840 protein-coding genes, 1 tRNA gene, 7 pseudogenes, 3 riboswitches and 3 other annotated features are annotated in these 922,746 nt (G+C 43.6%); of the genes and pseudogenes, 682 read left to right on the top strand and 166 right to left on the bottom strand.

Features of this window, described 5'->3' with window-relative positions; genetic code table 11:
- Nucleotides 1-310: 310 nt before the first annotated feature.
- The 4 genes from NSQ66_RS21520 (at nucleotide 311) to NSQ66_RS21505 (ending at nucleotide 4,425) form a co-directional block, all read left to right on the top strand.
- Entirely contained in the window at nucleotides 311-457 is a 147-nt protein-coding gene (locus tag NSQ66_RS21520) for a hypothetical protein (RefSeq protein WP_178420210.1), read from the top strand.
- Between the two features lie 322 nt (nucleotides 458-779).
- Entirely contained in the window at nucleotides 780-1,757 is a 978-nt protein-coding gene (locus NSQ66_RS21515; RefSeq protein ID WP_235219484.1) for an ABC transporter permease subunit, read from the top strand.
- 15 nt (nucleotides 1,758-1,772) lie between these two features.
- On the top strand, nucleotides 1,773-2,735 hold the full coding sequence (locus NSQ66_RS21510; RefSeq protein ID WP_235219483.1) for a carbohydrate ABC transporter permease: 963 nt from the start codon (nucleotides 1,773-1,775) through the stop codon (nucleotides 2,733-2,735).
- Nucleotides 2,736-2,829: 94 nt separating this feature from the next.
- Complete coding sequence (locus NSQ66_RS21505) at nucleotides 2,830-4,425, top strand: ABC transporter substrate-binding protein (RefSeq protein ID WP_036682905.1); 1,596 nt, start codon at nucleotides 2,830-2,832, stop codon at nucleotides 4,423-4,425.
- 74 nt (nucleotides 4,426-4,499) lie between these two features.
- On the opposite strand, the gene NSQ66_RS21500 is transcribed toward NSQ66_RS21505, so the two are convergent.
- Genes NSQ66_RS21500 through NSQ66_RS21490 form a run of 3 tightly spaced genes read right to left on the bottom strand, consistent with a single transcriptional unit; the run spans nucleotide 4,500 to nucleotide 8,828 of the window.
- Nucleotides 4,500-5,783 (bottom strand): extracellular solute-binding protein, encoded by a 1,284-nt coding sequence (locus tag NSQ66_RS21500; RefSeq protein ID WP_051491263.1) that lies wholly within the window; start codon nucleotides 5,781-5,783, stop codon nucleotides 4,500-4,502.
- A gap of 18 nt (nucleotides 5,784-5,801) precedes the next feature.
- The gene (locus tag NSQ66_RS21495; protein WP_036682902.1) at nucleotides 5,802-7,046 is read right to left on the bottom strand and encodes a response regulator; all 1,245 of its coding nucleotides are present in this window, start codon (nucleotides 7,044-7,046) and stop codon (nucleotides 5,802-5,804) included.
- Between the two features lie 12 nt (nucleotides 7,047-7,058).
- On the bottom strand, nucleotides 7,059-8,828 hold the full coding sequence (locus tag NSQ66_RS21490) for a sensor histidine kinase (RefSeq protein WP_036682901.1): 1,770 nt from the start codon (nucleotides 8,826-8,828) through the stop codon (nucleotides 7,059-7,061).
- A gap of 346 nt (nucleotides 8,829-9,174) precedes the next feature.
- On the opposite strand from NSQ66_RS21490, the gene NSQ66_RS21485 reads away from it, so the two are divergent.
- The 8 genes from NSQ66_RS21485 to NSQ66_RS21450 all read left to right on the top strand — a co-directional run bounded on the left by NSQ66_RS21485 (nucleotide 9,175) and on the right by NSQ66_RS21450 (nucleotide 18,779).
- Nucleotides 9,175-11,424, top strand: a complete 2,250-nt coding sequence (locus tag NSQ66_RS21485) for a copper amine oxidase N-terminal domain-containing protein (RefSeq protein WP_036682898.1) — start codon at nucleotides 9,175-9,177, stop codon at nucleotides 11,422-11,424.
- A 220-nt stretch (nucleotides 11,425-11,644) separates the two neighbouring features.
- Nucleotides 11,645-12,106 carry a transcriptional repressor gene (locus NSQ66_RS21480; protein ID WP_036682896.1) on the top strand — a complete coding sequence of 154 codons (462 nt, stop codon included), beginning with the start codon at nucleotides 11,645-11,647 and terminating at the stop codon, nucleotides 12,104-12,106.
- Between the two features lie 2 nt (nucleotides 12,107-12,108).
- Nucleotides 12,109-12,372 carry a membrane protein insertion efficiency factor YidD gene (yidD, locus tag NSQ66_RS21475; RefSeq protein ID WP_036682893.1) on the top strand — a complete coding sequence of 88 codons (264 nt, stop codon included), beginning with the start codon at nucleotides 12,109-12,111 and terminating at the stop codon, nucleotides 12,370-12,372.
- Between the two features lie 40 nt (nucleotides 12,373-12,412).
- Nucleotides 12,413-12,673: a binding site (T-box leader), on the top strand.
- A gap of 47 nt (nucleotides 12,674-12,720) precedes the next feature.
- The gene (metG, locus tag NSQ66_RS21470; protein ID WP_036682891.1) at nucleotides 12,721-14,733 is read left to right on the top strand and encodes a methionine--tRNA ligase; all 2,013 of its coding nucleotides are present in this window, start codon (nucleotides 12,721-12,723) and stop codon (nucleotides 14,731-14,733) included.
- Between the two features lie 199 nt (nucleotides 14,734-14,932).
- Nucleotides 14,933-15,931, top strand: coding sequence for a zinc ABC transporter substrate-binding protein (locus tag NSQ66_RS21465; RefSeq protein ID WP_051491262.1), 999 nt, complete (start codon nucleotides 14,933-14,935; stop codon nucleotides 15,929-15,931).
- A 34-nt stretch (nucleotides 15,932-15,965) separates the two neighbouring features.
- Nucleotides 15,966-16,715 (top strand): metal ABC transporter ATP-binding protein, encoded by a 750-nt coding sequence (locus NSQ66_RS21460; RefSeq protein WP_036682888.1) that lies wholly within the window; start codon nucleotides 15,966-15,968, stop codon nucleotides 16,713-16,715.
- 355 nt (nucleotides 16,716-17,070) lie between these two features.
- On the top strand, nucleotides 17,071-17,874 hold the full coding sequence (locus NSQ66_RS21455) for a metal ABC transporter permease (RefSeq protein ID WP_036682884.1): 804 nt from the start codon (nucleotides 17,071-17,073) through the stop codon (nucleotides 17,872-17,874).
- A gap of 191 nt (nucleotides 17,875-18,065) precedes the next feature.
- Nucleotides 18,066-18,779 (top strand): cytochrome c biogenesis protein CcdA, encoded by a 714-nt coding sequence (locus tag NSQ66_RS21450; protein ID WP_036682883.1) that lies wholly within the window; start codon nucleotides 18,066-18,068, stop codon nucleotides 18,777-18,779.
- 20 nt (nucleotides 18,780-18,799) lie between these two features.
- Here the strand turns inward: NSQ66_RS21450 and splB are convergent, their stop codons facing one another.
- On the bottom strand, nucleotides 18,800-19,876 hold the full coding sequence (gene splB / locus NSQ66_RS21445; RefSeq protein WP_036682882.1) for a spore photoproduct lyase: 1,077 nt from the start codon (nucleotides 19,874-19,876) through the stop codon (nucleotides 18,800-18,802).
- Between the two features lie 193 nt (nucleotides 19,877-20,069).
- Between splB and mntR the strand changes: the two genes are divergently transcribed.
- The 3 genes from mntR (at nucleotide 20,070) to NSQ66_RS21430 (ending at nucleotide 23,441) form a co-directional block, all read left to right on the top strand.
- Nucleotides 20,070-20,495 (top strand): transcriptional regulator MntR, encoded by a 426-nt coding sequence (gene mntR, locus NSQ66_RS21440; RefSeq protein WP_036682880.1) that lies wholly within the window; start codon nucleotides 20,070-20,072, stop codon nucleotides 20,493-20,495.
- A gap of 263 nt (nucleotides 20,496-20,758) precedes the next feature.
- Entirely contained in the window at nucleotides 20,759-22,423 is a 1,665-nt protein-coding gene (locus tag NSQ66_RS21435; RefSeq protein ID WP_076141625.1) for a family 10 glycosylhydrolase, read from the top strand.
- 88 nt (nucleotides 22,424-22,511) lie between these two features.
- Complete coding sequence (locus NSQ66_RS21430; protein ID WP_076141624.1) at nucleotides 22,512-23,441, top strand: patatin-like phospholipase family protein; 930 nt, start codon at nucleotides 22,512-22,514, stop codon at nucleotides 23,439-23,441.
- A gap of 87 nt (nucleotides 23,442-23,528) precedes the next feature.
- Here the strand turns inward: NSQ66_RS21430 and NSQ66_RS21425 are convergent, their stop codons facing one another.
- Together NSQ66_RS21425 and NSQ66_RS21420 are read right to left on the bottom strand one after the other, a co-directional pair.
- A complete protein-coding gene (locus tag NSQ66_RS21425; RefSeq protein WP_036682871.1) occupies nucleotides 23,529-23,867 on the bottom strand; it encodes a hypothetical protein in 339 nt (112 codons plus the stop codon).
- A gap of 7 nt (nucleotides 23,868-23,874) precedes the next feature.
- Nucleotides 23,875-24,873 carry a DUF1385 domain-containing protein gene (locus tag NSQ66_RS21420; RefSeq protein WP_036682868.1) on the bottom strand — a complete coding sequence of 333 codons (999 nt, stop codon included), beginning with the start codon at nucleotides 24,871-24,873 and terminating at the stop codon, nucleotides 23,875-23,877.
- Between the two features lie 155 nt (nucleotides 24,874-25,028).
- On the opposite strand from NSQ66_RS21420, the gene NSQ66_RS21415 reads away from it, so the two are divergent.
- The 5 genes from NSQ66_RS21415 (at nucleotide 25,029) to NSQ66_RS21395 (ending at nucleotide 29,413) form a co-directional block, all read left to right on the top strand.
- Nucleotides 25,029-25,520, top strand: a complete 492-nt coding sequence (locus NSQ66_RS21415) for a YqhR family membrane protein (protein WP_036682865.1) — start codon at nucleotides 25,029-25,031, stop codon at nucleotides 25,518-25,520.
- 74 nt (nucleotides 25,521-25,594) lie between these two features.
- Complete coding sequence (locus NSQ66_RS21410; RefSeq protein WP_036682862.1) at nucleotides 25,595-26,665, top strand: Xaa-Pro peptidase family protein; 1,071 nt, start codon at nucleotides 25,595-25,597, stop codon at nucleotides 26,663-26,665.
- 47 nt (nucleotides 26,666-26,712) lie between these two features.
- Nucleotides 26,713-27,270 (top strand): elongation factor P, encoded by a 558-nt coding sequence (efp, locus tag NSQ66_RS21405; RefSeq protein ID WP_038572538.1) that lies wholly within the window; start codon nucleotides 26,713-26,715, stop codon nucleotides 27,268-27,270.
- A 147-nt stretch (nucleotides 27,271-27,417) separates the two neighbouring features.
- A complete protein-coding gene (locus tag NSQ66_RS21400; RefSeq protein ID WP_036682857.1) occupies nucleotides 27,418-27,966 on the top strand; it encodes a dihydrofolate reductase family protein in 549 nt (182 codons plus the stop codon).
- Nucleotides 27,967-28,159: 193 nt separating this feature from the next.
- Complete coding sequence (locus NSQ66_RS21395; RefSeq protein WP_036682855.1) at nucleotides 28,160-29,413, top strand: aspartate kinase; 1,254 nt, start codon at nucleotides 28,160-28,162, stop codon at nucleotides 29,411-29,413.
- Nucleotides 29,414-29,547: 134 nt separating this feature from the next.
- Here NSQ66_RS21395 and NSQ66_RS21390 read toward each other — a convergent pair whose 3' ends face one another.
- Nucleotides 29,548-30,414, bottom strand: coding sequence for a YitT family protein (locus NSQ66_RS21390; protein ID WP_081382367.1), 867 nt, complete (start codon nucleotides 30,412-30,414; stop codon nucleotides 29,548-29,550).
- Nucleotides 30,415-30,737: 323 nt separating this feature from the next.
- Here NSQ66_RS21390 and NSQ66_RS21385 point away from each other — a divergent pair, with 323 nt between their 5' ends.
- The 29 genes from NSQ66_RS21385 (at nucleotide 30,738) to NSQ66_RS21245 (ending at nucleotide 55,766) form a co-directional block, all read left to right on the top strand.
- A complete protein-coding gene (locus tag NSQ66_RS21385) occupies nucleotides 30,738-30,980 on the top strand; it encodes a YqhV family protein (RefSeq protein ID WP_036683194.1) in 243 nt (80 codons plus the stop codon).
- An 82-nt stretch (nucleotides 30,981-31,062) separates the two neighbouring features.
- Nucleotides 31,063-32,064: a stage III sporulation protein AA gene (spoIIIAA, locus tag NSQ66_RS21380; protein WP_036682854.1), complete on the top strand. Its 1,002-nt coding sequence runs from the start codon at nucleotides 31,063-31,065 to the stop codon at nucleotides 32,062-32,064.
- Complete coding sequence (spoIIIAB, locus tag NSQ66_RS21375; protein ID WP_036682851.1) at nucleotides 32,057-32,575, top strand: stage III sporulation protein SpoIIIAB; 519 nt, start codon at nucleotides 32,057-32,059, stop codon at nucleotides 32,573-32,575. The genes spoIIIAA and spoIIIAB overlap by 8 nt, the downstream gene beginning before the upstream one ends.
- A 13-nt stretch (nucleotides 32,576-32,588) precedes the next feature.
- The gene (gene spoIIIAC / locus NSQ66_RS21370; RefSeq protein WP_036682849.1) at nucleotides 32,589-32,792 is read left to right on the top strand and encodes a stage III sporulation protein AC; all 204 of its coding nucleotides are present in this window, start codon (nucleotides 32,589-32,591) and stop codon (nucleotides 32,790-32,792) included.
- Between the two features lie 7 nt (nucleotides 32,793-32,799).
- Complete coding sequence (spoIIIAD, locus tag NSQ66_RS21365) at nucleotides 32,800-33,189, top strand: stage III sporulation protein AD (RefSeq protein WP_036682847.1); 390 nt, start codon at nucleotides 32,800-32,802, stop codon at nucleotides 33,187-33,189.
- Between the two features lie 44 nt (nucleotides 33,190-33,233).
- Entirely contained in the window at nucleotides 33,234-34,466 is a 1,233-nt protein-coding gene (gene spoIIIAE / locus NSQ66_RS21360) for a stage III sporulation protein AE (protein WP_036682845.1), read from the top strand.
- Between the two features lie 27 nt (nucleotides 34,467-34,493).
- The gene (gene spoIIIAF / locus NSQ66_RS21355; protein ID WP_036682842.1) at nucleotides 34,494-35,270 is read left to right on the top strand and encodes a stage III sporulation protein AF; all 777 of its coding nucleotides are present in this window, start codon (nucleotides 34,494-34,496) and stop codon (nucleotides 35,268-35,270) included.
- 43 nt (nucleotides 35,271-35,313) lie between these two features.
- Complete coding sequence (gene spoIIIAG, locus NSQ66_RS21350; protein WP_036682839.1) at nucleotides 35,314-35,958, top strand: stage III sporulation protein AG; 645 nt, start codon at nucleotides 35,314-35,316, stop codon at nucleotides 35,956-35,958.
- Nucleotides 35,959-36,025: 67 nt separating this feature from the next.
- Complete coding sequence (locus NSQ66_RS21345) at nucleotides 36,026-36,943, top strand: SpoIIIAH-like family protein (RefSeq protein ID WP_036682837.1); 918 nt, start codon at nucleotides 36,026-36,028, stop codon at nucleotides 36,941-36,943.
- Between the two features lie 147 nt (nucleotides 36,944-37,090).
- A complete protein-coding gene (accB, locus tag NSQ66_RS21340; protein WP_036682835.1) occupies nucleotides 37,091-37,600 on the top strand; it encodes an acetyl-CoA carboxylase biotin carboxyl carrier protein in 510 nt (169 codons plus the stop codon).
- Between the two features lie 54 nt (nucleotides 37,601-37,654).
- Nucleotides 37,655-38,998, top strand: coding sequence for an acetyl-CoA carboxylase biotin carboxylase subunit (gene accC / locus NSQ66_RS21335; RefSeq protein ID WP_036682831.1), 1,344 nt, complete (start codon nucleotides 37,655-37,657; stop codon nucleotides 38,996-38,998).
- A gap of 115 nt (nucleotides 38,999-39,113) precedes the next feature.
- On the top strand, nucleotides 39,114-39,530 hold the full coding sequence (locus NSQ66_RS21330; protein ID WP_036682829.1) for an Asp23/Gls24 family envelope stress response protein: 417 nt from the start codon (nucleotides 39,114-39,116) through the stop codon (nucleotides 39,528-39,530).
- 74 nt (nucleotides 39,531-39,604) lie between these two features.
- Nucleotides 39,605-40,144 carry an alkaline shock response membrane anchor protein AmaP gene (gene amaP, locus NSQ66_RS21325; protein WP_036682827.1) on the top strand — a complete coding sequence of 180 codons (540 nt, stop codon included), beginning with the start codon at nucleotides 39,605-39,607 and terminating at the stop codon, nucleotides 40,142-40,144.
- Nucleotides 40,145-40,159: 15 nt separating this feature from the next.
- On the top strand, nucleotides 40,160-40,393 hold the full coding sequence (locus NSQ66_RS21320) for a DUF2273 domain-containing protein (RefSeq protein ID WP_036682825.1): 234 nt from the start codon (nucleotides 40,160-40,162) through the stop codon (nucleotides 40,391-40,393).
- Nucleotides 40,394-40,650: 257 nt separating this feature from the next.
- Nucleotides 40,651-41,103: a transcription antitermination factor NusB gene (gene nusB, locus NSQ66_RS21315; protein WP_036682824.1), complete on the top strand. Its 453-nt coding sequence runs from the start codon at nucleotides 40,651-40,653 to the stop codon at nucleotides 41,101-41,103.
- Between the two features lie 42 nt (nucleotides 41,104-41,145).
- Nucleotides 41,146-42,003 carry a bifunctional methylenetetrahydrofolate dehydrogenase/methenyltetrahydrofolate cyclohydrolase FolD gene (folD, locus tag NSQ66_RS21310; RefSeq protein ID WP_036682821.1) on the top strand — a complete coding sequence of 286 codons (858 nt, stop codon included), beginning with the start codon at nucleotides 41,146-41,148 and terminating at the stop codon, nucleotides 42,001-42,003.
- An 11-nt stretch (nucleotides 42,004-42,014) separates the two neighbouring features.
- Entirely contained in the window at nucleotides 42,015-43,394 is a 1,380-nt protein-coding gene (xseA, locus tag NSQ66_RS21305; protein ID WP_038572529.1) for an exodeoxyribonuclease VII large subunit, read from the top strand.
- On the top strand, nucleotides 43,372-43,629 hold the full coding sequence (gene xseB, locus NSQ66_RS21300; protein WP_036682818.1) for an exodeoxyribonuclease VII small subunit: 258 nt from the start codon (nucleotides 43,372-43,374) through the stop codon (nucleotides 43,627-43,629). Before xseA ends, xseB begins: the two co-directional genes overlap by 23 nt.
- A complete protein-coding gene (locus NSQ66_RS21295; RefSeq protein WP_052097217.1) occupies nucleotides 43,616-44,563 on the top strand; it encodes a polyprenyl synthetase family protein in 948 nt (315 codons plus the stop codon). Before xseB ends, NSQ66_RS21295 begins: the two co-directional genes overlap by 14 nt.
- Nucleotides 44,564-44,662: 99 nt before the next feature.
- Nucleotides 44,663-46,567 (top strand): 1-deoxy-D-xylulose-5-phosphate synthase, encoded by a 1,905-nt coding sequence (gene dxs / locus NSQ66_RS21290; RefSeq protein ID WP_038572528.1) that lies wholly within the window; start codon nucleotides 44,663-44,665, stop codon nucleotides 46,565-46,567.
- 45 nt (nucleotides 46,568-46,612) lie between these two features.
- Complete coding sequence (locus NSQ66_RS21285; protein ID WP_036682815.1) at nucleotides 46,613-47,515, top strand: TlyA family RNA methyltransferase; 903 nt, start codon at nucleotides 46,613-46,615, stop codon at nucleotides 47,513-47,515.
- Between the two features lie 265 nt (nucleotides 47,516-47,780).
- Nucleotides 47,781-48,254: a hypothetical protein gene (locus NSQ66_RS21280; RefSeq protein WP_235219482.1), complete on the top strand. Its 474-nt coding sequence runs from the start codon at nucleotides 47,781-47,783 to the stop codon at nucleotides 48,252-48,254.
- Nucleotides 48,255-48,285: 31 nt separating this feature from the next.
- Nucleotides 48,286-48,735 (top strand): transcriptional regulator ArgR, encoded by a 450-nt coding sequence (gene argR, locus NSQ66_RS21275; protein WP_036682813.1) that lies wholly within the window; start codon nucleotides 48,286-48,288, stop codon nucleotides 48,733-48,735.
- Between the two features lie 46 nt (nucleotides 48,736-48,781).
- The gene (gene recN / locus NSQ66_RS21270) at nucleotides 48,782-50,509 is read left to right on the top strand and encodes a DNA repair protein RecN (RefSeq protein WP_038572526.1); all 1,728 of its coding nucleotides are present in this window, start codon (nucleotides 48,782-48,784) and stop codon (nucleotides 50,507-50,509) included.
- A 138-nt stretch (nucleotides 50,510-50,647) separates the two neighbouring features.
- Nucleotides 50,648-51,760 (top strand): SpoIVB peptidase, encoded by a 1,113-nt coding sequence (spoIVB, locus tag NSQ66_RS21265; RefSeq protein WP_080742549.1) that lies wholly within the window; start codon nucleotides 50,648-50,650, stop codon nucleotides 51,758-51,760.
- Between the two features lie 197 nt (nucleotides 51,761-51,957).
- Nucleotides 51,958-52,773: a sporulation transcription factor Spo0A gene (gene spo0A, locus NSQ66_RS21260; protein WP_036682806.1), complete on the top strand. Its 816-nt coding sequence runs from the start codon at nucleotides 51,958-51,960 to the stop codon at nucleotides 52,771-52,773.
- Nucleotides 52,774-52,988: 215 nt separating this feature from the next.
- A complete protein-coding gene (locus NSQ66_RS21255) occupies nucleotides 52,989-53,930 on the top strand; it encodes a tyrosine-type recombinase/integrase (RefSeq protein ID WP_141118515.1) in 942 nt (313 codons plus the stop codon).
- A gap of 509 nt (nucleotides 53,931-54,439) precedes the next feature.
- Nucleotides 54,440-55,309 (top strand): hypothetical protein, encoded by an 870-nt coding sequence (locus NSQ66_RS21250; protein ID WP_076223542.1) that lies wholly within the window; start codon nucleotides 54,440-54,442, stop codon nucleotides 55,307-55,309.
- A 1-nt stretch (nucleotide 55,310) separates the two neighbouring features.
- Nucleotides 55,311-55,766, top strand: a complete 456-nt coding sequence (locus tag NSQ66_RS21245) for a hypothetical protein (RefSeq protein ID WP_076141577.1) — start codon at nucleotides 55,311-55,313, stop codon at nucleotides 55,764-55,766.
- Between the two features lie 744 nt (nucleotides 55,767-56,510).
- Here NSQ66_RS21245 and NSQ66_RS21240 read toward each other — a convergent pair.
- The 4 genes from NSQ66_RS21240 to NSQ66_RS21225 all read right to left on the bottom strand — a co-directional run bounded on the left by NSQ66_RS21240 (nucleotide 56,511) and on the right by NSQ66_RS21225 (nucleotide 60,244).
- Entirely contained in the window at nucleotides 56,511-58,208 is a 1,698-nt protein-coding gene (locus tag NSQ66_RS21240) for an AIPR family protein (protein ID WP_339191964.1), read from the bottom strand.
- A gap of 311 nt (nucleotides 58,209-58,519) precedes the next feature.
- Nucleotides 58,520-58,915: a hypothetical protein gene (locus NSQ66_RS21235; RefSeq protein WP_076141575.1), complete on the bottom strand. Its 396-nt coding sequence runs from the start codon at nucleotides 58,913-58,915 to the stop codon at nucleotides 58,520-58,522.
- Entirely contained in the window at nucleotides 58,915-59,664 is a 750-nt protein-coding gene (locus NSQ66_RS21230; protein WP_076223613.1) for an abortive infection family protein, read from the bottom strand. The genes NSQ66_RS21235 and NSQ66_RS21230 overlap by 1 nt, the downstream gene beginning before the upstream one ends.
- 238 nt (nucleotides 59,665-59,902) lie before the next feature.
- Complete coding sequence (locus NSQ66_RS21225) at nucleotides 59,903-60,244, bottom strand: restriction endonuclease (protein WP_076141574.1); 342 nt, start codon at nucleotides 60,242-60,244, stop codon at nucleotides 59,903-59,905.
- A gap of 707 nt (nucleotides 60,245-60,951) precedes the next feature.
- Here NSQ66_RS21225 and NSQ66_RS21220 point away from each other — a divergent pair.
- The gene (locus NSQ66_RS21220) at nucleotides 60,952-62,796 is read left to right on the top strand and encodes an NACHT domain-containing protein (protein WP_076141573.1); all 1,845 of its coding nucleotides are present in this window, start codon (nucleotides 60,952-60,954) and stop codon (nucleotides 62,794-62,796) included.
- Between the two features lie 468 nt (nucleotides 62,797-63,264).
- On the opposite strand, the gene NSQ66_RS21215 is transcribed toward NSQ66_RS21220, so the two are convergent.
- A complete protein-coding gene (locus NSQ66_RS21215; RefSeq protein WP_076141572.1) occupies nucleotides 63,265-63,756 on the bottom strand; it encodes a GIY-YIG nuclease family protein in 492 nt (163 codons plus the stop codon).
- A gap of 66 nt (nucleotides 63,757-63,822) precedes the next feature.
- Nucleotides 63,823-64,017, bottom strand: coding sequence for a hypothetical protein (locus NSQ66_RS21210; protein WP_076141571.1), 195 nt, complete (start codon nucleotides 64,015-64,017; stop codon nucleotides 63,823-63,825).
- A gap of 660 nt (nucleotides 64,018-64,677) precedes the next feature.
- Between NSQ66_RS21210 and NSQ66_RS21205 the strand changes: the two are divergent.
- From NSQ66_RS21205 to NSQ66_RS21195, 3 genes and pseudogenes are all read left to right on the top strand, one after another.
- A pseudogene (locus tag NSQ66_RS21205) lies at nucleotides 64,678-64,803 on the top strand (sporulation initiation factor Spo0A C-terminal domain-containing protein); the annotation flags it as partial.
- A 719-nt stretch (nucleotides 64,804-65,522) separates the two neighbouring features.
- Nucleotides 65,523-66,683: a YrpD family protein gene (locus tag NSQ66_RS21200; protein ID WP_076141570.1), complete on the top strand. Its 1,161-nt coding sequence runs from the start codon at nucleotides 65,523-65,525 to the stop codon at nucleotides 66,681-66,683.
- Between the two features lie 60 nt (nucleotides 66,684-66,743).
- Nucleotides 66,744-67,187 (top strand): stalk domain-containing protein, encoded by a 444-nt coding sequence (locus tag NSQ66_RS21195; RefSeq protein WP_076141569.1) that lies wholly within the window; start codon nucleotides 66,744-66,746, stop codon nucleotides 67,185-67,187.
- A gap of 366 nt (nucleotides 67,188-67,553) precedes the next feature.
- Here NSQ66_RS21195 and NSQ66_RS21190 read toward each other — a convergent pair whose 3' ends face one another.
- The 3 genes from NSQ66_RS21190 to NSQ66_RS21180 form a co-directional block, all read right to left on the bottom strand.
- On the bottom strand, nucleotides 67,554-68,408 hold the full coding sequence (locus NSQ66_RS21190; RefSeq protein WP_081388102.1) for an IS3 family transposase: 855 nt from the start codon (nucleotides 68,406-68,408) through the stop codon (nucleotides 67,554-67,556).
- A gap of 20 nt (nucleotides 68,409-68,428) precedes the next feature.
- Nucleotides 68,429-69,118: a helix-turn-helix domain-containing protein gene (locus tag NSQ66_RS21185; protein ID WP_036683516.1), complete on the bottom strand. Its 690-nt coding sequence runs from the start codon at nucleotides 69,116-69,118 to the stop codon at nucleotides 68,429-68,431.
- A 163-nt stretch (nucleotides 69,119-69,281) separates the two neighbouring features.
- Nucleotides 69,282-71,024 carry an ATP-binding cassette domain-containing protein gene (locus NSQ66_RS21180; protein ID WP_076141346.1) on the bottom strand — a complete coding sequence of 581 codons (1,743 nt, stop codon included), beginning with the start codon at nucleotides 71,022-71,024 and terminating at the stop codon, nucleotides 69,282-69,284.
- Nucleotides 71,025-71,410: 386 nt separating this feature from the next.
- Here NSQ66_RS21180 and NSQ66_RS21175 point away from each other — a divergent pair, with 386 nt between their 5' ends.
- From NSQ66_RS21175 to NSQ66_RS21160, 4 genes are all read left to right on the top strand, one after another.
- Nucleotides 71,411-71,884 (top strand): hypothetical protein, encoded by a 474-nt coding sequence (locus NSQ66_RS21175; RefSeq protein WP_076141345.1) that lies wholly within the window; start codon nucleotides 71,411-71,413, stop codon nucleotides 71,882-71,884.
- A gap of 418 nt (nucleotides 71,885-72,302) precedes the next feature.
- Nucleotides 72,303-73,079 (top strand): RNA ligase family protein, encoded by a 777-nt coding sequence (locus NSQ66_RS21170; RefSeq protein ID WP_076141344.1) that lies wholly within the window; start codon nucleotides 72,303-72,305, stop codon nucleotides 73,077-73,079.
- 38 nt (nucleotides 73,080-73,117) lie between these two features.
- Nucleotides 73,118-73,471 carry a cyclic-phosphate processing receiver domain-containing protein gene (locus NSQ66_RS21165; RefSeq protein WP_076141343.1) on the top strand — a complete coding sequence of 118 codons (354 nt, stop codon included), beginning with the start codon at nucleotides 73,118-73,120 and terminating at the stop codon, nucleotides 73,469-73,471.
- Nucleotides 73,472-73,808: 337 nt separating this feature from the next.
- On the top strand, nucleotides 73,809-74,204 hold the full coding sequence (locus NSQ66_RS21160; protein WP_051490895.1) for a DUF488 family protein: 396 nt from the start codon (nucleotides 73,809-73,811) through the stop codon (nucleotides 74,202-74,204).
- Nucleotides 74,205-74,481: 277 nt separating this feature from the next.
- Here NSQ66_RS21160 and NSQ66_RS21155 read toward each other — a convergent pair whose 3' ends face one another.
- Nucleotides 74,482-74,901, bottom strand: coding sequence for a hemerythrin domain-containing protein (locus NSQ66_RS21155; RefSeq protein ID WP_036675981.1), 420 nt, complete (start codon nucleotides 74,899-74,901; stop codon nucleotides 74,482-74,484).
- A 386-nt stretch (nucleotides 74,902-75,287) separates the two neighbouring features.
- On the opposite strand from NSQ66_RS21155, the gene NSQ66_RS21150 reads away from it, so the two are divergent.
- The 11 genes from NSQ66_RS21150 (at nucleotide 75,288) to moaA (ending at nucleotide 88,633) form a co-directional block, all read left to right on the top strand.
- Nucleotides 75,288-78,962 carry a nitrate reductase subunit alpha gene (locus NSQ66_RS21150; RefSeq protein ID WP_036675985.1) on the top strand — a complete coding sequence of 1,225 codons (3,675 nt, stop codon included), beginning with the start codon at nucleotides 75,288-75,290 and terminating at the stop codon, nucleotides 78,960-78,962.
- A complete protein-coding gene (gene narH / locus NSQ66_RS21145) occupies nucleotides 78,952-80,523 on the top strand; it encodes a nitrate reductase subunit beta (protein WP_036675987.1) in 1,572 nt (523 codons plus the stop codon). Before NSQ66_RS21150 ends, narH begins: the two co-directional genes overlap by 11 nt.
- On the top strand, nucleotides 80,516-81,082 hold the full coding sequence (narJ, locus tag NSQ66_RS21140; RefSeq protein WP_036675989.1) for a nitrate reductase molybdenum cofactor assembly chaperone: 567 nt from the start codon (nucleotides 80,516-80,518) through the stop codon (nucleotides 81,080-81,082). Before narH ends, narJ begins: the two co-directional genes overlap by 8 nt.
- A complete protein-coding gene (gene narI, locus NSQ66_RS21135; RefSeq protein ID WP_036675990.1) occupies nucleotides 81,079-81,765 on the top strand; it encodes a respiratory nitrate reductase subunit gamma in 687 nt (228 codons plus the stop codon). Before narJ ends, narI begins: the two co-directional genes overlap by 4 nt.
- Before the next feature lie 52 nt (nucleotides 81,766-81,817).
- On the top strand, nucleotides 81,818-82,276 hold the full coding sequence (locus NSQ66_RS21130) for a GAF domain-containing protein (protein WP_036675992.1): 459 nt from the start codon (nucleotides 81,818-81,820) through the stop codon (nucleotides 82,274-82,276).
- Nucleotides 82,276-83,340 carry a sensor histidine kinase gene (locus NSQ66_RS21125; RefSeq protein WP_076141342.1) on the top strand — a complete coding sequence of 355 codons (1,065 nt, stop codon included), beginning with the start codon at nucleotides 82,276-82,278 and terminating at the stop codon, nucleotides 83,338-83,340. The genes NSQ66_RS21130 and NSQ66_RS21125 overlap by 1 nt, the downstream gene beginning before the upstream one ends.
- A gap of 7 nt (nucleotides 83,341-83,347) precedes the next feature.
- On the top strand, nucleotides 83,348-83,995 hold the full coding sequence (locus tag NSQ66_RS21120; RefSeq protein ID WP_076141341.1) for a response regulator transcription factor: 648 nt from the start codon (nucleotides 83,348-83,350) through the stop codon (nucleotides 83,993-83,995).
- Between the two features lie 23 nt (nucleotides 83,996-84,018).
- The gene (locus tag NSQ66_RS21115) at nucleotides 84,019-84,546 is read left to right on the top strand and encodes a hemerythrin domain-containing protein (protein ID WP_076141340.1); all 528 of its coding nucleotides are present in this window, start codon (nucleotides 84,019-84,021) and stop codon (nucleotides 84,544-84,546) included.
- A 261-nt stretch (nucleotides 84,547-84,807) separates the two neighbouring features.
- Nucleotides 84,808-86,298 carry a nitrate/nitrite transporter gene (locus tag NSQ66_RS21110; protein ID WP_076141339.1) on the top strand — a complete coding sequence of 497 codons (1,491 nt, stop codon included), beginning with the start codon at nucleotides 84,808-84,810 and terminating at the stop codon, nucleotides 86,296-86,298.
- Nucleotides 86,299-86,340: 42 nt separating this feature from the next.
- Nucleotides 86,341-87,591 carry a gephyrin-like molybdotransferase Glp gene (gene glp / locus NSQ66_RS21105; RefSeq protein WP_076141338.1) on the top strand — a complete coding sequence of 417 codons (1,251 nt, stop codon included), beginning with the start codon at nucleotides 86,341-86,343 and terminating at the stop codon, nucleotides 87,589-87,591.
- A gap of 25 nt (nucleotides 87,592-87,616) precedes the next feature.
- Nucleotides 87,617-88,633, top strand: coding sequence for a GTP 3',8-cyclase MoaA (gene moaA / locus NSQ66_RS21100; protein WP_076141337.1), 1,017 nt, complete (start codon nucleotides 87,617-87,619; stop codon nucleotides 88,631-88,633).
- Nucleotides 88,634-88,824: 191 nt separating this feature from the next.
- Here the strand turns inward: moaA and NSQ66_RS21095 are convergent, their stop codons facing one another.
- Nucleotides 88,825-89,538 carry a YwiC-like family protein gene (locus NSQ66_RS21095; RefSeq protein WP_170914207.1) on the bottom strand — a complete coding sequence of 238 codons (714 nt, stop codon included), beginning with the start codon at nucleotides 89,536-89,538 and terminating at the stop codon, nucleotides 88,825-88,827.
- Between the two features lie 134 nt (nucleotides 89,539-89,672).
- On the opposite strand from NSQ66_RS21095, the gene mobB reads away from it, so the two are divergent.
- The 4 genes and pseudogenes from mobB to NSQ66_RS21075 all read left to right on the top strand — a co-directional run bounded on the left by mobB (nucleotide 89,673) and on the right by NSQ66_RS21075 (nucleotide 91,828).
- Nucleotides 89,673-90,344 carry a molybdopterin-guanine dinucleotide biosynthesis protein B gene (gene mobB, locus NSQ66_RS21090; protein ID WP_244886529.1) on the top strand — a complete coding sequence of 224 codons (672 nt, stop codon included), beginning with the start codon at nucleotides 89,673-89,675 and terminating at the stop codon, nucleotides 90,342-90,344.
- Nucleotides 90,328-90,657, top strand: a pseudogene (locus NSQ66_RS21085) (NTP transferase domain-containing protein); the annotation flags it as partial. The gene mobB and the pseudogene NSQ66_RS21085, both read left to right, overlap by 17 nt.
- A gap of 240 nt (nucleotides 90,658-90,897) precedes the next feature.
- Nucleotides 90,898-91,383, top strand: coding sequence for a molybdenum cofactor biosynthesis protein MoaE (locus tag NSQ66_RS21080; protein ID WP_036676344.1), 486 nt, complete (start codon nucleotides 90,898-90,900; stop codon nucleotides 91,381-91,383).
- A gap of 154 nt (nucleotides 91,384-91,537) precedes the next feature.
- Nucleotides 91,538-91,828 (top strand): MazG nucleotide pyrophosphohydrolase domain-containing protein, encoded by a 291-nt coding sequence (locus NSQ66_RS21075; protein WP_036676004.1) that lies wholly within the window; start codon nucleotides 91,538-91,540, stop codon nucleotides 91,826-91,828.
- A gap of 78 nt (nucleotides 91,829-91,906) precedes the next feature.
- Here the strand turns inward: NSQ66_RS21075 and NSQ66_RS21070 are convergent, their stop codons facing one another.
- The gene (locus NSQ66_RS21070) at nucleotides 91,907-92,656 is read right to left on the bottom strand and encodes an SDR family oxidoreductase (RefSeq protein ID WP_036676006.1); all 750 of its coding nucleotides are present in this window, start codon (nucleotides 92,654-92,656) and stop codon (nucleotides 91,907-91,909) included.
- 164 nt (nucleotides 92,657-92,820) lie between these two features.
- On the opposite strand from NSQ66_RS21070, the gene NSQ66_RS21065 reads away from it, so the two are divergent.
- From NSQ66_RS21065 to NSQ66_RS21045, 5 genes are all read left to right on the top strand, one after another.
- A complete protein-coding gene (locus tag NSQ66_RS21065) occupies nucleotides 92,821-93,738 on the top strand; it encodes a LysR family transcriptional regulator (RefSeq protein WP_076098659.1) in 918 nt (305 codons plus the stop codon).
- 117 nt (nucleotides 93,739-93,855) lie between these two features.
- Nucleotides 93,856-94,263, top strand: a complete 408-nt coding sequence (locus NSQ66_RS21060) for a hypothetical protein (RefSeq protein ID WP_076141335.1) — start codon at nucleotides 93,856-93,858, stop codon at nucleotides 94,261-94,263.
- A 39-nt stretch (nucleotides 94,264-94,302) separates the two neighbouring features.
- Entirely contained in the window at nucleotides 94,303-94,479 is a 177-nt protein-coding gene (locus tag NSQ66_RS21055; protein ID WP_141118485.1) for an S-layer homology domain-containing protein, read from the top strand.
- A gap of 940 nt (nucleotides 94,480-95,419) precedes the next feature.
- Entirely contained in the window at nucleotides 95,420-96,079 is a 660-nt protein-coding gene (locus tag NSQ66_RS21050) for a helix-turn-helix transcriptional regulator (protein ID WP_036676012.1), read from the top strand.
- Nucleotides 96,080-96,201: 122 nt separating this feature from the next.
- A complete protein-coding gene (locus NSQ66_RS21045; RefSeq protein WP_036676014.1) occupies nucleotides 96,202-96,510 on the top strand; it encodes a hypothetical protein in 309 nt (102 codons plus the stop codon).
- A gap of 575 nt (nucleotides 96,511-97,085) precedes the next feature.
- Here NSQ66_RS21045 and NSQ66_RS21040 read toward each other — a convergent pair.
- From NSQ66_RS21040 to NSQ66_RS21030, 3 genes are all read right to left on the bottom strand, one after another.
- Nucleotides 97,086-97,421: a LytTR family DNA-binding domain-containing protein gene (locus NSQ66_RS21040; protein ID WP_036676016.1), complete on the bottom strand. Its 336-nt coding sequence runs from the start codon at nucleotides 97,419-97,421 to the stop codon at nucleotides 97,086-97,088.
- Between the two features lie 21 nt (nucleotides 97,422-97,442).
- Nucleotides 97,443-97,562 carry a cyclic lactone autoinducer peptide gene (locus tag NSQ66_RS21035; protein WP_139329854.1) on the bottom strand — a complete coding sequence of 40 codons (120 nt, stop codon included), beginning with the start codon at nucleotides 97,560-97,562 and terminating at the stop codon, nucleotides 97,443-97,445.
- Between the two features lie 504 nt (nucleotides 97,563-98,066).
- Nucleotides 98,067-98,732 carry a hypothetical protein gene (locus NSQ66_RS21030; protein WP_162164254.1) on the bottom strand — a complete coding sequence of 222 codons (666 nt, stop codon included), beginning with the start codon at nucleotides 98,730-98,732 and terminating at the stop codon, nucleotides 98,067-98,069.
- Nucleotides 98,733-98,869: 137 nt separating this feature from the next.
- Between NSQ66_RS21030 and NSQ66_RS21025 the strand changes: the two genes are divergently transcribed.
- Nucleotides 98,870-99,388 (top strand): DinB family protein, encoded by a 519-nt coding sequence (locus NSQ66_RS21025; protein ID WP_036676018.1) that lies wholly within the window; start codon nucleotides 98,870-98,872, stop codon nucleotides 99,386-99,388.
- Nucleotides 99,389-99,452: 64 nt separating this feature from the next.
- On the opposite strand, the gene NSQ66_RS21020 is transcribed toward NSQ66_RS21025, so the two are convergent.
- Nucleotides 99,453-100,022 carry a thymidine kinase gene (locus NSQ66_RS21020; protein WP_036676019.1) on the bottom strand — a complete coding sequence of 190 codons (570 nt, stop codon included), beginning with the start codon at nucleotides 100,020-100,022 and terminating at the stop codon, nucleotides 99,453-99,455.
- Between the two features lie 136 nt (nucleotides 100,023-100,158).
- Here NSQ66_RS21020 and NSQ66_RS21015 point away from each other — a divergent pair, with 136 nt between their 5' ends.
- The 3 genes from NSQ66_RS21015 to NSQ66_RS21005 are packed head-to-tail and all read left to right on the top strand — an operon-like array spanning nucleotide 100,159 to nucleotide 103,980.
- Nucleotides 100,159-100,389 carry a hypothetical protein gene (locus NSQ66_RS21015; protein WP_036676022.1) on the top strand — a complete coding sequence of 77 codons (231 nt, stop codon included), beginning with the start codon at nucleotides 100,159-100,161 and terminating at the stop codon, nucleotides 100,387-100,389.
- A gap of 17 nt (nucleotides 100,390-100,406) precedes the next feature.
- Complete coding sequence (locus NSQ66_RS21010) at nucleotides 100,407-102,140, top strand: ABC transporter ATP-binding protein (protein ID WP_036676023.1); 1,734 nt, start codon at nucleotides 100,407-100,409, stop codon at nucleotides 102,138-102,140.
- The gene (locus NSQ66_RS21005) at nucleotides 102,121-103,980 is read left to right on the top strand and encodes an ABC transporter ATP-binding protein (protein ID WP_036676026.1); all 1,860 of its coding nucleotides are present in this window, start codon (nucleotides 102,121-102,123) and stop codon (nucleotides 103,978-103,980) included. The genes NSQ66_RS21010 and NSQ66_RS21005 overlap by 20 nt, the downstream gene beginning before the upstream one ends.
- Before the next feature lie 243 nt (nucleotides 103,981-104,223).
- Here NSQ66_RS21005 and NSQ66_RS21000 read toward each other — a convergent pair whose 3' ends face one another.
- Nucleotides 104,224-104,529 carry a DUF2627 domain-containing protein gene (locus tag NSQ66_RS21000; protein ID WP_036676028.1) on the bottom strand — a complete coding sequence of 102 codons (306 nt, stop codon included), beginning with the start codon at nucleotides 104,527-104,529 and terminating at the stop codon, nucleotides 104,224-104,226.
- A 167-nt stretch (nucleotides 104,530-104,696) separates the two neighbouring features.
- On the opposite strand from NSQ66_RS21000, the gene lpdA reads away from it, so the two are divergent.
- The 5 genes from lpdA to lipB all read left to right on the top strand — a co-directional run bounded on the left by lpdA (nucleotide 104,697) and on the right by lipB (nucleotide 110,572).
- The gene (gene lpdA, locus NSQ66_RS20995) at nucleotides 104,697-106,118 is read left to right on the top strand and encodes a dihydrolipoyl dehydrogenase (protein WP_076141334.1); all 1,422 of its coding nucleotides are present in this window, start codon (nucleotides 104,697-104,699) and stop codon (nucleotides 106,116-106,118) included.
- Between the two features lie 141 nt (nucleotides 106,119-106,259).
- Nucleotides 106,260-107,291, top strand: coding sequence for a thiamine pyrophosphate-dependent dehydrogenase E1 component subunit alpha (locus NSQ66_RS20990; RefSeq protein ID WP_036676031.1), 1,032 nt, complete (start codon nucleotides 106,260-106,262; stop codon nucleotides 107,289-107,291).
- A gap of 3 nt (nucleotides 107,292-107,294) precedes the next feature.
- Nucleotides 107,295-108,281, top strand: coding sequence for an alpha-ketoacid dehydrogenase subunit beta (locus NSQ66_RS20985; protein WP_038572483.1), 987 nt, complete (start codon nucleotides 107,295-107,297; stop codon nucleotides 108,279-108,281).
- 146 nt (nucleotides 108,282-108,427) lie between these two features.
- Complete coding sequence (locus tag NSQ66_RS20980) at nucleotides 108,428-109,798, top strand: dihydrolipoamide acetyltransferase family protein (protein ID WP_036676042.1); 1,371 nt, start codon at nucleotides 108,428-108,430, stop codon at nucleotides 109,796-109,798.
- Between the two features lie 54 nt (nucleotides 109,799-109,852).
- Nucleotides 109,853-110,572, top strand: coding sequence for a lipoyl(octanoyl) transferase LipB (lipB, locus tag NSQ66_RS20975; RefSeq protein WP_036676046.1), 720 nt, complete (start codon nucleotides 109,853-109,855; stop codon nucleotides 110,570-110,572).
- A 70-nt stretch (nucleotides 110,573-110,642) separates the two neighbouring features.
- Here the strand turns inward: lipB and prli42 are convergent, their stop codons facing one another.
- A complete protein-coding gene (gene prli42, locus NSQ66_RS20970) occupies nucleotides 110,643-110,744 on the bottom strand; it encodes a stressosome-associated protein Prli42 (protein WP_094872112.1) in 102 nt (33 codons plus the stop codon).
- 94 nt (nucleotides 110,745-110,838) lie between these two features.
- Between prli42 and NSQ66_RS20965 the strand changes: the two genes are divergently transcribed.
- Nucleotides 110,839-111,966 carry a tripeptidase T gene (locus NSQ66_RS20965; protein ID WP_036676047.1) on the top strand — a complete coding sequence of 376 codons (1,128 nt, stop codon included), beginning with the start codon at nucleotides 110,839-110,841 and terminating at the stop codon, nucleotides 111,964-111,966.
- 1,185 nt (nucleotides 111,967-113,151) lie between these two features.
- Here the strand turns inward: NSQ66_RS20965 and NSQ66_RS20960 are convergent.
- A complete protein-coding gene (locus NSQ66_RS20960) occupies nucleotides 113,152-113,325 on the bottom strand; it encodes a hypothetical protein (protein WP_155288161.1) in 174 nt (57 codons plus the stop codon).
- Between the two features lie 77 nt (nucleotides 113,326-113,402).
- Here NSQ66_RS20960 and NSQ66_RS20955 point away from each other — a divergent pair, with 77 nt between their 5' ends.
- From NSQ66_RS20955 to NSQ66_RS20915, 9 genes are all read left to right on the top strand, one after another.
- Nucleotides 113,403-113,975, top strand: a complete 573-nt coding sequence (locus NSQ66_RS20955) for an NUDIX hydrolase (protein ID WP_036676048.1) — start codon at nucleotides 113,403-113,405, stop codon at nucleotides 113,973-113,975.
- Nucleotides 113,966-115,165 carry an endonuclease Q family protein gene (locus tag NSQ66_RS20950; protein WP_036676049.1) on the top strand — a complete coding sequence of 400 codons (1,200 nt, stop codon included), beginning with the start codon at nucleotides 113,966-113,968 and terminating at the stop codon, nucleotides 115,163-115,165. Before NSQ66_RS20955 ends, NSQ66_RS20950 begins: the two co-directional genes overlap by 10 nt.
- Before the next feature lie 82 nt (nucleotides 115,166-115,247).
- Nucleotides 115,248-115,898: a stage II sporulation protein M gene (gene spoIIM, locus NSQ66_RS20945; RefSeq protein ID WP_036676050.1), complete on the top strand. Its 651-nt coding sequence runs from the start codon at nucleotides 115,248-115,250 to the stop codon at nucleotides 115,896-115,898.
- A 90-nt stretch (nucleotides 115,899-115,988) separates the two neighbouring features.
- Nucleotides 115,989-116,453, top strand: a complete 465-nt coding sequence (locus NSQ66_RS20940; RefSeq protein ID WP_036676051.1) for a Fur family transcriptional regulator — start codon at nucleotides 115,989-115,991, stop codon at nucleotides 116,451-116,453.
- Between the two features lie 162 nt (nucleotides 116,454-116,615).
- Nucleotides 116,616-116,849: a DUF4227 family protein gene (locus tag NSQ66_RS20935; protein ID WP_036676052.1), complete on the top strand. Its 234-nt coding sequence runs from the start codon at nucleotides 116,616-116,618 to the stop codon at nucleotides 116,847-116,849.
- 159 nt (nucleotides 116,850-117,008) lie between these two features.
- The gene (gene xerD / locus NSQ66_RS20930) at nucleotides 117,009-117,902 is read left to right on the top strand and encodes a site-specific tyrosine recombinase XerD (RefSeq protein ID WP_036676053.1); all 894 of its coding nucleotides are present in this window, start codon (nucleotides 117,009-117,011) and stop codon (nucleotides 117,900-117,902) included.
- A gap of 242 nt (nucleotides 117,903-118,144) precedes the next feature.
- Nucleotides 118,145-119,323 (top strand): phosphopentomutase, encoded by a 1,179-nt coding sequence (gene deoB, locus NSQ66_RS20925; RefSeq protein ID WP_036676054.1) that lies wholly within the window; start codon nucleotides 118,145-118,147, stop codon nucleotides 119,321-119,323.
- A 49-nt stretch (nucleotides 119,324-119,372) separates the two neighbouring features.
- A complete protein-coding gene (locus NSQ66_RS20920; RefSeq protein ID WP_036676055.1) occupies nucleotides 119,373-120,191 on the top strand; it encodes a purine-nucleoside phosphorylase in 819 nt (272 codons plus the stop codon).
- A 161-nt stretch (nucleotides 120,192-120,352) separates the two neighbouring features.
- Nucleotides 120,353-121,684 carry a pyrimidine-nucleoside phosphorylase gene (locus NSQ66_RS20915; RefSeq protein ID WP_036676056.1) on the top strand — a complete coding sequence of 444 codons (1,332 nt, stop codon included), beginning with the start codon at nucleotides 120,353-120,355 and terminating at the stop codon, nucleotides 121,682-121,684.
- Between the two features lie 109 nt (nucleotides 121,685-121,793).
- Here the strand turns inward: NSQ66_RS20915 and NSQ66_RS20910 are convergent, their stop codons facing one another.
- On the bottom strand, nucleotides 121,794-122,807 hold the full coding sequence (locus NSQ66_RS20910) for a serine hydrolase (protein WP_051490898.1): 1,014 nt from the start codon (nucleotides 122,805-122,807) through the stop codon (nucleotides 121,794-121,796).
- A gap of 373 nt (nucleotides 122,808-123,180) precedes the next feature.
- On the opposite strand from NSQ66_RS20910, the gene NSQ66_RS20905 reads away from it, so the two are divergent.
- The 13 genes from NSQ66_RS20905 to NSQ66_RS20845 all read left to right on the top strand — a co-directional run bounded on the left by NSQ66_RS20905 (nucleotide 123,181) and on the right by NSQ66_RS20845 (nucleotide 138,665).
- Nucleotides 123,181-124,317 (top strand): D-alanyl-D-alanine carboxypeptidase family protein, encoded by a 1,137-nt coding sequence (locus tag NSQ66_RS20905; RefSeq protein ID WP_235219379.1) that lies wholly within the window; start codon nucleotides 123,181-123,183, stop codon nucleotides 124,315-124,317.
- Nucleotides 124,318-124,492: 175 nt separating this feature from the next.
- Nucleotides 124,493-124,846 (top strand): anti-sigma F factor antagonist, encoded by a 354-nt coding sequence (spoIIAA, locus tag NSQ66_RS20900; RefSeq protein ID WP_036676057.1) that lies wholly within the window; start codon nucleotides 124,493-124,495, stop codon nucleotides 124,844-124,846.
- Complete coding sequence (spoIIAB, locus tag NSQ66_RS20895; RefSeq protein ID WP_036676058.1) at nucleotides 124,843-125,298, top strand: anti-sigma F factor; 456 nt, start codon at nucleotides 124,843-124,845, stop codon at nucleotides 125,296-125,298. The genes spoIIAA and spoIIAB overlap by 4 nt, the downstream gene beginning before the upstream one ends.
- Nucleotides 125,299-125,309: 11 nt before the next feature.
- Nucleotides 125,310-126,065, top strand: a complete 756-nt coding sequence (gene sigF / locus NSQ66_RS20890; protein ID WP_036676059.1) for an RNA polymerase sporulation sigma factor SigF — start codon at nucleotides 125,310-125,312, stop codon at nucleotides 126,063-126,065.
- Nucleotides 126,066-126,161: 96 nt separating this feature from the next.
- Nucleotides 126,162-129,092: a PAS domain S-box protein gene (locus tag NSQ66_RS20885; RefSeq protein ID WP_076141332.1), complete on the top strand. Its 2,931-nt coding sequence runs from the start codon at nucleotides 126,162-126,164 to the stop codon at nucleotides 129,090-129,092.
- A gap of 37 nt (nucleotides 129,093-129,129) precedes the next feature.
- Nucleotides 129,130-129,792 (top strand): response regulator transcription factor, encoded by a 663-nt coding sequence (locus NSQ66_RS20880; protein WP_076104408.1) that lies wholly within the window; start codon nucleotides 129,130-129,132, stop codon nucleotides 129,790-129,792.
- Between the two features lie 208 nt (nucleotides 129,793-130,000).
- On the top strand, nucleotides 130,001-131,599 hold the full coding sequence (locus NSQ66_RS20875; protein WP_038572471.1) for a methyl-accepting chemotaxis protein: 1,599 nt from the start codon (nucleotides 130,001-130,003) through the stop codon (nucleotides 131,597-131,599).
- Between the two features lie 41 nt (nucleotides 131,600-131,640).
- Complete coding sequence (gene cheB / locus NSQ66_RS20870; protein ID WP_038572469.1) at nucleotides 131,641-132,744, top strand: chemotaxis-specific protein-glutamate methyltransferase CheB; 1,104 nt, start codon at nucleotides 131,641-131,643, stop codon at nucleotides 132,742-132,744.
- Nucleotides 132,745-132,909: 165 nt separating this feature from the next.
- The gene (locus NSQ66_RS20865) at nucleotides 132,910-133,914 is read left to right on the top strand and encodes a helix-turn-helix domain-containing protein (RefSeq protein WP_076141331.1); all 1,005 of its coding nucleotides are present in this window, start codon (nucleotides 132,910-132,912) and stop codon (nucleotides 133,912-133,914) included.
- Between the two features lie 199 nt (nucleotides 133,915-134,113).
- Nucleotides 134,114-135,529, top strand: coding sequence for an MFS transporter (locus NSQ66_RS20860; RefSeq protein WP_076141330.1), 1,416 nt, complete (start codon nucleotides 134,114-134,116; stop codon nucleotides 135,527-135,529).
- Between the two features lie 134 nt (nucleotides 135,530-135,663).
- On the top strand, nucleotides 135,664-136,431 hold the full coding sequence (locus NSQ66_RS20855; protein WP_076141329.1) for an ABC transporter ATP-binding protein: 768 nt from the start codon (nucleotides 135,664-135,666) through the stop codon (nucleotides 136,429-136,431).
- On the top strand, nucleotides 136,421-138,397 hold the full coding sequence (locus tag NSQ66_RS20850; protein ID WP_076101518.1) for an ABC transporter permease: 1,977 nt from the start codon (nucleotides 136,421-136,423) through the stop codon (nucleotides 138,395-138,397). Before NSQ66_RS20855 ends, NSQ66_RS20850 begins: the two co-directional genes overlap by 11 nt.
- Nucleotides 138,381-138,665 (top strand): hypothetical protein, encoded by a 285-nt coding sequence (locus NSQ66_RS20845; RefSeq protein ID WP_339279377.1) that lies wholly within the window; start codon nucleotides 138,381-138,383, stop codon nucleotides 138,663-138,665. The genes NSQ66_RS20850 and NSQ66_RS20845 overlap by 17 nt, the downstream gene beginning before the upstream one ends.
- Before the next feature lie 88 nt (nucleotides 138,666-138,753).
- Here NSQ66_RS20845 and NSQ66_RS20840 read toward each other — a convergent pair whose 3' ends face one another.
- A complete protein-coding gene (locus NSQ66_RS20840) occupies nucleotides 138,754-139,761 on the bottom strand; it encodes an ABC transporter substrate-binding protein (RefSeq protein WP_036676075.1) in 1,008 nt (335 codons plus the stop codon).
- 213 nt (nucleotides 139,762-139,974) lie between these two features.
- On the opposite strand from NSQ66_RS20840, the gene NSQ66_RS20835 reads away from it, so the two are divergent.
- The 9 genes from NSQ66_RS20835 (at nucleotide 139,975) to NSQ66_RS20795 (ending at nucleotide 151,846) form a co-directional block, all read left to right on the top strand.
- Nucleotides 139,975-141,033: an iron ABC transporter permease gene (locus NSQ66_RS20835; protein ID WP_036676077.1), complete on the top strand. Its 1,059-nt coding sequence runs from the start codon at nucleotides 139,975-139,977 to the stop codon at nucleotides 141,031-141,033.
- Nucleotides 141,033-142,070 (top strand): iron ABC transporter permease, encoded by a 1,038-nt coding sequence (locus NSQ66_RS20830; protein WP_036676084.1) that lies wholly within the window; start codon nucleotides 141,033-141,035, stop codon nucleotides 142,068-142,070. The genes NSQ66_RS20835 and NSQ66_RS20830 overlap by 1 nt, the downstream gene beginning before the upstream one ends.
- 42 nt (nucleotides 142,071-142,112) lie before the next feature.
- Complete coding sequence (locus NSQ66_RS20825; RefSeq protein ID WP_076101516.1) at nucleotides 142,113-143,828, top strand: ABC transporter ATP-binding protein; 1,716 nt, start codon at nucleotides 142,113-142,115, stop codon at nucleotides 143,826-143,828.
- Nucleotides 143,829-143,870: 42 nt separating this feature from the next.
- Nucleotides 143,871-144,911, top strand: coding sequence for an NAD(P)/FAD-dependent oxidoreductase (locus NSQ66_RS20820; RefSeq protein ID WP_036676089.1), 1,041 nt, complete (start codon nucleotides 143,871-143,873; stop codon nucleotides 144,909-144,911).
- A 144-nt stretch (nucleotides 144,912-145,055) separates the two neighbouring features.
- Nucleotides 145,056-146,681, top strand: a complete 1,626-nt coding sequence (locus NSQ66_RS20815) for a helix-turn-helix domain-containing protein (protein ID WP_339279376.1) — start codon at nucleotides 145,056-145,058, stop codon at nucleotides 146,679-146,681.
- Between the two features lie 132 nt (nucleotides 146,682-146,813).
- Nucleotides 146,814-147,839 (top strand): iron-hydroxamate ABC transporter substrate-binding protein, encoded by a 1,026-nt coding sequence (locus NSQ66_RS20810; RefSeq protein WP_235219375.1) that lies wholly within the window; start codon nucleotides 146,814-146,816, stop codon nucleotides 147,837-147,839.
- A 156-nt stretch (nucleotides 147,840-147,995) separates the two neighbouring features.
- Entirely contained in the window at nucleotides 147,996-149,510 is a 1,515-nt protein-coding gene (locus tag NSQ66_RS20805; RefSeq protein ID WP_094902289.1) for a spore germination protein, read from the top strand.
- Nucleotides 149,507-150,712 carry a Ger(x)C family spore germination protein gene (locus tag NSQ66_RS20800; protein WP_038572463.1) on the top strand — a complete coding sequence of 402 codons (1,206 nt, stop codon included), beginning with the start codon at nucleotides 149,507-149,509 and terminating at the stop codon, nucleotides 150,710-150,712. The genes NSQ66_RS20805 and NSQ66_RS20800 overlap by 4 nt, the downstream gene beginning before the upstream one ends.
- 36 nt (nucleotides 150,713-150,748) lie before the next feature.
- The gene (locus NSQ66_RS20795) at nucleotides 150,749-151,846 is read left to right on the top strand and encodes a GerAB/ArcD/ProY family transporter (protein WP_339279375.1); all 1,098 of its coding nucleotides are present in this window, start codon (nucleotides 150,749-150,751) and stop codon (nucleotides 151,844-151,846) included.
- A 6-nt stretch (nucleotides 151,847-151,852) separates the two neighbouring features.
- Here the strand turns inward: NSQ66_RS20795 and NSQ66_RS20790 are convergent, their stop codons facing one another.
- The 3 genes from NSQ66_RS20790 to NSQ66_RS20780 all read right to left on the bottom strand — a co-directional run bounded on the left by NSQ66_RS20790 (nucleotide 151,853) and on the right by NSQ66_RS20780 (nucleotide 154,933).
- Entirely contained in the window at nucleotides 151,853-152,083 is a 231-nt protein-coding gene (locus NSQ66_RS20790) for a hypothetical protein (RefSeq protein ID WP_036676096.1), read from the bottom strand.
- A 143-nt stretch (nucleotides 152,084-152,226) separates the two neighbouring features.
- Nucleotides 152,227-153,243, bottom strand: coding sequence for an ABC transporter substrate-binding protein (locus NSQ66_RS20785; protein WP_249267701.1), 1,017 nt, complete (start codon nucleotides 153,241-153,243; stop codon nucleotides 152,227-152,229).
- A 103-nt stretch (nucleotides 153,244-153,346) separates the two neighbouring features.
- Nucleotides 153,347-154,933, bottom strand: a complete 1,587-nt coding sequence (locus NSQ66_RS20780) for an AraC family transcriptional regulator (RefSeq protein WP_051490902.1) — start codon at nucleotides 154,931-154,933, stop codon at nucleotides 153,347-153,349.
- Between the two features lie 149 nt (nucleotides 154,934-155,082).
- Here NSQ66_RS20780 and NSQ66_RS20775 point away from each other — a divergent pair, with 149 nt between their 5' ends.
- From NSQ66_RS20775 to NSQ66_RS20760, 4 genes are all read left to right on the top strand, one after another.
- A complete protein-coding gene (locus NSQ66_RS20775) occupies nucleotides 155,083-155,442 on the top strand; it encodes a (2Fe-2S) ferredoxin domain-containing protein (protein ID WP_036676102.1) in 360 nt (119 codons plus the stop codon).
- A 243-nt stretch (nucleotides 155,443-155,685) separates the two neighbouring features.
- Nucleotides 155,686-156,840: an AI-2E family transporter gene (locus NSQ66_RS20770; RefSeq protein WP_036676105.1), complete on the top strand. Its 1,155-nt coding sequence runs from the start codon at nucleotides 155,686-155,688 to the stop codon at nucleotides 156,838-156,840.
- A 19-nt stretch (nucleotides 156,841-156,859) separates the two neighbouring features.
- Nucleotides 156,860-158,332 (top strand): carboxylesterase/lipase family protein, encoded by a 1,473-nt coding sequence (locus NSQ66_RS20765; RefSeq protein WP_339279374.1) that lies wholly within the window; start codon nucleotides 156,860-156,862, stop codon nucleotides 158,330-158,332.
- Nucleotides 158,333-158,355: 23 nt separating this feature from the next.
- Nucleotides 158,356-158,760, top strand: a complete 405-nt coding sequence (locus NSQ66_RS20760; RefSeq protein ID WP_038572459.1) for a VOC family protein — start codon at nucleotides 158,356-158,358, stop codon at nucleotides 158,758-158,760.
- Nucleotides 158,761-158,808: 48 nt separating this feature from the next.
- Here NSQ66_RS20760 and NSQ66_RS20755 read toward each other — a convergent pair whose 3' ends face one another.
- Entirely contained in the window at nucleotides 158,809-160,311 is a 1,503-nt protein-coding gene (locus tag NSQ66_RS20755) for an N-acetylmuramoyl-L-alanine amidase family protein (protein ID WP_076101550.1), read from the bottom strand.
- A 207-nt stretch (nucleotides 160,312-160,518) separates the two neighbouring features.
- Nucleotides 160,519-161,691 carry a substrate-binding domain-containing protein gene (locus NSQ66_RS20750; protein WP_076101509.1) on the bottom strand — a complete coding sequence of 391 codons (1,173 nt, stop codon included), beginning with the start codon at nucleotides 161,689-161,691 and terminating at the stop codon, nucleotides 160,519-160,521.
- Nucleotides 161,692-161,900: 209 nt separating this feature from the next.
- Nucleotides 161,901-162,049, top strand: a riboswitch (FMN riboswitch).
- A 126-nt stretch (nucleotides 162,050-162,175) separates the two neighbouring features.
- Between NSQ66_RS20750 and NSQ66_RS20745 the strand changes: the two genes are divergently transcribed.
- From NSQ66_RS20745 to NSQ66_RS20690, 12 genes are all read left to right on the top strand, one after another.
- Nucleotides 162,176-163,132: a DMT family transporter gene (locus NSQ66_RS20745; RefSeq protein WP_076101508.1), complete on the top strand. Its 957-nt coding sequence runs from the start codon at nucleotides 162,176-162,178 to the stop codon at nucleotides 163,130-163,132.
- Nucleotides 163,133-163,376: 244 nt separating this feature from the next.
- On the top strand, nucleotides 163,377-166,829 hold the full coding sequence (locus NSQ66_RS20740; RefSeq protein ID WP_076179715.1) for a glycosyl hydrolase 53 family protein: 3,453 nt from the start codon (nucleotides 163,377-163,379) through the stop codon (nucleotides 166,827-166,829).
- A gap of 139 nt (nucleotides 166,830-166,968) precedes the next feature.
- The gene (locus NSQ66_RS20735) at nucleotides 166,969-168,714 is read left to right on the top strand and encodes a histidine kinase (RefSeq protein WP_036676119.1); all 1,746 of its coding nucleotides are present in this window, start codon (nucleotides 166,969-166,971) and stop codon (nucleotides 168,712-168,714) included.
- An 18-nt stretch (nucleotides 168,715-168,732) separates the two neighbouring features.
- A complete protein-coding gene (locus NSQ66_RS20730) occupies nucleotides 168,733-170,373 on the top strand; it encodes a response regulator (protein WP_076179714.1) in 1,641 nt (546 codons plus the stop codon).
- Nucleotides 170,374-170,480: 107 nt separating this feature from the next.
- Nucleotides 170,481-172,199: an extracellular solute-binding protein gene (locus tag NSQ66_RS20725; protein ID WP_036676124.1), complete on the top strand. Its 1,719-nt coding sequence runs from the start codon at nucleotides 170,481-170,483 to the stop codon at nucleotides 172,197-172,199.
- A 234-nt stretch (nucleotides 172,200-172,433) separates the two neighbouring features.
- Entirely contained in the window at nucleotides 172,434-173,324 is an 891-nt protein-coding gene (locus NSQ66_RS20720; RefSeq protein ID WP_036676126.1) for an ABC transporter permease subunit, read from the top strand.
- Between the two features lie 27 nt (nucleotides 173,325-173,351).
- Nucleotides 173,352-174,230: a carbohydrate ABC transporter permease gene (locus tag NSQ66_RS20715; protein ID WP_036676128.1), complete on the top strand. Its 879-nt coding sequence runs from the start codon at nucleotides 173,352-173,354 to the stop codon at nucleotides 174,228-174,230.
- A gap of 318 nt (nucleotides 174,231-174,548) precedes the next feature.
- Nucleotides 174,549-175,205 carry a stage V sporulation protein AA gene (locus NSQ66_RS20710; RefSeq protein WP_036676129.1) on the top strand — a complete coding sequence of 219 codons (657 nt, stop codon included), beginning with the start codon at nucleotides 174,549-174,551 and terminating at the stop codon, nucleotides 175,203-175,205.
- A 2-nt stretch (nucleotides 175,206-175,207) separates the two neighbouring features.
- Nucleotides 175,208-175,633: a stage V sporulation protein AB gene (locus NSQ66_RS20705; RefSeq protein WP_036676132.1), complete on the top strand. Its 426-nt coding sequence runs from the start codon at nucleotides 175,208-175,210 to the stop codon at nucleotides 175,631-175,633.
- Nucleotides 175,634-176,194: 561 nt separating this feature from the next.
- Nucleotides 176,195-177,829 (top strand): spore germination protein, encoded by a 1,635-nt coding sequence (locus NSQ66_RS20700; protein WP_076274168.1) that lies wholly within the window; start codon nucleotides 176,195-176,197, stop codon nucleotides 177,827-177,829.
- A gap of 126 nt (nucleotides 177,830-177,955) precedes the next feature.
- Entirely contained in the window at nucleotides 177,956-179,290 is a 1,335-nt protein-coding gene (gene lysA, locus NSQ66_RS20695; protein WP_036676133.1) for a diaminopimelate decarboxylase, read from the top strand.
- Nucleotides 179,291-179,435: 145 nt separating this feature from the next.
- Nucleotides 179,436-179,867 (top strand): peptidylprolyl isomerase, encoded by a 432-nt coding sequence (locus NSQ66_RS20690; protein ID WP_076274154.1) that lies wholly within the window; start codon nucleotides 179,436-179,438, stop codon nucleotides 179,865-179,867.
- Nucleotides 179,868-179,922: 55 nt separating this feature from the next.
- On the opposite strand, the gene NSQ66_RS20685 is transcribed toward NSQ66_RS20690, so the two are convergent.
- The gene (locus tag NSQ66_RS20685) at nucleotides 179,923-180,678 is read right to left on the bottom strand and encodes a TIGR02206 family membrane protein (protein ID WP_036676136.1); all 756 of its coding nucleotides are present in this window, start codon (nucleotides 180,676-180,678) and stop codon (nucleotides 179,923-179,925) included.
- A 243-nt stretch (nucleotides 180,679-180,921) separates the two neighbouring features.
- On the opposite strand from NSQ66_RS20685, the gene NSQ66_RS20680 reads away from it, so the two are divergent.
- Nucleotides 180,922-184,389, top strand: a complete 3,468-nt coding sequence (locus tag NSQ66_RS20680) for a collagen binding domain-containing protein (protein WP_076274153.1) — start codon at nucleotides 180,922-180,924, stop codon at nucleotides 184,387-184,389.
- 443 nt (nucleotides 184,390-184,832) lie between these two features.
- Here NSQ66_RS20680 and NSQ66_RS20675 read toward each other — a convergent pair whose 3' ends face one another.
- Nucleotides 184,833-185,936, bottom strand: a complete 1,104-nt coding sequence (locus tag NSQ66_RS20675) for a HAMP domain-containing sensor histidine kinase (protein WP_076274152.1) — start codon at nucleotides 185,934-185,936, stop codon at nucleotides 184,833-184,835.
- Nucleotides 185,933-186,643: a response regulator transcription factor gene (locus NSQ66_RS20670; protein ID WP_036676140.1), complete on the bottom strand. Its 711-nt coding sequence runs from the start codon at nucleotides 186,641-186,643 to the stop codon at nucleotides 185,933-185,935. Before NSQ66_RS20670 ends, NSQ66_RS20675 begins: the two co-directional genes overlap by 4 nt.
- 458 nt (nucleotides 186,644-187,101) lie before the next feature.
- On the opposite strand from NSQ66_RS20670, the gene mscL reads away from it, so the two are divergent.
- From mscL to NSQ66_RS20565, 21 genes are all read left to right on the top strand, one after another.
- On the top strand, nucleotides 187,102-187,497 hold the full coding sequence (mscL, locus tag NSQ66_RS20665) for a large-conductance mechanosensitive channel protein MscL (protein ID WP_036676141.1): 396 nt from the start codon (nucleotides 187,102-187,104) through the stop codon (nucleotides 187,495-187,497).
- A 188-nt stretch (nucleotides 187,498-187,685) separates the two neighbouring features.
- Nucleotides 187,686-187,859: riboswitch (FMN riboswitch) on the top strand.
- A 218-nt stretch (nucleotides 187,860-188,077) separates the two neighbouring features.
- Nucleotides 188,078-189,178 (top strand): bifunctional diaminohydroxyphosphoribosylaminopyrimidine deaminase/5-amino-6-(5-phosphoribosylamino)uracil reductase RibD, encoded by a 1,101-nt coding sequence (gene ribD, locus NSQ66_RS20660; protein ID WP_339279372.1) that lies wholly within the window; start codon nucleotides 188,078-188,080, stop codon nucleotides 189,176-189,178.
- A 54-nt stretch (nucleotides 189,179-189,232) separates the two neighbouring features.
- Complete coding sequence (locus tag NSQ66_RS20655) at nucleotides 189,233-189,901, top strand: riboflavin synthase (protein WP_339279370.1); 669 nt, start codon at nucleotides 189,233-189,235, stop codon at nucleotides 189,899-189,901.
- A 62-nt stretch (nucleotides 189,902-189,963) separates the two neighbouring features.
- Entirely contained in the window at nucleotides 189,964-191,217 is a 1,254-nt protein-coding gene (locus NSQ66_RS20650; protein WP_051490904.1) for a bifunctional 3,4-dihydroxy-2-butanone-4-phosphate synthase/GTP cyclohydrolase II, read from the top strand.
- A gap of 36 nt (nucleotides 191,218-191,253) precedes the next feature.
- On the top strand, nucleotides 191,254-191,721 hold the full coding sequence (gene ribE / locus NSQ66_RS20645; RefSeq protein ID WP_036676377.1) for a 6,7-dimethyl-8-ribityllumazine synthase: 468 nt from the start codon (nucleotides 191,254-191,256) through the stop codon (nucleotides 191,719-191,721).
- A gap of 136 nt (nucleotides 191,722-191,857) precedes the next feature.
- Complete coding sequence (locus NSQ66_RS20640) at nucleotides 191,858-192,649, top strand: segregation/condensation protein A (protein WP_036676147.1); 792 nt, start codon at nucleotides 191,858-191,860, stop codon at nucleotides 192,647-192,649.
- The gene (gene scpB / locus NSQ66_RS20635; protein ID WP_036676149.1) at nucleotides 192,618-193,220 is read left to right on the top strand and encodes an SMC-Scp complex subunit ScpB; all 603 of its coding nucleotides are present in this window, start codon (nucleotides 192,618-192,620) and stop codon (nucleotides 193,218-193,220) included. The genes NSQ66_RS20640 and scpB overlap by 32 nt, the downstream gene beginning before the upstream one ends.
- A 181-nt stretch (nucleotides 193,221-193,401) precedes the next feature.
- Nucleotides 193,402-194,109: a DUF2953 domain-containing protein gene (locus NSQ66_RS20630; RefSeq protein WP_076101497.1), complete on the top strand. Its 708-nt coding sequence runs from the start codon at nucleotides 193,402-193,404 to the stop codon at nucleotides 194,107-194,109.
- Between the two features lie 89 nt (nucleotides 194,110-194,198).
- Nucleotides 194,199-194,687: a GerW family sporulation protein gene (ytfJ, locus tag NSQ66_RS20625; RefSeq protein WP_036676154.1), complete on the top strand. Its 489-nt coding sequence runs from the start codon at nucleotides 194,199-194,201 to the stop codon at nucleotides 194,685-194,687.
- A gap of 250 nt (nucleotides 194,688-194,937) precedes the next feature.
- Nucleotides 194,938-196,137, top strand: coding sequence for a D-alanyl-D-alanine carboxypeptidase family protein (locus tag NSQ66_RS20620; RefSeq protein ID WP_178420405.1), 1,200 nt, complete (start codon nucleotides 194,938-194,940; stop codon nucleotides 196,135-196,137).
- Between the two features lie 36 nt (nucleotides 196,138-196,173).
- Nucleotides 196,174-196,839, top strand: coding sequence for a nucleoside recognition domain-containing protein (locus NSQ66_RS20615; RefSeq protein ID WP_036676157.1), 666 nt, complete (start codon nucleotides 196,174-196,176; stop codon nucleotides 196,837-196,839).
- A 7-nt stretch (nucleotides 196,840-196,846) separates the two neighbouring features.
- Complete coding sequence (locus NSQ66_RS20610) at nucleotides 196,847-197,380, top strand: spore maturation protein (RefSeq protein ID WP_036676158.1); 534 nt, start codon at nucleotides 196,847-196,849, stop codon at nucleotides 197,378-197,380.
- A 60-nt stretch (nucleotides 197,381-197,440) separates the two neighbouring features.
- Complete coding sequence (locus NSQ66_RS20605) at nucleotides 197,441-197,785, top strand: N-acetylmuramoyl-L-alanine amidase (RefSeq protein WP_036676164.1); 345 nt, start codon at nucleotides 197,441-197,443, stop codon at nucleotides 197,783-197,785.
- Between the two features lie 20 nt (nucleotides 197,786-197,805).
- On the top strand, nucleotides 197,806-198,564 hold the full coding sequence (locus NSQ66_RS20600) for a pseudouridine synthase (protein WP_036676166.1): 759 nt from the start codon (nucleotides 197,806-197,808) through the stop codon (nucleotides 198,562-198,564).
- A 120-nt stretch (nucleotides 198,565-198,684) separates the two neighbouring features.
- Nucleotides 198,685-199,206 carry a redoxin domain-containing protein gene (locus NSQ66_RS20595; protein WP_038572444.1) on the top strand — a complete coding sequence of 174 codons (522 nt, stop codon included), beginning with the start codon at nucleotides 198,685-198,687 and terminating at the stop codon, nucleotides 199,204-199,206.
- Complete coding sequence (locus NSQ66_RS20590; RefSeq protein WP_038572442.1) at nucleotides 199,206-200,891, top strand: cytochrome c biogenesis protein ResB; 1,686 nt, start codon at nucleotides 199,206-199,208, stop codon at nucleotides 200,889-200,891. The genes NSQ66_RS20595 and NSQ66_RS20590 overlap by 1 nt, the downstream gene beginning before the upstream one ends.
- Nucleotides 200,888-202,150 (top strand): cytochrome c biogenesis protein CcsA, encoded by a 1,263-nt coding sequence (gene ccsA, locus NSQ66_RS20585; protein WP_036676173.1) that lies wholly within the window; start codon nucleotides 200,888-200,890, stop codon nucleotides 202,148-202,150. Before NSQ66_RS20590 ends, ccsA begins: the two co-directional genes overlap by 4 nt.
- A 76-nt stretch (nucleotides 202,151-202,226) precedes the next feature.
- Entirely contained in the window at nucleotides 202,227-202,943 is a 717-nt protein-coding gene (locus NSQ66_RS20580; protein WP_036676174.1) for a response regulator transcription factor, read from the top strand.
- A complete protein-coding gene (locus tag NSQ66_RS20575) occupies nucleotides 202,944-204,380 on the top strand; it encodes an ATP-binding protein (protein WP_076101492.1) in 1,437 nt (478 codons plus the stop codon).
- Nucleotides 204,381-204,498: 118 nt separating this feature from the next.
- Nucleotides 204,499-205,992 (top strand): glycerol kinase GlpK, encoded by a 1,494-nt coding sequence (gene glpK / locus NSQ66_RS20570; protein ID WP_076101490.1) that lies wholly within the window; start codon nucleotides 204,499-204,501, stop codon nucleotides 205,990-205,992.
- Nucleotides 205,993-206,006: 14 nt separating this feature from the next.
- On the top strand, nucleotides 206,007-206,222 hold the full coding sequence (locus tag NSQ66_RS20565) for a DNA-binding protein (protein ID WP_081384042.1): 216 nt from the start codon (nucleotides 206,007-206,009) through the stop codon (nucleotides 206,220-206,222).
- A 76-nt stretch (nucleotides 206,223-206,298) separates the two neighbouring features.
- Here NSQ66_RS20565 and NSQ66_RS20560 read toward each other — a convergent pair whose 3' ends face one another.
- The 6 genes from NSQ66_RS20560 to NSQ66_RS20535 form a co-directional block, all read right to left on the bottom strand.
- A complete protein-coding gene (locus NSQ66_RS20560; protein ID WP_036676183.1) occupies nucleotides 206,299-207,291 on the bottom strand; it encodes a ketoacyl-ACP synthase III in 993 nt (330 codons plus the stop codon).
- A 54-nt stretch (nucleotides 207,292-207,345) separates the two neighbouring features.
- Nucleotides 207,346-207,696 (bottom strand): hypothetical protein, encoded by a 351-nt coding sequence (locus NSQ66_RS20555; RefSeq protein WP_051490905.1) that lies wholly within the window; start codon nucleotides 207,694-207,696, stop codon nucleotides 207,346-207,348.
- Nucleotides 207,697-207,903: 207 nt separating this feature from the next.
- Complete coding sequence (locus tag NSQ66_RS20550) at nucleotides 207,904-208,272, bottom strand: carboxymuconolactone decarboxylase family protein (protein WP_036676184.1); 369 nt, start codon at nucleotides 208,270-208,272, stop codon at nucleotides 207,904-207,906.
- 10 nt (nucleotides 208,273-208,282) lie between these two features.
- A complete protein-coding gene (locus tag NSQ66_RS20545) occupies nucleotides 208,283-209,923 on the bottom strand; it encodes a thiamine pyrophosphate-binding protein (RefSeq protein WP_141118482.1) in 1,641 nt (546 codons plus the stop codon).
- A gap of 155 nt (nucleotides 209,924-210,078) precedes the next feature.
- A riboswitch (cyclic di-GMP riboswitch) is annotated at nucleotides 210,079-210,175 on the bottom strand.
- Between the two features lie 174 nt (nucleotides 210,176-210,349).
- Complete coding sequence (locus tag NSQ66_RS20540; protein WP_036676188.1) at nucleotides 210,350-211,600, bottom strand: HAMP domain-containing methyl-accepting chemotaxis protein; 1,251 nt, start codon at nucleotides 211,598-211,600, stop codon at nucleotides 210,350-210,352.
- A gap of 121 nt (nucleotides 211,601-211,721) precedes the next feature.
- Complete coding sequence (locus NSQ66_RS20535; protein WP_038572440.1) at nucleotides 211,722-212,678, bottom strand: YafY family protein; 957 nt, start codon at nucleotides 212,676-212,678, stop codon at nucleotides 211,722-211,724.
- A 159-nt stretch (nucleotides 212,679-212,837) separates the two neighbouring features.
- On the opposite strand from NSQ66_RS20535, the gene NSQ66_RS20530 reads away from it, so the two are divergent.
- Nucleotides 212,838-213,671: an SDR family NAD(P)-dependent oxidoreductase gene (locus NSQ66_RS20530; protein ID WP_036676191.1), complete on the top strand. Its 834-nt coding sequence runs from the start codon at nucleotides 212,838-212,840 to the stop codon at nucleotides 213,669-213,671.
- A 354-nt stretch (nucleotides 213,672-214,025) separates the two neighbouring features.
- On the opposite strand, the gene serA is transcribed toward NSQ66_RS20530, so the two are convergent.
- A complete protein-coding gene (serA, locus tag NSQ66_RS20525; protein WP_036676193.1) occupies nucleotides 214,026-215,618 on the bottom strand; it encodes a phosphoglycerate dehydrogenase in 1,593 nt (530 codons plus the stop codon).
- A 243-nt stretch (nucleotides 215,619-215,861) separates the two neighbouring features.
- Nucleotides 215,862-216,092 (bottom strand) — a binding site (T-box leader).
- Nucleotides 216,093-216,202: 110 nt separating this feature from the next.
- Nucleotides 216,203-217,108: a hypothetical protein gene (locus tag NSQ66_RS20520; RefSeq protein WP_076141319.1), complete on the bottom strand. Its 906-nt coding sequence runs from the start codon at nucleotides 217,106-217,108 to the stop codon at nucleotides 216,203-216,205.
- A 115-nt stretch (nucleotides 217,109-217,223) separates the two neighbouring features.
- Here NSQ66_RS20520 and NSQ66_RS20515 point away from each other — a divergent pair, with 115 nt between their 5' ends.
- Genes NSQ66_RS20515 through NSQ66_RS20505 form a run of 3 tightly spaced genes read left to right on the top strand, consistent with a single transcriptional unit; the run spans nucleotide 217,224 to nucleotide 219,054 of the window.
- Nucleotides 217,224-217,817 (top strand): CPBP family intramembrane glutamic endopeptidase, encoded by a 594-nt coding sequence (locus tag NSQ66_RS20515; RefSeq protein ID WP_036676197.1) that lies wholly within the window; start codon nucleotides 217,224-217,226, stop codon nucleotides 217,815-217,817.
- Nucleotides 217,814-218,218: a hypothetical protein gene (locus tag NSQ66_RS20510; protein ID WP_076141318.1), complete on the top strand. Its 405-nt coding sequence runs from the start codon at nucleotides 217,814-217,816 to the stop codon at nucleotides 218,216-218,218. The genes NSQ66_RS20515 and NSQ66_RS20510 overlap by 4 nt, the downstream gene beginning before the upstream one ends.
- Nucleotides 218,212-219,054: a metallophosphoesterase gene (locus tag NSQ66_RS20505; RefSeq protein ID WP_076141317.1), complete on the top strand. Its 843-nt coding sequence runs from the start codon at nucleotides 218,212-218,214 to the stop codon at nucleotides 219,052-219,054. Before NSQ66_RS20510 ends, NSQ66_RS20505 begins: the two co-directional genes overlap by 7 nt.
- 101 nt (nucleotides 219,055-219,155) lie before the next feature.
- On the opposite strand, the gene NSQ66_RS20500 is transcribed toward NSQ66_RS20505, so the two are convergent.
- Nucleotides 219,156-220,052 (bottom strand): polysaccharide deacetylase family protein, encoded by an 897-nt coding sequence (locus NSQ66_RS20500; protein ID WP_076101548.1) that lies wholly within the window; start codon nucleotides 220,050-220,052, stop codon nucleotides 219,156-219,158.
- A gap of 94 nt (nucleotides 220,053-220,146) precedes the next feature.
- On the opposite strand from NSQ66_RS20500, the gene NSQ66_RS20495 reads away from it, so the two are divergent.
- The 39 genes from NSQ66_RS20495 to NSQ66_RS20305 all read left to right on the top strand — a co-directional run bounded on the left by NSQ66_RS20495 (nucleotide 220,147) and on the right by NSQ66_RS20305 (nucleotide 254,715).
- Nucleotides 220,147-220,518 (top strand): hypothetical protein, encoded by a 372-nt coding sequence (locus tag NSQ66_RS20495; RefSeq protein WP_076141316.1) that lies wholly within the window; start codon nucleotides 220,147-220,149, stop codon nucleotides 220,516-220,518.
- A 234-nt stretch (nucleotides 220,519-220,752) separates the two neighbouring features.
- Nucleotides 220,753-221,367: a genetic competence negative regulator gene (locus tag NSQ66_RS20490; RefSeq protein WP_036676203.1), complete on the top strand. Its 615-nt coding sequence runs from the start codon at nucleotides 220,753-220,755 to the stop codon at nucleotides 221,365-221,367.
- Between the two features lie 153 nt (nucleotides 221,368-221,520).
- Nucleotides 221,521-222,216 carry a glutamic-type intramembrane protease PrsW gene (gene prsW / locus NSQ66_RS20485; protein WP_038572438.1) on the top strand — a complete coding sequence of 232 codons (696 nt, stop codon included), beginning with the start codon at nucleotides 221,521-221,523 and terminating at the stop codon, nucleotides 222,214-222,216.
- Nucleotides 222,217-222,538: 322 nt separating this feature from the next.
- Nucleotides 222,539-223,897 carry a germination protein YpeB gene (gene ypeB, locus NSQ66_RS20480; RefSeq protein ID WP_036676206.1) on the top strand — a complete coding sequence of 453 codons (1,359 nt, stop codon included), beginning with the start codon at nucleotides 222,539-222,541 and terminating at the stop codon, nucleotides 223,895-223,897.
- 134 nt (nucleotides 223,898-224,031) lie between these two features.
- Nucleotides 224,032-224,685 carry a flagellar brake domain-containing protein gene (locus NSQ66_RS20475; protein ID WP_036676209.1) on the top strand — a complete coding sequence of 218 codons (654 nt, stop codon included), beginning with the start codon at nucleotides 224,032-224,034 and terminating at the stop codon, nucleotides 224,683-224,685.
- Between the two features lie 206 nt (nucleotides 224,686-224,891).
- Nucleotides 224,892-225,602 carry a (d)CMP kinase gene (gene cmk / locus NSQ66_RS20470; protein ID WP_249267700.1) on the top strand — a complete coding sequence of 237 codons (711 nt, stop codon included), beginning with the start codon at nucleotides 224,892-224,894 and terminating at the stop codon, nucleotides 225,600-225,602.
- Nucleotides 225,599-226,186, top strand: a complete 588-nt coding sequence (locus tag NSQ66_RS20465) for a lysophospholipid acyltransferase family protein (protein WP_036676211.1) — start codon at nucleotides 225,599-225,601, stop codon at nucleotides 226,184-226,186. Before cmk ends, NSQ66_RS20465 begins: the two co-directional genes overlap by 4 nt.
- Before the next feature lie 175 nt (nucleotides 226,187-226,361).
- Nucleotides 226,362-227,684 (top strand): 30S ribosomal protein S1, encoded by a 1,323-nt coding sequence (gene rpsA, locus NSQ66_RS20460; RefSeq protein ID WP_170914203.1) that lies wholly within the window; start codon nucleotides 226,362-226,364, stop codon nucleotides 227,682-227,684.
- Between the two features lie 176 nt (nucleotides 227,685-227,860).
- Nucleotides 227,861-229,186 carry a ribosome biogenesis GTPase Der gene (gene der / locus NSQ66_RS20455; RefSeq protein WP_036676212.1) on the top strand — a complete coding sequence of 442 codons (1,326 nt, stop codon included), beginning with the start codon at nucleotides 227,861-227,863 and terminating at the stop codon, nucleotides 229,184-229,186.
- 12 nt (nucleotides 229,187-229,198) lie between these two features.
- A complete protein-coding gene (gene plsY / locus NSQ66_RS20450; RefSeq protein WP_036676213.1) occupies nucleotides 229,199-229,816 on the top strand; it encodes a glycerol-3-phosphate 1-O-acyltransferase PlsY in 618 nt (205 codons plus the stop codon).
- Nucleotides 229,809-230,849: an NAD(P)H-dependent glycerol-3-phosphate dehydrogenase gene (locus tag NSQ66_RS20445; protein WP_076127494.1), complete on the top strand. Its 1,041-nt coding sequence runs from the start codon at nucleotides 229,809-229,811 to the stop codon at nucleotides 230,847-230,849. Before plsY ends, NSQ66_RS20445 begins: the two co-directional genes overlap by 8 nt.
- 66 nt (nucleotides 230,850-230,915) lie before the next feature.
- Nucleotides 230,916-231,191 carry a stage VI sporulation protein F gene (locus tag NSQ66_RS20440; RefSeq protein ID WP_038572437.1) on the top strand — a complete coding sequence of 92 codons (276 nt, stop codon included), beginning with the start codon at nucleotides 230,916-230,918 and terminating at the stop codon, nucleotides 231,189-231,191.
- A 199-nt stretch (nucleotides 231,192-231,390) separates the two neighbouring features.
- Nucleotides 231,391-231,570 (top strand): DUF2768 family protein, encoded by a 180-nt coding sequence (locus tag NSQ66_RS20435; RefSeq protein WP_036676218.1) that lies wholly within the window; start codon nucleotides 231,391-231,393, stop codon nucleotides 231,568-231,570.
- A gap of 34 nt (nucleotides 231,571-231,604) precedes the next feature.
- Nucleotides 231,605-231,973, top strand: coding sequence for a 2Fe-2S iron-sulfur cluster-binding protein (locus tag NSQ66_RS20430; RefSeq protein WP_036676220.1), 369 nt, complete (start codon nucleotides 231,605-231,607; stop codon nucleotides 231,971-231,973).
- 30 nt (nucleotides 231,974-232,003) lie between these two features.
- Nucleotides 232,004-232,750: a DUF3939 domain-containing protein gene (locus NSQ66_RS20425; protein WP_249267699.1), complete on the top strand. Its 747-nt coding sequence runs from the start codon at nucleotides 232,004-232,006 to the stop codon at nucleotides 232,748-232,750.
- A gap of 436 nt (nucleotides 232,751-233,186) precedes the next feature.
- Nucleotides 233,187-234,665, top strand: a complete 1,479-nt coding sequence (gene spoIVA / locus NSQ66_RS20420; RefSeq protein ID WP_036676222.1) for a stage IV sporulation protein A — start codon at nucleotides 233,187-233,189, stop codon at nucleotides 234,663-234,665.
- A gap of 377 nt (nucleotides 234,666-235,042) precedes the next feature.
- Nucleotides 235,043-235,315, top strand: a complete 273-nt coding sequence (locus NSQ66_RS20415; RefSeq protein ID WP_036676223.1) for an HU family DNA-binding protein — start codon at nucleotides 235,043-235,045, stop codon at nucleotides 235,313-235,315.
- Between the two features lie 115 nt (nucleotides 235,316-235,430).
- Complete coding sequence (gene mtrB, locus NSQ66_RS20410) at nucleotides 235,431-235,679, top strand: trp RNA-binding attenuation protein MtrB (protein WP_051490908.1); 249 nt, start codon at nucleotides 235,431-235,433, stop codon at nucleotides 235,677-235,679.
- A gap of 92 nt (nucleotides 235,680-235,771) precedes the next feature.
- Nucleotides 235,772-236,314: a hypothetical protein gene (locus tag NSQ66_RS20405; protein WP_036676225.1), complete on the top strand. Its 543-nt coding sequence runs from the start codon at nucleotides 235,772-235,774 to the stop codon at nucleotides 236,312-236,314.
- A 91-nt stretch (nucleotides 236,315-236,405) separates the two neighbouring features.
- Nucleotides 236,406-237,299 carry a heptaprenyl diphosphate synthase component 1 gene (locus tag NSQ66_RS20400; protein WP_235219377.1) on the top strand — a complete coding sequence of 298 codons (894 nt, stop codon included), beginning with the start codon at nucleotides 236,406-236,408 and terminating at the stop codon, nucleotides 237,297-237,299.
- Nucleotides 237,300-237,302: 3 nt separating this feature from the next.
- A complete protein-coding gene (locus NSQ66_RS20395) occupies nucleotides 237,303-238,055 on the top strand; it encodes a demethylmenaquinone methyltransferase (RefSeq protein WP_094901689.1) in 753 nt (250 codons plus the stop codon).
- Entirely contained in the window at nucleotides 238,048-238,920 is an 873-nt protein-coding gene (locus NSQ66_RS20390; RefSeq protein ID WP_036676227.1) for a UbiA-like polyprenyltransferase, read from the top strand. The genes NSQ66_RS20395 and NSQ66_RS20390 overlap by 8 nt, the downstream gene beginning before the upstream one ends.
- Nucleotides 238,920-239,522, top strand: coding sequence for a flavin prenyltransferase UbiX (locus NSQ66_RS20385; protein WP_036676229.1), 603 nt, complete (start codon nucleotides 238,920-238,922; stop codon nucleotides 239,520-239,522). Before NSQ66_RS20390 ends, NSQ66_RS20385 begins: the two co-directional genes overlap by 1 nt.
- Before the next feature lie 4 nt (nucleotides 239,523-239,526).
- On the top strand, nucleotides 239,527-240,387 hold the full coding sequence (locus NSQ66_RS20380) for a menaquinone biosynthesis protein (protein ID WP_036676231.1): 861 nt from the start codon (nucleotides 239,527-239,529) through the stop codon (nucleotides 240,385-240,387).
- On the top strand, nucleotides 240,384-241,352 hold the full coding sequence (locus NSQ66_RS20375) for a polyprenyl synthetase family protein (RefSeq protein ID WP_036676233.1): 969 nt from the start codon (nucleotides 240,384-240,386) through the stop codon (nucleotides 241,350-241,352). The genes NSQ66_RS20380 and NSQ66_RS20375 overlap by 4 nt, the downstream gene beginning before the upstream one ends.
- 99 nt (nucleotides 241,353-241,451) lie before the next feature.
- Nucleotides 241,452-241,895, top strand: coding sequence for a nucleoside-diphosphate kinase (gene ndk, locus NSQ66_RS20370; RefSeq protein ID WP_036676234.1), 444 nt, complete (start codon nucleotides 241,452-241,454; stop codon nucleotides 241,893-241,895).
- A 27-nt stretch (nucleotides 241,896-241,922) separates the two neighbouring features.
- Entirely contained in the window at nucleotides 241,923-242,726 is an 804-nt protein-coding gene (locus tag NSQ66_RS20365) for a protein-glutamate O-methyltransferase CheR (protein WP_036676236.1), read from the top strand.
- Between the two features lie 105 nt (nucleotides 242,727-242,831).
- Complete coding sequence (locus NSQ66_RS20360) at nucleotides 242,832-242,993, top strand: hypothetical protein (RefSeq protein ID WP_169744788.1); 162 nt, start codon at nucleotides 242,832-242,834, stop codon at nucleotides 242,991-242,993.
- 192 nt (nucleotides 242,994-243,185) lie between these two features.
- The gene (gene aroC / locus NSQ66_RS20355; protein WP_076141315.1) at nucleotides 243,186-244,355 is read left to right on the top strand and encodes a chorismate synthase; all 1,170 of its coding nucleotides are present in this window, start codon (nucleotides 243,186-243,188) and stop codon (nucleotides 244,353-244,355) included.
- 2 nt (nucleotides 244,356-244,357) lie between these two features.
- Nucleotides 244,358-245,461: a 3-dehydroquinate synthase gene (aroB, locus tag NSQ66_RS20350; RefSeq protein WP_036676240.1), complete on the top strand. Its 1,104-nt coding sequence runs from the start codon at nucleotides 244,358-244,360 to the stop codon at nucleotides 245,459-245,461.
- Entirely contained in the window at nucleotides 245,455-245,829 is a 375-nt protein-coding gene (gene aroH, locus NSQ66_RS20345) for a chorismate mutase (RefSeq protein WP_036676241.1), read from the top strand. The genes aroB and aroH overlap by 7 nt, the downstream gene beginning before the upstream one ends.
- Before the next feature lie 432 nt (nucleotides 245,830-246,261).
- Nucleotides 246,262-247,827, top strand: coding sequence for an anthranilate synthase component I (trpE, locus tag NSQ66_RS20340; RefSeq protein WP_036676243.1), 1,566 nt, complete (start codon nucleotides 246,262-246,264; stop codon nucleotides 247,825-247,827).
- 41 nt (nucleotides 247,828-247,868) lie between these two features.
- Complete coding sequence (gene trpD / locus NSQ66_RS20335) at nucleotides 247,869-248,909, top strand: anthranilate phosphoribosyltransferase (protein WP_170914202.1); 1,041 nt, start codon at nucleotides 247,869-247,871, stop codon at nucleotides 248,907-248,909.
- Nucleotides 248,899-249,729 carry an indole-3-glycerol phosphate synthase TrpC gene (trpC, locus tag NSQ66_RS20330; protein WP_076141313.1) on the top strand — a complete coding sequence of 277 codons (831 nt, stop codon included), beginning with the start codon at nucleotides 248,899-248,901 and terminating at the stop codon, nucleotides 249,727-249,729. Before trpD ends, trpC begins: the two co-directional genes overlap by 11 nt.
- Entirely contained in the window at nucleotides 249,722-250,399 is a 678-nt protein-coding gene (locus tag NSQ66_RS20325; RefSeq protein ID WP_036676248.1) for a phosphoribosylanthranilate isomerase, read from the top strand. The genes trpC and NSQ66_RS20325 overlap by 8 nt, the downstream gene beginning before the upstream one ends.
- The gene (gene trpB / locus NSQ66_RS20320; protein WP_036676250.1) at nucleotides 250,396-251,595 is read left to right on the top strand and encodes a tryptophan synthase subunit beta; all 1,200 of its coding nucleotides are present in this window, start codon (nucleotides 250,396-250,398) and stop codon (nucleotides 251,593-251,595) included. Before NSQ66_RS20325 ends, trpB begins: the two co-directional genes overlap by 4 nt.
- Complete coding sequence (gene trpA, locus NSQ66_RS20315) at nucleotides 251,592-252,416, top strand: tryptophan synthase subunit alpha (RefSeq protein ID WP_076141312.1); 825 nt, start codon at nucleotides 251,592-251,594, stop codon at nucleotides 252,414-252,416. The genes trpB and trpA overlap by 4 nt, the downstream gene beginning before the upstream one ends.
- Nucleotides 252,417-252,476: 60 nt before the next feature.
- Nucleotides 252,477-253,574, top strand: coding sequence for a histidinol-phosphate transaminase (gene hisC, locus NSQ66_RS20310; protein WP_076141350.1), 1,098 nt, complete (start codon nucleotides 252,477-252,479; stop codon nucleotides 253,572-253,574).
- A gap of 46 nt (nucleotides 253,575-253,620) precedes the next feature.
- The gene (locus NSQ66_RS20305) at nucleotides 253,621-254,715 is read left to right on the top strand and encodes a prephenate dehydrogenase (RefSeq protein ID WP_036676253.1); all 1,095 of its coding nucleotides are present in this window, start codon (nucleotides 253,621-253,623) and stop codon (nucleotides 254,713-254,715) included.
- 468 nt (nucleotides 254,716-255,183) lie between these two features.
- Here NSQ66_RS20305 and NSQ66_RS20300 read toward each other — a convergent pair whose 3' ends face one another.
- Both NSQ66_RS20300 and NSQ66_RS20295 read right to left on the bottom strand, forming a co-directional pair.
- Complete coding sequence (locus tag NSQ66_RS20300; RefSeq protein ID WP_081388071.1) at nucleotides 255,184-256,485, bottom strand: MFS transporter; 1,302 nt, start codon at nucleotides 256,483-256,485, stop codon at nucleotides 255,184-255,186.
- Nucleotides 256,486-256,702: 217 nt separating this feature from the next.
- Entirely contained in the window at nucleotides 256,703-257,269 is a 567-nt protein-coding gene (locus NSQ66_RS20295) for an XRE family transcriptional regulator (RefSeq protein ID WP_038572428.1), read from the bottom strand.
- A 196-nt stretch (nucleotides 257,270-257,465) separates the two neighbouring features.
- Here NSQ66_RS20295 and NSQ66_RS20290 point away from each other — a divergent pair, with 196 nt between their 5' ends.
- From NSQ66_RS20290 to NSQ66_RS20235, 12 genes are all read left to right on the top strand, one after another.
- Nucleotides 257,466-257,642 (top strand): hypothetical protein, encoded by a 177-nt coding sequence (locus NSQ66_RS20290; RefSeq protein WP_143763132.1) that lies wholly within the window; start codon nucleotides 257,466-257,468, stop codon nucleotides 257,640-257,642.
- A 551-nt stretch (nucleotides 257,643-258,193) separates the two neighbouring features.
- Nucleotides 258,194-258,781, top strand: a complete 588-nt coding sequence (locus NSQ66_RS20285; protein WP_036676255.1) for a sigma-70 family RNA polymerase sigma factor — start codon at nucleotides 258,194-258,196, stop codon at nucleotides 258,779-258,781.
- A 152-nt stretch (nucleotides 258,782-258,933) separates the two neighbouring features.
- Nucleotides 258,934-259,380 carry a hypothetical protein gene (locus NSQ66_RS20280; protein WP_051490909.1) on the top strand — a complete coding sequence of 149 codons (447 nt, stop codon included), beginning with the start codon at nucleotides 258,934-258,936 and terminating at the stop codon, nucleotides 259,378-259,380.
- Between the two features lie 178 nt (nucleotides 259,381-259,558).
- Nucleotides 259,559-260,146: a histidine phosphatase family protein gene (locus NSQ66_RS20275; protein ID WP_036676257.1), complete on the top strand. Its 588-nt coding sequence runs from the start codon at nucleotides 259,559-259,561 to the stop codon at nucleotides 260,144-260,146.
- 89 nt (nucleotides 260,147-260,235) lie between these two features.
- Nucleotides 260,236-261,321 carry a hypothetical protein gene (locus tag NSQ66_RS20270; RefSeq protein ID WP_036676259.1) on the top strand — a complete coding sequence of 362 codons (1,086 nt, stop codon included), beginning with the start codon at nucleotides 260,236-260,238 and terminating at the stop codon, nucleotides 261,319-261,321.
- A 246-nt stretch (nucleotides 261,322-261,567) separates the two neighbouring features.
- Entirely contained in the window at nucleotides 261,568-261,747 is a 180-nt protein-coding gene (locus NSQ66_RS20265; RefSeq protein WP_036676261.1) for an IDEAL domain-containing protein, read from the top strand.
- A 184-nt stretch (nucleotides 261,748-261,931) separates the two neighbouring features.
- Nucleotides 261,932-262,351, top strand: a complete 420-nt coding sequence (locus tag NSQ66_RS20260) for a DUF2487 family protein (protein ID WP_076213547.1) — start codon at nucleotides 261,932-261,934, stop codon at nucleotides 262,349-262,351.
- 239 nt (nucleotides 262,352-262,590) lie between these two features.
- On the top strand, nucleotides 262,591-263,145 hold the full coding sequence (locus tag NSQ66_RS20255) for a ubiquinol-cytochrome c reductase iron-sulfur subunit (RefSeq protein WP_036676264.1): 555 nt from the start codon (nucleotides 262,591-262,593) through the stop codon (nucleotides 263,143-263,145).
- A 5-nt stretch (nucleotides 263,146-263,150) separates the two neighbouring features.
- The gene (locus tag NSQ66_RS20250) at nucleotides 263,151-263,822 is read left to right on the top strand and encodes a cytochrome b6 (RefSeq protein ID WP_036676266.1); all 672 of its coding nucleotides are present in this window, start codon (nucleotides 263,151-263,153) and stop codon (nucleotides 263,820-263,822) included.
- A gap of 26 nt (nucleotides 263,823-263,848) precedes the next feature.
- Entirely contained in the window at nucleotides 263,849-264,721 is an 873-nt protein-coding gene (locus NSQ66_RS20245) for a menaquinol-cytochrome c reductase cytochrome b/c subunit (protein WP_036676267.1), read from the top strand.
- Between the two features lie 91 nt (nucleotides 264,722-264,812).
- A complete protein-coding gene (locus tag NSQ66_RS20240) occupies nucleotides 264,813-265,460 on the top strand; it encodes a DUF1405 domain-containing protein (protein WP_051490910.1) in 648 nt (215 codons plus the stop codon).
- A gap of 154 nt (nucleotides 265,461-265,614) precedes the next feature.
- On the top strand, nucleotides 265,615-266,517 hold the full coding sequence (locus NSQ66_RS20235; protein ID WP_076213544.1) for a sporulation protein YpjB: 903 nt from the start codon (nucleotides 265,615-265,617) through the stop codon (nucleotides 266,515-266,517).
- A gap of 60 nt (nucleotides 266,518-266,577) precedes the next feature.
- Here the strand turns inward: NSQ66_RS20235 and NSQ66_RS20230 are convergent, their stop codons facing one another.
- A complete protein-coding gene (locus NSQ66_RS20230; RefSeq protein ID WP_036676270.1) occupies nucleotides 266,578-267,447 on the bottom strand; it encodes a YitT family protein in 870 nt (289 codons plus the stop codon).
- Between the two features lie 167 nt (nucleotides 267,448-267,614).
- Here NSQ66_RS20230 and NSQ66_RS20225 point away from each other — a divergent pair, with 167 nt between their 5' ends.
- The 26 genes from NSQ66_RS20225 (at nucleotide 267,615) to NSQ66_RS20100 (ending at nucleotide 292,785) form a co-directional block, all read left to right on the top strand.
- Nucleotides 267,615-267,944, top strand: a complete 330-nt coding sequence (locus NSQ66_RS20225) for a nucleotide pyrophosphohydrolase (protein ID WP_036676271.1) — start codon at nucleotides 267,615-267,617, stop codon at nucleotides 267,942-267,944.
- A gap of 59 nt (nucleotides 267,945-268,003) precedes the next feature.
- On the top strand, nucleotides 268,004-268,525 hold the full coding sequence (locus tag NSQ66_RS20220; RefSeq protein ID WP_036676272.1) for a tetratricopeptide repeat protein: 522 nt from the start codon (nucleotides 268,004-268,006) through the stop codon (nucleotides 268,523-268,525).
- Nucleotides 268,526-268,559: 34 nt separating this feature from the next.
- Entirely contained in the window at nucleotides 268,560-269,363 is an 804-nt protein-coding gene (gene dapB, locus NSQ66_RS20215; protein ID WP_036676273.1) for a 4-hydroxy-tetrahydrodipicolinate reductase, read from the top strand.
- A 15-nt stretch (nucleotides 269,364-269,378) separates the two neighbouring features.
- Nucleotides 269,379-269,801 (top strand): methylglyoxal synthase, encoded by a 423-nt coding sequence (gene mgsA / locus NSQ66_RS20210; RefSeq protein ID WP_036676275.1) that lies wholly within the window; start codon nucleotides 269,379-269,381, stop codon nucleotides 269,799-269,801.
- Nucleotides 269,798-270,490 (top strand): bacillithiol biosynthesis deacetylase BshB1, encoded by a 693-nt coding sequence (gene bshB1, locus NSQ66_RS20205; RefSeq protein WP_038572419.1) that lies wholly within the window; start codon nucleotides 269,798-269,800, stop codon nucleotides 270,488-270,490. Before mgsA ends, bshB1 begins: the two co-directional genes overlap by 4 nt.
- A 234-nt stretch (nucleotides 270,491-270,724) precedes the next feature.
- The gene (bshA, locus tag NSQ66_RS20200) at nucleotides 270,725-271,885 is read left to right on the top strand and encodes an N-acetyl-alpha-D-glucosaminyl L-malate synthase BshA (RefSeq protein ID WP_038572418.1); all 1,161 of its coding nucleotides are present in this window, start codon (nucleotides 270,725-270,727) and stop codon (nucleotides 271,883-271,885) included.
- Nucleotides 271,886-271,895: 10 nt separating this feature from the next.
- The gene (locus NSQ66_RS20195; protein WP_076101462.1) at nucleotides 271,896-273,245 is read left to right on the top strand and encodes a CCA tRNA nucleotidyltransferase; all 1,350 of its coding nucleotides are present in this window, start codon (nucleotides 271,896-271,898) and stop codon (nucleotides 273,243-273,245) included.
- Nucleotides 273,235-274,035, top strand: a complete 801-nt coding sequence (locus tag NSQ66_RS20190; protein WP_051490911.1) for a biotin--[acetyl-CoA-carboxylase] ligase — start codon at nucleotides 273,235-273,237, stop codon at nucleotides 274,033-274,035. The genes NSQ66_RS20195 and NSQ66_RS20190 overlap by 11 nt, the downstream gene beginning before the upstream one ends.
- A gap of 337 nt (nucleotides 274,036-274,372) precedes the next feature.
- Nucleotides 274,373-275,239 carry a 3-methyl-2-oxobutanoate hydroxymethyltransferase gene (gene panB / locus NSQ66_RS20185; protein WP_036676283.1) on the top strand — a complete coding sequence of 289 codons (867 nt, stop codon included), beginning with the start codon at nucleotides 274,373-274,375 and terminating at the stop codon, nucleotides 275,237-275,239.
- Nucleotides 275,240-276,130 carry a pantoate--beta-alanine ligase gene (gene panC / locus NSQ66_RS20180; protein ID WP_038572414.1) on the top strand — a complete coding sequence of 297 codons (891 nt, stop codon included), beginning with the start codon at nucleotides 275,240-275,242 and terminating at the stop codon, nucleotides 276,128-276,130.
- On the top strand, nucleotides 276,123-276,506 hold the full coding sequence (gene panD, locus NSQ66_RS20175; protein ID WP_036676288.1) for an aspartate 1-decarboxylase: 384 nt from the start codon (nucleotides 276,123-276,125) through the stop codon (nucleotides 276,504-276,506). The genes panC and panD overlap by 8 nt, the downstream gene beginning before the upstream one ends.
- A gap of 111 nt (nucleotides 276,507-276,617) precedes the next feature.
- Nucleotides 276,618-277,259 carry a hypothetical protein gene (locus NSQ66_RS20170; RefSeq protein WP_076101460.1) on the top strand — a complete coding sequence of 214 codons (642 nt, stop codon included), beginning with the start codon at nucleotides 276,618-276,620 and terminating at the stop codon, nucleotides 277,257-277,259.
- 126 nt (nucleotides 277,260-277,385) lie between these two features.
- Nucleotides 277,386-280,247 (top strand): ATP-dependent DNA helicase DinG, encoded by a 2,862-nt coding sequence (gene dinG, locus NSQ66_RS20165; protein WP_036676291.1) that lies wholly within the window; start codon nucleotides 277,386-277,388, stop codon nucleotides 280,245-280,247.
- A gap of 130 nt (nucleotides 280,248-280,377) precedes the next feature.
- Complete coding sequence (locus NSQ66_RS20160; protein WP_036676294.1) at nucleotides 280,378-281,031, top strand: redox-sensing transcriptional repressor Rex; 654 nt, start codon at nucleotides 280,378-280,380, stop codon at nucleotides 281,029-281,031.
- Nucleotides 281,018-282,319 carry an amidohydrolase gene (locus NSQ66_RS20155; protein ID WP_076101458.1) on the top strand — a complete coding sequence of 434 codons (1,302 nt, stop codon included), beginning with the start codon at nucleotides 281,018-281,020 and terminating at the stop codon, nucleotides 282,317-282,319. Before NSQ66_RS20160 ends, NSQ66_RS20155 begins: the two co-directional genes overlap by 14 nt.
- 172 nt (nucleotides 282,320-282,491) lie before the next feature.
- On the top strand, nucleotides 282,492-283,010 hold the full coding sequence (locus tag NSQ66_RS20150; RefSeq protein WP_076101457.1) for a DUF5590 domain-containing protein: 519 nt from the start codon (nucleotides 282,492-282,494) through the stop codon (nucleotides 283,008-283,010).
- 410 nt (nucleotides 283,011-283,420) lie between these two features.
- Complete coding sequence (locus tag NSQ66_RS20145; RefSeq protein ID WP_036676301.1) at nucleotides 283,421-283,963, top strand: hypothetical protein; 543 nt, start codon at nucleotides 283,421-283,423, stop codon at nucleotides 283,961-283,963.
- Nucleotides 283,956-285,458 (top strand): AAA family ATPase, encoded by a 1,503-nt coding sequence (locus NSQ66_RS20140; RefSeq protein ID WP_036676302.1) that lies wholly within the window; start codon nucleotides 283,956-283,958, stop codon nucleotides 285,456-285,458. The genes NSQ66_RS20145 and NSQ66_RS20140 overlap by 8 nt, the downstream gene beginning before the upstream one ends.
- A gap of 133 nt (nucleotides 285,459-285,591) precedes the next feature.
- Nucleotides 285,592-286,464 (top strand): 3-hydroxyacyl-CoA dehydrogenase NAD-binding domain-containing protein, encoded by an 873-nt coding sequence (locus tag NSQ66_RS20135; protein ID WP_036676304.1) that lies wholly within the window; start codon nucleotides 285,592-285,594, stop codon nucleotides 286,462-286,464.
- Nucleotides 286,461-287,669, top strand: coding sequence for an acetate kinase (locus NSQ66_RS20130; protein WP_036676305.1), 1,209 nt, complete (start codon nucleotides 286,461-286,463; stop codon nucleotides 287,667-287,669). The genes NSQ66_RS20135 and NSQ66_RS20130 overlap by 4 nt, the downstream gene beginning before the upstream one ends.
- Nucleotides 287,670-287,690: 21 nt before the next feature.
- Nucleotides 287,691-288,989 carry an asparagine--tRNA ligase gene (asnS, locus tag NSQ66_RS20125; protein WP_036676308.1) on the top strand — a complete coding sequence of 433 codons (1,299 nt, stop codon included), beginning with the start codon at nucleotides 287,691-287,693 and terminating at the stop codon, nucleotides 288,987-288,989.
- Between the two features lie 31 nt (nucleotides 288,990-289,020).
- Nucleotides 289,021-289,773, top strand: a complete 753-nt coding sequence (locus NSQ66_RS20120) for a DnaD domain-containing protein (protein WP_038572407.1) — start codon at nucleotides 289,021-289,023, stop codon at nucleotides 289,771-289,773.
- A gap of 71 nt (nucleotides 289,774-289,844) precedes the next feature.
- The gene (locus NSQ66_RS20115) at nucleotides 289,845-290,453 is read left to right on the top strand and encodes a sigma-70 family RNA polymerase sigma factor (RefSeq protein ID WP_170914208.1); all 609 of its coding nucleotides are present in this window, start codon (nucleotides 289,845-289,847) and stop codon (nucleotides 290,451-290,453) included.
- Nucleotides 290,444-290,941: a hypothetical protein gene (locus tag NSQ66_RS20110; protein ID WP_143763131.1), complete on the top strand. Its 498-nt coding sequence runs from the start codon at nucleotides 290,444-290,446 to the stop codon at nucleotides 290,939-290,941. Before NSQ66_RS20115 ends, NSQ66_RS20110 begins: the two co-directional genes overlap by 10 nt.
- Nucleotides 290,942-290,956: 15 nt before the next feature.
- Nucleotides 290,957-292,063, top strand: coding sequence for a hypothetical protein (locus NSQ66_RS20105; protein WP_036676314.1), 1,107 nt, complete (start codon nucleotides 290,957-290,959; stop codon nucleotides 292,061-292,063).
- On the top strand, nucleotides 292,060-292,785 hold the full coding sequence (locus NSQ66_RS20100) for a hypothetical protein (protein WP_081388070.1): 726 nt from the start codon (nucleotides 292,060-292,062) through the stop codon (nucleotides 292,783-292,785). Before NSQ66_RS20105 ends, NSQ66_RS20100 begins: the two co-directional genes overlap by 4 nt.
- A 51-nt stretch (nucleotides 292,786-292,836) precedes the next feature.
- On the opposite strand, the gene proC (NSQ66_RS20095) is transcribed toward NSQ66_RS20100, so the two are convergent.
- Genes proC (NSQ66_RS20095) through proB form a run of 3 tightly spaced genes read right to left on the bottom strand, consistent with a single transcriptional unit; the run spans nucleotide 292,837 to nucleotide 296,145 of the window.
- Nucleotides 292,837-293,706 carry a pyrroline-5-carboxylate reductase gene (gene proC, locus NSQ66_RS20095; RefSeq protein WP_036676316.1) on the bottom strand — a complete coding sequence of 290 codons (870 nt, stop codon included), beginning with the start codon at nucleotides 293,704-293,706 and terminating at the stop codon, nucleotides 292,837-292,839.
- Nucleotides 293,707-293,755: 49 nt separating this feature from the next.
- Entirely contained in the window at nucleotides 293,756-295,003 is a 1,248-nt protein-coding gene (locus NSQ66_RS20090) for a glutamate-5-semialdehyde dehydrogenase (RefSeq protein ID WP_076141301.1), read from the bottom strand.
- Between the two features lie 38 nt (nucleotides 295,004-295,041).
- The gene (gene proB / locus NSQ66_RS20085) at nucleotides 295,042-296,145 is read right to left on the bottom strand and encodes a glutamate 5-kinase (protein ID WP_036676320.1); all 1,104 of its coding nucleotides are present in this window, start codon (nucleotides 296,143-296,145) and stop codon (nucleotides 295,042-295,044) included.
- 432 nt (nucleotides 296,146-296,577) lie between these two features.
- Here proB and NSQ66_RS20080 point away from each other — a divergent pair, with 432 nt between their 5' ends.
- Nucleotides 296,578-296,775, top strand: a complete 198-nt coding sequence (locus tag NSQ66_RS20080) for a hypothetical protein (RefSeq protein ID WP_036676321.1) — start codon at nucleotides 296,578-296,580, stop codon at nucleotides 296,773-296,775.
- A gap of 85 nt (nucleotides 296,776-296,860) precedes the next feature.
- Here the strand turns inward: NSQ66_RS20080 and NSQ66_RS20075 are convergent, their stop codons facing one another.
- A complete protein-coding gene (locus tag NSQ66_RS20075) occupies nucleotides 296,861-297,772 on the bottom strand; it encodes a LysR family transcriptional regulator (protein ID WP_036676323.1) in 912 nt (303 codons plus the stop codon).
- Nucleotides 297,773-298,493: 721 nt separating this feature from the next.
- On the opposite strand from NSQ66_RS20075, the gene leuC reads away from it, so the two are divergent.
- From leuC to mglC, 17 genes are all read left to right on the top strand, one after another.
- On the top strand, nucleotides 298,494-299,918 hold the full coding sequence (gene leuC, locus NSQ66_RS20070) for a 3-isopropylmalate dehydratase large subunit (protein WP_036676324.1): 1,425 nt from the start codon (nucleotides 298,494-298,496) through the stop codon (nucleotides 299,916-299,918).
- Between the two features lie 29 nt (nucleotides 299,919-299,947).
- Nucleotides 299,948-300,550, top strand: coding sequence for a 3-isopropylmalate dehydratase small subunit (gene leuD / locus NSQ66_RS20065; RefSeq protein WP_036676325.1), 603 nt, complete (start codon nucleotides 299,948-299,950; stop codon nucleotides 300,548-300,550).
- Nucleotides 300,551-300,736: 186 nt separating this feature from the next.
- Complete coding sequence (locus NSQ66_RS20060) at nucleotides 300,737-302,329, top strand: N-acetylmuramoyl-L-alanine amidase family protein (protein ID WP_141118480.1); 1,593 nt, start codon at nucleotides 300,737-300,739, stop codon at nucleotides 302,327-302,329.
- 149 nt (nucleotides 302,330-302,478) lie between these two features.
- Nucleotides 302,479-303,918 carry an N-acetylmuramoyl-L-alanine amidase gene (locus NSQ66_RS20055; RefSeq protein ID WP_038572397.1) on the top strand — a complete coding sequence of 480 codons (1,440 nt, stop codon included), beginning with the start codon at nucleotides 302,479-302,481 and terminating at the stop codon, nucleotides 303,916-303,918.
- Between the two features lie 116 nt (nucleotides 303,919-304,034).
- Nucleotides 304,035-304,694: a GerMN domain-containing protein gene (locus NSQ66_RS20050; protein ID WP_076104455.1), complete on the top strand. Its 660-nt coding sequence runs from the start codon at nucleotides 304,035-304,037 to the stop codon at nucleotides 304,692-304,694.
- A gap of 87 nt (nucleotides 304,695-304,781) precedes the next feature.
- Entirely contained in the window at nucleotides 304,782-307,514 is a 2,733-nt protein-coding gene (locus NSQ66_RS20045) for an S-layer homology domain-containing protein (protein ID WP_081388069.1), read from the top strand.
- Between the two features lie 313 nt (nucleotides 307,515-307,827).
- Complete coding sequence (gene nth, locus NSQ66_RS20040) at nucleotides 307,828-308,508, top strand: endonuclease III (RefSeq protein ID WP_036676333.1); 681 nt, start codon at nucleotides 307,828-307,830, stop codon at nucleotides 308,506-308,508.
- A gap of 32 nt (nucleotides 308,509-308,540) precedes the next feature.
- The gene (locus NSQ66_RS20035; protein WP_036676334.1) at nucleotides 308,541-308,807 is read left to right on the top strand and encodes a hypothetical protein; all 267 of its coding nucleotides are present in this window, start codon (nucleotides 308,541-308,543) and stop codon (nucleotides 308,805-308,807) included.
- A 338-nt stretch (nucleotides 308,808-309,145) separates the two neighbouring features.
- Complete coding sequence (locus NSQ66_RS20030) at nucleotides 309,146-312,838, top strand: dynamin family protein (protein ID WP_076141300.1); 3,693 nt, start codon at nucleotides 309,146-309,148, stop codon at nucleotides 312,836-312,838.
- A 149-nt stretch (nucleotides 312,839-312,987) separates the two neighbouring features.
- Entirely contained in the window at nucleotides 312,988-314,178 is a 1,191-nt protein-coding gene (gene purT / locus NSQ66_RS20025) for a formate-dependent phosphoribosylglycinamide formyltransferase (protein ID WP_076141299.1), read from the top strand.
- A complete protein-coding gene (locus tag NSQ66_RS20020) occupies nucleotides 314,168-314,632 on the top strand; it encodes a GNAT family N-acetyltransferase (protein WP_232061416.1) in 465 nt (154 codons plus the stop codon). The genes purT and NSQ66_RS20020 overlap by 11 nt, the downstream gene beginning before the upstream one ends.
- Before the next feature lie 194 nt (nucleotides 314,633-314,826).
- Entirely contained in the window at nucleotides 314,827-316,479 is a 1,653-nt protein-coding gene (locus tag NSQ66_RS20015; protein WP_339279362.1) for a response regulator, read from the top strand.
- Nucleotides 316,480-316,481: 2 nt separating this feature from the next.
- Nucleotides 316,482-318,311 (top strand): sensor histidine kinase, encoded by a 1,830-nt coding sequence (locus NSQ66_RS20010; protein ID WP_081382622.1) that lies wholly within the window; start codon nucleotides 316,482-316,484, stop codon nucleotides 318,309-318,311.
- Nucleotides 318,308-319,330, top strand: a complete 1,023-nt coding sequence (locus tag NSQ66_RS20005; RefSeq protein WP_076101440.1) for a substrate-binding domain-containing protein — start codon at nucleotides 318,308-318,310, stop codon at nucleotides 319,328-319,330. Before NSQ66_RS20010 ends, NSQ66_RS20005 begins: the two co-directional genes overlap by 4 nt.
- A gap of 198 nt (nucleotides 319,331-319,528) precedes the next feature.
- Nucleotides 319,529-320,599, top strand: coding sequence for a galactose ABC transporter substrate-binding protein (locus NSQ66_RS20000; protein ID WP_141118479.1), 1,071 nt, complete (start codon nucleotides 319,529-319,531; stop codon nucleotides 320,597-320,599).
- A 146-nt stretch (nucleotides 320,600-320,745) separates the two neighbouring features.
- Entirely contained in the window at nucleotides 320,746-322,257 is a 1,512-nt protein-coding gene (locus tag NSQ66_RS19995) for a sugar ABC transporter ATP-binding protein (protein ID WP_076141297.1), read from the top strand.
- Between the two features lie 92 nt (nucleotides 322,258-322,349).
- Nucleotides 322,350-323,357 (top strand): galactose/methyl galactoside ABC transporter permease MglC, encoded by a 1,008-nt coding sequence (gene mglC / locus NSQ66_RS19990; protein WP_036685697.1) that lies wholly within the window; start codon nucleotides 322,350-322,352, stop codon nucleotides 323,355-323,357.
- Between the two features lie 365 nt (nucleotides 323,358-323,722).
- Here the strand turns inward: mglC and NSQ66_RS19985 are convergent, their stop codons facing one another.
- Both NSQ66_RS19985 and NSQ66_RS19980 read right to left on the bottom strand, forming a co-directional pair.
- Complete coding sequence (locus NSQ66_RS19985; protein WP_076141296.1) at nucleotides 323,723-323,968, bottom strand: hypothetical protein; 246 nt, start codon at nucleotides 323,966-323,968, stop codon at nucleotides 323,723-323,725.
- A gap of 262 nt (nucleotides 323,969-324,230) precedes the next feature.
- A complete protein-coding gene (locus tag NSQ66_RS19980) occupies nucleotides 324,231-324,395 on the bottom strand; it encodes a hypothetical protein (protein WP_170914200.1) in 165 nt (54 codons plus the stop codon).
- A gap of 898 nt (nucleotides 324,396-325,293) precedes the next feature.
- Between NSQ66_RS19980 and NSQ66_RS19975 the strand changes: the two genes are divergently transcribed.
- A complete protein-coding gene (locus tag NSQ66_RS19975) occupies nucleotides 325,294-327,258 on the top strand; it encodes a WG repeat-containing protein (RefSeq protein WP_076141295.1) in 1,965 nt (654 codons plus the stop codon).
- 304 nt (nucleotides 327,259-327,562) lie between these two features.
- Entirely contained in the window at nucleotides 327,563-328,279 is a 717-nt protein-coding gene (locus NSQ66_RS19970; protein ID WP_036685704.1) for a CAP domain-containing protein, read from the top strand.
- 133 nt (nucleotides 328,280-328,412) lie between these two features.
- Here NSQ66_RS19970 and NSQ66_RS19965 read toward each other — a convergent pair.
- Nucleotides 328,413-328,485: transfer RNA gene (locus tag NSQ66_RS19965), tRNA-Lys, on the bottom strand.
- Nucleotides 328,486-328,724: 239 nt separating this feature from the next.
- Between NSQ66_RS19965 and NSQ66_RS19960 the strand changes: the two genes are divergently transcribed.
- From NSQ66_RS19960 to NSQ66_RS19935, 6 genes are all read left to right on the top strand, one after another.
- A complete protein-coding gene (locus NSQ66_RS19960) occupies nucleotides 328,725-329,564 on the top strand; it encodes a GDSL-type esterase/lipase family protein (protein WP_051491403.1) in 840 nt (279 codons plus the stop codon).
- Between the two features lie 102 nt (nucleotides 329,565-329,666).
- Nucleotides 329,667-330,647 carry an ABC transporter ATP-binding protein gene (locus NSQ66_RS19955; RefSeq protein WP_036685707.1) on the top strand — a complete coding sequence of 327 codons (981 nt, stop codon included), beginning with the start codon at nucleotides 329,667-329,669 and terminating at the stop codon, nucleotides 330,645-330,647.
- Nucleotides 330,640-331,629 carry an ABC transporter permease gene (locus NSQ66_RS19950; RefSeq protein WP_036685819.1) on the top strand — a complete coding sequence of 330 codons (990 nt, stop codon included), beginning with the start codon at nucleotides 330,640-330,642 and terminating at the stop codon, nucleotides 331,627-331,629. The genes NSQ66_RS19955 and NSQ66_RS19950 overlap by 8 nt, the downstream gene beginning before the upstream one ends.
- 169 nt (nucleotides 331,630-331,798) lie before the next feature.
- On the top strand, nucleotides 331,799-333,781 hold the full coding sequence (gene parE, locus NSQ66_RS19945; RefSeq protein WP_036685709.1) for a DNA topoisomerase IV subunit B: 1,983 nt from the start codon (nucleotides 331,799-331,801) through the stop codon (nucleotides 333,779-333,781).
- A 178-nt stretch (nucleotides 333,782-333,959) separates the two neighbouring features.
- Complete coding sequence (gene gyrA, locus NSQ66_RS19940; protein WP_036685712.1) at nucleotides 333,960-336,401, top strand: DNA gyrase subunit A; 2,442 nt, start codon at nucleotides 333,960-333,962, stop codon at nucleotides 336,399-336,401.
- A gap of 192 nt (nucleotides 336,402-336,593) precedes the next feature.
- Nucleotides 336,594-337,025: a MarR family transcriptional regulator gene (locus NSQ66_RS19935; protein WP_036685713.1), complete on the top strand. Its 432-nt coding sequence runs from the start codon at nucleotides 336,594-336,596 to the stop codon at nucleotides 337,023-337,025.
- 622 nt (nucleotides 337,026-337,647) lie between these two features.
- Here NSQ66_RS19935 and NSQ66_RS19930 read toward each other — a convergent pair.
- Both NSQ66_RS19930 and NSQ66_RS19925 read right to left on the bottom strand, forming a co-directional pair.
- Nucleotides 337,648-338,394, bottom strand: a complete 747-nt coding sequence (locus NSQ66_RS19930) for an RluA family pseudouridine synthase (RefSeq protein WP_076141294.1) — start codon at nucleotides 338,392-338,394, stop codon at nucleotides 337,648-337,650.
- Nucleotides 338,395-338,397: 3 nt separating this feature from the next.
- Nucleotides 338,398-339,261, bottom strand: coding sequence for a class I SAM-dependent methyltransferase (locus NSQ66_RS19925; RefSeq protein WP_036685718.1), 864 nt, complete (start codon nucleotides 339,259-339,261; stop codon nucleotides 338,398-338,400).
- A gap of 231 nt (nucleotides 339,262-339,492) precedes the next feature.
- Here NSQ66_RS19925 and NSQ66_RS19920 point away from each other — a divergent pair, with 231 nt between their 5' ends.
- The 4 genes from NSQ66_RS19920 to NSQ66_RS19905 all read left to right on the top strand — a co-directional run bounded on the left by NSQ66_RS19920 (nucleotide 339,493) and on the right by NSQ66_RS19905 (nucleotide 342,154).
- Nucleotides 339,493-340,032 (top strand): DUF6597 domain-containing transcriptional factor, encoded by a 540-nt coding sequence (locus NSQ66_RS19920; RefSeq protein WP_076141293.1) that lies wholly within the window; start codon nucleotides 339,493-339,495, stop codon nucleotides 340,030-340,032.
- 363 nt (nucleotides 340,033-340,395) lie between these two features.
- On the top strand, nucleotides 340,396-340,761 hold the full coding sequence (locus NSQ66_RS19915; RefSeq protein WP_076141291.1) for a VOC family protein: 366 nt from the start codon (nucleotides 340,396-340,398) through the stop codon (nucleotides 340,759-340,761).
- 171 nt (nucleotides 340,762-340,932) lie between these two features.
- The gene (locus tag NSQ66_RS19910) at nucleotides 340,933-341,385 is read left to right on the top strand and encodes a flavodoxin (RefSeq protein ID WP_038572388.1); all 453 of its coding nucleotides are present in this window, start codon (nucleotides 340,933-340,935) and stop codon (nucleotides 341,383-341,385) included.
- A gap of 13 nt (nucleotides 341,386-341,398) precedes the next feature.
- Entirely contained in the window at nucleotides 341,399-342,154 is a 756-nt protein-coding gene (locus tag NSQ66_RS19905; protein WP_155288157.1) for a hypothetical protein, read from the top strand.
- Between the two features lie 97 nt (nucleotides 342,155-342,251).
- Here NSQ66_RS19905 and NSQ66_RS19900 read toward each other — a convergent pair whose 3' ends face one another.
- Together NSQ66_RS19900 and NSQ66_RS19895 are read right to left on the bottom strand one after the other, a co-directional pair.
- Complete coding sequence (locus NSQ66_RS19900; protein ID WP_076141290.1) at nucleotides 342,252-343,097, bottom strand: GNAT family N-acetyltransferase; 846 nt, start codon at nucleotides 343,095-343,097, stop codon at nucleotides 342,252-342,254.
- Nucleotides 343,098-343,179: 82 nt separating this feature from the next.
- The gene (locus NSQ66_RS19895; RefSeq protein ID WP_076141289.1) at nucleotides 343,180-343,473 is read right to left on the bottom strand and encodes a GNAT family N-acetyltransferase; all 294 of its coding nucleotides are present in this window, start codon (nucleotides 343,471-343,473) and stop codon (nucleotides 343,180-343,182) included.
- A gap of 2,066 nt (nucleotides 343,474-345,539) precedes the next feature.
- Between NSQ66_RS19895 and NSQ66_RS19890 the strand changes: the two genes are divergently transcribed.
- The 19 genes from NSQ66_RS19890 to NSQ66_RS19800 all read left to right on the top strand — a co-directional run bounded on the left by NSQ66_RS19890 (nucleotide 345,540) and on the right by NSQ66_RS19800 (nucleotide 369,900).
- Nucleotides 345,540-346,442, top strand: coding sequence for a winged helix-turn-helix domain-containing protein (locus NSQ66_RS19890; protein WP_038572383.1), 903 nt, complete (start codon nucleotides 345,540-345,542; stop codon nucleotides 346,440-346,442).
- A gap of 233 nt (nucleotides 346,443-346,675) precedes the next feature.
- The gene (locus tag NSQ66_RS19885) at nucleotides 346,676-348,424 is read left to right on the top strand and encodes an ABC transporter substrate-binding protein (protein WP_076142546.1); all 1,749 of its coding nucleotides are present in this window, start codon (nucleotides 346,676-346,678) and stop codon (nucleotides 348,422-348,424) included.
- A gap of 64 nt (nucleotides 348,425-348,488) precedes the next feature.
- Complete coding sequence (locus NSQ66_RS19880) at nucleotides 348,489-349,442, top strand: ABC transporter permease (protein ID WP_036685739.1); 954 nt, start codon at nucleotides 348,489-348,491, stop codon at nucleotides 349,440-349,442.
- Nucleotides 349,443-349,458: 16 nt separating this feature from the next.
- Entirely contained in the window at nucleotides 349,459-350,382 is a 924-nt protein-coding gene (gene opp4C, locus NSQ66_RS19875) for an oligopeptide ABC transporter permease (RefSeq protein WP_036685740.1), read from the top strand.
- An 11-nt stretch (nucleotides 350,383-350,393) separates the two neighbouring features.
- Nucleotides 350,394-351,377, top strand: a complete 984-nt coding sequence (locus tag NSQ66_RS19870; RefSeq protein WP_036685742.1) for an ABC transporter ATP-binding protein — start codon at nucleotides 350,394-350,396, stop codon at nucleotides 351,375-351,377.
- Nucleotides 351,370-352,335: an oligopeptide/dipeptide ABC transporter ATP-binding protein gene (locus tag NSQ66_RS19865; RefSeq protein ID WP_076142545.1), complete on the top strand. Its 966-nt coding sequence runs from the start codon at nucleotides 351,370-351,372 to the stop codon at nucleotides 352,333-352,335. Before NSQ66_RS19870 ends, NSQ66_RS19865 begins: the two co-directional genes overlap by 8 nt.
- A 210-nt stretch (nucleotides 352,336-352,545) precedes the next feature.
- Nucleotides 352,546-353,154 carry a 50S ribosomal protein L25 gene (locus tag NSQ66_RS19860; RefSeq protein ID WP_051491406.1) on the top strand — a complete coding sequence of 203 codons (609 nt, stop codon included), beginning with the start codon at nucleotides 352,546-352,548 and terminating at the stop codon, nucleotides 353,152-353,154.
- A 324-nt stretch (nucleotides 353,155-353,478) separates the two neighbouring features.
- Complete coding sequence (locus tag NSQ66_RS19855; RefSeq protein ID WP_076142543.1) at nucleotides 353,479-355,326, top strand: fibronectin type III domain-containing protein; 1,848 nt, start codon at nucleotides 353,479-353,481, stop codon at nucleotides 355,324-355,326.
- 274 nt (nucleotides 355,327-355,600) lie between these two features.
- On the top strand, nucleotides 355,601-356,245 hold the full coding sequence (locus NSQ66_RS19850) for a YhbD family protein (RefSeq protein WP_076100120.1): 645 nt from the start codon (nucleotides 355,601-355,603) through the stop codon (nucleotides 356,243-356,245).
- Nucleotides 356,246-356,257: 12 nt separating this feature from the next.
- Nucleotides 356,258-356,944: a hypothetical protein gene (locus tag NSQ66_RS19845; RefSeq protein ID WP_036685749.1), complete on the top strand. Its 687-nt coding sequence runs from the start codon at nucleotides 356,258-356,260 to the stop codon at nucleotides 356,942-356,944.
- Entirely contained in the window at nucleotides 356,937-357,608 is a 672-nt protein-coding gene (locus NSQ66_RS19840; protein WP_038572381.1) for a hypothetical protein, read from the top strand. The genes NSQ66_RS19845 and NSQ66_RS19840 overlap by 8 nt, the downstream gene beginning before the upstream one ends.
- A gap of 40 nt (nucleotides 357,609-357,648) precedes the next feature.
- Nucleotides 357,649-359,196, top strand: coding sequence for an MDR family MFS transporter (locus tag NSQ66_RS19835; protein WP_038572380.1), 1,548 nt, complete (start codon nucleotides 357,649-357,651; stop codon nucleotides 359,194-359,196).
- Between the two features lie 1,628 nt (nucleotides 359,197-360,824).
- Nucleotides 360,825-360,980, top strand: coding sequence for a hypothetical protein (locus tag NSQ66_RS19830; RefSeq protein WP_155288155.1), 156 nt, complete (start codon nucleotides 360,825-360,827; stop codon nucleotides 360,978-360,980).
- Between the two features lie 176 nt (nucleotides 360,981-361,156).
- Nucleotides 361,157-362,116: an ABC transporter permease subunit gene (locus NSQ66_RS19825; protein ID WP_036685755.1), complete on the top strand. Its 960-nt coding sequence runs from the start codon at nucleotides 361,157-361,159 to the stop codon at nucleotides 362,114-362,116.
- A gap of 17 nt (nucleotides 362,117-362,133) precedes the next feature.
- Complete coding sequence (locus NSQ66_RS19820) at nucleotides 362,134-363,030, top strand: carbohydrate ABC transporter permease (RefSeq protein WP_036685756.1); 897 nt, start codon at nucleotides 362,134-362,136, stop codon at nucleotides 363,028-363,030.
- Nucleotides 363,031-363,121: 91 nt separating this feature from the next.
- Entirely contained in the window at nucleotides 363,122-364,957 is a 1,836-nt protein-coding gene (locus NSQ66_RS19815) for an ABC transporter substrate-binding protein (protein WP_076142298.1), read from the top strand.
- A gap of 134 nt (nucleotides 364,958-365,091) precedes the next feature.
- Complete coding sequence (locus tag NSQ66_RS19810) at nucleotides 365,092-366,837, top strand: sensor histidine kinase (protein WP_076142299.1); 1,746 nt, start codon at nucleotides 365,092-365,094, stop codon at nucleotides 366,835-366,837.
- Nucleotides 366,830-368,236: a response regulator gene (locus NSQ66_RS19805; protein WP_076142300.1), complete on the top strand. Its 1,407-nt coding sequence runs from the start codon at nucleotides 366,830-366,832 to the stop codon at nucleotides 368,234-368,236. Before NSQ66_RS19810 ends, NSQ66_RS19805 begins: the two co-directional genes overlap by 8 nt.
- Entirely contained in the window at nucleotides 368,233-369,900 is a 1,668-nt protein-coding gene (locus NSQ66_RS19800) for an extracellular solute-binding protein (RefSeq protein ID WP_076142301.1), read from the top strand. The genes NSQ66_RS19805 and NSQ66_RS19800 overlap by 4 nt, the downstream gene beginning before the upstream one ends.
- Nucleotides 369,901-369,959: 59 nt before the next feature.
- On the opposite strand, the gene NSQ66_RS19795 is transcribed toward NSQ66_RS19800, so the two are convergent.
- Nucleotides 369,960-370,379 (bottom strand): MarR family winged helix-turn-helix transcriptional regulator, encoded by a 420-nt coding sequence (locus NSQ66_RS19795; protein ID WP_036685765.1) that lies wholly within the window; start codon nucleotides 370,377-370,379, stop codon nucleotides 369,960-369,962.
- A gap of 164 nt (nucleotides 370,380-370,543) precedes the next feature.
- On the opposite strand from NSQ66_RS19795, the gene NSQ66_RS19790 reads away from it, so the two are divergent.
- Entirely contained in the window at nucleotides 370,544-372,004 is a 1,461-nt protein-coding gene (locus NSQ66_RS19790; RefSeq protein WP_038572373.1) for an MFS transporter, read from the top strand.
- Nucleotides 372,005-372,037: 33 nt separating this feature from the next.
- Here NSQ66_RS19790 and NSQ66_RS19785 read toward each other — a convergent pair.
- The 3 genes and pseudogenes from NSQ66_RS19785 to NSQ66_RS19775 form a co-directional block, all read right to left on the bottom strand.
- Nucleotides 372,038-373,105 (bottom strand): annotated as a pseudogene (locus NSQ66_RS19785) (glycoside hydrolase family 99-like domain-containing protein).
- A 13-nt stretch (nucleotides 373,106-373,118) separates the two neighbouring features.
- Complete coding sequence (locus NSQ66_RS19780) at nucleotides 373,119-373,433, bottom strand: glycosyltransferase (protein WP_081390182.1); 315 nt, start codon at nucleotides 373,431-373,433, stop codon at nucleotides 373,119-373,121.
- A 29-nt stretch (nucleotides 373,434-373,462) separates the two neighbouring features.
- Nucleotides 373,463-374,155, bottom strand: coding sequence for a DUF3880 domain-containing protein (locus NSQ66_RS19775; protein WP_076142303.1), 693 nt, complete (start codon nucleotides 374,153-374,155; stop codon nucleotides 373,463-373,465).
- A 207-nt stretch (nucleotides 374,156-374,362) separates the two neighbouring features.
- Here NSQ66_RS19775 and NSQ66_RS19770 point away from each other — a divergent pair, with 207 nt between their 5' ends.
- The gene (locus tag NSQ66_RS19770; protein ID WP_232061415.1) at nucleotides 374,363-374,773 is read left to right on the top strand and encodes a hypothetical protein; all 411 of its coding nucleotides are present in this window, start codon (nucleotides 374,363-374,365) and stop codon (nucleotides 374,771-374,773) included.
- 89 nt (nucleotides 374,774-374,862) lie between these two features.
- On the opposite strand, the gene NSQ66_RS19765 is transcribed toward NSQ66_RS19770, so the two are convergent.
- Together NSQ66_RS19765 and NSQ66_RS19760 are read right to left on the bottom strand one after the other, a co-directional pair.
- Complete coding sequence (locus NSQ66_RS19765; RefSeq protein WP_244886527.1) at nucleotides 374,863-376,218, bottom strand: PFL family protein; 1,356 nt, start codon at nucleotides 376,216-376,218, stop codon at nucleotides 374,863-374,865.
- 17 nt (nucleotides 376,219-376,235) lie between these two features.
- On the bottom strand, nucleotides 376,236-376,505 hold the full coding sequence (locus tag NSQ66_RS19760) for an ACT domain-containing protein (protein WP_036685776.1): 270 nt from the start codon (nucleotides 376,503-376,505) through the stop codon (nucleotides 376,236-376,238).
- 217 nt (nucleotides 376,506-376,722) lie between these two features.
- Here NSQ66_RS19760 and NSQ66_RS19755 point away from each other — a divergent pair, with 217 nt between their 5' ends.
- From NSQ66_RS19755 to cysI, 5 genes are all read left to right on the top strand, one after another.
- Nucleotides 376,723-378,354: a diguanylate cyclase gene (locus tag NSQ66_RS19755; RefSeq protein ID WP_076142304.1), complete on the top strand. Its 1,632-nt coding sequence runs from the start codon at nucleotides 376,723-376,725 to the stop codon at nucleotides 378,352-378,354.
- Between the two features lie 61 nt (nucleotides 378,355-378,415).
- Nucleotides 378,416-378,796, top strand: a complete 381-nt coding sequence (locus tag NSQ66_RS19750; protein ID WP_036685780.1) for a response regulator — start codon at nucleotides 378,416-378,418, stop codon at nucleotides 378,794-378,796.
- Nucleotides 378,774-382,034 carry an ATP-binding protein gene (locus NSQ66_RS19745; protein WP_076142305.1) on the top strand — a complete coding sequence of 1,087 codons (3,261 nt, stop codon included), beginning with the start codon at nucleotides 378,774-378,776 and terminating at the stop codon, nucleotides 382,032-382,034. Before NSQ66_RS19750 ends, NSQ66_RS19745 begins: the two co-directional genes overlap by 23 nt.
- 234 nt (nucleotides 382,035-382,268) lie before the next feature.
- Complete coding sequence (locus NSQ66_RS19740) at nucleotides 382,269-384,125, top strand: assimilatory sulfite reductase (NADPH) flavoprotein subunit (protein WP_076142313.1); 1,857 nt, start codon at nucleotides 382,269-382,271, stop codon at nucleotides 384,123-384,125.
- A 46-nt stretch (nucleotides 384,126-384,171) separates the two neighbouring features.
- A complete protein-coding gene (gene cysI / locus NSQ66_RS19735) occupies nucleotides 384,172-385,896 on the top strand; it encodes an assimilatory sulfite reductase (NADPH) hemoprotein subunit (protein ID WP_076100127.1) in 1,725 nt (574 codons plus the stop codon).
- Nucleotides 385,897-386,735: 839 nt separating this feature from the next.
- Here the strand turns inward: cysI and NSQ66_RS19730 are convergent.
- Entirely contained in the window at nucleotides 386,736-388,355 is a 1,620-nt protein-coding gene (locus tag NSQ66_RS19730) for a cellulase family glycosylhydrolase (RefSeq protein ID WP_339279360.1), read from the bottom strand.
- Between the two features lie 399 nt (nucleotides 388,356-388,754).
- Here NSQ66_RS19730 and map point away from each other — a divergent pair, with 399 nt between their 5' ends.
- Nucleotides 388,755-389,501, top strand: a complete 747-nt coding sequence (map, locus tag NSQ66_RS19725) for a type I methionyl aminopeptidase (protein ID WP_036685786.1) — start codon at nucleotides 388,755-388,757, stop codon at nucleotides 389,499-389,501.
- A 54-nt stretch (nucleotides 389,502-389,555) separates the two neighbouring features.
- Here map and NSQ66_RS19720 read toward each other — a convergent pair whose 3' ends face one another.
- A complete protein-coding gene (locus tag NSQ66_RS19720) occupies nucleotides 389,556-389,960 on the bottom strand; it encodes a CBS domain-containing protein (RefSeq protein ID WP_038572361.1) in 405 nt (134 codons plus the stop codon).
- A 218-nt stretch (nucleotides 389,961-390,178) separates the two neighbouring features.
- On the opposite strand from NSQ66_RS19720, the gene NSQ66_RS19715 reads away from it, so the two are divergent.
- From NSQ66_RS19715 to NSQ66_RS19690, 6 genes are all read left to right on the top strand, one after another.
- The gene (locus NSQ66_RS19715; protein WP_339191876.1) at nucleotides 390,179-392,245 is read left to right on the top strand and encodes a methyl-accepting chemotaxis protein; all 2,067 of its coding nucleotides are present in this window, start codon (nucleotides 390,179-390,181) and stop codon (nucleotides 392,243-392,245) included.
- A 684-nt stretch (nucleotides 392,246-392,929) separates the two neighbouring features.
- A complete protein-coding gene (locus NSQ66_RS19710; RefSeq protein WP_036685790.1) occupies nucleotides 392,930-393,130 on the top strand; it encodes a cold-shock protein in 201 nt (66 codons plus the stop codon).
- A gap of 64 nt (nucleotides 393,131-393,194) precedes the next feature.
- Nucleotides 393,195-393,422, top strand: coding sequence for a hypothetical protein (locus NSQ66_RS19705; protein ID WP_038572358.1), 228 nt, complete (start codon nucleotides 393,195-393,197; stop codon nucleotides 393,420-393,422).
- Between the two features lie 208 nt (nucleotides 393,423-393,630).
- Complete coding sequence (locus NSQ66_RS19700) at nucleotides 393,631-394,440, top strand: GNAT family N-acetyltransferase (protein WP_076142307.1); 810 nt, start codon at nucleotides 393,631-393,633, stop codon at nucleotides 394,438-394,440.
- An 8-nt stretch (nucleotides 394,441-394,448) separates the two neighbouring features.
- A complete protein-coding gene (locus tag NSQ66_RS19695) occupies nucleotides 394,449-395,552 on the top strand; it encodes an LCP family protein (protein ID WP_051491411.1) in 1,104 nt (367 codons plus the stop codon).
- Nucleotides 395,553-395,580: 28 nt separating this feature from the next.
- Nucleotides 395,581-396,072, top strand: coding sequence for a DinB family protein (locus tag NSQ66_RS19690; RefSeq protein WP_063829829.1), 492 nt, complete (start codon nucleotides 395,581-395,583; stop codon nucleotides 396,070-396,072).
- On the opposite strand, the gene NSQ66_RS19685 is transcribed toward NSQ66_RS19690, so the two are convergent.
- Entirely contained in the window at nucleotides 396,069-396,278 is a 210-nt protein-coding gene (locus tag NSQ66_RS19685; RefSeq protein ID WP_036685800.1) for a hypothetical protein, read from the bottom strand. The genes NSQ66_RS19690 and NSQ66_RS19685 overlap by 4 nt on opposite strands.
- A 279-nt stretch (nucleotides 396,279-396,557) precedes the next feature.
- Here NSQ66_RS19685 and NSQ66_RS19680 point away from each other — a divergent pair, with 279 nt between their 5' ends.
- Nucleotides 396,558-396,917, top strand: coding sequence for a hypothetical protein (locus tag NSQ66_RS19680; protein WP_036685802.1), 360 nt, complete (start codon nucleotides 396,558-396,560; stop codon nucleotides 396,915-396,917).
- A gap of 40 nt (nucleotides 396,918-396,957) precedes the next feature.
- Here NSQ66_RS19680 and NSQ66_RS19675 read toward each other — a convergent pair whose 3' ends face one another.
- Entirely contained in the window at nucleotides 396,958-398,229 is a 1,272-nt protein-coding gene (locus NSQ66_RS19675) for a serine hydrolase domain-containing protein (RefSeq protein WP_076142308.1), read from the bottom strand.
- A 66-nt stretch (nucleotides 398,230-398,295) separates the two neighbouring features.
- On the opposite strand from NSQ66_RS19675, the gene NSQ66_RS19670 reads away from it, so the two are divergent.
- The 4 genes from NSQ66_RS19670 (at nucleotide 398,296) to NSQ66_RS19655 (ending at nucleotide 403,535) form a co-directional block, all read left to right on the top strand.
- A complete protein-coding gene (locus tag NSQ66_RS19670) occupies nucleotides 398,296-398,979 on the top strand; it encodes a response regulator transcription factor (protein WP_038572354.1) in 684 nt (227 codons plus the stop codon).
- Nucleotides 398,980-398,981: 2 nt separating this feature from the next.
- Nucleotides 398,982-400,256: a HAMP domain-containing sensor histidine kinase gene (locus NSQ66_RS19665; RefSeq protein ID WP_076142310.1), complete on the top strand. Its 1,275-nt coding sequence runs from the start codon at nucleotides 398,982-398,984 to the stop codon at nucleotides 400,254-400,256.
- Nucleotides 400,257-400,416: 160 nt separating this feature from the next.
- On the top strand, nucleotides 400,417-401,190 hold the full coding sequence (locus NSQ66_RS19660) for an ABC transporter ATP-binding protein (protein ID WP_036685808.1): 774 nt from the start codon (nucleotides 400,417-400,419) through the stop codon (nucleotides 401,188-401,190).
- A 2-nt stretch (nucleotides 401,191-401,192) separates the two neighbouring features.
- Complete coding sequence (locus NSQ66_RS19655; protein WP_076142311.1) at nucleotides 401,193-403,535, top strand: ABC transporter permease; 2,343 nt, start codon at nucleotides 401,193-401,195, stop codon at nucleotides 403,533-403,535.
- Nucleotides 403,536-403,587: 52 nt separating this feature from the next.
- Here NSQ66_RS19655 and NSQ66_RS19650 read toward each other — a convergent pair whose 3' ends face one another.
- On the bottom strand, nucleotides 403,588-404,016 hold the full coding sequence (locus tag NSQ66_RS19650; protein WP_036685812.1) for a VOC family protein: 429 nt from the start codon (nucleotides 404,014-404,016) through the stop codon (nucleotides 403,588-403,590).
- A 455-nt stretch (nucleotides 404,017-404,471) separates the two neighbouring features.
- Between NSQ66_RS19650 and NSQ66_RS19645 the strand changes: the two genes are divergently transcribed.
- Complete coding sequence (locus NSQ66_RS19645) at nucleotides 404,472-407,120, top strand: glycoside hydrolase family 6 protein (RefSeq protein WP_249267782.1); 2,649 nt, start codon at nucleotides 404,472-404,474, stop codon at nucleotides 407,118-407,120.
- A 128-nt stretch (nucleotides 407,121-407,248) separates the two neighbouring features.
- Here NSQ66_RS19645 and NSQ66_RS19640 read toward each other — a convergent pair whose 3' ends face one another.
- From NSQ66_RS19640 to NSQ66_RS19630, 3 genes are all read right to left on the bottom strand, one after another.
- Nucleotides 407,249-408,103 carry an IS3 family transposase gene (locus NSQ66_RS19640; protein ID WP_081388102.1) on the bottom strand — a complete coding sequence of 285 codons (855 nt, stop codon included), beginning with the start codon at nucleotides 408,101-408,103 and terminating at the stop codon, nucleotides 407,249-407,251.
- Between the two features lie 20 nt (nucleotides 408,104-408,123).
- Nucleotides 408,124-408,813, bottom strand: coding sequence for a helix-turn-helix domain-containing protein (locus tag NSQ66_RS19635; RefSeq protein ID WP_036683516.1), 690 nt, complete (start codon nucleotides 408,811-408,813; stop codon nucleotides 408,124-408,126).
- 97 nt (nucleotides 408,814-408,910) lie between these two features.
- A complete protein-coding gene (locus tag NSQ66_RS19630; RefSeq protein WP_036689034.1) occupies nucleotides 408,911-409,306 on the bottom strand; it encodes a DUF2871 domain-containing protein in 396 nt (131 codons plus the stop codon).
- A 185-nt stretch (nucleotides 409,307-409,491) separates the two neighbouring features.
- On the opposite strand from NSQ66_RS19630, the gene NSQ66_RS19625 reads away from it, so the two are divergent.
- From NSQ66_RS19625 to NSQ66_RS19565, 13 genes are all read left to right on the top strand, one after another.
- Nucleotides 409,492-410,046: a GNAT family protein gene (locus tag NSQ66_RS19625; RefSeq protein WP_038572346.1), complete on the top strand. Its 555-nt coding sequence runs from the start codon at nucleotides 409,492-409,494 to the stop codon at nucleotides 410,044-410,046.
- Nucleotides 410,047-410,171: 125 nt separating this feature from the next.
- Nucleotides 410,172-410,855 (top strand): MgtC/SapB family protein, encoded by a 684-nt coding sequence (locus tag NSQ66_RS19620; protein ID WP_244886359.1) that lies wholly within the window; start codon nucleotides 410,172-410,174, stop codon nucleotides 410,853-410,855.
- A 467-nt stretch (nucleotides 410,856-411,322) separates the two neighbouring features.
- A complete protein-coding gene (locus NSQ66_RS19615) occupies nucleotides 411,323-412,480 on the top strand; it encodes an ROK family transcriptional regulator (protein ID WP_076100136.1) in 1,158 nt (385 codons plus the stop codon).
- A gap of 28 nt (nucleotides 412,481-412,508) precedes the next feature.
- Nucleotides 412,509-413,513, top strand: a complete 1,005-nt coding sequence (locus NSQ66_RS19610; protein WP_076141090.1) for an asparaginase — start codon at nucleotides 412,509-412,511, stop codon at nucleotides 413,511-413,513.
- Between the two features lie 89 nt (nucleotides 413,514-413,602).
- Nucleotides 413,603-415,207, top strand: coding sequence for a glutathione ABC transporter substrate-binding protein (locus tag NSQ66_RS19605; protein ID WP_076141089.1), 1,605 nt, complete (start codon nucleotides 413,603-413,605; stop codon nucleotides 415,205-415,207).
- Between the two features lie 112 nt (nucleotides 415,208-415,319).
- Nucleotides 415,320-416,243 carry an ABC transporter permease subunit gene (locus tag NSQ66_RS19600; protein ID WP_036689023.1) on the top strand — a complete coding sequence of 308 codons (924 nt, stop codon included), beginning with the start codon at nucleotides 415,320-415,322 and terminating at the stop codon, nucleotides 416,241-416,243.
- Nucleotides 416,244-416,309: 66 nt separating this feature from the next.
- Nucleotides 416,310-417,221, top strand: a complete 912-nt coding sequence (locus NSQ66_RS19595; RefSeq protein ID WP_038572342.1) for an ABC transporter permease subunit — start codon at nucleotides 416,310-416,312, stop codon at nucleotides 417,219-417,221.
- 13 nt (nucleotides 417,222-417,234) lie between these two features.
- Complete coding sequence (locus tag NSQ66_RS19590; RefSeq protein ID WP_038572340.1) at nucleotides 417,235-418,236, top strand: ABC transporter ATP-binding protein; 1,002 nt, start codon at nucleotides 417,235-417,237, stop codon at nucleotides 418,234-418,236.
- A complete protein-coding gene (locus NSQ66_RS19585) occupies nucleotides 418,233-419,225 on the top strand; it encodes a dipeptide ABC transporter ATP-binding protein (RefSeq protein WP_094903192.1) in 993 nt (330 codons plus the stop codon). Before NSQ66_RS19590 ends, NSQ66_RS19585 begins: the two co-directional genes overlap by 4 nt.
- A gap of 41 nt (nucleotides 419,226-419,266) precedes the next feature.
- Nucleotides 419,267-420,706 carry a leucyl aminopeptidase family protein gene (locus tag NSQ66_RS19580; RefSeq protein WP_038572336.1) on the top strand — a complete coding sequence of 480 codons (1,440 nt, stop codon included), beginning with the start codon at nucleotides 419,267-419,269 and terminating at the stop codon, nucleotides 420,704-420,706.
- A 24-nt stretch (nucleotides 420,707-420,730) separates the two neighbouring features.
- The gene (locus tag NSQ66_RS19575) at nucleotides 420,731-421,423 is read left to right on the top strand and encodes a copper homeostasis protein CutC (protein ID WP_038572334.1); all 693 of its coding nucleotides are present in this window, start codon (nucleotides 420,731-420,733) and stop codon (nucleotides 421,421-421,423) included.
- Nucleotides 421,424-421,451: 28 nt separating this feature from the next.
- Nucleotides 421,452-422,402 carry an ROK family protein gene (locus NSQ66_RS19570; RefSeq protein ID WP_036689009.1) on the top strand — a complete coding sequence of 317 codons (951 nt, stop codon included), beginning with the start codon at nucleotides 421,452-421,454 and terminating at the stop codon, nucleotides 422,400-422,402.
- 48 nt (nucleotides 422,403-422,450) lie between these two features.
- On the top strand, nucleotides 422,451-423,728 hold the full coding sequence (locus NSQ66_RS19565) for an alpha-L-fucosidase (protein ID WP_036689007.1): 1,278 nt from the start codon (nucleotides 422,451-422,453) through the stop codon (nucleotides 423,726-423,728).
- 401 nt (nucleotides 423,729-424,129) lie between these two features.
- On the opposite strand, the gene NSQ66_RS19560 is transcribed toward NSQ66_RS19565, so the two are convergent.
- Both NSQ66_RS19560 and NSQ66_RS19555 read right to left on the bottom strand, forming a co-directional pair.
- Nucleotides 424,130-425,125 carry a hypothetical protein gene (locus NSQ66_RS19560; protein WP_038572325.1) on the bottom strand — a complete coding sequence of 332 codons (996 nt, stop codon included), beginning with the start codon at nucleotides 425,123-425,125 and terminating at the stop codon, nucleotides 424,130-424,132.
- Nucleotides 425,112-425,459, bottom strand: coding sequence for a PadR family transcriptional regulator (locus NSQ66_RS19555; RefSeq protein ID WP_036689003.1), 348 nt, complete (start codon nucleotides 425,457-425,459; stop codon nucleotides 425,112-425,114). Before NSQ66_RS19555 ends, NSQ66_RS19560 begins: the two co-directional genes overlap by 14 nt.
- A 281-nt stretch (nucleotides 425,460-425,740) precedes the next feature.
- Here NSQ66_RS19555 and NSQ66_RS19550 point away from each other — a divergent pair.
- The 7 genes and pseudogenes from NSQ66_RS19550 to NSQ66_RS19520 all read left to right on the top strand — a co-directional run.
- Nucleotides 425,741-426,061: pseudogene (locus NSQ66_RS19550) on the top strand (phosphotransferase); the annotation flags it as partial.
- Nucleotides 426,062-426,143: 82 nt separating this feature from the next.
- Nucleotides 426,144-426,839, top strand: coding sequence for a response regulator transcription factor (locus tag NSQ66_RS19545; protein WP_076105240.1), 696 nt, complete (start codon nucleotides 426,144-426,146; stop codon nucleotides 426,837-426,839).
- 1 nt (nucleotide 426,840) lies between these two features.
- Nucleotides 426,841-428,181 (top strand): HAMP domain-containing sensor histidine kinase, encoded by a 1,341-nt coding sequence (locus NSQ66_RS19540; protein ID WP_076141088.1) that lies wholly within the window; start codon nucleotides 426,841-426,843, stop codon nucleotides 428,179-428,181.
- A gap of 98 nt (nucleotides 428,182-428,279) precedes the next feature.
- Nucleotides 428,280-428,993, top strand: coding sequence for a type II CAAX endopeptidase family protein (locus NSQ66_RS19535; protein ID WP_076141087.1), 714 nt, complete (start codon nucleotides 428,280-428,282; stop codon nucleotides 428,991-428,993).
- Nucleotides 428,994-429,073: 80 nt separating this feature from the next.
- Nucleotides 429,074-429,541, top strand: a complete 468-nt coding sequence (locus tag NSQ66_RS19530; protein ID WP_076134306.1) for a MarR family transcriptional regulator — start codon at nucleotides 429,074-429,076, stop codon at nucleotides 429,539-429,541.
- 88 nt (nucleotides 429,542-429,629) lie between these two features.
- Entirely contained in the window at nucleotides 429,630-430,601 is a 972-nt protein-coding gene (locus tag NSQ66_RS19525; protein WP_076141086.1) for a ring-cleaving dioxygenase, read from the top strand.
- A gap of 106 nt (nucleotides 430,602-430,707) precedes the next feature.
- Nucleotides 430,708-431,802, top strand: coding sequence for a winged helix DNA-binding domain-containing protein (locus NSQ66_RS19520; RefSeq protein ID WP_076141085.1), 1,095 nt, complete (start codon nucleotides 430,708-430,710; stop codon nucleotides 431,800-431,802).
- A gap of 390 nt (nucleotides 431,803-432,192) precedes the next feature.
- On the opposite strand, the gene NSQ66_RS19515 is transcribed toward NSQ66_RS19520, so the two are convergent.
- Nucleotides 432,193-434,118: an FAD-dependent oxidoreductase gene (locus NSQ66_RS19515; RefSeq protein ID WP_076100149.1), complete on the bottom strand. Its 1,926-nt coding sequence runs from the start codon at nucleotides 434,116-434,118 to the stop codon at nucleotides 432,193-432,195.
- Between the two features lie 181 nt (nucleotides 434,119-434,299).
- Between NSQ66_RS19515 and NSQ66_RS19510 the strand changes: the two genes are divergently transcribed.
- Together NSQ66_RS19510 and NSQ66_RS19505 are read left to right on the top strand one after the other, a co-directional pair.
- On the top strand, nucleotides 434,300-434,821 hold the full coding sequence (locus NSQ66_RS19510; protein WP_076100150.1) for a PadR family transcriptional regulator: 522 nt from the start codon (nucleotides 434,300-434,302) through the stop codon (nucleotides 434,819-434,821).
- Between the two features lie 69 nt (nucleotides 434,822-434,890).
- Nucleotides 434,891-435,097 (top strand): hypothetical protein, encoded by a 207-nt coding sequence (locus NSQ66_RS19505; protein WP_076100152.1) that lies wholly within the window; start codon nucleotides 434,891-434,893, stop codon nucleotides 435,095-435,097.
- A 69-nt stretch (nucleotides 435,098-435,166) separates the two neighbouring features.
- Here the strand turns inward: NSQ66_RS19505 and NSQ66_RS19500 are convergent, their stop codons facing one another.
- Complete coding sequence (locus NSQ66_RS19500; protein WP_036688991.1) at nucleotides 435,167-436,435, bottom strand: alkaline phosphatase; 1,269 nt, start codon at nucleotides 436,433-436,435, stop codon at nucleotides 435,167-435,169.
- A gap of 128 nt (nucleotides 436,436-436,563) precedes the next feature.
- Nucleotides 436,564-437,172 (bottom strand): isoprenylcysteine carboxylmethyltransferase family protein, encoded by a 609-nt coding sequence (locus NSQ66_RS19495; protein ID WP_076100153.1) that lies wholly within the window; start codon nucleotides 437,170-437,172, stop codon nucleotides 436,564-436,566.
- 107 nt (nucleotides 437,173-437,279) lie between these two features.
- Here NSQ66_RS19495 and NSQ66_RS19490 point away from each other — a divergent pair, with 107 nt between their 5' ends.
- On the top strand, nucleotides 437,280-437,810 hold the full coding sequence (locus tag NSQ66_RS19490) for a hypothetical protein (RefSeq protein WP_076100155.1): 531 nt from the start codon (nucleotides 437,280-437,282) through the stop codon (nucleotides 437,808-437,810).
- On the opposite strand, the gene NSQ66_RS19485 is transcribed toward NSQ66_RS19490, so the two are convergent.
- Nucleotides 437,780-438,328 (bottom strand): MepB family protein, encoded by a 549-nt coding sequence (locus NSQ66_RS19485; RefSeq protein ID WP_326047743.1) that lies wholly within the window; start codon nucleotides 438,326-438,328, stop codon nucleotides 437,780-437,782. The two genes, NSQ66_RS19490 and NSQ66_RS19485, sit on opposite strands and share 31 nt — an antisense overlap.
- A 252-nt stretch (nucleotides 438,329-438,580) precedes the next feature.
- On the opposite strand from NSQ66_RS19485, the gene NSQ66_RS19480 reads away from it, so the two are divergent.
- The 9 genes from NSQ66_RS19480 (at nucleotide 438,581) to NSQ66_RS19440 (ending at nucleotide 449,231) form a co-directional block, all read left to right on the top strand.
- Nucleotides 438,581-438,772 carry a cysteine-rich CWC family protein gene (locus tag NSQ66_RS19480; RefSeq protein ID WP_076100415.1) on the top strand — a complete coding sequence of 64 codons (192 nt, stop codon included), beginning with the start codon at nucleotides 438,581-438,583 and terminating at the stop codon, nucleotides 438,770-438,772.
- Nucleotides 438,773-438,857: 85 nt separating this feature from the next.
- Nucleotides 438,858-439,427: a hypothetical protein gene (locus tag NSQ66_RS19475; RefSeq protein ID WP_076100178.1), complete on the top strand. Its 570-nt coding sequence runs from the start codon at nucleotides 438,858-438,860 to the stop codon at nucleotides 439,425-439,427.
- A 218-nt stretch (nucleotides 439,428-439,645) separates the two neighbouring features.
- Nucleotides 439,646-441,346 (top strand): molecular chaperone HscC, encoded by a 1,701-nt coding sequence (locus tag NSQ66_RS19470; protein WP_076100179.1) that lies wholly within the window; start codon nucleotides 439,646-439,648, stop codon nucleotides 441,344-441,346.
- The gene (locus tag NSQ66_RS19465; protein ID WP_076100181.1) at nucleotides 441,343-442,791 is read left to right on the top strand and encodes a J domain-containing protein; all 1,449 of its coding nucleotides are present in this window, start codon (nucleotides 441,343-441,345) and stop codon (nucleotides 442,789-442,791) included. The genes NSQ66_RS19470 and NSQ66_RS19465 overlap by 4 nt, the downstream gene beginning before the upstream one ends.
- A gap of 16 nt (nucleotides 442,792-442,807) precedes the next feature.
- Nucleotides 442,808-443,485 carry a DUF1266 domain-containing protein gene (locus NSQ66_RS19460; protein WP_076100182.1) on the top strand — a complete coding sequence of 226 codons (678 nt, stop codon included), beginning with the start codon at nucleotides 442,808-442,810 and terminating at the stop codon, nucleotides 443,483-443,485.
- A 679-nt stretch (nucleotides 443,486-444,164) separates the two neighbouring features.
- Nucleotides 444,165-444,788, top strand: a complete 624-nt coding sequence (locus NSQ66_RS19455) for a TetR/AcrR family transcriptional regulator (RefSeq protein WP_076100184.1) — start codon at nucleotides 444,165-444,167, stop codon at nucleotides 444,786-444,788.
- Between the two features lie 42 nt (nucleotides 444,789-444,830).
- Entirely contained in the window at nucleotides 444,831-446,078 is a 1,248-nt protein-coding gene (locus tag NSQ66_RS19450; protein ID WP_178420335.1) for an MFS transporter, read from the top strand.
- A gap of 34 nt (nucleotides 446,079-446,112) precedes the next feature.
- Complete coding sequence (locus tag NSQ66_RS19445) at nucleotides 446,113-448,452, top strand: FtsX-like permease family protein (RefSeq protein ID WP_339279354.1); 2,340 nt, start codon at nucleotides 446,113-446,115, stop codon at nucleotides 448,450-448,452.
- Nucleotides 448,453-448,466: 14 nt separating this feature from the next.
- Nucleotides 448,467-449,231, top strand: a complete 765-nt coding sequence (locus NSQ66_RS19440) for an ABC transporter ATP-binding protein (protein ID WP_339279352.1) — start codon at nucleotides 448,467-448,469, stop codon at nucleotides 449,229-449,231.
- Between the two features lie 237 nt (nucleotides 449,232-449,468).
- On the opposite strand, the gene NSQ66_RS19435 is transcribed toward NSQ66_RS19440, so the two are convergent.
- A complete protein-coding gene (locus tag NSQ66_RS19435) occupies nucleotides 449,469-451,331 on the bottom strand; it encodes a rhamnogalacturonan lyase (protein WP_162164293.1) in 1,863 nt (620 codons plus the stop codon).
- A 165-nt stretch (nucleotides 451,332-451,496) separates the two neighbouring features.
- On the opposite strand from NSQ66_RS19435, the gene NSQ66_RS19430 reads away from it, so the two are divergent.
- Both NSQ66_RS19430 and NSQ66_RS19425 read left to right on the top strand, forming a co-directional pair.
- On the top strand, nucleotides 451,497-452,537 hold the full coding sequence (locus NSQ66_RS19430; protein WP_339279350.1) for a phosphotransferase: 1,041 nt from the start codon (nucleotides 451,497-451,499) through the stop codon (nucleotides 452,535-452,537).
- 139 nt (nucleotides 452,538-452,676) lie between these two features.
- Nucleotides 452,677-453,429 carry a hypothetical protein gene (locus NSQ66_RS19425; protein WP_339279348.1) on the top strand — a complete coding sequence of 251 codons (753 nt, stop codon included), beginning with the start codon at nucleotides 452,677-452,679 and terminating at the stop codon, nucleotides 453,427-453,429.
- A 23-nt stretch (nucleotides 453,430-453,452) separates the two neighbouring features.
- On the opposite strand, the gene NSQ66_RS19420 is transcribed toward NSQ66_RS19425, so the two are convergent.
- Together NSQ66_RS19420 and NSQ66_RS19415 are read right to left on the bottom strand one after the other, a co-directional pair.
- A complete protein-coding gene (locus tag NSQ66_RS19420; protein ID WP_339279347.1) occupies nucleotides 453,453-454,718 on the bottom strand; it encodes an MFS transporter in 1,266 nt (421 codons plus the stop codon).
- 48 nt (nucleotides 454,719-454,766) lie between these two features.
- Nucleotides 454,767-455,678, bottom strand: a complete 912-nt coding sequence (locus tag NSQ66_RS19415) for a LacI family DNA-binding transcriptional regulator (RefSeq protein WP_339279345.1) — start codon at nucleotides 455,676-455,678, stop codon at nucleotides 454,767-454,769.
- A 201-nt stretch (nucleotides 455,679-455,879) separates the two neighbouring features.
- Here NSQ66_RS19415 and NSQ66_RS19410 point away from each other — a divergent pair, with 201 nt between their 5' ends.
- From NSQ66_RS19410 to NSQ66_RS19400, 3 genes are all read left to right on the top strand, one after another.
- The gene (locus tag NSQ66_RS19410) at nucleotides 455,880-457,469 is read left to right on the top strand and encodes a peptide ABC transporter substrate-binding protein (RefSeq protein WP_339279343.1); all 1,590 of its coding nucleotides are present in this window, start codon (nucleotides 455,880-455,882) and stop codon (nucleotides 457,467-457,469) included.
- Between the two features lie 184 nt (nucleotides 457,470-457,653).
- Nucleotides 457,654-458,205 (top strand): polymer-forming cytoskeletal protein, encoded by a 552-nt coding sequence (locus NSQ66_RS19405; protein ID WP_076100192.1) that lies wholly within the window; start codon nucleotides 457,654-457,656, stop codon nucleotides 458,203-458,205.
- Nucleotides 458,206-458,864: 659 nt separating this feature from the next.
- A complete protein-coding gene (locus NSQ66_RS19400; protein ID WP_036688955.1) occupies nucleotides 458,865-459,110 on the top strand; it encodes a hypothetical protein in 246 nt (81 codons plus the stop codon).
- A gap of 63 nt (nucleotides 459,111-459,173) precedes the next feature.
- Here NSQ66_RS19400 and NSQ66_RS19395 read toward each other — a convergent pair whose 3' ends face one another.
- Nucleotides 459,174-459,791, bottom strand: a complete 618-nt coding sequence (locus NSQ66_RS19395) for a histidine phosphatase family protein (protein WP_036688952.1) — start codon at nucleotides 459,789-459,791, stop codon at nucleotides 459,174-459,176.
- A 158-nt stretch (nucleotides 459,792-459,949) separates the two neighbouring features.
- Between NSQ66_RS19395 and NSQ66_RS19390 the strand changes: the two genes are divergently transcribed.
- From NSQ66_RS19390 to rbsB, 8 genes are all read left to right on the top strand, one after another.
- On the top strand, nucleotides 459,950-460,852 hold the full coding sequence (locus NSQ66_RS19390; RefSeq protein WP_076141069.1) for a LysR family transcriptional regulator: 903 nt from the start codon (nucleotides 459,950-459,952) through the stop codon (nucleotides 460,850-460,852).
- Nucleotides 460,853-460,912: 60 nt separating this feature from the next.
- The gene (locus NSQ66_RS19385; RefSeq protein WP_076141068.1) at nucleotides 460,913-461,380 is read left to right on the top strand and encodes a DinB family protein; all 468 of its coding nucleotides are present in this window, start codon (nucleotides 460,913-460,915) and stop codon (nucleotides 461,378-461,380) included.
- Nucleotides 461,381-461,527: 147 nt separating this feature from the next.
- On the top strand, nucleotides 461,528-462,508 hold the full coding sequence (locus tag NSQ66_RS19380; RefSeq protein ID WP_036688945.1) for a LacI family DNA-binding transcriptional regulator: 981 nt from the start codon (nucleotides 461,528-461,530) through the stop codon (nucleotides 462,506-462,508).
- A gap of 27 nt (nucleotides 462,509-462,535) precedes the next feature.
- Nucleotides 462,536-463,414, top strand: coding sequence for a ribokinase (gene rbsK, locus NSQ66_RS19375; protein WP_036689135.1), 879 nt, complete (start codon nucleotides 462,536-462,538; stop codon nucleotides 463,412-463,414).
- 2 nt (nucleotides 463,415-463,416) lie between these two features.
- Complete coding sequence (gene rbsD, locus NSQ66_RS19370) at nucleotides 463,417-463,812, top strand: D-ribose pyranase (RefSeq protein ID WP_339279342.1); 396 nt, start codon at nucleotides 463,417-463,419, stop codon at nucleotides 463,810-463,812.
- A gap of 21 nt (nucleotides 463,813-463,833) precedes the next feature.
- Nucleotides 463,834-465,315, top strand: a complete 1,482-nt coding sequence (locus NSQ66_RS19365) for a sugar ABC transporter ATP-binding protein (protein WP_076141067.1) — start codon at nucleotides 463,834-463,836, stop codon at nucleotides 465,313-465,315.
- Between the two features lie 2 nt (nucleotides 465,316-465,317).
- Nucleotides 465,318-466,286, top strand: a complete 969-nt coding sequence (gene rbsC / locus NSQ66_RS19360; protein ID WP_036688938.1) for a ribose ABC transporter permease — start codon at nucleotides 465,318-465,320, stop codon at nucleotides 466,284-466,286.
- Nucleotides 466,287-466,299: 13 nt separating this feature from the next.
- Nucleotides 466,300-467,223 carry a ribose ABC transporter substrate-binding protein RbsB gene (gene rbsB, locus NSQ66_RS19355; protein WP_036688935.1) on the top strand — a complete coding sequence of 308 codons (924 nt, stop codon included), beginning with the start codon at nucleotides 466,300-466,302 and terminating at the stop codon, nucleotides 467,221-467,223.
- Nucleotides 467,224-467,292: 69 nt separating this feature from the next.
- Here rbsB and NSQ66_RS19350 read toward each other — a convergent pair whose 3' ends face one another.
- Nucleotides 467,293-469,158: an LTA synthase family protein gene (locus NSQ66_RS19350; protein WP_076141066.1), complete on the bottom strand. Its 1,866-nt coding sequence runs from the start codon at nucleotides 469,156-469,158 to the stop codon at nucleotides 467,293-467,295.
- A gap of 206 nt (nucleotides 469,159-469,364) precedes the next feature.
- Between NSQ66_RS19350 and NSQ66_RS19345 the strand changes: the two genes are divergently transcribed.
- From NSQ66_RS19345 to NSQ66_RS19320, 6 genes are all read left to right on the top strand, one after another.
- Nucleotides 469,365-469,913, top strand: coding sequence for a sigma-70 family RNA polymerase sigma factor (locus NSQ66_RS19345; protein ID WP_076141065.1), 549 nt, complete (start codon nucleotides 469,365-469,367; stop codon nucleotides 469,911-469,913).
- Nucleotides 469,903-471,195 carry a DUF4179 domain-containing protein gene (locus NSQ66_RS19340; RefSeq protein WP_076141064.1) on the top strand — a complete coding sequence of 431 codons (1,293 nt, stop codon included), beginning with the start codon at nucleotides 469,903-469,905 and terminating at the stop codon, nucleotides 471,193-471,195. Before NSQ66_RS19345 ends, NSQ66_RS19340 begins: the two co-directional genes overlap by 11 nt.
- Before the next feature lie 68 nt (nucleotides 471,196-471,263).
- Complete coding sequence (locus NSQ66_RS19335; RefSeq protein WP_076141063.1) at nucleotides 471,264-471,725, top strand: hypothetical protein; 462 nt, start codon at nucleotides 471,264-471,266, stop codon at nucleotides 471,723-471,725.
- Nucleotides 471,726-472,342: 617 nt separating this feature from the next.
- The gene (locus NSQ66_RS19330) at nucleotides 472,343-472,858 is read left to right on the top strand and encodes a GNAT family N-acetyltransferase (RefSeq protein WP_076141061.1); all 516 of its coding nucleotides are present in this window, start codon (nucleotides 472,343-472,345) and stop codon (nucleotides 472,856-472,858) included.
- A 46-nt stretch (nucleotides 472,859-472,904) separates the two neighbouring features.
- Nucleotides 472,905-473,393, top strand: coding sequence for an LURP-one-related family protein (locus NSQ66_RS19325; protein WP_076141060.1), 489 nt, complete (start codon nucleotides 472,905-472,907; stop codon nucleotides 473,391-473,393).
- 262 nt (nucleotides 473,394-473,655) lie between these two features.
- Nucleotides 473,656-474,078: a hypothetical protein gene (locus NSQ66_RS19320; RefSeq protein WP_038572215.1), complete on the top strand. Its 423-nt coding sequence runs from the start codon at nucleotides 473,656-473,658 to the stop codon at nucleotides 474,076-474,078.
- 210 nt (nucleotides 474,079-474,288) lie between these two features.
- On the opposite strand, the pseudogene NSQ66_RS19315 reads toward NSQ66_RS19320, so the two are convergent.
- Nucleotides 474,289-474,676, bottom strand: a pseudogene (locus NSQ66_RS19315) (LysR family transcriptional regulator substrate-binding protein); the annotation flags it as partial.
- 166 nt (nucleotides 474,677-474,842) lie between these two features.
- Here NSQ66_RS19315 and NSQ66_RS19310 point away from each other — a divergent pair.
- The 8 genes from NSQ66_RS19310 to NSQ66_RS19275 all read left to right on the top strand — a co-directional run bounded on the left by NSQ66_RS19310 (nucleotide 474,843) and on the right by NSQ66_RS19275 (nucleotide 480,177).
- Nucleotides 474,843-475,154 (top strand): antibiotic biosynthesis monooxygenase, encoded by a 312-nt coding sequence (locus tag NSQ66_RS19310; RefSeq protein WP_076104988.1) that lies wholly within the window; start codon nucleotides 474,843-474,845, stop codon nucleotides 475,152-475,154.
- A 154-nt stretch (nucleotides 475,155-475,308) separates the two neighbouring features.
- Nucleotides 475,309-475,782 (top strand): GNAT family N-acetyltransferase, encoded by a 474-nt coding sequence (locus NSQ66_RS19305; protein ID WP_038572212.1) that lies wholly within the window; start codon nucleotides 475,309-475,311, stop codon nucleotides 475,780-475,782.
- A gap of 206 nt (nucleotides 475,783-475,988) precedes the next feature.
- Complete coding sequence (gene fabZ, locus NSQ66_RS19300) at nucleotides 475,989-476,429, top strand: 3-hydroxyacyl-ACP dehydratase FabZ (RefSeq protein ID WP_038572210.1); 441 nt, start codon at nucleotides 475,989-475,991, stop codon at nucleotides 476,427-476,429.
- A complete protein-coding gene (locus tag NSQ66_RS19295; protein WP_036688907.1) occupies nucleotides 476,426-477,025 on the top strand; it encodes a chorismate mutase in 600 nt (199 codons plus the stop codon). Before fabZ ends, NSQ66_RS19295 begins: the two co-directional genes overlap by 4 nt.
- 572 nt (nucleotides 477,026-477,597) lie before the next feature.
- The gene (locus NSQ66_RS19290; protein ID WP_244886358.1) at nucleotides 477,598-478,725 is read left to right on the top strand and encodes an ATP-binding protein; all 1,128 of its coding nucleotides are present in this window, start codon (nucleotides 477,598-477,600) and stop codon (nucleotides 478,723-478,725) included.
- 122 nt (nucleotides 478,726-478,847) lie between these two features.
- Entirely contained in the window at nucleotides 478,848-479,501 is a 654-nt protein-coding gene (locus tag NSQ66_RS19285) for a DUF421 domain-containing protein (protein WP_038572205.1), read from the top strand.
- Nucleotides 479,502-479,594: 93 nt separating this feature from the next.
- Nucleotides 479,595-479,864 (top strand): hypothetical protein, encoded by a 270-nt coding sequence (locus tag NSQ66_RS19280; protein ID WP_036688898.1) that lies wholly within the window; start codon nucleotides 479,595-479,597, stop codon nucleotides 479,862-479,864.
- Nucleotides 479,865-479,904: 40 nt separating this feature from the next.
- A complete protein-coding gene (locus NSQ66_RS19275; RefSeq protein ID WP_305953604.1) occupies nucleotides 479,905-480,177 on the top strand; it encodes an N-acetyltransferase in 273 nt (90 codons plus the stop codon).
- A 190-nt stretch (nucleotides 480,178-480,367) separates the two neighbouring features.
- Here the strand turns inward: NSQ66_RS19275 and NSQ66_RS19270 are convergent, their stop codons facing one another.
- Nucleotides 480,368-481,783 (bottom strand): MDR family MFS transporter, encoded by a 1,416-nt coding sequence (locus tag NSQ66_RS19270; RefSeq protein ID WP_141118460.1) that lies wholly within the window; start codon nucleotides 481,781-481,783, stop codon nucleotides 480,368-480,370.
- 82 nt (nucleotides 481,784-481,865) lie between these two features.
- Complete coding sequence (locus NSQ66_RS19265) at nucleotides 481,866-482,291, bottom strand: MarR family transcriptional regulator (protein WP_036688893.1); 426 nt, start codon at nucleotides 482,289-482,291, stop codon at nucleotides 481,866-481,868.
- 266 nt (nucleotides 482,292-482,557) lie between these two features.
- Between NSQ66_RS19265 and NSQ66_RS19260 the strand changes: the two genes are divergently transcribed.
- Nucleotides 482,558-482,638, top strand: a complete 81-nt coding sequence (locus tag NSQ66_RS19260; protein WP_232061537.1) for a YjcZ family sporulation protein — start codon at nucleotides 482,558-482,560, stop codon at nucleotides 482,636-482,638.
- Between the two features lie 71 nt (nucleotides 482,639-482,709).
- Here NSQ66_RS19260 and NSQ66_RS19255 read toward each other — a convergent pair whose 3' ends face one another.
- Both NSQ66_RS19255 and NSQ66_RS19250 read right to left on the bottom strand, forming a co-directional pair.
- Nucleotides 482,710-483,765 (bottom strand): ankyrin repeat domain-containing protein, encoded by a 1,056-nt coding sequence (locus NSQ66_RS19255; RefSeq protein WP_076104981.1) that lies wholly within the window; start codon nucleotides 483,763-483,765, stop codon nucleotides 482,710-482,712.
- A gap of 293 nt (nucleotides 483,766-484,058) precedes the next feature.
- On the bottom strand, nucleotides 484,059-484,949 hold the full coding sequence (locus tag NSQ66_RS19250) for an AraC family transcriptional regulator (RefSeq protein WP_036688887.1): 891 nt from the start codon (nucleotides 484,947-484,949) through the stop codon (nucleotides 484,059-484,061).
- A gap of 235 nt (nucleotides 484,950-485,184) precedes the next feature.
- Here NSQ66_RS19250 and NSQ66_RS19245 point away from each other — a divergent pair, with 235 nt between their 5' ends.
- The 3 genes from NSQ66_RS19245 to NSQ66_RS19235 are packed head-to-tail and all read left to right on the top strand — an operon-like array spanning nucleotide 485,185 to nucleotide 487,015.
- Complete coding sequence (locus NSQ66_RS19245) at nucleotides 485,185-486,003, top strand: DMT family transporter (RefSeq protein WP_256720256.1); 819 nt, start codon at nucleotides 485,185-485,187, stop codon at nucleotides 486,001-486,003.
- A gap of 35 nt (nucleotides 486,004-486,038) precedes the next feature.
- Nucleotides 486,039-486,371 carry a chaperone CsaA gene (gene csaA / locus NSQ66_RS19240; protein WP_038572193.1) on the top strand — a complete coding sequence of 111 codons (333 nt, stop codon included), beginning with the start codon at nucleotides 486,039-486,041 and terminating at the stop codon, nucleotides 486,369-486,371.
- A 50-nt stretch (nucleotides 486,372-486,421) separates the two neighbouring features.
- On the top strand, nucleotides 486,422-487,015 hold the full coding sequence (locus NSQ66_RS19235; RefSeq protein WP_076141057.1) for a hydrolase: 594 nt from the start codon (nucleotides 486,422-486,424) through the stop codon (nucleotides 487,013-487,015).
- A 72-nt stretch (nucleotides 487,016-487,087) separates the two neighbouring features.
- Here NSQ66_RS19235 and NSQ66_RS19230 read toward each other — a convergent pair whose 3' ends face one another.
- Nucleotides 487,088-487,900: an undecaprenyl-diphosphate phosphatase gene (locus tag NSQ66_RS19230; protein WP_036688882.1), complete on the bottom strand. Its 813-nt coding sequence runs from the start codon at nucleotides 487,898-487,900 to the stop codon at nucleotides 487,088-487,090.
- A gap of 233 nt (nucleotides 487,901-488,133) precedes the next feature.
- Here NSQ66_RS19230 and NSQ66_RS19225 point away from each other — a divergent pair, with 233 nt between their 5' ends.
- The 4 genes from NSQ66_RS19225 to NSQ66_RS19210 all read left to right on the top strand — a co-directional run bounded on the left by NSQ66_RS19225 (nucleotide 488,134) and on the right by NSQ66_RS19210 (nucleotide 495,804).
- Nucleotides 488,134-488,685 carry a GNAT family N-acetyltransferase gene (locus NSQ66_RS19225; protein WP_244886357.1) on the top strand — a complete coding sequence of 184 codons (552 nt, stop codon included), beginning with the start codon at nucleotides 488,134-488,136 and terminating at the stop codon, nucleotides 488,683-488,685.
- Nucleotides 488,686-489,056: 371 nt separating this feature from the next.
- On the top strand, nucleotides 489,057-490,565 hold the full coding sequence (locus NSQ66_RS19220; RefSeq protein ID WP_141118456.1) for a hypothetical protein: 1,509 nt from the start codon (nucleotides 489,057-489,059) through the stop codon (nucleotides 490,563-490,565).
- 12 nt (nucleotides 490,566-490,577) lie between these two features.
- Entirely contained in the window at nucleotides 490,578-491,336 is a 759-nt protein-coding gene (locus NSQ66_RS19215; RefSeq protein WP_036688875.1) for a DUF6063 family protein, read from the top strand.
- Complete coding sequence (locus tag NSQ66_RS19210) at nucleotides 491,323-495,804, top strand: hypothetical protein (protein ID WP_036688873.1); 4,482 nt, start codon at nucleotides 491,323-491,325, stop codon at nucleotides 495,802-495,804. The genes NSQ66_RS19215 and NSQ66_RS19210 overlap by 14 nt, the downstream gene beginning before the upstream one ends.
- Nucleotides 495,805-495,885: 81 nt before the next feature.
- Here the strand turns inward: NSQ66_RS19210 and NSQ66_RS19205 are convergent, their stop codons facing one another.
- The 3 genes from NSQ66_RS19205 to NSQ66_RS19195 all read right to left on the bottom strand — a co-directional run bounded on the left by NSQ66_RS19205 (nucleotide 495,886) and on the right by NSQ66_RS19195 (nucleotide 499,171).
- A complete protein-coding gene (locus NSQ66_RS19205; protein ID WP_244886524.1) occupies nucleotides 495,886-496,770 on the bottom strand; it encodes a DMT family transporter in 885 nt (294 codons plus the stop codon).
- Nucleotides 496,770-497,621: an AraC family transcriptional regulator gene (locus tag NSQ66_RS19200; RefSeq protein ID WP_038572178.1), complete on the bottom strand. Its 852-nt coding sequence runs from the start codon at nucleotides 497,619-497,621 to the stop codon at nucleotides 496,770-496,772. The genes NSQ66_RS19205 and NSQ66_RS19200 overlap by 1 nt, the downstream gene beginning before the upstream one ends.
- Nucleotides 497,622-497,707: 86 nt before the next feature.
- Nucleotides 497,708-499,171 carry an ATP-binding protein gene (locus NSQ66_RS19195; protein WP_036688868.1) on the bottom strand — a complete coding sequence of 488 codons (1,464 nt, stop codon included), beginning with the start codon at nucleotides 499,169-499,171 and terminating at the stop codon, nucleotides 497,708-497,710.
- A 197-nt stretch (nucleotides 499,172-499,368) separates the two neighbouring features.
- Here NSQ66_RS19195 and NSQ66_RS19190 point away from each other — a divergent pair, with 197 nt between their 5' ends.
- Both NSQ66_RS19190 and NSQ66_RS19185 read left to right on the top strand, forming a co-directional pair.
- A complete protein-coding gene (locus tag NSQ66_RS19190; RefSeq protein ID WP_036688867.1) occupies nucleotides 499,369-500,091 on the top strand; it encodes an MOSC domain-containing protein in 723 nt (240 codons plus the stop codon).
- 92 nt (nucleotides 500,092-500,183) lie between these two features.
- Nucleotides 500,184-502,259 (top strand): serine hydrolase domain-containing protein, encoded by a 2,076-nt coding sequence (locus NSQ66_RS19185; RefSeq protein ID WP_036688865.1) that lies wholly within the window; start codon nucleotides 500,184-500,186, stop codon nucleotides 502,257-502,259.
- A 56-nt stretch (nucleotides 502,260-502,315) separates the two neighbouring features.
- Here the strand turns inward: NSQ66_RS19185 and NSQ66_RS19180 are convergent, their stop codons facing one another.
- Nucleotides 502,316-502,747 (bottom strand): flavodoxin domain-containing protein, encoded by a 432-nt coding sequence (locus NSQ66_RS19180; protein ID WP_036688862.1) that lies wholly within the window; start codon nucleotides 502,745-502,747, stop codon nucleotides 502,316-502,318.
- 426 nt (nucleotides 502,748-503,173) lie between these two features.
- On the opposite strand from NSQ66_RS19180, the gene NSQ66_RS19175 reads away from it, so the two are divergent.
- A complete protein-coding gene (locus tag NSQ66_RS19175; RefSeq protein WP_076141056.1) occupies nucleotides 503,174-503,515 on the top strand; it encodes a DUF4181 domain-containing protein in 342 nt (113 codons plus the stop codon).
- A gap of 302 nt (nucleotides 503,516-503,817) precedes the next feature.
- On the opposite strand, the gene NSQ66_RS19170 is transcribed toward NSQ66_RS19175, so the two are convergent.
- On the bottom strand, nucleotides 503,818-504,627 hold the full coding sequence (locus tag NSQ66_RS19170; protein ID WP_076141055.1) for a lipase family protein: 810 nt from the start codon (nucleotides 504,625-504,627) through the stop codon (nucleotides 503,818-503,820).
- Nucleotides 504,628-504,759: 132 nt separating this feature from the next.
- Between NSQ66_RS19170 and NSQ66_RS19165 the strand changes: the two genes are divergently transcribed.
- The 5 genes from NSQ66_RS19165 (at nucleotide 504,760) to nagA (ending at nucleotide 510,365) form a co-directional block, all read left to right on the top strand.
- Entirely contained in the window at nucleotides 504,760-506,049 is a 1,290-nt protein-coding gene (locus tag NSQ66_RS19165) for an L-serine ammonia-lyase, iron-sulfur-dependent, subunit alpha (RefSeq protein ID WP_076104970.1), read from the top strand.
- A gap of 198 nt (nucleotides 506,050-506,247) precedes the next feature.
- On the top strand, nucleotides 506,248-507,714 hold the full coding sequence (locus NSQ66_RS19160) for a YdiU family protein (RefSeq protein WP_076141054.1): 1,467 nt from the start codon (nucleotides 506,248-506,250) through the stop codon (nucleotides 507,712-507,714).
- Nucleotides 507,715-507,752: 38 nt separating this feature from the next.
- A complete protein-coding gene (locus NSQ66_RS19155; protein WP_076141053.1) occupies nucleotides 507,753-508,232 on the top strand; it encodes a DinB family protein in 480 nt (159 codons plus the stop codon).
- Nucleotides 508,233-508,407: 175 nt separating this feature from the next.
- Entirely contained in the window at nucleotides 508,408-509,193 is a 786-nt protein-coding gene (locus tag NSQ66_RS19150; protein ID WP_038572168.1) for a DeoR/GlpR family DNA-binding transcription regulator, read from the top strand.
- A 23-nt stretch (nucleotides 509,194-509,216) separates the two neighbouring features.
- Nucleotides 509,217-510,365: an N-acetylglucosamine-6-phosphate deacetylase gene (gene nagA / locus NSQ66_RS19145; protein ID WP_076104968.1), complete on the top strand. Its 1,149-nt coding sequence runs from the start codon at nucleotides 509,217-509,219 to the stop codon at nucleotides 510,363-510,365.
- Here the strand turns inward: nagA and NSQ66_RS19140 are convergent.
- Together NSQ66_RS19140 and NSQ66_RS19135 are read right to left on the bottom strand one after the other, a co-directional pair.
- A complete protein-coding gene (locus NSQ66_RS19140) occupies nucleotides 510,354-511,124 on the bottom strand; it encodes an AraC family transcriptional regulator (protein WP_076141052.1) in 771 nt (256 codons plus the stop codon). The genes nagA and NSQ66_RS19140 overlap by 12 nt on opposite strands.
- Nucleotides 511,125-511,143: 19 nt before the next feature.
- On the bottom strand, nucleotides 511,144-511,725 hold the full coding sequence (locus tag NSQ66_RS19135; protein ID WP_036688845.1) for a LysE family transporter: 582 nt from the start codon (nucleotides 511,723-511,725) through the stop codon (nucleotides 511,144-511,146).
- Between the two features lie 116 nt (nucleotides 511,726-511,841).
- Between NSQ66_RS19135 and NSQ66_RS19130 the strand changes: the two genes are divergently transcribed.
- The 13 genes from NSQ66_RS19130 to NSQ66_RS19070 all read left to right on the top strand — a co-directional run bounded on the left by NSQ66_RS19130 (nucleotide 511,842) and on the right by NSQ66_RS19070 (nucleotide 526,059).
- Nucleotides 511,842-512,396 carry a GNAT family N-acetyltransferase gene (locus NSQ66_RS19130; protein WP_081390117.1) on the top strand — a complete coding sequence of 185 codons (555 nt, stop codon included), beginning with the start codon at nucleotides 511,842-511,844 and terminating at the stop codon, nucleotides 512,394-512,396.
- 190 nt (nucleotides 512,397-512,586) lie between these two features.
- Nucleotides 512,587-513,066: a DUF6530 family protein gene (locus NSQ66_RS19125; RefSeq protein ID WP_036688841.1), complete on the top strand. Its 480-nt coding sequence runs from the start codon at nucleotides 512,587-512,589 to the stop codon at nucleotides 513,064-513,066.
- Nucleotides 513,067-513,108: 42 nt separating this feature from the next.
- A complete protein-coding gene (locus tag NSQ66_RS19120) occupies nucleotides 513,109-513,468 on the top strand; it encodes a GIY-YIG nuclease family protein (protein ID WP_036688839.1) in 360 nt (119 codons plus the stop codon).
- Between the two features lie 188 nt (nucleotides 513,469-513,656).
- On the top strand, nucleotides 513,657-514,655 hold the full coding sequence (locus NSQ66_RS19115) for a Gfo/Idh/MocA family oxidoreductase (RefSeq protein ID WP_076141051.1): 999 nt from the start codon (nucleotides 513,657-513,659) through the stop codon (nucleotides 514,653-514,655).
- Nucleotides 514,656-514,657: 2 nt separating this feature from the next.
- Nucleotides 514,658-515,575 carry an AraC family transcriptional regulator gene (locus tag NSQ66_RS19110; protein ID WP_249267675.1) on the top strand — a complete coding sequence of 306 codons (918 nt, stop codon included), beginning with the start codon at nucleotides 514,658-514,660 and terminating at the stop codon, nucleotides 515,573-515,575.
- A gap of 17 nt (nucleotides 515,576-515,592) precedes the next feature.
- The gene (locus NSQ66_RS19105) at nucleotides 515,593-516,675 is read left to right on the top strand and encodes a Gfo/Idh/MocA family oxidoreductase (protein WP_038572153.1); all 1,083 of its coding nucleotides are present in this window, start codon (nucleotides 515,593-515,595) and stop codon (nucleotides 516,673-516,675) included.
- A gap of 139 nt (nucleotides 516,676-516,814) precedes the next feature.
- Nucleotides 516,815-517,519: a response regulator transcription factor gene (locus tag NSQ66_RS19100; protein ID WP_036689130.1), complete on the top strand. Its 705-nt coding sequence runs from the start codon at nucleotides 516,815-516,817 to the stop codon at nucleotides 517,517-517,519.
- Between the two features lie 3 nt (nucleotides 517,520-517,522).
- Nucleotides 517,523-518,908, top strand: coding sequence for a HAMP domain-containing sensor histidine kinase (locus NSQ66_RS19095; protein ID WP_076141050.1), 1,386 nt, complete (start codon nucleotides 517,523-517,525; stop codon nucleotides 518,906-518,908).
- A 90-nt stretch (nucleotides 518,909-518,998) separates the two neighbouring features.
- Complete coding sequence (locus tag NSQ66_RS19090) at nucleotides 518,999-519,532, top strand: hypothetical protein (RefSeq protein ID WP_038572145.1); 534 nt, start codon at nucleotides 518,999-519,001, stop codon at nucleotides 519,530-519,532.
- A 99-nt stretch (nucleotides 519,533-519,631) separates the two neighbouring features.
- Nucleotides 519,632-520,753, top strand: coding sequence for an FtsW/RodA/SpoVE family cell cycle protein (locus tag NSQ66_RS19085; RefSeq protein WP_076141049.1), 1,122 nt, complete (start codon nucleotides 519,632-519,634; stop codon nucleotides 520,751-520,753).
- A 30-nt stretch (nucleotides 520,754-520,783) separates the two neighbouring features.
- Entirely contained in the window at nucleotides 520,784-521,803 is a 1,020-nt protein-coding gene (locus NSQ66_RS19080; protein WP_036688825.1) for an LCP family protein, read from the top strand.
- A 223-nt stretch (nucleotides 521,804-522,026) separates the two neighbouring features.
- Entirely contained in the window at nucleotides 522,027-525,197 is a 3,171-nt protein-coding gene (locus NSQ66_RS19075) for a GNAT family N-acetyltransferase (protein WP_076141048.1), read from the top strand.
- Nucleotides 525,184-526,059: an amidohydrolase family protein gene (locus NSQ66_RS19070; RefSeq protein ID WP_076104960.1), complete on the top strand. Its 876-nt coding sequence runs from the start codon at nucleotides 525,184-525,186 to the stop codon at nucleotides 526,057-526,059. Before NSQ66_RS19075 ends, NSQ66_RS19070 begins: the two co-directional genes overlap by 14 nt.
- 137 nt (nucleotides 526,060-526,196) lie before the next feature.
- Here NSQ66_RS19070 and NSQ66_RS19065 read toward each other — a convergent pair whose 3' ends face one another.
- Nucleotides 526,197-526,586 carry a hypothetical protein gene (locus tag NSQ66_RS19065; protein ID WP_076141047.1) on the bottom strand — a complete coding sequence of 130 codons (390 nt, stop codon included), beginning with the start codon at nucleotides 526,584-526,586 and terminating at the stop codon, nucleotides 526,197-526,199.
- A gap of 273 nt (nucleotides 526,587-526,859) precedes the next feature.
- Between NSQ66_RS19065 and NSQ66_RS19060 the strand changes: the two genes are divergently transcribed.
- Both NSQ66_RS19060 and NSQ66_RS19055 read left to right on the top strand, forming a co-directional pair.
- Complete coding sequence (locus NSQ66_RS19060; RefSeq protein WP_036688814.1) at nucleotides 526,860-527,249, top strand: BlaI/MecI/CopY family transcriptional regulator; 390 nt, start codon at nucleotides 526,860-526,862, stop codon at nucleotides 527,247-527,249.
- On the top strand, nucleotides 527,249-529,075 hold the full coding sequence (locus NSQ66_RS19055; protein WP_076141046.1) for a M56 family metallopeptidase: 1,827 nt from the start codon (nucleotides 527,249-527,251) through the stop codon (nucleotides 529,073-529,075). Before NSQ66_RS19060 ends, NSQ66_RS19055 begins: the two co-directional genes overlap by 1 nt.
- Before the next feature lie 526 nt (nucleotides 529,076-529,601).
- Here NSQ66_RS19055 and NSQ66_RS19050 read toward each other — a convergent pair.
- The gene (locus NSQ66_RS19050; protein ID WP_036688810.1) at nucleotides 529,602-530,228 is read right to left on the bottom strand and encodes a glycoside hydrolase domain-containing protein; all 627 of its coding nucleotides are present in this window, start codon (nucleotides 530,226-530,228) and stop codon (nucleotides 529,602-529,604) included.
- A gap of 118 nt (nucleotides 530,229-530,346) precedes the next feature.
- Between NSQ66_RS19050 and NSQ66_RS19045 the strand changes: the two genes are divergently transcribed.
- From NSQ66_RS19045 to NSQ66_RS19035, 3 genes are read left to right on the top strand one after another with little or no spacing between them, the layout of a single operon-like run.
- Nucleotides 530,347-530,586 (top strand): hypothetical protein, encoded by a 240-nt coding sequence (locus tag NSQ66_RS19045; RefSeq protein WP_141118455.1) that lies wholly within the window; start codon nucleotides 530,347-530,349, stop codon nucleotides 530,584-530,586.
- Between the two features lie 23 nt (nucleotides 530,587-530,609).
- Nucleotides 530,610-530,798 carry a hypothetical protein gene (locus NSQ66_RS19040; RefSeq protein WP_036688806.1) on the top strand — a complete coding sequence of 63 codons (189 nt, stop codon included), beginning with the start codon at nucleotides 530,610-530,612 and terminating at the stop codon, nucleotides 530,796-530,798.
- A 26-nt stretch (nucleotides 530,799-530,824) separates the two neighbouring features.
- On the top strand, nucleotides 530,825-530,992 hold the full coding sequence (locus NSQ66_RS19035; protein ID WP_339279340.1) for a hypothetical protein: 168 nt from the start codon (nucleotides 530,825-530,827) through the stop codon (nucleotides 530,990-530,992).
- Nucleotides 530,993-531,108: 116 nt separating this feature from the next.
- Here NSQ66_RS19035 and NSQ66_RS19030 read toward each other — a convergent pair whose 3' ends face one another.
- Nucleotides 531,109-531,663 carry an XRE family transcriptional regulator gene (locus tag NSQ66_RS19030; protein WP_076141044.1) on the bottom strand — a complete coding sequence of 185 codons (555 nt, stop codon included), beginning with the start codon at nucleotides 531,661-531,663 and terminating at the stop codon, nucleotides 531,109-531,111.
- 124 nt (nucleotides 531,664-531,787) lie between these two features.
- Between NSQ66_RS19030 and NSQ66_RS19025 the strand changes: the two genes are divergently transcribed.
- Entirely contained in the window at nucleotides 531,788-532,369 is a 582-nt protein-coding gene (locus NSQ66_RS19025) for a LysE family transporter (protein ID WP_249267674.1), read from the top strand.
- Between the two features lie 17 nt (nucleotides 532,370-532,386).
- On the opposite strand, the gene NSQ66_RS19020 is transcribed toward NSQ66_RS19025, so the two are convergent.
- Nucleotides 532,387-533,376, bottom strand: a complete 990-nt coding sequence (locus NSQ66_RS19020; protein WP_076141042.1) for a ketoacyl-ACP synthase III — start codon at nucleotides 533,374-533,376, stop codon at nucleotides 532,387-532,389.
- A gap of 240 nt (nucleotides 533,377-533,616) precedes the next feature.
- Here NSQ66_RS19020 and NSQ66_RS19015 point away from each other — a divergent pair, with 240 nt between their 5' ends.
- Nucleotides 533,617-534,477 (top strand): CAP domain-containing protein, encoded by an 861-nt coding sequence (locus NSQ66_RS19015; RefSeq protein WP_339279339.1) that lies wholly within the window; start codon nucleotides 533,617-533,619, stop codon nucleotides 534,475-534,477.
- Between the two features lie 121 nt (nucleotides 534,478-534,598).
- Here the strand turns inward: NSQ66_RS19015 and NSQ66_RS19010 are convergent, their stop codons facing one another.
- The 4 genes from NSQ66_RS19010 to NSQ66_RS18995 are packed head-to-tail and all read right to left on the bottom strand — an operon-like array spanning nucleotide 534,599 to nucleotide 538,729.
- Entirely contained in the window at nucleotides 534,599-535,705 is a 1,107-nt protein-coding gene (locus NSQ66_RS19010; protein WP_036688787.1) for an endospore germination permease, read from the bottom strand.
- Nucleotides 535,706-535,728: 23 nt separating this feature from the next.
- Nucleotides 535,729-535,971: a hypothetical protein gene (locus NSQ66_RS19005; RefSeq protein WP_036688786.1), complete on the bottom strand. Its 243-nt coding sequence runs from the start codon at nucleotides 535,969-535,971 to the stop codon at nucleotides 535,729-535,731.
- Nucleotides 535,972-535,973: 2 nt separating this feature from the next.
- The gene (locus NSQ66_RS19000) at nucleotides 535,974-537,143 is read right to left on the bottom strand and encodes a Ger(x)C family spore germination protein (RefSeq protein ID WP_170914174.1); all 1,170 of its coding nucleotides are present in this window, start codon (nucleotides 537,141-537,143) and stop codon (nucleotides 535,974-535,976) included.
- Between the two features lie 5 nt (nucleotides 537,144-537,148).
- Nucleotides 537,149-538,729, bottom strand: coding sequence for a spore germination protein (locus tag NSQ66_RS18995; RefSeq protein ID WP_081390116.1), 1,581 nt, complete (start codon nucleotides 538,727-538,729; stop codon nucleotides 537,149-537,151).
- Between the two features lie 337 nt (nucleotides 538,730-539,066).
- Here NSQ66_RS18995 and NSQ66_RS18990 point away from each other — a divergent pair, with 337 nt between their 5' ends.
- The 7 genes from NSQ66_RS18990 (at nucleotide 539,067) to hcp (ending at nucleotide 546,911) form a co-directional block, all read left to right on the top strand.
- Entirely contained in the window at nucleotides 539,067-540,281 is a 1,215-nt protein-coding gene (locus NSQ66_RS18990; RefSeq protein WP_036688783.1) for an MFS transporter, read from the top strand.
- Between the two features lie 129 nt (nucleotides 540,282-540,410).
- Nucleotides 540,411-541,136, top strand: coding sequence for a LytTR family DNA-binding domain-containing protein (locus tag NSQ66_RS18985; RefSeq protein WP_076134406.1), 726 nt, complete (start codon nucleotides 540,411-540,413; stop codon nucleotides 541,134-541,136).
- 45 nt (nucleotides 541,137-541,181) lie between these two features.
- A complete protein-coding gene (locus NSQ66_RS18980) occupies nucleotides 541,182-542,459 on the top strand; it encodes a GHKL domain-containing protein (protein WP_339279338.1) in 1,278 nt (425 codons plus the stop codon).
- A 284-nt stretch (nucleotides 542,460-542,743) separates the two neighbouring features.
- The gene (locus tag NSQ66_RS18975) at nucleotides 542,744-543,178 is read left to right on the top strand and encodes a CPBP family intramembrane glutamic endopeptidase (protein WP_339279337.1); all 435 of its coding nucleotides are present in this window, start codon (nucleotides 542,744-542,746) and stop codon (nucleotides 543,176-543,178) included.
- Nucleotides 543,179-543,378: 200 nt separating this feature from the next.
- A complete protein-coding gene (locus NSQ66_RS18970) occupies nucleotides 543,379-543,936 on the top strand; it encodes a cysteine hydrolase family protein (protein WP_076141041.1) in 558 nt (185 codons plus the stop codon).
- A 188-nt stretch (nucleotides 543,937-544,124) separates the two neighbouring features.
- The gene (locus NSQ66_RS18965; RefSeq protein ID WP_141118453.1) at nucleotides 544,125-545,525 is read left to right on the top strand and encodes an MFS transporter; all 1,401 of its coding nucleotides are present in this window, start codon (nucleotides 544,125-544,127) and stop codon (nucleotides 545,523-545,525) included.
- A 93-nt stretch (nucleotides 545,526-545,618) separates the two neighbouring features.
- Complete coding sequence (gene hcp / locus NSQ66_RS18960) at nucleotides 545,619-546,911, top strand: hydroxylamine reductase (RefSeq protein ID WP_036688774.1); 1,293 nt, start codon at nucleotides 545,619-545,621, stop codon at nucleotides 546,909-546,911.
- 137 nt (nucleotides 546,912-547,048) lie between these two features.
- On the opposite strand, the gene NSQ66_RS18955 is transcribed toward hcp, so the two are convergent.
- Nucleotides 547,049-547,807, bottom strand: a complete 759-nt coding sequence (locus NSQ66_RS18955) for an SDR family NAD(P)-dependent oxidoreductase (RefSeq protein WP_076100281.1) — start codon at nucleotides 547,805-547,807, stop codon at nucleotides 547,049-547,051.
- A 135-nt stretch (nucleotides 547,808-547,942) separates the two neighbouring features.
- On the opposite strand from NSQ66_RS18955, the gene NSQ66_RS18950 reads away from it, so the two are divergent.
- The 9 genes from NSQ66_RS18950 to NSQ66_RS18910 all read left to right on the top strand — a co-directional run bounded on the left by NSQ66_RS18950 (nucleotide 547,943) and on the right by NSQ66_RS18910 (nucleotide 556,904).
- Entirely contained in the window at nucleotides 547,943-548,314 is a 372-nt protein-coding gene (locus tag NSQ66_RS18950) for a MerR family transcriptional regulator (RefSeq protein WP_038572105.1), read from the top strand.
- A 331-nt stretch (nucleotides 548,315-548,645) separates the two neighbouring features.
- Nucleotides 548,646-550,535, top strand: coding sequence for an AraC family transcriptional regulator (locus NSQ66_RS18945; protein WP_339279336.1), 1,890 nt, complete (start codon nucleotides 548,646-548,648; stop codon nucleotides 550,533-550,535).
- 426 nt (nucleotides 550,536-550,961) lie between these two features.
- Nucleotides 550,962-551,534 carry a hypothetical protein gene (locus NSQ66_RS18940; RefSeq protein ID WP_036688772.1) on the top strand — a complete coding sequence of 191 codons (573 nt, stop codon included), beginning with the start codon at nucleotides 550,962-550,964 and terminating at the stop codon, nucleotides 551,532-551,534.
- 68 nt (nucleotides 551,535-551,602) lie between these two features.
- A complete protein-coding gene (locus NSQ66_RS18935; RefSeq protein WP_076141039.1) occupies nucleotides 551,603-552,220 on the top strand; it encodes a hypothetical protein in 618 nt (205 codons plus the stop codon).
- A 181-nt stretch (nucleotides 552,221-552,401) separates the two neighbouring features.
- Nucleotides 552,402-553,151, top strand: coding sequence for a hypothetical protein (locus tag NSQ66_RS18930; RefSeq protein ID WP_076141038.1), 750 nt, complete (start codon nucleotides 552,402-552,404; stop codon nucleotides 553,149-553,151).
- Nucleotides 553,152-553,216: 65 nt separating this feature from the next.
- The gene (locus NSQ66_RS18925; RefSeq protein ID WP_249267673.1) at nucleotides 553,217-553,525 is read left to right on the top strand and encodes a hypothetical protein; all 309 of its coding nucleotides are present in this window, start codon (nucleotides 553,217-553,219) and stop codon (nucleotides 553,523-553,525) included.
- A gap of 63 nt (nucleotides 553,526-553,588) precedes the next feature.
- Nucleotides 553,589-554,140: a DUF4303 domain-containing protein gene (locus NSQ66_RS18920; RefSeq protein WP_038572095.1), complete on the top strand. Its 552-nt coding sequence runs from the start codon at nucleotides 553,589-553,591 to the stop codon at nucleotides 554,138-554,140.
- Nucleotides 554,141-554,266: 126 nt separating this feature from the next.
- Nucleotides 554,267-555,661 (top strand): hypothetical protein, encoded by a 1,395-nt coding sequence (locus tag NSQ66_RS18915; protein WP_076141037.1) that lies wholly within the window; start codon nucleotides 554,267-554,269, stop codon nucleotides 555,659-555,661.
- A gap of 34 nt (nucleotides 555,662-555,695) precedes the next feature.
- The gene (locus tag NSQ66_RS18910) at nucleotides 555,696-556,904 is read left to right on the top strand and encodes a hypothetical protein (RefSeq protein WP_038572092.1); all 1,209 of its coding nucleotides are present in this window, start codon (nucleotides 555,696-555,698) and stop codon (nucleotides 556,902-556,904) included.
- 102 nt (nucleotides 556,905-557,006) lie between these two features.
- Here NSQ66_RS18910 and NSQ66_RS18905 read toward each other — a convergent pair whose 3' ends face one another.
- The gene (locus tag NSQ66_RS18905) at nucleotides 557,007-557,480 is read right to left on the bottom strand and encodes a hypothetical protein (RefSeq protein ID WP_038572090.1); all 474 of its coding nucleotides are present in this window, start codon (nucleotides 557,478-557,480) and stop codon (nucleotides 557,007-557,009) included.
- A 269-nt stretch (nucleotides 557,481-557,749) separates the two neighbouring features.
- Here NSQ66_RS18905 and NSQ66_RS18900 point away from each other — a divergent pair, with 269 nt between their 5' ends.
- From NSQ66_RS18900 to NSQ66_RS18890, 3 genes are all read left to right on the top strand, one after another.
- A complete protein-coding gene (locus NSQ66_RS18900) occupies nucleotides 557,750-559,018 on the top strand; it encodes a hypothetical protein (protein ID WP_038572089.1) in 1,269 nt (422 codons plus the stop codon).
- Between the two features lie 294 nt (nucleotides 559,019-559,312).
- On the top strand, nucleotides 559,313-559,864 hold the full coding sequence (locus NSQ66_RS18895) for a hypothetical protein (protein WP_060623267.1): 552 nt from the start codon (nucleotides 559,313-559,315) through the stop codon (nucleotides 559,862-559,864).
- 30 nt (nucleotides 559,865-559,894) lie between these two features.
- The gene (locus NSQ66_RS18890; protein WP_170914173.1) at nucleotides 559,895-560,593 is read left to right on the top strand and encodes a polysaccharide deacetylase family protein; all 699 of its coding nucleotides are present in this window, start codon (nucleotides 559,895-559,897) and stop codon (nucleotides 560,591-560,593) included.
- Nucleotides 560,594-560,598: 5 nt separating this feature from the next.
- Here the strand turns inward: NSQ66_RS18890 and NSQ66_RS18885 are convergent, their stop codons facing one another.
- Nucleotides 560,599-561,441: an AraC family transcriptional regulator gene (locus NSQ66_RS18885; RefSeq protein ID WP_036688751.1), complete on the bottom strand. Its 843-nt coding sequence runs from the start codon at nucleotides 561,439-561,441 to the stop codon at nucleotides 560,599-560,601.
- Between the two features lie 235 nt (nucleotides 561,442-561,676).
- On the opposite strand from NSQ66_RS18885, the gene NSQ66_RS18880 reads away from it, so the two are divergent.
- The 3 genes from NSQ66_RS18880 to NSQ66_RS18870 all read left to right on the top strand — a co-directional run bounded on the left by NSQ66_RS18880 (nucleotide 561,677) and on the right by NSQ66_RS18870 (nucleotide 568,063).
- The gene (locus NSQ66_RS18880; RefSeq protein ID WP_244886353.1) at nucleotides 561,677-562,585 is read left to right on the top strand and encodes a chitosanase; all 909 of its coding nucleotides are present in this window, start codon (nucleotides 561,677-561,679) and stop codon (nucleotides 562,583-562,585) included.
- 88 nt (nucleotides 562,586-562,673) lie between these two features.
- A complete protein-coding gene (locus NSQ66_RS18875; protein ID WP_076104946.1) occupies nucleotides 562,674-565,262 on the top strand; it encodes a metallophosphoesterase in 2,589 nt (862 codons plus the stop codon).
- Between the two features lie 1,160 nt (nucleotides 565,263-566,422).
- Nucleotides 566,423-568,063, top strand: a complete 1,641-nt coding sequence (locus NSQ66_RS18870) for an alkaline phosphatase (RefSeq protein WP_036688747.1) — start codon at nucleotides 566,423-566,425, stop codon at nucleotides 568,061-568,063.
- 131 nt (nucleotides 568,064-568,194) lie between these two features.
- Here NSQ66_RS18870 and NSQ66_RS18865 read toward each other — a convergent pair whose 3' ends face one another.
- Nucleotides 568,195-569,241, bottom strand: coding sequence for a DUF418 domain-containing protein (locus NSQ66_RS18865; RefSeq protein ID WP_076141036.1), 1,047 nt, complete (start codon nucleotides 569,239-569,241; stop codon nucleotides 568,195-568,197).
- Nucleotides 569,242-569,425: 184 nt separating this feature from the next.
- Between NSQ66_RS18865 and NSQ66_RS18860 the strand changes: the two genes are divergently transcribed.
- The 4 genes from NSQ66_RS18860 (at nucleotide 569,426) to NSQ66_RS18845 (ending at nucleotide 573,761) form a co-directional block, all read left to right on the top strand.
- Nucleotides 569,426-570,574, top strand: coding sequence for a VanZ family protein (locus NSQ66_RS18860; RefSeq protein ID WP_076141035.1), 1,149 nt, complete (start codon nucleotides 569,426-569,428; stop codon nucleotides 570,572-570,574).
- Nucleotides 570,575-570,728: 154 nt separating this feature from the next.
- Complete coding sequence (locus tag NSQ66_RS18855; protein ID WP_038572078.1) at nucleotides 570,729-571,496, top strand: ABC transporter ATP-binding protein; 768 nt, start codon at nucleotides 570,729-570,731, stop codon at nucleotides 571,494-571,496.
- On the top strand, nucleotides 571,483-573,402 hold the full coding sequence (locus NSQ66_RS18850) for an ABC transporter permease (RefSeq protein WP_076141034.1): 1,920 nt from the start codon (nucleotides 571,483-571,485) through the stop codon (nucleotides 573,400-573,402). The genes NSQ66_RS18855 and NSQ66_RS18850 overlap by 14 nt, the downstream gene beginning before the upstream one ends.
- 5 nt (nucleotides 573,403-573,407) lie before the next feature.
- Nucleotides 573,408-573,761, top strand: coding sequence for a YxeA family protein (locus NSQ66_RS18845; protein ID WP_076141033.1), 354 nt, complete (start codon nucleotides 573,408-573,410; stop codon nucleotides 573,759-573,761).
- Nucleotides 573,762-573,843: 82 nt separating this feature from the next.
- On the opposite strand, the gene NSQ66_RS18840 is transcribed toward NSQ66_RS18845, so the two are convergent.
- Nucleotides 573,844-575,238 carry a HAMP domain-containing sensor histidine kinase gene (locus NSQ66_RS18840; protein ID WP_076141032.1) on the bottom strand — a complete coding sequence of 465 codons (1,395 nt, stop codon included), beginning with the start codon at nucleotides 575,236-575,238 and terminating at the stop codon, nucleotides 573,844-573,846.
- A 6-nt stretch (nucleotides 575,239-575,244) separates the two neighbouring features.
- A complete protein-coding gene (locus NSQ66_RS18835; protein ID WP_076141031.1) occupies nucleotides 575,245-575,946 on the bottom strand; it encodes a response regulator transcription factor in 702 nt (233 codons plus the stop codon).
- A 333-nt stretch (nucleotides 575,947-576,279) separates the two neighbouring features.
- On the opposite strand from NSQ66_RS18835, the pseudogene NSQ66_RS18830 reads away from it, so the two are divergent.
- From NSQ66_RS18830 to NSQ66_RS18775, 12 genes and pseudogenes are all read left to right on the top strand, one after another.
- A pseudogene (locus tag NSQ66_RS18830) lies at nucleotides 576,280-576,877 on the top strand (MMPL family transporter); the annotation flags it as partial.
- Between the two features lie 305 nt (nucleotides 576,878-577,182).
- Nucleotides 577,183-578,046, top strand: a complete 864-nt coding sequence (locus NSQ66_RS18825; RefSeq protein WP_036688728.1) for a MurR/RpiR family transcriptional regulator — start codon at nucleotides 577,183-577,185, stop codon at nucleotides 578,044-578,046.
- A 572-nt stretch (nucleotides 578,047-578,618) separates the two neighbouring features.
- Nucleotides 578,619-579,524 (top strand): N-acetylmuramic acid 6-phosphate etherase, encoded by a 906-nt coding sequence (murQ, locus tag NSQ66_RS18820; protein ID WP_076141028.1) that lies wholly within the window; start codon nucleotides 578,619-578,621, stop codon nucleotides 579,522-579,524.
- 57 nt (nucleotides 579,525-579,581) lie between these two features.
- Nucleotides 579,582-581,036 carry an extracellular solute-binding protein gene (locus NSQ66_RS18815; RefSeq protein ID WP_036688723.1) on the top strand — a complete coding sequence of 485 codons (1,455 nt, stop codon included), beginning with the start codon at nucleotides 579,582-579,584 and terminating at the stop codon, nucleotides 581,034-581,036.
- 104 nt (nucleotides 581,037-581,140) lie between these two features.
- On the top strand, nucleotides 581,141-582,043 hold the full coding sequence (locus NSQ66_RS18810) for a sugar ABC transporter permease (protein ID WP_036688721.1): 903 nt from the start codon (nucleotides 581,141-581,143) through the stop codon (nucleotides 582,041-582,043).
- Between the two features lie 18 nt (nucleotides 582,044-582,061).
- On the top strand, nucleotides 582,062-582,922 hold the full coding sequence (locus NSQ66_RS18805) for a carbohydrate ABC transporter permease (protein ID WP_036688719.1): 861 nt from the start codon (nucleotides 582,062-582,064) through the stop codon (nucleotides 582,920-582,922).
- The gene (locus NSQ66_RS18800; protein ID WP_076141027.1) at nucleotides 582,922-584,142 is read left to right on the top strand and encodes an anhydro-N-acetylmuramic acid kinase; all 1,221 of its coding nucleotides are present in this window, start codon (nucleotides 582,922-582,924) and stop codon (nucleotides 584,140-584,142) included. The genes NSQ66_RS18805 and NSQ66_RS18800 overlap by 1 nt, the downstream gene beginning before the upstream one ends.
- Entirely contained in the window at nucleotides 584,143-585,114 is a 972-nt protein-coding gene (locus tag NSQ66_RS18795; protein ID WP_249267672.1) for a GNAT family N-acetyltransferase, read from the top strand.
- A gap of 2 nt (nucleotides 585,115-585,116) precedes the next feature.
- Nucleotides 585,117-585,824, top strand: a complete 708-nt coding sequence (locus NSQ66_RS18790) for a PIG-L family deacetylase (RefSeq protein WP_076141026.1) — start codon at nucleotides 585,117-585,119, stop codon at nucleotides 585,822-585,824.
- A gap of 98 nt (nucleotides 585,825-585,922) precedes the next feature.
- On the top strand, nucleotides 585,923-587,065 hold the full coding sequence (locus tag NSQ66_RS18785; RefSeq protein ID WP_076141025.1) for a DUF1343 domain-containing protein: 1,143 nt from the start codon (nucleotides 585,923-585,925) through the stop codon (nucleotides 587,063-587,065).
- Between the two features lie 17 nt (nucleotides 587,066-587,082).
- Nucleotides 587,083-588,645 (top strand): glycoside hydrolase family 3 protein, encoded by a 1,563-nt coding sequence (locus NSQ66_RS18780; RefSeq protein WP_076141024.1) that lies wholly within the window; start codon nucleotides 587,083-587,085, stop codon nucleotides 588,643-588,645.
- A 28-nt stretch (nucleotides 588,646-588,673) separates the two neighbouring features.
- Entirely contained in the window at nucleotides 588,674-589,591 is a 918-nt protein-coding gene (locus tag NSQ66_RS18775) for a BadF/BadG/BcrA/BcrD ATPase family protein (RefSeq protein WP_076141023.1), read from the top strand.
- A 96-nt stretch (nucleotides 589,592-589,687) separates the two neighbouring features.
- Here the strand turns inward: NSQ66_RS18775 and NSQ66_RS18770 are convergent, their stop codons facing one another.
- Nucleotides 589,688-590,896: a GNAT family N-acetyltransferase gene (locus NSQ66_RS18770; RefSeq protein ID WP_076100315.1), complete on the bottom strand. Its 1,209-nt coding sequence runs from the start codon at nucleotides 590,894-590,896 to the stop codon at nucleotides 589,688-589,690.
- A gap of 328 nt (nucleotides 590,897-591,224) precedes the next feature.
- On the opposite strand from NSQ66_RS18770, the gene NSQ66_RS18765 reads away from it, so the two are divergent.
- From NSQ66_RS18765 to NSQ66_RS18755, 3 genes are all read left to right on the top strand, one after another.
- Nucleotides 591,225-591,419, top strand: coding sequence for a hypothetical protein (locus tag NSQ66_RS18765; RefSeq protein WP_249267671.1), 195 nt, complete (start codon nucleotides 591,225-591,227; stop codon nucleotides 591,417-591,419).
- Nucleotides 591,420-591,826: 407 nt separating this feature from the next.
- The gene (locus NSQ66_RS18760; protein ID WP_076141021.1) at nucleotides 591,827-592,915 is read left to right on the top strand and encodes a DUF1648 domain-containing protein; all 1,089 of its coding nucleotides are present in this window, start codon (nucleotides 591,827-591,829) and stop codon (nucleotides 592,913-592,915) included.
- 211 nt (nucleotides 592,916-593,126) lie between these two features.
- Nucleotides 593,127-594,116 (top strand): aldo/keto reductase family protein, encoded by a 990-nt coding sequence (locus NSQ66_RS18755; RefSeq protein ID WP_076141020.1) that lies wholly within the window; start codon nucleotides 593,127-593,129, stop codon nucleotides 594,114-594,116.
- 8 nt (nucleotides 594,117-594,124) lie between these two features.
- Here NSQ66_RS18755 and NSQ66_RS18750 read toward each other — a convergent pair whose 3' ends face one another.
- Nucleotides 594,125-595,024, bottom strand: a complete 900-nt coding sequence (locus tag NSQ66_RS18750) for a LysR family transcriptional regulator (protein ID WP_038572065.1) — start codon at nucleotides 595,022-595,024, stop codon at nucleotides 594,125-594,127.
- Nucleotides 595,025-595,201: 177 nt separating this feature from the next.
- Here NSQ66_RS18750 and NSQ66_RS18745 point away from each other — a divergent pair, with 177 nt between their 5' ends.
- Nucleotides 595,202-596,035, top strand: a complete 834-nt coding sequence (locus tag NSQ66_RS18745) for a sugar phosphate isomerase/epimerase family protein (RefSeq protein ID WP_076141019.1) — start codon at nucleotides 595,202-595,204, stop codon at nucleotides 596,033-596,035.
- A 233-nt stretch (nucleotides 596,036-596,268) separates the two neighbouring features.
- Nucleotides 596,269-599,349 carry an ATP-binding protein gene (locus NSQ66_RS18740; protein ID WP_339191813.1) on the top strand — a complete coding sequence of 1,027 codons (3,081 nt, stop codon included), beginning with the start codon at nucleotides 596,269-596,271 and terminating at the stop codon, nucleotides 599,347-599,349.
- On the opposite strand, the gene NSQ66_RS18735 is transcribed toward NSQ66_RS18740, so the two are convergent.
- Nucleotides 599,336-599,881 carry a CDP-alcohol phosphatidyltransferase family protein gene (locus NSQ66_RS18735; RefSeq protein WP_076141017.1) on the bottom strand — a complete coding sequence of 182 codons (546 nt, stop codon included), beginning with the start codon at nucleotides 599,879-599,881 and terminating at the stop codon, nucleotides 599,336-599,338. The genes NSQ66_RS18740 and NSQ66_RS18735 overlap by 14 nt on opposite strands.
- 173 nt (nucleotides 599,882-600,054) lie before the next feature.
- Here NSQ66_RS18735 and NSQ66_RS18730 point away from each other — a divergent pair, with 173 nt between their 5' ends.
- Nucleotides 600,055-601,188, top strand: a complete 1,134-nt coding sequence (locus NSQ66_RS18730) for an SGNH/GDSL hydrolase family protein (protein WP_339279335.1) — start codon at nucleotides 600,055-600,057, stop codon at nucleotides 601,186-601,188.
- Between the two features lie 69 nt (nucleotides 601,189-601,257).
- Here NSQ66_RS18730 and NSQ66_RS18725 read toward each other — a convergent pair whose 3' ends face one another.
- From NSQ66_RS18725 to NSQ66_RS18715, 3 genes are all read right to left on the bottom strand, one after another.
- Entirely contained in the window at nucleotides 601,258-602,943 is a 1,686-nt protein-coding gene (locus tag NSQ66_RS18725; protein WP_036688689.1) for an ABC transporter substrate-binding protein, read from the bottom strand.
- Nucleotides 602,944-603,048: 105 nt separating this feature from the next.
- Complete coding sequence (locus NSQ66_RS18720) at nucleotides 603,049-604,659, bottom strand: response regulator (RefSeq protein WP_036688687.1); 1,611 nt, start codon at nucleotides 604,657-604,659, stop codon at nucleotides 603,049-603,051.
- Nucleotides 604,660-604,663: 4 nt separating this feature from the next.
- On the bottom strand, nucleotides 604,664-606,475 hold the full coding sequence (locus NSQ66_RS18715; RefSeq protein WP_076141014.1) for a sensor histidine kinase: 1,812 nt from the start codon (nucleotides 606,473-606,475) through the stop codon (nucleotides 604,664-604,666).
- A gap of 144 nt (nucleotides 606,476-606,619) precedes the next feature.
- On the opposite strand from NSQ66_RS18715, the gene NSQ66_RS18710 reads away from it, so the two are divergent.
- From NSQ66_RS18710 to NSQ66_RS18615, 20 genes are all read left to right on the top strand, one after another.
- Complete coding sequence (locus NSQ66_RS18710; RefSeq protein WP_036688682.1) at nucleotides 606,620-607,576, top strand: ABC transporter permease subunit; 957 nt, start codon at nucleotides 606,620-606,622, stop codon at nucleotides 607,574-607,576.
- A gap of 15 nt (nucleotides 607,577-607,591) precedes the next feature.
- Nucleotides 607,592-608,464 carry a carbohydrate ABC transporter permease gene (locus NSQ66_RS18705; RefSeq protein WP_036688680.1) on the top strand — a complete coding sequence of 291 codons (873 nt, stop codon included), beginning with the start codon at nucleotides 607,592-607,594 and terminating at the stop codon, nucleotides 608,462-608,464.
- A gap of 317 nt (nucleotides 608,465-608,781) precedes the next feature.
- Nucleotides 608,782-609,429: an elongation factor G-binding protein gene (locus tag NSQ66_RS18700; RefSeq protein ID WP_036688678.1), complete on the top strand. Its 648-nt coding sequence runs from the start codon at nucleotides 608,782-608,784 to the stop codon at nucleotides 609,427-609,429.
- A gap of 283 nt (nucleotides 609,430-609,712) precedes the next feature.
- Nucleotides 609,713-611,065 (top strand): sodium-dependent transporter, encoded by a 1,353-nt coding sequence (locus NSQ66_RS18695; protein ID WP_036688675.1) that lies wholly within the window; start codon nucleotides 609,713-609,715, stop codon nucleotides 611,063-611,065.
- A gap of 261 nt (nucleotides 611,066-611,326) precedes the next feature.
- Nucleotides 611,327-611,998 carry a GntR family transcriptional regulator gene (locus NSQ66_RS18690; protein WP_036688673.1) on the top strand — a complete coding sequence of 224 codons (672 nt, stop codon included), beginning with the start codon at nucleotides 611,327-611,329 and terminating at the stop codon, nucleotides 611,996-611,998.
- Between the two features lie 21 nt (nucleotides 611,999-612,019).
- The gene (locus NSQ66_RS18685) at nucleotides 612,020-613,180 is read left to right on the top strand and encodes an amidohydrolase (protein ID WP_076141013.1); all 1,161 of its coding nucleotides are present in this window, start codon (nucleotides 612,020-612,022) and stop codon (nucleotides 613,178-613,180) included.
- 27 nt (nucleotides 613,181-613,207) lie between these two features.
- Nucleotides 613,208-614,251, top strand: a complete 1,044-nt coding sequence (locus tag NSQ66_RS18680; protein WP_036688670.1) for a methionine ABC transporter ATP-binding protein — start codon at nucleotides 613,208-613,210, stop codon at nucleotides 614,249-614,251.
- The gene (locus NSQ66_RS18675; protein ID WP_036688669.1) at nucleotides 614,226-614,885 is read left to right on the top strand and encodes a methionine ABC transporter permease; all 660 of its coding nucleotides are present in this window, start codon (nucleotides 614,226-614,228) and stop codon (nucleotides 614,883-614,885) included. The genes NSQ66_RS18680 and NSQ66_RS18675 overlap by 26 nt, the downstream gene beginning before the upstream one ends.
- A 30-nt stretch (nucleotides 614,886-614,915) precedes the next feature.
- Nucleotides 614,916-615,935 carry a uroporphyrinogen decarboxylase family protein gene (locus NSQ66_RS18670; RefSeq protein ID WP_036688667.1) on the top strand — a complete coding sequence of 340 codons (1,020 nt, stop codon included), beginning with the start codon at nucleotides 614,916-614,918 and terminating at the stop codon, nucleotides 615,933-615,935.
- Nucleotides 615,936-615,946: 11 nt separating this feature from the next.
- On the top strand, nucleotides 615,947-616,774 hold the full coding sequence (locus NSQ66_RS18665; protein WP_076141012.1) for a MetQ/NlpA family ABC transporter substrate-binding protein: 828 nt from the start codon (nucleotides 615,947-615,949) through the stop codon (nucleotides 616,772-616,774).
- Nucleotides 616,759-617,598 carry a pyrroline-5-carboxylate reductase gene (proC, locus tag NSQ66_RS18660; RefSeq protein ID WP_339191808.1) on the top strand — a complete coding sequence of 280 codons (840 nt, stop codon included), beginning with the start codon at nucleotides 616,759-616,761 and terminating at the stop codon, nucleotides 617,596-617,598. The genes NSQ66_RS18665 and proC (NSQ66_RS18660) overlap by 16 nt, the downstream gene beginning before the upstream one ends.
- A gap of 2 nt (nucleotides 617,599-617,600) precedes the next feature.
- Nucleotides 617,601-618,365 (top strand): VOC family protein, encoded by a 765-nt coding sequence (locus tag NSQ66_RS18655; RefSeq protein WP_076141010.1) that lies wholly within the window; start codon nucleotides 617,601-617,603, stop codon nucleotides 618,363-618,365.
- Nucleotides 618,366-618,627: 262 nt separating this feature from the next.
- Nucleotides 618,628-619,272 carry a Type 1 glutamine amidotransferase-like domain-containing protein gene (locus NSQ66_RS18650; protein WP_036688655.1) on the top strand — a complete coding sequence of 215 codons (645 nt, stop codon included), beginning with the start codon at nucleotides 618,628-618,630 and terminating at the stop codon, nucleotides 619,270-619,272.
- A gap of 251 nt (nucleotides 619,273-619,523) precedes the next feature.
- Nucleotides 619,524-620,672, top strand: coding sequence for a DUF3626 domain-containing protein (locus tag NSQ66_RS18645; RefSeq protein WP_076141009.1), 1,149 nt, complete (start codon nucleotides 619,524-619,526; stop codon nucleotides 620,670-620,672).
- A 309-nt stretch (nucleotides 620,673-620,981) separates the two neighbouring features.
- Nucleotides 620,982-623,558, top strand: a complete 2,577-nt coding sequence (locus NSQ66_RS18640) for a glycosyl hydrolase (protein WP_036688653.1) — start codon at nucleotides 620,982-620,984, stop codon at nucleotides 623,556-623,558.
- Between the two features lie 403 nt (nucleotides 623,559-623,961).
- Nucleotides 623,962-625,011: an iron-siderophore ABC transporter substrate-binding protein gene (locus NSQ66_RS18635; protein ID WP_036688650.1), complete on the top strand. Its 1,050-nt coding sequence runs from the start codon at nucleotides 623,962-623,964 to the stop codon at nucleotides 625,009-625,011.
- Nucleotides 625,012-625,048: 37 nt separating this feature from the next.
- Entirely contained in the window at nucleotides 625,049-625,789 is a 741-nt protein-coding gene (locus tag NSQ66_RS18630; RefSeq protein ID WP_235219565.1) for an IucA/IucC family C-terminal-domain containing protein, read from the top strand.
- A 107-nt stretch (nucleotides 625,790-625,896) separates the two neighbouring features.
- Nucleotides 625,897-627,618 carry a helix-turn-helix domain-containing protein gene (locus NSQ66_RS18625; RefSeq protein ID WP_036688645.1) on the top strand — a complete coding sequence of 574 codons (1,722 nt, stop codon included), beginning with the start codon at nucleotides 625,897-625,899 and terminating at the stop codon, nucleotides 627,616-627,618.
- A gap of 316 nt (nucleotides 627,619-627,934) precedes the next feature.
- A complete protein-coding gene (locus NSQ66_RS18620; protein WP_036688643.1) occupies nucleotides 627,935-628,927 on the top strand; it encodes a hypothetical protein in 993 nt (330 codons plus the stop codon).
- Nucleotides 628,928-628,942: 15 nt separating this feature from the next.
- Nucleotides 628,943-629,203, top strand: coding sequence for a helix-turn-helix domain-containing protein (locus NSQ66_RS18615; protein ID WP_036688642.1), 261 nt, complete (start codon nucleotides 628,943-628,945; stop codon nucleotides 629,201-629,203).
- Nucleotides 629,204-629,234: 31 nt separating this feature from the next.
- Here NSQ66_RS18615 and NSQ66_RS18610 read toward each other — a convergent pair whose 3' ends face one another.
- A complete protein-coding gene (locus NSQ66_RS18610) occupies nucleotides 629,235-630,068 on the bottom strand; it encodes a MurR/RpiR family transcriptional regulator (protein ID WP_036688639.1) in 834 nt (277 codons plus the stop codon).
- Between the two features lie 181 nt (nucleotides 630,069-630,249).
- On the opposite strand from NSQ66_RS18610, the gene NSQ66_RS18605 reads away from it, so the two are divergent.
- The 4 genes from NSQ66_RS18605 to NSQ66_RS18590 are packed head-to-tail and all read left to right on the top strand — an operon-like array spanning nucleotide 630,250 to nucleotide 634,518.
- The gene (locus tag NSQ66_RS18605; protein ID WP_036688636.1) at nucleotides 630,250-631,128 is read left to right on the top strand and encodes a hypothetical protein; all 879 of its coding nucleotides are present in this window, start codon (nucleotides 630,250-630,252) and stop codon (nucleotides 631,126-631,128) included.
- On the top strand, nucleotides 631,121-632,866 hold the full coding sequence (locus NSQ66_RS18600; RefSeq protein ID WP_051491580.1) for an energy-coupling factor transporter ATPase: 1,746 nt from the start codon (nucleotides 631,121-631,123) through the stop codon (nucleotides 632,864-632,866). Before NSQ66_RS18605 ends, NSQ66_RS18600 begins: the two co-directional genes overlap by 8 nt.
- Nucleotides 632,853-633,686 (top strand): energy-coupling factor transporter transmembrane component T, encoded by an 834-nt coding sequence (locus tag NSQ66_RS18595; RefSeq protein ID WP_036688635.1) that lies wholly within the window; start codon nucleotides 632,853-632,855, stop codon nucleotides 633,684-633,686. The genes NSQ66_RS18600 and NSQ66_RS18595 overlap by 14 nt, the downstream gene beginning before the upstream one ends.
- A 34-nt stretch (nucleotides 633,687-633,720) precedes the next feature.
- The gene (locus NSQ66_RS18590) at nucleotides 633,721-634,518 is read left to right on the top strand and encodes a PHP domain-containing protein (protein WP_305953646.1); all 798 of its coding nucleotides are present in this window, start codon (nucleotides 633,721-633,723) and stop codon (nucleotides 634,516-634,518) included.
- A gap of 308 nt (nucleotides 634,519-634,826) precedes the next feature.
- Here the strand turns inward: NSQ66_RS18590 and NSQ66_RS18585 are convergent, their stop codons facing one another.
- Nucleotides 634,827-635,051, bottom strand: coding sequence for a hypothetical protein (locus NSQ66_RS18585; RefSeq protein ID WP_036688633.1), 225 nt, complete (start codon nucleotides 635,049-635,051; stop codon nucleotides 634,827-634,829).
- A 170-nt stretch (nucleotides 635,052-635,221) separates the two neighbouring features.
- On the opposite strand from NSQ66_RS18585, the gene NSQ66_RS18580 reads away from it, so the two are divergent.
- From NSQ66_RS18580 to NSQ66_RS18550, 7 genes are all read left to right on the top strand, one after another.
- A complete protein-coding gene (locus NSQ66_RS18580; protein ID WP_036688632.1) occupies nucleotides 635,222-636,061 on the top strand; it encodes a DegV family protein in 840 nt (279 codons plus the stop codon).
- A gap of 155 nt (nucleotides 636,062-636,216) precedes the next feature.
- On the top strand, nucleotides 636,217-636,924 hold the full coding sequence (locus NSQ66_RS18575; RefSeq protein WP_170914177.1) for a response regulator transcription factor: 708 nt from the start codon (nucleotides 636,217-636,219) through the stop codon (nucleotides 636,922-636,924).
- Between the two features lie 70 nt (nucleotides 636,925-636,994).
- Nucleotides 636,995-638,320, top strand: a complete 1,326-nt coding sequence (locus NSQ66_RS18570) for a HAMP domain-containing sensor histidine kinase (RefSeq protein WP_339191801.1) — start codon at nucleotides 636,995-636,997, stop codon at nucleotides 638,318-638,320.
- Between the two features lie 41 nt (nucleotides 638,321-638,361).
- Nucleotides 638,362-639,468 (top strand): AI-2E family transporter, encoded by a 1,107-nt coding sequence (locus NSQ66_RS18565; protein WP_036688627.1) that lies wholly within the window; start codon nucleotides 638,362-638,364, stop codon nucleotides 639,466-639,468.
- 28 nt (nucleotides 639,469-639,496) lie between these two features.
- Nucleotides 639,497-639,847, top strand: coding sequence for an Asp23/Gls24 family envelope stress response protein (locus NSQ66_RS18560; RefSeq protein ID WP_036688625.1), 351 nt, complete (start codon nucleotides 639,497-639,499; stop codon nucleotides 639,845-639,847).
- 80 nt (nucleotides 639,848-639,927) lie between these two features.
- On the top strand, nucleotides 639,928-640,305 hold the full coding sequence (locus tag NSQ66_RS18555; protein ID WP_036688624.1) for a hypothetical protein: 378 nt from the start codon (nucleotides 639,928-639,930) through the stop codon (nucleotides 640,303-640,305).
- 160 nt (nucleotides 640,306-640,465) lie between these two features.
- The gene (locus tag NSQ66_RS18550) at nucleotides 640,466-641,482 is read left to right on the top strand and encodes a S66 peptidase family protein (RefSeq protein ID WP_036688621.1); all 1,017 of its coding nucleotides are present in this window, start codon (nucleotides 640,466-640,468) and stop codon (nucleotides 641,480-641,482) included.
- A 47-nt stretch (nucleotides 641,483-641,529) separates the two neighbouring features.
- On the opposite strand, the gene NSQ66_RS18545 is transcribed toward NSQ66_RS18550, so the two are convergent.
- The 4 genes from NSQ66_RS18545 to NSQ66_RS18530 form a co-directional block, all read right to left on the bottom strand.
- Nucleotides 641,530-641,814 carry a YxcD family protein gene (locus NSQ66_RS18545; protein WP_036689115.1) on the bottom strand — a complete coding sequence of 95 codons (285 nt, stop codon included), beginning with the start codon at nucleotides 641,812-641,814 and terminating at the stop codon, nucleotides 641,530-641,532.
- An 8-nt stretch (nucleotides 641,815-641,822) separates the two neighbouring features.
- A complete protein-coding gene (locus NSQ66_RS18540) occupies nucleotides 641,823-642,254 on the bottom strand; it encodes a hypothetical protein (protein WP_036689112.1) in 432 nt (143 codons plus the stop codon).
- A 174-nt stretch (nucleotides 642,255-642,428) separates the two neighbouring features.
- Entirely contained in the window at nucleotides 642,429-642,989 is a 561-nt protein-coding gene (locus tag NSQ66_RS18535; protein WP_036688619.1) for a carbonic anhydrase, read from the bottom strand.
- Nucleotides 642,990-643,003: 14 nt separating this feature from the next.
- Nucleotides 643,004-643,345, bottom strand: a complete 342-nt coding sequence (locus tag NSQ66_RS18530; protein WP_036688616.1) for an iron-sulfur cluster biosynthesis family protein — start codon at nucleotides 643,343-643,345, stop codon at nucleotides 643,004-643,006.
- A 163-nt stretch (nucleotides 643,346-643,508) separates the two neighbouring features.
- Between NSQ66_RS18530 and NSQ66_RS18525 the strand changes: the two genes are divergently transcribed.
- From NSQ66_RS18525 to trmD, 8 genes are all read left to right on the top strand, one after another.
- The gene (locus NSQ66_RS18525; protein ID WP_036688614.1) at nucleotides 643,509-645,026 is read left to right on the top strand and encodes a carboxypeptidase M32; all 1,518 of its coding nucleotides are present in this window, start codon (nucleotides 643,509-643,511) and stop codon (nucleotides 645,024-645,026) included.
- Nucleotides 645,027-645,082: 56 nt separating this feature from the next.
- Complete coding sequence (locus NSQ66_RS18520) at nucleotides 645,083-645,730, top strand: hemolysin III family protein (protein ID WP_339279334.1); 648 nt, start codon at nucleotides 645,083-645,085, stop codon at nucleotides 645,728-645,730.
- Between the two features lie 149 nt (nucleotides 645,731-645,879).
- On the top strand, nucleotides 645,880-646,236 hold the full coding sequence (gene ylxM / locus NSQ66_RS18515) for a YlxM family DNA-binding protein (protein ID WP_036688609.1): 357 nt from the start codon (nucleotides 645,880-645,882) through the stop codon (nucleotides 646,234-646,236).
- Nucleotides 646,237-646,257: 21 nt separating this feature from the next.
- The gene (gene ffh / locus NSQ66_RS18510) at nucleotides 646,258-647,646 is read left to right on the top strand and encodes a signal recognition particle protein (protein ID WP_036688607.1); all 1,389 of its coding nucleotides are present in this window, start codon (nucleotides 646,258-646,260) and stop codon (nucleotides 647,644-647,646) included.
- Nucleotides 647,647-647,700: 54 nt separating this feature from the next.
- A complete protein-coding gene (gene rpsP, locus NSQ66_RS18505) occupies nucleotides 647,701-647,973 on the top strand; it encodes a 30S ribosomal protein S16 (RefSeq protein WP_036688604.1) in 273 nt (90 codons plus the stop codon).
- A 22-nt stretch (nucleotides 647,974-647,995) separates the two neighbouring features.
- Nucleotides 647,996-648,226: a KH domain-containing protein gene (locus NSQ66_RS18500; RefSeq protein ID WP_036688600.1), complete on the top strand. Its 231-nt coding sequence runs from the start codon at nucleotides 647,996-647,998 to the stop codon at nucleotides 648,224-648,226.
- Between the two features lie 89 nt (nucleotides 648,227-648,315).
- Entirely contained in the window at nucleotides 648,316-648,840 is a 525-nt protein-coding gene (gene rimM, locus NSQ66_RS18495; RefSeq protein WP_038572005.1) for a ribosome maturation factor RimM, read from the top strand.
- Nucleotides 648,840-649,631, top strand: a complete 792-nt coding sequence (gene trmD, locus NSQ66_RS18490) for a tRNA (guanosine(37)-N1)-methyltransferase TrmD (RefSeq protein ID WP_076141092.1) — start codon at nucleotides 648,840-648,842, stop codon at nucleotides 649,629-649,631. Before rimM ends, trmD begins: the two co-directional genes overlap by 1 nt.
- A 605-nt stretch (nucleotides 649,632-650,236) precedes the next feature.
- Here trmD and NSQ66_RS18485 read toward each other — a convergent pair.
- Nucleotides 650,237-650,413, bottom strand: coding sequence for a hypothetical protein (locus NSQ66_RS18485; protein WP_155288145.1), 177 nt, complete (start codon nucleotides 650,411-650,413; stop codon nucleotides 650,237-650,239).
- A 205-nt stretch (nucleotides 650,414-650,618) separates the two neighbouring features.
- Here NSQ66_RS18485 and NSQ66_RS18480 point away from each other — a divergent pair, with 205 nt between their 5' ends.
- Nucleotides 650,619-650,849, top strand: a complete 231-nt coding sequence (locus NSQ66_RS18480) for a hypothetical protein (protein ID WP_036688596.1) — start codon at nucleotides 650,619-650,621, stop codon at nucleotides 650,847-650,849.
- Nucleotides 650,850-650,909: 60 nt separating this feature from the next.
- Here NSQ66_RS18480 and NSQ66_RS18475 read toward each other — a convergent pair whose 3' ends face one another.
- On the bottom strand, nucleotides 650,910-651,860 hold the full coding sequence (locus NSQ66_RS18475) for a hypothetical protein (RefSeq protein WP_076141008.1): 951 nt from the start codon (nucleotides 651,858-651,860) through the stop codon (nucleotides 650,910-650,912).
- A gap of 412 nt (nucleotides 651,861-652,272) precedes the next feature.
- On the opposite strand from NSQ66_RS18475, the gene NSQ66_RS18470 reads away from it, so the two are divergent.
- From NSQ66_RS18470 to NSQ66_RS18420, 11 genes are all read left to right on the top strand, one after another.
- The gene (locus NSQ66_RS18470; protein WP_038571998.1) at nucleotides 652,273-652,563 is read left to right on the top strand and encodes a hypothetical protein; all 291 of its coding nucleotides are present in this window, start codon (nucleotides 652,273-652,275) and stop codon (nucleotides 652,561-652,563) included.
- 147 nt (nucleotides 652,564-652,710) lie between these two features.
- Nucleotides 652,711-653,055, top strand: a complete 345-nt coding sequence (rplS, locus tag NSQ66_RS18465; RefSeq protein ID WP_036688590.1) for a 50S ribosomal protein L19 — start codon at nucleotides 652,711-652,713, stop codon at nucleotides 653,053-653,055.
- 298 nt (nucleotides 653,056-653,353) lie between these two features.
- Complete coding sequence (lepB, locus tag NSQ66_RS18460) at nucleotides 653,354-653,962, top strand: signal peptidase I (protein WP_036688589.1); 609 nt, start codon at nucleotides 653,354-653,356, stop codon at nucleotides 653,960-653,962.
- 29 nt (nucleotides 653,963-653,991) lie between these two features.
- Complete coding sequence (ylqF, locus tag NSQ66_RS18455; protein WP_036688587.1) at nucleotides 653,992-654,852, top strand: ribosome biogenesis GTPase YlqF; 861 nt, start codon at nucleotides 653,992-653,994, stop codon at nucleotides 654,850-654,852.
- Nucleotides 654,853-655,040: 188 nt separating this feature from the next.
- Entirely contained in the window at nucleotides 655,041-655,652 is a 612-nt protein-coding gene (locus tag NSQ66_RS18450) for a ribonuclease HII (protein ID WP_076100429.1), read from the top strand.
- 117 nt (nucleotides 655,653-655,769) lie between these two features.
- Complete coding sequence (locus tag NSQ66_RS18445; RefSeq protein WP_076141007.1) at nucleotides 655,770-657,959, top strand: hypothetical protein; 2,190 nt, start codon at nucleotides 655,770-655,772, stop codon at nucleotides 657,957-657,959.
- On the top strand, nucleotides 657,956-658,258 hold the full coding sequence (locus NSQ66_RS18440) for an EscU/YscU/HrcU family type III secretion system export apparatus switch protein (RefSeq protein WP_076141006.1): 303 nt from the start codon (nucleotides 657,956-657,958) through the stop codon (nucleotides 658,256-658,258). Before NSQ66_RS18445 ends, NSQ66_RS18440 begins: the two co-directional genes overlap by 4 nt.
- On the top strand, nucleotides 658,255-658,641 hold the full coding sequence (locus NSQ66_RS18435) for a YraN family protein (RefSeq protein WP_038571990.1): 387 nt from the start codon (nucleotides 658,255-658,257) through the stop codon (nucleotides 658,639-658,641). Before NSQ66_RS18440 ends, NSQ66_RS18435 begins: the two co-directional genes overlap by 4 nt.
- Before the next feature lie 154 nt (nucleotides 658,642-658,795).
- Nucleotides 658,796-659,212, top strand: a complete 417-nt coding sequence (locus tag NSQ66_RS18430) for a hypothetical protein (protein ID WP_051491578.1) — start codon at nucleotides 658,796-658,798, stop codon at nucleotides 659,210-659,212.
- A gap of 174 nt (nucleotides 659,213-659,386) precedes the next feature.
- Entirely contained in the window at nucleotides 659,387-659,896 is a 510-nt protein-coding gene (locus tag NSQ66_RS18425) for a metallophosphoesterase (RefSeq protein WP_076100363.1), read from the top strand.
- 207 nt (nucleotides 659,897-660,103) lie between these two features.
- Nucleotides 660,104-661,783 (top strand): YifB family Mg chelatase-like AAA ATPase, encoded by a 1,680-nt coding sequence (locus tag NSQ66_RS18420; protein ID WP_076141005.1) that lies wholly within the window; start codon nucleotides 660,104-660,106, stop codon nucleotides 661,781-661,783.
- Between the two features lie 370 nt (nucleotides 661,784-662,153).
- On the opposite strand, the gene NSQ66_RS18415 is transcribed toward NSQ66_RS18420, so the two are convergent.
- Nucleotides 662,154-662,582 (bottom strand): organic hydroperoxide resistance protein, encoded by a 429-nt coding sequence (locus tag NSQ66_RS18415; RefSeq protein ID WP_036688575.1) that lies wholly within the window; start codon nucleotides 662,580-662,582, stop codon nucleotides 662,154-662,156.
- Between the two features lie 148 nt (nucleotides 662,583-662,730).
- Between NSQ66_RS18415 and NSQ66_RS18410 the strand changes: the two genes are divergently transcribed.
- The 77 genes from NSQ66_RS18410 to NSQ66_RS18030 all read left to right on the top strand — a co-directional run bounded on the left by NSQ66_RS18410 (nucleotide 662,731) and on the right by NSQ66_RS18030 (nucleotide 742,702).
- Nucleotides 662,731-663,213 (top strand): MarR family transcriptional regulator, encoded by a 483-nt coding sequence (locus tag NSQ66_RS18410; RefSeq protein WP_232061396.1) that lies wholly within the window; start codon nucleotides 662,731-662,733, stop codon nucleotides 663,211-663,213.
- A gap of 352 nt (nucleotides 663,214-663,565) precedes the next feature.
- On the top strand, nucleotides 663,566-664,726 hold the full coding sequence (gene sucC / locus NSQ66_RS18405; protein ID WP_038571984.1) for an ADP-forming succinate--CoA ligase subunit beta: 1,161 nt from the start codon (nucleotides 663,566-663,568) through the stop codon (nucleotides 664,724-664,726).
- Nucleotides 664,727-664,788: 62 nt separating this feature from the next.
- Nucleotides 664,789-665,718, top strand: coding sequence for a succinate--CoA ligase subunit alpha (gene sucD / locus NSQ66_RS18400; protein WP_036688571.1), 930 nt, complete (start codon nucleotides 664,789-664,791; stop codon nucleotides 665,716-665,718).
- Nucleotides 665,719-665,941: 223 nt separating this feature from the next.
- Nucleotides 665,942-667,060 carry a DNA-processing protein DprA gene (dprA, locus tag NSQ66_RS18395; RefSeq protein ID WP_076143838.1) on the top strand — a complete coding sequence of 373 codons (1,119 nt, stop codon included), beginning with the start codon at nucleotides 665,942-665,944 and terminating at the stop codon, nucleotides 667,058-667,060.
- A gap of 36 nt (nucleotides 667,061-667,096) precedes the next feature.
- Entirely contained in the window at nucleotides 667,097-669,196 is a 2,100-nt protein-coding gene (topA, locus tag NSQ66_RS18390; RefSeq protein WP_036688567.1) for a type I DNA topoisomerase, read from the top strand.
- Between the two features lie 8 nt (nucleotides 669,197-669,204).
- Nucleotides 669,205-670,587 carry an FADH(2)-oxidizing methylenetetrahydrofolate--tRNA-(uracil(54)-C(5))-methyltransferase TrmFO gene (gene trmFO / locus NSQ66_RS18385; RefSeq protein ID WP_076141003.1) on the top strand — a complete coding sequence of 461 codons (1,383 nt, stop codon included), beginning with the start codon at nucleotides 669,205-669,207 and terminating at the stop codon, nucleotides 670,585-670,587.
- A 17-nt stretch (nucleotides 670,588-670,604) separates the two neighbouring features.
- Nucleotides 670,605-671,147, top strand: coding sequence for an ATP-dependent protease subunit HslV (hslV, locus tag NSQ66_RS18380; RefSeq protein ID WP_036688562.1), 543 nt, complete (start codon nucleotides 670,605-670,607; stop codon nucleotides 671,145-671,147).
- A gap of 33 nt (nucleotides 671,148-671,180) precedes the next feature.
- Entirely contained in the window at nucleotides 671,181-672,581 is a 1,401-nt protein-coding gene (gene hslU / locus NSQ66_RS18375; protein WP_076141002.1) for an ATP-dependent protease ATPase subunit HslU, read from the top strand.
- 389 nt (nucleotides 672,582-672,970) lie between these two features.
- On the top strand, nucleotides 672,971-673,378 hold the full coding sequence (gene flgB / locus NSQ66_RS18370) for a flagellar basal body rod protein FlgB (RefSeq protein ID WP_038571975.1): 408 nt from the start codon (nucleotides 672,971-672,973) through the stop codon (nucleotides 673,376-673,378).
- 6 nt (nucleotides 673,379-673,384) lie between these two features.
- Nucleotides 673,385-673,831 carry a flagellar basal body rod protein FlgC gene (gene flgC, locus NSQ66_RS18365; protein ID WP_036688555.1) on the top strand — a complete coding sequence of 149 codons (447 nt, stop codon included), beginning with the start codon at nucleotides 673,385-673,387 and terminating at the stop codon, nucleotides 673,829-673,831.
- A 34-nt stretch (nucleotides 673,832-673,865) separates the two neighbouring features.
- Nucleotides 673,866-674,177: a flagellar hook-basal body complex protein FliE gene (gene fliE / locus NSQ66_RS18360; protein WP_036688553.1), complete on the top strand. Its 312-nt coding sequence runs from the start codon at nucleotides 673,866-673,868 to the stop codon at nucleotides 674,175-674,177.
- A gap of 34 nt (nucleotides 674,178-674,211) precedes the next feature.
- Nucleotides 674,212-675,798 (top strand): flagellar basal-body MS-ring/collar protein FliF, encoded by a 1,587-nt coding sequence (gene fliF / locus NSQ66_RS18355; RefSeq protein WP_076106359.1) that lies wholly within the window; start codon nucleotides 674,212-674,214, stop codon nucleotides 675,796-675,798.
- Between the two features lie 4 nt (nucleotides 675,799-675,802).
- Complete coding sequence (gene fliG / locus NSQ66_RS18350) at nucleotides 675,803-676,819, top strand: flagellar motor switch protein FliG (protein WP_038571969.1); 1,017 nt, start codon at nucleotides 675,803-675,805, stop codon at nucleotides 676,817-676,819.
- Complete coding sequence (locus tag NSQ66_RS18345; protein WP_036688548.1) at nucleotides 676,812-677,660, top strand: FliH/SctL family protein; 849 nt, start codon at nucleotides 676,812-676,814, stop codon at nucleotides 677,658-677,660. The genes fliG and NSQ66_RS18345 overlap by 8 nt, the downstream gene beginning before the upstream one ends.
- Nucleotides 677,653-678,966: a flagellar protein export ATPase FliI gene (fliI, locus tag NSQ66_RS18340; protein WP_036688546.1), complete on the top strand. Its 1,314-nt coding sequence runs from the start codon at nucleotides 677,653-677,655 to the stop codon at nucleotides 678,964-678,966. The genes NSQ66_RS18345 and fliI overlap by 8 nt, the downstream gene beginning before the upstream one ends.
- 9 nt (nucleotides 678,967-678,975) lie before the next feature.
- Entirely contained in the window at nucleotides 678,976-679,419 is a 444-nt protein-coding gene (fliJ, locus tag NSQ66_RS18335) for a flagellar export protein FliJ (protein ID WP_038571963.1), read from the top strand.
- 39 nt (nucleotides 679,420-679,458) lie between these two features.
- Complete coding sequence (locus NSQ66_RS18330) at nucleotides 679,459-680,376, top strand: kinesin (RefSeq protein WP_036689098.1); 918 nt, start codon at nucleotides 679,459-679,461, stop codon at nucleotides 680,374-680,376.
- 24 nt (nucleotides 680,377-680,400) lie between these two features.
- Nucleotides 680,401-681,882: a flagellar hook-length control protein FliK gene (locus tag NSQ66_RS18325; RefSeq protein ID WP_076141000.1), complete on the top strand. Its 1,482-nt coding sequence runs from the start codon at nucleotides 680,401-680,403 to the stop codon at nucleotides 681,880-681,882.
- Between the two features lie 33 nt (nucleotides 681,883-681,915).
- Nucleotides 681,916-682,413 carry a flagellar hook capping FlgD N-terminal domain-containing protein gene (locus NSQ66_RS18320; protein WP_036688543.1) on the top strand — a complete coding sequence of 166 codons (498 nt, stop codon included), beginning with the start codon at nucleotides 681,916-681,918 and terminating at the stop codon, nucleotides 682,411-682,413.
- Nucleotides 682,410-682,793, top strand: a complete 384-nt coding sequence (locus NSQ66_RS18315) for a TIGR02530 family flagellar biosynthesis protein (RefSeq protein WP_036688541.1) — start codon at nucleotides 682,410-682,412, stop codon at nucleotides 682,791-682,793. Before NSQ66_RS18320 ends, NSQ66_RS18315 begins: the two co-directional genes overlap by 4 nt.
- A gap of 104 nt (nucleotides 682,794-682,897) precedes the next feature.
- Entirely contained in the window at nucleotides 682,898-683,716 is an 819-nt protein-coding gene (gene flgG, locus NSQ66_RS18310) for a flagellar basal body rod protein FlgG (RefSeq protein ID WP_036688538.1), read from the top strand.
- An 89-nt stretch (nucleotides 683,717-683,805) separates the two neighbouring features.
- Nucleotides 683,806-684,030, top strand: a complete 225-nt coding sequence (locus tag NSQ66_RS18305) for a flagellar FlbD family protein (RefSeq protein WP_036688535.1) — start codon at nucleotides 683,806-683,808, stop codon at nucleotides 684,028-684,030.
- Entirely contained in the window at nucleotides 684,027-684,494 is a 468-nt protein-coding gene (locus NSQ66_RS18300; protein WP_036688532.1) for a flagellar basal body-associated FliL family protein, read from the top strand. Before NSQ66_RS18305 ends, NSQ66_RS18300 begins: the two co-directional genes overlap by 4 nt.
- 39 nt (nucleotides 684,495-684,533) lie before the next feature.
- A complete protein-coding gene (gene fliM / locus NSQ66_RS18295; RefSeq protein ID WP_036688529.1) occupies nucleotides 684,534-685,532 on the top strand; it encodes a flagellar motor switch protein FliM in 999 nt (332 codons plus the stop codon).
- Entirely contained in the window at nucleotides 685,522-686,826 is a 1,305-nt protein-coding gene (fliY, locus tag NSQ66_RS18290) for a flagellar motor switch phosphatase FliY (RefSeq protein ID WP_036688526.1), read from the top strand. Before fliM ends, fliY begins: the two co-directional genes overlap by 11 nt.
- Before the next feature lie 26 nt (nucleotides 686,827-686,852).
- Nucleotides 686,853-687,218 carry a response regulator gene (locus tag NSQ66_RS18285; protein WP_036688523.1) on the top strand — a complete coding sequence of 122 codons (366 nt, stop codon included), beginning with the start codon at nucleotides 686,853-686,855 and terminating at the stop codon, nucleotides 687,216-687,218.
- A 9-nt stretch (nucleotides 687,219-687,227) separates the two neighbouring features.
- Nucleotides 687,228-687,752, top strand: a complete 525-nt coding sequence (locus NSQ66_RS18280) for a flagellar biosynthetic protein FliO (protein ID WP_036688521.1) — start codon at nucleotides 687,228-687,230, stop codon at nucleotides 687,750-687,752.
- A complete protein-coding gene (gene fliP, locus NSQ66_RS18275; RefSeq protein ID WP_036688518.1) occupies nucleotides 687,749-688,510 on the top strand; it encodes a flagellar type III secretion system pore protein FliP in 762 nt (253 codons plus the stop codon). The genes NSQ66_RS18280 and fliP overlap by 4 nt, the downstream gene beginning before the upstream one ends.
- Before the next feature lie 21 nt (nucleotides 688,511-688,531).
- Nucleotides 688,532-688,801 (top strand): flagellar biosynthesis protein FliQ, encoded by a 270-nt coding sequence (fliQ, locus tag NSQ66_RS18270; protein ID WP_036688516.1) that lies wholly within the window; start codon nucleotides 688,532-688,534, stop codon nucleotides 688,799-688,801.
- Between the two features lie 9 nt (nucleotides 688,802-688,810).
- Nucleotides 688,811-689,596, top strand: coding sequence for a flagellar biosynthetic protein FliR (fliR, locus tag NSQ66_RS18265; protein ID WP_036688514.1), 786 nt, complete (start codon nucleotides 688,811-688,813; stop codon nucleotides 689,594-689,596).
- A gap of 22 nt (nucleotides 689,597-689,618) precedes the next feature.
- Entirely contained in the window at nucleotides 689,619-690,713 is a 1,095-nt protein-coding gene (flhB, locus tag NSQ66_RS18260; RefSeq protein WP_036688512.1) for a flagellar biosynthesis protein FlhB, read from the top strand.
- 18 nt (nucleotides 690,714-690,731) lie between these two features.
- Nucleotides 690,732-692,765, top strand: coding sequence for a flagellar biosynthesis protein FlhA (flhA, locus tag NSQ66_RS18255; RefSeq protein WP_036688509.1), 2,034 nt, complete (start codon nucleotides 690,732-690,734; stop codon nucleotides 692,763-692,765).
- Nucleotides 692,762-694,147: a flagellar biosynthesis protein FlhF gene (gene flhF, locus NSQ66_RS18250; RefSeq protein ID WP_036688507.1), complete on the top strand. Its 1,386-nt coding sequence runs from the start codon at nucleotides 692,762-692,764 to the stop codon at nucleotides 694,145-694,147. Before flhA ends, flhF begins: the two co-directional genes overlap by 4 nt.
- On the top strand, nucleotides 694,144-695,025 hold the full coding sequence (locus NSQ66_RS18245) for a MinD/ParA family protein (RefSeq protein ID WP_036688505.1): 882 nt from the start codon (nucleotides 694,144-694,146) through the stop codon (nucleotides 695,023-695,025). Before flhF ends, NSQ66_RS18245 begins: the two co-directional genes overlap by 4 nt.
- 33 nt (nucleotides 695,026-695,058) lie before the next feature.
- Nucleotides 695,059-696,390: a chemotaxis response regulator protein-glutamate methylesterase gene (locus tag NSQ66_RS18240; protein WP_076140999.1), complete on the top strand. Its 1,332-nt coding sequence runs from the start codon at nucleotides 695,059-695,061 to the stop codon at nucleotides 696,388-696,390.
- Between the two features lie 34 nt (nucleotides 696,391-696,424).
- Nucleotides 696,425-698,497, top strand: coding sequence for a chemotaxis protein CheA (locus NSQ66_RS18235; protein WP_076140998.1), 2,073 nt, complete (start codon nucleotides 696,425-696,427; stop codon nucleotides 698,495-698,497).
- Nucleotides 698,498-698,524: 27 nt separating this feature from the next.
- The gene (locus tag NSQ66_RS18230; RefSeq protein ID WP_036688501.1) at nucleotides 698,525-698,986 is read left to right on the top strand and encodes a chemotaxis protein CheW; all 462 of its coding nucleotides are present in this window, start codon (nucleotides 698,525-698,527) and stop codon (nucleotides 698,984-698,986) included.
- 3 nt (nucleotides 698,987-698,989) lie between these two features.
- Complete coding sequence (locus NSQ66_RS18225) at nucleotides 698,990-699,616, top strand: chemotaxis protein CheC (RefSeq protein ID WP_036688500.1); 627 nt, start codon at nucleotides 698,990-698,992, stop codon at nucleotides 699,614-699,616.
- Nucleotides 699,609-700,106, top strand: coding sequence for a chemotaxis protein CheD (locus NSQ66_RS18220; protein ID WP_036688499.1), 498 nt, complete (start codon nucleotides 699,609-699,611; stop codon nucleotides 700,104-700,106). The genes NSQ66_RS18225 and NSQ66_RS18220 overlap by 8 nt, the downstream gene beginning before the upstream one ends.
- 179 nt (nucleotides 700,107-700,285) lie before the next feature.
- Nucleotides 700,286-700,519 carry a hypothetical protein gene (locus tag NSQ66_RS18215; protein WP_339279333.1) on the top strand — a complete coding sequence of 78 codons (234 nt, stop codon included), beginning with the start codon at nucleotides 700,286-700,288 and terminating at the stop codon, nucleotides 700,517-700,519.
- 90 nt (nucleotides 700,520-700,609) lie between these two features.
- Nucleotides 700,610-701,398, top strand: coding sequence for a FliA/WhiG family RNA polymerase sigma factor (locus NSQ66_RS18210; RefSeq protein ID WP_036688498.1), 789 nt, complete (start codon nucleotides 700,610-700,612; stop codon nucleotides 701,396-701,398).
- A 29-nt stretch (nucleotides 701,399-701,427) separates the two neighbouring features.
- Nucleotides 701,428-702,831 (top strand): FapA family protein, encoded by a 1,404-nt coding sequence (locus NSQ66_RS18205; protein ID WP_036688497.1) that lies wholly within the window; start codon nucleotides 701,428-701,430, stop codon nucleotides 702,829-702,831.
- A gap of 51 nt (nucleotides 702,832-702,882) precedes the next feature.
- Nucleotides 702,883-703,197 (top strand): hypothetical protein, encoded by a 315-nt coding sequence (locus NSQ66_RS18200; RefSeq protein WP_036688496.1) that lies wholly within the window; start codon nucleotides 702,883-702,885, stop codon nucleotides 703,195-703,197.
- 49 nt (nucleotides 703,198-703,246) lie between these two features.
- On the top strand, nucleotides 703,247-703,825 hold the full coding sequence (locus NSQ66_RS18195; protein WP_038571941.1) for a hypothetical protein: 579 nt from the start codon (nucleotides 703,247-703,249) through the stop codon (nucleotides 703,823-703,825).
- Nucleotides 703,822-704,478 carry an endolytic transglycosylase MltG gene (locus NSQ66_RS18190; RefSeq protein ID WP_036688494.1) on the top strand — a complete coding sequence of 219 codons (657 nt, stop codon included), beginning with the start codon at nucleotides 703,822-703,824 and terminating at the stop codon, nucleotides 704,476-704,478. The genes NSQ66_RS18195 and NSQ66_RS18190 overlap by 4 nt, the downstream gene beginning before the upstream one ends.
- A 161-nt stretch (nucleotides 704,479-704,639) precedes the next feature.
- Nucleotides 704,640-705,341 (top strand): 30S ribosomal protein S2, encoded by a 702-nt coding sequence (gene rpsB / locus NSQ66_RS18185; protein WP_036688493.1) that lies wholly within the window; start codon nucleotides 704,640-704,642, stop codon nucleotides 705,339-705,341.
- 132 nt (nucleotides 705,342-705,473) lie between these two features.
- Nucleotides 705,474-706,124 carry a translation elongation factor Ts gene (gene tsf / locus NSQ66_RS18180; protein WP_036688492.1) on the top strand — a complete coding sequence of 217 codons (651 nt, stop codon included), beginning with the start codon at nucleotides 705,474-705,476 and terminating at the stop codon, nucleotides 706,122-706,124.
- Nucleotides 706,125-706,226: 102 nt separating this feature from the next.
- Nucleotides 706,227-706,955 (top strand): UMP kinase, encoded by a 729-nt coding sequence (gene pyrH, locus NSQ66_RS18175; protein WP_036688491.1) that lies wholly within the window; start codon nucleotides 706,227-706,229, stop codon nucleotides 706,953-706,955.
- Nucleotides 706,955-707,509, top strand: coding sequence for a ribosome recycling factor (gene frr, locus NSQ66_RS18170; protein WP_036688489.1), 555 nt, complete (start codon nucleotides 706,955-706,957; stop codon nucleotides 707,507-707,509). Before pyrH ends, frr begins: the two co-directional genes overlap by 1 nt.
- Before the next feature lie 78 nt (nucleotides 707,510-707,587).
- The gene (locus NSQ66_RS18165) at nucleotides 707,588-708,355 is read left to right on the top strand and encodes an isoprenyl transferase (RefSeq protein ID WP_036688488.1); all 768 of its coding nucleotides are present in this window, start codon (nucleotides 707,588-707,590) and stop codon (nucleotides 708,353-708,355) included.
- A 20-nt stretch (nucleotides 708,356-708,375) separates the two neighbouring features.
- The gene (locus NSQ66_RS18160; protein WP_036688486.1) at nucleotides 708,376-709,179 is read left to right on the top strand and encodes a phosphatidate cytidylyltransferase; all 804 of its coding nucleotides are present in this window, start codon (nucleotides 708,376-708,378) and stop codon (nucleotides 709,177-709,179) included.
- A 23-nt stretch (nucleotides 709,180-709,202) separates the two neighbouring features.
- On the top strand, nucleotides 709,203-710,342 hold the full coding sequence (locus NSQ66_RS18155) for a 1-deoxy-D-xylulose-5-phosphate reductoisomerase (RefSeq protein ID WP_036688483.1): 1,140 nt from the start codon (nucleotides 709,203-709,205) through the stop codon (nucleotides 710,340-710,342).
- 247 nt (nucleotides 710,343-710,589) lie between these two features.
- A complete protein-coding gene (rseP, locus tag NSQ66_RS18150; protein ID WP_076140997.1) occupies nucleotides 710,590-711,864 on the top strand; it encodes an RIP metalloprotease RseP in 1,275 nt (424 codons plus the stop codon).
- Nucleotides 711,865-711,889: 25 nt separating this feature from the next.
- On the top strand, nucleotides 711,890-713,338 hold the full coding sequence (gene proS / locus NSQ66_RS18145) for a proline--tRNA ligase (RefSeq protein ID WP_036688477.1): 1,449 nt from the start codon (nucleotides 711,890-711,892) through the stop codon (nucleotides 713,336-713,338).
- A gap of 269 nt (nucleotides 713,339-713,607) precedes the next feature.
- Nucleotides 713,608-717,936: a PolC-type DNA polymerase III gene (locus NSQ66_RS18140; RefSeq protein WP_076140996.1), complete on the top strand. Its 4,329-nt coding sequence runs from the start codon at nucleotides 713,608-713,610 to the stop codon at nucleotides 717,934-717,936.
- Between the two features lie 199 nt (nucleotides 717,937-718,135).
- A complete protein-coding gene (gene rimP, locus NSQ66_RS18135) occupies nucleotides 718,136-718,603 on the top strand; it encodes a ribosome maturation factor RimP (protein WP_036688473.1) in 468 nt (155 codons plus the stop codon).
- Between the two features lie 26 nt (nucleotides 718,604-718,629).
- Nucleotides 718,630-719,727, top strand: coding sequence for a transcription termination factor NusA (gene nusA, locus NSQ66_RS18130; protein WP_036688470.1), 1,098 nt, complete (start codon nucleotides 718,630-718,632; stop codon nucleotides 719,725-719,727).
- A 28-nt stretch (nucleotides 719,728-719,755) separates the two neighbouring features.
- Nucleotides 719,756-720,064 (top strand): YlxR family protein, encoded by a 309-nt coding sequence (locus tag NSQ66_RS18125; protein WP_036688467.1) that lies wholly within the window; start codon nucleotides 719,756-719,758, stop codon nucleotides 720,062-720,064.
- Nucleotides 720,057-720,380, top strand: coding sequence for a YlxQ family RNA-binding protein (locus NSQ66_RS18120; protein WP_036688466.1), 324 nt, complete (start codon nucleotides 720,057-720,059; stop codon nucleotides 720,378-720,380). Before NSQ66_RS18125 ends, NSQ66_RS18120 begins: the two co-directional genes overlap by 8 nt.
- Nucleotides 720,373-723,033: a translation initiation factor IF-2 gene (infB, locus tag NSQ66_RS18115; RefSeq protein ID WP_076140995.1), complete on the top strand. Its 2,661-nt coding sequence runs from the start codon at nucleotides 720,373-720,375 to the stop codon at nucleotides 723,031-723,033. Before NSQ66_RS18120 ends, infB begins: the two co-directional genes overlap by 8 nt.
- 18 nt (nucleotides 723,034-723,051) lie before the next feature.
- Nucleotides 723,052-723,399 (top strand): 30S ribosome-binding factor RbfA, encoded by a 348-nt coding sequence (gene rbfA, locus NSQ66_RS18110; RefSeq protein ID WP_036688461.1) that lies wholly within the window; start codon nucleotides 723,052-723,054, stop codon nucleotides 723,397-723,399.
- 72 nt (nucleotides 723,400-723,471) lie between these two features.
- Nucleotides 723,472-724,449: a bifunctional oligoribonuclease/PAP phosphatase NrnA gene (locus NSQ66_RS18105; protein WP_076140994.1), complete on the top strand. Its 978-nt coding sequence runs from the start codon at nucleotides 723,472-723,474 to the stop codon at nucleotides 724,447-724,449.
- Nucleotides 724,446-725,360: a tRNA pseudouridine(55) synthase TruB gene (gene truB / locus NSQ66_RS18100; protein WP_076140993.1), complete on the top strand. Its 915-nt coding sequence runs from the start codon at nucleotides 724,446-724,448 to the stop codon at nucleotides 725,358-725,360. The genes NSQ66_RS18105 and truB overlap by 4 nt, the downstream gene beginning before the upstream one ends.
- A gap of 37 nt (nucleotides 725,361-725,397) precedes the next feature.
- A complete protein-coding gene (locus NSQ66_RS18095) occupies nucleotides 725,398-726,345 on the top strand; it encodes a bifunctional riboflavin kinase/FAD synthetase (RefSeq protein ID WP_038571921.1) in 948 nt (315 codons plus the stop codon).
- Between the two features lie 148 nt (nucleotides 726,346-726,493).
- The gene (gene rpsO / locus NSQ66_RS18090) at nucleotides 726,494-726,763 is read left to right on the top strand and encodes a 30S ribosomal protein S15 (RefSeq protein ID WP_036656390.1); all 270 of its coding nucleotides are present in this window, start codon (nucleotides 726,494-726,496) and stop codon (nucleotides 726,761-726,763) included.
- 293 nt (nucleotides 726,764-727,056) lie between these two features.
- Complete coding sequence (gene pnp, locus NSQ66_RS18085; RefSeq protein ID WP_036688453.1) at nucleotides 727,057-729,159, top strand: polyribonucleotide nucleotidyltransferase; 2,103 nt, start codon at nucleotides 727,057-727,059, stop codon at nucleotides 729,157-729,159.
- Nucleotides 729,160-729,394: 235 nt separating this feature from the next.
- Complete coding sequence (locus NSQ66_RS18080) at nucleotides 729,395-730,378, top strand: polysaccharide deacetylase family protein (protein ID WP_038571918.1); 984 nt, start codon at nucleotides 729,395-729,397, stop codon at nucleotides 730,376-730,378.
- A 78-nt stretch (nucleotides 730,379-730,456) separates the two neighbouring features.
- The gene (locus NSQ66_RS18075; RefSeq protein WP_036688449.1) at nucleotides 730,457-731,725 is read left to right on the top strand and encodes a pitrilysin family protein; all 1,269 of its coding nucleotides are present in this window, start codon (nucleotides 730,457-730,459) and stop codon (nucleotides 731,723-731,725) included.
- Nucleotides 731,700-732,146, top strand: coding sequence for a dUTP diphosphatase (gene dut, locus NSQ66_RS18070; protein ID WP_170914171.1), 447 nt, complete (start codon nucleotides 731,700-731,702; stop codon nucleotides 732,144-732,146). Before NSQ66_RS18075 ends, dut begins: the two co-directional genes overlap by 26 nt.
- A 569-nt stretch (nucleotides 732,147-732,715) precedes the next feature.
- Nucleotides 732,716-733,612 carry a dipicolinate synthase subunit DpsA gene (gene dpsA / locus NSQ66_RS18065; protein WP_036688445.1) on the top strand — a complete coding sequence of 299 codons (897 nt, stop codon included), beginning with the start codon at nucleotides 732,716-732,718 and terminating at the stop codon, nucleotides 733,610-733,612.
- 1 nt (nucleotide 733,613) lies between these two features.
- Entirely contained in the window at nucleotides 733,614-734,210 is a 597-nt protein-coding gene (locus tag NSQ66_RS18060; protein WP_036688443.1) for a dipicolinate synthase subunit B, read from the top strand.
- 260 nt (nucleotides 734,211-734,470) lie between these two features.
- On the top strand, nucleotides 734,471-735,694 hold the full coding sequence (gene dapG / locus NSQ66_RS18055; protein ID WP_036688442.1) for an aspartate kinase: 1,224 nt from the start codon (nucleotides 734,471-734,473) through the stop codon (nucleotides 735,692-735,694).
- Between the two features lie 16 nt (nucleotides 735,695-735,710).
- On the top strand, nucleotides 735,711-736,586 hold the full coding sequence (gene dapA / locus NSQ66_RS18050) for a 4-hydroxy-tetrahydrodipicolinate synthase (RefSeq protein ID WP_036688439.1): 876 nt from the start codon (nucleotides 735,711-735,713) through the stop codon (nucleotides 736,584-736,586).
- Between the two features lie 507 nt (nucleotides 736,587-737,093).
- The gene (locus tag NSQ66_RS18045) at nucleotides 737,094-738,773 is read left to right on the top strand and encodes a ribonuclease J (protein WP_036688436.1); all 1,680 of its coding nucleotides are present in this window, start codon (nucleotides 737,094-737,096) and stop codon (nucleotides 738,771-738,773) included.
- Between the two features lie 213 nt (nucleotides 738,774-738,986).
- A complete protein-coding gene (locus NSQ66_RS18040) occupies nucleotides 738,987-739,754 on the top strand; it encodes an ATP-dependent Clp protease proteolytic subunit (protein ID WP_076140992.1) in 768 nt (255 codons plus the stop codon).
- The gene (locus NSQ66_RS18035) at nucleotides 739,751-739,963 is read left to right on the top strand and encodes a YlzJ-like family protein (protein WP_076100399.1); all 213 of its coding nucleotides are present in this window, start codon (nucleotides 739,751-739,753) and stop codon (nucleotides 739,961-739,963) included. The genes NSQ66_RS18040 and NSQ66_RS18035 overlap by 4 nt, the downstream gene beginning before the upstream one ends.
- 78 nt (nucleotides 739,964-740,041) lie before the next feature.
- Nucleotides 740,042-742,702: a DNA translocase FtsK gene (locus tag NSQ66_RS18030; protein ID WP_076140991.1), complete on the top strand. Its 2,661-nt coding sequence runs from the start codon at nucleotides 740,042-740,044 to the stop codon at nucleotides 742,700-742,702.
- 90 nt (nucleotides 742,703-742,792) lie between these two features.
- Here NSQ66_RS18030 and NSQ66_RS18025 read toward each other — a convergent pair whose 3' ends face one another.
- Nucleotides 742,793-744,739, bottom strand: coding sequence for an AraC family transcriptional regulator (locus NSQ66_RS18025; RefSeq protein ID WP_339279331.1), 1,947 nt, complete (start codon nucleotides 744,737-744,739; stop codon nucleotides 742,793-742,795).
- Between the two features lie 190 nt (nucleotides 744,740-744,929).
- On the opposite strand from NSQ66_RS18025, the gene sleB reads away from it, so the two are divergent.
- The 19 genes from sleB (at nucleotide 744,930) to NSQ66_RS17930 (ending at nucleotide 764,096) form a co-directional block, all read left to right on the top strand.
- On the top strand, nucleotides 744,930-745,796 hold the full coding sequence (gene sleB / locus NSQ66_RS18020; RefSeq protein WP_036688421.1) for a spore cortex-lytic enzyme: 867 nt from the start codon (nucleotides 744,930-744,932) through the stop codon (nucleotides 745,794-745,796).
- 176 nt (nucleotides 745,797-745,972) lie between these two features.
- Nucleotides 745,973-747,211, top strand: coding sequence for a pitrilysin family protein (locus tag NSQ66_RS18015; RefSeq protein WP_235219574.1), 1,239 nt, complete (start codon nucleotides 745,973-745,975; stop codon nucleotides 747,209-747,211).
- A 2-nt stretch (nucleotides 747,212-747,213) separates the two neighbouring features.
- Nucleotides 747,214-748,494, top strand: coding sequence for a pitrilysin family protein (locus NSQ66_RS18010; protein WP_076140989.1), 1,281 nt, complete (start codon nucleotides 747,214-747,216; stop codon nucleotides 748,492-748,494).
- Nucleotides 748,495-749,262 (top strand): 3-oxoacyl-ACP reductase FabG, encoded by a 768-nt coding sequence (gene fabG, locus NSQ66_RS18005; RefSeq protein ID WP_076140988.1) that lies wholly within the window; start codon nucleotides 748,495-748,497, stop codon nucleotides 749,260-749,262.
- Between the two features lie 137 nt (nucleotides 749,263-749,399).
- Nucleotides 749,400-749,663: a DUF3243 domain-containing protein gene (locus NSQ66_RS18000; protein WP_036688409.1), complete on the top strand. Its 264-nt coding sequence runs from the start codon at nucleotides 749,400-749,402 to the stop codon at nucleotides 749,661-749,663.
- A 177-nt stretch (nucleotides 749,664-749,840) separates the two neighbouring features.
- Nucleotides 749,841-750,608: a DUF3388 domain-containing protein gene (locus tag NSQ66_RS17995; protein WP_036688406.1), complete on the top strand. Its 768-nt coding sequence runs from the start codon at nucleotides 749,841-749,843 to the stop codon at nucleotides 750,606-750,608.
- A gap of 93 nt (nucleotides 750,609-750,701) precedes the next feature.
- Entirely contained in the window at nucleotides 750,702-751,634 is a 933-nt protein-coding gene (locus NSQ66_RS17990; protein ID WP_036688403.1) for a RodZ domain-containing protein, read from the top strand.
- Nucleotides 751,635-751,713: 79 nt separating this feature from the next.
- The gene (locus NSQ66_RS17985; protein WP_169744781.1) at nucleotides 751,714-751,875 is read left to right on the top strand and encodes a hypothetical protein; all 162 of its coding nucleotides are present in this window, start codon (nucleotides 751,714-751,716) and stop codon (nucleotides 751,873-751,875) included.
- 210 nt (nucleotides 751,876-752,085) lie between these two features.
- Nucleotides 752,086-752,577, top strand: a complete 492-nt coding sequence (locus NSQ66_RS17980) for a YajQ family cyclic di-GMP-binding protein (protein WP_036688400.1) — start codon at nucleotides 752,086-752,088, stop codon at nucleotides 752,575-752,577.
- A gap of 155 nt (nucleotides 752,578-752,732) precedes the next feature.
- A complete protein-coding gene (gene pgsA, locus NSQ66_RS17975; RefSeq protein WP_036688397.1) occupies nucleotides 752,733-753,320 on the top strand; it encodes a CDP-diacylglycerol--glycerol-3-phosphate 3-phosphatidyltransferase in 588 nt (195 codons plus the stop codon).
- A 108-nt stretch (nucleotides 753,321-753,428) separates the two neighbouring features.
- Complete coding sequence (locus NSQ66_RS17970) at nucleotides 753,429-754,715, top strand: competence/damage-inducible protein A (protein WP_036688393.1); 1,287 nt, start codon at nucleotides 753,429-753,431, stop codon at nucleotides 754,713-754,715.
- Between the two features lie 299 nt (nucleotides 754,716-755,014).
- Nucleotides 755,015-756,079, top strand: coding sequence for a recombinase RecA (recA, locus tag NSQ66_RS17965; protein WP_036688391.1), 1,065 nt, complete (start codon nucleotides 755,015-755,017; stop codon nucleotides 756,077-756,079).
- A 110-nt stretch (nucleotides 756,080-756,189) separates the two neighbouring features.
- Nucleotides 756,190-756,915 (top strand): RecX family transcriptional regulator, encoded by a 726-nt coding sequence (locus tag NSQ66_RS17960; RefSeq protein ID WP_051491576.1) that lies wholly within the window; start codon nucleotides 756,190-756,192, stop codon nucleotides 756,913-756,915.
- Between the two features lie 319 nt (nucleotides 756,916-757,234).
- Nucleotides 757,235-758,776, top strand: a complete 1,542-nt coding sequence (gene rny / locus NSQ66_RS17955) for a ribonuclease Y (protein WP_036689085.1) — start codon at nucleotides 757,235-757,237, stop codon at nucleotides 758,774-758,776.
- Nucleotides 758,777-758,987: 211 nt separating this feature from the next.
- The gene (locus NSQ66_RS17950) at nucleotides 758,988-759,782 is read left to right on the top strand and encodes a TIGR00282 family metallophosphoesterase (protein WP_076100408.1); all 795 of its coding nucleotides are present in this window, start codon (nucleotides 758,988-758,990) and stop codon (nucleotides 759,780-759,782) included.
- 199 nt (nucleotides 759,783-759,981) lie between these two features.
- A complete protein-coding gene (locus tag NSQ66_RS17945) occupies nucleotides 759,982-760,242 on the top strand; it encodes a stage V sporulation protein S (RefSeq protein ID WP_019910496.1) in 261 nt (86 codons plus the stop codon).
- Nucleotides 760,243-760,363: 121 nt separating this feature from the next.
- Nucleotides 760,364-761,329: a dipeptidase gene (locus tag NSQ66_RS17940; protein WP_076140987.1), complete on the top strand. Its 966-nt coding sequence runs from the start codon at nucleotides 760,364-760,366 to the stop codon at nucleotides 761,327-761,329.
- 138 nt (nucleotides 761,330-761,467) lie between these two features.
- A complete protein-coding gene (locus NSQ66_RS17935; RefSeq protein ID WP_036688383.1) occupies nucleotides 761,468-762,040 on the top strand; it encodes a phosphate propanoyltransferase in 573 nt (190 codons plus the stop codon).
- Nucleotides 762,041-762,707: 667 nt separating this feature from the next.
- A complete protein-coding gene (locus NSQ66_RS17930; protein ID WP_036688380.1) occupies nucleotides 762,708-764,096 on the top strand; it encodes a DEAD/DEAH box helicase in 1,389 nt (462 codons plus the stop codon).
- A gap of 189 nt (nucleotides 764,097-764,285) precedes the next feature.
- Here NSQ66_RS17930 and dapA (NSQ66_RS17925) read toward each other — a convergent pair whose 3' ends face one another.
- The gene (dapA, locus tag NSQ66_RS17925) at nucleotides 764,286-765,182 is read right to left on the bottom strand and encodes a 4-hydroxy-tetrahydrodipicolinate synthase (protein WP_036688378.1); all 897 of its coding nucleotides are present in this window, start codon (nucleotides 765,180-765,182) and stop codon (nucleotides 764,286-764,288) included.
- A 121-nt stretch (nucleotides 765,183-765,303) separates the two neighbouring features.
- Between dapA (NSQ66_RS17925) and NSQ66_RS17920 the strand changes: the two genes are divergently transcribed.
- Nucleotides 765,304-766,179 (top strand): LysR family transcriptional regulator, encoded by an 876-nt coding sequence (locus tag NSQ66_RS17920; protein ID WP_076136445.1) that lies wholly within the window; start codon nucleotides 765,304-765,306, stop codon nucleotides 766,177-766,179.
- On the opposite strand, the gene NSQ66_RS17915 is transcribed toward NSQ66_RS17920, so the two are convergent.
- Nucleotides 766,150-766,575 carry a VOC family protein gene (locus tag NSQ66_RS17915; RefSeq protein ID WP_076140986.1) on the bottom strand — a complete coding sequence of 142 codons (426 nt, stop codon included), beginning with the start codon at nucleotides 766,573-766,575 and terminating at the stop codon, nucleotides 766,150-766,152. The two genes, NSQ66_RS17920 and NSQ66_RS17915, sit on opposite strands and share 30 nt — an antisense overlap.
- A gap of 253 nt (nucleotides 766,576-766,828) precedes the next feature.
- Here NSQ66_RS17915 and htpG point away from each other — a divergent pair, with 253 nt between their 5' ends.
- Entirely contained in the window at nucleotides 766,829-768,709 is a 1,881-nt protein-coding gene (gene htpG, locus NSQ66_RS17910; protein WP_038571886.1) for a molecular chaperone HtpG, read from the top strand.
- Between the two features lie 61 nt (nucleotides 768,710-768,770).
- On the opposite strand, the gene NSQ66_RS17905 is transcribed toward htpG, so the two are convergent.
- Complete coding sequence (locus tag NSQ66_RS17905; protein ID WP_051491574.1) at nucleotides 768,771-769,235, bottom strand: DUF4362 domain-containing protein; 465 nt, start codon at nucleotides 769,233-769,235, stop codon at nucleotides 768,771-768,773.
- 125 nt (nucleotides 769,236-769,360) lie between these two features.
- Nucleotides 769,361-769,622: a binding site (T-box leader), on the top strand.
- A gap of 43 nt (nucleotides 769,623-769,665) precedes the next feature.
- Here NSQ66_RS17905 and metG (NSQ66_RS17900) point away from each other — a divergent pair.
- Nucleotides 769,666-771,312 carry a methionine--tRNA ligase gene (gene metG / locus NSQ66_RS17900; RefSeq protein ID WP_036688372.1) on the top strand — a complete coding sequence of 549 codons (1,647 nt, stop codon included), beginning with the start codon at nucleotides 769,666-769,668 and terminating at the stop codon, nucleotides 771,310-771,312.
- An 8-nt stretch (nucleotides 771,313-771,320) separates the two neighbouring features.
- On the opposite strand, the gene NSQ66_RS17895 is transcribed toward metG (NSQ66_RS17900), so the two are convergent.
- Nucleotides 771,321-772,190, bottom strand: coding sequence for a LysR family transcriptional regulator (locus tag NSQ66_RS17895; RefSeq protein WP_036688370.1), 870 nt, complete (start codon nucleotides 772,188-772,190; stop codon nucleotides 771,321-771,323).
- Nucleotides 772,191-772,340: 150 nt separating this feature from the next.
- Here NSQ66_RS17895 and NSQ66_RS17890 point away from each other — a divergent pair, with 150 nt between their 5' ends.
- From NSQ66_RS17890 to NSQ66_RS17870, 5 genes are all read left to right on the top strand, one after another.
- The gene (locus NSQ66_RS17890; RefSeq protein ID WP_076100411.1) at nucleotides 772,341-774,077 is read left to right on the top strand and encodes an ABC transporter ATP-binding protein; all 1,737 of its coding nucleotides are present in this window, start codon (nucleotides 772,341-772,343) and stop codon (nucleotides 774,075-774,077) included.
- Nucleotides 774,074-775,813 (top strand): ABC transporter ATP-binding protein, encoded by a 1,740-nt coding sequence (locus NSQ66_RS17885; RefSeq protein WP_076106319.1) that lies wholly within the window; start codon nucleotides 774,074-774,076, stop codon nucleotides 775,811-775,813. The genes NSQ66_RS17890 and NSQ66_RS17885 overlap by 4 nt, the downstream gene beginning before the upstream one ends.
- 76 nt (nucleotides 775,814-775,889) lie before the next feature.
- Nucleotides 775,890-776,150, top strand: coding sequence for a hypothetical protein (locus NSQ66_RS17880; RefSeq protein WP_339279329.1), 261 nt, complete (start codon nucleotides 775,890-775,892; stop codon nucleotides 776,148-776,150).
- A gap of 1,005 nt (nucleotides 776,151-777,155) precedes the next feature.
- Entirely contained in the window at nucleotides 777,156-777,869 is a 714-nt protein-coding gene (locus NSQ66_RS17875) for an ABC transporter ATP-binding protein (RefSeq protein ID WP_036688363.1), read from the top strand.
- Nucleotides 777,862-779,463 (top strand): hypothetical protein, encoded by a 1,602-nt coding sequence (locus tag NSQ66_RS17870; RefSeq protein WP_038571874.1) that lies wholly within the window; start codon nucleotides 777,862-777,864, stop codon nucleotides 779,461-779,463. The genes NSQ66_RS17875 and NSQ66_RS17870 overlap by 8 nt, the downstream gene beginning before the upstream one ends.
- Before the next feature lie 86 nt (nucleotides 779,464-779,549).
- Here NSQ66_RS17870 and NSQ66_RS17865 read toward each other — a convergent pair whose 3' ends face one another.
- The gene (locus NSQ66_RS17865) at nucleotides 779,550-780,227 is read right to left on the bottom strand and encodes a TetR/AcrR family transcriptional regulator (RefSeq protein WP_076141873.1); all 678 of its coding nucleotides are present in this window, start codon (nucleotides 780,225-780,227) and stop codon (nucleotides 779,550-779,552) included.
- 229 nt (nucleotides 780,228-780,456) lie between these two features.
- Between NSQ66_RS17865 and NSQ66_RS17860 the strand changes: the two genes are divergently transcribed.
- Both NSQ66_RS17860 and NSQ66_RS17855 read left to right on the top strand, forming a co-directional pair.
- A complete protein-coding gene (locus NSQ66_RS17860) occupies nucleotides 780,457-781,890 on the top strand; it encodes an MDR family MFS transporter (RefSeq protein ID WP_076141874.1) in 1,434 nt (477 codons plus the stop codon).
- A 94-nt stretch (nucleotides 781,891-781,984) separates the two neighbouring features.
- The gene (locus tag NSQ66_RS17855; protein ID WP_081390157.1) at nucleotides 781,985-783,595 is read left to right on the top strand and encodes an S-layer homology domain-containing protein; all 1,611 of its coding nucleotides are present in this window, start codon (nucleotides 781,985-781,987) and stop codon (nucleotides 783,593-783,595) included.
- A gap of 99 nt (nucleotides 783,596-783,694) precedes the next feature.
- On the opposite strand, the gene NSQ66_RS17850 is transcribed toward NSQ66_RS17855, so the two are convergent.
- The 5 genes from NSQ66_RS17850 to NSQ66_RS17830 form a co-directional block, all read right to left on the bottom strand.
- Nucleotides 783,695-784,411 (bottom strand): glycosyltransferase family A protein, encoded by a 717-nt coding sequence (locus NSQ66_RS17850; RefSeq protein ID WP_076141875.1) that lies wholly within the window; start codon nucleotides 784,409-784,411, stop codon nucleotides 783,695-783,697.
- Nucleotides 784,408-785,145: a glycosyltransferase gene (locus NSQ66_RS17845; protein WP_076141876.1), complete on the bottom strand. Its 738-nt coding sequence runs from the start codon at nucleotides 785,143-785,145 to the stop codon at nucleotides 784,408-784,410. The genes NSQ66_RS17850 and NSQ66_RS17845 overlap by 4 nt, the downstream gene beginning before the upstream one ends.
- Before the next feature lie 187 nt (nucleotides 785,146-785,332).
- Nucleotides 785,333-786,319, bottom strand: a complete 987-nt coding sequence (locus tag NSQ66_RS17840; RefSeq protein ID WP_076141877.1) for a phosphotransferase — start codon at nucleotides 786,317-786,319, stop codon at nucleotides 785,333-785,335.
- Between the two features lie 20 nt (nucleotides 786,320-786,339).
- The gene (locus NSQ66_RS17835) at nucleotides 786,340-787,143 is read right to left on the bottom strand and encodes a glycoside hydrolase family 43 protein (protein ID WP_141118562.1); all 804 of its coding nucleotides are present in this window, start codon (nucleotides 787,141-787,143) and stop codon (nucleotides 786,340-786,342) included.
- Between the two features lie 53 nt (nucleotides 787,144-787,196).
- A complete protein-coding gene (locus NSQ66_RS17830) occupies nucleotides 787,197-788,102 on the bottom strand; it encodes an AraC family transcriptional regulator (RefSeq protein WP_232061395.1) in 906 nt (301 codons plus the stop codon).
- Nucleotides 788,103-788,257: 155 nt separating this feature from the next.
- On the opposite strand from NSQ66_RS17830, the gene NSQ66_RS17825 reads away from it, so the two are divergent.
- Nucleotides 788,258-790,333: a beta-galactosidase gene (locus NSQ66_RS17825; protein WP_076141878.1), complete on the top strand. Its 2,076-nt coding sequence runs from the start codon at nucleotides 788,258-788,260 to the stop codon at nucleotides 790,331-790,333.
- A 49-nt stretch (nucleotides 790,334-790,382) separates the two neighbouring features.
- On the opposite strand, the gene NSQ66_RS17820 is transcribed toward NSQ66_RS17825, so the two are convergent.
- Together NSQ66_RS17820 and NSQ66_RS17815 are read right to left on the bottom strand one after the other, a co-directional pair.
- Nucleotides 790,383-790,928, bottom strand: a complete 546-nt coding sequence (locus NSQ66_RS17820; RefSeq protein WP_076141879.1) for a GNAT family N-acetyltransferase — start codon at nucleotides 790,926-790,928, stop codon at nucleotides 790,383-790,385.
- Nucleotides 790,925-791,575, bottom strand: a complete 651-nt coding sequence (locus tag NSQ66_RS17815; RefSeq protein ID WP_076141880.1) for an NUDIX domain-containing protein — start codon at nucleotides 791,573-791,575, stop codon at nucleotides 790,925-790,927. The genes NSQ66_RS17820 and NSQ66_RS17815 overlap by 4 nt, the downstream gene beginning before the upstream one ends.
- Nucleotides 791,576-791,717: 142 nt before the next feature.
- On the opposite strand from NSQ66_RS17815, the gene NSQ66_RS17810 reads away from it, so the two are divergent.
- Entirely contained in the window at nucleotides 791,718-792,242 is a 525-nt protein-coding gene (locus NSQ66_RS17810) for a hypothetical protein (protein WP_076141881.1), read from the top strand.
- 2 nt (nucleotides 792,243-792,244) lie between these two features.
- Nucleotides 792,245-792,685 (top strand): hypothetical protein, encoded by a 441-nt coding sequence (locus NSQ66_RS17805; RefSeq protein WP_076141882.1) that lies wholly within the window; start codon nucleotides 792,245-792,247, stop codon nucleotides 792,683-792,685.
- A gap of 427 nt (nucleotides 792,686-793,112) precedes the next feature.
- Here NSQ66_RS17805 and kduD read toward each other — a convergent pair whose 3' ends face one another.
- From kduD to kduI, 3 genes are read right to left on the bottom strand one after another with little or no spacing between them, the layout of a single operon-like run.
- Nucleotides 793,113-793,868 carry a 2-dehydro-3-deoxy-D-gluconate 5-dehydrogenase KduD gene (gene kduD / locus NSQ66_RS17800; RefSeq protein WP_036688326.1) on the bottom strand — a complete coding sequence of 252 codons (756 nt, stop codon included), beginning with the start codon at nucleotides 793,866-793,868 and terminating at the stop codon, nucleotides 793,113-793,115.
- Nucleotides 793,869-793,911: 43 nt separating this feature from the next.
- Entirely contained in the window at nucleotides 793,912-794,667 is a 756-nt protein-coding gene (locus NSQ66_RS17795; protein WP_036688324.1) for a DeoR/GlpR family DNA-binding transcription regulator, read from the bottom strand.
- A 34-nt stretch (nucleotides 794,668-794,701) separates the two neighbouring features.
- Nucleotides 794,702-795,535, bottom strand: a complete 834-nt coding sequence (kduI, locus tag NSQ66_RS17790; RefSeq protein WP_036688322.1) for a 5-dehydro-4-deoxy-D-glucuronate isomerase — start codon at nucleotides 795,533-795,535, stop codon at nucleotides 794,702-794,704.
- Nucleotides 795,536-795,764: 229 nt separating this feature from the next.
- Here kduI and NSQ66_RS17785 point away from each other — a divergent pair, with 229 nt between their 5' ends.
- Nucleotides 795,765-797,441 (top strand): hypothetical protein, encoded by a 1,677-nt coding sequence (locus NSQ66_RS17785; protein ID WP_076141883.1) that lies wholly within the window; start codon nucleotides 795,765-795,767, stop codon nucleotides 797,439-797,441.
- Nucleotides 797,442-797,835: 394 nt separating this feature from the next.
- A complete protein-coding gene (gene aspA / locus NSQ66_RS17780) occupies nucleotides 797,836-799,266 on the top strand; it encodes an aspartate ammonia-lyase (protein ID WP_094903409.1) in 1,431 nt (476 codons plus the stop codon).
- Between the two features lie 148 nt (nucleotides 799,267-799,414).
- Here the strand turns inward: aspA and NSQ66_RS17775 are convergent, their stop codons facing one another.
- Nucleotides 799,415-799,957 (bottom strand): MerR family transcriptional regulator, encoded by a 543-nt coding sequence (locus NSQ66_RS17775; RefSeq protein ID WP_076141884.1) that lies wholly within the window; start codon nucleotides 799,955-799,957, stop codon nucleotides 799,415-799,417.
- A gap of 23 nt (nucleotides 799,958-799,980) precedes the next feature.
- Complete coding sequence (locus NSQ66_RS17770; RefSeq protein WP_256717814.1) at nucleotides 799,981-800,112, bottom strand: hypothetical protein; 132 nt, start codon at nucleotides 800,110-800,112, stop codon at nucleotides 799,981-799,983.
- Nucleotides 800,113-800,170: 58 nt separating this feature from the next.
- Here NSQ66_RS17770 and NSQ66_RS17765 point away from each other — a divergent pair, with 58 nt between their 5' ends.
- From NSQ66_RS17765 to ybaK, 5 genes are all read left to right on the top strand, one after another.
- Nucleotides 800,171-800,791: a bifunctional transcriptional activator/DNA repair enzyme AdaA gene (locus NSQ66_RS17765; RefSeq protein ID WP_141118563.1), complete on the top strand. Its 621-nt coding sequence runs from the start codon at nucleotides 800,171-800,173 to the stop codon at nucleotides 800,789-800,791.
- A complete protein-coding gene (locus tag NSQ66_RS17760; protein ID WP_076098935.1) occupies nucleotides 800,781-801,314 on the top strand; it encodes a methylated-DNA--[protein]-cysteine S-methyltransferase in 534 nt (177 codons plus the stop codon). Before NSQ66_RS17765 ends, NSQ66_RS17760 begins: the two co-directional genes overlap by 11 nt.
- A complete protein-coding gene (locus tag NSQ66_RS17755; protein WP_036688309.1) occupies nucleotides 801,311-802,129 on the top strand; it encodes a radical SAM protein in 819 nt (272 codons plus the stop codon). The genes NSQ66_RS17760 and NSQ66_RS17755 overlap by 4 nt, the downstream gene beginning before the upstream one ends.
- 85 nt (nucleotides 802,130-802,214) lie before the next feature.
- Nucleotides 802,215-802,466, top strand: a complete 252-nt coding sequence (locus NSQ66_RS17750; protein ID WP_036688306.1) for a YolD-like family protein — start codon at nucleotides 802,215-802,217, stop codon at nucleotides 802,464-802,466.
- Nucleotides 802,467-802,566: 100 nt separating this feature from the next.
- Nucleotides 802,567-803,040 (top strand): Cys-tRNA(Pro) deacylase, encoded by a 474-nt coding sequence (gene ybaK, locus NSQ66_RS17745; RefSeq protein WP_036688304.1) that lies wholly within the window; start codon nucleotides 802,567-802,569, stop codon nucleotides 803,038-803,040.
- Here the strand turns inward: ybaK and NSQ66_RS17740 are convergent.
- From NSQ66_RS17740 to NSQ66_RS17730, 3 genes are all read right to left on the bottom strand, one after another.
- A complete protein-coding gene (locus tag NSQ66_RS17740; RefSeq protein WP_036688302.1) occupies nucleotides 803,029-803,781 on the bottom strand; it encodes a YdcF family protein in 753 nt (250 codons plus the stop codon). The genes ybaK and NSQ66_RS17740 overlap by 12 nt on opposite strands.
- Nucleotides 803,782-803,842: 61 nt before the next feature.
- Nucleotides 803,843-805,078 (bottom strand): MFS transporter, encoded by a 1,236-nt coding sequence (locus NSQ66_RS17735; RefSeq protein ID WP_076141886.1) that lies wholly within the window; start codon nucleotides 805,076-805,078, stop codon nucleotides 803,843-803,845.
- A gap of 156 nt (nucleotides 805,079-805,234) precedes the next feature.
- Nucleotides 805,235-805,717: a MarR family transcriptional regulator gene (locus NSQ66_RS17730; RefSeq protein WP_076141887.1), complete on the bottom strand. Its 483-nt coding sequence runs from the start codon at nucleotides 805,715-805,717 to the stop codon at nucleotides 805,235-805,237.
- 324 nt (nucleotides 805,718-806,041) lie between these two features.
- On the opposite strand from NSQ66_RS17730, the gene NSQ66_RS17725 reads away from it, so the two are divergent.
- The 5 genes from NSQ66_RS17725 (at nucleotide 806,042) to NSQ66_RS17705 (ending at nucleotide 812,869) form a co-directional block, all read left to right on the top strand.
- Nucleotides 806,042-807,643 carry a response regulator gene (locus NSQ66_RS17725; protein WP_076098939.1) on the top strand — a complete coding sequence of 534 codons (1,602 nt, stop codon included), beginning with the start codon at nucleotides 806,042-806,044 and terminating at the stop codon, nucleotides 807,641-807,643.
- A gap of 32 nt (nucleotides 807,644-807,675) precedes the next feature.
- The gene (locus tag NSQ66_RS17720; protein ID WP_038571825.1) at nucleotides 807,676-809,457 is read left to right on the top strand and encodes a sensor histidine kinase; all 1,782 of its coding nucleotides are present in this window, start codon (nucleotides 807,676-807,678) and stop codon (nucleotides 809,455-809,457) included.
- 202 nt (nucleotides 809,458-809,659) lie between these two features.
- Complete coding sequence (locus NSQ66_RS17715) at nucleotides 809,660-811,009, top strand: extracellular solute-binding protein (protein ID WP_036688291.1); 1,350 nt, start codon at nucleotides 809,660-809,662, stop codon at nucleotides 811,007-811,009.
- An 83-nt stretch (nucleotides 811,010-811,092) separates the two neighbouring features.
- On the top strand, nucleotides 811,093-812,031 hold the full coding sequence (locus NSQ66_RS17710; protein ID WP_076141888.1) for a sugar ABC transporter permease: 939 nt from the start codon (nucleotides 811,093-811,095) through the stop codon (nucleotides 812,029-812,031).
- Between the two features lies 1 nt (nucleotide 812,032).
- Nucleotides 812,033-812,869, top strand: a complete 837-nt coding sequence (locus NSQ66_RS17705; protein WP_170914270.1) for a carbohydrate ABC transporter permease — start codon at nucleotides 812,033-812,035, stop codon at nucleotides 812,867-812,869.
- Between the two features lie 76 nt (nucleotides 812,870-812,945).
- Here the strand turns inward: NSQ66_RS17705 and NSQ66_RS17700 are convergent, their stop codons facing one another.
- Complete coding sequence (locus NSQ66_RS17700; protein ID WP_076141889.1) at nucleotides 812,946-813,860, bottom strand: helix-turn-helix domain-containing protein; 915 nt, start codon at nucleotides 813,858-813,860, stop codon at nucleotides 812,946-812,948.
- A gap of 173 nt (nucleotides 813,861-814,033) precedes the next feature.
- Between NSQ66_RS17700 and NSQ66_RS17695 the strand changes: the two genes are divergently transcribed.
- The 15 genes from NSQ66_RS17695 (at nucleotide 814,034) to NSQ66_RS17625 (ending at nucleotide 836,574) form a co-directional block, all read left to right on the top strand.
- The gene (locus NSQ66_RS17695; RefSeq protein ID WP_036688283.1) at nucleotides 814,034-816,145 is read left to right on the top strand and encodes a glycoside hydrolase family 52 protein; all 2,112 of its coding nucleotides are present in this window, start codon (nucleotides 814,034-814,036) and stop codon (nucleotides 816,143-816,145) included.
- Nucleotides 816,146-816,399: 254 nt separating this feature from the next.
- Nucleotides 816,400-817,404, top strand: coding sequence for an ROK family protein (locus NSQ66_RS17690; RefSeq protein ID WP_256720300.1), 1,005 nt, complete (start codon nucleotides 816,400-816,402; stop codon nucleotides 817,402-817,404).
- A gap of 10 nt (nucleotides 817,405-817,414) precedes the next feature.
- Nucleotides 817,415-818,617 (top strand): MFS transporter, encoded by a 1,203-nt coding sequence (locus tag NSQ66_RS17685; RefSeq protein WP_036688277.1) that lies wholly within the window; start codon nucleotides 817,415-817,417, stop codon nucleotides 818,615-818,617.
- A gap of 65 nt (nucleotides 818,618-818,682) precedes the next feature.
- Nucleotides 818,683-819,774, top strand: coding sequence for a glycosyltransferase (locus NSQ66_RS17680; protein WP_076141891.1), 1,092 nt, complete (start codon nucleotides 818,683-818,685; stop codon nucleotides 819,772-819,774).
- Nucleotides 819,774-820,391: a glycerol-3-phosphate acyltransferase gene (locus tag NSQ66_RS17675; RefSeq protein ID WP_076141892.1), complete on the top strand. Its 618-nt coding sequence runs from the start codon at nucleotides 819,774-819,776 to the stop codon at nucleotides 820,389-820,391. The genes NSQ66_RS17680 and NSQ66_RS17675 overlap by 1 nt, the downstream gene beginning before the upstream one ends.
- A 209-nt stretch (nucleotides 820,392-820,600) precedes the next feature.
- Nucleotides 820,601-822,832 carry a helix-turn-helix domain-containing protein gene (locus NSQ66_RS17670; RefSeq protein WP_076141893.1) on the top strand — a complete coding sequence of 744 codons (2,232 nt, stop codon included), beginning with the start codon at nucleotides 820,601-820,603 and terminating at the stop codon, nucleotides 822,830-822,832.
- A gap of 195 nt (nucleotides 822,833-823,027) precedes the next feature.
- On the top strand, nucleotides 823,028-824,002 hold the full coding sequence (locus NSQ66_RS17665; protein WP_036688267.1) for an ABC transporter permease subunit: 975 nt from the start codon (nucleotides 823,028-823,030) through the stop codon (nucleotides 824,000-824,002).
- 30 nt (nucleotides 824,003-824,032) lie between these two features.
- Nucleotides 824,033-824,896 (top strand): carbohydrate ABC transporter permease, encoded by an 864-nt coding sequence (locus tag NSQ66_RS17660; protein ID WP_036688266.1) that lies wholly within the window; start codon nucleotides 824,033-824,035, stop codon nucleotides 824,894-824,896.
- 87 nt (nucleotides 824,897-824,983) lie between these two features.
- Complete coding sequence (locus NSQ66_RS17655; protein ID WP_076141894.1) at nucleotides 824,984-826,570, top strand: extracellular solute-binding protein; 1,587 nt, start codon at nucleotides 824,984-824,986, stop codon at nucleotides 826,568-826,570.
- A gap of 107 nt (nucleotides 826,571-826,677) precedes the next feature.
- A complete protein-coding gene (locus NSQ66_RS17650) occupies nucleotides 826,678-828,114 on the top strand; it encodes a glycosyl hydrolase family 28 protein (protein WP_076141895.1) in 1,437 nt (478 codons plus the stop codon).
- A gap of 31 nt (nucleotides 828,115-828,145) precedes the next feature.
- Nucleotides 828,146-833,665 carry a discoidin domain-containing protein gene (locus NSQ66_RS17645; protein ID WP_076141896.1) on the top strand — a complete coding sequence of 1,840 codons (5,520 nt, stop codon included), beginning with the start codon at nucleotides 828,146-828,148 and terminating at the stop codon, nucleotides 833,663-833,665.
- A 193-nt stretch (nucleotides 833,666-833,858) separates the two neighbouring features.
- Nucleotides 833,859-834,281: an SRPBCC domain-containing protein gene (locus NSQ66_RS17640; protein ID WP_036688260.1), complete on the top strand. Its 423-nt coding sequence runs from the start codon at nucleotides 833,859-833,861 to the stop codon at nucleotides 834,279-834,281.
- 1 nt (nucleotide 834,282) lies between these two features.
- Nucleotides 834,283-834,615: a metalloregulator ArsR/SmtB family transcription factor gene (locus NSQ66_RS17635; RefSeq protein ID WP_036688259.1), complete on the top strand. Its 333-nt coding sequence runs from the start codon at nucleotides 834,283-834,285 to the stop codon at nucleotides 834,613-834,615.
- Between the two features lie 109 nt (nucleotides 834,616-834,724).
- Entirely contained in the window at nucleotides 834,725-835,756 is a 1,032-nt protein-coding gene (locus tag NSQ66_RS17630; protein WP_076141897.1) for an ATP-binding cassette domain-containing protein, read from the top strand.
- A 2-nt stretch (nucleotides 835,757-835,758) separates the two neighbouring features.
- Nucleotides 835,759-836,574, top strand: a complete 816-nt coding sequence (locus NSQ66_RS17625) for an ABC transporter permease (protein WP_036689061.1) — start codon at nucleotides 835,759-835,761, stop codon at nucleotides 836,572-836,574.
- 133 nt (nucleotides 836,575-836,707) lie between these two features.
- On the opposite strand, the gene NSQ66_RS17620 is transcribed toward NSQ66_RS17625, so the two are convergent.
- The gene (locus NSQ66_RS17620; protein WP_036688255.1) at nucleotides 836,708-837,361 is read right to left on the bottom strand and encodes a TetR/AcrR family transcriptional regulator; all 654 of its coding nucleotides are present in this window, start codon (nucleotides 837,359-837,361) and stop codon (nucleotides 836,708-836,710) included.
- A 199-nt stretch (nucleotides 837,362-837,560) separates the two neighbouring features.
- Between NSQ66_RS17620 and NSQ66_RS17615 the strand changes: the two genes are divergently transcribed.
- Entirely contained in the window at nucleotides 837,561-838,346 is a 786-nt protein-coding gene (locus tag NSQ66_RS17615) for an SDR family oxidoreductase (RefSeq protein ID WP_038571784.1), read from the top strand.
- Nucleotides 838,347-838,395: 49 nt separating this feature from the next.
- On the opposite strand, the gene NSQ66_RS17610 is transcribed toward NSQ66_RS17615, so the two are convergent.
- Nucleotides 838,396-838,707: a hypothetical protein gene (locus NSQ66_RS17610; RefSeq protein ID WP_141118564.1), complete on the bottom strand. Its 312-nt coding sequence runs from the start codon at nucleotides 838,705-838,707 to the stop codon at nucleotides 838,396-838,398.
- A gap of 884 nt (nucleotides 838,708-839,591) precedes the next feature.
- Between NSQ66_RS17610 and NSQ66_RS17605 the strand changes: the two genes are divergently transcribed.
- The 13 genes from NSQ66_RS17605 (at nucleotide 839,592) to NSQ66_RS17545 (ending at nucleotide 853,185) form a co-directional block, all read left to right on the top strand.
- Nucleotides 839,592-839,918, top strand: a complete 327-nt coding sequence (locus tag NSQ66_RS17605) for a PadR family transcriptional regulator (RefSeq protein ID WP_036688249.1) — start codon at nucleotides 839,592-839,594, stop codon at nucleotides 839,916-839,918.
- Between the two features lie 6 nt (nucleotides 839,919-839,924).
- Nucleotides 839,925-840,887: a permease prefix domain 1-containing protein gene (locus NSQ66_RS17600; protein WP_036688247.1), complete on the top strand. Its 963-nt coding sequence runs from the start codon at nucleotides 839,925-839,927 to the stop codon at nucleotides 840,885-840,887.
- Nucleotides 840,888-841,137: 250 nt separating this feature from the next.
- A complete protein-coding gene (locus tag NSQ66_RS17595; RefSeq protein WP_036688245.1) occupies nucleotides 841,138-841,896 on the top strand; it encodes a Wzz/FepE/Etk N-terminal domain-containing protein in 759 nt (252 codons plus the stop codon).
- Nucleotides 841,844-842,551 (top strand): CpsD/CapB family tyrosine-protein kinase, encoded by a 708-nt coding sequence (locus tag NSQ66_RS17590; RefSeq protein WP_036688243.1) that lies wholly within the window; start codon nucleotides 841,844-841,846, stop codon nucleotides 842,549-842,551. Before NSQ66_RS17595 ends, NSQ66_RS17590 begins: the two co-directional genes overlap by 53 nt.
- A gap of 5 nt (nucleotides 842,552-842,556) precedes the next feature.
- Entirely contained in the window at nucleotides 842,557-843,792 is a 1,236-nt protein-coding gene (locus NSQ66_RS17585) for an oligosaccharide flippase family protein (RefSeq protein ID WP_036688241.1), read from the top strand.
- Between the two features lie 75 nt (nucleotides 843,793-843,867).
- On the top strand, nucleotides 843,868-845,094 hold the full coding sequence (locus tag NSQ66_RS17580) for an O-antigen ligase family protein (RefSeq protein WP_036688239.1): 1,227 nt from the start codon (nucleotides 843,868-843,870) through the stop codon (nucleotides 845,092-845,094).
- On the top strand, nucleotides 845,042-846,352 hold the full coding sequence (locus NSQ66_RS17575) for a glycosyltransferase family 4 protein (protein ID WP_051491572.1): 1,311 nt from the start codon (nucleotides 845,042-845,044) through the stop codon (nucleotides 846,350-846,352). The genes NSQ66_RS17580 and NSQ66_RS17575 overlap by 53 nt, the downstream gene beginning before the upstream one ends.
- A gap of 66 nt (nucleotides 846,353-846,418) precedes the next feature.
- Entirely contained in the window at nucleotides 846,419-848,329 is a 1,911-nt protein-coding gene (locus NSQ66_RS17570) for a nucleoside-diphosphate sugar epimerase/dehydratase (protein ID WP_051491571.1), read from the top strand.
- A 27-nt stretch (nucleotides 848,330-848,356) separates the two neighbouring features.
- The gene (locus NSQ66_RS17565; RefSeq protein ID WP_339279327.1) at nucleotides 848,357-849,451 is read left to right on the top strand and encodes an LCP family protein; all 1,095 of its coding nucleotides are present in this window, start codon (nucleotides 848,357-848,359) and stop codon (nucleotides 849,449-849,451) included.
- A gap of 24 nt (nucleotides 849,452-849,475) precedes the next feature.
- On the top strand, nucleotides 849,476-850,102 hold the full coding sequence (locus NSQ66_RS17560) for a sugar transferase (RefSeq protein ID WP_063829847.1): 627 nt from the start codon (nucleotides 849,476-849,478) through the stop codon (nucleotides 850,100-850,102).
- Complete coding sequence (locus NSQ66_RS17555) at nucleotides 850,099-850,896, top strand: GNAT family N-acetyltransferase (RefSeq protein ID WP_051491570.1); 798 nt, start codon at nucleotides 850,099-850,101, stop codon at nucleotides 850,894-850,896. Before NSQ66_RS17560 ends, NSQ66_RS17555 begins: the two co-directional genes overlap by 4 nt.
- Nucleotides 850,889-852,022: a GNAT family N-acetyltransferase gene (locus NSQ66_RS17550; protein ID WP_036688237.1), complete on the top strand. Its 1,134-nt coding sequence runs from the start codon at nucleotides 850,889-850,891 to the stop codon at nucleotides 852,020-852,022. Before NSQ66_RS17555 ends, NSQ66_RS17550 begins: the two co-directional genes overlap by 8 nt.
- Complete coding sequence (locus NSQ66_RS17545) at nucleotides 852,019-853,185, top strand: DegT/DnrJ/EryC1/StrS family aminotransferase (protein ID WP_036688235.1); 1,167 nt, start codon at nucleotides 852,019-852,021, stop codon at nucleotides 853,183-853,185. Before NSQ66_RS17550 ends, NSQ66_RS17545 begins: the two co-directional genes overlap by 4 nt.
- Nucleotides 853,186-853,191: 6 nt before the next feature.
- Here NSQ66_RS17545 and NSQ66_RS17540 read toward each other — a convergent pair whose 3' ends face one another.
- Nucleotides 853,192-854,838: a glycosyl hydrolase family 28-related protein gene (locus NSQ66_RS17540; RefSeq protein WP_036688232.1), complete on the bottom strand. Its 1,647-nt coding sequence runs from the start codon at nucleotides 854,836-854,838 to the stop codon at nucleotides 853,192-853,194.
- 101 nt (nucleotides 854,839-854,939) lie between these two features.
- Between NSQ66_RS17540 and NSQ66_RS17535 the strand changes: the two genes are divergently transcribed.
- From NSQ66_RS17535 to NSQ66_RS17510, 6 genes are all read left to right on the top strand, one after another.
- Nucleotides 854,940-855,884 carry an NAD-dependent epimerase/dehydratase family protein gene (locus tag NSQ66_RS17535; RefSeq protein WP_036688229.1) on the top strand — a complete coding sequence of 315 codons (945 nt, stop codon included), beginning with the start codon at nucleotides 854,940-854,942 and terminating at the stop codon, nucleotides 855,882-855,884.
- Nucleotides 855,885-855,911: 27 nt separating this feature from the next.
- The gene (locus NSQ66_RS17530) at nucleotides 855,912-857,030 is read left to right on the top strand and encodes an acyltransferase family protein (RefSeq protein ID WP_076141898.1); all 1,119 of its coding nucleotides are present in this window, start codon (nucleotides 855,912-855,914) and stop codon (nucleotides 857,028-857,030) included.
- Nucleotides 857,031-857,974: 944 nt separating this feature from the next.
- Nucleotides 857,975-859,030 carry an LLM class flavin-dependent oxidoreductase gene (locus NSQ66_RS17525; RefSeq protein ID WP_038571758.1) on the top strand — a complete coding sequence of 352 codons (1,056 nt, stop codon included), beginning with the start codon at nucleotides 857,975-857,977 and terminating at the stop codon, nucleotides 859,028-859,030.
- A gap of 82 nt (nucleotides 859,031-859,112) precedes the next feature.
- Nucleotides 859,113-859,796, top strand: a complete 684-nt coding sequence (locus NSQ66_RS17520; protein WP_038571755.1) for a Crp/Fnr family transcriptional regulator — start codon at nucleotides 859,113-859,115, stop codon at nucleotides 859,794-859,796.
- A 108-nt stretch (nucleotides 859,797-859,904) separates the two neighbouring features.
- Nucleotides 859,905-860,717 carry a DNA alkylation repair protein gene (locus tag NSQ66_RS17515; RefSeq protein ID WP_038571752.1) on the top strand — a complete coding sequence of 271 codons (813 nt, stop codon included), beginning with the start codon at nucleotides 859,905-859,907 and terminating at the stop codon, nucleotides 860,715-860,717.
- 233 nt (nucleotides 860,718-860,950) lie between these two features.
- Nucleotides 860,951-862,501, top strand: coding sequence for an acetamidase/formamidase family protein (locus NSQ66_RS17510; protein ID WP_051491568.1), 1,551 nt, complete (start codon nucleotides 860,951-860,953; stop codon nucleotides 862,499-862,501).
- Nucleotides 862,502-862,579: 78 nt separating this feature from the next.
- Here NSQ66_RS17510 and NSQ66_RS17505 read toward each other — a convergent pair whose 3' ends face one another.
- Nucleotides 862,580-863,026 (bottom strand): Lrp/AsnC family transcriptional regulator, encoded by a 447-nt coding sequence (locus NSQ66_RS17505; protein ID WP_038571749.1) that lies wholly within the window; start codon nucleotides 863,024-863,026, stop codon nucleotides 862,580-862,582.
- A gap of 569 nt (nucleotides 863,027-863,595) precedes the next feature.
- Between NSQ66_RS17505 and tyrS the strand changes: the two genes are divergently transcribed.
- From tyrS to NSQ66_RS17490, 3 genes are all read left to right on the top strand, one after another.
- Nucleotides 863,596-864,855: a tyrosine--tRNA ligase gene (gene tyrS / locus NSQ66_RS17500; RefSeq protein ID WP_036688216.1), complete on the top strand. Its 1,260-nt coding sequence runs from the start codon at nucleotides 863,596-863,598 to the stop codon at nucleotides 864,853-864,855.
- Between the two features lie 205 nt (nucleotides 864,856-865,060).
- Entirely contained in the window at nucleotides 865,061-865,348 is a 288-nt protein-coding gene (locus NSQ66_RS17495) for a hypothetical protein (RefSeq protein ID WP_036688213.1), read from the top strand.
- Between the two features lie 223 nt (nucleotides 865,349-865,571).
- A complete protein-coding gene (locus NSQ66_RS17490) occupies nucleotides 865,572-866,816 on the top strand; it encodes an anaerobic sulfatase maturase (RefSeq protein WP_038571746.1) in 1,245 nt (414 codons plus the stop codon).
- A gap of 63 nt (nucleotides 866,817-866,879) precedes the next feature.
- Here NSQ66_RS17490 and NSQ66_RS17485 read toward each other — a convergent pair whose 3' ends face one another.
- Complete coding sequence (locus tag NSQ66_RS17485) at nucleotides 866,880-868,079, bottom strand: ROK family protein (protein ID WP_036688209.1); 1,200 nt, start codon at nucleotides 868,077-868,079, stop codon at nucleotides 866,880-866,882.
- Nucleotides 868,080-868,265: 186 nt separating this feature from the next.
- Here NSQ66_RS17485 and NSQ66_RS17480 point away from each other — a divergent pair, with 186 nt between their 5' ends.
- From NSQ66_RS17480 to NSQ66_RS17465, 4 genes are read left to right on the top strand one after another with little or no spacing between them, the layout of a single operon-like run.
- On the top strand, nucleotides 868,266-868,928 hold the full coding sequence (locus NSQ66_RS17480; RefSeq protein ID WP_256717124.1) for a chromate transporter: 663 nt from the start codon (nucleotides 868,266-868,268) through the stop codon (nucleotides 868,926-868,928).
- Nucleotides 868,929-868,939: 11 nt separating this feature from the next.
- A complete protein-coding gene (locus NSQ66_RS17475) occupies nucleotides 868,940-869,473 on the top strand; it encodes a chromate transporter (RefSeq protein ID WP_076141899.1) in 534 nt (177 codons plus the stop codon).
- A 35-nt stretch (nucleotides 869,474-869,508) separates the two neighbouring features.
- On the top strand, nucleotides 869,509-869,673 hold the full coding sequence (locus NSQ66_RS17470; RefSeq protein ID WP_170914271.1) for a hypothetical protein: 165 nt from the start codon (nucleotides 869,509-869,511) through the stop codon (nucleotides 869,671-869,673).
- 19 nt (nucleotides 869,674-869,692) lie between these two features.
- A complete protein-coding gene (locus NSQ66_RS17465; RefSeq protein ID WP_076141900.1) occupies nucleotides 869,693-870,082 on the top strand; it encodes a hypothetical protein in 390 nt (129 codons plus the stop codon).
- Between the two features lie 84 nt (nucleotides 870,083-870,166).
- On the opposite strand, the gene NSQ66_RS17460 is transcribed toward NSQ66_RS17465, so the two are convergent.
- A complete protein-coding gene (locus NSQ66_RS17460) occupies nucleotides 870,167-871,192 on the bottom strand; it encodes a serine hydrolase (protein WP_076141901.1) in 1,026 nt (341 codons plus the stop codon).
- Nucleotides 871,193-871,205: 13 nt separating this feature from the next.
- Nucleotides 871,206-872,036, bottom strand: a complete 831-nt coding sequence (locus tag NSQ66_RS17455) for a MerR family transcriptional regulator (RefSeq protein WP_076141902.1) — start codon at nucleotides 872,034-872,036, stop codon at nucleotides 871,206-871,208.
- A gap of 146 nt (nucleotides 872,037-872,182) precedes the next feature.
- Here NSQ66_RS17455 and NSQ66_RS17450 point away from each other — a divergent pair, with 146 nt between their 5' ends.
- On the top strand, nucleotides 872,183-872,734 hold the full coding sequence (locus NSQ66_RS17450; RefSeq protein WP_076141903.1) for a sigma-70 family RNA polymerase sigma factor: 552 nt from the start codon (nucleotides 872,183-872,185) through the stop codon (nucleotides 872,732-872,734).
- The gene (locus tag NSQ66_RS17445) at nucleotides 872,731-873,897 is read left to right on the top strand and encodes a hypothetical protein (protein WP_076129716.1); all 1,167 of its coding nucleotides are present in this window, start codon (nucleotides 872,731-872,733) and stop codon (nucleotides 873,895-873,897) included. The genes NSQ66_RS17450 and NSQ66_RS17445 overlap by 4 nt, the downstream gene beginning before the upstream one ends.
- A gap of 247 nt (nucleotides 873,898-874,144) precedes the next feature.
- Here the strand turns inward: NSQ66_RS17445 and NSQ66_RS17440 are convergent, their stop codons facing one another.
- The gene (locus NSQ66_RS17440) at nucleotides 874,145-876,061 is read right to left on the bottom strand and encodes a right-handed parallel beta-helix repeat-containing protein (protein WP_076194926.1); all 1,917 of its coding nucleotides are present in this window, start codon (nucleotides 876,059-876,061) and stop codon (nucleotides 874,145-874,147) included.
- Between the two features lie 120 nt (nucleotides 876,062-876,181).
- Here NSQ66_RS17440 and NSQ66_RS17435 point away from each other — a divergent pair, with 120 nt between their 5' ends.
- Nucleotides 876,182-876,961 (top strand): AraC family transcriptional regulator, encoded by a 780-nt coding sequence (locus NSQ66_RS17435; RefSeq protein WP_339279325.1) that lies wholly within the window; start codon nucleotides 876,182-876,184, stop codon nucleotides 876,959-876,961.
- Nucleotides 876,962-877,036: 75 nt separating this feature from the next.
- Here the strand turns inward: NSQ66_RS17435 and NSQ66_RS17430 are convergent, their stop codons facing one another.
- The 5 genes from NSQ66_RS17430 to NSQ66_RS17410 form a co-directional block, all read right to left on the bottom strand.
- On the bottom strand, nucleotides 877,037-882,880 hold the full coding sequence (locus NSQ66_RS17430) for a bacterial Ig-like domain-containing protein (RefSeq protein ID WP_339279323.1): 5,844 nt from the start codon (nucleotides 882,878-882,880) through the stop codon (nucleotides 877,037-877,039).
- A gap of 837 nt (nucleotides 882,881-883,717) precedes the next feature.
- Nucleotides 883,718-884,725, bottom strand: coding sequence for an alpha/beta hydrolase (locus NSQ66_RS17425; protein ID WP_036688171.1), 1,008 nt, complete (start codon nucleotides 884,723-884,725; stop codon nucleotides 883,718-883,720).
- Complete coding sequence (locus tag NSQ66_RS17420; protein WP_076106184.1) at nucleotides 884,709-885,386, bottom strand: N-acetyltransferase; 678 nt, start codon at nucleotides 885,384-885,386, stop codon at nucleotides 884,709-884,711. Before NSQ66_RS17420 ends, NSQ66_RS17425 begins: the two co-directional genes overlap by 17 nt.
- On the bottom strand, nucleotides 885,383-886,171 hold the full coding sequence (locus NSQ66_RS17415) for a MerR family transcriptional regulator (RefSeq protein ID WP_076141907.1): 789 nt from the start codon (nucleotides 886,169-886,171) through the stop codon (nucleotides 885,383-885,385). The genes NSQ66_RS17420 and NSQ66_RS17415 overlap by 4 nt, the downstream gene beginning before the upstream one ends.
- Before the next feature lie 467 nt (nucleotides 886,172-886,638).
- Complete coding sequence (locus NSQ66_RS17410; RefSeq protein WP_076106179.1) at nucleotides 886,639-887,286, bottom strand: transcriptional regulator; 648 nt, start codon at nucleotides 887,284-887,286, stop codon at nucleotides 886,639-886,641.
- Nucleotides 887,287-887,499: 213 nt separating this feature from the next.
- On the opposite strand from NSQ66_RS17410, the gene NSQ66_RS17405 reads away from it, so the two are divergent.
- The 7 genes from NSQ66_RS17405 to NSQ66_RS17375 all read left to right on the top strand — a co-directional run bounded on the left by NSQ66_RS17405 (nucleotide 887,500) and on the right by NSQ66_RS17375 (nucleotide 898,694).
- Nucleotides 887,500-887,733, top strand: coding sequence for a hypothetical protein (locus NSQ66_RS17405; RefSeq protein WP_076141908.1), 234 nt, complete (start codon nucleotides 887,500-887,502; stop codon nucleotides 887,731-887,733).
- A 776-nt stretch (nucleotides 887,734-888,509) separates the two neighbouring features.
- The gene (locus tag NSQ66_RS17400; protein ID WP_141118629.1) at nucleotides 888,510-891,620 is read left to right on the top strand and encodes an ATP-binding protein; all 3,111 of its coding nucleotides are present in this window, start codon (nucleotides 888,510-888,512) and stop codon (nucleotides 891,618-891,620) included.
- A 3-nt stretch (nucleotides 891,621-891,623) separates the two neighbouring features.
- Complete coding sequence (locus NSQ66_RS17395; protein WP_076142601.1) at nucleotides 891,624-892,715, top strand: response regulator; 1,092 nt, start codon at nucleotides 891,624-891,626, stop codon at nucleotides 892,713-892,715.
- Nucleotides 892,716-892,863: 148 nt separating this feature from the next.
- The gene (locus NSQ66_RS17390; RefSeq protein WP_339279322.1) at nucleotides 892,864-897,243 is read left to right on the top strand and encodes an Ig-like domain-containing protein; all 4,380 of its coding nucleotides are present in this window, start codon (nucleotides 892,864-892,866) and stop codon (nucleotides 897,241-897,243) included.
- 162 nt (nucleotides 897,244-897,405) lie between these two features.
- Nucleotides 897,406-897,945: an ankyrin repeat domain-containing protein gene (locus tag NSQ66_RS17385; RefSeq protein WP_076142456.1), complete on the top strand. Its 540-nt coding sequence runs from the start codon at nucleotides 897,406-897,408 to the stop codon at nucleotides 897,943-897,945.
- A complete protein-coding gene (locus NSQ66_RS17380) occupies nucleotides 897,926-898,300 on the top strand; it encodes a DUF4180 domain-containing protein (RefSeq protein WP_036688100.1) in 375 nt (124 codons plus the stop codon). The genes NSQ66_RS17385 and NSQ66_RS17380 overlap by 20 nt, the downstream gene beginning before the upstream one ends.
- 19 nt (nucleotides 898,301-898,319) lie before the next feature.
- Nucleotides 898,320-898,694 carry a DUF1801 domain-containing protein gene (locus NSQ66_RS17375; protein ID WP_141118621.1) on the top strand — a complete coding sequence of 125 codons (375 nt, stop codon included), beginning with the start codon at nucleotides 898,320-898,322 and terminating at the stop codon, nucleotides 898,692-898,694.
- 129 nt (nucleotides 898,695-898,823) lie between these two features.
- Here the strand turns inward: NSQ66_RS17375 and NSQ66_RS17370 are convergent, their stop codons facing one another.
- On the bottom strand, nucleotides 898,824-899,756 hold the full coding sequence (locus tag NSQ66_RS17370) for a helix-turn-helix domain-containing protein (protein ID WP_256719439.1): 933 nt from the start codon (nucleotides 899,754-899,756) through the stop codon (nucleotides 898,824-898,826).
- Between the two features lie 143 nt (nucleotides 899,757-899,899).
- On the opposite strand from NSQ66_RS17370, the gene NSQ66_RS17365 reads away from it, so the two are divergent.
- Complete coding sequence (locus NSQ66_RS17365; RefSeq protein ID WP_076216094.1) at nucleotides 899,900-902,653, top strand: glycoside hydrolase family 2; 2,754 nt, start codon at nucleotides 899,900-899,902, stop codon at nucleotides 902,651-902,653.
- Nucleotides 902,654-902,730: 77 nt separating this feature from the next.
- Here the strand turns inward: NSQ66_RS17365 and NSQ66_RS17360 are convergent, their stop codons facing one another.
- Entirely contained in the window at nucleotides 902,731-904,425 is a 1,695-nt protein-coding gene (locus NSQ66_RS17360) for a M3 family oligoendopeptidase (RefSeq protein ID WP_036688094.1), read from the bottom strand.
- A gap of 230 nt (nucleotides 904,426-904,655) precedes the next feature.
- Here NSQ66_RS17360 and NSQ66_RS17355 point away from each other — a divergent pair.
- The 8 genes and pseudogenes from NSQ66_RS17355 to NSQ66_RS17320 form a co-directional block, all read left to right on the top strand.
- Nucleotides 904,656-904,790 (top strand): annotated as a pseudogene (locus NSQ66_RS17355) (VOC family protein); the annotation flags it as partial.
- Nucleotides 904,791-905,008: 218 nt separating this feature from the next.
- Nucleotides 905,009-906,193: a GntR family transcriptional regulator gene (locus NSQ66_RS17350; RefSeq protein WP_076142460.1), complete on the top strand. Its 1,185-nt coding sequence runs from the start codon at nucleotides 905,009-905,011 to the stop codon at nucleotides 906,191-906,193.
- 245 nt (nucleotides 906,194-906,438) lie between these two features.
- Nucleotides 906,439-907,704, top strand: a complete 1,266-nt coding sequence (locus NSQ66_RS17345) for a glycoside hydrolase family 125 protein (RefSeq protein ID WP_076142462.1) — start codon at nucleotides 906,439-906,441, stop codon at nucleotides 907,702-907,704.
- A 44-nt stretch (nucleotides 907,705-907,748) separates the two neighbouring features.
- Nucleotides 907,749-909,053, top strand: coding sequence for an ABC transporter substrate-binding protein (locus NSQ66_RS17340; RefSeq protein ID WP_076142464.1), 1,305 nt, complete (start codon nucleotides 907,749-907,751; stop codon nucleotides 909,051-909,053).
- A gap of 71 nt (nucleotides 909,054-909,124) precedes the next feature.
- On the top strand, nucleotides 909,125-910,012 hold the full coding sequence (locus NSQ66_RS17335) for a sugar ABC transporter permease (protein ID WP_036688088.1): 888 nt from the start codon (nucleotides 909,125-909,127) through the stop codon (nucleotides 910,010-910,012).
- A 33-nt stretch (nucleotides 910,013-910,045) separates the two neighbouring features.
- Nucleotides 910,046-910,933: a carbohydrate ABC transporter permease gene (locus NSQ66_RS17330; RefSeq protein WP_076142466.1), complete on the top strand. Its 888-nt coding sequence runs from the start codon at nucleotides 910,046-910,048 to the stop codon at nucleotides 910,931-910,933.
- Nucleotides 910,934-910,966: 33 nt separating this feature from the next.
- A complete protein-coding gene (locus NSQ66_RS17325) occupies nucleotides 910,967-912,022 on the top strand; it encodes a glycoside hydrolase family 76 protein (protein WP_076142468.1) in 1,056 nt (351 codons plus the stop codon).
- Nucleotides 912,023-912,034: 12 nt separating this feature from the next.
- Nucleotides 912,035-913,096, top strand: a complete 1,062-nt coding sequence (locus NSQ66_RS17320) for a glycoside hydrolase family 76 protein (RefSeq protein ID WP_076142470.1) — start codon at nucleotides 912,035-912,037, stop codon at nucleotides 913,094-913,096.
- A 64-nt stretch (nucleotides 913,097-913,160) separates the two neighbouring features.
- On the opposite strand, the gene NSQ66_RS17315 is transcribed toward NSQ66_RS17320, so the two are convergent.
- Entirely contained in the window at nucleotides 913,161-914,267 is a 1,107-nt protein-coding gene (locus NSQ66_RS17315) for a glycoside hydrolase family 88 protein (RefSeq protein ID WP_076142472.1), read from the bottom strand.
- A 212-nt stretch (nucleotides 914,268-914,479) separates the two neighbouring features.
- Here NSQ66_RS17315 and NSQ66_RS17310 point away from each other — a divergent pair, with 212 nt between their 5' ends.
- The gene (locus NSQ66_RS17310; RefSeq protein ID WP_076142474.1) at nucleotides 914,480-915,934 is read left to right on the top strand and encodes a glycosyl hydrolase family 28 protein; all 1,455 of its coding nucleotides are present in this window, start codon (nucleotides 914,480-914,482) and stop codon (nucleotides 915,932-915,934) included.
- A 7-nt stretch (nucleotides 915,935-915,941) separates the two neighbouring features.
- Here the strand turns inward: NSQ66_RS17310 and NSQ66_RS17305 are convergent, their stop codons facing one another.
- Nucleotides 915,942-916,799 carry an AraC family transcriptional regulator gene (locus tag NSQ66_RS17305; protein WP_076128265.1) on the bottom strand — a complete coding sequence of 286 codons (858 nt, stop codon included), beginning with the start codon at nucleotides 916,797-916,799 and terminating at the stop codon, nucleotides 915,942-915,944.
- Nucleotides 916,800-916,920: 121 nt separating this feature from the next.
- Between NSQ66_RS17305 and NSQ66_RS17300 the strand changes: the two genes are divergently transcribed.
- From NSQ66_RS17300 to NSQ66_RS17290, 3 genes are all read left to right on the top strand, one after another.
- Entirely contained in the window at nucleotides 916,921-918,504 is a 1,584-nt protein-coding gene (locus tag NSQ66_RS17300) for a glycoside hydrolase family 43 protein (RefSeq protein WP_076142476.1), read from the top strand.
- A 92-nt stretch (nucleotides 918,505-918,596) separates the two neighbouring features.
- On the top strand, nucleotides 918,597-919,430 hold the full coding sequence (locus tag NSQ66_RS17295) for a hypothetical protein (RefSeq protein WP_139330181.1): 834 nt from the start codon (nucleotides 918,597-918,599) through the stop codon (nucleotides 919,428-919,430).
- A gap of 162 nt (nucleotides 919,431-919,592) precedes the next feature.
- Nucleotides 919,593-919,955: a DUF1304 domain-containing protein gene (locus tag NSQ66_RS17290; RefSeq protein WP_076128270.1), complete on the top strand. Its 363-nt coding sequence runs from the start codon at nucleotides 919,593-919,595 to the stop codon at nucleotides 919,953-919,955.
- 379 nt (nucleotides 919,956-920,334) lie between these two features.
- Here the strand turns inward: NSQ66_RS17290 and NSQ66_RS17285 are convergent, their stop codons facing one another.
- Nucleotides 920,335-921,222, bottom strand: a complete 888-nt coding sequence (locus NSQ66_RS17285) for a fructose bisphosphate aldolase (RefSeq protein ID WP_076142480.1) — start codon at nucleotides 921,220-921,222, stop codon at nucleotides 920,335-920,337.
- Between the last annotated feature and the right edge of the window lie 1,524 nt (nucleotides 921,223-922,746).

Raw genomic sequence — 922,746 nt, 5'->3', positions numbered from 1 at the left:
CGCTCTGAGGAATGTTTGTTGCTGAGTGGTGAGGTTAGCGTCGCTCCAAGGAATGTTTGGACTTCCGGTCGCTGTTATCCTCAGATTTCTTGATTAGAAACCGCTATTAGCGGTTGAAATCCGAGGATAAAGGCGAACGCTACGCTCCTACAGTTCCAAACTTCCTCTCCGTTCCTTCTCCCTCACCCCTCTTCGTAGTAGTATAGGGGCCGTCCCACACCTACGGATGTGGGCCTTTCTGGGAACACAAGGGCTGATTGCCTAGGTTAATCTAAGGCAGGCAGGTATTATCAACCAGCCCTTGGCTGTGATGAAGAGAAAAGATTATCAACCAGCCTTGGCTGTGATAAAGAGCAAAGATTATCGACCAGCCTTAGCTGTGATGAAGAGAAAAGATTATCGACCAGCCCTTGGCTGTGATGAAGTACAAAGATTATCGACCAGCCCTTGGCTGTGATAAAGTACGAAGATTATCAACCAGCCTTTGGCTGTGATAAAGAGCAAAGATTATCGATCAGTTCTTGGCTGTGATAAATGCGATTAAGGTACATAAGCTATGATTAATTAAATTTTTTGCCTCTATTTAGAGGCTGAAGAGATGGTTTTCCTTGATTTTCGAGGATAATCGTCTCTTTTTTTATAGAAATATAATATGTTCCCTATACTCCCATAAATTATCATATGTTTTAATTAGAGTGTAAGGAGGATACGCAAAACGTTAGGCAAGCAAGAGTATTTGGGACTTAAGAATGGGATGATGGAGAATGGGGGAACCAAAAATGAGTGTGACGAATCCTTCCGTCAGCTTGTCAGAAGTAAAGAAACCAGGCAGGGGAAGAACGCCGAATTTCCTTAGAGTAATGAAGAAATATTGGGTGTTCTATTTGATGATGTTACCTGCGATAGTGATTCTAATCATCAATAACTACATACCGATGTTAGGAACGGTAATTGCATTTAAGGATATCAATTACCAAAAAGGGATTCTAGGTAGTGATTGGGTCGGGTTAGCAAACTTCAAATATTTAATCTCGACGGAGACGGCCTGGATCATTACGAGGAATACGTTATTGTATAATACAGCGTTTATTATACTGACGCTATTTTTTTCGCTAGCTTTCGCAATTATGTTTAACGAAATGCGTAGCAGATGGCTATCGAAATTCCATCAAAGCGCTATGTTTCTCCCTTATTTTCTCTCTTGGGTCGTCGTAAGTTACTTAGTATACGGCTTTCTGAGTGCAGAGCATGGGTTCATGAACAAGACATTACTCCCGTTCTTTGGGGTAGATCCTATCGAATGGTATTCACAGTCTAAATATTGGCCTGGGATTCTTGTAATTGTGAAGATATGGAAAGAGATTGGGTATACAACGGTTATTTATATGGCCGCTATCATTGGAATAGATAATGAATATTATGAGGCGGCACTTATTGATGGAGCTTCTAAATGGAAGCAGATTCGAAAAATCACGCTGCCCCTGATCAGTCCAGTTATTATAGTAATGACGCTGCTGCAGATAGGTAGGATTTTTAACGCAGACTTCGGATTATTCTTTCAGGTTACGAGAAATGCAGGAGCGTTATACTCGACGACGCAGGTTATCGACACTTATGTATATCAGACCTTCCTTGCAATCGGTGATATAGGAATGTCTTCAGCCGCGGGTCTCGTTCAATCTGTTGTAGGATTTCTATTGATTTTCTTGGCGAATCTAGCAGTGCGACGAATCAGTAAAGATGATGCTTTATTTTAAAGGGAGGTGGGAGTGTTGAGCCAGACAGAAACAGCAATAGGGTCGTCACGGCGTACAGGAAAGCGCACAAAACGGCAAAGACAACCCAATGAAATATCTAATATATCTAATTTGCTAATTAATATATTCTTTTGGATATACACAGCGATTTGTGTGGTGCCGCTGATCCTCGTAGTTATTGTATCGTTTTCGGACGAGAATTCCGTTATTCAGAACGGGTACAGCTTTTTTCCTAACAAGTGGGATATTTCTTCTTATGAATTTCTGTTAAAAGATTATTGGCAAATTATCGATGCAGCTTCCGTTTCGTTATTTGTGACTGTGGTGGGCACGATTCTGAGTCTTATCATTATGGCTATGTACGCTTACCCTATCTCACGTGGAGATTTTCCACATCGTAATTTCTTCTCATTTTTTATGTTTTTTACAATGTTGTTTAATGGTGGCCTTGTGCCTTGGTATCTGGTCTACACGCGAATGATGCATATGAAGGATACGTTATGGATTCTAATTATGCCGCTGCTGGTTTCTGCTTTCTTTGTTATCATCTTACGGACCTTTTTTGCCAATACCATACCACCAGCTTTAATCGAATCTGCTAAGATCGATGGGGCACCAGAATTCCGGATCTTCGTTCAAATTATTTTGCCTTTGTCTATGCCAGTGTTAGCTACAGTAGGTTTGTTTCAGACCCTGGCCTATTGGAATGATTGGTACCTTAGTTTGATCTTTATCTCACCCGAAGGTCATGTCAATTTACAATACCTAATGTATAAGACGATGCTGAATGTTCAGTTCCTGACTGCAAGTCCTCAGGCGATGGCTGCCTTAGCTGCACAAGGTGTAGAGATCAATATTCCGACAGAAACGGTAAGAATGGCGATGGCTGTTATTGGTATTGGACCTATCGTGTTTGTATATTCCTTCTTCCAGAAGTATTTTATTAAAGGGCTTACCGTGGGTGCTGTCAAAGGTTAAGGACGATTGTCATGGCTTAATTCGGCCGCTTTATGCTAAGGTGTGAACGGCCGATTCAGCATATATAAATATTTTGAGGGAGGTTATGGTGTATATGAAAGCTGTTAGAAAAAGCGCACTAATGACACTATTGCTAACGATGGTACTGAGTTTTAGTTTAGCAGGCTGCGGTGGGAATAACGGGAATAATGAAGCAGCTTCACCTGCTCCAAGTGAAAATGCAACCGCTACCAATGCTGCTACGGATGAGCCAGCCGCAGATCCTACTGCCGAACCGGCAAAAGAATTGGAGCCTTATACCGTCAAGTTAATCTATGTCGGTGCAGTGCAAAAGGATGAAAAAGCAGTAGAAGATGAAATCAATAAGTTATTGGAACCTAAAATCAACGCCAAATTGGATATCGCACCGATCGATTGGGGTCCATGGGACAATGATGTCAATCTGAAAATTGCGAGTCAGGAAAAATTCGATATCATCTTTACAGCTCAATGGAAGAACTACGTAACGAATGCAGCTAAAGGCGCTTATCTCCCGATTAATGACGATAGCGGCAAATATGGTAATCTCCTAAATGAATACGGCCAAGGGATTCTAAAAAATCTGGATCCACAATTCTTAAAAGGTTCAGCGATCAATGGTGTGAATTATGCTGTTCCTACAAACAAGGAGCTGGCTGCACAAGGTGGGGTTGTCTATCGCTCCGATATTGCGGATGAACTGGGCATCGATATGTCGAATGTGAAATCCATTCAAGATCTGGATGCAGTTCTCAAAGTAGTGAAGGAGAAAAGACCTGACCTGACTCCATTGTATTTCAAACAAGGTGAGACCTTTAACTCACAGTACATGGCACAATACGATACCCTTGGTGATGCTGCCATTCCTGGTGTTCTGCTTAAAGATTCCTCAGATACTAAGATTCAATCGATGATTGAGATGGATCGTTATAAAGAAATCATTAAACTTACTCGTGAGTATATGAAAAAGGGTTACATTAACAAAGACGCCGCAGTTGCTACGAATTCGACTCAGGATGCAATGAAGGCTGGCAATGTCTTTATGACAGTGCAATCGCTTAAACCAGGTAAAGATAGTGAGCTGGCGAATGCTACCGGCTTGGTTGGCAAGCTGAAACAAATTGCATTCAATGATCCAACGATTTCTACAAGTGATGCTGCTGGATCTATGCTTGCGATCTCTGCTTCCTCTGGTGATCCGGCCCGGGCTATGATGGTGCTAGATATTCTGCACACAGATAAAGATATCAACAATCTGCTTGTTTTCGGTATAAAAGGTGTTCACTATGAAGTCGTAAGTGGTGATACGATCAAAGCTACAGACAAAACAGCTGATTATAATACGGCTGCAGCTTGGATGCTTGGAAGTCAATTCCTGAACCCCGTGTGGGAAAGTGAAGCTCCAGACAAATGGGAACAATTCAAAGCCTTTAACTCTAAAGGTAAAGCTTCTGTAGCGCTTGGTTTCAACTTCGACGCCTCCGCGATGAAGACTGAAATGGCTGCTTGTAAAGCTGTAATGGATGAATACGACATCAGTTTGGATACGGGTTCTGTTGATCCTGATACCGTACTGACTAAGTATGCTGATAAGCTGAAAAAGGCAGGGCTCGATAAGATTATTGCAGAGAAACAAAAACAGCTGGATGCTTTCCTGGCTGCGCAAAAATAAAGCGAAAATGATTTAAAAAAAGGCTCTCCCCAGCAGGCTAATTTAGCCGGGGAGAGCCTTTTTTATGATATTACTTAGCGGAAGGAGCTGTCTATTTGTTTTGCGGCTTGAACAGCAAGGGTCCAAGCCAGTTCAGGAGTTAGCTCGCCTTTTTCAGCTTTGGTCAAGTATTCGAGCATGCTTGTCTCCACGTCAGCGTGATGAGGGCCGTAATAGGTCGGAATTACTGCTTTTGCTGCTGACGAAAGGGTCAGACCAAGCTCTGAATTAGGAAAATAAGGATCATGCAGATCGTGGATCTCTGGGTCATCATAGATTTCGGGGGTGGAAGGGAAAGCCCCTTGTACCTTGAAAGAAACCAATTGCTGCGTTGGTTCGGTTAGCCATTTAATAAGAGCAAAGGATTCATCAGGATGATTACCTGTCTTTGGTAAGGTCAGAACGGAGCCTCCGCGATTAGCGCTGTTTTCTGGGATTTGTGTTACATTCCATAAACCGCTGGCAGTTGGAGCACTGCTCTTGATATGACCAATCATCCAAGCCGGACAGAGCATGACTGCAAAATCTCCGTTGAGCAGGCCTGCACCCCAGCGTTGCGTATCCACTGCAATACTGGCGGACAGATTTAGCTTAAGGGCTTGAATTGAGAAGTCCCAGGCTCGTTTGACCGCTGGATTATTGTCGAGGATCAATTCTTGCGTTGTGGGACTGTAATATTGAAGCTTGGACTGACGTAGAAGGGTGAGATAGAGGTTCTCCAAGTCATTTACAAAAGCTTTTCCTGTTCTTTCCTGTACTTTGGTGCCCGCTTCAAGGAATTGCTCCCAAGTTTGGATTTCTTTAGCCACTTCCTCTGGTTTAGTAGGGAGACCTGATAATGCGAATATATCCGTTCGATATAACATGGCATAGGGTCCAATTTCCGTTGGTAATCCGAAAATAAAATCATTACCCAGCACCTCCTGCCACTTCCAATTCAGAAACTGGTCCTTCAGATTGTCAGCTTCAAAAGTTTTTAGGTTATAAAAATAATCAGGGAACTGTTTGAAGCGATCCAAATAGCTAATATCAATGGCAGCCACGTCCGGGGAACTATAACCTGCTGCGAATGAAGTCTGTAGCTTGGCTGGAAGCTGCGTGGAGGTGGAGGTTTGAATATGAATCTCTAGCTCGGGATGTTGAGATTGATATTGGTCAATGAGCGACTCAAGACCTGATCCGGCAGTGAGCCAGATGTTCAGCTGTATCGGGTCTTGTAAAGCGGTATCTTCCTTGGAAGGGGAGAGCTGACAACCACTTGTATTAAGTAATAAGCCAAATGCTAATAGGACAGTAATCAACTTACCATTTACATTCAAGAGAAACACACCTCTACTTTATTTGTTGTGCTTCTGAAATTCCTGAGGAGTCATCCCCATGTATTTCTTAAAAATAAGGCTGAAATATGCAGGATCCTTAAAGCCTACTAATTCGCTAACCTCATATACCTTGAGAGTAACATTCTCTAATAATTCAGTAGCTTTTTGAATACGAAGTTTGGTAAGGAAGCTAGAGAAAGGTTCCCCTACATCATCTTTAAACAATCGGCCGAGATAGGTAGGATTCATATACAGTTCATCTGCGATCATTTTGAGGGAGAGATTCTCTTGGAGCCGGGAATTCATAACCTCAATCATCATAGAGATTACCCTGCGCGTTGCCTTTACTTGTAATTGTTCAGCGAGCTGTGGAGAAGCCGAATGTATGGTGAGGTCTCTGAAAAAGATAACGGATGGCGTACTCTCTTTTTTGACCTGCTGACAAGCTTCCAGACTCTCGTGATAGGCGGTCGCGAGTGCCCCCAATTGATAGTGAGGGTTGGAGACCCCTGCACAGAATGGCGATTTCAGAATACCCGACAGCTTATGCAGCAGTTCTTGTGTCAATACCTCATCCACGCCGTTAGGCTGCTCAAGAGGATAGAATAATAGCATGATGGCTTCCTGCTCCTCTTGAATACCAACAACATTGGCGTACAGCGCAAAACATTCTTCTAATATATTAACGACCGCTGCATACATGGCTTGTTCCGACCAGTTCTGCGGCATGCCTACTCCAAGATGGTTTACGGTTATGACTACAAAGGAATGAAAAGGAGGAATAAGTTGTTCTTCAAAATAGGGTAACGGGATGCCGTAAAGAAGATCAGATAAGCGTTTCTCCCGAAGGTTTTTTTCTCTCAGCTGCGTTAATTGCCTCTGCTGTTTCTTCAATTGAAGACGTTCATATACGCCTGTTGCGACTTCAAGAATATGTTCTACTGAATTTGGTTTAACCAAATATTCCTTTACACCATAACGGATGGCTTGACTAGCATAGGTGAAATCCTGATAACCTGTGAGCAGCACGGTTTCAGTGTCTGGATAACATTCATGGATATGCTTTGCAAGTTCCAGTCCATCCATGCCGGGCATTCGTATATCGGATATCACCAGATCAACCATATGCTCTTTTAACAGTTGCACAGCTTCTAAACCGTTCTCTGCCGAGCCAATAATGCTAAAGTTATGATTCGCACTTCCCAGCATTTCTGACAGAGAACGGCGAACAAAACTTTCGTCGTCCACGATTAACACATTCATCGTTGTGCCTCCTTAACTTTGATCATACTGTAATGGAACAGTGACTTTCACAAATAAGCCACCAAGCTCGCTTGTTGATAGCTGTAGACCAAATTCCTGTCCGTAGATCAGCTCTATGCGATGATTTAGATTGGATAGTCCAATTCCGGTATGAAGCAGCTTCTCCGGATTAACCTCACCGCCGACTAATGCGTCTGCCATACTTTCCTCGCTCATGCCGTCCCCGTTGTCTTCTACAGTTAACACCAGAGATGTTCCTTCACTATAGGCACGTATGCGAATTAGCCATACTTCCCGAAGTGTGGGTTCAAGTCCATGAGTAATGGCATTTTCGACAAGTGGCTGAAGGGTTAATTTCATAAGCTGGCCATTCATAACCTCAGGATTTACAAAAAGATCAATCTGCAATTTGTCCTCGTAGCGCAGCTTCTGGAGAAAAATGAACCGTTCTAATTGCTTTAAATCCTCCTCAACTGTAACGAATTCGGATCCGCGGTCAATGCTATAGCGGAGCAGGTCACTTAGAGCGAGTACCATTTGGGACTCTTCCTGCATGCGTTTGTTGGCGAGCGACCAATAGATTGTATTCAAAGTGTTATAAAGGAAATGCGGGCGGAATTGCGCTTTGAGTGCTACGATCTGAGCTTGCTTTTCACTGATCTGCTTGCTGGATAGGTCAGCGATAGTATGATCCAGGTTTTGGAGCATCGAATTATAGCTTGAATAAAGGATAGCCATTTCTTTGTTCATGGTTGTTTTTACAAAAGGTAAAGTAGTTCCCCGTTCGACATTGCTCAGCTTGGTTGCCAGATTACGAAGGGGCTTGGATAGGGTCCAAGAGAAAAAGAAAGTGAATAGTAGGGCAGCGCCCATCCCCAGCAGGCCAATTAAAATAATATTCCGGCGAATCGTATTTAAATCTTTGACAGCGTCTTTAGAATCAATGTAAGCAAAAACGCTCCACTCGCTATAGTCGGAATAGGCATAGGATACGAATAGATTGCGTGAGTTTATTTTTTGTGGAATGATTCTGGCTTTATGATTGCTGAATTGTTTTAGAAGCCCGTCGTTCATATAGAGTCCAATTTCTTTTGGATCTGTGGAATAGACAATGGTATTAAATGAATCAACAACTTGGATTTTCTCATTTTTGCCGAGGTGAAATTGGCTGACAGCGTTATGGATAACCTCGACAGGGAGGACAAGAAACAGGGTTCCTAACCGGTTTAGATCATTCCAATCATTAATTTGTCTGGCACCCATCACCACAGGGATATTACCGTTCTGCCATACATCTACACCGAACCAGACCATTCGGCCTTTATTCTGTGCTATAGCCGGAAACCAATAAGCATCACGGATTTCCTTTTCGCTGTCCCAGATGACCTTTAAGGAACTGCTGTTGGTATACACCTGATCATCGGACAGCCCGAGCAGCTTGAACTGGATGTCAGAGTTTATGGAACGTGTCTGTTGATCTATGTAACGAGTAATTTCCATGGCGTCTGTACGAGGTGAACGTGACAACGCTAAGTCTCCCAAGGTTTCTTGAATCAAGGGACTGAACATGATCGTAGAAGAAAGCTTATCGTTATCCTGAAGAATTGCGTCCATTTTACCTTGAAGTTGCTTGACGGATTCCAGGATATATTGGTTGGAGCGGTTTAAAACAGCTTGAGAGGAAGAGCGGTAGGACAAAAAAATGGTGAATCCTACGATGGTGAAGATGATTAGAGAGAAGCCCATGATTAATTGAACGAGGATGGAGATTTTTTTGGACATGTTATCCCTCGCATGTAAAAGATATTCTTCCATACATTGTAACAAAAGCAAATGAAAGCGAATATAGTCAGACGAAAAATAAACATATTTATAGAAAAAATCTCATTTTTTTCAGGGGAAACAGCGTGGTTGTAGAATGTTATTTAATACAGCGTTAATCTTTCTTTACTTAATAATGAAACTTTTTATGGTGGCATGCGTCTAATACTATGTTTGTTATGACGATCGTGGCAAAAGCTTTTTGCCGCCCTATCGTGGGTGGTAGCATTTTGCGGGGAATATAAGAGGAGTATGAAAAAGATAGAGTCCTACTTATATTTACAAATAGGAGCAGAGGAGTTATATCATGGATTTGAAAAAGTTAACGTTAGTTGCTGTTTTGGCTGTATCTCAGGCCGCCTCGGCAGTGCCGGCTTTTGCTGAAGCTGTCAATAATACCCCAAGTAATACTACTGTAATAGGGACAGTTGTTTCAGCTGCGCCGGAGGTAATGCCAGAATCTACCGATCCATTGCCGCCATTGCCGACGGAGACGCCAGGAGGAGTAGTGTCACCAACACCAACTCCTATTCCTGCAGAGACAGTTGATCCTACGACTACTGTTGAACCTACAGCAACAATTGAACCTACTGCAACACCGCTTCCTACTGCAACACCGCTTCCAACTGCAACACCTGGAGTTACTACAGAACCTACTACAACAACAGATGGTGCTCGTGCTGCGGCTAGCAATCAGCTTATCCTTATGATGAACAGCAACAAAATGTATCAGAACGGCCAGGAATATTTAGCTAATCAGCCTATGGCAGTGAAAAACGGCGTGTCCTACGTTTCGATCCGGGCTATGGTAGAACGTGTAGGTGTGAAATACGTTTATGATTATAAAACGAAAGAAACCATTGTTACCAAGGGAAGCGACGTTATGCGCTTTAAGACCGACAGCAAGGTCTATACAGTTAATGGTGAAAAGAAGACAATGAAAGGTCCAGCTTACCAATACAAGGGTACTTTCATGGTTCCATTGACATCCATAACTGGGGCACTGGGCATTCCTTACACCGTTGATAATGTACAAAAGCGGGTAATCCTTACATTAAACAACAAACCTAAAGCTTCTTTCACAGTGCCAACTGAAATTTACGCCGGCGAACCAGTGACCTTCGTTACCTCCAGCTCGTCACCAAATGGTGTAGCTATTGTGGATGAAAGCTGGGGAGGTAACAAGCAGGATATCTATGATCAACCAGGATATTATGTAGTAACCTATTCCGTAATGGATGCGAATCAACAGTGGAGTGATCCTTACTCCATGACCATCACAGTGCTTAAACCTAATACACCTCCAGTTGCTAATTTCACTACAGACAAGGATTCATATAAGATGGGTGAAATGATTACTTATACCGATCTAAGTAACGATCCTGATGGTGATGAAATTACCGTAACTTGGACGAACAAAGCAGAAGCTTTCTTTACTCCGGGTCCAGCGACAATTGCTGTCCAAGTAAAAGATTCACATGGCGCGATCAGTACCTTTGAGAAAACCGTTAATATTTCGGATGAAATCTTGTACAGTAAAGAAGATTTCAACAGATTATTTGCATCTCCGGGCAGTGTGTTTAGCATCGATGGATCGATGGTTCCTACTTGGCAGCAAGTAGCTTATAATCTTTCTTCCGAGCCTTATAAACTAATTCGCAGCAACAGCCCAGAAACGGTGTATACAGAAGGTGTTACTTACCGTGAGACTTCATTAGGTAAAACCCGCTTCTTGATTCACCACAAGAATAACCTGAATATTAAAGCTAAAGTGTATGTGATTGCTACGAATAACAATCTTTACCCAACTACGCTTACAACAGAATATGTTGGCTTTGCAGGCCCAAGCACATATCCTGAAGGTACAGGTAAAATGTCTGTAGAACGTTATTGGAAATCTATGCTTACAAATGAGCATTATAAAACGATTGTTCTGCAACCCGGGGAAAGCGTCTCAATTCTGACGGATCTAAACCAAATTGCGATGAAACCAAGTGAAATTGTTTCACTGCAAGCGGACTTATTTAGTGATTATCCAATCGATTATAATGTCATGTTAATTGATGCGAATAAAGATCCACTGACTACACTTCCAACACTTCCAGTTCTGGATCAAGACGGAGTGCATAATCGGGGAACTTACGAAGATTCTACTCGTATTATCACGGTTACCGATGAGGTAGGAAAAACCCCTGCAAAACTTCTGCTAGGCGATAATTCCAGTGATAAGAACCTGGCTGGCGTAGACCCAATGGCAGGTACGGAAGCATCCAATGCCGGTAATTTCGGGGTATTATACAAGATCAGATTCGAAAATGTTGCACCAAACTCCTTGATTACGTTTAATCCACGTGGCGGTAACTATATGGGGCCGGTTATGGTTAATAATCAAATCGTGCATATGCCAAGCGTGGGAAGTCTTGCTAATGCTGATATGAACAGTGTGGTTTATCGTAGTGGTGAGTATGGCGGCAGTGTGGAGATTTTGTTCACAGCAGCTTCAGGCAGTAACTTGCCGGTCAATTTCCTCATCACTCCACTTCCAGCAAAGAAATAACAGAATAGGAATATCCCTATAAGCTCTATTGGGGAATTATCTACAATAAAGGCCCGGCTGAATATTCCGTAAAGGAATACGCAGCCGGGCTTTTGTTTAAATATAATAATTCATTGGTTATGTAGGGGTGCTTCATTGTGCTTCATTGACGGGGCATTTATTTTGGGGCATTATTAAGAGAGTGAAATATAAATGAACTGATCTTATGGGAGATGAGCGTATGCTGTCGACAGAACAAATATTAGAAGTCATGTCGGGGCAAGGACTGCGAATCACCGACCAACGCAAAACGCTTGCCCAGTTATTCGGCGAGAATAAGGGATATTTGTCAGCGAAGGATGTATATGAGCATATGGGCCGCAAGTATAGCGGGCTTAGCTTTGATACGGTGTACCGCAATCTTCGTGTAATGGAAGAGCTTGGTGTGCTTGAACAGATTGTCTTTGAAGACGGAGTGAAGTTCAAGGGAAGCTGCAATCATCAGGATCATCACCATCATATGATCTGCCTTCAATGCCAAAAGACCTACCCGATTAATTTCTGCCCGATGAATTTAACGGATACACCCGATCAATTCCGGGTAGTCAAGCATAAATTTGAGGTGTTCGGTTATTGCAAAGAATGTGAAGAGAACCGGGAAGAAGAACTAGTTGCAGCATCAGATAAACAAAAGGGACTTTAGAAATGGTGACCCTACGCAGAACGATTCAGGCGCCTATTCGGGTGTACCGCAGGTACATTTCCCCTATTAAACCAGCAACCTGTCGCTTCTATCCAACCTGCTCTGCCTATGCCTTGGAAGCCATTGAAGTCCATGGTCCACTGAAAGGCTCATGGCTTGCAGCTAAGCGGATTGCCAGATGTCATCCCTTTCATCCTGGAGGACTTGATCCTGTGCCGCCGCTTCAAGATGAATCTGCTGAGAAGGATTCTGCCCCTGCGACTTGACATGGGGCCTTACCTTTGGGTATATTCACAAGTAATAGTATGAATTCCGAAGAACGGATAAGTAAATCGTTACGTCCATTACAGAGAGCCGGAATGTGCTGAAAGCCGGTATGGAGCGTTAGATTGAATATGGTCCGGGAGGAACTGTGTTCGAGCGGGGACTGCAATTGAGGTTCACGTAAGATAACAGCGTGATCCAGCGTTAATGGACAGTTCCCGCGAGGGAACTGGCGAAGCCTGTGCTCTGTGAAGAGACAGGAAATTTGGGTGGTATCGCGTGAGTTATACTCTCGCCCCATTATGGGGACGGGAGTTTTTTGTTTTTTAATAAGAAAGGATGATTACCGAATGAGTGAGAAAAAAACGTTTTACCTAACGACACCAATTTATTATCCGAGTGACAAGCTACATATCGGACATGCTTATTCAACCGTGGCAGGAGACGCAATGGCCCGTTACAAACGTCTGCGCGGCTACGAAGTGCGTTATCTAACCGGTACAGACGAACATGGACAAAAGATTGAGCGGAAGGCAGAGGAAGCAGGAAAGACCCCTCAGCAGTTCGTAGACGACATTGTTGTTGGTATTAAGGAGCTATGGCGCAAGCTGGACATTTCGAACGATGACTTCATCCGTACTACGGAAGAGCGTCATAAAAAAGTGGTACAGGATATTTTTGATCGGTTGCTGCAGCAAGGAGATATCTATAAAGGTGAATATGAGGGCTGGTATAGTATCCCAGATGAAACCTTTTACACAGAAACGCAATTAGTTGATATTGTGCGTGATGATAACGGTGTGATTACTGGTGCAAAAAGCCCAGATAGCGGCCACCCGGTTGAGCTGGTGAAGGAAGCAAGTTATTTCTTCCGGATGAGTAAATATGCGGATCGGTTACTGCAATTTTACGAGGAGAATCCAGAGTTTATTTTGCCGGAATCCCGTAAGAACGAAATGATTAACAATTTCATCAAGCCCGGACTGGAAGACCTGGCAGTTTCCCGCACAACCTTTGATTGGGGTGTGAAAGTTAAGGGCGACGAGAAGCATGTCGTGTACGTGTGGATTGATGCTTTGACTAACTATATTACTGCTCTAGGTTATGGTTCCGAGGATCGCACCTTGTATGACAAGTTCTGGCCCGCGGATGTACACATCGTTGGTAAAGAAATTGTTCGTTTCCATACAATTTACTGGCCGATCATTCTGATGGCGCTTGGTGAACCCCTTCCGAAAAAGGTATTTGCCCATGGCTGGTTGCTCATGAAAGATGGAAAAATGTCGAAATCTAAAGGTAACGTAGTTGATCCTGTGACACTGATTGATCGTTATGGCTTGGATGCATTACGATATTACCTGCTGCGCGAAGTACCGTTTGGTTCTGATGGCACGTTCACACCGGAAAGCTTTGTAGACCGGGTTAACTATGACCTTGCCAACGACCTTGGTAACCTGTTGAACCGTACAGGGGCTATGGTTGAAAAGTATTTTGCAGGCGAGATTCCGGCATATGACGGGAATGTAACAGCATTTGATGGTGAGCTTCAAGCTGCGGCTGAGAATACTTATGCCAAAGTAGAAGAAGCTATGGAAAAAATGGAGTTTTCCGTGGCGCTAACAGCTATCGGAACATTCATTAGCCGCACCAACAAATATATCGATGAGACCCAACCTTGGGTACTTGCCAAAGATGAAAATAGAACTGCCGAGTTGGCTTCTGTGATGAGACATCTGGTGGAAGGTCTGCGTACTGCTTCAATCCTGTTGCAGCCGTTCTTGACACAAACACCAGCGAAGATCTGGGAACAGCTGGGTATTGAGCCTGGTGAGTTAACGACTTGGGATAGCGGTAAGACTTTTGGCATGATTCCGGCGGGAACAAAGCTGGTGAAAGGCAATCCAATCTTCCCGCGTCTGGATGTGGAGCAAGAGGTAGCTTATATTGCCGAGGCAATGGGCGCTGGCAAAGCGGCTGCTGAAGTGGCGGAAGCGGCTGCTCCTGCGGCTGCGGACTCCGAGCCAGTGGAAGAGCATAAAGAGGAAATCGGCATTGACGATTTCGCTAAAGCAGAGCTGCGTGTTGCTCAAGTTATTGCTGCAGAGCCAGTGAAAAAAGCTGACAAGCTGCTGAAGCTGCAACTGGATCTGGGTTATGAACAACGTCAAGTGGTTTCTGGTATCGCGAAATTCTATACACCAGAAGAGCTGGTGGGACGTAAAGTGATTTGTATCGTAAACCTTAAACCGGTGAAGCTGCGTGGGGAGTTGTCCCAAGGGATGATTTTGGCGGCTTCTGAAGGTGACCAGCTAACGATCGCTACCGTGCCGGACAGCATGCCAAACGGAGCAGTAGTGAAATAAGACAATACTGTTGTAGAAATTTTTTAATGAGGTTGTTTGATCAAGGGAATGCTCCTTCAGCCGGGTTGGCTGAAGGAACATTCCTTTTTTATTAAAGGCGATATTGCCGTTTCTTTTTGGATACTTTGTTGACTTATCGTAACGATTACTATTATACTACTAATAGTAAAATTTACGATTTGAGGGGTAGATCAATATAATGGCAGCAATGAAATCGCGTATAATTTTGCTCGTCCTTGCACTGGTACTGGTATTTACACTAAGTGCATGCGGACCTAAGAGCAGTGGAAGTATAGTTGAAGGGAAAGTAAATGTAGTTACAACCTTTTATCCTATTTACGAGTTTGCTAAGGAGATTGGCGGGGAAGATATCAATGCTATTAACCTGCTTCCAGTGGGTGTGGAGCCACATGATTGGACACCGCGCAGTCAAGACATTATCAACACTTCTAAGGCACAGCTATTTCTATATAACGGTGCAGGCTTAGAAGGCTGGGTCCCTAACTTTTTAAAAGGCCTTGATAGCAGCAGTAAAGTTAAGGCGGTTGAAGTAAGCCAAGGTATTGATTATATCATGACCGATGAAGATGACGGGCATGATCATGGGGCAAGTGAGGAAGAGTCTCATCAAAATGAGGATACGGATCATAACAGTAATGCCTCAGGAGACAGCCTGCATACGGACCCGCATACTTGGGTAAGTCCAAAATCAGCCATTACTATGGCTCAGAATATTAAAGAAAGCCTTCAGTCCGTGGATCCTGAGCATAAAGAAGGTTATGAAGAGCGTTACAATAAGCTTGCTGAACGTCTGCAGGCATTAGATAGTAAATTCAAAGAGGAGCTTGCTAAGCTGCCCAACCATAAGATCGTAGTATCACATCAGGCTTTCTCTTACCTTGCCCGTGATTATGGATTGGATCAGCATGCGATTATGGGACTTTCGCCGGACGCCGAGCCGCGCGGACAGGATTTAGTGAAGCTTGCGAAAATGGTAAAAGATGAAGGGATCAAGTATATCTTTTTTGAAGAGCTTGTCTCCGATAAACTGGCTAAGACACTTGCAGCCGAAGCGGGTGTTTCCACTATGGTGCTTAATCCGGTAGAGGGACTTACTGCGGAGCAAGAGAAGAACGGAGATAATTACTTCACTCTGATGGAGAAAAATTTGCAAAATCTGATTATGGCCTTACAATAATAAGGAAAGTATAAGGGAAAGGCGGTACTTAAGCATGCAATCGGTATCCTTGGACTGCCATCAGCATATCATCGATATACAGGATCTTTCTTTTTCATATGGGGAACAGAAGGTGATATCGAATCTTAACTATAGTGTAAGAGAACGAGATTTCCTTGGTATCATTGGTTCTAATGGTGCTGGTAAAACAACATTGATGAAAATGATCGTCGGCTTGCTTCCGGCGAGCAGTGGTGAAATTAAATTATTCGGAACGCCTGTCCGCAAGTTTAAAGACTGGGAAAGGATCGGATATGTTCCGCAAAAAAATGCCTTCAACCCATTGTTTCCAGCAACGGTGCGTGAAGTAGTTCTGTCAGGTCTATATAATAACAAGAATCTGATCCGCAGAGTATCTAAGGCTCAGCATCGTCAATGTGAGGATGCACTTGAAGTCATGCGGATACAAGATATTGCGGAGAAAAGAGTAGGCCAGCTGTCAGGCGGTCAGCAGCAGCGTGTTTTTCTGGCTCGGGCGCTGATTAACCATCCTGACCTGCTGATTTTGGACGAACCTACGGTGGGTATTGATGCCGAATCACAAGCGGGATTCTTTGAATTAATTACGCATATGCATGCTCATCATCATATGACCTTCCTGATGGTGTCGCATGATATCGACATGATCAAAAATTATTTAGGTCATGAGCCCGTGCAGACAAATGGTAAAATCAACTTTTACTCCCGCCACTCACATGATCTCCAGAATTGCACAGAAGAGAACCTGCAGCACACGCTCTCTTAAGTCATAATTGAACTCTGAACAGGGGTGCCTCTGTTCTCAGGGCATACATAACTTGCGTGTGGAAGTTAGTCAGTAGACATGGTTTTATTAAGAGGTATTTTAACCTTGTTCCTATTTCTTATTTTCTCTTACCTAAGCACCACCAAAGTACAAGCGTGTCCCTTTAGGGACGAAAGCGATCTTTCCCCGACCTATCTATGTTCAGTAACACTAACTCCTACGCTAGTTGCACTTAACGGGTGTCCAGAGGGCAGAGCCCTTGGGGCCCTCCCTTGGAAGGGAGGGTTTGGGAGGGATCGAAAAGGTTTGAAAAAGGTTTTAAAATGGTTTGAGTTTGTATGAAGGAGAGTTTAAGTTGGAAATACTATTTAGCGATTTTTTTCAGCGGGCGCTTGCGGGCGGACTGCTGATTGGTATAACGGCGCCGCTTATAGGCGTTTTTCTTGTGCTTAGACGATTATCCATGATTGGTGATACGCTGGCTCATGTTACTATAGCGGGGGTAGCACTCGGTTTTCTAACAGGATTTTATCCGCTGGGCGCAGGCCTTATCTTTGCAGTGGTAGCGTCCTTCGCGATTGAAAAGCTTCGCAAGGCTTATAAGAGTTATGCGGAGCTGTCGATTGCCATTATAATGTCGGGCGGAGTGGCGTTGGCTTCACTCTTTTTCACCTTAGGAAAAGGTTATAATGCTGACGTAATGAGTTATTTGTTCGGCAGCATTTATACGCTCGATAATACTGATTTGATCGTGGTAGGCATAGTGACTATAGCTGTTGTAGTAGTAGTATCGATGTTCTTTAAAGAGTTCTTTTTGCTTAGCTTTGAAGAGGATGCAGCAAGTGTAAGTGGGCTGCCGGTGAAGCTGCTTAACATGCTGATCACCATCCTGACAGCACTTGTGATTAGCACAGCGATCAAGATTGTGGGCTCGCTATTAGTATCTGCTTTGTTGACTATTCCGGTCGCAATCAGCTTATTGCTATCTCGTAGCTTTAAATCCTCGGTCATCCTGGCGGTTATCATTTCGGAGATTGCCGTTGTAGGAGGACTAGTAGTAGCTGGAGTGTGGAATTTGGCTCCCGGTGCAACTATTGTGCTTTTGCTCATATCATTATTGGTATTAACCTTGATCGGTAAAAAGGGATTGCCAGCATAAACAGCGAATTAAGTAATCGGTATCGCATTAGGCAAGCGTAAACGCCTTCGGTGTCCTTGTAAGGACGATAAGCGTTTAGGTGTGAAATATAAGAAAAGTAATAATGAGAAATTAATCCTTTCTTATATTAAAAAAAGGAGCCATAAGCAGCTCCATGAAGTGACTCGAATGCCGGAAGGAGAGCCGCTATTTTGTCTAATATCAATGCAGGAATTGCTTTAGCTGCAGGGGTGGCATCGTTTATATCGCCATGCTGCTTACCGCTGTACCCCTCTTATTTATCGTATATTACCGGGTTATCCGTTCAACAATTAAAATCAGGCAGCAACTCTAAAGAGGTTCGTATACGCACCCTGACTCATACATTGGCATTTATATTAGGTTTTTCTGCTGTTTTTTACACACTTGGTTTTGGGGCTGGGTTATTCGGGCAATTCTTTAATGGCCAGCGTGATCTGATCCGGCAATTGTCGGCGATTCTAATTATTGTAATGGGTTTATTTTTGCTTGGGATTTTTCAGCCCCAGTTTCTACTTCGCGAACGGAAGCTTGATTTAAAATGGAAACCGGCGGGTTATGTGGGCTCCTTTATTTTCGGGATTGGTTTTTCTGCTGGTTGGTCACCTTGTATCGGACCGATTTTGACGGCAATTATTGCACTGTCGGCAAGCGATCCAGGCACTTGGTTTACATTGATTACCGCGTATAGCATCGGATTTGCTTTGCCATTTTTTCTTTTAGCCTTTTTCCTTGGCGGAGTGAAGCGTATCCTCAAGTATTCGAATCTGCTGATGAAGATTGGCGGCGTCCTAATGGTATTTATGGGTGTTTTGCTGTTCACGGATCAAATGTTCCGGATAACAGTGTGGCTACAAGGAATAACGCCGGATTGGCTAATTTTTTAAAATACAAGAACTTTTAGAGCTTAGGTGAAGTAATCAATACCTGCTTCAGGAAAATGCTCGAAAATCCGCTCTGTGATAAATTCTCGCAGGGCGGTTTGCTGTTCATCCGGATAGACATATTTGTTCTGTCCCCAGCGGCCCCATTTCTTTTTACGTTTCTCCATGTCCATTTCTAGTTTAGATTTCGGGTAACGTTTCTCAATTACAGTCTTGGCTGTTTTGGTGAATCGGTGCTGAATCATTTCAAAGGTTAGACCTTTTCCTATTTCCGGCGGGAGGGTCTTGGCTAATTTGGCCAGCAGCTCCGCGTAGCCTTCCTGCCAGCCGTCATACCAAATAATTGGGGCAATGATGAAGCCCAGTGGATAGCCGGCACGTGCGACCTTTCCAGCCGCTTCAATTCGCTCTTCAAACCGCGAGGTAGCAGGCTCGAAATTTTTGATCACATAGTCAGCATTTACGCTAAAACGAATTCTGGTATGTCCGTTATGCTGCAAATCGAGTAGAGGTTCAACATGTTGGTATTTGGTCACAAAGCGCAGGCGGCCAAGGGGCTCCGCTGCCATGAATGTGATGAGTTCTGACAGAGATCCGGTAATATGCTCCAGTCCTAATGGATCTGAGGTACAGGCTGCTTCAAAAGTCGTGATTTCAGGGCTACGCTCCTCGATATATTTTTTGGCGGCGTCAATGATGTCTTCGGTGTTTACATATACACGAATGTAAGGCTTTGCACCTAAAGTAGTCTGCAAATAACAATAATGGCAGTGGCCCATGCAGCCAGTTGCGATCGGAATTGCATAATCTGCGGAGGGTTTGGATTGGTCAAACTTTAAGGTTTTGCGCAGGCCGACTACAAGTGTTCTTTTGGCAATTTTATATTGCTCGACCTCTGTGTCACCCGGGAAATTCATTATGCGGTTATGCGATGTAGTCATGCGATAGGGAATATTGTTAGCCTTCACCCATTCCATGATCCGTTCACCTTTCGGGTAATTTAAAGCATCCGGCTCGAAGAAAACAAGCTCGGGGACAAAAAGGGCTGTAGCTTTTCTGGTTCTCTTTACGGGAGGGGTCTCAGGTGTCACTATAGTCATGAATTCACGCTCCTTCTGAAAGATGAGTAAGTTTATTATGCCTAACTGAGTCTCATTAGAAGCATGGCAATCATGGGTAACTCCTCAGCATGTTCTCTTGAAGGACTTGCCAAGGGGCGTTAGAAACATGTATCATTGTTAGAGCAAGGTTTGGCTCGGCGCCAGGTTCATTATAGAAAAGAGGTAAATTTTAATGCCAACACCCAGCATGGAGGATTATTTGGAGCGCATATATAAGCTCATTGATGAGAAAGGTTATGCGCGGGTCTCGGATATTGCCGAGGGACTGGAAGTACACCCCTCCTCTGTGACCAAGATGATCCAAAAACTGGATAAGGACGAATATCTCATCTATGAGAAATATCGTGGGCTTGTCCTAACCAACAAAGGGAAAAAAGTAGGGAAACGTCTTGTTGATCGTCATCAACTATTGGAAGAATTCCTCGGTTTGATCGGAGTACAGCAGGAATTTATCTATAATGATGTTGAAGGGATCGAGCACCACTTGAGTTGGGATTCGATTACACGTATCGAAACGTTGGTGGAATATTTCCGCCGCGATGAAGAACGTCTGCAGACTTTATATGCTATTCACAATGAACTGGCAAGCGATTCTTGAAATGTTTTTTCCCGAAACGGATACCGTCCTTAAAGTTATGCCCAGCAAGGCTTTGGTGAGCATAAACTACTTGATGGTATAGCCGTTTCTATTTTGTTTAGTGCAACCTTTCCCAGTTTTTAGCGTCAAAACGGATAAGTCCTTTTTCTGGCTGAGACTGATACCGCTCTTTTGAAGGGTGGAATCGGTACATCAACTTGGAGGATTGATCCGTTTTTTCTTTTTTTATTGGATACATATTATTTTAGATTTGGGGAGGAATTATGAATTATCGTAAATGGATGTTGGGATTGCTAGTATTAGTATTGTTTCTGCCTTTATGGTCTCCTGGGGCACGTGCGGCAGCTGTGCAGATTACCATTGAACTGGATGGCGAGGCGCTGGCAAGCGATGTGCCGCCGTATATCACAGCTTCGAATGTAACGATGGTGCCAATTAGCGTCATTAGTAAAGGGTTGAGTGCTGGAGTAGTTTGGAATCAAAGCAGTAAGACAGTTACAATCACGCAAGGAGATACAGAGATCAAGCTGACCAGTGGCCAGAAAAGTGCATTAGTTAATAATGCTTCTGTAGCCCTCGACACCTCAGTACAGATTAAGCAGGGACGGGTTATGGTGCCGCTTCGTTTTGTAAGTGAGCAATTGGGGTTACAGGTTATCTGGGATCAGACTACCAAACATATTTCTTTGTACTCTAATACAGAGCCGCCGCAGGCTGCTGATCCGGAAACGCCAGCAGTACCTACAGCGACTCCAGTCGTTACAGCGACTCCAAAACCGACCTCGCCAACAGTTCCAAGTATCCCTGGTGCGTCGGCTAACAAGGAGATGAAGGGAGCCTGGATCTCTACAGTATTTAATCTGGACTGGCCTTCAGTAGCTTCTGCAGGTAACGAAGCGAAACAAAAACAAGAATTTGATAATCTGCTGGACAAGCTAAAAGCTGTTGGTTTTAATGCTGTTTTTGTACAGGTTAGAACCTCAGCAGACAGCCTATACCCTTCTGTTCTAGTTCCTTGGTCTAAGGTGCTGACCGGCACACAAGGAAAAAATCCGGGTTATGACCCGTTGAGCTATATGGTCAGCGCTGCACATTCACGCGGTATGCAGTTCCATGCATGGTTCAACCCATTCCGCGCGACAACAGATGCTTCTACATCCGCATTAGCAAGTAATCATGTGGCTAAGTCAAATCCGGAATGGATTGTAGACGCAGGAGGTAAAAAATACATCAATCCAGGGATCCCAGCAGCCCGCCAGCATATTATCGATACAGTGTTGGAGGTCGTCAAAGGCTATGATGTAGATGGTGTCCATTTGGATGATTATTTCTATCCTTCAGGTGTATCTTTTGCCGATGATACTGCTTATAAGACTTATAACACGAAGAACCTGTCCTCTAAGGCGGATTGGCGCCGCGATAATATCAATGAATTCGTCCGTCAATTGGGAGAACAGATTCATAAGGTGAAACCGAAGGTTTCTTATGGAATTAGTCCGTTTGGTGTATGGCGTAATATCAAAAAAGACAGCACAGGTTCGGATACCACAGCTGGAGTTACCGCTTATGACGATATGTACGCCGATGTTCGGACATGGATCAAGCAAGGCTGGATTGACTATGTCGCACCGCAAATTTATTGGAGTCTGTCCTTTAGCACTGCCCGTTACGATAAGCTAGTAGATTGGTGGGTTAAAGAGGTAGAGAATACGAATGTTAAGCTCTATATTGGGCAAGCCGCTTATAAGGTTGGAGCAAGTGACCAGAAAGCAGAATGGCAAAGTGGCGACCAAATCATCAACCAGCTTAAATATAATGAGAAATATAAAGAGGTTGCAGGCAGTATTATGTTCAGAGCAAATGACATTGTAGTCCGCAATCCGTTTGGATTATCAAATTTGCTGACCTTTTATTTTCAGTCCAAATAAGATAACTGTTCTAGATAAGGAGTCATGAATGCTCCCCCGTGCTCATAGATAAGCAATAGAATCTATGGGAAACGGGGGATTTTCGTGTATGGAGATTAACGCTGTGTTTGAAGGAGGGGGAGTAAAAGGGATTTCTCTCGCTGGAGCAGTTGAAGCCACAGAAAGGGCGGGGCGAACCTTTAAAAAGGTCGCTGGAACCTCCTCAGGCGCGATTGTAGCGACTTTACTGGCTGCGGGTTATGAAGGTGAGGAAATGAGTCGGATTATCCAAGGAACTTCTTTTTCATCGTTTATGAAGCGAGCTCCCATTTATAATACGGCTTGGGTAGGTCCTGCACTGCGAGTGTTATTGAAGAAGGGATTGTATTCGGGTGAAGCCTTGGAATCGTGGATGAGATCGCTTTTGCTTATAAAGGGAATTATCACTTTTCGTGATCTGCCTCCAGGCAAACTATCTATAATTGCTTCTGACATTACCAATGGCCGGATATTGGTCTTACCAGATGGGTTGGAACAGTATGGAATCTCTCCTGAACATTTTGAGGTGGCTAAGGCTGTCCGTATGAGCTGCAGTATTCCTTATTTTTTTGATCCAGTGATGCTCAGGTTAAATGGACAGTCCGCTAGAGGGAAGTCTTTTATTGAGCAATTTGTATACGTTGTGGACGGAGGATTATTAAGCAATTTTCCTTTATGGCTATTTGACGGGATGAATGAGAATAGTAAAGTGCCGGGGAAAAGAATCCCTACCGTAGGGTATCAAACAGTAGGTAAAACCGACCCGCAGCCCCACAGGATTAGGGGACCATTCAGTATGCTGCAAGCTATGGTCAGTACCATGCTGTCTGCTCATGATGAGAAATATATTGAAAATGATAAATATGTCCGCACAGTAACCATCCCAACGCTTGGTATCGGCACGACCCAATTTAATATTACGAAGATGCAAAGCGACGAATTGTATGCCGCCGGACTGAAAGCAGGGGAAGACTTCTTTAAGGAATGGCGCCCCCGATAACAAGCAAGCTTCATAATATCAGAAAAAAAGCATCCCGCACGTTATTTTGAAACGTGGAGATGCTTTTTTGTGTTTGTCATAATTTAGTTAATGGTACTTCGGAAGCTGATCATCGTTTTTCCCCTTATTTCCTTCGATGACTTGGAAGGGATAACTTTTGCGTTTGCCTGGTGCTGCTTGTGTCTTGCGAATCCCAGCAACCTTGGTCATGGTTTTCTGCGAAGGTTTGACTTTGATTCTAGATCCATTACTGCTGCGAGCGTATTTCCCTGGTCCCATTTTGTAAGCATAATAGATAATCGCTAACAATACTAAGGGGAGAATCAGCTTCGACAGCGTGTAGAAAGGCTCAGTCAAGACTCCAATCACAAAACCGAATATTGCAAGAATTACTGAAATCCAAAAAATTAAAGCATGCCTGATCATAGGACACTCATCCTTTCGCAGGATCCAATATGCCGCCTGACACACTTGCCTCCGTATATCCTCTGGCTTCAATCTCTGCATCAAGCTCACGCATACGATTGAAAGAGGCGATGGATACTTCTACCTGATCATCCTTTGGTTCTTTGGTAGTGAGCAGCTGCAGCCATAGTCCAGGGTATCCCAAGTATTTGAGACCTGGAATTTCTCTTACTGCGTTGGTACCCTTCAGAACCTCAAACGAAACACCGATTACGACAGGAAGCAGAATAATCCGTTGGATCACACGTTCCCAAAGATTATCCCATGGTACTACGGAGTAAATAATAACGCCGAGGATAATCGTCAGCATCATAAAACTGCTTCCGCAGCGGTAATGCAGACGGCTGTATTTCTGAACGTTCTGGACAGTCAGTTCTTCGCCTGCTTCAAAGGCGCTGATGACTTTGTGTTCCGCACCGTGATACTGGAATAGCCGCTTGATCACAGGTGTTTGCGAAATCGCCCATAAATAGACCAGCAAGAGGACCATTTTAATGCCGCCTTCTATGAGGTTGTGCAGTACATAGTTATCAAATGCATTCTTGAATAAAAAATCTTCGACAAATACTGGGACAAGCGTAAAAATGAGCTTTCCGAATAAGAAGGAGAGAATACCCATTACAGCAACGCCAAAAATCATTCCGAGGCTCCAGCCTTCGTCCTTTTTCTTCGGCTTAGCTTTCTCTTTCGCCAGTTCTTCGGGTTCCAATTCATCTTCGGCATAGGATTCAGCCGAATAGTTCAAGTGCTTAGAGCCTTTGGCGCTGGCATCTATAATACTGACAAGGCCGCGAAGCAGCGGAATCTTGCGCAGTTTAGTGACCCAGCTCTTATCGCTTCTTGGCACCTCCAAAAATGTAATCTCCTGATTCTTTCGTCGCACGGCTGTTACATTAATATGCTTGCCGCCGAACATGACGCCTTCAATGACGGCTTGGCCGCCATAGCTGGGAGTTTCCTGGGACAACCAATTCACCTTCCCGTAATTAATATGATTTATATAATACATTGTAACTAATTTTTGAAGACATTACTAGTTGGATCGCCTTTTGCTGCACATACTACCTTATAGGGACAAGGAGAGACAAATCGGTATTAAAATACGGAAAGCGAGGCAATTCTATGAGCAAATCACATCAACAACAATCAGATCATACTAATATTTGGTTTTTTGCGCTCGAATTAGGTTTTTTCGCAGGTTTGATTTGGGGAGGGCTGCACTGGTTAATCTACTGGTTCAGCTTTACCAAGGTTAGTCCTGGTTATTTAGCAGAGCCGTTTTTTAAACATACTTTTCTGACAACAATGTATGGACATCTCGTGGGTTATTTGTTTTTCATCTTATTTTCAGTGATAGCCTCACTGCTATATGTGCTTATTCTGCGCAAGCTGAAGGGACCTTGGCCAGGATTGGTTTATGGTGTTTTGTGGTGGGTAGTTATATTTATTCCCGGCTCGCAAATGTTTCTTATGCAGCCGCCTTTTAAGCTGCCGTGGAACACTGTGATTAGTGAGTTCTGCCTTTTTTTACTTTGGGGGATGTTCATTGGATACACAGCGGCGATTGAGTATACCGACGAACGAAAGCGTGAGCAAGCGACTGCACTTGCCTAACGGCTCGAAAAAACTTCTCAAGGGGATATCCCTATGTTAAAATACAATGTGGCTATTTCGAGAGGAGAATGAAAATGGGTAACGAGCGCGTCTCCAAGCTGCGTAAGGTTTTGCAGGATAAAGGATTGGAAGCAATGTTGATAACCAGCGGTTATAACCGCCGCTATTTAAGTGGATTTACCGGATCGTCCGGTTATGTATTGGTGACAAGCGATGATTGTTATCTGCTAACTGACTTCAGGTACATGACACAGGCTGCGGATCAAGCGGTAGGAGTTAAGGTTGTAGAGCATGGTCCTAAATTTATTGATACAGTACGCGAGTTGCTGCCAACAGGCAGTGAGGTACGTGTTGGTTTCGAACAGGATGATGTCTCATTCAGCGCTTATACCTCATATGCGGAAGCCCTTAAGCCGGCAGTGTTAGTTCCAGTTTCCAAAGCCGTGGAAGACCTCCGTATGTTCAAGGATGCTGAAGAGCTTGCTGTTATGCAACGTGCAGCTGATCTGGCTGATGCTACATTCAATCATATTCTGAATGTGATCAAACCAGGCATGACTGAAAGAGACGTCGATTTGGAAATGGAATTCTATATGCGTACCCACGGGGCAACTGCGTCATCTTTTGATACGATTGTTGCTTCAGGTGAACGTTCGTCCATGCCGCATGGCGTAGCAAGCAGCCGTGTAATTCAAGGTAATGAATTTATTACGCTTGATTTCGGCGCATTACTCGATGGATACTGCTCAGATGTGACTCGTACCATTGCACTCGGAGCTCCAGATCCGAAGCTAAAAGAAATCTATGATATTGTGCTGGAAGCTCAGCTACATACGTTGGCACATATCAAACCGGGTATGACTGGACGGGAATGTGATGCACTGGCACGTGATATCATCGCTAGCTACGGATATGGTGATCAATTTGGACATAGTACGGGTCATGGACTTGGAATGGAAGTTCATGAATGGCCGCGTTTGTCCAAGCTGAGTGACGATATCATGCAGCCGGGAATGGTCGTTACTGTAGAACCAGGTATCTATTTGCCGGGGATTGGCGGAGTACGTATTGAAGACGATATTGTGATCACCGAGAGCGGAATATCGCTGCTGACCCATTCGTCCAAAGAATATACAGTACTGTAAGTAAGAAAAAGTAGTGGTTTAATTATCGAATTCAGGAGGGATTTTTAGTGATTTCAGTAAACGATTTTAAGACAGGCTTGACCGTAGAGGTGGACGGTGATATTTTTACCGTTCTTGATTTCCAGCACGTTAAACCAGGTAAAGGTGCAGCGTTCGTTCGCTCTAAGCTGAAAAACCTGCGCAATGGTAACACTGTCGAGCGTACTTTCCGTGCAGGTGAAACTATTGGCCGTGCTATTATTGAGAACCGTGGCGTGCAATATTTGTATGCAAGCGGATCTGAGCATGCTTTCATGGACAACGAAACCTATGACCAATTCGAATTGTCCAGCAAGCAGCTTGAATGGGAATTGAACTTCCTTAAAGAGAACATGACTGTAAACATCATCAGTTACCAAGGTGAAATCCTTGGGATCAACCTGCCTACCAGCGTAGAGCTGAAGGTTGTTGAAACTGAGCCAGGTGTGAAGGGAAATACAGCTCAAGGCGCTACTAAATCGGCCAAGCTTGAAACAGGTCATTCTGTACAAGTTCCTTTGTTCATCAATGAAGGAGATGTGCTGCTTATTGATACTCGCGAAGGTAAATATATCTCCCGCGCGTAGGAAGCATCATACTTGCTGAACTTATAACCAATCAGCCTCCCCCGTTATTACGGTGGGGGGTTTTTGGTATATAAACGAGGATGCATGAGGAACAGTATGGGTGTGGGATATTATACTTACGAATTAAAGGATTAGAAGGAGGCGCATATGAGAAAATTAATTATATCTCAGTTCATATCCCTTGATGGTGTTATGGAAAATCCACAATGGACCTTCTCATTCGGAAGTGAAGAACAGGAGCATTTCAAATTTGCTGAACTGAAAGCTGCTGACGCTCTAATGTTAGGACGGACAACCTACGAAGGTTTTGCAGAGGCTTGGCCAAATATGGTTGAGCAGACGGGTGAGTACGGTGAAATGATGAATGGATACGCTAAGTACGTAGTCTCCACAACTCTCGAAGAAACAACATGGAGCAATTCAAGCTTGATCAAGGGCGATCTTGTTCAGGAGGTGTCCAAGCTGAAGGAGCAGCCGGGGAGAGATATTCTCGTTTTTGGCAGTCGTACGCTTGCGCAGAGCCTCATGCAGCTTGGCCTTGTCGATGAATATCAGCTTCTGGTCTTCCCGATTCTGCTGGGTAGTGGTCAGCGCCTGTTCGATAACGTTGGTGAAGAGAAGACGTTGGAGCTAGTGGACTCCAAAAGATTCAGCTCTGGAGTGATGGCCCTGACTTATCGACCTGCTTCTCAATAAAAAACTGGAAGACGGGTGAAATGAGGTCAGCTAGTGTCTTGAAGCTGACCTTATCTTTTTGTTAGCTTCTGGAAAATCAATAATTTTTTAATGAAATCATTAACGCATTACGCTATTTTCGTATTATACTGGTTTAAAGCGGGAAACCGATTAGAAGCAACTACATAGACCGATATGGGGAGTGAGTGGGACTTTGTCACTTTATGTTATGAAATTCGGAGGCAGCTCCGTCGGCGACACAGAACGCATGCAACGTGTTGCCAAGCGCATCGCAGACAAGCAGGATGAGGGACATCGCTGCGTTGTAGTTGTATCTGCTATGGGGGATACAACAGATGATTTGATCGATACGGCGAAGCAATTAAACGGGCAGCCGCCTGCACGTGAAATGGATATGCTGATGACAACAGGAGAGCAGATTTCCGTTGCTCTTTTGTCCATAGCTCTTCATGGGATCGGGCGGAATGCAGTATCTTATACAGGATGGCAGGCCGGGTTCCGTACAGACGAAACTCACGGTAGAGCTCGTATCAATGATATTGATCCACACCGTGTAGTAGCGTCTTTGGAACGCGAACAGATCGTTATCGTTGCCGGTTTCCAAGGGATGACTTTGGATGGTGAGATCACTACCCTGGGCCGCGGAGGATCGGACACGACAGCTGTAGCCCTTGCGGCTGCTATTCAAGCAGATGTATGTGAGATTTATACCGACGTTGATGGTATTTATTCTACAGATCCACGCATTGTGAAAACAGCCCGCAAGCTGAACGAAATCTCTTACGATGAGATGCTAGAGCTTGCCAATCTGGGAGCGGCCGTACTACATCCGCGTGCAGTGGAGTATGCTAAGCGTCATCAAGTTAAGCTGGTCGTTAGATCGAGCTTTAATCATAATGAAGGTACTGTTGTGAAGGAGGAAGCAAGCATGGAGCAAGGTGTCGTAGTTAGTGGGATTGCTTATGATAAGAATGTAGCGCGTGTCAGTATTCTAGGAGTACCTGATGTACCGGGTGTACTCGCTCAAGTCTTCGGCAAGCTGGCTGAAGAAGGCGTAAACGTAGATATCATTGTACAAAGTGGTGTGCAGAATGAGCAGGCTGACTTCTCATTTACAGTTTCACTTGATGAACTGGATCGTGCGAAGGAAGTAATTAAAGAAATCCATAAAACTTTACCTTACCGTGAAGTGACGTCCGAGGATAACCTCGTGAAGGTTTCTATTGTTGGCGCGGGTATGGTTAGCCATCCTGGTGTTGCAGCTCAAATGTTTGATGTACTCTCCCAAGAGGGCGTAAGCATTAAGATGGTCAGCACGTCAGAGATTAAGGTTTCTTGTGTAATCGAATCCGGCAATTTGCCATCGATCATTCAGGCGCTTCACACCGCTTATAATCTGGATACAACTGAGCAGGCCTTTGTTGGTGGTCCTAAGGATCGTCGTTAAGAGCCGTTTAATCAATAAAAAGGGAGATCCTACAGCTACTTAGCTACGGGGTCTCCTTTTTGGGCATCAGCTATAAATGAAAAGGAACGCTGCAGGTTTGAATGCAGCGTTCCTTTTTACATCTATATGGGTATTTATCCTAAACGTCTAAATCGGCCTAGAATTTCAACAGTCTCAAGTACATTGACGAAAGAGCTTGGATCCGTCTCAAGGATAGTCTTACGCAGCTCTGACAGCTCATAGCGGGTCGTTACGGTCATCAGCATTGTATTGCCCTCGTGACTGTAACCGCCCTCTGCGTTGACTACTGTGATGCCATGAGGCAGCTCTCTAAGACGATTCAGCATTTTATCCCGTTCCTTGGTAACAATGAAGCAGGTTAGCTTGACATGACGAATATGAATCATATCAACCACTCTGCTTTTCACAAAAATACAGAGCATAGCGTATAAGGCTGAGTCCCAGCTTTTAAAGAAGCCTAAACTCAGAATAACGATCCCATCCATTACGAAGAGTACATTCCCAATAGGAATATCCCGCTTACGTGTAATAATCGAGCCTAATATATCAAATCCTCCAGATGAGCCCCCGGCACGGAGAGAAAATCCAACCCCGCCAGCAATAATTACGCCGCCAAAAATACTAGCCAAAATCGGGTCTTTGGTCACTTTCACCGCAGGAATAATTGTCATGAACCAGGTGGTAGCTAAAACGGAAAGCATGCTTAGTAAGATGTACTTTTTCCCCACTGCAATAAATCCCCAGATCAGAACAGGAAGGTTTATCGCAAAATAAATGATTGAGATGTACTTCGGATTAGTTACATACCCAATGACTGAAGCCACCCCCGCTACCCCGCCGCTTAGCAGTTGATGAGGAATTAGAAATAATCTCATCCCTGCGGCGACTAAAAAAGCTGAAAAAATAATGATTGCCGCTTCTCTTACTGGTCTGACTACGGACCGCATGCTGAGCGGTAGCCCGTAATTTCGAACGTGCATGACACAAATCCCCTCTTTTTCTTATGTCTTTTTAGTTTGCCTTTTTTTGAAAATATAAACTCACTATATTTCCAATTAAAAAGGATACCACAGATGAAGGTGTTCGTAAAAATTATTTTATCGTACTGATTATATTTATTTATGAACCCACTCACTATGAATTCTTTCACAGTCTGATCTGTAAATCTGTCATTTCTCATTGTCTAAAGTGAAAAAGCCACGCATATCCATGAATAATAGAAAGCTAAACAAGCCTCAGATGTCTTTTGGTATGAATGAATTAGTAAAAGGAGTGGAGTAGATTGGACAAGTATGTAAGCTGGATGGCGACTCTGCGGTTGTTCTCGGGCAGTGCAGAGATTATAGCTGCGCTGATAATGCTCAGATTAAATCAGGTCGATAAGGCGCTGGCTGTCAATTCTGGACTGGCTTTGGTAGGCCCGACCATATTGATATTGACGACAGCAATTGGCCTGACTGGGATGGCACAGCAGCTGTCATGGAGCAAATTAGGCTGGGTGGGCTGCGGTGTAGCCTTTCTCTTAATCGGGATTTTGAAAAAATGATAGATGATAGGCATATTAGGCGCGTACAAGCATAAATATGGAATAAAGCAATTAAGTAGAGGACAGCTTGGGGGTACTTTGTATGGCAGATGACTGGCTGCAATTGTTTCCTGAAAAAGTAAGAGCGCTGTTAAAGTGCCTTCCCCTTCCGCTGCTAGGAATGGTGGAGGAGATTCGTGTCCGTGAAGGTCGTCCGCTGGAAATTAACTACTCTGGTAAATATCACTTTCTAAGAGTGAATGGCAGTTTGACGCAGAGGCCTGAAGAAGCTTACAAGCCGGATCGGGAAGACACTCATCGACTGCTAGATCTGATCAGCAACCATTCGCTATATACGATGGAAGAAGAGCTGAGAAAAGGATTTATTACGATTCCCGGCGGTCATCGGATAGGACTTGCTGGTCGGACAGTACTGAGTGGCGGAGGTGTAGAACATCTTCGTGATATCACTGGCTTTAATGTCCGTATTGCTCGTGAAGTACCTGGAATCGCAGATGGAGTGCTGCCTTATTTACTGGACAAGGGGCGGCAGCGAATGATGCACACCTTGATTCTCTCCCCTCCACAACATGGCAAGACTACCCTACTCCGCGATCTCGCAAGACAAATCTCCTTAGGAGAATTGGGCAAGCGCGAAGGGAGTAGACCGGGGCTGAAGGTGGGAATTGTTGACGAACGGTCTGAAATTGCTGGCAGCCGGCGTGGTGTTCCCGCCTTTGACGTGGGTCCGCGGACAGACGTTCTTGATGGCTGTCCCAAGGCAGAAGGCATGATGATGATGATCCGGTCGCTATCTCCAGATGTATTAATCGCGGATGAGATTGGCCGTCCTGAAGATGCCGAAGCGGTTACCGAGGCACTGCATGCCGGAATATCTGTCATTGCTTCCGCTCACGGAAAAGATGTAACAGAGTTGGCTCGTAGGCCGGGTCTTGGAGGACTGCTGGAACAAAAGATGTTCGAGAGATATGTCATACTCCATCGTTCAGAAGCAGGCCTCACGTTTCGTATTCTGGATGGCCAGAAAAGAGGAATGCTGCTTATCTCTCCCGGGGACCGACTAGGTGGTGATTTGCATGCTTAAGCTGTTCGGTGCTGTGCTCATTGTGGTGGCTGGTACGCTTGCAGGTCTCCAGTTTGCTCGTCAATATGCAGACAGGCCCAGACATATCAGAGGTTTAATAGCAGCACTACAGCGGTTGGAAACAGAGATCATGTACGGCTTCACCCCACTGCCGGAAGCCATGCGGCGGATTGGGAATCAGTCTAAGGACCCGCTGAAATCGTTGTTTGTCAAAACAGCGGAGGAGATGAGCCCTCCCTATGACAGAAGCGCCCAGGATGCCATCCAGCGGGCGATGGAAGCATATTGGAAGTCTACCGCAATGAAGGGGACAGAAAAAGAGATTCTTCGCCAGCTCAGCTGTACTCTCGGCACAAGCGATAGGTCGAATCAGAGCACTCATATCGCGTTAGCATTGCAGCAATTGAAGCAGGAGGAGTCGGTGGCCAGAGAGGATCAAGGCAAATATGAAAAGTTAAGTAAAAGCCTGGGTCTGCTGCTTGGAGTACTGATCGTCATTTTGATCTTTTAGCGAGGTGCCAGGAATGAATATTGAAGTCAATGCGATTTTTCAAATTGCCGGCATTGGCATAATTATCGCCATGATACACACGGTGCTCAAACAGATGGGAAAAGAGGATTTCGCACATTGGGTCACCGTGATCGGGTTCGTAGTCGTGCTGTTCATGGTGATTCGTATGCTGGACGGGTTGCTGCAGGAAATAAAAACGATCTTTCTTTTTCAATAGGCGTGCTATGGAGATTATTCAAGTTGTTGGGATTGGGCTGATATCGACCATATTGATTCTCGTACTGAAGGAACAAAAACCGATGTTCGCCTTCCTTCTTGCTACTACAACAGGAATTCTAATTTTTATGTTTCTGATCGGCAAGATCGGAATGATCCTCTCTACACTGGAGCGGGTGGCTGAGTCATCGGGGATGGAAATGATTTATTTGAAGACTGTTTTCAAAATCATCGGCATTTCCTATATCGCGGAGTTCGGTGCACAAATTGTACGAGATGCCGGTCAGGAATCCATTGCTTCCAAAATAGAACTCGCCGGCAAAGTGCTAATTATGGTACTAGCCGTACCCATCATCAGCATCATTATCGAAACCGTCATGAAACTACTGCCTGCTTAAAGCAATCGTAAAGAGAGCTGAGCAACGAATCGGGAGGAGAAATTATGCAAGAGCGCAGTGTTTTCCGTCCTCCAAAACTAAAAATAATACTGCTGCTGCTTCCATTCTTTTTCATTCTATGGTTTGCAGGTACAGCTCAGAGTGTGCAAGCTTCCTCAACACCAGAATCCGGCAGTTCTTCCCCGGTAGACCAGTGGGTCAAGAGCCAGGTGAATAATTTGCCAAAAGATAAAGTGGAGTCGTATTGGGATCAGCTGATGAAGGATTATGGTGGTTTTTTCCCGGACGGGGCCACACCTACGCTAATGGACATGCTGCTTCCAGGAGATAAGGGGCTCAGCTTAAAGGGTGTGTTATCTGGGCTTCTAGGCTTTATGTGGCATGAGGTTCTGTACAATGGAAAGCTGCTCGTGACGATTGTGATGATCAGTGTGCTCAGCATGATTCTGGAGACGCTGCAAACCGCTTTTGAGCGAAAAACGGTCAGTAAGGTCGCTTATACGCTCTGTTATATGGTGGTGCTGGTTATTGCCGTGAACAGCTTCAATATCGCTATTGGTTATGCAAAGGATGCTATCGACCGGATGATCGATTTCATGATGGCGATGATTCCACTGCTGTTTGCGCTGCTGGCTTCGATGGGGAATATCGTTACAGTCTCTGTCACCCATCCGTTAATTGTTTTTATGATTCATACGGTTGGCACCATGATCCACACCCTTGTTTTTCCGCTTCTGTTCTTCTCGGCTGTGCTGCATCTGGTCAGCGCATTGTCGGAGAAATATAAACTAACCCAGCTGGCTAACCTGCTGCGAAACATCGGTGCTGGACTGTTAGGTGTACTGCTAACTGTGTTTCTAGGTGTAATTTCCGTTCGAGGGATAACAAGCTCAGTAACGGATGGGGTCACCATTCGGGCCGCCAAATATATTACAGGGAATTTTGTTCCGGTCATCGGCAAAATGTTCGCGGATGCCACAGACACAGTAATCTCAGCTTCACTGCTGGTGAAGAATGCGATCGGGTTATCGGGTGTCATTATCATATTGTTCCTGTGTGCTTTTCCGGCAATCAAAATCCTGGTGCTTGCCCTTATCTACAACATAGCCGCCGCTGTGATGCAGCCGCTGGGAGAGACACCGATTGTAGTCTGTCTCCAGACGATTGGAAAAAGCATGGTGTACGTATTCGCTGCTTTGGCTGCTGTTTCCTTAATGTTTTTTATGGCGGTTACGATCATGCTGACTGCGGGCAACTTGACCGTAATGATGAGGTGAAGCAACAAAACCTTTAGGAGGGAAACCATGAGCTGGTTGGGCGATTGGCTGCGGGAGATCATCCTGGTTGTGCTGTTGGCGTCATTTGTTGAATTGCTGCTCCCAAGCAAATCCATGGAGCGTTATGCAAGATTGGTGCTAAGTCTCCTAATCCTGCTCACGATGCTCAGCCCTATCGTCTCTCTCCTGAAAGGTGATGCAATCTCCGAACTGAGTGTCGCTATGGGACAGCAAGAGAAAGAAGGCGGTTTGTTCACTGGCGGAGGGAAGGGAGACCCATCCTTGGAACAGATTCTGGCAGATGGGCAAAAGCTTGCACAAGGCCGTCAGGAACAGAGTCTGCAGCTCGCTGCCGAAGAGGTGGCGGGTCAGATGAAAGAGCAGATTATCAGCGAGACCGGCAAACGCGGGGTTAATGTCACCGTAACGCTGGGCATGGGGAAGTCTGGCGGCACCGGTAAGGAAGATGTTCCTGTCATTTCTAATGTAAAGGTCTCTATGCCTCAGACATCGGCTAACTCCCCGGGTACTTCCGGAGCTTCCAGCACAGCGACTACAGCACCCATTACAATCACTCCTGTAGCACCTGTAGAAGTTAAAATTGGCGCTAATCCGGGAGATAACGTAGAGAGTGAAGCGACATCATCAGACGAACCTAATAAAGCAGTGAACGGAACTGTGGCTGAAGACAGCGCGTCCTCGAGTGAAATGGAGTCCATTGTAAAGCTGCTGGAACTGAAGTGGGATTTGGATCCCAAAGTCATTCAGGTGGATGGCGGCGTGGCTAGTAACGTCAAATCATGAGCTTACGGTTTCTAAATAACTATAATTTTTAGGAGGGATGGGAGTGGGCAATTGGCTGAAAAAGCTTGAGCAGTGGGCTGGGGGTGGGGCCGGCAGTCCGAAGAGAAGTCATACCTTTCGCTGGCTGATCATTCTGGGACTGCTGGGCGCAGCGATCATGCTATTCAATTCCTTCGTCAATGTGAAGAGGATTGATAACGAGAATACAGGGCGCGAGCCGCCGCTGAATCAGTCCTCACAAACGGCGTTGGTGCAGAGTGATCCAACCACAACAACCAATTCGTTCGACAGCATCGAACTAGCGATGGAGAACCGGATGAAGGAGATTTTGGAGAAAATCGTTGGCGTTGGTACAGTCGATATCATGGTTACAGTGGAGTCTACAGAAGAAATTGTCGTGGTGCGTAATATGAATGACTCCCAGCAGCTTAGTGAAGAGACGGATGCCAGTGGGGGAAAACGTCATACGACACAATATACGAGGGATGGCGAAATCGTAACCTACTCGCAATCAGGGGACGAAACACCCATTGTGACGAAGCGGATTAAACCTCAGGTACGCGGCGTACTGGTAGTTGCCAAAGGGGCAGAGAACAAGGTTGTTCGTGGACTCGTCGAGCAGGCTATAGAAAAAGGCTTGAACGTCCCGATCCAGCGCATTTCAGTAGTACCACGCAAACAAGAGTAGCAGGAGAAAGTCAATAAGTGAGTGCTTCCGAAGCAGCCACTAGATTAAATTTTAGGAGGAATATGGAATGAACGGCAAAAGACAAACGATATGGTTGGTTTCTATGCTCAGCTTGATGGTGGTCCTCTCTGCATACTATTTATTCACTGAAGACTCAGGTGCTTCGATTCCAAAAGACACGGCTGGCACAATGCAGGTTGATTCCCTGAAAGACACAGCAGGTGCAGCGTTGCCAACGGTTGGTGACAAAGGTGTTGTTGTGAACGAAGTTGTTAGTCAAGGCGATGTTGTTGCTGATGAAGGCGTTGTAGATAGCACTACTGGCGCCGCTACTACGGACGACAGCGCTACTGCCGCCAAAACGGATGACAGTGCTGCTACCGCTAAAACGGATGATAGCACTACTACTGCTAAAACGGACGACAGTACAACTACAGCTGCTAAGGACGATAGCAGTAAAGCTGCCGCAAATAGCAGTGACTCAGAGAAGGCAACAACCGACACTGCTGCTAAAGATGCCGCGAAAACAGATACATCTGCTAAAGATACAGCCGCAAATACAACCACCAAGACTCCAGCCAAAAATGACAAAGAAATTCTCGATGAAGTAGCTTCTCAAAGTGTATCGGCGAGCAGCATGTTCACTAACTACCTTTATGAACGTGAGCAAAAGAATCTTAAGAACCAACAAGACTTGCTTGCTTTGATTAATGACATGGATAAAACACCTGCTGATAACGCAGTCGCTCAAGAACAACTTCTTAATCTTGAAGAAAAAGAATCCAAAATTACCGGTATCGAAGAACAGCTTCAACAAAAATATGGAGAAGCGATTGTAAAGGAAGAAGCTGGAGACAGCTACAAAGTGGTTGTTCTCAGCGACAAACTGGATGTAAAACAAGCGGTTAGTATCGTGGATCTCGTAATGAAGGAACTCAGTGTATCTCAAGATAAAATTAGTGTACAATACGTTTCCGAGCAATAATAAGCTGTAAAATTAAAAGAAAAATGACGAAAGAGCTCGGGTTGCCCCGGGCTCTTTCCATTTTTACCGATTGTGATATAATACATAAAGTTATCTTGTCCGCTTAAGAAGTGGCTTCGAGAGAAAGCTGAAGGAGTGAACTGATATATGTTCAAGTTGAGCGAAATTAAGGAATTGATTAAATTGCTGGACCAGACCTCCTCTGTACATGAGTTGGAGATCGAAAGCGAAGGAATGAAGCTTGCAATTCGCAAACCGGATCGCCCTGAAGCTGATGGAACAGCAGTACAGGCGACTCCTTATGCTGCCTATCCCTTTACGCCTGCCCCGCAGCCGCAGAGCGTACCGCAAGTATCCTATCCGGTAGTTGGTGAAGTTCCTCCAGCGCAGCAGCCACAAGCAGCTGATGAAGGCAAACTACATAAAATTGTGTCTCCAATGGTGGGGACCTTTTATAGTGCCGCTTCTCCGGAAACGCCTTCGTTTGTTAATGTTGGAGACCGTGTAAGTGAAAAATCAACGGTTTGCATTATCGAGGCGATGAAACTGATGAATGAGCTGGAAGCGGAGATCAAAGGTGAAATCGTGTCTGTACTTGCTGAGAACGGTCAGCTTGTAGAATATGGTCAACCACTATTCTTGGTTAAACCGGAATAAATACCGCAGACTACTTAAGGAGCGGAAGCTTCGCAAAACTTTGGGAGGAAACGCATGAACATTCAAAAAGTGTTGATTGCCAACCGCGGCGAAATCGCGGTCCGCATTATTAGGGCCTGCCGTGAACTGGGCATTTCCACCGTCGCGGTCTATTCGGAACCCGACCGGGATTCACTGCATGTCCGGTTGGCTGATGAAGCTTACTGCATCGGTCCGATGCCGGCCAAGGACAGCTATCTGAACTTTACAAATATTATGAGTGTAGCCACCTTAACGGAATGTGATGCCATCCATCCTGGCTATGGATTTTTAGCTGAAAATGCGGATTTTGCAGAGATTTGTGAATCTTGCAATATTATCTTCATAGGACCTTCTCCAGATGCCATAAACCGTATGGGTGACAAGGCTGTGGCGAAGGAAACCATGAAACTGGCTGGAGTTCCGATTATCCCGGGCTCAGATGGTCTTGTAGGCGATGTAGAGGAAGCTGTCATGCTGGGCCGCGATATTGGTTACCCAATCATCGTTAAGGCTACTGCGGGTGGCGGGGGTAAGGGAATACGGATTGCTGAGGACGAGGAATCTTTGGTGAAGCAGATCACTGCTGCACAACAGGAAGCACAAAAGGCGTTTGGTAACGCTGGTGTATATCTGGAGAAATTCCTAACAGGCATGAAGCATGTGGAGATTCAGATTATTGCAGATAAACATGGCAATGTAGTGCACTTAGGCGAACGGGACTGCTCCGTGCAGCGTCGTCGCCAAAAGCTGATTGAAGAGGCACCTTGTTCAGTGCTCACACCTGAAATTCGTGAAGCAATGGGTAATGCAGCAGTTCGAGCAGCACTTGCCGTGAATTATTCGGGAGCCGGAACACTTGAATTCCTGCTTGGACCGGATGGACAGTTTTACTTCATGGAGATGAATACTCGTATTCAGGTCGAACATCCAGTAACGGAAATGGTTACAGGCGTGGATTTGATTAAGGAAATGATTTCTGTAGCAGAAGGCAATCCGCTGTCATTCACTCAGGAAGATATCGTGATTAATGGCTGGTCGATTGAATGCCGTATAAATGCTGAAGATCCAGAGCGTAATTTCATGCCTTCACCAGGAAAAATCGGCTTTTATTTGCCACCCGGAGGCCTTGGCGTTCGTGTAGATAGTGCGGCGTACCCAGGATATACGATTTCCCCTTTCTATGATTCTATGATTGCAAAACTGATTGTATGGGCTCCTACACGTCAGGAAGCGATTGCGAAGATGAAGCGCGCCTTGGCTGAATTCGCCGTGGAAGGCATTCATACTACCATCCCTTTCCATCAGAAACTGTTGGAGCATCCTGTATTTTTGGATGGTAACTTTGACATTAAGTTTCTTGAAGAGTATGAAATTTAGGACGACTTCGGTTTGTTTGTCATAAAGTTCGTCAAATGATATAGTATGTTTAATAAGAGACGTGCTTTACGCTTGAAATCATGAACAATCTTTCTTGAAAGGTGTGAAGTCTAAAATGAGTACATTGCCGACAGAATACGAACGGACGGAAATCGGTGAAATCCAGATTGCTCCTGAAGTAATCGAGGTTATTGCAGGTCTGGCGACCGTTGAGGTTAAAGGTGTAGCAGGTATGAGCGGCGGATTCGCCGGTGGTATTGTTGAACTTCTTGGACGTAAGAATCTGTCCAAAGGAGTTAAAGTAGAGGTTGGACAACGTGAAGCTGCGGTGGATGTTTCTGTAATTATTGAATATGGCAATCGCCTTCCTGAAGTGGCTGCTGAAATTCAACGTAATGTTAAGCGCTCCATCGAGACTATGACTGGTCTGACTGTTGTGGAAGTGAATGTGCATATTCATGATGTGCAATTCAAGAACAACAACACTGTAGACAAGAACGAAGAAGCTGAAACGATTCTTCGTGTGAAATAGCAGTCATCGTTCTTCCATAAACCCCCGACAGCAAAGTCGAGGGTTTACTCTAATTTAAGGAGGTTATGAGACTCGTGGCAAAAATTTTGGACAGACTTTTGCTGTTTGTCTACAGCTTAAGTATCGGAATACTATCTGTTATTGCCATCCTCCTCTTAAGCGGTGCGATTCCTAGAACTTTGGAGATTGAGAATGGACCAGCAGCTTATATTACAGCAATAATAGTAGCAGTTGTCTTGTTCCTTCTGAGCATCCGATTTTTCTACATCTCTCTGCGCCGTGATCGCGCTTCATTGCCTTCGGTCGATCAGCGTACAGAGTATGGGGATATCCAGATTTCAATGGAAACCATTGAGAATCTGAGTCTTAAGGCTGCTGGTAAAGTGAAGGGAATCAGAGATCTCAAGTCACGTATTCGTGTCTCTCAGGCTGGCCTTGAAATTACAATTCGTGCAGTAGTGGACGGTGAGCATTCATTACCGCTGCTTACGACAGAAGTACAACGTCAGGTGCATGATTTCGTGCAGGAGACAACCGGCATTCCGGTTGCTGATGTGTCTGTATATATTGCTAACCTCACGCAGTCTCCAAGCTTCAAAAGTCGAGTGGAATAGAGGTGAGTTTCCCTTATGTCTTGGAAAGAAGTATGGGAAAGTCACGGGGGTAGAATCGCCGGAGTGACTTTCGGCATTGGTCTGGGTTTGATTTATTTAATTTGCGGTTTTTGGGATATGCTGTTCTTTGCACTGGTAGTGTTCATCGGATATACGCTCGGCAAAAGAAAGGATACCGCGCAAGCGCCCCTGTTTCAATGGCAGGAGTTGGTTTCGCGATTATCCGGACGCTGGCGTCCCTTTAAGTGAACCGCGATAGTCTTTTTCCCGGAGCAGGAAACCGTAAGTTTGTGTTGTCCGTTGCCCCCGGAAGAAAGGCATTGCGGTTTTTTTGCGACAAGGGATAGGTATATTTGCGAGCTTCCTCTGAAGGTATCTTCGCTTTGTGCAATAATCCTCACAGGATTAGGGAAAGAATGAATAAGTGTGAAGCGATATTTAGGTCGTAGACGTTGTTGCAGTACAAGTGAATATTTTAATGCGATATAAGATTTTAGGAGGAACACATGAAAAGACGTATAGCTAGAGAGATTATTGTCCAAAGCCTGTATCAGATGGAAATGAACGATGTGGAAAGCGCGGAAGCCGTAGAAATGCTGCTCGAGGAAGCTTCAGAAGAGAATGAAACCGAACGTGTAATCACGGACGAGATTCAGCTTAAACACTATGTGGTAGAGCATGTGAATGGGGTATGGGAGCACAAGGTAGCGATCGACGATATACTTGAACATTACCTGAAGGGCTGGCAAATGAGCCGTCTGTCACGTGTGGATCGTCAGATTCTACGTTTAGCAGCGTATGAAATGGTGTTCGCCAATGATGTGCCTGCGAAGGTTGCGGTGAATGAAGCGATCGATTTGGCCAAGCATTTTGGAACGGATGATTCCGGGAAGTTTGTTAACGGAGTACTCGGCAAGATGATCCAAGAGATAGATACTATTAAAGCTGACCATTCTTAATTTATAAACCATAGTAAAGTATATAAAAGGGGAGAGACTAACATGACAGCAGCAATCATCAGTGGTAAACAAGTATCCGAGGAAATTCGTATTAGCATTGCCCAAGAGGTTGCTGAACTGGCGAAACGCGGCGTAAAGCCCGGTTTGGCTGTTATTCTAGTAGGTGAAGACCCGGGATCTCAGGTTTATGTTCGCAATAAGGAGAAATCTTGTATCAGCTTAGGATTCCATTCGGAAGTGCATAAATTGGATGAATCCACTTCTCAAGAAGAACTTCTGGCACTGGTAGCAGAGCTAAACGGACGCGATGATATCGACGGAATTCTGGTTCAACTCCCATTGCCTAAGCATATCGAGGAGAAGGCTGTTATTGATGCAATCTCCGTGGAAAAGGATGTAGACGGCTTTCACCCTGTCAATGTAGGCAACCTGGTCATCGGTGCCGACAGTCTTCTTCCATGTACTCCTGCAGGAGTAATCGAACTGATTAAACGTACAGGAACAGGTATGGCAGGTAAACATGCCGTTGTAATTGGTCGTAGCAATATTGTAGGAAAGCCAGTTTCCCTCTTGTTGCAACGCGAAAATGCTACCGTAACTATGTGCCATTCCCGTACAGCTAATATGCAAGAGATTAGCCGTCAAGCGGATATTTTGGTTGTAGCGATCGGACGAGCTAATTTCATTGATGCTTCCTATGTGAAGCCGGGTGCTGTTGTCATCGATGTGGGCATGAACCGTCTGGATAACGGTAAACTCGCAGGTGACGTTGATTATGAAAGTGCAAAAGAAGTTGCCGGATACATCACGCCTGTTCCAGGCGGGGTTGGACCGATGACTATTACAATGCTGATGAGCAACACGCTGATTGCGGCTAAACGCCGTCACGGCCTGGAATAGGGGTAAGATTCATGGCGGCAGAGCGGCAGGTTTATTCGATAAAAGAACTCAACCGTTATATCCGCATGAAGCTAGACTCGGATAATTTACTTTCGGATGTGTGGATTCGCGGAGAGATTTCCAACTTTACACATCATGGCAGCGGGCATATGTATTTCACACTTAAGGATGAGAGCAGCCGCATTAAAGCGATTATGTTCGCTTCTCATAACCAGCGGCTGCCTTTTATTCCGAAGGAAGGCGCTCGGGTAATTGCCAGAGGTAATGTGACCGTCTATGAACGGGATGGGCAATATCAGTTCTACGCCACACATATGCAGCCTGATGGGATTGGCAGTTTATATCTGGCCTATGAGCAGCTGAAGAGCAAGCTTGAAAAAGAAGGCCTTTTTGCAGAAGCTCGCAAGCGTTCGTTGCCGCGGTTCCCGAAGTGTATTGGTGTGATTACATCCCCAACAGGAGCAGCTGTACGAGATATTGTGATTACGCTTCAGCGGCGGTTTCCGCAGGTAGCTATTGTAATCTATCCCGTACTGGTGCAAGGCAAAGGCGCTGCGCCTTCGATAGTGAAGGCGATTGGCGCGCTGAACGCCATGGGTGAAGCCGACGTGCTTATCGTCGGCCGCGGCGGCGGTTCGCTGGAGGAGCTGTGGGCGTTCAACGAGGAGGAAGTCGCACGAGCGATATCGGCATCAAGGATTCCGGTCATCTCGGCCGTCGGCCACGAGACCGATTTCACGATTGCCGATTTCGCCGCCGACCTCCGCGCGGCTACGCCCACAGCGGCCGCTGAGCTGGCCGTGCCTCATGCCGGCGAGCTAGCTGCGCAGCTTCGCCAGCTGCAGCAGCGGCTGCGCCAAGCGCTGCAACAACGCGCCCAGCGTGGACGCGAGCGCCACTCGGTGCTGCAGCGCTCGCTGGCGCTGGCAGGCCCGCGCCGGACGCTGATTCAGCACACGCAGCGGTTGGACATGCTGCGTGAGCGGCTCCAGCGCTCAGCGGATGCACGGCTCAGCCGTTCCCGCGAGCGTAAGGCGGTGCTGCATCACAGTCTGCAGCGGTTCCATCCGCGCGACAGTGTTGCCGCAGCACGTCAGCGCACGGACAGCATGCGCCGTGAGTTAATGGGCGCTATGCAGGCTCGTTTGCAGGAGAAGCGATCTCGCTATGTGGCAGAGATTCGTCACCTGGATGCGCTGAGCCCGCTAAAAGTAATGTCGCGCGGCTACAGCTTAGTGTATGACGAGGCGGAAGAACATTTAATCAAATCGCTGACCGAAGTGCAGCTTGGCGATCTTGTGGTGATAAAGATGAATGACGGACAGCTGAACTGCCAAGTATGGGGGATGAAGGAGGATGGCAAAGACGATGACGAAGGAAGCGGAACTTGATTTTGAAGGCGCTATGGACCGACTGGAGGAAATCGTTCGTGAGCTTGAACACGGCGACGTTCCTCTGGAGAAGGCCATCGATTTATTTCAGCAGGGCATGAAGCTGTCGCAGCTTTGCGGCAGCAAGCTGGAACAAGTAGAGCGTAAGATCGAAATGATTACCCAAGAGGACGGAGAACTGCGCAAAAAGCCGTTTGGTGCACGTCTGGAAGGGGACGCCGATGAATCGCTTTGAGAATGATCTGGAGGGAAGGTCCGCAAGTGAAAGCATGCGGCAGCCGCTGGAGGATTACATCGCATCGATAAGTGATTTGCTCTCACAGGAGCTTGAGACTATTCTTCCCGCAGCATGGACGGTTCCGGAAAATTTACAGCAAGCGATGAAGTATTCGCTAATGGCAGGGGGCAAACGCCTCCGGCCGCTGCTTGTGATCGCTGCTTGTGAATCACTGGGAGGCAGCCGTGAAGCAGCCTTGCCTATTGCTGCTGCTATTGAGATGGTACATACCTACTCGTTGATTCATGATGATCTGCCTGCCATGGATAATGATGATTATCGGCGCGGCAAGCTGACGAATCATAAAGTCTTTGGTGAAGCGTCAGCTATTCTTGCGGGTGATGCGCTTTTGACCCATGCTTTTTACAGTGTGGTACAAGCCTCCCGTAAATTTGGCATCCCTGCTGATAATGTTTTATCCATAGTGGAGGATCTGGCGGAAATGGCGGGTCCACGCGGCATGGTCGGCGGTCAGATAGCAGATATGGAAGGCGAGCAAGGACTAACAGATCTTGCACAGCTGAAGTATATTCATCTGCATAAAACCGGAGATTTAATTATCTTTTCGTTGTTAGCCGGCGGACGTATCGCAGGGGCAACAGAGAAGCAGCTTGAAGCTCTGCGTGATTTTGGCACAAGCATCGGACTCGCTTTTCAAATTCAGGATGATATTCTTGATTTGGTTGGAGATGAAGGCAAGCTTGGTAAAAAAACAGGCAGCGATATCAAACAGCAGAAGGTAACCTACCCTTATTTTATTGGGTTAGAGGAATCTCGTGCTGAGGTGAAGCAGCTTACAGAAGCAGCTCAAAATGCTGTGCTGAATGGCGGTTTTTACGACAACCAGCGCCTGCTGGAAATTGCAGATTATTTAATGGCACGTGATCACTAAGTATGAACTTTCGAAGCGGCTGTATTTCGACAGCCGTTTCGTTTGTGTTATAATGGTTTTTATATATTTTACAACATCTAGGAAAGCGGGGAACTATTCGTGCTGCTTCCACAAATAAATGATCCACAACAACTGAAATCACTGTCAGTCGAAGAATTAACTACTCTTGCAGAGGAAATTCGACGATTTCTGATTGAGAAGCTTACAGCAACCGGCGGGCACCTCGGTTCTAATCTGGGGGTGGTGGAGCTCACGCTGGCCTTACATTATTGCTACAACAGTCCTCGTGACAAAATGATCTACGACGTTGGCCACCAAGCCTATGTCCACAAAATACTGACCGGCCGTCAAGATCGCTTTGATACCCTGCGCAAATATCAGGGATTGTGCGGCTTTGTTAAGCGCTCTGAAAGCGAACATGATGTGTGGGAAGCTGGACATAGCAGCACCTCTTTGTCGGCAGCGATGGGGATGGCTATGGCTCGTGATCTTAAAGGCGAAGACAACAAGGTAATTGCCGTGATTGGTGACGGTGCGCTTACCGGCGGGATGGCTTTTGAAGCGCTTAACCACATTGGCCATGAGAAGCGTAAGCTGATGGTTATTTTGAACGATAATGAAATGTCGATTGCTCCGAATGTAGGGGCGATGCACAATTATTTAAGCAAAATTCGTTCGGACCGTCATTATTTGCGTGCTAAAGACGAGGTTGAAGGGCTGCTTAAGAAGATTCCGGCCATCGGTGGACGATTAGCGAAAACCGCTGAACAGTTAAAAAACAGTCTTAAATATATGATGGTACCCGGAGTATTGTTTGAAGAGCTTGGCTTTACGTATCTTGGGCCAGTGGATGGACATGATCTGGAGAAAATGATCGACACCTTCCATCAAGCAGATAACGTGGCGGGTCCTGTGCTTGTGCATGTGCTGACGACCAAAGGCAAGGGCTACAAACCGGCTGAGACTGATTTCTATAAATCGCATGCCATTTCCCCTTACAAAATTGAGTCGGGTCAGGCACTTAAAGCTGTAGGTCCTCCAATGTATACCGAAGTATTTGGCAGTACGCTGATTGAGCTGGGACGTGAAGATTCGCGCCTGATTGCAGTTACCCCTGCGATGCCAGGCGGTTCAGGGTTGTTTCCTTTTGCGAAGGAATTTCCGGATCGCATGATTGACGTCGGTATTGCCGAGCAGCATGCAGCAACCCTGTGTGCAGCTTTGGCTATGGAAGGGATGAAGCCGGTATACGCCGTGTATTCTACCTTCATGCAGCGTGCCTATGATCAGATCGTCCATGATATTTGCCGCCATAACGCCAATGTTATGTTCGCCATTGACCGTGCTGGATTTGTGGGTGCGGATGGTGAGACTCATCAGGGTGTGTACGATGTTGCTTTTATGCGCCATATCCCTAATATGGTGATGATGATGCCGAAAGACGAAAATGAGCTGCGTCATATGATGAAGACGGCACTTGAATATAATGACGGTCCAATTGCTTACCGCTATCCGCGTATTAACGGAACAGGCGTGGCAATGGATGCTGAACTGCATACCCTTCCTATAGGATCATGGGAACGACTGCGTACAGGAGAAGGATATGCTGTGGTGGCATGTGGTCCTATGGTTCAAGTGGCTGAAGAAGCCGCTGATTTGCTGAAGCGGGAAGGGATTCAGGTGGGTATTGTGAATGCGCGTTTCCTGAAGCCGCTTGATAACTCCATGCTTCTTGATTTGGCTCATGCTGGAACCAATATGGTTGTTATTGAAGAGGCTTGCCAAGCGGGAAGTCTCGGCAGTGCGGTATTGGAATTCTACGCGGAGCATGAAATTTATGACGCTCGTGTACATCTGATGGGTGTGCCCGACATCTTCGTGGAGCATGGCTCCATTAAAGAACAACGTCAGCAAACAGGCCTTACCGTAGAAGCGTTATGTGCACGTATCAAGTCCATGATGGCTCTAAGTGCTTATAATTACAAAACGACTTCGTCTTCCTAAGTGGAAGCCGGAAATTAGTAACCCTTGAACGATCGGGAGATGACCATGGAACACCGTAAAGAACGGATTGATGTACTGCTTGTGGAGCAAGGTTTTTATGAAAGCCGGGAGAAAGCTAAAGCTGCTATTATGGCAGGGTTGGTGCTCGCGGATGAGGAACGTATTGAAAAAGCTGGCATGAAGGTCTCGCGGGAGTCTACCCTTAAGGTTAAAGGCTCTGTGCATCCGTATGTCAGTCGTGGAGGCCTAAAGCTGGAGAAGGCTCTTCGCCAATTTAATATTGATCTTACCGGACGGAACATGCTGGACATTGGTGCTTCCACTGGCGGCTTCACAGATTGTGCGCTTCAGAATGGTGTAAGCCATGTGTATGCCATTGATGTTGGCTATAACCAGCTGGATTGGTCACTGCGTAATGATGAGCGAGTGAGCGTCATGGAGCGTACGAACTTCCGGTATATGACACCTTCAGATTTGCAGGGTCCTGTTCCGGACTTTGCCAGTATTGATGTTTCTTTTATATCCTTAAAAATAATTCTCCCACCCCTCAAAGCCTTGCTGCAACGTCCAGCAGATATCGCTGCACTCATCAAGCCGCAATTTGAGGCTGGGCGTGAGAAGGTTGGAAAATCAGGTGTGATTCGTGATTCCGCGGTCCATAAAGAGGTATTGATTAATGTACTGACTATGGCTGCAGAGTTAGGATTCGGTCTACATGGATTAACCTTTTCACCAATTACAGGCGGAGAAGGCAATATTGAGTTTCTTGCTCACTGGAGACTGACGCCAGAAGTGGTGGAAGGCGAAGAAGTATCCGTACAGCCGGCAGCTGCTGTTGCAGCAGTCATTCCAGTGGAGGACTTCGCTTCCCTTGCTGATGAAGTGATTAAGCAGGCTACGAGTACTTTTAATGTGAGTTCTACTCATGGAAACTCCCCGCGCCGCTAGAGCTTTATGAACACCCCGTCAACCTCAAATGGTCAGCGGGGTGTTTTGCAGATTTGCTCAAATGGATTGAATTTATTAAAATAAAGACCCGGTATAAAATCCGGGTCTTTATATTTTGAATCTTTTTTGGATTTACTGTGCTCGTTGTAATTGTAAAATGCTGAATTAGCGAATAATATCAATTATGCGGAAAGCTCGTAAAAAAACAGCTTAGAAGCAGGATTTACCAGGGCTTCACGCGAATAAATCACCGAGGTGATTGATAGTGGCGGGTAGCTCTGACAAGGTCGTTATGGCGTTTATTGGGGTAGCATTATCGATTTTTATAATATATCGGGTATATGTATGGCTGCAGAGTTCTCCGCGTTCTTTTATGAAGGATCAGATTCCGTTCAATAAAGTGATTATTCCACATCCCTCTATTGATATACTTGAGGATGAAGGATATGAGGTCGTTGGAGGGAAATTAAAAATCCCCTTGTCTTTCAACGTAAATGGGGCGCAGATGTATAGCCGGTTATTTATAGATTATGTGGCGACAAAAGAGGAAGGATCGTTATATTTAGTTATCCTTTCCAGACCACGCAAGCCTTTGGATTTCACTGGCAGCGGCTTACGTGATACCTTGCTTCCCTACCTGCTGATCTATCCGGAATGCAGCGGCGTTCTATATGTTAATGTAGCAACAGCATCGATCCATGTAATTAAGCTTGGCAAAGACGATGGAGAATCAAACTGAGTCCATATTTTTTATATACCAGGAGGCAACAATGAAGGGACAACGACATATTAAGATTCGTGAAATTATTACACAAAAGGATATCGAGACACAGGACGAGCTTGTGGAAGCCTTGCGTGAATCAGGTTTTCAAGTTACTCAAGCCACAGTATCTCGAGATATAAAAGAGCTGTTGCTCATCAAGGTACCCATGGATGATGGAAGATATAAATATTCACTTCCAACGGATCAACGGTACAATCCCATTCAGAAGCTTAAGCGCGTTCTTGTGGATAATTTTGTGCAGATCGATTCCTCGGCTAATCTTGTGGTGATGAAATGTTTACCAGGTACGGCTAACTCTGTCGCTGCTTTGATTGATAATATTGACTGGCCGCAAATTATGGGAACCCTTTCTGGTGATGATACAATCCTTATTATTTGCCGTTTACCTGAGGACAGTAAGACTGTAATTTCACAAATCATGGGTTATATTTCTTAATTATAATTAATCAGATGCCTGTCATCTTCTCGGAGGTGCTCTATTAGTGTTAGAAACCTTGTCTATACGCAATCTTGCCGTCGTTGAGGCGGTTGATGTGCATTTTTATCCTGGCTTCCACGTGCTTACGGGAGAGACCGGGGCAGGTAAATCCATTATTATTGATGCGCTTGGATTGATTGTTGGAGGCCGCGGTTCAGCGGATTCCATTCGTTATGGTTGTGAAAAAGCGGAGATGGAGGCGCTCTTCAGTCTTCCCAGCGGTCATCCCGTTTGGGAGACTTTGGAGCGTCTTGGCATTGAGGCCCAGCGCGAGGAGCATCTTATTATACGACGCGAGCTTACCTCTCAAGGTAAAAGTACATCACGTGTAAATGGACAGATGGTCAATCTTACCATGCTTCGCGAGATCGGCGAGCAGCTGGTTAATATACACGGCCAGCATGAGCACCAGAACTTGCTGAAGGCGGAACGGCATCTGGGACTGCTGGATACATACGGAGAACCGATTATTGGTCCGCTAAAGGCAGTTTTTCAGGAAAGGTATTCTGCCTTCGCGAAGGTGGAGAAAGAGCTGCGAGAGCTGCAGGAATCCAGCCAGAAGGCATACCAAATGCTCGACTTATATCGTTTTCAGCTTGAAGAAATTTCATCCGCCGGATTAAAACCGGGAGAAGATGAATTACTTACCGAAGAACGGGTCAAACTATCCCACAGTGAGAAAATGATGGATTCCGTATCGGGTGCATATGAGCTGCTTTACGACAGACAAGGCTTGGAATCGATCGGTAATGTCATTTCCAGACTTGAGGATGCAGTTCGTTACGATGAGAAGGGTCTGCGAACAGTGCTCGAACAGCTGCAGTCCTCATATTACCAGCTAGAGGATGCTGCTTTTCAGCTTCGTGATTACCGGGAAAATATCGAGTTCAATCCGATGCGACTTGAAGAAATCGAGAATCGTCTGGATTTGATCACTGGACTCCGACGTAAATATGGAGAGAGTGTAGAACAGATTTTGGCTTATTATGAACAAATTCACCGGGAAACTGATTTGCTTGAGAATAAAGATGAATATCTGGAGAAACTGACGGCGAAGCGCGATTCGCTGCTGTCTGTATTAATGGAAGCAGCTACGGAATTAAGTGAAGCACGCAAGCTTTGTGCTGCTGATCTGGCCACCCAAGTGGAGGGTGAGCTTAAAGACCTTCAAATGGAAAGAACCTCGTTGCAGGTCAAATTAGACACGCTGGAGGACCCCCGTGGAGTGGAATACAATGGTCGGCGTATTCGCCTCACAAGACAAGGGATAGACAGCGCAGAATTTATGATATCCCCTAACCCGGGCGAACCCCTGAGACCTCTTGGCAAAATCGCCTCTGGTGGTGAGCTGTCGCGTATTATGCTGGCAATGAAAAGTATTTTTGCGCGCCATGATGCAATTCCAGTTCTGATTTTTGACGAAGTGGATACCGGTGTCAGCGGCAGAGCCGCTCAGTCCATCGCAGATAAGCTGTTTAAGCTATCCTCTACCTGTCAGGTGTTCTCCATTACTCACTTGCCGCAGGTGGCTTGTATGGCTGACCATCAGTACTTAATCCGCAAAAAGGTTGAGGATGGAAGAACCATGACTGAAGTGGAATCCCTAACAAACGATGGACGTGTAATGGAGCTGGCCCGGATGCTGGGTGGCGTAGAAATTACCGAAAAAACATTGCATCACTCGCAGGAAATGCTTAATCTGGCCGAGGCAAGTAAGGCTGCAACAAGCTAAGCGGAGCAATGATTGACAGTAATAAAAGCCTGGGGGCAAGGTTATCTTATAGGTACGCAATTGGCGACCACCTTTTTCGTCAAGCGAAAGAAGCAAAAGGGAGCGTGACAGCCATTGAAGCCTAACCTCAGGAAGTTAATGCCAGGCCTTTTATTTGCCTTCTTTCTTAGTTTATCGGGCATAACGGGAACAAATCTAAGTTCTGCTGCACCACTGCATGGTGAACCAGCCAAGGTGACTGCACAAGGAATTCATTCCGAGCTTAAGGTGATCCCGGGAGGTCAAACGATCGGTGTGAAAGTGAAATCAGCAGGTGTTTTGGTTGTTGGTCATCATCTGATTGAAGTATCAGAGAAATCTAAGCTTTCCCCAGGAGAGGTCAGCGGTTTAGTGCCGGGTGATCTGATGATCTCCATGAATGGTGAGAAATTGGATGAGTTGTCCAAGGTGGCCAAGCTGGTGGATCGTGCTGGTAAAGCGAATAACCCCTTGACCATTGTCTTCAAACGCGGGGGTAAAGAGCATACAGCTAAGCTAAAGCCCGCGTATGACATTCATGACAAAGTGTGGCGGTTAGGCCTGTACATTCGTGATTCAGCAGCGGGTGTCGGCACATTAACTTTTTATGCTCCCGAGCAAGGTGTATATGGAGCTTTGGGACATGTGATTACAGACATGAATACCGGTACCCCAATTGTTGTAGGCAGTGGTCATATTGTTCAGTCCAGTGTAACCTCCATATCCAAAAGCCAGGATGGCGATCCGGGCGAGAAACGAGCGCATTTTTTGAAAGAAAGCCAAGTGCTTGGAAATGTGGAGAGTAATACTGACTTCGGCATCTTCGGTAAAATGAGCTCCAATCCCGAGCACAGTCTTTACAAAGAACCGATTCCCGTGGCGATGAGTGATCAAGTCAAGGAAGGTCCTGCTGAGATCCTAACTGTAGTTGACGGACAGCAGGTGGAGCGGTTTAAGGTTGAGATCATTCATGTAGCACATCAGCAAACGCCAGCCACTAAAGGAATGGTGCTGCGAATCACCGATCCACGTCTTATCGATAAGACAGGCGGTATCGTTCAAGGCATGAGCGGAAGTCCTATCGTACAGGATGGCCGTCTCATAGGGGCGGTAACTCATGTATTTGTAAATGATCCTAAGTCCGGTTATGGGTGCTTCATCGAATGGATGCTTCAAGATTCAGGTGTGACCAAACAGGAGAATAGGTATTCATTAAATCTTAAGGCGGTTTAGCCTTAAGATTTTTTGTCGAACGATTACGAAGAACCTCGAACATTGAGATAAAATATTTAATTATAATCCAACGCAGAAAAAAAATAAAGAAAAATAATTTTCGACAGAAGGGAATTCGATCTCCATGTCGAAAACGTAAGAGACAAGAAAAAAATGTTATTTTCGAATAGCAGATATAATTAAGGAGGAAGCAGCCAGTGCAGAATATTGAAGTGTTGTTGGCCGATGATAACAGGGAATTTACGAATTTGCTTTCCGAGTACATTTCTGAGCAAGAAGATATGACCGTAACGGGTATCGCCTACAATGGTGAAGAAGTGCTTCAAATGCTTAGCGAAGCGCGTAAAATTCCCGATGTTCTTATTCTTGATATCATCATGCCGCATTTAGACGGCCTAGGTGTATTGGAACGTCTACGTGATATGGATCTGAATCCTCAACCGAAGATCATCATGCTGACTGCTTTTGGTCAGGAGAACATCACTCAAAGAGCTGTACAGCTTGGTGCATCCTATTATATTTTGAAACCGTTCGATATGGAGGTCCTGGCAAATCGTGTACGTCAGCTTGTCGGCTCTCAAGGCAGCATGAGCTCCTCCTCCAACATGTACAATTATTCGTCGACGTCCAGATCGAATGTAGTGCCGCTCTCTAAGGGCAAGAACCTCGACGCTAACATTACCTCGATCATCCATGAAATCGGTGTCCCAGCGCATATCAAGGGCTATCAGTACCTGCGTGAAGCGATCACCATGGTATATAACAATATCGAGATCCTTGGTGCGATTACGAAGACGCTCTACCCAGCAATCGCTGAGAAGTTCAAAACCACGCCTTCACGCGTAGAACGCGCGATCCGCCATGCGATTGAAGTGGCTTGGACACGTGGCAACATTGACTCCATTAGCCATTTATTCGGCTACACCATTAATATCTCCAAATCTAAGCCTACTAACTCGGAATTTATTGCCATGGTAGCGGACAAGCTGCGGATTGAGCATAAGGTTAGTTGAAAGGGTTAGGGGCAGTGCGGGGTAAGGGATTGTGGGTTGCTGGTAGGTGTTTATAGGTAACGTAAAGATACCGATAAATATCCGAAAAGGTGTGTTTAAAACCGATAAATGTTTTTGAGAAGAGCTATAAATACCGCTGTTTATTGGGTTTCCAAAAATCCAATGAAGGGCGGTTTTTTCTTGTGACTGATGTTGAATTTCAGATTGATAACTTTATGCTGTACTGTTCTTCCAGGAATCTTTCTCGCAAGACCTTGGCAAGCTATGAACAAACACTAAAATTGTTCGCAATGTATTTAAGTAATTCATTTCAGATTGAAGAGGTAGGAAAAGTTCAAACAGGTCACATACGGCAGTATGTTAAATACCTTCGGGAACGTGGAAAATATACCGTAGTAAATGATGAACTGACTAAGTCAAATAATTATCCAGATCATCGAAGTGATTATAAGAAAGAAATATCATCGACGACAATTGCCAATTATGTTCGGAATATTAAAGTTTTCTTTAATTACTTGTACGAAATTGAAAAAGAGATACCAAAGAACCCAGTTGCAACACTTGAGAATCCAAAGATGGAACGAAAAGTAAAAAAGACCTTAACTTCGGATGAACTTAAAAGTGTGCTGTCACAGTTCGATAACTCAACATTTTATGGGTATAGAAACTATGTGATCATGCGGTTGTTACTCGACACAGGTATGAGGACAAGTGAGTGTTTGTTCTTGATGCCTGAGCACATTGACTTCAAACATAAAAGTATTCATATTACTAATGCAAAGAACAAAAAAGAACGATTTGCATACTTTTCCTATAAAACGGCGAATGATCTTAAATATTGGTTGCGATACAAGGATCGATATTCAGAGAGTGTCTTCCTATTTCCAACCATAAGAGGAACACAACTTGAGGTTCGAAATTACGAGAGGGCTTTGAGGGAAGCAGGGCAGAAGGTCAACATAGATATTACTCCCCATCAATTGCGTAATAACTTTGCGAAATACTATATCCTCAATAATGGTGATTGGTTTAGTTTGTGCAGAATTCTCGGACATTCATCTGTTGAGGTCACCCAAAGAGCCTATTTGGATTTTACAGATGAAGAAATTGGAAGGAAATATCAAAAGCATAGTCCAATCACGTTCATGGAAATTTAATTTTAGAGAAAAATTTATTGTTGTTTGGAACGCCTTCTGACTGTTCTGTTTTTACATCAGAAGTAAAGTACCATACTGCTTAGAAAAGTAGATAATCTAACAAAAAGAGTTATGAAAAATTAATAACAGTTGGATAATTAGAGAAATATCTATAATTTATTTTACGCAAAGGCGGAATGTCATCTGGCTATTCGCCGCCTTTGCTATCTTTCAACAGAGAAGGAACATCATCTATCTACTTGTTGTGGGTCAAAGGAGGCCTGAGTGATATTGAAAACAACAATAGGTACTTGATCGTGAAACGCTTCAGAAGAGATGTTGACGAAGCGACAGCTTATCTTGATCATAATAATCATAAATTGAAATTGAATGTACTGTGACTTACAAAGGATAACTGGTCTGAATGGAAGAATAAGCCGCACAAGTTAGCAGATGTTAGAGTTCTTATAATTACACATCAGCGTTACGTTAATCTCTGTCTCGATGACGAGTTAAGAGAATGTTTCAAATTGAGAAGAAATGTATTGATAATAGATGAAAAAGTGAGTATGCCTACTTTTTCTTATTCGAAACGTCTTTATAATGAAGTTCGGGGTTACTTAGATAGATCGCTTCAGGGTCAATTGGATAAAGTCTGCTTAAAACTTGATTTAAAACTAGAGAAGCTTAAAGAGGATAGAATGCAGAATAAATGTGTCAGAGTAGAAATTGGGATTCATCCAAAAACTTTAACAAACTTCGAAAGCTTGATGCAAGCGAATAAAAATACCAATTCAATTCAATTGGACAATAAATATCAGAAGGATAATTTAACAGAAATGCTTAAGGGACTTCCTTTTTGGTATAGTGAAAGCTGTATCTACAACAATGGGAACATAAGCACGTTTGATCCAAAGTATCAACTTTGGGGTTTATATAACAATATCATCTTAGATGCTAGTGCTGGGATTGATGGTGCATACAGTAATAAGGATATTTTCACTGTAGTCGGACAAGAGCGGATAATAGACCATAGCAATTCGTTATTCACAATCGTAAATTTCAACACAAGTAGTTCAAATCTATTGGCAAACGAAGATGAGTTCTATCCTGAGATTTGCAAAATGATAAAGAAACGACATGCTCCTACTGATAAGACTCTCATTCTTTGTCATAAAGACAATGCAGTACAAATTCGAATGAAAATGTACGAAACTGGGATTGACTCTATATGCATTGGTGACGAATACAGTGATCAAGGGTATGCAATCAACTGGTTTGGTAATCTTATCGGTAGAAATGATTACTCTGATTTTACTCAGTGTTGGATACTTGGAACTCCAAACATTCCATACGATCAATACTTACTTATTGAAGTACATGATATACAACAGAACTGATTTGGGTAAGAAGTCACTAGATATTCATTCTGGTAGATTTAAAAATGATGAATTTAAGTCATTTCAAACAGGCTATATCGCTGCTGAATTGTATCAAAGTATAAAACGTATTCAACGAAACGAGATGCCTAGCGGACAATTTTTCATCGTCAACAGTGACAGTGCCATCGTTGATGATGTGCTTGGGCAAATAAAAGGCTCAAGTAACAGAGAATACATGAAGCTAGGGTTTAAGGAAAAGCAAGCTTCATCCAAAGTCGTTGCGCCTGACAGAGTTGATCAATTGATTGAACATCTTAAAGGCTTACCAGCAGGGAAGTATTCTAAAGCTGAGATTATTGAAAGAATGGGTTTATCAAGAAGTAACTTCGGTAAACTACTTAAGAATAGTAGGTTTGTAGCTAATGAAACAGCTGGTTATTTTAGGTCAATCAACAAAGCTATACATGTCTATTAGCATTTCTTCTCAAGTCGTACTCTTTATCTTTATATAGAGGGGAGTACGAATTGGAGTGAATAATAAAGAAAGTATATTGGATTTTGGGATGCTATTTTTCGGAAAGTTAAGGCATAGTTTAGGGGGAGTAGTATCTAACCAGCCCTGAGGGGGTGTGGGGGTGGTGCGGCAGGTGCTATGTTGTTTATGTTCTGCGAGCGAAGCGAACTAGAACATAAACAACATAGCAGTTGGTTTAGCACCCCCACTATTGTTGGGTATAGCGAATCAATATGTGATTAATTGTGAACGTTACATAAAGTCCTGTCGCTTCGCTCCTATCGTGCCGTTGGCAATCTTGCATCGACATCTATGTTTTATGCGAAATTATGCAAAGAAGATCAGGAAGAATACAGAAGAGAGATAGAAGCAGAACTGAGGGCTGAATTTGAAGCAAAAATGAGAGCAGAGCGGGCTTCTGAAATGAGAGCCAATAGAGATTGGGAATAGATTCTTCAGGTGAAGACATCTGGGGGGAATTGTTGAATAGAACGTGTCTATCACTTGTATTAAATAAAATCCATCCTGTGTTAAAGGATGGATTATATAAATTCCACTTCATTCTTTTTATAACCGTATTCTTCGCAAACTGCTTGTTACCCTTGAAGCCTTCTTCAGAAATCGGCATAGTAGCAAAGGGATTGTGAAATATCTTGAACCTATATCAGAAGCCATTTTCCAATATTCTATTTCAACCATAATGTACTACAAGGAATTTTCTTTTTTGATTTTATTTACTTCATCAACTAGAGATTCGCATTTTCTTACATTTTTAAATAATGTAGGTACTACAGCTGAATTTCCAAATAGATCATTGAGACACTGGTAAATCAAATCGTAATTTAATGTTACTCGTGCAGTAAAGTCAAACATATTTATGTATGAATCGAATTCATAATTAGGGTTTTTGAATAAGTTTAATGGCATCTCTTGAAATACTAAATGAGCAATTATCCTGTTACCATGTACAGATATACTGTATTCTCTATTTTGTTTGAAAATAGAGACTTCTTGGATTGCATCATCAAGTTTTCTTTGTATTTGAACGCAACGCCAAACATAAATACCTGAAACACTCGGGTTAAATAGAGCAGTGTAAGGGGCTTTCTCGATACTTTCCCACAGTTTACCAATTTCTCTTTTCAATTGTACAGTGATGCTTGGTTTATTGTTAGCACAAGCAAGAGCAGTGGTACTGTCCGCTAGGTCAAATGATTTTTCTTTTTTATTCTGTGTCTCTGTTCTCATAATATAGTATGAGATTTTATCTATGGCTAGTTCGGTTTGGATACGGCTTTGTTCTGGATCTAAGGCTACAAAATCCCTGTTCTCTATTTTATTCTGTTTATTATTATTTTTCGTTATATTCTTACCAAATTCTTCATCAGTATTTTCAAGTGAAATTATTCGTACCTGTACAAAAAGGTTCTCTAATTTTCCGCCTTTATTTTTTAATACAGCAAATTTTCCTATTGTTCCAACGGTTTGAGCACCATTTACAATGCTTACATCCTCACACCTAAAGTGACCAAAAGAATTGTCACCACCACCTAAGGCAGATTTTACTATTGATTTGCAAATAATAGTTATACCATTATTGTAGTACCAAAAATTATTTGGCTCTTTTTCTATTGTAGTTCTGATTTCTCTGTTTATTTCAGTATCACCAATTAATTCACGTAAATTTTTCGTGAATAATCTGTTATCATATTTATTCCACCATTCTGAAATCTCAAGCCCATTTACTTGTCCATAATATGCCTTTAAAGGTTCCTCTTTTTTCCCCCATTCCTTTAGACCAATTTCCAAATTTATTGGCTCCCCAGAGATACCAATTTTTAATGAATCATGCAATCGAGTTTGGTTCATTATTGTGGTTGATAAAATATCGTTAGCGTCATTCATTTCATTCTCGAAATTCTCGAAATCACGCTTTGAAAGCTCTGATAAATTTATCCCAGTATACGCTAATACCACTTGGATTTTTATATTGAAATCTCCGATAGCCTTCATAATTAAATTAGAAAGATTCTGTACTTTTTTATTGAAAACATTGAACTCAAAATTGACTAAGTCTCTTGTCCCTGAGATGAATTTTTTAATATCGCCATTTTCAGGTTCACCAGTACCATTGCTTATCCATTTGGATTGGACAATATATAAAATCTTCATTTTTTCATCATAAAAAATACCGTCAATGCCATTGTCATTAGAGCCATCAACCACAAATTTACTTGCTGTACTCGGATCAACTTGTGCCAGGTTTTGAATTGTATAGGCTGTTAATGCTCTTGTTAGGAAAAAGTTTGCATTTTCATCTGGGTTACAGTCAGATAGATCAATACGACCATTATATACACTGTTTAAATAATTTTTAATTTGTGTCACATGAATAATACTCATCTAGACAACTCCTTAATAGTAAATTCTGAATTTGCCATTGGTAAAACTTAATTATAATTTCATGATGGTGAATAAACTGATTACGGTAAAGTTTGATGATATTGCCGACCCTTGGATCATTGCAGATTAGACTAGGACACTACGGCAGTCAGAGACTTGTTACATCTACCGTTAAGGTTGTTTATTAATATTAATTGTACTGCTTGATGTCTATTAAAAACAGGCATATTCTCGTTAGCGACCTAACGTGATTACCGAATGTGCCGTATATGAAACCGTAGTTTTATGTATACAACGAAAAACTAATATCCTCAATCTTCTTCTAAAATGAATAGACGATTGTTCTCATTTTTAATATCATTACTCTCATAGCAGGATTCACAACATGCAATGGAATCAGCATCAATTTCTTCCAATGACAGAACGAAACTAGTAGTGTTCGAATGACAAAGTACACAATTAATACCTTCACTGTGTCTGAATACAGCAAGATCAATTTTTTGATTCACATGAATATCTAGTAGTTCTTCCTCCGAAAGGATTTTTGTTTCGTATCCAACATCCGCTCGAATCGTTGCTACAAACTTGTTACATTTTGGACAACTTATGTCTTCGTTATCCTTGAACCCACGTAGGATAAAAGCTTGAACTTCGAAATAACAACCACAGTCACATTTCAGGTAATTGTATTCCACTTCTCTACTCATTACGATTCCACCTCTGTATTATAGTTTTTATCTACTTTGTTTTGTTCTTCCCATGTTGAGAACAAAAAGTCAGCCATTGCCCCAGCTAGGTTCACAGCAAGTTGGGCATGACGCTTTGAAGGTTTTATTGTCCTCTGATTACGTCCATGTGCATCACCCAGTTTATTACGTACAGAGCCTAATCCATGAATAACAGAAGCACAACCTCCTAGGATTTGCTTAAATATTTCTTCTGTATGATTATCAGGAGCGAGGTTTAATGCTGTTTGTACGCCTTTATATAACTGAGGTAATTCCCATTTTTCCTCATACTTTATTGCTGTTTGAACCATAATGAATTTACAGACACTCTCCAATAGAGTACGAGCCATCGTGATTGCACCTTCTGGGTCAGTCTCACGTCTTTCAAGAGATTTTGTCCATGCTTCTTGAATATAAGAAGCATTAACTTTACCTATTAATGAGTCAGAAATAACACTATCTGCTGGGGACGATGAATCATTTTCAAGCATTTCTAAAAGATTATTGAAAGCGTCCCGTAGATATTCTCTACGTCCTCTGTATGTCGGTGATACTTCGGTGATATGTCCCCAAAACTCGGACAAAGTACGGCAAGTAGAAACGAAACGTGGAAGGCTGTTTTTAATGCGATCGACCTTAATTAACTTTTCACGTAAAGAGCGATATTCCTGTTCATTAGAATCGCCACCTGTAGCCTTTGAAACCAACACGGTTTTTAATTTCTCCATATCAATAAGTAGTTCGTTAATCAGTCTCACCTCATAGTTCAATTATCTTTGATGATCATAACAGTAGATTCTTCCATTAAAACGTCTTTGTTTGGATAAGTAGTAATTCTTGATTTTGTTGGTGACTGGTTTTCCGCATTTGGTACATACAAATAAGTCCTCTTCTTGCTTGATGGGAACAGCAACAGTCGAAGTAGTTATAACATCAACTTGCTCCCTGTTCATTCACCTTAATTGTCTATGCTGCATTGACCTTCGACATCTTTTCAATTAACACATCTCTGTCCCATAACTTAACCCCAAGATGCTTTGCACTATCTCTAGCCTGCTCTGTAAATCTACTATTGGTTATGACCCATGTTTCGGCACAGCCATATATGTCTTTGCTCGTGTAAGCTTGCTGAATGGCTTCATAACCTACATTCTTCTTCCATCGTTTGGCTTGGATAACAACTTTCTTCGTTGCTGAGGACAGAATAAGATCAGCGCCATAGTCACCTTTGCCACCAGTGTGTTTCACTTGCCATCCTTGTCGTTTGAAAAAATGTTCCAAATAACGCTCAAACATCGTGACGCTCATTTTGTCAATCTCGTTGATATTTGCTTTTTTTTAATTTTTCTTGTACATAAGCAAGACGTAAGGTAATAGTTATTGTCAGCACAATGATAACGGCAATTAGTAATAGATTTAACCAAGAATCTCCTAATGATGCTCCATATTTGCTGAAGGTGAGATTGAATGCCAGTATAAAGGCACAGACTACAATTATCTGCATTGCCACTTCTATTAAAGAGGGTTCTTTTTTCGTCTTCTAGCCAATTTTTGCTGCTCCTATCAACTTGTATTATGGTAGTATATGTATAGGTCATTATAACTATCTTTGTAGATTAATGGAATACATGAAGTCGAAATAGAGTTAGAAGAAAATGCACTGGATATGAGCAAATATGATGATTTCGCAGTCAAGGTTATCAGATTGATAGTGATGAATAAGCTTAGAATCACTAATTGCATTGAACACTGTAGTTTTAGATGTATTTGCTGAAGAAATATAGGTACGCAAAGTAAGATAGCCCAAAGCATGCGTTTTGGGCTTATATTAAGTGAGTATGGTGTAAGAGATCAAAGAGGTTAATGATGTTGAATATATTAAATTTTAGAGTGCCAAGTGTATTAAGGAGAGTGTAATTTATATGAAATTCTAATGTTGAGAGAACACATATAAATTATCAGGGTAGATAAAGTATTAAATTTATGAATTTATAATTTAGTAGGAGTGAATAGACGTGGATGTAGAGTTGGCTAAGTTTGGTGTAGAAATATTCGAGAGAAATATTGAAAGAATCGTAAAAGGTATATTTCAAATCTCTAAAAATAAAGGGAATTCGAAAGATGTTGAGTGTGGAGAGGCATTTCAGAATTATTTAAATAATGCTTATGCTAAGTATAGTAAGATTAAAACTATATTATACAATAGAGAATCTGTATTTCTAAAGGATTTTTATGTTAGTCAGAGCCTTACTTTCAATGGTCAACGTATAGAGACTGAGAGTATAAAAAAGTTATTAAGAATGGGCAATTACTTTATCATAACTGGTACTGGTGGTATTGGGAAAACAACTTTTATGAAAAATGCGTTTATGAATATTATTTTAGAGACTGATCGTATTCCGCTTTTTATTGAGTTGAAGGATATGAATGGAAGAGAACTAAACTTATTGGATACTATTTATAAATCATTGAATAATTTAGGTTTTGATCTAAGCCAAGAGTATTTAGAAAAATCATTATTATTAGGAAAATTTGTATTGTTTTTTGATGGTTTTGATGAAATAGAGAATGTTAAAAGAGAAAAGGTAAAGAGAGAACTATTAGAATTAACAGATGTATATAAAGATAATAAATATATTGTCTCGTCAAGAAATAGTAATGAGTTCAGTGAATGGATATCATTCAAGGAGATGGATATAGATTTATTAAGTTTAAGTCAAGCAAAAACAATGATAGAGAAACTAGAGTATGATAATGATACAAAAATAGAATTTATCAAAGCGTTAGAAGATTCTCTATTCAAAACACATTATTCTTTTGCATCTATACCATTGTTGTTAACAATAATGTTTCTCACTTTTAATCAACATGCTGATATTCCTGAAAAAAAACATGAGTTTTATGAAGCTGCTTTTGATGTTCTTTACTCAAAGCATGATGCTACAAAAGGACTAAAGAGAGATAGATTCACTTCTCTTTCTATTACAGAATTTAAAAGAATATTAAACTATATTTCTCTTTTTAGTTACTTAGAAGATGAAATATCATTTAATAATACTAAACTTATTGAATATATTTCTACTGCAAAAGCATTAGAAGAAAAAGAATTTAACGAAGATGATTATAAAGAAGACTTGCTCAAATCAGTTTGTATACTAATTGAAGAAGGGTTTAGTTATAAATATTCACATCGATCATTTCAAGAGTATTTTGCTGCAAAATGTATAGAGGTTTTACATGATGATGGAAAAAAGGAAGTATTACTCAGGCTATTTGAGGATAAACCTTTTAGTATAAAACAAGATATAGTTTTTAAAACACTATTCGATATAAATCGCAATATACTTGAACAGGGATTGTTTATTAGATTACTTAACGAATTTTTCGAAGGCATTAATGCGCCTACAGAAAAAGAAAAATTACTTCTTTTTTTAGAAACTTTATATTCATCTATTAATTTGGAATATGGGCTTATAGGATATGAAGATATTCTTGATGAAAAAGACGCAATTTCTTTCACTCAAAAAAACAGTATGAGTCGATATCATATGCTTCTCACATTTCTTATTGATAACTATTCAAATATTGTAGAATATCCTCCTAAGCCAAATGTTAATGAAATGCGAGAGGATGTTAGCATCATGAAGCTATATTATGAAGATGAAGAAGCTGTTAATCATGGTGAGTATAAAATTGGTTTCAATAAAATCAAACAAATACCTGATTTAACTCAATTTGTCATTAGACAGTCTCAATATAGGTTGTGGGAGATGAGATGTTTAGAGTTAATACATACCAAAATAAAAGAATCTTTAGATAAGAACAAATATCTTGATAGTCTATTTAAAAAAAGAAATTAAGTAGTGTTAAACGTCAATACTTCATAGTTTCCTGTATGAAAATACATCGTCCCCCTATTTTTTTTGCAAGATATATACAAATGGAAGCAATTAGGGTGTCGCAAAATTGGTGTTTTGCGACATTCGATAATTAAAGCGAGATTAAAGGTATTTCGTTATGTATTTTTATTTATGTTTTTGTATTTTATATTCATTTAAAGTAATAAGAGAACTGATCAGGTGTTTCAAAACCAATGATATACAGAGAGTTAGCGAAACGGAAAGTAGGTACAGAGCCTTCAAATTGAGGTCTTTTTTGTTTGGATAAATTGCGGTAGGGTAGGGGGGAGTGGTTTCGAGTATTAGAAACTAATTGAGATTCTAGAAAGTGGTAGGCACTTCAGCCGATCGAAAAAGTTTGCTTTATATCACGCTTGTTCCTAACAGCAGCCACGATCAAACGTGTTGCTGTCTAAATGTTTCATAATTTTAATAGGTGTATACAAGCTTTTTATTATTTTTTGGTTTAAGAGTGTTGATCAGAAATAACTCGTAGATGTCTAAGTCTTCTTCAAAAGGAACAAAGCGACCATGGATTACAATAGCTTCATCCATAAGATCAAAATCCGAAGTATACTTGTGTTCTTGCATTCTTTCTCTAAATGATATGGTTTTCCCCACATACTGTAATGAATCGCTTTTATAAATGCAGTATACTATTCCACCTTGGAACATGTCGTAATTATGAAATATTCTATGTGCAGTAGTGGAAAAATGTGGTTTTGTAATTGTAAGAAATAATGAAGAGAGCGGTATAATGCTTTTCTTTTGAATGCATTCAGTCCGCAATTCTATCTTATCCATCCAGTCCCCATTTAGGGTGATCTCATTGACTTGTACCTTTTGATAGTGATTCCCTACCCGACGCTTCATATACCAATCGTGCTCGTTATGCATGTCGGTATTCAGATTTTTACCCATTCTTTTTAGTCTCCATTATCAAATTTTAGTGTGAGGTATAAATAGTAGTCTCATTTTTAATACTGATTAATTGTCCTTATTAGCCTCCTTAGACATTTCTGTATACATTTCTGTCCATTCATGTTCAGTAGCCCATTCATCGTCTGGTTTGATCGTCTTGGGCTGTGCATCGGAGATTTCACGAACAGTTTCTTTGTGTTCTTCGATAAACCTTTTGAAAGCAACGTTACGTTCATTCTTACTTTTCTGATCTTCGGTCATTTGCTTCACCCCCTCTCATTAAGCTTAAAGCCAGAAGGAAGTATTAACGGTAACGGTGTTTTAGTCGTTAGTGTCATTTCTTTATCTTTGCTCTCTGAAGTAATTCGGATGCAGTCTTACGTCTCGTCTGACTTTCTTCAGGTGATAATATACTTCTCGTTCTTGAAGATATGCTATCTTCACGGTACTTCTTTCTTCCTCTGTTTCACAATCAGATTCAAAATTGTTTATCTGTATTTCCGCATTTGAATCAATCGTTATAAGACCCCAACTGTGAAATTTGTTTAGAAGGTACTGAACATCATATTCGACATGGTATTCAATGTATAGTTCTCCTTCGAAGCATTTTACGAATATAAATACAAAATAAAATAAACATAAAAAGTTAAATATGGAAACAAGCGTAATATATAATGAAGGTTATTCTTTAGATTAACGGATAGTAAATACAAAGCTTATATTGAGAGAAGACAGTGCACCTAGCTTGAAGGATAGGTTGGATAAGTTGTGTATTTGGTAAAATTGGAATTTGTATAAGGAATGTAGTATAGTGGAAATGAAAATAAACCAACCAATATTTTAACTGGAAGCCAATAAATAGCTTTGAGCGCCTTTATTTACATTTAATTGGAAAGTCGTTAAACCCTTACGGCTCTAGGTGGCAACATCGACTCCATTAGCCATTTATTCGGCTACACCATTAATATCTCCAAATCTAAGCCTACTAACTCGGAATTTATTGCCATGGTAGCGGACAAGCTGCGGATTGAGCATAAGGTTAGTTGAAAGGGTTAGGGGCAGTGCGGGGTAAGGGATTGTGGGTTGCTGGAAGGTGTTTACAGACAGTATATAAAAACCGATAGACTTGTTTTGAATCCGATAAACTTTTTCCATCTCACCCGATAAACCTTTTTGGTTTATTGGGTTTTGTTTTTGTAGGAAAAGAGATGGAGGATTTGTATGGAGTTATCGGATTTGGAGTTTTTTTTAGAAGACTTTTTAGATTGTCAAAACAAGAATTTATCACGTAAGACCGTTAACTCTTATGAACAATTTTTAAAGTTAATTCTTAAAGAATCAGCATGATGTGAATAAGGAGAATTATTTAAAAATCCTGTTGAGAATATCTCACAAATAAAAACTGTAAGAGGATAGAAAAGGGGATATGTTAAGAAGAGTTTAATTGATTATTTAAGCACTGTTTCTTATAGAGGAAGCGAGATTGCGATAAAACCACTTAATGATTCAAAATATCTGCTGAGTTTTCACCCGAAGCAATCTGCAAAGTAGCTCTGATTTCACTGATTTCTTTACGATGAAATTGGGCTTTTATTATATAGCGAATTAAGAAAAAAATTTAGGATTTAATATATTGACTATTAGATAATAATATAGCGAAAATCGCATTATTATAGTCAAAAATACAAAATATTACAAGGAAATATATTCTATTTTATTTATCTGATATGACATACAATTATCTCATTCCAAAAGGAGGTAATTATATGAATTATAGTAAAAAAATATTAACTAGTCTTCTTATTTCAAGTTTTGCGGTTTTCCCTGTTTCAGCTTTTGCTGACGACACATTACCAACTTCAAGTCTGGAGTTGGCAGAGATTAATGTGGTGCATCAAGAGACTCAAAAGGTTGCCGATTATCAACTTGCTGCCGTACTACAAATTGCTAAAAATGCTGTTGAAGAAGAAAGAGATAGTAAAGTAGCTTTTGCAAAAAGTGCTGACCAAACTACTTATGATTACATTACTTTCGATGAACAATATACTTATTTTTATGAAGAGTCGGCTAATGCTGCCCCAGAATTATGGGTAGTAGATAAGACAGATACTAATGTGGAAAGTCTTCTAGCGGGAAATGTTAATGAATTTAATGAGGCTAACAGTATTAACGTCGCTCCTAGAGCTGGATTTATTGGGGATGGTGTAGGCGGTAGAATGAATGTTAATACTACTGGTAGCTATCTTATGGCACTAATGCAACTACCATTAGCGGACAGTAATATAGTGAGTCTGGATAGACCGAATCATATTGCTTTTAACTATGGTGGATTTGAATATACTACGACTGTTACCGATGGTATTGGTTCTTGGGCAGCTGACATGGGTGTGGAACTTTATAATAATTTAGGGCCAAGTGCTACGTCTTATGGATGGAAACCAGTAATAATTCTCAAGAAAAAAAATCGTCCATATGTAAGTGAGACAAATACAGGTTGGGATCAATATCAAAGCGCTACTTTCGATCCTAGCTATAATCAAGTACAAACAAAAAATGGTTATAAACCTGGCACAGCTCCATTAATGTATTTTTGGTACAATTATAATGGAAAAGTAAGAATCAAAATTGATGGAACATCTATTTGTCCAACACTCGGGGGCTATTCTCTTCAAGACACACCAAATATAACAATAATGGAATCAAATGCAAGCTGGAATATTGCCTCAATAAGCAGATGGAAACTGTTATCAACTGTTTGGTCTAAAACTGATACAGGAAAAAATAGAACGACTTTTTCTAATATCAAAGTTGACGGAACACCTATTTCTAGCAGTGCATTATCAGGCCCACTGAACGATCATTCGAATGTCACTGTCAGTGGAAATAATGTAATTACAATTGTTGTAAATAGTGACATTTACAATTAAAATAATGGACAGTAGATACTTTTGTGTCTATTGTCCATTATTATTTAAAGGAGGAATCGTATGAAGGTAGTTTTTAAAGCAATCTTACTTACATCTGTTATTACGTTAATGCTAGGAGGGACTGGCGTAAACGCTTCACGCAGCAAGCCAGTCATTTACATTAATGATGAAAAGTTAGACATTTATGCAAATGTCACTTATCTTGGAACAACTCTTGTCCCTATGCGACCCATTTTTGAAAAGTATGGAATGTCGATTGAATGGGATAATAACACAAAAACTGTGACAGCATCAAAAGATAATAAAGTTATAGTGTTAACAAATAATTCTTATGATGCATTATTAAATGGAGAAAAAGTTGTATTAAATCAAGCACCATCACTTGAACCTACGAGTAATATCTTTTATGTAAATCTGAGATTTATTTCTGAAGCATTGGGGGCAAAAGTGAATTGGGAAAAAACAGAGAATGATGCTAAGATTCACATTGATTTTGCAAAGTAGTTTTTATTTATTATCATAAATATCAAATAATAAATGCCTACCGTTGATATGGAATGGCGTTTATTATTTGCGTTATATTATAAATTTGGTAGTAATTTAAAATGATTAGTTAGAAAATATCTCCTGCTTAAAGAACGTATGCTCGGTATATAATGCATATACAAAAAAAAATATTCTATAAGGGGGATGTTGGCATAGATTTCTAATGATAAGTGAACCACTGTCCGCGGCAAGAGCTATCAACAAATCAATGCAGCAAAAAGACACTGAGAATCTGAAGTGCTCCCTGTCAAGTGGACAGTGTAAAAAACAAAAATAGTTAGTTTAGATACCTCAGTTCGTATTGCCAGAACTGAGGTATCTTCGTTATGCAGCTCGTCGGTATTCGCTAGGTGACAAGCCATCCAAACACTCTGTGTAGCGGTAATTATTGTAGTAGTGAATATATTTGCTAACCTCTGTAAGGACATCATCATAGGTGTCATACTTTGTAAGATAATAGCTTTCTGACTTGTATGTACCCCAAAAACGCTCAATAGGTTGGTTGTCCAAACACCGACTCACACGAGACATGCTTTTCTTAAATCCGTATTTTATATGAAGTCGGTTGTACTCATGAGACGTGTACTGGAAGCCTCTGTCGCTTTGTAAAAGAGGGGATACGCCAGGATTCTTTGCGTAAGCCCTCTTCAACGTATCCATCACGAGTTTATTGTTGTTAGAATGGCTTAATACCCATGAGACAATGGAATTATCATAGACATCAATAATAGCGCTCAAATAGGCTTTGCGCCCATTCCCGTACTTCAGTTCAGTCACATCTGTACACCATTTTGAATTAGGAGAATTGGCATCAAAGTTACGGTTCATTACATTTTCAGCTACATGGATCTCCGTAGCTTTCACATAACTTGCTCGTTTTCTGCGAATGACCGCTTTAAGCCCAAGAGCACACATGATTCGGTAATAACGCTTTTTGTTGTACTTCTTTTTGAGCTTTCGGTTTAATTGCGTGCGCATTTGACGATAGCCAAGAATCCCTTTTCGCTTGTCATATCGTAGCTTTACTTCTTTCGCTAACGCACGAGTTTCAAGTTCTATGCAAGAGGGTTTCCATTTTAACCACTTGTAATAGGCAGATCGAGCAACCCCAGCTAACGCACACAACTTCGTAATTGCGTGACCTTTTTCTTTGTTCAGTTCTTGAATCGCTTGATACAAGTTTACTTGTCGAACGAGGGTTAGCGTGTATTTCGTCGCTTGATCTCCGCCAACTTTTTTGCGAAGTCATTCTCCATCTCTAGGTATTCATTTCGCGCTTCTAGCTCTTTAATCCGTAGTTTAAGGCGGTCATGCTCATCTAGTTCTTCTACAGGCTTTTTGCGACCGCGATTGTCCTGAAGAGCCTCCTCGCGGCCAACTTGATATTTCCGGACCCATGCGTAAACTTGCTGATAAGATACTCCGTACTTTTCAATCGCTTTCTGATAATCCAATCCATTAGCGATGGTATATTGTGCAATTTCAATGCGTTCTTCGAAAGTTGTTTTACGTCCTTGGTTCATATGAGATAGTCCTTTTCCTGTATGTGTAGGTTTCAATTCTATCTCATTAGTATACTTGGTAATCCATTTTGTCAAAACACTTCTGCTTGAAATATAATGCTTGTTTGTCACCTCTTCAACGGAGCAACGACCAGACAACACTTCGTTAACAGCAGCAAGCTTCAATTCCTTTGGGTATGATTTCCATGTTCTCGATTCCCTCAACCCGTCCAAACCATCTGCTTTATATTTCCTAATCCATTCTCTAACTGTGTGTGAACTAAGACCTAGCTGCTTTGCCTCATAGTTTGGATTTGACTTGTGCTCAAGGCACAGCCCTACGACATGTAATTTTACTTTTAAAGATGTTGGACTTCTATTAGACATTAGAAAAACTCCCATCATTGTAGCAGTAGAAGTTTTTGTTTTTTCTACTGTCTACTATGATGGGAGCTTATCAATCTATTCATCAGTGTCTTTTTTGTGGATACTTTTCCACCAACATTTTATTTCATCGTTCTTGTAATCATTTCATTCAGAAGGTTGGAATTTAAAGTAACTTAATCAGCTCTTCTAGCTCGTCAACCATACCTTTCGCAAGTTCAAAATTATTGTCTTTTAAAGCTAATTCTATTTTCATTTCAACTGCTTTTTTATTTTGTTCATTTTCTAAATAATCTTTATCAAAATGACTGGCATAAATCATCTTTCTGAATTTTCGCATACTCATTTTTCTAATCGTCTTCTCGTCAATGATTAGTACATAATCCATACCATTTACTACGGAATAGAAATCATGAGAAATCATGAGAATCGCACCTTTATAGTCTTCAATGGCTTTCTCCAGTGCGATTTGTGTATAGGTGTCTAAATGGCTTGTCGGTTCATCAAGAAGCAATAAGTTTGCTTTGCTAGCAGAAACTTTTGCCAATTGCAGTATATTTTTTTCGCCACCAGATAAAGATTCTATCTTTTGATTAAGAATTTCTCCTTCAAAGCCATAGTTTGAAAGATGTGCTCTAATCTCGTCATAAGTTGCAAACCCGGCATCGATGAAGTCTTCTAGTATGGTATTAGAATCCTTTAGCACTTCGTCTTGAAGCTGAGAAAGATAAGCCACTTTAATATCAGAATTCATTTTAATTGAATCATGATTATTTTTAAAGATATCTCGGAGTAAAGTCGTTTTCCCGGTACCGTTTGGACCGATAAGGGCTACTTTATCTGTAGGTTTCATCTCAAAGTTAACATTTTCTAAAATCAACTCATCAAAGGAAACACTATAATTATTCACATTTAAAACAGTGATGTCTTCTTCAAATTCATTGTCCACACCAAAACTGATTTTTGGTTGCTTAATATCAACGAATGGCGCTTTAATTTTTCGCGCTTCCAATCTTTCTTGAAACTTAACCCTAGCTTTTAACGCTCTCCCTCTAGATGCTTCTGAATTATAGGTTGCGATCGCTCTAAGATTATCAATAATGTTATCGTATCTCTCTATCTCTTCTTGTTCAGCGACTGCGATTTCTTGTAACTCAATTTTCGTCTGAAGTAATGAGAAGTTATACTCAATATATCGCCCATCGAACTCTTGGATCTCCATATTTTCAAGGTGTATAATTTTGTTAAAACAATGATTCAATAGATAACGGTTATGCGTAACCACTAGCAATATTCCTTTGTGAGCATTAATAAGATTTTTAAGTGCATTTAGGTTTTCAAAATCTAAAAATACATCGGGCTCATCCATAATCATTAAGTCTGGATTAGTCAGCATTTCCTTCATCACTTGAATAAGCTTAAATTCCCCACCACTTAGGTCGGATACCCTAGCATCTTTTAGCTTCAAGAGGTTGGCTAAATTTAGTTTCTTATTAATATTGCTTTCAAAATCATTTCCATCCATTAAATCAAAGGCATCTAGAGCTAATTGATACTTTTCGAGTAATGAATCAATATCTGATGATGTTTCCATTTCAGTGAGGATAGCTGTTATTTCATTTTGTATCTTAATAAATTCTTCTCCTATATATTCAAAAACGGTTGTTTCTTTAGATTTGTCTAGTTGCGAAAACTGACTTACATACCCAATTTTGCAGGTTGGGTCCATCTCTAGCTTGCCTTCGAACAAATATTTTTCTGGATCCATTAGTATATCGATCAGTGTACTTTTACCACTGCCGCTTGTTCCTATAAAAGCGCAATGTTGTGCCTCTTCAAGCGTAAATGAAATGTTTTTATATAGGTCTTTTTGCGGGAATGCGAAGGATAAGTTATCAACTTTTATCATAGTGTTACCTTTCTTAACTAAAAATAGTGACTATTATAAGATGTATTGAAGAGCACAGATTTTGAGTTTACCGTTGATAGAGTAACACTGTTTACAAGCAACTTCAATCATTTCGCATTAAAGGTGTTAAAATCATCTGATAATACAATCTTACAGACTATTAAATTATGGTCATAAAACCTATAAATACCTTATGGCTACAACTCGGAATTTATTGCCTTGGTAGAAGATAAGCTGCGGAAAATATTCCATTTAATGTTATAGTGGATTTAGTAAGAATAAATCCTTTGTTTTTTTTAAGATACGTACATGCTTGAATTTATTAAGGAGAATCATAGCTACAGATGTAAATAACTTAAGTGTAATATTAAAATTATGGAGGGAATATGAAATTTCATTTGAGATATGTAATTCTATCTTTTTGTGTATTCTTCTTTTTGTCAGGATGTAGCTGGAATGCAATCACTGAAAAAGAATTAGATCAATTTATCGAAAATGAAAATTTGGATTATGTTTCTATACAAAAGTTAAACGACGAGGAATATTACATTTTTAGCTTGCCCTATATTTATATTTATCGTAGTGCTTCTGACTATACTAAATCTACGGGTATGATACGAGATGAGATCGTTATTGGTGGTTTGGAGAAAGGTTCAATTGGCCTTGTAATTAATAATACGCAAGTTTTAAAAGATGCTAAAACATTTTCAGTAGTGATTGACAGTAAAACTCGTGAGTATGAATATACAGGTGGAAAATATCTAATTATAAAAGATAGTAGAATTTGGAATCCGACTGCTCAATTAAAAATTATTTTCTCAAATGATAAAAACGAAACAATATTTGAATCAGATTATTAAAGAAGATTTATTAGTTTTTTACAACTATTTTCATGTTCTTATTTTGCTGATTTTCTATTACATGAGTATCACTTGAAAATACATATAAGAACCCTCTTTGCTGCTCCAACATTACCATTAACGGATGATGAAAAGAATGGGTAGAAGATTATGAAAATATTAATTTGTCGTATTAGTGAATGTAACGTATTGAAGGTATAAACCTCATGCGTAAACCACAAAGTGATTTCGTAGATTCTGATGATACCTATCTTCAAAATTAAATTGGTAATCAAATAAGGAGAACTCTTTATGACAATCCCATCAGGAATAACATGTGAACACGTAATCAGTGGTAAAATATTCCTTGATTATCTTTGGTTTATGTTTATAAGAGCAAGAGTCATATAAACTGAATTTGAAAGTGGGAGAATAGTTTATGGATTTAAAGAAAATTAATTCTTTAACAAAGTACCCTAGCATTCTTACATATCATCAACTAGGTGAACGAGGTCGGTTAAATGATGTTTTAACGGAGTCAAGAGGCTTCGCAGAATTAGACGATATTTTTGTTTACGAAAAAGTTGATGGTGAAAATTCAAGGATCATTTTATTAAAAAATGATGTTAATGAAGTTGATTATCTAATTGGTTCCAGAGAAGAATTGTTATATGCAAAAGGAGATAGAATCGGTAATCCTTATGGGAACATTGCGGAATTTCTTAAGCCGTTAGCAGAAAAAGTAATTGCAGATATCTTTCCTAAGGCTGACTGGGCATTAACCGTAATTTATCAGGAATCTTATGGAGGAAAAACTAAAGCATCCAAGAACTATTCTGACAGAAAAACTCAAGGGTATCGTGTATTTGATATGTTCTCCTTGAATAAGGATGAATTATATAGACTTCTTGAGTTATCGCAGGAGAAAATTGCGGTGTGGCGTGATCACGGAAATCAACCATTTTATGATGAAATTGAGAAGAAGAGATTTATTGAAAGCATGGATTTGCAGTCCGCACCACTTCTTGAAACCATAAAGGGTTCCGAGTTTCCAACTTCTCTTGAGAGTACATATTCTTATTTAAAAAGATTCGAGAATACTCAAGTAGGAATCGACGCAACAGGCAAATCAGAAGGAATCATTGTTAGAACAACGGATCGTAAACAAATTAGAAAAATACGGCTTGAAGATTATGAAAGAACGTTTAGAAAGTAATAGAAAAATAAACATTTTGCCAAAAATTGAGGTTCGATATGATAAATGTTTATCTTGATGACTTACGAGACTGTCCAGAAGGATTCACCTTGGCAAGGACATTTGAAGATGCTGTTAAACTATTTGAAAATAATGAAGTGAATATCCTAACTCTTGACCATGATTTAGGTGAAGGCGCCGATGGAATTGAACTAAAGAATGGGTATGATTTCGTAAAATACTTTTGTGAGCATGGTTTAAGGGCGAATAAGATATATCATCATACGGATAATCCTGTAGGAAGAAGGAATATGTACGAGACCTTATTGGCTGCTCAACGTAGAGGTTTTATAAATGAAGATATAGAAATTTACTATTATCCCGTAACCGTTAATAAATATAGTGGAGATTAATAAGAGGATTCTTTATTATGGAATGAAGCTATTAGTACGAAACAATAAAAAAACGGAGTGGAATAATATTATTAGTTCTTTTAGCAACGATGGATATGATAATAGTTCTGACCAGTAAATGCAATTCTGTGAGGCTCTTCTACATGGTTTAGGATTTAATCGGCAATCAACCTGCTTACGGTACCACATTCCCTCCAAGTTACTGTCTTTGGCAGGAAAATTTGTTCCATGGTATATTCAGTGTACTAAGAAATCGCTCTTTTGGAATAGCTGCCGCACGTTCGATACAGCATTGGACAACGGTCCGTTCCAGTATGGATGCCAGGAGGGAGACTACATGTTGGAGAATACCTGCCGCAATTTAGATGAACATCAGTACTCTATATGTCTGAAGCGGATTTATGAGCCGGCGGCTCCGGAGGACGGGTACCGGATACTGGTGGACAGGCTGTGGGCACGCGGAATTACGAAACCGCAGGCGGCATTAGACGAATGGATGAAGGAGATTGCTCCAAGCCCGGAGCTGCGCAAATGGTTTGACCACATGCCGGAGCGTTTTGCGGCATTTAGTGACCGTTATATCCGGGAACTGGAGGAAGATCCGACGCGCGTGAGACTTGCAGCGACAATCCGTGAACGGGTGCTGAAACAGGATGTTACGTTGGTATATGCCGCGAAAGACCCAATACATAATCATGCGAATGTATTATATAAATGGCTGCTTTCCAGATAAAAAGCACACGGATCTCCCCCGAATCGTTAAGGATTTCGAGGGAGGCCCGTGTGCTTTTTTTAATAAATAAAATTAGATGCTGGGTGAATAGATTCATAATTAAATTGTTGTTCAATTGGAGTGCCGGTCCGAAAAACTCATAATGAATTTGCTCTTCTTTCATCCCGAGCCTGGGCAGTTCGCCAATCATCGCTTCCATTGTTGGGCGAATACACGCTGCAAGAATTACTGATTAACAAAGCTGATTTGCGTGCCATCCTGCAAGCTAGAAATGAGGTCACGCCTCCTCAAACAGAAGACGTTCTTCATCCCGGCTATGAATCGCGTTCACAACCAGCAGCGCGTGGAACTGGTGAAGCACCTCCGGAGTGAGGCCTTCTTCCGCAAGCAATGCTTTGACATCTTTTACTATAATCCGCAATAATTCATGATCACGTGTAAGCCCGAGAACTGCGTCTTGCAGGTTAGGATTCTTCCCGGCCATTTCCTGGTAGAACCCGTCTTCCTCCGCGTCAGCATGGCTGATAATCCGCGTCTCCCAGTACTCAATTAGATGTTCGGCGGCCTGATGCGCCACTTCAAATTCCTTCGCTTCCAGCAGTTCTTCCACTTCTTCGGTCTTGGCTACAGCGCCGGAGAGCCCGCCCTGATGAATGGCATGGTGGGCATGCAACTGGCGTAGTGAGGGTCCTGGCATGTTGCTTCATCCTCCCGTTTTTCGAAAATATAAAATCTATATGTTTCATATGATAATGATCATTCTACTTCTCGCTGAAACGGTACCGTCTTCAGAAAAGGACGGTAAAGCCGTTTCCACTTGCCAGTATAGCACACGAATTTGCAGAGGAATTCCCGCTAAGGAATTCCCCGGACCAAAAAGAGGGAAGTCCCTAATGGCATCCTCTGCCCGGGAAGTAAACGGCAGGAACACAGCTTTTCTCCTCAGTGGGAAAGGCTATTTGCTTTTTATTCAGATCGAGGGAATTCCCGAGGTTCAATAGGTGTTTCCCTAATGGGAAGCACGGCCGGGTAGATCCATAATGGTATTAATTGAATAAATTTTGAAGGGAGTGTTCTGGATCGATGAAGAAGAAATTCGGACTTAACTTTTTTAAACCGGTTGAAAGCTATTCCGGAAACTGGTCCATTCTTGAAGAGAAAAATAGAGATTGGGAGAATATGTACCGCCAGCGCTGGTCTCACGATAAAGTAGTGCGTACCACTCACGGAGTCAACTGTACAGGCTCCTGCAGCTGGAAGGTGTTTGTGAAGAACGGAATCATTACTTGGGAAAATCAGCAGATCGATTATCCTTCCTGCGGACCGGATATGCCGGAGTTTGAACCGCGCGGTTGTCCCCGCGGAGCTACCTTCTCGTGGTACGAATATAGTCCATTGCGCGTGAAATACCCGTATATCAGAGGGAAACTGTGGCGGCTGTGGCAAACGGCGTTGAAGGAGCATGACAATTACATCGATGCCTGGGCCAGTATTGTTGAAGACCCCGAGAAGGCTAGCCAGTACAAAAAGGCGCGCGGTAAAGGTGGACATATACGTGTAGCCTGGGACGACGCGCTGCGGCTGATCTCGGCCCAGCTGATCTACACGATCCGGAAATACGGTCCCGACCGCATCGCCGGCTTCACACCGATTCCGGCCATGTCCATGGTCAGCTACGCATCGGGGGCGCGATTCATATCACTACTAGGCGGTCAAATGCTCAGTTTCTATGACTGGTATGCTGATCTTCCTCCGGCTTCCCCGCAAATTTGGGGCGAGCAGACGGATGTTCCAGAATCTTCGGATTGGTACAACGCCGGTTACCTGATGATGTGGGGCTCTAACGTACCGCTAACTCGGACGCCGGATGCCCACTTTATGACTGAAGTACGCTATAAGGGAACCAAAGTCGTGTCGGTGGCACCGGATCTCGCAGAGAACGTCAAATTCGCCGACAACTGGCTGGCCCCGAATCCAGGGTCGGACGCTGCGCTTGCCCAGGCCATGACGCATGTCATCCTGCAAGAGTTCTACCAGGAACGCCAGGAGCCGATGTTCCTGAATTATGCGAAGCAATATACAGATATGCCTTTCCTGATTCTGCTTGACCCTCATGAGGATGCCCTTAAAGGCGGACGTTTCTTGCGGGCGAGTGATCTTGGAGATAACTCCCAGCACTCAGACTGGAAACCGGTAATCTTTGACGAGGTGGCTGGTGAGATGATGGTTCCGAACGGTACCATGGGGCAGCGCTGGGAGGAAGGAAAGAAATGGAATCTGATCCTCGAGCGGGAAGACGGCAGTAAAGTAGAACCCGCCTTGACCATCGAAGGCCACGGAGAAGAGTGGACGGAAATCGTGTTCCCGTACTTCGATAATGCCGGCAACGGCACCTTCAGACGGGTGATTCCGGCCCGCAAAATACGGCTTGCCGACGGTGCAGAACGTTATGCCGCCACAGTCTATGATCTGATGATGAGCCAGTATGGCGTCGCACGTACAGAAAGTCCGCTTAACGCAAAGGGATATGAGGATCAATCCTCTTATTACACCCCGGCATGGCAAGAGAAGATTACGACGGTAAAGGCGAGTGTCGTAGTTCAGATTGCCCGCGAATTTGCCCAGAATGCGATTGATACGGGTGGACGCTCTATGATCATCATGGGCGCAGGGATTAATCACTGGTTCAACAGCGATACCATCTATCGTTCCATTCTGAATCTAGTGGTGCTGACCGCTTCCCAAGGTGTTAACGGCGGCGGCTGGGCGCATTATGTTGGTCAGGAGAAATGCCGTCCGATTGAAGGCTGGTCAACGGTTGCTTTTGCCAAGGACTGGCAGGGTCCGGCACGTCAGCAGAACGCGACTTCGTTCTTCTATTTCGCAACAGAGCAATGGCGTTATGAGGAGAGCGGCACTGATTCACTGAAATCGCCGACTGGAGGGGATGTAGCTTACCAACATCCGGCTGACTATAACGTATTGGCTGCCCGTCTCGGATGGCTGCCATCCTTCCCGCAATTCAACAAGAACAGTCTTCTGTTCGCCGAGGAAGCCGCACAGCAAGGCAAGAAGACTAACAGCGAGATTATCAGTCACACCGTGGAAGAGATTAAATCACGGAAAACACGGTTTGCCGTGGAAGATCCCGGCGCACCGGAGAACTTTCCCCGTTCATTATTTATCTGGCGCTCGAACCTGATTTCAAGCTCTGCCAAAGGGCAGGAATACTTCATGAAGCATTTGCTCGGAGCTTCCGACGGTCTGCTGGCCGAGCCGAATGAAGAACAGAAACCGGAAGAGATTATCTGGCGTGAGGATGTCGAAGGTAAGCTCGATCTGATGGTTGCCCTGGATTTCCGGATGACGACAACACCCCTCTATGCAGATATCGTGCTGCCGGCCGCAACCTGGTATGAGAAAACAGATCTGTCGTCGACTGACATGCATCCGTTTGTTCATCCGTTCAATCCGGCAGTTAACCCGCTGTGGGAATCCCGGTCGGATTGGGATATTTACCGCCAGCTGGCTGAGGTATTCTCCGAAATGGCAAAATCGCATCTGCCTGGCGTTTATAAGGATGTTGTGATGTCACCGCTCGGCCATGATTCGGTAAGCGAGATCTCACAGCCGATGGGTCTTGTCAAAGACTGGACCAAAGGCGAAGTTCCGGCTATCCCGGGCAAAACAATGCCGAACTTTACTATTGTAGAGCGTGATTATACTAAAATTCATGACAAATACATTTCACTCGGACCTAACCTCGCAATCGGCAAAGCAGGCGCGCACGGCATCAGCTTCTCTGTCGCCGAAGAATATGAGGAATTGAAGAAGCTCAGCGGTGTTTATTTCGATGAAACGATTAAAAACGGACTGCCGAAGCTGCAGACTGCCCGCCAGGCCGCAGATACGATTCTTCACCTGTCTTCGGCTACCAACGGGCGCGTGTCCCAGAAGGCTTACGCTGCAGCGGAGAAGGATTCAGGAGTAGAGCTGCGAGATATCTCGGCGGACCGGGCCGCAGAAAAGATTACGTTCCAGAGCATCACCGCACAGCCGCGGGAAGTCATTCCGACACCGGTATTCAGCGGGTCGAACAAGCAGGGACGGCGCTATTCACCGTTCACCACGAACATTGAACGTCTCGTTCCGTTCCGGACGCTGACCGGAAGACAGCATTTCTACATTGACCATGAAATCTTCCAGCAGTTCGGCGAAGCGCTGCCGGTTTACAAGCCAACGTTGCCTCCGATGGTCTTCGGGCCGCGTGACAAGGAAGTGAAGGGTGGACAGGATTCTCTGGTTCTGAGATATCTGACACCGCACGGGAAATGGAATATCCATTCGACCTATCAGGATAACCAGCACATGCTGACGTTGTTCCGGGGCGGTCCAACCGTGTGGATCAATAATGAGGATGCTGCGGCACATCACATTGAGGATAATGACTGGCTCGAAGTCTACAACCGTAACGGTGTCGTAACTGCACGCGCGGTTGTCAGTCACCGGATGCCGAGAGGCACCATGTTTATGTACCATGCCCAGGACAAGCACATTCAAGTACCGGGCTCTGAAATTACGGATACGCGCGGCGGAAGCCACAATGCGCCTACCCGGATTCATCTGAAGCCTACCCAGATGGTCGGCGGATACGCACAGCTCAGCTACGGTTTTAACTACTATGGTCCGATCGGCAACCAGCGTGATGTCTACGTAGCCGTCCGCAAAATGAAGGAGGTCAACTGGCTTGAAAATTAAAGCGCAAGTTGCAATGGTAATGAATCTGGATAAATGCATCGGCTGCCACACCTGCAGCGTGACCTGCAAGACGACCTGGACGAACCGTAAAGGTGCGGAATATATGTGGTTCAATAACGTGGAAACGAAACCGGGGATTGGTTATCCGAAACGCTGGGAAGACCAGGAGCTCTACAAGGGCGGCTGGCAGCTGCGCAAGGGGAAGCTGGAGCTGAAATCCGGCAATAAGCTGTCCAAGATTGCGCTCGGCAAAATCTTCTACAACCCCGACATGCCGGAGATGAAGGATTATTATGAACCGTGGACTTACAATTATGAGCATCTGACGAATGCAGGAGAGCAAAAGCATTCCCCGGTGGCGCGGGCTCATTCTGCTGTAACAGGCGAGAAGATGGATCTGGAATGGGGGCCTAACTGGGAGGATGATCTGGCGGGAGCGCATGTAACCGGCCCGCTTGACCCGAATATCCAGAAGATCGAGGAAGAAATTAAATTCAACTTCGAGAAATCGTTTATGATCTATCTGCCGCGCCTCTGTGAACACTGCCTCAACCCAAGCTGTGTCGCCTCCTGCCCTTCAGGTGCGATGTACAAACGGGATGAAGACGGGATTGTTCTGGTCGACCAGGAAGCCTGCCGAGGCTGGAGATATTGCATGACTGGCTGTCCGTATAAAAAAGTGTATTTCAACTGGCAGACCAACAAAGCGGAGAAGTGCACCTTCTGTTTCCCGCGTGTGGAAGCAGGACTGCCTACGGTATGCTCCGAGACCTGTACAGGCCGAATCCGCTATCTCGGGGTTCTGCTGTATGATGCCGACAAGGTTCTTGATGCCGCATCCACCCCGGACGAGAAAGATTTGTACAAAGCACAATGTGATCTGTTCATGAATCCGCATGATCCGGAAGTCATTGCCCAGGCGAGAAAAGATGGTATCTCTGAGGATTGGCTGGAGGCAGCCCAGAACTCACCGGTCTATAAGCTGGCGATTGAGCACAAGCTTGCCTTCCCGCTTCACCCGGAATACCGCACACTGCCTATGGTGTGGTATGTGCCGCCGCTTAGCCCGATCATGAATTATTTTGAAGGTAAAGATTCGCTGAAGAATCCCGATATGATTTTCCCGGCTATCGAAGAGATGCGCACACCGATCCAGTATCTGGCGAACATGCTGACCGCAGGCGATACGGAGACCGTCAAAGAAGCCCTGCAGCGGATGGCCATGATGCGTTCCTACATGCGCGCTAAATCCTCAGGCCAAGGGTTTGACGCTAGCCGTCTTGAACGTGTCGGTATGACAGCACAGCAGACAGAGGAAATGTACCGGCTGCTCGCGATTGCCAAATATGAAGACCGTTTCGTGATCCCAACCTCCCACAAGGAGCAGCACATGAACCCTTACCGTGCCCAGGGCTCGACCGGTTTCGGAAACGGGATGGGCGATATGGGCTCCGGCTCCGGTTGTGACGGCTGCGGACCTGCCAGCTCTGCCGGCGACACGATGAAGACCGGCAAGGAAATGTATGAAGAGAATTTCTACGGGGGGATTTGGCGTGATTGATCTGATCAAACTGCATGATTACAAGGAATCCTTCGGTTATTTCGCCCTGCAGCTCATGTACCCGGAGAAGCTGGACTTTCATCCGGCTTTTCTGGAAGAGGCGTTTGACAGCACTCATCCGGGTTATGCCCATGTGCATACCTATTGGAAGCAAATGCAGAGCTTCAGTCTGGATGAGATTCAGGAGAGTTATGCCGCTACATTTGATTTTCAGAAGGACTGCGCCTTGTATATGACCTATTTCAAATTTGAGGAGGCCAAGGAACGGGGGCAAATGCTCGCCAAGTTGAAGCTTCTGTACGAAATGTTCGGTCTGGAAATGCCGGAGGAAGAACTACCTGATTATTTGCCGCTTATGTGTGAATTTCTATATGCCGCGCAGTGGTTGGAAGTCCCGGGAGCGCCGGAGAATTTCCGGATGCTGATAGCGATTCTTGAGGATGGTACGTATCATCTGCTCAAGGCTCTGGAACGAAATGAAAGTCCCTATTTCCATCTGGTTAAGGGATTGCGCGAAACATTAAAAGCTTGTGCTGAACAGGAGGCCCTGAGTCAATGAATATGCTGGGTCAGTTTTTATGGGTCATTTTTCCCTACATGTGTATGGTGATCTTTATCGGCGGACATATTTTTCGTTATCGTAAGGATCAGTTTAACTGGACGGCCAAATCAAGTGAGTTTATTGAAAAGAAACAACTGAAATTCGGCAGCATTCTGTTCCACCTCGGAATTATGCCGGTTATCCTGGGCCATATTGGCGGGCTCGCTGTTCCGAAATCATGGCTGGAATCCATCGGCGTAAGTGATCATCTTTACCATATCGGCGCGGTATACATCGGGGGCATCTTCGGTGCAGCCACACTGCTCGGGATGCTGATTCTGACTTCGCGGCGCTTTACGCTTAAGAATGTCCGCCGTCTCAGCAGTGCATCGGACCTGATAGTCAACTCACTCCTCCTGTTTATCGTGTTTATGGGGATGTACTCTACCATTGTAACGAATGCCGTACAACCTGAGTTTGACTACCGCGATACGATTTCTGTCTGGTTCCGCGGCCTGTTCATGTTCCGTCCGGACCCGTCACTGATGAGTGATGTGCCGTTTTCCTTCAAGCTTCACATCTTGTCGGGGTTTGCCATCTTTGCCTTTTGGCCGTTCACCCGGTTGGTCCATGTATGGAGTGTTCCGTTGAATTATATAGGCAGAAGTTATATCCTATACAGAAGAAATAAATCGAATTAACGGAAAGAGTTGCGTGGACTTCTTTTCCTGTTCTAATCGAGGAGAGAAAACGATGAACAATAAGGTGGATTATCAAATCGAACTTGACCGGATCCGCGCAGCTCTAGGATATGACTTCATGTCGCTGGCTCTTGCTGAACCTGCGGAATATGACTATGTAATCCGGTGGAAATACGCCTCAGGGAACACTAATGACCGTTACAAACGGATTGTACTTCAATCCGGCAGAGGGATTGCAGGGATCGTGTTCAAGACCGGAAAACCGTTCTTAATCCCTTCTGTGCAGACAGATGTGAAGCCTGATACCTTGTTTAATTATCCCATTACTAAGATGGAGAATTTGAACAGTATTGGTGCTGTACCGGTGTGGAATGATGCCCGCGTCGCAGGCGTGCTTCTAGGCGGTTTCAGGGGTGAACGGCAGGTAACCGCTGAAATGCTGAGAGACCTGGACAGGGTAGCACGTAAGGGGATTGGAGACTTGAACGGGAAGGAATTGTTGCTCAGTTGATGACACCCGGAATGGATCTGCGGAGCCTGCTCATGACGAAGCTGTTCGAGAACAGCTCGGAGGCGATGTTCTTTTTTGACCGGCAAGGGAAAGCCCTGGCGATGAATCCGGCTGCCGAGAACATCGTTGACCAGGATATCCTGAAGCAGTTGTATCAGGGAAATCCGGAGGCACTATGCGGGACCTGCCGGGGATACACTAGTGAGACGGAGCTCCGCACATGCCTTAATTGTTACTTTCATACACCGGACTCAGAGGATTTTACCTCTTATCAAGTCTATCTGGAGACGAAAGATAAGGGTATTGTCCCTTATGCCGCCACCTTTCACACGATAGATGACGAGAATGGTATCAGAGTGTTTATGCTCAGGGATCTGAGCAGACAGTTCACGACACAAGAGAAGTTCTACCAGAACAAGATGATGAAGCATATCATTGAGGCGCAGGAGAATGAACGCAAGCGGATATCCCGTGAACTGCATGACAGCGTTGCCCAAGAGCTGATGAGTGCCGTGATTGATCTGCGTGTGCTCAAATATATGACAGCTGATGAACAGCTGCTGAAGAAGGTGAAGCAGACCGAAGTATCCATGACAAGACTTCTGAATGATATCCGCAACCTTTCCGTGGAGCTCAGGCCGGCTGCACTTGATGATTTCGGGCTGGAGGCTGCATTCCGGTCACACTTCAAGCGGATGGAACAAAGCTACGGACTTATAATTGAATATGAGTCCCGGCTTTTGGAGAAACGGTATGAGAGTGAGATTGAAACCGTCATGTACCGTGTATGCCAGGAAGCTGTGTTGAACGCCCTGAAGTATGCCCAGATAGACAGCGTCAAAGTATCTCTTACAGAAAATGACGGCGTGCTGCGGCTTCTGATTAAGGATGAGGGAACAGGCTTCATTCAGGGAGACGAACCCAATGGAACCGGACTTGGTCTTTTTGGCATGCAGGAACGGGCGGAGCTGGTGGGTGGCACCTTCACCGTAGATTCAGGGATAGGTAGGGGCACAACCATTATTTTACAGGTGCCAGTAGGATTATCCAGAGGAAAGGAATGAGCTTCTGATGAAGATCGTCATTGCAGACGACCATGCGATCGTACGGAGCGGATTCTCCATGATTCTCAATTTTCAGGATGACATAGAAGTGATCGGAGCGGCGGCAGACGGGAGGGAAGCTTATATAATGGTTGCCAAATTCCGGCCGGATATTCTGATTATGGATTTAAGCATGCCTCCGGGCGAAAGTGGGCTGGTTGCAACCGGGAAGATTAAAGAGGATTATCCCGATACCAAAATCCTGATTCTGACGATGCATGACGATGATGAATATCTTTTTCATGTATTGAAGAACGGGGCCTCCGGTTATGTTCTCAAAAGCGCTCCGGACGAGGAGCTTTTGCTGGCCATCCGGACCATTTATGAAGGCGGCACTTATATCCATCCTAAGATGGCGACCTCACTGGTCCGTGAATTTATTAAGCAGGACAAATCCGGCGGTACAGAGGATCTGTTTGAGCTGTTGTCCAAACGTGAACTGGAGATCCTGCCGCTTATCGCCAAGGGATACGGGAACAAGGAAATCGCAGAGAAGCTGTTTATTTCGGTAAAAACGGTGGAAGCCCACAAAGCGAAAATTATGGAGAAGTTAAACCTTAGAAGCAGACCGGAGCTGGTCGAGTATGCTTTAAGGAAAAAAATGCTGGATTTCTGATTTGCAAATGGAGGGTTAGCAGGATGCCGGAAAATACAGGGCTCAAGTTTACGATGCCCGCCATGCGTATTCTTGAGAATGAACACCGCTATTTATCATTTCTGATGGAAGAATGGCATGCCCTTGTACTCTGGTTTGAACACGATCAGCCCGCTCTGGAAGAATCTAGGACACAGCTGCATAAGCTGCGTAAGGCGATTCTGGAGTTTACTGGTCCGTTGAAGAAGCATACAGTGAAGGAAGAAACGTTTTTTTTTCCGCTGCTTGGCAGTTATATCGGCTTTGAACAAGGACCACTGGTCGGCATCCAGGAGGAGCACCGCGAGATTGACGGATATATAGGGCATTTCCTGCATTACACAGAGGGCAATATAGATATGCTGCCGCTTGAGGATATCCGCGCAGCTGTTAAGGATGCAGGGGAGGCTTTTGAGGTTCTGACGGTACACTTTGTCAAAGAAGAGACTGTCATTTACCCGATGGCCGAGCATCAGCTGAGTGCGAAAGACAAAGAACGGTTAAGCCAGCAATTGAATACGCTCATTACGTGATAATGAACAGGCTGCTCCTACTTGGGGCGGCTTTTTTGGGTCTTATTAAGAGAGTAGATAAGGTATTATGTTTCATTTGTGATAGGAGTGAATAAGTTCTGGAGCAAGGCCCCACTATGTGGGGTTATTTTATTTTTAGGGTTTCCCCTGTCAGGGAAAGGGGACTCCCCTATATCTGAGCCGGGGGATCGGCGGATACAATGAGTACAGGAAGTATTGGTATGAATAATCAAGAGAATAAACGGCGAAAAGGTGAGTCGAATGATTAAAAAAATGCAATTGCCGCTACAAACATTAAACTTGATTACTGGATTCATGGTGTGGGTGATCATCTCTTCCCTGATGCCCTTTATTTCCGAGGATATCAGCATTCCTCCGGGGCGGCTAGCGATGGTCACGGCTATTCCGGTGGTGCTCGGCTCTATTCTAAGGATTCCTTTAGGCTATTATGCAAACATTCTGGGAGCACGCATTATTTTTATGTTCAGCTTTATCCTGCTTTTGTTTCCGGTATATTTCATCAGTGAAGCATCCTCGGTCACTCATTTAATTATCGGAGGTTTGTTCCTGGGAATCGGCGGAGCCGTTTTTTCGGTAGGTGTAACCTCTTTGCCGAAGTATTTCCCCAAAGATAAGCATGGTCTGGTCAACGGAATCTACGGGATCGGGAATATCGGAACAGCTGTCACTACCTTCTCGGCTCCGATTGTGGCAGCACAGATTGGCTGGGCACCCGCGGTTAAAATGTATCTGATCCTGTTACTGGTATTTATCGCATTAAATTTCTTCTTTGGGGATCGTCATGAGCCTAAACTCAAAACGCCGATTATTGAACAGATCAAGGGCGTGTCCAAAAATGAAAAGCTCTGGCTTTTCTCCTTGTTCTATTTCATTACCTTTGGCTCCTTCGTTGCCTTCACTATTTATCTGCCGAACTTTCTAGTTTCGAACTTCGATCTGGAAAAAGTGGATGCCGGGATGCGCACAGCCGGCTTCATTGCCGTTGCGACCTTCTTCCGGCCGATAGGCGGCTGGCTTGCCGACAAGTTCCAGCCTTTGTTTCTGCTTACCGGCACATTTAGTATTTATACGGTTGCAGCAATCATCCTGGCATTTATGCCTGACATGGGCTTATATACAGTAGGTTGCCTTGCTATTGCGTTCAGTGCGGGAATCGGTAACGGAGTCATATTCAAATTAGTCCCACTGTACTTCAATAAGCAGGCGGGTGTCGCCAACGGGATCGTATCGATGATGGGCGGTCTGGGCGGTTTTTTCCCTCCCATTATGCTGTCGGTGATTTATTCGGCTACAGGGCAATATTCCATCGGGTTCATGCTGCTCTCTCAGGTAGCGCTGGCCAGTCTGGTGCTGGTAGTGTGGATCTATTTTCAGGACCGGCTTGCGCTTACCTCTGAAGTGTTCAATTCTACCGGACAGGGGATTCTGGTTACGGATGTCTCCGGTCTGATCAAGACCGTCAATCCGGCGTTCACGAAGCTCACCGGCTATACGGAAGACGAAGTTCTTGGCAGACAGCCCAGCATTCTGAAGTCAGGCCGCCAATCCAAGGAGTTCTACCGCTTAATGTGGAGCGAGGTCAGGGAGAAGGGGATGTGGCAGGGTGAAATCTGGAACAAGCGCAAGGGCGGGGAAGAGTATTTGCAGTGGCTGAATATCAGCGCTGTAAAGGATGAGACCGGCGAAGATGTCCGGTATGTAGGCACATTCAGCGATATTACGGAGAAATAACCGGATGAACCGTTTTTTAGTACGGCACTAAGTTAGGAGCAGATGAAGGTGGAAAAGACCAGAACTCCGGTTACCGTTGCCGAAGCTGTATTCCGGGTAACTGAAAGAGCATGTTGCATAGGTACAGAAAGGATTCCACTTGCTGAAAGCTATGGACGGATCCTGGCGGAGCCGCTGACGGCAACCCATGATGTTCCGCATTTTACCCGATCACCCTATGACGGATATGCAATTTCTTCGGCAGATTCTGCCGGTGCTTCCGGTAATAACAGGATCAGCTTTACTGTAGTAGATCATATCGGCGCAGGGGCAGTATCTCAGATTGCAATTGGGCCATGCGAAGCTGTCCGTCTGATGACGGGAGCGGCGCTGCCGTCAGGAGCGGATGCTGTAGTTATGTTTGAACAGGCCACAGCAGCAGGTCATACGTTTACAATCCGTAAAGCTTTTGCGCCACAGGAGAATCTGTCCCTGAAGGGTGAAGATATGCGGTCAGGAGAAATGATCGTTCCGGCCGGCAGCTTCATTCATCCCGGGATTGTAGCGCTGCTGGCTACATTCGGTTATGGGTATGTTCAGGTCGGTAAGCGGCCGGTAGTAGGGATATTGTCTACGGGAACCGAACTGCTGGAGGTGACAGCACAGCTTGCACCCGGCAAAATCCGCAACAGTAACGGACCGATGATCGCAGCCCAGCTCGCCCGGATGGGTATTCCTTACCGGATGTATGATACAGCCGCAGACCAACTGGAAGCATGCCTGCTGACGGTGCGGAAGGCAATGACAGAAACAGACTGCCTGATCACAACGGGAGGTGTGTCCGTCGGTGATTATGACTACCTGCCGGAAATATATAACCGTCTCGGGGCTGATGTGCTGTTCAACAAGGTGGCGATGCGTCCGGGCAGCGTGACCACAGTTGCGGTTGCCGGGGATACGTACTTGTTCGGACTGTCCGGCAATCCTTCTGCCTGCTTCACAGGCTTCGAGCTGTTTGTTAGACCCGCCCTGCTCAAAATGATGGGAGCGGATAAAATTTATCTGCCGCGCACGACGGCGGTACTGGCAGAGGATTACCCAAAGGCCAATCCGTTCACCCGGTTTATCCGGGCTGTTCATGACCGCACCTCGGTGCGTCCTGCCGGTTTCAATAAATCTAATGCCGTATCTTCCATCGCACGCGGGAATTCGCTGATTGTGCTGCCGGGCGGGACAAGAGGTTACGCCGCAGGTGATCTTGTTGATGTACTGCTTCTGGGTGTTGAAGAAGGTACGGATAAATGGGTACTGTAAGCCTACCGGAAGGGAGATAAGAGTCATGAATGCACATCCACTACAGGATCAATTGCGACGGCCTATCCATGATTTGCGGATTTCGGTAACAGACCGGTGCAATTTCCGCTGTTCCTACTGCATGCCGAAGGAAGTGTTCGGTGATGATTATGCATTCCTCCCCGCAAGCGAGCTGTTAACCTTTGAGGAAATCTACCGGCTGACGAAGCTGTTCGTATCCCTTGGAGTAAGCAAAATCCGGTTGACCGGTGGCGAGCCGCTTATGCGGCGTAATCTGCCTGAGCTTGTTGCGGGAATCCGCGCTATCGGCGGTGTAAAAGATATGGGACTGACGACGAATGGGGTACTGCTCGGTGCGCAGGCAGCGCCACTGTATGCTGCGGGACTCCGCAGACTGAACGTCAGCTTGGATGCTTTGGAGCATAAGCGGTTTGGAAAAATGAACGGACGGGGCTTTACGTCTGGATTAATTCTGCATCATATTGATCATGCCGTAGAAGCCGGGTTTGAGGTCAAAGTAAACATGGTGGTACAAAGAGGTGTGAACGAATCGGAGATTGTACCGATGGCTGCCTATTTCAAGGATAAGAATATAACTTTGCGGTTCATCGAGTTTATGGATGCCGGCAACGATAACGGCTGGAGCTATGAGAAGGTTGTAACCAAACGGGAAATACTGGAGCGCCTCCAAGGCTCATTTGAAATGGAAGCACAGGACCATAATTATTTTGGCGAGGTAGCCAAAAGGTACCGGTACAAGGGTAGCTGTACCGAGGTCGGTTTTATTACTTCCGTATCTGAATCGTTCTGCTCTTCCTGTACACGTGCCCGGCTGTCTTCCGACGGCAAATTATACACTTGCCTGTTCGCATCAGACGGTTTTGATCTCAGGGAAATGCTCCGCAGCGGGGCGAGTGACCAAAGCCTGCTGCTAGCCATTAGGGATGTATGGGAGCAGCGGACAGACCGTTACTCCGATGAGCGGACAGAACAAACCGTGAAGAACAGAACAAAGATCGGCATGTCCTATATTGGAGGTTAAAGAGCAGAATGCAATTTCAGCTGTTGATCGAGCCGGATGGCAGATCATTTTTGGCTGAGCAATGTATCCTTATTGTACCTCCAGGATCGAGCAATCCGGAAATGATCGCAGAATAGACTAACGCAACAACAAGGAAGCTCCTCTACCCGGATTACCGGCAGATGAGCTTTCTGGTTTTTTACAACTGTATACTAGAAGTACAACACGAGCACAGACACATATAACATAAAGGAGAAGCCAATTTCGATGATTCCGGTACGTTTTACTGTGATGCCCGTCTTTGGCAGGACAGCTGCCCGCACAAGCAGGATGAGCAGCGGAACAAGCAGAGATGGAAACAGGAACAGCCCGGCTGCTGCAACCAGCAGGTGATATAGAACAGATCCGTAATAGAAGCTAATATTATTTCGTTCACGGATGATGGTTTTGACATACAAAGCGGTTCCGACAAAGTACAGGACAGCCAGCAGGAACAACTCGGTCGCTGTCCGCCAGCTTTCTCCCTGACCGACGTAGAAGACCGGATAAATGATCAGGCAAAATGCCAAAATGGCCGAGATGTCATTGAGCAGGGCACGTTCATTTTTAGTTTTTGCATAATAGAGATTTACAGCGAACAAAGGCACGAGCGGTAGAACAAACCATAACAACTTAGGTTCGGCTACTACCAGATAGACGATCAAAGGGAGTAGCAGAATTCCATATACCTTCAAGGGCTGGGCATAGCGTTTAAATCTTCCTGTCTTCACCCCCTGCAGTAAAGGAAAACTGAACAAATAGATCAGAAGCCAGCAAGCAAACAGCGGAATATGTATCGGTTGCTCCTGGGATGCGGCTACCCCGAACAGAAAGGGAAGGACGAGCATCGCCCAGGCGCCGTGCTGGTTAGGGATATACTTCTTCATAGTAAACATCCTCCTACCCTGAAATATCATGGCATGCGAGGATGCCATACTCTTTAACTATACGTTTTTCCTTGAGGGGACCCGGGTGATTTGAAGCACTAATCATTTTAAGAAAAGGAGTAAACATCGTGAGTATGGAATCTCATCATGCAACAGTACAGGGTCCGGTTCCTGTATTACAAATTGTCGGGTACAAGAATAGCGGAAAAACAACACTTGCCTGCCGTTTAATTCGCGCTCTATCTACTCAAGGTATACGCGTCGGGTCTGCTAAACACGATGCTCACCATTTTCAATTAGATGATCCGGGTACAGACAGCAGCAGGCATCTGCTGCACGGTGCGATTGAAACCGTACTGACATCGTCTGAGGCTACAAGAATAATGCGGAAGTCCGAGACTTCATTAGAAGAAATCGTACAGTCTATGTATGGTAAGGTTGATCTGCTGATTGCTGAAGGGTTCAAATCTGCAGATTATCCCAAAATCGCCTTGATCCGCAATGTAAATGAAATGATAAATCTGCGAAGTCAAGCAACGAATATTTATATGTGGTTAAGCTGGGAGGAGGACGCTAATATGAAAAGTGTAACGTCTGTGGTAAGCAAGAATACTACCCCTGTACTACTTTTAAGGGATCAAGCTCTTATAGATCAGGAGGTCCTCAACCTGGCTTTGTCGCTGCTTCAATCTAATATAGGAATCCCTGACATAAGAGAAGGAGATTCCCTTACAGGAGGTGCACATTGTGCTGACTGGAATAATACTGGCAGGGGGACAGAATTCCCGGATGAAGGGTCGGAATAAAGCGCTCCTGACCTATCACGGGGAGCATTTTATTGTTAGACAGGTGAAGGAGATGCGTACCCTTTGCTCCAAGATCATTATTGTTACGAAAGATGCATCCCTGTATGAGGATTGTCTTCCATCCGGTCTCATTTTTCTACCGGACATCTATGAAGGGCATGGACCCTTAAGCGGGTTTCATGCCGCTTTTGTCAGGGTGGAAACGGATTATGCTTGGGTTGTCGGATGCGATAGTCCTAATATTTCAGCCCCTGCAGCTTCGTGGATGCTCACCCGGTTCAAGGAAGGCGACTATGATGCTGTTCTTCCCATCATTAACGGTAAGCATCAGATGCTCCATGGGGTATATCGGCCGCACCTGATTTTGCCAAGTATCATTGATAGACTGGAAACACGACAGTACCGGCTATCTGGATTATTAGATTCGATGCATTGGTTAGGGGTAGATAAAGGCGACCTTGCTGGTGCTGGTATATATGAGGATTTCACTGCAGATGTAGATACACCTGAGCAATATAAGGATTTGCTGCATCTATCGAAAGGGAGTGATCACATGGGAAGTTCATTATTTGAAATTACAGACGGACCGATCACACCAGCGGAGGTATCTGATAAAGTCCTGCGTAGAGAAGCGGGAGCGATTACCTTATTCCTAGGCACTGTACGGGAGTTCACGCAGGGTAAGCGGACATTATATCTTGAATATGAAGCTTATCCGCTCATGGCTGTAGCGCAATTGGAACGAATCGGGCAGGAAGTGAATGAGCGTTGGCCAAATACTATGGTTGCTGTAACCCATAGGATAGGAAAACTTGAAATCACTGATATCGCCGTTGTGATCGCTGTATCCTCGCCGCACCGTAAGGCCGCTTACGAAGCGAATGAATATGTGATTGACCGGATTAAAGAAATCGTGCCTATTTGGAAAAAAGAAATGGGCGAAGACGGCGAAGCATGGGTTGGCGATCAGCTGAATCAATTAACCTATCCGGAAGGGCGGCCATTATTTCCGGATGTTCCTGCAGAAGATAAGAAGTAGAGGCGGCTATTAATGAAGCAGGGGAGGAAGCAAAGAACATAAATGAGTACTGCTCGAATTGCCTTGTAGTATAATATAAATCAATTCAAGCCATCTAAACCTAAGGCAGCAATAGAACATAGGGATTTTTACCCAAAAAGCGAGGCGTAAGGAAATGAATGCAGCAGAGTTTCAACAGTATGTTAAGGAGTTCAGTGAAATCAAAGGGTTTGATACCAGCACCATTGAGCAGAGAATGCTGTACTTAATGACTGAGGTTGGGGAGTTGTCCAAAGAAGTTTTGTCCGTATCTTTTCATCCAGATGCAGAGCGGAAAGAAAACTTGGGATACGAGATGTACGATGTGGTGTGGAATATTTTTGATCTGGCCAATAAACTTGGCATTGATCTGGAGCAGGCTTTTAAACGTAAGCTGGAGATTAATGAACAGAGGACTTGGGAGTAAGGTGTACCTATTGAATACTATAAAAAAAATCCAAGGACCTCCCCTGTGGGAAGCCTTGGATTTTTTTCACCCGAAATTTTATTTAAATGAAGCATAACCTTCATCAGCCATTACAACACTACCGTTAATTGCACTAGCTTCTGGTAAGGAGAGCAAGTATACAGTGTCTGCAACTTGTTCAGGCAATGTTAATTTGTTACCCATTACTTTACTCTTCATTTGGTCGACCATTCCTTGATCTTTATATCCTTGGATAATTGGCGTATCTACAGCGCCTGGAGCAACGGCAAGCACGCGGATACCATGGACGGAAAGTTCTAGTGCTGCGGATTTAGTCATCATAATGACCGCACCTTTGGAAGCGTGATATGCGAATGTACCTGGGGAAGCTAGGAATCCAAATACAGAAGCTGTATTGATGATCACACCTTTAATGCCGAGCTCACGCATTTTTTTACCAGCAGCGATAATCCCATGGGCTACGCCATGCTGATTGACATTAATGACACTATGATAATCCTTAAGGTCTTGGTCTAGTACAGGAGTGACGCGGCCGATGCCGGCATTGTTGAACATTACGTCAATTCTTCCATAAGTATCTACAGTTTTCTGAACGAGTGCTTCAACTTCTTCGTATTTTGAGACGTCAGTTTTGACGAAAATAGCTTCGCCACCATCTTTAATAATTTGTGCTACCGTTTCTTCACCTAATTGTTGATTGAAATCGGCAACGACAACTTGATCACCTTTACTTGCAAATTTAATGGCGGTTTGTTTCCCGATTCCACTGGCTCCACCTGTTATTACGGCTACTCTTTTGTCTGTCATTTGAGTTTCCTCCTCGAGAAATATAGTTATACTAGAAATGAAAGTTGATATAGTAAAAATGGTTACTTACTAACTTATTTACATTGTAGCACTTGTCTAAATTAATTAAAATTTAAGTAAATTTAATAGTTATTAAGTAAAGATTAACTTAAGGGGTGATTCAAATGAATTTGGAGCAGTGCGAGAATATCGTAGAAGTCGCAAAGATTGGTTCTTTAACCAAAGCAGCTCAGAATCGTCATATCACTCTATCCGCAATGAGTCAGTCCATTACCATGCTGGAGGCTGAGCTGGGAGTTACTTTGTTCATCCGTTCGCGCGGGCAAAAGGCGGTTCCCACAGCAGAAGGAAATGCCATTATTAGCAAAGCAAATGAAGTCCTGATGAAAGTAAATGAATTAAAAGAAGAAGCACAGATTTACAGCGATACGTTAAGTGGTCATTTGAAAATTGCTACGATACCCGGACCCATGCATTTGATGGTGAAGGTAATCTCTAGCTTTAAGGCAGATTTTCCAAATGTGAAAATAGAGATTTTTGAAAAGGGACCCAAAGAAATTCTGGATAATGTACTTCAGGATGAAATGGATATTGGACTTATGGTCTCGCCGGAGGGAATGCCTGACAAATATAAAGGGGTTAAGTTTGAACGGTTAGTGGAAGGAAAGATTGTAGTTGGTGTACATCCTCACTCACCGCTTGCCCTGAATTCCATCCTTACACCTGCTCAGTTAGTGGGGCAGACGTTGGTTTTATACGATGATTCTTACATTAAGGACTATGTAGAGCGATATTTATCTGGCTATGGGCCGATCAATTTGCTTTTTGTAAGTAACAACACACGGGCGATTGAGAATGCAGTTGCAGAAGGACTGGCCATCACAATTGGTCTGGATTATTCGTTTCTAAAAATATCAGAGGGTTCTCCAGGCTTCATGAAAACCATCGAGTTACGATCACCAGATACCCGTGCGAAATATTCAGGAGCTATTGTCTCTGCTTCAAAACAGACCTCCCAGACCGCCCGGAGATTTATCAACAGGCTAAAGCATGAATTTGATGAAATGATTAGACGAAGTTAACAGTATGCCTTGGTAAATTTTATCTAACCTTTACGCTTCCTAGTTAATATTAACCCTATGATGTTGTCCAAGCTCAGATCGATATTAGGACAGCCAAGTGGGGAGGATGTCAACACAGTGAGATGGTATCTTAGGCAAATTAATGTTGTTATTATCTTTGTTTTGTTGATTTCGTTGTTACAACCGGGAGCAATTGTTCGCGCTTCCATTTCTGATTTACCAGCAACAGATTACGGAACCGTTATTGATGTTCGCCAAACAGAGCTTGCACCCGGGGCGATGTATACCTGGATAGATCTCCAGAATGAACGTGGTTTACAAAAGATACATGCAGTGGAGTTCAACCCGCAACAAGGAAATTTGGAGCTGCGGGCAGGTACGAAGGATGGAAAGGTATACGGTATGAAGGGCGTTACCGAAATGGCCATGTATGCGGATTCGCCTGGAAACCGAGTGATCGCAGGGATCAACGGTGATTTCTATGAAATCCCCGGTTTTGCTACGGGTGTTCCCAATGGATTTTAAGCTTACACCAAGAGTAGTGTATCTGTAGCTAGCCGTAACATTTCGGCATTCAATGATATTGGTCTTGCTCCACAGTGGGCTCAAGAGGCAACCAGCGAAGTGTACAGACTTGGTTTGATGCAAGGACGTGCTGAAGGGCAATTTGCACCGTGCCAAAACGGAACACGTGCTGAAAGTGCACAGATGATCCTCAACCTGCTGAGTGTTATGGAGTAATGATTATGGCCAGTCTCAGGTTTATGGGGACTGGCTGTTTTTTTGATAATTGGATTAGTGGGATATACGCAGGATACGCACGCATGAATACACTGAGGGGGAAGCGGAGTAAAAGTAAAAATAAGGGTGAGACACAAAAGGTAAGTGTATATGGAGAACAGAGAACTAAGGCACGCTCGCTAAGGTACGATAAAGCTGAGGCACGCTCGCTGAGGTGTGCTAAAGCTAAAGTACGCTCACTGAGGTACGCTAAAGCTAAAGTGTGCCAACAGCGATGCACACTTGGTAAGTTTGGCTCGGACGAGCTACTTTTATCAAGAAAGTTTGTTTTAACAGATAGCCTCGATGGTTTGGGATCGTAACGGACTGTATTGCCGCTATTTTAACTTTTTGGTCTATTTTTCCAATTTTTCGGACTCCATAGCTCTTATTGTCATACTTTTGCACGGAATCGTAATATATTTTAATGAATAGCTGCATTTGAGTCCGATAGCTGAGCAGAATGGCAGAAATCAGCTTAATAAGGTCTCCTCGGTCCGATGAAGTAGAATTGAGTTAATAAGGTGAGTAAGGTGAGTAAGGTGAGCTATGTGAGCCAAGTGAGCTAGGTAAGTCAAGTGAGTAAAGTGAGCAAGTTGAGAAGGTGAGCTAGATGAGTAAAGTAAGTAAACTGAGTCAGTAAACTGAGTCAGTAAACGGAAGATAAGATGCAGAATACAGATGGGGTTTAAGCGTATAGTAAAACTGAGGCGAGTATCGAGCATATTCCAAATGCTTACAGACGAGCGCCGAGTCTTTTTCCGGTATTTTGTAAAGATAGGGTTATATTGGGCGTGGAATACTGGGAATTACTCTTCAGAGGCAAGTAAAAACAAGGAATAATTGTTATTAGCCAACACAAATTGTTATGTTGTGTTATGATAGTAGGGAGGTGACTCCCATGAATGATTTTGAGAACTATCCCGATGAGCTGGGTAATTTCATTCGGCACATCAGAAAGACGAGAGGGTTAACCTTAAGAGGACTGGAAGAAAAGAGCGGTATAAGTTACTCACAGCTCAGCAAAATCGAACGTGGAGAGAGCATTCCGCTTAAAGACAATCTGGACAAGATCATTGAAGCGCTTGGAACGGATCTGAAGAATCGGATGTACCATTTGGCAGATTATATGCCAGATATTGAATATATCAAGACCTTGAAGCAAGGATATGAGCTGCCACAGCTCAAACAGTCTCAAGATTACATCTACGAGACAGCCTTTAACAAGCTTAAGGAATTCAGAGCGAAGGAAGGGAAAGAAACATCGTACGTTTCCTTTGATTCGAATGAAGTTATAGTTTACGAAACGGAATATGGGGCAGGAATGGTAATAGAGAAGATTGAGAAATACAATCTGACCGATGTCCTGAACGATAAGTTTGAGGGTAACCTCGACTCCTTAAGAAAGAGCCCCCGTAAAGGGCGTCAAGCCTTTCTATTTGGCGAGTGGCTACGGGAGTGCGTTTATGAACTGAAGGAAGAGGAACAGGATCAGGTCATACAAGCACTTAAAGAATTTACTCAGTTTAAAGTACAACAAATAAAGGGTGCTTATAAATAATGTATGCCTTTTGCTAATGATCTCAAAAATGAATGAATGTTGCCCTTTCTTGCAGCCATCTATTCATCTTGATCCATAAACTAACAACTAAAAATGGTTTGACAGAAAAGGGGATATTAATAATGAAAATTAACATGAAGTTTACCAGCAAGGGCAAAGTCGCTATAGAGAATTTTAATAACGAGGAATTGCTGGAGATCTTCGCACGTTACATCAAGACATTATCCAAAAAGTATGACATCGAAGTTGATGTTCCTCTTGAAGCGAATCAAAACATTGTTGGTGATGGTGCGGTAATCGCAACTGCAAAAAATGTGAAATGTGATGTTGAAACTTTCTTTAAAGAATTGGGCAGAGATATTAAAGTTCCCTTGAAGAAAAGACTCGGCGGCAAATTGGAAAATGTTTTCAAAACAGAAATTACAGAATAGAGCATTATTTTTATCTCAGATTAACCATCATATGTGCATATAAAAAAGGTAGGGCCGCGGAGGCTCTACCTTTTTTTATGTTTATGTACTTGACTTAAGGCGACCTAAGGAGTTTATTGTTGGTTGAAGCTGAAGAATAATGTGTACCATGCGCAGTGTGAATTTAATGGGGAAGGGGATGTTATATACTTTCAGAATCTATGAGATTTCTACCTCTCATGATATCTTTAATAATTTCAATGAAATCCGGTAACGCATGGGCATCAACCGCTAGCTCATAGATTCTTAGTAAATCCTCGTCAGATATAGATTCCAGAGATGAGGGCCGTGGAGAGGGATGAAAATAGTAATTCATTATGATCCTCCATCATTAATTGTTTTTATTATAGGTTTATCTATATGGTATCATTTGGAATAGGATCCGTCTCCTGTCATTCATCCTACGAATTTATCTTTACATTTGAGGATTATTATGGCATAATGTGCGATTTTGAGGAAATTGCTAAAAAGTTTCAATTTTTAATAAAATAATCCCGGCATGCGTGAACATGCCGGGATTATTAAAAAACTGAATTTTATTCTGACGGTTTTTTCTTTTGTGAAGCAAGATACTTCTTAAGGCGCGGTTCATTGGATTCCGAAACAGTAGTGAACTGCGTACCTTGATTAAAGCATACAATCTTCCGCCCGGGATCATAGCCTTCTATGTTGTTGATATTGACGACATTGCTGCGGTCAAGGCGTTCGAATCCCTTACCCTCATACGCTACGGAAAGATCGGAAAGCGTGGTGGGGAGAATAAATTCGCCTTCTTTCGTATGGACGAATATTGTATTTTTATAATTCGAGAAATACAATATATCTTCCTCTAGAATATCACTAGAGGAACCGTCTTTCTGTAAGACACGCATCTTTTCCCCATCCTTGTTTAATTACTTGCGCAGTTCTTTTGGAATTTCAGGGCTGTAAGCTGCTGGTTTTAGAATTTTTGTAAAAACTTGAGCAGAAGTACCCAGTAGGTTAGAAGCATAACGAGCTAAGGTTTTTTTCATCTGATTGACCTCCTTTGTAATGGGATTATAACTGTAAAGGATTGAACTAAAAATGCCAATCCAATGACAGACGAATGGATCCAAAAATTCAAAGAAACCAGAATTATGGAAATGATCTTTAAACCCAAATACCATTCTTTGGGGATTTGGGCATTAGCATCAGGATTCGGAGCACATAAGATCATTACAATTAAAGAAAAAAGATTAATCCAAATCAAATGGTTATGTATTAGATAGGTAATATGAGGGATAAGTGAACAGATAAAGATAGATACAATATTGCAGGCTCTTGCGGATTTTAAATGCACACCACCAGATGACATTCTTAGGAGTATGAAGCTGAATAAGGCTAAGAATGTTTCCTTTAGCTGTCCAGTGAGCCCGCCAATGCATAACGAAGTCATAATAATTAATAAAGTATTCATAATAATGCTAAGGGCATAATGCATGATTTCAATAGAATGCGTTTGCTCTGGATTACTTTTCTTAATGAACTCAACAATTTTAAGAGATAAATGATTCATAATTATTTCTGTCCTTTTTGTATGAGAAATATAGATATCCCCATAATAGTATTCCATAGAGAAATGGGATTATGAAAAAGAAACAAGATTCAAAAAAGTAGTTGAGTGAAGTGACGACAATTATTGTAGGAAGATTAAGAGCGAATAATATTTTTTCATTAGTCGTTGGTTTAATTTTTACATCGGGTTTATCAGGTACAAAGTCATATCCAATACGTTTATGACCTACATACATACCAATGAGAATCGCGGTTAATGCTGATAAAACCTGCATTGTAATCATGTTTTTGGTAATCGGGTTCAAGATATTTAGAGGCATGATGATTACAGAGTTTAATAGATACATAAGACTGGTCTGAATCACCAAGTATGCTTGATAGGTCATCCCTGTTAATATAGAAGCGTAGAAGGGATGAATCCGGAATAACATCCACATAAAACAAAACATTAGTGCATATTGTGAGAAAATATCTAATGGAAACATCCCATAGTTGATCCTAATTGTATAAGAACAAAAGCCCATAATAAAACTAGCAAACACCATCTCTTTATGATATAGATCAATTTTGAAGATTTTGAAAGCCAGAAAAAACATTGCATAAGTCTCTAGTATTGAAAATATCATAAAAAGAATAAAATCTAGCATGCCGACACTCCCGATGACTTCTAGTTTAACCAACCCTATTATTGCAAGTATCGTATAAAATGAGCTAAAATACAACAACTACAGTATAATTTTCCTCCTATTTTTTCAAAAAAATTCAAAATGAGAGGGGTTTAGACATGGGGCGACGTCCAGAAAGCAGTGAGTATCTCGAAGAATTATCAAAATATGTCGATTTAGTGCCAGCTGAAGGAGACATCATTACTATTTTTAGAGAGCAGACGGATGAGATTTGCACTTTTATTTCGAATCTTACGGAAGAACAAGGGGACTATCGTTACGCTCCAGAGAAATGGAGTATCAAGGAAATGGTCGGACATCTGGCTGATACCGGAAGAATCATGTCCTACCGTTTATTGTGCATCGCCAGAGGGGATACGACTCCACTGCCGGGTTTTGAAGAGAAAGACTACGTACTTAACGCCAATTTCGAAGTACACACTTTAAAAGCATTACTGGCCCATTACAAGCTTGTTCGAGAATCGACATTACTCCTAATGGAAACTCTGCCGGAGGAAGCATGGATCCGGAAGGGAATAGTTAACGAGGCTACTCTTTCTGCGAGAGCTCAGGCCTGCATTATGATTGGACATGACCATCATCATTTGAATATTCTTAAAGATAGATATTTAGGGTAATATCTTCTTAATCAAAAAAGCATTCCAATAGCCTTTATGGCTTTGGGATGCTTTTTATACACGGCTATAGCGGTGGATTCTTGTGACATTTGCGGCATACCGGATAGTAAGCTTCATTACCACCAATCTGGATTTGCTTGCCGCTATATACGGGCTTGCCGTTTTCTACTCGTAGAGCCATAGTAGCTTTGCGCTCGCAGAACCAGCAGATCGTCTTCATTTCCTCAATTTTATCAGCGTAGATCAGCATATATTTGCTGCCTTCAAATAACTGATTCTGAAAATCATTTTTAAGTCCGAAGGCCATTACCGGAATACCCAGCTCATCAACGATACGCACTAGCTGGAGAATACATTCCTTGCTTAGAAATTGACATTCATCAATAAGTACACAGTGTGGTTTAGGTTGGTTACTGCTGACGATATTATAAATATCTGTGTTCTCATCGATGGGGATTGCTTGTTTCCGAAGCCCAATACGAGAAGAAATAAAACCAACCTCGTCCCGGTCGTCTATGGATGGAGTGAAAATAAGCACCGATTTCCCCTGCTCTTCATAATTATGTGCAACCTTGAGTATCTCAATAGATTTACCACTGTTCATTGCTCCGTATTTGAAAAACAATTGTGCCACTTCCATCTATCCTTTCGTAAAAAACATTGATTATATCTTAAAAATGCGACCATATTAGAGTATCATATTCGGATCGGATGTATCCAGTGAAAACATTGCGATTGTTTGGATGTGGTATGATAAGAGGTAATAAGAGATGGGAAAGGAAGTAATAAGTGTGACTGAAAGATTAGACGAATATAAGGAACGGTTAGCTCTTTTGCAGCAGAATGGAGATTTATCCAGTGACACTGAAAGCTTGCTGGAAGAAATGATGGCGGATTTGGTGGAATTGAATCGGAGTAATAAAGCACTGCGTAGAGCAATACTGAAAACTGGACAGGCTTCCACGATGTCAACTCGGTTAAGGGATGCACTGTACGAATAGAAAAAGAGGGTATGCGAATGGCTTTGATTTTCTCTTTTCTCAAAAAATATAAGGTAGCTGCAATAGCTGCCCTTGTAATGATGCTCATTGAATTGACGGTAGAATTATCACAGCCTTTGATCATTTCCAAAATCATTGACTTAGGGATCCGAGAAAAAGATACCTCTGTAGTATGGCTGTGGGGCAGTGTATTGATCGGCAGCGCGGTAGTTGCGTTTACAGCCGGGGTACTCAGTTCTTTTTTTGCTGCCCATGCAAGTCAGAGCTTTGCGTTCGATCTTAGGGACAAATTGTACGAAAAGGTACAGTCTTTTACGTATGAAGTATTCAATCGTTTTGCTACCTCTTCACTGATTACCCGTCTGACTGGTGATGTATCACAGCTGCAGGATACTATTTTTATGAGCTTGCGCTTTATGACACGGGTGCCACTTGTTGTGGTAGGCAGTGTGATTATGGCGTTAGTTGTTCATGTGAAGCTGGGATTACTGCTGACGGTGGCGTTACCTTTGTTGATTTTTTTCCTCTACTGGATTATGAGAAAAGCTTCCTTGTTATTTCGTACGGTCCAGCAGCGTTTAGACGGAGTTAATGGCGTGATTCAGGAGAATCTTACGGGTATTCGCTTGATCCGCGTATTTGTGCGTATGGGGTATGAGATTGAACGTTTCACGGTATTTAGCGGGAATTTGATGAGATCAACGGTGTCTGCCTTGCGTTTGACTGAGACGACGATGCCTTTTGTTATGCTTATTGTGAATGCGGCGATTTTGGCGATTTTATGGTTTGGACGGATAGCCATCTCCAATGGGGATGCTACTTTGGGTCAGACTGTTGCTGTTATTAATTACTCCTTGCGAACGATTGGAGCACTATCAGCTATATCTGGTCTTGTTGTAACGTTTTCCCGCGCTCGTGCCTCCTCTCAGCGTGTTTCAGAAGTTATGGAAGCGGGAGCTGGAGTTCGTGAAGGCGGGACTTTGCAAGGCGAGCCGATACAGGGCCACGTTAAATTTGAAGGCGTTTGCTTTAAGTATCCTAATAGTGATATCTCTGTCCTGGAGGACATTCATTTTGAAGTAGCTGCTGGTGAGCGAGTAGCGATTATGGGGGCGACCGGATCAGGAAAATCCTCACTCGTGAGTCTGATTCCGCGCTTGTATGAAGAGACAGACGGCACCATTTGGATTGACGGTGAAAAAAGTGCTGATATCGATATTTCCAGACTGCGGAGATCGATAGGTTATGTGCCTCAGGAATTGCAGCTTTTCAGCGGATCAATCCGCAATAATATTGCATGGGGCAATGAACACGCCACACTTGAACAAATCCAACAAGCAGCGGCGGCTGCACAAATTCACGAGACGGTAAAAGGGTTGCCGGATGGCTATGACACGATGCTTGGTCAACGAGGGGTTAATCTCTCCGGCGGACAAAAGCAGCGGTTAACGATTGCCCGCGCACTTGTTAGGAAACCGGCTATGTTGATCCTTGATGACAGCACCAGTGCACTTGATGCGGTTACGGAAGGGCTTTTGCTGGAGGCGCTAAAGGATATCTCCTGTACAACCTTTTTGATTACTCAGAAAATCAGTTCAACGGCATCAGCCGATTTGATCCTGTTGCTGGATGAGGGACGATTAATTGGCAAAGGCTCGCATAAGGAGCTTATGGCAAGCTCCGAGCTGTACCGCAAGATTTATGAATCACAGGTAGAGGAGGCGAAGCAGCATGTTCAAAGCATTAATTGAACCTTTTCGTCATCCTAAACCGAACTTTGAACTTGGCGTGGGACGAAGTCTAGGGACAGCATCTGGCGGCAAACCCAAAGCAAAGGCGAAGGATTGGTCAGGGACGCTGATCCGGATCTGGAGTTATCTAGCTGAGCGTAAAGCCAAGCTTATTCTTGTACTGATCATGGTTGTCTTCAGCTCAGCGCTAGCGCTGCTGGGGCCATACATGATTGGCAGAGCGGTGGATAATTATCTGGAAGGTACCGGCGGGCGCTCATGGGTTGTTTTTCTGACAAGCCTTGCTTGTGTGTACATTTTTTATTCTCTGACTTCTTGGCTGCAAAACATATGGATGATCGAAATTGCTCAAGAAACTGTATTACGGATGCGTACGGAGCTATTCTCCCATTTACACCGTCTGCCCATTTCCTTTTTTAATCGGAGACAGCAGGGAGAAATTATGAGCCGTCTTACCAATGATATCGAGAACGTCAGCTCTACGTTGAATAGCTCGGCTATTCAGATATTTTCAAGTGTCTTAACCTTGCTGGGAACCGTAGGGGTTATGCTGTGGCTTAGTCCCTTGTTGACGCTGCTCACATTCCTCGTCGTGCCTTTGATGTTGTTAGGCATGCGCTGGATTACACGCCGTACAGGCCCACTATTTAAAGAACGTCAGCGCAATGTAGGGGAGCTTAACGGTTATATTGAGGAGACCTTATCCGGACAACGGATTATCAAGGCTTTTTCACAAGAGGAACGGGTCATCTCCGGTTTTCATGAACGCAACAAGCGAATTATGCTGTCAGGTTACTGGGCGCAGTCCATTTCTGGTTTCATCCCCAAGCTTATGAATGGTCTTAATAATCTCAGCTTCGCCATTGTTGCAGGAATTGGTGGTCTGCTTGCGATCCGTGGGTCGATTACAGTGGGTGTGATCATCGTATTCGTTGAATATACCCGCCAGTTTACTCGTCCGCTTAATGATTTAGCGAATCAGTGGAATACCTTGCTTTCAGCGGTGGCAGGGGCAGAACGGGTGTTTGAAGTGCTGGACGAAGAGACCGAGGCTAAAGATGAAGGTGCAGCCATATCACTTGAAACTGTACAGGGTGCGGTGAAGTTTGAAAATGTAGCTTTTTCTTATGATGGAGGTTCTAACACGCTGCAGGATATCAGCTTTGAAGCGAAGCCTGGTGAGATGATCGCTTTAGTTGGACCTACCGGTGCAGGCAAAACAACGCTAATAGGGCTGTTATCCCGTTTTTATGATCCTAATCAGGGGAAAATCACGCTGGATGGCTTAGATATCACTTCGATTCGGCGGGAAAGCTTGAGAAGTCATATGGCCTTTGTATTGCAGGATTCCTTTTTGTTCAAAGGGAGTATCCGCGATAACATCCGGTACGGGAGGCTGGATGCGTCCGATGAAGAGGTTGAAGAGGCGGCTAAGCTGGCCAATGCCCATTCTTTTATTATGCGAATGCCCGAAGGTTATGAACGGATGCTCTCGGCGGATGGCAGCGGTATAAGCCAAGGGCAGAAGCAGCTGCTCTCCATTGCGAGAGCGATTCTTGCTAACCCCTCTATGCTTGTGCTTGATGAAGCAACCAGCAGTATTGATACAGTGACCGAGATCAAGATTCAGGAAGGGCTGCAGGCGCTGATGAAAGGGCGAACGAGCTTCGTCATCGCTCATAGACTTGGCACGATTCGTGCGGCTGATCGAATTCTTGTGCTTCAGGGCGGCAGATTATTGCAGCAAGGCTCTCATGAAGAGCTGCTGAAGCAAGGCGGACTGTACAGTGAGTTGGTACAGGGGCGGCGGAACGAGGCACTTGATAAGTCTGGTATTTAAGAAAAAGGCGAGAATTTTCAGGGAGCGCAGATTGCGTCCTTGAAAGTTCTCGCCTTTATGTTATTTGTGATAGATAACGAGCACCAGATCGGGTGAGCTGGGAGGGTTTGAATGTGGGGAAATCTATTGTACAAATTACAATCAGCAGGGTAATAAGGCTTGATTGTGTGCGATTCGAGATTCATATGATCAGATGAACAAATGATGAGATGAAAAAGCTGATTCTAAGTTTAACATAGCATCTTAAGAGATCGTTTCCTGCGTTCCGGCTTGTTTCACCTTTTGCTTCTCCTTGAACCTTGGACCTACGTAATTCTTCTTACGGTCCCTAGCCAGAATCCAGCCACCAAGGAAAGTCATGCCAGCTGCGAAGAGCAGCAATCCACCACCGAAATGCAGCCAAGCAAAGTGGGGCACAACGGTATCATCACCATGCATGGATATGTAATCAAAAATATCATCCTTCATCATAAGGAAGCCCTTCATTGCTATTAAGCCCGGAAACACAAGAATAAGGATGGCAATGAAGCGTGAAATTAACAGTTTCATAAGTGTCTCCTACCCCTCTTAGCCCTTTAGATTCACCCATATGATAACGCTTTAGCAAGAAAAAGTCCATTTGCATATGACGTTTATAAGTTTTGTAATAGAGCAAAAAGAGAGTACAATATACTAAGTAAAATGAACTTACGAGTAATGACTGGAGGATACATATCATGACAATTTCATGTGACGTGGCCATACTTGGCGGAGGTACTGGAGGGTATGTGGCGGCTATTCGCGCTGCACAGCTTGGAAAGTCCGTTGTCGTCATCGAAATGGACAAACTTGGAGGAACCTGTCTGCATCGGGGCTGCATTCCTAGTAAATCACTGCTCCGTAGTGCAGAGGTATATGCTGAAATCAATGAGAGCGAGAGCTATGGCATTGAGACAAGCGGTGTACAGCTGGTATTCCCAAAGGTACAGAAACGCAAAGAAGCTGTAGTTGAGCAACTTCATCAAGGCGTACAATATTTGATGCGCAAAAATAAAATACAAGTTGTCAAAGGTAAAGGGCGCGTAACGGGTCCTTCTATTTTTTCTCCGCGCAGCGGTGCTGTAGCTGTGGAACTGGAAGATGGGGAGATGGAAACAGTAGTTTCCAGCCATCTTATTATTGCTACGGGCTCACGCCCACGAGTATTGCCTGGTCTCGAACTAGACGGGAAAGTGATTCTTAGCAGTGATGAAGCGCTCATGCTCGAAGAGCTGCCATCTTCTATCATTATTGTGGGCGGCGGTGTAATTGGGGTCGAATGGGCTTCAATGCTGGCTGATTTTGGAGTGCAGGTGACTGTGGTTGAAGCGGCAAGTCAGTTACTGCCTCAAGAGGATGAAGAGGTAGCTAAGGAACTACAACGGTTGTTGAAAAAGCGTGGTGTTAAGGTACTGACTGAAACTACAGTGGATGCTGCAACCTGCCAGGTAACGGAGGATGGAATTTCGATCGAAGCCCGTAAGGGAGAGCAAAGTCAAAGCCTATCCGCAGAAAAATTGCTTGTATCCGTAGGCAGAGTGGCCAACATCGAGAATATTGGTCTGGAAAACACAGACATTCGCTTTGACAAAGGGATTATTGCTGTAAACGCTAGTATGCAGACGGCAGAACCGCATATTTATGCGATTGGCGACTGCATCGGCGGGCTTCAATTGGCTCATGCAGCCAGTCATGAAGGGATTATGGCGGTTAACCATCTATCTGGTGAGAAGCTACATCCTTATCATATACATTTAGTACCACGTTGTGTCTATACTCGGCCTGAGGTAGCAAGTGTGGGCTACACCGAGAAGGAAGCTAAAGAGCTTGGACATGATGTAGTGATTGGCAAGTTCCCATTCTCGGCCATTGGTAAGGCAATTGTATATGGCCAGAAGGACGGATTTGTCAAAGTTGTAGCCGATCGTAGCAGTGGAGATATTCTTGGTGTGCAGATGATTGGTCCTCATGTGACGGATCTAATTGGAGAAGCGGCCTTGGCACAGCTTCTGGATGCAACACCTTGGGAGATTGGTGAAGCTATACATGCTCACCCTACCCTTTCGGAGATTATCGGAGAAGCAATGTTAGCTGTGGATGGAAGATCTATTGGATTTTAGTTTTTCTTAGCTTTTCTTTTTGGGTAGAAAGGGATTATAATATACTCAAGCCAAGTCTTAGTACCAGGTTTTAAGATCAGGGCACAATTGGTCTTAATTCCTGTAAGACTTCAGGCTTTATGAATAAGGAGGTATCTCTTTATGGAATCCCAAGGTACTGTAGAAACGATTAACAGACATAAGCAGCTTGGACTTAGTGACGGCCAGGTCATCGATATGTACAGATATATGTCGCTCGCTCGTAAATACGATGAGCGCAGTCTGCTGCTTCAGCGCGCTGGCAAGATCAACTTTCATGTCTCCGGCATAGGCCAGGAGGCGGGTCAGGTGGCGGCGGCGTTCGCGCTGGACCGGCAAAATGATTATTTTTTACCGTATTACCGCGATTATGCTTTCGTGCTCTCAGTGGGTATGACTACACGCGAACTTATGTTGTCCGTATTCGCAAAGGCAGAAGACCCAAACAGTGGTGGGCGGCAAATGCCAGGTCACTTTGGCAGCAAACGTCTGCGTATTGTGACAGGGTCAAGCCCTGTAACCACGCAGGTCCCTCATGCGGTTGGCTTTGCTCTGGCGGCCAAAATGCAGAAGAAGAAATTCGTCTCATTTGTAACCTTCGGTGAAGGTTCCAGCAATCAGGGGGATTTTCATGAAGCTTGTAACTTTGCCGGAGTGAATAAGCTGCCGGTTATTATCATGTGCCAGAACAATCAGTACGCAATCTCTGTTCCTGTTCATAAACAGTTAGGCGGCAAGGTTAGCGACCGTGCGCTGGGTTATGGATTTCCTGGTGTGCGTGTAGACGGAAACGATCCGCTTGAGGTTTATCGTGTCGTTAAGGAAGCGCGGGAAAGAGCCCTCGCGGGTGAAGGTCCTACGCTGATTGAAGCGATGATGTACCGTTTGTCTCCACACTCCACCTCAGATAATGATCTGGCTTACCGGACCAAAGAAGAGGTTGATGAGAACTGGAAGAAGGACGGCGTAGCAGGATTCCGTAATTACTTGATCGGTCTGGGATTGTGGAGTGACGAGCAAGAACAAGATCTTGCTGCTGAATGCAATCTTGAGCTTAAAGCGGCTATCGAATATGCCGATAATGCTCCGTTCCCGAAACCGGAAGACACACTGCTGCATGTATACAGTGATTCCGACCTCAAAGGAGGGGCATAAACCATGGCTATAATGGAATATATCGATGCCATCAGGCTCGCGATGAAGGAAGAAATGGAGCGCGATGATTCCGTGTTCGTGCTTGGTGAGGACGTTGGTCTCAAAGGCGGCGTATTTACCACAACTAAAGGTCTACAGGAACAGTTTGGCGAAGAGCGGGTTATGGATACACCCCTCGCTGAATCAGCGATTGCTGGTGTAGCCGTCGGAGCAGCTATGTACGGAATGAAACCAATTGCTGAAATGCAATACTCCGACTTTATGCTTCCAGCGACGAATCAAATCATTAGTGAAGCGGCTAAAATCCGTTATCGTTCAAATAACGATTGGAGTTGCCCGGTTGTCATTCGTGCCCCTATTGGCGGCGGGGTGTTCGGCGGTTTGTATCATTCACAGTGTCCAGAATCGATTTTCTTTGGTACACCTGGATTGAAGATTGTAGCGCCTTACTCCGCTTATGATGCTAAAGGTTTGTTGAAGGCAGCCGTACGTGATCCTGATCCGGTTCTTTTCTTTGAGAACAAAAAGTGTTACAAGCTGATCAAGGAAGAAGTGCCGGAAGGGGATTACACCGTTCCAATTGGCGAAGCTAATCTGTTGCGTGAGGGAACGGATATTACGGTGATTGGCTACAGTCTTCCGCTGCATTTTGCTATGCAGGCTGCGGAAGAATTGGAACGCGAGGAAGGAATTACAGCACATATTCTTGATCTGCGTACCTTGCAACCGCTGGATCGTGATGCGATTATTGCTGCTGCCCGTCAGACCGGTAAGGTATTGATTGTGCATGAAGATAATAAAACAGGCGGAATTGGCGGCGAAGTGGCGGCCATTATCGCTGAGCATTGTCTGTTCGAGCTGGATGCACCGATCTTCCGTCTCTGTGGTCCCGATGTTCCGGCGATGCCAATCAGCCCGCCAATGGAGAAGTTCTTCATGCTTAGCAAAGAAAAAGTGAAGGCGGAAATGCTTCGACTGGCGCAATATTAAAATAGCTGAGTGAATGCGAAGCTTCGTAAAACTCAGGTGATGCTTACGAAGCTTCGTAAAACTTTAAGAATATGCTTACGAAGCAAGTTTTACTATGTAGTCTTTCTAAGAGTCAATGCTTCGTAAAACTTTTAAGGAGTGAAAAGATGTCTGACAACCAAAAGTTGACTGACGTGATCATGCCGCAGCTGGCGGAATCGCTAGTATCGGCGACGATCGGCAAATGGCTGAAGAAACCGGGCGATCCGGTAGAGCAATACGAACCAATATGTGAGCTTATTACAGATAAAGTAAATGCTGAATTACCTTCAACGATCGATGGAGTTATGGGTGAACTATTAGCGGAAGAAGGCCAGGTTGTCAATGTCGGCGAAGTCATTTGTCGTATAGCCGTGCCTGTGGCTGCCTCTGCTGCTGCTCCAAGTACGAATCAGACGACAATTGCATCGAATGCTTCTAATGATGTTGCAGGGCAGAAGTCCACTGCAAATGCTGGCGATTCGATGCGTGCTCGTTATTCTCCTGCAGTACAGACACTGGCTGCTGAGCATAACATTGATCTATCGTTGGTTACTGGTACAGGTATGGGTGGCAGAATTACCCGTAAAGATGTGCTGACCTTCTTAGAAAAAGGTGGAGCTACATCCGCAGCGTCAACTCCTGCTAGTCAGCCTGCCCCGTCTGTATCACAACCACCAGCTCCACAGTTTGTTCAAACCGAAGTGAAGAAAGCGGAAGAGCCTCTTCGCCATTCCGGGCTACATTTGAGCGAATCTCCGCGTATTCCAACGATAGAGGTTGAGGGTGGACGAGGAAGCAGTTCGGAATATCTGATTGATGTAACACCAATCCGAAACACAATTGCTACAAGAATGCGCCAGAGTGTCTCGGAGATTCCACATGCTTGGACGATGATTGAGGTGGACGTGACTAATCTGGTAGCGCTGCGCAATAAACATAAGGAAGAATTCAAGCGCAAGGAAGGCATCAATCTAACCTATCTGGCTTTCATGATGAAGGCTGTTGTGAGTGCGATTAAGGATTACCCGATTATGAACTCTGTCTGGGCTGTAGACAAAATTATTGTCAAACGTGATATCAATATCTCGTTAGCGGTAGGTACAGAAGATTCGGTTATCACTCCTGTGATTAAGAAGGCTGATCAGAAAAATGTCGCTGGGTTGGCTCGTGAGATTGATGAATTGGCACAAAAAACACGCGAAGGCAAACTTAGTCTGGAAGATTTGCAGGGAGGGACTTTCACTGTAAATAATACAGGCTCGTTTGGCTCCATTCTTTCTTATCCAATCATTAACTATCCACAAGCAGCGATTCTGACCTTTGAATCGATTGTGAAAAAGCCTGTGGTCATCAATGATATGATTGCTGTTCGCTCAATGGCTAATATTTGTCTGTCCCTGGATCACCGGATTCTGGACGGAGTCATTTGTGGCCGTTTCTTGCAACGCGTCAAGGATAATATAGAAGGATATACACCGGACACTAAGCTCTATTAATGAATAACTAGCCAAACTGTGCAGGCAGGAGACTGGAAAAGGGGACCTGACGGTATGAAAAATACGGATTTTCGTAAGCTGCAGATTTCATATGACCCCATTATGGAGTATGGGACGGCCTGGGAGCTGCAAAAAGAAAGTGTGCATGCCATTGATTCTGGCGAGCAGCCGGAGCGACTTATTCTTTTGCAGCATCCGCCTACCTATACTATCGGTTCACAAAATCATCCTGAACATCTTCTCTTGGATCAAGAGCAGCTCGAAGAAAAAGGAATCGCGCTGTTTGAAATCGATCGCGGAGGAGATATTACATATCACGGACCAGGTCAGCTTGTAGGTTATCCGATCCTTAAGCTCGGAGAGGATGGCAAAGTGGATTTGCATGGGTACTTGCGCAGTCTGGAGGCTGTTATTATTGATTATTTGGCATCCTACGGAATTGTCGGAGATCGTAAACCGGAGTATACCGGAGTCTGGGTTGGCGATGAGAAGATCTGTGCTATTGGTGTGAAGTTTAATAAGAGTAAATTTCGAAGAGGTTTTATTACCAGTCATGGTTTTGCTTTTAACATTTCTGAGGGGATTGCGGCGCGCGGGTTTCAAGGGATTATTCCATGCGGGATCACCGATTTTGGAATAACTTCTCTAGAGGAATGTGCAGGTCGTCGATTTGAGCTTCAAGAGGTGGCTAGAGAGCTGGTCCCATATTTCTTGAAACATTTTCCATATGAAGAGCTGATGGATACTTTCTGTGATATGGCAAAGGCTGATTAAGAACAAACGTGCAGGCCAAATAGCGGCAAGGTGTTCCTAGCCGCTATTATTAATGCTTCCTGAGCAATGTTTAACCTGCAAGGAACGGCTCGATAACCATAAATAGCGTAGAGGCAATCATGGCAAACAACATGACGTAGATGAAGATCTTGAACCATTTATTACGTTGCATGGGTAACTCCTTTAGATTTAGTTTAAGTTATTAACATGAAGATGGTAATGCCGTACAACCATTGTACCGTATTCACGAAAGAGAGGGAAGTCCAGTGATTTCACAAGACCGATTGATTCAGGAGTTTATGGAACTTGTCCAAGTTGATAGTGAAACAAGAAATGAACGGCAGATCGCCGATGTCCTTAAGAGTAAGTTTAACGCACTGGGTTTAGAAGTGCTCGAAGACGATTCCCAGGAAAGAACCGGACATGGAGCAGGCAATCTATTCATTACCTGGCCAGCTGAGAATGGAGGAGCTGCTCCAAAGCTTCTGTTCACTTGCCATATGGATACGGTTGTTCCCGGACAAAATATCAAGCCTACACTTGGTTCAGATGGATGGATTACAAGTGATGGCACTACAATTCTTGGAGCTGATGACAAAGCAGGGCTTGCTGCGTTGTTCGAAGCCATTCGTGTTATCCAAGAGCAAAAGCTTCCGCATGGTCAGATTCAATTCGTGATTACAGCGGGTGAAGAATCTGGATTGCTGGGCGCACGTTCGATGGATCCAAGTAACTTGGATGCTGACTTCGGCTTTGCACTTGATTCCAATGGTGAAGTTGGAGCGATTGCGGTGGCAGCACCGACACAGGCTAAAATCACGATGCAAATCTTTGGGAAATCGGCTCATGCTGGCGTGAACCCTGAGGACGGCATCAGCGCAATTCAAGTCGCTAGCAAAGCGATTGCAGCCATGAAGCTGGGTCGTATTGATAATGAAACCACAGCGAATATTGGAAAGTTCGCTGGCGGCGGCCCAACGAATGTAGTGTGTGATCACGTTCAGTTGGATGCAGAAGCACGCAGTATTGTGCAGGAGAAGGTTGGCGATCAAATCGCTTCGATGCGCGAAGCGCTCGAGACAACTGTGCGGGAATACGGCGCAGAATGCGAATTCCGCAGTGAAATCATCTACCCTGCTTTTAGCTTTAATGAGCATGATGCAGTAGTGCAGCTTGCACAGCGGGCCATTACTTCTATGGGGCTTACTCCACGTCTGTTCCACTCTGGTGGAGGTAGTGACGCTAATGTATTCAACGGTCTAGATGTTCCGACTGTTAACCTTGCAGTGGGTTATGAACATATCCATACTACCAAGGAACGGATTAAAGCCGAAGATATCGTTAAAGTGGCTGAACTCGTTGTGAATATTGTAAAAGAGAGCGCAAAGGGCTAATCGCCTTATAAAACAGCAGAGCAGCGATCCTACCGTAACGGAGGATTGCTGCTCTGCATTTTTTTATGGGGAGTATAGTGTAGCAATATCAAGGTAAATCCAAAAAAAGTCATGCGACCTCTAACGCCGCTTTTGGCGAGTCTCGAAGTAGAAATTTTCGGAATGCTCCGATGAAGTCTTCATGCCAGTAGCGACACTGGGGTCCATAGGCATATCCATGTGCAGAGAGCGATAGCGTCAAGTCACCACCCTCTCTTGAGGCTAAAGGACCCAGATGACGCTATAAGCAAAATTATCGCCATTTGAGCAGAATTTCGGACACCAGTGCAGCTATTCCTTAGGAAGAGGAGCATATAGTGTGTTTTTCATGCTGATAGCGGCAATGGAGTCCGATAGCATAGCAAAAGGGGAAAAGGTGTGTTTAAGGGCAGCTGTGTCCGATAGCGTCAAGTCCGTCCCCTCTCTTGAGGCTAAAGGACCCAGATGACGCTATAAGTAATATTATCGCCATTTGAGCAGAGTTTCGGACACCAGCGCAGCTAATCCTTATAAAGAGGAGTATATAGTGTGTTTTTTGTGCTGATAGCTGCACTGGGGTCCGATAGCATCGCAAAAGGGCGAGAAAGGTGTGTTTAAGGTCAACTGAGTCCGATAGCACGAGTCACATCACATAGTGCCGAGACACATCACACAGCAACGAGTCACATTCGATAGCACCGAGACACAACAGATAGCGTCAAGTCCGCCCCCTCTCTTGAGACTAAAGGACCCAGATGACGCTATAAGCAATATTATCGCCATTTGAGCAGAATTTCGGACACCAGTGCAGCTATTCCTTAGGAAGAGGAACATATAGTGTGTTTTTCATGCTGATAGCGGCAATGGGGTCCGACAGCATAGCAAGTGGGGAAAACGTGTGTTTAAGGTCAACTGAGTCCGATAGCGTACAAAGATAGGCGCAATAGCGATCTAATCAAACAAGTTGTGCTAGATATCAACATCGTAAGCGCGATAGTCGCTTAATCAAACAACTTGTGCCCAATACCAGCATCGTAAGCACAAAAGTCCCTCTAATCGGGGAGGACGCAAAAAGACTGGGGTGCCCCAGCAGCCATTTCATGGCTTTTGAGACACCCCTATAGTTGTGTGAACATGTATGGCTAAGTCCCAAAGGAGAGGATGAATTCATCCTGCCTTGGACGGAAGGATTGTAGATTGATCGTGCAGGGAAAGAATGTATGCCAGGGGCATATCGCGCCCATACTGCTGGATCCATCCAGCCAAGATGGCCTTTATTTCCTCCGGCTTACCTACCATCATAACTGCGGATGAGCTTGTACGGCTGAAGATTTCGTTCATCTGAAATTCCTTCTTTCCCTTTAAGTTTGCTATAATACACCGTATGCACAATAGAGAAAAAGGAGACCAGAAACTTTATGGGAGAACAACATTTGCACAGCAAACCCGAGCTTGATGAAGTGACATTGTCTACACAGCCTGTTTTTGATGGGAAGATTATATCTTTGCAGGTGGACACAGTGAGACTGCCTGATGGAAATACTGCGACACGTGAAGTTGTGAAGCATCCTGGCGCCGTAGCGGTGCTTGCTTTAAACAACAACAAAATGCTTGTTGTAGAGCAATACCGTCAGCCCATGCAACGCACTGAGGTAGAAATTCCGGCTGGGAAGCTGGATAAAGGTGAAGATCCATTAGTTGCGGCTGGTCGTGAACTTCAGGAAGAGACTGGATTTCACAGTGGAGATCTGAAATTGCTTAAATCCTTCTATACTTCTCCCGGCTTCGCCGATGAGATTATTCATTTGTATGTGACTACTAACGCTCAACCAGGGGATATGTCACTGGACGAGGACGAATTCCTAGAGGTTTCGGAGCTTACCTTGGAGGAAGCGTATCAATATATGGCTGACGGGCGCATCGCGGATGCAAAAACGATGATGGCAGTGTACGCTTGGCATCTATACACGCTGACAGGCCAATGGAATTAACAACTGAACTGAAGAGTTTCTATTGCGATTTGCATGTTCATATTGGACGAACGTCGGAAGGTCAGGCTGTCAAAATTAGCGGCAGCCGCGAGCTTACCTTTGCGGGCATTGCCAAAGAAGCTGCAGAGCGCAAGGGACTAGAAATGATCGGTATTATAGACAGTCATTCACCTGGCGTACTGCGGGATATTCAGCGCTCTTTGGAATCTGGAGAGATGACGTTAGCTGAAGGTGGAGGGATTGCTTACCGAGGGACTACGATCATTCTGGGGACAGAGATTGAAATCCGCGAGCCTGGGCGAAAAGAGTGCCATGTGCTCGCTTACATGCCGGACGTGGAACGCATGACCGACTTTAGTGCGTGGATGAGCCGCTATATGCGGAATGTGAATCTAAGTTCCCAGCGCCTGTATGCTCCGGCTAGGGAGCTTCAGGATGAGATTTACGGGCGGGGAGGCATTCTTATCCCTGCACATATTTTTACGCCTCACAAGGGCTTGTACGGCTGTGCAGCCGAGCGTATGGCGGACATCTTTGATCTGGGACGCATAGCTGCGGTTGAACTTGGGCTGAGTGCAGATTCCGAAATGGCTGGATATCTCTCTGAACTGGATGATTTCACGTTTCTAACCAACTCAGATGCGCATTCACTGGGTAAGTTAGGGCGTGAGTATAATGTGATGGAGCTGGCACGGCCTTCGTTCGCTGAACTGCGGCTTGCACTGGAACGTAAAAATGGGCGGAAGGTAAGTGCTAATTTCGGACTTAATCCGCGGCTTGGCAAATACCACCGGAGCTATTGCGGGGGCTGCGGCAGTATTATTGATGAGGCTTATGTCAACGCGGATCGTTGCCAATATTGCGGCAGTCTTAAGCTGGTTAGAGGTGTCTTCGACCGGATCCTAGATATTGCTGACCGCAAGACGCCGTTAGTGCCTGCTGACCGTCCACCCTATCATTATCAGGTTCCGCTTGAATTTATCCCGGGGTTAGGGAAGGCGAAGATGAACGCGTTACTGCAAGCATTTGGAACTGAGATGAACATTTTACATGGTTGTGGTGAAGCGGAAATTGCCAGCGTTGTAGGTGCGGATCTGGCGTCGATGATCGTCCAGGCCCGCTCTGGCATTTTGGAGCTATCAGCAGGCGGTGGCGGGACGTACGGTAAAGTGGTACAGCCCAGAAAGTAGAGTCATTACCTAAAGGACAAGTCATATCGCGGGACGTTTTCTCATATGGTGTAACATGTAACCGGAAAGGGGAACGTCCCAAATGCGTAATTTACGGCTGATGATGAAGGAACAGACGCCTCTGTATATTTTTGTCGGCGTATTATTTCTGGTAGGTGTTGTATTTGGAGCTCTTATCGTTAGTGCGCTTACGATGGATCAGCAGCAGGAGCTGGGGGATTATCTGGGGAATTTCTTTGTTACGGTTGATCAGCAAGGTCTGCCAGCCGCACCTGATTCGTACTGGAGTATAGCAGCCTTGAATCTGAAATGGATCGGACTGATCTGGATTCTTGGGTTGTCGGTCATTGGGCTGCCGGGAATTTTGATTCTTGATTTTTTAAAAGGGGTACTGATCGGTTTTACGGTTGGCTGTTTGGTCAGTCAATATTCTTGGCATGGGATGTTGTTCGCGTTAGTTTCTGTGGCTCCACATAATCTGGTGCTGATCCCTGTGCTGCTGGTTAGCAGTGCAGCTGCGATAGCTTTTTCCTTGCAGATGATCCGCAGCCGGGTGATGGGACAACGCCGGACGCCAGTGACTCGTCCTTTTACCATGTACACTATATTGTCATTTGTGATGGCGCTTTTGATCCTGGGTATTTCATGTTTTGAGACCTGGGTTACACCAACCATGATGCGTTGGGTCACGCCTTCACTTGTACAAGCGGTGACGACCTTGACTGTGCAGTAAAAGCGTTTGACTTCTGAAAGCGACACCCCCTATAATGGAAGAAGTGGTTTGAAGACCGGTGCGGTAATTATCCAAGGGGGAGGGAGACAGGTGGAAGCACGGATAGACAAGATTAAGCAACAGTTACAATCCCAAGGATACAAGCTTACACCCCAACGGGAAGCGACCTTAAGAGTGCTGCTGGAGAATGAGGAAGATCATCTTAGCGCGGAAGACGTATTTATGCTCGTGAAGGAGAAAGCTCCCGAGATCGGTCTTGCGACTGTGTATCGTACCCTCGAACTTCTCAGTGAGCTACATGTCGTAGAAAAGATCAATTTCGGCGACGGTGTAGCCCGGTATGATTTGCGAACAGATACTGCGAAGCATCATCATCATCACTTAATTTGTGTGCAATGCGGCAGTATGGATGAGATTCGCGAGGATTGGCTCGGTCCGCTGGAAGAGCGACTGGAGAAAGAGTTTAATTTCACAGTGCTTGATCATAGACTTGATTTCCATGGGATTTGCTACCGCTGTACTGATAAGAACAATACAGACGGAAATCCATCCTAAGTTATCTTATATTAAGAATTAACTTCACAAGTCCTCCCCGGTTCCTATACCGGAGGGGGCTTTTTAAATGATTAGTCTATTAGAGCCATACATATCAGCCTTTTTTGGAGCATAAAATGAAGGACGAGCAGAATTCATTTATATGTAATAGGAGGCGTCCTTATGATTGTTTCTGTGCCCAAAACAGTGCGCAAGCTGTATTTTATGATCATGTTTGTGGCTCTAAGCTATTTACTCTACTATGCTATGAGCTGGCTAGGGGAATGGCTTAGTCCGATAGAGAACTATGGAATTCCTGAAGGCACTGCTGTTCGGGCATTTGATCACGCCGAGGTTGGTGATGATGGTCTGGATGCAAGGCAGCGCTTACGTTTCTATTACTGGTTCGGAGAATGAAAGCTCCGCAGGAAGCAGGAACAAGCGAGAAGAATGTCGAAGAAAGCTAGGGTGGATTTATGCAGAGTAAGAGTTGTGTACACATCTGCTGAAGCCTCATGCTGAATGTGCTGCAGGAAGACACTAAGAGTAGCTGCGCCAGGACAGGAGCGTGAAATAATGAAGTCACACTTGCAGCCTTTTTTACATTATTTGTCCGGAGATAAAGGCTTGTCCCCGAATACACTGGAATCTTACGGTAGGGATGTATCGCAGTTTCTAGAGTTTGCTGAAGAGCGGGGGGCTGAACAGCCTGAAGAAATCCGAAGATCTCATGTGATGTTATATCTTGGCTCCTTACGCGGAGCGGGAAGAGCCACTGCAACGCTCAACAGAAACGCGGTGTCCCTGCGGGCCTTTTTTCATTATTTGTTGAAGGAACGTTTAATTGAGCAGGATCCAACACTGGACATGGAAACCATGAAGCCTGATAAGAAGCCGCCTATGGTGCTTGCGGTTTCGGAGGTTGAGCGGCTGCTGGCTGCTCCAGATGTGAGTACAGCACAAGGGATGCGCGATAAGGCAATGCTGGAATTGCTCTACGCAACGGGAATAAAGGTTTCTGAATTGATTTCTCTTAACGTAGACGATGTGCATACGGACATGAAGTTTGCGCGCTGTACAGGGACTTCGGGCAAGGAACGAGTGGTTCCCATTGGAACCATTGCTGCTGAGAGTGTAGCAGCTTACACTTCTCTTATGCGGGACAAGCTGCTTCGTGATCATCAGGAGGAGCCGGCCATGTTCCTGAATAGCCTAGGTGGGCGATTAACCCGCCAGGGGTTCTGGAAAATCATAAAAAAATACGCACGGGAAGCAAACATTGAGCAGGATATTACACCGCATACGCTTAGGCATTCCTTCGCCGCCCATTTACTGGAAGGTGGAGCAGATTTGCGTTCCGTACAACAAATGCTGGGTCATGCTGATATTTCGACGACTCAGATTTATAACGGTATCGCCCGTAAGAATATGAAGGAAGTATATGAGAGCCATCATCCCAGAGCTCGCTGATCATGCTTCAAAGATGCTTTTTGTGAGTAAGATAGTTATGATGGAATCATACTTATAGGATAGACTGGGGAATGGGTAATTTTCCACAGGTTATCCTTTGGCAGAAACGGATACCTGACAGGCGATACATTGTATCGCTAGCTACGGAAGCATCTGACTTCCGGGAGAAGGTACAGCCGTTTCTTCTTGTTGGTGCAAACGAATGAACTAACGATCTATATTAAAAAAGGAGTGAAGACAATATGTCCTCATTTAAACGAATTGGTTTTATTGTTCTGGATAGTGTAGGTATCGGAGAAGCTCCAGATGCTGCGAATTTTGGTGATGCGGGTTCACATACGCTTGGTCATATTTTGAACCGTGTTCCCGGATTGAAACTCCCTAACCTACAGCAGTTAGGATTAGCTAATATTGCTCCGCTGCCGCCGCTTGAACCTGTAGCTTCACCAACAGGATATTATGGCAAGATGCAGGAAGTATCTGTCGGTAAGGATACGATGACCGGGCACTGGGAGCTGATGGGGCTGAAGATCGAGGTTCCATTCAATACGTATCCGGATGGATTTCCGGCAGAATTGATTGAAAAATTCGAAGCAGCAACTGGCCGGAAAGTGATCGGTAATAAACCAGCTTCCGGTACGGAAATTCTAGTTGAATATGGCGAAGAGCAGATGAAGACCGGAGCTTGGATTGTGTACACCTCTGCGGACAGTGTATTCCAGCTTGCGGCACATGAAGATATCATTCCACTGGAAGAGCTATACAGCGCATGTAAAATCGCCCGTGAGCTAACTATGGCTCCAGAATTCTCCGTAGGGCGTGTTATTGCTCGTCCATATGTTGGCGAACCAGGAAAGTTCGTACGGACCTCAAATCGCCATGATTATGCCGTGAAACCACCGGAACCAACGGTAATGAACGCGCTAGCTGATATCGGAAAAGATGTTATCGCGGTAGGAAAGATCAACGATATTTTCACAGGTGAAGGGGTTACAGCTTCTTACCCTACGAAGAGCAATGAACATGGTATCGAAGTCACCATTGAGCAACTTCGCCAACCGTTCAATGGCTTGCTGTTCACGAATCTGGTGGATTTTGACTCTTTATATGGACACCGTCGCGATCCGGAAGGATATGGTCATGCACTGGAAGTATTCGATCAGGCGCTGCCTGAAATTCTATCCACGCTTGGTGAAGATGACCTGTTGATTATTTCAGCAGATCATGGGAATGATCCAATCCATAGCGGAACAGATCATACTCGTGAATATGTGCCACTGCTTATTTACAGCCCACGCCTTAAGCATCCAGATAGCTTAGGTATTCGTGAGACCTTCTCGGATGTTGCCGCAACCATTGCTGATAATTTCGGTGCGAAGGCGCCGCAGTATGGGACAAGCTTTTTAGCGAAACTGCAATAAAAGGATGTGGGTTGCGCCACAACATTCATTAAGGAGGATCATCCATAGCATGTTAACTCAAAAAGAAATTCAAGAAGCAGCCATTTATATAAAAGACAAATGTCCGGTGGCTCCGGAAATTGGATTGATCCTTGGTTCAGGACTCGGTGTGCTGGCAGACCTGATCACCGATGGAATCAGCATTCCATATGATGAGATTCCTCACTTCCCTGTGTCCACTGTAGAAGGGCATGAGGGAGAACTGCTGATCGGTATGATTGAAGGACGCCGTGTCGTGATGATGAAGGGCCGCTTTCATATGTATGAGGGATATGGACCGGAGGTAACGGCATTCCCTGTTCGGGTTATGAAAGAACTTGGTATAGCCAGCCTATTAGTAACTAATGCTGCTGGTGGAGTGAACACAGATTTCACGCCAGGCGATCTTATGCTCCTTACGGATCATCTTAATATGACGGGGCGGAACCCGTTAATAGGACCTAATGATCCTGCACTGGGCGTGCGCTTCCCGGATATGTCAACCGCTTATAGTCGCCGCCTAATCAAGGTAGCGAAGGAAACGGCAGCGCAGCAGAATTTCGAATTCAAAGAAGGCGTATATGCAGGTCTGCTGGGACCTTGCTACGAAACACCTGCTGAAATCGTAATGCTTCGTCATCTAGGGGCTGACGCTGTGGGCATGTCTACTGTGTCGGAAACCATTGTTGCCCGTCATGCAGGTATCGAGGTATTGGGTATCTCCTGTATTACTAACATGGCTGCGGGAATTCTGGATCAACCTCTCAACCATGAAGAGGTTATGGAAACTGCAGACCGTGTGCGTGAGCGTTTCCTGAAGCTAGTGTTGGGCTTTATTCCGAAAATGTAATTTCGGGTACTGCATTTTGAATTTTTGGGAGGTCCAATCTATGACACAAGTGAATGAACTTGAGCCATTGACGTTTGAACAGATAATGAAGGTAACTAATTTGACTAGACCAAAATTTATCGGACTTGCTCGCGCAATTGTCCGTGAAGTGCAGGTGTAATATGAGAGCTGTCGATATTATTCAGAAAAAAAGAGATGGCGGAGAGCTGAGTCGTGAGGAAATTTCCTTTCTAATTCAGGGCTACAGTAAAGGTGAAGTGCCTGATTATCAGCTCTCTGCTTGGGCAATGGCTGTTTATTTTCAAGGCATGAACGCGCGGGAAACCGGCGATCTAACGATGGAAATGGCGATGTCCGGCGATCAAGTAGATCTTAGCCCAATCGCAGGTATTAAAGTCGATAAACACTCCACAGGTGGAGTGGGCGATAAAACAACTGTAGTATTGGCACCCTTGGTAGCTTCTGCTGGAGTACCGGTAGCGAAGATGTCCGGTCGTGGACTTGGGCACACTGGAGGCACGCTCGATAAGCTGGAGTCAATCAGTGGTTTCTCTATCGAGATGGCTCGTGAGCGTTTCTTTGACCAAGTAGGGGAGATCGGGGCTGCCGTGATCGGTCAGTCGGGCAACATTACACCCGCAGACAAAAAGCTGTATGCCCTTCGGGATGTAACTGCAACAGTTGAATCCATCCCCCTTATTGCAAGCTCTGTGATGAGCAAGAAGATTGCAGCAGGTGCGGATGCGATCGTGTTGGATGTCAAAACAGGCAGCGGTGCTTTTATGAAGACGCTGGATGATTCTATAGCACTCGCTCAGGCGATGGTTGACATTGGAACGCATCTGGGTCGCAATACCGTTGCGATCATCAGTGATATGGACCAGCCGCTTGGTTACGGGATCGGAAATGCGTTGGAAATTAAGGAAGGAATCGAGACCTTGAAGGGTCATGGTCCGAAGGATCTACAGGAGGTCTGTCTTATTCTGGGCAGCCAGATGCTTGTTCTTGGCGGCAAAGCCAAGGATGAAGCGGAGGCACGTTCGATTCTTATGACGCATATTGAAGATGGCAGTGCGCTAGAGAAGTTCAAACAAATCGTGAAGGCACAAGGTGGAGATGTATCGCAAATTGATTCTCCGGAGAAGCTCCCTACTGCTAAGCGATTCATTGAAGTGAAAGCGAAAACGAAGGGGTTCATAGAAGGTATTCAGGCCGAGGAAATTGGCGTTGCGGCTATGCTGCTTGGAGCTGGACGTGAAACTAAGGAATCTGTAATCGATCTGGCTGTGGGGATTCAACTCTCCAAAAAGGTTGGAGATGCTGTAGAGATCGGCGAGACGCTTGCAGTCTTGCATATCAACGATGCCAGTGAGAAGAAAGTTGAGGAAGCTGAAGGTAAGGTGTTAGAAGCCTACCGTATCACTTCTGAACCTGTTCCTGCCCAACCTTTGGTATTTGCACTTGTTACTAAAGATGGGGTAACACGGTACTAGTCAAGGTAATATAATTATTGTCATGGCTAAGGCCGAAAATAGACAGTAAGCAGCGATCCTCCCATAACGGGAAGATCGCTGCTTTGCGTTTTGTTCAATGGGTACATATTTATAACTGGTTATTGATCTTATTGAAAATCTGCGAAGCCCCGCTGCTTGTATTACATAATACGACCACAGTCTCGCCACTAGCTGGATAGATAGCCGACCGGAAGGAAACACCGGGATCATAGCCCATAATATGAAATTTGAACACTTTTTCTTCGCGGAGGGTAATCCATACACCATAACCATAATAGCCTTCGCCATCCACATGTACATGGGGAGTAAGCAATAATGAAGTGAGTACTGGACTCAATAATGTATGGTTCATTAACCCGCTCCAGAATAGCTGCATGTCGGGGGCAGTGACAAAAGCTCCACCGTCAGCGCCTCCTTTTACCGGGATTGAATAGATGTTGGTTCTCCAGTTCCCGTTCTCTTCCTCTATGTATCCTAGTGCACAGTTGGCAGGTAAGGCATCTAACGTAAAGTAACCGGATTGCTCCATTCCGCAAGGCTTAAAGATGTGATGCTCTATATAATCGGAAAAAGACATTTCACTCAGTTCCTCCACCAGAAGGCCTAGCAAGATATAGCCGGCATTGTTGTAGTGGAAACGTTCGCCAGGGGTCCACATCATGGGAAGGGTTCGGAACATCGGCACAAAATCCTCAAGCTGTCGCAAGGTGTACATAGGCCGTGCCTTCCACAGGTCCTCGAAATCATCCATAATTGTTTCATCAAAATAATCCGGAATACCAGAGCTATGCGTAAGTAGCTGATGAATGGTGATGTCAGGACTAAAGAGAGGGAACTCTACCTTTTTAAGATAATCTATTAGTCTACTTTCAAAAGAAATCAATCCCTGATCGACCAGCTGGCAGACAGCAATCGCGGTAAATATTTTACATCCGGAAGCAATGCCGAACCGGGTATGAATATTGTTTTCGCGCTTATCCGACTTATTGGCATAACCGTAACAGCTGCTGCTGACTTCTTTATCATGTTGTTGTACCAGCACTACACCAGAGAAATTGTTCTGTGTAGCTTCTGCTTCAATACAATCTGCAAGGTGGTTCATCTGTATATTCACTCCTCTATAAGCAGTTAAGTTCTTAAATAGCATTCGTTAAAATCTTCCATTTTCCTTTAAAGTGGATCAAATGAATACGAAAAAATTGGAAATACTTAAAATTTGAAATAATTTTTGATCTCCCCTATAATAAAAATGCTCTGCAACTACTGCTGGGCTTTTTTTAATTGACAACAACATTACTTCTTGGGATAAATTATTATAGTTATTTACTTAGAAATGGAATAATTTCCACCCTTTCTGACGAAACTGGAACACAGTACCTGTGATATGAAGGTTAACGTTCAGGAGGGGAACCATTGTGAGAAAAATGCGTTTTGCTGTGCTTGTGCTCTGTATCGTTGTGTCGGTTCTAGGACCGATGTCAGGTGCTTATGCTGAGGAAAAAAGCAAGGATTCTGGCAGTAATGCTGCTGCTGTAGATCTTGCGCCTGGTGCGCGTTCTGCGATTTTGATGGATGCAGGCACCGGCACTATTATTTATGAAAAGAACAGCCATGATAAGCTGCCTCCCGCAAGTATTACGAAGATTATGACGATGCTGCTTACGGTGGAAGCACTGGATGAAGGAAGACTGCAACTGACGGATAAGGTGCGCACGAGTGAATATGCCGCATCGATGGGCGGATCGCAAATTTTCCTGGAGCCTGGTGAAGAAATGTCGGTGGATGAGATGCTCAAAGGCATCGCTATGGCCTCCGGTAATGATGCATCTGTGGCGATGGCAGAGAAAATAGCGGGTTCGGAGAGCGCTTTTGTCGATCTGATGAATAAAAGAGCGGAAGAGCTGGGTCTGAAAGATACCCACTTTGCCAATTGCAACGGTCTTCCAGCTGCTAATCACTATTCCTCAGCCTACGATATTGCGGTAATTAGCCGGGAGCTTTTAAAGCATGATAGAATTATCAAATATACCGGTTCCTATCAGGATTATCTGCGTAAGGATTCCACCAAACCATTCTGGTTGGTAAACACGAACAAGCTTGTACGTTTCTATACAGGCGCTGATGGACTGAAAACAGGATATACCGCTGAAGCAAAATTCTGCTTATCCGCTACGGCTGCAAGAGACGGTCTGCGTGCTGTTGCTGTTGTGCTGGGTGAGCCGAACACGAAGACACGTAACAGTGAAGTGTCGGGCATGTTTGACTATCTCTTTTCGCAATATAAGATCCACACTATTCACAAAGAAGGGGACGCTATTGGTACCCTTAAGATTGAGAAGGGTGTGAAGTCCGAGCTGCCGATTACGGCGAAAGAGACGTATAGTGTTCTTTTGAAAAAAGGTGTGACGCAAGAAGGCATTCGTCACGAACTAGTACTTCCAGAAAGCGTGAAGGCACCAGTGGCTGAAGGCCAGTCCATAGGCAAGCTGGTTGTCTACCAAGGAACCCAAGTGATTAAAGAGTATGAACTTAAAGCAGGGGAAGCTGTGGCAAAAGCAGGCTGGTGGAAGCTCTTTAAACGTACAACAGGCTCGATGTTCGGCATGGATTAAAAAGAGCTTTTTTGTAGATTGCGCCCATGTGCTTTGTAGATTCATAGGGGTTTTCTTCTAGTTTTGTCGTGAGGCAGGATTCCTGATTTGCCACGTAGAAACCTTGTCCTTGAAGAGAATGGGTACTGTCTCTTAAGGCCAAGTTTTCAAAGCAACGAAGAGGAGAGTGGCAAGCATGAATTCTAATGTGGAAATGGAGCATCACAGGGGTGTGCTGATTGTCCGTTTATCTGGGGAACTCGATCATCATGCCGCCGATTTTGTAAGAATGGATATGGATGAAGCGATTATGCGGGGTCAGGTATCGCATTTGATCCTTAGTCTTAAGCATCTGCAGTTTATGGACAGTTCGGGTCTCGGCGTAATTCTGGGAAGGTATAAACTGATCCATAGTAAAGGCGGCAAAATGGTGGTGTGTGATGCAACGGCACCTGTGAAGCGACTTCTGGAAATGTCAGGCCTGTTCAAGATCATGCCCCTATATGACGACGAGAGCACTGCACTCTCGGATTTGGAGGTTGCGTTATGACAAATGGTAAGGCTGGTAACTTCATGAACGTGCAGTTCGCTGCACTCTCGGAGAACGAATCATTCGCGCGTGTAGTTGTAGCGGCGTTCGTTTCTAGGCTTGATCCTACAATGGACGAGCTGAATGATCTGAAGACAGTCGTGTCGGAGGCGGTCACCAATTGTATTATTCATGGGTATGATAGTGATCCGGAAGGTATTGTGACTATTTCAGCTTCGCTGGACAACGAAACGGTACATTTAACCATTGAGGATCAGGGACGGGGCATTGAGGATTTGGAGCTGGCACAACAGCCGCTATATACCTCAAAGCCAGAGCTGGAGCGGTCGGGCATGGGCTTTACCATTATGGAGAATTTCATGGATGAATTTGAAGTCACTAGTGAACCGGGACACGGCACTTCGATCTCAATGAAGAAAACCATCGTTTCGAAAAAAGCTTTATACAATTAGGGGTTGGAGCCATGGATGCAGAGTCAAAAAAAGCTCCGCCGACCTATTTGGACGATGCGGAGGTCAAACGTCTTATCGCGCTCAGTCAGGCCGGAGATAATCTTGCCCGTGACACACTAGTTAGCTGCAATATCCGGTTGGTCTGGTCGGTAGTGCAGCGGTTTATGAACCGCGGGTATGAACCTGACGATTTGTTCCAGATCGGTTGCATCGGGCTCTTGAAGTCCGTTGATAAGTTCGACCTCAGCTATGAGGTCAAATTCTCCACTTATGCCGTGCCGATGATCATTGGCGAGATTCAGCGTTTCCTTCGCGACGATGGAACCTTGAAAGTTAGCCGTTCTCTTAAGGAGATGGCTAATAAGGTCCGCAAGATGAAGGATGAAATGTCTAAGACGCTGGACCGTCTGCCTACCATCGGTGAAGTTGCTGAGGCACTGGGAGTTACCCCTGAAGAAGTGGTATTTGCTCAGGAAGCTAACAAGCCACCGACCTCGATTCATGAGACTGTGTTCGAGAATGATGGCGACCCGATCACACTGATTGATCAAATCGCTGACGAATCACAGGAACGCTGGTTTGATAAGCTGGCACTGAATGAGGCTATCGGAGGTCTCAGCGAGCGTGAACGGCTGATTGTTTATCTTCGATATTACCGTGACCAAACGCAGTCAGAGGTTGCTAGTCGCCTTGGGATTTCTCAAGTGCAGGTATCCCGGCTGGAGAAGAAAATATTGCAGAATATCCGCGAGCAGATTGCTCAGTAGATAATGGCTAAAATGTAAAGACGCTTGCGAAATAGCGAATAGGAAGAAAAAGCCGCCCCGAAAAGGGGGGGCTTTTTATGTGGAGGGAATCTCAATATGCATTCACTTGGCGACAAGGATATGACCTCATGGTCTATTGACATGGAAGCAAATTTGCTGACAATGTCGAATGTTTTGGAGAATTGGGTGGACTGTTCAGATCATGCTTTACCGCATAACCCCAATTTTTTACGTGAATATGTGTACGGTGAGGATCTTGAACGGTTTGATGCGTATATAGATAAATTATACTCTGGTCACCTATGTAATCTTGAGTATCGTATGCAGTTACCTGCAAAAGCGCTGAAGTGGGTTCAAAGTATAGGCACGCCCATTTTTAATCAAGAGCATAAGGTTTGTAGAATAGATGGCGTAATCATAGATATCACGGAACAAAAAAATGCTCAAGCCCAGTTAGAGAGTAGCTTTTCTCTGTATCAGCAGATGTTTGCTACGATCGATGTGGCGATTTGGTCTTACGATTACGTATCACGGAAAATGTTATTCATATCGGATGCCATTTTCAATATCACGGGATATTCACCAGAACAGGCGAAGGAAGATGACTTTTGGCTAAGAATTGCTCCTAAAGAAGAGCGGCCTTTAATTCAAGAGATTATAACTACAGTGGGGCAAGGAATAAGCAATCTTAGTGAATATCGGATCATCCATGCCAGCGGTGAACTCCGATGGGTCCAAGTCAGGATCATTCCCAGTATGGATGAGACAGGGGCAGTGGTACGGCTCAATGGGATCTTAATCGACCATACGGAAAAAAAGCAGATGCAAGAGGTTCTATTAAAAAGCGAGCAGCGCTACAAATCCCTGTTTGACCATAACCCAGATATCGTGTGTGAATTGGATCTGCAGGGCAGCATTGTAGCTATCAATCCAGCGGCAGATCAAATTACTGGAGAAGCTTTTAATAGATTCGGAGAAAACTTATCCATTGTGAATTTATTTGGTGCAGAGAATTCGCATATGATGTCTGATTATTTTGAGAAAACGGTTGGCGGAGTTCTGCAGCATTACACGGTTACTTCTGTCCGCGAGAATGGATTAGTTAACCATTGGTCGATGAAAAACATCCCTGTACATGAAAACAATCAAATTGTGGGTACCTTTGTTATCGCAAGAGATATCACTGCATCTGTGGAGGTGGAAAAGCGGCTGGCTCAGCGGGAGGCGGAGTACAGGCTTATTACAGAGAATATGGAGGATATGATTGGGGTTCTGGATCAGCAAGGGAACTTCATTATTGCTTCGTCCTCTTGTGAGAAAATTATTGGTCTTCCTGTTGGTTCAATAAAGAACACAACCATTTTGGAGTATATTCATCCTGATGAACAAGAAGTGTTGCGGGAACAGATCTTGGATATTTTTCGGACAAAAGTATGTAAGATGTTTTACAATCGGTTTATTCACATCAAAGGTCACATTATAGATCTGGAATGCTTGGGTACACCTGTTCTTGGTGAGGATGGAGAAGTAGTTAGTATTGTGATTGTAGCGAGAGACATTACAAAAAGGGTCCAGATGGAGAGTGAACTTAGAGAAAGCGAGGAACTCAATCGGCTGCTTATTGATATGTCACCTGAAGCGGTAGTACTCCATAGTGAATATAAATTTCTTTATGTGAATTTTTCCTGTTTAGGATTGTTTGGAGTTTGCAGTGAGGATCAATTGATTGGCACCTCTATTTTTAATTGGGCCCACCCAGAATATATAACGCTGGCTAGAGATCGGATGCGTGAAATCTATTATGGACCCAATCGGATATTAGCTCCTATTGAACAAAAGGTCGTGCGGTCAGATGGATCTATTATCGATGTAGAAGTAACAGCTAGCTCAATTCTATATAAGGGTAAGGTTGCATGTATCTCTATCTTTAGGGATATCAGTGATCGGAAAAAAATTGAGGTGGAAAGACAGCTTACAGAGCAGATCATTCGGAACAGCGAGGAAAGGTATTTCAACTTACAGATGAGTCTTGATCAATTCTCGCAAGATTTGTTTGGTGCGATGAAGATCAGTCACATGGAACAACGATTACTAAAAGAAGTTAGAGAAGTCTTGCGGGTTACCAATATTTGTATGGTTGAAGTTGAAGATAACCATGATAAAATATGCGAGATTATTGAGACCGAGCGGGGCTATTCACTTAAGATCGGAGAGTTCCGAAGAAAAAGCTATATTCTATCCATTAATGAGAAGTCTATTTTATTAGAAATAAGTTCTGTTCGAGTGTGGCTGAAGACGATTACCCGTTATGTTAGTGTGTTATTTGATAATTTTTTGCTCATAGAAGATCTAACTAAGGACCTTGAGTTAGCGGCTTCCGAGCAAGCTCCGACATGGTTACTACGCTTTATGTTTAATTTATCCGAGAATGAACGCAAACGGCTTGCTCAAGATTTACATGATTCAGCACTTCAAGAACAGATCATCTGGTATCGTAAGCTTGATAATTTTTTAAGTGATAAATCCGTTACGGGGGAACTAAAGGAGCAGTTAGAACAGATCACAGAAGGTTTACTCGATGTTATCTATGAACTGCGGATTATCTGCAATGAGCTTAGGCCACCAGCATTAATCAATGAGGGGCTTGCTTCCTCACTTGAGACATTGTTTGAATTTGCTCAGTTGCGGAACGACTATCAGATATATTTTGAGTCAAACGCTTTCAGGCATAAGTTAAAAGACGAGATTCTAATAGGTCTGTACCGTATTGTGCAGGAACTTTTGGCTAATGCAGCTAAACATTCCTGTGCCACAGAAGTACGTATCTCCTTAGCTAGTGAAGGGCAACAGGTGCTTTTGGATTATGAAGATAACGGAATTGGAATGAGCCTTTTAGGAGAGGATTCTATTAAGAGTATGGGGATTTATGGGATGAAAGAAAGGGTTCGCAGTATGGATGGGACCATACGATTTCTTTCGCCAGAGAATAAGGGATTAGCTGTCTTTATATCCATACCTGCAGATTAATCATGGGGCATAATAAGGGGATAGGGGTGTATTAGGCATGATTCAAATTTTGTTAGTGGACGACCATCCCTCTGTCATGGAAGGGACTAAGATGATACTGGAACAAGAGGGAGATATGGAGGTTACCCTAGCCAATTCAGCCCATGAGGCGCTTAACATGGTGGGTAGCCATACGTTTGACGTAATGTTATTTGATCTTCATATCGCTGATGGAAATGGGATTGATTTGGCGAAGGAAGTCTTAAATATAAGCGCAGATGCGATTATATTAATCTACACCGGATACGAAATTACTAACAAATTTAACTTGATGATCGAATCGGGTTTGTTTGGATTTATTTCAAAAACGACCAATAGAGAGCAGTTGGTTGCAGCAGTGCGTTGTGCTTTAAGGGGAGATGTCATTTTGCCTCATGCCCTAGTTAAACAGTTAAGAAAAGTATCACCTAAAGGAATGGAGATTAATGTTGACCAAGCAAATCCGAAGATCAGTAAAAAAGAGCATGAAATGCTGACAGAGATTGCAAAAGGAAAAAGCAACAAAGAAATAGCAGAGATTGTACTTATGAGTCAACGATCGCTGGAATACAGTTTAACGAGTCTGTTCCAGAAGCTAAATGTGAAATCGAGAATTGAAGCGGCAATAAAAGCTAAACGACTGGGCATATTGAAGGAGTCCGATTTCAACAATTCACTATGAAAATTCGTAACAAACAAATAGATCAAAATCCCGTTCACGGTTCTGTGAGGCGGGATTTTTTGGTCTGCGCTTTTTTTGCGGGATGACGCAATATTTTTGCGTGGTCGCGCTATTTTTTTTCGGTTACCTTAATCTGCTTACCGTATATGATGAAATAGTTCCTAAGAATTACTAAAAAATGACTAACGCCAATGAGGGGCTGAGGAAAATGAAGTGGTTTTATAATTTAAGAACAGCAGTGAAGTTAATCTCCGCATTTCTGTTAGTATCCGCAATATTGTGCTTTGTAGGATTCTATGGAATTACGAATTTGAGTAAGATGGACCGCTCTATCGTGGACATGTATGAAAACCGCTTAACACCTATAGCTTATCTGGGAGAAGCGAATGAACTATTTTTAACAAATAGAATCAATATCCGTGATATAAACACGATGGCTAAAACAGTGGCAGAAAAGAAAGAATACGAAGATAAAATACATAAAAACGTTCAAAGTATTGAAGAGATCATGGGAAAATATAGCAAGACTGCGTTGAGAGCTGAAGAATTAGCCATAATGAAGGATTATCCTGAGATCTGGAAACGGTATATCACAAGCCTGGATGAGGCTATTGAATTGAATAATACAAATATTAGTAATGAGAAATATACAAATTTTTTGCTTGTAAGTGATTTGCAAACAGCTACAACAGAGCTGACTGACTTTCTGCAAAATTTAATAGACATCAATATGAAGCAGGCTCAAGGTTCGATTGTTAATGCCAATGACCTTTATCAGTCCTCTCGTTTGATTACGTTTAGCGTTACTATTGTTGCGCTGCTCATCAGTATTGGTCTGGGTCTTCTAATATCGCAGATCATAGCACGGCCTCTAAATCAAGTAATGCGCCTGCTAGGTAAAGTGGCTAATGGTGATTTAAGCGAAACGTCGAATCTGGAATCTAAGGACGAGATTGGAATGCTAGCTTATTCTGTTAATGAAATGGTTCTGAACCTAAGACGAACTGTGAGCGGCATTTCTTCTTCTGCGGAAAGTGTCTCAGCTGCTGCACAGCAAATCTCAGCAAGTACAGAGGAAGTAGCTAGTGGAAGTATGAGTCAAGCTAGTGCAGCGCAAACGATGAATGAGTTGTTCCGAGAATTATCTGCGGCGATTAATTCAGTAGCCCAGAGTGCTGAACAGGCCTCTGAGCTTTCAGATCAAACGATGCGTATCGCTCAAGATGGAGGGATCGTGGTTAAGAACTCCGTACAAGGAATGGCAGTACTGGATACTCAAATGTCTAGACTTGCGGAAGATTCTGATAAGATTGGTGAGATTATTGCGGTGATTGAAGATATTGCCCAACAGACAAATCTGCTAGCCCTGAACGCAGCGATAGAAGCGGCCCGCGCAGGTGAACAAGGTCGAGGTTTTGCCGTTGTTGCGAATGAAGTAAGAAAGTTAGCTGAGCGGAGCAGTGGGGCTACGAAACAAATCACGGGCATTATCAAAGAAATGCAGAAGAATACGCAGCATAGTGTAAATGCCGTAGTAGAAGGAGTAGCTTTTTCACAAAAAAATGGAGAAGCCTTTGAACATATCCTTACGATGGTGAACGATACCGCTCATAAAGTAACAGAAATTGCGGCTGCCAGTGAAGAACAGGCTGCACAATCGTCTGAGGTGATGTTCTCAATTGAGAGCATATCCGCCGCAACTGAAGAAATGGCGGCAAGCAGCAGTGAAACGGCAACGACGGCCAATGCTTTGGCTCAGCTAGCAGAAGAGTTAAATAGTCTGGTATCAATTTTTAAAGTTAAATAAACAGTGTCAGGGGTATTATCATTGATAGGAGAGGAGTAGTAGTGCAAAAAATAAAGGTGCTCGTTGTAGCTGCTTCAGTAACCATGCGTAAACAGATCTCGAACCTAATTTCGGAGGACTCAACCCTCGAGGTCATTGGAGTAGCTCGAAATGCATCCGAAGCGATCAGCATGGTTCAAAAACTCAGGCCCGATGTCGTGGCTATAGATATAGAAATGCCGGAATTGAACGGTTTGGTAGCACTCACAAGCATAATGTCACAGCGGCCAACACCTATACTTATCCTGAGCTCAGCTACAAAGGAAGGTATAACTGCAACCATTACTGCTCTACAAAATGGTGCAGTGGATTTCATCTCCAAGCCAGCTCAATCTTATGGACCTGGTCTATACAGCATAAAAGATGAGTTATTATTCAAAATTAAGAAAGCCGCTGAAATTCCTTTAAGAACTCTTATTCTTAACAATATAAACATCTCCAAAGTGAAAGCTCGACAAGAGAAACAAAAAAACGATAAGAGTGGATGTACAGAAGTCATTGAGCAGATCGTGGGAATTGGATGTGGAGTAGGAGGGCCGAAGGCATTAGAAATCTTAATTACCTCACTTCCAGCGAGCTTCCCGTATCCCCTGCTAATTGTGCAACATATGCCGCCTAAGTACACAAAAGCATTGGCGGAACGACTGAATCGGTTCTCAAGTGTACGGGTGGTGGAAGCCAAGGACAAGCAATCGGTGCTCGGGGGAACCGTCTATATCGCTCCAGGTAATTTTCATATGACCATCATTCAGGAGGGGCAAGATCTCAGAATAAAACTTATGAAAAAGCCTGCAGTGAATGGGCACTGTCCTTCGGTCGATGTCTTGTTTGGGTCTATATCTGCATTAACTGGTCTACAGCAGCATTTAATCCTAATGACCGGAATGGGAAATGATGGCGCTAAAGGGATGCTAGCTGCCAAACATGCTGGTGCCCAATCAACGCTTGTAGAATCGCAAGAAACTTCTATTGAAAGTGAAATGCCTGAAGCAGCGGCGAAGCTGGGTTGTGTGGATTACGAGCTGCCCTCGCATTTGTTAGCCTCGAAGATTATGGAGGTTACGGGGGAGCTGAGATACCGAAGGGACACATTTCCATCAGTTTGAACGGTCTTATTTTACTTCTGAAAAAGCGTTGGCAGGATAAAATCCGCCAATGCTTTTTTGTATTTCAGGTTGACACTTTCAAGTGATAACAATTATCATTTACGGAGCTAGAGTAGAGATTATGTAACTCATCGTATACAAGGAGCGAAGAAGGAGAGGTTTGCGATGACTTTAAATATATTGAATATGGAAATTCATGATCTTTTTGATCAATTTACAGAACGGATAGAGGGGCATGTTGAGCATAACCAATGGGAACAACGGCTTACTATCCCTTCACATATTGGCAAGGGAAGTGTCACCCGTACACGGATTCGTCCAGGTATGGAGATTATGTATACGGACATAACTTACGAACAGGATATGAAGCTCCACATTCAAGAAGCTTGTCCGTTGTTTGAACTAAGCTATAATCTAAGCGGAGAAATCTATTGCGAATGGAACGGCAAGGAAAGTTACACGGATAAACAAATGGGCAATGTCCTTTTTCTAGAGGATGTTCAGGTGTATGAAGAGAAAAAAGCAGGTGTCCCCAATCAATTGCTGGAAATACGGTTTGCTCCTAGTGAACTGCTGAATTACGCCGGAGATTTATCGGAGAAGCAGCAGATGGAAACCTGGCTTAGACATCATCGTGGCAATATTGATCGTTATCCAGATACTGCGGCAATCCGAAAATGTGTCTCCGAAATGATCCACTGTACCTATCATGGAACATTGAGACGTTTATATATGGAGAGCAAAGCCCTTGAATTTATTGCTTTGTTTGGTGAGTCTGATGGTTACGGTTCTATTAGCGATAGTATGACGCTGCGGCACGATGATATTACCAATCTGAAGCGGGTACATGAATTGGTGCAAATCCATTTCGAACAACCGTTATCTATACGTGAGTTGGCTAAGCGGGTAGGTATCAACGAATTCAAGCTAAAAAAAGGCTTCCGCGAATTATTTGGCATGACGATCTTCGAGCTAGTACGTATAAAAAGGATGGAGAAAGCGCTCTGGTATATGGAGGTTGAAGGTTTGAATATAGGGAAAACAGCTGTTTCGGTCGGATATAGCAATGTCAGCAATTTCACGACGACCTTTCGTAAGCATTATGGCTGCAATCCAAGCGAATACTTAAAACGTATCGAACAACAGAGTTTGGAACGAAACAGGCTGTAGGAAGATTTGTAAATGCAGAAAGCTTAAAGCTTCAAGTGTTAGAACATAGGGTTCGGAATCGAACGTTATATTCTGTCTGCTTGAGGTTTTTTTGTGTTTGCTCCCTTATCAAGGAGTGCACCTCCCTTAACAGGTAGAGAAAAAGACCACTCTAAATGATAATAATTACATAGATTGCAGATAAAAAGGTGGTTATACAATGGAACAACAACAAGTAGATTCGCGCCGGTGGTATGCGCTGGGGGTTATTTTACTGCCAACATTACTTATTTCATTAAATACTTATATGATTCAAGTTGCGCTTCCATCTATGCAATATAGCTTGAACGCAAGCTTTTCGGAAGCACAGCTTATCGTTACCGGATTTTCGCTAGGATTAGCTGTGGCGTTGATTATTAGTGGAAAGCTTGGAGATATATACGGCAGGAAACGGATGTTGCTGATCGGGGTGAGCGGGTTTACGGTCATGGCAGTATTGGGCGGAGTGACCTCAGATCCGGCTCTTCTGATTGTTATTCGGATTGTGCAGGGATTGGCTGCGGCGCTTATTCAACCTCAGGTTCTATCTACGCTGCAGGTCAGCTTTCTGCCAAAGGAAAAAGGGCTTGTTTTCGGCATTTACGGCGCCATGATTGGTTTTGGATTTGCATTCGGATTCATCCTCGGAGGCACTATTGTGAATTGGAATCCGTTCGATCTCGGTTGGCGGACGGTGTTTTTTTTCAATGTGCCATTTGGACTTCTCGTCCTGCTGTTAATGCCGATTGTACCTGAAACACGGGCTGAGCAGGCGCACAGTATTGATTGGACTGGAAGCTTCCTTCTGCTGATCGGTTTGTTCCTGCTGATCTATCCGTTGTCAGAGGGACAAAAACAAGGGTGGCCGTTGTGGATTTTTGGCTGTCTAATTTTAGCTCTTTTCGTGTTGTTTACTTTTATCTGGGTTGAAAATCGAAAGGGAAAGCAGGGGGCGTTACCGTTAGTCGATCTGTCTATTTTCAGAGATCGAACATTTAGCGCTGGTCTGGCAACCGTTCTTGTCCTTTATCTAAGTATGTTCTCTTTCTTTTTTATTTTGAGCTATTATATGCAATTTGGTTTGCACTATAGTGTTCAAGATACGAGTATGGTTTTCTTGCCTATAGGGATAGGCTTTTTTCTGACTTCCTTAATCTCGTCTCGAATGGTCAAAAGATGGGGGATGAGTGTTCTTAAGATAGGAGCGCTGATGATGGGTAGCTGTAGCCTGCTGCTTATGTTAGAGCTAAATGTGGACGTTACGCATCTGCTGGACCCTCGTAATATCCTAATATTATTGATATATGGTTTCGGTCTCGGAATGGCTACTACGCCCCTAGTTAACGTCACGCTTAGTTCAGTACCCACAAAGATCACGGGCACGGGTTCAGGCTTGATCACTACCTTTATGTATTTTGCGAATTCGTTAGGAGTGGCGTTAATCGGTATTTTATTCTCCGCTTCGCTAAAGCATTCTCTTTTGGAAGCAGATCTGGCGGATTATGTAAGGGCGTTTTCCTTCTCATTAGCAGCAATCGGAGGACTTGCTTTTACTGGTTTTCTTTGCCTTTGTTTTTTGCGGGAGCGGAAATTATAGAGGAGGTATCCTGCTTTTTTTGCGCTGTGAGCAATCTAACAAACGAACGCCCTTCTTAGCTTTATAGTAATACCGAGTGATTGAATTCCATTTAATGTAACTCAATCCAAACCTATCAATGAGAAGGTGCTAGGATGTCCATACTGCAAGTAGAGAATCTCTCAAAAGAATACAAAGGAAAAGGCAAAACGAATCGGTATCGAGCGCTGAACGGGATTAGTCTTAGTGTGGATAGCGGCGAGTTTGTGGCGATTATGGGACCCTCGGGGAGCGGAAAAACGACACTTTTAAATATACTAAGCGGAATCGACACGGAGTATAGTGGGGTTGTAAGAATTGCAGAGACTAGTATAAATGAGATGTCCAAGAACGAGCTTGCGCTTTTTCGCCGGCAGCGTATGGGATTCGTTTTTCAGGATTACAATCTGCTGGATAGTCTGACCCTACGGGAAAATATCATGGTGCCCATGGTGCTGGATGATCAAGAGGTAGAAGATATCAATGCCAAGACAGATGAGACGTTATCGCTATTTGATCTGGATGAGGTGAAGGACAAATATCCTTATATGGTTTCAGGGGGGCAACAGCAGCGTGCGGCGATCAGCAGGGCGATTATTAATCATCCAGATGTGATTTTTGCGGACGAGCCGACGGGGAATTTGGATTCCAAATCCTCGAGTACGGTGATGGCAACCTTCGCCAAGCTCAACACTCTAAAAGGAGCAACGATAGTGATGGTCACGCATGATCCTTTTGCGGCCAGCTATTGTAATCGCGTGCTTTTTATCAAAGATGGGAAGGCTCTACTAGAGATTGCTAGAGAGAATAAAGAGCGCAGAGCATTTTTTGATCTGATTCTGGAGAACCTGGCCTTTATTGGAGGGGGAGAAGATGACCTTTAGGAGAATGGCATTTCAGATATTTAAGGCGAATCTTAGAAGATATTTGTTGTTTTTCTTATGCAGCAGCTTTACAGTCATGATCTTTTTTACATTTTATTCGCTGTACAGTAATCCTGATTTTAATGACCCTTATCAAGTGAATGGGATGGTGTCAGGTAATTTATATGCTCCTTTTTTGGTGATAAGAGTGTTTGCTGTTCTGTTTATTGTATATGCGCAGATGGCCTTTTTGAAATTCAGAAAAAGCGACTTTGGGCTATTAATGGTACTTGGAATGACAAGCCACAATATCCGCAAAATCATTTTGTTCGAGAATAGCATGATCGCTTTAGCCTCGATTCTCACTGGTTTAGGTGCAGGGACGGTTTTCTCCGGTATTTTTTTCTTCATTGTTTCGCTGTTAGTTAATATTGGGGACAGTGCTTTTATACTGACGCTGGATAGTTATCTGTATACCATTAAATTCTTCGCGGTGATTTACATAGTTGTGATTGCAATCAATTTGCTATTCACTTTGAGATACAGCATTTTACGTCTTTTAAAAGAATCCAGAACCGCAGAACGCAACCTGATTCATGGGAAAATCACCGGAGTCATCGGAGTTTTACTGTTGGGAATCTCCGTTTATAATATGCTCACTCATTACAACCCTTCCGATGCTCGCATGATGTTAATAAATCTGGGAATTAGTATGTTGGGCGTTTATTTGCTGCTGTCAGGACTTGGGGACTGGATGAAACTTTTTATATCGCGATCAAGCAGAGCATATCACAAGCACCTGCTGTTTAGTTCCAATTTGATCTATACCCTTGGTCGCTCCAAAGTAGTGCTTTCTCTCATCACCTTTCTCGTCTTCATCACGATTTCTCTAAGCGGGATTATTTTTTATTTGACCTGGAATGCTGAGGAAATTCCGGTTGCAAACAATCCATATGATATTGCCTATTCAGAAGTATTCGGAAAAAATAGCATCTCACCAAAAATACTAAGTGAGATCACGGATCATGGCGCTACGCCGCTGCTTTCACACCAAAAGCTGGAGTATATCGACTTGTTTAATTTTAAAATATTTCTGGACCAGAATATAAACGCATTAATCGGCTCTGATTATCATGTGGAGAAAGATCACTTTCTAAATCTGGCCACAGTTGCACAAGGAGAAGAGTGGAAGAATCAAAGACCGGAAATGCCCACCTTTGACCTGACGCTTGCTTCCGGGAAGCATACGCTGTATTCACAAGGTATCCTATTTAACATGGTATTTAACCCTGTGCCGAATTTAATGAATGGTCTTCATATCATTGTAAACGAAGAGGATTATATGGCGCTGAAAGCGGAAAATAAAAAAGCGATCGGTATCCTTCAGCTCCTGAATTTTAAGGATTGGAAAAAAACTGCGGATATAGATGCTAAGTTAAATGCCGCTTTAGCCAAATATAACAAAGACAATACAGAGTCCTGGTATGGCAATGAGCGGCAAGAGGCCCTCGTATTCTCTACGAAGTCTAGAATAAGTGACTATCTACAGTTACAGGAGTCTGGCCGATTTGGAATCTTCGTAATTTCATTTGTTGGTTTAATATTTTTCGGCGCCTCCGGGATAGTGCTGCATTTCAGTATTCAGACCGATTTAGAGCGTGAGCGGATCAAATTCAGGAAGCTGAACAAGATTGGAATTACTACTAAGGACGTGGCTCGTATTATAGGCGGCCCTTTAAAAGTGCTGTTTTTTCTCCCTTATGCATTAGGTATTGCATTGTCTTCTTTTTATGTTGTTGGTTCTTCCAGGGTTGAAATGTCTACAGCTCTGGAGCCGATGTGGTTTTGTTTGTTAGTAGGCGGAGCGTATCTTTTATTTCAAGTCCTCTTTTATCGTATATACACTAAAATATACACTCACAATATGCTGGTACATATTAAGCTACTCGATATTCCCTTAATAGAACAAAATGAGATTTCAATTTAATCCCAAATATGATAATATTGGTGCACAAAACGTGGGGGGATTCCATTTGAAAAAGATTTTTTCCAGAATTGCAGTCGCATTAATGATCTTGACCCTTGTTGCGATAGTCACTTGCTTTTATATTGGTGAATTCACCTATGCGTATGGATTAATTTTGGTGCTGTTTTTCGTATTTGCGGGGATGGGGCAGCTCTATAAGCTTAAAAATGATGAGTATATGTACAAAAAATTAAATAACACCGATGAGTATAATGAATATACTAGATGATATAAATTTAACAGAAGCTTATTATGTATAGCCAAACACCCCACTTTAGACAGTGCCTAAAGTAGGGTGTTTTTGTATGTGCCTATGTTTATTTCTTACCGTTGCGTTCAAGAATCATATCTACGAACAGATCAATCTGTGCGGTAATCGCAATCGGATCATAGCGGTAGTAGGTATCAAAATCATTGTAGAATAGATGATCGTTCTTCGCAGCATCAAGTCCGTTCCAAACTGGAGATTCCTTCAGTTCTTTCAGCTTATCTCCTTTTTTGTCAGGATCATAAGTGGTGAGGAACATGTAGTCAGCTGCATATTCTGGCAATAGCTCCATGGACAGCTGCAACGTTTGGTTGTCATTGCTGTTCTTAGTAGGCATTTTTAGCTTAAGTGCGTTATAAAGGGCTTGTCCACCCCGGCCAGCATTATTTCCGAAGGTCCATAGCTCACCTTTATCAGTCAGCTCATAGATTCCAAAAGTATCATTTTCATTTACGACACCTTTAAGCTTCTCGCGGCCTTCAGCAGCCTTTTTCTCAAAGTCAGCAATAAATTGTTCAGCTTTGTCAGGCACACCTACAATGTCACCGAACAGTTTAACAGTTTCATAGATATTTGTAGCAGTTCCGTATGGAATATGAATGGTTGGAGCAATTTTGGATAAAGCATCGTAGTTATCATCATACATAACGACGATTAGATCAGGTGTAAGTTCCAGAGCTTTCTCGGCGTTAACTGGAGCACCGACATCTTGTGTGTTTGTGAGCAGGTCTTTCAAGAAGGGATTATCAAAGGTACTAGGTTCGACACCTACAACATTTGCTCCTACGGAGAGCAACTCCCCACCATAATAATCTGTAATAATCCGCTGTGGTTTTACAGGTATTTGCACAGTACCTTTAGTGGTTTCATAGCTACGCATTTCAGCAGCTGAAGCCTCAGGAGCAGTCGTTGGCTCTGTGCTCGGTGCTGTAGTTGCTTCTGTTGTTTCTGTTGGTTTATTAGATGAAGCATTGTTTGTTCCCCCGCAAGCTGTCACAAATACAGACAATAACATTATGAGTGCCAGGATGGGGAAGAGGGTCTTTCTTTTTAGCATGATAAACCTCCCTATATATGTGTACCAACAAATAATAATGAGAATCATTATCATTATTATTTTCAATTTGAACTTTATCAAATCCTAGAATTCCTGTCAATGCAATAAAATAAATGCCTCCTATTAAATCTATCTATTGCCAAACCTAGGAAGGCTCATTTACAATAGCATAGTGATAATGAGAATCAATTTCATAGAAATAGGGTGGCATTCATGAATCAACAGATATCTTCCAAGATTAGACCTAATAAAGGGTCAGCCATACAAGAGTTCCGTTCACGTCCTTGGGCTGCCACGTTAATCTTGGTTGGCGGTCTGGTACTATTAGCACTAGGTATCGCTGTTTCAGTCTCCTTTGGAGCGGCTGATATTAAACTTTCTGTGGTGTGGGCAGCTGTGTTTCACTTTGATCCGGAGATCATGGATCATCAGATTATTAGAGAATTACGATTACCCCGTGTACTTGGCGGGGCAATGATAGGGGCCAGCTTTGCAGTTGCGGGTGCCATTATGCAGGGAATGACCCGAAATCCACTCGCAGATTCAGGTTTGATGGGCATCAACTCAGGCGCAGGATTTGCGCTGGCGCTTTGTTTTGCATTTTTCCCGAATCTATCGTTTATGTATTTAATCCTATATTCCTTCATTGGTGCCGGAGTAGGGGCTGGGGTTGTGTATGGGGTCGGATCATTGGCCAAGGGAGGGCTGACTCCTGCTCGTCTGGTGCTGGCAGGTGCTGCTTTTAGTGCACTGCTGTCAGCGCTGAGTGAAGGGGTAGCTTTATATTTTCACATTGGGCAAGATTTGGCTTTCTGGTATGCGGGAGGCGTGGCTGGGACGAAATGGATTCAGCTTAAAGTCATGTTCCCTTGGATAGGAGCAGCGTTAATTGGGGCTATGGTAATATCCCGATCGATTACAATGCTCAGCCTAGGTGACGATGTTGCTAAAGGGCTAGGCCAGCGCACAGGGCTTGTTAAGCTGGCAGGGACTTTAATCGTATTGATTCTGGCTGGATCATCAGTTGCAGTAGTAGGAGCCGTTGGGTTCATTGGACTAATTATTCCCCATTTGACCCGTTTTTTTGTAGGTGTGGATTACAGATGGATCATTCCATGTTCAGCTATTCTTGGCAGTCTGCTTGCAGTATTTGCAGATTTAACAGCACGGATGATTAATCCCCCTAATGAAACGCCGCTTGGAGCAATTATTGCACTGATCGGTGTACCTTTCTTCCTTTATCTTGCACGTAAAGAAAGGAGGGAACTGTAATGATAGAGAAAACTTCATTCGATTCCTTCCAAGCCGCCAAAAATAAACGTGGCTTAGTTATAATGATTATTTTAGCTGTACTGATTGTTATTGCTTTTATTATTAGTATGAATACAGGATACATACGTTTGACACCTATGGAGCTGCTTAATACGTTATTCGGTAAAGGGACGGATAAGCAAGAGTTGATCTTGTTTCAATTTCGGCTACCGCGTATTGTGATCTCCGTTCTGATAGGCGCAGGTTTGGCTGTATCCGGAGCTGTGATGCAGGGCGTCTTTCGTAATGCTTTGGCCGACCCCGGCATCTTAGGGATTAACGCTGGTGCAGGAATTATGGTTATGCTGTTAATATCTTTTTATCCGACGGCAACCGCGGCTCCGGTGTATCTGCTGCCTATGGTGGCGTTTGTTGGTGCGGGAATTACTGCTGCCTTGATCTATGTCTTAGCTTATAAACGGCATGAAGGAATAAAACCCATGCGACTGTTGCTGACCGGTGTAGCGGTTGCAGCTGGAATGAGTGCAGCGATGATCGTGCTGACTCTTCGGCTGGATCCGGAGAAGTATCAGTTTGTGGCTACTTGGCTTGCGGGAAGTATTTGGGGCACAAGCTGGAAGTTTGTACTTTCTTTACTACCGTGGATCGTAATTCTCGTGCCGTATGTCATCTATAAAGCAAGGGTAATGAACGTCCTTAATTTGGGTGAACAGACAGCTGTAGGACTTGGGGCTGCTGTAACGAAAGAACAATTCCGGCTTCTTGCGGCTGCGGTTGGTCTAGCTGCGGCAAGTGTTGCTGTGAGTGGTGGGATTGGCTTTGTCGGCCTTGTCGGCCCCCATTTGGCGAGACGACTAGTTGGACCCAAACATCAGCTCATGCTGCCAACCTCAGCGCTGCTCGGCTCACTGCTAGTCATTATAGCGGATACCATTGGGCGCTGGATCTTACAGCCATCTGAGATCCCCACTGGAATTGTTGTTGCTGTAATTGGAGCGCCATACTTTTTGTATTTGCTAGCCCGTACTAAATCTTGATGAAAGAGGATGGTCAATCACCGGAAGGAGCGAATTTTTACAATGTTGCGTCGTTTTTTTGCTTACTATAGACCCTATAAGGGATTGTTTATTCTTGATTTCTCCTGTGCTATTGCTGCTGCACTGCTGGAACTAGTCTTCCCACTGGCGGTTAACCGGGTAGTGGATGATATGCTGCCAAGTGGGAATTGGAAATGGATTCTCTATTCTTGCCTCGGTTTGCTGGGGATATATATCGTCAGCGCCTTTATGCATTTTGTCGTTACTTATTGGGGGCATAAGCTGGGGATCAATATCGAGTCGGATATGAGAAAAAAGCTATTTGATCGTGTGCAGAAGCTCTCTTTCAACTTCTTCGATAATAACAAAACAGGCCATTTGGTCTCGCGGATGACAAATGATCTGATGGACATCGGTGAGATTGCCCACCATGGTCCTGAAGATTTATTCATAGCAGTGATGACGCTGCTTGGTGTATTCGGTATCATGCTTAGCATCAATTGGAAATTAGCTATTCTAACCTTTGTAATTGTCCCGCTGATGATTTATTTATCCATGTACTTCAGTCGCAAAATGTCCAAAGCGTTCCACATCATGTTCGCGGACATTGCTGACTATAACGCACGCGTAGAAAACAATGTAAGTGGGATCCGTGTTGTGCAAGCTTTTGCTAATGAGAATCATGAAATTTCCCGTTTTGCAGTTAATAACGAACGCTTCCGTATTACGAAGCTTATGACCTATCGAATTATGGCTTGGAATTCATCCTTTAGCTTTGTGCTCATGAAGCTGGTCTCGTTATTCGTTCTTGTGTGCGGAACCTATTTTGTAATCCAGAAGCAAATGACTTACGGTGAATTTATTGCTTTTGTGATGTTGTCTAATGTCTTCTTAGGACCTTTGCAACAGATTAACTCGGTCATTGAGACCTATCCTAAAGGGATCGCTGGTTTCAAACGTTATCTTGAACTGCTGGAGACGGAGCCAGATGTTGATGACGCAAAAGACGCTAAGCCAGTGTCTCATCTGTCAGGGAATATAACCTTCCAGGATGTAGCTTTTGCTTATAGTGATAAAGAAAAGGTGCTAACCAATGTGAACTTATCGATTTCGGCAGGAGAGACGGTTGCACTTGTGGGTCCATCCGGTGCTGGTAAGACAACACTTTGCAGCTTGCTGCCACGCTTTTACGATGTAAGCGAAGGCAACATCTCTATTGATGGAATAGATATTCGCTCCATGACGTTAGAATCACTTCGTTCCCATATCGGGATTGTACAACAAGATGTATTCCTGTTTGACGGAACCATCCGTGAGAACATTGTTTACGGCAGATTGGGAGCTTCCGATGAAGAAATCTGGGAGGCTGCGGGACGCGCTCAGCTGGAAGAACTGATCAAATCTCAGCCTGCTGGGCTGGATACAATGATCGGTGAGAGAGGCGTCAAGCTTTCTGGCGGCCAGAAGCAGAGGTTGTCCATCGCCCGGATGTTCTTGAAGAATCCGACGATTCTCATTTTGGACGAAGCAACCTCTGCATTGGATACTGAAACGGAGTCCGCTATACAAGAGGCCCTCGCCGAGTTGTCTGAAGGACGCACAACACTTGTTATTGCTCATCGCCTTGCAACGATCAGAAATGCGGACCGTATTGTTGTCGTTGCGGAAGGCGGCATCGCAGAACAAGGTAAGCATGAGGAACTGCTGCAGACTGCCGGAATATACAGCCGATTGCATGAAGCGCAGTTTGGAGCTTAAGTAGCTGAAGGGATCACTAGAATATAATTTTGGAGGGACACGATGAATAAACAACTGGAATTATACGATGTAACCATTATTGGTGGCGGACCTGCTGGGATGTATACAGCTTTTTATAGTGGAATGAGAGACTTGAAGACAAAGTTAATTGAAGCGAAGGATGAGCTCGGAGGAAGAATGCTTATTTATCCCGAAAAAATGATCTGGGATGTAGGAGGCGTAACCCCAACTCTTTGCCATCAACTGATCGGTCAGCTCAAGGAGCAGGCTCAAACCTTCGATCCGACTATTGTGCTGGGTCAGCAAATTATGAATCAAGAGAGACAAGAAGATGGGACGTACATCTTGACCTCTTCTACTGGGGAACAACATTGGACCCGCACAGTCATTTTGGCAATTGGTTACGGAATTCTACAGATGGCAAAGCTTGAAATTGAAGGTGCAGATCGTTATGAGGTGACGAATCTTCATTATACCGTTCAAGAGCTGGAGCCGTTCCGCGGTAAAAGAGTGCTAATCTCCGGTGGAGGCAACTCCGCAGTAGATTGGGCGAATGAATTGGAGCCCATCGCTGCAAGTGTGACGATTGCGCATCGCCGCGAACAGTTTGGCGGACATGAGAAAAACATTGTGCGGATGAAGGAATCCTCAGTCAATGTCCGTGCGCCATATGCAGTAAGCCAATTACACAGCAGTAATGGTGAAACGATAGATCAGGTTACGATCAGCCATATAGAGACAGGTGAAACAGAGCAGTTTGAAGTGGATGCTGTCATTGTGAATCATGGTCTGAAGAGCGATTTTGGTCCGTTAAAAGAATGGGGCCTTGATATGGGCGAGTGGTGTGCGAATGTAACTGATAAGCTGGAGACCAATCTTCCGGGTATATTCGCAGCAGGTGACTTTGTGGATTATGCGAGCAAGGTTCGTTTGATCGCAGGCGCTTTCACTGATGCGGCTCTGGCGCTTAATAGCGCAAAGCTGTACATTGACCCGACCGCGGCCAAAGTCGCTTACGTATCTTCTCACAATGAACGGTTCAAAGAGAAGAATAAAGCGCTTGGAGTCGTTGACGACCACTAAGGATAGAGGCTTCTCAAACCATAAAATCTGAAGTTTTATATAAAGCGTATAGGAGATCTTATCCATTTCGAGCGGAGAGAACCCTTATACGCTTGCTTTCTATTTTATGGGTTATTAAGTCTAGCAGTCTGGAAGGGAGCAGGAATGAAGCTATCAAATAATAACCCGGTTCATAGAATTTATCTGTTAAAAGAGGCAGGGAAACGCCAATGCGGCGGCGGTCACATCAATAAACCCCAGATTGCCCAGTCCCCACTCTTCCTGACACCAATAGAAGCTATCGTTCAAATAACCATAGAAGGAGAGACAGTAGCTCTTAAAAATGGTGAAATTCTTTTTCTAAGCACAGGTGTGACTTATCAAATTGATGCTCCATTAGAGACTGTTATCTCTGTTCTAGCAATCTCCTATGAGGTATATGGGCTAAGTAATAGCACGGAGCAAGAATTGGTCTATGGACTTTGCCGTGAAATTTTTCCGGTCAATGGGATTTTACCTATACGTACGACGAATAAAATAACTCGCTTATTCAGCGAATTAGAAGACGTTGCTGCCAATAATTTAGAAGTACAGGCAGATAGAATTCAATCCTTGCTGCATCAGCTACATCAACTGCTCGTAGAGGCTGACGCTGAAGCAGACATTACGGATAGTTCATATTTCAGAATGCTCGCTTATATCCACCAGAATTTCCAAAAGGAGATTACGCGGGAGATGATGTCTCGAATGATGGGCTTCAATCCTCGTTATTTCTCAGTATGGTTCCGCAAGCAGACGGGTTGGAGCTTCACCGAATATGTAACTCATTTAAGAGTAAATAAAGCGAAAAAACACTTGATGTCCAGCAAAGCAACAATACAGGAAATTTCGCAAAAAGTTGGCTATACAGATGGACTATATCTGAGCCGCAAATTCAAGCAAGTCACCGGGATGACCCCAACAGAATTCCGTTTACGTCCCAAACCGAAGCGGATAGTAGCGTTACAATTTTTAGGGGATTTACTTGCGCTGGGAGTGAAGCCTGTCGCGGTTGAAGAAGATGTGATGAACTACTCATTGCTTTTGCTGCCGGAACTGGCGGGTGTGCGATCATTTGAGTTGCAGGGATGTCCGGCGGAAGCGGACTGGTCTGGGCTAGAAGCCGATCTAGTTATTGCACCGACCTATCTGAGCCCTCGTCAGCTTAAATGCATGGAAAAGTTGGGTCCACTAGTTACTGTGGAGTGTGATAAAATGGACCGCCTGGAACAGATTCGTTTATTCGGCAGACTGCTGGGAGAAGAGGAGCGGGCAGAGGCATGGATAAGGCACTATCATTTGAAAATAGATTTGGCCAAGCAGCGTTTGTCCTCATTAATTGAATCTGGTGAAACGGTAGCGGTGTATGAGATTAGGCAAGATAACAGTATTTATATCTGGAATTATACAGCCCGAGGGGTGTACAATCTGTATCCAATGCTGGGGGTAACTCCACCGGACAAGGTAAGGTCAGATGTTCTGGAGCAGAATGATCATTTATGCATCTCACTGTCGGAATTGCCAATATACGCGGCTGACCATATGTTTGTGGTTGTATCAGGACAAGAGGACTGGATGTCGAGAACACGTAAACGCATTAGTAAAAGCGCGGTTTGGCGCAATCTTCCAGCATTCAGGAATGAATGCATATATTACCTGAAGCTTGAGGAATTTTGGGGCAGCGAAGGGCTTGCGCTCGAACGCCAGCTGGAAATACAGACAGATTTGTTAACCGGCCATAAATTAAGCTGACAATCGTCCATAGCTAAATTGATGTATTAGCGTGTATATATGTTTTCCCGCGGAGACGGTATATTAAACAAAGATCTTAATGATATTGATTATCAATATCATAATAATATAAAGTCTCAAGGGGGATTTACATTGTACAGAATTATATCGTTAGGAAAAATAAGCATGATAGCTGTTATGCTTACGCTGGTGCTGCTGTTGAGCGCATGCGGACAAGCTGCTAATCAGGGGAATGCTCCAGCTAGCACGTCGGCTGAAGTGGCTAAAAGCACTAATGATTCTGTAGTTGCCAGCACGGAGCCGGCTGCTGATGCAGAGTATTGGACGTACGAAAGCGACAAAGGCCCGGTGCAGATCCCACGCAATCCACAAAGAGTTGTGATTCCGGTACAAGACTTTATTGGTGATCTTCTGACGCTTGGCGTGACGCCCATTGCCGTTGCCGGGAATGACATCTTGAACCATCCATATTTCAAAGAGGCGCTGACAGGTGTAGAAGTAGTAGGCGATGACATGACGGTGTCCCTGGAGAAAATAACGAGCCTCGAACCGGACTTGATTATCACTTATCAGGAAGATACCTATGAGCAGATCTCTAAGATTGCTCCGACTGTCTTTATTCCTTGGGGCAAATACGACTATAAGGAACGATTGATCGAGATCGGGAAAATCTTGAACAAGGAGCAGCAGGCTGTAAAGTGGGTGGCGGATTTCAATCAGAAGCTGGAAGCGAAAAAAGCGGAATTGGCTGATCTGATCGCAGCTGACAAAAAGGTGGCGATCTTTGAAATTGCCGGTAAAGAGCTGTATTTATACGGTTCGTCATATGGGCGCGGTGGAGAGATTATATATAACGGATTGGGGCTGCATGCACCTGATCTTGTCCAAGAGGCAGCCTTTAAAGAAGGCTGGGCTTCCCTCTCACTTGAAGCGTTGCCCGAGTACTTAGGTGAAGCTGATTATATCTTCCAAGGCTTCAGCCGTGGTGTGGAGCAGGATAAGCTGGACATTCTGGACAGTGTCTTCTGGCAGAACCTACCTGCTGTCAAGTCGGGTCATGTATTCACCTACGATCTAAAAACTTATTATCTATCCGATGCTTATGCGCTGGACAAGCAGCTGGATGAGATAGTTACGTTGCTGAAGTCTCTTCAATAAGTTAATTTCAAAAGAGTAAAAGGGGATGTTCGCTGAGCTATAGTAGCTCAAGGACATCCCTTTTGCGTATTTATATTCCAAGTTAAGGGAGGTTATAGATTCCATTTGTTGCATAAAAAAGCGGTGTAGAACAAATAGTATGAGCAGGAGGTGTTAATGATGGACCCCTTTAACTCTACTATTTTGGACGATAATCTTAAAGAGCTTCAAGAAAGGCTTGGCCATAGCCCTGATATTGTTATTCGTAGAATTAAATCCACTACCACACAGGTTGAGGTAGCTGCTGTATATATTGAGGGATTAATAGAAAAATTAATGGTCAACGAGTTTGTGGAGCATGCGATGTCGTTCGATAAGCTAAGTGAAGAAAACCCGGTGGTAACATCCGCTGAAGATATCTTTTTGTATATGAAAGAAGTGGCGAGAGGGATCGGAGAAGAACAGACACTTGAAGATTGGGATGTGCTTTTTGAGGCTTTATTCTCTGGGGATACCATTCTTTGGGTCAACGGGATAAGGGCAGCTATCAGAGGGAATACAAGCGGCGGTGAGGTTAGAGCGGTATCGGACGCTACAACTCAAGTAGCCATTCGTGGCTCCAAGGAAGGCTTCACAGAATCTATTGGGACGAATATCTCTCTGGTGCGCAGGAAAATAAAAAGCCCTAATCTCTGGGTGGAGTCGATGAAGATAGGTGACGTCACGCAAACGAATGTATCTATTATGTATATTCATGGAATCGTCAATGATAATACCTTAAAGGAGCTCAGAACTAAGCTGCAAAGCATTGATATAGACGGGATTCTGGAATCTGGATACATTGAGCAATTTTTAGAAGATACTCCCTTTTCTCCATTCCCAACATTATATAATACGGAACGTCCTGACAGTGTTGCAGGAAATCTTTTAGAAGGTCGAGTTGCTATATTTGTGGACGGGACCCCGTTTGTGCTGATTGCACCTACAACCTTTTTTATGTTTTTACATGCCGTAGAAGATTATTACCAGCGTTATGATATCACGACTTTGATCCGATTATTGAGATTTATTTGCCTTGTTATTTCGTTATTTGGCCCAGCGTTATTTATTGCAATTCTAAACTTTCATCAAGAAATGATCCCAACGGCCTTACTTATTAATTTTGCTTCACAAAGGGAGGGGGTTCCATTTCCGGCTTTTATTGAGGCTATGCTGATGGAATTTACCTTTGAGATTATACGTGAAGCAGGAATTCGTATGCCATCCCCTATAGGCCAAACTGTGTCGATCATTGGGGGCTTAGTGTTAGGACAGGCAGCCGTACAAGCCGGTATTGTCTCTCCTGCAATGGTTATTGTAGTTTCACTTACAGGAATATCCAGCTTTGCTACTCCCGCTTTTAATATGGCTCTTTCCATACGTATCTTGCGTTTCATCATTATGTTTATCGCAGCCTTTATGGGGCTTTATGGAATAACGATCTTTACTTTTATTTTGGTTGCTCATATGTGTAGCTTGAAATCGTTGGGTTTTCCGTATATGTCTCCATTTGGTCCTTTTATCGCTGAGAATCAGAAGGACTCGATCTTGCGTGTGCCCTTGAAATATATGAAAACTCGGCCGCGTCTTGTTAGCCAAAAAAATAATACTCGACTTAAGGTGAATGATGGGAAGCCGGGGAGTGGCAAATGAAGGTCGGATGGATGATGCGTTCATTTATTTGTATATGCTGCTTAATGTTGCTGACAAGCTGCTGGAACAGTCGGGAATTAAACAATTTAGGCATTGTGACTGGTATAGGTGTGGATAAGGTGCCGAATAAAGAGGAATATCATGTTACTTTTCAGATTGTGAATCCATCCTCAACAGCCACAAGTGCAGGAGCTAGCACCGGACAACCCACGGTCACTATTTATTCTTCTACGGACCGTACGATCTTTGGCGCTTTTCGCAAGACTTCAAAAAAGGCGGCAAGACAGATGTTTTTTGCACACACGCAGCTATTAGTTTTAGGCGAATCTACAGTGAAGAGCGGTATTGATGGGATTTTTGACATCTTTGAAAGGTCCCATGAGCTGCGGCTCAACACGAATGTTATTGTAGCCAGAGATACGGAAGCATCCTCTATTCTGAAACTATTGCTTCCCGTAGAAAGCCTGCCTGCAATTGGGATTATTAAAAAGAGTAAAAATACCGCTAGAATATATGGAGAAAGCCGGGATATCAATGTTTTTGAGCTAATTAATGGTCTCAGTGGAGAAGGGTCAGTGGTGATATCCGGAGCCAGAATTCTTGGAGACGCTGAAGAAGGAACTAAAAAATCCGGGATGGAGCAAACTAAAGTAAAAGCACTTGTCACAATGAGCGGGCTTAGCGTATTGAAAAAAGGGGTTTTTCAGGGGTGGCTGGATGGCCCTCTTGCTCGGGGGGCACTATGGGTACAGAACGAGATTAATGAAACCAGTATTAATGTAGATTCAAATGAGGTTAAAGATTCGATAGCCGTTAACATTAATTATTCAAAAACAAAAATTAAGATTGAACTCCGCAATAAAGTACCCGTCATTCATGTAAATGTTGTGGAAGAGGGGACGCTTAGTGAGGCACAGAGTTATATTGAGCTAAGTGATAGAGAGGTAATCGTTCAGTTGGAACAACAAGTGGCTCTTAAAACTAAACAGGAAATAACCCAAGCCTTACAGGCTGCTCAAACTATGAAATGCGATATTTTCAATTTCGGGAATGAACTGAAGCGCACAAATCCAAAAGCATGGGAGACTGTTAAGGACGATTGGGAGTCAGTGTTCGCGGAAGCGGAAGTGGATGTTTCTGTAGAGGCCTATATTCGCAGTGTTGGAATGAGATTAGAGCCGAAATTGTTAAAGGAAAAATGAAAGTGTTCAGTGAGAAAGGTGGGAGAAGGCCACTTTATGAAAAAAGAAACCATCAGCGCGAGTCAATTATTTGCTTTGATTTTTTTGTTTGAATTGGGAACGGCCCTTGTGGTACCGATTGGACTTGAAAGTGGCCATGCTGTCTGGATTGCTATTCTGTTAGCTTTGCCCGGTGGACTTCTTTTGTATTTGATTTATGTTTATTTATACCGGCAATATCCGGGCATGATTATTAGCGGGTATACAAGAAAGATACTGGGCAATGTATTAGGCTGGCCGTTAAGCTTAACATACATTCCAATCCTTCTCTTCAATGGCTCTCGAAATCTGCATGAATCAGGTGAGTTGTTAATAGCTGCTTCTTACGACAGAACACCCGTGTTCATCATTTATGCAATGATGGTTGTTGCGGTAATTTACATCTTAAATAAGGGGATTGAGGTGTTTGCGCGGGCGGCTGAGATTTATATGCTGATTATAATATTATTGGGCTTGACCAGTTGCTTTTTGGTTATTGCCGCCGGACTAGTAAAACTAGATAACTTGTTTCCGTTACAGGCCTCGGATTGGAAGAATGCATTGAAATCAGCCTATCTAAATATATGGCTATTTCCGTTCGGGGAGATGGTATGTTTCACTACGATTTTACCTCATATCAAAAAAACCAAGGTAGCAAAAAGAACCGGAATCATCGCAATTACTTTATGCGGATTATTACTCAGTTTTACCCATGCCATCGAAATATCCGTTCTAGGAACAGAAATCTACAGTAGATCCAATTTTCCGATGTTCACTACGATAACGTTAGTAAACCTGGCCAATTTCATTCAACGTTTGGACGCGCTTGTGCTCTTAACCTTAATCATTGGAGTCTTTTTTAAAATGTCAGTATATTGCTACGCTGCAATGGTAGTCACCGCGGATCTATTCAAGGTGCAAGACAGCAGAAAGCTCGCCGTTCCCGTTGGTATTGTTGTTTTGTTCGGGGCTTTTATTAGTTCAGCGAATTATCCGATACATATGGACGAAGGAAGGATATTTCTGAAATATATTTTGCCGTATTTCTGTGCCGCTGTACCTATTCTCTTGTGCATCGTTCATTACATCCGCAGAAAATTAGGGAGTTTAGGTTAGTATATTTTATTTGATGGATTTATTGCTTCTATTTCGGATAGAGGATGTAATTGTAATAACAAAAGGTAAGGAGATAAAAACGAGCATAGTTATTGATTCCTGTATGCTTGTAGCTGCAAAGGAGTCATAGATCGTCCGCATTGAAGCGGTGAGGTTTTCTCCTGATAAAAGGTCGATGATTACTGCCATCAGCAACCCCATAAAAGCAAGCATGAAATATAGTAATAGTAATTTCATATTGATCAACTCCATTTGCTAGATTAACCTTAGGCTAAATGTATTATTACCTCTTGAGTGTGTTTGTAGTCAAAAGAAAATAACAAATCCCCTATTGCTCCAACGTTGTTGGAAGCAGTAGGGGATTCTAATTTAAGCGCATTTTATTGTGTAAGCCAAGCAGCCAGTTCTTCGGTCTGGGATAACACGGCAATTGGATCATAGTACCAGGACCGTTCTTCTTTCCATACATAGAGATGGCCTTTTTTTACAGCGGGTAGGCTACTCCAGATTGGATCAGCTTTGTAATCAGCTTCTGTACGGTTATTGGAAGTTAAGATAATATAATCTCCTGCGTATTTAGCGAGTGCCTCTGTAGAGATTTCCGCCCATTGCTTCTCCATAATTTCTGCGGCCACAGCTGTAGGGGGCTTACGACCCAGCGCCTGATAGACAGGCTGTCCGCCTCGGCCAAAGTTATCGCCATAGGCCCAAATGGATTTTCCGCCGTCTTCCATGATGGAAAATGTTGCATCTGCAGGGATTACTTTGTCTACTTTGGCTTTAGCTTCAGCTATCCGTTTGTCGTAATCTGCAAGCCAGCTTTTGGCTGCCTCTTCCTTACCAAGGAGTTCTCCGAAATAGGTTAATTCGGCATGAGCATCTTTCAGATCACCATATGGCACAACGATGGTTGGAGCAATTTTGCTTAGTGCTTCATAGCTTTCAGCTTGTCCAGAAATAATCAAATCAGGATTAAGTGCGATGATTTTTTCAGGTGACATTTTGCCGTAAGTTCCAGTGTCTGCAACTCCAGTAAGTGCCTCCTTAAAATACATATTCTCCAGTGTTAATCCGGGAGCACCAACAGGAATGGTATCTAGCGCAATCAGACTGCCCAGATATTCCTCAGCGACAATCCTTTTAGGTTGAACAGGGATTTCAATATCACCATTTATAGTAGTGACCTTTTTAAGAGCAGCTGTTTCCGTAGTTTCTGTTGGTTGACTAGTTTCGGTAGGTACTGCAGTTGCCGATGATGTGTTGCTGGTGTTACTGCCTGTATTCCCCACAGAATTATTGGAATTCCCGCAAGCTGATATGACTAGAATTAATGCCAGCATGAAGGGAAAAAGAAGCCAATGGGTTTGTTTGGAGCTATTTTTTCCTGGATTATGCAATTTGTTGTTCCCCCTATGTATATTGATTATCATTCTCAATAAGAACTTTACAAGCTTCACCGGGTATTTACTATGGACGGATATGATCTCAGCTTATGCAAATTTATGATGTCATTACCCGTAGCAATTCTTGAAGCTGTGCCTGTGAGGACAGTGGGTCAAATCCGTAGAACATATCAGCCTGGTTCAGAATATATACCCGTCCGTTTCGGACTGCATCTAATTGCTTCCAAGCTTTAGAATGTAGTAGGCGAGTAAAACGTTGTCTTCCCTCAGATGATGAAGGGATGCTAGTGATAATAATATGGTCAGCAGGAAACGATACGATATCCTCAATAGATGCCTCTAAGTACCCGGAATCTGTGATCCCTTTTTCAATAATTACGGAGGGGGGCTTGAAGCCAAGATCACCGTATAGAATTTGGCAACCTCTGCCGAAGCTGCTACTGAAACAGTAGGCGGATCGGGAGCTAACCTCCCACACGATAGCCGTACCTCTCTCCATTCCTATAGCATGGTTTAATAACCCGTTGGCGGTAAGACAAAGTCTGTCATAATGACTTAGCCACTGTTCAGCACGCTGTCGTCGATTCACAACCTCGGCAATCAGAGCAAATTGCTCTCGCCAACTCATTTGCATAAAGGGCAGCTCGATAACCGGAGCAACAGGAGTCAGAATCTTATTGTCGGGTAGACTGTAGCCGATAATGACATCTGGTTTTACCGCAGCTACTGAGTCATAGAGTAATGAAAATTTACCTTCGCTCATTTGAAGCTGTTTGGAAGCGGGAACTTGTTCCAAGCTATGTTGCCATTCGGAATAAACCCCGAGTTGAGGCATGATTTCCAGTACTCGCAGGCTAGCGGTGTGATTATAGTTCAGGGCAACGACCCGTTTATTCTTATTCTGGTAGGCTGTAGGTGAAACGCCAACAAGCTGCTTGAATTTTCGGCTTAAATAAGTTCCCTCTTCGTAACCAACCTCATGTGCCAATGTTGTCAGATTGGGAGAACTGGTGAGGATTCGTTGCTGGGCTTTACGGATTCTTAGTAGTGTAATATAAGCACTGAAGGATAGACCTATTGATTTGCGAAAGGTTCGCGAAAAGTGCTCGGGGCTCACTTCAGCTAAAGCAGCCATTTGATCCCGCGTGATATCTTCATTGTAATGAGCTTCTATATACTCAGTCACCCGTTCCATCCAACTGCTTGATCTTTCTTTATGGGATGTCAGTTCACCATGAAGCTCCACGATGAACTGGGTGAATAGCTGCTGGACCCTAAACGGCTTTTGTTTATCAGCGTCTATCCAGGCACTGTAAAGCTCACCTGCCAAGGCTATCAAACGAGTGGAGGCATGGTGGACAGGGGAGTTGTCATTTATAAAAATGTCCTCATTTTTACTCTGGGGTATACAGGAATACTCAATCCATATCCCCTTTAACTGTAATTCAGGTTCCATCTTCAATAAAGAAGAACTACTAAGGGCTATTAAGCTTCCGGCCATGACCTTGTGTATCTTACCGTCTATTTCAAGAAAACCTTTCCCATCCCAGATCATCATAAGGCTGGAATTAGTAGAAGAAATGTTTGAGGCTGAGTAGTTGGTTATTCCCGATAAGCTGATGACCCGAAGGGGCATATAAAAAGGATGGGATGGATAAGGCATCCCGTCGGATTGGATCTGCATGTAGTAATCCCCTTCTTTTCATTGATAATCATTCTCATTTATAGTATAACAGTCTTTCTTACTATTGACTATAATGATGCTTATGATAGTGTTTAAAATAATCCACGAACGGAATAGGGTTAGCTGATAAGAAGGGGTTGAAGTCATCCATGACGACCTGGAATTTACAAGGAACTGTAAGTCACTTATTAATATGTAACGGTAGCAGCTGCAAGAAACACAAAGGTGAAGAGGTAGCTGAAGCGATAGAAGACGAGATTGAGAAGCAGGGCGCACAAAGTCTTATACATACGACTGTGACCCGTTGTAATGGAAGATGTTCAGATGCTTGTGTGGTGATCGCTTATCCCGAAGGTGTGTGGTACAAAGAGATTACACCTAAGCTGGCGAAATCATTAGTGCGGAAACATTTGCAGGGGGAGAAGCTTGAAGATCACTTGTTATACACCTATGATGGACAATTGATTGCTTCAAATGAAAAGGGCGCTAAAGGGAAAAAGAAAAAATAGCAAGGCTTGTAAGTACCTTTTAGTTGCGGTTCTAACCCTGTACAGAGGAATATCTCGTGCAGGGTTATTTATTTATAAACAGGGGAGGATTATGATTGAATCGGATCATGACCAGACTCGTAATAGGACTGTGTGCTTAATTAAGGACATCAAATTTGACTTGCAGGGCTAACGTTGACTATGCTATTAAAAAGTGAATGAAATAACACAGTATATATGATGGTTTATAGGGGAGAGGGTACGATGGAGAGGCTGCAGGTGTGGCCAGAGAAGTTCAAAAAATTTTTTCTGAATAATAAATTTGTAGTAGTGCTGCTCATTATGCTGCTGGTTGGAATTAATATTCTGGTATTCTCCAAAATACCGTTTATTTTTAAGCCGATATCAGTATTGCTGCACACCGTGGCCGCACCATTATTACTGGCAGGTATAGCTTATTATTTGCTGAATCCGTTGGTAGATCGGATGGAGAAAAGATCCCGAATAAAACGTGTATATGCAATAATCATCCTATATTTGTTGATTGCTGGTCTCATCACGCTGGTTTTGTTTATGGTCATTCCAATTATACGGACTCAGCTATCAGGTTTGATCGACAATTTTCCAAGGTATAGTGAATTAATTCAAGAACGGTTTATGGATCTGACCGGAACGGAGTTCTTTGGGCAAGTTCAAGATAGTATCGGAACGAACCTTAGTGAGATAACATCTAAGATTACGGCGTGGGGCAGTTCTTTTCTGAATAATGCCTTGACGGGTGTTGGCAGCTTTGTAGGAGCCCTTACAGAGATTGTCTTGGCGGTTGTAACGACGCCATTTATTTTGTTCTACTTGCTTCGCGATGGAAAAAAATTGCCGGATTATATTCTGAAGTTTGTACCTACTTCTCTGCAGCCGCAGACTCGTATGGTCATGTCGGAGATGAACAGTCAGGTATCCTCTTACATACGCGGGCAAATTATTGTCAGCTGCTGTATTGGTCTGCTGCTCTATATTGGCTATTTAATCATTGGTTTGGAATACTCTCTCGTTCTGGCTATTGCTGCTGCTTGTACAGCAGTTGTTCCTTATCTGGGCCCGGCAATCGCGATTACACCTGCCCTAATTGTGGCGATGGTCACTTCTCCATTTATGTTGTTGAAGATGATTATCGTGTGGACAGCTGTTCAGCTGATTGAAGGGAAATTTATCTCACCACAGATCATGGGCAAGACGTTGAAGATTCATCCGATAACCATTATTTTTGTAATTATATTCGCAGGTAAAATGTTTGGAATTCTGGGGATTATCCTTGCAGTTCCGGGTTATGCGGTACTTAAGGTGGTATTTACACATCTTTTTGAATGGTTCCGGTTTCGATCCGGCTTATATAAACAGATTGAAGAGAATAAGGAATAATGTGGAAGGGTGAAATGTAATGGGAGCACCAATAGCAGTAACCTCTTATGGTAAGCTTCAAGGAATACAGGAGGGGGACGTGAACATTTGGCGCGGGATCCCTTTTGCAGCTCCACCTGTTGGAGAACTTCGGTTTCGTGCACCACAGCCACCAGAAGCCTGGGATGGGGTTAGAGATGCTTCTGAATTTGGTCCAGTTAGTCATCAGCCAGCGGATACGAGAGGTACTCGGTTCGGTGGCAAGACGCCGCTTCATTCCGAGGATTGTCTGTATTTAAATATTTGGGCGCCAGCAGTTCATGATGAGCCCCTGCCTGTTATGTTCTGGATTCACGGGGGGACGTTTGTGACCGGGGCTGGAAGTCAGCCGCAGTTTGACGGCACAAGCTTCGCTGAACGCGGTAAAGTAATTTTAGTGACCATTAACTATCGGCTGGGTCCATTTGGATTCATGAATTTGTCTCCATTTGGCCATGGGCTTGCTTCTAATCAAGGTTTATTGGATCAAATCGCCGCACTGGAATGGGTAAAGCAGAATATTGCTGCTTTTGGTGGGGACCCGCAGCGGGTAACTGTATTCGGGGAGTCAGCAGGGAGTATGAGTATCGCAGCCCTTTTGGCCATGCCAGCAGCGAAGGGGTTGTTCGCTGGTGCGATTATGCAAAGCGGGGCTGCTCAGACGCTGCCTTCCGAGCAGGGGAAGTACATTGCAGCTGCACTACTAGCTGAATTAGGGATTGCTCCAGATGGAGATGCCAGTCTTCTGCAAACATTTTCTTCTGAACAAATTATCGATGCAGCCGCAAGAATGACTAAAAAGTTAACGGGTGGCTCAATTGGCATGTTATTTCAGCCTATCATTGATGGGGATACACTTCCTGTAGAACCTGCACAGGCTGTGGCAGAAGGATCGGCACAGGGTATTCCGCTATTGATCGGAACCAATCGTGATGAGGGCAACTTGTTCTTCAGAGAAGAATCGCCTGAGGCAGACTTTGACGATTCACTCAAGGCGCTGGAGCAGATGATGGGTACTGGGAGTCTGAAGGAGATTGCGAACCATTATTCATCCTCATGGGAGGGACAAGCCGAAATTCTAACGGATCTTTACTTCTGGGGAACCTCGGTGTCCCTGGCAGAGAACCAACTGAAATATGCACCTGTCTGGATGTACCGTTTTGACGGCACGATCCCAGGTCATCCATTGTTAAATAAAGCTGTGCATAGTGCAGAAATCGTCTATGCCTTTAATAATCTATCTCATCTAACCCATCTTAGGGCAGAAATTAATCCAACGATGCAGAAGTTGGCTGAAGTTATGCATGATGCTTGGATTGCTTTCGCTCATCAAGGAAATCCGGCTACAGCAGAGAGGTTATGGCCGAAATACAATCTGGAGGAACGGGCTACCTTGATCTTTGATGAAGATACGCATGTAGCTTATGATCCTGAGGCAGAGAAACGCAAAAGAATTGTCACTATGCTGGCTTAAGAAGATTGAGAGGCTGAATAAAGATGCAGGTAGAAGGCTTTAACCATGTGACCGTAAATGTCAGTAATTTAGCGAATTCCCTGAATTTCTACACAGGAGTTCTGGGCCTTCAGCTAGTTCATAGAGGTAAAACTGATGCTTATCTGGAATGGGGAAGTGCCTGGATATGTCTTCTTGAAAAGCCTGATTATATGGCGATTGCAGATAAAGTAGTTGGGGTAGACCATATCGCTTTTAGTATTGCAGAGGAACATTTTGAGGAAGCCGTCCAAGTATTGCAAACCCAGAATGTGCCCATAATTAGAGGGCCAATCAAACGGGGAATAGGCTGGACGGTCAATTTTCTAGATCCGGATGGTATACAGCTAGAGCTGCATACCTCGAATCTGCGGGAACGAATGAGTGTTTGGAACACAACTACCGAATAAAAGATGGGTGTCCTATCAGCCTGCATGGCTAATGGGACACCCATTTTTTTAACGACCTAAATATTCTTTGATTCCTAAAACTACTGCTTCGGCTATTTTATTCTGGATGTCCGGGGTAAAGAGTAATGCTTCATCCTTGGTATTGCTTAAGTAACCACATTCTAATAATATTGCAGGCATTTTGGTTTCTCTTGTTACATGATAGTTAGCTTGACGAACCCCTCGGTCCTGCAGTCCTGTAGCAACTGCGAGGTATTTGTGAACGGTTTGAGCGAATAATAAGCTATCATTACGTGTGTAATAGGTCTCTGTGCCACTAGGATTACTTTTACTGCCCGCCGGAATACTATTGGCATGAACAGAGATAAATAGATCGGCTTTTACATTGTTGGCGAGGTTAGATCTGTCCTGTAGAGTTGGGTATGTATCGCCACTGCGCGTGAGTATAACCTCGATATTTGGTTCTTTCTTTAGTAATTCTGCAATTTTCAGTGCTGTCGGCAAGGTGAAATCTTTCTCTTTAAGCTTGTTAACACTTGAACTCCCTGGATCTTTCCCTCCATGTCCTGCATCAATGACGATTATCTTCTTGTCTGTGTTGCCGGTAGAAGGTGGAGGAGTTATAACCGGTACTTCTGGTAAGGTGGTTTCAGGAAGCGTAACGCTAGTCCCATTAAGATCCACAATAATAAGTCCATCATTAGCATTTATCAGACTGTAGCTATTAGCGCTGTTTAGATCAATGACGATCCGAATGGTCGATGGGGAACTGCTGAACAATGAATAGCGAACGGCAGAGACATTAGGATAGTCGGTAACCGTTAACTGTCCGCTTTGGTTCTTTCCTACGGAAAGATTCTGATGGAAGTCGGTTCCAAAGCCAGTATTCGGTAAATCCACGACAATTCGGTCTTTGTCTGTCATAGTGAACACGGTAGGTTTTATACTGCCGTTCACTGCAATAACCAGCTGGTTATTGATGAAGCTAAGATTGGTGACTGCAGCCACTGAGCTATTCCCTTCAGTTGCTGTATTCCCGGTTGATCCGTTCTCCGAAGGTGCTGTTGGAGTGGGTTCTGGAACCGTAACTTCCGGATCGCTTCCCCCAACCTCAGGCACTGGAGAGGTTAAATATACGGTTTTGGTTACATTGTCCCAACCGACAGTAGTTCCTGTCTGTTCCCCAACAAATCTTAAAGGAACAAGGGTTGTGCTGCCACTGAGAAACGGAGGGTTGTCCAGTTTGACTTGTTTCCCTGAAGCTTCTGCCATCGTATTATCCACGATCAGTTTTAAAGTAGTTCCCTTTTGCTCAATGATCGCTGTCTTGGCCACATTATCCCATTTCACGGTATAACCAAGCTGTTCCGCAACAACGCGAAGAGGAACCATTACACTGCCATTTACAATTTGTACCTGTGCTTCTTTGGAAATCTTAAGATCGTTGCCGTCTAGGTTGATGTGTGTTTCCGTAGAGCCGGCATAACCAGTTCCTGGATGAACCAGCACCAACAAAAGCAGCAGTAACGCCAAAAAACCAAACTTTTTCATCTGCAATCCCTACCATCCCCGTTTATTGGTCTCTAGCAATTCTTACTTTTTCTTCCTTTGATGCCGTTTAAGGCTCGTATAAAGTATAAACGACAATAGTTTCCAAAAGTTGCGCTCTACAAGCGATAAAAAGGAAAATTTTCGGTATAAAAATAGAAAAAGAGCCTTCCCAAACATTTGGGATAGCTCTCATTCGCTAGAGATATGTTATTTTAACGATGTATAACCTGTTTTCTCTACCAATTTCTGACCCTGAGAAGATTGAATCCAATCCAGAAAGGGTTGAATATTAGGGTTGTCGCTTCCCGCGGTCACTGCATAAAATTCTGTTGCCAATGGGTACTGTCCACTACGAATACTTTCCTTGTCTGGTTGGATACCATCGATGGCCAGCAGGGCTATTTCCCCGTTCCGATTCATTTCTGAGGCGTAAAATAAGAAGCTGTAGCCCAGTGCATTTTTATAGTTTCGATAGCTGGAGGTTTGTTGAATGATACCGCTCATAATATCCGCTACGTCTTCTTGAGGCGGCTTCATGAGTGGAGTGTCCTTCATAAACTTTTGCAACATCGTCTGGCTTCCACTATCTTCAGGCCGTTGAAAAGCACGGATTCGGTTATTAGCTCCGCCTAAATCTTTCCAATTTGTGATCTTGCCTGCGTAAATATCTTTAAGTTGAGCGGTGGAAAGTCCGGTTACGTCGTTTCGTTTGTTTACAAAAAATACGAAGGCCTCGCGGCCGATCGGCGTAAGCTTCAGTTCGACACCTTTGCGCTTAGCTTCTTTTTGTTGTGCGATTGACGGAGCCGCTACAAATATAATATCGGTTTCTCCTTCAATTAATCTCTTGTAAGCTTCAGGTGTGCTGCTGCAAATTACTTGACTTGTTTGAAAATCATACGGATTATAATAACCCTCAGGATAAGTAGTTTGAACGAAAGCTGAATACAGTGGATAAAGTGCGGTTGCGCCGTCCAATCTTGGAAGATTGCTAGCGATATGATAGGAAGAAGGTTCATCCAGATTCACTGCTTTGGTCTTCTCAGCAAAGGGTTCATATTGTAGCAGATTAACCTCCCGATCATCGACCATGGCAATTCTGTTGACGTACGCTTGCTTGATCTCATATCCTGCGGTCGCGAGCAGACTAAGTCCGAGGATAGATAACAATACAATATTGCTTGTTTTTCGTGACAACACATTAAATATGATAAGTACAACATAGATGGCTAATACGATCGCTAAGATTGCCACAAGTGGGGTATAAAACAGCAGTCCTCCGTAAAGCGCAGTAATTATAGCACCTATGAATCCTAAAAAAGCTATTCCTCCAACGGCAAAGATGGAGAACAATAACTTCGTCCAGAATGCTTCTTTCATAACAACCTCCTCGACATGATTACTAAACTATGGAAAAATCAACATATTTTCATTATACAGAAGTTTTTTGGATGAAGCAGTAGAACAATTACGAACAAACATGTAATAAAATGCTGCGAAACATGAAAGTAATGTGTACATTTTCATAAAGTACTGGACGAATGGCAAGAAGAGGTTTATTCTGAGATTGTGAAAAAAACAACGGAATACAAGATTCTCGGGGTAGGGTGAAATTCCCGACCGGCGGTAATGTTCAAAGTGAACTGAGCCCGCGACTCACTTGTTCTGCTTGCAGAGAAGTGACTGATCTGGTGTAAATCCAGAGCCGACGGTAAAGTCCGGATGGGAGAGGATCATAAGATAAAGACGCTAGGAGTCTATCCTTGTACGTCTTTATTGATAATGCCCCCGAGTTTACCTTTTTGGTAATTCGGGGGTTTTTGGTCTCTTATCGAGGGTTTGTATCGACAAGGAGAATGAAATTATGAGTAATGTTACAGCTTCATCATCAACTAAGGTTGGCAGTACATCAGCGCTACGCAGTGGATTTTGGCTCGTTGTGATTGGTGCAGCATTATGGGGCGTTGATCCGCTCTTTCGTATCATCCTGTTAAAATCTTTGACCTCATCGCAAATTGTTCTTCTGGAGCATGTGGTGCTTTTCTTGGCTGCTTCACCTGTTCTTTGGCGTCACCGGGCGGAGCTTAAAGGAATTGGATTTCGCCAGATTGGTGCTTTATTGATTGTTTCATGGGGAGGTTCTGCCGGGGCGACGATCCTATTTACGATGGCACTTTCCAGTGGGGATTTGAATGCGGTGCTGTTACTGCAAAAGCTTCAGCCAATATTCGCGATCGGTCTAGCTGCTTTAATTCTTAAAGAACGTTTGCCTAAAAATTTCGGACCACTCATTGTGTTGGCGCTGGTAGGAACCTATCTGCTGACCTTTGGCTGGAGTATCCCTTTCGGACATGTGAATAACTTTATTGGGGTTAGCAGTCTGATGGCCTTGGGAGCAGCTGCACTGTGGGGGGGATCGACAGTCATGGGACGTTATCTGCTCGGTTCTATGAAATATGAGACAGTGACTTCGCTGCGGTTTATCCTTGCGCTTCCTTTACTGTTCGTTATCACTACGCTAGAAGGTGCACCGTGGCAGATTCATGGCGGGTTTGGTGCATCGGCAGCCATTGCGATTAATCTATTGCTGCAAGCTTTGCTGCCAGGACTTCTTAGTATGTTGTTGTATTACAAAGGGCTTAGCACGACCAAAGCTTCCTTCGCCACATTAGCTGAACTCAGCTTTCCTATGACGGGAGTAATCATCAACTGGATCGTGTTCCAACAGCTGGTCACTATCCCGCAGATTCTCGGATTTGCCTTGATCTGGGTCGCTTTATTCTTTTTATCTAATCAACAGTCCAAACCACAAACGCTCTGAGCAAATTGAAGTGGAATGGTTCTACCTATATAAAGATGATTCGAAGCCTTATGGCTTTCGGATCATCTTTTTTTGTATGTGATTTTACTCCTTGCTTAGATCAAATCGACTGCAAAAACTGCTGAAATGTTTCTAATGTAACATATAGCAGAATTAATAAAGCGTTTACAATTAGGGGGTGCACAAAATGACTGTGCCACTGAGTACATAATCCATTATTAAATTATTTAGGAGGAAACAGACATTGAAGAAATCATTTGTATTATTTATGATTCTGACCTTTCTTATTTCCCCTTTTACGTTTGGGCCGTCTGCTCAAGCGGCAGGAGATGAGAATATTGCCCTAGGTAAGCCTGCAATATCAGATAGTGAGCTTGCAGGGTATGAAGCGGGTAACGCAGTGGATGCGGATGAATGGAACACACATTGGACGGCGAATGACGGGAGCTTTCCTCATTGGCTGGAAGTAGATTTGCAAGGTGCATATGATTTGTCAGGTGCAACCGTCATCTGGAATGCATGGAGTTACATTAATCAATATACGATTGAAGTATCACGTGATCATAAGGTATGGACAACAGTTGTGGACAAAAGTCAGAGTAGCAGTGTAGAGCAAACTCAGTACAATGCTTTCAAGCTGCGGAATGTTTCTTATGTAAGGGTCAACCTGACCGGCATCAACGGCGGAAAATGGGCAGCCATTAATGATCTGAAGGTCTGGGGTGTTCCCGCAGCCGGCCCGCCGCATGAGCCGGCACAGGGTGAAATACAAACTGTACTGCCAGTACGGTTGGACACGGAAATTGGGCAAGCCCCTGAGCTTCCAAGTGTTGTAACTGTGGTATATAGCAATTCTGACACGGAGGATGCTCAGGTTACTTGGGATGTGATCCTGCCAGCAGAGTATTCCCGTCCCGGAACCTTTACAGTAAGCGGTTCTATCTCAGGTACTGTGCAGAAGGCAGTGGCGAAGGTAACAGTAGTAGGTGACAGCAGCACGCCTATTGTCGGATTTGAGAGCATAAATGTCAGCACAATTACGGATGTGCCTGCTTTATTGCCATCAGTGGTAACGGCTATATACGAAGATGGGTCAAGCAAACAGCTGCCTGTAACCTGGGATGACCTTACTGAGGCGGAGTACGCGGTTGAAGGAACTTACAGCGTAATGGGGAAAGTTGCAGGGACAGACCTACAACCCACAGCTGATATTCAGGTTACTCCGCTTGTGCTGCAATCCGGGTTCATAAAAGGTGCGGACATTTCCACACTGGAAGCGATTGAGGATGCCGGTGGAAAGTATTACGACAATGGAGTAGAAAAGGATTTGCTGGATATTCTTAAAAGCCGGGGTGTAAATTACATTCGGCTACGTTTATGGAATGATCCTCAGGAAGCTGGCGGCTATAATGACCGTGAGCATGTTGTGGAAATGGCGCAGCGCGTCAAAGCCAAAGGGTTTAAGCTGTTGCTTGATTTCCATTATTCTGATTTCTGGGCTGACCCCGGAAAGCAAAACAAGCCGGGAGCATGGGCGGATTACTCCTATGATGAATTGAAGCAAGCGGTATATGACTATACCAAAGATGTTATGGATGAGCTAAAGGAAAAGGGAGCTTCACCCGATATGGTCCAAATCGGAAATGAGATTAATGGGGGCTTGTTATGGCCTGACGGCAAATCCTATGATCAAGAGAATGCTTTTGAGAAGGTTGTTCCGCTTCTAGAGAGTGGAGTGAAGGGAGTTAGAGACAGCCAGAGTGCAGATCAGGATATCAAAATTATGATCCATCTTGCTGAAGGTGGCAAAAATGATATGTTTCGTTGGTTCTTTGACGAATTAACGAAGCGGAATCTTGATTATGACGTGATCGGCGCGTCCTTTTATCCGTATTGGAGCGGAACGATGGATAGCCTGCAGTTTAACTTGGACGATATCTCTAAACGATATGGTAAAGAAGTGATTGTGACGGAAACCGCATATCCTTACACGTTGCAGGACGGCGACAACTTTGAGAATAACATCGCTCGTCAGGATCAGCTAGACGGCAGTGGCTTCCCAGCTACGGTTGCAGGTCAAATGGCTGAGGTCAAAACAGTAATGAATGTATTGTCCAAAGTACCCGATGGTAAAGGAACAGGCTTGTTCTATTGGGAACCAGCTTGGATTCCAGTGCAAGGTGTAGGCTGGAAGGTAGGCGAAGGAAATGCTTGGGAGAATCAGGCAATGTTCGATTTTGCAGGGAATGCACTCTCTTCATTAAATGTCTTCAAAACCCCGGTGGCCGGTGAGGGGGGCGAAGAGGAACCGGGAACGGGAGGAAATCCCGGCACTGGTGGGGAACCCGGAACGGGAGGAAATCCTGGCACTGGCGAGGAACCCGGAACGGGAGGAAATAATCCCGGCACTGGTGAGGAACCCGGAACGGAAGGGAATCCTGGCACTGGTGAAGAACCCGGAACGGGAGTTAATCCTGATCCTGTCATCACGGTCAGAGATTCAAGCGTTGTAAATTCAGCAAATAAAGCAGTGGTCGAACATACAGCGGCAGGACAACTTCAGGTGAAGGCACAAGCAGGAATTTCCGGCATAGCTGATATCACGCTAGGTATAGAGGATATCAATAAGGCGCTGTCGACGCTTCCGGCGGATGAAAAACTGATTATTTCTGTTCTGCCATCGACGGGAGAGCTTAAGGGAGCAGTCGTTCATCTTCCGTTGAGTTCTATACTAGAGCAGGGCAAACATCCCCAAATAGTAATTGTATATGGTGCGGCATCTGTTACGGTTTCTACGGAAGCTAGTGCAGGAATTATAAAGACGGGAGCTAAGGAACTAACGCTCTCACTGGTTCAGGTAGCTACGCCAACCTTGCCTTCACCATTGGTAACTGGAGCAAAAGACTACCCGGCCTATAACATCCATGTGTCAGTAGACGGGACTTCTATCGATGTTTTCAAAAAAGGAGCAATATCGGTAGCCTTCCACTACAAGCTGAAGCTCGGGGAGCAGAGCCAGCGGATTGCTGTTTATTCGATACTTGCTGATGGAAAACTTGAAGTTATCAAAGCTGTGCGGTACAACCCAACCGCGGAACAGATTGTGTTTAATCCAAGTCATTTCAGCATTTATGCTGCGGGGTACGCAGAGGTGGGGTACACAGATTTAAAAGCAGCAGATTGGGCCACGTTAGCGATTGAATCCTTGACGGCTAAAGGGATCGTGCAAGGAATAGGAAACGGGATCTTTAATCCGCAAGGGGAGGTTACACGCGCTGAATTTGTCAGCATGCTGCTGTCCGCGCTGGAGCTAAAAGCAGAAAGAGGAACAGGCAGTTTTAAAGATGTGAACCTTGATGCGTGGTATAGCTCTGTTGTGATTACTGCTGGGAAATTGGGTGTTGTACAAGGACATGCGGATGGCACTTTTGGCCCGAATGATAAATTGTCCCGTGAAGAAATGGCAGCTATTTCGTATCGTGCGCTTAAGTTGGCGGAGAAAGTGAACGGTCAGACGGATGTGAACGTTATTTCTTTTAAAGATAAAGACCTGATCTCGTTGTATGCCAGTGAAGGGATCACAGCGCTTGCGCAGGCTGGGATTATCAATGGATTCGAAGATGGCAATTTCCGTCCGCAAGCCTATACAACACGCGCTGAAGCGGCTTATATCATACTCAATCTTTTGCAGCAATAATAGGCAGACAGGCAATAACTGTGCTCGAAAAGGCAGTTAGGGCCTGTCTTTACCACATTTTTTAGATATTTATCTTTTCGCAAGTAGGGATTGTTTGTACAATAGGGGCTATGACATTTGAGCCGGAGAGTGAAAGAACGTGTATAGATATAATTTATTTACCAAAATCGTGTGTATCATGGTCATTATGCTGATCCCGATAACCATCCTTTACTTCTATTCCAATAAAACGACCACGGATGTGCTGCGTACGGAGTTAAATACTTCGAATAATAATCAGCTTAGTTTTTTTCTGAATCAGGTAGAAAGTAATATGGAGTTATTGTCCTCGTGGCCGATTCTGCTGATCCATGATCCTGATATCCTCAGCCTTAAGGACACTTATCTGGAAAAAGGGCGTTTGAATCTGGATACGATAAACCTGATCAAACGGATTCAGACCAAAATCAGCATTCAAGAAAGCTCCTCCAATTGGAAGAGTAAGCTGTATTTATACTCCCCGTCCATTCATCGTATGGTATCTGAAAATGATGCGAAGTTATACGAAGATGAGGATCTGAAGCGGGAAGTGAAGTCGGGCTGGCATGTGGAGAAGATTGAAGGGCAGGAGGGTGACCGCTTCGTATTCTCGTGGTTTTCTTTTACACCTTTTATGTCAGAATTCGCTCCGGAAAAAGTCAAAACGGTTATGAAGGTAGAGTTCGACAGCCGGAACATAGAAGATATGCTGGATAAATTCAAAAGTGATGGCAGAAGAGACCCTTTTTATTATAAGCAGGGAACAGGACTTATTTTTAACCGCAGTGCCGACAAGGTGTTAGCTAAAGAATTGGTAGACAGGCTGGAAGAGACCCAGCTGAAGCCTAGTGAGAACCGCACGGTCAAAATAGAAGGTGAATCCTACAGTGTAAATATCGTCTATTCGGACAAAATGGGCTGGTATTTGATCGACTATATGCCGCTGACTGAAATCCTACATCCAATCCTGACCTCTAATCGTTTATTTTATTTTGCGATCAGTGCTTTGTTGTTAATGAGCTGTCTCGTAGCCTATCTGTTATATGTTCAAGTGCAGGTGCCTATAAGGTTATTGGTTGGAGGCTTTCAACGGTTGAAGCAAGGGGATTATTCTGCGCGAGTGGAGATTAAAGGGAAGAATGAATTCAGCTTCCTGTCCGGCCGGTTTAACAGTATGGTAGAACAGATTCAGATGCTGATCGAGAATGTGCTGATGGAGAAAATCCATGTTCGCGAAGCCCGCTTAAAGCAGCTTCAATCACAGATAAATCCACATTTTTTCTATAATTGCTTCTCCTTTATTACAAGTATGGCGAAGCTCGATAATATGGGGGCAGTCGTTGGGATGTCGCATAATTTGTCCCGATATTACAGATACACCACTCGTCAGGAACGTGATTTGGTTGCGCTGTCTGAAGAGGTGGAATTTGTGAATCATTATCTGGAGATCCAGAAGATGAGGATGAGCAGACTTCGTTATGAGATCAATATCCCACCGCAAATGCGCAAAAGAGAGCTTCCGCCGCTCGTACTGCAGCCTCTGGTGGAGAATGCGGTTATACATGGAATTGAGCCCATCGCCAAAGAGGGACTGGTGCGGATTACGGGTTCATGTGTAGGCAGAGAAATGACGCTTACGGTTGAGGACGATGGTCAGGGCATGACGCCAGAGGGAATTATAGAATTGGAAAATAAACTAAGCAGGGCGATGGATGAAGAAATGGGCTGCGGTTTATGGAATGTGCATCAGAGAATGCGGCTGCGTTTTGGGGAGACGTCTGGCTTGCGCATCTCGCCTTCTCCGCTTGGAGGATTACAGGTGACACTGCAGTGGTTGCTGCCCAACACAGACAATGAAATGGAATGACATCTAGGAGGGGAAAGAATGATAGAGCTGTTGTTAGTTGATGATGAGCCCTATGTTACGGAAAGTTTAGCTCGTACTATTCCATGGGCTGAAATCGGGGTGAAGCAGGTGCATCAAGCGGCATCGGGTGCTGAAGCTCTGCAAATTATGGAACAGCAGGCTATAGATATTATGGTTACTGATATTTCAATGCCAGGAATGACTGGCCTGCAATTAATAGAAGCCGTAGGCGAGAAATGGCCAAATATTCGGTCCATTTTATTGACGGGTTATTCCGATTTTCAATATGCGAAAAAAGCTATTCAACTGCAGGCATTTGATTATATTTTGAAGCCGGTAAGTGATGACGAGTTTATCAAAAGCGTATCCGGTGCGATTGAATCTTTGAAAGATGAATGGGAAGCCCATGATAGATATCATTTGCTGCTGTATAATCGCAAAGCCGATTACAGTGTTTTGCGGGCTAATCTGATGCACGAATTGCTTCTCGGCAGGGTGCTGTCCGAGCGGACGCTGGCCATTAAGCTGAAGGAATATGAAATCTCCTTCCAGCCGGACGCTGAAGCAGCGATGCTGCTGATTCAGCTTGGTAAACATTATGCCGCCATGGATCACCATTCGGTTTCTCTAATGGAATATGCGATCGGTAACATTGCCGAGGAGCTTTTTAAGGAGCAGTTCCATGTCTGGTTCTGCAAAGCGCCGCATGATTGCTTGATTCTGCTTGTTGAATTAAAGCCGGCAGTTCAGCAGGGATTGGAGCAAATTGCTAACTATGAAGCTGCAAGGCAGCAAGTCCTAAAAGCGGTGATCGCGAATTTCCAAATTAGTGTAAGCAATTACCTCAAGGGTGAGATTTCACTGATTGTAACGGAGTGGTTCACCTTTCCAGAGGGGATGACGGCTGCCTATCGAAGCGGTCTTAGCTCGATGTATTTGGCAGCACATGATGAATCCAGTTCCGTGCTGTTTTTGGATGATCGCCAGCATCAGGAGACGATGAGCATCAAATCGCTCGAATGTCTTTATCGTCCACCTACACTCATTCATCTGTTGGAATCCAAACAATGGGATACAGCAAGGCAAAAAATTGCTGACGTGTTCCGGGATATGGAGAATGCACGGTTTTCTAGTGAACATCTGTACGAGGTCTTTCTATCGATAACGAATGCATTTATGTATATAGCGCATAAGAGTGGCCAGTTCATCTCCAAGATTGATCAATACGCTTTAGATCCGTTGTTGACGCAGAGTATTATTGTTTCTTTTGATAAGCTTAAAGAATGGGCGTTTGATATGCTCGATAAGCTTCAGAAGGAGCTATCCGAAAGCGATCAGAATACGAAAAGTTATATTATCAAGCAGGTCCATGAGCTGGTAGGAAACCATTCGGGTCATGAGCTGTCCGTCAAAACCATTGCCGATCATGTATATTTGCATCCTGTCTACTTGTCCAAGATTTATAAGGCTGAGACTGGGGAAGGGCTTGGGGACTATATTATTCGGATGCGGATGGAACGGGCACTTTATCTGCTTAAAAATACGAATAAAAAAATCTATGAAATCACCTCTGAGCTTGGATATCAAAATCCGCAATATTTCAGTAAGATGTTCAAAAAACACTACCATATGACACCAAATGAATTCCGGGACGGATAGAGGTTGAGAAAGGTGCAGAAACCTTGTTTAAATGACGTATTCGGGCTTAGAATCGTTCCCTATAATTAAATTGTAACCAACACTTATGGAATCCAAGGGGGAACAAAATGAGCGCGATGAAGAGAAAAAGATGGCTGCCGCTCCTGTGTATGAGCATGCTTTTGGCGGGTAGCCTTGCGGGCTGTTCAGGCAATAACGCTGCTAATAGTAAAGACACTGCTGGAGATAAAACAGCTGGTGAAGCGACTGCAAATACAGCTTCCAATTCTGAAAACGCCTACAAGGATAAATACGATCCTGAGGTGACATTTACAACCGCATGGGGCGTGGACCCTGAACTTAAATTCAAAAACGGTGAAAGCATTGAGAATAACGTGGCTACAAAATGGGCTAAAGAAAAATTCGGCATCAACATTAAGTCCCTTTGGTCCATCACAGATACGAACGGCGCATTTGGTACGAAGCTGCGTTTATCCATGTCTTCAGGTCAGGACATGCCTGATGTCGTAACCATCGGTACAGCCGACAACACGATTGCACAGGATTTGATCGATTCCGGCATGTATGCTGATGTAGGAACTTTGTTTGATAAATATGCTTCAGATACATGGAAAGAAGCGATGGCACAGGATCCTAACGTTTGGAACCAATACAGCCGTGATGGAAAAAGAATGGGTCTGCCTGTTCTCGATTATGCATATAACCATGATTACATTCTGTGGATCCGCCAAGATTGGCTGGATAAGCTGAATATGCAAGCACCGAAGACGATCGATGAGCTGGAAAAAGTGATGGATGCGTTCAAGAATCAGAACCCTGATGGCTTGGCACCAGACAAGGTAACTCCACTTAGTATCGGCTTTAAAACAACGATGAACACTTGGATGGGCGACCCTTCTTGGATCTTTGGTGCTTACGGAACCTTGCCACAGCAATGGAATCTAGATGCTGATGGTAAATTAGAATACGGCTCTGTAAATGCTGGCATGAAGCAAGGGCTCGAAAAACTGAAGGAATGGTTGGATAAAGGTTATATTCCTCAGGAAGCGGCTCTTTGGGATGAGAACAAAACTGCCGAACCAGCAGTTGCGGGTACAGCAGGTATTCTCCCGGGTCCTTACTGGATGAGCGGCTGGCCGCTTCAGGATACCGTGAAGAACTCTCCAGATGCAGTATGGGCTCCAATTGAAATTCCAGCGGGTCCAGATGGAAAGGTTATGCGTCATGGTACACAATTCACTAACGGTGTAACTTTGATCAGCACGAAAATGAAAAATCCTGAAGCCTTCTTTACTTATCAAAACTACCTGTTCGATAACTTTGCTAATCCAACGCCAGGCAGTGAACTGGATAACGGCCTTTTTGCAGGATACGACTATGAGCTAGATGCGAACGGTAAGATGATCGAAAATGATAAAATTGCTGGCGGTTATGTGAATAGCGTTCGTTATATGCTGGTTCGTGACGGTGCCCGGATCCCGGATGCCCAAATGAAAGCACTCCTTAACCTGGCAGATGGCGCAGAGCCAACAACCCGTCTGGAGAAGGACGTAGCTGTGAATTATGGTAAAGACACCCCTGCGGCTGCAAAAGTTCTGCTGGCGCAAGAGGATAAATCTTTTAAGAATATGTTCACAGGTCCTACGACCGAAACTATGAAATCGAAAATGGACTATTTGAATAAAATTGAGAACCAAACGTTTAATGAAATCATCTATGGCAACAAACCGCTGGATGCATTTGATTCCTTTGTAGCGACCTGGAAATCAGGTGGTGGCGATCAAATCACTAAAGAAGTTAACGAATGGTATGACAGCGTAAAATAAGGTTTGGATTAAGTTTGACTAGGTAAAAAGCAGTAAACGGGACCATCTCTTCAGCCGTAGCATTAGGCTTTAGGGAGGGTCCCTGTTTGCGTTTGGAGTCCTCTTTTTTCAATGTGATAAAGAGATTGCTTTTGTACCATATATATTGGTTTTGCTCGCTATTTGAGGAATTCGGGCGTTGCTATAATTTGAGTATGGTTACAGAAGAACTTGACACGATATGGGGGACCAAGGATGAGAACACTAAAAAAAACATGGCCTTTTCACTTGATGTTATTGCCGGCGATGATATTCCTGATCATCTTCAGCTTTATTCCAATGGGCGGGATTGTGATGGCATTTCAGGATTATAAGCCATGGCTGAAAATTTCAGGCTCGGCATGGGTTGGATTAGACAATTTCCGTTATCTGTTTGAACGTAATGACAGTATGCAGGTCATTTGGAATACATTGATTATTGCTGTTCTAAAAATGATTTTCAATCTGGCTGTACCGTTTGTATTCGCCATTTTGTTAAATGAGATTCGCAAGGTATACATACAGCGTACTATTCAGACACTGGTATACTTGCCTCACTTTTTATCTTGGGTTATTCTCGGCGGGATCTTGCTGGATTTGCTTGCTACAGATGGTTTTGTCAATCAGATCTTAGGCAGCATGGGCTTCAAACCCATCTTTTTCTTAGGCGACAACAACTGGTTCCGGTTCACAGTTATTCTCACAGATGTGTGGAAGGAATTTGGTTATAATACGATCGTTTTCTTAGCTGCTCTAGCAGGAATTAATCCATCATTATATGAAGCTGCTGAAATAGACGGCGCTAACCGCTGGAAGCAGACACGTTTTATCACAATGCCATCTCTATTGCCAATGGTTGTGGTGGTAGGTACCTTGGCTCTCGGAAATGTATTGAACGCAGGGTTTGACCAGATTTTTAACCTCTACAATCCACTGGTCTATCAGAAAGGCGATATTATTGATACCTTCGTGTACCGCACGGCTATTCTGAATGGTGAGATGGGCTTTGGTACGGCAATCGGACTGTTTAAGTCGGCCATTAGTATGATCCTAATTCTCGTCTCGTACAGTTTGGCTAAGAAGTGGGCAGGATATCGCATTTTCTAATCTACCAAAGGAAGAGGGAGACAACTTATGTATTACAAAACAAGAGGTTATCGTATATTCAACGTGTTTAATACTTGCTTTCTAATCCTGCTCGCACTGATGTGTATTGTACCTTTGATTCACGTGCTGGCTGTATCCTTTAGCGCGAAGTCGGCAGCGGATGCCAATTTGGTAGGGTTATGGCCAAAGCAGTTCTCTCTGGAAGCTTATAAAAAGACAATAAACAATCCAATCTTTCTACACTCCATCTGGGTATCTGTTCAAAGAACCATACTCGGGACTGGACTTACACTTTTAATTACTTTTCTGGCAGCCTATCCGTTGTCCAAAGAAAACTCAGCCTTCAAGGGCCGTAATGTCTACTCTTGGTTGTTCGTTTTCAGTATGGTGTTCAACGGTGGATTGATTCCATTTTACATTGTGATTCAAAAGATTGGTTTGATGGATTCCTTCTGGGTACTTGTTCTGCCAGGTGCGGTAAATACGTTCTTGGTGATTCTGATGCTGAACTTCTTCCGTGGTATTCCAAAAGATCTGGAGGAGGCCTCGCTAATAGACGGAGCCGGACATTTCCGTACGTTGTTCAGTATTTACTTGCCGATTTCTCTGCCGTCGATAGCTACGATTGCCTTGTTCAGCATGGTATTCCATTGGAACTCCTGGTTCGATGGACTATTGTATTTGAATAATTCCAAGCAATTTCCACTGGCGACATTCCTGCAGACGGTTATCATTCAACGGGATATGAGCTCCATGAGCATCAATCCAAAGGAAATGGAGCTGATCTCGCAGACGACGGTGAGAGCCGCGCAAATATTTATCGGAGCCGCTCCAATTTTGATCGTATATCCTTTCCTGCAAAAATATTTTGTTAAAGGGATGACACTTGGTTCTGTAAAGGAGTAGCAATGATGACAACCACATTTATCAATGGAATGGATATCTCGTTTCTGGATGAAATTGAACAGGCACGGTATGTTGGATTACTTGCGATCTAACTGATGAATTGGCAGAAACAAGAAGACAGCTTAAGGTTAATTACCTTGAGCTGTCTTCTTTTTAATTTCCAGAAGAAGGATTGGCCTTTCCTGATACCTATAAACAAGCAACATTTCAGTATTTCAGGAAATTGATTCAGAGCAGCAAGAGTAAAAATAAGGCTTTACTCCCATACTACCGTTATCTTGGACCTGAGCTTCACCATAACCTTTAGGAGGAATGCGGATGAAACAACATTCTGCTCCCACCATCTATATACAGCTTAAAAATCGGGTGATGGTTCCCAAGGGTAAAGGTGTCACATTGGGTGATATTGCTTTTTTGATAGCGGAGCCTGAGCTGAAAGAGTCGTTGGAGACAATTCTCTTAATGAAGCCGGAGCAAAGTGACGGCAATCTGATTTTGATTGATCTGTTGATGGTTATCCCCCGGATATATGAACTTATACCGAATGCGGACATTGAACCGATCGGTGAAGGGAGGACGATTGTGCAGATTGAGAGTCAGGTGGAGAGACGGAAACCTTCGGTGGCGATGTTTGTTTTAGTGTGGCTGCTGCTTTTCTTTGGGTCTGCTCTGACAATTATGAACTTTCATGCTGATGTAAATATGCTGGAGGTACAAATTCGAATTGTGGAGATGCTAACGGGTCATCGGGATGAGCATCCCTATATATTTCAGATTGCTTATTCTCTGGGCATCGGGTTTGGGATGGTCATTTTTTTCAACCATTTATTTAAAAAGAAGTGGAACGAGGAGCCTACTCCGCTGGAAGTGGAAATGTATCTGTATCAGAAGAACATCGACCAATATGTCATCAATGAGGAATACAGCAAGATGAGGCGCCGAAGTGAAAACCAATCTGAGAATACGGAGGACTGAAGATGACGGCACCCATAGCACTGGGACTAAATTTGCTGCTGGGCATTGCGGGTGGTATTGCTGTAGGCGGCGGAGTGATCGCTCTATTTGTTGTGCTCGATATGGTGCCGCGTCTGGCGCAATTAACCTCTTCTTACGATAAAGTTCATTGGTACGAAGGCGCGATGGTAGGTGGATCTTTAGTAGGTACTGTTAGTGATTTTTGGAATTGGAAGATTACCTCAGGTCCTCTAGTTGAACTTGGTGTAGGACTATTTGATGGGATTTTTGTCGGGATGCTCGCTGCAGCATTGACCGAAGTATTAAATGTGCTGCCGATACTCGCTAAACGCTTGAATATGACACATTATCTATTCGGTTTGTTAATGGCGATGGTGAGTGGGAAGGTCGCGGGTTCTTTGTTCGACTGGTTTGTATACCGACAGTAAACAGGGGGTTAGGAAATGAGCAAGTTTATTCACAGCGGTGATTCTGCACCGGAAGATGATCATCTGGAAGATAATGCTGCAGCTGCTGCAGCAATGAAGACAACTGCAGCGGATCTAGTTGCAGATCACACAGAACCTGTAGGAGCTTCAGCTATCGGGGAAAGTGAAGATTCAGCGGAAAATTCTACAACAACTGAAACTAGCCAAGACCAGGAGGATGCAGAGGCGTCAGCCGAATTAGGCACTGAGCTGCAAGACGCAGATGCAACTGCGGAGCAGGGAACAGGGCAGCAGGATGCAGCAGATGCAACTGCGGAGCAGGGAACAGGGCAGCAGGATGCGGAAGCCACTGCGGAGCAGGGAACAGGGCAGCAGGATGCAGCAGATGCCACTGCGGAGCAGGGAACAGGGCAACAAGATGCAGAAGCATCGGATGAGCTCGGCAATCAGGAGCCCAATGAGCCGAGTAAAGGTTTTTTTGCCAGGTTATTTGGTATGGATTCAGAGGATTCGGAATCAGATGATGAGGCACAGGATCAGAATGCTCAGGCAGCAGGAGGCATAGATAACGGTACCGGAACCGGGGAGGGTTCTCAAGCTCAACCGAAGCCTTCGAAGAAGCAGGCGAAGCAGCAGACTCAGAACAAAGGGAAAAATAAGCTGCAAGACAAACGCGATAGTGAGCATTCTAACTCATTAAAGGAATCCGTTATTTATTGGCAAGGCAATGATCATATCCCAGGTTCTCTACAAGAAACAAAAAACACGCTGACCGAAGTGATGGGACTGGGATCAAGTTTTGATGTGACGTTTAGAGAAATGTCCTTTGGGGGACATAAGACAGCTTTACTCTGTTTAAGCGGATTCACCAACGAAGATGTAACGGATGAAATTCTGAAACGACTAACCTACCTTTCTTCAGAAAATTTGTCCGCAGGTGTGTTAGGTAGCTTTATGAACGAATACATCCCTCATATTCAAGTTGAAGAGGGTAGTGTATTAAGTGAATGTTTCGATAAAGTATTAAAAGGAATGAGCGCACTATTTATTGAGGGTGAGAACAAAGTTATCCTAATGGATACTCGATCTTACCCAATGCGAAGTCCGGATGAACCCTCGATTGATCGGGTGGTACGTGGTGCGCGTGATGGTTTTACAGAAACCCTGCTTAGTAATATTTCACTTGTAAGAAGACGGATACGTGATCCGGGGCTGAAGCTTGAAATGTTTCAAGTGGGACGGCGGACACGGACAGATGTCTGTGTGGCTTACATCGATGATATCGTTGATAAAACACAGGTTACGTCTGTCATCGATAAAATCAACAGCATCGATATCGATGGTATTCCACTGGCGGATAAGCAATTGGAGGAAGCGATTATCGGCGGAGGGTGGAACCCTTATCCTATGGTGCGTTATTCTGAACGCCCTGACGTTGTTGCCTCCAATTTATTGGAGGGACGGGTCATATTATTCGTGGATACCTCACCCATTGTAATTGTTCTTCCGACCACCTTTTTTGATCTTTGCCAGCATGCGGAGGAGAATCGTCAGACTCCTTTTATGGGGACATATCTGCGGTGGGTCCGTTTCATCGGCATCTTCGCCTCCATGTTCCTGCTCCCGTTATGGATGCTGCTTGTTATCCATCCTGAGTTAAAGCCTGCTATGCTGGATTTTATCGGGCCGCAAAAGACAGCGAGAATTCCTATTCTCGCTCAGTTTCTGATTGTAGAGCTTGGGGTTGATTTACTGCGGATGGCCGCCGTGCATACCCCAACACCTTTAGGCTCAGCGATGGGTCTGATTGCAGCCATATTGATTGGTGATATAGCGGTGCAGAGCGGTCTGTTTGTAAACGAAGTAGTACTATATATGGCGGTAGCCTCAATCGGTATGTTCGCGACTCCGAGTTATGAGCTGGGTCTGGCGAATCGTATAGTCAGGCTTGTGTTATTAATTGCCGTAGCGGCGTTCCAGGTACCAGGCTTTATGATTGGCACGACGTTGCTGACTATCTTCTTAACCACTCATCGGTCCTATAACTCCTCATATATGTGGCCGTTTATACCCTTTAATGCAAAGGCAATGAGTGAAATTCTATTGCGTAAACCGGTCCTAAGTTCGAAGGAAAGACCGTCTTTTAACAAAACCAGAGACAATACCAGAATGCCGCCATCTCAAGAGAATGATTAACAATCGTAGGAAAATACAAAACTACTGCAAATTAGTCCATTCAATGGAGTTCCCACTGTCTGTTATACTGAATACACTAAGACAGGGTGGAACCTTGATATTCCACAGAAATTGGAGGACTAAAGAATGTTTCTACACGGTACTAGCCGCATTAACGATGCTGGGCATTTGGAGATCGGCGGATGTGATGTAACTGAATTGAAAGCGGAATATGGAACCCCGCTATATATATTGGACGAGCAATTGGTTAGACAACGTTGCCGGGAATATATGGATGCTTTTAAAGCCTCCGGCCTTGGTTTCCAAGTAGCTTACGCAAGCAAGGCGTTTTCAGTAATGGCAATGGTTCGTTTGGCTGATGAAGAAGGTTTGTCACTGGATGTTGTATCTGACGGCGAACTATATACAGCTTTGCAAGCTGGCTTCCCGGCAGAACGTATTCATTTTCATGGCAACAATAAGACATCTGAAGAGATCGAAATGGCGATTGATGCCAAAATCGGCTGCTTTGTAGTCGATAATCTGGTAGAGCTTAACCTTTTGCAGTCCATTGCCGCACGTAAAGAAGTTAATGTGAACATCTTATTGCGGGTGACACCAGGTGTAGAAGCGCATACTCATGAATATACCGCAACTGGCCAGACGGATTCCAAATTCGGTTTTGATATCGGTAATGGATCGGCCTATGAAGCAGTGAAAGCAGCAGTCAGCAAAAAGAATATCACGCTGCTTGGTGTGCATTCCCATATTGGTTCGCAGATCTTTGAAACCGATGGTTTCCAGCTGGCTGTTGAGCGTGTGGCAACTTTTGCCCGCAGTGTTAAAGAAGGCTTGGAAGTGGACTTCCGTGTAGTCAATCTTGGCGGAGGTTTCGGCATTCGTTATGTTGAGGGAGATACCCCACTACATGTTTCTGAATATGTTGCAGCGATTACGGATGCAGTGAAGACTCATTTTGCGGGAATTTATAGTGCTTTGCCGGAAATTTGGGTGGAGCCGGGCCGTAGTATTGTTGGAGATGCAGGTACTACATTGTACACTGTAGGATCTAACAAGGACATTCCTGGCGTGCGTAAGTACGTTGCTGTTGATGGTGGAATGACCGACAATCCACGCCCTGCTTTGTATCAGTCTAAATACGAGGCATTGCTTGCTAACCGTGCTAACGAAGACGCAACTGAGACTGTTTCCATCGCTGGTAAATGCTGCGAGAGCGGAGATATGTTGATCTGGGATGTAGAGCTGCCAAAGGCTGAAAGCGGCGATTTGTTGGCTGTAGCCTGCACAGGTGCGTATAATTACTCCATGGCCAGCAACTATAACCGTCTTCGCCGTCCGGCTTTAGTATTCGTACAGAACGGACAAAGCGATCTTGTAGTGCGTCGTGAAAGCTATACGGATCTTATTGCCAACGATATTGTACCAGAGCGTATCGCCAAACAGACAGTTGTTGCTAAGTAAAAGCCTGCTGCTGTAAGGTGGGTAAGGTTGAGCAGCATATAGAGCAAGCAGGAAAGTCTCCTGCTTGCTTTGCTTTGTGCGTGGTTTCATAGTAATATAATTGAGGTATTCTAAATTTGTTAATTTTGAAAGGGGTCATTTACATATGGCAAAGCAAGCGAAAATCACTCTAGAAAATGGTGGCGTAGTGCTGCTGGACTTGTTCGATCAAGATGCACCTAACACTGTAGCCAACTTTGAAAAGCTGACAAAAGAAGGTTTCTACAACGGATTAACATTCCACCGTGTTATCCCTGGTTTCGTTGCTCAAGGCGGATGCCCTAACGGAACTGGATCTGGCGGTCCAGGATACACAATCAACTGCGAAATTAACCCAAACAAACACGAACGCGGAACACTTGCTATGGCACATGCGGGTAAGAACACAGGCGGAAGCCAGTTCTACATCTGCTACGCTCCACAACCACACTTGGATGGAGTACACACTGTGTTTGGTAAAGTAGTAGAAGGCATGGATCTTGTTGATGCTTTCAAAGGACGCGACAAAATGACTTCGGTAGAAATCATCGAAGCTTAAGATTTAATAGTTAAAAAGCCAGTCTCCGAATATCGGGGCTGGCTTTTTTGTGTTGTTAAAGAATCCGCCTAACCTGTGTACGCCGCGAATTGCGCCGTTCTGGCAGCCAGAAGAATATCAAATACATGGCAAGAAACACAGTGAAGGCAAACAGCTCTTCAACAAGCAGGTAATAAGGATAAGGTCCAAAATAATCCAATACGGAATAGGTGCTAGGCTTCTGGGATAGGAACATGTAGTTTGAGCCTAGGAAGTAATTAGCAGTCCAGATGCAGGCAGCCACAATATTGAGGCCAAGCATGGTGATGAGTAACGATCTCCAAGTCGGCTTGTAGCCCTCAATCCAGGTCATATAAAGAGACGCCAGAATAATAGAACCATGAGCTATAAAAAACAGGAGAAAGCGGAAATGAGGGAACGGATAAACTAGGTTAGGGGTAAGCAAAGCAATAAATGCTCCGCCGATCCCGGCAAAGTAGAGAAAGGAATAAAGGGTTCGACTGCGTGAAATTAACATGATAATAGACAGCAGTAGAGTGATTCCACAGAGCTCGAACGGTAATGAGGAGCTGGAGCGCCAGATGTTCTGAGAGATGTACCACATTTGCAGCCCGGCTTCTGAGACTACAAGTAGAATGATTAGCAGCAAACGCACACTTTGCCGAAGTCTTGAATCTGCACGAATTTCAAACCGTAAGCCATAGAGCAGTAGACAACTTAACGTAATGATAGACAGCGCAACCCAATGCGAAGATGAGAACATGATGAAATCCTCCGCGTGCTGGCGATCAAAAAAAGATGAAAGCTGCATAGACAAACCTCCTTTGAACGTGAAAACATCCATCAAAAATAAAGTTTGAGAATTTTAATAATATTGATTCTAGATATCCATAAATTGGGTATATATGTATATGTTCTGTCAACTCCACCACATAAGGAAGACTTTTCATTATATTAACATAAGATGGGGCGCTGGGTGCGGAATTACATATGAAGCTTTTGAACAAACAGGGGTGGAAAACAATTAGAACAAGAAAATGGAGGCAAAAAGAACATGTTTAAGAAAAAAATAAGTGTAATGGTCATTATTTTGATGCTTGTGGCACAATATGCCTATGGCATCGGATTTGCTCCGCAAGTAAAAGCGGCTGCGATTGATGACGAAAGAAATATCATCACCAGTGTTTCGATGGCTGTTTACGGGCCGGATGGAATCACAGTCACGAATAGCGTATACGAACAAGATGCTAATGTTACCTTGGATTATAATTGGTCTCTTCCTAAAAATCATAATTACAAGCAGGGCGACACTTTTACTTTTCAGCTACCGGAACAGTTCCAGCTATTTAATGATTTTAACGGACCCTTAGTCTCTGAGGATGGAGATGTAGGGAGCTTTGAAGTCAGGCAAAATTCACATGAAGTGATAATGACTTTTAATGACTACATAGAAATGCATGATGACGTGCAGGGAACGCTGCGGTTAAATACTAAATTCGATAAACAGAAAATCTCGGGCAGTACTATTCAGAATATTTTATTTCCCGTGAGCGGTGGCGTTCAGACAGTGACAGTGAATTTTAAGCCAAGTGTTGGATCGATCATAGAGAAGAGAGGTATTCCCGAAGGCTTCAATGCGAACCAAATATTATGGACTGTTGATGTCAATAAGTCTTTGGAAGCCGTGGGGAATGCCATTGTGACGGACCCCATCCCTTCAGGCTTATCATTAAATACTCCAGTCACTGTGAGCGTGTATCAACTGAGCATTCAATTGGATGGTTCAGTAACGGAAGGAGCGTTGCTCGACACAAGCAAATACTCTGCAGAGCTCTCCGGAGGGGCACTGATTGTCCGTTTTACGGAGCCTGTGATTAAAGAGGCTTACCGTATTGTATATTCCACAGGGATTACTAATGACCATCAGCTAAGCTTCACCAATACTGCAACTTTTTCAGGAGATGGGCAAGAGCCTGCCAGCTCCTCTGCCACAGTGAATGTAGAACGTGGAGGAAGCTTGAAAAAGTATTCCACAAGCTATGATGGGGGCAAGCAGATCATTTCCTGGGCAATTGAATATAACTACAGTGAAAAGAACATCCCGCAAGGAAACGCTGTGTTAACAGATTTGTTCGATGATTCTCAAGAGCTGGTAGCCGATTCATTAAAAGTATATGCTGTGCAGCTGGATTCTTCCGGTGGTGCAACGTTAGGCAAGGTTTTGACAAAGGATGTTGACTACACGGTTGTTTCCACCTCAGACGTTCATAAGGCTGGGTTTGTATTGCAATTTGTACACGATGTTACTTCACCATATCGAATCGAATATAAGACAAAAGCGATAAAGCGCGTGTTTGAGGATGTCACCATAACTAATACAGTCTCCGATAGTACGTATAGTAATCAGGCTACCCGATTAATCCGGTCTTCCATTCTTTATAAGACTTTATCAACCGTAGATTATCAGAATAAAACATTGGGCTGGAAGGTCACATTGAATAGTGACAATTACCCGATGAGCCATGTTGCAGTTACCGAATCCTTCCCATTAGGCGGCCTAAAGTTTATTCCGGAATCACTGGTGATTAGAAATCTGAATGGAAATGTTTTAAATCCGAATAACTATAATCTAGTATACAACTCACCTGTCGAGCCTAATAAAGGCTTCAAGGTAGTGTTTAATTCACCGATATCTGGTCTTTACACGATTAGCTATTCTACAGAATTTAACAAGGATTGGATTTGGGCTAAAACTGAAAATTTCAACAACAAAGTTCGCTTAGACTGGATGGACTCTACTGAAGCCTTACGCACGATAGAAGCAGAAGGGTTATTCATTCCTAGACCTGAAGCGAAAAACAATGGATTTAAAGGGGGAGCCTACGATGCTTCAACTAAAGAAATTACTTGGACGATAGGCGCCAATTATAACGGCAAAACCCTCGAAGCTCCGGCGCTTGCAGATATTTTAAAATCAGGCCAGACCTTGGTTCCTGGTTCACTTAAAGTTTACACTATGAATATTGCAAAGAATGGTGATCCTACCAAGGGTGGAGAAGTGAATCGTAATAAATATACCTATAGCTTAAATAGCGATAATGAATTAAAGGTCATTTTTACAGATAGGATTAACTCCGCTTTCTACATTGAATTTAACACAAGTCTTGAAGGGCAAATAATAGGCACTACTATTGATAATAAAGCTAATCTCTATGATGGAACAAAAGTGGTTTCCAAAGATTTGACCGCCTCCGTAAAAATTCCTTTTGGAGAGGATTATGTGCTGAAGGACGGCACACAAAACGGGGATAAAATCGACTGGAGCCTGCAAATTAACCGGGGGCAGTCTACTGTAAAGGATGCTTTAATCAAAGATACTCCCAGTGCTAATCAAATTTTGCTGCAGAATTCATTCCATCTATATCCTACGGCTGTAGCTGTGAACGGAGATATCACGAAAAGCGGCCCTGAATTGATTCAGGGTATTGATTATAGCGTAGTTATTACAACGGATGCCGATGGAAAACAATCCTTTGAGTTAAGCTTTGCCAAGGAAATCAGCAGGGCTTACATTCTCGAATATCAATCCCTGATTGTGGCTAACACTGGAGACAAAGTAATAAATACTGTACATTTCAGTGGTTTTAACGGCAGCGAAATAAGTAAAGAGACCTCCAAAGAAATTATTGTCGGGGTCTCCAGCGGTTCTGGCACAGGCAGCGGGGTTAGAGGCACCCTCAATATTAAGAAGCTAGATGCTGAAGATAACTTAAAGGCGCTTGGTGATGCGACTTTTGCATTGTATCGACTAAATGGCACGGAACGTGTACTGATTAACAGTCTAACTACAGATGCAGAGGGTACAGCTACATTCAATAAAATATGGCTGGGTAGCTATGTATTGGTGGAGACAGCAGCTCCAAATGGTTACGTGCTCGATACATCCGAGCATCCAGTGGAGATTCGTTCCTCGTCAGCGATTCAACTGGTGATTACGAATCAAAAAGCAGTGGAGCCAACGCCTACGGCAACACCAGAACCAACCGATGCTCCAACAACAACACCAGAGCCAACCGTAACACCTGCACCATCAACAACGCCAGAACCGACGGTTTCTCCATCACCAGAAGCGACTGCTGCACCTACACCAATCCCTACAAGCAGCACATCTGGAGGTTCGGTGGTACCCACGTCTACAAGTTCGCCCGTACCAGGGGTAATTATTAATGATCCAGCTGTTCCTGCTGGTCCTGAAATTGCCGCCGATCTAGGATCCGCGACATCAACCGATGAGGGAATTCCTGAGCAAGAGATAACCGAAGATGAAATTCCTTTAGGAGAAGTTGATATCGATGATGAAGAAGTACCAAAGGGTACGGTGAACAATAGCACTTCGGTTGCTCCTCAGCTGCCGAAGACAGGTGAGAATAGTCCAATGCCACTGTATCTGTCGGGAATTGGGTTGATAACGATAGGCTTTGTTTTGAACCGAGTATTTAGACGTAGGGGTAAGACGGAGTGATTGAGATTAGTGTGATTTAAGCTTTTATGCAAAAGCACCCAGCATGATAAATGCCGGGTGCTTTTGTGCTTTTTTTGAAAAATTTATGGCTGATTCTTAAGTGTACCGGGACTAAAACTTTTCCTCCTGGCAGTAGCGGCGCAGCATCAATGGTGAGAGCTTTCCCGTTCACGAGTGCTTTGACACTGCCCACAGTCATAGTAACGGTGTTCTCGGCGTGCTTAAGCTAAAGATCAGTAGTGGTCGGCGATGCTTAGCTGTCGCGGTATGAATGAAATGGCCCCTAGCATAGTTAAATAAGATGGATAATAATATTAGAGGAATTCCTCACTTATAGCAGAGTTGGTATGAAATCACTATAAGTCAGAGATCTTAAGGCTTTATGTTATGAAATCTTATCATTTTCTTAATGGATGAGATTGTACAAAAAATCCCTGCAAGCATCATTCGCTCACAGGGAAAGAGGTTTCAAATTCAGTTTGTTTGCGTGTGCTTTTGGCTGTAATGGTTCCGCCGTGAAGCTCTGCAATACTCTTGGCTATGGCGAGCCCTAAGCCACTTCCGCCTGTCTCTCGGGAGCGGGATTTATCGACACGATAAAAGCGTTTAAATAAGTGGGGGAGGTCGGATGCAGGGATAGGAGTACCATAATTCGTACATACAGCAACTATTCTATCGTCTTTTCTAACAACAGAAATGTCTAGAATTTTTCCTTCCTTTCCGTATCTTACGGCATTGGTAAATAGGTTCTCATACAATCGCACCAGCTCGTCCGCATCTCCGTTGATGATCAGAGGAGCTGTATCCGTATGAATGCGGTAGATCATATCTGCTTGTTCCAGTACGGGTGCAAATTCCTCAATCAGCTGTTCGAGCAGCTTGCCGAGATCTACAGGCTCAATATTTAGCGGTAATCCGCTGCTGCTGACGCGTGTGTATTCAAATAAATCGTCGATTAGCTTTTTAAGAGTCAGAGATTTCTCATAGGCAATATTCACATAATAACGCAGCTCAACCTCGTTTTTATAACGATCCTTCTCCACATATTCAAGGAATCCGAGAACAGAGGTTAGTGGGGTTCGGAGGTCATGGGACACACCTGTGATTAGGTCATTTTTGGCTTTTGCAGCGGCTCGTTCTTCCTCTATAGCAGATTTTAGCTTGCCAGCCATTGTGTTCATATTTTCAGCGAGCTTTCCGAGTTCATCCGTACCTGATACCGGCACCTTGAAAGACAAATTGCCATCCGCAATGGCCTGAACTCCGCTCGTAATGTTATGAAGATTCTTAGTTGTATTTCTGGACAGTTTTAGGATGAAAAAAATAAATAAAGGAATCCCTATAAGAATTACAACTGGCGTCGATCCAATTGTATTGATCACCCAGAGAATGAGTCTGACTCCCCAAAAGGAGCGCGAAGGATTTAACCACAGCAATAGTGAAGTGCCATAATAGCTGCCCATTAAGATTAAAGCGGTGAGTGCTAGGCTTGTTAAGCTGAAGCCAACTATTTTCCAGGATAGGGTATCGAATCGTTTAAAGTTCAACTAGAAGGACCTCCTTTTTCCAGTTTGTAGCCAACGCCCCATACCGTTTTTAAGTATTGTGGTTTACGCGGATCTTCTTCTATTTTTTCTCTGATTTTACGAATATGCACCATGAGTGTATTGGTGCTTTCCAGGAATTGTTCTTTCCATACTTTGGCGTAGATCTGCTCCATGCTTAGGACTTGTCCTCTATTACGGGCGAGCAGCTCTAGAATCGCAAATTCTCGCGGGGTAAGTTTAACTGGCTGATCATCCACACTAACTTCATGCGTAACCGAATTAATAACCAAGCCATCAATGATGATTTCATCCTGTTTGGCGTTTAGATCTGCCATGTAATTTCGAGTTCTGCGCAGCTGGGATTTAACACGGGCAACTAACTCCAGCGGACTAAAAGGTTTCGTAACATAATCATCTGCACCTACGCTAAGTCCGGTGATTTTATCAAGTTCCTGCCCTTTAGCAGATAACATGATGATCGGAAATTTTTGCGTTTCACGAATTTTAATACAAGCCTCAATGCCGTCCATATTAGGCATCATGATATCAAGAACCATTAGGTCTATAGTCTCTCTATTGATAATTTCGAGTGCTTCCAGCCCGTCTCTGGCAGTTAACAGCCGATAGCCCTCGTTCTCCAGATAGATCTGCATTAGTTTAATAATCTCGGCTTCGTCGTCCACCAATAGCAGCGTTGCGTTGTGCATTTCTCAGCGTCCTTTCTTGCTTGTAAAGCAATCTTGCTATAAGAAGTATACAACATTTTCTTGTTTGGAAGCCTCATTTGAAGACCGGTGAAGGCAAAGGAACTGTATTGCAGCTCATAAATTAGTGGAATAAAAGACCAAATCGCCCACAGCATTATGCCAGTTTGTTTTTTCTTTTAGCTTGCTCTGATCGCTGTGCCTCAATCCATGTTTTGATCTGTGATAATACATTCCCAGCCATGCCCCTAACATGCAGTTCTGGAATCTTTTTTAAGAGTTGTCATGATAGAAATCTTCCTTTCTTGTAGTGCTTAAACCCTATTTAACAGGAGACTTCTTAACAACGCTGGCAGATAAAAGTAAAGGGAAACTTAATAGTTTCTTAACAAGTCTTAAGAATTAGGAAGCTACTATGCTATAATAATTTCAAATTAAATATGTTGGGGGTAATTTGGAATATGTGGAAGGAATTTAAAGCTTTTGCCTTGAAAGGAAATGTTCTTGATTTAGCGGTTGCGGTCATTATTGGAGCTGCATTCGGAAAGATTGTAACTTCATTAGTAAATGACATTATTATGCCAATTGCAGGTTTGCTTACTGGTGGGATAGATTTGAAGGATCGGGTGCTTGAAGTCAGTACGGACCTGAAAATACCTTATGGACTATTTTTACAATCGGTTGTGGATTTCTTTATTATTTCATTTTCCATTTTTCTGGTTATCAAGCTGGCCAATAAATTTCAGCGTAAAGAAGCCGTTAAAGTTGAAGTGGTGGAGACTCCAGCACCTGCAGAGGATATCGTGCTGCTTACGGAAATTCGTGATCTTTTGAAACAACAAGAACGTGGTTTGTAATCATGAAATATAACCAAGAAGCGCCAGGAGTCCTTGTCCTGGCGCTTCTTGGTTTCCTTTTATAAACTCAGTACAATCTATAATCTAGTTACAAATTTTAAGTAAATATAATAAACGCACTTGCATTTCGCTGGTGTAAGTGATAATTTTGTTAGTAAGGAAAACTTGAACCTCAATTAAATAAAGGATCAATCCTTCAGGGCAGGGTGTAATTCCCTACCGGCGGTGATGCTGTTGTAGAAGTAACTTATTAAGTTCATCTACAGTGCTCAGTCCGCTACCCGGCTCGCGTTGTTGACGCGAACGGTGGACCTGGTGAAATTCCGGGACCGACAGTATAGTCTGGATGGAAGAAGGAGAGGTTGACCGTTTGTCTGCAATGGACTGGCGGATCGCAGTGTTTTCATATAATTATGTGCGATATTTCACAATACCCGTCGATTGACGGCTATTTAAGCACACTTTTATTTGGACTGCCGATTAACTCTCGCATAACCCATCTTGAACTCCTCCTGGAGAATGAGATGGGTTTTTCTGTTTTTTTAGCTTAAGAATAGACAGCAGTGGATAGGAGGAAGAGATGGACAACATGAATGATGAGTTTTATATGTCGCTAGCACTGGACATGGCCGAACGTGCCCAAGGGCAAACGGGAATTAACCCTGTTGTTGGTTGCGTTGTGGTGAAGAATGGAGCAATGATTGGACTCGGAACTCATTTGCAGCGAGGTACGGGGCATGCCGAGGTGCACGCTTTGAATATGGCAGCTGGGCAGGCACAGGGCAGTACGGCATATGTCACACTAGAACCGTGCAGCCATTATGGAAAGACTCCACCTTGCAGCCAAAGGCTGATCGATGAAGGGGTAGCTAGAGTTGTGGTTGCTTGTGAAGACCCCAACCCACAGGTGGCAGGAAGAGGAATCCAAATGCTGCGAGACCAAGGGATTGAGGTCGAAGTTGGTTTGCTGCGTGATCGCGCGCTTCGATTGAATGAGCGTTTTATCAAATATATTTTGACAAAACAACCTTTTGTTACGCTGAAGAGTGCTAGCACGCTTGATGGCAATCTGTCTACCAAATCTGGTGACAGTAAATGGATTTCGAATGGGGAAGCGCGGGAGATCGTACATACGCTGCGGCATCGGCATCAGGGCATCATGGTCGGTGTGAATACAGTGATTGCTGATAATCCCTCTCTGACAACAAGAACAGAAGTGCCTGGCATTAACCCGACGCGGATCATCATTGATTCCGGGCTACGTATTCCTCTGGATTCGGCAGTTGTATGTGATGGCCTAGCGCCTACTCTTATTGTAACAACCGATGCTGCAGATCCTGCTAAGAAGGCTGCACTGCTGAAAGCAGGTGTTCAAATCGTTGTGTGCGGAGCAGGTCCAAGAGTGGATCTGAAGGCGGCCATGATATCCCTTGGCGAAATGGAAATTGGCTCTATTTTGCTTGAAGGCGGGGGAACGCTGAACGGTGCGATGCTGGAAAGCGGGCTAGTGGATCGTGTGATTCTCTTCTTCGCTCCAAAAATTGTCGGTGGTGGTACAGAAGCGAAAGGGACTTTCGTATTCCCGGGTGTAGAGCTGATGAAGGATGCGATCTCACTTGAAGGATTGGAAGTAAAAGTGCTAGGAGATAATGTATGTATCAGCGGTACTCCGGTACGCTAAAAAAGTTTTAAGCGAAGTGAATTTGAGGAAGTAATGCTTTTTAGGAGGGATATCATGTTCACCGGATTAATTGAAGAGGTTGGTGTTTTGCGCAGTGTCTCCGCCGGTGGGAAAATGATGGTGCTGAATATTGCCGCTTCGGTCATCATGGATGATCTAAAAATCGGTGACAGTGTGTCCGTCAATGGGGTTTGCCTTACGGCGACAACTTTGGGCGATCATTCCTTTACAGTGGATGTAATGCCACAGACCTACCGGAATAGCAACCTGAAGGAACTGAAGCCCGGCAGCCGGATGAATCTGGAACGAGCGATGGCAGCTGGCGGGCGTTTTGGAGGACATATTGTTCAAGGACATGTTGATGGCACTGGCATTATTAAGAGTGTAAAACGTGATCAGAATGCTGTTGTATTCGAGATTGCACCGGATCGTAAATCACTATTTAAATATATTATCCCTAAGGGATCGATCACGATCGACGGCATTAGTTTAACTGTAGTGAAGACTACGGCCTCATCGCTGGCAGTGTCCATTATTCCGCATACGTTAGGGGAAACAGTTCTGACGCACAAACGGGCCGGGGATAGTGTAAATATCGAGTGTGATGTACTTGGCAAATATGTAGATCATCTGTTGCATTATGGCTCAGCCGCCCAAGATGAGGAAGGCGAGAGCAGCTCCGGGATTAGTCATGATTTCTTGGCGGCGAACGGGTTTGTTTAAATAAAGAGTTTGCTTACGAAGAAGGGAATAATCTTTCGTAAAGCTTTTAGGAGGATAGGATCATGAGCGAGCAATCGAAAAAGGAAAGTGTCTTGGATCCGATTGAAGATGCAATATATGACTTAATGCGCGGTAAAGTCATCATTGTAGTGGATGATGAAGATCGTGAGAATGAAGGGGATTTTATAGCCCTTGCTGAACGGGCGACACCAGAGGTCATCAATTTTATGATTACTGAGGGACGTGGATTGGTTTGTATGCCTATTACCCAGGAGCGTGCGGCAGAACTTGAACTGCAAGCCATGGTAACCCACAATACCGATAATCACGGTACGGCTTTTACCGTATCTGTTGACCATATTGATACAACCACTGGGATCTCTGCGGGGGAAAGATCTTTGACCGTTAAGGCCATGATCGATCCAAAAGCGAAACCTGCTGATTTCCGCAGACCGGGGCATATGTTCCCGCTGATTGCGAAAAAAGGTGGCGTTCTGCGCCGCTCCGGACATACGGAGGCTGCTGTTGATCTAGCGCGGATGTGTGGCGCTTATCCAGCCAGTGTCATTTGCGAGATTATCAAGGAAGATGGCTCAATGGCCCGCTTACCTGATCTAATCGAAATTGCCCGCAAGCATGATCTTAAGCTGATCAGTATCAAGGATCTTATTCATTATCGCAATGAAAAAGAACAACTCGTTACTCGCGAGGTTTCAGTACGTCTTCCTACCGATTTTGGGGATTTCCAGACCATTGCTTATACAAATGAAGTCGATGATAAAGAGCATGTAGCTTTGGTAAAAGGCGATATTTCCGGCGATGAGCCAGTGCTTGTACGTGTACATTCCGAATGCCTGACTGGTGATGTATTCCACTCCCATCGTTGCGATTGCGGCCCGCAATTTGAAGCTGCACTGCGGCAGATCGAAACTGCCGGCAGGGGCGTGTTGCTCTATATGCGCCAAGAAGGCAGAGGCATTGGCCTTATCAATAAGCTTCGGGCTTACAAGCTGCAAGAGGAAGGTCTTGACACTGTAGATGCGAATCTAAAGCTTGGTTTTCCAGCAGATCTGCGTGATTATGGAATTGGAGCACAAATTCTGAAGGATCTGGGTGTGCGCCAAATCCGTCTGCTCACGAACAACCCGCGTAAGATCAAAGGGCTGGAGGGTTATGGATTGGAAGTCGTTGAGCGCGTGCCGATACAAATGCCGGAGAACAAGGACAACACCAACTATCTCCACACGAAGCAAGCGAAGCTTGGACATATGCTGTCTTTTGACGATATTGAACAAAATGAGGATTCGAAAGCTTAACCATACATTATAAAAAACGAAGGGTAGATGATGGATATGCCGAAATATTTAGAAGGACACTTAGTTTCTGAGGGGTTAAAATACGGAGTTGTTGTAGGACGTTTTAATGAATTTATTACCAGCAAGCTTTTGTCAGGTGCACTCGATGCCTTTAAACGCCATGGTGTCGGTGATGATGAAGTGGATGTTGCTTGGGTTCCAGGGGTATTTGAAATTCCATTGATCGCGCAAAAAATGGCTGAAAGCGGCAAATACGACGCTGTAATTACCTTAGGAACGGTTATCCGTGGTTCCACTACACACTATGATTATGTATGTAATGAAGTTGCCAAAGGAGTAGCCGCTATCAATCTTAAGACCGGCGTGCCAACCATTTTTGGCGTAGTTACTACTGAAAATATTGAACAGGCCATCGAGCGTTCAGGAACCAAAGCAGGCAATAAAGGCTGGGATGCTGCGACTGCTGCGATTGAAATGGCGAATCTTAACAAACTGTTTAAGTAAGTCAGCTATTGACGAATCAGTCGAATTCGTGCTTATTTATAGTATAAGAAGAAAGCATGGATTATAAGAGCCCTTTCTACTTGTGTAGCGTCCAGACGGGCGCTGCACTTTACTTTTTTTGGCGGGAGGATGCTTCGTGACTGTATTGTACAAGCTGGAGACGTTTGAAGGTCCGCTGGATCTGCTCTTGCATTTAATTGATAAGGCGGAAATCGACATCCAGGACATTCCGGTCGCCGAGATCACCGAACAGTATATGGAATACCTGCGTAGCATGCAGGAGCTTGAATTGGATATTACGAGTGAATTTCTCGTGATGGCCGCTACCCTTTTATCTATAAAGAGCAAGCTATTGCTGCCCAAACCACCGGTCATTGAGATCGATGATTTTGAATATTACGAAGAGGATGAATTTGATCCACGAGCTGAACTTGTTCAGCGACTGATTGAGTATCGTAAGTTCAAGAGTATTGCTGTACATCTAATGGATATGGAGAGCGAGCGGAGCTTGATTTTTACGAAGGAGCCTGAGGATTTGGGTCCATTCGTGCCAGAAGAGATTGATCAAACGCTAAAAGGACTACATACCTCAGACTTAATAGCCGCTTTTCGTAAAGCGCTAAGTAAGGCTGCCAGAAGGTCTTCTTACCAGCGGATTACCCGGGATGAAATATCGGTAAAAGATCGTATACGTGATGTATCAGATGCGCTGCAGCGCAGAGGAACAGGCGGTAAGCTGCATTTCTCGGCACTGCTTCACGATGAAATGGCACGGCACGAAATCGTAGTTACTTTTCTTGCGATTCTGGAACTGATGAAAATGAAGGCGATTTTTTGCTACCAAGAGAAATTGTTTGATGACATCGTAATGGAGTGGAGAGGAGGAGAACACTTCAATGGATTACAAAACGCTGAAATCGATTATTGAGGGCCTGCTGTTTCTATCAGGGGATGAAGGAATCTCTGTACGCCAAGTGGCTGAAATTACGGAACAGCGCCCAGAGCTTGCAGCCGGAGCATTAGAGGAACTGAAAGAAGATTATGTAGCACAGGAGCGGGGCTTACAGGTAGTGCAAATTGCCGGGAACTATCGGCTGGCTACATTGCCTGATCATGCCCACTATTTTGAGCGTCTGGCCTATTCACCATCCAGATCAACCTTGTCTCAGGCTGCCTTAGAGACTCTCGCAATCGTGGCTTATCGCCAACCGATTACGCGGGTGGAGATTGAAGAAATCCGGGGTGTGAAGTCGGAACGCGCAATTCATACGCTGAATAACAAGGATTTGATTCATGAGGTTGGTCGTGCGGAAGCGGTAGGCCGGCCAATTCTGTACGGGACGACTAAATCCTTCTTGGAGAGCTTTGGTCTTGCCAGTCTAAAGGATCTGCCGGAACCAACGAACTTTGAGTCCACGGATAATTTGGAAGAAGAGACGCAGCTATTGTTCAATAAGCTGGATACTCAAATGACGTTTGAGGATGTCGAGCTGCCTTAGTTCGTACGAGAACGCTAATAATTGTATTGAAGGGACTGCCCTTAAACCATTTATGTGGTTTGGGACAGTCCCTATTTTTATTTAAGCTCATATTTTTTATGCAAACCCCGAATTTTTTCCAGCTTAAATTGCCATACTAAACCAAAGGTTCCCATTATTAAGGTTTCTTGGAGGTAAATACGTGACGTTATGGCTTGCAATTCCCCTCGTTTTGCTTGTGCTGGCACTGATCCTGGTCCTGTCTTCATCTATCGATTTCCGCATACGGTGTTATAAACATGGAAAAAATGACCTGCTCGAATTAGATATTACCTCTCTTTTTGGTCTGATAAAGCTTCACTATGAACTTCCCCAATTGGTTTTTAAGGGATTGGAGCAGGGTGTGTGGGGAAAGTTTAAAGAGACAGGGACTGCGACGACAGGTGTAGATACCGTAAAAGAAGAGATATTCGATAAAGAAAGAGTAATGCACTGGCGCGACAATGTTAACCAAGCTGTAAAATCTACACGCGGGTTGAAGGAATGGTTAAAAGAGACTGTAGCTCATGTGAAAATATCAAAGCTCGATTGGTCCACCGATTTCTCTCTTGGTGATGCAGCAGATACTGCGACCGCATCGGGAGCGGTTTGGGGCCTGAAGTGGAGTATTGTTGGTTTTATTTCGCAGTGGGTGAAATTGCAGCAGCACCCTCGAATTTTTGTTAAGCCTGTTTTTGAAGATGAGCTTTGTTTTGCAATGGAGTTTGTCTGTAAGGGGAAAATCTCAGTCGGCTATACTTTGTATGCCTTAATGCGGCTATCTCGGCGTGTCTTGCGTGAAAAAGGTGGGATCGGCCATTGGAGAAATCTGCTGAAACAGATGCGTCAGGAGCCACATGGGAAAGTTTAAAATGAAAGTTACATACAAATGGGCGGAAGTGGGGATGATATACGCTGTAGAAGAAAGAGAAATCGTACTCAATTAAAGGAGGAAACAATATGAGCGACCATCCTATTCAAGGCCTAATGCAAACAGCGATGGAAAATATCAAGGGCATGGTAGATGTGAATACCATTGTCGGAGATCCAGTACAAACTCCTGACGGCAGCATCATCCTGCCTATCAGTAAAGTTGCCTTTGGATTTGCTGCTGGTGGTAGTGATTATCGAGTAGAAGATTCTATAAGTGGTTCAAGCTCCCAAGGTGGAGTCAAAATGCTTCCATTTGGTGGAGGTAGCGGGGGAGGCGTCTCCATTCGACCGATCGCTTTTTTAGTGGTAGGTAAGGATGGAGTGAATATTGTCCCTCTGGACAATCAAACTCACCTATTCGAAAAAATCATCGACGCAACACCAGGGCTCATCGACAAAATTCAAACCATGTTCCAAACCAGCAATGCTGCAGCTCAAACGCCGCCAACACCTGCCACACCAGCAGCAGCACCTGTTAAAACCGATCCAAGTACATCTCAATCTTCAACTCATTAGGTACACATAATTCTACAAATAGCCTCGGGGATATCGCCATACATCAGGCGGTGTCCCTTTTTTGACGTATCAGAAAGTATATTTTGGTCCCCGCAAATTACCTGAAAAAATATCGAAGCAAGGCCTCACATTGTGGGGATATTTTGTGTGGAACATCCCAAGGAGTGGACATACCCTAAGGCTGGTCCGCATACACTTGTACAACATAAACACTTTTACTTAAGATCCGATAAGAAGCCGGAGGATGAACATGAAGACAATAACCCGTAAATGGCCATTCGCCTTAATATTGTGCCTTTCGCTGCTGCTTCTGGCGCCGCTATCTTCAATTCAGGCCGAGAACAGCTCTATCTCTACACATGCAAGAGCAGCGGCACTGATTGATGTGGAATCCGGGCGTATTTTGTACAGCAGCCGTGGGGATGAGCCTATGCTTATTGCCAGCTTGACCAAAATTATGACCGCCCTCGTCGCCATTGAGAATGGTGATTTAGCCTCTAAAGTCAAAGTAGGAAAAAATGCCTATGCGAAAGAAGGCTCTTCTATTTACTTGCAGCAGGGAGAAGAGATGACGCTGGAAAATATGCTGTATGGCCTGATGCTGCGCTCAGGGAATGATGCAGCAACGGCGATCGCAGAGCATATCGGTGGTTCTGAAGAAGGTTTTGTATACCTGATGAACGCTAAGGCTGAGGAGCTAGGGCTAACCCATACTCATTTTGCTAATCCCCATGGTCTTGACGCTGAAGGGCATTATTCAAGTGCCAACGACTTGGCTGTTCTGACCGCTTATGCTCTTCATAATCCTGTATTTAAAGAAATTGTGAAGACGCAGGAGAAAACTGCAGACAATCCAAATGAGAAATGGGATTACAAATGGAGAAACAAAAATAAGATGCTGTATTTATACGAGGGAGCGGACGGTGTAAAGACAGGTTATACCAAAAAAGCACTGCGCTGCCTTGTCAGCTCTGCCACCAGAAACGGCCAGCAGCTTGTTGCAGTTACTATAAATGACGGCGATGACTGGAATGATCATGCTTCCCTGCTAAACTTCGGGTTTAATCACTATCCGCTCAAAACACTGATCGAACGTGGTGATGCCGTGACGGGCTATAACTTTGTAACCTCCAAAACCTTTGCTTATCCACTTGGACAAGGTGAACAAAATAGAGTGATCACGAAACTTGTTTTGAATCAGAAGGAAACGGTCTCAGCCGAAGCTACGCGAGCAAATTTTGGATTGCAAGGGGCGCTTGTGCTGGAGCTGGGCGGAAAAGAAATAGGTCGCGTGCCGGTGTATACTCCTGAGAATCTGCCTCCTGAGCAATCTGCTTATATGAAAAAGTATAGTCCCACACTAGCCCAGTCTTATCCGGCAAACAATTGGTTCCAGGCGCTGGGCAGTGCGCTGAAAGCTCTATTTGAAATGGGAGCGAGTTCGAAATAAGAAAATGGGCTGATGAATGAAGAAGGAGGCGTATCCATGATTAACGGGATTTGGCTAGGAATGATCATCATCGGTTTTCTGTTCGCCGCCGTTAACGGCAGAATGGATGAGTTTACAGCCGCCGTATTCGACGGAGCCAAGAGTGGGGTAACGGTTAGTTTTGGCTTAATCAGTGTGCTTGTGTTCTGGCTTGGAATCATGAAGATAGCAGAAGATGCAGGTTTGCTTAAAAAGATTGCCAAGGTGCTTGGCCCTGTCGTAGCTTTTTTATTTCCTGATGTGCCGAAAGGGCATCCTGCCATTGGATATATTCTCTCCAATATGAGTGCTAATCTGCTGGGACTAGGCAATGCCGCAACGCCAATGGGCATCAAGGCGATGCAGGAGCTGCAAAAGCTCAACCCTGATAAAGAGACCGCCACACCAGCCATGTGTACTCTTCTAGCACTTAACACAGCAAGCATTACGCTTATCCCAGCCACACTGATTGCCATCCGGTTAAACTATGGTTCAGCCGATCCCGCAGGCATAGTAGGTACAACACTTGCAGCAACGGCCGTGGCGACACTTGCAGCGATTGCGGCAGACCGGTTTTTCCGAAGGCTGACTTTACTGCGCAAACCGCCGAAGCCCCCTTCAGCAAAGTCCGGGGTTCCTCCTTTGACGAAGACAACACTCCCTAATTCCTCATTGAAAGGGTGAACGTGATTTGTACCAGTTCATCAGTCTCATATCGGCATGGGCGATTCCGGTCATGATTACGTTCATCCCGCTCTATGCTTTTACGCGCAAAGTGCCAGTCTACGAATCCTTTGTTGAAGGCGCGAAAGATGGGTTTGGCACGGCCATTGCGATTATTCCCCATCTTGTGGGGATGCTGGTTGCGATCAGTGTTTTTCGCGCTTCCGGTGCGCTGGACTTTTTCATGGGTTTCATTTCCCCTGCCCTGCGTGGGCTTGGTGTTCCTGCCGAAGTATTGCCGCTTGGTCTTCTGCGGCCGCTTACGGGGACTGGGTCGCTTGCCTACACTACGGATCTGATCCGTGTGCATGGCCCGGATTCTTTAATTGGTATGATTGCTTCCACCATACAGGGGAGCACAGATACAACGCTTTATGTTTTGACCGTTTACTTTGGAGCTGTAGGCGTACGGAATGGCCGTTATGCGCTTAAGGTTGGCCTGTTCTCCGATGTTGTCGGCTTTGTCGCTGCGATCGCTGTGTGTCTGCTATTATTTGGATAGTCACCCCATTGCCCCCCTGAACATATGCTATTGCAGCAATGTGGAGGGGGGCATTCCGCAATGAACTATAAAGGTTTTATTCTGCATCATTCTAGCTGTACATCCATTAACGGTAAAGGTTTTGACTTCTGGGTAGGAGTGGATGGCGCAATTTATGCAGCACCGCTACTGACAGATCCGGAGTATATTCATATTTGTTTGGAAGGTGATTTTGGTAAGGAAGTGGGCGATCCTCCAATATCCGGAAGGAAGGAGCAGCTTTTTGCAACGGCTAAACTCGTTTTAGAATTAGTAGAACGCTACCAAATCTCCCCTTTAATCATCGAACCCCACAATAATTCCTGCCCAGGAGCATTTTTTCCTTGGAATGAACTTGTGATTTATCCCTCTGATGGTTATCATTGATCTGAGGTGACTAGTCGAATATGGAAAGATTACAGAAAATTTTGGCGCAGGCCGGTGTGGCGTCCAGACGTAAGTGTGAAGAAATGATTTTGGCCGGTAAAGTGGAAGTCAACGGGGAACTCGTAACTACGCTTGGCACGAAGGTGGACCCCGCAACAGATATTATTAAAGTTTCCGGTAGACTGATCCGGGGCGAGAACAAAATCTATATTATGTTCAACAAACCTAAGGGAGTTATCACAAGCGCTTCCGATCCAAAGGGTCGTAAGGTTGTAACTGACTACCTAAAAGGAATTACTGAACGGGTTTACCCTGTAGGCCGGCTCGATTACGATACGGAAGGTTTGCTGCTGCTGACAAATGATGGGGACTTTGCTAACTTGCTAACCCATCCGAAGCACCATGTACCTAAGACGTATCATGCTACGGTCAAGGGTATACCGCATGGTACTGCATTGGACAAGCTGAAAGCTGGCATTAAGCTGGAAGATGGCATGACAGCGCCTGCGGAAGTAGAGTACAAGGATATTGATGAAGCAAATAAAGAAGCGGTAATCAGCATCACGATTCACGAAGGACGTAATCGTCAGGTACGACGCATGTTTGATGCGATTTCACACCCCGTACTCCGTCTGAAACGGATTTCATTCGGGGATATTATGCTGCAAAATCTCAAACGTGGCTCATACCGTCATTTGACCAAGGATGAAATTAACCATCTGCAGCAAATTGCCAAAGCAGGATTGCTTAAAGAAAGAACTCCACGTAAAGAGTCATAAAGACACAGAATATTCACAATTAAACCCCCTAAAGCTGTGACGAAATTCGCTATAATGTTCATAGGATGTTCACACCTTACAACATAAGTATGAGTTGCGTCACAGAAGGGGGCTTTACGTGTGGGTAAAGCAAGAAAACCAATTCAAATCGTGATTCTGTTTCTAATTGTTATAGTGGGCGGTTATGCCATCGGTTCCTCTGTATTTGGGGGAAGCGGCAAACCAGAGGAAGGGAGCAAAGCACCTTCCTTTGATTTGCTTGGGCTTGACGGTCTGGCTCATACCCTAGACGAATATAAGGGCAAGACTATTGTGCTTAATTTCTGGGGCTCTTGGTGTGCACCTTGTGTCAAAGAAATGCCGGCTCTCCAAGCGCAATGGGAGAAATGGAAGGACAAGGACGTAGTGGTCTTAGGCATTAATGTGGGCGAAGACCGGATGACTGTCGAGAATTTTGTGAAGCAAGTAAACATCGATTTTCCGATTTTGATGGACACTGGACGTGATGCTGTACGAAGTTATGGTATTTCTCCGCTGCCAACTACCTTATTCATTAATTCCAAGGGTAAAATTGACAACATTCATATCGGCCAGCTTGATTTGAATTCACTTGATGATCAAATTGGGAAGCTGGTGGATTGATGAGTGAACGCGAGGCATTTATAACCAATACCAAATGTGAATGTGGCCACCAGAACCCTGTAGGCACTGTTTTATGCGAAGCATGCGGGAAGCCGTTGGGTAAAGAATCAGACTGGGGCGAGAATTTGGAAATGCGTTACGATGGCGTAGCTCGCCGTTCTCAGCGCGTTAACCCGGGGATTATTGATCGGGTGTGGAACTTTTTCTCTTCCGTCAAAATAGCGATCTATCTGATCGTGTTGACACTTATAGGCTCTATGTTAGGGACGATTTTCCCGCAGGAGAGTACTTTTCTTAATATCGATGCCTCAATTTATTACAAGCAAGAGTACGGAACAGCCGGATATATTTATCACAAACTTGGACTTTCACATACATACGAATCCTGGTGGTTTGTAACTCTACTCGTAATGATCGGCGCTTCACTTGTGATCTGTAGCTTGGACCGAGTACTTCCGCTCTATAAGGCCTTAACCAGGCAGAAGATTCGGAAACATCGTCAGTTCTTAACTCGGCAAAAAGCTGTGTTAGTAACTGAAGTACAAGAGGAACCAGAAGCTTGGGTAGCCCGGGTAATTCAGCCAATGCGTAAAAAGGGCTATCGCGTGAAGACGGATGGAGGAGCTCTGCTGGCAGAGAAACATCGCTTCAGCCGCTGGGGACCTTATGTAATACATATTGGCTTAATTATTTTTTTACTTGCTGTATTAGCAAGAGGATTGCCGGGACTGAACATGGATCAGCATCTTGCTTTCCCGCAAGGGGAGATCACACAGATTCCGGACACCACCTATTATTTGAAAAATGAGAAATTCACCGTGGAGTTTTATACGGAGGAAGAGATGCCTGAGGAATTTCGAGGCAAAAAAATACTTCCAAAGCTATTCCAGACCCAAGCTGTGCTTTATGAATGCACCGCGGATTGTGGAGACCCTTCGAAGGAACCACAGCTATCCGAGGTGACGAAACATGATATCCAAGTAAATTCACCTTTGGATTATAAAGGATTGAAAGCGTATCAGTTTGATTATGATCTGACCCCGGTGCTGCGTTCGGTACAGCCTGAGCTTAAGAATTCCACCACTGGCGAGGCGTTCGGCAAATTTAAGCTGGACATGAAGAATCCTCCGCGGGCAATTCAGGCGGGTCCTTATACTTTAACTTTGAAAGAAAAGTATATGGATTTTGGTCTAAATGAGGATGGACAGCCGATTTCCAAATCACCTTATCCGAATGCACCTGCTTTTTTGTTCCTGATACAAGGTCCGGATCTCCCGGCGGAAGGGCAGCAGTATTTCTATTTTCCTAAACAGGTGGATAAGGCGCAGTTTCAACAGGCTGCCATTAACGATAAGCTTGGCGGGAGCAATAGATTTCTTGAGCTTGAAGTGGACAACATGAGCGACGTTGATTTTTCGGAATCGACTACTTACTTGAATATACGTATTGATCGTGCAATGCCGTTTGTATGGCTAGGTGCAGCAATCGTGATGCTGGGTTTAGTGCTTGGCTTCTACTGGCAGCATAGACGTATCTGGCTTACCGTTGCTAACGGGGAGCTCATCCTCGGAGGACATACGAACAAGAACTGGTTCGGTTTCCGCCGTGAGATCGTTTCTATTTTAGAAAAAGTAGATCTGGTAGTCGATGAAAAATCATTAGATAATGGAGGAGGCCTTTCATGAGCTTGCTCGACATCAGCAGCGCTGTCTTTATTGCCGCATTTTTATTATACAGCGGTTCGTTTATGTTATTCACTATCGCCATCATGGGTCGCAAGTGGTCAGGCCGCAAGCCGGAGGAACATACCGCACGTTGGGGCAAAATTGCTTTTATTTTCTCTTCAATAGGTCTTATCTTTCATCTTATTTATTTCTTTACACGTTGGGCGGGCTCAGGGCATATTCCGGTCAGCAACATGTACGAGTTCATGACTTTTTTATCGATGATGGTCATGGTTGCCTTTACCGTGATGTACGCTATTTATCGTAAGGTAATCCTGGGTCTCTTTGCAGTTCCAATCAGTATTATTGTGATGGCTTATGCTGCAGTGTTTCCACAGGAAGTACAGCCGCTGATTCCATCTCTTCAATCGAACTATTTAAAGATACACGTAACACTGGCTGCACTAGGTGAATCCTTCTTCGCAGTAGGGTTTGCGGCGGGACTGATGTATCTGCTGCGAACAGTCAATTTTTCCAGTAAAGAGAAGGCGGATCGCAAGCAACAGAGGCTGGTCGAATTTACTCTCTTTTCAATCATTGTTATAATTGGGTTTCTGGGTTCTGTTTTTGCATTCCGCGGAGCAGGCTACGAAACTGTTTTTGTCCGTCCGAACGTTACGATTGACAGCCCCGGGCAGGAAAATAGTACAATAGAGAAAGTGAGTTATCGAATGCCGCCGATTGTGGCACCTCACAATAGCGAAATTGAGAGCTTCCAGTCGTTTCTTGGCATAAAAGAACCACTCTTTGAGGCACCATCTTGGATGAATGGTGTAAATGCTGGACGGAAGTTTAATACTGTAATTTGGTCACTCCTTTCCGGATTAATCCTCTACGGAGTTCTTCGCTTGATCGTACGTAAACCGCTGGGCACTGCTTTACACCCAGTGATGGACGGAATTGATGAGGGCGATCTAGATGAGATTACGTATAGGGCGATAGCCATTGGCTTTCCTATTTTCACATTAGGCGCTTTGATCTTTGCAATGATATGGGCGCAAATCGCTTGGGGAAGATTCTGGGGATGGGATCCTAAGGAAGTCTGGGCGCTTGTCACTTGGCTCTTCTATAGCGCTTATCTTCATTTACGTTTGGCTCGTGGATGGCAAGGAAGAAAATCTGCCTGGCTGGCTGTGCTTGGCTTCCTGGTCGTAATGTTTACTCTGGTTGGCGTTAATTTAGTCATCGCCGGACTTCATTCTTACGCGGGGACGGACTGAGCATAGTTTACCTGTTAACGTTGCACAATGGTTTAAAGATTACGTTCTACTGTATTGATGAAGGGGTTGTAGTGAAATGGCAGATCATTTAAACAGAATTCTGGTAGTGGATGATGAGGAACGTATTCGCCGCCTGCTAAAGATGTATCTTGAAAAAGAAGGTTATGAAATCGATGAAGCGGAAGACGGAGAAATCGCTCTTCGTAAAGCAACAGCAAATGACTACGGTCTAATATTGCTGGATGTTATGCTGCCTGGCATCGATGGGATGGAAGTGCTGACAAGACTCAGAGGAGTGAAGTCAACACCGGTGTTAATGCTTACAGCTAAAGGCGAAGAGATCAACCGTGTTCAGGGCTTTGAGATGGGCGCAGACGATTACGTTGTGAAGCCCTTCAGTCCACGTGAAGTCATTTACCGGGTGAAGGCTATTATGCGCCGTTCTTCGGCAACTGCTTTCTTGTCCAAGGAGAGCAATTCCAGCAATAACATTGTATTTACTCATCTTATTATTGAGCATGATGCTCACCGTGTGACTGCTGGTGGTGAAGAAGTGAGTTTGACACCTAAAGAATATGAACTTCTGCATTATTTGGCTATTTCGCCGGATAAAGTATTTTCTCGTGAAGAACTGCTTAAGGATGTCTGGAATTATGAATTTTTCGGAGATTTGCGTACTGTAGATACTCACGTAAAACGCCTTCGTGAAAAACTGAATAAAGTATCACCGGAATCCGCAGCGATGATTACGACCGTATGGGGCGTAGGCTACAAACTAGAGGTACCTAAATAAGTGAACTTCTGGAGAAGTCTTGTCGGCAAACTGTGGGTTACGATCATCTGCCTGGTCGCTGTCGTACTTATTACCTTGGGGTTATTTTTGCTTCCCTACATAGACAGTAACTTTGCCAATTCCGGAGATATCAAACGTTTATTTATGTATACTTGTATGATCGGATTTTCTTTGACTACATTTTTTGCGTTATTTTTGTTTACCAAAATCACCCAGCCGATGCAGCGTGTCATTGAAGCTGCGAATAACATTCGCCGGGGAGAATACGGAACAAGGCTTACGCTGGTCACAAGTGATGAAATTGGCCAGTTGGCGACTTCCTTTAACCATATGGCTGAGGAGCTTGAAGAGAATATTCGCAGTCTGCATCATGAGAAGGGGCATTTATCTAGCGTACTGCGCAGTATGAGCGATGCTGTGATCACCTTTGATATTGAAGGGCAGATTATTTTGACCAATCCGCACGGCCAAGCTCTGCTAGAGAGCTGGAGCGATTTGCAGTGGGAACATGCGAGTGATGCTGAGCTCCATCCCGAAACGGCTGAGAGCAGTGTTCCGCCTCCCCTGCGTCCTTTATTTTTAAGCACCCTGAAACAAGGTGGCGATGACCGCTCCAATGTACATGTGCGGCAGGGCGTCTGGTCTGTTCATATGGCACCATTATATTCTGAAGGCAGCATCCGGGGAGTAGTTGCTGTACTGCGGGATGTGACGGAAGAGGTGCGTCTGGAAAAGATGCGCAGAGACTTCGTTGCTAACGTCTCCCATGAAATACGCACTCCGTTGTCGATGATGCAAGGGTACAGTGAGGCTTTATTGGACGGGATGGCTTCATCCCCCGAAGAAAGCAGTGAGCTGATCCAGGTCATTCATGACGAATCACTGCGTATGGGGCGTCTGGTTAAGGATTTGCTTGATCTTGCCCGAATGGAAGCCGGACATACGGATATGATGAAAGCTCAGGTGGACATGAATGAACTGCTGGAACGAGTCTACCGTAAATTTTCTGTACGTGCCAAAGAGCGCGATATCCATCTTCACTTGCAGCAACAGAGCGATATTGCTGTTCTGAAGGCAGCGGATGAGGATAAACTGGAACAAGTCCTAACCAATTTACTCGATAATGCTTTCCGCCACACACAGGGTGGCAAAAAAATCACAGTTCATACAGGAACTTGTGTATTAGAAGGTCGTCGTTATCTTGAGATTAAAATTCAGGATGAAGGGGTGGGAATTCCACCAGAGGATCTGCCGTATATATTCGACCGCTTCTACAAAGCTGATAAGGCGCGTGTACGGGGAGAATCAGGTGGAACAGGACTTGGGCTTGCGATTGTTAAAAATATTGTAGAGTCGCATCACGGGACCATCTCCGCTTCAAGCAAACTAGGCGAAAGTACAACCTTTACGCTAAGACTTCCTGTCGAAAAACAGTAATTCCAAACACAATGTGTGATAGCGCCTCTGACAGCAGAGGTGCTTTTTGTTGAAACAAACACATTAATCTTGTTCATCGTGGAACATATCTTGTAGGTTTTGCTTGGGAGGGCATAGAATGATTTTATCTTTAGACCAAGGTACTACCAGCTCACGAGCCATATTGTTCGATACGGAGGCTAAATGGGTCTCACAAGGTCAATATGATGTTAAGCAATCCTTCCCCCATCCAGGCTGGGTAGAGCATGACCCTGAGCAAATCTGGGAGTCACAGCTCGCAGCGGCAAGAGACGCGATTGCGCGGGGTGGCATAGCGGTTGAGGAGATCTCTGCCATCGGAATAACCAATCAGAGAGAAACGGCTTTAATCTGGGATAAAACAACGGGCAAACCGATATACCCTGCGATCGTGTGGCAGGACAGGCGTACTGCAGAGCAATGTGAAGAACTTAAAAGTAAAGGGCTGGAGCAAGTTATTGCGAGCAAGACGGGCCTTGTTGTAGATGCTTATTTCTCAGCTACCAAAATCTCCTGGATACTGGATCACGTGGATGGTGCCCGAGAGCGGGCGAATCGAGGGGAGCTTCTGGCAGGTACGATCGACAGCTGGCTAATTTGGAGACTTACTTGCGGAGCCGTACATGTCACTGATGTTACCAATGCCTCACGTACGATGCTGTTCAATCTTCATGAACGGTGCTGGGATGAAGAGCTAATGCAAGAGCTTCGTATTCCGCGTACCATTCTGCCAGAAGTAAGAATGTCTGGCGGCGAATTTGGAATAGCAGACAAACAGTGGTTTGGGGCGGATATTCCAATTCGCTCTGTACTTGGAGATCAACAGGCTGCATTGTTTGGACATACTTGTCTAGAACCCGGCAGTGCCAAAAACACCTATGGTACAGGCTGCTTTATACTTATGAACACAGGCACAGAAGCTGTAGCCTCCAGCCATGGCTTGTTGACCACTGTAGCTTGGGGTATGGGAGATGAACTCTATTATGCCCTCGAGGGCAGTGTGTTCGTAGCCGGAGCGGCTGTTCAGTGGCTGCAGGAGGGGCTTGGTCTTATAGAGGAGCCAGCAGGCTCAGAAGTTAAAGCAAGGGAAGTAGAGGACAGCGAAGGGGTTATCGTTGTGCCTGCGTTTACCGGACTGGGGGCACCCTATTGGGATATGTACGCCCGTGGAGCCATATTTGGCCTCACCAGGGGCACTACCTCAGGACATCTGGTACGAGCTACATTGGAGTCCTTAGCCTTTCAATCTAGAGATGTAATAGGAGCTATGGAAAAAGACGCAGGCATGCCATTGACCGGCCTTCGTGTGGATGGCGGAGCTGTGCGTAACGATTTGCTGATGCAGTTCCAGTCTGATATCCTGGGCAGTGAGGTTACTAGAACCACATATGCGGAGACAACAGCGCTAGGTGCAGCGCTTCTGGCCGGGTTAACGTCCGGAGTCTGGACACGTGCCCAGCTAGAGAGCTTCAACAAGGCTGAGAGGGTCTTCTCGCCTGAGATGGGTATTACTGAGCGGGAAGGTCGTTACAACGCCTGGAAGGACGCTGTAGCGCGTACCATGGGTTGGGAGAAGCATGAAGGATATCAGTGATAAAGGGGCTGTATATGTCTATGGTTAACGGAAACGAATCTGATCTGCCGGGCGGACTATCTAAGCCGGCGCTTCGAGCCCTGCATGGGGCTGGATATGTTCAGCTTCAACAATTCAGCAAGCTTACGGAGGCAGAGCTTCTGCAGCTACATGGATTGGGGCCAAAGGCGATCGTTCTACTGCGGAGTGCTCTCGCGGAAAAGGGGCTCACCTTTGCAAGTAAGTCCTGATGTTGCGTTCATATTTATAACAAAAAGCGGCAAGCTTAGGTGAATCCCTAGCTTGCCGCTTTTTGTTATATAGCTCCTAATATTCAATAACAAATGCTACATTTTGCCAACCGGCGCCCACTGTCCAGAACAGGACTTTATCACCACGTTCGATCTTTCCAGTAGTTACAGCTTTATGTAGAGCAATAAATGGGCTGCTGGTAGAGGTATATCCGAATTCATCCCCTATGTATACCGCTACATTGCGATCAATACCGACTTTCTCACACATCTCTAAGATATTAGGCAATGAAAACTGTGAGAAGCAGGCTGCTTTAATGGCTTCAGGCGCGATATTGTTGTTAGATAGTAGAGTACGAATAGACTCAGAAGCAGCATCTATGCAAATGGAATCATCAAAAGGAATAAACTTCACATTAAACTCTCCAGCCGCTACACCTTGTTTACCCAGTTTAGCCAGGCCTGCGCACGGGAACTTGGATTTATCGCAAACACAAGGATCCGTTTGGTAGATAGAGTCAATGAAACCGACTACATCCTCAGCTTGTTCAAGAATGACTGCCGCCGCTGCATCACCGAAGTTAGCGTAGTAGACTGGATCATTCTTATCGGCATGAGGGGTAACATAATCGGAGCCGATTACCAACGCTCGTTTAATCCTAGGATTCGCTTGCATCTGACGGCTAACCTGTTCCACTGAAGCCGTCATACCCGCACAATTAGCATTGCTGTCAATGCAGATCGTATGGGATGCGCCTTTGATCAAACGGTGAATCATTAATGAGTTGGTAGGAAAGATATACTCAGGAGTTTGACTTGCATAGGCAATAAGGTCGATATCGGCACCTGTGAGACCACTTTTCTCCAGAACATTCCGGGCAGCCTCAAAAGCCATCGTAAGGGAATTCTCCTCCGCATCCTTAATACTATACCGTGCATTACGACCTAATGCGGATAATAGACCTCGAATATCAATGCCTCTTTCGTCAAAATGCTTAATGAAAAAGTCGTTACCAACTATATTGCTGGGATGATAGATATCAATGCCTTTAATACGAATTCCGGTCATAATACGCCTCCAGGAAAGCAGTAAAATGTGGCCTACATATTAAGATTAAAAGATCTAGACTGTAACCGCAGAAATGATCTCGATGTTATCGAGTCCAGCTTTACGGCCAAGACGGGAAAGCTGCATTTTGAGGATCGGGTTATTTTCAAGCGTTAGATTTACTTTTACAAATCCATCATTCTTAAACATTACAAAGCAGCTTTCTAAAAGAGGTACAACATCTGGTGCAGTTACATTTAGCTTTCTGCAGTCGATTTTTAGTTCATAGTCAGCTGGAGTAATTGGATTGATAGTTTGTTGATAAGCTTGAATAGATTTTAGACCATCTTCTTCAGAAAATGTTCCATCCAACTCAATGTTAATAACCTTGTTTGCAGTGTCTGTCTTCAAAACGAAACTTCCCATGCCTAAATCTCTCCCATAGATTGAATTTGTCCAAAACAGTTCGACTGCAATATCCAGCCCTTTATATATCCACTTAGCTGTTTTATAAAAGTCAAAATTCGACACTATACAGCAAGTATTGGGATATTCCGACTCTATTATAGGCATATTTTTCAAGTGCATGCAATAATAAAGTCGAATTTTGTATATTGTTGTCGAACTGTTGGGTTATTGGATTTCTTCTATGGTTGCAAGCAGGATATTAAAAGCTGTGATGATTCTAGGTGCCCCTATAACGGGTACTAAGTGTAATAGAATGCCTTTAAGCTGTTCTACGGTGACTCCAACACGAAGGGCCATAACATAATGAACACCCAGCTGTTCGAATTGACCCATTGAAATTAAAGATGAAATGACTGCGATTTCCTTCCAGTCAGGGGCTATAGTATTACGTTGAAAAATATCGCCATAGGCATTCCCCATAATAAATTCAGCCAAGTCAGGGAAGTGGTCTTTAATTGGAGCTAGTGCTTTTGCGCCATAGTCTCCTGATAGATTCGTGAAGTGGTTGAGACCACTGTTGATATTTTCCTTCATGGTTAGCCTCCTAGTTTAGGTTCAAAGTACGGTGTGCAGTCGGAGGGACTTCATCACGGTCTGTTAGTAGTTCAATAACGGCAACATGGTTTAGAGCTACCGCATCTTTAATTGCAGCTGTGAATTCATCCGCAGTCTCACATTTGTAGCCTTTAGCACCTAGAGATTCAGCGAATTTCACGGCGTCCATTGGTACTTCATATAGAGTTCCATCGATACGACCTGTGGTTTTCTCCATACCCTTAAGAGCCATATCTAGTTGCTTATTATTGACCACGATAAAGATGACAGGGATATCTTTGCAGACAGCGGTGTTAATCTCAGCGCCGAGCATCATGAAACAACCATCACCTGTAATGCAGAGGACAGTTTCTTCAGGAGCTGCAACTTTTGCACCAATAGCCATGCCGATCGAATTACCCATGCAAGCAAAATAAGCATCAAAAACAAAGCTGCCCGGTTTCTTAACCTTGTACCATTTTGCAGCGTGGAATCCATGGCTTCCATCATCAACGAAAATTGAATTATTATAAGGGATCAAATCACTTAAAGTGCTCATTACTGAAGCCAGTGAAAGATTCTTGAGGGTTGGAAGCTCTTCTGAATAATCAGCATCGGCCAAAGCCTCGCGTTTGGTGATTGTGCTTGGGTCAATATGATTTAGGCAGTGCACCAAATTATCGCGCAGGTCCCCAGTGACCGGTATCGTTTTGGACAATAGGATTTTTCCGACAAAGCTTGGATCAATATCAAATTGAATTAAAGTTGCTGGATGATTCTCCCGTTTAAGATTACAGATGGTCATATCACTTAAACGTGATCCAAGCACTATAAACAGATCGCTTTTATTCAATAAATCATCCCCGTGGGTCGAACCGCCAACGCCAATAGGACCATGATAGAGCGGGTGATCCCAGACTATAGCCCCTTTTCCACCAGGAGATGTTACTACAGGAATATTAAAAGTTTCTGCGAGTTGAACAAGCTCTTTATGTGCTCCGGAGCGGTTAATTCCTTTACCCGCAATAATCAAAGGATTCTTAGCAGCTTGAATAGCATCGATGACTCTATCGATATTTGCTTGACTAATTAGAGACTCTCTTTCAGGGATTACAATATTGCATTCTTCCAATACTTCAGTTTGTACATCAAAAGGAATACAAAGATGAACAGGACCCCGTTTGGCCAGGGCCACAGAAATCGCATGATTAAAAATAGTACCAAAGTGATCCCCACGTTCAACCAATTTACTGAACAAGGTGGCAGGTCTGAACATATCAGCTAAATCAGCCAGAAAAGAGGTGGAGTCCTGACATTGAGGAATTCCAAGCTCTGTAATGGATTGGTGGCCGGTAATAAACAGGACAGGTAGGTTGTTAGCTTTCGCATGAGCTGCTGCTGTGAGCAGGTTAGTTCCACCAGGACCAGAAGTACCAAATGCTACGCCTAGGTTACCCGTTTTCAGCGCATACCCTGCTGCTTCGAATCCGGAGCTTGCTTCATGTCTGCCGGGAATAAATTCAATACCGTAATCGACCATCTTTAGAACTATTGGACAAATCGATTTGCCAATGATCCCAAAAGAATGGGTGACTCCTAGGTTACGTAGTGCTTCCGCCATGTAATCTGCGACTGTCTTCAAAAGAAACACCTCACAAGTTTTTTGATATATATTAGTTATTAATCTACCGAATAGATACGATAGATCAATATACTCAAAAAGTAAAAACCTGTGCTCTATAGTAAGCACAGGTTGGTGGCATAAGGCGCCGCTAAGACTGAACAATAGTTCAGCCGTCCTGGTTCCTCTGCAACCTGGCAATCATGGCCTCAAACGAAAAAATGAGGCTGTAGATCCATGGTTTTGCGTCATCCTCTTTCGAGGATTTTGCCAATATTAATTTATAGTTGATAAGAATAATTTTCCTTTACAATATATTCCTCATTAATTTTTGTCAACATAATCCGCTAAAAAAACTCGAAATTTGACGAAAGTCTTGTCCAAGAGATGAAGTTTTGCCTCGCGAAAAAAACTGCCACCTAAGACTCAGCTTAGGTGGCAGTTGATAGTTTTGAACTAGAATTTAAAGATATGAATGGTTTTTTGCAGATTAAATACGGCCTGGGTCATTTTTTCCGTTTCTTCTGCAACAGACTGCAGGGCATTAATCTGTTCATTCATAGCCGCCGATACCTCTTCAGTGCCTGCAGCGGTTTCTTCGGTGATTGCTGAGATATTCTCAATTGCACTGGAAATTTTCAAGGCACTTTCTAGCATAAGATCACTCTCCGCAGAGAATGAAGAGATTTGCTCGGTAATGTACTGCACGCTTTGTACAATTTGTGCGAAAATATGGGCAGATTGAGTGATCATTTCATTCTGAACCTGCACAACCTCTTCATTGATGGCGATATTATCGATGGCTTGTTTAATATCTGACTCAATGCTGCGGACCAAACCGAATACTTCTTTTGTGGAAGCCGTAGATTCCTCAGCAAGCTTGCGAACCTCTTGAGCGACAACGGCAAAACCCCGACCATGCTCTCCGGCACGAGCAGCTTCGATGGAGGCATTGAGTGACAGCAGGTTGGTCTGCTCAGCGATCTCTGTGATGGTCTTGGTGATCATCGTAATCCCGCGGGCATTTTGTGAGAGAGCTTCAATAGTATCAGCCACTTTTTGTGTAGCCTCTATGTTTTTACGCATGCCTTCAGCCTGTGTATCTACGGATTGGCGCCCTTGCTCAACAAGTTCTAAGGTATGTATTGAACGTCTGTTCATTTCTTTGGTGGAGTTCGTATAATTGGATACTTTGGTCTCAATGTCTTTAATGGATTCTGTCATATCAGCGATATCCGTAGATATTTCATTTGCACCAAGAGCGAGCTCGGTAGAAGAAGAGGCTACTTGTGCCATAACAATTTTCAGGTTCTGGTTCTTATCTTCGATTCCGCGGCTTGCATCCATTACTTGACGGGTGATCTGCGATGCATCGGTCAGAATCTTCTTGAGCTTATCAATCATTGTGTTAAAGGAGCGGCTTACGTCACCCATTGAACCATTTTCGTCCGCTCTGCTAGTGAAATCCCCCTTCGAAATACTGTGAGATACATTAGCAATATCATCAAAAGATGATGTAAGCGTTCTCTCCACGAAGCGAGCAACAGGTAAAGTCAGACCTGCAAGAACAACTACTAGTATAATTCCTACGAGAAATTGACCTAGAATCATTAACGTAACTAAGACAGGAATAGCAAACAGTGCGGCAACGAGGTAACATCCGGCAACAATTCTTTGTTTTAACGGAAGTTTGTGCATCCAGCTCATTGGTAAAATGTCCCCCTTATTAAATTTTATGTAATGGTGTTATTATAGGGGATTTATAGGTCATTGGTCTATAGAGAAGTGTCATAAATCTTCTTTAAGTAGTAGATATTTAGAATTCATGTCAAAATTCCTCATATATTGTGGAAATTGTTTTAATAGCAGACTTTACCATCCCTACTAGTTCGGTAGGAGCTAAAACAATAACTGAAGGAGAAAAAGAGAGTACGATACGACAGGCAGATTCTATAGTATTAAACTCGGCCTCTACGTTCATCCACCCAGTATTAGCAGAGGGTTCTACTAAAGTTATAGTTACATATCTTTCACGTTGTAATTCTTTAAGAATAGACTCATTCACCTTTAATTTCACTACATATTTTGGCAGAGCTGCTTTAAAAGCTAAAGTCGACTGTTCCCAGTAGCTTTTTAAATCAAAAGTCTCAGGTCTGACAAATGATTCATTAGTTGCTTCAGCTTGTATTAATCTTGACACGCGAAAAGTCCGCATTTCATCCTCGGTTCGTGCCACTACATACCAAACTCCACGTTTTGCGACTAACCCAAGAGGTTCAATAAAACGTTCCTTCGTCTCGTCATTCCGTGGGTAAGTGATCTTTACTTTACGATCTTCCCAAACAGCTTCCTGCAGGATAGATAGGAACGGATAGGTCTCGTCGGAAGGGTGCCAGCTGGCACCATCAATATGGATGCGCTGGCTTAGGTAACTGGCTGGATTATTCGTCCTAGATGGCGAAGCAGCCTCCAGCTTGAGTACGGCAGAAGAAAAGTCGTTTTGTATACCCAGATCTTTTAAAATCGAGGAGTCTGCGGACAGCAGCAGAGTAGCAATCTCTGAGGGCTTCATACCCGTTAACGAGGTTCGGTATCCTTCCGTGAGCATCCAGCCCCCTTCGCGTCCCCGTTCGGCAAGAATCGGTATTCCTGCTGTACATAAGGCTTCCATATCTCTAAACACAGTTCGTTCAGACACTTCTAAGGTCTGGGCTAGCTCACGGGACGTCATCTTTCCACGATTTTGCAGCAAAAGTAAGATGGATAACAAACGATCGGCTCTCATTAAGGGAACATTCCTCCTCCTAATAAATGTTAGTCAGTTCTTAATTAATTATTATATTATATATGTCAGTTGATGTCATATTAAAGAATTATACTTATATAAGGTAAGGATTAAATATAGAACATTTAGAGAAAAACAAATGTAGAAAGGATTGAGAACATGACTTTAAAAGGAAAAGTAGCATTGGTCACCGGAGGCAGCAGAGGTGCTGGTAGAGGAATTGCATTGGAGCTGGCAAGGAAAGGTGCATTCGTTTATATTACGGGCAGAACGACAGAGGCCTCTGGCACAGGGCAAAGCAAGCGGAGCATTGATAACGTGCTTAGGGAAATAAAAGCGGAGGGAGGGTCCGGCAGCGCCATACGATGTGATCATACAAAAGATCAGGAGACAGAGACGGTCATTCGCCAGATTGCTTCAGAGCAAGGGCGGCTTGATATTTTAGTCAACAATGTATGGGGCGGCAACGATTTACTTATTGAGCAGAAGTCTTTCTGGGAGCTTCCAACAGCGCATTGGGACAATATGTTTAATGCGGGTGTGAGGGCACAGTTGGTAACAAATTATTACGCAATACCTTTAATGCGCGAGGCAAAAGCTGGCGGTCTAATCATCCACACAACCTTTTGGGATCATTACAAATATCTCGGAAACTTCTATTATGATCTTTCTAAAAATACACTTGTGCGCATGGCCTACGGGTTATCGATTGAGCTTAAAGAGGACAACATTGCAGTTATTCCTCTTACTCCGGGCTGGATGAGGACAGAGGCGGTGTTGGAGAGCATGAACACGGATGAGGAGCATTGGCATGAGGTTGAAGAATTGCAGATGACTGAATCCACAACCTATATCGGTAGGGCAGCCGCTGCTCTCGCAACCGATCCTGAGGTTATGTCTATGACCGGTCAACCGCAGCAGGTTGCTAAGCTCGCTGAAAAGTATGGATTTACCGACATCGATGGGCGGACTGTTCCCGCATTCTTAGTCTAAACAGCAAACTTGATCTGTTTGATCCCATTTCTGTGTACGAAGCAGTAAAGGACAGAGCTGATCTTAAATGCAGCATTTTCGTATATTTAGGACGCTATCGGTCCCCATAGACGCTATTGATAGGCAAAACACCTGATTTAGCTCTCTTTTTGAGGAATAGCGGCACTGGAGTCCGAAACACTGCTTCAAAGGTGAAGTTATTGCTTATAAGGCCATCTGGGTCCGTAAGTCTCCAGGGGAACTCGATTCGGTGTTGTAAATGAAGCCGAAATAGGTCGACGATCAACAACAAAAGCAGCGAAACTCCTATAAGGGGAGAGTCGCTGCTCTGTTGTTTGATTTCTATCTTATTGCTTACAGAAGAATGATTTCTTCGGCAGTGTTGATTTCTGGCAGGCCAGCAAGCTTCACAAGCACATGAGTAGGTACAGCTTTATCAACGGTCAGCAGCATGATTGCTTCGCCACCAACGATTTTACGTCCCACTTGCATGGAGGCGATATTGACATCATTTTCACCCAGCAATGTGCCCACAAGTCCGATAATCCCTGGTTTGTCGTTATGGGATACGACGATTTGATGTCCTTCAGGAGCGATATCAACTGGGAACTTGTTCACTTGAACAATTCTTTCTCCATAACCTTGCAGCAATGTTCCGGCTACGAGACGTTCTTGGTCGTGATCTGTTTTAAGGGTCACGGTAATCAGATTAGTGAACCCTTTAGTTTTGGAAGCTTTAGTTATTACTACATTAACGTCGCGTGTTTTTGCCAAGTGCATGGAGTTAACGATGTTAACATCCTCAGCGAAGTGGCGGGAGAGCACGCCTTTCACAATATAACGAGTAAGTGGTTGGGTATCGACATCTGACAGATCACCCGCATACTCAACATGGATTTCACGAATAGCACTATCTGTAATTTGGGTAACAAAGCTGCCCAGCTTCTCACCAAGTGTGAAGTAAGGCTGGAGTTTGTTCATTACGCTTGGAGCAACTGGAGGAATATTTACAGCATTGATGAACGGTTCATTACGCAGAATATGCAGTACTTGTTCCGATACATCGATCGCTACATTCTCCTGAGCTTCAATTGTAGAAGCGCCCAAGTGAGGAGTCACGATAATTTTTGGATGCGACAAGAATGGGTGATCTGCTTGTGGCGGCTCTTTTTCGAATACGTCAAATGCAGCGCCAGCAACAATACCGCTATCAATAGCTTCTACTAACGCCATTTCATCAATTACACCACCACGGGCACAGTTGATGATGCGCATTCCCTTTTTCATCACTTCAAATTGCGGGCGGGAAATCATATGGCGTGTTTCCGGTGTAAGTGGAGTGTGTACAGTAATGAAGTCTGCTCCGCGGACTACATCGTCAACGGAAGCTAATTTTACTTCCAGTTTCTCAGCACGCTCAGCAGTTAAGAAAGGATCAAAAGCAAGGATTTCCATGCCGAAAGCTTTGGCACGTTTAGCCACTTCGCTACCGATTCTGCCCATTCCCAGTACACCTAAAGTTTTGCCGCGAAGCTCTACACCCACGAAGGTTTTTCTATCCCAGGTTCCACCAATTGTTTTTGCATAAGCTTGTGGAATGTGACGGGCCAGTGCCATCATCATTGCAAAAGCATGCTCACAAGTTGTAATGGTATTTCCATCAGGAGCGTTGATAACAACAACCCCACGTTGAGTAGCAGCTTCCAGCTTGATATTATCTACACCCACACCTGCACGACCAATGACCTTTAAGTTTTTTCCAGCTTCGATAATTTTTTCAGTTACTGTAGTTTGACTGCGGACGAGTAGACCATCATATTCACCGATGATTGCAACGAGCTCATCTTCACTGAGACCTGTTTTTTTGTCTACAACTACATCTGTTGCGTCCATCAATTGCTGAATGCCCAAATCACTGATTGGATCCGATACTAATACTTTAAACATGGTTTCTTATCCCCCTTAAAGTTGAAAAGCTTTATATGTCGAGGACGCCCTGATGGACTGTCCACAATACCAGAAGGTTCACGAACTAGTAGAGAAAAACATGTAATAATAGTAGATCAACGCGGTGTCGCGCAAAAGAAACAGCGTGCAAGAGTACCGCGAAATCGGTAACTTTGGGCATAAGGTAGTATTTATGGGGGATTAGGGAATTAAAAAAACTCCCAACCCCATACTACTGCCGTAGTAAGGGACGAGAGTTATCTTCGTGGTACCACCCTAATTCACTGCAACTTGGAAGAAGCAGCCTCATTGGCCTGCATAGGCCACACTGTTAACGGAGTTGATCCGATTGTACCTACTTTAAGGTTCGATACAATATCTCAGGAGCGCTAAAGATAGCTGTTCGTCACCGGTTTGCACCAACCACCGGCTCTCTGAAGACTTCCAGGATCTTTGTTCCATCATCGGTTTTGAATGATTAATTTTTTCATAATGTAACACGGTATGCAAGTTGTGTCAATAGGCTTTACAAGTAGCGTTTCTTGAAGTGAACTTCATTTTTCGTTATGATTCAATAACTGGTTCTATTCAAAAAAGAACGGAAGCTGTGGAAGTGTCTCCCTGTTATAATACTGTTCCCGCCATTTTACAAAATCCTGTTCCTGCACAGCACCTGTAGAAATCAACAAGGTTACTGAGGACTGGATATCCGAAAGATTTAATGAGTTTGCAGTGCCTGAGTAAATCATATCGTCTATTTTAGCAGTGATGTCCTGAGGATCATAACCTGCAAAAATTCCGCGATTCAACATCATGTCAGCGATAGAAGCATTCTTCAAAAGAAGGGGCATTTTTTTCCACTGAATGAAAGACATCGTTTTTAGTTCGCCAGGTGCAGAAGGTATTTTCTGGTTTGTCTTAGAGCCCCATTTTAGCATAGAATCATAGAAGTTCTTTTGTGCTAACAGACCGTACTTCACGGCGCCAGTTGTAAATTCATCATTTTTCAATAACTTTGCGGTCTCTGCACCAGATGCACTAGTAGAGACTTTGCCGGAGGCCTTAGAAAATAAAGTTAAGCTTTTGAGCACATTGACCTGTGACTGATGTAATAGAGGAGAGTTAGTGAAAATAGAATCTTGATTAACTCTCTCATATTGCTGGTCTGCTAGAATACTTAGATTCTTCATTACTGCCGCATTCATACGAGCGTCTGTGCTGCGCGCTAACTTATCTACTTGAATGTTCCAATTCCGCTTGAATTCCCGATAGGGCAAAAATACGTTATGATAGAAAGTAACCAGATCCTGCTGTTGATAAGAGCCCGTGAATTCTACTAAACCATTCATACTTGATTGATTGTCATATTTGGCTTCAGTTTTGTCTGCGCCAACCTTGACACCAGTAAAAAATGCGGCGAAGGCGCAAACTAGGAAAAACAAAAAAACTAGCGTGTATAACATTTGATTGCGGGACTTACGTTTGCTCATAATAAATGCTCCTTTTTCTGGGGGGATTATCCTATGTATTATGTATTGATAGCAACACTATGGACGGTTTCTCTCTCGGAGCTGCCCGAAAAAAATAAAGAACAGGCAGGTCACGATGAAAAAATTCAAATTTGGCGAGATTAAGGTTAAAAAGGTAGAACCAGGCCAGTTGACAGACCGTCTTCTGCTGCTCAATCTCTATATCACTCAGGGGCTCACATTAATTATCGGTTTGATATGGATATTATTTCAGAAAAGAAATCCTTTTCAGCTATTAATTATTCCAGAAAAAGTACATTTTGTGGCATGGGGCCTCGGACTTGCTGCTGCAATGCTAATTGTTGACTATTTATTGACACATATTGTCCCTGAGGAGAGCATGGATGATGGTGGAATAAACGACCTTTTATTTCGAAATCGCCCTGTGTGGCATATTATCGTCATAGCAGCAATTGTATCGGTATGTGAGGAGCTCTTATTCCGCGGAGCCATCCAATATTCCATTGGCCCTTATTGGACGAGTATAGTATTTGCTCTTATTCATGTCCGTTATTTACGTCACTTTGTACCTACCGGCTGGGTGTTCTTAAGCAGTTATGGTCTTGGATATATTTACATTCAATCGGGCAGCCTCTGGGCCCCTATACTATGTCACTTCTTCATCGACCTGATCTCAGGTCTGGTGATCCGCTATAGGAGGGAATCATGAGTGAGGAATTAAGCCGGGTAAAGTCTCGACAAAAACAACACAAAAGTGAAAGCAAACATCCTGGCAAAAGTAAAAAAGAGAAGCGGACTTCGGAGGCTGTAAAAAAGGCTACTCCTGAAAAGAAGTCTGCTCCTATAAAGAAAAATGCTACCGCTCGGGTCTCTACGGCAACTTTATCAAGAAAAGCTCGCCGCCCAGCAGGTTCTGCAAAGCGCTCTTCCACAGGAAGTAAAGAGAAGGACGAAGAATCTGTTCCTTCTCGTTCAGATACTTATTCTTCAGAAAAAGTTCGTCTAAGCAAGATGTTTGTGAACTCTTTGATTTTTATCTTTGTTATTTTGCTAATAGGGCTGCTTTGGTGGGGAATTGAAGGAGCGCCTCCGCTGAGTACATTATGGTGAGTACATGGGCATGGGGAGTGGTCTTGGCCATTCTATTGATAGCTGCGGCTGTTGTTATAATCATGGTGATCAACGCGTTTAGAAACAGAATTATTACCGAGGAAATAATGCTAGATTCGCTACCTGAAGAGTTCGATGGATTTCGTATCTTGTTTATAACAGATATCCATCGCCGCCGCCTTCCGTCCTCGCTTCTGATGCCATTAAAGGGTGGAGTAGATGTTGTCTTTCTGGGAGGAGATCTAACGGAAAAAGATAGCCCTTTAAATCGTCTTGTCGATAATATGACTCTAGTTACTTCTATTGCATCTACCTATGTAGTGCATGGAAATCATGATTATCGGGCTAATATTACAAGGGTGGATGAGATTATTCAGGACAGTGGTGCAAAACTGTTAATGGATGAAAATGTGGCTTTTGAACGTGAGGGAGCTAAACTTTGGTTAACCGGAATTGATTTTCCGAAAAATGGGGGCAAAACTCCATACCGTCCTTTTCCGCAATTAACCACAAACACTTCTGCTGAAGATACCTGTCGTATAATTCTTGTACATGATCCGCTTTGGTTATCCAAGCGCCAAAGTGTGCCAGCGGACCTGATTCTGGCAGGTCATACGCATGGGGGCCAGGTGATCCTTCCGTTTGTGGGTCAAAGACATGTTGAGCATTTCTATCATAAATATGACGCTGGAAAGTTTAGTTGGCCAAGAGGTGACGGTTCCGCAAAAAATGCGCTGCTGCTGATCAGCAGAGGGTTTGGAACAGCACATCTGCCAATTCGCTGGGGCAGTCCTGCTGAAATGCATGTGCTGACACTGCGTAAATCAACCCAATAGTGCTTACTCTTTCCAGTAAGAAAAATAGGTAGCGTAAAAAAGGGGGGTCCAAAGCCATGCAAATGGCTTTGGACCCCCCTTCTATTTTTCGTTTGATGAGATCAACGCATTTTTAGCTCAATGCTGCGCGGATCAACAAAGCTATATCCTTTGCCCTCAAGTGTAGTGAGCAGGGTATCCAGACCTTCAACGGTCCATGGTAGCTCATGCATCAGGATATTACTGCCAGAATGCAGCTGATCGGTAACATTGCTGATCAATTTTTCTGTCTTACCCGTTTCTTTTTCTTTCATTTCCCAGTCAAGAGAGCCTACAGACCAGGTCATGTATAACATTCCATTCTCGGCAGCGACCTTCTTGCCAACATCCCCGCCAGCACCATGTGGCGGACGGAAAAAGTGAGGAGCTTCTCCCAGCGTTTCTTTGACAATATTTTGAACATCTTCGATTTGCTTTTTAACCTCAGTATAGGACTTGTCTTTCAATACAATATGATCCCAGCTGTGGTTGCCGATAATTCCACCGCGGTTATGTATTAACTCCAGAAGCTCAGGATGCTCCTTAACACGATAACCATTCACGAAAAAGATGGCTTTAGCTTGATGTTTGTCCAGAACATCCATCAAAGGGTTAATCATTGCCGCATCTTTAGGACCGTCGTCAAAGGTGAGCAAAACCACTTTTTTATTTGTAGCTTCCTCATTAGGGACGATATCGTAATTTTTGTTCATATGGTACAGCAGTGGAATTTCAGCGGATGCTTCGCCCTTACTGGCTGTACTATTTCCTGTAGTACCTCCATCTGCTGTTGCTTCAGGGGTAGGACTGGCTGTTGCTTCAGGTGATGGCGCCGTAGTTTCTGCGCTTTGTGTAGCTGCCGCCGTGGGCGGATTGTTTGAGGCATTTGTTTCCTTAGCTGTATTTCCATTTGCACCGCTGTTGCCACAGGCAGTAAGCAACAAGGTAGCCAATAGGAGCACTGATGTCATTTTACCCACTTTTTTCAACTCGCTTTCTTGTTATTAGGTTGTATGAGCCGGAATCTTTCCGCGAACACTAAACATGATTTTACCATACAAGGAGGCTGGAAATATGAATACTTCGTCATTTTTATGCGGGGTGCTGATGGGCGCCGCAGCCAGTATGATTATGTCCAAAAAGCGGAATTCTTTAATGTCTTCGCTAGGGCAATCGGGTGGTTCCATGAGTGGGGCTGCAGATAAAGCAAAAGAAAAAATAATCGGTATGGCCACGACTGGTTTTGGTAACACTGCTGTTTCAAGCAGTAATGCTCAAAGTAACGGTTCAAGCAGCGCAACCTCTGAGCATAAGACTGAATCACCAGTGAAGTCGAAGGAATCCAATCTTAAATTGTTAAAGGAATTCATTCGCAGCAATCCTGAAGTAAAGAGCGAAGTAGAGCAGATTCTTAAAGAAACGCATACAACCATACCGGGATTGTAACCGTAAAGGACTCCATCAGAATCATTTTGGGGATGAAATATTCCGCAGAATGATTCTTTTTTATTATTCAGGGCCTTGAAAATGGTTTATTCAATAGAGAGGATTTTATATATTTATTTACGTGCATTTATCTCGGCAAAATGATAACATACTTACATAGTAACCATTTTTGGCTCATTACTCGGGACTCATCATACATTATAATAAATGAGCTTGCAAAAGGAGGATCCTGTCATGAGAATAGAGCGATTAAGTCAAGATAAGATACGGATTTTCCTCACTTTTGACGACCTGAGCGAGCGGGGCATCCAGAAGGAAGACATGTGGCAGGAAGTTCCTAAGGTTCATGACCTGTTTACGGAGATGATGGATCAAGCATATAGTGAACTAGGTTTTGATGCCACGGGTCCGCTTGCCGTAGAAGTTTTCGCATTGCCCGCGCAAGGCATGGTCGTTATAGTGACCCGAGGAAAATATGATCACCATCAGTACGGTGCGTCCGGGGAAGAAGAATTGCCAGAAGAGATTTATGAAATGGAAGTTACTCTTGAACAAAGCGACTCCATTGTATATGCATTCCGCGATTTCGAGGTTCTGGTTGAAGCGGCTCATGTGCTCATCGGTAATATTACTTCCCAGGGGAAACTGTATTCTTATAACAATAAATGGTATCTGTATTTCGATCCAAAGGAATTTGAAGAAACGGCGTTGTCAGGTCTTGTTGGCGTACTTGCTGAGTTTGGAGATTCCTCACCGGTCACAGAAGCTGTTCTCGATGAATACGGGAAAACAGTGATGCCGGAGAATGCGGTCCAGTTATTGTGCACTCATTTTAAGCGTCAGGAGTAATTAAGCAAGATCTAGGGGCTGATGACCATTGTTTAGGCCGATCAGCCCTAGTCTTGTTGTTGGTGATATGTCGGTCATTCTTGTATCAAAGTTATCATCTACCTTGCTGTGTAACGGCAGTAATAGGGTTTAGGGGTGTAGGGAGGTTATTCGGTGCTCGTGTTATCGGTTATTTCGTCGGCAGTGGCGCCGGGACTTGCTCTGTTGACCTTTTTTTATCTGAAAGACAAGTATGATCAAGAACCGCTTCATGTAGTCATTAAAGTATTCTTGCTCGGCCTTCTGATTGTGTTTCCTGTCATGATCATTCAGAGAGGGCTGATGCTGGGACTAAATGGCGGTCCGTATGTGGAGTCGTTTCTCATATCCGCTGGCGTGGAAGAATGTCTAAAGTGGTTTGTGCTTTACCATATGATTTACAATCATACCGAATTTGACGAGCCATATGATGGGATACTATACGCTGTGGCGATTTCGCTCGGCTTCGCAACAATAGAAAATGTAATGTACGCTTGGTATAGCAACGCTTCAATCGGATCAATGTTTCTGAGAGCACTTCTTCCGGTTTCTGGACACGCTATGTTTGGTGTGATCATGGGCTACCATATGGGGAGGGCGAAGTTCTCAAAAGGTGTTAAGACCCGGAGAATTCTGGTTTTTTCGCTACTGTTGCCATGGATGTGGCATGGGATATATGACTTTATTTTGAGTACGACAGCTAACTATTGGATATGGTTTATTGTGCCTCTGATGGCTATCCTATGGTATGGAGGTATGGGAAAGGTAGCTAGGGCCAACAGCCGTTCTCCTTTCCGCTTTCTGAAACGTGAAGAAGAGGTTAACCTATAATCGAGATGGACACACTTATATTCGAAGGGCAGTTCCTAGTAAGGAATTCCAGAGAGGAGAGAGGTGTCTTTTTTTGCGTATAAAAGTACGTATCGTTTGCAAACAGTGCGGTGAGACCTACATATTAAGAGGGATTAAAGAGCATGGTATCATTCAAACCGGCTTTAAACAATGCCTTTGCAGTAATAGCAGTGGCTTTGAGATTGAAGAAAGAGCATGAGCGGACGTTATAGTCACATGGTGTAGCAACTTCAGTGCATAAGACTCCTAGTTTATTGTCAAACTAACGCCAATAAGCTATCGAAAGGAGTCTTGTAGCCCTATGTACAAAAGATTAAGTGCTGTAATGTTCCCGCTGACCGCGCTGCTGCTGATTGGTGCGCTTGTGTGGGGTTATCAGGAGAACCAGGAGAAGAATTCAATACTAATTAAGGCGGAAAACCAATATCAACGCGCCTTTCACGATTTGTCCTATCATGTGGACCGTCTTCATGGTGAGCTTGGAAATACGCTTGCGGTTAATTCTGCTTCTAACGGGATGCACCGCAAAGGACTCGTCAATGTGTGGCGGATGACCAGTGAGGCCCAAAATGAGATTAATCAGCTGCCGCTGACCTTGCTGCCATTTAGCAAAACAGAGGAGTTTCTGTCCAAAATCTCCAACTTTTCTTATAAAGCCGGGATTCGTGACTTCACTAAAAAACCTCTGACAGATGGAGAATTGAGTAATCTAAAAGCATTATATAAGAACTCGGGAGAAATCTCTAAGGATTTGCAAGAGGTACAGAATAAAGTCATTGGCAACCGGCTGCGCTGGATGGATGTTGAAACGGCATTGGCAACAGAAAATAAAGCGGAGGACAACACGATTATTGACGGTTTCAAAACGGTGGATAAACGTGTTGGCGCATACCCTGAGCTAGACTGGGGCCCTTCAGTAGCAAGCATCTACGATAAACGTTCCGTCAAAATGCTCGGAGGTAACCCCGTGACTGCCGAAGACATCAAACGTAAGGCATTGAAGTTCGCGGATGCGGGCTCCAACGCTAAAGTCGATGTTAAAGAAAATGGGAAGAACACCGAATGGCCATCCTATACGGCAACAGTTAGTGGTTCGAATGAGAAGCACACCATCAGTATGGATTTCACAAAAAATGGCGGATTGCTGATCTCTTATTATGATAACCGTGAGATTGGACCTGCCAAGGTATCTATTAAAGAAGCAGTTACCAAAGCCGAGAAGTTTCTTGAGAAAAAAGGATATCCCCATATGACTGCAGTCAGCGCTGATCGTTATGATAATATCGGGAATTTGACCTTTGTGACCAAACAGAATGATGTATTGATTTATCCTGAAAAAATGACTATTCGTATGGGGCTGGATACAGGTGATACCATCGGTTTTGAGGCCAGCGAATATGTTAAAGAGCATAAGGACAACCGTCAGCTTCCAAAACCAAAGCTTACTCTTGCTGAGGCGAGAAAATTTCTGAATTCTGATTTCAAGGAGCAATACAATCGCTTGTCCTGGATTAAAAATGATGATTCCGTCGAGGTCTTGACTTACGAGTTCGGTGGAGGGGTCAATGGCTCAAAGTATCGTATTTATATTAACGCTGAGGATGGAATTGAAGAGTCTGTGGAAGAAATCAGACCTTCTTCGGGGTCTGAGGCAAAATAAAAGGGAGGGCGCATCCAGCAGTTGGGTGCGTCCCTTTTTTTTGCAATATCTATAAAATATATCTGACTGGCTGATATTCCCATGCTATAATCAGGCTTAGTGATAATTACTAAACTGATGTGGCGGTGACATCTTTGTATCCTAAAATTAACGAATATCTATACATACAGGTTGCTTCCAGTGACGCTGCTGAAGCAGAAGTTGAATATAGATCAAGAATTGCAGAGACGGAAGAAGACGCATTTCTGATTGAAATTCCTATGCAGGAGAGCAATGGTCGTCTAAAAAGGCTCTTTATGGGGGACGAGCTTTCGGTCTATTTTTTAACTGAGGGTGGCATTAAAAATTACTTTAATACTTATGTGCTGGGCTTTAAAGAAGATGTAATTCGTATGGTCAGGATTCAAAAGCCGGAGACAGATTCGATATTTAAGATCCAGAGAAGAAGCTTTTTCCGAGTGAATGCTGATCTAGAGCTTGCTGTGAAGGATAGCCTTGGCAAACGGTTCCTGGTTCGTACAGATGATATTGGTGGCGGAGGAATCTCCTTTTTGGTGGATAACCAGGTTAAGCTGGAGGTTGGTAATAAATTGTCCTGCTGGGTACTGGTTCCTTATCGAAACGGAAGCACGGAGCATGTCAATTTTGAAGGTGAAGTAGTGCGCATTAAAAAGCTTGAGAATGGACGTCTTTTAGCCATGTTGAAATTTGTCGCTATTTCAGATTTGGAACGCCAGAAAATTATCCGTTATTGCTTCGAACGTCAGTTTGATTTCCGCAACAGATAAGCATTTTTAACAGCTCTATTAAGCTGTCTGATTTTGCACTGAAGTATAAACTGTGGTATAATTTTATAAGTCGCAGGCAATGCCTGCTTTTTTCTTGATAATATCATCAAGCATAACAATTTATGTGTGCTCCTTGATATTGCAGGAATAGTTTTCGTAACGCTAGATGTTTTTTTATGAAAGAGTGTTTGAGGAGGAATGCCCCGTTGGATAGGCAGGGTACACATACTTATGACAGAATAAACGTCGCCATCGACGGACCTGCCGGGGCAGGCAAGAGCACTGTAGCCCGATTGGTAGCCCAGAAGTTGTCTTATATCTATGTTGATACTGGTGCAATGTACCGGGCAATCACCTGGTATATGATCCAAGAAGACATTGAACCGGAAGATCAGCAGCGAGTGAACGAGAAGGTTCGCGACATGGTGATTGAACTTATTCCGGAACGAGACATTCAGAAGGTGCTGATTAATGGGGAAGACGTGACCCCACATATTCGGAGCCTTCAGGTTAGCGGCCTTGTGTCGCAGTATGCGAAGATCGAGGATGTAAGATCCAGACTGAGTCAATTGCAGCGTCAGATGGCGTTTCGCAAAGGCGTGGTAATGGATGGCCGCGATATCGGTACAACCGTGCTGCCGGATGCCGAGGTAAAGATTTTTATGACGGCAAGTGTGGAAGAACGAGCTCTCCGTCGTTATAAGGAACTGAGAGACGCGGAATCGGTGACGCTTCAGCAGCTTGAACACGATATTGCAAAGCGGGACCGTCTGGATGAAGGACGGGAGATTTCACCGCTGCGCCGTGCAGAGGATGCTATTCTTCTGGATACGACCTTAATGAATATCGATCAAGTTGTGGAGGCCATTGTATCCCACTGTAGATCTCATGTTGACGGGGAGAGAAATCATTTATGATTTATGCAATTTGTGTTGGATTGCTTCGCTTGATTTACGCAATCCTTTTCCCGCTTAAGATTGTGGGGAAAGAAAATGTGCCAAAGGAGGGCGGGGTACTGCTCTGCGCTAACCACATTAGTCTGCTTGATCCAATGACTATTGGAATTAAGCTGGACCGTCAGGTAAAGTATATGGCTAAGGCTGAACTGTTTGAGGTTCCGGTGCTCGGCTGGCTCATTAATAAATTGGGTGCTTTTCCGGTGAAACGTGGCGGCGTAAGCAAAGAATCCATAAAAACGGCCCTTAACACACTTCGTAATGGTAATGTCATGGGTATCTTCCCGGAGGGTACGCGTAACTCTGATGCCGGAGTGGCCAAGAAGGGTGCTGCTAGCTTTGCACTTCGAAGTGGCGCAGCAGTTATTCCAGCGGCTATTATCGGCCAGTATAAACCTTTTCGACGCATGGTCGTTGTCTACGGTGCTCCTGTAGACCTTAGTCAATTTGCCGGTGCGGGGAGCGAATCTCTCGAGGCTGTTACCGATGTCATTATGGATCGCATCCGTGAGATGAAAGAGACAGGTAAACCAAGTGCTAGTTAAGGGATGAGCAGAGCAATAAATTTTGCTCAATGTTTTGATTAAATAACGGCATAGCCGCTATTTTTTGGAACATACTATCATCAAGTGTAAGTGGCAATATCAAGCATTGCTTGTTTTGAACTCTGCTATACGCAGGTTTAAATAAATGGGGTTTTGAATCGAGGAGGCTAATCACATGTCTGAAGAAATTAAAAATCAGGAAGCTGCGGAAAAGAATGAATCCGTAGAAGCGGTGGATTCCGCTGTGACAGAAAATAACGGAGCTGTAGAAGAAGTTGCTGCCGTTAACGAAGAAGAAGTGACTAACCAAGCTGACTTGGAAATCATTTCTCTGAAAAAAGGCGATACCGTGAAAGGAACAATCGTCAAAATCGAAGATAACCAAGCTTATGTAAGCATTGGATATAAATACGACGGTGTGATTCCAATTCGCGAATTGTCCGCAGTACAACTGGACAACGCTGCTGCAGCAGTAGAAGTTGGACAGGAAGTAGAATGTAAAGTTGTCAGCATCAACGACAACAAGGAAAGCCTTGTTCTTTCCAAACGTGCAGTTGATAGTGAAAAATCATGGGAAGATCTTGAGAAATACTTCGCTTCCCAAGAAGCTTTCGAAGTTACTGTGGCTGACGTTGTTAAAGGCGGCCTAGTAGCTGATGTTGGAGCTCGTGGATTTATTCCAGCTTCCATGGTAGAGCGTCATTTCGTTGAAGATTTCAGCGATTACAAAGGCCGTACCTTGCGTGTTAAAGTGAAAGAACTTGACCGTGAGAACAGCAAAGTAATCTTGTCTGCTAAAGAAGTTCTTGAAGAAGAATTCGAAGCTAACAAGCTGAAAATTATGGCTGAGCTATCTGAAGGCCAAATCATCGAAGGTACAGTACAACGTCTGACTCAATTCGGCGCATTTGTTGATGTGGGCGGAGTTGACGGTCTTGTACACGTATCTGAAATCGCTTGGAGTCACGTAGAGAAACCTTCTGATGTAGTATCCGAAGGTGATAAAGTACGTGTTAAAGTATTGAAGGTTGATCCTGAAAAAGGAAAAATCAGCCTGAGCATCAAAGCTGCTGCTCCAGGTCCTTGGGACTCTGCTGCTGGCGAAATCAACATCGGTGATGTTGTAACAGGCGTTGTAAAACGTCTTGTGAACTTCGGAGCGTTCGTAGAATTGCTTCCGGGTGTGGAAGGTCTTGTGCACATCTCACAAATCTCCCACAAACACATCGCTACTCCACACGAAGTATTGAAAGAAGGACAAGAAGTTCAAGTGAAAGTTCTGGACTTCAATCCATCCGAGAAACGTGTTAGCCTGAGCATCAAAGAAACTGAAGAAGCTCCAGCTCCATCTGCTAGACCTGAACGCAGCAATAGCAGAGACAGAGCTCCTAAAGAAGTTCTGAACAACCCTAACGTTTCCCTTAGCAACGAAGGCCTTAGCTTTACGCTTGCTGAACGTTTTGGTGATAAGCTGGACAAATTTAAGGGTAATAACTAATCCCTAAACGAGCTTTTGAATATACGGGTAAAGTAATCGGCGAGCCCTCGATACGGGGGTTCGCCGATTGTCTTTTTTTCGGAACCGGCAGGATTGATGAGAGTTAACATGATTGTTAGCCAATTTAAATGTTTTTTGCTATGATGAGTAACGTAAGGATGACAGGAGGAATGAATATGGCAAGACCCGTTGTGGCAATCGTTGGGAGGCCTAACGTCGGGAAATCGACGATATTTAATCGGCTGATTGGCGATAGATTAGCCATTGTAGAAGATAAACCGGGGATTACACGTGACCGGATTTATGGTATTTCAGATTGGAACGGTAAGTCGTTCAGTGTGATTGATACCGGAGGTATTGAAATTGATGGAGAAGACACAATTCTGAAATCAATCCGCGTTCAAGCGGAGCTGGCGATTGAAGAAGCGGATGTTATTGTATTTATGTGTGAGGCAAAGAGTGGTGTGACGAATTCAGATGAAGAGGTAGCTCAGATTCTGTTCCGTTCAGGTAAACCGGTCGTTCTTGCCATCAACAAAGTGGATAATATGAAGCGTGCGGATGATATTTATGAGTTCTATAGCCTTGGTTTTGGGGATCCAATCGGAATTTCTGGTAGTCACGGAACCGGACTCGGCGATTTGCTAGATGCTGTAGTTGAGCGCCTACCTGAGAAAATAGATGATGAATACGATGAGGATGTCATTCGTGTAGCTTTGATTGGCCGTCCGAATGTAGGGAAATCCTCTTTGGTCAACGCGATTTTGGGCGAAGAACGTGTTATCGTCAGTGATATTGCAGGGACAACAAGAGATGCTATCGATACTCCTTTTGAACGTGATGGGCAACGTTATGTGCTTATCGATACGGCAGGTATGCGTAAAAAAGGCAAGGTATACGAGAACATTGAGAAATACAGTGTTATGCGTGCTATGCGTGCGATTGAACGGGCTGATGTGGTCCTCGTTGTAATTAACGGCGAAGAGGGCATCATCGATCAGGACAAGCATATTGCTGGTTATGCACATGAAGCTGGTAAAGCATCTATTTTTGTTGTGAACAAATGGGATGCCATTGTGAAAGACGATAAGACTATGCAAAACTTTGAGACTAAGATTCGTGACCATTTCTTGTTTATGAGTTACGCACCGGTTGTCTTTTTGTCGGCCTTAACCAAACAGCGTTTGCAAAAACTGCTGCCTGTTGTACAGCATGTATCTCAACAGCACGCACTGCGCATTACTACACATTTGGTGAACGACGTTGTATCTGATGCAATCGCGATTAACCCTCCACCAACTGACAAAGGCCGTCGCTTGCGTATTAACTACGTAACGCAGGTTGCGGTGAAGCCGCCTACGATTGTGGTGTTCGTGAATGATCCATCGCTGATGCACTTCTCCTATGAACGTTATCTGGAGAATAAAATTCGCGCAGCGTTTAATTTCGAAGGAACACCAATCCGTCTCTTTACACGGCGCAAATCCGAAAACGAAGGTTAGGGGAGAAGAAGTGTGGCGCTTGAACTTCTGGTTATCGTTGTAAGCTATTTGCTTGGTTCTGTCAGCTTTAGTGTACTGCTTGCAAAGTTGCTAAAGGGAATTGATATCCGTCAATACGGAAGCGGAAATGCGGGGGCTACCAATACACTGCGTGTATTGGGTAAAGGTCCTGCAATATTAGTGCTGTTGCTGGATGTGCTGAAAGGGGTTGCCGCTGTATGGTTAGGAACCTGGGTCGGCGGATGGGGAACCTGGGTTCCGGCTCTTTGCGGAATCGCTGCCATCATCGGACATAATTGGCCGCTCTATTTTCGTTTTCGTGGGGGGAAAGGCATTGCTACTACGATCGGTGTTATGGCTACGCTTTGTTTATGGCCAGCGCTGCTCGCCGGTATCATCGCCATCCTGTCTATCTTTATCACACGTTACGTGTCCCTTGGCTCATTAATTTTTGTAGCACTGACACCAGTGGCTTTATTGTTGACAGGATTTACACAACCTGTGCTCTGGACCAGTATTATTATTGCGGTCTTCGCCTTCTGGCGGCACCGGACGAATATTGTAAAGATCGTAGAAGGCCGTGAGAACAAGATAGGCTCAAAAGTTAAAGGAGGGAATCGTGTTGTCTGATAAAGTTACCGTACTTGTAGCGGGGAGCTGGGGAACTGCGCTGGCTAGTGTGCTGGCTGCAAACCACTCGGAAGTTTATCTGTGGACACGCAACTCTGATCAAGCTGCCGAGATCAATGGCTCTCATACGAATAATAAGTATCTGCCTGGCATCGCTCTGCCAGCTAACATTATTGCAACTACGGATATGGAAACGGCAGTGTCCGGTTCTAAGGCGGTTGTAATTGTGGCTCCGTCTTCAGGAATGCGGCAGGTTGCTCGCAGTCTGAAGCCATTCTGGAAGGATGACATGTTATGTGTTCATGCTACGAAGGGCTTTGAGTCGGAAAGCAATAAGCGGATGTCCATCGTAATTGCAGAGGAACTAGGCTGTGACGAAGGGCAGATCGTCGTCCTCTCCGGTCCAAGTCATGCAGAGGAAGTTGTACGCCGGTGTCCTACAACCGTTGTAGTTGCTTCACCTGATGACAAACGTAGCGCCGAAGCGCAGGAATTGTTCATCAACAACGATTTCCGTGTATATACGAATCGTGATCAGGTAGGGGTAGAGCTTGCCGGAGCTCTTAAGAATATTATTGCCCTTGGTGCAGGTCTATCCGATGGCCTTGGATATGGGGACAATGCTAAAGCAGCCCTTTTGACCCGTGGACTCGCCGAGATATCTCGGGTGGGAGTTGAGCTTGGAGCCAATCCTTTGACCTTTGCCGGCCTTGCCGGAATTGGCGACCTTGTTGTGACGGCTACTAGTCAGCACAGCCGTAACTGGCGCGCTGGGTCCATGCTTGGTCAAGGCAAGCCGCTGGCCGAGGTGCTGGAATCCATGGGGATGGTAGTCGAAGGTATTCGTACTACCGAAGCAGCTTATGCAATTTCGCTCAAGCTGGGTGTGCAGATGCCGATTACGGATCAGATTTATCATGTGCTCTTTCAAGGAAGAAGCCCACGCAGTGCGGTTGAAGCCTTGATGGGGCGTGATCGTAAGCCTGAGCTTGAGTCGATCTCCCAGGAAACTTGGGAGCAGTGGCATTCCTGATCCTGTTCACCTTTTTCCGCAAATTCTCATATGTTGTAATGGGGATTGACGGAGGAGGGATGAAAAGTGAGCAGAGATTTTTCCAAGGATGCATTGAACGCCATTAACAAAAAGGCGGGCAAGAACATTACGGAAAGTGCCGTCAAAAAGCTAGCCAGTACGGTAAAGCCAGGAACTACGCAGAATGAAGCCCAGCTCCGCCAGTTAATTAAGCAGGTGTCATCAATGGCGAAAGTGCCGGTCAGTGAAGCTACTGTGCAGGAGATTATCAATGCCGTTAAAAAAGGCGGCGCAGGTTCCAGCACAATGGAGTCTTTAATGAAAATGATGCTTAAAAAATAGCTTTATGTTGGGTGAGCAAAAGAAAACGGATCAATGAATGATTCCGTCGTCTTTTGCTTTTTTTTTTATATTCCTGATAATTTTCACGAAGCGTAATCTATTTAAAATAATACATAAAAAATGATGTTTTTTTACAGAAAAGGATAAGGTCATGATATAATAGTCCCTAATAAATTACAGGCGAATGGGGGCTTTGACCATGGATCCGATGACAAAAATGTGGTTATCCCTGATTGCGATGCTGATTATGGGATTATCAGTATTTCTTATAACTTTTGCTCGGAGCAAAACCAAGGGATTGCTTAAGGCTGTACTGTCTATACTTGCTTTTGTCATTATGTTAGTGGGCCTATTGGGCGGAGTTGTTTCAATTATGTAAGCAGTTACATAGTGTTGAGGAAGGAAGTAACATCATGAAATCACAAAAAGGAGTTACCGTTGTATTTCAACCAGAAGGTCGTAAAGCTGTTGTGAACCGTGGCATTTCGTTATTAGAGGCTGCTCGTAAAGCAGGAGTGCCAATAACAACTAGATGCGGAGGCAAAGCAGGCTGTCTGATGTGCAAGGTTACAGTCGCGAAGGAAGAGGCTGCTGCAGTAAGGCCTCCCGGTGATATTGAGCGGCGTAAGCTTGGATCGGCCTTAGAAGAAGGAACGCGTTTGGCCTGTCAGGCTGCCGTATGGAGCGACGTAACCGTTCAGGTGCCGGAAGATCCACTGAAGGCTGCGGTGCGCCGTAAGCTTGAAGCAGCGCGGCGTGGGGAAGAAGATGAGCTGTGGTAGCGTAAGAATGTCACCGTGGGAGGGACTCGGTTGGAGTTTATAGGATATAAAATGAAACTGAAGGCAGAGGCCAAGATTTTGCTAGGGATGGTATCGCTCGCGCTTACGCTTTCGGGCTGTCTATACCCAGGTGAAGAGAAGCGGGCTAGTGTTAATTATCGGGAAAGTGTTAAACGGATACAAGCAGCCGTTGATGATTATCAACAGGAGGAAGAGGTACTGCCCATTCTTAATGCGGATGAAACTACTCCAAGGTATGAGAAGTTTCGTATCGACTTGGGGAAGCTGAATAATAAGGGATATTTGGATGATATACCGGCTACCGCTTTTGAGCAGGGTGGAAGTGCTTATTTTCTTATTTTGAATGAGGAAATTGATCCTGTGGTGAAGGTGATGGACCTTGTTACGGTTCAAAAGGTGAATGACGTGCAACGACAGGTTAACCGCTATAAATCAGCTCATGGCGGCAACCTGCCTGTGCTTGATGAGCTATACCCCGGATTGTATACTATTGATCATAAGCAGGCGGGTACAAGCTCTATAACGTTAACTAGTGTCTATTCCGGTCAAGTTCTTGACTTTATCATGGATAAGGATGGAACTGTCTACGTAGATTATGTTTTTGATATCATGGCTGCCGTCGATAAGAAGGGTGGAGAGCGCGACAAGAATCAGGACTTGCGACTGGATCTGGAGGAAGCTTCATATTACGTTCCCGTAAAGTCTTTGCCGTATCTATGGATTAATAATCAGCCGATCCCACAGCCTCCAAGTTAGAGTTATAGTTTAAAAGCGTCTAAGCTTCGGTTTTATCCGGGGCATTAGGCGTTTTTTGTTTATAACCTTTTAATCTCAGCATCCACTAAAAATAGTTCTATCAAAGAATCCTAGCTCATAAGATGGATGAGTAAGCTTCCGGGCGTCAGACGCCTTGCGGCGCGCAGACTTAACTTTTTTGAAATTACATTGGGAAATGCGCGAATACGGGTCATAAATTCGTTCCGGATACATATGATGATACTAGTCCAAATGCATGTCCGAGCATTCGGAGTTTAGCGCGGGGCAAGTACGTCCCGGTCGAAAGCAGCTAGGCTTCGGGCGGGCATACGATAAGTCCGGTTGATGTCCTGCAAGGGTCAGATTACCGGCGGAACGCGAAGTCGATGCTCTTCAGGCATTTTTTCTTCGGAGTAATATGAGGAGGGGATCTCTTTTGGAAAAAGTGGATATTTTCAAGGACATTGCCGAGCGTACCGGCGGAGACATTTATCTTGGCGTCGTCGGCGCGGTTCGCACGGGGAAATCGACATTTATCAAGCGCTTCATGGAAACAATTGTCCTGCCAAACATCACGAATGAGGCTGATCGAGTAAGAGCTGTGGATGAGCTTCCGCAAAGCGCAGCAGGCAAAACGATTATGACGACAGAACCGAAGTTTGTGCCTAACAACGCAGTCCAAATCAAGGTTGCGGAAGGGCTTGAGGTTAATGTTCGTCTGGTAGACTGTGTGGGTTACGCTGTAGAAGGTGCAAAAGGCTACGAGGATGAAAATGGACCACGAATGATCTCTACACCTTGGTTTGAAGAGCCTATTCCTTTTCAGGAAGCGGCAGAAATCGGGACACGTAAGGTTATTCAGGAGCATTCAACGCTAGGTGTAGTGGTAACAACAGATGGTACGATTGCAGAAATTCCGCGGAACTCGTACGTGGACTCTGAAGAGCGCGTCATTGCAGAGCTGAAGGAAGTGGGTAAGCCATTTGTGCTTGTCATTAACTCCACCCGGCCACGCAGTGAGGAAGCGCAGCAGCTCCGTAACGAGCTAGCCATCAAATACGATATCCCAGTTATGACGCTAAGCGCCGCAAACATGAGCGAAGATGACGTAACTGGTGTGCTGCGGGAAGTGCTTTATGAATTCCCAGTGCATGAAGTAAATGTAAACCTGCCAAGCTGGGTTATGGTGCTTGGAGAAAACCACTGGCTGCGTAGTAGTTATGAGAACTCCGTTCGCGATACGGTAAAAGACATTCGCCGCTTGCGGGATGTTGACCGCCTCGTATCTCAGTTCACCGAATATGACTTTATTGATAAAGCTGGCCTAAGTGGTATGAACATGGGTCAGGGCGTAGCAGAGATCGACCTGTATGCTCCAGAAGAGCTGTACGATCAAGTTCTGATGGAAGTGGTCGGGGTTGAGATCCGCGGTAAAGATCATTTGCTCCAGCTTATGCAGGAGTTCTCGCATGCGAAACGAGAATACGACCGATTCTCAGAAGCATTGGAAATGGTCAAGACTACAGGTTATGGTATCGCGGCTCCATCCTTAGCCGAAATGGCGCTCGACGAGCCAGAACTGATACGTCAGGGCTCTCGCTTCGGGGTTCGCTTAAAGGCTACTGCACCGTCCATTCATATGATTCGGGTGGATGTGGAGTCTGAATTCTCGCCAATCATCGGAACGGAAAAGCAAAGCGAAGAGCTGGTTCGTTATCTGATGCAGGACTTTGAGAATGATCCTATTAAGATTTGGGAATCCGATATTTTTGGCCGCTCCCTGCACTCCATTGTTAGAGAAGGCATTCAAGGCAAGATAGCTATGATGCCGGATAATGCACGCTACAAGCTGCAAGAAACGCTTGGCCGCATTATTAACGAGGGTTCCGGCGGACTTATTGCAATTATTCTCTAAGCTGAATATAAATAAATTCAAAGAGTGGGAGAAATCCTGCTCTTTTTATTTGTATATATCCTAAAACTTGATTCCTAGTTCCTATAATAACGGTGAATCTGACTCAATTATTCTGATGAAATAAAGACCTAAACTGCTCCTATAGGTCTAACAAATTAGATCGAATTTAGATAAATATGCACGGATAGATGATAATTTCTGCTCCTTTTTTGAGTAACAGCTTGAATTTATGGATGGGCTGTATTACTATAAGTTTGTTGCGCTTCAAGGTCTAAGGGCGCCAAAGTTAAGTTTTAAACGGGATTATCACGTATATTTTACGTTGAAACGGAAACAGTGTATGATACCGGAGAATTTACTCAGGGAGGTGAGAAAACATGAATAAATCAGATTTGATCAATGTAGTTACAGAAGCAACTGAACTTCCCAAGAAGGATGCTACTAAAGCTGTAGATGCGGTTTTCGAAGCAATTACAGAAGCACTGCAAAGCGGTGATAAAGTACAACTGGTTGGATTCGGAAACTTTGAAGTGCGTGAGCGTTCTGCACGTAAAGGCCGTAACCCGCAAACTGGTGAAGAAATCGAAATTCCTGCAAGCAAGGTACCGGCATTCAAACCCGGTAAGGCGCTGAAAGACGGAATCAAATAAAGATTTCTACATACCTATCCCATAGTCTTTTAAGAACAACTATGCCGCCCTCCAAGGCGGCATTTGTTTTTTGAAATACTATGAACTGTATAATAGGTTTAGAGGAGGATGAGTGATGATGGATAAAAATACGGGTACTACTCCGCTTCCAACGGGCAGCGACTATATTGTGGTTAAAGCTAAAGATAATGGCGTTCAGGTCATTGGGCTAACCAGAGGTACAGATACACGTTTTCATCATACAGAGAAGCTGGATAAGGGCGAGGTATTGATTGCCCAGTTTACTGATCATACCTCAGCGATGAAGATTCGCGGTAAGGCTGAAATATGGACAAAGCACGGACAATTGGAAAGTGAAAGCTGAAAAGCAGGCATAGCCTGCTTTTTTTCAAAATATAGTAAAGATAAATGATCGTATTAGCTAAGAGTGGGAATTATGGATAAGGAGGCGTGTTCATGAACAAGGTCTGGTGGGTCGGAGCCGTATTACTCTTGACTGCAACCTCTGCTGTAATATTGCCCAAAGTGGCAGATATGGATTCTACCTTACAGCAACGCAATGGTGCAGTAGAGACTTTTACTGGCGGCCATAACACAGTGCTAGACAATGATAATCTTGTTGATGTTCTTGGCGCACTTCCATTGACCTTATCCATTGATAGCGTAGGCTGGGAGGATCACGTTCTGTCACTGGATTTAAAAGTGAGCGGAAATGATCATGAACCCCAGGAGCTTTATCGAAATATGGCGCAGGCTATTTCTTTTGCTTTTCAAGAAACCTCGAATGTGGATCAGCTTTTGCTGCGCATCGTGGTCATGGATAAATGGCTGGATAGCCGCCGGCTGCTGCTAGCAGGGGATATCAGACGCACGGAGTGGTCGGCTGAACTCCAGAATGAACTTCAGTCTGCGGGTAATCTCCCCATATCCGAGCGACTCAAGACGGGCTTCCGTATTAGTGAGACTGAGCTCTGGAAGAAGCAGTTCATTTATCCTTGAGAAGAATAAAAGAAACTCAGTCGTACCACAGTGCGTGACAAAAAAACATGTGATATAATAGACAAGATTGTGAACAAAGGAATTATTATTAATGTCAATGGCTTCGGAGGCTGAAATGAAACCGTACTGCATACCGCAACTGGCAAAACCCTACACCGACTACGACATGATTCAGAAGCATACGGATTTGCCACCGTTTTCTGATGGCCGGGGTCATTTGTTATATATTTTTCTAAACCATGGATCTTCTGTTAAAGGAAATGCTGGTGAGTTGTATACGCTCGTAACAGCACTTATTCAACTTGGACTAGATACACATGAGGTAATTGACCGCTCGAATGATAGACGCGGTGGAGATCCTATGCGTTCCCGTCAATTAAAGGTATTGGCTGGCGATTATTTCAGTAGCTGGTTTTACCATCTGCTTGCAAAGAGTGATCAAATTGAGATGGTTGGAATCTTGAGTAAGGCGATTGCTGATTTCAATGTCTTGAAAGCGAACCTCTATGTGAAGATGAGAGGAATCCGTCTTTCGGCTGAACAATACTTGCGGCACATGGTACAGCTCAATATGCGGCTGTTCCTTTCTTTTACGCCCATGATCGAGAATTCCTTAGTGGAGTTGTGGGAGAAGTTATTGACAGAATTCAGTCAGTGCGAAACTGTTGCCATAGAGCTTCAGCGTTGTGATAACCTTGAGAATGCTAGCAATGGTTATTGCTACTGGAAGATGCTGGAGTCAGCGACAGAGGAAGAACGCAAACAGCTTCAAGACCAGAACCTTGATCAGAAGGACTGGAAGATGCTGAAGATGAAATATAAATGTGATTCTCTGCTGACGGACAAGCTCCATCAGTCGATTCAGTCGATTCAGGGACTATTACAAAGCGTTAAAGACGAAAGCCTGCTTAGAGAGCTTGAGATAGCGCTGGATCGTATTCTCCTGCAGATGAAAGTCTCAGGACAAGCAGCCGTGGAGGGTTAGTGGATGACTATGGACAAAACTACAACTGCTGTGGGTGATAACAGCAAGCCGAAGGAACAGTTTGTGCACTCGGTGTTTGAGAGTATTGCAGGTAAATATGATTTGATGAATGATATCTTAAGCTTTCGCCGCCATAAGGCTTGGCGCAAGTTCACGATGAAGAAGATGGGCATGAAGCGCGGGGATTCAGCTGTAGACTTATGCTGCGGCACTTGCGATTGGAGCATTGCCTTGGCAGAAGCCACACAGACAGGGAATGTGATAGGACTTGACTTTAGTGCTGGCATGCTTGAAGTGGGGCGCCGTAAGGTGGAGGAGCGCAAGCTTCAGGACCGGATCTCTCTCGTACAGGGCAATGCTATGGAGTTGCCTTTTGAAGACAACGCATTCGATTATGCAACGATTGGTTTTGGACTCCGCAACGTACCGGATCTTGTTCAAGTGCTGAACGAGATGAAACGCGTGGTAAAACCCGGAGGAATGGTGGTCTGCCTGGAGCTTTCCAAGCCGATGAAACAACCGTTTAAAGGTATCTATTTCTTTTATTTTCAGCGTGTACTTCCATTGCTGGGCAAGTTATTCGCTAAAAGGTATGAGCAATACAAATGGCTGCCAGAATCGCTGGCGCTGTTCCCTGACCGGGAGCAATTAGCTGCTATTTTCCGTGAAACCGGACTGCAAAAAGTGGAATCCTTCCCCTTGACCGGAGGCATCGCGGCATTACATATTGGGCTCAAGGAGAACGGGAATGTTTAAGAAAATCGGTATCTTTTTACAAATGATCAAGTTTGAACATACGGTATTTGCTTTACCTTTTGCTTTTATGGGCGCTTTACTTGGTTCCGTTGTCATGTCTGGCACGCTACCTTCCTGGAGCCAGATTGGTTGGATCGTAGTGGCTATGTTTGGGGCACGGAGCGCTGCTATGGGGCTGAATCGACTGATTGACCGGATAAGTGATGCTAAGAATCCTCGCACAGCGGGAAGGGCTATTCCTGCAGGATTATTGAAGATCGGTGAAGTCGTCATTTTTATCGGCATTTCGTTTTTCTTACTCTTTTGGGCAGCCTTTAAGCTGAATCCTTTGTCGGCCAAGCTCTTGCCAATCGCAGTTTTCCTTCTTGTTATTTATTCATTTACGAAGCGCTTTACATGGGCTTGCCATCTTATCCTCGGTCTGACCATTGCGCTTGCACCTTTAGGCGGTTGGGTAGCTGTGACCGGTAGCGTGAATTGGACTTCAATGGTATTTTACTTCACTATTGTGTTTTGGACTGCAGGTTTTGATGTAATTTATTCTTGTCAGGATGTTGAGTTTGATCTAAAAGAGGGCTTGAAGTCCATTCCGGTTCGGTTCGGGGTTCAAGGTGCACTCATTATTGCCCGCGTATTTCACATTCTCACGGCGATTGGATTCGTATCGTTGCTGTTTATGACGGATTTAAGCTGGTGGTATGTAGCAGGCATGATCATCGCATATATTATTCTCTTTTATGAGCATTACATTGTATCTCCGAGTGACCTGAGCCGTCTGCAGACTGCTTTTTTCACTATGAACGGCGTATTGAGCATCGTAGTGTTCTCTTTCACTTTGATTGACTTGGTGGTGCAGTTCTACTAATGACGCTTACTAAACCGAAAAACATCGTGGTTGGAATTACAGGAGCAAGCGGTGCGATATATGGTGTTCGTCTAACTGAAACCTTGCTGTCACTAGGCTACTCCGTGCATTTGGTAGTTAGCAATGCGGGCTGGCGCGTATTTAAAGAAGAACTTGGCTATATCGCATCAGACCGGGAGGGCTTTTTGAACGAAAGGTTCAAAGGCTATCCCGGTTCTCTGCTTTATCATCCTGTTGCGGATATCGGCGCATCCATTGCAAGTGGTTCGTTTCGTGTGGAAGGGATGATTATTATGCCTTGCTCTATGGGAACATTGTCCGCGGTAGCGAATGGGACCTCTGATAATCTGATGACACGTGCTGCTGACGTTATGCTCAAGGAAGGACGCCCACTGGTGCTTGTTCCTCGTGAGACTCCACTGCATGCCATTCATCTAGAGAATATGTTGAAGCTGTCCCGTCTGGGAGTTCGGATGATTCCCGCAATGCCGGCTTTTTATTTCGGGCCGCAAAGTATGGATGATCTGATTAATTTCATGGTGGGCAAAGTGCTTGACAGCTTTAATATTGAACACAATTTATTTCGAAGATGGGGGGATTGAAAGGATGGACAATAACAGCCACACCATCATCGGCAAAATCAGCTATACCAACTCATGGCCGGTATTTCACAATTTTCATCCCTCTGCATTAAAATATCCTGCAGAGATGGTGAGTGAGGTACCTGCCATTCTTAATCAGGGGATGAGCCGTGGAACTATTCATGTAGGTGCTTTATCCTCTTTTGCTTATGCTGAGGCCAGTGACAAATTATTACTACTACCTGATTTATCGGTTAGCGCGGACGGTCCTGTGAGATCAATATTCCTTTTTTCCAGGGTGCCATTTGCTCAGATTGGTAGCGGTAAGATTGCTGTTACGAATACTTCTGCAACCTCGGTAAATTTGCTGAAAATTTTAATGGAAAAAGCTTTTGGCAATAAACCGGAATATATTAGCGCTAATCCTGATTTGGATGCCATGATGCATGAAGCGGATGCCTGCTTATTAATTGGTGATAATGCTATTAAAGCCTCATGGCAGGATCAAGGTTATATCGTTACAGATCTAGCTGAGGTTTGGAAGAAATGGACGGGCTTAGGGATGACCTTTGCGGTCTGGGCAGTGAACCGAAAGGCTGCTGAGGACAAACCGGAGGCTATTTCTGAGATTGCAGAGGCTTTTGCCGAGAGTAAAATGCGGGGATTGAGAGATTTAGATCCTATTGTACAAGCAGCTTGTTCTAACATTGGAGGAACAAAGTCTTATTGGGAAGGGTACTTCCGCAATTTATGTTATGATTTTGGAGAAAGGCAGCAGCAAGGTTTGAACCTCTATTTCCGCTATGCCTATGAGATGGGCCTGCTGCCGCAGGAAGTGAAGATGGAGATTTGGAGCCATAAACTGTTGACACGGGTGAAAGAATGAAACGACTGCAAATATTCGGATTACTGAACAGAGATATGGATCAGATTGAAAAAGAGCTGTACCGTAGTGTACAGGGGGATGACGATCTGCTTACAGAAACCTCCCTGCATTTATTAAAGGCAGGCGGCAAAAGATTACGTCCCGTATTTGTCCTGATGGGCGGGAAATTCGGTAAGTATGATCTGGAAAAGCTGAAACGGGTGGCGATACCGTTAGAGTTGATCCATAGCGCTTCACTGGTCCATGATGATGTGATCGACGATGCAGAATTGCGCCGTGGTGAACTCACCGTGAAAGCAAAATGGGGCGATAAAATTGCCATGTACACTGGTGACTACATATATGCAAAAGCGCTGGTTATGACTACGGAGCTGAAGAATCCACGAATTCATCAAATTCTGTCTAAGGCGATGATCGAAATGTCGATCGGAGAGATGGAGCAGATTCGTGACTTTTTCAACAGTGAGCAAAGTGTACGTCATTATCTACGGCGTATCCGCCGCAAAACAGCCCTGCTGATTGCAGTTAGCTGCCAACTCGGCGCACTTGCTGCTGAGGCAGATCCAGAAGTAGCTCGCCTGCTTTATAATTATGGATATAACGTGGGTATGGCGTTCCAGATTCGTGATGATTTACTGGATCTCTCAGGCACAGAGAAACAGATCGGTAAACCTCCGGGCAGTGATATGCGTCAAGGAAACATTACACTTCCAGTGATTTATAGTCTTGAGGATGAGCGGCTGCGCGAGTCATTGCTTGAGGAACTGAAGTCTATACGTGAGGGCCATAGCACGGTAGGACGTGCGATTGATCTTATACTTTCCGGAGACGGAATCGCCCGCTCTGAGGAGCTCGCTTCACGTTATATTGACAAGGCGCTGGCGGCGCTGGAACAATTGCCTAATAATAAGACTAAGCGCAATCTGCGTGATATTGCTTATTTTATAACAGGAAGAAGTTATTGATCTTCTGGTGAGATTGAAATTAAACGTTTCCAGAAAGCAATGTTTCTGTTAAGATAGCGTCAAAACAACCCTTCAAATGGGAAAATGGAGAGTGCTTCTATGGAAAAGACGTATCTGATGGTCAAGCCTGATGGAGTTCAACGTGGATTAATAGGGCGTATTGTTACCCGCTTTGAGGATAAGGGGTTTAAATTGGTCGCTGCTAAGCTGATTACAGTTAGTGAGGATCAAGCGAAAAGACATTATGCTGAGCATGCAGGCAAAGACTTTTTTTCGGAGCTGGTCTCTTTCATCACTTCAGGTCCAGTGTTTGCAATGGTATGGGAAGGCGATGATGTTGTTACGTTATCCCGGACACTCATAGGCAAGACAAAAGTTGGAGAAGCTCTGCCAGGCACGATTCGTGGCGACTTTGCCAGCCATACACCACTTAATCTAATTCATGGATCAGACTCGCCTGAAAGTGCAGAACGGGAAATTGCTAATTTCTTTGCTCCAGATGAACTGAATCAGTATAACAAAGACATCGCAGTCTGGATGTAAGGTCCAGGTGGGAGGCAGGGGATTAACATGTCTGATCGTAATGTTGCAGCATTAACAACAGATCCGGATTATAGCGGATTTATTCACAACGTTAAACAAAGCACCGGAATTGATCTGGCTCAATATAAAGAAGCGCAGATGAAGCGGCGTTTGACGACTCTTCGGATGAAGAATGGGTATCATACCTTCAGTGATTTTTTTGCAGCGATGATGAAAAATAAGGACTTATTTTATGAATTTTTAGATCGAATGACGATCAATGTCTCTGAGTTCTGGCGGAATCCGAATCGCTGGGAAGTTTTGCGGGATATTATCCTTCCTGACCTCCAGCAGTCAGGCCGCAAATTAAAGCTGTGGAGCGCGGCGTGTTCCACTGGCGAAGAGCCTTACACGCTGGCTATGATTTTGTCGGACAAGAATATATTGGCGCAGACAGGCATTCTTGCCACTGACATTGATGATGGCGCTTTATCTAAAGCAAAGCAAGGTCTTTATTTGGAACGTTCTTTAAAGGATGTGCCGAAAGACGTGGCAGCACGTTACTTTACACCGGAAGGCCCTGTTTTCAAGGTCAGCGATTCACTTAAGAAAAACATAGATTTCCGCAAACAGAATCTGCTCTTGGACAAGTTCGACGAAGGTTTTGATCTTATTATTTGTCGCAATGTAATGATCTATTTTACTGAAGAGGCGAAGAACAAGCTCTATCATAAGTTTTCGGCTAGCTTACGTCCGGGTGGTTATTTGTTTGTGGGTAGCACAGAGCAAATCTTTACACCGGCTCAATACGGTTTTGAATCGACGGAAACTTTTTTCTATCGTAAAAAATAAATATTTTTTGCTCCTTCGCCATTAACTTCAAAGGTATACTTTCGCAAAAGTTCAGTGATACTGGATAGTAGAATCTGTACGCTAAGTGAAAGGAAAGTTAAACCGATGGACAAAAGCAAGGTCATTGCCGCGTACAAACGAGGCTTTATCACCGTTCGTGAGTGCGGGCAAATTCTCGGTGTGGAAGAAATGCAATTGGAGCGCCTTCTGCAGCTGGAAGAGCGTAAGTCTACATTCCCTCCACCAAGTCAGCGGCTCGGCAGCTAACAAGCTGAGGACCCAGCCGAGGAGCGCCATTCATACTCTTAAGGGTATGGATGGCGCTTTTTATTTCGATATACATAGAGTGTTTCTAGGGAGAGCCCTTTCTTGTCAAAGCGGATTCCCTATACTATAATGAGCAAAGATCATAGGATTTTAGCGGTTTACAGTTTAAAAGTATAAAAGGGGGAAGACATCATGAGTTTACGCTATTTAACAGCGGGGGAAACGCACGGCCCCCAGCTAACGGCTATTATTGAGGGATTGCCAAGTAATTTAACTTTGGATTTTGAAGAGCTTAACTTTCAATTGCATCGTCGACAAAAGGGATACGGACGTGGACGCCGCATGCAGATTGAGAAAGATACGGCACAAATAGTCGGTGGAGTACGTCACGGCTATACTACAGGTGCTCCGGTAGCCTTGGTAGTAGAGAACAAGGATTGGACTCACTGGAAGAACATAATGAATATTGAACCTATTCCAGGCAGTGATGAAGAAAAACGCCGGGTAAATCGGCCGCGTCCTGGACATGCAGATTTGAATGGTGGATTGAAGTACAATCATACGGATCTTCGCAATGTTCTGGAGCGCTCCAGTGCCCGCGAAACAGCAGCCAGAGTTGCATGTGGCGCTGTAGCCAGACAGCTGCTGGCAGCTTTTGGTGTGAAAGTAGCAGGTCAAGTCATTCGTATTGGTGAAATTGAGGCACCTGCTAATGATCTGCCTATCGATGAGCTGATTGAACGCACAGAACAGTCCTCTGTCAGAGTTGTCGACAAAGAAACGGAACAGAAAATGGAGGCTTACATAGATCAAATCAAGGAAGAGGGCGACTCCATCGGTGGAATCGTTGAATGTATCGTCGAAGGACTGCCCATCGGACTTGGCAGCTATGTACAGTCAGACCGGAAGCTGGACGGGGCGATCGCTGGGGCAGTGATGTCGATTAATGCCTTCAAAGGCGTTGAAATCGGCATTGGGTTTGAAGCAGGTAAATTGCGTGGATCGCAAGTCCATGATGAAATTATGTATGAAGCTTCTAAAGGATACTATCGCGCAAGCAATCGTTTAGGCGGTTTTGAAGGCGGGATGACGAATGGTATGCCGATAGTGGTTCGTGGTGTTATGAAGCCTATTCCTACCTTGTATAAGCCACTTCAAAGTGTAGATATCGATATGAAAGAACCTTTTACAGCTCAAGTAGAACGTTCGGATGCATGTGCAGTTCCAGCGGCATGTGTGGTTCTGGAAAGCGTAGTGGCATGGGAAGTTGCCAAAGCTTTTCTTGATAAATTCGGCGGGGATTCTCTCGAAGAAATTAAAGCGAACTATGAAAACTATCTTGCACAATTGGAGAGTTATTAATCATGCGTACGATCAATGTAGATTTAGGAGATCGTTCTTATCCAATTCACATCGGTAGTGGTCTGCTGCAGAACATTGGCCAGTACTGTGCTGAGGCTGGACTGTCCACTCGCAGCCCAATACTGGTTGTGAGTGATAGTGAAGTAGCTCCACTGTATTTACCGTCGCTTGAAGAAGCTCTACGTCAGCAAGGCTATACCGTAGTCAGCCACATTATGCCGGCAGGGGAAGCATCCAAATCATTAACCGTGTATGAAGAGGTTATGACGACCGCGATTCAAGCGGGACTGGATCGCAACTCAGCGGTGTTGGCTTTAGGTGGCGGGGTTGTTGGTGATTTAGCTGGTTTTGTAGCAGCTACCTACATGCGCGGAATAGGATTTCTACAAATTCCAACGACGATTCTAGCCCATGACAGCAGCGTAGGCGGCAAAGTGGCTGTCAATCATCCACTAGCCAAAAATATGGTTGGTGCGTTCTATCAACCTTCGCTGGTGCTTTACGATTTGGATACCCTTCGCACGCTTCCGCCACGCCAAGTCTCTTCTGGCCTGGCTGAAGTAGTGAAGCATGGTCTGATTATGGACAAAGAATTCGCATATTGGTGCCGTGAACATGCTGATGAGCTGCTTGCTCTGAATGCTGAAGCACTCGGCTATGCCCTTGAGCGCGGTTGTGCAATCAAGGCTCATGTCGTAGCGAACGATGAACGTGAGCATGGACTTCGGGCGATTCTGAATTTAGGACATACGATCGGACATGCTATTGAAGCGGTTGGCGGATATGGCGTATTTTTGCACGGTGAAGCGATTGCGATTGGTATGGCGGGTTCGGCGCTGCTGGCTGTAAAGCTTGGACATGATCGATCCATTTATGAGGATACAGTATCTATGTTATCTGCACTTTCATTGCCTATACAGCTTCCTTCTGAATATGATGAAGAGGAGCTAATGGAAGCAATGATGCATGATAAGAAATTCAAAGAAGGCAGAATGACTTTTATTGTGCCTGATGCCATAGGAGCCGTAAGCATTGTAAACGATGTACAGGAATCGCTTGTGCGAGAGGTTCTCGCAGAGCTTAAAAAGGAGGGGAAACCGTGGTAAATCGAGGGATTCGCGGAGCAACTACCGTGATTAATAACGAAGAAACAGAGATTTTGCGTGAAACCGTTGTGCTGCTGCGGGAGATCGTAGAACGTAATGATGTTATAGCTGAGGATATTAGCAATGTATGGATTACGATGACCAATGATCTGGATGCTACTTTTCCGGCAAGAGCCATTCGTGAGATTGAGGGCTGGGAAATGGTGCCACTTATGTGTTCAACGGAGATCCCTGTTAAAGGCAGTCTGCCGATGTGTATCCGGTTAATGGTGCAGTTTAATACGGATAAATCACAGCGTGAGATCCGCCATGTATATCTGAATGAAGCTCAGAAGCTTCGTCCGGATTTGTCGCAGAGTAAGTCTTAAATTTGAGTTGTGGGTTGTCAATGACCCTTGTCATCATGTATAGTGTAATTAGCCGAGTATAGAAGAGTTTAGTTGAGTTGAGATGAGTATAGTTGAGCAGAGTGCAAGAAATTTTTGCGAATATAAGAAAGTATAAGCTTTGTTCTATACATTCTTATATTTCACGCATATACGCTTACCGTCCTTATAAGGACGCTGAAGACGTTTATGCCTGATTAGCAGTTTTTGTGTACGCAGAGTCTTTATTTTGATATGTACTGGAGTGTTATTTCACATCCGTGATGTATCTTATTTAGAGATAAGTCTGTAGGCACAACATAACGATGCTGATCATTGCTCAAAAACATATACTTACTTACACAAACCCTCTACTTTGGTAGAGGGTTTTTCTGTTTTTCGGAAAGATTTATATAACTAAGGGGGCATCTAAAAATGACGAATCCGAGTGTTCAAGAGGTGGTAAAGCTGTCGCAGGATTATAATCTGATTCCTGTTGTGAAGCGGCTGCTGGCTGATATGGAAACACCTATCCGGTTATTCCAACGTTTTGCTGAACGTGACCGCGCGTTCTTACTAGAAAGTGTAGAGGGCGGCAAACAATGGGCCCGGTACTCGTTCATCGGCAGCGATCCCTTTTTAATGATATCGGGAAAAAAGGGTGCAATTAACGTAGAGATCGACGGTAAGAAAAAACAGCTGCATGGAAAGCCGATTGAGGAGCTTAAAGCACTGCTTCGTTCATACCGTAGCCCTAAGCTGGATGAGATGCCGCCATTTACTGGAGGAGCTATCGGATTTTTTGGATATGATCTGCTGCAATATTATGAGAAGCTGCCTGAGCATCCAGTAGATGATCTCCAAATGGATGATATCCGGTTTATGTTCTGTGATCGCATCATTGTTTTTGATCATGTGAAACAACAAATTCTCCTAGTTGGCAACCTGCATGTTAAAGACGGTGATACGGACTCAGATATCAAATCCAATTACGAAAGCTTAAGTCGTAAGCTTGAGGATATGGCCGAAGAGCTGCAAAAGGAAGGGCCAAAGGAAAATGTGAACCGCCGCAGCATTCCGCAGGATATTGAGCTGGGTGAGATTCATTCCAACCTGACTAAAGAACAATATATCAACAACGTAGAACAAGCGAAGGAATACATTCGGGCTGGCGATATTTTTCAAGTGGTGTTGTCGCAGCGCCTGCATATTGAAACGGAGGTTTCTCCACTGCATGTATACCGGATGCTCAGGACGCTTAACCCATCTCCATATATGTATTATTTGAAAATGGATGAAGAGATTATTGTTGGAACCTCACCGGAAGCGCTCGTAAAGGTAGATGGAAACCGTGTGGAGACACGGCCGATTGCCGGAACAAGACCAAGAGGTGAAAGTGAAGCTTCGGATCGTGCTTACGCCGCGGAGCTGCTGGAGGATGAAAAAGAACGTGCAGAGCATTTGATGCTAGTTGATCTAGGTCGTAATGATTTAGGAAGAGTGTCCAAATTCGGTTCTGTAAAATGTGATTCCTTTATGGAAATTGAAAGATACTCTCATGTCATGCATATGGTATCGAATGTGTCAGGCACGCTTAGCGAGGATAAAGATTTCTTTGATGCCTTTCTCTCCTGTCTGCCAGCCGGTACTGTCTCAGGAGCACCTAAGCTACGGGCAATGGAGATTATTGCTGAATTGGAGCGAGAAGCCCGTGGTGCTTATGCGGGGGCGATTGGATATTTGGGATTCTCGGGAAATATGGATTCATGTATCACCATCCGTACAATCATCTTCCGTAAGGGCAGAGCATATGTGCAGGCTGGGGCGGGTATCGTTTGGGACTCGGTTCCGGAGAAAGAGTATGAAGAGACGGTGAATAAAGCGAAGGGCATGCTAAAAGCTATTCGTATGGCAGAGGCTATGTTCCCACCCGAGATAAAAGAGAAACAAGTCATCAATCAAGATTACATGTACACATATACCCCTGAACAGGTGGTTTGATTAATATAAAAGATTACATTAAGGCTAGGAGGATGAACATTATGGATGCAACAAAATTGATACAATCAGGAATCGCTGGACTAATCGAAGGCAAAAGTCTGACACGTGGAGAAGCACGGGATATAATGGGTGCAATCATGCTGGGAGATGCTTCTCAGGCGCAAATCGGATCACTGCTGACCGCTTTACGGATTAAGGGAGAGACCGTGGAGGAAATTACGGGGTTTGCGGAAGCCATGAGAGGTTTCGGCACACCTGTCCTTACTGAAAAAGCGCGTCTGCTAGATACATGTGGTACGGGCGGTTCCGGCATCCATAAGTTTAATATTTCTACCGCCTCAGCGATTATTTCATCAGCGGCTTCTGTACGAGTTGCCAAACATGGCAACCGCTCAGCTTCCGGTAGAGCAGGAAGTGCAGATGTACTTGAAGCTTTGGGCGTCAACATTCATCTGAATGCGGATCAGGCTCGGGAATGCTTGGATCGAATCGGCATTTGTTTTTTATTCGCGCAAATCTATCATCCTTCGATGCGGCATGCGGCGGCACCGCGTAAAGAGCTTGGAGTGCGGACGATTTTTAATATGCTTGGTCCGCTTACGAATCCCGCGGGTGCTGACCGTCAGCTGCTGGGGATTTATGATCGGAATAAGACAGAGACGGTGGCTAATGTACTGAAGGAGCTGGGGTCCAAGCGTGCGATGGTTGTCAGCAGCTTGGATGGTCTGGATGAAATCAGCATCTCGGCCCCTACATTAGTGTCTGAGCTAAAAGAGGGCACCGTAACCACGTATGAGGTAACGCCAGAGGCATTAGGTCTTAACAGACATCCACTGGAAGCTGTGCTGGGTGGAGATGCAGCTGAAAATGCGGCGATTATTACCTCGGTCCTTCAAGGGCAGATTAATCCTTATCGTGATATCGTTCTTGCTAACGCCGGAGCCTGTATATATGTTGCTGGTCTGGCAGATACCATGGCCGGAGGCGTAGAGAGAGCAAAAGATGTAGTGGATTCAGGCAAGGCACTATCCAAGCTTAATCAGCTTGTAGCTATGACGGAGGAACTTAATTATGTATCTTGATAAAATTGTCGCGACTAAGATTAAAGAGGTTGAATTGCTCAGTAAAAACTTTTCGTTGGCACAAGCAGAGCGTGATATTGCGCTTCTTTCGGCAACAAGAGGCTTTCGTAAGGCTCTGACCCAAGGGAAGAACAGAGATATGGGCTTGATCGCTGAGGTGAAGAAGGCTTCTCCTTCCAAAGGGTTGATCCGTGAAGATTTTGATCCTGTTTCCATTGCAAAAGGATATGAAGCTGGAGGCGCTGATTGTTTATCTGTTCTGACGGACACAGAATATTTCCAGGGCAGCGCAGCTTATCTGCAGCAAGTGAAGGAAGCTGTAAATCTGCCGCTGCTTCGCAAAGATTTTATTATCGATGAGAAGCAAATCTACGAAGCACGTCTTCTCGGAGCGGATGCCGTGTTGTTGATCGTCGCTATTTTGACACCGGCACAACTGTCTCATTTTATAGATATAGCTTCAGGGCTTGGATTGGATATCTTGATTGAGGTGCATGACCGAAATGAACTGGCGGTTGTACTGAGCACAGAAAAGATAACCCAACCTAACGTCCTGCTAGGAATTAATAACCGTAATCTACGTACCTTCGAGACCTCTTTGGAGACAACAGCCGAGCTGGCAGCTCTTGTGCCGCAAGGTGTTCCAGTGATCAGCGAAAGTGGAATTTCCGGGTCAAAAGACATCGGCTACCTAAGAACTACTGGTGCTCACGGAGTGCTCGTTGGGGAGTATCTAATGCGTCAAGCTAACGTAGAGGATGCGGTTAACGGTTTGCTCGGTGAGCTTCCTAACGGAAAGGACCGTGTCCGGCATGGCTGAGACATTAGTAAAAATCTGTGGACTTCAGGACGTTGAAGTGCTAAAATCTATGTTACACTTACCACTAGATTATATCGGATTTGTTTTTGCACCTAGCCGCCGGAAGGTATCCATAGAGCGTGCTGCCGAACTGATTGCAGAACTTCCAAATTGGAAGACTGGTGAAATTCCTAAGGCTGCAGGAGTTTTTGTTAATCCGGAGCTGGATGAGTTGAACGAATTGTTGTCTGTGGTGCATTTAGATGTAATTCAGCTCCATGGACAGGAGAGCCCGGCTTTTTGCCAGCAGGTTCGCCAAGCTTATCCACAGGTTCAGGTATGGAAGGCACTGTCCGTTGCTGATCAAGAGCGGGATAAAGCTGAAAATGAATATACCTTGGAAGATTACGCAGCTGCAGTAGATGCGGTTTTATTAGATACGTATGATCCATTGCAGAGCGGCGGCTCTGGCCGAACCTTCGCATGGAACAAATTACCTGAGTACCAAGAAATTGCAGTACGACATGGCTTGCCCTTGTTTGTGGCTGGAGGGCTTCATTCAGATAATGTTGGTGAATTGCTTGATACCTATGTCCCGTATGGGGTAGACGTATCGAGTGGAGTAGAGACTGACGGCATTAAGGATATTCAAAAAATGACAGCTTTTGTGGAAAGGGTGAAGCAATCATGATACAAGTACCGGACCAGCATGGACGTTTCGGTTCATTCGGAGGCCGCTTCGTGCCCGAGACTTTGATGAATGCATTGATTGAGTTGGAGGAGGCCTACCGTAAGTTTTCGGCAGATCCAGCTTTTCAGGAAGAAATAGATTATCTATTAAAGCAGTATTCCGGACGGGAGACCCCGCTGTATTATGCGGAACGTCTGAGCAAACATCTGGGAGAAGCTAAAATATATTTGAAGCGTGAAGATTTGAATCATACAGGTGCCCATAAGATTAACAACGCGATTGGTCAAGGGATTTTGGCCAAAATGATGGGAAAAACGAAGGTGATCGCTGAGACTGGCGCGGGTCAACATGGTGTAGCCACAGCTACAGTTGCAGCTCTGCTAGGTATGGAATGTAAGGTGTTTATGGGGGAAGAGGATACGCGCCGCCAGGCCCTTAATGTATTCCGGATGAAGCTGCTTGGTGCAGAAGTGATTCCCGTTACTTCCGGATCGCGCACTTTAAAAGATGCCGGCAACGAAGCGCTTCGCTACTGGGTTAGCAATGTAGACGATACCTTCTATATATTGGGTTCAGCTGTAGGACCGCATCCTTATCCGATGATGGTCCGTAACTTTCAGCGGGTTATTGGGGATGAAACACGGCGCCAGATTCTGGAGGCTGAAGGAAGGCTGCCGGATCTGCTCGTAGCTGCTGTAGGCGGTGGCAGTAATGCCATCGGTATGTTCTATCCATTCGTTGAGGATGAAAGTGTCGGTATGATTGGTGTAGAGGCGGCTGGTAAAGGCATTGATACCCCTTTTCATGCGGCAACAATGAGTAAAGGAACTCATGGCGTATTCCAGGGTTCGATGAGTTATCTCCTGCAGGATGAGCATGGACAAGTAACAGAAGCACATTCCATCTCCGCAGGCCTGGATTATCCTGGTGTGGGTCCTGAACACTCCTATCTAAAAGATATCGAACGCGCAAAATATGTACCGATTACAGATGCAGAGGCGCTAGATGCATTGAAGCTGCTATGCGTAACGGAAGGCATTATTCCAGCGTTAGAATCGGCGCATGCGATAGCACATGTTGTAAAAATGGGTCCAACCCTTACTAAGGATGATATTGTTGTCATCTGCCTGTCAGGCCGGGGAGACAAAGATGTAGAATCCATTATGGCGTATACAGAAGGGAAGGGAACTGAATGACAACCCAAACTACAAACCGGATGGATTTGGTATTCCGGAAGCTTAAAGCTGAGAACCGAACCGCATTGATTCCTTTTCTGACTGTTGGAGATCCAGATTTGGAGACTACTCTTGCCATCATTACTGAACTGGAGACAGCAGGTGCAGATATTCTGGAGCTGGGAGTACCTTACTCTGATCCGCTTGCAGACGGCCCTGTAATTCAGAGAGCATCTGCCCGGGCACTGCGGGGTGAAGTTCACCTGCGCACTTGCATGGAGACCGCGCTAAAGGCTCGTCAAGCCGGCAGCAGTTTGCCATTTATCTTGTTTTCTTATTACAATCCTATCCTGCAAATGGGTCTTGATACGTTTTTTGCTGATCTGAACAAGCATGAAATTAGCGGACTTATTATCCCGGATCTTCCCGTTGAGGAATCAGCGGAGATGCGGCGCCGTAGTGATGAAGTTGGAGTCAACCTCATTCCTTTAGTTGCACCAACCTCAAGCGAACGTATTGCAAAGATTGTATCCGGTGCGAGCGGGTTTATCTATTGTGTATCTTCATTAGGGGTGACTGGAGAAAGATCCTCTTTCCATGCGGATGTAGAAGCCTTTATTGCTTCCGTTCGTCAAGCTACGGATCTGCCAGTGGCTGTAGGATTTGGGATCTCTACTGGCGAACAGGTTGCCCGTTTTGCTCAGATTTGCGATGGTGTTGTAGTAGGGAGTGCCATTGTCCGCAAAATAGAAGAAGTAATTCCGCTGCTCGGTCATCCTGCTACGCGGAATGAGGGGCTGTTGCAAATTCGAGAATTTGTGGCACAATTAAAAAGACCATAACAGTGTCATTCTGACCTGTGTATAGTGGAGTAATCAACTATGGAGAGCGAGGACTATTCAATGAATCCAAAACCGAATATAGTTAATCTCCCTGTCTACAAACCAGGGAAACCTATAGACGAAGTCAAGAAGGAGCTTGGCTTAAGTGAGGTTATTAAGCTTGCATCCAATGAGAACCCGTATGGAGCTTCACCGAGTGCAAAAGAGGCAATTCTAGCAGAACTTGAGAATCTTTATCTTTATCCGGACGGCTCAGCCGTTGAATTGACTTCAGCACTTTCCAGCCGTCTTGGCGTGAATAACGACAATATTATTTTTGGCTGTGGCTCAGATGAGATTATTGCACTTATTGCTCGTGCCTTTTTCTTGCCAGGTGATGAGACCATCATGGCGGACCAGACCTTCTCCGTGTATAAGAGTAACGCAGACATCGAAAGTGCGGTATCTATTGAGGTGCCACTTGTAAAAGGGACACATGATCTGGATGGAATGCTGGCCCGTATAACAGACCGTACTAAGGTTATCTGGATCTGTAATCCGAATAACCCAACAGGTACGATTGTACCAGAGGAAGCTTTGGTTTCTTTCCTGGATGCTGTGCCTTCCAATGTAATGGTTGTCCTTGATGAGGCATACTGTGAGTATGTAACAGATCTTTCATACTCCAATGGCATCCAGTTACTGACTCGTTACAAGAATTTGGTTGTGCTTCGCACATTCTCCAAAATTTATGGCTTAGCTGCATTGCGTATTGGATACGGTGTTGCGAGTCCTGAGATCATTTCGTTGATCAACAAGGTACGCGAGCCATTTAATACCTCTCGTCTTGCTCAAGCTGCAGCTCTTGCTGCTTTGATTGACCAAGATTATGTGCAGGAATGCCGTCGTCTTAATAGCGCGGGTATTGTCCAATTGCAAGGTGAATTCAAACGCCTGGGCCTAGAATCCTTCCCGGCACACGGTAACTTCATTATGGTAGATGTTCGTAAGCCTGCTGCAGAGGTCTTTGATGCTTTGATGCGTAAAGGAATCATCGTAAGAGCAGGTCATCAGGTTTATCCGACTTATATTCGGGTTACTGTGGGCTCGGCTGAGCAGAATACAGCTTTTATCACCGCGCTGGAACAAACTCTTATAGAGAGTGGAGTACGCGCCTAGTAATAACAGCAAGTCAAGACTAAAGAAGGCAGGTAGTTCAAAGAACATGACGACAAAAATAGCAATATTCGGTGTCGGTCTGATCGGAGGCTCACTGGCCCTTTGCTTTAAAGGCAAGGAGGGCCTGACCGTCGTTGGCCATGCCCACCGTCCTGAATCCGCGAGTAAGTATATTAGCAGAGGTGTGGTCGATAGTGCCACATTGTCTGTGGAGGAAGCGGCAATCGATGCCGATTTCATTTTTTTATGTGTGCCGGTGGGTATGCTAGAGGATTATTTGCAGCAGTTAAGCAAATTGCCGCTCAAGCCCGGCTGCATCATTACAGATGTTGGAAGTACGAAGGCTAGTATAGCCGCATGCGCGGTCTCTTTGGATATTCCTGGAGTACATTTTATCGGCGGTCACCCTATGGCAGGATCAGAGCGTTCAGGTGTTGAGGCAGCTTCATCGCTGTTGTTTGAGAATGCCTATTACGTATTAACGCCTCCACCGGGAGTGCCAGACGAGGCTTATCACGCGTTGGAGTCCTTACTCCACCTTACTAGAGCGCAGATTGTACGCCTTAATCCAGAACGTCATGATGAGATTGTAGGTGCCATTAGTCATTTGCCACATATTATTGCGGTTGCGCTGGTAAATCAGATTAAAGCTTATGATGATACTGACTCCTTGTATAGTACGTTAGCTGCAGGGGGCTTTCGGGATATTACACGGATTGCGTCCAGTGATCCAATTATTTGGCGTGATATCTTGTTAAACAATCGTTCAGTGATGCTTCGTTTGTTGAAGGATTGGAACGAGGAAGTTTCTTCTTTTGTTCGTTTGCTGGAAAGTGAAGATGGTGTAGGGATTGAAGAGGCATTTCATGAAGCCAATGGCTTCCGTAGTCAATTGCCTGAACGGCGTAAAGGTATGATAGCACCTTTATTTGACCTACATATTGATGTACCCGATCATCCGGGGATTATCGGTCGTATTGCTACAGAGCTGGGGGATCAAGGAATTAACCTTAGCAACGTACAAATTATCGAAAGCCGTGAAGATGTTCCGGGGATTATGCGTCTCTCTTTCCGTCAGGAGAACGATATGGAGCGGGCGAAGATCCTGTTGCAGCATCATGATTATACGGTATACGTGTAGTATTAAGGTTCGCTCAGGTTCATTTTCAAATCGTAATAAACAGCAAAACAGCGATTCTCATGTTGATAGAGAATCGCTGTTTTTTTGTTGGCTGCTTACTTCAACATGCCGCCGTCAGTATCGTCATCGGTATCGCCATCGCCATCGGTATCACTATAAGTACCAGTATAAGTACCACTATAAGTACCACCTAGTACTTACGGACCCTAATGACGTTATTTGCTCGTTTTTTGCCTTTGAAGCAGTCTTTCGGACTCCACTGACACTATTTCATATGAAGAGGCTTATATTGTGTGTTTTTCGTGACAATAGCTGCTATGGGGTCCGTTAGCATCCCAAATGTGGATTAATGCTGCATTTAAGGTCAACTGTGTCCGATAGCGTCTTCGTACAAGCTAAATGTTTATTGGATCAACGAAGAAAAGAAAGGAGTGCCGCAAAATGCTTCCGGATTTATACCCGCAGACTCTAATTTAGGTTTGGTTTGTTGCAACTGTTCCCAAACTCGCTTTCTTCATTTCGATCAGTATTTCCATGAAATTCTCTGGTACTTGAGTTTTCTTCGTCGTAACTAGCTTGGCTACCTACAAAACGATTTCTTGCTGCTCCTAGACCGACAATAAAGAGTAAAACCGAAGCGCCAAGCAGTATGAAAAGTGGCAGGTTCCAACTATTTGTCGTGTCATGCAAATATCCTATAAGGGCAGGACCAATTGCGGCAAGCAGATATCCGATCGATTGCGCCATACCAGATAGTTCCGCTGCTTGATGCGCACTTTTAGTACGTAAACCGAAAAACATCATGGACAAGCTAAAGGCGCAGCCTCCACCAATTCCGAGTATGATAATCCACAACAGAATGATATTGGAGCTTCCGTAAAGCAGTCCGAGCGTTCCCGTCAAAAGCAAAATGGTTGTGATGAACACTAACGAACGTTGATTTGACATTCGCCCTGCAATAACGGGGACAATAAAGGTAAATGGAAGCAGCGCTAACTGCATTATTGAGAGGTACCATCCTGATTGGCTTGAGTCAATGCCTTGCTGTTTTAAAATTTCAGGCAACCATGCGATTAGCACATAGAAAATCATGGACTGCATCCCCATAAACAAGGTTACTTGCCAGGCAAGAGGGGAACGCCAAACATTCACATCATTGCCGGCCATCTGTTGACTCGTCGAGGCTGTTTGCTTCGTATGCTTTCTTAATTGAGGCAACCAGCAGAGGATCGATACAAAGCTTAGGATCGCCCAAATTCCCAATGCACCCTGCCATTTTAAACCTGCGTTTGCAGCTAGCGGTACACTGATTCCCGATGCGATCGCTCCAGATAAACTCATTGAAATTGCAAATACACCAGTCATGGCACCGATTTTATTAGGGAAATCACGTTTGATTAAACTTGGCATTAATACATTACAAACGGCAATTGCAAATCCAAGAATTGCAGTTCCAATATACAGATTTGCAGCCCCAGATAAAGAACGTATTACAATACCAACAGTCAAAAAGATCAGAGCGAACAAAATTAAAAGTTCAACTCCATACCTACGTCCTAGTTTTGGTACTAGAGGCGATAATAAAGCAAAGGTAAGTAAAGGTACCGTTGTGATCAAGCCTGCTAAAGTATTGGAAATATGAACGTCATCCCTTATGAGACCCACTAAAGGACCGACCGAGGTTAAGGGAGCACGTAAATTTGCGGCAATAATAATAATGCCGAGTAGTAGCAGCCCTAAAGATGATGGTACGAATTTTTTATTCGGCATTCTTCATTTTCCCTCCCAGAATTAATGCGTACTAATATCCGCGCGGACAATGAAAGTATAGTATAATATATTAAATTTAACAATAAGTATTTTAAAGTTTACTTTATTGAGATTGTTCTATATCTTGAAATGCTTAAATTAGTTAAAAAAATACAACTCAGAGTTTCCATATAGAATGGAATACTGAGTTGCATTTTATAGGTGAAATTTTCGACTTTTAGAAACCATATTTTAAGGAGATATGGAGCACTGTTTCGCTATTTGTATGATTGGTATAAGAGTGAGGGCGATCTGCACGAAAACTGATCGTATCATATTGATTCAATGTGTACATTTCTCCATCGACTCGAATTTCAATGGAACCAGTCATTACTGTCGCAATTTCAGTTGTATTCACATGATGACCTTCAGGGTGATATGAACTATTTGGCTGTAAGTAAGCCCGACACATTTCAATATCGTTGCTTACGTTTTTAAAGACGGGTTCAATGATCCAATTCTTTTGATCATTAGAAAACCGGAGACCTTCACCTGCTCGATACAGACTAACAGGGTCTTCAGATTTGAACAAAGCTAATAGGGGCAAAGATATGCCTTTTGAAATTTTCCATATTATCGCCAAAGTTGGATTTGTCTCGCCACGTTCGATATTCCCCAGAGTAAGTTTGCTTACGCCTGTTAATTCCGCTAAGTCATCTAAGCTCATGTTTTTTTCTTTTCTGTACTTTTTCAAGGCACCGCCGATTTGTAGTACCAGTTGTTTTGATTCATCGATTTCATCCATTTCAAATTCACCTCAATAAATAACTTTATAGCTAGTATATTGTTTATTTTGACTCTTTTCCATACGATTAGGATTAGAGGGTGGATAACACACGCAGCTAAACAAAATCTGACGTCTATGTAACGAACCTGCCCGTAAGCTTATCACCGTCCCCGGTTTAATCCTTTATTTTTGAAAAAGGAAGGATACCAATGGGGTGAGCGCAGAGGAGGCTATATTTGTAGGTGATCATCCAATGAATGACGTACAAGCGAGCCGTAACGCAGGGCTGCAAGGCATTTGGAAACGTAATGAGCATATACCTCTTCAAGTGGACGCAGACGGGGTAATAGATGATTGTGGGGATTTGTGGAGGCTAATTCGCTCGCTATAGTAAAATAATCTGATATTGACCATCTAAAAAAGGTAGAGCGCTTTCAGGACAAAAAAAGACCGCTTACAAAGTAAGCGGCTACAGTTCACAATAAATTGGAACCGTTAAGTATTGGATAGGAGTGGAGAGAAACCATACTGTACTTTTATTATATGTATACGTTTACATTTTGTCAACAGTTTTTAAAAATTGATAAATGTGTTATTTTTAAAGCCGGAATCTATGTCAGAAATCCAATGTCGGGTCTTGTTGGCGAGAGGACCTATCTTAAGTCTATTAATGTCATCCTATGAGAATATGTGGTACAATAGAGCAGGTATGTTTCTAGATTCGTTTCTATATTTATGTAAAATTAGAAGTATGCCTTATTTCTTTTTGTCTTCTTCATATACATCATGCCTTAATTATCGGGTAGTTGAATATACATAGGTGTATTTCATAAAAAAACTAAAAATTTGCAGTAACACCGCAACTTTTAAAGCCCAAACCGGTATAATAAGTACGGACCGGATGGGAAAAGACGTGCAAGGGCGAGGAGGGCCAATCTCACCATGACGGATTCCCAGTTGATCCAGCAAATCAAACAAGGAAACACAGAATTATATTCAGAATTAATGCGTCGTTATCAACGTAAAATACTAGCATTTGTATATCATATGCTTAGAAATTCACATATGGAGCTTATCGCAGAGGACCTTTGTTCGGAGACCTTCTACAAGGCATTTCGTAGCTTGCATTCCTTTCGAGAGGTAGATGCTTCATTCTCAACATGGCTGTACACTATCGCCCGCAACACTGTGCTAAGTGAGCTTCGCAAGAACCGTGCCGGTAATGTATCTCTGGAAGAGAGTGGATATACACCAGTAGCACCGTTTGAAGTTGCACCCGAGCAGGCTGCATTGCGCAATGAACGGATGAATTTGGTCCGTGAGGCGATAAATAATCTTCCCGAAAAACAACGCTCTGCACTTATCCTACGTGAATATGATCAAATGGACTATCAAGAAATCGCAGAAATTTTAGATCAGAGTGTAAGCTCAGTGAAATCATTATTGTTTCGTGCCAGGAGTAGTGTGAAGCTTCAACTCGAATCCTATTTCAATGAGCCTGAAGTTGAAGAGCAGGTTGAGAGGGTGTAAGGCGAATGAATTGCAGGGAAGCGCAAGAATGTATTCCGCTCTTGTGGGACGCTCCCCCCACACATCCTAGGCGGATTTTACTTGAAAGACATATTGAAACTTGTCCTTACTGCGCTGCAGAATGGGCTCTATGGCAAGAGAGCAGCCTGCTTATGCAAGATTTGAGGGAAGAGATCAGTGAAGAGCGTGCTGAAGCCATAAATGTTAAAGTCATGGAGCGGATTTATTTAGAGAGTCCATGGTTGATGCCCGGTGACGGGAAATCTGCTGGGACCTCTGCTATTGTTCGCCATCGGCTTAGCTTATGGATCGCATGCTTTCTGGCAATATTTCTGTCCAGCGTTCTTTATTTTACGATGTTCAGAACTCCAGGTGATGCAGTTGTTGCTCAGAGTGGAATTGTGGAGACAGGTGTCGCTGGATCCTCGATGGAATGGCAATCAACGTATCCAATTTTGGGCTCTGAAGGTGGGATCATTGAACCCCTTGTAGTAAGTATGGGACCCACTCATCCTCAATACTGGATGATGTTATCGATGTTAGGTGTAGGCTTTGCAGTATTTTCATTAACTAGGCTGAATCGTTATCGCCGATCATAGAGGGTTATTAGACGTATGTCTTTGCTTCCGTTGTTTATAATATTCAGAACATTGAAGGAGTCCCTTTACTTAATGTAATGAGGGGCTTTTTGCATTGTAAAACTCATAAAAAGAAGACTTTTTATTTCATCCATGTTACATTAAGAGACAAATACTTTGCTGAAAAGGGGGAGGCAACATGCTAATCGGCTTGATACGCCATGGATTGACGGACTGGAACGCGATAGGGAAAATACAGGGACAAAGTGATATTCCACTTAATGATGAAGGACGGATGCAAGCTGCAATGCTTGCTGACCGCTTATTACAGGAACCGTACAGCTGGGACTACTGCGTTACTAGTAATCTTTCCCGCGCTGCTGAGACCGGTAAGATTATTGCTGACAAGTTAGGAATTCCGCTATTAGAACCTGATCAGCGTATCCGGGAACGTGCTTATGGGCAGGTAGAAGGGCTTACTGCCGCAGAACGTGAAGAGAAGTGGGGTAAGGAATGGAGCCAGCTCTCCCTCGGTCAAGAAACCGACGAACAGCTTCAGGCTCGGGCTCTTGCTTTTATGGAAGATATTTCTGCACTGCATCCCAATCGGAATATACTCGTCATATCCCATGGAGGATTTCTTGCTCAGCTGTATACTGCTCTTTACAAGGATAAGTATTCTGAACGAATTGGCAATCTATCCTTGACGATTCTGGAGAAGAAAGAGCGGGAATGGAATCCTATTTTATATAATTGTACTCGCCATATCCTGCAAAATCAGCATTAACCCGGGCTTCGGGTTATTTTTTTTGCAATAAAGGGAATAAAATAGGCAGTATTCCCCATAATGGTAGTAAAACGGTGAGGCGATAAAACATGAATCTGGCGGATATGCTTACTTATGCAGATATTGGACAGCTGACCGCCATAGCGGGCCGCTACCGGTGTGAATGCAAACAGAATTCCAAACACGACTTGATCCAAAGTATTTTGATTATGCTTGGAAGCAGAAGTTTTATGGAGTCTCATATCCGGGAATGCGCTCCGGAGGATTTACGGTTTTTGAATACATTGCTTTTTGATGAACGCACATACTTTAGTCTTGAGGATTTGTTGGCTGTGGCAAGGCAAGCGTCCTTTGATGCACCTGAAGGGAAAACTGGAGGTTTCCGGGAGATGGTCTCTCGTTTCAAAAGTGGAGGCTGGCTTTTTAGTGGTTCCTCACAGCAGACCAGATATTTGTACCAGGTACCCAAGGATTTAAAAGAACGTTTTCGGGAGACGATGAGTGCACATATCAAAGAGAGCATCGCAACTAGCCCTGAACCTGTTATGTATCGCAGTGAAGGAGAATTAATGATCAGTGATCTGGTAATGCTGCTGAGATATATTAAGGACAATGAGCCAGAACTGAATCAGGAAGGGGCAATGTATAGGCGGTACCAGCAAGGTGTGATGAACGCGCTTCATATTCCGGAGGAGCTTCTTAGCAAAGGCGGTTGGAGATTTGGTTATGGGAGAGCTTGTGAGCATTATCCTCCAAGATTTGCGCTTTTGTATGACTATATTCGTCACCGCCGCTGGATCTCTGAGGAAGGCTTCCGGCTAAGGCTTACTGCGACCGGTGAGGCTGTGTTAAACGATGGAAAATGTGATTCGTTGATGCAGATATTCTCTTTTTGGTTAAGACTATATAAAGGGGCTGTGCCAAATCTACCTTCACTTGTGTATTGGATAAGCATCAGCGCCAGTAATTGGGTGACAGTACCTTCTTTAGTGGATGGTGTGGGGTGGCTAATTAAACCGTTTTATTATGACAGTGCTGCTTCTATTCTAGAGCAACGAATAATACGGATGATGGTGCACCTAGGGATGCTTAAATTGGGCGAGACTTCTGGTGGACTCGCTGTGATGATGACGCCATGGGGGATAGAGACAGCCGTACCTAAGTATCTTCGGTAGAGGTGCGCATGCGAAAAGGCTTATGGGGATTACATACGCAGATGTAGGAATCCGTTAATGCTGCTGATGGGTACAATAGAGGAAGTATTGAGCGTAATGGGCAAATATGTAGAACGAAGACAGGATTGATGAATATGCTTTAGTAGGTGCCGCTTCTCTTGAAACCGAAAACATAATCATCTTGATGGATATCAAAATATCAAATAACAAGAAAAAAGGATCTCTTAAACAGCGGAGGTGTATCGAATGGACAAAATGAAGGCTACGTATGAAGTGATGCTAGGACTTGCGGCAGAAATGGTGTGGGATGAAGCGCTGCGAAAGCGTCGCTCCGACATCTTGCACCGTGAGATTGACACGGCGCTGGCTACCGGAGATGAGATGGCTTTCCGAAATCTTACTGAGGAACTTAAAAGTTTGGCATAAAGAAATGCGCTTAGCGCATTTCTTTTTTTGCTTATAATCTACTCACTTTGCTTAATCGGACGAAAATAAAAAATCTAAATCTGGACGTTCCTCCTCCTCCTTCAATATAATGGGTTCTATAACTTCAGGAAGATCTGCGAAAGATCAAAAAGATTAACAATTATACATAGGGAGATGAATGGGAATGAAATTCAGCGATTTTGAAGTGGACACTTGGGAAGAAAATCGAAAATTCTATGATACATGTCTCATACCTTTTACAGGATTAACTGGACTTGAGAGTCCTCCTGAGACCGTTCAGGCACTCGAAAGATTACGTAATTTCATGGATATGGTGGAAATACCGTTCAAGGGGCGGATCGTGACTTACCCAGCCATTCAGTATGCTGGAGAGGGTTATGTGAATTTAATTAATGAGATTTGTCAAAAAGTCAAATCCAGTGGTTTCCAGCATGTTGTGGTGTTGACAGCGGATGTACCTCTCCAAGAAAGCCAAATCTATGAAAGCGATTTAGTTCTCTCTCTGCCTATCATTGAGGCTTCTCCAGAAGGGAAGAATAACAGTGAAATTAGTATCAAAATTCAAGAGATGTGGCGGAGATGAACTCCTTATAAATGTGACAGAAAATCAACAATTACAGGTTGAAACCGCTTTTTAGCCTGTCACAAATTAGACAATATTCTTGACGGGTTTTGGAGCCTAAGCTATTATTAGGTTGAATCCAAATGGTATGTGATGTATTTCATTGAAAAGATTTGAAAACGGATTATTTATATTGAGACATCTCTGATCGGACACCACAGATACTTTCTTATATCTTGAGAAGGGGGTTATATAACAGTATGAGCAGCCATAATGAACAACAGGAGACATGGCCTGAACAACCACCCAGCCGTAAAGAGATGTCGCGCAGGCAATTTTTGACCTACACGCTTGGTGGCGCCACTGCTTTTATGGGGGCGGGTACAATTCTTCCAATGGTCCGTTTTGTCGTAGATCCGATATTACATAAGAAGGGTGCTGGAGATTTTATCAAGGTTGCTGAGATAAGCAAAATCACCGAAGAGCCCCAGGAATTTACTTTTGAATTGAAACAGAAGGACGGATGGTACGACAGTACAGCGACACTCACTGCGTGGATCCGGAAAGACGCGAAGGGTGATATTTATGCGCTTTCACCGATTTGTAAACATTTGGGATGTACGGTCGGGTGGAACAACAATAAAGCTCATCCGGACGAATATCACTGCCCTTGCCATGGTGCACGTTATACAAAGCTTGGCAAAAATCTCGAGGTTGCTCCTAAGCCGCTTGATCAGTATAAAACGAAATTCGATAACGGGTGGGTGCTTTTGGGAGACATTGTGCCAAATACAGTAGCTCGTGAGGAGGCGTAGTTCTGATGTTTAAAAATGTCTATAACTGGATTGACGAACGTCTGGATGTTACGCCAATTTGGAGAGACGTGGCCGATCACGAGGTTCCTGAGCATGTTAATCCGGCCCATCATTTCTCTGCGTTCGTGTATTGCTTTGGCGGACTGACCTTTTTTATTACAGTCATTCAGATTTTATCAGGTATGTTCTTAACGATGTATTATGTTCCGGACATTATTAATGCTTATGCTAGTGTTGAGTATTTACAGACAAGTGTTGCATTTGGACAGATTGTCCGCGGGATGCATCACTGGGGTGCAAGTCTAGTAATTGTTATGATGTTCCTTCATACGATGCGCGTCTTCTTTACAGGCTCTTACAAAGCGCCGCGTGAGATGAACTGGGTAGTTGGAATGCTGATTTTCTTCGTAATGTTGGGACTTGGTTTAACAGGTTACTTGTTGCCTTGGGATAATAAAGCTTATTTCGCAACAAAGGTAACTCTTGAAATAGCTAATTCTGTTCCAGTAATGGGGCCGGTGCTGAAGGAACTGATGCAAGGCGGAACGATTGTTGGCGCCGAAACCTTAACTCGGTTTTTCGCACTACATGTATTCTTCCTCCCAGCGGTGCTTCTTAGTCTGCTCGTAGGACACTTTATTATGATCCGCAGACAAGGGATTTCCGGACCGCTGTAAGTTAATCTGAGAGAGGAGGAATACGGATGGCACATGGAAACAATTCTAAGGAAAAGGTTGTATATGTCGGTGATTCCAGAGTTCGCAAAGGGAACGGATTTATCACACCTCCGGACTACACGGCTTACCCCGGCAAATCGGAAGCCTTTATCCCTAACTTTCTATTGAAGGAATGGATGGTCGGAGTCGTTGTACTTGTAGGAATATTAGTACTTACTATTTCAGAGCCAGCTCCGCTAGGGTTTCCAGCAAATGCTAGTGCTACGGTTATCCCGATTCCTGACTGGTATTTCTTGTTTCTCTATCAGTATTTGAAGCTCCCTTATGCTTCGGGCGATTATATCGTTCTGGGTACACTAGGAGTTACTGGTGTGGCTTTTGGTTCACTTCTGTTGGCTCCTTTTCTGGATACGGGTAGAGAGCGTCGCTTTTACCGTAGGCCGATTGCTTCATCTTTGATGTTCTTGTCCCTAGCAGCAATTGTTTATTTGACCAATACAGCCTGGACTGAATATAAACATGAAATGGCTGAAACGGGTCAGATTCCTGAAGATGTTCAACGGGAAGAAAAGGCGGCGGAGAACAGGGCAAAAGGTCTTCCAACCTCCAGCGCCGTTAAGGCAAAAGAAGTAGCGATTGTGGACAAGGATGATCCAGCTATGGGGCTCTACAAACAAGCCACTTGTATCACCTGTCACGCAGCGGATTTGAAAGGGGCAGGCGGACCTTCGCTTCGCGGAGTTGGGGACACTCATGACAAAGAAGCAATCCTTACTATTATAAAAGAGGGTCAAGGGCAGATGCCAAAAATGTACGATACCGCGTTGGGAGCAGGTCTGTCAGAAGCGGATATCGATACCTTGGCCGGCTGGCTTGCCAAACAAAAAAGCGAACAGTAAAATAATGATAACGCAACCTGATCGTGCATGCGGTCAGGTTTTTGTATGTCTAAATGTAAAGTGCCACTACTTGGGGAGGTTAATAATCTGTATGCCAGTTCATTGGTTTAACAAACTGTTTAAGAACCGGGGAATTATTTGGTTGTTATTTATCGTAAATTTCCTGGGCACAATTTATGGCTACATATGGTATGGCAATCAACTGGAGTTCACTGCGGCTAATTATCCACACTGGCTGCTTCCATTTGTTCCGGATAGCCCAACCGCAAGTTTGTTTTTTACCTTAGCTCTGTTGCTGATGCTCTTCCCTCCAAAAAGCTACACAGGAAACAATGTAAGGGAACTTATTGAGGCTTTGGCGGTCGTTACGTCAGTGAAGTACGGGATATGGGCAGTGAGCATTATTTTTGCCGGGGGTTATCACGGTGATGTTTTGGTTTGGAAAGATTGGATGCTGGTAATCTCCCATACGGGGATGGCAGTTGAAGCGTTGATTTATGCAAGGTTTTTTTCTTTCCGCAAAATGATTCCATTAGCCTTACTATGGACACTCGCCAACGATATGCTGGATTATTCTTACGGAATCTATCCGTGGTTACCTTCTGTTTTGAACGATTATGTAATTCAGGTACAGTACTTTACTATGGCGCTTACGCTGCTTAGTGTTGCAGCTGCTTGGTTGTTTAGTAGAAGACAAAGACCGGTAGAGTCAATCTATCAGTTCAAGAATAGACGTTAGTAAGCAGTTCTATCCCTTGTCCCCCTGCCATACATTTAGAATTATAAGAAGTATAAGTTTTATACTATACTTTATCCTTATAATTTTACGAGAAACGAATATCGTCTTTAAAAGACGACAACGTCGTTTCTTCTTGGGTAGGAGGGGGAGTCTCATGCTCCGCGGGAGATATTATGTAGTGGTTGTGCTAGTATTCTGCTGGCTACTGACCAGTATGGATGTTGTAAAGGCTTCAGCGGCGCTAGGGGATGATGGCGAAGGGTCTGGCAATGCTTCGAAGCAAAGCGCCGACGTTAGTTCGGGCAACGGTTTGGCAGTAATGAGCGGAAAGACTGGAGCACAGCAGCTGGAACAAGCCGCTGAGGCGTTGTATGGGTATGTTTTGGAAGGGGATGTAATGAAGGTTCGACAGGAGACCGAAGCGATCTCCAAGATCTTTGTGTCCACATCCTTTGAGGGAATGACCTCTGTGGAGGGGATTAATGCGTTGTCAGGGGTCATTATGGACCTGAAGGCTACAGTGGCAGGCGCGAAAATAAATCCACAGCAATGGGAAGCGTCAGCCGCCAAGCTACGTTTAGCTGCCAACAGTCTTAATCATCCGCGTCAGCCTATCTGGCTTCAGTACTACAAGCTGATTCGTGAGGATCTAAATGCGATGGAGCAAAGTGCGGTTGCAAATGATTTGGCGGGCTGGAAAACAGCTCTGGAAAGACTGCAGGGCAGGTATGATAACATCCGTCCGGCAGTGATTGTCTCCCGCCAGCCTGAAGTTGTGAGTGCTTTTGATTCTTGGCTCTCATATGCGGCCGGCATTCCTTCGTCCTCACAAAAAGTTGAACGTGCCCGCCTGCTTGAAATTGTATCTTATGGTCAGGATGCGGTAATAGTGATGTTCGGAAAAGAGAAGGATGAACCCGCATTGTCCTTGCCGCTGGCATCGCAAGAATTTGGGATTTGGGGAGGGTTAGCAGCAAGCTTCATTATAGCTGCGTTAGCCTATGTAGCTTATCGCAAGTACCGTGGTCAGAATCAGAATTGGAAGCCGATTCCGTAGGGTGAAATTATAAACAGCAAAAAGGAGTGTGGGCTTGAAATGGCCTACACTCCTTTTTATTTAGGTTTCTCGAAAGCCTTCTCCATGTACGTCGTGTACATCGCTAATAATTACGAAGGCGCGTGGATCAACGGATTTGACCAGCAGACTTAGCCGGCGAATTTCTTGCCTTGAGACTACACAGTACACCATATATTTAGCTTGCTTGGAATAAGCACCAATGGCAGGGATGAGGGTTACACCACGATCCATTTCCGCTGTAATCAGATCGGCAATTTGCGGTGCATCATCACTGATAATTGTAAATGCCTTGGCGGCATAGGCACCTTCTTGGATAAAATCTATAACTCGTGATGAGATGAAAACTGCGACAAGTGTGTAAAGTATTTTTTCTTTAGGAATGTAGAGGATGGAAGAGCCAATAATAATAATGTCGATGGCCAAAATAATCTGCCCCATGCTCCAGCCAAAATTCCGTCCCAGAATTCTTGCGACAATATCAACACCACCTGTTGTACCCCCAAAACGGAATACTAGCCCAAGCCCCGTTCCAAGCGTTACTCCTGCGTACAGTGCCGCAAGAATAAAGTCGTGTTCGGTACTGAAGGGGATAATCCATCCCGCAGTAATCATTCGTTCGAAAACCCACAGGAAAAAGGTCAACGCCCCGATCCCTACACCTGTATACACAATTTGCCGCCCGCCTAGGACTTTCCAGCCCAGCAGAAACAAAGGAAGGTTGATCAGCAGTGTGGATAAAAAGATGGGAATACTAAAGGCATAATTAAGGAGAAGTGTGATCCCGGTTACGCCGCCTTCCATCAACTGATTTGGAATGATGAAATACAGTAGCCCGAAGGCATATACTGCGGCTCCGAGCAAGATGGGAGCGACTGTCTTGCTGATTGTAATTACCTTTTTTGAATTCATGAAATCCCTCGTTAGGCCTTTTGTAGGCAGTTTTTCTTTTCCTATAATAAGTATACCTTTTCTTGCGTGTGTTAAAATATTCAAAAAAGATTGTCTTCAAAACGTCTTTACGATAACATAGGGGCAAACAGAAGGCAAGATATACAGAGGGGGAGAAGTTACATTTTATGGACAAAAGTCTTGGTGACATACAGCGTGAAGTAGACGCTTATATATCGCAGTTTAAGGAAGGGTACTTCAGTCCACTCTCTATGCTGGCCCGCATGTCCGAGGAAGTCGGAGAACTGGCTAGAGAGGTCAATCATGAGTTCGGTGAGAAGCCTAAGAAGTCTGATGAAGCTGAGAATTCCATTGAACTTGAACTGGGAGATATTCTGTTTATTACCGTTTGTTTTGCAAATTCTCTCGGGATAGACCTGACGGAAGCGCATAATAAGGTAATGCATAAATTTAATACCCGTGATGCGGGACGTTGGACACCGAAAGACACCGATTAGGCCTCTATAACATATGCTGTACCAAACGAACGGGATTTAGCCGTGAGGATGGTGAGTATATGGATCATAAGGATTATGTAAGAGAGGCTTACCGCTCGATATTGCGCAGTGACTTTGCCGAAGCTATTGTTTGCTTCGAGTCTGCAATTGCGGCAAGCCCTGCTGATGCCGAGGTTAGATATCGTTGTTCCATAACGTATGCCCGCAGTGGTATGCTAGATAAAGCTTTAGTTCATGCTCAGGCTGCTGTAAAGCTGGACACCAGCAAACCTGAGTATAGTCTGCATCTGCAGCATTTGCAGGCTATGATGCATGTACAGGAAGCCAAACGGTTGATAGAAGATGAAGACAACAAAACTCGCAACCCTTATCATCCGATTACACTGCTCAAAGAGGCGATTACCCTTGATCCATTATATGGGGATGCTTATGTATGGCTTGCTATCGCGCATAGTCGAGTGAATGAACATTTACAGGCTATGACTGCCTTAAAAGAAGTGATTTCGTTACATCCGGATGATTCTGGCTTGCGGGAATTGATGAGAGACCTTCAGAAATCCATACAATCGTATATGCAATAACTATATAACTAGTGAGAGCGAGGATGGAAAAAATATGAATAACAAGATCAGGGTCGTTGTATCCGGCGCAGGCGGAAGAATGGGTAAAGAGGTTGTTAAACTTGTATTGCAGGACGAAGAGCTGGAGTTAGCAGCAGCAGTAGATCGTTCTTCGGGCGATATTGATGCAGGGCGTCTGGTAGGTCTGGAAGACTCAGGCGTTATTGTAACTTCTGATCTTGAGGCCGCCCTCGCGGGAAGCAACGGAGATGTCCTTGTGGATTTCACTACACCACAGTCAGCGTATACGAATACAGCGCTAGCTATTAAGTACGGAGTGCGTCCGGTTATCGGTACAACCGGATTCACACCGGAGCAGATGGTGGAACTGGACAAGCAGTGTCAAGAACAGGGGATAGGCGGACTTATTGCTCCGAATTTCTCCATTGGGGCTATTCTATTGATGAAATTTGCGGCGCAAGCTTCAAAGTACTTCCCGCATCTGGAAATTATAGAGTATCATGGTGACCAGAAACTGGATGCTCCATCCGGAACTGCGGTCAAAACCGCAGAGATGATTTCGGAAGTTCGTGAGGAACTTCGTCAAGGTAATCCTAAAGAGGAAGAAACCATTGAAGGTGCCCGTGGTGGTTACTATAACGGATTCCGGATACATAGTGTCCGTCTTCCTGGTGTGTTTGCTCAAGAAGAAGTGATTTTTGGCGGATTCGGACAATCCTTGAAGATTCGCCATGATTCTTATGAGCGTGCGGGATATATGCCAGGCGTTAAGATGGGTATTGAAAAGGTAATGGGATATACAGGCTTGATCTATGGATTCGAGCACTTTATAGAATAGACAGGAGAGAACACCATGTTAAAGATCGCATTTATTGCCCACGATCGTAAAAAAGATGAAATCGTAAATTTTGTATTAGCTTATGAACATGTATTTGAAGGTCATGAACTTTTTTCTACAGGGACTACTGGCCAACGGATTATGGATGTAACTAACTTAAAAATTCATCGTTACATGTCTGGTCCATTAGGTGGAGATCAGCAAATCGGTGCAATGGTAGCACAGGATGAACTGGATCTTATTATTTTCATGCGTGATCCATTAATGGCGCAGCCACATGAACCTGATATTTCAGCTCTACTTCGTCTATGTGACGTATACGGGATACCGGTAGCTACGAATATTGCCACAGCGGAGGTTCTTGTGAAGGCGATTGATCGTGGTGATTTTGCTTGGCGTGCACTGGTTCATAAATACAAACCAGGTGTTGATGAATGAAGCTGGACATTCTTGTATTTGGTGCGCATGCAGATGATGCGGAGATCGGTATGGCAGGAACAATTGCAAAACATACCGCTGCGGGACTTAAGGTGGGACTTTGCGATTTAACAGCCGCGGAAATGTCATCGAACGGTACAGTAGAACTTCGCAAGCAAGAAGCGCAGCAAGCTGCAGACCTTCTCGGAGCATCCGTGCGGACAAACCTGGGTCTGCCAGATAGAGGGCTTTTTATTACAGCAGAGCATGTGGCGGCTGTGACTGCTGAAATTCGCCGCTTTTCTCCTACGATAGTTTTTGCTCCTTATTGGGAGGATCGTCATCCCGATCATATCGCCTGTAGCAAGCTGGTGGAAGAGGCTGTTTTTAATGCCAAGCTACGTAAATATATGCCGGACAAGCCGGCAATTCCTGCTCCACAGCTGTACTTCTATTTTATCAATGATTTAGGACGTACCGATCTTATTGTTGATGTTACTGAGCAATATGGCTTGAAGGAGCAGGCGTTGTCCTGCTATCGCTCCCAGTTCACCAAACCTCCGGGTGAGGATGCTGTATCCACACCGTTAACGGAAGGCTACATTGAACGAGTCCGTTCGAGAGATATGCTGCTTGGCCAGCGCAGGCTGATTCCTTATGCAGAAGGGTTTGCAACCAAGGTACCTCATACGGTGGAATTGTTTACTTAAGGAACGGATATAACGAAGTTTGTATGATAATATAATAAGCTGATTATGATTGATCCAGGAGTGCTTGGAATTAATACGCCATTGCGCTCCTGAGAGCTTTTTTTGAACAGCTTAGAGAAATAAAGTCCTGTGATTTTGAAAGAAACGGTGTTCGCTTCGCTTTTTTGAAAGCGGCCGACAAACAATAGATGATTCATTACACGAATCAATACTGGAGAAGAAGGAGACAGGAAGATGGATCGTATGCTGAAAATAGGAATTACCTGTTATCCGTCTCTTGGCGGTTCAGGCGTAGTTGCGACTGAATTAGGTAAACTCTTGGCCGAGAAGGGTCATGAAGTTCATTTTATTACACATAGTATCCCGTTCCGGTTGGGAACGTTTCAGAAAAATATTTTTTACCATGAGGTAGAAGTAAACGATTATTATGTATTCCGCTATCCCCCGTACGATCTAGCGCTTGCTACGAAGATGGCTCAGGTTGCCAAAATGCAAAATCTGGATCTTCTCCATGTTCACTATGCAGTGCCACACGCAGTGTGTGCTTTCCTTGCAAAGCAAATGCTTGGGAACGATATGAAGGTTGTAACGACTTTGCATGGCACGGATATAACGGTGCTTGGTCAGGATGAATCGCTTAAAGATTTGATTCGCCTGGGGATTAATGAAAGTGATGCCGTTACGGCGGTCTCTCAGGATCTTATTAGAGAAACAAGGGATGTCCTCGATATTACCCGCGACATTGATCTCACTTATAACTTCGTGGATCATCGGGTCTATTATCCGCGTGATGTAACGGATCTGCGGGGAGATTTCGCAGCGCCTGATGAGAAGATTCTGATGCATATCAGTAATTTCCGTCCTGTAAAAAGAGTCAGCGATGTTGTTGACGTTTTTGCCAAAGTGAATCGTGAACTGCCTTCCCGCCTGCTGCTTGTAGGGGAAGGTCCGGATCTTCCCAAAATTCAAGCCAAAATTAGCGAAATGGGTCTGGAAGATAAAGTTCGTTTTCTGGGAAGGCAGGATGAAATCGCTCAGGTGATCTCTTTAGCTGATCTGCTTCTGCTTCCTTCCGAGAAGGAAAGCTTTGGTCTGGTTGCTCTGGAAGCAATGGCTTGCGGCGTACCGACGATTGGCTCGCAAACCGGAGGCATTCCTGAGCTTATAGAGCATGGAAAGACTGGATTCCTTGCACCGATTGGCGATACAACGACTATGGCTAAATATGCAGTTAAGCTCCTGTCGGATGAACGTATGGTGCAACAGTTTAGAGAAGCTTGTTTACAAACAGCCTGCAAAGATTTCTGTAAGGATTCGATAACGAAACAATATGAAGATATTTATTACCGGGTGCTGGGGCGCAAGGTACTTGGACTGGACCCAGTTCGGGGGTAAGGAGTCACATATGGAATGGACAATGGCACCTTCTGCGATGGCAATTGCAGCGGAGATTGTAATTTCCGAGTTAACCCAAAATGGCCACGAGGCTTATTGGGTTGGAGGATGTATTCGCGATGAGCTATTAGGTAGGCCAGTGCACGATATGGATATTACAACCTCAGCACTGCCGGAGGAAGTGATAGCTATCTTTGCGCGCAGTGTGCCAACAGGATTAGCTCATGGTACGGTCACCGTGATACAGGATGGTTGCGGGTTTGAAGTGACGACATACCGGACAGAAAGTGGTTATGTAGACCATCGTCGTCCTGAACATGTTTTTTTCGTGAACGATGTGAAGGAGGATCTTCGTCGTCGTGATTTCACGATCAACGCGATTTGCTGTGGATTAAATGGGGAACTTATTGATCCATTCGCAGGTGAGAAGGATCTACAGCTGCAGGTGATTCGCTGTGTAGGCGATGCGGAGGAGCGGTTTGACGAAGATGCGCTTCGCATGCTTCGCTGCATTCGTTTTGCATCGGTGCTGGATTTCTCCATCGCGAAGAACACGTGGAGGGGCCTGATGCGCCAGCGGGATAAGCTGGCGCATATTGCTGTGGAGCGTGTCCGCGCGGAGCTGGACCGCATCGTCGAGGGGCCGCATCCTCTGCGCGGCCTAGGCATGCTAGCGCGCTGCGAGCTGCTGGCGCGCGGCAAAGCCCCGTTCCCCTGGACCGGAACCGATATGGCGGCTGCTGCCGCCTTAACGGCCGGGATCGGGGAACTGGAGAGCGCCCGCCTGCGGTGGGCGCTTCTCCTCCATGCCCTGAAGCAGTCGGCCCAAGAGGCCGATGTGCTGCTGCGGGCATGGACGTTCTCGGGGACGATGCGGACCGGCATCGTCCAGGTGCTGCGGGTCCGCGAAGCTTGGACCGCTGCGCTAGAGGCCATGCCGCCGGATATGGGCGGCATGGAAGGTCTGCGGCGGCAATGGATCGCCGCTGTGCTGGCCTTCGGCGTGGAAGCCGCCGAAGGGTGGCTCTCGCTGCTGGCGATCCTGCCAGCAGCCGCACCTACTCTTCCCACTGCGGCCTCTTCTGTCTTTTCCGTCGTGGAATCGTCAGAGGCCTCAACCTCACCTGCCGCTGTAAATGTACAAGCGGCAAGAGAATGGATCGCGCAAATGCCGCTAACCAGCCTTTCGGAGCTTGAGATTACAGGCAATGAGCTGCTGGAGTCTTTGGACAAACGTCCGGGGCCATGGCTCGGCAAAATGTTAAATGGACTCCTGCAAGCGGTCGCTTCAGGTGATTTACCTAATGATAAACAATTATTGCTGCTTGAAGCAAAAAGGATGGATGGACATGAGCGATGATAAAGCGCTGTCGCTAACTGAGCTGAAGCGAGAGACCTCCGCTTCGAATTGGATAGGCAACGTTCAGTTGCTGGAATCTGTGGTGTCCACACAAGAAGAAGCTAAGTTTTTAGCGGAAAACGGCGCGCCGGAAGGAACAACCGTCATCGCAGAAGAACAGACGGGTGCCCGAGGCCGAATGGGAAGAAAGTGGTTCTCTCCCCGTGGCAAGGGCATTTGGATGAGTATTGTGTTACGGCCCCAATTACCCTTGTCGGAGACTCCGCAGCTGACATTGCTGGCTGGAGTTGCCGTCTGCAAGGCAATTCGACGGGTGACCGGTGTAGATGCCGGCATCAAATGGCCGAATGATCTGCTCGCAGGCGGTCGTAAGATTTGTGGGATTTTACTCGAATCTTCTCTAAGAGAAGGGGAGCTTCATTATTGCATTGCTGGAATTGGCATTTCCGCGAACATGACAGAGGAAGATTATCCTGATCATCTGCAGGAGGTCGCCACTTCACTTCGGATTGAGCGGGGGGGTGCTCCAGTTGACCGTTCTGAGCTGGTAAGGGCGGTTTTGGACGAACTGGATATGCATTACAATCTGTACATGAAGCAAGGTTTTAAACCTATAAAGGAGCTTTGGGAGTCCATGTCTGTGACTTTGGGGCGCCAGATCGCACTGAACAGCCCTCAGGGGCGTTCTGAAGGTGTGGTAGTGGGTTTGGATGAAATAGGTGGTCTACTGCTTAAAAACAGCTCAGGAGAGATCTCTAACGTATGCTCAGGTGAAATTGAACTTTTATAAGATTTATTTATATGACAGGGGTATCATCCCTTGTCATATTTTTTTCGTGTAATTCCGCGCTCTTTTTGATATACTATGGGTCGGAGGCGGTATCGTTTATCGAACTGTACTCTTGAATTGTAGAACTTTTTATATTTTTTATTACTGAAAGTACCTTCATAACTGCGTTTGACGGTTACGTTGGATTCTGCTCTGAGCCGTAAGGACCGAGACAGAAGGGACGATCGCAAGTGACTCTTTTTTGCCCTTCGGACCTTTTTAGCAAATGATTGCTAAAAGGTTTTTTTGTTGCGATTTTTACGGGCAGGTTACTTAAAAAAGGAGGACGAAAAGAGAAATGGCAAACAAACAAGCACTAAATATTGTAAAAATGAAAAAAATGAAAGCAGAAGGTGTGCCACTGAGCATGCTGACCGCTTATGATTATCCATCTGCAGTTCTTGCAGAAGAAGCAGGTATCGACCTTATTTTGGTTGGTGACTCTCTTGGGAATGTAGTCCTTGGATACAATACAACTTTACCGGTAACGATTGAAGATATGGTGTACCATACCCGCTCGGTAACTCGAGGAGCACAAAGTACATTTATCGTGGCTGATATGCCATTTATGACGTATCACGGGAGTATAGATGAAACCCTGCGGGGTGTGCGCAGATTGATGCAGGAAGGGCGGGCTCATGCCGTCAAAATGGAAGGTGGACTTGAGATTTGTGAGACTGTAGCTACGGTTGTGGCTGCGGGAGTCCCTGTGCTGGGACACATCGGGCTTACTCCTCAATCCGTGAATATGATTGGTGGCTACCGGATTCAAGGCAAAGACGCCAAGGATGCCCAACGCCTGATGGATGAAGCTAAGGCGCTTGAGGCAGCAGGTGCTTTTGCAATCGTTTTGGAGCTGGTAACGGAAGAAGTAGCCCAGGCAATCTCTGAAGCGCTTAGCATCCCAACCATTGGGATTGGTGCAGGCCGTTACTGTGATGGACAGGTATTGGTTTTCCATGATTTGCTGCGTTATGCCTCACCTTATCGTGAGAAACGTTTTGTCAAAACCTATGCGGATGTGGGTAATGTGATCCGTGAGGGCATAAGCCAGTATGTGAAGGAAGTGAAGGAACGTTCCTTCCCAGATGAAGGCCACGTTTTTAATGCAGATGAAACAGTCTTGGAATCTTTATATGGCGCTGCCAGAAAGGAAGGGAAATAAATGAGAGTCGTCAGAAGCATTGAGCAGCTGCGCGAAGCTTTGGAGTATATGAGACAAGGCGGGCACGCCCCGATTGGGTTCGTTCCTACGATGGGATACTTGCATGACGGACATGCCAGTCTGCTTCGCCGGGCTGGAGAAATGAGCAACACAGTGGTAATGAGCATTTTTGTGAATCCTTTGCAATTCGGGCCAAACGAGGATTATGATTCCTATCCGCGTGACGAGCGTCGTGATTTGGAACTCGCTGAACGTGAGGGAGTAGATATTGTATTTATCCCCAGTGTGGAAGAAATGTATCCGCAGCCTACTCGGACTACTGTCTCGGTATCGGAGCTTACTACCCGGCTATGTGGGGCTTCCCGCCCTGGGCATTTTGATGGTGTAACCACAGTGGTTAATAAATTCTTCAATATTGTACAGCCGGATTATGCTTTCTTTGGGCTGAAGGATGCTCAACAAGTTGCTGTCCTTCGCCGAATGGTGTCCGATCTTAATATGAATGTCGAAATTATCCCTTGTCCGATCGTTCGTGAAGGGGATGGACTTGCGCTCAGCTCACGTAACGTATTCTTGTCTCCAGAGGAGCGTAGTCAGGCATTGGTGTTATCTCGTTCCTTACGTGAAGCACGTCAGTCTATTGAAGAAGGAAAAGTAAGAACCGTTGCTGAAGTGCGGGAATTGTTGACATCGGTTATTTCCAGCTCTCCTCTAGCGGTGATTGATTATGCGGAGATCCTAACATTCCCTGATCTTGAAGGATTAGAGGATGAAGCTCTTTTATCAGAAGTGGATGGGGAAATTATTATAGCGCTTGCCGTGAAGTTTGGCAGAACACGCTTGATTGATAATAATGTATTTATTCCAAAGGAGGTTGCTGCACTTGTTTAGACATATGATGAAATCCAAAATTCACCGCGCAACAGTAACGGAAGCGAATTTAAACTATGTGGGCAGTATTACCATTGATGAGAGCTTGATGGAAGCCGCGGACATTCTTGAGAATGAAAAAGTTCAAATTGTGGATAACAATAATGGTTCGCGACTGGAGACCTATGTAATCCCTGGACCGCGTGGAAGCGGAGTGATCTGTCTTAATGGTGCCGCAGCTCGTCTTGTTCAGCCGGGCGATACAGTAATTATCATTTCGTATGCGATGTTGTCCTCGGAAGAACTGGAGTCACATAAGCCAACGGTGGTATTCGTGGATGAGAATAACAAACCAGTGAAGCTGGCTGATCATGAATTGCATGCTACAATCGCTTAATGTATGGACTTACGCCATGTAATGAATGGCAGGGATGAAAGACCCCGATCTCGCAGAAAATGAAGTCAGGCAAGCTGAACTGATTTCATCTTCAGTAAGGGGGGATAGCCCATGTTTCAACATTTGTTTGCTGAAATGAACAAGGTGCTTCAGGAGATCATAACAGATTACCCTACAGCGGAGGGTGCCCGCCGGAACGAGCTTTTATGCAATTATAATATGCTGCATAGACTGAGCGATAAAGTGATGGATGAATGGCTCGCTTTTGCTGAGAAGCTAAGTCACTTTCGCGAAAGTGCGGATTTTACAGCAGTGGTCGAAGAGGAAGTGCCGGAACAGGAAGCACCAGAGCTGTGTATGGATTCCTTTGTAAGAGGTCAGGGATATTATAAGCTGCTGATGTATGGAAAGTGTATTGATCAGTTTAAAGAAGTTATTGCGCAATACCCGGATAGCTTGGCTGCTCGATTATATTTAGCCATCTCTTATCTGCAGGAAGGTGACGGTGAAGCCGCTTGGAGTCATCTGAACCATATGCTGGGCTTGATACGGGAGACCAAGCTGAAAGCCATGGTATATAATGCTTTAGGCTGCATACGAGCCTCACAGGAACGTTTTAATGAAGCGCAGGAATTGTTTGACCTTGCCTTGCAGCATGACCCGGCGCTTCCGGAGCCAAACGTTAACTTAGAGGTATGCCGCCGTCGTGGAGGGAAGCTGCATTTTGGAAATCAGCTGGTTTCCCTTTTGTAAAAGAATAACGGTTTTGGAAATTTCTATTCAAGCGATGCATCCCCTGAACCAGTGGTGTGCATCGCCTTTTTTCGCAACTTCTGTTATGCTGATTAAGAGTCTCAATTGAAAGGGAATAGAATTATAATGAAATTTGCCGTGCTTGATTTTGAAACAACAGGAACCCAATCCGTGGGTGAAATTATCCAGGTTGGCCTTGCAATTATAGAAGAAGACCGGTCCATCTCCCGGGTATATGGTTCCTATGTCAAGCCCGGAACGCCGATTCCTCCTTTTATAACAGGTCTGACGGGGATTACCGATGATGATGTGAAGGATGCGCCTGAGCTGGATGAGATGATGATGGAGCTTGTTCCGCTCTTGGATGATGTTGTGCTTGTAGGGCATAATGTCGCTTTCGACTTCCATTTTTTACAAAATGCTTTAGATCGTTGTGGTTATTTGCCATTTCAAGGGCGGATTTTGGATACGATTGATTTTCTGAAAATTTGCTTTCCTTCGCTCACATCTTATCAGCTAGGCTCTGTCAGTGCTCATTTTGGAGTGACACATGATCGTCCGCATCAGGCAGATAGTGATGCACTTGCGACTGCTTTAGTGCTGTTGAAATGTCTGGAGGAGCTCTACGAGCTGCCGCTGCTTACGATCCAGAGACTCTGTGAGCTGTTTACCGAAGAGGATAGTGATCTGGGCTGGTACTTTGATGGTCTGCTGCGAGAGCGGGAAGCGGAGACGCTACAGCCCGAAGGTGATCTGACTTTCTATCGTCAATTAGCGCTTGCAGTAGGAGACTGGACGGAGTTAGCGCCACCTAGAGATGAGCATGCTGAGAATCCGCTAGCGAATTTATCTTTTACTGATTATATGGACGAAGTAACCAAACGACTTAAAGACACATTACCGCAGTATGAAAGCCGGGAAGCTCAGGATATTATGATCAATGAGGTGATGACGGCACTTGCCGAAGACAAACACCTACTGATCGAAGCGGGCACAGGAACCGGTAAATCGCTCGGTTATTTGTTGCCTGCCATTTATCAAAGCGTTCGCACCAATGAAAAAGTCATGGTCAGCACTCATACCATTAATCTGCAGGACCAATTGCGCGAGCGGGATATCCCTTTGTTAACGCAGGTAGTTCCTTTTCCGTTTAAAGCTGCTATTTTTAAGGGAAGAGGACATTATTTGTGTCTGCGTAAGTTTGAGCATAAAATTAATAAAAAGGACTTTATAAGCCCAAGGGAAGATGCGCTTACTGCAGCTCAGATGATCGTATGGCTCACTCAAAGTGAATCAGGGGATGATGAAGAGCTGAATTTAAGCGGCCGGGGCGGTGATTTCTGGGAGACGGTGGCAAGCGATACCGATTCCTGTCTGGGCCGTTCCTGTCCTTGGTTCCGCAAATGCTATTATCATAGGGCCAAGCATGAAGCTGGGATTGCTGACGTGGTCATTACGAACCACTCCAAGCTATTCGCAGATGTTAAAGCTGGGCACCAGCTGCTTCCAGCTTACGAGCATCTTGTAATTGATGAAGCACATCATTTAGAAGATGTGGCTGGTAAACATCTTGGCATGCATATGAAGCATTTCACTGTGGCACACACGTTATCGCGACTGTATAAAGATAGCCGAAACGGACAGCTTCCTGCTCTGCGCCAGATCTTACAGTCGTCAGGCAGTGAAGAGGCTTCAGAATGGAGCGGAGTCATCGATCGGATCTACCCGGATCTGCTTACTGTCAAAGAAACCTGGGATGCACTCAGCGACAAGCTGTTCAGCCTTTTGCCGGAACGCAGTGATGCGGCAGCAGGGGAAGCGGGACAACTGGTTATGCGTTTGCTTCCCGCCCGTAAGCCGAAGGATTGGGATGAATTAGTTGCGCTTGAGAACACTATGAATCTGACGTTAAGCGACATCATCCGTAAGGGTGATAAAATGCTTAATGAGATGCGTGACCAGGAAAGCCAATCCTCAGCAGACAGTCTTGTTACTGATATTAGCGGTTTATTTAAGGATTTGGCTTCCATACGTGAGCAAGTAAGATTCTTTATGGGGCTGAATGACGATAATGTAGTATATTGGCTGGAGGCAAATGGAAATTACCGCAGCAAATCACTGCAGATGTATGCCGTCCCTGTGGATGTTAGCAGCCAGCTTAAAGAGTTGTTCTTCGATAAGAAAAAAAGCATCGTGCTTACCTCGGCGACGCTGTCTGTAGATAAATCTTTTCAGTTTATGATTGATAATCTCGGACTTAACGAAGCTGCGGAAGAGGGACGTCTAATGACCTCACTCCTTCCATCTCCCTTTAAGTATCGCGAGCAGGCGCTGCTAGTTATACCGCGTGATTTTCCTAGTGTGAAGGGCAGTGTGGGCGATGCTCGATTTGTCGATACACTCGTACAGTCGTTAGCAGAAGCTGCCAAAACAACACGTGGGCGGATGCTGGTTCTGTTTACTTCTTATAAAATGCTGCGTCAGGTATATGATCCGCTTAAAGAGGCTTTGGCCTCACAAGAGATTACGGTGCTTGGTCAAGGCGTGGAAGGTGGCAGCCGGAGCAAGCTGATCCGCCGCTTTCAGGACAGTGCAGCATCCGTTCTGCTGGGGACGAGCAGCTTCTGGGAAGGTGTAGATATTCCAGGTGAAGCACTGACTTGCCTGGCCATCGTGAGACTTCCGTTTCAACCACCGAATCACCCGTTGGCGGAAGCGAAGTCGGAGTTATTGCAGGCCCAGAAGAAGAATCCGTTCATGAAATTATCTGTTCCTCAAGCGGTTATTCGTTTTAAGCAGGGATTCGGAAGACTGGTTCGCACGGCGCAGGATCGCGGAATAGTTATTGTTTATGATACAAGGGTTATTGAATCTCATTACGGGAAGTATTTCCTTTATTCATTGCCTGGTCCCAAAATGGAGCATATGCTGACTGATCAAATGGTCCCCCGCATAGCGGAATGGCTAGAGGATGGCGGCGCTTCTTAAAATGCTCGTCTTCAGTTTAGCTCCTCCTTATCCTTAAGGGCGGTAAGTTACAGTACCGCCCTTAATAAGGAGAGGTATACGTTTGAATATGGATTTTCACAAGAACATTACTATTTTTAGGAGGAAAAATATGAAATCGGATAAAATATCAGAAGCCGTTGTTCGCAGACTACCTGTGTATTTGCGTTTTTTGAATGATCTCCAGAATCGCGAAATATTAACAGTTTCCTCTCAGGAACTTGGACAAAAGCTTGATCTTAATCCCGCACAGATTCGTAAGGATTTAGCGTATTTTGGTGACTTCGGCAGAAAAGGTATCGGCTATGATGTAACGTATCTTATTGAGAAAATCCGTCATATTCTGAAGCTGGATCAACAGCTTAATGTAGCTTTAGTAGGGGCAGGTAATCTCGGACATGCCTTGTCTAATTACAATGCATATCTCAAAGATACTATGAAAATCACGGCTATATTTGATTCGTACGCTCCTAAGGTTGGACGTAAGATCAACTCCCTTACTGTGCAACCAATGGATGAACTAGGCAGCACGATTCGTGAGCAAGGTATTCGCATTGCCATTATTACCGTACCTGATTCAGAAGCTCAAAATGTAGCAGATATTCTCATTTCTTCTGGGATTGAAGCGATTTTGAACTTTGCCCCTGTGATTCTGAAGACACCACCGAATATCCGGGTGCATGCAGCTGATTTTACAACTGATCTGCAAAGTCTTGCTTATTACTTGCGGGATGGAAAGGAAGAAAGCGAACATGAACAGCAATAAAACGATAATTAAGGGCGGGTATTTTCTGACTCCGGGAACGGATGAGCCGGTTCTGAGTGGATATATGACTATTGAAGATGATTTAATCACTTACATAGGAAAAGAAGAGCCTCAGATGGAAGCTGGAGTGCAAGTGGTTGATGGCAGTCGTCTGCTGTTCATGCCTGGACTTGTAAACACACATGGTCATGCGGCGATGTCTTTGCTGCGTGGATATGGAGATGATTTAGCGCTACAAGTGTGGCTTCAGGAGAAAATGTGGCCGATGGAGGAAAAGTTCACCGGTGATGATGTATACTGGGGAACCTCCTTATCTGTATTGGAAATGCTGAAGGGTGGAACTACGACCTTCCTCGATATGTATGATCATATGGACCGAGTAGCTGAGGTAGCTGAGTTATCAGGTATCCGTTCCGTATTGATGCGTGGTGTGATCGGGTTATGTCCAGAGGATGTACAGAATCACAAGCTTGCGGAAGCGATTTCTTTTGCCCGTAACTGGCATGGAAAGGCGGACGGTAGAATTACTACTATGATCTCGCCGCACGCCCCTTATACTTGCCCTCCGGACTTCCTGGTTAAGTTCGTGCAGGCAGCGCATGATCTGGATTTACCGATGCATACGCATATGTCCGAAACGAAACGTGAAGTGGAACAAAATGTGGCGGATTACGGGTTGCGTCCTGTAGCTCACTTAGAGAAGCTTGGAATGTTCACACGTCCCTCGATAGTTGCACATGGTGTTCATTTAAATGATGAAGAGATTGAGATCTTGGCTCGCCATAATGTGGGTGTCTCTCATAATCCGGGCAGTAATTTGAAGCTGGCTAGCGGAGTGGCTCGGGTTACTGATCTTCTAAAAGCTGGTGTGAAGGTGTCTCTTGGCACGGATGGCGCGGCCAGCAACAATAACTTGGATATGTTTGAAGAGATGCGGCTTGCAGCTCTCATTCATAAGGGTGTCAGCGGTGATCCAACGGCTGTTCCAGCTCCAGAAGCTCTACGTATGGCTACAGAATATGGCGCCCAGTCCATCTTTTTAAATAATGTAGGTAGACTTGCTGTTGGGATGAAAGCTGATTTCATTGCAATTGATATAGATCAGCCGCATTTGCTGCCACACACAGATCTGTTGTCTCATGCAGTTTACTCTGCTAGCGCTAAGGATGTTGAGCATGTGTGGGTGAATGGTAAACAGGTCATCAAGCATGGGCAATGCTTAACCCTGGATGAGGAAGCTATCCGGCGTAAAGCGCAAGAAGCCTTCGAAGGTTTATTGAAGCGTTAAGTCTGGATAATAACGAATAAATAATAGGCTGCGACTTTTTGCTTTTAGCAAAAGTTGCGGCCTTTTGTACATTTTAAAGGCTGGGAAAGCTAGAAAATTATGAAATTTTGGATAAACACGCGGGTGTGTTATATAATCAAAAAAGATATATTACTAGAAAGGGAGCTGTACCTTGAAGAAAAGGAAAAAATGGATCCTCCTGGGGTCAGTTCTGATTCTGCTCCTGGGGTTTGGACTTATCCAGTTCTATGCCTATATTATGAAAGATCAATGGAACGAGCAGGATATCGCCAAGGATGTTGCCAAAACCAGAGCGGGTCTAACAGAGGTAACCAAAGCACAAAAATCGGTTTGGGATGAAAATGCAGTGTACTGGGTTTTAACAGGAAAAAATGAAGCCGGGACTGCTCTTATGGTCTGGGTCCGCTTTACGGTAGATGGAAAATTTGCTGAAGGCGACGACGCAGTGTTTGCTGAGGAACTAAGTAAAGGAACCTCAGAAGCCCAAATACGCGGCATTATCAAAGCTGATCTTCCGGACATAACGATTGAACGCTTGCTGCCGGGAGTATATAACGGAGAGTATGCTTGGCAGCTTTTTTATAAACAGAGCGGTCGGTATTATTATCAATTTTATCGGTTTTCGGATGGGTCCCGAATGGGTGAAGGTTACAGTTTACCTAAAAGTTAAGCCGAACATAAGGAAATTAAGGGTGGCAATGTAAACAAGCGAACTTATTATAAGTTCGCTTGTTTACATTTATTTGATGTACAAAAGTGATATACTAAGTGATATACTGAATGGGTGGTTATCACCGAATATTCTCTTAAATTCACATACAAAAATAGGCCGATTGATTAAAAATCAAGGCCGATTTTGTCGAAAACGAGGAATATATTTGGTATTGATGGAAATATTTAAAAAATTAAATTTTAAATATATTCACATTTATTTTGAAATTAGTATATACACCTGTGATATACTACTACTTGTAATTAGAACAGCAATAAGAGACTTCAGTCTCTCTGATGAGCTCTCAAGTAGCTATAAATTATTATACTGAGCTTTATATTTTGTCATCTTTGAGAGGAGGACGTTTCTTGAAATTACGTCTTGTACCTGTGCTGATAACGTCTCTACTGTCGGCTACTCTATTGTTTGGTGGCTTCTTTTTGTATCGTCAGTTTGCAATGCAGGAACCACTTCAGAAGATTGTATCTCAATATGAGGGCGTCAATGATTCTCATATCAGTATTAACCGCAATGAGGTCACTTTGAAACTTGATCTCCAGCCAGGCACGAAATTACGTGAACTGGTTCAGTACGTCTCTAAAGAAGGAAAATCGATGATTGATGGACGTACACTGAAACTTGATGTAGAACAGAACTCCAGTGAACTGCTGGATGAATACTGGGATAAAGCGATGTTCTCTGTAGCTGAAGCCATGGAGAGCCGTAAATATACACTTATACCCACAGAACTTGATGGACTCAAAGCGCAATATCCGCAATATAAAAATGTGATAGCCTCAACAGAAATTGACGACAATAATGTCTATGTAAGCTTGAGTAATGGAAAAGAAAGCAAATTTATTATTTTGCCGCGCAAACCTGCGACATTGGGGGTATGGAATAATGCCTAAATACCTTAAAGAAATTCTAATCGGATTTGTTCCTGTCTTGTTTATTTTTATGGCTTTTCTAGGCATTAATATATTCCCGATCGTTATTGCTGCTGGGATGCTCACGGCTTTACTTATCATTGCTCATTTAAGAGGCGGACTTGCGGTAAATGCAGGTGCCGGGAAGAAACGCAAGAAGGATGGACCTTCAAAGCTTACTTTTGAAGAAATTGGCGGGCAAGACAATGCAAAGCAGGAGCTTCGTGAAGCGTTGGATTTTTTGATCCGGCATGAGGAAATCAGCAAATTCGGGATTCGGCCTTTGAAAGGGATTCTGCTTACAGGCCCTCCAGGAACAGGTAAGACCCTTATGGCTAGAGCAGCAGCACATTATACGAACTCTGTATTTGTGGCAGCATCAGGCAGTGAGTTTGTAGAAATGTACGTAGGTGTCGGTGCCGGCCGTATCCGCGATTTGTTTAAGGATGCCCGTACCCGCGCCCTTAAGGAAAACAAGCAAAGCGCTATTATTTTCATAGATGAAATTGACGTAATTGGCGGTAAGCGTGAAGGCGGACAGCAGCGAGAATATGATCAGACCTTGAATCAGCTGTTGACTGAGATGGACGGGATCTATAACAACGAAACGCCGCGCATTCTGCTGGTAGCAGCCACTAACCGTAAAGAAATGCTTGATTCAGCATTGCTGCGTCCTGGCCGGTTTGACCGTCATATTCAAGTGGACATGCCTGATAAAAAAGGCCGCAAATCGATTCTCGAATTGCATGCCAAAAATAAGCCACTTCATGCAAATGTGAACCTCGACAAAATTTCCGAAGAAGCCTATGGTTTTTCCGGTGCTCAGCTCGAAAGTGTTATGAATGAGGCAGCAATTTATATGATGCGTGAGGAATTGACAGAGGTTGAGCAGCGGCATCTGTCGATGGCGATTGACAAGGTTATGATGGGGGAAAAAACGGACAGAGAAACTAACCACGAAGAGAAAAAACGGGTGGCGATCCACGAATTGGGACATGCCATTATGGCAGAGCTGCTGCGTCCGGGAAGTGTTAGTCAGGTTACGCTGACTCCGCGGGGGCAAGCCCTTGGTTATGTACGTCACAATCCTCAGCAAGAGCAGTATTTGTACACCAAAGATTATCTCGAAGATCAGATTATGATCGCACTTGGTGGAGCGGCTGCAGAAGAAATGTATTATGGCGGACGAAGCACAGGTTCGCGTGGCGATTTTGATCAGGCCCTGAATATTGTCGAAACCATGATGAAATCCGGATTGACTTCGTTGGGTATCGCCAAGCTGGAAATGGTTACCACTGAAGAGCTTATGAAGGAAAACAGTAAAATTTTGGATGAACTGATGGTTCGTACTCACGACCACCTTGAAAAGCAACGAAATGTATTTGATTACTCCCTTGACATTTTAATGAAGGAAGAAGTGCTCTCTGGAGAGCAATTTCGATGTCAATTTCGTGACAGCGTGCGTTTACCAGCATAAATATTTATGCTGGTTATTTTTTTTTACTTTTCAGGCATGCTAAGATATCATTATATGTCGGGCTTTATAAATTTTTGCGACAGACAAGGTACAATACAAAAGTATAGATACCTGAAAGGATGGAGACTTTTTTATGAATTTCAAGAAAATTGGTGTCATCGGCGGTGGCACAATGGGACAAGGGATTGCCGAAATGCTGGCAGCCAAGGGCCTGGATGTATTGCTGGTGGAGAAAACCCCTGAGAAACTGGACTACTCCTACGAAATGATCGAGACAAGTCTAGATAAGCAACTGGAGAAATGGGCGATCACTCAAGCTGAGAAGAAGCTGATTCTTAGCCGCATTCAAAAAGTGACACATTTCGCAGAGCTGAGCTCTTGTGACATGGTTATCGAAACAATCGTTGAGGATTTAGAAGAAAAGAAAAAAATATTAAATCAACTGGATCAAGTATGTCCAAACCACATTATTCTTGCCAGCAATACGTCAACACTTAGCTTGACTGAACTTGCAAGTTCTACAATGTATCCGGAACGCGTGATCGGAATGCATTTCATATACCCTGTAGCTAAAGTGGATCTTGTTGAAATTGTACGCGGTCTGAAAACTTCAGATGCAACTTTTGAAGATACAAAATCCTTTGTTGATGAAATTGTTGAGAAAAAAGGTGTAATGATTTATGAATCCCCAGGATTTGTAACATCACGCCTCATTTGCTTGTTTATCAATGAAGCTATGCACGTGCTGCAAGAAGGCGTTGCCTCCGCACAGGATATTGACGATGCTATGCGTATTGGTTATCAATTCCAATATGGACCGCTTGAAATGGCTGACAGATTCGGTCTGGATTCGGTTCTTGCTGCACTTGAAAATATGTTCCGTGAATATGGTGAGCTGAAATATCGTCCTTCCACGATCCTTAAGAAGATGGTGCGTGCAGGACAATTGGGTATGAAATCAGGCGAAGGCTTCTTCCAGTACGACAAGGATGGTGACCGTATATGAATATTCTAGTAATTAACTCCGGTAGTTCTTCTTTAAAATATCAATTGTACAATATGGCTGATGAATCCGTTTTGGCTAAAGGTTTGGTGGAACGTATCGGGATGGATTCCTCCATTCTGAACCATAAACCTACTGGTAAAGCTGAAGTAACAGAAGTAAGTGAAATTTTGGAGCATAACACAGCGATTCGTAAAGTTCTAGCTTGCCTAACGGATAAAGAGCATGGCGTTATTGAATCCATTAAAGAAATCAATGCTGTGGGTCACCGTGTAGTACATGGTGGTGAATTCTTCAAAGCTTCCGCACTTGTGGACGCTGATGCCAAGACTAAAATTCGTCAATTGTTTGACCTTGCACCACTGCATAACCCAGCAGCAATGATGGGGATTACGGCTTCTGAAGTAAATATGCCGGGTGTACCGCAGGTTGTTGTATTCGATACTGCATTCCACCAAACAATGCCTGAAAAAGCTTATATGTACGCGATTCCTAGAGTACTGTACAATAAATATAAAGTTCGTCGGTATGGCGCACACGGTACATCACACGACTTCGTAAGCAAAGCTGCTGCGGAGTACTTGGAGCGTCCGTTGGAAGATCTGAAGATCATTACTTGTCATATCGGTAACGGAGGTAGCGTAACTGCAGTTCAAGATGGAGTGTCTGTGGATACTTCCATGGGTATGACTCCTCTGGAAGGTTTGATGATGGGTACTCGCAGTGGTGATCTTGATCCAGCAATTGTTCCTTACGTGATGAACAAGGAAGAATTGTCCGTAGGCGAAGTTAACTCCATGTTGAACAAACATAGTGGACTCCTAGCAATTTCGGGCGTAAGCAGTGATATGCGTGATATTATTGAGGGTATGGAAAAAGGTGAGCCTAATTCCACGCTAGCTTTTGAAATGTATGAGTACCGCTTGCGCAAGTATATCGGTTCTTATGCGGCTGCTATGAACGGTGTAGATGCTATCGTATTCACTGCTGGTGTTGGTGAAAATGCTTCATTGCTACGTGAGAAACTGCTAAATAACCTTACGTTCCTGGGTATTGAGTTGGATGTTGAAGCTAACAAAGTTCGCTCCGGCGACCCGCGTCGTATCTCTACGGTAGATTCCAAAGTGCAGGTGCTTGTAGTTCCGACTAACGAAGAACTTGTCATCGCACGTGATACAAACCGTATTGTGCAAGGAATTAACGGCTAAATTAGAGGAGAGATTGAAGGCATGGCTAACAAGAGTGTAATCAAGAACGTGAATGAACATGTTGGAGAAAGTGTTGTTATCGGTTGTTGGGTAAACAACAAGCGCTCCAGTGGTAAAATTCAGTTCCTGCAGCTTCGCGATGGTACAGGTTATATTCAGGGAGTTGTAGTGAAATCAGAAGTGCCTGAAGAGGTATGGGATGCAGCTAAGAGCCTCACACAGGAAAGCTCATTGTATGTGACCGGTATTATTCGTGAGGAGCCTCGCAGTCAATCCGGTTTTGAAATGACTGTTACCGGAATTGAAGTTCTGCACCTTACAGAGAATTATCCAATTACTCCGAAAGAGCATGGCGTTGATTTCTTGATGGATCACCGTCACCTCTGGCTCCGTGCCTCGAAGCAGCGGGCTGTTCTGGTTATTCGTGCGGAGATTATCCGGGCAATCCAACAGTTCTTCAACGAGAGCGGATTTACAAAGGTGGATCCTCCGATTCTGACGCCAACGTCAGCAGAGGGAACTACTAACTTGTTCCACACGAAATACTTCGATGAGGATGCTTACCTGACCCAAAGCGGACAGTTATACATGGAAGCTGCAGCTATGGCACTGGGCCGTGTATATTCCTTTGGACCAACCTTCCGTGCGGAGAAATCTAAGACTCGTCGCCACTTGATCGAGTTCTGGATGATCGAGCCTGAAATGGCCTTCACAGATCATGAAGAAAGCTTGAAGGTTCAGGAAGAGTTTATTAGCTTCGTAGTGCAATCCGTATTGAAGAATTGCCGTGCGGAGTTGGAAGCGGTAGGCCGCGATATTTCCAAGCTGGAGAATATTAAAGCACCATTCCCACGCATTACTTATGACGATGCGATCAAGTTCTTGAATGATAAAGGCTTTGAAGATATTGCTTGGGGTGATGATTTTGGTGCACCTCATGAAACAGCAATCGCTGAAGCCTACGATAAACCTGTATTTATTACTCATTATCCTGCTTCATTCAAAGCGTTCTACATGAAGCCGGATCCAAATCGTCCTGAAGTCGTACTGTGTGCTGATATGATCGCTCCTGAAGGTTATGGAGAGATTATTGGGGGTTCACAGCGGATCGATGATCCTGCGCTGCTTGAAGAGCGTTATAAAGAGCACAATCTTTCGATGGATTCTTATAAATGGTACATGGATCTGCGTACTTACGGATCTGTACCTCACTCCGGTTTTGGACTTGGGCTTGAGCGTACTGTAGCTTGGATCTGTGGTCTTGACCATGTACGTGAGACTATTCCATTCCCACGTACACTGTACCGCCTCTACCCATAAGTTCTTAGGATTTGAACAAAGGGGGAAGCACATGGACGGCAAGACATGGAGTACCTGGAGCGAAGGCGTCTCCTTCGGTCTGGAGAACGGAATGGCCGTCATACCTTACGCTTTACTGAAGTATTACCGGAAGCTGAATTTAAGCGGAAGTGAAGCCATGCTGCTGATTCATCTGCTCTCCTTCAGGCAAGTAGAAGGGATTGAGTTCCCTTCTCTGGAGGAGCTTCAGGTTGTAACTGGTCGTAGCATTTCCGTTCTCGCCGGAGAATTGCAGAAGCTCATGAAGGAAGGTTTCATTAGCATCGATGGAGACAACGATGAACTAAGAGATATCCATTATGAACGCTACAATTTCTCAGGGCTATATGGAAAGCTAGGTGCTTATCTTGCGACAGCTGTACAAGAAAATGAGCAAGATAAGGACAAGGGAGCATATGGAACATCAGCTCCCCGGGCTGCTGCGTCAGGTGGAGGATTCGGAACTCCCCCCACATCTCCTTCTTCACTTGGAGATAAAGAGGAGAGCCGGAATCTATTCAGTATTTTCGAGAAGGAATTCGGGCGCCCGCTGTCTCCAATGGAATGTGAGACGATTTCCAGCTGGGTGGATCAAGACCGATATCCTGAGGAGCTGATTCTGTTAGCACTCAAGGAATCCGTATTTGCGGGGAAGGTTCATTTTCGTTATATCGACCGGATATTGCTGGAATGGGCCCGTAACCGGGTCAAGAACGCTCAGGATGTTAAGACGTATACACAAAAATTCCGCAATGGTGGAAGATAGATCGTTTAGGAGAGAACCGTATTGCTTTAGCTATTGCTAGAGTCTGTACGGTTCTTTTTTTATTTTTTTAGATAAGTGCAGGGGTAGGCGAAGAACTCAGCGTCTATTGCTGTGGGAAGGAGGGGAGAGTCATTGAGGAAGAGCTATTAATCAAGCGGATTTGCCAAGGAGACGAAGATGCGTTTCGCCAGTTTGTAAATACATACAGTCAGCATATATACAAAATCACCTATTCTGTATTACGTGAAGTCAAAGGGGCTGAAGACGCTGCTCAGGAATCTTTTCTCCAGATGTATAAATCTCTCCCTGACTACCGTTATCAAGGCTTAAAATCATGGATTACGCGGATCGCCTTAAATAAGGCTATTGATGCCAAACGTAAACGTGATCGGCTACGAGAGTTACCTGTTGACTATGAGCTTGTGCTGAGCCAGACACCTTCTAATGAGGAGGATGTACTAGCCACTGTTGTCCGTCGTGACCGGATGAATCGTCTGTCGGGTGAGATCAACAATTTACCGGAGGGTCATCGGGAAATTATGGTGGCTTATTATCTGGAAAATAAAAAATATGAGCAAATTGCTGCTGAAAATGAAATTACTCTGAAGACGGTAGAGTCCAGACTATATAGGGCGAGACAATGGATGCGAAAACATTGGAAGGAGGACGAATGGCTATGATGAAGAGTGGAGAAAACCTAAATCGCCGCGAGCAGGCAAAAGCTTATCTTGAAGGGCAAGAAGATAGTATAGAGCGAGATGAATGGGAACAATTGCTGCTCAAGGATGAAGACACATTTGTTTCGTACATGGAGATGCTGGATGAGCTAAAGGAGGATCTGCCTTCATTGGAGAATTCGTCTGCTTTTACAGAGAGAGTTATGGGAGATTGGGTTGCTACGGTGAGATCTTCAGTAGTCATAGAAGAAGTAGCGGGGAAAGAAGAAGGATCACGGCGTTATCGCTGGTATGAAAAAACAATCTTTCATTATGCCGTTGCTGCTTCGTTAACGCTGTTGATTATGTCTTCCGGGATGTTTGATAAGTTACTCACGGGTGAAATGGAGCTTATTGTCCCTAAGAAAGATAATTCGCCATCTTATAGCGAACAATTCATGCAAGCCACCAGCGGATGGTTGAGCCGGATTATGGACGGAAGACAGAAATGAGAGGAGAAATGAACAATGCAACAGCAGCGTAATAAAATTAAGGGTCTTTTTCTTAATATGATTCCTGGAGCAGGTCATTATTATATGGGAAGACGCCCACAAGGGATTGTTTATTTTTTGCTAAGCTTTGGTGTGTTATTTATGTCATTCTTAATCGCTATGGCTGAAGGGGATGAGGGAATTCTGGCATTGGGAGTGATCGGATTCTTACTTCTATGGATCCTTTCGATGATTCATCTGGTAATTAAATTACTGCAAATGCCCACTCCAATTGTAGCGCCTGATGGATCAATGCTGGATTTTAGTTCTACTATGCCCGTAAAGACGGAGGATAATGAACGTGTGCATGTCATCTTATTGTCTTTCATTCCTGGATTGGGTCATTTTCATATGGGGCTGATGCAGCGTGGACTATCCTTTCTGATTTCTTTTTTCGGATTCATGACCGTTATGTTGTTCTTGGCCGGAATTACTTCGAGTGATGCATTTTTGCTGCTGTTTGGAGTATTGCCAGTAATTTGGCTGTATTGCATGTTTGATGCAGTTCAGTTGATCCATCGTAAACAAGCAGGAGAAATGCTTGTTGACCGCACATTATTCGAAGAGATGGAGGCTGGACGTGAGGAAGGACGACGCAGCAAAGTATTAGCGACATTACTATCCGCATTTCCTGGTGCTGGACAGATGTATCTGGGACTGCAAAAAAGAGGGCTCCAGCTCATGCTTCTTTTCTTAGGAAGTATTTATGTCATGGATCTATTGCGGTTAACATTGCTCTTTTTCCTTATCCCGGTCATTTGGTTCTATAGCTTATTCGATGGCTTACAGTTAGTTAGCCGATATGGACGTGAACCTTTGCAGGATAAGCCGGTTATCGAAGGTTTCTTAAATCATCAAGGCTGGCTCGGAGCAGTCCTGATGTGTCTCGGATTATACTTTATTGTTGTGAATGTCGCAGTTCCTGCCATCGATATCAGATTTCCAGAATGGCGGCTGGAATATCGCGTAAATGAATATTTTAAGACCATTGTCGTCTCCGTGTTATTGATCGGTGGTGGGGTGAAGCTGATGACTGGAAGTAAGAATAATAAGAGTAGAAAAGGGGCGGGGGGTCAATCTTGAATAATCCAGTAGAAGTAGAGCCGGGAGTCATGGTAACTAGCGAGTTTCCAGTGAACGAAGGGAAATCTAGAAGTTGGCGTGTAGGTACGTTGTCGATGGGACTGAGCCTTTTATTTCTCGGGGCATTAATAATGGTCTCTCAGTGGAAAGGAGCGGATGTGTTCGAGACAACGCTTGCTTGGTGGCCGCTCATTTTTATCTTACTTGGTTTAGAAATTGTAATTTACACCTTATGGTTCCGTGGTAAAGGGAAAATGTACTATGATGTGCTAAGTGTTCTGTTCGTCGGATTTCTGGCATTGTGCTGTTTAGTATTCGCAGGAGTCAGCTCTTTAGGATTAACACAAGAACTTAGACATGTGATCTCATCTACGGAGGAGAATTATTCCTTGCCGGAATGGAAGGGGAATGTTCCACAGGGTGTAGGCACACTTATAATCCAGGCTGCCGAACCTTATGGAATTATGGTTGATCGAACGGCTGGGAACGAGTTGAATGTATTTGGGAGTTATTCCACGGCTGAAGGGCAACTCAAGCAAGAGCAAGAGAAGCGGCTGTTGCAAACTAAACAAGTTGGAGACACATTTTACGTCATCTTAGGAGACATACCTAGACATTTAGTATTCGATAACTCCAGGAATGCATTGAACGTGACCATTGCGGCTCCTGTAAATCTAAAGGTAATCGTAAGAGATAATTATGGAAATGTTGTAACAAGATAAAAAAAAGATCGCTTCCCACCCGATGAGGGGATGGGCTGCGATCTTTTTTGGTTAAGAACGAAGCTCTTTCTCTAGGGCAGCACCCATTTCACGTGAGCGCTCGGCACATCGGTTAACTGCAGCAATCACAGTTTCAAAGAATTCCCCTCGTTCAAGCACTTCTATAGCTGCTTGTGTTGAACCGTTAGGGGAAGTAACCTTCTTACGGAGTGCTGCGGGTTCTTCTCCCGTCTGTTGTACCATTCGGGCAGCACCCAGCACTGTTTGAACAGTTAATTCGGTGCTTTGATCAAGTGGCAGCCCACCACGGATGCCAGCGGCGATCATGGCTTCCATCATGTAATAGATATACGCAGGCCCGCTGCCTGAAATTCCGGTCAAGGTTTCCATACGTTCCTCATCAATGACTGTTGTAAGCCCGACAGCCTCAAAGATATTAAGAGCAAGGCGACGGCCTCTTTCGTCTACTTCTTTGGAGAAGGCTAGACCAGTGGCACCCAGACCGATGGAACTGGAAGTGTTAGGCATTGTGCGAACAATAGGCTGGGCTTTGCCAAGTAGACCTTGCATGGTGCGAATAGATAGACCTGCAATGACAGAAACTACGATCTGATCCGGAGAAAGAATTGGACCTAGTCCGCGTAAGGATTCTGCAGCATCTTTAGGTTTCATTGCCAGTACTATTACTGGTGCGTTCCGTAAGTATTCTATTTTTTGTTCGGGATCATTTGTGCCTATTACACCATAACGGCTTTTTAGTTCTGCCAGACGTTCACTGCTGCTGCGATTGAGCATGATGACATTATCGGACTTCACGATATTGCGGCTAATCATCCCGCGAACGATGGCTTCTGCCATGGAGCCTGCGCCATAAAAAACAATATTATGATTCATGAGTGGAACTGAAGGTTGCTGACACATGGCTAAAATCCTCCTAAAAGTTGTGTGATAGAATACTTAAACGTGCATACTAACCCCGAATTTGTCCCGTTCCGTAGATCTTATATTTGGTTGAAGTTAGTGCAGGCAGACCCATCGGGCCACGAGCATGGAGTTTCTGGGTACTAATACCAATCTCTGCACCGAATCCAAATTCAAAGCCATCCGTGAAGCGGGTTGAGGCATTGTGATAAACAGCGGCAGCATCCACTTCTTGTAAAAAGCGTGTGGCGTTCTCCTGATCTTCTGTTACGATACATTCCGAATGTTTCGTACCATACTGCGCGATATGCTGCATAGCTTCTTCCAAATCACTGACGATTCTAATATTAAGGATATAATCGTTGTATTCTGTAGCATAGTCTTCTACGGTTGCAGGTAATACCCATGGGACAAGAGAGATGGTTTGTTGACAGCCGCGAAGTTCTACATGAACCTCACGAAATGCTTCGGCTAAGGATAACAGATATTTGCTCGCGTAATCCTGATGAACGAGTAGTGTTTCCATAGAGTTACATACCGAAGGGCGCTGAGCTTTGGCATTTAAACTAATGTCCCGTGCCATTTCTGGCAAGGCAGTTGTGTCGAGATAAGTATGGCAGATGCCTGCTCCAGTTTCAATTACGGGAACGGTTGCGTTAAGGACTACATTTTGAATAAGAGAGCTGCCTCCGCGCGGGATGATCACATCTAAAAGTCCGTTCAGCTTTAGCATTTCATCAACTGAAGAACGATTTGGGTCTTCAATCAGCTGAAGCGCGTTAGGCGGCATTGAGGTTTCAGCAAGAGCATTGTGCAGAACCTCGACAATTTTACGGTTGGAGGACAGGGCAGAAGAGCCACCGCGCAGCACAACAGCGTTGCCGGTTTTGAGACATAGACCTGCAGCATCAACAGTTACATTGGGACGTGCCTCGTAGATGATGCCGATCACACCAAGCGGAACACGCAGCTTCTGGATGTTGAGGCCGTTAGGACGTTCAATGCTTTCTAGCGTGTCACCGATAGGATCCGGTAATATAGCGATTTGTTGCAGGCCTTCGGCAATGCTGTTAATCCGGCCCACATCTAACGCCAACCGGTCGAGCATGGATTCCGGAGTTCCATTAAGTCTTCCTCGTTCCAAATCCTCCGCGTTGGCGGCGATAATGGCGGGAGCTTCGCGGCGAAGCGCATCGGCCATGACCAGCAGTGCTTCATTCTTCTGGCCAGTTGTTAAGCTTGCTAGAACTCCTGTAGTCTCCTTGGCTAATTTACTCTTATTAATTACTTCACTCATGACGATTCCTCCCTATATTTGAATTGAAAAAAAATTGTTTATCTCAGTGTAATCCATTCGTCACGGTGAATGACCTCAAGCCGGTGTACTTCTCCCAGTTTTGGTACAATCTCACGGCTTGGCAGACCTTGAATGCTGCGCAGCTGAGCATCATCGTAATTTACAATCCCACGTCCAAGCAATTTGGAGTCGGGTCCAAGTACTTCTACAACATCTCCTGCGTGAAAGCTACCCTCTGTCTGTTTGACGCCTACAGGCAACAGGCTGTGACCGCCATGAAGCAAAGCTTCTACAGCCCCTTCGTCCACGTATAGGGAGCCGAGAGGGGTAGACATAAAGCCAAGCCATTGCTTTTTGACGGGAAGAGAGGATAGCTTCGTTGCAAAATAAGTGCCCCTGCCTTCTCCTGTTGCAGCAAGCTGTAAATCTCCAGGTTCGGTGGCTCTTCCGACAAAGACAGGAACACCACCCCGAGTAGCGATCTTGGCCGCATCGATTTTTGATCGCATACCGCCTGTTCCAACACTAGAGCCAGCTCCACCAGCAATAGCATATATCTCCGGTGTAATGTCATCTACGAACTGATAGCGGACAGCATCCGGATGCTTGCGGGGATCTCCACTGTATAAACCATCCATGTCGGTTAAGACAAGTAGTCTAGAGGCTTTTAACAGGTTGGCTACTAGCGCAGAGAGGGTATCGTTATCGCCAAATTTCAGTTCATCTACGGAGACAGTGTCATTTTCGTTAAATACGGGCACCGCTCCTTGGCGAAGTAGCTCTTCTACAGTCATCATAGCGTTATTCATGGCTCTGCGGCTGCAGAAATCGGTGCGAGTCAGCAATATTTGCGCGGTAGTAATTCCATGCTGGGCAAAAGCTTCCTGATAGGCTTGCATCAGCAGTACCTGACCCACAGCCGCAGCGGCCTGCTTCTCATGCAGCAGCTTCGGACGTGCTGGATAACCGATACTGCGGAAGCCGGCGGCTACCGCACCAGAGGTTACTAACAACACCTCACAGCCGTTTCTCTTCAAATCGGCAATCTCTGAGGCAAAAAAGGAGACTGCTTCACGATTCAAACCGCCCTCGGGTCCGGTCAGCGAGCTGCTGCCTATTTTGACCACGATTCGCGTCGTCATTTCTGTCCACATCCTCTTCGTTTATTAAGTCCTGAAAACAACAAAAAGCCCCCATCCTTAGACTTAGCAAAGGACGAAAGCTTATAAACTTCCGCGGTACCACCTTCATTGATGAGGGATCATCCGACTTCATTCTCATAACGGGAGGATCCGTCCTGTTAGACACAGGCCGCTCGGGGGTAGGATTCGGAACGAAAACCGCGGTAAATTCTTTCAGCCTGTCGGAATCTACTCTCTAGGCGCGGTTAGACTCATTCTTACTGGTCCCGTCTGCACGTTTCACTTATTTTCAATAGAATACCATGGAGCTGGTTGCATTGCAAAGGGAAAACGTAGGATATATTTCTTCATGCAGAAAGCTCTATATATTATGTTTAACCTCAAAGAGAAGGGGTAAAGAACTTATAATCTGTTACCAGGAGGTGGATTAAATTGACTAAAGACAACAATGCCGAGCAGGGACAGAATCAAGATTCAAACGAAGTAGCAGAGCTTCAGAATAGTGTGACTCGTGAATTTGTGGAAGAGCACACCGGGGCTCCAGTTGATAAGGGATTGGCTGATTCAAGTAAAGCACATGTGTCGGATGATCAGAACCGCCTGATTACACAGCGTAATTTGCGTAAATAATCTAGTACAGTTAAAAGAGGTTTACCTGAAAAAGTGCCCCGATAACCACGCGAATGGTTACTGGGGCACTTTATTTGTATATATTCTATTCTTCCGTTAATTCAGACACTGTTGATTTGAATGTTTCTACAAAAGCCTTTGCGGCCTTGGATAAATATCGTCCGCGTCGATATGCTACAACTAGCGTACGACTAGGCACTGGATCAGCGAGCGGTAAGTAGACTGGAACAAATTCACTCCGCGGTGCACGAGCGATAAAACGAGGAACAAGAGTCACGCCCATGCCTGTTGCCACTAGGGATTGAACGGTTTCCATATTATTGCTCTCAAAAACGATTCGTGGTTCGAATCCGGCTTTCCGGCATAGTTCCACAGTCATTTTGCGGAAGCCCTGACCTTCCTTAAGTACGATAAAAGGTTCGTCCTTAAGCTCTTTAAGTGAGGTCCGTGTTCCATCTAGGATTCGTTTAGCCAGCGGATGTTCAGGAGGGACGGCAAGATCAATTCTTTCCTCTCCAAGCTCTTCATAAGCTAAAGCAGGAATTTCGAGGGGTAAGGAGAGCAGGCTTAAATCGGTCTGGCCACTTGCCGTGAGTTTCTCTAGGTTCATCGACGAGTCTTCGAGCAGCGTAATTTCTACCTCAGGATAATTTTGTTTGAAAACTGGAAGCACATGCGGCAGAAGATGTGCACCTGTAATTGGCATACTGCCCACAACTACACGTCCAGTGCGCAGTTCTGATATGTCGGACATTTCTTGCCGCAGCAGCTCCACTGCGTCAATGATAATCTGGGCTTGTTCAACGAATTTAGAACCTGCGTAGGTCAGCTCAACTGAGCTGGTATTACGCTGAAACAGCATTACGCCGAGCTCTTTTTCCAGTTTGGAAAGCTGCTGGCTGAGCGAGGGCTGGGCAATATGCAGCTTGTCCGCTGCACGTGAGAAGTTTTTTTCGGCTGCGATTTGCAGCACATACTGCAGTTGTCTCAGTTCCATGTATGAACTCCTTAGGAAAATGATTTACTTATAAGTATATCCTATTGGATTATAGTTTTGTATAGGCAACCCGAAAGAGCTTTCACTTCATCGCTCCTCAGGATTTGCGGGCCTGATTTCAAGAGATTAACCCTCCAACACTGACCGAAGTATCCGATATCCTCTAACAGTATATTTTTAGCGCCGGATCTTGAGAGTATCTATGAAATAACTGTATTTTGTACAGCTATTTCGTATGCAAAAGGGATCATTTTGGTTTTAAGTGTATTCTATACAACTAAAAACTAGAGTTCCCAGCTATAAGGCGATAAATCATGAAAATAGCTGTACAAAATGCAGCTATATTCATTAACGAATGATTCACAGGAATATAGCTGTACAAAATACAACTAAACGCACCTACACACTACGCTTGCGCATCGCACCTACACATCACACTTGCGCAACGCTGCTACACATCACACTTGCGCAACGCTGCTACACATCCCGTTTGTGCAACGCTGCTACACACCCCGCTTGCGCAACGCTGCTACATACCCCGCTTGCTCATCGCTCCTACATATTGTGCCTCAACATACCCTAACTCAGCTTATAGGTTCAGGCTATCACTTTTATAGATATCATATCTTGGAATTATAAAGACAGGGGTGTTATATTTAGATCATTCAAGAGAGACTCCACGCTCTCTTCCAATGAACGATTCTATTAATGAGGTGAAATTATGAGCAACAAGACAATGTTTGAGAAGATTTGGGAGAATCACGTTATTCATCAAGAGGAAGGTAAACCTAGCATTATTTATATTGATCTGCATTTGGTTCATGAAGTAACTTCTCCACAGGCTTTTGAAGGGCTTCGTCTCAGCAACCGGAAGGTTCGCCGTCCTGAGCTGACCTTCGCAACGATGGATCATAACGTACCAACTAAAGATCGTTTTAACATTAAAGATCCAATCTCCAAGCAACAAATTGATACCCTTTCTAAGAACTGTGCTGATTTTGGTGTAAGACTGTTCGATCTGAATGATATTGATCAAGGCGTTGTACACGTAATGGGTCCTGAAATCGGCTTGACACATCCTGGCAAAACTATCGTTTGCGGCGACAGCCATACCTCCACGCATGGTGCATTCGGCGCGCTGGCATTCGGTATCGGAACTAGTGAAGTTGAGCATGTAATGGCTACGCAATGTTTGCAGCAATCCAAAGCTAAGACTATGGAAGTACGCTTTACAGGCAAACGGAACCCTGGCGTAACAGCAAAGGATATGATCCTAGGTGTTATTGCTAAGTACGGTACTGATTTTGCTACAGGTTATGTAATTGAGTACACAGGCGAAGCTATTCGTGAATTGTCGATGGAAGAACGTATGACTGTCTGCAATATGTCGATCGAAGGCGGAGCAAGAGCTGGCTTGATCGCCCCTGATGAAACTACTTTTAATTATCTGCGTGGACGTCAATACGTACCGCAAGGTGAGGCTTATGATGCTGCTGTAGAAGCATGGAAGAGTCTTGTAAGCGACGAGGGCGCTCAGTACGATACGGTTGTTGAATTTGATGTGGAAACATTGATTCCACAAGTGACCTGGGGTACTAGCCCGGGCATGGGTACTGACATCAACTCCAGCGTACCGAATCCGGCTGACTTCACCACTGAAAATGAACGTAAAGCTGCTGAAAAAGCGCTTGAATATATGGATTTGACTCCTGGAACACCTATTTCTGAAATTCCGATTGATTATGTATTTATTGGTTCCTGCACTAACGGACGGATCGAAGATTTGAGAGCTGCAGCAGTGGTAGCTAAAGGTCATAAGGTGTCTGAAAAGGTTACTGCCATTGTTGTTCCAGGCTCGGGCCGTGTTAAGATGCAGGCTGAGAAAGAAGGACTTGATAAAGTCTTTACTGAAGCTGGCTTTGAATGGCGTGAAGCGGGATGCAGCATGTGCTTGGCCATGAACCCGGATGTTCTGCAGCCTGGACAACGCTGTGCATCTACCTCGAACCGTAACTTTGAAGGACGCCAAGGACGCGGAGGACGTACACATCTGGTATCTCCAGCTATGGCAGCCGCAGCTGCGATCAAAGGTCGTTTCACTGATGTACGTGATTGGAATTATAAGACGGAAGCCGTCAGCTCATAGAACTAGAGAGAACACGGGAGGATAAAACTATGGATGCTTTTAAAAAATTAACAGGAATTGTTGCACCAGTTGACCGGGTAAATGTAGATACGGATGCGATTATTCCGAAACAGTTTTTGAAACGGATTGAACGGACGGGATTTGGACAGTTTTTGTTCTATGAATGGCGTTTTGATGAAGAAGGTAACGATAATCCAGCCTTCGAAATGAATAAACCACGTTATCAAGGGGCTTCTGTTCTGATCTCACGCGCTAACTTTGGTTGTGGATCCTCTCGGGAGCATGCACCATGGGCGATTATGGATTACGGGTTCAGAGTTGTAATTGCACCTTCTTATGCGGATATCTTCTACAATAACTGCTTTAAGAACGGCATTCTGCCGATTAAGCTTTCGGAAGAGCAAGTGGATGAATTGTTCAAACGGACAGCTGAGCATGAGGACTACAAGCTGACAGTTGATCTTGAGAACAACGCTTTACAAGATGAATTCGGACTGAGCATCAACTTTGATCTGGATGAGCACCGTCGTCAATTCCTGCTGCAAGGCTTGGATGATATCGGTTTGACCCTTCAACATGCGGATGAAATTGCTGCTTATGAAGAGCGTCATGCTGCAAAGCTATTCTCTTAAAAAGAGGATATAACTGGTCTGATTCTTAAACTTTACAAAAAATACGCAAAACTTCTATTTCCGGGTGTCGGAAATGGAAGTTTTTTTGCTATAATCGATATATTCATTGGTCATTAAGGAAACATTTGGTGATTTCTGTCGTCTAAATACTTATCTAGGATCTATTACTTGCAGAAGGAGCGGAAAATGAGAATGAGAAGAGCTGGGCTTCGTATATTGCTGCTTTTGTTACTGCCATTATTATTATTATCATCCACCGGACAAGAAGCTGCCGCAGCTGGTAGCAGCGCAGGCAGAATTATTATGGACAATCAGGAACTTGCTTTGCCAAAAGGAATTAAGCTCGAAAACGTAAATGGTAGCGTTATGATTCCGGTCAGAGTGGTAGTAGAGAATCTTGGATTCGAGGTGTTATGGGAGCAGCAGACCCGGAAAGTAACCGTTCACCAGGATGGTAAAAGCATTGAGCTGGCGGTAGGACGGAAAACAGCTGATGCAGATGGGGTGACGTTTGATTTAAATGCAGCTCCTAAGCAGAGTGGCGGCACAGTACTCGTTCCAATTCGTTTCGTAAGCGAGCAGTTCGGCTTAAAGGTGGGCTGGGATAATGTTGATAAAACCGTCTATTTGACAGGTGGACAAGTTAGCAATTCTGCAATGACACCTGAGGGGAATACTACCAATCCAACAGCAACTATTACACCTGTCCCAACTCCAAGTGCTACGCCGGGAAGTGACAACGGGACAACTGCTGGCAGTGTAGTAACTTCACCCAGCCCGACACCAGTTCCACAAACAACTACGGCACCGGGAAGCACAGCAGGAATTCCAACAGGCCCTCTAGTAAACGGGGCAGTATTCACTGAGAACCGACTTATTATCGCTGTGTCGGGGGCTACTAAGCCAAACGTTACAAAAATGAGCAACCCTGATCGAATCGTCGTAGATTTTCCGGGTGCTGCGTTCGATCCGGATTTCATTGGAAGTCTTACGGGTGTTACCACCACTGGCGGTCCACAAGGTAAGCTGGACGTTGCCGGCTACCCGCTCGTTTCTGAGATCCGTTATGCACTGTTCAGTGTGAGTCCGTCCACTGTCAGATTCGTAATTCAAACGGTTGGAAATCAACCGTACCAGCTTAGTACGGATGAAAGCACCGGGCTGGTTACGATTGATTTGAATGTAACTAGCAGCGGAGGCAACACCCCAGGGGCTAATGGAACGTTAGGTAAACCCATTGTAGTTCTAGATGCGGGGCATGGCGGAACTCAATCTGGAGCTGTCAGTCTCACAGGCAAGCTGGAAAAAGACTTCAATCTGGCCGTCATCCGCAAAGTACAAACGCTATTAACGCAGGAAGCATTAGTTGACGTGGTCTTTACTCGAACGGATGATGCTACCTTGGGGCTTCAGGATCGCGTGAAAATTGCGGAGGCTGCTAAAGCGAATCTCTTTATTTCAGTGCACGCGAATTCGCTAGATGTTGGATATCCAAATAGAGATAAAATAAATGGCAGTGAAACCTATTATTCTCGCAGTGATAGTCTGCCTCTTGCTCAGATTATGCATAAGCATTTATTAGCCGCTACTGGTTTTAAAGACAACGGGATTCGTACGAAAAGCCTACATGTTACACGAGAAACTACTATGCCGGCAGTCTTGCTGGAGGTAGGATATCTTACAAATTCAGGGAATGAGTCGGCGATGTATAGTGAGCAGCTTCAAGAGAAATTAGCGAGAGAAATTGTTGCCGGGATTAAGGAATATCTGGGGCTTTAAGACTTGAGGTTGGTGAGATTTCTCAATTTTTATGGAATATATTCGCAACCTTTATAGATTACCAGCGTCTAATAGAGGTCTGAGGTTGACGGAGACAGGGCACCACGATCGCCATTCACAGGCGAATACTAGATTCTTAGAGGTGAAGAATGAAGAAATTCAGTTTGATGTTGTTTTTGTTGCTCTTTGTGTTGGTTTTGCCTGAGCATGGACATGCTGCTGCCGCGAATAGCAAGATTTATCTGGACGGCAAAGAGATTACTGCAGGGCAAAAAGTACCGGTTGAAAATGTGAATGATACTATCATGGTACCGTTGAGATTGATCTCCGAGAGTCTTGGTTATACCGTGGGCTGGGATCAAAAAAGCAAAACGGTGACGATTGAACAGCAAGGTAAGGTCATCAAACTTATTGTTAATCAAAAGACAGCTTCGGTTGATGACAAAACAGTACAGCTTACCACTGCACCTGTCCTGCGGAGTGATACGACACTTGTACCTATACGGTTCATAAGTGAGCAGTTTGGTCTCACCGTCACTTGGGATAATGCAAAGAAGATCGTGTACCTTATTACCCCAGGATCCTCAAATGAAAACGGAAGTTCAGATGGAAACTCTGGAAATGGTGGATCTGAGGTTGTTCCGCCGGTAGATCCTACTAAGAATTTAACCATGATAAATGGTTTGAGCTTTAGTGAGAATCGTTTGAGCATTGCGATGGAAGGTAATTCAGCGCCAAAAGTAAGTGTAATGACAGGGCCGGATCGGTTAGTTATTGATTTTCCTAATGCCACTTTCTCAGATCTGTTTGGTACGGGACAAGTTCTTGATCCTGATCTGAATGGCAAACTGGAAGTGAAGGATTATCCTGATGTATCAGGCGTACGGTATTCGCTTTATAGCTCCAACCCTTATACTGTACGTTTTGTAATTGATTTGAATTATCCTAAGAATTATAACATCAGCGTATCTGGAACTGATTCTAAGTTGGTCATCATTGACCTGAATGCAGAAAGTACGGATGATACTTCAACACAGCCAGGTAATGATGGCAAGAAGCTCGTAGTACTGGATGCAGGGCACGGAGCTAAAGATTCTGGTGCAGTAGGAGTAACAGGAAAATACGAAAAGAATTTTAATTTAGCTATAGTACTTAAGACAGCAGCATTGCTGAAAAAAGAAAGTAATATCGACGTCGTACTGACACGCAGTGACGATACATTCTTGGAGCTCAAGGATAGGGCGGCTATGGCTAATAATTTAAAAGCAGATCTATTCATTTCTGTACATGCCAACAGTTCCGCATCTTCTGCGGCAAGCGGGACAGAAACGTATTATCAGCGGGAAGCCAGTAAGGCCTTAGCGAAAGTGATGCATAAGTATCTAGTTGAGGCTACAGGGCTTAGTGATCGCGGTGTACGATACGGGAATTTCCATGTCATTCGTGAAACGAAAATGCCTGCTGTTCTACTTGAAGTAGGATACCTTAGCAATAAGAAGGATGAGACATTGCTATTTACGGAAGCATTACAAAACAAAGTTGCTGCTTCAATAGTGAGTGGAATCAAGGAATATTTGGGTATAAAATAACAGACCAGTGGCAGACGAGCGCCGCAAAGTCAGCTTTCTGCTTTTATCTATAAAAAGGCAAGAAGTGGTTTTGCGGTACCTGTCTGCCCGTATTCATCTAGAGGAGGCGTTTATTAATGTTTAAACAAAAATGGACTATGGTTGGGGTTGCTGCGCTGCTTCTACTAGTGATTGCTGGCTGTGGAGATAAGCCTACTGCAGCTCCTGCTAATGGAGTGGAGCAAGATACTACAAACGTTGTAAGTGGTGCGGGAGAAAGTACCCCAGCTCCGTCTGATGATCAGGAAAGCGAAGTGGCTAGCACTCCGCAACCGACAGCAGATAATACTAATGCAGAAACACAGCCGTCATCGAAGCCGGTAGAAAATGAGACACAAAAGCAAAGCCAGAGTATTGAAGTTTATTACACAGATTCGCAAATTATGGATTTAGTGCCTGCTAAGACTACGATTAACTACTCTGACGATGCTGAGAAATATACAGAGACGTTCAAAGCACTGCAAAGTAATGAGAATACAGATCTTGTCCCTTTATGGGGGAAAATTGAACTCAAATCATTGAAATTCGTTGAAGGTCAAATCGTAATGGATATTCATAAACCAGATGAGGCTCAGCTTGGTGCGGGTGGAGAATCCTTTGCCATTACTTCACTTGCCAAAACTTATTTTCAATTTGCGGAAGTAAAGAGTATCGAAGTTTTAGTTGATGGTGAAAAGGTAGAAAGTCTAATGGGCCATGTGGATCTATTGCATCCTATGACTAGAGATAATTCTTAATTGATTATGCAACAAAGGAATTAGGCATCTAGCTGACGAATTTTTAAACATACTATTTATTTGAGTCATAGAGAGGGGAATAATCTATTGTCCGCGCAAAAAAGGTCAAAACGTCCATTGAAGGCTTATTCTAATAAAGCAGTGTCGGCTGTTATGGCTGGTGTTATGGTTTTTGGTGGTGCAAGTGCAGTGTTTGCAGACACAGCTGCCACTACACCGACATCAACCACTACACAATCTGTAGGGATTTTTAGCGATGTGAAGACAGGCTTCTGGGCTGAAAAACATATTTACAAACTCGCTTCACAAGGAATTGTGGTTGGGAATAATGGATTGTTCCGTCCTGGAGATTCTGTAACTCAACAGGAAGCAGTGCTTATGGCCCTGCGGTTTATGAAGTTGCAGGATAAAGTGGATGCTTCTTCTGCGGTAGCATTGCCTACCGATTTTAAGGTTACGAATTATTACAAGGATTATGTTGTGTTGGCTTTTCAACAAGGATTACTCGATAAAGCAACCGAAATGGCTCCAGATAATCTGAAGACTTCTTGGGGAGAGCGTAAAGCATCCCGGGAATGGATTGCGGAGCTGTTAATCCGCTCCCTTGGAAAAAGCGCAGATGCAGCAGGGGCTGCTAGTGAGCCAACTGGCTTTGCAGATGATACCAAAGTGTCTGCCAACAAACGTGGTTACATCAACGTTGCCGTTGATTTAGGCCTAGCCAATGGACTTGATGGCAATCGTTTTGATCCGCAAGGCGCTGTAACACGTGCGCAATTGGCGACTTTTTTCAGTCGCGCTGAAGCTCACAATACGGTTGAATACGACAACACGGTATCAGGAACGATCAGTCAATTAGCAGATGGGAAACTATCCGTCTATAACAACGGAAAGACTTCTACATATACCCTGGGACCAAGTACTGCTTATTACACAAGTGCTTCTGAAAGCAGAATCAATCTAAGTGATGTCCAACCCTACACTAAGGTTACTGTAATTGGCGCGACATATAACGCGGCTTATGTTGAAGTGACTGACCCTACACAACAAGTAGAGACTCTGTCAGGAAACTTCGCCATGGTAGCTCCAGGTAATAAGCTTTGGTTAAAGTCACCAACAGGGTTCACAGAATACTACTACGATGAGACTACTTCCTTTGTGGATGTAAATGGAGCTGGAATTGAACCTGCTTCGCTGGTAACAGATAGTGTAGTTTCACTGCAACGTGAAACGTATAGTGGTTCACATAAAGTAGTAAAGGTTCAAGTGACTTCAGGGGTTGTTAACAAAACAACAACAGGCACTATTCAAAGTGTAGATCTTACTGGTAAAAGCATTACTTTCAAAAATACTGCGGGTACTGTAGAAACTTTTAAATGGGAAGATGGGACTTCATTATTCAGCTCTCAAGCATCAGTGTTGCAACCTGCAGATTTGAAGACAGGTAATGCGGTCAAATATACGATTCAAGATAATGTGATCCGCACTGTAGAAGTGACAGAAGGTGTTGAACGGACAGTTGACGGGGTACTTACCGAGCTGACTAGTTCCACAGTTGTTTACAAAAAAGCAGACGGAAATCGTGAGGTTAAACTGCTTGGCACTAAACCGACGATTGTTATTCCGAACATGAGTGGAGCAGTAGCTGATGATCTTATTGCTGATGCAGTAGGTGGGGACAAGATTCAGGTTACCTTAAACAGCAGCGATCAAGTCACCAAAATTGAAGTGTTAAGCCGCCAAATTGAGCAGTATAGTGGAGCAACAATTGTGGATTATAATAGCAAAACACAGCTCCTTACAGTTATGGATAGCAGCAAAAAAGCCCATGTGGTTCAGTTGGATGAGAAAACAAAGCTGATTTATGAAGGTGCATTGCCTAACTTAACTAATATGGGTGCGAAACTTATCGAGAACCGCAAAGTTAATCTGAAGGCAATAGGACAGCGGGCTTTGTCTTTGGAAATTGTCACAAAGTACGAAGGAACTTTAACAGCTGTTAATTCTACGTCGAAAACTCTTGTTTTGAAGCTTAATGATGGACAAAGTTTAACGATGCCTTATCCGCAACTTGTTGATCTCTTTGGTAAGACTAGTCCTTCCCTAAGTGATATTCCTATTGGAAGCAATGTAACGGCTTCACTGACTACAGGTCAGGATCTGATAGCGGTATTGAAAGTGAAGACTGTGCTGCAAGTTGAAGCGGCAACCGTGAATTCTGGAACCAACCGTTTGGGCATCAAATGGAATGGGGGAACCAGTGATATTAATACTTTGGCAATCCCGTTGACCAATGAAGCTGGTGAGAGCATTAAGCTAACGGATTTAAAAGCGGGAGATTACCTTAATGTGACTTTTGATGGTAGCTCACCGCTGGCTATTCAAGCAGTTAAGCTCACAACAGGCCAGGTAAGTTCTGTAGATGCCGCGGGGAATAGTGTAGTCGTGAAGGATTATGCTGGAGCTGCACAGACCTTAGCGGTAAGTGGAGGAGTCAAAATCATTCGTGACGGCTCGACAACGACTGCTCTTAGCAACTTGACGGCAGGGGACAGAGTAGAGATTCGCAAGGATCCGGATGGATCTACAACGATTCGTATTATGTCTCAGCTCAGTAGAACATTCTCACGTTATGAGAGTGCAACAAACTCATTGGTGACGAAGAGACCTAATTTGAACGATAAATATCAATTCTTTGTTCCTGCTAATGTTTATATTCATCAGGGAGATTCGACTTTATCCGTGCAATCTTTGAAAGAAAATGATAATATTATAATGTATTTCAATAATGATATTTTGGTTGAAATTGTGAAACAATAGTTGCAATGGTGGATTTCTGAGTGAATCACCGTCTTGACACAGGGGGCTTTACCTGCGTCAAGACGTTTTTTTTGAAATATAAGAAAGTATAAGTATTGCTCTTATACTGTATGTCTTATATTTCTCTCTTAAACGCTTACTGTTCTTATTAGGACAATCAAGGCGTTAATACTTGAAATATAATGCCAGTATCGTATGTGTTGAAATGTATGAATCCATACGTTATAATACATACTTTGCTTATATTTCTAACATTTGAGGTGAGACGCTCGATAGAATTTTCTGAGCGTTTTTGCTCCGTGGAGGGGACACTATGAAAGCTGCAGACGTCCGCCACATTTTGGATACGATTGGAGATTTGTTTCCGGATGCACATTGCGAGCTGAATCACAGTAACGCTTTTGAATTGACAATAGCGGTGCTGCTGTCAGCCCAATGTACGGATGCAACGGTGAACAAAGTGACCGAGGACCTGTTCCAAAAGTACAAAGCCCCCATCGATTATATTTCTGTGCCGCTGGAGGAATTGGAGGGGGATATCCGGCGCATCGGCTTATATCGTAACAAAGCTAAGCATATCCAAAGCCTGTGCTCTATACTCATAGAACAGTATGGCGGAGAAGTGCCTGAGGCACATGACTTACTTGTAACGTTGCCAGGAGTAGGTCGTAAAACCGCTAACGTAGTAGTGTCCAACGCATTTGGAGTTCCTGCCATTGCTGTGGACACTCATGTGGAGCGGGTTGCTAAACGACTTGCATTGGCAGGCTGGAAAGATTCTGTGCTGGAAGTGGAGAAAAAGCTGATGAAGGCTGTGCCACGTGATGAATGGACGCTCACGCATCACCGGCTAATCTTTTTTGGACGATATCACTGTAAGGCTCAGAATCCAAAATGTCAGGTTTGTCCGCTCCTTGATGTATGTCGAGAGGGCAAAAAACGTATGAAAACGGCTGTCGTCAGGAAAGCTAAAGATCATACGCCAAAAAGTTAAAAGTTAGAGTTGAAGAAGAGGATGGGATAGAGATGAAATGCATTTCTGTATACACAGATAATTTTGAGGTATTCTCGGATATTTTTGACCGCGTAGTGGAAAGCCCGCTGGAAGAAAATGAAGAGCAAGAAGTAGAGGGCATTACGATCAGTCATTCCGGTGATGTGCCTGAGCACTATCTGGAGCGTATGTCTGTAAAACCAGAGGTTGTCGTAATGAGAGACAAATCTCGTGGATTGACTATTCTGCAGCACGGAAAAGTATTCGAAATTCTGTTGCCTGTTTTGGAAACTGCATAATTGAGAAGTGACCTGAAATGGAGTCAGCCCTTGGGGCTGGCTCCTTTTTTTATTGAATATCCTTATATTTCTACGAGAAACGACTGTTGGCTTTACAGGACGACAACGTCGCTTCTTTTTTTGGTATCATTTCGTAGGAGATGATAGGTTATTTTGTAAGTAGTGTGTATTTAATTTGTGTCAAACTGGTGATAAACTGTAATTATTATTTATAAAAATGTTCCGCGCTAAAGTTCAGAAATTGCACCTATATAAGTTTTGCATAAAAAAGAGCTTAAATCAGTATTCATGAATGGATTAAGATAAGTGCATGATTAAAAGGTAACTGTGGAGGTGGAATGTCTGTGGGAGCGGAACGGGTTAGAATTCAGAGAGAGACATTAAGTGAAACAGCATCGCTGCTTTCCCAACTGAAAGATTTAATGCGCCACTGGCGCGATGAGAGTGCTGAACGAATATATGAAGATTTACAAAATAAAGAGGGTGGGAATGAACTGACCCTTGCTTTTTGTGGGCATTTTTCGGCAGGGAAATCCAGCATGATTAATCTTTTATGCGGCAGCTCAGTGTTGCCCTCCGGACCTGTGCCGACTAGTGCCAATATTGTTTCAATCCGCAGCGGGGCTCCACGAGTGCTTATCTATCCAAGGGTTGAGGGAAGTGAAAATGAATCTGCCCCTGTAGAGACAATACCAGAAAGATTACAGGAATATTGTCGAAATGGCGGAGAATATTCCGCTATTGAAGTCTGGAATGAGATTCCTCTTCTAGGGAAGCATGGTGTTCTATTGGATACACCTGGCGTGGATTCGACGGATGATGGCCACCAGGCGGCCACTCGTTCCGCGCTGCATTTAGCTGATGTCGTCTTTTATGTTATGGATTATAACCATGTACAGTCAGAGAATAATTTGGCATTTGCCAAAAATCTTAGTGACTGGGGCAAACCGCTCTATCTTATTGTTAATCAGATAGACAAGCACAGAGAACAAGAAATTTCCATTGAAGAATATAAACGCCAGCTTGAAAATGCTTTTGAGCAGTGGGGGATTCATTGTGCGGGGATTCTGTTTACCTCACTCAAAATGAAAGAGCACCCATTGAATCATTGGGATAATCTGCTGAACCTTATAACAGAGCTGTTGGAGCACAGGGAACAATTGCTTCAATATAGCTTGTCACGTTCCATTCATCATACAGCAGATTCTTCGCTGACCGCGTTCCGTGAAGACCAGCAGGAGGAACGGGAAACTCTTTTAGCTGAGCTAGAGGGTGTAGAGGTTACAGTTGTGATGGAAGAGCTGAAATCGCTGGAGGAAGAGAAGGCACTGCTTGAGGAGCTGCCTCAGCAATCACGAGCGAGCCTGCGAAGTGATCTTGATGCCTTACTCAATAATGCTAACTTAATGCCTGCGGATATTAGAGAGGCGGCAGGGAGCTATGTGGAGAGTGTCAGCCCAGGCTTCCGCTTAGGTTTGTTCTCTACAGCCGGACGGCGGGAGAAGGAACAAGACAAACGACTGGATGCCTGGCAAGGATTACTGGTCCGAGAGGTTTCCGCACAGCTGGAATGGCATCTGATTCAGCTGGTACGTCAATGGGCGGAGAATCTCGGACTGTGGGCAGAGGAGGCAGAGACGACTCTGAAGCAAGGGTTCCCGGCGGTGAGCCAGGAATGGCTGGCGGCTGCAGTTAAGCCGGGAACGGGGTATAGCGGCGAGGCGCTGCTCAATTTCTGCCGCACACTTGCGGCAGATCTGAAGAGCCAATTCCGCCGCGCTGCGCTGTTAGTTGGCGATGAGCTGCTGGCGAAGCTGCCATCGCTTATCGAGGAGCAGCGCGCGGAACTCCAGCGCCGCGAACAGGCCCTTACGCGGCAGGCGAGTGCTGCCCGCGCGCTAGCCGCCCTGGACCGCGCGGCTGACGCCCGCGCGCACGAGCTAGCGGCGCTGCTGCCGCCGCGCCGGACCCTCACCCCCGGCATCCTGCCGGAGGTGAAGGTCACCCTGCGTGCGGCTGCGCAGAGCGCCGCACCGCGGGAGACCCAGCCGCGCGAACGCGCCGCGGCTGGAAGTGCCGCCGCCGCAAGCTGGGCGGCGGGAACGGCTTCGCCGGCGGGCGGACGCCGCCGGCTCTCGGCAGCCGCTGACGCGCTGGCGGCTGCGGCAGAGCTGCTGCGCCGCGAGCCAGCGATGGCATCTGCGGCGCGCAGTCTGGCTGCACGGGCGGAGGATCTCGCCGGCGGCCGCTTTACCCTTGCGCTGTTCGGTGCGTTCAGCGCAGGCAAATCTTCCTTCGCCAATGCTTTGCTCGGCGAAGAAGTGCTGCCCGTGTCGCCACACCCTGCCACGGCCGCAGTTAACCGCATATTGGCGCCGGAAGGAGACTTCCGCCATGCCAGCGCGGTTGTAACGATGAAGAGCATGGCGGATTTCTGGGATGACATCTGCCATTCCTTCAGCGTGCTGCAGCTTGGAGAGCCGCAACAGGATACGTGGACAGCAGTACTTGCGAACCTGCCAAAACGGGGAATCCACCCCTCTGCGCTGCCGCATGCAGGATTTCTAAGAGCCGCAGCATCCGGTTGGGCTGAAGCGGAGCCGTTGCTAGGAACGGTGCGGACGGTTGATTTGGAAGAATATCGAAACCTAGTTGCGGAAGAGACCCGAGCTTGCTTTGTGCAAGGGATTGACCTCTATTATGCCTGTCCTTTGACTGAGAGCGGGATTGTGCTCGTAGATACACCAGGAGCAGATTCACTGCATGCACGTCACACTGGCGTAACCTTTAGTTACATGAAAAATGCGGATGCGATCTGTTTTGTGACCTATTATAACCACGCTTTTTCGAAGGCGGATCGCGGCCTCTTGGCCCAGCTGGGCCGCATTAAAGACAGCTTTGCTCTCGATAAAATGTTCTTTATTATTAATGCCTCCGATCTCGCTTCAAGCGAAGAAGAACTAGATGAGGTTAAAGCACATGTCGTTCAAAATCTGCGTGCCGGAGGTTTGCGGTCTCCGAGAATCTATGCTTTGTCCAGCTTGCTTGCTCTAGAAGCTAAAACTCAACATAATCACGATCTTTATGGAACCTCCCGCTTCAATGAATTTGAGCAAGCATTATCCAGCTTTGCTGGTGATGAGCTTCCTCAGCTTTCACTTAACGCAGCTGCTGAGAGTATCGCATCGGTTCGGCACCGGGCTGAGGAATGGCAGAATCTGGCTTCCAAGGCGGCGGGCGAGCGTGAAGCCGGGTTAAAAGAACTGCAGGAACGGCGTCAGTTCGCCATGAAGCGGTTGTCTCTTTTGGAGACTGAGGAACGTCCTAGCAGAGATCTTATTCACGAAAGTGAAGAACTGATCTATCATGTGTGCCAGCGGATTAGCTTCTCCTTCAATAGAAATTTTCAGGAATCTTTTCATCCCTCCTTACTGCGTGAGGATGCAGGGAATTTAAAAGCCATTTTCTCTGCCTGTGGTGCCGAACTAATGCGTACTACTCAGCGCGAGCTTGAGCAAGAGCTATGGGCAACAACGCTGCGGCTAGAGAGCACGGGACGCAGGCTTGTTCATGAAGCTGCTGAAGCGGCAGCTACAGAGCTACTCTTTTCCACGGAGGAATTTCATCTTATGGAGAATGAGGAGCAGGCTTGGCCATCTCCTAAGGATCTGGAATGCCAGCTTCAGCCTGTGCAGTGGTCCGCTTTATGGGGCCATTTCAAATCCCCGCGTTATTTCTTTGAGGGAACTGGGCGGGAATTGGTCAAAGGTGCGGCAGAGCCGCTTTTGAAAGAAGCGGTTAATCTTGCAGCGGCAGTGCAGAAGGAAAAATTAATTGCTCATTACGTCGAGAATATCAGCAGAGAATTAAAATCTGCTGCCGAAAGCCTGCAAGAAGGGCTTGCGGAGCAAGAGAAAGCGATGTTAGATCTCCTTAAAGGGGGTGAGACTGCAGATCATTGGGGCCAAATAAGCCACCAATTATCACGTCTAGAACAAACTTTCGTTGATAAAGTCGACAAAGTTCTGTGAAGTTTGTAGGAAAATGTCGAAGAACACTTGCAATCTGGCGTATGATGGATGAAAATAAAGAAGCCTGAAAATATACAATGAAACTGTTACGTTTTCTGAAATTCATAAAAACGAGACAGTCAATTTGCCGAAAGAGGTTGGAATCGACAATGTGGGGAGCTCCTTTTTCAGCTCAAAGCCGCAAGCTGTTGCTGCTGGGCAGCGGGGAACTGGGTAAGGAAGTCATAATTGAAGCTCAACGCCTTGGCGTAGAGACCGTAGCTGTAGACCGTTATACCGATGCACCGGCGATGGGTGTAGCTCATCGTTCACATGTAATTGATATGCTGGATGCAGAGGCGCTGAAAGCGCTGATTCGCTCTGAGAAACCGGATGTCATTGTTCCGGAGATTGAGGCAATTGCCACTCATGCTCTTCAAGAGCTTGAAGAAGAAGGCTTTTTCGTTGTTCCGACGGCGCGGGCGGCTCGGCTGACCATGGACAGAGAAGGGATTCGTCGTCTTGCGGCTGAAGACCTTAGACTGCCAACCGCTGATTACCGTTTTGCGGATAGTCTGGAAGAGCTGCAACAAGCTATAGCCGAGCTAGGCACTCCTTGTGTCATTAAGCCGATTATGAGTTCTTCTGGCAAGGGTCAGAGCGTATGCAAAAGCCCTGAGGATGCAGAAAACTGCTGGAACACTGCTTTGGATGGAGCGAGAGCTAAAGGAACGCGAGTTATCGTGGAGGCTTTTGTTACTTTTGAGAGCGAGATTACTCTTTTGACGGTGCGTTCTGTATCTGGAACGGTATTTTGTCCACCTATTGGACATATTCAGAAGGATGGAGATTACGTGGAATCCTGGCAGCCTCACTTTATGAAGCCAGAGCTGCTTGAAGAAGCGCAATCTATTGCAAAAGCAGTAACGGATCAGCTCGGAGGTTTCGGTATTTTTGGAGTGGAACTTTTTTTGACAGATCGAGGCGTATTGTTCAGTGAAGTGTCACCTAGACCCCATGATACGGGGATGGTCACGATGGTGACGCAGGATTTATCTCAATTTGCAGTGCATGTCAGAGCTATTCTTGGTTTTCCTGTCCAGTCAGTACAATTGCTGACACCTGGTGCCTCAGCTACGCTGAAGGCTGATGGAGAAGGACGAGCCTTTGCTGTGACCGGAATTGGAGGAGCTTTGGAACTGCCCAGGACTCAGGTTCGCGTATTTGGTAAACCGGAAGTTCGTCCTGGCCGGCGGATGGCAGTAGCGTTAAGTGCGGCGGAAGATGTGGAAATCGCGCGGACGATAGCCAAGCAGGCGGCGTCTATGCTAAAAGTGGAGGTATATGAGGATGAACAGTAGTACCATGGCACCTGTACTGGAAATTCGCAAATGCGGCTTGAATGATCTGGAGAGAGTTACAGCGCTTCTGCGGGAATTCGGCTATCCAACAACGCTAAGCGTGATGAAAGAGAGACTGGAAAGCATGGAGAACAGCAATCTCCAATGCACACTTGTAGCAGAGCTGAACAATGAAGTTGTGGGTATGATCGGCCTTAGACAGGTAAGCTCGTATTACAAACAGACAGATTGTATCACTGAGATTACTGCACTTATCGTATCAGAAGAACTCAGAGGAAACGGACTCGGTAAAAGACTTGTGGCCGCAGCAGAAGAATGGGCACGTGAGCAAGGTTGCTGTCAGCTTTTCCTTAGAAGTGGCAACCGCGTAGAACGCGCACCGGCACATGCTTTTTATCGTCATATCGGTTTCGAAAAGACAGCAGGCTATCGCTTTAACAAAGCGTTGCTATAATACTTATAGGTTACCGATCATCCCCATCCCAGCTACGGCGGGATGGTTTTTTTTTGCTCTGGAACTCTTTTTTTATATGTATTTAATATATTAATACCTAAAACTATTTAAATAACTTAACCATAGATGGATTGGTTTGAATCATATACAATAAAATTTATGACATCTAAAACGTTTCCAAAGAGGGATGAGACATGTATAAGCTAGTTCTTGCTGAAGATGAAGAAGACGTTAGGGAAGGCGTTATCGGGCAGATTGACTGGGAGCGTTACGGATTTGAGATTGTTGAGCAGGCGGAGAATGGACGGGAAGCTGCGGATGCCATAGACCGTTTGCTGCCGGATGTGGTAGTTACCGATATCCAAATGCCTTTTATGAATGGACTTCAGCTGGCTGAATGGATTCGTAGTCATCATCCTAACACTAAGATTATCATTTTGACTGGGTATGATGAATTTGAATATGCTCAGAAGGCGATAAAATTGCAAATTGACGAGTATATTTTGAAACCGTTCTCTTCGCAGGAATTAATTGATGTACTGCTTAAGGTTAGGGTCACTATTGAGGCTGAAATTGCAGAAAAGGAAAATGTATTTGTACTCAGTGAGCATTACCGGAAAAGTCTGCCTGTGTTAAGGGAGCAATTTTTATCGTCCCTTATTTCGCGTAGACTGCGTACGGATGAAATTGCTGAGAAGAGCTCTGAATATGGCATAAAATTAACGGGACGGTGGTTTCAGGCTTCGGTAATTAGTGTGGATTATATTCGTCCTGAGCGGGAATCTGCTGGGGGTGCAACAGGCAGGCAAATTTCTTTACGAGACACTGGTGAAAAGAATTTACAGCTATTCGCTGTGCTGAATATTGCTGAAGAAATATGCTCGAAGCATGGTTTTGGAAGGGTGTTTATTCATCGTGATGAGGTCGTATTGCTCACAATCCATGAAGAAGGGGAAGAAACTGATATCACTGGAAAGACTTTTGAGCTTTTTGAAGAAATCCGCCAGAACGTACAGCGTTTTCTGAAGCTGACGGTAACGGCAGGCTCCGGAACGGTCTGTTCATCGCCTGCTTTGTTATTTAATTCATTTGGGGATGCCATGCAGGCATTAGATTATCGGCTTATTCTCGGCAATAACCGGGTGATCTGGATTGAGGACGTTGAGTCACGTTCCAGCACACTGCTAACCTATGATGAACTAACCCAGCAATCCTTAATCCGGACGATTAAACTAGGTACGGTGCAAGAACTTAAAGAGGTTGTTGAGGAGTTATTTGCTGGTCTTGACGCAGAGCAGGTGTCTACACAGGATTATCAGATTTTTTTGCTGGAGATTTTTACATCTATCCTGCGAGTGGCTAAAGAATCCGGCAGTGAGGCTGCAAAGTATATTGGTTCTGGCATTTCGTCGCTAACTGCCATTAATAAATTTAATAGTATGGCCGAAGCCAAGCAATGGATTATTGCAGTCTGTAGCGGTTTAATGGATACGATTGCATTAGAACGTCAATCTTCCTATAAGCTGCTTATTGATGAAGCTAAAGAATATATACGCAGCCACTATGTTGAATCTGATATTTCCATCGGCAAGGTTTGTCAGCATTTACATATAAGTACCGGCTATTTTAGCAGTATTTTTAAGAAGGAAATGAAAATGACGTTCGTTAGTTATCTTTTGCAAATTAGGTTAGAAGCAGCCAAGGAACTTTTGCGATCCACGGAGCTGAAGGCTTTTGAAATTGCAGAAAAAATAGGTTTTGCCGATCCTAACTATTTCAGCTTTTGTTTCCGCAAAAAATATGGCCAATCTCCTAAAGAGTATAAAAACAGCTCCAGAGGAGGGTAAAGATGCTGAAGGATAAACCATATTCCTTTCCTCTAAGACCGCAGCATCCCAAAGGCGGAAAACGTCGGTTGTCCTCCAAGCTCCGAAGCATTCAAGTTACGATTACACTCACTTTTACATCTGTTGCCGTGCTGGTAGCTGTCGTTGTCAGTCTTATGCTGTACAACAAGTTTGCCAAGACCGCAGAAGAGAATGCCAATATGAATATGCAGCAGATCATTGAGCAAGTGAATTACAATCTGGGTCTTTATGTTAAGGGAATGCGCAATATTTTTGAGACAGCGGAGGAGCAGATTACGAATAGCCCTTCCGTGGATTCCGCTTTATTGACGGAAAGAATGGCTATGCTAATGGGGAGCAGAGAGGATCTGGTCTCGGCGGCTGTTTTTACACCACAGGGGAAATATGTCGTGGGTACACCCGGTCAGAAGCTGCGCAGCAACACACAGCTGGAGACTCAGAGCTGGTTTACGACGGCGCAAAGAACATCAGAGCTCTCCTATTCCGCACCTCATATTCAGAATTTATTCAAAGGTCAATATATCTGGGTCGTGTCTATCAGCAAATTAATTCAATATAAGGAGAACGGAGTCTTAAAAACCGGCATCCTGCTGATGGATTTTAACTTTCGAACCATTGATGAGCTGAGCAAGCAGGTTAAGCTTGGCAAAAGAGGATACGCTTACATCCTCGATCAGCTAGGAAATATTGTGTACCATCCCCAGCAGCAGCTGATTTACGCTGGCTTAAAATATGAGAATGTGGAGCCAGTACTGGAATATGCTTTTCGTAGCTATTTGGATGAGTCTACGGGTGAAAAACGTTTTATCACCGTAAGGACACTGGAACAGACAGGCTGGAAGATCGTGGGCGTGGCTTATTACGATGAGATTGTAACCACCAAACGTGATCTAAACACTTTTTTATCCTGGTTTTTAGCGGTAGTCATTTTATGCGTAATTATTGTATCCGTCTTTTTGTCTGCACGTATTGCCCGCCCTATCCGCAAGCTGGAACGGACGCTTCAGCAGGTGGGCGAAGGGGACCTCAACACCCGAATAGATGTCAGCGGCGCGTATGAGGTGGAACAGCTGTCCAAACGGTTTAACCTTATGCTGCAACGTATCCGCCAACTGATGGATCAGATTATTTATGAACAGGAAACCAAACGTAAAGGTGAGCTTGAAGTGCTGCAATCCCAGATCAATCCGCACTTTCTGTACAATACCCTGAATTCTGTGATCCGGCTCGCTGAACGCGGCAAGACTGAGGAGGTAGTCACGATGATTCAGTCCTTATCGAAGTTTTTCCGGATTAGCCTTAGTAAAGGGAATAATATGATTACCGTGCAGGAAGAGCTTGATCATGTTCGTCATTACCTTGTGATTCAGAGCTTTCGGTTCAAAAATAAGTTCCGCTACGAGATCGAGGCTCAGGATGAAGTGCTGCAGTGTCAGACTATTAAGCTAATTTTACAACCTATTGTGGAGAATGCCCTGTATCACGGGATTGAAATGATGCCTGATGAAGGTTTTATTTCGATCCAAGCGGAGCTGAAGGATGATCTTGTCATCATCCGCATTCGTGATAATGGACTGGGTATGTCCGAGGAGACTATGAAGGTTCTTTTAACTGGCGGCAGTAAGAGTATGCATGGCTCCGGGGTAGGCGTTAGAAATGTAAACGAGCGTATTGAGTTGTATTATGGGCGTGATTATGGTCTTTCTTTTGAAAGTGAAATTGAAGAAGGCACTACGGTTACTCTTATCTTCCCGGCACTCGCAGCAGGCGAGGGCAAGCCTGGACATGAGGAGGATGAGACATCGGTATGAGAATCGTTCGTTTTTGGCTAACCCTGCTGGTATGTGTGGTGTTATGGACCACGATCACGTCTTGTTTTAATTCGGCACCTAATTATATCAACACGAACAAAACCCGCAATATTCATCTTATTGTGAAAATGAACAAAGGCGACTATTGGAATACAGTTAGATTGGGTGCAGAAGCCGCGGCACAGGAATTTAATGTGAAACTAACGTTCAAAGCTCCGAATGCTGAGAGTGATATTGCGGAACAGGTCAGAATGGTTGAAGACTCCATTAAAGAGAAGGCGGACGTAATTATTTTAGCTGCCAGCAGCTACATGGGACTTGCACAAGTAGTCGATCGGGCGGCATATTCCAAGATTCCCGTATTGTCTGTGGATGCAGAAGTCGGTTCGGCCAGAGTAAGAGCCTATGTGGGTTCAAACGGCTATGAAGCAGGACAAAAGTCTGCAGAAAGACTCATTCAGCTGCTAAATGGATACGGGGAGGTCGGCATCATTAACTTCACAAATTCATCTTTGGGGGCGGAGCAGGAGTCTTCAAACGGCATTGAATATGGTGCAAGAGATGCAGAGGAACGGGAAAAGGGATTTTTAAATTACGCTGCCCGATATCCGAACATACAGGTAGTAGAGATTTCGTATACCACTTCGAGTATTAGTGATGCTGAAGAGCTGACACGGTTAATGCTGCTGAAACATCCAAATCTTCGCGGGATCGCCAGCTTGAATGAGACAGCTTCACAAGGGGCGGCAAAAGCTATCCAGAGCCGAGGGCTGCATAATATTAAAATGGTTGCGTTCGACAGCTCCCCGTCAATGATGGAGTTGCTGCAGGAGGGTACGGTTCAAGCGACCGTAATCCAAAATCCTTTTAGTAACGGGTATTTAGCCGTAAAACATGCCGTTGAGGTAATCGAAGGAATGGATGTTCCTGATCGTGTCGATACGGGCACTAAACTCATTGATTTGGACAATATGCTGTGGCCCGAGAATCAGAAATTGTTATTTCCCTTCGTCAGATAGTGGACGGTTTATTTTTGAAAAGACGAATGCCATCCTTAAAATGGGAGGTATTCGTTTTTTGGGTTCAGTAGAATTTTTATAAAAGTGAGTAGGATTTTATATTCGAAACCGTTTTCACCTAAGGCATAATATGGATGTGCCCGAGAGAATTCGGGGTTAAACCAAAAAAAAGAAGTATAAACAGGAGGTCAATGAATAATGAAAAAAATCACTTCCGTTCTTTTAGCAAGCGCAATACTGGGTGCCGTTCTGGCAGGCTGTGGCAATAGCAACAATAATGCAGACAGTGGTAAAGCTACCAATGCTCCAAAAACTGAAAATGCGGGTTCTTCCACTGAATCGCCAAAAGTAGGGGTAGCCATTTACAAATTTGACGATACCTTCATGACAGGTGTTCGGAACGCAATCGACACTGCTGCCAAAGGCATTGCTACTGTAGATATCGTAGATAGCCAAAATTCTCAACCCACACAAAATGACAAAGTTGACTTGTTCATCACCAAAAAATATAAAGGCATGCTGATCAATCCGGTTGACCGTACTGCGGCTGGCGTTATTATCGAAAAAGCAAAAGCGGCAAATATTCCGGTGGTCTTCCTGAACCGCGAGCCGCTGCCAGAAGATATGAAGAAATGGGATAAGGTTTATTATGTAGGCGCTAAAGCGGAAGAATCCGGAACTATGTCCGGTCAACTGATCGTGGACTACTGGAAGGCACATCCTGAAGCGGATAAAAACGGCGACGGTGTCCTCCAATACGTAATGCTAAAAGGCGAACCGGGGCACCAAGACGCTGAGCTTCGTACTACGTACTCCATCCAAGCAATTGAAGATGCCGGCATCAAGGTAGAAAAGCTGGCTGAAGATACTGCGATGTGGGACCGCGTAAAAGGGCAAGAAAAAATGGCAGCCTTCCTTGGCTCCCATGGCGACAAAATTGAAGCTGTGCTTGCGAACAACGACGATATGGCTCTCGGTGCAATCGAAGCTCTGAAAGCTTCAGGTTACTTCACGGGTGATAAATTTATGCCGGTAGTAGGTGTAGATGCTACTGCTCCTGCGATTCAAGCGCTGCAAGATGGAACGATGCTTGGTACCGTGCTGAATGATGCGAACAACCAAGGTAAAGCTGCGATCACAGTTGCTGCTCTGCTTGCTAAAGGAGAAGCACCTACAAAAGATAACGTAGGCTTTGATATCACAGACAACCAATACGTGTGGATTTCCTATAAAAAGATCACCAAAGATAATATCGATGACGCCAAATAATAACGCTCTAATCTAGATGGAATTCATGATCATATAGCAGCAACGGGGAGCGGATATTCGCTCCTCGGATTTCTTTCAGGCAGGGAACAGGATGAAACCGCTGTGCCTCTCATGAAAAAAGAAAAAAGCGTAGGGGGCGTAACAACATGGAAAAAGCTGAGTTTTTGCTAGAAATGAATGACATTACTAAAGAATTCCCCGGCGTCAAAGCGCTGGATGCAGTTAGTTTAAAGGTCAGACCAGGTTCGGTGCATGCCCTTATGGGCGAGAATGGTGCGGGTAAGTCCACTTTAATGAAATGTCTCTTTGGTATTTATTCACCGGATGCCGGTGAGATTTTTTTGGAGGGTGAGAAGACCTCTATCGGAAGCTCAAATGACGCTTTGAAAAATGGGATATCCATGATTCACCAGGAGCTGCATCCCGTGCCGTTCCGAAGTGTGATGGAGAATATCTGGTTAGGACGTTTCCCAACCAAAGGGATTGGACCTTTTCAGTTTATTGACCATAAGAAAATGTACACTGACACGGAGAATTTGTTTAAAGATCTGGATATCGATCTGAATCCCGAGACATTAGTGGGTAAGCTGTCTGTATCCAAAATCCAATCCATTGAAATTGCGAAGGCTGTCTCTTTTCACTCCCGCGTTATTGTAATGGATGAACCTACTTCCTCCCTGACCAGTGTGGAGGTGGAGCATTTATTTCGGATCATACGGGATCTTAGGAGTAGAGGCGTAGCTATTATTTATATATCTCACAAAATGGAAGAGATTCTCGAAATTTCTGACGAGGTTACCATTATGCGGGACGGTAAAAAAATCGGAACCTGGCCAGCGGCGGAATTGACTACAGATCTTATCATTTCCAAAATGGTCGGCCGCGACTTGACCAATCGATTCCCAGAACGCTTTAACGTGCCTGGAGAAGTATATATGAAGGTGGAAGGATTAACCTCCCCTGAGGAAAGATCGTTTAAAGATGTTTCTTTTGAATTAAGACGAGGTGAGGTTTTAGGGATTGGTGGTCTGGTAGGCGCTCAGAGAACAGAGGTTATTGAAGCATTATTCGGCCTGAGGGCTATCAAATCGGGGACGATTTCTATCGATGGTAAGCGCATTCATATCCAATCTCCCAAGGATGCTAAGAAACACGGAATGGCCTTGCTTACCGAGGAACGGCGTGTCACCGGTATTTTTCCAGTTTTGTCTGTTCATGAGAATGGCGCAATCGCTAACCTGCATCGATACCAGAAACTACTACTTTTACTAGATGGAAAAAAGAAAAAAGAAGAAGTCGATAAAATGATTGAAAAATTACGGACCAAAACTCCAACAACCAAAACGCTGATCATGAATCTTTCTGGTGGTAATCAGCAAAAGGTGCTGCTCGCCAGATGGCTTCTAACCGAGCCCGAAATCCTGCTTCTGGACGAGCCGACTCGCGGTATCGACGTAGGGGCTAAATTCGAGATTTATTCGATTATTGCCGACTTGGCGCAGCAAGGGAAAAGCATCATTATGATCTCCTCAGAAATGCCGGAGCTGCTCGGAATGTCTGACCGTGTAATGGTCATGTCGGAAGGTAAGCTTACCGGAATACTAGAAGGCGGGCAAGCTACGGAAACCGAAGTTATGCGGCTCGCTGCACAGCATTAGGATAGGATTTCAATGATAGTTTTGCTGGGCGAAACTAGATTGGTTTACGAAGAGAATTACTCTTCGCGTAACTTTAAGGAGGAACACTACTAATGAACGCTAAAAGAGCCCAATCTTTTATTACTCAAAATGCCATTTATATTGTCTTGGTAATTCTGATTATGGGTATTGCCTTATATGAGCCGGCCTTTATCTCTGTAAATACTTTACGGGACATTCTTATTCAATCGTCAACACGGATTATCATCGCGCTTGGTGTTGCCTTCATCCTTATCACAGCTGGGACGGACTTGTCTGCTGGACGTGTGGTTGGTTTTACGGCGGTAATCTCTGCTTCGATGCTGCAAATTCCGGATTATTCCCGGCGGTTTTTTCCTGATCTGCCGCAGGTGCAAGTGTGGCTTCCGATCCTTATAGCTATCATCGCTGGTCTTCTCTGCGGACTCGTCAATGGTATTGTCGTCTCCAAGCTGAACGTCCCGCCGTTTATCGCAACACTGGGTACGATGGTTATCGTCTACGGCTTGAATTCCTTGTACTTTGACATGGATCCGAACCAATCGCAGCCGATTGGCGGTCTGCGTCCAGATTTCACTACAATCGGTTCCGGGTTTATTGGCAAGGGGCAATATTCAATCCCGTATATTGTGCTGATAGCCTTGGGTGTCGCCGCCATCGTATGGGTGGTGTTCAATAAAACCAAGCTGGGTAAGAACATGTACGCTATCGGCGGTAACATACAGGCAGCTAAAGTATCTGGCATCGATGTTTCCAAGAACTTGATCTACATCTATGCGATTGCTGGAGCCCTTTATGGTCTGGCGGGTGTGCTAGAGGCTGCAAGAACAGGTGGCGCAACCAATAACTACGGGAACATGTATGAGCTTGATGCGATTGCTGCTTGTGTAGTGGGCGGGGTGTCTACAACCGGTGGTATCGGAACGGTGCCAGGTGTCCTGGTCGGTGTTATTATCTTTACCTTAATCAACTACGGCCTGACCTTCATTGGCATCAGCCCTTACTATCAGTTGATTATCAAAGGTCTGATCATCATCGCCGCCGTCGCGTTTGATATGCGGAAGTATTCTTCGAAGAAATAGTTGCGTGTTGGATGTATGGTGATCATAGCGTTTGCTATTTATGGCAAACGCTTTTTGGTTTGTCCATTTCGCTTGCTGAGATTAAGCAATTCATAAGAAGCAATTCATAAGAAGCAATTCATAAGAAGCAATTCATAAGATGCAATTCATATGAACCAATTTAAAGTACCAATTCATAAGATGCAATTTAAAAGTACCGATTCATAAAAAGCAATTTAAAAGTACCAATTCACAAGTACCAATTCACAACTACCAATTCACAAGTACTTAACGTCGCCCCCTTGCTCCTCGCATAGAAAAACTACGCACGAGCACGAAAACTACCCACCATAACTATGTATGAAAAACTACCCACAAAAACTGGTTTAATTAGTTGGGGATAAACCACTTCCGCTCCCACTAGTACCATTGGCACCACCATCAACTACGCCAATAATATCAACTACACCAATAATATCAATTACACCAATAATGCCACTAGCAGCACTGCTAACTACAGCGCTGCTAACTAAAGTAATACTAACTACGGTACTGCCAACCACAGCACTGTCAACCACAGGACTGTCAACCAAAACACCACTAACTACAGTACTACCAACTACACACAACACCAAAACTACCCACTAAGATGCCACCACGACCAAATAGCGTCAACACCACCAACACACAGATCAACAATGGCTACTACCAACATGAAACAAACACACCACAAAAACTACCCGCGAAAATGTAACCACAACTAAACAGCGCCAGCAACTCTAAAATCAACATCAACATTATTTACCACCACAAACTTCAATCAACATTGCCACCCTTGCTCCATCAAATCTAATATTCCACCAATAGGATTTACTCGACCCAATAGTTGCACCTTCACCGCCACGGAACATCTACAGCATCATTACCATCACCAATTAATGTCATCAACACAAATACGGCTATCACACTCCACTCAATATTATCAGCATGAACACAGCAATCACGGCCACAAATCAATATCAGCAGCAATAACACGACCATCGCCATCAGGAGCACCACGAAAACACATCATATTCATCATAGCTCCCCAACAATATCAACAAACTAATATTAGTAACAGAACAGAAGCACCATGAGGCTAAAGAACGGTATAAATCCCGTACAATTAGCCGCCCTGAGCTATGTGAGGAAAAAGAACGGTATAAATCCCGTAGGATTGGCTGAAACGAGCTATGTGGGACGATAGAACGGTAAAAATCCCGCAGAATTGACTAAAACGAGCGACGTGGGGTGAAAGAACGGTAAAAATCCCGTAGGATTGGCTGAACCGAGCTATGTGGGACGAAAGAACGGTATAAATCCCGCAGAATTGACTGAAACGAGCTATGTGAGGCGAATGAACGGTATAAATCCCGTAGAATTGGCTGAAACGAGCTACGTGAGGCGAAAGAACGGTAAAAATCCCGTAGGATTGGCTGAAACGAGCTACGTGAGGCGAATGAACGGTAAAAATCCCGTAGGATTGGCTGAAACGAGCTATGTGGGACGATAGAACGGTAAAAATCCCGCAGAATTGACTGAAACGAGCTATGTGAGGCGAATGAACGGTATAAATCCCGTAGAATTGGCTGAAACGAGCTATGTGTGGCGAATGAACGGTATAAATCCCGCAGAATTGGCTGAAACGAGCTATGTATGGCGAATGAACGGTAAAAATCCCGTAGAATTGGCTGAAACGAGCTACGTGAGGCGAATGAAAGGTACAAATCCCGCAGAATTAGCTGAAATGATATACAGAGGACGAAAGAGAGGCGAAAATGCCCTAGAATACGCCTACCCCCTCTGCGGATTCCCCACCAAAGCTCCTCTCCCCCCAACCCCAAAGATCAAAAAGCACATAAACCAACGTTCTCCCATATTCTATAGGCAAATGCCTTTGTTAAAGGGGAGCGACTGGATGTTAAGGATTAGGTTGAATGAGCTAGGGAAAGGGAATGACAATGGTCTGATACAGGCGGATGTATGGAAATGGGATGGCATTGGCTGGAACGAATATATTACTCAGCAGGATGAGGATTTCATACGCACGGAAGAGGAGTTATTTGTCACGATTCCGGCAGAAGCGGGATTATATCGTGTAGATTACTCTAATAAGCCTTTTGAGGCGCCATACTTATTGCCGGAGTGGGTGGGGGACGATCTGCGGACCACGGGTCTGCATCCGGCGCCGTTTAATCTCAAAGAGGGCACACTTTGGGGATATATTAATGACGAAGGCCGTGTTCAGATTGAACCTCGGTACGAATATGCTGAGGATTTTCAAAAGAACGGTCTTGCCGTAGTTCAGCGAAAAAATAGCAGCGGGCTCATTGACAGCACTGGAAGAGAACGAGTGAAGCCGATCTATTCTTTTATTGCGCCTTTTTCGGAAGAGCGCGCGGTAGTGTCGGATGCCAAGGGGTACACTTTTATTGATGAAAAAGGCAAAGAAGTGACGTCCGCCCGGTATGATTATCTGAACTCATTACATGAGGGGCGTGCACTATTTTCAAAACAAAATACAACCGGTGGCCAATCGCTATATGGATATGTGGACGCGCAAGGTAAAGAGGTGCTGCCCGCGATTTATGTGGATGCCAATGATTTTATGAACGGCGTGGCTTTGGTTAAAATCAAAGAAGAAGAGTATGCGCTCATCGATCCGGCTGGGAACATCCTGCATACTTATAACCATCCTTTTGTAGGAAGTCCGGGAGAGGGTTTACTCGCCTATCAAGCGACTGAAAACGGTAAATATGGCTATTTAAATACGGATGGTTCTGTAGCTATTCAGCCGCAATTCACCTCTGCTTTACCTTTTTCAGAGGGACGTGCGGTGGTGAATACCGCTGAGAATTATGGCAACGCCTACGGGCTGATTGATAAACAAGGGAAAATGATCATCCCGGCAAAATATTATGAAGTATTGCAGCTAGGTGAAGGCAGAGTAGCCATAGGAACGCCTGTATTCCCCAGCCAGCCTTATCGCGGATCACGTTATGTAATTGCAGATGCGGAAACGGGAGCGGTCCTGAGCAATCACACCCTGCTTGGCGTGAACAATTATCAGGAAGGCTTGGCGTCTGTATTTGATGCTAAAGATACCTATTTTATCGATAGAAGTGGAAAAAAGGCAGCCCAGCCTCCAGTTATTCCAGGTACAGGAACACTCACCCTTAGCGGACGTTTGATAAGAGCAGATGTAGATCAGCGCACCTCTTATTATGATCGGCAGGGAAAGCAGGTTTGGCGCCAAAATGGAGTCATTCCGCTGAGACCTCCCTATTCCGTAGTGGAGAAGAAATACAAACCGAACAGGGATTATCTGGTGTATTATCCGGTCGTTGAAGGGATTGCCAGTGCGGAAGTTTCGCGAGAGGTTAACGATAAGCTGCGCAAGCTATCCCTTGCTGAAGACGTTGGGAGTGGAGGGGTTTCCCAGGACTTTAGTTATAATGGTGATTTTTCAGTCTCTTTCTTCCGTAAAAACCTGCTGGTGCTGGAGCTGACCGGATATCGTTTTCCTTTTGGAGCAGCACATGGAATGCCTACCAAAATCTATCCGCATATTAATTTGCGCAGCGGCAGGTTCTATAAGCTGGGAGATTTGTTCAAGCCGGGCAGCAGATATGTGGAGAAGCTCAGTAAAATTGTGGGCAAACAGATCGAGAACGATCCACAATATTCATATGTTTTTCCGGATACGTATAAAGGAATTACCTCGGATCAACCCTTCTTTGTGGATAATGAAGCGTTGTATCTGTATTTCGCACCTTATGAGATCGCTCCGTATTCTGCAGGTTTTCCAACCTTCCGGATTCCTTATGCGGAGATCATGGGATTGATCTCTACGGAGGGCGAGTTCTGGCAGTCGTTTCATTAATTGACAGGTATCCATAGGTTTGCTGAAGTTGCCGTCCTTTCGGGGAGGGCGACTTTTTTTGTGCTTTCTTTCGCGAATAATAGATGAATTGGTATTTTTAGGCAGGAAAACAGCGAAAGAAAGCGAATGTATCTAGGAATCAGAAATCTTACAGTCAAGACTATTATATGTAAAAAATTAGAAGCGCACATTTGAGAGATTTATGCTACAATGACTGAGGAACAAATTACAACTTTGTAACATTTGTAGATGGTCACTCTAGGCACAAGCATATATTACACGCAAGAAAAAAGGAGATGGCAGATTGAAGAACAAGACATTAAAAGCAATCATCGGTGGTAGTGTGGCAGCTGTTATGGCACTTAGTATTTCTCTTCCATTGGAAGCAAATGCGGCATCGAATGAATCGACAGTAACAATAAAAGGCACAAGTTATGAGCAAATATTACAATATTTTAAACAAGCTAATCTTGAGGGATTCCCTTTTTCGAATAGCACAATCGTGGTGACTAAGCCGCAAACTGGAACAGTACCAAACAAAGACAACACGACCACAACTACAACTACAAAACCGGTTACAAAGCCAGCAGACACAACTACTGTAACTAAGCCGACAGATAATACAACTACAACAGGTGCTGTGAGCAATAAAGGAACCTATGTTCAGCAAATCGTAACGCTGGTAAACAAAGAACGTGCAGCAGCTGGTTTGTCACCTGTAGCTGGATTGGACAGCCTGCACAAAGTTGCCGCTACAAAAGCTACGGATATGCGTTCGAATAACTATTTTTCACATACTTCACCTACGTATGGTTCACCATTTGATATGATGAAATCCTTTGGCATCACTTATAAAGCCGCAGGCGAGAACATCGCAATGGGACAAAAAACACCAGAAGAAGTTATGAAGGCATGGATGAATAGTCCAGGTCACCGCGCTAATATTTTGAATGCTAACTTCAATTATATCGGTGTAGGTTATGATAATAATTACTGGGTTCAAGAGTTTATTGGTAAATAATACGAGTAGATGCTTCAGGAAGAAATCGTTCTCCGATGTAAGTCGGGGAGCGGTTTTTTTTGTGTGGTGAAGATCAAAAATGCAACAAAAAAAGAAGCAAGGAACTTGTCCTTACTTCTTCTGTCTAGCTCTATGGGTTATGCAGGGGTCGAACCTGCGACCTGCCGATTAAGAGTCGGCTGCTCTACCAGCTAAGCTAATAACCCGTAATGTCTAAAGAGTCAACGGGAAATATTATATAATGGCATTAATTAAAAAGCCAGTATTTTTTTATTTTCAAAAAAGTCCACACTCGCTCCTCGGCATAAACACTGTAACAGCGGGATTTATTTCTTTGCTAGACATTTGCAAAACTTCTATGGAAGAATTATGTTTATGTAACATAGTTAAGATCTTTGTAAATTGTGCAACAATACATAATAGAACGGCATACGGAGGGATAGCTTTGAAGGATTCGAAATGGACATGGCGCAGCGTCAGCTTGATTTCCATAGTAACAACTATAGTTTTGATGGTTGGTTTAGTTTATGCGGTTAAAGATATTATCTATCCGGTCGGAGAGGTTACCGAGAGCAGCTTGCCTCAGCAAACAGCCGCACCGGTGACGGAGACTGTCAAGCTCCTCAAAATTGTTGCGCTCGGGGATTCGCTTACCAAGGGGACTGGTGATAACACCGGAGAAGGGTTTGTTAAGCGTACGGTTACTGGTTTATCTGCAAAAGGTGTCACAGTAGACTTTTTAGGTAATATGGGGATTAACGGGTTGACTACTGCCGGGCTGTTAAGCAAACTGAACGAAGATGGTGTGGAGTATGCCTTGCGCATGTCGAATGTTGTTTTGCTATCCGTCGGAGGAAATGATCTGTTTAAGGATTCGGATATTCTTGAGAATAATGGGGCGCAGCAAGGAAACACAACTTCATCAACCTCTGAGCAGGAGCTGACTCCAGAGTCTTTATTAGCCGCTCTGCCAGAAGCAGCAGCTAGGCTGGAGAAGATTCTCGATAAAATCTCACAGATCAATCCAAATGCGCAAATTTACTATATGGGGCTGTATAATCCCTTTGGCGATATTCCAGAATTACTGGTACCAGGCAATCAAGCGGTAACGAAGTGGAATAATACGGCAATGGATATTATTAATAAGCATAGCAACATGACCTTGGTTCCTACGTTTGACTTGTTTAACAGACATTTGGACAAGTATCTATCCACCGATCATTTTCATCCTAATGGTGATGGCTATCAGCGAATCGGAGAACGGTTCATACAGGCTGTGCAGTAGTATATAGGTGAGTGTTAAATTTTGCAGTAAGATCATGTAGGTAAATGCCCTTTGAGCAAGTACAAACCGAGAAAATGACAGTCACAAGGAGCTAAATTAAATATGACAAAAGCGAATAGTGAAGACTCCGGCACAGTCGTCTTGTCTGTGGACGGGGTACGTAAAAAAATAGGACGGAAATGGATAATAGATGATGTTACTTTCGATGTGAGAAAAGGGGAGATTTTCGGCTTTCTCGGCCCTAACGGCGCTGGGAAGACGACCACGATCCGCATGCTTGTGGATTTGATTCGTCCTACTGAGGGCAAGATTACAGTATGTGGGTACAATGTGAACCGAAATCCGGAAAAAGCATTGCAATATGTAGGCTCTATCGTTGAGAATCCTGAGGTATATACCTATTTGACCGGGTGGGAGAATTTGCAGCATTTTGCCCGGATGCAGCCTGGTGTAGACAATGAACGTATTAGCGAAGTGGTAGATATTGTTCGATTAGATCAGCGGATACATGATAAGGTAAGTACATACTCGCTTGGGATGAGACAACGATTAGGCATTGCGCAGGCACTGTTGGGACGTCCACGGCTGCTTATTTTGGACGAGCCGACGAATGGACTTGACCCTAAAGGTATTAAGGAGCTGCGAGAATTCATTCGCAAGCTGGCGGATGAAGGGCTGGCGGTGTTCGTATCGAGCCATTTGCTAAGCGAAATTCAACTTCTTTGCGACCGTGTAGCGATAATTAGTAAAGGGCGTGTATTGGCTGTTGGTGCGGTAGATGAGCTGATCGCTCGTAATTCGCCGTATGTACTTTGGGAGCTGGAGCCTTTTGCTGAGGCTCGGGAAATGCTGGCTGATCGTTCAGATATTCAGATTCAAAAACTGGAAGACGTCACATTAGATGACTCAATTATTGCAGGGATGGGCCCCAATTCTTTAATAACGATCATGGATCAGGATCTGATCCCCGAGATTGTGGCCGTAATGGTTACTGCTGAAATCGAGGTGAGGGCTGTGCATAAAATTAATCCGACACTGGAACAGCTATTCTTGAAACTAACGGAGGGTGAGAATGTTGAGTAACTTGCTTCCGCTAATCCGTAATGAGTGCTTGAAGATTATAAAAAAGAAACGGTTTTATGTTATACTGCTGATTCTGATTGTACTGGTGCCTATGTTCACCTATGCACAGATGCGTTCAGCCGAACGGAGCCGGGAGAAGTTTAATTCCGATTGGCGGCTTGAGATCCAGCAGCAGATTATCGATAATCAAAATTCACTGGGAAGTGACCGGATTCCAGAGGAATGGAAGACTTATCGGCGAATATTTGTACAACAGCTTCAGTATTATCTTCACCATGACGTTAATCCGAATGAACCTAGCGGGGTTACCTTTACCCGTGAATTTATGGATAATTCGGTTACATTATTTATTCCGTTGCTTATTATGGCGGTGGCCTCAGATTTGGTCTCGGCCGAAAGGACAACTGGAACTATCAAAATGCTGTTGACTAGGCCGGTCAAGCGCTGGAAGGTGCTTTTTAGCAAAATGACAGCACTGCTAATGTTTGTCTCGCTTATCGTACTTTCCACATTTGCAATCAGCTACTTTATCTCTGGTCTCGCCTTTGGTTTTAAAGGCTTTAACATTCCTGTTTTCACAGGCTTTAAAATAAGTGGTGATTCGCTAGATATGTCTACTGTACATGCAGTGCCTCAGTGGAAATATATGCTTATGCAAGGTGGTTTGATTTGGTTCGTCAGCGTAGTGGTTGCACTGCTCGCATTCATGATCTCGGTGCTTGTTCGCAGTACTGCCGCGAGTATAGTAGTTATGATGGCCGCTCTGATTGCAGGTAGTATACTGACCAATATGGCCTCTGCCTGGACAACAGCGAAATATTTATTTATGGTAAATCTTGGACTGACCAGCTATTTGTCTGGTACTCCCGCCCCCATTGAAGGGATGTCCTTGTCATTTTCCATGGCTGTGCTGGCTGTATGGGGAGCCGCTTCGGTGATCATTTCATTCGCCGTCTTTACGAAAAGGGATATTTTGAATTAGAATGAACAAAGTGACCAAAACGTTTGTTTGCATTTCTTAGAAATATAGGAGAGTATAATTTCACGTTATATTCTATCCTTAGGTTTTTGGCAGTAACGGATACCGTTCTTAACAAAAAGGACGGCCAAGCCGTTTCTTCTTAGTATAGAGAAAAGAAGGAGGAGCATGAATGCTCGAACAGATCGATATGTTTGCTGAAGTTTCTAATAACGGCGAGAATGGCCGTACTGGATACGATGCTGACGACATTCAAGTGCTCGAGGGTCTGGTTGCAGTACGCAAACGACCTGGCATGTATATCGGCAGTACGAGTTCTTCAGGACTACATCATTTAGTATGGGAAATCGTAGATAATGCCGTAGATGAGCATTTAGCCAAGTATTGTACAAAGATTGACATACTGCTTCGCAAGGATGGCTCGGTAACCGTTAGCGATAATGGACGGGGGATCCCGACTGGAATGCATAAGACAGGGGTACCTACACCGCAAGTTGTATTTACAATTTTGCATGCGGGCGGTAAGTTCGGTGGATCGGGTTATAAAAAATCAGGCGGTTTGCATGGCGTAGGGGCTTCTGTCACAAACGCTTTGTCTGAATGGCTCGAAGTAGAAATTTATCGTGAGGGCAAAATCCATCGTCAGCGGTTTGAGTACTGGGTGGACAAGAAGGGCAAAGAGCATGTCGGCGAACCTGTAACTGGTCTTGAAATCTTGGGTAACACCAATAAAACTGGTTCGAAAATTACTTTCAAGCCAGATATTCGTGTCTTCCCAAATGGAATTGCTCTGAATTATGACACGCTGGCAGAGCGGGTTCAGGAGATTGCTTTTCTGAATTCCGGTCTGCGTATTACACTGCAAGATGAGCGGAGCAACCGTCAGGATGAATTCTTTTATGAAGGTGGAGCCAGTCAATTTGTGCAGTTCCTCAACGAAGGTAAGGATGTTCTCCATGATGTTATTCATTTCAGTGCAGAAAAGGATGATATCGAGGTAGAAGTAGCTCTTCAATACAACGGAGGCTACACAGAAACCTTGGCTTCCTTCGTAAACTCCATTCCAACTCGCAGCGGGGGCACACATGAGACCGGCTTTAAAACTGCGTACACTCGTGTATTAAATGAATATGCCCGCCGCACGCAATTGCTTAAAGAAAAGGATAAAAACCTGGAAGGTAATGATCTGCGGGAAGGCATGATGGCTGTCATTAGTGTAAAAATGTCCGAGGTTGAATTTGTTGGACAGACAAAGGATCAGCTTGGCAGTGCTTCCGCCCGTAGTGCAGTAGATTATATTGTTTCTGAAAATATGGCGCGTTTCTTGGAAGAAAATCCACAAGTTGCGCAGAGCCTGCTGAAGAAATCGATTCAAGCGTCGAAAGCCCGGGAAGCGGCACGTAAAGCCCGCGATGAGATCCGCACAGGCAAGAAACGCAGCGAAAGCTCGAATCTTGGCGGTAAGCTGTCTCCTGCACAATCAAAGGACGTTACACGTACGGAGCTGTTCATCGTGGAAGGTGATTCCGCGGGTGGTTCGGCTAAGCAAGGCCGTGACTCTAAGATTCAAGCGATATTGCCGCTAAAAGGTAAACCGATGAATCCGGAGAAGGCTAAGCTGCTGGACATCCTGAAGAACGACGAGTATAAAGCAATTATTTCTACGATAGGCGCTGGAATTGGTCCGGATTTCACTGTCGAAGACAGCAATTATTCCAAAATTATCATTATGACCGATGCCGATACCGATGGAGCGCATATTCAGGTGCTGCTGCTGACATTTTTCTATCGTTATATGAAGCCTTTATTAGATGCAGGTAAGGTCTTTATTGCTCAGCCTCCACTTTATAAGTTGACCCGCAAAACGGGTAAGCTGGAGACCGTAAGGTATGCATGGAGTGATGAAGAGCTGCAAAATTACTTAAAGGAATTCGGCAAAAACTTCGAGCTTCAGCGTTATAAAGGGTTGGGTGAGATGAACCCCGATCAGCTGTGGGAGACAACGATGAATCCAGAGTCGCGTACGCTGCTTCAGGTACAGATTGAGGATGCCGCTAAGGCGGAGCGCCGTGTTTCAACACTTATGGGTGACAAAGTCGATCCACGTAAACGCTGGATTGTTGAAAATGTCGATTTCACCGAAATTGTAGAGTAATGTCAGTGCTGCAAGTGACGATAATCCCGATTTTCTAAGAGTTTGGTGATTTATGGGACCTAGAAGATTTTTGGAACTGTAGGAGCGATAGTGCCCGGAATTCCAAAAATCCCTGAAGTACCCGAGAATCACCACACTATTTTAAAACGGGCAGTTTGAGGAACAGAAGGTGAGCAAAGTGAGTAGTTTATCAGAACAATTTTTGCCGGCATTTCTGGAAGAGGTCGTCGGTGACCGCTTTGGTCGGTATTCCAAATATATTATTCAGGACCGGGCAATCCCCGATGTCCGTGATGGACTTAAACCCGTGCAGCGCCGGATTCTTTACGCGATGTACGACTCCGGCAACACACCTGACAAGCCATACCGCAAGTCAGCCAAAACCGTCGGAGATGTAATGGGTAATTACCATCCACATGGTGACTCCTCTATTTACGATGGTATGGTACGTATGGCACAGCCTTGGAAGATGGGGCATGTGCTAGTTGACGGTCACGGCAACTGGGGCTCCATGGACGATGACCCAGCTGCGGCAATGCGTTATACAGAAGCACGGCTGTCTCCCATTGCAATGGAGATGATGCGTGATATCGAGAAGCGGACCGTCTTGTTTAAAGATAACTTTGACAATACCGCCAAAGAGCCTGTTGTGGTTCCTTCCCGGTATCCGAATCTGCTCGTAAATGGCACGAGTGGGATTTCTGCGGGTTTTGCTACTGAAATTCCGCCACATAATCTGCGTGAAGTAATTGACGCTTGTATCGCAGTGATGCAGAAGCCAAATATTGAGCTGGAGGAAATTATGACCTTTATGAAAGGTCCGGATTTCCCTACAGGCGGCACGATCATGGGCGGAGACGGCATCATGGATGCTTACCGCACAGGTAAAGGGCGTATTTACCTGCGCTCCAAGACAGAGATTGAGAATATGCGGGGCGGCAAGCAGCAAATCGTGATTACGGAAGTTCCATTCCAGATTGTAAAATCACGGCTGGTTACTTCCATGGAGAATATTCGGCTGGAGAAAAAGATCGATGGCATTGCCGAGGTTCGTGATGAGAGCGGCCGTGAGGGATTGCGGATTGTAGTCGAACTCAAAAAAGAGGCTGATGCTCAAGGCGTGTTGGCCTATCTGCTCAAAAAAACCGATCTTCAAATCACCTATAACTTCAATATGGTTGCTATTGTTAACAAAGCGCCTCAGCAGCTTGGTCTAAAAGCCATCCTAGAAGCTTATATCGCGCATCAGCGTGAAGTTGTGACTCATCGCACCCAGTTCGATCTGGAACGCGCTGAAGACCGTGCTCATGTCTTAGAGGGTTTAGTTAAAGCACTAAATATCCTGGATGAGGTTATCGCTGCGATCAAAGCGTCGAAAAACCGTCAGGATGCTCAGAACAATCTCGTATGGATGTTCGGCTTCAGTGAACGCCAAGCCGATTCGATCCTTACTTTGCAATTGTATCGTCTGACCAATCTGGAGATCACTTCACTCCAGAAAGAGTTAGATGAAATGATGGCAAAGATTACACATCTGCGCGGCATTTTGGAAAGCGACAAAAAGCTAGTTTCTGTAATCCGTAAGGAACTGCTGGAGATTCGCGACAAATACGGCATTGATCGCCGTTCTCTGATCCAAGGCGAAGTAGAGGAGCTCAAGGTTAGCCTTGAAGCGCTGGTCAACGCGGAGGATGTGCTAGTTGCTCTTTCAGCAGATGGTTATATTAAGCGGACTGGTATGCTTTCCTTCACCCGTTCAGGTGGGGAGCGTCATACCTCAGGCGTCAAAGAAGGTGACCATATCGTCAGGCTGCTGGATGTGAATACCCGTGACAGTCTGCTGGTATTTACCCGCAAGGGGCAATACTTCTTGCTTCCTGTGCACCAGATTCCGGAGTTTAAATGGAAAGAGCCTGGTACAGCGATTGTGAATGTCATTGGATTGTCTAAAGGAGATGGAATCGTTAGTGTGATTCCGGTTAATAATCTAGATGATCCGCAGCAAAGTCTTGTGTTCGTCACCCGTCGGGGTCAGGTGAAGCGTACAGAGCTCAAGGAATACTCTACAAGCCGTTCTGGAGCGGTAGCGGCCTGTAAGGTAGCCGAGGGTGATGAGATCATTACAGTGGCTTCCAGTACGAATGACAAGGACATTGTGCTGGTTACCCGTGAGGGAATGAGTATCCGATTCCATGAGAATGAGGTTAACCCTATGGGTCGCGTTGCATCTGGTGTAAGAGGAATTCAGCTGCGCGAGGGCGACGAGGTGATTTCCTGCTTCTGGGTCAGCGAAGATGAAGGCGAAATCCTTGCTATTTCTGATATTGGTTATGCGAAACGTTCATTACTTGTGGATTATCCATCACAAAGCCGTGGTGGCAAAGGAATGCCAACCTTCGAATTCAAGGAAGGCAAACGAATACGTCCAAATGGCAGCAGGTTAGCAGGGGCTTTCTATTGCAAGGAGCCATTAGAACTGAATGCCGTTACTCGTGAGAATGCCCACCATACGTTCTCCTCTGAATCAGCGCCGCTGGGCGAGCGTCGTTCTACAGGCAAACAGATTGTAGCTGTGGAGAAAAAGGATGAGATCATAAATCTTTTCCCATCAGTTCATTAAAACTAGCGATTAACAAGTGATTTTATAACGGCGTTTAGTCCGCTCTTTTGGAGGGTTGACTAAGCGTCGTTTTTTATTTTTTTATGCTGAAGGTCCGGCAGATTTATTTTTTCTTCTTTTGCAGGAAATGGAAGTTGTTTCGCGAAAATGTAGATATACCGGATAGAACCGCGAGGAAAGGAAGGAATAAGTGTGCATGCTTCTGAATTCAGTAAAATTTGGCATAAGATTTTAAAAGATTATAAATTACATATGGACAGTAATCTTGCTCCAACGCTGACGGATGCCCAACTTACTGTACTTGAACTGCTTCAGGAACGCGACGCGATGAAGCCTTCTGATCTGGCTCCACATTTGGCGACCAGTCCTGCAGCGGTTACGATGTTACTTGATCGGATGGAGAAGCATGAGCTTATTGTGCGGGAAAGAGATGCTTCGGACCGGCGGATTGTATGGGTGAGCATAACGGAGACTGGAAAGGAAGAAACTGCACGTGGTCTAAAGATCCGCAGTGATTTTTTTGCGGAAGCGCTTGATCCGATCTCCTCTCATAACCAACAGTTACTGCTCTACTTAATGGGCAAAATGGTTGTTACAACCACACCGGAGGGCTCAACACCTTGAAGCAAATAGCTTTGCTGTATCACTAGTGCATTTAGAGGATGTAGAAGCATTTAGAGTGTTTTAGAGCAATTAGAGGCACCTAGATGCATTTAGTTGTATTTTGTACAGCTATTATTTGCTAATTACTCGATTGATGAAATTTAACTGTATTTTATACAACTATTTTCTTGATTTACTTCTCTTTTTGCAGTTTCCCTGATTTTTAATTGTAAAAAGTACACTTAAAATCCGATCTACTGCTTTTTTATTCGGAATAAGTGTATAGAATGCAGTTATCTTACTTTTCATTTCAGATTCCATCTAGGATCCACTGCTGAACCACTGCTGAACCACTACTGATCCTCAGCTAAACTGAGCGGGTTACCGTTAGCTAAGTTCAGGCTGGAAGGGATGTTTAATCTCGAAAGGATGTTTAATCTCAAAGGGATATTCAATGCCCGGCTGGAATAATCGGACTAAGCATATCCTGCGGAGCTAGGAAGAACACTTCAGCGTGCGTGGACCCTCTTCCCATAGTCTGTTCAAGTAGCAGACGCAGAACCAAAAACGAGGCAGTGATTCTCCACTAACCGGAGAATCACTGCCTCGTTTTTTATCGTTTCAATGCCTAGAAACGGCTGCTTTAGAACAGCCCTTTTTTTAGTGTTTCCCGCGGCCACAGATCCCAAGGATGGGTTTGTGGGGGCAGAGAGATGAGTTCCACTTCTTCTTTAGTAACAGGGTGAGGGAATCCTACAAGTGCTGACCATAACGCAATTTGTTGCCCCGGTTTGTTCACTGAAGCCCCGTACTTCTGATCACCGTATAATGGGCAGCCGATCGAACTTAGCTGCACCCGAATTTGGTGGGAACGCCCTGTAAGTAAATCAATCTTAAGCAGGCTGTATCCTTCTGCACTGTCAAGCACTGTGTAATCCAGAATTGCTTCCTTGCCGCCGGGAGTTCCTTTTCGAACCACAGTGACGGTGTTACTCTTTGCGTCTTTAAGCAGCGTATCTGTAAGACGGCCACGAGTGGCTGGCGGTTTACCATGCACGACTGTTAAATACACCTTATGAAAGCCGTGAGTACGGACACTCTCGGATAGTCTTGAAGCCGCTTTTGAAGTCTTGGCAAAAATCATTGCTCCCCCAACCGGTCGGTCCAAACGGTGGACCAGACCTATATAGACGTTGCCGGGTTTGTTGAAACGTTCCTTCACATCTTCTTTCAGCAGGTTCAGCAGGTCAGGATCGCCTGTTGCATCCTCCTGAACAGGAATATTCACGGGTTTTACAATCCCCAGAAGATGGTTGTCTTCGTACAACACTTCAAAGCGTTGCGATCCGCCGCTTACAGCCTCATTGTTGCCGGAACTATGCTGTGTCATGGCTTACGCCTCCCAGCGACCCAGGATACCACATGGCAGATTCATGCCGGAGGAGGTGATCGGAAGACCGATTTCGCCGGAGGTAAGCTTTCCGCCATAACGTTTGCCCATGGTCATGGACAACATGTTGCGCAGTACAGTTGGAGAAATTCCTGTGGTGTAGGAATTAATGAGCATGAACAAAGGGTTGTCGCTCATAATCTCCATACAGCTCTCAAGGAAAGGGTACAAGCTTGATTCAAGCTTCCACATTTCTCCACCAGGTCCTCTTCCGTAAGAAGGAGGGTCCATAATAATCGCGTCATATTTACTGCCGCGGCGTTGTTCACGTTGTACGAACTTGAATACATCATCCGTGATAAAGCGGACTGGACGTTCTCCAAGACCAGACAGCTGAACGTTTTCTTTCGCCCACTGCACCATACCTTTGGCTGCATCCACGTGAACGACAGACGCACCGGCACTCGCCGCTGCCACAGTAGCTCCACCTGTGTAAGCAAAAAGATTCAGCACTGAGATTGGACGGTTAGCCGCTGCAATCTTGTCCATCATCCAGCTCCAGTTGGCTGCTTGTTCCGGGAATAGTCCTGTATGCTTGAAGTTTGTAGGACGTAAGTGGAATTTTAATTTACCATAGCTAATCTTCCAATCGTCCGGAATGGTTTTTTTCATTTCCCATTGTCCGCCACCAGCGGAGGAACGGTGATAATGTCCGTGCACATCACGCCATTTAGCGGTCTCATTATTTAGAGGCCAAATAATCTGTGGATCAGGACGACGCAAGATAATATCGCCCCAGCGTTCGAGCTTTTCTCCACCGCCTGTATCAATTACTTCATAGTCTTTCCAATCGCTCGCTATATACATGATTTAATCCATCCTTCAAAAAAATTCATTTAGCCTTTATTGTACAACATTTCAACTGATTGCTACAAACAAATTACGCCTCAGCCAGCTTCACCAATTATTTTGTCCAATGCTAATGAGGTGTATAATATTCCCATGCTTATGCGGCTATTCAACTGGTGCTGCAAGACTTGATTGTGTATGATCAGATAGTAGAGTCCTTACCCTATTTACGATCGGAGAACTAAAGCTATGTTCAATCTCTCACCGCTGTATTTCCCTATAACTGCAAAACCCAACCACACTAGTGAGTTTCTGCCCAGCCATGCCTTGCAGCCGTTTATTCGCTGTTTTTGGGGTTCTGTAGATGTGGAGTCTATACAACAACCTGAGACGGAGACAATAATTCCGGACACCTGTATGGATATTATTTGGGATTTGGATAGGGTATCAGGCAATACAAATACTTTTTTCTTCGGCATCAATGACACTCCATTTGAAGTCTCTTCAGACAGAAAACCAGGGGGGAGTACAACCTTTGGGATCCGATTTCATTTCTGGGCAGTTCATTTTTTTGCAGATGATCATCTGCGGAATGTCTTGAATGCACATGTCGATGTAGAACATTATTTTGGCACTTTTAAAAAAGAGCTTGGTCATCTATTGGAGAAAGTAAACTCGATGGACGAAAGGATTGCAGCCGCTGAAGCCTATCTGCTTCGTCGTCTTGAGCGTAGAGGGCGGACTAACGATCGGATGATGAACGCAGTCTATACAATGGTTAAACAATAAGGGATTGTGACCTCTGAGGATTTGGAGACCAGTTCTAATTTAAGCAGACGACAACTTGAACGGCTTTTTCAAGAATATATAGGTGTATCGCCCAAAAAAACAGCAGATCTCGTGCGGTTTCAGAATGTATGGCGGGAGATGTGTCATTTACCTGGGCAGACAAAGAATATGCAGGATCTTATTTTCGCGTATGGTTACAGTCATCAGTCCCATTTTATCAATAATTTCAAAAAATATGCAGGAAGAACCCCACTTGAAGCCTTGGTCTATGCAGGCCGAAGAATGTCGTAATTTTGCAATACAAAGCGTGTTAACCTTGTTAGACTAAATGAGACATATTATGAAAATGAGAGGGGACAAGTTATGATTTCGTCTTTTGAAGGGACTAACATTTACACTAAAGATACTGCGGCGTCAGCTAAATTTTATACGGAGGTACTGGGAATTCCTATGCCTTTCGAAGGCTACGGTAATTTCGACGGGGCAAAGCTTGGTTTTGACAAGAAAAAGCCGGGAATTATTATTTGGGATGCTGCAAAGTGGGAAAATCTTACGACAGGTTTTGTTAATTTAGTATTCGGCTGTGATAATCTTGATGAGACATACGAGCAGTTGAAAGCTAAGGGACTGGATTGTCAGCCACCTGTTACGATGGAATATGGCGGTAAAGAAATGAATTTTCGTGATCCTGATGGGAATCACATAACCTTGCTGGAAGGTGCTTATTAAGCTTCTTTTTAAGAAAAATGAGACGGAGCGCAAACTTCAACCGTGTGTAATAACGGGGAGTTTGCGTTTTTTTAACTTTATTTATTGACAATGATAATCATTATCAAATAGAATGAGGTGAAGCGTATATGATTTAAATTTAAGGTGTTAGTAGGGGAGGAACAGGAGTTTATGGCTAAAGTGCTTGTGGCATATGCTAGTTTAACTGGCAACACTGAAGAAATGGCTGAATTGATTGTAGAAGGAATACGCCAAGCAGGCGGTGAGGCTGTTTTGAAGTCGGTCACTGAATGTAATGCGATTGAGATAAAATCATATGAAGGCGTTCTGCTAGGGGCATATACTTGGGGTGACGGAGAGTTGCCCGATGAATCTCTTGATTTCTATGAGGAGATGGATGAACTTGATTTGACTGCCATGAAGTCAGCAGTTTTTGGTAGTGGGGATACAGGCTACGCCATTTATTGTGGGGCAGTGGATGTTATCGAGGAGAAGTTAAAGGCGCGTGGAGCAGTCATTTTGCAAGATAGCCTAAAGATTGAGTATGGCCCTAATGCTGTAGAAAAAGAAGCCTGCCGTCAATTCGGACGTCAATTCATCGAAGCCTGTATGGCGGTAACCTAAGATGGGGGGGCCAGTGGGAAGTTGGTTTAACAAAGCAAGGGCTGTACATACCCCTCCGTATAAACGGCTGCACGATTATCGCATGGAGCATATTATGCTGGGCGGGACTGAGAATTTAGCTAGCGGAGCTCCAGCGACGGGGCTCCCACGCTGGCGCCAGCAGGTTCAATATGCTGTGGGGCATACGCTTAATGACTTCTATAGTCTGCTGCCGGAAGTGCGGAGAGAGACACCTATACAATTTCTGTTAGAGCGACGGTGGCCTCCTAGGGGAGATGCTTTTCCCTCCCTTTTGCAATATTGGGATATCAAAACGAGTGTAGCTGATGAGCTTATGCGTATCGTTTCAAGCAATCATCTACAGGAGATTCCAGTGATGTTATATGAACAGTGGCATGTCCCAGTTCCAGCGTTGAATTTGGAGTTATCGATGATTACACAACTGGCTTGGAACTCTTCAAAAAGTGGCCGGAGCGTGAACATTCAGAAGTTTATGGTTAATGGCAATGAGGATATCATCACTGGATTTATGCATATGGCCAATGTTTTTTGCCATCATGCTTATGGTGAGCCAGCGGAGACCGTGGAAGTTTTCTCGCTGCTGGATGGACGTAAATACTGCTTTGCTGGAGAGGCAATCTCGCTTATGGAGTCACTGGATTATGTGCGTTTGTTATCCGTATTTCTTGAGCGTGAAGTGTTAGCTGACGGTTCCTTAAGCTGCAGCGATCGTAGAAATGAGAGAGGCGAAGCGAATTATTTACTATAATAAATATAGACCTCCTTATCTGCAGGTTAGAACACCAGCAAGTAAGGAGGTCTTATTGTTACTGCTTTATTAAAATCTCAAGAGTTAGGTCGGGGGATTAGCCGATAAATCGGTAATAATCCTGTTTATTCTGAATGACAAAGCCGCAGCTCTCATACAGCTTAAGTGCATTGGGATTATCCAGTGCGACCTCCAGATTTACACCATTATAATTTTGGCGCTCTCGTTCGATGGTCTGAAGAAGGGCGCTGCGGCCAATGCCAAGCCCACGTAGCTTTTTGTCGACTGTAAATCCATAGATCCAGGATTCATTATCTTCAGTCCACACTCGCATTTTCCCAACAGGCCTGCCGTCCATCTCGATCATAATATTCTCTTGCATATCTTCCTGTTTGTGCAACTCATACTGCTCGGCAGCATCTTCTGTCTTCATATCAAAACCTCCACAATCCAGTTCGACCAGAATGTGTGCCTCTTCTTCACGAGCTGGCCGTAAGACCACAGTCCCTGTTGCTGAGCTAACATCAGAAGAAACCATGGAATTGCCATCCCATTTCATTTGATATTCAGCGTGATTGAACTGTAGAGGCAAGGTTTGCAGGAAAGCAGTTCCAGATGAAGAAGCGGCGGGTGCATTTAGAAGAAGAGTAGAGACTTTATTGCGTTTGATTATGGTTTGTGCTCGGTTCCACAGAGAGGTGAAGATTCCGCGTCGACGGTAGCCTGGCCGAACCATGCCACAGACCTCCATATCGCTTCCAAAACCATAGAGTCCCAAGAAACCGACCAGTAATTCGTCCTCATAAGTCACAAGCCATTCCGTATCACCTGCGCTTGATGGCTGGCGGAGCATATCCCAATTCAGTTTTAATGAGATTCCTTCATATTGCTCACAGCGTTGTTGCAATTCCTCAATATTCTTAAAAGTGTCGGCAGACGTCAAACCCGTTTCCCCCTAAAGTGTATTTGAACTATTATAAGTTCGCATAGTTACTAAAAAAGCTTCGCGGAAACGGGAGCAGGTTTTAAGCTCTCCCGCCAGTATTCCCGCTCAGCACGTCTTTGTACTCCGGGTGCTTCTCGAATTGATGCGCAGCATAGGAGCACACGGGTACAATTTTTAAATTCTCATTCCGAGCCTTGTCCACAACAGCACGTACAAGCTTTTGTCCAGTACCTTGCCCGCGCAGTTCTTCGGAGACACGAGTGTGGTCAATGACCAATTCCCCGGTTTCTTTATCCAAACTGTATGTGATTTCGGCAACGACCTTACCGTCATTAGCAACAAAAAAACGTCCGTTTTCATTTTGAATTTGCATCTTATGGCTTCACTCCTAATTAGTTATTGCCTATATTTTACTACCATGAATTGCAAAAAGCGAGGAGCGAACCAGATTGATTGTTCTTCGGGCTGAATGTTGCTTTCCTTGTTACCCGTGGATCGCTGCGCTGTATTTTTTGTTCATGTGGGCAACTTGGTCAAGCAGAATATAGCAAGTGAGAGTTAACTAACCTCGAGTATTTGTTTTGGTAAGCTGAAAACTGGGAACGCTGGGAACGCTGGGAACGCTGGGAACGCTGGGAACCCCCGGAACCCCCGGAACCCCCGGAACCCCCGGAACCCCGAAATGCCAGAACCCCGTAACCCCGTAACCCCGTAACCCCGTAACCCCGTAACCCCGTAACCCCGTAACCCCGTAACCCCGTAACCCCGTAACCCCGTAACCCCGTAACCCCGTAACCCCGTAACCCCGTAACCCCGTAACCCCGTAACCCCGTAACCCCGTAACCACGAACTTCCGAACCCTTGGTTTTCCTATCAGCAGAACCTTTCGGACCCAGCAGACGCTATTTGCACATATTTAGCCGTTTGAGCAAAGTTTCGGACACCAGTGCAGCTATTCCTTATGAATAGGCACGAAATAGGCATTTATAGTGTCAATAGCGCCTATGGAGTCCGATTGCACACAAAAAATGGGATAATACTGCGAATAACGTCAACTGTGTCCGAGAGCGTAGGATACTAATCCTCAGCAGAAGCTTACGGACCAGAGTCCTAATTCCCCACTGATGCTTTCGGACCCAGCAGACGCTATTTGCACATTTTTAGCCTTTTGAGCAAATTTTCGGACCCCAGTGCAGCTATTCCTTTGGAATAGGAGCGAAATAGGCATTTTTAATGCCCATAGAGCCTATGGAGTCCGATCGCACACAAAAAATGGGATAATACTGCGAATAACGTCAACTGTGTCCGATAGCGTAGGATCCTAATTCTCCGCAAAAGCTTACGGACCAGAATCCTAATTCCTCACTGATGCTTTCGGACCCAGCTGACGCTATTTGCACATTTTTAGTCTTTTGAGTAAATTTTCGGACATCATAGCAGCTAATCCTTTGGAATAGGCACGAAATAGGCATTTATAGTGTCAATAGCGCCTATGGAGTCCGATAGCATGCTGAAAAGGGGATAATACTGCGAATAAGGAAAACTGAGTCCGATAGCGTAGGATCCTAATCCTCCGTAGAACCTTTCGGACCAGAGTTCTAATTTCCCACTGATGCTTTCGGACCCAGCTGACGCTATCTGCACATATTTAGCCGTTTGAGCAAAGTTTCGGACACCAGTGCAGCTATTCCTGTGGAATAGGCACGAAATAGGCATTTATAGTGTCAATAGCGCCTATGGAGTCCGATCGCACACAAAAAATGGGATAATACTACGAATAACGTCAACTGTGTCCGATAGCGTAGGATACTAATCCTCAGCAGAAGCTTACTGACCAGAGTCCTAATTCCCCACTGATGCTTTCGGACTCAGCAGACGCTATTTGCACATTTTTAGCCGTTTTAGCAAATTTTCGGACCCCAGTGCAGCTATTCCTTTGGAATAGGAGCGAAATAGGCAGCCTATGGAGTCCGATAGCATGCTGAAAAGGAGATAATACTGCGAATTAGGTCAACTGAGTCCGATAGAGCTGAGTCCTGATCTCCCGCTGAAGCCTGCGGACCCAGCAGACGCTATTAGCACAAGGTCAACTGAGTCCGATAGAGCTGAGTCCTGATCTTCCGCTGAAGCCTGCGGATCGAGCAGACGCTATTAGAATAAGGTCAACTATGTCCGATAGCGCAGAGTCCTGATCTCCCGCTGAAGCCTGCGGATCGAGCAAACGCTATTAGCACAAGCTCAGCTGTATCCGATAGCGCCCACGCTCGCGGAAATGTCAGCTAAATCAACGTGAAATGCAGAAAATTCGGTGCTGAAACAGCAGCTAATGAATTTTTATACACTCCCGTTTATAGAGTAGCTTGCGTATTCTCAGGATAATACAATAAGATTAAGAGAATATCTCACTACTGAAAAGAACCGCTAGCAGGAGGAATCATTGTGGAATACAAGGTTGAGGTTGAATTTGGATCGATTTATGAATTGTTGAACAGCTTACATACTTATCTCTGCAAAAAATCCTATAAGAAGATTGATTTAGGGGTAGCGTGGGCTAATGAAATTGAAAGCACGCTCAGTGAAGAGCTGTTATCCCGTCTGAAAGAAACCGAACTAAACAATGAGTGGAAAATGTTGAATCTGCTCATTTACTGTTGTCCATTTAAGGATGATGTAGACAGTGTGTTGAACTGGATTGAACGGTTATCGGTTGGTGAGTTATATGAGACCTTATCAAAATATGTAAAGGTATTTCCAAGCCATATGGAGGATTACCGTAACCGCGTAGTATTTTTACTTTCCGAGTGGAACCGCCAGTACTTTAGCCAATGCAATCCTGCGATTTTGAGCAAACTGCAGCAGCATGCGGATTCGAAGAACACGGAGCTTAATGAACTGGACACTGCGGATTTCGTGAACAAGACGACCAACGGATTTTACTTCATGCCTACGGATGGGCTTAAGAAGCTCGTACTGATTCCACAGTATCATTTTCAGCCTGCTAATATTATCTATTGCTATGGGGAATTAACGATCTGCCATTATGCGGCGTGGATATCGATGGAGAATGAGGAAATCTCCCCTTTTATGTACAGAGCGATCCGTAGTCTGAGTGAAAAAAGCCGGCTAAAAATCCTCCAAGCCCTTAGTGATGGCCGTAAGACGTTTACCGAAATTGTTAAGCATGCGGGGATCTCGAAGGGGATTGTGCATGATCATATTTTTAATCTTCGTTGTGCAGGTTTGCTTCATGCCTATATTGAAGGAGAGAATGTCACCGGATACAGTCTGCGTCTTGAAGGTATTCATCGGATGAACGAGCAGCTATTCGAGTATTTGAAATAATGATTTCGAAAAAAAATAACCGTCTGAAAGCCAGGGCTTCTCTTATGCAGAGAGGGGTTTTGGCTTTTTTATTTGTTTTAATTATCGCCTAATTCTGTTTATGGAGAATTTTTTTGAAGTTCTCTCTTTACAGAACTCGAAAACCTTTCTATAATGAACATCAGATGTTATTCATACTTAACGGGTAGGAATTATAGTTATTATTCTATCAGAGAGAAAAGGGAGATAGGTACATGAGAAAAAATGCGATTGTAATCACTTCATTACTGCTTACGGGGTCACTGTTACTTTCTGCTTGCGCTAACAACAGTAATAACGAATCCTCATCCGCAAATAATGCGGCTGCAGGCTCCAATTCAACCAATGTGGAAGCAACCACTGCACCAGAGATTGTTCCTGTGGGTGCTCTAAGCGAACCTTTTACTGCCACGGATTTATCCAAACTTCCAGCGGTGGCCCAGAAACGTACAGATACCATTATCGTCGGGCTTACGGACCCAAGCGGAGCGTTCACTCCTTATTTTCAACAAAGTGGTTATGATGGCAATGTCTCTTCACTGCTATACGCTTCTCTCGTAACTGTTGATGACAAAGGCGTTCCAACGCCGGAGCTTGCGGAGAGCTGGGATGTTTCAGATGATCAGCTTACATACACGTTCCACTTGAGAAAAGATTTGAAATTCAGCGACGGTTCACCGTTAACAGCGGATGATGTGGCATTTACATGGACGATCCAATACGACAAATCGTATGACGGTAGCTCCCAGCTTCCATCGCTAAATGTTAAAGGCGGCAAAGCCTATAAGGAAGGTACATCCCCTACAGTTGAGGGCATTAAAGTAATTGATCCACAGACGATCTCAGCAACCCTTGAGCAACCAAACGCAACGGCGCTGGTACAGCTCGGCTCGAATGTACTATCGAAAGCTTACTATGGCAAGGACTATAAAATTGGAAATCTTGAATACATTAAAAAGCTGCATGAGAAGCCACTTGGCGATGGACCTTACAAGCTGGAGAAATTTATTCCAGGTCAAGAAGTGCGTTTTGTAGCGAATGAGAATTATTTCAAAGGTAAACCAAAGACGGAGCATTTCATCTACAAAACTACGGAAGGCGACGTATGGCAGTTCGTAGAAACTGGTGAAGTGGACTACGCTTCCTTTAGTGCGACAGACGAGAATATCGAGAAGCTGAAAGCACTTGGTTTTGTGAATATTATTCCATACACTCCAAGTACCTATGGTTACTTGCAAGTTAACCTCAAGCATGAGCAGCTCAAGGATAAGCTTGTACGTCAAGCTATTGTGTACGGTTTGGATCGTCAGAGTATTTATGTGGATGCAGCACAAGGTGCAGGTTCTATTGCCAACATCCCGGCATCGCCGATTTCCTGGTCTTACACTGAGGAAGGTATTAATCCTTACAAATATGATCCGGAAAAAGCAAAACAATTGCTCGATGAAGCTGGCTGGACGGTAGGCGCGGGGGGGATCCGTGAAAAAGATGGCAAACCGCTGAGCATCCATTACCTCGGTTCGAAGAGCAAAAACACAGATATTTTCATCGCTGTAGCTAAAGAGAATTTTGAAGCGCTGGGTATCGAATTCCAGCCTGAGGTTTTCGCAGACTTTAACTCACTGGTATCGAAAGTAGAAGGTGGGGACTACGATCTCGTATCCTTCTCCACAAGCATGTTGACTGATCCGTCTGACGGGTTCATGCAATTCTTCGATGGAGAAATCACGGATTATGACAATCCGAAATTCCTAGAGCTGTACAACAAAGCCTTGGCCACTACTGATATTGAGGCACGCAAAGCGGTATATAAAGAGCTGTATCAGCTTTTCAATGATGAACTGCCTATTATTTTCACAAGTTACAAAAAGACGGTATACGCCTATAACGGACGTATTGAGAATCTCTCGGTCAGCCCGTTCATCGGTCTTGCTGGCAGTCTGCCAACTTGGAGCCTGAAATAAATAAACCAGTGTCCCCTGCCCTGACTGGATTCAAGGGCAGGGGACGAATCATAAGGAGTCTGTCATGAGCGCTTATTTATCGAAAAGACTGTTGTACATGGTCATCATCTTATTTGCGGCATCATTATTGATCTTCTGTCTGTATGCTTCAACTCCCGGTGATTTCATAACCGGAAATATTAAATTGACCGCTGAACGCAAAGCTGAGCTTCGTGAAATCTACGGCTTAAACAAGCCTGTGCTTGAACGTTATGGGATCTGGATGAAGAATGCGCTGCATGGTGATTTCGGGTATTCCTTAGCCCAACAAAAGCCTGTGCTGCAGCTTTTTAATGATTATATTTGGAATTCCTTTTTGCTGGCTGCCGTATCTACGTTTCTAACGTGGGTGATTGCGGTCATTATTGGCGTCATCTCTGCCTATAAGCAATATTCCTGGTTCGATACACTCGTGATGATCGCTATATTTGCAGCAATGTCGCTGCCGTCATTTTTTATAGGCTTATTCCTGATCAAAATCCTGGCCGTCGATCTCAAGTGGCTGCCTCCAGGTGGAATAATCACTACGGGGAGTAATGCTACGGGTTTGGCTTACTTTAAGGAGATCGTAATGCATATGACCCTTCCGGTTGTAGTTATGACCCTTCTGGGATTAGGTTCGCTCACCCGTTATTTCCGCAGCAATATGATTGATGTCTTAAAACAGGATTATATCCGTACGGCACGCGCCAAAGGCCTAAAAGAACGCAAGGTGCTCTTTACACACGCCTTACGTAATGCCTTGCTGCCCGCAATTACACTGGTTGGTTTTGAGCTTCCAGCACTATTTGGCGGATCACTTATTATTGAGAAAATATTCAATTGGCCTGGGATTGGCCAACTGTATATGCAGTCCTTCGGACTAAGGGATTATCCTTTGCTGATGGGCTTTACGATGTTTATTGCCATACTTACCGTCATAGGAACGTTGCTTTCGGATGTTTTGTACCGGATTGCCGATCCTAGAGTTCGGCTATAGAGAGGAGGAAGCTGACGTGGCAGTTCAAAGTAATGTAGCTGGGATCGCGAAGCCGCAGACCACCAAAGGAAAATCCTCTTTATTCCGGCAATCCATGCGGAGGTTGCTGAAGAACAAGCTGGCGGTATCCGGATTTGTGGTGGTGATCTTTATGTTTGCGCTTTGTTTTATTGGTCCGCTGTTCTCACCTTATACGGATAACAAAATTAATATGGCTATGATGAACAAGGCACCCAATATGAAGCATTGGCTGGGCACTGATGCATTGGGCAGAGATATTCTGACCCGGGTAATGCAGGCGGGGCGCATTTCACTGACCGTAGGACTAGCATCAATGGTTCTTTCGGTGTTTATCGGTGCTCTTTTGGGGGCTATTGCTGGGTATTACCGCGGTATTGCTGATCAAATCATTATGCGGATTGCGGATCTTTTATTGACGGTCCCGAGTCTGCCACTGCTCTTTATTTTTGGTGCGTTATTATCGGAGTGGAAGATTCCAACGGATTATCGGATGTATATCGTTATGCTGATGCTTAGTATTGTGAGCTGGCCGGGTATGGCACGTATGGTACGGGGTCAAATGCTTAGTCTGCGAGAACGTGAGTTTATGCAGGCGGCGGTAGTATTAGGCCTCCGTGACCGACGTAAATTATTTAATCATTTGCTGCCGAATATCGTTCCGTTGCTGATCGTTATGGCTACCCTTAACATCGGTGGCGCTATATTGAGTGAATCGGTTCTTAGCTTTTTTGGGCTAGGTGTTATGCCGCCAACTCCAACCTGGGGCAATATGATTGATGCTGCGAATAATATGATCGACTTTCAGGATCGGCCGTGGCTGTGGATTCCACCAGGGTTATCGATTTTTGCGACAGTGATCGCGATCAATATCTTTGGAGACGGACTCCGGGACGTGCTTGATCCTAAACAGAAGAGGTAGGTGACCCTCAGATGAGTGATTTAATGAATATAGACGGTCTAAGTACATACTTCTTCACGGAAGAAGGAAAAGTGAAAGCCGTTGATGATGTAAGCTTCCGTGTTCGCGAGGGAGAGACGGTATGTATCGTTGGAGAATCGGGCTGCGGCAAAAGCGTGACCGCGATGTCCATCATGGGGCTTGTTGAGGAACCCGGGGGCAAGGTAGCCCAAGGGAAAATTGATTTTCAGGGTGAGGATTTGTTGAAAATGGACAAAAACACACTGCGAACCATCCGCGGGAATGAAATCGCGATGATCTTCCAGGAGCCCATGTCCTCCCTTAATCCTGTAATCAAGATCGGTGAGCAAATCATGGAGCCGCTGATTGTACATTTGAAGATGAACAAGAAACAGGCGCGTATCCGGGCGATTGAACTGATTAAGCAGGTAGGCATATCACGACCAGAGCAAATTGCTGATAGTTACCCGCATGAATTAAGTGGAGGTATGCTGCAGCGGATTATGATTGCTATTGCCATTGCCTGCAGTCCAAAGCTATTGATTGCTGATGAACCGACCACGGCGCTGGATGTAACGATTCAAGCGCAAATTCTGGATATGCTGCGTGAAATTAAAGATAGCTCGGGCATGTCCATTCTACTAATCACCCATGATCTTGGTGTAGTGGCAGAGATGGCCGATTATGTGATTGTTATGTATTCCGGAAAGATTGTGGAGGAGGGGGAGGTTGTTGAATTGTTCAACAACCCCAAACATCCCTATACAAAAGGGCTGCTCAAATCGAAGCCGGTAATCAATCAGCGACAGGATGAGCTGTATTCCATACCAGGTCAAGTGCCAAATCCGCTTGAGCTGGTGCCCTCTTGTTATTTTCATGACCGCTGTGAGCATTGCATGCCTGTATGTGTCAGCCAGCAGCCCCGGCTTAAAGAGGTAGCTAGCAGACAAAAGGTAGCTTGCTGGTTGTATGAGGAGGCGGTTGTTCATGCCTGAGGCACTGCTTGAGGTCAATCATTTAAAGAAATATTTCCCTGTTACTAAGGGGCTGCTTAATCGAACCGTTGGGCATGTGAAGGCTGTTGATGATATTAGCATCACACTTCAACCTGGGGAGACGTTTGGGCTTGTAGGGGAATCTGGGAGCGGCAAAAGTACAGTCGGACGGACGATTTTACGGCTAACGGATAAAACGGCAGGTGAGATCAAATTCAAAGGGATAGACATTCACTCCCTGTCGCCCGCTGAATTGCGCAATATTAGACCCCAAATGCAGTTGATCTTCCAAGATCCTTATAGCTCTCTTAACCCACGGGTTCGTATAGGTGATGCCATTGGTGAAGCTTTACTGGATCATGGTTTATGCTCAAGGTCCGAGGTGCGAGATCTGGTGCTTGAAGCGCTAGCGGCTTGCGGTTTATCTTCTTATCATATTGATCGCTTTCCGCATGAATTCTCCGGGGGGCAGCGGCAGCGGATCGGGATCGCCCGTGCGCTTGTTTTGAATCCTGAGCTGATTATTGCAGACGAACCAGTTTCAGCACTGGATGTTTCCATCCAAGCACAGATTATTAATTTATTCAGTAAGCTCCAGCAGAGTCGAGGGTTAACGTATTTGTTCATCTCCCATGACCTGAGTGTTGTGGAGCATTTGTGTTCAAGAATCGGTGTCATGTACCTGGGCTCTATGATGGAGACGGCATCAAGAGATGAACTGTTTAAGAATGCGCTCCACCCGTATACCAAAGCGCTGCTGTCGGCTGTTCCGATTCCTATTCCAAAGCTGAAAAGGGAAAGGATTGTACTTAAGGGAGATATTCCGAGTCCGGTGAACCCGCCTTCTGGCTGTAAATTCCATACCCGTTGTCCCTTTGCGCAAGAGGTTTGCAGATCTGAAATCCCGGTATTTCGTGATGTTGGCAGTAACCATTTTGTAGCTTGTCATTTAGTTTGATAGTTGTCACAAATATAGCAATGATTTACTCCTAAGACATGAATAATTAATGTTGAATTGTATAATAATACAATTTGACCTTATTTTTGCCTGGGCTCAAAAGTCTTGAGAGGTTTCAAAGCCAGGTCAATGGGGTAATTAGAGAGTGGTTAGGTTAGGCGTACATATCTAATCGGTCTAGTATAAAATCCCTACTTAGGAGGAATCATCGTGAATACAACAGTACGTTTGACAGAAAGATCCGGCTCGACTTCTTCACAGCGCAGAAAAGGCTTTGTACCGGTAGTCGTGTACGGTGCAGGTTCAGATAGCCAGTCCTTTACAGCGGATGCTAAGACAATTTCAGGTATTTTAGCCAGCAACCCACGGGCTGTTCTTACTTTGGAATTGCCAGACTCGGGCAAAAAGAACGTGGTTATTCAAGAAATCCAACGTCAGCCAATATCCAAACAACTGCTGCACATTGATTTTCAGCAGATTGATATGAAGGCCAAATTGGATACCAAAGTAGCGTTCCACTTTACAGGTGAACCAGTAGGTGTGAAGAGCGGCGGCGTGCAACAAATTGAATTGCATGAGCTGGATATTCGCACACTTCCAGATAAAATAGCTGCATCCTTTGAAGTGGATATCAGTGGACTAGATATTGGTGATCAATTGCTGGTATCTGATTTGCCGAAGCATGAAGGCTGGGAAGTATTGACGCCTGAGGACACTTTGATTGTCCGTATTTCACCTCCAGCAGCGCAAGAGCCAACAGAAGAAGATACTGCTGAACCCGCTGCAGCTGAAACTGCTGGCGAAGATAAAGCAGAATAGTATAGAGATAAATAGTAAAGAGCAGATAGAATCCTTATAAAGGAGCTGTCTGCTCTTTTTGTTTTGCCTTCATAAATATGAATTCATAAAAAATATGCTGGTCTTTCGTATGGTTTCTCAAATGGCAATTTTGGTTGTTTCGCCTCATTTAGTTAAAAATTTACATAAAATCGTTGACGAACGGGTTTCTAAGCCTGAAAATGAGGACAATTACCATGGTGAAATATTCAAAAGTCCCTGTTGTTGCTGTTTGAAAACGCTTTAGTTTTTATGCTTCAAAGAACTCTCATTGCCTAGTTCATCATGATTAAGAGGAGGAAAGTTATGAAGATGAGGAAGCTGTTTTCGATCTTAATGACAAGTTTGCTGGTGCTTGGGGTAGCTCTACCCTTTGGTGGAAAAGCGAATGCAGATGCTGCAAGTGACGCTTCAAATCGTGCTTTAATCTGGTTGAAAGCCCAGCAGGATGCAACAGCGGGGTATGCTTTTGAGGGACTGGTAGATAGCTTTGAAGATTTCTGGGGACCAAACAACCCCAAACAGATTGTATACACGTATGATCAAGCGGTTGCAGCTATCGCCTTTATTGTAAAGGGTGAACGGACGCGGGCAGAGCAGGTTTTGAACAAAATGCGGGACATTCAAGATCCTTCCGGCTTCTGGCTGAATTCTTATTGGTATAACAACGGCTTCGGAGAAGAAATCCGTAAACATGTGGGACCCGTTGTATGGATGGCAATGGCTGCTATGGCTTATGAGAAGCAATATAATGATTCACGGTATCGTCCGATGGCACTTAAAGCACTCGATTGGAGTTTACAGTATAAAAAGGCTAATGGCAGTATTGCAGGAGGATGGAGTGGTTGGAGTAATTCCGATGAGCCTTGGAGCTCAACCGAGCACAATATCGATATTTACCGGGTATTGCAGTATTATGCTTCGGTGGATTCCTCAAAGGCAGCCACTTATAACAGTGCGGCTTCTGGAGTCAAAACCTTCCTGGATAATTATGTGTGGGATGACACTGTCAAACGTTTCAAGGGGGGCTGGAAAAACGATACAAATCTGATCGACCCCAAAATACCTTTAGACGTGAACCCTTGGGGAGTGTTAGCTTTAGGCGTATCCGGGGCCCATAACTACGGCGCAAGCTTAACCTATGTGGAAAATGCCTCCGGCACCCCGGGAACACTAGCAAATCCGCGTTACAAGCAGACGCTTACTTACAATGATGCTGGGAATACGCTCACCGGATACGATTTTGACTGGACAGACGAAGTATTGCCGGCGTATGACGATAACGGAAATCAAATTGGCAATACGGGTGCTGACGTATGGTTTGAAGGAAGCGCATTCATGTCACTCGCTTATTATCTGCAAGGCAATGCCTCAAAGGCAGACGCCATTAATACAGAGATTATTAAAAAACAAGGCACAAGCGGTGCTTCGCTCGGGGGTATTCCCTACTCGCTGAAAGGGTCCAGCAACAGTTATTGGGTGATGGCGCAGCAAAACTGTGTTTCCAGCACAGGCTGGTTAATAATGTCCCTGCACCGGTTTAATCCATTCACAGGTCAATATTTGACGGGTGGTGGTAATACTGGGGATACAACCGCGCCAACCGCTCCCGCTAATCTAACGGTAACCAGTAAGACGGATACAGGAGTTAGCTTAACCTGGTCCGCTTCTACCGATAATGTTGGCGTTACAGGTTATATTGTTTATCGCGGAACACAGCAGGTGTCCACTGTGGGGGGAACTACAGCTACTGTTAGTGGACTTACTCCAAGCACAGCCTATACGTTTACAGTAAAAGCTACGGATGCAGCAGGTAATTTATCCTCCGCTAGTAATACCGCAACAGTTACTACTAATTCCACTGGAGGCAGCGGTGGCGGTGATCATGTGACGGCTGACTTTACAGCAGGGGTAACGAGACTTTCTGCTACAGAGGCGAGTATCTATATTACACCTGTAACCAGTGCTCTTTATGTAGATGTACATTACAAGATTAGCGGTGGTTCCCAGCTTAATTACCGGATGACTAATAACTCAGGAACATGGAAGCAGACGGTGAGTGGATTAAGCGCTGGCAGCAGTATTGAGTACTGGTTCACTTATGAGAAATCCGGCCCGCAATATGATTCAGCACATTATACTTTTGTTCAGTAAGATTAGCAGTTCGTAAAAATCATTCTAAGAGAAGGCTGTTCCATGCTGCCATTTATAAGCGGCGGGGGCAGTCTTTTTTTGTGGGAAAAATAGTGAATAACCGTTAAATCATCCTTCTCAAGACGGAGGTCTGCTCTTAAGGTATGCTTTAAAATCTTTGGGGGAGAAGTTAGGACTCGATGGTTACTAGCGTAGGTAGGTATGAGGTGAGTTTATTTTATTGGTTTTACAACGTAACAGTGTTATGTTACGATGGCTTCAAGGAGTGATAAGCATGGAAGAGGATTTGATCTCGAAGAAGCAGCTATTAGAATTAACCGGTATATCCTATGGGCAATTGTACCGCTGGAAGCGGAAGCAGTTGATTCCAGAGGAATGGTTTATCCGTAAATCTACGTTTACTGGACAGGAGACTTTTTTTCCAAAAGACATGATCTTGTCCCGTATCGATAATATTGTGAATATGAAAGATGGACTTTCTTTGGATGAAATGGCTGATAAGCTATCAGATAAGGCTTCTTTTGACAGAGTAAGTGTATCTGCTGCGGAAATTATAGAACGTAACATTGTTTCGTCAGTGACACTGGGGAAATTTGGAGAGAGGCTTGGTGTCAAGAATGGATATAGCTTCGATCAGCTCACTTATTTATTGGCTGTAGACCGCCTGCTTAGTGCAGGGGAGATGAATATGGAGGAAGCAGAGCTCCTGTTTCGAACCTTAATGAATAAAGCCTCCAATCTTGAGAGTGACAGCTGGGAGTTGTTTTTTATCCGCAAAATGGGGGTGTCATCCTTTATTCTGGCTCAGGCACCAGCGGAGTTATGGTTCGATGAAGGGGTAAAGCTGGTCAGTAAAATACTCAGTGCAGATGTAATAGAACAATTGAAAGGTAAGCTTGCTTTTAAGCTTGTTGAATAGGGGGTTACTGTAATGGATAAACGACAGCTGCCGGATCTGATTATAAACGGAGTCAGCGGGGGGGCAGGAGGTACTTATAACAGTGTGCAAATCGATGGTGTAGGCAAAGTAACGGGACCCATCGTGACGCGAATTTTTAAAGGAAATGGGCATATGAATTTGAAGAATGATCTCTCGGCGGAAGAAGCGGAATGCAATGGGACGATGAAAGTGCTGGGACATTTGCGTTTTAACTCCCTAAAGGTGGATGGAATGATTACTGTCGGTGAGAGCTTTCGGGGAGAAAGTTGCACTCTTCATGGAATGCTGAATATCAAGGGTGATTGTGAGCTTGAGGATTTTGCGGGGGAAGGAAGCTTTAGTGTCGGAGGTTTACTTAGTGCAGGACATGTAGACTTCAAACTGCAAGGGCAGGGAAAGGCGCATGAAATTGGTGTGGAGAGTCTAGTGATCCGGCAAACGAATAGTGGAGTCTGGAGCAAAATGTTAAGTGGAATCATCCCTAAATTAAGATCGGAGCTGCGGGCTCGGACTATTGAAGGAGATTTTATTGATTTAGAGTATACAATAGCGGATGTTATCAGGGGCAATATTGTGATTGTAGGGCCAGGCTGTACTATCGAACGGATAGAGTATCGTGATCAGATCACAGTACATCCAGAAGCAAAGGTTGGAAAGGTGGAGAAGATCGGTGAGTGAAGAAACAACTCGGAGTAATTTGAAAATAATAGGCACAACGACCTCAGCGGGAGGCTTCTTTCGGGACATTAAAGTTACTGGGGAAGGTCATTTTGCAGGTGATGTAGATTGTGAGAAGCTGAGCCTGACTGGAAATGCCAGAGTAGATGGAAACCTGCTAATGACCAAAATGAAAATAACCGGTGAGATGACACTTTTGGGTAATCTTGAAGGGGATTCCTTGCGGGGTCAGGGTGAAATTAAAGCAACCTCCGTAAAAATCGACGATATTCATCTTAATGGTAATTTGGAGGTCAATGGTGATTGTGAAGGTGAACATCTGCGTATTTCGGGCGCTCTCAATGTGGCAGGACTGCTAAGTGCGGAGCAACTGGAGATCAATTTATATGGAATAAGTAGAGCGAAAGAGGTTGGAGGCAGTGCTTTAACGATCAAAAAAAGCAAGACCGGAAAATTCCTGCATTTGATGAAGCAGAATCCTAAAGTGCTTTTTGAGGCTGGGCTCATTGAAGGCGATACGATAGAGCTGAATAATACAAAAGCAAATATTGTCAGAGGAGATCGGGTAATCATCGGTGTGGACTGTGAGATTGATACTGTGGAATACCGTAGTGTTTTGGAGATTCACAAGAATGCAATAGTGAGGCATCAAGTGAAGTTGTAACACATAGTTATAGATCTTTTGACAATGGGGAGTGGAATAAATGAGTGCTGCCAAAGCGCCCAATCTGGGCATTGTTATCGCAGGTCTGCTGTTAGGAATACTGATGGCCTCCATGGACAGCACCATCGTTGCTACAGCAATGGGCAATATTGTTGGGGAACTAGGCGGTATGGACAAATTTGTCTGGGTAACATCAGCTTATCTTGTAGCTGAGATGGCGGGGATGCCTATCTTTGGCAAGCTGTCTGATATGTATGGGCGTAAAAAGTTTTTTATTTTTGGGATTATTGTATTTATGGCAGGTTCGGCGCTTTGCGGGACGGCAGATACAATTACTCAGTTGGCTGCTTATCGGGCGGTTCAGGGAATTGGAGGCGGCGCGCTAGTGCCGATTGCTTTTGCCATAATGTTCGACGCCGTACCACTGGAGACACGGGGCAAGCTGGGCGGTGCATTTGGTGCGGTGTTTGGATTATCAAGTATTTTTGGTCCATTGCTAGGCGCATATATCACCGATCATATTGCTTGGCAGTGGATATTTTATATTAACTTGCCGCTTGGACTGTTGGCTTTTGTGATGGTCGTATTCTTTTATAAAGAATCACACGAGCATTCTAAACAACCTATTGATTGGCTGGGTGCGGGCACACTGCTGGGCTCTGTCATCTGCTTAATGTTTGCGTTGGAGCTGGGTGGAAAAGAGTACGCTTGGGGCTCATCGATGATCCTCGGCTTATTTGCAGCTTTTGCTATATTGGCGGCAGTGTTCCTTTTTGTAGAGACGAGAGCGAAAGAGCCGATCATTTCCTTTGCTTTATTCAAAAAAAGACTGTACGCCGTCAGCATTCTGTGCGCGCTATTTAGCGGTGCTGCATTTATCGTGGCCTCCGTATACATTCCTATTTTTATTCAAGGTGTATTGGGGGGTTCGGCTACCAATTCAGGACTTGTCCTGCTGCCGATGATGGTCGGCTCAGTAATTACCGCCACAACGGGAGGATTCCTGATGGCAAAAACCAGTTACCGCAATCTGCTGATACCTACGTTTGTACTTTTGGTGATCGGCACAGGACTGGTAGCAACGCTTACTCCGGAAGCTTCACGTCTCTTGGTTACCTTGTACATGATTTTAATCGGATTGGGCATCGGCGCTTCCTTCTCTGTGTTAAGCACAGCAGCTATTCATGGTCTGACAGCGCAGCAACGCGGCTCCGCCAGCGCAACACTAAATTTCATTCGTTCGCTTGGCATGACCATCGGAATTACCACATTTGGCATTATTCAAAGCCATTATTTCTCGGGCAGTCTAACTAAGTTGCTCACAGCAAATGGAGGAGGAGCTGCTTCTGCGGGGGCTGTGGGGGCTATGGATTTTAAAGATCCGCATTCCCTGCTGTCGCCTGAGACTAGAGCACTCATTCCACCGGAAATTTTGAGCAAAATTACAGAGGGACTTTCCTCTTCCATTGCGAACACCTTCGCTTGGGCGGTTATTCCAGCTGCATTAGCTTTGCTGGCTTCCTTTTTTATGGGGCGTCAGAAAATGGATGCCTCCGCGGAGGGGGAAGTTAAGACGCCCGGGCATTAGGTTTTGCGGAAGACGTTGGGCATTCGAATAATGAGCGGAAAATAGTGCGTATTATACGGAATGCAGTGATTTGGTGTAAACAAACTATGGTTGTAAAGTGATGGAGCAGCTTCTCATTTGAGAGGCTGCTTTTTTATGTGTGGTTGGGAGTACAAATGAGCATGAACCCTCGAAGTAAGGGAGCTGCGTTGAAGGATGAGTAAATGCGATGAATCCTGGAAATAAGTGCATCTGAGTCCGATAGATGAGGGAATGCGATGGATTCAAGAATGAGTCCGATAGCATGAGCAAATGTCATGGATTCAAGAATGAGTCCGATAGCTTGAGCAAATGTGATGGATTCTTGATAGAAGTGCGCCTAAGAATGATGCGTGGAGTGTTGCGGACCGTATAGTCGCTATTGCTGATTTTTTAGCTACTTTGCGGTAGTTTCGGACTGTATTGTTCTTATGGGCATGAATTTGCTCATATTTGGACTATATTTGTGTGAATAGCTGCACCTGAGTCCGATAGCACGAGGAAAAACGCTGAATCCCGGAAATAAGTGCATCTGGGTCCGATAGCATGAGGGAATGCGGTGGATTCTAGAATGAGTCCGATAGTACAAGAAAATGTGATGGATTCTAGAATGAGTCCGATAGTACAAGAAAATGTGATGGATTCTAGATAGAAGTGTGCCAAAAAATGATGGGTGGAGTGTTGCGGACCGTATAGTCGCTATTGCTGATTTTTGAGCTACTTTGCCGTAGTTTCGGACTGTATTGCTCTTATGGGCATGAATTTGCTCATATTTGAACTATATTTGTGTGAATAGCTGCACCTGAGTCCAATAGCACGAGGAAAAACGCTGAATCCCGGAAATAAGTGCATCTGTGTCCGATAGCATGAGGGAATGCGGTGGATCCAAGAATGAGTCAGACTGTATGAGTGAATGCGATGAATTCTCGATAGAAGTGTGCCTGATTTCGCTGCATGAAGTATGTTGCGGACCGTATAGTCGCTATTGCTGATTTTTGAGCTACTTTGCCGTAGTTTCGGACTGTATTGCTCTTATGGGCATGAATTTGCTCATATTTGGACTATATTTGTGTGAATAGCTGCACCTGAGTCCGATAGCACGAGGAAAAGCACTGAATTCCGGAAATAAGTGCATCTGGGTCCGATAGCATGAGGGAATGCGGTGGATCCAAGAATGAGTCAGACTGTATGAGTGAATGCGATGAATTCTCGATAGAAGTGTGCCTGATTTCGCAGCATGAAGTGTGTTTCGGACCGTATAGTCGCTATTGCTGATTTTTAAGCTACTTTGCGGTAGTTTCGGACTGTATTGCTCTTATGGGCATGAATTTGCTTATATTTGGACTATATTTGTGTGAATAGCTGCACCTGAGTCCGATAGTACGAGAAAATGTGTTGAATCCCGGAAATAAGTGCATCTGGGTCCGATGCAAGATCTATGAAGTGTGAAAGACCATAACGGATGAAGAGGACAAAGCGCACCATAGTTGATGTAGCGGACGAAGAGGACAAAGCGCACCATAGTTGATGGAGCGGACGAAGAGGACAAAGCGCACCGTAGTTGATGTATCGGACGAAGAGGACAAAGCGCACCATAGTTGATGTAGCAGATGAAGAGGACAAAACGCACCATAGTTGATGTAGTGAACGAGGAGGGTCTAGTTGCCCATAGCTCCCAAGCGTCCCTTAGAAACCATTTCTTTCAGCGGCAGGATGAGGGGAATTCCCGTCATCCTGCCGCTTTTTATAAGCCAAAAGGCATGTAGGCTCTACATCACTAGACCCACAGTGATTAGGTAGAAAATGGTCGAAATAGATGCGAATTTGGTTCACAAGCATCAGACGGTTCTCCAGTGAGGCCGTTCTGTGTTCTATCTCGCCATACATAATGGTTCTGATACTATGAAAACGTAATCAAAATCTGGGTATAGGAGATTCCGACATGGGGGTACCTTCTGGTGAATTACTTCCCAGCGTCGATCCGGTTCATCGATCCCGCTGGAAGATGAAGAACAAACATAAATTGTTCTTCATGGCTTTTCCGTTTCTTATTGTCACCTTTATTTTCTATTATCTGCCGATCAGCGGATGGATTTATGCATTTTATGATTTCATTCCCGGAATACCGTTGTCTGACACGCCATATGTCGGGTTGAAATGGTTCAAGACGATTGTATCCAATCCAACACAGACCGCAGAGGTTGTGCGCGTGCTGAAGAACACTCTTGCCATGAGTTCACTTGGACTAATTACCTCGATATTTCCAGTGATCTTTGCGATTTTTCTGACCGAGATTAAGTCAGGCTGGTATCGCAAGATGGTGCAGACGCTAACCACGATTCCGAACTTTATCAGCTGGATTCTGGTATATGCATTGGCTTTCTCGTTGTTCTCCGTTGATAACGGGGTCATCACGCACATTTTAGTGCAGCTTGGAATCGTTGATGAAGGTTATAACTTTTTAGCCTCCAGCTCGAATATTTGGGTCACGATGATCATTTGGTATTGGTGGAAATCGTTAGGCTGGGGTGCCATTCTCTATCTTGCTGCAATCGCAGGCATTGATCAAGAATTGTACGAGGCCGTTGAGGTGGATGGTGCAAGCCGGTTCCGTAAAATCTGGCATATTACCATTCCGGGTCTTGTCCCAACCTTCTTTGTCCTACTGCTGCTCTCCATAGGTAACCTAGTCAATAACGGGATGGAGCAGTACTTTGCCTTTCAAAATGCGATGAATAAAGATTCCATAGAAGTGCTGGATCTTTATGTATACAATATTGCGTTCGCTAACAACTTTCCGTTTGCCACAGCTGTCAGTATGCTGAAGTCGGTCGTCAGTGTAATTCTACTGTTCGCGGCAAACACATTATCCAAGATGGTGCGTGACGAATCTATCATTTAAGGCGGGGGTGATCCCATTTGAGAAAGAAAAAACTAACTTCTGGAGAATTAATCTTTCAAATTATTATCTACACACTCTTTGGATTGTTCACCCTGTCATGCATTTATCCATTCTACTATTTGTTCATTAATACGATCAGTTCGAATGATCTTAGCGCAGCGGGGTATATCAAATTTTATCCAAGGCAGATCCATTTTGATAACTATAGTAAGGTTCTAAGAATCAGTGGTTTAGGTCATGCGGCGACAGTCTCTATTTATAGAACAGTTGTTGGTACTTTGCTCACCGTTGGATCTTCGGCATTTCTTGGGTACTTGTTCACCAAAAAGGAAATGTGGGGCCGGAGTATTTGGTACCGCAGTGTTGTAGTCACGATGTATTTCAGCGCAGGGCTGATCCCATGGTATATCACCATGCATAACTTGCATCTGACTAATAATTACCTGGCTTATATTTTGCCAACTATTATTACTCCTTTTAATATCATTTTGGTCAAAACCTTCGTCGAGGCTATTCCGCCCTCACTTGAGGAGTCGGCGTCAATGGATGGAGCAGGTTACTTCCGGGTGTTCTGGAGTATCATTGTTCCTCTTACAACACCTATCTTGGCTACGATTACGATTTTCTCAGCGGTGAATCAGTGGAATGCCTTTATTGATACGGCGTTTCTAATGACAGATACGAAATACTTTACGCTCCAGTTCTTATTATGGCGTTATTTGAACGAATCCAGCTCGCTCGCGGCCTTAATTCGTAATTCGCCAGATATGGCCGCTAGTGCAGCGAATATGCAGACTCCAACCTCTGTGCGGATGACTGTCACGATGATCGTCGTATTGCCGATTTTGATCGTGTATCCGTTCTTCCAACGCTTTTTCGTCAAAGGAATTATGATCGGTGCGGTTAAAGGCTGATGGGTGGCCGCTCTGGATCAGAACTGGGTTTTCCTCTGCTATAAGCAGAGTTGAACTATAAGTGAAGAGATGAAAGGGAGGGTATAAAGCAATGAGATTAAGAAGAGCATCGCTTGTCATGCTATCCGTAATCCTGGTCTTCGTTCTTGCAGCATGTGGCGGGGGGAATAATACGGCTAATTCGGGCAAAAACACGAGCACAGAGAAACCTACGTCGGCTGCCACAAATGCCCCGGCGGAGGAGACAGCAGCACCGGATGACGGAGCGCTTGATCATTCCAAGCCGCTGAAGCTGACTGTATTCTCAACAACCGCTAACTATGCCGGTCCACAGACCGGATGGTTTGCAAAAATCATCAAGGATAAGTTCAACATTGAAATGGACATTGTAGCTTCAAACCTGACTGGTGGAGATACCAAAATCTCTGCAATGATGGCTTCCGGTGATCTTGGAGATATCATTATTTTCGGTGACGACAAGAACCACTATCCAAATGCCATCAAAGGAAAGCTGCTCTTGGACTGGACACAGGACGGTCTTTTGGACAAATACGGAAAAGACATTTCTAGCACTTTCCCAAAAGCTATTGAGAAAGCAAAGGTAGCTTTTGGCGGTGGATCATCAGTCTTTGGTATGGGGAACAGCGTAGCTTCTAACCCATCCGGACCTTCTGAAGGAAAAGATATGACTTGGGGTCCAGACCTGCGCTTTGATCTTTACCAACAAATTGGAGCGCCAGAAATTACAAAGATTGAAGATTATCTGCCTGTGCTGAAAAAAATGCAAGAGCTCGAGCCTAAGAACGAACAAGGCAAAAAAAACTATGCTTTCTCGATGTGGTCTGATTGGGATGGCAACTATAAAATGACATTGGCTAAACAGTTCGCAAACATGATGGGCTATGACGAAATTCCTGATACTGCTGTGTATGTTAAGGCAGATGAAGAAAAGTATTATGACTTTTTATCCGAAGATAGCTGGTACATGAAATCGCTCAAACTGTATTTTGAAGCTAACCAAATGGGGCTGGTTGATCCGGACTCTATGACGCAAAAATTCGACGATGTTGTAGCGAAATACAAAGATGGTCGTCTATTGTTCTCTTGGTTCCCATGGCTAGGAGCTGCTAACTACAATACACCAGAAAGAACAGCCGAAGGTAAAGGTTTTGCGCTAGTTCCGTTCAAAGATGAATTGATGTATTCCACAGGCTTCAATGTTTACGGTGGTAACGGTATTATTGCAATCGGCGCAAAAGCTAAGGAACCTGCTAGAATTATGGAATTCATTAACTGGATGTACACACCGGAAGGTGCAATGATTTCTGCAGGAAGTGGTACAGCAGTACCTAACGGACCTCAAGGTCTGACCTGGGATATTGATGCAAACGGCAAACCTGCAGTGACTGATTTTGGTTGGAAAGCTTATACTGATCAACAGAATACTCAAGTTCCTGCTGAATACGGCGGTGGTGACTACTACTATGGCTCCAATCAAATGAACTTCTCGTTTGTGGTTCCGGCGATGGTGAATCCAGAGAATAGTGAGCCATTCGATCATAATCTGTGGACAACAACCCTGGAACGTAACCCTTCCAAGCTTGATAGTGACTGGAGAGCGAAGATGGGCGTTCTGACTCCTAAGGAGTATTTTGAGAAAAACAATCTATTGGCTGTAGCACCACAAGGCTTCACTGGCAAAGAGCCGTTAACCATGGATAAAACAGTGGAACAAAAGAATAAACAAATCGGTACGGTTATTCAACAGATTTCCTGGAAAATGGTCTTTGCTAAAGATCAAGCGGAATATGATAAGTTGAATAAAGAAATGCATGATAAGGTAAATGGTCTTGGTTATTCCGAAGTTATGGATTTCTCGATTAAAAAGGCTGAGGAATTGTTCGAGGCCCGTAAAAGCGTTAAATAAACACGGCTAGTAACTATAAAATAAGGCGGGGCGGCGTGGAGGCTGTTCTGCCTTATTCTATTCAATTAAGGATAAATGTGGTATTCTCACATTAATATAAAACGCTTTCAGATAGAAAGAAGAGGATGATCCAGATGGTAAGAGTACCCCTGCGGAGTCATACTCCAGCTGTCAAATCCTTACGCAATACCTTATTTATCTATCTGGTAATCGGAACACTACTTCCGCTTCTCTTAGTAGGATTCGTAACCTACACCTCTACTTACTCCATCCTTTCAGGTAAAATTGGCAACGGGATCAGCGCTAGTCTGAGACAGGAAGCCTCAAGCCTGGAGAATGCCATCGACAATATGGATTTTGCCTCCAAGCAGTTTGCTCTGGACGGGCAGATTGTGCAGGAGATGTCCTCATTTATTCAGGAAAAACAAATTTTTCGCAAATCGCAAATGATGAATTCCATCAACCAGAAGATCAATCTAGTCAATTTTACGAACCCTTATATTGGACTTACAGCCTACATTATGCCGGACAGCGATGATCCCGTTCTGTTCACCAACATGAGCGCACGCAGAAATTTTGATATCAGTACATTGCCGTCTTTTATGCGATATAACGGGGCTGATTATTATGGACCACATCCCACTATGTACGCTGTTGGTGATAATCTCGTGTTCTCGGAGCAGCGGATTGTCCGTGTGCCGGGCCAGCATAAGCTTTATATTTATTTGGAGACGAATTATAGTTTGTTTCGCAAAATCTTCAATCAGGAGTCCTACGGGATGAAAGTAAATCATCTGCTGGTCAATCAGCAAGGTAATAGTACAAAAGTGATCGACGGCAAACTTCCGCTAAGTATTATTAAAGCTGCGGGAAGCAACTCCAATCTCACCCATGAAACGCTAAGTGGATATCATCTGTTTCGTTACGCGAGTCCTCAGGGCTGGAAGCTTATTGCCGTTGTGAAAAAATCAGAATTCAACAGTGAAATTTATTCTTGGTTTTATAAAATGATCTTACTTGCCTTCTCCACCCTTCTTTTTGCCGGATTTCTGGCTTGGATCATCTGGAGGAAAATTTATGGTCCGTTGCGTAAGGTCAACCTTGAAATCAACCGAATGGCGGAAAATGTTACCGCTCCGGTAGCCTATACGAATGTGGAAGAATTTGATTTTGTGCTTACCAACTTTCAGCAGATGAAAAAACAGGTGAATGAGCTGATTGTTGCGGTTGCCCATAATGAGAAGCAGAAAAGCCAATTTGAGATTGAGAAGTTGCTCAGCCAGATCAATCCTCATTTTTTGCATAATACCTTAAATACGGTACAGTGGATGGCCCGGTTAAACGGCCAGAAGGAGATCGACAAGCTGGTCACTCTTCTTGTAAAGGTGCTGCATTATAATCTGGGCAAGCAAAGCATCATTGTTACCATTGGCGAGGAAATTGAAGCGATTCGAAATTATATGGAGCTGCAGCGTATTCGTTATGATTATGAATTTGAATTTAACGTTGAAGCTGATGAGGATGTATTGTCTGTGGCTGTCCCGAGATTTTTGCTTCAGCCTCTGGTGGAGAACTCGATTTATCATGGATTAAGCGATAATGGCAAGGTAGATGTTGAGATAATGAAACATGGTGAAGGAGAAGTTCAGTTATGTGTAAAAGATAACGGAGCTGGGATGGATGCAGATACATTAGATCAGCTGTTGTCTGATGATGGAGCGAAAAAACGGGGACTTGGAATTGGTTTTTCATATGTGAACCGGATGCTTAGAACCTATTATGGAGAACAAATGAAGCTAGAGATGTTCAGTAAGCCAGGAGAAGGTACGGTTGTATCCATTGTGATTCCGAGGAAAGGTAAGGAGGACTTCGATGATTAAGGCTGTAGTTGTCGATGACGAGAGACTCGTGCGAAAAGGCTTCATATCCCTGATTGATTGGTCATCCTTAGGGATTGTTATAGTTGGGGAGGCAGGTGATGGTAAATCTGCTTTGGAGCTGCTTCAACAGCAGGAAGTAGATTTATTATTTGTGGATTTGACCATGCCTGGCATTTCAGGCTTCGAGCTTATTAAAATGGTTAGACAACGGTTCACAGGTATTCGCTGTGTTGTCCTTACTTGTCATCATGAATTTGACTATGTTCAGGAGGCTATGCGTTTAGGTGCCGTTGACTATATTGTAAAAACACTGCTTGAGATGGAAAATGCGGATGAAACTATCAGACGTCTTGTCGATCGTATTAAATGGGAGGACAATACGCGGGATGCTCTGGTTCGTGGGGAGAGTAAACGTATGGCTGCTGATAAGGCTCTGCTATATTTGCCATTAAATCATCAATGCAATGAAGAAGAATTATTTCAGCTGTCCAGCGTGAAAAATAATCCGCTTATTACTTTTCATGAGATGTGGATGTCTCCCTTATTGCATCGTTTCTCAATAGATGAGAGCAAACGTGAACTAAAGATCCAGCTATCCGGACGATGGCAGACCGCGCTGATCAGTGGATTGAGAGATCAACCGTTACAGGAATTAGAGGAACAGCTCACTGCGAAATTACGCCGTATTCTATTTTATCATCCTGAACCTGAGGATTTGACCTCATTGAAATATGAAGACATAAAGAAGGAACCAGGGGCTCCCTATTCAAAACAAGAGGCGGATAATTTGCTGGAGCAAGCACAGAATTTGAAGTGGACAATTGATGGAAATGAGTGGGAGAAATTTGTAGCAAACATACTTCAGCAGAAACCCCGTTCTGATCAGTTTCTGGCGTTTGCACACTCTCTAATACAAAGCTGGAGTTCTTTACTTTTAAAGCCTGAAGATGCTGCTCAACTGGAAAAGGACATTTCCCATAATCTGAACTGGTGTCATTGGAAGAACTGGCTGCGGCGATTTTCTGATCATGTGGGACGAAGAATGCTGGAGCTTGGATTAACTAAAGAGGTTATGTCCTGTCTTATTCGCGCAGTTCGTTATATGCAGAGCCATGCAGGTGACAAAATCAATCAGAGCGACGTTGCAGCCGTCATTAATATGAGCCGTGGTTATTTCAGCCAGTGTTTCGCTCGTTTTGCCGGAGAGACATTTGGTGAATGTTTACGGGGAATGCGGCTGGAGCTTGCCAAATCACTGCTGCTGGAGACTACACTTCCCGTCTGTGAGATTGCTTCGCGGTCCGGTTTTGAGGATGATCGTTATTTCAGCAGATTGTTTAGAGAACGTATTGGTAAATTACCAAGTGAATTCCGTGCGGAGGGGAAAAACCAAATATGAAATTTTGGAAATCTATCCTCCTAGTGTTTATGGTCATTGGAATGACATCATGTCGTGACAATATCGGTACAGTAGATTCAGTTGCAAGCCCTCAGGCAGGGGATGAAGATACTTCTATCGCTTATAGTAAATATGAGGATCCGATTGTGATCCGGGTGGGATTTAAGGTTCCCGACTCGCGACTTAATACAGGTGACAGCAACGATAACAATCCAATCACCCGTTATTTAGAGAGCATTACGAATATCAAAGTGGTTCACTCCTGGGAAGCGAAGGGTGAGGATGCTTTTACGCAAAAGGTGCAGCTTGCCATTGATAGCAACGATTTGCCTGATGCCATGGTTGTGGATCGGGATCAATTGAAGAAATTAATTGATAATGACATGATTGAAGATTTGACAGAGACATATAAAATATATGGATCTGAACTTATCAAGGATATGTACAATTCTACAAAGGGAGAGGCATTAGAGGACGCTTCCCGCGACGGTAAATTATATGGATTGCCGAATGTAGCTATTGATGCAGACTCTCCCGTGCTGCTCTGGGTACGTCAGGATTGGCTGGAGAAGCTGGAGCTGCGACCTCCACAAACTTTTGAAGACATCGAGAAAATTGCCAAAGCTTTTATTGAAAAAGACCCTGACGGGAATGGAAAAAGAGATACCGTCGGTCTAAGCGGCTACAAAAATATCGTATATGGAACTAAACCATTAGTTAATGGTCTGGATGCTGTTTTTAGTGCATTTCATGCTTTCCCCACGAATTGGATTAAGGATAAAAACGGAAATATCGTGTATGGCTCCATTACACCAGAAACCAAACAAGCGCTTGCTAAACTTGCTGATTGGTATAAACACGGGTTGCTGGATCCGGACTTTGCACTATATAAGGAAACTCAGGAGCCTATTATTACAGGTAAATCAGGGATGTTTTTTGGTCCTTGGTGGATGCCTTATTATCCTTTGTCAGAGGCAGTGGCTTTGGATACGAAGGCAGAATGGAGAGCATATGCAGCTCCAGTTGATGATTCCGGTAAGTTTGTCGCTCATTTGGCTCCGGTAACAGATCGATATCTTGTTGTGCGTAAAGGGTTTGAACATCCAGAGGCTGTAATCAAGCAATTGAACGTGTTTACAAGACTCGAAAGAAGACAGGATCCTAATCAAGAGGAGGTAAAAAAGCTGGGTGATTTCTCTGCGCAGACAGGCATTCAGCTGCGTGCTTATTATCCGTTCGATCTTTTGATAGATTATAGGGATGCGATTGAGAAACATTATGCTGATATCCAGCAGGCTTTGCACGGAAAGATAGACCCGGATACATTAAATTCTGATACCCGGCTCATTTATGATCAATGGGTAGCGGAAACAGAGCAGCCCAAAAAAGATCTTGAAGGCTGGAAAGCAGCGAATGCGTATAAATATGGAGTAGCTGTGTTAACCTCAACTGCTATAGAGGGAGTGCGTGGGATCTTTTATGGGAACACCCGACTTATGAAGACCAAATGGCCGGAACTGCAGAATCTGGAGAATGAGACGTTCTTAAATATTATTGTGGGTGATTCACCGCTTAGTGATTTTGATGTGTTTGTAGCTAAATGGAAGAGTATGGGCGGGGAAGAGATTACGGAAGAAGTTGCTGAAATTGTAAAGCAAAAGTAAACGTAAAAGTGGGATGCCTCAACAGCCGAGTGGCTTTGGGACATCCTTTTTCTTATGTTCTATTCTTCGTTTGTACTGATTTTTTGCAGCAGGAAATGTAGTTGCTCTACTTCTTCATCGGTTAAATGGCCCACAAGGCTTTTATTAAATTCATCTAAGATGGACTGTAAAACTGGGAAGAAATCGATGGCTTTCGGGGTAGGATATAGAAGGTGGGAGCGTCGATCATTAGGATCGTCTTTGCGCTCGATATACCCCGAATTCTCTAATTGCTTCACAGAACGTGCTGTAGTTGCTTTATCGAACTTCAATTCGGCAGTTAACTGATCCTGTGTAATGCCTGGCCGAGAAAGAATTAATTTAAGAAAGCTATGCTGTCCACCACTACCGATTCCATAGGGGACAAATTGCTTAACCAGTTTCTTTTGATTTTGACGGTGAAGATGGGAAATTAGCTTCCCGATAGGCTCTCTTGCCAATATAGACACCTCTTTGGGTTATATGTTCGCTCATTTGTTGCCTTGAAATAAAGTGTACAATAAAGTCGTTGCGCACGCAACTAAATTGTTGTACACTGGGTATGGCGAGTTTGGTTGCGTGCGCAACTAAACGGTGATTATTAATATTTAATGAGGTGTTAGTTATGAGTTCTGTAAGTGCAACCTACCAAGAGGATAAAGAAATTCAGAAGAAGCGCTGGATGATTTTAATTGTTCTGAATATTTTTACGTTTATGTCCACCCTTGATGGTAGTATTGTCAATATTGCTCTGCCTGAGCTATCCAAACAACTGAAGCTGCCCATGGCGCAAATCGAATGGGTAACTACAGGTTATTTAATGGCGATCTGTGCAGCGATACTTTTCTTCGGCAAGCTTGGAGATATCGTAGGAAAGATTCGAATCTTTAAGATTGGCACCATTATATTTGTTATTGGATCTATGCTGTGTGGGCTTAGTGTAAGTTTACCAGCCTTGATCGCTTCACGTGTTATTCAAGCCTTGGGTGCTTCGATGACCATGGCGAACAGTCAGGGAATTGTTACGGATATCTTTCCTGCCACGGAGCGTGGTAAAGCCCTTGGTTTCATTGGTACATTCGTGTCTCTGGGAAGTATAGCTGGTCCAAGTTTAGGCGGGATTATGGTTTCCACCTTAGGCTGGGAGTATATCTTTTGGGTTAACGTGCCTATTGGTCTGATCGCTATATTTTTTGGCTGGAAGGTATTGCCTAAGGATTTAACGAGAGTGAAATCTTCGATTGATGTGCCGGGCAGTTTACTGTTCGCTGTTTTTATTATTACTTTGTTCGCAGGATTATTACTAGGACAACAGCTAGGGTATGGTAACAGCTTAATTGTTACATCAATAATTGTTGCTGTCGTCAGCTTCATTGCTTTCATATGGACGGAGCTTCGTAGAAAAGAACCGTTGTTGCAGCTGTCATTATTTAAGAATCCGTTGTTTTCTTTAAGTATATTATGTGGTTTTCTCGTATTTACAGCGAATTTCTGCTTCAATATTATCGCGCCGTTTTATGCACAGAACATGCTTAATTTATCGCCATTCTATGCAGGCTTCTTGTTAATGTTGTTGCCGATATGTATGGTAGTCGTGGCTCCAATGAGTGGTGCGCTATCGGATAAAATAGGCTCTGAATTTTTGACTTTTGCGGGGCTGGTGGTCATGGTTATTGCACAGTTCGGATTAGCACAGCTTCATGTAGGAAGTTCTGTTGTGCTGGTAGGTGTGTGGATCGCTATGCTGGGTATAGGAAGTGGCCTGTTTCAATCGCCGAACAACTCGCTTGTTATGTCTAAGGTACCAAGAACACAGCTTGGTTCTGCGGGTAGTGTCAATTCGTTAGTTCGTAATGTCGGTATGGTTGTCGGCATTACAATTGCTACTACAATTCTTTTTCAAGTGATGAGCAGTAAAGCCGGCTATAGAGTGACAGGGTTAGTTCCCGGCCGACCAGAGTTATTTATCGAGGGTATGCATGTAGTGTTTGTAACCTCGGCATCCATATGTCTAGTGGCTGCTTTATTAACTGGCTGGAGATTGGTGAGTGCAAGAAGCGCCAGAGTGCAGTCATCGGAAAGATAACATAAAATGAAAAAGATCCTTCTGGCGCTACGGCTAAGAAGGATCTTTTTTGTGATGAAATTGTAGGGCTTCCTTAACGGCTTGCAAGTATTGATATTGATAACGCTCATCCGGTTCCAGATAGGCGCCTTCAGCCCATTCATTCCAGGCGTTGATATAAATATATTCACTTTTGAACATTTTTTTGGCGCGCTCAATTTGTCGTGAAAGGTATTGGCCGAATTTTTGAGGATTAGCACCTAAGGTGCTTTGTCCGGCAGGGCCTTTCCGTGGTGTGTTATCCCAGTTGACAAAGGCTCCCGGATATATGATTTCTCCGTCCCTATGGGGTGTCCGCTCCAACATGGATTCCCATAACTCATCATAATCAATTACGATATGCCTCTGATCCTCCACCTGCTTTGAGCTCCATAAATGCTTAACCCCGCCATGTGCGAATGTGTAATGCGGCTCAAATTCCAGACTGGCATCGAATCCTTGCTCTTTCTGTAGGGGGAAACCGCCCAGTGTCCGGACCAGATGAAGTCCTTTAAGTCCGTTCTGCAGAGCCAATTCGCGCCAATATTGAAGCATTTCTTCACAGCGCGGGATACTAGCAGATCTATAAATGATAAAGACAGGCTTATCTTCCACTCGGATATAACGATCATCTTTGAAGGCTTCCAGCAATGCAAAAAAGTGCATTCGCCAATCCCGTTCTTCTCCGTATTCCTGTGGCATCAGTACATCCTCTTCGGTGCCATCTCAGCTACGTGTCCATGGTTCGTTAGCCCAAGAAAGGCAAAAGGGGAAGTCAGGCTCTTTGCTCGCAAGAATCTGCTGAACCGGTTGTTCCAGTAGTCGCCTGCCATTAAACCAATAGTGATAATAACAAAAACCGTAAATGCCATGAGCCCTTGCAGTCTCTGCCTGCCATTGTTTCACTTTAGGATCCGTTAAATCATAGTAATTATTATTTAATGGCTTCTTGGGCTGATCATGTTCAGGATAAAGGGCTGCAGCCTTCCTGACATTTGTCCATTCTGTAAAACCCTCACCCCACCAGGAATCGTTCTCTGTGATCTGATGAAACTGAGGCAATACAAAAGCAATACATCTCAAGTCATGCCACCCCCTATGGTTCCTTGAATATTTTGCTCAGCAGTAACTTTCCTTGCTGGATATAAGAATGGTTATATTTAAGTTCCTTTAGAGCACGAGAGGCAGAAATTCTCCTTTCTTCACTATGTGAAAAATAGTGCTTAAAGCTATCGGAGAGCTCTTTGAAGTTCTGGAAACGAATGAGATCTTCTTCTGCAATTCGGTAATTATGAAGATGGGGATGATCCTCCACTAACTGAAATACACCGCAAGCGGTGACCTCCATAATCTGCTGCATAGAACCAGTGCAATTGATGATGATTTTTGCTCCATTATAATAACTGGACATATCTTTACTATGGGTGATATCCAGGAAATTTATGGGGGGTCCCAACCACGCCCGGCGATCATTACCTTAAGGCCTTGAAGCAGGTCTGAATACGCCAACGTGTAAAGCACACTATCGATTTGAAAATCGCCGAGAATGAGTACGTCACTCTGATAACAGTCCTCCACACGTCTTGGATAATAGAGATCCGTATCCGCAGCATATGGGAGATAGCTGGAATGTTTGCCCCATAAACCCTGATAATAGATCAGATTAGCTATGTTCTGTGTGAAAATATAATCGAATAACAATGCCAGATTACGTTCTGTTGGAGTAAGACAAGCTGCATCTGCCATCCATACCGCTTTGGGAACGTTGGAAGTTTTCAGAGCAGGGAGGTTCTCCTCCGGAAATAGGGTCTCCGATCCTAGAGCTAATATTAGATCAGGTTGAAAATGGGCTAAATATTCCTCCAGATTATGCTGGAATTTAATAGCAAGTACTTCTTTGACCAAATGCCTTAGTTGATCCTTAAAAAGTCGTACATTAGGCATTTTATCGCTTGCCTCTGTTGGAACCAGCAGCAATATTCTTAATTGCTTGAGTTCCCGTTGCAGCGGCTCTGCTCTATAAGAGTTCATCTCAAGGATGAGGTTATGGTGTTGCGATGGATTTACTTGGCTGATGGTGACTTCGTGACTTGAAGGCCTTTCAGGAGTGAGCCTATTAGCTGTCTTCTTCATAATTCCTCCTGTATTCTGTGGAGCCAGTCGTCCGCTCTAGCACCGAGTCTTGCTAATCATTATATGTGTAGGGGGTTATTTTGACTTTAGGTATAAGACCATTAATCAGAGCCCTGAAGATAAAAAGCGGATTTAGTGAAAGCTGTATATCTATCTATGACAGGGCTGGCTTGTTTAACATAAGATATGCTATAAAACCTGAAAGGGATGATCGCCTTGCCAACCTTCGATAACGTTCTAGTTACAGGAAGTCAGACCATTCAAAATGATCTGCACGTTAATGGAAATGAGACTATCGATTCGAATCTGCATTTGAATGGTAGTCAGACCATAATGGGAAGCCTAAATGTGAACGGCAGTGAATCCATACTTGGTCATCTGGGGGTAACCGGTGAAATTAGCGGGGCAGGCACCATTAGAGCTGCAACCCGGTTGATCGCTACGAACCAAGCAACATTGCCACCAGGCGCTCCTACCAGCCTGCAACAAGTTCGATACTTTTCTGTAGGTGCTGTAGGTCAGACTGGTCTCGTGCTGAAGGGCACAGATGGAAATGATTATGTATTATTTATCGATTTGACTGGCGGAACACCTAATATTGGCATCCAACGGGCTTAATCAAGGTAAACTAACATTCTCAGCATCAGATTAATAAAAAACAGCAAGTCTCCTAAGTACAAATAGGGACTTGCTGTTTGAGGTTTCTATTAATTCTTAAAGCTATGAATTGGAGCTGGGATTCGTCCGCCACGATTAATGAAGTTCGCGCAGTTGAAGCCGTTCACTGCCATGACTGGTGCATATCCGAGCAGGCCGCCAAATTCGACCATTTCACCTACGTCCTTGCCGATTACTGGAATCACGCGAACCGCAGTGGTTTTGTTATTCACCATGCCAATTGCAGCTTCATCCGCGATGATACCGGAAATGGTCTCCTTGGTGGTGCTTCCTGGGATAGCTATCATATCCAGTCCCACGGAACAAACACAGGTCATAGCTTCCAGTTTCTCTAGTGTAAGGGCACCCCGCTGAACGGCTTGAATCATGCCGTGATCTTCACTGACTGGAATAAAGGCTCCACTAAGGCCACCTACATAGGAGGAGGCCATCACGCCACCTTTTTTAACATTGTCATTTAGGATCGCCAGAGCAGCGGTTGTTCCCGGTGCGCCAGCTTCCTCCAGACCCATGACTTGAAAGATTTCGGCAATGGAATCTCCGATTTCTGGAGTAGGGGCTAAGGATAGATCGATAATCCCAAAAGGAACATTCATCCGTTTGGAAGCCTCTTGAGCAACTAGCTGACCGACACGTGTGACTTTGAAGGCTGTCCGTTTAATGGTTTCACATAAGGTTTCAAAATCCTGCCCTCGAACCTCTTCAAGCGCACGTTTGATTACACCAGGACCGCTGACGCCAACGTTGATGACACATTCCCGCTCCCCAACCCCGTGAAATGCTCCGGCCATAAAAGGGTTGTCCTCGACTGCATTACAGAAGACTACCAGCTTGGCGCAGCCGATGGAATCCCGATCCTTGGTGCGTTCTGCAGTTTGGATAATAATGTCGCCCATTAATTTCACAGCATCCATGTTGATTCCACTTCTGGAGGAACCGACATTGACCGAGGAGCAGACTCTTTCAGTGACTGCCAATGCTTCAGGAATACTGTCGATCAGAATACGATCGCCTTTGGTGCAACCTTTTTGTACAAGTGCAGAGAAACCGCCAATAAAGTTAACGCCTACCTCTTTTGCAGCCTTGTCCAGGATTTCAGCAACAGGTACATAGGTATCTGTCTTCACCGCACCAGCGGCAATAGCGATGGGTGTGACAGAAATCCGTTTGTTAACGATAGGAACCCCAAATTGTCTTTCCAGATCTTCACCCGTCTTTACGAGCTTTTCAGCGGATCTGGTGATCTTGTCATATACATTTTGATTAAAGGTGCGCATATCCGTGTGGGCACAATCCATGAGGCTGATCCCCATTGTTATGGTACGCACATCCAGATTCATTTCACGAATCATCTTATTCGTTTCTTGTACTTCCACTAGTGATATCATGGTCAGCCATCCTCCTAGATTCGGTGCATAATATTAAAAATATCCTCATGCTGAAGCTTGATTTCCACGCCAATCGATTCGCCAAGCAAATGTAATTCCTCTACAATATTCTCAAAAGCTTTAGTTGAGCTAGAAATGTCTACAATCATCATCATGTTAAAATAATCCTGAACGATCGTCTGCGAAATATCCAGAATGTTCAAATTGTGTTCGGCTAGATATGTACATACTTTAGCAATAATCCCTACTTTATCTTTTCCTAATACAGTAATAATTCCCTTCATGAATACAGCCTCCCTTTATATTTATTGATTTCACCGTGTATACGGAATGAACCATTCCAACTATTATTGCAAATGATGAAACAAGCTTCAACCAAAGGTTTTTTGTCAGTTTGATTAAATATTTATTTTGACAGCTGAAATTATAGAAAATTCATTTGACAGCCTATAAAAAATGTGATGAACTGAGAGTTTGATATGATAGTCTGAAGGAGTAAATATGACTACACAAAAATATAAAGACATGGTTGAGCAAAGAACGAAGATGACCCTCCAGGAATGGACGGAACAGGCGGAAGTGAAGGAAAAGGACATTTATCGTTTTTTGCATAATTTAAAAGGCACTGCTGGAACTGTCGGATTACCAGATGTCGAACAATTTGCCGAGGATACGCTGCCCTATTTCATGGAAAGCAGTCTTAAGAGTTGGTCGGTTGAGGAATGGGGGGATTATTTATATCCACTGATTCCATTGTTTAATGTCCATTCATTGGCAGCTTCAAGCTCTGTTAAAGCATTGGATAAAAAGGGACCTGCTGAGACGCTCACGCAGAATGATATTCTTCTTATCGACGACGATGTAGAGTTAGTTGCTTATCTGAAAGAGTCATTGGAGAAGCAGAATTACTATGTAAGCATAGCCTTATCTGCTGAACGGGGACTCAAAATCTTTTATGAAACGAAACCAGATCTCATTCTGCTGGATATTCTTTTACCGGATAAAAGTGGGATTGAGGTGTTGAACCAAATTATCGGCAAGGCTAAAAAAGAACGAATTCCCATTATCATTATAAGTGGGGAGTACTCCAAAGCGACGCAAATGCATGCGTATTCGCTGGGGGTGATGGATTTTTTACCGAAGCCTGTAGATATTGATTTATTTCTGGTATTGATCAAAAATCGCTTTCAGCTTAAGAGAGAATGGCAGGAGTCCATCATCGTGGATGATTTGACCGGCGCATTCAATCGCAAACACTTTAATCAAGTCATGAAGCAGTTGATTGGTGATTTTAAGCGGACTAACCGCGTATTTTCGTTAGCGCTGATTGATTTGGATTATTTTAAAAACGTTAATGATACATATGGTCACCTAATTGGAGACGAAGTTCTGCAGGGCTTTTCCGAGCTTGTGAAGAATTCCATCCGTCTGGAGGATACCTTTTGCCGTTATGGGGGAGAAGAGTTTGCAGTGTTCTTACCTCACACGGATGCGGAATCTGCAATGTTGGTTATACAGCGTATTCAAGAGCGGTTTGCGGCTACTGACTTTTTTGCGAAAAATGAAATCTTTCATGTGACCATCTCTAGCGGGATTTCTGAGGTAACAGATGCCGAGAATATAGCCGATAAATTGATTGAGGAAGCAGATCAGGCTCTTTATGCCAGTAAGCATGCTGGAAGGAATCAGACAACGCTTTATTCGGACCATTTATCCACTACTAAAAAGCATTCGGTTCTGAATGTGATTGTTGTAGATGATGATACGCTAATTCGTAGAATTGTGACCAGTCAGTTCGCCATTTGGGAGCCGGATAATATTGCTGAGGTGAAGGTTAGCAGCTATGCGAATGGGCTTGATTTCCTGCAATCGGATTGGTATGCCGTGGATGAGAAGTATATTATTTTGCTGGATGGTGTGATGCCTGATCTGGATGGAGTAGAAGTTCTGGAAAGAATCCGCAAAACGTATCCGGAAGTAAATATATTAGTGATCATGCTGACGGGAAGAAATAATCAGGCGGATATTGTACATGCCCTGCAGATGGGTGCCGATGATTATGTAGTGAAACCGGTTCATATGCCTGAGTTATTGTCGAGAATAGAGCGGTTGGCTCATAGATTTTTGTTCTAATTGGTTTCTGAATATGTTGTGAGCACCAGGAGAGATCTAAAGCGGAGGGAATTAGGCAGCTATGCAAAAGGTAATGGTAGTGGATGATGAAGAAGTATTACGGATGTTAATTGTAGACACCTTAGAAGATTTGGAAGACGTGGAGATCCATACTGCCGAGAACGGATTAGAGGCGCTTTCAAAATTGTCACAGGATCATTATGATTTGGTGATATTGGATTATATGATGCCTGAAATGACAGGGATTGAAGTCCTAGGCCAACTGGATGATGAGAAAAAGAAGGCTACAGCTATTTTAATGTTAACAGCCAAAGCCCAAGATGTAGATCGTCTTCGAGCGGTAGATGCAGGCGCACGTTATTTTATGCCAAAACCTTTTAGTCCGATGGAACTCTTGCAGATTGTGGAGGGGATCCTAAGTGACAAAGGGAAGCAGCTCTAATCACAGTATTAAAAATAGATATTTTCGTATCATTGCCTTGGTTTTTTCGTTAATCATTATTATGGGATCTGTATTTTTATTTTTCATAAATAATGAGCAGAACAAATTAAGTAGAGACCGTGAAGTTCTGCAGAATAAGGCGGACACGATTAACGAATTGGCGACTGCATTAAATGAGGTTTTTTTCCGAGCGAGGGGATTCAGCGCACTTAAGAGTGACAATGAATTAGATCTCCTAAACTTAGGACTTGTTAACTTTGATAAGATTCTGGATACCTATTCTAATCTCAATTTATCTCCGGAAGAAGCCTTGTTTAGAGATGGTTTGAAAGCATTTTATGTTCAGTACAAAACTAAAGTTTTACCTGAAGCGATTCGGTTTGTCGAGGCAGACGATTATGTGTCTTTGAGAGCTCTATCCGCAGATGGCAACACGAAATCAGTGAATGATTTTTTAATGTATACAAAAGAGTACAAGCAACGATCCGATGCCGCATTAAATACTATGGCTATGGATTACATCAAACGTGCCAATGAATTTACCTTTATCGCATTCTTTTTCAGCACGATTATTCTGCTAATCTTCACCTTTATGATCTGGCGGATTCTGAAGAACCTTATAGATCCTATTCTGAAGCTGGAAGGGGCAACCCATTCCCTGGCTGCAGGAGAAGAAATTCTTCTGGGCAAGCTTAAGAATCAAGATGAAATTGGCCGACTTTATGATGCTTTTCTTAATATGGCTAGAAGTATTCAAGATAAAGAAGAAGAATTAATGATGCAGAATGAAGAGCTGCATGCGCAGCAGGATGAACTTCAGGATCAGCAATATAGGCTGCAACGCTCGCTTAGTGAAATTGAAAGTATGATGAAAGCTTTGGATCAATCGTCTGCGGTCGGGATCCTTACTGCTAAAGGTGTCTTTACCTACGCGAATGATAATTTAAGTGGATATACCCGCTATAAAAAGTCTGAGATTATCGGTTACACCTATAAGTTATTTGAACTTTATAATATCTCTGACGAGGGTTATCAGAAAATCTTTAACAAATTAAATACAGGCGGAGTGTGGAACAATGAGCTGCAGATTCTAGCCAAAGACGGATTGCCCATCTGGCTGCATCTGACGATTGTGCCGTACCTGAATGAAGAGGGTGTGATTTATCAATACATCCTTATTGCGAACGATATCACCTCAATGAAAAGCGTGCAGCAGGAGCTAGCCGAAACGTTAAAAAATACAGAACAGACCAAGATGATGCTTGAGCTTAATAATCAGCTGAATCATGATATTACTTATACCTTGGATAAGCATGAATTTGCCGATAAGTTTATTGAGTTTATGCATCGCCTGTATGCCTTTGATTCGAGTTTCTTCCTGCTTGTGAAAGATAATATCGCGGCTGTGAAAGGCATTCCGCAGGAGAATGTGGAGCGTTATCTTGATCATGAGAACAATGAGATATTATATCGCTTGCAAGCGGAAAAAACGTACCTAATCAAGCGTTTGGCCACACAACCAGAGCAAGGGATTTCTGCGAGTGAGGTCTATGTTTACGACTTCTACACTACTGTTGTGAACGCAGAGGATGAGATTCTTGCAGTGTTCTGTGGCAGCCGGATTGGTCATTCCTTCAGCAAAGAAGAGATTAATGAGGTTCAGGGGATGATGAACCGCGTAGCGCTGGCGATTGAACGTTTATTCATGTATGAAGAGATTGAACATGGACGAAAGCTGAATCGGGACATCGTAAATAATGTGAACGAGGGCATACAATTTGTGAATACAGAAGGTATGCTCCTGCAGATGAATAAAGCGTTGAGCAACATTTTTAATTATGAGTGGACAGAAGGAACTTTGATTCCCCGACAGAAATGGATGGATTATTTCATCGAGCACTCGAATGAGAACCATGAACTTCGGATGTTTTTTGAAAAAGCGATTGCTGAGGATGCTCTGGAATCCAGCAGCATGCAATACTCCATTGGAACTGAATCGATGAAGCATATTGATGTGTATGCGATCCCTGTATTCCGTCGCGAGCTGCGTATTGGTACATTGTTTGTCTACAGAGATATCACTAGAGAATATGAGCTGGACCTTATGAAATCTGATCTTGTCAGTACGGTAAGTCATGAGCTAAGAACACCGCTATCGAGTGTGCTTGGTTTCACAGAACTGCTATTGTCTAAGACCATGAAGCCTGAGAAGCAGCTTAAATATCTGGAGACGATTCATAAAGAAGCTAAACGACTGACGGAGCTCATAAATGATTTTCTTGATTTGCAGAGAATGGAGTCAGGTAAGCAGCAATATATCACGGAGCATTTGAATCTCAGTGAAATTGTATTAGGCGTAATTGATCAATATAAACTGAGCAGTACCCATCATGTGCTCCTAGTGGATGAGGCTTTGAATGCGGATGTTGATGTGGACAAGGATAAGATTGTCCAAGTTCTGACGAATCTGTTAAGTAATGCGATTAAGTTCTCGCCTGATAACAATGAAGTTAAAGTACTGCTGCATAACGAGTCGGATAGGATTATTGTACGTATCCAGGATAATGGTCTTGGCATTCCTAAGGATCAAATAGGACAGCTATTCCAAAAATTCAGAAGAGTGGATAATAGCGCCTCTAAAAGAATTGGAGGAACAGGACTTGGACTTGCTATCTGTAAGGAGATCATTGAGAAGCAAAAGGGAAATATCGGTATAGATTCCGTAGAAGGAGAAGGCACTACCGTCTGGTTTAGCCTCCCTATCCTCCATGCGGAAGCGAGCCGGCAACAGGATGAGCTTAATAAATGGAGCACCGATAAAGAGCTCAAGCCTAATGTAATGATCGTTGAAGATGATTACAGTCTTTCGTTGCTTTTATCAGAAGAGCTTAAAGGGAAGGGCTTCCGTGTTACCCATCATTACCATCCACAGCAAGCTTTTGATCAGGCCTTGAAAACACCATTTGTGGCGATAGTGGTAGATTTGATGTTGGGTGAAGAGCTGGATGGCTGGGATTTGATCCGCATGCTTAAAGAAGATCCAAGAACTGAAAATATCCCTATCGTTATTTCTTCTGCTCTGGATCAATCGGATAAGAATCAATTAAACGATGTAATTCAAAAATATTTAACTAAACCTTATCCGCCCGGCGAGCTATCGAATACGCTTGAGGAGATAGTGAAGATTAAGACGGGGATCGGCGAGGTGTTATTTCCCGAAAGTAAGCAAAAATTATAGCTTTTATTTATCACAATATTTTATAAATAGTATCACTTTTTATAATGAAACCGATCAAAACAGGTTAAATCATACTGTTTTGATCGGTTTTTACGTACTATATAGATACTTTTTCAATAAATTACAATTATTAGGTTAAATCGACATCATTGATCGTTTACAATTATTGTGATAGCCTGATTTCATGAGGTACGGATCATCAGAAGATTTCATGTTTAGGAGAGGTGGATATTGTTGCAACTACAGGTAACGAACAGTCCTTTTAACGAGAGCCAAGTCGAGCTACTCAATCGTCTTCTACCATCCTTAACGGAGACACAGCAAATATGGCTTAGCGGTTATTTGTCGGCCATGGGCCTTACTACTGCACCATCGGCAGGTGCCGGGGTTCAAGCAGTGCAATCAAATACGATAGGAAATGCGGAAGGTAGTGCAGTTAGTCAACCTGTAGCTTCACGTGAAGTGACCGTGTTGTTTGGGTCCCAGACAGGGAATTGCCAACGGCTGGCTGGGAGCTTGTCCCGCAAGCTGGAGGAGCAAGGATTTCAGGTCACGCTCACTGCGATGAACAGCTTTAAGCCCAATGCACTTAAGAAGGTTGAGAACCTCCTATTGCTGGTCAGTACTCACGGTGAAGGCGAGCCGCCAGATAATGCACGGATGTTCCATGAATTTCTCTATAGCAAAAGAGCCCCTCAATTAGAGAATCTGAAGTTCTCAGTGTTGGCACTGGGGGATACCTCTTACGAATTCTTTTGTCAGACCGGCAAGGACTTCGATCAGCGGCTTGAGGAACTTGGCGGCAAGCGGTTAAGTCCGCGTATTGATTGTGATCTTGATTATGATGATTCGGTTACCGAGTGGTTTGAAGGCGTGATTGGTGCCTTAAATGCACATTTAAATGCTCCGGCCATTGCGGCAAAAGCGGTTCAAGCTGCGGAAGACACAGATTCTCAGGAGCCTTTGTATACCCGCAACAATCCTTTTAAAGCGGAAGTATTAGAAAATCTAAATCTGAACGGACGTGGTTCCGACCGGGAGACCCGCCATTTGGAGCTATCACTAGAAGGCTCTAACATACAATTTGAGCCAGGGGATGCGCTGGGTGTCTACCCGGAGAATCATCCTGAATTGGTAGACGCTATTATTCATACTATGGGCTGGAATCCTAATGATATTGTTCCATTTAATAAAAAAGGGGAAGAAGGTTCCTTACGTGAGGCACTTCTTCACCACTATGAAATCACTGTATTAACCAAACCGTTGCTTGAGCAAGCGGCGAAGTTATCTTCTTCTAACAAACTAAAGGATTTATTGGCGCCAGAACGTGCGCAACAGCTTAAGGAATATATTCAAGGCCGCGATCTGCTCGATTTGGTTCAGGACTTCTCTCCATGGGAAGGCTCAGCCAGTAACTTTGTGACTATTTTGCGCAAGCTTCCAGCACGACTCTATTCAATTGCTAGCAGCTATAAAGCTAATCCAGATGAGGTTCATTTAACGGTTAGAGCTGTACGTTATGAGGCACATGGCCGTGAGCGTTATGGGGTCTGCTCGGTACATTGTGCTGAAAGAGTCCAGCCGGGAGATACGTTGCCCATCTACATTCAACATAATCCTAACTTTAAGCTTCCAACAAATCCTGATGCGCCGATCATTATGATTGGACCGGGGACAGGCGTTGCACCCTTCCGCTCTTTCTTGGAGGAACGTGGCGAGCTTGGGGCGGAAGGTAAATCATGGCTGTTCTACGGAGATCGGCATTTCGTGACGGACTTCCTCTATCAGACGGACTGGCAGAGAATGCTAAAAGACGGCTTGTTAACTAAGCTGGATGTTGCTTTCTCCCGTGATACCGAAGAGAAAGTATATGTTCAGCATCGCATTCTGGAAAAGAGCCGCGAGGTCTACGAATGGCTGCAAGCGGGAGCTCATATTTACATTTGCGGTGACGAGAAGCATATGGCACATGATGTTCATTCTGCTCTGATTACTGTCATCCAGCATGAGGGTGGGCTGAGTCCTGAAGAAGCAGCAGCTTATTTGGATAATATGCAGCAGGCGCAGCGCTACCAACGTGATGTTTACTAATGGATAGAGGAAAGTTATCGAATGACTTCGGGGGGAGATAACAACAATGGCAAACAATGAAAAGGTTAAGCCGATCGGCGGGCCTCCAAGTGATGTTGAACACATTAAGCAAGAGAGTAACTATCTGCGGGGCGCGCTTGTTGAGACATTAAGCAATCCGATTACCGGAGGTTTGCCGGAAGATGATAATCGGCTGCTGAAATTTCACGGAAGTTATATGCAGGACGATCGGGATTTACGCAACGAGCGTGAACGGCAAAAGCTGGAGCCTGCATTTCAGTTCATGCTTCGTGTAGTTGCCCCAGGCGGGGTAGCGACACCAGAGCAGTGGCTAGTGATGGATGATTTGGCACAAAAATACGGTAATGGGACCTTACGTCTGACTACCAGACAGGCGTTTCAAATGCATGGGGTACTCAAATGGAATCTTAAGAAAACCATTCGCAGCATTAATGATACGCTGATGACGACGCTGGCAGCTTGCGGCGATGTTAACCGTAACGTAATGAGTAATCCGAATCCTTACCAGTCAGAGGTGCATGCAGAGGTCTATGAATGGGCGCGCAAAGTGAGTGATCACTTATCCCCACGTACTCCCGCCTACCATGAGATTTGGCTAGACGGTGAAAAGGTAGTAGATAGCTTAGGCGAACGTGCGGAAGTAGAACCAATCTATGGTCCGGTATATTTACCGCGTAAATTCAAGATTGGCTTAGCGGTGCCACCTTCTAATGATGTGGATGTATTCTCGCAAGATCTGGGTTTTATCGCTATTCTGGAAAATGAGAAGCTAGTCGGCTTTAACGTTTCTGTAGGCGGCGGTATGGGGATGACTCATGGCGATACCAGTACTTATCCTCAGTTGGGACGTATTATTGGTTTTTGCCGTCCCGAACAGTTGATTGATGTGGCAGAAAAGACCGTAACGATCCAGCGGGATTATGGCAATCGCTCTGTCCGCAAAAATGCACGGTTCAAATATACGATTGACCGCCACGGTCTGGAATGGTTCGTTGACGAACTGCATGAAAGACTCGGATGGCAGCTTGAAGCGGCACATGATTATCATTTTGATCACAACGGAGACCGTTACGGCTGGGTGAAGGGTACCAATGGAAAATGGAATCTGACACTTTATATCCAAAGCGGACGGATTCATGACCAAGAAGGATACACCTTGATGACTGGCTTGCGGGAGATTGCTAAAATCCATACTGGAGATTTCCGGCTAACGCCGAATCAGAATCTAACGATTGCCAACGTCACTACTGCCAAAAAACGCAAAGTAGCTGAGCTGGCTAAACAGCATGGACTAACAGATGGAGCACATCTTTCTGCATTGCGGCGCAGCTCCATGTCCTGTGTAGCACTGCCAACCTGCGGACTTGCGATGGCTGAAGCGGAACGCTACCTGCCTTCATTGATAGATAAGCTGGAGCTTGTTATAGATAAAGCTGGTTTGCGTGACGAGGAAATTGTGATCCGAATGACCGGCTGCCCTAATGGATGTGCTAGACCGGCGCTGGGTGAAATCTCGTTTATCGGCAAGGCTCCTGGCAGATACAATATGTATTTAGGAGCAGGCTTTACGGGTGATCGCCTGAATAAAATGTATAAAGAAAACATAGATGAGAAGGAGATCCTAGAGACGCTTGAACCTATTCTTCACCGATATGCCAAAGAACGTCAACAAGGCGAGCATTTTGGAGATTTTGTGATCCGTGCAGATTATGTTAAAGCCGTTACCTCTGGACTTAATTTCCATGACTAAATGAAAGTAGATTTAAAAATGTCCCGGGGCCAGTTGATGGCTGCCGGGATTTTTGTGGTTTGGGCGTAGTTAGATGCGCGGGGTGTCGTGTCGTACACAAAATGCTCTAGAGGTAAAGACGGTAGACAAGAGTAAATGAGCAGCAGATAAGCAGCAGATAAGCGCATACGAGTAGTAGATGAGTAGCAGATAAGCAGTAGATGTTCGATAGTAGAGCGGCAGTAGACTAACAAGGTGACGGACTCAGGAGCCCTTATTTCCTGAAATCTTGCCTAATTGCAGAGTATTCGGACCCCAGCGCCGTTATGGGGATGAAAAGAGGCAGGAACAGGCCTTTTTCAGAAGAATAGCGTCTCTCCAGTCCGAAAGTTGCTCAAAACGGCTTAAATCGCACAAATAGCGTCATCTGAGTCCGAAAACCACAACCGAGTGTTCAAAAAGTAAAGAACGGCAGATGAGCAGCAGATGAACGGCAGATGAGCGATAGTAGATTAACGTCAGAGTAATGAAAGAGTCGAATTAGATAGTGTGAAAGAGTGAAATCAGATCAGTAGGAGCAACAGTAGAGTAGTACGCAGAATAGCCAAACAAAAGAGCAGCAATCGACTAGCGGAACAATAGACGAGCAATAGTAAACTAACATCAAAGTAGTAACAGTCCAGCAGCAGACTAATCCAGCAGTAGACTAACAGCAGTAAATCACTGTTGACTGACAAATCTAACAACAGTCATCTTTTGAGCTACTATAAGTAAGCATTATCCTAACATCTGCGCTACAACAGATCTAATTTTAAAAACCAGCAAGTCTCCAATCTTGGGAGGCTCGCTGGTTTATGTTTTTAAGGAGCGATGCCGGAGATCAGTATCTCGTTTTGATACAAGGTTACTTTGTTCCAAGTGCTGAAGGAAACTTTGGTTGGGTCGAACGAATAGTCATTTGCTTCATTGAAGTTAGACCAGTCGCTTTTATGCACTCGTAATTGGATTTCTCCTGACTGTCCACCGGCAGGTATGGAGCCCGCGCTAGCGTTGAAAGTAAGCTCAACATAAGAGTCGGCGTTCGTTCCACTAGTGGACCCAAGGGCAACCGATATATTAGAAGCACCGATCTGCGCCCAATCGATCACACCATTGAGGGAGGCGCTTCCATCTTTAGTAAAGTAATAACGAATTTTCAGTCCATTTAGATTGACTGCCGTTGTTCCGTTGTTATAAATGTTGAAGTAAGGTTTGATTGAGTTATCTGTAGCATTGGTATCTGCTGCACGGTAGTAAAGTGCCAGATTACTGGATGGCGAGCCGGTAGGAGTGGCTGTAGGTGTTACTGTTGCTGTTGGCGTAGCTGTTGGCGTTGGCGTTGGCGTTGGCGTAGCTGTTGGCGTTGGTGTTGGTGTAGGTGTAGGTGTAGGTGTAGGAGTTGTGCCACCATCCGGCACAGGTTGGTAACCAGGCGTTGTATAAATTTTATTAAGCACGGAGGTTGCTAAGGTTCCGTTTGCTCCATTAACGACTGTATTTCCCCAGTTGCTGAGTGTTCCTGCTGGACCGCTGGCTAGATCCAGATATTCGACGCCTCCGCCATTACCATACCAGGACCAGGCGAGCCATCCTACCTTTTTTTCCTTAGTGTAGCTCATAATGGTGGCTTCATCGACATCTCCACCCGTGTGCTTGTCACCGAATTCGCCGATAATCACGGGGGCTCCAATGGCCAAGGCACTATCGATATTGCTCTTAACGGTAGCAGCATTACCTCCGGCATATTCGTACATATGAATCGAGAAAATAGTATTTTTTAAGGTATCTGAATTAAATACAGCCTGACCACTAGTGAAAATGGATTGTGGGTATTGACCCCATCCCGCTGCATCTACAACTAAAGTGTTCTTAATGCCCGCATTTCTTAACGCAGGAATTGCCGCTTGGTAACCACTGGCCCATGTTGCAGTGTTCCAAGAACCGTACCATTCATTAGCAATATTCACAATGACACGATCTTCTTTACCAATCAAAGCATCCTTGATGCTGATCCAATAGTTGACTGCAGCGTTAAGATCAGATGTGTTGTCTGAGCCAGTAGCATCATGCACTTCCAGCATGGCAATCAATTTATACTGATCACAAAGCTTAAGAATATTTTGGACATCCGCCAAGGTATCGAGAGACCACTTGCTGCCATTAGAAAGTACAATTCTGACGGTATTGGAGCCAGTGGCTGCAATGGCCGGTATTGCAGTAGCCAGATCGTTTTTGTACCAAGTGTGTGCATGATTAACCCCACGCATTACAAAAGGACTGCCGGTGGCATCATACAAAGTGGTACCGCTTACATAAAAGCCCTTAACAGAAATGTTTGCTGCCGCTGCCTGCTGTTGAGGTAAAGAAATAGAAAGAGTAAGGATACTGATTAATACTAACAAACTGATTTTCCGGAACGAAAAATGCTTACTGAATTTCATCAACATTTCCTCCTTAATCAAATAGGGTTGCTTCTTAGATTATGCGTATCCTTCAGGTGGTTGCAGTAAATGCACTCAATTACAGGCATGTATCACCTCCTCAGTTATTTTGAATATAACATATAAAGGAATTTTTAGGAATAATAAATAATTTAACGATAACAATAACTTTATGTTTTATTAGAAAATAAGACGAAGTGCTGATCAGGCACTCGTCTTTCATCTAACATTATCATAAAAAAATGATGTTATTTTTAGATTCAGGAAGGAAAATATAATTTTTTTTGACTAATGATTTGGATTTCTCGCGATTTTCTTTCATAATATAAAGGGTAAACTAAATACAAAAGAAGAACCGTTGCCCGAGAGCGATGAGTTCTGTACAGAAGAGGCGATATTATGATTATCATGAAAACGATGGAAGAGATCGAAAAAATGCGTGCGGCGGGAAAAATTCTCGCTGAATGTCATCGTCAAATTGCGCAAATTTTGCAGCCTGGTATTACGACCTGGGAAATTGATGAATTTGCAGAAAAATTTATATTGTCTCAAGGAGCTACTCCTGAGCAAAAAGGATATAATGGGTACCCGTACGCAACCTGTGCATCTGTAAATGATGTAATATGCCACGGATTCCCGAAAAAAGAGCCGCTAAAAGACGGGGATATCGTAACCATTGACATGGTTGTTAACTTAAACGGCTGGTTGGCAGATTCGGCCTGGTCTTACGGCATTGGCAATATTAGTGAACAGGCGACCAAACTTCTAGACACTACTAAGGAATCGTTATTCCGTGGAATCGAGCAGGCGGTTGCAGGCAACCGTATCGGGGATGTTGCGCATGCCATCCAAGTTTATGCAGAGTCTAACGGATTTTCTGTAGTACGTGATTTTATTGGCCACGGGATCGGTTCAGAAATGCATGAAGCTCCGGAAGTGCCTCACTATGGTCCAGCAGGGAGAGGGCCTCGTCTTAAAGAGGGGATGGTATTTACCATTGAGCCCATGCTGAACACAGGCAGTTACAGAACAAAAATTGATGCGGATGGTTGGACTGCGCGTACCATTGACGGCGGATTGTCAGCACAATATGAGCATACTTTAGCGATTACCCCACAAGGAACGATTATCCTGACTGAACTGTAATTTTGATGAAAAATAAAATGACCAGTCTCCGTAATGGAGATTGGTCATTTTTTATTAATCTGTAATGTTGCGAGTGTAATATTCAATGATATCTTTTCTCCTAATAATTCCAACAAATACACCCTCATTATCAATCACAGGAACGAAATTCTGATCCGCAGCAAGCGTCAGCATATCCTCCATTTCTGCATTAATGAGAACACTTTCGTTATGAACATGCTTTTGGATGTCGCTTACTGGAACTTCCCCTATATTGTCAAAGGTTAAATCTGCTGTGTTTTTCAGCTTCCACAATAGATCACCCTCCGAAAGTGTTCCTACATATTTTCCTTCATTATCAATAATAGGGATAGCCGTGTAATGGTGCTGTTCTAATTGTTCTAAGGCTTCCAGCATGGATAGTGAGTTAGTGATATAGGCAACTTGATCTTTTGGCAACAAAAAAGAGGATATTTCCATCGGCATGAACTCCTTTGTATTATGTTTTTTTGATTAGGCTACTTTTATTTAAACATACTTTTGGAATGGATAGAATTTTAAATTTTCATCCCTTAAATTATAGGGAATAAGTCCTATTGAATAGAGGTCGTATTTTGTCGATTAAAGATATATTATCCTAGAGTGGAGTTGTTCAGATGGCATTGTATCGAAGGCTTTCTTTAACGTTTAAGTTTGTTATGGTGGTAAGTTTAGTAATTATTGTGATCTTTTTCTTTAGTTTAGTCGCAAACCTGGCTAATCTGCGTAGTGTGAGCATATCCAACGGTGAACTTCAGGCAGAGATCGCAGGGAAAAGTTATGCGGAGACCATTCAGAATAGAATGATAGACATTCAGTCGACGGGTGAAGCGCTCGCTGAGGTACTGATTGAATCAAGAGAACGTCAAACCTTGGACCGTGAAGATGTTGTTTCTACAATGAAAACTATGCTGGAGCACAGACCAGAAATTTTTGGGATGAGCATATTATGGGAACCCAATGCTTTTGATCAGAACGATCAGGCTAATATAAATAAGATGCCATATGATGACGGTACGGGGCGTTTTATTCCTTATGTCTTTAGAAATCAAGGTGCAATTAAGGTTGAACCCTTAAAAAATTACGATGTAGAAGGTGCGGGTGATTATTACCTTTTACCTAAAAAAGAGAAAAAACCGGTCTATATTGAACCCTATTCCTATGAGACGACTGGTGGAGCAATAGAGATGATTTCGGTCATGCTGCCGATTTTGGATAAAACGGGTGCATTTCTTGGGACTGTAGGGTTCGATGTTTCGTTAACCCAATTGCAGGAAGAAGCTGTTAACTATAAACCTCTGGGAGGTTATGTTTCTTTAATCACTGGTAATGGCAAATATGCAGCCAATCCAAATGATCCTCAAAGTGTACTCAAAGAGTTCGGTGATACAGAAGATAAAACATTACTGTGGAAGCGTGTGAAGAATGGGGAGGCCACACTGGGATACACGATAAATTCCAAGGGAGAAGACGTGCTGCGGACTTTTGTTCCGATACCAATGCCTGGAAGTGACCAGGTCTGGTACACACAGACAGCGATTTCTAAGGATGTTATCATGGCTGATTATGAACAAGCCAAAACAGAATTTTTTATCATTATGATTATTGGTATTTTGATTTTAGCTGTTATTGTTGGTCTTCAGCTATGGTTGATGGTAGTTAAACCGCTTCGCTTGTTATCTGATAAATTGCAGCTGATGTCTCAGGGTGATTTGACTCAAACCCTGCAGGTTCGAAATGATGATGAATTCGGCAAGATGGCTACACATTTTAATCATATGACCCATAAGCTTCGAGAAATGTTTGGACTTGTTGCTGATTTATCAATGTCTGTGGGAGCTACCTCTGAAGAGCTGACAGCTAACGCTGAGCAGACTGGGAAAGCTGCTGAACAAATTGCTGTGGCAATTGGACGAGTAGCCGAAGGAGCGCAGCTGCAGAGTGATTATGCGGGTGATTCTTCAATGGCGATGAGCGAGCTGAATGTTGGAGTGCAACGGATCGCTGACTCTTCGTCATCGGTGTCTGCGTCTGCAGATGAGGTTACCGATCAGACGAAAAAGGGCAGTGCGCAGCTTCAAATGGCAGTGAACCAAATGTCAGAGTTAAAGCTGTCTGTGGATGAGACGAGTCTGGCAATCGAACGTTTAGGCGAACGATCTGCTCAGATCAGCGGGATTATAGGCCTGATTTCGAACATAAGTAAACAGACCAATCTGTTGGCACTAAATGCGGCTATTGAGGCGTCCAGAGTGGGTGAACATGGCCGAGGTTTTGCTGTAGTGGCCTCAGAAATTCGTATGCTGGCAGATCAGACTAAAAAAGCTGCCGAACAAGTTACTGCTTTGGTTGAAGATGTGGTGCAAGATACTAATCAAGCTTCACAAGCAATGGCTGTCGGCAATGAAAAAGTAATTCTTGGTGTGCAAAGTGTATCTGATAGTGATCTTTTATTTACTTCGATTCTGACAGAGATGACGCAGGTGACTGATCAAATCCAAGAGGTGTCCGCAGCTGCACAGCAGATGACCGCGGGTACGGAGCAAATTTCAGTTACAGTTAAACAATTAGCCGATCTTGCTTCGGAAGCTTCATCTGACTCCCAAAGTGTGGCAGCAGCCTCAGAGGAGCAGCTTGCTTCTATGGAAGAGATCTCAGCTTCGTCGGAGTCACTTAGCTCAATGGTGCAAGATCTGTTGGATAAATTGTCCTATTTTAAAATTTAAATTCCCTTTTCAAATTTTAGAAAAAGGGCTATCCCCTAAGCTATGAAAATGACTGCTGTGTCGAAAGCACATGCTTAGTCACTGGAAAATACGCTTAGTAACCTGCTAAGGGACACAGTGGTCCTTAAACGTAGGATTATCCGATATTTGGAATGTTATCGGACTCCAGTGCAGCTATTGGCCCAAAAAATGCTTAATATGAGCCTCTTTCCAAGGAATAACGTCGCTGGTGTCCGAATTCTAGCTGTAAAGGATAAAAACATGTAAATAACGTCAACTGAGTCCGAAAGCCCCGAAGGATAATGAAAGTGTAGTTGAAGCAGACCGCGAATGACCAAAAAACGCCGAACAGCGATTCTTCGAGAACAGAAGAATCGCTGTTTTGTTGATTTTAAGATTTTGAAAGTGAGGAGGTCAGTCTCCACTCGTAGAATCACTTATGACACAGCTCCTTCTTTCTTCCCATTTTGTTCATAATGCAGAAGAGTATCTATTTGGTGTTAGCTGTGCTATAATCAATCTATCGAAAGTATTTACCTGGCGAATTCACATAGCGTAGAGGGTTATTCTTTAGACGTTAATAACCTTGTACCATATGTGAATTTTTATTTTTTTAGAGATTTTGTAAGAGATTTTTTGAGGATAAGAATAACATGTAAATAAAAATAAGGTGGTAATTATATTATGCAAACAGGAACAGTGAAATGGTTTAACGCAGACAAAGGTTTTGGTTTTATCGAGGTTGAAGGTGGAGAAGATGTATTCGTACATTTCAGCGCAATTACTGGTGACGGATTCAAGTCCCTGGATGAAGGACAACGTGTAGAATTTAACGTAGTTCAAGGCAATCGTGGTCAACAAGCTGAGAATGTTGTAAAACTGTAAGTAGTAAAATGAATCCCCAAACGTATCGTTTGGGGATTTTTTTATAGAAAGGTGGCGGATGTAAATGCAGGTGTTTGAAGACTGGAATTTAAAAGTTAAGAAAACCTTTAACGCTACAAGTAACAAGGAAGTATTGACGGTATCTGAAGCGGGAAGCTTGCTTGGGCTGTCTAAAGATCAAATGAAAAGTTATGTAGATCAGCATAAGTTGACTAAAGTTCCGATCATGAGAAGTGTCGTCAGATATCTTTTACTGAAGAGCGAGATCGATATGATTGTGAAAAAAACCTAAGATCATCATTAATAAATAGGGTAGACCAATCCTTGATAGGATATGGTCTTTTTTTGTCTCACAAATTTCTTATAAATAGAAACTTATCGACCCGAAGATCGTCTATAATAATGGGATATTTTAGGTAACGGTGTCATCCAGTAAAAAAATATTCTCACAAGCTGGTGGTTATCTATCAAAACATTACGTGATATCTAAGGAGAAAATTATGAAACGACTAGAGTGTAAAGATTATTACAAAGCAATTGAGCCTTTAGAAAATGTGAAAATAAATATGATGTTTGCTGAGTCAGTGGTGAAGCAAGTCATTGCTGGCAGCGTATATGTTGACGATATCGTTAACCCGCGTGCTTTTTACATTGCACACCCTTGTGGAATGTCTTTATTAATTGGAGAGTCGGATAATGAAGAGTTTAAGCGCGACCTTTTTGATTACATAACCAATAAAAATATGATTCGGCATCATCAAGAGTTGCTGCAGGCTGATCCAGCGGGAGGTTGGCCGGAAGTTATCGCTCATTGGAGTGAACAGGAAATGCTCCATAGAAATACAAGGGTCAACTTCAGCTTTAACCGCGAGAGATATCTGAACCAGAAAGCTTCTTATCTTAACCAAGACCTTGAAGTGGTGCGAATGAACAAAGAACGGTTTATGGCGGCAACAGGAGGTGTCAATCCTAAGGATTTTTGGAGGAATGAAGAGCAATTTCTTGCTGAGGGGCTGGGCTTCAATATTCTTGATGCTGGGGAAATTGCCTCTACGGCATTTTCGGGTTTTGTTAATGAGCATCAACTGGAAATTGGCATAGAAACCTCAGAAGCACATCGGGGGAAGGGCTATGCCTACGCTGTCTGTTCAGCCTTAATCGAATACTGTCTAGAACATCAGCTTGAGCCGGTGTGGGCGTGTCGTCTGGATAACGAAGGTTCTTTCAACTTAGCGCATAGATTAGGCTTTGAGACAACCTACATGATTCCCTATTATCGGCTGGTAGAATCCGTCATCAGGAAGGGTTAAGGATCCGAATGAAAAATAAACAGATTACCCATTCAGCTTCTTCTTTTTCTTTAAGTAGAATTGAGAAAAAGAAGGTGAAGAAGAAAACTAAGACCAGCAGGAAAAAAAAGATCTGGCTATTTATGCTTGCTATCGTACTTATTGCTGGGCTAGGATCTTATGTTTTTCGTAAAGAACTGCTGATTTTCGGATTTAATAATGTTGTGGCTCCAACTATTGAACACACGCTTGATGGGTCATACGTTCCTTTAAAAAATAATGAAAATGCTGAAGCTCCTGGATTCCAACCCACGACGGATAATAAGGATCGTCCATTTTCTATCCTCCTATTGGGTACTGATCAGCGGGGAAAAGAGAACGGGCTTTCTGATTCGATTATATATACTGTGATTCGGCCAGTTGATCATAAAGTATTGTTCGTGTCGATCCCTCGTGATTCCTATGCAGAAATTATCGGAGCGGAAAATGTTAAAGGAGCTAGGAAAGAAACCAAGATTAATGCAGCACATTCCTATGGCGGTCCTCAGATGAGTGTAGACACCGTTAAAAATTTATTAAACGCGCCTATCGAATATTACGCTACTATTAATTTCAACGGTCTTGTGGGCGTTACAGATGCTCTAGGGGGTGTTGAACTTCCGATTACTAAGGTGATTGAGAACAAGAGCCCGGATCATGAGAAATTAAGAATTGAACCGAACAAACCGATTTATTCTGGCGCTGAAGCATTAATGTATGTAAGATACCGTGAGGATTCTGATTTTAAACGAACGGAGCGGCAGCGGATCTTTTTGAAATCTGCGCTTGAACGGATGAAGAGAGTAGATAATATCCTTAATATACAGAAAATCATCGAAATAGCAGGCAGTAATTTCCAAACCAATATGAAGTCAGACTTTATTCTTGATTTGGCGAAAAGAGTAATTCTCGAGGGGGGTACTCCTGAGATCACAAGCCATATGTTGCAGGGTGAAGGCAGACGGAAGGATCAATGGTATTATATGCTTGACGAAAATGATGTGAAGCGTACCCATGAGTTGATTGAGATTTGGCTGAATCCTGACTCTACCGATATGGATCTGGCCGCAGCTTCTGCGGATGACGCAGCATAGATGTTGTGACTGAATTATTTTATTTTTCATGTGGAGGTTGATCTCTCTGGCTGCAAAAACAAATGAGCAAATGTTACTCGAATTTAAGTCCCTCATCCCGTTCGTAGAATCTTTAGGGGAAGTATCAGACAAACATTGGAATCAGCCTATTGCAGCTGGTAAATGGACTGTAAAGGATATCATCTGTCATCTCATGTTATGGGATAAATATTTTTATGAAGGTGCGATTAAGAAAATAATTCTCCGGGAACCGATCACAACTAAGCATTTGGATTTTAACGAGTTTAATGCTAACGCTGTAGAATATGCTAAATTATTATCTGAACAAACATTAATTGAACAATTTGTACGTTATAGAACTAAAATCATAGATGCAGCTGCAGGGTTAACGGAAGATGAATTCAATCAGGAATATAAGGACGGAGATCGCAAAAAATTCAGCGTTCGCAAGTATTTGAGAAGTTTTATCCCACATGATAAGCATCATAAAAAACAGATTGAGCAGTTCTTGAAACCTTAAACCTTGGCGCGATTTTGAACTAACTTCATGGATTGGCGTATGAGGATAGGACCAAACATGCTTCCGGCAGAGGCGGCAATTAAAGAATGGAAGGGGAATTTTATAGCAAAATAAAAGACCCATCCAGCAACAATATCAATAAGGATGAACTTCTTGATCTCGGATAATGGAATGGTCACGAAGACAATGGATTGTTTGTTTCTCACAGCAATGACCTCCTAATTTTAAGAAAACATCTTATAAATCCACTGTTCATTCTATTTTGGAACTAAGATGTCCCATTCCGTCTAAATCTACAATCGAATCGTAAAAAAAGGAAGTATGCCTTGCGGATCTTTTTCGCAAAGTGTACTTCCTTTTTTGTATGTGAGGATATTATCTGACTAATATTTGGCAGGGTATGGAAAGTCACAGAAGATATATTCAATCACTAGTACAATGTAAGCGTTGTCTTTTGTGAAAATATATCCTAAAGGAGCTAAGCTATGAGAGTGAAGAGACTATCTTTTAACCAGCTTGTGTTTATCTGTTTAGGTTTTCAATACTTGTTAATGCGTTTGTTCTCTGCCGGCGAGGCGATCGTTATCACATCGATAGAGCTAGTAATATATATTGTTTATACTGTCGCCACCCTTGCCGGATTGTTTCTCCGGAGCAGACGAATTGATAGTGAAGCTGTATCTGGGTTGTCGTCGTTATTTTTCAGCGTGTTATGGACGGTATCTTTGTTCTCACAGTTTCGGAAAGAAAGTTATCCAAATGCTTTAACAATCATTAATTCGCTGGGGGTGTCTTCAGCGGTAATCGTGATGCTCACACAATTTATTATTTTGGCCAAGGCTTAGGCTTTAGCTGAAAAAAAAGGCGGGTGCCCCAGCAGCCATTTCATGGCTTATGCGGCACTCGTTTGTTTTTTTTCATCCCCAGAAATGAAAGCTCACCCTGTTCATTCCGTTTAAATTCAAATTCACTGTCATGCTTGGTATGATGGAATCTTGTTTCTGAGATAGGATAGAACGGTGTAACCTCTTCATCATTCCAGACAAAATAATAGTCCTGGCCCCTACGCTCTACGCTCGCTTTGCAGCCAAATCCCTCATAGGTCCCCATATATTCAGCATACATGCTATCATCAAGTGGGAAGGCTTGCGGGAATATCGGCATCTCGACAGGCTCACCGAATACTAATCCAGATAGAGATTCCGTTAACTTGGTAATGGGGACACAATCATAATTGGTCAACATGATGACGGTCGTCTGCTCTTCTGGATATCTGTGCATTTCACTTCGGAAGCCACGATAAGCGCCGCCGTGATACATTCTTTTGCGATCATAACGTTCGTCCAAAAACCAACCAAAACGATATTTGAGATTACTTGAATGAAAAGCCATCTCCAAAGTATCGTGGGATACTAATTGATCGGAGTATAACGCTTGATCCCACAGGAAAAGATCAGCAGCCGTCGAATACATAGCACCCGCTGATAGGATAGAGCTCATATTTATGTATTCACCCTGAGTATACTCACCCCATGAGGAATGATAAGGTGAGGCTAATTTTGAAATGATTTGCTGATTGTTATAAACTCCTGTATTTACCATGCCAAGAGGCTGTAATATAAAAGTAGTGATATAATCTTCAAATGTCATGCCTGTAATCTTCTCAATAATCATTCCTAATAAATAATAACCTGAATTATTATAGGAAAACGATGTGCCAGGCATAAATGCAGGCGGTTGACTCACAAATAGCTGTAACATCTCCAGTGGAGTCAGCTTCAGCTTATTTAATTTTTGATTATATTCGGGTAGAGAAGTGTAGTTGGCTATACCCGAGGTATGTCCCAGCAGATGAAGGACGGTAATCCCCTCGAATGCATGCTGTTCAGGAAGATACTTAAGGATCGGATCTTCCAGTCGCAGACGTTTTTGTTCTTTTAGCATCAGAATTGCCATGCCAGTGAATGACTTGGTTAATGACCAGATCCGGAATTTGGTATCTATAGTGTTCGGAACCTGATGTTCAAGATTCGCATATCCGTATGCTTTTTGTAGCTTGATTTCTCCATGCTGAGCTATTAAGACTGTGCCGCTCAGTGGCCAGCTTTGTTCGTATTTTTCTAAATATTGCTCCAGACGCTGGGATTGTTTATCCACAGGTAACCCCTCCTTAAAGGCATATTCTAACATAATACTAAATTCTGTTGAAGCGGAGAGAAATCCATGAGATATGATTGTTTAATTATTGATGATGAAACTGAACTTGCGGAGAGCACCTGCGAATATTTTAATTTGTTTGATGTTCAAACCGCGTTTGTTACAAGCGCTGCTGCCTGCCGGAGCTTTTTGCGTGAGCATCAAGTCTCAATGTTACTGCTTGATATTAATTTAGGCGGTGAATCCGGCTTCCAGTTATGCAAAGAGCTGCGTCAGACGATGGGGATTCCTATCTTGTTTATTAGTGCCCGCTCCAGTGAAGATGATGTATTGATTGCTCTTGATATCGGAGGAGATGACTATATTCATAAGCCGTATACCCTGAGAGTGCTGCTCGCAAAAGTGAAGGCAGTGCTTAAACGCCACAATAACGAAGTTATAGCTGAGGCAGCGGTCCTTCAAGCCGGCTCTATCCAGATAGACCCTGAACTTAGGAGGGCAAGCCTTAATGGCGTAGCTCTCAAGCTGAAAACGATGGAATATAAACTGCTCAGCTATTTGATTCAGCATAAAAATAGGGTAATTCCCAAAGAGGAGTTATTTACAGAGGTATGGGGAGATGTTTTTGCGGGGGATGGCACCTTAAATGTACATATTCGCCATCTACGCGAGAAGATTGAGCAGAATCCTAATGATCCTCAGTACATCCGTACAGTATGGGGCATCGGTTATGCTTTTGAGGACAAATAGTTATGACTAAAAAACTGCTGTTGGCTCTTCTACTTACTATATTTGCCGCAAGTTTAACGCTCACATTCCTAATTCTTAATTTGCAGGAGGAGACAGGAACAGATAGAGTGGCTATCAATACCATTGTGAAGCTCACGGAACAGAACTGGGACAGGCTTGATCCGAAGCTGTACAAGGAAGGTCCTTATGAATTTGCCATTATCGATACCGCGGGAGTACTTAAATATCAGACGGGAAATGCGATTTCCGTTACCGTTAACGAAGCCATCAACAATCGGGATACTCTAGTGGACGTTTTTGTTCAGGATAAGATGGTGGGTAAGGTGATTATTAATAATGATTACCGTGCGATTTTTATACATATGAAAAAACAATTTATACAAGTTTCTATTGTGATGCTGCTACTGCTTACGGTTTTAGGCATTCTCTATATTTGGTTCCTGAATCGATCGGTTCTCCGTCCATTTCGCAAAATGCAGCTATTCGCGAAGCATATCGCGAGAGGTGATCTGGAAGTTCCGCTGGAGATGGATCGTAATCATCTGTTTGGTGCTTTTACCGAAAGCTTTGATATGATGCGGGAAGAGCTTGCAGCGGCTAGACACAGCGAATATTTGGCGAATAAAAGTAAAAAGGAACTGGTTGCTAGTCTCAGTCATGATATTAAAACACCAGTTGCTTCGTTAAAGGCGATTACGGAACTGATGTTATTAAGCGCAAGGGATGAGAAGACCAGCAGACAGCTTAACACTTTGTATTCCAAAGCGGATCAGATTGATCGTCTGGTGACCGATATGTTCCATTCGACCTTAGAGGAACTAAATGAACTTAAAGTCAGTTTAACGGAGGAGCAAAGCCACCTGCTGATCCAAATTATAAATAATGTAAATTTCTATGAACGGATTTCAGCAGCAGCAGTGCCTGACTGTATCATTACGGTGGACTCCTTGCGGCTGCAGCAGGTGATTGATAATGTTGTGAATAATTCCTACAAATATGCCTACATAGACACACCTATTGATATTAGGTTCGAGATTACGGATCATTATCTGGAGGTAGATATTCTGGATTATGGCCCCGGGGTTCCGGAGGAGGAGCTGCCTTTAGTATTTAATAAATTTTTTCGGGGCAGTCTGGCCGTGAGCCAGAATGGTGCGGGTCTAGGCCTGTACATTTCCCGTTATATGATGCAAAAAATGCAAGGCGACATTGTGTGCTCCAATCGGGAGGATGGATTTACAGTCAAACTGCTAATTCCTTTAGCAGGACAGAATTAAGAATTAGCTAAGGATTGCACAAAGACATGTTAAGAACATTTAACGTACGATAAGGTTGCAATTACGAATGAGCTTGTGATTGCAGCCATTATATTTCGCGTAGAGCAATGATTTTCTTTTAGCGCAATTAATGAGCATGAATGTAAATGGAGTGTTCAACATGAGCGAAGTGAATAATAAAGTGCTGATGCAGACTAATAAGCTTGGAAAAACCTTCTCCCATGGAGGAACTCAGCAGCATGTTTTGAAAAATCTGGATCTGACCTTATATCATGGTGATTTCACGATTATCATGGGCAGCTCTGGTTCTGGTAAATCAACACTGCTGTATGCCATTTCGGGTATGGATAAGCCAACGCTTGGAGAGGTTCTATTTGAAGGTCAGGATATCACAGCCATGAGTAATGATCAGCTTGCGATATTCCGGCGGAAGAATTGTGGGTTCGTGTTTCAGCAGATTCATCTGCTGGATACGATGAGTGTCCTCGACAATGTATTATCTAGTGCTTTTCTTGTACAAAAGGATAGAGCAGGGGCTGTGAAAAAAGCCAAAAAGCTACTCTCAGATGTAGGTCTGGATGACTCTGTCTGGGGCAAGTTTCCGGCGCAAATCTCAGGTGGCGAAGCTCAGCGGGCGGGTATTATCCGGGCATTGATCAACAGTCCAAAAGCGGTTTTCGCTGATGAGCCGACAGGTGCGTTAAACAGTTCAGCAGGAATAGGTGTATTGCGCGTCCTCACTGAGGTGAATAGGCAAGGGCAAAGCATAATTATGGTTACACATGATCTTAAAACCGCGTTGCGTGGTAATCGGATATTGTATCTGCGGGACGGAGTCATCGTTGGTGATTTGCGTCTTACCCCTTATAGCGAAGATAACGGACCTGAACGGCAGCAGCAAGTACAGTCCTTTCTAACCGAATTGGGGTGGTAGGGATGAGCAGCCTAATAGGAAAACTAGCTTGGTCAAATATTCGTAAAAGAAAAAGCGCCACGCTTACACTCTTCATTTTGATCATGATAGCTGTGCTGCTGCTGAACATTGGCCTTACGGTCAGTTTAAAGCTAAATTCTTTTCAGCAAGAAAAAATGACTGAATTAAGGACTCCAGAAATAAGTGCATTTTTCCCAAAAGATGATCATCTAGAAGAGTATGAGGAGCTTGTGGATAGTTATTCATATACAGAAACCTGGGAGAATGAAGCAGCAATTCTGTTAGCAGACGCTAAAATGAAGTACGGACAAACGGACACTACGGTAGCTTTTATAATTCTTAACATGGATACACCGCGGACCAAGGGACTATTCAAGACAACGACTCCGCTAGGATCTAAGGATGCGGATATGATCTATTTGCCTTATTTGTTCCATGTTGGATCGGGGTATAACCTTGGCGATACCTTTTCTTTTGTATACGATAATAAGCCATTCTCTTATACCATAGGTGGCTTTATTGAGGAGCCGTTGCTAGGGACGTTAACTAATGGAGCTTTAAAAGTATTTTTGAATGATGAAGGTTATAAGCAGTTGGAGAAACGTCTTGAAACAGAAGCTCAGTACAGCTTTCTATCAGCAGATTTAACCGATCCTTCAAAGGATGTAAAGCTGGAACAAATGCTAAGTGAGCGGATTTTTGCCTCAGGAAATACGGATCAATTTCAAGTCATGCGGGCAGAGGTTGGTCTCCAAGGGAACCGTGTTTTTGTTAATCTTTTAGCGGCCATTCTGATCGTATTTGCCCTGATTATGGTTCTAATCTCGCTTATTGTCATCAGGTTTCAAATATTGGGACATATTGAAGACAATTTGACGAATATCGGTATTTTAAAAGCCAACGGTTATACTTCATGGCAGATTAAAAACGCGCTTCTGCTACAGTTCACCTCAGTGTCAATCATCGCAGCTATACCGGGAGGTGGGTTATCTGGGCTGGTTATGCCGTTGGTAGGGAATATGATTTCGTCTTCAATCGGACTTCTGTGGCCAATATCCTTTGAAGGGGTCAGTGCAGTACTTAGTTTGGTTATTGTCTCTGGACTAGTGCTACTTGTTACCTATCTGTCGAGCCGGCGAATTCGGAACATTACTCCAATTACAGCTCTGCAGAGCGGAATCCTCACTCACAATTTTAAGAGGAACCCAATTCCACTCGAAACATCCCGAATGAATCTGCAATTCAGCTTAAGCCTTAAAGCTTTAGTAAGGCAAATGAAGCAGAATATGATGATCGTATTGATCGTTGCCGGATTAACCTTTTCTAGTATTTTTTGCTCTATATTGAATTTCAACTTTAAGGGAGACACCTCAGCAGTTATAAAACTGGTAGGTATAGAACGCAGCGACTTTTTGTTGTTGCCGAAAAACGGTGACCTACAGCAGGGGAAGTTTACAGAATTAGAAGCCATGCCAGGGGTTGAAAAGTTGAATGTATTGGATAGCATGGTCGCTTCGATTAAAAATACCAGCTTTATGCTCCGGGTATCTGACGATTATAGCAAGCTGGAGACACAAACCATATACAAAGGGCGAGAGCCTATTTATGATAATGAAATTGTGATTTCCGGTGTTATTGCAAAGTTGAAAAATACAGAAATAGGGGACGAGGTACCTATCACTTTTAATGGTGTGACGGAGAATTATTTGGTCACTGGCTTAAGCCAGCAGATTAGCCAACTTGGAATGGTGGCGAGTATGACCGGTGATGGAATGAGAAGACTTCAACCGGAGTACACCCCTCTGTCCATCAATGTGTATCTGAAAGAGGGGGGAGATGCGCAAGCTTTTGTGAAGGATCTGGAAGCACGTTTCCCCGGAAAATGGAACATTACTAACATTCGAGAAACGGTTGATAGTACGCTCAGTACATTCACTGCCGCAGTATCTTCTATGACAGCAGTCATCACTGTGGTGACGATTATAGTAGTCAGTCTGATTTTATATTTAGTGATTAAGACTTTGATTCTGAAGCGGAAGCGTGAGTTCGGCATTCTTAAAGGAATGGGTTATACCACTTTTAATCTGATGACGCAGATTACCTTTAGTCTGTTTCCGGTGATTTCGGTGGGAGTAGCTTTGGGGAGTATAGGCGGTTATTTTTTCTCGGACTCTGCGTTTGTACTATTGCTCTCGAGTTTAGGGATTTATAACGTCCAACTGGCGGTTAGTTTGCCACAAGTATTGCTATTGTGTGCAGCCATTCTAGTAGTCGCTTATGCGGTGTCTATGCTTGTTGCCCGGCGAATTCGGAAGGTTAGTGTGTACGATTTGATTATGGACTAAGCAAAAGACAAAAAACAACGAGCAGGAGGTTACTCCATACTCGTTGTTTTTTTTACATATTCATTCGTCCATCATCATAATTGAATTGCCAATCGATGCCGAATTTATCTTTTAGACTACCATAACAAGAGCTCCAGAAGGTTTCTTGCAGTTCCATAACTACTTTACCGCCCTCTTGAAGTTTATTGAAATATTTCTTTATGTTATCTAAATCCTTACTAACTACGGAAAGACTAATATTGTTTCCTTCGATAAAAGGCATGCCTGGAAAAACATCAGAAAACATTACATTACTGCCTTCGATATTCAAGCGGGTGTGCATAACCAAATCTTTAGCTTCCTCAGGAAGAGTGAAATTGGGATCGGGTGGTGTTTCACCAAAGGTCATGATTTGTGGACGTTCAGTGCCAAACACCTCTGCGTAAAACTCTGCTGCGTCACGACAATTCCCGTTGAAATTAAGATAAACATCGATAGACATTTTTTTCACTCCTTAAAGGTTTGTTAGCGGCACATCAAAAGTTCTTAAAATTCAAAATACCTTATCACATCCACATTGTATCATTTACCAGTTTATAAACAAATATACTTTTAGTCTCATTATTAAACTTTTATTTCATCTACTATCTTCTAATTAAAAATAGGATATGGTAGTATTCAAGAAAAGGGATAATTTTCTATAAATTAAATAAAATTATATTTATGTTAAATAGTTGGGGTGGATTTGGGCTCGTGTTTGATCTTTACCACTGAGAGGAGGTGATGGTGAGTGCGGGTAAGGCATAGAGGAGGTGACAATTCTTTAAAGGAGTGAATACTGCAATTGTAGCATCGCGTGGCTATTAATAAATTATTTACGAATTTATTTAATTGTCGAAAGGAGAATAATAAATGACAAAAGCACTAAGGAAGCAAATGTTGTTATTGCTTACGATCATGGCTTTAGTTATCACCGGATATGCTCCTTCTACCACGTATGCCAGTGAGGCACATGTTGACAATCCGTTTGTAGGAGCTACAGCATATGTAAATCCTGATTATGCCGCACTGATTGATACCTCTATTGCTCAGGTTACCGATAGTACTTTAGTTTCCAAGATGGAGACCATTAAAAAATATCCGACAGCCGTATGGCTGGATCGAATTGCTGCAATTTATGGCGGAGAGGACAATGGAGGTAGAAAAAGTCTGGAACAGACTTTAGATGCCGTACTCGCGCAAAAGCAACCCAATACGCCGATTACAGCCACGTTCGTAATTTATGACATGCCTGGGCGGGATTGCCACGCTCTTGCCTCCAATGGCGAGCTGCCACTGACAGCTGCGGGTCTTACAACCTATAAGTCAGATTATGTTGACGTAATCGCCAGTATTTTTGCAAAGCCCAAATATAGTGACATTCGTATAGTGACTATCGTAGAGCCGGACTCGCTTCCGAATCTAGTCACCAATCTCAGCACACCACAGTGTGCTCAAGCTAACTCCACGAATATTTACCGTGATGCTACGCGTTACACTTTAAATGCTCTCCATGCCATTCCGAATGTATATACTTACATGGATATTGGCCACTCCGGCTGGCTCGGATGGGATACTAACCGTGGCCCCGCTATCGACCTCTTTACTTCGGTTGTGTCAGGCACTACAGCTGGACTTGCTAGTGTCGATGGATTTATTACGAATACAGCCAATACCACTCCACTAGTAGAACCTAATCTTCCAGATCCGAATCTTACGATAGGCAGCCAGCAGCTTCGCTCCGCAAGTTATTATGAATGGAATCCGTATTTTGATGAAGCCGATTTCACAGCAGCTTTGTATTCAGGTTTTGTAGCAAAAGGTTGGCCTTCCACGATCGGCTTCCTTATTGATACCTCCCGTAACGGGTGGGGTGGACCTAATCGCCCGACTAGTGCAAGCGGAACAACCGTTAACGCTTATGCAGATTCCGGTCGGATTGATAAACGTCTCCATCGCGGCAATTGGTGTAATGCCAGCGGCGCTGGAATTGGAGAAGTTCCACAAGCAGCCCCTGCAGGTTATGCAGCCTCACATTTGGACGCATTTGTCTGGGTGAAACCTCCGGGAGAATCTGATGGTTCCAGCAGTGCCATTCCAAATAATGAAGGCAAGGGCTTTGACAGAATGTGTGATCCGACTTATACCAGCTCAAGCGGCACACTGACCGGTGCATTACCTAATGCGCCTGTATCAGGTCACTGGTTCCATGATCAATTTGTTCAGCTGGTACAGAATGCTTACCCTGTAATTCCTCTAAGTAACGGAGGGGGCACTGTAGTTCCAGCGGCACCCACTAACTTGGTAGCGACAGGGGAAGATGCAAAGGTAAGCCTGAGCTGGAGCGCATCCAGTGGTGCGACTAGTTACACGGTAAAACGAGCGACCACAAGCGGAGGGCCGTATACCACAGTAGCGACAGGATTAACAGCTACGAGCTACTCCAACACCGCCTTAACGAACGGAACAACTTATTACTATGTTGTAAGCGCAACCAATAGTGTGGGAGAGAGTGTGGATTCTACACAAGCGAGTGCGACTCCAGCAGCAGTGGCGACTGTTCCCGCGGCACCAACCAATTTGGTAGCGACAGCAGGTGAGGCGAAAGTAAGCCTGAGCTGGAGCGCATCCAGTGGAGCGACTAGTTACACTGTGAAAAGTGCAACCACAAGCGGAGGACCGTACACTACTGTAGCGACAGGGCTAACGGCAACGAGCTACACCAACACGGGCCTAACGAACGGAACAACCTATTACTATGTTGTAAGCGCAAACAATAGTGTAGGAGAGAGTGTGAATTCGGGACAAGCAAGTGCGATCCCAGCAGCGGTGGCAACTGTTCCAGTGGCACCAACTAACTTGGTAGCGACAGCAGGAGATGCGAAAGTGAGCCTGAGCTGGAGCGCATCCAGTGGTGCGACGAGTTACACTGTGAAAAGTGCAACCACAAGCGGAGGACCGTACACCACTGTAGCAACAGGGCTAACGGCAACGAGCTACATCAACACGGGCTTAACGAACGGAACAACCTATTACTATGTTGTAAGCGCAACCAATAGTGCGGGAGAGAGTGTGAATTCGGCACAAGCGAGTGCTGTTCCACAAGTTCCGGCAGCAACTAGTCTGACGTTGCAGTATCGGGCGGGAGATACTAATGCGACAGACAATCAGATCAAACCTTATTTTAATATTAAAAATAACGGCACAGCCGCAGTGAACTTAAGCGATCTTAAAATCCGTTATTATTTCACTAAAGATAGTAATCAGACGTTAAACAGCGCAATTGACTGGGCACAAGTTGGCAACAATAATATTCAAGTCGCCTTTGCAGACTACACAGGCACGAATGCAGACACTTACGTTGAACTTTCGTTTACTTCTGCAGCTGGTTCCATTCCAGCTGGAGGCCAGTCCGGAGATATTCAGCTCAGAATATATAAATCCGATTGGACTAATTTTAACGAAGCCAATGACTACTCCTTTGATGCTACTAAAACTGCTTATACTAACTGGGATAAAGTGACACTTTATCAAAGTGATGCTCTCGTATGGGGGATTGCTCCGTAACGGAAAGCAGGGGATATTTAAAAGAGCCGCTGGAGTGTGAAGTGCTCCCTGTCAAGTGGACAGTGTAAAAAACAAAAATAGTTAGTTTAGATACCTCAGTTCGTATTGCCAGAACTGAGGTATCTTCGTTATGCAGCTCGTCGGTATTCGCTAGGTGACAAGCCATCCAAACACTCTGTGTAGCGGTAATTATTGTAGTAGTGAATATATTTGCTAACCTCTGTAAGGACATCATCATAGGTGTCATACTTTGTAAGATAATAGCTTTCTGACTTGTATGTACCCCAAAAACGCTCAATAGGTTGGTTGTCCAAACACCGACTCACACGAGACATGCTTTTCTTAAATCCGTATTTTATATGAAGTCGGTTGTACTCATGAGACGTGTACTGGAAGCCTCTGTCGCTTTGTAAAAGAGGGGATACGCCAGGATTCTTTGCGTAAGCCCTCTTCAACGTATCCATCACGAGTTTATTGTTGTTAGAATGGCTTAATACCCATGAGACAATGGAATTATCATAGACATCAATAATAGCGCTCAAATAGGCTTTGCGCCCATTCCCGTACTTCAGTTCAGTCACATCTGTACACCATTTTGAATTAGGAGAATTGGCATCAAAGTTACGGTTCATTACATTTTCAGCTACATGGATCTCCGTAGCTTTCACATAACTTGCTCGTTTTCTGCGAATGACCGCTTTAAGCCCAAGAGCACACATGATTCGGTAATAACGCTTTTTGTTGTACTTCTTTTTGAGCTTTCGGTTTAATTGCGTGCGCATTTGACGATAGCCAAGAATCCCTTTTCGCTTGTCATATCGTAGCTTTACTTCTTTCGCTAACGCACGAGTTTCAAGTTCTATGCAAGAGGGTTTCCATTTTAACCACTTGTAATAGGCAGATCGAGCAACCCCAGCTAACGCACACAACTTCGTAATTGCGTGACCTTTTTCTTTGTTCAGTTCTTGAATCGCTTGATACAAGTTTACTTGTCGAACGAGGGTTAGCGTGTATTTCGTCGCTTGATCTCCGCCAACTTTTTTGCGAAGTCATTCTCCATCTCTAGGTATTCATTTCGCGCTTCTAGCTCTTTAATCCGTAGTTTAAGGCGGTCATGCTCATCTAGTTCTTCTACAGGCTTTTTGCGACCGCGATTGTCCTGAAGAGCCTCCTCGCGGCCAACTTGATATTTCCGGACCCATGCGTAAACTTGCTGATAAGATACTCCGTACTTTTCAATCGCTTTCTGATAATCCAATCCATTAGCGATGGTATATTGTGCAATTTCAATGCGTTCTTCGAAAGTTGTTTTACGTCCTTGGTTCATATGAGATAGTCCTTTTCCTGTATGTGTAGGTTTCAATTCTATCTCATTAGTATACTTGGTAATCCATTTTGTCAAAACACTTCTGCTTGAAATATAATGCTTGTTTGTCACCTCTTCAACGGAGCAACGACCAGACAACACTTCGTTAACAGCAGCAAGCTTCAATTCCTTTGGGTATGATTTCCATGTTCTCGATTCCCTCAACCCGTCCAAACCATCTGCTTTATATTTCCTAATCCATTCTCTAACTGTGTGTGAACTAAGACCTAGCTGCTTTGCCTCATAGTTTGGATTTGACTTGTGCTCAAGGCACAGCCCTACGACATGTAATTTTACTTTTAAAGATGTTGGACTTCTATTAGACATTAGAAAAACTCCCATCATTGTAGCAGTAGAAGTTTTTGTTTTTTCTACTGTCTACTATGATGGGAGCTTATCAGTGATCCTGGCGGCTCTTTCTGTATTATTTAATTCGTTTACCGAGTAGCACAAGCAGCCAGATGATTCCAGCCCCAACAATGGCGTGACCAAGCCCCGCAATATGGGGCAGGAAGCTAATATCACTGCCGTTAATTTGCAGCATTCCACGTGTAGCCATTGCACCAATCGTGATTAGAAGACCAATGTTATAGACAATGTACCATGCACCAAAAGATTTAGCCTCATGGATATTAAATAACTTATCTAAGATCATAGCAATAATAAAGAAAAAGAATCCTAAGATTAGAATGTGGGTGTGAAGCGCAACTAATATAGTATCTCCTGTGAAATCATTCATTTTAGTAATTTCGCGATAGGCCACTCCGGCTATCAAACCAAGAATTGCATAGAAAAAAGACGTGTAATACAATTTTTTCATAAGAATATCTCCTTTGTAGTTATCGTTATGATTGAAGTGTATCAAGCAATTAAGAACGCAATATGAACAAATGATTACAAGGTGAAAAAAATCACTAGTTTATAAATACATTATATCCTAAAGGAAGTTTCACTTTCCACGACGAACTGTACTACTAGAGAAATGAGAGGAGACTTAAGGAAAATATGAATGATAACATTGAAGTATTTCCGGTGCTCGAAACTGACCGCTTTATTTTGAGAAGAATTACACTGGATGATGCTAAAGAAATATATGATTATTTTTCAAAAGATGAAGTGACCCAGTATTATGATCTGGATAGCTTCACCGATATACAGCAAGCGATCAACCTTATCGAAAGATGGGATGAACGTTTCAAAGGCAAACAAAGCATTCGCTGGGGAATAGCCAGGCGTGAGGATAATATAATGATTGGTTCATGCGGATATCATAACTGGGCGCACAGAAATTTCAAAGCAGAGATTGGGTATGAATTATCTCCACTTTATTGGTGGCAGGGTGTGATGACGGAAGTTCTGACAGCTATTATTGCGTATGGCTTTGAGCATATGAAGCTCCATCGAATTGAGGCGTTTTATGATCCGGCTAATATTGCCTCCAAGAAGTCGCTTTTGAAAGCGGGCTTTAAGTATGAGGGGTTGTTACGCGAATCTTTTTTTGAAAAAGGTAGATTTGTAGATGCGGAGATTTGCTCTTTGTTAGCTTCCGATACGAACTAAGAAGTGTAAAATTAATAAAAGCAAGTTAACCATAATGCGAGAGGACGTATTATGGTTTTTTGTTTGTGATACAATAAATAGATTATCGAATTTATCCTACATGGTACTAATCCAACATACATATCATGATGAAAGAAGGTGAAGGTATGGAGTTTGAGTATTTGCTTCGTGTAATTGGCGCGGGAATTTGTGGCGTATTAGTTGGATATGAACGCAAAAGCCGGATGAAAGAAGCTGGAGTTAGAACACATTTTGTTGTAGCCTTAGGTGCTGCACTCATGATGGTCATCTCCAAATATGGGTTTCAGGACCAAGCGGATTGGCCTAATCTTTCTCTTGATCCCGCTCGGATAGCTGCTCAGGTAGTAAGCGGAGTAGGTTTTTTGGGAGCAGGGATGATTTTTATGCAAAGACACACAGTCAAAGGGCTCACTACTGCTGCAGGGATTTGGGCAACAGCCGGAGTGGGCATGGCTATAGGGTCTGGTCTTTATATTCTTGGCGTAGGAGCAACGATAATCATTTTACTTGGGCAAAAGATCTTACACAGTCGTAACAGCTGGCTGGCCGCACCAAAAACCCAACAGCTCGTTATAAGTCTAGCTAACACAGAAGGCGCTATGGGCCGAATTCAAGAGTTACTTAAAGAACACAAAATTGCTGTTCTAAGTTTTCATGCTGAAAATAACAGTGTAGAATCCGAATTAAACGTAGAAATCGTTGTAAGATTGCCTGAATCATTTAATCCAGTGCAATTGTTATCGATGATCCAAGAGGACGCAGCCGTTAAGACCGTTGAGTTTCAATGATTTTTTAGCACCCTCGATGTAACTAACTCACTTCGCATCAAAGGTTACCTCCCTTTAGAGCGCTTCCTTTTGATGCGAGTGTTACCTTCCATTTTACAATCGATTCACACACCTCACATTAATCCAAACAAAATACTTCTTTCAGTCTTTCTATCCCAATTAATAGGTTCAAGATTCAAATTAAATGCTAATTCATGGGTATGTGTGTTATGTCTGTGTTATATATTTAACGGTTTTTGTGTCGGTTATCTTTCGTTAACCGCTTACATTTATTTTTAAATAAAAAATATGTCATTTATATTGACACATAAACCATGACCCTTTATTATTAATCCCATCACTGGAGAAACTAAATTAAAATTTAAATCAAACAATACATTATCAGCGCTTTATTTGCAAATATTTTCTTGTTTTTGTGGTTTGTTAATCCAATTAATGCACTGGAGAAAATAATTAGGAGAATGCCCGTGAAAAAGCACGATCAGGATTTCATGAAGCGACAAAATCGTTTAACGGTTTTCGAAATTATAAAAAATCAACAACCGATTTCTCGCGCTTCTATTGCTAAACAGACTGGTATGAGTCCTACGACTGTAAGTCGAATCGTCGGAGAGTTGACGGAGGAAGGATATTTACTCGACTCTGAGCAAGTATCATCAGGATTAGGTCGGAAATCAACGTTAATAGGTATGATTGACACTTCTGTATTATCGGTTGGCGTTGAACTGGATCGCAGTCTTATGTCTATTGGAATTGTGGACTTACAAGGACAGCTTATCTGCAGTAGTCAATTTCCCCGTACACCAGACGAAAGTCCAGATCGAACGCTGGAACGAATTAAGGATGCCATCGATCAATTGTTCCAGCAGCATGTGATTGACAGAACACGTATCGTGGGTATTGGCGTTGGACTTCCCGGCATTGTGAATAACGAAGAAGGAATTGTTGTCTTCTCTGTTCAGCTAGGATGGAAAAATGTGCCGTTAGCCAAACGCTTGAAGGAACTGACAGGTTTTGAAATCGCTGTGGACAATGAGCTGAAAGTAAGGGCTCTTGCTGAACATCTTAAAGGAGCCGCAGTCGGCTCCCGCCGTACAGCATTATTGGGTTTCGGTCAAGGCGTGGGTTCTGCGATGATTCTTGAGGGAGAGATTTATCGAGGGGTGATGAACAGTGCGGGTGAAATTGGGCATACGACAGTGGATCCTAACGGAATGATGTGTGAGTGCGGCAAAGCGGGCTGTTTACAGACCTATATAAATATCAGTTCTTTATTATCTGAAGCTAATCGGATTCGCCCGATCCGTACGATTGAGGAGTTATTCGCAGCAAAACATGCAGGAGAACAATGGGCGATTCACTTGATCGACCGTGCACTCATGTATATGGCCATCACCATTAATAATGTCGTATGCATGTATAACCCCGACAGCGTGATTTTAAGTGGAGAACTCGTGGACAAATTCCCGGATATATACGAAGAAGTTGAGCAGCTGTACCTCTCGCGCTTTACATGGGAGCCGCTTCGTGGTTCCTTTACGATTCATCGTTCGTTGCTGAATGAGAAGGGTGTAATTATCGGATCGGGACTTTTATCACAGAATCGATTTTTTGCCTTAGATTAAATTAACTACTGCTGGGGAGGTTGTACAGATGGGATTTACAACATTGGTAGAAGAATATCGTGCTGGCCTGCTGGAGAATGTGCATTATGGTGCAGTTAGTGTAGTCGATGAGAAGGGCAACATTTTGTACAAAGCAGGCGATCCGGAGCATATGACTTATCTTCGCTCTGCTGCTAAGCCATTCCAAGCTTTGCCGGTAATGAAACGCCGGATCGATGAAGTATATGGTTTGACAAGTAAAGAAGCCTCGCTGTTTACCGCTTCACACCGGGGAGAAGCCTTCCATATTGAAGCGCTTGAAGCTCTTTTTCAGAAAATGGGATTAAAAGAAGAGTCACTTCATTGCTGCTCTACATACCCGCTGAATGAAGAAGCCAAAGCAGAACGTCACCGGGCAAATGAGCCAACTCGTAAAATCTTTCATAACTGCTCAGGCAAACATGCAGGTTTAATGGGCCTTAGCAAATATATGGGTTGGGATATAGACACTTATTACGATCCTAACCATCCTGTACAACAGGAGATTCTTGAGATGATGGCTTATATCGCTGAAGTTCCCAAAGCGTCCATCCCGCAAGGTATTGATGGCTGTGGACTTCCTATCTTCGCACTTCCGCTTCATAAAATCGCTTATTCCTATCTAAAGCTAGCGTGTCCCGATTTGATTGAGGATACGGATATACGTAACGCAGCCGCTGTCATTGCAAAACTTATGAACGATAACCCGGTTATGATTGCTGACACGAAATTTGTATGCTCAGAGCTCCTGAAGGATGACAATCTGACGGCTAAAGGTGGAGCAAAAGGGGTATACGGTATCGGACTCCGTAAGGAACGAATGGGTATATCACTGAAAGTATCCGACGGATCAGAACAAGTCTGGCCATGTATTATCGCATCGATTCTAGAACGTATTGGTTACAGCAATCAAGACACAATTGATCGCCTATATGCACTCGTGCCTAACACGATTGTTAATGATGGCGGTACTGTAGTCGGCGAACGCCGTGCTGTATTTCAATGGGAGATCTAGAGCATAAGGTCAAGAATAATCTTCAAGTTTGGTGATTAATCGGACTAGAAGCTTTTCTAATACATCGTTTGAATAGGGGAGTGTAAAAAATGAAAGCAAAAGGAAAAGTATGGTCAATGTTCATGCTGCTGCTTATTACAGTAGTAGTGACTGCAGGGTGCGGCAACAAAGCGAGCAACGAGGGACAAAACGGCAATACTGCTGGTGGAACTGAAACTAGCACCCCAACTACAAAGAATGATAAAGACATTGTAATTGCCATCAATTCTAACTTTATTACGCTGGACCCTCATAACGCAAGCGATACGCATTCAATCAGCGCTGCCAGAACGATGTACGAAGGTCTGATGGGTTTTGACGAGAATATGAACGTGGTTCCTGTTCTTGCCGCAAGCCATTCCATAAGTGAAGACGGGTTGGTCTACACGTTCACGCTGCAAGAGAATGTTAAATTCCAAGACGGTACTGACTTTAATGCTGAAGCGGTTAAAGTAAACATCGCCCGTATTCAAGATGAGAAGAACAATCTGAGACTGCGCAAAAGCTTCGCAAAGGTAGCGAAAGTGGAGACTCCTGATGCTAAAACCGTGGTTATTACACTCAGTGAGCCGTACAACGCATTTTTAAATAAAGTAGCTATGGCACCTATTATTAGTCCGAAAGCTTTAGAAGAAAATGGCACCGATATTTCGAAAAATCCTGTAGGGACGGGACCCTTTAAGTTCAAAGAATGGGTGCAAGGCGACCGCTTGGTTGTCGTTAAGAACCCTGATTACTGGCAAGCGGGCTTGCCAAAAGTGGATAGTGTGACCTTTAGACCTGTGCCAGAGAATGGATCACGGATAGCCATGCTAAAAACCGGCGAGGCAGATTTTATTTATCCAATGCCAACGGAGCAAGTATCTGAGGTTGAAGGTCTTGAAGGAATTACTGTAGATACCATCGATTCGACAATTGTCCGTTATGTAACGTTAAATACGATGAAAAAACCTTTTGATGATGTGAAGGTACGTCAAGCCATTAACTATGCTATCAATAAAGAAGCTTATATCAAAGTTGTGAAATCGGGTCTTGGTGCTAAGCTTGATTCCACGATGTCTTCCAAAACACAATACTATTCCCCGCAAACAGGTTATGACTATGACATTGAAAAAGCTAAACAATTGCTTGCTGAAGCAGGATATCCTGATGGATTCGAAACCGAAATTTGGGGTGAAAATGAATCCGAAACTATGAAGGGTATGCAATTTATTCAGCAACAGCTAGCACTTGTAGGGATTAAGGTAGACGTGAAATCCATGGAAGGCGGCACATTGTCCGACCAAATTAACTCTGCTAAGACACCAGAAGAAGCAAAAATTCAAATGTGGTATGTCAGCTGGTCTCCGTCTTCAGGTGATGCAGATGGTGCAACCAGAGGGTTGTTCAGTAGTGAAATGTTCCCGCCTGCTGGCTCAAATACAGCCTATTACAAAAATGAAAATGTAGACAAATGGATCGCTGAGGCGAATAAATCTGTTGATCCAGAAGCGGCTAAATCCATCTATGGCAATATTCAAAAAACAATTTGGGAAGATGCTCCATGGGCATTCATGGGCGTCGACCAAATCATCTCAGGCAAAAGATCGTATCTGGAAGGAGTTAAGGTCTTCCCGGATGGTTCCATTAATGTCCTGAATGCAGAAGTGAAATAATGCTAAACAAACGTTAGGTTTAATATCCCAAGAAATGAACGAGGCCGCTTCTGTAGTATGGTGGGAAGCGGCCTCACTAAATCATTTGTCGATACTGAAGGGGGCTTATGAGTTGGGTAGATATGCTTTACAAAGACTCCTCGGGGTTATTCCGCTGTTGTTCATTGTATCGGTGCTTGTCTTTTTGTTTATTCACTTAATCCCAGGCGATCCAGCCCGACTTATTGCCGGTAAAGATGCCACACTTGAAGAGATTCGTGGAATTCAGGAGCAGCTGGGTCTCAATCTGCCTTTGTGGAAGCAATACATAAACTACATGGGTGATCTGCTAAGTGGGAATCTGGGCAATTCGATCCGTTCAGGGATCCCGGTTACCGACATGCTAGAAAGCAGAGTAATGCCAACGTTGTGGCTGACTTTTCTCAGTATGGCCTGGGCTCTAATTATTGGTCTTCTAATTGGCGTGGTTTCAGCCGTTTATCGCAATCGGTGGCCAGATCATTTAGGGACGTTGACAGCTATTTCAGGGATGTCTATTCCTGGATTTTGGTTAGGCTTGGTACTCATTCAAATTTTCTCGGTAGAGCTTGGTTGGTTTCCAACAGGTGGTGTTGATTCCTGGAAGTCCTATATTCTTCCTTCCATTACACTTGGGATGGGAATTATGTCTATGTTGGCCCGTTATTCTAGGTCATCTATGCTGGAGACCCTTCGGGAGGATTATATCCGTACAGGACGTGCAAAAGGCTTACGCGAGTATGTTGTTATCGGCAGGCATGCGCTGCGCAACTCTTTGATTCAGGTGGTTACCGTAGCTGGACTTCAGTTTGGGTTCCTGCTCGGCGGCTCTGTAATGGTTGAGACGGTATTCAGTATTCCGGGTCTTGGTAGGCTGCTAGTAGACTCCATTTTGTTCCGGGATTATACAGTCATTCAAGCCTTACTGCTTCTGTTTGCTACACAATTTATTCTTATCAATCTATTAGTAGATTTATTGTATGGCGTACTTAATCCGAAAATAAGGTTTTCTCAGTAGCTAATGCGACTAAGAAGCAGAATTTCAATAGATTTATAGGGTGAATTTAGGATCAGGAGGGATATCATGAGTGACAATTCGGCGGTGATGGGAGCAAAATCTCCATTACCCGGAGAGGTACTGGCCCCGGAGAAAACAAAAGGCCGTATGGGTGTTTTTTTACGTAAGTTCAGTAAACAAAAGATGCCCCTTGTGGCCGCATTTTTTATTATATTGCTATTCCTAATTGCAATTTTCGGGCCATTTCTGACCCCGTATAATCCTGATGAACCAAACTACGATGCCCTTATGGCGGGTCCTTCTGCTGCACATTGGGCCGGGACAGACGAATATGGCCGTGATATTCTAAGCCGTTTGATTGATGGTACTCGCTTAACCTTAGCTGTCAGTCTCAGTTCCGTCTTAATCGCAGGCGTACTTGGAACCATCCTAGGTCTGTTAAGTGGATATTATGGCGGTTGGCTAGATCGGATTATTATGCGTGGCAGTGATGTACTATTTTCATTTCCTGACTTGCTGCTTGCCATTGGGATCGTCGCCATCCTCGGTCCGGGTCTATCCAATGTTGTTATCGCAGTTGCAGTCTTTGGTACTCCATCGTTCGCCCGAATTATTCGGAGCGTAACGCTGTCTGCGAAAGAAACATTGTTTGTGGAAGCTGCTCGTTCCATGGGAGCGAAGCATCGCCGGATTATTTGGCGTCATATTTTTCCTGAGACCGTGCCCAGCATTATCGTTAATCTATCCATGAAGATTGGCGGAGCGATCTTGGCCGCTGCATCACTAAGCTTTCTCGGGATGGGTGCAAAAACAACGGAGCCTGATTGGGGCGCAATGTTAAGTATGGGACGTGATTATTTAAGTATTGCTCCACATATCGTTTATTTTCCGGGGATAGCCATCTTTTTAACTGTACTTGCATTTAACCTGGTCGGGGACGGACTGCGTGATGCTCTTGATCCCAAAATGAAAAACTAAGGAGGGACAAGACATGACTCAACATTTGCTGGATGTACAAGGGCTGAAAACGGAGTTCAAACGCGGCGATGGAAGTATTACTGCGGTTGCGGGGGTAGACTTTGCTATTAAAAAAGGTGAAGTGCTAGGCCTGGTTGGTGAATCTGGTTGTGGCAAAAGTGTAACCTCATTATCGATCATGCGGTTGCTTAAAGATACGCCGGGTAGAATTTCTGAAGGTTCTGTGCGTTTTGAAGGAAAGGATTTGACGAAGATTTCTGAGAAGGAGATGCGCCAAATCCGGGGAAATGATCTGGCAATGATTTTTCAGGAGCCGATGACCTCTCTTAATCCAGTGCTGCGGATTGGGCTGCAATTAACAGAGCCGATTAGACTGCATTTGGGTTATGGACGCAAGAAGGCTCGTGAGCATGCGATTCATATGTTGCGGCTTGTAGGTATCCCTCGCGCAGAGGAATTAATCGATGAATATCCGCATCAACTATCCGGCGGAATGAGACAGCGGGTCATGATTGCAATGGCCATGTCTTGTCATCCTAAGCTGTTGATTGCCGATGAACCCACGACCGCACTCGATGTAACGATTCAAGCGCAAATTCTTGATCTGATGAAGCAGTTGAAAGATGAACAGGATATGGGAATGCTGCTCATTACCCATGATCTTGGAGTAGTTGCCGAATTATGTGACCGGGTTGTTGTTATGTATGCAGGTCGTGTGGTGGAGGAAGCCTCTGTTCAGGAGCTGTTTGCCAGACCGCAGCATCCGTATACCAAGGGATTGATTCAATCGGTACCTAAGCTGCGCCAGAATGTACATCGCTTGGAGTCTATAAAAGGGAATGTGCCAGACCTTTCACAAATGCCTGCCGGCTGTAAGTTTGCGCCTCGCTGCGACTTTGCCATGGAGCGTTGTCTGTCGCACGAACCTGAGCTACTTCCGATTGAGGGACTAGAGCGCAAAAGCCGTTGTTGGCTTACACAGCAGGAGGACACGGAAGGAGCGGGATGTTTATGAAAGAGACTCCACTAATTGAAGTTAAGGGTTTGAAGAAGTTGTTTTCTGTGAAGAAGGGCTTCTTCGGAACGACTAAATATTTGCACGCCGTTGATGGGATTTCATTCGCCATTCGTAAAGGAGAAACGTTCAGCCTTGTAGGTGAAAGTGGCTGTGGGAAATCGACTACGGGCAGACTAGTGACTCGCTTACTGGAACCCAATCATGGAGAAGTGTGGTTTAAGGGGCAAAATATTAGTCATATCTCAGATAACCAAATGCGGCCTCTGCGCAAAGATATGCAGATGGTGTTTCAAGACCCTTACGCTTCACTTAATCCACGCATGAAGGTGAAGGATCTTGTCGCCGAACCCCTGCTTATTCATACAAAGCTGTCCTCCAAAGAGCGGGATAAGCTAGCTTGCGAACTGCTGGAGACCGTTGGATTGAACAGTTTGCACGCTGAGCGATTTGCGTTTGAGTTCAGCGGTGGACAGCGGCAACGGATTGGGATTGCCCGGGCTTTGTCAGTGCGCCCTAGTCTAATCGTGGCGGATGAACCCGTGTCAGCACTGGATGTATCGATTCAGTCCCAAGTGTTGAATCTGTTACAGGACTTGCAGGAGGAATATGGCCTGACCTATTTATTCATCTCTCATGATCTTAGTGTGGTCGAGCATATTAGTGATCGAATTGGGGTCATGTATCTGGGTTCCCTTGTGGAGACGGCTGATAAGGATACATTGTATGACCGTCCCTTGCATCCTTACACCCAAGCGCTGCTATCTTCAGTTCCCGTGCCCGATCCAAGCTTGAAGAAGGAACGCATTATTCTAAAAGGTGACCTTCCAAGTCCCGTTGATCCGCCGACGGGCTGTCGCTTTCATACAAGATGCCCTTCCTGTATGGAGATCTGTAAGCAACATGTGCCTGTATTCCGGGAAGTTGAACCAGGTCATGAGCTCGCTTGTCATCTGTTTGATGAAGAAATGTTGAAACTAGAACGATAATTTTAAATGTGAGTACACTTTACGGAAAAGAAGGGACAGCTATGAATATCTTGTTCGATTCTGCTAATGTGGCGGATATGCTTATCTACTTAGCCTATGAAGAGGAGCCTTTTCCTCTTCGACTGGGAGAAGCTCACAAACAGAGTGGCAGTGTGACATGGTTATATGCTCGTTCTGAGGAAGAGTCCGATGTGTTAGCTGTTGGAATGGGAAAACGCAAGGCTCTTACGCTTGAGAAAATTCGTCGAGCAGCGGGATCTGCCGCCCGCTTAGCTCTAAGAGAAGGGCTGAATTTCGCTTCATTTGTTCGTAGGACAGCAGAAAGTGATATTTCCGCTGCGGATGAGCTGCAAGCATGGATTGAAGGCTGGCTTCTCGGATTATATCGTTTCCAAACCTATCGTGGCGTTACTAAAATAGACAATTCAGTTGATTTGCTGCTCCAGACAGCCGATTGGCCTGAGCTGACTAAGCTTGAACTGGAAGTTGTACTAAGTACTGGCCGCATACGCGCTGAAGGAGCAGTGGTTGCTCGCGATCTGGTGAATGAGGTGCCCGGGACTCTAAATCCGGATCGGTTCGCAGAATGGATGGTCGAATATTTCGAGCGTGATAACGCAGCAGTGAAAGTTCATGTTTACCGGGGGCAGGAGCTGGTTGACCTACAGATGAATGGGTTGCTGGCGGTTGGAGCAGGCAGTAAACACTCCCCAGCCCTCGTTGAAATTCGCTATGAGAGTAACCCTGAATTGCCAATGCTGGCATTGGTGGGTAAAGGTGTTACCTTCGATTTAGGTGGGATGAATGTTAAGACCGCAAGTGATATCAGCGATGCACGTATGGATATGGGTGGTGCAGCAGCTGTTATTGGGGCGCTGGATATTTTAGTACGGAATCAAGCTCATGTAAATGTGACCGTATTGATCCCAGTTGTTGATAACGTACCAGATGCTGAAGCGATGCTGCCATCGTCTGTTATACGCTATCCTAATGGGCTGACGGTTCAGGTTGCAAATACGGATGGCGAGGGGCGGCTTATTATCGCGGATGCGCTTATTCATGCAGCAAATATCGGGGCAACTAAGGTCATCGATATTGCAACACTTACTGGAAATGTTGGCGCAGCGCTAGGATTAGGTATCGCCGGCATATGGGGTGATGGAGAGATGACGCAGAACCTCGTCGAAATCGGTGAGCGCAATGGTGAGCGACTGTGGCCCATGCCGCTTATGGATGAATATGAAGTCGATCTTCGAAGCAATTACGCTGATCTACGTAATGTTAGTACTTCACCTTTTGCAGGTGCGATTACAGCAGCGCTTTTTATACGGCGTTTTGTAGCGGAATCGCTGAGCTGGGTTCATATTGATATGGCTGGGACGGTTCAGTACAAGCAGGATGTGGGGTATTCAGAAGCTGGAGCAACGGGCTATGGTGCTCGACTGCTCGCTGATTATGTCATGAAACAGGCACAACAATAACAACCGGAAGAGTGGGGGAAAGTTATGAGATTGGAAGTCATCGCTACCTGTATGGACGATGCTCTTACAGCCGAAGCGAACGGGGCTGACCGCCTGGAGCTCATTACTGCGATTACGGAAGGCGGTCTAACACCAGGGATAGGATTGGTGCAACAAGTTGCTAAATCGGTTAGCATTCCTGCGTTTGTTATGGTTCGCCCGCACAGCCGTTCTTTTTGCTATTCAAAGTATGACATTTTGACCATGGCAGCAGAGATAAAGCAAATTGCAGCCAGCGGAGCGGCGGGGATTGTGATTGGTGCGTTAACACCGGAAGGGACTATCGACGAGCGAGCGCTTGAAACATTATTGCCGTTGACCGATGGATTGCAAGTAACCTTCCACCGTGCTTTTGATGAGTTGAAGGATCAAATAGAAGGTTATCGAACGCTTTGTAAGTATCCGCAAATTACGCGTGTACTCACTTCTGCTGGGCCAGGTCCGGCACCAGAAGCTATTCCTGCTATGCGGAAGCTAGTCGAGGAATCAAGAGGTAAAACGGTAAGTATACTGGCTGGAAGCGGTTTGAAGCCGGAAGGTATTACTTCATTTATACATCAGACTGGAGTAACAGAAGTGCATTTTGGGTCGGCTGTTCGTTATGATAAAGACGCTTTGTCGCCAATCGATCCAGCAGCCTTACGGGCGTTAGCAGAGAGTATTCATTCTAACGGCTAATAATAGATAGTGAAAAGGTGAATGGGTTATGCAGAAGGTTGAGAGCTACGTAGTTGGAATCGATTTAGGAGGCACAAAAATTGCCGCAGCATTGTTCGATTCAAAGGGGACCGTGTTGAAACGGGAACTGATGGAAACGGCTGGGGCACGTACCGCTAAAGAAGTGGTGCAGCGAATGATCGATATGATCCGCTCCGTATCCGAAGGACGACCACTCACTGGAGTGGGGCTGGCTTCTCCCGGAGCTGTAAATAGCCAGGACGGGATCGTTATTCACGGCACCAATCTTCCGGAATGGGATAATGTTCCGCTGAAGCACTGGATGGAGTCGGAGCTAGGCGTTGAAGTAAAGGTAGTGAATGATGCGAACGCTGCGGCTTGGGGTGAGTATGTCCGAGGAGCTGGCAAAGGTGCAGACAACATGGTTTATGTTACCTTTAGCACAGGGATTGGAGCAGGTATCGTCATTGACGGCAAGCTGCTTCTTGGCAAAAATTCATTTGCTGGTGAACTAGGTCATAATATTATTGACCCGAACGGAACGGAATGTAGCTGTGGAAGATTCGGCTGCTGGGAAGTTTTCGCTTCGGGCACAGCGATTCGGGATATGGCGCTGCGAAGTATGGAGAGCAGACCGTCGATGATTACGGAACTGGCTAATATAAATGGAGAAAAAATTACTTCGCGGCACGTATTTGAAGCCATGGCACTTAACGATGCCGTGGCCGTCGAGGTTATTGACCGCAGTATTCATTATATGGCACTAGGTCTAGCCAATGCAGTTCATACGTTCAATCCTGATCGGATCGTGATCGGTGGAGGCGTGAGTAAGGCTGGAGATTTGTTATTCCCTGCACTGGTGGAGAAGACGGAGCAATTTGTCATGGATCCATATAAGGGTACTTTTACAATTGAACCTGCCGCTCTCAAAGACGATGTAGGTTTAATTGGAGCCGCAGCATTATTTCATACCGCTTAGGTGGAGTGAAAGATTGATTATAGCTTTCATTAACGAGGAGTTGGAGAGATGGGTGCAAGAGAAGAAAGAACGAAATGGTTCTTACAGGATAGGTTCGGGATGTTTATCCATTGGGGATTATATTCAATTCCTGCTAGAGGGGAATGGATACGCGGTAACGAGCGGATGAGTAGAGAGCATTACATGACGTATTTCGATGAATTTGACGCCTCTCGATATGATCCGAAGAAATGGGCAAGTGCAGCAAAAGCTGCGGGTCAGAAATACGCTGTTCTTACGACCAAACATCATGACGGGTTCTGTCTGTTCGATAGTAAGCTGACTGATTTCAAAGCCACTAATACGCCCGCTGGGCGTGATCTAGTGCGGGAATATGTAGACGCTTTCCGGGCTGAAGGGATTGCAGTAGGTCTATATTACTCTATCATAGACTGGCACCATGAGGATTATCCCGGATATGGAGATAAGGCACATCCTGATCGGGATAACGAAGCGGCTAAAGATAAGCCGATTGATTTCGATAGATACTTGGAGTATATGCATGGGCAAGTAAAGGAACTGCTCACCAATTACGGTAAAATCGACATTATGTGGTTTGACTTCTCCTACGATAATATGACAGGGGAGAAGTGGAAGGCGACGGAGCTTATCCGGATGATTCGTTCCATACAACCTGATATTATTATCGACAATCGATTAGGTGGCAATATTCGTGCGGCAGAACCTGAGGAATATGCTGGAGATTTCTTCTCCCCCGAGCAGATCATTCCACCTGGCGGCATTGTTGACGTAAACGGCCAATCCATCCCTTGGGAAGCCTGCATTACCCTTAATGACAACTGGGGTTATCATTCCGAGGATAAGAATTATAAATCAACCAAGCAAGTCATCCGTACGATGGTCGAATGTATCAGTAAGAATGGTAACCTGCTCCTCAATGTTGGACCAGATGCTAAAGGTGAAATGACACGGGAATCACTGGTTATCCTTGACGAAGTTGGGGAGTGGATGCGCCTTAATGGAGACAGTATTTATGGATGCGGGAAGTCTTTGTTACCTAAGCCAGAGTGGGGACGTTATACGCAAAAGGGCAATAAGTTATATGCGCACGTTTACGACCGTGGAATTGGCCCGATCTATTTCCAAGGCTTGAAAGGGAAGATTAAAAAGGCCAGATTACTACGTGATGGTACCGAGCTAAAGGTGGAGGCGCCGTGGATGGCTGAGGAATATTCGGATGTTGACGGTGGAGCGTTTATTACATTAAAAGGCGCGATGTTACCTGATGAGATGGATACGGTTATCGAGCTTGAACTATTTAATTAAATCAGAAGGAGTTGTCCTAGCAGCCATTCATGGCTTATGGGACAACTCCTTTTTTTCGTATTCTTCGCTAACATTTGCACATACGAAACACCTATCGGACACAGATGACACTAAACCCAGAAATATCGCACGTTTGGGATGCCAACGGACCGCATAGCCGCTATTGCCTTGAAACACCCCCGATATGGAGCTGATTCTAGGGAATAACGTCATTGGAGTCCGAAGCCCTGTTCTAAAGGCAGAAAATGTGCAAATTACGTCATCTGGGTCCGTAACTCTTAGAGGGTGACAAAACTGTTGAAGCTGTTGAATTTGTTGAAGCATTTGAAGCAGGCATTCAACGAGTCAGAAAACAAAGCGGCAATTCTCCAAATAACAGGAGAATCACCGCTCTGCGAATACTAGAGGCGAGCCTTGCGGAAGCCTTCATATATATTGAGGACCGCAACTAAAATCAAGACTGCTATACCTCCACCTACTAGCCCCGTTTCAAATTGGTTAGCTGTAGTAGTTAATAAATTAGACATGTAGTTAATGAATTCTTGGTTAAATACATTCGGATTTATAAGGATAACAGCGAATACAATAAGTACAATGAGCTCGAGGACCGTATTACATAATGCTAATTCTCTAGTCCATTGTCTCTTGATTAATTTATATATAGTTAATGCGACTTCTAATCCGATCACAATAAGAATAATAGGCCAATAATCAAGTAACACATGCTGATTAAAAGCTGGGGCTACGAAGTTAAGTGCGCCTTCACCGCCTCTATAGACTCTGATCAGGTGTTCAGCATTAAAATAAACAGTAGCCCAAATGGCAGTCCACAGTAAACTTCCGAACACTTCGAAGCTTGTAATTGCTTTTTTCTTATGGACAAGCGCGATATCCTTCAAATCATCAGGAGTCCATTTCCTTAATTTTGTAGTAAGCGGATGCCCTTCCTTTCCTTTATCCGCCCGTTCGATAATAGCGAACACAACAGTTATCCAAAAAAAGACTTGGATTCCTACTTCAAGGAAGGTTCCAATTCCTGTACTTATAACTGCAGTAACAATATCCGCAACTGTTTTATCGCCGCTGTAGCCAATCAAGTAATCAGCAACCAGAGCGATTAAAGAAACAACTACAGCGATTGGTATAATCATTTTTAATAACGTAACATATAAATCGAAATAGCGTGGGCCGATGAGATACATGGGCTGATCGCGGTACTCACTAGCTAAAATAGCTGGATTGCCCAATTTTTCAAGGACGGCCTTTACCTCTTTTTCGTCATAATCATCCGGTAACATATCCTCGATGGTTGATCGTAATTCTAATGCGATGTCTTCCCGATTTTGTTCCGGTAACCTCCGAGTAACTTCATGAATGTAAATCTCAATTAGCTTCATGGTCATCCTCCCCTTGTAATAGGCCGTAGAGTTCTTTCGAATTCTTAAGCCATTCTTCCTTTAGCTGTAAAAAAATCTCTACGCCATAGTCACTTAGAACATAATACTTACGGGGTCTGCTCTCGGATGTGTCCCAGCTGCTCGTCACTAATTCCTGTTTCTCTAATCGGCGAAGTAACGGATATAAGGTGCTTTGATCGATGATGATGCTGGATTCCTCCAACAATTGAACGAGCGAATATCCATACTGGGGTGTTCGTAATTGACTTAAAACGGCTAGCGTTAACGTACCTCTTCTAAGCTCTGTGATTAAAGAATTTAATAAAGTACTCATTCACCCACCTCATTATTTAAAATATAAGGATTTATAATCTCTTATAAATTGTTCTTATATTTTTGGTTTAAACGCTTGTTGTCCTTGAGAGGACGTCGAAGCCGCTTATACTTACTATGTGTCATACAGTATTCGATCTATACTATGCATCATACACTATTGTTGTTCCAACATCAATTGAATAAAATAATCTTCTAAGAAATAAATAAGAAAATTTTTCTATTTTGTGAAGCGGTTTGATTAAAAGGAGGTTGTGAAATGACCTCTTCAGTTTGGGGTGGAAGATCGATAAGTACATCACGAAATATCAAACATTCGGCATTGTTCTAAAGGGAGCAGAGCAGGTCATTGAGTTTGTGGAGGCGAATCGTTACTTATTGGAGGGGCGGCCGCAGACTTTTCAACACGGCGACTATCATGTAGGGAATATGATCATTACGAAGTCGAGGGAACTTGGAATTATTGATCTTAATAGATTTGATTATGGTGATCCTTGGGAGGAATTTAATCGCATTTCTTGGTGTGCACTAACGAGTCCAGAGTTCGCATCGGGCCGAATCCATGGGTATTTTAATCATGATGTTCCAGATGTATTCTTTAGGTTTTATATACCGAAGTGGTATTTGGCAAGGTATACTGAGTGAAAAGACTCAGCTATTTGAGATTAGTTAGGGGAATTGAGCGATGAATATACTGATTGCTGAAGATGAAACTGATATAAGAAAACTAGTGAAAATACATTTAGAAGATCGATCCTATCGAGTATTCGAAGCCAAGGATGGCATTGAGGCTTTAGAGGTTGTTAATCAACATGAAATAAATCTTGCCATTCTGGATATTGTAATGCCCAAGCTTGATGGGCTTAATCTGTTGCGACAGATAAGAGAGAAAAGCCATATTCCGGTTATCTTGTTAACTGCCCGCGGTGAAGAAATTGATAAGATAGTGGGCTTAGGTCTTGGAGCGGACGATTATATGGTGAAGCCATTTAGTGCTTCAGAGCTTGTGGCTAGGGTTGAGGCGCAGCTGAGACGAAGAAATGTATACGATCTTAGCCAATCGATAACTGAAGAAACAATCCAACATAGAGAATTGAAGCTGAATTTAAAGGAATGTATGTTGTACATAAATGAAAGTCCGGTTCTTTTAAATGCCAAGGAATATAAGGTGTTACAATGTCTGATGCAGAGTCCTAATCAAATTTTTACGCCCAAAAAGTTATATGCAGCAGCGTGGGAAGAAGATTTCTATAGTGATAATAATACGATTATGGTTACCATCAGCCGTCTAAGGAATAAGATCGAACGGGACCCACACCATCCCGAATATATCGTTACAGTGCGTGGACTAGGTTACAAATTCTACAACCCAGGTAAATAAGATGAGAAAACAAAATATATCCTATCAATTGTTAAAAAACTATATCGCGATCTTTCTTATAACAACGGTTATAACGATATTGGTGATTGTTGCTTTATTTTGCATGAACAGGCTGGGATCTAAAGATATTATTTATAATCAGTTAACGGCTGCTAAGCTTATGCAAAATGACTATCAAAGAATTGACACTAGTGTTATTAATGATGTCGGGGGCAGTTTACAGGTTGTGAATTCCAATTACGAAGTCATAGACTCCATTGGCAACAATCCATTTACGTCCGAGCAGATTAGTGTCAAAGAATTTACGGATTTTCTAATGAATACTGGCGCTAACAAAAATATGATCACTGTTGAATATAATGAGCAGGAACAATTTTGGCTGATCGTCTCTTTACCTATACAAGTGAAAATGACAGGCAGTTTCCATTGGAATTCAGATTCACCTATGCAGGATCATACCCTTCGAATGCTTGGGTTTATTGGGTTAGGTTATTTGTTGATTCTGATTCTAAGCACGATGATTTATGCGAGAATTACGGCGGTTAGTTTCATTAAACCCTTAGACCAGTTGTCCGCTGCTGTTGAAAAAGTTAAGAATGGGGATTATTCAGCAAGAGTGCAGGTAGGCGGGAATCGGGAGTTTAGTCAACTGGAGCAGGCTTTTAATCATATGGCAGAAGTGATTCAGATCCAGACCTCGTTAAAAGAACAGAGTGAAAACAATCGAAAAAATCTAATATTAGATATATCCCATGATTTAAAAAATCCATTAACAAGTATTATGGGTTACGCAGAGCTTGAACTAAAAGAACAGGTGAGCGGTCGGATAGAACATTTGGAATTTGCCAAAATAATATACGAAAATAGTATCCGTGCCAATGTATTAATTCAGGATTTGTTTGAATTATCGAGAATGGAAAGTCCCGAATTCCGCTTGGATGTTACACCAGATGATTTCTCAGAATACTTGAGAGAAGAAATGATACATATGTTGCCCGAGCTTGAGGCTGCGGGTCTGATCCCTGATTTTGTAATCGAGCCAGAAGAAATAATTCTACAGTTTGATAAAAAAAGAATGAATCGAGTATTCTCAAACCTGCTTTATAATGCCATCGCTTATCAGGAGCAAGGTTCTACGTTTCAAGTTGTGCTGGAAAAGGTGAATGATGGAGCCAAGCTTACTTTTATTAATTACGGCGAACCATCAGCCTTGAACCCGGCAGGTTCTGGATTAGGGCTACTCATTGTTCAAAAAATAATAGCTGCTCATGGAGGGACTGTTCAGCTGAATACGCAAGATAACCAGTTTGAAATTATAATTGAGCTGAACCGGCAAATTTAAGGTCTATGTAAGATTACATTAAGTCGTATGAAATTTCCTAATGCTAAAATGGTTGATATTCAGTCTATTAACAATTTTACTTGGGGGAATAGATTATAATGATTGATGAAAAATTAAGTAAAAGGCAATTGATCTTGGGCGTTATATTAGCAGTAATGTACTTTTTAGGATTGTTCTCTATTCTCTTGATCAGGCCGGTTATGGAGATTCTTAACCATGTTTTTATTTGGCGGCCAGAACAACAAAATCGAATGGCCTTACTGTTGAATGGTCTGATCTACATAGGAGTGATTATAGGTTTTAGGGGGTTCTATAAACAAGCTATCCATGATTTCAGACAATACTGGGTCCGTAATATGTTATGGATGGTTTGGGGACTTTGTTTGATTATTATCATCGGAAGTATGTTGATTCCTACACTAATTTCCATCTTTCATCCTATTGCAAAGTCTGTGAATGAGGTGAATTTACGGACTATGTTGTCCTCGTATCCATTTATTTTTACAGTGAATGTCGTCTGGATTGGCCCCTTGATTGAAGAATTAGTATATCGGGTTACCATCTATAGCACGATCCGCAGGAAGAGTCGTCTTCTGGCTTATCTGATATCTTCCTTTTTATTTGGCTTCCAGCATGTCTATAGAGCTGTGGTTTTTCAGGGGAACTATAACGAAATCTGGAATATCTTCTCCTATATGACTGCTGGATTAATCTTTGCCTACCTATATGAGAAAAGAAAAAATATATTAGTGCCAATAGGTGCACACATGTTTAGTAATGGTTTGTCTGTGCTTCTCTATTTCTTAAGTTAATACGAAACTTGACTCCACATCAGATTACTAGTAAACTGATAATCAAATAGATCCAATTCCAAAACAATGGATGTGGCATAATGCGAAACAATGGATTCACTGAAGACAACAAATTAAGCTTATTGATCTGGTTGCGGCTGGTAAGAGTTTATGACAATAGTAACGATCTTTCCAATGAGTTCTTGAAGAAGTTTGATTTAACGGTTAGCCAGTTTGATGCGTTAGTACAGATACTATTACATCAGCCTGTGACACAGATGGAAATTGCCGAGCATTTAACCATTACTAAAGGCGGAGTATCACATATGCTTGGCAGATTAGAAAAGGAAGGATGGATTGAACGCAAGCAGGATTGGAAGGTGAAGTATATTTCTTTAACTGAAAAGGGCCAAGCGCTTATCGAGAAGGTTCTTCCTTTGCAATCGGATTTCCAAGCTTCGTTATTCGATCCACTGACGGACGACGAGAAGAAAGTATTTTACAGCATGCTTAAGAAGATTCACCGCCATAGCCAGAATGAGAATCGAATTCCCCGAGGAGTTCAGTAGTATTGTAAAAGCTTTATTGTGAATAAAGCTTCCTTTTTTCAACATCAGTTTACTAGTAAACCATAATCATATTAGGAGGAAATTTAAAATGAGCCAACCACAAATAACCGGACAACATCATGTATCAATGATTACTAAAGACGCTAAACAAAACCTATGGTTTTATACAAAAGTTCTGGGACTAAGACTTGTCAAAAAAACCGTAAATCAGGACGATCCAACCATGTACCATTTATTCTATGGCAACCCTAATGGCGCTCCAGGCACCGAGGTATCCTTTTTTGAAATGCCAAATGCAGGCCAGACCCGGAAAGGAACGAACAGCATTTCTGCAATCTCTCTTCTCGTTCCTAGCGATGAGGCCTTAGTATATTGGGCTAACAGATTAGATACATTTGAAATCGCTCATGAAGCTATCGTAAGTATAGAGGAGCGCAATTCGCTTACTTTTCAGGATAGTGATGAATTAACGGTTCATCTGGTGTCCGCAGAAAAAGATAATGTGACTCAACTGGTAGAACCTTGGATTACTGATGATATTCCACCACAATATGCCATTGTTGGTTTGGGTCCCGTTGAATTGACTGTCCGTGAGGCTAGCCGTACAAAGGCTGTTTTGGAGGATATTTTAGGCTATACACAAGTTCGTAGAGTGCCATCCATGGGTGACCCGAAGGTAATGGTGGATATTTATGAAACAGCTAAAGGCGGCTTGTACACTGAACTTCAGCTCAAAGAAGTTAATGATCAAGACCGGGAAAGACCGGGAAAAGGCAGTATTCATCATGTGGCTATAAGAGTGAAGGATCTGGAAGAGTTAACCGCATGGGCTGCTAAAATCACAGCTGCAGGGTTCAAGAACACAGGGGTCATTGATCGTTATTACTTCCATTCTTTGTATTTCCGTGATCCGAACCATATTCTTTTTGAGCTTGCTACAGATGGTCCAGGGTTTGAGATTGATGAATCTTTTGATGCGCTGGGCGAGAATTTGACCTTACCTTCTTTTCTGGAAGAACGCCGGGAAGAGATTGAATCGAAACTTCATCCTATCCAATAATATAGCTAAGAAATAAGAAAAACTATGAGATTGGAAAAAATTATATTAAAATCATTCCTATAAGGTTAGACGATGGTTTGATAAGGTTCACTTAAGGAGGTAAAGTGTGACGAATAAAATGATAGCTGCTCAGCGTTTATATAATCAGAAGATCGTTGATTCCAAGCTAATCAAGCCCGAACAGGTCGTTAAAGAATTAGGGGCAATACAGGCGCAGGATTACATGCAGGCGATGTGGGCGATCGGATTACGTACTCCATCTTCGAATTTAGCTGATATAGAGTGTGCTATCGTTGATCGCAAGATGATTCTGAATTGGACGCTGCGTGGTACGCTTCATTTTGTCCCACCGGAAGATGTAAAGTGGATGCATCAGCTATCTGTGCCGCGTTTAACGGGACAAACAAAGCGACGAAATGCAGAGCTTGGGCTAGATGATCAGACACTAGAACGTTGTAGACATATTATAGTTAATGCTTTACAAGGTGGAAAGCAGCTAGATCGTGCTCTTTTACTTCAGCTAATAGAAGAAGAAGGTATTCACACAGGGAACCAGCGTGGTTACCATATGTTGTGGAATGTTGCGTACCAAGGGCTGATTTGTTTCGGGCCGATGAATGGTAAGCAGCAAACGATTGTTTTGCTAGAGGAATGGGTGCCTCATTTTCGCGATCTTACTTACGAAGAGTCATTGTATGAACTCGCTCGGAGATATTTCACTGGACATGGTTTAGCAACTGTTCAAGATTTTGCTTGGTGGGCAGGCATAACCCTTACAGATGCCAGACGAGGACTGGAAGCGGCCAAAAGTCAACTGCAATCAGAGGTTATTGATGGCAGTGAGTATTGGATGTCTGCTCATCGGCTAGAGCCAACTGCTGAGGACTCGGGCGTTCATCTGCTTCCGGGTTTTGATGAGTACATTCTTGGTTATAAAGACCGAAGTGCCGTTCTAGAGCCCGACGTTGCTCCTTTGATAGTTCCGGGGAATAATGGTGTTTTTCTTCCAACGATTGTTGTGGAGGGTCAGGTTGTGGGTACATGGAAAAGAACTCTAAAGACCAAGGGGATCGAGATTGTGATCCATCCTTTTGCCGAGCTGGGCGATACGGAAAAGTTGGTACTTAAAGAAGCAGAGCGATATGCGGCATTTATCGGGCTGCCGATACTCAAAATGAATGTGAGTGGTTCATTGACATGAGTATTTCACTATTCTCATCATTCTCACCGTTTTCATCATTCTTACCATACTTTTGTGCGCACCTTTAACGCTAACGGACACCAGTGCACTTATTAGCTCCTAAATGCTGATTTGCTGAGCTTTTCGGACTCCAATGCAGTTATTCCCGTCGCAGCACCACTTTTGCCCCCTGTTTTTGCGGAATAGCGGCATCTGGGTCCGATAGATTCGTAAAAAGACTACTTTTAGCTCAATAGCGCCTCCTGAGTCCGAAAGACAGAACGGCATAATGGGTGAATGGTTGAATGGATACCGATTACCGGATAACCGCTCACGAATGCACTCTGAGTAAAAAATAACCCGGCAGGGCGACCTGCCGGGTTTGTTTCATAAATCTTATAGCTAGCTTAATTAGATTCGTCTAGCTAATTCAGCGCCTTCCCAAATCGCATTAAGCGCTCTACGCGCTTGCACCGCATCGCCAATTACATGATAAGGGATGGAGCTTTCCTCCAAGAAATCCTGAAGAGGTTGTTTGTTGAGGGCGCGTGAACCTACGGCGATTACTACATAATCAGCAGGTAGGCTGTGAGATTCGCCGTCTTTTTCAACAATTACGCTATCCCCTTGAATCGCCATACATTTGCTGTTGGTTATTAATTCAACGCCATGTCCATATAGACTTTCCATGACACAGATTTTACGCAAAAGTCCTAGATCATTAGCAACATCGGCTTGCATTTCAACTACAGTGATTTGATGTCCGCGTTCTACAAGCAGCTCTGCGACCTCAAGCCCCACTAAACCGCCACCGATAATAACGACTCTTCCTTCTGGATGAACCGTTCCCCACAACACATCATGTGAATTGACCACATGTGAACTGTCGACGCCTTCCACAGGCGGAATAATAGGAGAAGATCCGATTGCAAGAATGACCTCATCTGGACCAATTTCTTGGATTAATTCAGGTGTAACCTCTGTATTCAATCGAATGTCTACACCTTCACGTTTAGCGGTTTCTCCCATATTCAGAGCGGCTGCAGCCATTTCCTCTTTACGTGGTGCGGCGCCGGCAATATAAAGCTGTCCGCCTAGAATGTCATTTTTTTCGCATAATATTGGATGATGCCCACGTCGTTTCAGTGTGACAGCTGCTTCTAATCCACCAGGGCCACCACCAGCAATAAGTATTTTCTTAGGGATATTCGTTTGCTGCAATTCATATTCACTTTCACGGCCGGTTGCAGGATTAAACACACAGCTGATAAATGGCACATTAGGATTCACGAATCCATCGAAGCAGCCTTGGTCGCAACCCACACATTTAACGATGGTGTCTGCACGTCCGGCTAAAGCTTTATTGCAGAATTCCGGATCAGCCAGCTGCGCACGCCCAATGGCTACAAAATCAGCCAAACCCTCCGCGATTATCCGGTCTGCAATTGCTGGATCATTAATACGGCCTACGGCAATAACAGGGATGTTAACCACAGATTTAATTTGTGCTGCGTTATCTACATTGAAGCCCACAGGTAAATCGATTGGCGGAACTTCATATTTAATTGCAGCGCCAGCAGGGACCCCACGAGATACATTAATAGCATCAATTCCAGCTTCTTCAGCGAGCTTCGAGAAGAGCTTCATATCTTCCAGCGTAAGTCCGCCCGGTAGATCCTCAATTGCAGAAATTCTCATCAAGATAGGGAACCCAGGTCCAACCGCTTCCCGGATAGCGCGGATACAAGCCAACGGGAAGCGGCAACGATTCTCCCAAGAACCGCCGTATTCATCCTGACGAAAATTCATTGCAGGACTTAGAAATTGTTGGGGCAAATAACCATGGCCGGCATGGAATTCCACGCTGTCAAATCCGGCTTTCTTCGCACGTGAGGCTGTATCTGCGTAAGCTTGAACCATCTCGCCGACTTCATGATGCGCAAGTTCACGTGGTATATGACTTACGCCTTCAAATGGAACAGGTGAAGAGGAGACCTGAATTAGGTTGGGAGTTACTTTACCTCCATGCCATAACTGTAGACAGCTTTTGCTGCCTGCCTCTCGAATAGCTAATGCTAATTGAGCCATACCTGGAATGAATTTATCATCATAAAGGGCTGGAGCATCATCGGAGGCCGCCGTTGGGTGAATAGTTGTTACTTCTACAGTATTTAAGCCGTTGCCACCTTTAGCTCGTGCTACATGGTAATCAATCAGACGATCACTGACGTATCCACCCGGCGCATTCATTTTCGTGCCCATCGCTGGTAAAATGACCCGGTTCTTAAGCTCCATATTTCCGATTGTGCCCTTGCTGAATAAATGTGTGAATTCCATATGATAACTTCCTCTCTACATATAGGTTAAAAATAAATAGGTTATTTTAACCTATATTAGCGAAAGGGAGGGCTGAAAGTATGTGCAAAAAATCACGAGTGATTTGGCAGGATTGTAGTAATTGAGGTAATATAAGAAAATGATGAACCGGATACGTATTCCGGAAGCCCGGAGGATGATTATGGATATTGAAGTTTTGATTCTGGCCCAATTAATGAAAGGGGCCAAACATGGTTATGAAATTAAAAAAAACATTATTTTTGTAATGGGCAATGATAAAATCGTAAACAATAACTCGCTTTATCCAAAGCTGAAATTATTTGAAAAGCGAAAATGGGTAATCAAAAAAACGGAAATTCAGGAACGCCGGCCTAAACGTTATGTATATTCAATAACTACTGAGGGTGAGGAGCGGTTTCACACTTGCTTAACAGAATTTACGCTGGAGACGATTCGAATTGATAATGAATGGTCTATTCGTCTTGCTTATTATGAGCTTTTGGATCAGGAGACACGTAGAAGATTGCTTGATTACAGAGAGACTTATATGAACGAAAAGCTGGACCATTTACAGCAGTTATCCAAAGTAGTAGGCAATAGTGAGGATATGGATTACTCTGAGGAGCTCTATTTTTACACCCGAAGTATGGTTTTACGAGAGATCGAGTTAATTAAGGAGCTGTCACGTAAATTAGAAGCATAAGCACACAGTTTAGCACCCTTTGAGGCAATCAATTTTTAAAAATATGAGGAGGTACAATAGAATATAAGATTGAAGAGTCAAGCTTATGACTGTGAAGAAATACTTAAGTATGATACAAAAGTAGAAAACGATAATGAGTATAATTTGATGATTACTAACAACAGTCCGTTATTTTTGAAAAGCGTAGTTGTAACAGAAGAAGAAGAAGAAGAAGAAGATAACAAGCACAAAAATGCTTTAATTGATGCTAATATCAACCGAGGTAATCAGAAGTGAGGATGCCCCCTGCTCAATAGAGAGCAGGGGGCATCCTCCTTAATTTGGCTAGTCTTTTATTGTTCGCCTTTATTTTTTGGCTTTAAAACCTGATGCTTGCATAAGTTTGGTGAATACTTCGGTGTTTTCGTAGATTCCAGTAAATAATTGTGCATTTTTGCCCATAGCTGTGATTGGAATATCAACCGCAGTATGGCCTGAGGTCGTCCAGTCCACTACAAAATTGTGTTTGGAATTGGCGATGGCGAATGGACCGTCTTCTTTGGATATGCCGTCACCGGACTCATCATCTGCGTCAACTGCTTCAATAGAAAATCCGCCGGTCTCATGATCGGCAAGAACTAGAACCAGTGTATCTGGATTCTTTTTGGCGAAGTCTTTGGCTACTTGCACGGATTTGTCCAGTTCTTGACCTGATTTAATCGTCATTTTAGCGTTGTTTTGGTGTGCAAATTCGTCAGTGCCTTCTTCTTCCACCATAAGGAAAAATCCCTTTTTATTTGTTGCTAGCGTATCTATAGCTTTCTTAGTCATCTCGGGCAGCGATACCACCGGATTATAAATATCCCCTTCACCCTCAGGATTTTGCTGGAACATTTCCTCGTTTGCGAATATTCCCAGTAGCTTGCCGTCTTTTGCTTTTTGCATATCCGCTTTGTTCGTTACATAGGTGTAGCCCAATTGTTTAGCTTTATCAACAAGGTTACCTTGTGTTCCTTTGCTTTTCTCTGAAGGATCTTCAGCGGGTTCATCTGGGAATTTCCCGGGATTGCCTGCAGGGTACCAGAAATCCTCACCCCCACCAAGCAGAACATCAACCTTGCTCTTAGTCAGAAGCTGGAGGGCGATATCACTTTGCTTTGAGCGGTCTTCGACGTGAGCACCAAATGCGGCGCCAGTCGCGTCTGTAATCTGACTAGTAGTAACGACACCTGTTGATTTTCCGGCATCTTTAGCATATTCCATAATGGTTTTAACACTTTTTTTATCGGCATCCATTCCGATAGCTCCATTATAAGTTTTCACACCGCTGGCATAGGCTGAAGCAGAAGCAGCCGAATCTGTAACAGGGACAGTGGAGCTTGTATGAATTAATCCAACGTATGGCATCGAATCCATTGCTAGATTTCCTTTTTCACCTACGGTGGCAAGCCGGATGGCATCACGCTGAGCAGCACCCATTCCGTCTCCAATAAACAGAATTACATTTCTTGTGTTCGAAGATGCTGCGTCTGCTTGATTAGGTGCATGAGTAGTGACTATGCTGGATACAAAAAGAGCCGTTGCCGCTGTCGCTACAATTGCTGTTTTGACGCCATGCTTTTTCGGTGATTTCATAATTTCCCTCCTAATGTATGTTTACAGTCTCATATTATAGTAGTTACATTAAGAGAATGTTTTCTTGTCTTGTAAAAAATGTAAAATGATATAGCGAATATAAATTATCCGAGCTGTGATAAAAGATTTTAAAATAGAAAATATCTAGGTGTATTATTGGCATATTGGATATATTCATCTCTGAATACGGACTTTAAATGTTGCTCTTCTTGAAGAATTAGTAAATGAATCGCGGCAATGTTAAGAAAGAATATTAGGAGTGTTAACAGATTGGGGTACATCAGATACAATCCCAGAAACATGAGATCAAACCCGACAAATGCAGCGTTTCTACTATATTTATAAATACCGTGTGTGATGAGTTTGGTTAAAGTAGTCTTATCAATCCCAACTCTCCATGAAGTGCGCATAGCAATCATAGCTTGAATGAAAATGAAACATCCGAGCGCAGCTATAACAACACCGCTAAAGTGCAGTACAGGAATATCAAACGTTTTGCCTACAAGTGTAACCATAAAAGACTCTGCTAAGGAAAAAACAAACCATGCTGCGCCCCATAAAAAAGTAGAGGTTTTTACCAATAGCTCGGTATAATAGATTTTAGATAGTTTAGAGCCTTTAGCCAGAACGTTTCCTTTAATGTGGTTTTTCTTGTAAAGTATAAGGAGCTTTAATAGATAAGAAATTAGGAAGATGCAGAAAAGAAGTAGAGATAGGATATTTTTAAGATCGCTCATTATAATTTCCTCCTCAGCAATACATATGAATGATTGCTCATATGTTTGTTTATATCTTATTTCCTAATATTGTACATGTCAACTAATTATTGATTTAGGGGGATATCGTGAAAACAAATGTATACAAAAAACGGTGGCTTTGGGTGTTGGTTATCGTGGTTATTGCACTTGCAGGTACTGTAATCGGTATGCTGCTTACGCAAACTGGGCTTGCAACCTTTACTTCCAATGCTTATGGAGTCTCTTTGAAGTATCCAACGGAATGGGTCGTCGATTCAGCAGATGATGAGAAGGGTCAGGGGGAGGATGGTTTTTTTCAATTATCCGCTATGTCTGGAGAGGGACAATCAATAGATGAAGTAGCTGAAATTATTGCCTCCCATCAGCTGAAGCCTTATGGCTCCAATCCGCAAATCACTGAACTGACATTAGAGAGGTTAAAAGAGGAAGAGAAGGCAAAGTTGATTATGCCTTCTGCTGACCAAGGGGAGGAATGGAATCATCAAGCGGCGCTTATAATTAAATATCCCGAAGCGGTGAAAATAGGAGATGATGTATACTATTATTTTATTTTGCAGGGCGATAAGGAACATGTGGAGGAGATAGGTCAGACCGTAAGATTTACAGGTAAACCGTAAAGTGCTTGTGCACGAAGGTAGTCTACGGGTTTATTTACAGGGATATCCAAGAAATATTCCGACTGCCATGTTTGCGTTTTTTGAGCTTGGCGACTCGTGGGATTGTCCCAAGGCGGGTAGACTCGAAAAGCTCTTTTTCCACCTTCACCTTTAGCAGATAGAATATCTTGTTCTCCTAGGACAGCTTTTGGAAAAATAAATTGGCCAAAGTGATTCCCATTTCGTGTACTTATAACGAAGAGATCAGCAGGATTTGAGATGTCATAGGGTTGGATGGGATGATCTCCAATTCGCTCCCATAGTGTCACAAATTGCCCGACTTTAGTGGGTGTGATTTTAGCCACCCGGAATCTAATGGCCAGCGCATTTAAGGTAAAGATATATGCTCCGTATTCCGCATTTTGCGGTTCAAGAATTGGTTCGGAGCAATCAAACCTGCAAGGATTATATACTTCTTCCATGGTAGCAAGTAAGTCACTATGTAGGGTATCTAAAAAGCTCATCTTCTTATCATTCATCTGTTATTCTCCCATTTGAGTTCGTAATGTTCACTATCTTAATGCAAGTGAACCGAGTTCACAAGTCTAGGAATAATAGAGAAATTGGGCTTATACTAAACTAGGGATCTTCAGAAGTGGTTATGGCGGAAACCTATTCGGGGAGTTGTTTGTTTTACTTACTGACGTATTGTCATTTGTTGGATTTTTTTATTAATATGGTTTTCCAAAGAAAAATAGTTTGTGATTTTTGGGGGAGTAGAAATTTTGGATATGATGAACATACTGGTTGAAGAACGCCATTGTCCTTTATGTAAAGAATTGAATCGTTGTGGCGCTGAAAGCGGTGTATGTTGGTGTTTCCATACAGAAATTCCACTCGAATTGCAGGAACAGATCCCGGAAGAACTGAGAGGGAAAGCTTGTATCTGCCAAAAATGCGTAGAAGCATTTAATAAACATTAACCGGGATATTAATTAACTCTCGACGAAAACCGTAATTTCATTGTATATAATTAAAGTGTAATCTAAAAAAATAATGGAGGCGCAGATGAGGAAGCCAATAATTGCAGTAGATATGGATGATACAATTTGCCATCTAGTGAAGCGAGCCATATACCATAATAATAATGATTTTCCCACGCATCTGCTACGGTATGAGGAAATGCTTGATTGGAATACGGATCATTTACGTCATCCGGATTGTACACAAGAGATTTTCTATGGGCGGCCCGGTCTGTATGAAGAGCTTGAACTGTTTGACGAACATGTCGTAGGAGAAATGGAGAAGTTGCATAACGCTTATGATGTAATTATTGTTACGGCAGCCCAACCCCAGTCGGTGGTGGAAAAATGGAACTGGCTGCAGAAGCATATGCCGTTTATTCCGATTGAAAATTTCTTTACCTGTAAGCGAAAAAATCTTATTAACTACGATCTATTGATCGATGACGGGGTGCATAACCTGGTTCCGGCATTGCAGGGGGGAAGAAAAGTGCTTTGTATTCCGCATCCATGGAATTTGCGGGCCCGTGAACAATATGCTTTTCCATTATTGACCTCATGGGAAGGTGCAAAAGAGAAGATAGATCAGATGTTAAGACGTCCAGAGAATGAATGAGACTGTTTTTTATAGATGATGTACAGAAAAATATCCTCCGCCAATAAATGAAGGTATCCCATTAGCCATTGTGGCTTTTGAGATATCTTTTTTATGTCTATTGCAGAAGGACAATTTCATTTTTATGCTCTGGATGTAAATATGTTGAATTAGTGACATTTCGATTCTTGGACTCTTTTCTTTGTATATTATTGTATATAAAAGGAGTGGAGATAGTAGTGAGAACAATCGGAATTGATTTAGGAACGACCTATAGTCTTGCTGCTTATTGGGACGGCAGTCAGGCTGTAATTATTCCCAATGTACTTGGGGAGCATGTAACACCCTCGATTGTTAGTGTAGATGCAGAGGGAGAAGTATTAGTTGGAAGAATCGCACAAGAACGACTGATTACACATCCACAGTTAACCGCCTCGACTTTTAAGCGCTTTATGGGATCAGCAAAAAAATACAAACTAGGTACGATGACTTTTACTCCTGAAGAGTTATCTTCTTTTGTTCTGCGGTCACTGAAAGAGGATGCGGAAAATCATCTAGGTGAGTCCGTAACGAAAGCTATAATCAGTGTTCCGGCTTATTTCAATGATGTTCAGCGGAAAGCAACTAAGAAAGCGGCTGAGCTGGCTGGTTTACAAGTAGAACGGCTTATTAGTGAACCTACGGCGGCAGCACTCGCTTATGGCCTGCATCAGAATCAGGAGACTTCATTTCTTGTTTTTGATCTGGGTGGAGGAACCTTTGATGTGTCAATTCTGGAGCTTTTCGAAGGGGTAATGGATGTTAAGTCGATTGCCGGAGATAACTATCTTGGCGGGGAAGATTTCACAGAGATACTAGTGGCCTACTTTATCCAAAAGAATAAGCTGGACGCGGAATCGTTAACACCAATAACGAGGTCGATGTTGTATAAGCAGGCAGAGCAGAGTAAACGAATTCTTGGTACAGAGTCTGCTGCGACTATGCGGATAGTTATTAAAGAGGAAGAATACGTGCTGACTATAGATCGCTTAGAGCTTGAGCAATTGGTGCAACCGTTACTAATACGTCTAAGGCAGCCGATAGAAAGAGCATTGCGGGATGCTTCTTTGCAGCCTTCCGATCTGGATGGGATTGTGATGATTGGGGGTGCGACTAAAATGCCTCTGATTAAGCAAATTATCAGCCGTATGTTCGGGAAAATGCCTTATGCGAATATCAGCCCAGATGAGACCGTCGCACTTGGAGCTGCGGTTCAGGTAGCTCTGAAGCAGCGTGATCAAGCGCTGGATGAAATGATTTTGACGGACGTTTGCCCCTATACATTAGGGACCAGTGTTTTGCGTAGAGGTTCAAGCGGACAAACGTCATCTGGACATTACTTTCCGATCATTGAACGTAACACTCCGATTCCTGTTAGCCGGGTAGAACGTCTATATACAGCCGCAGATAATCAGAAGATCATAAGTGTGGATGTGTATCAGGGGGAGAGTCCTCGCGTTGAAAATAATCTTTTCCTAGGAGAAATGGAGTTTCAGATTCCGCAAGCACCTCGGGGAGAAGAAAGTATTGATGTCAGATATACATATGATGTGAATGGGATTCTTGAGGTGGAGGTTACAACAGTTTCAACAGGTCAGAAGCATCAGATGATCATCGAGCAAAATGCTGGTGCAATGACGAAAAAGCAAATTGAAGCTCGTTTACTGGAACTGCGGAGTATCAAAATTCATCCGCGTGAGCGTACCGAGAACAGGCTTCTGCTTGCTAGAGGTGAGCGTTTATATGAAGAGGTGCTTGGGGACCAACGGAAGTTTATCGCACAGTGTCTGAAAGTATTCGAAGATGCTTTATATACTCAGAACGAGAAAGTGATTGAAAAAGCGGCACAAGCTTTCAATGAGCAATTGGCGGAAATTGAAGGGTGGTCATACTTCACATGACAATCTGGAGTATGTTGGAGATTGAACCCACAGATGAACTAGCTATCATCAAAAAGGCCTATGCCAAAAAACTGAAATCGCATCACCCCGAAGATGACCCTGAAGGATACCAGCAGCTTAGAGAAGCTTATGATACAGCTGTGAAATGGGCCCGCTCCGGGCAGCGTATAGCAAGCACTGTCCCTTCATTTGTAGGTGAGGATAAGAAAGAAATAGCGGAAGCAATATCAAAAGAAATAGAAGAAATGGTGATACAAGCAGAAAAAGTAATACGAGTAGATGAAGCTGAGGAGGAAGAAGGCGAGGAAAAAGCAGAAGGGGCTACTTTTATACCGCATGAAAACGAGTGGACGCTGTTTCGCCCTCATCCCATTCAACTTGATGCTGATCTTCAAGAACAACCAGCAGCTATTTTTGACAGACAAATTAGGGAGCTGTATGCGGACTTCTCGCGCCGGATTAAACAAGCTTCGTGGCATTCACTTTTGAATGAAGATTTCATGTGGAGTATAGAGCATCGTGATCGGCTAAGGGACAAGCTTATGTTGTTCCTTGATCAGCATCGGAATTTGCCTTATGCCGTATGGGAGGCGTTAGATTCATTTTTTCATTTTCGTGAGGACAAGGAAATATTTCTTCAACGTTATGATAATAAGTTAGTCGAGTACATACTAGGGCAGGTCGACGGAAGTTTGGAGATGCGTTATGAGTGTTTCCTTTTGCAGGAGTCTCTTGAGTTCGACATAGAACACTATCTAAATCTGAGGCAATCCGCTCAATTCATGCTGATGGAGGATAAACATACTGAAGCTGGCCAACTGCTCGATGAAGCAAATAAGCTGTTTCAGAATGATCCGGATCTGCAATTAATGCGAGCTAAGTATTGTCTGGATACTGCTGATTATATGGAAGCGCTGGTGTGCTTGGACCGAGTAACCACTATGTGGCCTAACGAAAGAGACGGTTACTTATTAAGAGGGCGGCTTCTCTACTATTTGCAGCGTTATGAGGAAGCGATGAAGGATTGTGAATATTTGTTGCAAGAGGATGCTGGAAATAGAGATGTGCAATGTTTAATTCTGGAATGTAAGATTGCATGTTCTCAAATTGAGGAAGCTCTTACACAAACGGAGACTAATGAGCCTAAAAAGGACGAGTTCATTCATTTTCGTTACCTTGCGAATAAGTCCATGTTGAACAACAAAAAACTGTATCCACAACGTCTTCGTATCTCTTCGCTCGTAACCATTGGAAAGAACATTATAGGGCCTATATTATTCTATCTATTGGTTTTCCTGAAATTAAGCTGGTTCTATATGTTGGTATATACCATATGTTATTTTTCAGTATCTGAGCTTCCCCCGCTTGTCAATGCGGTGTTCATTCTTATTATTCTATGGAAAATCAGGAACATTTGCAAAACAGCATACCTATTCTCGAACTAATATCAGGAGGCTCTATATGCTGAAGGAATACAATGTTAAGCAAAGAAAACGATTGGAAATGTATTTCCGCTGTCTTTCCTCTACCTGCATACGTGGTCTCTTAGGGAGATACTATGTGGTTTATGAGTTTGATTTCAGTAACGTCTTCTTCAAAAGAGGATTAATCAAAAATGCTTGTGAAAGATGGAATATCGAGGATGCTAACTCCTTTCATCGCCAGATTCGCTGGCTTCTAGAAGATGGCAACCGTGCAGAATATAGATCTTTACATGCTCGTTTAGCCACACTTTCCGAAACCTCACGCAGTAAATATCTTGAGGCACATAAGGATCATGAGGATTTTGTTAATCTGAAGGTTGTTGCACAAGGAATACATCAGTTGCCTTCTGGTGACATTTCTGCTTTTGGGTTAGCTTGGGTAATTTATCTGAGCCGGATTGGTTATGTTGAGGATTATTTGAAGAAGGAAGAAGCCTGGGAATACAAAATAGAAGCAGCAAGGCAGCTACAAGAACGTTATAGCAGTTGGGCGGATTATTATATAGCCTATTCCTTGGGCAGCAAATTTTCATTAGTACAATCCGGCGGATTAGTTAATCTATTTGAGACGGGATTGCAGAAGCTCATGCGAAATAGCAGCATTCTATACAGGGAAGCCGTTTGGGGGCAAAATCTGCAGCCGGAAGCCACTTAGTCCGTACTTAGGTAATTAATACCTATTGAATACCTATAGAATACCTATCCCGTGTTGCTTAAGGACCCAGAGGACGCTATTTGCAGATTTATAGCCCTTTGAGCCGGTTTTCGGACTCCAGTGCAGCTATTCCTTGAGGAAGGGGTCTTTTGTGGTGTTTTTCATGTCAATAGTGGCTATGCGGTCCGTTAGGATTCCAAATGGGGGATAATGCAGCATATAAGGTCAGCTGTGTCCGATAGGCTATGTCGTAAGTGTAAATGTGATATAAGCAAACGAAGTTTAGTGTTACAACACGAGCAAAGGTTTCGCTCAACGGATCAGATCAAAGAGCAAGCTAAAAGTAAAACGCAGCAGTAAGACCAAACAGTAAAACCAAACAGTAAAACCAAACAGTAAAACCAAACAGTAAAATCCAACAATAAACAATAAGACCCAACAGTAAAACCTAACAGTAAAATCCAACAGTAAACAATTAGACTAAACAGAAAATAGTAAGACTAAAACCCAACAGTAAAACTCAAAAGTGAATCACAAAAAAAGAGGGAGTTCCAGCTGCTATAACATAGCTTTTGGAATTCTCTCTTTTTGTGATGCCGGATTAATCTTGACAGGATCTGATATTTGTATATAATTGGAATAGACCGACGGTCGGTCGGTAGAATGGAGGACGTTTCAGATGAGAATTTCCAAAGAAGCGGAAGAACGTAGAAATGAAATATTGGATACAGCAGAAATGCTGTTTTTTACGAAAGGGTATACCAAAACGACAGTGAATGATGTCTTGCAGGCTATAGGTATTGCGAAGGGAACCTTTTACTATTATTTTAAATCGAAGGAAGAGGTCATGGATGCTGTAGTGCTGCGATTTATTGATGTTGGTGTAGCAACCGCTAAGCAAATTGCTGCAGATCCTAAGCTGACCGTTCATGAAAAGCTGCTGCAAATCATTATGGCGCAAAAGCCGGATACGGACAGAAAAAGCCAAATGATTGAGCAGTTCCATCAGGCTGATGATGCACAGCTGCACCAGAAAAGCTTGGTGGAAACCATTTTGCGGCTAACTCCTGTTTTGACGGAGGTCATTGAGCAGGGCATAGAGGAGGGACTGTTTCACAATCCGTATCCCCGGGAGACGATGGAATTTCTATTGATCACCTCTCAATTTCTTTTTGATGAAGGTATATTCAAGTGGCAGCCTGAGGAAATCATCCAGAAGATAAGAGCTTTTATCTATACGATGGAAATTACGCTGGGGGCGGAGAAGGGCAGCTTCGACTATGTGTTTCAAATGTTTGAGTAGGGGAGAGGGAATATTCTGAACAACAAATCCTTCGGAAATTTTATGATCATTTGGATGGGGGAGTGGATATCCAGTATTGGCAGCGGGTTGACGGCTTTCACCTTAGGGGTTTATGTGTTCCAGATGACGCAGACTGCCTCTAGCGTGGCACTTTTAACCTTATGTGCTTTTCTCCCTTCCATTGTGCTCAGTCCTTTTGGCGGCGTGTTAGCGGATCGGTTTGATCGTCGATTGATGATGATAGCAGGGGATTTGTTATCTGCTTTTGGACTAGTATATGTTCTCATCATCATGCTGCTGGGTGAACCTCATTTATGGCAGATTTGTCTAGGCGTGACGTTTAGTTCGATTTTTGTATCCTTGCTTGAACCTGCCTACAAGGCTACCATTACAGATTTATTAACAGAGAAGCAATTTGCCAAGGCCAGTGGTTTAGTTCAGCTTGCTGCGTCCTCAAAATATCTTCTTTCCCCTATCCTTGCCGGGATTTTGCTTAGCTTTATGGATATAACAACTATCCTGCTTATAGATATCTCAACCTTTCTAGTTACAGTTCTTGCAGTGATGGCTGTTCGCAGGAATCTACAGACTGAACACAGAGTCCCAATGAATCAGTCGTTTGTAAAAGATTTGAAGGAGGGCTGGGATGCTCTTATTTACACGAAAGGTGTACTGCAGCTTACGATCATTTTGTCTGTCATTACTTTTTATGTGGGTTTTCTCCAAACCTTATATACGCCTATGCTTCTACCCTTTACGGATACGAAAACTCTAGGCACGGTATTGTCTGTAAGTGCTATAGGGATGTTGCTCGGCAGTCTGATTATTGGAGTTTTTAGCATCGATCGTAAATATATTAAAGTATTAGCGCTCGGCCTAGGATTCGCCGGTTTGTTTTTTTCTTTGGTGGGTCTGACCACGAATGTTGCTTTTATTACAGCTGCTGGCTTTTTATTTTTTGCAACGTTGCCTTTTGTTAATACCAGTGCTGACGTTATGATTCGCAACCATATCCCAAATGACACACAGGGGCGGGCATGGGGGATCATTGGCATTTTATCACAACTCGGTTATGTGGCTGCGTATGCTTTTGCTGGCATATTGGCTGATCAAGTGTTTAATCCTCTTTTGCGAGAGGGAGGTCTGCTTACTTCATCAGTAGGTAAGGTGATAGGCACAGGGGAAGGACGGGGAATCGGCTTATTATTTATCATCTCTGGTTTGCTCATCATTATTATGGCATTTGTGATCCCCCGAATGAAATCAATCCGTAACCTTGAACGTGGATAATTGAATTCTGTATTAGAGAGGAGAAGGCCCGTCAATGCTGCTACGAATTGTAAAAAGAGACCTTCAACGCAATAAAATCATTACCTTCGGATTATTTGTGTTTATCATGTTATCGGCTTTGCTTGTTGCTTCTGCGTCGCAAGTGATTATGGAATTGTCGGGGTCCTTGAATCAGCTATTGATTAAATCCAAAGCCCCTCATTTCGTGCAGATGCACGCAGGACAAATCGACAGCTCAGCAATCGAGAGCTTTACAGCTACTAATCCACTGGTGAAAGATCAACAAACCGTAGAGATGCTTAACTTGGATGGATCTAACGTTTATCTAGGCAGTAACCAAGGCTCGGAAGCAAACAGCGTGATGGATATCGGCTTTGTAGAGCAGAATCCTTCGTTTGATTTGCTGCTGAATTTAGAGAACAAGGTGATTGAGGTATCGGCAGGAGAAATCGCTGTCCCCATTTATTATATGAAGCAAAAGAATTTGAAAATCGGCGACGTAGTTAGCATTCTAGGTGAACAGTTCGATAAAAAGTTTGTGATTACTGATTTTGTAAGGGATGTCCAAATGAATCCAGCCATGGTCAGCTCCAAACGATTTGTCGTAAATACTGCTGACTTCATAGCGCTGAGACAGAATCTGGGTGAACCTGAATACCTGATTGAATTTCAGCTTACGGATCTATCCAAGCTCAATGATTTCCGCAATGAGTATCAATCCTCAAATCTGCCCAATAAAGGCCCCTCTATTGACTATCCTTTATTTAAAACGCTGAATGCACTGACGGATGGGATTATCGCAGTTGTTATTATTTTGGTAAGTGTTCTGCTGATGCTGATTGCTATTTTATGTCTCAGATTTACGATGATCGCTACCTTGGAAGAGGATTACAGAGAGATAGGTGTCATGAAAGCGATTGGGATCACGCAGCAAGATATTCGCAGCATTTATTTAGCAAAATATATCGTGATGGCAGCCGTCGCCTCTGTATGTGGATATTTACTATCTTTAGGTGTGGTGCGTTTGTTTACAGCCAATATTACTTTGTATTTGGGCGTTGCTCCTGCCAGTATACTTCAATATTTTGTTCCTGTCCTGGCGGTAGGTTTGATCTTTGGAGTTGTTGTATTCTTTTGCCGGATGATTCTTAGACGCTTTAATCGCATCACGGTTGTAGAAGCTTTACGGTCAGGTACGAGGGGTGAAGCAAGGATTAACACAAGCAGATTTTCACTTAGTAAGCGTAAATTTGTTAACGTGAATGCTTTTCTCGGGGTAAAAGATGTTTACGGGCGCTTCACCATGTACGGATTATTGTTCTTCGTATTTGTGATCAGTTTGTTTATCGTTCTAGTGCCAGTGAATATATTGAATACCCTTCAGTCTCCCCGGTTTGTTTCTTATATGGGCGTCGGTCAGAGCGATATTCGTATAGATTTGCAGCAATCGAACCAAATAGAGAAGCGTTTTAATGAGATGATAACCAAGCTTGAAAATGACCCGGACATCTCTAAATTATCTCCACTGATTACTTCTAGATTTAAGGTATTAGGTAGTGATGGTGTATGGGAATCGCTAAATGTTGAAACCGGTGACTTTACTATTTTTCCGCTCTCGTATGTTAATGGAGGAACTCCTAGCAGTGCAAGTGAGATCGCTCTTTCTGACCTGAACGCCAAGGAACTGAATAAAAAGGTGGGGGATACCGTTCTTTTAGAGGTTGCTGGGGTGGCAAAAAAATTGACTGTTAGCGGGATCTATCAGGATATAACTAATGGTGGCCGAACCGCAAAATCGCAATTGCCATATGATCCGAAGACGGTTCTCTGGTATGTAGTAGCTTTGGATGTGAACCCGGGAATTTCCGTCCAGGCAAAAATGGATCAGTACACCAATTTATTTTATCCAGCAAAAATCACTCATCTGCAAAGCTATTTAGCTCAGACATTAGGAAATACAATTCGCCAATTGAAGCTAGTTACAGGCTTATCCATCGTTATCGCATTTTCGATTTCGGTATTGATTACCTCTTTATTTTTGAAAATGCTGCTTGCCAAGGATTCTTCGCAAACCGCTATTTTGAGAAGTGTTGGCTTTACGTTAGGAGATATTCGTAGGCAGTATCTGGTAAGGATGCTGATAATATCAGGGCTGGGCGTCATTCTTGGTACTTTTGCGGCTAACACTCTCGGGCAAAAAATTGCTCAAATGCTAGGCTCTTTTATGGGTGCTTCTAAGATACAGTTTGTAATCAATCCGGCGGTAGCCTATCTTATTCTTCCGCTACTTTTCATGCTGATTGTAGCGCTCACCACCGTAACAAGCACGATCTCAATGAGAAAATCCAGTATAGCCAAACTAATTGTCGAATGATAGGAGGTGACAGAATGTTCATATTAGAGACGAAGGGGTTAAAAAAAAGTTATTCAACAGGGCAAGGAACTCCGCAGTCGATATTAAAGGATGTTCAGCTTCAGGTGTCACAGGGGGAATTCATAGCTGTCATGGGACCTTCTGGTTCAGGAAAATCAACATTGCTGTATACGATCAGCGGGATGGATAAGTTGACAGCGGGAAGTGTTGTTTTTAAAGGGCAGGAGATCAGCGGAGTTTCAGAGAACGAATTAGCCGGACTGCGCTTAAAGCATATGGGCTTTATTTTTCAGCAAATGCATCTGTTAAAAAACTTGAATATCCGCGACAATATCATCCTGTCTGCTTATCGGGCGAGAACCAGCAGCCGTAGAACTATCAATAAAAGAGCAGCCGAGTTAATGAACAAAACAGGAATTGCTACGCTGGCTGAACGTGATATTACACAGGTCTCAGGAGGACAATTGCAAAGAGCAGCAATCTGCAGAGCACTCATTAATCAGCCAGATATATTGATTGGCGATGAGCCAACCGGGGCGCTTAACTCAAAAGCAGCTAGTGAAATCATGGACATATTAGCAGATATTAATCAATCAGGAACAACGCTTATAATCGCCACACATGATGCCAAAGTCGCTGCTCAAGCTGAGCGTGTCTTATATATGCTAGATGGCAGCATTGCAGCTGAGCAACGGCTTGGAAAATATAATCGCGTAGATGGTGAATTGAAAAGGCGGGAGGAGAAGCTTGCGGCCTGGCTATTAAAGCTGGGATTCTGATTGGGGATCTAGCGCTGTACGAATGTCAAACAACGTTTTACAGTTTAATATCTGCCCAGCACTAAAACCTATTTTATATGCAATAATAACCACTCAATGCGAAGGCATTAAACAATTAAAAAAACTATTAACGCACCTCGATCATTGCTGATATAAACCGATCAAAAAAGCAATTGCCCCGGCACATCCGGATAACAGCAATTGCTTTTTTATTCACTTACTAATTCTTTAGAAAGCTTACGGCACTACGTAGATATTGGGTTTAGACACAGTGGGCATACCGTTGCCTAGGAAAAATCCTGTGTGCGGAGGTTGATTGTAAGCTGTATTCTGCCAGGCAATGCTCAACCGATATACTGGATCATGCATTAAGGTATATATTTTATTAGTGGTGATGTTCGTAGTTGTATAGATTCGTAGAGCCGAGTTATCGGACTTTCTCCAGATAGCCTCTTCGCGCCAGTCTCCAAGCAGGTCGGCCTGTAGGCTTGGCGTTGCTTTGGTACTATTGTTGGATGCTACGCTCGCTCCGGTTAATAAATTGGTAACGGAGTTACTTGCAGGGTTCCATTTATCAATCTTGACACCATCCAGCAGTTCGCGGGACAAGTCGCCATCCCACCAGATTCCAAAATTCACAGAAGGCATTGTGCTGCTTATTTTGGTGCCTGTAATGGAGTATAGGCCAACACCGTGAGCCCATACCTCTTCCCCGGGATAATTGGGATCAATATCGGCAGCCATCCCCCGGCCGGTATCTTTTCCCGTGTATACACCCCATAAGACCGTCCCGTTTGCAGCATCCCATACCGCAGCGCCATAGGGAGAACTAGTATTTTCCATGACTTTAAAAACTTCGAGACCGGGGCGGTTCGGATTTAAATCGCCTACATGCAGCGCGTCTCCATGACCCAGCCCTGTATTGTATAAGGTCGCACCGTTATTATCAATGGTTAAGGCACCATAAATGATCTCATCCTTACCATCGTTATCCACATCGGCTACACTTAAGCTATGATTACCTTGACCGGCGGTTCCAGCATTGGTGGAGCTATTGCTATCAAAGGTCCATTTACGAGTCAAAGCACTGCCATTCCAGTCAAAAGCTACAACGACTGTGCGTGTATAATAACCACGTGCCATAATGATGCTTGGATGTACTCCATCCAGATAGGCTACTCCTGCTAAAAAGCGGTCTACTCGATTGCCGTAATTGTCACCCCAACTGGATACCGTTCCTCTGGCAGGAACATAATCAATTGTGGTTAAGGCTTTCCCCGTTTGTCCGGAAAATACACTCAGATATTCAGGTCCGGTCAGGATATATCCACTGGAATTGCGATAATCTGCACTTGCGTTTCCAATGGTTACGCCAACTCCGTCAACCGTACCGTCTGCTGTTTTGCAGACTACTTCGGCTTTACCATCACCATTGAAATCATAGACTAGAAATTGAGTGTAATGTGCGCCAGCCCGAATATTTTTGCCCAGATCAATTCGCCATAGCCGAGTTCCATTAAGCTTATAGGCATCCAGATAGACGTTGCCAGTATAGCCACTTTGCGAGTTGTCTTTGGAATTGGAAGGATCCCACTTCAATACGATTTCATATTCCCCGTCACCGTCTAGGTCACCCACGCTGGCATCATTGGCACTATAGGTATAACTTACGCCATCTGGCGTAGTGCCGCCAGCCGGAATCTGAATTGGAACGTCCAAATAATTGTTGGCCCATACATTTGCTGCTGGAGAATCAGATTGCTCAATACCGCCAACGATTGCTCGAACTGTATAGCTAGACGAAGCTGTGCCGGCGTTATCCTGATAATTCGTGCTGTCCGTGATTGGGGTAACGTTTACTTTTGTGCCATTGCGGTATAAATTAAAAGAAACCGACAGTTCTTCTGTTCCGAGTAGCCGCCAGCTCACAAATACACCGCTGGATACCTTCACTGCTACTAGTCCCCGATTTAGCTTTTCCGCTTGCCGGGCAGCTGCTGCCGACACAGAGGAAAGAGAGCCAAAAGCTGCCGTCCCTAAGGTAAAGACTAAAAACCAAATGATTACAAGATACCCTGATTGATGTAACCGCTTACTCATTAACGAAGCCTCCTTTTCATTTTTGGTTCACGAGGGTTACACAGGATGTCATAGTGAACAGTACATAATATTTCATAAAGATAAAAATATGTTTTAAATTTACTTGAACCATTTTATATGAGTACGGCTTCACTCACACGGAAAGGAATACATAACATGGAAAATATGAGCTATAATTTAAAATTCGCAACACTTTGTGCCAAATATAATCTGGGTCTGTTGATGAATGAACCTGAACCGATAACAGGTGGACTCTTGCACAGAATGTATCGCCTGCAAACGGATAAAGCGCAATACGCAGTAAAGGCCTTAAATCCTCAAATTATGCAACGAGATACAGCTATGTCCAATTATATTTTTTCTGAAATGGTTGCGAATCTGGCTTATCAAAAGGGGATCCATGCTGTTCCGGCAATCGTATCTAATGGCAGTAGTATGCACGAGGTTGAGGGGCAATTTTATTTATTGTTTCCATGGGTTCAGGGGAAGGCATTACCTTTAGGTGAAATAGATTTAGATTGTTGTAAAAAGATTGGGGCAATTCTCGCGCAGTTCCACATCATCGATTTCTCACAGGGAACGGATGATCATCACTTTGAAACGCTTATAGCGTCTAATGCTGCAGTTGCCAATTGGAAAGAGCTTGCTCTCAAAGGAGAGCAGCAGCGTGCAGAATGGTCAAGCTTGCTGGCAGATCACCTGCATAAGATAGAGAATTGGGAGGCATTGATTTATTCTTCAGCGAGTCTATTGACGAATCATTATGTTATCAGCCATCGGGATTTAGACCCCAAAAATGTCTTGTGGGATGAGCAGAAAGTTCCGATAATAATCGATTGGGAAGCAGCAGGACCTATTCATCCGACAGTAGAGCTGATAGATGTAGCTTTATATTGGTCAGGTTCTGAATCGGGAGATTTAAGCAAAAAGGCATTCTCAAATTTGATTAACAGCTATCTGGAGCATGGCGGAGAGATTTATGCGGATTGGCAGGTTGTGCTCAACTATGGCTTTTTGGGAAAATTAGAATGGTTAGCTTACAATATCAGACGTTCGCTAGGACTGGAGAGCTCGGATGACGCAGAACGGGAGCTGGGTACTTGTGAGGTAATCCGTACGATTAATGCATTACAGAACTATGCAGATTTTATTCCACAATGTTTATTATGGTTGGGAGATTTAGATAACCGTCACTACCTTTGGTGAGGATCATTTAGCAGGCCAACCTGCCAGGGAGTTTTATCGGAAATTTGGATTTAGTCCTTTGCAGGAATATGTTCCCGATGGACCGGAAGGGGGTTCACGCCAAAAGTTTAAACTGACTGTAAGTTAAAAAGGAGGACTTATGAAGAAGTTTATAGTTATATCTGGCGTCTCGCTATTTTTGCTGGCGATTTCTTTTAACCCATTGTTCAACTATATACGTGAGTATATAATTTCTGATCAAATAAATCAGCGTTATGAGATAAAGCATGCTGAAAAAGAATATAACCCAATAAACGTACAAGAGATAACGGTTGCTCATAAGAATATTAAAATCAGGGAAGAAAAAACAGGCAGGAAAGCAGATATGACTCCATGGGATGAAGAGGAGAAGGCCCCGCCTGGTGATATTGTCAAAGTTCAGTTCTTATTAAATGATCAAAAAATCTCCACCCCTGATGAAATATGGCTATCCAATCGGGACAGAGGCAGCAGATATTTTTCGTGGATAGATATTCTCACAGTAAAGGACCGAAAGACTGGTGAGGAACAAGTAAGTATAGTCCAAAGACTGACCGATGATAGTCAACCCATGGAAACAAGAAAATGGAAAATCATCACGATTGCACAAAACGGAGATGTAGACGAAGAGGTTCTCAGCTATGCGCAAAGAAGCAACAATCATTTAGGTGTCAAGCTAATCGAGTTCTCCGGTACCTCCCTTATGGGTATGGGGTATTATTCAGATGTTACTAAGGCCTATCCTAGTATTTTCTTCCCACTCCTATTTCCGTTTTTAACTGGAATAGCGGGTCTCCTGTTATTGATTTTTCTGGTTGTTCTATTACTGTTTGAGCTTCATCTTAGACGCGTTATTAGAAAAAGAGGGCGATAAAGAACACAGGATACATTCTGAAATTACTTGTAGTTTCGAATTACCTTTAATTTAGTGATAGTTGATAAGGCAAACAGCAGCAGTAAGACTCCGATTGAACCCATGACAGGACCAGGGCTGAAGAGATCAGACAAGAACGAGACAGCAGTAAGACCAATGGATGGGGCTACACTCATGATAGAACCTAATACACCGAACACCCTACCCTGGATGTCTTCTGAAACTTCCAGCCTTAGGATTGTATTAATCAGCAACGTGGAGAATGAGAACATGAAGCCAATCACAAGAATGATAGGAATGGCAATCGCAGCGGAAGTGACGAATGATAACAGGAGGTACAGGGGACCGAGACATAGCAGTCCAGTCATAATAAGGAAACCTCTGTTTTTCAATTTGGAGCCAAGCAGCAAGATCAGTCCGGACCCGATCATATAACCAAGTGGAATACAGGCTTCAATAAGTCCAAACTGAAAGGGAGTGGAATCCCACACTTTGACGGCCATAACCTGGGTCAACATCAGGGAGGGGACAAAAAATAAGGTTAAGGTAGGAAGCATAATCATAACGGCGCGTGCAAAAGGGTACCTCCAAATATAGCGAATTCCATCGATCAAATCCTGTGTGAATTTCCGTTCTTTCTTGGGCACGTTATTCAATTGAGTTGGCAAAGGAAGGGAGCGGACCGCTAAAACGAGCAGAAAGGAGAGAAAGAACGTAGCTCCATCAAATAAAATAGCGTCGGCGGCTCCAAAACTCGCTACGTAAATCCCACCGGCTGAATAACCAATAGTCCGGCAGATGTTTTCAGACAAGTTCAACAATCCTACCGCTTTTTGTAGATGTTCTTTACCAACAACAGTAGTGATAGAAGCTTGGTATGCCGGGGACTGGAATAAAGCTGAAACGGTCGTAAGACCCGTCAGTATAGCGACGACAATGAACGAAGTAGAAGGCAGGGAAATGGCTAAAGCATGTGTCACTACGAGTCCGCAACTTATCAGATCTGTGATCAGCATGAGGGTTCGACGATTGACCCTATCCGCAAAAGTTCCCCCTATTGATCCAAGTAAAGAACTGAGCACTAAATTGATTATCGTGATGATGGCAATCATTTTGGCGCTGCCGGTCGTTTGCAGTACCCATAAACTTAAAGCAATACTATGAAAAGTGTTACCGAATAAGGAAATGGAGTACGAACTGAGTAGCAGCAGGAATCTCCGATTTCCCCAAAGAGAGGGATGAGCTTGAACAGCAGGGGGAACTTGTTTCACTAATACAGGATCAGGCATAAGTTATGCTCCCTTCAACTTAAACGCTTAAGTGAATAGACAAAAAAATTATTCTACAAAATAACAATTATTTTCTTGTGCGGAGTAGTCAGAATGATGCAATAATTTGTCCATGAGTTCAAATGCAGTAGCCGCTTTATCCCCTGTGAAAATGAATTTATGAACGTCATCGCCTAATATTTCCGGACAATTGCAGGTGCAAAGCACAGAGAGTTGTTCGAACCTCCCGTTTTTTTCAACGTAACTTCCAATAAACTCATTAATGACAATGGCCTCTTTATAGTCCCCCTCCTGTAAGAATGTATTTAATTCCTCCAAATTGACAACGGTGAATATCGCTTCTTCAGGTAATGGAATACTGTCCTGAATAAAGCGGGTGAGGAAAGAGTTATTGAAGCTCTCCATAATTAAACATACCTGTGAAAGGTCCTGTGGTTTTACCTTTTGCAGAGCTGTTCGATAGTTGAAAAGGACCTGCTTAAAGAGTTTATCTTCAATCATGCTGTCGATCAGAATCAAAGGAATTCCTTCTACAAAATGCTTGGAGATCGAATAAAAGGCTTCCTCGCGCACATCGATCAGAAATACAGCCTCCAGCTTTCTTTCTACGATAATATCCAAAGAAGGCTGATCAACATCAAGTGAATATAGCAGCGTATGGTAACCAGCATTTGTTAACCGTTGTTCCAAGGCATGTATAAATGAGAACTGGGCATGGAGCTTCCAGTGTGGTGTATGGGCTGAGGTGTTAACAAGCACACCTACCAATCCTGTTTTCTGATTCGCAAGTGAACGTGCCGCCAGATTGGGTATGTAGTGTAGTTCCTCGGCAAGCTGAAGAATCTGCTGGCGCGTTTTCTCAGGAATGGTTTGGTTGCCGACACGATTCAGAACATAGCTCACTGTTGCGACGGAGACATTGGCACGAAGTGCGATGTCCTTCATGGTTGTCTTTTTCACCAGTAAATAGCTCCCTTATCCTTGTGATATTTTCTAAAGATTAACATTCTGATCCCAAAGCGTCAATGGGAAGTGAGTGTGCAGTTAGATGACCCTGCTAGGTTCTAGAAATGGAAGAATTACGGTGAAATTAATCTATCGGAATCAATAGATTCCATGTTATTCTAGTTAATAAAAATAATAGAAATAGGGGAAGTGTCGATGAAAAAATTGCTCCATGTTCTCTTTGTTTTAGTATTACTAATAGGTTTAAATGTAAGTGAAGGGAACACTGCATCTGCTGTACAGGCTAAACAGGTGTTGCGTATTGGTTTTGATTATATTCCTGTAGATCTAGATCCTGCCACTTCCACAGATAGTAGTACGACTACGGTCTTTAAAGGGATATTTGAGGGATTGGTGCGTTTGAATGATGCGGGAGAGGCGGTTCCCGGGATAGCCAAGTCGTGGACAGTCTCCAAGGATGGGAAAACATACACGTTCTCCTTGCGGCCGAGCGCAAAATGGAGTAATCAGCAGCAGGTTAAGGCTTCAGATTTTGAGTATGCATGGAAACAAGCGCTTGCACCTCAGTCTATGAATAGCTATGCATTCAAAATGTTCATAATTGCTAACGCAGAGAATTATCATAAAGGGAAGCTAAAGGAGTCTTCGAAAGTGGGTGTGAAAGCGTTAAATAACGATACACTCCAAGTGACTTTGAATGAAAAAACTTCACATTTCCCGCAGCTTCTCGCGGAAAGTATTTACATGCCAATTAATGCGCAAGTCGCGAAAGCAGATAAGAATTGGGCGTACAATATTAAAACTATGGTTACTAATGGCCCTTTTAAACTGCAACAGTGGGATGAAAATTCGATTCATCTAATTAAAAATCCAAACTATTATGCGGCGCAAGAAATTCGTTTCTCAGAGGTGCATCTACTTCGGCCTAAAGCTGGAACACCTTCGCCAACTATGGCCTACTTAAACAATGAAGTTGACTGGGTAGGGGCAAAAGATGAGCTGATAGATAAGGCTTCTTTAAATTCTGTATTCCCTCAGGAGTTATATGCTTTGCCGTATGCTTCTACATATTATTATCAGTACAATCTAAGCAAAGCACCTTTCAAAAATCTGAAGATACGTAAAGCATTAGCCATGGCAGCTAACCGAGAATCTATCGGCTATGGTACACCTGCTTACGGTTTTATTCCTCGGAGTATTCGTGGTTCCAAGTTGAATTTTAGATCAGAGATTATTGATACACGGTATTTCAAAGAGGATGTAATACAGGCTAAGAAATTACTTCAGGAAGGTTTGAAGGAAGAGGGCTTAACTCAGCTTCCTAGTTTTTCGATTATTATAAATGAAGGGCATGAAGAAATTGCAGAAGCCGTTATTAACAGCTGGAACAAAAATCTGGGCATTACAGTAGGCTTTGAGGTTCAACCCTGGGAAGATCTGCTTGATAATCGTCTTAAGCAGAATTATACAATGGCAAAAGCGGCTTGGGCAGCCGACTATAACGATCCATCGACTTTTTTAGATTATTTCACATCTTGGAGCAGCGATAATGATTCGGGCTGGAGCAGTGCACTTTATGATAGTTATATTAAACAAGCTAGGCTTACATTAGACACTAGCGAACGAAACAAGCTTTATGCAAAAGCTGAAAAAATGCTCATTGACCAAATGGTCATCCTTCCGCTGTATTATTTTTATGCTGATGTTTTGCATAAACCTAACATTAAAAAAGTAAGTGTAGAGTATGATGGTTCCATATCTTTTTCAAGAGGGTATTTAATCTAAAAAATTATAGTAATAAAGACTATGAGGATACTTCCGCAGTTATTGGGAGTGTCCTTTTTGTATGGAATTAATCACCTTTGTGAAACCGCTTCAGATAACGACACAATATTGTGAAATTTTTCACCTGTTTATTAAAAATTTTAATATATAATTAATTTATAATCAAAAACAAGGGGGATTTAAAATGAAGTTATTTAAAATGATGTTAGTAGCAGGCGTCTCGGTTGCAGTCTTGTCTGGTTGTGGTGCGAATAATAATAATGCAACTAATTCAGCGGCTACTACGGCTCCAGCTACAGAGCAAACGGATGCAGTTACTACAGCTTCAATCGTAAATCAAGCAGATGCGTTTACCAAGGCTGTAAGTAAAGATGGAAACTGGATTATTGCCATTCTAAATGATGTGACCATTGCCCAAGATGTTGTTGTTGAAGGCGAATTCCATGATAAAGGGGCCGCAGACGGCGACATCTACCGTAAGATTGCTCTTTATGCCCAAGACGCTGATCACAAAGTTACTGCCAATTACACACTCACTGTACCTAAGTTAACCGTACAAAGTGAAAATTTGCGAGTTCAAGGCGGAACCATTAAAGGTGATGTTTATGTAGAAGCGAACGGATTTAACCTGCATGAAACCTCGACTATTGATGGAAATCTTTACTTCGCAAACGAAGATGTGAAAGCAACTGCAGGGATTGAAGGTAAAGTGACTGGGGCAACTGAAGTTAAATAAGTTAGTGATGATTTCGATTAGGTAGAAGTAGAAGGACTAAATAGATAGAATTATCCGGATAGGATAGGCAAAAGGAATCAGTAATGAATGGGCTGACTCATAATGGACTACACCCCATCTAGTTACCATATGAGAGCCAACGGCTTCGAAGTAACAAGTAATGGAGTATTGAAGCAGTGAATTATTGGAGTATGAAGTAATGGAGTATGAAACATTGAAGTGTACAGTAGATGGTTTTAACTGTATTTTGTACAACTAAAATGCTCAAAACGCCCGGCCAATGAAAATAGCTGTATTTTGTACATCTATTTTCCTGATTTAATACTCTATAGGCTATTTCTCTAGTTTTTAATTGTATAGAATACACTTAAAGTTAGAATTAGCCCTTGTGGATATCGAATAAGTGTATAGATTGCAGTTATCTTACAGATATATCAAGATAGTGCGCTACAACGGAGTGGTTATCCGAAAGCTACGAATGATTAAGCTTAGCTCATAACCTATCAAGCAAATCACAACAGACCCAAAACACCAGTCAGCGAACCTCCAATAACGGAGAATCGCTGCCTGGTTGTTTTTTTGTGGAAGAATATATCAACTGTTGTTGATTTTCTTCATATTGACTTATACTATTACTACCACTACTAGGAGGAACACATATGTCTAAGGAGTATTCGCGCACATATATTGAGAGCGTAAAGCTTGAAATGTTAAATAGGTTGGGATTAAAGCAAGTGTTCTTCAAGGAGCAAATAGGGGACAGCCTAATTTTTGAAGCTGTGGGCTTTGATAAAGGGGCAAAACACCGTTTTTGCGTTAGACCAAAGACGAAAACGATTGATGAATTCATTTCAGGCAAATGGATGAAGGTACGCAGTTTTATAATCAAAAGTGTGGATATTTAATGTTGAACGCTAAAAAGGTAGCCCCGTTAATCGGAGTTACCTTTTTATTTTTTTAATACATAGTCATTGATAATGTGAAGTATCTCCATACAGATCGATGGTTGTATTGTTATCAGTTAGGGTTACTTTACATAATGCAGTAGAGAGAATATCCGGTAACTCCCCTATTTCCTGCAATGATTTATTAAGAAAATAAGCCATAATGACTTTTAAAGTCATCCGATGGGTGACGATGAGCACCTCTAGCCCTACGTTATCGTTAATGATGCGCTCCATTGTCGGCACTACTCTTTCTTCAAGCTGCTTATAAGTTTCACCTGAGGTTAGAGGAATATATAGATCGGGTCTGGTGAAAAAATGGGAATATTGTAAAGGGGATTCTAGTTGTATCTGATCCGTATTCATTCCTTCCCAGCTCCCCATGTTAATTTCCATTAAAGAAACTTGCTGATGAATAGGTAAACTCCGCTTTCCCCGTAAAATCTGTGCAGTATGCAATGCTCTTGGACTAGTACTAGAATAAATTGCGCCTAAGTTTTCTACTTGCAAACGATCTCTCAACCATTCCGCCTGCTGTTCGCCCAAGGCTGTAAGCGCAGAATTTTGATGGCCTTGCATTCGTTTTTGTAAATTCCATTCTGTTTGCCCGTGGCGGGTTAAGTATAATACTGTCTTTGTCATTAACAAAACCTCCCTTATGAATAGTTGTAAGTATAAAAGAAATAAATATAAATAAACAATATATAATAGTTAACATCCATAATGTATAGTTATAGTAAAATGACTGAGGATAAGCGGCGAATACAGATATTATTTTATGAAGTGAGGAAGAGATCACGATGAACTATCATGTATTAAAATTGTTTTATTACGTTGCGATCACAGGTAGTGTGACCAAAGCCTCTGAACGTTTGCATATCAGTCAACCCGCTATATCAGCGCAAATCCGTAAGTTTGAACGGGAGAATCATATTTTATTATTTGAAATTAAAGGAAAGAGGATGGTGCCCACCCCTTTAGGAAAAAGGTTAATCGAACCTCTTGAGAAGTTTTTTGCCATGGGTGATCAAGTCCAGCAAATCATTGAAGACTATCACAAATTTCCTGAGGGGAATCTGCGGATTGCAGGTAATTATTTGGCGACAAGCATCCTCATTCCCCGGTGGGCGTCATTATTTAAACAATCTTTTCCGGAAGTTAACATTCAGATCACTACTACTAATTCTCATGGAGTCATGGAAAAATTGAATAATTTTGAAGCAGACGTGGCGATTTACAGTGATATGGAGTTTCCTTCGCATAATACAGGAGTGTTCGAACATTGGGAGTTATATAGGGACGAGTATGTATTCGTGGTTTCTTCCCATCACCCTTTTGCGAAACAGCAGGTAAGTTTTGAAGAAGTGATGTCTGAAGCATTTATTATGAGAGAAGAGGGCAGTGCAGCCAGAGAGCGGCTTGTCCGGTTGTGTGAAGAAAGAAGTGTACAGCAACCAACGATTGGGCTTCAATTTAATGGAGTGAATGAAGTTATTCAAGCTGTGATTGCCGGTTATGGAATTAGTTATGTATCCGCTTTGTTGGCGAAACCTTATCTTGATCAGGGAACATTAGCTAATGTAGCAGTAGAAAATGTAGTCTCCAAGCATTCGATATGGATGGGTTACAGAAAGAAGGAACTTCAAGAAAGCTATATGCAGTCGTTTATTACGCTCGTTATGAAACAATTAAGTTTAAAATAATATTAGGAAATTAAAGATAAGCTTATGGTAAACTATGGATAAAAGTTAGGAGGGGTCATAATGGATCAAATCATATTCAAACAACTTAAGTTTGTGCGTAGTGTTACTGTGCGTGCTGTCGAGGGACTATCTGAGGGAATTTTAGATAGTATTCCAGAAGGTTTTAATAACAATATCCGCTGGAACTTGGGACATATTTATTTGGTGCAAGAGAAGTTTGCCTTTCATTCTGCTAGGGAGCTTATGCAATTGCCGGCAAGCTTTGAACGCTTATTTGCGAAAGGGACTAAACCAGCCGAGTGGAATGAGGAACCGCCAACGCTTGAAGTTTTACTTGAGATGCTTACGGAGCAACCCAAACGGATCCAGGAAGCTTTTCACAATCGCTTAAGTGAGCAAGTAACCCCTCTTACAACAGGAAGTGGATTAACCTTAAATTCAATCGGTGAATTCATAAATTTCACACTTTACCATGAAGGTATGCACTTCAATACAATAAAATTATTAAATCGCTTTGCAGATGAATAAATTCAAATAACAAAAGATATCGATATATAATTGGTATCTTTTGTTAGCTTTATGATCAAAAAAAAGATTTGTAAATGAAAAGGTTATGTGATAATCTAATTTATGTAATACATGTAACCGGTTACACATTGGGGGATGAATTAAAGAATGATGACGATCAAAGATGTCGCAAAAATAGCTGGAGTTTCGGTAGCAACAGTCTCACGGGTTATAAATGAATCTGGATATGTGAATATCGATACTCGCAAAAAGGTTGAGGCAGCGATCAAAGAAATGAATTATACCCCTAATGAGGTTGCAAGATCATTGTACAAGCGGAAATCTAAATTAATTGGGCTGCTCTTGCCTGATATTACCAACCCCTTCTTCCCGCAGTTAGCGCGGGGGATAGAGGATCGGATGCAGGAGCAAGGTTATCGGATCATCTTTGGCAATAGTGATGAGAACGAGGACAAAGAGATGGATTATATTCAAACCTTTATCCAAAATAATGTCATTGGTATGATATCGTCAACCAACTTCCCTGAGAGCGACGTTTATTCTAACTTGAAAATTCCGGTCGTATTTCTGGACCGTACTTCTAACGATAGCCCTTCCGTATACGCAGATGGCAAAAAGGGCGGACGTCTTGCAGCACAAGAGATTATCGCACGGGGAAGCAAAAAAATCACAGTAATACAAGGACCGGCGCATATCAAACCTGCACAAGATCGATTTCTTGGGGCGATTGAAGTACTTAATGAAATGGGAATCAGCTATAATGTGATCCAAACTTCATCCTTCTCCCATACAGTAGCAGAACAATGGGCTGTGGAGTTATTTGCTAAATATATAGATACAGATGGCGTAATTGCCAGTAATGATATTGTCGCGACGGCAGTCATTCATGAAGCACATCGTTTAGGTAAAAGAGTGCCGCAGGATCTGCAAATCATCGGATTCGATGATATCCCGCTTAGCAGCTTGTTGTCACCTGCTTTATCCACCATTCGCCAGCCGGCACATGATATGGGTAGAGAAGCGGCGGGTTTACTTATTAAGCTAATTGAGCAAGATAAGGTGGAAGAGAAGATTATTCAACTACCCGTTAGCTTTGTGGAGCGGGAAACTACAAGAAGTAAAGAATAGATGACAACATGAGAAAGGTTGATGAAAATGGCTAAGATTTGTGTAATTGGCAGCTGTTCAATGGATTTAGTAGTGACTTCGAATAAGCGACCTCACGCGGGTGAGACTGTGCTTGGAGAACAATTCTCCACCGTTCCGGGCGGTAAGGGCGCGAACCAAGCAGTCGCTGCTGCCCGTCTTGGAGCAGAAGTTACGATGGTTGGTTGTGTAGGTGATGATTTCTATGGTACCGCTATCATGGATAATCTGAAAAAGAATCGCGTTTTTACCGCCAATGTGGAACCGGTTACACATGCCGAAAGTGGCACAGCCCACATCATTTTAGCGGAAGGTGATAATAGCATTATCGTTGTAAAAGGTGCCAATGATTTAGTTACTCCTGCTTTGGTTGAACGGGCACTTGAGAATATTAAAGGCTCTGACATGGTATTAATCCAACAAGAAATTCCGGAAGAAACGGTGTCTTTTGTAAGTGAGATTTGCCACAAATTCAATGTGCCTATGTTGCTTAACCCAGCACCTGCTCGTCCTATCAGTGAAACGATTATAAACAATGCCACCTATTTAACACCCAATGAACATGAATGTGCAATATTATTTCCTGAGATGAGTACTGCTGAAGCTTTACGCAAATATCCCAATAAGTTATTTATAACCGAGGGCAGCAATGGTGTGCGTTATTACGATGGTAAACAGGAAGTTTTAGTTCCCACCTATAAAGTAAATGCTATAGATACCACTGGAGCAGGAGATACTTTTAATGCGGCATTTGCTGTTGCTCTAGCTGAAGGCAAGTCTATTCGAACTAGTGTAAAGTTTGCCAATCGCGCGGCTTCTTTATCCGTCACAAAATTTGGTGCCCAAGGTGGCATGCCAACAAGAGTAGAGGTGGAGGTGAGTCTTTAATTATGAAAAAACAAGGAATCTTAAACAGTCATATTTCCAAAGTGCTTACTGATTTAGGCCACACCGATACGATTGTCATTGCTGATATTGGATTACCCGTTCCACCTGGTGTTCCAAAGATTGATTTAGCACTTAAATTGGGAGTTCCCAGCTTCCAAGAGCTTGTCGAAATCATTTCAGAGGATATGGTCATTGAGAAAGTTATCGTAGCAGAGGAATTAGCTGCAAAAAATAAAGATACCTCTGAATACTTGAATGGCAAATTTAAGGAAATACCTATAGAGGCGATTTCACATGAACAATTTAAATGGTTAACCCAGCATGCGAAGGTCATCATTCGTACGGGGGAAGCTAAGCCTTATGCAAATTGTATTTTACAAGCCGGGGTCTATTTTTGATAAAAAGGGGGTTCAAAGCGTATGCACATTACGATGAAAGATATTTATAAATCTTTTGGGGCTAACCGTGTGTTGACGGGTGTGGATTTTGAACTGAAGGATGGCGAAGTTCATGCCCTAATGGGAGAAAATGGCGCAGGCAAGTCTACTCTGATGAACATTCTGATTGGACTGCATCAGCGTGATCAAGGGACCATTACTATAGATGGTCAGGAAACATACTTTAATAATCCCAAAGAGGCTGAACGTTATGGGATCGCTTTTATTCATCAGGAGCTGAACGTGTGGCCGGATATGACGGTTCTAGATAATCTGTTTATTGGTAAGGAACGAACCTCCAAACTAGGGATCTTAAATATGAAAGAGATGAAAGCGTTAGCAAATGAACAATTTCGTAAGCTCTCCGTAACGATTCCCTTAAATCAAGAGGCGGGGGAATGTTCGGTAGGTGAGAAACAGATGATTGAGATTGCAAAAGCGCTTATGACTCATGCAAAAGTTATCGTCATGGACGAACCGACAGCGGCATTAACCGAACGGGAAATCCAAAAATTGTTCGAAGTCATAACTTCCCTTAAAAAGGAAGGCGTCTCCATCGTGTATATTTCGCACCGGATGGAAGAGATCTTTACGATATGTGACCGAATAACGGTCATGCGAGATGGGAAAACAGTAGACACGAAGCCTATTCCAGAGACTAACTTCGATGATGTAGTTCGGAAGATGGTAGGGCGTGAATTAACTGACCGGTTTCCTGAGCGTACCTCCAAACCCGGAGAGGTTGTTCTTGAAGTCAAAAATGCCACGAAAAAAGGGCAATTTAAAGATGTTAATTTCTCCGTTCATTCTGGTGAGATCTTAGGCTTCTCAGGATTAATGGGATCTGGACGAACAGAAATGATGAGAACCTTATTCGGATTGGAATCGTTAGACCGTGGTGAGATTATGGTACGGGGAGAAAAGGTCACGATTCGAAATCCCAATGATGCGATGAAGGTGGGGATAGGATTCGTTACGGAGGATCGGAAAGATGAAGGGTTAGTGCTTGATTTCTCTATTCGAGACAATATGGTCCTTACAAATTTATATAGCTTCGCTCCTAAGGGTGTAATCATTGATAAAAAAGAACAAGAATTTGTAGACATACTTATCAAACGGCTGCACATCAAGACACAGTCTTCCTCCACTTTGGTCCGGAATTTATCCGGGGGGAATCAACAAAAAGTGGTCATCGCCAAATGGATTGGGATTGGCTTAAGTGTGCTTATCCTCGATGAACCTACCCGTGGAGTGGACGTAGGAGCTAAACGGGAGATCTACCAGCTCATGAACGAATTAACGGAACGTGGAGTCGCCATTATCATGGTATCGTCAGAGCTTCCTGAAGTTTTAGGAATGAGCGACCGGATCGTAGTGGTTCATGAAGGGGAAATTAGTGGAGAGCTATCACAACAAGAAGCTACGCAAGAAAAAATCATGACGTTAGCTACAGGGGGGCAATAGTAATGACAACTATCAAAGGTGAGAGAGAAAATAAAGGTTTTCAAATCGGGCAAATTACACAGAAGCTAGGTCCATTACTAGGGCTGATTATTCTAATTGTTATCGTTACGGTGTTGAACCCAAGCTTTATGGAGCCCCTTAATATCCTGAACTTGCTTAGACAAGTTGCCATAAATGCGCTTATCGCTTTTGGGATGACCTTTGTTATTCTAACGGGTGGTATCGATTTATCGGTGGGTTCTATTCTAGCCCTATCCAGTGCCTTCACAGCTAACCTGATGTTGTCAGGTTGGGATCCTGTCTTAGCTATTATTGTAGGTTGTTTAGCGGGTGGTGTGATGGGGATGGTCAACGGACTGATGATTACCAAAGGTAAAATGGCACCATTTATCGCTACGTTGGCGACCATGACGATTTTCCGGGGATTAACTCTTGTATACACAGACGGTAATCCAATCACAGGTCTTGGAGACAGCATGACCTTCCAATTGTTTGGTCGTGGATATTTACTGGGAATACCTGTACCTGCTATAACAATGCTCATCGTCTTCGCAGTCTTATGGGTTGTATTGCACAAAACTCCATTTGGTCGTAAAACCTATGCCATTGGTGGTAATGAAAAAGCATCAATTATTTCAGGGATTAAAGTAGACCGCATTAAAATTATGATCTATTCATTGACCGGTATGTTGTCCGCATTGGCAGGAGCTATCCTGACTTCCAGATTGAACTCAGCACAACCCACAGCAGGCACATCCTATGAGCTGGATGCTATCGCAGCTGTAGTATTAGGCGGTACGAGCTTAACTGGTGGTCGTGGACGTATCGTAGGCACATTGATTGGTGCACTGATTATCGGGATTTTGAACAATGGTTTGAACTTGCTCGGCGTATCCTCTTTTTACCAAATGGTGGTCAAAGGGATCGTTATTGCCATTGCCGTACTCATAGACCGTAAGAAAGCCGTATAAGGGGGATTCCAACATGAAAAAGTTAACTTTGATTCTTACTTCCTTACTATTAATTCTCATGACAGGTTGTTCCTTGGAGCCTCCAGAGTGGGCTAAGCCTAGCAGTGGTGGAAGCATGGAGAATATGAAGATTGGATTATCCATATCTACTTTAAATAACCCCTTCTTTGTATCCGTTAAAGATGGTGTTTTGGCCGAGGCTAAGAAGCAAGGCTTGGAAGTCCTTGTCATTGATGCCCAAAATGATTCTGCTAAACAAAGTAATGACGTCGAAGATTTGATGCAAAAAGGTGTGAATGCGTTATTGATCAATCCTGTAGATTCATCAGCGATCTCGACGGTAGTGCAAACAGCTAACAGTTTAAATATTCCCGTCGTTACTTTGGACCGTTCCGCAGATCAAGGGGATATCAAAGCTCTTGTTGCCTCTGACAATGTAAAGGGTGGCTCTATGGCGGCAGAATATATTGTAGAGCAGCTTGGGAAAGGTGCAAAGGTCATCGAGCTAGAAGGATCCCCAGGAGCGTCAGCGACTCGGGAACGCGGTAAGGGATTCCATGAAATTGCGGACAGCCAGCTAGATGTCATTGCTAAGCAAACGGCTGATTTCGACCGTACGAAAGGCCTGACCGTTATGGAGAACCTTCTACAAGGAAATCCTGGTGTACAAGCAGTTTTCGCTCATAATGATGAAATGGCGCTAGGTGCCATTGAAGCCATTCAAAGTTCAGGCAAGAATATCCCTGTGATTGGTTTTGATGGAAATGAAGATGCACTTAAATCCATCGAAGCTGGTAAATTAACAGGAACCGTTGCTCAGCAGCCTGAATTAATTGGCCAGCTAGCCATTCAAGCCGCTAAGGATGTATTAGAAGGCAAAACCGTAGAAAAGCTGATTGCGGCACCGCTTAAACTAGTTGTTAAAGAGTCAAAATAATAACCATTATAGAAAAAGACTGCGCTCGCCGATTTGGCGAGCACAGTCTTTTTTGCTGTACATTGCAGCTTATTCTTCAATAACTCTATCCGGTAGCTGTGTAACATAGCTGTCTGACAAATGGAGCAGTTGTAAGGCACGCTCGAATTCGTCTTCTGTGGATTGCAGAGGTTGATCGCCGTTACCAGATAAAGTATAATGCTGGCCATCCTCGAAGCCACTGCCGGATAAGAAGAGCTCTTCGTTATTTACGAAAGATCCTGTAGGCAAATAATACCGTTGTGGAAGTAAGTTATATGATGATTGATTCAAGAGATCTTGTCCGAAATGAATATGATCTGTAAGTGAGACACCCAATAAATTAGATACGGTAGGTAAAATATCCACTTGCCCGCCCAGCTGTTCTTTTACACTAGGTGTTGTAATCCCTGTCGCTGACATGATCAACGGAATATTAATCAATTCACGTTCCGAATATTCATGGCCGAGAATCTCTTCCAGTAGGAGATGATCATCCTCTTTTAGAGAGAAGATAGGCAGCCCACGATGATCCCCGTACAATACGATCAAGCTGTTATCCCACACTCCGTTTTGTTTGAGCTCATCAATAAAAAGTCCTAGCGCATAATCAGCATAATTCTGAGCCCGAATATAATCGCCAACAAGCGTTCCTTCGAATCGCACTGGAAGTGTCATTTTGTATTTATCCTCTGGGATGGAGAACGGGTTATGAGATGACATCGAAATTACATGGGAGTAGAAGGGCTGGTCATCCTGATCCATTCTTGCCAGCTCTGCAGCGGTTTTTTCATACAAAACTTCATCAGAAGCGCCATAAAATACTGTGTCTTCTTCCCCGAAGTAAGTTTTATCATAATAACGATTGAATCCCAAAGCACTATAAAGCTCACCACGGTTCCAAAAGTCGACTTCGTTCGTATGGAATGTTGCCGTATCGTAACCTTGTGCTTGCAGCAGCTTGGGTAAGCTTGGAAGCTCTTTAGGAGCGTACATTTGGGTAGCTGGACCATCAGGTGGTACATAAAAAGAAGTGTTCACAATAAACTCTGCGTCAGAAGTGTTGCCTTGTCCAACCTGCTGGTAGAAACGCGGGAAGTAGAAGCTGCTGGCCGCAAGCTTGTTCATATTTGGTGTGATTTCTTGTCCATCAATCTTTAGATTGATTAAGAAGTTCTGGAAAGACTCCATTTGCAGAATGATTAGATTTTTTCCTTTGGCGGCTCCAAATAAAACTGGGTTAGAGATTGCTTGAATTCCTTTGGTTTTATCAATAGTGGATTGCGTAATCTCAGAGACGTCAATTTGTTCTTCCTCTTGATCAGCTAGCAGAGAGTAGGCTTCATAATTAAGAATGCCCATTTGCTCCGCTTTAATCGTTTCGTTCATACTGGCACGGTTTGGAAAAATATTCATTGCACAAATGATGATGGAAATACAGAACAGGACTGCCACCGCTTTACGGTTACTTTTGCGCGACATGGCTTTTTTCCAATCCAGTGCTTTCTGTTTTCTAAACATCACCAAGCTGATGACAATGATATCCACAAAGATAAGCATATATTGAGGACGAAGGACCGAAAATATACTTTTCTTTACGGCTCCCACTTGTTTGACCTGATCTAATACTTGCGAAGTAGCAATGATGCCAAAATGATTATGATATACAATTAATGAGAAAAATAGAGTAGTAATCAACACATTGACAAGCATGTAAATTGCAATTTTTCGTTTCGTAGCGAACCATTCAATCAAGCAAAAGACTAGAAGTACAAAAGGGATTTCTTTAAGCCAAGTGGTCCAAGTAGGGCCATCTTCAAATAGAAAATACCAGGCAAAATAGCTTTTTACAAGCATAATGAGAGAGAAGAATAGCAGGGATCTTTTACTGAGGGTACGAGGTTCTTTAAACGGCATTGCTTATGCCCATCCTTTTCTTTTTAGATTAGTTCATTCTATTACATTGAAGCGTTTAAAATCAACTAGATTTGGGTATGTCTGAGTGAAATTTTCCTGAATATTACAGTTTAGGTGGATTGAATAGTTCGCGATATATAAAAATTTTTTATGAAGATGAACTTTTTACAGTGCTCCTGACTCATATAGGGGAGAGAGGTGAAGGCATGGATGTTATGCGATTGGTGAAAAAAGCCAAAAAAGGAAAAAAAGAAGTTTTGCTGCAATTAATTATGTCTGAAAAAGATGTTTTTTATAGGCTTGCGTACAGCTATATGGGAAATGCGCAAGATGCAATGGATGCCATGGAGGAAATGATAGTTACGTTATACGAGAAGATTGATCAACTTAAGAAAGAGGAGTCTTTTTACAGCTGGAGTAAAACGATTTTGGTAAATGGCTGCAAAAGGCAGCTTCATAAGCGAAGCAAACTGGTGTTATTAGAGGATTGGAGCTCCAATGATAAGATGGAAAGCGTCCATGTTGCACCAGGCGATCCTTATCATAAAAGTGAACAGCAAATGGATATGCAGACGTTATTGTTACATGTGAACGAGCAGCAAAGAGAAGCAATTCAATTAAAGTATTTTCATGATCTCGATTATCAAACGATAGCTGACATTACACAGGTCTCGATCGGAACTGTTAAATCAAGAATCTACAATGGATTACAAACGCTAAAAAATCATTACAGAGGTGATGTTGATGAACGATAACGTCGAACAACGATTAGTGGATGAGAAGAGGAATTTAGAGTCCATAACTGCACCTGTGGGTTTAGAAATGAGATTAAGAAATGCTTTAGACTCGGCACCCCCAAAAAGAATAAAAAGAAAAAGCTCCCCCCTCTGGAAGATTGCAGTCGTCATCTTATTAGTGATAGTGGTTTCTGGAAACAGCTATAATGCCTTCGCTTATTATGGAAAAAAGTTATTTGGTTTTGATGAGGTGTTAGAGGGAACTTTGCAACAACTCAATGAACAAGGAATGGGACAAAGCATAGACAAAAAGACGACGTTAGCAGATGGCACAGAACTTACGATTAACGGAATTATGGCTGATGCCAATCAATTTATTGTGTATTATACGTTAATCAATCCTAAGGGACTAGAGGAGACGGGAGATCATTTTAGTCCTTCTAAAATAGAAGGGTTTCTCACGAATTCTAACATAAGAAGTGGCGTATCTTTAATCAACGACGAACATACAGAAATAAAAGGCACGATGACATTTGATAGCGTAAACCCATTTTCGAAAAAACTATCACTTCGTTACTGGGAACCTCTACAGAAAGGGCAGATGAGTGAAGGGAGCATAACGTTTTCTTATAATCCAAATCAAGCGATGGGGACTCAGATCAAGCAATCGATTAATAAAAAGGTCAAAGCCGACAGAGGATCAATTACCTTCAAGTCGATCACGGCCACACCAACCATGACTGTGATTAAAGGGAGTATGAATGTCGAGAATTTCGATCGAATAAGATTAGGGCTAGAAGGCATTCAATTAATTGCCAATGGAAAGCCTGTAGAAATATTAGGTAGTAGCAATAAAACCTCGCTGGGTGGGAGATCATTTGATATTCGTTATGACACCTTGCCAAAAGAACTACATTCATTGCAGCTGGTTGTTAAAGAGTTTGTTGGATATCAGAAGCTGGAAGAGAAGTATCCTCTAAATGCTGATAGTAATGAGCCGATTCTACTGGGGGATAAAGAATTATGGATTAAGGATGTGTCCAATACCGCTCAAGGGATTGAAGTAACTATTGCTACAGATGAGGATGTAATGCTGGATGGTGTGTCTATAGAAAATGCTGGCGAAAACACGGCTTTAAAAACAACAATTAATCAAAAAGAGTCAGAACAAACGAACGGTAAACTCATGAAGGAACGCACCTTATTATTTGATACACAAACGAAACCTGAAAATATTCTGATAGAAGGAATACATTATATGAAGGAATATAACAAGGTGATTGAGATTCCAGTGGATTAAAAAGAGGTGCCATATCCATAATTTATGAAATATAGTAAGCTATAATAGTCTGAGAAAGTGAGGGGGTTATGGAAAATATAGGAGCTTATAAAGTGAGTCGTCCATCGTTAATGTCGCTTCTGTTTTCTATGATTTTTTCAAGTAGCATACTACTGTTAAATGCCAGAAATAATATGGATTATAAAGTATTACTTTATTTTGGTTATATATGGTTGACCTTCTGTCTGATTGTTGTAATCATATTGCTCTATAGGATCATTACGATTAGAAAGTTCATTGAGGTTCGGATTCTTCCAGACTCTATATTAGTAGATAACAAAGAAATTCAAGCGAAACAAATTGAGAATATTTATGTAAAGGGCTATTTCATACCCGTAATAGGCATTAAACCTGTAGATCACAAATTTCCTCCCTATAGATTATGTTTTAGTTTTCTTGACGAAGAATACAAAGGTATGAAAGAACTAACCGCATGGGCCGAACATAATCAGATTAAACTATCTAAAAAAAGATTTATGAGATGGCTTTAACCGGGCTCTGACCAGTCCACCATACCGCGCTATATGCGCACTGCGGAGAGGATGGGTGTCCCAAAAGCCGAAAATGGCTACTGGGGCACCTCATTTTTTTTTGCTCCATCATCGAACCCCAAACGTCGCTCGTTTCCTCTATCCCCAAGCCGCACATTCTTCGATCAAATTTGCGTGCCCAGAAGTAGCTATCGGACTCAGATGACCCTTAGACGCGTCATATCCCACTTTTGGAATCCTAACGGACCGCATAGTCGCTATTGGCCTGAAAAACACCCCAAATGATGCCTTTTCGACGGAATAACTGCGCTGGAGTCCGAAACCTTGCTCCAAAGCCGAAATATTCGCAAATAACGTCATCTGGGTCCGAAAGTAACCGCCATCCATCATCGAACCCCAAAAACCTCGTTCGCTTCCACTTTTGGAGTCCTGACTGCCGCATAGAGACTGATTACGCCATACGCTAATAGGTGGGATGAATGGAAAACACTTAGTTTTTGTTGCAGATACAACAATTATGGTATACTATTTTCCTGTCACATCTGCATAACACCATATAAATGGAGCTCAAAATAAGAGTTTATTTGTAAATTGATATTTTAAAAGGAGAAAACAATATGGCTATCAATATAAAAAAGTGCACGGTCGAAGATCTAGGTTCACTTCAAGGAATTAGTGTTGAAACATTTAATGAGACATTTAGTAATCAAAATTCAACTGAAAATATGAAAGCCTACTTGGATAGAGCATTTAACTTAAAACAATTAGAAAAAGAATTGTCGGATAGCTCATCGGAATTCTATTTTATTTATTTTAATGAAGAAATAGCTGGGTATTTAAAGGTTAACACCGATGATGCTCAATCTGAAGTAATGGGCAATGATTCGCTTGAAATCGAGAGGATTTATATTAGGAAAAAATTTCATAAACAGGGGCTTGGGCAATATCTAATAAATAAAGCTATAGAAATAGCGATACAATGTAATAAAGAGAAGATTTGGCTGGGGGTTTGGGAAAAAAATAAGAACGCCATTAGCTTTTATGAAAAAATGAAGTTTGTTCATACAGGAACTCATTCTTTTTATATGGGTGATGAGGAACAAATAGACTTTATTATGACAAAACAACTATAACATTTCTCTTAAATGATGTTAACTAAGGAGCGATAGGAGGCTTAGAATGAAGCAACTTTATATAAAACAAAAGGTATTCAGTCTAAGTGGTAAATTCACGGTAAAGAATCAGCAGGAGCAAGATGTCTATTACGTAGAGAGCAGTTTTATGCAAATTCCCAAGACTTTCTCTATTATGAATACAACAAGAGATGAAGTCGCACTAATTACAAAAAAGGTGTTCAGTTTTTTACCAAAGTTTTTTGTTGAAGTAGATGGTCGAGAGGTGTTAACGATTAAGAAGGAGTTTTCTTTCTTTAAAGCACGTTATACGATTGATGCGGCTGACATTGAGGTACATGGTAACTGGTGGGACATGGATTTTCAGGTTTTACAGCATGGTGTAGTCATCGGTAAAGTGAACAAGGAGTGGTTCACTTGGGGTGATAGCTATAAGGTTCAAATATTGAATGATGAGATGGAGACGCTCATGATTGCCTTCGTTGTCGCTATTGATTGTGTGAAGGCTGACCAAGCTTCTGCATCTAATCAGTGACGATTTAACGTTAAAGTTGAAAACTTAACAAGGTGACGTGGAAGGAATTAATTCAGCAGGTGCTGATGAGTGTAATTGGCTTAGTTTATTTATGATGCGTTGAACCGTACTATAAGTAGGAGCAAGTTTAGTTTTTTGATATTGCCTATGTTAGATCTTATTGTTGATTTTCATTTTTTGAAAAAATGCCCATTGCGCCCAAGCGCCCTTTCCACGAATGCATATGATGATTATGCCTACTCATTGAAAGGAGCGATCACATATGGGATTTTTTCCAACACCGGGAGCCGGCGGAGGATTTCCAGGATTCCCGGGCGGACCTGGCGGACCTGGCGGACCTGGCATACCGGGAGGACCCGGAGGACCTGGAGGACCCGGGGGACCAGGGTTTCCGGGAACCCCCGGACAATTTCCGGGGGGTGCACCAGGAGGCGTTCAAGCGCCGACGGCTCCTCCACCGCAATTCGTGCCGCAAATGTCGACTACCACATTTGCCATTGATCCCGGCGGGATCAGACGCTGCCTGTTCCGCAACACATACATTTGGCTGAACAACGGCGAGCAATTCTGGTTCTTTCCAGTATTCGTCGGGCGTAATTCTATTGCAGGGTTCAGATGGAACGGTTTTTTCTGGTCGTACTTTGGTATTGATTTGAATCGGATCGCTTCGTTCACGTGCTTCTAAAGCAGACAGCGATAGAGAACAGCCAGCAGGCTGTTCTCTATGTTATGCGAATTTTCGTGTTCCGGGAGTAGTGAATTACGCAAAAGATACATAGACAAGGTTCATTTTTCCCTGACGCTGACGTTAATACTAGATTCAAAAAAGGACTACTCTGCGAAGGATAACCTTAAAGCTTGCCGTTACAGACAGCGCGTTGAGCCGTATCATTAATCACGGTAATGCGGAGGGTTGGGCACGTTGGGTGATCCATTCTGTTATGAATTCAATTAGTTTTTTTGCCGCTGGAGAGGCATTTTTAATGGAGGCGGCTGCAATGCCAATAGAACGATAATGCTCTCCTTCTAATGGGCGATAACATACATTGTCGGGGAGATGTGACAGAATCATTTCGGGGAGTATACTTACTAGGCAGATTTACAAATCCCAAGTCAGCGGTTCCATCGGCAATCCATTCTTCTATTTCAGAGTAGTTACCATCAAGTAGTTTTATTTCAATATGTGGAAACTGATTTTGAAATTGTTTAATGATTTGGGGCATCCATTGGATCGATACACTAGAGAAAGTACCTATTTTCACAGTGCCAATCTCAACTACCTTACTGAAAATCTGATATTTTAAAAGATTCATAATGATTTCTCTCCTCAATAATATATGAAAAAAATTCATTAAACTAATAATTAATATTCATTATTTTTATCTTAATTATAATAGTATAATCTGTTTTATATAAAAACATCTACGATTAAAGGGGAGTTTGAGCGGAATGGTTCATGAATCAAACGGATCTTATTATGCAGTCATATTTTCAAGTCAACGTACGGAGGGGGATAACGGATATAACATTATGGCTGAAAAAATGGAGCAGCTTGCGTCCGGGCAACCAGGGTTTTTAGGAGTGGAAAGTGTCCGGAATTCTTCAGGAGCGGGTATTACGATTTCTTATTGGGAGAGCTTAGAGGCGATTAGTAACTGGAAACAGCATCAATCTCACAAAGTTGCTCAGGAGAAAGGTAAGAAAGAATGGTACCAAAATTACAAAGTAAAAATTTGTAAAGTTGAAAGAGAGTATTCTTGAGTGGTAACATATCACTGCAAAGTAATTGGGAATCAATCCATTGAAGCGTACAACAACAATCATTTTATTTCAAAAGGATGCGAAGAAACTTATCCGAGAAAATAGAAGATTCCGTTACTAATTAGATAAAATATAGATATGGGATGATTATTAAATGAACTATCAAATTAAAAGGGCGACCCTTGAAGAAAAAGAAATCCTCAACAACCTAATGCAATTTTATATGTATGATTTCTCCGAGTATATGGATTTGCACCTTGAAGAAAACGGAAAATTTAATGATTATCCTCTCAACGATTACTGGACAGAAGCCTCGAATTTCCCATATCTGTTAACTCTGAATGAGAAAAATGCTGGATTCGTTTTAGTCAAATTAAAAAATAGAGATGATGATTTATACTTTTCCATTGCAGAGTTTTTTATTATAAAAAAGTATCGGAGAGTAGGATTAGGTAGACTAGTTGCAAAAGATATTTTTAATTTACATAAGGGGCAATGGGAAGTTTATCAAAAAGATAATAATGAGCCCGCACAACGCTTTTGGAAAAAGGTAATAGAGGAATACACTGGCGGAAAATTCACTGAACGAATTGAAGCAGGGAGAAAGACACAGGTGTTTGTTAATTGAGTTTGAATCTTAAGCTAACAGGATACAGTAGATCAATAAAAAGCGGCAGTCGTGGACTTTATTTACTAGTTCAGGGCTGCCGTTGTTTTTTAGGTTCTCCAGAAGTGATGTTATAAGCCAGTTGCTTTGGTATTTTTGAGTAGTACAAAATCTCTTCTGGTGTTAAAATTACCCAAAAAGTATTTTAGGAGGCTAAGACGGGAATTATGCTAAATATACAGCAGATTGTAGAACTTATTCCTCATCGGTATCCGTTTATTTTAGTGGACAGAATTATAGAGTTGGAGGAGAACAAGAGAGCAGTAGGTATAAAAAAAGTATCCATTAATGAACCGTTTTTTAGCGGCCATTTTCCTGAGCATCCTGTAATGCCAGGTGTTTTAATTGTGGAGGCATTAGCCCAGGTAGGAGGAATCACAATGTGCAAAAACGAAAAGCTGATGGGCAAGATAGGGTTATTAGTTGGCATTGATAATGCCCGTTTTAAGCGCCAAGTAACGCCTGGGGATCAGCTTCTTCTCGAATTCGAAGTCAATCGGATGAAAGGTGAGATTGTAAAAGGCAAAGGCATCGCAACAGTAAATAGTGAGCTGGTATGTGAAGCTGAGATTTCTTTTGCATTTGTGCAAAAAGGAGGTTCAAAATGAAAAGGATGCCGTTTGTACGACCAACTGAACATTACGATCTGCAAATTAAGGATATCGACGAGCAAATATGTGCATTGATCAAGCAACGAAAGGAAATCTCGAATAATAATCCAGGATTCCCACCGTTTGAATCTATCTCTAAATGGGCAGAAAATTATGAGCTCTATGAGGATTTTTTGAAAGCGGTATTTGGGACATTGCTAAGTGAAGAGCATTTTAAACCGATGGTTGAGCCAATTGATTTTAGAAAACATATTGCAGTTCTTAAATCAATTGAGAAAGATGAATTATTTTATACACTGACCTCTATACGTCAATACAGTAATGCTAGTGTGGTCACCCTTAATATAGATTGGGACATGACAACTGAGCTTCCAGCAAATTCTCATAGCCATAGCTTTTTCGAGCTGTTTATAGGAGAAGAATATGATAGTCGAATGACGAATGGCGGAAGTTCAACCGGACAAGCTTCTTATAATTACGTGATTTCTCCACCGCTTTCTGACGATCCTTCTGGCGTTACATTAGAGTTCAGGAAATATGGTAAACCCTTCAAGAACAATGAGACAGGAGATCAAATTGTTTTTAGGCTGTAGTACTTATTTATTCATCGGAAAATATTGCTTATAGCTGTCTCCATTGCTATGATCAAAAGTGGAGATCCGAGCGAAGTTAAATTAGGCGCCGCTCCATATCACAGTTAACGGATTTTTAGTGAAATAAAAACCGGCCATCCTGAGGGGATGGCTGTTTTCTGTGTAAAACAAATTCAATGATTCATTTCCAGCCATAAAAACTACGAAGGTACAGTTTATAATGTGGATATTCAGGAATACGAAAATTGATGACCCCATACAGACTTCAGATGTCTGTATTTTTTTGCTAATTGTGGTTCTATAGTATGATTTTTTGGGATTATTTGAAAAATGGTTGAGAAATACTTAGTGTATAGTCAATACTGTGACTTATAATGTTAGCTTAGGTAATTATCTAAAACCCTTAATATAACCTTGAATATATTCATTTACGCAGCAAAAGGCTGAAAGGAAGTCATCTCTTGTTTGAAACCCTACTTTTGAATTTTTTGTTTTTGCTTTTTCCAGTATTAACATTTCTGATATTTTTTGAGAATCGGGCCTATTCCTACAATAGATTGATTCTCGTTTTTATGTCAGCAGTGACCATGAGTCTCTGTATCGCTAAACCTATCAGACTAGAAATTGGCTATATTTTTGATTTAAGGTACATTCCGTTTATTATTGTGGCACTCTTTGGAGGATATAGGAATGTTTTTCCTCTATATATTATTTTGAATGCGTACAGATTCTATGTGGGTGGAGATGGCGTATTTTATTCGTTTCTATTTGCGACGGCGATTCTGATTTTGGTGCCGTTATATAAAAACAGATTTTTAAAATTACCATCGAAAGGTCGTGTGATTGCGGCAAATCTGATTGCTTTGCTAATTATGGGGGTTTATCTGTTTATTTTAGGTTTGGTTCAGGATTCTTTAGACAGGCAATTTTGGATTCTTTCATTAAATGCTTTGACGACTCATGTTGGGGTGATGAGTGTCATTATGATTTTGATTGAAAAAATTATATCTAATATTAAAAATCGGGAACGGATTGTCCAATCGGAAAGATTAAATGTCGTCAGCGAGCTAGCGGCAAGTGTATCCCATGAAATCAGAAATCCACTTACAGTGACTAGTGGTTTTTTGCAGCTATTAAATAAATCTAAAACAATGACGCCAGAGGAAAAGGGATTTGTAGAGTTGTCTTTACAAGAGCTACAGCGAGCAGAAAAAATTGTAAGTGATTATCTCTCCTTTGCCAAGCCACAATCTGAAAACATGGTTTACTCCAATATGAAGGCAGAATCAGAATATACTAAAAATATCATAATGCCTTATGCCACCATGCACAAAGTAGATGTTCAATTCAATTTTAATAATTCCTTAAATAAAAATTATGACCGGAACCAGATTCAGCAGTGTCTAATTAATTTATATAAAAACGGTATAGAAGCGATGAAGGAAACCGATGGCGGAACGCTATTTATCGATATATTTGAAAAAAAGCAAAATATTATGATCAGTATCAAAGATAACGGAGTCGGCATGACTAAAGATGAAATATCGCGACTCGGTAAACCGTATTATTCTACTAAAGCAGAAGGGACGGGGCTGGGTATGCTTATGGTCTACAGTACCGTCGATAAAGTGAAAGGAAATATTGAAGTCGATAGTGAAAAAGGCAAAGGGACAACATTCCTTATAACCATCCCAACATAGGCAAGTTGCAGAGAGTATCTTTTGCTGTTTATACCCCACTAGGAGTGTGTAATACCTTTCATGAATGGATTTCGTGTAAAAAGGGCAACGTGCCTGCGCGAGTCCCATCTGGAGGTGCAGCAATGGAGATATTTGTAACTATAGGCGTCAAATTGGTCATCAGCTTTTTTGGTTTGTGGATCATTACCTTTATTACCGGCCGCAAGACGCTTAGTCAATTGACACCACTTGATTTTCTGTCTTCATTGATTTTAAGTGAAATTGTCGGCAATACGATATATGATGATGAGGTGAAGATCTGGCATCTGCTGTTTGCTCTTTTTATTTGGACCGCATTATCTTATCTGTTCGAAAAGGTGACTACCCATTTTGTGAAATTCGGGAACATGGCGGAAGGCCGGACAGTGCTGCTAATTGACGATGGCATAGTGAATCAGGATTTGTTGGAGAAATATGATATTGAGTATACCCAACTGCTGTTCATGCTGAGGCAACAAAATATCTTTTCCCTAAGTGAAGTACGGTATGCTCTGCTCGAAACGAACGGTTCTCTATCGGTAATGCGCAAGTCTGAAGATGAGCAATCTTCTGCTTTTTCCGTTACAGTTATTGATAAAGGCAGGGTACTGGAAGAGTCTATGCGTGGCAGAGCGATGAACAAGGAGCAGATTAAGGAACGCGTCAGAGAGCAGGGCTATAATTGCATTGAGGATATTGCCTATGCTGAATATAAAGAAGACGGAACGCTCTATATCCTTCCCAAAAACAAACCATAAATCCACATGATGAGACGCTGGAGCCGGGAGGCTCAAGTGTCTTTTTTCAAATCAGGAGTGCCTAGTGAATAATAAATCTTAATGGAGGTAAGGATGATTAGTTTAGGATTATGGATCTTAACCGCTCTAATTGTGCTAGTTGTTGTAATGTTTCACGCAGGAGCATTATTAGATTTTATCCGGCCTAGTGTCCTACAAACTCAGCTTTTTGGTCTTCACATTACATTGTTTGGAGTAGTTGTGATATTAGCCTATGAGGGTGGCCGCGGGATAGGCGTTTTTATTGGATTAATTGGGCTGTTTACGGGTATCTTGGGCTCTTTTAGAGATTCCTCTAAATCGGAGGATAAAAAGAATATCTGACAGCTTATATATTTACTAACTTTCGGAGGGGTATAACTTTATGGAGATTTCTATATGTAAAGCAGACGCGAGTGACGCAGCGTTTATTCATGAAATGCAAGTCAAAGCCTTTATGCCATTGCTGGAGAAATATAAAGATTATGAAACCAGCCCAGCCAATGAATCTGTGGAACAAATAAGGGATCGAATTAATCAGTCTTTTGCAGATTATTACATGATTAAGAGTTTTGATATTGTTGTGGGTGGTGTCCGCATCGTTAAAAAGGAAAATAAAACTTATCGGGTCAGTATCAAAGAAATGGGAGCTGGATAGTATTATACAAGAGCAAAGGAATTGCTATTTATATGAAAAGTTAGGGTATAGAAGCACGGGGGAAACCAAAAAAATAAATGACAACTTAATATTAGTTTTTTATGAAAAACATATGAGTTAAAGCCTTAGGATTATACTTGAAAAAAAAGACAGCGGGCAGTTCATGTCCACTGTCTTTTTAACATACAAATCAATACACTCGAATACGCTTCACAAATAACGATATAATCAATCCTATACCTGCAATTGCTGCGATAAATAAGTAAGCATGTGTAATTCCAGCGGTTAATATTTCAGGCTGTGCAGCGGTTGGATGTGTGTTTGCGAATCGTGTTTGTCCACTAGACATTAGCGTAACAGCGAACGTTGTACCAAGAGCACCTGCAATTTGCTGAAGTGTACTCATAACAGCAGCCCCATCCGGATAGTATTTCACAGGTAATTGATTTAACCCATTGGTTTGAGCGGGCATAATGACCATTGCTAATCCGATAAACATTGCGCAGTGTATTAAAATAAAGGTTAGGCTACTGGTTTCAGTTGAGTTTCTTGTAAATAGAAAACCAGCAATGGTTGTGATGGAAAATCCAAGCGGCAGCAATAATTTCGGACCGTATTTATCGAATACTCTACCCGTAACTGGAGCCATAGCCCCGTTAATAACACTGCCTGGAAGAAGTAGAGAACCAGCCATTGTGGCCGATAACAACAAACCTCCTTTTAAATATAAAGGTAATAAAATTGCAGAAGATAAAATGATCATCATTCCTAAAAAGAGCATTATAAGACCTATCGTAAACATGGGATATTTAAATACCCGTAAATTCAACATTGGGGTTTCCAATTTAAATTGCCGTAATACAAACAAGATTAAGCTGATGAAACCAATAATAAGAGGCAACAAAACAATGATTTCACTCAAAGAATGATCAGCAAAGTTACTAAAACCAAAGACGATTCCACCAAATCCAAGCGTAGAAAGCAAGATGGATAAAATATCTATTTTAGGTTTTGTGATGTTGGCTACATTTTTGATGAATGTTAATCCGAAACCTAATGTAAATAACAATAAAGGTAAGCTTATCCAAAAGATATACTCCCAGCCAAAATGATCTACAATTAAACCAGATAGAGTAGGTCCAAGGGCCGGTGCACACATAATAACGAGCCCCATCATTCCCATGACAGTTCCGCGTTTATGTGCAGGGAAAATAATAAGAATAATATTGGTCATTAATGGAAGCAATAAGCCTGTCCCTAAGGCTTGCACTAAACGTGCAATTAATAATGAGCTGAAATTAGGGGAGAGGGCAGCAATTAAAGTACCGATAATAGAAAATAGCAAGGAAGCTGTGAATAATTGTCTAGTGGTAAACCATTGCATTAATAGGGCGGATATTGGAACGAGGATTCCTAATACAAGTAAATATCCTGTGGTTAGCCATTGAACCGTTGAGGCGTTGATTGAAAATTCATCCATTAAATTTGTAAAAGCCATGTTTAAGGCGGTTTCACTAAATAGCCCGACGAATGCACCTAGCATAAGCGAGAAGGCCATAAGGGCGGGACGTTTAACTTGAACAGTTGATGTTGATTCCATGATTATGATGAACCTCTTTTCAGAATTGTGATTCGGATTATTTATGCTGGATAGATGATATATCAACTATGAGGAGGAGAGAAATGCTCTAAGCACCTCTTACATTATCCTGCACACGAGTTAACAAAGTCTTAAGTGTTGAGTAATCTGAAGCAGATAATCCTGACTCGATAATTTCGTTTAAATTGACCGTCACCTCATTTATAGTATTCTCTAATTTCCGTCCTTCTTCTGTTACATATACATTTACCGCTCGGCGATCTTGCGCACTTGTTACTTTGCGTATGTAACCTTTGCTCTCTAAGCTGGCGATCATTCTGGCAACACTGGCTTTGTCCTTACCAAGATTAGCAGCAATCTCGTTCTGAGATAGACCTTCTTTCTCAAGCATCAGAGCCATAAGTAGATGCTGTTCAGGTGCAAGTCGAAAAGGAGCAAGTAACTTTGTTAAATAATTTGCTATTTCTAAATGCAAATCTCGAATGACCAAACCTAAAGGTTCTCTTGAATCCATATGATCTCTCCTAATTGAAGAATAGATGATATATCAACGTTATTGATTTGTCTATATTAGCATAAAGTTATGGATGCTTGTCAAGTTAAAGAAAATGAATAGAATCATAGAATTAAATACAAGCGGTAAAGTTGTTTAATGCCCAATCACTTGATGATACATAGTCATATGCTGTTGTGAAATTAAAATAAAATAATTAGGGAGGGATTTAAATGGGGTATAACTGTGTTGGGGGCGTTCAAGAACAAAAAAAGGCTCCAGTTTGTATTAATCCTTGGACATCAACGGGTACGATTCTTGTGCTTTACATTCTCCTCGTCATTATCCTTAAAACTTGTTGGATCTAGAATTTATGTAAATTGACGCCCCGAAGTTTTTTTCTTCGGGGCGTTTCTTTGTTTTCTTTAGCAGGATAGACTTAACGGGAATAATCGGGTTGTGTCATAGAAATGGGCTGAGGATTGGCAAGTACCCATTGCACCGCCAGCTCGCATAATCTGGCTGGTTGCTCATTGCCAGCAATGTTGCGGAACCGCTTGGCGAGTGCAGCTGCCTCTTGAAGAAGGGCGGGCGTTAAAGGCGTGCCCGTGCTAAAATGCCGTATCAGTGCATCCAGCATTTTACGGTAATCGGCATCCCAGTTTCCTCCGCCATTATTAAGTATTTCATGAGACACCCGCCCTGTGATGCGGATAACCTCACCCTGCACCGTTGTCGCATGTCCTGAAGCAGGGACAAGAAAATCCCACAGCTCTTGGTGCTGTGCGGGCCATGCGGCTGCCGTTACCTTGATGGGAGAAATTCCGTCATGTCTCTCCAGTTTCGCTATAGGCTCGACATCAAATTGCCGGTACAGCTCCAGGAGAGCATTTGCAGTTTCATCCAGTCGATCTTTATTGTAATTTGTTCTGACGAATTCAAAATCCTTGCCGATACGCCGCACGGATTCCTTCATCTCCGGCGTAATTGCTGCACCTGCATCCAGCATAATTCGCGAGATTTCTGCCATGTGAACTATATCGATATTCCGGCATTGTAATAATCCTTTGGCGAGAGGTGTGTTTTTTCGCTTATTTTCTGCATGGACATTTGCACCGCGTTCCACCAGATCCCGCACTACTTTTGTTTTGTAAGAAGCTGCTGCTGAGTGCAGCGGTGTCTCATTCTGGTAATCCAGAGCTTCCATATCTGCACCTAGCTCAAGGAGTAAGGGGACATTTCCGGACCAGGTTGCAGCCTGAGCATGAAGAGGGGTACGCTTATAGTTGTCGGCAGCGTTGATGTCAGCACCCTGCTCCACAAGCCAGGAAACCATTTCATCCGGTATTTGCCGGAAGCTGAGGGCGGTACCTTTGCTGTAACCCCCACGGGCATCCCATTCGCATAGCTCAAATACCTCTTTTAAGGCAGATATATCATTCGTTTTAACCAGCTCGGCAAAATTGGCGGGTAATGTTTTTTTCTTTTTGCCCATCTCATTTTTCCGCTCCTTTATTAATAGATAAATAGCAGATAACTTCTTGCAAGTTTATCATATAGGAGAATTGAACACTAATTCATGCAGGACGAAAAGGTTGAAGATATAAACGTAACTTTATTGGAAAAGAGTGGAATATCGTTTATATGTCGATTTCGAATCATAGACTAATAGAAAATAAAAACATTAAGCTTGTGTCTTGGAAATATATTCGAGATTTACGAAGGACATCGAAATTACGCTAACACTAGGCAGTCAGACAAAGCGATCGACTCTGCTTTTGTTGTTTTTTAAGTTCGTTCATTTCTAATTTTTCTGAACTCCTTAGGAGTTATGTTTAAGTGTTTTTTAAAAGACTGGATAAAGTGATTGGCGTTATTGAAACCAACTCGCTGTGCGATTTCAGTTATCGTGTAGTCAGTTGCTATTAACAAATCACAGCTTTTATTAATGCGATATTTAATTAAGTAGAAATACGGAGTCATAAGGATACCTTTCTTAAAACCTCGAGTGCACTCCGATACACTTAGATGTGCTGTGTCTGCTATTTCCTTCAATGTCAAATTATTAGAATAGTTTTTGTGAATAAAACTAAGCATTAATTGTAGTCTCTCTTGCTGGAGTCTGTTATATTTAGACGATTCCTCAGAGGATAGAGAAAAATTTGATATAAGGATTAACCATAACTGGACAGTTTTGATAGAAACTTCGTACTCCCATCCCCATTTTTTTTTCGATTCAAATTCTTTTTTCATATCCCAAAGAATTTGTAGGATTTGATTATGCCAGTCCTTATCTCCTTTGATTTCTAAACTTAACAAGAATGAATTGGTATACGGAAGTACATACTTTTTTTCCATTGCACTTTCAGAATAAAAAGCGAGTAACTTCTCTGGGAAGTTAAAACTAACATATTCACCCTCTTGGTTAAGGTACGTAACAATATGAAGTACGCTCTTATTAATAAAGATGGCCTGACCTGCTTCTAAATCATAATTGATTCCGTTGACTTGTATGGTTAGTTTCCCTTTGGTCACTAAAGTAATTTGTAGTTCTTGGTGCCAATGTAGATCGTTAACCCCTCTGCCATTAGGAATAGATTCATAATTGGTATGAGTGTACATGATGTATGGAAATGCATCATCAGGAAATTGAATGGCTTCGTGCAATTGCTTTTTCAAAGTGCTTATTCTCCTTATTTGACGATATTTCTATATAAATTAAAGATATAGTTGCACAATATAGACCCTGACGGTGATATTATTATATCCAGCCTAGACTTATCATACAATTCTGTGCACAGGGATTGTCACACATTTTGGAGGAACTATGGTTAGTTCAAATAAACCGCCTATACTATTTCATCCGTTTATTCTGTTATTTATCAGTATTTTGTCCGTTTCTATCTCTTCAATCATGATTAAACTATCAGATACACCTACTTCAGTGGCCGGGATGTATAGATTGTTTATTTCTGTAATCATCATGCTCTGTTTTACATCTGGGAAAATGGCTCGTTCTGCTGAGATGAATAAAAAAGATTGGGCCATCGTTGTTTTATCCGGCCTATTTCTAGGGTTACACTTTTTATTCTGGATGGAATCATTGGTCTATACTTCAGTTGCAAGCTCCATGGTGATCTTATCGTTACAGCCGCTATTTGTTATGATGGGGTCTTACTTTTTATTCAAAGAACATGTTAACCTGCTAACCGTTTTTTGCCTGATTGTTGCTCTTTTAGGTTCGATTGTTATTGCATGGGGAGACATATGGGTTTCGAAAGATGCACTAATCGGCGATGCTTTATCGTTAATTGGCACATTCTGCGCTTCAGTCTATCTGTTGGCCGGGCAAAAAGTAAGCGGCAAAATCAATGCAAATATATACAGCATTTTCGTCTTTTTTATTGGTGGTACTGTTATGCTCGTGTACAATTTGATAGATAATGTCTCATTAATTAATTATGCTTCATCAGATTGGATTTATTTTTTGCTTCTTGCAATAATTCCAACTATTTTTGGTCAATACATCTTTAACCTTTTGTTAAAGTCGATTGGAGCAACTACTGTCTCGGTTGGGATTATTGGTGAGCCTGTTCTTGCCATTGTCCTTGCATACCTATTATTAGGGGAAACTATGTCATTATTCCAGCTTTTAGGCGGCATAATAACCTTACTCGGTATGGGAATGTATTTTTGGTCGAAATCTTTAAAGTACAACATTCAAAATAAGTAAATGAGTAGTCGGAAATATGTATAGGGGGATGGAAAATGGTAACTATTGATGATTTTTTGAAACTTGATGTTCGTGTTGGAACGATTATTAAAGCGGAGTTTTTTGCAAAAGCAAAAATACCTGCGATTAAACTCCAAATTGATTTTGGACCAGATATCGGAAGCAAAACATCAAGTGCACAGATTACTAAACGATATAGGCCTGAAGAGATTGTAGGGCAACAAATCATTGGGGTAGTTAACTTCCCTGCTCGAAATATAGCGGGTTTCCTATCAGAAGTATTAGTTCTTGGAGGAATACCGGATAAAGGGGATGTGGTTCTCTTGAAGCCAGATATTAAATTACCTAATGGGACACCTATTGGGTAATATAGGGTAATTGTAGTATACAAAAATTGATAGTAATCGGAGAGAAGACCATGGAAGAATTAACAAGCTTAGTATCTGAAAGTATTGAGGCAAGTAAAACGGCGCTAGTCGTGATCGACCTGCAACAAGGAATTGTCCTCAGTCCAAAGCAGGGGCCGCATACAAGTGCTCAGGTGGTTGAGAATGCCTGCAAATTAGCTCAATCCTTTACGGAGAAAGGAGGATTTGTTGTTCTAGTGAGGGTGTCATGGCTAGATGGGCAAGATATGCTTAAACCTAAAACTGATTTACAAATGAATTCTGTCACCTATCCAGAAGGTTGGGACAACATCGTGCCAGAATTAGCGAATATCAAAAATGCACATCTGATTTCCAAACGTCAGTGGGGGGCATTTTTCGGTACAGATCTTGATTTGCAGTTACGGCGCCGCGGAATAGATACGATCGTATTATGTGGTATTTCTACCTCGATTGGTGTGGATACTACTGCTAGAGAAGCTTATCAGCTTGGTTATCATCAAGTTTTAGTAGAAGACGCTATGACCGCGATGACTAAAGAAGAGCATGATTATGTATGCAAAACTATCTTCCCTCGTATAGGTAAGATCCGGTCGAGCGATGAAGTAATATCCATGTTGAAATAGTATGAAAAAAACCTCAGGCTTTCTCTGTAATCTCAGAGATTGTCATGAGGTTTTTTGCTTGAAATTATGTGCTTACATAAAGATGAGGAGAAGTATCCCAGCTAAGAAGCAGTAATAAGAGAAATACTTCAAATTACCTTTAGCCATAATCCCCATAAACCAGCGCATGGAGAAATAAGTAACGATAAGTGTAGTAATAAATGCAATCAAGTATGGAATTGCTAGCTGCGAGCGGTTAGGATCGTGGGCAATATCAGATGCGCCCATAACAAGTCCGCCCAAACTGACAGGAATATAAAGCATAAAAGAAAAGCGTAAAGCAGTTTCTTGCTTCATTCCCACAGCGATGGAAGAGATGACAGTTGCACCAGAGCGGCTTATCCCAGGAATAAGGGCGACTGCTTGGGCAAGTCCGACTATAACTGCATCCTTCGCTTTTAAGTCACCATCTTGTTTACGGCCGCGAAGGTTACGGATCAACCATAAAGCTACCCCCGTAACCAGCAAGGCGATGGATACGGTATGAACTGACGAGAAGATATCCTCAATCTGATCCTTGAAGAGTAAAGCAACGATTACCGCAGGCAAGGTACCGATGATGATGTACAAAGAGAACAGGAAATCTGACTTATATTCCTCTTTGCGGGTCAGAATAAATTGAACGAATCCAGTGATCAATCTTCCGATATCTTTACGGAAAATAAAACAAATCGCGATTAGTGAAGCCGTATTTGTTAAGATTTCAAATGATAGCCCATTTTGTTTTAAGCCTAGCAATTTCTGTGCGATGATCAAATGGCCGCTCGAAGAGACGGGGATTGGCTCAGTTGCCCCTTGAACAAACCCTAGAAACAAGTATTTAAGCCACAGTATAATATCTTCCATTTTACCTCCCAGTATTTTTGTAATCTTTTCAATCATATCGTATTCAATAAAGAAATGACAATAGAACCATCGTGCCATATTCAATTGGACGAGTTATACTAATTCGTAAGACTATTAAATGAGGTGGAACTATTTGTAGTACATTACTAAAAATTCAGAAGCATGATATTCCGAGAGCAGCCAGTGTTCTGGCCGAAGCATTTGCTAAAAATGATCCTTTATATCAGCATATCTTGCCTGATGAATCAACCAGATTACGCGTGTTGAATATTTTTTTTCATCGTTACATTGAGATGTTGTATCCATATTCGGATTTACTAACGACTTCTACTAACTTTGAAGCAGTGGCTTTAGTGTTCCATTTGGAGCGTCAGACAGGGACATTGATTTCGAACGTCAGGTATATGAAACAGATAGTCCTTGCGATCATCAAGTCATTACCGATCTGCCGAATCATTGGGGTGCGAGGATTTATACGTGGTTTATCTATTTTGCGTAGTATGAGTTCTTTATGGTTATCAATGTTTGGGGATCAGAAGGTTAAACATTTGGATATGCTTGCAGTGCAAGAACAATATCGAGGCCAAGGATATGTATCAAAAATCATGACACCGCTGCTCGCGGAATGTCGTGTGAACAATACATTATGCACGTTAGAGACACAGACGCCGAGCAACTTGCCCATTTATGAGCATTATCATTTCCGTACGGTTAAAGTCATTCCTCTACCTAATAGCCCACTTGAGCAGTATTGTATGGCGTTTACGCAAGGAGTTGCTGAGTAGTTAATAAAAAAGGGCCGTCTCATTCAGCCAATTCATGGTTTTTGGGGCAGCCTTTTTTTGCTTAGTCCATAAGGGTTAATGAAGCTTCAAGAGAAAAATCAGGGGATTTCTCCCTGTAATTCTGCGATCTTTTGTCATCCGGCTAGAATCTATTATTTTGTTTAACAAAAATAGCATAAGCTTCGAAGGATTGTTATAATAGAAACATATATTCCCGTGTTTCAGAACCCTATACAGGATGTATAGGGGTTTTATTTCTTTTAGTGAGGGTGATCGAGAATAAGTATGGCGTTGTCCGTACAGGGAGAAGAGGACCGGAGAGTTCCGCAGGAAATTTTAAATTATGAAGTGATGGCGAGGTTAGCAGAAAGATGAATTGGTCGGATTTTGGCGAACGAAACAAACGATTGAATCCCCTGTGGAATTTGGGGGCTGGCATGAACCTTGGCGAAATCCAACCTTACAAAGAAATGGTATCTTTAAGCGTTCTGCTGCAAGTCTATTATCTGGAGTTAGAATCGAATGAGAGAAGATCCAAAGAGGATATTATAGAACTTACTTGGACTGCACTGGAACGTTTTAATATCGCCAATCTTGGGACTACCGAATCCGTAGAGCGTCTCGTGGACGGTTTATTGTGGAGCGGGAATGGTGGAGATTTCGAATCCTTTTTCTATGATGATGTGACCCGGCAAATGTCCGTGCAGAAATATAAGTATTTCACGGTGGACGAGGATGCGACCCGCAGCAGTTGGGAAGAGAATGGAAGAACCATCTATCGTCTCTCCGAATATGCAATGGAGCTTATTTTTATGAGCCATGAGATTATTGATGAATTTCAGATCAGCATCAAACTGCTCGAGATTCAAATGCATATTAAACATGGGCGCGTAACTCGGGCTCTTCAGGATGTTAATGAACTGATCTCCCGTGTCCGTAAGATGACCCAGCAACAGCAAGAATACCGCAATGCGTTACGCCGCAATCCGAAGCATATTTTTAGTGAATTCGGAGTGGCTCGGCATCAGCGACTCGAAGAGATTCATCATCAGTTCGAGGAGGAACGCAAACATTTTGATAGTATTCACCGTTCTCTGGCCAGGCTGGCCAATGATGAGAAAGACGTAATCGACTTCAATGAGATCCGTATTCTCTCTGAACGAGTCGAGCTTTCTAGGCGTGTACACGATGAGCTGGCTGAGGTAGTGTTGAATATTTTTGAGATGGAGACCAATTTAAGATTGAACTTTCCTGAATTATTCTGGGGAGCAGCCGGGTTTAACTTCCGTACTCACGTATGGGAGGAATGGGTGAAAGAAGAGGGTCTGCCAAGTGGTGACAGTCTTGAACTGCTGCTCAGCGGATTATTCGCTCCGAATCAGGACTTCGTTTATCCGCTTCCTTGGGCTTGGGAGGAACAAGAGGTAGGGTTTATCCCTGACTTAGTGATGGATGATTTCGAAGATGAGGTGGACGCAGAGCCTGTTCAATATATTCCTAAAGGTATCCCATGGGCAAAAGTAGTGGATCTGTGGAAGCCGGTTTTTACTGCCTTGGCTGAGCAGGGAAGCTTTACCTTTACTGCAGACGCTTTTTCCGCCGAAGAACTGACAGGGTGGGCAAACACACCGGATGCTGTTGATCTGTGGGTGCAGTTTTTTCATACAGATTTTTTAGTGCAGGAACAGGCACCAGAAGGTGGTAGCGGCGTTTCTGATGAATGCCAACAGCTAATCCAATATGTGCTTGCAGAAGATCTTCTGTTGGAGAGTTTACGCGGCAAAACGCTGCGGACGAGCATTGCTCCAGAACCAGCCTCAAGGGTACGGTGTCCTGGTCTGGATATGAGTCCATATATGATTACGATTGTGGAGAGGTGAGAAGTTACTAACATGAGTTATACATTAGAACAGGTACAGCAAGCTTCGCGGCTATTTTTTGAATTGCTCCGTAAAAAAGTAATTCCTCTTGATGACCCTGCAGCGGCAGAATGCCTTCAGGATGCAGGAACTTATGATGCACTTCAGTATGTTGCCAAAGAAGGGGGCTGTCGGGTGATGAATTCCGGGCACCGTCTCCATCTGCTAGTTAATCCGCTGGGGTCAGTGTTTGCAACCAATTTCACCCAGTTAAAGAACAAATATTCACGTGTTGAGCGTAAAACACACTTACATATTATCAATATTATTATTCTGGTTTTTCTGGCCGAAATGGATCAGGATGAGACTCATTTTAAGTCGGGGCAGGACAGTATGTCCTATATTCAAATTGCTGATCAGGTGTCCTCGCTCTTTCAGACGTGGATTCAGATGGATGAGGATGGGCGATTTAGCCAGCAGTGGCAGCTTGATATCCAAGCGATGTCTAAGGTATGGACCAGTCTGTACATGCAGACTAAGAGTCAGGAAGAAAGCGATCTTCTGACCAGAGGCGCAGGCTCACGAATTGGACTGATCCATGAAGGCATGAAACTTCTGGAAGAGGAGAAGCTCGTATTCATCTCTGAGACAGAGAAGCGTATCTTTCCTCGGGAAGAGCTGTATGAGAGAATGCGTTATTTATATCATGATGTCGATCGATACCAGGAATTAAAGAGCCTCATTGGAAGAACTTTAGCTGAGAAAGACGGTGCTACCTATGCCGCGGATTGAACGCATACGAATTACAGGACTTAAATACGAGAAGATGCTCAAGAAATACGACGATATGATTCTGGACCTCTGCAACGAAGAGGGACCCGCTAATACGCTTATTACGCTCATGAATGGCGGTGGAAAGGGAGTACTGCTGCAATCCATTTTTCAGCTGTTAATGCCCAAAACACCATGGGGCAAAGACAGTGAGAACCAGGTTGAGGCTTTTTTTCATAATCATAAAAAACAACTTAAACCGTACACTTTTCACGTAGCTATCGAATGGCATCTCGACAACAATGAGCGCAATGAGTATATGACTACGGGAATCGCTATGACGGCACATAATTCGCTTGATCAGCAGGATATCAAAGTGGATTACTTGCTGTACGCGCTTACAGATTACGGTGAAGCGGCTGAACTTACGCTATCAACGTTGCCGTTATTTGACGAAGTGACTGCTGAACCTACGAGTTTTGAAACGATCCAGCAATTTGTACGCGATCGGCGGGGGGAGATTGTACCTTTTGGCAGCCATAGCTCGGATTTGAAAAGATATTATGACTTCCTGGCTATCCGGGATATCCATATCGCCGAGTGGCGTAATATGCGGCGGATCAATGGTGAAGAGGGCGGTATCAAAGGTTATTTTAAAAAGAATGATGCCTTCACCAATCATAACTTGTTCGAAAAGCTGATTATTCCTGAAATCGGATCTAGTCTGAATGAAGGATTAAAGGAAGACGACAATACGCTGCAGCGGATGTTTATCGATACAGCAACAGTGGCTCAGCGCTTGCCGATGCTTGAACAGCGGGAGCAGGTCTATTCAGAGTTTCTTGGTATGGCCGCACCGCTTTATGAGCTGGTGAAACTTGGCGTGGAGGCGGAAAACGTAGTACAAGAAACTGAACTACGTGGACGCCAAATCTATACGGTTATCTATGAAGAGCAGAGAAATGCAGAAGTTGAGCGAAGTAAGATTGCTGATGAACTGGCTGGACGTTATCAGGATGCGAAGCAACTGCGCTTTGAGACAGACAATCTTAAATACTTACGCAGCAAGGAAGAAACGGAACTGAAGCAAGAAGAGTTTAAGAAGCTCAGTGATGATCAGAGCCGTGCGCGTGGTCGGTTGGAGGATTCCAAAGCGCAAGAGAAGAAGCTTGAAGTAGCTTATTTTCTGGCTAAACGTTTGCTCCATACCCGGCAAATTGAGCAGTGGCAAAAAGAAATTCAAGCTATCGAAGGTTCTCTGGAGATGAAAGAACGGCAAGAGGTCATTCAGGCAGCCAAGGAACAGCTGCGGAAACAGTGGGATGTGGTGTTTAATCTCTGGCAGCAAACGATTAGAGAGTTTGAGACAGCGCAGCAAGACCTGACGGCGGAAGAAAGGGAATTGCGCAAGGAAAGGGAAAGTTTCTTGGTAGAGCTGGCGGGGCTGGATAATCAGATCAATGAATTGACCTTATCTATTCGGCAATATACGGAAGAACTCGGAGCATTCGCAGCCCAATATGGGCAGGATGCCGCCCATTCTCCGGCAGCTGCGCTGCAGCGTACGGTCTCAGCGGCCAAAACGATTCTTCAAGACATTGGAGACTTGGAAGAACAGCACAAGCAGGAAGAGATTCGGAAGCTGGCACTGCATAAGAGTCATGCTGAGCTGAGTGAGAAACGGCGTTCTTATGAGCGTGAAGCGGACGAGCTTGGGGTTCTGCTTGAGTCACAGACTCAGAAAGAATCCCAATTATGGTCACAGCTCGTTGTACTGCTGGAAATGTATGAAGAGCATAATCGTTTAGGAGCTACTGGCCTTTTTGAAGAACAAGATGTTATCCCGGCACGTTTTATCCGAAAAATAGATGAAGTAGAGCAACAGACTAAACGTTCCAGAAGGGATTACTATAATCAGCTCATGGATGTGGAACTACAGAACCAATCCTACTGGCTACCCAATTCAGATATTCTGACGGTCAAAGATACACTCGATTCGTTAAAGATTCAATCAACGCTAGGTAGTTCCTACTTAAATGACCGTCCGTATCTTGAACGTGAGGAAGAACTGGAGCAATATCCGTTACTTCCATATAGTTTGATTTTGACCCGGCGCGAAGCTGATAAAATTCAGCCGGAACTGATGAAGGACACCTTGCTGAAATCAGCGGTGCCGATCTTTATCCGTGAAGAGATGGCAGCTTCGCATCAAGCATCCTTCATGCTTTTTGCGAATCAAGGGCCGCAAATGGTCTTGCAGCCGGATCGTTTCCAGGATTGGAAGAGTAGTATTCAGGGGAAGCTCAAAGAACAGGAGCAGATCCTTCAGGACTCTGAAGCTTATTTATCTAAGTTAAAATCGGTGCGTCAGGAATATGAACGTTTATTCCAAAACGAGAATACCATGACGCTTACAACCAAGCATGAGGCCCTTATTAAACTGCAGGCTGAACTTCAGCAGAGCATTATCAATCTGAGCAATGAGATGAATGAGAACGAAGGGACGCTTACCCGGATCGGACGGGAGCTCGCGGAGAACAAAGCTCTAAGTGTGGAGCATGAGCAGAGAGCGGGGGTTCTGCAAGCTTGGATTGAACGGACGAAGAAACAGGAACAAGATTATAAGGAAAAACAAAAAATAATCGAACGAAAGAATCTGGTGAGTAAAGAGTTAGCAGGTAAAGATCAGCAGCTTGAACACCTAAAGGTGCAAATGGAAAGCTTGAGCGGACAACGCAATAAATGGACGAGAGAAACCGAATATGCGATGTTCCCTAGACTGCAACGATGGTTTCCTGAGATTGTTTTCCCAACAGATCGCCAGCTTTCTGATGAAGGAGAAGTCATACCTGTAGATCCTGTAGAGCAGAATCTTCTCTTGCAGCAGCTCAGTACCGTTGAAAGCCTGCAGCAATCACTTACCGAAAATGAGCTGGAAGTTCGGACAAGAGCTGCACAGATTAAGGCAGCAAGCGAGAATCTGGCTGAGCTTGAATCCAGCCTGAATCAAGTAGATGTGAATTGGCGGAAGGCGACTGAACCTACGGAAACGTCCGAGTCTATTATGGCTGCAAGAAATCGCCAAAAGACGGATACTACTTCGTTAGAGGAAGACTATCAGATTGTTCACGACGGTTACATCCGCTGCCAGACTGAATTGGAGAACTTGCAGAAAGAGTTGCGCAAAGTAGAGAAGGGTATCAAGGAGAAACATGAACGTGCCGTGGAGCTTTGGAATGAGGCGCTAGAGGATAAGGAGACAGAAATTCAGGAGCGCTGCCAAGCGAATGAGCTTATGCTTAACCAGTGTAAAAGATCCTTGGATCGAATGGATGTCCTCATCCAGACTTTATCCAATCAAATCAAAATAATGAATGCGCATATTGAGGATCGCGTCAACCTACGGAGTGTACCAGAAGAAATAACGCTGAGGGTTAGAGAAAGCTGCGAGCCTCTAGTAGCCGACTGGCTTCTCCGCATCAAGGATAGCCGGATTAGACAGGATGAAATCTCCAAAAAGGTGAAGGAAGAGAAAAATTCATTAACCGAAAAACTTGCGAAAAATGAACGGAACTCCGAACTGGAGACCAAGATTCTAGATCGATTGAATACGGTCCATTGGGATAATTTCGCTATTGCACTGCAAGTCCTAGATTCCATGCTACGCAGTTCGCGTGATCAGATCGAGAGCATTCAAAGCGATAAGGAAGGCATGGATCTCTCCCGCAAGATGTGGGTAGGCCGGGCTTCTCTACGTGTGGTACAAATCATTGATATTATGAAGCGAATGGAACGCCGGATGATTATTCATAACGAGAATAATTATGCCTTCCCGCTGGTACGTCTGAATTACAAGAATATCAATGTGCCAAGAACAAGCGATGAGGTAGAGCCGATGGTGAGTGACTACTTCAATCAATGTATCAATGAATTGCTCAAAAAGTATCCAAAGATAGAACAAGTGCCGGCACTGGTAATCAAAGAGGTTATTAATGACGGACGAATTGTCTATGCGGCGCTGCAGAACCGCTTTCCAGTTCTTCAGGTGTATAAACCGGTAACGGAGAATTATTTCCTCTACGCCGCACCGGAAGATTATCATTATTCGGACTGGGAGATTATTAATCGCGGCGCACTGGATGAAGCTGTCGGCAGTGGGGGGCAACGTCAATCTGTACAGCTGCTGGTCGCAATGATGATCATGACGCATAAACGGGTGAATCGTGAGAATAAAGGCTGGACGGTCTTTTTATATGACAATCCTTTCGGAGAAATGGTCTCCAATAACGTGCTTGACCCCGTCTTCGAAATTTCCAAGGCACTCAAATTCCAATGGCTGATTGTTACGCCGCCGGAGCTTGTCAAGAATGATGTCAGCGTGCGTTTTGGCGTGTATTGGCAGCTTTATTTTGGAGGCGTCAAAGGGGACATGCTGGAATCAACCCTGATCAAGGGAGGAAGAAAGCTTATTCCTGTCTCGTTGTTCTGAGTATGGAATGAAACTTAAAGAAGCTCCAGTATGCATCACGCTGCTGGGGCTTCTTTTTATTAAATGTTAAAGATATTTTGTTTATTTAGGTTTGCGTTCGGAAATATAAGAACCGGTGAGCGTTAAAAAAGTTCCCGTTAGGATTGCCCAGGTGATCTTTTCATTCAGAACAAGGGCGGAAGCTGCCACTGTAATTACAGGAACAATATAGATATATACACTTGTTTTTACAGCCCCTAGAATCCCTACAGCTTTATTCCAAGTCAAAAAACACAGTGCCGAGGCACCCAGACCTAAGAAAAGCAGGTGAGCTACATTTGAAATTTCTTTAAATCTACTCGGACCTAGCTGAAAATCAAACAGAAACAGAGTAGGCAGCATAAACAGCAGACCATAGAAAAATACTCTGCGGGTAGCCCCTATAGTATGAACCTTTAATACGCTTATTTTTCTCATCAACACTGAATAAATTGCCCAAACCACAGGTGCCAGCAATGCCAGCAAGTCACCGATGGGGTTCAGCTGCAGAAGAAAACTCCCGTTCAGCCCAATTAATATAATTCCTGCCAAGGCTATCAAAAATCCTATAATAAACTGCCTATGAAATTTCTCTTGTTCTAAAAAGAAATGAGCGATCACCGCCGTGAAAAATGGAGCGATGGAGACAATCACACCTACATTGGATGCAAGGGTATAGATTAGGGCAATATTTTCTATAAGAAAATATAACGTGACCCCACAAAGACCTGCTGAGATAAAGAGTAATTCCTCTTTAAAAGATGTAGTTCGGATTGGACGTGAATAGATCAGTAACAGTACAAAGTACCCAATAAGAAAACGGAAGAACAGAATTTCCACAGGCGTAAAGTCTTTTAACAGTATTTTAGTGGAGATAAAGGTGGTTCCCCAGATTAAAATCGTAAGTAATGCCAGCAGATGTCCTGTGTTAATCTTGCGTTGATTTATCATTTCGTAAGTTCCATTGATGACTTTACTCCCGTTTGCTGAACAAATATACGCATATATTGCTTAGGGGTTAAGCCTATGAGTCTTTTGAAAAAATTTGTGAAATGGCTCTGATCACTGAATCCGGTTAAAGAGGCCACTTCTATTGGCAATATTCCTTGTTCTAAAAGCTTTTTGGCGTGGTTGATGCGAATAGTTTCCAAGTAACGGTAAGGTGATATTCCTTTCTGTCTGGTAAATAAACGCAGCAAGTGATATTTACTTAAGCCGCTCAATTCACTTAGCTGGTTCAGCGTAATGTTCTGCGCATAATGTAACTCTATGTAATCGCAAATGATTTTAATTTCAGAAGTAGGCTCTTGAGCTGGATAGGGGGTTTCTGTCTCCGTGTATTCTCTCAGAAGCTGCTCCAGGAGAAATAGAAACAATTCTTCTTTTTGAAAATCGGATTGATCCTCTAATATCATTTGGTGCAGGTCGTGTAAAGGGTTCGACAGTTCACTTTGGTAGAGAACGTTGTGTGTGAACCGCGGTAAGTAGCCTATGCCGGTAATTTCTAGCACATACTCACGCATGACTTCCGGCTGAATATTGATGCAGCGATAGTCAAGCGTTCTCCCGTCTATCTGTTCACAGGCATGGGGATCCGCCGGATTAAAGATGACCACATCTCCGCTGTTAAGAATATGCTCTTCTTGGTTACATAGCAGATGTCTCTTTCCTTGTTCAATAAAACCTATGACATAATAGTCATGAAAATGGTTGGGAAACTTCTGCATAATACCTTCGAATCGATAGGCCTCAAATTTTAAGTCATGATCGAAAACTACTGTTCGAACTTCACGAGTCATTGCTGCACCTTCTTTTCCAATTATGTATAACCATTATAATGTGAAAATTAGGGGCATTCTTGCATGATGTTGCGATACCTCATCTTCTACATGATAGGTTCCTCAGGTGTAATGATCGTTGGAATACTCACAGTAAAAGTTGTTCCTTGCTCCAGAATACTTTCTATAGAGATCGCTCCGCCATGATTATGTATAATATTTTGTGTGATCATATAACCTAAGCCTGTTCCTGTTTCTTTGGTCGTATAAAATGGTTTGCCGAGGGCATTGATCTGTTCCTCTGTCATCCCACAGCCTTCATCCTGCACACTGATTCGGGCTTCTCTGTCATAGGTTTGCACATGAATATAGATGTTTCCCCCATGATTCATTGCTTCCATCGCATTTTTAAGTAAGTTAATAAATACCTGCTTCATCTGATAAGCCTCACCATTAATCCAAATGGATTGATCAGTACAGACAGGGAGGATCTTGAGATTTTTTAGGGCAGCTTGTCCATTCATTAGTGTGGTGACTTGTTCCAGCAAAGACAATAAATCCACTGGTTTACTAATATGAGTGGTTTGGGGTTTAGATAAGACAAGCAGTTCGTTGACGATGAACTCGATGCGTTTCAATTCTGACTCAATAATGGAAATATATTTATCATTCATCCGCTCGGAAGAGCGCAGTAGCTTCATAAAGCCATTAATGGCTGTAAGAGGATTCCGTATTTCATGAGCGATTCCAGCGGCTAACTGTCCTGCTGTAGATAATTTCTCGGACTGTATCAGTCGTTCATCTTCCAATACTTGCTCGGATATATCTTTGAATATGCCAATGTACGCTTCGTTTCCCTCATAAATGATTGGCAATGTAATTCCATCCACATATTTCTGCTGGTTATTTAAACAATTAATCAGGTAGCAGACAGAACCTGTTGTTCTATCAGTGTTGAATTTCTTTCTTCGTTCTGAGAGAATTTCATAATTAGAGTAGTCTACAATATCCATAGTCGATAGACCAAGCACTTGATCTAGGCTTTCTGCATGGATTAATTGTAAACCTGCCGAATTTGCATATAGAACAATCCCTCCCCTAGTGATAAGCACGGGCTGAGGCAGTTCCTCCAGCAGCTGTAGAAAAGAGCTCTCTTTTTCAAGTAGATGGGTCTTCACAACCTGAAGCTGAGTCTCCATCTCCCTGATCAGGGTCTTATTCTCGAATTGAGTAAGATAAAATATGGGTTCACCATTGTCATCCGGAAGGATAGATATGGAGACGTTTAAAGATAACCGGTGTCCGGTTGGATGGAAATAATCTAATTCGAGTCTCTGCGGATCAGTACTCGTAGATGGAAGAGAGCTTCCTAATGAAATGAATTTATGAATCTGATCTAGAAGGGTACGGACGGTTGGAGAGGGTGTCGTTAACTCGTTTTCATCATACCCCAAGAGGTCGCATAATGCTGAATTCAGTTTTAGGAACGTTCCATCAAGCGAAATAAGGGCCATACCCATCACGGCTTGGGTAAAAACAAAGTCAAAACCTTGAAAATCATTTGTCCGCACAGCAGGTTACCTCTCTTCTTTATAGGGGAGTGAGTGTTATCTCAAAATGCAATATATCCAACAGTCATAGTATAAAACATATAACTCAATAAAACATATAAAATTTCTGGGTTATTAGATATTCATACAACAGTTAAATAAAATCAGGTAGAATGGGAAGATACGTTGCATTTTAAGACAAGTGGAGGCGTTGTATCATGTTATCAGTTGTTGGTGAAATTCAAGGAATTAATCGTTACCCGGTCAAGTCATTTGCGGGTGAGAATTTAGAAAGCTGTATGATTGAACCGTATGGAATGCTTGGTGACCGTTTTTGCTCCTTTTACGATGAGTCAAAAGAGGGCTGGCGAAAATATATCACCGCTAGAAATATTCCGAATATGCTTACCTATCAAGCGCAATTTATAGATGGACAAATCCATGTAACGGCATCAGACGGGCGAACCTTTGGATGGGATGATAATCTATTGGAAGAAATCCAAAGCCAAACCAAAACTCCAATCACTATGTCTGGTCTAAAAGCTGTACATCCTCAGCTAGAACATCCGCAGCTCCTATCCGTGGATGGCGCTAGTATTCTACTCATTACGGATGCCAGCTTAAAAAAACTGGAGGCAACCTGGGGGCATTCCTTGGACCCACGGCGTTTTCGCGGGAATTTTGTTATTGCGCTGAATGATGATTCTCTTTTTGAAGGAGATTGGATTGGACGCCGGCTCAACATTGGGGATGCACAGCTACAGGTAGATAGTTTTTGCGAGAGATGTGTTGTGATTACGATGGATCCGGATAGTCTCCAGAAGGACCCAGTACTTTTGAAAAAACTGCATAAAGAGTTTGATTTGCATTTTGGAGTTTATGCTTCAGTAATCAAAACTGGGCAAATTCGAATCGGAGATAAAGTAGAATTAGTAGATTAGATACATGGTCCCAAAATTGCAAACTTCCTTTACATTACTCCATGGATAAATTATCCTTTAAAGGATGACGATTTCATATCGGGAGGTTATGTATGAAGAAGAATTTGGCATCCCTATTAGTTGCTTTGCTTCTACTGGTAATGTATGTCCCTACGAGTGCATTAGCAGCAGATAGCGGCAAAGGGCAAACGTATGTGAACACTCAGAAGGTGGCAGCAGAGAAGGCAGCATTCTTAACGGAAAAGCTGGGAACGACTAGTCTCCAATATGCTCTTATTGATGGCGATAATATCGTTGTGAGCGGTCAATCTGGATATAGTCATGTGGAGAGTAAGACAGCACCAAGCGCTACAACGATGTATGGAATTGGCTCAACGAGTAAAATGTATACAACAGCTTCTATTATGAAGCTTGTTGAGCAAGGGAAAGTAGACTTGGACGGTTCAGTCGTATCTTATTTGAATAATTTTACGATGGAAGATCCTCGTTATAAGCAAATCACTGTACGGATGCTGTTGAATCATTCCTCAGGTCTTGCTGGCTCCAACTTATCCAATTCTTTCTTATTTAATGATTCTGATCCTATTGCAAAAGATAGTTTACTAGAAACGTTGTCAACACAACGTCTGAAGGCCGATCCAGGTGCCTACTCAGTATATTGTAATGATGGATTTACGCTGGCTGAGTTGATTGTTGAAAAGGTCAGCGGTACGGACTTTACCACATTCATTCATCAAAATTTCACAGAACCTCTAGGGCTTGAACATACGAAAACGCCTGTAGATTCTGTAGCTTCTTCTCAGCTGGCTAGTGTCTACAATGCTACCTACTCAGCAGCTTTACCCAAAGAAACCATTAACGTGATTGGAACAGGTGGTATCTATTCCACTGCAGAGGACTTGGTGCGCTTTGCAACTATTTTTACGGGCCAATCGACTGGCATTTTGTCAGAAAAGTCTGTGAAAGCGATGGAACAAGAGGAATATAAGCGTGGAATATGGCCTAAGGGAACAGATAATTCGTTAGCTTATGGATTAGGCTGGGACAGTGTGAACTTATATCCATTTAACCAGTACGAAATCAAGGCTTTGACAAAGGGGGGAGATACGGGTCTGTATCATACCTCATTAGTTGTATTGCCCGAACAACGGATGGCAGCAGCAGTAATATCTTCTGGCGGAGCAAGTACAACGGACCAGATGCTTGCCAACGAAATTTTACTCAGTGCCTTACAGGAAAAGGGAGTTATTAAGGAACTGAAAGCTACACCTACCTTTAAAGCTTCGAACAAAGAGGATATGCCGCAAGAATTGGTAAACTATGCGGGTGTCTATGGTGATTCTACGCAACTAATGAAGATAGAAGTTAGTAAAGCTGGGGAATTGAGTATATCTTCGATTATAGCTCCTACAATGCCAGCGCAGAAATTTTCATATAATTCGAACGGTGAATTTTTAGATGCCGAGGGTACAAGTAAAGTTAGCTTTGTGAAGGAGAGCAATGGCCGTATCTATCTTTGGAGTCAAGGGTATGGGGTAATTCCAGGACTTGGTGAAACTGCCGTTATCCAATATGCAGCTGAGAAGCTTGAACCTAATGCCCTATCTCAAGAGGTCACTACTGCTTGGCAGCAGCGTCAAGGGAAATTGTATTTTGATGTCAGCGAGAAGTACAGCTCCCAATATTACATGAGTATGCCGGTAGCTGGAATCGCTATGTTCCCTGACGCACCTGGTTATATGGGCTCGAATAAAATAACTGGGCCTAATAAAGCAGAAATGACCGTGCAAATTCCAACCATCGCTGGACGCGATCTTGCGGATCTTATTTTTGAAGAGAAAAATGGTGTGGAGTATTTAAAGATTGGCAATCAATTGTTTATACATCAAGATGCAGTTAAACCTATTTATGCAGGCCCGCAATCTATGGTAACTATCCAATCAGATGGATACGCTAGATGGTATGGAGTTCCTGAAACGGCAACAGGTAAGATAATGACAGTAGAGCTGCCAACCAAGAGTTCCTTTGCCGTCTATGATGAGAATGGTGTATGTGTGAATTACTTTACCATTAGCGGTCTTAAGCAAGTCAAACTTCCTAGCAACGGCAAAATTGTATTTGTAGGTGATGTCGGTGCGAAGTTTGAAGTGACCCTCAAGGCGCAATAAACGTATATAAAAAAAGAATCCTGTTATCAAGATTTTCGTCTTGGTAACAGGATTTTTTATTTGAAATTTTGTGAGAATTCTTTTATTTTATCTACCAATATCCCTTTGAGCTGATTAGTACCTTCCTTTGGAGCCTTATAGGCCTTATAACCTCCAAAAGATTCAATACAAATCGCAGCTTCTTTCAGATCATCAGGGAAATTTTTCTCTATTAATTCTTCGGTTTTCTTGGGTTTCTCGTTGCAAATGTAGTAGCCCATCTTCTTAGTCAGTAACTCATCTTTATTTTTTTTGATAAAGTCACGAATGGCTTTATATATTTTTTCATCTCTTACTCCTGCCCCTAAAATAATGCTATCAAATGCCTCGATATTTGGCTTCTCTAATTCTATATTGCAAATTTTGCTCTGAGGTAGCTCTTCTGATAATACTTTTGCACATTGTTCTGTTGCTCCAGATTTTGTAGCGTATAGAATAAGTACTGCCATTGTGTTCCCTCTTTTCAGTTAAGATTAATCGCGTTCCCGCATTGTAAAAAATCTTGGAAATCCATTATCTCGACAATCAAGATATAATATATTTTATCGAATATACTGATCATTTGTCAAGCCAACGGCAAGCTCCTGAGTGTTAATTAGATATCCTTATTATGGTATCATGGGAATAATATTAATCTAATGCTAACTATATCTTTAATGAAATATACAAAAAAAGAGGAGTGAACGTAAATTGGGGATCATCGTAATGCTAATCATCTATTTGTTGCTTGGAATATTTGTGATTAAAGTAGGCATCGATAACTCTAGAAGTACGCAACTATCAAAAGAAATATTAAATGAGTTAAAAGAAATCAAAGAACTAATGATCAGAAATAAATACGAATGAATTCTATATAAGGGTGGAGGTGAACGAAAGTGAAAATTGGACTTATACTTATAATACTTGCTTTTTCTAATCTATTTCTAAGGATATGGATTGTTGGCCCGGACAAAGAAAAACTTCCTGAAGACGGTTATGAGCTTAATATAAAAGGGAAGCTTATACTTGCACTTGTGGGATTAATTACGGGGATTGTGATAATAATTGCCGATGGCCCAGAGGGTACGGTTATAAAATGGTTTTGGATTGTAGTTATAGTAGTAGTAATAGGGTTTCAGTCGTTCATCGACTGGAAATTTCTAAAACATACGAAACAGCACATAGTTTCACTTATTCTGTTAGTCCTGGGTGTGGTATTAGTTTATTTTATATTCTGATCTAGTTTCATTCGTACCGGCTTCGGACCCAGATGACGTTAATTGCTGAATAATCGCCTTTTGGGCAGCGTTTCGGACTCCAGTGCAGCTATTCGTTAGAAAGTGACTTATATTAGGTGTTTTTTATGCCAATAGTGGCCATGGAGTCCGATGGAATTCTTAAAGTGGAAATATACTGCTGTTAGTGTCAATGGAGTCCGTTAGTGACTTTGTAACTGCTGATGGCATCGAATCATACGAAGAAAAGAGGTGTTTCGGCAGCCAGCTTATGGCTTGTTGGGCACCTCCTTTTTGTGTTCACATTATACTTCTGCTTTCGTAGCCACGAGTGGACAGAATCCTGGGTTCGTTATACATAATTCTTGAGCGAATTTCGGTTGGAGCTTGGAGAGCTCGGCGAAATAGCTGCTGATTACGTGATTACCACTTGTAGATCCATTTTGGAAAGACAGTGAGTTAAAAGTGTGGACATGATTGTAATAATACTTTTTTTCCCGTTTGGGGAGCTTATAGACATGTGGAGGTGCGTAGGTTACAACATCAAAAAGATTGGCATACCGGTAACTCTTCCGCACATATTGTTTGAAAATATTAACGAAGTCCGGATCGCCTACCCGTGGGGAACCATAAGTATAGAGGTTAGGTGTGGTGTAAGAGGTATTTGCCGCAATATCTAAGGTACATAAGGTGGCGAGCGCTGCACCGAGGCTGTGGCCCGTAATGTATAAGGTCTTGTCGGGAGATAGCTTGGAGAGCGTAGAGAAGATGCCATCCCGAGCTGAAGAATAAATGTTGGTGAAGCCACGATGGGTGAGAGAGTCTTCTTTAAGATATTTGAACCGTTCCTGTGAAGCGAGGACGTTGGATATCCAATTGGTCGTCGTACTGGTTCCCCGAAAGGCAATAATAATCTCTTGTGGAGACTCCAAAATAAAGCCGAAACGTTCCCATACATTATTGAAGGATTGTGCTTCAATGGGATGACATAGCTGATAATCTAATGGAATGACGAAAACTCCATCTATATTTGAAAATTGTGTATAGGTCTGCCCGCAGACTGCAGCTAGAAAGATCGCCCTTTGCTCTTGCTCATTCCTCTTACTCACGTGCATCCCGCCTTTCTTTCCTACACTATATTAGGGGGATGAAGGAGTGATTCCTAAGAAAAAGGATTCCCTGAAACTTCTCTCTGAGTTACTATATATAAATAACTCCAACAGGAGAGAGAAGGGGGAAATGCATACATGAGCAACTTATTGGAAATTTTACACAAGGAAGTCGTACCGGCAGAAGGCTGTACGGAGCCGATTGCAGTTGCGTATGCCGTCTCCTTGGCGGCAGAGCTTCTCGAGGAAGAAATTACGGGGATTCAGCTGCATCTCAGCGGTAATATTATCAAAAATGCAATGGGAGTGGGCATTCCCGGGACAGGCCAGACAGGCCTGCCCATCGCAGCAGCCCTTGGAGCGGTGGTCGGCCGTTCTCACAAGGAACTGGAAATTCTGTCAGGCCTGACGCAGGCTGAGTTGAAGATGGCAAATGACCTGCTGGATAGAAAGCTGCTAAAAGTGGAGATAAAGGACACTCCTGAGAAATTATATATTGAAGCCCAGTTGTTTACGCAGAACCATACGGCGACTGCCATTATTGCCAGAGAGCACACCCATATAGAATATTTGGCTCTGGACGGGGAGAAAATAACACCCCGGAATTCAAAAGCCGACTGTGGCAAGCCTAGTCTTTCCGACACGGAAGAGTATGCGGGCTCAGTTGATCAGATATTCGAGTTTATCTGTACCGCTCCTTTTTCAGAGCTTAGCTTTCTCTTGGAAGGAGCGCGGATGAACAAAGCGATCTCTGATGAGGGATTGCGAGGCGATTATGGCTTGCAGGTAGGTAAGAAAATGAATCAGCAATCTGCGGTGAATCTGTTCGGCAATGATGTAGCGAACAGAATTATCGCGGCTACCGCAGCGGCTTCAGATGCTCGAATGGATGGCAGTGCAATGCCTGTGATGACAACTGCGGGCAGTGGTAATCAAGGCATCGCCTGTACGCTTCCCGTTATAGCTCTGGCGGAATTGCTGGGCAAAGATGAAGAAATGCTAGCTCGGGCGCTTGCACTGAGCAATCTGGTCACTGTGCACATCAAACATTATATCGGGCGGTTGTCCCCATTATGTGGTTCAGGGATTGCAGGGGGAGTAGGAGCAAATAGCGGGATCATTTATCTCATGGGCGGCAGTCTTGAGCAGATCAAGCATGGGATACAGAATACGATAGCTTCTTTGTCAGGTATGATCTGTGACGGTGCGAATTCTACCTGTGCGCTGAAGATTTCCACCTCCACCAATACGGCGATCCAGGCAGCCACACTAGCTATGAACAACATTGCTCCTACAACCAAGGATGGTGTGATTTTCGAAGAGGTGGAAGATACCATCCGCAACATGGAGCGTTTGGTTCAGGAAGGGCTGGCGGATACTGACAAGACCATTCTCAATATTATGCTCTCCAAAGGCGGAGCGAATTAGCTTCCAAATAAGTTGAAAACAAGATAGAACATCATAATTAAGACCGCCCGGTTTCCTGCATAAAATGGCAGGAAGCCGGGCGGTCTTTGTAACACTTCGGCAAAACATAGGTCTGCGAGAAGATTTGCATTAAATTTTAACATAACTTATTCTGAGTTAATAAAGGCATAGAGACTGAGGGTATAAAAAGGAGATAATATGACAGAGAAAATAGATATAGGCTGGAATTTTGCGAATAGTTATATTCATCTGCCGGAATCAATGTTTACAAGAATTAAGCCAACGCCTGTGCGTAAACCGGAACTGATTATTTTTAATGAACCATTGGCTGCTACTCTAGGGCTGAATAGCACAGCACTACAGAGCAAGGAGGGTCTTGGAATTCTTGCCGGCAACGAAGTTCCTGAAGGTACCGTGTCGCTTGCGCAAGCTTATGCTGGACATCAATTCGGACATTTTACCATGTTGGGAGACGGTCGAGCAGTGCTGCTGGGCGAACAGATCACCCCTCAAGGTGATCGTGTAGATATTCAGTTGAAGGGTGCGGGAAGAACCCCATACTCTCGTGGTGGCGATGGCCGGGCAGCGCTTGGACCGATGTTACGCGAATATATCATCAGTGAAGCTATGAATGGACTCGGGATTCCTACGACTCGCAGCTTGGCGGTGGTAGCTACAGGGGAGTCGCTAATCCGGGAAACGGAACAGCCGGGGGCGGTTTTGACCCGGATCGCGGCGAGTCATTTGCGTGTTGGAACTTTCCAATATGCTGCTGCATGGGGGACTGTGGAGGATCTGCGTATTCTGGCTGATTACACATTGCAAAGACATTATCCAGAAGCTCCTGTGGAAGATAATCCATATCTTGTTCTGCTTCGGGAAGTAATGGAACGTCAAGCAGCGCTAATTGCCAAATGGCAGCTTGTAGGTTTTATTCACGGAGTGATGAATACCGATAATATGGCCCTTAGCGGAGAAACGATTGATTATGGTCCATGTGCCTTCATGGATGTGTACAATCCTGAGACAGTATTTAGTTCCATAGACCAGCAAGGTCGTTATGCCTACCACAATCAACCCGGGATTGGCGCATGGAATCTCGCCAGATTTGCCGAGACTCTCTTGCCATTGCTGGCTGACGATCAGGCACAGGCAATTAAGCTGGCTGAGGAGGCAATTTCAGATTTTTCGGAGCGGTCCTATCAATATTGGCTAACGGGAATGAGAGCGAAGCTGGGAATCTTTAACGAAGAGTTAGAGGATGTTGCTCTGATTGATACCCTCCTTGAACTGATGCAAAAATATCGGTCTGACTACACTAATACATTTCGGTCTTTAACTTTAGGCGTAATGGAAGATGCTGATCTGTTTGGCACTCCTGAATTTAAGCAATGGAATGAGCTGTGGCAGGCGCGCCTTAGCAGGCAGCAGGAATCACAATCCTCTTCACAGGAGCTGATGCGTACCAGTAATCCTGCGATTATTCCGCGGAATCATCGTGTGGAAGAAGCGCTTGAGGCGGCGGTAGAGCGGAAAGATTACGATGTGATGGAGAGGTTACTTCAAGCATTGTCTAACCCATACGCCTACTCCCCTGAACAAGAGGAATACTCGGCACTTCCTGAGGAATCCGCATGTCCATATCGTACATTCTGCGGTACTTAAATTGCTTATAATCTATCTGGAAAATGGGGGAAGGAAGAATGTTTCATGCTTATGATGTTCTAGCCAACCAGTTGCTGGCCAATGCAAATGATCCGAGTTGGTATGTGCCCTTTGAAGTGGCGGTTAAAGACTTAAGTGAAGAAGAAGCTTTTTGGAAGGTAACGGAAGAAAGCAATAGTATTGCTGAGATTGTGCAGCATCTGCTTTACTGGAATGAAACTTGGCAAACAAGGTATAAAGAAGCCAGTGTTCATGCGGTTCCTTCAGTGGATAATAATAATACCTTTGTCGTTGCAGAAGGGAAAACGTTCGAAGCGTTGCAAAAACAACTTTTAGAGGTTCTTTTACATTGGCAGGAATTGATTAAGAAAGAACAATTGGAAGCTGATGTTCAAGGATTCCCAGACAGTAAATGGTGGGAAGTACTCGGAAATGTAACAACCCATAATGCTTATCATGTGGGCCAGATTGTTTTTATTCGAAAAATACAAAAAAGCTGGAACCGCAAGGTGAAGTGACATTGTGAAGTAAATCCTAAAAAAATAAAATTAAAAAGGCGTTAGCGGATGCACATTCATCTGGCTTTCGTCTTTTTTTACGTATTAATACTTACATATGCTTAATCATATACTCATAAACGCTTGTAAATACTTATTAAATGACTTATGATGACTTTAGGAGGTGGATTACCTTATGTATCAAGAGGAACGATTATTAAAAATACTCGAATATTTGAAACAACACCAAGCAATGAGTGTTCAAGATATCTGTACGCAATTTGAAGTCTCAAGAGATACTGCCCGACGGGATATTGTTAGGTTAGTACAAGAGGGCGTCGTTGTTCGGACGCATGGCGGTCTAGCGTTACCAGAATTACAAAAAGAATTATTATCTTACCAGGATCGTTTGATCGATGAATCCGAGAGTAAGCAGAGAATAGGGAAGATCGGAGCCGCGCTTATCCAAGATCGTGAGACTGTGATTTTAGACGTATCGACCACTGTACAGTTTGTTGCTGAACAAATTAGTGCACAGGATATTACGGTTGTCACGCATTCAATAGATAATGTAGGGATTTTATCCCATCGTGAGGATCTGCAAATTTATGTACTTGGTGGTTACTTGAATGTGAAAAACCGCTTGTTATATGGTTCTTCCATTATCGATAAACTTAGTGAAATTCGTGCGGATAAAGCCTTTATTGGAGCGTCGGCGATCTGTGCTGATGGGCTCTATTATCCTTATGAAGAAGATGCGCGGGTAAAAAGAGAAATGGCTCGAAGATCTGATCAAGTGATTTTAGTAGCCGATCACACCAAATTTAATGCCAAATCCTTTTATCGGCTAGACTTTGACTTCATTGATATTTTAATTACAAATCGAGAGCTTCCAATCGAGATCAGAGAAGTTCTAGATCAGAAGAACATCACAGTTATTGAGTGTCAAGATGAAGCTGAAGAGGTTCGAAATCAAGAGTGATAACGAAATGGAGGAGAACGTTTATGACTTATATTTTGCAAAATGTACAAGTAGTGCTTCAGAATAGTATAGTTTCAGCGGCCAATGTATGGATTTCTGAAGGAAAAGTGATGAGGATAGACTCAGGAGATACCTCTATTCCAGAGGGTGAGTATGAACGGATTGATGGCGGAGGGCATTTGTTAGTGCCCGGAATGATAGATGTGCATATTCATGGTGCTAACGGGTTTGATATGATGGACGGTACTGCAGAGAGTATTCAAGAAGTATCGAAGGCTTGCGCAGCATCTGGTTGCACCTCATTTCTGGCTACCTCTGTGAGTTCTACGATGGAAGATCTTTTAGAGATGATTCGTAGTGTCAAACGTGTAATTGGGCATGAAGTGGGAGCAAAGATCGCAGGCATTCACTTAGAGGGACCTTATCTAAACCCCAAGAGAAAAGGAATGCAAAATGAAAAGTATCTGCGGCATCCTAACTTAGAAGAAATGAAGCTCATTTTCCAAGAAGCTGGATCACTCATTAAAATGGTTACGATTGCTCCTGAGCTGCCGGGAGGCATGGAGCTTCTTTCCTTTTTGAAGGAACGGGGAGTGGTGATAGCAATTGCTCATTCGGATGCCACATATGAGGAAGCCAAACAAGCTTTTGCCGCTGGGGCAAGTCATGTTACGCATTGTTTTAATGGCATGCGGCCGATCCATCATCGAGATCCGGGGATTGTGGTTGCCGCTTTCGAAGAGAAACATGTAAGCCTGCAAGCTATTGTGGATAATGTCCATCTGCATCCTGCAATTATCCGATTGATGCATACCATGAAAGGACCAGAAGGAATGGTCTTGATCACAGATGCGTTACAAGCAATGGGGTTAGGGGATGGGAACTATATATTTGGAGGACATCAGGTTACGGTATCTGGGGGCATAGCGCGATTGGAAGATGGCACGCTGGCCTCCAGTACAGTTACCATGAATGAAGCCTTACGTTATACTGTCGAAACTGGAATTTCGCTGACAGATGCCGTACAAATGGCTTCAACTACACCTGCTAATATTCTTGAACTTCAACAAAAGGGGACGATAACCACTGGCTTAGATGCTGACCTGGTCCTCTTGGATGATGAATTTAAAGTGCTCTGGACAATGGTAGGAGGGCAAATCTTACAGCTGTGACCGATATTCATGTGCGGTTATTCCGAACACGCTCTTAAAATGCCTGTTCAGATGAGTTAGATCCACAAATCCGCAATCTACAACAGCTGCATAGATATCCTTGGTTCTCTCAATGGACTGCTTGGCACGCTCTACCTTGCAATTTAAGAAAAATTGATAGGGCGATATTCCTGTTTGTGTCTTAAACTCGCGAATAAACTGATATTTGGACAGACCAAATTCTGTGCAGAGATCGTCCAGCTTCAGCACATGGTCTAAACTGCAGTACATCATTTCCTTTGCTTTTTTGAGAAATTTATTATTCGTTCTACGATCGGTAACTATTTCAGTATTAGATACTAAATGAACCAGAGTGAATAACAGTTCACTGCACAAAGACTCCTCTTTGCCATTCTGGATGGCATGGTTTAGGGCTAATATGCACTGCGCCAATTTGTCATCGTATAAGATAGGAGTGGCGAAGCGGAGTTCTTTTTTATCTAGTATCTCTCGCATTAGGGTTGGCTTAATATAAAGCATGACATAATCAATGCCACCTTTATCATACGCATTGCCATCATGCGTTTGTTCTGGATTAAACAACATTACGCCATTTTTATGAGAGGATTGCAAACTACCGTCAAGATTATATTGCTGAATGCCACGAAGGGTCACACCGAGTGCATATTCCTCATGGCAATGTTTTTTATAGGTGAAATCAGTAAGGCTGGCGGATAAGGACAGGATCTCTGCTGACTTTTTATAGTTAAATCTCTCCACGTTCTTAACCTCCGCGACTTTATAGGATTCCCGATATCATAATGGCTGAGTATACTAAAAACAGTGCCATCACGGTATTTAGAACTTTTTGATGATTTTTCATAAATGTTCTGAAGATTGTCCCAAAAACAACCCATGTCGTAAATGCAAAAAATCCGATCACAGTTATAATTATAACAAACATAAACAAGGCAAGCGAAGAGGTATAGAATGGCATTACGTAGTTGGGAATGACCGTTAGTGTAAATACTAGCACTTTAGGATTCACAAGCTGCATAAGCACGCCTGAGCGGAAATTGGCATTGGGGTCAGGCTGGTCTTCCATTGAACCCATTTTAAAGATTTTATAAGCAAGGTAGAGCATATATAAACTCCCAATGACTTGCATAATGATCAGGATATTTGGGATGATTTCTACTAGAACACGGTTCAGCAGAGTAGAAATGATAAGTAATAAGCCAAAAGCCAGCGTGGATCCGTATACATACCCCATTGATTTTTTAGCCCCGGAATGTTGCACGGAAGAAAGAATAACAATATTGGTAGGACCGGGTGTAAATGTAGCGACAACGCAATAGATCAGAAAGGACAATATATTCATGATGACCTCCAGTAAAGTAGTTCTATGAATATAAACCTTTCAGTCTGAATGCTGATAGTATATTATTGCAGGATTTTTAAGAATTCCGGCCGGGAATAGAAGAGGTGTACGAATCAATGAATAAGAGTAATCAAATGGCCATAAGCACACTTTCTCCAGATGATTTTGAATCCACATGCTCTGTTTTTGAAATTTCAATCCCAGATGCTTTTGAAAAAGAAGGGCTTGATCATTTACAAGACGATATCCAAAGTGAAATAGATCATAAAAAGAAAATGGTGATGACTTCACTGGATACTACAACTGCGGAGCCTTACTTCCTTCTTGCAAAAATAGAAGAGCAGGTGGTCGGTACGATTTCCTTTGGAGCTTGTGGCGAAGATATTCAAACCTGCACGGATCATCAGTTAGATGAAATAGGGGAATTGGGCAGTCTATACATTATGCCAAGTTATCAGGGTCAAGGTGTGGGTTCAGCCTTAATTAAGGAAATGATGATATTTCTAAAAAAGCAAGGGGTAGAGCGGTTTTGTCTGGACAGCGGTTATAAACGTGCACAAATCAGGTGGCAACGTAAATTTGGGAAACCTTATAAAGTAGTGGAAGACTATTGGGGACCTGATTCCGTCCATATGGTTTGGTTGTGTAATGTGAGTGATCATTTAAGCTAGAGATATATTTTTCATAAAAATAACAGTCCCTTTGCTGCGCGCAGAGGGATTTTTTGTTTTGTTGGATAAAACGGGTGTAATGTCGTTTGACAGATGATCTTTTGCCGGGTAATATGAATCTTAGATTTAGTAAATTAGTAATTTAGTAAATGAGTAAATTAGTAAATCATAAAATGGAGAGTGACTAATCATGAAAATTCCAACAACTCTAAAACATAAACCTGTAATCGTGTCAGAAAATTACGAGCAGGTTGATGGCCGCTACGCCGGGGACACAGATGCAAAAGGTCTGTCCCTAGGATTAGCACAATGGAACGATAGAGGAAAAGTCGACATCTCAGCAAAGGTATGGAGACATACAGGGGACAAATGGTCGAGACAGTCCGAAGAGCTGCCAATGCACAGAGTGCTTGACCTGGCAATTTTGATTTGCAGAAGTAGTTTGTATTTTCAAGAGGCCTATCGTTTTCCGAAAATGTATGATCCCGAGAGCCCTATGATTGATCGTGTTGGGCTGCAAGGAGATGCAATGAGTGTATCTGTCTGTGCAGACAATCCCATGATTGATAATGATATTAAGCTGTTCGCCCAGGCGCTTAGTGATGATGGTGAAATGATTGGAGAACGACTTTCGGTATTGTCCCGTTTATTAAAAGAAATGGGGTACTGAAATTTAGCAGAATTGTTTGTGGAAGGAGAATCATGAATCATAATGGACAAAAGCAAACGTAAAGAACTTCAGGAGCAATATAAGCAGCTCAAGACTTACATGGGTGCTATTCAAATTACAAACAAAATAAGCGGAAAAATATTCGTTGACAGCTATCCCAACCTGAAGAATAAATGGATGACTATACAGATGCAATTAGATATGGGCAGATTTGCGAATGCAGAGCTGCAAAAGGACTGGAAGGAACTTGGAGCAGAAGCTTTCAGCTATGAGGTATTAGAGCAGAAGGAGTCAGAAGACTTAACCGACGTGCGCTGGGAGCTTAAACTATTGAAAAAGAAGTGGTTTGAGAAATTGCAACCCTTTGATGACAAAGGATATAATAAGCCACTTACCCATTAAGCCAAGTATAAAGAAACCTTTAGCTTTCATAGCAAGGGTTTCTTTTTTTTGGATCGTATTTCACTCCGGATTTTATGTGTCGTAATATTATATATGTTTTGTCGCATTTTCCTACTAAAAAAGCTGTTTATTATGTGTTATTTTTATAGCAGATGTCAGAATAACATATATACGGGAGGCACAAGTAAATGACCATTAGAATTGGTAAGCTCAGCTATTGGCATGTGCATGCATGGGATTATACCAAGCAAGCTCAGGAGCATGAAGATACCGTATTAGCTGCAGTTTGGGACGAAAACGTAGAGCGTGGGAACAAAGCTGCGGAAAGCTTGAATATTCCTTATTTTGAATCACTGGATGATCTGCTTGCGCAAGAGGATATAGATGCCGTTATCGTGGATGCACCAACGAATATGCATAGAGACGTAATCATGGCTGCGGCCAAAGCGGGTAAACATATTTTCACAGAAAAAGTTATTGCCCCAACGTTAAAAGAAGTTAACGCAATCATCGCAGAAGTTAACGAGAACAAAGTGAAGCTAACGGTCTCCTTGCCTCGTTTAAATGACGGCTATACATTAACTATTCAAGAGATTCTAAGTCAGGAACTGCTCGGCAAGATTACTTACGTTAGAGTTCGCTTATCCCATAACGGAGCAACGGAAAGCTGGCTTCCTGATCATTTCTTTAGCTTGGAGCAATGTGGAGGCGGAGCTTTGATTGATCTGGGCTGTCATCCCATGTATTTGGCGAAGCTTTTCTTAGATCAAGATGTGACTGGGGTTAGTGCTAATTTTGGGTATGTAACCGGTAAAGAAGTGGAAGATAATGCCGTAGTGACACTATTTACGGATTCAGGAGCAATTGGTGTGGTGGAGGCTGGTTTCGTGAATAGTCATTCGCCGTTTACTATCGAGGTGCATGGAACTGAAGGAACGCTGCTTTACGGAACACCAGAGAATAAGCTTCTTCTTAGAACGAACAAATCCACGGATAAAGAAGAAGGCTGGAAAGAAGTAGCCCTGCAAAGCAATCGTGAAAGCGCCTTCCATCAATGGGTTGATCATATTCAAAATAATACACTTGCCACTCAAAATGTTGAAATGGCAGTTGAGCTTACCAGATTAATGGAGGCGGCGAACCGCTCGGCTAAAGAAGGCTGTGTAATTCCGATTGGGAGGACTTAACGTTGAGCAGCTTTCCCTATGAGATGATGTTTGAGAAGCAGGACATGCTTGAAAGATTGGATATCACGATTCTATGGGGACATTACGAGATTACAGTGTTTAGATTTCATTTGACATCTTTTCCACCGGGCAGAGTAGTCGAGTTCCATAATCATTCTGAATTTGAATTTCATTTCATTCCGCGCGGGAAGGGAGAAGTCATTCTTGGGGATCAAAAATATCCTCTTTCAGAAGGAATGTTCTATCTAACCGGACCAGGTGTTATGCATCGTCAAGAGGCAGATGCTTATGAATCCATGGAAGAGCTATGTCTGCATGTTGACATCAAAAAGAGGATCAGGGATGATGCTGATCTTTGGGAGGTTGCGGAAGCTGAGACCTGTGTGGAGAAGCTGAAGTGTTTACCCTTGGTTCCAGCACAAGACTATCACGGGGCTATGAAGTGTTTTCGAGAAGCGTACGAAGCATGCGATGGGAAGTTGACCGGATATTATACTTCAATTAAGCATCTTGTGATCAGTATTTTACTAAAGGCCGTTAGAGCGTATGATTCAGGCGGGATCCGCACGGAGGCGCCGGTTAGAGATATGCTGACTTACCGGTATCAATACGCAATGCAATATATGGAAGCGAATTATTCAGGAACGGTTACCTTAGAAAATGTTGCGGAAAAGCTAAATATTAGTTCAAGGCAGCTGCAGCGGGTGTTTAAGCAAGTAAATGCAGAACAATCATTCAGTAGGGCGCTTGAGGATATTCGATTGCAAGCGGTCTGCCGCAAGCTTGAAGAAAGCAATTATCCGATAGAACAAATCGCACAGTCGGAAGGGTTTACCAATGCTACCTATTTGCATATTGTCTTCCGCAAGCGGTTAGGTATGACACCGGCAACTTATCGAAACAGCAAACAAATCCATTAGAGGTGAGGGTGAAGGATATGAGTAAGGTTTTTCGTGTAGGGATTATTGGATGTGGTGGTATTGCGAATGGCAAACATCTTCCAAGCTTGAGCAGACAAAGTAAGGTTGAGATCGTGGCTTTCTGTGACATTATTAAAGAACGTGCTGATGAGGCAGCGGAGAAATACGGAAATAATGAAGCTACTGTCTATACGGATTACACTGAACTATTAAAAGATCAATCCATTGATATTATTCATGTGCTTACGCCTAATGATGTCCATGCGGAAATATCAATCGCTGCTCTAGAAGCCGGAAAACATGTGATGTGCGAAAAACCAATGGCTAAGACGGCGGCAGATGCCAAACGAATGGTTGAAGCAGCGAAACGTACAGGCAAGAAGCTGACCATTGGATATGACAACCGGTACAGAGAAGACAGCTTATATTTGAAAAAAGCTTGTGAGTCCGGAGAGCTTGGTCATATTTATTTTGCAAAAGCACATGCCATCAGACGGAGAGCCGTACCGACCTGGGGAGTATTTCTTGATGAAGAGAAACAAGGCGGCGGTCCGCTTATCGATATCGGAACCCATGCGCTGGATCTAACCCTTTGGATGATGGATAACTATAAACCAAAAGTTGTGCTGGGCACTAAATATCATGAACTTTCACAAAAAGAAGAAGCCGCCAACGCCTGGGGACCGTGGGACCCTAAAAAGTTCACCGTAGAGGATTCAGCCTTTGGAATGGTCGTAATGGAGAATGGTGCAACAATCATGCTGGAAGCGAGCTGGGCTCTGAATTCACTAGACGTACATGAAGCGAAATGCAGCTTAAGTGGGACGGAAGCAGGTGCAGATATGAAGGACGGACTTAGAATTAACGGAGAGAAATTCAGCAAGCTGTACACCAATAAAATTGAGCTTGGGGCAGGCGGTGTTGCCTATTATGAAGGAAAAGCTGAAAGTGCTCCGGATATAGAATTAAGAAAGTGGATTGAAGCGATTGAACAGGATAAAGACCCGGTTGTAACTCCTGAACAGGCTTTTGTCGTTTCGCAAATATTGGAAGCTATTTATGAATCGGCGCAGACCGGCAAGGCTGTGTATCTGGATTAGATTTTTGACAACTATAGCGATTTAGAGTAATATCCACTTGTGATTTAATTATAGGGATCCGAGACAAGACTCTCTCTTTACCGGGAGAGTTTTTTTGTTTTTTTACTTGTTTAGACTCTGGGTAATAGGGGTGGAAATCGTGGATACTGTTGATCGCAATCATGTGCTTATTGTGGAAGATGACGATAATATTAGACGTTTTATATCTATAAATTTAACGAATAATGGGTTTGTGGTTAGTGAAGCTGCTTGTGGAGAAGAAGCATTGCAGAGCTTTGAGGTGAGCCGTCCAGATGTTATGGTTCTGGATATCATGTTGCCTGATTCTAATGGGTTCGAAATATGCCGAAAGCTAAGAGAGAAAGACGCTGGGGTCATCATCATTTTCTTAACCGCACGTGGACAGGATTTGGACAAAATCAATGGCCTTGAAATGGGTGCTGACGATTACATTGTTAAACCTTTTAATCCATTAGAATTGGTAGCACGTATTAAAGCTATTTTGCGCCGTACAGAATCCGCTCTAAAGCCGCAAAGAACTATACTTCAAGCTGGACCGATCCGGCTGGATTTGAACGCGAACAAGATGTTTAAGCAGGATGACAGCATTGAATTAACTCCGAAGGAATTTCAGTTGATGAAAACCTTTCTGGAGCATCCGGATACAGCACTCTCTAGAAATGAATTAATGAATCTTGTCTGGGGAGAGGATTATATTGGAGATCCCAAAACGGTGGATGTTCATGTGCGTAAGTTAAGAGAGAAAATTGAGGTTGATGCTTCTAATCCGCATTGGCTTGAGACGGTATGGGGGCTCGGTTACCGCTTTAGAAAGGATGGTTGAAGAATGGGGATTCAGAAAAGATTAGTAGGAAGCTATTTTATACTCATTTGTCTTACTGTGCTCATTCTTGAAATCATTCTTAATGTATCTGTGCGATATTATTATTTTCATAACATAGAGGAAACCTTGATGAATCAAGCAGAGCTATCGGCTTCTTTTTTTCAGCAATACTTTGGGGACCAGGATCTGGAGGAACAATCGGATAGGTTACTGAAGGGTTTTGCGAGTCATTCTGATGCACAGGTGCAGATTATTAATGTTGAAGGCTGGCTGTTGCAGGACTCAAATGGACTTCAAGGCGATCTAACTATGACTGAGTACATAGATGTACAAGCAGCAATAAAAGGGCAGCCCGGCAGTTGGAAAGGTGCGGACCCTAACACTGAGGAAGCAATTTACGCGGTATCTTATCCCTTGCAGGCTAATGGAAACATCGTGGGGGGAGTCAGATTTATCACGTCCTTAACGGAAACTATACATACAGTTAAACATATTACGGTTTTACTGATCGGGGTGGGGATCATCGTTATTGGCATTGTCACCTTACTTGGATTATTGCTGTCTTGGACCATAACCAGATCAATTAAAGATCTGAAGCAGGCAGCAGACCAGATGACCGAAGGAGATTTCAGCATCAGAGTGCATAAGCGCTATCAAGATGAGCTTGGTTCATTGGCGGATACGTTAAATATGATGGCAAGCCGAATCTCCAAGAGTGAACAGCTTAAGAATGATTTTATCGCTTCCGTGTCCCATGAACTGCGAACACCCTTGACCTCGATCAAAGGTTGGGCAATTACTTTAAAGGCGAGTGAGGTGAGTAATCTACCTCTATTTTATGATGGGCTTGATATTATTGAATCCGAAAGTGACAGGTTAACTCATATGGTGGATGAATTGTTGGATTTCTCCAAGTTGGATAACGGAAGAATCGCCGTTCACTTCACATCAGTGGATCTAACAGAACTGCTGCAGCATATCGGCAGACAACTTACCCCTAGAGCGACCCGACAAGGCATCTCACTAGAAGTGAAAATAGAAGAACATCTGCCAGTAATTCAAGCTGACGAGAATCGTTTGAAGCAAGTCATGATTAATCTCATTGATAATTCAATCAAATTTACTGGTTCATCAGATCGGATTTTAATCAGCGCCCAAACGGTTCCAGGGAAAGTCGTGATTTCTGTAGAGGATACAGGCTCAGGTATCGCAGAGACGGATTTAGAGAATGTGCGGCAAAAATTTTACAAAGGGGATCAACAGGCTTCGGGCAGCGGCTTGGGATTATCCATCTCGGAACAGATCATTAAATTGCATCATGGAGAGCTACGAATAAGCAGCACTTTAGGCAAAGGAACGATTGTCCAATTTGACTTACCGATAGAATAAGAATTCAAATTTAACTATTTCATAACCACTTTCATCTCTTTCACAGATAAAATACTATATATGCGGACAAGCGAGGAGTCGATGATCCAAATGCCGGGCAAATTCATAAAAATTGGTACCCTGTTTACAACTTTATTTTTGCTCGGAGGATGCGGAGTCCCGGCAACACCCGGAGAGCTGATTAAACCTCCATCATCAGAAGCAAGCCTGGAGCGAGACAAAACGAGCCAGGAATTTATTAAGTGGCTTCCAGACAAAGCTCAATTGATAACTCCGATGAAGGGACAAGAGGATAATGCCATCTCTTTTGGCGATATGGATGGAGACGGAATTGACGAAGCCGTAGTTGTGTATGAGTACAGTAAAAACAAAGGATATACTATAAAAGCAATGTTGTTGAGGCAGGAAAATGAAGCTTGGCAGAAGATTTCCGAGGTTGAGGGGTTTGGGTATGGTCTAGATTATGCCGGATTCTTTGATGTTGATGAAGATGGCCATAAGGAGCTCGCGCTGGGCTGGTCATTGGGTGAGGCTGGGAATGGTCTGGATATCTATACGCTAAGTGAAGATAAACTGAAGCTGTTATCGAAGAAAGCGTATCAGGGCAAATTTGATCTGAGGTAATCATTCAATCTAGTCATCCGTAGCGCTTCAATGTGAAAAAAAGAAGTAAAAGTGCTCAGCACAACAAGAAAACTACAGAAATTAAATAGAGGTTGTTTTATGCTCATCTCTACCAAAATTGCAAAGCTGGACAGATCCGTACTTTTTCTCACCACCTGCTTAGTTGGCATGGGTACTGTTGCTATTTATGAAGCGACTACGGATACGCGGTTAGACGGTCTTTACATAAGTTATTTGTATTTATTTGCTTTATTTTGCCTACCCATGTTATTCATTGCTTTGGTAGATTATAAGATTCTATTAGGCAGGTTAGCGTATCTCTTTTATGGCGTGGGCATAGGTTTACTCGTACTAGTCAAGCTGGTTGGAGAAAATCTCAATGGTGCCGTGCGTTGGTTAAGCATTGGGAGCTTTCAGCTTCAGCCCTCCGAGCTGGCTAAAATAAGTACGGTGCTGCTCATTGCTCATCTATTAGGTACACGAGAGGGCCAGCAGCTGCGGTTTTTTCAAGATTTAGTACCGGTTTGTTTCGTTTTTTTAATTCCTTTCATTTTAATAATGGATCAGCCCGATTTGGGTACAGCGCTCGTTTTTGCTGGCATATTACTTAGTATGCTGTGGATTGGTAACATCCGTGCTCTATATATGATTCTGATCCTTGGTGTTGTGATTATTTCGATCGGCACGATACTATGGCTGTATTATGCCAACTTCGACTTGTTATCCAAGATTGTCGAACCCCATCAATTGTCACGAATCCAAGCTTTTTTGGACCCGCAAAGCGATCCTGATAAATCTTGGCATGTAAAAAACGCAATGATAGCCATTGGCTCCGGAGGATTATCGGGCAGTGAAGGTATTTTTTTGCGAAAAGGATATATTCCATATGCGTATTCCGATTCGATCTATGTAGTCATCGGGGGGAAATACGGTTTTATAGGTTCATCCGTGCTGCTGATGCTTTATTTACTGCTCGTGTACCGAATGATCTTTATTGCGCTGGATAGTAGGGACCGTGCGGGTACCTATATTGTCACCGGGTTTATCGCCATGTTCATCTTTCAAGTTTCCGTTAATCTTGGGATGCATATTGGGTTGCTGCCCCTGACGGGGATTTCATTGCCTTTTATTAGTTATGGAGGCAGCTCATTGCTAACTAATATGATTACGATTGGCATGGTGTTAAGTGTTAAAGTTCATAAGGATGAAAGCACTGATTGAATTAGCTATTGGAACTGAGTGGAGGAAATTATGTCTAACAAACGCAAGTGGACAACAACCCGTAAAATTCTGACGAGCATTGGTCTTGTCTTAGGCGCAGCTATTATAGGGATTGGAGTATATGCAGGGTATTTATATAAAAAGACGGATGATGCGATACAGCGTATGGCAGCTCCAGTCACCATCCAGCCCACAGCTGCTCCAGAGGAAAAAAAGGAGACGGTATCGGTTGAACCTATGATTTTTCTGCTAGCCGGGGTAGATAGTCGGGATGGCGGTGGTGGAGTAATGAATACCGATGTTCTGATGCTTGTCAGCTTCAATCCGGACACGAAGTCGACGAGTTTCTTATCTTTACCACGGGATTTGTTGCTAAAACCTAAATCGTTGCCTTCCCGCAAAGCCAATTATTATTATGCTTATCATTACATAAAAGACAAAACAGAGGCTATTCCAAATACAAAAGAGTTCTTCAGCAATTTGCTCGGTCTGCCGATAGAGCACATGGTTGTGGTGAATTTTGATGTGTTGCAGAAGACCGTGGATTTGCTTGGCGGACTGACTATAGATGTCGATATGGATATGAAATATACCGATACGGCAGATGGTACACACATCGATTTAAAGAAAGGCTTGCAGAAGCTGGATGGCAAACAAGTTCTTGATTTTGTACGGTACCGTAAATCGAATCAAGGAACGGCTGAATCCTCCGATTTCCAGCGCAATGATCGGCAGCAGCAAGTAATCAAGCAGATTCTGGATAAGCTAGGAAATTTCCAAGGCGTGTCCCAATGGGGAAATGTATTGGATATCATTGGTGAAAATGTGAAGACGGATATTCCTCAAGCAGATCTGCAGCAGTGGTTATTCAACTTCCCTAAACTTAAACCAGAGCATATTAATTCCTTACATGTGGAATCTCTTTGGAAGAGTCCGTATGTCTATGTGAATAAAGAGGATCTAAAACAAGCACTTACTACTCTGAGTACGGAAGCAGGCGTCAGCTCCGAAAGCTCATTACACTTGGAGAATGTTGGGACGGTGGATTAACATCAAAAAACTGCTCTTAGGAGCAGTTTTTTTGTAGCTTTCTGCCGGCTGTGAGTTTATGTAGAAAATAAGGTGAAAGAGTTTTTTACCTCGTATTGAGCTTCCAATTAATAGTATAATAAGAACTCGTAGGAGTTATTTCAATATGTTGTAGAGAGCTTATCCACAATAACTTTATGCGAATACATACTCATATTTTTTTGAGGAATAAGGAGATGAGAGCATGACTGTAAAAACTACAGCGGAACAAATCCGCATTATCGAATACGATTCTTCTTATGCTGGGGCGGTCGCAGAAATGTGGAACCGCAGCAACGAAAGCTGGGGCGGAGGCACTAATCAGAGAACTGAGGACAGTGTGCGCCGTGAGATGGAGATCTCGTCCAATCTTAATGCCTTTCTTGCCGTTGATGGCAAAGAGGTAGTCGGCTTCTGCAGCTTCGCCCACTACCGTCAAGATGAAGGGGCATTGTATGTCCCGCTATTGAATGTACGGCCTGATTATCACGGATACAAGGTTGGCCGCAATCTGATTCTGAACACTGTTCGCCAAACAATAGAAGCGGGCTGGCCACGTCTTGATCTGTTCACTTGGGCAGGTAATACGAAAGCCGTACCGATGTATAAGAAATGCGGATTTTTTTGGGAGAAAAATGAAGATTACGTCCATCTGATGAACTTCATTCCAACTGTATTGCAAACGGAAGCACTTGCTCCTTATTTTGAAGAACTGGATTGGTATGCAGACAGTACACGTGAACTTCCCATCCAGCCAGATGGCCGCCAGGAGCGTGGCTTTGATTTCTTTGATTATACTTGGCAAAAGGGAGAACTCTCCTTGCGGGCGGAATTCGAGAAGACTGGCCGCGGTCTGACCGCTCTTGATACACCAGACTATGAAATCTCCACGGAGATTGATGATCATGATCTTGTGTTCGGTTCGACCTACAAGATTCGCTATCGCATCAAGAATCGTTCGGCGTCTGAGCTGGCCATTGAGATCGAAGGCCAGAACGATAAAAATATCCGTTTTGCTCTATCTGCTGCGCGAATACTCGCTCCAGGTGAAACGGTTATCGTGGAAGGTGATTTTGAGCTTGATTCAGTTCGGGAAGAACAGAACGATAAGAAGACACACCCCGTTGTTATGAGCAAGTGGATCATCGGTGGCAAGCGTGCGGAATTCCGCATTGGCGTTGCTCCTAAATTTCCACTCAAAATGAAGATAGCGCTGCCACACCGGGAATTGTATCTGGGTCTTCCTTCGGAACTGTACCTTAATGTGGAGAATAATTTTGCTGCAGAAGCAGAATTTTCTTTTGATTTGCCCGAAGACGAATTCCTGATGTGGGCGGACCGTACAGTAAGCTTTACTGTTCCAGCTAAGAGTAAGGCTTCTATTCAAGTACCCTTTACCCTAAAGTCATACGGTCTTTATTCACAGGCTATTGAGGTAACGGCCGTTCCGGTTGGAGAGAAGGCAGTCACCTTTATCAGCAAGCTATCCGTTCTAATGAAGGGAACGCATGGCCGCTTTGGTGGGGAAAACGGGGATCAGTGGGTGGCTGTAAATGGCGCCTACTCCATTCATCTTAATAATACCGACAATGGAATGTGGATTGAATATCCCGGCTCGAGCCATAATTTCTGGTTGACCCATCCGAAGTTAGGCAAGCCATTCGCAGAAGAATTCTCTAAGAAACAGGCCAAAGAAGTAAAGATCTATTCTGAAGGGGAGAGTCAGGTGCTCGAAGCTCTTTACGAGTCGGAAGAATTTCCGGGTCTTGAGATAAAAAGAGTGGCTAAGCTATTTGCTAACGGAATCGCTGAGTTTTATAGCGAGGTCTGCAATACCAATAGTGACATCATGGAAGAAGACATGTATCTGTTGACGAATTTCGGCTTTTTCGGTAAACAGCTTATCTTGCCATATCAGGGCCAATACGTGGACATGGGCGATGCTTACTCAGGCGATCCAAGTCTTTGGGACAGTGCACAAATTACGGAGAACTGGTTGTTCTGCAAGGAAGAGAACGTCACATGCGGAATCTGCTGGGATCCTTCGCTAAAATTACTTCGCCCGGAATACCCGCTTGGGCTGGAGCATAATCTTGGCCGAATCTCTGCTGGAGATGTCGTACGGACAAAAACTATGATGTTTGCTCTTAACACCTTCCTTAAGTGGTCGGAATTTCGCGCCTTTGCCCTAAAACAGCAGAATTCGGTCATACCGGTGTTGGATGACCATCTTGAGCTAACGCTCGGCGGTGGAAATCCGTTTGCGGCAGGGGCACTTCATGCCGAGCTAATCGAACGAAAGATGACACCGCTTGATGGAAGCCTTGAATTGTATGTACAGGCTGATGGAGAAGAGGAGCGAAGTGTCGCTGAGATGGAGTTGCAAAGAGGACAAAATTTGCACTCCGCAGGTTTTGAGCTCTCTACTGAGGATACAGAATCACCAGAACACAACGAATCTGGCCGTAAGGTCCGGGTCGTCTATCGCGGTGAGGACCGCATTCAAGAGCGAACAGGCCTCTGGTTTCCACAAACGGAAACAAGCGTTGTTTGTGGGATAGAAGAAGGACCTGCGGGTCCCATTTACACAGTGACCAACGGAGTTCTATCTATTGCAGCTGCTCCTGATTTCGGCAGTGTTGTGCATTCCTTGAAGCACCGAGGAGAAGAGTGGTTGGACAGCACCTTTCCGAAAGCAGAACCACGTTCCTGGTGGAATCCTTGGCATGGTGGACTCGGTGTGGGTATTTCTGGCATAGGCGGATTTAGCCGGTTGCAGGAGCCAAGAAGCGCAGCTTGGACGGAGCAGATGGATGATCACGGCAACGTCTGGAAGGGATTGAGACTGACCACTTCGATGGAGAAGCAGGAAGCAAACCGGGGGATCATGATCAATCAGCATTACCTTATGCTGCCCGGAGTTCCTGTGCTCTGTGTGTTGATTTCAGTAACCAATGAAAGTGGAATGACGCTACCGCATTATTCGCTATCCGAGGATAGTTACTTTAAGCCTTCACCAATCTATTCGGAAGGCTGGATGGAGCTCCCAGAGGAAGGCAACTTCCCTATCGGGAAGGTCGAAGCCCATCTGGAATCCAAGGGGCTTATCCGAATCGGTGCAACTTCGCGTAAAGACATGCTGCATGTGGTGCATAGTTATCCTAATCAGAGAGCTATGTCTTACGTGAACAATAAGGTATTCACATATGGTGTGAATCACCATCTACTACTTCTGAACGGAGAAACCGCTTGGACACAGCCGACCTTCATGATCATGGGAGAGCTCGCTCTGGATCCAGAGGCAGTTCGTAATCTTATGAATGTGACCTTTGCTAGTGCTTCTGACAAAAAGGAGACTATAAATGCCAATCATTGATATTCACATTCATCTGTCGGACATCGATAGCTTTCATCAGACAGCACTGGACCTCTCCAAAGTTGATTACACAGCTGCTGGGCTCAAAGCGGAGTTTGACAAGAACGACGTTGTTCTCGGCATTGGAATGGGGGTCACGGAGCAGACGAAGGGAGCCTTTCCTGACTCTGCCTCTCCCAATCCGATGGGTCTCGACTTGGAAGCCAGTGTACCGCCGTTCTTAATGGAATGCGTGGGCATTAATCCGAATATGCTCGGAGGAAAGGATGCTTTGGATGAGCTGGACCGAATTGAGGCACGGCTGCAAGCTCCTGAGGTAGCTGGTATTAAGCTCTATGCCGGGTACTATCATCATTACGTTTATGACAAAATCTACTCGCCGATCTATGAGCTGGCAGCCAAGTACGGCACGCCTGTGGTTATTCATACCGGTGATACGTATTCGATGAATGGATTGCTTAAGTATGCGCATCCGCTTACCGTGGACGAACTAGCGTTCCAACGGCGCGACGTGAACTTTATGATCTGCCATCTAGGCGATCCCTGGGTGATGGATGCTGCCGAAGTGGTCGCCAAGAATCCAAACGTCTATGCCGATTTGTCCGGTCTCGTTGTTGGTGACCGGCCTCATTTTGAGCGGTTCATGAATGAACCCCTGTTTATGGATCATTTTCGCCGGGCGTTGGTGTACTCTGATCACTATGAAAAAATGCTGTTCGGTACCGATTGGCCACTCGCGCCTATTGACCTGTATGCGGAGTTCGTCCGCCGACTTGTGCCTGAGCAGCACCACGAGAAAGTATTTTATGAGAATGCCTTTGCATTATTCCCACGCATCCAGCAGAGAATTGCAGCGCTCTGAGCGGAGCGGGACAGTATATCTGAAGCGCAGGAAAATAATATAATTACGAACAAGCCATCCTTAGTTAGTACTAAAGGATGGCTTGTTTTTACATTTGTATGATGACCATGCCTATTTTTAGATTGAGTTTCCAAATTTTAATCTTCCTTTTCTTTACTTAACAGATCAGCTAGCTCAACCGAATTCTTATTTCTTAAATCCAGCATCTTTTCGCTATTGCTAGCTTTAATCAGGAAACCATCTTTCGTTTTAAAATCCATATAAAGGCTGAATCCGGCCACCTTTGAATTAGCGTAAGTAACAGTCATTCGATAAGTCGGTTCACCCACATCAACAGACCCGCGTACTTTTTTTACAGTTCTTATAGCATCTTCGAAGATTTGAAGGCTTTCACGGTCAGTATAAGTAATTTCTGTTGTTTCGGATGCAAGATTGACACTTAAGATCTTTTGCGTGGGTCTGACTAATACAAATAATAAAATCAGTAAAATTATCAGTGAAAATGATAGAATACTAAATTTTTTCATAACCGACCTCCTTACTTAAGAATAATGCAGACCAATCACTTAGTTTCCAAAATAGTTATAAATTTCAGCTGAGTGTGCGTTGGTTATCATTGTTGGAATCTTATAAAAATTCCTAGGGTTCTATTTATTATTTGCTACTGGACTTGTGAAACCTTTATTAAAACAATAAACGTCTAAGAATGTATACATATTTTAGAAATAATGTGCTTGCTTTTTAATTACACGTTTGTATAATGAATGTATTACACAAATGTATAACAAGGAGAAATAGGGATGAATAACAAAATCAAACGCTTGCCAGATGCTGAACTGGAAATTATGCTGGTGATTTGGAGAGCCGAGAGTTGGGTTAGCTCCTCTTATATTTTGAATCAACTGGGGGATAAACGTAAGTGGGCGCTTGCTACTTTGATGACAGTGCTGTCACGGCTGGTTGAAAAAGGCTTTCTATCTTGCGAAAAAGAAGGGCGGAGCAACCGTTATCTCGCTGCAATTTCTGAGACAGATTATAAAGAGAGCGAAGGGAAGTCTACGCTTGAAAAGCTTTTTGGCAACTCTGTGCAGGATATGGTAATGTCCTTATACAACGGAAAGGCGATTGATAAAAGCGATCTTGCTGAGTTGCGGGAAATGCTCGATAGAGTAGATAAGGAGGAATCCTGATGATAACAGGTCTTTTTACAGATTTTCTGGTTATCTCTGTGACCATAAGTTTAGTTATTATCGGCTTAATCACATTAACTCCCTTGTTAAGAAAACATTATTCGGCTAAGTTGAGCTATTGGATATGGTTGATCCTAACCCTGCGATTATTGTTGCCATTCAACTTTTCCTTTACCAATCCTCCTGTGGCGATTCAGCTACCCGAAGGTCAGGCCATAGCAACTGTCTTTCAAAGCTCAGTGTCCCAGAATTTGCAGGCGGATACGTCAGTAATCTCTCAGCCGGTCCAGACAGGGGATGTAAGCCATATCCCTTCTATAACTAATATCTTAGCGTACATCTGGGTTACTGGAGCTGTGCTTTTTTTAGGGTATCATTTGCTTAGTTATTTCTTTTTCAGAAAACAGGTATTACGTTGGAGCAGCCCTCTTCAGAGAGAGGATATGTTCGCCAAGCTCAAACAAGTCGCTAAAGAAATGCATGTAACACCCGCCATTCCGGTTCTGATAAGCAGTAAAGTTCCGAATCCGATGCTAATGGGTTTTTACAAGCCAACACTATTCTTGCCGCATGATCAATATAGTGAGGAAGAGCTGGAGTTTATCTTAAAACATGAGCTGGTCCATTACAAAAGGCATGACATCATATATAAGCTGTTGCTACTGATTGTGCAGGCACTGCATTGGTTTAATCCATTGGTCTGGTTCATGGCACGCGAAGCTGTCCGCGAAATTGAAATTTATTGTGATGACACCGTTGTACGTAAGCAAAATGCAGCATATCGAAAGAAATACTGCGAAGCCATTTTATCGGTTATGCAAAGTAATGCTACTCGGCATGTAGCTTTATCAACGAATTTTGCAGGAGGAAAACACTCGATGAAGCAGCGATTCGGCAGTATTTTAAATATGAAAGAAAAACGAAATGGAGTAGGTGCATTTCTTGCGGTCTTAATGGTGGTTGGTATAACTGCAGTGCTAGCAGCCTGTACGAACCTAACCGGACAATCTACAGATACGGCGCTCAAACCAGGTACTATTTATTCCTACAGCTCTAGTGGTGAACAAGTTGTTGTGCGTGACGCTGGGAATACGTATTCCATGGACGAGGATGGTAATGTCTCTGTCTCCTATCGGAAAGGGGAGATCCAAGCGCAAACGCCTTTAAAACTTGATACGACTGGAACTGAAATGGGGATGGGGAGAGCGGATACCGGATTTTATATCTCCGAGGACAAAACCGCAATTGTATATGGATTTGCGGATGGTAAAGAATCCCCTCTACATGTATTAATCAGCGATGACATGGGGAAATCGTGGAATAACTACAACATTGAAGGTGCTAAGGGTTATGATGCCAAGTTCATCGGGTTTACTGACAAGCAAAATGGTTGGATCGTCTCCGGAGGTTCTGTAGGTGTGGGACGTTCGCTAAATTATGTATATCAGACCTCTGACGGCGGGAAGACATGGACGGAGCTTGGAAATCCTAACGATTTATACGCGGAAAGTTTAGCCGGGGCAGGGTTTTCTAACAAGGATATCGGATTCTTGGGGTTCAGATATTATGAAGATAATGGGCCTGTTATTTATTGGACTAAAGATAAGGGTAAGTCATGGGAAAAGCTCGTGGTATCCCTGCCGGAAACCTTTGATGAATATCAAAAAACGCCGCTTTCACCTATTTTTAATGGAAAAGAGGGATTGTATCCTATTCTGCTCAGCAAAGAGGGCAACACTGTAGGTACCATCTATCTGTCGAGTAAGGACAACGGCCTGAAGTGGACGTATGATTCAGCATATGATCAAATGGGCGATTCTAAATAGGAGCAAGTGGAGCAGGGGGGGGGTCTACAAAGATCCCGCCCCTTTTTTATATGGAGGGCTGACGATTTTAATATGTAGTGGCTTTTAATTGTATTTCGTACAGCTATTTTCGCTCGAAAAACTCGCTCCTGAAGATAGTTGTATTTTGTACACCTAATTTTTAGTTTTTTGCCACTAAAGCTGATAACTGTGGTTTTTAATTGTATAGAATACAGTTAAAGTGAGAAGTTAGCCTTTTACAGACGAAATAAGTGTATAGAGTGCAGTTATCTCATAGGTTGCATAAAGTTACAGCGATTTTTCTCCGAGGGTTGCCCAAAGAAGACCTTAAAGTCGGATAGCTACGATTTATCATTATCTGCTTAAACTTCCGCTACAAACCAAAAACACCAGGCAGAGCTTCTCCAATAATCGGATAATCAATGCCTGGTTGTCTTTTTACTATTTTTTTAATAACGAGACTTTATTTGAATCTATCATCATCTGCTTTAGTATAACGCCTCGTCACCGATAAAAGAGGAATAAATTACTTTTTCCAGCCTCCACCGCTATGTGAGGAGGACTCTACATAGTCTACGTTGATTTTGCCAGTGCTCGTTCCTACCTCAGTGTTGAAATTATATTGTCGCAGGTTCCAATCATCGAAGGTTCCCTGCCAGTCATTATCTACGATGAAGGTGTAACGTGTTGTGGCGGAATTAGTGCCTCGAATATGAGAGCAGACTGCTCGTGATCCGTAGATACCCATTTTATAGCCTTTGGAATTTTTAGTACTGCTGTCTAGCACTGATTTTATGCCTTGAAAATAAGGTACTATATTGTTTGTGATTTCGGTAGAGGTCATATCGCGGTCTATGGCAAAATAAATCGGAGTGCTGCTGGTTTGTCCCAAATCACTTGCTAAGCCTACAGCCGTTTCAGCATCTTTAACACCATTGGCTTTCGTAAAATGATCGAGCGATTTGCTGATTTGATAAAGGGATATGATATATAATCCCCCATCTGAAATCCGTGTAATCTCAGCTGAGGTGAGACCATCCTGATATCCTTCGACGCGATTCAAATATCGGCAAACGAATGTGAATTTATTATTTTTAAGTGTAGTTAATCTTGCTGCTGTTACATTTGTAGCTGTATCACAACCTAAAGCCATTGTAATTGCCTTCTTTCAATTATTTTGTTTAAGGTTTGGCGCCAACCTCCCTATCAATATATGAGAAAACTTTCACAGATTCTTGGGGGAACCACGAAATGAGAGAAAAAGAGGCAGATTGAGAGGATTAATAGAAGGAGAGACTTTGATCACTTATTTTACTTTCATTATGGATGGAGGCGGGAAAGGTACGAGCGCTGCACTAGTAAAGGATGGGATTACTTATGTTTCAGCCAGTCACTGGGAAGCGGCAGGGTTGAAGGTTGTATGGGATAAATCGCATCAAAGAGCGAAGTTTACTGGATGGGGAAAAAAGATAGCCGTTCGTATTGGAAGTAAACAGGGAGTTTATATCTAACAGATTCCGCAGGACAAACTCGCTTGCTAACGAACCTTGGTTCGCAGTTATTCGATGCTGTTCAATTCGATTTTCAGAAGACGCCGAAAGGTCTAATCTATCTAACCGTAACAGATGTTTACGGAGAACCACATATCAATAATAAATGGTATACCATGATTATTAAGGATGGAATGGTCATTCGCCAGGAATGGACAAGGATTTTCTGCTGATTAGGTCCAATCAACAAGGTTTCCTCATGATGATAGATCGCAAAACAAGTGCCAAAACATTGTTGTACAAGGCACTTCTTGACGTAGAGCAGCAAAAATATGCCGAAACAAACGACCTTCCTTTTTTTGGAGATAACCTGAAGTTCCTGAAAAGAGAAGGGGATGCCCTGCTTTTTAATAATGAATATGTATAAGACGGTAAGGTTTATAAGTTTATGCTGGACGGTTCATAATGGGGAGGCTGAGTGGCGTCTCCGCAGGTTATCATAGTAAGATTTGATCCCAAGGTTTAAGAACCTTGGTTTTTTTGCTAACTAGAATAGTATAAGATCATGCTTAAACGGGTCAATGATTCTCCTGGATTATAATATACATGGGGTTTGTCTGCGTTAAACGTGATAGAATCACCAGATTTTAATAGATATTCATTATCATTGACACGCAAAGACAATTCACCATCAAATACAGTGATTAATTCTTCAGTTCCTTCCATATGTGGATTGGCATCAAGGTATCCACCTTCGTCTATCTCGACTGTATAACCCTCAAATCGTTTGCTTTCATCAAATGGGAAAGATGGATACACTCGATATTTTCCGTTGTCTTCAAGCAGTGGTTGAATTTCATTTCTTAATATCACTCTTGTGTCAGGCTTTGGGTAATCTATTAGCGTAGAAAATGAAGTTTTTAATCCATTAGCGATCTTCCAAATGGTTGTAATGGTAGGTGCTGATTCGCCTCTTTCGATTTGACCAATCATTGTTTTGCTTACTCCTGTTAATTCTGCCACTTTTTCCAGGCTTAAATCTTTACTTCTTCTAATCTTTTTTATATTCTCCGCAATGATTTGATTTATCTCTTCCACGGTAATTCTCCACTCCCTATTTACTTTATAACGACCAAGATATACAATAAAACGCACATGAGGACGTTATAACGTTCGATAAATACATTATAACATACAAAAAGGGAAGGGGAGAAATAAGTTAGTGATTGTTTCTTTGTTTTTATATGCATTTGTTGCAAGCTTTACTCCGGGACCTAATAACATTATGGCAATGACTTTTGCTAACCAGTTTGGTTTACGAAAAACAATGAGATTCTGTTTAGGAGTGGGTACAGGTTTTTTCGTGATCATATTGTTATGTTGCTATTTTAATATACTTCTGATTAATTTTATCCCTAAGATTGAATCTATTATGGCTGTGATAGGCGGAGTCTACATGTTTTATTTAGCATTTAAAATTATTACAAGTAAACATCAAGAAAATGATGGAAGTGGCGATAAACACAACAGCTTTATTGCGGGTATGCTTTTACAATTTATTAATCCAAAAGGGATATTATATGGAATCACAGTTACATCTACATTTATTCTTACCTCTCATTCTTCCTATTTTAGTTTATTGAGTTACTCTATAGTCTTAGCTCTCATAGGTTTTATGGGCACTTTTAGTTGGTGTTTATGTGGTTCTCTTTTCAAAAAAATGATATCTAAATATAGAAGTCAATTTAATATACTGATGGGATTGTTGTTAGTGTATTGTGGAGTTTCGATAGTGATAGGATGAATAAATGAAGCCTCATGTCAATAACGCCATAACATTGAACCGGCTTGATAACCTGATCCCAATGTCCAAAATAACAAGTTATCGCCACGTTTGATCAAACCATGTTCAATTGCACAATATAAGGCCAGAAAGGGACTGCTTGTGCCAGTATAGCCATATTCGTCGGCTACATAAATAATTTTATGCTGATCCAGGTTCAGCTTAGCCTGAAGTAATTTAATATTAGCCAATGTAAATTGTGAAAAACAAAAAACTTGTATATCCTCGAATGTTAGGTGATGTTTGTTCAATAATTCAACAATAGATGTTTCCGCAAATCGTACACTGTCTATTCCGCTGAATCTCCCCCAGTGTAAGTAGCGGTGTTCAGCCCCATCACGCAAAGACTTAGCCAATCCTTGAGCGGGGTACACAATTTCTTCTGTAAAACGGCTGTCCGAAAGATACCTTACGTCAATTAATCCACTCTCTGAATGGTCTTTTTCTAAAATGAGGGCTACGGCGGCATCGCCAAAAATTGAATATGTTATTGGATGTGATGGATCAGCCCATAAATTTAAAAAATCCGAACCGATAACCAACGCTCTATCTCTATCAGGATCATCGTATAAAGTACGAGCAGCCTGTTCAACCGCAATAAACATTCCTATACAATTCCCATTCAAGTCATAGCAAAGCGTATCATCTTTACCTTTGATAGCTTTGTGAATAAGCAATGAATTCGTTGGTGATAGATATTCCGGAGTTGAGCTGGAAAAAAGAATCAGGTCTATATCTGCAGATTTCAATGAAGCACCATCAATTGCTTGTTGAGCGGCATTAATCGCCATCGTCAACGAGTTCTCCTTCGTTCCTTCAATAACATGGCGGTTTTTTCTGCCTGTCTTTTTAAGAATCCGCTTAATATCTATGCCTTGCTTTTGAAAATGGTCAATAAAATATTGGTTGTTAATCACTCTTTCAGGACAATAAATGGAGACTTGTTTTATCGAGATACCTTCTAACATAGCATGATCACCCCTGTAATAATTTTGCAATCACATTACATTAAGTAATCTAAAAGTATCTGTTTACCTAACAACGCCTGCTCATTTCTATAAGCTTGTTTGTCCAAAAAAATTTGTGATGTTATAGTTTATTATCTTAATAAAGCATAACACTAATTAGTAAAAAATTCTATAAATTCCTAAAAGTGTAACAAAATCAACGAATCTAATATATCCACTAAAATTAAGTCCACAGCAACCATGTTGCGGGTGGACTTTTTTGCTTTTTATATTTTTGAATTAGGGATGAATAAATCAGTGGTACTTTACAAAAACTTTATTCGATTAAGTCACTACTTTGCCAAATCAGGAGGGGTTCTTATTAAACCATTTATCGTTATAGTAGCGCTATTACTCGTTACTGCTTGTTCGGGTAATAACTCGGCCAACAACCAAATGACTACTCAACAAACGAAGGTTGACAATCATGCTCGTAAAACTACTTCAACGTCAACTTTAACGCAAGCATCTTCCATTTCCACGGAGAATGCAGGGAATTCAACAATTAAGACTAAACAAGTTCCTGGCGATGTAACGAAATGGCTGGATGGGTTCATCCGCACCAATCCACCTACAGGAGGCACAACAGACCAAACAACGTATCCGCAGCAGTCGGCCAAACCACAATATTCTGCAAATCCGCAACATTCTGCTGTCCCGCAGAAGTCTGCAAATCCACAACCATCCGCCAATACATCCCAATCAGTACAGCAAGTATTGGATCTGGTGAATAAAGAAAGAACGAATGCAGGCTTGAAGCCCCTTAGTTTAAATAGCGAACTTTCGAAAATGGCTTTGGCTAAAGCGCAGGATATGTATGACAACAATTATTTTGACCATCAGTCTCCTACGTATGGATCTCCGTTTGATATGATGAAAGCCTTCGGGATCTCATACAATTCAGCAGGGGAAAACATCGCCAAAGGTCAGTCGAGTGCAGAAGAAGTAATGAACCAATGGATGAACAGTCCTGGCCATCGTGCCAACATCCTGAATAGCAGCTTCACAGAAATTGGAATAGGTTACTATAACAGCGAGTGGGTTCAAGAATTTATTGGTTAGTGCGATTAAAGTAATAAACTTAACAGGGGTGTCCTAATAAGCTAAAAGTGGCTGTAGGGCATCCCTACTTTTCTGAAGTCTGCAAAATGAGATAGGGGATATTGAATCCGTATAGAACGGGTTATTTTTTGTGTTTTTTTATATGATAACGAATGAAAGTGACCAATAGAATCAGAAGAAATGGCAGGGTGTAAGCTAGGTTAGTGATCAAGGGCCATGTAATATTCACGATTTCCTCAAGCTCAGACTCTTGTGTGTAAGTCGTTACAGATAACAGCAGGCAAACAAAAGCAAGAGGGAAAACAATTAAACGTTCATCCTTCAATCTCAGAAGCTCCTTTAGTACTTTAATAAGAATAAGCAGCAGGATAGAAGCCTTGAAATAGAAGCCGATAATGAGTGAAAAACCAATCACGGATTCGATTCTTTCAATGGTTTCCTGAAAATAAATGAGTCTCGCCAACTGATATAATGAATATTTTAAGCTGCCGGACAGTGGTCCCAGTACCATAATACTGCTAATGACAGAAGCAATTAACGTCAGGGCATTGATGATGAGTGCAAGATACATTTGTTTTCCCAGTTTAGAATTGTCTTCTTTACGTACGAACGGTAAAATCATCGAAAAAACGATAAGCTCGGAATAGGGAAAGCCATAGACTACATATGCAGCGCTTAGGATAGGCCTAAATCCATCAGGCATGATGGGCAGTAGGTATTCGGGATGATATAACCCTGCTACGAGTATCCAGACTAAGATGATAAATCCGAACATTAGTGACATTAGGACGGCTGCCATGCGGGCAATCACTTCGATTCCAGCCAGAGCTGTCATCGCAATCGTTATAAAAAACATGGTATTTACCGCGTAAGTGGGCGTTTCTTTTAACATCGTACTTTTGAAAAAGGTTCCGATCTCAATTACAATTCCTGCGACATTCCAAAACAGCACACAAGTGAAAGGAATTAGGAGGACAAGGGTCAGTCCGTTTCCAAGTACGGAGCGGCTTTGTTCCACAAGCGAAAGATCTGGCGCTCGTCGGTTCAAATATAGAATGCCGGAAAGCAGAAGCATTCCTATGGCCGAGGCGATTAAGAGAGATATCCAGGCTCCGTTGCCGGCAAAGTTAGTTAATGATGCAGGGACGATGACGATTGAGGAACCGGTCATAAAGAAGAGAAACAGCATGGACATTTGGATCGAGCTAACACGTTCTTGCTTATTCATACGTTCCTCCTCATTCTTTAAGCTTATGAAATGGTTGGGTTGATCCAATGGACGATGTGCTCAGCTGGAGCCGTAAGTAAATTGAAGATGGAGTCTAAATTGGGCCATGGCTTAGCTGCAATAAAGATAAATCCGAGATAAAGTACGGGTAGTAATAATACTCCATAAACTACTCGATCGCGGATGGAGGCTTGCCTAAACCTTGGGATGTCATGGGCTAGCATAGCGGAAGCTAATAAGAGGACGCAGATTATTTTTCCCACCATAGCTACTTCTCCTTTGTTCCGAATATTGTGCCTGAGTTCATTCCAGTGCTTAACACTTTGACATCAACGTTGATATCGAACTGAGTCTGGGCGAATGTATCCTTCCATTGAGGCTCTAGTTGTTTCCACAGCTGCGGATTTTTCCGGTAAATCTGATTGCCAATTCCGAGTGCGTCGATCTTTTTTGTTTTCAAAAACTTGGTTGCATGCTCAACCTGTTGTTCAACCTGAGTTATGACACGCTGCTCAAAAAGCTTCATGTCCTTATTGTTTTTTAAATGTGAGCAACGTAATTCTCCGATCATCCCTTCAATAGCAATTTTTACACCGACGGATACAGAACCATTTTTCACGGTTGGAGTAAGCGTACTGTTGAAGGTAAGCACTTCAAGCGTTTCTTTTTTTCGCAGCGGTTCTTCGGTTTCATCCGGGCAAGGAAATTCTAGTACTCCATAGATATATCTATCCGTCAGCATCATGAATGCTTCTGTATCCTTTTCCTTTAGGATGTCAATCATTTTCCCGTCATGGATTACAGCCAGCCCAGATATCAATGGTTTATGATCCAAACTGGTCTTATGCAGGTAAGGGATGATGGAAGTATTGGAGGGGCTACACATTTGTATAGCCAGCTCATAGAGAGGAATCTTGGAAGTTTTTGCGGCATATAGAGCACCGCTCGTCTCCATTCTCTTATACTGTTGACCAATGGTCTGCTCGATAAACGGGTTGATATCTAAAAATGGTGCCGCAGATTGCTCAGCGATGAGAGGAAGAACGGTACCACGTGGTTCTTGATCTCTGGAGAAAAAATCAAGCACCTCCCGGATGTTCGAGGTTCTGGCTAGTTGCTCCCCGATTAATATGACACGCATATGATCCCATTTGGCTTTTCGACCAAATTTTGCCGGGATCTCCCTTATTGCTTCAAAAAAGGTTTCTCCACTTGTAACAATATTAATTCCCTTCGACGCTGGATCCCCTGCTTGTCCCATTTCTATTTTGGTGGAAGGATTATAGAAATGTGTCGTGATCACAATCCGATTGTCTTCGCTTTGGTCAATGGCGACCGCCTGCACATACCCATACTCGTCCAATTCTTTATTATCCCAGCATCCGCTAGTTAGAGTGAGTACAAGAAGGGAAATTAGTATGGTAGTAAGTCGCTTCACTATATCTACTTCCTTCCTGAAGTCTTTTTATATAGGTGTCGATTCCGTGGTGAATGAAGCAGCAGTCTTCTCGGAAGTAGAAAAATAGAATCACGTACTCTTTTGAGATCTAGCGGAGCTAACGAGTCTAAATACGGTTCTCCTAAAGAGCGCAAGGTAGCCAGATGGAGGTAAATTAGAATAAAACCGACCATGATGCCAAGTCCTCCGAACGTTGCCGCGAGAATCATTAAGGGAAACCGTAAAATCCGCAGCGCAATTGCCATATTGTATTGAGGTAGCGCAAATGAGGCAATGCCCGTCAAAGCGACGACAATGACCATGACCGGAGAGGCAATCTGCGATTGAATAGCCGCTTGTCCAATGACCAATGCCCCAACAATACTGACGGCCGATCCAATCGGTCTGGGTAAGCGTATGCCCGCCTCTCTCAAAAGCTCAAAGAAAAACTCCATGATCAAAGCTTCAACCATAGCCGGAAAGGGGATTCCTTCGCGTGTGTTTAGAATGGCAAGCAGCAGAACCGTGGGAATTAGTTCGGAATGGAAGTTGGATAAGGCAATATAGGTACTGGGTAACAGCAGGGCGATGATGAAGGCAGCGACCCTAATCAATCTTATCAATGATGAAAAAATGGTTCGGTAGTAATAATCTTCGCTATTCGTAAAAAACTCCATGAAATTCCCGGGACAGATCAGAATGGAAGGACTTCCGTTAACCATAGCAATAATCTTCCCGTCTAGCAGAGCTGTTATAGCTGTATCCGGTCGTTCTGTGTAGCGGACTTGTGGAAATGGTGAGTAGAGAGAATCACCGATCCACTCTTCGAGATAGGAGACGTCAAGAATTTCTTCCTGATCAATACTTGCTATACGTTGTTTGAATTGATTTAATGCTTCTGGTTTCACCACTCCATCCAGATAACCATAGGACAACGTTCTTTGAACCTGCTTACCAGAGGTAAAGAACTCGAACTTAAGATTAGTAGATTTTAGCAAACTACGAATAACACCTATATTACGCTCTAAGCTTTCTATAAAGCTGACGTGGGGACCTTGAACAGTAGGCTCTGAAATGGGCTCAGAGGTTTGGCGCTGTTCTACATCAAAGGCATAATAGGCAACGGCTTTTTGCCAACCTGTAAAGAAAAGGACAACTTTCCCATCAAGAATCCCCTTAATGGCTTGACCGATATTGTCCATTAATTCAAGCAGCGGTGATGAAACACCATTTTTTTCAAAATAAGAGATGACATCTTCAACGGTTACGTCCAAGGTGGGCCCCAGCTCATGCGGAACTATATTTTGCAAGACATCTTTAAAATAATTTGTAGGGTCAGACTTAGTAAGTGTATTGAAATAGACGGATGAGGCTTCATACTTAAGATCCGGGCCATAATGCCATGGAATAACCTTTAGGTCTGAGCAATTGGCAAAACAGTCATTAATAATCTGCAAGTTGTCTTCGAGAGACGCAGAGATAGCATGGGAAGAAAGATCCTTCATTGAAAGCTCATTTTCGGCTTCGATTTGAGGGGGCACCTTAGGATTAGACGGAGGCGTCTTGGCGATAAAAAATTTCCGCATGCAATTCTCCTTAAATAAATTAGATGTTAAGTGTGATTTTTATCTTCTCCCTTATTTAGGAATTTATTCGGAAGATAGAGATAGATCAAATTCTTCGCAAAATGAACAATTGGAACTGGCTCATGGAGGAGTTGCGATGTTATAATGAACATAATTTTTTCAGGAGGTGCTCCTTGTGACCCATTCCATTCGTTTATGGTAGTCCGTGGTGCAAGACAAGTGGACTCATTCATTTTTTTGAGATAAGGAAATGAGTTTATTTGTGATGTGCCTGTTTCAGTGTGCCTATGCTCATGGAATGAGTTTATCTAAGTTTTTAATCAAAGGAGATGACCTTATGCAAATACAATGGAAAAAAGCCTTCGCCCTTATTTTTAGCGGACAGATTTTCTCGATTCTCACGAGTTCGATGGTTCAATTCGCGGTGATCTGGCACTTGACGGAATCGACAGGGTCAGCGGCAGTTCTGATGATTGCTGGGTTGGCAGCGTTTTTGCCGCAAGCGGTCTTGGGTCCTTTCGTAGGGGTTTGGCTGGATCGTTGGAATCGTAAAATAACAATGATTATTGCTGATAGCGCAATAGCGCTTTTCAGTCTGATATTAGGTATTTATTTCATGTGGGGGGAACCGGGACTTGGTTTTGTGTATGTCATTCTGAGCTTGCGTTCGGCGGCTTCGGCCTTTCATGCCCCGGCTTTTCAGGCGGCTGTTCCGTTGATTGCACCTGAAGAAGAATTGACAAGAGTCGCGGGCTGGCAGCAGATGGTGTTCTCTTTCTCGAATGTAATTGGTCCTGCAATTGGGATAGCGGTTTACTCGGCAACTTCGCTTGGGGCGGTATTGCTACTCGATGTGGCCGGGGCTTTGATTGCGAATCTGATGCTGTTCATGGTGAAGATCCATCAGCCTAAAGTGCAGGCTACAGCTGCGCCGTCTTTCGTTCAAGAATTCCGTTTGGGTTGGAACGCACTCATTCAAGCGAAACCCATTGTGTTGATTACGGGGGCTACTGCGGTGTTTAGTATCGCATTTATGCCGCTGGCGACACTGTTTCCTTATATGACTTTGTCTCATTTTGGCCGTGGAGGATACAGTGCCAGCCTGGTGGAAGCGGTGTTCAGCATCGGGATGATTTTAGGTGGTCTGCTATTGTCGATGTTCTCATCAAAATGGAGCGACATTAGCTATATGAGCGTAGGTCTGCTAGTCATCGGTCTTACCTGTGTGATCAGTGGTTTGATTGGTCCGAATGCATTTGTGATCTTTGCCATTCTCTCGTTCTTCATGGGCAGTGCGGCACCCTTCTTCAATGGTCCCTTCATGGCGATGATCCAGCGTTCTTTTGAACCCGAGATGCTTGGGCGTGTCATTTCACTTGTGACCAGCATTATGATGTTGTCTTCGCCAATTGGACTGCTGTTGGCAGGACCTGTAGTGGATCGATACGGAGTGCAGCTATGGTTCCTTGGTTCAGGAATTGTGGTGATGCTGACCGCTCTGTTTATTTTCATCCAGTTTCGGCGGCTGGCGTCCGCGATTCCGATGAATTGATTAGGGTAAAAAACTTTCCTATGAAAAGAGTTTATTGGCCGGTCCGAAAGGATCGGCTTTTTGGCGGTTCTTCATATTTTTCCAAATTATAATATGATAGAATTACGTTCACTTGGAGGGATACATAATATGAATCTTAACATTGCTATCTGTGACGATCAGAGGCAAGATGCCTCGCGGTTGGAAGAATTACTCAAGAAGCAGATGACTAGCCTGCAAGGGATGACCGCCTCTATTGAGATTTATGAATCAGGCCAAACCCTGCTTCAGACAATGACGTCTACCGCATACGATATAGTTTATCTGGATATGGAGATGCCCGAGTATAACGGTATAGAAGTTGCAGAGAAGATCCGGCTCAAAGATGCCAGGGTATTAATTATTTATGTCACCAGCCATACAAGTTATATGAGAAGAAGCTTTGCGGTTCATCCCTTTCGCTATTTGCTGAAACCTATTGATGAACATGAATTGCAGACCGCCACAGTCAAAGCCATTCAGCAATGCTTGCAAAGAAACAATGTGCTGACATTCTCAATCCATCATATGAGCTATAATTTAAGGGTAGATGATATTATGTATATCACGGTAGAACGAGGTAAAAAGTTGGTCCTTTATACTGAACAAGAGACTTACTCGTATTATGGCAAACTGGGAGAGTTGGAAGGACAGCTGGGATCACATGATTTCTGTCGCGTACATACGGGATTCCTAGTAAATTGGCTGCATGTTCGTTCTTTAAGCAAGGAACTTATTCAGCTGAAGAACGGGGTGGAACTTCCAGTCAGCCGCAGTAAAAGCTCTGATTCTTTACGGTCTTACCATGCCTTTATAGAAAAGAGGCTCTTAAGATAAATGTCTTTCATCCGGGAGATTAGTCCTTACTTTTTTGGTGTATTTATGCTCATCCTTATATATGTTCCGCAAGGGGTCACATTTTATATTTTTCTCAAGAAATTTCTAATCCTGAACAGGAGCAAAAAGTCATTTATAGGCTGTCTTATTATCTTTTATATGGTTAAATCGCTTACTGCTGCTAGCTTATCTCTAGTTGATTCGGTCATCCTTCACCTGATTGTGTATAGTCTGATTACTATTGTTTATTTCCGCGGCAGTGTGCTACAAAAGCTGTTCTTTAGCAGTTTCTATACAGTGTTTACGGTTGTTATTGAAATGCTGGTATGGTATGGGATTCAGCATATCCCGCTCAATACCGGTGGAATAAATGAAGCTAATTTTTGGTGGTTATCTTTTTCTTTCCTATTTGTTATCTTGCTAAGCATCATGTTATGTCTGCTATTGTTGCGGTTATTCAAAGTGGACACCACTACGTTATTGTCGAATCAGGATTGGGCTGTGTTGAATCTTGTTTCGGCGGGTTCTTTGCTTATTATTATTGTGAATCTGAGACATTCCAGTGATAAACCTTTTAATATTCCGCTTGATTTTGTATTCATCCTGCTTGGGATTCTTGTAATTAATGTGGCTGTAATGTTTATATATCAAAAGTTAATGAAACGGATGCAGATCGAATTCCATAATCATGTGCTTCAGCAGCAAGTGAAGGATTACACGAGTAAACTGAAAGATAATCAGGAAGCACAGCGTTTGCGGCATGATCTGAATCATGTGCTGATCCTTATTCATTCTCTGCTGGATGAAGGCGCTTTAGAAGAAGCCAAGCGATATATTGCAGAGGTTGCTTCGACACAGGAGGCGGGAGAAAAGTTTATTTCTTCTGGAAATATTGCTATTGATGCCATTTATAATGAGAAATTCGCAAAAGCTGAGCTACATCAAGTTACAATGCAATCTCATTTTCGCATCCCGCAGGACCTGTCACTTGCAGGCAAAGAGGTTGATATTGCAATTATTCTAGGCAATGCATTAGATAATGCAATTGAAGGGGTTCAGAGATTACCAGAGTCAGAGCAGAATGTTATTGAGCTGGAAGTAATTTATACCGAAGGGTTATTGGTGATTTCTTTAAAGAATCCTGCATCTCTGCTTACAGAGGACGGGCAGGGCTCTTTTTTGTCCAGCAAGCGGAACTTTGGGAGTAGAGGGTTCGGAATCGAAAGCATTGAGTATGCGGTTCAACAGCTTCAAGGAAGCGTCAGTTTCAGATATGAGAATGGGCAGTTCATGATGTTGGCGGTATTACCACTGCCTGAGTAGCAATCCGAAACCAACTACTCCACCTAACCTGCAAGTTACGGTCTCTTCCCGCGGGCAAGCAGCGGTCCATGATATATTGAGGCTGTTCTTATTAAAGGGAGGGTATTCCGTTGACATTGTCATTGCTCATCAGTGCAGTCCTTCAGCTCATCTTATTCAGCATCATTCCCTATACATACTGGTTTTTTACAAGCAGAACAACATCATCCTTTGCCATGTGGATTGGCTGGAAGAAACCCCAATTGATTTCTAGGAAGCAGTTCATACTATGTTTTATACTTACGATGACTATATTCACCAGTCTGGGAATGCTTACAGCAATCTACATGCTGGATAGGAATACTTTGGCCAGCTCACAGTTTTATGGTACAGGTCTTAAAGGTTTGATTCCGGCATTGATTTATTCTTGGTTGCAGACTAGCTTGTCCGAAGAGATTCTGTTCCGCGGCTTCATTGGAAAACGGTTAAGTTCGAAATTCGGATTCGGAATTGGAAACTGTGCTCAAGCTTTATTATTTGGTGTCGTACATGCTGTGCTGTTATACAGTAGTGCCGGATTTTTGAATTCTGCTGTTGTAATGCTTCTTACGGGTCTTGTGGGTTGGAGTATCGGAATATTGAATGAGAAGTTATCCGGCGGTTCGATCATTCCAGGTTGGGTCCTGCACGGGCTGACTAATCTGATTTCCTCCATTTTTATGATGTATCAATGGATGTAGCGATCAAAGTTTTTAGAGAGTACATTTTAAAAATATGGTAAACTAAAAAAGTCTTAAATTATAAGATTAAAGTTTATATACCATTTTTATTGGGAGGTAGATATTATGAAAAACAATGTCAGCTTGCAAAATTATATGGGGAAAACGTTTAACTGATCAAGCGTGTTAGCGTTCCCCACCATTCGAAAGGGGAAAATCATTTGAATCAGGTATTATTAATCATCGATGCACAACAAGAATTAATGGATGGAAACGAAAAGGAAAGTGCGGTATTCAATAAAGAGCAGCTTATCCGGAATATTAATAAAGTGATTGAACAAGCAAAAGAAGCCAATGTCGAAGTTGTGTTTGTTAGGGATCTTGATGTCGCTGAAGGAACAGGTGCAGGCTTTCAAGTGCACAATGAAATCAATAGGTCTGCAAATGCCAAAATCTTTGATAAGCTGGCAACGAATTCTTTTCACGGAACTGAACTGCTACAATATCTGAAAGATCAGCAGATTGAGCATGTGGTCATTATGGGATGTAAAACTCAACACTGCATCGATACTGCGGTTCGGACGGCTACGGTTAGCGGCATGGATGTTACATTGGTCGGAGATGGTCATTCTACAACGGACAATGATGTTTTAAGTGCAGAACAAATCATCAAGCATCACAATAAAACATTACATGGGCACTACAATGTCGAACATTTTTCTATGGTCAGAAGTTCCGAAGAAGATTTGTTTCGCCCAACGCATGACTCTTATAGATAATAATTCAGAGGCGGCACTTAAATGTGCCGCTTTTTGCTGTTTTGCATTACCTCTGATTTTCCTCACCTATTCTGATAGACATATTCGCCTAAACCATTTCCATCCCATCTTTATGGGATTGTTCTTGCAAGGGATCTACTTATAATTGTTAGTAATTCTTAAACAATATGAGTAGGGACGGGATCAACATGATAGCAGCAAAAGATATAGAGTTTAAAAGCAGACACGGGCAGCGGCTGGGGATGATGGCGGCTATTTGTATGGGGGCGTTTATTTCCCATTTTACAGCCGGAATTGTGAATGTGTCGCTTCCTTTTATTGTGGATTATTTTCAGACAGAGCTTGGGAAGGGATTATGGATCACAACAGGGTATCTGCTAGTGATTACGGCACTTCTTCCTGTTATGGGGAAACTGGGCGACCGTTATGGTTTTCGCCGGATTCACAATCTTGGATTTGTGATCTTTACTGTGGGTTCCATCCTGGTCGCTTTTTCACCTAATTTACCAATATTGCTAACGCTCAGAGTTATACAGGGAGTAGGAGCTGCGATGTTCCAAGCAACTAATATTGCGCTCATCACCATTCATATGCCGAAAGAGCAAAGAGGACGTGCACTCGGAATTTTAAGTACAGCTGTCGCACTGGGCGGGATGACGGGACCTATAGCGGGAGGTTTGATTGCAGAGTGGCTGAGCTGGAAATGGTTATTTTTAATCCATGTTCCTGTGGCGATTGTGGCTACAATTATGGCATATCGGTACATACCCAACCGTGTGCAAGAGCGCAAACCGGGTGCTATCAGCTTCGTGGGGGCCAGCTTGTTTATGGCATTCATCACCTTGGTTCTTCTCGTAATAACAAATGGGAGCAAATGGGGCTGGGTGTCCGTGTGGACGATGACAAGTTTGGTGGGGGGGTTCTTGTTACTGATTACTTTTCTATTCTGGGAACGGAAGCAAAAGAATCCTTTTCTACCCTTACAAGCTTTGAAAATTCCAACTGTAGCGGGAGGCTTGATCGTTAGCTGTGCCTCTTTTATTCTGTCTAATACATTGCTTGTCCTTCTTCCATTTTATTTGATGGGGGCGGCGGCTCCGTTCTCGTCATCTACGACAGGATATATTATGGCGGCTTATCCCATTGCCTTGGCGTTTGCAGGTCCTCTCGCAGGCTACTGTTCCGACCGTTATGGCTCTCATCGTCTGATGCTTATGGGACTGAGCTGTATGGGAAGCGGGTTTATCTTGTTGCTGGTGTATTTAGACCATATACCGGTTTATGGAATCGCGGCGATTCTATCTCTTATAGGCCTTGGTATGGGGCTCATTGCCTCTCCTAATAATAGCTTCATTATGCAGCAGACACCTTGGGAATATGTGGGTTCGATTGGCGGATTAATTGCTTTAACAAGAAATGCGGGGATGGTCTTTGGCTCAGCACTTGGACTTGGTGTGATGAGTGGAGAGACAGGACAAGGGAGTCAGTTACAGGCGTTCAAATTGGTTTTTGAGAATAATATTTTCATTTGTTTAGGCGTTATTGTATTAATGATTGTTATAAATAGAAGGTCATTTAAATCTGCTTGATCTAAAAAAATGTGTGTGTAATCACAACTCAAGGTTTGGTGTTCTGTTACGTTGGAAGTAACGAATGATTATCTAGATATGGAGGATAACAATATGTTTTGTTACCAATGTGAACAGACACCGAATGGCGGATGCACCGTTGTAGGGGTATGTGGCAAAAATGAAACCATTGCGAGTTTACAAGATACGATGATTTTTGCATTAAAAGGAATTGCAGCTTATGCGACACATGCCCGGCAGCTAGGATATAGCGACCCCGAGGTGGATCGTATCACCCACGAAGCTTTGTATATGACGTTGACCAATTCCAACTTTAATACGCAGGAACATTTGGAGATGGCGATGAAGGTCGGAGATGCGGCGGTGCGCATCATGGATGTACTGGATCGTGCGCATACGGACCGCTTTGGCATTCCGCAACCAATCACAGTCAGTCAGAACAAAATTGAAGGTCAATGTATTGTTGTGACTGGACATAATTTATATGCGTTGGAGGAATTACTGCGGCAGACAGAGGGGAAAGGCATCAACATTTATACTCACTCAGAAATGCTGCCTGCGCATGGATATCCTGCACTCAAAAAGTATAAGCATCTTAAAGGCAACATCGGCAAAGCGTGGTATGATCAGCGTAGATTGTTTGAGCAGTTTCCCGGTGCAATTCTTGCTACCACAAACTGTGTAATGCCGATTAAAGGCACTTATGCAGACCGCTTTTTCTCATATGAAGTAGCGGGGCTGGAAGGTGTAGAGAAAATAACGGGCGACGACTTCTCCCCACTAATTAATCGAGCGTTGTCCCTACCTGCGGCTGATGTAGAGTCAGATCTGGTACTCACGACCGGATATCATCATGAAACTGTAATCGGGTTAGCACCAGAGATCATTCAAGCAGTCAAAGACGGGCATATCCGCCGGTTTTTCGTCATTGCAGGCTGTGATGCGCCAGGTACGGGCGGGAATTACTACCGTGAGTTGGCGACTTCCTTACCGAACGATACCGTCATTTTAACTACTTCTTGCGGAAAGTTCCGCTTTAATGACGTAGATTATGGCACCGTTGGAGACACCGGTATTCCGCGTTACATTGACCTTGGGCAATGTAATAATTCCGGTTCTACAGTGAAGATTGCCATGGCTCTGGCTGAGGCATTTGAGTGTACGGTGAACGAGCTGCCTGTCAGCATCGTGCTGTCTTGGTTTGAGCAAAAAGCAGTGGCTATTCTGCTAGGCTTGTTCAGTCTCGGCATTCAGGACATCCGCATCGGACCAAAGCCACCCGAGTTCATCTCGCCAGGTGTACTGGATGTGTTGGTAGAGCTTTTTGGGTTGAAGCTAATTACTACTGCTGAGGAAGATATGAACGCGATGTTGGCGTTGTCGTAGAGTAAAAATCAAAGGTTGCCGCCCATAAGGGATTGGCAGCCTTTTTTTGATAGGGGATTTAGGAGTTACATCATTGTCGAAGCACGGCGATCCGTAAAGGATGATCATGCTTCTTAACTTGCCATTACGAGATGAACTTATCGCGTGCTCGCCACATAATTATAGAGGGTATCTCTCAACTCGAACTCGTACGTCAAACCATTAACAATCCCCACAACATGATCGTTGTCATACAGATCAAGCATGAATACAGCCATTTCCTTCGCGGTATGATATTTCGGCACAGTCCCATGATATTCGAATTCGGGGACATCGAAAGAAAGCTTCGCGAATTCTGTTTCTGTTGCGGCAGGTGCCAGCACTTTAGCCTGCATAAGTGCACCTTGACTCTTCAACTCATGAGAGAGTCCTTCAGTAAAGGCACTCACATAGAACTTAGTCGCACAGTACGTAATGGCATTTCCCACAATCGTATAGCCGCCACCGGATGAAACGTTGATTAATTGTGTTCCTTCAACATTGGAGTAATCACGAACGAATAGAGAGGAAAGGATCGTCAACGATTCAATGTTCAGATGCAGCATTGCAGAAATTTTATCTAAATCTTGCTTGGCCACTGAAGCGAAATTTCCAAATCCCGCATTGTTGATCCAAGTTTCGATTTCGAACCCTTGTAGATCCTCATAAAGCTTATAAGCATTACTAGAAACGGATAAGTCAGTCACTCGAATAACGACAACTACATCGGGGTAGTTATGATTGATTTCAGATTTTAGCTCCTCCAGTTGCTCCCTTCTGCGGGCTGTAACAATTAAGTTTTTACCGCGAGCCGCAAAGGCTAGAGCGGTTTCATAACCTATACCTGAACTGGCGCCTGTAACTACAGTATATTTCATGTGAATTCCTCCGTTTTTACAAGAATATTTAGTGTTTCAACAACGATGTAATCATAAAGCTTAGAGTTTACTCTAAGTCAAATGTTTTTTATAATTATGGGGACTCTTAAAATCAACATAGATTCGGGGGCTTGTATGTATACGATCAGCGATGTAGCCAAATTACTAGGGATTACCGCATATACACTGAGATATTATGAAAAGGAAAAGATTATTGCTCCGATACGGAATGCGAATGGAGAAAGAATATATGATGACTCCAATCTTGCTTGGCTGCGATTTGTGATGAGGTTGAAACAAACCCAAATGCCGATCTCACAAATTAGAGAATATGCGCAGTTATATTTAGAAGGAGAGCATACGGCCCAAGCCCGCTTGAACCTTCTTGAGAATCATAGTAACTCTATACAGAGCCAAATCAGAAACTTAACAGCCACAGAGAAGATGTTGAAAGACAAAATTGCAGCCTACAAAAATTCCCTTACGAAAGAGACAGGCATTCACTAAGCAGGCAACATAAAAGTATGCTAATGATTAAGATAATTGAGAGTTCAAAGAAAGGGCCCTCACGATTCATTGATAGACGCTAGTTCCGCACGTATGTTTGCGGAACTAGCGTCTTTTGCTTTTGGGCTAGACTCCGGAAAAATAGCCGTATGCCTAGCTATTCGCATCCTCGTCTCATTCGGCAATACCTTATTGACAGCGCTAGATGTATTCGTTATTGTGTTTAGAAACATGATTCAATTGAGAATGATTATCTCTTGAGAATTTAAAGGGAGTTTGCGAATCAGCTATGGACGTTCTGAAACTTATACAAATATGGAACCAGGTGATTATGAGTGTGCTGGACGTAAGGCTAAAGCAGGCCGGAACCGAGAACGATTTGAATCAATACCGTTTGCCAGCAAGCGCATTTATATTCGCTTTCCAAGGACAAGGCGAGTTGTGGGTTGATGATGAGGTGTGGCTGTGCGATCGTTTTCATGTACTGCACGCCGGCAAAGGCTCTTTGGTGACGGTTCGGAGCCGAGAAGCGCTGAATGTATATATCGTACTCTACAAAGCGTCTCTCCCCGCTTCGGCCTCGCGCGAATTTCATATGATGATGGAGGAATCCGACCCGTTTCTGGAAAGCTGGGGGTTCCCGCCTGGCGAACCGCTGGCCATGCTCGAGCTGCTTCAAACGATACGCGACGGTTGGCTTAATTCTGACGACGGATTGACCCGGCTGTCGGCCAAGGGAGACTTTATCCGCTTCGTTCACGCTGTCCTGAGGGAGCGTCTGTTCGGAGCCGGTGAGCCATCTTTATCGGAGCAAGTTATTCGGCATTTGTCCAGGAATTACCGCCAGCCGATCTCGTTTGAGGAGCTTGCTCGGCAATTGAATTACAGCCAACAATACATTTCGCGAAAATTTAAAGAACAGACGGGGCTCAGTCCGCTGGACTACGTCATTCGTTTCCGAATGGAAGATGCGAAGGCTCTGCTGGCCGGCACGATAGCAACGCAACAGGAAATAGCATCACATGTCGGTTATCCGGACCTCATTTATTTCAGCCGCATGTTCAAAAAGTATGCCGGCATGACGCCAGGCCAATATCGTAAACGATACGGCCAGTTCGTTTCAGATTATGCAAGGAATATGTCACAATCGTCCGTTGTTCTAAGCCGGTCATTAAGCTATCCTTTTTATGTGAGTGATATTGATTATCAATTTCAACAGGATGGGGCGAATAAAATGACTAGAGCAACCAGAAGTTTTTATGCAGTGATGCTGTTATGTTTGACCGTGATGTTAACAGCTTGTGGTGGGGCGGTGAACAACGGAGGCGCAACGAACAGCCAGGTTGCCGTCAGCGCTTCTCCAACCATGGTCACCCAAGAGTCAGAGGTTTTGACATCTTCGGAGATCAAGGTAGTTAAGACTGCTTTCGGCGATGTCGAGGTTCCTGCACATCCTCAGCGCGTAGCGGCAATTTCTTATCTCGGCACCGTACTTGCGCTGGAAGTCCAGCCGATCGCAGCCGAATCGTTCTTGATGTCGAGTCCTTATCTTGAGGGAATGCTGGACGTCGTGACGGATGTTGGTGACTCATTAGAGAAGCTGCTGGAGCTCAATCCGGATTTAATCATAACGCATAATCCACAGCCTGAGGTAGTCGATAAATATCAGATGATCGCACCTACGGTATCTGTTCCTTACAATCAGTTTGCATCCATTCAGGAGGAAATGATGTATTTCGGCGACTTGCTGGATAAACGCGAGGAAGCGGAGAAATGGAACGAACAATTCGAGAAGGACATTGCAGACATTCGGGAGAAAGTCCAACAAGCCGTTCCCGAAGGAGAGACGCTTTCAATTATGCAAGAGTACGATGGAAACGTGAGCCTTTTTGGTCCGAAGTCGGGACGAGGCGGCCGGCTAATGTATGAAATAATGGGGCTGAAACCGCCGACGACGGTTCCAGAATTTATGCTGAAAGAATCCTACTATGAATTTTCGCTGGAGAAACTTTCGGAGTACATGGGTGATTATTTGATTCTGACGACAGAAGCCAGCTTGGAATCGCTGCAGGCTGATCCGATCTGGGGGACGCTCGAGCCGATTCGCAACAATCGGGTATTTTTATGGACGGAGAACCAATCCTGGTACCGCGACCCAATCGCCGTGAAAAGACAAATCAACGAATTGACCGACTGGATCATGGAGGCAGCGAGTCGGTAACTGCCCAAAGTATGGATTGATCGAACAACGGTAAGTTAAAATCAGAACTTGCCGTTACAGCCAGCGCGCTGATCCGTACCATTAGGGACGACAGGGAATTTTTGAGCGGAAAGTTGGAGAGTGCTGTAATAAGGATGTGGAATAGTTCGACAGAGGGTGTCCCAAACGTCATAAATTGACGTAGGGATACCCTCCTTTTTTAATGAGTGAGCGAAGCGAGAAGGAGGGAAGGAGCTAGAGATTGTGCTGAACGGGCAAGGTTATATCTCTTCCTTTGCGAAGGTTATTTCCAAAATTCAGGTGAAAAGTAGGTAGACTCAGGACAAGCGATCACTATAATGGAAATATGAGACATTCATAGAACCGATCAATAGGATATAAATAGAATCTGGCTGAGTAAAAAAAGCGATTAGAGGAGGCCATCTCGTGGGAAGATCATTCGCAAATTTGCATATCAAGTCGAACAACCTTGAGAAGACTGTCGAAGCATTAAGAGAGCTAAGCGAAGGGCATGCCAAAGTATTAGGCAAGTCCAATCATGAGGCTCCAGAGAGCAAAGTTGTCATGTACGTAAGCAAAAGCAACGAGAACTGGATCAGCGTGCTCCACGATTACTTTGTATGGGGTACGGTGAAGGAGGCCGGCAAAACGTTGTCCCAGCTTATCGGGGAGCCAGTGATGACCGCCGGATATATGAATGAGGAAATATTCGAGTTGTCGTTGTTCGAGAATGGAGACATTCAAGCCGAAAAGATCTTTTGTGAACAGTGGACGAGGGATGAATATGAACAACTCCGGGAAGAGCGTCTCAATGATGACTACCTGCGAAAAGCGTTGGATATCCGTAATGAGGATTTTGACGGCTTCATTGACATAACGAGTCCGGGACAAGCCGTAGATAAGCTGTCAGAACTCGTAAGTATGTCTTTATGGAGTGATTGGGAGTGGATCCCGTACGAAGAAACTCTCAGAAAACGATTTGTGAAATATGAATTTTGAAAATACACGAGCAAATGGCTAAGGACAGCTGAGATGACATTTTAGTACATGGCGGTGAGCGAAAAGAAATGGATAGATTAAAGAACAGCGGATTTTATAAGCTTAGATTCTTCATAAGGCCGGAAGAGTTTGAAAGCGTTTTGAAGCTTTTTGAACATAAGCAAGCGCAATTTCATCTAACCAATTATGCCCAGACAGAGCATGATCTGAATCAGGTGTATGAGGCGTATAAGACCTTTTATGATTATTTTAGGGCAGAAGAAAAAAGGAATGAGGGTTTCCCTTTCTTTGTTTATTCTATTTCTGTTGCGTCTGATAATGAAAGCTCTGGATTTTTCGCGAGAAATGAAGGTGTCTATTTTCCATATTACGGACAATGGGCAGAGGATGAACTGCCGTGTATCTTGCTATCATTTCCTAAAGGCTTTCAAATAGATTTGGAAGATGAAAAAGGGAAGTATTATATCTATGAGGATATTCGGGACCATAAGCCATTAACATATACGTTTTTCGATGAAATAACGGGTACTATTAAAAAAATGACAAGGCCGCTTCGCTTCTCGGCGCATGATGCAGATGCTATGAAGGAGCAAAAGCCTTCTGTGCGTATAAGCCATGGTGCGATGCAAGATTTGAGCAAATCGTGGATTTTCAATAAATATGGGCTTGTGATGGGTGGAAAATAGTTCAGGGCAAATGACACCGAAGCACTGGCCAAGCTGGAGAATTCAAAAATTGGGGATTGATATGTTGCACTCTCTAAAATTTCAGTATTATCTTGGATAAAAAAGCTCCTCAACCTGCAATATTTTAAAGAATTCTCTTATTTGGAAGAGTTGCATGTTGGGGGCAGCAGGAGGAGTATTTATGTACATCGTATCTCGGCCAAAACCGCTGTCTGATGACCAAAACCAAGCACTTGCGAAGGAAGATGCCGCTGTTTATCCACCGGGCTACCTCCGGTTTTTGCGGCGATTCGGCGAAGGAACTTACAGAGGGTGGTTGAATGTTCAGCTTCCGGATGCGGAGGTGCTCAAACCTTTTGCAGAGTACGGATTATGGGAGCATGACGAAAACAGCCCCATTACTGAGCAACAGATCGGGGAGTGTATCGTTATAGGTACAACGGTTGACGGTGATTTTCTGGCAGTGTATCCACAGACAGCTGGGCTGCTCTGGCTACCTCGGCATGCGGAGCACGTGAAGGCGATTTTCCTGCAGGTACCGGAGCAGGAAGACGAGGGGATGTACGCTTTGGTGCTGGACGAAATATATCGTCAGGTGTATGGAATCATTCAAGGGGAGAGCGTCTATTATGAACCGTGGACGGGCACTCGCAGCCATCGCTTTTTGCGTTTGCCACAAGGGCAGGACCAGCTTACGCTACCCGAACTGGCTGGATTGTGCCAACATGAATTTCCGCCGGATTTGTTTTATGAGAATGCCTATGCTTGTTTCCTGTTCTACCGGCAGCTGGGAGGCTATGTACGATTGAATTATGCCTACCAGCAAGAGGTGGCCGTCTTCTATGAACAGGATACGGGGCAGGCGTTTGCCGATATGGAGCAGTGGCTCTTGTCGAAAGGCTGCGAAGCGATTTCAGAAAATAACAGCTGATCTGGGTGCTCCTTACGTATGGGAGAGGGAGGTAGGCATGAAACTAGTTTTTACTTTGGATACACATGGAACGTGTGTGGGTCAATTTGTCAGAGTCAGTTGCTAAATATAATAAGCATGCAGATAAGGAAACCCAAAATCAACTACTGGACCTAGTGAAAAAATGGATGCTCGAAAACAATTGGCTAAATGGAAAGTTAAATCAAGCACGGAAACTACTTTCGCAAGACATGGAGCTTTATGAAGTCAGCCAGAAATTGCAGATGCCATTAGAAGAGATTGAGTATATCCTTCTCCGTATGAATGACTATGAGCCAACTGATATTCATCCTGATAACCTTGTAGTAGAAAAAGCGCCGCCATATCATTTGTAGAAGGCTGGAGCTAATAGAAGACATCCTGCCTGAGCGGATCCACTAACGGAAAGGAGGAAGCCGATGCAAGAAATAGAGACGCTGGCGATAGAGATCGCCGATGCTGCTAGAACGTCTTTTCGCACTCTTTTTGAAAATGGCGAACGTTACTATTACTGTACTCTATACACTACTGGCGAGGGACATGCGCCAAGTATCTCCGCCTGGTCGTGGGAAGCTTTGGAGATGGAAGCAGCCAGGCAAGGAGTGGAAAGTGACACACCGGCATCGACGATTGCGGAACTTATCAAATGGTCTTATGCGGATTCGCCCTATTGTTGTTTCGGCGATGAGAACTTCGATAACGTTAAACAACGATTTACCGAGCGTCCTTTCATTGCGGATCTTGAGAATGACGAAGGGAATCGTGAGTTTGATTTGAGGCTGAAGGCCATGGAGCTGGCGATGAAAATGCTCGATGATGAAGGTGTGTTTGCCTTGAATCAACTGCGAGAGTCAGTATGCGTCCTTGTCGAAGTCATGCCGCCGGATGAGATCAATACTGAGATCGCCCTCCGTTTGAATCGGGCAGAATCTTCGGCTATGCAAGTATGGTTGGCGGAAGCGGCGGAGTAGAAGCATCCGCTTTCGGGAACCGTCTACTATATTCGGATTTAATAAAATGGTCGAGATTAAGCAGGGCGTAAGCCTTGGGGCATGTGAGGAAATAATGGAAATTTCAAAATGAAGGGAAAATAATGTATGAGCAATCTTTTCCGATTCATTCCTATTAGCCAGCTAGCAGATAAATTTCCCGAAGGATCTTGGTGGGCGAAGTTTTACCAAGATTTTAGTGACGAGCAACTTGCCGCTTACTATGAAGGGGATTTGACGCTGCCTTCTCTTAATCTAGATTGGGAGCAACCTTTCCCGCAACAAAAAGAGGTAATCATCATTTTTATAGAAGGAAATTTTACTGTAGACAATCTTTATAATAAAGAAACTGATGGCGCCATAGGGCTTTTGGTGACCGGTAATTTGAGTGCAAAAAATATAGCTGTAGGAGGTCAGGAAATTTATGTTTCGGGCAACCTGATGATTGAGGAAATATTATGCGGCTCCTACAATCATGGGGAAACGATTGTTAAAGGTGATCTCAGCGCTGCGGTTTTAGTTCAGGATGACGAGTACAGTTTCAAAGTGGTCGGACATAAATCGATCGCCTGCTTAGTAAATGTGTGGGAGGGGGACGGCGTATTTCAGGAGCTTCCGGTGGACATTCATGAGGTGTTGATTGATGAAGTTTTTTTGGATATGGATGAGGATGAGGAGGACTTTTCCTTTGCCACACTGGTGAACGTAATTAAAGAAGGCCGTTCTGCTCTAAAAAAAATAAATGAATCCCCCGCTAGCAAGAACGCAGTTCATTTATATTTCACCCATAACACGATCAATGAAGAAAATATATTGAAGTTGACGCAGTGTATTTTAATGCCAAGTGACAAGCCTTCTTTTAATTTTCGCGAGCAAGACGTTTTTTTCAAAGTTCAACTGGAGCATATTGATGCTGACGGGGATGAGCGGGATCTTAGCGTTTATATGAATGATAACCGGCATCACTATTATATTTGGCTGGAGCAAGATCATTCTGTCGGTTTGTTGAAGAGAACCATAGAAGAAGGGTCTGAGTGGGAGGACATTACAGAAGAGACTCAGGAACAACTAGCAGAGATTAGCGATTGCTGGACGATGTTGCTGACCTGCGTTAATATGGCTGAGCTTTATTTACCAAACATTGAGGTACAGTATGTGCAAGACATTTTGCAACACACTGTAATTCAGGAATTAAATTCGGAAGTGGAGGAGAATGGCGGGTTCTGGGACGGCTCCAAATGTTACAGCTTCCGTCAAACGCATACGGACGAGGACGGAGACCTCCTACATGGTCGGATTGAAATCAGGACTCCAGATGAAACGTATTATTTTTATACACTGGACAATGGAACTTATGTTTCCCGGCATTATCAGCCGCCCGATCAATATGGCAAGCAGGACATGCCCTATTTGGATCTTAGGCGCTGGGAAGCATCAGAGCGGTATTTTACAAGATTTAAACAATTTATTACTGAGAAGATAGAGTCAGGTGTGAATAGTTAGATCTTGATATGCTTTAGAGGAAAGGATGATAGAAATGCCAAATGATAGCCAAGCTGGTCCTTCAGCTGGTTCTGTTAGAGAAGTTGGTAGTTATCCTATCAACCTGACAGGTCCACGTAGTCATACTCTTGTCCTTAAGCCCGGTGTGGGCAGTCTATCAATGGGTCCGTCGCAATTGGGGAAAAAGGTTGACCTTCATGTCGCGTCTGATGCGCCTATCGATTGGACCGTATTCGATGTCTTTGCCACACCGGCCGGCTCTCCCTGGCCGAGATTTCTGCATTATACAGGCAGTGATTTAGGCTTCTTTGACTGGGCACAGAAACGTCCCATTGAAGAGATGACATGGACTCCGATCCTGTCTGCAGACACGGTGGCGGACGCCAGTCAGTCCAATTTGCATGGCTTGCATGTCAAGTTGGAACCATCCGGGAGGTCCCTTAGCCTAATACTTCCGAAGCAGCCTTTCCGCCTGAGTGTGTCTGGCGATCTATCACGCTTCTCGGCCACAGGTGATATGCCATCTTCTCTTACACTAGCACCGCGCACCGGCCGACGTAAGAATGATTCCCCTTTTTTGCTGCCCGATATGGGGGAGCTGCACCAGGTAACGAGCTTGACGCTACATAACGCACCGCTGGGACAGCCCATCTCGCTAGAGTGTCTAAACCGGTACCCAAACCTTAAATCACTGAGTTTGTGGGGAAACTTCTGCGATTTGAATCTATTGGCTCATCATACCGAGTTAACGAATCTGGAGCTGCGCTTCATGCCTGATCTGGAGGATTTGCCGACCTTGAACGCGTGGCCGTTGCTTGACAGATTTATCGCCTACAATGTGGAAGAGAGCGCTGGCAAGCATCTAAAAAAGCAAATGAAAACTCGCGCTGAAACCCGTCCTTGGACCGACCATGCTTCAGTGAGCCAATTACGAAAGCCAGAGTGGTGGACGACCGAGTTTGGCCGCCCATTCTCCTCCTGGACTAAACGTCTAGCCAAGCTGGCTAATGAAGCTTACAACGTTGCACAGGTAACCTTGTCCGAGGCCCATAGCTTTGCTGAAGCAGAGGCCGCCATTACCGCTTTCACCGTGCGCTTCAACAATCTTAAGGGCATCGAAACCACCGAACGAGAAGATCTTGGTGAAGCGGTATGGCAACTTAGCCAGTCTGACCACCTGATTGGCCAGCCTATCACAGAGGAGATGGCTCAACGCTGGTTCGATGCAGCGCGCGATTACTAAATGAATTGAAAGTCACACCCCTAGAATAGAAATCGGATTGACCCAGGGGTTTATCCAATGTCTATTCTAAGGGGTGCACTTTACTATACTGGCGGGGTTTTTTTATACGATCATCCCCATTTCTCGGAGTCTATCTTTAATTTTCTTTAAACGAGCTTCTTTTTCGCTGTCTTCAGTTAATACCTCTACAGATGTTTCGTTATACTTCTTAATGATCCTCTTTAAAGTTAATTCTTTCATTTCCTTTTTACTGTGGATGGTAACAGGAGGGACAGTTGTATAGTTTTCTATGGTCTTGGGATCTGCAGAAATTCGTTCTAGTAAACTAAGTAGAAGCACCAGTCTTTGCTGGCCCAACCTCGGAACTTGGTATAGTTTTTTCCATGTGGAATTTAATAGATGATCAAGGTCTGTATATCCCTTTGAGTATAAAGCGTTTATGAGGCCTGTTAAATTTGGACCCCGTTCTTCTTCATGAGCCACAGCAACAATACAAGCAATATTCTTAGAATAAAGATGCGCCGGAAGTGGAAAAAAATGTATTAATGCCGCATTTCCGTCGATGATGTCAATCATGATGATATACCTCCATTAAAATATGTGTTCACTATACATGTTTAGTATTCTGGCAAGGTTGTAAGTCAGTAGGGTGAATTTCCCTGACTTGGTACAATAGATTGATACACTCTGCATTATTAAACCCCAAGCTACTGATCATTTTCTGAACACCAGCAAAACCCATTACATAAGCTCTTAGAATATGTAGCAGATATGATTCGTTGCGCTTCATAATCATTGCTAAGTAATGATATGATATAGGCATCAATTTTGTGGGGTGCACTGATATGGATTTCCGAATCAAAGAACTAGTTAATGCTACACAGCAAACCTATGGATTGGACAACTACTACTTACATACAAATGAAATTTATCGCGAAGTTACGATGCTGGGAGAAACCGACTATTTGCTTAGTATGGAATGGTTTCCTTCTCACATTAAGGAATGGAAGGAGGATTATAATCCGGAAGGAACTGCAGTCATTACGCTTGACTTACTATCCCGCAACTATAAAAGTGTTATTTTTGTTGGAGGGAAATCTTATGCAAATCGAACACCATTCCAAAACATTGAAATAAACGGCGTTATTCAGTGGATGGAAGCTGAAGTAGGGCTTGAATATGGTAAACAATTCTACCTATTGAAGGAAGAAAGAGGAGAATATCATTTTGCCGAATGTATAGACGGTATCCCCATCTCCCCCGGCGGGCGAATGGAATTACGCTTCGATGCGGAAGGTAGGATTATTTTTTATAGTGTATATGGCCAGTTTCCTTCTAGCTCCCTTGTGCACAAAGAGCATTATTCTCTCACGCTTCAAGCGGTAGAGCCACTGGCGAAAAAACAACTACAGCTTATCGAATATCCAGTGTACGAGATGAAGCATCTCCTGCCGATCTATGGGATAGAAGAAATCTACATTACAAATGATGGAACAACCACAATTCCATTTGAGATGATATCAGGTACGAGAGCACGACTGAATATTGATCAAGTAATACATTGGGAGCAAGTGGACACGGAACAGTTCGCAAGGACGGAGATCCGTCTGCAAGAAGTAGTTACAATCGAACAGGCAGTAGCACGTGAGCCGCATCCAGATTCATTTTCAATCACAGACGTAGAACAAGCCCAATGTATAGCCGCAGTCGAAGCTGGTTTAAGCCAGCTCTATCCGGATGAATCCGGACAATGGATTCTGAAGACTTTACATCGGGAAAGAGGACATATTCAAGCGACATTGAGGAGGAATGCGCCAAGTAATCGTATTTTTCAGCGTAAGATCCTCCTGTTTATCGATACGAAAAATTATAAGGTTATAGATTATATGGATAACAAGTTAATGCTCGATACGTTTGATGAGTTCCAGAGCGAAGGGGAAATTGCTGTGAGCCATGACGAAGCTTATGACAAGCTCAGGGGATGGTTCGAATTAACACCCGTCTATGTGTATAATCCTGGGCAGAAGAAGTATGTGCTGTGCGGGAAGCTGGATTGTGATTTTGCAGTGAAGGCTACTAGCGGAGATGTGGTGGAGTTGGGTAGTTTGGATTGATAGTGAAACCAGATTGATTTAGTCAAAAAGATAACTTCCGAAACTCATGTCCAAGAGACATGGGTTTTTCTTTATGTAGTTGGATGCCAAAAATTTAGACTTAATGAAAATAATTGTATAAAAATTTGATTTACTCGCAGAGAAATTCTAGTGTATAGCGTCAAATATAAGTAGACGTTAGAAAAAAAGAAAGTTCCGTTAGGTACAAGTATGAAATGAGAGACAATAACCGTTTTAAGGATGGTGAATGAGTTGGGTTTCAAAATACGTAAAAACACGGTGCAGTCCGTCTGGATGATGTGGGAAAAAGCTTTTGCGTTGCTTTCACATTTTCGCGGATCGCATAAGTCACGCTTTGGAATATGTACCGTGATGCTAAAAAAGCATCGGGGACAGCCTATTGTATGCCAAGACGCCACGGTCATCAATCAGGGAGAGTGGGTGGGAGAACTCCACCTCGACAATGAAAGAATCCTGAAGTTGATCCGGTCCGAAGGATCGGATCGTGCCGCATTGCAAACGGCTCGCATGCTGCGCAAATCAATGCAGCAAATCAACGAAGCCTTCGAATCGCAGTCCGAGTTCAGGCAGGTCAAGGCTTTATTGGGGATTACACTGCTCCATCGGGGATTAACACACGGTCTTGGCTTTGAACAACAAAATATAAAGTCCGGCGTTTTCGAACGCATCACCACCATCTATCTTCGATTGCTGCTGTCTGCCATGCATCCTGAAGGGAGACAAAGAATCAATCGGCGAACAGAGCAACTGGTCCCGATGTTACTGATCCATTCACGCGCCTCACTGAAAAATCGATTCTCACCCGGACAGAACTACTCTGGATAGGTCTAAAGCTTGTTATATGGAGGTGTAATCATGCTTACATATCTGATAGGAGGAATACTATGTGCCGCCACTCTTTACATGTTTATTCCGAGTTTGATTACGCGAGTGAGCGGCTTTGGTGTCTTTCGCAAAGGAACGGTGAAAAAACAGGTGGCATTCACTTTTGATGATGGGCCACATCCGAAATATACGCCGGAATTGCTGGATTTATTGAAGTTACATCAAGTGAAGGCTACTTTTTTCGTGCTTGGATCGCGAGCGGAGCAGTATCCAGATCTGATCAGAAGAATGGATCGGGAAGGCCATCAGATTGGCATCCATAATTATTGCCATACATCTAACTGGCTGATGCTGCCCAGTACTGTTAGGCGAGAACATCTGGACCGCTCCGCTGATATTATAGAGTCTATTGTCGGAATCAGACCCAATCATTACCGTCCACCCTGGGGATTAATCAATCTATTTGATTTCTTTCGGCACAAGCAGTATCGAATTGTTTTATGGTCCCTGAAGGCGGGCGACTGGAACATCCGGGCCTGTCAAACCCGGATGCAGGCCATTCTATTAGGTGGAATCACCGATGGCTCCGTTGTTTTACTTCACGACAGCGGTGAGACTGCGGGCGCGGACCGGCATGCTCCTTATTTTATGCTGCAAGCTCTAGAAGAAGTGCTAAACCAACTGCAGGCAAGAAACCTGCAATTTGTTCGGCTTGACGAAATGTCTTGACGTTGCTATTTAGACTTAAATTGTTTGCGGAAGCAGAGCGGCGAGATGCCCATTATTAATTTGAAGGTTCGTCCAAAATGGGAGGTGTTATCAAACCCAACCATTCCCGCAATTTCAGTAACATTAAACGAAGAGCCAACCAGCAAATCACGCGCTTTTTTGATGCGGATATTATTGATATATTCAATGAAGCTGAACCCGGTGGATTCTTTAAAAGTTCGGCAAAGGTAGGAGGAGCTTATGTCGAATTGCCGTGAAATCTCACAGAGCTTAAGTGGTTCCATATAATGTTGATTTACATAATTAACGATGTCCAGGACTTTCTTATGTGTACGATTGGATTCCACAAATGAAGCTGTGCGGCTGTCAAATAGTTTACGATTAAGATAGAGGAGCAGCTCCACCAATAATATTTGTTGGTACTGTTCGTATCCGCGGGCTTGCTTCTTTCCCTCCTGGATCATCTTCTGAAAAAGCTGTTCGATGAAATATTGATCCATCCCGGTCATCTTCAAAGCGCGGTAATCACTTTTGAACAATTCGAGCAGTTCCTCACATTGACTGCCGGTGCAGAAATGCTGCAGGAATTCTTTTTTAAACAGGAGTGTTACCCGCTCATACATATTGCAGCCTGAATTGACCAGTTTGTGCATTTCGTGAATATCCATAAATAGCAGTGTTCCGCCCGCAACCTGATAGGTTCTGTCCCCTATAAAATAATAAAAATCCCCGGATATTAAATACAGAATCTCATATGCATCATGATAGTGTCTTGCAGGCATGCTGGTGTATACCTGTTTCTTGCGGCTGATGTCAAAAAGAGTAGACTCATAAAATACCGGCTTCATTCAGCACCTCCTAAGAGGATTGTAGACTTAATCTATGGTTTGTAGCAACATATGTATAAAAATTAATAAATACAAGAAAATACGTGCTGTTTGGACAAACTTTTTGAGATAAGCTTGAACTGAATTACCAAGTGTTGGTAAAAGGAGGGCTGTCATGCTCAGATGGGTTGGGGATAAGGTTCACTGCCGCTAAAAGTTAAAGCGCTTAAACTATTCAATTAAAGGAGAGATTGCGGTGCTAAATTCAACGAAGAGTAAGGTTTCCAAGAAGATGAAATTTTCATTGATGATTCTGCTCAGTTTTTCAATGATTTTTTCTTATGGCTGTCTGTCCAAAACATCTCAACAGAAAAGTTATGCGGCAGGGAACCCTGATTCTAACTTCTCACCGGCAACACTTCAATTCTTGCGTGACAACACAGGACTGGATGGTGAGCAGTGGAACAATATTATGATGCTTGTCAACAAACCGGAGCAGGACGATCTGAACTGGATCGATTTTTACGGATATTGTGAAGATATTGATGATGACCGCGGGTATACGATTGGAATATTTGGTGCAACTACAGGCGGCTCAAATGATACCGGTCCTGACGGTCCGGATCTGTTCAAGGCATATGACGCTGCTAAAGGCGCGAGTAATCCTTCGGTTAAAGGTGCATTGGCCCGGATCGGTGTTAAGGGTTCGATGAAAGGGAAGATCCTCGAGATCAATGAAAGCGAAGAGAGCTTCTGTAGAAAAATCGGCAATTTGCAAGATGATCCCGAGTGGAGAGAGGCTATGTGGAAAACGTTCTACAATATCTATATTAAATACAGTGTGGAGCAGGCCCGCAAACGCGGCTTTAACTCGGCATTAACTATTGGTTCCTTCGTGGATGCAGCGCTGAACCATGGAGCTACCGGCGGCTCCGAGACCCTTCAAGGGCTTTTGGGTAAATCCGGAAGCAGCACGGATGAGAAGACTTTCATGACCAAATTTTATAAAGAACGGACCAAGATTGTGGATACTAATGAGTACAACTCTCCGCCTAACGGCAAGAACCGTGTGAAGCAGTGGAGCAATTTGCTGAACATGGGAGAGACAGACCTGAAAGGTGCAGATTCGGCAATTCTTCAAGTCACCGACTGGGAACTCCAATAACAGGAATGTAAGGGCAGTAGAACCACCGTTCTTCTCGGTGACTGCGGTTCGATGATAAGTGAGATTAAGGAAGAGGGAGATGGGCTGAATGGATAACAACCAATCTTATCTCAAAAATAGATTTTACAAGGTAATCAGTCTAATGGTTATAGGTTTGCTGCTTGCCATGGAGTTGACCGGGTTTGTCTCAGCAGGAAGAGAGGGAAATGAGGAAGATCTTGCAAGCGAAGCAACTGCAGTTCAGGAAACGATTGCCCAGTGGATTTTTAAAGACAAAGGCGAGAACGGTGTATTTCCGGCTACAGGCGGGGTATATCAGACGGCTTCATCCATTCGTGATGTAGGAACTAATACGAATGCGTACACCTATGAGTCAGGTGAGAACAGCGTACGCAACCAGGGGTGGCATGAAGGAACGGGCCTGAAATACTGGCTTGCCACGCTTTCTACCAAAGGTTTCGAAGGTATCTTCCTCTCTTCACAGCAAACTTCTTCAAGTACAGGACCCAGGGATTTTAAGGTGCAATACAGTATAGATCAACAGGAATGGACAGATGTTACGGGCGGCAACCTTGTTTTAGCCCAGAACAATTTTAATTGTTCCAATAATTCCTGCAAATTAACTAACCTCGCTTTGCCTGCGGGAACAAACAATCAAGATGTACTCTATATCCGCTGGGTGGTAAACTCTGCGAAAAGTGTAAGCGGGGGAACGGTGTCCAGCTCAGGCTCAAGCAGAATCAAAGATGTGATAATTAAAGGAACACGCAGCAGCGGCGAACCTGGGGACACTCCCACACTTGAGGTAAGCAAAACTCCCGCTTCAGGGGCTGCAGATGTTTCCCTTAACGCAGAGATCACAGTGAAGTTTAACAAAGCGATCAGTCTCGACAGTGGTTATCAAGTTGTAATCACGGAAAACAATCTCCCTCTTAATAACATTTCTGCTTCGCTCCTCGGTCAAGACACAGTCAGAGTCAGCCACCCTAATTTTACTGCCGGCAAAACTTACAACGTGACCGTCCCTAAAGAGCTTGTTAAGGGGACTGCGGATGGCCGGACACCTGAGAACGATATTACCTGGAGCTTTAAGACAAAGTCTCCGGATACCGGCATCAAAACACCAACGCTGCTGAACATGACTTTTAACGGGGACCCAAAGACAAGTATCGCCTTTGACTGGTATACAGCCGAAACCGTCAGAGGTACAGTAGTGCAAGTAGTGGAGGCCTCCAATGCGGGAGGAAGCGAGTTTCCGGAACAACTGGCAGCTTCTTATGAGGGCAGCTCAACAGTTATTGAAACCTTAATGACATCAGGAGACAGAAGTTCTCAAAAGTATAAAAAGTTCGCCAGCCACAAGGTTATTGCAAGCGGTCTTAAGCCTGGAACCCAATATATCTACCGGGCCGGTAACGGTGATGCGGACGGCTGGAGCGAGGCGGGTTCTTTTACCACGGACAAGGCGGATAATCAGGATTTCCATTTCCTCTATGTAACCGACACCCAAGGCTCAAGTAAATCGAATTTTGATCTGTGGCAGGATACTTTTAAGAGAGCTATTGAGAAAACGGTAGATCCCAAGTTTGTTCTTCTTACAGGGGATCTAACGGATGACGGTGATCTGGAGCAGCTGTGGCAGTGGTTCTTGGGTGTGCCGAAAAAGGAATTTGCCAATGTGCCATTTGCACCGATTATCGGCAACCATGAGATAGAAGATTATCCGAATAACAACTTCTATAACCATTTTAATCTTCCAAAAGATGTCGGGACGGGTGCTCATGACGGTTCGGTATATGCTTTCGAATACGGCGATGCCCTGTTTATGCAGATCAATTCCCAGTACGAAGGGGAGGTCAAGCCATACAAAGCGGATATTCAGTTCACCAAACAATTGGAATGGATGCGGAATCAGGTGGCAAAGACCGATAAAAAGTGGAAATTCGTCTCGATGCATAAGGGAGCGTATTCTTCAGGGGATAATGCTTCGGCAGAAAGCGACCGGGTAGAATTTTACCGGAAATATCTGATTCCTGTATTGGATGAGCTGGGTGTGGACATGGTTTTTGAAGGTCATGACCATATGTATATGAGGTCTTTTCAAATGCTGAACAACGTTCCGATTAAGAATGTCATTACCGATGAGCAAGGAAATGTGCTGAATCCCAAAGGGACCGTATATCTAATGGGCAACTCGGCAGCTTCGAAATTCTATGCTATTAATCCAGATGCAGACACTTTTTTTGCAGCAAAAAACGATCAGCCCAACAAGAAAATGTTCGTGGATGTTTCCATTACAAGCGACGTGCTGAAATTCACATCCTACACAGCAGTTAAAGATAAACCCCTTGCCGTCTATGATGCTTACAGTATTAAACGGACTGATGTCAAACCCGGCATTGTCCAAAATCCAAGCGCAGTAAGACAGTCAGGGAACCGTGCAGTTCTTTCTTGGAAAGCGCCAGCAAATAGTTCTGAGCCGGTGCGAGGTTACCGGATTTACGAGAAAAATGATAAAGTCAGCACAAACTGGAGCGTGTATGTACCGACGGTAAGCGGTCAGACGAGTTACAGCTATACATTAAACGGCATAGATTCTGCTAAAGCCTACAATTTCGTTATTAAAGCAGTGGGGACAAGAAATAACTCGCTTCCAGCAGAGGCAGGAATACAATGAAAGGATAGAGGAAGCGTTGACGGAGCTTAGGCATCCGTTAACGCCTTTTTTTAGTTGTTGAAGCTGTCCATTCCTCCTACGGTAACTCCTCAGAAAGATAGCCTCACTTTTTACCAGATCATGATTCATTGCGCATTGGCGTGACTTTTGTTCCTTTTAACGGCATAACCTCTGCATTGGTACCTTCAAAATATAACGGCAGTCCTTCTGCCAGGATAGTCAAGAGGGTTTGGGTTGGGTCCTACGAAACCTAGAATGGGGATGATAAATTTAAGTGCCATCCATTCATAGACACCAGGTAAGCCGTGAATCAAAAATACGCAGATCCATGACAGTAAAGCTGCAGCCAAAATTGTACTACCTAAATACCCGAATGCTTGAATTATTCTTTTCATATTCGCACCTAACGTATAAGAAAGTGTCTAATAGTTAGAAGAATATAACTGTAAAAATCACTTCAATTGCTAACATATCCGAGGCTCGATACGGTTATTTGGATAATACCACCATAGGGAAATCTGAAAAACAAACATTTGTACAACTGTATTTGTCTTGTACCGTTCTTTGAAGTTAGTAATAAACTATATCAATCTCAGAAAAGGAGTTGATTTAGTTGGCTAACAGTGATATACGTCTTACTCTTTGGTCGGGTACTAATTTTACCAATCGTCGGATTCGATTCAGACGTGGAGGAGTTGCGGTTCGTGATCTTGGAGCGTTTCGGTTTAACAACGTTCTCTCGAGTTTCCGTCTCAGAAATGTTGTGGAAAGCTCTCAAGTAACGCTTGTGCTTTTTTCGCGAATTAACTTTCAGGGATCGTTCCGTGTGTTCCGTGGCAGCCAAAACGTAGCGAACTTGAATAATTTTAACTTTAACAATGTCACATCTTCGTTGATATTGGTAGGACGTATCCTTACAAGCTCCGAAATTTCCCAAATTCAAAGTACCGGTAGAGCGCCTCGAGATGTCCTCGTAATAAGACAATAATAATGCAAAGGGGGCCCCTAGGGCGCCCCTTTTTTACAAATATCAGTAGCACAGGTCAAGACAAAATATGCATAGAATTTAATATAAAATAAGAGAATAGGTGCTGCTCCCGCAAACAATCCTCCTTTAAACTAGTAACGTACTTAACAAAATCTGCTAGAGGAGGATTCAAATGCGCAAAAAGGTTATCGGGAGAATTTGCAGTACAGTTATGATTTGCAGTCTGCTTGCAGCAGGCAACGGAACGACCTACGCCGATGGCGCCAATAACTCTGATGCTCCTACCAACAAATCGGTCAAAAACGTAATCCTGTTTATTACGGATGGGATGAGCTTATCCGATGTGAACTTGGCCAGATGGTATCAGGGAGGGCAGGCGCTTGCGATGGATAAGTATTTCAGCGGGCTGGTGAGAACATATTCTACGGATTCACTGACCACAGATTCCGCTGCGGGAGCTACGGCTTATGCTACAGGCCATAAGGTTAAGAGTGAGACGGTATCCATACTTCCAGACCGAATAACGATGCCTTTCATAAGCGCAGTTAAGCCAGAGGACGTGAACAAACCTCTGCCTACCCTTATGGATGCAGCGAGAATGGCAGGGAAAAGTACAGGAACGGTATTCACTTGTGAATTAACGGATGCGACGCCGGCTACATTTTTAAGTCATGCATACACGCGTGACAATGCGCAGTCTATTGCAGAACAGATGGTCTATAGTGGTGTAGATGTTCTACTTGGGGGTGGTTCCGGGTATTTGGTACCCGGCAAAGAAGACATTAACCGCAAGGACGGAGAAGATTTAACCAAAGTTCTGAAATCAAATGGGTATGAATACGTAACGGATAAAGCAGGGTTAATGAATTCTAAAACGAATAAAATCTGGGGTCTCTTCAACCCCGAAGCACTGGATGCTGATTTTGACCTGAACCCGCAAAAGCAACCGAGCCTTGCTGAAATGACCAAAGTAGCGATAGAGAAGTTGTCGCAGAACGAGAACGGTTTTATTCTGATGGTCGAAGCAAGCCAGATTGACTGGTATGGTCATGATAACGATCCAGTGGGTATTATGAGTGAGACCTTAGCGTTTGATAAAGCCTTTAAAGCCGCTGTTGACTTTGCAGAAAAAGATGGCAATACAGCAGTCTTATCGGTTTCGGATCATGCTACCGGCGGGCTCAATATGACGAACTATGATTCTACCAAAGACCTAATCTCCGTGCTGAAGAAAGCGAAGCATACCAGTTATTACATTGAAGGCAGTATTAATGAGAGCAATTTCAAAAAGGTCCTTGCAGATCATTATGGACTTAGTGATCTAACCAAAGAAGAAGCAGATCAAGTCAGATTGGGAATGCAGGATAACCTTTCGCCGGTCATCGGTAAAATTTTGGGGGATAAAATAGGTGTAACCTTCTCTACGGATGATCACACATCGGAAGAAGTTGGCTTATTCGCGTACCATCCGGCTAATTTTAAACCGACTGATTTCGTGAACAGCGGTGTAATCCAGAATACGGATGTGAATAAGTATATTCAAGAAGTGACCGGACTCAATCTGGCGCAGCTTCAGGATACACTGTACGTATCCAGTGATAAATTCAAGGCCAAAGGAGCTACGATTACCCTAGATAAGACTGATAAGAATAATCCGGTGGTTGTAGTGAAAAAAGCAGGCCAAGTTCTCAAGCTGCCTATAGATAAAAATATCGCCATACAGGATGGCAAAACAACGAAACTAAATGTGCTGACGGTAATGATTAAAGATAAAGTGTGGATTTCGCAGGATGCTTTGGACTTGATTCTCTGATTCTTAATGTTCATGTTGTGATCTGTCGGATAAAAGTTAAAGCGCTTAAACTTGAGAACCCCTTTTTATAAGGGGTTTTTGGGTTGGAAAAATAAATTCCGACTTGCATTAAGAGGAGGAAAGTGAAGTTTTTATCGTTTTGTTGCAGGCTTTTTTCCATAGGTCATCAAGCGCCAAACCTTTTCTAAGGGTCCCATGGAAAAGAACTTGAACCAGATGGTACTAAAAATGATTTGAATAAAATAAATCAGAACTGCGATGTAGAGAATATCTTTCGGTGAAACGACTTCGAGACCTATCATTGAAATGATTGCCGTCCCTATAATGCTTTGTGCTACATAATTTGTAAACGCCATTTGACCCACCCGTGATATGGGTTTCAGGAATTTCACCATTTGTTTATTTTCTAATAGTAGAAATAATGTTGTTAAGTAGAACAAAGTGGTTGGGAGAGATCCTAAGCCCGTAACTGAATCTACATTGCTGCTCCCACTTTGAGAAGCGTTCCAAATCCATAGTGAAAAACCAATGAACAACAGAAATGATACCATTTGAATTCCTCTAATTGGTTTAGACAATTCTTGTATGTGTGTCAGCCAACCTGACTTTGCGGTTAAAAAACCAGCTAAAAACATAATAAAGATTTGTATAGCATCATTAGAAAAAATATCAAGGATAGATGATATAACCCCTAGAGTGGGTAGAAATATTTTTGCCACCAAGGAAATGATGTAAATGGATGTCATACCTATCAGCCATTTTTTAAGTGTAGAAACCGTTGAGTGATAAAAAGGGATCAGAAACAATCCGATAATGGCGTATGCGGGCAGAATGGTTCCCCAAAAGATAAATACATGAATGATTCCCAGCAGCAAAAGGATTAGTAAACGTCTAGCCATACGCCATCTGGGTTTATCTCCCCGGCTTTCGGCTCTTGAGGCGAAAATGTATAGACCTACACCAAATAGAAAGGAAAAAATAGAAAAGAACTTTTTTTGTACGAAGATGATTATCAAGCTATGGATGATTCCATTAATGCCACTATAGTCTGGTAAGGGATCTCCTTCCATAATAACTTTAAAGGCTCCAACATTTATAAGCAGAATGCCGAAAAGAGCAAGTCCGCGAATGATGTCGAGTGAAATGATTCTTTCTTTTTGCGAAATGGAGGGATTCATTAATAGTGCTCCTTTGAAAATATTTTTATTTGCTTAGGAGTTAGTATAAGTTGCGAACCTTACATTAAATTGATGCCAACATTACAGGATCCTTAAATTTGATAAAATGTTCCAACTCCAGTTGAATTAGAATCAGTTTTATGGTTAATATGAATACTAAATCATTTTGGGGTGTGAACTAGAAATGTCAGCATATACTCAACCGATCTTTGTGGCAGCGATCTTTTTTGTGGTTTTAGCATTTGCCTTATTTATCCCATGGCTCATTTATACCTATAGAAAATATAATTACCTTCCCTTTTCTACCACGTTAGTTTCGTTTTCGTTTATCTTTTACTTTCTAGCAGCGTTATTTTTAGTATTGTTGCCGTTGCCGGAAATACGTAATACTTGTTCTCTTCAAAAACCGGGCACACAACATTATTCACTTATGCCATTTCAATTTATAGTGGGCACCTTTGGCAATAGTGGCATCGTGTTATCACAGCCAGCTACTTATAGACTGTTATTTAGCCAACCCTCATTCTATCAAGCTTTTTTTAATTTCTTGCTATTATTACCTTTTGGTGTTTATCTGCGTTACTTTTTTCATGATAAAAAATATTGGAAGAAAGCTCTAGGCTTCACGTTCCTATTAACTTTATTTTATGAGATAACACAGGTAACCGGTATTTACGGGATTTATAATTGCCCTTATCGTATTTTTGATGTGGATGATTTATTGTTAAATACTTCTGGCGGAGTACTGGGGTTCTTTATTGCTCCAGCCGTGTTGGCGTTATTCCCATCAAAAAAGAAAATTAAGGAGAAAGCAGAAAGATTATTAGCTCTTGATGAAGTAAGAGGGATGTCTGTGTTACTGGCTGTTATTATTGATCTATTTATCAGCAACCTAGTAGTTAAAGTTGTGTTGAGTATGACCAACGTTAATATGGTTAGTGAATTTATTGCGAGCACAATTACACTTTCTGTAACCTTTTTTATTATTCCGATAATTTGGAATGGATCGACAATCGGTACGAAAATAATGCGTTATCGCTATGACAGTAAAATAAGTCGAGTGGAAACTAACAAGCGATTATTTAAACGCTTTGGTGCCATTTACGCGATGTACTTCATAACAGTCATTGCGAATATTTTGAATAATGTGGAACTATCAATGGATTCTCCATTTTATAAGGCATCTATATTCTTAACGCTAGGTGCTGGATTGACCTCCATTATTTTAACGATCGTGTTGTTCATCCATATTGTCTTAGTCGTGTTTGGCAAACAAAAACGCCGCTTTTACTTTGATGAAGCTTCTGATTTATATACAACCAGAAAAAAATGAATGCTATTCAATAGCAAAGGGATACTCCGTAGTCTTAAATGGCTACAGGGTATCCCTTTTTTTGTAGATTTAAGCTTGTTGTAAGGTTGGCATGAATTTGCTGTAAGGTTCGGTGCCTATAGTATAAGTATCAGCAAATTATGAGGTGAAATGAATGGAACCATTATTAAAAGTAGAAAACGTAAAAAAAGTGTACGGGAAGTTAAGTGCTGCTTACACAGCGTTGGAAAACGTGTCTTTTGACATTCATGAAGGTGAGTTTGTAGGGATTATGGGACCTTCCGGAGCGGGAAAATCAACCTTGCTAAATTTGTTAGCAACCATAGATTCTCCAACAGAAGGAAAGATATATATGAAGAACAAGAGTATTCATGATCTGAAGGAAGCAGCTTTGTCAGACTTCCGGCGTGAACATCTCGGGTTCATCTTTCAAGATTACAATTTACTCGATTCCTTGACGGTAAAGGAGAACATATTGCTTCCCCTGGCGATTGCTAAAATTCCAGCGAAGAAAATTAATCACCTCGTGACTCAGATCTCTAAAGTATTTGGGATTGAAGATTTACTGGGGAAATATCCTTACCAAATCTCTGGGGGTCAAAAGCAAAGAACCGCTGCGGCTAGAGCGCTCGTGACAGAGCCAGCACTGATTTTGGCTGATGAACCAACAGGTGCACTTGACTCTAAATCAGCAACAGATTTATTGGAAAGCTTAAGTACTTTAAATGAAAATAACAATTCGACCATTATGATGGTAACCCATGATGCCTTTGCCGCAAGCTTCTGCCGCCGGATTATTTTCATCAAAGATGGTTCGTTTTCAACAGAAATCTATCGTCGTGATCAGACACGCAAAGCCTTCTTCCAAGAGATCTTAGATGTTCATGCGGCCATTGGGGGTGAGGTAGATGACGTTATTTAGTCTAGCAAGAAAAAATATAGCCAGAAATTTCTCGCAATATTTTTTATACATTGCATCGATGGTGTTTAGTATCATCATTTACTTTACATTTGTGACCTTAAAATATAGTGATACGATAGCAGAACAGACGGCTTCATCCCAAAAACTGGGTTCCCTAATGAGTGGCGCGGCAGTCATTCTTATCTTTTTCGTGTTCATATTTATAGCTTATTCCAATTCATTTTTTATGAAAAAACGTAAAAAAGAAGTCGCACTGTATGCGTTGCTGGGGGTACGTAATCGTCAAATAGGTTTTATGCTCTTTTTTGAAAATTTGTTATTAGGATTATTCTCTTTAATAGTAGGGATTGTATTTGGCTTCCTCTGTTCAAAAGGATTTATGACGATTTTGATTCATTTAATGGGTTATGACGTTGTAGCACCCTTTACATTTTCAATGGCGGCAGCGATGAACACGGCTATCGTATTTCTAGTTATATTCTTAGTGACATCATTTCAAGGCTACCGCTTGATCTATCAATTTAAGCTGATTGATTTATTTCATGCTTCCAAAAAGGGAGAAGTGGCGCCTAAACCATCTATGATAGTAGCTGTTCTTGGAGTGTTACTTATTGTCTTGGGCTATTGGCTTGCAATGCAGGACCTTTTCACTTCTAAGGTATGGGCAAAAATCGGATTTCTCATGACCGTATTAATTATTTTAACAACGGTAATTGTGGGTACATTTTTATTGTTCCACAGTGTGACTGGCTTTGTGTTAGCAATGATTAAGAAAAATGAAAAGTGGCTGTGGAAAGGCCTTCATGTAATAACCATATCGCAGCTGCTCTATCGTATCCGTGGGAATGCACGTACATTAACTGTGATTGCTGTGTTGAGTGCTACAACAGTAACTGCCGGTGGAGCGGTCTATAGCCTGTATTACAATACGAATGACTCGGCAAAAACGATTAATCCGAATACCTTTATGTATCAATCAACAGATGCAGAAATGGATAAACAAGTAAATGCTGTACTGCCAGCTACAAAATATGATGAAAATATCGATGCGCTATCCATTACGTTTCATACAAAAGAATTAAACTCACCATCCTCGTTCGATAGCTCTGATAAAAGAGGGTATACAGTTATCGATGAAAAAACATACAACAACTTAGCAAATGTACAGCATAGAGAAAAATTAAATGTAAAGGATGGTTACGCGGTTATTTTAGATATCGGATATGACAAAAGGTTCTCACCTATGTATACAGGAAAAACTATAACAACAGGCAACGGCCATCCACTCACATTCCAAAGCTTTAAAACACAAACCGTATTGAATGCAGGCACAGCAGGTATAACAGTTGTAGTCTCGGATGAACAGTATAAAGTATTACGGAATGATGGAGAAGTGCTACGCTATCGTGTTCTTGGGATAGAGGATGCCTCTGTGGATTTATCTGCAAAAATCGCAAACCATTTGCCTGAAGAAGCGCCATTTTCCAGTAGGCCTCAAGATTACCAAACAAGCTTGGAAAGTGTGGGTTCTCTACTTTTTATAGGAAGTTTCCTTGGGCTCGTATTTCTGGCTGCAACAGGCAGTATCATTTACTTTAAAGTTTTAACAGAGGCAGAAGAGGATAAAGCACAGTACAATATGCTGCATAAAATGGGTGTCAGTGCAAAAGAAATGCAGAAATCCATTGCGTCACAGGTATTCGTTATCTTTGTTGTACCGCTTATAGTAGGGTTATTGCATAGTGTAGTGGCTTTAAAAGCATTCTCTAGTCTACTGATGATAGATTTAGCAAAGCCAGTGTTGCTCTGGATGATTGCTTATACCGTAATTTACGGGTTGTATTATTTCTTAACCGTAGCTTCATACAATCGTATTATCACACTAAATAATAGAACAGAAGGATGATTGAGATGAAAAAATTTCTAACCACTATGGGTATTTTGTTTGTTATTGGGGTTGTAGGTGTCTTTGCTCTAGCAAAGATTGATTTCAATCGCATGAATGCCGAAAATTACTATTTACAAATTACAGAGGATGGGGAACCCCATGAATATAAACTGAGTGATGGTACAGTGATGACTTCCTATTCGTATACACTAGAGGCTACAAATGCTAAAGGTAATACAATTCCACTGGAATTTAATGCACAAAAAAATCTTCGTAAAGGCGCCTACTTAAAAATGTATGTAAAAAAAGGTGATCAAGTCTCCTCATATGATGAAGTGAAAGTAGAGGATATTCCGCTAAAAGCAATAAAAAACTAATAAATTGAAGAAGGGCTGTCTCCAATAAAGGTAATGGAGCACAGCCCTTTTCTCTGCCTAATGAGTAAGTAAGGCATTTGTATTATAAAAGTATAGTAATGGTGGTTCCGGTATTTTCAATGCTCGTCATATCGAGGTTCCCCTCATGAGCCCAAATAATGTCTCTTGCGATGGCCATTCCTAAACCAGTACCATGCTTGCTGGTTGTATTTGTACCCCGATAGTAGCGTTCGAAAACCTGTTCCAGATCTTTAGTTGGAATACCCTGACCATTATCAGAAATCGAAATTTGGGTATGACATTCGGGACCTGTATCCACTCGAATCTTCACCACGACATTTTCATCGTTATGCACCAGCGCGTTGTAGATCAAGTTAAGGATCGCTCGTTTTAGTAACTTTTTATCTACTTTATGCATTGCTTTAGCCACATTCGCCTCAAACTCTATCTGCCGTTCACCAAAGGTCGGGTCATTTAAAAGTTCAATCGTCATTTCTCGTAGAAACTGAACGAGATTCACCTCTTCAAATTGCAGGGATAGCTGGTGATTACGTAAACGTGTTGTTAAATTGAGGTCATCTAACAGATCTTTCATATACATCGATTTACTTTTGATAATTGACGTGTATTCCTGTAATTCTTGGGCTGTTAAATCTGTGGCACTGTCGTTAATAAATTCTGCATAACCTTGAATAGAAGCAAGTGGTGTTTTCATGTCATGTGAAACATTGCTAATCCATTCCTCACGCATTTGATCGAGACGTTTACGCTCCTCTTCATGCCGATCGAGCTTTTCAGATAGTTCATTCATATTACGAAAAACATCTTCATAAACACCTTTGGGAGTAGGCATTTTCTTAAAACGTCGTTCCCTGAGCTGTTGAATACCCTCTATTAATGTATGAAGGGGTGCAGTTAACTTTTTCCCAAATAGAAATCCAATGATGATTACAATAAGCACATCAACGATTAAAAAAATGGAAAGAAAAACATTAACATCTTTGAAAATTTTAGCGTAGTCATAGGTCATTACGTAGCGGCCTATTTTAGGATTATTAATCCCTAAAAAGTAACTGAAATTTTGGGCTTCGCTGACAAAAACCGTCGTGCGTGCATCTAATTCTTTATATTTATACATTTGGACAATTTCAATAGGAGAATACTCTGTTTTCAATTCTTCAGGGGTATAAAAGGCTGCTGCTTGCTCCCCTTGGTCATTCAAGAATTGTACCCAGGCGCTCATTTCTTGTAGTTTTTTGAGACCTTCTTCGTTCACAACAGGTTTGCCAGCCTGTAGTTCTACGTATTGTGAAAAGGTTCGGCTAAAGGTTTCTGCAGATGCTTCTTCAGTGCCAAAGTTATTATTATTTACCTTTATAAAGAATAGGGAAAGGAACAAAATCGCGTTTACAATACCAACGATCACAACAATAGTCATAACCGATCTTAGAAAGCGGAGTGTCAATTTCCATTTCAACTAGGCTCACTCCTTGGTATTTAATTTATAACCTAACCCTTTAACCGTCAAAATAAAGGTAGGATTTGAAGGGTCGGCCTCAATTTTTTCGCGTAATCGCCGAATATGTACCATCACTGTATTATCGGAACCAAAAAAGTCCTCACCCCACACCTGTCCAAACAAGGTTTCTTTGCTTAGAATCTGATTGGGATGATGCATAAAACAGCTCATTAAACCGACTTCTTTGGCGGTTAGCACGAGGACCTCGCCATTCTTTTTTAATTCTGTCTCATTGGCACTAAGCTCAAAGGGGCCAGCTTGTAAGCTTTTCGGAGCCTTTTTTTCTTCTGTAAAGCCAGCTCTTCTCAGTTGTGCCTTTACCCGATAAGCGACTTCTTTCGGACTGAACGGTTTAGTAATATAATCATCGCCACCTATCGCCAGTCCTAACAGCTTATTAATTTCCTCGTCTTTTGCAGACATAAATAAGATGGGTGCATTTGATGTTTCCCGAATTTTTCTGCATAAGTCATATCCTTCTCCATCTGGGAGCATAATATCTAGCAATATAAGCTCAGGATTATACTCCTGGAACTTGTCCCAACCCTCTGCAACGGTCCCGGCAGTTACAACGTCTGGAACACCTTCTTTATGTAAAACAGCCTTCATTAGACGCGCTAAATCATCTTCATCGTCTATGATTAATACCCATTTACGACTTGCCATTTATTTCCCTCCAAATCCGTCTTTATGTACATTATTACATTATAAAGGACTCTTTATTTCTTGCGCAAAAAAATCGCAAAAGAAAGGCTTGCATGAAGATGGGGATTACATAGACGAACATAGCAAAGCAATATTCGGTGATTTATTAAAAATTCATTCTAGATATAGCCAAATCAGGTAAGGAGGAGAAATTGTTACGCCCCCTGCCTTCCATGGCATTGATCTGCACTGTATATAGCCCTTTGAAGAAGTTCGCTAAAATGATGGAAGAAGGTGAGTTACTGTATTCGCTTGAGCTCGAAGAAGAACTTGCAGACAGCTTTTGGAATGCCATTAGATGGCAGCGACTTGCAGGTGCAAGCAGCCTTAACAGGAACAACTGCAACCAATGCTGATTTGCAGAATATTTCACAGGATGACTTTGTACGTACAGCCGTGATTATGCTGGTCGGAATCATAATTGTGCCAATAGTCATTACGCGCTCTGTGTCCAGCTCTCTGTTCATTATTGCTTCCTTGGTGCTAGAGTACTTACTTCTCTTGGAATCAGTGAAATCTTGAGCTGGATCGTTCCATTTTTCAGCTTCATTATGATTACAGCCCTAGGCGTTGATTACAGCATATTCCTGATGATGCGGTATAACGAACTTGAAGGGGATGTTGGATCGAGAATTGAGTGGCATCACGTTATATGGTTGGTGTAGTATTGTCTGCTGCCTTTATTCTAGGAGGTACCTGCGCCGCGTTGATTCCTTCGGGCGTAATGACACTTTTACAGGTAGCATTCGTAATAATCATTGCACTATGATTACTAAGTGTAGCGGCCATGCCGGTGTTCTTGACTGCATTAAAGCAGCTTGCTAGCAAATTAAATGGTTCAAGCAACGGTGCTACATCAAAGAATGTAGTTGACAAATCGAGTCATATTTAGAGGGCAGTAAAATTTAAAAATACATGCGTATTACGTATGCTGAGAACAATAGAAAGAATCTTCGGGGACCTTTGTGGTCCCTTGTTTCACCATATCAGAAAGTATATAATTATCGACTATACCTTACAACTTTATTACGCTATAATCAACGTAAAGTCACCAGATGACCTAAGAGTAGGATGATTTTAATAGATTAATTAATATTAGCTTTTGATATGCCGAAACGTATTTTGTTATTGTAATAGGTTGTTTATATTGTTTATGATATTAATAAAGGTGTTAATTAAATCTAGAGTAGGTAGATTATGAGTCTAAATGACAACGTATTAATTAAAATTCGTGATATGCGAGAGAGTTATACACCAGTTGAACGATTGGTCGGAGATTACATTTTAGAAAATACGGAAGAGATCCCTCATTTGTCGATTAAGGAATTGGCTCAATCGAGTAAGACAAGTGATGCATCTGTCCTTCGTTTCTGTAAGACGATGGGTTACAGCGGATACCGCAATTTTATTGTGAGTATATCGGCATCTTTGGGTTCTCGTGATGAGGATTCAAAGGCTCAATATACTGATATTCAGCCAGGTGATGATCTCTCGACAATTATATCAAATATTTCATTGAATAATTGCAAGTCCATTGAGGATACGCTTAGCGTTATTGATCGAAAAGAAATTACAAGAGCTGTAGAATTACTATGTCATAGTAAGCGAATTGTTTTCTTTGGAATAGGTGCTTCGGGACTCGTTTGTATGGACGGGGAACAGAAGTTCTCGCGAATTAATAAGATGTGTCATGCCTATACAGATGGTCATAGTCAGCTCACGGCAGCAACTTTACTTGAGAAAGATGATGTTGCCATTTTCATTTCTAACTCTGGAGCAACTAGTGATATTATTGATGCACTGGAAATTGCCCAAAAGAATAGAGCGAAATGTATTGCGATTACGAAGTACAATAAAAGTGAGCTTGCGGAGCGGGCGGATATTGTATTGAGCATATCCACACCTGAAATAACAATCCGCAGTGGGGCTATGGGCTCGCGTATTGCGATGCTTACGATCATCGACATATTATTTGCTGGTGTCGCAAGTGCTGAATATGAAGAAGTAAAAACCTACTTAACAAAAACGCATAATATATTAAAGAAAAAACTTAGAAATTAGGTTCTGATAGAATGAATGTGGAGGAAAGCATTGATCATGGATCAATGCTTTCTTTTTTTGTATTTCATTCACTTATTCGTGTACTAAAATGTACTACTTATCAATCTATGTCAGATTATCTACATGATGAATACGTTGATCTAATGAATATAATAAGTAGTTTAATTCAATAATTAATAGCTTGGCACACAATTATGAGGAAGAAAATGAATGGAATCGAAGACGAAACATCATCCGGTTGAACACGGATGATGTAACTTTATGTTTCGTTTGGAGCAATAATCAGCAAATAATACATTTTTTTAAATCGCTTTAACCTTAGAGCCATAGCGATCAAAGCAATTGTTAAAAATTTAAATTGCATCTTGTAAGCGCTTTATAAATGTGGTATAACATAGTATGTAAGAAATGAAATAAAACATCAGAAATTAATTTCTTAGTGAAATTATATTTCAAAATCTATTGACGAAGCGATGGTGTTGTATTAGTATAAGAACATAATAATTGTAAGTTAATCTAACACGTTTTGTTAATTAAATGACAGATTAAGGCTGGGAAGAAGGAGGATGGCTATGAATGACTACCTTGCGGGATTGACAACAGAGGCTGTGAATCCAGACACATTAATGATTGATGAATGTACTACGGAAGAAATGATCCAGTTAATGAATCAACAAGATGCACTGGTCCCCAGAGCTATAGCTGAGGAGATTCCGCAGATTGCAAAGGCGGTAGATATTCTACATCATAGGTTGTCTAATGGTGGAAGAATGTTTTACATAGGAGCTGGCTCATCAGGAAGATTAGGTGTTCTGGATGCTTCCGAATGTCCTCCTACCTTTGGTACAGATCCTTCCTTGGTGCAGGGCTATATTGCTGGTGGTGATATTGCTTTGCGTACTGCGGTTGAAGGCTGTGAAGACGATATGGATGAAGGGATCGCATTAATCGAAAGCATTGGTGTAACAAACAAAGATGTACTTATTGGGATTTCGGCAAGCGGTAGTGCAAACTACGTTATTGCAGCTTTAGCGAAAGCAAAGGAACTTGGAGCAGCCACTATCGGTGTTTGTAACAACAGAGGCTCAAAGTTCGAACCCATTGTAGATGTTTGTATAACACCTGTTGTAGGACCTGAGGTCATTAGCGGTTCGACTCGATTAAAGGCAGGAACTGCTCAAAAGTTGGTGCTTAATATGCTGACAACATGCACAATGGTCAAGTTAGGAAAAACGTACAACAACTTGATGGTTGATCTGAAGGCTAGTAATTTTAAGCTCGTAGATCGCTCGATTCGTATCATCATGAACACGACTGGTGTAGATACATCAACCGCCGAAGAAACACTTGAAAAAGCATCTATGAACTGTAAGCTGGCAATTATGATGATTAAATCGGGGTTAGATGCAAAAGAAGCAGAACAAGTACTTAACGCAAACGGAGGACGCTTGAAACAGGCAATCGCATCATTGGTCTAGGTGAGAAAAGTGAAATAACAGGATGGATGCTATTAATAATTGAGGAGGCTGTTTTCGATGAAAAAAAGATCACGTGGATTAACTCTGTTTTTGTCAGGAATCATGATGGTATCACTATTATCGGCTTGCGGAGGAAACGGAAATAACGCTCCAGCTTCTACAGATTCCGGTAACACAGGAACTAGTAACGGTGGTTCTGAGCCTAAAAAGGATACGATTACAGCGCTTTTACCTCCGATATCAGCGAACTATCAAACACGTTTTGCTGATATGGAAAAAGAATTTAATACACTACATCCTAACTTGACTTTGAAAATCGAGCCAGCGAGCTGGGAAGATATGACGCAAAAACTTGATACTCAAGTAAATGCAGGTTCTCCTCCAGATATTGCTTTTATCGGTGCTTCAGGAATTTCGAAATATGCAGCACTTAATGTACTAATCGACCTTAACGGTGCCCTTTCTGATGAAGCCAAGGCAGATTATGACGAAGTTCCATTGAAATATTTCCAACTAGGTGACGCTCAATACGGCCTACCAGCGTATATGGAAATCCACACTATCGGTGGTAACAAACAATTCCTTGAAGAAGCCGGAATTGATTGGAAAAGCATTCAACAAAACGGTTGGACTTATGAAGAGTTCCGTAATGCAATTTCTAAAGGCGTAGTGAAAAATGATAAAGGTGAAACTACTCGTTATGGTTTCGTGTTCGCAACATCTGGTGTAGCATCTAAAGACTATCTAGCTATTCTTGCTAAAACTGCTGGTTTACCAGATTACTTCGATAAAGATCTTAAATATACGTATACAAGCAAAAACTTCTTGGGGCTACTTACATCTATTCGCGAAATGATCAACGATGGTTCTATGCCTAAAGAGCTAAGCTCTATCGATGCTGGTAAACGGTGGAACATGTTCCTAACGGGTCAAACGATGATTACAGGTAAAGGTTTATCTGCATTTGAAAACTCTGCTCGTCTAAACAATGAGAAGATTAAAGCGAACGATGGTTCAGCTGTTGCAGATTCTATTGAAGTTGATTATATTTCACTTCCAGTCCCAACATTCAACGGTGCCGATTATGTCCCTACTTCAATCGTTGATGGTTATATCGCACTTCGTGGTAAAAAAGCTCCATCTGAAGAGCACATCAAAAATATTGCCCTAGCAACGAATTTCTTGTCTTCTGGTTCAATTGCTGCTAACTACAGTAATGAGCTGTTCTTATCACCAATTACTGAATCTGCACGTAATGCAGAAGTACTTGAAAAATTCCCTCGTAACGAAGATAACGTTGCTGCAGGTAAAGCTATGATGGCAAAAGCGCTTCCGGCTCGTACAGATATTCCTACTGATCTGGCTGCTGAAGCATTAAAAATTGAAACAGAAGTTATTATTCCTAAACTACAAGCCTTACTTGCAAATGAGATTGCTCCACAAGAAATGTATGATGCAGTTAAAGCAGCTGCAATTAAATCTTTCGGTAAAGATGGTATTGTAGTTGACTAGTCTGTCGTAGGCTGACATGTGAAAGCTGTGCGTAGCTAGAACGTACAGCTTTCCTTCTAAATTAGCTAGAGCTTGTACTGTTTTTAGAAGAGAGGTGCGACCCAATGAATCAAACGTTGACTAAAAGAAAAAAATTGAAACTCGAAAGTGACTCAGGTTGGGGATACGCGTTTATCGCAGTAGCACTTATTGCGTTTTCTTTATTTACCGCATATCCAGTCATCAATGCTTTTATTATCAGCTTACAAAAATATGGTCCATTAGGATCCACTTTTGTCGGCGTGGATAACTTCGTTAACTCTTTTTCAGATGAACTTTTCTGGAAAGCGCTGAAAAATACGTTAGTATATACGCTATTAACTGTTCCGTTTAATATTCTTCTATCATTTTTAATTTCAATTTTGATTATTCCTTTCAAGAAAAAAACACAAACGATCTTTAAAGCACTATATTACTTGCCAGCCGTAGCATCTGGTGTAGCGCTTTCTGTTGTGTGGCTGTGGATCTTCGATCCGTTAAAATCAGGTATTGCCAATAAGCTCGTGAGTTTTTTAGGTATTGAAAATCAAAACTGGCTTGGTTCCAGTGCAACTGCAATGTTCTCACTTGTATTAATGTCATGGTTATCAAGTCATGGTACAGCAATTATTATTTATATAGCCGCATTACTCGCTATTGATAACAGCTATTATGAAGCAGCTGAAATTGATGGCGCGTCTTTCCTGCAAAAGCTTTGGTTTATCGTTGTCCCTTTCCTTAAGCCAACAACGCTATTCCTACTTGTTACTGGTGTTATCGGTTCCTTCCAAGTATTCCAAAACGCTTATCTTATGACAGGCGGTGGACCAGACCATGCAACAACAATGGTAGGTTTGTTAATCTTTAACAATGCGTTCACATATTTTGAGTTTGGTGAGGCAGCGGCACAATCATTAGTTCTAGCAGCGATTATCGGATTTATCTCATTCCTTCAATTCAAGTTTATAGGTAAAGATGTAGAATACTAGGAAAAGGAGCAGAATACTATGGGTTTGTACAACAATAGCTTAAGAAGCAAAGGGTATCTGTTTATACGTAATGGTGCAAACATTACGTTCCTTATCCTATTTGCCGCAGCTACCATATTCCCGATATACTTTATGGTCATCTCCTCGTTCGGTGATCCGGTAGAAGCTGGTGCAATGAGCTATTCTATCCTACCATCGAAGATTTCATTTGAATCTTATAAATTCTTCTTTAACTTCAGCCCACATACATGGGACTGGTTATTGAACTCCTTTATAGTGGCAGCGTGTATCACGGTATCTAACGTATTTTTTGCTACACTTGCTGGATATGCTTTTGCAAAAATGAAATTTAAAGGGAAAAACATTTTGTTCGCTATTTTGCTGGGATCTATGATGATTCCTGTTCAAGTCACTCAGGTTCCACTATATATTTTGATCGTAAACATTTTTGAATTACAAAATACGTACACAGCGTTGATTATGCCGAGCATAGTAACGGTATACAATATCTTCTTGGTTAAGCAGTTCATGTCCTCCATTCCAGGTGAAATTATTGAATCTGCTAAAATCGAAGGTTGTTCCCAGCCTAAAATCTTCTGGTATATCATTATGCCTCTATCTAAAACAATTATGGCAGTACTAGCAATCCTAACGTTCATGGCGGCATGGAATGACTTTTTCTGGCCGTTCCTAGTAACGAATACGATGGATATGCAAACCATTCAGGTCGGCTTGAAAAACTTTCGCTTTGCGAATACAACTTACTTTGCACCGATGATGGCGGGGGCAACCATTTCAGCAGTTCCAATGTTTATTTTGTTCTTCAGTTTACAAAAATACTTCCTTGAAGGGGTAACAGTTGGAGCGGTGAAAGGTTAATGGACAAACAATCAAAAGTTGATGCAACATACTTAGTTGGCTTGATGTCAGGTACATCAGTAGATGGTATTGATGCAGCAGTAGTTAAGCTTTTCCCATCAGCCGAAAAAGAGCATGGAGTAGAGATTGAATTACTGGCTTTTGAAAACACACCTTTTGAGGTGCAAGTTAGAAACTCCATATTTGAGCTTTTTGATCCCGCTAGCGCTACGATTGATAAGGTTGGCGCAATGAATATGTGGCTTGGCGAATTATACGCCCAAGCCACATTATCCGTTATAGGGAAATGCGGCCTTTCGCACTCGCAAATATTCGCAGTAGGATCACATGGTCAAACAATCTATCATGCTCCGGAAGAGAATGTTATGGGCGGCTATAATCTGCATTGTACTGTTCAGATTGGGGATGGTGCAGTTATCGCCAATCGCACAGGAATTCCTTGCGTATCAGACTTTCGAGTTGCTGACATGGCAATGGGTGGACAAGGAGCTCCGTTAGTACCATTTACCGAATACTTATTGTTTAACAATCCAGAGAAAACAATTCTGATGCAAAATATTGGCGGAATAGGCAATGTGACTGTTTTGCCTGTAAATGCCTCACCGGATGAGGTATTTGCTTTTGATACGGGTCCTGGAAATATGATTATCGATGGCCTTGTATCGCAATTATTTGCACCAATGACCATGGATGTTGATGGCGAAATTGGTGCGGGCGGTCAAGTGATTGATGAGCTATTGAAATGGATGCAGCAGGATAAATATTATACGATGCCGTTACCAAAATCGACAGGCAGAGAACGGTTTGGCCAACAATACGTGGCACAAATTATTGAAATGATGAAGGTTAATCACTGGAAAGCGGAAGATGTTGTTGCAACAGCTACGTACTTAACTGCCTGGAGCATCGTCGATAGCTATGAACGGTATATTGCACCGCAGCATCAGGCTGAGCAATTGTTAATTGGCGGCGGTGGAAGCTATAACAAGACGCTTTTGCGTGATTTACAACACTTATTTGCACCGCATAACGTGCAGGTGCTGACGCAGGAGGATATCGGTGGTAATAGTGATGCTAAGGAAGCAATTGCTTTTGCTCTGCTAGCGTATTACACGATGGAGCGCTTACCAAACAATATCCCGCTAGTAACTGGAGCTTCACAGCCAGTAGTAATGGGCAAAATTTCCTGGCCCTATATTGGACGTTCACAGGAGGCTTAAATGATGCAAATCAGAACCTTTTCAATTGAAGATCACTCTGCAGTTGTAGAGCTTTGGAATCGTGAGGCTACAAAATATGATTATAAGCCATTTACAGAGCGAGAGTTTCAAGATACATTCATCGACCATCCTTATTTTGACGCTGACTGTATATGGGTAGGCTGTGACGAAAAAGGGATTGTTGGTTTTGCAGCTGGCTGCTGCGGTGACGATCTCCCTCTTGGAGATGTGGCGGGTTATATTACGAGTGTTATTATAGATACCCATGTGGCTTCTCTGGAGTTTTACGATGCTTTTCTATTGCGTTTAGAAAAAAGATTCCAAGAACTTGGGAAAAGACAAGCGGATGTATTGTTTTTCAACCCTGTTAAGCTGAAGTGGAGTATACCAAGTGCACCTCAGCATGAGCATAATAATGCCCCGGGCATCAGTAAGGACCAGCCATTATATGAAGCTTTAATTGCTAGAGGCTACGAAGATCGAGCGAGGCAATGCGGCATGTATTTAAGACTCGGAAGCTTTATAGTTCCCGAAGATATTTTAGATAAGGAAACCAATGCAAATAGCAAGGACTATTACATTACTTCCTATGTCCCTGATTTACATACAGGGCTTGAAGCAACGCTTGCTGCCCTGCAAAATCCGCAGTGGAAGAAGGATGTTGTTACTTATGTGAAGGTTGGCGCACCACTTGTAGTAGCTGTGTACGGCAACGAGGTTGTGGGCTTTGCGGGTCCAATTATTTCGCAGCCTGATGGAAGAGCATTTTTTTGCGGTATCGGAGTGCACCCAGAGCATGAGGGTCATGGCCTTGGCAGTGTATTATTTTTCAGAATGGTTGAAGCTTTTCAAAATGTGGGCTGTCAATATATCTCTCTATTCACTGGAAATAATAATCCGGCTCTTCGAATCTATCAAAAAGCGGGCTTTACTATTGAAAAACAATTTTCTATATTGCGGAGGGAACTTTAAAGATGAGCGAAAAATTCACAGTATTAGCAATTGGAGCGCATGTTGGTGATGTGGAGCTAGCTTCTGGTGGTGTGCTCGCTAGTCATAGTTTAAAGGGAGATCGCATTGTGACACTAGCGTTAACTGCGGGTGAACGAGGGGTCCCGGCAGGACAGGATATGAAGGAATATCGTCAGCAAAAAGTGAAAGAGGCACAGGTTTTTGCGGATATGCTAGGCGGTGAAGCCATTGTATTCGATGATTATTGTGACGGAGAGTTGGCTGACAATCAAGAAATTCGTATGGAGGTTTGTGATGTAATTCGTCGCGTGAAGCCTAATATTATTATTACACACTGGAAAAACAGTATGCATAAGGATCACGCGCTAACGCATCATATCGTAAATGATGCCCGTTTCTTCGCAAGTCTATCATCCTTTGAACGAGCGCTCCCCGCGCACTTTGCAGCAAGATTATATTACTCCGAAAACTGGGAGGATGCGGTTGATTATGTCCCTTACGTATATGTGGATTTCGATCAAGCGGCATTTGATCTATGGATAGATGCATTAAGCAAGCATTGGTTTGTGACGAATAGCAAATCTTTCAAATACATGGATTATTATAAAGCACTAGCAGTTGTTCGCGGCTGTGAAGCAAGAAAGACATATGCAGAAGCATTTATGGTGCCTGCTGAAACGGTGAAGGTTAGGCAGTCTAGTCTTTGGTAACTATTAAACTAGCTAAGAGGGAGTGTTTCTATGTATAGCAGGAAACATTCCCTTGTTCTATCCATTTATGCGAAAAAGCAGCTAGGAGGCAGCTTCATATGGTGTTAAATGGGATTGATTCTATAACGAATTATCGTTATTTGTTCGAAGGTAAGCGCGTAGGATTGATTACAGCGCCGACAGGTCTTACGAAGGATTTTGCATCAACGATTACTATATTACATGAAAATTTTAATCTTGCTGCGATGTTTTCACCTGAGCATGGCGTTCGCGGAGATTTGGATGCAGGGGCAGTAGTAGACACTTACATGGATCCTTTTACGAATGTTCCAGTCTATAGCTTGTACCGTAAAGACTCCAAGCGTTTAACAAAAGAAATGCTGAATGAAGTAGACATCATTGTATACGATATTCAAGATGTTGGTGTACGCTATTACACATTTATTTATACGATGCTTTATGCACTTGAAGATTGTGCAAATGCAGGTGTAGAATTTGTTGTTCTTGATCGTGTTAATCCGCTTAACGGGGTAACGGTAGAAGGGAATGTCTTGAAGCCCGGCTTCAAATCATTTGTTGGAAATTACGAGCTAGCCGTGCGATACGGCTTAACAGCAGGTGAGGTAGCAACGATGGCAAATGATCAAATGAATTGGAATGCATCGCTGCATGTCGTTCGTTTGGAAGGCTGGGAACGGAGCATGTCCTTCCCGGATACAGGATTAACTTGGGTTCATCCTTCACTTGGAATGCCACGATATGAAACAGCGTTATTATATACAGGAACATGTTTATTTGAAGGCACGAACTGCTCGGAAGGACGAGGCACAACGTTCCCGTTTGAAATGATTGGTGCTCCGTTCATTCAAGCGCAGCAATTGGCAGATGAGATGAATGCAAAAGGTATCCCGGGTGTGCTTTTTCGTCCAGTTCATTTCAAGCCAACGTCATCTAAACATTGTGGCGAGCTATGCGGCGGGGTACAAATTTACATTACAGATCTCCAAGTGCTGAGGCCTTTAGAAGTTGGGGTAACCTTATTATTTACGATAAGAGATTTGTACGAGCAATTTTCATTCCTGCCTCCTGTGAAGGAGGGCTCTCGTCCATTTATCGATTTGCTGGGGGGAGACAACATGTATCGTACGGAAAATATGCAAGCCAAGCAGCTGCTTGAACAGTTTGCAGCGGAAAGCAAGCAATTTGCAGAAATAACACAGCAGTATCATTTGTATCGCTAGAGGAAGGTGAATAATTGATGAGAACAATAGAACATATGAGCTTGCGCGAAAAGATTGGACAAATGTTCGTAACAGGCTTCCCTTCAACCGAGATCACTCCTGAGCTGAAGGAAGTTATTGAGCATTATAAAGTCGGCAATATTATTTTATTCTCACATAATATCGACAATAAATATCAATTAGGCGAGCTTGTTACTGAGCTGCAGCAATGGTACACGACACATACTGGTATCCCGGGTTTTATTACGATCGACCAAGAAGGAGGTCGAGTCACTCGTATGCCTAAAGACGCGACCAATGTTGCTGGAGCCATGGCAATTGCTTCTTCAGGAAGACCTGAAAATGCGTATGCAGCAGGCAGAATGACTGCCAGAGAATTGAAAGCATTAGGTATTAATTTTAATCTAGCTCCAGTTATGGACGTTAACAATAATGCATTGAATCCAGTCATAAATGTTCGTTCATATGGTGATTCTGTTGCAACAGTATCCCAGTATGGAATTCAAATGATGAAGGGATTGCTCGATGGAGGCGTCATGTCCTCACTTAAGCATTTTCCAGGTCATGGTGATACAAATGTCGATTCACATATTGGCTTGCCTACCATTGAAAAAACACTTGAGGAATTAGAGCAGCTTGAGCTGCTGCCGTTTAAGGCCGCAATTGAGCAAGGCGCTCAAGCGATTATGAGTGCACATATTTTATTTCCGAAAATTGAAAAATCCGGTGTGCCCGGAACTATGTCTCATACCATTATTACAGAGATATTAAAAGGAAAATTAGGATATAAAGGGTTAGTTGTATCGGATTGTTTAGAAATGGACGCGATCAAACGATACTATGGTACGGCAAAAGGAGCGTTAGGAGCTGTTAAAGCAGGTATTGATTTGGTATTCATTAGTCATACTCCTGAGACAGTGAAGGAAGCGATTCATTTGATCGAAGAAGCTGTAGCCACCGGTGATTTGGATGAAGCGCTGATTGATGCAGCTGTTACAAAAATTTTAGCTTATAAAGCACAATATGCGACGATTGAGGAGCTAGATTATGAACTAGTTGGCTGCGATGTACATCGCCGAGCAAATGAGCTAATGCGTACGGAAACGATCTGCCTCATTAAAGGTGAGCTCCAGCCCATTCATACCGGTGACGAGCAAGTGTTATTTATGGGTTCCTATTCATACCGCACCGATCTTGCGTCCAGCAGCTTGAATCAAGCTCTTAGCTTTCCGCAATATATGGGGGAGCATTTTAATACAGCTTATGAGATTATCGACATTGACCCGAGCGAGGAGCAAAACAACGCTGCGCTGCCAAAGGTACAAGGCTACAAGCATATTGTTATCGGCTTGTTCAATGCGCGTGAAAACAAAGGTCAGCTTGCGCTTGTTCAGAAGCTGCTGGCAGCAGGCTGCAAAGTAACGGCCATTACATTAGGTCGCCCGTATGATTTACCGTTAATCGAAGGCGAGTTCTGCGGAATTGCGGCATTTGAGTATACACTTGATGCATTCAAATCACTCCTTCCAATCCTAAATGGTGAGGTTGTACCCACCGCCAAGATTACGATACAGATGTAGATAAAAAGTACAACAAGGGGACATAGGTATGGCATTTATCGTTGGAATTGATGGGGGTGGCACGAAAACAGCTGTCACCATTACGCATGACCAGGAAGACTCTTTATTCACCTTTACTGTAGGGCCTATTAATTATAACGGTGGTGATGCTGATGCTATTGCCGCCTCCTTTGAGGAAATTTTTAGTCAAACGAAGCTCTACTGCGGTAATTTACAAGAAGTTGCTCATATATGTATAGGTGCGGCAGGAATAAGTAATCCGCTGGTCATCAATTTTTTGGAGCAGCATGTGAGAAATAACGGTTATATCGGGCCATTAACGATTACAGGCGATCAAGAAACCGCATTATACGGGGCACAAAATGCGATGCAAGGCATCATTCTCATTGCCGGTACAGGATCGATTTGCTTTGGGGTCAATGAAAAAGGAGAGCAGCATCGCACAGGAGGTTTTGGTCATCTGATTGATGACGAGGGAAGCGGTTATAGTATTGGGCGCGATCTATTATCCGGATTAGTTCAAGTGGAGGACGGAAGAATAACCGATACGGTCATCCCAGCGATGGTATATGAGCAGCTTGGATTAAGCACTGTGAAAGAGATTATTGGCTTTGTTTATGATAAAAATACGACGAAAAAAGATATTGCGCAGCTCGCACCGATTATGACGACCGCATGCGAGAAGGGCGATGCACATGCAATAGCGTTAGCGGAGAAATGTGCAGCCAATCTATATGAGCTTGTTGTGCCTGTTATTGAACGGCTTAAGCTATATGAAAGTCCGATTGCGATTGCAGGAAGTGTGCTGCAAAAGTCTCGCTTTGTGAAAGAAGCCTTGGAGCGAAAGCTCGCACAGAGCTACCCGCAAACAAAGTTGATTTTGCCGATTAAGGATGCAGCCTACGGTGCTGTCCTGTTAGGAAGATCAAAAAAGAACAACGACTAGTTTTTGTCGCTATGGAAAAATAAGGGTGTGTCATAAGTCCGAGCAGTTGGACTTGCGACACACCCTTATTTTAAAATGGTAGGAATCAAAAATGGCTTAAAATTTATCAGTCAAATAAAACACGGCTTGTTGTTTCGGAAATAGAGCTTGAAGGATGTTAGCGTGCTCAGTACTGTCCTTTGCTGCGCCTGCTTCATTATAGCCGAACATGATATAAGTCATTAGCTCGCGTTCATCTACTTCTATTGAAGTATAGGGATTGGTATGATTACTAGCATCGGAAACAGAAAGCTGCTTTTGCTTATAATCCAAGTAGATACAGTCCTCATTACTGCGAAGTGCAATATGCAGCTCCTGGTCTGCAATTATGTTGCTACGGTTTAGGCGATCTTCTAATTCAGGCTGAAGCTTATGGAAAGTTGAACTGAGATTGATCATTTTCCACATCGCCATATTGATTTGAATTGAATTAGCTTGATGCTGTTGGTAATAGGAATATAGCTTATGGTCCTCTGGGAGCATCGCTAATATTTGCTTTGCATTTTGACGCAGCTGACATAAGGCATGAAACAAAGCTTCAACGCCGTTTTCGGCTTCGTTCAAATACAATAATTCATTAATAAATACTTGTTCAGTATCTTTCTTTTCAATGATGCCATAAGCGACGATTTTTCCATTTCTGCGAAGGAGCAAGCAGTCAACTTTCTTCCATTCCGGCCAGGTCAATAAATCATTCCAATACGTTCTACTTCGGATCACGGTGTAGGTACGATTCTTATTGAATTGTTCATAGATGAAACGGATATCATCGAGATAACAGGCTTCAAAAGGAATGATTTCATCACTGTTTTGCTGCTGCTCCAAACTTGCTGGTTTTTCAATTGCGAAAGCAGTCTCCGGAATAAGTCTCCAGCCAGCCTTTTCATAAAACGCATGCTTGCTAGCCAAAAGCAAGCTTATATCATAATCGGTTTCTTTCATATAGTTGGTCTGCGCATGAAGAATTTTGTGTGCAAGCCCCAGCCCGCGGTAATTTAGATCTGTTCCGACACTCCCCATTGCACCTGTTTTCAAGATCGCTTGACCGACTCTAATATGAAACGGGAAAATTTGTACATTGGATGCAATCTTACCGTCTACCATCGCAAACCATGTTGTATCTGGATCATATGTGGTGTCGAGGTCTAATCTTTCTTGGAAAAAAGCTCGGCCTACGGAAAAGCATTCATCTAAAATATCGTAAATCTTTTCAAGCTGCTCTCTAGTTGGATGGTTCATTACGATGATGTTTGGTGTCGTCGTCATCTTTCATTTCCTCCTGCGCCGTAATGTTGGGATAAATTTAATAAATGAAAAAAAACGGTTTTTTTTGAAATTTAATTTCTTAACTTATAGTTTAATGTTGAAAAAAAAATTCGTCAATAATGGAACGTGTGGAATCATAGATAAACCGTTCAAGAAATTTTTGCGAAAAATCGGAAATATTTTCATACCATTGATTCCTGCATTTGTTGGAGCGGGTTTAATTGCGGGGAAGTATGATTTCGCAAATTGAGCTAGACTTAAATGAATTGCCAGAATCAGAGAAAAAGTAGCGGAGTACATTCTTGCAAATGCTAAAGAAGTGCTGCATATGACCATACATGAGTTAGCGACAAAAGCGGAGGCAAGCAGTGCGGCGGTTGTTCGTTTTTGCAGGTCGCTAGGAATAGATGGTTTCCCTGCACTGAAAATCCGATTATCAGCGGAAGTAGAAAATACGCCGTATGTTGGCTATTTTGATGTTGAATCGAATGAAACGGTGCATTCTATCATTGATAGTGGATGAAATGAAGCGTCCGATTTATCGAGCGATTGTAGAGAAATATCTTAATGGAACAAACCTGAGCAAGTACTATATTAAGCATGGAAGGACTTATTTATACTCTGACGAAGTAATCCGCACCATTGCAGATACGAGGCGAGTCCTTTACCTACACAGAATTTCAAACAGATGTACTTGCCATAATTCAGTTGTCAGATGAGTAGCTCTGCGTAGCAAAAAAACTGGATAAATTGTTAATTTTACCCCTATATTCACTAAAATCGATTATAATAAAATTTATGTTCAAGCCGATTACCTATCCTAAGTTAATAGGATAATCATACGCAAAAAGGCATAGTGATGAATCGCCTATGCTATAAGGGTTATAGAGTTTTCAAATACACACTTATGTATAAGAGGAGGCGAATGATATGACGATAATGCCTGTTATAGTAATGATCTTAGTATTTGTACCTGCCATTGTACTCATGGTAAGCATGCCTTATTTAACAAGAGAGACGATTAGTTTTGGGGTCACCGTCAGCCCTGTACAATTCCATAGTGAGCCTCTGCGCCAGATGCGGAAGTCATATGCTAGGATTAGTGCTACCTTACATACCATCCTATTCATTATTTGTATCCTCTGTCTAATATACGGTGATGAACATTCCAAGCAACCAAGTTGGATCATTGTCACTTATTCACTCGCCATGGTCGTAATCTCCCTAGTCATAAACATTAGCTATTATTTCAAAATGAAAAGTTTACTACCTATGCTGCCTATTGCTCTGGAACCATCGATCATGGCAGTGGACACTGGATTTCGGAAAAGAAACATTGGCTTGTCTAATAAATGGTTCCTCATTCATGTTTTGATTATTGTTGTTACTATTGTAAATGTGCTACGCAACTACGATCTGATTCCTGATCAGATTCCGATCCATTACAACAGCAGTTGGAACGTAGACGGCTATGCAGCTAAATCTTATAGTTCTGTGTTTATGCCTACGATCATGCAAGTGTTCATAACACTTTTGTTCATATTTGAGAATTGGAGTATTCGCAGAGTGAAGCAGCAGGTTCAACCCAATGATCCTAACCGTTCCATCAGACAAGACGCAACTTACCGCCGTACTTGGTCATATTTTATGCTTACAGCAAGCTTCTTAATAGTTATCCTGTTTTCCGTCGTGCAACTAAATATGATATCTCAGCTTAACATGAATTTCGCTATCCCTATTATCCTAATCATAATAGCCCTTATCATCCTATACGCCTTGGCCTTAACGTTCTGGGCTGGTCAGGGTGAAAGCCGCTTGGAGCGATCTGCCGATAGCTCCAATGTCAGACCTGTCCATGATGATGAAAAATGGCTATTAGGTATGGTTTATTTCAATCGCAAAGATCCAAACCTAATCGTCAAGAAAAGGCTCGGAGTCGGCTGGGGATTAAATTTCGGTCACCCAGTAAGCTGGCTGTTTTGGCTCGGAATTATTGTACTGTTAGTTGTGGTGCGGTAACAAAGCTTGGAGGTTAATACTCACCGGAGTATAGGCGAAGTTAGAGTTTCGAAACAGAATATTTACCGAAAAAAACGCCTAAAGGGCGTTTTTTTATTATCTTTAAGTGTCTCAGTAATATCTATTTTGAATTAAACTGCATATTAAAGAGTATTTCTCGTATTAATATCTCTTTGTTACAATCAGATTGTTATCTAAAGGAGGGTATAAAATGAACTATCGCAAATTAGGAACTAGTGGCTTACATCTAAGTGAGATTGCTTATGGTAATTGGATTACACATGGTGCTCAAGTGGACAATGATACTGCCCATGCTTGTGTTCGCGCTGCATTGGATGTAGGGATCACAACATTTGATACTGCAGATGTATATTCCGATACGAAAGCTGAGATGGTGCTGGGCCAAGCATTAAAAGGAGTGCACAGAGCTGATATCGAATTGTGTACCAAGGTGTGCCATCCCACAGGGACGGGACGTAACGCAAGAGGTCTGTCTCGCAAGCATATTATGGAGGCGTGCCATGCTTCACTGAACAGATTACAGACCGATTATATTGATATCTATTATGCGCATCGCTTTGACGCAACAGTATCCCTTGAAGAGACCTTTTTGGCTTTTTCGGATCTGGTGCGTCAAGGTAAGGTTCTCTATGTCGGGATAAGTGAGTGGACGGCGGATCAGATAGCAGAAGGTGCTAGTTTGGCGAGGGAATTGAAGGTGCCATTGGTGGCTAGTCAACCTCAATATTCGATGTTATGGCGCGTGATGGAGACGGAGGTAGTTCAAGCTTGTGAGCGGGAAGGGATTGGACAGGTGGTCTGGTCACCGCTTGCTCAAGGGATTCTTTCAGGTAAATATATGCCAGGGCAACCATTGCCAGAGGGTTCTCGTGCTTCAACCGCTGCGGGCTCACCATTTATGAATAAATTGGCGGGTCAGTGGCTTCGGACTGAGGTGCTTGAGGCGGTCTCGAATCTCTCTTCCATCGCCAGTGAAGTTGGGTTGACGCTTCCGCAGTTGGCTATAGCATGGGTGTTGCAAAATACACAAGTCTCCTCTGCAATTATTGGGGCATCCAAGCCTGAGCAGGTTATAGAAAATGCCAAAGCTGCGGGAGTTCGTCTGGATAGGGAAGTGATGTTGGAAATCGATAGGGTGCTAGAAGGACTCGTTGAACGTGATCCTAGAAAAACGGGCTGAATATTATATTATTCACCATTAATAGCTTCTGAACTCATTTGTCCTATGATCTCTAGTAACGCGGATAAGGAGGCACGATCGCAATCGGTTCTCCAAGCGGCATAAAGGGGAATCGATGGTGTGCTTTCTTCAAAGGGACGAAATGCGACACCTTCACGCTGAAAAATAGCAACTGAAGAGGGCACAATGGAAACTCCAAGATTAGCAGCTACCAAATTTACAATGGTGTACATCTGAATGGCTTCCTGTACAACATTCGGATACATGTCGTGTTGGGCGCAGAAGCTCATAATGAGGTCATGAAAAGGAGCTCCTAAATGACGCGGGAACGATATAAACGGCTCTAAAGCTAAAGAGCGAATGGATAACACCGGTAATTGAGATAGGTGATGCTGCTCTGGCAAAACGGCAATAAGCGATTCATTGACTAAGGGACGATGGTCGATATGTTTGCCCGACTCTGTATAACGTACAAATCCAATGTGAATCGTTCCTTCATGTAAAGCCTGCCATTGCTGAGCAGACGTCATCTCATGTAATCTGAGTTGTACTTGTGGATAACGTTCCCGAAACATTTTTAACATATTAACCAATACTCCACCAGCTGCAGAATCTATAAATCCAATGTTCAAATGTCCGATAATTCCTTGATCGACTAATTGTGTTGTTTTAATAGAGCGTTCCAGTTGAGATAAAATGGATTTAGCCTCTTCTAGAAATACCGCCCCCGCTGGCGTGAGACGAACTTGTCTTTTGTTCCGTTCTAATAGTTTCACACCAATCTCATTCTCCAGAGCTTGAATTTGCTGGCTTAAGGGAGGCTGTGTCATATTTAGCTTCTCTGCTGCACGGTTAAAATGCAGTTCCTCTGCTACTGCGATAAAGTATTGCAATTTTTTTATGTCCATACTTTTCATTCTCCCTTGAAATGCTTCTTCAAGCAAGTATAAGGATCTTTGAAGAAAAATGAAAGGAATGACATGTCCTTTGAGGTGTTTTATTCGAGTGCCAAATGCGCTAGACTTGGAATGGGTACCCAGAACAATGATGTACTGTTTGATTGGTCATAAAGGGGGAGATCTACGATGATAAGAGGATTAACAACAGCAGGTTTGGGTGAGATTAGTTCCAATGAAGAATACATCAGACTTGCGAGCCAATTCGGGTTTCGGTCCATAGACGTCAATCCATTAGAGTTGGTACAGCAATATGGCAAGGATGGGGCAGTTCAATTGTTGGAAAGTCATGGCGTCATGCTAGGATCTTTTGGTTTAGAGGTAGATTGGCGCACGACAGAGGATAGCTTTAGGGAGAGTCTGAAATCGCTTACCCAGATGGCTGAGGCCGCTGCTGACTTAAAGTGCACCACATGCTGCACATATATTTTACCTTCGACTGATCTTCCGGTCGCACCGTTTATGATTGCAGCCACTAGACGTTTAAGACTATGTGCAGAAATATTAGGCGCTTATGGTATTTCGCTAGCCTTAGAGTTCGTTGGCCCTCATCACTTACGTAAACAATGGGCAAATCCGCTGATCTGGACGATGCATGATACGTTGAACTGGATAGACACCATTCAAGTGAGAAATATCGGCTTGTTGCTGGATTCCTATCATTGGCATACAAATGGATTAACAAGTGAGGATCTGCTGAAATTACAACCGCATCAAATCGCGTATGTCCATATCAATGATGCTAAACCTCTGCCCATAGAAGAATTGCTTGATTTTGATCGATTGTATCCAGGGGAAGGGGCTATTGATCTTACAGGCTTCCTGGGAAGCCTTACAAAGATCGGGTATACCGGCGTTATCGCCCAAGAAGTGCTGGCACCAGCCTCCGCACACAGTTCATCTGAATTATTTTCCCGTTCCAAAGCAGGTTTCGATAAAGTATTCTCATTGCTAGAAATCTAAACACATCGAACTCTACATTAGAAGAAGCGTTAAGGAAGGAATCAACTATCTGCTCTATGGGATAGTTGATTTTTTTCCTCTAAACATAGGATTACATACGTCTATAGGCCTCTTAATATAGTATAATCATACTGTATTGCTCAAAGTTGGAGATAGGGATATAGCACTATTAAATACTATTGACGAATGAGGAGTCTATGAGAACTTCGGAGAATAAAATTAAGTTAAGTCATATGTTGTACATAGTAGTATTCATCTGCCTGCTGATTGCAATACGCTGGAGCTGGTACAATCATTTTACTCTGTCTAATCCTCCTGTAGTGGAGCAAGGTGTGCTCGATTTGCGGGGAGTGGACCTTGAATCACTAAGCTCTTTTCCATTGGATGGAGAATGGGAGTTTTATCCTCAACAATGGGTGAATGCCGCCAATGTGGATAGCGTTTTAAAAGGCCAAATGCTTCAGGTGCCGGGTAACTGGAGTACCGCATTTAATCCTTCAGAGCAAAAAAAGGCATATGGATACGGAACTTATCATATGCGTATTTTGCTAGATCAACCCTTGTCTGAGCCGCTAAGCTTTTGGTTCCAGTCCATCTATACTTCTTCTGAAGTGGAGATCAATGGAACAGTGCTCGCACGGTTTGGTGTGTTATCTGACGAGAAGGAAGAGCATGTTTATGTGACGAAAGCATTCTTAATCAGTTATACACCTACAGATCAGAAGCATCTGGATCTATTTGTTCGGACGTCAAACTATGAGTCTCCACTAAAAGGGGGCATAATTCGGTCCGTGGAGTTTGGCATTCAACATGAAGTAGACACTATATACTGGAATTCCATTGGCTTGCAGCTAGTCGTAGGGGTCATGCTTCTTCTACATGGGTTGTATTTATTGATTATCTATCTGATGGATGTACGAAAAACAGAGCTGATTATTTTTTTCCTCATGATGGTCGCTGCGGCTGTATCCATTGGGGTTGAACATAATGGACTAATGTTCCGGTTTCTTCATGTTGATTTTGCCTGGATGTTGAGGTTAAAGGTTCTTTCGTATATAGGGTTTTGTCTATTCCTTTTATTGATGGGAAGAGAACTATTGGGGAATCGACGGAAAGGCAAGGCGTTTTATAGTTACATCCTGTCAGTTCTCATTTTTACTTTATTTATTATTGTAGGTCCTGAAGAGGCAGTGTTATATATCATCGGAAAAGGGTATTACATGATCCTGTATTACGTTCCAGTGTGTTGGACGGTATATTATTTTTGGAAGATGGTATCCTTACGAGCTGAAGGTGCTCTATTTTTATTGTTTTCAGTGTTAGCAGTACTAAATAATATGTTGTGGGGGGCTGTCTACTATGCCAGTAGCTCACAATTTATGTTTTATCCCGTAGATTTAATAGCTGCCCTTGCCGCATTTTCCGCCTATTGGTTTAGGAGATATTTTCATCAATCCCATCAAAATGTGTTACTGAACGCTCAATTGGCGGAATCCAATAAATTAAAGGACCGTTTTCTAGCCAATACATCACATGAGCTGCGCACTCCACTGCATGGGATTATGAATATTGCCCAAAGTGTGTTAACAAGAAAAAAACATGTGCTGGATGAAGAGAGCCAGCGTGACATGGAATTGCTAATTATGGTCAGTCGCCGGATGTCGCTTATGCTGAATGACTTGCTTGATGTTGTGCGATTGCAGGATAAGCGGATTGTGATGAATATAAAGGTCTTGCAAGTGAGGTCATTGGCTGAAGGTGTACTGGATATGTTACGCTTCTTAACCGGTGGGACGAAGGTAGAGCTTCGAATGTCTATAGATGAGAAACTGCCTCGTGTTTATGCGGATGAGGAGCGATTGGTGCAGATTCTGATTAATTTAGTTCATAACGCACTAAAGTACACCGAACAGGGAAGTGTTGAACTGGCCGCAGAACAAGTAGGTGGGGATGTATGGATACATGTTACGGATACAGGAGTAGGTATGGATGAAGCTTTGAAAAAGCGTGTTTTTATGCGCTATGAACAAGGGGCTTACGGTCAAGGCGGCATTGGGCTGGGACTTAGCATCTGTAAGGAGCTGGTCGAACTGCATGGCAGTGAATTATTGCTGCAATCGCAGCCGGGTCAGGGAAGTAAGTTCAGCTTCAAATTACCTGTAGCCAAAGGGAGCTTGCAGTCATCCATTCCGGATGTCTATGCAGAAAAAGATTCGGATCCATTGTCACCATTCAGCACGTGGATAACTGCTGAGAAATCAGCTATGGTGGCTGCCACCTATAATACAAAGGAAGTAGAGCCACTCTCGAAGCTCGATACAGACGCTGATATCATACATGTGCTGGCAGTTGATGATGATTCGGTCAATTTAAAAGTTTTGCAAAATATTTTATCAGATGGAGCTTATCGGATTGATACAACGACTTCAGCCCGTGAGGCGCTGGATATGTTGCATCATGAGCAGTTTGATTTGGTTATCGCTGATGTGATGATGCCGGGCATGTCTGGTTATGAATTGACAAGATTGATACGCGAGCGGTTTACGATGTATGAACTTCCTATTATTCTATTGACCGCTCGCAGTGAGCAGGAGGATGTCTACGCAGGTTTCTTGGCTGGCGCTAATGACTATGTAACCAAGCCAGTAGATGCCATAGAATTGAAGTATCGTGCTTCGTCGCTCACTTCTATGAAGCAAGCAGTCAATGATCGTTTGAGAATGGAGGCTGCTTATTTACAAGCGCAGATCCATCCACATTTTCTCTTTAATACATTAAATTCGATTATGTCCTTGAGTGATTTTGACACTGTCAAAATGAAAGATCTTTCAGATGCGTTCACTACTTATCTGCGGATCAGCTTTGACTTCTTAAATGCAGGCAAACTTGTTTCGCTGTCGCAAGAGCTGGAGCTGGTCGAGAATTATGTATATATCCAGCAGCAGCGTTTTGAGGAGAGGCTGCAAGTTGAATGGGAAGTAGACGCGAATCTCCAGCTTCTAATTCCTCCGCTGACGATTCAGCCACTGGTCGAGAACGCCGTCCGGCATGGGATCTTAAGTCGGGCAAAAGGTGGAACCTTGCGCATTCACATCGAGACACATGCGGAGGCTGTTCATTTTATCATTGCAGATACGGGGATTGGAATGGATGAAGCTCAAGTCAGTAAGTTATTGCAGCCAAAAAGCCTTAAGGATCAAGGAATTGGGCTCCTTAATACAGATCGGAGATTAACACAATTATATGGACAAGGCTTGAAGATTCAAAGTATTCCTGGGGTGGGAACTACAGTGTCTTTCATTATTCCTGATTAGGATGGTTGTAAAACCATCCTTTTCTGTCCAGCTGTAATTGAGTGGATGTGATTTGGATGATCAATTCTTCCACGGCGGATAAGGTTGCAATTATACAGACAATGGTTGTCCAAATGGTGTGGGTACTATGGGAAAGCCATAAAGGAGTTATAAATAAGAGGAGCCCGGTGAGTTTATTGCCGTAGGTATGGATGCTTGCGTAAGTTTTGAATCTCCGGAGGGCGATCCCTATCGATGTTATGCGGATGACCGCGATCAAGAAGATCCATAAGATGAATTCGAGTGTAAGACCCAGAAACGGATACAAAGTAAATAAGCAGATCCCGATTAGTATCGTGTCGGCAGCAGAATCCAGCTTTGCTCCGAGATGACTTGTTGTGCCTGATTTTCGGGCAATTGGACCATCTATCAGATCGGTGACTCCGCAAAGGATATAAATTGCAAGAAAGGGCGAACTTAGGGGCTCGAAGAATAACAGCATGATTGCCAAAATAATTCTGCCAAGTGTAATACAGTTAGGTATAACTTTCAACTTCAATCCCACCTTTGTTCATGACCTCATTTAATTCTATTGTACCAGAGGCAGAGTATATGCTATATGCTATATGCTATATGCTATTTGGAAAAGGATTATAAGATAGTATTGAAGAAGTAGTGAAGTAGAAGTATAGATTAGGATTCTAGTAGTAATTCAGGAGGGATTTTATGAAGCAGAATACAAACTTAAAGGTACATACATTAGCTGATATCGAACATCTGAAAATTCACGGCAGAACAACAGGTTTACTTTCTCCACTAACGTTATTTTGGACAGGCAGTGCGGTCGAATTAAATGTTAAAAGTTCTGAGCTATGGCTTGAAGTAGAAGCAGATTATGATGTTTATGAACCTTGGATTAGCATCCTGATCAACTCCGTTCCTGTAAGCAGACAAATGTTAGTAGCAGGCCGGTATTGGATTTGTGTATTTAGAGGCATGAATGATCGTGTTGTGAAAAATGTCCGTATTGTAAAAGATGTGCAGGCAATGAGTGGAGACTCTGGCTGCTCTTTGCAGATACATGCGGTGAAGATGGATGGGGAATTTCTGCCCGTTGCGGACAAACCCCACAAGATAGAGTTCATAGGTGACAGTATAACATCCGGAGAAGGAAGTATAGGTGCCAAGGCTGAAGAAGACTGGATTCCAATGTGGTTTAGTGCCATTAACAACTATACTAGTATGACGGCAGATGCTTTAAATGCAGAATATAGAGTTATTTCTCAAAGTGGCTGGGGCGTCCTTACTAGCTGGGATAATAATCCGTACGGTAATATCCCTGATTGTTATGAACAGGTTTGTGGTCTTCTAACTGGAGCAAAAAACGAAGCTTTAGGAGCTTTTCAAGCACATTCTTTTGAATCCTGGCAGCCAGATGTTGTGGTAGTTAATCTAGGAACAAATGATGGGGGCGCTTTTCATTCGCCAGAATGGAAAGATGAGGTAACAGGGGAAAGCCATAAACAACGCTTAAATGAAGACGGGACCTATCATGAGGATGATATACAAGCTTTTGTCGATGCCGCCGAGAAATTTCTGATGAAGCTTAGAAAAAATAATCAACATGCACATCTCGTATGGGCATACGGGATGCTTGGTATCCCCATGATGCCGGCGATCTACCGAGCGGTCGATGCTTATAGCAAGAAAACAGGGGACAAGCAGGTTTCTGTGTTGCAGCTTCCGAATATGACAGATGAGACCATAGGGGCAAGAAGTCATCCGGGAGCATTAGCTCATGAACAAGCGGCAAAAGAGTTGACGGGGTATTTGAAACGGATTCTAGCGGGCGAAAGTTAAGGAGGAATTCATAAAAAAACAAGCCGGAGCGAAAGGATCACGCGCCGGCTTGTTTTTATTTACTTTAGTCTATTTGGTGGATACAGACTTGAACCATTCGTTAACTTCTTTGGTAATTTGATCCCCACCATTTGCTTTCCAGTTGGAAACAAAGGAGTCAAAGGCATCTACAGGAAGCTTACCGTAAATGATTTTGTTGAAGGTTTCCATTTCGGATTGACGAAGCAGATTCCATTTGGATACCATCGTTGGTGTCGCAGCACCAGTGAAATAGTTCTGTCTACGAATGTCTATTTGCGACATAACAACTTTTGCAGCGGCCCAGTTTTCCGGTTTACGGAACTCAGCCATTTGTTTTTCATAAGGAGTTACAGGTGTTTCACCATCAGCAAGTTTAACCAATGTCTTCATGAACAGATCAGGAATACGAGCCGGTCCAGTTAAGAAAGGAAACTCATTGGAGAAGTCTTTAATCTTCTCTTTATCACTAGTAGGCTTTCCATCAATCATGTCCCAATCGTAGCCTTTAGCAAAGCCGTATTCAAATTCACTACCAGCTGCAGGATTAGCTAGGTTATCAAGCAAGTAGTTGTAGTATAAGAAAATTGCTTCAGGGTGCTTAGCATCTTTGTTAATCATGATACTAGCGTTTACCCCAGAGTTCTGCCATTTGGTACCGATGAGTCCGTCTGGACCTGCTGGAACCGGATAAGCTTTGATCTTCGCTCCAGGTACATTTTTCATAAGATCGGGAGCCGGCCAGTCTGGAACCCAGTTTGCCCCTGGTAGAATACCTGCGGCGCCTTTTGTCCAGCTTTCAGCAGATTTACCTTCATCCCAAAGTGCGGAGTCTGTGTGAATATAACCTTTTTCCATCCACTCACTAAGCTTAGCAAGGGCTTGTTTAGCTCCAGGATTTATGGAACCGTATTCTAGATTGCCGTCGGCATCTTTATTCCATTGTTCTTCAATCGTACCGTAAGCACCGAATAACCAGTCTAGTTGGCCCATCCAGGTGTTTGTATTGTTTTTCAAAGAAATCGCAAGTGGGAAAACATCTTTAGGTGCTAGACCGTCAGGGTTTTCGTTCTTGAATTTGTCCATAATGATCTCAAGATCGGCGATTGTTTTTGGAGCTTGAAGGTTCAGCTTTTCCATCCAATCTTCCCGTAACCAGAGAAGGGTATCGTCATTATCGGTATATTCAAGGATCGGCATATTGTATTTCTTACCGTCTTTTGTGAATGGATACCAAAGTTCTGGGTGTGCTGCAGCATGATCTTTTAGAATTTTATTAGCATACTTGTCAAACAACTCATCGATAGCAATGAACTGACCGGAATCAATCAGTTGATTGGTCAACACTGCATTGGTTGGTACAGAAACGAAGTCAGGCAGCTTTTCGCCAGAAGCAATGGCAAGCTGAAGCTTTTGTCTGTATTGATCGTCATTGGCTGGATACCAAGTATCTTTATGCTTCATGCCCAGTGTTTCCAGCATCCAGCGATCGTGAACATTGTTTTCTTTTGTATCGCCTTGAACATATTTCTTCGGCATCAATACCGAACTGAACTCGATGGGTGGATCGTATTTACCTTTTTCAAAAGCAGCATCTGCTTCAGATAAACTAGTCTCAGACGATGTGGTATTGTTTTGTTTGGCGTTTTCATTATTTCCGCCGCCACTGCCACAGGCTGTGAGTGTGATAAGTGCTGTGACCGTTAACAACGACCACATTTTTTTGAACTTGATCATTCTTTAATTCCCCCTACTGTGTATGATCTTTACAAGTGTAACTTTAACAACTAGTCGGGGATGGCATCTATATGAGATTTTTAGTTTCGATAGGACTCTATCATGCTATTTATTATTGTCTCGATATTCCTGCGGTGTTACTCCGAACTGTCGTTTGAACACTTTTATAAAATAAGCAGGGTCCATATAGCCAATCTCCATGCTGATTTCATAGACTTTTTTAGAAGTGGTTTTCAGCTTATGGCAGGCCCGATCCATGCGCAGGCGCGAGATATAATCGCTTATTCCTTCACCCGTTTCAATCTTATAAATTTTTGATAAATGAGTCGGATGGAGGTTTACATGGTCAGCCAGAACCCGTAATGAAACATCTAAATGCAGGTTTTTGTCTGTGAAATCTTGAATCTTTTTCACATATTCAGACCTGATGTCCTTAATTTCGTTAGACGTTCCTTCTTTCAATTTGCTCAGGATGCTGAGGGACCATTTTCTAAGTTTGCCGATGGTCGAGAACGCTTCACCGCTTTGCAACCAACCGAGATCGTCTCCCACTAAGTTAGCTAGAGTATGTCCATTTCGGTGTGCGAGATTCGTGAAGGATGCAGTGATTAAAAAACCTGCCTCCATGCAATGCTCCCACGATTCAGACCATTTCTCATCCAGCTCCGCGCAGACAGCGAGTAGTTTCTCTTCCGCAGCATCCCAATGCCCACTTTCAAGCAGGTGAATTAGTGTCGGCGGGGTGTAAAGGGCATCCAAAGGTCCTTGGGTGGTGGAAGGTTCAAATTCGCTGACCCGCATTACGAATTCGCGCTCGTCTCCCACGATCTGCCGGAAATAAGCTGTAGCCTGACGGAAACGGCTCGACACCTTCTCGGGAAACTGGAACCACTCGGTGATTACTATGGACAGGGAACCTTTCAGAAATTGCTTAACCTTATACTGAAGCTGTAAAGAAAGCTTTTCTAGGATGGTTTCTTTGCCGATGTCGGATCCTTTCTCTTTAAGCTGAAGCAGAAACACAAGATATCCATGTTCTTCTTTAACGCCCCAGACCTGCATGAATTCACCCATAATCTCTTCAGCCATATTGATGATGGCATATTCAATTAAGGTTTGATCATTATTGTTATAATGGCTAAATTCTTCTTCCATGCGTACAAGCATCAAAGCGCAATCGCCAGAATGGAAGGGCAAATCATAATTTACGAGCTTCCGTTCCCATTCGCCAGCTTGAAATTGATGACCTTGCAAGGCATCAAGCAGCAGTTGACCACGTAAAAGCGGCAGATTTTCCCGTAGGGTAAACTGGGTTCGTTTAAGCGAACTGATAAGTTCCCATTCTGTGTTCAATTGCTCGATGGCAGTTTTGACTGCACCGATGATTTCATCATCGGTAGGTGGCTTAAGCAAATAATCGACAGCATTATGCTGGAGTGCTTTTTTGGCGTAATCGAACTCCGAATGGCCTGATAAAATAATGCATTTAATCTTTTTATCACGTTTTCTTATCCGCTCTATTAATTCAATTCCCGTCATTTCGGGCATTTGGATATCCGAGATCACAATATCAATCGGGTTGGTATCGATAATTTGTAGCGCCTCACGTGCCGAATACGCTTTATGCACCTGTTCAATTCCTAGCGTATGCCAGGGTTTAGTCATGGCAAGATTATCTACCCAGTGCGCTTCATCGTCTACTATAATCATTTGCATGTTGTTATTCTCCTTGATGATTCTTAAATTTAGAATATTCATCCTCAGTAGGGATTTCCCAGATAATCTCTGTTCGGAAACCTCCAAGAGGGGATGGTTTAAAGGTTAGACAGGATTGATTACCGAACAGGTGCATGATCCGCTGATTCGTATTCCAGAGCCCACAGCCCATTTCTTCCTGCAATGGCTCCTGCATTTTACGATTCAAAGCTTCTAACTGCTCCGGATTCAAGCCAGGCCCGTCGTCATCAATATAAATCTTGCAGAAGCCGTTCGAAATCTCACCACTAATGCTAATCTCACCCGATGAATACGATTTGGCCACTCCGTGAATGACTGAGTTCTCCACAATAGGCTGAAGCATTAGACGTGGCACAGACTGGCTTAACATGTTCTCAGGGATTTCGATATGATAATCAATTCTGGCATTGCGCAGCTTTTGAATATCCAAATAGTTGACGAGCAGCTTGATTTCTTCATCCAGTGACGCGGTTTCCCGTTCCATTCGGGTAGTATAACGATAGTAAGCACTTAAATTATAAGCCATTGAGACGACAGCGTCCTCATCCTTCATTTGGGCCATATTGATAATATAACCAAGGCAGTTATAGAGAAAATGTGGATTGATTTGCGCCTGCAGTTGCTTAAGTGTAGCTTCGCGGGCACGGATTTTCTCATTGAACACATTCTCTATCAGGTCTTGAATTTGATGGGACATATCATTAAAGCGATGGAATAGAAACGAAAACTCGTTCCGGCCCTCGTTATGAAGACGTACAGAATAATCTCCACGCTGCACGCGCCGTAAGCCTTTAATTAGCTTTTTGATAGGATATTGAACATTTCTGTATAGTAATATGGAAGCGGAAATTCCCATAACAAACAGCAAAATCATCGAGATATAGAACAAATCCTGACTGAGCGAAATGGGTTTTAGGATTTGATATAGAGGGACAACATCTATTAAATTCCAATCCAAATAGGAGGACTTCACAGAGCTGACCAGGTAGTTCTTGCCATTGAGTTTGACTACATCCTGGGTAGTGTTCTCAGGTGAGTGTTTATCCAGGTAAAGAATGAGTTCTTCAGATAACTGCTTGTCCGCACTGCGATTCAGAATTGGCGAGTTCCCTTTATGATAGAAAAAAGGATCACCTTGTCCACCTTCCTTGTACGTATCCAGCATGTTCTGAATATTCTCATAACTGAAGCTGGCTTCAATCACCAAGTTGCTTCCCGTCAACATCCCCGGCTGAGCTAAGGAATCCGTATAGAACCAGTAAAAGGATTTTAGCTCGTCTTTAGATTCCAAGCTATGATCGCCATACGTCCATTTTCCACTCATATTTCTTTTTAAGTAATCCTCATCATACCCAAATGTCCGGTTGTAGTTGGAGATGACATCTTTATTTTGCTGTGAATGTACGGCATATCTGGCAGGCCAAATATCTGCAACCCCGGATTGAAGCACCATCTTTTCCTGAATGACATACCGGGTCTGCATCTGATCATATCGATCCGCCCAAATGTTTAATCCGTTGAAGGCTCTGACATTGGGATCTCTAGAAAGGATAAGGGCGAAGTCCATCATCTGATTAATACGCGAATCAATTTGACTGGACAGAAAAGTGAGCTGCTTCGTATTGGACACCTGCAGCTCTTTGCTTACAACATCGTATGTGACGTTATTTGAAAAGGTATACATGATAATGATGGGGATGAACAAGAGTATGATCAGGCAGTTTATTTTGGCAAACAAACTAAACCGGGATTGTGTTAATTCTCTCAGGGATGTAAAGCGCTTCCAAATATTCATAAATGTACCCTCCAGATGATGTCCTAATAAAACCATATCAAGCCTAACAATGTTATATAGTCAAACCTGAGAAACGCCTGATACTATTTATAGCAGAGATCCCCATCACACACAAAATATTTTTTTTGGGAACAGGAGAGAGCTATGGAGGCTAATTCAATACAGCAGGTAGGCCTGGAAAATAAACCAAGTATAAAAAGAAAAAGAAAAAAAGGCTATAAACAACCATGGGTGCTCCACTTCATGGTATTACCAGCGGCAATTATGGTTTTTATTTTTTCTTATATCCCCATGTCAGGAATACTCATGGCATTTCAGGATTATAAGCCTGCATTAGGATTTTTTGATTCCGAATGGGTCGGACTTAAGCATTTTAGGTACATGTGGGAGAACGATTATTTCCTGCAAATCACCTGGAATACACTGTTTTTTGCTTGCTCCAAAATTGTTTTGAACCTGATTATTCCTTTTATATTCGCTTTGTTGCTCAATGAGGTAAGGAATATGGGTCTTAAAAGATCTATTCAAACACTCGTCTATCTACCGCATTTCTTGTCTTGGGTTACCCTTTCAGGAATTCTGATCGATATCCTAGCACAAACAGGGATCGTCAATCAGTTTATTTCGTCCGTTTTCGGCATAAAACCGATCTTTTTTCTAGGGGACGGCAATTGGTTCCGATTTACCATCATAGCCAGTGATGTTTGGAAAGAATTTGGTTTCAACACGATCATTTTCCTAGCTGCGCTATCCGGCATTAATCCATCACTTTATGAAGCTGCTGAAGTGGATGGGGCAGGTCGCTGGAAGCAAACGATGTATATTACCATACCAGCACTTATTCCAATTGCTATTGTAATTGCGACCTTGGCACTGGGCAATGTATTGAACGCCAACTTTGACCAGGTATTTAATCTATATAGTCCTTTGATCTATCAACAAGGGGATATCATTGATACCTTTGTGTACAGAGAAGGTCTTCTCAGCGGACAATTCAGCTTTGCGACCGCAGTTAATCTTTTTAAATCGGCAATTAGTTTAATTCTAATCGTTATTTCATACCGACTTGCCTATAGATTTGCAGGGTACAGAATTTTCTAGAAAGGATGACAACAAATGTACCATAAAACCCTTCCATATCGAATATTTAGCATATTCAACAATGTGCTCCTAACTATCCTTTCGGTGCTCTGCTTGCTGCCATTGTATCACTTACTCATGGTATCTCTTAGTGCGTCCGCCCCAGCCAATGCTGGTTTGGTCACCTTTTGGCCAATTGGCTTCACTTTGGAGGCCTATGCAAAAACTTTTAACAACACTAATTTTCTTACATCCCTGTGGGTGTCGGTAGAGCGGACAATCCTAGGAACAGCACTTGCACTGGTAGTAAATACGGTTGCAGCCTATGCTCTTTCTAAGGAAACTAGAGTTTTCCGGGCGCGTAATATCTACCTTTGGTATTTTGTCGTAACCATGCTGTTCAGTGGGGGTCTGATTCCGGGATATATCCTGATTCTAAAGCTCGGGCTGATGAATTCTTTGATGGCACTTATCCTACCTGGATTGGTAGCCGTATTTAACATCATTTTGCTGCTGAACTTCTTCCGTGGTGTACCTAAGGACCTTGAGGAAGCGGCCTTTATTGATGGGGCAGGACATTTTAAGACCTTTTTGAAAATATATTTACCAGTCTCCTTACCAGTCATTGCAACGGTTTCTCTATTCATGATGGTGGGTCATTGGAACTCTTATTTTGACGGTATAATCTATATCAGAGATTCGGATAAGCTGCCGCTGGCGACGTTTATGCAGACCATTATCGTTCAGGCAGATATGTCCAAGCTTGATCCGTCAGCCGTAGCTAACTTGTCTCAACGGACCATACGGGCTTCACAGATTTTCATAAGTGCGCTACCGATATTGTTGGTTTATCCATTCCTGCAACGTTATTTTGTGACAGGGATCGTAGTCGGCGCTGTAAAAGAATAGTCAAAAAAGAGGGAGTTACTGGACTAGTCCATGTAGCTCCCTTTTTTTGTAGGTATGGCATGAAAAATAGACACCCGAGATGAATTGCGCCTTCTAAAATACGGTGCTATACTTTTGGCATGAAATATGCTCGGAGGTGGTACAGTGCTAATGTTGAAATGCCCATTAGCTAGAAGTTCCTCACGCAAAGCCTAATATAGGGCGATACTTTGCGTGAGGTGCGATGGATGGATATATCGCCCAACTTAATTTTATCGTTTCTATAAATGGGCTTTGCACCTTATGAACTTTTAATATAAATAAGGGGCTGAAAAGCGATGTGTACACCATTTATTAGAAACCATCAATATAACTTAATTAAGAAACAAACGAAATTTGTTCTGCATACCCTGCGAACCGTTGCGGATCGCAGAGTCTTGGAGACTGTAAGATATAGTGCTGCTACGAACATTATTGAGGCATTTCCTTCTCTTACGGAGAATCACAAGCAGATGCTGGAACAAATATCGACCTTCGAAACTGCAGAAGATTTCCAGAGATATCTTAGTGAATTAGAACCATACCTAGAGTCATATCCGACGATTACGCTGAAGCAGATTCAGAAGCTATTCCCTAAGAATAAGAAACTGAAAGTACCTGATCTACAACTCATCGACTATCGCAACATAACGTATTTGAGTTGGATAGATATTGCCAGTAATAAATTATTCATTATCTATCCGTACGAAGGACAGTTCATTGGTATAGAGGGTAGAATTACACCAACGCACAAAAAAGGGTACTGCATGTTCTGCAATCGGCATCAAGAGCTTGCATTCTTTTATGTTAAGACCAAGAATGTGAACGTTTCGCCGGATAATATTTCTGCTGTGGGTCAATACGTATGTTTGGATAATCAGGAATGTAATCGGAGCATAACCGATACAGCTAAGCTTGAGAGGTTCATTCTCTCTGTCCGCAAATAATGTTTAGAAAAGGCTCCCTTAGTGGGAGCCTTTTTTGTTAAAAGATATCGTCAGGATATAGACAATTCGTTTCATTGAAGCAATGAGGCACGACATTAGTGGATATAATGAGAAAGGGGAGTTAGTAGTATAATTCTTCGTAAGATTCAGTGACTGAATAAACAATATAAGCGTTTACAAACAGAAAATTTGAGTAGTTATAAGAATAGTCAGAAAATTTCCATATGACGTGCTTTGTTACTTAAGCTATAATGAGGTCTAAAAAAGAAAACGGGGCGTTATAATGAATCAAATTAAGGGTAACAAAAATCTTCTCTCGGAGAAGGAGGAACGCTTCTCTTCCGCGGGCTTTATTTTTGCCGCCATTGGCAGCTCGGTTGGGCTAGGGAATATGTGGAAGTTTCCTTATATTACAGGGGAAAATGGGGGGGCAGCTTTTTTCCTTCTTTTCATCGTCTGTTTGGTGCTGATAGGGTTACCGGTGCTGTTGGCAGAACTGGCTATCGGACGCAGTGGGCGTGGTAGTGCGGCGACCTCTTTTATGCGGGCTGGAGGCGGGAAGAGTTGGTTTGCAGCTGGAATGTTGCAGGTGCTTGCGCCGTTTCTAATTCTCTCCTTTTATATTATTGTTGCTGGCTGGACGCTGAACTATTCGATGATTGCTTTTAATGGACAACTATTCAGCACTACTGATTATGCAGGCGAATTCAATTCGTTTGTCTCTGGATATATGCCAATCGTTTGGCAGGGGATAGCCATTCTGATTACGGCGGGTGTAGTCATCCTTGGTGTATCAGGCGGGATTGAGAAATTTAACAAAGTATTAATTCCTGGTATGGTCGTACTCCTTGTAGTGTTAATGATTCGCGCGGTAACCTTACCGGGTGCATCCGCAGGGGTATCCTTTTTCCTAAAACCGGACTTTTCAGTGTTGACAGCGGAATCTGCGCTAGTTGCATTGGGACATGCCTTCTTTTCATTATCGCTCGGGATGGGGATTCTCCTGACTTACGGATCTTATGTTGATAAAAAACAATCGCTGGGTACCGCTGCCATCGCAATCGGTGCAGGAGATTTGTTATATGCTTTTATCGCAGGCTTGATTATTTTTCCGACGACGTTCTCATTTGGTATTGCTCCTGATCAGGGGCCTTCGCTGATTTTTATCGCTTTGCCAGCCGCTTTCTCGGCTATGCCTTTTGGTGCGCTCTTCGGCGGTTTGTTCTTTATCTTGCTGGCGATTGCTGCTCTAACCTCAGCTGTATCGCTGCTTGAAGTGCCTGTATCCTTCACAATGGAGCGCTGGAATTGGAGCCGGAAACGTTCGGTTTGGATTTTGACGCTGATCTGTTTCCTTCTTAGTATTCCTTTAGCGATGTCACTGGGAATGTTCCCGGAGCTAACGATTGGTGGCAAATCTCTATTTGATGGGCTGGATTTTATCACCTCTAACATTATGCTGCCGCTTGGAGGTCTGCTGATTACCATCTTCGCCGGTTATTTCTGGAAAGGTGCAGCGGAAGCCGCTGGACTACAGGCGCGCTGGTTCCGTGTTTGGCTGTTTATGCTCCGTTATGTGGCGCCGATCCTAGTGTTCCTAGTGCTGCTCCATACCTCGGGAATTATTTCTTTCTAATTCTGAAATTTATTTATTCAAAAATAGCTCTACGACCCTTGTTGGTTGTAGGGTTTTTTTGTGTTGAAAAGAGGGGATTAGATTGATTTTTAATTCCTACTTGACTAGGTGGAATAATTGGAATATAGTATAAAAAAGCTTGAACGGTATGGAAGGGAATGTAACTAACTAATCAATCCTTAACTAATAATTGTATACAATTATACAAATATATTATTGGGGTTCGGACCCCATAGATTATCGATGAGGAGCAGTATAGAAATGGCGATACGATCACGAAGGTTATCAAAGGATAATACCTACTATGAATTAAAACAAAAAATTATTGATAGCGAGTTTGAACCGAATCAACCTGTAAATGAAGAAAATTTGGCGGCCTTGCTCGGAGTCAGCCGCACACCTCTAAGAGAGGCGATACAGAGACTGGAGAACGAGGATTTTCTGGTTCGACAGCCAAATGGAAGACTGCGGGTAGCTTCAGTAACCCGTAAAGAGGTTGAAGAAATATTTCTTATTCGCAGCATGCTTGAAGGCTATATTGCAAGAAGTGCAGCTAAGCATGCCACAGAGAAAGATATTGTTAACTTAACGACGATGATTACAAAAATGAAACACTCGTTCCAGCTTGGTGATAATCAGAATTTTGTTACTTATGGATTTGAGTTCCATGATTATTTATCAGAAATCAGTGAACTTAAAACCTTCGAGAAGGTTCTGAATCAATTAAGAGATCATTCGCTTCGTTATTGTCGATTCGTCTCTATGCATGGGGATTGGAACACACAAGCGGATGAAGAACATGATCTTATTTTACAAATGATCGCTGCTAAAAATGAAGATGGTGCTGAAAAAGCCATGCAAGATCATATTTTAAGCAGTCTATCGACTGCGCTTGATCGCATCAAAGGGATTGAAGAAAAGCTGGAAGCATAACGAAAGGGGAGTACATCAGCTATGAAACCACTAAATGAGGTTGAGCAAGCTTTAGCTAATCAATTAATAGAGGTTCGCAGAAACCTGCATCGTGAGCCTGAATTAGCGTATGAAGAGTTTAAAACCACAACAAAATTACGGGAATGGCTGACCCAAGCCAATATTCACATCCTTGACTTGCCTTTACAAACAGGACTCATCGCAGAGATCGGGCAGGGTCACGGACCCATAGTGGCCATTCGTTGTGATATTGATGCACTTCCCATAGAGGAACAAACTGAATTGTCCTTTGCCTCAGAGATCCCAGGAAAGATGCATGCCTGTGGTCACGATTTTCACACGGCTACTATTTTAGGTGCTGCATTATTATTAAAGGCTCGTGAAAGTGAATTACCTGGAAAGGTTAGAGTATTGTTTCAACCCGCGGAAGAAACAGGGCATGGGGCGGAAAGTGTCTTAGCCTCGGGAGGACTCCAGGATGTGGCGGCTATATTTGGTCTCCATAATTCACCTGACTTGCCTACAGGAGCTTTTGGAACAAGAACAGGAGCTTTAACAGCCGGTGTTGACCGGTTTGAAATTACAATAAAAGGTGTCGGCGCTCATGCTGCTTATCCTGAAAAAGGTGTGGATACGATTGTAACTGCGGCTCAAATCATTACCGCTCTACAAACCATCGTAAGTCGTCAAAACAGCACCACGGAACCAGTAGTGTTAAGTGTTACCCGAATTAATGGAGGCTTCACATGGAATGTATTGCCGGAAAAAGTCGAATTAGAAGGTACAGTAAGAACTTACAATGAAGAGATTCGCCGCAATATTCCGATACAAATGACTCGTCTTATCGAAGGGATTGCTGCGGGAGCTGGGGCAGAGGCACAGTTACATTGGTATCCAGGTCCACCCGCAACGATAAATCATGGGGAATGGGCGGACTTTACCAAAAAGATCGCCTCAGATTTCGGCTATGAAGTACATGATATTCCTCCACAGATGGGTGGAGAAGATTTCTCTTTTTATTTACAACAGATACCGGGTGCTTTTGTGAATATAGGATCAGGTCCAGCCTATCCCTTACATCACCCTCGTTTCGATGTTGATGAAGCTGCGATATTACCAGCTGCTAAGTATTTCGCTTTATTGGCAGAACAAGCGCTGGTGAAGCAGCAAGAGGAAGCTTAATCCTATATATGATTGAGGGGAATGGAAATGATTGAATTAAAGAATGTTTACAAATCGTTCACTCGGAAAGGGACCACTATTGATGCTCTTAAAGGGATTGATTTAAAGGTCGAAAAAGGCGATATATTTGGGGTTATCGGCTATAGCGGTGCTGGGAAAAGTACATTAATTCGTTTAGTCAATTATTTGGAAAGACCCACCAAAGGACAAGTTATGGTCGCTGGACGTGATTTGGGAACATACAACGATAAAGAGTTGCGTACCGCTAAGAAAAATATCGGAATGATTTTTCAACATTTTAATCTATTAGAATCTAAAAAAGTTTTTGATAATGTGGCGATCCCTCTAGTTCTCCTAAAAAAGAATAAAAATGAAATCCGCCAACGGGTAATGGAGCTGCTAGAGTTTGTTGGATTAAGTGACAAAGCGGGGAGTTACCCGAGTGAGTTATCAGGTGGTCAGAAGCAACGTGTCGGGATTGCCAGAGCGCTTGCCTCGAATCCGTCTATCCTTTTATGTGACGAAGCGACCTCTGCCTTAGATCCACAGACCACACATTCTATCTTACAGCTATTAAAAAAAATCAATGCTGAATACAACATTACCGTGATGATCATTACACATGAAATGTCCGTGATTCAAGAGATTTGTAACAAGGTAGCGGTCATGGAAGAAGGCCGGATTATTGAGCAAGGAAGCGTTCTAGATGTATTCGGAAGTCCAAAACATCTGACCACGCAAAATTTCGTGAAGACGGTTATTCAAAATAGCATGACCTCTAGCGTGCGGAAATCTATCAAAACAGAACCCGGAAGTCAGCTGTACAAGCTTAATTTTGTGGGAGCAAGTGCCTCCGAGCCTATCCTGTTTGAAATGATTCGCTCCTGCGATATAAAGGTCAATATTTTATTTGCGAATACGACGGAAATTCAAGAAACAACACTGGGAACAGTGATCATTCAATTCGATGGTGAGGCAGCAGAGATTAACAATGCATTATCTTTCTTAACAAGAAATGGAGTCGGTGTAGAGGAGGTAGAATCTAATGTTTTCGACCACAGTAACAGGTGATCAATTTCTGCAGGCGATTATAGAAACCATTCAAATGGTAGGGTTCTCCTTGTTTGTTGGCTCCCTGATTGGGATCCCATTTGGGATATTGCTTGTCATCACTCGTCCGGGTGGGGTTTTGGAGAACAAAGCGCTTTACGCCGTACTAAATCCGATTATCAACATCATTCGCTCATTGCCTTTTATTATTTTACTGGTTGCGATTGTGCCTTTCACACGATTGATTGTTCATACTTCAATTGGGACAAGCGCAGCGATCGTACCCTTGATTATCTATATCGCACCTTATATAGGGCGGTTGGTAGAGAACTCACTGCTTGAAGTGAATCCGGGAATCCTTGAAGCCGCTGAGGCGATGGGAGCCACTCCTTTTCAAGTCATTTGGTACTTTTTATTGCCAGAGGCGGTTGGATCCTTAATCCTGTCTCTTACAACAGCGACGATTGGTCTGATAGGTGCAACTGCAATGGCTGGAACGGTAGGGGGAGGCGGCGTGGGAGACTTGGCGATCGTATATGGATACCAACGCTTTGACACTGTTGTCGTAGTAGCCACCGTGATTATCCTCATTATTTTAGTGCAAGGGATTCAATCTTTAGGCAACACGCTAGCAAGAAAAATTCGCCGTTACTAGTTACTACATATTCTGGGAGGGACTCGACAGATGAGTGAATGGAGTAAGCAAGATCGTTTTAACGCATTATTATCAGGAGAACGGGCGGATCGTCCAATCGGAAGTGGTTGGCGCCATTTTATCGACAAAGAACAAACTGCGGATGATTTAGCAGAAACTACGATTTCTTTTACGAAAAAATATGATTGGGATTGGGTCAAGATTAATCCAAGAGCGACTTATCTGGCGGAAGCTTGGGGGAATCAATACGATTTTACGGATTATCAGACCGTATTTCCGAGACAGCAAACGACGGCTATTCCAACAGCGGCTAGTCTGTGGGATATCGATGTTAAAAAGGCAGTCCAGTCAGCCCCTTTGGCAGAGCATTTAGATGCGGTTAGAAAAATTCGCCAAGGGTTACCAGATACCCCACTAATCCAGACGGTATTTTCACCATTAACAGTGCTGCTATTTATTGTAGGACGTTCTGCTTACGTTACTAAAACGGTGTTTGGTATTGAGCACCCGGTAACTTTGGAATCCTTGTTTAAAGAACATCGAGCGGCAGCACACCATGCGCTACATGCGATTTCCTTAACTTTAGCCGATTATGTACAAGAGTTACAGCAAGCGGGCTCTGACGGTTTGTTCTACGCAGTGACGGGCACAGCTCACCCAGGATTATTTGATGAAGCAATGTTTGATGAGCTGTCCAGACCTTATGATTCTATTGTGTTAGAAGCAGCAAGCTATGGAAAAAACATTCTTCATACTTGTGGAGCTTACGCCCAGCCTGAGAAGTTCAACGATTATCGGATTGATGGGATCAGTTGGGATACGATAGCCGAGGGGAATCCAGGGTTAGAGGCAAATCTCAAAGCTACTAAAGTGGGGGGAGTCGATCATGGGTTGTTTGCGGTAAACGATATTGCCCAAATCAAGCAGCAGGCTGAAGATGCATTAAAGTTAATGAAAGACCAGCCGTTTATTCTATCTCCAAACTGCGCAATCCCACTCAATGTGACGGATGAGGCGTTGGCACAATTTAAAAAATCTATATTGGAATAGGGGAAGTAAGTATGAAAAAGTTAATGTTAGTGATGATGATAGGTGTTCTTGCAGTGTTGACGGCTTGTGGCAATAAAGAGGCGGGGGATTCTGGAGATAAGAAAAAGCTTACCGTTGGATTTGGTGTTGGAACCTATGAGGAACAATTCCGCCAATCGATTCTACCGATTTTAGAGAAACAAGGGTATTCCGTTGACATTAAAACCTTCTCGCAAAATATGCAGGTCAATCCAGCAATGAAAGAAGGCTCCATTGACGCAAGTATATTCCAAAGTACAGCCTATATGGAGGCCATTAACGAAGAAATCAATGCAGATATGGTCGGAATTGCTTATGTTCCAGGTGCTCCACAAGGTCTTTATTCTGTAAATCATACCACGCTAGACGATGTTAAAGACGGTACAACCGTAGCTGTTCCGAACGATCCGGTAAACCAAGAGCGTGCACTACGTATTCTGGAAGAATTGGGTTGGGTCAAAATTAAAGAAGGGGCGGGCGTAGCGGATTTCAATATTAATAGTATGGAACCGGATAAATATAATATTGATATTAAAATACTGGACCCCGCTCAAATCCTTGTCTCCCTTCAAGATGTTGATTATGGCGTTGTAAACGGTAATTATATTGCCAATTCGGACAGAAAGATTACGGATGCTTTGAAAATAGAAAACACACCTATGGAACACAGAATTATCGTATCGGTTAATAAAAAGGATGAAAATTCTCAGTGGGCTAAAGATTTGAAAGCTGCTTATGAATCCAAAGAGTTTGAAGAATATATTCTTGGATTAGAAAAATATGATGGTTTCATTCTACCTGAAGCTTGGGACAACAATTAATTAAGGAAGTGAACGGAGTGACCAAAGAAAAGATTCATTTTATTGGTGGCGGACAGATGGCGGAAGCGATCATCCGCGCATGTATAGCGAATAACACCTTGTCTGTAAATCAAATTAGTGTATCGGATATTAATGAAGCGCGTCTGCAGTTTTTGAATACCAAATACGGTGTGGATACGGAGAGTTCGCAAGAGCATAACCTGTCTACAGCAGATGTGATTGTAGTGGCAGTTCGCCCACAGGATGATTTAACTACACTTGGTCAAAACGTACAACAATTCGCTACAGCTTCTGCCGCAATCGTATCGATTGTGGCGGGTGTGACAAATGATCAATTAGCTGGGTATTTTGGAGCTGAACGGTCCATTATCCGGGTTATCCCCAATACTTTAACCGATACAGGATATGGCTATAGTGGTGTAGCGTTAAATGCTTATGCTACTCGTGATCAAGTGGAGCATTTTTTACTTGGCTTTGGAAAAGTACAATATCTGGATGAGGCGTTAATGGATGTTTTCACTGGATTTGGTGTGGCGGGTCCTAACTATATCTATTATTTCATTGAATCTCTCGTGGATGCAGGTGTACTTGCCGGACTGCCGCGTGAGCAAGCCTGGAAGGTTGCATTGGAGAATCTGATGGGATCGGTAGCAATGCTGCAACAGACAGGGCTGCATCCACGACAGCTGCTGGATATTAATAATTCACCTGGCGGTGTCGGCATGCATGGCTTGTACGAATTAAACAACAGTGATTTCGCAGCGGGCCTGCAAAGAAGTGTTCTGGCAGCCGTAAAACGTACTACTGAGCTGGGAGTGAAGTAATCATGACAACGATGAAATGGGATCATTTAGTTCACTATGTCAATGATTTGGCCAAACCGGTTGAGATCTTTGGAGCTCATGGATTGGTTGCTTTTAAAGGAGGATCTCATAAAGATTGGGGAACCTATAATGCCTTAAGTTACTTTGGGCTAACCTATCTCGAGTTTCTGGGCATTGAGAATCTTGAGCTGGCAAAGGCAACTGAACATAATCTAGTGGTGAAAGATGCAGTTGAACTTTTACCAGAACATGAAGTTCTAAGTAGAGTAGTCATCCGGACGGATGATATTGAAGAAGTAGCGGCTTCCCTGAAAGCAGCAGGCTTATCATTATCTCCAATTATCGATGGTAAGCGACTAGATAACGAGGGCAGATTAATAGAGTGGCGGATGATGACCATTGCTGGTGACTTTGGGGGACTGGTCTATCCGTTCATCATTCAATGGAGCGGAACGGATACAGAGCGAGTGGAAAGATTAACATCATCTGGAGTCATTAAGCCTCATCCTGCGGGAGAAGTCGAAATCGTCCGTGCTGTATTTCATGTCTCCGATCCTGAAGCTGCAGCCAACCATTGGGGAACCATATTCGGACTGCCTGTTACGAAGTCAGAGGATGATACCTTCAGCCTTAAGATTGGCGATAGATCATTTGCTTTCGTGCAAGGAGACGAGAACCAATTCAAGCAGGTGGTTTTTGAAACGGATTCGTTAGAGCTGAAAGGGAAGACGATTCGGATTGGTGATGGGGAGTATGTTTTCGTTTAAGGGACTAGTATCTTTATAACTTTAGAAATAAAGACTTACTTGAAGGGATCGATACCTCGAGTAAGTCTTTTTGCTATTCACCGAAGGTACTAATGATGCTGGCATTTTTTTGTTTTAATCAATTTGTAAGATTTATTGAATTCCATTATATGGTACGATATCCATGGTATAAAAGGAATGAAGATAATTTCTCTTGCTTGGCACTATGGATTTTGATAAACATAATGGATAATTTAAATATTACATATGGAGGTAATTACGGATGAAAACTCACTATTACTTGGATTGGTTTTATGATAAGGGTTTTTCTGAGAAGTTAGTCAATGTGTTGCATGAGGATATAACAGACAGAAAATCGCTGGTTATGATTAGCGCTGAATCGTCTGATTTTAGTGATGAACAAGTTAATATTGATAGTGTTTTTGAAAGGACATGGTTTAATCAGGCTAACATTTATTTTGATGAATATCATTTCATTGATGACCGCACGCAGAAGGAAGATGCCCAGCGATTAATTCAAAACGCCTCTGTCGTTTTTTTATGTGGTGGAACCGCTCGGAACCAAAAGCACCTTTTGACGGAATATGAATTATCGGATTTGATTAAAAAAAGCAATGCTGTTGTAATGGGAACAAGTGCTGGTGGGATGAACATGTCTGATGAATATGTGGATGAATGCACTGTTTGTGAAGGTATGGCTCTTAATCACTTTTCTTTTGAAGCTCATTTTGATCATGATAACACCGCGATGATTGAGGAGCGTTTCCCTTTATCGAATAAAATGGATATTTATGTGGCGGCAGACAAAGATGGTGCTGTACGTGTGAAGGGCAGCAAAATCGACATTATAGGCAATGTATATTTAATTTCCCACTCAAAGATTCAGAAATTGGCTGAGACGCTCTAATAATGGTTGAGTGGTTGTGACACTGACGGTTAACTGAATGGTATTTGTTTTGAGTCCCTATTTGACAGCACCTTACGAGCAAATCGAGTTGATTACTATTTTGAATTTATATCATTCCAGATCCACGTAAAGTTATCGGATTCCGCGATTGTAAGGATATGAAGTTTCAAGTGAAGAAGCGTTTGATACAGTGAGAGGAGAACTCAAGTCTCTTTTCTTATGGACTGGGTCTAGAAAGGAGTGAATAAGCAATGGAGTGGAAAGGCGATGCAAATGCCAATAAAATAAGAGAGTCTCAGTTCACTGAGGAACTATCGGAGTCACAATTATCGGCTTTAGAATATGTTACGAATTACGCGCGAACTCGAAAAAGTGAAGCAGTTCAGACTATCCATGAAATTCTTCAAATGTCTAATGTGGATCGGGAAGAGTTTGAAGATGCTGTGGTCAAAATAAAGTCACAGGCGAAGATTGCTCTACATTTCCATCCAGATCGACTAGATCCGGTAAAGAAAAGTGTTGCAGAGGCGCTATTGGAGCAAGGCGTGTACAAGAGCCAATTTGAGACCTTGTTATCCAGTGGTAGTGTATCAGCCTATTCTGGCGGTCCACGTGATTTGTGGGAGGAAAGACTATTTGGAGGGGCATACCAACAAGAGGGTGCTTCGAATAGCGAACGCCCTAAATATGGCGCTCTTGATTTGATGCTTCATTCGGATGGGCCAGCTCCGCGCTTTGGCTCCTGCTATTTCCTCCTGTCCCCTGAGGTTTCTTATCGCAGTACATACACCTATATGGATTCGCATCAAAACCCTGTACAGAAAGGGACATATGCAGAATTTGATGATATGATGGCGGCATTACTAGAGGAGATTTTCTTAAGAGATTCCGCTCTAGGGGAAAAAGATCTTCGATCACAAAAATTAGTTGACCATCTTCGGGACAACCTCACAATGCCGTTTTCAGACTCTTCAAAATGTGAAGCTAAACGTAATCTTAACCACTATATTGAAGCGCAAGTTCATGGAAACATCCGTCTAAAGGAAGATGTGGAAATCTTAGTAGCCGATCCTTCATTCAAGGGTACTCCAACAGGGCAAGTCCTGGAGCAAATATGTTTACAGTATGCCATCCAACTCTATTGGCACATGGGATTCGCGATGTGGGTAGACGAAGTGCCTTCGGATTTTAGAGGGCCTACGATGCCCTCCTTGGCTAAGCGTATTGCTCATCACGGTTATATCGATACGAGCATGATTGGATCTGCTGCTATGCACTTAAAGCATGATCCTGCAGCATGGCGGGACCGAGGAACCGAAAAAGAAGTACTTCAAGAATTAAAACTCTTATGGCATGTTTTGGTACGGTACGGAAAGCCGCTCCGAAACTTTAAGTTGTAAGAAGCCTTGGTACGCTTGAAGTTAAGGCATTTAAGTAAACAAACAAACAAATAAATAAATAAATAAGCAAGCGAATTTCCCTCCGTATGGGATATTTGACTTGTCATTGATGGGATGTTCGCGTGAATCAATGTTATTTAACTCCTCCTAATAAATATTGGTGGGAGTTTTTTTTGCATGTGGAAATTTTCTCGATTAGGTAGATTTACAAAATATGGAATATATGCTATCTTATCTATGAAAGCGCATCCAAGAGATGGTATATTGAACTTTTATTTACCATATTTAACATAGGGAGGAAAGGTGGAAATGAAAAATTTGCTCAAGAAGGCAATCACAATGATGCTGGCATTTACTCTGCTACTTGGATTGATGACAGCGCCGCCCGTTCATGCAGACAACGCACTTTTCACAATTGAAAGCGAAAACGCTCAGCTCACCTCCGATCTTCAAGTGACGACCCAAATTTACGGACAGCCCAAACCCGGATACTCTGGAAGCGGATTTGTCTGGATGCAGAATTCCGGTACAATTTCCTTCACAGTGACTGTCCCAGAAACCGGCATGTATACGATCTCCACACGTTATATGCAGGAGCTCAGTGCTGACGGCAGGCTTCAATCTTTAGCCGTTAACGGCGTTACGAAAGGGTCGTATATGCTGCCCTATACGACCACATGGTCGAATTTCGATTTTGGCTATCACAAGCTGAATCAAGGCAGCAACACTATTCAACTGAAGGCTGGCTGGGGTTTCGCTTATTTTGATACCTTCACTGTGGATTATGCCGATCTTGATCCCCTGGATGTGCAACCTGTCCTCAGCGATACTCAAGCGACTCCGGAAACTCAGCTTCTGATGAATTATTTAACGGAGGTTTACGGCAATCATATGATCTCCGGCCAGCAGGAGATTTACGGAGGCGGAAATGACGGCAATTCCGAGCTGGAGTTTGATTGGATTCACAATTTAACGGGAAAGTATCCGGCGATCCGCGGATTTGATCTGATGAATTACAATCCGCTTTACGGCTGGGAGGATGGTACGACCGCCCGGATGATCGATTGGGTGAATAACCGGGGCGGGATCGCGACAAACAGCTGGCATATCACTGTGCCCCGAGATTTCACCGCCTATCAGCTCGGGGAATTTGTAGATTGGAAGAAAGCCACCTACAAGCCGACAGAAACCAATTTTAATACAGCCAATGCGGTAGTTCCAGGTACGAAAGAATACCAATATGTACAACTGGCCATTGGGGATTTGGCGGAGCAACTGCAGATTCTGCAAAATAACAATGTGCCGGTTATCTTCAGACCCTTCCATGAGGCGGAGGGCAACGGCGGATTGAATGGAGAAGGTGCATGGTTCTGGTGGGCTTCGGCAGGCTCGGAGGTATACAAGCAGTTGTGGGATCTGCTCTATACTGAACTTACAGAAACGTACGGTCTGCACAATTTGATCTGGACCTACAACAGCTATGTCTACAGCACTTCTCCCGCATGGTATCCCGGCGATGATCAGGTGGATATTGTAGGCTATGATAAATACAACACGATCTATAACCGCTATGACGGTTTGTCTGGTGTTCCCAATGAGGACGCGATTACCTCGATTTTCTATCAGCTTGTTGATTTAACCGGCGGTAAGAAAATGGTAGCCATGACGGAGAACGACACCGTTCCAAGCGTTCAGAATCTGACAGAGGAAAAATCGGGCTGGCTCTATTTCTTACCGTGGTATGGTGAGCATCTCATGAGTTCCGCCTTTAATTATCCGGCCACCTTAACAACGCTGTACCAAAGCAATTATGTAATCACGCTCGATGAGCTGCCTGATTTGAAGGTTAACAATCCAATTCCAAGTGCGTCTATCACACCTGCGAACGTCGAATTTGATAAAAATGCCTCCAATGAGAATGACAAAGCCATCACCGTGAATTCAAACGGCAATACGTTAACCGCTCTCCGGGCAGGCGCAAATACATTAATAGAGACTCAGAATTATACCTTGAGTGGAAATACGCTGCTGCTCAAAAAAGCATTTCTGGCGACACTGCCGGTTGGCGAGCATTCGATCATCTTTGATTTTAATAAAGGACAAGATCCCGTGTTAAAAGTGAAAATTGTCGATTCCACGCCAAGCGCATCCATTGCGCCCGTGAGCGCTGCATTTGATAAAGCGGCGAATCTAACCCAGGATATTTCCGTAGTCCTTACCTTAAATGGACACCAGCTTGCAAGTATCACAAATGGAAATTCCACACTTTTAGCGAGTCAGGATTATACGGCATCAAGCGCTGCTGTTGTTCTGAAAAAATCCTATCTTTCCACGCTTCCGCTGGGACAGAATACCATAACCTTTCATTTTAATGGAGGAAATAATGCTGTTCTTACAGTGAACGTAGCGGATAGCAGTGTTCCAGTACCCACTGGAGATTTGACGGTCCAAGCTTTTAATGGCAACACAAGTGCCTCCACCAACGGGATTTCACCCAAAATCAAAGTTGTCAATACCGGTGATTCAGCGATTCAACTAAGTGATGTGAAGGTCCGGTATTACTATACGATTGATGGCGAGAAAGATCAGAGTTTCTGGATCGACTGGGCCAGCATCGGAAATGCGAATGTAACCGGAAATTTCGTTAAGCTGGCGACTCCTGTTGCCAGTGCCGATTATGTTTTGGAAATTGGTTTCACGAGTTCGGCTGGAACACTTAATCCAGGTCAGAGCGCAGAAATTCAAACCCGTTTCTCCAAAAACGACTGGTCCAATTACAACCAGGCTAATGATTATTCGTTCAAGGCATCCAGCAGTCAGTTCATCAACAATGAACAGGTCACCGGGTATATGAATGGTCAGCTTGTGTGGGGGATTGAGCCGTAAGCTTTTAATGAAAAAAGGTATCTTTGTGTAATACAAAGATACCTTTTTTCATTTGGGAAGAAGCAGGGACTGCAATGGGAGAACCATTTCTGAAGTAGCCAGATTGCTCGATGATCAGTTTCTGGAGAAGGAAAAGCTTGAATTGAGCAATGTTACCATCGATTGTGTTGACATATTTGCAGAGCTGGAGCAAAGAAATTTTGTTGAAATTAGGGAATTGGGTGCTTGTGTGGAATTTTTGTAGTCAGTCACGATTCTCCTGAGTCGTTCCTATGGTGTGCAATGTCGCATTAATCCGGCTGTAATGTCGCAAAAGTACATGGAAATAGAGTATGAAGATAGATTATACTCGCTTTATTGATCTGATAATGAAAATCATTATCATACATAAGGGGGAGTCAGCATGAAAAGAACAAAGAAGAGGCAAGCAACCGGTAGAAAGGTAGATGCTGCCCAAAAAGCAGGACTATTAATGATATGGATGATGGCGCTGGTACTTGTGCTAACGGCTTGCGGTACTGGAGGGGGAGCAAATGCGGGCACTGCCGCACTGCCATCTGCTTCAGCCGAGCCGTCACCTACATCTGAGACACAGGCTCAGACTGCAGCCTTCCCGGTTACCATCTCGCATATGAAGGGCGAATATACGCTGACTGAGAAGCCGAAGGTCATCGCCGCGCTTGATGTGAAATTCATCGATCAATTGTTAGCGATAGGCGAGCATCCGGCAGGCAGCGTTGTAGCTGGAGCGAAAGATGCAAAGTTTCCAGAATATTTAAGTGAACAATTGGGTGATGTGAAGGTCCTGGGCACACGCGATGAGCCCAATCTTGAAGCTATTGTAGCGATGAATCCGGATCTTATATTGATGACCGACTTTCAGGAGCAGGTGTATGACAGCGTCAGTAAAATAGCGCCCACAATAGTACTCGACTTCTATGAAGATTGGCGGGATACATCGGCTACCATCGGTATGATAACGGGCAAGCAGGCGGAGGCGAAGGTAGTGCGTCAAGCCTACGAGGACAAAATCGTCGGACTGCGGGAACAGCTGTCGGCGAAGCTGGGTGACGAAACGGTAGCTCTGATTCGCCCAAGACCGGAAGGTATTCGCGTACACGGTCCCGAACATCGGACCGGAAGCATTCTTTATGAGGATTTGGGATTGAATATCCCTGCATTCGTTCAGGAGATCAAAGATGATACCTCCGTTGAAATTTCGATGGAGACCATCGCTGATATCGGAGCAGATCACTATTTCCTGTTATCGGATGAATTGTTTGCCAAAGAGGCAGAGGCAATGGCGAACAGTCCGGTCTGGAAATCTCATGATGCCGTTAAAAATAACCGCGTATACAATGTGAATTCAACGCTATGGATCGCTTATTATGGGCCAATTGCCCTCAACATTATTGTAGATCAAACCGCGGAAGCGCTGTTGGGATCGCATTAAAATGGACAACTATCTGTCGTCGGCCACCTGGAAACAAATGGCGGAGGAATACCGTCTGTGGGTAGGTGAACCGCCTGAAGGCAACGTTCGTACAATTGCCCTTAGCCATTTGCACGAAGAAGCTGCATGCCGCGAATATGTAAGCTGGCTTAAGGGTTATATCGGTGCGCCTGATATGCAGGTTGCCGCTTCCATGCTGGCCAAGCGGATCGGTTATCTGTGGATCGCACCGATGCTGACCGCTATGACCCTTCATAACCGGGAAGTCTCCATCCCGCTGGAGAACTGCTTCCTCTATCATCCGGCTTCCCCAGCTTTTAAAGGGGATACGCGTTTTCCTTTCCTTGCGCTGAACGGGCTTCGAGCGACGGCGGCACCGGAAGACAGGGAAGCCTGGCGAGAAGAGATCGTAGAGGAAATTTTCGCGGTACGTCTTGCGCCGATGCTGCACACGCTTGCTGCAATTGGTCCCGTCTCCATGGCAGTACTTTGGGAGAATATTATGGTACGCATTGCCCCGTTGTATTCTCCTGGAACAGATGAATTTGGGCAAGAAAGGCAACGAATGCAAGCCGATTTTGCCTTCCTGACCCGGATAGCTCCCGGACAATTGTTCGGCGCAAGACGCAATCCGTTTACCCGGTTCACAGAGAACAATGACCTGGCTCCGGTTGCAAAAAACAAGCGTATCACCTGCTGTTTTTATTACAGGATGTCGGCGGAATATTGCGGAAAATGTCCGAAAATTGACAATGAGAATGAATCTCAATTAAAATGACAACAGCAACGCACTCACTTATGTTGCGGACGCGCTTTCACTAAAGCATGTAATCCTATTCAGTGCGCCCGTTAAACAGAGGATGCTATTGTCAGGAGATGAGAGAAATGCCGCTCAAAGAACAGGCAAGTTTATGGAGTGATACAACGATCAAGATGCTTGATGTGCGCAGCGGTACTTTGCCACCCGGCGGCGTTATGAGCGAAACCGGATTAACAGCCAATGTGTTGCTGCTGGCAGGCGGCGGGGAAGGTAGGCTTGTGATGAATGGCGAAATTTGCCATATCCAGGCCTATTTCGCTTGTCACGCAGTCAAGGGATCAGCATTTACTTTGACTGCTGGATCAGAAACCATTCATTATACCGTTATTATGTACAAGGCTTTTCCAATGTTGGGGGCTGCCCATGTTCTGTTTCCGCAGCGCAATCACCCATTACGAACTTCATTTGTTCACCGTCCTGTGCTCCTGGCTGAACTGCATCAGACTGCGGAACAAATCGAAGCCAAATGGAGCCGGGGCGAAGGGCTGGAGCGTTTCCATGCGAATGCGCTACTGCAAGGAATGCTTTACGAGCTTATTATGGAGTATGAATGTGGTCAGAAAGGCACAGAGGCGGATATGGTGGATGTTGTCGCTGCCTATATAGCGGGGCATTATCGTCAGGAGCTGGAGCTTAAGGAGCTGGCAGCGCTTGCCGGATGCAGTACAAGACAGTTACAGCGGCGATTCAAACAGGAGAAGTTACTAGGACCGATGGAATATGTAATCCAGCTGCGGATGGAGAGTGCCGAGCGGATGTTGCGTCATACGGATGCTCCCATCGGCGAAATTGCAGAAAAAACGGGCTATCGCGACATGTATTACTTTAGCAGGGCATTTAAGAAATATCATGGAGTTCCCCCGCAGATCTACAGGCGCACTGCCGCTTCAGGGATCGGTGCTCTCTCAGCATATTCTGGGCTGCCGGATCGCCTGGCCTCATCGTACGAGTCGCTGCAAGGCCCGGTAATTTGTCATATGCGAGGCGAATATTGCGTCACCGCTATTCCGAGGCGTATCGCCGTACTCGACGTTCAATATGCAGACCATTTGCTTGCGCTTGAGATATCCCCGGCAGGAAGTGTAGGAACGGGCAGTGCAGCGTTAAAATTCCCTCAATATATCAGGGAAAGGCTTAAGACAACGGAAATGCTCGGAACTTATGAGTACCCGGACCTGCAAGCTGTCGAACGGCTGCGGCCGGATTTGATTGTCTGTACTGAGGTGCATGCCCAGCATTATGAACGGTTAAACCGGATTGCGCCAACCCTAATGTTTCAACGGAATGAGAGCTGGCAGACGATTTTGAGCCTGTTCGGTGAATTGACGGACAAGCGGACAGAGGTGGAGCGTATTATTGCGGATTACCTGCGCCGAACAGCATTGCTGTCTGAGCAGCTTGCAACGGCGCTGGCGGGTCAGAGCGTGGCCTTGATCCGTCCGCGTGAGTCGCTGGTACGGGTACATACTGCCTCCCATCGCACAGGTGCCGTGCTGTACCGGGATCTTGGTCTGCCAGCTCCTCTATTTGTCGCAGACACTTCCGACACGGCTTATCATATTACAGTTGATAGACTGCCGGCTGTGCATGCCAGCCATTATTTTTTACTTAGTAATGAGATGATGCAGGAGGGGATATCTGCGACAGAGCAAAGCGTGCGAGGGATGTTGGATTCCGATGAGCGGCCGTATATATACCCGGTAGATGCCGCTACATGGATCGGCTGCTACGGACCGACAGGTATCAATTACATTGTGGATCAGGTAGCCCGTACCTTGCTGGCCTGAGCGGTATCTAAGAGCATCCGCTAATTTTAGGCTAAGTTTTAGCCTAAACGTGAACAAGCTCCGGTGATTATCACAGGAGCTTGTTTGTGCTGCGGATTATTTTTTGTTGGGATAGCGCTTAGAACTATCTGTTGGCTCATGCAGGTGCTAAGGGCAGGGCTTTCTTTACGTTATTCCAGATCATTGACAATTATTGTAATGATGGTGTATTGTAAGTGATAAGTAGTAAGTAGTAAGTAGTAAGTAAATCAAACGCTCACCATACGGAATAAATATCATCCTGTAAATACGAATTAATGGATAGGGGTGGATGGTTATGATGGATCTTAAATTAGTACCAAGTTTTTCATTGATTGCGCTTAATGCACAGAGAAGTCTTCAGATGACTACTGTCAAGAAAGTGTCTTTGCGCTGCATGGCAGCAGCGGTTATATTGGAGCTTTACTTAGAGGGATGTTTTACACAATCTGAGAACAAGTTAACTTTGCACAAGGAAGCACTTGATCAATCTCATTCAACACTCTATAGAGAAACTGTTCTACAATCCTTACTTCATAATAGTGCTGAGGTGAAGGGTGACCTAAATTGGTGGTTAAAGAAGGCTTCGAGGAAGTCTAACCATCAATTAAAAAAGTTCGAAACCGCGATTTCAGATGATCTTCAAGCCATGAATTTGCTTGAAGATATACCAAGCCTGATAGGGAGCGACATGTATTTTGATTCTGCTGAAGTTGAAATTAGAGCCTATCGCAGTAATATGGAGGCGTACACGAGCATTACAGAGAATATGCGGGCAGAGATTTTGGAAGAGGGCCCAGTTACGGATGAGGTCATTTGTATGCTATGGCTACTTCGTGAAAGTGGATGTATGCAAGATTTCTTCTCGCTGAACGAATTAGAACAGGTGAATATCAAATTACATGATCTATACCAAAGTAACTTATGGGCAAAGGCATTGTTTCCTATACAAATCCGCCAGGGAATTGAGTTAGGCATCAAACGTTTTTTAGCATTGAAGACAAAGTTTGCGAAGACATTTATCGGCAGTAGTCTCAATCTTATCTTCCCTGCCCTAGAGCGATCACGAGCTGTCTTTATAGAAACAGAGTCTTGGTTTGATAATTCTAATCAAAGGTTAGACGCAGTTATTACAAGATTAATGTCCTATGGACATGAAGTTAAGGTGCTGGAGAGAGGATCAATTGCGACCCTTAAAATTGATAATTTGCTCTACGATGCGATCCCACATTTTGTAATGATGAAAGTGCCAATTCAAGGTGTGCGTCTTATTCCGAAGCGCCCGCTGTAAAGGAGTTGGTTATCAATGTCTAGACAACGATCCATGGAGAATATTATGGCGTCAGAATATGTATCGATAGGGGAATTAGTAAGAATCACAAATGCTCGTTATAGTACACTCAAACATTACACAGAAGAAGGCATGCTGCCCTTTGAACAGGCAGAGGAGAACTTAACACGCAGATATAAAAGAGAAGAAACCGTCGCGCGCATTCTTTGGATCAAAGAAATGAAAGCAAACGGTTTATCTATCCCACAAATTAAAGAAGCTTTAGGAATGAATTAAATATTTCTTCACCTTGCAGTCAAATCTAAACCTAACTCCGCGGGAGCTTCCCCCCATACTGCGCGCGCAATTGCTGCAATTTATCCAGCTTGCTTAGACTACTGTCCCTGTTTGCTAATCCCACTCCAAGGATCAGATTCTCAATAATATAGGTGGGGCCAACCATGGAGTGGAACTCCCAAACCTCACCTCTCCCGGCATAAAGCACGATATCTGCATCTTGCGATCGCGGGTAGACGAGTCTATCTGTGATCAGGATGACTTGGTAATTTACTTCACGTGCATGGTTCAGTATGACTTCAATCTCAGGCAGTATTTGCACAAATCCAAAGACAAGCAAGACATCTTGTTTGTCAGCATGCATTAAGGTCTCTAGCAGCTCATGGCCGCTGGGGGCCATTTTTTTCATTTGAAGACCAAAACGCGCCATTCGATAGATCATTAGCTCGGCTAATCCGGCGCAAGGGCCAGGGCTGTATACATAAATAATCCGAGCTGTTGATATTGCATCTACTGCACGCTTTAGTACATCGTCACTTAAATAGCGGCGTGTTTCTTGCAAATGATGTGAACAATTGTCCAGCAGCAGTTGAGGGAGTGAGGTATCGTCTGATCGCTGCATGGCATCACGCATTTTTACAGAAGGTGTGGATTCAAAGCGGAAACGGAGCCGGTTTTTAAAATCTTTGGCATGTTTATACCCCGCAGCTTTCCAGAACCGTGAAACGGAGGCAATGCTCAAATGCAGCTCGTCTGCCATTTCTTGTTCGGTCATATAGACCACACGTTGCTCATTTTTCTGAATAAAGTCGGCAATTATCCGTTGATTAGGCGAAAAAGCGCGATGGTTCCAATCTTTATACAATCTCTCAATCCTCCTATGATGATGCGATAGATAGAATATAACGTGCGAATATGTTGTAAATATTTTTACAACGTTAAAAATATTGAAAAAAATATTACTCTCATTTAACAAATGAAAAAAGCTGTGATGACATGGCCTTCTTATAATGAAGATAAATTCTTATTGGGAGGCCAAATATTTCATGAGCACGATAAAAACGCGTTACACACTGACTCAGTCACAAAAAATGATGATTTTTGTACTGTCGATGTCGCTTTACGGGTTGTCCAATATGTTTACCGAGCTAGTGCCTGGGATCAAACTGGGCCCGATTGAATTATCCATTGAATATTTCGCTTTCATTCCTTTGACATTATGTATGTTGTTTCACCCCTTATATGCGGCGGTCGGAGCAGCTGTTGGTGAGGTAATCTTCGGGGAATTGATGTTAGGTCAATTTGGTGGTTTAGGGGAGCTGGAGAAATTTATTACCTTCTCACTGGCGATGTATACCGCAGGCCGCATGGTATCTGATCCGAAGAATCGTAGACAGGTTGGAGTGGCTGCGATTACCGGCGTGGTGATTCACCAGTTTTTTAGCTCCGTTATAGATATTGTGAAGGTATGGGTAGGGGTAGAAGAGCTAGAGGCTGTTAAAGGGCTGGCAGAAAGTATCGTTGTAATTGAGGGAGTAGGGTTCCTGAATGATGTACTCTTCTCCGGCATTTTGTTCGCGCTGATTCCTACTATGTATCTGGTTCCGCGTTTATATGGAAAAATTGAACCATTGATCGGCATGAAGCCACGTGAGCGGAATATGAAATATGCAACAGGAGCATGGCTATCTCCTAAGCTGGTCATTGCCGGAACCTTTCTAGTGATGGTAGCGGTGGGTTCGGAATTGTTATCGGAATCGGGCTGGAACTTCGGTGATTTTGAGCTTGCAGGAGCGGAATCGAATGAAAAGACCTTGATTTGGCTCAGTATGTTGGTAGCGGCTGTAGTAGCGGCAACGGCGATTATTACACTGCTTCGGCGTTCGGCACGAAAAAGACAGGAAGCGGGTCAAGCAGATGCGTAATACAATTCTTGAATTGAACAAAATTAACTTTACGTATCCGGGAGCTGAACAACCAGTACTGCAAGACGTAGACTTACGACTGGGAGAAGGAGATTTTATTGCGATCATCGGCAGTAATGGCTCCGGGAAATCTACTCTCTGCAAATGCTTTAACGGCTTAATTCCTCATTATTACACTGGTGATTTCAGTGGAGAGGTGACAGTTTGCAGCCAATCTGCGGATGGAAAAAGTGTAGCAGAGCTGTCCAAACGTATCGGTTATGTTTATCAGGATTTCGAGAATCAATTGGTACGGCCGACGGTACTTGATGATGTGTCTTTTACACCTCTGAATTATGGGTTTACGGATTACAAGGAACGGGGAGAGCGTGCGCTGGCGTTAACCGGACTTAGTGACTTGAGGCATGAATTTATTTGGCAGTTAAGTGGTGGGCAAAAACACCTGCTCGCTCTGGCCGGAGCATTAGCTATGGATCCGGAAATTCTGGTTATCGACGAACCCGTAGCCCAGCTGGATCCGCAGCATGCCCGTCATATCTATGATATTTTGCAGCGTTTGAATGAAGAGCATGGAAAGACCATTGTAGTGATTGAGCATCATGCGGAATTTATTGCGGATTATTGTAAAAATGTTGTCCTGATGGATCAGGGTAAAATGCGCTGGCAGAAGCCTGTGCGTGAAGCTTTGTCATCTGTAGAAGAATTGCTAGAGCTGGGCATTTACCCACCGGATGTGACCCGGGCGGCTTGGCTGCTACAGCCTGATGATCAGAAGTCAAAGCTGCTTCCCTTAAATGCTGAGGAAGGCAGTACCCGCATGATGCTTCGTCAAGGTGCCAATGTGGAGACACTTCCAATCGGACGTATTCAAGATCAGCTCCCCATAGCTGCAAAAGAAGAAAATTCTATTGCTCAGCTGGAGAATGTTCACCTCTCTTACCGTACGATTCATAAGGTGCTGCATCCTGTACTGAATGGAATTCAGCTAGAACTGCGGCAGGGAGAGTCCATTGCTCTTATTGGCAACAACGGAGCAGGTAAATCTTCATTAATGAAGCTGATTGCTGGTATTGTCAGACCTACAGCTGGAACCGTAAAGGTTAAAGAAATGACGGTGAACGGGTTGCCGCCTGAACGTCTCTCCGGTACGGTAGCTTACGTATTCCAGAATCCGGAGGAAATGTTTATCGAGGATTCTGTGCGTAAGGAAATCGCTTATTATCTGAAGGCGCGGAAATTACCAGATACGGATGAAAGAGTGGATGAGATGCTAAAGGCGTTTCGCTTAAGCGAGCTGGCTGAACGGGATGCCCGACTGCTAAGTGGCGGGCAGCAGCGCCGGGTATCCTTGGCGATTGGTGCCGCGGTTAAACCCGCCATCATGCTGCTTGATGAACCGACAGCTAATCTGGACATTTCGACCAAACAAGAAATGGTACATGTGCTGGAGACGCTTCGTAATCATGTGAAGACGGTCGTCATCGCAACTCATGATATGCAGCTTGTCTCAGAATGGGCCAGCAGAATAATTGTAATGCATCAAGGGCGGATAATCGCGGATGGGACGAAGGATGAAATTTTCGCTGACGGCCCTCTTTTACGGCGTGCGGGTCTGGCTCAGACCCAATTGATGGAGCTAAGTCGTATGCTCGGTCTCCCTAGAATTTGCAGTAGCTTAGAAGAGTTTGTGAGTTTAGTGGAAAAGAAGGAGGTAGCTGCAATCCATGGAAGCCGTTAAACGGGCACTTGACCGTATATCTGTAGAACAAATCAAATTGGAGTTACTAGGAACCGCATATAACAGCAGCAGTACTTTTCTGGGCAGGCTGGACCCGCGAACCCTGCTGCTCTGGTATCTCTTTTTTGCCATCGTGCCTTGGTTTGTACATAACCGGACAATCCTGTTAGGGATGTTCGTGCTTATGGTTTTAACGACCGTCCTCTCCCGAGTCAGCCCTTATATTATTTTTATATTATGTCTCGGCTTAATCAGCCAGATTGGCTGGATGTTTATATTGTCGCTCTTTTTCGGCGGGGGGATTGAATCCTTGCTGCCTATGCTGACACTGACGCTTAAGCTTTCGGTGATTTCGCTGGCAAGTATTACGGTTTTCTCAAGTCTTGATCCGGAACGACTTAGTGACGGCTTACTATCTTTAGGAATCCCTGATACCTTTGCGTTCAGCTTATCTTATGGCTATCGTATTTTGCCTACTTTACTGGAGGAATTCCATCAAATTCTACTTTCCTTTAGATTGAGAGGGCAACGACCGCTTCAACATGGAATTTTCTACTGGCGAACAATAACGTATTATTTGCGAATCGTCATTCTGGTATTTTACCCGCTCATGTTGAACACAGCTAAACGTTCTCGAACAACGATTGAAGCTCTTGAGACTCGGGGATTTAGCTACGGGCTTAATAATAAGAAAGTGAAGAAGATCAAGTTATCTTATTTGAAAATGAAGCGGTCCGACTGGTACTTTTTATCCGGATCCATTGCTTATGTCATCTTGATATTCTGTATTGGTTATCTCTACCCTGAACTGGTGTATTAACATAACTTACAAGCTCAAAGGAGACGAATTAGACATGATGAATATTGATCTGCATACCCATGGTAAATTATCTAAGAAATCTACGTTTTCCCCCGAATATTTTGCGGAGATGATGTTCGAAGCCAAGGCAAATGGATTACAGGCTGTAGCATTGACCGAGCATTTTAATACTTCTAATTTCTTTGCGATGTATGATGCGCTGGATCAGACTTATCCCTATAACGGGCATTATTACGATGTGAACGGACTTAAACTGTTTCCAGGCATGGAAGTGGATATCGCGGAGACAGGTCACATCCTGTTGATCGGACTAAAGGAGAATGTTCTAGCTGTCCGCGCTTTACTAGATGAGCATACACAGGAGGGGAATTTCATACCTTTTAAGCAGTTGCTTGATATGGCCGACGAACATAATCTTTGGAAAATCGGAGCCCACCCCTTCCGAACTTCTACGCCTTTACATCAACTGGATCCGGCATTGCTTCAGCGATTAGACGCTTTTGATTTCAACGCTAAGGATATTTACATGCAGGGTGTGGAGACTTATAAAAACTTGATCACGCCCTTTGCTGAGAAGCTGGGTGTGCCTGTGATTGCTGGCAGTGACAGTCATCAGTGTTTGCAGTATGGCAGTGTTGTGAATCGTCTGCAAGACTCCTGCTCAACTGTGGAAGAATTGAAGGAAGCTATCAAACAAGGAAACTATGTAATAGAGGTTTCTCCGTGTCTTCATACCAAAGTAAAAGCTTCGGTAATGATGAAAAAACTATTGAAGCAGTTAATTGGCGAAGCCCCCTCCAGAGATGAAGCGGAGTTAGGATATATGGCGTAGAAAGTAGAAGAGGGTTGTTCCATAAGCCATGAAATGATGAAATGGCTTATGGAACAACCCTTTTTGTTGTTCGCTGGATTTCATTACTTTTGCATGTACAAAGATAACTATCGGACACAGATGACCTTAAACGCAGTTTTATTCCGTATTTGGGATGCTAACGGACCGCATAGCCACTAATGGCACGAATAACACCGTATATGAACCTCATTCTACAGAATAACGGCTCTGGAGTCCGAAACTCTGCTCAAAAGGCTGGAAATTTGCCAATAACGTCATCTGGGTCCTCAAATCTTAGAATGTATGAATTATCGTTTGTCTTTCGAATCTTTATTGCTGACACGGGTGGGTCTGGTCACCCAATTCGTGCGATTCATCGGTTTTACAGTATCAATTCTTGAATTGGAAGGTTCATTCGAAGGTTCTGTGGATTCAGTTTCAGCAGAAGCTGTACCCTCTTGATCTCCGGTTTTTTTCCTCGATAGTCCTGTACCATCATGTTTGCCTCTGTTCCATACTCTTCCCTTACTCATACATACACTCCATTTCTATACGCTTATTCATAAACCATATCATATAAGGACAAGTTAAGGAAGAAAGACATAGCACAGATCGAAGAATTTTTCAAGTTATAAAGGTTACTGGAGATTTCATTTTATGGTGGCTATAATAGTACTGATATTGAAAGGAGAGTACTTATATTATGGCAATCAAGATCATAACAGACAGCGGTTCAGACCTGCCCCTTGACTACATGGAGAAGTATAATGTTTCCGTGATCCACCTACCGGTTCATTTTGGGCATGAGTTAATGCCGGCAGATACGGACACGAAAAGCTTTTATGCTCAAATGCGCGAATCCAAGGAGCTGCCTACCACAGCTAGTCCAAGTCCCAACGAATTCCTTGAGAAGTTCAAGCAAGTGGAGGAGGGAACTGACATTATGGTCATTTGTATGTCCTCTAATATTAGTAGCACTTATCAGACGGCTATGATTGCTATGGAAATGTATAAGGATGAAGGACATACCAATGCAATAGAGGTTATAGATTCCAAAAACTTCTCAGGCGGGCTGTCATTGATTGTCGGCCTGGCGGCGCAGTGGTCTTTAACTTGTTCAAGCTTGCAAGAGCTTAAGGAAAAGGTACTTCAGCAGATAGAGGAAGTTAACGCTTATTTTACGCTGGACACTCTGGAGAATGTAATGAAAGGCGGACGTCTAAGTCGGCTTTCGGGAGCCGTAGCGTCTGTACTCAATATAAAGTTGCTGCTCAAAATCAGCGAAGAAGGCACTGTCGAAGTAGTGGAGAAGACCCGGGGTCTTCCAAAAGCACTGAATCGTCTGCTTGCGCATTTGGATGAGAAGCAGCATGATTACGAGAAAGCGGTTATCGCTATTGTACACAGTAATTGTGAGAAGCTGGCACTCGAGATTAAAGAACGCATTTTACTAAAGCATCCCTTCAAAGAAGTCTTACTCTCAAGCATGGGTCCGGTTATGGGAACCTATGCTGGGGAAGGCGGAATTGGCGTAGCTTTTTAAAGTAGTGATCCTCACAATCCAGACAAATTACGATCGTACATGGGACGGTTTCCCGTGTGCGATTTTTATTTTATTACTATGTGATAATTTAGCTATTCTTTAGATTGTGTTTAGGCTCTGTTAATAATCACAGAATATAGTTAGATGGGGGGATTATCATGTATACAATATTGATCGCTGATGATGAAGCAGAAATTGTGGAATTGCTAAGATTGTATTTAGAGAAAGAGTACAACATTTTGGAAGCGAACAGTGGGACTGAAGCCTTAACGCAGGTACAGAACCATAAAGTTGATTTGGCAATTCTGGATATTATGATGCCGGGTCTGGATGGACTGCAATTATTGAAAAAGATACGCGAGGTGCATCATTTTCCAGTGTTATTTTTATCCGCCAAAAGTGAACATCATGACAAGATTCTGGGTCTTGAACTAGGAGCTGACGATTATATTTCGAAACCGTTTAATCCATTAGAAATAGTAGCCCGTGTTGGAGCACTGCTGCGGCGTGTACATCATTTCGATGCGCAAGTCGTTGAGGAAAAAGAAGCTGAACAGATCGTATTAGGTGAATTAATGCTGGATCAAAGCCAGTGTCTGCTCTATCGATCAGGTGAACCTGTGGTGCTTACTTCTACCGAGTACAAAATTTTGGAACTAATGATGAAGCAGCCTGGACGAGTCTTTACACGCAAAAAAATATATGAGGCCGTGTGGGAAGATTTCTATGTGTACGAAGATAATAGTATCATGGTACATATCAGCAATATCCGGGAAAAAATTGAGGAAGACTCCAAAAAGCCAGTATATTTAAAGACTATTAGAGGGCTGGGATACAAAATTGAAGCGCCTATGGAGCAATAGAGATCAACGACCTTTACAATCATCGCTGACGCTGGATTTTTTGTTGTTTATCTGTATTTTGTTTTTTCTCGTGATTGTATATTATTTGTTTATTAATCTTGATGTGACCCATATTTTTGAAAAAAATAAAATCGCTGATCCTGATTTGAAGGTGGAAGCTAGTGCTTATCGAGATAATCTGGAGCATGGGATAGAAACCAAACGTCTTCTGCGTAGCGGGGGATGGATCGAGGTCTTGGATCAAGACATGAAGGTCACCAAGGTTGTTGGAGAAAAAAAAGACGGTGTAACCCAATATACCAGTAACCAGCTTTTAAAAAGTTTGGAAAATGGAGAAGATCAAGCTTACTATTACTCGTTGACCACGCTAAATGCTCAGAGCGAATCGGAGTGGCTGCTGCTGAAGCTGCCGCGGGAAGCTATCACCATCACCATAAATAGTGATCCCTTCGTCGCCTACTTTAATCATTCGCTTTCATACTATGTCTTTTTGGGTGTGGGAATGATTCTTTTGCTAATTATCGTGTACAGCTATTGGGTGGCGCGGCGAATCAGGAAACCACTGCGTATCATCACGCTTGGATTGAAGCAGATGATTCAGGGGAATTATGATACTCGAATCGCTTTATATGCAGAGAAGGAATTTTCGCAAATTGGAGAGACTTTTAATTATATGGCAGATGTAATTGAAAAGACGACCAAAGAAAAACGCCAGGCAGAAGAAAGTAAGAAACGGATGATGGTTGATCTGTCCCATGATCTAAAGACGCCGATAACGAGTATACAGGGCTTTGCACAGGCGCTTGTAGAGGGCAGAGGCGAGGATGAAGAACGCCAAAAAAGATATTTAAGCTATATTTATAATAAATCCTCACAAGTTACTAAGCTGATTCAGAACATGCTGGAGCTGTTAAAAATAGATTCACCGGATTTCTTGCTACGAATGGAGCGTCAAGAACTGGGCGAATTTATTCGTGAAATCATTGCAGATACCTACGGAGAGATTGAACAAAAGAATTTTGTTTTGCATCTAAATGTTCCCGAAGAGGATGTGTTCTTGAACTTTGATGCGGAGCTGCTCTCGAGTGTGGTTCATAATTTGATCTCCAATGCACTGATCTATAATCCTCCAGGTACACATTTGCGTGTGGAGGTGATCCCTTTGGAGAAAGAAGTCACGATTGAAATCGCTGATACTGGAGTGGGTATTCCAGAAGAGCTGTGGTCCACAATGTTTGATCCGTTTGTTCGGGGAGATAAAGCGCGGACAGCTTCGGGAGGAACAGGGCTAGGTCTCTCGATAGCTATGAAAAATACAGAGAAAATGGGGGGTACGCTTCATCTCAGTCGCCGAAAGAAGGAACCTACGGTGTTCACCATCCGGATTCCGAAATAACGAGCTGGAAGACATCCAAATCAGAAGACGGGAGAGAAACTATGGCTAAACTGAACAATTTCATCAGAGTTTGTCTAGCGATCCTTTTAGTGTTAGGCATTGTATTTTTAGGCTCACGCGTAGATTTTTTATTCACACCGATCCTGTCTTTGTTCAGTGTCATTATAGTGCCTTTAATGCTGGCGGGTTTCTTTTATTACCTGCTGCGGCCACTGATCGATACCTTGGAGAAATATAAGCTGAATCGTTCTTTGGCGATTATCATCGTATATGTAGTTATTTTAGTGCTTCTGTTTGCTTTTATTATCGGTGTTTGGCCTTCACTTCGCACACAATTAGTTAATTTCGTCGATAATATGCCGAATCTCATTGCCTCCTTGAATCAACAGCTGTTGAAACTAGAAGATAATGAATTTCTGTCTGCGTTGATCCCTGCTGATGCGAATCCAGCCTCCACATTGACGGATTATTTGAATAAAGGGTTTACGCTGTTAACGAATTACGTTTCAGGACTGTTCTCTTTTGTTTCGAATTTCGCGATCATTTTGTTCACCTTTCCGATTATGTTATTCTACATGCTTAAGGAAGGTGGGAAATTCGGACGTAAGATTGTAAGTTTCTTCCCAAAGAAGTATCGTGAAGAAGGAACTACAATGATGACTGAAATCGACAGTGCGCTTAGTGGCTTTATCGTGGGCCGGGTGCTTGTTAATTTAGCCTTAGGCGTTCTGATGTATATTGGTTTCCTTATTATCGGCCTGCAATATGCATTGCTGTTGACTGTAATCGCAGTTGTGATGAACTTCGTGCCTTTTATTGGTGCGATACTGTCTAGTATCCCTATTTTCATCATCGGATTCATTCAATCGCCGTCTATAGCCGTCTGGTCCATCATCATTGTTCTGGTAGCGCAGCAGATACAGGATAATTTAATCGCTCCCTACATCTTTGGGAAAAAGCTCGATATTCATCCACTGACAACGATTATCCTGGTATTGGTTGGCGGGGATTTAGGCGGGATCATAGCGATATTGCTGATTATTCCGCTGTATATGATTGTTAAAATCGTCTTGACCAAGGCCTATTATTTGTTTGTCAAGCAACGACGGGTAGAGATAGAGGTAGAGGAGAGTCCTGATATCTCTTAAGGTAATAAAACATTATGGAGGGATTTCTATGAATGAAGGAACGGAGCAAGGACTAATTCATATTTCAGATGATGTGGTGACTTCGATCGTCGGGCAAGTGGTTCTGGACACACCGGGTATTGCCGGCATGTCAGGAAGCAGTATCTCGGACAACTGGGCTAAACGTCTAAGCGGTAAAAATGTAAAAAAAGGAATGTCCGTTGAAGTAAAAGAAGTGGATGTTGCCATCGATCTTCAGGTCATAGTTAATTACGGATGTGTGATTCAAGAGGTCTGCTATATGCTGCAGCAAAATGTAAGAAATGCTGTTGAAAATATGATGGGACTGTCTCTAGTTTCCGTAAATGTTAAGGTTGAGAAGGTCGCACTGCCATTCTAAGAATAGCCCATTTAATAGGCACCGTAATCTAGGCTTCTACATAGAATGGAGCAAATCCATTTACGGAGGTCAGAACATCCATGTCGACATTTAACACTGGGCAGCAACAGAATGTGATTTATCAGGCCGATCCTGCTGTGATCCGGCACCTGCACGGTGTCCGTGATTCCCTACATCAATCTTGCAAGCCATACCTTAACCATAAGGTGAACGTACAGACAATAGATGGCTTTGTACATGAAGGCGTTATAGCCGGAGTAGATAATAAACACTTGTATCTGAATGTTGCAGCTAATGGGCAAATGCCCCGCGGGTTTTACAACCCTCATCAGCCTTATCATCCTCATCCGGGCCCGGGACCTGGCCCATATCCAGGACCTTATCCAGGTCCCCCATACAATAATAATGTGATTTTACCGCTTGTGTTGTTTGAACTGCTTGCTATCTCTTTAATCTAGTGCTTGGGTTTAATTGAAGAAGGACATGTGCAGGATTTGTGGTCATACGTTGACGCATCCCGCCAGGTCCTTTTTTTGTAGGCGTAAAGTATGTGTTAGAAGGAGGTGTTCTCATTATCACTTTAGGGATATAATGGGTACAAACTCTGGGAGGTGGCATATGATTAGATACCCTTTTTTGAAAAAAAATGCGACGATAGGCGTTACAGCACCTTCATCTGGAGTAGGCATTCAAAATGCAGAACTTCTTACACTGGCCTCCAGCCGGTTGAAGTCGCAAGGATTTAATGTCATTATCGGCGAAACGGCATGGAAGCAAGATAAGGCTAAATCTGCACCAGCCAATGTTCGTGGTCATGAGTTTAATGAGATGATCAATGATGACGGAATCGATGCCCTTATTCCGCCTTGGGGCGGGGAATTGTTAATTGAAGCTCTGGAATATATTGATTTTGATGCTTTGCAGGACAAATGGATCGTGGGATATTCAGATATAAGCGTCTTGCTGCTTGCGGTCACGCTGACAACCGGTCTGGCTACTGCTCACGGAGCGAATCTCATTGATTTACGGGGAGAGTATTCAGATGATACTACAGCCCTCTGGCAGGCGGTTCTAGAGACATCAGTGGGTGAGTCCATTGTCCAGCATTCATCTCTTAAATATCAGCGGGAATGGCAGCATGATGTGCCTTCGCCATGCGTTTTTCATTTGACAGAGGAGACCTATTGGAAGTCTCTAACTACAGATGCTGTAACGATGAAAGGACGTCTGTTGGGTGGTTGTATAGATGTAATTAGGCATTTAATCGGCACGCCCTATGGAAAGCTCCAGCATTTTCAGCAAGAAATGATTCATGACGAACCTATAGTTTGGTATTTGGAAAATTGTGAATTGAACACAGCGGATTTACGCAGATCTTTAGTGCAGATGAAGCTGGCAGGGTGGTTTGAGAATTGTTCGGGGATTATGTTTGGCAGAAGTCCAGCTAATCGGCCTGTGGATAACTATACTGCCGAGGATATCTATGCTGAACTTTCTGAAGAGCTTAAGGTACCGATCGTTTATGATATCGATTGTGGTCATGTCCCGCCGCAGGTTACTTTTATTAATGGAGCTTATGCAGAAATTGAAGTGGCAGATGGAGTAGGGACGGTAAAGCAATATTTCTATGAATAGCGTTATATCAAAAAGGACAACCCCTTGGGTTGTCCCTTTTACTATCATTAGTTCCCTGTATTTACAATCGCTGTGATTTCCTCATCCAGGTCCAGTCTTACATCTTCACGATAGGCGCGAACACCATATTCGCTGAGCATGTAACGCAGGATCGCTTCAATCATATTGGACTCCACTAGAAATTGACTGCGGCCCTGTACCCAAACCTCTGCAGAGTAACCGGTATCTTCTTCCCAGCTCAGTTCCACCTGAACATCCTCTGGGCGAACAGCCTTTCGTTCCGCCATGTGCAGACAGAGGGCATTGATGATCTCATCCATGCTTAGAACGATTGTAGACATTAGTAACGACCATTCTGTTCTTCTAAGCGGCGACGTTCTTTTCTACGACGGAAGAAGGACATCACGAGCATAACCAGTACATAGATAGCTAGCATATTAACGGCAAAGCCTAGGAAGTCACCAAAAGCTCCCATTCCACCAAACATTCCACCGAATAATAATCCGGCCAAACCACCGATCATCATGCCCTTCATTAAGCTGCCGCCGCTGAAGAATCCACGTTTCGTATTAGCGGCAGATCCTGCTGTGGAGCTTTTAGTGCTGTCACTTTTTTTGATGTTATTTGTTGTTGTTGATTTTTTTGGAGTTGTTGAATAGCTGCGAGTGCCGGATTTGAAACCGCCGCCACCTCGACGTGCATCGGCAAAGTCTGGAGCAGCCACTGCAAAAAATAGAGTGAAGGCCATTAGAATCATCATTACGCGTTTCATTGGTTTCATTTAGTACGAAAACCCTCCTGTGAGCATGAATTTTTGTGTATGGTCGGTAATACGCAGACATGCCCCACAAGGTTTCAATTTTATTTATCATAATTTATACTTTTATGCACAAAAAAAGCGTGGATCCAGGATCCACGCAAACAGCAGTTAGAGAGTCGTCATTCGTTACTTATACCCATCAGCGACAAGCTCAAGCGCTCCGGTTGCCGGATCGATGATCATGCCATGGATAGGTACATTAGGGGGAAGCAGTGGATGACGTTTAATCAGGTCCACAGTCTGAATTACCCCTTCTTCGACATTGTCAAACCCACGCAGCCATTTTGTTAGTTTGATTCCGGAATTCTCCAGTGTAGACAGCACTTCTTCAGATACGCCACGTTCTTTAATGGAATTGATCATATGGTCTGCATTGAGGGAGGCCATACCGCATTCATAGTGTCCAACCACGATTACTTCTTCAGCATCTAGTTCATATAGAGCTACCATTACACTACGCATAACACTACCGAAAGGCTGAGAAATAACCGCACCAGCATTTTTGATAATTTTGACATCACCGTTTTTGAAATTCATGGCTTTCGGCAATAATTCAACGAGTCTAGTGTCCATACAGGTGATGATCAGCATTTTTTTGTCAGGATAACGACTGGTTAAATAAGCTTCATAGTCCTTATTCTCTACAAAACTTTTATTAAAGTTAATAATTTCTGATACGTGGCTCATATTAGCTTCCTCCCTTAAAATCCTTGAATTGTACTTACGTTGCGCATATCTCTTACCATGATATTGTTGCCATAAATCTGAGAATCACTGACCAGCTTATAGGAAGAGAAACGTTCCTCTGCATCGAGTCGCATCTTGTCTTCATAAAAGATTTCCTGTTGCCGGCTTACGATAAAGGGAAGAGAATTCGTCTCTATCCTAGAATCGCCTTGCTCCACTTCTGAAACAATCAGTAACACATTAATTCCGTCACACCCGCAGCCTACCGTATCATAAAAGAGCTTGAAAAATCCTGGCTGATCTCCAAGCCTTTCCTTCAACTTCCTTTCTGCGAGAGGTGTAACTTGAATCATCATAGCCCTGTTCACGCTCCTTGATTTTTGTTCGAAGCATGCTCTGCTTCTTATGTAACTCATTAAATATTTAAAATTAGAGATGTAATCTCTGAAGTTGATTATACTCATTCAAAAAAGTATCATCAAGAGGAGTCTGTAAAACAGAGAAAGCAGGTGGAGTAGAATGGAACAACAAGTAAAGGAACGATGGGAACAATTCAGCGAGTTATTGGCAAAAATTAGTGGATATTCAGAGGCCATAGAATTAATGCACTGGGATTTGCGCACAGGTGCACCGCGTAAGGGAGTAGAAGTTCGTTCCGGTACGATTGGGATGCTGAGTGGAGAATTGTTCAGACTCGAGATTTCACAGGAGATGGGTGACTTCACAGCATTTTTCAGTCGTCCAGAAGTGTTGAGCCAGCTTACAGCTAATCAACAAAAGATCGTCAACGATTGCCGCAAAGAGTATGAGCGCAGTAAGAGTATTCCTTCCAAAAGATTTGAAGAGTACGCTGTCCTGTCTGCTCATTCCCAAACGATCTGGGAAGAAGCTAAGGAGAACAATGACTTTGCTACATTTGAACCTTATTTGAGCAAAATCGTAGCTCTGAAACAAGAGTTCATCGATTATTGGGGTGTAAATGGCACACGTTACGATACGCTACTAGATATGTATGAGCCTGATCTCACGGTAGAGAAGGTGGATGAAGTGTTCAGTCGCCTCCGCAGCCGCTTGGTTCCGTTAGTGGAAGCTATCGCTGCTTCACCTAATAAACCTGATACCAGCTTCTTGCAGCAGATTTTCCCTAAAGAGCAGCAACAAAAGTTTGGTAACTTTATTCTGAAGCAAATGGGCTATGACTTCGACGCAGGCCGCTTGGATGAGAGTGTGCATCCTTTTGCTACAGGGCTGAATCCAGGTGACGTTCGTATTACGACCGCTTATTTACTTGATAACGTGACTAGTGCCGTCTTCAGTTCACTGCATGAAGGTGGACATGCGCTTTACGAACAAAATATCAGCCAAGATTTAGTGGGAACACCACTGGCTCAAGGCGCATCGATGGGGATTCATGAATCTCAGTCGAGACTATGGGAGAATATGATCGGCCGCAGCCGTGCGTTCTGGCAACGTTATTACGGTGATCTACAGCAGCATTTCCCAGAGCAGCTTGCTAATGTAGATGTAGAGGATTTCTACCGGGCTATTAACAGTGTGGAAAATTCATTCATCCGAATTGAAGCAGATGAGCTTACATACAATCTGCACATTATTGTGCGTTACGAGATCGAAAAGCTTATTTTTAATGAAGGTCTATCTGTCAAAGATCTGCCTCAGGTATGGAATGCTAAATATCAAGAATATTTAGGTATTACACCGCCTAATGATGCACTTGGTGTATTGCAGGATGTGCACTGGTCCGGTGGAGACTTCGGATATTTTGCATCCTACTCTTTGGGGAATATGTACGCTGCCCAAATCTTGAATACACTCCGCAAGGAGCTGCCGAACTACGATGAATTGATTGCTGCGGGAAATCTTTTGCCGATTAAAGAATGGTTAACAGAAAAAATCTACCGTTTCGGAAAAAGCCTGACCCCTTCGCAAATTATCGAACAAGTAACAGGTGAGCCGCTGAGCCCAGATTATCTGGCTGATTATTTGGAGGAGAAATACACGGAGATTTACAAACTGTGATCCAGTGAGGTCCGCGTGGTATAATAGAAAGAAAGCTTAGACGGAAGGATATGGATATGGCAAATACTCACACCTACACCCGGAGAGAAGAAGTCGCGAATGCGATTACGCACGGGATCGGAGCTGTATTAAGCGTCGCTGCACTTGTCCTGCTTGTTGTTTTTGCAAGTCTGAAAGGAACGGCATGGCATGTGGTCAGCTTCTCCATTTATGGAACGACAATGCTGCTTCTGTATCTCAATTCAACACTTGTGCATAGTCTCAAAGAGGGCAAGGCGAAGGATTTGTTCGAATTTTTCGATCACTCCTCTATTTATCTGTTTATCGCAGGCACGTACACTCCCTTTTTGCTAGTAACTATTCGGGGAACACTTGGCTGGAGTTTATTTGGAGTCATTTGGGGGATCGCAGTATTTGGCGTTTTCTTCAAAGCATTTTTTGTTAAAAAGTTTCTGTTCATGTCTACGGTATTCTACATTGCTATGGGGTGGCTGATTGTTATCGCCTGGAATCCTCTTTCGGCAGTTGTAGCGGACGGTGGTATGATTCTGCTGATGGCTGGCGGAGTGCTTTATACTTTAGGTACAGTTTTTTATGTATGGAGAGGGTTTCCGTTCCATCACGCGATCTGGCATGTATTTGTTCTTGCAGGCAGTGTCACACATTTCTTCGCCATATTGATTTATGTACTGCCAATCCAATAATTTCAAGCGGATTTATCGCGGAAAATATGGATTTTTAATAAAGAAAGAGATGACAAGCAAAAGTGCTTGACATCTCTCTTTCTTTTAGGTATCATAAGGGACGTTGTGAAGGTGTAAAGTGTTTTTCCTTGACGAAGGGGTTGTCCTTAATGAGTCAGGAGAATAGGCTCGAGAAAACGAATCGTATCAATTTGCTTTTTGCCTTCTATGAACGACTGCTTACAGATAAGCAGCAAACGTTTCTTAAATATTATTTTCACGATGATTTTTCCTTGGGAGAAATCGCCGCTGAATTTGAAATCAGCCGCCAAGCTGTTTATGAGCATATTAAACGGGCTGAGCAAGTCCTTGAGAATTATGAAGAAAAACTTGGACTATTAGTGAAACATGAGAGTCGTACTAAATATTTAGAAGAGCTGCGCAGACTGCCGGAGAATGGGATGCTGCCTGAGCAATATAAACTTCGGTTCGCGGAGATCGTGGATCGCTTGCAGAGGTTAGAGTAGCACGAAGGGAGAAATCTGCATATGGCGTTTGAGGGTTTAACCGGAAGATTGCAGAATGTGTTCAGCAAGCTACGCGGTAAAGGTAAGGTATCCGAAGAAGACGTAAACGAAGCTATGCGTGAAGTGCGGTTAGCCCTTCTGGAAGCCGATGTTAACTTCAAGGTAGTTAAAGAATTCGTAGCTAAGGTGAAAGAAAAGTCCATCGGCAAGGAAGTCATGGACAGCTTTACGCCTGGCATGGTAATTATCGACATCGTCAACAAGGAACTAACCGAGCTGATGGGCGGAAGCCAAGCGAAGCTGGCCAAGTCGAACAAGCCACCGACCGTCATTATGATGGCGGGTCTACAAGGGGCTGGTAAGACAACCACTTCGGGTAAGCTAGCTAAGCTGTTACAGAAGGGCAATCATCGTCCGCTCCTCGTTGCGGGAGATATTTACCGGCCTGCTGCTATCAAGCAGCTGCAAGTGCTGGGAGAACAGATCAAGGTTCCTGTATTCTCGCTGGGTGATCAGACTAGTCCGGTAGAAATTGCCAGACAAGCTGTACAACATGCGAAAGATAACGGACTGGATTATGTTATTATCGATACTGCAGGCCGCCTGCATATTGATGAAGAACTAATGGAAGAACTCAAGCAGATTCACAATGTTGTAAATCCTGATGAAGTACTTCTTGTAGTAGATGCTATGACGGGTCAAGACGCCGTGAATGTAGCCGAGAGCTTTAATAAGCAGCTTGAGCTTACAGGGGTCGTATTGACGAAACTCGACGGCGACAGCCGTGGTGGTGCTGCACTGTCAGTAAAAGCTGTTACCGGTTGCCCGATCAAATTCGCCGCTTTAGGGGAGAAGATCGACGCGCTGGAGCCGTTCCATCCGGAACGTATGGCTTCGCGGATTCTGGGTATGGGCGACATGCTGTCGCTGATTGAGAAAGCCCAGGCGAACATTGATACTGACAAGGCTAAAGAAATGGAACGTAAGATGCGTAATGCAGAGTTTACGTTCGATGATTTCCTTGAGCAAATGGATCAGGTGAAGAAGCTAGGCCCTATCGATCAAATTCTTGATATGCTTCCGGGTATGAACAAAGCCAAGGGTATTAAAGATTTAAAGGTCGACGATAAGCAAATGGGACGCGTTGAAGCCATAGTTCATTCTATGACTAAGGCGGAGAAGCAACAGCCTGAGATCATTAACCATAACCGCCGCAAGCGTATCGCAACCGGCAGCGGAACCTCAGTCGCTGAGGTCAACCGCCTCATCAAACAATTTGATGAGATGCGTAAGATGATGAAGCAATTCTCCGGCATGATGGGCGGAGGCGGCAAAGCCTCCAAGAAAAATGCCATGAAGCAGCTTAAAGGTCTTGGTGGTGGAAAAGGGCTGAAATTCCCTTTTAAATGATCTTGAATGTCTGTCCAACTAATGTTGGAAACTATTATAAGGAGGTGATTTTTCGTGGCAGTACGTATTCGTCTAAAAAGAATGGGAGCGCATAAAGCGCCTTTCTATCGTGTAGTGGTTTCCGATTCCCGGTCCCCTCGTGACGGTCGTTTTATCGAGGAAATCGGTTATTATAATCCGATTGAACAACCGGCAGTAGTTAAGATCGATGAGGAAAAAGCTCTTAAATGGCTTCAAACAGGTGCGCAAGCATCTGATACCGTCCGCAACTTGCTTTCCAAAGCAGGCGTGATGAAGAAGTTTCATGAGCTTAAGCAACAGAAATAATGACTGATTGCGAGGGTCCTCTATGGAAGAATTAGTTGGAGTAATTGCTAAGGCTTTAGTGGATCATCCAGAAGATGTGACGGTACGGGCTGTGGAGAAAGAACACTTGATTGTCTATGAGCTGTCCGTACATCCAGATGATGTAGGAAAGGTCATCGGCAAGCAAGGCAGGATCGCCAAGGCGCTCCGTACAGTAGTCACATCTGCAGCAGTCAAGAGCGATAAACGCGTAACTGTAGATATTTTATCTTAAATAATGCGTACAATGAGGGGCTAGGGATAGTATATCCCGGCTCCTTTTTGTTCAAATATATAGATGAAGCTTGTAAAGGAGAGGGTTATATGACGGAAGAATTAACCGTAGGCCGGCTTGTGAATACGCATGGAATTCGCGGGGAGATTAAAGTATTATCCCATACCGATTTTCCTGAGGTTCGTTTCGCTAAAGACAAGAAACTGTTCGTCATCCCTGCGGATGGCAGTGCAAAATTTGAAGTGACTGTAGAATCCGCTCGAGAGCATAAGGGTATGTTTATCGTTAAGCTTAAGGGATATACCAATATTAACGAAGTGGAAAAGTATAAGGGAAGTTTGCTTAAGGTACCAAGTAATGATCTGGTTGATCTGCCAGAGAACGAATATTACTTCCACCAAATCGTTGGCTGTGAAGTTTATACGGATGATGCTGGAAATGAACCGCTTGGCACAATTACGGAAATTTTACAGCCAGGTGCAAATGACGTGTGGGTTGTTAAGCCTGCTAAAGGGCAAGACATCCTTATCCCTGTAATTAACGATGTAGTGCTGAACGTGGACATTGAGGCCAAACGAATTACGGTTCACTTAATGGAAGGACTATTGCCATGATCAGAATTGATGTGCTAACGCTCTTTCCGGAGATGTGCGAAGGCGTATTTAGCACAAGCATTCTTGGTAAGGCACGCGAAAAAGGGATTGTATCTTTGAATGCTGTGAACTTTCGTGATTTCTCAGGAAATAAGCACAACAGTGTAGATGATACACCGTATGGCGGGGGCGGGGGCATGGTACTGAAGCCTGACCCGATCTTTGCAGCGGTAGAACATGTATTGGGGATCGAGGCTAGTCCTTTGGAGAATGGTTCTGAATCTGCAGTCCCGACGCCTTCCTCTGTGAAGCCGCGCATCATTCTTATGTGCCCGCAAGGAAAGACGTATAATCAGAAGATTGCTGAGGAACTGGCACAAGAGCAGCATCTAATCTTTATATGTGGTCATTATGAGGGCTACGATGAGCGGATACGGGAGCATCTGGTTACAGATGAACTGTCGATTGGCGATTACGTGTTAACGGGTGGAGAACTACCGGCACTGACGGTTATTGATTCAGTAGTTCGGCTACAGCCAGGAGCGCTTGGAAATGAAACCTCTGCGATCACGGATTCGTTCAGTACAGGGCTGTTGGAATATCCCCACTACACTCGGCCAGCTGAATTTCGGGGCTGGAAGGTACCAGATATGTTGCTGAGTGGCCATCATGCCAACATCGAAGTATGGCGAAGAGAGCAAGCGTTACAGCGTACATTTGAACGTAGACCTGATTTGCTCGAAAGTGCAGAACTAACGTTGAAAGACAAGAAAACACTGGAACGTCTGAAAAATGAAATCAAGCCGGAGTAAAATTTTAATAAAACAGGCATATTTTACGTCTTTTTAACGTATCTTACGTTAAGGAGGCGTTTTTGTTATGTTTACTTAAATATAAGAAGGGCTATAATCTCGTATTTTTTTTTGCGTAATTTCCAAAACAAATGAGCATATGTGCGTTGAACTCTTCTATTTGGGGTAATAGATAGAGGTGGCGTAATACTATATGCAGCTTACGATGCAGCAAGCTTAACTATTGAAAGGAATGAACTGAAGTGACTACGAAGACGCGTGAAGAATTCAAGCCTAGCGTGGACACGATCCACAAAGAAGCGGAGCCGCTCCGCACCGTGAATGATATTATCGATTATTATACAAATCGCAAATCGTAATTCCCATTCGCCCTTTAAAGCTTGAACATATAAGATTAATAATTAAGTATGAATAAGCAAGTCCAATAAAACCATTAGAGTATAGCGAACGAAAGTTCACTACATCTAATGGTTTTATTGTTCCTGCTAAGAGAGGTCAAACCCTGTGACTCTGATCAGAATGTAAACACCCCCTCTTCAAGGAAAATTAAAAACTCTTTGGAAAGGGGGTGTTTGGTTAACTATAAAAATTCGTGGAGGCGCATTCTACTCTTTGCGAAAGAGGCGATATACTCCTGTAAGTAGAGCGTAAAGCGCAAAACATACGAGAACAGTAACTGCCCATGCATAGTTGCGAACGGTATAGGTAAGCGATGATAAAATAATAAAGATGGTAATACGCAGTACGCCTTCCTTAATAAACTGTTTACGTGCTACATTCATTCGATTGGCCTCCTTGAATGGATAGGATGGTACGGATAACAAGCCGAAAATATGTCTTTCCTTATATATAACCTTTGGGAATACAAAAAATGCAGAGAACGGAAAGTAAATATCGATGCAAACAAATGACCTATGTAACTTAGCCGTTACCGACCTGTACTCCTCACCATAGAGTATATCATTACGAATGAGGAGGAGTACACTAGTGGAGGCTTATTATAATTGCTTACGTTGTAAGAATAGAAGGGTACGTATCCTGACTACTGATGGCAGACAGCATGAAGGTGTGATTACAGATGTGGACAGATATAATGTTTACTTAAGAACAGGATCAAATGGACCTGTGCAGACTTCTGCATTTTTTGGTTACCCTTATGCTGCAGACAATATTTTAACTCTCAGCTTGTTCACGCTGTTGGCTATTGCATTAATTTAATCATGATGATGCAAAAACAGACCGTCCGCTCATCCGGACGGTCTGTTTATTAGTGGTTGGTTACTCTACTGTAATTGCGCCTATATCAGAGCTTAAGGACAACAATGGACCTCCTCCGTTAACATCACGTTTGCCACCCTCAACCCCGGTGATCTGGCCTAGATCACTTTTAGCCACCAAGCTACATTTCACGCCATCGGCTAGAACAGCATTGAGGCTACCCACATTTGTTGTCGCTTTAAGGCGGCTATCACTCTTCATTCCGGCTATATCCATGCGTATGCTTCCTGTATTAGACTCTAGAGTGGACTTACCGGTGATGTTCGCTCCTTCGATATCAATAGCTCCAACGTTGCTGACGATGCGGTAGTTTCCGTCCAGATTGCGGAGATGAATTTGTCCGACATTATTGGTGATTTGATATTCATCCATACTGGTGGGGATCTCTATAGTATAGTTAATACTAAAATCCGAATAGCCGTATTTATCTTGAGCCCAAGTCCATAAATCCTTCTTCGGATTTGATTTGGAATTTGTAGATACCTTCAAAGTATCGCCACTAACGTCTATTGAAATCTCAGCGTCATCCAAGATTTTCTGACGGTCAGCTTTATGGGCAGAGCCGTTATGCGCTAAGATTGTTGCACTTACATTAATTTGATCACCCGTAGTTGATGTAACTTCAATTTCTCCCACTGCATTGTTCATGCTAAGCACTGAAGCAGAGCCGATCTCTTTTGATAAGGATAGTTCTTTGCTAATGCTGTTTGCTTTAACTTCGTCGACCACCTTGGTAGCTGTATCCTGAACGGCTTGCTCCACGCTTGCAGCGGCTTTACCTAACTCTTGCTTCACAGCCTCACCAATATTTTGCTGCACATCTTCAGTAATATTCTTTCCTAGTTCGTTATTAGCGGATTGCCTACCCGGTAACTCTGTGCATCCTGCCAGAAGTACGATGGACAAGACGGCTACAGCTGCCATTACGCTAGTTGTATTACTCTTTTTCATTGAATAAAATCCTCCTTATTTTAGGGTATATGTGTTTTTCCCTAAGCGCTACGTTATGTACGTACTTCTGTAAGTATAGCCTACGGGGATTTATTGTAAAAACGGCTGTAGACGGGTTAATATACTGGACCAAAGACTAGGTATTTAAAAAGTGTTCACTACACTTCAAATTTCAATTGTGCTAAAATGTAATATAGATCTTACGCTGACATTAAAATGGGTAAGGATACATATAAAAAGAGCGAAGATGCTCTCATATATAATCTTCAGCAGCTACTGAAAAGCGCTTTTTAAAGTGAGATGTGCTAGGGCTAGTTTGCGAATACGATATAGACCGTTGCCTTACTTGCATCACAGGGCGGTCTTTTTATTTTCTTACCTCAATTAAATCATGAAGAGCGGAGGGAGCCAGATGCAATATGTAGTTATTTTGCTTGCCTTGCTAGCGCTGGGTGTTGTGTATTATATAGCTCAGAAAAAGAAAACAAGCAGCTCAAGCAATCCTTTGCGCACCACTAGCAGTAATGTGATCTCAATGGATAGTCATCGCAAAGCCAAACAGAGTCCAGGGGAGCAGCCTTGCTCTTCTTGCAAGAAGAAGAATGGAAAGTTGATCTTCTATGCTCAAGACAACGGAACCGTGGTCGGCTTGTGTAAAGACTGCCAGTCTAAGGCAAAAAAAAGAGATATGTTGCCGTTATAAAATAGAAAAATAAGTTGTATTAGCCCGTCCTTTATGATATTATTAACTCTGTTGTGTGGAATACGGTGGTCCGCTGCGGATAATGAGGGAGAGCTTAGATCTCTCCGGAAGAGGCAAGAACACCTGTACGGAAGGAGGAAGTCCTTAATGAATATCCTACAAGCTATTACGCAAGAGCAACTTCGTAAAGATATCCCTAGTTTTCGTCCGGGTGACACTTTGAAGGTGCATGTAAAAGTTATCGAGGGAACTCGTGAGCGTATCCAGTTGTTCGAAGGCGTTGTAATCAAACGTCGTGGCGGTGGAATCAGTGAGACTTTTACGGTTCGTAAAATTTCTTACGGTGTTGGTGTGGAAAGAACATTCCCAATCAACTCGCCTAAACTCGAAAAAATCGAAGTGGCTCGTCGTGGTAAAGTGCGTCGTGCTAAGCTTTATTACCTTCGTGAACTACGTGGTAAAGCAGCGAGAATTAAAGAAATTCGTCGCTAGAATAGTGACAGAGGAGAGGGGCTTGAGTTCAAGCCCCTTTCGCTTTATTTTTTTTTGAAAATATAAGAAAAGCATAAGTTTTACGTTATACATTATTCTTAAATTTCTCGCATAAACGCTTACCGTCCTTAAAAGGACGCTGAGGGCGTTTTAGCTTGGTATACAATGCGTGTGACATATACGCTTGGGGATAAGCTTCTCCGAAAAGGCCTCCTGAAGGAGTATCTGTGGAGGGGTTTTTGGCAGGAGTTTTTTTGTGTTGTATAGTAAGAGTAGTATTAAGAGAGGACGGTGAACTATGCAGCAGGAACAAAGCGAAACTTTGGAATCAAGCGAGCAGAACCCACGTAAACAGAAAAATGAAGTGCTGGAATGGGTCAAGGCCATTGCGATTGCTTTAGTTCTGGTTATACTGATTCGCTGGCTTTTATTCAAGCCTTTTATTGTAGATGGACCTTCCATGCAGCCTAATTTCCATACGGGAGAACGTGTTATCGTTAATGAAATTTTATACGATATAAGATCACCGCAGCGGGGTGAGGTTATTGTATTCCACGTGCCATCTGAAGGCAGAGATTTTATTAAACGTGTAATTGGTGTGGCTGGAGATACTGTGAAAGTAGAAGGAGATGTAGTTACAGTTAACGGTGAGGTTGTTAACGAGACTTACATCCAAGGCGCTATTGATGCTGCGCATAGTAACAACGCTCTGTATAATAATAAAGATTTCCCAAATGAAAAATTCACGGATGGTACTGTACCAGAAGGACATATTTTCGTTATGGGGGATAATCGCTCGGATAGTACAGACAGCCGGATGATTGGCTATGTGCCGCTGGGTGATATTGTGGGTCGTGCAGATTTAATCTTCTGGCCGATAAAAGATATTACACTGATTAACCATTAAGTTGACAGAAGTCAAAGGAGGTGACGGCAATGGCCATTCATTGGTTTCCTGGTCATATGACGAAGGCTAGGCGGCAAATCGAGGATAAGCTGAAGCTGATTGATGTTGTTATAGAGTTGCTCGATTCCCGTCTGCCGCTTTCCAGCCGCAATCCGATGATTGACGATATTTTGCGGGACAAGCCGAGATTAATTATTTTGAACAAAGCGGATCTGGCGGATCCGGAAATTACTCGGAAGTGGCTGGCTTACTTTAAGGAACAAGGGCATGTTGCCCATCCTGTGGATGCATCTACTGGAACAGGCGTCAAGGAGATTCCGGAGCAGGTCAAGCTGCTGCTGAAGGAAAAAATTGATCGGCAGATCGCAAGAGGAATGAACCCACGAGCTATGCGCGCATTGATCGTCGGTATTCCTAACGTCGGTAAATCAACGCTGATTAATCGAATGGCTGGTAAGAGTATCGCTGCTACGGGTGACCGCCCGGGGGTTACTAAGGGCCAGCAGTGGATTAAAACAGGAGGTAATCTGGAGCTTCTGGATACTCCTGGTATCTTATGGCCGAAGTTTGAGGATCAAGACGTGGGTTACCGCTTGGCAGTGACGGGTGCGATCAAAGAAGAAATCCTGAACATTGAGGACATTGCTTTTTATGCAGTGAAGTATTTGGTGAAGGATTATGGTTCCAGATTTCAAGAACGCTTTGGTATTGAGAAGCTTCCTGAGGATCTTGAGAACCCTGATGAGATCGTCGCAGTTATGGAAGCCGTGGGCCGCAAACGCGGTTGTCTGATTAGCGGTGGACGTGTTGATCTGGAAAAAGCTTCACGTGCTTTGCTGCATGAGCTGCGGGCAGGTAAGCTTGGTCGTTTTACGCTGGAAACACCTTAAAGGCGTTTAAATGAATGGGTATGGAAGAGCCATCCGGAATTTTTCGGGGGCTCTTTTTTTTGCCGATTTGGATCAAATTGGAGTGGTTATTTGTACATGACCATGTGAGCTTTACTATGGTAAGCTGACTTATGTAGTTTATAGAATAAATTATAATTGGCGGTGACAGATTCGTGAGTACGATAGATATGTTGAGCTATGAAAAAGAGGGCTGGGAACAGTCTTATCGCCGTATAGCCGGCGTAGATGAAGTAGGCAGAGGTTGTTTGTTTGGGGATGTTGTTGCAGCAGCGGTGATTTTGCCGGAAGGGCTTATTATTGATGGCGTCAACGACTCTAAGAAGCTTACAGCGAAAAAAAGAGATGCCTTATTCGAGATTATTATGGAGCAGGCGATAGCTATTGGTGTAGGTTATGTGGATTCCCGCATGATTGATGAAATTAATATTAAGCAGGCTTCTCGTCTGGCGATGAAAAAAGCGGTAGAAGGTCTTAGTCATACCCCGGACTATATGTTAATCGATGCTGAAAAAGTAGATCTTCCGTTGCCGCAGCAGGCGATCATAAAAGGGGATGCTAACAGCCAGTCCATTGCGGCAGCTTCGATTATAGCTAAAGTAACAAGAGATAGACTGTGTGAAGGGGTGTGGGAGGAATTATACCCTGATTATGGGATTGCGATACATAAAGGTTATGCGACCAAGCTTCACAGGGAACAAATTACGGCGTTAGGTCCGACACCTATGCATCGGCGCAGCTTTATTGGGAAGATTCTTGCTGAACAGCAAACCCTTTTTTAAAATATCAGAATATAAAAGACGCCAAAGGCGCTTGAGCTTGGATAAATTCACCGCTCAAAAAAGTCGGATTAATACCGATATAGTAAGAAGAGAGAAAATGGAGGGAGGAGAAACGGTATGAATATCGGAACATTGATCCGCGGATTGCTCGGGGATAATAAACCGGGAGCGGCCAAGTCTTTGGAATTAAAAGAAGGGCAAGTTGTACGTGGTGTTGTTTTGTCTGTATCGGATTCGGGAAAAGAAGCCGTTGTGCAGATTCAAGGTACACCTGTTCGTGCGGAGTTGGAAACACCACTACTGCCAGGAGAGACCCTGAACTTGCAGGTTGGAGCACCCGGAGAAGGCGGATTGCCCGTATTGAAGCCGGTCTCCCTCGGCGAAATGGTGTTAGCTACGCCGCAAAACATGGGCGAGGCGTTGGAATCGCTTGGGCTTACTGACTCCAAAGCGGGTCGGGAAATTGTGTTGGCGATGCAGTCGGGTGGTATTCCGCTTACCAAAGAGACAGCGGCGATTCTGGATGCTGTAATGAGTGCGAAACCTGCGGGCGTGCCGACCTCAGAGTGGCTTGATGCAGCTGTCATTTCTGTAAAGCGGGGCCTGCCGGTTACCCCTGAAAGTGTGAAAGGATTGCAGCAGGCGGTTTTTGGTCCGCAGCTTCATCAGCTTTTGTCAGCGCTCGAAGAACAGATTACGATTTGGGCAGGTCAAGTCGCCGGTGAAGAAACAACAACAGCTGAAGCTAAAGCTGAAATGGGTACCCAAACCGGAAAGCTGAATGCTCCTGTAACGACAGGTACAGGCGCTGTGATTAACGGGGAAGCGGTATCAGCAGGTGATGCTGATGCGGAAATGGACCAGGTGGCGGTTAAAGGGACTGGACAACCTGTAAGTAAACCTGCTGAAGGTAGCACTGGTGTTACTACTACAAGCGGAAGTGCTGCTGCAACGGGAGGGGCAATGGGAGCCGGAGTTATTTCTGACGAACCTGCAATTCCTTTGAATTCAGTGAAATCAGAAATATCGGGAAGTGCAGCTGCGAGTACAGCTGAAGCTCCTGAGAATGAAACCGGTATTGTAACTGCCAAGCCACTGGTGCCCGAAGAGGCTGGTGAGGTTGTTCAGCTCTTGAAGAGTGGAAATACTGGTGAACCTTTGGCTGGGAAGACAACTTCTACGATTGCTGCCGGGACTCAGAGTAGTGCCGCTAACACGCAAGGGGACGGGATTGTAAACAATCAAAATAGTTCTAATGGGAGCGAAACTCATGGCAATGAAATGAGTCTAAATAAAGATAGAGCGCAGGGCAGTGTCAGTGGCGCGAATACAAGCGCCACTGGATCAGCTGGTGCAGATAGCCAAGCTGCTGCGGCAAACCAAGCTGGTGCAGCAAGCCAAGCTGCTGCGCCTAGCGGGGCTGCCCTGCTCGCGAAGCTGCAGGGCGTGCTCACCGAGCTGCGCGGCAGCATGCCGCAGCTCGCGAACGTCCCGCCCGCTGACGCGGCGGGACAAGATCCTGCCCCCGCGCCGGCAGCGCCGCGCGGGGAGACCACGGCTGCTGCGGCTTCGCCGGTGCAGCCAGACACCGCCCCACCCGCGGATGCGGAGTCGTGGGTGGGGCGGGTGTTGAAGCTGCTCGGTGCGGAGCACGAGCAGCAGGCCGTGCGCGGCGGCGCTTTGCCGGCCGCGGAGACGGCGCGAGCGGCAGCGGGGACAGCTGCAGCCGCGCTAGGCAGTGTCGGCGGGGAGCAAGCTGCCGACACGTTGAAGGGCGTGCTGCTGCAGCTTATGAGCAGCAGCGAGGTGCCGCCCGCGGTAAAAGATGCCGCGAGCGGGCTAGTGCAGCAGCTGACAGGCCAACAGCTGCTGCTGAATACAGACCGGACTGCTCCCTTCGCGCAGGTTACACTGTTCTTGCCGCTGCAAGGTCCAGATGGGCAGGAAACTGCATCGGTTCATATCCAGTCCAGGCGGGGCCGCAAAGGGGAGTTGGATGCAGCTAACTGTCGATTATGGTTCGATTTGGACATGAAGCAGCTAGGGCAGACATTGGTAGACGTGCAGGTTGTAGATCGAATCGTTAGTCTTAAGCTTCATAATGATCATCCGTGGGTGCTTGAGCTGCTGGAGACGCGGCGTGATGATATAAAAACTGCAGTAGAATCCATCGGTTATCAATTATCAGGTTTAAGAACCGAACCCTTGCCAGAATTGAATTTACCTAAAGAGCTTGCTGGTTCCAATACTAATAAGTTTGTTGATTATGTTCCTGAGGCTTACAAAGGAGTGGATTACCGTATATGAATGAGCCTGTACAGCCAATTTCACAAGGGCTCAAAAAAGCGGTCGCTCTCAAATATAGTCCCGGACAAAACGAGGCTCCTGTCGTAGTAGCCAAGGGACAAGGCGCGATAGCAGACCTTATTCTGCAAAAGGCTAAGGAGAGCGGGGTTGCTGTTCAGGAAGATGCAGCCCTCGTGGAGGTTCTTTCAAAGCTTGATCTGGACCAACAGATTCCGTCTGAGCTCTATCAGCTGGTGGCAGAAATCCTTAGCTTTGTGTATCAGAGCGATCGTTCCGCTGGTGAACGGGGGCGAGAATGAAAGAGCCATATGTAAGAAAACACTATAACCGCAAAGAGAAAGGAACTGCTGCAGAGAACGGAGCTGTGCAGTACCTATCTTCTAGCGGGTATATGATATTGGAACGGAATTGGCGTTGTCGTACTGGAGAGCTTGATATCATTGCGGAGCGTGAAGACTGTATTGTTGTTGTCGAAGTTCGTAGCCGCAGTGGAGAGCTGCTTCAGGGAACTCCAGAAGAATCGGTGAATGCTCGCAAAATAAACCAGGTTCGGAATACAACACAGGTTTATTTGCATATGAAGGGTTATGAGGAACGGCGGGTTTCTTTTGATGTAATTAGCGTCTTGTTAAATGACGATCTTAGCCTAGCTTCACTTAGTCATATTCGCGAGGCGTTTTAAGAGTAACTCACTTTTCTCATGCGATTCTTTATGAATTTACTGCTGATCTGATAAAAAAGTCTTTACATACCTTCCGCACTGTGGGTCATTTCTCAAAAGAAATGGGTAAACATTAGGAGTAACTTTTTAATGTCATCATGAGGAGGGCTGTCTAGTGAAGAATAAACCTTCTGAAATGCAGGTTAGTTTTACATGCCAATATTGCCAGCAGAAGATTGAAGTGAAATTTAAAGCAGAGCCAATATCTGTCGTCTGTTGCGATAATTGCAATAAGACCTTCACGGTAATGCGGCCCACTATAGCGGAGGAAATATTAATAGATTGGGAAAATGAAGCGTTATTTCAAAAAATCCGGGCTGAAAAGTCGCAAAACAGCAATAGCAGTCTCTTAGCGCTTGTAATTAGAGTTATTGAACTGCTTACATGGCGTGACAAAGGCAATGGACAGGTGGAAGCGATCAAGGAGATGCGTGGCTGGCTTATTGACAATGAGGAGGCGCCTCCTTTAGCTGAACTGATTCAGAGTGATGTTAATAAACGTTCGAGTAAGCGGCGCGACTGGGAAAAGTAACATTAACAATAAAGAGGTATTCCGTCATCGCCTCATGACATAGAATGATACGTATAATTTCGTGAGAAATTAGGCGGAAAAGTCCTCGGGGCTCCGAATTTCCTAGGGTTTATGGGTAGTCGGAGCTTTTTTCATACATACTGTCATTAGAATAGGAACAAAGGGAGGGTGCAAATGGCTAAGGTTTTTTTCACATCAGATCATCATTTTGGGCATAAGTTGATCATTGATTTTGAATCCAGACCCTTCAACGATGTAGAGCAAATGAATGAAGTTATGATTGAAAGTTGGAATTCGGTAGTGAATCCGGACGATAAAGTATTTCATTTGGGAGACTTTTCTTTTTTTAATAAGGAGGCGACTCGTGCGATTGTGGCCAGGCTGCATGGATACAAAATCCTGATCCTTGGCAATCATGATCGCGGCCGCAGCCGAAGCTGGTGGCTTGAGGCAGGTTTTGATGAGGTTAGTGAATATCCTTTGATTTATAAGGATTTCTTTTTCCTCTCACATGAGCCTATGTACATGAATAAACATATGCCTTACGTAAATGTGCACGGCCATATTCATGGGCAAAAATATGAGGGAAACAATCATTTTAACATTTGTGTAGAGCATTGGAACTATAAACCGTTGACTTTTGAGCAGATTAGGGACTCGGTCGTAGTTAAAGAAGGAGATTGATGTAGGTCTTTAGAGATGCGCTTTCGCTTTTATGTAAAACTTGAATTTCTTATTCTAGAGATAAATTGCTCACAGATTGCGTTAGGACACAACTTCTATAATGTACTTAACAGCTAATATATATTTGGAAAATAAGGAAGCACCTTTTTTCTTGAAGCTATGACACCCCAAATTAGGGTGTATTTCAGGAGATGAGGTGTTTTTATTATGTATGGGAAAATGTTTAGCGCGTGTCTGTATGGGATTGAAGGGGTAATGATTGGTGTGGAAATCGATCTTGCAAATGGATTGCCGCAGACGAATATCATTGGCTTACCAGATTCAGCAATTCGCGAGGCTGTTGAACGAGTTAGGGCTGCCGTTAAAAATTGCGGTTACCGCTATCCACAGCAGCGTATTACGATCAATCTTGCCCCAGCTGACCTGCGTAAAGAAGGTTCCGCTTTTGATCTAGCGATTGCTTTAGGCATACTGATAACTAGTGGCCAGTTGATTATGCCTTCAGCTCAAGAGATGCTTTTAATTGGAGAGCTTGCGCTCGACGGCAGTCTGCGTCCGGTATCGGGTGTGCTGCCGATGGTTGAAGCAGCGCGTAAAAGCGGGTTTAAAGCCGTTCTGCTCCCGCAGGGCAATGCGGCAGAAGCCGCTTTAATCAGTGGCATGAATGTTTACACCCTCAACCATTTGCAAGCGTTAGTGAATGCTGCTGAACCTGTGGCCAGCTTTGGTCCGATTATAGATAAGCTAGTTCCTAAAGAAGAATCTGAAGGATCACCACTTCCTTTTCCTGTATCCGTGAGTATGGGGGCGGGGGCAAAAGAACAACCTCCGGTGCTTGTTCTTTCTGTAGAGCATCTCAAATATAACCCTATATATTCTGATTCTGAGGCTGCTTCTTCCGAAGCTAATGAGATTATGGATGATTACAGTGATGTGCTTGGACAGCAACATGTGAAAAGAGCACTAACTATCGCGGCTGCAGGAATGCATAATATTATGCTCATCGGTCCACCTGGCACAGGCAAGACGATGCTGATCAAACGCCTTCCCAGTATCCTTCCGCAATTGTCGGACAGTGAGGCGCTGGAGGTAACCAAAATTTTTAGTGCGGCTGGAAATTTGAAGGATGCACACAACGGTTTGCTGCGAAGTCGTCCATTTCGTTCTCCACACCACACGATATCTTCTGCCGGATTAATTGGAGGGGGCGGTATTCCCAAGCCAGGTGAGGTAAGTCTTGCACATCGAGGTATTCTGTTTCTGGATGAATTGCCAGAATTCTCTCGGAATGTACTTGAAGTGCTGCGACAGCCCCTCGAAGATGGGGTGGTTACTATAAGTCGTGCCCGAGCTTCCTTTACTTTTCCTGCCAAATTCATGCTCGCTGCATCGATGAATCCGTGCAGCTGCGGCTTTTTTGGAAGCGGTATCTCCCAGCAAAATTGTACCTGTAGTCCTGCCAGGATTGCCCAATATCGGGCAAAAATATCTGGTCCTTTATTGGATCGGATCGACTTACAGGTTGATGTTCCCCGCCCGAAGGAATGGGATCGGCAGGGGCATGTTTTATCGTCAGCAGATATGCGTGCGGAGGTGTTGGCTGCTCAGGCCATCCAAGCTAAACGTTACAAACGACTGGCGATTTCATGGAACAGTGAACTTTCCGGTGCTTCCCTTCGGAAATATGCGAGCCTAAACCGAGAGAGTGCTCAAATGCTGTATGACATTTTGGAGAATTTAGGTCTAAGCATGCGAGCGCATGATCGGATTATTAAGCTATCCCGTACCATAGCTGATCTAGAGGGTGCACAGGATATTTCTTCTGCACATCTCGCGGAAGCTGTGCAATACCGTAATCTGGATCGGCAGGTAATAGCGGAGGAATAAAGATAAAAGAGCAGCGATTCCCGTTATGGGAGAATCGCTGCTCTATATTATGGACCGTTAGTTACGAACACCGCCGAATCATTATTATCCTCTGATGTTTACGGAACGGACCTAGAGGACGTTATTTGCAAGTTTTTAGCCCTTGGAGCGTAGGTTCGGACTCTGGAGACGCTATTCCTTCGGAAGAAGGTTATATTGGGTGATTTTCATTCCAATAGCTTCCATGAGGTCCGATAGCATTCCAAATATGGGATTAAGTTGCGTTTAAGATCAACTGTGTCCGTTAGCTACTTCGAATGCGAAATGCCACGTATTCAAACGAAGGTTAGATCGTTTAGTGAATTTCACATACATTTTTCTCTATAATTTCTTACAGTACATTCAATTCTACTTCGATATTGCCACGAGTAGCACGGGAGTAAGGACATGCGCCATGGGCAGCTTCTACCAAAGATGCTGCGGTTTCTCTGTCAACGCCTTTAACCAGCACGTCAAGCTTAACCGCAATGCCGAACCCGCCATCTTCAACTTTACCAAAGCTAACAGTAGCCGTAACTTCACTGCCTTCAATCTTCACTTTGCCAAGTCGAGCAACCATGTTTAGGGCACTGTCAAAACAAGCGGAGTAGCCAGCTGCAAATAATTGTTCAGGATTAGTACCTTCACCACCGGCACCACCCATTTCGCGTGGTGTACTGATCGTAAGGTTGAGTTTAGGACTTTCTGATTCTATATAACCGTTTCTTCCCCCAACCGCTTTAACTGTTGTTTCATACATCTTTTGTTGAATTGTCATCATAATAAATCTCTCCTATTCATTAATTAGTTTGTGTACAATCTAATTTATCACAATTAATATAAAAGTCAAATTAATTTTTTGCTATTATTATGATGTGTGAGTGAATTATGATAAAATAAAGAGATAAGGCAGGTGAATAAATATGAAAATGAGTGAAGAAGATATGCAGAAAATGACTACAACCCCAGAGCTGCTGATCGAGAATCAGCTCTGTTTTACCATTTATGCTTGCTCGCGTGAGATTACAAAGCTGTACCAACCGTATTTGGATAAGATCGGTTTAACTTACTCCCAATACCTAGTAATGCTTGTGTTATGGGAACGGCAGCAATGTACAGTGAAAGAGATTGGTGAGGCGTTATTTTTGGATTCAGGAACGCTGACTCCGCTATTGAAGCGCTTGCAAGCCGCAGGCCTGATTATACGTGAACGCTCGATGCAGGATGAGCGAAAAGTATTAATCTCACTAACGAAACAAGGCTGGGCACTCCAAAGTGATGCCGTGTGTATTCCCGGCAAAATGATGGAAGAAACGACACTGACTAATAATGAATCCATAGAGCTACTTGATCAGTTTAAAGACTTATTGAATCGTGTTCACGAAGCTAATATCCAAGATAGTAAAAAGTAAGCGTAGTAAGGAGTCAATGCGATCGTTCGCATTTCGGCATGAAATCAAGCGAAAAAATGTGTACAAATCATGAATATATTTAAGGTAAGCGTTTTAAAAACATGTTACACTATTCTGGGTTCCTTTGTATGGCATATAGGTAAATATAAGCTTAGTCTTATAGATTTACACAATGTCTCTTGCAGAAATAGTGCCATTCTTTTTACGAGTGGTAGATCAGTTTCTGCTGGTTCCGGAATAGTGCTGCATGTATAACATCAGCCTATCCCTAACCCCGCGGCAATCAAAACGGAAAGCGAGATGACGACAGGCTGCCTGTTTAGTCACCACGCTACTTTAGGAGGCTACCGCTATGAATATCCACGAGTATCAGGGAAAAGAAGTGCTTAAGAAGTACGGTGTAGCCGTACCGAATGGAAAAGTAGCTTATACAGTGGAGGAAGCGGTAGAAGCCGCAGAGTCACTGAGCACACCAGTTGTTGTAGTTAAAGCTCAGATTCACGCAGGTGGACGCGGTAAAGCTGGAGGAGTAAAGGTTGCTAAGAATATCGATGAGGTGCGTAGTTACGCAACTGAGATTCTTGGAAAGACTCTAGTAACTCACCAGACTGGACCGGAGGGTAAGGTAGTAAAAAGACTGCTCATTGAAGAGGGTTGTCAAATTGTTAAGGAGTATTACATTGGTATCGTAGTTGACAGAGGAACTGGCCGAGTGGTCATGATGGCTTCTGAAGAAGGCGGTACTGAGATTGAAGAAGTAGCTGCAACACATCCGGAGAAAATTTTTAAAGAGATCATTGATCCGGCAGTGGGTTTGCAGACTTTCCAGGCGCGCAAGCTGGCTTACAGCATCTCTATTCCCAATGAGCTGGTAGGCAAAACTGTGAAATTCATGCAAGCGCTATATTTAGCTTTCGTGGATAAAGATTGCTCTATTGCCGAAATTAACCCATTGGTAGTGACTGCGGATGGGAATGTGATGGCACTGGATGCCAAACTGAATTTTGATTCCAATGCCTTGTTCCGTCATAAGGATATTCTAGAGCTGCGGGATTTGGATGAAGAGGATTTAAAGGAAATCGAAGCCTCGAAGTATGACCTTAGCTATATTGCGCTTGATGGCAATATTGGGTGCATGGTAAACGGTGCAGGTCTCGCGATGGCGACTATGGATATTATTAAGTATTATGGGGGCGAACCCGCCAACTTCCTGGATGTAGGGGGCGGTGCAACGACCGAGAAGGTAACAGAAGCCTTTAAAATCATTTTATCGGATGAAAAGGTGAACGGGATTTTTGTTAATATTTTCGGCGGTATTATGCGCTGTGATGTTATCGCTAACGGTGTTGTAGAAGCGGCTAGTCAACTGGGTTTGACCAAACCGCTGGTTGTGCGTCTTGAGGGAACAAATGTTGGATTAGGCAAGCAGATTTTGGCTGGATCGGGACTTAATATTGTTGCTGCTGATTCTATGGCGGACGGTGCCCGTAAGATTGTGTCTCTTGTGCAATAATGGCCTGATTTAGGAAGCCAGTTATCGTATTTGACAATATAAGTAGGGATGTGACTTAAGGCATGAGCATTCTTGTAGATAAAAATACGAAAGTTATCACGCAAGGAATTACAGGATCAACGGGTTTGTTCCATACTAAAGGTGCGCTGGATTATGGAACACAGATGGTTGGAGGGGTAACACCGGGTAAAGGTGGAACATCTGTCAATATCACGCTTGAAAATGGCAGTGAGGTTAGCCTTCCGGTATTCGATACTGTTGTAGCTGCTAAGGCGGCTACAGGCGCAACCGCTAGTGTAATCTATGTACCGCCAGCATTCGCAGCAGACTCCATAATGGAAGCCGTGGACGCAGAACTCGACTTGGTGATTTGTATTACCGAAGGGATTCCAGTGCTTGATATGGTAAAGGTGTCCCGTTATATGGAGGGGCGCTCTACTGTATTGATCGGACCCAACTGTCCGGGAGTTATCACTCCTGGGGAATGCAAAATAGGAATTATGCCGGGTTATATTCATATGCCAGGGTATGTAGGTGTTGTCTCGCGCAGCGGAACTCTAACCTATGAGGCTGTTCATCAGCTGACCACGCGTGGAATCGGGCAATCTTCAGCTGTAGGTATTGGCGGAGACCCTGTTAAAGGCTCGGAGTTTATTGATATTCTGAAGCTTTTTAATGAGGATCCGGGTACAAAGGCAGTCATCATGATTGGTGAAATTGGCGGAACCGCAGAGGAAGAAGCAGCAGAGTGGATTCGTGAGCATATGACTAAGCCGGTTGTAGGGTTTATTGGCGGTGCTACTGCCCCTCCTGGCAAACGTATGGGGCATGCGGGTGCTATTATTTCCGGAGGCAAAGGAACAGCGAGTGAGAAAATTGCCGTACTTGAATCGTGCGGAATCAAGGTCGCTCCTACACCTGCCGAAATGGGCTCAACGCTTGTGAGTGTGCTTGAAGAACGCGGTATTCTTAGCGCATTTACAACGCATTAATTATTTTATATAATTGAAGGAATTCACTCTACGCGAGTGGGCTTCTTTCGTGTATAATTATTTCAGAGGTAAGCAACCTTTTGTTCCTATCCAAGGGATGAAAGGTTGCTTTTTTTGTTTTTTAATATAGAAAAATATTGAATTAAAAGAAAATATTGCATTCGTCAAATTCATGTTACAAATAGGGAAGGCTAACCCTTCCATTAAAGGAGAGTAAACTTATATGGAAGAAAAAGATCTGCTGTTTGGTTTTAATGAAGTGGAGGGGATTGGCTGGAAGAGTATCGACAAGATCCGCAGAGCCGGCTTAATGTCAGAACGAGCATTTTCCTGTAGTGCAAAAGATTGGGAAACGATCGGATTGAACAGAAAGCTGTCGAATTATCTTGCTTCCATATATACGTTAGAGTGGATCGCCAAAAGGCGCTTATTAATGGAAGAATGTGCAGTGAAGATGGTAACTGTGTTTGATGCGGCTTATCCTGTTTTGTTGAAGGAGACGACACAGCCACCGTGGATCCTTTATTATCGAGGTCGATTGGAACTGTTATCAACTCCTAGTGTGGCGATGGTTGGCACTCGTGTGCCAACAGCATATGGACGAAAGGTAGGGGAGATTCTCGCGGAGGAGCTTAGTGCAGCAGGTCTAACGGTGGTTAGCGGACTTGCGAGGGGGATCGATAGCATTTGTCATGAAGCGGCGCTAAGAAGCGGTGGAGGGACGATAGCGGTAGTGGCAACAGGGTTGGACAAAGTCTATCCAACTGAGAATATTGAGCTGGAGCGGCGTATCTCTCAAAAAGGGCTTGTCATCACAGAGTATCCTCTTGGAACTAAAAGTCATCCTGGATTATTTCCACAGCGTAATCGGATCATAGCAGGTTTATCACGGGGGACAGTGGTCGTGGAGGCTGACAGTCGCAGTGGATCACTTATTACAGCCGATGCTGCCTTGGAAGCTGGAAGGGATGTCTTCGCAGTTCCCGGACCTATCACATCACCTAAGAGCAGAGGGGCGTTAGAGCTTATCAAACAGGGTGCAAAGCTGGTAACCAGTGGATTAGATATTATAGAAGAATATACTTCTTATTTGCCGACAAACGTAATAAAAACAGGGAATAATAGCACTACCGAACAGACAGCAGACGACTTTATGATTGAAAAGAAATTGACAAATGAGGAGTCTCACCTATACCATATACTGCATCAAGGCCCTTTTATATTGGACGATCTGCTTGTAAGAACAGGATGGGATTTTGGACATTTGCATTCAGTTCTGTTATCTTTAATCATAAAAAAAGCGGTAACACAATTACCAGGAGCTATTTATAAGGTAATTTAATATAGAGGTGCGAGTGTTAACGAGGAGGAAGAGTCTATGGCAGATGCATTAGTTATTGTCGAGTCGCCTGCAAAAGCGAAGACAATTGGCAAATATCTAGGTAGTAAATATATTGTAAAGGCATCAATGGGACATATTAGAGATCTACCGAAGAGTCAAATTGGTGTTGAGGTGGAGAATGATTTCAGTCCCAAATATATTACTATCCGCGGTAAAGGATCTATATTGAAGGAATTGAAAGACGCTAGTAAAAAAGTTAAAAAAGTTTATCTCGCAGCTGACCCCGACCGCGAAGGGGAAGCAATTGCTTGGCATTTGGCGCATGCGCTGGATTTAGATAATACACAAGAATGCAGAGTTGTTTTTAATGAGATCACCAAACAAGCGGTAAAAGATGCTTTTAAGACACCGCGTAAGATTAATATGGATCTCGTGAATGCACAGCAGGCTAGACGTATTCTGGATCGACTGGTAGGGTACAAGATTAGCCCTCTATTATGGAAGAAAGTCAAAAAAGGTTTATCTGCTGGACGTGTACAATCCGTTGCCGTGAAGATCATTATGGATCGTGAGAATGAAATCTCCGCTTTTGTACCCACCGAATATTGGAGCATAACAGCCAAGCTTGGAATACGGGATTCCGTCTTTGAAGCTAAGTTTCATAAGCTGAATGGTGTGAAAAAAGAACTGAACCAGGAAAGTGATGTTCAGGAGGTTCTTGAAGCCATTAAGAACGCATCTTTTAAGGTGAGTGATGTGAAGGAGAAGGAAAGACAACGTCATCCTTCGGCTCCTTTTACCACCAGCTCCCTACAACAGGAAGCAGCCCGTAAGCTTGGATTCCGTGCCGCTAAGACAATGTCTGTTGCACAGCAGCTATACGAAGGTGTGGAACTCGGTAAAGAAGGTACCGTAGGTTTGATCACTTATATGCGTACAGACTCCACGCGTCTCTCTGTCACCGCTCAGGATGAAGCTAAAGAGCTTATAACAGCTAAGTATGGTGAGAAGTTCTTGCCAGAATCCCCACGGCAGTATTCTAAAAAGGCAGCTGGAGCACAGGAAGCGCATGAAGCGATTCGTCCTACCTCGGCATTACGCGAACCTGAAATGGTCAAAGAGTTCTTGAGCCGTGATCAATTCCGTCTCTACAAGCTAGTGTGGGAGCGGTTCGTATCAAGTCAGATGTCTTCTGCCCTGCTGGATACGCTTTCGGTCGATATTGCTGCAGGTACTGCTACATTCAGAGCTGTTGGTTCGAAGGTTTCATTCCCCGGGTTCATGAAGGTTTATGTAGAAGGCAACGATGACGGAACTACAGATGAAGACAAGTATTTGCCGCCGCTTCAAGCGGGAGATGCTTTAAATAAGCAGGAGATCGAGCCTAAGCAGCACTTTACACAACCGCCTCCACGATATACGGAAGCAAGACTTGTAAAGACGCTTGAGGAGCTGGGTATAGGCCGTCCAAGTACATATGCCCCAACGCTGGAAACCATCCAGAAGCGTGGGTATGTGGCTATTGAAGAGAAAAAATTCATGCCAACCGAACTTGGCGAGCTTGTTATAGAGCAGATGGAGCAATTTTTCCCGGAAATCCTAAACGTTGAGTTCACGGCGAACATGGAAGGGGATCTTGACCATGTGGAAGAGGGCTCAGAAGACTGGGTAAAGGTTCTTGCAGAGTTTTACGAATCGTTTGAGAAGCGTTTGGTGTTCGCGGAAGAAGAGATGAAAGAAATTGAGATTGAAGATGAAGTCTCTGATGAGATCTGTGAGAAATGCGGCAAACCTCTCGTGTATAAGCTGGGTCGCTTTGGAAAATTCCTAGCATGCTCTGGCTTTCCTGATTGCCGAAACACAAAACCGATTATCAAGGATATTGGCGTAACTTGTCCTAAATGTCATGAAGGTAAGGTTGTGGAGCGACGCAGTAAAAAAGGGCGTGTTTTCTATGGCTGCGATCAGTACCCTGGTTGTGATTTCGTTTCATGGGATAGACCTTCTATAAAACCATGTCCATCATGTGGATCTTGGATGATTGAGAAACGTAATAAGCAAGGAACCAAGCTACAATGTACGTCTTGTGATCATACAGAGGCGGTTCTAGACAACGAAGAAGAATTAGCAGATTAATAGTCTCTATGGGAGGAAAAAAGACAGTGTCAGATACAGCAAAAGTAACAGTAATTGGAGCGGGTCTCGCAGGAAGCGAAGCCGCTTGGCAAATAGCATCACTAGGAGTACCGGTAAGATTATATGAGATGAGACCCGTAGTAAAGACACCAGCCCATCACACGAATCAATTTGCTGAACTGGTATGCAGCAACTCCTTGCGTGCGAATGGACTAGGAAATGCTGTAGGTGTATTGAAGGAAGAAATGCGGCGTTTGAACTCTCTTGTATTAGGTGCTGCTGACCGACACGCGGTACCCGCAGGAGGAGCACTCGCCGTAGATCGTGACGGATTCTCAGGTGAGATCACCCATACTTTGCATAATCATCCGCTCGTTGAAGTCATAAATGAAGAACTTACGCATATACCGGAGGAAGGGATTGTTGTTATTGCAACGGGCCCTCTAACTTCACCGGCATTATCTGCTGAAATAAAAGGGCTGCTGGGTGAAGAGTATTTCTACTTCTATGATGCAGCAGCACCGATTGTTGAGAAAGACACCATTGATATGAACAAGGTGTATTTGGCTTCCCGTTATGATAAGGGAGAAGCGGCTTATCTGAACTGTCCGATGACAGAAGAGGAGTTCGACGTGTTTTATGATGCGTTGATTTCTGCTGAAACAGCAGCTCTCAAGGATTTTGAGAAAGAGATATACTTTGAAGGCTGTATGCCTATTGAAATCATGATGAAACGCGGTAAGCAAACAGCGTTATTTGGCCCAATGAAGCCAGTAGGACTTATCAATCCGCATACAGGTAAACTTCCTTACGCGGTTGTGCAACTCCGTCAGGATAACGCTGCCGGCACACTTTACAATCTTGTTGGTTTTCAGACCCATTTGAAATGGGGCGAGCAGAAGCGTGTATTCTCGCTGATCCCAGGTCTTGAGAATGCTGAATATGTTCGTTATGGTGTGATGCACAGAAATACATTTATTAATTCTCCTAAACTTCTGCACCCTACCTATCAGATGAAAGGCAAGGAAAGACTCTTTTTTGCTGGACAGATGACAGGTGTAGAAGGTTATGTTGAATCAGCTGCTTCCGGGCTCATAGCTGGTATTAATGCTGCACGGGCAGCACTCGGACAGGAAGGACTGATCTTCCCGCAGGATACTGTTCTAGGCAGCATGCCAGCTTATATTACTTCAGCCGATCCAGAGCATTTTCAGCCTATGAATGCCAATTTCGGTCTGTTGCCGAAGGTAGAGAAGAAGATCCGCAATAAGAAGGAAAAGAATGAAATGTTAGCTCATCGCGCTCTGGACAGTCTTGCCGAGTATGCCAACCGTACAGGACTCGCTTATTCGGAGCCGGAGGTTGTCGATATCGAACAAAGCCCATCTTAAGGAGGTAACTTACAATCATGGTACCCAGCTTTCATGCGACTACAATTTGTGCTGTAAGACATAACGGACAGGCAGCTATAGCAGGTGATGGACAGGTTACATTCGGAGAGAGTGTTATTATGAAGACGACGGCCAGAAAAGTCCGTCGCCTGTACAGAGGACAAGTAATAGCAGGTTTTGCGGGGTCCGTTGCGGATGCTATTACCCTATTCGAAAAATTCGAGGGCAAGCTGGAGGAGCATCATGGGAACCTGCAGCGGGCTGCAGTTGAATTAGCGAAGGACTGGCGTCAAGATCGTATTCTTCGGAAGCTTGAAGCTTTGATGATTGTTATGGATAAGGAAGGAATGCTCCTGATCTCCGGAAATGGTGAAATTATCGAACCGGATGATGACGTTCTTGCGATTGGTTCCGGTGGTAATTTTGCGCTGGCTTCAGGTCGAGCACTCAAACGTCATGCACCCAATCTTTCCGCTGCGGATATTGCTAGAGAATCGCTTCAGGTAGCATCTGAAATTTGTGTGTACACTAATTCCAACATTATTGTTGAACAATTATAGACTCAGTGCCATAGAGACAAGGAGGAATTCACGATGGTGAATCAATCGCTTACACCCCGTCAAATTGTAGCCGAATTGGATAAATATATCGTAGGTCAGAAGCAAGCCAAGAAATCGGTAGCTGTTGCGCTCCGTAATCGGTATCGGCGCAGTCTGCTAACAGAGGAACTGCGTGATGAAGTCGTCCCTAAGAACATCCTGATGATCGGACCTACAGGTGTGGGTAAGACAGAGATCGCCCGGCGTCTAGCAAAGCTTGTTAATGCACCGTTCATCAAAGTGGAGGCTACTAAATTCACTGAGGTCGGTTATGTAGGTCGAGATGTGGAATCTATGGTTCGTGATCTGGTAGAGACTTCTATTCGTATGGTCAAGCTTGAGCGTACGGAGAAGGTTAAGGATCGTGCGGAAGAACTGGCTAATGAGCGGATCGTTTCTATATTGGTCCCTTCCTCTTCCAAAAATAAATCACAAAAGAATCCTTTCGAGATGATTTTTGGAGGGAATTCTGCACAAGAGGACTCTAAAGAAGACACTGAGCAGGATGGAAGTTTAAGTGAACGCCGCCGTGGGGTTAGATTTAAGCTGTTAGCTGGTCAGCTGGAAGATGACATCATTGAAATTGATGTTGAGGATACAGCGCCAACTATGATGGATATGTTTGCAGGTCAAGGTAACGACCAAATGGGTATGAATATGCAAGAGATGTTCGGCAGTTTGCTGCCTAAGCGGACGAAGAAACGTAAGCTTCCTATTCGCGAAGCGCGCAAGGTACTCATTCAGGATGAGGCGGCTAAGCTGATTGATATGGATGATGTGATCCAGGAATCCGTGACTCGGGCTGAACAATCAGGCATTATTTTTATCGATGAAATCGATAAAGTAGCAAGTCAGGGAAAAGGGTCTGGACCGGATGTGTCGCGTGAAGGCGTGCAACGGGATATTTTGCCGATTGTAGAGGGTTCAACCATTATGACGAAATACGGTCCTGTGAAGACGGACTATGTACTCTTTATGGCTGCCGGAGCTTTCCATATTGCTAAGCCTTCAGATTTGATTCCAGAACTTCAAGGCCGTTTTCCGATTCGCGTAGAGCTGAGCAGTCTAACGTTAGAGGATTTCGTTTCTATTTTGACGGAACCAGAGAATGCTTTAACTAAACAATATGTGAATCTGCTTAAAACAGAAAATTTAGAAGTGGAATTCCAGAAGGATGCTATACATGAGATCGCCAAAATAGCGGCTTCAGTGAATCAAAATATGGAGAATATAGGTGCACGGCGTCTTCATACTATTTTGGAGAAGCTGTTAGAGGATCTTTCTTTTGAAGCCCCTGAGCTGACTTTGGAGAAAATGGTTATTACCCCAGAGTATGTGCGCGAGAAATTGGCAAGTATAGCTCAGGATCGTGATTTAAGTCAGTATATTCTTTAAAGCGACAAAAAAACAAAAAATCTATGTATTTTGAATTTGGGCATAACGGATTAGATAAATTACAAATTGGTGTCGTGGAAACGTAAAAATATGTCAAAACATGCAATTAAAAAGAAAATAATGAGTTAAAAATGTAAATAAATAGTAATAAAGTGCTAAAAGCCCTGTCTTTTCTAAAAAGATAGGGCTTATTTCTTATTGTAATAATATACAAATTAAATGAAAATCAATGTATGTGAAAATGCTAAGTGTTGTTCATTGCGACAGCGTTCGACGGAATACCGTAAATTTTGAGTATTTTTCTTCTTTATTTGTCGAAAGCAAGCAGGTTTTTTGATGGAAGTTGTGGAATTCTTTTCATTATGATAGCTTTGAAAGGAGGAATTGTCTTGGGATTGCTGAATAGTGTCAGTTTTCAACGATTGCAGGGAGGCATTGATGCTGCCTATAAACGACAAAGTGCTCTAGCAAATAACGTGGCTAATCAAGATACGCCCAATTTCAAACGTTCTGATGTTTCATTCGAAAGTATCCTGCAACAACAGGAAAGTGGAATCCAATCTACACTTAGAGCGAAAGTTTCGGATACCCGGCATTATCAATTTGGCAGCAACACAATTGTTCCCGCTGCTGTTGAAAATACTGATGAAACTACCTCTATGAACAATAACGACAATAATGTGGATGTAGATCGCGAAATGGCGTTAAGCGCAGAGAACCAGCTTAGGTATAGTTCTTATGTTGAACAGATTAACAGCCAGATTTCGATGATGCGAGCCGTAATTCAAGGAGGATAAGAGAGTATGAACTTTGGTAGTAGTTTTGGGATCAGCGCATCTGCATTAACGGCTCAACGGTTGCGGATGGATGTAATTTCTTCCAACGTAGCCAACGCTGAAACTACAAGAGCATCCGTGGTTGATGGCAAGGCTGTTCCTTACCGACGTAAGTTGGTGGTTTTGGAAACGAACGAAAGTAATAAATTCTCGAATATACTAAATTCGAAAATGAACAATAGCAATGAAGGGGTTAAGGTGCAGTCGATCATAGAAGACACTTCACCATTGAAACCGGTATACAATCCGAGCCATCCTGATGCGGATGCTGAAGGATATGTCTATATGCCAAACGTAGACATTACCAAAGAAATGGTTGATATGTTATCTGCATCTCGTTCTTATGATGCCAATGTCACGATGCTTAATGCATCCAAGGCTATGGTAAGCAAGGCACTCGAAATTGGTAGATAAATGAATGTTAATTAACTTAAGGGGGGGGAAACAGTTGATACAGAATATATCTAATGGGGTTCAGGCTGTACAGCAGCTTGCTATGAAACCGACATCTTCCGAAGTTTCATCCACTCCTGCTAATTCGATGGAGAGCTTTGGCTCTTATCTTGAGGATGCGCTCAATAAAGTGGCTGATCAGGAACAACAAGCTAAGGATATGAGTAATAAATTTGTATTGGGAGAAGTGAACATTGACGAAGTGATGATTTCTTCCCAACAGGCTCTACTGAGTTTACAGTTGACTACACAAGTCCGGAACAAAGTGATTGAAGCCTATCAAGAAATTATGAGAACTCAAATATAATAAATCCTAGCTTAGTTTCGGATGGGGTGACACTGTGAATGAAAGATTTGCCCAATATCGGGAGAAGGTTCTCTTGTATTGGAACAGATTTAGTGGTAAACAGAAGATTTTATTCTTTTCAACATTGTTTATCATTCTAATAATAATCGTAGTTATGACCATGCAGCTTTCAAAAACAGAATATGAAGTAGCATTTCAAGATTTGGACAGTACGGATTCGGCTGGAGTAATGAAAGCCTTAGATTCAGCAGGTGTTTCATACCGATTAAGTCAAGATGGAAAGAGTATTTCTGTACCAAGTACAGAAGCAGCTCGGGTCAAGGTGGATATCGGTTCTCAGGGGATTGTTCAAGGTGGTTCTATCGGATATAAAGTCTTTGATGAAAACTCATCGATGATTGGTACAACAGATAGCGAGTTTAACGTGAAGTACAATAATGCATTAAACGGTGAAGTTGAACAGTTAATGAGACGCATGCAAGGGATTAAAGATGCAAAAGTGCTGATTAATTTGCCTAAAGAGACAGTTTTTGCCTCACAGGCTGATCAGGAGCAGGCATCTGCATCCGTTGTGCTTTCATTTGATCCAGGATTTAGACCTACTCAAGACAATATTGACGGGTATTTCAATCTTGTGAAAACTGCTGTGCCCAATTTGCCAATTGACAACATTACCATTGCAAATAATGAAATTGAATTAATGCCAACAGCTAAAGGTGGACAGGCTGGAGTCACAAACCAAGTTGAAGAAAACTTCGCTCTTCAGAAAAAATTCGAAGAAGAAGTAAAGAAAAATGTGAAACAATTCCTTAGCACTCTTACCGGTCCTGATAAAGTGGATGTTCTTGTGTTCTCAAAGTTGAACTTTGACAAGGAAAACCGGAAGGAAGATCTTGTTACCCCTGTGGATACAGAGAACATGAAGGGGATTGAGATCAGTTCACAGATAATTAGTAATTCGTATTCGGGTCAAGGAAACACGACTGGCGGAGTGGCTGGCACTGGTTCTCAAGATGTTACGGGCTATCCTTCTGATGCGGGTGCGGATACTTCTACCTCGGAGGAATCTTCTGAAACGAGGAACTACGAAGTTAACCGAATTACTAAAGATGTTATTGCTAGTCCGTATACTGTTAAAGACTTAACCATAAATGTTGCAGTTGAACCACCTTCAGGAGAAAAAACTTTAGATGATGCAACATCAGCTGCAATTCAAAATATTTTGGTGAATATTGTTCGCGCTTCTCTTGCAGATTCAGGTACTACATATACAGACGCTGATTTGACCAAAAAGGTTTCGGTCTACTCGCAACAATTTGGTGGCACCGATGCCAACACCGTTAAAGGTGGTCTCGCTTCTTGGATGATATGGGCTATCGGAGCAGCAGCATTGCTGGTTGGAGCAGGTGGAGGATATCTAATCTACCGGAGTCGTAAACAGACTGTGGAAGAGGAAGATGAAGACATTCCATTGCAGGTTCCTACTGAATTTCCTTCTATTAACTTGGAGAGCGTGACGAATGAAAGTCAAGTTCGTAAGCAATTGGAAAGTTTGGCCAAGAAGAAGCCAGACGAATTCGTAAATCTGCTGCGTACATGGCTTGCAGACGAACAGAGGTGAACTAATGGCAAAGGCTAGCCAGCAGGGACTTAGTGGCCGTCAAAAAGCTGCGATCCTGCTTATCACACTAGGGCCCGAGGTATCGGCGCAAATTTTCAAACATTTAAGAGACGAGGAAATTGAACAGCTGACTCTTGAAATTGCCAATGTTCGCAAAGTGGACAGCAGTGAAAAAGAGTCGATCATGTCTGAATTCCATCAGATATGCCTCGCCCAGGAATATATATCACAAGGCGGTATTAACTACGCTAAAGAAATTCTGGAGAAAGCGCTTGGGTCAACAAAAGCAATGGAGGTCATTAATCGTCTGACTGCAACATTGCAAGTAAGACCTTTCGATTTTGCACGAAAAGCGGATCCTAATCAGATTCTCAACTTTATCCAGAATGAAAATGTACAGACTATTGCACTTGTATTGTCTTATCTGCAATTTGAACAAGCTGCCGCAATCCTCTCCTCGCTTCCTCAAGAGAAGCAGGCAGAGGTGGCGAGAAGAATTGCTGTTATGGACAGCACCTCTCCGGAGGTAATTACGCAAATTGAACGTGTGCTGGAGCAGAAGCTTTCCGCTACAGTAACTCAGGATTATACAAATGCTGGTGGTATCGAATCGATTGTACAAATCTTGAATGGGGTTGACCGGGGGACAGAACGTACGATTCTGGATTCTCTCGAAATTCAAGATCCAGAACTTGCCGAAGAGATCAAGAAACGGATGTTCGTATTCGAAGATATTGTCAATGTGGACAATCGTTCGATCCAACGCATTATCCGTGATATTGATAATGCGGATCTACAGCTTGCTCTCAAGGTTGCCAGCGAAGAAGTACGGGATGTTATTTTCAGAAATATGTCCAAGCGTATGGCAGAAACGTTCCGAGAAGAAATGGAATACATGGGTCCTGTGCGGCTGCGTGATGTTGAAGAAGCACAGACTCGTATTGTAGGCACGATCCGCAGACTCGAAGAGTCTGGTGAAATTATCATCGCTCGTGGCGGAGGAGATGACATCATTGTCTAAGCTGATCAAACACTCCCAGTATGTTCCGGTTGATGTCTTTAAAAGATTGGAACAGGCCCGGCAATATGCGGGCCTAACTGAGGAGCCCGTTCCCGAGGAGACTTTAAGCGAGACTGACTATCATGATCCCGCACGTGAAGAGGCAGAAGAGACGCGTAAGCAAATGCTTAAGGACGCTCAGGATTTTGCTGAAGAGCAGGTTCGGAATGCATCTCTTGAAGCGGAACAGATTGTAGAGTCCTCGAAAGCGGAGGCTGAAGAGTGGTGGAAACAACGGCGTGAGCAGGATGAACATCTGATCGAAGCTATCAAAGCTGAAGCTCATCAGCAAGGTTATGAGGAAGGTGTTTCTCAGGCTGAGGAAGAGATGAAGCATAAGATTGCAGAGATGATGGAAGAAGCGCGTGCTGTTTTGACTGAGGCTTATAAAGCTAGAGAAGTTATTATTCAGGAAGCGGAGCCTTTTTTAGTAGAGTTAAGCTGTGATATTGCAGAAAAAATTGTGGACAAGCAATTAACAGTAGAGCCACAATTCGCAATGGACTTAATTCGCAAAAATCTGGCTCGTAAGCGAGAACAGGGTTTGATCTCACTTTGTGTATCCCCAGCGCAGTTCGCTTTTGTGAATGCTGCTCGGGAAGAATTATCACTAGCTGTTGATTCACAGGCTGAACTGCAAATCTTGCCCGACTCAACGGTAAAAGACCAAGGATGTGTTATCCGCTCTTCCTTTGGCAGCATAGATGCTCGAATCGACACTCAGCTCGCAGAGATCAAAAAAGAGCTGGTAAGAATTGCGCTGGACACCGATGAGCAGAGAAATGGGGAAGACGATGCTTAATAGCAACCGTTATAAGGAGCAACTTCGTAATCTCGATCCGGTGAGGATCAATGGGAAAGTGACGCAGGTAATCGGTCTAATGGTTGAATCGGAAGGTCCTGACGCAAGTATAGGTGATGTATGCTACATCTACCCTTCTAAAGGAAACAAACCGCTGCAAGCTGAGGTCGTTGGTTTCCGTGATAACAAGGTACTATTGATGCCACTTGGTGAACTGCAGGCGATTGGACCTGGTTGTGATGTAGTGGGCACTGGTAAGCCGCTTAGCGTGCAAGTAGGTTCTGAATTATTAGGAAAAGTACTGGATGGTCTGGGGCAGCCGCTTGATGGCTCTCTCATTCCAGCACGAATGCCACATAGCTCTACCTTTAATATTCCTTCCAATCCACTTAATAGACCGCGGGTGCAGGAGCCCATTAGTATCGGTGTGAGAGCGATTGACGGTTTGCTAACGATTGGCAAGGGACAACGGGTCGGTATTTTTGCTGGCTCGGGGGTCGGTAAGAGTACTTTGATGGGGATGATTGCCCGGAATACATCAGCTGACGTAAATGTTATTGCTCTGATTGGTGAGCGTGGCAGAGAAGTATTGGATTTCATTGAACGAGATTTGGGACCAGAGGGCTTGCAGCGATCCGTAGTAATTGTTGCTACCTCAGACCAACCTGCATTGATTCGCATAAAAGGTGCGCTTATCGCTACAACGATTGCCGAGTATTTCCGCGATCGAGGCCTTAATGTAATGCTGATGATGGATTCGGTCACCCGTTATGCTATGGCCCAACGTGAAGTTGGACTTGCAGTTGGAGAGCCGCCAGCCATGCGGGGATATACACCTTCGGTGTTTGCAAGCTTACCCAAACTGCTGGAACGTGCTGGTACAGGTCCTACAGGCTCTATAACAGCCTTCTACACGGTACTAGTTGATGGTGATGACATGAACGAGCCAATCGCAGATGCAGTCAGAGGAATACTTGACGGACATATCGTACTCAATCGAAACATTGCTAACAAAGGACACTTTCCAGCAATAGATGTTCTTTCCAGCATAAGTCGAGTAATGAAGGATATTGCTCCAGAAGAACAGATTGCAGCAGCGGAGAATGTGAAGCGCCTTATGGCCGTTTACAAGGATTCAGAGGATTTGATTAATATTGGAGCTTATCAGAGAGGCTCTAATGCTCAAATCGACGAGTCGATGGAATTTATCGACAGTATATGGGATTTCACCAAACAAAAGGTGAATGAAAAAGTTACGCTGGCTGAAGTTCAACAGTCTTTAATTTCACAGTTCTCAAGGAGTTGATTCGGTATTATGAGGTTTCATTATACTTTTCAAAAAGTCGTTGACTTGAAGGGCAATGAGAAGACACAGGCAGAATGGATGCTCTCAAGCGCGCTTGGAGAATTGCAGGCACAGGAAAGAAGCCTGGATGAACTCATCTTTCAGCGGAGTGCTATCATGCTATCCTTACAAAATGCCGCAGAGCAAAAGACACCTATGGTTAAGATTCGTGAAATGCAGGAGTATGTGGAATATCTGGATAAATGCATTGCCCGTAAGCATACGGACATTAGCCGTGCACATCAAGAAGTCCAGAAGAAACAAGATCAGTTAAGCACTAAGGTTTTAGATGAAAAAGTATGGTTGAAGGCAAAAGACAAGGCTGAGACATTGTTTCAGCAAAGTATGATTTTACGGGAACAAAACGAACTGGATGAGATGGCAACCGTCCGCTTCGCGATGAAATCCCTCTAACCCGGGAGGTTTCCGCTAGTGGCTAATATTGATAATGATATGGAACTTGAAAATGAAGGGTCAGCGGGGAAATTTGAGCGGTTCTTATTCTTAATGATACCGATTATATTCACGCTAGTACTGCTTGGAGTACTGTTGACGCTTTTTAATATGGACATTCGTAATAATGTACTTGAAGTTGCGAATAAAATTCCTATCCTGGAAAAATGGGTTCCTGATCCGCCTGCAGATCCTTCTAAACCGAAGGAAGAAAGCAAAAAGCAGGAAGTGAGCTCAGCGACAACGATTAAGGAGCTTAAAGCTCAGCTCGCCCAGCAGGAAGAAAACCTGAAGAAGGTTACAGATGAAAAAACTGCCCAGGATACCAAGGTTCAGGCGCTAGAGTCACAGATTGAAGGAATGAAGAAGGAAGCTGAAACCGCAGAGGCAAGCACAGAAGAAGCTGAGGATCCTTATCAGAAACAGGTTTCTGATTTGGCTAAGCTGTATGCGGGCATGAAAGCTTCAAAGGCTGCACCGATCATGGAGAATTTAACTACAGAAGAAATGGTGCAGATCTTCAGTGTCATGAGTAAAGCGAGTAAAACTGCGATTTTGGAAAAAATGGATCCGCAAAAAGCTGCAGATGTAACGATAAAGTTAAAAGAAACTACATCTTCGAGTGACATGGCGATTGCAGCTCTTCAATCTAGATTGAAGAAAGACGCCGGTACAACAGCAACTGCGACAACTAGTACGAATTTGGATAAGGAAAAGTTGAATCAGACCTTCAGTTCAATGACTCCTGCTAATGCAGCATCGTTACTAGGAGAAATGTACAAGATTAGCCCTGATAAGGTTGTGACGATTATGAATACCGTAAGTGATAGTGTTCGTTCATCTATTTTGGGAGAAATGACTAAAAATGATAGCGCGCAAACTGCGAAAATTGTTAATCGTCTGATGGGTGCTAAATAGATAGGGAAAGGAGGTGAAAAATAAATGAGTTTAGTCGTTCAATCGCTTGTGAGTGCAAACACAACTGCAGTAAATGGGAGTACATCGACTACAACGGGCACAACAACGACAGCTGCACCATTTGCTCAAACCCTGGTACAAACCATGGGAGGCAATGCCAACACCTCGTCGACTCCAGCTGAACCCCTATTGGCAAATCTAGCTTCTTTGCTGCAAGGCCTGTTAAAGGAAGTGCAGCCGACTGGAGAAGAGCAAGCAGGGCAAGACACTCAGAAGGGTGATCTCCTTGAAAAACTTGCTGCTGATGTTGAGAAGCTGGATGAAAGTATCAGTAGTGATCCTGCTCTGTTGGTAGCCTTACAGGCTTGGATTCTTCAGGTATCTGCACTTTTATCTGGAAGCCATGCCACAGAGGATGGCACTGCTACAACGGAAGCAGAAGTGGCTGGAAGCTTGTCCCCATTGGCACAGAATGCTGATACATTGAGATTTGCAGTTCAAGACGACCTGCAAAGTTTAGTTTCTATGATTCAGGAAGCTGCAGTGAGTGGCAATGAGGAAGTAGCAACTAAGGGAATCAGTTTATTGAATAATTTCACAGCGCTTTTAGAAGAGTCCTCCTCTAACACTAATAAAGGGAAGGGAAAGACGAGCAATGTGAATGCTGCTTCTGTTTCTTCCGTAGAACAGCCCGCTATCACTGAAAGCAAAAATAATCCAACGGATAAAACACTTCAGAATGTGAGCAATCGTTCCGGAGAAGCTGTTGTAGTGAAAAATGATACGGTTGTCAGCTCGCCAGTGACCTCAGGAACTGTGCAAGAAGCTGAAGCAGAGACTGCGAACACGCCGTTAATCAAGACAGGTGTAACCGGGGAAACGAAGTCAACAGAATCCACTCTAGATTCCACGCTAGGAATTACAGCTAACGAAGGGGATCATGAGGTTGTTACTGCGGGTCAGTTATCTCTGCGCGGAGGAATTACAGCACCGCTGAAGGCTGAAGTGCCAGCAGCGCCTGTTCCGGTTCAGCAATTTGCTCAAGAAATGACAGGTTTCATTACAGGCAAATTAGAGATTGTGCAAAAAGGTGGGATCGCTGAAGCGACTATATCCCTTTTTCCAGAAAATCTCGGACAAGTTGATGTTAAGATCACAATGCAAAATGGTCATTTAGTTGCCCAGTTCATGACTGAACATACCGGTGCTAAAGATATGCTGGAGCAACAAATGAACCAGCTTCGCGCTGCATTGCAATCTCAGGGTCTTCAAGTGGAGAAGCTGGAAGTTACGCAAAATAATACCCCACTTAATTCGCAATGGGGGCAGGAAGGACGCCAACCTAATTCCGGAAGTGGACAGCAGGGTAGACGTTCCAAAGAAAGCAGAGAGGAAGCCAGTGATGCCGTTCTTGCCGCAGAGCTGAATGGTGAATGGAAGGACTGGGTTTCAAATGCGGGACAAGAAGATCAGTCCCAAGGTGGATCTTTTTCTGCTAAGGCTTAACTCTAATAACAAACGAAAGAGAGGTGAGTGGTTATGGCGACAACAGTTCCGGTCTCTACTAAAGATCAGTGGAATTATACAACTCCCGACTCTAGTGCACGGACAACGGGTAATTCTACTTTAGGTAAGGATCAGTTTTTGAAGATTTTGATTACTCAGCTGCAAAATCAAGATCCGATGCAACCGATGGAAGATAAAGAATTTATTGCGCAAATGGCCCAGTTTACATCCGTGGAGCAATTGATGAATATCTCTACTCAGCTTAATGCTATGAATCAGTCCCTTGGATCTGTATCCGGGTTGATTGGTAAAGATATTACTTGGACAGACACCGCCACAAAGCTGCCTAAGACAGGTAATGTTGAATCTATCGTTGTTAGCAATGGTATTCAATATGCGGTTGTGGGAAAAGACAGAATTGCTTTAACCGATATTACACAAATTCAGAATGCCGCAGCAACGCCAGAAAGCGGTTCTGGTACAGATAGTAATACTCCGGAGAATAGCGGAGGAAGCGGGGCGAGCATATGAGTGACAGGCTTACTATAGGCCAGCTGTATCCTGCGTCCCTGCATTCTACAACGTTACAACGATCTTCGCTGCCTAAGCAGTCTGTGGCGGGGGAAGCTTCTTTTGAGAGTTTGCTGCAACAGAAACTATTAAAATTCAGCAATCATGCTGCTAAGCGCCTAGAACAAAGAGGGATAGAGCTTGGTAGCGGTCAGCTGGATCAAATTTCATCTGCTGTGGACAAAGCTGCTGCTAAAGGAAGTAAAGAATCCTTGATATTAATGAAGGATTTGGCGTTTATCGTTAGCGTTCCTAATCGCACAGTAGTTACTGCTATGGATGGTAACTCGATCAAAGATAATGTATTTACACAAATCGATAGTGCAATAGTGATTTCATAATAGGCTGGTCCTAACGGAAAGCCGAGGCGGCCGCTGACCGACTGACGCGGTCCCAATTCACTTGGAAAGTTATTAGGACTCTATAATCTGGGAGGACATTAAACATGTTAAGATCAATGTATTCAGGGGTTTCAGGAATGAGAGGCTTTCAAACTAAGCTTGATGTAATCGGTAATAATATTGCTAACGTCAACACTATCGGGTTTAAATCCGGACGTGTTATGTTCAAGGATATTATGAGCCAAACCGTTTCTGGTGTTACTGCACCGGGTGAGGATGGTCAAGGTGGGGTAAATGCGAAACAAGTTGGACTAGGTGTTAGTATTGCTTCTATAGATACCCTACATTTGGCTGGTAGTGCTCAAACCACCAACAACCCAACAGATTTACGTATCGATGGAGATGGTTTTTTTCTGGTTAAGCTTACTGAGGATCAAGATACTGCATTTTTGACCCGCGCCGGAGATTTCCACATTGACGCTGCGCGTAATCTTGTTACCGCTGACGGACTTCATGTTTTAGATTCCGACGGTGGGATCATTCAATTAGGTGACGATGTAACGGCGTTTTCTATCTCTAATGATGGAACAATTGTTCAGACCATGGAAGATGGAACGACTGGAGCTGGGGTGAAGATTGGTGTAGCCAAGGTTACTAACCCATCTGGTCTGGAGAAAATCGGAGGCAATCTGTATCGTATGACACTTAATGCGAATGCAGAAGGCGAACTAGTTCCGACTACAGCGAACAATACAGAAGATGGCACCGGGGCAATCATCTCTGGACAGCTGGAAATGTCCAATGTGGATCTTACCAATGAATTTACAGAAATGATCGTATCACAGCGTGGATTCCAGGCGAATTCCCGTATCATCACAACTTCTGATGAAGTGCTGCAGGAAGTAGTAAACCTGAAGCGTTAATTTAATCAATAAATTCTATATTTTCTTAAATGGTTCATGCGGAGTCGTGGGGGAGTTACTCCTCCCCCTATTTTGTTAGGAGGCCTGTTATGATATCGGTAACAAGATTAAATGGAACACCGATGTGGATCAATGCCCTACTGGTCGAAATGGTAGAAGAAAGCCCGGATACATACATTACGCTCGTAACCGGAAAAAGACTGATCGTTCTCGAAAAAGCCGATGAGGTTATTACGAAGATCCGGGATTATAACAGGGACATAGGCACATATGCTGCCACCATTAAAATCCAGTCAATGGAGGAGCTAACATGAAAAAGATGATGCCGTGGCTCATCACGATATTACTAGCGATTACTCTGATCGTGGTCGCCGCATTTTTACTATTGGACAGGATCTTTCCGAAAGATACGAACGAGGTAAGTGCTGCTGTTCAAAATGTGGAAACAAAACATTTAACTGCAGATGAAATCGTCGAATTGACGGCAGAGATCATTGATATCAAAACAAATCTTGCTGATCCCGATTTTATCCTTCAAGTAGATTTCGCCTTCCAACTGAGTTCTGCGAAATCAAAGGAAGAATTCGAAAAAATAAAAGAGATCAAAATCAAACCAATAATTATCAAGACGCTTGCAGATACCAAACCTGAGGACCTTAATGGAGCGAATGGAAAAGATCAGCTTAGCAGTAAGCTTATTAATCTGATCAATAAGACATTGACTGAGGGCCAAATTACTCAGATCGAAATCACCAAATTCCTTTTGGCTTCTGTGTAGCTTTATTCCTGATAATTCTTTGATAGGGGGGTGATTGAATTGGTTGATGTACTATCACAAAACGAAATTGATGCTCTGCTTGCTGCACTTTCTTCAGGTGAGATGGACGCCGATGAACTTAAAAAGGAAGAAACTCAGAAGAAAATCCGCTCTTATGACTTTAAACGGGCTGTCCGCTTTTCCAAAGATCATATCCGCAGTCTTACACGGATACATGACAATTTCGCCCGTTATCTTACAACGTATTTTTCAGCCCAATTGCGCACCTTCGTTCAGATTAATGTCGTTCAAGTAGAGCAGCTCCCTTATGATGAATTTATTCGCTCCATACCGAAAATGACGATATTGAACATTTTTGAAGCTGAACCTTTAGAGGGCCGCATGGTAATGGAAGTTCATCCAAACATTGCTTTTGCTATGCTGGACAGGTTGCTTGGGGGCTTTGGAACTGCACCTTCTAAGATTAATGCTCTAACTGAGATCGAAACAACGATTATGGAGCGTATCTTTAGTAGATGTTTTGAGAGTCTGCAGGAGGCTTGGAAAACGGTGCTGGATATTCATCCGCGGATGGAAGCTCTTGAGACGAACCCGCAGTTCATGCAGATTGTATCGCCCAATGAGACCATTGCATTAATCTCTCTAAGTACCAAAATTGGAGATACAACAGGCATGATCAATCTTTGTATACCGCATGTCGTTCTAGAGCCTATCATGTCCAGACTTTCTGTTCACCAATGGTTTGTGACAGAGAAGAAGACGCGGGATGAAGATGAGCTACTGGCCATTAGAGCTAGAGTTCATAAAGCGAAGCTGCCGATTGTTGCTGAACTTGGAGAATCGAGCTTATCCATATCTGAATTCCTAGGGCTTAGTGTCGGTGACGTGATTTCTCTCAACAGAAACGTAGATTCTGGACTGTCAATTAAGGTAGGGGAGAAGCTTAAGTTCATCGGAAGTCCCGGAATGGTTAAAGATCGGGTAGCCGTGCAAATAGACGAAATTGTCAATGAAGGAGTTGAAGAATTTGACGAGTAAAGATTATTTATCCCAAGAAGAAATCGACGCCCTTCTGAGACAATCTGCGGAGGGCTCATTAGCTCCTACGGAGAAAACGGTAGATGACTATCTAACACCGTTTGAACAGGATGCTTTGGGCGAAATTGGTAATATAACGTTTGGCAGTGCAGCAACAGCACTTTCCACTTTACTAGGGAAAAAAGTAGATATTACAACCCCTCAAGTTTCGATCATTACACGCGGGGAGTTTGAAATTGCTTTTCCTAAACCGCATGTAGCTGTTCACGTTCAATATGTGGATGGGTTTCAAGGGATTAACTCACTTGTTATTAAGATTAGGGATGCACAGGTCATTGCCGATCTGATGCTTGGCGGTGCCGGCGAACCTAAGGATGAAGAGTTGAATGAAATTCATATTAGCGCTGTGCAAGAAGCTATGAATCAAATGATGGGTTCTTCTGCTACATCGATGTCTACGATTTTTAATCGTTTTGTTAATATCTCGCCTCCGGGTATCGACATTTTGAATATGTCCAGCGGAGAAGGAGTAGGCAGTCTGCCAGACGATGAAACCCTAATTCGTATTTCGTTCCGGCTTAAAATTGGTGATTTGATAGATTCTACTATTATGCAGCTCTTGCCTGTTCAGTTCGCAAAAGATATGGTATCCATGCTACTTGGTGATGTTAGTCCGGCAGAGGAGGAGGCAGCGGTCACAATGGCTGAAACACCTGCTATGACTAATTCTGCGGAGACACCACCTCCAGCACCTCCGGTGCAACAGGCGCCCTCACAGCCCGCAGGAGGAACGCAACCACCATATCCACCGCAGGGTATGCCAGCGTATCCAGGGATGCCAGAAGGCGGGTATTATTATCCTCCAGCGGGTATGCCAGCGTACGGAATGCCTGGGATGCCACCATACGGTATGCCACCGCAAGGGATGCCATATGGACAGACACCACCGCTTAATTCTGAGGCAAATCGCAATGTAAATGTACAGCCTGTGCAATTTGCAAATCTGAATGGTGGGGCCTTTGGTCATATTGATGAAAATAATTTAAATTTATTGATGGACATACCGCTTAGAGTAACCGTAGAATTAGGAAGGACCCAGAAGCAGATCAAAGATATTTTAGAAATGTCACAAGGCTCAATTATTGAGCTGGACAAGCTCGCAGGTGAGCCTGTAGATATTTTGGTTAACAACAAGCTTATTGCCAAAGGTGAAGTCGTTGTTATCGACGAAAACTTTGGCGTACGCGTTACGGATATCGTCAGCCAGTGGGACCGAATTCAGAAATTACAATAAGCATACTTAGGGAGGATTTTGTAAAAATGGCTAACCGAATTCTAATCGTGGACGATGCAGCATTTATGAGAATGATGATCCGTGACATTTTGTCGAAAAACGGATTTGAAGTAGTGGGCGAAGCTCAGGACGGTTCTCAAGCGATAGAAAAATTCAAGGAACTGCGTCCGGACCTCATCACGATGGATATTACTATGCCTGAGATGGACGGAATCGCCGCCCTGAAAGAAATCAAAAAAGTAGATCCGGCTGCAAAGGTTATTATGTGTTCAGCCATGGGCCAGCAGGCTATGGTTATCGATGCAATCCAAGCAGGAGCTAAAGACTTTATAGTGAAGCCTTTCCAAGCTGACCGGGTTATCGAAGCTATTAACAAAACGTTGGGCGTGTAGGATAAAGTCATGTTATATTCCGAAACGCTCGGAAGCAGTAACACCCTGCTGAATTTGTTTAAAGTTATTATTGTCCTGGCGATAATCATTGTACTTATAGTGGTACTGATTCGTTTTCTTGGACGACGTAATCAGACCTTTATGAGCAACCGTTCTATAAGAACGCTTGGTGCAATAGGGCTTGGACCTAATAAGTCGATGCAGGTTATCGAACTGGGAAGCAGTCTTTACTTAATCGGGATTGGTGAAAATATATCCATTTTGGATAAAGTCACCGATCCGGATGAGGTAGCATTGATCATTGCGGCATTTGAGGATCAGTCCTCTAACCAGAATAATTTCCTCGCACCGCTTATTGCCAAGGTAAAGGTAAAGCTGCGTGGGGAGGTTCCATCTCAGGAAATTGAACTTAGTGAAACATCATCTTTTTACGAGACTCTGCAATCCAAGCTTCGTTCTGCACCAGAGCGTAAAGAGAAAATGGAAGAGCTGCTTCGGGATGATGTTACTAAGGATGAGTCGAGGAATATATGAAAAAGAAGCTAATTCTTGCTATTCTGCTGTTCGGTATTATCAGTGTGGTTATGATGACGCCGATACATGCTGATCCTATACCTAATGTTAATATTCAGGTCGGTAATGAAGGTTCAAGCAGTGGTACCAGTTCCATATCAATTCTTCTTCTTGTAACGGTTCTGAGTATTGCTCCGGCGTTTCTGGTTCTTATGACTAGCTTTACTAGAATTGTAATCGTATTAGGCTTTGTGAGAACCTCGCTGGGTACTCAGGCTATGCCTCCAAACCAGGTGCTGGTAGGACTTGCTCTGTTTCTGACCCTGTTCATTATGTCACCAACGCTGGCCACAGTGAATGAAAATGCGTTGCAGCCGTATATGAAGGGGACAATCACACAAACTGAGGCTTTTGATAAAGCTGCTGATCCGATGAAAGAATTTATGTTTAAACAGACGAACACCAAAGATCTTCTGTTATTTATGAAATACACCGGTTATACCGGATCTACTAAACCGGCTACATACAGTGATATTCCACTGACGGTGATGGTGCCAGCTTTTGCAATTGGCGAATTGAAAAAGGCTTTTACAATGGGCTTCTTAATTTTCATACCATTCCTGATTATTGATATTGTTGTGGCGAGCACACTGATGGCCATGGGGATGATGATGCTTCCCCCGGTTATGATTTCATTACCTTTTAAAATAATGCTCTTCGTACTGGTAGACGGCTGGTACTTAGTCATTAAATCACTACTTCTTAGTTTTAACACCTGACCTAAAGAGGAGGCATGAGGGATGAGTACGGAGTTTATAATCGGGCTAGCAAGCCAAGCCGTATATTTAGTGCTGGAAGTCAGCGCACCCATGCTGATTCTTGGTCTGGTGGTAGGGCTAATAATCAGTATTTTTCAGGCTACGACACAGATTCAGGAACAGACGCTAGCGTTTGTTCCCAAAATCGTCGCAGTGCTATTGGCTTTATTGCTATTTGGTCCGTGGATCATCACGAAGCTGATTGACTTTACAAGCCAAATTTTGGGTAATCTCTATATGTATATTGGTTAATCAATGAACATGGAGACCATACTGCAAAGTTTACCCGTCTTTTTGCTTATTTTTTGTCGAATAACCGCTTTTTTTGTTGTCGTTCCTGTATTTTCTTCACAAGGAGTCCCGACAACCTTTAAGATTGGCATTTCTTTTTTTGTAGCATTGGTTGTCTTTAGTGCTAACGGAACAGGGCTTACGATCCCGCAGGATTTCAGTTATATTTTGCTGATTGCCAGAGAGGTATTAATAGGATTATTGCTAGGTTTCGTTGGATATTTGATGTTTATGGCGATTCAGACAGCAGGTTCATTTATTGATATTCAGATTGGCTTCGGTATTGCTAATGTTATCGATCCTATGACTGGAACGTCTGCACCAATTCTTGGTAATTTCAAATATATGATAGCCCTGCTAATGTTTCTGAGCATGAATGGTCATCACCATCTGCTAGATGCTATTGTGTACAGTTATAAATGGGTTCCTATGAATAACGATTTATTTCTAGGCATGATTGACGGTAGTTTATCAGAGTTTCTGGTTCGAACATTTGCTCAGTCCTTTGTACTCGCTTTTCAAATGTCGGCTCCTTTAGTAACTGCGCTGTTTCTGACTGATGTTGGCCTTGCTTTCTTGGCGAGAACGGCTCCGCAATATAATGTATTTGTTATTGGGGTTCCGCTCAAAATCATTATAGGTCTTGCACTGCTTTTAGTGCTGATGCCTGGTCTGGCTGTGCTGTTTCAGAATCTCTTCGATATCATGTTCGAATCCATGGAGAATTTATTGAATCTCATGGGGAAGAGTCCGTAGGTGACCGTAAGGGGAGCGTATTATGCCTAAGACGAAGCGGTATAGACTGGATCTTCAACAATTCGCCGGTGAAAAGACGGAAAAAGCAACCCCGAAGAAACGGCAAGATGCTCGTAAAAAGGGTCAAGTAGCCAAAAGTGCTGAGCTATCCGGTGCAGTTGTATTGTTATCAGCAGTAGTTAGCTTGATGATGTTTGGTGGTTTTATGAAAGAACGCTTCATGAAGCTATATATGGATGTATTTCAGAATCAAATGACACTGGAGGTTACTCCTGAGAATATAACGCTGCTATTTAATCAATATGGACTACAAATACTGATTTTGCTAGCTCCATTACTTGGAATAGTTTTTGTTATGGCGCTGGTAAGCAATCTGGCGCAGGTGGGCTTTATGACCACGGGAGAGGGGATCACCCCTAAATTCAGCAAGCTTAATCCGATAAAAGGGTTCAAAAATATTTTCTCCATGCGTTCGTTTGTCGAGTTCCTGAAATCCATATTTAAGCTTCTAATTATTGCTTATCTGGTATATAGCACTTTATGGGGAGAAAAGAAGAACTTTGCATCCCTGTCGCATATCAGTGCGGAGGGGATTTTTAAATTTGCGGCCAAGCTGACGATGAGTCTTGGTTTGAAAATCGGGGCTGCCCTATTGGCTATGGCTTTTCTGGACTACATGTATCAGAAGTACGAGCATGAAAAAAGCCTGAAAATGTCCAAGCAGGATATCAAGGATGAATACAAAAAAATGGAGGGTGACCCTCTAATCAAAGGTAAGATCAGGGAACGCCAACGTAGAATGGCCATGCAGCGTATGATGCAGGAAGTTCCAAATGCGGATGTAATCATTACGAATCCTACGCACTTTGCTGTTGCGCTTAAATATGACGGTACCAAGATGGAAGCGCCGCAGATTATAGCAAAGGGTCAGGATTATGTAGCACTTCGCATCCGGGAGCTGGCTAAAGAGCACGGCGTCGTGACTATGGAAAACAAACCGCTGGCACGGGCATTATTCCAAAGGGCAGAGATTGGAGATGTCGTTCCAAATGATCTGTTCCAGGCTGTGGCTGAAGTGCTGGCATATGTATATAAGCTTAAAGGTAAGAGGAGATAAGGCGGGGGGGTTAGGACATTGAAAGCTAAAGATTTAACAGTTTTGCTAGGCATCATCGGGATCGTGCTTATGATGATTCTGCCTATCCCGTCCTGGCTATTGGACGTTTTGCTTGTTATTAACATCTCAATCGCATTAATTATCATTCTGGTTGCTATGAATACGAAAAATGCACTCGAATTTTCAATTTTTCCTTCACTGCTCCTAGTAACCACACTTTTTCGTCTGTCACTTAACATCTCGACTACAAAACTGATCCTGACTTACGGAGATGCCGGTTCAGTGGTATCTACTTTCGGTAGCTGGATCGCTGGCGGACAGATTGCGGTTGGATTTATCGTGTTTCTGATTTTGGTAGTAGTACAGTTTATTGTTATTACCAAAGGTTCAGAGCGCGTAGCTGAGGTAGGCGCTAGATTTACCTTGGATGCGATGCCCGGTAAACAAATGAGTATTGATGCCGATCTTAACGCAGGCATGATTAACGAAACCCAGGCACGTGAGCGCCGGCGTAACGTAGAACGCGAAGCGGATTTTTTCGGAGCCATGGACGGTGCAAGTAAATTCGTTAAAGGAGACGCGATTGCGAGTATTATCATCTTGCTGATCAATCTCATCGGTGGATTTATTATCGGTATGATGGTTCACGGGATGGACTTTGCTACTGCGTTATCCACTTATTCTGTATTGACCATCGGGGACGGTCTTGTCAGTCAAATTCCAGCTTTGCTTATTTCGACAGCAGCCGGCTTGATTGTTACTAGAGCTTCTTCGGAAGGTAATCTTGCAGAAGAGCTGACAGGACAGTTGTTGTCCTATCCGAAATTGTTGTATATTGTCGCAGTTACGGTAGCTTTTCTTGGACTCTTTACACCCATACATATGATTACAACGCTCCCATTGGCCGGATTGCTGGCTTTTGCAGCCTACCGTATGGGACAAAATTTAAATAAGAAACAGATTGCCGAAGAGCAACTTGTTGAAGAGAAGCAGATTGAAGAGGTACGAAGTCCGGAAAGTGTCATTAATTTGCTGTCAGTTGATCCCATTGAATTCGAGTTTGGTTATGGTCTTATTCCTTTGGCGGATACAGGTCAGGGAGGCGATCTGCTAGATCGTATCATCATGATTCGACGGCAATGTGCCCTAGAAATGGGTCTTGTAGTACCTGTTATTCGCATTCGCGACAATATTCAACTAAAACCGAATGAATATGTCATAAAAATTAAAGGAAATACAGTTGGCGGTGGTGAATTATTACTTAATCATTACCTTGCAATGAGTCCAGGATATGATGATGAATCTATAAACGGTATTGAGACCATCGAACCATCCTTTGGGCTTCCAGCATTATGGATTGATGAATCGGTTAAAGAGCGGGCTGAATTGTCCGGCTATACTGTAGTAGACCCTCCATCTGTTGTCGCAACACATCTGACGGAGTTAATCAAACGTCATGGACATGAGCTGATAGGAAGACAAGAAACTAAGATGCTGGTGGACAACCTTAGGGATAATTATCCAGTGCTCGTCGACGATCTTATTCCTTCCGTATTGGCGATTGGGGATGTGCAGAAGGTTCTTGCTAAGCTGCTTCGTGAAAAAATATCGATCAGAGATTTGGTTACGATTTTTGAGACATTGGCGGATTATGGGACATACACCAAGGATCCTGATATTCTCACTGAATATGTTCGTCAGTCCTTGTCCAGACAGATTACCCAGCAATTCTCACAAGTAGGAGAGACGCTGAAAGTCATCACGGTGGGGCCTAATCTTGAAAAGAAAATTTCCGAGAGTGTGCAGCAATCTGAACAGGGAAGTTATTTGGCACTAGATCCAACTTCGACACAAACGATCTATCAGCGGTTAAGTGAACAGATTAATCGATTGCTGCAGACAGGGCAACAGCCAATAGTGCTCACATCACCAACCATTCGTATGTATTTGCGGCAGGTGATTGAACGAACGATGCAGGATATTCCTGTACTGTCTTATAGCGAGCTAGAGCCTAACATTGAAATACAAAGCGTCGGAGTGGTGAATTTATGAGAGTGAAGCGTTACGTGGTCGATTCGATGCCTGACGCCATGCTTTCCATTCGCAACGAGCTTGGGAGCGAGGCCGTCATTTTAAGTACAAAGGAAATCAAAATCGGCGGATTTTTAGGGTTATTTAAGAAGAAAAAAATAGAAGTTGTAGCAGCAGTAGAAAAGGCAGAGAAGAATAATGTTCCAAAAAAGCCGGCTGCGCCAGCGATGAACATTCCACGGAGTGCAGTACCACAGGCTTATCAAAAAGCTTCATCTGCTTCCACTACACCTTCTATACCTTCCGTACCTTCTGTTTCATTAGAAAAGCCAGAAGAGTCACGGACGTTTGCAGAGATTGCTGCAGCCTTATCGGAAGCTATCAATGTACAAGAATCGATAGCCAAGCATCCGGAGCCAGAACCTGAGCAAAAACTTCCTGAATTAAATCTGGAAGATGCACCTTCTATATCAGCGTTGTATGAATCATTAGGATTAGAACAATCGCCAGAGGTTGCCACTGCTCTCGAAAATGATGTTCTTCGTGAGATTAGAGATATGAAGCTCTGGATGGAGCGAATTGCCAGACAATCCTCAGGTGGAAGAGAACTGCCAGACAGTCTGCAGGAGCTACGGGATCTTTTATTAGAGCAAGAAATGGATGCTGTGCTTGTTGAGGAATGGATCAGTAACATCTCGGAACGTTGGGTGGATGAAGGGCGTACTTGGGGACCAGAGAAATTTATGGGATCTCTTAAAGAACAGATTGATGGTTTCCTGACGGGACGAATTGCTGATGGAATTGCCCGGGATACTCAAATTGTATATATTGCCGGACCCACTGGAGTTGGAAAGACCACAACCATAGCTAAGCTTGCGGCAGAACAGCTATTTAAGCACGGACGCAAGGTAGGTTTTATCACCTCCGATACGTATAGAATCTCAGCTGTGGAACAGTTGCGAACCTACGCTGCTATTCTCAATGTTCCATTGGAGGTTGTCCAATCGCCAGGAGATTTGCAAAGAGCACTCTTTCGCTTGGAGAGTTGTGATCTAGTATTAATGGATACAGCTGGCCGAAATTATCGTAATGATATGCTAGTAGCCGAACTGCAAAGCTTGCTTGCGAAGGAATTGAGAAGTGAAACTTATCTTGTGCTTAGCTTGACCTCGAAAAGCCGTGATATGAAACTTATTGCAGAGCATTTCGGCAGATATAGGCTGGATAAGGTTATTTTCACAAAGCTGGATGAGACGGGGAGTTACGGCCCGCTCTTTAATGTCCTGAATGACTTCCCGCTTACCTTGTCTTATATGACCGATGGTCAAAATGTTCCTGATGACCTGCTTATGGCTACCAAAGGACAGCTGAGTGAGTTGCTTCTTGGAACAGGTGAAACATGATGGATCAGGCACAATCCTTAAGACAGCTTGTATCCAGTCAGGATTCTAAAGTAGCTGTAAGAGGGGGATCATCCGCCAGGATCATTACGGTGTGTAGTGGTAAAGGGGGCGTTGGTAAGTCGAATTTTACACTTAACTTCGCTCTAACTTTAAAGGCTATGGGCAAACGGGTTTTGCTGTTCGATGCAGATATCGGCATGGCTAATATAGACGTGTTGATGGGCGTATCGGCGAGATATAATCTTTATCATTTGTTAAAAAGAGAAGCGGATATCGAGCAGATTATTCAATACGGTCCGAATTCGCTCCCTTTTATAGCAGGTGGCTCTGGAATGGATGAGCTATTCACGCTTTCAGAGTCTGATCTTGATTATTTCACAAATCAGATAACACTTATCGCGGACAGCATGGATTTTATTTTGTTCGATACAGGCGCTGGTTTATCTAAGGAAACGATGAAGTTTATAACTTCTGCCGACGATTGCCTAGTGGTTACTACACCAGAACCAACAGCTATCACAGATGCATACGCATTAATGAAGGTTGTGAATCGTTCCTATCCTGAGACTTCCTTTAAATTGATTGTGAACCAGGCAGGTGATGAAAGGGAAGCCATAGCGACAAGCGACAAGATCCGAATGGCCGCCAGTCGTTTTTTGCAATTAGATATTTCTTATCTTGGTCATATAAGCTCAGATGCCCATGTAGTGCAAGCTGTCAAAAGGCAAACGCCATTCACATTGGCTTTTCCAAACAGTATTGCTGCAAAAGATATACATCGGCTTGCCCTAAGTTATTTGACCATTGATTCTAAAAAGAGCACAAAAGTCCAAGGGATTAAAGGCTTTATCCATAAATGGTTAAAGCGGAGTAAATAGTTGTTCTGAATTTGGGACAGAGGTGGAAATGATATGAAGCCATATAAAGTATTGGTTGTTGATGATTCGGCATTTATGCGCAAGATCATTTCCGATTTAATTGAAAATGACGCTGACTTTCAGGTGACGGCAACAGCAAAAAACGGTCGTGAGGCTATCGAAAAAATCAATGAGCTTCGTCCAGATCTGGTTACTATGGATGTAGAAATGCCAGAAATGAACGGCCTGGAAGCGCTGAAAATAATAATGGCCTCAGACCCTCTGCCAGTGATTATGCTGTCAGGGATCAATGAAGAGGGTATGAAGGAAACCATTCTTGCACTGGAATGGGGCGCTTTTGACTTTATTCGTAAACCTTCGATTACCAACTCTCAGGATATCATGGGAGTGGGAGAATCCTTAAGGGAACAAATGAAAGAGGCTATGATGGCCCGGGAGCAGCGCGAAGCACGTGCTTCTGCATTTAAGTTGCCAGACATACCGCCAGTAGAAGTCGCACCGCCAACTGTACCGAGAGTGATGCCCGGCAAACCCAAGGTAGAACCTAAAGCTTCACTCAAAAATGAAGTGATCAAAAAACCGCGGGTGAAGCAGCCGTTAGATCATACTGTTCCTAAAAGAGCAGCCAAACCATTAATCTCTACTCCACCACCTTTATCAGAAAAGAGTAATGCAAGGTCAAGAGTAGAGAATAACGCTACCCCACCAAAACCGTTGCCTAAACCTAAAGTGGAAGTGTCTTCTGACGCTCCTGCAAATCCTCAGGTCCGGAAGTATGGGAGTAATGATCTGCAAAAGTTGGTTGCCGTGGGGTGCTCTACAGGTGGACCACGTGCTCTAAAGGTATTTCTGGAGAAGATTCCTGCGGATTTTCCAGCGCCTATTGTTATCGTGCAGCATATGCCGCCTAACTTTACCAAATCACTAGCCCAGCGACTGAATACCTTTAGCCCGCTAGAAGTGATTGAAGCTGAGCAGGGGATGATATTGCAAAAAGGAACTGCTTATATAGCACCTGGAGGCTATCATTTACAAGTTGTCCCATCCTCTAGAGGGCAATATGTGGTTGTACTCACAAAGGAGGAGGCACGTAATGGCCATCGACCTTCTGTGGATGTTTTATTTGAATCATTGCTGCCGCTCACATCGTTAGAACGTCATTTGTTACTAATGACAGGGATGGGTAGTGATGGGGCAAGAATGATGAAAACCTTATACGACTCTGGGGTAACCTCAACCTTTGCTGAAAGCGAAGAAACATGTGTCGTATATGGAATGCCGCGATCTGCGGTGGAATTACAGTGCGTCCAGCACGTACTGCCTTTGCAAGAAATTGCTCCAAGGCTGGTGCAAGCTGTTAAATAACAGAAAAGCGAACTCAAAGGGGAGGTGCTCACTGATGGACATGAACCAATATTTATCCATGTTTATTGATGAGTCGAACGATCATCTGCAGTCATTGAACGAGAGCATGATGGGGCTGGAAGCGAATCCTGAGGACATTAGTATTGTACAGGTAATATTCCGCTCTGCGCATACCTTAAAAGGTATGGCAGCAACTATGGGCTTTGAAGATTTGGCTTCACTCACACACCAAATGGAAAATGTTCTTGATTTGGTACGCAACAACAAACTGCGCATGCAGGATTTCATTTTTGATACGTTGTTCAAAAGTTTGGATGCCTTGGAGTCTATGGTTGAGGATATTACGGGAGGAGGCGAGGGTAAAGCGGATGTTTCGTCTATCGTCTCCTCCTTACAGGCTATAGTCCGGGGAGAGATTCCTGTTGCGGGTGGTGAGGCAGCTTCTGTCTCAGGACCTGCTGCACAAGCGGTTGAAACCCCGATTCATTTAGATGAGTTTCAATTTTCTGTTCTAGAACAGTCGATTCAAGAAGGACATCAAGTATTATATGTGGACGTAACCATTCGCAAGGATTGTCAGCTTAAGGCAGTACGTGCATATATGGTGTTTGATCTTTTGGAGCGTTCAGGTGAAGTGGTTAAATCCTTCCCATCCGTTCAGGATATTGAACAAGAGAAATTTGATCAAAGCTTCTCTCTATATTACATAACTCAAAAAAGTGCTGATCAAATTCAGGCTATGATACTAAATCTGTCTGAGATTGATAAGGTATCGGCAGTAGCGTTGGATCAAGACTCTCTGCAACAGCTAGGTCAAGAAACAGCAGCAGCCTCTGAAGTGGCAGCCACGACTACTGAGGCGCCAGCAGCAGCTGCACCTGCGGCTTCTGCCGCTAAACCCCTGCCAACCAAAGAAGAGGGCAACAAACCGGCAGCTCACAAAACAGGTGGTGCACCATCACGTACCATTCGTGTAGATATTGAACGTTTGGACGTGTTGATGAATTTATTCAGTGAACTTCTTATCGACCGTGTCCGATTGGAACAGCTGGCTTCTGAGGTTCAAAATGGTGATCTTACAGAAACGGTTGAGCATATGGGCCGGGTAAGCGGAGATCTCCAGAATATTGTAATGAAGCTGCGGATGGTTCCAGTAGATACAGTATTTAACCGATTCCCACGTATGATTCGTGATCTAGCCAAGTCACTAGACAAAAAAGTAGATCTTATCATCACAGGAGCAGAAACTGAGCTAGACCGAACGGTCATTGACGAAATCGGGGATCCGCTGGTGCATTTATTGCGTAATGCAGTTGACCATGGTATCGAATCCATTGCGGATCGTGTTGCTGCTGGTAAGCCGGAGACCGGAACGGTCTATTTGCGGGCTTTCCACAGTGGTAATCACGTCTTCATTGAGATCGAAGAAGATGGAACAGGGATTTATCCAGAGAAGGTTCTGAAATCTGCTGTGAAGAAGGGTGTTATAACACAAGAGCAGGCAGCCAGTATGTCGGACGATGAAGCTTTTCAGTTGTTATTTGCCCCAGGCTTCAGTACAGCAGAGGTCATTTCTGATGTTTCAGGGCGCGGGGTAGGGCTAGATGTTGTGAAATCTAAGATTTCTTCTTTGGGCGGCAATGTAACGATTTATTCTGCTCCAGGTAAAGGAACAAATTTCTCAGTACAACTGCCTCTAACTCTATCTATCATTGCTGCAATGCTTATCCGTTTAGGTTCTGAGAAGTATGCCATTCCTTTGACCTCTATAGTGGAAACCGGAATCGTGAAGCAATCTCAGATCCGTACAATCCATGGCAATAAAATGGTAGAATTCCGTGATTCACATATTCCTCTGGTTTCGCTAAGTCGTCTCTTTTCAGTACCAGATTATGATGAGAGTACCGAAGAAGAAACAGAAATCGTAGTTGTGCGCAAGGGAGAAAGATTAGTTGCCTTAGCAGTACAGGATTTTATTGGCCAGAACGAGGTTGTGATTAAGAATCTGGGTAAATATTTGCCTGATGTACAAGGAATATCTGGCGCAACCATTCTTGGTGATGGTCAAGTAGCACTTATTATTGATCCCAACGCTTTTATTAAATAACTAGGATAGAACAGGGAGGTTCATTCCATGGCTGAAGATATTAAAGTGATAGTGTTCAAATTAGGCGTAGAGGAATATGGAATTGAAGTTGAGAAGGTACAAACTATTGAGCGCATGATGCCCATTACTCGTGTACCTAAGACCTATTCATTTATCAAAGGTGTAATTAATTTACGTGGTGTTGTTATTCCTGTAATTGATTTACGGGGCCGTTTCGGCATCGAAGAGGCTGAACACACCGATCAGACAAGAATCATCATCGTATCTGTTAATGAAATGGAAGTAGGCTTCATTGTAGACTCTGCAAATGATGTTATAGATCTGAACAGAGATTCTATTGATACACCTCCTGATGTTGTTGGCGGCATCAAGGCGAAGTATTTGGATGGGGTGGCCAAGATTGGAGACGAGCGCTTACTGATTATGCTCAACTTGTCAGAAGTGCTTAACAAAAGCGAAATCGTTCAATTAGAAAGCCTAGAGGGCTAACCTGTGGAACTATTTAAGCACTATAAGGATTTCAAAATGGATGTGCTTAAGGAAGTTGGGAACATTGGAGCTGGAAATGCAGCCACCGCATTATCACAGCTCTTGAACAAGCCGATAGATATGGCTGTTCCTAAGGTACAGCTCCTTAACTTTGAAGAAATTACTGATAAAGTTGGCGGAGCCGAAGAACTAGTATATGCGGTGTTTCTACGTGTGGAGGGTGAAGCTCCAGGTAACCTGTTTTTCATTCTGTCACCAGAAGCGGCAATGAACTTGCTTAGTCGTATTGCAGGCATTGAGCTGTCGAGTGATGAAGAGCTTGGAGAAATGGAACTTTCTGCGCTAAGCGAAATTGGCAATATTTTGGCAGGTTCGTATCTTTCTTCTCTAGCAGACTTCACCTCACTTTCTATGTATCCAACGGTTCCGGCCCTTGCTATGGACATGGCTGGCGCCATCCTTAGCTACGGTCTGCTGCAATTCGGGCAGATGGGGGACGATGCATTGTTGATCGACACTACCTTCTTTGAGGGGAAAAACGAAATTGAAGGGCAATTTTTCCTTATTCCCGATCCGGAATCATTCCCGAAAATCTTCAAATCGCTAGGAGTTCCTTTTGAAAATGATTGAAGAACAAAGCATTATTAAAGTAGGGATGGCGGATCTTAACGTTGGCAGCCAAGATAGTTTAATTCGTACCACAGGTCTTGGCTCCTGCGTGGGATTAACATTGTTTGACCCTGGAAAAAAGCTCGCAGGGATGGCGCATGTGATGCTCCCATCATCTGAGATTGCTAGGGAAGGGCAGTTAAACATCGCTAAGTTTGCAGATACCGCAGTGCCGGAGCTCTTATCCCGTCTGCTAGAGCTTGGGGCGGTTCGGAGCCGGATCGTAGCCAAGATGGCCGGAGGTTCACAAATGTTTGCCTTTGCCGGGGGGAGCGACACCATGAGGATCGGGCCTCGTAATGTTGAATCTTGTAAACTAGCACTTGAAAATTTAAAAATTCCGTTAATCGCAGAAGACACAGGCGGCAATTATGGCCGTACGATAGAAATAGCCTGCAACACTGGTATATTGTTTATTCGCAGTGTGCAAAAAGGCGCTAAGGAACTATAATTATGAATATGATTGGAAACATTTTGATAAACTTGGTGTCGGGTTTGGTAGGTTTCATATTTACCTTTTTTGTAACCTACAGTAACAATGTATTGGGTACTAGTTTATTAAGAAGCCTAATTGCATTTATCATCTGGTTTCTGCTTGCTTTTCTCTTAAGATGGGTATTGGGTTTTATTATGATTCAAACATCGCCTCCGGATGAAGTGGACACTGGCGGTGAAGAACTTGGGGCGAAGCTGGACATCAGCACCCCTAATGAGGATGAAGAATTAATCAATCTACTAAAACCGAAGCCAGGACAAGGAAACGAAAATAGCGAGGGATTTAAGCCTCTTACACCTCCTAAGCTAGTTTCGATGAAGGATCCTGAAGAATTGGCCAAGGCCGTTCGTCACCTGAAAGAAGAATAAGTGAGGGCTGAGGCGGAATCGGTGATCTTATTGGAAGGTACATTTCGCCGCGAATGCTCGCTGACTAAACTTTGGGAAGGGTGAAAGCTATTGAACGAGCGTAAAGCTTCTCAATTGGAAACTGACGAGCTATGGGAACAGTGGAAAGAACACAGAGACCCTGAAGCCAAAAAGAAGCTGATAGAGAGTTATCTCCATATTGTTGATTATGTATCCAGTCGTTTGGCTGTGGGATTACCCAAAAATGTATCCAAAGATGATTTAGCCAGCAATGGGGTTATGGGACTAATTGATGCGATTGAGAAATTCGACTACAAACGAGGATTGCAATTTCAGACCTATGCGTCCTGGCGTGTGCGTGGTGCGATATTAGATTCATTACGCCAAAGTGATTGGGTACCTAGATCCGTTAGGGAAAAAGCTAAAAAAATTGAGGACGCTTATCAGCAGCTGGAGCAGAAGCACTTAAGGTCAGTTAGTGACGAGGAAATGAGCCAATACCTTAATATTAGTGAACTGGAATTTCAAAATATGTTGCAGGATGTGGCTGTGATGTCACTTTGCTCACTGGAAGACCCGATTCGTGAAGAGGAATCAGAGACCCGAATGTCCATACTGGTGGACGATAAAGCTAAGAATCCGGATAGCAAGGTAAATGAATTCTACTTGCGCGAAGCGCTCACCAAAGGTATTGAGAAATTAACGGTGAAAGAAAGGACCGTTGTGTCCCTTTTATATTATGAAGATTTATCTTTAAGTGAGATTGCTGAGGTCATGTCGTTATCTCCTTCAAGAATTTCGCAGTTGCATTCCAAAGCTATTTTGCGGCTGAGGGGAACGCTCGAGAAGAACCGTGATCTCCTTATGCAGAACGATTAACCGTTAGCGGTGACAAGGGGGAGCAAAATTTGATCGGTCAATATGCTTTGAATCAGTACTTGAGTATAACTTTTTCGGAGGACAAAGGAATCGCGTATTTGCAGTTCTCCAAAAAGGATGAGAATTTTTCCTGCTCATCTACAGAACTGGAAGCCTTCCTGCACAGTCACAATATTCGCTACGGTATCAAGAGTGATGTTGTCGAACGTATTAGTAGTCATCCTGAGGAGTTTTTTTGGAGTAAAGTTCCGATTGCTGCAGGTTATCCTGCTGTGCATGGCACGGATGGACGAGTTATGCTTACAGTTGATCTGGAAGAGGACCGCAAACCGCTTGAGAAAGCGGATGGTAAGGTCGACTACAAGGACTTGGTCCGGCTTCGTAATGTGCTTAAAGGAAAGTTAATAGCTAAAATTATCCCTGCCCAGCCTGGAAAGCTAGGGATGACTGTAACTGGTGATGAGCTTGCTTTCAAGGCTGGAAAGGAAGCTCATTTTAAAATCGGGAAAAATGTACTCATTGATAACGATGGCACTTCGATGTACGCAGCGATTGATGGACTGGTCACGTTAACTGATAACGGGAAAATCAATGTGTTTCCTGTATATGAAGTGAATGGTGATGTCGATTACGGCACTGGAAATATTGATTTTGTAGGTACAGTCGTCATACGTGGGAATGTCCTTTCAGGCTTTACGGTAAAGTCTGCCGGTGATATTCGGGTTGTAGGCGGCGTTGAAGGTGCAGAGTTAATCTCTGGGGGCTCCATTGAAATTACTGGTGGAATTATCGGATATAACAAAGGTCAAGTTACCGCTGGAAAAAGTGTGAAGGTTTCTTTCATTCAAGATGGAAACGTAACCGCTGGGGAAGATGTAATTGTTTCTCAGAGTATTATGCACTCCAATATACGTGCTGGTAGAGATGTTATCTGTAACGGCTCTAAAGGTTTGATAGTGGGTGGAATCGTTCAGTCTGGAGAAAGAGTTGTAGCAAGAACTATAGGTAACACCATGTCCACTGCGACTGTGATTGAGGTAGGCGTGGTTCCAGAGCTTAGAAATGAGATTAACGAACTTCGTCAAGAGCTGCGGCAGCTGCTGGAGAACGAGGATAAAACCTCTAAAGCTTTGTATCTATTAAATCAATTGGCTACTAACGGTCAGCTCCCTGCGGATAAAGTGGCGCTTCGCGTCAAATTAAATGCTACTAAACAATCCCATCAACGTGAAGAAAAAAGAATTAAAGAACGAGTGCTAGAGATAGAAAGAATGTTAGAAGATACAGGTAGAGCGAGAGTTGAGGTTATCAAAACCATTTATGGCGGTTCAAAGATCATGATCGGCAGATATACCCGATTTGTTAAGGATGCTACGGAGCGGGTTGTGTTTATTTACAGTGATGGGGATATATCTTTAACGCCGTACAATTAATCGGGCGGGCAGCATTTGCGGCCGGCCATTACTTGTGAGAGAAGGGTTAAGATGAGCCTAAAACCGGTGGAACTGCAAATTGCTTTGCCTCGCACCACGGAGGCGGGCAAGCTTCAGAATGAATCTCAGCAACGTCCTGCTATCGACCAACATCAATTGGCTGGGCAAAATGTAAAACAAAGTCAGGAATTGGCCATGCGGAGCACTGAAGTGGATGAGTCTTCTGAATCAGCTTTACGGGATGGCGGTGGAAAAGGCAATCCACATTCAGGTGGAAATTCTTCTTCAGATAAACACTCGAACTCGCCTGCAACCCGTGATGCCGAGCATCCTTACAAAGGCCAACGCATTGATCTAAGTCTTTAATAAGAATCCACATGAATCTACATCTGAAATGCAAAAGGAGATAAGGCACTTGCAACCATGGGTTTATATTGTGCTAGTAGGTGTCGCCGCTATTCTTTATGCCCTTTTACTTCCCGCACGTGTAAAGGAAGGAAAAGCTAATCAGCAAAGCCTCAAGGAAACAGAGGCTGCGCTTGAGCTATATATGGCAGACATAGAGCGCGAGAATGAGGAACTGGTACAATTAGTTAGTAGTATTAAACAACAATCGCAAACTAATCATAATTTACTGCAGGGACAGGTTAATGAATTACAGAGTCAAGTGGTAGAGTTGCAGAACAGCTCTTTAAAGCTAGAAGCACGAGTGGCCGAGGAAGAGAAGGGTTTGAAAGAACTTGCAGTGACGGTTGAACAAGGTTCGAAGGTTAAAGTTGGTGTTAACGAAGATACGTCTCTGCCAGCAGAGATGAGTTCAGTGTCGCCAGATGTGAAAGCGAAACCTATTAGTTCGATAAAATTACGTTACCCAAGATTGTTTGAACTGCATGAGCAGGGCAAATCGATAGACTCCATTGCCAAGACGGCTGGACTTCAGCGAGGGGAAGTGCAACTGATTCTGCAACTTGCCAAACAGGAGGAATCGGTATGATTAAGAACCGTTCATTCTTGTTCGGACTAGGCACAGGACTAATTACTGGCGCTTTATTACTTCAGTTAATGATCTCCGGTGGAGCGGCTCCACTTACCAAAGAACAAGTTCTACAGGGTGCTGAAAAATTGAATATGAAAGTCATCGATGAAGCTGCAGAATCTGCCTCGGGGGAAGCTGAGAATGATAATAAAGAGGAAATCACAGAGACTGAGGGATCGACAGTAGTAAGCAAGGAGAACGTCAGCCCCTCTGCGCCGGCTGCTGCAGCCTCCCCCACTCCGGTAGTGTCACCTACAGTACCTGAGAGCTCTGATAAAGCCGTTGCGCCGAAGAAGCCATCTACGCCTACTGACGGCAAGGTTGAGCAGCCACAGGTCACTCCAAAGGCCAGTGCCGCTCCAACCGCTGTAGCTCCTGTAACGCCTAAAGTCACAGCAAATGCTAGTGTTTCCGTTCGAATTCCATCTGGAAGCACATTGACAGCAACAACAGATATTTTGGCAAAGGCTGGAGTCATTAAGGATAAGTCTACTTTTCTAGAGGCTGCAAACAAACGAAAGATTAATACGAAAATTCAATCCGGTTCTTATAGCTTTAATAAGGGAGAGAGTATTGACTCTATAATAGAGAAATTAATAACTTTAAAGTGATCGTTGCATACACTGAGATAATATGGTATAGTAATTGACGGTGTTAAAACACACGCCGGTTGATTTCGACAAGGGGTGCTTTCTTCTGAAGAAAGTCTTGCTGAAAGATGACGCATGGCGGAGGAGACACACAATAAACCAAACTTAGGAGGTGTGTGAAGATGGCAGTAATCTCCATGAAACAGCTTCTAGAAGCTGGGGTACACTTCGGTCACCAGACTCGTCGTTGGAACCCAAAGATGGATCGTTATATCTTCACTGAAAGAAACGGAATTTACATTATTGACTTGCAAAAAACAGTCAAAAAGGTAGAGGAAGCTTACAACTTTGTGAAAAGCGTCGCTGGTGACAACGGCACAATCCTATTCGTAGGAACAAAGAAACAAGCTCAAGATTCCGTAAAAGAAGAAGCAGAACGTTCCGGTATGTTCTTCATTAACCAACGTTGGTTGGGCGGAACGCTTACTAACTTCCAAACTATCCAAAAGCGTATTGATCGCTTGAAGAAATTGGAATCTTGGGAAGAAGACGGTACTTTTGAAGTACTACCTAAGAAAGAAGTTATCCTTCTTCGCAAAGAGAAAGATCGTCTTGAAAAATTCTTGGGCGGTATCAAGAACATGAAAGGTCTTCCAAGCGCGTTGTTCATCATTGACCCGCGTAAAGAGCGTATTGCAGTTGCAGAAGCTCGCAAATTGGGTATTCCAATCGTAGCTATCGTTGATACTAACTGTGATCCAGACGAAATCGACTACGTAATTCCAGGTAACGACGACGCTATCCGCGCTGTTAAATTGTTGACTGGTAAAATGGCAGACGCTGTTGTTGAAGCTCACCAAGGCGAAGACACAACTACTGCTTAAGTAGCGACTAGCACATACAAGAACTTAAATGAAAAGGGTGGTTGGCAGGTGGATAACCTCTCACTGCCCTTTTTTTAGGATAAAGGCCTTGAATAATGTAAGAAAACGACAATTACCTGGAGGGAATAAACAATGGCAGTTGATGCAAAAGCAGTAAAAGAACTTCGTGAAAGAACAGGCGCTGGTATGCTTGATTGTAAAAAAGCGCTTGAAGAAGCTAATAACGATATTACTAAAGCAGCAGAATTGCTTCGTGAAAAAGGTCTGTCCGCAGCAGCAAACAAAGCAGGACGTATTGCTACTGAAGGCGTTGTAGAATCTTACATCCACGCTGGCGGCCGCATTGGTGTACTTGTAGAAATCAACTGCGAAACTGACTTTGTTGGTAAAACAGATTCCTTCAAGGAATTTGCTCGCGATATCGCTATGCAAATCGCTGCAGCAAACCCTCGTTATGTTCGTCGTGAAGAAGTGCCACAAGAAGATGTTGAAAAAGAAAAAGAAATCCTGAAAGCTCAAGCTTTGAACGAAGGTAAGCCTGAGAAAATCATTGAAAAAATGGTTGAAGGACGTATTGGTAAATATTACGAAGAATATTGCTTGCTTGAGCAAACTTTCGTTAAAGACCCAGACAAAACAATCTCCCAATTGTTGAATGAAAAAATCAGCACAATCGGAGAAAACATCTCGATCCGTCGTTTTGCTCGTTTTGAACTAGGCGAAGGTTTGGAAAAGAAAGTGGATAACTTTGTTGAAGAAGTTATGGCACAAGTTAATCAATAATAGCTTCATCATAAATATGAAGAATTGAATAAAGGCAAGCATCAGAAGAGCGGAACACGTACACGTAGTGTTCCGTCTTTTGCAGAAAGTGAGGGTATACATTTGGAACAGCCGGTATTTAAGAGAGTAGTCCTTAAGGTAAGTGGAGAGTCTTTGGCAGGACAAAACGGATATGGTATTGATGCCGACATGATTATTTCCATCGCTGAACAGATCAAGGAAGTTGTAGAACTTGGCGTTCAGGTTGCAATTGTTTGTGGCGGGGGTAACATTTGGCGCGGGATCGCGGGCAGCGCAAGCGGCATAGATCGCGCTACTGCAGATTATATGGGCATGCTGGCAACAGTAATGAACTCACTTGCTCTTCAGGACGCATTAGAGCAAATTGATGTGCCAACAAGAGTGCAGACTTCGATCTCGATGCAGCAAATTGCTGAACCATATATTCGTCGTCGTGCGATTCGCCACTTGGAGAAGGGCCGGGTTGTTATTTTTGCAGCAGGCACAGGTAACCCATTCTTCTCAACAGATACTACTGCAGCACTTAGAGCGGCAGAGATCGAAGCAGAAGTTATTCTGATGGCGAAAAATAAGGTTGACGGAGTATATTCTGCTGATCCGTTCAAAGATAGTACAGCTGAGAAATTCGAACAGCTTACTTATATGGATGTTCTGAATAAAAACCTCGGTGTTATGGATTCAACAGCTTCATCTTTATGCATGGATAACAATATACCGCTCATTGTATTCGCCATTACAGAACAAGGCAATATCAAACGTGTCGTTCTCGGTGAGAAGATCGGAACGATTGTTAAAGGGAGTGTAGATTAATGCCACAATCGGTCAAAAAAAATGCTGAAGAGCGTATGGACAAAGCGATTTCATCGCTGAAACGTGACTTGGCAACATTACGTGCAGGACGTGCAACAACATCGCTTCTCGATCGTATTCAAGTTGAATATTACGGAGCACCTACTCCAATTAATCAGCTGGCCAACATAAGTACTCCGGATTCCCGGACACTGTTGATTCAGCCGTGGGACAAAACATCGATGTCTGATATTGAACGGGCGATCATGAAATCCGATATCGGATTGACGCCAGCCAATGACGGCACCATTATTCGTCTTTCTATCCCTCCGCTGACTGAAGAGCGTCGGACGGACTTGGTTAAGCTGACTAAGAAGTTTGGTGAAGAAGCGAAAGTAGCGATCCGCAACATTCGCCGTGATGCCAACGATGATATTAAAAAGATGGAGAAAAACGGTATCTCTGAAGATGAGTCCCGTGGCCATCAGGAAGACATTCAAAAAACAACGGATAAGTTCATAGCCGAAGTTGACAAAGTGCTTGTCTCCAAAGAAAAAGAGATTATGGAAGTTTAATGATATTCAAGAGACTTAAGGCCCCTCCGTTAATGGTGGGGTTTGTCTCTTTCTGATAAGAGCTTGGAGGAAACGGAAATGATCAAACGGATTCAAGCGTGGCTGAGCCGTAAAGACAGGCAACAGTCAGTCGAGATTTCACCGGATAACATTCCCCGGCATGTGGCTGTGATTATGGATGGTAATGGACGCTGGGCTAAACGGCGCGGCTTACCGCGCGTTATGGGTCATCAGAACGGCATGAAGGCTGTCAAACGTGCTACGATCGCTGCAGACGAATTAGGTATTAAATACTTAACGATGTATGCGTTCTCGACAGAAAACTGGATACGCCCGAAAGAAGAAGTCGATTACTTGATGCGTTTGCCTGGGGAGTTTCTGGCGATTGAGCTTGATGAGCTAATCGAGAAGAATGTTCAAGTACGCATGATGGGTGACGCTGACGCTTTACCTTCATATACCCGTAAGGCTATGGAAGAGGCGGTAGCTCGAACAAAAGAGAATACTGGATTGATCTTAAATTTTGCTCTTAACTATGGTGGACGCAATGAAATAGAAGGCTGTATGCGCAGTTTAGGGAAAGATATCCAAGCTGGTATATTGTCGCCAGAAGAAATTACATCAGAGTTGATTAACAACAGACTATTAACTGCTGGTTTACCCGATCCTGATTTGTTGATACGAACAAGTGGAGAAATTCGGCTTAGCAATTTTATGTTATGGCAGATTGCCTATAGTGAATTGTGGTTTACTGATGTGTACTGGCCTGAGTTCGACAAAGAGCATTTGCATCAGGCCGTTGCTGAATATCAACGACGAACACGCCGTTATGGTGGACTGAAGTAGCTTGTTAGGAGATGGAACCTTTGAAGCAGCGATTGATTACCGGAATTGTTGCCGGAGTATTATTTTTAGGGTTATGTGTACTGGGAAACTGGCCGTATCAGGTTCTGCTTATTGCTATGGCTCTTATAGGTTTTTATGAATTTGTCAAAATGATAGGTATTCCTACGCTTTCCGGTACTACTGTTCTGGGTTACGCAGCTATTCTAAGCTTCATGATCCCATGGAATTTGCTTGGTGTTACTGCGCCGTTGTCCTGGGAGCAAGGGATTTGGATTCTGCTGTTATTGTTCCTTCTGGTCACCGTTTTTACTAAAAATAAATTAGATATTCGAGTAACAGCCTTGCTGTTTACTGGTATAGTATACATTGGAATGGGCTTCTCTTATATGGCCGTGGCTCGTGCATCGGATGACGGACATGGTTTGTTCTGGACTTTTTTGCTCCTGTTCTGCATTTGGGGCAGTGATGCGGGAGCATATTTTGTAGGCAGAAGCTTTGGCAAGAACAAGCTCTGGCCGGCCATCAGTCCTAACAAAACGGTGGAAGGTGCTGTTGGCGGGGTACTGATCTCGATGCTTATTTCTATCGTGTTTGCGCTGCTTGCTCCTGAACACTTGGCGATAGGACGAGCATTGCTTATTGGGCTTTCTTGTGCGATATTAGGACAGCTTGGAGATCTTGTGCAGTCAGCTTATAAACGTGCGTATGGCATTAAAGACTCAGGTACACTTTTGCCAGGGCATGGCGGTATTCTTGATCGATGTGACAGCTGGATTATCGTATTTCCATTCGTACATATTGTAATGCTTATGCCTTACTATTAAACGAAGGGAGAGAGAGTATAACTATGAAAAAAATAAGTGTTCTAGGTTCGACGGGTTCGATCGGCACTCAGACTCTAGATGTCATCGCAATGCACCCAGACTCTTTTGAAGTAGATGGCTTGGCGGCCGGAACAAATACAGCATTATTACTGGAACAAGTTCGTCGTTTTAACCCGCGTAGAGTCTCTGTGGCAACGAAAGAGCTGGCAGATGAGATTAGATCCAGCCTACCTTCTGGTATAGAGCTTTACAGCGGGAATGAAGGGCTTGTTGAAGTGGCGGCTGGCGGCGATGCCGAAATGGTCGTAACGGCTGTTATGGGAAGCGTAGGGCTTCAATCAACACTAGCGGCAATTGAAGCCGGCAAACATATTGGACTCGCCAATAAGGAGACATTAGTAACGGCCGGACATTTGGTCACTGATCTTGCTAATCGTAAGGGAGTTAAGCTGTTGCCGATTGATAGTGAGCATTCAGCTATATATCAATGTCTCAATGGCGAGAATATCTCAGATATTGCCTACATCACTTTAACAGCATCCGGCGGCTCATTCCGTGACTTTACGCGTGATCAGCTTAAGGATGTGACGGTAGAAGATGCGCTTCGTCATCCGAATTGGAGCATGGGCGCGAAAATAACGATAGATTCTGCTACAATGGTGAACAAGGGCTTAGAGGTTATTGAAGCGCATTGGTTATTCGGTCTTCCGTATGAACAAGTGAATGTGCTGCTGCACCCGGAGAGCATCATTCACTCTTATGTTGAATTCCGTGACAGCAGTATTATTGCCCAGCTTGGCAATCCCGATATGCGTGTCCCGATTCAATATGCACTTACTTATCCAGATCGTTGGGAATCTCCGGCACAGCGTTTGTCGTTAGCTGAGATAGGACGTTTGACCTTTCGTGAAATGGACTTTGAACGTTACCCTGCACTGAAGCTAGCGATAGATTGCGGAAAAGCTGGTGGAACGGCGACTACTGCTTTCAACGCTGCGAACGAAATAGCAGTTGCTCGATTCTTAAGTCATGAGATCTCGTTCCTGCGTATTGAGGAGATTATCGGAGAAGTGCTAGATTGTCATAATAACGAGCATAATCCGAATCTGGAACAAATTGAATCCTGTGATAGACGTGTTCGAGAGCTGGCAGCTACGCTGTAGAACGTAGAAAGATCTCCTTTTAAAAATATAAGAAAGTATAAGTTTCACTTTATACATTATCCTTATATTTCTCGCGTAAACGCGTACCGTCTCCTTAAGGAACACTGATGGCGTTATTGCTTGACTGGAAATACTTACTTTGCCCTAAAAATAGGTTGGGACAGTTGATTCTCTTGTGCCTGATCGGAGAATAATGATAAATTAAGAGGACATACTTCGGTCTTACACCTAAAGGGGGATGATACGTTTGGAAATGGTTCAGGTCGTTTTTTTAACGGTGCTCATGTTTTTTGTACTTGTGACTGTACACGAATGGGGTCACTATTATTTTGCCAAACGCGCCGGTATTCTCGTGAGGGAATTTGCTATCGGTTTCGGTCCGAAACTGTTTTCTTATAAACGGAATGAGACACAGTTCACTCTTCGCTTACTGCCTTTTGGCGGTTATGCCCGCATGGCTGGTGAAGATCCTGAGATTGTCGAGATTGGTTCTGGACAGACCATTGCGGTAAGGCTCGGACAAGACAATAAAGTTAAAAACATTTATCTGGATGCACTAGACACCCGTAGAAATGTTATCCGTGGTGAGGCGCTGAGTACCGATCTCGAAGATAAATTGCAGATTACCTTAGATGTGGACGGAGAAGTTACTACTTATGATGTTCATCCGCAAGCGATGATGATTAAAGGGACGCAACAGACACAAATTGCACCTAAAGATCGTCAATTCGGCAGCAAGACCGTGGGTCAGCGTGCGTTGGCTATCGTTGCGGGTCCTGTGATGAACTTTCTGTTAGCCTTTGTACTCTTCGCCATTCATTTGCAAATGGTCGGGATTCAAGTTGAAAATCCTACTTTTGTTAAGATTGGCGACGTCTCCGAAGGAATGCCAGCGCAAGAAGCAGGACTCAAAAAGGGCGATATCATTGTCTCCATCAATGGTGAGAAAATCGGTGCTGATTACAAAAAAATGATTAGCTTGACCTCGGAGTCCAAAGGTAAAGAAATGAACTGGACGCTGCAACGGGGAGAAGAAACCCTTAACGTTAAGCTAGTTCCTCGTAGTATGGAAGGACAAGAAGGCGGTAAAATAGGCATCACTCCTGAGCTACCTACTCGTAAAGCTGGTTTTGGCGAGACGATAACAGGTTCAGGAAAAGCTATGGTCGATACGACAGAAGCTATCTTTTTGGGCTTTAAACAATTGATCAATAAATTCAATATGGATGATATTGGAGGTCCGGTTCGTACGTTTGAGGTAACCGGTCAAATTGCTCAACAAGGTATTCAGTATCTTACATACTGGGCCGCTATTTTGAGTCTATATCTGGGGATATTTAACCTCTTGCCGATTCCGGCACTCGATGGAAGCCGTCTGGCATTCCTAGGTGTTGAGGCACTGCGTGGCAAACCTGTGGATCCGGGTCATGAAGGCATGGTTCACTTTGTAGGTTTTGCACTGCTATTTTTATTAATGATTGCTGTTACGTATAATGATATTTTACGTTTGATCAGCGGCTAATTTTCTTCGGGAGGCATTCCATTACATGGCTAAAGATAAACAATTCGTTACGGAAATCACGCCGCAAAGCGAGGATTTCTCACGCTGGTATATTGATGTTATTAAAAAAGGAGACTTGATGGATTACTCTCCTGTTCGTGGCTGTATTGTATTTAAGCCAGAAGGCTATGAAATATGGGAGCATATTCAGGAGGAAATGAACCGTCGCCTCAAGGAAACTGGACATCGAAACGCTTATTTTCCAGTGTTCATTCCAGAGAGTTTCTTTCAGAAGGAAAAGGATCATATTGAAGGCTTTAATCCAGAGCTGCCATGGGTAACAGAAGCGGGTGGTGACGTACTTGAGGAACGTCTCGCAGTTCGTCCTACTTCAGAGACCATGTTCGGCCACATGTACTCTAAATGGATTCAATCTTATCGTGACCTTCCTGTACTTATCAATCAATGGGCGAACGTGGTTCGTTGGGAGAAACGTACATTACCATTTATCCGCACGACTGAGTTTCTTTGGCAAGAAGGGCATACCGCGCATGAGAATGAAGCGGAAGCTCGTGAAGAAACTATGCGGATGCTGGATAACTACCGTGATTTTGTCGAGACCTATCTTGCCATTCCGGTTATTACTGGACAAAAGACACCTTCCGAGCGTTTTGCCGGTGCGGTAGATACGTATTCTATTGAAGCGATGATGAAGGATGGACGCGCTGTTCAGGCTGCTACTTCACATTACCTCGGCACCAAGTTTGCCACAGCTTTTGAGATTCAATATTTAAGCCGTGACAATAATTTGGAGTATGTACACACTACTTCATGGGGCTCAACCACTCGCTTGATTGGCTCCTTGATTATGGTACATGGAGATGACCGCGGTCTTGTTCTGCCGCCTAAGGTAGCTCCAACGCAAGTTATTATGATTCCTATCGGACCTCCTAAGACCCGCGAAGCTGTGATTGGGCGGACGGACGAGCTGTTCAAGGAATTGAAGAATGCTGGCGTTCGTGTACGTGTGGATGATCGTTCAGATGTTACTCCAGGCTGGAAGTTTAATGAATATGAAATGCGTGGAGTGCCAGTACGTTTGGAGCTTGGACCACGCGACATGGAGAATGGCGTCTGCGTTCTCGTCTCACGTGTCACCGGTGAGAAGAAGGTTATTCAACAGGAAAACCTCGTAGAAGAGGTTCAAACAATGCTTGAACAGGTTCACAACGAAATGTTCGAACGTGCCCTGAAATTCCGCGAGGACCACTTCTATTCTGTGGATTCCTTGGAGGAAATGAAGGCTTCGATGGATGAAAAACGTGGATTTGCTCTAGCTGGATGGTGTGGTTCCGAAGAATGCGAGTCCAAAGTTAAGGAAGAGACAGGTGCGGGTAGCCGCAATATTCCTTTTGATCCAGCGGAGACTAAGCAAGTCTGCATTTGCTGTGGCCAACCAGCCAAGCATACTGTGGTTTTTGCAAAGGCATATTAATCTTTAGGCACCGATCAACAGTCTTGTAGTATTTTAATTTAGCTTCTGGAGAGAGGAGTCGGCGGGCCGTAAGAACCCAATGCTTTTTGAAACCAGAAGCTTTTTAAAATATAAGAATTTATAGGAATTCGCTATAAATTATCCTTATATTTTTACGAGAAACAGTTATCGTCTTTAAAAGGCGACAACATCGTTTCTTCTTATCATATTGTACTTTCACTGTATATCATGGATAGTTTTAACTGGGTTATTAAAGGTGGGAGGAAAGCATGGAACAAAACCAGGAGAGAAGAAAAAGGTTCGAGCTCTTGATGAAGCAGGGTGAAATTCCGCCTGCAATCATGGATCCCTACTTTTTAGACGGGTATATAGAACGTGTTGAGATCAGTCGCGGCAACCGGGACTGGCAAATCGTTATTACGAAAGAAAGTCTGGTTCCAGCACAGGTATATCGGACATTTAGCCTTAGAATGCGGGAGAAGCTACAGCATATAGCTAAAGTAAGCTTTTTGTTCCTATATGATGAGAAGGTTAGTAGAGCGGAGCTTGTCCAAGAATATTGGGGACTGTTTCTGGAGTGGGTGCATCGGGAGATTCCATCGGTAAACGGCTGGCTGACCCGCTCCGCACAGGAGCTTAAAGAGGATACTTTAATGTTAACGATGAGTGATTCCACTTCGATGGAGCTGGCTCGCAAAAAAGGCATCGATGGAGCAATTATTAAATTTTATGATAAGTATTTCGGTCTCTCCTTAAAAGTTAAATTACTAATGGCGGAGAACGAAAATAATAATGTTGAAGCATTCGAAGAATTTCAGCAAAAGCTTCAGCAAGAACAACGCGAGATTGTTGAGCAGATGATGACTGCTGTGGAAACAGAAGCTCCTGCTGATGATAGCGATCCTAATGAAGTAATTAAGCTTCAAGTGGGGTATGAAATTAAGGAACAGGCTGTGCCGATTCTTGAAATTCAAGATGAAGAGAAGAAAATTACAATTCAGGGTACCATTTTTGGTCTGGATCGTAAGGAGCTTCGCAATGGCAGTACCTTGTTCACTTTCAGTCTGACCGATTTTACGGATTCTCTACAAATGAAGATGTTCGCGAAGACTAAAGATGATCTGAAGGTTATGAGTCAGCTAGCTAATGGCAAATGGGTAAGAGCACGCGGAAAAGTAGAATATGACCGTTTTATGCAGATTCCTGAGCTCGTGATGATCCCTTCGGATTTAACGGAAGTTAAGGCACCGCCTGCACGTAAAGATACTGCTCCTAAGAAACGGGTGGAATTCCACCTTCACACTACGATGAGTACGATGGATGCGGTCACTCCGATCACTACCTATGTCAAAACAGCTGCCCAGTGGGGTCATCCTGCGATTGCTATTTCTGATCATGGTGGCGTTCAGGCTTTTCCTGATGCAAACCATGCAGCTCATAAGCATAAGATAAAAATGATTTATGGTGTGGAAGCTAATGTTGTGAATGACTCTGTGAATATTGTCGAGAATGCTCAGCCTTTGGACTTGAAGACAGCTACCTATGTAGTGTTTGATATAGAAACCACGGGTTTATCGATTACCCGCAATAATATTACGGAGCTGGCGGCCATTAAAATGTGCGAAGGCAAAGAAGTAGACCGTTATTCTACTTTTGTTAATCCGCATGAGAAAATCCCTTATCATATTCAGCAATTGACCAATATTACGGATGAAATGGTTAAGGATGCTCCTGATCTTGAACCAGTACTGCGTAAGTTTGTTGAATTTGTGGGTGACAGTATCCTTGTAGCTCATAACGCCAGATTTGATATGGGTTTTATTCAGGCCTCGTTACGTAAAATAGGTGAACCTGATCTTCCGAATCCATCTCTTGATACGCTTGAGCTCGCTCGCTTACTATATCCAAGCATGAAGAATCACAGGCTGAACACATTAGCCGATAAATATAAAGTTCTTCTGGAGAGCCATCACCGTGCGATTGATGATACCATAGCACTCGGCGGTATATTAACAGGATTGCTCGCAGATGCTGAAAAGATGAAGGGCATGACCCGCCTTGATCGGCTAAACGATTATGTGGGTAATGATCTTTCGAACACAAGACCGTTCCACTGTAATATTTATGCACTTAATCAAATAGGCAAAAAAAATCTCTATAAGCTCATTTCCATGTCACATACGGAATATTTCAAACGTGTACCTTGTATTCCAAAATCCAAGCTGGAAGAGCATAGAGATGGACTGCTAGTCATTTCCGGTTGTGAACGTGGAGAGTTTTTTGAAGCAGTACTCAACAAAACGACTGAGGAAGCCATGGAGGTTGCTCATTTTTATGATGTGCTGGAGATTCAGCCATTGACCATGTACATGCACTTGGTGGACAAGGGTTTTGTAGCAGGCCCTGATGAGCTTCGCGATGTAGTCCGCAAGGTTTGCGAAATAGGGGAACAGTTAAATAAACCTGTTATCGCAACGGGGAATGTGCATTATCTTGAACCCCGGGACAAGCTGTATCGTGATATTACGATTAATGGGATCACAGGCTTTAGTCCGCTTAAAGACCAACGCAAACCGGATGCACACTTCCGCACAACAGATGAAATGCTGTCTGAATTCGAATTTCTCGGTGCTGAAAAAGCGATGGAAGTCGTTGTCACAAATACAGTTGAGCTGGCGGAGCGTTTTGAAGAACTGGAGCTATTTCCAGATAAGCTATTTACACCAATTATTGACGGGGCGGACGAAGAAATTCGCGAGACCTGCTACAATACAGCCAAATCCATTTACGGTGAAGAGCTGCCTGAAGTAGTTATTGCCCGTTTGGAGAAAGAGCTTGCACCGATTATTAAATACGGGTTCTCTGCCAACTATTTGATTTCTGAACGTCTCGTAAAAAAATCAAATCAGGATGGGTATCTCGTAGGCTCGCGGGGTTCCGTAGGTTCTTCTGTAGTCGCTACATTTCTTGGGATTTCAGAAGTTAATCCGTTGCCTGCGCATTATATTTGCCTAGATCCCGAGTGTCGCCATAGTGAATGGTTCCTGGACGGTAGTGTGCGGAGCGGATTCGATTTACCAGATAAAGTCTGTCCGGATTGCGGTCAGAAGCTCAAAGGTGAAGGCCAGGATATTCCGTTCGAGACCTTTCTTGGATTTAAAGGGGATAAAGTTCCCGATATCGACTTGAACTTCTCAGGGGAATATCAGCCGAATGCACATAACTTTACCAAAGAAATGTTTGGTGAGAAAAATGTATTCCGTGCCGGAACGATTGGTACCGTAGCTGAGAAGACAGCCTTCGGATTTGCAAAAAAATACGAAGAACTTCACCAGAAACGTTGGCGTGGAGCTGAAGTTGGCCGTCTGGCGGCTGGCTGTACAGGTGTTAAACGTAGTACGGGACAGCATCCGGGTGGTATAGTCGTTGTTCCAGACTATATGGAGGTAGAAGATATTACGCCAGTACAATTCCCGGCGGATGATGTCAATGCTGAATGGAAGACCACGCACTTTGATTATCACGCCTTTGACGCGAATTTGCTGAAGCTTGATATTCTGGGTCATGATGATCCGACGATGATGCGGATGCTTCAGGATTTGACAGGTGTGGATCCAACTTCTATCCCGATGAATGATCCGAAAGTTATGAGCATGTTTAACTCTACAGATGCACTTGGAGTGAGACCTGACGAAATCAGATCACCGGTTGCGACCTATGGTGTGCCCGAAATGGGGACCAAGTTCGTACGTCAAATGCTTATTGAGTCGAAACCGTCCAGCTTTGCTGACTTACTGCAAATATCAGGTTTGTCTCATGGTACTGGAGTTTGGCTTGGTAACGCTCAAGAGCTTATAAAGAATAACACGTGTAACATTAAGACCGTTATCGGTTGTCGTGATGACATCATGCTCTTCTTAATTTATAAAGCGGGAATGGATGCGAGCTTGGCCTTTAAAATTACCGAGAGTGTTCGTAAAGGTAAAGGTTTGTCTGACGAATGGATCGAGGAAATGAAAAAGTGCAAGGTCCCACAATGGTATATTGATTCTTGTCTGAAGATTCAATACATGTTCCCGAAGGCGCATGCTGCTGCATACGTAATTTCTGCAGTACGTACCGCCTACTTCAAGCTGTATCATCCTATTGAATATTATGCGACTTATTTCTCTGTACGTGCAGCAGATTTTGATATTGAATTGTGCTGTAAGGGGTATGAAGCCATCAACCGTCAGATCGTAGAAATCGAGCAAAAAGGATTTCAGGCTTTGCCTAAGGAAAAGGCTATGTTGCCTGTCCTTGAGATGGCTTTGGAGATGACGGCACGTGGGTTTACATTCAAAAACATTGATCTTTACCGCTCAGAAGCGAATAAGTTTATTGTTGATGACAAGAGTTTGATTCCTCCGTTTTCCGCATTAGCGGGAATTGGTGAGAATGCTGCTATCAACATAGCTGCTGCGAAAGATGCTGGAGAGTTCCTGTCTATTGAAGATTTCCAGCAGAAATCAAAGGCAAGTAAGACGGTTATTGAGCTGCTGACTGGCATGGGCTGCTTCCGCGGCTTACCGGAAAGCAATCAACTTTCCCTATTTTAAAGGCTTTAACAACACTTATTTCATGGCTAGAAAAGAGTGCTCCAAAGGGGGAGTCAAGGGCTAGCACTTGTCAGTCCAGTTTCCCTATGGTATAATTTCTTTGGTAATAATGAGATAAGTCCGTTGTGTAAAGAGTGGGGAAACCCACTCTTTATCTTTGGTATATAGCAAAAGACAAGTTCGTGGAGGTAATTTTCTTTTGAGCACACCCAAATCTAAAATTAAACAAACGGTAGAGCAGATGCTCGGGCCCTATCTCGACGACAATGGTTTCGAACTGGTGGACGTTGAATACGTGAAGGAAGGCTCCAATTGGTTTCTGCGTATATTCGTAGATAAAGAAGGCGGCATTGATATTGATGACTGCGGGATCATTAGCGAATATTTCAGTCAGAAGTTAGATGAGAATGATCCTATTCCTGAGGCATATTTCCTTGAGGTTTCCTCGCCGGGAGCAGAGCGTCCTCTCAAAAAAGCTGCGGATGTAGCTAAAGCGGTAGGTAAGGACGTGTATGTGACTGTTTATGAGCCGATTCAAGGACTCAAAGAATTTGAAGGTCGTTTGCTCTCGTTCGAGAACGAGGAACTGCTCATCTCCGCGGGCAAAAAAGAACATGCAGTACCGTACGCCAAGGTCGCAAGTGCGAGATTGGCCATTATTTTTTAACGTCTTGAAAGGGGGGCCGGAAATTCATGAGTATGGAGTTTATTGAAGCAATGAATGAGCTGGAGAGGGAGAGAGGCATCAGTAAAGATGTGCTGTTTGAAGCGATTGAAGCGGCGCTGATCTCTAGTTATAAACGTAATTTCAATGCAGCACAGAACGTGCGTGTTGACATGAATCGCAATACAGGTGTCATTAAAGTGTTTGCCCGCAAGTTAATTGTTGAGGAGGTCCTGGATACAAGGACTGAAATCTCATTGCCGGCAGCCAGAGAAATTAACCCGCATTTTCAGCTGGAAGATATCGCTGAGCTTGAAGTGACACCACGTGATTTTGGACGTATTGCCGCACAGACTGCTAAGCAGGTTGTAACTCAACGGATTCGCGAAGCAGAGCGTGGACTTATCTATAATGCTTTTATCGACAAAGAAGATGATATCGTTACTGGACTAGTTCAACGTCAAGATATGCGGAACATTTACATTGATCTTGGTAAAATCGAAGCGGTTCTTCCGCTTAGCGAATTGATGCCAGGTGAAAAGTTCAAACAAAGCGAACGCATCAAGGCTTATATCACAAAAGTTGAGAATACAACAAAAGGTCCGCAGATTATGCTCTCCCGCAGTCATCCTGGATTACTGAAGCGTCTGTTCGAGCTTGAAGTTCCTGAAATATTTGACGGTGTAGTTGAGATTCGTTCTGTAGCTCGTGAAGCTGGCTTCCGCTCGAAGATTGCTGTGTATTCCCGCAATCCAGAAGTAGATCCCGTTGGTTCTTGCGTAGGTCCAAGAGGCACACGCGTTCAGACCATCGTTACTGAGCTTCGCGGTGAGAAGATCGATATCGTCCGTTATTCTGATCTGGTGCAGGAATATGTTGCGAATGCACTAAGCCCTTCCAAGGTTCTTGAAGTTCAAGTCTTTGAAGCGGAGAAGATGGCGAGAGTTATCGTTCCTGACTATCAATTATCACTGGCTATCGGTATTAAAGGGCAAAATGCACGTCTTGCCGCTAAACTTACCGGCTGGAAAATTGATATCAAGAGTGAAACTCAAGCGGAGCAGGAATACGGCAGACCGAAATCTTCTATTGATGAAATGCATCAGGATTCCGTCTCCATAGATTAATTAACCTGCTTGACGGGAGGCGTTTGGTATGAAACAAAAAAAGGTGCCGCTGCGTAAATGCGTTGCTACCCAAGAGATGATGCCTAAAAAAGAGCTGATTCGTGTGGTAAGAACGCCTGAAGGTGAAGTGCTGATTGATCTGACGGGTAAGAAGTCAGGCCGTGGTGCTTACATATGCGGCAAGCTTGAATGCTTTCAGCTGGCACAAAAGAACAAAGCACTTGACCGTGCATTGAAATGTCAAGTGAGTCCTGAAATCTACGCCCAGCTAGCCCGGGAGTTTACATCCGTGGAAGAGCAGTTTCTAGCAGCAAAGGATAGTGAGGATAATGAGTAAGGCGCTTTCTTATTTAGGGCTTGCCATGAGAGCAGGCAAGATAGTCACCGGTGACGAGGCTGTACTCAAAGCTGTACGGTCTTCAGAGGCGAAGCTGGTCGTTCTGGCAGGTGACGCTTCAGATAATACCCAAAAAAAGTTCCGTGATAAATGCGGAACTTACGATATTCCACTAGTAATCGCATTTCACCGGGATGAACTCGGTGCAAGTATTGGTAAAGACCAGCGTGTAGTACTGGCCATTACGGATAAAGGATTCGCGGAAATGATCTCCAAGCAACTCGGAGATACTGTCGGAGGTGGATTTATTGACTAAAGAAGAGAACAAAGATAAATTGCGCGTGTACGAATACGCAAAGTCACTAAACATGAGCAGTAAAGAAATTATTACTATTCTGAAGCGTTTGAATGTCCCCGTGAATAATCATATGAGTGTCATGGAGAATGGATCCGTGAACAAAGTTGAACAGTTCTTTAAGGATATCAAATCAAACGCTGCAGCCAAGCGGGATACCGGCACCAGCAGCCGGCCGGTAACAACCGGTGCGGTAACAGCCGAACCTCAAAGTGCTCAGAATGCCAACAAAAATCAACAGGAAAAGCAGGTAGGTATGAACAGTAACCAAAACAACAACCAATCGACGACGTCCCCAAGGCCCCAAAGCGGACAAGATTCCCGCAGAACACAAACAGGTTCAACGCAGAATGCACGTCCGCAACAAAGCGGTGCTCCACGTACTAACAGTACTAGCAGTACTAGTAGCGGCCGCCCGCAAAGCAGCACTACCGGCGGCAATCGCCCACAAGGTAGCAATACCGGTGGCAGCCGTCCGCAAGGCAGTAATACTGGCGGCAACCGTCCACAAGGTAGCAATACCGGTGGCAGCCGTCCGCAAGGCAGCAATACTGGTGGTAGCCGCCCACAAGGCAGCAACACTGGTGGAAGCCGTCCACAAGGAAGCAACACAAGTGGCAGCCGTCCGCAAGGACAAAACAGTGCACCACGCACTGACAGCCGTCCACAAGGTCAATCTGGCACAGGCGGAGGTTTCACACGCGGTGATGACAGAGGTCCTAAAAAGAACACAACTGGTGGCAGACCAAATAATAATCAAAGACGTTTTGATGATGGTAAAGGTGGTAACTACCGCGGTCGTGGTGGTAAGAATGGTCGTGGCAAGAACCAGCCAATGGTACACCGCGAGAAGATCGATAACACACCTAAGAAAATCATCGTTCGTGGCAGCATGACCGTTGGTGAAACAGCGAAATTGCTTCACAAGGATGCTTCTGAAGTAATCAAAAAGCTGATTTCAATGGGTGTTATGGCTACCATCAACCAAGAACTTGATATCGACACCATTTTGCTACTCGCTGCTGAATTTGGCGTAGAAGTAGAAGTGAAGATTCCTGTTGATGAGGACAGCTTCGAAACAGTGGAAGAGAATGACAATGAAGAGGATCTTCAGACTCGTCCTCCAGTAGTTACTATTATGGGTCACGTTGACCATGGTAAAACTACACTGCTTGATGCTATTCGTTCGACAAATGTGACTCTAGGCGAAGCCGGCGGAATCACTCAGCACATCGGTGCTTATCAAGTCGAAATTAATCAAAAGAAAATCACGTTCCTTGATACACCTGGTCACGAAGCATTTACTGCTATGCGTGCTCGTGGTGCACAGGTTACGGATATGACAATTATCGTAGTTGCTGCTGATGACGGTGTTATGCCTCAGACCGTTGAAGCTATTGCGCACGCTAAGGCTGCTGGACTTCCGATTATTGTCGCTGTTAATAAAATCGACAAGCCGGGCGCAGATCCTGACAAGGTGAAGCAAGAGCTTACAAGTTATGAACTTGTTCCTGAAGAGTGGGGTGGAGATACCATCTTCGTTAACCTCTCTGCGAAACAACGTATTAACTTGGAAGAACTGCTGGAAATGATCCTGCTCGTAGCTGAAGTTAATGAGTACAAAGCGAACCCTGACAAACGGGCACGCGGTACTGTTATAGAAGCTGAGCTTGATAAATCCCGTGGACCAGTTGCTCGTATACTCGTTCAGAACGGTACGTTGAAAGTCGGCGATGCCTTTGTAGCAGGTAACTGCTTCGGACGTGTACGTGCGATGGTCAATGATAAAGGTCGTAAGATTAAAGAAGCTGGACCATCTACTCCAGTAGAAATTACTGGTTTGACTGAGGTGCCACAAGCTGGCGATCCGTTTATGGCATTCGAAGACGAGCGTAAAGCCCGTGCGATTGCTGATAGACGTTCCACTTCCCAACGTCAATCTGAGCTGAATACGAACACCCGTGTAACTTTGGATGATCTGTTCCAGCACATTAAAGATGGCGAGATCAAAGACCTTAACGTGATTATCAAAGCTGACGTACAAGGTTCAGTCGAGGCGCTTAAAGGTTCCTTGGCTAAGATCGAAGTAGAAGGCGTACGCGTGAAGATCATTCACAGCGGTGCTGGTGCGATTACTGAATCCGATATTACGCTTGCAGCAGCATCTAATGCTATCGTTATCGGCTTTAACGTTCGTCCAGACGCACAGACCAAAGCAGCTGCTGAGCAAGAAAAAGTAGATGTTCGTCTGCACAACATTATCTACAACGTAATTGAAGAAATCGAAAGTGCCATGAAAGGCATGCTCGATCCTATCTATAAAGAGAATGTTATCGGTCACGCCGAAGTTCGCAGCGTGTTCAAAATCAGCAAAGTGGGTACCATTGCAGGATGTATGGTTACTTCTGGTAAAATTACCCGTAATGCTGAAATGCGCTTGATCCGTAGCGGAATCGTAGTGTTCACAGGTAAGGTTGATACTTTGAAACGTTTCAAAGATGATGCCAAAGAAGTGGCGCAAGGTTATGAATGTGGCATAACTTTGGAACGCTATAATGACGTCCAAGAGGGCGACATTATCGAAGCGTTTCTTATGGAAACTGTAGAGCGCTAAGCGAAGAGGTGAATATAGATGTCTAAAATTAGAGCAGGACGAGTCGGCGAGCAGATCAAGAAAGAGCTTAGTCAACTTATCCAAAGCGGTCTGAAAGACCCTCGAATCGGTTTTGTAACTGTAACTGGCGTAGATGTGACTAACGATCTATCGCAAGCCAAGGTATACTTAAGCGTGTTCGGGGATGAAGAGCAGAAGGCAGACTCGCTTAAAGCGATTGAGAAAGCCAATGGTTTTCTTCGCTCAGAGCTTGGCAAGGCCATTCGCCTTCGGCATACACCGGAGCTGATCTTCAAGATCGACGAATCTGTCGCTTATGGCAGTCATATTGAGAAGCTTCTTGGAGAGCTTCATAAGAACGATTAGAAATAAGTGATTAAAGTGGGGTTCAAAATAGCGTTATGCTATTTTGAACAACCTTTAAAAAGGAGACGGCGAATGCAGAGCTATGAACAAAGTCTCCAGCAGACCCGTGAGTTTCTGCTGGAACACGACGATTACCTTGTAGTGTCGCATGTTCAGCCGGACGGAGATGCAGTCAGCTCCACCCTTGCGGTGGGCTGGCTTCTCTCATGTCTGGGCAAAAAATACACTATGCTGAATGAAGGACCGATCCCGAAGCGAATGGAATACCTATGGCATTCGGATGAAATCATCAATATGGCCTCTAGTGAACCGCCCCGTCAATACAGCAACGTCATCTGTGTGGATTGTGCGGATTTTCAGCGAGTAGGGCTGACAAACTGCTATTTTGCGAATGAGGCTCTTATCCTGAACATTGATCACCATCCAACAAATAACGGTTATGGATTCGTTAATTTAATCAAACCGGATGCAGCTGCGACAGCGGAAATATTGTTCGACCTGCTGAAGACATTCGAGATCGAATGGGATATTGATATCGCCACAGCTATATATACGGGTCTGTTAACAGATACCGGTGGTTTTCGTTATACCAACACATCACCAAAAGTAATGGCAGCTGTATCTGAGCTATTATCCCTTGGAGTTAACGGTCCTGAACTCGCTGAGACATTGCTTGAAGAAATGACGCTGCCACAGGTTAAAATATTAAATAAAGCCTTAAATACGCTGGAATTATCTCCTGAAGGGGATATTGCCTGGCTATATGTTACACCCGAGCATATGATCGAATGTGCTGCTGCTAATGAAGATTTGGAAGGAATCGTAAACTACCCTCGTAATATACGGGGCGTGGAAGTAGGCATTCTTTTTAAAGTTATTCATGAACATGCGGTCAAGGTTAGCCTACGTTCTGCCGGTAAAGTAGACGTGGCTGCATTGGCGCAAACGTTTGGCGGCGGCGGTCATACCCGTGCTGCAGGTGCGCGTATAGAAGCTACGCTTGAAGAGGCAATAACTCAGGTGCTTGAGGAGGTAAGACGTCATTTATGAGTGAATTAGAAGGTGTTCTGGCGGTTTATAAACCGGCAGGCTTCACTTCACATGATGTTGTAGCCAAGGCACGCCGTATTCTCGGCATGAAACGGATTGGTCATACGGGGACACTAGATCCCCAAGTGACTGGTGTATTGCCGCTTTGTCTGGGACGTGCGACTCGCGTTGTGGAGTATATTCAGGAGCTGCCCAAAGAATATGTGGCAACACTGAGACTGGGGATGTCCAGTGATACTGAAGACTTAACTGGAACCATTACGGAAACTGTAGATGAGGTTCATGTATCTGAGGAAGAGATTCTTGCAGTGCTTGCCTCTTTCAAAGGTGTAATTTCTCAGGTTCCTCCCATGTACTCTGCGGTGAAAGTGGATGGCAAACGTCTTTATGAATTGGCTAGAGAAGGCAAGACCGTTGAACGAAAAAGTCGTGAAGTAGAGATTTATGAAATCGAAATGACGGATATGACTTGGGAAGGTAATCATCCCGACATCACTTTCCGGGTATTATGCTCCAAAGGCACGTATATTCGAACACTTTGTGTTGATATCGGTCGTGCGCTTGGACTGCCGGGTGTAATGGTGAAGCTGGAGAGAACAATGTCGGCAGGAATTTCTGCCAGCCATTGTTTATCCCTTGAGGATATTGCCGCGCACAAGGAAGCCGGAACATTAGAAGATCATTTAATCGCTGCTGATGAGGCAATTTCGCATTTGCCTAAGCATACCGTTATGGATGAGAAGAAGAAGGCAGCACTGCAGGGTCAACGTTTGTCTTCGCGGTTCATTGCTCCAGAAGTGAAGACAGCAGGTCAAATTCGGCTATACGATCTTCAGGGATTGTTTCTTGGCATTTATGAGCTGGAAGAGACAGGTGCTATTGCCCCAGTAAAAGTGTTTGCACAAGCTTAAATCAATTTTACCAAGTGAATTGTAGGTGAGAAACAGCGTGAGAACCGTAACGTTAACCTATCCGATGTCGCCGGAGACTGCTGCCGAATGGGCACAACCTCAAGTGGCTGCTCTAGGGCAGTTTGACGGCCTGCATCGTGGACATGCCAGTGTCATTACATCCGCTGTGGCCTTAGCCCGTAAACAAGGTGTGCCGGCTGCAGTCCTTACATTTCATCCTCATCCCAAAGATGTTATGGGTAAGGGGGATTATGAAGGGTACTTGACGCCACCCTTTGAAAAGCAAGAGATTCTTGCCAGCATGGGTGTAGATATCCTGTATGTTATTGAATTTAATGAGCAGCTTTCCCGGGTTAGTCCACAGAATTTTGTCTCTGTTATGCTTTTGCCGCTACATATTGTAACTGCAGTTGTTGGCTTTGACTTTCGCTTTGGCTACCAAGGTGAAGGCGATGTTGAGATGCTTCGTAAGCTGGGTGAAGGTGTTATGAATGTGGAAGTTGCTCCTCCTTTTCTGCTTGAAGGCGAAAAGGTTAGCAGCTCCGGCATTCGCAAAAGTCTCCAAAATGGAGATCTGGGACTGGCAAACTCCTGGTTCGGACGTTGCTATCATCTGCGTGGTGAAGTGGGGCATGGTGAGAAGAGAGGCCGCACAATTGGTTTTCCAACTGCCAATTTGAAGCTCAGTGATCATTTTGTCATTCCGACCAAAGGTGTATATGCGGTTCGAGTCTTTTATAAGGATAAAGTTCTGTACGGGGTTATGAATGTGGGCGTTAAACCAACCTTTCATGAGGGTGTGTTGACTCCGAGCTTTGAGGTACATCTGTTTGACTTCGAGGGTGACCTGTATGATCAAGAGCTTAAGGTAGAATTGGTATCTTACATTCGTCCAGAACGGAAGTTTGACTCCATTGGGGCATTGATTACTCAGATTGGCGAGGATGCAGAAACCGCGAAGAAGATTCTGGAGTATAATTTATAGTCATCCCGGACAAGCCGTTTACTTTTGTTAATGGAGATGCTATACTAAGTAACGTTGCTGGCTTACAGCATCATAACCTTAGCTTGGTTGCACGTTCTCACCGACGGTGACGAGGCTAGTGGCGATTATATTGAAGGAGGTGAACAGGATGGCATTAACTCAAGAACGTAAACATCAATTGATCGACGAGCACAAAACTCACGAATCCGATACTGGATCCCCTGAGGTGCAAGTTGCTATCCTAACGGAGAACATCGTTAATTTGACTGACCACTTGCGTACGCACAAGAAAGATCATCACTCCCGTCGCGGATTGTTGAAAATGGTTGGACAACGTCGTAAACTTCTGGCGTATTTGAAAAACAAAGACATCAGACGTTACAGCGCCCTGATCGAAAGACTGGGATTGCGTCGTTAATTTTCCATAAGATTACTCTTAAAGCAGCCTGGTTGTATACCGTATGTCCTTCTCGGAGCGACAGCGGGACAGCTGGGTTGCTTTTTGAAAATTTAGGGAAAACTTAATATTAGGATCGATGAGATTATTCGCAAAAACGGCGGCTTTACTTTTCAGTAAGGCCCAGCCGTTTCTTCTTATATGCATACAGAATAGGTAGCCTCCCTTTGGGACAAGCCTTTCCAATTCATTTAGATCGATATGTGAACCTGCTATTTTAGACTGCGGGTCTACTACTATTCAAGGAGGTATTTATGGAAAAACGTGTAGAAATGCAGCTGGGTGGAAGACGCCTTGTACTGGAAACGGGCCGCCTGGCTAAACAAGCAAATGCAGCTGTTATGGTGCGTTACGGGGATACTTCGGTATTATGTACCGTTACGGCTTCGAAAGAGCCTAAGGATCTGGATTTTTTCCCGCTTACAGTCAACTATGAGGAAAGATTATATGCGGTAGGTAAAATTCCTGGCGGATTTATTAAACGGGAAGGTAGACCGAGTGAGAAAGCGATTCTGTCAAGCCGTTTGACAGACCGTCCAATCAGACCACTGTTCCCTGAAGGATTTCGTAACGATGTTCAGGTATTGAACATGGTAATGAGTGTGGATCAGGACTGCGCACCAGATATTGCTGCTATGATCGGTACTTCAGCTGCACTTAGTATTTCCGATGTGCCTTTTGATGGACCAATCGGCGGCGTTGCTGTAGGTCGGATTAATGGAGAGTTTGTGATCAATCCGGATATGTCTCAGCAAGCAATCAGTGATGTTTATGTAGTGGTTGCTGGAACGAAGGATGCAATCATGATGGTTGAAGCAGAAGCGAACGAAGTGACGGAAGATGTGATGCTCGAAGCGATTATGTTCGGTCATGATGAAATCCGCAAGATCGTTGCAACCATTGAAGAACTGGTTAAAGTGGCTGGTAAAGAAAAAATGGCTGTGAAGCTGCATACAGTGAATGCTGACGTGAATACTGAGGTCCGTGCATTTGCTGAGGCTCGTCTGGTGGAAGCCGTTAAAATAGCTGAAAAACATGCGCGTCAGGAAGCGATTGATGTCGTTAATGATGAAGCGGTTGCGTATTTCGTAGAGAAGTACATAGAAGCACCGGAGCTTCTGAAAGATGTTAAAGAAGTCCTACATGATATCGTGAAGGATGAAGTAAGACGTCTAATCACACATGATAAGGTTCGTCCAGATGGACGTAAACTTGATGAAATCCGTCCGATTGAATGTGATACAAGTCTGTTACCGCGTACACACGGTTCCGGTCTGTTTACACGTGGACAAACACAAATCCTTAGCGTTTGTACCCTTGGAGCACTAGGTGATGTGCAAATTCTCGACGGAATCGATCCTACTGAAACGAAACGTTTCATGCACCATTACAACTTCCCGCCGTTCAGCGTAGGGGAAGCTCGTCCGCTTAGAGCACCAGGACGCCGTGAAATCGGTCATGGAGCACTTGGAGAACGTGCATTATCCAAGGTTATACCTAGTGAAACTGAATTCCCGTACACGATTCGTCTAGTATCAGAAGCGATTGAATCTAACGGTTCTACTTCCCAGGCAAGTATCTGTGCCAGCATTCTGGCTATGATGGACGCTGGTGTGCCAATCAAAGCACCGGTAGCCGGAGTAGCAATGGGTCTGATCAAAGACGGAGAGCATGTCTCCATCCTGACGGATATTCAAGGTATGGAAGATCATCTCGGAGATATGGACTTCAAGGTAGCTGGTACAGCAGAAGGTGTTACAGCTATTCAAATGGACATTAAAATTGCCGGTATCGACCGCAACATTCTTCAGGATGCACTTCAGCAGGCTAAAGAAGGCCGTCTGTTCATCTTGGACAAAATGAATGAAGCGATCTCTGCGCCAAGACCTAATCTGTCCAAATATGCTCCAAAAATCATTATTATCAACATCAATCCGGACAAAATCCGTGATGTTATCGGTGCTGGTGGTAAGATTATCAATAAAATTATTGAAGAAACCGGCGTAAAAATCGACATCGAACAAGATGGCCGTGTCTTTATCGGTTCTTCAGATGAAGAGATGATCCAAAAGGCACGTTCGATTATCGAAGGACTAGTGCGTGAAGTACAAGTCGGAGAAATCTATGTGGGTACAGTTAGACGTATTGAGAAATTCGGAGCATTTGTTGAACTAATTCCGGGTAAAGACGGATTGGTACACATTTCCCAATTGTCCACTGAGCGCGTAGCTAAGGTTGAAGATGTTGTAGCTGTCGGGGATACAATTACCGTTAAAGTTACGGAAATCGACCAACAAGGCCGGGTTAACCTGTCGCGTAAAGCGGTATTGACTTCGGAAACTGGAGCTAAAGCTTAAGTTTCAATTGTAGAGGTACCTTTTCTAAGGTACCTAATAGCATAATAAAAGGAGACAGAAGCGATTGCGTTCTGGCTCTTTTTTTATATGAAATAAAGTAAAGTGCATCACTATCACGCCTCTTGCCTCTGTTCTTATGACATAAATTCCTCTCTTGTCTCATAGATTGGGACAAAGTGTCTTTGTATTCGTGTGGAACGGACTACAAGTCGTTTCTGCCGGGGAGGAAGTCGTCATGAAGACGGAAAAAGTGGCTTTAGTGGTTGCTTGTATTGCGATCGTGATAGGAATTGGCAGCACTCAGGGACCGGTAAAGGACATGCTTGCGCAATTGAAGCCGCAGGATGACCTAGCTGTGTGGAAGGATATTTCTAAGCCGGAGAACAATGATCTTCGGACACGGATTGAGACCGCCGCAGCCAAACTTAATGCCCCTCCAGTGAATGCCGTGGTTGATCGGGTATGGAAGGCGATTCCGGGTTATAACGGACTTGAGATTGATGTAGAGAGTACATATCGGAATGCTCTTTTGGCGCCAAAAGAACCTATAAAATTTGTGTATCGGCAGATTGAACCACAGATATCACTGAATCAACTGGGAGCTGAACCCATATATCGTGGGAATCCGGCCAAACCGATGGTATCGTTGATGATTAATGTGGCGTGGGGAAATGAGTACATTGTGCCAATGTTGGATGTTTTGGATGAAGAGAACGTTAAAGTTACGTTTTTTCTGGATGGGAGCTGGCTGAGTAAAAATCCGGAGCTGGCTAAAGAAATGCTAAAACGTGGTCATGAGATGGAGAATCATGCTTATACCCACCCTAATATGAGTACTTTAAGTCGTGCGCGAGCTACTGTAGAAATTGAGAAGACACAAAAGCTGTTAAAGGAATCGCTTGGAGTCACTAATAAATGGTTCGCACCCCCTTCTGGTGATTTCGATCAGGAGACAGTAGAAATTGCCAGCAGTTTAGGGCTCAAGACCGTACTATGGACCGTGGATACCGTGGATTGGCGTAATCCTTCTCCTGAATCTGTAGTTGCCAAAATCACAAGCAAAGCGGAACCAGGCACTCTAGTCTTAATGCATCCCACAGCCTCATCCTCCAAAGCTCTGAGGGCCATGATACGTGGAATCAAAGCAAAAGGGTTGCAGTTAGGCACAGTTACTCAAACGCTCTCAGCAGAGCGGCTGATCCCCTCTAATGTTGAGTGAGAGCTGTATTTCTGGTAGGATTATAGGCACGTGTAATTAAATTAGATAGAACATGGCTATTTGCCAGGAGGACTTGAAGTGGAAAAAATAGTGTTATCCAATGGTTTACGAGTGGTAATGGAGAAAATCCCGACTGGCCGGTCCGTTTCTTTCGGAATCTGGGTAAAGACAGGCTCTCGGAATGAACACCCTGGAAACAACGGGATATCCCATTTTGTAGAACATATGCTTTTTAAAGGTACGGATCGGTACAGCGCCAAGGATATTGCTGAGCAGTTTGACGCCATCGGGGGCAATGTAAATGCGTTTACCTCAAAGGAATATACATGTTATTATGCTAAAGTACTGGATGAGCATCTGCCCATCGCTGTAGATGTATTAGCGGATATGTTCTTCCGTTCACGGATGGACGCTGAAGAGCTGGAGAAAGAAAAGAATGTCATCCTTGAGGAAATCTCCATGTGCGAAGACACGCCGGATGATCTTGTACATGATTTAATGTGTGCTGCTGCCTACAAGGACCATCCGCTAGCGTATTCCATCCTTGGCTTGAAGGAACGGCTGATGGAGATGAAGCCGGATGATCTTCGGGCGTACATGAAGGAACAATACACGATTGAGAATACGGTTATAAGTGTAGCCGGCAACATTAGTGATGGATTGATCGAACTGCTGGAACAGCATTTTGGTTCTTTTGATAATCATGGTACAAGTGCGCCGCTGACTCCACCAGATTACTATGGAGAACTCTTATTTCACCGCAAGAAAACAGAGCAGAATCACATCTGTCTTTCCTTGCCTGGCGTACGTTCTGGCGATCCCTTGCAATATGCTATGGTGCTGATCAATAATGCCGTAGGCGGAGGGATGAGCTCCCGTATGTTCCAGGAAATTCGTGAAAAACGCGGATTAGCTTATTCGGTGTATTCCTATCACAGCTCCCAGGCAGATTCTGGTCTGTTTACGGTCTATGCTGGTACAGCGCCCAAGCAAACAAAAGATGTCATGGAGTTAATCAAGGAAATGATGTACGAACTTGCTACTAACGGCCTCAGTGAAGATGAGCTGAGAAAAGGCAAGGAGCAGCTTAAAGGCAGTCTCATTCTTAGTCTCGAAAGCACTAGCAGCCGAATGAACCGTATCGGAAAAAATGAACTTATGCTCGGAAGACATAATACATTGGACGATATGATCGCCAAAATTCAGCTAGTGACGATGGACAATATCAACAGTGTGCTGGACCATATGTTCGCGGAGCCGCTTTCTTTAGCGATGGTAGGCTCATCAGATAAAGCTATTGCAAATGTTAGGAGAGATGATCTTGTCTTATTACGTACAAATCAATAAACTTACTGGAAACGAGGATGTAAATCTTCCTTGTAAAATGTCGGAGCAAGCTTCCGGTTATGATCTTTATGCTGCAGTTGCGGGTGAAATTGTACTTGCACCAGGAGAGCGTGCTTTAATTCCAACAGGGATTTCACTGGCTATGCCAGAGGGGCTTGAAGCGCAGATCCGTCCGCGTAGTGGACTGGCCTTGAAGCACGGGATTACCTGCTTAAATACACCTGGAACTATAGACGCTGATTACCGCGGAGAGATCAAAGTACTCTTGATCAATCTGGGGCAGGAGCCGTTTGCTATCGCTCGCAATGAGCGGATTGCCCAAATGGTATTTCAAGCTGTTCCAGTGGTTAATTTGGTGGAAGTGGAAGAGTTGTCCGAAACACAACGCGGAGCCGGAGGCTTTGGTCATACTGGCAAATAAGATTGTTGATATAATTCATTTAAAAAGCTTACGAATTCATGCCCAAGGCATGATTCGTGAGCTTTTTTTGTTATGCAGAGTTAATTATCATTAAACATTATTTTCTTCGATTGTTATGCAGATAGCATTTTATAAAGTGCTATCTGCTACTCCAACTACATCCGATTTCCCCATCGAATAAACTCAGCATTTTCATTGGCGCTCTGCCACAACTCTAACCCTACTGTCAAATTAAAAACGAAGCCCCTATCGGACCTCAGCGCTCTTATTTACAACAATTCTGCTTAATTCGGCTGTTTTCGGACCCCAGTGTCACTATTGGATCAAAAACACCTGATATCGAACCTGTTTATGTCGAATAAGAGCTCTCCAGTCCGAAACTCCTCCTAAAAGACAAAAAATACACAAATAGTTGCATCTCGGTCCGTAACTCATCAGCCGTAAGCCATCTGCTCATCAGCCATCAGCCATGCGTGCCGGGGATTTCATTTCCGCTCTTCACCCATTAACTATGCCCAGCATAAGATGCTTTATAGTCGATAGTGTATGTTGAAAGGAGCGTCATCCCTATGCTTACTGGCGTCAGGATCGTGTTCCTGGGCGGGGACGCGAGACAGCTTGAAGTGATTCGGAAATGTGTGGAATTGGATGCGACGGTAAGCGCTGCCGGGTTCGATAAGTGGGAGACCCCTAGCCCAGGGGTGAGCCTGGAACAATTGACGGTAGAGCTGCTAAGTAATGCAGATGTATTAGTGTTGCCTACGGTAGGCTGTGATGATGAAGGAAATATTAGTGCTCTATTTTCTTCTGAGCGTTTAACGATTCTGGAGGAGCATTTCACTGCGCTGCCATCCGATTGTTTAGTGTATACCGGTATGGCTAAAAGTTACTTGCGCGGGATGTGTACCAAGCACTCACTAAAGTTAATCGAACTGCTTAATCGTGATGATGTGGCTATTTACAACTCTATCCCGACAGCGGAGGGAGCGCTGGTAATGGCCATTCAGAACACGGATTTTACGATTCACAGCTCGAAATCAATGGTGCTTGGTTTAGGTAGAACTGGATTTACAATGGCTCGAAGTCTACAGGGACTGGGGGCTAGTGTAAAGGTTGGTGTCAGAAAACAAGAACATTATGCACGTGCTGAGGAAATGGGCTGGAAGCCTTTTATGACCAGTGAGCTGCTGCTTCACGTACCGGATGTGGATCTTATATTTAATACGATACCAAGTATGATCATCACCGCTCAGGTGCTCTCGCGGCTTGCGCCGCATTGCGTAATTATTGATCTGGCATCTGCACCAGGCGGTTGTGACTTTCGTTATGCTGAAAAACGTGGGATTAAGGCGATGCTGGCTCCAGGACTCCCTGGCATTGTAGCTCCAAAAAGCGCTGGGATTATTATGGCAAATGCGCTGGTACAGTCGATTTCGGACGAGGCTTTAATCAAGGGGGACGAATAAAATGGATTGGCACGGAAAAACAGTAGGGTATGCGATCACTGGATCTCATTGCACTTTTGCTGAGGTAATGCCACAAATTCAGCGCTTCGTAGACGGGGGAGCAAACGTAGTACCTATAGTTTCAGCATCTGTACTAGGAACAGACACCCGCTTTGGGACATCGCAAAATTGGTTAAAACAGTTGAAAGATATAACAGGGAATGATATCATTTCTACAATTGTTGAAGCGGAGCCGCTGGGTCCTTCCAAGCTGCTGGATGTGCTGACAATAGCACCTTGCACAGGAAATACAACGAGTAAACTGGCTAATGCCATGACGGATAGTCCCGTGCTAATGGCCGCTAAATCGCAGATGCGCAACGGACGTCCACTAGTTCTAGCGATATCTACAAATGATGGATTGGGCCTAAATGCCGCAAATATTGCTAAGCTTCTGGTGGCTAAACATATTTATTTTGTACCATTCGGTCAAGATAACCCTGAGGGTAAACCTAACTCGCTCGTGGCACGCATGGATCTTATCCCGGAAGCTTGCTATGCCGCTTTGCAAGGTAAACAACTACAGCCGATGATCATCGAACGGTTTCATTCAGCATAGAAAATTAACAGAGCTCGGCTGATTTTGTTGTGGACAATAAAAGGGGAGATGCACCAAATGAGCAATGAGAAGTGCCAAGATAACGTAGTGGAAACAGCTAAGTTCATTGCTATCAAAAAAATATAAGCAATATTGCTACCGTCCTCAGGTTCGAGGGCGGTACAGCCATTTAACAACTTACTTAACGAATAAGCTCACGTACCGTAATCTTTTCACGAATGATTAGTGTGTTTGCTTTGATAATAATGGGGGAATTATACATGGGTATTCTGGTACAAAAATTCGGAGGAACATCGCTATCCACACCGCAAGCTAGAGAACACGTAATCCGCAATGTCAAAAGAGAGCTGGCAAGTGGCTACAGTCTTGTTATTGTTGTATCGGCCATGGGCCGTCGCGGAGAGCCTTACGCAACAGACACTTTGCTGGATTGGGCCGTGCAGAACGGAGATGCACTTCCTGACCGGGAAAAAGATCTCCTGATGTGCTGCGGTGAAATTATTTCAGCTACTACTCTATGTGGGCTGTTGGAGAATGAAGGTATCGCTTCTACAGTATTAACGGGAGCTCAGGCAGGATTTCTGACAGACAGCAACTATGGCAATGCCAGAATTCTGGATGTACGTCCGGAACGCATTCTCCGTGAGCTGCGTGAGGATAAAGTGGTTATTGTTACCGGGTTCCAGGGCCAGACTGAAGCGGGTGATTTAACAACTTTAGGCCGTGGCGGTAGTGATACCTCTGCTACAGCACTGGGTGCTGCTCTTCATGCTGATATGGTGGATATTTATACGGATGTTAACGGGATACTTACAGCTGATCCACGGATCGTTGAAGATGCTAAGCCATTAACTTACGTTAGTTATACAGAAATTTGCAATATGGCTCATCAGGGAGCAAAAGTCATTCATCCACGTGCGGTTGAGATTGCTATGCAGGCACAGATTCCAGTTCGTGTTCGTTCAACCTTTTCAGAAGCTGAAGGTACGCTGGTTACGAATCCAGAAGGATTTAACGATATCCAAGCAGGGGGTATTGTGGATCGATTCGTTACAGGGATTGCTTATGTCAGCAATGTTACACAGATTTCTGTGGAATGCCCGGACGGTAACGGAACCGGAGTGCAATTGCAAATCTTTAAGAGTATGGCAGATAACGGGATAAGCGTTGATTTTATTAATGTAACACCTACGGAAGCTCTTTATACGGTTTTTGATGACAAATCAGAGAAGGCTATTTCTGCTCTGCAACAGCTGGGTTTGCGACCTAAGAGTTTATCGGGTTGTGCCAAAGTTTCTGTTATCGGGGGAGGAATTAACGGTGTGCCTGGTATTATGGCGCGCATCGTTGAGGCGCTTAGCTCGCAAAACATTCAAATTCTACAATCCGCAGATTCGAATACAACGATATGGGTGCTTGTGAAAAAAGAAGATATGGTGCAGTCCTTGCGTTCGCTGCATGCTATGTTTGAATTGCACCGCTGACAAGGAGGAATTCAAAGTGGATTTCGGAAGATTAATAACAGCCATGGTAACCCCTTTTGATGGGGATGGAGAAATCAACTGGGATGTAACTTCACAGCTTGTCGATTATTTAATTGAGGTACAGAAATCAGAGGCTTTGGTTGTCTGCGGAACGACAGGGGAATCGCCTACGTTAAGCGATGAGGAAAAGCTGCAGCTGTTTTCTTTTGTGCTGGAAAAGGCGAATGGACGTTGTAAAGTTATTGCTGGAACTGGCAGCAATAACACGAAACATTCCATTCATCTGACGAAGGAAGCAGAGAAAATAGGTGTAGATGGAGTGCTTTTGGTCGTTCCTTATTATAATAAACCGAATCAGGAAGGTCTTTATCAGCATTTTTCCACGATTGCTTCAGAGACTTCATTACCAGTGATTCTATATAATGTTCCAGGTCGAACAGGTGTAAGTATGAGCGTGGCCACTACCCTGCGACTTGCTGAGATTCCGAACATCATTGCTACGAAAGAATGCGCGTCTGTGGATCAGGTAACACTTATTGCCTCTGCTTGTTCAGATGATTTCCGTGTATATACAGGTGATGATGCCTCGGGTCTTGCCAGTCTGGCTGTTGGTGGATACGGAATTATAAGTGTATCTAGCCATGTGGTTGGTGCGCAGATGTCAGAAATGATTTACGCTTATACCTCCGGCAATGTTCAGCTTGCTGGAGAGATTCATCGCCAGCTGTTCCCGATTTTTAAAGGAATGTTTGAATGCCCACAACCGCTGCCCAATCCATCAGCAGTAAAATATGCTTTAGGACTCAAGGGGATCCCTGTGGGCGGAGTCAGATTGCCACTTATTTCGCCAACGGAAGCGGAAGCGGCTTTTATTGAAGGTCTATTTCACTAAGAATTAATCATTGATGATGAACGTTCTAAACCGGCTACTCTATTGGGGGGCCGGTTTTTGCATTTATATTTTTTTTCTGAAATATTGAGGCGAATTTAAGGAAAGAATTTGGATACGAGGCGGATGACTTGTCTTTTGCCAAAAAAATCATGTATAATGATCTTAAGTGACTGGGTGCGGTTAAAATTAAATATGCGGTAATCTTCCGTCAATGTAATACATTGTGAGACAGGATAGGTCCCAAGATGAGTCTGTTTAAATAAATGACATGTCTTCGCGCGAGGGGCGCGACGGTGAATTTTGACGGCGTTTGTCCGCTTCAATATGAACTTTACTGCCCGGAATCGGGAGCTTTCGCATTGCGCATTTTACAGATTTCAGGAATTTCCTTGTTGATTGGAAGTTATTAGCTGTTTGAAGAATGTGTTCAGCGCCGCTGAAATAATCGAAGTTCGATATTTACCAATAAAAGTATGACGTCCAACATCATAGGAGGGTTAGATTCATTTGTCCAAAAAAAACAACAACGATAAATTGACGATTTTCGCATTGGGCGGAGTCGGAGAAATCGGGAAAAACATGTATGTTATTCAATACGGAGCTGACATTGTAGTCGTGGATTCGGGACTCAAGTTTCCGGAAGAGGATATGCTCGGTATTGACATCGTAATTCCTGATATCTCGTATTTGACAGAGAACCGTGACAAGGTAAGAGGTATTGTGCTTACTCACGGACACGAGGATCACATCGGTGGTTTGCCTTATGTCCTGAAGAATTTGAATGTTCCAGTCTATGGAACAAGATTAACTTTAGGTCTTGTAGAGAACAAATTGAAGGAAGCGAACCTGCTGGGTGACACCAAACGGATTCTGATCAACGAAGATTCAGAAATTCAATTGGGGAACTCACTTAAGGTAACTTTCTTTAGAACCAACCACAGTATTCCTGATTCCGTGGGTGTATGCATTGAGACTCCGGAAGGAAATGTTGTTCATACGGGCGATTTCAAATTTGACCACACCCCAGTCAACGGTCAATTTGCAAATCTGCATCGGATGGCAGAGATTGGCCAAAAGGGCGTACTTGCTCTTTTATCGGATAGTACGAATGCTGAGAAACCAGGCTTTACCCCATCTGAGAAGAATGTCGGTATTGTGCTGGAAGATATTTTCCGCAAGGCTGAGCAACGTGTCGTTGTAGCAACTTTTGCTTCCAATGTGCACCGTATTCAGCAAGTGGTTAATGCAGCAGAATCTACGGGTCGTAAGATTACAGTAATTGGCCGTAGTATGGTCAACGTTGTATCCATCGCTTCAGAGCTTGGATATTTGAACGTACCTGACGGAATGCTGATCGAACCAGAAGAAATGAATAGAATGGCAGCAAATCGTGTCGTTGTTCTTTGCACAGGCAGCCAAGGCGAGCCAATGTCTGCATTGACACGTATGGCGCGTTCCAGTCATCGTAAAGTAGATATCCTGCCAGGCGATACCGTTATTATTGCAGCAACACCTGTACCAGGTAATGAAAAATATGTAGGCCGTACCATCGATGAATTGTTCCGTCTTGGCGCTGATGTGATTTACAGCGGTTCCAACTCCGGCGTTCACGTATCCGGTCACGGTAGCCAAGAAGAACTTAAGCTTATGCTCAACCTCATGAAGCCGAAATTCTTCATTCCGATCCACGGTGAATTCCGCATGCAACGCAAACATGCTTTGCTGGCAGAATCCGTTGGCGTAGATCCACAGAACATTTTCATCACTGAAATCGGTGAAATTGTTGAGATCCAAGGCGGTGCCGCTCGTAAAGCTGGTAAAGTAACGGCTGGTAACGTATTGATTGACGGACTAGGTGTAGGCGATGTGGGTAACATTGTATTGCGTGACCGTAAGCTGCTGTCTCAAGACGGTATCTTGGTTGTCGTGGTTACACTTAGCAAACAGAATGGTGCCATTGTTTCTGGACCTGACATCATTTCACGTGGTTTCGTTTATGTTCGGGAGTCCGAAGGACTGCTCGACGAAGCTAACCGAATTGTATCCAGTACATTGCAACGCCTGATGAGTGAAAAAGTAAATGAGTGGGCTTCCCTTAAAACAAGCGTAAAAGATTCGCTGGGCCGTTTCTTATATGAACAAACGCGCCGCAGACCGATGATTTTGCCAATTATCATGGAAGTGTAAGGAGAGTTTCTCCTTCAAAGAATATATAGCTAGGGCTGAGCCCCTTTTCCCCGGAAATATTGGACGGTTTCCTCGGGAGAAGGGGTTTTTGCATGTCATAATTACTTCATAAGCTGAAAATTGCATAAGGCAGCACCCTGAAATGTCATACTAAGGATTGTTAGTAAGGCAACAGCAGACTAGAGCTGCATATGACAAGGGAGAGCTGCGAAGATGAACTACATCGAAGGATCAAATGGAGCAAAAAATGAGGAAGTTGTCCCAGGAGAAACTAATCCGAATCCTAATGAAAATATGCCGCCCACTGCAATGGGAGCGATTAAGGAGCTTGGACAAACGGTAGTCCCAAGTGGAGAGCCTGATATTTTTTGCTTAACGATTATTGGTCAGATTGAAGGACATATTGTAATGCCTCCACAGAACAAAACAACAAAGTATGAGCATATCATTCCACAGCTGGTGGCTGCTGAGCAGAATAAAAACATCAAAGGTCTGCTTATCATTTTAAATACGGTAGGTGGAGATGTAGAAGCGGGATTAGCAATTGCGGAAATGATTGCATCCCTCTCCAAGCCAACGGTAACCGTGGTCATTGGGGGCGGGCATAGTATCGGGGTGCCGATTGCAGTTTCCTCCACTTATTCGATTATTGCCGAAAGTGCAACGATGACGATTCATCCGATTCGTATGAATGGTTTAGTGATCGGAGTGCCGCAAACGTTCGAGTATATGGAGAAAATGCAGGAACGTGTCGTTAAATTTGTGACTTCCCATTCGCGTATTTCTGAAGAACAGTTCCGTGATCTCATGTTTAAGACAGGTGAGCTCAATCGTGATATCGGGACGGCTGTGGGGGGCTTGGATGCCGTTAAATATGGCCTTATGGATGAGGTCGGCGGGATCGGAGCGGCTCTAGCGCATCTCAACCGAATGATCGGCGGGGATTTCTCTGCATCGACTCCAGGAGGGATTACGCAATGACACTGTACACAGTAGTTGCAATGGAACAGGTGTGGGAGGGGGCATTTAACAATTATGCAACAACCCGAGAAGTGAGTGTGCAGGGCATGCTGATGCAGGTTGAACCGATGGAGGAAGGGCGTGCGCGGATCGTGAGATTATTGGATTGTCCACTGAACCGTTATCTAGATCCGGCGTTCTCTCCAGGTTCGATAATTACATTAACATAAAGATTCAATTTCTGACAAAAGAGAACATAGGTACGCCACGCCATTATATGGTATAATGTTGTTCCGGGGGTGGCTGGCGTGGCTAAACGAAAAAAGAAGAAGAAAAAAGCGCTGCTCGGCAGCGTTTTAAAATATGAAATATATGGAATTTTATTAATAACTATTTCCGTCATTGCACTGTCTGGTGAAGCAGCCGTAGGGCGCTCACTTTCAAGTATGGCGGGTTACTTATTAGGGAGATTTTATTTTGTGTTGCCGCTTGTCGGCATTTTTTATGGACTCATGGTTATGATCCATCGAAGATGGCCTTCCTCGTGGAACAGCAGGCATACTGGCGTGCTTCTGCTTCTGTTGTCAATGTGCCTTATGAGCACAATATCTGCAATGGAGCAGAAGCTTGGCCCGTTGTCTTTGTTACATCCTGGCAATGTAATGACACAAATACATAATGATCTTTCGGGATCACTTTCACCTGGCTCGAACGACAGCAATGTCTATATGCTGGGTAAGGATATAAGCGGAGGTTACATCGGCGGGTTGGAGTATGCAGCGCTGTTATGGCTTTTTGGCAGTCTGGGCGCTAAGCTGCTTATGATCGTCATGCTGGCGATCAGCTTTATGCTAATTACCAACTTGTCATATGTAGAGATTTTTACGCTTTTGCGAGTGCGCTCGGTTAAGTTTGTGGAGGGGATTCGTCTCCATGCTGCAAATCGCCCGAAGGCGGTCCCAGTAGCGGCGAGACCATCTAGAGCGTCTGCTCCAGCTAAAGCTCGGCAGGTGAAGCAGCCTGTCTATGATGACGAGGATGAAGAAGACGAAGACGATCGGTATCTGCCTAATCGCAAACAACCTGTCCTTTTGAAAAAAATATCTGGCTGGTTCTCAGGTTCCACGCGTTCACAGGTGGAAGCAGATCCTGAGGATGACGATCAGGGTCCAATTGTGACAAGTGCTTCGAGCGGTCCGATTATTTCGGGATTAACACCAGATAGCCGTGTAATTCCATTAGAGGATATCGATCATGATTTTGACGATGCGGATCTGGATATTGAACCTGTGACGCCTATTATTCGAGATTTCTTTGAACATATCCGTTCAGAAGGTTTAAACGAAGAAGATCGGGAAGAGTGGAGTGAATTCTCACCCGCAGCTCGTGGTGAAGCAGCTAAACCTGCTGTAGCCGGAGCTAATGCCGTTAAGCAGCAGCCTACGGATGAGTCTGAGGAGAATGTAAGTATTGACTTGGAAGGCCTGCAAGGTGCTTCTCCAGATGGAGAGATTATTCCCGCTCCTCCAGCACCACCGCCACCGAAGCCATATAAGCTGCCATCGTTCCGTCTTTTAGCCAAACCTAACAATGGTGGCAAAGCTGGAGATCAGAATGATTATATGCAGACAGCCCGTAAATTAGAAGCAACACTTGAAAGCTTTGGGGTACGAGCTAAAGTGCTGGAGGTAGTAAGAGGTCCAGCTGTTACAAGATATGAGATACAACCGGATATTGGCGTTAAGGTTAGCCGTATTGTAAATCTGACGGATGACATTGCCCTTGCACTTGCAGCCAAAGACATTCGGATGGAAGCACCGATTCCGGGTAAATCTGCGATCGGGATAGAAGTTCCGAACTCTGAAGTGTCTATTGTTACCATGCGCGAAGTTATGGAGACACAGATTTTTCAGGAGGCTGAATCCAGATTATCGATTGCTTTTGGCCGTGATATTTCCGGCCAGACCATTATCGGCAATCTGGCTAAGATGCCCCATTTATTGGTGGCCGGTGCAACTGGCTCCGGTAAATCAGTCTGTATCAACGGGATTATAACAAGCATCTTATACAAAGCTAAACCTGATGAGGTCAAATTCCTCATGGTCGATCCTAAGATGGTCGAGCTGAATGTGTATAACGGAATTCCCCATCTTTTGGCTCCGGTTGTCACAGATCCAAAGCGGGCAAGCCTAGCCTTGAAGAAGATCGTAGTCGAAATGGAGAAGCGTTATGAGCTATTCTCCAAATCGGGAACACGGAATATGGAAGGTTATAATAAGCTAATGGCTGAGAATCCAGCGGCTATTCTACCGTATATCGTTGTTATTGTGGACGAGCTTGCGGATTTGATGATGGTTGCAGCCAATGATGTTGAGGATGCGATTTGCCGACTTGCACAAATGGCGCGGGCGGCAGGGATTCATCTAATTATCGCTACACAACGTCCTTCAGTAGATGTCATCACAGGTTTAATTAAAGCTAATATTCCATCCCGGATCGCTTTTGGCGTATCGTCCAATGTGGATTCACGTACCATTCTGGATATGCCCGGTGCAGAGAAGTTGTTAGGCCGAGGTGATATGTTGTTCTTACCAATGGGCGCATCTAAGCCTATTCGTGTACAGGGAGCTTTTATGAGTGACCAAGAAGTAGAGACTATTGTTCAATATGTCAGCAGTCAAGGTGAAGCCGAATACGATGAGTCCATCGTTCCTGAAGTGGATGATACAATCACTGAGGATCAGGAGCCACAGGATGAATTATACGAGCAAGCCGTACAAATTGTACTAGAGGCTAAGCAGGCTTCAGTGTCGCTGCTGCAGCGTCGTATGCGGGTCGGTTATACCCGTGCAGCCCGGTTGATTGACTCTATGGAGGCTCGTGGGGTCATCGGTCCTTACGAGGGCAGTAAGCCGCGTGAGGTGCTGATGTCACTTGAGCAATATCAACATAACAAGATCAGCTCCTAAGCTGGAGAAGCCCGTCGAAACCTTCAATAGACAAAAAAAGAGATGGCCACTTTATGAAGTGGACCATCTCTTTTTTTGTATCCTGAGTACTTATTTGACTCTTGGCGCAGCAAGCAAAGCTTCAACAATATAATCCAGTTGCACATTTAGAGAATAGATATCACTGTAATAACCTAAGCCAAAATCGATCTCCATCAAACGGCCTTCTTTCACGGCAGGGATATTGTTCCAAATTGGGTTTTGGGTCAGATCAGCCATACCATCATAAGAGGAGCGGAAGATATAGTCACCACTGTATTTGCCAAGGACTTCAAAGGATACGGATTCCCCATCCGCACCAGTCGCCGTATCTATTTTCTGTTGAATGATGTCCGGCGCCTTCATGCCTAAATATTCATAAATGATTTGTGAACCACGTCCGAATTGTTTGCTCGCCACAACAGCCATGCTGTTGTCTTTTCCACCTTCCATGATGGATATTGTGTGATCAAGAATACCAGCTTCTTGCAGCTTTTGTTTGCTGACCTCAACTTTTTTATGGAAATCAGTAAATAATTCTTTTGCTTGATCTTCTTTGCCTACGACTTGTCCAATAAAGGACACCCGTTCTTCTGTTGACATTTTTTCATACGGAACTAAGACTGTTGGCGTAATTTGGTGAAGGGCTTCATAAGTTTCCTCTGACGGCACGATGATAAGATCGGGATTTAGAGCAAGGATTGCTTCAGGGCTAGCCTCAAACCAGGTGCCAAGCTTTTGCACATCTTTTAGCTCATCTTCAAATGCAGCACCCTCGGATACATCGGATACACCTATAGGTTTAATGCCGAGAGCCAGTACATCACCGAGCAAATAAAGAACTACAACTCTTTGTGGACTAGTGGGAACGGCAATGTCTCCTTTAACTGTGGAAATTATCCGGGTTTGTGCTTCGACAGCAGCTTTGTCTGTATTTGCCCCTGTACTTGTTTCTGCTGAGGGGGTGGGTTTCCCATTGCTTGATGCATTTGAATTTGTGGTTCCCGTGGAACAAGCGCTTAACACTATGGTAAAGCATAATAACAGGGTGAGCAGTAATGATGGTTTGGCATTTCTAAACATTGGTAATTCCCCTTCTCCGTTATATTGATAATGATTATCATAATCAATATAACGGAGAGGTTGCGTTCGGGCAATGTCAATTTGTGCACCTTGAGATGGCATATCACGCCAACTGGAGTGGGTGATAACTTTATTTTTGTATCGGACAGGGGAGATTCCGTAATATTTTTTAAACATTTTTCCTAGATAATAGCCATCAGGATAACCTACTGCAATTGCGATGTCATGCAAGCTAGCCTCTGTGTTCAGGAGCAATATTTTCGATTTTTCCATGCGGATGTTGATTAAGTACTGAGCAGGGCTAGTCTGCAGCTGTGTTCTGAATAATCTGGATAATGTTCTAGGGCTGCTGTTTACCGCTTTAGCTAATTTTTCAAGAGAGAAGGTTTCCTTATAATAAGTCTGCATATAGCGAATTGCTTGATCTAGCGGATCAGGTTGAATTAACTGTGTTTCCAGCGTATGCAGCTGCCTAAGCATCTCATAAATCCATTGATAAAAAAGTGTTTTGACATACAGCCGATCCAAAATCCCTGTTTTGCTCCAATCAGTAAACATGTTCTCCATCTTATCAAATAAGGGCAGTGGACTAGTAGGCGTAAATCCATATTGGAGATTAAAGGGATTATTGTGTTCCATGATTGCTTTTAGATTGTTGCGTGAGGCGAGTGAAAGGTTTGCTTTATATAAAATTAAGTAATACTCCAGTAGTTCATCCATGCGTAAAAATTGAATGTTCATTCCTTTTCCACCATGAAGGATATGAAAGTTGCTGATCTCGTGCGGGACCTCGTCAATTAGTATTTCGGCCTTGCCGTTTATGATCAACAAGAATGCACTTGAGGGCAGCTGATAATGTGAATTCAGATCACCTGATCGTTGAAAAGTATGGCGTATATCAATAATTTCTATTAATGCGTGGTTCCACAATAACATGTGGTCCTTTAAATTCATGATTAATATCAACTCCAACGTTTTCTTATTTCGATTATAGTTGATAATCATTCTCAATTACAATGAAATGCTATTACTTCTTTTTTAGTAATGCATAGGATGTCCTGACAGTCGTCATAATAACTTTAGCCATTCATGCAGAACTCACAAAAGAAAGGTAGAGCGAACCCCTATGAAGAAACATAAGTTGTGGATCTTTGCTTCTTTAACCCTTGCACTTGCTGCCGCACCGTTTGCAGGAATGTTGCTCCAGGGTAATGGCATAGTACAGACCAAGCAAAGTGCTGCTGCGTCATTTGTCCATGAACTAAATCATCCTGAAGAAGAGGCCTTGCCTGCCTTCAGCACGACTCCGATTAAACTCGGTTCTTCTGGTCAGGATGTTTATGAGTTGCAAGGACGTTTAAAACATCTGGGCTTTTATGAAGGGAAAATAGACAGTCAGTTTGGTCCGAAAACGAAAAATTCAGTAACGTGGTTTCAATGGAAGTTTGGAATGAAGTCTGATGGCATCGTAGGCGCTAAGACTAAGCTGAAATTGTATAACGCAACTAAGAACTGGAAGCCGACAGAGTCTGCTTCAGCAACCGGAAATAATACAGCAAACAACAACACCGGTAACAAAACAAATACAACCAATAATTCGGATTCAGCGTCTCTGTCTTCAGGGAATACGATGGGATTATCAGAAAATGATCTCAAAATCATGGCTAATGCCGTCTATGGTGAGTCGAGAGGCGAACCTTTCGAAGGTCAAGTTGCTGTTGCTGCAGTAATCTTGAACAGGGTAAAATCTCCGAGCTTTCCTAATACACCGTCTGGCGTTATTTTTCAGCCGGGAGCTTTTACAGCTGTAGCTGACGGGCAGATTTATTTGGAGCCAAATGAGCAGGCACGAAAAGCAGTGCAGCAAGCGCTGAATGGCTGGGACCCTTCGGGTGGATGTTTGTATTATTTCAACCCTAAAACGGCGACCTCCAAATGGATTTGGACTCGTCCACAGGTCAAGACTATCGGCCAGCATATTTTCTGTATGTAGATAAGTAAAGAAGTAAATCCAGAGAGCAACCGGGAAGAGGCATCCGGTTGCTTCCTTACTTTGGAATGGTTTAGAATGGTTATTAATTCATAAACATGTTAATGAGCAACTATCCACGCGGTAAAGGAGTTTTGGACTTGACTAATAATGTATTTCAGCATGGCAACGTTGCAGGTATGCGTATTCACGTGATGCCTACCAAGGCGTTCAAGACCTACGCCATCTCACTTTATGCCGGCGTCCCACTTAATGAGGATATGGTCACCCCTACAGCACTTGCTCCATTTGTGCTCCGCAGAGGTACCGCTTCTTATCCAGAGACTACTCAATTCCGCGAGCGTTTGGAGGAGCTGTATGGCGCTGGATTTGGTTTTGATATTTATAAAAGAGGCGATTATCAGATTGTTCAGTTTCGCATGGACACCATTAATGACTCCTTCGTGCAGAGTCAGGAGAGCTTGCTTGAACAATCCTTTGCTTTTCTAGGAGAAGTCCTGACCCGTCCATTGGTCGAGGATGGAAGCTTCCGTCCTTCCTATGTTGCAACAGAGCGTGAAACAGTGCGCAAGAAGCTGGAATCTATCGTAAATGATAAGATTCGTTATGCAGCGGAGCGCTGTATCGAAGAAATGTGCCGTAACGAGCCCTATCGTCTTCATCCACTGGGTCAAAGAGCGGATTTGGACCGGATTACCCCAAAAAGTTTGTACGAATCCTATAATTCATGGCTGGATGGAGCTATTTTGGATCTCTATGTAGTGGGAGATACGACTACTGAGGAAGTTGAAAAGCTTGTGCAGCATCACTTCGGACGCATTCAGTCGGAGGTGGGCTTATATAGCTCCAAGTTTGTCCCAGTATCCGTCAGCGAGGTAAGGACGGTAGAGGAGAAGCTGGATGTCAGTCAGGGCAAGTTGAACATGGGTCTGCGCACATCAATTACGTATAAGGACGATACATATGCGTCCGCACTTATGTACAACGGAATATTAGGAGGGTATCCACACTCCAAACTCTTCGTCAATGTACGAGAGAAGGCCAGTCTTGCATATTATGCTTCTTCACGCTATGACGGTCACAAGGGGATTGGAACGATACAATCAGGCATCGAAACGCAAAATTACAACAAAGCTGTTGAAATTATAGAGAAACAATTGGAAGAGATGAAAGCTGGCAACATCAGTGATCTGGAGTTAAGCCAGACCAAAGCCATGATCCGCAATCAGCTTTCCGAGATTCCGGATTCTGCTTTTGAGATGATCTCTTACGACTTCAACCGCCAGTTGTCAGGAAAAGAACGGACAGCGGATCAGCTGCTAGAAGAGGTGGAACAAATCGGTGCAGGGGAAGTAAAAGCCGCAGCGGAGACCTTTCAGCTGGATACGATTTATTTCTTGACAGGGAAGGAGGAATAGAGATGGAACAGATTCAATACGACAGACTTCAAGAGACCCTTTATCATGAGGTGATGGATAATGGGCTTCAGGTTTATGTATTGCCAAAACCAACATTCAAAAAAACTTACGCCACATTTGCAACTAAATACGGTTCTGTAGATAACCATTTTCATGTCGCAGGTGGAGAAGAGACCACTGTTCCTGATGGTATAGCTCACTTTTTGGAGCACAAAATGTTTGAAGAGCCAGAAGGCGATATTTTTGCCACTTTTGCCTCAAATGGAGCTTCAGCTAACGCTTTTACAAGTTTCGATCAGACGGTTTATCTTTTCTCGGCAACAGAAAACATAGAGACCAACCTTAGTACACTCGTTGATTTTGTGCAACGACCTTATTTTACGGATGAGAATGTAGAAAAGGAAAAAGGGATCATTGGTCAAGAAATCAATATGTATGCAGATAATCCAGACTGGCGTGTGTACTTTGGCCTTATTGAGGCGATGTATTCGAAACATCCGGTTCGGATTGATATTGCCGGAACTATAGAATCAATTAGTACGATTACGAAAGAAACACTGTACACTTGTTACAACTCTTTTTATCATCCCAGCAATATGCTGTTGTTCGTAGTAGGTGGTGTGGATCCGGAGAAGGTATTCTCCTTGATTCGCAGCAATCAGCAGGGTAAATCTTATGGTAAACAAGGTGAGATTAAGCGTATTTTTGAAGATGAGCCGGAACAAGTCGCTACGAAGCGCTTGGAAAGTAAACTCGCCGTTTCGATGCCTAAGATTATGTTTGGATTTAAGGAAAAAGTTGATGGTCTTACAGGTGAAGCTGCGCTTAAGCGTGATTTGGCCACTAAGCTTATGCTTGATTTGCTGGTTGGCAGCAGCACAGCGTTGTACCAAAAGCTCTATGATGAAGAACTGATCTCAGACAGCTTTGGCCATGAATTTAATAGTTCAGAACAATATGCTTTTTCAGCTATGGGTGGAGATACCAAGGACCCTGATTTGCTTCTAAAACGAATAAAAGAAGAAGTGGATCAGATCTTAAAGTCTGGCTTTGCTGAGAAGGATTTCGAGCGGGCACGAAAAAAGAAAATAGGCGGATATTTGCGCATGCTGAACTCCCCTGAAAGTATCGCACATGAATTTACACGTTACCAATTCCGCGGTGGTGACCTGTTTGAAGTTCTGCCTATTTACGAATCGATTACTTTAGCTGAAGTGAATGAGCGTTTACATGCCCATGTAAATTGGGAGCAGCTCGCTGTTTCACTAGTGGTGAGTCCTTAAATGTCGCTTTTGGGAGAGAGCAACAAACCATTAGGAGAAATGACAGTTCTGGTGACAGGGGGCAGCGGGGGAATCGGTGGCGCCATTGCAGAACGGTTTGCCTCTGTGGGCATGAATATTGTTATACACTACAAGCACTCACATGAAGCTGCTAATGATGTCGCTCGGCGTTGTATGGCCCTTGGAGCAAAGGTAATGACTGTAAATGCGGATATGAAGGATCGCAGTCAGATTGTACGAATGGCGGAGAAGCTTGAAAGCAATGGAATGCAGCCGGATATCCTTGTTAACAATGCCGGTAAATCTCATTACGGGATGCTCGCTGATGTGAGCGAAGAGGAATGGGACGATATTATGGCCATTAACTTGAAAGGTACCTTTATGTGCAGCCAGATTTTTATGCCGTACATGGTATCCCAGCGTTATGGCCGAATCATCAACGTTTCTTCCGTGTGGGGAATATCGGGAGCCTCTTGTGAGGTCGCTTATTCAGCCAGTAAAGGCGGAGTAAATGCTTTTACTAAGGCGTTAGCCAAAGAATTAGCACCTTCTGGTGTAACTGTGAACGCGGTAGCTCCAGGAGCGGTTAATACGAATATGTTGTCTAACCTACAGGAGGATGAGGTCCGGATGCTGGAGGATGAGATTCCGGCGGGACGTTTGGCTACTCCGAACGAAATCTCCTCATTGATTTACTTTTTGGCACTGCCAGAATCCGGGTATATTACTGGGCAGATCATTAGCCCTAACGGTGGCTGGATTACGTAATGCTTAACTTGGAGAAAAGCTCCAGCATAATAAGCTATCGTCTGAGACATATTATAAGTGTTGTTTTTTAATCTCTCGTAAGGCGGCTTACAGCCTGTATGCAGGTGTTCGACCGTAAACATGAAGGAGGATTTAAGATGACACAAGACGATAGCGTAATCAAAAATTTTGACACCTGGAAGAAATTCCTAGGTAAACGGGTTGTACAGGCAGAGAAACTTGGGATGAGTCAAGACACAATCTCAAAGCTGGCTTTTGAAATCGGGGAATTCCTTGATGAAAAAGTGGATCCAGCAAACACTCAAAACCGTGCGATCAAAGAGCTATGGGATGTCGGCAACGATGAAGAAAAGCAAACGATTGCTAAACTCATGGTCAAGTTGGCGAAAGACAACGCCTAAGCTTGCGGAAAAGCTCCCCCTGTGGGAGCTTTTCTGCAATTATTACAGGACTGACCTTGCCTTTCATTTTTATTTTATATATCATTAACATGACCCGTGTAAAAGACCGCTTTGCCGGGGCAGCTTTTTTTGCTGTATTGGCAAAGGGTAGGGAAAAGGAATCTATGAGGTGTACAAGTGGAATATAAACAGTGGTATATGGAATACAAGATTCACAAGAACAGACCCGGTCTGCTTGGTGATATCGCTTCAATGTTAGGGATGCTGGAAGTTAACATTCTGACGATTAATGGAGTTGAAGGAAAAACTCGCGGAATGTTGCTGGAGACCAATGATGATGAGAAAATTATGCTGATGGGCGAAATGCTCAAAAAAGTTGATAATATTACAGTTTCAGCTCTGCGGTCTCCTAGGCTCGTGGACAAGCTGGCTGTGCGCCATGGGCGATATATTGAACGGGATTCAGATGATCGGAAGACGTTTCGTTTCACCCGTGATGAGTTAGGTCTATTGGTTGATTTTCTCGGTGAGCTGTTTAAAAAAGATGGGAATCAGGTTATAGGACTGCGTGGTATGCCCCGTGTAGGAAAGACGGAATCCATTATAGCTGGCAGTGTCTGTGCTATGAAACGCTGGACATTTGTCTCGTCCACACTGTTGCGGCAGACGGTGCGGAGTCAATTGGCTGAAGATGAGATGAACCCACATAATGTATTTATTATTGATGGTATAGTTAGTACGATCCGCTCTAATGAGAAACATTATAATTTATTACAAAATGTTATGAGCATGCCAAGCACAAAGGTTATAGAGCATCCAGATATTTTCGTACGCGAATCTGAGTACAGTTATGATGACTTTGATATTATTATTGAGCTGCGGAATAATCCAACTGAAGAAATCTTGTACGAGTCGTTTACGACGAGCTACAGTGATGATTTATAGAACACAAACAATGAAGAATACACTTCCGAGCATGTTTATTTATAAAGCTGGTTAAGGAAGTTTACATTCATAGAACTTACAGGAGGTGATGGTATGTCGGAACTGGGCCGGCAATTGAAAGAGGCACGTCTGCAAAAAGGGATGAGTCTTGACGATGTCCAGGAAGTAACAAAAATTCGCAAAAAGTATTTGGAAGCCATCGAGTCTGGAGACTACAAGGTGCTTCCAGGAAGTTTTTATGTGAGGGCGTTTATCAAAACGTATGCAGAAGCAGTAGGCATGAGTCCTGACGAACTGCTCGAGGAGCATGGGAACGTACCTGCACCACCCGCAGACACGACCATGGAGACGGTGATTCAAAAGCGCAGCCGTAGACCCGAAACCGAACGGAATGCAAAATGGCTGCCAACGGTGCTAATGTGGACATTCCCTATATTGATTATTGTAGTGATTTACATTTATGCTTCTAGTTTAAACAAAGCAGACCCTGATCAAGTTGATCAAACAAATATCACCAATAATGTGCAGGATCCTAATACAGCACAAACTTCTCCACCCGCATCAGGAGGCGGTGTTGTAGCGCCTACTTCCTCGGCAGGTGCTGAAGCAACTACAGAGCCAACTACGGAGCCTACGCCAACACCGACGCCAACGCCGACTCCTCAATCTATCACGGTTACACCAGATGGGAAGTCAGGCAAAACAACGAAATTTAAGGTCACAGCTCCTGCCGGAAGCGAAGTTAAGGTTGAGATTGTTGCATCCGGAGTAAGCTGGCTTGAAGTTTACAAAGGCGAGAACTCTAAAGGTGAAAAACTCTCCTTCGGAAATACAGCTGCAGGAGAAACTATGAGCTTCGTTCTTGGTAGTGAGGGCATGTATATTAAGTCTGGGTATTCCCCAGCAACTGAGATTACCGTAAATGGTCAAGTAATCACGGATGAGAAGACTTCTTCACGTCTCCTGCTTAATCTTGACGACGGTTCTGGAAGTGAAGGTACCCAAAGTGAAGGGACAGGCGAATAACAAATAAGATGTATAGACTTTGGCTTTAGGGAGAACATAAGACTGTTTTCAGTTTTAGCCAAAGTGAGGTGTACATCTTATGACAGTTAGCTGGATTGTAGCTGGCCTTGGGGTTGTTGTCAGTCTCATCGGATACTATTTGACACCAGGTGCTTGGGGATACGGAATTCTCGGATTCGGTATTGCACATATTGTGCTAGGAATTCTGGATATGTTTCGTAATCCGGTCCGAAGCAGATAGAAGCTGTAGAAATGAACGTCTCCAACGGCGTACTTCCGGTGGAGACGTGTTTCTACCCTTTGAACCAAACTCACTCGAAGGAAAAGCTCCACTTAGTGGGGCTGTTTTCTATGTCGGGTGAGCTACATAATGATTTATCCAAAATTAGACTTAATAGTACCATTCTCTTATAATAGTAGCAGACTAATTGTATAAAGGACGTGGAGTTTAATGAGTTCAGAATGTTCATTTGATATTGTATCCAAAATGGATATGCAGGAGTTAACGAATGCTATTCACCAAACAGAGAAAGAGATCGACAACCGCTTTGATTTTAAGAACAGCAAAAGCAGTCTGAAGATGGAGAAAGACGCACTTATAATCGCCTCTGAAGACGAATATAAGCTAAACGCTGTTATTGATATTTTACAATCAAAGATGGTGAAAAGAGGCATTACCCTAAAGAATCTGGACTTCGGTAAAGTAGAACCGGCTTCCCTGGGATCTGTACGTCAACGTTTAGGGCTTAAGCAAGGCATTGATCAGGAGAATGCGAAAAAGATTAATATTCTGATCCGTGATTCAAAATTAAAGGTGAAGAGCCAGATCCAAGGGGATCAAATTCGTGTAACCGGCAAGAGCCGCGATGATTTGCAGCAGATTATTCAGATTTTGCGTAAAGCTGATTTGCCGCTGGATCTACAATTCATGAACATGAAATAGAATTTTGTGCCCCGCAGTGCTTATTAGCGCTAACAACGCGGGGTGCTTTCTGTTTTTTTGACACCTATTTATTGCTATAATATACTTGCTTAAGTAGAAATGGATTAGCCTGTTTTAGGCAATTTGTATGAACGATTTAGGGGAGGAAAACTTCAGTGAATTTGCCCAACCGCATCACGCTAGCTCGTATTTGCCTGATCCCGATTATGATGTTTTTTTTACTGGTGGATTTCAGTTTTTATCCAGAACCGATACATTGGGGCTCGTTTCAGCTATCTGTTAATCATTTGGTAGCAGCTGTAATCTTTTTGCTTGCGGCCAGCACGGATGGAATAGACGGCTACATTGCTAGGAAATATAATATGGTCACCAATCTCGGTAAACTCCTTGATCCGCTTGCGGACAAACTGCTGGTATCTGCAGTTCTGATTTCACTTGTGGAGCTGGGCAGATGCGATTCATGGATTGCTATTGTAATCATCAGTCGTGAGTTTGCAGTCACCGGACTTCGCCAGATTGCATTGCTAGAGGGAAAAGTGGTTGCCGCCAGCAAATGGGGCAAGATAAAGACGGTTGTACAAATTGTTGCGATCTCACTGCTGTTGTTGAATAATTTCCCATTTCAATTTGTCAGTATTCCTGTAGACGATATTGCTATTTGGGCCGCAGCGCTGATCACTATTTATTCTGGAATTGATTATTTTGTGAAGAATAAGGATCTGCTACAGCTGCATAATGCGTAAGAATGTAAGCTGGACATACAAGGAAGGGTAATAGGTGAAGCACCTATTACCTTTTTTGAAATCTAAAAGCAGTGTACCTACATTATAACTAGGAGGCGAAAGCCAGGTATGAAAGCGGAGATTATTGCAGTAGGGACAGAGCTTTTGCTCGGTCAAATCGTGAATAGTAATGCCCAGTTTTTGTCTATAGAGCTAGCTGCCATCGGGATCGATGTATACTTTCAAACTGTTGTCGGTGATAACAGCAGCCGCCTGCAGCAAGCCATCGAGATCGCTCAGAGTCGGGCCGACGTTATTATCTTTACAGGCGGAATTGGCCCCACTGAGGATGATCTGACTAAAGACGCACTGGCTGCATCGCTAGGTAGAACGCTCCATATTGATCGTTTGGCGATGGATCATGTACAACGTTTCTTTGATGATCGTAAGATCGTTATGACCGAAAATAACCGCAAACAGGCACTTATAATTGAAGGAACTACACCGTTGCCGAATGAAATCGGTCTTGCGGTTGGGATTGCTTTTGAGCATGAGAAGAAATATTATATTGTGCTTCCAGGTCCACCTCGTGAGATGAAACCGATGTTCGTAGATAAAGCAGTACCGTGGCTACAGCAGCACGCCTTGACGAACGAAACACCGCTTTATTCAAAAATGCTCAAATTTGCCGGCATCGGAGAATCACTGCTGGAGGACAAGCTCATTGAGCTGATTCGCAGTCAGACTGATCCAACGATTGCTCCGTATGCCAAAGAGGGAGAGGTAACTGTTCGTATTTCGACAAAGGCCCCTTCTGAGCATGAAGCTACAAAAAAGCTGGAGATACTGGAACAACAAATCAAGGAGATTTTGCCGGAACATTTGTATGCGAACATTGATGTGCCGCTAGAGCAATTGATAGTGGATTGGATGGCGGATGCCGGCCTGACCTTAAGTGCGGCAGAGAGCTGCACCGGAGGTTTGCTGATGGAGAGTATAACAAATATTCCAGGCAGTGCTTCGATGTTTGCCGGCGGAATCGTCTGCTATTCAAATGACTTAAAGAAAAAGCTGCTGAATGTGCCAAGTGCTTATTTGGAGGGACCCAATGCCCCTGGAGCCGTAAGCCGAGAAGTTGCCGAGGTGTTGGCTGACCAAGTGAGAATGATTGCAGACAGCGATTTCGGCTTATCTGTTACAGGTGTAGCTGGACCGGGTTATTCTGAACGAAAGCCTGTTGGACTTGTATTTATCGGCTTGGCTGAACGGGGACGTAAGACAGAGGTTTATGAGCTTAATCTTAAAGGTACGCGGGAAAATATCCGCTTACGAACAGTTAAGGCTTTGCTGTATCGTCTCTGGCGGAGACTTGAGGAACGCAAGGTGGAGACACCTCTTGAGGGTTCAGACTTGTAATGGGAGATTAGCCCAGTTATAATAAACACATACGGAAGAACCGTGGCACTGAGATTTCTTTGCTGCGGTTTTTTGTATATTTGCAGAGATTTTGATCACGATGCTTTCTCATGATCATAAGTCGTTGATGTCCGGTGAAGTGGAGAATTTAATTAACTTCTATCTCCGGAGGGAGGCTTACAATAAAAGGGATAAATAACGCCCAAGACAAAAAAAACGAATGTATGTTCGAAAAAAGCTTGGCAAGACCTTAAAAACACGTTATTATATTACTATAAACAGTGAAGGAAGTGGTCTGATTGTCAGATCGTCGTGCAGCGCTTGATATGGCGCTTCGTCAAATAGAAAAACAATTTGGTAAAGGTTCGGTAATGAAACTGGGAGAATCCACGCATATGCAAGTGGAAGTTGTACCTAGCGGATCTTTGGCACTTGATATTGCGTTAGGTATAGGCGGACTTCCAAAGGGACGTATTATTGAAGTATACGGACCGGAATCTTCAGGTAAAACAACAGTTGCTCTTCATGCTATTGCAGAAGTGCAAAGACAAGGCGGACAAGCTGCTTTTATCGATGCCGAGCATGCGCTTGATCCGAAATATGCACGTAACTTGGGCGTAAACATCGATGAATTGCTGCTTTCTCAGCCAGATACGGGTGAACAAGCGCTGGAAATCGCCGAAGCACTTGTTCGTAGTGGAGCCGTTGACATTATTGTCGTTGACTCCGTTGCTGCTTTGGTACCTAAGGCTGAAATTGAAGGCGATATGGGTGACTCCCACGTCGGACTGCAAGCTCGTTTGATGTCTCAAGCACTTCGTAAGCTTTCTGGTGCCATTAGCAAATCGAATACGATTGCTATCTTTATCAACCAGCTTCGTGAGAAGATCGGTGTTATGTTCGGTAACCCTGAGACAACTCCGGGTGGTCGTGCATTGAAATTCTACTCCTCTGTACGTTTAGATGTACGTCGCGTAGAGAGCATCAAGATGGGCAACGATGTGGTTGGTAACCGTACTAAGATCAAGATTGTGAAGAATAAAGTAGCCCCTCCATTTAAACAGGCTGATGTTGATATCATGTATGGTGAAGGGATTTCCAAAGAGGGAAGTCTTGTAGATATCGGTACTGAAATGGATATCGTGAATAAGAGTGGTGCATGGTATTCCTACGAAGGCGAGCGTCTCGGCCAAGGTCGTGAGAATGCTAAGCAGTTTTTGAAGGAACATCAGGATATTGCCCTTATTATTGAGAATAAGATCCGTGAAGCAAGTAATTTATCCACTATTGTTGCTGCGCCGAATAATGATGAGATTGTTGCAGAGCAAGAGGAAGAAGAAAAATTGCTCCTCGAAATCGAATAGTATATTAAACAATAGGACGCCCTGTGATTGATTGTTGCAGGGTGTCTTTTCTTAACAAGTATTGAAAGTAAGACGATAACTGATCTATTGCTATGAGGTGACAAACAACTATGGTAATACAACTGGATTTTGAAGCAGAAGAACAAGATGAGCAGGTGTTATCTGATTTTCCTGAAGGAGAACTCTTAGAGATCACTAAAGTAGAACGTCAAAAGAAATCTGACCACCGTTATATCATACATTTCGGAGCATATAACATGACTGTGCACGAGGACGTCATGATTAAATATCGAATGATTACTGGTAATTCTTTTATGAAGGCTGATTTGGAAGAAATTGTTGTAGCTGATGAGCGTCAACGAGCTTATGTGGAAGGCCTCCGTTATCTTGAACGTAAACCACGCACCGCTATGGAAATGACTCGCCGTTTACGCCAGAAGGAAATAGGAGAGACTATTATTGCGGAAGTGGTGCAGCGGCTACAGCAGGAAAGATTTCTTGATGACCCTTTATATGCTAAGCAATGGGCGGAGCAACGAATAGCGAACCAGCGGAAAGGGAAGATGTGGATTCGACAAGAGCTACGTGAGAAGGGGATTGACAAAACCCTTATATCGGAAGCTTTGGAGAATATTACTCCTGAACAAGAGCTGGAGAGTGCACTCGAAACAGGGCGCAAGAAATGGAATCTCATCCGTGGAGACGCTTCAGATAAGCGAAGAAAGACTGGAGCCTTCCTTATGCGCCGTGGATTCTCGGGCGATATGGTTCGCCAAGTGATCAATACTTTACTTGCGGAAGACAATTATGAAGGTGAAGATGAGGAGTTTTACTAGAATCACTGATTCTCTTGACATTAATGCGTATATCGACTCTCTTGACAATGTCTTTTTATAAATAATAAAATATAACATGAATCGGCATAAAATTAGAATCCTTTTTCCTTCCCAAAAAGGAGACTGTTTTAAACGGTTCACGTACAACTCATATGAAATGTAATCGCCGGATAAGGCGGGCAGTGTGCATGTGCAGCATGTGCAGTATGGCAATCGGTTGTTTACCGGTTTTTTGTATGGTGATGAACGGATAGTTAAACAACTGCACAATTCCCAGGGATATACCTTGGAGAGGAACCAACGAGGAGGTGAACAGATGCTGGAATCATGGATCTGGGTCATTATCGTTCTCGTTGTAGCTGCAATATTCTTTGGGTTCGGTTATTTTATTCGTAAATCCCTTGCAGAAGCTAAAATCCAAAGCGCAGAAAGAGAAGCCGTTGTCATCGTTGAGAATGCGAAGAAGGACGCTGAGGCGCTGAAGAAAGAAACAGTATTGGAAGCTAAGGACGAAGTCCATAGAATCCGTACTGAAGCTGAGAAAGAAACTCGTGAACGTCGGAATGAAATCCAACGGCAAGAGAGACGTTTGCTGCAAAAGGAAGAATCTCTGGATAAAAAAATGGAATCGCTTGAAAGAAAAGAAGAACAAGTAGCTAACAAAGAGAAACGAATTGATGAAACCCAACAGCAAATTGATGTTATTTACAAAAACCAAGTCACTGAATTGGAACGTATCTCCAATTTAAGCATCGAAGATGCAAGAAGTATCATTCTTAGCAATGTTGAGCAAGAAGTTCGCCATGAAACGGCACAAATGATCAAAGAAATTGAACAGCAGGCGAAAGAAGAAGCGGATAAGAAATCCCGTGAAATCATTACACTCGCTATCCAACGCTGTGCAGCTGATCACGTGGCGGAAACAACGGTTTCAGTTGTTACGTTGCCGAATGAAGAGATGAAGGGTCGGATTATTGGTCGTGAAGGCCGTAATATTCGTGCGTTGGAAACTCTTACAGGTATCGACCTCATTATTGATGATACGCCGGAAGCAGTTATTTTGTCGGGATTTGATCCAATCCGCCGTGAAGTGGCCCGTACGGCACTTGAGAAATTGGTGGCTGATGGACGTATTCACCCCGCTCGTATTGAAGAGATGGTGGAGAAATCCCGCAAAGAAGTGGACGAACGGATTCGGGAATATGGTGAGCAAGCTACTTTCGAAGTGGGCGTTCACGGTTTGCATCCAGATTTGATCAAGATTCTGGGGCGTCTGAAATTCCGTACAAGCTATGGTCAAAATGTATTGAAGCACTCCATGGAGGTTGCTTATTTAACAGGACTGATGGCCGGTGAGCTTGGGGAAGACATCGTGCTTGCAAAACGTGCAGGATTACTCCATGATATCGGCAAAGCGCTGGATCATGAAGTGGAAGGTTCGCACGTTGAGATCGGCGTTGAACTAGCGAAGAAATATAAGGAACATCCGGTTGTTATCAACAGTATCGCATCTCATCATGGAGACTGCGAAGCTACCTCGGTTATTGCTATGTTGGTTGGCGCCGCTGACGCATTGTCGGCTGCTAGACCTGGTGCTCGCCGTGAAACACTGGAAACGTATATTAAACGTCTAGAGAAACTGGAAGAAATCTCAGAGTCATTCGAAGGCGTTGAGAAATCATTTGCTATTCAAGCGGGCCGTGAGGTGCGCGTGATGGTACAGCCAGAGAAGATTGACGATGCAGAGGCATTCCGTCTTGCTCGCGATATTACGAAGATGATTGAAAGTGAACTGGATTATCCAGGACATATCAAGGTTACCGTTATTCGTGAGACACGGGCTGTTGAATACGCTAAATAGGCAATAAGTAGATAACATACGCTTCGGAAATAACGATATTTATGATTGTTTCCTGGTACATGTTTCTGCTAGGAATATAAGGTTAAAGGATAAGATATAACTTATACTTTCTTATATTTGATGAAAATTGGCCCCTAAGCGGGGCCTTTTTTCTTTTAAATATGAAGACTTATCCGTTAGATGAAGAGGTTAAGATTAGGAGGAGAGAAACATTAAAGTACTATTCATTGGAGATATCGTAGGTAGTGTAGGTAGGAAGGCACTTCGGGAGATGTTGCCCTCATTAAAAAGCAAATATCAACCACATATAATCATAGTTAACGGTGAAAATTCTGCTGCCGGTAGAGGGATTACTAAAGCGATCGCAAATGAATTTTTTAACTGGGGCGTTCACGGAATCACCATGGGTAATCACACATGGGACAACAAGGATATCTTCGAGTTTATCGACGATGAGGCCCGGATTATCCGTCCTGCTAATTTTCCTCCAGGAACACCAGGAAGAGGATATACGGTTGTTAAAGGTAACGGGAAAGAGCTGGCTATAGTTAACCTGCAAGGCCGTACATTTTTGCCTGCGATTGATTGCCCTTTCCGTGTGGGTGAAGAAATTGTGGAAGAGCTACGTAGAGATCATAAATGCATTCTCGTTGATTTCCATGCAGAGGTTACCTCTGAAAAAATCGCCATGGGCTATTTCATGGATGGTCGCGCATCAATTGTAGTTGGGACCCACACTCACGTGCAGACGAATGATGATGTGATTTTGCCAGGTGGAACGGCTTACTTGACCGATGCGGGTATGGTTGGTTCAAGCGAAGGGATTCTGGGTATGGAAAGAGATGCAGTACTTTATAAGTTCACTACACAGCTTCCAGCACGATTTGTTGTTGATGAAGGCAAATGGCAGCTTCACGGTTTATTTGCAGAATTAGACGAGAATACTGGCGCGGCTACCCGTCTGGAGAAAATACGGCTACGTGAAGATGAATGGGTAATGAGCTAGTAGTAGGATAAGATAAGTGATTTTCTGGGTAATTTCGCCGAATAAGGGTAAAGTGTGATATTTATTATATCGAAAAAGAGTATCTATTGTACCATTTTCTCCAGAGTAGTCCGCAAAAAGAAGGAATTATTTCTTCTCTCGCGAATAACATCTAAAGTAGTGGAAGAACACCATTATTTTCCCAGGGGAGGTACTTACTATGGATGTATTAAAAGTATCAGCTAAATCCAATCCAAATTCCGTCGCCGGCGCTTTAGCAGGTGTTCTTCGTGAACGTGGATCGGCCGAATTACAAGCTATTGGAGCTGGAGCACTGAATCAAGCAGTCAAAGCAGTTGCCATTGCCCGGGGATTTGTTGCACCAAGCGGAGTAGATTTGATCTGCATTCCGGCATTTACAGACATTGTGATTGATGGAGAGGATCGAACCGCGATTAAATTGATTGTAGAACCCAGATAATAGAAGCATAGAACGGATGAACCTGTTTACTTATGTAAACAGGTTTTTTGCTTTTGGTATATAGTCTGGCGTTTTTAAGCATAGAATCTGGAATAGGGCTGCATGAAAGCGAGGGCTTGGGATGAGAACCGATAAGCTACAGGTTGCGGATTTTCATTGTGATGTGCTGAGTAAAATGCAAGCATCACCGGATATGGATTTTAAGAATGATCCCCGGTTGGATGTTACCGGAGAGCGGTTGGTAGCGGGCGGTGTAGAATTGCAGATTTTTGCGATATACCTTTCGGCAAGGAGAGGCAGACCTAGCTTTGAGAATGTTTTAGGACAAATTGATTTGTTCCGGCAAAAAATATTAGGCGCAGAGAGCCTTCAGTGGCTGCGTTGGAAGGAGGAGGTATGTAAACGAGCAGTTGGAGCACCTCCATGGGGAATGCTCTCTCTGGAGGGTGTAGACGGTCTAGAAGGGAACCTATTTTATGCACAGCTCTGCTTTGAGCTTGGCGTGCGGTTTTTGGGGATCACTTGGAATTATGCCAATTGGGCAGCGGACGGAGTATTGGAGCAGCGAAACGGCGGATTTACGGAAAAAGGGCGAAAGCTGATCGAATGGTGCAACGACAGTGGAATGCTGCTTGATGTGTCACATTTGTCTCAAGCAGGTTTTTGGGAGCTAGCCGACTTAAGCACACGTCCGTTTATAGCTTCCCATTCGAACGCCGCAAAGATCTGCGGGCATGTTAGAAATTTAAATGATGAACAGATTAAAGCATTAATTGCAATGGACGGAAGAATGGGCCTGACCTTTTATCCGTGGTTTGTATGTGATGATGGAAAAGCTCGTATAGATGATTTGTTTAAGCATATTGATCATGTATGTAGTCTGGGTGGGGAGAAACATATGATGTTTGGTTCGGACTTTGACGGCATTGACACTTGGGTAGAGAATATGGAACATCCGGGAAAATACCCTGAGCTTGCCGAGCACCTGCTTCGTTACTATCCAGAAGCTTCCGTTAAAGGTTGGTTATATGAGAATGCGGTCTCCTACTTGCGTACAAACTTACCTTCACAGGTGTCTAAATCATGACAATCCTGTTCTAAAAGTATGAATTGTCGAAAAAAAGGCCCTCGTTATGATGTGGGGCTTTTTATTTTTGGTTAAGAAGATGTATAATGGTTAATGGCTTGTACAGATACTAGAGAAAATACAAGGAGTGACTTTACTATGAGTAAGACTGTACCCGTAGGTGTGTCGGCTAGACATATTCACCTTACGCAAGAGCATGTGGAGGCTTTGTTTGGCCCAGGATATCAACTAACGGAGTTCAAACCCCTCTCTCAACCAGGACAGTTTGCAGCAAATGAGCAAGTAGCAGTTATCGGCAGCAAAGGTAAATTTGACAAAGTAAGAATTTTGGGACCTGCTCGTCCGGCTTCCCAATTAGAAATTTCCCGTACTGACTCCTTCGCACTTGGCGTGAAAGCTCCAGTTCGCGAATCTGGAAATATTGATGGAACACCTGGCATTACGCTTAAAGGACCTGCTGGCGAAGTAGAATTGGAACAAGGCGTTATCATCGCCGCTCGTCACATTCACTTCCATACTTCTGAAGCTGAAGCTTGGGGCATTGCTGATAAGCAATTGCTTAAAGTTCGTCTCGGAGGCGATCGTGGTCTCGTATTGGAGAACGTAATTGCACGCGTATCAGACAGCTTTAAACTGGATATGCATATTGACACTGACGAAGCTAACGCTGCAGGTGCCAACAACGGCGATACTGCTGAAATCGTAGAATAGTCATCATAGTTATAGCAAAGATAAGAAGCGGGGGAGAAATCCTCCGCTTTTTTGTGCGTGTCTGATCCGCGTGCTGTAAGGATTGCGTGTCTGATCCGCGTGCTGTAAGGATTGCGTGTCTGATCCGCGTGCTGTAAGGATTGTGTGTCTGATCTGCGTGCTGTAAGGATTGTGTGTCTGATCCGCGTGCTGTAAAGTTTGCGTGGTTTACCCGACCGCTTGTACATATCGGACTGTATCGCAGCTATTTCAGCATTTTGATCTATTTTGCCAAGGTATCGGACCGCATAGCTCTTATTGCCTTATATTTGTACTGAACTGGGCTTCGAAGGTGTGAATAACTGCATCTGAGTCCGATAGCATCGCCAAAAACCATGAATCCTCAAAATAAGGGCGTCTGAGTCCGATTGCTCAACAGGATCAACAGGATCAACAGGATCAACAAAAGATACGCCCCAGGATAAATTGAGGAGGAGTATTTTACGGTTAGCAAAATATTTCTGTAAGAGCAGAACGAATAGTATCCTGAAATGGATTTTTAATGAAAATTGGTGTGATGATAAAGAAAATCTATTATTATGTAACTTATTGTGTTATGATTATGGTTTATGACGTGACAAAAGGATTTATTGTTAAGAATATATGTATTAGAAATTAAGGAGACCCAATGACATTTAATGAACTGAATATTGTGCCTGCAATTTTGAAGGCTTTAAGCAAAGAAAACTATACATCACCTACACCAATACAGGAGCAGTCGATTCCAGCTGTATTAGCGGGTAGAGATTTACTTGGATGCGCGCAAACGGGAACAGGAAAAACAGCTGCATTTTCCGTGCCTATTATTCAATTGTTAAGCGAACAATCCAACCCAAACAAATCCAATAATGTGCGACGCATTCGCTCGTTGATTTTAACACCGACAAGAGAACTAGCGATTCAAATTGCTGATAACATAAAAGCGTATAGCCAATATACAGATATCCGCTCTGCTGCCATTGTTGGCGGTGTGTCACAGAAAGTGCAAGAGCGCGCACTGAATCAAGGTGCCGATATTCTTATTGCTACCCCTGGCAGACTTATCGACCTGATCAATCAGAAACGTGTAGATCTGCAATATGTACAAATTTTAGTTCTAGATGAAGCTGACCGGATGCTGGATATGGGCTTTATCCATGATGTGAAACGAATCATCGCCAAAATGCCTACGAAGAAGCAAACTCTGTTTTTCTCGGCAACGATGCCAACTGAAATCTCCAAATTGATCAAAACATTGCTTGTGAATCCAGTGAAGGTAGAGATCACACCCGTGTCATCTACTGCGGATAGAATCAATCAATCGATCTATTTATTAGAGAACGGTAATAAGCAAAACCAATTGAACCTACTGTTACAAGATAAATCCATCGTCTCAGCTTTGGTGTTTACTCGTACCAAACGTGGTGCAGACCGTGTTACCCGCGATCTGGCTAAAGTGAACATTTCTGCTCAAGCCATACACGGCAATAAATCACAAAATGATCGCCAGAACGCCTTGCGGAATTTTAAAAGCGGTGCGACTCGTGTTCTCGTAGCTACGGATATAGCTGCCCGGGGAATTGATATTGATGAGCTGTCTCACGTAATCAACTTCAATTTACCGAACATTCCGGAAACCTATGTGCACCGGATCGGTCGTACAGGCAGAGCGGGATTGAGCGGAACGGCAATTTCTTTTTGCGAAGCTGAAGAGCTTCCTTTCCTTAAAGATATTGAAAAATTGATTGGAAAATCGATTCCGGAAGTTAAGGATCATCCTTATCCGATGTCTCGTAAAACGCAAATGAAGACAGATCGTTCTGCGAAACCGTCAGGTTCGAAAGCAGCAGCTTCGAGACCATCGTCTTCCAGACCGTCGAACTCTAAACCAGCAACTGCTAAACCTGCGGCAACAAAACCGGCAGCAACAAAATCAGCGGCATCCAAACCAGCTAAAGCAAAACCTAAGTCTAACCCTCCATTGAAGCCAAAGTCCGAGTGGTTCACAAAAGGAAGACAAAAAACGAGCAGCAGATAAGTAAGTTTGAATGCGTATCGTTTTCTATAGCATTATAAAAAACCGTCAGAGTAAATTGAACTGCACCCCAATTGTTAGACACAACTAACATTTGGAGGTGCAGTTTTTTATGTTTTATGTCCTGATGATTTACAACAAAAAACAGCCGCTAAACAGTTCCTCACTGTACAACGGCTGTTGTTATTTCATTTATGCGGTTGCTTCAATTGTATTGTCCTGAACATAGGGGCTCAGTTCTTGCTGAAGTCCTGTGCTGATGGAAGTCATAGGGAGGCGAAGCGTATCCGAGGATAGTAGGCCGTTTTGGTTAAGCATCCATTTAATTGGAGCGGGATTCGATTCCTTGAACAATAGGCGGATGATCGGCAGTAGTTGTTCAAAGCTTTCTTTAGCGAAGTCCACTTGACCAGATGTAAAGGCTTCAAAGATACGAAGGCATTCTGCCGGATAAACGTTGGCAGTAGCGAGCATACCCCCAGCTGCTCCGCAGCTAAGCATTTCATAAAAGAGGGAATCATCGCCGCCAAGCACAGGTTTGGCACCTGTACGGACTAACTCTGTAACCATTTTTGTACTGCCTGAGCAGTCTTTTAAACCGACAACATTATTCATTTCTAGGATTGTACGTGCAGTATCTACCGTCATGGCGGTACCTGTACGACTTGGAATATCATAAGCCATGATTGGTATGCCTACTTCTGCAGCTTTGCGGAAATGGGCAATGATACCCTCTTGTGAAGGACGACTATAATAAGGTACGACTACTAGTGCACAATCAGCACCAAGGTTTGCAGCAATTTCCGTGCGTGCAACCGTAGAGGCTGTATCATTGGTACCTGTACCAACTACTAAGGGGATTGATGTGGATTGTAGAAGCTCACGGGAAGTGTTTACTAGAAGCTGCATTTCATTTACGGTTACAGTGGGCGATTCTCCGGTGGTTCCATTAACGACCAGACCTTGTATGCTGTTGTTAATAATGTTCTTTACATAACGCTGATACGAATCCAAATCAACTTCACCAGCAGCATTGAACGGGGTGACCACGGGGACATAAACTCCATAAATCTGTTGTTCTGTAAGCATAAATTATCGGCCTCCAAAATATTTTAATTCCTCTACATACACTTTACCATGGAAAGTAGCATCGTCGTTAGCTATAATAAATGATATGGATCATCAAAAATATTGATGTTAGGGTGAGGTAATGGATTTAACCTATTTACGAACCTTCCGCGAGGTGGCTAAACGTCAGAGCTTTACGCGAGCTGCTGAAGAATTGGGATATGCACAATCAAGTGTGACGATGCAGATACAGAAGATAGAGAAGGAATATGGAGTACCTTTAATAGAGAGGCATGGCCGTCAGCTGCGGCTTACCCCGCCAGGAGAAGAGTTATTGAAGCTGTTCGTGGAGATTTTGGATTTGTATGATCGTTCAAAAGAAACCATCGCCCAGCAAATCGGAGGAACGATAACTATTGGGACGATAGATTCTTTAGCGGCCTTTTATTTACCTCCTTACCTGCAGCAGCTAAGGACTAAATTTCCGAAGCTGGATATTCATCTGCAAACGATGCAGGAAGCTAATCTTCTTGCCAAAATAAAAGATGGCGAAGTAGATCTAGGCTTAATGTTGGATCGCACCACTGCGGATTCCATCCTTGAGCGTACGATCGTCAGAGATGAGCCGCTTGTATTGATAGCCCCCATTCATCATCCGCTTGCCCAGATGGATACGGTAACCCTACACGATTTGAATAACTGTGAACTAATAGTCTCGGAGGAAAGCTGTATTTACCGCAGTCTGTTCGAGAATTTGTTAAAAGAGCACGGGATCATATTCCGCATAGGTTTTGAGCTTTCGAATCTGGAGGCCATCAAACGTTGTGTAATGAATGGCCTTGGAATTGCTTTGTTACCAAAAATCGTGGCAGAGGAAGAAATTGAACGAGGAAGCTTGGCGGAGCTGTCCTTTATTCATCCCGAAATTCACTTTGATCTGCAGCTTCTGATGCACCCTAAGAAGTGGAAATCACAACCGCTGCAATTTTTAATCCAAATGTTGCTTGCAAATCATTAATTTATTCCCATCAGGATCTTTCACAACAAACCAATGCTCATCTTGAATTTCAGTTACTAGCTCTACACCGAGAGCCTTCACATAATTGAAAGAGGCTTGCAAATCATCGGTCAGTAACAAAAAAGCTGGTGTTGTAATGGGCGGTGTTCCTTCAGGTTCTAAGCCGCCCCACAACAACGGCATGGTATCCAGGATGATTCCAGTGTTTCCCTGCATAGGCAGCGGGCATAAATGACCGTTCATGATCTTACAATCTGTCTCTGGAAGCCCCAGGACTTGGCAATACCAGCGACGGGATTTTTCAATATCATGTACGGGAATGAATACACTGCCAATTAAGTTCTTTACGGGGCTTTTTATTGTGGAATTTAAAGCGGACATTGCTTGTTCATTCATTTAAAGACCTCCCAAATCCGAAATGTATAAACCTTTATTTGGAAATTATGTATCTAATCTATTTAAATCATACAATCAATAGGATTGCAAGGGAATTGTAAATGGTTATATTTTCATATGAAAGTAGCCAAAAAATTTGACATTGAAAATCAGTTTATGTTATATAAAAAGAAGAATTAGCACTCATCTAAGAAGAGTGCTAATCACGGAATGATGAATAATAAGGTTATTTTGAAAGGAGATTTATTTATTCATGGCCAAAAAAGAGTTTAAAGCCGAATCGAAAAGATTGCTGGAAATGATGATTAACTCCATTTATACTCAACGGGAAATTTTCCTGCGTGAACTGATTTCCAATGCAAGTGATGCGATTGATAAGATCTATTACAAAGCCTTAGCTGATGAAGGCCTGGTCTTCAATAAAGAGGATTATTATATTAAAGTGACCGCCGATAAGGCGAACAGAACCTTGACGATTTCCGATACAGGTATCGGGATGACACAAGAGGAGCTGGAGAATAACTTAGGTACAATCGCGAAGAGTGGATCTCTTGCTTTTAAGAAAGAGAACGAAGCTAAAGATGGCCACAATATCATCGGACAGTTCGGAGTGGGCTTCTACGCTGCGTTTATGGTGGCTGATGACGTTATAGTGATCAGTAAGGCATTAGGCAGCGACGAGGCCTTTAAATGGGAGTCTAAGGGCGCTGACGGCTATACCATCGAGACTGTTGAGAAGGATTCTGTCGGCACTGATGTGATTTTGAAGATTAAAGAGAATACTGAAGAAGATCAATATGATGAATATTTGGAAGAATATCGCCTGAAATCCATCATTAAAAAATACTCCGACTTCATCCGTTTCCCAATCAAAATGGACTTGAAGGAACAAAAGCCAAAAGAAGGCACGGAGAATGAGTTCGAAGAAGTTGTTCAAGAACAAACCGTAAACAGCATGGTGCCAATCTGGCGCAAGAACAAAAGCGAGCTGACTACAGAAGATTACGATAACTTCTATGCAGAGAAACGTTACGGCTTCGATAAGCCGCTTAAACATATTCATATCAGTGCTGATGGTGCTGTAGTGTACAATGCGATTTTGTTCATCCCAGAAAATACACCGTTTGACTATTACACAAAGGAATATGAAAAAGGTCTTGAGCTCTATTCCAACGGTGTGTTGATCATGAACAAATGTGCGGATCTGCTGCCTGATTACTTCAGTTTTGTAAAAGGTATGGTGGACTCAGAGGATCTTTCCTTGAACATTTCCAGAGAGATGCTCCAGCATGACCGTCAGCTGACTTTGATCGCTAAGAATATTAAGAATAAAGTGAAAAGCCAACTGCAAAGCCTGCTGAAGGATGAAAGAGAGAAATATGAGCAGTTCTATAATGCTTTTGGCAGACAGCTTAAGTTTGGTGTTTATAACGATTATGGGATGCACAAAGACACCCTTCAAGATTTGCTGATGTTCTACTCCTCCAAGGAGAAGAAGCTGGTTACACTGGACGAATACGTCTCAAGAATGCCAGAAGATCAGAAGTATATCTACTATGCTTCCGGAGAGTCGATCGACAGAATCGAAAAGCTCCCGCAAACCGAGCTTGTATCGGATAAAGGGTATGAAATTCTCTACTTCACTGATGATATTGATGAATTTGCGATCAAGATGATTCAGTCTTATAAGGAAAAAGAATTTAAATCCGTATCCAGCGGAGATCTGGGGATCGAAGCCGACGAAGCGGACAAGCCAACGGAAGCGGAAGAGAACGAAAACAAGGAGCTTTTTGAAGCGATGAAGGACATCCTGTCCGGCAAAGTGAAAAATGTTAAAGCTTCCAAACGTTTGAAGACTCATCCGGTATGTCTCTCTGCAGAAGGTGAGCTGACGATCGAGATGGAGAAAATTCTGAAATCGATGCCGAATGGCCAAGAGGTGCAAGCGGATAAGGTACTTGAAATCAACATCCATCACGAAGTATTCCAGTCCTTGAAGGCGGCAGCAGAGAACGACAAAGAAAAGCTCGGTTTATACACGAACCTACTGTACAACCAAGCCCTGTTGATCGAAGGTCTACAGGTTAGTGATCCAGTTCAATTCACCAATGATATTTGCAAAATCATGAAATAATATGAAGTAACGAGACCATCCAATTGTATTATGATTGGGTGGTCTTTTTTATTTCAGCATTTCATTTTGTTGTGCGAAAAAGGTAGTAATCAATTTCAGAGTCATTATTTGTGCAACCGCTGATCGAATAGATAATTTCACCTTGTGTGCTTTTTTTACTCGTCACTTCGGAGCAGGTATCGGTTCTGACTCCTGTGTTGCTTCCACCGAATGCATCATTAGAGGTATCATAGCTATAATTAATCACGTTACCGTCAAATTTCAAATCCTTAAATATAGGATCGCCTTCATCTGTGTAACTTGTAACGCGTATATTGTCTGCTTTTTTGCTGGAGAGATTCGTTATAAATTGCTCGAATTTATCGAGGTTGTACACTTTTTCCCAAGAAACAATATCCCCTCTACTGATGGCTTCTTTGGAAGTATAGGGCTCACTTTTAGGTACAGAATTGACTTGATTATCGGAGCAACCCCATACCCCTGCTAGTAAAAGAACAGAGAGTGTAAGCAAATTTACCTTTTTCACTGAGGGACCTCCTTGTAACGTATTTATATAAAAGACGGAGATTAACTGGAAAAGTTACAGTGAGCTTGATTTTTCACATTGACAATAAACAACAAATTGATTATTATTTTCTCTAACTTGAATATGTAAAAGCAAAGAAGAGAAAGAGTACCACGGCAATTCTTTCAACAGAGAGCTCCGGTCGCTGAAAAGGAGTAAAGAAAACCCTTGGGAATATGGTCTCAGAGCTGCGCATCGAAACCTTATGGGTTGTAGGCTGCGCCGGAACCTGCATCCGTTACAGTGCTAGGGTATAAACGTTAATTAACGTCGTACCTGAAGAGGTAAATGTCATGAGGCATTTATAAAATTAGGTGGTAACACGTGAGTAGAACTCTCGTCCTTTGTGGATGGGAGTTTTTTTGTTGTCAAAAAAAGGAGGAGAAGGTTAATGAGTAATGTGTTTATAGGTGGTGCTTGGCCGTATGCGAATGGATCTTTACATCTTGGGAGATTATCAAGTGTGTTGCCTGGGGATGTGCTGGCACGATATTTTCGCTCCAAAGGGGATAACGTATTATATGTATCAGGCAGTGATTGCCATGGCACACCCGTAGCGGTTCAGGCTGCGAATGAAGGGATTACACCCGGAGCTTTTGCAAGCAGATATCATGAGGAGTTTCTGAAGTGTTTTAAACAGCTGGGATTTAGTTATGATCTATATACTCGAACGGATCAACCGCAGCATCATAAGGTCGTGCAAGAGTTGTTTACAAAGCTACTAGAGAATGGTCATTTATATAAAAAAACCATTGCGCAATGTTACTGCGAGGTGGATCAGCGCTTTTTGCCAGACAGATATGTGGAAGGGACTTGTCCGGTATGTGGCCAGCGGGCGCGAGGGGATCAATGTGATTATTGTTCTACGATTCTAGATCCTGCCGATTTGTTAGACAGAGTCTGCAAATTATGTGGTAATACACCATCAGAAAGGCCGACAGAACATTATTATCTTAGCTTATCTAATTTTCAGTCTGAATTAACGGAATATGTAGAGGAAGCACAATTTTGGAGAGATAACGCTATAAAACTGACCAAACGTTATTTACAAGAAGAGCTGCAGGACCGCGCGGTAACAAGAGACTTGTCTTGGGGTGTAGATGTTCCTGTGGCTGGATTTGAAGATAAAAAGATTTATGTTTGGATTGAGGCGGTAAGTGGTTATTTATCAGCCAGTAAGCAGTGGGCTGCACAGTCCGGAGGAAGCTGGGAGGATTTTTGGTTAGAGGAAAAAGGGGAGATTACTGCTTATTATGTGCATGGTAAAGACAATATTCCTTTTCACACTTTAATATGGCCGGCTGTGTTATTAGGAGCTGGAGGTCTGCATTTACCGGACAGGATTATATCTAGCGAATATTTAACCCTTGAAGGGCAGAAGTTCTCCACTAGCCGAAACTGGGCGGTCTGGGTACCTGATATTTTAGAGCGGTATCAGCCAGATTCTATTCGTTATTTCTTAATTGCCAATGGACCCGAGAAGCGGGACACGGATTTTTCCTGGAGAGAGTTTATTTATAGCCATAATGGAGAGCTGCTTGGAGCATTTGGTAACTTTGTGAATCGTTCATTGGCTTTTGTAGATAAGTTTTATGAAGGGAAAGTGCCGAATGGGCAATTGGATAAGGGGTGGAATGACAACATTGACCTCTTGTATCTCGAATCAGGGCGGCTTATTGAGGCTGGGAATCTAAAAGATGCGCTGGAGTATATTTTTTCTTATGTGCGCAAGGCAAACCAGTATTTCGACCTGCAAAAACCATGGATACAGATAAAAGAGGATCAGGTTTCTTGTGATTCTGCAATATACACATGTGTGCAGATTATTGCGAACCTAGCGAATTTGTTACATCCGTTTCTGCCGTTCTCTTGTGACAAGATCAGGGGGTTCCTGTCGTTAGAACTACCGAATTGGCAGCCTTGCTCAGTACCCCCTTACCAACAGGTTACTGAATTACAATTATTGTTTGAACGAATTGATATTAACCGTATTAAAGAAGAAGAGGATAGGCTCGTTCAACAACAAGTGAATAAATAGATCTGGTATTATCCATTCTTGAAACTCTCAATAAACTTTGAAGCCAATGATGACAAGTATTTATCCTTAATCCAGACGGCGGCGACCCGCGTGCGTAGTGATTCACTACTGATTTCTTTATAGATCAAATTACTGTTACTCGTTAATTCGAAAGCGGATTTGGGGATGATTCCGATGCCAAGACCAGCGTTTGCCCAGAGCAGTGTTGTTCTAGCATCATCATTCATGCAGAAAATCAGCGGATCAAAGCCGTTCTCAAGACATGTTTCCCGGATAAGCTGCTCAAAACGGCGGTAGATAATAAGCGGCTTATCCTTTAGCTCACCGATCTCAATAAAGTTTTCATCCGTTTTCCAGTCATACTCAGGTGTCATTACGGCAATCATAGGTTCAGCTTGTGTGTAAAGACACTCTAAATTTGTACCATTAAAGGGTGTCCTTACAATTCCGACTTCGACAATGCCTTTATTCAAGAGGTCAATGATTCTAAAGGTATTTCCTTCATGAATCTCAAACTTCACACCTTTATAGGTTTTGTGAAATTCACATAGCCGATCTTGAAGCAACGTAGCTCCAGAGGAAGAAACTGTACCAATGGCTAGGGTTCCTTTTAAACCTTTAACAAAATCAGTGAGCTCACGGGCAGTGGAATCTGCCAGCTCCAGAATTTGTTGGGCACGGTCCCGCAAAATGGCTCCAGCTTCAGTGAGCTGCACGCTGCGTGGACCTCGTTCCACTAGCTTTACACCGAGTTCTTCCTCCAGGAGCTTTAGCTGCTGGCTCAGCGGAGGCTGGGCCATTTGCAGTTTTTTGGCTGCAGATGTGATCTGTCCTTCCTCAGCTATCGCCATAAAATATTTAAGCTGTCTAATATCCATATAAAAATCCTCCGAACTTGAGATATGCTAATCGTATGGGAGCGATACGAATCCAATATTATTAATATGTGAGTAGATATGCCATAATCATAACTGTTCTTATACATATTTCAAGTGGTTAAATACTTCTTATGTTGGGTGTGGATAAATTTGTTCAAAATTGCAGTATATTTAAAGCCGTACAAAAAAGAAGCGATCATTGGACCGATCTTCAAACTGATGGAAGCGATTCTGGAGCTGATTTTGCCTACCATTGTCGCATTGATCATCAACAACGGGGTTGGCAATCATGACAGCGCCTATGTTTACCGCATGGGTGGCCTAATGGTTCTGATGTCACTGCTTGGCTTCGGCTGCTCCATGGTATGCCAATACTATGCAGCCCGGGCTTCACAGGGATTCGGTACGACACTACGCAATAAGATGTTTAGACATATTACATCCTTGTCGTATGCTGAACTGGATACCTTAGGTACGCCTACACTGATTAATCGGATTACCAATGACGTAAACCAGCTGCAAATTGCTGTGGCCATGCTGATTCGTCTAGTTATTCGTGCACCGTTTATCTGCGTCGGGGCTATCCTAATGTCCATGATTTTGGATTTTAGATTATCGCTGATTCTAATAGCGGCAACACCGGTTTTTGGCATTATTTTATATTTTATTATCACCCGCAGTGCTCCTTTGTACCGAAAATACCAGCAGAAGCTGGATGCCCTTGCGCTCGTACTGAGTGAGAATTTATCGGGGATTCGAGTGATTCGTGCTTTTGCCAAAAGACGTACAGAAAAAGAACGTTTTGATGCCTCATCCGATGATTTGACTACTACAGCGATCCGGGTTTCGCGGATTTCTGCTTTGCTTGGGCCGATGACTACACTTGTAGTAAATGCGGCGATCATAGCTATTTTGTGGGTAGGCGGAATTCATATCGATGGGGGCCGATTGTCTCAAGGGGAGATCATTGCCTTCATCAATTACATCACTCAGATCTTGCTGGCGCTGATAGTAGTCTCCAACTTGGTTATTATTTTTACAAAAGCCTCATCCTCAGCGAATCGTGTGAATGAAGTGCTTGGTGTTAAGGTATCCGTGTCCGAGGAAGGAAATGCATTGATTGCTGAACCCGACCATGCTGCCCCTGCTATACAATTCGATCACGTATCCTTTGGGTATAATACGACAGGTGAATCGGCATTAGAGGATATATCTTTAGTAATTAATCGCGGAGAGACCGTGGGTCTGATTGGCAGTACGGGTTCAGGTAAGTCTACTTTTGTGAATTTGATCCCTCGTTTGTATGATGTGGTGCAAGGTGAAGTGAAAGTGGATGGTGTGGATGTCAGAGATTACAAGCTGCACCAGCTTCGTGAGAAAATAGGGATTGTACCGCAAAAAGCTGTGCTGTTTACAGGAACAATCGCTGAGAATATACGTTGGGGCAAGGAAGATGCAACTGAGGAAGAAATCATGCAGGCAGCCTCTATCGCTCAAGCGGAGGAGTTTATACGTAAATTACCCGAAGGCTTGAATACGCAAGTATCTCGTGGTGGATTAAATTTATCCGGTGGACAAAAGCAGCGCTTAACCATAGCTCGTGCAGTAGTAGGTAAGCCATCGATTCTTATTTTGGATGACTCCTCCAGTGCGCTGGATTTCTCCACAGATGCGGCACTTCGAAAGGCTCTTAAAGAGAGCAGCCAGGAAATGACCGTACTCCTTGTCTCGCAGAGGGTAAGCACTGTAAGACAAGCGGATAAAATAATGGTATTTGAGGAAGGGCGGATCGCCGGTGTCGGAACCCATGAGGAGCTGATGCGGGGTTGTGAAGAGTATAAAGAAATCTGCCTGTCCCAGCTATCAAGTGAGGAGTCGGGCCAATGAACAAAAATAACATTTGGAAAAGACTTATTGTATACACAGGGCATTATAAAAAAATAGCTATAGGTGCAGTAATCTGCGCAATACTCAGTGTGATTGCCAGTCTAATTGGCCCGCTGCTCATCGGCAGCGCCATCGATTTTATGATCGGGCCGGGAGAGGTTGATTTTGACGCCGTACTTAGACTGCTTTTGATTCTGGCAGGGGTGTATATTGTCGGCAGCTTTTTCGGATGGCTTCTTACCTACCTGACTAATCGAATTGCTTACCGGACTGTATATGACTTACGGCGGGAGCTTTTTGATAAATTAAATGTTTTGCCGTTGAAATTTCATGATAACCACCCGCAAGGGGACAGCATCAGCCGGTTTGTTAATGATATGGATGCGGTCTCTGATGGACTGCTGCAAGGCTTCTCAACACTGCTCACGGGGATCATCACCATCGTGGGGGCAATTGCACTCATGTTGTACATTAGTCCTTTAATGACCTTAGTTGTTCTTCTGTCAGCACCCGTTACATTTTTTGTGGCAAGATTTATTACGATGCGCTCCCAGAAGATGTTTAAGGAGCAGGCTAAAATTCTGGGCGGTCTCAACGGATATGTGGAGGAAATGATTGGCGGACAAAAAGTGGTCACAGCTTATCATTATGAAGACCGTGCACTGACCCAGTTTGAAGAACGAAACGAGACTTTGTACCAGACTGGCGTGAAATCACAATTTTACGGTTCCTTGTCCAATCCGACAACACGGTTAGTAAATAATATTACCTTCTCTGTTATCGCGATGATCGGAAGTGTTATGGTGATTCGCGGGTTTGTGACGGTAGGGGATTTGTCCAGCTTTTTGATCTTCTCCAACTTGTTTGCTAAGCCGTTTAATGAAATTACAGGTGTGATTACGCAGCTTCAATCGGCAACAGCATCAGCGCAGCGAATTTTCGCCATTCTAGACCTATCGCCAGAACCAGCTGATGCAACAGACGCCAAAATTATGAATACAAGTCAAGGAACGATTACTTTTGAAAAAGTATCCTTTGCTTATAATCCTGAACGTCCTCTGATTAATGATTTCAGTCTGGAAGTGAAACCAGGTACCCGGGTTGCAATTGTAGGGCAGACGGGAGCGGGGAAGACGACACTGGTTAATCTGCTTATGCGTTTTTATGATGTGGATAGGGGTTCCATCAAGATTGACGGCGTGGATATCAAGACGATTACCCGGGACAGTCTGCGGCGTAATTTCGGGATGGTGTTGCAGGACACTTGGCTGTTTGGCGGCACAATTAGAGAAAATATTGCCTACGGCAAACCTGAGGCTACCGAAGAAGAGGTCATCGCTGCTGCAAAGGCTGCTAATGCTCATAGCTTCATTAAACGCCTGCCTGAGGGATATGATACGAAGATCAGTGGCTCAGGAGATAATTTGTCGCAAGGACAAAAGCAGCTGCTAACCATAGCACGAGTGATGCTCGTAGATCCACCTATGCTCATTTTGGATGAAGCCACCAGCAGTATTGATACGCTGACTGAGGTACGGATTCAGAAGGCTTTTCTAAAAATGATCGCAGGCCGGACCAGCTTTGTAATTGCCCACCGTTTGTCAACGATTCGAGAATCGGATCTCATTCTTTTCATGAAGGACGGAGACATTGTGGAGAGTGGTACGCATGACCAACTCCTAGCCAGCGGTGGATATTACGCCAGATTATATAACAGTCAGTTCGCATCAGCGTAGACTTTGCATTTAGAAAAAAGAGCATTCAATCCCGAATTTGGGGGTGAATGCTCTTTTTGTCGGGTGGATAGTTAGTTTGGCTAAGCTTAGCTTAGCTTACCTTACCTTACCTTACCTTACCTTACCTTACCTTACCTTACCTTACCTTACCTTACCTTACCTTACCTTACTGTTGCGGACCGTATTGCAGCTAAATAGTGTTTTTGGCGCCGTTCCCCAAAGTAACGGACTGCATAGCACTTATTCGGCTGATTTTGCAGCAAAAAGGAGCGGATATGGCACAATAGCTGCATCTGAGTCCGAACGGAGTGGAAAAGGGTGGGATTTTGCGAAATAAGGGCGCCTCGGTCCAATACGTTGCAATGGCAGCCATCGCCAAAGGTAGATTGCTTCTGTTCCGGAGTAGAATGCTTAGAAATTCGATTGCCTAGCGTTCCAAAGTAGTTAGCTTAGCGTCTCCAAAGTAATTTGCTTAACGTTCCAAAGGAGCTAACTCAGCGTCCCCAAAGTAGTTTGGATAGCGTTCCAAAGTTAGTTATCTCACCGTCCCCAAAGTAATTTGCTTAGCGTTCCAAAGTAGCTATCACATCGTCAGCAAAGTAGTTTGTTTACCCTTGCGGACCGTATTGCAGCTAAATAGTGTTTTTGGCGCCTTATTTCAAAGTAACGGACTGCATAGCACTTATTCGGCTGATTTTGCAGCAAAAAGGAGCAGAAATGGCACAATAGCTGCATCTGAGTCCGAACGGAGTGGAAAAAGGCATGATTTTGTGAAATAAGGGCGCCTCGGTCCGATACGTAGGAATGGCAGCCATCGCCAAAGGTAGATTGCTTCTGTTCCAGTGTAGAATGCTTAGAAATTCGTTTGCTTAGCGTTCCAAAGTAGCTATCACATCGTCAGCAAAGTAGTTAGTTTACCCTTGCGGACCGTATTGCAGCTAAATAGTGTTTTTGGCGCCTTATTTCAAAGTAACGGACTGCATAGCACTTATTCGGCTGATTTTGCAGCAAAATGCAGTGGATATGGCACAATAGCTGCATCTGAGTCCGAACGGAGTGGAAAAAGGCATGATTTTGTGAAATAAGGGCGCCTCGGTCCTATACACCGTGGCACCAACGAAGTCGACTGTTTAGCGTTCAAAAGTAAATTGCTTACCCTTACGGACCCGGTTACTATTCACCTCGCGCGCTATAGGGTGGGAATTTCCGATAAAAATATTTGTGAATGAATGAACTATCTGGACGGGCTAAACGTATTATAAGAAACGTATATTGAAGACGACGAAACTATAGTAAATATGGCTTGTCGAGAGTGTTATGAGATTGGAAGGGGAGTGGCAAGATGTTGACAATCAAACATTTTACCAAGAGCTACAAGGGTGGCAAGAAGGCGGTAAATGATCTGAATTTGGTGGTCGAAAAAGGTGACATCTATGGCTTTATCGGTCATAACGGTGCGGGGAAAACAACAACTATCCGAGCAGTGGTCGGAGTTTTAGATTTTGAGGAGGGGGATATCGAGATTGGTGGGTACTCCATTAAAAAAGATCCCTTAGCCTGCAAAGCGATTACTGCATATATTCCAGATAATCCGGATCTATACGATCATCTGACGGGCATTCAGTACTTGAATTTTATTGGTGATCTTTTTAGTGTATCGAAAGCGGATCGGGAGTTATTGATAAAGAAGTATAGCGATGAATTTGAGATTACCTCTAATCTGGGGGATTTAATCTCCGCATATTCTCATGGTATGAAACAGAAACTCGCGATTATCTCCGCGCTTATTCATAAACCGAAGCTGCTCGTTCTGGATGAACCCTTTGTGGGACTTGATCCAAAAGCGGCACACACGCTCAAGAGAATCATGGCGGAGATTTGCAGCCAAGGCAGTGCGATCTTTTTTTCGACGCATGTACTGGATGTGGCCGAGAAGCTCTGCAATAAGATTGCCATTATCAAAGCGGGTGAATTGATCACTCATGGGAAAACAGAAGAGGTGAAGGGTGACAGCAGCCTTGAAGATGTGTTTTTGGAGTTGATTAAACATGATTAATATCTGGCGATTGACGAAAATTCAGCTGATCTCATCGTTTGGGTTAAATAAAGCTTTGCATACAAGGAATATGAAAGAAAGACGAAAAATGCTTTTGCTGAGCATCGGTATCTTAATAGGGATTGTCATGATGGCAGTAGTTTCGTTTGGATATAGCTTCATGATAGCAGAGACCCTTGAACAGATAGGCAGGCCAGAGCTGCTGCTTGCGATTATGATGGCTGTTACTTGCTTGATTGGATTTTTTACAACGATCTATAAGGCGAGTGGGGTATTATTTGGCTCCAAAGATTACGATCTCGTAATGTCGTTGCCTATCAAAACGAGCCATATCGTAGCAAGCCGTGTAGTTCAGCTCTATGTGCTGAATATACTGTTCTCATTGATGGTGATGGTGCCAGCAGGTGTAGTTTATGCTATAAAGGTAAATCCGGCAGTAGTATATTATTTATTTTTCATGATAACGCTGCTATTTATCCCATTAGTGCCGATCATTGCTGCAACAATTATAGGGGCATTGATTAGTTGGATTTCCTCACGTTTTAAAGGAAGTCGTTTAATAAGTCTCATTCTGACTTTTGCCGTAATCATTGTTATTATTTTGGGTTCAGGCCAAATGAATGGGAATGACCCGCAGTTACTTGCGGATATGAGCACACAAATTGCCGATCAAATCTTCAACTTATATCCTTTGACGGTTATGTATGTAGATGCTGTCTGCTCGTATCAGGTAGCTCCTTTACTATTATTTATAGGGATTTCGTTACTTTCTTTTATGTTGTTTACCCTTATTCTTGGCAGCAAATATAAAGCAATACACACAGGCCTTACGACTTCTTACTCAAAGAATAAGTATCAAATGAGGTCACTTGCAGTCTCTTCACCGCTTTACACATTGTATAAAAAAGAGCTGCGCCGCTATTTCAGTTCTTCTATATATGTGCTAAATACGAGTATCGGTATGGTTATGTTACTTGTCATGGCGATTACCTTACTGTTTGTTAGCTCAGAGCAATTAGGACAAATTATTGAGATACCTGAACTCTCTAACTATCTAAGCAGATTGGCGCCACTATTTGTTTCCCTCTTTGTTGCATTAAGCTGTACGACATCGAGTTCGATTTCGCTTGAAGGTAACCATATTTGGATTTTAAAAAGCGCCCCCGTTCCGACAAAAACCATATTATTAAGTAAAATCGTAGTGAATCTCACCATTACAGTACCGATTGTGATTGTTAGTAGTGTGCTTCTAATGATTTCTCTGGGCACAGGCTGGATGGAGAGCTTGTTATTGCTAATAATCCCCGTCCTATACGCTTGTCTTACTGCAATGGTAGGTGTGATCGTTAACTTGAAGCTTCCTAAACTGGAGTGGACTAACGAAGTCTCAGTAATTAAACAAAGTGCTTCGGTCCTTGTAGCGATGATTATAGGATTTATCAGCTTGCTGATTCCATTTGGTTTGAGTTTTCTTTTATCCGATCTAAATGGTAATCTCGTTATGTTAGGTATTGGTGTGGTGATATTTGTGGCATGTGGAGTGATGTATAGATATATTCAGTCCAAAGGAGAACTTTTATTTCGGGCTCTTTAAAAAAGGGCATTCCAAAAGCCGAAATCGGCTGCTGGGATGCCCTTTTTTTGTGCCAAGATTTATTTTCGTGAAAAATCCCCTAAGCTCTACTGTCGCTCATTAGCTAACTGTTCAATTCCACTCACCATTATTTTTAGACCTGTATAGAACATCTTATCGGAGCCAATTTCATTAAAGATATTGTTTTCGTACATTCGTTTTATAACATTAGGTCCATCCCCTGATAAGTGCTCAAGCGATTGTTTAAATACCTCTCTAGCACCTCCAGTAGGTTCATTTTTCATGGCTAAGTCAATTCGATCCTGCTCATATTTGTCCAATTCGAAAGAGATTACATAGTTTAACACGCAAGCAATTAGGGAGAATTTGTCACTATCGCTTAAAGGAAGATGATCCACGATCTGAAGCAAAGTATTCAGTAAAGATAGATAATTAGGTTCAGAAGGCAAGGTTCTCATCATCAGCTGAGCCGAGCAAGGATACTTATGTAAAACCCCGCGGATTCGATCTGCAAAATGAAAAAGCTGTTCTTGCCAATCACCTTCGAGATTCGCAGTTTCGAGGGCTTCTTTGGCGATCTCATTAGCCAGTGTCTGGAAAATACTCTGTTTACTCTTAAAATGCCAATAGAGAGAGGCGGCTTGTATATTTAATAGTTCTGCTAATTTACGCATACTAAATGCCTCTATGCCGATATCATCCAACAGCTCCCAAGAAGCTTTTATTATATCTTGTTCAGTGATTTGCAGATTTTTGATTCTCATCGAAACGACCTCCTGTTACTGTCTTCTTTTATCATAAGCGAAGATGGATGGCTGGTCTACCATCGTTAGATTACCGGTTTATCTTACACTGTTAGATATTTTTATTTACAAGCAAATAAACGGGTGCTATATTAATCTTACACTGTTAGTTTAACGGTGCGATTTTTTAAAAAGGAGGCAGCGGTTAGCTATTTTATTAGTAAAAATTAAAAAGGATGTGTATAGACCCATGAGTAATCTACAAGTGGAACAATCCCAACCAGTCACCAAAGAATTTTCTATAAAAGCAATACTTCCCGTAATACTGGCACTTATAACAGGAATGTTGCTGGTTATGCTCGACAGTACAATTATGAATGTAGCGATCCCGCAGCTTGAAAAAACCTTTGATGCTAGCCTAAAAACAATACAGTGGGCCATCACGGGTTATACGCTGGCTTTATCCGTAATTATCCCATTGGCCGGATGGTTCTCGGATAAGTTTACTGCCAAACGTGTTTTTTTAGCTTCGATCGTATTGTTTACCATAGGTTCTTTATTATGCTCAATGGCACAATCCACAACAGAGCTGATAATCTTTCGTATTTTGCAGGGATTAGGCGGAGGGATGATTGCTCCAATTGGTATGGCTATGTCATTCAAAATCGCACCTCCCGATAAAAGAGGTTCAATCATGGGATTGCTTGGACTACCGATGTTAATTGCGCCTGTTCTTGGTCCTGTACTGTCAGGATGGCTGTTGGAATATGCAAGCTGGCACTGGATTTTTCTGATTAATGTCCCCATTGGTATTATTGCAATGATTGTTGGAGTGAAATTTCTTCCGGTAATAGAGAAGGGGAATAAAGCTAAATTGGATATTTGGGGTGTGATTTTATCACCACTCGCTTTCTCCAGCTTGGTATTTGGGGTGCATAGAGGGGGAGTGGACGGCTGGGGGGATCGTATAACGATTATATCTCTTGCGTTCAGCTTCATTGCTTTAGCCTTGTTTATTTTCGTGGAATTGCGCCAAAAAGAACCGTTATTGGAACTTCGCTCTTTTCGATCTCTAGAATTTAGTAAAGGTATGATTTTGACCTGGATTAATCAGTTCGCCTTATTTGGTTCGATTCTGTTAATTCCAATTTTTTTGCAGCAGGTCAGAGGTTTTTCTTCCTTTGAATCGGGACTTTTAGTTATTCCTCAAGCTTTAATATCCTTTGCTGGCATGATTATTGGAGGAAAATTATTTGATAAGTATGGAGCTCGGCCCGTTGTGTTCTCTGGACTTGTGCTGCTGTCCACCGGACTCTTTCTCTTGTCACGTTTACAAAATGATACAAGTGTATACGTTATGATCAGTTATTTTGCCATTATGGGACTTGGCCAAGGATTAACTACTATGCAGCTCGGTACACATGTGCTTAAGGCCGCTCCGAAGGATTTGATCAGCCGTGTGACCCCACTTACTGCCTCTGCACAACAAATTGTGGGTTCTTTTGCTGTCGCTATAATGTCGGGCTTATTGACTTCGAATATAGCTACTCAAATGAGTCAAGGAAATCAGAAGCTACCTTTAGAGGCTATGGTTGCAGGATTCCACGACACGTTCCTAGTTTCATTGGGCTTGGCGCTGTGTGGTGTGGTTCTTAGTCTCTTTTTGCGTAATCCGAAGAGCTGATCCTATCGTATTCTACCAATATTTTAGCGATGTTTATGGATTGTATCCTTGGTATAATTCAAAGATTGATAACCAAGGGGGAATCTCTTAACCCGTGAAGAATATATTTGCTAGATTTACTATAATGACCCTCGCTGTCGTGCTATACGCCGGAGTATTTATTCAGCATATATCGGCCGATAACGGGGTTCCTTTTGAGGATATAAACACTAGTTATGCAAAAAAAGAAATCATAGATTTATATAACCGGAATATATTAACTGGCACCTCGAATACTAAATTTTCACCTACTCAATCGATTACTAGAGCTGAATTTATTACAGTTCTTGATCGTCTGTTGAAGCTTGATCCAGCGTTGAGTCCGGTATCTCCTTATACCGACGTAGCCAAAAGCGCTTGGTATTACGGCTGGATACAGGCAGCAATTCAGCTTGAACTGGCGAACGGCACTTCGGCAACTACTTTTGCACCCGCAAAAGCAGTTACTCGGCAGGAAGCGGCTGTGTGGATAGCCAAAGCGCTAAAGCAAACAAACACTGCAACTACCGCACAAACCAATTTTAAAGATCGGCAACAAATTGCTAGCTGGGCAAGTGCTGCTGTAGCCAAGGTTAATGATCGCGGATTAATGAAGGGCGATAATAGCGGAAATTTTCGACCCACGGACCCGATAACCAGGCAAGAGACGGCAGTGCTGATGGATCGGGTGCTGCAACATACAAGCTGGGCGGCAGAGCTGGAAAGTGATCCGGACAAACGTATTGTTATAGGCTGGCAGTATGGTCTCACGACGTCACAATTTGAGAATCATGTTTTGCAATCGAACGTCAACACACTCTCACCACGTTGGTATTATGTTGGAAAAACAGGGACAGTAACGGATTCGACAGATGTCTCGCTGGTAACTTGGGCAAAAAAGAATAAAAGGCAAGTCTGGGCGATGGTTGGTAATCGATCGGATCAAGAAGCGACGCATCAAATGCTGTTGAGTACAACCGCAAGGAATACGGCAGTCAAACAATTAGCTGCTTTAGTGAGTAAATATGGATTAGATGGACTAAATATAGATTTTGAAAATGTAGCGGCCGAAGATCGTGTGTATTTGACTTCGTTTATTACTTTATTGGCCGAGAAAATGCATTCGCTCAATGTTATTCTGTCGATGGATGTATCCCCTGATCTTGGAACGGATTGGACAGAAGCTTTTGACTATGCTGCCCTAGGCAAGCAAGTGAATTACATGGTGATGATGGGGTATGATGAGCATTATGACGGGAGTCAAGTTCCGGGGTCCAATGCTTCGCTTTCTTATGATCAAAAGGCTGTGAATACAATCCTAAAAGTTGTACCTAGTCAAAAAGTTATATTGGCATTGCCCTTATATAATCGGGATTGGACACTGAACCAGAAGGGAACGGTTTTATCCTCTGAATATATTACGCTTCCGGAGCAAAATCAGATCATCAGCAGCTATGCATCGAAACCTGTGTGGAATCCTACTCTGGGACAATATGTCGCGAGCTACTCGAAACAAGCTATAAAACATACGATTTGGATTGAGGATGGGCGTTCATTAATAACTAAATACAACTTAGCGGTTACTAAAAAACTAGCTGGAGTAGCTTATTGGTATATAGGTGGAGAAAGTTCTGATATATGGTCTAGCTTAAGGAATGCAGAGAAATTTTTCGATTATACTTTTTAAAAATATGAAAGACTGGATGCGAATAGCCGCTTAGCTAATTGCTGTCCAGTCTTTTTATTGGGTTACTAAGTCGCAACTGCTAGAATGAGTTTGATTAAATCAGCCTCGAGTTACGTATTTTTTGAAGTTTTTTACCTTTAGAACTTTAACATTTTGAGCTAGAAGTTTCTTGTCACTAACGATCCATGTGTGATCTTTGGAGTTTTTTCTACGAACCGCAGCGAAGTTATACTTATTTCCTGCATAAATCTTAAAGCCCTGTGCAGCGCAATCCGCACAAAACTTAACACATTCACCTTTATTCCAATCTGGAAAAGAAATCTGCTGGAAGACATTTCGTTTTACGAGTAGGGTGGCACCCTGAACATTGGTTACCTGTTTATTTTCCATATGAAGATAACGAAGCAAAAGTAGCTTCTTATCATTTAAATACATATAGTGAGCTCGTTTTCCAACGATATCAGCTTTAGTTTTATGGAGGATTTTCATACTATCCGTTAAATAGTTGGCAGAGTAATAATCGTCGTCATCAAATTTAGCGATACAACTATAATTCGCTAAGTGCACACCAAAATTCAGACAAAACCCGAGTGAACGATATTCTGGTAGTTTATAGATCCGTACGTTTTTATGTTTTTTTGCAGCATGTATATAATCTTCAATTCTCAAGCTATCATTATTTATGATGACGATAAGTTCTTTAGATTTGAAATTCTGTCGTTGATAGTTATCAAACATGGTTTTAATACAATCAAGTCGTTTCGTACAAGTTAGAATAGACACAGCAGATGAAGTAGATTCAGCATTTAACTTCATAACGGAATCTTTGGACTGCGTCCAACAAAATTCCTGTAGTTTTTAATATTCCGGATGATCTTATGGTTAGCTATTAACGTACTATCACTGATAATCCATGTATGTTTTGAAGAGTTTTTTCTACGTATGGCAACGAAGTTATTTTTACTCGCAGAATAAACCTTATAACCTTTCTTTTTGCTTCTGCTGCAAAAGAGATCATCCTCACCTACGTTTTTATTAGGAAATTTCACATGATCGAATACTTTTCGTTTGAAGACGAGCGTAGCGCCAGGGAGATGGGTAACCGTCCGGTGTTCATCATTTGCAAAACGAAGAATCAAAGTCTTTGAACCTAGTAAATACATATAGTGAGCCCGTTTTCCAAGGATATCAGCTTTAGTTCTTTGTAAGGTCAGATTACTTTCCGTCAAATAATGAGGGGCATAATAATCGTCGTCATCAAATTTGGCGATGGTATGATATTTGCATTTTGTTACGGCATAGTTTAAGCATGAACCGAGAGATTGCTGTTCAGGTTTACGAAATATCTTAATATTTTTGTGTTTTTTAGCTAAGGTTTGGTAGGGGGATAGTGGAATTTTATTATTATTGATAATAATGATAAGTTCTTTATTGGCATGTTTTTGTCTGCTGTAATTTTGAAATAGGTTGTTTAAATAATTATGGCGATTGGTACAGGTAATAATGGAAATACCTTGTTGGTTCGCCTTGTAGCGAGGTACAGCACTCATTTAACCAACCCCTCATATGCATTTTTGGGAAAAGTCTCATAATACGATATGTCCAAGTTAGGATAGAGTAACGGCATATCAACCTCTTAAAAGCAAAAATGGACTTGTTTAAAAAACACAAAACCCACAGTGATAGCTGTGGGTTTTGTAAGAGAGACACATCATATGAAACGCTTTGGATGTTTGTTCAGAAATAAGATTCAATGATGGAAACGCCATTCTCGATTCTCGCCTTACTCTGCGTTAAATAATCTTTGGTCCAATCATCTAGGTTAGACAGATCAAAACTCCGGTACATCCCCGTATAAACAATAATCTCTCTTAATCGAAGAAAAAGAGGAATTAACTTCAGCTCATTTTCTGAAATCCTGTTCTCTTTAACGTAGCCTTTTAGAAAATGCTCCATAAAACGCTGACATTGAAGCTGCCTGTCCTCCATACTATCATCCCCGTAAACGTAGACTAGATAATACAGTTGAATGGCGATATCTTCTACAAACCAGCTGTACTGAGCTTCATCAAAATCAAACAAAGTCAGCTTACCATTGTCGACCAAAAAGTTGCCTACATTGATATCCCCATGGATGAGACCATAGGTATTTATATCAGCGTCGAGATGCTTTAGCCGATCCATAAGCGCCTTACAGCTTTCTAAAACGCCACTTTGGGATGGAGGAATAAACTTCGTTACATTCTGCAGGTAGTAGTTCTGATGCCACGCATGTCTTTTGAACTGTGGTTTATAAGATTTTGCTAATCTGTGCATTTGTCCAGTGATCATGCCACACTGCTCATAGAGGTCTACATCCTTCAGGCAGTCTGGGTAACCTATTCGTTTCCCTTGGGCTTTTTCAAAGGAAGATACCCTAAAGCACGAATCACCAATCTCTATTTGCTCAACTAGATTACCCTGAAGAGAACCTACGGGTCTTGATACGGAAACGCCATGATCTGCTATGTATAGAATCCATTCAAGTTCAGCCGCCAACAATTCCATACTGCGCAGCGAGTTATGAGTAAATCTTAGAATATATTGATGATTGCTAAGTTGATATTCATAAACAAAATTTTGAAATCCGCCAATGAAGCTTAGCTCATCTATGCTGATACCATATTTCGTACAGGCGGCACTTACAATCTGGTCATTAAATAAGGACTTAATCTTTTGTTCCAAGGGTTCTACTCCGTTCTACATTACAATGATTTTATCGAAATCGTTCTGGAGCTTTCCTGGACTTCAATAAGCAGCGGCCGTTCTTGTGGGTTGAGATTTGGGGCATGAATGGCCAGCATAAGTCTGCCCGTCAAATCACGAAACAACATTCCATGTCCGCCATCTTTGGCATAAAGAGGCTCAGGATCATGTAGCCAAGGTCCACTAATGTCACCGCTGACGGATCGGGCTAAACCCATGGCATAACCACTAGCTCCACTGCTAGACCACAACATAAGCAGCTCACCACTGCTAGTCTGATGCATAAAAGGACCGTCAGTTACGTATTGCCCTTCTTTGCCACCTACCGCCCAAGGAGCTTGTGAAGCCTGGAAAAGCAGCACGGGTTCACCAATACTAGCGCTTAAATCCTCCTTCAGCCGAACAGCATACATTTCTCCATCCGTCACTTCAATCCATTCACGGCAAAAGATCATCCAAGGTTTGTCTTCTTTATCTACATATAACGTTCCGTCAAGGCACTCCCAAGAAGCAGGGGTAATCGGATGATTGCTGATAGGGAGATAAGGACCCTCAGGTGTTTCCGCGCTTAATATTTGTGTCCCCCGTGGAACGCCATGTCTTTTAAAAGAAGCGAACATATAATATTTTCCGTTGTAGCGGTGAACCTCTGGTGCCCAGAAATGATGATCAGCCCAAAAATCAGCATCTGGACGAAAGGCAGCAATGGGTCCGGACCATTCCTGAAGATCTGAGCTGATATATACATCGAAGCCGTGAGGTGTGCCACTCCAAGCTGTTAGGCCATCTGTGGTGCCCCCAATTCACAAGCTATCATCTGCTTAATTTTACAATATCTTCATTAGTCTTGGAAGCGTTACTTCATTTGCTCGCCTTGTAGCAAACGTATTTTCATTACGCCTGGTGTACAGCCGTAGTTTTTTCGGAAGACACGTATAAAATAATTAGTCTCCATGCCCAGCTGAAGCGCAATATCTTGAACGGGGATCTCCACATCCTCCGTCATTAATTGCAGCGCCCGCTCCAGCCGCAGATTCTGCAAATATTTATGCGGAGTGACCCCATATTCCTGCACGAATAAACGCTGGAAATGCTGCACGGAGTAGCCGACTGCTGCTGCAAGATTGGAGATCAGAAGCGGTTCTGTGTAATGCTCGTTGATCAGCCCGACGGCTGTAGTTAGGGCTTCATTTCGGACCGACTCGAAGGCTAGACGATTACCGGAGCCTTCTGAACTCTTGGCAGGGCGCAGCATTAAGAGCAGTCTATAGAGCGTGATAGACAACTCCTGCATCCACATCTCGTCCTGCCGATTGGGGGCAGGAGAATTCACCGTATGCCAGATTTGGCCGATTTCTTCCCAGCATTGTTCAAAACGATCCGTTCTATAAGGAACAGAAGGGAGCAGTTCAAGCGCTTCCAGCAATCCATGAGCTTGACTGCCTTGAAAGCCGATAAAGCCAACATGCCACGGTTCATGAGAGGTAGGATAATATTCATGACCTCGATCGGGCGGGAAGGCAAAAGCCATCCCCGGTTCCAGTATGATTTCTGTGCCACTTTCCAGATCACGAAATAACCCGGTTCCAGTCCGGATCAAAAAGATTTGATACACAGGAAATCCTGCTGGGCGCACATGATGGAATTGGATATGACGACCTACAGAGTAGGGGGATAGGGGCAACGTTCCAGAGTCGCGTGGTAATTCAATCAGAGAAAAAGGCAGCAGGTTTATCACCTCATCTTCATTTTGTGCTATCACTTCGAGACTATATTCCTACTGATTGAAATGACTTTTCTTATATTATAAATAGTATAAATGATGATTCCTGAATAAGATAGCTTACGCTTCTAGCCTATCATCAGAGAATAGTCCCATTCTATAAATGGGCAGAATTGAGAGGATGATCGTACACAATGAATAAAAAACATTCCCCGATAAGCAGTAAAGCTGGTGTCATGCTGCACGGTGCTGATTATAATCCTGAACAATGGCTGAAATATCCGGAAGTATTGCGTGAGGATATCCGATTAATGAAGCTGGCGGGCTGCAATGTCATGTCCGTAGGCATTTTCTCGTGGGTATCTCTTGAACCAGAAGAGGGTGTGTTCACTTTCGAATGGTTGGATGGTGTACTTGATTCTTTTGCAGAGAATGGGATTTACGCTATCTTGGCAACGCCAAGTGGTGCCCGCCCAGCATGGATGTCGCAAAAATATCCAGAAGTCTTAAGAGTGGAGCGTAACCGTGTTCACAATTTGCATGGCTTCCGTCATAACCATTGCTTTACCTCACCAGTGTACCGTGAGAAAACTGCAATTCTGAATGCAAAGCTAGCGGAACGGTACAGCCAGCATCCAGCCATTATCGGTTGGCATATTTCGAATGAGTTCGGTGGGGAGTGTCACTGCGAGCTCTGCCAGGATGCTTTTAGAGAATGGCTGAAGGTGAAATATAATAACAGTTTGGATGAGGTGAATCATGCTTGGTGGGCTACTTTTTGGAGCCATACCTACACTTCATGGTCACAGATTGAATCCCCAGCTCCACATGGTGAGACACAAGTACACGGCTTGAATCTTGATTGGCGGCGTTTTGTTAGTGAACGGACAATTGATTTCTGCCAGCACGAGATCAATACGGTTCGTCCTTACAATCCAGAGCTGCCTATCACGACGAATATGCATATGATCGATGGCATTGATTACCGCGAGCTGGCCAAAATCCTGGATGTGGTCTCATGGGACGCTTATCCAGACTGGCATTATACCGAAGACGGTGATGATACTAGATTGGCAGCATGGACGGCGATGCACTACGACTTAATGCGCTCTTTTAAAAAGAAACCGTTCCTGCTGATGGAAAGCACGCCATCCCTTACGAACTGGCAATCGGTCAGTAAGCTGAAACGTCCTGGTATGCACAAGCTGTCTTCCTTGCAAGCGGTAGCGCATGGTTCGGATTCTGTGCAGTATTTTCAATGGCGCAAAAGCCGCGGATCAAGTGAGAAGTTCCACGGTGCAGTTGTAGACCACAGTGGCCACTCCGAGACTCGAGTATTCCAAGATGTAGCGGAAGTAGGCAAGACGCTGGCGGGAATGACGGAAGTAGTGGGTACGTCCACTCCGGCGCAGACGGCGATTATTTTCGATTGGGACAACCGCTGGGCGATAAAGGATGCGCAAGGCATCCGTAATTCCGGATTACGTTATGAGGAGACGGTGCTGCAGCATTATCGTGCCCTTTGGGAGCTGGGCATTCCAGTTGATATTATAGGCTCTGGAGATGATCTGTCTGCTTACAAGCTGGTTGTTGCCCCTATGTTATATCTGATTAGTGAAGAGAATGGAAAGCGTATCGAGAAATATGTGGAGCAAGGCGGCACATTCCTCGCAACCTATTGGTCAGGCGTAGTTAACGAAACGGATTTATGTCATCTGGGAGGATTCCCTGGTCCACTGCGCAGAACACTGGGGATTTGGGCAGAGGAGACAGAAGGGCTGCACAGCCGTGATCTGAATGGGTTAGTAATGGAGGCAGGTAATAAACTTAAGCTAAGCGGTGACTACGATGCGCATGAGATTGCCGAGCTGATTCATTTGGAAGGTGCAGAGGCTTTGGGGCATTATCGCAACGATTTCTATGCGGGCCGTCCAGCGCTTACAGTCAATCGTTTTGGTGAAGGAAATGCGTACCATCTTGCTACCCGTGTGAAAGACACTTCGTTCTATGTTGAGCTATACGCAGCGATCACATCTAAGGCAGGAATTACCCGTGCGATGGAGAGTGAACTTCCAGCAGGTGTGACTGCACAACTTCGCACAGATGGCGAAAGTGATTATGTTTTTGTGCAAAATTTCAGCGGCAGTCCGCAAACGGTAGAGCTGGATGGAGCGGAATACACAGACTTGGAAACAGGTCTTTCAGCTCCGGCCCTATTGAATCTAGCGGTGAATGGACTTGCGATGTTGAAGCGTAAAGCATTAGTATAATAAAAAGGCAGGACCTGAGTTTCAGGTTCTGCCTTTTTTTTGAATAGAATCAATTCTTAACTCTTCCCATCATAATGGTGTTATACAATTTGCCGTCCGATAGAAGTTTATCTTTCTTTAAAATCCCTTCGATTTCAAAGCCAAGCTTTTGATATAGCTTAATAGCGTTGGTGTTCGTTTCCAGCACATTTAGGGTGATCTTTTGAATACCGTTAGTGTCAGCCCAGGCAATCGATTCGGCGAGAAGATTTTTTCCAATACCATATCCCCAATAATCCTGCAGCACACATACTCCAAATTCTACTTTATGAGCAAATCTTTTTAAGGAATAACCTTCGCATCTGGAGAACGCAACGATTTGATTATCAACTACTGCGACTAGAAAAAGGTTATTATTTTTCTCTGAATCGGCTTGAATAAGCTGTTCAAACCCTTTTTCGTCAATAAAGGCTTCGCCTGGTTCCCGATCTAAATTCTCGGTTTCTCCATCGATCCGCACTCTTAATTCAGATAACACTTTAGCGTCTTTAGAGGCAGCAGATCTAATGCTATATTGGATTCCATTCACTGTAAATGTTTGAGGATTAATGATCATATGTCCTCCGTGACGATGGGTGATGTTAGAATTATTGCTTCGATGCCCTCAATGATCCGAGTGAAATAAGCTGCTTCATGAGGCACAAAATGAGTCCGATCCACTCTCTGTTGAATGTTGATTTTTTGCCCGTTTGAATCGACTTTGAAACCATTGATTTGTAGACTATGTATTTCTCCCTGCCAAAAGCTTCGGAAGTCCGCAAACTTTGTGATAACTATTCCTGCAACCTCTTCTTCTTGCAGCTTAAAATCGTCCAGAGGATAAGGATTGTTATAAACAAAAACATGCGCTCGTTCTTTATCGATAAGATTTTCTTTGATCATACAGTAAGGAATTGTATCTAAGGGAATCAGCTCATCAAAAGCTAGCTCCAAACCGAGTTCTTCTTGGACCTCGCGAATCCCGTCCTCTACCGTTTCGTGTGTCAGCAAATGTCCAGCGGCCGTGATGTCCAGCAATCCTGCATAATCTTGTTTCTGCTCACTACGAAGCTGTAAATAAATATAGGGGATTTCTTGGGTTTTGCTTATAAACCAGCAGTGGAAGGTCTCGTGCCAATGTCCTAACCGATGTACTTCTGCCCGTGGAGCTGTACCGATTCGGTGACCCGCTTCATCAAATATAGTAAGTATCTCATTATGCATAGAAAAGCTCCTTTGTGAAAATATCTACTGCTTAAAGCCTATCATAAAAACGATCGAATTGCTTAATGTCCCCAAGTGATTTTTATTGACATCGTTAAGAAATATATGTATATTTTTGGATGTTAATCAAAGGAGGAGTTAAATGAATTTAGTAGCCATGAAGCGGGAAGACTTGGACACTTTAAGTGATGAAAGGTTAGGATGGGCCTGTATGGAGCCTACCTTTCAGCTGATTCGCGGAAAATCGCCATCGACCAAATCAGAAGTGATCTCGAAGCTCACAGAGGGGCAACAAGCCTTATGTATGTTCAGAGTGCTATATGGTCACAGCTGTAATTCCGAAGGAGAATATTATGCTTGGATTTCCTACATGCAAGACCTGCCAGGGTATTGGACAGGGGTGATAGGAGGCATACGATTTTTTGACGAATCACCCATGATTCTTTTGCTTCAGGAAACAAAGACATTTCTCGAGGAAAGAAATCATCGACTGGGTAAAGAGTGGGCGGATGCTGCCATCACGGATTTGGATCGAGACCCTCAGCTGTTAGAAGTAATTACTGGGTTATTCGAACGATATAAGAACCTGACACCAAATACGCATAGAATAATTGGCGAATATATTCGCACTCATCCAGAGGAGTTTGTAGAACTAGGGAGTTCATAATTATGAATATGAAGAAACGTTATATATTTCTCGTACTTATTTTTTTATTGATCGAAATCCCAGTAATCATTAATCTCTACCATAGTTATAATTCATTTGAGAATTTAGTGTTGGATCAAATCGACGAAACAGAAATCACCTCTATCGAGATTGAGAAATACTCAGTGGATGAAAAGGTAGTGATTGAAGATCCGAAGGAAATTGAAAAGATCATTTATGCTTTTTCAGATGTAAAATTGAGAAGAAGTAGTGCTTTGGACAAATCTACGGAGACCTACTGGATAAGTATTATTGTGAATAACAGCTTGAGGTTTGGCATGAATCTTACGGATACTAACTTCCTGTATGTGACGGATCTTGATAAGAAGGACAAATACAGTTCGGGAAACTTTAGAATGACTAGTGATTTTGATGTGAATTCCATTGCAAGCTTATTTAAATGACGCAGAAGGATCAACCACCACTGGTACTGTGATTTTCGGACCCAGATGCCCCTATTTGCGAATTTACCGCCTTTTGAGCAGGTTTTCGGACTCCAGCGTCGCTAATGGTCATGAAAGAGCTTATAATTGGTGTTTTTTGCGCCAATAGCGGCTATGATCCAAATAGCGGATAAAACGGTGTATAAGGTCAGCTGAGTCCTTTAGGTGCTGCATGTGCAGATCGCTCAGTTGAGTCTTTTAGCTGCTGCGTATGGAGATCGGTCAACTGTGTCCTCTAGCTGCTGCATGTGCAGATCGGTCAGCTGAGTCCTTTAGCTGCTGCGTGTGCAGATCGGTTAGTTGAATCCTTTAAGCTACTGCGTATGTAGATGGGTCAGCTGAGTCAAAAAAAATGGGTGCCCCTATGGGACACCCATTTTTGTATGGATTATCTAGCCATCCATCCGCCATCCACATTAAGAACGTGACCGTTCAAGTAGTCAGATGCTGCGGAAGCCAAGAATACGGCAGGACCTTTAACATCATCAGGCGTTCCCCAACGTGCTGCAGGGATACGGTCTAAGATAGAGTCCGAACGACTTTGGTCGGCACGGATTGGTGCGGTATTTTCAGTAGCCATATAACCTGGTGCAATTGCATTGATGTTCAGACCGGAGCCTGCCCATTCATTTGCAAAAGCTTTAGTAAGACCAGCAACCCCGTGTTTACTCGCAGTGTAACCAGGGACATTGATTCCGCCTTGATAGGAGAGCATGGAGGCGATGTTAATGATTTTGCCGGATCCTCTTTCCAGGAAGTGGCGGCCTGCAATTTGCGACAGAAGGAACACTGTGTTCAGGTTCAAATTGATTACATCAAACCAGTCTTTTTCACTATGATCTTTTGCCGGTGCACGGCGGATCATTCCGGCGCAGTTTACGAGAATGTCAACATGTCCGGTCAGCTCTAGCGCTTGGTCAAAAGTGCTTTGCAGCTTGCTATGATCACTTAAGTCAGATTCGATACTAACTGCTTTTACTCCAAAAGCTTTTGCTGCATTTACAGTTTCTTCACTCGAATTAAGGGAGACTGATGCAACATCTGCACCGGCTTCTGCAAATGCAAGCGCGATTCCTTGTCCAAGACCTTGAGCTGCGCCTGTTACAATAGCTGTTTTACCTGCCAAGCTGAATAATGATGACATATAAATTACGCCCCTTTATTGTAAATGGATTGTTATTCCGGGTTTACCCGCATTCAATTGTAACGCCTGCACTGCGGAACTGTTCTGCCGTTTCGGGGGAGAGCCCATTGTCCGTCAGGATCACGTCAACTTCTTGTAGGGAAGCGAAGGTACGCAGTGCAGTATGGCCGAATTTATGATGATCTACAACCGCGAATACCTTACGGGCTGTAGATACAAGGGCTTGCTTGAACTCAATTAAATCTCCGGTATAAATGGAGAGTCCATGCTCTATATGAATAGCAGTCGATGAAAGGAATGCTTTTTGAATATTAAGCTTTTGTACATAGGAGACGGCTTCAGGACCAGCCAACATATTACGGACACGATAACCACCGGGAACGACCAGACGGATGTTATCTTTGGGAACCAGTTCGCTGATGATGTATACATCATTGGTGACTACCGTTAGTGGCATATTGTCCAGACGCCGAGCAATTTCAAGCGTAGTGCTACCGCCGTCAAGAGCGATAATATCGTCCGGTTCAATATGAGCAAGCGCACGCAAGGCAATCTCCGTCTTTTCGTCAGAGTATTTATCCAGCGGGTCTTTGGAGGGCAAAATACCAAACTGGTCGCTTTGTGCCAGCACAGCTCCGCCATGTACACGTACGATCAGCCCTTGTTCCTCCAGCCTGCTTAAATCCTCGCGTATTGTTTTTCCAGTAACCTGAAGCTTATCGCTCAGTTCATTCACCGTTACATCTTTTTGGTTCAGCATAACTTCCATAATCATCTCGTGTCGTCGTATCGGGTTCATCCGCCTGCCTCATCTTTCCGTAGTTGATTTATCTCTATTGTAATTCTTTCATGGATACGGGGTCCATATCATCATATCTTTTATTATCGCCAGCCATACTCCAGATAAAAGTATAGTTATGAGTGCCGACACCACTGTGGATGGACCAGCTTGGAGAAATAACCGCTTGTTCGTTATGCATTACGATATGGCGGGTTTCATCAGGTTCTCCCATCAAGTGGAATACAACGGAATCGTCCGGAAGATCAAAATAGAAATAGGCTTCCATCCGGCGTGGATGGGTATGTGCTGGCATTGTGTTCCACATGCTGCCTGGTTTCAGTTGGGTCATACCCATAACCAGTTGGGCACTTTGCACACCATTTGTGTGAATGAAGCGGTGGATTGTCCGCTCGTTAGAGTTCTCCAGACCACCCATCGCACCGGATTCAGAATCGGCCAGTGTGGTTTTGGTAGTAGGGTAGGACTGATGAGCTGGAGCAGAATTCAAATAGAATTTAGCAGGCTTGGAAGCGTCTGCACTTTTGAAGACTACATCTTTAGAGCCTTGACCTACATAAAGACATTCTTTGAAATCTACTTCATATTCTGTGCCATCTACAACCACGGAGCCTTTACCACCGACATTGATGATGCCCAGTTCACGGCGTTCCAAGAAATAAGTAACCCCAAGTTCTTTAAGGTCAGTAGTTAGCGCAACCTCTTCTTTTACAGGATTAGCTCCACCAACGATCATACGATCTTCATGAGTTAGGACAAGCTTTAGCTCATCAGGTGCAAAAATAACGGGAATGTGGAATTCCTTACGGAGGCGCTCAGTGTCAAATTGTTTTACTTCATTAGGATGGGATGCGAAACGTCTTTCCATTGAATGTTCAATCTCCTTTGTGTACATATTATCGTTCGTATAGGTACACTTTAGTACATTTATGTTCATTTTACAAGTACTAATCTTTTTTATTTCGTTTATTTATGTTTATTTATTGGTTTTTCCAATTGCAAAATGAACGGAAAGTGTGCACAATAGAGCTATTATGCTCGATTTTCATGAATGCCGGAAGATGATATAAAACTGAAATGATGGAGGTTGAAAAGTAATGCCGGGGTTGAAAAATATCCAGAGTACTTATAAGGAACGTCAGAAAGAAATTATTTTTAATATAGCACTGGAAGCGGAGCAACGCTCTTTATTGGAAAGTGGACTCTGGTTCCATGATGATGTGCGAAATAACTTTTATTATGCTTCGTATCTTTTTGCAGCGGCTGTTGATGATTCTTTTGAGCTGCCTTTTGATCGTGAGCAAGCGAAACAGAAAGCACAGGATGTGCTGCTGGAGATCTTAATGCTTCAGAACCGGCAGCCTGGCACGGAGTTATACGGCCATTGGCCACTCGGATTAAATCCAGTGCCGCGAGATGCGTCACCGCATGAGTTACCAGTGGAGCTTATGGGCAACCTGCTGGCGTATTTTTGCAAAAGATACGGAGGAGCATTAAACGCTCAACTTCGCATAGTTCTGAATACAGCGTTTGGACATATTTATCGCAGTGATTTCTACCGTAAGCCGGTGGTTACTTTTGGGCATCATGAAGCTAAATATACAGCTGCTAAGCTGATTTTTGGCACCATGTTTGCGGATGAAATATTGCTTGAGGATGGCCGGCAGAGTCTGAAGGATACACTGGCTTATATTCGTACTAAAGGGATGCCGGAATACGGCAGTCTTCCGTGGTTTTGGCATTGGGTGCAGGCATTCACCTGTGCGTTGGAACTTGTCCCGCCTGAGGATACGGAGCTTACTACAAGCCTTAAAGAAATGCTTGACCATTTATGGAATGTACGAGCTGAATTCTATCTGCGTGGCGCTTGGGTTGGTGCGCATTCTAGAGGCTGGCCGCATGATGTTCCCGGCGATGCTAATGTGCTTCATGATTATGTTCAGTTTGGAGATTTCCAGCTGCCTGAGATGATGCCGCGCACGGAGTATGCCGGTTTATTATTCTATCAAGCATCCGATGAAATATTAGCCGCAGCCATGAATCACCAGTCACCAGTGGAAGTAAGGAAGATTACTCAGAAGGTTGTCCCAACGGATCCACAGCCGCAGCCTTTGCTTCATTCCTATGCTTATATTACAGAAGAGTTTGCAGCAGGCGGGATGTGGGAGCGGGTTGAGGAATTCGATAATGAGCAGCTTCGCTGGGCTTTTTCGTTACCTGTGAGTGGAGAGGGAGGCGCAAATCAGCTGTATTTCTTCCACCCGGGACAAGGCTACAATGAGGGAGATCCCCGCCATCAAAGCCGTTATATGGAGGTTCTCTATCACAAGAATGTCATCATTTCTCTATTCCCAATCCCCCAGGGTGAAAAGAATACGATCATCGGTGTACTTCCCCAAGGGGAATGGAAACAAGAGCCTAACACATTGTACGGGCAGGTTGGTGAGACGTATGTTGTTATTTATTTATCTCACTCTTATCAGCTGCAGGAACGGTCTAGATTCATAGAGGTATCAGTCGCAGGGATGCCGGGTGGTGTGATCGTTGAAGCATTGGGCATTAAGAAAGCGGCTGAATGTGGTATTATTGGTTTAGAGGCTTTTGCCGCAGCTATGGCTCATAAAGAAAGGAATTTCGAAGTGGGAGAGGGATTAGCAGCGAATTATACCAACATGGATGGTGAAAGCTTAGTTCTGAGTATTAGTAGGGAGTCAGAATTACCGCAAGCTCAGCTTAATGGAATCCAGATCTCATTAGATCATTATTCAGTATAAAAAATACACAATTGCTGTGATAAATAGTAATCCAAGTCGGCCTTTTTGGCCGGCTTCTTTAATAAGGAGGTACATGAAAGGATGTGATGCCCCATTGCACAGCCCGCAATAGATACCTAAGTATCCGTAAACGTGATTTTGTCCAAAATACTTATAATTGGGGTGAGCGACAATTTATCTGGATAAACTAGACCTAACGATTTGGTAATTCAATCCTCCCTAAGCACATTTCCCTTTAGAATAGCGGTGTTAGGTTACTAAATAGTAATTAATTACATTAAACCCTATTTTTCTGAGAGACATTTGTCACAATAAAGGTTAATATCTAAGTGAGATAGAAATGATTGCGCTTACTTATTTTCTAATAAACCTAATCATAATGAATGCGAGGGATATAACAGTGATTGAAACTGAATTTCGTGTAGAAAATGACTTTCTAGGCAGTAAACAGGTAGATAAGAACGCTTATTATGGGATTCAGACACTACGCGCAGTCGAGAACTTTCCTATTACGGGCTATCGGGTTCACAAAGAGTTAATCAAAGCGATGGGGATTGTAAAAAAAGCCGCTGCGCTTGCAAATATGGAAGTTGGCCGTCTCTATCGAGGGCTTGGAGAGGTTGTAGTGAAAGCAGCAGAAGAAATCATCGAGGGTCAATGGCATGAGCAATTTATTGTAGATCCTATTCAGGGTGGTGCGGGTACCTCGTTAAATATGAATGCGAATGAGGTTATTGCTAACCGTGCTTTAGAACTGCTTGGCCATGAAAAAGGAGACTATCGTCACTTAAGCCCCAATTCACATGTAAATATGGCGCAGTCTACAAATGATGCGTTCCCGACGGCAATTCATATTGCCACACTTTCACTGCTGGAGCAGCTGCTTGTAACGATGCACAGAATGCATGATGTGTTTGCGGTAAAAGCGGATGAATTCGATCCTGTGATAAAAATGGGTCGGACACATCTTCAAGATGCAGTGCCGATTCGTCTGGGTCAAGAATTCGAGGCTTATCGCAGAGTGCTGGAAAGAGATATCAAACGTATTGAACATACACGCCATCATCTGTATGAAGTCAATATGGGGGCAACAGCAGTAGGTACAGGATTAAATGCTGATCCTCGTTATATTGAATTGGTGGTAGAGCACTTAGCTGAGATCAGTGAATTGCCACTCGTAACGGCAGATCATCTCGTCGATGCCACCCAAAATACAGACGCCTATACAGAAGTGTCTGCTGCCCTAAAAGTATGCATGATGAACATGTCCAAGATCGCTAATGATCTGCGATTGATGGCCTCCGGTCCGCGTACTGGGTTTAATGAGATTTCATTGCCTGCACGCCAGCCTGGATCTTCAATTATGCCGGGTAAAGTTAACCCGGTTATGGCAGAGGTCATCAATCAGGTGGCTTTTCAAGTCATAGGGAACGATCATACGATCTGTCTGGCTTCCCAAGCGGGTCAACTGGAGCTGAATGTTATGGAGCCTGTGCTTGTGTTCAATCTCATTCAGTCCATCAGCATCATGAACAATTCCTTCCAAGTCTTCACAGACTTCTGTCTGGCTGGGATTGAAGCCAATAAGGAAAAGCTTGAGCGGGATGTGGAGCGGAGTGTCGGAATCATTACGGCTGTGAACCCGCATCTGGGGTATGAAGTGGTATCGCGGATCGCTAGAGAGGCGATTTTGACTGGGGAATCTGTACGGGAATTGTGCATTAAATATAATGTGCTAACCGAAGAAGAGCTTAATCTGATTCTGGATCCTTACGAAATGACACATCCGGGAATTGCAGGAGCAGCTTTATTGCATAAAGAGTAGAATGTTCCGGAGGATCGAGCTTTTTGCTAGGAAAAAGCAAACCCCCGCCACCGTTTAGGGTGACAGGGGGAGATCCTAAATATGTTTATACTTATATGAATCTACTTCGCGATTGTCTGAAGTAGGTTCTTTTTTTTACATTTCAGGCTTAAAAGAAAAATAAAGAACGTAATAGGCCGCGTTTTCTTGGCGGAGCCGTTAGCCTGGTAGTGGCAGTGGACTGGGAATTTTCATAAGAGGTGAGCGGTTTGCCGTTAGACACTTGCAACGGTTCTATGGATGCCGCTATTTGCTTGATCATTATTCGTAGATCCTCAAGCTCCTCACGCTGCTGTAGCAGTTGTATCAATACTACTTCGTCGGCTTTTTGATCGAGTGCACGTTCAACATTGTTGATGCGAGACAAGATATCCTTCATAGGCTCAGCATCTGTGTGCTGTAGTGGATTTTCCTGTTGTGATGTGGAGATTTGCTGCTCATTCGTGAGCGTGAGTTGTATACATTCCAAGGCTTCTCCGTGATTAATACGGTCTTTAATATGATTGAGCAGGTCGATTTGCTGCTCTGAGAACACATAATGGCCAAATCGGTCTTTTGGAAAAAAATCAGGGAACATGGCAGCCCAACGTTTAATTGTTGTTATACTAACTGACATCAGCTCTGCGGCATCTTTTGTTTTTAGAATATCCATTTCGATTCCTCCAGTTCACGTAGTCATGTTATGAGTAATATTCGTTGTCCAGCAGCGGCTCCCTGCACGGTTGACAAAGGTAGTGCGTATTCGCTAAACAAAGTGTAATTACGAGCAATCTCACTCTTTTGAATTTCACTATCTTGCTTTTCCATTCCAAATTGAGTACAGATGAGCCTGCTCAGGGGTATAATTGCATTAGAGGTGAAGGCGATGAACAGGATTGAAGATGAGGATCAAATGACTGAGGAACAATGGCAGGCTATTTTGCAAAACGATGTTGCTTATAACGACATATTTTTTTATGCGGTGAAGACTACAGGGATTTTTTGTCGACCCTCCTGCAAATCCAAAGCACCCAATCGGGAGAATGCGTGTGTTTTTCAGAATGCTGAACAAGCGCTGGCTGCCGGATTTCGTCCTTGCAAAAGATGTAAACCGACAGGTGAGCGTCTTCCTGATAAGGAATGGGTAGCTGTGATGACGGAATACATTGATCATAATTATATGGCCCCCCTCACCCTTGAAACGTTAGCTGAGGTATGTCATGGCAGTCCTTATCATTTACATCGAACCTTTAAGAAAGTATCAGGAATCACTCCTGTGGATTATATACAGCAAAAGAGAATCGCTAAGGCATCTGATTATTTGCTTACTACAGAGCAGGCAGTTGCTGAGATTGCATTACGCGTGGGTCTGCCCAATACGTCATATTTTATTACTTTATATAAGAAAAAAACGGGGTATACGCCCACACAGTTTCGTCAGCTTAACAAACAGAAAGTAACGTTGGCTTCTGATTTTATTTTGGAGGGACCGAATCATGGAGAATAAAACAAATGCTATTCTATACTGGACATTATTAACCGATAAGGACTGGAGTTTTTATATTGCAGCCACAGAGAATGGGTTAAGTTATGTGGGTTCGCAGCAGCAACCCTTTGAGGAATTAAGTGAATGGGTTAGACGTCGTTTTCCGGGAAGTGAACTGGTACAGGACGATGAGAAGATGGCGCCATATGTGAAGGAGCTTAGCGAATATTTGCAAGGGAATCGGCAGAGCTTCGGCATTCCTTTTGATTATCAGGGTACTCCTTTTCAGCTTGCGGTATGGAAGGCGTTATGTGAAATTCCATATGGGCAAACCTGGTCCTATTCGGATATTGCTACACATATTCAAAAACCAGCTGCGGTGCGCGCGGTAGGGACTGCCATTGGTGCGAATCCGATTCTGATTACGGTGCCCTGCCACCGGGTTATTGGTAAGAATGGGACATTAACAGGATACCGGGGTGGTTTGGATATGAAGACCAAGCTACTTCAATTGGAGAGAGGAGAGTATACAGCAGATATATGAAAATAGAGTCCAATTACACCTCCCCAAAAACCTTGCTGAATAAAGGAACAGGTTATCTGTCAGGCTACAGTCATTCCTTAAATCCATATACGGGCTGCACTTATGGCTGTTCCTATTGTTATGTACGCCAGATGCCTGTCTCGCTGTTCCGCAAAGAGGAGTGGGGGACGTGGGTAGATGTTAAACAAGAAGCGGCTGTGATTTTACAAAAAGAACTGCACAAAGCGAAGGCGAAAGGTCCCGTCTCTATTTTTATGTCGTCAAGCACAGATCCCTATCAACCGGTAGAGCACAAGGAACAGGTGACGAGATCTTTACTGGAGGTTATGGTACAAGACCCACCCGATTTTTTATTCGTGCAGACCCGTAGTCCGCTGGTTCGCAGAGATATAGATTTATTAATACGTTTAGAGGATAAGGTTCGAGTAAGTATAACTATAGAAACAGACCGTGAAGATATTCGCCAAAAATTCACACCAAGCGCTCCACCTATTGCGGCAAGACTGAAGACGTTACAGCTTCTACGTGAAGCTGGCATCCCTGTTCAAGCTACTATAGCGCCAGTACTGCCAAGCAGTCCAGCTTTTCCAGCGACCTTAAGGGCTTTGGTGGATAGAGTCTGTGTGGATGACTATTTTATGGGCGACGGCAGCGGCGGCAAACGCACACGGAGATTAGGGATTTATTCCCTATATGAAGAGCTGCAACTGGAAGATTGGTATGATCCTGCAGCATATCGCAGAGTATATGAAGGACTTCAGCAAGTTTTTTCCGAAGAGGAGCTATTCTTGAGCCAGAAGGGGTTCGAGCCTTAATCTGAAACATGGTATAATAAATGAGAGCATTCATACTTAGTATTTAATATACTTAATATCCGTAATAGCTTATTGGAGGATTAGTGTGGCAAAAGCAAAGGTGGCCAAGCGGCCCACAAGAGATGAATTTGTGCTTGAGGAGTTAGGTAATCAGTTAGTTGAAGCTAAGCAAGAAGGTTCTGAGATTTTATTGACCGTATGGGGAAAAGAAGAAGAGGTACGCGGCATGATCGTGGAAATGGATTCGCGAACCGGGAAAGTACACCTCAGTAACCATGAAGAAATCATAAAAGTTCCTTTTATGGATATCATGCAGGTTAATTATCCCAGAGATTAATGGGCACGGCAGCAACAGGAGGTCCTGAAAGCTATATTAGCTTTGGGGCCTCTTTGATCATAAAGTTAAGGAATAGAGGATATTGAAAGGTAGGTCAACAATGCAAGTAACCAAAACCAACGCAATGCGAATGCTGGATGCCAAAAAAATCGGCTATAAAGTGTTCGCTTATGACAATGAAGATGGACTCATCCATGGCACGGCTGTGGCTGAGAAGATTGGAAAGGCGGCAGAGACGGTTTTTAAAACGTTGGTCGCTCATAGCGGTGCGAATCTTTATGTATTTGTTATCCCGGTTGCCGAAGAGCTGGATCTCAAAAAGGCGGCCAAAGCCGCCGGAGAGAAAAAAATTGAGATGCTGCCAGTGAAGGATCTGCAGAAATGGACAGGCTATATCCGCGGTGGTTGTTCACCTGTTGGAATGAAAAAGCTGTACCCCACGTTCATTGACAGCAGTGCAGAAGGGCTGGACACGATGGCTGTCAGCGCTGGGAAGATTGGCCAGCAAATGGACGTAGCCCCACAGTTACTCGCTGAGGTTGTGCATGCGAAGTTTACAGAACTAATCAAATAGCCGAGCAGCAAGCTGGCCTAAATATTCCTTCAATGCTAACCCTGTTGTGGAGATCGCTCCTGGGGAGGGACTGAACTTGGCGGGCTGCAGTGCAATATCAGCGCTGGCGATATAATCCGTAGGATAGGCTTGCGCTGTTAGCCCCGCATTCTTAAAGTGCAACATCGCTCGGGACATATGAAAACCTGAAGTAACTAGTATAGGTTTTTTAAGTCCGGTTTGTTGCAGGATGGCTGCGGTATTTACAGCGTTTTGCTCCGTGTTGAGGGATTGATTCTCGATCAGGATATCCTCTTCGGGTATGCCGAGACCCAGTAGTTGTCTTTGCGCGATATCCGCTTCATTACCACTGTCGGAGAATACTTGTCCGCCAGAAAATAAGATTGGCAGACCTGTCTGCCGATGGAGGCGAACAGCAGTAAGCAGGCGATTTGCTGCTGATCCGTATAAATTGCCCTCGCCATCTATATCCGGTGTGCCAGAGCTGGCGCCCCCGCCGAGTACGACGATGACATCTCCTTGCAAAGTATCCGGCTGCGGATATTTCCGTTCTAGACTGCCGATCAGCGCATCGCTGACTAAGGGTGTCATGGAGAAATACATTAATAGTGTAACCCCGAGTAGAACTAGTGCTGGCCGGCGGTTTTTTTTCCATAACCAAATGACTAAACCTAGCAGAAGCACGATAAACAGGCCGGGAGGAAGCACAAAGCTGTATACAAATTTGATGATGTAAATCAACAGTATCAACCGCCTTCTAAAAATATAAGTTCAGGTTGTATTGTAACATGAGATTGCAAGATTACATATTTACACGCGTATCCTTATACAAAACGGATATTGCCGCAGCTATTAGGATCATCCCCATAAAAGCGGGTGCAGCATGGCCAAGTGATACATATATTTGACCTCCAATGACAGGCCCAATCATTCTTGCTAAAGCCTGAATAGATTGGCTACCTCCTTGAATCCTCCCTTGTTCACTAGAATCGACAGACTTGGAAAGCATCCCATTGAATGAAGGCCCAAAGATCGAATCCCCAAAACCAAATATAAACATTCCAGCGATAAAAAGCGGATAGTATGAGAACAAAGCAGATAGTGCAATAAGACTGTAGCCTATAATCTCCGAAACCATTCCAAGAATTGCGATCTGTTTATCCCTAAATTTCAGCAAAAGCTTAGGCATGATGAAACCCTGTGAAAGGATGTCTTGGAAGCCCATAATTGAAAACATCAGTCCGATTAGTGCAGGCTTCCAGCTGAAAGTATCCATTGTGAATTGTGAAAAAACAGCCTGTAAAGATCCGTTGGGTATCCAGAGTAAGAATGCTGAGACCAGTAGTCTTTTTAAGTTTTTTATGGACAATATGCTTGCAAGCTGTGTAAATGGATTCAGTCTTACCAAGGTAATTTCTTTCAGTCTATTGTTCTTGTCAAGGCTCTCAGGCATAAAAAAGAATCCGTAAACAACATTTAATAAAGTTATTATTGCTCCAAAATACATAGGTACAGAATAACCAAACCTGGCAAGTAATCCGCCTAGCGTTGGACCAATGACGGTGCCTACACCTACAACCGCACTCACCCAGCCAAAGTATTTGGTTCTCTGTTCTGGAGGAATGATGTCAGCAAAATAGGCGAAGATAGTACCTATGCTTCCGCCGGTTATACCTTCTATTATGCGTCCAACAAAGAGAACCCATAACGCTCCTCCTATCCCAAAAACTAAGTATCCAATTGCAGAACCCAAAAGGCATACCAAAAGTAATGGACGACGCCCATATTTGTCGCTCAAAGCTCCAAGTGCAGGGGCTGCAAAAAATACGCAGACTGCATAAACAGAGGTTAGCAGCGTGACAACTATAGCCTGTTCTCCCGGATTACTTATATAAGGCTGCACTAAAAATGGGACAACGGGCATGATGATACTGAAGCCTATTCCGCACAGAAACACAGAGATCAAACCGAAGATTAGAGCGTGTTTATCTACGGATTGTTCTGTGTTCTGTTCATTATGTGATCTGAATTTGAACATTAAATTCTCTCCTCAAAAGTTGATGTTTTGATTCCTTGGAAACAAATTTGGTACATCACCATTTTTATCACGGCTTTGTTTCCGTGTCAACAAAATATTGAACATAAAAATGCAGCCTTACTCATAAGAGCCCGGCTGCATGGAGTTTCATTTTCATTATTCGAATTTATTCGGATTAAAATCTATACCCTGTTTCTTTATTTCTGCATCCAAATGTCTACTATACTTTTCTACGAAGCTAAGCATACTTTCAAATTGCTCCTCAGTTACCTGCTCAAATACGGCTTTATCCCGCTCTTGGAACTCTTTGTGCAAGTCCTCATGGACGTTATAAATTACTTTCCCTTGCTCAGTAAGCCTAAAATAGATTTCTTTTTTGTTATCCGATTTTTGGTAGCTTTCGATGAGGCCCTTTTGGATGAGCTTCTTAGTTAATTTACTTATGGCACCGCGAGTCATATAAAAGGACTCTGCAAGTTTTGTGACGTTGGAATCTGCATTTTTTTCAATGTATTCGATGCAATGTACTTCAGAAGGTTTATAACCCTTAAGACTGTCTTCCATCTTATCCTTATTAAGCCAAACCATCTTGTTATATACGTCCCTGAAACCCATCATGACCTGTTCTTCTTTATTCATGGCCTGTCCTCCCAGCGCTCTTACATTAACAAATTATATTGATTTTTTGTTTCTATTTCAACAATATTAAAGTAGAGGATAGTTTGTTTTATTGAACTTTAGATAAAAATAACAGGTGAGCAGTAACGGCGGAAGTCCAAACATTCCCCGCAGTTACGCCCGCCACCTTTTTAAGCTTAAATAAATTAATCTTAAGAAACTGCGGTTTCTTCTTAAGAAAGTTCATCCGCTTGAAGCTGCACCAAAGATTGTTTGTCTGTTATCATAAGATTAAGATGATTGGACAGCTGTGGGATGATTTCTCGAAGGTAGGAGGACTGCATAATGAAGAGTATCCGGGTACTGCTCGCAGATGATGAACCGGTGATTTTGCGAGGCCTAAAAAAACTGATTTCATGGGAGAAGCTTGGACTGACCATTGTTGGAGAGGCCAGTGATGGAATAGAGCTGAAACAACAGATCGAGGATTGTGATCCTGATCTGATTATTAGTGATATAAGCATGCCAGGATATACAGGGATTGATATCATCCGCGAGATTCATGAAGCTGGCAGAGCGGTGAAGGTTATTTTTATAAGCGCTTATCAAGAGTTTACGTATGCCCGTCAAGCACTGCAATATGGTGCGCTGGATTATTTGGTGAAGCCCGTGAACAAAAACCAGCTGGAACAGGTTGTGAGCAAAGCCGTTTCCCTTATTCGTCAAGAAACAGAAGGCGAGCGCAACAAAGAGAAGCTGAACCATTATGAACAGAGAAACCGCAGATTAACGATCGAAGAATTGCTCGACAAGCTGACGGACGGCAATAAGGGGACAGCAGACACCTTGCTTGATATGGGGATTATTGCGCTAAGTCGCTACGTCAGTATTTGTTTGGTAGAGACGGACGAATCGTCGGGGCAGCCTTCCAGATGGGAAGAACGCGAACGTAAGCTGATTGATTTTGCACTGTCTAACATTATTAAAGAAACCGTGGAGCAAAGCGATAATAGTTATATGTTCCGTAAAGGGGAACGTTTTTGTATCCTGCTCCAGCATGAGCATGCTGAGGAACCAGCGGGAATTGCCTTAGATCTACATGACAAAATCACAAGTTTTCTGAAATTAAAGGTGACCCTTGGAGTAGGCAATCCTGTTGACGGTATGGATGATGCTGATGAATCTTATCGTCAAGCTTTGAAAGCGCTAAATTATAAATATTTTACAGGGCCTAATCGTGTGATTTCTGTTAAAGAGAGCAGGTATGAGAGTGAATCATTGATTCAAACTCCGCTGCATGAAATCCAGTCCGCCCTTGGGATTGCCATGAAATCACAACATAAAGAACAAATTGAGCAGGAGTGCCTGCGATTATTTCAGACGATCCGGCAGATGGCAGACGGAAATAGAAACCAAGCCGTTTCTACCGTATACAATACATTTTTGCAGCTTGAACAGGAGCTTATTCAATTTGGTGTGGAGGCAGGGCCCTCACTTCAGGATACAAATCCGATTCTTGAACGATTGGCTAATTATTCTACCTTTCAAGAGGTGGAGGAAGATTTCCGTGTGCTTTTGAGCAAAATGTCTGGGCAAATTGCCAGTCGCATGGGCAATAAGGAACTGAAGCAGCTTTCCCAGGTGAAGGCTTATATTGAGGAGCATTATCCAGAAAATATTACACTGGAATCTATGGCAGGGATGATGTTTATGAATTCCTATTATTTCAGCAGCTTTTTCAAAAAACATACCGGACAGAACTTTAAGAATTATGTCACTGAGGTGAGGATGAATCATGCCCTTCGTTTATTGCTGCAAAGCGATATGATGGTTTATGAGATTGCCGATAGTGTAGGCTACAACAATGCCCGGCATTTTAGCGATATGTTTAAGAAGAAATATGGCAAGCTGCCACAAGAATATAAGCAATCCTTCAAAAGCCAATAGTCAGATGGATAGCAAAGGGGATGCCTTCATTCATGTTTATCTGGGGCCGAAGATCCAAAAGTATATTTGTTAAATTCTCCGCTTCCTTTTTATTAGTCGGCTTAATTCCGCTTTTTGCACTTAGTTACATTTCTGTGCAGACTTTTTCCGGATATGTCGAGCGTTACACAACAAGTAATTTGCAGCAAATGGTACTATATATGAGCTATAATCTGAATTCTGCCTTCAATCAGTACAATGAGGTCTCTAAGCTGATGTATACGGGACGATATGAAGGTTTTATCGAGAGTTATTCACAGAATCAAACCTATAATGTAAATGAGCTGGAGCAGATCAATACGATTCCTATTGAAACCTTTCTAAAAACAGTTCTCTACAGTGATTCCTACATCACCAGTGTTTATTTTCATAGGGAGTCAGACGATAAGCTCTACTATCAGGAAAAAGAAAACAGAGGGGTCAACTTTGATCTGCTGCCTTATCAAGAGTGGTTAACTAAAATGGCTCCAAATCCTTCACAAGTGGCAATTTTCCCTACCCATTCCGAAGAATATTACACAGGTTCAAAGCGCAGTGTGTTCACTATCGGCCGTACTTTAATTGATATTTCTGGGCGTGTTACCAAAGATCCCAAGATAGTAGGGACCTTGTTTATGGACGTGGATGTTTCGTTATTTAATCAGTTCTTCAGAGAATTAAATCTGGGGGGACAGGATGAATTATTTCTGCTGGATGGCGACGGAAATGTATATTTCACGAATGAGACAAGGTCAGCGAATGGAGAATCTTTTCGGGCTAAAAAGGACGAGGAGATGATTGTTCTCAGTGAAGAGATTCCTTTTCTTAAAGGCACGGTGACTGCCAGAATTCATCGGGCGAATTTATTCGATCAGCTTTTTTCAGCCCGTACGACGGTGTTTATAGCGATGTTTATTTGTGCGATTGCAATGATCATCATGGGCGTCTGGTTCTCTAGGCGGCTGGCTGCTCCGATTCGGAACTTAATTAAGCAAATGGCTATCGTAGAATCCGGTAATTTGGATACCCAGATGGTCGTGAACAGCAATGATGAAATGGGTAGACTTAGCCATGGTTTTAACCGAATGGTCGAGCGTTTACAAGCCTATATCGATGAAGCTTACGTTGCCCAGATCAAGCAGAAGCAAACGGAGTTAAATGCTCTGAAAAGCCAGATTCGTCCGCATTATTTATACAACACCCTGGAAGTCATTCGAATGAATGCGGTGGATAAAGATAATGATGAGGTCGCAGATATGATTTTATCGCTCTCTAACCAGTTGAAATATGTAATCGACTATGGAGAGGATAGGGTAAGCATACGACAGGAGCTGGAGCATCTACGGGATTATTTCTATATTATCTCTGTGCGGTATGAGAATAAATTTGAGCTTGTAGTCGATCTCTCACCCGAAGTGGATCTGAACTGGTACATTCTGAAATTGTCACTTCAGCCGATAGTTGAAAATGCTATCCAGCATGGCTTGCGCAGTCAAGGCAGAGGGACAGTTGGATTGACGATCGAAAAGAAAGATGAAATGTTGTTGGTTACGATCTATGATGATGGAATCGGTATGAGCAAGGAAAAGGTACAGCAGTTGGCTGAAACCTTGGAAGAGCCTAGTTCGCCTAGCAAAAATGTTGGACTAAAAAATGTACATGAACGAATTCGTACAGTGTACGGTGCAGAATACGGATTATCCATCAGCAGCCGGGAGCATATTGGGACATCGATTCTATTGTTGCTTCCGATTGTAGAGGACCCTTATAAAATCTCAGATTCGGTGAATGCGTAAAGGATGGACGATGAACGGAAGACTGCGGTCTTCCGTTCTTTTTTTACTTATTCTTAAATTCACCGCATATCCCGCTTAAAAAAGTTCATTCTAACTATTTATAAGGAATGCTATTCTATTAGCAACGGAAACGCTTTCGAGAGATGATGCGCACATCTTGCTTCAGTTTCCACGGTTCACTAAAAGGGGAGGCTATTATGATATGTACAAAAAAACAATGATGAAACTATCCGTATTGTTACTCGCCACTACAACAGTTTTGACTGCTTGCGGTGGAAATAATAATAATGCAGGGAGTAAGGCAACCGATACGCCAGCATCCGAAACGCCTTCAAATACACCGCAAGAGACCAAAAAAGAGGTTAGCTTTACGATAGGTTACGCCTCCGGAGATCCGGCCACCAAAAAAGCAATCTCAGATACGGTCAAAAAGTTTACAGCAGCTAATCCGAATGTCACTATTAAAGATTTGAGCGAAACTTCATCCGCTGCCTATCTTGATTGGCTTAAAACAAAGGATGCTGTGGGTGAATTCCCGGACCTGGTGGAAATGCGTGATACAGAAGTTTTTGCCGATGCGGGTAAGATTGTAGAGCTGCCTTCCGATCTGCTAGATTTGTTCGAAGCCCCACCACAAGTGGATGGTAAGGTGTGGAACGCACCGCTGCAAGTGAACGCTCCCCAAGGGATTATCTACAGCAAAAAAGCATATGCGGATGCAGGGATCACCGAGCTTCCAAAAACCTATGACGAATTCATCGCCATCCAAGAGAAATTGAAAACATCGGGCATTACTCCGATTGTAGTAGGTGGAAAAGATATTTTCCATATGGGTTTCTGGGTTAACAAATTCCTGATTGATGAGGTCTACTCGAAAGATGCAGATTGGAATTCCAAACGTACCGCTAAAACGGTCAGCTTCACAGATGCTAATGTAGTTCAAGGCATAACGGACTTCAAAGAATTGTTCAAGAATTATGTAGATAAAGGTTGGCTCAGCACGGGCGACAATCAGACCGCTTCGATTCTTGTTTCTGGCAAAGCAGCACAATTGTACTCCGGTACGTGGATGTTTACACAAATCGCTGAAGCGGACCCGAACTTTGAATTTGGCTTCTATGCTCTTCCTGACCGTGAAGGGAAAATCAATGTCATAGGTCTTCCGTCACCTGCAGGCTGGTCTTTATCGGCTGAAGCCGCTAAGGATGCAGACAAAACAGAAGCCATCAAAGACTTTATCCGTTTCTTCTTCGCCCCAGAACAGTATTCGAACTATTTAGCAACCATAAATGCGATTCCTTCAACAAAAGAGAAAGTAACCTATGACACAAGTGAACAAATGCAAGTGGCTTTGGATCTTATTGCTGACCCGAATGTAGTGAAATCCTTGGCGATCAATAACTGGTGGGGAGACAATCTAATCCCTCCACAGTTCCGTAACTGGTACTACAAGCTGTTGCAGGATCTCGTGGTAAAAGATGGAGATGTAGCGAAGTACATGAAAGATGCGGATACAGAGTATGACAACCAAGTGAAAGCTAATCAGATGTAAGAGCAGCGCCTGATCGAGCAACCTCTGCTGCTGCAGAGGTTCTCTTTTTAACAAGCGCGGTCTTTAAGGGAGGGAGAGTAGCCATGGCTACATCCGCAGTAAATGCTGACAAGTCATTGATAGGCACTGTGCAGCAGAAAAAGAAAAAGAAAAAATGGCAGTCCTACGCTCTGCTGTTCATATTACCATCATTTATTTTGTACACCTTGTTCGTTATCGTCCCAACGGTTGGGAGTGTCTATTTAAGCTTCACCTCATGGGATGGCATTAGCGAAAACGTAAGGTATATCGGCTTCGCTAACTTTGTGGAAATTTGGAATAGTCCAAGGGTGCATAACGCACTGAAAAATACGATGATCATGACCATTTCACTTGTTGTTCTAGAGAATATTGCAGCAATTGCAATGGCTATGATGGTCGATAAGGTACGCTGGTTCCGGAATTTATTCAGAAGTGTATTTTATTTCCCTACGTTGCTTAGTGGGATCGTAATGGGTTTCGTCTGGGCGATGATCCTGAATTACAACTTTGGTGTATTTAATCAGATCCTGGAGTCTGTTGGACTCGGAAGCTGGATTGTGGATTGGTTGGGCAATCCTAAATATGCGATGCTGTCGATTATTTTGTCTACCGTTTGGAAAGGCGCGGGTTATTATATGATCATTTACCTCGCTGGATTGCAAGGCATTCCGCAGGAATTAAATGAGGCGGCCAGTATTGATGGGGCAGGGGGCTGGCAACAGTTCCGGCATATTACCTTTCCGCTGCTTGCGGGGTCAATGACTGTATGTATGGTATTATCGATGATCAGCGCCTTGAAGATTTTTGATCAGATTGCCGTCATGACCGATGGTGGTCCGGGCTTTGAGACGGAGACATTAACTTATATTATTTATAAAGTCGGGTTTGGTGAATTAAGACAAGGTTTTGGTACTGCACTGGCGATGGTCTTGTTCTTAATCATACTCATCATTACAGTCTTCCAAGTGAAGGTTCTCCAGAAGCGGGAGGTGCAGCTCTAAGATGACGATGCAGACACGCAAAAGAGTTGGGCAAATCGCACTTTTCATTGTTACATTATTAGTGGCTATTATCTTTTTCTTTCCTATTTTCTTTAATTTAATGTCAGCCTTCAAGAGTAATGCAGAGATTATGAAGGATGCAATCGCTTTTCCGAAAACCCTTTATCTGGACAGCTTTAAATATCTGTTAACCGAAACAGAGTTTCCACGGGCTATTCTGAATAGTCTGATTTTGACAGCAGTTTCTATTGCGGCACAGGTCTTGATTATTCCGATGGCGGGCTACGCAATTGAACGCAGAAATGCCAGATGGACTCGGTTCATGTTCGTTTACTTTTTAGCAGGAATGATGATCCCTTTTCAGGCGTATATGATTCCTCTGTTTAAAGAGCTTAGAATGCTGGGGTTATACGGCAGCCTTGCCGGTCCAATTCTAATTTATGTAGCCGGTGCGGTGGGCTTTGGATGCCTGCTGTATACAAGCTTTGTCAAAGGCATTCCTAGAGAAATTGAAGAAGCGGCGGAGATCGACGGATGTTCTCGTTATGCGATATTCTGGAAAATTGTTTTCCCGCTGCTAGGACCCGTCACAGCCAGTATGGTGGTCTTAAACGGACTTGGAATCTGGAATGATTTCCTGATGCCGATGCTGGTATTGCCTTCAGGACAGGCTAAAACTATGGTCGTGGAAATTTACCGTTATATCGGAGAATTCTCCTCACGTTGGGATATGATTTTTGCAGGAACAGCAATGTCGGTTGTACCTGTGCTGATTGTGTTTATCGCCTTGCAGAAGTATTTTGTTAAGGGGATTGCGTCTGGTGCAACGAAGGGTTAATTCATAAAAGGGATATATCCTGTAACCACTTAGTGGGCTGCGGGGTACATCCCTTTTTTTGTAAGCGAAACAATCACTAAAGCGTATTTGGATTCGCGGTTAAACGGCGGTAGCCCATTGGCGGGAGACCTGTCCAGCGTTTGAATTGCTTGCTGAAATGGGACACATCCCGGTACCCCAGCCGGTGGGCGACCGATTCGACAGATAGGTTATTATCCATTAGCAGCAGTTTGGCGTGACGAATGATCAAGCGGGATAAATATTGTCTTGGCGACATGCCATAAATTTGGTGGAAAACACGATTGCAGTGAGTTGTACTGTATCCAAGCTTTGCCGAAATGTGCTCAATACCGCCGCCTCTTTCGCCTGTGCTTGCAGCGGTGGAGACAGATTCTTGCAGCAGTCCTTCGATCGCGTTAGCTAGAGCGACGGTATTTTCCGTAGCCTCTGTATCTGTCAGAAGGGGCATTTCCGAAAGTACCCAGCCGCTGAGCGCGGTTAGAAGTTGCAGCGAAGCATGCAATGTAATCAGACGATTTCTGTGTGTGTCCTTTGACTCTGACAGAATGGAAGAATTAATGATCACATCTAGAGCGGAACGAATGGCTCGCAGCTCCGGGGTATTCCCACTTAGACTAACAGCGTCTGCTGTTAATAATGCTCGCCGTAAAATCAGATCATCAATATCAAAATGCAGGCAGTAATAAGTCATGTCACGACTAGCATTCGAACCGAGGCTGCTATGTTCTACACCGGGACGAATGAATAAAATATCACCGCTTTGCTGGATAAAAGATTTATTGCCGACCGTCATATGTTGCTCACCCTGCAGTACAACGTTAATCTCAAACATGGGATGAGTGTGTACGGGATATTGCCAATCCGGATTTACTTTTCTCCAATGCGCGGCGAAGATATGGAAAGCCGCTTGAATGTCTGGAGCCATCTGGCCATCAATAGAATTATGAAAAGCGGGATCATTCGAGATCATTTCAATCCTCTTTTACTGTAAAGTTTGGCTTCATTATAACATAGGTTTTTGTTGATGTTTGATTTGCCCAAATAATAGAAGGCTTTAACCCTGTTGCACTTCCGGAAAGATCGATAACATGGAGATATAGCCCGGTAGTATCCGGGACCATGCTGGAAGGAGTGTTATTATTAATGTCGCATAATCAATTTTTTAATGCCCATCATTCACCGATCGGTGCATTTGCGAGTTTCACTTTAGGATTCAAAGGAGCTAGTGGAGGTTTCGATCTGGAGATTGGAAAACCACCTAGACAAAATATATTCATAGGATTAGAACGTGCTGATGGGAAGGGATATGACACACTGCCATTTCATGAGATCGGAGGAGAGGACGAGAGCAAACGCTATGATATCGAGAATCCGGATCCTAATCCTGACAAGGAGAATATTCTGTTCCCTTTTCAAGAGCGTGAGATTTCCAGAGATTTTCATGTAGCCACAGACAGCTGGAGTGCGGGTGATTTGACCTTCCGGATTCTGTCCCCCGTTCGTTCTGTACCCGATCCAGAAACTGCCTCTATAGAAGAAATGAAGGATGTACTGCTGCCTGCAGTGCTGGTTGAACTCGAAGTGGACAACACCTCATCCGCAACCTCGCGCCGTGCATTCTTTGGTTTTCAGGGAACAGATGTGTATAGCGGAATGAGAAGACTGGATGATGTATCATCGGAGATTACTGGCGTTGGCCAAGGAAGATTTATTGCAATTGCTGCGGAAAAAGGAACTGCAAAGTCCGCACTGCACTTCACAATGGAGGATATTCTAACGGAGGAGCTGCAGGAGAATTGGACCTTTGGGCTGGGACGAGTCGGTGCTTTGATCATGGATGTTCCAGCCAGAGTAAAAGAAACTTACCGCTTTGCTATCTGTTTTCACCGTTCAGGTTATGTCACCTCAGGAATTGATGCTTCCTATTATTATAATCATTTTTTCAACAATATAGAGGCAGTGGCTGCATATGCATTAGCTAGATTTGATATCCTTAAGCAAGAAGCGGAGCAAGCTAACGATAGATTTACTCATGATGACCTATCCGCAGATCAAACCTTTATGTTAGCGCATGCGATTCGTAGTTATTATGGCTCCACGCAATTGCTGGACTACAAGAATAAGCCATTTTGGATCGTCAACGAAGGCGAATACCGGATGATGAATACCTTCGATCTTACCGTCGATCAGTTATTTTATGAGCTGCGTTTGAATCCTTGGACTGTACGTAATGAACTGGATATGTTCGTGGAAAGATTCAGCTACGAAGATACGGTGCGTTTCCCGGGTGAGGATACAGAGTATCCAGGTGGAATTAGCTTCACACATGATATGGGTGTAGCCAACGTAGTTTCACGTCCGGGATATTCTGCTTATGAGGTCTATGGCATTGATGGTTGTTTCTCACATATGACACATGAACAATTGGTTAACTGGGTGCTGAGTGCAGCAACTTATGTAGAGCATACAGGCGACCGGGGCTGGATGGAACGTAATCTCAGTATTATGGAGAAATGCCTGAATAGCATGGTAAATCGCGATCATCCAGATCCTGAACAAAGAAATGGTGTCATGGGGCTTGATAGCTCACGTACGATGGGCGGAGCAGAAATTACTACGTATGACAGTCTGGATGTGTCTTTAGGTCAGGCTCGTAACAATATTTATCTGGCAGGAAAATGCTGGGCTGCTTACTTGGCTATGGAGAAAATATTTGCAGAGCTTGGGCGTGCGGAACAGTCCAAAACAGCAGGTGATCAGGCTGAAAAATGCGCCACAACAATGGTGGCAAGTGTTACAGCAGACGGGTATATTCCGGCTGTCATTGGAGAAGGCAATGACTCCAAGATCATTCCAGCTATCGAAGGTCTTGTGTTCCCTTACTTTACAGGCTGCAAAGAAGCTCTTGATCGTAATGGACGGTTCGCCGCCTATATTGGCGCACTCGACAAGCATCTGCATGCGGTGTTACAGCCGGGAGTATGCTTATTCGAAGACGGAGGTTGGAAAATCTCCTCAACTAGCAACAATAGCTGGCTCAGCAAAATCTATCTCTCCCAGTTCATCGCCCGCAGCATTCTGGGATTGGAATGGGAGGAACGGGGAGCGGCAGCGGATCGTGCTCACGTAGCTTGGCTTACCCATCCGGAGTTGTCGATTTGGAGCTGGAGCGATCAGATTATTTCCGGTGAGATCACGGGCAGTAAATATTATCCGCGTGGCGTTACAGCGATTTTGTGGTTAGATGAGAAATAAGAGTAGATAGTTTCAATAAGTAGAAACGGAATATGCAAAAATACTAAGAGGGGGCTACCCCTCTTTTTTGCTGTGTCGACGCGCCCTCCTTGATTCAATCTACCCCCTACTGAAGGATCTTCATTCAAGAATTAACTTGTCGATAGATCTAATTGCTGCTATAGTCATACTGACTTATTAAATGCGTTTAATAAGTCAGTATGACTATAGGTGGGAGAGCCATGGCGAGTGAGAAACGACTTCCTTCACTGCAAATGAAATCTGAAATTATCCGAAATATTCGAACAGCATTATTAGAACTAGGAAAAGCAACGAAGGCAGAGTTAAGCCATAAATTACAATATAGTTTCCCGACGATAAGTAAATTTCTAATGCAGATGGAAGAGGCAGGGGAAATAACGATCAGCGGTCTGGATGAGTCAAGTGGTGGAAGAAGGGCAATAAGATATGCCTACAATCCGAATTATCGGTTAGGTATGGCTATTTTTTTGGAAAAAAATGAAACGAATTATACCATCTATAATTGCATTGGTGAGGTAATCAAAGAAGGGAGTTTGCCCAGTATTCTTGAGGAAGATGTTAGTAAACTGGTCACGCTTATTGAAGATGAAAAAAAGGCCAATCCTAAAATCCATTCTGTGGCTATTGGAGTTCCAGGTGCGGTGAATCATGGGCAGATTTTTCTGATTCCGGGTTATGAGAAATATCAGAATTTAGATTTGAGAAAACACATAGAAGATCAACTATCCATTCCGACAATCGTGGAAAATGATATGAATGCGGCTGTAATCGGCTATATGACGCAACGAAATTTGAAAGAGAATACTTCTCTAATGTATCTGTATTTAGGGAAAAATGGTCCGGGAGCTGGGATCGCGGTCAATGGTGAAATTGTGCGAGGAAAGACGTTTTTTTCAGGGGAAGTTCAATTCTTGCCCCAGTATGACAATAGAAATTTCATAGAGGCATTAACTGGAGATCCTGGTGGATCAAATATGCAATCGAATCAAAGCGTGGATGCGATTAGTCGATTAGTGGCTACTATGACTTCTATTTTGAATCCGCATTATATTATTTTTTGTGAGGATGAATTAGCTCCAGCTATGCTTAATCAAATCGCTGAGCGAAGTGGCACATACGTTCCGAAGGAGCATCTTCCTGCGTTAGCGGTGAGTAACTTGAAGCGTGATTATCTGAATGGATTACAAAGTCTTGGATTAGGATTATTAGTTTCACAACAAATAGATGAGAACAATTAAGGAGATAACTATGGCAACTTTTTTTCTTATTATTATTTATTTAGCCTTTATTAGTTTAGGCTTGCCAGATTCATTGCTTGGATCCGCTTGGCCAGTGATGAGAATGGACTTAAATGCTTCATTAGGTACGGCTGGAATTCTTTCGATGGTCATTGCAGTAGGCACAATAGTGTCCAGTTTGATGAGTGGCATTATCCTTAAACGTTTTGGTACGGGGAAAGTGACTCTTGTTAGCTGCATCATGACTGCTGTAGCGTTGCTTGGTTTTGCATGGTCACCTTCGTTAGTGTGGTTAATTGTTGCTGCGATTCCACTCGGTTTAGGTGCGGGATCTGTAGATGCCGGATTAAATAGTTATGTTGCTACGCACTATAAAGCCCATCATATGAGTTGGTTACATTGTTTCTGGGGAGTGGGCGCCACGCTGGGTCCTATTATTATGGGCTCTTTTATCTCTGGTGAAGGTCTATGGCGGCAAGGTTATCTTACGGTTGCTTACATACAATTGAGCTTAGTCATTATTCTATTCGTTACACTGCCTTTATGGGATAGAGTGGCTGGGAGTAATAACCACCCGAATGCTGAAAGTGATCCCGAGTTCAATCATCCGGAGCTAGAGCATGCCGGAGAGAACACAAAACCTTGGAAATTAAGAGGGGTGAAGCTAGCGATGTTAACCTTTTTATTTTATTCTGCCATAGAAACGAGTATGGGGTTATGGGGGAGCAGCTTTCTTGTAAACATTAAAGATATTCCTGCATCAACTGCAGCGACATGGGTATCGTTTTTTTATCTAGGGATTACTTTTGGTAGAATGGTGACGGGTTTCATTACTTTTAAAATGAGTAATAAACAGCTTATTCGATATGGTCAACTCATTGCTTTAATCGGTACGGTGCTGTTAGTATTGCCGCTTCCAACTATAGTTTCACTTGTAGGATTTATGATTATAGGTTTAGGGTTAGCCCCCATTTTTCCGTGTATGCTACATGAAACCCCTGAACGATTCGGGAAGAGACATGCTCAGTCAATTATGGGCTTTCAGATGGCAACAGCTTATACCGGCACCACGCTGATGCCGCCTTTTATCGGCTTATTAGCTTCGAAATTCACGCTGGGTATTTTTCCTGCGATGATCGTTTTTTTTGCCATCGTTATGCTCTTGTGTACAGAAAAGCTTAATCATTACTCAGCAAAAGTAAATGTCGGTTAAATTTGAATTGAATATATTACGGACTAACCCTTCATATATATAGCTATAGGAGGGGGGAGCTGTACATGTGGTTGTTAATTATTATAGGTGTTGGATGTCTCTCCGGTTTTATATTGTTTAGAAAGAATATATTGGCCGCTGATCAAGAATATTTTCAAGGACCGGAGAAATTGTCCATCATCATCCCCGCAAGGAATGAAGAATATAATTTGCGTCTTCTGCTCGACTCACTCCAGCTCCAAACCATTACCCCCTATGAAATTATTGTTGTGGATGACTTCTCGGAGGATCGGACCAAGGAAATTGCCGAAAGCTGTGGAGTTAAGGTTATTGCAAATAGCAGTCTCCCTGAGGGATGGACGGGCAAGAGCTGGGCAGTATGGAATGGATATTTGCAAGCCTCGGGCGATATTTTTGCTTTTCTGGATGCAGATATCCGGTTAAAGCCTAACGCTCTGGCCTCATTATTAAAAGCAAGGGAGCTATCGAAAGGTGTCATTTCGGTAGTTCCTTTTCATCATACAGAAAAGCTGTTTGAGAAACTTGCCTTAATTATGAATATGCTGGGGATCTTCACATTCACCTCCGTTTTTGAAAAGAATAACGCCAAAAAAGGATTATACGGTTCGTGTATTCTAGCTTTAAGGCAGGATTATGAAAAGGTTAATGGCCATCAAAGCATTAGATCTGAAGTGCTGGATGATTTGTCTTTAGGAGAGAAGTTTATCGCGGCAGGTGTTCCCATTAGAAATTTTATCGGTTATGGCTTAGTATCTTTTCGTATGTATCCGAAGGGGATAAAAAGTGAAATTGAAGGCTTCAGTAAAGGGGCTGTCTTAAGCACCTCAACGTTAAGCCCGCGGACGATTATTCCAATTGCACTTTGGGTGGTCGGGCTCATCATCTCAGAAACTGTGTTTATTTTTGCGAATACTTCTTGGGGATTGCCGTTACTTTTTGGTTATCTCCTTTATATGTTCCAGCTCTTTTATTTTATTAAATATGTAGGGGTTTTTGGCATCGTCATTCCAGTATTTCACGTGGTTGCTACTCTTTTCTTTATCTTGATTATGCTTTATTCGATATATCAGGTCGTTTTTCTGAGGCATGTAAGCTGGAAAGGAAGGCATATCCAGGTGGGAGGCCATAGGGACTAATGATCATATTGTGGGTTGCGGGTTTATTTTTGTCGGGATCTCTTATGTTTTCCTATTGGCTTGGGCTGGCGCGTAAAAAGAATTTAAAGGTCATAGGCGACGGTAATCCGGGGGCTTTGAATCTCTGGAAGTCATCTGGGTATAAATTCGGAATTTTTGGGGTGTTGTTGGATTTTTTAAAAGGATATCTGCCTCTTTTATGGGTAATGGGAAGCCATTATAGTCAGGGTTATTTCATTATTCCGCTTGCCTTAGCTCCTATTGCCGGTCATGCCTTCTCTCCATTTCTTAAAGGAAAAGGAGGGAAGGCGATTGCCGTAACCTTTGGGGTATGGAGTGCATTGACAGGATTCAAAGCCTCTTTAGCGTTAGCGGTCATCCTGGCAGTGTTGAAAGTGCTCGGCAGCGGGTACAAAAGCAGAGGAAATTCACCTGTCTCGGATGGTGTGCAAGTGGTTAGCGGAATGCTGCTCCTTTTTGTCTATTTGTGCATCAGTAAGTGGTCTGCTCCTATCCTATGGGTATGGCTTGGGAGCTTTGTAATCCTTGTGTATACGCACAGGTTAGAATGGATTGCATGGGTGAAGGAATATTTAAAAAGGGAGCGGGGGCATTGAAGTTACTTTTATCTCGTATAGGTTAATAAACAGGTTTCCAGCGATTAATTTCGGGGAAGCCTGTTTTTTTCGGTTTTATAAAGATGCGTTATCTTTAAACAGAAGATTTTATAATGGCTAAAGTTGGTGCATTTTAGTATCTTTAATTATAAATGCTTTCAATTTAGAAAGTTACAGAGATAGGGTTATGAACTAAAGGGGGGCTTGTGATGAAGATCGGCGGCAGACTAAGAAATGGAGGCACATTGTTTACCCATCTGATTTTTTCATTCACATTATTAGCCGTTGTTTTAATCGGACTTGTGGGCAGTTATCTGTATGTTCAGGCTAATCGCTTAATGGTGGATGAGATTGCCAGAGACAGCAAGCAACGACTGATGACTTCAAGTGATTTTGTGGAAAATACACTGCTGCAAAAATACGAAAACAGTATCCGCAACCGAGCAGTGTCTACCTTGTCGTTAGAGAATCAATCTATGCTGAATTATTTACTGGACAGTGAATGGGAAGGTAATACGAGCAGAATATTAGCTTTTCGCAAGGATCTCGAAATTTTCAAGCTTACTAATGAAGGCGTTTACAAAATATCCACATACTTCGAGAAAGGTAATTATATCATCGATAACAGCCAGTTTTATTCGAAGCTGGACAATTCTCCAGATGCTTCCTTCTTAAAAACATCAGTTACACCAGCCTTAAACCGCTGGACTTATAGAACGTTATCGGATGAAGAAGAGGTGTTGACTTACGCAATCGCCCTTCCCTACGGTGCTTTATCAAAAACATCAACCGGAACCATGTATATTGACGTTAGCTTAGAATACATCAATAAAATGATCTCCAGCACGATGAGCTCGCCGATGGAAAAGCTATATGCTTTTGATGAAAAGGGCAGCCCTATTATCCATACGGGCTCGAACGTCGAAGAGGGGCTTAAGACTGCTAAGCAATGGATGGAGTCAGCGGGGAATAATAAGGAAATTCATTATAATAAACGCGACAAATATGTGCTGTCTTTTAAAAATGACCAAACCTCGAATAATCAATGGAAATACGTATTAATACGGCCTATGAATTCATTTGTATCCTCATCAAAGCAGCTGAAGAGTCAAATATTTGTCAGCTGTATCCTGGTATTGTTAATTGGGCTTCTATTCGCTTATTTGATCTCCAAACGTGTATATGTTCCTATGAAGAAGCTTGTAAACAATGTTCGCAGCTTTTATCATCCAGGCACCGTAAACTATTCGCAAAATGAGTTTGCTATTATTGGTAGTACAATCTCAAAGCTAGGTCAAAAAATCGAAACCTTAGAATCTAAAGCTAAAGTGAATGAACTAAAAAATCTGGTATTAGGTGCAGGTGCTGGCTCGGATTACTACGATTATTTACCTTTGCAATGTTATTACATGACTAGCTATATTCGTATAACCAAGGGAGATTGCGAGGAATTCAGGGCTTTTTATGAACAGCATGCTGCCTATAGCTTTTATAAATTCGTCAGCTTGAATACCCAGGAAGCGGCGCTTATCTATTTCAGTGAGTTGAATAAGGATCCCGAAGAGCTGGAGCTTTTATTATTGAAGGAGCTGGAGCTTATAAAAAATGGATTGCCCGAGCAACTACACTTTGGAGCAGCGCTTGGATCGAAGGTTCAGGCACCTGAAGAAATCCCCTTTTCGTATCAAAATGCCTTACATGCCTATCGTTATCGGTTTATCTATGGTTCGGAAGCTATTGTGCGGTATTCACATATCCCGCTCAACGATGTTACGCCACACTTATTCTCTTTTGATCTTTATAAAAATGCATTAAAGGCAGGCAATGACGTTACGATGAATAGGTTTATGGACGATTTCCAGAGGGTCCTGGAGAAAGGTGATGTCCAATTGGAGACGGTTGAGTTAGGCTTGCTTCAGTTGGTTACGGTTCTGTATCAGACCATTATTGAGCTTGATCTGCAACAAATCGTTTCGCCTTCCAGTCTGTTCGATGAGTTCAAAAAGGAAACGTTGGCCGAAACACTTGATTCCATTCGTGATTTATCAGCACAAATTACAGCTTATATTCAAGAGTCAGGTAATCACGCACATACGGAGATCATTCATAAATTAAAAATCTTTATCGATGATAATATTCAAGAGGATTTATCGCTAAATAAATTATCTGAGGTTGCTTCGTTGGCGCCATCGTATATTTCTACCTTGTTCGGAACCGTTATGAATGAATCATTCACTGAATATGTAACCCGAGTGCGGTTGGAGAAGGCGGCTGATTTATTAAGAGAAAAAAAGCAGCTGTCCGTGGCTGAGATTTCTGCTCAGGTGGGTTATCGTAACCCGCAATATTTTCACAACAAATTCAAAACACGTTACGGAGTTACACCGGTCCAGTATAGGAATGCAGGCAATGCAAACCATTCGAGCCATTCAAGTGCATAATTCTCTAATCCATGTGGAAAAGGCAATCGTCTCGCGATTGTCTTTTCTTTTGTTTGAAAAATTATAGCCCCAATACGAAGATAATTTACTGATTTTAATGAATTTACAATAGAAAAAGCGCTTACAATACCCTAACGTAAGGGGTGTTCAGACACAGTCTTAACGCAAAATCGTATTCGGAAGGAGAAAACAACTATGAACCCGGCAAGCACTGCTGGCATTCAAAAACAGGGAGAGAATCTTAAGCCGAAAGTCTCGAGGTGGACACATACTTGGCGCCAATACAAAAAAAACAAATATTTATTCTTATTACTAGCTCCCGTGATCATCTGGTATACCGTATTTGCTTATGGCCCGATGTATGGCATTCAACTGGCTTTTAAAGATTATTTTATTCGTGATGGAATTTGGGGAAGTCCTTGGGTCGGCTTTAAGCATTTCGAATATTTGTTCACAGCTTCACCCGACTTTTGGAAAATTATTAAGAACACGCTTATTATCAGTTTTTACCATATCATCTTTGGTTTTCCTGCACCGATTATATTGGCGCTGTTATTTAACGAACTTAGGTTTTCCTTCTTCAAGAAGGTTGCACAGACGATTTCCTATTTACCCCATTTTTTATCCTGGATCGTTATTGGGGGGATATTGATCACTCTGTTATCTCCGAATTCGGGTGTGGTCAATTATATTATTCAGTGGCTCGGCTTTGATCCCATTTACTTTTTAGGCAGCGAGAAATATTTCCGCTTTACGCTCGTTATGTCAGGAATATGGAAGGAAATCGGCTGGGGAACGATTATATACTTAGCTGCATTAGCAAGCATTGATTCCCAAATGTACGAAGCTGCAGTTCTGGACGGAGCCAATCGCTGGAAACAAACGTTATTTATCACCATTCCTTCGATCCTGCCGGTGATTGCTATTCTGCTTATTCTTCGGGTAGGGAGTGTGCTGGATGCTGGCTTCGATCAAGTCTTAACACTTTATTCACCAGCTGTATATGGGGTGGCGGATACGTTAGATACTTATGTGTACCGGATAGGTCTGCAAAACTTTCAGTTCAGTCTAACGACGGCTGTTGGATTATTTAAAAATGTGGTGGGTCTTATCCTGGTGTTATTTGCAAACTTCATAACGAAAAAAATGGGGCAGGAAGGTCTTTATTAATGAATGAATGTAAGGAAGGAGTAACTACAATTGAAGCTATCCACTGGTGAAAAAGTATTCCAAGTCTTTCTAATCCTATTTGTAATCATTCTTTGTATTACGATGATTTATCCCTTCTTGCATGTGCTCTCTATATCATTTAGCACACCTGCGGAAGCCCTTCGGCCGGGAATTCATTTCTATCCTAAAGAAGTTTCCTTCTTTGCTTGGAAGCGTGTACTGACAACTGATACGGTCTGGCAAACGATGGGAAATACGGTTTTTCGCACAGTTGTAGGAACGGCTCTGACACTGGTGTTTCTGTCACTGGGAGCATATCCGCTGTCTCGCAAATATTTGCCGCACCGGGGATTTTATACAATGTTCATTGTTGTAACGATGTTTTTTGGCGGCGGGCTTATCCCTACCTATCTGCTAATCAAAAGTCTGGGACTTATAAATTCGTTATGGGTTTATATTGTCCCCGGCCTGCTCAGCACGTTTAATCTTCTGCTCCTGCGAAATTTCTTTATGGGTATACCGGAGGAACTGGAGGATTCAGCTAAAATAGATGGGGCTAATGATATGCGGATCTTATTTACGATTGTTATTCCGCTGTCGAAGCCTGTTCTAGCAACATTAGCCCTATGGACTGCAGTAGGGCACTGGAACGCTTGGTTTGATGCAATGTTATATATGCAGGATCAATCAAAGATTGTACTGCAGCTCTTCTTAAGACGGCTTGTTATTTCAGCCGAAGGAGATCCGATGTTACCACTTCCTACTAATGAGCAGGCTCCTGAAATGGTCAAAGCAGCTATTATTATGTTTACAGCGCTGCCTATATTAATGATCTATCCATTCCTGCAACGTTTCTTCGTCAAAGGAATTATGGTTGGATCACTTAAGGGTTAGAAGACTCAGAATGGTTTAAACAGTCCGCTATATCCGCGAGCTGTCTAAATATATAGATGAACAAGAAAAGGGAGGAAATAAAAGAATATGAGGCATACATCCAAGAAATGGTTGGAAATTGCTGCGATAGCCCTATCGGCTTCACTTGTCATGAGTGGTTGTGGCGGGAATGCGGCGAATAATAGCACTAACGAAGCTAAGCCGACGAATCAAGGTCAAGGGGGGACATCAGCAGCTGAAGCTCCGATTGAAATTATTTGGGCGAACAACTTTAATACGCCAGAAGAAGACGGTAACTATGTGCAAACCGAGCTAGAGAAGAAATTTAATGTAAAAATCAAAAATATTAAATTGGAACGTGGAACTTGGAAAGAACAATTTTCGGTGCTTCTAGCTTCTGGAGATATTCCTGATATCTTCCCGGTCGATGCAAACGAAACGGATATGGTGCAATGGGCAGATCAAGGGATCATTGCGACAATTGATAAGGCTGAAATTGAATCCCTGATGCCGAAATATGCAGCAGCATTGGATTCCGTTGATTCCGGGGCATGGGGCGTAGGCTTATACAACGAAAAAAACTGGGGGATCCCGAAAATTTGGCCAGGTGGTCTTGATGGATTTATTCCGGGCTATAATGAAGCCTGGCTGAAAAATATTGGCTACTCAGAACCACCCAAGACATTGGAAGAGCTTGAAGATGTACTCACCAAATTTGTTAATGAAGATCCGGACAAAAATGGGAAGAAAGATACTTACGGCTTAATCGGCCGCGGCAAGCTTCCAGAACAATTGTTCACAAGTGTGTTCTCAGCCTATGCTGTTTCCCCTTATCAATTCAAGAAGGATGCTTCCGGGAACGTAGTTTATGGAGGCGTTACAGAAGAGACACGATCAGCATTGGCGTTATTGAGCAAATGGTACAAAGCGGGTCTGATTGATCCTGAATTCATAACTAGTGATAATAACGAAATCAATATTAAATTTGCTGATCAAAAAGTGGGTATGGTGGATAACGGGAAGTGGGGCAATTTTTATAAAGAATCTGGGTTTGTCGCAAAACCTGGTCTAGAGAAAGGTCAAATATTCGTGCCTGGCAAGCCGTTTACAGCTCCAGATGGCGTTGCTTATTCATTCGCGTATGGTGCAAGACAGGCGCCAGTATTGTTCGGTGTTCAACTCGAAAAGGATGAGAAAAAACGCCATAAAATTATGGAAATTCTTGAATATGTGTCTACGGATTCCGAAGGTTTTCTGCTGACAGGTTTCGGTCAATTGGGGGTGAGCTATGATATGGAAGGGGACCTTGCCATTCCAAAAGCGGATGAAGAGGTTAGTGCTCCGAAGATGGGAGCGGGCAATTTCTATAATCCACTTAGCTCCACAGACACTTCAATGGAAAAACATACGGTAAAACAAGAATTGCTATATTTGAGAGACAAGATCACTCCAGGTGTTACACCATTGCTTGATGTACTAGGCCCAGCGGTATTGACAAGCAAACCCAAGTATTGGGGCAATCTGAAGACGTTACAAGATACGTTTGTTATCAAGGCGATTACAGGAGAAGCGAACACGGGTAAAGATTTTGAAAATTTCAAGGATAGCTGGCTAAAAGCCGGAGGTCAGGAAGTAACGGATGAAGTAAATAAAGTGTTGGCGGATCGTAAATAGAGCGGTTGCCCGCTGATTAGTACTGGATGATAGGCTGGAGCAAAAGCTTGCTCCAGCCTATTTATTAAACCCTTAAGAGAGTTGATTCTAAGATAACGGAGGTAGAAATGAGCGAATTAATTATTTATGAGCAGCCGAATGAAGCCCTGGGGAAAGACGATTTTACAGTAAGCGTAAGAGAGCCTGGTGGGGTATGGCAATCTCTGTTTGTTTTTGAAGCAAAGGTGGATATGCATCAGGTTCGGTCGACATCGATGGTTTATTTTGATATGGATGGCACGGTGGAGGTCTCTGTTCATTGTAAAAAACAACAGATTGAACAAGCGGTTATTCGCCCTTTGGCATCCCAAATCTCCTTTCAAATCGAAGAGAATACCCTTTTGTTCACATTGGAGCACCCGTGTAAGCTTTCCATTGAAATCAATGGAGAACGTTTTAGTAACTTGCATCTTTTTGCCAACCCCTTGGAGACAGCCCCTCCTAGACATGACGATGATAATGTAGTGCTTGTCCAACCAGGAATACATCAATTTGCGGCTATCGCAGAACAAGTTCAGCGTTTGTCAGAAAGGGCTAACGGGGAGCGTCAGACGATATATTTTATGCCCGGCTATCATCAATTCGAGAATCCAATGCTGCATATCCCTTCTGGGACCACCGTTTATATTGCCGGAGGCGCGATCCTTTGCGGATCCATAATGATTGACCATGCTGAGAATGTTGTTGTTCGTGGCAGAGGTGTTCTGTACTTGGCGGATATGGAGAAAACGACTTATTTAAGAGGCGTTCAAATCCAGCATTCTGAACAGATTGAGATCGAAGGGATCATCACGCTTGATCCTCCGCATTACAGTATATGTATCGGAGCGTCTAAGCATATTCGCATTCATAACTTCAAAGCTTTTAGTACACGCGGCTGGTGTGATGGAATTGATATGATGGCTAGCTCAAATGTGGATATTAAAGATGTGTTCTTGAGAACTTCTGATGATTGCATTGCCATTTACGGCAGTCGTGGAGAGTATTATGGAGACACACGCCATATCACGGTTAAAGATTCCATACTCTGGGCGGACGTCGCTCATGCCATACATGTCGGTATTCATGGTGATCACCAACATAATGGCGATTTTATAGAAAATATTTGGTTCGAAAATATCGATGTGCTTGAACATCACGAGCCGCAGGAAAATTATTGGGGCGTTATGGCAATTTGTGCAGGGGACAACAATACCATTCGTAAGGTTACTTTCAAAAATATCCGGGTGGAGGATTTCGAACTAGGTCAGCTGTTTGATGTCCGCGTGGTGTGGAATAAAACCTATAATCCGGTGCCAGGACGCTGTATCGAAAATATTGAATTTAGCGATATCCACTACAATGGGAAGAATACCCATCCTTCCCGTATATTCGGCTATGACGAGGAAAGAGGTGTGAAGGACATTTATTTTTATAATCTCCAGATTAATGGAGAGGTTATTGTCGACCTGAATAACAAACATTTTGTAGTGAATGAATTTGTCAGCGGTATTTATTTGCATTAAATCAGAGGATGTAAATGAATGGAGGAGAACAATGAATTCACTTAGAGGGCTACTCTTTGGAAAATCGCTTAAACGTATTTTTAGGATCACAGTTTCCTTAAGTTTGTTGGTAACGCTAGTGCCTTTATCAGCAGAAGGAGCCGCAGTAGAATCGACAGAGCTGTCGATAATTACGGATTACCAACCTGCCATTAATGAGGTTATAGATGAAAGCGGATTCAAACATCCGGGTGTTGGCCTGACTAAGGATATTCTTGAGAATATTAGGACACAGGTACGGGCGCAAAAAGAACCTTGGATCACTTATTATAATCAGATGCTTCTCTCTCCGGCAGCTTCAAGAACGGTCACTTCCAACAATCAGAGTGGTGCGGATCCGTTGAAACCAGCGAGCGATGCTTTTAATAGCCAAGGCTTTAATTCAAGATTTATAGCAGATGGGTTGAAGGCTTACACACAAGCTCTATTGTATGTAATATCGGGTGATGAGGTTTACAGAGCTAATGCCATGCATATTATCCGGATTTGGTCACAGATGGACCCTGAGAAATACGTGTATTTTAATGATGCACATATTCATACAGGGATTCCGCTTAATCGAATGGTTACTGCGGCGGAAATCTTAAGGTACACAAGTACTCCAACTGAAGAGCTGAAATGGACGGAACAAGATGTCGCTGATTTTACGAATAATCTTATTAATCCGGTTATTGAAACGTTCCAACACACCAATGATCGTTTTATGAACCAGCATCTTTATCCGCTGCTTGGAGCTATGTCAGGTTATATTTTTACAGGAAATAAAGATAGGTACAATGAGGGAGTTGAATGGTTTACCGTCAATAAAACCGCTGTCGATCAGGGGCAAAATGGCGCGATAAAAGCATTATTCAGATGGGTTGATACAAATATTGTAACAGGGGAAAAAGTTAATCCTCCCGTAGTTCAGCATGTTGAAATGGGCAGAGATCAGGCGCATGGCGCTGGGGATATAACGAATGTAGAGATTTTATCACGTTTATTATTGGCTCAGGAAACAAAGGTAGATCCGGTAGAGGGGACTGTTTCTAATACGCCAAATGCGGTGGGTCCGTATGAGTTTCTAGATCAACGGATTTTAAAAGCTGCCGACTACTTTGCGCAGTATATGATTGGCTATGATACACCATGGATTCCAGTGGCGGCACATACAGATGTAAATGGAAATCCAACGATTATCTATAAACACTTGGCTGGCGGTTACAGGGGGAGAATTGGCGGTAATGTCTATGACCTTTATTATTATTATAAATATTCAGCTGGAATAAATATGGAGGTTGAAGCTCCTTACTTTAGCGAGATGTTTACTAAGCGATTGCCTTTCTATTGGGAGTCTCCGGATGGAGGCGGGGATTATTGGCTGTACATCCCTAAAGAAGCAGAGGGCGAGGGTACGCTCAATCTGCCGAAGGGGATAACGAATCCAGATTTGAGAGAACTAGAAGACCGGTATACGAAGCTTGATAGTCACTCCACCACAAAACAAGAAGGAGACACTACTTACGTTGAGATTACCGCAACAGATGAGGGCAGTAAAATTGCTTATGTGGGTGCAAGCAGCGGCGAACGAACCATTGCTTTTAAGATTCGGACTACTGGCATAGCAACCATGGAGGTGTTTGGCGATACCGTTACGCTGCCTGATACAAAGGGGCAATGGAGGTATATTCAGTATGCGTTCAATGAGTTCCAAGGCTTCAGCGATCTTGTCTATTTTAATGTGAAAGGAAATGGGACAACAGTCGATATTGACCATATTAATTTAAAAGCTGGGGCACAGCTTACCCCTCCAGTATTTACATCAGGGAAGGCACCGGTATCTTTATTTACCTATGAGGGTTCTACAGCGGCAATTCAATTTGATTTCTCTGCGACAGACGCAGGTGCAACGGATGTTGTTGCCTATCAAGCGGATCAATTACCTGAGGGCGCACTGTTCAATGAAACTTCAGGTGTGTTCTCTTGGTCTGGAGCACATGCGGGAACGTATTCCTTTGTAGTGAGTGCCTCAGACGGAACTTCGGTTACAACCAAGGATGTTACTGTTGTAGTAGCGAATGATCGGCAATCTGCCGTCAACGCCGTCATTTCTCCTTATCATGCTGATGTGCCTTACATTTCGGCAACGTTAGCTCACTATAAGCAAGTGCATGCTGAGGTAATGGATGTAATTACTAATGTCACTGACGAGGTCTTCTATCAGAAGTTATTTGACCTGAATCTTGCAGTGCAAAGTCTTAAAGAATTGACGCCTTTAATGAAAGATGGAAGTGTTAATTTTACGAATATGTTTGTCAGCTCAACCTTTGGTAATGCAGTCCCGAACCTGCTGGACAACACAAATGATAGTTTTGTGGGGTATTATACAGCGCAGGATCGGGCGCATTACATGGATTTAGGACCGGATTTTCAAATATCAGCAGAAAGCTTTGAGCTTCAGGTAAGAGCTAGTTTTCCGGAGAGAATTGGCGGCGTTGCAATGTTCGGATCGAATGACAAAGAAAATTGGACCCGCTTAACTCCCGGTTTGACAACAGTTACTGAAGAGATGCAGAGACTAGAGGTTCAAGCAGGCCTGGAGCATGAAAAATTCCGATTTTTGAAAATGGAAATGATAAAGCCTTCGAGTACTATGCTGGAAATTGCTGAATTTAGAATCTTTGGCCAGCGGTATGAGACAGTAAATCAATTAGAGTCCGTGTCCATTCACTCAGATCAAAGCTTAAAAAATCGGATTATTCCAGGGGATACGATTCAATTATCCTTTAAGTCTACAGAAATGATCCATAATGTCACGGCCAATATACAGGGTCAACCTGTTGCAGTCAGTTCTGTGGACAATATCAACTGGACAGCTAAGCTTGTGGTGAATGAAAATGTTCCATCAGGTACTGTGAAATTTAAGATCAATTATAAAACGGCAGCTGGAGAGGATGCTGTAGAGACTATTTTTACAACAGATGGTTCTACTTTATTCATTGCAGATCAGACAGGGCTTGTCGCTAATGTGCTTGAGATAGCAAATCTAATCGATTCCAGTGGAAGGAATCCGGCTGATCTTTTGGCAACAGCAAAAGTTTTATTTGATAATCATTTAGGTTCTATCACGGATTTTCGTTTAAATGGCAGTGGTTATGGTGCCTATCTAACCTTTGACTTTAAAGAAGGTGGCCAGGCATTGCTGTCTAGGGTAGAAGTAATCGGAAGGCAAGATAATTATGCGGGCAGAATTAATGGAACAGTGGTGCAAGGCTCCAACGACAATGTGACGTGGACTACGATCTCTAATGCAGCCTGGAATACGCCGGAATGGCAGACGTTGACGATTAACAGCACAGAACCCTATCGTTATATCCGCATCACCAATGGAAACAACTGGTATGGAAACATGGCTGAACTACGTTTGTATGGTGATGTTAAAATCAATTCAAAGCTTGATGCGGTGTCCATTAGCTCCGACCAAAGTATCCAGAAACGAATTGTGTCTGGGAACACGGTGAAATTGTCTTTTAAAGCAAGCGATGCAATAAACCAAGTGAATGTCAATATTCAGGGTCAAGTCGCAACCATTGCTACTGTCGATAAGATCAATTGGACGGCTGAAGCGGTGATGGGCAATAACGTACAACCTGGACCTGTGAACTTTAGTATTAAATACAAGACAAAGGAGGGAATCGAGGGGCCGGAAAAAACATCAACTACAGATGGTTCATCTCTGTACATTCCCGATGAGACCGAGTTGATTAGTAATGTGCTTGCGATTACTAATTTAAGTGATTCCAGTGGGAGAACATCCACTGATCTCAGAAATGTTGCGGGATCATTATTCGATGGAAATGCAGGCTCAATTACGGATTTTCGGGTAAATGGCAGTGGATATGGAGGATTTATAACGTTTGATTTTAAAGAAGGGAATAGGGTTCAGCTGTCCAAGGCAGAGGTGCTTTCCAGGCAAGATAATTATTTTACACGAATCAATGGGACTGTGGTTCAGGGTTCGAATGATAATACAAGCTGGACGACAATCTCCTCTCCTGCAGGAAAAACGATGGATTGGCAGACCTTAAGTATTAGTAATGCAGAAGCCTATCGTTATATCCGGATCTATAATAGTAGTAATTGGTTTGGAAACATGGCAGAATTACGCTTTTATGGTGTAGTAAAAGGGGCAGATCATACAGCTCCGGTGACAATGGATGATGCGCCACAAGGTTGGACTAACAAGGATACGTTGGTAACCTTCACAGCTACAGATGCGGGCTCTGGTGTTGCGGTAACCTATTTCACAGTAAACGATGGCGAGCAGCAAACCGGGAATTCAGTTATTTTGTCCCATGAAGGAACACATAAGTTAGTTTATTGGAGCGTTGACCGGGAAGGTAATGTGGAACAGCCGCAAAAGGTTGCTGTGGTGAAGATTGATCGAACCGCACCACAGGTGGTAATTAACGGAGAGGTTTCCTATACCATAGAGCAGACATTAAACATCACCTGTAATGCAGCTGATACTGTATCAGGCATCACTTATTCGCCATGTGATTCAACGCTCGCAGATGTAAAGGCGTATACGCTGGAACCAGGAACTCATAGTGTAACTGCGAAAGCCGAGGATGCGGCGGGCAATGTCGGGTTGGCAGAGCATTCGTTTAGTGTATATGCGACATTTGACAGCTTGTCGGCATTAACCGAAACTTTTGCAGCTGAGACGGGTGCTCCAGATTTAGAAAACGTAATCAAATCACTTAAGCAGCAGCTGGCTAACGCAAAAGAAAAAGCTGAGCAGCATGCTGGCGCAGGAGTTCACAGCTTGCTGGAAGCTTTTAATAGTGAAGTGAACTTCCAGAGCAATCAGGTGTTCACTTCTGAGCAGGCAGAGGTTCTAGTCCGTTGGTCACAATGGCTCCAGATTACAACTCCGCTTGCTGGTGGAGCCCCTGGAAAGCCAGTGTTGTCTGACAATAATGGGTATGACACCGGGCTTCGAGATGGCAACTATGCCGTCACGATGAATCTTTGGTGGGGGAACAACGGTACCGAATTTAAGCTCTATGAAAACGATGTGCTGATCAGTACCCAGATGCTGACAGACAGCTCACCGAATGCGCAGACATTGAGTACGGATATTGTGGGCAAAACAAATGGAACCTACACGTACACTTGCGAGCTGGTCAACAGCTTCGGCTCGACGATATGCGATCCGCTTATCCTTACTGTTACCGATGCAACACCGGGTAAGCCTATAGTATCCCACGACAACTGGAGCGGGGATGGAACTTATGACGTTATGATGAATATGTGGTGGGGAACCAATGGTACTGAGTACCGTTTGTATGAGAATGGAGAAGTGATCGACACCCAGACACTAAACACGGCTACCCCTGCGGCTCAGATGACAGTTACGAAACTTAAAGATAAAGCACCAGGTGTATATGAATATTACGCAGTATTAGTCAATGCATCAGGCGAGACATCTAGTGAGAAAATCACAGTAACTGTCAAGCCAAGAAACTGATCATAGAGCTGATGAAATAGGAAGGCCCTTTCTTCGGGATGACCGAGGGAGGGGCTTTTTTAGAGGGATTGAGACGTTGAATAACGAACGGAGAATTAGGGAATTCTGTAAATTGACATAACACCTATAGGTGTTATAATCAAAAGTGAACCCAAAAGGTGTTATATTAATTGAATGCTGGAGGTTATTTATTATGCAAACTCAAGAACCCTTGCAAGAAATTCGTCAAACGATTTTACTAGATGCGCCAATAGAAAAGGTTTGGAAAGCTGTTGCCACGGCAGAAGGAATGGCAGCCTGGTGGATGCCTAGTACATTCGAGCCTGTTGTTGGGCATGAATTCATCCTGCATGCTGGACAATTCGGAGATTCTCCTTGTAAAGTAACCGAAGTTGATCCTCCGAATCGTGTTGGTTTTAATTGGGGGAAGGATTGGCATCTTGCTTTTGAACTGAAAGAAATCGAAGGGAAAACTGAATTTACCTTGATTCATTCTGGATGGGACCCTGAAAAAGTTACTGAATTTGGACAACCACATCCAATCGTACGCGGCTTTATGAACAGCGGCTGGGAAAAAATCGTCCAAGAAAAACTTCCTGCTTATATCGAGGCTTAATATGCCGGTTGCTGAAGCAGGACATGATGTATTTCAGGCGATAGCAGATCCTACCCGCCGCAGTCTGCTAAAGCTGCTCGCTAATAAGGAAATGTCTATAGCATCTATTACGGATTGTTACCCGATCAGCCGAACCGCTGTTAATAAGCATTTACAGGTATTGTCCGATGCGCAGCTTGTTAGCAGTCAGAAAGTCGGACGGGAGACCCGGTATAAGCTTCAGCCAGAACCTTTGCTGGAGCTGCAAGATTGGCTTGCCTTTTTTGAAGGTTATTGGGCTAATAAATTGTTTGCGCTTAAAGAATATGTTGAGGCTGACTCAGAGGAGAAGTAATAAACCGGGAGGCGTGAGATCGCGCTCCCCGGTTTTTTGTGTTGTTTAAATTCAGTTTATAAAAGGGAGTTACCATCACAATACAAACTAAAACGTTGGAGGAATTGTAATGGTAAATGAACGCAAAAAAATAATTGAGCCCAACCCTGGAGATTGGGCCGTCGAAGCGCGTGGGCTCGTCAAAACGTTTGGTGACAATCGCGCAGTTGATGAAGTAAATCTAAACGTTAAGGCAGGCACAATTTACGGTGTTCTTGGTCCCAATGGGGCTGGAAAGACGACGGTAATTCGGATGCTGGCTACGTTACTTCGTCCGGATGTGGGGTCGGCGCGAATCTTCGGGCATGATGTGGTAAAGGAGTCGCAGATTGTTCGGCAATTGATAGGGGTTACGGGACAATATGCTTCTGTGGATGAGTCACTTAGTGCTACAGAGAATCTGATTATCTTTTCACGTCTTTTAGGGTTAGGGCGGGTAGAGGCGCGGCAAAAGGCAGCGGAGTTGTTAGAAGAGTTTGGTCTGACGGAGGCGGCGAAACGGCCACTTCGAAATTTCTCTGGCGGTATGCGCCGACGTCTGGATCTTGCAGCGAGTCTGATTGCCCAGCCTCCGCTTATCTTTTTGGATGAACCAACAACAGGCCTGGACCCACGGACACGTTCGCAAATGTGGGATACCATTCGTCGGTTGGTGAACACAGGATCAACAGTGCTGTTAACTACACAGTATCTTGAAGAAGCCGATCAGCTGGCCGATCGCATTGCAGTTATTGATCATGGCCATGTCGTTGCAGAAGGCACCGTGGATGAGCTAAAAGCTTCAGTGGGCACCACCTCGCTGCACTTAAAAGTCCAAAATCTTAAAGATATCGCTCAAGCGCGCCGGATTGTGGAACATGTGCTGCATATCCAGTCTATTGTGCCGAATGAGGCTGGGAAAATTACTGCACCGATGGCGAACGCTGATTTAGTCACTGATTTGCTTATTGCACTCCGCGAAGCGGGGATTCCACTTGCGGAGATGAGTGTGCAGAAACCGACGCTTGATGAAGTGTTTTTGACGATCACTGGCCATGGAGTTACGGATGAGGCGTCCCAAGCGTCACAAGAATCAATTAATAAGGAGGCAGCAAGAGCATGAGTATGAGAACTTCTACTATTAGTCCAGGTGCGACCCGACAATTGAAAAACCATACGAGCTTCAAACAATCTGTTCGTAACTCGTTAACGATGGCTTATCGCGGGATATTGAAAATCCGTCGCACACCCGAGCAATTGTTCGACGTAACGCTGCAGCCAATTATTTTCACACTAATGTTTACTTATATTTTTGGTGGAGCCATATCAGGAGATGTAGTGAGCTATTTGCCCGTTATTATTCCTGGTATTCTAGTGCAGACTGTAATCACGACCTCCATCGTCACTGGGGTCCAACTGCGGGAAGACATGGATAAAGGGGTGTTTGACCGCTTTAAGTCATTGCCGATTGCCCGAATAGCCCCATTAGCCGGAGCTTTGTTGGCAGATACAATTCGATATACGATCGCAACTGTGCTTACTTTTGTCATGGGCTATATTATGGGTTACCGACCTGATGGCGGTCTGGAGCATGTCGCAATTGCTGCGCTTTTGGTTATCGTCTGCTCCTGGTCGATTAGCTGGATTTTCGCTTTCTTTGGTGTGATTGCCCGAACCGCTTCCAGCGTACAAGGGATATCAATGATTGTGCTGTTCCCACTCACTTTTCTATCCAACGCCTTCGTGCCTGTAGATACGATGCCTAACTGGCTGCAATGGTTTGTCAAAGTAAATCCAATCTCGCATCTTGTGTCAGCTGTCCGGCAGCTTGCTAACTCTGGAACCGTAGGCTGGGATTTCGCTATCTCACTTATCGGAGCCGCTGTGATTGTTGCGATTTTTGCACCTATTACTGTGCGTGCATATATGCGCCGGACATAATTAGAGATGAAGAAACGGCAGAAATGCCGTTTTTTTGTGTTTTTTATTATGTTGAAAAAGCCGTGATCAAAGGATATCCCAAGATTACGGCTTAAATTTGTTGAGGAGGGACTTGCAAAGAGGCTTTTTAGAATTACTTATCTTTTTTAAAGAAGGTATGAATTAAATTAGAGACCGATCTATCATACAATATTTTAGCAGTTTCCTCATTTTGAATATGTCCACCCAAATGCAGATGAATGACGCCATGCAATGACGCCCATACCAGGTTAACAACAAGGAGAGGGTCTTTCTCATTAATAAACCCTTGTTCGATCGCTTCTGTAATAAGGGCTATCACTTGTTGTAGTGCCGTAAAGATAGCATGTAAGCTTTCCTCCTCCGGTTTGAATTCACTAAAGGCCCCTCCGAACATAACCATATAATAGCTGGTATGATTCCGTGAGAAATCCCAATAAGCTTGTCCAAGCTCGCGAAGATATAAATTTAGATTATCTTGTTTTGGAACCGCTTGAAAGGCAGCAGCTAATAATTTACACCCTTGCAAAAAAAGCTCCTTTGCTAAACCTTCCTTGTTTCCAAACAAGTTATAAATGATCTTTGTGGGACATTCCATTTTTTCAGCAACCTTGCGAATAGTTACACCTTCGGGTCCGGATTCATGCATGATGGCCGCAGCGGCTTCGATAATGTTCAGTCTTAATGTTTCCGCATGCTGTTGTTTTGCTTTTGGGTAGGTTGTAACAGATTGAGCATCTATAGAAGATATTTCGGACGATTTTTGCATGTAGTTTCACTTCCTTAGAACTTTACTTTAGCTTTTTTTAGATAGCTGTTATTTCTAAACCTTATTTTACTGATGTAGAAGAGAAATAGCCAATAATTAAATGTGTAGAACTTTATTTGACAACGAAACCTCACTTGGATACAATGATTCTTATTGAAACGGTGTTTCTAGATGGTCATTAAAGGGAGAGATGATAGCAATGATTACAATTCAAAATAAATGGGCGTTGATTACCGGAGCTTCTTCGGGTATAGGTGAAGCGTTTGCTCGAGAACTTGCAGCCAAAGGAAGTCACTTAATTTTAGTCGCCCGTTCTGAAGATAAATTGATTGCTTTAGCGGGAAAATTACAACGAGAATTTCAAATTCAAGCGGAGGTTCTAGTTGCTGATTTATCTCAAGAAGGTTCCCCTGACAGGCTCTATCAACAATGTGTAGAACGTGGCTTGAACGTTGATATTCTTATTAATAATGCAGGTTTTGCTACGCATGGGCTTTTTGAACAACTATCTGGTTCGAGACAACATGAAGAAGTGATGCTAAATGTATTGGCGGTTGTAGATCTGACCCATTTGTTTTTGCCAGAGATGTTAAAAAGAAAAAGCGGAGTGATTATAAACGTTGCATCAACAGCAGCATTTCAACCTCTTCCTAATATGGCTGTATATGGAGCGACAAAAGCTTTTGTATTATCATTTACACAAGCGCTATGGGAGGAAAATCGGAAACGGGGCGTACAATTTCTTGCGTTATGTCCGGGGTCTACGGAAACAGAATTTTTTAATGTTGTAGGAGCCGATGAAGCTTCGGTCGGGAAACGAGATACTCCAGAAAATGTGGTTCAAGTGGCTATTCGTTCGCTTCAAGCTAAAAAAGTGTTTGCTGTCCCAGGATTTACAAACTATATTTCAGCTCAAATGTCACGTTTTTTCACACGTAAACAAATGCTTTATTTTGTTGGACGCATGCTCCGTACGCGACATTAATGGGTCAACGTATTCAAGCTGGTGTATTCCTTAGCAATGATTAACTATTTTAATTATAAAAAAACAACAAAACAGCGGTTCTCCCCAATATGGGAGAACCGCTGTTTTGTGTTTTGACTTGCTGACTTTGACTCCGTTCGCTTGAATTTACATCAACATCACTAACATCACCAACATCACCAACACCAACAACAACATCAACATCAACGTCACCATCAACGTCAACGTCACCATCAACGTCACCATCACCATCACCATCAACGTCAACGTCAACATCAACGTCACCATCACCATCACCATCAACATTACCAACATCATCAACATCTACAACAACAACATCAACAAAATTACCAATCGACATCTAAATCACATCGCCGACTCATAATCGTCCACTGTGGTACGGACCCCAATGACGCTATTAGTATGTTTTTCGCAGTTCCAGCGTAGTTTCGGACTCCAGTGCAGCTATTCCCTAGAAAGAGTTCTAAATATGATGTTTTGTGCGCCAATAGGTGCATTGAGGTCCCATAGGATCAGAAAAGTGGGGGATTTCTGCGAATAAGGTCAACTGAGTCCGATTGTACCTCGTTCGTCAAAGTAAGGCGAGGTAAACACTTATGTTCTTGCAGTCAACCTTATTGTATTAAGGTTCAATAAAAAGGACAAAAAACCAGCGTTGGTTGCTTCAACAAAAATTTAGGCAAGCAAGGCTGGCTAACGGACCCCAATGACGTTATTAGCATATTTTTCGCAGTTCCAGCGCAGTTTCGGACTCCAGTGCAGCTATTCCCTAGAAAGGGTTCTAAATATGGTGATTTGTGCGCCAATAGGTGCATTGAGGTCCGATAGGATCAGAAAAGTGGGGAAGTTCTACGAATAAGGTCAACTGAGTCCGATAGTACCTCGTCCGCCAAAGTAAGGGGAGGTAAACACCCTCGCCCTCGCAAATAGCCTACTAGTAATTATCTAAGTCTACGCAAATAGCCTACTAGTAAACACCCCCGTCCTCGCAAACAACCTACTAGTAAACACCATCGTCCCCGCAAATACTACTGGCATGAACCTTCGTACACGTAACTCCGTATTGGAAGCTACGTCATGCGCAGAAAGCAATTGGATTTAATCAAAGAAGGTTCGGTCCTCAAATTATTTTGGCCTATTTTTCCATTAACTACTTCATCTGTCGTAGTAATTATGTTATACTGCAACTACTACGACAGATGAAGTAATCATGGGGGGATATTCTTGATCAGCAGTGATGTTATACGCGGCTACAATGATACGATGATCCTCTACATGCTGCTGGACGGGGAATCTTACGGGTACGAGATTTCCAAAAATATCAGGCAGTTAACGCAGGAGAAATATGTCATGAAAGAGACAACGTTATATTCTGCCTTCACCCGACTGGAGAAAAACGGGTATATAGAATCCTTTTATCTGGATGAGAGTCTTGGCAAGCGGCGTACGTATTACCGGATTACCTCGTTGGGTCTCGCCTATTACCGAGAAAAATGTGAGGAATGGAAGGTTACGCAGCAAGTTGTAAACCAATTTATCAAGGAGTGGTGATAGAGCATGGAGACGATCATAGTATATCTGGATAATATGTTTGCGGGTCTGCCAAAGACTCAGGAACTGGAACATCTGAAGCAAGAGCTGCTATCCGGGATGGAGGAGAAGTACCTAGAGCTGAAGCTTGCTGGCAAGTCGGAGAATGAGGCGATTGGTATCGTCATATCGGAATTCGGCAATATTGAAGAGCTGACAGCGGAGCTTGGCATCGATCCAGTTGCGCCGGAACAGGCTATTCCGGTGCTGACGGAAGAAGAGGTTTACGCTTATGCGGCGGCCAGACGAAGCGCTGGATTATGGACGGGTATCGGCGTTTTTCTCTGCGCATGCGGAGTGGCGTTTTTGATCACTCTGGATACAATATTTGAAAATAAGGCTGTTATGAGTGATAAAGGTTCTATGCTGGGGCTGGTCGGAATGTTCTTGCTGGTCGCTATCGCGGTCGGGATGTTTATACACAGCGGAATGAAGCTGGATCGCTTTAAGAGTCTGGAGCAAGGTTTTCAGCTGCCTTACGCTCTAAAGATGGCGCTTCAACGGAGCCAAAGTCTTTATGCTCCGACTTACCGTCTTTCTCTGATTACAGGAGTCTGCCTGTGTGTGCTGTCGCCGGCTTTTATCTTCACCACTAGCTATGTCAACGATGACTATGCTCCCTATGGAGTCGCTGCTTTTCTGTTTATTGCGGCTGTAGCGGTGTTTCTGTTCATCTATTACGGGAATATCCAGGGTACTTATACGAAGTTGCTGGAGGAGCCGAATATCATTGCAGAGAAGCAGGAAGAGAACCGATTTGTTGGAGTTGTTGGGGCTGTGTTATGGCCTTTGGCGACGGCGATTTTTCTGTTCACGGGTTTTGTCTATGGGCGCTGGGACATCAATTGGGCAGTATTCCCAATTGCGGGTATCCTGTCCGGCATGTTAAGCAATGTTAATCATGTTCTGAACCGTAAAGATATCTCCTGATGGTGTTGACTACACTTGTACATTCCTGAACTAGATAGATTATATGTAAGGTATTCTACCAGTAGATTTGGCTGGAGAATGCCTTTTTTTGTTGGATTTTAACAGGTGAGCTAAATGAGCTCTTTAATATTTTGACATTTAAATTTTAAGTACGGACTTGGACATATGTTGAGAGAAAGAGAATATGAATATACAACAATAATCTTGTTAAAGAAGCGACAATACATTAACTAGTTAGGAGAAATGATCGATGGAATTCGAACTGGGCAGCATTTTGAAACTAGTAAAACGTAGGCTGCTGTTCATTATTGTATTATGTATCGCTGCAGTCGGGCTCGCTGGTAGTGTTAGCTATTACGTTTTACAGCCGAAATACGAAGCGACAGCTTCTATACTTATTCAAGGGGACAGGCAGCAGAAAGCAATTAATGACATTATGGCCGGACAAAAGCTGGTCACTACTTACGGGGAGATCATTCGAAGCAGCAGGATAGCGGAAGAGGTCGTCAGAAAGCTGCAGCTAAAAATGACAGCAGAAGAGTTACTCAAAAATGTTAAGACAAGAACCAATAGCGAGTCACTCGTAACAACGGTAATTGTGACTGATTCAAAAGCTCAACGGGCAACAGATATCGCGAATGGCTTCGGAGAGGCCTTTAATGCGAATATTCAATCGATTATGGGAGTGGAGAATGTTGTATTTCTCGACCGTGCCAAGGTTCCTTCTGATCCTGTCTCACCTAAGCCCGTCTTCAATATGGCTGTTGCCTTCGGATTGGCGCTGATTACCGGGATTGCAATCTCTATCCTCCGGGAATTGATGGAGAAACCCGTGAGAAGTGCCAAAGATATTCAGCTTGATTTGCAGCTTCCGCTTCTGGGAACCGTGGGCAAATTAAAGCCACACAAACGACGGAATAAAGCGAAAACCAAATCAGCAGAAGGAGCCATCAGTTATGAAGAAGAAAACGCCAAAATTATATTGCCTGGAACAACCGAAGTCATCTAGCGGAGATCAATTCCGAAGCATACGCTCCAATATTCGTTATACCCGCGTTGGTGGAGAGATCCGCTCTTTATTAGTCACAAGCTCGCTTCCGGATGAAGGAAAATCAACGGTAGCCATAAACCTGGCGATTGCCATGGCGGAAGCTGGTAAGACAGTTCTACTCATTGATGGGGATCTACGTACGCCAACGGTGCATAAGGCATTTGATCTGCCTAATTGGATCGGGCTTAGCAGTATCTTAGTGGATCATACCCGCTTAGAGGATTGCATTATTTCTATTGAGGAAGCAGAAGGTTTGTCTGTATTGACCTCTGGTCCGATTTCACCAAATCCCGCTGAATTACTAGGCTCTGAAGGAATGAAGCGATTGTTTGCAGAGCTGAGCGTGCGTTTTGATACGATTGTCATCGACTCATCCTCTGTATTAATGCCATTTTCGGATGCCCTTATTTTGGCAACGATGACTGAGGGGGTATTGCTAGTTGTGAAATCCGGAAAAGTGCTCTTAAAGCACACGAGTTCTGCCAAGCACTTGTTAGAGCAGCAGGGAGCACATTTACTGGGAGCCGTATTGAATTATCGGAAAAAGAGCAGGCGTTCCAAGATTCGTGGTGAAGATTTTGCCGAGTGGGCCTCTTCTTCAGGAATGGTCTGACGTCTATGTCATTTGCTTCTCTTCGTTATTTGCTCGGGAATATCACTTACGCTGGTGCTCAGTTTGTGATTGTGATCCTGCTGAATAAATTCGGGTCTTCGGCAATCGTGGGGCAATATTCGCTAGGGCTTGCAGTTACTGCTCCGATCTTTATGCTGTCGCATCTACATCTTCGTTCCGTATTAATCGTTGATTCATCGGGGAAATACAGTTTTGGAGACTTTCTGGGCTTACGGCTGATAACAACCGCCCTTGCGTTTACGATTACCGCAGGTTTTTGCATAATGAGTGGTTTGGATTGGAATACAGCATTGGTTATTTTCTTCATCGGTCTGTATAGAATCGTTGAATCAATCAGTGATATTTTATTAGGCATCGTTCAAAAGGAGGAGAGATTAGATCAAATCTCAATCTCCAGAATGGCAAAAGGGTTATTCTCCATTCTAATCTTCATCCTCGTATTTATCCCTACACAGAGCCTTGTTCTTGCCTTGTTAGTCATGATAATCGGATGGTTAGCGATAACGATTGGATATGATGCTCGTAAAGCGAGAATATACACTTCTCTCAGGCCACTCTTCAACAAAAGAAGCCTATGGAGTTTACTGATCGTCAGTTCACCGCTAGGCGTGGTATTGGCGTTGATGTCGTTAAATACGAATATCCCATTATACGCGATTTCCTATTTTAAAGGGGAGCATGACTTAGGTATTTATGCTTCACTCTCATATATGATTGTTGCCTGCAATGTTGTCGTCACCGCACTTGGTGAAGCCATAACACCACGTCTTGCCAGGTGGCACGCAGGCGGGAGACACAAGGAGTTTGTCACTTTACTCAGCCGAATGATAGCGATGGGTTTGGGTTTTAGTGCGGTCGCTTGTTTGATAGGGTGGTTGTTTGGACACAAGCTGTTAACCGTATTATTCAGTTCAGACGTGGCAGGAGAGTTAGGGTTGTTTCATTGGCTGCTGGCGTCCACCATGCTGGTATTTATTTCATCCTACCTGTGGTACGCCATAACGGCTACCGGAAGGTACAAAGCCCAGATTCCATTGTTTTTGTGCACAGCATTCACTAATGGCTTGTGTTGTCTGATCTTCGTACCTCATTACGGGGTAGTAGGTGCTGCGATGGGAGCTAGTTCGTCGTTATTTGTACAGATGATTGGCAGTGTAGTTGTGCTGTATCGTGTCATCGGAAAGGCAAGAAATCGGGAACAGTCGGAAGCGGCAGCATAAGTTCTTGTTTTATAGGAAAGTAGGAAAGTAGGGACTTGTATGACATCTGTATCTGTTGTAGGGAAGCCCTACACCATGCACAAATTATTTCTGTTTGCGGTCATGGGGTACATCATATGCCTTCCGGCGCAGATTGATTTTGGGGGAGCCTTCCGTATCGCCCCGTCGGATCTCTTCTTAATGTTAGGTTTATTTGCCGCTGGATTCCATCTCAAATTGGACCGGAGGATATTCAGTTCATGGCATTGGGGCATGCTGTTCATTTTTGTTTTAGCTTCCTTTGTATCCATTTGGCGCAACGGCTTCATTACTCAATACGCCCTGCTGCAAAAAGATATTGGATTTATTCTCCTTTTGTTGACCTACATCATGCTTGTGCAAGCAGCAGATAGCTGGGAACGGTTATATAAAATGCTCCGATTTTTCCTGATCAGTGTGCTGCTCTTAAATGGTGTTGCCCTATTCGCTTTTTTCAGCGGAGTAAAGGTTCCGTTCATGGTGCAAGACGGGCGGTTGTCCGGCATGTTAATTGATCCCAATGCATACGGGGGATTGCTGGTGACGGCTTTTGCCATTCATATCATGACGAGTGGGGAGAAGATAAAGCTGCTGCGGGGATGGGTCAGCGTACTAGCGACGATAAGCTTAGCCGGGGGCATTATAATGACCTTCTCGCGCTCGTCTTGGATTGGTCTGTTCCTAGTATTACTTACACTTCTGATTACCAAACCGTCCAGACTGATCAAGATCGGTATGGGGTTTGGGGTGGCTTTTATAGCTCTGCTGCTGTATAAAGGCACCGCTTATCTAAATGTGCTGGAGTCTATGTCCAGCAGACCTTCCCAGATCCAGTCGCGTCTTGACATCATTGACAAAGCGGTGGATTGGATCGCACAAAGTCCGTTATTAGGCATTGGGCTTGGTTCCTATAATTACGAACTGCGCATTATTATCCACAACACCCCTATATGGTTTTTGACTGAATTCGGCTTATTGGGCTTGATTGTATATGGCGGATTTATGATTTGGTTCTTTATTGTGGGTATCCGTTCTTATCGTGCAGCAGATCCGATTCATAGACCGATTATTATGGCATTGCTGCTGTCCCATGCGGCGATGATTGGGTTATCGATGGGCATTGAGGCGTTATTCCAGCGGTATTGGTGGTTCATGATGGCGATGAACGGAGCTTGCATCCGGTTAACAGACAAAAACCTGAAAGGAGAGATGCCCTATCGAACCCAACACGTTGAAAGGCCAACTGGGCGCAAGCTTCGACAACGAGCAGAGCAACCTCAATAAAAGCTCAAGTAAGGACATCGGGAGTGTTCCAGCTGAGGAAGGCTTACAAGCAAAGGTTGCTTTTGTAGCCTCCATATATGGGCATTTCGAGAGTTTTCATTTACCTTACATGGTGTTATTGCAGCAAAAAGGGTGTGAAGTCCATGCTTACGCTCAGCCGGGCGAAGCCAGACAGCGCTTGGAACAGCGGGGAATTGTATGTCACGATGTACCTATACAACGAAGTCCTTTACAGTTGAAGAATTGGACGGCTCTGCGGATCTTAACTAAAAGCTTCCAAGCGGAAAAATTTCAGTTCGTCCATGTACATACACCAGTGGCTTCGATTCTCGGACGGATTGCAGCCCATAGAACAGGTGTCCCCAGCCTATTGTATACAGCTCATGGTTTTCATTTTTTTAAAGGTGCTCCTCTTCTGAACTGGATGCTTTATTATCCGTTGGAGTATTTGATGGCCCGTTGGACGGATGTGCTGATCACTATCAATAGTGAAGATTATGAGCGCGCTCAAAAATTCCCTGTGCGAAAAAAAGTAACTTATGTGAGTGGAGTCGGGCTTGATCTTCAGGTATACGGTAGCGGTGAGAGGGATAATGAAGTTGCAAAAATGAAGGGGGAAAGTCGTCGCCAGCTATTTGATTTACCTAAGAGATACAATGATAATCCTTCATTCGTTGTTCTCTGCGTCGCTGAGTTAAATGCTAACAAGAACCAAAAACAGTTGATCCAAGCACTACATCATTTGGGTGATCAAGCAAGCGATATTCATCTAGCATTCGCAGGTACAGGTCCTTTCGAGCAAACTCTTATAGAACTTGCTACTCGGTTAGGGGTTAGGGATCAGGTGCATTTTCTGGGGTTTCGAAGAGATATACCGGATTTGCTACAAGCGTGTGATGTTGCGGCACTCGTGTCCTATCGCGAGGGGTTACCCCGGGCGATTATGGAGGCGATGGCAGCAGGTAAACCCGTGATCGGCACACATATTCGGGGCATTCGCGATTTGATTGAGCATGAGTCAACGGGCATGTTGGTTCCAGTAGATGATATTGCTGCTACGGCAAAAGCACTGGTTCAACTGCGAGCGGACGCAGCTTTGACCGCAGCAATGGGGAAAGCGAATAAGGACAGGATTATTCGCTATGGATTGCCTGCGGTGCTTTGTGAAATGGACTCGATTTATATAGAAGCGCTGAATGAACCAGGGATAAAGCCATTTCCGTCTGAATTACAACCGGGTCTGACAGCAGATAGATAATTCATTCTCGCATATAAGACAACATACGAATAAACGAATAATTAGTTAATTAGGGAGAAAGAAGTGATGAAAATGCGGATCGTACGTTTAGTCATGTTGGATGCGGGAATTATAGCGGCTTCAGTGTGGCTTGTGTTTTTACTTCGGTTTGATTTTCAAATCCCTGAGCAGTACATGTGGATGCTTCCGTGGGCGATACTCATTCACATTATGGTGTACGCAACGTTCTCATTTGGATTCAAGGTGTATAACAATATCTGGCGATACACCGGTATAGGTGAGTTATTGCAGCTGCTAAAAGTGAGTGCTTTAACACTCTGTGGAGTGGTCGCTGTCAATGTATCTACGCATGTATTCGTCCCTTCTTATCGATTGCCGATTTCGATTTATTTTGCAGCGGGATACGTATTTCTCGGCATTGCCGGCTTACGTTTAGTAAACCGTCTCATCAACGATAGATTTGAAACAGCGGGGGCAAAGGGTTCATCCGAAGGCAATCTGCTAATCGTAGGGGCAGGGAAAGCAGGCATCCTCGTTACCAAAGATATCAAGCATTCAAGATTTAAATTCATGAACCCAGTCGCCTTCATAGATGATGATATCTCAAAGCGCAAGCTGGAGCTTATGGGGTTACCGATTGTCGGTAACCGTAACTTCATTCCCCAGGCAGTCGAGCAGCTGGATATTTCGTTCATTATCATCGCTTTGCCTACGGCTCCACAAAAGGAATTACTGGAGATCATCGAAATCTGCAAATCTACCAAAGCTCAGATCAAGTTAATGCCCAGTATGACCGATATTTTGGACGGGAAAATGGCCATTAACATGATCCGTGAAGTATCCGTAAATGATTTGCTGGGGAGAAGCCCAATAGAAATTAATACGGAAGAGATTCGTGAGAATTTGGGAAGCGAGTGTATTCTCATCACCGGTGCAGGCGGTTCAATTGGTTCGGAGTTATGCCGGCAATTGGCTGCGTACCGTCCGAAGGAAATGCTGCTTTTGGGGCATGGAGAAAATAGCATTTATCTTATTGAACAAGAATTGCGGCAGTTATATCCCGATCAGATCATTCATCCCATTATAGCGGACATTCAGGATGTATCGCGGATTGATAACGTTTTTCAAAAATTCCGCCCCTCCATTGTGTATCATGCCGCTGCTCACAAGCATGTTCCTCTTATGGAGATGAATCCAGTAGAGGCAGTTAAAAATAATGTGATCGGCACAAGGAATGTAGCGGAAGCGAGTGCTAAATATGGCGCTAAACGGTTCATCCTCATCTCATCGGATAAGGCGGTTAATCCTACCAGTGTTATGGGTGCCACGAAACGAGCCGCGGAAATGATCATTAATGATCAGAATTCCTTAAGCAAGACGGTTTTTGCTGCTGTACGTTTTGGTAATGTGCTGGGCAGTAGGGGAAGTGTCATTCCGTTATTCAAAAGACAAATCGAAAACGGCGGCCCGGTGACGGTTACACATATGGATATGGTGCGTTACTTCATGACGATACCCGAAGCGGTACAGTTGGTTATTCAAGCAAGTGTGCTGGCACAAGGGGGAGAAGTGTTTGTGCTGGATATGGGTAAGCCAGTTCGTATATACGATCTAGCGAGGGATTTAATCCGCTTGTCGGGTCTCGAGCCTGACAAAGATATTCCCATTGTGGTCACTGGCATTCGTCCTGGAGAAAAATTGTTTGAGGAGCTTTTGACTGAAGAAGAAGGGTTATTGGTCACTAACAACTACCGTATTATGATTAGCCGCCCGCAAAGTGTCTCCAGATCTGAACTGAATTTGGTGTTGGGGGTTCTGGAGAACTTGTGCAAACGGTATGAACTGATGCCAAGCAGTCATCAGATCAAAAAACTGCTAAAGCAGCTAATTCCAAGCTATTCGGGTTTTCAGGAAGAAACGCAGGTGGGCACACATGATCTTGAACGCATTAAATCCGAAGTTCATGCGGGAATCTGACCTATGAAGTCGACTAAGTATTCATGGATGACAAGATTATGGGGCAAGCGCGACAAGCCAATTACAGGTAAACGTTCACGCATGCGGCGGGTGGGACGATACAGCCTGATTGTTATTCTTGTTGTGGTTGTAGTTGGGGGGATCTGGATTGGAGGGATATTGAATCCAGAGCATCGTTTTAACAAGGCGATTCTTAACCCCTTGACGATCCCTAGCTCTAATGTGGTTACGGACAATGAAGAGATGGTACAGTCGCTCAGCACACCGGCCCCACAAGCGCAAACGGATGAGCTTATCCTAACAACGCCTACACAAACTCCAGCTGCGGCGATATCCCCAGCAGACAAGAAAAGCTCATCCTTTAATGTAGTGCTAATTGGAACAGACACTTGGGGCGGAGAAAGCTCGCGGGCAGATACGATCATGGTTGCCCATGTGATGCCGGATCAACGGAAGGTTAATATCGTATCTGTGCCGCGGGACACGCGGGTTTATGTGCAGAATGTCGGCTATACCAAGATCAATCATGCACATATCGTTGGTGAGACAAAGGGTGGGAATCAGCAGGGTACGCTGACACTGATTCAAGCCGTTAGTGATTTTATGAATATTCCTATTCATTACTACATCAAGACGAACTTCTCCGGTGTTCGTGATTTCATCGATTCGATTGGCGGGATCGATATGCTAATTGATCAGGATGTGACCATCACTCCGGAGATCACCATCAAGAAAGGTGAGCAGCATCTGGATGGTGCCCACACGCTTTATTTAGCAAGGGAGCGCTACTCGACTCCGGAGGGTGACTTTAGCCGCCAACGGGAGCAATTCAATATCGTTCGGGCTGTAGCCAAAAAGCTATTAAGTCCGGAGCATATTCCTGATCTAGCTGGACTGCTACTGCGTGAAAAGAAAGACATTATTGATACGAGTTTTAGTGACAGTGATTTGATGAGCTTAGCTTGGCTATTCAAGGGAATGGATTCCGCGGATTTTGCTTACGAACAGATTCCTGGCCATAACAGCTCTGCTCTAGATCCGCTCGTCCGAACTAAAGTGTATTACTGGAGTGCTAATTCGGAAGAGGTAAAGTCACTCACAGAACGTCTTTTTACGGAATAAGAGAAAGGCGGGGGGATGACTACCATGTATCGCCATATGAAGCGGGGCTTCGATTTGGTGGGAGCGATCTTTATGTTAGGTGTGTTTAGTCCGGTCATGGCTGTAGTGGCGTTGCTGATTCGGATAAAGTTGGGAAGTCCTATTTTGTTCAAGCAGCAGCGGCCGGGCATGGGAGAAAGACCCTTCTACATCTACAAGTTTCGAACCATGGCTGAAATGTATGATGCGCAAGGCCAGCCGTTATCGGATGCTCGGCGTTATATCAAATTCGGCGGATTGATTCGAAAGCTGAGTCTGGATGAGCTGCCGCAATTAGTGAATGTTGTGAAGGGAGAAATGAGCCTGATCGGACCAAGACCTTTGCTCATCCGTTACAGCCCGCATTACTCTGAACGGGAGCGGCTGCGATTCACTGTAAGACCCGGAATCACGGGATTGGCGCAGGTATCTGGACGTAATACTTCGGAATGGAAACAGCGGCTCTCCTATGACGTTACCTATGTTGAGAAGCTGAGCTTTAGATTAGATGCGTTGATCTTATGTAAAACTGTGCTGAAGGTTATCCGCCAAGATGACGTTGTGGCCAATCCGGGTGAGCATAGTCTGCCGCTCGATGAGTACAGAATGAACCAAAAGGAGGGGTCGGCATGAATTTGCGGTTTAGTCCGCTTCAGGAAGATGATATTCACCTTGCATGCCGGCTCTTACAGAGCAACTTGCCAGAGTCGGTCTACAATCAAACCATATTCGCCTGTGGCGGTTATCCCGAATATTTGAAAGCAGCATGTAAATGCGGAAGCCATTCAGCAACACTGCTGATTGGTGCCTATTCTGAAGATCTTCTTATTGGATTCGCTGAATGGAGAAGAATGGAGCAGATGCTGGTTCTGAATAACTTGAATGTGGACGCAGCTTATCGAAAAGACGGCATCGGCGGCAAGCTTATGGCCTACGGGGAGACGTTAGCCCAAAAGGATGGCATTTCGAAGCTGGCACTTGATGTATTTTCGTGGAATGAGCAAGCTCATGCTTGGTATTTGCGGCTTGGTTTTGCAGAGGAAGGCCGGACTTACTGGTATGTAAGAGATTTGGCTCCAGCGATTGATAGGGATAGAGAAGCATTGGCGTACATCATAGATGATTACCCGATGGCAGAAGCACATCATCAAAAGTATGGATTCTCTTCTCTTAAGATTAGAACGAAGGAAGAGACTTCAGTAGTGGGCCGGTTAGGTGAACAGTATTATCGTATCCAGCTGCAAAGTGGAGGGTGGAGTGGCTGCAATCTTTTGACAGACGTATTAATGGATTTAGACCGGGAGAAAAGGCTGCTGTTGCTTTCTTCAGATGCTTATTTGCGTGAGCGAGACCCCGAGCTAATCTTAAGCACTGAAAGTATACGTATGATCAAAATATTGGAGAATCAAGAGGTGTTGTATGAGTAACTTCATCGTGCTAGGCAGCTCTAGTTCAGAGGAATGGGATGCCTATTTGAACCAGTTAGAGACGAAGGATATCTATTTCTCCTCAGCGTTTTTTCGGCTGTTTGAGGACGGAGAGCACCAGCAGGCAGAGCTGTTTGTATTCAAGCAGGGAGACCAGCTCATCATTTATCCTTACTTGCTTCGTTCCATAAGCCATCTTCCTGCTGTAATCCAACTGGGGCTTGAAGGTGATTGGTACGACATTAGTACACCTTATGGATACGGGGGACCGATATCGAATCTCCCTCCAGGAGCCGAACGAAGTGAGCTGTACCGGCAATTCAGTGAAACGTTCACGGATTACTGTAGAGAGAAAAAGATCATGACCGAGTTTGTAAGATTTCATCCCTTGATTGGCAACGCTACGGAATATCAAAGCGGTCTGACCACTGAGTGGAATAGAAATACAATATATATTGATTTGACTGTGGGTTCGGAGGCAGAGCTCATCCGGCATTATGGCAGCAATCATAAACGGAATATTCACAAAATAAAGTCTGCGCCCTTTACAATTCGGAATTCCAATCTGAAAGATCGTATTGAGTCCTTCAGTGAATTGTATTACGGAACACTAAATGATTTACAGGCGGATTCTTTTTATTATTTCCCCAAAAAATTTATAGAAGATACTAGTTATCTACTTGAAGGGAGAGTAGAGCTATTCGAAGCTATGGTTGGGGAGAAAACGGTGGCAACCAGCATCGTGTTACATGAACGACCGTGGATGCATTATCACCTATGTGGTTGGGATCGCGCCTATCTGCAGTGGTCACCTACCAAATTGCTAATTCACGCAGCAGCCAAGTGGGGGATGGAAAATGGCTTTGAACGTTTTCATCTTGGCGGGGGATATAAGGGGAATGACGACTTATTTCAATTCAAGCATAGATTCGCGACACAACTGGAACCCCTTGACTATTACTTAGGTAAACGAATTTTTTTTCCAGAGTTGTATGAGCGGATCATATCCTTTTGTGACACTAGAGTATCAGGAAGTTACTTTCCGCTCTATCGGCATCCAGATCTCGATATGATATGTATTCCATCTGGAGAAATCGGTCCAAATGGAGAAAGGAGCTTCGCATGAGCATTCGTCAAACAAGCATTCTGCCACGAATCTTGTTATCCCCGCCGCATATTAGTGGACGTGAGCAGGTCTACATGGAGGAGGCGATACACTCTGGTTGGATTGCTCCTATTGGTCCGCAAGTCGATGCGTTCGAGCGGGAGATGGCCGCCTACACAGGATCAAAGGGTGCACTAGCGTTAAGCTCTGGCACGGCGGCGATTCATCTCGCACTTCGTCTAGCCGGTGTCACACAAGGAGATTACGTGATCTGTTCAACGCTCACGTTCGTTGCTAGCGCCAATCCTATTTTATATTTGGGGGCCACCCCCGTATTTGTCGATTCAGAGCCTGAGACCTGGAACATGTGTCCGCTAGCTTTTCAGCGGGCCTGCCAAGATTTGAATGACAAAGGACTGCTGCCAAAAGCGGCTGTTGTCGTCAATTTATACGGACAAAGCGCAGATATGGAGCCCATTGTAGAAATAGCTGACCGATATGGAATTACCTTGATTGAAGATGCTGCCGAATCATTAGGTGCTTTCTATCAAGGCAAGGCCAGCGGAACCTGGGGCCAATTCGGAATCTATTCTTTCAACGGAAATAAGATTATTACAACCTCAGGTGGGGGCATGCTCGTATCCGACGATACCGAAGCCTTAAAACAGGCGCGCTTCTGGTCTACGCAAGCCCGAGACACTGCCCCTCATTATCAACATTCCGAAATGGGATACAACTATCGGTTAAGCAACCTGTTGGCAGCTATAGGACGCGGTCAATTAGAACTGCTTGAAGAGCGGGTTGAACGGCGCAGATCTATTGGCCGGCGATATAGGGAACGTTTAGGTTCCATACCGGGTCTTCATTTTATGCCGGAAGCACGCAATTGTCGCAGCACGCACTGGTTGAGTGCGCTGACCATCGATGAAGAAGTGGCGGGGTTCTCTTCACGACAACTTCTGTCATGTCTGGAACAGCACAATATCGAAGCTAGGCCTGTATGGAAACCGCTGCATTTACAACCCTTGTTCGAGAGCAATTACTACTATCCTTACAGTGAGGAATACAGTGTATCAGATAACTTATTTTCAACAGGTGTCTGCCTGCCTTCTGGAAGCTCTTTATCGGATGAGGATTTGGAACGTGTCATTTATGCGATAGAGACATGTAACCAATACCGTTGATTCATCTTATTTAGCCTTCCATCCGCTGGCAGCTGATCCGCTTTCCTTCACATACAAAGTGGCTTGTGCCGTGCCATCCGTTCGCATGGCCAGACTGCCAACTGGGGCGGTTACGACTCCCTCGGGCGAACCCTCCACTATGAACACCGCGGGCAACACTGCCCCGCCAGTGAGGCGAATGGCCCGTTTGAAGTTACCGTAGGTCGAGAACCATTCAGGAAGCGAATAAGGATTATACAAGGTACCTAGTGATGTGCCTTGCATACCGATTAGTGTTTCGAATTCTAGAATTCGCTTTACTTTCACTGCTCGGGTATCGAACACAGCTACATTATTGAGGCGCAGAGACGGTTTAGCTGCACCGTAAGAAGAGACTAGCACTACCTGATTGGTTCCGCTATTGCGGACGATCATATTGTCGACAGTAGCCATGACGTCAGACTCCGTTGTGAATAAATGCAAAGTACTGCCCGTTAAGTCCTGTGCATCCATCGTCCCCACATAAAGATCTCCCCCGTCGATTCGGACACCACTTGCTAAGGTGGAACCCGAGCCGTACATTCCTAACGAACCGATATGCAACCTTGGTTTACCTCCGGCAGCATTAAACGCTGCATAGATCGCAGGGCCTCCGATGCCATCGAACTTGGCGCTAGCGATATCAATAAATTGTGAATAGATCGTCTGTAGACCGAAGTTAGCTTTATGATCGGTGGAGCGGATAGCCAAATGATTGATTTTCAGCGTCAGTCCATAGGACAGTAAGGCTGGACTTACCGATCCGCTTACACGCATATCTAGTGAACCGATGTCGAGTGTCCAGAGTCTAGCGATAGCATCTGTAAGCCCTGCTGATAGATCGTTACCGAAACCAATGGTAGTCAAGGAGTCGAATCGCTGATAAAAGCTGCGCGTTCCTTTAAAGACGTCGGGTTCAAGATCGAGAGAGTTAGCGCCAGTAAAACCCGGTGCGCCACCGCGGCTATTATTCAGGACTGCTCTGTTGACATGAAGCTGGTCTACAAAATGGACCACAAAGTTCTTTCGTCCAGCAGTCTCACAGCGTGCATATCCGATGTGCACATTAACGGAGGGGATTTCTTCTGTCCCCCCAATGAAGATATTATCCCCATAGCAATCGTGAGAGTACACTGACTCTATCGTTATATTTTGCGAAGAAGAAATGAACAAGCCGTGAAGCTGATCGTTGACGGCTGTTTTAACAGTCGATGCACTTCCATCAATTTCAAGGGTTCCCGCGATTGTAATATTTGAGGCATTTAAGATGACTAGAACCCTAGTGTCTGAGGGTGGATTCGGGGCAAGCACAAGTTTGGAGCCGGCTTCAAAGCTTAAATTCGTTTTGGCCGGAATTCGAAGACACCACCAGTCGAGGACGGAGGGGTTACGCATGCGTCCCGAAGATACCTTATATACACCAGGAGGAAAGATTACTACTTTGTTTTTGGCGTTTCCCGCATTGATAGCATTTTGAATCGCTACTGTATCGTCCTTGATACCGTTTCCTACAGCGCCGTACGATCGGACGTTCACATAACCGTTAGTCTCAGGGTCTAATTTAATAGATGTGACCGCACCATCAGAAAGAATGGACGTAGTCACCGAGCTGTCTGGAATAGGGGCAGTAGCCATATACTTCACTCCTTTATACTTTGATTTTGTATTTTATGTGAATTTTTCGGGGAATGCACGGTACAAAGATCACTCTTAGCGGGCGAAAGGAGTTTTTTATTTTGAAGGTATTGGTAACTGGGGGGTTAGGCTTTATTGGGTCCCATGTGGTTGATCGGCTAATAAAAAAGGGCATAGAAACTGTGATTGTAGATAATGTATCCGGAGCCTCCGGTCTGACTTATATGAATCCTGCTGCGGTTTTGTATAAGTACGATATTCGGGATGAGACTTTGCATGAGGTTTTTAGCCTTGAAAAGCCAAACGCAGTCATTCATCTGGCTGCACAGATCGACGTCAGAGAATCACAGCGGAACCCGTTATTTGATGCGAATGTGAATATTGTTGGCACGCTGAATGTACTGCGCATGTGCGAGATCCATCAGGTTCAAAAGCTAGTTTATGCCTCATCGGCAGCGGTTTATGGGAACCCGGAATATTTGAGCATTGATGAGCAGCATCCCTTAAATCCCGAGTCCTGCTATGGTGTATCCAAAAGTGTACCAGAGTCATATATTCGGATGTTTGCCAGCTTACATGGGCTAAAATATACGATACTGCGTCTCGCTAATGTATATGGGCCAAGGCAAAGTTCACATGGGGAAGCTGGCGTTGTTTCCGTTTTTCTGGATCGTATAAAGCAAGGGGAGGATCTCGTTATCTATGGGGACGGTGAGCAGACTAGAGATTTCGTCTATGTGGAGGATGTGGCGCAGGCGTTCGTTGATGCGGTTCAGACCGACGGCAGAGTGAATAATGAGACGATGAATATTAGCTGCGGAATACCAACCTCGATAAATACGATGGTTCGGATATTAGGGGACATCACGGGTCGGGATTTCCTGACAACCTATGCGGATCCTCGTCCGGGGGATATTCTCCATAGCTATTTAAACAATCAAAAAGCCCAGGAATTATTGTCTTGGTTCCCTAACCATAACTTTCATACCGGGCTGGAAAAAACAATTACTGACCGCTTAAGTGTAGGAAGCGCAGTAGATCATTAAAAGCACCCATTGAAAGGGGCACTCCGCATGGAACGCAAAATGAACTCGGAAATGTTCGTTCTTCGTAGTGTAGCCTGCTTAAGTATAGCCCTGCTGCATGCTCTTTATCGGGTTTATGACGATGGAAATACACCTTGGGTAGAATCGGTGGGTTTACTGCTAACGTTTGGCACACCTGTATTCGTATTTATCTCCCAATTCGTGTTGTCATTTGCCTATCCCAATGAAATTCCAGCGAGATTTTGGGAGAAAAGAATCAAGTATATTTTATTGCCTTACTTTTTTTTCGGGACCTTGTATGCAGGACTAAAAGGATTGGAGCTGTCGAGTAGTGACGGCATTCCTTTGCTGCAGGCTTTTTGGTATTACCTCTGGCGTCATTTGCTGATTGGAGATTTCCATGGTTATTTTATACTGATTATCTTTCAGTTTTATGCTTTATTCCTCTGGTTTCAGACGTATGCGAAGCGGCTTAACCCCCGCAATGTTCTAATCGTATCGTTCCTTATTAACGTTATCTATTTGGGTTTCTTCAACTTTACTACGCCCGCAGATACGGCAGCCGCCCATTATTTCTGGGATAAAATGTACTGGATTTTCGCACCTGGTTGGATTTTTTACTTTACAGTAGCCTATTACTTGGGACGAAATGAGCTGTGGTTCCGGGAAAAATTAAAAAAGTTCCGCATAGCCGTATACACGCTCCCGGTTCTGACAGGTGCGCTAGTGCTGTTCGTGAATAGTCAAGGCTGGATAACGGCGCATAGCTCCAAAAGAATTGATATGCTTCTATTCGCCTTAAGCATGATTTTGCTGCTCTTCTCCGTGGCATCGAAAATGAAGAAAGTGCCACGTGTGCTGGAATGGAGCAGCAGATATTCTTTTGGCATATACTTGCTTCATCCTTTGCTATTGGCTATATTCGTTAAGCTTCCAGCTTCATTTGGGTTGCAAAACCTTGGACTATTTAGTGTTCTGCTGCAATTTGTCGGTTGTGTGGTAGGCTCGGCACTTATAATGAATTTAGCGAATCGAATTCCTGGCGGAGCGTTTGTATTCGGTCGGATCGGCGTTGGGATAAACCCAAGCAAACCACCGAAATCGCTGGATAAGCCGATAACTCCGAATATTGGGAATGCAAACTAGCTTGGATTTGACCGGCCGCTAATCGTCTGTGTTTAGGTGATTAGTGGTCTTTTTTGTTTTTGTATTATTGCGATTACTTCGCTATTACATTGCTATTACATCGCTATTACATCGCACTAGCAGCATCCTCTCAATTCTCATTAAAAAAGCAAAATAGTTGTAAGAAGTACAATTAAGCTCTTATGCTCGCAGCTTTGGGGCAGTTTAATTGCATATTTTACAACTATTATTCTAGAATCCCGCCATATTGAGGCAAGTGCTCGTATTTAAGTGTACAGAGTGCAACTAAATCCACAAAGGCTACCCTCAAAGCGTATATAGTTGCACAAAATGCAATTAAACAAACTTCGTCGTTACCACGCCTTAGCTGCACTGTGCGTTGGTGGTAAATGCAATTAAACTAACTTCGTCGTTACCTCACCTTAGTTACACTGTGAATTGGCGGTAGATACAATTAAACAAACTTCGTCGTTACCACGCCTTAGCTGCACTGTGCGTTGGTGGTAAATACAATTAAACAAACTTCGTCGTTACCACGCATTAGCTGCACTCTTGCACATTGGCGGTAAAGTCCCAGTATAATTGTTGTATTATGGTCAGTTCACACGAGGTCTTGTTTGTCGGACCGTATTGCAGCTATTTTCACTTTTTAGTTCATTTTGCGATAGTTTCGGACTGTATTGCGCTTATTTCCATAAAAACACACATTATGGAAGCTACTTTGCACGAATAGCTGCATCTAAGTCCGATAATTTAGCAAAATGAATGAAATTATTAAATTAACGGCTCCTCAGTCCGATCTATAGTGAGGGGGATCTAATTAGATGAACTTCGATTATAGTCGAAGGGACCTGAATTAGTTAGTCTATAATTAGGTAGTCCCTTTATGGTTTTTTACATCCAGAGAATAATGCATCGTGCAGAATATTAGGAGGAAATGAATAGTGGAACTTGGAGTAAGCACATTTGTCGAGACCACACCTGATGTCCAAACGGGTGAGACAATAAGTCATGCAGAACGACTACGTGAAGTAGTGGAGGAAATTGTACTTGCCGAAGAGGTGGGATTAGATGTATACGGAGTAGGTGAGCATCATCGGCATGATTATGCGGCATCTTCACCTGCGGTTGTACTGGCTGCAGCTGCTTCGTTGACTACTAAGATCCGGTTGAGCAGTGCTGTAATGATCCTGTCTTCAGCCGATCCGGTGCGTGTGTTTCAGGACTTTGCAACGCTGGACGGAATTTCGAACGGACGTGCGGAGATTATGATCGGCCGGGGTTCGTTTACAGAGTCTTTTCCTCTATTCGGATATGATCTGAAGGATTATGAAGAACTGTTTAATGAGAAGCTGGAATTGTTATTAGCCATCCAAAAGTCAGAAAAAGTGACCTGGAAAGGCAAACACCGAGCAGCTATAGAAAATTTGGGGATTTATCCGCGTCCGGTTCAAGATCCTTTACCGATTTGGATCGGGAGTGCAGGAAGTCCAGAGTCTGCGATCCGCACAGGATCACTAGGTTTGCCTTTTGTTTTAGCGATTATAGGGAATGTTCTACCGCTGGATTATGCGTCACATGTACAGCTTTACAAAAAAGCAGCAGCTGAAGCCGGGCATGATATTTCAAAATTTCCAATCGCTTCGCATTCACACGGGTTTATAGCGGAGACTAATCAGTTAGCGCTGGAGAAATTTTTCCCTTCAACGCATGCCCGGACCAATGTGCGGGCGAAGGAAAAAGGAACACCTCCGTACCATCGTGCAGATTATGATGCAGCGTGCAGCTTAGATGGCGCCCTTTACGTAGGTGATCCAGAAACTGTTGCTAATAAAATCATTCATCTGCGCAAGCATGTGGGAATTACGCGATTCTTTTTACATGTGCCGCACGGCACGATGCCGCATGAGGATGTTATGCAGGCGATTAGACTGCTGGGCACCGAAGTGGCCCCACGTGTTCGGGAAGAAGTAGCGCGCTGGGAAGCAAGTAATCGGTAATTTAGTAAGCTGCGTCCTTAGGACGTGGCTTTTTTTGTAAGGTATACTGAAGAAATGAATAACGTTTTATACAGGAGGGGCAATGGATAAAATTCATTATTTATCTCAATTCAATTTGCTTCAATCGTTAGGACTGGAAGATCTAATTGAAATGGAAGAATTAACGCGAATAACAGTAGTCCCCAAAAATACATATATCCAAACACCGTCAACCTTTTCTGAAGGACTGTTTTTTGTGAAAAAAGGGAAGGTTCGTTTATACCAATTAAATGCAAACGGTAAGCAATTTACATCGGATATCCTTAATGAAGGCAATGTTTTTGGTGAAATGGGTGTGATTTCTTTTGGAACGAAGGAACATTATATTGAAACGATTGAGGAAAGCCATATCTGCACAATTGATCCTGGAAGGTTTGAAGAATTCATCTCTCACCGGCCTAGGTTTATGATGTCATTATTGCAAGTATTGAGCGACCGCATAAAAAGTATGAGTCAGTTAACTCAAAATCTAGCCATTGGAAATCTGCATGATAAAATATTGTGTGTTCTTTTAAAGCTGGCGGATCAGCATGGGGTTGAGCATAAGGATAATTGTTACAAAATTAATGTTCCTCTATCGCATCAAGAAATCGCTAATTTAATTGGAGCCAGCAGAGAAGCTGTAACAGTGGCATTACAAGAATTGGTGAAAGCGGAAGTTATTCGGACAGGGTTCAGAACTATCTATATCCAGCGAGACAAGATTTTGGAAAGAAATATAACATAGCTATCGAGTTGTAAACGAGATTACAGCTTCATTTTTAGAAACAACGGTATCCTAGCTATGACATGAAGGTGATTTAAGCTTTCAAATCATAGTGAAGGGACGATTTCCATGGAACGCAGGAAGGGCGCTCGGAAGGTTACTGAAATTCCCGTTGAGATTGTAGAACTGCTGAATAAAGGATATTTACAGAGCGTGAATTTAACGGAATGGCTTGCTGTGGATCATCTTATATTGCTGGAAAATGTACTGAATGAGCTAGGTTTTGAACAGGAAGCTAAACCAATTTTACAAAGGCTGAATGCGTTATCGGAAAAGAAAATCATGAAGCTCATCCCGGTGATTTCACGTGAGTGGCAGCTTCTATTTGACTGTAAATCAGAGCTGGAACGTTCCCGACTATTTGCTGTGTTAGCTCATCATAACTCCGATAGTGTTCGCTGCTGGGCTGCTTATATCGTGGGGCAGAATCATCAATGGAGTCTAGTTCAAAAACTAACAGCAATCCGTCCTTTTGCAGCGGATGGTCATTTTGGGGTGCGTGAGATTTCTTGGATGGCTTTGAGGGAATCAGTCATTGCCGAGCTGGAAGCGTCCATTGAATCGTTAAAGGCTTGGGTTCATGACCAGGACGCGAATATTAGGAGATTTGCGGTCGAATTGACGCGCCCACATGGGGTATGGGCAAAGCATATTACAGCGCTCAAAGAAAATCCAGCGATTGCCCTACCGCTATTAGAACCGCTTAACTCTGATCCGGCAAAATACGTTCAGGATTCTGTAAGCAATTGGTTAAATGATGCTAGCAAAATCAATCCGGCATGGGTACAGCAAATTTGTGATGAATGGTTGAACCTATCAGGTACCAAGGAAACAAAGCGGATTGTAACCCGGGCTACAAGAAGTATTACTGATCAAAAATAAAATTAGTGCATCACTTTAGACTGGATAATCAAACGTCAAACACTATGGGCTAATAAGTGTTGGCGTTTTTTTATTATGGAGTTAACTTGGATAATTCAAGAGAAAGACTACTTCCTATTTATTATTTAAACCAAACTTCGTGAAAATATTTATATTGTTAATCCTCAGGTCATCTGTTATACTCAGAAACACCGAATGTTACAAAAACTAACACTAATTGGGAGGATTTTCGTATGAAAAAACAAATAATTCGTAATGTAGGCGTCACGTTATCCATGTTTTTAGTGGTGAATTCGTTATCCAGTGTCATGTATGCTAACACAACGAATGATGCGTATAAGCCAAAAACCCATGTTCTGAAGGCGAATTCGGAGACTGTTCGATGGGGGAATATTGGTAAGGGAGATCCAGCTCTGACTGTACATTCGGGAGACATCGTAACGGTTGAGGCTATTACACATCACTCTGGTGATGATTACGAGCGGATGATTAAAGGAGATGCGGGAGTGGAGGATATTTTCCACTGGATTGAAGGGGAGAAGAACGAAGCGCTCCGCGGGCCAGGCGTACATATTATGACGGGTCCCATCGCAGTAGAAGGTGCTGAACCAGGGGATGTGCTGGAAGTGAAGATTCTGGACATGAAGCTGAGACCTAATGGAAATGAACAATACGCTGGAAAAACATATGGCGTGAATGCCGCGGCGAACTGGGGTTATCTATACGGAGATATGGTGGAGGAGCCGAAAAAGCGTGAGGTAGTAACCATCTATGAGATGGATACGGAGGGTGGAACAGATTATGCAACAGCTGTATATAACTACAAATGGTCTGTGCAAACCGATCCGGATGGTCAAGTGCACCCGACAATTGACTACCCGGGTGTTATCGTTGACCATAAAACGATTGATAAGAATTTCGGTGTGCTAAAAGGTGTGAAAATTCCGGTGCGTCTCCACTTTGGTACAATGGGTGTGGCGCCGAAAGAAGCGGATGTTGTTGACTCCGTTCCACCTTCTTACAACGGCGGTAACGTAGATGATTGGCGGATTACCGAAGGTGCAACGATGTATTATCCTGTATCCGTAGCTGGTGCACTACTGTCGATCGGTGACCCGCATGCCGGTCAAGGCGATTCGGAGATTAACGGTACTGCGATTGAGACATCGGTCACTGGGGATATACAAGTTATTCTTCATAAAAAAACATCGCTTAACAACAAGCTGAAAGGTTTAAACTTCCCATTACTTGAAAATGAGAACGAGTGGGTCGTGCATGGATTCAGCTACGCTAATTATTTGGAGGAGCTGGGGGCTAGTGCTCAGACGGATATCTTTAAAAACTCATCCATCGACAAAGCAATGAAGGATGCCGCTCATAAAACAAAAGATTTTTTAATGGCTGGAATGGAATTGAGCGAAGATGAAGCATACTCTCTGATGTCGGTGTCAGCTGATTTTGGAATTACACAAGTGGTGGATGGAAACTGGGGCGTTCACGCCTTAATTGATAAAGGTCAATTCGGCGATTCCGAGCGCAAGCCCGTGGTTTTACGGAGCAGCTTTGAGAACTTTGGAGCAAAGGTTGGCTGGCAGCCAGCCACTAAGACAGTTACGCTGAGCTACAATGGCAATGTACTGGAGATGAAGGTTGGAGCGACAACGGGAATTTACAACGGAGAGACAGTGAAGCTTGTAGCCCCATTAAGTGTTGTGAATGAGAAGGTTGTGGTCAGCGAATATTTCGTGAACTTTTATAAAGCTAAGCTGGCTAAGACAGAGTAGGACGAAATAGCAATTATTTGATAATTCTAATAAAAATCCAGATGAGAAAAGAACCGTCTTTATAGGCGGTTCTTTTTCTTATATATTTAAGCCGTCTTGATTTTTGTGGCGTTTCAATAAAATTTGGTTTTCTACACGTACCAGTCCATCCAGACAATAGATTGATTCATGCATAAACCGTTCCATCTCTTCAAGATTCTCAACTAAGATGTGAATATGCAGAATACAAGGTCCTGTCATTTCGTATAATACAGCTACACGTTCGTTTTCTTTTAATACGTCGACGATATGATTCAAATGAGCAGGTTCTACTTCAAGTTCCAGGTAGGCGGAGATTTTCTTTCCTAGCTTTTCAGCACTGATGACAATCGAGAACTGTTCAATAATCCCTTGATTGACTAGCCGATCAATACGGTCTTTCACCGCGACACTTGATAAACTGACTTCTTTAGCTAGATCAGTATAGGAAATTCTGCTGTTTTGGGCCAGCCGCATCAAAATATGGTTATCGATAGGATCTAGCATGCGGATTCGTTCACCTCTTTTTTCGTAATTGTATCAGAAAAAAAGTGGAAATGCCTAGTAGCGCTTTACAGTAGAAGTGTGTGACGGCATTCTCTGCTGAAGATAGTTGACATAAAAGAATTATTTCACTATACTGGCTGTAATCTTATATACGATATACGTTGAAGGAGCCCAGTAGTAACTTAGTCCCTGTTCCAGAAAGCCGGGGGTTGATGAAACCCGGTACACACTAAGCTTGCGAATTACACTTTGGAGTATCTCGGGTAACACCGAGCGGAATGGCGAACGATATCTCGTCAAGAGTGGTATCAATGGTATGCTTGAGCATAAGCGTTTCATGGGTGCAATCTGGGTGGTAACACGGTTATTCAATCGTCCCTATGTCTACAATAGACAAGGGGACGATTTTTTTGTTTTTAAATATAAGGATTTATAGGGTTCACTTCATCAATGATCCTTATATTTCTCGCTGAAACGGTACCGTCCTAATCAGGAGGGCAAAGCCGTTTCCGCTTGGCGGACTGATGTTTCATTATAGGATAACTACTAATTTTGAGGGGTGTAAGGCAATGAATATTATCGACGAACTAGAATGGCGCGATGCCATCAATCAACAAACAGATGCCGAAGGGCTTAGAGAACTGACCAATCAAAAATCGGTATCCCTGTACTGCGGTGTAGATCCAACTGGTGACAGTATGCATATTGGCCACTTGATTCCATTCATGGTGCTCAAAAGATTCCAGCTGGCAGGACATCGTCCGGTTATTCTAATTGGTGGGGCTACGGGAACGATCGGTGATCCAAGTGGACGTCAATCCGAGCGCTCTTTGCAAACGCTGGAGCAAGTCCAAGCCAACGTTGATGCACTTACAGCACAAATGAAAAAATTGTTCGTGACTGATGGCGACAATCAAATCCGCATGGTGAACAACTACGATTGGACGCATAAAATCAATGTTATCGAATTTTTGCGTGACTATGGTAAAAACTTCAGCATCAATTCGATGCTTGCCAAGGATGTTGTAGCAAGCAGATTGGACAGCGGAATTTCCTTTACGGAATTCTCTTACCAAATCCTGCAATCCCTGGACTACCTGCACCTGTTCCAGCATGAAGATGTGCAGCTGCAAATCGGTGGTTCTGACCAATGGGGGAACATCACAAGTGGCTTAGATCTGATTCGTAAAAAAGAAGGTTCTGAAGCGGTGGCATTCGGACTTACCATCCCGCTTATGCTGAAAGCCGATGGTACAAAATTCGGTAAAACAGCTGGCGGAGCCATTTGGTTGGATCCGAACAAAACGACAGCTTTTGAATTCTACCAGTTCTGGGCAAATACAGATGACCGTGATGTTGTGAAATACCTGAAGTACTTTACATTCCTCTCTAAAGAGCAAATTGATGCACTAGCAGAAAAGGTGCAAACCGAACCGCATAAACGTGAAGCGCAAATAACACTGGCTGAAGAAATGACCAGATTCGTGCATGGTGAGGAATTGCTGGAGCAGGCTAAACGCATTACTGCCGCTCTGTTCAGTGGAGATATTAAATCTCTGACCGCTGACGAGATCGAGCAAGGCTTCAAGGAAATGCCGACCTACGAAACGACATTGGAGTCCAAAAATATCGTGGAGTGGCTGGTAGATCTAGGAATTGAGCCATCCAAACGTCAAGCGCGTGAAGACATCACCAAAGGCGCAATTTCCATGAACGGTGAAAAAGTTAGCGATGTAGCATTTGAAGTTACAGCCAGCGAAGCCATCGGCGGACGTTTTATCATTATCCGTAAGGGTAAGAAAAACTACAGCCTGGTGAAATTGTCCTAATAATAAGAAGCCTTCCTTATGAATAAGGAAGGTTTTTTGTTGTATTTTAAGTATAGAGGGAGACTATTTGCATATTAAGTGAAATTTGAAAGGTGAAATCGTCAAAATTATGGTAAGCTTAGGATTCGTGTGATTTATGGATTAACATGATATTCTACAACTATAACAGAAAATTAGGAGTGGTAATTTGAGAAGACAAAAACCAATGACCATGGAAGAATTAATGAATGAGTTACAAGGACAGAAAACGTATCAAGAAGATCCCAATCACATCTCTTTCGAGAAATTGTTTAATGAAGCGTTTATGAGTAAGTATTCCAATTACAAAAGTTTCGATGAGTTTGTAACCAAAGGGAACTTTCAAGTAAAGACAGAAGAAGATGTTGCTGACATACCTGATGAACTGTTTGATCGTCATGTTGTTAGGGAGACGAAGTTTGCGGATTGGAAATCCATGTTGGAAACAGCAAATAGAGAATACGTCCGTAATTAATAAGACTAGTCTCTAACTACCGTTAGTTAGACTCATCCACAAAGAAACTGCACACCCTTATTGCTTTGTTCCAACGGACAATGGGGAGTGCAGCTTTTTTATGCCCAGTTATTCGACCAGCTATGATGTTTTACTCATCGTTGACTTGCAGATCTATGATTTAATTGAACAAATAGGAATTAGGTTCTACAAAGATAGTATTACATAGGAGGGGCAGAATCGTATGACTGCATGTATACAAACCTCTAAGCAGGAGACCCTTCATGTCATGTGGAAAACCGTCTCAGAGGATTGTAATCTAGCCTGTGATTATTGCTATTACAGTACAGCCGGGGGACATCCTCAGCAACCGATCCGGGTGATGGATACGGAGCTTCTGGAGCGGTTTATCGCTCAGTACATGAAAAGATCATCAGGGATAGCGACTTTCTCTTGGCAGGGTGGGGAGCCATTATTGGCCGGACTTTCGTATTTTGAACAAGTGATTTCATTTCAAGCTAAGTACGCTCCGCCTCATACGATGATCAGTAATGCACTGCAGACCAATGGAACGCTTATCCATGAGAAATGGGCGAAATTTTTTAAACGGTATAACTTTTTGGTTGGGATTAGTCTGGATGGCCCAGAGCCTATTCATGATGCTCATCGTGTAACGGGTTCGGGGAAAGGCAGTTATAGTCTAGTTATGCGTGGGATTCGTCATTTACAGAATGAGGGTGTGGAGTATAGTATTCTGACGGTGATTCATGAAGATAACGTGACGAAACCAGAGGAGTTGATGGCATTTTATCTAGAACATACCTTTCCGAATATTCAGTTTATCCCCTGCATGGATTTTGTTTCTCAGAAAAGTGATGTAGCGGGACGTTTCCGAATTACACCTGAACAATACGGAGTCTTTTTATGCCGTACATTTGACCTTTGGTACAACGGTGGGTATCCAGAGCTTCCTATTCGTATTTTTGAGAATATGCTTCTTGTATTCATGCATCGTGAGGCAGAGTTATGCGTTCACAACTCATGTTGCCCGAAGATGATGGTGCTTGAAACGAACGGGGATGCCTACCCTTGCGATTTCTTTATTGATGAAGAGCATAGGTTAGGAAATATCGGCCAAACTGACCTGAAAGCGCTGCTAACCAGCCCAGTATATGATGATTTTTTGTTAATGAAGCCCAATATGAATGAATCATGCTATAAGTGTGAGTACCTTAGCTTTTGCAATGGGGGATGTCCGCGCAACCGGAATTGGCTTGATGTTAATGATCGGACTGAGGTTGATTATTTCTGCCATAGTTACAAAATGTTCTACTCACACGCCTATGAACGCATGTTATTACTGGCGAACCGACTTAGATCGGAGCGGATGCTGGAGTACAGGAAAAGTGCAAAACCACTTCCAGGTCGAAATGATCCATGTCTCTGCGGAAGCGGGAAGAAATTCAAAAATTGCTGTCAGGCATTATAGCTTTGACTAGATAAGGTTGTCCCAACAGTCATGCAAAGGATTGGGAACAACCTTTTTGTTATGCTATAGAACCATATGATTTCTCGCCATTATTGCCGCACCAGTCACCACAGCTTCTTCTTTTAATATACCTAGGGAGAAGTGAGGTTGGTATTCAGGATAACGGTAAGTGTTTCTCTGTGCCACCTCCACCGCTGTTTGGAAAAACAACTCGTGAGAGTGAATGAGCGCACCGCCTAGAATGATGGTCTCTGGATGAAACAGGTTGATAACGTTAGCGAGCCCGATCCCGAAATGGCTGGCAGCTTGGGTAAATAATTCACGCGCATGTGGATTACCGTCTCTAAAGGCTTGTACCAATACATCATAAGTCAGCTTCTCAGGCGCCACTTTATATCTTTGGAGGATCAGATCGTTGTCCATTTTCGCCTCCGAGCGTGCACTTTGTTCTATGGCCTGCACAGATACAAATGCTTCCAGAGCCCCGTAGTTCCCGTCATGATTTAATCGGGGTCCATCTGTCTGGATGATCATTTGACCAATGGCATCTTCCATATCCATTGTGCCATGAACAATACTTCCATGCGACATCATCGCATAGCGGAGTCCTGCTCCAGCATGTACATAAAGCATATGCTGAATGTTTGCGTGACGGATAGACCATCGTTCCCCAAGCAATGCGGAATTGGCACCGTTGTCCAACCAAGCTTTGAACCCCGTCCGTTCCTCCACCAATTTGCAAATCGGAAGATTGTTCCAGCCCGAAGAAGGGAAGTGCAGCGGCTTTAGGATCAAGCCATGTTCCCGATCAAGTGGCCCCACAGCCCCTATTCCTATCCCGATGATTTGACTGTCCACTAACTGATGGTCCCGAAGGAAAGCGCGTATTTGATTACTGATATGATCTATAAATCTTTCAGGTGTGAATGCCTGATCCATTCGCCAGTGAACAATTGATTTTGGGTTCATTTGCATATCAAATAAACCAAGAGAAGAATACACCCTGGAAATCTCTAAACCGATTATATAACCGTAGAAAGGATTGATCTGGTATAAAATAGGTCTTCTGCCGCCGCTAGATTCTCCAAATCCGCTTTCTATCAGCAAGCTTTCTTCGGTCATCTCATCCAATATCCGCGTCATTGTGCTTTTGGTAAGTGAAAATGTCTGTAGAAGATCTAACTTGGAAACAGTGCCTTGTTCGGCGATTCGGTCGTATAGGAGTTTTTTTGGTGATGGAATTTGTGTCGAGCGCTTTTCCACGATATACCTCCAAGCTATATATAGGATGAACTTGTAAGATCGTTTTTTATATAGTTTGTATTTATTAACATGAATATAGTATAACTCATAAACCCTTGGTTGTATTTTACCGTTCAAAAAACTTAATTCCATTTTGGGAAAAAGTGATATAATGAAATTACGACAGATTATAAAAGGGTGGATTCCATGAGAACAACTATGAAAACAAATATGATACCGAATACAGACCTGAGGATAAGTCTACTGTTTCAGTTGTTTTGGGTATTTGTTCGAATTGGTCCAGTAACCTTCGGGGGAGGTTATGCGATGATCCCTATGATCGAACGGGAAATTTCCGCTAAACGAAAATGGCTGGGTGAAGAAGAGATGGATGAAATTCTATCTTTAGCTGGTGCTGCACCTGGTGGTGTAGGTGTAAATGCAGCGGCATTCATTGGTTATCGTCTTGCTGGTGTGACGGGGGCGATTGCTGCAATCGCAGGGATAACGATTCCGACCTTTATCATTGTTTGTTTGCTTAGCGCCGTGTACTCCCAACTGGCCGACCAACCAAAAGTCATTGCCGCTATGAAAGGGATTAATGGTGCAGTTATTGCTTTGATCCTAGTAGCTGCATATCGAATGGCCAAGAACGCTATAATTGACAAGACTACCGCAGTTACGGCGTTAGTTATACCGGTTGTTTTACTGGTTTTCGGAATTAATCCCATTTACGTGATTGCAGTTGGTTTATGTATTGGGTTTGTATATCTGCAAATTAAACAGCTCTTAGGGCTCCAAGTTCGAACGGAGAAGGAGTCCTTGAAAGCTTCTGATGAAGAATCGAATTATCCGGAGTATTACATCTAGGGGGAAGCGATGTGATTTGGAATTTATTTTTCACTTTTATAAAAATAGGTCTTCTGTCTTTTGGAGGAGGGTACGCCATCATTCCGATGATTCAGCATGAAGCCATGGCTGGGGGTTGGTTATCCGAAGGGGAATTTCAAGAGGTAGTTTCCATCGCAGGGATGTCACCTGGTCCTGTTGCGACGAACAGTGCAACCTTAATCGGATATCGTATAGCCGGAATGGAAGGAGCGATTGTGTCAACATTAGGCATGGTTCTGCCCTCATTTTTAATCATCATTGTTATTTCTGTCTTCTTTTATCGGGTGAGGGATAGTCAATGGATTAAAACGTTATTTTATGGTTTGCGGCCAGTGATTACAGGCTTGATTGCCTATGCTGTGATTCGTTTTGGCTTAAATAGCGTGGAACATGCTTTTATTACTTGGCAGACCCTTGGCATGTTGATCATTGTATTCGCTGCACTTTATGGTTTAATGAAATATAAGCTGCATCCGCTCACCATTATCGTTGCTTCTGGCATTCTTGGGGTAGCTTTTTTTTAGACAGAGCCGGGACGATCCCAGATTGGAGGTAAATCATGTCAGAGAATATACGGGCTTGTTGTTCAGCTAGTCGAAATCAAGTCGCGAAACAAGAATCTATTGATGTTTGTAAGGAGAACACAACGGTTCAAGGAGTAACAGGGGTGAAAGATTTCTCGGATACTTTACTCTACCAGAAGAGTTGGCTGAGGCTAGAATAGCTATAGAGGAGGATTTTAAATGAGCTATGATTTGATGGCATTCGAGACGTCTAAAGCACCGCAAGAGAGAGCAGCGTTTATGGAGTGGTATGAACAGCAAGTGCAGTGGTCGGAAGACCATGCCTATAATGATCCATCAGTTTTATCGGAGGCGTTGCAACGCTTTTATAGTGAGTTGTCTGAGCAATTTCCTAATATGAATGTAGAGGACGAGATTTTTGAGGCGATGGAGGAAGCCGGAACGGATAACCGGTTGACTGACTACTCACTTGGCTCATCCGTCATCTATGCAGCTTTCGCTTATTCTGTAGCTGAGGAAGCTTATATGGCGATGCGGGAGTTGGCTATAAAATACAAAGTAGGATTTTTTGATGTAAGCAGCAACGAAGGCGATATTATTTTTCCATGAAGCAAAATGATTTAGAGTGTAGACAGCTGGTTGCTCTACTAGTTGTTAATAAAGTAGTGGCAACCAGCATGTTTTCTATCTTCTTTACTCTACAACAGACGGAATAATACAATCCTTAATCAGAGGCCACCGGTCACGAGGCTGAAGTGTGAATTCTGAGGCGATAGCTACGACAAGTTTTTTTTCTGGAATGCAGCAAATGACATTACCACCATCACCTAACGCTGAGTAGGTGTAAACCCCGTCTTCTTCGCGTAGCCACCACAAGTAACCGTAATGATTAGGGTTCATCGCTGTTGATTCCTCAATCCATGTCTCCGAAATGATCTGATTATTCTCCCATTGTCCACGGTTCAAATATAATAAACCAAAACGCGCCATATCGCGTGGAGACAACGTAAGTCCCCAACCTCCTGTGGTGATACGATTGGGGTCTTCCACCCACCCCTTCACATTAACCCCAAACAAATCATCGAACCCAAATGAGCTCATCTCATAATCCGGGATTTCATTCATTCCGATAGGTTTAAATAAACGTTCGTTGGCGAACTCACGGGCACTTTGTCCAGTGCTGCGCGTGATGATGGCAGAAAGCAGATGTGCTCCAGCGGTAGAATATTTGTAATCCCCAATTGTTCCTTGTTGGCCTAGCATATCCAGCGTATATTTTACCCAGTCAGGCTGCATACACATTTGCTCCAGCGGTTCGTGCCAATCTGCAAAAGCATAAGGTGCGGTCATCGTCAGGAGATGGCGTAAGGTGATTTCTTGTTTTTGCGGATCTTGAGCAGCGTTTGGAACATAGTCCGGGAAAAACTCCAGTACCTTTTGATCTGCATTGTTAATAAAGCCAGCCTCTAAGGCAATGCCTATGAGCGCGGATATGATACTTTTTGTTACAGAGGCCACATGATGTGTGTCATTCGGGCTAGCGCCATTATAATATTTTTCATAAGCGATAGTTCCACTTCTTACCACAACAATCCCATTGATATTGCTATACTCGGATTTGATCTTCGATTCTAGTTCTGAAAGCATATCAGCATCCATTCCTAAGTTTGCGGGGGCTGAGATTTGCCAATCTGAAGTTGGATAATTGTTTTTGAGCATGAAAGTTACTCCTTTATGAATTTTTTTTCTTTACTGGAAAATAGACCTCGGTAACCAGATCCTCAGGCACAGCAACCTGTGTCGGGTCCGTTAAGTAGATTTCATAAGGTGAGTTCACCCATTCATAACCTTCATTTTCTATCCATTCTCTCAGCTGAGCATAGACCGAGGTCAATTCTGAATAGGTGCCTTTAAGAACAGATCTCGCACAAAGAGCATCAGGCAAATCTCTTGTACCTTTTACACCCTCTTTTATGGGGAGAGCAAACTCTGTATCATTTCCGGCTGGATTATATTCATGGCTGTGATATATCGTTATTGGCGTACCGAGCAAAGTGAGTTTTTCCGTGGCGATTTTTTCATATAGCCTGCTAAAATAATGTCCATAACCTAGCGCATAGTCATCACTGCTCAACATCTGACGCATAAAAAGAATATTCATAGGCTGAGTTTCAACAAGCTCTACTTTTATCTCATTCAGGTAGGACATCATGGGAATACCTTTCTCCAAATTTAAAACATCACTATTGATTTGTTGTAAGGTGTATTCATAAGCGCTTATTTTCTCCTGTATTTCTTTTTTCTTGAGATTAAGGGCTGAGTAGAGCTTCTCTTCTGAATGATTCTGTTCCCATTGTAAAATGTCTTTGATTTCTTCCAGCGAGAAACAATAACCTTTCAGACGATTGATAAAAAGCATTTTTTTAAGTTGTTTAATGGAGTAATACCTATAACCGTTCTCAGGGTTAATCTCATCGGGATGAATTAATCCGATCTCATCATAATATCGAAGCGTCTTCGTAGAAACTTCGCATATCTTCGAGAATTCTCCAATCGACAGCAAAAAGTCATCTCCTTTTTTCGTTTTAATTAAGCTTCCAAGCCAAAACATCGATGTTTGGTTCTAGCTCTACTTAACACCTTACCCTAAGGTCAAAGTCAACAGCAAAATAGTGAACCGATTCTAAGGTTACGACAATATATAGGTGAATGGCCATTCAGAAAGGAGTAGCCTACTTGGAAATTGAAGAGTTGAGTGACCTAATAAAATTACATGGCAAAGCAATTTACGCATTTTGTTTTACGCTTGCGGGGAATAGGGTGGATACGGACGATCTCTATCAGGAGACTTTTTTAAAAGCTATGGAAATGCGGCATAAAATGGACCTGAACCAAAATCCGAAAGCGTTCCTTATCTCGATTGCTATCTCATTACGCAAAAACAAACGCAGAAAATGGGCATGGCGGCAAAGAATTGCACCTACAGCAGATTATAATGAAGCGGTCGATCTGGCGTGTACTTTCGATGGAGAGGTTATGCCAGAGGATGCATTGCTGTCCCAGGAGCTTCGGCACATGATTCATGCTGCCGCAGACCGGCTGAATGAGAAACTGAAAATACCGCTCTATCTGTACTATACCGCAGAAATGACCGTTGATGAGATTGCTTCAGCGCTAAGGATTCCACCGGGCACAGTTAAAAGCAGACTTTTCCAAGCCCGCAAGGCGATGAAAAAGATTTTGGAGGTTGAATCCCAATGAATGACTCCGAAAAGTTGGATCAACTGCTAAAGCAAGCGCTAGCTTCTACAGCAGAGCCGACAGAGGAATTAAACGAAAGAATCATCCAACAGTTTAAGGAGACTAAACCAATGAAACCAGCCTATAAAAAAAGAGTTTCGATTGGACTAATGGTTGCTATATTCACGCTTGTAATGTCTTTAACGGCTTATGCAGCTACACAGCTATTTAGCCCCAAGCAGGTTGCTGAGCATCTGGGCCAGCAACTGCTGGCAAAAGCATTCGAAAGCAGGGATGCTGTTGAAATCAACCAATCGGTTATATCTGGTGATTATAACGTGACGTTGAATGGAATAGTCTCGGGGGAAGGTCTTTCAGAACTGAGTAAGTCTGATCAGAATATTAACCCAAACAGATCCTATGCCGTTGTATCCATCGCCAGAATAGACGGTGGCCCCATGCCTGCTACAAGTGAACCGGAGTATGGCCAGGATCCATTCTTTGTGTCACCGCTTATAAAGGGACTAAAACCATGGCAGGTTAATATCACAACAATGAATGGTGGCTATAGCGAGGCTGTTATAGATGGAATTATGTACCGGCTGATTGAATGTGATGGAGTGGAGATGTTCGCTGACCGAGGGGTATATCTAGCTGTCAGTAATGGTAGTTCTTTTTTCAGCAAAGATGCGTTTGCTTATAATGAAAGTACGGGGGAAATTAGCGCTAATAACGATTACAAGGGAACCGCTATTCTATTTGAACTTCCGCTGGACCCAACCAAAGCTGACCCTGTCAAAGCTGAGAGCTATTTACAGGAGCTGTTGAAAGAACCCTCTGCCGACAGCAAAGTTGATTCAGCGGTTTCAACAGATGCAGCTGCCTCTATTGATGATGATGAGAAGGAACTAATTAAAAAAATAGAGGATATGAAGAAAAAAATCTCCACCGGCACGATTATCCCTGAATCTGTAAAGGAAGTGCGTGTTGATGAACAAGGGGCTTTCAATTATGAATACGATAACTGGAGTGTCAAGCTTTTTGTCCAAAATATGTTTGAGGAAGGGCAAATCGGTTACTCGGATTCCGTAAGCTTCAGTGCGGACGATAAAGAAACTAGGGCACTTCAATTTTCCAGAGATGAAAAGGGTGTAATCACGGGCAGGATTATTATTTTGAATTAGAGTATCATTCAGATAACTTTTCACAAGACTTATCTATATTCGTTTTATTTATCGTCCATGACCTTCAGATCAATTCTTTGAACGGTCAGTAAAGAATTTAACGAAGAATTTAAAGCAGGAGAGATTGTTGAATATCAAATCATAATAGAACAAAACGAAGTATCTATTCAAAAGATTAAGGCCAATAAGTAGCAGACTCAATGATTGCAATGAAAAAAGCAGGTGGACTAGCCACCTGCTTTACCGATCACCACACTTTAATATAATTTTTGCCCTTATTCAAAAGTGTAAGAGGTCCTAAAGTGCTTTTATTCTCTTTCTTGTTATCCAGAAAATCTGTATCCAGGATTATATTGCTGCCATCCGGATTCTCAAACTCGGCATCCACGATGCGCACCCGCGGCAAAGTTTCAGTTGAATGTACTTCACCTAAGAAGTTAACGAAGCTATCAGGCAGATCAATGGAAAGGAATCCCTCATCTCCTTGATCTACAATAAAGAAGTCTGGATCAAAGCTTTCCTCAACCAGCTTTACATTCTCTTTTTCGAAAGGCTCTGCACTGTTTAAGTAAGCGTTGTTATTAATGAACATAGGCTGTTCAACGAGTTCAAACTCCTCAAGATCACCGTGTAACTTATGGACATTCTCGATATACTCCGCCAAAGAGGTGGTGTAGTGATTGAAATGTGATGTTCCCACGCCTGTCCATCCGTCTTTTCCAACAATGATATTGTTATAGAACCGATCGTCCCCACCATAAATAAGTGAGAAACCGGCAATTTTTGTACTATGCGGAAGATGATATTGCGTGGACCGGTTTAGTACCTTTCGATGAACCATCCTGCCGCCGATCAGATTGTTGATATAGGCTCCACCTTGGGCTACATTCTCTAAAGCATGTTTAGCTGTCAAGATATTATGGTCAACAATGTAAGGGCCATGGCTTACTTCTATAAACAAATCCCGATGATTTTGATAGAACAGATTTTTGCTGATTCTTGTCCCTTGGGTCTGCCAATCCAGCCATAAACCTAAAGTACAATCGTGAATCCGGTTATGGTGGATGTGAGTATCGATCGGTGCGTGAAGCTTGATCCCGGCAATTTCGTGGCCCCAGAATTCCCGTTTTGTCGCAATGTTGTAAATATGGTTATGATGAATTTCGCTGAAAATACAACCTAAGTGGCCGACGATGGCATTTTGGCCGCAATCATAAATGGTATTATGGCGGATAAGATGTGAACCGATCGATTCTTTGCTCCAGCCCTGACGCTCAGCAGTAAAGACGGATTCAAGCTGATATTGATATCCGGGTTTGTCTTTTCGAAGGGTACGGTAATTATGGCCTGTGGAAGCTTCTTTGCCGATACTGATAGCGCTGCATTTGGCATCGTGAATGATATTATTTTCAATAATCCAGCCTTTGCTCCAGTTAGTGCCTAGCAGTCCGGGCTGGTCTGCCGTTGGAGGTGCCCAAGGTGTTGCCGCATGCGCCATTTCAAAACCTTTTACAGTAATATAATCAATTCCGGTTTCTTCAGGGTAGAAACAAGATCTGCGTACATTGATTTCTACCAGTTCTTTGTTCGGGTTGGCACCTTGGAAATTAGCGTAAATCGTGGTGTGGTCAGGGCTTACTTCGGCAAACCAAACGTAGGTCGTCTGTTTTGGATTTTGGACCGGAACCATCTCTTGTGTCCAGAGATCCTTGAACTCCAGCTTTTCGACAGGAGCTGCCAGTTGATCATACTGACTGACCTCATAAAAAGACATGCCATTTAGATATACATCCCCTAAGTGTCTTGTCTCCTCTATAGTGACGAGCCAATCGCCAGACACTTCCTCAACATACGGATTAAAGCTGCCAAAAAACGTGTTCGGCAAGATCACTTTCCATATTTGGTTCTCAACCTGCTGCCAATCTTGTATATGCTCAGAGCCTTTTATGACAACCTGTTCGTCTTCAGCGGCTTGATAAATAATTCTTCTTTGTTCGCTTAATCCTTTGTATCTCGGTTTTACCCACTCACGATATATCCCTTCATGAACGATAACCTTATCCCCAGCCACAGCTACTGAAGCCGCTTTATTGATGGTTAAAAAGGGATTATGTTGAGTGCCTTGACCTTGATCTGAACCAGTTTTTGATACGTGATATTCCATTGTCCTATAACCTCCGCTTGGTTGACTTTATCCAATATTATAGGAACTAACGTTGTTAGTTCTATACTTTATATAGTACACTTTAAGACAAAATTAGTGTTTTCGTGAAGGAGAATCTACTTGTGGCCCTTTTTTGAAAAACATGGTGTCGGCGAAAAAGATTACTTTAAACTCATTCCATTGAAAAACTATCATTTTCCACTTCATTTTCATCGGGCATTTGAGATTATTTATGTCAACGACGGGCAGTTATCTATCACCATTGATGGGAAAAGCTATCAGGTACAGAAAAATGATCTTGTTTTTATTTTTCCTAATCAGATGCATGAATTTGAGACGATTGATTTTTCGGAGATTATGGTAATCCTCTTCTCCACAGAATTGATAGGTGATTTTCACATGAATTATAAAAGCTTTATACCAAATGATAATGTTCTCCATGCTGTGAATGAACCTGATTGTACAAAGCTGGATTCAATTTATAGCCAGAAAAGTTTCCTGTATGGTGTATGCGCGCAGTTGATCTGTCAGACATCATTTGCTCCGGTCAAACAGTCCCCGCAAACAAAGGTGCTCTATAAAATCCTGCTTTTTGTAGAACAAAATTATTCTGCCGATTGCACATTAAAAGCTGTAGCAAAACATCTGCAATATGATTACCCGTATTTATCAAAGCTATTTGTCCAGCTGATGAAAATGCCCTTCACAGATTACTTGAATCACTATCGGATCTCACAAGCATGTTATATATTAAAAAACTCGAATCTGACTATTGGTGAAGTTGCCAACCTTTGCGGCTATAGTAACTTACGGTCATTTCATCGGAATTTCCAGAAAATCACCCATCAATCGCCGAAAGGGTATCGGGTTTCCAATCCTCCTGATAAGGAAATGAACTAGAAGACTTAAAGGGGGGAGGGAAGAGGATAAAAAGAACTCCAAAACCACGAGTATAGTGGTCTTGGAGTTCTTTTTTTATTTTTGCATCATAATTCTGTAAATCAGCATGGCGGCTTCGGCACGTGTGGAATGGGCAGTTGGTGTAAGCTGCTGCTGAGAGTCTCCTTTAATGAGACCTGCTGATACCAGCGTTGCAATATCATTTGCCGCATAATTAGAAATTTGATTATAGTCAGTGTAGCTGTCTAATGCAGAGGGGGAGGAAGCGGTCGTATTCGATTCCCATACCTCAGCAGCCTTCAATGCCCTAGCTGCCATAACAAACATTTCTTGTCTGGAGATGGAGTCATGAGGGTGGTAAAGGCCGTCGGTTTGGCCCGTAACGACCCCTAATTTCTGAGCTGTCATAAGTCCCTCATAAAAATAATCGTTAGGTGACACATCAGCAAAGCTATTTCCTTCTGCTGCAGATAGACCTAAAGCTCTAACCAATAAAAGTGCGAAATCTGCACGTGTAACAGTCTGGTCGGGCCTAAACTCTGTTTCTGTTACACCATTAATGACACCTTTTGATGTTAGTACTTCTACAATAAACTTCGCCCAATGAGAATCAGATATGTCCCTGAACGTTTTGTGATTGTAAACGGCGGCGTATTGTCCAGATAAATTTGTTGTTGAGAAAATAGCTTGCTTCTTATCTGAATCATAATTCCCGCCTACTACCGGTTGGATGACTCCGTGCTCATTGACGTTCCACACTACAATAAAGGCGTTGTTCAATGGAGGTACAGCTGCTGGATAAGGAAGCCCAATTTGTATGGCCGAATTTAAACTCTCTAATTGAACTGTTGTACCATCCAAAAGTAACTCGTAATCAATAAGCAAACTTTCACCCAATTGCTTCTTTAAACTTCCTGTTGTATCGACAGGCTTGAGGAGCAAGGTAACCGTCTTCACATTGTCCAGTGTCTTCGCCGGGAATAGATTATCCGGAAGTACAAAGGTAGCTAGTGATGTATTGATCTCCAGCTGCAATGTGGATGCTCCAACAAGAAATGCTGCAGCAGGGAGAGTGACTTCAAATGAGCCAACATTTGACGATTGTTCCTCTGCGAGCTGAATTCTTAGGATTTTGTGGCCTGCGGAATTAGGTTTGGCTAAAGCCATAATCTTTTGTAAGGAAGATTCAGTCAATATTGCGCTAGCTTTTTCTCCATTCATAGTAGTAGGTATCTCAATCCTTACGCTACCGTCCAAATGGAGTATAGTAGTGGCCGAATCTCCAACCGATGATCCGGAACTGCCTGAGCTCGCGGCAGCCGTCGGACTTGGAGAAGCGGTCGGACTCGGAGAAACAGTCGGACTCGGTGAGGCCGTCGGACTTGGAGAAGCCGTTGGGCTCGGAGAAACAGTCGGACTCGGAGAAGCCGTCGGACTTGGAGAAGCCGTCGGACTTGGAGAAGCGGTCGGACTCGGAGAAGCCGTCGGACTTGGTTCCGGTCCATCCAAAGGAATGAACTTCAAGAAATCGCCCCAGATTATATTCCCGTCAGCATCCCGAGAGTAATTGACTACAGGATTTAAGCTGACAAAGTTAGAATCGCTCAGTTCTAAACCTGATTTATTCGCCGATCGCGTACCGTCAAACATGAAATTATTGTCCGCAGCTAAAGAAGCTGGATATTGGTCTTTTGCAATGTTGGCAGTTCGGTAAGATAAGAAACCGTCAATCGTAAAGTCTGCAGTAATGTGATCATAAGTGGTGAAGCTTATATTACCACGCGTATTGTTAAATCCGATGTTGTTGATGGCGATCACACCTGGATTACTATTGCTTGTAAAACCATAAGCGCCATTACCAAAGGCGATGGAATCGCGGATGGTATGTGTGACATGAATGCCTTCGCCACCAAGCTTGAAGCCATTTTTATCACCGGCACCTATGGTTCCGTCTGTTAAGAACCCATTGTTGAAGGCGGCGCTGTGCTCAATCAGCACTGAACCTATTGCACCTGAGCCTGCTTTCGTATATAAGTCCCAGCCATCGTCGATATTGTTATGCGCCAGACAACCTCTAAAAATATTACCAACACCCGCAGTCAATTTTGCCGCAAAGCCATCGGCATTATTGTCGGATGGATCACGGTTGTCGAAGGAGGTACTGTTGAGAATTAAGTTGTAGGAAGGCCATTCATTGATTTCTATCGCGGTACCATCAGTTCGGCTGATTTGTAGACCAGTGTCACCATTCGCATAGAAACGGCTATTTTCAACGATGTTATAATTGCCTCCCACTGTAAAGCCCTTGGTATTCCCAGCTGAGCGAGTGAAATCAAGTCCCTTCACATGCCAATAGTTTCCGCTCAAGAGAACACCTTCTGTTTTTTTGTCAAAATCAAAGATAGGTCTTGCTCCTGGTGCTGCTTCTATATACTTTTTGGCGGAGGCTTTGCCATCATTGTACTTTTTAATCTCAAGTGGTGATTTCCGCACATAACGACCCTCAAGCACAATAATATGCTGACCTGGTTTAACGAAATCAATCGCAGTATCGATATCAAGTGGGAGATTGATTGTTCCATCTCCGGAGCTTGATCCGGTGGGGGATACGTAGATCTCATCATCTTCGTTATAACTTTTTAGGGTGACGGTAAAGTTGCTGATGATCTTCTCATAAGAGGTCAAATACTGAGTATCATCTGGTAAAAAAGTAATGCTGAAGTTCGTATCTCCTTGATCAAGAAGTCTCGTGGGAATAGAAAGACGTTTACCAGCTATTGCCTCGATATCCTGAGCGATGATCGTAGAACCTTGCTTCAACGTCACCGTTCCGTTGACATTAGAGCGCACAATCATTTGGTAAGCTGGATCTGAGGTTTTACTTAGTGAAAGTATATTTAAGCTAGGTGTGACGGGAGTCGCAGGTGGTTCTATTTTAGGAGAATCTGTAGCTGCTGAAGTGACTGTTAATTGAATATTGCTTACATTAATTGTGGCTAAACGAGCAGCATAGAATCCGACATACATTTTTGAATCCTGTACGCTTAGAATGTCTGGTGTGAAATGAATAGCTTGTTGGCCATTATTGAGCTGTCCTGTAAAACCACTATTCGTCTTTGCTAAGGTTAAATGGTAAGGTGCTGCTGGAACAGTATTGGCAGGTGCAGGACGTTCTTTTTGAAGCATGATGGTTTGAATCCCTTTACTGCCAGTCCCATCCGTTTTTTCAACTCCCGTACGGACAAAAAGCTGTGTGCCCAGATCGCTTTTCGTCCCGCCGCTATAACCACCGATGGCAGCTATATTGGATGCAAAGACGCTAGAATTTCCTTGTGTGCCGATGACGTCACGTGCCATAATGCCAAAAGATTCTTGCCCGTCATATGGATTTTTTGCAAAAGCCAACACTTGGATATCCGCAGACAGCACGAAATTATCTTCCGCAGCATCTAGCTCGGTGTAATAGAAGGTAATGCCGTCATGATCTTCGGTGACTTTACCGCCGCCTTCCAAAGCGATCAGTTGGGCGGATCCATCCTCGTTGACAATCGTCTGATTGTTAGCAGCTGAAGTGGACTGACCGAATTGAATGCTTTTCCAAACGGGATCCATCTTTTCTTTTACTGTAACGGAATACGTAATGGGCATAATAGAAGAATCGGTAGGGAGTATGCCAATTTCATACACTCCAGCTGCCTGATTGTTGAACTTGGAAGTGTCGAGCGTATAGCTGTTTAGCTTCTCTCTATCTGAATTATCATACACTTTGGATACGAAGAGATCTTTGCTGTCAAAGTTTTCGTTAATAAAAAAGGTAGTTTTAGGATAGCTGGTGACTTCGATGCCAAGTAGTTTTTTAACGTTGACCTTAACTTGAAAAGAGGTTGTTAAGCCTTTATGCGTAATTGTGATTTTTTTATCCCCAGATGTCGTGGTGTCGAGAAGAGAGACCTTGTATTCATTGTTCAACAGCCGAATCTGTGTACCATCACTGTAATGAGCATAAACCACAAGTCCTTCTAGTTTGAGGGAGTCACCGATATAGTAGAGTGTTTGTTTAGGTTCATTTCGAATTTCTAAAGCGGATAACGTCGCTGCTTTTACTTCCACGTTAAAGGTCGTTGTGATTGCCGGCGCCTCTGTTGAAGTAACGGATACCGCTGTGGAGCCTGATTGCGTAAATAGATACGGTAATAAATCGCTGATCGGTTGTCCGTTAATGGAGAGGGAATAAAGATCACTTGTCAGTTCTTTGGTCAGGAAGCCGTCGTTATAATTGGCAACAAGAACAAGACCTTCTGGATCGAAGGTATCCCCTGGGTAATATACGGTTTTAGCTGGATAATACTTCACTGATAATGAGGTCATAGATAATGGAACGATTTGCAAAGGAATGCTCACGAAAGCACCGTTGTAGTTAATGGTTATGATATTTTCTCCAACCTTGCTGCTATCAAAGCCTGTAATAATATAATCCGTAGAAGATAAAACGGCCTCGCTCTCATCAGAAAAAATAGCCTTAACGACTAATCCAGTCAAATCAAGGGGTTCACCAACCAGATAAGTGGTTTTCGTCATTGCGCTCGTATCAGCGGTTAAGCTGGTTACGATTTTGGATTCAAGCTGGATGTCTATGTCACTGAAAGTAACAGTTGCATCTCTAGCTACATAAATTCCGGCAAAAAGAGTATCTGTGAACGTATCGTCCAGTGTTATGATTTCGGTCTGATCACCCACACTTAATCGATAAGTATCTCCTGTTTTTTTAATACTTAGCGAATATACAGCTCCTGCGGACGGAGCCTGGATATCGCTAAAAGGATTTAACTTCACTTGGGTGTCTTTTTTATAAAAACCTTTCATTACCTGATCCAAAGCACCCACCGCCGCATAGTTAGAAGTGGTTGTGCTTGTATCTCCGTTCGTCCCAATACTGTCGCGGAGCATAAGACCGAAGGATTTCTGGTTAGGTGTGCTGACAGTGCTATTGCTATTAAAAGCAATCACTGAAGCGGTCGCTTTCAGTTCAAAGTTCGCTTCCACAGGAATCTCTTTCGAATAAAAAGATAATCCCTCATCGCTGCTGGAGATTTTGCCGCCGTAAGTCGTCATCGTTACAGAGGTTGGACTTTCAATTATAGGTTCGGGGTTCTTTGCTGGGCTAGTATTGCCTCCGAAGGCGCTGAAGCCCCAAGGTCCTAGCTCGATTTGACCTTCTTGACTGAATTGAATATTACGGAACGTAACCGTAGTATTTCTAGCGGTGTAAAGGCCCGCATATTGAATGGAGCCGTCAAAGCTTTCGATCGTTTTGGTTTCATTGCCGATGCGGACAATATACAGATTTCCGGTCTTTTTGATGCTTAATTCGTAATTCTCTCCTTGGGCAGGGCGATTAACGTTATCAAACACGTACCCAAGTTTCTGTAGGCTTGTATTTTGCAATTTGTGAAACGCTTTCATTTCTTGATCCAAAGCACCCACGCCGACGTAATCTCCAGAGTAGGCTCCGAATTGGTTATCCCACACATTGCCGCGCAGCATTATTCCGAAGGAAACTTGGTTATTGGCTGTCCAAGCATCCACGTGAGCCGTTGCCTTCAACTCAAAATTAACACTTGGATCAACCTCTTTAAAGTAATAAGCGATACCTTCCGTGCTGCCCGATACTTTGCCTCTATCGTTCGAGCTTCGCAGTGTAGCTGATCCATCCGTGTTCTCCGTAATGCCAAAGTTGGCTGCAGTAATCTTGTCTTGCCCCCCAACATCACCAAATACGCTGCCTTGCCATTCACTTTGAATGTTAATCATTCCTTCATAAGGATCAGGTGCTTCCTCTGCAAACATCGATAACGGAAAAGAGGAGCACAAAAGCAGGAAGGTTACGAGCATGGCTAACAAACGTTGTTGTTTTCTCAATGATTAAAACCTCTCCTTATATGATCGATTTTGACCAAAGCTAAGCTTGATCATCCGAAATTATACGTTATCACTAAAGCGTACAGCTATAATCAATACGCCATATAACGCTGTTTATGCAGTAGGAGAGGGAGAATCTGAGTTAATGACACCCGGTTTATGCCTTTGCTTCTGCTACTTATGTGGAGTTTTCGGAGCTTGGTGTTGGTGGTTAGCACGCTGGCGTGGTGGTTACGGGCGCCGAAACTGCCGATAAGTACGTTCGCAGTGGAAGTCCGTGACCTTTTGAGCCCAAATTACTTCCGCGGTTGTCGTTACGGACCCTAATGCAGCTATTTCTGCTAATTCGCTCATTTTCCCTGAGTTTCGGACTGCATAGCTCTTAATGAGCTGAAAAAGTGGATCAGAGCAGTGTTTTTGAGTAAATAGCTGCAACGGAGTCCGATAGCGTGGCGAAAACGAGGAAATTCAGCAAATAAGGGCTATACGGTCCGAACGTAGGGAGTGCATTGGTGATAGTCGTAGGTATTCTATAAGATACGTAGATTCTGGGGAAATCAAAGCCAAAATACGGGCTTGGCTGTGGGTAATTCCTTCCGCGGTTGCCGTTACGGACCGTAATGCAGCTATTTCAGCTAATTCGCTCATTTTCCCTGAGTTTCGGACTGTATAGCTCTTATTGAGCTGAAAAAGTGTATCTGAGGGGTGCTTTTGAGTAAATAGCTGCAACTGAGTCCGATAGCGTGGTGAAATCGAAGATAATTGGCAAATAGGGGCTATACGGTCCGAACGTAGGGAGTTCAACTGGCGAGAGTGTATTAATGGATGGCAAACAGATTAAAACTGGCTTACAAAGTGAACCAAATCATCTAAATATTGCTCAACAACAATATGTCGTGGGAAAAAGACTGCGGTCAAATATGTTCTTAATGGTGATGAGGCATTCTTTTTTGAGAGCATAGAGTGATCAGCATCAGGAAGATAGAAGACGGAGAGTAGGTTTTTAGGAATTTTTTCACGGTAAATACGTTCGGTTTCCTCAACATCTACATTTATATCTTGCCCGCCAAGAACTAAGTGGACAGGAGTAGTGAAGTTTTTTAAATCCTCACTCGCATCTGACTGATAATTTTTAGAGAAAAAACCCCATTTTTCTTTGGAAATTAAATCGTCCGATTGTGCAATTCGCAAGTAACTTTCATATGACGCCTGTTCCTTAAGTAGCAGTAGGATTTGCGCGTTATAATCTTCTCTCTTTTTTATTTCCTTTTCCGAAAAACCTTCTAAAATCATCTCTTGTCTGGTATTGTATTGTCCTTGAGAAATCCATTGAATGGCGGGGGATACAAGAATACTGAAGGCGAGATCAGGCACTTTTTTAACAATCTTGGGAATCACCCAGCCCGCCTGACTTGCTCCCCACAAACCAATAGCTTGAGCATCAATCATAGGTAAGGCTTTAGCCCAGTTAATCGCATATATAGTTTCTTGTGCTCTATCCTCCATGCTTTGCTCTAGCCAGTTCCCTGAGGAACCCCCAATACCTGGTTTGTTAAGAGATAAGGAAGCATATCCGGCAGAGGCGAGCTTTTCCCACAAAGGTTTATATCCATCATCGTAAGTATCATTAACTGGGCCATCCCCATGAACAAAAACTACCAGTCCGACGGTTCCAGAGTAGCTTTCGGGCAGAACTAAGGTTCCTGTTAGTTGACCTTGAGGCGTATCAATTTCAATTTTTTGCTCAGTCATTGAGAAAGAATGTTGCTGTAGTACGAACAAGACCGCTGCAATTAACAACGAAATGGTAATCATCCAGACAGTTAGCTTAATTTTCTTTTTCATTCATTGATCCCCCAGATTGTAGCGATGTTTTTCTTGTCATGTAATGCCAAATAGGCTCTTTAAAAAGTAAATGTCTTACCGCGCTATAGTTAGATTTATGGATCTCAAAGTTCAACTGCTGGTACATATTAATGGCTCGTTTATTCTTGTTAGCAACATGTAGCGTTAATTTTTCAACCTCAGAATGACTGTTTACAAAATCCGCCGCCCAACCCAGCAACTCTTTGCCAATTCCCTTATTACGGTGACTGGACCGAACAGCCAAATGAGCCACATAACACTCTTTTGCTCTAGGTTGATAATCCAAAAAATATAACCCAAGGATTAACTTACAAACATTTAAGTATCCAAATTTCTTGAATAGCTGCAAAAAGGGAGCCCGATTCAGTGGTTTAATTGATCCTTTTTTAAGGGAGAGCGTATCCTGCCATTTTAAGTAGATAGTGCCAACCACTTCTCCGTTTTCATAAGCGATTATTTGTTTAGATGATAAGGAAGAAGAATCTTGTTCCCAAAGTCTTATAAGTAGATCAGCAATTTCATTGTCCTCGAGAGAGAGGAGAGAGTGAAATTTCCCGTGAAATGCATCTACCAATAGCCTGCTTACAGCCTCACGATCTTGTTCCTGGTAATGGGCGATGATAACCTCGTTTGTACTCATTTAGTGGTATCATCTAAGGCATGCTCGATTTGAATTTGAAGCTCATAATGAAGCTTGTCGTTGTTAAACATGGATAGGTACGATTTCTCCAGAATGATGATTGGTCCCAATACCATGTAGTGATGCCCATTTAAAAAGTGTTCCAGCTTGGCAATTTCATGATCTACATCCTGATCGTCAGCTACAAAAAATGCTTTATAGAGATAGCACCCTTTTTCTAAAAAAATGTCAGGGGCGGGAGTGGTTTCAATGGTTTCAAAGCATAAGGTTACTTGTTCAGAATCGTATACATAATGCAAATCTGTTTCAAATAAATGATGGTTCTGCGGTCTTTTTTCATATAAACTTCGTGCAGTTAGTGTTTCGTTATCCTCTAGCACCAACCACTTTTTCAGATAACGATTGTCCACATGTTTAATTTGATAATCCCCCTCCATGTTGCCATAATCTGCATGTTCTTTTAGTACCTTTTGTATAAATTGTTGCAGCATTATTAATTGGTTTATTTCTGAGTTGATTTTGTTTAGCGATTTCTCTAACAGCTGTTGGTAGTCATTCGTTGCGGATTTATTCATACTTTGGTTAATGGTACTGACAGGGATGTTTAATTTGCGGAGCAACAGGATATGTGCCAATTGATAGATCTCATCGATGCCGTACATCCGGTACTGATTATTGTCTATATAGGATGGAAACAGGATTTCTTTTTCTTCAAAATATCGAATCTGGTGGATAGATACATTCATAAGTTTTGATAGTTCTCCAATTGTAAGGTACGGATTCAAGGGCGGTGCTCCTAACTGTAAGTTATTTGATAAAATAACTATAAACCTTAGGTCAGACCTAAGGTCAAGCGTCGATTAAAATACGGGATAAGCAGAGCACTTTTTTTCTAAATAATGATTAGTAATAGTAATGGGTGGTATTGAAAAAGACTTAGATTTTGGAAGGACAATGCGGGGGTGCAACGGATTAGATTCATGATCATTTTTTTGTATGAGCCTTGCTGGTATGACCTTAGAGTTGCCATTACGGACCGTAATGCAGCTATTCGTACATTTCCGCTCGTATTCCAAAAGTTAGGGACTGCATAGCTCTTATTAGCTGCAAATCGACTCAAAATGGGGTGGTTATGAGCATATAGTTGCAACTGAGTCCGATAGCGTGGCGAAAACGAAGATAATTGGGAAATAAGAGCTATACGGTCCGAACGTAACTTTGTTAATCAAACCAAACTAATCAAATCAAATCATCACATTCTAAGCTGATAGGTTCGATTGCGTTCTTTTCCACCAACGATCTCTAGTAGCTGCTGTTCAACTAACTCATGTAAAACACGTCGGGCATGACGATTAGTGACTCTAAGATGATGGGTGAGTTCAACAGGTGTGAAAGGACGCAGAAGACGTCTTGCGAAACGAAGTGTTTCAGCTTCTAACCATGTTAATGAAGAGGGCACGTCTGAAGCCATGAATTTGCCGATGAATGCGAGTACTAGTTGTTGACATAGCTGAGGCTCGTCCGTGATTGAGGGATAGGCGATGGATAGGAAGGTCCAACCGTCTAGCGATAATAAGGAATGGCGTCTACATAAATCTTTGAATCGTCGTACATCAAGATCTCTAGCATGCGGACCGTAGCCTTGAATCTCAATTCCGCCCTTTGCTCCACCTGGCATATAGGCCAGATCAAGATAACGATAACCATTGTTGAAATCGCGCACTTCCCATTCCGGGAACAAGTAGTTGAAGTTTCCTACAGCAGGAAACCATACCGCACGTAGAAATTCGACTGTTCCATAGCCCAACCCTTTTGCAAGAAGCTCCTGTCTGCGGGGATTGTTCTCCTTATCCAAGTTGATCTGTAACCATTCCTCTAGTTGCTGTTCGAATCTGAACATTTTGTGTATCCTCCTTAAGTAATTTTTTTTGAAAAAAGAAAAAGCCGCTCCCATACAATTCCTCCTGAGCTTACCCAGGATAGAGATTGTATAAAAGCGGCGTGTTCTTCACGACCTATAGTTGCTATTATAACGAGTGCTGAGGATTTCTTCAATGAGTTACTGTGTATAAGGATGACGAATCCGATTAGGTTTTAGTTGAAGGAAGCTAGCATGGTGAACGAGCTGAATTTGCTGAAGTTACTAGTTACTCTAAAAGCGGATTCTTCCCCCGCGCGGCCGCATGGCTTTTCTAGGACGATCATCATGTGGTTACTGATCCGCAAAAATGGATTACGTGCTCTGCGCAATATCATTATTCATTTTCGAACGTTGCGGACCGTATTGCAGCTATTCGTACATTTTCGCTCGTATTCCAAAAGTTACGGACTGCAAAGCTCTTATTAGCTGCAAATCGACTCAAAATGGGGTAGTTATGAGCGAATTGTTGCAACTGAGTCCGATAGCGTGGCAAAACCCTCATTTTTCAGCAAATAAGGTCTCCTGAGTCCGCATGCGCGCGGTGTAAGTATTCAGAGTTCCCAACGACGTCAGAATTGTCTATCTAGTCCAAGTCGTCAGATTATCATTGTGTCCATGTCTTCCATGTCCCAAAGTCGTGTAACTCCAGCATGAACGGACCGTATTGCAGCTATTCGTACATTTTCGCTCGTATTCCAAAAGTTACGGACTGCAAAGCTCTTATTAGCTGCAAATCGACTCAAAATGGGGTAGTTATGAGCGAATTGTTGCAACTGAGTCCGATAGCGTGGCAAAACCCTCATTTTTCAGCAAATAAGGTCTCCTGAGTCCGCATGCGCGCGGCAGATACATTCGAGTTGCCAAAGTAGCACAAGTCGCCCAACTGGTCCTTTAATTTCGTCATTAAACTCATCAAGCTCATACCGTCGTCCTACTCATCATGCTCATACCGTCGTCCTACTCATCGTGCTCACACCGTCATCCTACTCATCATGGTCATATCAGACCATCTTTTCATACAAGTCCCGCTTTTTCAGAAAAAAATCCTAATAAAGGCCCATTACTTTGTCGAATTGTGAAGGAAATTAGAAAATTTTATAGAATTATCTATGTTCATCTAAACTTTTTACTCTTCAACACGTGTTGCAGGATGGCCCTGGTGATTGCTGCAGCTTTACTCTTCCATAAAAGGGGCCGATACGATGCTCAAAAGGACATTACTTATCTATCTGATTGGTTTAATTTTATTATCTGCGATTCCTCTATCCATTCTTATGGGTCACGATAAACAAGGGAGTCACCTGCAAGTGCAGCATGGAGTCATGGATCTCGCAAATTGGGATTACGAACAGGATAAGATTATCAAGTTAGACGGTGAATGGGAGTTTTATTGGAATCACTTATTAACTCCTGAGCATTTTAGGGCGGGTAGCGCAGATATACCTGCTTCTTCAGCTTGGATGGAGGTGCCCTCCCGGTGGAACGGCAACATCGTTAATGGAAGCCCTTTACCCGCCTTCGGTTCCGCCACCTATCGGATGGTTCTAAAAAACCTGCCCGTAAGTGGGGTATTCGCCTTGAAAAAAACAAATATCCGCTTTTCAAGCAGGATTTTTGTTAATGGACAGTCAGTTATTGAGGATGGTAATCCTGCTGCTAATGAAGCTGATTATCGGTCAGGGAATATCCCGCAGATTGGGCTTTTTTCGTCTGATAAGGGAGATGTAGAAATCATAATTCAAGTCTCCAACTTCGATTATGTAAATGGGGGCATTCCGGTTTCTTTATCCTTTGGTGAGGAAGCAGCAATGATGGAGGTTCAGCAGAAGAGTACGGCCCGTGAATTTAGCACCGTTGCTATTTTAGGCACACTTGCCCTTATCTTTTTTATCTGCTTTGGGGCAGCGTCCTTATACCGTAAGCAGGATTACTCTTTACTTGTGTTTGCGACTATTTGTTTGCTGTTTGCGATATATCATGGGTTGATCGGTGAGCGTTCACTCTTACTCTTTTTCCCTAAACTTTCGTTCATAATGCTCTACAAAGTAAAGGATATAAGCTCCATCTCCTGCTTTATTGTGCTCGCAATATTTTTTTACCAAATGCACAAAAGCATAATATCTTTAAAATTCACTCAAGCCATAACGATTGTTTTAGGCAGCTTTATAATTCTGGTCGCCATCCTGCCGATTCGTTCTTACACGGTCATTTATCCGTATGTGATTATTTTATATGAGCTGATGTTAATTTGGATGTTATGTAGAGTGGCCACCCTGTATATCAGAAGCGCAGAAGTAAATAGAATCAAATTGCTGCTGATGTTTATGGCGATTCTAGCTATTAATCTATATTCCATAGATATTATTCTGTTTGCTCTTTCTATAAAAGAGAACCTTTGGCTCGGGCAGTTTTACATTGTGGCTTTTAATATCATCATGATCGTGCTGATTGTTCTACGTTTTTTTGAAGCCTACCATACCATAGACGAGATGAAAAACCAGTTGATCGGGCTGGATAAAATTAAAGATGAATTCCTTTCCAACACCTCACATGAACTAAAAACACCTCTGAATGCCATAGTGAACATTACAGCTACGCTGCTGGATGGGGTTGAGGGTCCAGTTAATGAAAAACAAGCGCAGAATCTAGCGATCGTAATCGGGAGCGGCAGAAGATTAACACATATGGTAAATGAACTACTCGATTATTCCAAAATGAAGTACGGAGACATCACATTATACAAAAGCAAACTGGATTTGAAAGCCGTTGTTGATTCCGTCATTGGCATTCATTCTTTTCTGCTCGGAGAAAAGTCGATCCTGCTCGTTAACAGAGTCGCTTCGAATTTCCCTATGGTGAATGCAGATGGCAATCGCCTGATTCAAATTTTCCACAACTTGGTTGATAATGCGATTAAATTTACGGAACAGGGTGAAATAGAGATTAGTGCCAGAGTTATTCAGGAGTGGGTGGAAGTACGTGTGGCAGACACAGGTTTGGGAATCTCACCGGAAATGCAGGAGCGTATTTTCAAAGCTTTTGAGCAGGTGGATGAGGCGGAGATTCATAGTCATGGTGGAACAGGACTCGGATTAAGTATTACTAAGAAGCTAGTAGAACTGCATGGCGGGAACATAGCTGTGGAATCTACAGTGGGAAAAGGTTCGGTGTTTATTTTTACACTTCCACGGTGGGATAAAGCGGTTAAGCCAATCACGAGACCAACCCTTAAGGCGGCACATTCTTATAAAGAATTAAGTTTCTCCCATGGTGGTTATCCCCTTTATATCAAAGGCGAGATCGATGAGCCCATTTTAGTAGTGGACGATGATTTTGCCAATCTGCAATCTATGATCAATCTGTTTAAGCTGGAGAAATATTCTATTGTGGTCGTCAATCGCGGGCAGATGGCACTTGAGGAGCTAGCGAAAAATACAGATTTTTTTCTGGTGGTACTGGATATTACCATGCCGGACATTTCGGGTTATGAGGTTCTGCAAAAGATTAGAGAGAGATTTACTCCTTTTGAATTGCCTGTGTTAATGTTGACGGCCAAGAACAGGGTGAGCGATATGAAGATGTCCATGGATAACGGTGCAAATGACTATGTGGGAAAACCTTTTGAAGCTGAAGAGCTAATGGCACGTGTTAAAAGTCTGACCCGATTGAGAGCTTCCGTGAAGACTGCCAAAGACGCTGAAATTGCTTTTTTACGATCCCAGATCAAACCTCATTTCTTATACAATGCTCTGAATTCAATTGCTGAACTATGTGTGGAAGAACCTGAGAAGGCCGAAGAGTTGACACTGCAGCTGTCACAGTATTTGCGAAGCAGCTTTGATTTCAAACAACTGGATTCACTAACTAGTCTGGAGAATGAGATTGAGCTGGTAGAGGCTTATATCAATATTGAAAAAGCACGCTTCGGTGCCAGATTAAATGTGGAATATGATGTGAGAGTAAATACGGATTACCGGATTCCTCCGCTGATTCTACAGCCTTTGGTCGAAAATGCAATAAGGCATGGCCTAATGTCCAATTTGCGGGGTGGCACGGTAAATATATCTGTAAAGGAATTAGAGAATTCGCTGATTAGCTTTATTGTGGAGGATAATGGATCTGGAATGAGTGAGCATAAATTGAAAGAAGTAATGAAGTCAGATGTAGATAAAAGAGGGGTGGGGCTGTGGAATATCAGTCAGCGCATCAAGCTGTTATATGGAACAAATATTCATATTCAAAGTGCTGAAGGATTAGGCACAACGGTATCTTTTGAAATTCCAATACAGCAGCTTAAACGGATGGGAGGTTAAGGCATGCTGCGAGCGATTATTGTAGATGATGAGGAGTTATCGGTAAAACGCCTGAAGCGGATCTTATCGCAGAGCGGAGAGATTGAAGTCTATGAGACGTTTTTGGATCCAGCGGAAGCCTATGCTTTTGCGAAGGCCCAACCGATAGATGTAGCTTTTTTGGATATTTCTATGCCTGAGACGAATGGGATGAAGCTTTCTAGCCTTTTGCATGAATTGGATGAATCGATAGATGTGGTTTTTGTAACCGGATTTGATGAGTATGCGCTGCAGGCTTTTGACCTAAGTGCAGTGGATTATCTTTTGAAGCCTGTAACTGCGGAGCGGTTGTCTAAGACGTTAGAGAAACTCAAAAAAATGAATCGAAATACAACGGCTGAGCCTACGTTAGAAGTTTTTTTGTTAAATGGTTTAAAAGTGTACCGCAGAACGCAGAACAGAGAGCTAATCAAGCTGAGAAGTCCAAAAACAGAAGAATTATTTGCTTTTCTGGTTAGTAAAGGAACGGTTAGCCGGGAGGAAATTATCGACACGTTGTGGAGCGGATTGGAGCCTGAAAAAGCATGGAAGAATCTGAACTCGACGCTGTATTATATTCGAAAAGCAATCGGCGCCAATTATATAAAAGCAAGCAGGAACGAAATTCATGTAGTAGAGAGCAGCATTTATTGTGATCTGTATGAATTTGAGCGATTGTTAAAGCAAATCAGGCAAACCTCTGAAAGACATGTTGAATGGATGATTCAAGCAGAAGTTTTATACTCAGGAGCATTACTCAAAGGAAAAGCTTATGAATGGGCTAGTAGCAGGACCCGGAGACTCGAGCATGAATATATAGGATTGCTGGAGCTGGCTGCAAGATTTCATTTAGAGCAGAATCAGCAGCATCAAGCACTGCATTATTTTGGAGAAATATTAAAATTAGATTCCTTGCGAGAGGACATCTATCATGAAATCATCAACTTATTAATTGAATTAGGGAGAATGAATGAAGCACAGCGGAAATTTGGCCAATTGGAAGAGATGTTGCAGCAAGAGCTCGGAACAACACCCGATCCTAAACTCAAAGCGTTAATGAAACAGAAGTTATTGTAATGGAAGGAACCTTCGAATGGATGGTTATCGAGGGTTCTTATTTTGTTTATTTTTTGTTTATCTTAATTTTGTATAATACTCTCGATTATTGTCGAATTAATGACATGATTTATGCTAGAGGGGGAAATAGAGTTTGAAGCCATCATTTATGAAAATAGGCATTAGTATTTCGTTATGTACTGGACTTGTGGTGCAGGGGGTGGGTCCTATGCAAACTCCAATCATAAGTGCAAAAGCTAGTTTCGGTTGGATCGAGAATAGCCCAGCTATAATAACGTCCATCAATGAAGATGACTATTCCAACGCAGGGGTTGAGGTAGCCAGCTTTTTGACAGGAAAAGTATCGGATCCAGCGTCAACAGGGATTGCTGTAGTAGCTTTAGATAATACCAAAGGGGCCTGGCAGTATTACAACACGGTGGGAAGAATTTGGTATAATATCGAGCCGGTGTCGAACAGTAATGCTTTTCTGCTGCTGAAATCGGAGAAAATCCGTTTTGTCCCGGCTAAAGACTGGAACGGAACTGCTTCCATTAGCTTTAAGCTATGGGATACGACAGCATCAGGTTATCAAAATTATCAAAAAAATGCGAATACCACAGTATCTGCCGCGTTCAGCTCAGATCCGGGTATAGCCGTAATTACTGTAAATCCAGTGAACGATGCACCTTATCTGACAGAACTAAATGGTGGGGACTATCTTAGTTTTGACGGTAACGGGGATTATGTGACCTTCCCGGATCAACGGATTTATGGGAATTCTTTTACAGTTGAAGGATTTTTGAAGGTAGATGCTTTTCAGACCTGGATGAGATTTTTTGAATCATCGATCGCAGAGCAGAACCACAATATTTTTGTGGGTTTTAACGGCAAACGGATGAATTTCACTGCCTACACTAATAAGGGAGATATTAATGTCACTGAGGATTTCCCGATTTCTAAATGGGTTCATGTCGCGATTGTTTATGATCACAGTCAGAAAAAGGGACGGATTTATTGGGATGGTGTACTTAAGGCAGAAGGGGCTATGGATTTAAGTACTGTAGGCAACGTTGCACGTCCGAATAACTGGCTTGGAAAAAGCACGTGGAGACAGGACGGAGATTATAACGGTGGAATGAGAGACGTGAGGTTCTGGAGTAAAGCCAAGACTCAAAGTGATATTGTTCGAGAAATGAATGTCGACTTGACAGGCTCGGAGCCTAATCTGGCTTTAAACTATAAATTAGCGAATAGCAATGATGGGAATGTCGCTATTAATACTTCTGGTCTTCCCCTTAAGAACGGTACAATTACTGGGGCAACCTGGAAGCAGGACACAGGTTTTATGGGGAATACTACAACCGATAAAAACAAGTCGGTCTCACGATCCTTTAAGGTCCTCGATGTGGATGGAGATGACCTACAAGTATCAGCTACTTCCTCGAATATGCTCTTAATTCCGAATAATGGACTGAAAATAAGTGGAAGTGGTGAGCAACGAACTTTAGAAATAACACCCGCAGCGAATGCTTTTGGCACCAGTGTGATTTCAGTCAAAGTAAGTGATGGAACATTAAACAACACCTACACTTTTAATGTGACGGTAAACAATACGGGGGATGTAATTGTAACCGGAGTGTCTTTGGATAAACCATCACTGAGTTTAACACAAGGAGAAGCAGGGGACACACTTAGTGCCGTAGTAACACCTGCTGATGCCACGAACAAAACAGTAAATTGGAGCTCTAGTGATGAAACTGTTGCAACCGTTGTAAACGGAGTGGTAACTCCAGTTGGCGTTGGAACAGCGATCATCACGGTAACGACTACTGATGGAAGTTTTACTGCTTCGTCTGTAGTAAATGTGAGTGCCCCAATCCCACCCGTTGTGGACGTAACTGGAGTGAAGCTAGATCAGGAAACACTGGAATTAACAGCTGGAGAAGCTGATGGACTCCTAAAAGCAACAATAGAACCTGCCAATGCAACGGATAAAGACGTGATCTGGAGCTCCAGCGATGAGACAGTCGCGACCGTAGTGAACGGAGTAGTAACTCCGGTTGGAGAGGGTACAGCAGTTATTACGGTAACGACGAAAGATGGAAGTTTTAAGGCTTCAACCACAGTTAGTGTAAGTGCTCCAATCCCGCCGGTTGTGGACGTAACTGGAGTGAAGCTAGATCAGGAGACACTGGAATTAACAGCTGGAGAAGCTGATGGACTCCTAAAAGCAACAATAGAGCCTGCCAATGCAACGGATAAAGACGTGATCTGGAGCTCCAGCGATGAGACAGTCGCGACCGTTGTGAACGGAGTAGTAACTCCGGTTGGAGAGGGTACAGCAGTTATCACGGTAACGACTACTGATGGAAGTTTTAAGGCTTCAACCACAGTTAGTGTAAGTGCTCCAATCCCGCCGGTTGTGGACGTAACTGGAGTGAAGCTAGATCAGGAGACACTGGAATTAACAGCTGGAGAAGCTGATGGACTCCTAAAAGCAACAATAGAACCTGCCAATGCAACGGATAAAGACGTGATCTGGAGCTCCAGCGATGAGACAGTTGCGACCGTTATAAACGGAGTGGTAACTCCGGTTGGAGAGGGTACAGCTGTTATTACGGTAACGACGAAAGATGGAAGTTTTAAGGCTTCAACCACAGTAAATGTAGCCGCTCCTAAGCCACCTAGCGTTATCGTAACTGGGGTGACTTTAGACCAGACAGAACTTAACTTAACGGTGGGTGAAGGCGACGGTAATCTACAAGTTACAGTAGCACCTGCTAATGCGACAAATAAAGGTGTGATCTGGAGCTCCAGCGATGAGACAGTAGCTAAGGTTGTTTATGGAGTAGTAACTCCGATTGGTGAGGGAACAGCCATCATTACGGTAACGACGAAAGATGGAAGTTATACGGCTTCTACAACCGTCACTGTGAAGGCTACTGTTAAGCCAGTTACAGCACCAGGAATTCCAACATCTGTAACTGCAACTGCAGAGAATGGTCAAGCAATCATCACCTTTATACCGCCGGTGAACGATGGAGGCAGCGAAATCACAGGATATATTGTAACTGCTAATCCGGGAGGTTTGACGGTTACGGGAACTGGAAGTCCGCTGACAATCAGTGGTTTGACGAATGGAACAAGCTATACCTTCACGATACAGGCAATCAATAAAGCTGGCATCAGCGAATCCTCTGCTGAGTCCAATGCAGTTGTTCCTAGCACTTCATCTGGTGGTGATGTTGTTGTTCCGTGGCAACCAACCCCATCAGCAACTCCGGCACATGTGGTAAATGATGCTACCATCCTAATCAATGGTAAAGCGGAAACAGTGGGAACCGCAACGAATGGTAAACGGAATGAGCAAACGTTAACCACCATTGTGTTAGATCAGAAGAAGCTAGAGGACAAGCTCGCCACTGAAGGTAAAGGTACGGTAGTTTCTATCGCTGCAAATAGTAAATCTGATGTTATAGTTGGCGAACTAAACGGACAAATGGTTAAAAATATGCAGGGTAATCAGGCAATTCTTGAGATCAAAACAGGAAATGCGACATTTACACTGCCTGCTCAGCAAATTAATATTGACGCTTTGAACGAGCAAATCGGCAAGTCGGTAGCTTTGCAAGATATTAAGATACAGATTGAAATTAGCGCCCCTACAGCCGATAAAGTTAAAGCTTTAGAAGCAGCTGCGCAAAAAGGATCCTTTTCATTAGTTTCCTCGCCAGTTAATTTTACGGCCAGAGGTATCTACGGAGATAAGAGTATTGAACTTTCCCAATTCAATACGTATGTTAAACGTACCATAGCCATTCCTGAGGGGATGGACCCGAACAAGATTACAACTGGAGTGTATGTTGATTCCGAAGGTTCGGTACACCATGTACCTACTAAAGTGGTTGTAATTGATGGCAAATATTTTGCTACTATCAACAGCTTAAGCGGAGGTACTTACTCCGTAATCTGGCATCCGCTTGAATTTAGTGATGTGGCTAATCACTGGGCAAAAGAGGCAGTGAACGATATGGGCTCTCGATTAGTCATTGAGGGAACAGGTAATGGTCAATTTACTCCGGATCAAGCCATTACCCGTGCAGAGTTTGCGGCGATTGTTGTACGCGGTCTGGGACTTGAGATGGAACAAGCTGCAACACCATTCTCAGATGTAAAGACCACGGATTGGCATAACAGTGCGATCAACACAGCATTTGCTTATCAATTAATCAATGGTTTTGAAGATGGTATGTTCCGCCCTGATGAACATATTACCCGCGAACAAGCGATGTTAATTATCGCCAAAGCGATGAAAATTACAGCGCTACAGACTAAGCTTTCTGTTCAATCGGCTGACGTTTTGTTAGCTCCATTTACAGATAGTAGTGAGGTTTCTAACTGGGCGATCAGTGGAGTTACTGACACTTTGCAGGCAGGCATTATCATGGGAAGAAGCAGTAAAGGGCTTGCTCCAAAAGATGATATGACAAGAGCTGAGGTTGCAGAGATCGTGAAGCGGCTACTTGAAAAGTCGGATTTAATTTAATCTACTAAGCTCCAGAAATTGTGATGAAGACAGAGGATTCGTTCAAAGAACATTGAACGAGTCCTCTTTTCTTTTTATGGTTAGCCAAGCAGGAGAATGGCTAGTTATCCAGAAAAAATAACTTAGATCGTTTATACGATAATTAGAAAAGAGGCGAAATCTATGGAAATAAATCCACTCATTAATGATGTATTTCAGGCAGCAGAATCAGGCCATGTAGAACGGCTGAAAGAAATCCTGGAAGCTCATCCGTACCTTGCGAATATGGAGAATAACGAGGGTCTTACACCGCTTGGTTATGCCGCGCATTTTGGTAAAGTGGAAGCTGTTCAGGTTTTGTTAGACTATGGTGCTGACATTGATGCAGTGTCACATTCCCAAATCAGCTATATTCCATCCAACACAGCATTACATGCGGCAATTGCTGGTGAGCGAAATATGGAGGTGATCCGGGTTCTTTTGCAACATCAGGCCAAGACCAATATATTTGATAGTGATGGATATACTTCCCTACATTCTGCTGCTTTTCATACGGATAATGTAGAACTAATAGAGTTGTTAATCGAACATGACGCCGACATTTCTGCTAAAATTAAAAGTGGTGAATCTGTATGGTCGGTTGCGAATAAGCAGAGTAATCATAATGTTGCAGAATTTCTCCGCGGAAAAGGAGTAGTCTTGAATGAAAATCACAGTGGATGATAAGAATGATTCAACGGTAGCTATAATCTCTGGAGAAGAGATCATTATCAATAATGTAAGGGATGCCTTAGACTTAATGATGAATGTGAAATACCAAGGATGCGATAAAATGCTTCTGAGGAAGGAACAGATTACGGATGATTTTTTCGAGCTAAAGTCTGGAATTGCTGGTGAGATTGCTCAAAAATATACAAACTATCAGATGAGAGTTGCTATCGTAGGAGAATTTACAAGCTATAACAGCAAAAGTCTGAATGATTTTATTTACGAATGCAATCAAGGCGATAAGATGTTGTTCAAAAGTACTGAAGCTGAGGCTTTAGCAGCCCTTCATTTATGCAAATCGTGGAGATGATCCAGAGAGGAGTTATATCATGGATGAAAGTAAAATCACATATGAATCGATCGATGCCTATATTTCCGGGTTTTCGCTTGAGGTTCAGGAAATCCTTAATACGTTAAGAAAGGTGATAAAAGAGGCGGCACCGGAAGCAGAGGAAAAAATAAGCTATCAGATGCCTACTTTTGCATTACACGGAAATTTGGTGCATTTCGCTGCTTATCCCAAGCATATTGGATTCTACCCCACACCAAGTGGAATTAATGCTTTTAAAGATGAATTATCAGGCTATAAAGGTGCTAAAGGTTCCGTTCAATTTCCCATTGATAAGCCTATGCCTTATGAATTAATTAGCAAGATTGTAACCTTCAGGGTCACTGAGAATCTAAAAAAAGTTGAAGCAAAATAAGGCGTCTACTGGTATGAAATAGAGTTGTACGTCTGGCTAGGGCTGGAAGTGTGTATCCATTGTTGATCTTCTTCTTGAAGCTAGTGAACATTTGGATCCTCTTACGAGGCACTTCTTGCCTTTCTATCCTCATTGCGGACGTCGTACGAATGCCAGTATAATATCCTGGGCATAGTCCCCGAACCCACTTCCGAACAGATTTAATCCTCTTTTATTGAGTGCATCCTCCCGAATTTCAAAACGTACACGAATAGGTTCATTAAACGCCAGCTTTAAAGAGCTGATTGTAGTGGAAGATGAGAGAGAACCATTACAGCTGCTGCCCGATTTAGAGACACTCCATGTAGTAAGAGCTCCATATTCAGTTCCACTTCTCCAACGTTCAGGGGTCAGCTTCCCTTTGCGGTTACCGAAATCGGAGGGGCAAGTCCAAGTCCCGACTAACTGGTCATTGATGGATAAGCTGATATCACTGGCCCAATCCTCTCGGAACGAAGGGGCTTCTGAGCATACTTCTGCCGAAATGCGGATTTCATCCAACTCGACGCCTGGAGGCAGGGGGTTGGCAAAATAGTATTCGACATAACCCGCTTCCGCGAACCATAAGAGTGAGGCATCGACTCGTTCAGGCATGTAGAATGCTCTTGGATCATCCTGGGAGCCAATGACGCCACCATCTTTTCCAGCCATCCCACAGGACGGTTGTATGGAGCAGCGGGAGAACATGCCGATGGGCATATGTATTTCCTCGGTTTGATGCAGGCCATCCCCTAGTTTCGAAGGGAGATCGAGATGAATAGAGCGACAGGTAACCGCACAGATTTTTTCGCGATTTGCTCCTTGCGTAGACGAGATAAGTTTAACCTGTTCTAATGTCTGCACATTGATAGATATGGTTGGCTGAGCTACACCTAACGTCTCAGCTAATTGACTGACACTCATAGGCTTTTCGCCAAGGGCTTCAAGAATGCGGACGCGGACGTCACCAGACAGTGCTTTAGCTACATCTAAAATGCGTGACGCGGGATAACGTATCGTTTCTTGTGAAATATCATTCATCATATTTGTTCCTTTTCGTTTAGGATGGGTTGAGGTTATTGTACAATGAAGAGTGGATATTGTAAAATCATAATAAACATTGCGAAAATCATATACTGGTGCTAAAATGGGCTCAACTTCTTATTTTGAAAGGCTGTGCTCGCCAAATGACAACTTCTATATTAGCTTCTGAGACACTTGAGATTCCTCGATCTGAACACCCTCATCCACATTGGCAACGTCAGGAATGGATGAATTTGAATGGGCAATGGTTATTTAACTTTGATCCGAACAACGAAGGTATGAAGGCGTTATGGTACTCCAATCCTGAAATCGCTTACGATTCAATGATCACTGTACCTTTTTCTTGGGTAAGTCCCTTATCCGGAATTGGCTGCGATCAACAAGGAATCGGCTGGTATCGACGCACCGTGAATGGGCAGGCTATCGACCAACAAACACGATTGTTTTTACGTTTTGGGGCAGTAGATTATTCATGTGATGTGTGGATAAATGGAGAACATGTAGGTTCACATCAAGGTGGATATGGTTCATTTGAATTTGATGTTACACCTTACTGGGCAGCTAACAGTGAGAATAATATTGTCGTAAGAGCTGAGGATTCCGATCATGCTTATCAAGCGCGGGGCAAACAAGGATATGGAGAAATCCGTGGAATTTGGCAGCCTGTATGGCTTGAAGCACGCCCCGAAACTTATATGAAAGATGCAAAGTTTGTGACCAGTATAGATGGACAGGTGATTATAACTACAAGAATAAATTCGCATGAAACGGGTTCGGCAGATTTTACGCTGCAATTCGCTGATCATTCCGTTGTTCATACAGAGAAGCTGCAGCTTATAGCAGGGGAGAACGAATGTAAGCTGTCTATCGATATTCCCAATCCGCATTTGTGGAGTCCAGAAACTCCTTATTTATACGAAGGTGAACTGCAGCTTAGTGGATCGTTTGGTACAGATACAGTCAGCACTTATTTTGGAATTCGCGAAATTCAGACTGCCCGCTTTGACGATCGTGATTATCGGTGGATCACCTTAAATGGCAAGCCGATATATTTGAACGGCACTCTTGATCAGTCCTATCACAAGACAGGTTATTTCACCTATCCAACGGATGAAGACATGCGGGATGAAATTTATCTAATGAAACGTTTGGGACTAAACATGGTGCGAATTCATATCAAGCCCGAAGAACCCCGTAAGCTGTATTGGGCGGATAAGCTTGGCATTCTTGTTATGGAAGATATGCCTTGTTTCTGGGGTAATCCAGATGACAAAGCCAGAGCCTCCTATGAGAGTGAAGCCCTTGAGGTGATTGAACGAGATTATAATCATCCATCTATTTTTTCGTGGGTTATGTTCAATGAGACCTGGGGTTTGAAGACAGATGCTCAGAAGGCTGGCCTCACAAGTGATGTACAGCAGCAGAGTAGTTATCTTAAAGAGACACAGGAATGGGTGCGGGAGAAATATCGCTGGGCGAAGCAGCTTGATCCGACTAGAATTGTTGAGGATAACTCGCCTTGTAATTATGATCATGTGGAATCGGATATTAATACATGGCACTTTTACATTAATGGTTACGAGCAGCTGCAAGCCCACATGAATGAGGTTGTAGATAAAACATTCCCAGGGTCGGAGTTTAACTGTATTGGCGGCAACGTACAGTCAGATGCACCTCTAATGAACAGCGAATGCGGCAACGTGTGGGGGATCGAAGGTGGTGCAGGGGACAGTGATTTGGCATGGCATTACCGCTATATGATGAATGAATTCCGGCGGCATGATAAGCTATGTGGATTCGTATTTACTGAATTCCGTGATGTTACGAATGAGTTCAATGGTTATTACCGGCTAGACGGGAGCGATAAGGATTTTGGATATGGGGATTTTGTTCCGGGGATGACGATTGCGGATCTGCATTCTCCAGATTTTATCGTGATAGATGCTCCTCCATGCCAGACAGTAGAAGCAGGGCAGAGTGTTAAAGTACCTTTGCTAGGTTCCAGCTTCGCGGACAGCTATCACGGTCATAATTTGAAGCTGAAATGGGAACTGTGGTACGACAATTTGGGGACTCGGGTCACTGCGCAAAGTGGACATATGTCTGTGAAATGGGATAACTTTGGAAACACTATACTTCCTTCTTTGAACATTACAATGCCTGGTCAGGAGGCGGCTGCAATACTTGCTGTTTCTCTGATTAATGAGAAGGGTGAAGTGATCACGCGGAATTTCATTACTTTCGATGTAAGAGGCGGTAATAACACTGTATTGTTTAAAGGTGAAGGAGAATTTATAAAAATTCCAGTGGGAGCTTATACCGAACATAACTTTAAGCATCAATGGGATGCTATCCAAGGATCTAAGATTAATGGTGCTGGGCAAGGTCATTATGTATATGAGGTTACACTGCCAGATGCAGCAGATAAATCGATGATTGGTGAGATTGAGATCATGTTCGAAGCAAGTGCTAAACGATTGCTGGCGCGGCATGTTGAAGGTACGAAGCTTAATGATATGGGCTTTGATCTTATGCATGGGGCAGATGCGAGGGTGGAATATAATCCGAATACGTATTATATGACGGATGAAGAGCGTCATCCTTCCCGAGTGAACGTTCTGGTGGATGGGCAGCGGATTGGTTCTTTCTATTTACCGGATGATCCGGCTGATAGCAGAGGGATTTTGTCTTGGCATTATCAGCCAATAGCGAATAAGCTGGATGAGGCTGGATCTTACGGCTACCTATGCAAGGCAAGTGTACCGGGGCAGTTAGCAGCGAAGCTGGATCGCAATCGTGTTTTTCGTTTGGAGCTGCAAGCAGAGGACGGCGGGCTAGCTTTGTATGGCCGTAATGCAGGTCGTTATCCACTGGACTTGTTGATTCGTTATCGCTAAATAACCTCGATGTGCAAAAAAAAGCAATCCCAGCTAAGAAGCAGGGATTGCTTTTTTATCGGTACTGCAAGGTATTATTAAAGTTCTTTATCATTAATGCTGTTTAACCAGCTTTCAATCTCCCCAATGACCGAGCTAATGCAGCCATCTTCAAAAGGTGAAGTCAGGCCCGCAAGTTCAACTAGCTTGATAAAGGATTTGCTTCCTCCGGCTTGACATAACTCCAAATAATCACTCCAAGCGGATTTGAAATCTTCATTTGAGCGTTTCCAGAACTGGAAGGCACATAGCTGTGCTAGTGTATAGTCAATGTAATAGAACGGGGAAGCGAAGATATGGCCTTGCTTATGCCAAAATCCACCCTGTTCCAGATAAGCATTACCTTCATAATTGCGGTGCGGCAAATATTTTTTCTCGATTTCTCGCCATGCTTGCTTACGTTCAGCAGGGGTTGCTTCAGGATTGCTGTAAACAAAATGCTGGAATTCATCTACAGTAACTCCGTAAGGAATAAACTGAAGGCTATCTGCCAAATGATTGAAACGGTATTTGTCTGCATCCTCTTCAAAGAACAATTCCATCCATGGCCAAGCAAAAAACTCCATGCTCATGGAATGGATCTCACAGGCTTCATAAGTAGGAAAAGCATATTCGGGTACATTAATATTTCGGCTTTCATACACCTGGAAGGCATGCCCCACTTCATGGGTCAAGACATCAATATCCCCTGAGGTTCCATTGAAATTCGAGAAAATAAAAGGTGCCTGGTATTGGCTGAAGTAAGTACAATAGCCGCCGCCTTGCTTTCCTTTTTTACTTACTAAATCCACTAGATTGTTATCCAACATAAAAGTAAAAAATTCATCAGTTTCCGGAGAGAGCTCTTTGTACATCTTTGATCCGTTAGCTACAATCCAGTCAGGATCTCCTTTAGGAGTGGCGTTGCCAGTCTTGAAGCTGAAGTTCTCGTCATAAAATTTCAAGGCATCCAGGCCTAGACGTTCAGTCTGCCGTTTCTTAAGCTGTTGGGAGACGGGTACGATATGCTCCAGAACTTGTTTGCGGAAGTTGGCTACCATGTCGGCGTTATAATCGGTCCGCATCATCCGGTCATAACCTAGCTCCACAAAGTTGCTGTAACCAAGCTTTTTAGCAATGCGGTCACGGACTTTAACTAGCTCGTCATAGATTCGATCAAATTCACTTTCATGTTCAGACATAAAATCATATCTGGCTTGTGAAGCACGTTTACGCATATCACGGTCCGTGGACAATTCAAAAGGAGTAAGCTGAGTCAGTGTGCGTTCTTCGCCTTCGAATGGAATCTTAGCGGACGCGATAAGCTGAGCGTATTCTGTAGAGAGTTTGTTCTCCAATTGTAAATCTTCGATGATTTCTGGACTAAAAGTACGCAGAGCTACTTCTGCAAGCTGAAGCAGCTGTGTGCCCCATTCTTGTTCGAATTCGGCTCTGTATTTGGAATTGACGAGTGCTTTGTAATAGTCCGTTATGTATTCCTGAACGATAGGCCCAATTTCGTCCATGAATTCCTGTTCAGCCTTGTAGAATTCATCTGTTGTATTGATCGAATGGCGAACGCTAACCAATGTCTGCAGCGTGTCAAACTCATTGCGAAGCTTGTTAATAGCGGTAACGGAAGCCTTTTGCACTTCTAATGGCTCGGTGTCATTGAGATCTTTAAGCAGGTTGTTAAAATCCTGTTTGAACTTCTCTACATCCGGGCGCTCATAGCGATAATCATTAAATTTCATTAACTATTCAACTTCCTTTCTATACCAGATAGTCTCTATTATATATTCTGAACAGCAATTTACGATAGACCTGTGTTAGCTGTTTTTGAATAAAAAAAGAACAAATGGACAAAAGTGTAAAAACTTGTTAGATGAAATACGGTTTGATATTATCTAAGAATATAGTAAAAATGCAATTTATGAGCGCATCCGTACAATGTAATGAAACGAAAATAGGAGGCTCGATATAGATGAAACCCCGGATTACAGTAATAACACTAGGTGTGGACGATCTGGAGAAGGCTTTTATTTTTTACAAGGATGGATTAGGATTCCCGACCAAAGGGATCATTGGGAACGAATTTGAACATGGAGCAGTTGCCTTTCAACAGCTTATCGATTACTTAGCCTTTATTTAACCCGCATTCGCTGAATACGGGTTATCTCTGTTTATATATGAATATTTGTATTTTTCCACTTTACACCATACATCCTTCCTCCCTCTTTTTTTGCAGCAGCAGCACAAATGTCGACAAACTTAATATATCATGATATATTATTATGTATAAGATGAAAAAATTAGAGTCAGGAGATAACGAAAGTCATGAGTGAGACAACATCATCCAAACCGATGTATGAAAAAATATTTGATGAAGTGAAGCAGCTTATCGTTAATAAATCCTATGGACAAGGGGAACGGGTTCCCTCTGAGAAAGAACTGGCTGAAGCCTATAATGTTAGTCGGATTACGAGTAAAAAAGCTCTGGAAATGCTCGCCGCGGAACAATTAATTGTGAGAAAACCTGGAAGAGGTTCATTTGTGGCTGATCCAGCAGTCGATTACATGGAATCAGCAATATCTCCGGGGACGGTCTCCGACGGAACTGTTTTCAATTCCTTTAACCATGAGGAAAAGACGATCGGTCTGGTTATTACCGACTTTGGCAACAGCTATGGCACAGGCTTGATTTATGGCATGGAGCAGGCTTCACGTGATAATGATTGTTTTCTGGTTTTAAGAAGAACCTTTGGGGTCCCGGAGAACGAAGAGAAGTCTATTCAGAAGTTGCTCAGCTTAGGTGTAGATGGTCTGATCATTTTTCCGGCTCAAGGCGAATTTTTTAATGCTGAGATTCTAAAATTGGTGATAGGGCGCTTCCCGCTAGTTCTGGTAGATCGCCATTTAAAAGGAGTGGCAGCAGCATCGATCAGTACTGATAATATGCAGGCTGCACTCAAAGGTACGGAGTATTTATTTGATCTCGGGCATACTCACATCTCCTTTCTCTCTCCACCTCCAGCGGATACCACAGCTCTTGAAGAGCGGGTAGAAGGATTTATTCAAGCGCATGCAGAGCGGGGGATAGCTGTAGACAAGGGATTGTGGGTCAGCGATTTGACCTCAACACTACCGGATTCCTTCAACGATGAGAATATTGAACATGACATTTCACGGCTTATTTCTCATTTGCAAAAGAATCCAACAATAACAGCGCTTTTTGCTGTGGAATATAATATTGCGCTGCTGGCTAGAACTGCGGTCCAACGACTTGGGCTACGGATTCCAGAAGATATTTCGATCATTTGCTTTGATAGTCCGCCAACTCCACTCGGTTCGGGTTATGCATTTACCCATTTACGGCAAAATGAAGAAGAGATGGGGCGACTCGCAGTAGAAAATGTATTGCGAATTATGAACGGGCAAAGTGTGTCCAATAAGATAATGCTGGAAGCTGAGTTGATTTCTGGTGAATCAACAAGCTCTGCTAAACAATCCAGCTCTAAATAGAAATTTGGGTTATTATCCAAATTAAACATATATTAGTTGTTATGAAAACCTATCTTTATGGATGGGTTTTTTTATTTATTTTAGAAATATATTTATCTTTATAGATGTATTGATATATTATTATAATAAATAAACATATTGACATACTAATTACATGACAATATACTAATCAATGAAAGCGCTTCAAAGCTCAAAAGAAAAAGGGGGTATTATAACTGAAAGCAACTAGAGAAATACCCGAGTCGATGCAAAAACTGGCATCTAGCGTAAAAGCACAGCTGAGTGATCGTCCGAAATTAGCCGACATGTTCGAGAAATGTATGGCTAACACCTGGAACACAACCTTAAAACGAATGCCAAACGGAAGCACTTTTGTTATTACCGGGGATATTCCAGCGATGTGGCTACGGGATTCCGCCGCACAGGTCAGACCTTTCCTAATCCTTGCCTCCGAAGATGAAGAAATTGCAGACATGATTGAGGGACTTGTACGTAGACAATTTACTTACATCCAGCTTGATCCTTATGCTAACGCATTCAATGAAGAAGAAAGTGGGCATGGTCACCAAGAGGATCTGACAGAGATGAGCCCGGGAGTCTGGGAAAGAAAATATGAAATTGATTCGTTATGTTATCCAATCCAACTGAGTTATCTGCTCTGGAAGAATTCGGGCCGCACAAGTCAGTTTAATGAGTCATTTGTAACGGGCATAGAAAGAATCATAACATTATGGACTACCGAACAGAACCATGAGCGCGATTCAAAATATCTTTTTCAACGGATGAACTGTCCGCCCACGGATACGTTAGCTCGAGAAGGCAAAGGGACGTTGACGGCTTATACCGGAATGACTTGGTCTGGATTTCGTCCTAGTGACGATGCCTGTGAATATGGGTATTTGGTTCCAGCCAATATGTTCGCGGTGGTTGTTTTACGATATGTGTGTGAAATTGCCCGTGAGATTTTAGGTGATCAGGAGCTGGAAAAGAAAGCTAGAAAACTATCTGACCAGCTCAATAAGGGAATAAGTGAGTATGGAATTGTAGAACATCCAGAGTTTGGGGCGGTCTATGCCTATGAAGTAGATGGTCTGGGACAGGTGAATATTATGGATGATGCAAATGTACCGAGTCTTCTCTCCATCCCTTATTTGGGTTATGTGACTGCTAATGATCCTATCTATAAGAATACCCGTGAACTTATTTTAAGTAGCACTAATCCCTATTTTTTCGCAGGAAAAGAGGCTGCTGGCATTGGAAGTCCGCATACGCCAAATCGGTATATCTGGCCCATAGCTTTAGCGATACAGGGAATGACATCTGTCAGCATAGAGGAACAGGAGGTCTTACTTCATCTGCTGGAGAAGACGGATGCTGGAACTGGATTTATGCATGAAGGGTTTCATGTGGATAATCCTGATGAATTTACACGTCCATGGTTCTCTTGGGCAAACATGATGTTCTGTGAGCTTGTACTCATGCGCTGTGGTAGGCAAATTAAGCGCGGTTGAGACCAACAAGGTTTTTATAATCGACTCTAAAGGGGATAGAGAACATGAAAAAATGGCTGGTTACCTCCATTGTTTTGGTAATGACTACTACACTTGCTGCGGGCTGCGGTGGTAATAACGGATCTGCGGACAAAGAGACCGGAAACACAAGCAAAGCTGGGAGCAGTACCGGGAAAAAGACAGAGCTTACCTTCTGGGGAGATTGGGGCGGTGAGGGGCAGAAGCAATTCGAGACCATGGTGGATGCTTTTAATAAATCGCAGGATAAAATTCACGTAAAATATGTGCTGCAACAGGATATGATCACGAAATTCCTAACTTCTGCGACCAATGGCGGCACTCCTGATGTACTGTTTTGGGACCGTTGGAGAACTTCGCTGTATGCCCCGAAAAATGTACTGCATCCGGTGGATGAATACTTAACGCGTGACGGTATTTCCGAAGATGATTTCTACAGTGAATCCCTACGGGAGCTTTCATACGATGACAAATTATATGGGCTGCCGCTTACAGTAGATGCCCGTGCTCTTTTCTATAATAAGAAGCTGCTCGCAGAGGCAGGACTTCAGCCTCCAACAACTTGGGATGAGTTAGAGGCAGCGGCTACGAAGCTAACGAAATGGAATGGCAATAAATTGGAGACCGCAGGTTTTTCTATGGGAGATTTGGGACTTTTTAATATGTATCTCCAACAGGCTGGCGGCACCATGCTTACGGAGGATGGAAAGACCAATTTTAATAATGAGCAGGGCAAGCAGGTGCTTGAGTTCTGGGATCGCCTAATGAACAAGGACAAAGTGTATAAAGTAGGGTTCGAACTTGGACTTGGTGAAGGGCAAGATGCTTTTGTCACAGGTAAAGTGGCTATGCTGTATTCCGGTCCGTGGATGCTCAGCACCTATAACAAATATGGTAAAGACCTGGATTATGGAATCGTTCCTCCTCCAGCCGGACCAAATGGTGATAAAGGTAGTGTCATGGGTGGATTTGGGCTAGTGATTCCAGAAGGCTCCAAACATAAGGAAGAAGCATGGGAGTTCATCAAATGGTGGACAGCGAACAAAGATAACGCGTTGCTCTGGGCAAAGACGAGTCTAAACCTGCCGGGTTATAAGCCATCGATGGAAGATCCATTTTTCAAGGATGATCCAAAGTGGCAGCCGTTTCTGGAAACGTTGGAGTTCGCCAAGGTTCGTCCGAACCATCCTGGATATTCCGTGATGGAGACTGATGCTTTGGCCCCTAATTTGCAGCTTAACCAGCAAAACAAGATGAGCATTGATGAGACCTTGAGGAAATCGCAAGAAGAGGGCGACAAAATGCTGAAGGATAATGAAGTAGTGAAGTAGTGAAATAATAAGTAAGACATTTGAAGTGAAGGGAGGTTTCGCCTCCCTTTTGCTTAGGAGGGGGTAGCTGAATGGCTTCCATCAGAAAGCTAGAGAAACATCAGGCGCGGACGGCTTATCTGTTTATTACACCCACGGTATTGCTGTTTACAGTATTCACAGTCATCCCTGTGGTAATGGCGCTATATTTAAGCTTTACCAACTACGATGTACTTAGTAGAAACGATTGGATCGGTTTTGATAACTATCGCCGTTTGATAGAGGACAGTTTGTTATGGAAAACATTCCGAAATGTATTTCTGTATTCCATCATTTTCGTTCCATTTAATATTCTGATTTCGCTTCTCCTCGGGATTCTGCTTAGTCGATCCTGGCGTGGGGTAAAGTTGTTCCGCACATTGAATTATCTGCCTACCCTTACATCCGCCGTTGCTGCTGCTACCGTTTGGATCTGGCTTTTGCATCCTGAATTTGGTTTGGTTAACGGATTGTTGTCTTATGTTGGGATTACGGGTCCAGCTTGGTTATCCGAGACCCGAACGGCGATGTTGTCCATTATTATGCTTACCCTCTGGCAATCGGTAGGTTCTAATATGATTATCTACTTGGCAGGTCTGCAAGGCGTGCCTGACTATTTGTATGAATCTGCACGGTTGGACGGTGCTAATAAGCTGGCTTGTTTCCGGTTTATTACTTGGCCGCAGCTGCGACCAACAACCTTTCTTGTCAGTACGATGTCAATCATTGGTGCGTTGCAGTTGTTCGACCAAGCTTTTGTGCTGACGCAGGGTGGTCCGGCGAATATGACAAAGACCCCAGTTTATCTGATCTATCAGCAGGGCTTTAATCAATTGCAAATGGGGTATGCGTCTGCACAAGCATTTGTGCTTGCTGTGGCGATTCTCATTTTCTCACTAATAAACATGCGGATCACAAAGGCGGAGGAGTCCATTGTATAAGCCGGGCTTGCCATGCAGAAGGGGGATAGAGGTATGGATACTAGCGGAAGTTCGTTATTAAAAAGAAGCTTAAGCAAATCTATCTATTATATAGTGTGCATAGTTATTGCTATCGTAATGTTTCTACCTTTTTATTGGAGTGTTCTTACATCCTTGAAGCCTGACGAAGAGATCTTCGCCATGCCCATCCGGTGGTTTCCTTCACATTTGACCTTAGAACACTATCGTAAGGCATTTACTACGGTTCCGTTTGCGCTCTATTTCTGGAATTCGCTTGTACTTGCAGTAGCGGGTGTATTGGCGAATCTGTTCTTTGGTTCTATCAGTGGTTATGCGTTCGCAAAATTGAATTTTAAGCTCAATAAGCCGATATTCCGCGTGCTGCTTGCGGCGATGATGATACCAGGCATTGTGACGATGATCCCCACGGTTTATGTCATGCGCCATATTCCTCTTTTTGGAGGAAATGATATTTTTGGTAGCGGGGGTAACGGGCTGATGAACTCATTCTGGGGGATTATTCTTCCAGGCGCTTCTGGAACCTTTGCTGTGTTCTTCATGCGGCAATTCTTTCTCACCTTGCCTAGTGACATGATGGAAATGGCCCGGATCGAAGGCTGTGGAGAGTTTAAAATATTTTGGCGGATATATTTGCCGTTGACTAAACCAGCGCTGGCTACTTTAAGTATCTTTACCTTCCAAGCGGGCTGGAACAGTTTCTTATGGCCAATGATTGTGCTGAATGATCCCGACAAAGCAACGATTCAGATGGGACTTCAAGCTTTTTCTTATAATTTTCAAACAGACTACGGTCCAATGATGGCTGGAGCGCTAGTAGCAATCTTGCCGATATTGGTGTTGTTTTTAGCTCTTCAGCGTTATTTTGTACAGGGGATAGCCTTCAGTGGTATTAAGGGCTAATGCAATAAAAATCGAACCAGGGAGAGAGTCTATATGAACCAATTGGAGATAGGGATTTGGGAGGAACGGGCGAATCAAGCACAAGCTGCATTGGATTCATTCTTCTGGAATGAAGCGATCAAAATGTACAATATAGAAACACCTTGTCCAAATGGAGAATGCAACACGATTTTTCATTATTGGTGGATGGCCCATGCTGTGGATGTATTGGTAGATGGACTACAGCGGACTGGAGAGAACTGGTATGCCAAAAGGCTTTCCGCACTTCATGAAGGTCTGCTACAACGAAATGGTGGTGTGTGGCCAAATGAGTTGTATGATGATATGGAATGGATGGCTCTCGCGTGGCTTCGTGCTTATCAAGCAACAGGAGTGGAAGGTTATAAAGACACAGCCCTTCTTTTATGGAACGACATTCAGACAGGTTGGAATGAGCATATGGGCGGTGGAATTGCTTGGCAGAAATCACAGTTGGATTATAAAAATACACCAGCCAACGCACCGGCAGCTATACTTGCGGCACGCTTGTATCAAGCTTTTGGTGAAGCTGGCAATCTTGAATGGGCGTTAAAAATATACAGATGGCAAAAAGAGCATCTAGTAGATCCGGCAACGGGTTTTGTATGGGATGGCATGAATCGCACTGGCGATGGAAAGATCGATAAAGATTGGAAATACTCCTACAACCAAGGTGTTTTCATTGGCGCAGCAGTTGAACTGTACCGTATCACTAAAGAGCAGGAATATTTAGAGGATGCTCGTCTAACCTTTGCCGCCGCAGCCCATGAACTTGCTGACTCTGAGGGAGGTGTGCTGCCAGATGAAGGAAATGGTGATGCGGGACTGTTTAAAGGAATCCTGATTCGCTATACAGCTGAATGGGTCAAAGCTGATTCCGCAGCAGTTAAAGCTGTAGATTTCCTGCGAGCGAATGCAGAATGTCTCTGGGAACAAGGAAAGTCAGAGGATAAAGTGTTGTTTGGCACAGATTGGACTTCGTCCTCTGCTGGTGTAATTCAGCTCAGCTCCCAGCTTAGTGCGATTAAGCTGCTGGAGAAGATGGCTGAATTAACTAAGGAACAGGGTTGAGGTGAGTTCTTAATGACACAAGCAAAGGAAGCCATAGAAGCAGTCAGTTGGCAGGAAAAGTCCGAGTGGTTCCAACAATGTCTACTACGTAATTATTATAATGCTGAGACGGGGATCATGAACCAATGGTATCCAAGAGCGTACAACGTTGCGGGGGAAAACTTTTATTATTGGTGGCAGGCTCATGTCATTGATATTTTAGTAGATGGTTATGAGCGTAGTGGAGATCCTGTGTATTCCTTGAAAATTAAGGAGCTAAGTCAGAGTCTGCAAGCTTATAACGGGGGGACTTTCAGGCATAATTACTATGATGATATGGAATGGACAGCATTGGCGTTGCTCCGTGCTTATCGGGTAACAGGACATGAAGCCTATTTAAATGCTGTGCTTGATCTATGGGAGGATATTAAGACGGCTTGGAATGAACAGTTGGGTGGAGGTCTGGCGTGGAAGAAGGATCAGCTAGATTATAAAAACACACCTGCCAATGCACCTGCCGTCATCCTTGCAGCCCGGTTATATGAACTTTTTCATAAGCAAGAGGATCTGGAGTGGGCGCTCCGTATCTATGAATGGAACAAGATATATTTGATGGATTCTACGACTGGTTTTGTGTGGGATGGGATGAATAGACTCGGGGATGGCCAGATCGATTACGATTGGGAGTTTACTTACTGTCAGGGGGTGTTTCTAGGCGCTGGCCTAGAGCTTTACAAGAATACGGGTGAAGTTCATTACTTAGAAGATGCGAATCGAACGGCTAATACATGTATTGATCGGTTATGCGATCCAATTAATCTGATGTTGCCTGATGAAGGCATTGATGATACTGGATTGTTCAAGGGCATTCTGATTCGTTATTTGGTTCAGCTCTGTAAAATATCTCCTGTAAATATCCGTATTCGCGAGGTTATATTGGCCAATGCAATGCAGTTGTGGGAAAAAGGTCTGGATAAACAACTGGGTCTGTGCAGTTCATCGTGGGAAGTGAAACCGGAGCTTCCGGTTCAGCTGAGTATTCAACTCAGCGGCTTGATGCTGCTGGAGGGTGCTGCGGCACTGGTGAACGAATAGCCTGAAATATATAAAGACACCTCAAGAGAGGTGTCTTTTTGTTGTTTAAATTAACTATCTGCAATTAAAATATCCGATGTTTCCAGCCATTTAATTTAGCGATAGCCTCAATATAATAGTAGTCTCCATAGATCAGGGACACATCAATGAAGGAATTGCCACTGCCAGTTCCGTGCAATAAAATCGATTCATGCTCCGGCAGCTCCCAGGTTGCGTAATTTTCCGTCAGTGAGCGCAGAATTCGCTCCGCTGCATTTGCATATAGACTTTTTTCGCCTAAGGGTACGATAACTGCAAGCTCTAATAATCCTGAAGCGGCTATAGAGGCTGCGGAGCTATCTCGGAACATCCGGGTATCATCCTCTAGGCGGAAATCCCAATAAGGGACTTGATCCTCAGGCAAAGCAGAGATGAAATAATGTGCGATCCGCTTAGCAGTGTTCAGGAAACGTTCATCACCAGTGTGGCGATAAGTATTGATAAAGCCGTACAATCCCCAAGCTGTTCCTCGGCTCCAAGAGGATTCAGCCGAGTAGCCTTGACCGCCAAAATTCTCAAGATAAGCACCTGTCTCTGCGTCAAAAGAAATAATATGTTTGGTGGATCCATCCTCACGTATGCCATATTGCATTGTCGTTTCGGCGTGGCTAATTGCAATATGCTTATAGCGGGGATCACCTGTCACTTTGCTGGCCCAAAACAGCAGGGAGATATTTAACATACAGTCGATAATTACCCAGCCGTATTTATCTTCATTCCATGCGCGGATGAATTTGCCTACAGGATTATAGCGGGCAGCGAGGAAATTCGCTGCTTCAATCCCTCTGCGCAGGGCATCTTCGTCACCTGTAATTGTATGTTTGATTACAGCGGTCGGAAGGAATTGGAATCCCACATCGTGATGCATCTCAACCGTTGGTTTAACAAACCATTCCTCCAAGGTACCGTCCCAATGCCAAGCAGCCTCCTTGTAAAATTCTTTTCCGGTCATATCATGCATGATCCAGAGGAGTCCAGGCCAGAACCCTGTAGTCCACCAGTCTGAACCGATATCATCAAATTTGCCATCTTTCCCGGCGAAATGCGGGCACTTGTCACCGATCTGCTCTACCATACGTTCCACTTTTGTATCAAGTCTACCCATGATTTCCTGCCAATAAGGGTGTGTCATAATTATTGCCTCCAGTGTAATTAGGATGTTATGAGTATAGCTTTCTAAAGATCAGGAAAGTTGTGTTTTGATATAAGGAAATGTTTGATTATTGTCATGTTGAAGTTGGCTTATAATTTAAAACTGACAAAATACAAACATTTCTGCATAACACATTAAAACTTTATCGGTGTTGGAAACGATACAATCGAAATGAACAGGAGGATGGTAAAGTGGATGATTTACAAGTATATAAAGCACCTAAAGATATCCCGGGACGTGAGGATTATAAGGTTAGAGTACGGCAGCCTGAAGGAGAATGGCATAGCTTGTTTATTTACGAGGTTAAGGTAGATATGCATGAGGTGCGTCCTGCATCCATGGCTTATTTTGATCTGGAAGGTACAGTAGAAGTTGAAGTCACCTGTCTTTATACGGAGATTGATTGTGTGAACATTGCTCCGGCTTCGCGAGGGATCTCTTACGAATATCATGGAAATACCATTTTGTTTAAGCTAACAGGTCCGCAAAAGTTATCGATTGAGATCAACGGTGATATTTTTCGAAATCTGCATTTATTTGCTAACCCTAAGGAGAAGGATGCCCCTCAACCAGAGGATGCTAATGTTCTAGTAGTCCAACCGGGTATACACCGGAAACCTGATCTTTTACGGCTGCTGGATAATGCCGCTGCTGATCCTCGTGAAAAAAGGAAGGTGCTTTATTTCGCTCCAGGCACACATTATATAGAAGAAACAGTATTGCCGGTCCCTTCGGAAACCACGGTGTATCTTGCCGGAGGTTCAGTGCTTGTAGGTTCCTTGGTATGCGAGGGAGTTCATGATGTATCCATTCGTGGTCGCGGTATAATTTATCTTGCGGATTTTCATCGATTCTCGGCCTTTCGAGGGATACGAATTATTTTTTCGCGATCCATAAATGTGGAAGGTATTACCGTGATTGATCCGCCACATTACAGCATTTTCATCGGGCAGTCTGAGCAGATTGTGATTGATAATTTCAAATCGTTTAGCACTCGGGGGTGGTCTGATGGCATTGATATTATGTCTAGTTCCGAGGTTAGAATCCGGGATGTTTTTATGCGTAATTCGGATGATTGTATTGCTATTTACGGCTCGAGATGGGATTTTTATGGGGATACCCGTAATATTAGCGTTCGTGATTCCATTCTGTGGGCGGATGTCGCTCATCCATTAATGATTGGTACACATGGGGACCATGAACGGAACGGGGACACCATTGAGTCTATTGTTTTTGCAAATATTGATATCTTGAATCATCACGAACCGCAAGAGAACTATTGGGGGGCACTGGCGATTAATGCCGGGGATCGAAATAGGGTATGTAATGTTCTATATGAAAATATACGTGTAGAGCGTATTGAGCGGGGGCAGCTAATTGATGTGCGGGTGGTCTATAACAAGGATTACAATCCAGAGCCGGGGACAAGCATCCGGAACATTACATTTCGCGACATCAGCTATAGCGGGACGGCCAACCCTTCACGAATTTATGGATATGACGAAGAGAGAGCTGTTGAAAATGTGACCTTTGTCAATTTAAGGATCAATGGTGAACTGGTGGACGCCCCCCGCCCAGAGCTGATAGATATTAATCATTTTGCTAAAAATATACTCTTCGTTACTGAAAAAAATACGGTTGTGTAGATTGGATCTAATTACTTTTTCTATATTTTAATGGCGTCGTCCCTAGGACTCTTTTGAACAGTTGATTGAAATATGAGGCATTTGGAAAACCAACAGTGATTCCGATTTGCTCCACAGGCAGGTCTGTCGTTCCTAACAAGCGGCAGGCCTGTTTGATCCGGCGGGCAGTCAGATAATCAACAAGCCTTCCTCCGGTTTCCTGATGAAAGATTCTGGAGATATAGGATTTGGACAAGTGAATCTCCTCAGCTAACTGATCCAGATTAACCTCCTCATGATAATGCTCTTCGATAAAACTCATGATTTTCTCAGAATAGCGCAAGGTTCGCCGTTCTCCGGATTGGAATACATGCTGATCTTCAGTTCCTATATTGCTCAATAATTGAAGAATTAACAGTGAAATGTCTTCGGTATCCTCAGTCAGACTGACTTTTTTATTGTGATTATATTGCTCCAGAATCCACTCCACAGACTCAACGTGATCCTTAAGATCAAAGGCACAATGTGTATTTTTCCCTTGCCAAAGCGCTGTGAATAAAGCCTTTCTTTTCGCAAAACCCTCCAGCAGGTGTTCAGCAACATGTGGATCAATGTAGAAGATAGTTCGTTCAAAAGGACATTCGGGAGAAACCTCAGAATAGATCCGGTGCAGCTGATAGGGCTGGAAAAAGAATAACATTCCCCTGCGGATATCGTACATCTGCTGATTCACAACAACGTTTCCCTGTCCGCCATACACGAACATGACTTCACAGCATTGATGCCAGTGATAATAACCTTTGTAATAGTCGTCGGTATATATTTTATAATCCCAAATCAAGGTCTTATGTTCTTCAAAAACAACAGGTTCGAACAGCTGCTTCATAGGCCCTCCAAGATGACAAAATACAAACATTTTCTTATATCTCATTATAACTTTAATCGTTATGAAAGCGATACAATAAATACGTTAAACTATGAAAAATCCGGTAGTGGAGGGTAACATTATGACGCAAAAAATTGTTAATCCGGTGTTGGCAGGTTTTCATCCAGATCCGTCTTTTATTAGAGTAGAAGATGATTATTATATCGCAACCTCTACTTTTGAATGGTTTCCAGGTGTAGAAATTCATCATTCCAAGGATCTGGTTCATTGGCATTCCATTTCACGTGTGCTGACAGAAGCCTCACAAGTAGATCTGCGTGGTAACGTAAGCTCTGGTTCCATTTGGGCACCCGCGCTTTCTTATGACCAAGGCGTATTTTATCTGCTATTTACAGATGTGAAATCTCGCAAAAGTGTATATAAAGATCTGCATAATTATTTAATTACAGCGACGGATATCATGGGCCCGTGGAGTGAGCCGGTTAGACTTAATGGCAGCGGATTTGATCCATTTTTGTTCCATGATCTGGATGGGACCAAATGGCTGCTTAATATGCGTTGGGATTTCCGTAAAAATCACAATAACTTCTCTGGCATCATTATGCAGCAATATGACCCGGAGACTGGCAAATTAACGGGACCTATCCATGAAATTTATAAAGGGACACCTATCGGAGTGACCGAAGGTCCGCAATTGTACCAGAAGGATGGGTACTATTATTTGCTGACAGCAGAAGGGGGCACCGGCATCAACCATATGGTCACCTTAGCTAGAAGCCGAAGCCTCACAGGTCCTTATGAGACGGATCCGGATTTCCCGATTATGACCACGGCACATGATCTGACCTACCCGTTTCAGCAAGCAGGGCACGGATCGCTCGTAGAGACTCAGAATGGGGACTGGTACATGGCGCATTTATGCACACGTCCGATTCCGGGAACGTCAACGATGAATCCGTTAGGCCGGGAAACTGCTATTCAACGTTGTGAATGGACAGAGGATGGCTGGTTGCGATTGGCCCACGGAGGGAAGCTGCCTGCATTGGAGACCGTGGCTCCTGACCTGCCGATATTCACTTTTGAGGAGCTGCCAAACAGAGATGAATTTGATGGAGAGGTTCTTGGATTTCCATACCAAAGCTTGCGTGTACCTTTTGATGAATCTTGGGTTAGCTTGAAGGAACGTCCGGGTTTTCTTCGTCTGCGGGGCAGAGAGTCGTTAGCTTCACTGCATGATCAGAGTTTAATTGCCCGGCCGATTCAACATTTTGAATGCTTAGCTACAACCTGTCTGGAATTCGAGCCGGATAGCTTCCTGCAAATGGCTGGGTTAGTCCTCTATTATGATGACAGTGATTACTATTATTTGCGTGTTACCGCAGATGAGATTCGTGGAACTAGTTTGGGAGTTGTGCTGTGTAGAGGTGGCAAATACGATGAGATTTCCTCTATGCAGCTATCTGTGAAGGATTGGGATCGTTATTATCTAAAGGCGGAAATCCATGAACGTGATCTGTTGTTTTATGCTTCATCAGACGGGGTGAATTGGACAGCTGTCTGTACTCCCTTAGATTTTGGTACGCTTTCGGATGAATATGGCGGCAAGCTTGGCTTTACCGGTTCCTATGTCGGGGTATGTGCTCAGGATTTGGATCAGCAAGCGAAGCCGGCTTATTTTGACTATTTTGAATATAAAGCTTTATAGGTGTTCGGAAAAACCATAACATTCTTCATAGTCTATTTTAGGATAAAATGTTAATTTTTACTTATCTTACATAGAAAGGGATGTTTATGATTTTGAAAAAGACTTATAAAGCCGCAATAACCTGCACGCTCTTACTGAATCTGGCCCTGTCCTCTGCTGCAATGGCCGCACCTATCGACGTCGACGTCAGTAATTTGAAAGAAGTCCAAACTTCTGGACCGGAAAAGGTTTGGGTTGGAGAATGGAAGGGCGACGATACGATTATTGTGGACACACAAGGAAATGTTACTACAGTTGGAGAACTCAAAGAGTCATCAAGCTTTGTACCCCCGGCAGATGACAATCTTATTAATAATGAATTGTTAGCACCGGAGCTAATAACACCTACTTTTGAACCTGATTCTCCGCAAGCAACTCTAGCTTCCGCTTATGGTCATGCGTGGCCGTATACAGCCGAAAATAGTTATGGGATTAACTGTTATGGTTATGCCTTAAGATTTCCAGGGGCAATCAACCCTGGTGATGGAGACGGGGTCTCAAATGTCAGAGATCCTGCCTATTTTACTAACGTGTATTATACTGCTGGTCTTGTGGTTCAAGATGGCAATACGAATCCTTTATACTTTAAACCGGGTTGGCGGATACTTCCGGGCCGAACTGCAGCGATTAATTCCGATGAACATCGAATTGCACTAAGAGTGGGATGGATCGACTCAAATGGTAATGGTAAAGTCGATATTCCTGAGGATAACGTAGATTACCACTTCATGCTTCAAAATAGCTCAGGTCTATGGTCAGAGAAACATGGACATCAAGCGTCTCAAAATACGGGAATTTCAGATCCTAGCAATTTCGTCTGGAGCAATGGTTCTCTTTATGGTTTTTACAATAGCGTAACCGTTTATATTGCTGCAAAAGTATTTTAGAATTTCATAAAACATTACGTATGGAATAGCGATAGTCTTTTTTTTGAAGATTATGGCTATTCTTTTTTAGCGTCGAATTGTTTATGAGATGTTGTATACACTTTTGAGTTTTAATGTGATACAATTAAATTGTACGCAAATTAAAATAAGGTGGTTATTTTGATGGTATGGGTAGCTAATATTATGGTCGGTGTTGTTGCGTTAATACATATCTATATTGTTTATTTAGAAATGTTCGCTTGGTCAAAGCCAAAAGGGCTTCGAGTCTTTGGAATGACACAGGAAGTTGCGGATGCTTCTAAAACACTGGCAGCGAACCAAGGGTTATACAATGGATTTTTGGCGGCAGGTTTAATTTGGGGATTGGTTCATCCGAATGTAAATTTCGGCCATCAAATTGAAATCTTCTTCTTATCAACTGTTATAGTGGCGGCGTTATATGGCGGACTGACGGTGAAAAAGTCTATTTTATTTATGCAAGGACTGCCAGCTTTAATTGCATTAATCCTCGTGGTTTCGATTTAAGATAACATAGAAGTAATCGATTAGGTTTCTACCTCGCGTACTTGCGTGGTGGAAGCCTTTTTTGCGTAAGATCAAGAAATTATTGGGTAATGAAATGCGCTGGATTAAAAACAGGAGTTATGGATGGTGTACTAAGAAACAATAGAGAAGTGGTTGATTAATGTGTTTTAGGTACAGGTGTGGTCCTTAGATAAGATGTAAGGGACTTTAACAAACCTATTGCATGCTTGTGTGGGCTGAAAGAGTAGACGAAATGGCGTTTAATCTGAAAGTTCTAGACTTTAAAAGCAAATTCTCATCATAAAAAAAGAGCTGCTACCTAGCAGGGAACACCTGTCAGGGACACAGCTCTTTTTATGTGCTGGTTTAAATGAGGATCTTATTTAATAGAGGCTGCATAAATCGCTTCTACAGATTTAGAGAGGAGCGCGTTAAACTCTTCTTCTGACTGCCCAGCGCTTAGTCCCTGTGATAACGCACGTGAGAAGCTGGCGATCAGTCCTTGATTATGGGCGAGCTTATCGTTGGCCTCTGCTTGTGTGTAACCGCCGGACAAAGCGACAATTCGCAAAACATGAGGATTCTCCATTAATTCACGGTAGAAATTATTCTCCGTTGGGATGGAGAGCTTAAGCATGACCTTCACGTCTTTGCCCAGCGTAGACAATTGGGCCGATAGTTCTTCTTTTAGCAGCTTCTCTGAAGCCGTTTTATCAGCACTGTGGATATCAACTTCCGGTTCGATAATAGGTACGAGTCCCGCTGCTAAAATCTGCTTACCGATTTCAAACTGCTGTTCAACCACCTTTTTGATACCGGCAGGATTAGCCTCTTTAATCACCGAGCGCATTTTTGTACCAAAGATGTTACGTTCGTTGGCCCGCTTCAGAAGATCACTCAAGCCGGGAATAGGCTTCATTAGTTGTACTCCGTCTTCAGGGTCGGCAAGCCCTTTATCGATTTTCAGGAAAGGCACAATCCCTTTTTTCTCCCATAGAAAATCGGCAGTATATTGCCCGTCTATGGAACGATCCATTGTGTTCTCAAATAAGATTGCACCCAGTATATGCTTTGAATCAAATGCAGGGCTCTTGATAATGCGCGTTCTCATCTCGTGAACCAACCCATACATTTGATCTTCATTAGAGTAACTGTCCTCTGCAACACCATATTGCAGCAGCGCTTTTGGTGTACTGCCACCACTTTGATCCAAGGCAGCTATAAATCCCTGTCCCGTCCGAATTCGTTCCCATTGCTCCATATTCATGAAAATTCTCCTTCCTTTCGTGAACTGAATGAAAATTTATATGTTCATTAACTATAACACTTAATGTACCGGCTCTAAACAAATGGCATTGTAAACTTGGCAGGTAACTAGTCTAATGTGAGTGGTTTGAATCTGCGATATAAGGACTTCCGGATCTAATTGATCCATGGGGATGACGAGGTATCTACGTGTAGGTCTCCTGAGTCCGATCCCTAGATGGTGCAGACTTGCAATCTTAGCATACGAGAACGAATCGACGTTTGAGGTCACTTTTTGGTCGAGTAGCTGCATCTGAGTCCAATAGCATGGCGAAATGGGCTAAATCTGCGAAATAGCGTCTCCTGAGTCCGGACTATCGATGGCGAGGACTTGCAGCCTCCGTATACGAGAACGAATCGACGTATAATGTCATCTGAGTCCAAACCCATAGTTAGTGAAGACATGCAGCCTCAACTGACGAGTACGAATCGACGTTTGAGGTCACCTGAGTCCGGACTAGCCAAGATTGATGATACTACAGCATCGTTCGGACTGTATTGCAGCTATTTAGATTTTTTGGAGTATTATTCAGAAGTATCGGACTGCATAGCTCTTATTTCCAAGTATTTGCTCCAAAGAGGGGTGGATTTGGTTCAATAGCTGCATCTGAGTCCGATAGCATGGCGAAATGGGCTAAATCTGCGAAATAACGTCTCCTGAGTCCGAACTCATAGTTAGTGTGGACATCCAGTCTAGGTTGACGAGTATGAATCGATGTTTATGGTCATCTGAGTCCGGACTAGCCAAGATTGAAGATACTACATCATCGTTCGGACTGTATTGCAGCTATTTGGTGTTTTTGGAGTATTTTTCAGAATTATCGGACTGCATAGCTCTTATAGCCAAGTTTTTGCTCCAAAGAGGAGTACATTGGGTCGAATAGTTGCATCTGAGTCCGATAGCATGGCGAAATAACCTGAATCTGCGAAATAGCGTCTCCTGAGTCCGGACCATCGATGGCAAGAACATGTAGCCTCCGCAGACGAGTAAGTATCGACGTATAGCGTCACCTGAGTCCAAACCCATAGTTAGTGAAAACATGTAGCCTCAACTGACGAGAACGAATTGACGTCTGAGGTCATCTGAGTCCGGACTAGCAAGATTGAAGATACTACATTACCGTTCGGACTGTATTGCAGCTATTTGGTGTTTTTGGAGCATTATTCAGAAGTATCGGACCGCATAGCTCTTATTACCAAGTTTTTGCTCCAAAGAAGAGTGAATTTGGTGCAATAGCTACATCTGAGTCCGATAGCATGGCGAAATGACCAAAATCTGTGAAATAGCGTCTCCTGAGTCCGGACCGTCGATGGCGAGGACTCGAAGCCTCCGCAGACGAGTAAGTATCGAAGTAGAATGTCACCTGAGTCCAAACCCATAGTTAGTGAAAACATGTAGCCTCAACTGACGAGAACGAATTGACGTCTGAGGTCATCTGAGTCCGGACTAGCAAGATTGAAGATACTACATTACCGTTCGGACTGT

Source organism: Paenibacillus sp. FSL H3-0329, assembly GCF_037963285.1.
GTDB lineage: Bacteria > Bacillota > Bacilli > Paenibacillales > Paenibacillaceae > Paenibacillus_AQ > Paenibacillus_AQ odorifer.
Note: the sequence above shows the minus strand (reverse complement) of the source record. Positions and strands in the feature narration are given on the sequence as shown.

Excerpts from the sequence above, each read along its gene's own strand:
- NSQ66_RS21520 (WP_178420210.1), top strand. The coding sequence starts at position 311 with ATGAAGAGAAAAGATTATCAACCAGCCTTGGCTGTGATAAAGAGCAAA.
- NSQ66_RS21515 (WP_235219484.1), top strand. The coding sequence starts at position 780 with ATGAGTGTGACGAATCCTTCCGTCAGCTTGTCAGAAGTAAAGAAACCA.
- NSQ66_RS21505 (WP_036682905.1), top strand. The coding sequence starts at position 2,830 with ATGAAAGCTGTTAGAAAAAGCGCACTAATGACACTATTGCTAACGATG.
- NSQ66_RS21495 (WP_036682902.1), bottom strand. The coding sequence starts at position 7,046 with ATGAATGTGTTAATCGTGGACGACGAAAGTTTTGTTCGCCGTTCTCTG.
- NSQ66_RS21490 (WP_036682901.1), bottom strand. The coding sequence starts at position 8,828 with ATGTCCAAAAAAATCTCCATCCTCGTTCAATTAATCATGGGCTTCTCT.
- NSQ66_RS21485 (WP_036682898.1), top strand. The coding sequence starts at position 9,175 with ATGGATTTGAAAAAGTTAACGTTAGTTGCTGTTTTGGCTGTATCTCAG.
- NSQ66_RS21480 (WP_036682896.1), top strand. The coding sequence starts at position 11,645 with ATGCTGTCGACAGAACAAATATTAGAAGTCATGTCGGGGCAAGGACTG.
- yidD (WP_036682893.1), top strand. The coding sequence starts at position 12,109 with ATGGTGACCCTACGCAGAACGATTCAGGCGCCTATTCGGGTGTACCGC.
- metG (WP_036682891.1), top strand. The coding sequence starts at position 12,721 with ATGAGTGAGAAAAAAACGTTTTACCTAACGACACCAATTTATTATCCG.
- NSQ66_RS21465 (WP_051491262.1), top strand. The coding sequence starts at position 14,933 with ATGGCAGCAATGAAATCGCGTATAATTTTGCTCGTCCTTGCACTGGTA.
- NSQ66_RS21460 (WP_036682888.1), top strand. The coding sequence starts at position 15,966 with ATGCAATCGGTATCCTTGGACTGCCATCAGCATATCATCGATATACAG.
- splB (WP_036682882.1), bottom strand. The coding sequence starts at position 19,876 with ATGACTATAGTGACACCTGAGACCCCTCCCGTAAAGAGAACCAGAAAA.
- mntR (WP_036682880.1), top strand. The coding sequence starts at position 20,070 with ATGCCAACACCCAGCATGGAGGATTATTTGGAGCGCATATATAAGCTC.
- NSQ66_RS21435 (WP_076141625.1), top strand. The coding sequence starts at position 20,759 with ATGAATTATCGTAAATGGATGTTGGGATTGCTAGTATTAGTATTGTTT.
- NSQ66_RS21430 (WP_076141624.1), top strand. The coding sequence starts at position 22,512 with ATGGAGATTAACGCTGTGTTTGAAGGAGGGGGAGTAAAAGGGATTTCT.
- NSQ66_RS21425 (WP_036682871.1), bottom strand. The coding sequence starts at position 23,867 with ATGATCAGGCATGCTTTAATTTTTTGGATTTCAGTAATTCTTGCAATA.
- NSQ66_RS21415 (WP_036682865.1), top strand. The coding sequence starts at position 25,029 with ATGAGCAAATCACATCAACAACAATCAGATCATACTAATATTTGGTTT.
- NSQ66_RS21410 (WP_036682862.1), top strand. The coding sequence starts at position 25,595 with ATGGGTAACGAGCGCGTCTCCAAGCTGCGTAAGGTTTTGCAGGATAAA.
- NSQ66_RS21400 (WP_036682857.1), top strand. The coding sequence starts at position 27,418 with ATGAGAAAATTAATTATATCTCAGTTCATATCCCTTGATGGTGTTATG.
- NSQ66_RS21390 (WP_081382367.1), bottom strand. The coding sequence starts at position 30,414 with ATGCACGTTCGAAATTACGGGCTACCGCTCAGCATGCGGTCCGTAGTC.
- NSQ66_RS21385 (WP_036683194.1), top strand. The coding sequence starts at position 30,738 with ATGGCGACTCTGCGGTTGTTCTCGGGCAGTGCAGAGATTATAGCTGCG.
- spoIIIAA (WP_036682854.1), top strand. The coding sequence starts at position 31,063 with ATGGCAGATGACTGGCTGCAATTGTTTCCTGAAAAAGTAAGAGCGCTG.
- spoIIIAB (WP_036682851.1), top strand. The coding sequence starts at position 32,057 with ATGCTTAAGCTGTTCGGTGCTGTGCTCATTGTGGTGGCTGGTACGCTT.
- spoIIIAC (WP_036682849.1), top strand. The coding sequence starts at position 32,589 with ATGAATATTGAAGTCAATGCGATTTTTCAAATTGCCGGCATTGGCATA.
- spoIIIAD (WP_036682847.1), top strand. The coding sequence starts at position 32,800 with ATGGAGATTATTCAAGTTGTTGGGATTGGGCTGATATCGACCATATTG.
- spoIIIAE (WP_036682845.1), top strand. The coding sequence starts at position 33,234 with ATGCAAGAGCGCAGTGTTTTCCGTCCTCCAAAACTAAAAATAATACTG.
- spoIIIAF (WP_036682842.1), top strand. The coding sequence starts at position 34,494 with ATGAGCTGGTTGGGCGATTGGCTGCGGGAGATCATCCTGGTTGTGCTG.
- NSQ66_RS21345 (WP_036682837.1), top strand. The coding sequence starts at position 36,026 with ATGAACGGCAAAAGACAAACGATATGGTTGGTTTCTATGCTCAGCTTG.
- accB (WP_036682835.1), top strand. The coding sequence starts at position 37,091 with ATGTTCAAGTTGAGCGAAATTAAGGAATTGATTAAATTGCTGGACCAG.
- accC (WP_036682831.1), top strand. The coding sequence starts at position 37,655 with ATGAACATTCAAAAAGTGTTGATTGCCAACCGCGGCGAAATCGCGGTC.
- NSQ66_RS21330 (WP_036682829.1), top strand. The coding sequence starts at position 39,114 with ATGAGTACATTGCCGACAGAATACGAACGGACGGAAATCGGTGAAATC.
- NSQ66_RS21320 (WP_036682825.1), top strand. The coding sequence starts at position 40,160 with ATGTCTTGGAAAGAAGTATGGGAAAGTCACGGGGGTAGAATCGCCGGA.
- nusB (WP_036682824.1), top strand. The coding sequence starts at position 40,651 with ATGAAAAGACGTATAGCTAGAGAGATTATTGTCCAAAGCCTGTATCAG.
- folD (WP_036682821.1), top strand. The coding sequence starts at position 41,146 with ATGACAGCAGCAATCATCAGTGGTAAACAAGTATCCGAGGAAATTCGT.
- xseA (WP_038572529.1), top strand. The coding sequence starts at position 42,015 with ATGGCGGCAGAGCGGCAGGTTTATTCGATAAAAGAACTCAACCGTTAT.
- xseB (WP_036682818.1), top strand. The coding sequence starts at position 43,372 with ATGACGAAGGAAGCGGAACTTGATTTTGAAGGCGCTATGGACCGACTG.
- NSQ66_RS21295 (WP_052097217.1), top strand. The coding sequence starts at position 43,616 with ATGAATCGCTTTGAGAATGATCTGGAGGGAAGGTCCGCAAGTGAAAGC.
- NSQ66_RS21285 (WP_036682815.1), top strand. The coding sequence starts at position 46,613 with ATGGAACACCGTAAAGAACGGATTGATGTACTGCTTGTGGAGCAAGGT.
- argR (WP_036682813.1), top strand. The coding sequence starts at position 48,286 with ATGAAGGGACAACGACATATTAAGATTCGTGAAATTATTACACAAAAG.
- spoIVB (WP_080742549.1), top strand. The coding sequence starts at position 50,648 with ATGCCAGGCCTTTTATTTGCCTTCTTTCTTAGTTTATCGGGCATAACG.
- NSQ66_RS21255 (WP_141118515.1), top strand. The coding sequence starts at position 52,989 with ATGCTGTACTGTTCTTCCAGGAATCTTTCTCGCAAGACCTTGGCAAGC.
- NSQ66_RS21240 (WP_339191964.1), bottom strand. The coding sequence starts at position 58,208 with ATGAGTATTATTCATGTGACACAAATTAAAAATTATTTAAACAGTGTA.
- NSQ66_RS21235 (WP_076141575.1), bottom strand. The coding sequence starts at position 58,915 with ATGAGTAGAGAAGTGGAATACAATTACCTGAAATGTGACTGTGGTTGT.
- NSQ66_RS21230 (WP_076223613.1), bottom strand. The coding sequence starts at position 59,664 with ATGGAGAAATTAAAAACCGTGTTGGTTTCAAAGGCTACAGGTGGCGAT.
- NSQ66_RS21225 (WP_076141574.1), bottom strand. The coding sequence starts at position 60,244 with ATGAGCGTCACGATGTTTGAGCGTTATTTGGAACATTTTTTCAAACGA.
- NSQ66_RS21215 (WP_076141572.1), bottom strand. The coding sequence starts at position 63,756 with ATGGGTAAAAATCTGAATACCGACATGCATAACGAGCACGATTGGTAT.
- NSQ66_RS21210 (WP_076141571.1), bottom strand. The coding sequence starts at position 64,017 with ATGACCGAAGATCAGAAAAGTAAGAATGAACGTAACGTTGCTTTCAAA.
- NSQ66_RS21200 (WP_076141570.1), top strand. The coding sequence starts at position 65,523 with ATGAATTATAGTAAAAAAATATTAACTAGTCTTCTTATTTCAAGTTTT.
- NSQ66_RS21195 (WP_076141569.1), top strand. The coding sequence starts at position 66,744 with ATGAAGGTAGTTTTTAAAGCAATCTTACTTACATCTGTTATTACGTTA.
- NSQ66_RS21185 (WP_036683516.1), bottom strand. The coding sequence starts at position 69,118 with ATGTCTAATAGAAGTCCAACATCTTTAAAAGTAAAATTACATGTCGTA.
- NSQ66_RS21180 (WP_076141346.1), bottom strand. The coding sequence starts at position 71,024 with ATGATAAAAGTTGATAACTTATCCTTCGCATTCCCGCAAAAAGACCTA.
- NSQ66_RS21175 (WP_076141345.1), top strand. The coding sequence starts at position 71,411 with ATGAAATTTCATTTGAGATATGTAATTCTATCTTTTTGTGTATTCTTC.
- NSQ66_RS21170 (WP_076141344.1), top strand. The coding sequence starts at position 72,303 with ATGGATTTAAAGAAAATTAATTCTTTAACAAAGTACCCTAGCATTCTT.
- NSQ66_RS21165 (WP_076141343.1), top strand. The coding sequence starts at position 73,118 with ATGATAAATGTTTATCTTGATGACTTACGAGACTGTCCAGAAGGATTC.
- NSQ66_RS21160 (WP_051490895.1), top strand. The coding sequence starts at position 73,809 with ATGTTGGAGAATACCTGCCGCAATTTAGATGAACATCAGTACTCTATA.
- NSQ66_RS21155 (WP_036675981.1), bottom strand. The coding sequence starts at position 74,901 with ATGCCAGGACCCTCACTACGCCAGTTGCATGCCCACCATGCCATTCAT.
- NSQ66_RS21150 (WP_036675985.1), top strand. The coding sequence starts at position 75,288 with ATGAAGAAGAAATTCGGACTTAACTTTTTTAAACCGGTTGAAAGCTAT.
- narI (WP_036675990.1), top strand. The coding sequence starts at position 81,079 with ATGAATATGCTGGGTCAGTTTTTATGGGTCATTTTTCCCTACATGTGT.
- NSQ66_RS21130 (WP_036675992.1), top strand. The coding sequence starts at position 81,818 with ATGAACAATAAGGTGGATTATCAAATCGAACTTGACCGGATCCGCGCA.
- NSQ66_RS21125 (WP_076141342.1), top strand. The coding sequence starts at position 82,276 with ATGACACCCGGAATGGATCTGCGGAGCCTGCTCATGACGAAGCTGTTC.
- NSQ66_RS21120 (WP_076141341.1), top strand. The coding sequence starts at position 83,348 with ATGAAGATCGTCATTGCAGACGACCATGCGATCGTACGGAGCGGATTC.
- NSQ66_RS21115 (WP_076141340.1), top strand. The coding sequence starts at position 84,019 with ATGCCGGAAAATACAGGGCTCAAGTTTACGATGCCCGCCATGCGTATT.
- NSQ66_RS21110 (WP_076141339.1), top strand. The coding sequence starts at position 84,808 with ATGATTAAAAAAATGCAATTGCCGCTACAAACATTAAACTTGATTACT.
- glp (WP_076141338.1), top strand. The coding sequence starts at position 86,341 with ATGAAGGTGGAAAAGACCAGAACTCCGGTTACCGTTGCCGAAGCTGTA.
- moaA (WP_076141337.1), top strand. The coding sequence starts at position 87,617 with ATGAATGCACATCCACTACAGGATCAATTGCGACGGCCTATCCATGAT.
- NSQ66_RS21095 (WP_170914207.1), bottom strand. The coding sequence starts at position 89,538 with ATGAAGAAGTATATCCCTAACCAGCACGGCGCCTGGGCGATGCTCGTC.
- mobB (WP_244886529.1), top strand. The coding sequence starts at position 89,673 with ATGGAATCTCATCATGCAACAGTACAGGGTCCGGTTCCTGTATTACAA.
- NSQ66_RS21080 (WP_036676344.1), top strand. The coding sequence starts at position 90,898 with ATGGGAAGTTCATTATTTGAAATTACAGACGGACCGATCACACCAGCG.
- NSQ66_RS21075 (WP_036676004.1), top strand. The coding sequence starts at position 91,538 with ATGAATGCAGCAGAGTTTCAACAGTATGTTAAGGAGTTCAGTGAAATC.
- NSQ66_RS21070 (WP_036676006.1), bottom strand. The coding sequence starts at position 92,656 with ATGACAGACAAAAGAGTAGCCGTAATAACAGGTGGAGCCAGTGGAATC.
- NSQ66_RS21065 (WP_076098659.1), top strand. The coding sequence starts at position 92,821 with ATGAATTTGGAGCAGTGCGAGAATATCGTAGAAGTCGCAAAGATTGGT.
- NSQ66_RS21050 (WP_036676012.1), top strand. The coding sequence starts at position 95,420 with ATGAATGATTTTGAGAACTATCCCGATGAGCTGGGTAATTTCATTCGG.
- NSQ66_RS21045 (WP_036676014.1), top strand. The coding sequence starts at position 96,202 with ATGAAAATTAACATGAAGTTTACCAGCAAGGGCAAAGTCGCTATAGAG.
- NSQ66_RS21040 (WP_036676016.1), bottom strand. The coding sequence starts at position 97,421 with ATGCGTGTCTTACAGAAAGACGGTTCCTCTAGTGATATTCTAGAGGAA.
- NSQ66_RS21035 (WP_139329854.1), bottom strand. The coding sequence starts at position 97,562 with ATGAAAAAAACCTTAGCTCGTTATGCTTCTAACCTACTGGGTACTTCT.
- NSQ66_RS21030 (WP_162164254.1), bottom strand. The coding sequence starts at position 98,732 with ATGCTAGATTTTATTCTTTTTATGATATTTTCAATACTAGAGACTTAT.
- NSQ66_RS21025 (WP_036676018.1), top strand. The coding sequence starts at position 98,870 with ATGGGGCGACGTCCAGAAAGCAGTGAGTATCTCGAAGAATTATCAAAA.
- NSQ66_RS21015 (WP_036676022.1), top strand. The coding sequence starts at position 100,159 with ATGGGAAAGGAAGTAATAAGTGTGACTGAAAGATTAGACGAATATAAG.
- NSQ66_RS21010 (WP_036676023.1), top strand. The coding sequence starts at position 100,407 with ATGGCTTTGATTTTCTCTTTTCTCAAAAAATATAAGGTAGCTGCAATA.
- NSQ66_RS21005 (WP_036676026.1), top strand. The coding sequence starts at position 102,121 with ATGTTCAAAGCATTAATTGAACCTTTTCGTCATCCTAAACCGAACTTT.
- NSQ66_RS21000 (WP_036676028.1), bottom strand. The coding sequence starts at position 104,529 with ATGAAACTGTTAATTTCACGCTTCATTGCCATCCTTATTCTTGTGTTT.
- lpdA (WP_076141334.1), top strand. The coding sequence starts at position 104,697 with ATGACAATTTCATGTGACGTGGCCATACTTGGCGGAGGTACTGGAGGG.
- NSQ66_RS20990 (WP_036676031.1), top strand. The coding sequence starts at position 106,260 with ATGGAATCCCAAGGTACTGTAGAAACGATTAACAGACATAAGCAGCTT.
- NSQ66_RS20985 (WP_038572483.1), top strand. The coding sequence starts at position 107,295 with ATGGCTATAATGGAATATATCGATGCCATCAGGCTCGCGATGAAGGAA.
- NSQ66_RS20980 (WP_036676042.1), top strand. The coding sequence starts at position 108,428 with ATGTCTGACAACCAAAAGTTGACTGACGTGATCATGCCGCAGCTGGCG.
- lipB (WP_036676046.1), top strand. The coding sequence starts at position 109,853 with ATGAAAAATACGGATTTTCGTAAGCTGCAGATTTCATATGACCCCATT.
- prli42 (WP_094872112.1), bottom strand. The coding sequence starts at position 110,744 with ATGCAACGTAATAAATGGTTCAAGATCTTCATCTACGTCATGTTGTTT.
- NSQ66_RS20960 (WP_155288161.1), bottom strand. The coding sequence starts at position 113,325 with ATGAACGAAATCTTCAGCCGTACAAGCTCATCCGCAGTTATGATGGTA.
- NSQ66_RS20955 (WP_036676048.1), top strand. The coding sequence starts at position 113,403 with ATGGGAGAACAACATTTGCACAGCAAACCCGAGCTTGATGAAGTGACA.
- NSQ66_RS20950 (WP_036676049.1), top strand. The coding sequence starts at position 113,966 with ATGGAATTAACAACTGAACTGAAGAGTTTCTATTGCGATTTGCATGTT.
- spoIIM (WP_036676050.1), top strand. The coding sequence starts at position 115,248 with ATGCGTAATTTACGGCTGATGATGAAGGAACAGACGCCTCTGTATATT.
- NSQ66_RS20935 (WP_036676052.1), top strand. The coding sequence starts at position 116,616 with ATGATTGTTTCTGTGCCCAAAACAGTGCGCAAGCTGTATTTTATGATC.
- xerD (WP_036676053.1), top strand. The coding sequence starts at position 117,009 with ATGAAGTCACACTTGCAGCCTTTTTTACATTATTTGTCCGGAGATAAA.
- deoB (WP_036676054.1), top strand. The coding sequence starts at position 118,145 with ATGTCCTCATTTAAACGAATTGGTTTTATTGTTCTGGATAGTGTAGGT.
- NSQ66_RS20920 (WP_036676055.1), top strand. The coding sequence starts at position 119,373 with ATGTTAACTCAAAAAGAAATTCAAGAAGCAGCCATTTATATAAAAGAC.
- NSQ66_RS20915 (WP_036676056.1), top strand. The coding sequence starts at position 120,353 with ATGAGAGCTGTCGATATTATTCAGAAAAAAAGAGATGGCGGAGAGCTG.
- NSQ66_RS20910 (WP_051490898.1), bottom strand. The coding sequence starts at position 122,807 with ATGAACCACCTTGCAGATTGTATTGAAGCAGAAGCTACACAGAACAAT.
- NSQ66_RS20905 (WP_235219379.1), top strand. The coding sequence starts at position 123,181 with ATGTCAGGTGCTTATGCTGAGGAAAAAAGCAAGGATTCTGGCAGTAAT.
- spoIIAA (WP_036676057.1), top strand. The coding sequence starts at position 124,493 with ATGAATTCTAATGTGGAAATGGAGCATCACAGGGGTGTGCTGATTGTC.
- spoIIAB (WP_036676058.1), top strand. The coding sequence starts at position 124,843 with ATGACAAATGGTAAGGCTGGTAACTTCATGAACGTGCAGTTCGCTGCA.
- sigF (WP_036676059.1), top strand. The coding sequence starts at position 125,310 with ATGGATGCAGAGTCAAAAAAAGCTCCGCCGACCTATTTGGACGATGCG.
- NSQ66_RS20885 (WP_076141332.1), top strand. The coding sequence starts at position 126,162 with ATGCATTCACTTGGCGACAAGGATATGACCTCATGGTCTATTGACATG.
- NSQ66_RS20880 (WP_076104408.1), top strand. The coding sequence starts at position 129,130 with ATGATTCAAATTTTGTTAGTGGACGACCATCCCTCTGTCATGGAAGGG.
- NSQ66_RS20875 (WP_038572471.1), top strand. The coding sequence starts at position 130,001 with ATGAAGTGGTTTTATAATTTAAGAACAGCAGTGAAGTTAATCTCCGCA.
- NSQ66_RS20865 (WP_076141331.1), top strand. The coding sequence starts at position 132,910 with ATGACTTTAAATATATTGAATATGGAAATTCATGATCTTTTTGATCAA.
- NSQ66_RS20860 (WP_076141330.1), top strand. The coding sequence starts at position 134,114 with ATGGAACAACAACAAGTAGATTCGCGCCGGTGGTATGCGCTGGGGGTT.
- NSQ66_RS20855 (WP_076141329.1), top strand. The coding sequence starts at position 135,664 with ATGTCCATACTGCAAGTAGAGAATCTCTCAAAAGAATACAAAGGAAAA.
- NSQ66_RS20850 (WP_076101518.1), top strand. The coding sequence starts at position 136,421 with ATGACCTTTAGGAGAATGGCATTTCAGATATTTAAGGCGAATCTTAGA.
- NSQ66_RS20845 (WP_339279377.1), top strand. The coding sequence starts at position 138,381 with ATGAGATTTCAATTTAATCCCAAATATGATAATATTGGTGCACAAAAC.
- NSQ66_RS20840 (WP_036676075.1), bottom strand. The coding sequence starts at position 139,761 with ATGCTAAAAAGAAAGACCCTCTTCCCCATCCTGGCACTCATAATGTTA.
- NSQ66_RS20835 (WP_036676077.1), top strand. The coding sequence starts at position 139,975 with ATGAATCAACAGATATCTTCCAAGATTAGACCTAATAAAGGGTCAGCC.
- NSQ66_RS20830 (WP_036676084.1), top strand. The coding sequence starts at position 141,033 with ATGATAGAGAAAACTTCATTCGATTCCTTCCAAGCCGCCAAAAATAAA.
- NSQ66_RS20825 (WP_076101516.1), top strand. The coding sequence starts at position 142,113 with ATGTTGCGTCGTTTTTTTGCTTACTATAGACCCTATAAGGGATTGTTT.
- NSQ66_RS20820 (WP_036676089.1), top strand. The coding sequence starts at position 143,871 with ATGAATAAACAACTGGAATTATACGATGTAACCATTATTGGTGGCGGA.
- NSQ66_RS20815 (WP_339279376.1), top strand. The coding sequence starts at position 145,056 with ATGAAGCTATCAAATAATAACCCGGTTCATAGAATTTATCTGTTAAAA.
- NSQ66_RS20805 (WP_094902289.1), top strand. The coding sequence starts at position 147,996 with ATGATGGACCCCTTTAACTCTACTATTTTGGACGATAATCTTAAAGAG.
- NSQ66_RS20800 (WP_038572463.1), top strand. The coding sequence starts at position 149,507 with ATGAAGGTCGGATGGATGATGCGTTCATTTATTTGTATATGCTGCTTA.
- NSQ66_RS20795 (WP_339279375.1), top strand. The coding sequence starts at position 150,749 with ATGAAAAAAGAAACCATCAGCGCGAGTCAATTATTTGCTTTGATTTTT.
- NSQ66_RS20790 (WP_036676096.1), bottom strand. The coding sequence starts at position 152,083 with ATGAAATTACTATTACTATATTTCATGCTTGCTTTTATGGGGTTGCTG.
- NSQ66_RS20780 (WP_051490902.1), bottom strand. The coding sequence starts at position 154,933 with ATGCAGATCCAATCCGACGGGATGCCTTATCCATCCCATCCTTTTTAT.
- NSQ66_RS20775 (WP_036676102.1), top strand. The coding sequence starts at position 155,083 with ATGACGACCTGGAATTTACAAGGAACTGTAAGTCACTTATTAATATGT.
- NSQ66_RS20770 (WP_036676105.1), top strand. The coding sequence starts at position 155,686 with ATGGAGAGGCTGCAGGTGTGGCCAGAGAAGTTCAAAAAATTTTTTCTG.
- NSQ66_RS20765 (WP_339279374.1), top strand. The coding sequence starts at position 156,860 with ATGGGAGCACCAATAGCAGTAACCTCTTATGGTAAGCTTCAAGGAATA.
- NSQ66_RS20760 (WP_038572459.1), top strand. The coding sequence starts at position 158,356 with ATGCAGGTAGAAGGCTTTAACCATGTGACCGTAAATGTCAGTAATTTA.
- NSQ66_RS20755 (WP_076101550.1), bottom strand. The coding sequence starts at position 160,311 with ATGAAAAAGTTTGGTTTTTTGGCGTTACTGCTGCTTTTGTTGGTGCTG.
- NSQ66_RS20750 (WP_076101509.1), bottom strand. The coding sequence starts at position 161,691 with ATGAAAGAAGCATTCTGGACGAAGTTATTGTTCTCCATCTTTGCCGTT.
- NSQ66_RS20745 (WP_076101508.1), top strand. The coding sequence starts at position 162,176 with ATGAGTAATGTTACAGCTTCATCATCAACTAAGGTTGGCAGTACATCA.
- NSQ66_RS20730 (WP_076179714.1), top strand. The coding sequence starts at position 168,733 with ATGATAGAGCTGTTGTTAGTTGATGATGAGCCCTATGTTACGGAAAGT.
- NSQ66_RS20725 (WP_036676124.1), top strand. The coding sequence starts at position 170,481 with ATGAGCGCGATGAAGAGAAAAAGATGGCTGCCGCTCCTGTGTATGAGC.
- NSQ66_RS20720 (WP_036676126.1), top strand. The coding sequence starts at position 172,434 with ATGAGAACACTAAAAAAAACATGGCCTTTTCACTTGATGTTATTGCCG.
- NSQ66_RS20715 (WP_036676128.1), top strand. The coding sequence starts at position 173,352 with ATGTATTACAAAACAAGAGGTTATCGTATATTCAACGTGTTTAATACT.
- NSQ66_RS20710 (WP_036676129.1), top strand. The coding sequence starts at position 174,549 with ATGAAACAACATTCTGCTCCCACCATCTATATACAGCTTAAAAATCGG.
- NSQ66_RS20705 (WP_036676132.1), top strand. The coding sequence starts at position 175,208 with ATGACGGCACCCATAGCACTGGGACTAAATTTGCTGCTGGGCATTGCG.
- lysA (WP_036676133.1), top strand. The coding sequence starts at position 177,956 with ATGTTTCTACACGGTACTAGCCGCATTAACGATGCTGGGCATTTGGAG.
- NSQ66_RS20690 (WP_076274154.1), top strand. The coding sequence starts at position 179,436 with ATGGCAAAGCAAGCGAAAATCACTCTAGAAAATGGTGGCGTAGTGCTG.
- NSQ66_RS20685 (WP_036676136.1), bottom strand. The coding sequence starts at position 180,678 with ATGCAGCTTTCATCTTTTTTTGATCGCCAGCACGCGGAGGATTTCATC.
- NSQ66_RS20680 (WP_076274153.1), top strand. The coding sequence starts at position 180,922 with ATGTTTAAGAAAAAAATAAGTGTAATGGTCATTATTTTGATGCTTGTG.
- NSQ66_RS20670 (WP_036676140.1), bottom strand. The coding sequence starts at position 186,643 with ATGCACAACGCAACGCTGCTATTGGTGGACGACGAAGCCGAGATTATT.
- mscL (WP_036676141.1), top strand. The coding sequence starts at position 187,102 with ATGTGGAAGGAATTTAAAGCTTTTGCCTTGAAAGGAAATGTTCTTGAT.
- ribD (WP_339279372.1), top strand. The coding sequence starts at position 188,078 with ATGGACAACATGAATGATGAGTTTTATATGTCGCTAGCACTGGACATG.
- NSQ66_RS20655 (WP_339279370.1), top strand. The coding sequence starts at position 189,233 with ATGTTCACCGGATTAATTGAAGAGGTTGGTGTTTTGCGCAGTGTCTCC.
- NSQ66_RS20650 (WP_051490904.1), top strand. The coding sequence starts at position 189,964 with ATGAGCGAGCAATCGAAAAAGGAAAGTGTCTTGGATCCGATTGAAGAT.
- ribE (WP_036676377.1), top strand. The coding sequence starts at position 191,254 with ATGCCGAAATATTTAGAAGGACACTTAGTTTCTGAGGGGTTAAAATAC.
- scpB (WP_036676149.1), top strand. The coding sequence starts at position 192,618 with ATGGATTACAAAACGCTGAAATCGATTATTGAGGGCCTGCTGTTTCTA.
- ytfJ (WP_036676154.1), top strand. The coding sequence starts at position 194,199 with ATGAGCGACCATCCTATTCAAGGCCTAATGCAAACAGCGATGGAAAAT.
- NSQ66_RS20620 (WP_178420405.1), top strand. The coding sequence starts at position 194,938 with ATGAAGACAATAACCCGTAAATGGCCATTCGCCTTAATATTGTGCCTT.
- NSQ66_RS20615 (WP_036676157.1), top strand. The coding sequence starts at position 196,174 with ATGATTAACGGGATTTGGCTAGGAATGATCATCATCGGTTTTCTGTTC.
- NSQ66_RS20605 (WP_036676164.1), top strand. The coding sequence starts at position 197,441 with ATGAACTATAAAGGTTTTATTCTGCATCATTCTAGCTGTACATCCATT.
- NSQ66_RS20600 (WP_036676166.1), top strand. The coding sequence starts at position 197,806 with ATGGAAAGATTACAGAAAATTTTGGCGCAGGCCGGTGTGGCGTCCAGA.
- NSQ66_RS20590 (WP_038572442.1), top strand. The coding sequence starts at position 199,206 with ATGAGTGAACGCGAGGCATTTATAACCAATACCAAATGTGAATGTGGC.
- ccsA (WP_036676173.1), top strand. The coding sequence starts at position 200,888 with ATGAGCTTGCTCGACATCAGCAGCGCTGTCTTTATTGCCGCATTTTTA.
- NSQ66_RS20580 (WP_036676174.1), top strand. The coding sequence starts at position 202,227 with ATGGCAGATCATTTAAACAGAATTCTGGTAGTGGATGATGAGGAACGT.
- glpK (WP_076101490.1), top strand. The coding sequence starts at position 204,499 with ATGATTTTATCTTTAGACCAAGGTACTACCAGCTCACGAGCCATATTG.
- NSQ66_RS20565 (WP_081384042.1), top strand. The coding sequence starts at position 206,007 with ATGTCTATGGTTAACGGAAACGAATCTGATCTGCCGGGCGGACTATCT.
- NSQ66_RS20560 (WP_036676183.1), bottom strand. The coding sequence starts at position 207,291 with ATGACCGGAATTCGTATTAAAGGCATTGATATCTATCATCCCAGCAAT.
- NSQ66_RS20555 (WP_051490905.1), bottom strand. The coding sequence starts at position 207,696 with ATGGGAAGTTTCGTTTTGAAGACAGACACTGCAAACAAGGTTATTAAC.
- NSQ66_RS20550 (WP_036676184.1), bottom strand. The coding sequence starts at position 208,272 with ATGAAGGAAAATATCAACAGTGGTCTCAACCACTTCACGAATCTATCA.
- NSQ66_RS20540 (WP_036676188.1), bottom strand. The coding sequence starts at position 211,600 with ATGAGCTGGATGCACAAACTTCCGTTAAAACAAAGAATTGTTGCCGGA.
- NSQ66_RS20535 (WP_038572440.1), bottom strand. The coding sequence starts at position 212,678 with ATGAGAGCCGATCGTTTGTTATCCATCTTACTTTTGCTGCAAAATCGT.
- NSQ66_RS20530 (WP_036676191.1), top strand. The coding sequence starts at position 212,838 with ATGACTTTAAAAGGAAAAGTAGCATTGGTCACCGGAGGCAGCAGAGGT.
- serA (WP_036676193.1), bottom strand. The coding sequence starts at position 215,618 with ATGTTTAAAGTATTAGTATCGGATCCAATCAGTGATTTGGGCATTCAG.
- NSQ66_RS20520 (WP_076141319.1), bottom strand. The coding sequence starts at position 217,108 with ATGAGCAAACGTAAGTCCCGCAATCAAATGTTATACACGCTAGTTTTT.
- NSQ66_RS20515 (WP_036676197.1), top strand. The coding sequence starts at position 217,224 with ATGAAAAAATTCAAATTTGGCGAGATTAAGGTTAAAAAGGTAGAACCA.
- NSQ66_RS20510 (WP_076141318.1), top strand. The coding sequence starts at position 217,814 with ATGAGTGAGGAATTAAGCCGGGTAAAGTCTCGACAAAAACAACACAAA.
- NSQ66_RS20505 (WP_076141317.1), top strand. The coding sequence starts at position 218,212 with ATGGTGAGTACATGGGCATGGGGAGTGGTCTTGGCCATTCTATTGATA.
- NSQ66_RS20495 (WP_076141316.1), top strand. The coding sequence starts at position 220,147 with ATGAATACTTCGTCATTTTTATGCGGGGTGCTGATGGGCGCCGCAGCC.
- NSQ66_RS20490 (WP_036676203.1), top strand. The coding sequence starts at position 220,753 with ATGAGAATAGAGCGATTAAGTCAAGATAAGATACGGATTTTCCTCACT.
- ypeB (WP_036676206.1), top strand. The coding sequence starts at position 222,539 with ATGTACAAAAGATTAAGTGCTGTAATGTTCCCGCTGACCGCGCTGCTG.
- NSQ66_RS20465 (WP_036676211.1), top strand. The coding sequence starts at position 225,599 with ATGATTTATGCAATTTGTGTTGGATTGCTTCGCTTGATTTACGCAATC.
- rpsA (WP_170914203.1), top strand. The coding sequence starts at position 226,362 with ATGTCTGAAGAAATTAAAAATCAGGAAGCTGCGGAAAAGAATGAATCC.
- der (WP_036676212.1), top strand. The coding sequence starts at position 227,861 with ATGGCAAGACCCGTTGTGGCAATCGTTGGGAGGCCTAACGTCGGGAAA.
- NSQ66_RS20435 (WP_036676218.1), top strand. The coding sequence starts at position 231,391 with ATGGATCCGATGACAAAAATGTGGTTATCCCTGATTGCGATGCTGATT.
- NSQ66_RS20430 (WP_036676220.1), top strand. The coding sequence starts at position 231,605 with ATGAAATCACAAAAAGGAGTTACCGTTGTATTTCAACCAGAAGGTCGT.
- NSQ66_RS20415 (WP_036676223.1), top strand. The coding sequence starts at position 235,043 with ATGAATAAATCAGATTTGATCAATGTAGTTACAGAAGCAACTGAACTT.
- mtrB (WP_051490908.1), top strand. The coding sequence starts at position 235,431 with ATGATGGATAAAAATACGGGTACTACTCCGCTTCCAACGGGCAGCGAC.
- NSQ66_RS20405 (WP_036676225.1), top strand. The coding sequence starts at position 235,772 with ATGAACAAGGTCTGGTGGGTCGGAGCCGTATTACTCTTGACTGCAACC.
- NSQ66_RS20400 (WP_235219377.1), top strand. The coding sequence starts at position 236,406 with ATGTCAATGGCTTCGGAGGCTGAAATGAAACCGTACTGCATACCGCAA.
- NSQ66_RS20395 (WP_094901689.1), top strand. The coding sequence starts at position 237,303 with ATGACTATGGACAAAACTACAACTGCTGTGGGTGATAACAGCAAGCCG.
- NSQ66_RS20390 (WP_036676227.1), top strand. The coding sequence starts at position 238,048 with ATGTTTAAGAAAATCGGTATCTTTTTACAAATGATCAAGTTTGAACAT.
- NSQ66_RS20385 (WP_036676229.1), top strand. The coding sequence starts at position 238,920 with ATGACGCTTACTAAACCGAAAAACATCGTGGTTGGAATTACAGGAGCA.
- NSQ66_RS20380 (WP_036676231.1), top strand. The coding sequence starts at position 239,527 with ATGGACAATAACAGCCACACCATCATCGGCAAAATCAGCTATACCAAC.
- NSQ66_RS20375 (WP_036676233.1), top strand. The coding sequence starts at position 240,384 with ATGAAACGACTGCAAATATTCGGATTACTGAACAGAGATATGGATCAG.
- ndk (WP_036676234.1), top strand. The coding sequence starts at position 241,452 with ATGGAAAAGACGTATCTGATGGTCAAGCCTGATGGAGTTCAACGTGGA.
- NSQ66_RS20365 (WP_036676236.1), top strand. The coding sequence starts at position 241,923 with ATGTCTGATCGTAATGTTGCAGCATTAACAACAGATCCGGATTATAGC.
- NSQ66_RS20360 (WP_169744788.1), top strand. The coding sequence starts at position 242,832 with ATGGACAAAAGCAAGGTCATTGCCGCGTACAAACGAGGCTTTATCACC.
- aroC (WP_076141315.1), top strand. The coding sequence starts at position 243,186 with ATGAGTTTACGCTATTTAACAGCGGGGGAAACGCACGGCCCCCAGCTA.
- aroB (WP_036676240.1), top strand. The coding sequence starts at position 244,358 with ATGCGTACGATCAATGTAGATTTAGGAGATCGTTCTTATCCAATTCAC.
- trpE (WP_036676243.1), top strand. The coding sequence starts at position 246,262 with ATGACGAATCCGAGTGTTCAAGAGGTGGTAAAGCTGTCGCAGGATTAT.
- trpD (WP_170914202.1), top strand. The coding sequence starts at position 247,869 with ATGGATGCAACAAAATTGATACAATCAGGAATCGCTGGACTAATCGAA.
- trpC (WP_076141313.1), top strand. The coding sequence starts at position 248,899 with ATGTATCTTGATAAAATTGTCGCGACTAAGATTAAAGAGGTTGAATTG.
- NSQ66_RS20325 (WP_036676248.1), top strand. The coding sequence starts at position 249,722 with ATGGCTGAGACATTAGTAAAAATCTGTGGACTTCAGGACGTTGAAGTG.
- trpB (WP_036676250.1), top strand. The coding sequence starts at position 250,396 with ATGATACAAGTACCGGACCAGCATGGACGTTTCGGTTCATTCGGAGGC.
- trpA (WP_076141312.1), top strand. The coding sequence starts at position 251,592 with ATGACAACCCAAACTACAAACCGGATGGATTTGGTATTCCGGAAGCTT.
- hisC (WP_076141350.1), top strand. The coding sequence starts at position 252,477 with ATGAATCCAAAACCGAATATAGTTAATCTCCCTGTCTACAAACCAGGG.
- NSQ66_RS20305 (WP_036676253.1), top strand. The coding sequence starts at position 253,621 with ATGACGACAAAAATAGCAATATTCGGTGTCGGTCTGATCGGAGGCTCA.
- NSQ66_RS20300 (WP_081388071.1), bottom strand. The coding sequence starts at position 256,485 with ATGCCGAATAAAAAATTCGTACCATCATCTTTAGGGCTGCTACTACTC.
- NSQ66_RS20295 (WP_038572428.1), bottom strand. The coding sequence starts at position 257,269 with ATGGATGAAATCGATGAATCAAAACAACTGGTACTACAAATCGGCGGT.
- NSQ66_RS20285 (WP_036676255.1), top strand. The coding sequence starts at position 258,194 with ATGACGGATTCCCAGTTGATCCAGCAAATCAAACAAGGAAACACAGAA.
- NSQ66_RS20280 (WP_051490909.1), top strand. The coding sequence starts at position 258,934 with ATGCAAGATTTGAGGGAAGAGATCAGTGAAGAGCGTGCTGAAGCCATA.
- NSQ66_RS20275 (WP_036676257.1), top strand. The coding sequence starts at position 259,559 with ATGCTAATCGGCTTGATACGCCATGGATTGACGGACTGGAACGCGATA.
- NSQ66_RS20270 (WP_036676259.1), top strand. The coding sequence starts at position 260,236 with ATGAATCTGGCGGATATGCTTACTTATGCAGATATTGGACAGCTGACC.
- NSQ66_RS20265 (WP_036676261.1), top strand. The coding sequence starts at position 261,568 with ATGGACAAAATGAAGGCTACGTATGAAGTGATGCTAGGACTTGCGGCA.
- NSQ66_RS20260 (WP_076213547.1), top strand. The coding sequence starts at position 261,932 with ATGAAATTCAGCGATTTTGAAGTGGACACTTGGGAAGAAAATCGAAAA.
- NSQ66_RS20255 (WP_036676264.1), top strand. The coding sequence starts at position 262,591 with ATGAGCAGCCATAATGAACAACAGGAGACATGGCCTGAACAACCACCC.
- NSQ66_RS20250 (WP_036676266.1), top strand. The coding sequence starts at position 263,151 with ATGTTTAAAAATGTCTATAACTGGATTGACGAACGTCTGGATGTTACG.
- NSQ66_RS20245 (WP_036676267.1), top strand. The coding sequence starts at position 263,849 with ATGGCACATGGAAACAATTCTAAGGAAAAGGTTGTATATGTCGGTGAT.
- NSQ66_RS20240 (WP_051490910.1), top strand. The coding sequence starts at position 264,813 with ATGCCAGTTCATTGGTTTAACAAACTGTTTAAGAACCGGGGAATTATT.
- NSQ66_RS20235 (WP_076213544.1), top strand. The coding sequence starts at position 265,615 with ATGCTCCGCGGGAGATATTATGTAGTGGTTGTGCTAGTATTCTGCTGG.
- NSQ66_RS20230 (WP_036676270.1), bottom strand. The coding sequence starts at position 267,447 with ATGAATTCAAAAAAGGTAATTACAATCAGCAAGACAGTCGCTCCCATC.
- NSQ66_RS20225 (WP_036676271.1), top strand. The coding sequence starts at position 267,615 with ATGGACAAAAGTCTTGGTGACATACAGCGTGAAGTAGACGCTTATATA.
- NSQ66_RS20220 (WP_036676272.1), top strand. The coding sequence starts at position 268,004 with ATGGATCATAAGGATTATGTAAGAGAGGCTTACCGCTCGATATTGCGC.
- dapB (WP_036676273.1), top strand. The coding sequence starts at position 268,560 with ATGAATAACAAGATCAGGGTCGTTGTATCCGGCGCAGGCGGAAGAATG.
- mgsA (WP_036676275.1), top strand. The coding sequence starts at position 269,379 with ATGTTAAAGATCGCATTTATTGCCCACGATCGTAAAAAAGATGAAATC.
- bshB1 (WP_038572419.1), top strand. The coding sequence starts at position 269,798 with ATGAAGCTGGACATTCTTGTATTTGGTGCGCATGCAGATGATGCGGAG.
- bshA (WP_038572418.1), top strand. The coding sequence starts at position 270,725 with ATGGATCGTATGCTGAAAATAGGAATTACCTGTTATCCGTCTCTTGGC.
- NSQ66_RS20195 (WP_076101462.1), top strand. The coding sequence starts at position 271,896 with ATGGAATGGACAATGGCACCTTCTGCGATGGCAATTGCAGCGGAGATT.
- NSQ66_RS20190 (WP_051490911.1), top strand. The coding sequence starts at position 273,235 with ATGAGCGATGATAAAGCGCTGTCGCTAACTGAGCTGAAGCGAGAGACC.
- panB (WP_036676283.1), top strand. The coding sequence starts at position 274,373 with ATGGCAAACAAACAAGCACTAAATATTGTAAAAATGAAAAAAATGAAA.
- panC (WP_038572414.1), top strand. The coding sequence starts at position 275,240 with ATGAGAGTCGTCAGAAGCATTGAGCAGCTGCGCGAAGCTTTGGAGTAT.
- NSQ66_RS20170 (WP_076101460.1), top strand. The coding sequence starts at position 276,618 with ATGTTTCAACATTTGTTTGCTGAAATGAACAAGGTGCTTCAGGAGATC.
- dinG (WP_036676291.1), top strand. The coding sequence starts at position 277,386 with ATGAAATTTGCCGTGCTTGATTTTGAAACAACAGGAACCCAATCCGTG.
- NSQ66_RS20160 (WP_036676294.1), top strand. The coding sequence starts at position 280,378 with ATGAAATCGGATAAAATATCAGAAGCCGTTGTTCGCAGACTACCTGTG.
- NSQ66_RS20155 (WP_076101458.1), top strand. The coding sequence starts at position 281,018 with ATGAACAGCAATAAAACGATAATTAAGGGCGGGTATTTTCTGACTCCG.
- NSQ66_RS20140 (WP_036676302.1), top strand. The coding sequence starts at position 283,956 with ATGCCTAAATACCTTAAAGAAATTCTAATCGGATTTGTTCCTGTCTTG.
- NSQ66_RS20135 (WP_036676304.1), top strand. The coding sequence starts at position 285,592 with ATGAATTTCAAGAAAATTGGTGTCATCGGCGGTGGCACAATGGGACAA.
- NSQ66_RS20130 (WP_036676305.1), top strand. The coding sequence starts at position 286,461 with ATGAATATTCTAGTAATTAACTCCGGTAGTTCTTCTTTAAAATATCAA.
- asnS (WP_036676308.1), top strand. The coding sequence starts at position 287,691 with ATGGCTAACAAGAGTGTAATCAAGAACGTGAATGAACATGTTGGAGAA.
- NSQ66_RS20120 (WP_038572407.1), top strand. The coding sequence starts at position 289,021 with ATGGACGGCAAGACATGGAGTACCTGGAGCGAAGGCGTCTCCTTCGGT.
- NSQ66_RS20110 (WP_143763131.1), top strand. The coding sequence starts at position 290,444 with ATGGCTATGATGAAGAGTGGAGAAAACCTAAATCGCCGCGAGCAGGCA.
- NSQ66_RS20105 (WP_036676314.1), top strand. The coding sequence starts at position 290,957 with ATGCAACAGCAGCGTAATAAAATTAAGGGTCTTTTTCTTAATATGATT.
- proC (WP_036676316.1), bottom strand. The coding sequence starts at position 293,706 with ATGTGTCAGCAACCTTCAGTTCCACTCATGAATCATAATATTGTTTTT.
- NSQ66_RS20090 (WP_076141301.1), bottom strand. The coding sequence starts at position 295,003 with ATGAGTGAAGTAATTAATAAGAGTAAATTAGCCAAGGAGACTACAGGA.
- proB (WP_036676320.1), bottom strand. The coding sequence starts at position 296,145 with ATGACGACGCGAATCGTGGTCAAAATAGGCAGCAGCTCGCTGACCGGA.
- NSQ66_RS20075 (WP_036676323.1), bottom strand. The coding sequence starts at position 297,772 with ATGGAACTGAGACAACTGCAGTATGTGCTGCAAATCGCAGCCGAAAAA.
- leuC (WP_036676324.1), top strand. The coding sequence starts at position 298,494 with ATGAGCAACAAGACAATGTTTGAGAAGATTTGGGAGAATCACGTTATT.
- leuD (WP_036676325.1), top strand. The coding sequence starts at position 299,948 with ATGGATGCTTTTAAAAAATTAACAGGAATTGTTGCACCAGTTGACCGG.
- NSQ66_RS20060 (WP_141118480.1), top strand. The coding sequence starts at position 300,737 with ATGAGAATGAGAAGAGCTGGGCTTCGTATATTGCTGCTTTTGTTACTG.
- NSQ66_RS20055 (WP_038572397.1), top strand. The coding sequence starts at position 302,479 with ATGAAGAAATTCAGTTTGATGTTGTTTTTGTTGCTCTTTGTGTTGGTT.
- NSQ66_RS20050 (WP_076104455.1), top strand. The coding sequence starts at position 304,035 with ATGTTTAAACAAAAATGGACTATGGTTGGGGTTGCTGCGCTGCTTCTA.
- nth (WP_036676333.1), top strand. The coding sequence starts at position 307,828 with ATGAAAGCTGCAGACGTCCGCCACATTTTGGATACGATTGGAGATTTG.
- NSQ66_RS20035 (WP_036676334.1), top strand. The coding sequence starts at position 308,541 with ATGAAATGCATTTCTGTATACACAGATAATTTTGAGGTATTCTCGGAT.
- NSQ66_RS20030 (WP_076141300.1), top strand. The coding sequence starts at position 309,146 with ATGTCTGTGGGAGCGGAACGGGTTAGAATTCAGAGAGAGACATTAAGT.
- purT (WP_076141299.1), top strand. The coding sequence starts at position 312,988 with ATGTGGGGAGCTCCTTTTTCAGCTCAAAGCCGCAAGCTGTTGCTGCTG.
- NSQ66_RS20020 (WP_232061416.1), top strand. The coding sequence starts at position 314,168 with ATGAACAGTAGTACCATGGCACCTGTACTGGAAATTCGCAAATGCGGC.
- NSQ66_RS20015 (WP_339279362.1), top strand. The coding sequence starts at position 314,827 with ATGTATAAGCTAGTTCTTGCTGAAGATGAAGAAGACGTTAGGGAAGGC.
- NSQ66_RS20010 (WP_081382622.1), top strand. The coding sequence starts at position 316,482 with ATGCTGAAGGATAAACCATATTCCTTTCCTCTAAGACCGCAGCATCCC.
- NSQ66_RS20005 (WP_076101440.1), top strand. The coding sequence starts at position 318,308 with ATGAGAATCGTTCGTTTTTGGCTAACCCTGCTGGTATGTGTGGTGTTA.
- NSQ66_RS20000 (WP_141118479.1), top strand. The coding sequence starts at position 319,529 with ATGAAAAAAATCACTTCCGTTCTTTTAGCAAGCGCAATACTGGGTGCC.
- NSQ66_RS19995 (WP_076141297.1), top strand. The coding sequence starts at position 320,746 with ATGGAAAAAGCTGAGTTTTTGCTAGAAATGAATGACATTACTAAAGAA.
- mglC (WP_036685697.1), top strand. The coding sequence starts at position 322,350 with ATGAACGCTAAAAGAGCCCAATCTTTTATTACTCAAAATGCCATTTAT.
- NSQ66_RS19975 (WP_076141295.1), top strand. The coding sequence starts at position 325,294 with ATGTTAAGGATTAGGTTGAATGAGCTAGGGAAAGGGAATGACAATGGT.
- NSQ66_RS19955 (WP_036685707.1), top strand. The coding sequence starts at position 329,667 with ATGACAAAAGCGAATAGTGAAGACTCCGGCACAGTCGTCTTGTCTGTG.
- parE (WP_036685709.1), top strand. The coding sequence starts at position 331,799 with ATGCTCGAACAGATCGATATGTTTGCTGAAGTTTCTAATAACGGCGAG.
- NSQ66_RS19930 (WP_076141294.1), bottom strand. The coding sequence starts at position 338,394 with ATGACACAGCATAGTTCCGGCAACAATGAGGCTGTAAGCGGCGGATCG.
- NSQ66_RS19925 (WP_036685718.1), bottom strand. The coding sequence starts at position 339,261 with ATGTATATAGCGAGCGATTGGAAAGACTATGAAGTAATTGATACAGGC.
- NSQ66_RS19920 (WP_076141293.1), top strand. The coding sequence starts at position 339,493 with ATGTTCAATCTCTCACCGCTGTATTTCCCTATAACTGCAAAACCCAAC.
- NSQ66_RS19915 (WP_076141291.1), top strand. The coding sequence starts at position 340,396 with ATGATTTCGTCTTTTGAAGGGACTAACATTTACACTAAAGATACTGCG.
- NSQ66_RS19910 (WP_038572388.1), top strand. The coding sequence starts at position 340,933 with ATGGCTAAAGTGCTTGTGGCATATGCTAGTTTAACTGGCAACACTGAA.
- NSQ66_RS19895 (WP_076141289.1), bottom strand. The coding sequence starts at position 343,473 with ATGCAAATTCAAAATGAAAACGGACGTTTTTTTGTTGCTAATGACGGT.
- NSQ66_RS19885 (WP_076142546.1), top strand. The coding sequence starts at position 346,676 with ATGAGAAAAAATGCGATTGTAATCACTTCATTACTGCTTACGGGGTCA.
- NSQ66_RS19880 (WP_036685739.1), top strand. The coding sequence starts at position 348,489 with ATGAGCGCTTATTTATCGAAAAGACTGTTGTACATGGTCATCATCTTA.
- NSQ66_RS19870 (WP_036685742.1), top strand. The coding sequence starts at position 350,394 with ATGAGTGATTTAATGAATATAGACGGTCTAAGTACATACTTCTTCACG.
- NSQ66_RS19865 (WP_076142545.1), top strand. The coding sequence starts at position 351,370 with ATGCCTGAGGCACTGCTTGAGGTCAATCATTTAAAGAAATATTTCCCT.
- NSQ66_RS19855 (WP_076142543.1), top strand. The coding sequence starts at position 353,479 with ATGAAGATGAGGAAGCTGTTTTCGATCTTAATGACAAGTTTGCTGGTG.
- NSQ66_RS19850 (WP_076100120.1), top strand. The coding sequence starts at position 355,601 with ATGGAAGAGGATTTGATCTCGAAGAAGCAGCTATTAGAATTAACCGGT.
- NSQ66_RS19845 (WP_036685749.1), top strand. The coding sequence starts at position 356,258 with ATGGATAAACGACAGCTGCCGGATCTGATTATAAACGGAGTCAGCGGG.
- NSQ66_RS19835 (WP_038572380.1), top strand. The coding sequence starts at position 357,649 with ATGAGTGCTGCCAAAGCGCCCAATCTGGGCATTGTTATCGCAGGTCTG.
- NSQ66_RS19830 (WP_155288155.1), top strand. The coding sequence starts at position 360,825 with ATGAAGAGGACAAAACGCACCATAGTTGATGTAGTGAACGAGGAGGGT.
- NSQ66_RS19825 (WP_036685755.1), top strand. The coding sequence starts at position 361,157 with ATGGGGGTACCTTCTGGTGAATTACTTCCCAGCGTCGATCCGGTTCAT.
- NSQ66_RS19815 (WP_076142298.1), top strand. The coding sequence starts at position 363,122 with ATGAGATTAAGAAGAGCATCGCTTGTCATGCTATCCGTAATCCTGGTC.
- NSQ66_RS19810 (WP_076142299.1), top strand. The coding sequence starts at position 365,092 with ATGGTAAGAGTACCCCTGCGGAGTCATACTCCAGCTGTCAAATCCTTA.
- NSQ66_RS19805 (WP_076142300.1), top strand. The coding sequence starts at position 366,830 with ATGATTAAGGCTGTAGTTGTCGATGACGAGAGACTCGTGCGAAAAGGC.
- NSQ66_RS19800 (WP_076142301.1), top strand. The coding sequence starts at position 368,233 with ATGAAATTTTGGAAATCTATCCTCCTAGTGTTTATGGTCATTGGAATG.
- NSQ66_RS19790 (WP_038572373.1), top strand. The coding sequence starts at position 370,544 with ATGAGTTCTGTAAGTGCAACCTACCAAGAGGATAAAGAAATTCAGAAG.
- NSQ66_RS19780 (WP_081390182.1), bottom strand. The coding sequence starts at position 373,433 with ATGTCCAGTTATTATAATGGAGCAAAAATCATCATCAATTGCACTGGT.
- NSQ66_RS19775 (WP_076142303.1), bottom strand. The coding sequence starts at position 374,155 with ATGAAGAAGACAGCTAATAGGCTCACTCCTGAAAGGCCTTCAAGTCAC.
- NSQ66_RS19770 (WP_232061415.1), top strand. The coding sequence starts at position 374,363 with ATGATCGCCTTGCCAACCTTCGATAACGTTCTAGTTACAGGAAGTCAG.
- NSQ66_RS19760 (WP_036685776.1), bottom strand. The coding sequence starts at position 376,505 with ATGAAGGGAATTATTACTGTATTAGGAAAAGATAAAGTAGGGATTATT.
- NSQ66_RS19755 (WP_076142304.1), top strand. The coding sequence starts at position 376,723 with ATGACTACACAAAAATATAAAGACATGGTTGAGCAAAGAACGAAGATG.
- NSQ66_RS19750 (WP_036685780.1), top strand. The coding sequence starts at position 378,416 with ATGCAAAAGGTAATGGTAGTGGATGATGAAGAAGTATTACGGATGTTA.
- cysI (WP_076100127.1), top strand. The coding sequence starts at position 384,172 with ATGGCAAACAATGAAAAGGTTAAGCCGATCGGCGGGCCTCCAAGTGAT.
- NSQ66_RS19730 (WP_339279360.1), bottom strand. The coding sequence starts at position 388,355 with ATGAAATTCAGTAAGCATTTTTCGTTCCGGAAAATCAGTTTGTTAGTA.
- map (WP_036685786.1), top strand. The coding sequence starts at position 388,755 with ATGATTATCATGAAAACGATGGAAGAGATCGAAAAAATGCGTGCGGCG.
- NSQ66_RS19720 (WP_038572361.1), bottom strand. The coding sequence starts at position 389,960 with ATGGAAATATCCTCTTTTTTGTTGCCAAAAGATCAAGTTGCCTATATC.
- NSQ66_RS19715 (WP_339191876.1), top strand. The coding sequence starts at position 390,179 with ATGGTGGTAAGTTTAGTAATTATTGTGATCTTTTTCTTTAGTTTAGTC.
- NSQ66_RS19710 (WP_036685790.1), top strand. The coding sequence starts at position 392,930 with ATGCAAACAGGAACAGTGAAATGGTTTAACGCAGACAAAGGTTTTGGT.
- NSQ66_RS19705 (WP_038572358.1), top strand. The coding sequence starts at position 393,195 with ATGCAGGTGTTTGAAGACTGGAATTTAAAAGTTAAGAAAACCTTTAAC.
- NSQ66_RS19700 (WP_076142307.1), top strand. The coding sequence starts at position 393,631 with ATGAAACGACTAGAGTGTAAAGATTATTACAAAGCAATTGAGCCTTTA.
- NSQ66_RS19695 (WP_051491411.1), top strand. The coding sequence starts at position 394,449 with ATGAAAAATAAACAGATTACCCATTCAGCTTCTTCTTTTTCTTTAAGT.
- NSQ66_RS19690 (WP_063829829.1), top strand. The coding sequence starts at position 395,581 with ATGTGGAGGTTGATCTCTCTGGCTGCAAAAACAAATGAGCAAATGTTA.
- NSQ66_RS19680 (WP_036685802.1), top strand. The coding sequence starts at position 396,558 with ATGAGAGTGAAGAGACTATCTTTTAACCAGCTTGTGTTTATCTGTTTA.
- NSQ66_RS19670 (WP_038572354.1), top strand. The coding sequence starts at position 398,296 with ATGAGATATGATTGTTTAATTATTGATGATGAAACTGAACTTGCGGAG.
- NSQ66_RS19665 (WP_076142310.1), top strand. The coding sequence starts at position 398,982 with ATGACTAAAAAACTGCTGTTGGCTCTTCTACTTACTATATTTGCCGCA.
- NSQ66_RS19660 (WP_036685808.1), top strand. The coding sequence starts at position 400,417 with ATGAGCGAAGTGAATAATAAAGTGCTGATGCAGACTAATAAGCTTGGA.
- NSQ66_RS19655 (WP_076142311.1), top strand. The coding sequence starts at position 401,193 with ATGAGCAGCCTAATAGGAAAACTAGCTTGGTCAAATATTCGTAAAAGA.
- NSQ66_RS19650 (WP_036685812.1), bottom strand. The coding sequence starts at position 404,016 with ATGTCTATCGATGTTTATCTTAATTTCAACGGGAATTGTCGTGACGCA.
- NSQ66_RS19645 (WP_249267782.1), top strand. The coding sequence starts at position 404,472 with ATGGCTTTAGTTATCACCGGATATGCTCCTTCTACCACGTATGCCAGT.
- NSQ66_RS19635 (WP_036683516.1), bottom strand. The coding sequence starts at position 408,813 with ATGTCTAATAGAAGTCCAACATCTTTAAAAGTAAAATTACATGTCGTA.
- NSQ66_RS19630 (WP_036689034.1), bottom strand. The coding sequence starts at position 409,306 with ATGAAAAAATTGTATTACACGTCTTTTTTCTATGCAATTCTTGGTTTG.
- NSQ66_RS19625 (WP_038572346.1), top strand. The coding sequence starts at position 409,492 with ATGAATGATAACATTGAAGTATTTCCGGTGCTCGAAACTGACCGCTTT.
- NSQ66_RS19620 (WP_244886359.1), top strand. The coding sequence starts at position 410,172 with ATGATGAAAGAAGGTGAAGGTATGGAGTTTGAGTATTTGCTTCGTGTA.
- NSQ66_RS19610 (WP_076141090.1), top strand. The coding sequence starts at position 412,509 with ATGGGATTTACAACATTGGTAGAAGAATATCGTGCTGGCCTGCTGGAG.
- NSQ66_RS19605 (WP_076141089.1), top strand. The coding sequence starts at position 413,603 with ATGAAAGCAAAAGGAAAAGTATGGTCAATGTTCATGCTGCTGCTTATT.
- NSQ66_RS19595 (WP_038572342.1), top strand. The coding sequence starts at position 416,310 with ATGAGTGACAATTCGGCGGTGATGGGAGCAAAATCTCCATTACCCGGA.
- NSQ66_RS19590 (WP_038572340.1), top strand. The coding sequence starts at position 417,235 with ATGACTCAACATTTGCTGGATGTACAAGGGCTGAAAACGGAGTTCAAA.
- NSQ66_RS19585 (WP_094903192.1), top strand. The coding sequence starts at position 418,233 with ATGAAAGAGACTCCACTAATTGAAGTTAAGGGTTTGAAGAAGTTGTTT.
- NSQ66_RS19580 (WP_038572336.1), top strand. The coding sequence starts at position 419,267 with ATGAATATCTTGTTCGATTCTGCTAATGTGGCGGATATGCTTATCTAC.
- NSQ66_RS19575 (WP_038572334.1), top strand. The coding sequence starts at position 420,731 with ATGAGATTGGAAGTCATCGCTACCTGTATGGACGATGCTCTTACAGCC.
- NSQ66_RS19570 (WP_036689009.1), top strand. The coding sequence starts at position 421,452 with ATGCAGAAGGTTGAGAGCTACGTAGTTGGAATCGATTTAGGAGGCACA.
- NSQ66_RS19565 (WP_036689007.1), top strand. The coding sequence starts at position 422,451 with ATGGGTGCAAGAGAAGAAAGAACGAAATGGTTCTTACAGGATAGGTTC.
- NSQ66_RS19560 (WP_038572325.1), bottom strand. The coding sequence starts at position 425,125 with ATGAAGCTAATTGAGATTTACATTCATGAAGTTACTCGGAGGTTACCG.
- NSQ66_RS19555 (WP_036689003.1), bottom strand. The coding sequence starts at position 425,459 with ATGAGTACTTTATTAAATTCTTTAATCACAGAGCTTAGAAGAGGTACG.
- NSQ66_RS19545 (WP_076105240.1), top strand. The coding sequence starts at position 426,144 with ATGAATATACTGATTGCTGAAGATGAAACTGATATAAGAAAACTAGTG.
- NSQ66_RS19540 (WP_076141088.1), top strand. The coding sequence starts at position 426,841 with ATGAGAAAACAAAATATATCCTATCAATTGTTAAAAAACTATATCGCG.
- NSQ66_RS19535 (WP_076141087.1), top strand. The coding sequence starts at position 428,280 with ATGATTGATGAAAAATTAAGTAAAAGGCAATTGATCTTGGGCGTTATA.
- NSQ66_RS19530 (WP_076134306.1), top strand. The coding sequence starts at position 429,074 with ATGCGAAACAATGGATTCACTGAAGACAACAAATTAAGCTTATTGATC.
- NSQ66_RS19525 (WP_076141086.1), top strand. The coding sequence starts at position 429,630 with ATGAGCCAACCACAAATAACCGGACAACATCATGTATCAATGATTACT.
- NSQ66_RS19515 (WP_076100149.1), bottom strand. The coding sequence starts at position 434,118 with ATGGAATTCACACATTTATTCAGCAAGGGCACAATCGGAAATATGGAG.
- NSQ66_RS19510 (WP_076100150.1), top strand. The coding sequence starts at position 434,300 with ATGGATATTGAAGTTTTGATTCTGGCCCAATTAATGAAAGGGGCCAAA.
- NSQ66_RS19500 (WP_036688991.1), bottom strand. The coding sequence starts at position 436,435 with ATGAAATCACCGAAAAAGCATGGCGTCAAAACAGCAATTGTAGCGACA.
- NSQ66_RS19495 (WP_076100153.1), bottom strand. The coding sequence starts at position 437,172 with ATGAGCGATCTTAAAAATATCCTATCTCTACTTCTTTTCTGCATCTTC.
- NSQ66_RS19485 (WP_326047743.1), bottom strand. The coding sequence starts at position 438,328 with ATGAATGATAAGAAGATGAGCTTTTTAGATACCCTACATAGTGACTTA.
- NSQ66_RS19480 (WP_076100415.1), top strand. The coding sequence starts at position 438,581 with ATGATGAACATACTGGTTGAAGAACGCCATTGTCCTTTATGTAAAGAA.
- NSQ66_RS19475 (WP_076100178.1), top strand. The coding sequence starts at position 438,858 with ATGAGGAAGCCAATAATTGCAGTAGATATGGATGATACAATTTGCCAT.
- NSQ66_RS19465 (WP_076100181.1), top strand. The coding sequence starts at position 441,343 with ATGACAATCTGGAGTATGTTGGAGATTGAACCCACAGATGAACTAGCT.
- NSQ66_RS19460 (WP_076100182.1), top strand. The coding sequence starts at position 442,808 with ATGCTGAAGGAATACAATGTTAAGCAAAGAAAACGATTGGAAATGTAT.
- NSQ66_RS19455 (WP_076100184.1), top strand. The coding sequence starts at position 444,165 with ATGAGAATTTCCAAAGAAGCGGAAGAACGTAGAAATGAAATATTGGAT.
- NSQ66_RS19450 (WP_178420335.1), top strand. The coding sequence starts at position 444,831 with ATGATCATTTGGATGGGGGAGTGGATATCCAGTATTGGCAGCGGGTTG.
- NSQ66_RS19445 (WP_339279354.1), top strand. The coding sequence starts at position 446,113 with ATGCTGCTACGAATTGTAAAAAGAGACCTTCAACGCAATAAAATCATT.
- NSQ66_RS19440 (WP_339279352.1), top strand. The coding sequence starts at position 448,467 with ATGTTCATATTAGAGACGAAGGGGTTAAAAAAAAGTTATTCAACAGGG.
- NSQ66_RS19435 (WP_162164293.1), bottom strand. The coding sequence starts at position 451,331 with ATGAGTAAGCGGTTACATCAATCAGGGTATCTTGTAATCATTTGGTTT.
- NSQ66_RS19430 (WP_339279350.1), top strand. The coding sequence starts at position 451,497 with ATGAGCTATAATTTAAAATTCGCAACACTTTGTGCCAAATATAATCTG.
- NSQ66_RS19425 (WP_339279348.1), top strand. The coding sequence starts at position 452,677 with ATGAAGAAGTTTATAGTTATATCTGGCGTCTCGCTATTTTTGCTGGCG.
- NSQ66_RS19420 (WP_339279347.1), bottom strand. The coding sequence starts at position 454,718 with ATGCCTGATCCTGTATTAGTGAAACAAGTTCCCCCTGCTGTTCAAGCT.
- NSQ66_RS19410 (WP_339279343.1), top strand. The coding sequence starts at position 455,880 with ATGAAAAAATTGCTCCATGTTCTCTTTGTTTTAGTATTACTAATAGGT.
- NSQ66_RS19405 (WP_076100192.1), top strand. The coding sequence starts at position 457,654 with ATGAAGTTATTTAAAATGATGTTAGTAGCAGGCGTCTCGGTTGCAGTC.
- NSQ66_RS19400 (WP_036688955.1), top strand. The coding sequence starts at position 458,865 with ATGTCTAAGGAGTATTCGCGCACATATATTGAGAGCGTAAAGCTTGAA.
- NSQ66_RS19395 (WP_036688952.1), bottom strand. The coding sequence starts at position 459,791 with ATGACAAAGACAGTATTATACTTAACCCGCCACGGGCAAACAGAATGG.
- NSQ66_RS19390 (WP_076141069.1), top strand. The coding sequence starts at position 459,950 with ATGAACTATCATGTATTAAAATTGTTTTATTACGTTGCGATCACAGGT.
- NSQ66_RS19385 (WP_076141068.1), top strand. The coding sequence starts at position 460,913 with ATGGATCAAATCATATTCAAACAACTTAAGTTTGTGCGTAGTGTTACT.
- NSQ66_RS19380 (WP_036688945.1), top strand. The coding sequence starts at position 461,528 with ATGATGACGATCAAAGATGTCGCAAAAATAGCTGGAGTTTCGGTAGCA.
- rbsK (WP_036689135.1), top strand. The coding sequence starts at position 462,536 with ATGGCTAAGATTTGTGTAATTGGCAGCTGTTCAATGGATTTAGTAGTG.
- rbsD (WP_339279342.1), top strand. The coding sequence starts at position 463,417 with ATGAAAAAACAAGGAATCTTAAACAGTCATATTTCCAAAGTGCTTACT.
- NSQ66_RS19365 (WP_076141067.1), top strand. The coding sequence starts at position 463,834 with ATGCACATTACGATGAAAGATATTTATAAATCTTTTGGGGCTAACCGT.
- rbsC (WP_036688938.1), top strand. The coding sequence starts at position 465,318 with ATGACAACTATCAAAGGTGAGAGAGAAAATAAAGGTTTTCAAATCGGG.
- rbsB (WP_036688935.1), top strand. The coding sequence starts at position 466,300 with ATGAAAAAGTTAACTTTGATTCTTACTTCCTTACTATTAATTCTCATG.
- NSQ66_RS19350 (WP_076141066.1), bottom strand. The coding sequence starts at position 469,158 with ATGCCGTTTAAAGAACCTCGTACCCTCAGTAAAAGATCCCTGCTATTC.
- NSQ66_RS19345 (WP_076141065.1), top strand. The coding sequence starts at position 469,365 with ATGGATGTTATGCGATTGGTGAAAAAAGCCAAAAAAGGAAAAAAAGAA.
- NSQ66_RS19340 (WP_076141064.1), top strand. The coding sequence starts at position 469,903 with ATGAACGATAACGTCGAACAACGATTAGTGGATGAGAAGAGGAATTTA.
- NSQ66_RS19335 (WP_076141063.1), top strand. The coding sequence starts at position 471,264 with ATGGAAAATATAGGAGCTTATAAAGTGAGTCGTCCATCGTTAATGTCG.
- NSQ66_RS19330 (WP_076141061.1), top strand. The coding sequence starts at position 472,343 with ATGGCTATCAATATAAAAAAGTGCACGGTCGAAGATCTAGGTTCACTT.
- NSQ66_RS19325 (WP_076141060.1), top strand. The coding sequence starts at position 472,905 with ATGAAGCAACTTTATATAAAACAAAAGGTATTCAGTCTAAGTGGTAAA.
- NSQ66_RS19320 (WP_038572215.1), top strand. The coding sequence starts at position 473,656 with ATGGGATTTTTTCCAACACCGGGAGCCGGCGGAGGATTTCCAGGATTC.
- NSQ66_RS19310 (WP_076104988.1), top strand. The coding sequence starts at position 474,843 with ATGGTTCATGAATCAAACGGATCTTATTATGCAGTCATATTTTCAAGT.
- NSQ66_RS19305 (WP_038572212.1), top strand. The coding sequence starts at position 475,309 with ATGAACTATCAAATTAAAAGGGCGACCCTTGAAGAAAAAGAAATCCTC.
- fabZ (WP_038572210.1), top strand. The coding sequence starts at position 475,989 with ATGCTAAATATACAGCAGATTGTAGAACTTATTCCTCATCGGTATCCG.
- NSQ66_RS19295 (WP_036688907.1), top strand. The coding sequence starts at position 476,426 with ATGAAAAGGATGCCGTTTGTACGACCAACTGAACATTACGATCTGCAA.
- NSQ66_RS19290 (WP_244886358.1), top strand. The coding sequence starts at position 477,598 with ATGTCAGCAGTGACCATGAGTCTCTGTATCGCTAAACCTATCAGACTA.
- NSQ66_RS19285 (WP_038572205.1), top strand. The coding sequence starts at position 478,848 with ATGGAGATATTTGTAACTATAGGCGTCAAATTGGTCATCAGCTTTTTT.
- NSQ66_RS19280 (WP_036688898.1), top strand. The coding sequence starts at position 479,595 with ATGATTAGTTTAGGATTATGGATCTTAACCGCTCTAATTGTGCTAGTT.
- NSQ66_RS19275 (WP_305953604.1), top strand. The coding sequence starts at position 479,905 with ATGGAGATTTCTATATGTAAAGCAGACGCGAGTGACGCAGCGTTTATT.
- NSQ66_RS19265 (WP_036688893.1), bottom strand. The coding sequence starts at position 482,291 with ATGGATTCAAGAGAACCTTTAGGTTTGGTCATTCGAGATTTGCATTTA.
- NSQ66_RS19255 (WP_076104981.1), bottom strand. The coding sequence starts at position 483,765 with ATGGGCAAAAAGAAAAAAACATTACCCGCCAATTTTGCCGAGCTGGTT.
- NSQ66_RS19245 (WP_256720256.1), top strand. The coding sequence starts at position 485,185 with ATGATTAAACTATCAGATACACCTACTTCAGTGGCCGGGATGTATAGA.
- csaA (WP_038572193.1), top strand. The coding sequence starts at position 486,039 with ATGGTAACTATTGATGATTTTTTGAAACTTGATGTTCGTGTTGGAACG.
- NSQ66_RS19235 (WP_076141057.1), top strand. The coding sequence starts at position 486,422 with ATGGAAGAATTAACAAGCTTAGTATCTGAAAGTATTGAGGCAAGTAAA.
- NSQ66_RS19230 (WP_036688882.1), bottom strand. The coding sequence starts at position 487,900 with ATGGAAGATATTATACTGTGGCTTAAATACTTGTTTCTAGGGTTTGTT.
- NSQ66_RS19220 (WP_141118456.1), top strand. The coding sequence starts at position 489,057 with ATGAATTGGTCGGATTTTGGCGAACGAAACAAACGATTGAATCCCCTG.
- NSQ66_RS19215 (WP_036688875.1), top strand. The coding sequence starts at position 490,578 with ATGAGTTATACATTAGAACAGGTACAGCAAGCTTCGCGGCTATTTTTT.
- NSQ66_RS19210 (WP_036688873.1), top strand. The coding sequence starts at position 491,323 with ATGCCGCGGATTGAACGCATACGAATTACAGGACTTAAATACGAGAAG.
- NSQ66_RS19200 (WP_038572178.1), bottom strand. The coding sequence starts at position 497,621 with ATGACTCGTGAAGTTCGAACAGTAGTTTTCGATCATGACTTAAAATTT.
- NSQ66_RS19190 (WP_036688867.1), top strand. The coding sequence starts at position 499,369 with ATGTTATCAGTTGTTGGTGAAATTCAAGGAATTAATCGTTACCCGGTC.
- NSQ66_RS19185 (WP_036688865.1), top strand. The coding sequence starts at position 500,184 with ATGAAGAAGAATTTGGCATCCCTATTAGTTGCTTTGCTTCTACTGGTA.
- NSQ66_RS19180 (WP_036688862.1), bottom strand. The coding sequence starts at position 502,747 with ATGGCAGTACTTATTCTATACGCTACAAAATCTGGAGCAACAGAACAA.
- NSQ66_RS19170 (WP_076141055.1), bottom strand. The coding sequence starts at position 504,627 with ATGCACGTGAGTAAGAGGAATGAGCAAGAGCAAAGGGCGATCTTTCTA.
- NSQ66_RS19165 (WP_076104970.1), top strand. The coding sequence starts at position 504,760 with ATGAGCAACTTATTGGAAATTTTACACAAGGAAGTCGTACCGGCAGAA.
- NSQ66_RS19160 (WP_076141054.1), top strand. The coding sequence starts at position 506,248 with ATGACAGAGAAAATAGATATAGGCTGGAATTTTGCGAATAGTTATATT.
- NSQ66_RS19155 (WP_076141053.1), top strand. The coding sequence starts at position 507,753 with ATGTTTCATGCTTATGATGTTCTAGCCAACCAGTTGCTGGCCAATGCA.
- NSQ66_RS19150 (WP_038572168.1), top strand. The coding sequence starts at position 508,408 with ATGTATCAAGAGGAACGATTATTAAAAATACTCGAATATTTGAAACAA.
- nagA (WP_076104968.1), top strand. The coding sequence starts at position 509,217 with ATGACTTATATTTTGCAAAATGTACAAGTAGTGCTTCAGAATAGTATA.
- NSQ66_RS19135 (WP_036688845.1), bottom strand. The coding sequence starts at position 511,725 with ATGAATATATTGTCCTTTCTGATCTATTGCGTTGTCGCTACATTTACA.
- NSQ66_RS19130 (WP_081390117.1), top strand. The coding sequence starts at position 511,842 with ATGAATAAGAGTAATCAAATGGCCATAAGCACACTTTCTCCAGATGAT.
- NSQ66_RS19125 (WP_036688841.1), top strand. The coding sequence starts at position 512,587 with ATGAAAATTCCAACAACTCTAAAACATAAACCTGTAATCGTGTCAGAA.
- NSQ66_RS19120 (WP_036688839.1), top strand. The coding sequence starts at position 513,109 with ATGGACAAAAGCAAACGTAAAGAACTTCAGGAGCAATATAAGCAGCTC.
- NSQ66_RS19115 (WP_076141051.1), top strand. The coding sequence starts at position 513,657 with ATGACCATTAGAATTGGTAAGCTCAGCTATTGGCATGTGCATGCATGG.
- NSQ66_RS19105 (WP_038572153.1), top strand. The coding sequence starts at position 515,593 with ATGAGTAAGGTTTTTCGTGTAGGGATTATTGGATGTGGTGGTATTGCG.
- NSQ66_RS19095 (WP_076141050.1), top strand. The coding sequence starts at position 517,523 with ATGGGGATTCAGAAAAGATTAGTAGGAAGCTATTTTATACTCATTTGT.
- NSQ66_RS19090 (WP_038572145.1), top strand. The coding sequence starts at position 518,999 with ATGCCGGGCAAATTCATAAAAATTGGTACCCTGTTTACAACTTTATTT.
- NSQ66_RS19085 (WP_076141049.1), top strand. The coding sequence starts at position 519,632 with ATGCTCATCTCTACCAAAATTGCAAAGCTGGACAGATCCGTACTTTTT.
- NSQ66_RS19080 (WP_036688825.1), top strand. The coding sequence starts at position 520,784 with ATGTCTAACAAACGCAAGTGGACAACAACCCGTAAAATTCTGACGAGC.
- NSQ66_RS19075 (WP_076141048.1), top strand. The coding sequence starts at position 522,027 with ATGACTGTAAAAACTACAGCGGAACAAATCCGCATTATCGAATACGAT.
- NSQ66_RS19070 (WP_076104960.1), top strand. The coding sequence starts at position 525,184 with ATGCCAATCATTGATATTCACATTCATCTGTCGGACATCGATAGCTTT.
- NSQ66_RS19065 (WP_076141047.1), bottom strand. The coding sequence starts at position 526,586 with ATGAAAAAATTTAGTATTCTATCATTTTCACTGATAATTTTACTGATT.
- NSQ66_RS19060 (WP_036688814.1), top strand. The coding sequence starts at position 526,860 with ATGAATAACAAAATCAAACGCTTGCCAGATGCTGAACTGGAAATTATG.
- NSQ66_RS19055 (WP_076141046.1), top strand. The coding sequence starts at position 527,249 with ATGATAACAGGTCTTTTTACAGATTTTCTGGTTATCTCTGTGACCATA.
- NSQ66_RS19050 (WP_036688810.1), bottom strand. The coding sequence starts at position 530,228 with ATGGCTTTAGGTTGTGATACAGCTACAAATGTAACAGCAGCAAGATTA.
- NSQ66_RS19035 (WP_339279340.1), top strand. The coding sequence starts at position 530,825 with ATGATGATAGATCGCAAAACAAGTGCCAAAACATTGTTGTACAAGGCA.
- NSQ66_RS19020 (WP_076141042.1), bottom strand. The coding sequence starts at position 533,376 with ATGTTAGAAGGTATCTCGATAAAACAAGTCTCCATTTATTGTCCTGAA.
- NSQ66_RS19015 (WP_339279339.1), top strand. The coding sequence starts at position 533,617 with ATGTTGCGGGTGGACTTTTTTGCTTTTTATATTTTTGAATTAGGGATG.
- NSQ66_RS19010 (WP_036688787.1), bottom strand. The coding sequence starts at position 535,705 with ATGAATAAGCAAGAACGTGTTAGCTCGATCCAAATGTCCATGCTGTTT.
- NSQ66_RS19005 (WP_036688786.1), bottom strand. The coding sequence starts at position 535,971 with ATGGTGGGAAAAATAATCTGCGTCCTCTTATTAGCTTCCGCTATGCTA.
- NSQ66_RS18995 (WP_081390116.1), bottom strand. The coding sequence starts at position 538,729 with ATGCGGAAATTTTTTATCGCCAAGACGCCTCCGTCTAATCCTAAGGTG.
- NSQ66_RS18990 (WP_036688783.1), top strand. The coding sequence starts at position 539,067 with ATGCAAATACAATGGAAAAAAGCCTTCGCCCTTATTTTTAGCGGACAG.
- NSQ66_RS18985 (WP_076134406.1), top strand. The coding sequence starts at position 540,411 with ATGAATCTTAACATTGCTATCTGTGACGATCAGAGGCAAGATGCCTCG.
- NSQ66_RS18980 (WP_339279338.1), top strand. The coding sequence starts at position 541,182 with ATGCTCATCCTTATATATGTTCCGCAAGGGGTCACATTTTATATTTTT.
- NSQ66_RS18975 (WP_339279337.1), top strand. The coding sequence starts at position 542,744 with ATGACTATATTCACCAGTCTGGGAATGCTTACAGCAATCTACATGCTG.
- NSQ66_RS18965 (WP_141118453.1), top strand. The coding sequence starts at position 544,125 with ATGATAGCAGCAAAAGATATAGAGTTTAAAAGCAGACACGGGCAGCGG.
- hcp (WP_036688774.1), top strand. The coding sequence starts at position 545,619 with ATGTTTTGTTACCAATGTGAACAGACACCGAATGGCGGATGCACCGTT.
- NSQ66_RS18955 (WP_076100281.1), bottom strand. The coding sequence starts at position 547,807 with ATGAAATATACTGTAGTTACAGGCGCCAGTTCAGGTATAGGTTATGAA.
- NSQ66_RS18950 (WP_038572105.1), top strand. The coding sequence starts at position 547,943 with ATGTATACGATCAGCGATGTAGCCAAATTACTAGGGATTACCGCATAT.
- NSQ66_RS18945 (WP_339279336.1), top strand. The coding sequence starts at position 548,646 with ATGAGTGTGCTGGACGTAAGGCTAAAGCAGGCCGGAACCGAGAACGAT.
- NSQ66_RS18935 (WP_076141039.1), top strand. The coding sequence starts at position 551,603 with ATGGATAGATTAAAGAACAGCGGATTTTATAAGCTTAGATTCTTCATA.
- NSQ66_RS18930 (WP_076141038.1), top strand. The coding sequence starts at position 552,402 with ATGTACATCGTATCTCGGCCAAAACCGCTGTCTGATGACCAAAACCAA.
- NSQ66_RS18925 (WP_249267673.1), top strand. The coding sequence starts at position 553,217 with ATGGAACGTGTGTGGGTCAATTTGTCAGAGTCAGTTGCTAAATATAAT.
- NSQ66_RS18920 (WP_038572095.1), top strand. The coding sequence starts at position 553,589 with ATGCAAGAAATAGAGACGCTGGCGATAGAGATCGCCGATGCTGCTAGA.
- NSQ66_RS18915 (WP_076141037.1), top strand. The coding sequence starts at position 554,267 with ATGAGCAATCTTTTCCGATTCATTCCTATTAGCCAGCTAGCAGATAAA.
- NSQ66_RS18910 (WP_038572092.1), top strand. The coding sequence starts at position 555,696 with ATGCCAAATGATAGCCAAGCTGGTCCTTCAGCTGGTTCTGTTAGAGAA.
- NSQ66_RS18905 (WP_038572090.1), bottom strand. The coding sequence starts at position 557,480 with ATGATTGACATCATCGACGGAAATGCGGCATTAATACATTTTTTTCCA.
- NSQ66_RS18900 (WP_038572089.1), top strand. The coding sequence starts at position 557,750 with ATGGATTTCCGAATCAAAGAACTAGTTAATGCTACACAGCAAACCTAT.
- NSQ66_RS18895 (WP_060623267.1), top strand. The coding sequence starts at position 559,313 with ATGATGTGGGAAAAAGCTTTTGCGTTGCTTTCACATTTTCGCGGATCG.
- NSQ66_RS18890 (WP_170914173.1), top strand. The coding sequence starts at position 559,895 with ATGCTTACATATCTGATAGGAGGAATACTATGTGCCGCCACTCTTTAC.
- NSQ66_RS18885 (WP_036688751.1), bottom strand. The coding sequence starts at position 561,441 with ATGAAGCCGGTATTTTATGAGTCTACTCTTTTTGACATCAGCCGCAAG.
- NSQ66_RS18875 (WP_076104946.1), top strand. The coding sequence starts at position 562,674 with ATGGATAACAACCAATCTTATCTCAAAAATAGATTTTACAAGGTAATC.
- NSQ66_RS18870 (WP_036688747.1), top strand. The coding sequence starts at position 566,423 with ATGCGCAAAAAGGTTATCGGGAGAATTTGCAGTACAGTTATGATTTGC.
- NSQ66_RS18865 (WP_076141036.1), bottom strand. The coding sequence starts at position 569,241 with ATGAATCCCTCCATTTCGCAAAAAGAAAGAATCATTTCACTCGACATC.
- NSQ66_RS18860 (WP_076141035.1), top strand. The coding sequence starts at position 569,426 with ATGTCAGCATATACTCAACCGATCTTTGTGGCAGCGATCTTTTTTGTG.
- NSQ66_RS18855 (WP_038572078.1), top strand. The coding sequence starts at position 570,729 with ATGGAACCATTATTAAAAGTAGAAAACGTAAAAAAAGTGTACGGGAAG.
- NSQ66_RS18850 (WP_076141034.1), top strand. The coding sequence starts at position 571,483 with ATGACGTTATTTAGTCTAGCAAGAAAAAATATAGCCAGAAATTTCTCG.
- NSQ66_RS18845 (WP_076141033.1), top strand. The coding sequence starts at position 573,408 with ATGAAAAAATTTCTAACCACTATGGGTATTTTGTTTGTTATTGGGGTT.
- NSQ66_RS18835 (WP_076141031.1), bottom strand. The coding sequence starts at position 575,946 with ATGGCAAGTCGTAAATGGGTATTAATCATAGACGATGAAGATGATTTA.
- NSQ66_RS18825 (WP_036688728.1), top strand. The coding sequence starts at position 577,183 with ATGAGTCTAAATGACAACGTATTAATTAAAATTCGTGATATGCGAGAG.
- murQ (WP_076141028.1), top strand. The coding sequence starts at position 578,619 with ATGAATGACTACCTTGCGGGATTGACAACAGAGGCTGTGAATCCAGAC.
- NSQ66_RS18815 (WP_036688723.1), top strand. The coding sequence starts at position 579,582 with ATGAAAAAAAGATCACGTGGATTAACTCTGTTTTTGTCAGGAATCATG.
- NSQ66_RS18810 (WP_036688721.1), top strand. The coding sequence starts at position 581,141 with ATGAATCAAACGTTGACTAAAAGAAAAAAATTGAAACTCGAAAGTGAC.
- NSQ66_RS18805 (WP_036688719.1), top strand. The coding sequence starts at position 582,062 with ATGGGTTTGTACAACAATAGCTTAAGAAGCAAAGGGTATCTGTTTATA.
- NSQ66_RS18800 (WP_076141027.1), top strand. The coding sequence starts at position 582,922 with ATGGACAAACAATCAAAAGTTGATGCAACATACTTAGTTGGCTTGATG.
- NSQ66_RS18795 (WP_249267672.1), top strand. The coding sequence starts at position 584,143 with ATGATGCAAATCAGAACCTTTTCAATTGAAGATCACTCTGCAGTTGTA.
- NSQ66_RS18790 (WP_076141026.1), top strand. The coding sequence starts at position 585,117 with ATGAGCGAAAAATTCACAGTATTAGCAATTGGAGCGCATGTTGGTGAT.
- NSQ66_RS18785 (WP_076141025.1), top strand. The coding sequence starts at position 585,923 with ATGGTGTTAAATGGGATTGATTCTATAACGAATTATCGTTATTTGTTC.
- NSQ66_RS18780 (WP_076141024.1), top strand. The coding sequence starts at position 587,083 with ATGAGAACAATAGAACATATGAGCTTGCGCGAAAAGATTGGACAAATG.
- NSQ66_RS18775 (WP_076141023.1), top strand. The coding sequence starts at position 588,674 with ATGGCATTTATCGTTGGAATTGATGGGGGTGGCACGAAAACAGCTGTC.
- NSQ66_RS18770 (WP_076100315.1), bottom strand. The coding sequence starts at position 590,896 with ATGACGACGACACCAAACATCATCGTAATGAACCATCCAACTAGAGAG.
- NSQ66_RS18765 (WP_249267671.1), top strand. The coding sequence starts at position 591,225 with ATGACCATACATGAGTTAGCGACAAAAGCGGAGGCAAGCAGTGCGGCG.
- NSQ66_RS18760 (WP_076141021.1), top strand. The coding sequence starts at position 591,827 with ATGACGATAATGCCTGTTATAGTAATGATCTTAGTATTTGTACCTGCC.
- NSQ66_RS18755 (WP_076141020.1), top strand. The coding sequence starts at position 593,127 with ATGAACTATCGCAAATTAGGAACTAGTGGCTTACATCTAAGTGAGATT.
- NSQ66_RS18750 (WP_038572065.1), bottom strand. The coding sequence starts at position 595,024 with ATGGACATAAAAAAATTGCAATACTTTATCGCAGTAGCAGAGGAACTG.
- NSQ66_RS18745 (WP_076141019.1), top strand. The coding sequence starts at position 595,202 with ATGATAAGAGGATTAACAACAGCAGGTTTGGGTGAGATTAGTTCCAAT.
- NSQ66_RS18740 (WP_339191813.1), top strand. The coding sequence starts at position 596,269 with ATGTTGTACATAGTAGTATTCATCTGCCTGCTGATTGCAATACGCTGG.
- NSQ66_RS18730 (WP_339279335.1), top strand. The coding sequence starts at position 600,055 with ATGAAGCAGAATACAAACTTAAAGGTACATACATTAGCTGATATCGAA.
- NSQ66_RS18725 (WP_036688689.1), bottom strand. The coding sequence starts at position 602,943 with ATGATCAAGTTCAAAAAAATGTGGTCGTTGTTAACGGTCACAGCACTT.
- NSQ66_RS18720 (WP_036688687.1), bottom strand. The coding sequence starts at position 604,659 with ATGCAAATGATTATAGTAGACGATGAAGCGCACTGGGTAGATAATCTT.
- NSQ66_RS18715 (WP_076141014.1), bottom strand. The coding sequence starts at position 606,475 with ATGAATATTTGGAAGCGCTTTACATCCCTGAGAGAATTAACACAATCC.
- NSQ66_RS18710 (WP_036688682.1), top strand. The coding sequence starts at position 606,620 with ATGGAGGCTAATTCAATACAGCAGGTAGGCCTGGAAAATAAACCAAGT.
- NSQ66_RS18705 (WP_036688680.1), top strand. The coding sequence starts at position 607,592 with ATGTACCATAAAACCCTTCCATATCGAATATTTAGCATATTCAACAAT.
- NSQ66_RS18700 (WP_036688678.1), top strand. The coding sequence starts at position 608,782 with ATGTGTACACCATTTATTAGAAACCATCAATATAACTTAATTAAGAAA.
- NSQ66_RS18695 (WP_036688675.1), top strand. The coding sequence starts at position 609,713 with ATGAATCAAATTAAGGGTAACAAAAATCTTCTCTCGGAGAAGGAGGAA.
- NSQ66_RS18690 (WP_036688673.1), top strand. The coding sequence starts at position 611,327 with ATGGCGATACGATCACGAAGGTTATCAAAGGATAATACCTACTATGAA.
- NSQ66_RS18685 (WP_076141013.1), top strand. The coding sequence starts at position 612,020 with ATGAAACCACTAAATGAGGTTGAGCAAGCTTTAGCTAATCAATTAATA.
- NSQ66_RS18680 (WP_036688670.1), top strand. The coding sequence starts at position 613,208 with ATGATTGAATTAAAGAATGTTTACAAATCGTTCACTCGGAAAGGGACC.
- NSQ66_RS18675 (WP_036688669.1), top strand. The coding sequence starts at position 614,226 with ATGTTTTCGACCACAGTAACAGGTGATCAATTTCTGCAGGCGATTATA.
- NSQ66_RS18670 (WP_036688667.1), top strand. The coding sequence starts at position 614,916 with ATGAGTGAATGGAGTAAGCAAGATCGTTTTAACGCATTATTATCAGGA.
- NSQ66_RS18665 (WP_076141012.1), top strand. The coding sequence starts at position 615,947 with ATGAAAAAGTTAATGTTAGTGATGATGATAGGTGTTCTTGCAGTGTTG.
- NSQ66_RS18655 (WP_076141010.1), top strand. The coding sequence starts at position 617,601 with ATGACAACGATGAAATGGGATCATTTAGTTCACTATGTCAATGATTTG.
- NSQ66_RS18650 (WP_036688655.1), top strand. The coding sequence starts at position 618,628 with ATGAAAACTCACTATTACTTGGATTGGTTTTATGATAAGGGTTTTTCT.
- NSQ66_RS18645 (WP_076141009.1), top strand. The coding sequence starts at position 619,524 with ATGGAGTGGAAAGGCGATGCAAATGCCAATAAAATAAGAGAGTCTCAG.
- NSQ66_RS18640 (WP_036688653.1), top strand. The coding sequence starts at position 620,982 with ATGAAAAATTTGCTCAAGAAGGCAATCACAATGATGCTGGCATTTACT.
- NSQ66_RS18635 (WP_036688650.1), top strand. The coding sequence starts at position 623,962 with ATGAAAAGAACAAAGAAGAGGCAAGCAACCGGTAGAAAGGTAGATGCT.
- NSQ66_RS18630 (WP_235219565.1), top strand. The coding sequence starts at position 625,049 with ATGGCGGAGGAATACCGTCTGTGGGTAGGTGAACCGCCTGAAGGCAAC.
- NSQ66_RS18625 (WP_036688645.1), top strand. The coding sequence starts at position 625,897 with ATGCCGCTCAAAGAACAGGCAAGTTTATGGAGTGATACAACGATCAAG.
- NSQ66_RS18620 (WP_036688643.1), top strand. The coding sequence starts at position 627,935 with ATGATGGATCTTAAATTAGTACCAAGTTTTTCATTGATTGCGCTTAAT.
- NSQ66_RS18615 (WP_036688642.1), top strand. The coding sequence starts at position 628,943 with ATGTCTAGACAACGATCCATGGAGAATATTATGGCGTCAGAATATGTA.
- NSQ66_RS18605 (WP_036688636.1), top strand. The coding sequence starts at position 630,250 with ATGAGCACGATAAAAACGCGTTACACACTGACTCAGTCACAAAAAATG.
- NSQ66_RS18600 (WP_051491580.1), top strand. The coding sequence starts at position 631,121 with ATGCGTAATACAATTCTTGAATTGAACAAAATTAACTTTACGTATCCG.
- NSQ66_RS18595 (WP_036688635.1), top strand. The coding sequence starts at position 632,853 with ATGGAAGCCGTTAAACGGGCACTTGACCGTATATCTGTAGAACAAATC.
- NSQ66_RS18590 (WP_305953646.1), top strand. The coding sequence starts at position 633,721 with ATGATGAATATTGATCTGCATACCCATGGTAAATTATCTAAGAAATCT.
- NSQ66_RS18585 (WP_036688633.1), bottom strand. The coding sequence starts at position 635,051 with ATGAGTAAGGGAAGAGTATGGAACAGAGGCAAACATGATGGTACAGGA.
- NSQ66_RS18580 (WP_036688632.1), top strand. The coding sequence starts at position 635,222 with ATGGCAATCAAGATCATAACAGACAGCGGTTCAGACCTGCCCCTTGAC.
- NSQ66_RS18565 (WP_036688627.1), top strand. The coding sequence starts at position 638,362 with ATGGCTAAACTGAACAATTTCATCAGAGTTTGTCTAGCGATCCTTTTA.
- NSQ66_RS18560 (WP_036688625.1), top strand. The coding sequence starts at position 639,497 with ATGAATGAAGGAACGGAGCAAGGACTAATTCATATTTCAGATGATGTG.
- NSQ66_RS18555 (WP_036688624.1), top strand. The coding sequence starts at position 639,928 with ATGTCGACATTTAACACTGGGCAGCAACAGAATGTGATTTATCAGGCC.
- NSQ66_RS18550 (WP_036688621.1), top strand. The coding sequence starts at position 640,466 with ATGATTAGATACCCTTTTTTGAAAAAAAATGCGACGATAGGCGTTACA.
- NSQ66_RS18540 (WP_036689112.1), bottom strand. The coding sequence starts at position 642,254 with ATGAAACGCGTAATGATGATTCTAATGGCCTTCACTCTATTTTTTGCA.
- NSQ66_RS18535 (WP_036688619.1), bottom strand. The coding sequence starts at position 642,989 with ATGAGCCACGTATCAGAAATTATTAACTTTAATAAAAGTTTTGTAGAG.
- NSQ66_RS18530 (WP_036688616.1), bottom strand. The coding sequence starts at position 643,345 with ATGATGATTCAAGTTACACCTCTCGCAGAAAGGAAGTTGAAGGAAAGG.
- NSQ66_RS18525 (WP_036688614.1), top strand. The coding sequence starts at position 643,509 with ATGGAACAACAAGTAAAGGAACGATGGGAACAATTCAGCGAGTTATTG.
- NSQ66_RS18520 (WP_339279334.1), top strand. The coding sequence starts at position 645,083 with ATGGCAAATACTCACACCTACACCCGGAGAGAAGAAGTCGCGAATGCG.
- ylxM (WP_036688609.1), top strand. The coding sequence starts at position 645,880 with ATGAGTCAGGAGAATAGGCTCGAGAAAACGAATCGTATCAATTTGCTT.
- ffh (WP_036688607.1), top strand. The coding sequence starts at position 646,258 with ATGGCGTTTGAGGGTTTAACCGGAAGATTGCAGAATGTGTTCAGCAAG.
- NSQ66_RS18500 (WP_036688600.1), top strand. The coding sequence starts at position 647,996 with ATGGAAGAATTAGTTGGAGTAATTGCTAAGGCTTTAGTGGATCATCCA.
- rimM (WP_038572005.1), top strand. The coding sequence starts at position 648,316 with ATGACGGAAGAATTAACCGTAGGCCGGCTTGTGAATACGCATGGAATT.
- NSQ66_RS18485 (WP_155288145.1), bottom strand. The coding sequence starts at position 650,413 with ATGAATGTAGCACGTAAACAGTTTATTAAGGAAGGCGTACTGCGTATT.
- NSQ66_RS18475 (WP_076141008.1), bottom strand. The coding sequence starts at position 651,860 with ATGAAAAAGAGTAATACAACTAGCGTAATGGCAGCTGTAGCCGTCTTG.
- NSQ66_RS18470 (WP_038571998.1), top strand. The coding sequence starts at position 652,273 with ATGCAATATGTAGTTATTTTGCTTGCCTTGCTAGCGCTGGGTGTTGTG.
- rplS (WP_036688590.1), top strand. The coding sequence starts at position 652,711 with ATGAATATCCTACAAGCTATTACGCAAGAGCAACTTCGTAAAGATATC.
- lepB (WP_036688589.1), top strand. The coding sequence starts at position 653,354 with ATGCAGCAGGAACAAAGCGAAACTTTGGAATCAAGCGAGCAGAACCCA.
- ylqF (WP_036688587.1), top strand. The coding sequence starts at position 653,992 with ATGGCCATTCATTGGTTTCCTGGTCATATGACGAAGGCTAGGCGGCAA.
- NSQ66_RS18450 (WP_076100429.1), top strand. The coding sequence starts at position 655,041 with ATGTTGAGCTATGAAAAAGAGGGCTGGGAACAGTCTTATCGCCGTATA.
- NSQ66_RS18445 (WP_076141007.1), top strand. The coding sequence starts at position 655,770 with ATGAATATCGGAACATTGATCCGCGGATTGCTCGGGGATAATAAACCG.
- NSQ66_RS18440 (WP_076141006.1), top strand. The coding sequence starts at position 657,956 with ATGAATGAGCCTGTACAGCCAATTTCACAAGGGCTCAAAAAAGCGGTC.
- NSQ66_RS18435 (WP_038571990.1), top strand. The coding sequence starts at position 658,255 with ATGAAAGAGCCATATGTAAGAAAACACTATAACCGCAAAGAGAAAGGA.
- NSQ66_RS18425 (WP_076100363.1), top strand. The coding sequence starts at position 659,387 with ATGGCTAAGGTTTTTTTCACATCAGATCATCATTTTGGGCATAAGTTG.
- NSQ66_RS18420 (WP_076141005.1), top strand. The coding sequence starts at position 660,104 with ATGTATGGGAAAATGTTTAGCGCGTGTCTGTATGGGATTGAAGGGGTA.
- NSQ66_RS18415 (WP_036688575.1), bottom strand. The coding sequence starts at position 662,582 with ATGATGACAATTCAACAAAAGATGTATGAAACAACAGTTAAAGCGGTT.
- NSQ66_RS18410 (WP_232061396.1), top strand. The coding sequence starts at position 662,731 with ATGAGTGAAGAAGATATGCAGAAAATGACTACAACCCCAGAGCTGCTG.
- sucC (WP_038571984.1), top strand. The coding sequence starts at position 663,566 with ATGAATATCCACGAGTATCAGGGAAAAGAAGTGCTTAAGAAGTACGGT.
- sucD (WP_036688571.1), top strand. The coding sequence starts at position 664,789 with ATGAGCATTCTTGTAGATAAAAATACGAAAGTTATCACGCAAGGAATT.
- dprA (WP_076143838.1), top strand. The coding sequence starts at position 665,942 with ATGGAAGAAAAAGATCTGCTGTTTGGTTTTAATGAAGTGGAGGGGATT.
- topA (WP_036688567.1), top strand. The coding sequence starts at position 667,097 with ATGGCAGATGCATTAGTTATTGTCGAGTCGCCTGCAAAAGCGAAGACA.
- trmFO (WP_076141003.1), top strand. The coding sequence starts at position 669,205 with ATGGGAGGAAAAAAGACAGTGTCAGATACAGCAAAAGTAACAGTAATT.
- hslV (WP_036688562.1), top strand. The coding sequence starts at position 670,605 with ATGGTACCCAGCTTTCATGCGACTACAATTTGTGCTGTAAGACATAAC.
- hslU (WP_076141002.1), top strand. The coding sequence starts at position 671,181 with ATGGTGAATCAATCGCTTACACCCCGTCAAATTGTAGCCGAATTGGAT.
- flgC (WP_036688555.1), top strand. The coding sequence starts at position 673,385 with ATGAACTTTGGTAGTAGTTTTGGGATCAGCGCATCTGCATTAACGGCT.
- fliG (WP_038571969.1), top strand. The coding sequence starts at position 675,803 with ATGGCAAAGGCTAGCCAGCAGGGACTTAGTGGCCGTCAAAAAGCTGCG.
- fliI (WP_036688546.1), top strand. The coding sequence starts at position 677,653 with ATGCTTAATAGCAACCGTTATAAGGAGCAACTTCGTAATCTCGATCCG.
- fliJ (WP_038571963.1), top strand. The coding sequence starts at position 678,976 with ATGAGGTTTCATTATACTTTTCAAAAAGTCGTTGACTTGAAGGGCAAT.
- NSQ66_RS18330 (WP_036689098.1), top strand. The coding sequence starts at position 679,459 with ATGGAACTTGAAAATGAAGGGTCAGCGGGGAAATTTGAGCGGTTCTTA.
- NSQ66_RS18325 (WP_076141000.1), top strand. The coding sequence starts at position 680,401 with ATGAGTTTAGTCGTTCAATCGCTTGTGAGTGCAAACACAACTGCAGTA.
- NSQ66_RS18320 (WP_036688543.1), top strand. The coding sequence starts at position 681,916 with ATGGCGACAACAGTTCCGGTCTCTACTAAAGATCAGTGGAATTATACA.
- NSQ66_RS18315 (WP_036688541.1), top strand. The coding sequence starts at position 682,410 with ATGAGTGACAGGCTTACTATAGGCCAGCTGTATCCTGCGTCCCTGCAT.
- flgG (WP_036688538.1), top strand. The coding sequence starts at position 682,898 with ATGTTAAGATCAATGTATTCAGGGGTTTCAGGAATGAGAGGCTTTCAA.
- NSQ66_RS18305 (WP_036688535.1), top strand. The coding sequence starts at position 683,806 with ATGATATCGGTAACAAGATTAAATGGAACACCGATGTGGATCAATGCC.
- NSQ66_RS18300 (WP_036688532.1), top strand. The coding sequence starts at position 684,027 with ATGAAAAAGATGATGCCGTGGCTCATCACGATATTACTAGCGATTACT.
- NSQ66_RS18285 (WP_036688523.1), top strand. The coding sequence starts at position 686,853 with ATGGCTAACCGAATTCTAATCGTGGACGATGCAGCATTTATGAGAATG.
- NSQ66_RS18280 (WP_036688521.1), top strand. The coding sequence starts at position 687,228 with ATGTTATATTCCGAAACGCTCGGAAGCAGTAACACCCTGCTGAATTTG.
- fliP (WP_036688518.1), top strand. The coding sequence starts at position 687,749 with ATGAAAAAGAAGCTAATTCTTGCTATTCTGCTGTTCGGTATTATCAGT.
- fliQ (WP_036688516.1), top strand. The coding sequence starts at position 688,532 with ATGAGTACGGAGTTTATAATCGGGCTAGCAAGCCAAGCCGTATATTTA.
- fliR (WP_036688514.1), top strand. The coding sequence starts at position 688,811 with ATGGAGACCATACTGCAAAGTTTACCCGTCTTTTTGCTTATTTTTTGT.
- flhB (WP_036688512.1), top strand. The coding sequence starts at position 689,619 with ATGCCTAAGACGAAGCGGTATAGACTGGATCTTCAACAATTCGCCGGT.
- flhF (WP_036688507.1), top strand. The coding sequence starts at position 692,762 with ATGAGAGTGAAGCGTTACGTGGTCGATTCGATGCCTGACGCCATGCTT.
- NSQ66_RS18245 (WP_036688505.1), top strand. The coding sequence starts at position 694,144 with ATGATGGATCAGGCACAATCCTTAAGACAGCTTGTATCCAGTCAGGAT.
- NSQ66_RS18240 (WP_076140999.1), top strand. The coding sequence starts at position 695,059 with ATGAAGCCATATAAAGTATTGGTTGTTGATGATTCGGCATTTATGCGC.
- NSQ66_RS18235 (WP_076140998.1), top strand. The coding sequence starts at position 696,425 with ATGGACATGAACCAATATTTATCCATGTTTATTGATGAGTCGAACGAT.
- NSQ66_RS18230 (WP_036688501.1), top strand. The coding sequence starts at position 698,525 with ATGGCTGAAGATATTAAAGTGATAGTGTTCAAATTAGGCGTAGAGGAA.
- NSQ66_RS18220 (WP_036688499.1), top strand. The coding sequence starts at position 699,609 with ATGATTGAAGAACAAAGCATTATTAAAGTAGGGATGGCGGATCTTAAC.
- NSQ66_RS18215 (WP_339279333.1), top strand. The coding sequence starts at position 700,286 with ATGATTCAAACATCGCCTCCGGATGAAGTGGACACTGGCGGTGAAGAA.
- NSQ66_RS18200 (WP_036688496.1), top strand. The coding sequence starts at position 702,883 with ATGAGCCTAAAACCGGTGGAACTGCAAATTGCTTTGCCTCGCACCACG.
- NSQ66_RS18190 (WP_036688494.1), top strand. The coding sequence starts at position 703,822 with ATGATTAAGAACCGTTCATTCTTGTTCGGACTAGGCACAGGACTAATT.
- rpsB (WP_036688493.1), top strand. The coding sequence starts at position 704,640 with ATGGCAGTAATCTCCATGAAACAGCTTCTAGAAGCTGGGGTACACTTC.
- tsf (WP_036688492.1), top strand. The coding sequence starts at position 705,474 with ATGGCAGTTGATGCAAAAGCAGTAAAAGAACTTCGTGAAAGAACAGGC.
- frr (WP_036688489.1), top strand. The coding sequence starts at position 706,955 with ATGCCACAATCGGTCAAAAAAAATGCTGAAGAGCGTATGGACAAAGCG.
- NSQ66_RS18165 (WP_036688488.1), top strand. The coding sequence starts at position 707,588 with ATGATCAAACGGATTCAAGCGTGGCTGAGCCGTAAAGACAGGCAACAG.
- NSQ66_RS18155 (WP_036688483.1), top strand. The coding sequence starts at position 709,203 with ATGAAAAAAATAAGTGTTCTAGGTTCGACGGGTTCGATCGGCACTCAG.
- proS (WP_036688477.1), top strand. The coding sequence starts at position 711,890 with ATGGCTAAAGATAAACAATTCGTTACGGAAATCACGCCGCAAAGCGAG.
- NSQ66_RS18140 (WP_076140996.1), top strand. The coding sequence starts at position 713,608 with ATGGAACAAAACCAGGAGAGAAGAAAAAGGTTCGAGCTCTTGATGAAG.
- nusA (WP_036688470.1), top strand. The coding sequence starts at position 718,630 with ATGAGTATGGAGTTTATTGAAGCAATGAATGAGCTGGAGAGGGAGAGA.
- NSQ66_RS18125 (WP_036688467.1), top strand. The coding sequence starts at position 719,756 with ATGAAACAAAAAAAGGTGCCGCTGCGTAAATGCGTTGCTACCCAAGAG.
- NSQ66_RS18120 (WP_036688466.1), top strand. The coding sequence starts at position 720,057 with ATGAGTAAGGCGCTTTCTTATTTAGGGCTTGCCATGAGAGCAGGCAAG.
- rbfA (WP_036688461.1), top strand. The coding sequence starts at position 723,052 with ATGTCTAAAATTAGAGCAGGACGAGTCGGCGAGCAGATCAAGAAAGAG.
- NSQ66_RS18105 (WP_076140994.1), top strand. The coding sequence starts at position 723,472 with ATGCAGAGCTATGAACAAAGTCTCCAGCAGACCCGTGAGTTTCTGCTG.
- truB (WP_076140993.1), top strand. The coding sequence starts at position 724,446 with ATGAGTGAATTAGAAGGTGTTCTGGCGGTTTATAAACCGGCAGGCTTC.
- rpsO (WP_036656390.1), top strand. The coding sequence starts at position 726,494 with ATGGCATTAACTCAAGAACGTAAACATCAATTGATCGACGAGCACAAA.
- pnp (WP_036688453.1), top strand. The coding sequence starts at position 727,057 with ATGGAAAAACGTGTAGAAATGCAGCTGGGTGGAAGACGCCTTGTACTG.
- NSQ66_RS18080 (WP_038571918.1), top strand. The coding sequence starts at position 729,395 with ATGAAGACGGAAAAAGTGGCTTTAGTGGTTGCTTGTATTGCGATCGTG.
- dpsA (WP_036688445.1), top strand. The coding sequence starts at position 732,716 with ATGCTTACTGGCGTCAGGATCGTGTTCCTGGGCGGGGACGCGAGACAG.
- NSQ66_RS18060 (WP_036688443.1), top strand. The coding sequence starts at position 733,614 with ATGGATTGGCACGGAAAAACAGTAGGGTATGCGATCACTGGATCTCAT.
- dapG (WP_036688442.1), top strand. The coding sequence starts at position 734,471 with ATGGGTATTCTGGTACAAAAATTCGGAGGAACATCGCTATCCACACCG.
- NSQ66_RS18040 (WP_076140992.1), top strand. The coding sequence starts at position 738,987 with ATGAACTACATCGAAGGATCAAATGGAGCAAAAAATGAGGAAGTTGTC.
- NSQ66_RS18035 (WP_076100399.1), top strand. The coding sequence starts at position 739,751 with ATGACACTGTACACAGTAGTTGCAATGGAACAGGTGTGGGAGGGGGCA.
- NSQ66_RS18025 (WP_339279331.1), bottom strand. The coding sequence starts at position 744,739 with ATGTTATTGTGGAACCACGCATTAATAGAAATTATTGATATACGCCAT.
- sleB (WP_036688421.1), top strand. The coding sequence starts at position 744,930 with ATGAAGAAACATAAGTTGTGGATCTTTGCTTCTTTAACCCTTGCACTT.
- NSQ66_RS18015 (WP_235219574.1), top strand. The coding sequence starts at position 745,973 with ATGCGTATTCACGTGATGCCTACCAAGGCGTTCAAGACCTACGCCATC.
- NSQ66_RS18010 (WP_076140989.1), top strand. The coding sequence starts at position 747,214 with ATGGAACAGATTCAATACGACAGACTTCAAGAGACCCTTTATCATGAG.
- fabG (WP_076140988.1), top strand. The coding sequence starts at position 748,495 with ATGTCGCTTTTGGGAGAGAGCAACAAACCATTAGGAGAAATGACAGTT.
- NSQ66_RS18000 (WP_036688409.1), top strand. The coding sequence starts at position 749,400 with ATGACACAAGACGATAGCGTAATCAAAAATTTTGACACCTGGAAGAAA.
- NSQ66_RS17990 (WP_036688403.1), top strand. The coding sequence starts at position 750,702 with ATGTCGGAACTGGGCCGGCAATTGAAAGAGGCACGTCTGCAAAAAGGG.
- NSQ66_RS17985 (WP_169744781.1), top strand. The coding sequence starts at position 751,714 with ATGACAGTTAGCTGGATTGTAGCTGGCCTTGGGGTTGTTGTCAGTCTC.
- NSQ66_RS17980 (WP_036688400.1), top strand. The coding sequence starts at position 752,086 with ATGAGTTCAGAATGTTCATTTGATATTGTATCCAAAATGGATATGCAG.
- NSQ66_RS17970 (WP_036688393.1), top strand. The coding sequence starts at position 753,429 with ATGAAAGCGGAGATTATTGCAGTAGGGACAGAGCTTTTGCTCGGTCAA.
- NSQ66_RS17960 (WP_051491576.1), top strand. The coding sequence starts at position 756,190 with ATGGTAATACAACTGGATTTTGAAGCAGAAGAACAAGATGAGCAGGTG.
- NSQ66_RS17945 (WP_019910496.1), top strand. The coding sequence starts at position 759,982 with ATGGATGTATTAAAAGTATCAGCTAAATCCAATCCAAATTCCGTCGCC.
- NSQ66_RS17940 (WP_076140987.1), top strand. The coding sequence starts at position 760,364 with ATGAGAACCGATAAGCTACAGGTTGCGGATTTTCATTGTGATGTGCTG.
- NSQ66_RS17935 (WP_036688383.1), top strand. The coding sequence starts at position 761,468 with ATGAGTAAGACTGTACCCGTAGGTGTGTCGGCTAGACATATTCACCTT.
- NSQ66_RS17930 (WP_036688380.1), top strand. The coding sequence starts at position 762,708 with ATGACATTTAATGAACTGAATATTGTGCCTGCAATTTTGAAGGCTTTA.
- dapA (WP_036688378.1), bottom strand. The coding sequence starts at position 765,182 with ATGCTTACAGAACAACAGATTTATGGAGTTTATGTCCCCGTGGTCACC.
- NSQ66_RS17920 (WP_076136445.1), top strand. The coding sequence starts at position 765,304 with ATGGATTTAACCTATTTACGAACCTTCCGCGAGGTGGCTAAACGTCAG.
- NSQ66_RS17915 (WP_076140986.1), bottom strand. The coding sequence starts at position 766,575 with ATGAATGAACAAGCAATGTCCGCTTTAAATTCCACAATAAAAAGCCCC.
- htpG (WP_038571886.1), top strand. The coding sequence starts at position 766,829 with ATGGCCAAAAAAGAGTTTAAAGCCGAATCGAAAAGATTGCTGGAAATG.
- metG (WP_036688372.1), top strand. The coding sequence starts at position 769,666 with ATGAGTAATGTGTTTATAGGTGGTGCTTGGCCGTATGCGAATGGATCT.
- NSQ66_RS17895 (WP_036688370.1), bottom strand. The coding sequence starts at position 772,190 with ATGGATATTAGACAGCTTAAATATTTTATGGCGATAGCTGAGGAAGGA.
- NSQ66_RS17885 (WP_076106319.1), top strand. The coding sequence starts at position 774,074 with ATGAACAAAAATAACATTTGGAAAAGACTTATTGTATACACAGGGCAT.
- NSQ66_RS17875 (WP_036688363.1), top strand. The coding sequence starts at position 777,156 with ATGTTGACAATCAAACATTTTACCAAGAGCTACAAGGGTGGCAAGAAG.
- NSQ66_RS17870 (WP_038571874.1), top strand. The coding sequence starts at position 777,862 with ATGATTAATATCTGGCGATTGACGAAAATTCAGCTGATCTCATCGTTT.
- NSQ66_RS17865 (WP_076141873.1), bottom strand. The coding sequence starts at position 780,227 with ATGAGAATCAAAAATCTGCAAATCACTGAACAAGATATAATAAAAGCT.
- NSQ66_RS17860 (WP_076141874.1), top strand. The coding sequence starts at position 780,457 with ATGAGTAATCTACAAGTGGAACAATCCCAACCAGTCACCAAAGAATTT.
- NSQ66_RS17850 (WP_076141875.1), bottom strand. The coding sequence starts at position 784,411 with ATGAAGTTAAATGCTGAATCTACTTCATCTGCTGTGTCTATTCTAACT.
- NSQ66_RS17845 (WP_076141876.1), bottom strand. The coding sequence starts at position 785,145 with ATGAGTGCTGTACCTCGCTACAAGGCGAACCAACAAGGTATTTCCATT.
- NSQ66_RS17825 (WP_076141878.1), top strand. The coding sequence starts at position 788,258 with ATGAATAAAAAACATTCCCCGATAAGCAGTAAAGCTGGTGTCATGCTG.
- NSQ66_RS17820 (WP_076141879.1), bottom strand. The coding sequence starts at position 790,928 with ATGATCATTAATCCTCAAACATTTACAGTGAATGGAATCCAATATAGC.
- NSQ66_RS17815 (WP_076141880.1), bottom strand. The coding sequence starts at position 791,575 with ATGCATAATGAGATACTTACTATATTTGATGAAGCGGGTCACCGAATC.
- NSQ66_RS17810 (WP_076141881.1), top strand. The coding sequence starts at position 791,718 with ATGAATTTAGTAGCCATGAAGCGGGAAGACTTGGACACTTTAAGTGAT.
- NSQ66_RS17805 (WP_076141882.1), top strand. The coding sequence starts at position 792,245 with ATGAATATGAAGAAACGTTATATATTTCTCGTACTTATTTTTTTATTG.
- kduD (WP_036688326.1), bottom strand. The coding sequence starts at position 793,868 with ATGTCATCATTATTCAGCTTGGCAGGTAAAACAGCTATTGTAACAGGC.
- NSQ66_RS17795 (WP_036688324.1), bottom strand. The coding sequence starts at position 794,667 with ATGAACCCGATACGACGACACGAGATGATTATGGAAGTTATGCTGAAC.
- kduI (WP_036688322.1), bottom strand. The coding sequence starts at position 795,535 with ATGGAAAGACGTTTCGCATCCCATCCTAATGAAGTAAAACAATTTGAC.
- NSQ66_RS17785 (WP_076141883.1), top strand. The coding sequence starts at position 795,765 with ATGCCGGGGTTGAAAAATATCCAGAGTACTTATAAGGAACGTCAGAAA.
- NSQ66_RS17775 (WP_076141884.1), bottom strand. The coding sequence starts at position 799,957 with ATGGATATTCTAAAAACAAAAGATGCCGCAGAGCTGATGTCAGTTAGT.
- NSQ66_RS17770 (WP_256717814.1), bottom strand. The coding sequence starts at position 800,112 with ATGGAAAAGCAAGATAGTGAAATTCAAAAGAGTGAGATTGCTCGTAAT.
- NSQ66_RS17765 (WP_141118563.1), top strand. The coding sequence starts at position 800,171 with ATGAACAGGATTGAAGATGAGGATCAAATGACTGAGGAACAATGGCAG.
- NSQ66_RS17760 (WP_076098935.1), top strand. The coding sequence starts at position 800,781 with ATGGAGAATAAAACAAATGCTATTCTATACTGGACATTATTAACCGAT.
- NSQ66_RS17755 (WP_036688309.1), top strand. The coding sequence starts at position 801,311 with ATGAAAATAGAGTCCAATTACACCTCCCCAAAAACCTTGCTGAATAAA.
- ybaK (WP_036688304.1), top strand. The coding sequence starts at position 802,567 with ATGCAAGTAACCAAAACCAACGCAATGCGAATGCTGGATGCCAAAAAA.
- NSQ66_RS17735 (WP_076141886.1), bottom strand. The coding sequence starts at position 805,078 with ATGTTCAAATTCAGATCACATAATGAACAGAACACAGAACAATCCGTA.
- NSQ66_RS17730 (WP_076141887.1), bottom strand. The coding sequence starts at position 805,717 with ATGAATAAAGAAGAACAGGTCATGATGGGTTTCAGGGACGTATATAAC.
- NSQ66_RS17725 (WP_076098939.1), top strand. The coding sequence starts at position 806,042 with ATGAAGAGTATCCGGGTACTGCTCGCAGATGATGAACCGGTGATTTTG.
- NSQ66_RS17720 (WP_038571825.1), top strand. The coding sequence starts at position 807,676 with ATGTTTATCTGGGGCCGAAGATCCAAAAGTATATTTGTTAAATTCTCC.
- NSQ66_RS17715 (WP_036688291.1), top strand. The coding sequence starts at position 809,660 with ATGTACAAAAAAACAATGATGAAACTATCCGTATTGTTACTCGCCACT.
- NSQ66_RS17710 (WP_076141888.1), top strand. The coding sequence starts at position 811,093 with ATGGCTACATCCGCAGTAAATGCTGACAAGTCATTGATAGGCACTGTG.
- NSQ66_RS17705 (WP_170914270.1), top strand. The coding sequence starts at position 812,033 with ATGACGATGCAGACACGCAAAAGAGTTGGGCAAATCGCACTTTTCATT.
- NSQ66_RS17700 (WP_076141889.1), bottom strand. The coding sequence starts at position 813,860 with ATGATCTCGAATGATCCCGCTTTTCATAATTCTATTGATGGCCAGATG.
- NSQ66_RS17695 (WP_036688283.1), top strand. The coding sequence starts at position 814,034 with ATGTCGCATAATCAATTTTTTAATGCCCATCATTCACCGATCGGTGCA.
- NSQ66_RS17690 (WP_256720300.1), top strand. The coding sequence starts at position 816,400 with ATGAAATCTGAAATTATCCGAAATATTCGAACAGCATTATTAGAACTA.
- NSQ66_RS17685 (WP_036688277.1), top strand. The coding sequence starts at position 817,415 with ATGGCAACTTTTTTTCTTATTATTATTTATTTAGCCTTTATTAGTTTA.
- NSQ66_RS17680 (WP_076141891.1), top strand. The coding sequence starts at position 818,683 with ATGTGGTTGTTAATTATTATAGGTGTTGGATGTCTCTCCGGTTTTATA.
- NSQ66_RS17675 (WP_076141892.1), top strand. The coding sequence starts at position 819,774 with ATGATCATATTGTGGGTTGCGGGTTTATTTTTGTCGGGATCTCTTATG.
- NSQ66_RS17670 (WP_076141893.1), top strand. The coding sequence starts at position 820,601 with ATGAAGATCGGCGGCAGACTAAGAAATGGAGGCACATTGTTTACCCAT.
- NSQ66_RS17665 (WP_036688267.1), top strand. The coding sequence starts at position 823,028 with ATGAACCCGGCAAGCACTGCTGGCATTCAAAAACAGGGAGAGAATCTT.
- NSQ66_RS17655 (WP_076141894.1), top strand. The coding sequence starts at position 824,984 with ATGAGGCATACATCCAAGAAATGGTTGGAAATTGCTGCGATAGCCCTA.
- NSQ66_RS17650 (WP_076141895.1), top strand. The coding sequence starts at position 826,678 with ATGAGCGAATTAATTATTTATGAGCAGCCGAATGAAGCCCTGGGGAAA.
- NSQ66_RS17645 (WP_076141896.1), top strand. The coding sequence starts at position 828,146 with ATGAATTCACTTAGAGGGCTACTCTTTGGAAAATCGCTTAAACGTATT.
- NSQ66_RS17640 (WP_036688260.1), top strand. The coding sequence starts at position 833,859 with ATGCAAACTCAAGAACCCTTGCAAGAAATTCGTCAAACGATTTTACTA.
- NSQ66_RS17635 (WP_036688259.1), top strand. The coding sequence starts at position 834,283 with ATGCCGGTTGCTGAAGCAGGACATGATGTATTTCAGGCGATAGCAGAT.
- NSQ66_RS17630 (WP_076141897.1), top strand. The coding sequence starts at position 834,725 with ATGGTAAATGAACGCAAAAAAATAATTGAGCCCAACCCTGGAGATTGG.
- NSQ66_RS17625 (WP_036689061.1), top strand. The coding sequence starts at position 835,759 with ATGAGAACTTCTACTATTAGTCCAGGTGCGACCCGACAATTGAAAAAC.
- NSQ66_RS17620 (WP_036688255.1), bottom strand. The coding sequence starts at position 837,361 with ATGCAAAAATCGTCCGAAATATCTTCTATAGATGCTCAATCTGTTACA.
- NSQ66_RS17615 (WP_038571784.1), top strand. The coding sequence starts at position 837,561 with ATGATTACAATTCAAAATAAATGGGCGTTGATTACCGGAGCTTCTTCG.
- NSQ66_RS17610 (WP_141118564.1), bottom strand. The coding sequence starts at position 838,707 with ATGTCGATTGGTAATTTTGTTGATGTTGTTGTTGTAGATGTTGATGAT.
- NSQ66_RS17600 (WP_036688247.1), top strand. The coding sequence starts at position 839,925 with ATGGAGACGATCATAGTATATCTGGATAATATGTTTGCGGGTCTGCCA.
- NSQ66_RS17595 (WP_036688245.1), top strand. The coding sequence starts at position 841,138 with ATGGAATTCGAACTGGGCAGCATTTTGAAACTAGTAAAACGTAGGCTG.
- NSQ66_RS17590 (WP_036688243.1), top strand. The coding sequence starts at position 841,844 with ATGAAGAAGAAAACGCCAAAATTATATTGCCTGGAACAACCGAAGTCA.
- NSQ66_RS17585 (WP_036688241.1), top strand. The coding sequence starts at position 842,557 with ATGTCATTTGCTTCTCTTCGTTATTTGCTCGGGAATATCACTTACGCT.
- NSQ66_RS17580 (WP_036688239.1), top strand. The coding sequence starts at position 843,868 with ATGCACAAATTATTTCTGTTTGCGGTCATGGGGTACATCATATGCCTT.
- NSQ66_RS17570 (WP_051491571.1), top strand. The coding sequence starts at position 846,419 with ATGAAAATGCGGATCGTACGTTTAGTCATGTTGGATGCGGGAATTATA.
- NSQ66_RS17565 (WP_339279327.1), top strand. The coding sequence starts at position 848,357 with ATGACAAGATTATGGGGCAAGCGCGACAAGCCAATTACAGGTAAACGT.
- NSQ66_RS17560 (WP_063829847.1), top strand. The coding sequence starts at position 849,476 with ATGTATCGCCATATGAAGCGGGGCTTCGATTTGGTGGGAGCGATCTTT.
- NSQ66_RS17555 (WP_051491570.1), top strand. The coding sequence starts at position 850,099 with ATGAATTTGCGGTTTAGTCCGCTTCAGGAAGATGATATTCACCTTGCA.
- NSQ66_RS17550 (WP_036688237.1), top strand. The coding sequence starts at position 850,889 with ATGAGTAACTTCATCGTGCTAGGCAGCTCTAGTTCAGAGGAATGGGAT.
- NSQ66_RS17545 (WP_036688235.1), top strand. The coding sequence starts at position 852,019 with ATGAGCATTCGTCAAACAAGCATTCTGCCACGAATCTTGTTATCCCCG.
- NSQ66_RS17540 (WP_036688232.1), bottom strand. The coding sequence starts at position 854,838 with ATGGCTACTGCCCCTATTCCAGACAGCTCGGTGACTACGTCCATTCTT.
- NSQ66_RS17530 (WP_076141898.1), top strand. The coding sequence starts at position 855,912 with ATGGAACGCAAAATGAACTCGGAAATGTTCGTTCTTCGTAGTGTAGCC.
- NSQ66_RS17520 (WP_038571755.1), top strand. The coding sequence starts at position 859,113 with ATGGATAAAATTCATTATTTATCTCAATTCAATTTGCTTCAATCGTTA.
- NSQ66_RS17515 (WP_038571752.1), top strand. The coding sequence starts at position 859,905 with ATGGAACGCAGGAAGGGCGCTCGGAAGGTTACTGAAATTCCCGTTGAG.
- NSQ66_RS17510 (WP_051491568.1), top strand. The coding sequence starts at position 860,951 with ATGAAAAAACAAATAATTCGTAATGTAGGCGTCACGTTATCCATGTTT.
- NSQ66_RS17505 (WP_038571749.1), bottom strand. The coding sequence starts at position 863,026 with ATGCTAGATCCTATCGATAACCATATTTTGATGCGGCTGGCCCAAAAC.
- tyrS (WP_036688216.1), top strand. The coding sequence starts at position 863,596 with ATGAATATTATCGACGAACTAGAATGGCGCGATGCCATCAATCAACAA.
- NSQ66_RS17495 (WP_036688213.1), top strand. The coding sequence starts at position 865,061 with ATGACCATGGAAGAATTAATGAATGAGTTACAAGGACAGAAAACGTAT.
- NSQ66_RS17490 (WP_038571746.1), top strand. The coding sequence starts at position 865,572 with ATGACTGCATGTATACAAACCTCTAAGCAGGAGACCCTTCATGTCATG.
- NSQ66_RS17480 (WP_256717124.1), top strand. The coding sequence starts at position 868,266 with ATGAGAACAACTATGAAAACAAATATGATACCGAATACAGACCTGAGG.
- NSQ66_RS17470 (WP_170914271.1), top strand. The coding sequence starts at position 869,509 with ATGTCAGAGAATATACGGGCTTGTTGTTCAGCTAGTCGAAATCAAGTC.
- NSQ66_RS17465 (WP_076141900.1), top strand. The coding sequence starts at position 869,693 with ATGAGCTATGATTTGATGGCATTCGAGACGTCTAAAGCACCGCAAGAG.
- NSQ66_RS17460 (WP_076141901.1), bottom strand. The coding sequence starts at position 871,192 with ATGCTCAAAAACAATTATCCAACTTCAGATTGGCAAATCTCAGCCCCC.
- NSQ66_RS17450 (WP_076141903.1), top strand. The coding sequence starts at position 872,183 with ATGGCCATTCAGAAAGGAGTAGCCTACTTGGAAATTGAAGAGTTGAGT.
- NSQ66_RS17445 (WP_076129716.1), top strand. The coding sequence starts at position 872,731 with ATGAATGACTCCGAAAAGTTGGATCAACTGCTAAAGCAAGCGCTAGCT.
- NSQ66_RS17440 (WP_076194926.1), bottom strand. The coding sequence starts at position 876,061 with ATGGAATATCACGTATCAAAAACTGGTTCAGATCAAGGTCAAGGCACT.
- NSQ66_RS17425 (WP_036688171.1), bottom strand. The coding sequence starts at position 884,725 with ATGAAAAAGAAAATTAAGCTAACTGTCTGGATGATTACCATTTCGTTG.
- NSQ66_RS17420 (WP_076106184.1), bottom strand. The coding sequence starts at position 885,386 with ATGAGTACAAACGAGGTTATCATCGCCCATTACCAGGAACAAGATCGT.
- NSQ66_RS17410 (WP_076106179.1), bottom strand. The coding sequence starts at position 887,286 with ATGTTCAGATTCGAACAGCAACTAGAGGAATGGTTACAGATCAACTTG.
- NSQ66_RS17405 (WP_076141908.1), top strand. The coding sequence starts at position 887,500 with ATGGTGAACGAGCTGAATTTGCTGAAGTTACTAGTTACTCTAAAAGCG.
- NSQ66_RS17400 (WP_141118629.1), top strand. The coding sequence starts at position 888,510 with ATGCTCAAAAGGACATTACTTATCTATCTGATTGGTTTAATTTTATTA.
- NSQ66_RS17395 (WP_076142601.1), top strand. The coding sequence starts at position 891,624 with ATGCTGCGAGCGATTATTGTAGATGATGAGGAGTTATCGGTAAAACGC.
- NSQ66_RS17390 (WP_339279322.1), top strand. The coding sequence starts at position 892,864 with ATGAAAATAGGCATTAGTATTTCGTTATGTACTGGACTTGTGGTGCAG.
- NSQ66_RS17385 (WP_076142456.1), top strand. The coding sequence starts at position 897,406 with ATGGAAATAAATCCACTCATTAATGATGTATTTCAGGCAGCAGAATCA.
- NSQ66_RS17380 (WP_036688100.1), top strand. The coding sequence starts at position 897,926 with ATGAAAATCACAGTGGATGATAAGAATGATTCAACGGTAGCTATAATC.
- NSQ66_RS17375 (WP_141118621.1), top strand. The coding sequence starts at position 898,320 with ATGGATGAAAGTAAAATCACATATGAATCGATCGATGCCTATATTTCC.
- NSQ66_RS17370 (WP_256719439.1), bottom strand. The coding sequence starts at position 899,756 with ATGATGAATGATATTTCACAAGAAACGATACGTTATCCCGCGTCACGC.
- NSQ66_RS17365 (WP_076216094.1), top strand. The coding sequence starts at position 899,900 with ATGACAACTTCTATATTAGCTTCTGAGACACTTGAGATTCCTCGATCT.
- NSQ66_RS17360 (WP_036688094.1), bottom strand. The coding sequence starts at position 904,425 with ATGAAATTTAATGATTATCGCTATGAGCGCCCGGATGTAGAGAAGTTC.
- NSQ66_RS17350 (WP_076142460.1), top strand. The coding sequence starts at position 905,009 with ATGAGTGAGACAACATCATCCAAACCGATGTATGAAAAAATATTTGAT.
- NSQ66_RS17345 (WP_076142462.1), top strand. The coding sequence starts at position 906,439 with ATGCAAAAACTGGCATCTAGCGTAAAAGCACAGCTGAGTGATCGTCCG.
- NSQ66_RS17340 (WP_076142464.1), top strand. The coding sequence starts at position 907,749 with ATGAAAAAATGGCTGGTTACCTCCATTGTTTTGGTAATGACTACTACA.
- NSQ66_RS17335 (WP_036688088.1), top strand. The coding sequence starts at position 909,125 with ATGGCTTCCATCAGAAAGCTAGAGAAACATCAGGCGCGGACGGCTTAT.
- NSQ66_RS17330 (WP_076142466.1), top strand. The coding sequence starts at position 910,046 with ATGGATACTAGCGGAAGTTCGTTATTAAAAAGAAGCTTAAGCAAATCT.
- NSQ66_RS17325 (WP_076142468.1), top strand. The coding sequence starts at position 910,967 with ATGAACCAATTGGAGATAGGGATTTGGGAGGAACGGGCGAATCAAGCA.
- NSQ66_RS17320 (WP_076142470.1), top strand. The coding sequence starts at position 912,035 with ATGACACAAGCAAAGGAAGCCATAGAAGCAGTCAGTTGGCAGGAAAAG.
- NSQ66_RS17315 (WP_076142472.1), bottom strand. The coding sequence starts at position 914,267 with ATGACACACCCTTATTGGCAGGAAATCATGGGTAGACTTGATACAAAA.
- NSQ66_RS17305 (WP_076128265.1), bottom strand. The coding sequence starts at position 916,799 with ATGAAGCAGCTGTTCGAACCTGTTGTTTTTGAAGAACATAAGACCTTG.
- NSQ66_RS17300 (WP_076142476.1), top strand. The coding sequence starts at position 916,921 with ATGACGCAAAAAATTGTTAATCCGGTGTTGGCAGGTTTTCATCCAGAT.
- NSQ66_RS17290 (WP_076128270.1), top strand. The coding sequence starts at position 919,593 with ATGGTATGGGTAGCTAATATTATGGTCGGTGTTGTTGCGTTAATACAT.
- NSQ66_RS17285 (WP_076142480.1), bottom strand. The coding sequence starts at position 921,222 with ATGAATATGGAGCAATGGGAACGAATTCGGACGGGACAGGGATTTATA.